The organism is Marinobacter suaedae (assembly GCF_030519635.1).
Lineage (GTDB): Bacteria > Pseudomonadota > Gammaproteobacteria > Pseudomonadales > Oleiphilaceae > Marinobacter > Marinobacter suaedae.
The window spans coordinates 1-922746 of sequence record NZ_JAUMIS010000001.1; the positions used below are offsets into that span (position 1 = coordinate 1).

Consider the following 922746-nt stretch of genomic DNA (forward strand, 5'->3'; position numbering starts at 1 on the left):
TTGCTCAAGACAAAACTCAATTTCGACGAGTCACTGTCCTGATATTTCGTATCCGAAATACCTCGGCCAGCGCCCACACGAATTACTTGGTTAACTTTTTAAAGAACGTTGAGCCGTTGCTCAATCAAGGCCGCGTATTCTACAGTGAACCGCCACCTTGTCAACCGTTGTTTTGAAGTAATTTTTGAGGCTTTCAACAAGCATTCAAACCACTCAAACTCACCGGCTTGCTCCGAAGAGCGAGGCGCGCATTCTACAGTGAATCGCCGCCCTGTCAACCACCTTTTTGAAGAACTTTATAACTCAAATTTCTTCAACCTTTTCAGGCAGTTGCCGCTTCCGAACCGACCCCGTTTGGCGTCGTGTCCGTCAGAAGTGGGGCGCATTCTACAGCCCTCAGGAAAACTGTCAACGCCGGATTTTGACATTTCTCACGATGCTTCGGTTTCCACCTACACGACCACCCCAAAACCGGTCAAACTATGACCACGCCGATCATTTTTCGTTCACTCTGGAGCGTGATTAATTTCTATAACTCAATTTTCACTGCACGGGCCGCTCGCGTCGCGTTGCTTCGAGCCTGATCGACCGAATCTGCAAGAGCCAATGCAACTCCCATTCTCCGACGACCGGTTAGCTCTGGTTTACCAAACAACCTTAACTGGGTATCGGGCTGAGCCAGAGCCTCATCGAGGCCAGAGAAGGCAACATGGTCGGACTCACCCTCCGGCAAAATGACGGCTGACGCCGATGGGCCATTCTGACGGATGGCGGGTATCGGAAGATTCAGAATCGCGCGAGCATGGAGAGCGAACTCCGACAAATCCTGAGAAACGAGCGTCACCAACCCGGTATCGTGGGGACGAGGTGAGACCTCCGAAAACCAGACATCATCCCCCTTGATGAACAACTCCACCCCATAAAGGCCATTGCCACCGAGGTTCTCTACAATCTTGCGCGCAATGTCCATTGATCGCTCAAGTGCGACCTCCGACATTGGCTGTGGCTGCCAGGACTCCCGATAATCGCCATCGACTTGCCGGTGTCCAATGGGATCACAGAAGGAAATACCATCGCGATGTTTAACGGTAAGGAGGGTGATTTCGTAGTCGAAATCCACAAAGCCTTCGACGATAACCCGCCCTTTACCAGCGCGCCCACCGGTTTGGGCATAGTCCCAGGCCGGCTCGATATCCTGCTCGGCCTTAACAGTGCTTTGCCCCTTCCCGGAAGAACTCATGACAGGCTTTACCACCAGAGGAAGACCCACTTCCTTTACTGCCGCCAGGTATTCTTCTCTGGAGCCCGCGAAGCGATAAGGGGAGGTAGGAACACCCTCCTCTTCGGCAGCCATTCGCCGAATACCTTCCCGATTCATCGTGAGGTTAACGGCGCGGGCGGTTGGCACCACCCGAAAGCCCTCCTCCTCAAGACGAACCAGTTCGGGCGTGGCTATCGCTTCAATCTCCGGGACGATCAGGTCGGGCCTTTCCAGCTCGATAACTCGACGCAGCTCTGTCCCATCCAACATATCAATGACGTGACTCCGGTGCGCTACCTGCATCGCGGGGGCATTTGCATAGCGGTCTACCGCGATCACTTCTACACCGTATCGCTGAAGCTCAATCACCACCTCTTTTCCCAGCTCCCCGGAGCCGCAGAACAGAACCCTGAACGCCCCCTCTTTGAGAGGCGTGCCGATACGTACGGAGTCACTTCCAGCCATGTCACCACCTGTTACGTTGATTTGATAAAAAGAAGGCGTCGAACAACGCCCTTACAGCGCAAACTTCTCTTCGCGAATAGCAACTTCACGAAGGACATCCCTGCGCTCCTCATTCGTCATTTGCGTCCATCGGAGTATTTCATCCCCGGTGCGCTGGCACCCGATACAGACATCGTTTTCATCAAGGGCGCATACACTCACGCAAGGGGAGCGGACTTTATCTGTCACACTCATCTGCGTGGCTTACAGGTTTTGAGGGATTCAAGGTACCGCACTCCGTTCTGTACGTAATGCTGAGCGCTCATTTCCAGCATCTTCTTCTGGCTATCGTTCAGCTCTCGCTTAATCTTTCCCGGTGAGCCTATGACCATGGACCCATCGGGAATCTCCATCCCTTCTGGAATCAGCGTGTTCGCGCCGATCAGGCAGTGCTTGCCGATTTTGGCACCGTTCAGGACGACCGCGTTGATGCCAATGAGCGAGTAATCGCCAATTTCACAACCATGAAGCATCGCCTTGTGGCCGACTGTGACCCCCTTTCCGAGCGTCAGTGGGATGCCGGGATCAGTATGCAGCACCGAACCATCCTGAACGTTACTGTCTGGACCGATAGTGATCAGCTCGTTATCACCCCGAACCACAACATTAAACCAGACGCTGGCCTGCTCCATTAACCGGACACTTCCAATAATAGATGCGTTTTCAGCGACGAACTGATTTTCACCAACCAGTTCAGGCACGCGATCGCCCAACTCGTAAAACATCTCACCCTCCTTGAGGTGGCTCCAGCAAATCAATGCCCGCATCGTACACAGCGTTCAGGAAATCAACCAGAACCACAGCGGACATTCCCCAAATCTGATAGCGCTCCCAACGATAACAGGGCACGTAAAAGGTATGATTCATAAAGCTCAGGGTATCCGTTCGCTCTCGTATGTCGTCCATGAAAAAAGACAACGGAACCCGAAACACGCTGTCGATTTCTTCCGGATTTGGCGCCAGCGGGTAGTCACCAGGAATCACACCAACATAAGGCGTAACCAAGATGCCGTAGCGGGACATCACCTGACTGAGGGGCGCGATCACATCTACCCTGTCTGGCGGCAACCCAATTTCCTCATGGGTCTCGCGCAATGCTGTGGCAACGAGGCTCGAATCCTCCTGATCTCGCTTCCCTCCCGGATAGGCCACCTGCCCGCTATGGGTGTTCAGATTGGAAGATCTGAGCGTAAATACCATTTCAGGGTTCTGATGATCGTCAGTAATCGGAACCAGAATGCCTGCTTCCGGATAGTCGAGCGCCAGTTGACGGGGGGCATAGGATGCCAGACGCTCGGCAAGTAAATCTCGCAACGTAATACTCCAACACCATAAGCGGTTTACATGAGACACAGGCGATCGTGATCGTTAAACTGACCACCTGAACCTATTCAGTATACGGGGAAAACAATGAAGTACTGCAGCACTTGCGGCCATCCGGTTGAACAACGCATCCCCGAGGGTGACAACCGCCACCGTTATGTTTGCATCAGCTGCGAGGAGATACATTACCAGAACCCGCGAATCGTCGCCGGTACCGTGACTCTTTGGGAAGGAAAGCTGCTGCTTTGCCGCAGGGCCATCGAACCCCGCTATGGCTATTGGACTCTGCCGGCGGGGTTTATGGAAAACGCCGAAACAACCGTTGAGGCTGCGATGCGGGAAACCCGGGAAGAGGCACTCGCCGAAGTGAACGTAGAGGGCCTGTACTCCATCATCGATGTCCCGCACATCAACCAGGTGCATATGTTTTACCGGGCATCCCTCATTAACGGGGAATTTGGTGCCGGCGAAGAGTCCCTGGAATCACAACTGTTTGAACTGGATAAAATCCCCTGGAGCGAACTGTCGTTTCCCACCGTTCGAAAGACACTGGAGCTTTTCGTTGAGGACGCTAGAAAAGACACATTCGGCGTTCACATCGACGATATTCGGCGCCCGATGTCAGCCTCCAGCAAAACAGGCTGATTACAGCAACTCCATTCGATAGACCTCATAGGCGGGCTCCTCATAAGGGTGAGCCTGCTTCAAAGCCTCCAGCGCCGTCCTGATCAGACTGTCCTCGCAAACCAGCTCCACCTTGTACTCGTCTACTTTTTCCAGAGCCCCGACAGCCCCCAGAAACGGGTCGCTGCCGTCAAGCGGTCGGAACTGTCCCTGCCCCCGACACTGCCACGCACAGCTGTCGTAGTCACCGATTCGACCGGCACCAACATCGAACAGAGCCTGCTTGGTTTTTTCGAGGTGGGATTCCGGCACGAAGTAGCACAATTTATACATAGACGCCCTCACGCTGACCATTTTTTGAACAAACCAACAACTTAGAAACTTACCCACAAAATCTGTGGATAACTTTGGGGAAAGTTTTTGGGTATGCGCCCCAAGGCCGCGTAATCACTACACTTACGTCAAATTGGCGAGAAAATCGCCCCTTTTATTTTTCTTATATATTTCAATGCTTTAAAAGAATGATCAAAAAGATGAACGCAATTCATACCTTTTGTTTACAAAACACGCAAGCGAGCACCACGAATGTGCATAAAGTGGACCAGTCAAGCCTGTTTTTCCATTTTTTCACTCTTTTTTAGATTGACTTGCTCTGAAACAGGGCAGCCAGACGCACATAAAAAAACCGACCTGAAAGGCATCAACGAGTGACACCCTCAGGCCGGTTTCGCTTTCCCGGTTAGCTAACTTATTCGAACCAGCCTCGAGCGTTTCTGAACATGCGCATCCATGGCCCGTCCTCCTGCCAACCATCAGGCCGCCAGGAGTGCTGGACCGCCCGGAAGACGCGCTCCGGGTGAGGCATCATAATGGTGACGCGACCATCACGGGTGGTCACACCAGTCACGCCGCCTTCGGACCCGTTGGGATTGAAAGGATAACGGGTTGTGGCCTGCCCCCGGTTGTCCACATAACGCAGGGCAACCATGTCGTTATCCATCAGGCTCTGAACTCCACCCTCTGCAGCGAACTCAATCCGCCCCTCACCATGGGCAACGGCAATCGGCATGCGTGAACCGGCCATGCCATCGAGGAAGGCAGACTGCGAGGGCAACACCTCTGCCATCACAAATCGTGCTTCAAACTGCTCAGACTGGTTACGAACAAAACGAGGCCAGCCATCGCTGCCCGGAATCAGTTCGTGCAGGTTCGACAACATTTGACAGCCGTTGCAAACACCCAGTGCCAACGTGTCCTGCCGATTGAAAAATGCGGCGAACTGGTCCCGAACGCGGTCATTGAACAGGATGGATTTGGCCCACCCCTCGCCGGCGCCAAGAACGTCTCCAAAAGAGAAGCCACCGCAAGCAACCAGGCTCTGGAAGCCTTCCAGGGTCACGCGCCCAGCCAGCAGGTCACTCATATGCACGTCGACTGATTCAAACCCGGCACGATCAAACGCCGCGGCCATTTCGACCTGCCCGTTGACGCCCTGCTCACGCAGCACGGCGACCTTGGGACGGACGCCACTGTTGATGTACGGCGCTGCGGTGTCTTCATTGGGATCGAACGTCAGCTCGGCGCTCAGACCCGGGTCCTCGGCATCAAGCAGGTTGTCGAATTCTTCCTGAGCGCAATCGGCATTGTCGCGAAGCGCCTGCACCCGGAAGCTGGTTTCGGCCCACAAACGCTGAAGTTCTACACGCGTTTCATCGATAAAGGTATTGTCCTCGTAGCTGAAACGGATGCGGTCATCGTCGTTCAGGCTACCGACAACACTCGAATGCTCACCCAGCCCCGCCGCAGACAATTGCTGAAGCACAAAAGCCGTGTCATCGCGGCGCACCTGAATAACGGCACCGAGCTCCTCGTTAAACAGCTCTCTGGCAATCTGAACTGACTTTTCGACCAGACCATCGAGACGGACATCGATGCCCACATGCCCGGCGAAAGCCATTTCCACCAGGGTAATGAAAGCGCCGCCATCAGAGCGGTCATGATAGGCCAGCAGCTTACCGTCGGAATTCAGGCCCTGGATAACCGCGAAGAATGCCTTGATGTCTTCCGGGTTATCCAGATCCGGCGCCACAGCACCAATCTGCTTGTAGACCTGCGCAAGCGCCGATCCACCAAGGCGATTCTGGCCGGCCGCCAGGTCGATCAGGATCAGATCCGTCTCCCCCGCGTCGGTCCGCAATTGCGGCGTCAGGGTACGCCCCACGTCGGTCACTGGGGCAAAGCCACTGATAATCAGCGACAGCGGCGCCGTTACGCTCTTCTGCTCGCCGTTGTCTTCCTCCCAGGTGGTTTTCATGGACATGGAGTCTTTACCCACCGGAATGGTAATACCCAGTTCCGGGCACAGCTCCATACCAACGGCACGAACGGTTTCGTACAGGTTTTCATCCTCACCTGGGTGGCCTGCCGCAGCCATCCAGTTTGCGGAAAGACGAATATCGGAAAGCTTTGCAATCGGGGCCGCCGCCAGGTTAGTGATCACCTCACCGACCGCCATACGGCCAGAAGCCGGCGCGTCAATGACGGCTACCGGCGTTCGCTCTCCCATCGCCATAGCCTCGCCGGTGTTCACATCGAAGGCACTGGCCGTGACGGCAACGTCGGCGACAGGAACCTGCCAGGGACCCACCATCTGATCGCGAGCCACAAGACCGGTAATGGTCCGGTCTCCGATGGTGATCAGGAAACTCTTGGAGCCTACGGAAGGCAGACGCAGCACACGGCGAACCGCTTCATTCAAATCGATTTTGGAAGAATCAAAAATCGGCTTGGTGAACGAGGAGCGGCTGACGCTACGATGCATACGCGGCGGCTTGCCGAACAGCACCTCCATCGGAAGATCCACTGGCTTTTCATCAAAATAGGAGTCGCCCAGTTCCAGGTGATGCTCTTCTGTAGCTTCGCCGATCACCGCGTAAGGACAGCGCTCACGCCGACAAAGCGCATCAAATTTCTCGAGGTTTTCTTGTGCTACCGCAAGGACGTAGCGCTCCTGGGATTCATTACACCAGATTTCCAGGGGCGACATGCCCGGTTCGTCGATGGGGATTTCCCGCAGTTCGAACTTTCCACCGCGACCGCCGTCCTTGACCAGTTCGGGCATGGCATTGGACAAACCACCGGCACCCACGTCGTGGATAAAGGCAATAGGGTTGTCCTCCCCCATTTGCCAGCAGCGATCAATCACTTCCTGACAACGGCGTTCCATTTCCGGGTTGTCCCGCTGAACAGACGCAAAGTCCAGATTCTCGTGACTGGAACCGGAATCCATTGAGGATGCCGCACCGCCACCGAGACCGATCAGCATGGACGGCCCACCCAAAACAATCAGCTTGGCGCCAACGGGAATATTGCCCTTCTCAACGTGTTCCTCGCGAATGTTCCCGAGGCCACCGGCGATCATGATGGGCTTGTGGTAACCCCGGACTTCTTCGCCCGCTGCACCAGGAACCTTTTCTTCAAAAGTACGGAAATAACCCGCCAGGTTCGGGCGGCCAAATTCGTTGTTGAACGAAGCACCACCGATGGGACCTTCGATCATGATATCGAGCGCGGATACGATACGATCCGGCTTACCGTAATCCCCTTCCCAGGGCTGGCGATCACCCGGCAGGTTCAGGTTGGAGACCGTAAAGCCCGTCAGGCCGGCCTTGGGCTTGGAGCCGCGCCCGGTCGCGCCTTCATCCCGGATTTCACCACCAGAGCCGGTCGCGGCGCCGGAAGCTGGGGCAATGGCCGTCGGGTGGTTGTGAGTCTCCACCTTCATCAGAATGTGGATGTCTTCTTCATTGTATCCATAGACGCCTGTCTTCGGATCCGGGAAGAAGCGGCCACCGCGGCTGCCGCGAATGACTGAGGCATTGTCTTTGTAGGCAGACAGCACCCCTTCGCTGTTCATCTCAAAGGTGTTGCGGATCATCGCGAACAGCGACTTTTCCTGGCCTTCGCCGTCGATATCCCAGGAAGCGTTGAAAATCTTGTGACGACAGTGCTCGGAGTTGGCCTGCGCAAACATCATCAGTTCAACATCGGTGGGATCCCGCTGCAGGTCGGTAAACGCCTTCGTGAGGTAATCGATCTCGTCTTCAGCGAGAGCCAGTCCCAGACGCTTGTTGGCCTCAACCAGTGCTGAGCGGCCTCCATCAAGCACCGGCACCCGTTCCAGCGGACGCGGCTCTTCGTGACTGAACAACAGCCCGGCACCGGCCATTTCGTGGAATACGGTCTGGGTCATCCGGTCGTGAAGCAAGGCCGCGATCTTTTCGCGCTGGGTGAGGTTCAGTTTCTGGTTGGCCTTAATATAGAACGCCGTCCCACGCTCGATACGCTGGATCTGACGCAGTCCGCAGTTACGGGCGATATCGGTTGCCTTGCTTGACCAGGGCGATAGAGTGCCCGGACGAGGTACGACCAGAAACAGCACACCCTCGGGTTCTTCAACCGATACACTGGGGCCATACTTCAACAGCCGATCGAGAATCGCCTGCTCCGAGTCAGAGAGGTTTCCGTCGAGGTCCACGAAATGCATGAATTCTGCATACACGTGATCAACTTCAGGGACTCCCTCCTGAATCCGGGCATGCAATTTACGGGAACGAAAAGGCGAGAGCGCCGGGGCGCCACGAAGTTCGAGCATGGTATCAACCTGTATCGCGCGAAAAAGAGGAAATCTGGATGAGTTTGGAAAGGCGGCAATGATACTCGAAAGCCGCGCCGGGATACAGTTTCCCCATCCTCCTGGAAACTGGACAATTCACATTGTTTTGCATATTACTTAGTCAGTTGTGTTGACCAATGCAAACAAGACATTGATCATTTGATGGTGGCAGGACGCCACACTCGGCATGACATCGGATACGTCCATTCCTTTCACACTGACGTATCCCGACGAGCCAGCTGTAAATGGAGTTCAGGGAAGTGTTCAGATCAATATTGGAAAAAGCGACGGCTCCCGTTCGGGTTTCAGTATTCGTTTGCGCTGCACTGGTCATTGCCGGCTGTTCCCGGCCAAGCACCCTGCAGGAAATCCGGGACGAAAACGTTCTGCACGTGATCGCCCGCGAGGCCCCATCGATCTACTTTGAAGGCAGGGACGGCCCAACCGGTTACGACTACGAACTGGCCAAGCGTTTCGCCAAGGAACTTGGCGTGAACCTTCGTGTTCGTGTCGCACAGGACAACACCGAGGTACTGTCCGTACTGGAACGGGATTTCGCCCACATTGGTCTGGCCGGTCTTTCCGCCCTGCCCGACCTTGAAGGCACATACAAACCCCTGGCAACCGGCATTTCCGCACAGTCGGTGGTGGTCTATAACCGCGATTTCCCGGCACCGGATTCTCTCAGTGACCTTGGCGGAAAAACGCTGCACCTGGTTCCCGAGAGCAATCACGAACACCTGCTGGAAAATGCCAAAGCCGAATCAATCGATACCAACTGGCAGGCTCACCCCGGGCTGGACGCCGCCGGCATTCTGGCGCGGGTCGAAAGCGGTGAATTCAGCTACGCGGTGGTATCTTCCAACGAGCTGGAACTGAACCACGTATTCTTTCCCAAGGTGAAAGAAGCGTTTCCTCTTGGCGAACCAGAGGAGCTGGTCTGGCTCTTCCCCGCCACCCAGGATGACACGCTGGTAAAAGCAGCCCGTCAGTTCCTGAACCAGCTTCAGGCCAATGGCACTCTGGCTCAGCTGGCAGAGCGCTTCTATGGCCATCTCGACCGACTGAACTATGTGGGTGCCAGAACCTTCATGCACCACGTGGATAATCGTCTTCCGAAATATTCGGACATGTTCCGGAGCTACGCCAGGGAGTACGGCGTTGACTGGCGACTTCTGGCCGCCATCGGCTATCAGGAATCCCACTGGCGACCCAACGCGGTATCACCGACGGGAGTAAGAGGCCTGATGATGCTGACGCGTAACACGGCCAAATATATAGGCATCAATAACCGGCTGGACGCCGAGCAAAGCATTCACGGCGGCGCCAAGTATTTCCGTATCGTCCACGATCAGATTCCAGACCGCATTCCAGAGCCAGACCGTACCTGGTTTGCGCTGGCGTCCTACAATGTCGGGTTTGGCCACCTGGAAGATGCCCGGAGACTGGCACAGGATGCTGGCCGGAACCCCGACCGCTGGATGGATGTAAAGGAATTCCTGCCGTTGCTGGCCCAGAAGGAATGGTACACCAAGACCCGCTATGGTTACGCACGTGGCCATGAGCCGGTGCTCTACGTTCAGAACATACGCCGCTATTACGACGTGCTAACACGCATTACCGATCCCGCCGGCGACCAGACCGAAAACGACCCAATGCTCGTCGACCTGGAATCAAAAGGCGCGGGCAGTGGGGTCAGTAACAGCAAGGAAAGCACTCAGGACATGCAGGCCAGCTTACCCCCTGACCTGGGAATGATTCCGCCCACCCTCTAAAAGCAGAATCAGGCCTTTGGAGGGCGCGGGTCAGTCTTCATGGCCCCGCGCTTCCAGCGCCCACTCCACCTGTCCGGCGGAAAATCCGCGTCGGGTCAGGAAACGGGCCTGACGTACCTTCTCATCCCAATCTTTCTGCAAGTCGGCAAGACCATAGCGGCGCTCCCGCAGAGCGACTGCCCTCTCGCGCCAACCCTGTTCGGTCACCTCTCGCAGGCAGTCTGGCGCAACATTTACCCCACGCTGTTGCAGCTCCGACAGAATACGAAGCGGGCCATAGCCGAGATCCATTCGTTGTCGCGCGTACACATCGGCAAAGCGGCTATCGTCAAGCCAGCCTTCCTGCTCGTACTCATCCAGAACGGATTCAATCACCGGAGTTTCGATCCGGCGCTGACGCAATTTCAGGGACAATTCCAGCCGGCTATGCTCTCTCCGGGCAAGGAGCCTCAATGCGGTCGAGCGCGCCTTATGCAAAGGATCGTCCTGATTTTCCTGTTTTGCCATGTAGCCCCTTTCCGCCTGTGCAATCAAAACGCTAGACTAGCCCCGGAATTCACGTTACCGGATAACCCGGTAACCGTACCCGGCACTCTGCCTTCTGGGTGCCGATGGCCGGTAGCGGGACCACTTTGCCCGACACCGAGGACTGGCTTCAATCCCAAAAGGATACCTTTATGGCTGCTTTCATTAAGAAACTCTTTAAATCCAAGAAAACCACCGAACCTGCAACCAAGCCTTCTGTTGAACAACCGACGAAGGACTCAGGCCATCAGCAGGACACCCGGGGCATTCTCAGAGAGCAGCAACGGCACATCCTTAATGGTGCCCCAACCCAACAACAACTGGCCACTATTGCCGTTGAGGGCGTTACCGCCGAGATCCGACTGAAAGCCGCCGGTCAAATGACAGATGCGGCCTGCCTCCACCAGGTACAGAAACAGGCCAAGGGCAAAGACAAAGGGGTTTACCAGGCGGTTCGACAAACCCTGCAACGTCAAAAAGAAGAAAAAGCGAAACAAGAGGCTCTGGTGGCAACCGTCACCAACCTGATTCGCAGCGCCACAGAGCAGGCCCGGAGCGACGACACCAAGCTCTACGAAGCCCGACTCGACGCCCTGCTTGGACAATGGAAAGAAGTCGAGCAGCACGCGACCGCCGAGCAGACACAGGAATTCCTGCAAGCAAGCCACAGATGTCAGCAACGCCTCGACGAGATCAAGCAAGCCAAGGACGACGAAACCCGGCAGCATGACCAGAAGGAACAACGTTCTGAAACCCTTCAGCTGCTTCAGTCAACGCTGGAGGACCTCCGTGCCCGCTCCCCGGAAGGACTCCCCTCTCTGTCGTCGCTGGACGCCCTGCAAAAAACCCAGGAAAACCGCTGGCTGGAGGCAACCCGGGACACAGCGGTTTCGGATGCGGAAAAGAAGGCCTATAACAGCGCAATGCTGACGCTGCGCAACTACATCAGCGCCATCCGCCGCATAACCCAGCACAGGGAAGCCCTTGCAGCCCTGGCCACGGCTAAACCTGAAGAGCACGCGGCCGACAGCGATATTCGGAAACAGGCGCAAACCCTGGTAGACGAGATCAACTGGCCCTCCGGCTACCCGCTGCCGGACATACTCCAGCCAGCTCACACCTTGCTGAAAAAATCTGCCAGTACGAAAACGCCTGCCCTTCATGATGCCCAGCCCAACGACGCTGCTATAGCAGAACTGAAACAGACCATTGCCAAGCTTGAATCGGCTCTGGAAAGCAAGCAACTGAAAGAATCTCGCCAGCTTCTTAAATCAGCCCAGGCTGTCTTCAAGGATCTGAATCACCGCGAGCGAAAGACCTTTCAAGCCCGAATGCAGTTACTGAACGGTCAGGTGAACGAACTCAGCGACTGGCTTGGTTTTGCCACGGAACCCAAGCAGATCACCCTGTGCGAGCAGATGGAATACCTGGCCGACCAACCCATGGATCCAGAAGCCAAGGCCGAGCGCATCAAGGAACTGCAAAAGGAGTGGCGCGAACTCGGTGGTTCGTCTGATCGCTCACTATGGACGCGCTTCAAAGAGGCGTCCGACCGGGCATTCGAGCCCTGCAAGGACTACTTTTCGGCGAAATCCGGCCTGAAACAGAACAACCTCGAAACACGCAAAAAGATCTGCGAAGAACTGGAAACCTTCCTGAGCCAGGCAGACTGGTCCGCCATGGACTGGAAGGGCGCGGAGAAAATCCATCAGACCGCGCGACAGGAATGGAAGTCCGCCTGGCCGGTAGAATTCCGTGATAACCGCCCCATCCAGAAACGCTTTGACGATCTGCTCAAGCGCCTTGAAACATCGCTGGACGAAGAGCGCAGGAAAAACGAAACGCTGAAACAGGCCATTGTCGAAAAGGCCCAGGCGCTGGTCGAACACGACCCCCTGCAGGATGCAATCAATCAGGCGAAGAATCTTCAGAAGGACTGGAAGGCGATTGGTATCACCCGCCATCGAGAAGATCGTAAGCTCTGGCAGACATTCCGGAGCGCCTGCGACCAGATTTTTGCACGGCGGGACGCACAGCGCAGCGCCCACAAAGAAGCCATGCAGGTCGCAGACGAGAGTGCCAAACAGGCTTTGTCTGCGGCCCGCCAGCTTAACGAGAGCAATGAAGACTCCGCGCTGTCGGACGCACAGAAGAGCCTGAGTTTGCTACTGGGTTCGGAGGTGTCTCCGGGAACAAGTGACCAACTGAAGGCCGAAATCCAGCGACTGAAAAAAACCAGGGCCCATCGTGCACTGTCATCCACCATCCGGACCTGGCAAACCCTCGTGGACGCGCGAACGGATGGGACTCTGAGCCAGGAAGAAGTTCCGTCACACTGGCCTGAACTGGCACATCACTTGACCGGGGCTGACCACGGCGAACTGGTGATTCGGGCAGAAATTCTGAGCGGGGTGGAGTCACCGGCCGAGGACCAGCAACGCCGGATGGAAATCCAGGTACGTCGCCTGGCGGATGGCATGGGGTCGTCTGAACAGTCAGGCAGCACCATGCAGGAGCTGGAAAAACTTGTGGCCGGCTGGTGCCTGGTCGATACCGATCACAGTCCTGTCCAGCCTCTGGCCCAGCGCATGAATCAAGCAATCGGAGCACTCGCTCGCCCGTGACACCTGCTCTCTAGCGCTGATGTTCCCTCACGAAATCCCTGGCCGTTTTAACCGCGTCCAGGGATTTTTCTTTCATACCCTTGAGCTCATCATCGGCCAGGTAAAACATCATATCGATGGGATGGCGATAGTAGCGCGGAGGAAGCCGGTTAAGCGCCACACACATAACATCGGCCAGATAGTCGGCGGTATCTGCCTCCTCCCGGGTAGCATTGATGGCATCCTGCACCAGCCGTTCATAAAAATTATCGATGGCATCTCTGAGGGACATACGCATGTTCCTCCCGCGTTCGTGCACAACATCCCATTACCATAGATGCGCCCCTGCGCCTTGTCACTGGCCCTGAGCAATTTCGCCAATACGATTGGCAGGCACCGTCATTACACAGGCCGGCGCCGAACCGCTATGGTAGAGCCATCCCAATCAAAACCAACAATGAACCGAGGACAGCCAATGACCACCGAAGCCTACATCTTCGATGCCGTTCGGACGCCGCGTGGCCGCGGCAAGAAGGACGGTTCCCTGCACAGCGTAAAACCCGTCACGCTATTGAAGACCCTGCTGGATGCCCTGAAAGAGCGGAATAACCTGGATACCGCGCAGGTCGACGACATCGTCATGGGCTGCGTAACAGCCGTGGGCGATCAGGGCGCGGATATTGCCAAAACGGCAGCGCTGGCCGCCGACTGGGACGAAAAGGTGGCCGGCGTCACCCTGAACCGGTTCTGCGCCTCCGGCCTTGAAGCCGTGAACCTGGCCGCCATGAAAGTGCGGTCCGGCTGGGAAGACCTGGTGGTTGCCGGCGGCGTTGAATCCATGTCCCGCGTACCCATGGGCTCCGACGGGGGTGCCTGGGCGATGGACCCGGAAACCAACCTGCACACCGGCTTCATGCCTCAGGGCATTGGCGCAGACCTGATTGCAACCATCGAAGGGTTTAGCCGTGAAGACGTCGACCAGTTTGCTGTACGTTCCCAGCAAAAAGCCGCCAATGCCTGGAGCAACGGTCATTTCGCCAAATCCATCATCCCCGTGACCGACCAGAATGGCGTAGTCATTCTCGACTGTGACGAACACGTGCGGGGAGAGACCACCTTAGACTCGCTGGCTGGCCTGAAGCCCTCGTTCCAGATGATGGGCGAAATGGGGTTCGACAGCGTTGCCCGGGAAAAGTACCACTACATCGAAAAGATTAACCACGTGCATCATGCGGGCAATTCCTCCGGCATCGTGGATGGTGCCACCGCCGTTCTGATCGGCAGCGCAGCCAAGGGCAAGGCCATGGGACTCAAGCCGCGGGCCCGCATTGTCGCCACCGCGGTGACCAGCACCGACCCCACTATCATGCTGACGGGGCCTGCGCCGGCCGCGCGCAAAGCGCTGGACAAGGCCGGCATGACGGCAGATCAGATCGACCTGTTTGAAGTCAACGAAGCCTTTGCCTCTGTGGTCATGCGCTTTCAGAAAGAGCTGTCGGTTCCCGATGAAAAAGTGAACGTGAATGGCGGCGCCATCGCCATGGGCCACCCGCTTGGCGCCACCGGTGCCATGATCCTCGGGACACTGATGGACGAACTGGAACGCCGGGAACTGCGATACGGCCTGGCCACCCTGTGTGTGGGCGGCGGCATGGGTATCGCCACCATCATTGAACGCGTCTGAACCCGACACTTTTTTCAGATAGGAGAATTGTAATGAGTGCCATCCGTTATGAACTGGGTTCAGATCAAATCCTGACCCTGACCATAGACATGCCGGGCCAGTCCGCCAACACCATGAACGGGGCCTTTCGTGACGCCCTATCCGAAACGGTCGCACGGGTTCAGTCAGACCTGGACACTGTCCGCGGCATCATCATCACCTCGGCCAAGAAAACGTTTTTTGCCGGTGGCGACCTGAAGGAACTGCACAAGGTGAGCCGAGCGGACGCCAAAGCCTTCGAGGATATGGTCAACGGTCTGAAAGCCGACATGCGAGCCCTGGAAACCTGCGGCAAGCCCGTGGTTGCCGCCATCAATGGCGCGGCACTGGGTGGCGGGCTGGAACTCGCCCTCGCCTGCCATCATCGGGTGGTTCTGGATAACGACGCCATCCAACTGGGCCTGCCGGAAGTCACCCTCGGCCTGCTGCCCGGAGGTGGAGGCACGCAGCGCTTGCCTCGGATGATTGGACTGGAAGCCGCCTTCCCGTTGCTGATGGAAGGCAAGAAAGTGAATCCCAAAGCGGCCCTGAAAGCAGGACTTATTGATGATCTTGCCGAATCTGTGGACGAGATGATCACCAAGGCCCGCGAGTTCATCGACGCGAACCCGAAATGCCAGCAACCCTGGGACCAGAAAGGCTTCAAACTCCCCGGGGGTGCCCCCCATCACCCGGCCATGGCCCAGAAGCTGGCCATTGCGCCGGCCATGCTCAGGCAGAAAACAAAAGGTTGTTATCCCGCGCCGGAACGAATTCTTTCAGCGGCGGTTGAAGGCGCCCAGGTGGACTTTGACAGCGGCAGCCTGATCGAAACCCGTTATTTTGCCGAGCTGGTGATTGGCCAGGTCGCCAAGAACATGACCGGCACCTTCTGGTTCCAGCTTAACGATCTGAAAGCGGGCGGCAGTCGCCCAGCAGGCTTCGACACGGAAACCTTCAGCAAGGTCGGGATTCTCGGTGCAGGCATGATGGGCGCTGGCATCGCCTATTCCACCGCAACCCGTGGCATCGACGTGGTTCTGAAAGATGTATCGGTGGAAAACGCCGAGAAAGGAAAGGGGTACTCCGAGAAACTGTTAGCCAAGAAAGTCAGCCGTGGCCGTATGACCGAAGCCCGGAAGGCCGAGACTCTGGCTCGCATCCAACCCACCGACTCCGCGAGTGACCTGGAGGGATGTGACCTCATCATTGAGGCGGTCTTCGAGGACAGCGGCCTGAAAGCCAAGGTAACGCAGGAAGCCGAGCCCAAACTGGTGAACAACGGCATTTTCGCCTCCAACACGTCCACGATTCCCATTACCCAACTGGCCCAAGCGTCCGGCAAGCCAGAGAATTTTATCGGCCTGCACTTCTTCTCGCCGGTCGACAAAATGCAGCTTGTGGAAATCATCGTGGGCGCCAAGACCTCCGACGAGACACTGGCGCGGGCGTTCGACTACGTTCAACAGATTGGCAAAATCCCGATCGTGGTGAACGACAGCCGGGGATTCTTCACCTCCCGGGTATTCGGCACCTTCGTGAACGAAGGCATCAGCATGCTGGCCGAAGGTATCCACCCTTCCAGCATCGAGAACGCCGGCCTGTTCGCGGGTATGCCCGTTGGCCCGCTGGCCATTTCCGACGAAGTCAGCCTGACCCTGATGCAGCACATCCGTGCCCAGAGCAAGAACGACACGGAAGCGGCAGGCGGTGTTTGGGAACCGCATCCGGCCGAGGCCGTGATTGACCGCATGGTCGATGAACAGGGCCGCAAGGGTAAGGCCGCCGGGGCGGGCTTTTATGAATACCCGGAAAACGGCAAGAAACATCTCTGGCCCGGACTGGATCAGCTGTTCGTGGATAACGACAAGGCTCATGCTGTCCAGCTCCAGGACCTGAAAGACCGCATCCTCTTTATTCAGGCAATTGAAACCGTTCGCTGCCTGGAAGAAGGCGTATTGAGGAACATTGAAGATGCCAACATCGGCAGCATTTTCGGTATCGGCTTTGCGGCCTGGACCGGCGGCGCCATTCAGTTCATCAATCAGTACGGTGTTCGCGCATTCACCGAACGCGCGAGCGAGCTGGCCGCCCGCTATGGTGAGCGATTCACCCCACCCGGGCTGCTGGTAGAGAAAGCCGAGGGCAACGCGGCCTTTGTCTAAGCAGTCCACCGGAGAGGCACAAGCCTCTCCGGTTCCCCGCACTTATCGCCCCTACGCCCCGCAAAGCCCCCGCCTTACAAACCTGACACTTTCATGGACAGATTGTCACGAACCTGCCAATCACTGGTATGGCAACGCTGTTAGCGCTTGCCTACAATGAGCCTATTCGCTAACGGGTAAGCCGGTCCCTCTTCCAGGCGCCGCACCAGTAAAGTCAGGTAAGAATTTATGACCTACGCGGAAAGAACTGTCGCTCGTCGCTCCGCTGCTTCGGGCAGCCGAACCGGGCTTTGCAAAGCCATCAGCCTGGCTTTGTTGGTGGGCATGCCTCTTGGCCTGTCTGCAAAGATTGATGACAAGCAGATCTACGAACCTGTCGCTCCCACCATCGATCAGGCCCGAGCGAACATTCTGATTGCCCGCCAGCTCCAGTTCACCCACTTCCGGGACATGGGCATCAATGACCAGCTTTCCGAACAGGTCTTTGACGCCTACCTCGACTATCTCGATGGCCAGCGTATCTACCTGACCCGCCAGGACGTAGACCGGTTTACCGGCACCAAGAGCCAGCTCGGCTCTGCCCTGAAAACCGGTCAGCTTCAGCCGGGCTTCGATATTTACAACCTGGTTCAGCAACGGGTCATCGAGCGGCTCCAGTTCGCATTGTCCGTGCTGGATGATGGCCTCGATTCCCTGGACTTTGCAGCGGACGAAACCATTCTGGTCGATCGATCGGAAGCCGAGTGGGAGGCGGACACCGCCGCACTGGATGAGCTTTGGACCAAGCGCATCAAAAACGCCGTTCTGGCCCAACGACTGAACGGAAAAGAGGACGATGCCATCAAGGAAAGCCTGGTGCGTCGTTACGAAGGTCAGCTCAAGCGCGCGTACCAGGCTCGGAGTGAAGATGCCTTCCAGGCCTACATGAATGCCTTCACCAGCATCTGGGATCCCCACACCTCGTACTTCTCGCCCCGGACGTCCGAGAACTTCAACATCAACATGAGCCTGTCGCTGGAAGGGATTGGAGCGGTCCTGCAGGCGGATAACGAATACACCAAAATTGTGCGTCTTGTGCCCGGTGGTCCGGCGGCCAAGCAGGGTCAGTTGCGGCCGGCGGACCGAATTGTTTCCGTCGCCCAGGAAGACGAAAAACCTGTAAACGTGATTGGCTGGCGACTGGACGAAGTCGTGGATCTGATCCGGGGCCCCCGCAACTCTGTGGTAACCCTGGAGGTGATTCCGGCCAACGCAAGTGATGAAACCATCACCAAGACCATTGCCATCAAACGGGATGAAGTGAAACTGGAAGAACAGAGCGCCAGCAAGGACCTCATCGAGCTTGAACGGGACGGTGACGATTACAGCATTGGCGTAATCAACATTCCCACCTTCTACGCCGATTTCCAAGCCATGCAGGCCGGCGATCCGAACTACAAGAGCACCACCCGGGATGTTCGCCGATTGATCCGCGAACTGCGTGAAGACGGCATGGATGGCCTGGTGATAGATCTGCGCAACAACGGCGGTGGTGCCCTGCACGAAGCCAACGACCTGGTGGGTCTGTTCATTGACAAAGGCCCGACCGTGCAGATCCGGCACGCCAATAACGAAGTCCAGACTCTGGATGATGAGGACCCGTCAGTGTCCTACGATGGCCCACTGGTGGTGCTCACCAATCGGATGAGTGCCTCGGCTTCCGAGATTTTTGCCGGCGCCATCCAGGACTACGGACGTGGTCTGGTGGTTGGTTCCCAGACCTTCGGCAAGGGCACGGTACAGGCGGTTCGTCCCCTGAATCACGGCCAGCTAAAAATCACCCAGTCCAAGTTCTACCGTGTGTCGGGTGGCTCTACCCAGCACAAAGGGGTGATTCCGGATATCGAAATTCCGTCCCGGATCGACAAGAACCGGATTGGCGAGGACGCGCTGGAACGTGCCCTGCCCTGGGACCAGATTGAAGCCGTACCCCACACTCGCTATTTCGATTTCAGCGGCATCATCGATGAGCTGCGCCAGCGCCACGAAACACGGTTCTCCACCAGCCCGGAGTTCAACTTGCTGCAGGAAGAAATCGAGTTCCTGAACGAACAGCGGGAACTGGACTCCGTGAGCCTCAACTTTGAGACCCGCAAGGCCCAGCACGAACAGATCGAGCGCACCCGACTGAGCATTGCCAATGCCCGCCGTGAACTTCGTGGTGAACAGCCTTTCGAGACCCTCGAAGCGCTGGAAGACTGGCAGGACCAGCAAGCCGCCCAGCAGGATGCGGTCGATGAGGAGCTGGACTTTGTCATCCGCGAAGGTGGCCACATTGTGGCGGACATGGTTGAACTGGACCGTCGCATGGTCTCGATTGCCACCCCCAGGCACTTTGCCGTCCAGGCGCCGGCTCAATAAGCGAGGATAACTGCAGGAGCATGCCGCAACGACCCAAGGATGAAATACCCCCAACGACGGGGCGAGTGTTGCGAGATACTCTGTTGGATGCGCTTCACGCTATGCGCTCCATGGAGGAAATCGAGGAACTTCAGAATCCGGAAGTGGCCGACAGCAAAAGTTCCGAGGGCCTTGTGGACCGACTGGTCGGCCTGACCGGCTCCGCCGTTCGCCTCGGATTGCGGGCCACCGATACCTCCGTGCGGGTTGGGCGGGCGCTGATCAATTCCCAAGACCAGCTTCGGGCCATGCTCACTGCAGGCCAGTCGCTCAGGGACATCCGGGAAGTCGCCGGGCTCACCCTGAGCGAGATGAGCGAAGCCCTGAACCTGAAGGACAAATCGGTCCTGGAGGCCGTGGAAAACGGTACGGCTACCCTGTCTTTCGAACTGATCCTCCGGCTGGCAGCTCTGGTCGCCCGAAACGATCCCATCCCGTTCATTCTTCGGACCACCCGCAATTACAATCCGGAAGTCTGGCAAATGCTCAATGACTGGGGCGTGGGCCGCCTTCCGCTGCAGTTCGAGCGGGAGCGTGAATTCATCAATATCTTTCGCCGCCATGACAACGCCAGAAACCTGTCGGACGAGGGTTTCAAGAAGGTGCTGGAATTTACCCGGCAGAGCTTTGAAATGTCCCTGCACTTTATTGAAGAGCAGGAACGTGAGGTGGCAGAGCTGAAGACCACCTATGAGGAAAAATCGAAGACAGAAGATGATCCTGCCAACGACTGAGGCACTGTCTACCCCTCAGCCCTGAACAACATCAAAGCTACACATGTTCAGCCGAACAGTGCATCCATACCAGCTCGATCCGGTTTTCGGACGACACCTTTTTCGGTGACAATCAGATCGATAAGACTGGCCGGCGTAACATCAAACACGGGGTTGTATACGTTGACGCCGTCCGGTGCCAAAGGAATACCCCGGATCGACTTCACTTCAGCATCGTCCCGTTCCTCAATGGGAATATCCTGACCGGATACCAGCGCCATATCAACGGTGCTCGAAGGCGCAACCACCATGAAACCCACACCATGGTGCCTGGCCAAGACGGCCAGACTGTAGGTGCCAATCTTGTTGGCCACGTCACCGTTGGCCGTGATTCGGTCAGCCCCGACGATCACCCAGCGAACGTGGCCCTGAGCCAGAATGGCCGCTGCCGCACCGTCTGCGTTCAACGTGACTGGAATGCCGTCCTGCGCCAGTTCCCATGCCGTCAGGCGGCTTCCCTGCAGCCAGGGGCGCGTTTCATCGGCATACACTCTGTCTAATAATTCAACCTCGTGCAGACGCCGGATGACCCCCAGGGCAGTGCCATACCCCCCCGTGGCCAGCGCCCCCGTATTGCAGTGAGTAAGCACCGAAACAGGTTGGTCAGCGCCCATGGCCCTCAGGGCATGATCGGCCATGGCCAGATTGGCCGCCAGGTCTTCCTGGTGAATGGCCTTGGCCTCGTCCGCCAGTCGAGTCGCCGCCTCCTTCAGCGTGGCGCATTGCTCGAACACCGCCGTGATGCGCTGCAGCGCCCAGAACAGGTTAACCGCCGTGGGCCTGGAGGCAGCCAGTTCCTCAATTGCCCGGGAGACTTCTTCCCGCCAGTTGTCATCGGCGGCGTGGCGGGCCGCCAGTGCGGCCCCGTAGGCTGCGCTGATGCCAATCGCTGGAGCCCCCCTTACCACCATGTCGCGAATACACTGCGCAACTCCGCCAGCGCCTTCCGCTGTGATCCAATGCTCTTCGGCTGGCAACAACCGCTGATCCAGCAGGTCAAGGCTGTCACCATGCCAACGCATCGCAACCGTTCCAATGCTCCGTAAAGGATTGGACTGACGGGTTTTATCCATTCGCGCACTCCGTTTGTGAAACGCTGAAAAGCCGCAGTATAACGTTTATACTAGCCAGCTACATTTGCACGACTGGCCCATTTCACACGGGTAACTGAGGCCCCGGTAACCAAGGCAGGTATATGACCGCAGACACCATCACCGCAGCCGATATCCGCATCAATGCCCGGTGGCTGATCCCCATCGAACCCAGAGGCGTTGTGCTGGACCATCAGGCGGTCATCATCACAGGCAGCAGGATCACTGCCGTGGTTTCCCAGGAGCAGGCGGATGCCGACTACCGCACCCGGGAAACGGTGGACCTGCCCAGTCACGTGGTCATGCCCGGCCTGATCAATGTCCACGGCCACGCGGCCATGTCCCTGTTCCGGGGAATGGCGGATGACTTGCCCCTTATGACCTGGCTTAATGAACACATCTGGCCGGCCGAGGCCGCATTCGTGTGCGAACAGTTCATTGCCGATGGGACCCAACTCGCCATGGCAGAAATGTTGCGCACCGGGACCACCACCTTTTCGGACATGTATTTCTTCCCGGAAATCGCTGCCCAGACGGCCTTTGACGCAGGTATGCGCGCCCAGATTGCTTTTCCACTGCTGGATTTCCCCACCGCCTGGGGCAGTGGTCCGGACGAATACCTGAGTAAAGGGGAAGCGTTCATCAATGCATGGCGGGAAAACGAGTTCATTTTTCCAGCTGTTGGCCCGCACGCGCCGTACACCGTGTCCGATGCTCCGATGGAAAAGGCCATCGACCTGAGCAATCGAACCGCCGCCCCTATCCAGATCCATTTGCACGAAACCGCCTTTGAGGTCGCAGAAGCCACGGAAAAACTGAGCCAGCGCCCGGTCGCTCGCATGAACGATCTGGGCCTGCTGGGCCCCAACACCCAGTGCGTGCACATGACTCAAATGGACGACGCCGATATTGAAACCATCGCCTCCACCGGTGCACACATTGTCCACTGCCCGGAGTCCAATCTTAAGCTGGCCAGCGGCCTCTGCCCTGTGCAGAAACTGATTGACGCCGGTATCAATGTCGCCATCGGTACCGATGGCGCCGCCAGTAACAACGACCTGGATTTATTTGGCGAACTGCAGACTGCCGCGATGCTGGCCAAAGTCGTGGCCGGCGATGCCGCCGCTCTGTCCGCCCATGACGCGCTGGCCATGGCCACGCTGAACGGCGCCAAGGCCCTTGGTCGGGAACAGGAACTGGGCTCCCTGAAAGCCGGAAAACTGGCGGACATCATCGCCGTTGATCTGAGCGATCCATTCATCCAGCCGGTATACGATCCGGCATCTCACCTGGTGTACAGCAATCATGGCCGCGCAGTAAGCCACAGCTGGATTCACGGCGTACCTCAGGTACAGGACGGTCGCTTAACCCGAATTGATGTGGCAGACCTTATGCTTCGGGTGGATGACTGGCGCGAGCGCATCCGTAACCAACAGAATTCGTAAACGACTCAATACCCCTTCAGCAGGTAATGCGAACCATGAACAACCAGAATGTCGACAGTAACGAAATTGCCAAGTTTGAGGCTCTGGCGAGTCGCTGGTGGGATCCGACCAGCGAGTTCCGGCCACTGCACGACATCAACCCCCTGCGGCTGAACTATATCGACGAGCGTGTGTCCCTGGCCGGAAAGCGTGCCCTGGACGTGGGCTGCGGCGGCGGCCTGCTGTCAGAGGGCATGGCCCAGCGCGGTGCTCACGTGACCGGAATCGATATGGGCGAAGCCCCGCTTTCGGTCGCCAGGCTCCATGGACTGGAAAGCGGCGTGGAGGTGGATTACCGCCAGACGACCGTTGAAGAACTGGCGCAGGATCCTGAACACGCAGGCCAGTACGATGTGGTGACCTGTCTTGAAATGCTGGAACACGTGCCCGATCCGTCATCCGTCATCAAGGCCTGCTCCGCTATGCTGAAGCCCGGCGGCCATATGTTTGTGTCCACCATCAACCGCAATCCGAAGTCGTTCCTGTTCGCGATCGTGGGTGCCGAGTATGTGCTCAATCTGCTGCCCAAGGGCACCCACGAGTGGAAGAAGTTTATCCGCCCATCGGAGATGTCGGATTACCTGCGCCACGCGAATCTTGAGGTGCTGGAGCTCACGGGCATGACGTACAACCCGATCACCAAAATTTACAAGCTGGGTCGGGATGTGGATGTTAATTACTTGATGCACGCGAAGGACACCCGTGAAGCCTGAGCAAACTCCGTCAGCCGTCCTGTTTGACCTGGATGGCACCCTGATCGACACCGCCCCGGACTTTATTCGCTGCCTGAACCTGCTCAGGCAGCAGCACGGCCTCGCCGCCCTGCCCGCTGAGCACATTCGCCGGTCGGTCTCCAACGGTGCAAGAGCCATGATTCGTGTGGGTTTTGGTCTGGAACCCGAGCATCCGGATTATCTGGACAAGCACACCGCCTTTCTGGACCTCTACGAACTGGGCGTCGCCGAAGAGACCACCCTGTTCAGCGGCATGGATGAGATACTGCGCTCACTGGAAGCCCGCGACATCCCATGGGGCATTGTGACCAATAAACCGGTTCGCTTTGCCGCGCCGCTCGTGGAGGCCCTCGGTCTGGGCCCGCGCTGCGCCACGCTCATCTGCCCGGATCATGTCAGCCAGCGCAAACCCCATCCTGAACCACTGTTCCTTGCCTGCGCGCAAATCGGAGCTAGCTCGGAAAATGCCATCTACGTTGGCGACCATGTACGGGATATAGAGTCTGGGCGTAATGCCGGCATGCAAACCATTGCGGTGCGCTATGGTTACATTGAGAAACCGGAAACAGTGGATCTGTGGGGCGCGGACCGGATTGCCGACACCGTCAGCGACCTGGCAAAGCTGTTACAATAACGACCGCAAAAGATTTAGGGTTGCCGATACGCAACCGCCTGACACGGAGACAGGTTATGCAAGATTACCAAGCACCCGCCGACCTACTGCAGGACCGCATCGTTATGGTGACGGGCGCCGGCAGTGGCATTGGCCGGGCTGCCGCCATCGCTTATGCGGCACACGGGGCCACGGTGATTCTGATGGGTCGCACGGTGTCCAAGCTGGAGGCTGTGTACGACGAAATTGAAGCCGCCGGCTACCCGCAACCTGCCATCGTGCCCATGAACTTTGACGGTGCCGCGGTCAAGGAATACGAAGAACTGGCCATGACCATCGAAGAAAACTTTGGCCGGCTGGACGGCATCCTGCACAACGCCGCCATTCTGGGCGATCGCAGCCCGATCGAGCTGTACGACCCGGAGACCTGGAATCAGGTCATGCACGTGAACGCGACCGCGCCGTTCCTGCTCAGCCGCGCCATGATCCCGTTGCTGCGCCAGTCTACCGATGCCTCGGTGATCTTCACCTCGTCAGGTGTAGGCCGCAAGGGACGGGCGTACTGGGGTGCCTACGCGGTATCCAAGTTCGCGGTGGAAGGCCTCACCCAGGTACTGGCCGACGAATTGGATGACGAGCGCCACAATGTGCGCGTGAACAGCCTGAACCCCGGTGCCACCCGCACCAACATGCGCGCCCATGCCTACCCGGCCGAAAATCCGCAACAGAATCCTGCGCCGGAAGAGCTCATGCCCATATACCTGTACCTGATGGGCAAAGACAGCAAAGGCGTGAACGGTCAGCAGCTCGACGCGCAACCCAAGTAATGGAACTGCTGTTTTACACCACATCCAACTGCCACCTGTGTGAGGTGGCAGAGAACCTGCTGATCCACACGCCCATGCCAAAGCCCATTCCGGTGGATGTTGTGGATATCGCGCAGTCAGAATCACTGGTGGAAAAGTACGGCACGCGCATTCCGGTGTTGCGACGCAACGACACCGGCGCGGAACTGGACTGGCCGTTCACCAAAGACGACTTACTCACGTTTCTTGAATGAGGATAGCCCCGCCATGTTGATGGTTATATCCCCCGCCAAGACGCTCGACTACGAAAGCCCGCTGGCCACAGAGCGCCACACCCAACCGGACTTTCTGGACGATGCCTGTGAACTGATTGATCAGCTCAAGGAGTTGGAGCCGCACCAGATCAGTAATCTGATGAGCATCAGTGAAAAGCTCGGCCAACTGAATGCGGAGCGCTTCCAGAGCTGGCACACACCGTTCACCCCGGATAACGCCCGCCAGGCCGTTCTGGCGTTCAAGGGTGACGTCTACACCGGTCTGGATGCCGCCAGTTTCAGCGAGAAAGACTTCGACTTCGCCCAGAAGCACCTGAGGATGTTGTCCGGCCTGTATGGACTCCTTAAGCCTCTGGACCTGATGCAGCCCTACCGTCTGGAAATGGGCACCAAGTTTGAAAACAACCGGGGCAAGGATCTCTATGCCTTCTGGGGCAGCAAGCTGACCGACGAAATCAACCGGCTGCTGGCCGAGGACGATGACGTACTCGTCAACCTGGCCTCCAACGAGTACTTCAAAAGCATTCAGAAGAAGAAACTGAACGGTCGGCTGATTACCCCACAGTTCAAGGACTGGAAGAACGGCCAATACAAGATGATCAGCTTCTACGCCAAGAAGGCCCGGGGCCTGATGTGCCGGTACGCCATCCAGAACCAGATCACCCAGGCGGACGATCTCAAGGGTTTTAACCTTGAAGGCTATTATTTCAGCCACGAACAGTCAGACACCGACAACTGGGTATTCCTTCGGGATGAGCAATAGAATTTCCGACGCTTAAAGACAGAGACCGTAATCTATGAACGAAGCAGTATTCTCCCAAATCGCCATGCTGGTACTTCTCACCGGGCTCATCACCTGGATGGGGTTTATCGTGTGGGATCTGGCGAAAAAATCCAAAGCCGGCCGGTTCGGTACCATTACCCTGTTCATCGTACTCGGCGCTGGTGTCGTCGGTTTTATCGTGAAGACCGTTCTGGTCGAAATCATGGATTTGTGACGCCTCACAGACCACTTTACGGCCGCCAGCCGGTGGCCGTATCATCCTTCCCCTTTCTCGTTCCAGCCCATTGAAGATTCAAGGATCCAGCCTGATGTGGTTTCGCAACGCCCGTGTTTTCCGTTTCACCAAACCCTTTGACATCTCGGCCGAGGAGTTAGAGAACAAGCTTCAGGCCGACGCCTTTAAACCCTGTGGTCCTCAGGAAACCAGCCGCCAGGGCTGGGTACCGCCACTGGGCAAGAATGGCGAACAGCTGGTACACAGTGCCGGCGGTTATCACCTGATTGCCCTGCGCAAGGAAGAGAAAATCCTGCCGGGTCCGGTCGTCAAGGAAGCGGTTGAAGAACGGGCCGAAGCCATTGAACTGGAACAGAGCCGGAAAGTGCGTCGCAAGGAAAAGGACGAGATCAAGGAACAGGTCATGCTGGAAATGCTGCCTCAGGCTTTTTCCAGGAATCGCCGCTGTTATGCCTACCTGGCGCCGAAAGACGGCGTGCTCGTGGTTGATGCTGGCTCGGCAAAACAGGCGGAAGACCTGGCTTCCACGCTGCGCAAGAGCCTGGGTTCACTGCCTGTCCGTCCGCCGGCACTGGAGCAGGCGCCGGCCTTTACCTTTACCGGCTGGCTGAACGAAACCATCGACCTGCCTGCTGCCATTACCCTGGGTAGCGAGTGCGAACTCAAGGATCCGTCCGAAGACGGCGGCGTGGTGCGTTGCAAGGGCCTGGATCTGAAAGCCGACGAAATCCGTAACCACCTGGATGCCGGCATGCAGGTAACCCGTCTGGCTCTGACCTGGGATGAAAACGTGTCGTTCGTTCTGGACGAGGAGTTTGGCATTCGCCGTATCAAATTCGGTGAAACCATTCAGGACCAGCTGGACGATGTAGACGCCGACGATGCCGTCGCCAAGTTCGACGCTGCCTTCACGCTGATGACGCTGGAACTGGCCCGACTGATTCCGGGGCTGCTGGAAGCCATGGGCGGTGAGGACCGCTCTGCCATCATCGAAGAATAAAGCCCCCGGCAAGGGCGCCGTCAGTAGGTGTCCTTGCCCAGCCGCTCCCGCTGCCAGTCTTTTTCCGGTTCGTTCAGCACCAGCCGCAGGTCCATAACCTCTTCTTCGTGGTTGTATTTCACCTCAAATCCCAGATGCTCCGCCAGGCTCAGCATGGGCCGGTTGTCCGGTAGCACATTGCCCACCATTTCCACCGTTCCCCGCTCCCGGCAGTAATCGATCATTTTTTGCATCAGCGTGATACCAAGACCCTCGCCTTTCATCTTGTCGTGCACCATCACAGCAAACTCGCACCGCAGGTTATCGGCGTCGGTCCAGGTGCGTACCGTACCGAGGGTTTCCTCCCCTTCCCCATCCTCCCGGGGCGCGTTGGCGATGAACACCATTTCCCGGTCGTAATCGATCTGGACCATCTGGGCGACGTCCTCCCGGGAGAAATGCTTGCGGTACTGGAAAAACCGGTAGCGGATGGATTCCGGTGACTGGAGCTCATGGAACACCCGGTGCGCCGGCTCATCTTCCGCCAGTACAGGCCGGATAATGACCCGTCGGCCGGATTTGGGCAGCACAATCCACTCTTCCAGCTCCCTTGGGTAGGGCTGAATGATGGGTCTGCCCGCCTGATCGGACAGGTTAACCGCGGTGTTGACCGCGACCGCGCCCTGATGATTGAACAACAGGGGTGAAATCTCCAGCCCCTTGATCTCCGGGATATCAATCACGATCTGGGACAGGGTGACCAGTGTTTCCGTCACCGCCCGGATATCTTCCTCCGGCCTCAGGCTGTGCTCCTTGAGCAGTTTGTACATGTAGGTGCGGCGCAGCAGCTCCCGGGCCAGCACCATGTTGAGCGGCGGCAGGGCAATCTGCCGGTCGGTCTTCACATTAATCTGAGCACCGGCAGCGCCGCAAACCACCAGAGGTCCAAACACCGGATCCCGGGTGATCCCCACACTGAACTCGATGCCGCCCACGTGCTGGTAGGAATACTGAACCGCAAATCCGAGGAATCCACTGTCCGGGAAATGCAGCTGGTAATCTTCCATCAGGAAGCGACAGGCCTCGATAATGGCCTGCTCACTGTTCAGCTTCTGGATCGTACCCTTGTAGCGCCGCTGTGTCGGGCTGAGCTTGAGGAATGGATGACACACCTGCTCGTGGATAATGGAAACGTCGACGGGGCGTCGCTCTACTGCAAAAACGGCCAGCACTTCATCCACATCGTCACAGTAGATGGTATCGACGGTACTGATGCCATAGTCGCTGATCAGGTCCCGAGCTTCCCGGTTGGACAGGTGGTAACGACCGTCGTTCAGGGCTTTCCTGACCACCCGCCGGGTCACGCTGCGATCGATAAAATGGTCGGTAAAGGACTCCGGCGTCTCGGTTAGCAGGCGCTGCACCCGCTGATGCCGGATGTGCTGCATGAAGGCCGTCACGGCCTTTTCCGGACTGAAGAAGGACGGTATTCCGGCCCGGTAGAACTCTTCCCGGGAATCCATCACCGTACTTTGCCCCAGCCAGCAGGTAAACACATTAAGCCGGGTGCCCCTGGATGCATGAACCACCGCGTCGGCGATTTGCAGGTTATCTTCGGTCAGGCTCGGGGCGTACATCACCAGAACGTTGGCCACCTCCGGATCCTTGCCCAATATCTGGATGACTTTCGAATACAGCTCGGGCGAGGCATCGTAGTTCAGGTCGATCGGATTCCTTCTGGTCCAGTAGGGCGGCAGCAGTTCCGCCAGCGCATCCACTGATTTGTCCGATAACTGGGCCAGCTCTCCGTCCAGATGGTCCAACCGGTCCACTGCCAGCACTCCAGGCCCAACTCCATTGGCCATGATGACCAGCCCCTCCCGGCGCAGAGGACGCATCCGGGTCAGGGTTTCCAGGGCATCGAACATCTGCCCCAAGCCATCCACCCGCAGCACCCCGGCACGCTGCAGCATGGCGTCGTAGATCGGATCGCTTCGCGTCACGCCGGCGGGCAGGTCGTGGGGCACCCACTCGGATTCCGGCACCCGTCCGGATTTCACCGCAATCACTGGCTTGGTCCGGGAAGCCACCCGAACCGCAGACATAAACCGGCTGGGATTGGGTATATTCTCGATATGCAACAAAATCGCGCGGGTCTGGGAGTCCTGCGCGAGATAGTCGATCAGATCGTCGTGATCGATATCCATCCCGTCACCCAGGGTCAGGAAATAGGAAAAGCCGACGCCCCGGGCAAACGCCCAGTCAATGACCGAACTGGCAATGGTACCGGACTGACCAATGAAGGCGACCCGACCGGGAATAACGCCCATGTGGGCATAGGTGGCGTTGAGATTTCGCTTGGGCACCATGACACCAATGGTGTTCGGCCCCAGCACCCGCACCCCGGTTTCCCGAGCCGCTTCGCGCACGGCATACATCAGAGGCTGGCCGGTTTTGCTGTGGGTCCGGGACATACCACCGGTCATGACGATGGCAGTCCTGACGCCTGCCTCCCCCAATCGGCGAATCGTCTTGGCGACGGTCTCGGGCGGTGTGCAGATAATGGCCAGGTCCGGAGAAAAATCCATCCGGGATACATTCTTGACGCAGGGCACACCGTGAACGTTGTCGTAATCGTTCTGGTTAACCACCAGCAAACGCCCGGCGTATTCCCCACCCATCAGATTCCGCAACACCATACCACCGAGGCTGTCGGCCCGCTCCGAGGCGCCAATGACCGCTATCGAATCAGGATTGAACAGGCTTTCCAGGTAACGGGTGCTCAAGCTGGCAGTCTCCCTGCGACAAGAAATTTGGCAATAAATTCAAAGAAATACTAATACTTATGAGTTTAGCCCGTTCCAGGACCAGAAACATTAACGGGGCATGACCATCCGACTACAACCAAAGAACGGGGCAGCCCCTTGCCATCCCTGATACCATGATCGAAAACAATAGCAATTACAGAGTATTGATCAGGTATGACCACGGCATTTTTTTTCCACGACGATTGTTTGAAGCACAACATGGGGCCGGAACACCCGGAGTCCCCGGAACGCATCAAGGCTATTCTCAGTTTTCTGGCAGATACCAGGCTGCAACAGGAAATGGACTGGGTCCGGCCGGAAGAAATAACCCGTGACCAATTACTATTAGTGCATCCAGAGAAATATCTGCAACAACTGGAACTCATCGTCCCGACCCGCGGCCGGGTGTTTGTCGACCCGGACACCGCCATCATGGCAGAGTCCCTGATGGCCGCGCGCCTTGCTGCCGGCGCCAATATTCAGGCGGTGGATATGGTCATGAGTGGCCAGGCCACCAATGCGTTCGTCTGTGCCCGACCTCCGGGACACCATGCCGAGCGCAGCCGGGCCATGGGCTTTTGCTTTTACAACAACGTTGCACTGGCCGCCATGCGTGCGCTGACCTTTCATCAGCTGGAACGGGTCGCGATCATCGATTTTGACGTACACCAGGGCAACGGAACAGCGGACATTGTCGGCGGCGACGAGCGCGTGTTGATGTGCTCGAGCTTCCAGCATCCGCTCTACCCTAACTCCCACGTTTATCAACAACCGGACAATATCATTAATGTGCCGGTCGAAGCTGGCACCTCGGGTAAGGATTTCCGGAAGGTGGTTGAGGAGGGCTGGCTGAAAGCCCTTCAGGACTTCAGGCCACAGCTGGTCCTGATCTCTGCAGGATTCGATGCCCACCGGCTGGACCCGTTGGCGGAACTGAATCTGGAAACAGAGGATTACGGTTGGCTTACAGAATTGCTCACCAGTGTGGCCAGCGATCACGCCAATGACCGAATCGTGTCAACGCTGGAAGGTGGCTACAACCCTAAGGCCCTGGCCGAATGCGTCGCCCGCCACCTTGAGGTTCTGAGCTCAGTGCACTGAACGAGTTCAGCCCGCTGAGCCACCGCGATAGCCGGTGGCATGCCGGAACCCAGGACGCTCCCCTTCGCGCTGAAGCCGTATATTGGTGCGCCAGTTATCCGCAGGCCGGCACAACGCCCGGACCCCAGCCATGCCCCCAGAACAAGGTGACTGGAGCGGCAAAGCGACATGCGGATTAGAACACACTGAATGTCATAACGGTTACAGATTGCCTTGGGGAATTCCTCTGTTCACCGGTAACATCGGCTACTTCCCGGCGCCCTTTGGGCCAGGATACAAAAACAAACACAGCCCCCATCTGATATAATCCGCCAAATTTTCAGGGTATGTCCCTCCGAGATACTGGCGAACACTCTCATGACCAATCAGATTACCCTTACCCGCCCGGACGACTGGCATCTGCACGTTCGTGACGGCGACATCCTCAACGACGTTGTTCCGGCCACCGCTGCCTGTTTCGGGCGCGCAATCATCATGCCCAACCTGGTGCCGCCGGTCACAACCGCTCAGCAGGCCACCGCCTATCGCGAGCGCATCCTGGCCGCTGCCGGTGACTCGGCGTTCGAGCCACTGATGACCCTCTATCTGACCGAGAGCATGACGCCGGACACCATCCGCGAAGCAAAAGCCGCAGGCGTGATCGCAGCCAAGCTGTATCCGGCGGGCGCCACTACCAATTCCGATTCCGGCGTGAAGGATATCCGGAATATCTATCCGGTACTGGAGGCCATGGCCGAGTGCGGCATGCTGTTGCTGGTTCACGGTGAAGTCACCGATGCCGACATTGACATTTTCGACCGGGAGAAGATCTTCCTGGAGCGGGTTCTCGCCCCGACCCTGGAAGCCTTCCCGAACCTGAAAGTGGTGCTGGAACACATCACCACCGCCGATTCTGCCGCCTTCGTACAGCAATACAATGGTGATAACCTGGGTGCCACACTGACGCCCCAGCATCTGATGTACAACCGGAACCACATGCTGGTCGGTGGCATCCGGCCGCACCTGTACTGCCTGCCGATCCTCAAGCGCAATAAACATCAGCAGGCCCTGCGGGATGCGGTTGCCAGCGGCAACAAGCGTTTCTTCCTGGGTACCGACTCCGCGCCCCATGCCAGGGATCGCAAGGAAGCCGCCTGCGGCTGTGCCGGCTGCTACTCCGCCTTTGGCGCTATCGGCCTCTATGCCGAGATATTTGAGGAACTGGGCATCCTGGACAAGCTGGAGGCCTTTGCCAGCTTAAACGGTGCCGACTTCTACGGCCTGCCCAGAAACACCGACACCATTACCCTGGTGCGCGAACCCTGGACCATGCCCGACCAGCTTCCACTGGCCGGTGGCCACATCGTGCCACTGAAGGCCGGTGAAACCGTTAACTGGCGCCTGGCGTAAGCATCATAGATTCCAAACCCATTTTGAATCACACGGCTATGACCGGAGTTTGAGTGACTGACGAAAACCAAGAACCGCATCCCATGTCCCGCCGCTTTCGTGGCTTCCTGCCCGTCGTTGTTGATGTCGAGACAGCAGGATTCAACCCGGAACGGGACGCTCTGCTGGAGGTTGCCGCTGTTCTCCTGACCATGGACGAGGACGGCTACCTGCACCCCAGCGAAACCCACACTCACCATATCGACCCGTTTGAAGGCGCCAACCTCGAGCAGTCGGCACTGGATTTCACCGGCATCGATCCGTGGGACCCGGAGCGGGAAGCGGTGCCCGAGCGGGAAGGCCTGAGCGAAATCTTTCGTCCGATCCGCAAGGCAGTGAAGGAATTCGACTGTAAGCGTGCGGTACTCGTAGGCCACAACGCCACTTTCGACCACAATTTCCTGTTTGCGGCAGCCATGCGAGCGGATATCAAGCGCAACCCGTTCCACCCGTTCTCCACGTTCGATACAGCTACCCTCGCGGGTCTGGCCTATGGGCATACGGTGCTGGCACAGGCGTGCAAGCTGGCCGGTATCCCGTTCAGCAATCGGGAAGCTCATTCGGCTGCCTATGACGCAGAGAGAACGGCAGAGCTGTTCTGCGGTATCGTCAATCGCTGGAAAGACCTCGGCGGCTTTCCACCTGCCCCGGTGAATCTGGAAGAGTAAGCACCTTTTCCTGGCCAATAAAAAAACCCCGCCGAAGCGGGGTTTTTTCGGTCTCAGGCGACCGGGATTACCAGTAGATGCCTCGCATGATCGCCGCAAAGGCAACCTGCTCGGTGGATACCTTCGGCTTCTCGGCAGACTTGCTGCCGGCTGCCGCCGCCGAATCCGGGAACATCCGGTAACCGGTGTTCATCACGATCTCGCCCATCTTCGGCGCCAGTGCGTGCAGCACCTGAGCGAAGATACCCAGACGCGTTGCGATACGCTTCGGACGGTAAATGATGGCCTCCGCCACCATGTCGGCCGCTTCGTCCGGCGTCAGGGTGGGAACAGAATCGTAGATCTTGGTCGGCGCAATCATCGGCGTCTTCACCAGCGGCATGTTGATGGTGGTGAAGGTGACGTTGCGATCCGACCACTCAGCAGCAGCACAGCGGCTGAACGCGTCCAGCGCTGACTTGGACGCCACGTACGAGGAGAAGCGCGGCGCGTTGGTCAGTACACCGATGGAGGAGATGTTCACGATGTGACCGCGACGCTGCTCCAGCATTTTCGGCGCGAAGCCCATGATCAGGCGAACGGAACCGAAGTAGTTCAACTGCATGGTACGTTCGAAGTCGTGGAAACGATCGAACGACAGATCCAGGGAACGACGGATGGAGCGGCCGGCGTTGTTCACCAGCACATCCACCTGGCCGTGGTTGTCCAGAACCGTCTTCACGAAGCGATCGCAGTCCTCCATGTCGGCGAAATCACACTGGTAAGCGTGAACATTGCCGCCCTTCTCTTCGAGGTGAGCCGTCACTTCGTCGAGCTTTTCCTTGGTCCGCGCGCCAATAACCAGAATCGCACCCGCTTCAGCCAGCTTTTCGGCCGTCGCCAGTCCGATACCGGAGGTGGCACCGGTCACCACGCACACCCGGCCTTCCACGGTTCCGCGCAGGGTACGGTCCTTGAACAGGTCCGGATCCAGGTTGCGTTCCCAGTAATCCCAGATGACAGCGGCGTACTCCGGCAGGCGCGGCACTTCAATGCCTGTGCCCTTCAGGACGCGCTCGGTTTCACGGGCATCGAAACGGGTCGGGTAGTTGATGAAGGACATCACCGAAGGCGGGATGCCCATGTCGTCCAGAAGCGCTCCGGTCAGACGCTTGACCGGCGGCAGATTCTTCAGGCTCTGGCGAATGAACGGCGGAACGAAGCCGAACATGCGGGAGTCGATGCGCATGGCCATCTTCGGCGCGTGACCAGCGTCGGAAAAGATGTTGAGGATCTCGCCCACTTTGTACGGGTCCGAATCCACCAGATGGAAGCAGTTGCCATCTTCACCATCCAGGTGCGCAATGTGATCCATGGCGTTGACCACGAAATCCACCGGCACGATGTTCAGGCGGCCGCCTTCGATACCCACGGTGGGAACCCACTGGGGCAGCGCGCGACGAATCTTCTGAATCATCTTGAAGAAGTAGTAAGGGCCGTCAACCTTGTCCATCTCACCGGTCTTGGAGTGACCGATGACCATACCCGGACGGTAAATGCGGAACGGAACCTTGCACTCCTGACGAACCACTTTCTCGGATTCGTGCTTGGTCAGCAGGTACGGATGGTTCAGCTTCTCGGCTTCTTCGAACATGTCCTCGCGGAAGGTGCCTTTGAACAGGCCCGCCGCCGCAATTGAGGAAACATGATGGAAGCACTTGGCGCCCATGGATTCAGCGGCTTCAACCGCAGCACGGGTGCCTTCAATGTTGGCTGCCTGTTGGGACGCTTCATCAGCCCCCATGTCGTAAACAGCAGCAAGGTGGAAGAAATGATCAATGTTGCCCTTGAGGGACTTCATGGTGGCGGCGTCGATGCCGAGATTCTTGCTGGTCAGATCACCAATGACCGCTTTGACCTGCGATTCATCCGCCCCCCAGCGTTCGCGAAGCTGGTCCAGTTTTTCCTGGGACTGCTCGCGTACCAGTACGTGAACCGTACCACCGCGTGCCAGGAGTTTTTCGACGAGGAATCGGCCGATGAATCCGGTGCCACCCGTTAAGAAGTAGTTCATTGATTAGTCACCCTGCTTGTTACTCTGTTTTTTTCTATCCGTGTTTTGGCTCACCAGAAGCCCGCGGACTTATGATGTTTTTCGAAACGTTAGCATTGTACGTAATTGCGACCCTGATGTATCGAACTTTTTTAGAGCTTTTGCTCTGTAACCCCTTGTTTTTAATTGAGCTTTTACTCTAATTCGACACATCACCCCAGGGTCAGGACCTGTTCAGAATGCCTACAGAATCCAAGGCTGACAAGGCAAATTTCATTACTCAGGAGCCGCCCACAGCGCGCTGGAACAAACCCATGAAACAAGACTGCAGCAATGACATAATCAGGAACTAATTGCCGTCAGCGGCGTCTCCATTCCTCATTCAATGACCGTCCTTAAACGGAAACCAACTCATGAATAAAGATAACCCAAATACTGAACGCTACATCGCTATTGCCCGGGCCTGCCTGAAGGCCATTAACGACACGGCAGAAAATGCCGGCAATCGCGAGCAAAAAATCCAGGCCGTTTACGAAGCCATCGATTCAGCGTTTCAGGCGGAATTCGCAGAGTACCGTCAGTCCGTGGCTATCATGGGCACGGTACTGGAGCGCATTGCATCCGGGGAACTCAGTCAGGACAAAGCAATAGACCTGGCTCGCAAAACCCTGGATCAGCAACCGGACAGCACCCGTAACGCCCTGATGCACTGACCTGGAACCCAGGACCATCGTATAAAAAGAGGCTCTATGAGTACCGGCACCCGGCGAGAGGTATCCATGCACAGAACCCTTATCCAGACCCTTACCCTGCTCACGCTGCTGATTGTCAGCAGCCTGGCCATCGCCACCGAGCAGCTGAAGAAAAGCCCGAACGACAACAATCAGTACCGGCTGCTGGAGCTGGACAACGGGCTCCGGGCCATTCTGGTGTCGGACCCGGATGCCGACAAAGCCGCGGCATCCATGAACGTCGCCGTGGGCAGCGGCAATGACCCGAGCGGCCGCGAAGGCATGGCTCATTTCCTCGAGCACATGCTGTTCCTGGGAACGGAAAAATACCCGGAAGCCGGTGAGTACCAGCAATTCATCAAGAGCCACGGCGGCAGCCACAATGCCTTCACCGCGTTTCAGGACACCAACTACTTCTTCGACGTGGAAGCCAGGTTCCTGGAACCGGCGCTGGACCGGTTCGCCCAGCAGTTTTCCGCGCCCCTGTTCACGGCGGACCTGGTGGACCGGGAACGTAACGCCGTGCATTCGGAGTACACCTCCAAGTTAAAGGAGGACGGCCGGCGTTTTTACTCGGTCAAGAAAGCGACCAGCAATCCCGAGCACGCCTTCAGCCAGTTTGCCGTGGGCAACCTGAGCACACTCGAAAACACGGAAGAGAACCCGCTCCGGCCCGATCTCATTCAGTTCTGGAAAGACCACTACTCAGCCAATGTGATGACCCTGGCGGTATACGGCCCCCAGTCTCTGGACGACCTGGAACGGATGGTTCACCCCCGGTTCTCCGCCATTGAAAACCGCCAGTTGACGGTCATGGAACATCCGGCGCCTCTCTACCCGGAAAGCCAGTTGCCGGCCAAGGTGACCGCTGATGCCATAAAGGATGTACGCACGCTGAACCTGTCCTTTCCCATTCCGTCGCAAGACGACAATTACCGCACCAAGCCCGCCAGCTACGTGGCCAACCTGCTCGGGCACGAGGGCCCGGGCAGCCTGTTTGACGTGCTCAAACGCGCGGGTCTGGTGGAAAGCCTGTCAGCGGGCCTCGGCATGGACACCGGCAGCAACGCCACGCTCGAGATCAACATGGCGCTCACGCCAAAGGGGCTGAAGTACCACGAGGACATTCTGCCGCTGGTGTTTGATTACATCGACGCAATTCGCGAAGCGGGCATCACCGAGCAGTATTTCCAGGAAATGCAGCAGGTTGCGCGCATGGATTTCCGTTTCCGCGAGCAGCGAGACCCCGTGCAGGAAGCCATGTCCCTGGCCAGTCAGCTTCGCCATTATCCCTATGAGGATGTACTGAGCGCCCCATGGCTCATAGAGCGTTATGCACCTGAACAGTACAAGGCCATTCTGGATGAACTCACCCCTGACAACGTCATGGTGTTTGTGCTCGCTCCGGACCCGGAACTGGCAGCACCCCGCGAGACCCGGTGGTATAACACCCCGTGGCAGCTGACCGAACTGAGCACTGAGGAACTGACGGCGGATGCGCCGGAAGTGCTGGCGTCACAACTGCGGATGCCAGCCGCCAATCCGTTCATCGCTGAAAACCTCGACATGATCACCGGCGACACCATGCCGGAGCCCGTTCTTCTGGGCAGCCAGGACGGCCTCGACATCTGGTACGCCCGGGACACTCGTTTCGGAACGCCCAAGGCCAATGTTTACCTCAGTCTCCGCACTCCGGCGGCCAGAGCTTCTGCCCGCAGCAGTGTCCTGACCACGTTGCTGGTGGACGCCGTAAACACCAACCTGAATGCCTGGGCCTATTCGGCACGCCTGGCCGGACTGGACTACAGCGTTTATCCGCACCTTCGAGGCGTGACCGTGCGCGTAGGCGGGTACAGCGACAAACTGCATTCACTGTTGTTCCGGATACTGACCCAGCTCTCTGATCCAACACTCACCGAGCAGCGGTTCGAGATCGCCCGTCAAAACCTGGTGGACAGCCTGGAAAACAAGGCCAAAAATCGCCCGGTGGAACAAACTTCAGAGTTTATCCAGACCGCTTTGCTTGAAGGCGTGTGGAGTACCGAGGACAAACTGATCGCTGCGCAGCAGGTGTCTCTCGATGAGCTGAACTCCTTCTCTCAGGCCCTGTTCTCCCAGGTGGATCCGGTCATGCTGACCCACGGCAACCTGACCCGGTCCTCGGCCCTGAACCTGGCGGCGCAAGTCCGGGCTTTGATTCTCGACGACAACGCCATTACCGAGGTTGAACGCAGCCGGGTTCGACAACTCCCTGCCAACGAAACCGAAGTGTCCATTTCAGTGAACCATCCGGATACCGGCTATACCCTGTACATGCAGGGTTCGGACACCAGTTATGAGGAGCGGGCCCGGTTCCGGCTGCTGGCCCAAATTATCAGCAGCCCATTCTACGAGACGATCCGTACCCAGCAGCAGCTTGGCTACATCGTCTACGCCACACCGTTTGAAATGCTGGAAACGCCGGCCCTGGGATTTGTGGTTCAGTCGCCCACAGCCAGCAATCAGCAAATCGACGAGGCGGTTCGGGAGTTCTCGGCGGCATTCGAAGACCGGCTGAACAGCCTGGACGACGCCAGTCTCACTCGAGAGAAACAGGCGGTGATCAGCAAACTCCTGGAGCGGGACCGGCAGCTGGGAGATATCTCCAGCCGTTACTGGCAGGAAATTGATCGAAGTAACGACCAGTTCGATTCAAGGGAACAACTCGCCGATGCCGTGCGGAAGGTGAGCAGAGAGGAGCTCCTTGAGACTTACCGACACGCCGTTCTGGAGCGCGACCACAGCCTTCGTGTCGTGACGGGGAAAGAGCAGACAAATGCCGACAGCGAACTGGTTCGACTGATGAGCCTGCCTCCGGTTACAGCTCAATCGGGGGCAGGCGCGTAAAGCGTTCCCAGTCCTCCGGTTCGTCCACATCCCAACGGGGCTCCAGCAACTGCACGCGGAGCCCCAGTTTTTTCAAACGGGAACAGGTTTGCTCCAGCACGCTCTCCGTGCCCCACTCCACACCCTCCAGCATACCCGGCACCACTCGACTCGCACCGATCAGCACATAGCCACCGTCTTCGGAAGGTCCGAGCACCACATCGGCCTCTGAAAGATGCTGAACGGCTTCACGGATGTACTGGGGGTCAACCGACGGACAATCGCTGCCTACGATGAGCGCACGGCCGTGCTCTTCCAGAGAGGATGCAAGTGCATTCAGCATCCGGTCGCCCAGATTCGCGCCCTGCTGGGTTTTCTGCGCCAGATTGGTCGCTTCAAGGTTACGCAGGATGATGTCAGCCTCTTCACTGGCCTCATCGGGTTCCCTATCCCACCAGAACTGCACCGGGTAGCCGGTGGTGTAGAGGTTATCCAGCACCGCCAGTGTCAGACGGATATGGGCATCCAGCGCTCCTGCCGCTCCCAGGGCCGGCATCAGCCGGGTTTTAACCCGTCCCTGCTTGGGCCACTTTGCGAATTGCATCAGGACGGTGGAATGACGATCAACCAGTACGGACATCGGAAAGATACTCTCTGGCCAGGGATTCCGGCGACTCACCACGCCAATAGCGCCAGCGCAACCGCCACATCAGAAAAATAGTACGCCAGGGGCCGTGCTTCTCCCAGCGCCGGCTGTCAGTCACCACAGAGGACTCAACACAAAACGGGCGCGACACCAGGCACAGGCGCCTGGCCAGTTCGATGTCTTCCATCAAGGGCTGTTCACGGAACCCGTACAGTGCCTTGAACACATCCCGGCGAACAAACATCGCCTGATCGCCAGTGCAAATACCGGTAAGTCGGGACCGCTGGTTCATAAACCAGGCAATTATCCGAAACAAAGGTCTCTGGCCGCTCAAGCGCACATCGAATCGACCCCAGGCATTGCCAGTCTCAGCAAAGGCCTCCAGCCGGGTCATGGCATCGTCCGGCAAACGGGTATCGGCGTGCAGAAACAACAGAACGTTGCCACGGGCCGCGTCTGCGCCCGCATTCATCTGTACCGCCCGTCCCTTGCCTGACTGCACAACCCGATCGCAAAGAGGCCGCGCCAGTGAGGCCGTGCCGTCGTCGCTACCGGCATCAACCACGATCACTTCGTGGCCGGCACGGCGAACAGAACCAAGAGCGGTTAGCGTTTCAGTGATCGCGGCGGCTTCCCGCCAGACGGGGATAATAACGCTGAGAGATAGAGGATCGGACAAAACTCACTCCGCAAATCCATGGGACGGGGTAACACCTTGAGCCATCAGTCTCAGACCGCTATCATACCGCCGTTCCTCGCAATATGCCCCCGTAGCTCATCTGGATAGAGCGTCCCCCTCCTAAGGGGAAGGTAACAGGTTCGAGTCCTGTCGGGGGTACCACCCCTCCTTAAATTACCCAAATCGTTGCGGGCGGAATGCCTCCAGGGGCAAGGCAGTCTTTTCTCCATTAATCAACTGTGCAGTGAGCTGCGCTGATGCAGCAGAGAGCGTCCAGCCAAACGTACCGTGTCCCGTATTGATAAAAAGATTCGGCTCACCGCCAACACCGATGATCGGAGGGCCATCGGGGGTCATTGGGCGAAAACCTGTCCAGGGCTCGGCGGCTTTCAGGTCGGCAGCGCCGGGGAAGCGCAAATGAATAGATTTACGAAGGGTCTCCAGCCGACGCTCGGGAATCTGTCGATTGTAGCCTGCCAGTTCAACAAAACCGGTTACTCTCATGCGGTTGCCCAAACGGGTAGCAACAACCTTGTACTGGTCATCGATAACCGTCGAGCGCGGGGCCCGTTCGGGGTCGGTCAATGGTGCGGTGAGCGAGTAGCCTTTGACCGGATAACTGGGTACGCGTATGCCAAAATGCCCGGCCAGTTCATTGGAAGCGGTCCCCGCACAGAGGACAAAAGCGTCCGCAGCCAGAGGCTCTGGGGTCGCACCGGCTTTGTCGTTCAGGTTCAGCGCGCACAGCCGGCCCCGCTCTCGAACAACGCCGGTCACTTCGGTTCCGTAAAGAAAGCGAACCCCCTCGGCCTCGCAAACTTTCGCGATGCTCTGGGTGAATCGATGGCAATCGCCGGTACCGTCCTCGGTCAGACGCAGAGCACCTTTCAGCGCCCCACTCCGAGCCATTCCGGGCTCTAATGCATAGGTTTGTTCTGCATCAAGCAGTTGGTAGCCTATGCCCATCTCATCCAGCAAAGCGGCCTTGGCCTGCAAGTCTGTCAGGCTATCCTCATTGCTCGCCAGTTCGATCAGGCCCGCGCGGTTCCCATCGAACTCGAGTTCGAAAGTATCCTCCAGGGCCTCAAAACACTCACGACTGTACACCCCAAGCCTGAGCATCGCCTTTTTATTCTCATCGAACAGGCCGGGGGTCGTGGCGTAACGCCAGGTCGCAAACAGAAACCGCAGTGTTGTCAGAGATGGCGGTTGGCGCATTTTCAGCGGGCCATCCCGCTGCATCAGCCAGGGCAGCGCCTTCTGCATCATGGCCGGTGAAGCCCAGGGATACACCGCACCATAGCTGCGCTGTCCGGCGTTCGCCCGGCTGGTTTCCAATCCCGCCTGGCCCAGGCGCTCAATGACAGTGACTGTGTGACCACGCTGGCTCAGAGCCTGGGCCGTCGTGGTCCCCACAACGCCCGCGCCAATGACCGCTATGTGCATCGCATTTACTCCCACACTGGTGAATTGGCTGTCGCTCCGATTCCCGGAATCGAAACCTTAGATCCGATGAAGCACGCCTTCAGAACCTCGAAGCATCGTCATCAAGAGTCACCACCCACGCTCTGCCATACCTGGATAGCGGCGGCGAGATCTTCCAGTGAAGCGCCGACGGATTTGAACACAGTGATCGCCTCGTCACTACTGCGCCCCGGGTGCTCACCACGCAGAAGTTGGGTCAGGTCGGACCGAATATCGGAAAAATCAAAGACGCCTTCGTCTGCAGCCTGGAGAAGATCCCCTGCCTCACCTTTGGCGCCTGCGTACGTATCGACAAAGACTTCGCTCTGGCGAAAACAGGCCGCGTCCGTTTCTCGCATCGTCGGTTTGAACGCTCCAACCAGGTCAAGGTGGCTGCCAGCCTTAAGCCAGGAACCCTTGATCAGCGGTGCCGTTGAGAGTGTGGCGCAACTGATGATGTCCGCCGTGGAGGCAGCGGTTTGAAGATCGGTCACAATCTCGGTGTCGTACTGGTCTGCGTACTCTTCTGCCAGGGCTTTCGCTTTATCAGGATTACGCCCCCATATACGAACCTGGGTGATCGGCCGAACCGCAGCGTGTGCTTCAATCAGCATGGGCGCAAGCTTTCCCGTCCCGACCATCAGCAAGCTGGAGGCATCTTTCCGGGCCAGTTCCCGACTGGCCAGTGCCGAGGCCGCCGCAGTGCGGCGCCGGGTCAGTTCGCTGCCATCCATACACGCCAACGGTCGGCCATGCTTACCTTCACTCAGGAAATAGACGCCCGAAATAGCAGGCAAGCCATGGGCAGAATTCTGCGGGAACACATTCACCATCTTCATGCCGATGTAGCCTCGCTCTTGCCAGGCTGGCATCAATAACATGGTGGCCTCTCCGTCCTCCCGACGCATGCTGTGATGATGGCGCGGGGGAGCTTCCACTCCCTCTCGAAAGGCTTGCCCGATGCCATCAATCAGTTCGCGCCAAGATAGCGCTTCGGCAATCTGTTCGGCGTTAATAAAGCGCATGTTACGCCCCCGGCAATGCGGCAATTACCATGATCTCAACTTTCCATTCGGGCTTGGCCAGTTTGGATTCCACACAGGCGCGTACGGGCGGACGACAATCTGCGACCCAGGCATCCCAGGCAAGGTTCATCTCAGCAAACTCGGCCATGTCAGTAACCCAGATAGTGGCCGACAAAAGGTGCTGCTTATCCGTACCAGCCTTGGCCAGCAACTGTTCAATGCCCTGCAAGATTTGTTCAGTTTGGCCACGCATATCGGCGCTGGCATCCGAAGCGACCTGGCCAGCCAGGTAAACGGTATTGCCATGAACAATGGCCTGGCTCATACGATGGCTGCTGTCGATGTAACGATCGGTCATAAAATACTCTCTGTTGCCTGATAAATAAGAAGGTAAGGGCTATCGATCTAGCCCCATCGGAAGCCCTGCAAGAAGGCGGCTAAATTGTCACTGAGGCTGTCGGTCGGGTATCCACCTTCCTGAACGATCACCTTCGGACCTTTCACCTGCGCCAGACGCTGCCCAATGCGGAAAAAGTCTTCGGTTTCCAGGGCCATCCCAGCCAGCGGATCGTCCTTGTGCGCATCGAGCCCGAGCGCGATGACAGTGGCCTGGGGTTTGAATACGGCATGAGCAGACAGCAGTCGTGACAGTGCCTGCAGGAACCCAATGCCATCGGCACCCAGCGGCAGCGGCACATTGCAGTTGTAGCCTTTGCCGTCACCAGCCCCGACCTCTTCCGCTGCTCCCCAGTAAAACGGGTAAAAATCGGCAGGATCGACATGCACAGAACCGGTCCACACGTCAGCTCTTTCCCAGAAGATATCCTGAGTCCCATTGCCATGGTGCAGGTCGACATCGACGATGGCGACGCGTTCGTAGCCTTCCCGCAAGACGGTTGCAGCCAGCGCTGAATTATTCAGAAAACAGAACCCCCCACCCCGCTCTGGCCCGGCATGGTGGCCCGGCGGGCGACACAGGGCGTAACTGACCGGTTCGCCGTCAAGCACAGCCTGCGCGGCTGCCTGTGCCGTCGTGGCACTGGCGAGAATGCCTGTGTGGCTGCCTTCGTCCATCGGACAGGCCATGTCGTGCATGTGCCAGCCGGTCTGGCCAATGATATGCCGAGGATAGAAGGTCGCGTGGCCACAGGGATGCACGTTGGGGGCAACGACCTCGGCGGCGGCTGGCAAAGCCCGCCAGCGCTCAACAACTCTCTCCAGAAAGTCGAGATAGCGGGCGGTGTGTATGCGCTTGAGTCTGTCCATCAACCGGGGGTCACTGGTCAGCGGTGGTAACAGGTTCAGACTGGCACCCGAAGCTTCAACGGCTTTCTTCAGAAGATCGGCGCGCAACGGCTGTTCGGGTGAAGGCGCCGGTTGCCCGCGCAGAAAAAAATGTTTGGGCGCGTGCAGGCCCTGCGCTTCATGATAAAAACATTTCAAAACTCACCGCCTATTTGCTGTTCTCAAGATGTTTTTGCAGGAAGTTTCGCGTTCGTTCCTGATCCGGGTTACTGAACAGTTTGTCCGGTGCGCTCTCTTCAACCACGACACCGCCATCCATGAACAGGGCCCAGTCCGAAACATCCCGCGCGAAACTCATCTCATGAGTAACGATCAGCATGGTCATATGCTCATCAGCGAGGCTGCGCATGACCTGGTTTACTTCTTCGACGAGCTCGGGGTCGAGCGCTGAGGTGGCTTCGTCAAACAGCATTACCTTGGGTTTCATCGCCAGCGCCCGCGCGATGGCAACACGCTGTTTCTGGCCACCCGACAACCAGTTCGGAAACACATCGGCTTTCTCGGCAAGGCCCACCCGTTCCAGCTGTTCCATGCCCAGTTCCCGGGCCGCTTTCTTATCCATGCCCTTGAGCTTGCGGGGGGCCAGGGTGACGTTATCGATGGTCGACATGTGTGGGAACAGGTTGAAATGCTGAAACACCATGCCCATGTTCTGGCGGATGTGGTTGATGTGCCGCTCAAACGCCATGCCTTTCATGTCAGGGCGGTTAACCTGCACCCCATCGAGCAGGATAACCCCGTCGTCGATCACCTCCAGATTGTTGACCGAGCGCAACAGGGTACTTTTGCCTGAGCCCGAGGGGCCAATGATGGAAATAATCTTGCCCCGGTCTACCGTCAGGTTGATGCCTTTTAACACCTCAAGGTTTCCGAAGCGTTTATGGACATTACGCACCTCAACCATGGGCGTAGCGGTCTGTTGTTCTGTGCTCATTTACAGCTCCAGCTTTATTGGCTTCTTGTTAAGTCAACTCAGTGGCGATACGAGGTTTGTCGTTCCAGCCATGCCTGCCCCAGTTCCATCACGATATTGATCACGTAATACATGGCAGCGATCACAATAAAAAATTCGAAGGGCCTGAACGACACACTGATGGCGTATTGCGATGCGTACACCAGTTCGGCCACACCGATCGCTGACAGCACAGAGGTATCTTTGACCATCAGAATCATGTTGTTACCCAATTGCGGAATCGAACGGATAAACGCCTGTGGAACGATGATGTAAAGGATGGTTCGCCAGTGCCCGAAGCCCAGGGATCGTGAAGCTTCATACTGACCGCCCGATACGGACTTGATGGTCGTAATGAAAATATCGGCGTTGTACGCCATGTAGTGAAAGCCCAGCCCCAGGATACCCACCACGACAGCCGGTATCAGAATCCACTCGCCTAAACCGAAGTAAAGGAAGTAGAGCTGCAGCAACAGGGGGGTGGTCATGAACAGCCAGATGAAAAAGCGCAACGGCGCGCTCACAACCTTGTTGGTATAAATGGATATAACAGCGACCACCAGTCCGCCCAGAACGGACATCAGTGCCACGGCAAGGGCCACCAGCGCGGCAACCCCAACACCCTTGAGGAGCGTGGGGAAGTACGTAATAACTGCCGAAAAATCGAACTCCATCGCTATGCCTCCTACTGGGTGGTGTACCGGGTGGCCCGGCGGTAGGCCAACTCGATGATGCCCATCACCGCGTAGATGATGACGATGTACATAAGGGCACTGAGGGTGAAGATTTCCAGCGGCTTGTAAGTGGAGCCGATCAGACGCTGGGCCTGATAGGTCAGTTCGACCACTGAGATAATGGAAACCAGAGAGGAGTTCTTGATCAGAACGATGGCCAGGACCCCGACGGAACGGATCATCAGGCTGGCGGCCTGCGGCAGGACGATGTAGAACATGGTTTGCGCACGGCCAAATCCCAGGGATCGGGCTGCTTCGGTTTGTCCGTTGTCGACGGACTCAATGGATCCCCGAATCGCTTCACTCATGTAGGCGCCAATATTGAACGCGCCAACAACGACGCCACAGGTGACGGGGTCCAACCGCAAGCCAATACTCGGACCGCCGTAAAACACCAGGAGCAACTGCACAAAATACGGTGTCCCCCGTACGATGCTTACGTATCCACGGGCAAACCAGCGAATGGGCGCAAACCGCAAGGTCTGTAAAAACACCAGCCCGCAGGCAACAAAGAACCCGAAGAAAATCGCGCGGGAAGAAATATCAATCGTAACCCAGGCCGCCCTGATCAACAGGGGGGTAACCTCGACCATTAAATCAAAGTCCATGGTCATCCCTTGTTCTGTTGTTATTCAAATCTTTTATCTGAAGGCAACCCGGCCAGGAAAGGGCCGGGTTGTGACTCACGGTCCAGTCCTTACTGGATGTTGGCACCTTCGCCGATCCACTTATCGACAATCGCCTGATAAGTGCCATCCGCCTTGATTTCTGCCAAAGCCTTATTCAAGGCTTCCATCAGTTCTGGCTTGTTCTTCTGAATGGAAATGGCTGCAGGCCAGCGTGGCAGGTCACCCACGTCGACCATCTTGATCGCTGGTGCATTTTTCTGCATTGCCACCAGCACCGGAACGTCGTCCGCAATCATTACATCAATGCGGCCCGTGGTAAGGGCATTCATCATATCCGGCAGGCCCTGGAAGGTCTGGTTCGTCCATTCGCCTTCACCATTTTCAACGGCCCACTGATTACCGGTTTCCCCGAGCGTGGAGCCAACGCGCTTGCCAGAAAAGTCGTCGATGCTGCTGATGTCGTCGGTGCCCTCCTGCACCCAAACCGAAAGGCCTGAGCTGTAGTAGGAATCCGTGAAGGCCACCGCCTTCTTCCGTTCCTCTGTCACGCTCATGCTGCAGATACAGGCATCAAACCTTCCACCCGCAAGAGCCGCGATAATTCCATTCCACGGAGAGGATTGTACGTTGACTTCCACGCCCATTTTCTCGGCCAGGGCTTCGGCAATATCAACGTCGAAACCGACCAGTTCACCCTGGGTGTTCACGAAGCTGAACGGAGGATAGGCGCCAGAGTTGGCCACCTGAAATACGCTTTCCCGAATCTCAGGCAGGTCACGCGCCTGAGTGGGCATGGCCACCATCAGGGTTGCGCCGATGGCTACGGCTGCGGTCGCCATAGTTTTGGAGAACTTTTTGATGTGTAACTTCATATCCCTATTCCTTATTAGACGTTTATCAAAACATGCATAGTTCCATGCACTTAACTACTTCACACTGCTTAATGACCATTTCTGTTGGGCCCGAATCGATCGCAGTTATCCATCCGGATTCGTTATTGTTATTTGTGATGGTTTGTAACTTGATCACCTCCCGCCAATCATTCCCCGTATTGTTCCTCACCACTTTCAATTGCAAAGATCAGTGCTGCTTCAGTCTGCGCCTGCAAGTCTGCATCGCTGATGTCTGCCAGCTTTTCCCGCACAACCAGACCCCGGCTGGTAACGTCGATGACAGCCAACTCTGAAATAATTCGGCTGACACAGGCTTTGGCTGTGAGGGGCAAACGGCAGGTTTCCAGTATTTTCGGGCGACCGTGTTTGTCGGTATGGGTGGTGAGCACGACGATGCGCTTTGTTTTTTGTGCCAGTTCCATGGCTCCACCGATACCCGGAGAGAACCTGCCCGGAATTTTCCAGTTGGCGAGATTGCCGTGTGCATCGACTTCAAAGGCACCAATCATCGTCAGGTCCACCCGAGCCCGACGAATCATCGCGAAGGACACGGCACTGTCGAACAAACTCGCGCCCTCGCGTAACGAGACGTAGGCGCCAGACGCGTCAATAAGGAAAGGGTCCATCGACTCCGGTTCGGCCTGCTTCCAGGCACCGAGAATGCCGTTCTCCGAATGGATCTGGACATCAAAGTCATCCGGCAGGTAATGCATGACTTTGGTCGGCAACCCTATGCCCAGATTCACAATGCTGCCGGGGGTGATCTCGAGCACCGCCCTGCGCAAAATGCGCTCAACGTCGGACATGATGCTCCAGAATTCCGTAGTCTGAGGCGAGTGATTCCAGTTGCACGACACTGTCGACAAAGGCTCCCGGTGTGTGAACCTGCTCCGGGCTGAACCGCCCGGGAGCCCCCAGATCCGGTGTTTCAACAATCACGTGGTCCGCCGCCATAGCCATGAGCGGACTGAAGTTAATGGCAGAGCCCTGATAAACCAGGTTGCCCAGCCAGTCGGCCTGAGCCGCATGAATAAGTGCAAAATCGGCTCGAAGCGCCATCTCAACTTTGTAGGTTTTGCCCTGCCAATCGAGCAGATCGTCAGGGCGGGTGATCTCGGAGTGGATACCAATATCGGTCAGAAAACCAAAGCTGCCCGCCCCGGCGGTGCGGATCTTTTCCGCGAGAATACCCTGGGGGTGAAACGCCACCTCTATCTCACCCTGGTTGAACCGATCGATCACGTTTTTATTCAGGCCAATGTGCGTGGTGATCAGCTTTCGAACCTGGCCATTCTCGATCAGTCGGCTCACGCCATGACTGGCCTCGTTGGCATCGTTCTTGATGAGCGTCAGGTTGGTTTGCCCCTGGCGCAGTAATTCATTGATCAGGCTGAATGGTGTGCCCGGATTGCCGAAACCACCCACCATGATGACCGCACCCGAGGGGATCGAAGCGATGGCGCTTTCGAGGGTGCGGTTCTTCTTCATGACCAGGCCACCTGCTCTTTTGCGATCTGTTCGAAGTCCGCCAGGCTGAGGTCGAACAGAGCAATAATGGCGTCGATATCGTCGGTGGTAACCGTCAACGGCGGTGTGATCAGAACATGATCCCCCGCCAGGCCGTCCAGGCAACGTCGCGGGTAGATCAGCAAGCCCCGCTCCTTTGCTAATACTGTGATCCGTTCGAAGGCGTTGAATTCGGATGGAAAACTTTGCCTGGTCAGCTTGTTTTGCACCAGCTCCACACCCTGTAACAGGCCAATACCCCGCACATTGCCTACGCAGCTGTATTTCTCGGCCAGCTGCTCGAGTCGCTGGCGTAAATAGAAGCCTTGTTCAGCGGCGTTGCTGACCAGATTCTCCGAGTCCATCACCTCAATCACCGCAAGGCCGGTGGCGCAGGCAAGCGGGTTTCCGGCATAGGTATGGCCATGCATAAAGCCGCCGCCGCGGCCCACGGCATCCACCAGTTCCTGACGCGCCATCATGGCAGCAATGGGGTAATAGCCGGAGCCAAGCCCCTTTGCCAGTGCAAGAATGTCCGGTGCTACGCCATAGTGTTGGTAAGCAAACCAGGCACCGGTACGCCCCATACCGCTGAGCACTTCATCCATGATCAGCAGGCAACCATACCGGTCACACAGGGCGCGCAACCCTTCCATGTAACTTCGGGTGAACATACGGCCACCGGTGCTGGCACCGCCGACAGGCTCAACAACAATAGCGGCGACAGTTTCCGGGCCAGCGGCCTCAATGGCACGCTCAGTCTGTTCGAGCACCACGGCAATATGCTCTTCAACGTTGGCCTCACGAAAACGATACAAGTCTGGCGAGGGCACCTTGACTGAGCCTATGGTGGCCGAACGGTAGGGTGCTTCCAGCGGTTCATACCCGGTCAGCCCCAGTGCGCCCAGCGTGCTGCCGTGATACGACGGGCGCAACGACACGAACTTGCTACGCTCAGGCTGACCTTCAACAAGGAAATACTGGACCGCCAGTTTGATGGCGCTCTCGACAGCTTCCGAACCACTGCCCACAAAAAACACTTTCTGAAGATCAGCGTCCGTCCTTTCAACCAGCTTATTCGCCAGATCCAGCGCAACCTGGCTTTCAAACTGGGTTCGGTAGGTGAACGCAACCTTGTCGAGTTGCTCGACCATGGCGCGTTTTACGGTGGGATGATTGTGGCCAATATTGCAGGTGATGGCTCCGGAGCAGCCATCAATATAACGACGTCCGTCAGTATCCCAGAGGTAGATACCGTCGGCGTGGCTGACCAGGGGCATGTCTTTAGTGGTCAGGTAGAACAACGCATTGCTGCTGGGCATCGAATCGCCGATCCTTCTGCAAAAAACGATGTTTTTTTGTTCAAATCCAAAGCCATAGGATCAGTTCTATAAACTAATTGCAATGCATGATATTTTTACATTACTTGATGATTTCTACTCATATATTAACTAAAACAAGACGCCCGCAAGGCTTGCCATCATGAGCGACATCAACCTGACCTCCCTGAAATCGTTACTGATTTTCAAAAGGCTGTACGAAACGGGCAACGCGACACAAACAGCAAAAGATCTGGGGATCACCCAGTCCGGTGTCAGCCGATCACTCGCCCAGCTAGAAGAAAACATTGGCTTTGCGCTGTTCATGCGGCATAAGAAACGGTTGATTGTTCTGCCCGAGGCCGATGAGCTTTATGGGGAAATCCTGGGGCTGGTGAGCAATCTCGAAAACATGAATCACAGCATCGTGGCGTTGAGGGAATTCGGTGCCTCGCGCATACGTATCGCCTGTGCCCCCAGCCTCGGTTTTGACTACGTTCCCAAAACCATTGCACGCATTCTGAGCGATAATCCGAAGTACAGTGTGTACCTGGACATCATGCCCAGCCCGGAAATTGTGCGCGCCGTTGAAGCCGGCAACTTTGACGTCGGATTCGTCACTCTGCCAGTGACCACCGAAGCGTTGGTCGTCGATGAATTCATCTCAACCGAAGCGGTTTGTCTGATACCCAGAAACCACAGCCTGGCCAGGGCCAGTGTGGTGACCACCGACGATCTCAAAGGCCAGCATCTGGTTATCCCGAACCAGCCCAACCTGGCTGCCGACCAGCTACTGGTGCACCTGTCAGAAAGAAACATACATATTGCCGGCAAGACCGAGGCCAACATCTCGGCCATATGCTCACTGGTTGCCAACGGTGTCGGTATCACGCTGATCAATCCCATCACCGCCTACGATCATCAGGCCATGCATGCCGGGCTCCTGATGAAACCATTCAAGCCAGCCATCCATTTCCGCTTCGCTCTGGTGTACAAACAGAAGTGGGCGAACAACCGGTTAATCAGCCTGCTCAAGGAAATGCTGCCGGATTTGCCGGATCACCGTGTGGCCGAAAGACATAACCGAGGCTGCGACATAACCTGAATTATTTAGGCAACTTTACTTTTCTGGCAAATCCAAGCCCAGCTGAGCCAAGCCCTAAAATTGTTAAATAGCCAGGCTCAGGGACTGCAACGAAATCAGCTTTATAATCCTTGCCTATCGCTAATAAATGAGCCCGGAAGCTGTTAATATCCAAGTGTGTACTACCGCCGCCCCAGCGCTGAACTTCCGTCAAGTTGACCGAGGCTAGCCAGCTAGTAACAAAATCTCTTCCTGCGAGTATTTTCGTTCCTCGCGTAACCATCCAATGATCGAAACCACCCCCCAGTCCATCGCCAGTATCGATAAATATAAAATCTGAATGTTTGTCAAATAATCTGGGATTGGCAAGTGTCACAGGATCCCAATTACCTGTGCTAAAAACCGCATGCATATTGGTATTGTTTGAATTACCAATCCACGGCTCACCTGCTTCAGTTAAATACACCGGGCTTCCAACGGCTGACCCCGCGAAGAAAAACAATAAACAGGGTATCTTTTTCATAATCAATATCTCTGTAGCATGGTATTAATAGACCCAACCAATAGATTTGGCGTCCAAATCCTGCCCGTAATGTTGATTGGCCAGCGGATGAGAAATGTCATTGGGCGCAGCCGTCACTGGCACACGTAAGGCCGACAAAGCCAAGACAAAGCCGGCCCGGAACGGTCCTGTTATGCCCATACCTTGCCCCTGGTCAGTTACCCATGCGGTCAGCAAAGTGCTGTCCGCGCCTATTACGAACATTCGCAGGTCAAGGACGGGCGAACACCCCCCAATTGGGTGGGACTTTGAGATAACTGAAACCTGAGAAGGGATTACCAGAACAGAGCGAAAAGAACTTGCATCAATTGCCGTTGATTGGTGACACCGAAATGCCGGAAAAGATTTTTGACATGAGATCGAACAGTCTCATGGTTTACCTGGATTGCGTCTGACACCTGCCTGACGGATTTCCCCAGCATCAAATGGTACGCAACCAGCGTTGCCACGGGTGGCAACCCCATTGAACGAAGGCTCGCCTGAACCGCCTCTTGCTGATAGCACCCGTGAATCGAAATTAGGACAACCGGGCCTGTCGTTGGCAACAAACCTTCTGCTTCTCCCCCGAGAACCGACAAAGAGACCCTCAACTCATCGAATGCTCCATCCGAGAAATGGTATTCGAATCGACTTGGATCAATCTCTCCATGCCTCGAGAAATGGCGCAATTGTTGACTGAGCCACGTTCTTGCCGGCGCGCACTGAAATACCACCCTCCCATCCTTAACCTTCAGGATGTGTTCACGCCGGACCAGATGCTCGAATCGATCGTTAGCGTAGACGAGTCGGGCGGAAGCGTCGACAAGACCAAGTGCCGATTCACAGCTATCAAGAAGGTTATCGGAAAGCTCCAGGGAAAACTGAAGCATTGATAAATCCGATGATGTATTGATCGCTGATCTCAACAGAGGGAATAGTTCCTGCATTCGCGACAGTCGCTTGGCATCAAACTCGCCAGCATTCAGAGGCAACAATGCACTCAGCATTCCGAAGCCCTCTTTACGGCTTTCGAAGAAACCGCCGGCACAATGGAACATCTTGATCGGTTTAAGAAACTCATCGTAGAACCGGGTATCTACCAGGCGGCGGTTGGGGTAAAGATCACCGCTTTTATACACAGCGTGAGTTTTCCGCTGCTTCAATGCGTCTATCCAGACATCGCCCTGAGGAAACTTTGTCTGGTAGGACTTCATTACACTGGAGGGAAGGCTACTGGCCTCATAGAAAGAAATTGACGCCTGATGACTACCACTCATCACTACCAGGTTCACATTGTCGACCGAGAGGTAACGTTCCATCGCCGCCAAAGCCTCCGGCCAGCGCTCGGGATGCCACGCGGCCTCATTGATCAGTGCAGAAAGGCGGTCTATCTCGTTAGTCTTATTGGCCATTAGACACGGTACAATGTATTTTCAGTTTTCTAATCAATGAATTCTGTGAATGACAGTCTGTCTTGATAAACGCAACTTTCAGATAACTTCTCGCGGTATTCTGGGTGATACCCATCATTTCCGCGGCTTGCCGGACGGTCATACCGGAGGCCAAGCAATGCGCAAACCTGGATTCAGCCATGGTCAAGCCCCATAAACGTCGGCATTGACCATTACACCCCTCACCCGACGAGGAAAATTCGTGCCGCTCCACTGTTATGAGCTGGATGAGGAAGTGCTCCGCTCCTCCATTGAACGTGAACTCTCGCCGGCTGTTTGCCCGGTAAATCGACGCAACAACGGTGCCTTGGTTGGAATGGATAACCTTCCGCACAGGGAGGTGATCCTGAGCCGAATGACGGACCACCTGAACGAAGGCCGCTCTAAGGCACGGGTTGATCCAGACCAGGTGCCCATGTTCAAGAGCCAGTAGACCCCGGTAGTATTCGTTGACCCGGCGCCCCAATTCACGGAAAACCTTCCCGGTGCAATCAAATTCCACCAGCGTAATCTGATTATCGATTGTGAGGCGCTCCATCACACGGGCCACTTTCCTTAGCGCAGCAATCTCCCCCCTCCTGGGCTGCCCTTCCACCGCTGCCATCCTTCGCACATAGCTCTCAATCATGGTCAGCTCCCTTGCTACCTGGTTTCGCCACTCATGTTTTACCTCCAGGGGTGGCTCTCAAATGGGCCGAACCCATCTGCTTTCTTCGTACCTCCAGATCCGTCATGCGAACTTGAGCGGATATCTCCGCACAGCCCAAGAACTCTGCATAAAGAGTGTCGGGGGCTCGCTGGCAAGCGAACTGAGCGTATCAGCAGAAACCGGCAACTAGCCGGTTAGTGTAGTAGGTAATTCCGGTATGGACAGAAGCGATACACGTCGTCCATGATCCGGCTCCCGAAATATCCGTTTTGGTAGCGAAAGCGGACAATTGCTTGAATAGATTGGCCAGTCAGGCCGAATGCCGGCGAGCAGCGCCTGCCTGAAACTGGCCAATTCCTTGACTGTCCGACAAAACCACGCCACCCATTAACAACTGAGGCAAGATTCCATGATCTGGACTGTATATCTTTCTGGCGAAATCCATACTGACTGGCGCGAGCAAATCCAGGCCGGCGCATACGAAGCGGGTTTGCCGGTGGAATTTACCGCTCCCGTCACCGACCACGACGCCAGCGACGCCGCCGGCGACCTGCTGGGTAAGCCGGAAAACCAGTTCTGGCGTGATCACCAATCGTCCAAGGTGAACGGCATTCGCACCAAGACGATGCTTGAACAGTGCGATCTGGCCGTGATTCGTTTTGGCGACAAGTACAAGCAGTGGAACGCGGCATTCGATGCGGGTTACTGCGCGGCGCTGGGCACTCCGTACATTACCCTGCACGGCGACGACATTGTGCATCCGCTGAAGGAAGTGGACGCGGCGGCGATGGCCTGGGCTCAGACTCCTGAGCAGGTTGTGGAGATTCTGAAGTACGTGACCACCTCCAAATAAGCAGCCCCCCTCCGTTAGTGCCGGGGCATCTGCCAGATGCCCCGGCTATGGAAAGAACCTGCAGGGAGGGTCATAGCGCCTGCACGACAAGTTCCAACCCGTTCATCATAACGAGCGCTGCCCTAGGGGCGATTCTCCAGAGCCTCAAGCGCCCGCCGCAAGCCGACAGCAATCCGTTGGACCTTCGGCACCCGGTCTCTGCAGGCGATAATACCGAAATTCAGGAACTTACCATGGCTACAGCAGGTAAAGTTCAACGGCACACCAGGCATAATCAGGCTTACCGGATAGATGTGAAGAAGCCGGGCCCCGTCCAGATACCTTTCTTCCCGCTGTCCCGGCACGTTTGAGATAACCGTATTGAATATCGGCCGACCATGCCCGGCCCGGCCCAGGATGACCGAGGACATAAACGGGCCTGTCGCCATCAGCGAGTAGGGTACGGTGGCGCCCTCCGGAAGGTTTTGCAGAAAGGATTTGGCCGCCCGGGTGGACGCTGTAATCTGAGCCAAACGCTCCCTGGGGTCTGCCACATTCGTGCCCAGGGCTCCAAAGATCATGCTGACCTGATTGCCCACACTGTGATCGCCCGGCTTTCGGGTAGACACCGGAAGAGCGGCCGTCAGGGACTCCTTCGGCAAGGCATTCATATTGATCAGGTAATCTCTGAGTGCTCCGCCGGCCAGTGTCATCACCACATCATTCAAAGTGGCGCCTGCCTCTTTAGCAACTTTTTTGAGCCGAGCAAGTTCAAAATGCTGGGTGGCGACCCGCCTCTGGGCTCCTATAGGGCCGTTAATGGCAGAAGGCGGTGTCGATGCAAACGTGGTGAGTTCCGGATCTTTCCTGCGTAATCGAAGCGCTGCTCCCATGGCCGCTTTGAGATCACTGAACCCCGGCAGGGACAACGAATCCGTCTCAGCATCATTCTCGGAACAATGTCTGGCCCAATGGGGTTGCGTCTGTTCATCGGCCCCGGCGGACAGGCCTTCAACCAGCAAATGACCGGCACTGATGCCATCGACCAGAGCGTGATGAAGTTTCACGTAAATCGCGAACCGCTGGTCTGACAGGCCCTCAATGAAGTGAAACTCCCAGAGTGGCTTTCGCAGATCCATTCGCAACCCGTGAATCCAGGCGACCATCTGACCAAGCTCCACTTCACCCCCGGGCTCAGGAAGTGCCCATTGCCGAAGGTGGTATTCCAGGTCCAGGTCGTGAACGCTCCGGGTAGCAGGGCTGAGCTGCCAGCGACTTGGTCGTGTCAACACCTGGTTCCACGGGTAGGAAACCCGGATTTCCCGTCGCCAACGCTCCACCAATTGAGTGACGAACGCTTTTTGTTGGTCTGGCTCCAGTCCCTCGGGATAACTGAATACCATCAAGCCGGCCACGTGCATCGGCATATCCCGCCCCTCAAGGCGTAATGAAGCCGCATCGATTAAAGACAGTTTTCTCAGGGACATTCTTCACCTCCGGTGATCCCAAGTCCTTCTTCAAGCTCCACCAGCGCATCAGTCAGGCCGGTAGCAAGCCGCTGCATATGAGGCACGGAATCCCGGCAGGCAATAATGCCAACATTCAGAGTGCCGGCATGGCTGTAACAGGTGAAGCTGACGGCCATACCCTGAAACACAATGTTGGCCGGATAAAGGTGCAGCAGGCGGGCACCACGAAGGTACTTCTCCTGGCGCCCGCCAGGCACATTCGATACCACGATGTTGAACATTGGGCGACCAGTACCTCCCATGCCAGAAAGCATTTTCAAAATAGCGGGGGCCATACTGGCCAGCGAATAAGGCACGCGCATTTCCGGTGACAGTTCCTGAATGTGTTTTTTTGCCTCGGATGTGGACGCATGAATCTCATGGAGCCTGACCACCGGGTCGGCAATGTTGGTCCCGACAATGCTGTAAATCATCCCCACGGCATTGCCACTGCTCATATCACCAGCCTCCCGAAGCGACATAGGAATGGCGGCCGTCAGGCTTTCCTTGGGTAGCGCGGTAATGTCCTTTAGATATCGCCTTAAACTGCCCCCGACCAGGCAAGCCACGACATCGTTAAGAGTGACGCCCTCATGACGGGCTACCGCTTTCAGCCGTTCCAGGGGGAAGGCTTGGGTGGCAAACCGACGCTGGGGGCCAATACGACCGTTCAGCGGGCTACGGGGCGCTGATCGCAACGTGGTCAGGGAGTCATTCTCGCCAAACATCTTGAGAACGTTTTTTGCCGTACCCATTGTCTCGCCGAGTGATGGCAGCTTCAGTCGTTTCAGGGAAAGTGGTTTTTCGGGGGCAGCATGCACCCAGAAAGGCGGAGTGGTCAGATCGTCTTTGTGGTCAGACAGTCCGTTCATCAAAAGGGAGGCGCCGCTGACGCCATCGACAATGGAGTGGTGAAATTTTACGTAGATGGCGAATCGATCACCTTCAAGGCCATCGATCACCACGCATTCCCAGAGCAGTTTTCGCAGATCCATGGGCTGACTGTGCAACTGGGCGACCAGCTGGCCCAATTCCTTTTCGCCTCCGGGTGCAGGCAGCGACAGGTGTCGCAGATGATATTCCAGGTCCGGGTCATAAGAAGTCACCAATGAAGGCGCCAACTGCCAGCGAGAACCCGATACCAGCACTTTGTTCCACGGTGACGTAATGCGGGTTTCTTTGCGACCATCTTCCATCAGTTTCTTCACGAAACTGGCAACACCCTCTTCGGGTGCCTCAAACACCATCAACGCCGCAACATGCATCGGGGTTCGAGGGGTCTCAAGCTGAATGAACGCAGAGTCCATCGGGGAAAGTTTGGAAGAGTTCATATCCCTGTATCTCCAGTGCAGCTTGGCTCGCCCAACTGCTCGCGAATAAATACGATGATGTCTTCCCGTGCCTGTCTGGCCTCAGGAAACCAATCTTCCACTAACGGAAAGCATGGGGTAAGTCAGTCCAGAGCATGAGCTCCTTTACCACTTCTGCCCTGGTAAGGCGTCGCGGCGGCTACAACCGCGGGCACCATTATGGGTACCAATACGACATATTGTAGCTCTCTCTGTCAGGTTTTTTTTGAAGTTACCCAATGTCCGCTTTTACACGCGTGATTTCTTGCTCGTACAAGGCGCTCTTGACTCTGACGGTTGAGATAAGCGCCGGTAAGCTGGGCGGTGTACCTGATTCGCAAACTCACACCAAATTAAGCGACAAGCAGTGGGCCAGAGTACCCAGCATTCGCCTTACAACGCTGTTGAAGCCATATGATCTGGCTAAATTCAGACCAGACACTATCTGGTTACCCCAGTCCGAGACCCCCTTCCTGAAAGCCACTCGAAATCAAACCGCTTTCACCACCTCCGACAGCATATCCCGCACCTGTCCCGCGATTTCCTTTAGCTCGTCGTTGTCGATGGCACTCATGGAAGACACCGGATCTATCGCACTTACCTCAATGCCTTCCGGCACCTCACGAAGAATCACGTTGCAGGGCAGCATAGCCCCTACCCTGGGCTCCACACCGATGGCTTCCCACGCCATGTTGGGGTTACAGGCCCCGAGAATCCGGTAAGCGTCCATGTCCTTGTCGAGCTTCTTCTTCATCGTGGCTTTGACGTCAATTTCCGTCAGCACACCGAAGCCGCGGTCAGCCAGTGCCTTGCGGGTACGTTCATCGACTTGGTCAAATCCGGCGCCCTGAATGAGTCGGTTGATGGTGTAAGACATAGAGGCTCCTTATTCAATTGCGATTGAGATTGCTATAGGTTTAGCACCTCAAACGAGGTTTTGTCGGTATTATCGAGTTGGCCAGTAGCTTGGCACGACAGCAAGAACCCCGTAAACCAACGGCAATAGACACGATGGATCGCCCACACTCCGCCTACCCACTACCCACGACGCTCGCCACCCTGAGCGCACTTTATCTGGCGCAGGGTTTGCCTTCGGGACTGTTTGCCCATGCCCTGCCCGTGTTCTGGCGGGAAGCCGGTGTGAGCCTGGCGTGGATCGGGGCACTGAAGCTGCTTGCCCTGCCCTGGGTACTCAAAGCGCTGTGGGCGCCGAAAATCGATCAGAGTCTGCAACGGGGTATTCCGCCAGCGCGTTGGCTGACGCGCCTGCAATTACCCGCGGCCATGCTCCTTTTTGCTCTGGGTTGGATTGGTCTCGCACCAGGAGGTTCCACCCTCGCTCTTGTCACAGCGTTGGTGCTGGCCGTCAATCTGCTGATGGCGACCCAGGACATTGTGACCGATGGACTGTCTGTTCGCTGGATTCCCGCCCGGTGGCGTGGTCACGTCAATACCGTTCAGGTTGCCGGGTACAAAGTGGGCATGCTGGCTGGTGGCGCATTGCTGCTGATGCTTGCCCAGCATATGCCGCACGTCGCGGCGATTGGCATTCCCGCCGGTTTGCTGGTCGTTCTGTACCTGCTTGTCCGCACCTACGCGCCAATGCGGGCGCCTCTGGCCGAAGAAGCCATTGACCCCAATCATGTTCGCGCCACCGGGGAAGAAAGCCACCAGCCGTTTCGGGAGGGTTTGATTGGCTTTCTGAAACGCCCGGGTATGGCGTTCTGGGTTGCCATACTCGCCAGCTACAAGATCGCGGATGCCATGGGCTCTGGCATGATTCGCCCGATGTTGACGGACGGCGGCTGGACCTCTGGCGACATAGGCACTTTCACACTGATCACCACGGTGGCAGGTCTGCTCGGCGCCGCACTCGGGGGCTGGCTGTATCAAAAACTGGGTAGCCGCCGAAGCCTGATATACGCGGGCTTGGCCCAGGCTTCAACGATGGCTGCCTGGGCACTGGTGGCACTAAAAGGCAGCGATCCAACCCTGGTGTACGGAATAGGTGTGCTGGAGCAATTGGCAGACGGCTGTTCAACAGTAGCCCTGTTCGCGGTGATGATGAGCCTTTGCCGTAAGGACTGGGCGGGTACCGACTTTACTCTGCAGGCGTCAATTCAGGTTGTCACGGCCGGTTTGTTCGGGCTGGTGGGCGGAGTCATCGCACAGGTGACCAGCTACGCCTTTATGCTCCTGTTCGCCGGTGGACTCGGCATCCTTGTTCTTCTGGTGTTCGCACTGAGGACACGCAAACATCATAATCACCTGTTTCGCGGACAGCCAACCTGATCGTCTAATAATCAGTACGTTACATAGTCGCCGCCTTTTGCTGAGGCCTTTTCGGTGTATTATTGAGCGACACGTCCAGCATTCGCCGATACGGCATGGAACAGGAGTTTGTCGTGACCACCCTCGTACAGAACAAAAAATCAGGGCTTGGTGTTAACCTCTTTGGGCTTATCTTTCTCCTGGTGGGTCTCGGAGTCTTTATCGGAGGGCCGGTTCATACCGTCTATGAACATATCGGCACCGGTGACTGGCGGCAGGTACCCGCCAACCTCGACTCCATTGAAGTCAAAACCCACCGGGGCTCCGACTCCACTACCTACTCCGTTCGAGCGTCTTACCGTTACGAATATAACGGGAGGACCTTCTCCGCGTCCCGGGTCGGCTACGATCGGGGCAGCGATAACCTCAGCGACTACCACTATGAGGTTGTAAGCCGGCTCAGACACAGCAACAACCAGGGAAGTTTGACGGCGTGGATTAATCCGGAAGCCCCCTCCGAAAGCTTCCTTGTACGGGAATTACGGTGGGAGAAACTGGCCTTCGGGTCCATTTTCGGCATCGTCTTTGCCGGAGCGGGATTATTTGTCATGTTCATGGCTCGCCGGCAAACAGCTTCAGGTGTGCCAGGCGCAAACGGTCAGCTTATTTACTCATCCGAGAAACAGGGTTTCTGGATGTTTGCCTTCATGTCCTTCCTATTTATTGGCGTCAGCCTGCCGGTTACCCTCAAATTACCGGAGGAAATCGGCAAAGGTAATTGGGCAATTTTGCTGGCACTGGCGTTTCCCGCTATCGGAATCTGGCTCGGCTTCAAAGCCAGGGAAGCGCGCAAAAACTGGCGCTTTTACGGCCCGACTCCGTTGATGCTTAATCCGAGTCCGGGGCAAGTGGGAGGCGATATTGGAGGATCAATCGCCCTCCCCGGCCGACTGCCACCGGGAACCTGGAAAGTGACGTTGCAATGCGTGCGAGTCAGGATCAGCGGAGGCAAAAACAGCCGTCGAAGTGAATCGGTGGCGTGGCAAGAAGATCAGGTACCTGAGATCTCCCGGGAGTCATCGGGTTCCGTCGCCCGTTTTGTCTTCACCCCGCCGACCAGCCTGCCCGAAACGGACAATCAAGGAAATCGCATGGTGAAATGGCGGGTTTTGCTGGATGGCCCAAAAGAACCGGTACCGATGGAACGCACCTTCGAGATCCCGGTCATGAAGGGCACCCAGACCTCTTCCATCAAAATCACCGAGGCACACCTCGAACAGACCGAGCGTCAGACCCAAACACAGTCCATCGCCTCTGCTGCCGAGCAGATTGACGTTGCCCCCTCCGGCTCGGGCTGGCTGATTACCAGCCGACATGGCCGACATACCGGGATGACTCTGGGCGTTATGTTCGTCGGTCTGCTCTTCAGCGCAGCGAGCATTGGACTGGGCTATATGGCCGCGAAAGAGGGCTTCATGCTCTACGTGATGGCGGGAGCCTTCGGCCTGTTCGGTTTCCCGATGCTCATTGGTGGCCTGTTCATGGCCGGTAGAAGCCTGAAAGCACACATCAGTGGCCCCCAGGTGGAAGTCGTCCGCTACTGGTTTGGCAAGGCTTTGTGGAAACGACAGGGCACTCTGACCAGTACCCACCAACTCATGCTCAAATCCAGTGGCAGCATGAGTTCCGGTCGGAAAACAACGGAATTCTTCTCGCTGGCCTTCAAGGATGCGAGGGACGGCAAGGACATTCGCATCGCTGAGGGCATTTCCGGTCGCAGGCCCGCCGAAGCGTTGCAGGAGCAGCTATCGAAACTGATCGGACTAAAATAGTGAGGGTTCCGGCCTGCCGATTCAGAAGGAGCGGAAAATGAACCTCACCAAAGGCATTAAAGCATCCGTTGTCCTGGCCACGTTGTTGGCATTCCATGCCTTTGCCGGAAGTGATGACAGTCATAACAGGGATGATCACGCCAGGACATCCGTTGAGCTGGGCCCCAGACCTTTCTATCTGGTGGACAACATGGAAGACAGCCCGCTCAAGCTACAACTGCAGTCCTGCGAAACCAGAGTTTTCAAACCCAGCGATTTCTCCATTGGTCACCGGGGAGCCCCCCTGCAATTCCCCGAACACACCCGGGAATCCTACATGGCCGCTGCGGCCATGGGTGCCGGCATCCTCGAGTGCGACGTGGCGTTCACCAGGGACCGACAACTGGTATGCCGCCACGCCCAGAACGACCTGCACAGCACCACCAACATCGTGACCGTGCCGGAACTGAACGCCAAATGCACCCAGCCGTTCGTTCCCGCGGACCCGTCATCGGGTAAACCGGCCCAGGCAGAATGCCGCACCAGTGACATCACACTCGCCGAGTTCAAAACCCTCCGGGGCAAAATGGATGGCTACAACCCCGATGCCACCACGCCGGAAGAGTACCTCGACGGCACCGCCGGATGGCGAACCGACCTGTACGCCACCAGTGGCACCCTGCTGAGCCACCGCGAAAGTATCGAACTGTTCAAGAAACTGGGCGTCAAGTTTACCCCGGAGCTGAAGCGTCCCGTGGTGGCTATGCCGTATGAGGGCGACTACAGCCAGCAGGATTACGCCCGCCAGATGATCAACGACTACGTCCACGCAGGCGTTGCGCCTGAGGACGTGTGGCCACAGTCGTTCTATCCCGATGATGTGCTGTTCTGGATTAATGAGATGCCCGCTTTCGGTCGGCAGGCAGTCTTTCTCGATCAGGACGCCATAACGCCTGACAACAGTTCGCTGGCCTACATGAAGAGTCTCAAAGCTCAGGGGTTAAACATCATAGGGCCTGCACTCTGGAAGATGCTGACGCTGGATGCCCGAGGTGACGTCGTCGCGTCCGACTACGCAAAAAATGCCCGCGCCGCCGGGCTGGACATGGTTGCCTGGACCGTCGAGCGCAGCGGCCCTCTAGCAAACGGGGGTGGCTGGTACCACCAGACCATCTCGGAGGCCATCGACCGGGATGGCGACACCTTCGAAGTGATTGATGCCCTGGCCCGCAAAGTTGGCGTGATCGGCATATTTTCCGACTGGCCTGCGACCACCACCTACTACGCCAACTGCATGACCCTGATCCCCAGCCACACCTCTTACGATCGACGCCACTGATGCCCTGCCCCGTCCAAAGGCCGGGGTTTACTGCTACCTCACCGGCTACCCTCAGGAAGCAAAGGCGACGGAAACCTCAAGACGCTTTTCAGCCGACAATGAATTGGTGATCAGGCAATTATGCTCGGCCTTCTCGAGCATCCGCCTGGCCTTGGCTTCATCGGTCCCCTCCGGCACCGTCAAGCTGGCGTGAACCACAAACTGAGTGAATCTGGTTACCCGCTCAACACGTTCCAGCGTGCCTTCCACGTCGCAGGTGAGCGAAGTCCAATCGAGCTTCGAAGCACGAGCGATGGCCCGAAACGTCAAAATGAAACAGTCGGCGACAGAGGCTACCAACAAACTCTCTGGCGACCATTTGTCGCCGGGGCCGCCAAACTCGGGCGGCGGTGCGGATGGAATATCCTGCACGCCATCGCTGGACAGGTTCACATCGCCTTCTGGCTGTGCCACTGCAGCAGCCCGGTAGTGATGAGGTAATTCTTGCATCGGATCGTCTCTCTTGATTCGGTGATCTATTAACTTAGTATCGCCACCAGCCGCTGCCAAAGCATTCCCAACACCTCGTAGAACGCTCGTTCCGACTTCAGCTGGTTGCTCGCCTGCACGCTCAGATCCGGCGTCTCGCTACCCAATCGGATGGCGGGCGCAGGAATTGGTTCCAGCCCTTGCTGCTCAAAAAACCATACAGCCCTGGCGAGGTGCGAGGCTTCCGTGACCAGTGCGAAGCGCCTGTCCACCAGCCAGGGTTTCATATGCTTGGCCTCCTCACCGGTATCCTTCGGTTCCGGGAATCGGCGAATCCTGCCCTCATCAACGCCCATGCTCCGGGCAATTGACGCAACCATGTCGGCGTGGGGGACCGGGTCATGTCTGGCATACCCGGAGACAAACAGCTCAGCCTGGGGGTTGGCACCCAGTATCCGCAGACCTTCCACCAGCCGGTAAAGCGACGACGAGCACAGCTGCGCTGCAGGTGGAACCCTGTCATCACTGCTGTGGCAACCGCCCAACACCACAACCACATCCACCGGCCGGGACAGATCAAAAGCCGCATAGTCGCTCTCGACCATGCTCACCAACCGATTGGAGACCGGCGCCCAGCTGGTCAGGAACAGCAGTAGGGCGCCGCTCACCAGTGCCACCCTCGCCATGCGCGGCCAGACCCTGAGCATCAGAATCCCGGCCATCAATAGCATCAGGGTAAGAGGAATCGGCATCAGCATCTGGCCGATGAATTTCTTAAGTTCAAACGCAAGCATTTCTATCGTCTTTCATTGGGAGGCATCAACCGCGAATCAGGGCGGCATTATGCCAACAATTGAGGATTTTTAGCGCATCTACAAGGGGTTGTGGAAAGAAACGAGTATCAGGCCGGCAGGATTACGCGGACGCTACGTTCTCGCAGTCTGATGCAACCTGTGCCCATTGACTCGCGTACCAGGACCGGTGCGTAGCTGACCCTGCCCCGGGAGCATCACCGTCCTCCCGAGCATCTGCGCCATCCTTCTGAGCGCACATCCGAAGAATATGGTTGGCAATGGCGATCTCGGATTCGCGGCCAATGGCCATGGCACAGTCCAGGGCCTCTTGTGCGGAACTGGCGGCAGCCGGCCACAGCCCCTGCTTCCACTGATGGCCCGCCAGCCGGCTGAGCAGATACGCAACGTGATATTTGTCATCAAGCGCCCGCAACGCCTCGAGCCCTGACTTGAACGCGTCGAGCGCCCCCTCTTCGCCGTTCATATACCGAACCAGGGCCGAAAGCGTTTCGCTCACCGGGAGCTCCACGCCAGCCCTTACCCGCTGCCCCAGATCCAGCAACTGATCGATCAACACATCGCACGCTGACAGATTGCCCCGATCCACATGCAGCATGATCAGTTGTTCGGTGGCTGCAAATTCCTCAAGCCTTTCTCCGGCCTCCAGGGCGGTATCAATGGCCTTCTGGAATGCCCTTTCAGCATCCTTGTAATGGCCCCGGTAACCCGCCAGCATGCCTTCCGCGAGATAAGCGGTGCTGATGGGACCGATGCCATGATTGAACAGGCTCTTCACCTCCAGGATAAAGGCCTCGGCCTGGTTGAGATTGCGCTCCAGCAACAGGAAACACTTGGCCGCCTGTGCCAGCGCCTCCGCCCTCTCCTCCGGTTTCTCACGGCGGCTGATCCGCTCGGCCTGCAGGATATTGGAATGTGCTGACGCCATGGAGGCATTTTCCCAGCGCAGGAAGGACAGCATCTGGAAACCGAGACGGGCCTCGTGGGTCAGACCTGCGGCCAGGGCCTGTTCAGCCAGATCCCGCAACTGGATACTGGCGGTTTCGGTGTCCGGCTTCTGGGCTGAATACAGAATATGGAGCAGCTTCAGCATCCACCCGATCCGCTCATTCCCCTGCAACTGTTCTGCCATTTGCAGCCCCTGCCGGGCCAGAGATTCCGCCACGCCATTGGCGAACACCCGCAATGCCTGTTCGCCGGCGAGCACGCAGGCTCGGGCGCCTTCCAGAGCCTCACCGGCCCGCTCGGCGTGGTAGGCGATTTCGGTAGCCACCTCCAGATTGTCGATTTCCGGTAACAGCAACTCGACCACCTTCTTGTGCATCAGGCGTCGCCTTGGCAGGGACAGATCGCTGTATACCGCCTGACGAACCACATCATGACTGAACCGATAGCGCTGGGAGGAGTGGGTGGCATCGATCTGGAACAGCGCATGGGTTTCCAGGCATTCCAGTCCTTCCACCAGGACCTCCGGCTCAAGGGAACACAGCCGTTCCAGCCGAGGGATGCTGATGGAACGGCCCAGTACCGCACCCCACCGAACCAGATCAATGGCCTGCTCCGGCAGGTGTTCGATGCGATCACGTACCAGATTCACCAGCGGGCGGTACGGGTCACTCAGTTCCGGATGGCGCGCCATCTCGATGGCGTAGAGAGGATTCCCGGAACTGGCCCGGTATATCCGATTGGCATCCACCGATCCGTGGCCCGACAGGAGCTGGCCGATATCACTCTCGCCCAATGGCGCCAGATCAAACACCCTTGCACCGAAGTCCTGTTGCAGGGTGAGAATGACTCGCTGTGCCGGTGCGTTATCACGCAGCTCCCCCGCACGAGCAAAAAGCCCGAACATCAATGGACAGGAGCGAAAACTCCGTGCCACATAATGCAGCAACTGCAACGAGGCCCGATCAAACCACTGGAGATCGTCCAGAATCAGCAGCAGCCCTTTACCGCGGGCCTGCTGCTGAAGCTCGTCGCGGACCAGAGAGAACCATCGTTCCTGATCAATTTCGCTGTCAGCCTGGTCGGGTTGAACCAGATCCGACAGGGCCAGCCCGAGCGCATCCAGCCAGGGTTTGTAAGGGCTTTTCTGTTCTACCTCGTACGCCCTCCCGGCTCTGACAGCAAAGCCGGCGCTTTCAGCCTTGCTCATCAGCCGCTCCGCCAGTCGGCTCTTACCAATCCCCGGTTCCCCCTGAAACAGAAAAGCGCTCACGGCTTCCCCGGCTGCCAGCCGGCCCATTTCATCCTCAATAAACCTCAGTTCCTTCGACCGCCCGACAAACGGCAACGCAGCGCCCATGCCGGCCGGCGGCGATACCGGTCTGGCCGCTGCGTTCGGTGCAGGCGCGGCCTGACGGGACTGCTCCCGGCATACGATCCAGGCACGATGCAGCTCGGTTTCACCGGCAGCTCCCAGGTCCTTGAACAGGCGGCGGGAATGTTCATATCGCTTCTGGGCTTCGTCCCTGCGACCCAGCTTGAATAACAACTCAAACAACGTAGATAGGTTGGTTACATCAAACGGGTCCAGCTCTGAAAGCCTGACAGCGTAGCCAAGGGCGAGATCCGGCTCTCCCATCTGACGATCGCGCAGCGCTGTCAGCAACTGACACCAAAGACCCCGGAAACGCTCCCGCTGGCCGACACACCAGGCGTTAAACTGGAAAATATCCTGCAGTTCCAGCTCCTCCAGAAAGCTCCCTCTCGGCACATCCGCCAGCGCGACTAAGGCCTCCAAAGGCAGCGACTCAAATCCCTGGCCTTCCAGTGCGGCCAGCTCCCAGGCGTCCACAAACGCCCCCGCCCGGTCGAACGAAAGCTCCTGTCGGCTGGCGTGCAGGCGCTCCCTGTCCCACTGAATTTCGCGCCGCAACCGAGACAGGCTCCAGCGCAGGGAACCCTTGGGGTCTTCGGTGATGTCCCAGAACAGCTCACCGAGCTTGTCCCGGCGCAGGGACCGGTCCGACATGATGAGATAGGCAAGCAGAGCGCGGGTTTTCTTGGAGCGAGGCAAATTCAGCGGATGACCATCAGCCTCGATACTCATTGGCCCAAGCAGATTGATCCGCAGGGAGGGACCACTAGCAGAACGGTTCACATGAAAGCTCTCTGGCGTCAGAACGCGTGCCCGGCTACCCAGAGATGCTGGTAATCCATGCCGGCGGAATCCAGAGAACGTTTGACGGCCTGCAAATCCCTGGCCTCGAAAATACACACGAAGCGTTTGCCATCAGACGAGACATAGGTGCCCTTTCGGGTGACGTCGTTCACCTCAAAGCAGGCTTCCGCCTTGGCTCGCATGGCGTTGAGGTATTCCTCGGTGGCCGGTTCTTCTTGTTGGCGCTCCAAAACAATCGTTTCCATGTTTCTTCCCCGTGCTGAAGGATGCCAATCGCACATCGGCCGAGCGTGAGAACGCTAACTTATTGTTATTTATGTATTCAGAAGATCTGCAAGATCGAAACAAAAAGATTGTGCGTTTTTTGATCAAATTTCAACGCTTATTCACACGTTTCTGCACATGGTGCTTCGCGATACTGAACTCGCAAACAAACAACGCCCCACCGGGGCACTCGCACGAAGGAGCACTATCATGAACACCACAACCCCAAAACTGGTTATCGTCAATTCCCGCGGCCTGGACGACGAGCGCGCCACCGTGGCCTTCACCATCGCCAATGCCGGCATTGCATCCGGTCAGGAAGTCACCATGTTCCTGGTCAGTTCAGGCGTCGACCTGGTGAGAAAAGGCGCCGTGGATTTTGTTCGCATGAACCCGCTGGATCCCCCGCTGAAAGAGCTGATGGAAGATTTCATGTCCCGTGGCGGCCAGATCTGGGCTTGTCCTCCCTGTGCCAAGGTACGGGGCTATGATCCGGACAGCCTGATTGATGGTGTTGAGATCACCGGTTCACCGTCATTGCACGCCAAGATTCTGGAGGGGGCCAACACCCTTTGCTTGTGATCCCGGCCTGGCTATCAGGGTGGTGTCCCTTGGCCGCCACCCTGAGCCTCCGGAAACCAACCAACGAGGAGAGTCACCATGCTCGATAACCTGGTCTATCTCGATTACAACGCCTCAACTCCGGTGGATGAACGGGTGCTGCAAGGCATGATGCCTTTTTTTACCCAGCGGTATGGTAATGCCTCCAGCAAATCCCATTGCATGGGCTGGGACGCCAGTTCGGCGGTTGAACAGGCACGCCTGCAGGTGCTGACACTCATTGGTGCCAAAAGCCCGGACGAAATCATCTTTACCTCCGGCGCCACGGAGTCCAACAACCTCGCTATTCGAGGTGTATTGGAGGCGGTCAATGGAAAGCATGTGATCACCTCCGCCATTGAGCACCCCTGCGTTCTGAATTTGTGCCAGTCCCTCAAGCCTATGGGTGTGCAGCACACATCCATCCGACCGGACAAAAGCGGCGTTATCTCACCGGCGGCGGTCGAAGCGGCAATACGGCCCGATACGGCGCTGATCTCGGTCATGGCCGTGAACCATGAAATCGGCACCATCCAACCCATCCGAGAAATCGCCGAGGTTGCCAAACGTCACGGCATTCTCTTTCACGTGGATGCAGCACAAGGGGCAGGAAAAGTTCCCCTGAACGTCCATAAAGACGGAATCGACCTGTTGTCGATCTCCGCCCACAAAATCTATGGACCCAAAGGTGTCGGCGCACTGTACCGCCGGAAAACACCGAAAGAGACGCCCATCAATCCGCAAATGATTGGCGGTGGCCAGGAGCGCGGGATTCGTTCCGGGACGCTGAATGTTCCAGGCATCGTCGGGCTTGGTCTGGCCTGCCACCACGCAGGCGCCGAGATGGCGCACAACCAGGCCATCATTCACGGGCTTCGTGAGCGATTCCTGAACAGGGTCCGTGCAGAAACAGACCAGTTTCATATTCATGGCTGCATGGAGCGCCGTGTAGCGGGCAATCTGAACATAGCCTTTGGCGAAGTCCCCGCAGAGAAACTGATCAACGCACTGAAAACCATTGCGGTGTCTGGCGGTTCTGCCTGCTCATCCGGCCAGAGCAAAGGATCCCCTGTCCTAAGAGCCATGGGGTACGACCAAACCGAGGCAACCCGGGCCGTACGCATGAGCTTCAGCCACCTGACCACCGAAAAAGAAGTCGATATCGCCAGCCGCATCATATTGGACAATGCCTTCCGGCTGGGACTTGAGCAATCGCGTGCACACTGTGCGTGAGGGACAAGGGCCTTCGCCATGACCGTTGCACCTCCCCGCTAAATTGACCTGGCTCAACTCAAGTGAATACTTTACGGGAAAGCCTCCTTTCCCGTTACCCAATGTGACTTGTGACAATTTTTAACATTTATGTTTGGCGTTCAATAACCGGCGATAAAAACAAGGAGGCAACATCATGACGAACAAGGACACCTCACGCGTCGCGCTTGTTACCGGAGGGACCCGGGGTATTGGCGAAGCTATTTGCATGGTTCTTCGGGAAGCCGGCTATCAGGTCGTAACCACCTATCGGAATCCGGAACGCAAACCTCAGGCGCAGGAGTGGCAGCAGAGACAGGCCGCCGCTGGCATCGAGATTGACCTGATCCAGATGGATGTTTCCAGCCCGAAAAGTTGTGAACAGGGCGCCCGGGAAATTCTTGAGCGCTATGGCCGGCTGGACGTTCTGGTCAATAACGCCGGAATTACCCGCGATGCCGTCATGAAAAAAATGTCGCTGGACGCCTGGCAGGAAGTCATCCACACCAACCTGGACAGTGTGTTCAACGTCACCCGCTGTTTCCTGGAAACCTTGCTGGAACAGAAGTACGGACGCATCGTGAACATCTCGTCCATCAACGGCCAGAAGGGACAATTCGGTCAGGTGAACTATTCCGCCGCCAAGGCCGGTGTGCATGGATTCACTATGGCGCTGGCCCAGGAAACTGCACGCAAGGGCATCACGGTGAATACGGTCTCCCCGGGCTATGTGGATACCGACATGGTCATGGCCATCGACGAAGGCGTCCGGGAAAAACTACAGGCCCAGATTCCGGTCGGTCGATTCGGTGAGCCCCGGGAAATTGCCCGACTGGTCGAATTCCTGGCTGATGAACAGTCGTCGTTTATCACCGGCGCCAACTTTCCCATTAACGGTGGCATGTTCATGCACTGAACGAACCCCGCCGGTTTTCGATAGACCCCGGCCAGCCCGGGTTCCCGATCCCCCCAACAGAAGGACTTGAACTATGTTTACCGACACATTCAAATTTTCCGCCGAGCCGGTCACTCGCCTGAACAAGCTGGTGATGGATACCTGTGAAAACCTGGTCGATGCCCAGATTGCCAGCCTGCGCGGCTACATGGGGTTGCTGGAGGACCAGGCCAAATCCGCCACGGCGATCCGCGACTTTGACGGCGTAAAGGGCTTCGTTGAAGAGCAGCCCCAGCGTTTCAGCCAGCTGGTCGAACGGCTGACTGAAGACTTCAAACAGCTGTCCGGGGTCGCTGAAGGCTTCCGCAAAGAAGCAGGCCAGTTGTTCCAGCCCGACGACAAACCTGAAGCCGGCGGCACGCCCGCCACCCCGGCCAAGCAGGCGACCGCCAGCACAAAGAAATCTGCGGCTTCCGGCCACTGATGTGATTCTCCGGGTCTGACCGGTGGCCAACGGACTGCCGCCGGTCGGACGGAACCCGAATACTGAGGACAACCATGGAATTCCTGACCCGGTTCGCGAAAGACTACGTGAGGCACGCCTCCGCCCTGATGAAACAGTCACAGGAGATGGTCGCCAGGGGACTCAACCCGGCGAAGACGCTCACCCCGGACAATTCGTTTGTGATGGACGTGACCTCCAGCCTGACCGCAGCCTTTCGCGAAGCCGTCATTGACCCCAGCAAAGTGATGCAGGACAACAGCCAGCTGGCATTTCGCTACTGGCAACTGACGCAAAATGTCGCTCTGAATCTGCTGCGCCAACCGGTTGATCCGGTGATCGCGCCCGAGCGCAGCGACCATCGTTTTGATGACGAAGCCTGGACCCGCAACCCCCTGTATTACGCCATTGCCCAGATGTATCTGATCAATTCCGAATACCTGGAAAAACTGACAGACGATCTGGATGGCCTGACCGACGACAACCGTCGGCAACTCAACTTCATGATGCGGCAGTTCATCAGCGCGTTGGCCCCCACCAACTTTTTCATCACCAACCCGGAGGCGGTGCGAAAGTGCCGGGAGACCTGGGGCCTGAGTGTGGTGAAAGGCCTTGAGAACTTCTATCGGGATATCATGCGAAGCCGGCAGTTGCTGAACGTTTCCATGACCGATGACCAGGCGTTCGAAGTGGGCACTAACATCGCCACGACACCAGGCGACGTGGTGTACGAGAACCGGCTGTTCCAGTTGATCCAGTATCAGCCGACCACCGAGAAGGTGCACCAGACACCCTTGCTGATCGTGCCGCCATTCATCAACAAGTACTACATCCTGGATCTGACACCCGAGAATTCGCTGGTACGCTGGCTGGTAAGCCAGGGCCACACGGTATTCATCATGTCCTGGGTAAACCCGGACGAAAGCTATCGGGAAACCACCTTCGAGGACTATGTTCAGGAAGGTGTTCTGGACGCCATGGGCGCCGTGGAAGCGGCGACCGGAGAGCGCGAACTGAACACCATTGGCTACTGCGTGGGTGGCACCTTGCTGGCCACCGCTCTTGCCCACCTGAAGAAAACCGGCGACAACCGGGTCAAATCCTCTACCTTCTTCGCCACCCTGCTGGATTTCGAAGACCCGGGCGAAATCGGTGTTTACCTGAACAGCGCGACCGTAAAGGCGCTGGAGAACTACATTGAAAAGATCGGCTACTACGATGGCCGGTTTATCGCGCTCAGTTTCTCCTCCCTCAAGGAAAACAGCCTGATCTGGTCGTACTTCGTGAACAACTACCTGAAGGGAGAGCCTCCCCTGCCCTTCGACCTGCTGTACTGGAATTCCGATTCCACCAACCTCCCCGCAGCCATGTACAAGTACTACCTGCGGGAAATGTACGTGAATAACAAACTCCGGGAACCCAACGCGCTGACCATTGCGGATACGCCGATTGATCTGTCCAGTATCGACACGCCGGCCATGTTTATCTCAGCGCAGCAGGATCACATCGCACTCTGGAAATCCACCTATGCCGGCTACCAATTGTTTTCCGGTGAGAAGCGGTTCCTGCTCGGCCAGTCCGGGCACATTGCAGGCATCGTCAACCCGCCGGAGCCGGGCAAGTACGGTTACTACATGAATGACACCGAGGCGGACACCCCGGAGAACTGGTTTGACGGAACCAGCCACCACGAAGGCTCCTGGTGGCCAAACTGGCAGGACTGGGTAAGTAAATTCCAGGGCAAGGAAGTGGAGGCCAGAATTCCCGGTGACCAGGAACTGGATGTGATTGAATCCGCACCCGGGCGCTATGTGAAAAAGCGCATCTTCTGACCCGCAATGGATTTTCACAACAGAGCCCGATTCACACATGCGCAGTGAATCGGGCTCTTTCGGTCAGGCTCGGGCCTGGATGCCCTCCGGCGCCACATAGCCAAAACGTTTTCGATACTGCTCCATCGTGCATCCAGCCGTACGTTTGAACAGCCGCCGAAAGGAGCTGGCATCTTCGTAGCCAACCTGCCAGATAATCTGAGACGTCTGTTCGCGACTGGATTCGAGCAGGTGTTTCGCTGCCTCAACCCGAAGATGCTGCAGATAGTTCAGCGGCGTTTCCCCCGTCGCCTCCTTGAAGCGGCGCTTGAACGTCCGCGCACCCAGTGCAGCGACCTCAGCGACATGGTCGATCACGACCGGCTCGGCATAATGCTCCTCAAGCCAGTGCTGTGCCTTCACAACCGCCGGATCATTGTGTGCCTTGCTGCCGTAGAAACTCATATAAGGCGTTTGTTCCATCCGGCGGCCGTCGAGCACCAGCAGCTTGCTGCAGGCCAGTGCAATGGCTGGCGACGCCAGGCGCTCCACCAGGTAGAGGCACAGATCGATAAAGGCCGATGCACCACCGGCACACACCACCTGACCGTTATCGACCAGTATCTGTTCCTCTTCCAGCCGTAGATCGGGATAACGCGCTCTGAACACAGGTGCCACTCGCCAGTGGGTCGTGGCCACCTGACCATCCAGCAAACCCGCTTCTGCCAGAACAAAGCTGCCGGTACAGACACTGGCCAGCAAGGCGCCACGCTCTGCAGCCCCCCTGAGCCAGGAATTCAACGGGCGGACTGTCTCCAGATAGCTGTCAATCCGGGCTGATGCGCCAATAGCCTCAACTCCCGAGCCAATGACGACGACATCCGGCTCGAACGATTCCCGTTCCATGGTGGGCACCACCAAAGCACCATTAAAGGCGCGCACTGGCTTGTCATCCAGAGTGACGATCTGGCAGTCAAACAGAGGGTCACCACCGGCCCGAAAGGATCCATCACAGAAACTCGCAGTGGCAAAAAAATCCATCACGCCATGAATCCCGGACGCATGGCAGCGAGGCAGTGCAACAACGGCAACTTTCTTCATGACCATGTCCTTTTTCGCACCTTATATGTCAAATATGACACTACTGAATCCCTGCGGCAAGGAATAATCTGATTCTGTCATCTCAGACGGCCACACGGCCTAATTGACGGAGGCTACAACCATGACCATTCAAATCAGCAACCAGCCGGACGTGACTACCAGTGCCGCCCGGCACTACCCCAAATCACGGGGTTTCCAGCACGACGCGTTGGCCCTCGGGCTTCAGTTGTACTCCAAAATCTCCACGCAGGGCGCGGAGCACCTCATCGACAGCATGGCATTTACGCCACATCGCCTGCCGCTGCCCATCCGATACGAGGACCTGTTGGATCAGGCAGACAGCCACACACAGCTGCACCATGGCACCAACATCCTGCCCATATACAGCTGGGGAGACGGACCGACAATCCTCGGCGTGCACGGCTGGTCCGGTTCTGGCATCCAGTTTGGCGCCTATGTAGAACCGCTGGTTCAAGCGGGCTACCGCGTTGTGCTGTATGACGCCCCGGCACATGGCCGGGCTCAGGGCGAGCGGACAGACGTGTACGAAATGACCGAGGTATTGACTAAAGTAGGCCACCATTTTGGCCCTGTTTCAGGCATCATCGCCCACTCGTTAGGCTGCCTTGCCACTGGTCGGGCCCTGGCCGATGGCCTGGAGGCTGAGCGAGTGGTGATGCTTGCGCCACCCGCCACACTTTCCGAGGTTGTGGATCAGTTTGGCGCCCAGATGGGCCTGACAGACAGCGCCCTTGCCAGTCACCGTCGGCGCATGGAAATGAGATTTGGCGACGATGTGTGGAGCAGGCTGGCACTGGAGGATCTGGCAGCCGACCTGGAACAACTCGGACTGGTGGTTATCGACGAAGACGACCAGTCAGTGCCCGCATCCCAGAGTCACAGGGTTCACCAAAACTGGGAGGGGGCCGAACTCCTGAAAACCAACGGGCTGGGCCACAACGATCTGCTATGGAACCCGAACGTGGTGGAGGCGGTGACCAGCCACCTGACCAGGCAATGACGGCGCAGGCCGGAAACGATCACCAACCCCTTGCCGCGGCCAAAAACCGCGGCTTTTTTTTGTATCATCCCTTACGCAACTGGCCGCTGTCGATCATCTGCTGGAACATTTCTTCCATGGATTCCTTCATGGAGCGGTAAGACAAGCCCAGTTCACGAACGCCCTTGCTGTTATCTGCTTTCCAGGGTAAATCCACGTTACGGGAAATCATCCGCCGGCTGGTGCCTTTGGTAACCAGCGGGCCAACCAGCCAGACCAGCCACTTGGGCAGGGCCTTGCGGGGGATTGGATAACGGTCACCGTATTTCTCCAGCAGAGTGCTGGCCAACTCCACCAGATCGGTGTTGTGGCCCGATACGATATACCGCCCGCTGGCTTCTGGGGTGAAGCCTGCCTGGAAGTGAGCTTCGGCCACATCTCTTACGTCAACGACGCCCAAGCCAAAGCGCGGTGCCCCCGGCTTGGTGGACCCATCGCCCATCTGTTTCACGATATTGAAGCTCTCTGAGGTCGCCCGGGGGTTAATGCCCGGACCAATGACCAAAGCAGGGTTGATGGTGACAAGGTCCCAGCGATCCTGCCCCTCGGCAATACGCCAGGCTTCTTTCTCGGCAACGGTTTTCGAATAGGCGTAGGGCTGGTGGTTCACCGACGAGCTGGTATTCCAGACCGATTCGGTCAGTATTCCTCCAGGCAACGACTGCAAATCCGAGTTATCCCCGAAAATGGCGACAACGCTGCTGGTAACGATCACGCGTTTCACACTGTCGACTCGATTCGCTTCCTCCAGCACATTGCGGGTTCCCTGCAGAGCCGGATCCACCAGATCCTTTTGTGGGTCCTTTACATCCAGAGTAAATGGCGATGCGGTGTGGTACACCAGCTCACAGCCCTGCATGGCTTCCGCGTAGCTGCCCTCTTCCAAAAGATCGGCCTTGAAATACCGGATGGTTCCCGGAGCATCCTCCGCCAGCTGGTTCAGATACTGGAGTTTGTCCGAAGCACCGGGATCACGCACCGCCGCGTGAACGGTCAAGCCTTCGTCAAGCAGACGCTTTACCAGCCAACCGGCCACATAGCCTGTGGCGCCGGTAACCAGGACGGGAGCACTTCGGTCAATCGTTGTCATTCCTGTGTTCCTTTCATAGACGTTGAGCAAATGATTGCAGTGTACCGGATGCAGCGACAGAAAATCCCTTCGGGTCACTGTTTTAACATTCTGCCACCCTGCCCTTTTTACTCAGCAATCGCCTGACCGGTTGCCCTGTTCAGAGCATTCGCAACCACCATTCGGGTGTTGACCAGTGCACTGAGAACGTCCGACGGGCGAAGCCCGAGTGTCGTCCGAAACGTGTGAGAAAAATGAGCGGAGTCAGTAAATCCGGCCTGGATTGCCGCCTCGGTGAGAGAACAACCGCCAGCGACATTGATGGCCGTGACAAATAACCGATGCCACTGACGATACCGCCGAATCGGTACCCCAACCTGTTGACGGAACAGCTGCACCAACCGGGGCACCGACAGGTTAACGGCCTGGGCAAGCTCCTCCACAGACCGATTTTCAGCGACGGATTCACGAATCAAGTCGACGACGATGGCCACACGGGAATCCACTTCCGGATAGTTCTCATCCTTGGGGTTGATCACAGACTCAAGTCGTTGATAACTGCTGACCTCGTCCGGTTCCTCTTCCAGCATGCGGATCAGAAGCTCGCGAAGCTGCCGCTCCCTGCGGAAACCACAATAGTAGCCCGACTGGAATGCCGTCATCTGCGGTAGCAAAAGGCCATAATCCTGACCCAGCGCATCCAGGTAGCAGGTCCCAACCCGACCATCCCCCGGGTCTATATCGGCTGTTTCGCCGGGGCGAAGAAGCAGGCTGGTGCACTCAACCACAGACGCCATATCGGGTTTACTGACACGAAAGGGACTATCAAGGCTGACCATCAGGGACGCGGACGCCTGACTGAACTGAACCGGCTGTTCCAGCCGCCCGACATGGACTGTTCGGCGCGGCCAGAGATACAACACGGCTTTTGGTACTGTTTTTTCCACGGAGCGCCCCGGTCATACAAAACCCGGATCACGCCATGAAGTGGAGCATCAGGTGGCGGTATGTCCAGACCTGGACAGCGGCCGGGCATTTTTGTTGTTTTGATCAGTGTGATCGATTCTACGTAAAGATGGCCTGATCGCCACCTGCCACCAAGGCCATTTCGTGTCCCGGAGCGCGTTTTGGGACAAAGGTATCAATTCTTACAAGTCCCCGGAAAAGACCTCCCCTAAGGTATGGCCTGAAGATGGATTCTGGGCCTTCCCAGCCCCGCTGTAGCCATCCTGCAGTAATAAGAACAATCACAGTAAGTTGCATCAGCAGCCATAACAACATCAATAACAAGGGAAAGACATGAGAACGCTCTTCCTCGCGGCCCTGGCGGCCGTCTGTCTCTGTACCACCTTGCCGGCACAGGCCGGTTTCTTCAGTTCATGGTTCGACCGGAACGAGGCGAAAACCAAGCACCCCATCGTTCTGATCCCCGGTATTTTCGCTTTCGACACCATTGCCGGTATTGATTACTGGTATCGGATTCCCGCCGTTCTTGAATCCGAAGGTGCCACCGTATTCGTGCCCAAAGTGAACGCCTTCGACAGCTCCGCCATGCGCGGAGAAAGTCTGATTGAACAGCTTGACGAAATCCGCGCGGCCTCCGGCGGACGCATCGGCAAGTTCAACCTGATAGGCCACAGTCAGGGCGGCGTGACTGCACGTTATGTGATGAATGTGAGGCCGGATCTGGTTGCCTCAGTAACCACTCTGCACTCCCCCCACAAGGGCTCTCCCGTTGCTGACCTGGTCACCGGTGTCGTGCCCGAGAGCACCCTCCGCGGTGTGGCGTTTGAGGTGTTTGCCAATGCGGTGGGGGACCTCGTCAATCTGTTGTCCAACAACAAACGGGACGACTCAGACATCTACGCCATGCTGGGCGAATTCAACAAGGCAGGAACGGCTGCATTCAACCGCCAATTCCCCGCCGGTGTTCCCACCACCGAATGCGGCGAAGGCCCCTCCCGAGTCACGATCAATGGTCGGACCATCCGCCTGTATTCATGGAGCGGAACCTCGCCGTTCACCACCGGCATTGACCTGTCCGATGCACTGTTCACCACCACCAGCCTGGCGGTTCCCGGACCCAGTGACGGCATTACCCCCCGTTGCTCAAGCCACTTCGGTAAGGTCATCAAGGACAATTACCGCATGAACCATATCGACGTGAACAACCACGTGTTTGGTTTGGTATCCCTGCTTGAGACCCGCCCGACAGCGCTGTTCAAAAACCACGCAAAACGACTCAAGAAAGCCGGACTGTAAGGTAAGTGACCCCGTGCGTTCGTTCAGGGCGCACGGGGCAGGGATTGAACCATGAAAAAACAGATTGCCCTGCTCGTATCGCTGTTTGCTCTGACCCTGTTCATTGGTGGCTGGCTAACCCTGCCGCCAGGCAACGCAGACAATGTACTGTCAAATCCCGTACAACAAGATTCGGAACGTTATTCGGCAGTTTCACCGGTCGCGGAAGCGCCTGAAACAGAGTTACCTTCCGAGGACTTGCCTTCACTGCCCGACGAATTGGCGGAAACACTCAGCTTCGTAACCCTCGTCGTTGATAGCGATGGCAACCTGGTACCCACCCCGGACCTTCGACAGCTTTTCGACATGTACCTGTCCGCTTTGGACGAGCATCCCCAGGAACAAGTTCTGGGTTGGCTGGAGCAAGCTCTTTCCACTCAATTGGCAGGCCATGAGCGAGCGCTCGAGCAGGCTCGCGACCTGCTGGATCGATATATTCAATATCGGCTTGCCGCTGGCGAACTGGCTGAAAACAGTCAGCCGTCGCTAACGCACGAGGGCTTTAACCTGGAAGTCCTGCGTTACCGGCAGCAACAGCTTCTGGCATTGAGAAGCAACCACTTCGAGCCGGCTGAAGCCGAGGCGTTCTTCAAACTGGAAGAGGTTCAGGACCGATATACGCTCGAATACCTCTCGGTTTCCCATAATGAGAACCTCAGTCACGAAGCAAAACAGCAGGCACTCGCCGCTCTCGATCAAACATTACCGGAAGAAATTCGGGAACTCCGCCAGCGCACCACGAGGCATGCCGATGTCTACGAGCAGGTGAAATCACTCAGGGAAGAAGGCGCGAGCGCGGCAGAAGTCTATCAGGCACGGGCACAGGCGCTGGGCGATGACGCCGCTGCCAACCTGGCGGAACTGGATAAGCAACGGGCAGGCTGGAAAAGACGCTTGCAAGAATTCTCCGAACAAAAGGCACAAATCCTGAATCGGGGACTGCCGGAAAACGCTGAGGCAAGAGCCATCGCCCAGATTATCGAGCGGGACTTTTCCGGCACTGAACGGCTGCGGGTTCAGGCGCTGGCTCCCGAGCTATAGCAAAGGAGCACAGTGCCAGTAACCGTTCACGGTGTGACGATATTGAATCGCCCCTCTGGTTTGTCTAACAGGCTGAAGAACCGCATCAGATCCAGCTTGCTTCCCTCAAAACTGATCTCCTCACTGAATAACAGCTCCTTAAGGCCTGCGTTGCCGACCAGTATGTCGACAAACATCGGTCGCGTAACGCTCAAACCGGCATCCGCCGGTGTGCCGGCATCTACTGGTCGGTTATGCAGCACCGAATTCTGCAGGGTCAGCAGGTAGCTCTGCTCAAGATCGGTGAAGGTCACTTTGATCGTTAAATGCTCGCCTTCCGCCTCTTCTGCATTCAGGTTTACCGCCATGCTTTCAAAGAAATTCGACACCGGGGTGTGTATCAGGACTTCCCTCATCATCGCGGGATTCAGCCCTTCTTCGGGGGCGCCGTGGCGAAGCTCGAAAGCTCCAGAGAGATAAAAATCCCGCCAGGGAGCAGACTCAGCCTGATACCCCAACTGGTCATAAACCTTCGCCAAGAGTTCCCTGGCCTCGCCGTTATCCGGAGCAGCAAACACCAGGTGATTGAGCAGCTCCGCCAACCAGCGGTATGTGTCCCGACCATCGGCCGCGTCCATCTCAGCCGCTGAAGCAAACTGTTGCCGGGCTTTTTCCAGAACAGCCTCAGCTCCGCCCATCATTTCGATGTAACGCCTGGCCACATCCGGCTCAGGCAATGGATTGAGACGGGATGGGTTGGCGGTGAACCACCCCATATAATTCTGATACACCGCTTTCGCGTTGTGAGAAACCGTGCCGTAGTAGCCCTGGTTGTGGAAGTCCTCATTCAACGAGGGAGGTAGACGCAGCTGTTCGGCAATCTCGTTAGGCGTCTTGCCCTGGTTCATCAACCGAACCGTCTGGTCGTGGATGAACTTGTAGGTATCCCGCTGCTTAATCAGGAAATCGTCAATATTATCCTGCCCCCACGTTGGCCAGTGGTGGCTGCCAAAGTACACGTCGGCATCGGAAAAGCGGGTTCGTGCCTCCTCGATAAACCCACTCCAGATCCGGGCATCACGAACCTTGGCGCCTCGAAGGGTATACAGGTTATGCATGTTCCGACTGACCAGCTCTGCTCCACAAAAAGCGTTCTGTTCAGGCAGGTAGAACGTAAACTCAGCAGGCGCCTCGGAACCGGATACCACCTGGAACTGCATGGGGACACCATCAACGGTCAGCTCCGTACCAGTCTCCCGAATCAGGTCCGTCGGAGCTGCAAACCCGAAGGTACCAAATGCCGGCGACTTGCCCAGCCCTGTACCAACATGCCCACGTTCCCCACGCTCAAGACGTTTGCCGTACATGAACATGGCGCGGCGACTCATCGATGGTCCGGCGATGATGTTTTCGCTGGTCGCTTCCTCTTCAAACCCGGCAGGCGCAATGATCCTGAGCGTGGCCAACTCATCTTCCGACAGATGCTGGAGAATGCCCTGAACGCCACCAAAGTGGTCAATGTGACTGTGTGTGAACAGAATTGCGCGAACCGGCTTTTCGCCCAGATGTTCACGGATGAACTGAAAGGCTCTGTCGGTGGTTTCTTTTGCAGTTAACGGGTCTACCAGAATCCAGCCAGTCTCACCTGCAATAATGGACATATTGGCCAGGTCGTATCCCCGGATCTGATAAATCCCTTCAGTGACCTCAAAGAGCCCATGAATGTTGTTCAATGCCGCCTGGCGCCAAAGGCTTGGATTCACCGAACCGGGCGCGTTCTCACCGTCACTATCTACAAAGGCATAGTCGGACATGTTCCAGACTTCACCGCCATTCTGGTGGTGAATCAGAAGCTCTGGCTCCTGCGCGATTAAACCCCGGCGGGCATTCTCAAAATCATCACGATTACCAAATGGGCGCAGGTCAAGAACCTGCTCGTTTGCCTTGCGAGTCGAAGCCGTAGGCGGAGTGTGCCCTGATGCGCTGACTTCGGTGGCGTTATCAGGGCTGGAATCGCAACCTGATATTGCCAGTGTGATGCTTAAAACAGGGATGACGAAAAAACGGTGAAATTGGCGCATGGAGGTTCCAACTTGCTTGTTTTTATTAGCAATAAGCCGAACAGTCTACCGATCCTCACGGGGCGGCGAAAGGCGACGTAACAGATAGCAGAACTGCGTATGCCAGCTTCCCGCGACCGATCCGTTGCTATACGATACGCCACCTTCACAATTTGTCCGCTTGTCGCGCCAGGTACCCATGTCTACGAATGCCTTATACACCGACTTGTCGGGCTACTACGACCTGATGTGTGCAGATATCGATTACCAGGCCCAAAGCATCAGCGTAAACAGACTCAACAAGCTGTTCGGTAACGCAGGCACCCGCCACCTTGATCTTGCCTGCGGAACTGGCCCTCATATTCGCCGCTTTATCGATTTGGGCTATACCTGTCATGGATTGGACATCAACCAGCCCATGCTGGATCTGGCCCTTCAGCGCTGTCCGGAAGCCCTGTTTGCCCGACAGGACATGAGCAACTTTCACTTCGATCAGCCGTTCGACCTGATTACCTGTTTCCTGTACTCGGTCCATTACAGTGATGGATTGGAAGGGCTAAAAGCCTGTATTCGAAGCGTCCAGAACGCGCTGAGCCGAGACGGTGTTTTCTGCTTCAATGCGGTCGACAAAACCAGGATCGACAACACCCGCTTTGTCGGCCACAGCACCACCCATAACGACAGCACATTTGTCTTCCGGTCCGGTTGGCATTACGAGGGCTCAGGCGACCGGCAATCGCTGAAACTCAGTATCCAAAGAACGACAGGCGGGGTGACTCAATCGTGGCAGGACGAACACGCCATGGTTGCCTTGAGTTTTGGGGATTTCAGAGAGCTGCTGGCTCCCTACTTCGAGGTGCATGTCTTCGAACATGACTATGAGCGGATCGTTCCGTGGGATGGGAATTCGGGCAATGCGCTGTTTGTTTGCGTGAAAACCTGAGTGGATGCTCTGTCAAGTGCCGACGACCAATAAGGCCGCCGGCCGACATCCGAATCAGTCCAAAAATCCCTTAATAATGGCCGTCGTCCTCAACGGCTGTTTTTCAGGGAAGAAATGACCGGCTAGCGGGACGACTTCCAGGGTCGCGCCGGGAATCGCGTTCACCACGTCCTGGGTGTGGGCAAAACTGATTATTTCGTCCTCTCCGACCACCACTAACGTGGGCGAATTGATGCTGCCAAGCGGTTCCAGGCAGTTATCTGGATTCATACTTTCCAGATAACAGGGCGTAGTCCACAGGTCATACATTTTGTCCTGAAAGACCGTCCATTGCGGTTCTGGATTTTTTACTTCGTATGCAGCCCGGTAGGTCAGATCAATGAAATCCTTGAACAGATGCTCGCTGTTCAACAGAGACTGAAATACGGGGTTATAAACATTTCCGCCGAAAGCCGCACCAAACAAAATAAGTTGATCGACCTTGTGCGGATGGTGAGCAGCAATATCAGCGGCGATAACAGCACCATCGCTCCACCCTGCGAAGTGTGCGTTCTTAATTCTCAATTTATTCATCAAGGCCAGCACATCTGCGGCCATCAGTTGGTAGGTTATGGGACCACTGCCATCGGTTGAGCGACCGTGCCCCCGGCTATCGATTTTGATGACCCGATAACGAAACAAAAGTGACAGAGTGTGGGGATCCCACATGTCTGAATCGCCGAAACCGCCATGTAGCAGGATGAGTGGTTTACCCCAGCCAACGTCTTCGTAATATAAATTGATGCCATTCACGTTTGCCGACTCGGCGCGACTGAACGCACTCGCCAGCATAGCGACTATTAAAACAACCATTCTGAGCTTGTGTTGTTGCTTCACGTCTGTATTTCCCCTTCGTTGAACGATTTATTTTTTATTGATTATCCGAACACAACGCTAATACCCGCCAACCGCCAGACTCTGGAACAGGTATCAGAGATCGAATGTCAGAAGGCCGAAAAATCGGGGCTTTCCGATTAATGCAAGGGATAAAGAGATACTGCGGAATAAAGGAATCAACGCCAGGGCCAATTCCCTTATCTCTAGAAAAGCAGCATGGTCGGGGAATGCAACAGAGAAACCTGAAAACTGGTGACTGTTCGGCAGAAAACGATGGAATGCCAGAGCCACCGAGAAGTCTTTTGAGCCCCCGTTCACGGCCCGGCTATTCCCGCCTCTCCAAGCACTTATATTTAATTATTGCGTGCTGGCATCCCTGCTATCTTTATCTCAGGTATTGGAGTGAGGAGTAATACCGAATGCTTGGCCAAACAATTACAACAACGGAATTGTCATTTCACTGATTCCAAAGAAGGCTACACAAAATCAGGGATGACAGCTCCAACAAAAGGAATTGCTACATGCTTAGAACGTATGTCTGGCGCTCACTACCTGTGATCGCTCTTTCCGCAACATTAACGACCCATGCGCTAGCCGACGAGCAGCACGTTGCCGACGGTGATAAAGCAGACAATAAGCACTTGCTTCACGATACCCCCCTGCCCGACGGGCATGTGCCTGCCAACGTCAACTACGGTTTCACCGTAATCGGCCGCGACACACTCGCCGGGATTTCCAGCGGGCTTTATACCGATGTCTGGGCCCATGACGGATACGCTTACGTCGGTACATTCGAGGAGCCGACGTGCGACCGTTCCGGCGTGTTTATTTCAGACATCCGCGATCCGTCCAACCCGGTGAAGATCGGCATGATCAAGTCACCACCGCAAACCCGGGTGAACGACGTCAAAGTCACGCCAGTGGGCGACCGGGATGTGCTGATCTTTACGCTCGAACCCTGTGGCCCTCTCAACGGCAACAGCAGCAAACAACTGGGCCAGTCCGGCATCTCGCTCTGGGACGTCACCAACCCAGCCAGGCCTCACGCAATCAAACAGAATTTTCTGGATTTCCCGGTCCACAATACCTTTCCGTGGACCACAGCCAACGGCGAGACCTACCTGCTGGTTGTTGACGATGTCAACATAAACGACCTGCATATCGTTGACATGACCAAGCCCCAGTCGCCCAAGCTGATCACCACTACCGGCATCGGGACCTGGCTGGACACAAACCCTGAGATTGCCAATGACGAACAGTTATTCATGGGTACCTTCGCCGCTCCGTTGCTCCACGACGTTTGGGTGAATGACATGGACCCGGGCCCCGGCGAAAACTGGCAGGCCGTACTGCCATACTGGGATGCGGGTTTTATCACACTGGACGTAAATGACCCTTACAACCCGGTATTTCTCGGCGATTCCACCTATCCCGATCCTGATCCCGTGCACGGAATCTCGCCACCGGAGGGAAATGCTCATGCGGCCGTCTTTGGTGGCCCGAACTTTGATAAGATTTTTGCCGGCGACGAAGACTTTGATTCACTTTTCACCGCAGTCATTACCGGTTCTGACTCATACCCAGCCAGCCAGGGCAGCGATGTACCGCAGATCGGCCCAGGTGCCGACATTGAGGTTCTGGAAGCTCAGACAGCATTTGTAGGCCAGGCCTGTGGTGGGTCGCTGACACCCGCTGCGGACGTGGGTGCGGGCATTGCTCTTGTTGAACGGGGCGGATGTACCTTTAGCCTGAAAGCCCAAACCGCAGAGGCTGCGGGATACGACGCAGTCGTCGTCTTTAACTCTGACGCGCCCGGCAACTGTGACGCCTCAGTTTCAATGCTGGTTGAAGCCGGCATCCCTGCGTTGTTCGTGCCACGCTCCTCGGGCTTTGCGATCCTTGGCATCGACGGTTACGATCCTGAACAGTGCCCCGGAGGCACGAATCCGGATCTGCCCGCCGCCGATACGCTGGGTCAGTTCGCCACTCTGGGGGCCGTGTTTGATGGCTGGGGTTATCTCCATACCCTGAATAACACCTCAACCCGGGTGACCGTACCCCTCGGCATGGGCGGCGACACGGTGACCGTGGATTACCTGGGTGAAATGGGCTACTACGCTCCGGCGGAAGTCACCAACCCGGCACTGGCTGCCGGCGCTGGCGACTTGACCATGCACAACCTGGAGATTGACCCAACCAACCCGGATCGTACGTTCATCAGCTGGTACTCCCTGGGCATGCGCGCGGTCGAATGGCGCCCGGGCCACCTGCACAGCAACAGCAATGGCGAAGGCGTGGTTTCCTGGAACATGCATGAAGTCGGACGTTTCATCGCTGGCGAGGAATACGGCGAGGCAGCCGGTTCCAACTTCTGGGGTGTTCACGTGACCGAAATTGATGGTGAGCAGTACATTCTCGGTACCGACCGCAACACCGGACTGTGGATCTTCCAGTGGTCCTGTGAAGACGCCACCGATGTCCTCTACTGCAATGGGCCAGTAACGCCTTAAACTGTGACGATACCCGGGTGGCGAATGCTGCCCGGGTTATTCCCACCTGACAGCAACCCTCGCTCTCGACCCTATCCCTCGCGCTCGATAATTGGCCTCGCCCATGCTGGCGCCGCCGACACCTCCCGATCCCAACGATGCTCCCGATACGCCGCCACCAACTGATAGGGGCGTTCAGCGCTGGAGTTGTCGAACAGGAACAGCTCGTCGCACAAGGGGACGACTTTCTGAATATGACCAAGGGTGCGGGGAATGCGGGTACGAACCTTATCTTCGGGAACCGAATGGCCCCCTTCGCGGATGCGCTGGCTGATGCGGGCCAGGTTCAGTTCGGTGCCCGAAACATGGAAGGCAAACACTTTGATCATGTAGCCAAGGGCTTTTGCCCTGGCGATGAAGTCGATCTTCGAGGGATGGGAGAACACGGTTTCGTAGCAGAAGGACTGGCCACTGGCGAGCACCCGATCCCGTTCCCGCGCAGCGAGCAAGGCCGCCTGATAGCTGTTCGCCTCCGGATTGTCCGGGAAGAAACGGGCAGCGATCAGATCAGCATTGATCAGAGGGAGGCCGTGTTTGGCGAGAAACGATCGGTAGAAGGTGGACTTACCCGAGCCATTCCCACCAACCAGCACCCAGAGTTCAGGCGGCGTCGTCCTTTGCAACAAAGACTCCATTCTCAAAATAGCCAACGACTACGTGCCCATTGGGTTGCACCTGCTCCAGATAGCCGGGATGGCTGGCAGAAGCCTGGTAAACAGGGCCGGAAGCCGTCAGTTGCCGGGTCAGCGCACCTGATTCGCTAAGCTGTGCTACATCCGCCAGCACCGTATCGGTGGACGGTGGCTGAACGTCCTTGCGCTCCAGCTTCACCGTCAGCAAGCCCTGACTGAGGGCTACCAAATCTTCCTGGGACAGCGAATCAGCCACCATCTGCCCGATTTCCGCCCAATACTGGATTTGCTGCGGCGTGGACCGGCGCGCCACTTTGCCAACGGCTGCTGCATCCTGCAAAAGCTTCGGGTCGAGTCGGATGGGAGAGGACATGGCCGATACCTCGGTTTATGGGAACATCACCCAGTGTAGTAAATTGCATCAAATGTAGCAAAATGCAGCAACCAACTACCCCTTCTCATACTCCCTCACCAGCTCATTCAAGAAAAACAGCCCCGCGGAACTGAGGAACCAGCGGTTCGGGCCGGAACGGAACAGCAGGTTGCGCTTGTCCAGGTAGTCCAGGGCCTCTGGCAGCCCCTTCTCGAACCGCGCAGCCCTGAGAATGTCCTGGTACTCCTCATCACCGGCCATGACGTTGAAGTCCTGCTCGTTCAGGCCTGCGTCAGAGCGACCCAGATAATCCAGATCCCGGCCACTTCGGGCGAAGTAGCGGCCGATCAACAGCAGCACCACCTGTACACGGAAGGCGTTCTCATCGTGTTCCTCACCTTCCTCGTCGCTGCTTTCTTTGAGGAAGAAAAAATCGCCGGCTTCGTTAAACACCAACTCGCTTCCAAGGTGCTCGTAAAAGGTCCGGAAGTGCGATAAGTGGTTAAACAGCAAGTTGTAGAGCGGATTGGCCCTCAGCTCGGAACGATTCTTGTCCCACACATCTCTCACGATCACACGGCCCGCCTGGAACTCCCGGTAAATGGCGGCGCTTTGGGCCGGAAGGATCTGGTCGAAGTGGCTGTCGGGCCCGGTGTTTTGAACGGCTTCGTTGGTTTCCGTCACGTCAGAAAAATCAGGCATGGCGTTTCTCTTGTTCTAAATCCGAATGTTCAGCATCCCGGGTATCGTTTTCCAGGCGGCGTTTGCGATACACAAACTGTTCATTGCTCTCGGGCTGTTCCAAAGCTCTGAAGCGGTTGCTGGTCATCACCCGCATCCCCTCCGGTGGTGAATTGACCAGCCGGTTCAGGGCGGAGAGCAGATCCGGGAATCGATAGCCCGGAATAAATCCATCCAGGCGACCATGCAGTTCCCGAACCAGATCGTTGGTAGGCCGGAGATCCAGGGAGTCCAGCCACTGATAAAGCTGGTTGATGCGCTTCACATCGATACGGGCGTGGCGGCCACTGCCCTCCACTTCCTGCAATACCGGTGCTTCGGACTTGCGGCGAAGGTCGCTCAGGCGCAATTCCAGTTCGCTGAACATCAGCTGGTAGTAGCTGGACGAGTTGCCAAAAGCATAATTTTTGGGCCGCTGCTGGGCGCGCAGACCCACCAGAAATCCGGTGCTGTGGGCAAACTCTCCACCTTCCAGCCACTTGCGGCGCAGGCTGAGGGTTTCGGTTTCTCCTTTGAGTTCCCGTAGTTTGCCGTAGAAATGCTCCATGGCGTTGTACTGGGCCATGCCCCGGCGGGTTTTGCGAAGGAAATGTTCGACTTCCTGGGCCACCGCCTGAATGGGTTTGTACAGGGCGTTCAGGCTGATGGCCGAGCGGAACAGCTGATCTGCCAGCCCGTGGTCGTCGTGGCTTTCCAGCAGCCGCACCATGGCCTCCAGGGTTTCGAACAGGTTGCTGCCATCCGGCAGGCGTGTGTCCGGGTTCAGGAACACCAGAGTCGGTTTGATATGGCGTTCGTACAGGGTGACGATCTGCTCAAACAGGTTGTGCCGGAACTCCAGGTATTTCTCGGGTTCCCGGCTGGCATCGCCGGACAGGTCCGCCAGCTGGGCGCTGATGGTCTGCATGCGCAGCACATTCTGGCGCAACAGGCCGATAAGCTGACTAACCCGCTCGTTCAGGTCGTCCCGAAGTTCGGTGTAGTCCAGATCAGCATCACTGAAGCTGCTGACTTCCAGCCGATCCCGAACATCCCGCAGGGTCACCAGGTGGCCCCGCAGGCGGGCATCGGTCAGTTCCTGGTACAGCGACGCGTTACAGGCCCGCATCAGGTTGATCAGGGCGTCCTGGAACACCAGTCGGCGTTCGCCTTCGGCCTTGATGATGTCGATAATCAGGCCGCTGCGGAACAGGTTCTCGGTATTCATGGCCAGCCGCACCCGATCCCGGTCGGCCTTGCCGAGGCTTCGGGTGTAGTCCATCACCTCGGTAACCAGATCGCTTTCGAGGATGTACCGGGCCTCATTGCGGTCCATGCGTTCGATCAGCCGAAACAGCATCTTCGGGTGATCGAACAGCAGGCGCGTGGTGTCCAGCGTACTGAAGCGCTTACTCATCCACCGGCTCCAGCAGGCTGTTCTGAGTCTGGTCTGCCCAGTGGCTCAGGGGTTCGCCGCTGGTAAAGCCTTCCGCACCTCCCCAGAACACCAGGGTACGTTGCGGGCTGTAGGGACGACCAGTGCGCATCTGCCCCACTTCCAGGTGGCGACCGATCAGGTAAATCACTTCCGCACTGGCGCTGTGGGTGGCCGCAGAGAACAGATTGAAGCCCTGTTTGCCCAAACGCTCCAGCAGCGATGGCATCTGGCTGATATCCACGCTGGCCAGTTCGTCCAGGACCATGGGGAAGGACAGCTCCACGCCCGGGTACAGCACCCGCTTGAGCAGCCGGTACACCAGCTCCAGGTTAATCAGTGCGGTGGTGGAGGTGGACTGGCCTTTTTTGTCCAGGCTGGTGGCGCTGGCCTTGCGGGTGCGGTAGGAAATACCTGTGATCACCTTATCCATGGTCAGGCGTTTGCTGCCCCCCTGTTCGCCGAAGAAGTCCGCCACGAACACCCGCAGGCGATCGTAGAACGCGTCCGACTGAAGCTGGTTGCCATAGGGGTCAATATTGTTGGCTTCTTCCACCAGATTGCGGAATTTCGGGTCGGTGTGAATGTCCACCCGGATCTCGACGAGGTCGTTGATCTGAACGCCGTCCAGCTCCCGATTGAGCTGTGCCTCAAAACGGGCGATGTGTTCGTGGTTCGATTTCAGGGCCTGTCGGTAACTGGCTACGGTTTCGTTGTGGATGGCAATCTGCTCCTCCAGCACCCGCCAGCGCTCGGCCATGCCGGCAAACAGGTCCGACAGGCTTTTGAAGGATTCACGGATGACCGACGGCGCCGGGCTGTCTTTCTGCAGCTCGCCCTCGGCATCTTCGTGAACGCCCAGATACACGAACTGACGCAGGTGATCGAGGATGTTGCGACGATGCTCTTCCAGATCGTCCAACTGCTTTTGCACGTCGTCAAAGGCTGCGACGGACACCTGTTCGATCTCCAGTGGCTGATCCGATTCCACCGTTTTCAGGAACGGGAACCGGTGCTCCACCGTACCAACACTCCGGCTGAGGTTGGCCAGTTCCCGCTCCCGCTCTTCGATTCGGTCTTTCTCGGCCTTCGCCCGCGCCACCTTTTGCTGCACCGCATCCTGGGCGTCGTGCTCCAGCCGGGCCTTCTCTTCCAGTTTCGCCAGTTGCTCTTCGGCGGCTTCCTTTTCCTCAGTCGCGTCCCTCAGGGTCGTCGCAGCAGCGGGGTAACGGCTCAGAGTATCCAGGTCTTTTTCGATGGCGCGGATTTCTTTCTCCGTGCGCTCGATCAGCACCGGGCGGTCGTGCTCCTTATGGGCTGTGTCCGCCAGCTCGGAACGCTCCTTCTCCAGGCCATTCAGTTCACCTTCAATGTGCTGATACTGATCGGCAAAATTGGTCTGGCGGGCCGGCTGGCCGGGGTATTCCGCATCAAACCAGTCGAAGCCGCTATCCGTGGGCTTGAACAGGCGGGCAAAGGCTTCAATGGTGGCCTTGCTGTCGGCGTCCAGATCCTCACCGGGGCTGGCCAGCATCAGGCGCTGGTCCACCGCCCGCAGTGGTGCCGCCGTCGCTTCGTCCAGCTGGTTTTGCAGCTGCCACTGCTGTTTGCTTTCGCGTTCCTTCAACGAATCACGCTTTTGCACCAGCGCCTGTTTCTTGCGCTCAATCTGCTCCAGACGGATTTCCGCCTGCGCGGCACTCTTCAAGGCGGCGAGGTGCCCTTGCTTGCTTTCCAGCTCTTCCTTCTGGATTTCCTCGATTTCCTGCAGGGTCATCTCGCCGTATTGAGACACCAGCAGCTCGCCGTCTTTCTGGTAGCGCTCGGCTTGCTTGAGGCGACGATCGGCCGAACGGATCTCGCCCTTCAGTGCGGAGGCCTCACCTTCCAGTTGTTTCAGGCCCTGCAACACATGCCGGAGGATTTCATTCTGCTCGTTCCAGGCCTCCACAGCGGCTTTGCGTCGCTCGCCAATATCCTGCAGCGCGTTCGCCAGCCCATCCCGAAAGCTCGCGAAATCCTGCTGGCTGCCCAGTAGCGCCTGATAAGCGTCATAGTCCCGGCTGAGCTTGTCGAACCGTGCTCGCTCTTTTTCAATCCGGTTGAGCTGGTTTTGCTGCTGCTTGAGTTGCTCATGCCGGTTGAGGAAATCATCCACATTGAAATCGAAGGCATCGTCCACAAACTTTTTGTCCGCCTCGATGATGCTGGCCACCGCATTGGCCATGGCCTGATCGTCCGCTTTCATTTCAAACAACAGCAGGATCAACGTACGCAGGGATTGCACCCGGCGCTCGTCCGACTCGCCCAGGGGCAGCACTGAGTAGCGCACCGCATCGGCATGCATCAGATCGCTGCTGTAGAGCATGGATTTGAGCTTGGCCGGGTCGTTCACCAGCCGGGTGTCTTTCGAGAGTTTCTTCAACGCTTCAGAAAGCCGGCTGAACGACAGTTCCGGCACCGCCTGGCCAATGCCGTCGTCCGTATCGCCATTCCAGAACAAGGGGCGGATCTGGTCGTAGCTCACCGGCACGAAGGCCCTGCCATAGCTGAGCTGGCTGGCATTGTCCCGATACAGGATCTGGCAGTGAGTGCCCGCCGGGTTTTCCGCCTCCATGATCAGGAAGCTGAACTGACTGGGGAAGTAATGCTGGTAGCTTTCTTCGTTGGTATAGAAACTGCCCGCACTGGCGTTGCGAAACGCGAACTTCTTGCGGCTGTTCTTGAAGTTATTTTCCGGCAACAGGAACAGGCGTAAGGAATTCAGCAGGCTGGATTTGCCCAGGTTACCGGGCCCCAGGATCAACCCATGGTTGTCGACGGGAATCTCCACGTAACAAAAACCCGCGGAATCCACCAGCACCAGGCGCCGAATGCCAAATGAAAAGGTACTCAGACCCGCCTGTTGGTCAGTCATCCAGAATCATCTCCTGTTCCATAAACTTGCCAGTGGCCCGAAATGCCAGGGCCAGCGAAATAAAACCCAGATCTTCCGCCAAGGACAGTGCTTTTGTAAACCGCTGGGTGGTGTCCGGGGTTTTGCGGAGGCGCGGTAAGACAGTTACCGATGCAGAACCACTGAATCTTGCGCACCTGGCTTCTATGAGCCTTTTCGCTTCCGGGTGCCTGGCTGGGGACTTTCGACTGAAGATGCAGGATTGGGTTCTATTCTGATCTTCAAAGACGTCGGGCCTTCTTCACCCTTCGGGCCCGGGTCAGTTCATCCTTCACGTAAGCCCTGATGGCCTTGAGGATACCCAGGTCCGGATCAGCTTCTTGGTCATCCGCCAGCCGGAAAATCTGCTGGTAGTACCAGGCCTGGCCACCAAGCACGTTTATTATTTTAAGTGGCATCAGCGGACTGGCGGGCGAGAAAAAACCCCGCTGGGCAAGCTTGACGTGATCTTCATGGCAAACCGTCTTTTCGATTCGCGCATCAAGAAGATCCCTGGGCGTATCTGGATCCGTGCAGAGCGGCCGGCCAAGGCCAATCACGTCGGTTTCGCCGCTGGCAACCACCTCTTCCATAAACGAGCGCGTCCTGAATCCACCGGTCACCATCAGCGGGCAATCGCACACCTCACGAATTGTCTGGGCGTAATCCAGGAAGTAGGCCTCCCGCTTGCGAGTGCTTTCCCGCATGGCCGGCCCATCGCTCGCCGTGGCGGCATCACCGCTGTACCCGAGCAGACGCGGCTGCTCGTAGGTGCCGCCAGAAACCTCCAGAAGATCAATACCCTCCTCATTGAGCCAGCGAACCACGCTCACGCACTCATCGAGCGAAAAGCCGCCCTTACGGAAATCGTCGGAATTGAGCTTCACCGCCACCGGAAACTCCGGCCCCACAGCGGCGCGCGTCGCCCGCACTACCTCTAGCAAGAAACGGGCGCGATTCGCCAGCGACCCACCCCACCGATCGGTGCGCTGGTTGGTGACCGGCGACAGAAAAGACGACAACAAATACCCATGAGCCCCATGCACCTGAACGCCGGTGAAGCCCGCCTCTTTGGCGATCCGGGCCACATTGGCAAAGCGCTGGATAAAGTTGAGGATCTCCGGTTCCGTGAGTGCCCGTGGGCGGACATAGTTGCCCATCAGCGATAGCTGCACCGCCGAAGGCCCCATCGGGCGGGAGGTAACGTAACGCGGCGACTGCCGACCGGCGTGGGAGATCTGCATCCACAAATGGTTGCCATTGCGGGTACCTGCTTCGGCCCAGGCGCGCAACTGCGCCATACCCGCCGGCTCGCCTTCAGCCGGCGCAGGATCAATCGCCACGTTACCCGGCCGTTCCAGCACCCGGTGATCAATCATCACGTTGCCGGTAATCAAGAGCCCGGCCCCGCCATCGGACCAACAACCATAGAGGGTTTCATGGCGGTGAGTGGCGTGGAGCTGATCGTCTGCCAGCCCTTCGGTCATAGCGGCCTTGGCAAGACGGTTGGGCAGGACGGCACCACAGGGGAGTTTTAGTGGTTGGGCGAGGGGCGATTGGGGCATGGCATCATCCTGATGAGCTGGGTTCGTTGATTTTCAAATTATTTGCGAGCTGAGAGTTTTCTTCATTTAAAAGAGCAAGACGCTCAAGCATAAGGCCTTAATCCGCCGGATTAAGTCTGAAAATCACGCTCATTGGACTGCTCCCTTCATGGCTCTTATATTCGACAGGCCCAAAATAAGTGAAGGGTGCCGCTTTACCATTACGCAGCTTATTCTCGCGGACAAACAGATGCACTGAGAGTCCAAGCTTTTGGTGTTCAATCAGTTCTCGACCGCACTTGCTTTGAGGCGTTGTTGAGTTCTGACTCTGCCAATGAAGTGTTTGATCATCAATCCAATGATGGATTGGATCGAAGATCTCTTAAAATACTGAAATAATTAGCTTTTCTTGGTTAGGCGACGCCTTTGGAGGACTATTGTCGCACTGCTAAGACAGCACCTCTTCCTCACCAACCTTCGACAAAATCAGCGTGAGCGACCCAAAAGACTGAGCAAAGCGAGGGAAACGCTAGCGCACAATTACTGACTCATAGAGCGACAATACTCTGTCGACCGATCCGAACGTAAAAATAAGATAGACCAGACCGATCCAGCCCACGAAAAATAGACACTGGGTTATGTGCAAATGCATTTTTGGCGAGCATATCGTAGTATTCTCTCTCATTGCGTCAACAATGCAGAAATACTGCCCTTACGCTCGCACTTGTGTCTGGACTAGAAGGGCTTGCACCATTGTAATACCACGAATCAAGTGGTCGCCAATCTACTTTGCCTACATTTAAAGGCCAAGGGTCATACACCTTAACTTTATTGCGGTCAATTCCAGCAATAACAACAATGTGATTTCTCCCATTTACCCAAAGTGGTCCATAGGATCTCAGCCATAACCCGATAGCGTGTGGTGTTGGCGTCTGCGGAGGCACAGCTTTCAAACCTAACCGCTTAGCTAACTTCAGTATTTGCGGATTAATAATTCCATTGTTCGCTTCTCGAAGCTTTTTACTCTCAGCATCAAGCTCTGGCACCTTCATTAAGCTTTGTTGCCTGCTTTGACTTTCACGCCAATTCAACAACATTCTTGCTGAAGCATACCAACAGGCCATATCGAGACGCTGGGGCAATAGCCTCATACCAAAAACCTCATATTTTTCCGTTGACATGTCAACCCCATCTAGTTTTCATAAAGATATAATGTAACAAGTCGTTTAATATTCTCTGACCTGCTACCGCAGAATCATTCACTGATAGATTGTAGGCTAATTGGCGAGAGGAGAGGCCCGTTCAGCCCATAGTGAATTGGAAGGACTTTTTAGTGAATTTAAAACCTACCCCAGACATCTAACTACTCACTATCTATTTATGCTTGACCCTACTCCAGAATTTAGGCCCATCTAAAACTGAAAAATCCGGCATGATAGAGCCCTGAATAGGAGATCATGCCATGAAGCGATCCCGTTATACCGAAGAGCAGATAGCCTTTGCCCTGAAGCAGGCCGAGCTTGGTACCCGGACCCAGAGGTCTGTCGCAAGATGTGCGTCTCAGATGCCACGCTCTGCAGCTGGAGCAAGAAGTATGGAGGCCTGGGTCCGTCCGAGCTGAAACGGCTCCAACAGGTGGAAGAGGAAAATCATCGCCTCAAGAAGCTAGTGGCCGACTTGAGCCTGGACAAGGCCATGCTTCAGGACGAAGTGGCAAAAAAGCTCTGACACCGCCTCGTAAACGCCAACTGGTGCCTGACCTGCAAAAGCGATATAGGGTCAGCGAGCCCCCGGGCGTGTGCGGTCTTGTAGTTTTCCCGGGCATCGTGTCGATACCAATCGGTGGCGAGGGATTCATCAGCCTTGTCGATGAGGATCCGCGAGATTACGCTCACGCGGCTTCATTACGGCTACCGGCGCATGCATGTCCAACTCCAACGATAGGGCTGGCGTGATAACCACAAACGGGTTTACCGGCTGTATCGGAACTAGGGATTGTCGCTTCGCCTCAAGCGCCCCCGGCGCAACAAGGCTGCCAAGAACCGTCAGCCATTTCAGCAAGCCAGCCATCCCAATCACATTTGGGGGATGGACTTTGTCTCGGATGCGCTTTTTGATGGCCGCAGGCTGCGCCTGCTGACGATCATCGACCTATTTACCCGAGAGTGCCTTGGCATCGTTGTTGGACAGAGCCTGAAGGGCCACGATGTTCAGAAAGCCCTGACGACGATTGCACGGTTTCGAGGTAATTCTAAAGCTCTCAAGACCGACAACGGTTCGGAGTTTGCCGGAAAGGTCATGGACCGCTAGGCCTATGAGCGAAACATCGAAATCGACTTCTCGCGACCGGGCAAGCCTGCCGACAATGCGACGGTAGAATCCTTCAATGGAAGACTCCGGCAGGAGTGTCTGAACGAAAACTGGTTCTTGTCACTGGCCGACGCCCGGGAGACAATCGAAGCGTGGCGGACGTTCTATAACCAAGTCAGGCCCCATTTCGCATTGGAGTGGTCCACACCCTCTGACTACGCCAGGAAACATGCGGTTTCACGGCGAAAACAGCACCAACTAGAGTAGGATTTCTCCAACTCTGGATGGACCTAATACGGGGCCAAGGTCATAAATAAAGCCTGGGGGCAGGACAGTAGACCTATTACCGGTCTCTAGACAAATAAACCGCGGGCCTCCAGCTCGCGGAGTATTCCTGTCACCATTCGAGGGATTTTTCGCATAATCCCGCTAACCGCCCTTATCCGCGATAGCAATGCGTGGCCCAAAACTATCGTTGCCGACCGATAAACTGAGTTTGCAATTGCAACTCTGAGAGCTAGACTCAATCGAACGTAAAAAGGCACTGTCGTGTCTGTCCTACTAATCGAAGGGGTAGAATTACTTAGTTCAAACTTTTTCAATATTTGCGGGGGATGATTTGTAAAATCAGTTTTGGGACTTCAATTTGCCACGCTTCGGTGATGCATTGTCGAAACGATCAGCGTGGAAAGGTTTGCGCTATGGAACATCATCTTCGAATAGGCAATATTGAGATTGGCGGCAGGCCTACACGTTCTCGCTATCGAGACCTCCCTTGGTCGTTTAGGGCCTATCAAGATGCTGTTAGATACCAATTGAACTTCATCAGACAAAAACGCACAGGGCAAATTGTCCTTAACAGCGTCGATAGACGGCTACTCATTGTCCCACTCCAAAACCCAAGAGGTGTAAACGCCTTAGCCAAGGCGATGGGACGAAGTTTTATCGGTTTTGTTCCGAGTGAAAACCGTGCCGCTGAAAGAGACTCCGTGCGCACCGGTGAGTGGGTTAGCCCACCTTCGGGACAGGGCACCCCCGCGCAGCAGGCTCAGCAATTGCAAACAAGAAACTTGCATGGACTGGGAACCGGGCGCGGCAGTGATATGCTAATTGAATACACACCTGGCTTTTTTTCCCCCGGAAGCTCAACAGCCGGCCCAAACACATCATTCACACTCCCTAGAGAAGTTTTATTGCATGAATTGATCCATGCTGTTCGGGGCATGAGAGGTCTTTTAGACCCAAGGGTAATTTCGCTCTTCGACACTCGTGACGAATTCTACGCTGTTTTGGTTACAAACATATTTAGATCTGAAAGCGGGATAACACCACTCCGCCAAGGCCACAGTCTTCCTTTTCAGCCACTACTCAACCCCGTAGTCTTTTATAGCAAGCCCCAATATAAACTACTTATAATGGACTTGTGTCGCGAAATGCAATCCTTCACACGCTTGCTCGCAACTGTGAACTGCTCGTTTAACCCTATTAGGGACTACTATCGTCAGACCGGTATATTCCGGCAATGACATTGGCTCACTTTTCAAACACTTTGATTCCAATTTGGCTGTGAAAAGGCCATTGTCTTTCCACGAGCTCATGAAGGTCCAATGAAACCAACTTAGCCTGGACTTGGAGTAGCAAAGTTTTAGGCTTGTATGAGAGGAAAAGTTTGGTGAGACCAGTCATTCCAAGTTACACCGAGACGCGACAATTTGATTATTCAGATAGTTTTGCCTCGATAATGGGCAAACCGGACCTTGTTTTCAATCCAAACACTCGTCAACGCCTAAGGCACCCTGTAGATTGGACAAGAGGATTTGCCTCAGCTACGGAGCGCTATCTCCCGGAGCAGATCAATGCAAAAAATCGCTCCATCAGAAGTCGAATGATTCATTTCCTTCGGCAGTCCGGAATTGCAGCACGCATCGCCAACATGTCACGAAAATCCTTCGTTAACAGAAGAGAGTACCATGCAATCATTTTTTTCCCAGGCGAAATTGGTCCCGAGCATGTAGGTAGCCCAATGTCTTTCTACAGGGCGGAATACGTGCCAAACCAGCTTGGAGAGTTTCACACCCACCCATATTTGTCTGATGCAGTCCAACCGCCGTCAGGAACTGATACCGGATTCGACCAACGGGCACCATTAATCATTGTTTCCCACGGTCATCAAATTTGGGGCGTTTTCAAACCGCGACATTGTGCACTTCTTGGCCGAATTTCCGGCAATAGCTTTCGCACACTCGACCCACGAGATCCGATGTGCGGTGTCGCTTTCCATATAGCTTGACTTATATCGTTGTATGCATTCTTTGATTATTGAATGACTTCAGCCACATGTAACCCATACGAAACACCAGATTGCTGATCAGACTTCTATAGCCTTCAATGGTTTCGGTGGTAAGTTGGGCGGTTCATTTTTAGGTATACAGAGGAATCAATCATCGGCACTCTCTCCTCGGCATAATTGGAGACACGATCCGCTAGCAATCCTGTCTGCTGGCGATCTAGAGTCGTTTCGACCTTATTGGTCTGAGCAGTCAGCCAGTACTCAGCCTTGAACATTCCAAAAGACTATCTTAGTCCTTGGAGTCAACAGCAAAGGGCTCAGGGGTGACGCCAATCGCGTAATCATTGTCCCGAATGCGCCTGAAAAAGACCTAGACTTAGTCGAACACATCCTTGAACAAACTTTACGACCTTCCGCATTCGTAGTCATCGCTTTTCAATCATATGGCCCGACTCGAATATTAAGCCTCTGAACCTTTAGCATGGCTTCCATTCTATTTTTGACGCCTAGTTTTTGATAAATCATCGCAAGATGGGATTTCACTGTATTTTCGGTTAAAAACATCTTTTCTGCGATTTGCTTGTTTGAGAGCCCTGACCTCAGGTGGGTCAGAACGATTTTTTGTTTTTTTGTAAGGGCCGCCTCCAGAGGTTGCTGGCGCCTTGCAAGCTTGTTGAGCTGCTGTTGAGTCTGCTGCTCGATAAAAGGCTTCCCTGCAAGAACCGTCTTTAGCGCAGTTATAACCTTGTCAGCGCTAAATGATTTGGAAATAAAACCCAAAGCGCCTTCGTTCAGGGCCGACTGAATGTGAGGGATGTTTTCACTAGCTGAAACGATGACCACGGGTGTCATCACGCCCTCCGCCGTTAGTTGCTTGAGCAAATCAACGCCGTCGTCGGCACCAATGTGCATGTCCAGAAGAATCAGATCGTAGCGATCAATAACGGGTAGGTGTTTCTGCACACCCTGAACACTTTCTTCACAATAGACATGAACTCCTTCATCCAATGCTTTCAGAACGTGCCTAAGCCCATCGAGAAACAGAGCATGATCATCAATGATGAGGATTTCCATGAATTGAGTTCCTGTGTAGAAGCTCTGAGGGTCCCCACGAGGGACCCAGCAACTCTACACCGCAGTGATTGATGCAGGGTGTGATGCCCGTTTTCAAAACACAACTCGGGAATTGGCTCAATACTAAAATTCTTTTTTTCATCCGGTTTAGCTGCAATCAGCTAACCTCTACTAACATTAATACTGTGATTGCTACGCTTCTCTAAAAAATAATCGTTTATATGGTAAGTCTCAGCAAGGTATCGAAAGGAATTTCGAAACCGACTGTGGTGACCGAATCAATGGAGCCCCCCTCCATGTCACCGGTTTCTTCGCTCATCCTGTGGCGCCCGCGGCTAGGCACTGCAGCGCTATTCCTTACGCTTCAGTTTACGTTGCCCTTTCTGATCTCTTGGCAGGGATTCGTGGGAACAAGTTCCCTGATCGCGGTGCTGGCTGCCGGTACTTATTATTTGGCAGCAATAAATATCAGTAAGCTTCGGGCCCAGCTTGGGGCCACCTTTAAAGATCTACAAAAGCAAACACGAGAGATAGCCAGCCTTAAAAAAGAGCTAAACAAGTCAGAAAAGGAGTCGATCGAGCGCTCTCGCCTGTTTGCCGCGGCTAGCCATGATCTACGGCAACCCCTGCAGTCCATCGGGTTGTTGTTATTTAGCCTAGAGAATCGGCTTGAAGACAACGAAATCAAAGAGCTGATCAGAGATCTAGAACGCTCCCACCAATCGATGAGTGACCTTTTCAGCTCAATCTTGGAAATATCCAAAATAGATTCCAATTCCCTAGAGGTCAACCGAGGGCCTCTGCCACTTGACGATATCGTATCCGCCCTGGAAATCGAGATGCTCCCTATCGCCCAGCAGCAAGGTCTTAGTCTTTCCATGGAGCGCAGCAAGCGAGTGGTGTATTCAGATGAGCTACTTTTGACCCGCATACTGCGAAACCTGCTCCACAACAGCATCATTCATACCGATGAGGGGACTGTGTCACTCAGCTATATCACCGCCCCTCAATCTCTATCCGTCGTCATTTCAGATACCGGCCCGGGCATTCCCAAACCAGAACTCAACAAGGTGTTCTCAGAGTTTTATCAGTTGCGCAGGCACAACCACAGTAAAGGCGGCGCCGGACTGGGGCTATCCATCGTCAGCCGTCTTTGTGGGCTTCTCGGTCACGACCTGTCCATCAAATCCACGGTAGGGAAAGGAACCTCCATCTCTATCCGGGTCGCCCTTGCCAAAGACCCCAGCGCAGCCACCTCATCCTTTATACCCATGCTGCTCGGTGACGAGCTCAGTGGCCTCCATGTTCTTGTTGTGGAAGATGACAAGAACGCCCTCAACACCATTTCAAATGTACTTCGCTCATGGGGGTGCTTTGTTTATCAGGCCCGAACACCGGAGGCGGCCCTTAGCCTGGCCGCCCGCCACAACAATCTTTCATTTGTACTAGTTGATTATCACCTTAGTTCGTCCATCAGCGGCATCAAACTATTTAATAGGATCAAAGAGCCTCGCCTCCGTGATCTTCAGGGGCTACTAGTCACCGGCGACAAGAGCACAGTTGTTCTAAAGGAGGCTCAGTTGGCTGGGCTTCAAGTGCTGCCCAAACCACTGCAACCGGCAAAATTGCGCAATGCCATTCGTCGCTCCTTGGCAATAAGAAGCCCGCATTCAGCGACTCGATCAGGACAAGGTGTCAACGAGCCATGAACGTCACGATTGAAGGAATTACCCATATAGGAAAGGTCAGGGAAGATAATCAGGATGCCATTTTCTACTTTACGCATCCCGACCTCCCTCTAGCTTATCTCGCAGTGGCTGACGGAATGGGAGGATACACGGGGGGGGCAAAAGCCAGTTCACTTGCAATTGAAAGCATCAAAGACACACTCGAAAAACTCACCTTACAGTTGCCGCATTTTCATGGGGACCAAAGGGCTTCCGAATATCTCGACCAAGCCGTCACTCGCGCAATTACCGACGCTAATGAGGTCATCCTGAGTGAAAAGCGCCATTGCGGCGAACAATTCGCCTCAATGGGAACAACCCTGACCGTTGGCCTATTCTGGGAAGATACTTTGGTCTGCGGACATGTCGGTGATTCCAGACTCTACATCTATAGGGATCACCAACTGAACCAGGTCACAAACGACCATACCCTCGTTCAGGAACTAGTAAGAAGCGGGAAACTTAAAGCCGACGACGCCCACAAATCAGCTGTTAAGGATGCCTTGACACAGGCGTTGGGCGTATCAACGGAGATAGAGCCCGAGGTGAATTTCTGCCGGTGTCATGCCAGCGATATTATCTTGGTATGCAGCGATGGACTTACCAAACATTTGTCCGATACAGAAATTTGCCAGGAGCTCGCTCGTGAGCTCCCCATCAAACGCTCGTGCCATCGACTGATTGAAGAAACGTTGAACAGAGGAGCTCGGGACAATGTCTCTATTTTAATGGCCCATGCGACCTGATGTCATGAAGACTCACTCTTTGATAGGCAATTAAAATCGGCCCAGAGCTTAGTGGTGGGCTTTAAAAGCTTTTTTAACGCCCTGAACGGGTCAATTGGATTTATTGACCCCGGATCATCTGGGATAAAGCGACTTCGAAGGCAAATCATGTATGGACGTGTCACTAATCATACAACGAGCTCCCCAGCAATCTGGTCTTGAAGGTCAGTGCTTTGTGCTAAAAGCCGGAAAAACGGTGCTTGGCCGCGGACGGTCATGTGATGTCATCCTCATTGATGCCGACAGAATTATTTCATCCCAGCACCTCATCATTGAGGTTCGAGAGAGCCATGTCTACGTAACAGATCTGAGCACGAATGGTACGTATCTAAACTCACCGGAGAAGGCATTAACCAAAAATAAGCCAGAGCTTTTGCAGGCCAACGATTCGCTCTATCTCGGTGGTTACCGGATAGGAGTTCAGATTAAAGAAGTCGACATTTCGAATGAACCATTGCTTGGAGGTAGCTTTATCGATTCGATAAGCAAGGATCTGCAGGAATCCGCTCCACTTGGCATCGATCAGTCGTCAGATCTCGATCCACTGGATAAGTTTCTCGAACCTCACTCCCCAACCGAAGACCGGTTCACATCCTCTGTATCCGAGCGCCCTGAATCGAAGAATAACCCTCTAGACAACATTTCCATGGATAACAAACCTGCGGACCCATTGGATATTCTGGATGGAACGACATCCGACGGTTTTATCCTAGAAGAAGTCGCTCCGAGAGACGATGACTGGTGGAAAACCGATTCGCCCCCCATATCTTCAAGACCAGAGGACCCGCTCCGACATTCATTTTCCCCGCCAAAGGCCGACATCGAACCAGTGTCAAGTGCGGATGTGCCGCCCACCGCGGGCAAAGAATCCGACCCTTTACAAACAGATTCGCCATCCAGAACACCGGGGCTTGCTAGTAGTTTGGGAGTACCAGAAAGAACCCACTCAGAGCTCGAAGCGGAACTGGTCGCAACGATTAAAATCGCGGCGAATCGATTAATACGAATTCTTCAAGCAAGAAGCAGCCTGAAGAACGAAATGCGTGTAGAACGCACCGTCTTGGGCTCACGAGAAAACAACCCCCTGAAATTTTCCGCTAATGCGGACGACGCCCTGAAGCTGATGTTCAGTACGGCGACCCACGGTTTTTCTGACGGTCCCACATCCTTCGATGAAGCCATACAGGATCTTGAGGATCACCAGTTAGCAACGCTGATGGGGATAAAGGCCGCCTACACATTCATGCTTCAACACTTTAATCCAGAGAAAATCGCCGCCCAGGCAGAGTCAATGGGGAAAGCGGGCAGCAGGGGTATCGGTGGCAAAGGGAGACTTTGGGATTTTTACTGTGCGCATTACCGAAACCTGATGGAAGACACCGAGGCAACATACAACAGGCTGTTTGGGGACATCTTGTCCAAGGAATACGACACACACATACGCTCCGAAAAACAAAAGCGCGATCGATCACCCTCTTTACAAAATTCTTTCACCGTCGGTAAACCAGGGAAATAGTTATGGGCAAAATTATTAGCAACTTCAGCCTCTTTCTGTCACTAGGCTTTCTCCTTTCTGCCTGCCAGGCGAGCCATGAAAAGCCATTGTTAGAGACGACTGCTGAACTTGAGTTTGTTGTAGCTAGTTATGTAAACCCCGATGCCGATAATCGTACCTCGCCCCTAAATATCACTCTTCTTCGCCTGAGAGACGACCGACAGTTCGAACAAGAGGACTTCATTGATGTTTACCTTGACCCGGCGAAGCATCTGAGCGGAGACCTCATCGGTAAACAATCCCTGCAGGAACTTTTACCCGGAGAGAGCCGCGTAGAACACCTTGAACTCGCGGAGGATGTCCGATATTTGGGCGTAGTAGCCGCCTTCTCGGACTACAAGCATGCCGAAAGCAAACTCGTTCTTACCGTTGAGCCTAACCAGACCAACCACTACAAAATAACAATTGAGGGCCGGAGCATGAGTGCCATTAAGAACTAACACCTCTGACGAAAGGAATCACGGCGCATGTCAATAAAAAATAAGGTGCTTTGGTCAGAAGGTATGTTTCTTCAGGCGCAGCACTTCCAGCAGCAGGATCGTTTTTTTCTAGGGCAGATACAGGCGCTTTCAGCCATGTGTCTGCCTCATGCTTGGGGCTTTTCAGAGTTGGAATTCGACGCGGAGCTACTGCGGGTTGGAAAACTTTCAATCAAGAAAGCCTCCGGCACTTTCTCAGATGGTACTGTTTTCTCTATGCCCGATGTCGACTCCCTGCCCGACACTCTGGATATCGGCGACATGGATACAGGAGAAACCCAATTGGTGCTATGCCTTCCCGTACAGCGCGACGGCACCACTGAAGTAGCCAATGAGTCGGAACCGTACCTACGCTATCAGAAAATCCTTTCCACACTTCGCGACTCAGCCTCCAATAAAGGGCAAGAGGCAGACATCGAAATTGTAAAACTTAACTGCCAGTTGCGACCTATGTCAGAAGATCTAAGCGGTTTCTCGGTATTACCGGTCGCAAAAGTAAAGCGAATTTCATCGGATTCCCCCATCGAGCTTAGTTCGACTTTTTTACCACCCCTCTTGCATTGTGGTGCCAGCAGTCACCTTATGTCGAATATCGAGGAAATAGTGGGCCTAATAAAGTACCGAGCCGATGCGCTCGCAGGACGACTACTCAGTAACGACCGGGGTAACTCGTCCGCCGTCCAGGATTTCATGTATCTACAGCTTCTAAATCGAATTGGGCCTTTACTTGAACACTTTTCCCACTCCCATTACACACACCCGTATACGGTTTTCCTCTCTTTAATCCAATCCATTGGCGAGTTGGCTTCCTTCTCGGAAGCGAGGCTCCGACCGCCACCAATGCCCCCTTACCGTCAGGATGCACTTTCCACTGTATTCGAACAGACTTTTGCCCTTTTTCGGCAATATCTGAGTGTCGTGCCGGAACAGACCGCGATGATGCTGCACTTGACCGAGAGGAAATACGGTATCTACGTGGCACCGCTGGAGGACCGCTCACAACTTGATACATGCATCTTTGTTCTCTCCGTGAAAGGTAAGGTGGATAGGCAGCAGCTGAAACGCTCTCTGCCTTCTCTTACCCGTATCGCGCCGGTGGAAAAGATCAGGGATATAATTAGCTCACGTACTTCTGGGATAAATATTTGGCCTACGGAATCAGAACCGCGACAAATCCCCTATTCGGCCGGAGCGGTCTATTTCGAGCTGGACAGGAAGGGCGAGTTCTGGGGGCTAATGAAAAAATCAGGCGGTTTCGCCGTCCATATCGACATGGATATACCGGAGCTCCAAATGGAATTGTGGGCAATAAGGACTGAATAACATGAGCGATGATGACAAAACGGTTTTCGTTTCCAGAACCCCGTCCCCCCCAGAAAACCAGCGGCCTGCTAGCGGGTTTGTGGAGACGGCCGCCGATACGGGATCACTCTCCTATTTCGGAAGACATTCCTACGAGAACAGGCTGCTGTACGAGGCGCAGAAAACCATAGCAGTCATCCAGTCCATACGAATGATGGCTCACTTCAATGATGTCAAAGGCTTCCACAGGAAACTCATTGAGGAAATCAGGCAACTGGACGAAACCTACCGATCCAGCGGTCAATCCGAAGAAGTAGCGCTAATCACGCGCTACATGCTGTGCGCCGCCCTCGATGAGGCTGCCGTCAATACGCCATGGGGTGATGAAGCTGGCTGGAGTGGTCATTCTTTACTTCAGGTCTTCCACAAGGAAAGCTTTGGCGGTGAAAAGTTTTTCGCTATTGTGGAAAAACTCTTACGCAAACCCGCCGAGTATATCGACCTAATTGAGTTGGCCTACATACTGATTTCCTTGGGCTTTGAAGGAAAATATAAAGCTGCCCGGAACGGCGGTGCAGAGCTTGATCAAATCAAAACAAATCTGTTTAAGACCATTGAGCACTACCGAAACATTGACTCAGCAGACCTGTCAGACCTGCCTGCTCGCTCGGAAGAACGAAATAGACAAATAATGCACCTTGTTCCCGCCTGGATCATTGTCGCTTTTTTCCTTACCACCCTGCTGCTGCTCTACGCTTGGTTCCAGTATTCGCTGAATAAGCAGGCTGAAGAGACATCTTCTTATATCGATCTTATTACCAACGAAGTCAAATCCGCCCCGGGAAAATAGCATTCGGTGCAGGGAGGCAGCTCAATCCGGAGCATCTATAAATGAAGAAAGTCATTGTTTTTTTTAAGAAAAGATATGTGATTGAGGTCATCGGCCTCTTCCTCCTATCCATCGCCATCTGGTTCGGTTTCTCCTATATCAGCTTTGGCGCAGACAAAACTACACTGCCCCCCACAGCAAAACTGCTGATCATCGTTGTTGTTTGGCTACTCTGGCTGTTGAAAGTGCTCTTCACCATGTTGAAGGAAAGTCACAGGAGCAATGGATTTACTCGAGAACTCCAGCGTAGTTCCGGCACTGCCAAGGATTCAGACCAGCCGCAAAACAGTGAATCGCGGGACGAAGTCAAACAGCTGAAGTCCCGTTTCAATGAGGCCATTGGTCGATTGGCCAAATCCAGATTCGGAGCCAGTCGCAAAAAGCTTTACGAACTACCTTGGTACATCATGGTGGGTCCTCCCGGTGCCGGAAAAACCACGGCCATCCTCAATTCAGGTCTAACCTTCCCACTAAAGGACCCTGCCGGCGGTTCCATTGCAGGTACGGGCGGAACTCGGCATTGCGACTGGTGGTTTACGGATGAAGCGGTACTAATCGATACGGCAGGACGCTTTACGACCCAAGACAGCAACAGGCGGATCGATAGCACCGCCTGGTTCGGATTTCTGGATTTGCTTAAGAAATATCGGAAACGTCGTCCCATCAACGGCGTCATTGTTTCCGTTAGTGCCCAAGATCTGCTGCTGAAATCAGGCTCACAGCAAGCGGAACTGGCTGAAACCATACGTTGCAGACTGGATGAACTGAATAACCGACTATCGATTCAGGTTCCAATTTATCTCGTCATCACGAAACTTGACCTGCTGAAAGGTTTTATTCCTTTTTTCAGCGACATGACCCTCAAGGACAGGGAACAACCGTGGGGAGCCCACCTAGACCAACAAAGTGACGTAGAAACTCTCAAAAAGAGACTGGGAGATCTGACCAACCGCCTGAGCCGCAGGTCATTTTCACGCTTACTGACGGAAAACGATTTACAAAAACGCAGCGCTATCCAGAACTTCCCCATGCAGTTCGAAGAACTCGCCGCTGCCACATGCGAATTCTTCAGTGCGGCCTTTACCTCGGACCGGTACCGCTCCACGCCGCAGATTCGCGGCGTCTACTTTACCAGTGCGACACAGGAAGGTTCTCCAATCGACCGGATGATGGCCGTTGTCCATAAGCACTTTAATTTAGGGCGTGCCGCCTCTACCAATCAGTCGGCTACCGGAAAAAGTTTCTTTGTGCACGATCTATTTCGACGGGTCATATTTCCTGAGGCCAATCTGGGGGGCGTAAACAAATCGCATGAAAGATCGCTAATCTGGTCGCGACGCATAGCCATCGGGAGCGCGGCGCTGATCACTTCCATCGTCGCAGCGGGATGGTCTTCCAGTATCCTGAACAATAAAACGTTAATGAGCGACGTGAAGAGCGAAGTCGAACAGTTCCAGCAACTTAGTTTTTCAGCCAAAGGAACCTCCCCTGATCTCGACAAGCTTGCATCGATTCTGCAACGAACCGAAAGAGCGAGTCTAGTCTACGACGCGGAGGAGTCTCCTTGGCTTACCAATTGGGGGATATTTAACAAGCGGGTAGACGAATCAGCGGACCGCCTTCACCGAACCACTCTTGAACATTTCCTAGCCCCTGAAATTATACGGCGCTTAGAAGGTTCACTTGAACATAAACTAACGCATGAAGAGCCCCTTGGCATGTTCTCCGAACTGAAGATCTATTTGATGCTTGAACGACCGGATAAGCGAGTATCCCCTCAAATGATCTCCCACTTGGCGAAGCTCTGGCGCCAGCAGTTCCCCGATTTGACGGACTCGCGAACACACTTAGAGACATACACCGGACAGCTTCTAGGCTCGAATCAACTGGCAATGAACACCAACGAGAAGCTTGTTTCCTCGGCAAGGGCTGCGATTATGAAGCAGCCGCCCCATGAAATGGTTTACGAGTTATTCTTGCAGGATCTTAACCAGAACCCAGATCTGCTTCTGAGCGAAAATGTCAGCAAATCAACCCTCAATGCCTTTGGGCTCACAGCGGATGATGAGCGGTCAAAAATTCCCTATCGATTCACCCGTAAGGCGTGGTCCGATGCGGACTTTTCAGAAAAATCCGATTTATTGAAACACTACCGAAACAACCTCTGGGTTCTGGGACCTGAGAGCAGTGGAGAAGCATTGGAGAGTGAGGTCGCAGAAATTGCGAAGAAGGTAAGAGCCAACTACCTTGCCGATTATGAGTCGTTCTGGGAAGAGCGTATCAAACAGTGGAATCTCACCCCCCAATCCACACTGTCCAAGCTCGATATGGAGTTCAAGCTCTATGCCAATCCAGACAAATCCCCCATACTAGAAATGTCCGGACTCATCGCGTCACAAACAAAGCTCACAAAAAAACTACCGACCGAGGCGATTGAGAGCGAAAAGCTCAAGGGCGCGGTAGACTTACTGGCCACTAAGATCAACGCTCCGACCAATGTCGATCTGGCCTTTAAAGACATTCACGAGTGGCTTGGAACGCCTGATGAATCGGATACCAAAAGCAGCAAGACAATCGATCGGCTGAAGGCCGCCAGCGAGTACATCTCTACCATCACTGTATCATCAAGCGCCGACGAGGCTGCATTTAACGCTGTCAAACGCCGGTTCTTGCAACCCCAACAAGATGCTCTGCAGGGTATTCGCATACAGGCCCATGACAGCCCCCCACCCATAAAAAAATGGCTTGAGACAGCAGCATCTCGTCTTTGGCAGTCATTAATCAATAACGCGTATCAATTTGCCAATTCACGCCTTCATGAGAATGTGTGTGACTTCTTCGAGGAAAAATTGGCCAACAAATTCCCCATGGCAAACGTAACCAGTGAGGTGAGAACGGACGATTTCAACACGTTTTTCGCACCCGGAGGAATTGAAGCTAGCTATGCAGAAAGCTATGTCAGCCCGTTTATCGACATCTGGAATGAAAAAGCAAAAATTATCGACGGACGCCGATTTCCAATCAGCAGCACAACCGTTTCAATGGCACAAAGAGCGAGCTTTATCCGCGAGTCTCTCTATCACTACGGTGAAAACGCCGGGCTCCGCCTAGAACTCTACCCGCTCAAACTGGATCGAAGCGTGAGCTCTTTCGGTTATTTCATTGATGGACAGCCAGAGGTTCAATATCGGCACGGCCCGAAACTGCCCACAGATGTTGAATGGACCAGTGGCTCGGGTCAGAACGTGCGTCTCGAATTCATCGATATCAATCGAAAGCGCCGTGACAGGGAATATACAGGGCCATGGGCAGGACTGCGAAGTCTGTATGACAATAGCCCCCGAGCGCTGAAAGCCGAGAACGAAATGCAGGTTTCGTTCAACGTTGATGGAAGGGAAGCGAAGTACCGTGTTCGCGCCGACTATAATATTGACGCGATAAGATACAACTCACTCTATAAATACGAATGTCCCAAATCACTATAGTGGAACGTCCCATTTGTCATCTTATATAGCCGGATTTTACGGAAAGTTGCCGTCACACGGTGATTTCGTGAAATACCGGCTACCTCTGAAATTTGTAAACCAATGGGACCAGTGGTTGCTTAGTTCCATGTCTACCCCCCGTTTCAGGGAACGGTGGAATCCGGCCTCACCGACAGCCCGCCCGTGTTTTTTTTACCTGTCTAAAGGTGTGATTGATACCAGGCGCTGGCAGGGTGCTCTTCTACCGAGTCACGATCTCCATAAGCGCATTTTCCCAATAACCATTGCATTTCAAGTACCGAGCCTCGCAACTGCCAGCTCACACGCTCAAGCCTTGGAAGTGCTCCAAGAATGGATATGGGCCTTCCAAGTCCACGAATACGACGCCCCCCAGCTTGAATCTGCAATGCAAGAACAGGTGGCCAAATATGAAATCTCTGGAGCCTCACTTATTGCCAGTATCAAGGAATGGTGTGCTCCCTTTAGCCTCTGGTGGACTCTGCAAAACGAGCCACCCATCAAGAACGCCGGGCCCCGTTTGCCCCCAAGTGACTATTTTCTTTAAAACAGTAGCATCTGTTTAAAGCTCATATCGGCACTTGCTACGTTGAATAAGAAAGGTGTTTCTTGTTTTAACGAAGATAGTCAACTAGTTTATTTTTAGGGAGACGTAAATCCGAGCGAGGAATTTTAAACAAGTCGATTCAAGGAAGTTCATCAAATGTTCTTTGAACAAGGGCTGGAAGTCGATTGTCTCCTAAATCCCATTACCAATGAAAACGAAACCGGAGCCGATCTTCGCGAAAATAGAACTCGTGAGTTCGATGCTCTCAGAGATTCTCGTAGAGCCGCTAGCAGGGCAGAGCAAGAAGCGGTTCTTGACCCCGAACAAACCCGGCATGCCTTGGCCCAATGGCAAGAAATCGAACGCCTAGCTCTAGAAATTCTGGATTCCCAGAGCAAAGATCTGGAGGTAGCTTGCTATTTAACCGAGGCGCTAACTCGTCTTCACGGGGTCTGCGGTCTTCATCATGGCTGCAATTTATTGCATCAATTAGTGCAGCGGTATTGGAACTCTCTTTACCCCTCCCCTGATGAAGATGGGACTGAAACACGGATAAAACCTCTCCTGAGTCTGTTCGGCGGGGACACCAAAGGTACCCTGCCTCGACTAATAAAAGAACTACCGATAGTCCCCGATGGCGCGGGAAACGATGCTGTTGATACCTTCCTGTGGTTGCACTATGACACGGCTGTACAGGCCAGCCGAATCGAAGACCCAAGCAAGAAAGCTCAGCGAATTCAGTCCTTGGGTTACAGTCTGGAAGATATCCAGAGAGCAGTAGATCGAGCACCAGCTGCCTTTTATTTGGAACAGGTTGACCATGCTGGGGCCACCAAAAAAATCCTCATCGAATTACTGAACGAACTGCAAAGCATTCAGCAAACGGACGAACAACTACCCTTACCCATTATTCACGACGTCCGTGAGTTTGTTGAAGATCAATTTTTGACCTGCATAAACCATTTAGCTGAACACAAACTGGCGACTGCGAAAACAATAGTTGCCCCGGCTGATACCACCAAACAGGACGCTCCAGCGAGTGTTCCTGATGGAGATCATGTGCCACAAGCTTCTCACGCTACGACACCATCTTCGGCCGGTAGCCTCACGAACCGTGCTCAGGCGCTCTCCCAGATTAAGGAAATTGCATGTTTTTTCCGTGAAACCGAACCGCACACCCCGATTGCCGACGCTCTGGAACGTGTCGCGCGCTGGGGAAACATGCCTCTGCACGAACTGATGCGGGAGTTACTGCCCAGCGGGCAGGCACGTCAGTATTACGGCCAGCTTACAGGCATTAATCTCGACGGGGCCTCCACATCAGCGCAGACCAACGCTGAATCGGATACCTCTCAAGCTCCCGATACAGCCGATGAGTTTTCGAAGCCAAGTTCACCAGAGGGTTGGTAAAACAAAAATGGCTCGTTGCAGCCACTGAACAAAAGGAAAACCCAAAATGTCCGAAAGCGTTCATGACAAGTTGAAGCGGGTCCGAAAGCCACGCGTGCACATTACTTATGATGTGGAAACGAACGGCAAGATGGAAACCAAAGAGTTACCGTTCGTGGTCGGTGTAATGGGGGATTACTCAGGCGATAACTCGGAAAAGAAGAAAAAACTCAGAGATCGCAAGTTCGTCAATATCGATCGGGATAACTTCAACCAAGTCGTCGAAACTATCAACCCCACTCTAAATCTCAAGGTGAACAACACGCTGGCAGCTGATGATTCTGAAATGGCCGTGGAGCTTGATTTCAAGTCCATTGAAGACTTCGAACCCCAAAATATTGTTCAGCAAGTAGAGCCCCTCAAGAAACTGCTTGAGGCCCGCAATAAACTCCGTGATCTCATGGCGAAAGCAGACCGGTCCGAACAACTTGAGGAACTCTTGGAATCCATTCTTCAAAATACCGAGAACGTCGCCACGCTCTCCAAAGAGCTAAAACTGGATTCGGAATAAGGGGATCATCAAGCCATGAGCACAGAACAACAGAATCAGGCGACGGAACAGTCTGAAGAAGAGCTTTCAGGCAGTTTTCTTGACCAGGCTATCGACGCTACAAAACAGACGGAACCTGATGAAGCGCGAGATTTGATAGAAAATCTCACTAAACAGGTGCTTTCCGGCACAGTCACTTGGGACCGTAATCTCACGAAAACCATATCTAACGCTATTTCGAGCATCGACGAATTACTATCGCAACAGCTCACTGAAATCATGCACCACGACAAGTTTCAAAAGCTCGAAGGGTCTTGGCGAGGGTTGCACCACCTCGTGAGCAATACCGAGACTGGTACCGACATAAAGGTCCGGATGCTCAACATTTCACAACGCGAGCTCTTCAAGGACTTGGATAGTGCGGTTGAGTTTGACCAGAGCAACATCTACAAAAAGCTCTATGAAGCACAGTTTGGCACTGCAGGAGCAGACCCCTATGGATGCATGATTGGTGACTTCGAGTTTTCCGGAAAAACAGAAGACATCGAGCTCCTGGAGAAAATGGCCAGCGTCTCTGCTTCCGCATTTTGCCCATTTGTATCTGCGGCAAGCGCCCAAATGTTTGGCTTGGAGAACTTCAGTGAGTTGTCACAACCTAGAGATATTTCGGGAATTTTTGAGTCCAAGGAGTACATCAAATGGCGTAGTTTTAGGGAAAGCGAAGACAGCCGTTTTGTGTCACTGGTAATGCCGCGCGTTCTGGCCCGTCAGCCTTATGGTGAGAATGGCAAGACAATTGATGAATTTAACTTCGAAGAGTTCAGTCGGGACAGCAGCGGTACGACACTCCAAGCGGAGAGCAACGCTTTTACCTGGATGAATGCTGCCTACATGATGGGCACCACCCTTACCAAGGCCTTTGCAGAAAATGGCTGGTGTACAGCGATCCGTGGCGCAGAGGGGGGCGGCAAGGTTCAGGGGCTGCCGACGCACCTATTCAAAAGCGATGACGGCGACACGGACCAACTCTGTCCCACCGAAATCGGAATTACGGATCGCAGGGAGGCCGAGCTATCCAAGCAAGGTTTTGTGCCACTCTGCCACTACAAGGACACAGACTACGCGGTGTTTTTTGGTGGTCAGACAACCCAAAAACCCAAGAAATACAATGATCCCGATGCAACGGCTAACGCCAGTATATCGGCAAGGCTGCCATACATTATGGCGACCTCACGCATTGCCCATTACCTGAAGGTCATGGCGCGAGACAAAATCGGCTCATTCATGGAAGCAAGCGACGCCGAACGCTGGCTCAACGAATGGATTGCCCAATATACCAATGGCAATCCGGATGCCTCCGCTGCAACTAAGGCCAAGTACCCACTCCGTGAAGCCAAGATTGAAGTCAAGGATGTCCCCGGGGCGCCAGGATCATACAACGCTGTCGCCCACCTGAGGCCCTGGTTGCAGATGGAAGAGCTGACAACATCACTTCGAATGGTTGCCAAGATTGGGGATTAAGAGTTCGGATTGAATGCCCGATTACGTAAGAGGGCCAGCCTTTACCGGCTCTCTTTTCTCTTTTGTTTATTGAAAGGCTCTAACCTGGCAGGAGCCATATCCCGAATGAAACGCTCACAACATATGACGCAACAGGGCGAATTGGATATCGATAGATTAACGACCAATCGGGCCAGAGCCGCTTTGGCAATAAAGCTTATCGATGAAAAAATCCAAGGGCTCCTCAACGAGATCATCCACCATTCAAAATTCCAGCAACTCGAAGGTGCCTGGCGTAGCCTGCATCTTCTATGCGCGGAGTCAGCGCTCAGCCCCAAGGTTCGTATCAGAATGCTCGATGCCAGCTGGCAGGATATTACCAAGGATATATCCAGTACGGTGGAATTCGATCAGACGACACTATTTCGGCTGGTGTACACACAAGAGTTCGGTACGCCTGGAGGCATCCCCTTCGGCCTCCTGGTAGGCCATTACGAGGTCAAACATCGAAGCAGCCATGGGCGGAACGATGTTGAAACACTGCGGGGCATTGCAGAAGTTTCGGCAGCAGCCTTCGCTCCTTTTCTTTGTAATGCGGCTCCCGGACTGTTTGGCATCGATGCATTCAGCGAGCTCTATCGTTTACGTGACCTAGCAGAAATTTTTGATCTCAAGGAATATGAACACTGGAACCGCAGTCTTCGAAATCTATCCGATTCCCGTTTTATCGGTATCTGCATGCCCAGAGTGCTTTTGAGAAGGCGCTACACCCGTCGGCAATGCGCTGAAAAGCATCTGAGCTTTGAAGAATGTCCTTCCCAACATAGCGGCAATAACCTGTGCTGGGGATACGCCAGTTTCGCCTTCGCTGCGATCCTGATCCGGGAATTCATTCGAGTCGGCTGGTTCTCACATATTCGGGGAGCGCCCAGGGATTCTTCTCACGGAGGTGTAGTCAATCAGTTACCTTATCCGGCAGTTTCGAGTGACGCAGATACTGCATTTGAAATCAACACAGATGTCCGCATCACGGAGACCCAGGAAAAAAAGCTTTCGGAACTGGGACTTATAGCTCTACATCAGTCCTATGCCGCCCAACAAAGTGTCTTTTTGAGCAATCCATCCATCCATCGTCCACCGACATCCCCGAATAAGATAAGCACCGCCAACGCCAATGTCGGTTCTATGCTGCAACAGATTCTCTGCGCCTCAAGGTTTGCACACCACATAAAACTGATGATTCGAGACAAAATAGGCAGCCTGTTCACAGCAGAAGAATGCCAGCAATTACTCGAACATTGGCTCAAGAAGTATACGTCGGGACGCAGTGACTTGGATTGGGAAGGCAGGGCTCGTCGCCCTCTCAAAGCCTACCGAGTCCAAGTCAATGAACGACCTGATAGCACCGGCCACTTCATTTGCCACATTGACCTGCAGCCCCACTACCACGCAGAGCACATTCTTTCTGAACTCAAGCTCACCACCGAATTGGTACAAATGAATGCAACGAGTTGAGGCCAACACCCATTCGAGGGAAGAAGAAATATGCCAAAGAAACTAGCGGCACCGGTACTCGACGCGATACTCGGATCACAAAGAGGCATTGGTCGTGAGGCACTATCTCATAGCATGACAATTTTCCAGATCAAGGAAAGCCTGCGTCGCAACCTGATCAACTTGTTCAATACGCGGCAATGCCCAGTCTCACCTCCGCTCCAAAGCCGCTTCCTTACAGAGTCACTCTTGAACTACGGTCTGCCTGATTTGATGTCAGTAAATCTGGGTTCAACTGCGGAAGCCCGACAGTTATCAGAGGCGATTGAAACCGCGGTAAAAAACTATGAACCTCGCGTCGCCACTGTCTGCGCTAGCATCAACGGGCGACCAGATCCATTGGAACCCGAATTCTATTTCCGAATAGAGATTGTTCTGAAAGTTGCACTCGCCAATGAACTAATCATTTTCGATTCCACGTTGAACCCAATCACCCACAATTTCGACGTTCTCGAGACAAACGATCATGAGTGATCACCTGTTGAGGCACTACGAACAAGAACTGGCATTTCTAAAGGAGGAAGCGTCACGGTTCGCCATCAACCATCCCGGCATAGCAAGTCGCCTAAAGCTCGGTGAAGACGAACTGCAAGATCCCCTAGTTGAGCACCTGATCAGTGCTGTAGCGTTTCTAAACGCTCGTATACAGTATCGCCTAGACGAAAGCTTCCCTGAGTATTCCAAGGCAATGCTGGATGCGCTCTATCCTCATTACCTCCGACCAGTTCCTCCGTGCACCATCGTTCGTTTCGACACCACACGGTATTTCGATACCCCCTCCGAGCTGCCCGCCAAAATCACCCTGGAAACAGAACCTTTTGTCGGCCGCCGGTGCCTTTTTCGAACAGGCTATCCAACACAACTTGTTCCACTCGCCGTCGAGGACACTCAACTGCTCTTCAGACCCTGCGCGACACCGGCAGCCAATGAAGTCCGCGGCAACGCCATTATCCATCTAAAGTTGAAAGCGAACGAAGGTGTAGGTGCTATCAGAGAGCTTAAACTCGACCAGCTTAGATTCTTTATCGGAGGCCAAGACCGGGCGCGATTCGACCTCTACGAGTTGATTTTCAACAAAGCCACGGCCATCGTTGTCAGCGGCTCCGATAACGATCCAGCACCTCACATTCTCGATCGAAACGCAATCCGCACTGTGGGATTCACCGAAGACGAAGGACTTTTACCCTACGCCCCCTCATCGTTTATGGGTTACCGGCTACTCACTGAATTTTTTGTATCCCAAGACAAGTTTCTCTTCTTTGATATCGTAGACCTGGGTGAAGCGTTAGCACGTCTCGACGGCAAGACCCTCCACCTGCACATCTATCTCGAGGATGCACCGAATCAACTGGAACACCAAATCAGCACCCAGCATTTCCAACTGGGATGTACCCCTGCAGTCAACCTGTTCAGCCAAACTGCCGATCCGATCCGGATGGATTTTGCTCGACATAGCTACTCGCTGGAACCCGATGTCACCCAACACGACAGTCTGGAAATCTATTCAATCGATACAGTTCACGCCATTGATGCATCCGGCAAGCCACGAAGACTGCTTAACTACTTTGACAGCCGGCCCATTCATTTCGAGCAGCCACTCGATCTCTACTGGCTGAGCGAACGGGAATTAGCTTATGAGGGCGATCAAAGGAAAGAACAAACAAGCAATGTCAGTCTAAATTTTGTCAACACCAAGTCAGAACCTGAATCGTTTGACGATCTCGTGATTACCGTGGAAACAACCTGCTTCAACCGCAATACGTTAAGCCGGCTGCCCTTCAATCAGGGCATTTCTCTCAGTTCGCCGGACGGTAACGCACCCGCCATTCCTATTGCCCTCGTGGTCGCGCCCACGCCAGTAATGCGGGTACTTGATGAAAAGGACATTTATTGGCGATTGATCTCCCATCTCAACCTCAATCATCTGTCCCTGACAGAGGGCGATTCATCTCTGCAAACTCTCAAGGATATTCTTCGACTCTATGATTTTCGTAACTCATCCAGCAGTAAGAGTCTGATCGATTCCATCGTCGCTCTGAGCACACGGCCAGTAAGCGCCACCATCAAGATAGGTGAGACCTACGGGCCGGCACGAGGCCTGGAAGTCCACCTGACATTTGATCAGCAGCGATTGGGGGGGCAGAGCCCCTACCTGTTCGCATCAATCCTTGAACATTTCTTCGGCCTGTATTGCCATATCAACAGCTTTACCCGCACGGCATACAGTTTAAAAGGACAGGAAACTCCTGAAGCGACATGGCCACCGAGAAGCGGCGAACAATCCCTGCTCTGATAAAAAAACTGGAGCAATCACCAGAGCGCTTTGAACTATTTCAAACGCTGCATCTCCTGCATTTTCAATCGACAGAAAGGCCTGTGGAAACAGCCGCGGATAAGAAAGCAGGACGATATAGGAGGATTCACTACAAGCTTGAGCCTGGGCTTGCCTTTCACAACAGCTCCGTAAACCGCGTTCACGTCTCAGAAGGCGAGACAGAGGTTACCCTGAGCGCAATGACCTTGGTCGGAAGCAGGGGTGTAATGCCGGTTCATTACAGCGAACTGCTTGCCGCGCAATTGCGACGTAAGGAAACGGGACTTAAGGCATTTTTTGAAATCTTCAACCAACGCACCATAGAGTTACTTTATCGTGCCTGGTTAAAACACCGTTTGCCACAAGGCCTAGAACAAGGCACCCAGTCCAAGACTAGCTCTATGACCATGCTGTCTGCCCTACTCGGATTGTATGGCCATGGGCTCCAACAGCTCCCAGCATCACCCAAGTTCTTGGGTGGCGTCAGCGGACTGCTCGGCCGCCCTACGCCATCCGCACAAACTCTCAAGCAGCTAGCCGAGCATTATTTGGGACTTACCGTGACGATAGAGCAGTTCAAAGGCGAATGGGTTCCGATTCCGGTAGACCTGCAGACACAACTGCCAAAACCAACTCTGCTCCATGCTGGCACCAACCACCAGTTGGGCAAAAGTTGCATCCTTGGCAGTCGGAACTGGTTCATACAGGGGCGTTTCACGGTTGTCATCCAGGTCGAAAACGAATCCGATCTACTGGCTTTGCACCCAGACAAAAAGCCCGTCCAGCAGCTTAAAAAAATCGTCAAGTACGCGGCCGGACCACATCAAGCTTTCAACCTAGTAATAGAAACTCGCAAGTCGCTCTTGAGAACGGCAGGGCTTGGCATCACCGAACAGGGCAAATCAATATTGGGCTGGAATACGGCACTGACCGGGCACAAAAAAAGCAAAGAGAACGTGAGAATCAATATTAACTGAGATAGCTGGCAGGTAACGCAGTCGCTGGTTGCTAAAAAAATCAATCAAAACAGGAAGCAAATCATGCTGAGCGTCAACCTTAAGTCGCTGGTCGAGAAAATGACCACGACCATGCGTGCCAGCCTTGAGAACGCAGCCGGTATCTGTGTGTCTATGGGGCACTATAACGTCGAGATTGAGCACTGGCTGTTGAAGCTCCTTGAAGAACGGGATTCCGACCTGGTCCAGTTGCTGAAACAGTTCGAAATACCCGACGAAAAAATACGCCAGCAACTCAACAACGCACTGGAACGTTTTCGATCGGGCAGCACCCGCCCTGCCTCCCTCTCACCCGAGATCGTCGAGGCCGCCAAGAATGCCTGGATGATCGCCTCGATCGACTATCACCAGGACCGGATCACGTCCGGACATCTGCTGGTTGCACTGCTTTCGAACGAACAGTCGCGTCGGTCGCTGACTGAATCACTCCCGGTACTGTCCGAACTGCGTGGCGAAACCGTCCGCGAAGGCGCCAAAACGGTGATCGGGAAAACCGGGGAATCGGCCCACACGCTGGAACAGTCGGCCGGGAATACTCAGGACTCGTCTGCACCCGGCGGCCCCTCCAAGACGCCGGCTCTCGACCGTTATACCGTGGACCTCACCAGCCAGGCCCGGAATGGCCAAATAGACGAAGTGCTTGGACGGGATGAAGAAATCCGCCAGTGCATCGACATCCTGACGCGCCGCCGCCAGAACAACCCCATCCTGACCGGTGAAGCGGGGGTCGGTAAGACCGCTGTCGTAGAGGGTTTTGCCATGCGCATCGCCAAAGGCGACGTTCCAACACCCCTCCAGGGGGTGGCACTGCGCACGCTCGATCTTGGCCTCCTGCAAGCAGGCGCCAGCGTGAAAGGTGAATTCGAGAACCGCCTGAAATCGGTCATCGAAGAAGTCAAAGCCTCGCCCACGCCGATCATCCTATTCATTGATGAAGCCCACACCCTGATCGGTGCGGGTGGCAAGGAGGGTCAAGGGGACGCCGCCAATCTCCTGAAGCCCGCCCTGGCGCGGGGCGAACTGCGAACCATTGCCGCCACCACCTGGGCGGAATACAAAAAATACTTTGAGCGGGATCCGGCCCTGACCCGACGCTTCCAGGTAGTGAATGTCGGCGAGCCTGACGAAACCAAAGCCATCGACATGATGCGTAGCATTGCCAAATCCCTGGAAAAGCACCATGGTGTGCGCATTCTGGACGACGCCATCACCGCGTCCGTCAGGCTCTCCCATCGCTACATCCCCGCTCGCCAGTTGCCGGACAAGTCGGTCAGCCTGCTCGACACCGCCTGCGCTCGCGTGGCACTGAGCCAGTCCGCAACACCCTCAGCGATCGAAGACAGTCGCCGGCGCCTCGAGAGCCTGACACGCAATAAAGCAAACCTGGCAAGGGAGAATGCGGCGACTGGCCAGTACGACGAACTGATTGCTGAACTGGCCGGGGAACTGGCCAGCGAGCAGAGTCACTTGGAATTTCTGGAAACCCAGTGGCAGCAGGAACATGCGCTGGTGGAAAAAATCCTCGATTGCCGCCGGCAGATCGAGCAGGCACACGACGATGGACAACCTGTGGATGGCGAGCTGGACACGATAAAGGACGAACTCCGCGACCTGCACGCGGAGCTGAATAACATTCAGGGCGAAGCCCCCCTGATGCAGGCAAACGTCGGCGAAGCGGCCGTCGCCGACGTGATTGCCAACTGGACGGGGATTCCGGTGGGCAAGATGGTGAGCGACGACTTCGACATCGTGCAGAACCTCTCCACCCATCTGGGACAGCGCGTAATTGGGCAGGACCACGCGCTGGACGCCATTGCCAGAATCGTCCGGACGTCCCGGGCCGGACTGAGTGATCCGCGCAAGCCCCAGGGCGTTTTTCTGATGGTGGGCACCAGCGGCGTCGGCAAGACCGAGACGGCACTGGCCCTGGCCGACCTCCTGTATGGCGGCGAACAGAATCTAACCGTGATTAACATGTCCGAGTTCAAGGAGGAGCACAAGGTCTCCATGCTTCTTGGCTCGCCACCGGGCTATGTAGGGTATGGCGAAGGTGGCGTCCTGACCGAGGCCGCCAGGCGCAAGCCTTATTCCGTCATTCTGCTGGACGAAATGGAAAAGGCGCACCCGGGGGTACAGGACATTTTCTACAACCTCTTCGACAAAGGCACCATCAAGGATGGTGAAGGCCGCGACATCGACTTCAAGAACACCACCATCATCATGACTTCCAATGCCGGTGAAGACGCCATTCGAGAGATCATGCAGCAAGTGGAGGACAAGCCCGAACCGGATGCCCTGGTGGAGCGTATTCGCCCGGCATTACTCAACGCCTTCAAACCGGCGTTTCTCGGCCGCACCAGCCTGATTGCCTATTACCCGCTGGCCGACGACAACCTGATGAAGATCGCCGCCATCAACATGCAGCGCATCGAAAAGCGAGTCCGCAGTCACTACGGGGCCGATTTCAGCTTTGACGAGGATGTACTCAAGCACATCGTGGCACGCTGCAAAGACGCCGATACCGGCGCCCGCAATATTGAAAACATCCTCAGCCAATCACTGCTGCCAGAGCTGGCGAGCCAATGCCTGCAGCGGATGGCAGGCGGCGAGGAGATCAGCAAGGTTCATATTGGCACCGAGGGAAATGGCGCTTTTTCCTTTTCTCTCCAGTAATCACAGTGCCCCGGCCGCAGCCGGGGCACTGACCTTATTGGACCTTACCAACCTTTCGGGAAATAAAACTCAGTCCGCTCCGAGAAATCTTCCGGCCGAGTAGTCAACGCTTTTGTGTTCACGTTTTCAGAATGCGCACGTTAATAACTAGAACTAGCGCCCTGTTTTCTCCAAGACTTTATAAGGTCAAGCTCCCAATCTTCAAAGGAATATCCACTCATATCTGAGCCGGGGGCGCAGTTGTAGCCATAATCCAAGCTTTTCGTGACACACTCATAAGACGCTAAGAATTTTATTACGTTTTGTTCAGTATGGTCCTCTACACCGGGTTTATTATGGCAACCCACACAGCCCTCTCTTTCTACTATTGGTTTAATTGAATCACTATATGAGATTAAGGTCTTGACCCTGTTGCTTCCAGACGAAGCGGCATTGCTATACACCAATTTGGAATCTGGCAACCATTTAGCAAGAACTTCAAAACTATAGTTAGTATTGGAGCTAAGCGATTTAACCGTGTAATCGCGAGCTTTGGTTACGCTGCATGCCGTTGTTCCATCTACACAGATGTAGTATTCGGTACCGTCAGGGTTATCGTTGGCATCCCATCTCAGAGTCACCGAGTTCGTTTTCGGTATCGTGATAACGCTAGAGGGCGGAGCGGGTAGCGTATAGACCACCGTTGAAGCAGACTTTTGAGTTGCTCCATTAACGTTGGCGGACACAGAGTATTCATACCGCTCATTCGGCCCAACGTCTGTGTCCTCAAACTTTCGTGCTGCCCCATCGAGTGGCATCCCCGTAAGCAAGCTTCCGTTTCTATAGATTGAAAACGAGTTCGCACTCTGCCCCTCTGGGAAGGTCCAGCTAACATTAATCTGTTCAGGGCTGATCGCTTGCAGACTTGATATGGAGGGAACTGGCCCTGTGCTGGCCTTCACACCATTGGAGACGGGAGACTCATCACCACCCAGAACGGCCATAACGGCATATTCGTAGAATTCCTCGTTAGGAGGATCATACGTATAGTTGGTTGTCGTGATGCCATCAGCCAACTTGATACCGTCCTTGTAAAGCACGTATTCATCGGCAACAAAACCGGATGGCACTGCCCACTCCAACGTCACCCCGCTACTAGTGATCTTGCCCACACTAAGGTCTGGAACAACGGCAGGTATGTTGATTAGAACAGTTCCTTCGTTATCCGACACAGAGCCGTCGACGTCCCCGAGGCTGTAGTTAAATGCAGTGCTGACGCCAGACAAATCCCCGGAAAAGTTGAAGCTAACGATACCATCGCCCAGCGGGACAATGGCAGGATCATCGGTATGTATAATCAGCGCCTGCGTGAGACTGTTATCCCCCCTGCTGCCTTCCAGAATTTCACTATCGACATCGACATTGATGACCGATTGCCCTGGAACATAGCTTTCCAGAGATGCCGTAATTATGGGTTTGACAATTGGCTTGCGGTCCATCCTTACTGTCTTTGTCACAACGCTGGATTCCAAGCCGTTAGACACTTCCAGCGAGACGTCATAGTCACAAGGTGAGCGATCGGTCGTGAAGGATGCGGTGGTCGTGTTTTCGCCCGTCAGGAAGCTGGTGCTGCCGCAGTCACTGACCATAGACCATTGATAGTCGAATTCGTCGCTGATGAAATTTACTGCCAGCTGAATGGTCTGCCCAAGTTGCTCGGGGCTGGCGTCACTGATGCTGAATTGAGCAATGGTTTGCCCCGGCATCGCAGACGTTCCGAGATGGGTCTGGAGTTTGGACGCAGCGGATTCCTCTCCATTGAAGTCCACCCAGAAACGGTCCATGGTCAACCGGGCCAGAGGCATGACACCTCTGTTGAAGACGATATCCTCCATTCGGGTGGAATCCGGGTTGTTGGTATCAAGAAACTCGTCGGCTGTATCAAAATTAAGCCCTGTGTTGGCCAGCTGGATGTGGCAGGCACGGCAGTTGCGGGCGAACACCTCGCTATAGAGAAATTCCTGCCCCAGCCAGCCGTCAAGGACGGCATCACCGTTGAAACGGGCAGAATCGAGGCTGTCCAGACTGGCCAGGTCATCAATGGACGTCTGGTACCAACTGTTCACCAGATCAATCGGCGCCTGCCAGCGCGAAGCCGGACCAAAACCATCGTCGGGATTGTCATCAACCAGGCTGTCCCGCTTGTGCAGGTAGGTTCTGAGCGCTGATTTATTGAAGGTTCGAAAAGCGGCCAACTGGGACTCCCGGGAGTACCAACGTTGATGTTCCCGGCTGATGTCCTCGGGATTATAGAACGGATCGACTTCCGCGCTATTTTCCGAATCGGTATAGAGAAAGGAGTCCAAGTCAAATGGCATGAAGGTGGCGTTGAGGTCGGCGAGATTCAATTTCTCCTCGGTCGATAGCACATCCAGTGCCACCAGCAGTGATTCCGTGCCGGTACCGTTAGTCTTGATGTGATTTCTGACGAAACTGGTGAGCGCGTTTGCCGAACCGCCGTGACAGGCGGTGCAGACCCCTGGCAGGGGCTTTTCACCGCGGCCGTCGAAATTCATGGTTTCCATGCGCACCCGCGGACCACCGTTCGCCCCCGGCACATAGGCGAAGAACTTGACGATCTTGGGCTCTGTCGAGCAATTGCCGTCGGTGCCCGGCTCAAGGGGGCTGTACTCCATGACCACCGTGGCAAAATTGTTCACTCTTTTCAGCGCCAGCTCCAACGTCGGGTAGTTATCGACAAAGGAATAGACGTTGCCGCACTCATCCGTGCGCATGAACATATCGCGGCCAAAACCGAGATCGTAGTTATTCAGATAAATGGCGTGGGCAAAGTCCTTTTCGTCAACGACCGCCGAGGTAAACCCACGCAGCGCTTTCCAGTCAGCCAAGGTCGTTGCCTGATCCAGCGGATCGATCAGGTGATAGTAGGCACGGGCTGAAAGGCCACCCTCGGTGCCCTTGGAAGCACGGATCGCGTCAGCAGCGACGAGATTGCTCTGGGCAGTGCCAACCTGGACATAGCGATGTAAGAGCAGGCGGCTATCCTCGCCGGGACCATCCAGAATCAACAGCCTGGCATTGTTGTCTGCACGAACGAACCGGAATCGATGGTAGGCCCTGGCGGAGGCCACATGGCCAAGTTCAAGCTGCTTTTCCCGTTCGGACGTCTCGAAGTCGCGGTTGATGTCGTCTACGTTGACGCTCGGAATCCGAACACTAAAGACGGGGTTGAATGAAGCATCCTCAGCCGCCACCGCATTGGTGTCGGTACTGCTCAGGCCTGACGGCCACTCACCGCTCAGTGTCTTTGTCGCCAGCACCATTTGGCACAGATTGTTACCAGGACCGAACTCGCAGTCAGTCGTGGCCACGCGAGGCGGCCACTCGACCACGGTCTCGATCTCTACCTGAAAAAGGCTGGAGGAGGTAATTTCACCGGGCTCGAGGTCCAACGCCACCATGAGAGAGTAATAATCAGTCTGGGGGATGTTGACCGCGCGCTGGATCAGGAAGGAATCGCTATCGTTCACCGGCATGATGGTCAACGTTGTTGTGTCGACCGCAGAAACACCGTCGGCATCGGTGACCTCGACGGCGAATTGCACCTGGGTATCTTGTGAAGCGAAAGGCGGCCTGAAAGCCTTGGTGTTCTGGGTCCGTTCGAACAACTGTGCCTCCATGTCCTCGACCGTAAACGCCGGATCCCCACTGACACTGACCACGCGAATATCGAAGTCCAGGATAGGATCATCGATGCCGTCACTGTCTTTACCACTGACAAGGATGTTGCTTCCGGAGCGAACGGAAACGTTGGCATCGGCTCTGGTCGCGCCGATGATGCTGGCTTTGGCCTGCGGTGCGCTGTCGGACTGGCTGCCCACGTCACTGCACGCAGAAATCAAGGCCAGGCTACCTGCCAGCAGGCACTTGAAGAGAGGACGACCGGTGGCTGAGGATGTCATGCTCATTGTCCCTATGGCCCACAGAACCGTTGCAGTTTAGGGGCCTTATCCAAAAGTGGTTAGAAATCGTATCTCACGCCACCGACGAACTTCTGCTGTGAGGAATGATCGATGCTTGCAAATATCTTGTTGTTCACAAAACCCTGATGCCGACTTTTGCCAGCGTCCAATTCAGTTTTTAGTCAGGCCTTCCATCCAGTAGCCAACGCTGAATAAGGAGGTAGTCACCACTGCTGAAATTGTAGGAGCCCCCCATAGACGTCGAACAGTCTCCATAATTGACGTCGTCGGTAACGCAAGCACGAGTTTTAAACCAAGACCTTAAATTAGTGTCGGTATGGGAAGCGTGACAGCCGAAACAACCTTCCCGATCTATGACTCCACCGGAACCACGTGCAATCGAATCGTTGTAGGAAACCTTGGTCCTGAACGTCCTGCTTTCAGACGTTGCCGCGTTGGATGACAAGCTGGAATCCGGCCGCCATTTCGCGCGTATCTCATAGGTGTCCGTCGTGTTGGAGCTGAGCCCACTAACCGTGTAACTGGTTGCAGAGGTTGTCCGGCTTTCGGGACAGTCATTGTCGATACAGATGTAATACCTGGTATCGCTGGGATTGCCGTTTGCACTCCAGACCAACGTCACAGACGACGTTGTGCTCGAAGCCACGGAGAGGCCAGTGGGCGCAGCGGGAAGTGTGTAGTTACTTGCAGGCTCCGAACTCTTTGTACCAGCAGCAGTATTAGCCTCCACCACATAAGAATAGGACTGGTTGGGCTGTAATCCGGTGTCGGTGAACTCGCCCACTGCACCGCTTGTGGTAACACGGAAGAAGCCGTCTCGGTATAGGGTATAGGAGGCCGGTTCGGTGCCCGGATAGTTCCAGCTGATTCGAATCTGAGAAGCGCCGAGCGGTTGCACACTTGATATCGAGGGAATCTCTCCCGTGTTAGCGTTTGCACCGTTGGACAGAGGCGATAGCTGGCCATCGAGAATGGCGGCAACTTCATAACTATAAGTCCCGTTGGTGGGCGGATTGTCGATATAGTTGGTACCCGCAATACCCTCGGCCAATACGGCGCCGTTCCTGTAGAGCACGTACTCATCGGCAACAAATCCTGACGGTACGGTCCAATCCAATGTTACGCTCGTGCTGGTCAGCCCAGTCACCTCAAGGTTGGGGACAACAGCGGGTATGTTGATCAGAACAGAGCCTTCATTATCCGACACCGAGCCGTCGGCGTCCTGAAGCCTGTAGTTGAATGTCGCGCTGACACCTGACAGGTCCAGGGGAAAATTGTAAATGACGGTACCATTGCCCTGCGCCACGGCATTGGGATCGTCAGTGATGATGTCCAGCGGTTGAGTGATGTCATTATCCCCCCGGTTGCCTTCCAGAATGTTGTAGTCGATTAAAACAAGGATGAAGGATTGTCCTGGAATATAGCTGCCAACATCCGGGATCATCGTGCCCGCAACTGGTTTGCGATCCATCCTGACTGTTTTTGTCACAGTGCTCGATTCCAAACCGTTCGACACTTCCAGCGAGACGTCGTAGTTGCAGGGAGAGCGGTCGGTCGTGAAGGATGCGGTGGGCGTGTTTTCACCCGTCAGGAAGCTGGCACTGCCGCAGTCACTGACCATAGACCACTGATAGTCGAATTCGTCGCTGATAAAATCCGCCGTCAGCTGGATGGTCTCTCCAAGTTGCTCCGGGCTCGCGTCACTGATGCCGAATTGAGCGCTGGATTGCCCCGGTATCGCGGAGGTTCCGAGGTGGGCCTGCAGTTTGGACGCAGCGGACTCCTCTCCGTTGAAGTCCACCCAGAAACGATCCATGGTCAGCCGGGCCAATGGCATGGTGCCTCTGTTAAAAACAAGATCCTCCACACGCCCAGCATTTAGAAACTCGTCGGCTGTATCAAAATTAAGAAACGTGTTCGCCAGCTGGATGTGGCAGGCACGGCAGTTGCGGGCGAACACCTCGCTATAGAGAAATTCCTGCCCCAGCCAGCCATCAAGGACGGCATCACCGTTGAAACGGGCGAAGTCGAGGTTGTCCAGGCTGGCCAGGTCATCAATGGACGTCTGGTACCAACTGTTCACCAGATCGATCGGTGCCTGCCAGCGCGAACCAGGATCAAAACCATCGTCGGGATTGTCATCAACCAGGCTGTCACGCTTGTGCAGGTAGGTTCTGAGCGCTGATTTATTGAAGGTTCGAAAAGCGGCTAATTGTGCCTCCCGGGAATACCAATCTCGTTGTTCCTGGCTAATATCGGCCCGGTTATAGAAAGGATCGACCTCCGCACTGTCTGCTGAATCGGTATACAAGAAAGAATCCAGGTCAAATGGCATGAAGGTCGCGTTGAGATCAACCAACGCCAGCTTGTCCTCAGTCGATAGCGCGTCCAGCGCTGCTTTCAGCGATTCGGTGTCGGTACCATTCGTTTTGACGTGATCACTGATGAAACTGGTGAGCGCGTTTGCCGAACCGCCGTGACAGGCGGTGCAGACCCCTGGCAGGGGCTTTTCACCGCGGCCATCGAAATTCATGGTTTCCATGCGCACCCGCGGACCACCGTTCGCCCCCGGCACATAGGCGAAGAACTTGACGATCTTGGGCTCTGTCGAGCAATTGCCGTCGGTGCCCGGCTCAAGGGGGCTGTACTCCATGACCACCGTGGCAAAATTGTTCACTCTTTTCAGCGCCAGCTCCAACGTCGGGTAGTTATCGACAAAGGAATAGACGTTGCCGCACTCGTCCGTGCGCATGAACATATCGCGGCCAAACCCGAGATCGTAGTTATTCAGATAAATGGCGTGGGCAAAGTCCTTTTCGTCAATGACCGCCGAGGTAAAGCCACGCAGTGCTTTCCAGTCCGACAAGGTCGTTGCCTGATCCAGCGGATCAATCAAATGGTAGTAGGCGCGGGCTGAAAGGCCACCCTCGGTGCCCTTGTATGCACGGATCACTTCGGCATCGACCAGATTGCTCTGGGCAGTGCCAACCTGAACATAACGATGTTCGAGCAGGCCACTATCATCACCGAGACCATCCAGAATCAACAGCTTGGCATTGTTGTCGGCTCGCAAAATCCGGAATCGCTGATAGGCTCTGGCAGCGTCGACATGGCCCAGTTCCAGCTGCTTTTCCCGTTCGGACGTCTCGAAAGAGCGGTTGATGTCGTCCACGTTCACACTCGGAATCCGGACGCGGAAGACGGGGTTGAATGAAGCATCCTCGGCCGCCACCGAACCGGTGTCGGTGCTATTGAGGCCTGGCGGCCACTCACCGCTCATTGTCTTGGTCGCCAGCACCTTTTGGCACAGATTGTTACCAGGACCGAACTCGCAGTCAGTCGTGGCCACGCGAGGCGGCCACTCGACCACGGTCTCGACCTCCACCTCAAAAAGGCTGGAGGAGGTAATTTCACCGGGCTCGAGGTCCAACGCCACCATGAGCGAGTAATGGTCAATCTGCGAATTGCTGACCGCGCCCTGAATCAGGAAGGAATCGCTATCGTTCACTGGCACGATGGTTAATGTTGTTGTGTCGACGGCAGAAACACCGTCGGCATCGGTGACCTCCACCGAAAATTCCACCTGCGTGTTCTGTGCCACAAAAGGCGGCCTGAAAGCCTTGGTGTTCCGGGTCCGTTCGAACAGCAGCGCTTCCATGTCCTCGACCGTGAACGCCGGATCCCCACTGACACCGACCACGCGAATATCGAAGTCCAGGATGGGATCATCGATGCCGTTACTGTCTTTACCACTGACAAGGATGTTGCTACCGGAGCGAACGGTAACGTCGGAATCGGCTCTGGTCGCGCCGATGATGCTGGCTTTGGCCTGCGGTGCGCTGTCGGACTGGCTGCCCACGTCACTGCACGCAGAAATCAAGGCCAGGCTACCTGCCAGCAGGCACTTGAAGAGAGGACGACCGGTGGCTGAGGATGTCATGCTCATCGTTCCTACCGCCCATGGAAACCACTGCGGTCCCGCCGGGCGTTATCCTTGACTGATTAGAATTCGTATCTCACGCCACCGACAAACTGCTGCTGTGAGAAATGATCGAGGTTTGCAAATGTCCTGATGTTGAGGAAACCGCTGATACCGCCTGAGGCAGCACCTCCCGCCTCTGCGGTTCTGGCACCACGGAGAACGGCAGAGACACCTAGGGTGTAGACCTGGTAGCCAGAGTCCGGGGCGTCAGTGAGCAGCTTAAAGGAAGCGGCGGAAACGTCGGACAGCGCTTCTTCGGCATTGAAGTAATACGCGGTGATTTCCCGGGCATCGTCTTCAAACTGGATGCGGTGCTCTATGCTGATTTCCGGAACAAACACGCCCACAGATGTGGCGAATACATAGTGCCCCTTGAGTCCCAAACCAGTTTCCAGCGAGTCGATGCCCTGATCCGCGACGACGAAATTGAAACCGTCGCGCTGGATGTCCTCCTCACGGTAGCCATCCACGGCGATACTGCGGTAATCCAGTGTGAGGTAAGGTTCCAGGCCAACCTGCCCCGGTGGTAACAGAGGGTACCCCACCGATGCCGACGCGCTCACGGCTGACGCATCGGTGCTGCTGATCGCCTTGGTGTTGGTGCTTTCGACATCCGGGTTGAGGGACGGGTAACGAATGCTGCGGTCGGTCTCAAACTCCATGAGCTGGTACCCCAGTGAGGCACTGCCATACCAGCGGTTCGACTGGTACAGGTAGAACACCTGCATGGACAGGCCATCCATATCGACCCCGCCATCGACGATACTTTTCGAGGAATCAAAATCCACGGATTGGTCCTGAAACCCGAGCATCAGGCCCACGACATTGTTATCGTCGACCCGGTAATCCACCCCACCAGTCACATCTATGCCATCAAAATCGTAGGCATCTTCCCTTTGTGTTGGTTTCCTGTCACCATAGGTGTAGCTCAGATTGAGGAAGCTCCCCCAGGGCGACCAAGAATTAGCGATTTCAGATCCGGCACCGCCGCCACTCTGCCCATCCAGAAATTCCTGTGCAATCAGAATGCCGGGGTGATTGCTGGCGTTGAATGCAAAGCCGGTTACCCCGTGACGCAACGCGGTCACCCGACTGGTCAGGCCGGACAACTGGTTGCCGACAAAACTCTCGGACAGATCCCCCTGAGCAGAAAACTCTTCACCTGCGGTCCATCGCAATGCAAACCCTAGTCCTTCAAGATCGAGACCCAGTGAAAATTCAGTGGGATTGTCGGTCGGAAGTCCGTTGATGGGATCCCCACCACCCAGCTCATTGGCCGTATGAACCAGTTCCCGAACCACCTGCCAGCTGATGAATGCTAAACCTCCACACTCTGCGGTGGGGTTGCGCTGAGAGTCCTGACAACCAGCCAGTTTCAACTGGTTATATGTCTCTTGGTTGGCCACGGCCGCAAACTCTTCAAGTTCAGAGCCGAATGATCCCGAAAAATCGGCTAAGTCTGCTCGCGCATCATTACTTAGGAATACGACTGCAACCATGAGCGCATAAGATTGCCAGAAACCGCTTTTAAAAGTGATAGGCAGATTTCCGTTCATTAGCATTGTCGTCCCTATCTAATTGTTGATTAGATCAAGAATTACCTGGAGTCGTAGGCTGGAAGAAAAAATCTCCCATCTCGTGGCCGGCCGCCTTTATCACTTTATAGGCTGGCTTCTGTTCAAAATTCGCGGCCATAGCACCCTGCTCCACACGACCTCTGATGGCTGCAAAAAGCTCAGGCCCGGTCAACAGCCGCTCGTTCTGTTCCAAAACATCGATGAAGGCCCGTGCAAACACAGAGTATCCGTCGCCACCATTATCAAGCACGGGCTGATCGCCACCACTGGTCATCAACAGCCTCGAACGCCTTGGCTTTTTGTACTGGATATAGCGTTCGCTCCGTACGGCGGCCTTATCCAGCAGTAGGAATCCGGGCGCATCCGATAACAGTCCGGCATAACAGGAATCGGCCACGACCATTATTCGCTTTGCCTTCAGACGCCCAATATGGCGAGTGATAAACTCATTGGAGACCCACAAGGTATCGCGAGGCGGTGCGTCTGCATTTACTGGGAGCCAATAACCCGACTCGAACTCGCCATTATTCACCCTCACACCATGCCCGGCGTAGTAGATCAGGAGGTTATCCCTTTCAGTCAGCACTTCGTTGAGGTTATTAATGGCATCCATGATCGCGATATTGCTGGAGTCCTTCAGGCGCATCACTTTGAATCCGTATTGGGATTCCAAGATTTCCGACACACGGTCCGCGTCCCTGTTTGGGGTCTCAAGATTGTCGATGTTCAGGTAATTTTCATTACTGATAACCAGAGCAAAGTACCGCCCAAAGCTGGTCTCCGGTACTGAATCCGGATCGTAATCTTCTATTTTGACATCGGGGATCGTCCGCCAATCTTCAGATGGCTGCCTGATACGGGCAGTCAGATTGCGTTTTTCACTCTCACGTTTTTCTTGATCCGACTTGAGCTCAACTACCAACGCATTGAGCTCTTCGATTTCCTGCGACAACGCTTCGGTAGCATTACCACTGTCCGCGAGCTCATCGCGCAATGACGCAATCTGATCATCAAGAACCCGGATCTGCCGCCCCTTTTTGGCAAGGTCCTGATCCAGCTCTGCTATCTGGGCCTCCATTGCCTCGCGCTGCGTAGCGAGCTCTTTGTCAGCCATTGACTTGAAGATCAGTTCATCCTTCGGAACACCCCAGGCAAGTCGGTACCACTCGAGCGCCATCAGCATATTTTTCTCGACACCCAACCCCTGTTCGTAGAGCGTTCCCAGATTGAACTGTGCCTTCCGGTTACCCTGTTTTGCGGCCCGTTCATACCAGAGTTTGGCGGCGGCGTAGTTGGGCTCACCACCCAGACCACGTTCAAAAATTTCACCCACATTGGCTTGCGCTTCAGGATCGCCTGCCTCCGCTTGCGGCATCCAGACGGCAAGCGCCGTTTTATAATCGGAACGGTCATAGGCAACGAATTCACCGCCGCGAATACTGCAGTCGGAAGCGGTTGTGCGGGTGGGTCGACGAGGGGTCATGTAGGTTTTTTTGCCAACCATGCGCATTTGGCCTGGCAGAAGGCAGTCGACGATCTGTAATTCGGAAATACGTTGCTGCGCGTTAGCGCTCTGATCCGGATTTTCCAGCTCGGCGGTTTGACAACCCAGAATTAAAATGGAAAAAGCAAAAACAAAGACGTGCCTTGTCATGACCTTTCCTGTATTTCGGACATTTTTTGTTAAATATCGTTAAATCCTAGACTATGATCATGACATGTGCATGAGTTTTTAAACGAAGCTATGTCTTCAGTGCAAAAAACACCCACCACCCACATAAGTATTGCTTCCGCTGTGATCAGCGCAATATTGAACACATCCTGTACTGTCGCCCCTACGGACAAAGCACTGGAAAATTTGCATCAGGCTGGGTATGTGGAGCAGGCGCATTTTGATCATCGCGTGCGCTTCAGACAGGACGGTATAGATCCGGAGGTGCTCACTGTTCTTATCGAAGGCGACGGGCAACCTTGGATACATTCAATCCATATTTCCAGCGACCCGACTCCGGCTTACCCGTTAGTTCTAAGCCTTCAGGAGCGCATAAGCGGCGATAGTCTCTACTTGGGGCGCCCATGCTATTTTGGAGTCGCCGATTCACACTGCGATTATCGCTACTGGACGTCCCATCGTTACAGTCCGGAAGTTGTTGCTAGCATGACGAACATCGTGCAACGTCGACTCGGCGTCGGCCACTACCGTAAACTGGTCCTGCTGGGTCACAGTGGCGGAGGAACCCTGGCCAGCCTGATGGCTTGTTCCTTCGAGATGCCCACTCTCCTGCTTACCCTGAGCGCCAATCTCGACACCCGTGCCTGGGCTGAACATCACCAGTGGACACCGCTCGATGGTTCCCTTGATCCAGCTCGGGACACGCTACCCTGCCCCTCAATCACGCACCGTCACTTCCAAGGAGGAGAAGACCAGAACACTCCGGCAGAACTAAATGAACTTTATTTTCAGAGACATGGAATTCGCCCCAATGTAGTCGGTGCCGCGAATCACACGAACTGGGCGCGTTTTTGGCCGGAAATCCAAAGGGAGTTAGCCCGATTTAGAAGCGCGGAGTGATTCAAGCTCGTCCCGCACATTATCGTTTTGAAAAGCAGGATACTCTCGCAGGGTTTGAATCAAATCATCCACTTCCGATTGATCCAATTTCTGAACTTCGATGACCTGTTGGAGGCTCTCGATAATATCGGCAATCAAATCTGAAACCTGTTCATTCTGTGAATGAATGGTGTAGGCCTTGTCAAGGTAAAACAGAGCTCCGTTGACGTCCGAAAAGCTGAGAGCGACATTTGCCTCGTCAATATTTGTGGCAAATTTTTCCTGTTGTTCCTTGGACAACTCCGATAGTGCCACCTGAGTTTCTGTAATTTGGCCTATATAGTTCAAACTCAACCCAAGGGCTATCAACGCCGCAAACACTCCATAAAACCATTTGCGATAACCTCCTGCAGCAAACTCGATCTGGCTAAGCCACTTCTCCACCGACCGGACCCGATCGGTTTTTTTTAAAGTCACCGCCCTGGCTAAAGCTTTTCTAAGGAGGCGCCCCACTGTGGGCAACTTGGGTTTAATATCACCTTCTAGCGCCGCTGCTGCAGTTCGGCGCTGGTAGGGATGCGAGCCTCCCAGAATCTCACAAGCCATTACGCCCAGTGAAAAAATGTCATCTCGTACATCCGGCTCACCGTGCTCTAGCATTTCAAGACTGGCATAACGGGGGGTCACTGCGCTCAACTCAGACACATCAAAACGGTCTGACAAAGAACTTTCATCAAGCAATCGCGCTATTCCGAAATCAAGGATTTTGAGCTCACCCGATTCCGTGACAAAAATGTTGCCGGGTTTCAGATCCGAATGAATAACCCCCCGTTTGTGAGCATAAATGAGACCCTTTGCGATTCCCTTGATTATGGACAGGCCTCGACGACGCTCGAAGGGCATCCCCGATTTTTCATTCATAAGATCTTCAAGGGTTTGCCCCCGAAGTTCTTCCATGGTCATAAAAACCAGGTCCCCGTCCCGGTCAAAATCATAGACCGTCACGATGTTGGGGTGCGCCAGGGCCTGGGTTTTTTTTGCTTCCCTCTGCAGCGTGACTAACGCTTTGGGGTGAGCTTTGAAGTCGTCGCTGAGCAGTTTGATCGCAACGTACGGATTTTCATCGTCGGCTTCCAGCTTGCGCCGATCAATCGCACGGTAGACCGAGCCCATTCCGCCCGAACCCAACTCCTCCACCAACTCAAATCGATCACGAATAACAATTCCCGGAGATATGGGAAAATCAGACAAGACTGGATAAGCCGATTTACCGGAACTATTCAGATACGTTCTATCATCGACCAAGCCCCCCTGAAGACCGGCTATTTCGGACACCATCACCGTTCTGGCGTCAGGAGGATCAACACGCGTAGAATCAGAAAACGTGTCATCAGAGGAGACAAAGACGGTCGGTTCTTCTGTCTCATCCTTTGCAGGCCGCTCCTCACGCTGCTTCTTCAAGCGGGTTTCATCTGTATCGTCGGGCGCTTTTTTCTTATCCGTCATGAGTTGGACTCAGGCACGAACCAAAAGAATCGTGGAGTGGCGTAAAACGCAGCCATTCCACTCCCCAAACCAGCCTTATCAGGCGCACTTTTCCATCTCCGACTCTAACAACGCTATCTTGCTGTTTAGCTTCTGAATAGCACGTTCCAGCGTGGAGATTCCTGACTTGATACCACTGTCGCCTTCATCAGAGAATTGTTCCATAAGCTCAAAAACCTGATGTCCAGCATCAAGCACGCTCATTACCGTGCCAATCCCAAACATAAGACTCCCCTTCCCCCCCTCTAACCCCAATCTTCTGCCCAGTTTGCCGGCGTTAAAATCCTTGGCCAGTTTCTTGCCGACGGATGTGGTTTCGAGTATTGCATCCGCTACTGTCACATGATTCGCAGTTACTTTTTTTCCCGCGCTGATCATCATTTCCCGTGAATTCGACCTCGAATTGTAAAAATCCACACCGGTCTGGACAGAACCATAGGCCAATGAAATGCCAGCACCAGCACCTGGCACAATCAAATTGGCGGAGTCGGAGCCGAGCGCAATAGCCAGGTCACACGCGAGTTTCACCCCCTGCACTATCGCTAATCCCCAGCGACTGAGCTCATAACCTGTTTCTACCGCTTTCGCTTCTGACAAGGATTTGTTAAGGGTTAACCGACAGTCTTTGAGGCTAACAATATTATGCTCCAACCCCATTTTACGGTTAGGAGAACAACTCATCATCTTTTGCTGTTTAGGAGTGAATTGCTTATAGAAGTTGCCGAGATGGTGACTTTGGTTGTCGTGAAAGGCTGGCATAGAAGTCTCCGATGTCTGATCGATCTGATCTGTCTGAAATCGTGACCGGTACCAACTCACCCCAACCACACAGGATCTGTCTCAAAACAATATTGCCCTAACTCCAGTTGCGGTATTTTCCATTAGGCAATAAAAGAGCGCAGTACTTAACACGCCCCTTTGCACTTATTCTTCACCCCCCGATGATTACCGTAGGTGCTCCGGCCATAATAGAGCCACCATGCGCTGTCGTGTCACCAATCCGGGCTACCGGCCTGGACCCAACAAGCACAGTAGCGCTTCCTTTCACGATAGTGTCCGGCGGGCCGACACAGACACACGAGTCACCCACGACGGCTGCAGGCAGGCTTCCAATAAGAACCGTTGGCACCCCCGGCCCCACGACAGGACCGCCAACATGGGGCACAGGGGGAGTCCCGGGGGTAACCATAGGGCACATATGGATATCGGTAACACGCGCAGCTGGAGGCATGGGTCTCCCCTTAAAGAAGGGCTAGTTTTCAGCCTTGAGCACGGTTTTCCCCGTTTTCAAAGCCTCCTCAAGGAAAGGCTCACCATCCGGCAGCATTCTAAGCATCGCAAGCAACACCGCCCCGCCACTCATTTTGGCATAAAGTTTTTCCGGAGGCGGCAGCTTCACACCGGAATTCTCGACCACGGAGCCGGTCGAGAATCGCGCGGCCATGGCAGCCATTCCTTCAGGGGTATCCATCCCTGCCAGTTCGGCCAGCTTTGCAGCCTTCTGCCTATTCTCTTCCGTGGGCTTTAATGCCCACTGCTCTGCGGCAATTAGTGCATCCTTGCCTTCGCTTTCAAGCTCGGCATTCTGATCTTTGAGCAACTGACAAGCCCACCAGACAGATTCCCTTGGCGGTAAAAGATGCGCCACGCACAATACCGCTTCCTGAAGACACCCCTGCTCCTCGAGCACTTCCAGTAATCCCATTTCACTGTCAAACATCGGGAGTTTACAGGCGGCTTTTTTCCCAATTCCAACTTCTGCTAACAAGGTGTCAAAACGCATCTGAGTCAGTCCTTCAGTTGATCATGACCACGCCGCCTTTTACCTGTGTCATTCCTGTCGAAGACACCTCCGTGGAAGCCTTACTTTTTGCAGTAACCTGGATACCGTCAATATTGATCATGCCGTTGCTTGTGACGGTAATGCCACTTGCATCAACTACAACGCTTGAGGTCGGCCCCTTCAACTCTATCTTCCCAGTATCGATCGTCAGGGTATTCGGGCCGACACTTAGTTCAATCTTCTGACCCGCCATCACCTCGCTGGCTCCTTCCACATCTAGCAAGGCATTTCCCTGAACTTCCGTTTTTTGATCCCCGTTCACAGAGACTGTCCGATTGTTACCGACCGACAGACTCTGATCGTTCATCACTTCGCCAACTTCATCTCGATCAACAATAACTTTCATATCCCCGGAAGAACGCCAATAGACCTCTTCCTCGCCCGGCATTTCACTGATACTCCATTCACTCCCAGAAGGCACTTTGATACCCATTCGCAAGCCTTCCGTATTGTCATTATCGAACGGCGGCGTTTTGTTTTTGCCGTTGTATACAATTCCGCTCACAACGGGACGCCGAGTATCACCATTAATAAACGTAACGAGTACAGTGTCATCGACCTGTGGCAGAAACAGTGCGCCACTACTGCCATCCCCACCAAATGCCTGGGAAACCGGAATCCAAAAGGATTCCTTTTGCTCATCCCACGGGAACACGACCGTAACCGTCGCCAAGTCCGGCCGTTTTGCGCCTCTGTACTGGGAGTTTTTTACCCGTGCCAGCAACTGTGTGAAGATTGGCCTGGCGTCCTCCTCACGGGAAGGGATTTCTGAATTCTTAGGCATAACCGAGAGTATGCAACTGTAATCAGAACCTGTGTCGAGAGAACTTTCTGCCTGATGGGAAACCGAAAGGATGACAAATTCCTGCTCACTGGAAGGCGTAGCCCCCTCTAAAGCGATCTTCTGTCCTGGGAAAAGCGCTGACGCGTTGGATTCAAAGTTAATGATGTGATGGGCTGCACATTCCCGCTGATGGTAGATTTTTGCCTGGGACCGCTCATCAACTAACGCATAGGATCTCGTACTGGAATCCGATCCGCTAATGACTCCCTGTGCGTAGAGATTCCACTTCACGGAAGTAAGTTCTGGCATCGGATGCTGGGCCATAAATTCCTCTGACTTAAGTGTCGAGTTATTCATGTCGAAGTCCGTTGCTGTAGCGCCCGCACTGAATGCCGAGACCTTCTCATCCCATCCAGTTATTGACTCGACGTTCATTATAAATTCTGTTGGATCAAAAACGAGAGGCGACTTGCGAATGCTCAGGCCCGAAATGCTGTTAAAAAGCACCAATGTATGTGCCCCCATAGCGTGCTCGAAATAAAACGACAAGCCATAGGCAGACAAAACCCGATATAAATAATCAAGATCGGAGACGTTATATTGAATGTCAAAATAGTTGTATTTGAGATCGCATTTGGCAAGGTTACGGACTTTGATATCCCCGTCCATTTCTTTCAACAGCGCTATCACGACCTCATCGGCACTGGCCTGCTTATAAACATGTGTTCGCGCTTTAGTAACGAGACCGGCCTTCCACAATTCGGGAACAATCTTCATCGTGTAGCGCTTCTTGGCTCCGTCACACGAAATCTGGCTGATGCAGCCATGAACGAGCCTTTCCGTACTGTTGGGAATCATAGAGTTGAGTCGAATTGTAGTCGATTTCCCGATGAGGTCATGGGTGTCGAGCGGCGCGCTCCCCGTATGGAGCATTACTAACGAAAAGCTGAACAGTTCAGAAATGGCCTCAGTTCCAAAACATCGAACAGGAAGTAAATCCTTACCAGCCAAAGCTCCTTCGGCAATTTCTACAATTCGAACGTCAGCTCCCATAAATCTGCTCCAAAGCCAGCGCAAAACTGAGTCTTCAAGATAGGGCAACGGCCCCATATTCCGGATTCACATGTCGCGGAAACGCATTATTCAACTCGAGCTGCGGCCAGATCATATATAACCATGATATTATTTCCGTTCTTACCGGATGAATCCGCTCCAGAGAAATCAAACTCAATCTTAGTAAAACTGATACTTAAGGTTTCCATGGGCCGACTTCCCGCATTACTGGAAAAGCTGTAATCGGAAATCATGGCCTCTTCGAGCGTAATTTCACCAACCTTGACAACACCGCCACTATCGCCTGTGCGTACAATCCGTAAAACTGTCTTCTCCGAATTTGCTCCAGTCAGTACTTTTTGCAAAAGCAGGGGCGTAGATGAGTCCATCTGCTTGGAACATATGATTGTCTGCATGTAAGGAAGACCCTGCTCACGGTTACGGACGCTTCCCGCTTCCATGGAGACTTCCCGACTGACACCGAAGCTCATTGACTCCAACGCTATCTGGTCTTCGAACCCGGTGGAGGTGACATCGCCTTTGATTCCTTCAATTTCCAGATAAATCGCCATTGAGATTTCCTCTTGGATTGATTGGATAGCTGATTGGCCTTAGCGAAAAAACAAAAGTTTGTTATGCGCTTTGTTGGTTTAATGTAGTAGGAGAGCAGTACAGGCGAACCATACTTTTGGATGAATTTCTCCCCCCCCTCAGCTAAAGCACCCCTTCCCCAGAATTCCGGCTCACCTAAAACTGGAAAATCCACCATGACAGAGCCCTTTGCATGATTTCATGTCATGAGGCAATCCCGTTACACCGAAGAGAAGATGGCCTTCGCCCTAAAGCAAACCGAACTGGCTACACCGGTCTGGGAAGTCTGTCGCAAGATGGGCGACTCAGATGCTACGTTTTGGAACTGGCGCTATAAGTATGGGTTTCTGAGGCACGCCGCTTGAAGGCCCTAGAAGAAAAGAATCATCGAATCAATAAATTGCTGTTCGAGCCCATGCCGAACAGGGCCGCTCTCAACTGAAAGTACTGACCATTGATGACAAGCGCGAAGCTCTGCACACCAAAACCATTGAGTTCGAACATCGTCGGTTCGGGTATCGGCGTGGGCACCAGCTGCTATGTCCTGAAACGGCTGAGGTGAACCACAAACAGATTTATCGCCTCTTCGGAGAAGCAAGGGTAGCTGTCGGCGAACGCGAGGGTCCTAAAAGCCCGATACTCATTGGCCAATGAGCGCAGAATCTACTGCCTGACGTTTGTAGATAACTTCACCAAGGAATGCACGGCTATTCCGGTACCCATTGGAATCTCAGGAGAACAGGTGGTGAAACGCTGGATCTGTGGGCCTACCGCTATGGCCTAGAGCTCAAACTCATATAGCCTGGCAAACCGTTCCAGAACCGTTATTTTGAAAGCTTCAAAGGAAAATTCCGGAATGGAATGTCTCAAATGAATAATGGTTTCTGAATTCCGATCACGCTCGGGAATAAATCCACCGGTGGCGCTGGGATTACAACAAACGACGTAATATTTATCCGTGAGATGTCAGGTACATCTGGATTTTTCTTCTGTTCTCGAATGTGGAACAACTGATTTAAAAGTAACGGACATCACTCGGGAGCAGTTGGATTAACTTAGGGCTGGTAACCGATTCTATGCGGATTGGCTCCCCGCAAATCTTAGGCTACTTTGTTTCAATAAAGCCCAAAAACATCGCTTGTCTCGCCGTAATTAATCAGGTCTGTGGTATTCGAGCAAATATTGAGGACTCAATATGGAGAATACCGCATTTATCCAAAAATCGATTCTGGTTCTCTTCCTTATCAGTTTGATGGTTGCCTGCGGTGGTGGCAACGGCGGAAATGGGGGTGGCAACGGCGGAAATGGGGGTGGCAAAAGCGGAAATGGGGGGGGCGCCAACGAGCAATCCAGTAACGCCACCTTATCATCGCTGTCAGTTTCTGGAGCAAGGCTTGACCAGATTTTCCAATCAAGTCAAAAGACATACACTTGTTCGGTGGGATTTCTGGCTACTTCAGTAACACTGATTGCGAAGCCTAGCGATGCCGCAGCCAGTATCCGTGTTAATGGCTCGCCGGTCGATTCCGGAAGCGAGTCTTCTTTGATCCCGCTCAATGAAGGTGACAACACGATTGAAGTGATGGTCACCGCTGAGGATGGAAAAAGTGCAGATACTTATACCGTCATAGTTACTCGGGCTACCGCAGAGGACTTTGGCGAGCAGGCCTACCTGAATGCCGACAGCGATGAAGAATTTGGATACAGCGTGGCACTCAGTGGCAATACGCTCGTGGTTGGGGATCCCAACAGAGACATCAGGGGTGACCCGTCCAAGGCGGGTGCCGTTTACGTGTTTGTCCGGGACGGCCCGACTTGGAGTCAGCAGGCCCACCTGAGGGCCAGTAATGCCTACGCTCAGGATCAATTTGGCCTCAGCGTGGCACTCAGTGGCGAGACGCTGGTAGTTGGAGCTACCGGTGAAAGAAGAACAGTTTCCTCCAGTCGCACTTCGGGTGCCGTTTACGTCTTTGTTCGGGACGGCGCGACCTGGCGTCAGCAGGCTTACCTAAAGGTCAGCAATGCCGACAGCGGTGATGAATTTGGATACAGCGTGGCACTCAGTGGCGAGACGCTGGTAGTTGGGGCTCCCGAAGAGGGCCGCACTACCACTGCCGATGAAGCCGATAATTCAGTGCTCAGTTCGGGTGCCGTTTACGTCTTTGTTCGGGACGGCACGTCTTGGAGTCAACAGGCTTACCTGAAAGCCAGCAATTCCGACAGCAATGATCAATTTGGCCACAGCGTGGCAATCAGTGGAGAGACGCTCGTGGTTGGCGCAACTCGCGTGAAGAATGATGTCGAATGGCGCTGGGGTGTTGCACCTGCCCCAACGGGGGCTGCCTACGTATTCGCTCGAAATGGCACATCCTGGAGTCAACAGGCTTACCTGAAAGCAAGCAATGCCGACAGCGGTGATGAATTTGGATACAGCGTGACACTCAGTAACGATACGCTCGTGGTTGGGGCCCCGCGAAGAGGTGTTAGGCCAGGTGCTGCCCACGTGTTCACCCGCAATGGCATTTCCTGGAGTCAAGAGGCTTACCTGCAAGGCGATGCCGGCTACGGTGATCACTTTGGCGGCGCCGTGGCACTCAGTGGCGAAACCCTAGTCGTTGGGGCCAAAACTAGCTCTATCGATAATTCGCCCTATGAGTCAGGGGCTGCCTACGTATTCGCTCGCAATGGCACGTCTTGGAGTCAACAGGCTTACTTGAAAGCCAGCGATGCCGGCTACGGTGATCACTTTGGCGGCGCCGTGGCACTCAGTGGCGAAACCCTAGTCGTTGGGGCTGCCAAGGATTACGAAAAGGGTGCCGTATATATCTGGCAATAATCAATAGCGAAAATCAAACACCGAAAGTGTGTATACCAACACAAATCTCTCTTGGCCAAGGAGGGTATGTAATCCCCTCAGAAAATAATAGAGGTTTTGAGTAGAGACTTTTGCAATCATCGCAAAAGGAGCGACAGATGAAGAAGTCTCGATTCAATGATAGGCAAATCATGGCAATCTTGAAGCAGCATGAAGCTCAGGTTCCGGTGGCTGAGCTGTCCCGAGAACACAGTGTCAGAACTGCGTTGATTTTCCAGTGGCGCTCGAGGTATGGCGGCATAGACGCATCGATGATGAAGCGGTTGAAGGAGCTGGAAGCTTAGATTGCTCGCCTAAAGAAGATGTACGCCGAAGAAAGGCTCAAAGCCGAGCTTCGTCGGGAAGCGCTCGAGGGAAAGCTGTAAGGCCATCTCAACGGCGGGAGATGGCCAGGGAGGGCGTGGCCAAGCATGGCCTGAGTATCCCCCGACGGCTTGTGAGGTACATAGCATCATTGAGACTTGCTATCGCTATCTAGCGAAGCTCGATGCGGAGAATGCGTTGGTGGCTGATTGGCTGTTACGACTTACCCAAATTTACAAACGCTGGGGTTTTGGCCTGTGCTTCCTGTATCCGCGCAATGTAAAGGGCTACACCTCGAACCATAAGCGCGCGTATCGCATTTATCGGGAGTTGGAACTGAACCTGCGCGCCAAGCCCCGACGAAGAATCCAGCGGGATTATCCGGGCGAGCTGGGAGTTCCGACTGCACCAAACCAGATTTGGTCGATGGATTTCATGAGTGATCAACTGGTCAGCGGTAAGACGTTCCAGACATTCAATTTGATCGACGACTACAACCGGGAAGAGCTGGGCACTGAAGTCGATTTGTCGTTACCCGCGCAACAGGTGATTCGTGCACTGAATCAGATCCTTGAATCGCGCGGAAAGCCCGCAGCCATTCGCTGTGACAATGGGCCGGAATATATCTCGCAGTCGCTGATAGACTGGACCAACGAAAACCAGATTACGCTGATCGACATTCAGCCCGGCAAGCCCACTCAGAGTTCCTACATGAACGCTTTAAACGGACCGCACGGCACGAATGGCCTGACTTGCATCGGTTCGAAAGCATTGCCCATGCTCAACTCCTGGCGACGTGACGAAAACAACGCGAACAAGATGATCTCGGCCATGGGAATACGACGTTTTTCCGACGGTCTCGTCGCATCGTCCAGCAGTTTTTCCAACTCACCTAATGACGGACGCCGATCACGCTTTTTGGACTTTCCAATGAGACGTTCTCGTCGGCACGTTTCAATCGCGTCATTCAGAGCATCCAAGGCAGCTTGCAGCCCCCCAGGCAGAACGGGCCGTTCGGAAGACCGCCCGGAGCCAGATAAGATCGTTATTGATACTTTGAGGCTTTACCCTTTTGCCCCGAAAATCGGGCCTCCCCCTCTCAACCACATGACCAACCACTTGCTGGGCTGTCAGTTCGATGGCATCCAGCTCTGCCAAATCGAAGGTTTTCAAAAATTCCAAATGCGCCCGCTTGCTCCGACCGAATCCGGCTCCGAACTCCTCCAGGTACCTGTCAATCAGCTGCTTAATCGTGATATCTCGATATTGGAGCGACATGAACGCCCCCGGAACCTGTAACTCCAGCTCACGGCGTTTAGCCCAACCCGGGCCAGGGCATTGCGATTAAAGGTTCGACTCTCTTGATGTAGCACCTTGCCGTGTCGTTTTATCCGAATATCCACTCGATAGGCGGTCGTGCCGTCCCTCCTAGTCCGAGAGGATATAGACGCCATAACTTATGTCCCATCATCCGTCCGGCCGAAGACCTCATCACTCCAGCACTCAACCCAGAATATCGAGCTAAACGGAGGAGTTGCGTCGTAAAACAGACTTTTTTGACGACATGAAACGAGGCTCGACAAATGCCTATCGCATGAATCTGCCGCCTTGCCTCAAATGGAGGACTTTCCTGATAGAATACGCGGTCACAACGGTTGCACTGCAACCCATGAATGAAGGCGAAAACGCTGTGTTTTCTGGGCCTTAATAAGAGTTCAGATAGCAGTCCTACACGCCGCCTCGTGTAGGACTTCTGTAGCACCGCTATCGAAAACGGTTAAAAGTGGGCATTTAATGAGCAAAATCGACCTCCTCAACACTTCTGAGAATTCAGCCGAAAGCCCCGCCGTTACTGGGCTGGGGCCTTCTCGCCGCTTTTGCGTCGCCCCGATGATGGATTGGACCACCTCCCATTATCGCTACCTAGCCCGTTTGCTCAGCCGCAATACCCTGCTCTACACCGAGATGGTGACCACTGGTGCCCTGATTCATGGCGATACCGAACGCTTCCTGCGCCATGAGGAGGCCGAGTACCCGCTGGCCCTGCAGCTTGGTGGCAGTGATGCGAAGGAGCTGGCGCACTGTGCCGCGCTGGCCGAGAAATTCGGGTTTGATGAGGTCAATCTGAACGTGGGCTGCCCCAGTGACCGGGTGCAGAACAATATGATCGGTGCCTGCCTGATGGGGCACCCGAAAAAGGTGGCCGAAGGAGTGCAGGCGATGATCGAGGCGACGGATCTGCCGGTCACCGTAAAGCACCGGATCGGCATCGATGGCCGGGAATCCTGGGATGATCTGTGTAAGTTTGTGGAGACGGTGGCCGAAGCTGGCTGCAAAACGTTCATCGTGCACGCTCGCATTGCGATCCTGGACGGACTAAGCCCTAAGGAAAACCGGGAAATCCCGCCCCTGAAGTACGACTGGGTGTACCGCCTGAAGCAAAAGTATCCGCACCTGGAAATCATCATCAACGGTGGCATCAAGACGTTCGATGAATGCCACGAGCACCTTCGCCACACGGATGGCGTGATGCTGGGCCGTGAGGCTTACCACAACCCCTGGTTGCTGGCCGGCGTGGATCCGGAGTTCTTTGGCGAAAGCGCGCCTGTGCAGACTCGCCATGAGGCCCTGCGAGCCATGTTTCCGTTTATTGAGTCCGAGCTGGCCCGGGGCGTCTACCTGGGGCATATGACCCGCCACTTGCTGGGCCTTTTCCACGGGCAACCCGGTGGTCGTCAGTTCCGTCGCCACATCAGTGAGAACGCGCACAAACCCGGAGCGAGCCTGGAGGTCCTGGAGGCCGCTCTGGCCAAGGTTCGGGAGCCGGAACCGGCCACTATTGCGGAAGCGTAATCACGCTCTGAACACCGCTGTCTTGTTCCTGTCAGACAGGCCCGTTATTGTAGGCGTTAAAGTCACATTCTGGAGACGAATGTGACAATAACGATCAACCGGGATGACACGCAGAATGAACAAGCTCGAGCAGTTGAAAGCCATGACCACGGTGGTCGCCGATACAGGTGACATTGACGCCATTGCAAAATGGCGACCGCAGGATGCCACTACCAACCCTTCTCTGCTTCTGAAGGCTGCCGCATCTGAGGCTTACCGCCCAATGTTGGATAAGGCGGTGGCCGAAGCCCACAGTTTCGGCGGGTCGGATGCCGAGCAACTGACCATGGCCACCGATACCCTCGCGGTGCTGGCTGGTAAGGAAATTCTTGGCCTGATCCCTGGCGTCGTTTCCACCGAGGTAGATGCCCGCCTGTCCTTCGATACCAACGCCACCGTGGACCGGGCACGTCGCCTGATCGAGCTTTATGACCGCCACGGCGTGGATAGCAGTCGTGTACTGATCAAAATTGCCTCCACCTGGGAAGGCATCCGCGCGGCCGAACAGCTGGAAAAAGAAGGGATCCGCTGTAATCTTACGCTGCTGTTCTCGTTCATTCAGGCCGCAGCCTGCGCCCAGGCCGGCGCTTTCCTGATTTCCCCGTTCGTCGGTCGAATCCTCGACTGGCACCTGGCCAACAGTGGCCGTGATGCTTTCGCTCCGGCGGAAGACCCGGGCGTGCTGTCCGTCTCCCGCATCTACAATTACTACAAGGCTCACGGTTACAACACGGTAGTCATGGGCGCCAGCTTCCGTAACACCGGCGAAATTGAAATGCTGGCTGGCTGTGATCGCCTGACCATCAGCCCTGCCCTGCTTCAGGAACTGCAGGATGACGAAGGTTCACTCACCCGCCAATTGATGGCCGATGGTGCCACCTCCCATGATCGGCTGGGGGCTATCGATGAATCCCTGTTCCGCTGGGAGTCCAACGAAGACGCCATGGCAACGGAAAAGCTGGCCGACGGCATCCGCCGCTTTACCGTTGACCAAATTGAACTGGAAAACCGGGTCAGGCAATTGGCGAAAGCTGCATAACGCAGCCTGATCAACACGCTGCACGAACGCTATGCTTGAGCAACTGAAAAAACTCTTTGCCGCACCAGAAAGTGCAAACGAGAAGCCCGATCCCCATCAACTGGCGATCGCCTCTACGGCATTAATGGTTCAGCTGGCCCGCATCGACCGGGATCAGGACGACCGCGAGCTTCAGACCATCGTCGACTGCGCGGTGAAGGCGCATCAAGTGTCTAAAGAGGAAGCACAGTCTATCCTTGAGGATGCACTTGGCCACGCCGATGACGCCACCTCCCTGTACGAATTCACCGGCCAGATCAATGAACACCTGGATCAGCAGGCCAAGCAGGCTCTGCTGGTGAATATCTGGCAGGTAGCCTTTGCCGATGGCCGCATCGACAAGTATGAAGAACACCTGATCCGCCGGATGGCCGAGCTCCTGCATCTGAACCACCGGGAATACATGCAGGCCCGGCATCAGGCAGAAGCCCGCACACAGCCGAAGACTTGAAATAAGGAGCTCCCATGTTAGCTATCCTTCATCCGGATACCGAGTTGGACAGCGAAGCCTACCGGCAGACCATGAACCATCTGGAGAACCTGCCCGGGGTCTCCGTGCGGGTTCACCAGGTCCAGGGTTCGAGCCAGCGGCTAACCGAGATTTACCTGTTGGGCGACACCAAATCCCTGAGCAAAGACGAAATTGCCGCCCTGCCGGCAGTGGAACGAGTCATCCGCATCTCTGATGAATACCGCATCCTGGGACGCCACAAAGACGACCGTCGGCAAAGCGGCTTCAGCTACAACGGTGTCGAGTTCAGCCAGTCCAACCTGAACGTGTTCGCTGGCCTGTGCGCCGTGGACATTCCGGAGCACGTTGAGATCATGATGCAGGCTCTGGAAGAGCACGGTCAGGTGTGCACCCGTATGGGCGCTTACAAACCCCGCACCAACCCCTATTCTTTCCAGGGGCATGGCAAAGGCTGCCTGCCGTGGGTGTTCGAAAAAGCGGGCAAGCATGGCATCAAGGTGATTGCCATGGAGATCACCCATGAGAGTCACATCGAAGAAATCGATGCGTGTCTCGAAGCACTGGGGCGGCCAACCGGCGTGATGTTGCAGGTGGGCACCCGAAATACCCAGAACTTTGAATTGTTGAAAGCCATTGGCCGCCAGAGCACCTATCCGGTGCTTCTGAAGCGTGGTTTTGGCATCACACTCAACGAATCCCTGAATGCGGCGGAATACCTGGCCAGTGAAGGAAATGCTAATGTGGTGTTCTGCCTGCGCGGCATGAAGACCGAAGCCGGCCAGCCACACCGAAACATGGTGGATTTCGCCCATGTGCCGGCGGTAAAACGATTGACCCGCATGCCTGTGTGCGTGGATCCGTCCCACTCCGTGGGCAGCCGGGATAAATCCCCGGACGGCATTCTGGACGTCATGCACGCCACCGCTCAGGGCGTTATCGCCGGTGCCAACATGGTGCTGGTGGATTTCCACCCGAAACCGGAAAAAGCCCTGGTAGACGGTCCCCAGGCTCTGCTAATGAGCGAACTTCCCGCTTTTCTGGAAGATGTTCAGCTTTGCCACGACACCTGGAAGAAGCGCCAGGCCATTTTTGAACGCCTGAAACAGAGTGAATCAACGGAATGATCGTCTACGGACACCGTGGGGCCAAGGGAGAAGCCCCGGAAAACACCCTACCCGGCTTTATCCATGCCTACCGAAACGGCATCCGGCATTTTGAACTGGATCTGATCCTGTCTAAAGACGGCAAACCGGTGCTGATACATGACCTGACCGTCGACAGGACCACCAGCCACAAAGGCAGCGTAGCCAGCTATACGGCGGACGAACTGGCCGGCATGGATGCACGAAAAAACACCAGCTCCTGGCCAAGTCCCGTGGGTATCCCCAGCCTTGAGGGATTGCTGGATCAGTTTGATGACCTTGAACACCTGCAGCTTGAGGTCAAGAGCGATAAACGGCAACGCCTCAATGTGCTGTGCAACCGGCTGACCGAAATCATCCAGCGCCGGGACCTTTACCAGAAGGTGGCCATAACCTCGTCGGATACCTGGCTGCTCAAGGAAGTAAAGCGCCGCAACAAACACATCCGTACTGGTTTGGTCGCTGAGCGGAAATTCCCCAAGCCCCTGAGCATGGCACTGAAATTCGACTGCGATTACCTGTGCCTGAACTGGAAGCTCTGTTCAAAGAGCCTGGTGGAAAGCGCAAACCGAAGGGGGATGCATGTGTCCGTGTGGACGGTAAACCGGATTCACGACATGCTGGTGATGGAGACAATGGGCGTCGACAGCATCATTACCGATTACCCGACCAGCACCCGGATGTTTTTTGATAACCGGGCTAAATCCCAACTGACCCTGCCCAATACAACCAATGAAATGATTGCGGCCAGCGAGGTGCTGACCGCACGCTGAACCGGATCAGAAGATCCGGTTCAGGCCATTCAGAGCCGCGACCCGGTAGGCTTCCGCCATGGTCGGGTAATTGAAGGTGGTGTTGATGAAGTAGTTGAGGGAGTTAGCCTCGCCTTCCTGGTTCATGATGGCCTGGCCGATGTGAACGATCTCGGCTGCCTGATCCCCGAAGCAGTGGATACCCAGAATCTCACGGGTCTCCCGGTGGAACAGGATTTTCAACATGCCCACCGCTTCACCGGTGATCTGCGCCCGAGCCAGATCCTTGAAGAAAGCCTGCCCCACTTCGTAAGGCACCTTGGCTTCCGTCAGCTCACGCTCGGTTCGGCCAACAGAACTGATCTCCGGAATGGTATAGATACCAGTCGGAACATCCGACACATATCTGAAATATTCATCCTCGACGATATCGGAAGACGCAGAACGCCCCTGATCGTAGGCGGCACTGGCCAGGCTCGGCCAACCAATCACATCGCCTGCCGCGTAGATGTTTTCCACCTCAGTGCGGTAATGCTCGTCCACCGCGAGCTGGCCACGACCGTTAGGTACCAGCCCCACGTTCTCAAGGTTCAGTTTATCCGTATTACCGGACCTCCCGTTACACCACAGGAACGCATCGGCCCGGATCTTCTTGCCGGACTGCAGGGACAGAACCACACCGTGGTCATCCCCTTCCACAGATTCGTACTGCTCGTTATGACGCACCAGCACGCCGTTATTGCGCAGGTGGTAACTCAGGGCATCGGAGATCTCATCGTCCAGGAACGACAGCAACCGGCTACCCGGGTTGATCAGATCCACTTTCACCCCCAGACCGGCGAAAATAGACGCATATTCGGAACCGATAACGCCTGCACCGTATATGATCAGGGTGCGGGGCGTATGGGACAGGTTCAGAATGGTGTCAGAGTTATAAATACGGTGGTGACGGAAATCCACATCGGGCGGCAGGTAAGGGCGAGATCCCGTGGCAATAATGCACTGCTTGAAGTGCAGGGATTCAACGGACTTGTTACCCCGAATTTCCAGACGGTTCTTGTCGATGAAGGAAGCCCGCCCATTGATCAGATCTACCCGGTTGCGGGCGTAGAATTGGGTACGGAGCTTCACCTGTTTCCCGATCACCTTCTGGGCACTCTGCAATACCCGCGGGAAGGAGAACCAGCGGGGGTCACCGATGTCACGGAACATCTGGTTGGTGTTGAAAGTGATGATCTGCTTCACCGAGTGACGCAGTGCCTTCGACGGAATGGTGCCCATATGGGTACAGTTTCCGCCCACCATGGGCTTGTCTTCGATGATGGCGACTCGCTTGCCATGCTTGGTCGCATTCATCGCCGCCCCTTCACCGGAAGGCCCGGCGCCGATAACGACGACGTCGTAATGATGTTCTGCCATGCCTGCAGCAACTCCTTCTCTACGCCGTAAAAGTTTTTATGTTTTTAGTTTGTTTTTATCCGTTGTCGGGCTTGCTGGCGTCGTAAGCCAGTGGTTCCGCCTTGCCGGCTTCACGAGCAACCCGCTCGTTTTCTTCTTCACATTTCTGGGTATTACCACCGCAGATGTCACAGGACTGGCTGATGCCCAGGGCACCGATGCCACCACAGGTGCCTTTGATCGGCTTGCGCCCGAAAATCACACCAACCGACATGGCTGCGACCAGCAGCACAACAATGAACAGTACGAGTAAAAAGGTACCCATAATACCCTCGCTTATTGAGTCACGTAGGACGAAAAGGCCGGCGTCTGATGGGTTTCGAAGCCGTCTTCCGTCCGGATAATGAAGTACGCGGGAATGTTCTCCCGCACCGCGAGCGCCTCGGCCCGCTCATACCCCATCACATTGAATCCAGTGGCCAGCGCATCGGCGGTCATGCAGTCATCGGCGATCACCGTAACCGACGCCAGATTATGCGTAATAGGCCTACCCGTTGAAGGATCTATTGTATGAGAGTACCGGCGGCCTTCCGATTCGTAATAGTTACGATAATCTCCGGACGTTGCCATTGCTTTATTGTCCAATGCCACGACCCGATTAACCTGCCGTTCGCCCGAGGTCGGCGTTTCTATCGCCAGTCGCCAGGCATCGCCGCCGGGTTTCCGACCCTGCACCCTGACCTCGCCGCCAATCTCCACGAGATAGGCACCAATACCTTCACTGTCTAGGTATCTAGCAACCGCGTCAACCCCGTAGCCCTTGGCAATCGCTGACAAATCAATGTACTGACTCGTATCCGCACGCAGACCTGGTGTGAGCGACCTCAGCTCCAGGTGTTCGTATCCCGTTTCAGACAGTGCTGAGGCCAGCTCATCTTCTGAGGGGACCACCTCAGGCCGGGCCTCGGGCCCAAAGCCCCAGAGATTCACCACCGGACCAATGGTTACGTCGAACGCACCACCGGTAAGTTCTGAGATCTCTTGCGACCGCTTGAGTACTTCAAACAAAGGTTCGGACAGAGAAATCCACTCGGACTGGTCTTCAGTGCGATTCAGCACCGACAGTTCGGAATCCTGCCGCCAGGTGGACATGGACGCATCAACGGCCTCTAGCTCGGCTTCAATGCCCTCGGCCAGTTGCTGCAACCGCGCCTCGTCCTCCGGCAAAACCACACTGATGTGGTAGCGGGTACCGAAAACCGGGCCGGAGATCTCCCAGATTTTTTCTTCCGGCTCAAACGAACAACCCGCCAGAGCGGTCATGGCCAGCGCGAAAAACACGCTGACCAATCCCCCCCTGACGGGTCGGAACATGCGGGATGTCATCAGGACTGATTAACCTCCGAAGTCATCCAGCATGATGTTCTCGTCCTCAACACCAAGATCCTTCAGCATCTTGATCACAGAGGCGTTCATGATGGGGGGCCCACACATGTAGAACTCACAGTCCTCAGGTGCCGGGTGATCCTTCAGGTAGTTCTCGTAGAGAACGTTGTGGATGAACCCGGTGTAGCCTTCCCAGTTATCGGATGGCAGCGCGTCAGACAAGGCAACGTGCCACTCGAAGTTGTCGTTCTCAGCAGCCAGACCATCGAAGTCTTCTACGTAGAACATCTCACGAACGCTTCGTGCACCGTACCAGAAGGAAATCTTCCGGTTGGAGTTCAGACGCTTGAGCTGGTCAAAGATGTGAGAGCGCATGGGCGCCATGCCCGCACCACCACCAACAAACACCATCTCCGCTTCGGTTTCCTTGGCGAAGAACTCACCAAACGGCCCCATAACGGTCACCTTGTCGCCCGGCTTCAGGTTGAACACGTAGCTGGACATGATGCCCGGCGGGTGATCGGTGCCAGGAGGCGGTGTCGCGATCCGGATGTTGAACTTCAGAACACCCTTCTCTTCCGGGTAGTTCGCCATGGAGTAAGCCCGGATGGTCTCCTCCTTGTTGATCGCCTTGTAGCGCCAGATGTCGTGCTTGTCCCAGTCTTCGTGGAACTCTTCCTCAATGTCGAAATCCTTGAAGTCGATTTCGTATGGAGGACACTCCAGCTGTACGTAACCACCGGCACGGAAGTCGACTTCCTCGCCTTCAGGCAGCTTCAGGACCAGTTCCTTGATGAAGGTGGCGACGTTGTGGTTGGAGACAACCTCACACTCCCACTTCTTCACGCCGAAGAACTCTTCAGGAACCTCGATCTTCATGTCCTGCTTCACCGGAACCTGACAGGACAGGCGCCAGCCTTCCTTCTCTTCACGGTTGGTGAAGTGGGTCTTCTCGGTTGGCAGCATCGCACCACCACCGTCCAGAACCTTACATTTACACTGGGCGCAGGTACCACCGCCACCGCACGCGGAGGACAGGAAGATACCGCTGTTAGCCAGCGTGCCGAGCAGCTTGCCACCGGCTGCGGTGGTCAGGGTGTGCTCAGGGTCATCATTGATTTCGATAGTCACATCACCGGTGCTTACCAGTTTGGAGCGGGCCGCGAGGATGATCGCGACCAGCGCCAGAACGATAACGGTGAACATGACCACGCCGAGAATAATTTCTGTATTCATGGTCTCGCCTTTTCGTTAAACCGAATCACCGGGTGTGTTACAGGGAGATGCCGGAGAAGGACATGAAACCCAGGGACATCAGACCAACGGTGATGAAGGTGATACCCAGGCCACGCAGACCTTCCGGAACATCGCTGTACTTGAGCTTTTCACGGATACCGGCCAGAGCCACGATGGCGAGCGCCCAGCCCAAACCGGCACCAAAGCCGTACACCACACTCTCTCCAAAGGTGTAGTCACGCTCCACCATGAACAGAGAGGCACCGAGAATCGCACAGTTAACGGTTATCAGCGGCAGGAACACACCCAGGGCCGCATACAGCGCCGGGATGTATTTATCCAGCACCATTTCCATGATCTGAACAATTGCAGCGATTACACCGATGTACGACAGCAAGCCCAAAAAGCTCAGGTCCACATTCGGCAGGCCGGCCCAATCAAGGGCGCCCTCACGGAGAATGCCGTTATACAGGAGGTTGTTGACCGGTACGGTGACCGTCAGTACAACCACAACGGCAATCCCCAGACCCAGAGCAGCTTCGATCTTCTTGGAAATGGCCAGGAAGGTACACATCCCCAGGAAGAACGCCAGCGCCATGTTTTCGACGAAAACGGCCTTAAGGATGAGGCTGATATAGTGTTCCATTAAAACGCCTCCTTGGCTTTGTGACGAGACATTTTGTAGTCAGCCTCTTCCACCTGATCAGGCTTCCAGGTACGCAGGCCCCAGATCGCCAGACCGATGATGAAGAAGGCGCTCGGCGGAAGCAGGAGCAGACCATTCGGGATGTACCAGCCGCCTTCGTTGACGGTCGGCATCAGAGAAATACCGAACAGGGACCCTGCGCCCAGCAGTTCACGGAAGAAGGCCACGAACAGCAGCAGTACCGAATAACCCAGACCGTTGCCGATGCCATCCAGGAAGCTCAGCCAGGGGCCGTTCTTCATGGCGAAGCCTTCAGCGCGGCCCATCACGATGCAGTTGGTGATGATCAGACCAACGAATACGGACAGCTGTTTGCTGATTTCGTAAGCGTAAGCCTTGAGGATCTGGTCAACCACGATTACCAGCGAGGCAATGATGGTCATCTGCACAATGATCCGGATGCTTCCGGGAATCTGGGTCCGCACCAGCGATACCGCCAGGTTGGAAAATGCCGTTACCGCGATGACCGCAAGACACATGACGATGGTCACGTTCATGCTGGTGGTTACGGCCAGGGCCGAACAGATACCGAGGATCTGCAGGGCAATGGGGTTGTTGCTAAAAATTGGTTCGAAGAGAACCTGTTTGGCTGATGCATCTGCCATGATCAGACCTCCCCTTCACGAAGTTTTTGCAGGAACGGCGCGTAGCCCCGGTCACTCATCCAGTAGTTAACCAACTGCTCGACACCCCGGCTGGTCAACGTTGCACCAGAGAGTGCATCAACCTTGTGCTCTTTGTCCGCTGCATCCGCACTGACACCCCCCTTGACCAGACGAATCTGGGGTTCGGTCAGCTCACCGTCGTAGACCTCTTTGCCAACCCACTGCTTCTTCCAGCGCGGGTTGTCGACTTCACCACCCAGCCCCGGTGTTTCCGCGTGAGCGTAGAAACCAAGGCCTTCGACGGTGTTCAGGTCCCCTTCAAGGGAGATGAAACCGTACAGGGTGGACCAGAGGCCATAGCCGTGAATCGGCAGCACCACGCGGGTGACCTGGCCGTTCTCACTCATGGTGTAGACCTTGGCGACGTTCGGGCGACGCTTGATGCCGGCCTTGTCTTCCGAAGACGGAATATTGGTGGACATCTGAGGGTCGGAAGCCGCTTTGTACATGTCGTACTTCATCGGATCAGCAACACCCACGGCATCCGGCTCAACGAACTCACCGGTGTCCAGGTCAACCAGGCGCACATCGAACTCACCAAACATTTCTTCAATCTGGTCAGCGCTCGCACCCTGGGGCAGCATGCCCGCCGCAGACAGGATGTTGGTCTTGATATCCAGGCTCTGGTTCTTCACCTGCGCAGGCTTGAGCATTACGGCTGCCGTGGATACCACGACAGAGAACACAATACTCAGTACCAGCGCAACAATGAGCGTTCTGGAGACAGTTTCTTTAGCTTTAGCCACGAGCGAGCCTCCGTTTGATGTTGGCCTGCACCACGTAATGATCCATCAGCGGCGCGAACAGGTTTGCAAACAGGATTGCCAGCATGATGCCTTCCGGGAACGCCGGGTTGATCACGCGGATCAGCACCGTCATCACGCCCACCAGGATACCGAAGCACCAGCGACCGGTGTTGGTCATGGCAGCAGAGACCGGATCGGTCGCCATGAACATCATGCCGAAGGCGAAACCACCGATAACCAGGTGCCAATAGGCCGGAACGGCAAACATCGGGTTGGTCTCGGAGCCGATGATGTTCAGCAGCAGGGACATACCGATCATACCGATCAGCACACCACCGACGATGCGGTAGCTGGCAATCTTCATCATCAACAGGAGCAGGCCGCCGATCAGAACCGCCAGGGTGGAGGTCTCACCCATGGAGCCCTGAATTGTGCCCATAAATGCGCTCATCCAGCCGATCTGCTCATTCAGAGCATCCAGACCACCGCTGGCAGCCCAGCTCAGGGCGGTTGCGCCACTGAACCCGTCAACGGCCGTCCAGACGGTGTCACCGGAGATCTGCGCCGGGTAGGCGAAGTACAGGAACGCACGACCGGTCAGCGCCGGGTTCAGGAAGTTTTTGCCTGTACCACCGAACACTTCCTTACCGATGACCACACCGAAGGTGATACCCAGAGCCACCTGCCAAAGCGGGATGGTGGGCGGGCAGATCAGCGCAAACAGGACGGAGGTGACGAAGAAACCTTCGTTCACTTCGTGACGACGCACGGTGGCGAACAGAACTTCCCAGAAACCACCAACCACGAAGGTCACGAGGTAAACCGGCAGGAAGTACGCCATCCCGTAAACGAAGTTATCCCAGACTCCCGCTCCCGCGCCCGTTGCCGCCAGCGCCTGGATGAAGGCCGTTCTCAGGCCGCCATCCGCCACCATGGCATCCGGGTTCGCAGCCAGGAAGCTGTTGGCCTGGTAACCGATGTTCCACATGCCGAAGAACATGGCCGGGAACGTACACATCCACACCGTGATCATGATGCGCTTTAGGTCAACGCCATCACGAACGTGGGCGGTGGTGGAGGTCACCTTGCCCGGGGTATAGAAAATAGTATCGACGGCTTCGTAGAGAGAGTACCAACGCTCCCACTTGCCACCTTTCTCAAAGTGATGCTCGATTCCATCGAGAAACTGTCTGATAGCCATCGTATTAGCCCTCGATCTCGATTCTGGTCAGGTTCTCGCGGAGAATCGGACCGTACTCGTATTTACCCGGGCACACGAACGTGCACAGCGCCAGATCTTCTTCATCCAGCTCAAGTGCACCGAGTTTCTGTGCCGTTTCGGTATCGCCAACGATCAGTGAACGCAGCAGTTGGGTCGGCAGGATATCGAGCGGCATGACCTGCTCGTAGACGCCTACCGGTACCATGGCCCGCTCACTGCCGTTGGTCGTGGTTGTGAAGTTGAACAGCTTGCCGCCCATGAGCTTCGACAGGTAGATGTTCAGCACCGAGAACCGGTTCGGTCCCGGGGACAACCAGCCCATGAATTCACGCTTGGTGCCTTCTTCCAGCAGTGAAACCTGGTTGGCAAAACGGCCAAGGTAAGCACAGGGCCCATCGCCACGGCGACCGCCGAATACGGAGCCGGAAATCGCGCGAACCTCGCAATCGGTCGCCACTTCACCTTCCAGCAGCTCTGGCAGGCTGGCACCCAGACGAGTGCGAACCAGACGCGGCTTCAGCGCCTTCGGGCCGCCCAGGGCGACAATGCGCTCAACCGGCACTTCACCGGTGGTGAACAGCTTGCCGAAATCGATCACGTCCTGGTAATTGATGGACCAGACGGTCTTGTTAACGGACACCGGATCCAGGTGATGAATGTGAGTACCGACGTTACCGGCCGGGTGCACACCGTCAAACTGATGGATCTCGATCCGATCTGACTTGGGCACCGACACGTTGGAACCGGGCTTGCCAGTCACAAACACCTTGCCGCTGGTCAGTTTGGACAGCAGCGTCAGCCCCTGCTCAAAGGCGGCACTGTTTTCGCTGATGATCACGGTCGGGTCGGCCGCCAGCGGATTGGTGTCCATCACGGAAACGAAAATGGAGTTGGGCGCAGAGTCGATTTCCGGAACCTTGCTGTACGGACGGGTCTTGAGGGCCGTCCACAGGCCGGACTCTACCAGGTTATCAACCACCTGCTGGCGCTCCAGCCCGGCGAGATCTGCCTCACCGTACCTGGCGAAGGTTTCCGCCTCATCGCCATCGATTTCGATAACGATCGACTGGAATACACGACGCTCTCCGCGGTTGATTTCTTTCACCACGCCGGCAGCGGGTGAGGTATAACAAACGCCTTCGGTCTTCTTATCCGTGAACAGCAGCGAACCGCGCTTAACACGGTCCCCTTCCTTAACAGCCATGGTCGGCTTCATGCCGTTGTAGTCAAAACCGATCAACGCAACGTGGCGAACGGGTTTGCCTTCGGTAATGGTCTGCTCGGGGGCGCCGCTGATGGGAAGATCCAGGCCTTTTTTGATCTTAATCATTAGCCTCGTCCAATCATCAGAAACTAGCTTATGGATTCATAATGCCTGATCCCTGAGGCTCAGATTTCCTTCCCGGAAAACACCGTGCCTCCGCGCAAATGCGGAAAATCCAACTCCTTGGAGACGGCAATCGGTCATTTCGACACAGGAAATGATGAGGAACTGGGGGCCAGACATACCCAAAATCGCGCCAATTATAGAGATTAAGGAAACCCATTTCCACCTGAAACCCCAATGGGATTGTGCTCAAACGTAACCTTCTAACCACTCATTCTGAAAAATAAAAACCCCGGCAACTCAGGTTGCCGGGGTTTTCGTTTTCCAGGATCAGGCGCCCGGAGGGCGCTGCCTGATTAGTCCCGCGTGCGCTTCGGGAAGATCGGGTAAGTCACACCAGCCATCTGATTGACCACTCGAACAACCTGGGCGCTGTAGCCGAACTCGTTGTCGTACCAAACGTACAGGATCAGGCGCTTGCCGTTGGCGATGGTCGCCTGGGCATCGACCACGCCCGCGTGACGGGAGCCCACGAAGTCAGTGGAAACCACCTCGGGAGAGTTCACAAAGTCGATCTGCTTCTGCAGCTCGGAGTGCAGAGCCATCTCACGCAGGTATTCGTTAACGCTTTCAACGCTAACGTCTTTTTCCAGATTCAGGTTCAGGATCGCCATGGAGACGTTCGGAGTCGGAACCCGGATGGCGTTACCACTCAGCTTGCCCTTCAGCTCCGGCAGGGCCTTGGAAACGGCCTTGGCCGCACCCGTTTCGGTGATAACCATGTTCAGCGGAGCGGAACGACCACGACGGCTACCCTTGTGGTAGTTGTCGATCAGGTTCTGGTCGTTGGTGTAGGAGTGAACGGTCTCAACGTGACCGTCAACAATGCCGTACTCGTCGTAGATTGCCTTCAGAACCGGCGTGATGGCATTGGTGGTGCAGGATGCCGCAGACAGGATCTTGTCTTCGTCGGTAATCCAGTCGTTGTTGATGCCGTACACGATGTTCTTGATGTCGCCCTTACCCGGGGCGGTCAGGATCACGCGGCTAACGCCCTTGGACTTCAGGTGCAGGCCCAGCCCCTCTTCGTCACGCCACTTACCAGTGTTATCGATCACGATCGCGTTGTCGATGCCGTAGCTGGTGTAGTCCACTTTATCCGGGCCATCGGAGTAGATGACCTTGATGAAGTTGCCGTTGGCGATGATGGCGGAGTTTTCCTCGTCCACGGTGATGGTGCCGTTGAACGGGCCGTGAACGGAGTCACGACGCAGCAGGCTGGCACGCTTTTCCAGGTCGTTTTCCGCACCACCCTGACGAACCACAATGGCACGCAGACGCAGGTTGTTACCGCCACCCGCTTTCTCGATCATGATGCGAGCCAGCAGGCGACCGATACGGCCAAAACCGTACAGAACGACGTCCTTGGTGCCGTTACCTTCGTTTTTCTTGGACTCTTCACCGTACTTGCCGACGACCGGCGCAATTTCACGCTTCAGGAAATCCTCAACAGACTCGGAGCCACCCTGGTCGCGATATTTGACGCCCAGCTTGCCGATATCGATGTGGGCAGTACCCAGTTCCAGGCGATCCAGGGCTTCCAGAATCGGCATGGTGTCGTGAACAGACAGCTCACTGTCCTCAACCTGACGAACATACCGGTGAGCACGGATAATGCCGATCACCGACTGATTGATGATGGAACGGCCGTAAACGGACGTCACCACGTTGTTCTTCCGGTAAAGACGACCGATCAGCGGAATCATAGCTTCCGCAGTGGACTCGCGTTCCGTCCAGTTAGTCAGGTGCTGATTGATCTGTTCGTGACTCACGATGTGAACCTCTGCTCTGTAGGGCACTGGTTGAAAAATTGGGGCGCACATTATCCATCGTTAAACGCCAGACAGCAAATACGGACTGCCCGCAGCATCGTAAACTGCCAGGTCGCCCCGTTTAAAAGTACGAAACCTGGCCGCCATGACAGGGCGCGACACCAGCGGTAGAATACGCCGCTCGCTATCTCCCGCTCAGTCCGAACAGGAGAAACGTCTCGCCCATGAGCCAAGGAAACCCCATGCCGCGACCACCTCATTCGCTGATCGCCCCGGAAGCCCCCAAGAAAGCCGCCGACCATCGAACGTGGGGCCAGCTGCACGGCAGCAGTGATGCCCTGGCCATTTGCGAGAGCGCACGGGCCCATAAAGGCCTGACGCTGGTCATTACCCGCAGCACCGACGAAGCGATTCGGCTTGAACAGGCCATGCGTTTCTTCCTGGGTCTATCAACCTCAGACGAATCCGAGACCCTGACACCTGACGGCCTGGAACTGCTTTCCCTACCGGACTGGGAAACCCTGCCCTACGACCTGTTCTCACCTCACCAGGACATCACATCCCGGCGCATCCGCACGCTCCACCGCCTGCCCTCGACCCGACACGGCGTACTGGTGGTCCCTGCGCGAACCCTGATGCACCGGTTGGCACCGGTAGATTACCTGCAGGGCAACACCCTGCTACTGGAAGTGGGCCAGTCGCTGGATATTGATGCGTGGCGAATGCAGCTCGAAGCGGCCGGCTACCGGCACAGTGAGAATGTCTACGAGCATGGTGAGTACGCGGTGCGGGGCGCCATTCTGGACATCTACCCGATGGGCTCTAACCTGCCCTACCGGATCGATCTGTTCGACGATGAGATCGAAACCCTGCGGACCTTCGATCCCGAAACCCAGCGTTCCATTGATCGCATTGAGCGCATCGAGTTGTTGCCTGCCTACGAGTTTCCCTGGCACAAGGATGCCCGATCCGGCTTCCGCAACCGCTGGTTCGAATATTTCCCGGATGCGGACAAAGACGCGCCGATCTACAAGGACGTCACCCAGGCCATTACCTCGCCGGGCATCGAGTACTACCTGCCGCTGTTCTTCGACCATACCGCCACCCTGTTCGATTACCTGCCGGGCAACACACTGGTATTCACCGCTGACGGCCTAAACGACGCGGTGAGCCTGTTCGACTCGGAAACCCGGGCCCGCCATGAGGATCGCCGCCACGACCGACTGCGCCCGATTCTTCCGCCCACGGAACTGTTCCTGCAGCAGGACGAACTATTCGGGCACCTGAAGAACTTCCCCCGGGTGACAACCACAGCAGAGGCTGCCGAGGGCGCCGGCGCGGAGAACTGCGCGACCACCAGCCTGCCGGATGTGGCGATGGATGGGCGCGCCGCCGACCCCTCCGGTCGCCTCAAGCGATTCCTCAACGAATTCACCGGTCGGGTCCTTATCTGCGCGGAATCCTCCGGTCGCCGGGAAGCCCTGATTGAGAACCTGGGCGATCACCAGCTCAAGCTCGCCACGCAGGACAGCTGGCAATCCTTCCTCAATGACCGGGACAGCACACTCGGCATCACCATCGCCCCCATGGAGCAGGGCCTGGTCCTGCCGGAAGAGCACATCGCGCTGATCACCGAGACGGCGCTGTTTGGTGAGCGCGTCTTGCAGCGCCGTCGCCGGGAGAAACCGACACAGACCGACGACGCAGGCTACCGGGACCTGTCCGAGCTCCGGATCGGCGCTCCGGTGGTTCATATCGACCACGGGGTTGGCCGCTACAAGGGGCTGGAAACCATCACCGTTGAAAGCGAATCGAACGAATTCCTGACCCTGGAATACGCCGGCGGCTCCAAGCTGTACGTGCCGGTATCCAGCCTGCACCTGATCTCCCGATATGCCGGCACCGATGAGGAGCACGCGCCTCTGCACAAGCTCGGCACCGAACGGTGGAGCAACGCCAAGCAAAAAGCACTGGAGAAGATTCGCGACACCGCCGCCGAGTTGCTGGATGTTTATGCCCGCCGGGAAGCCAGGAAGGGCTTCAGCTTTGAAGACCCCAAGGAAGCCTACCGGGCTTTCGCAGCGGGCTTCCCGTTTGAGGAAACCCCGGACCAGGAAGTGGCGATCGCGTCCGTTATCGAAGACATGACCGGCGAGCGCCCGATGGATCGCCTCGTCTGTGGTGACGTGGGCTTTGGAAAAACCGAAGTGGCCATGCGGGCAGCCTTCATTGCCAGCCATTCTGGCAAACAGGTTGCCGTTCTTGTGCCCACCACCCTGCTGGCACAGCAGCATTACGAGTCCTTCCGGGATCGCTTCTCCGATACCGCGGTCAACGTGGAACTGCTCAGCCGTTTCCGCAGCAGCGGCCAGACCAGCAAGGCCCTGACCGCCATCGAGGAAGGCAAGGCCGACATTGTGATCGGTACTCACAAGCTCCTGCAGGGGGACATCAAGTTCAAGAACCTGGGACTGGTGATCATTGACGAGGAACACCGCTTCGGCGTCCAGCAAAAAGAGAAGCTGAAAGCCCTGCGGGCGGAGGTCGACATGCTGACCCTGACCGCCACCCCCATTCCCCGCACACTGAACATGGCCATGGGCCATCTGAGGGACCTGTCGATCATCGCCACGCCGCCGGCACGACGGCTGTCGGTCAAGACCTTTGTGCGCCAGCGGGACGACGCCATGGTGAAAGAGGCCATCCTGCGGGAGATCCTGCGGGGCGGTCAGGTGTACTTCCTGCACAACGATGTCGCGACCATCGAGAAAACCGCCGAGGACCTGCGCCGATTGATCCCCGAAGCCCGGGTGGGTGTCGCCCACGGCCAGATGCGCGAGCGGGAACTGGAACAGATCATGTCGGATTTCTATCACAAGCGCTTCAACGTGCTGGTGTGCACCACCATCATTGAAACCGGTATCGACATTCCCAGCGCCAACACCATCATCATCGAGCGGGCCGACAAGTTCGGTCTGGCACAGCTGCATCAGTTGCGGGGCCGGGTTGGCCGATCCCACCATCAGGCCTACGCCTACCTGCTGACGCCTCCCCCGCGCTCGATCACTTCGGACGCCAAGAAGCGCCTGGACGCCATCTCGGAATCCCAGGACCTGGGCGCCGGCTTCATGCTGGCCACCCACGACCTGGAGATTCGCGGTGCCGGCGAGCTGCTGGGCGAAGAACAGAGCGGGCAGATCGAAACCATTGGCTTCACTTTGTACATGCAGCTACTGGACGAGGCCGTCAAAGCCATCAGGGAGGGACGCACCCCGAACGCTGACCTGCCCCTGAGCCACGGCACGGAAATGAACCTGCGCATACCGGCCGTGATCCCGGAGAACTACCTGCCAGACGTTCACAACCGGCTGATGCTCTACAAGCGTATCGCCAGCGTGGACAGCCGGGATGACTTGAAAGAACTGCAGGTTGAGATGATTGATCGCTTTGGCCTGCTGCCCGATCCCGCGAAAAACCTGATCCGCCAGACCGAGTTGAGACTGCGCGCAGAGAGCCTGGGTATCGTGCAGGTGGATGCCGGTCGTGAGTGGGTGCGCTTCGAGTTTGGCTCCTCCACCCCCGTGGATCCGCTGGTTCTGGTCAAGAAAGTACAGTCAGCACCCGACCAGTTCCGACTCGAAGGCGCCAACAGCTTCCGTTTTCGGCTGAAGGACACATCCACCAGTGGTAAACTCGACAGCATTTCCAAGATGCTGGGCGAGCTTACCCCTGAAAAAGCGACGGAAGCTGCCCCCTAGATAACCGATTCAAATGTGGAGTAACCCCTTGCAAATTGACGGTCTCTCATCGCGCCGCGCTCAGGCACGGGCACTGTTCGCAGGCCTGCTGTTGTCATTGCCACTCGCAGGGCAGTCCCAGGAAACCATCCCGGTGGCAGACGCGGGGCAAGGCATACCGGATGATTATTACCGGGCCGAGCTGGTCATCCTCGAACGCCGTATTGAACCTGCGGCGGTCAATGAGTTCATGAGCACCCAGAAGGTGGAACCCACACCGGAAACGGAATCCACCCTGCAGGCCATCGCCCAGGACGGCACTGTGGAAACCACCCTGGAACTCGCCCCCACCTCGGAGCTTTCACTGAACAGTGCCGCACAGCGTCTGGTGAACAGCGGGCGATACCGGGTACTGGTGAATGCAGGCTGGTACCAGGCATTCCCGCCGGATTATGAAGGCGAACCGCTGAAGGTTGCCGTTGGGGACTGGCTGGAGCGCGCAGGCATCCGGGAAATCGAGGGCACCATCACCATCGACCGCCAACGTTACCTGCACGTCGATGTGCATCTGAATCATTGGCAATACAACGAATCTGCCACAGCGCCAGACATGACAGCTCTCTCCCCAGGGGAAGCTGGTGTGAACTCAGGTGAAACCGCGATGGCGTCCGAAGAAGCGCCGGCTGCGGCCAACGCAAACGCGGCTATCGGCACGGACGCTCAGGGTGAGGCCGAGGACGGAATTCAGATGACTGAACAGGGCAACATCCAGCCCGGATTTACCGGAGCCCCCCTGGAACTGTTGACCTGGATTCGGGAAACCCGCCGCATGCGCAGCGAGGAAATCCATTTCCTGGACTCCCCCACCATCGGCGTCCTGGTGTTCTTCAAGAAGATTGAGGCAACGGAGTAAGTGCTCCCAGCCCGGCCATCGATTGCTCCAGCATGAGTTTCACATCGCTCATGCCGGTGTCGATGGCCGCTTTGATCTCTTCCATGGTAATGGTGTGATCTGACTTCCCAGCCGCCCAGTTCACCACCAGCCCCAGGCAGACATACCGCATACCCAGTTCGGCCGCCAGCACAGCCTCCGGCATTCCGGTCATACCCACAATGTCACAGCCATCCCGCTCCATCCGGCGGATTTCCGCGGCCGTTTCCAGCCTGGGCCCCTGCGTTGCGCCATACACACCAAAATCGGAGCACTGGATGCCCTGCCCTGCTGCAGCGTCAAGCAATACTTTTCGGGCGTCCTGGTCATAGGGGAAGGTGAAATCAATGTGGGTGACCGCGTCGAGCTCGCCCTCAAAAAAAGTGCTGGCCCGGCCCCAGGTGTAATCGATTAGCTGGTCGGGCACCACCACGTGAGCTGGCCCCATGTCCGAATGAATCCCGCCCACGGCGTTGACACCCACAACCGTTCGAACACCGGCGTCGAACAGCGCCTGCAGGTTGGCACGATAATTCACCTGGTGCGGCGGAATTCGGTGCGGGTTGCCATGACGGGCCAGGAACACCACCGGCAGGTCTCCCAGGCTCCCTTCCACCAGAGGAGCCGAAGGCTCTCCCCACGGAGTGCTCACGGCTTGTTCGCCGGTAATTTCCAGCCCGCTAAGCGTGGTTAAACCGGTACCACCAATAATGCCCACTGGCCGGCTATCTGGCTGCGCCTTCATGGGATTCCTCGTATGGTTCAGGATTGACTGGCGGGCTCCCGTGATTCGGACTCCGTCGCCTGTGCCTGCCGCCCTTCAGCCTTGCCTTCTTGCGCCTGCTCCTGAGCGAGGCGAACGCCATCCGGCAAATGAAGCGTCCGGGTCGGGAACGCCACCTCGGCACCGTAGCCCTCGATAATGCCACTGATCTTCAGCAACACATCCTGTTTGATCTCATGGAAATGCACCCAGTCCGTCGTTTTGGTAAAGGTGTAGACCATGATATCCAGGGAGGAGGCATTGAATGCCACGAAGTTCACGATAAGAGTCTGGTTGGTGTCGATTTCCTCATGACCCTGCAGCATGGACTTGATATCCGACACGATCTGATCCATCTGGTTCACATCCGCATAGCGGATACCAATGGTTTCGCTGATGCGCCGGTTGGTCATGCGCGACGGGTTCTCGACCGCAATTGTGGTGAACGCCGCGTTGGGAACGTAGAGAGGGCGCTTATCAAAGGTGCGAATGGTGGTAATCCGCCAACCGATGTGTTCCACCACACCTTCGATACTGCGATCCGGTGAACGCACCCAGTCGCCAACCTTGAAGGGGCGGTCGAAATGGATGATGACACCACCAAAGAAGTTCGCCAGCAGATCCTTGGCGGCAAAGCCTACAGCCACACCACCAACACCACCAAAGGCAAGCACCCCGGAAATGCTGTACCCCAGCGACTGCATGGCAATCAATACGACGGTGATGATCACCGCTGCCCGGGCCAGCTTGCTGACGGCGTTTACCGTAGTGTAATCCATGGGCCGCTTCATCTTTACCGGGGACACCAGGATACTTTCACCCTGCCGGATTAGTCGAAGCAGGAACCAGCCCAGCAACCAGATGAAACCGACTTCCAGGATGGTTTGGTTGACCTTGAAAATCTCCGCTTCAGAGTGGCGATAGGCCACCTCGGCTGCCCAGTAGACACCCTGCAGCCAGACAAAAGCGACCACCGGTTTGCGCACCGCATGCAGCAACGCATCGTCCCAGTGGTTCTTGGTATTGCTGAACTTGCGCTCGAGAAACCCAATGATCCGGCTTGCCAGGAACGCAACCGTGGCGGTGCCGACCACCAGGGCAAACACGACCAGCGCCACGCGCCAACTCTGGGACAGCAGACCAAAACTGGCAATCCAGTTATCAACGGTGGAATGTGCCTTTTCGAACATCGAATCCCTCTGAACAACCTGGTTTATTGAATGATCACCGGTGTGCCCGCCTCGACCCGCTCGAACAGGTCGATCACATCGGCATTGCGCATGCGCACGCAGCCATGGGACATGGGAATGCCCATGGGCTCGGTGTCTGGTGTGCCGTGAATGTATATGAAGCGGCGGAAAGTATCGACCCCGGCCCCCCGGTTTCGGCCGGATTCCAGGCCGCAAAGCCACAGAATGCGACTGAGTATCCAATCCCGCTCCGGGTGGTTGCTGGCCAGTTCGTCACTGTAGATTTCACCGGTTGGCCGGCGCCCGCGGAACACGGTGCCCAATGGCTGGTCGGCGCCAATCATTGCACGCACGTAGTGCTCGCCCTGCGGCGTACGGCCACTGCCGTCTTGCTCACCAACCCCGTTCAGGCCAGTGGAAACCGGGTATTCGGCCACCACACCACCGTCCGGCCCCGTCAGGGTCAGCGATTGGCGTGCGATACTGATGTTGATCTGGAGGGGGATGGAGGTATCACTCAAACCGGTCTGGCTCCCAACTGGCGGATGTATCCAGAGGAAGCCTAACCGAGAGGTGGGAAATCAGGCAACCGAGACCTTTTCCGATTGCGGGGGAACCAGCATGGCATCTTCCGCCTGCATACCCGCGGCAAGGAACGGTACCAGGCGGCTGGCGATCTCCTGTACCGTGGTTTCTACCCCCAGTTTGTTCTGCAGGATATCCCGGAGTGCATCGCTGCTGGACATGGTGAAGGCGGTTGCGCCCAGCATGAACTGGATGCGCCAGTAACGATCTACAGCAGACAGCTGCGGCGTTGCTTCCTTGAGCAGACGCATGAACCGGCCAAAGGGCTCGCTGTATTCCTGCTCGAGGAATTTGCGGAGATGGCCCTGGGACTGGGTATAGGCCAGGCCAAGCAAACGCATAAAGATGGAAATGCCCTTCTCGTTGCGCTGGGGCATGCGCACTGCGCTTTCGGTCAACGCCCAGAGTGTCTGATTAAGGGTTGGCGGCTTGCCTTCGCAACGGGCCTCGAGCGCATCAAATGCTGTTTCGAGGGTTGCTGAAAATGGCGTCAGAAAGCGGGCGAACACGGCGTGGATCAGCGCATTCTTCGAACCAAAGTGATAATTGACCGCGGCCAGATTTACATTGGCCTTGCTGGTAATCATGCGCAGAGAGGTTTCCGAAAAGCCCCGCTCAGCGAACAGCTCCTCCGCTGCGTCCAGTATTTTATCTACAGTGTCTGACTGCGCCATTTTATTGTCGAACCTCTAGCAAACGTCTGTTTGAAACATACGTTTGACGCCGTTTTATGTCAAGTTCGTGTCTCTGGCTCTGCAGCGACCTCCGGCCAGCCATGGTCAATGGCGGTCTGATCACCTCTGAAAAATACCTTATTGCCCACGGCTGCAGGCCTTTTCTGCCTCCAACATATACATAAGGTATAGACGAACATGCTTACGACGGCTCAGAAAGTGGGGCAACCGGCGCCTTGGCAAGCAAAGCCCGGCTCGCTATTCTGTGCCTCCCTCAGCAAACCACGCAGGAATCCCAGGAGGCACTTGTTATGTTCACAGGCATTGTTCAGGGCATCGCAACCATTGAGAACGTAACCGAAGCGCCCGGGCTCAGCACGTTTGCTATTCGCCTTCCTGACGACAAAGTCGATGGTGTGGCAATTGGCGCCTCGGTGGCCATCAACGGCACCTGCCTGACGGTGACCCGACAGGAAAACGAGACCCTCTACTTCGATGCCATGCAGGAAACCCTGCGTCTGACCACCCTGGGCGATCTCAACGCCGGCGACGCGGTTAATTTTGAGCGGGCCGCCCGAATCGGTGATGAAATCGGCGGTCACCTGCTGTCAGGACATGTTCACACCACCGCTGAAATCGTCGAAATTGTACGAACGGAAAACAACGTGACCATCTGGTTTGAAGTGCCACAGGCATGGACTCGCTACATTTTCCCAAAGGGTTACATTGCCATCAACGGTGCCAGCCTGACCATCGGTGAGGTGCGCGATAACCGTTTCAATGTCCACCTGATTCCCGAAACCCTGCGGGCAACCACGTTCGGCACGGTCAGCGAGGGCAACCGGGTGAACATCGAGATCGACAGTCAGACCCAGACCATTGTGGATACCCTGGCGCGCATGGGCTACGACCGCCCCGCTCCCACCCTGTAGGCACTACCGGAAGGCCGCCTCAAGCACCACAAACTTGGGGTTCGCATCCAGTTGGCGAACCACCGGGAAGAACGTACGCAGGCTGCGGTGATACCCCAGATGACGATTGCCCACCATCAGCAACCGTCCGGTTGGCGATAAATGCTTTTTGGCCTGCGCGAACAGCCGCAGGGCAATGTGATCACCCACGACGCCACCTTCGTGGAACGGCGGGTTCAACAGAATCCGCTCGAATTGGCCGGCGCCAGCATCAATGCCATCGGCATGAAGGCATTGAACGCGTGCCGACGGAAACGCCTCTGAGAGATTGCGCTGCGCGCTGGCCACCGCCTGACTGGAGACATCGCTGAAGGTCAGCTCCAGATCCTCCCGCTCCGTCAGCGCTGCCAGGCCAACCACCCCGTTACCGCAGGCAAGGTCAAGCACGCGGTCGCCCGCTGAGAGCACCGAGACCGACTCTCGAACATGAGGAAGAAAAAGGCGGGTTCCGATATCGAGTTTCTCTCGCGCAAACACCGCCGGAAGGGCCTGAACAGTCAGCTCGCTCCGATCCAGCGCATACCCTTTCCAGGCCCCGCTCCAATCCGTCAGACTGGCCGTTCCCGGCCGACATACAATCACTCGCGCTTTCTTGCGGGCCGGGCACACCTCTTCGGTTTGAACCGCCTGGGCAAAGACATCCACGCTGCGGTCCGGCAAGTGCTTGATCATGCCGCCCGCCAGCAGCAGGCCGTCATCCGCCAAAACACCATTCACCCAGCGCAGAAGCCACGCCAGGTAATCGCTGTGTCTCGGGATACGAAGCACAATCGCATGGTAGGGGCCTTCTGGTGGATTCAGCCAGCTTCGAACCGCGACCGGTGGCGGTAGCTCCGGATTGCGACGAGCGTTATCAACAAGGGCTACGGGAAGTACCGCGCTGTCGGCGACCACGTCTGGTCCAAATGCCGACAAACCGAGTGTTAACGCGCCGAACTGATCATCCACTACCAGAACACGCTGCATTTCCGAAGGTGTGATCCGGGCCACTGCCTCGGTCAGCAACAGCTCATCCGCAGCATCCCAGGCACGCAACGAAGCGGCCTTGCCGGGGCGGGAAAGCGAGAGATTTCCACCGGAGAAATCAAGTGTAGAAGCGGGCATTTCAGGGCACTCAACCGGAACTGGGTCACAGGAGGGGTATTCTAGGCTGATTATTCTAGAAATAAATCTTAACGTTGGAATCGTACAGGCAGTATCCCTTTTCCGGTTGGCTCCTATGTTCAAGGACGCGAACCTTCTTGCCCCTTACCCCAGGGGCTTTTTTCGTTTTGGCCACACGGAAATTGGTAACACAGAAGCCCATCAATGCTCGACGCGAGAACACGACAGCCGCCGGACTCATGAACCGTTCCCGCGTTGCCAAGGCCTCATTCACCGACTAAATTGCAAGGCCACAGGAGGTGAAACGGACCCGCCGGATGAAAGCGCTCTTTTTGATTGTTATCTACCTTGTCGCTGTCGCCCTTCCGTTGGTCCTGTCCGCCTGGGTGGGAGGCCCGCCTCGCCAGTTTCACCAGGAGCTGGCATCCGGCCTTGGCATTCTTGCCTTCTCGATGATCCTTGCGGAATTTATCCTGTCCGGCCGCTTCAAGAGCATTTCAAATGGCGTAGGCATGGATGTAACCATGCGTTTCCACCAGATCATGGCTCGCACGGCTCTGGCCTTTGCACTGCTGCACCCGTTTCTTTACCAGGGGACGCCTTCGGGTGGTCTGCGCCCCTGGGACCCGACCCGGGAATTGACGATCACGACGGAATTTTCAGCACTGTCGACAGGCATTGCGGCCTACCTTCTTCTCCCGAGCCTTGTTGTGCTGGCGATCGGACGCAAGCAACTGGGTTACAAATATGAGACATGGCGCCTTTTGCATGGCATTGGCGCATTCCTGATCGCCATTCTTCTGCTCCACCACACCGTTTCGGCAGGCCGCTACGGGTCGCAGCCCCTGATGACCTGGGTGTGGCTGGTACTGACGGGTGTGGCCGCCGGGTCCCTGTTGAGCGTTTACCTGCTGGTTCCGTTTCTGCAGAAGAAGCACCCCTGGCGGGTGACCTCAGTCGTCCAGTTAACGCCAAAACAATGGGAACTGATTGTACAGCCAGAGGGTCATCCCGGCCTTGACTACCGGGCCGGGCAGTTCGTCTGGCTCAATGTGGGTCATAGCCCCTTTTCGATGAAGGAGAATCCCTTTTCCGTTAGCTCAGCGCCGGCGGCCGGGCCGGCAATCTCCTTCATGATCAAGGAACTTGGCGACTTTACGCGAACCGTGGGCCAGATCAGACCTGGAACGCTCGCCTATCTGGATGGCCCCTACGGAAATCTGTCTGTCGATGATCGCACCGAACCCGGGGTCGCCCTCATTGCCGGCGGCGTCGGCCTTGCTCCGCTGCGGGGCATACTCAGGCAATTGCGCCTGACAGGCGATTCGCGCAAGGTGAAATTAGTCTACGGCAATCGGAGGTTCGACCAGATTGCCTATCGCGAGGAGCTGGATGCGGAGGGCGCGGTCTTTGTGCTGTCGGAACCGCCCGACACCTGGAATGGCGAGAAAGGCTTCATCGACGGTTCCTTGATGGATCGCGTGTTTTCAGAAGATGAGTTCAGAGAGTGGGTCTTTGTGATGTGCGGACCCGCGATCATGATGGATATCGTTGAAAACCACCTGATTGAGAGGGGCACGCCCTCTGATCGTATCCTTTCGGAGCGATTCGATTATGACTAATCCAATCAAGCGTGTGAGTCAGAGCCAGCGGGTTTCCTTGATCACCTGGACTCTGACGATCACCTTATGCCTGATACTGCTCGCTTTCGTGTTGCGCTAGCTGGTGCTCGCCTCTCAATCACATTCTGATCACAGCTAACGGCGGTTCTTCTGTCGAACCACGCTGGACAGGGGGCTAGCTTGCCCCCCATTGCGCTTACTGCCGATGCGCCAGCGCGTAGTCGATCGCGGCGCACACTGCGACGGCCTGCGCAGTATTGCATTGCTCGGGTGTTGCCCGCGGGCTATCCGGGTACACTTCGGTGGTGGTCCGGTAGCGGGCATCCGTCATACCGGCGCACAGGCCAAGCTTCTGGAGCGGGTACTGGATTACACCCCGGGCGACCATCGGTGAGCCGAACAATTCGCCTTTGTCATCGGCCGGCGCAATATGAGTGACCGGCTCCACCGCCTCGATCAGTGCCTGCTGGAATTCAGGCTGCGGGTTCTCGCTGTCATCCACCAGATAGAAACCATCGGGAATACCGCCCGGTTCAAAGGGCTTGCCATCGCGGGCAGCCAACGCGGGACGAAACTCGGTTTCATCGGTATCGGTGGTCTCGTGCAGGTCAATGTGCAGCAGCACCCGATCACGCAAGGGAGCCACCAGTCGCATGAGTGCTGCCGCTTCTTCAGCCGGACTGTCGTCGTGGAACGAGCGGTTCGGGTCGATGGCGTTGGCATTCCAGCGGTGGATACGCTCGTATCCCCAGGGGCTTACGCACGGCGCCACCAGTACGTTGACGCGGCCCGCGTAATCCGCCCCGTGCTGATCGATGAACTGCAGTGCCCCGTGCACACCACTGGTTTCATAGCCGTGTACTCCGCCCGTAACCAGCACAACCGGCAAATCCTCGTGCCACTCTCGACTGCGAATCGCCATTAAAGGATATACATCGGAGCCATACTCCAGACGGCCATACTCCTGGACGTCAAAACGTGGGCTCAGGCGACCGATGGCGCTCAGCACCTCGGATTCGTAACTCCGGTGGCGGGTCTGTCGTGACAACCATTCGGCGCGTTCTTCTTCACCCCAGGGGGTGCCGGGCGTGCCGATTGGATAGGTGGCGGGAGCCGTGTTCATGTCGCTTTTCTCCAGTGATGGACGATGCAGGCGGGCATTCTAGCATTCGCAGCGCCCCGCTCAACTTGGGACTTTCCACTGGACCAAGAAATCACCGTGTAACGTTACAAGGGTGCGTTTAGCGCTTCCGGAATGCCCGATAGACCGTGAACTTTCGATCTTCGTGCAGCCGCTCTGCCGGCCCGATGAAACGCTCGATGAGTGATTTGTAGGGAAGGAAGGTATTGGCCACCAGCCGCAACTCGCCCCGCGGGGCAAGATGTCGGGAAACGCTCTGAAGAAAACGCTCGGTCATTGAGGTATCGGTCTTTACCCCGGCGTGAAATGGCGGATTGGTGACAATGGCGTTCCAGGAACCTTCCACGCCCTCTAGACCATCGGAGGCGATGATGCTTCCCTGCGCACCCGCACGCTCATAGGTCGCCCTGGCACAGATAACTGCCTGGGACTGCACATCAATGCCATCCACCTGGCTCATAGGCAGCCCGTTCTTCTGTTGCCATCCCTGCAGCCAGGCACCAATCACCCCGGCGCCACACGCAAAATCCAGGACACGCTCACCAGCGACGGGAGCCTGATTCAAGGTATCCAGCAAAACAGCCGTGCCCTCGTCCAATTCACCCCGACTGAAAATTCCCGGCAATCCGCAAACCTCAACAGCCACGCCTTCCCGGCTAATGGAGTGCCAGGTCATCCAAGCCGTCAGATCAAAGCGATCCAGGGGCTCCACAGCCTCAGCACTCCAGATCTGGCAATGCCGGGCACTGTCCACCTTGATGGCATCTGGGGCGACGGCTTTAAGCTGCTTTACCGCACCGGCAATGCCTTCCTTTTTCTCCCCCAGGACCAGCAGTCGCCCGCCTGGGGCGATGATCTTTCGTGCTACCGCCAGCCGGAGATCCAGCTCGGCCCGAGCCTTGGGGAGAAACACAACAACTGTGTCAGCCTGGGCCGCATTCAGCTGCGGGTGATCGTAGCCAAAACACACCTGCCAGCCGGTTTGGCCGGCCAGCTGATTGGCGCACCCAACGTGATCGGTCATCACCAAGCCACCCTGTGGCAGCTTGGCCAGCAGTTCCGGCGCAGTGACGCCAAACAGGGCAAGCCGACCGGAGAGCACATGGTTTACCCGAAGCAGGGCCTGATGGGAGTTGGGCAAAGCGGACATAGCTGGAGTATTCCCGAACATGGGTAGGTTATGAGGCGAGATACTCTAACCGGAAATGCCCTCCAAGTCTCGCCCGAGGCGAAGCCCTGGAGGGTACGGTTTAAACAATGGAATGAGGGGCAGGTACGGTACTTACTTGTAGCGCGATACCGTGCCCACTCGATTGGAAAATAAGGCCAACATCGTCCGTGAACGCGCCACCCCATCCTGGGTGACGCAGACCACGAAGCATTTGACGCTATTTTTTATTTTCGCAATACAGAGTTTTGACCACCCTATTCCACTGGCTCAGTCGACTCCGGCTGATTGGCATGAATGGTGGTTTGCGCCAGATCCAACAGCTCACGCAAGGCCACCGAGAACATGGCGTATTCCGGTTCACGAACCGCCTTGAGTTCTGACAACATGGATTTCCAGCGGCGAACCAGTGCGCTATGGCGCTTGAGCCAGGCATCCACACTCTGAGGCACATCCTCTGGCGTGCCAGCCAGCTTGAGCACACCCACGGTGAGCGAGCGCTGCTGCCATTCCAGATCCTCACGGAAGCTTTCACGCGCCAGCGCCTGCCAGTGAGAGGTCGGCGAGAGCGTGGCAATGGCACGGGCGAACCAGTTCAGGTCCAACCGATCCCCCAGCTCATAGTAGAGGTTAGCCACAGTCTTGAGCGGCATGCCGGTGGCTTCCTGGGCCTCAATAATGCCGAGGGAGGAATACAGGTAATCGGTACCCGACACCACGGAGGCCAACTCTTTGCCGAGCCCGGCGTCAACCAGCTCCTTGTGTCGCTTCTCCCAGGCCGTGCGGGCATGATTACCAAGGTATTCCGGCAGGCTTGCCGTGATCTGCCAGACGCTGTCAGCAAACCGTTCCATATGGGCCTGGATATTCAGCTCGGCACGGCGATTACGCAGCAACCAGCGAACAGAGCGGCGCATCAACCGCATCAGATCCTGCATAAGATCCATCTGCAGCTGGGCCGGCACGTTGAAGTCCTGATCCTCGATCCTGTCCCACCAGTTATCGATCCGGAATACATCCCGGGCGATAATCCAGGCCAGCGCGATCGACGGCGCATCCGCGCCGGTAGACTGGCTCAGACGTTCCACAAAGGTGATGCCCATGTGGTTGACCATGTCGTTGGCAATCTGGGTCGCGATAATCTCACGCCGCAGTTGGTGCTCGCCTAACTCACTGGAGAACTTCTGGGTCAGTTTACGGGGGAAGACTTTGTACATCTCACTGGCCAGAAGCGGTTCATCCGGCAGTGAAGAGTCGGTCAGTGTTTGCTTGAGCCCCGCCTTCACGTAGGAAATCAGGACCGACAGTTCCGGGCGGGTCAGGCCCTTCTTCTCAAACTTACGCTCGGACAGGGTTTCGTCGTTCGGCAGGAACTCCAGCTCCCGGTTCAGCTTGCCCTCGTTCTCCAGGGTATTCATCAGGCGCCGGTATTCTTCGAGACGCTGGGCCGCGTCCTCGCTGGCGATACTGATGGCCTGGGTCTGGCGGTAATTGTTCTTCAGAACCAGAGCAGCGACATCATCGGTCATTTCCTCCAGCATGATATTGCGCTGCTTCCCGGTGAGGTCCCCCATGGCAACCGTCTGGTTCAGGAGAATCTTCATGTTGACTTCGTGGTCCGAACAATCGACGCCGCCAGCATTATCGATGAAGTCCGTATTCAGGCGACCGCCGCGCAACGCATACTCAATCCGGCCAAGTTGGGTAAGGCCCAGGTTTCCGCCCTCACCCACGACCTTGCAGCGCAGATCGGATCCGTTGATCCGAAGCCCGTCGTTTGCCTTGTCACCCACATCCGAATGAGTCTCGCTCGCCGCCTTCACGTAGGTACCAATACCCCCCACCCACAGAAGGTCAGCTTCTGCCTTGAGGATATGGCTGATCAGCATGTTGGGTGGCATTTTGTCCGCTTTGATACCGAGCAGCTTCTTCATTTCAGGGCTGATCGGAATGGACTTGGCGCTCCGACTGAACACCCCACCGCCCTTGGAAATCAGCTTGGTGTCGTAATCGGTCCACGCGGAACGGGGCATCTCGAACAGACGCTTGCGCTCCTTGTAACTCATTTCCGGGTTCGGATCCGGGTCGACAAAAATGTGGATATGGTTGAATGCTGCCACCAGTTTGGTTTTTTCGGAGCACAACATGCCGTTACCAAACACATCGCCGCCCATGTCACCAATGCCGATAGCGGTGAACTCGTCCAATGCCGGGTTTAGGCCCATTTCACGGAAATGGCGTTCGACCGATACCCAGGCACCCCGGGCAGTAATACCCATTTTCTTGTGGTCGTAACCGTTGCTTCCGCCAGAGGCAAAGGCATCCCCCATCCAGAAGCCGTATTCTTCCGACAAGCCATTGGCGATGTCGGAGAAGGTAGCGGTACCTTTGTCTGCAGCCACAACCAGGTAATGATCGTCCTCATCATGCCGCACCACCCGCTCGGGTGGCTTGATACCGGATTCCACCAGGTTATCCGTGATGTCCAGCAAGCCACGGATAAAGGTCTTGTAGGCCTCGATACCTTCAGCCTGGAACGCCTCCCGATTCGAAGGACTCGGCAGCCGCTTGGCCACGAAACCGCCCTTGGCGCCAACGGGCACGATCACCGCATTCTTCACCTGCTGGGCTTTGACCAGCCCCAGAATCTCGGTGCGGTAATCCTCAAACCGATCCGACCAGCGCAGACCGCCCCGGGCCACCTTGCCACCGCGAAGGTGCACACCTTCCACCCTCGGGGAATAGACGAAGATTTCGAACATCGGCAGCGGCAGTGGCATGTCCGGAATCTTCGAAGGATCCAGCTTTACGCTGATGTACGTCTTGTGCCCACCGTTTGCATCCGGCTGGTAATAGTTGGTCCGCAGGGTGGCCTGCATCAATTCCAGATACAACCGAAGCACCCGGTCCTCGCTCAGGTTCGCAACCTGATCCAGACCCGCGTTGAACTCGATTTCCAGTTTCTGCTGGGCCGCCTGAATCTGCGCTTCGCTATGGAAGCGGTCCGGATTGAAACGAACCTCGAAGTAATCCAGCAGGGTCCGGGTCAGGTCAACGTGGTTAACCAGCGTGTTGGAGATAAACCTCTGGCTGTTGGAGATGCGGATCTGCCGCATATACCGGGCGTAAGCCCTCAACAGCGCAATCTCCCGCCAGCTCATGTAGGAAGAGAGCAGCAGGCGGTTGAAAGAATCGTTTTCCGCCTCACCGTGCCACACCTTGCGGAACAGGTCCTCGAAGATCGGCCGGATGCGATGGATATCCACCACCCGCCCCGATGCGGCCTGAAGCGTGAAGTCATGGATCCAGACGGATTTGTCGTTGCGATCCACCACCTCGAACGGATGCTCGCCCAGTACCCGGAAGCCAAGATGGTCGAAAATTGGCATCACATCTGACAACGGCAGGGGCTCGTCCGGATAGAACAGCTTGAAGTGAAGCGTGCTCTCATCCTCTTCCAGCGCCCGGTAGAAACTCATGGCCAGATCGCCATTCTTAACCGATTCGGTAATGTGCTCCAGATCAATGGCCGCCCGGCGGGGAGAAAACATATCGATGTAACTGGACGGGAAACCAACGGACCAAAGCCGATACAGCTCGTTGCCCTGCTCTTCTCCGTAGGATTCGCTCAAGGCCTCGTTCAGGCCATCGCGCCAGGACTGGGCCAGTTCGATAACCTTGTCCCGGATTTCAGCCAGGGGAAGCTGACGGTTTTCAACCTGAGCCACCCGGATGGTGAACTGAACCCGGGCGAGTGGCGACTCGGAGAAGTGGGTAACAAACTCGATATCCTCAGCATCCAGGCGATCCAGCAGCACCTGCTCAACTCGAATGCGAAGTTCGGTGTTGTAGATATCCCTCGGGAAAAACGCCAGACAGGTAACAAACTGACCGTACACATCCTCGCGCATGAACAGCTCAATACGACGACGCTCCTGGATGTAGAGGATATCCTTGGCGACCTCTAAAAGCTCATCCGCTTCGATCTGGAACATTTCGTCCCGTGGGTAGGTTGTCAGAATCTGCTCCAGTTCCTTGCCCGCGTAGTCGTCACGCATAAAGCCGGACTGTTCCATCACACTCTCAACCTTCCGGCGAAGCAGCGGAATCTCGTCCGGCCGCTCGTTGTAGACCCGTGATGTATAGAGGCCAAGGAAGCGGCGTTCACCCACCACTTCGCCCTTGCTGTTGAATTTCTTGACCGCGATGTAATCGGGGTAAGCAGGACGGTGCACCCGGGAGCGCTGGGCCGACTTGGCGAAAATAAAGATGTCGTCCGTCCGGGTCATTTCGTGCCGGGTACGCTGAGGCAGCTCGTTCAGGCGCACACGATCCGGGCGCTCATTGTTGACACGCAGGATGCCCAACTCCGAGTTTTCAACCCGGCGCACCGCCATGCCGCTTTTGTCCTTGGCAAAGTCGTACTCGTCGTAGCCCAGGAAAGTGAAGTGATCCTCGACCAGCCAGTTCAGGAAGGCTCGGGCCTCGTCTTTTTCCTCATCACTGATGCCCGCCTTGGTCTCATTCAGCTCGTCCAAGATCTCGCAGACCTTGTTGGTGACCACCGGGAAGTCACCCACCGCAATGCGGACTTCCTCCAGGACCTCCTGCAGGACATCCTCAAGGACTTTCAGGTCTGCCGGATCACTGTGCCGGTCAATCTCCAGCACGATGAACGCTTCGTACTGAGTCTTTTTGCTCGGCTTCTGGCCTGTCAGCAGCTTGCTCAGCTTGCCATCGGTATCCCGGTCCACACGCAGGATGGAATACTGGATGGAATGGGTGCCGATCTCCCGCTGGTTGATCGCAATGCGCAGAGAGTCGATCAGGAACGGAATGTTCGGATGCAGAATGAAAACGACCGTGTGGGTCGACTGCCAACCATCGCTCTCCAGGTCCGGGTTGAACACCGACACCGGGGTTTCGTCCGCCTGGCGTTTTTGCAGAAACTGCCAGGACGCCAACACTGCCCCATAGGTATCGGAAAATCGGCGGCTGGTGAGCTCCTCCAGAGGGATATGGGCATAGTGCTGCTTGGCAAACTCACTGATTTTCTTGGCTTCTGTTTTTGCTATTTTCTGGGCGAACGCATCAGCCAACTGCTCAAAGAACTGATCCTTGCTGGCTACTGTCACTGCATTCATGTTTAACCTCGGTGACTGTGAAATAAACGTAATCGACGAAACGTCACATAAGGATAGTCAAACCCTTGATTTTTGCCGTTTAGACACCAAAACTGCGGCAACTACCTACGGACGATACACGTTGCTCGAATGAGCCAAAACACAAAGTGGGAGCATTCTTTTTCGATGTCGCTACAGCATACGTTCGGTGAGCTAAGATCGCAGTTAGCAAAACGGATAATTGGACAGGAAAAACTGGTTGACCGACTTCTGATTGCCCTTCTGGCCGACGGTCACCTGCTGGTCGAGGGAGCCCCCGGCCTCGCAAAAACCACCGCCATCAAAGCACTCGCCGATCACCTGGAAGGTGACTTCCACCGTATCCAGTTCACTCCGGACCTATTACCCTCCGACGTCACCGGTAGCGAAATCTACCGGGCGGAAACCGGCCAGTTCGAATTCCAGCGCGGGCCGATTTTCCACAACCTGGTTCTGGCCGATGAGATCAACCGTGCGCCGGCCAAAGTGCAATCCGCACTCCTGGAAGCTATGGGAGAAAGGCAGGTCAGCGTGGGACTCAAGACCTTTCCACTGCCGTCATTATTCATGGTTATGGCAACCCAGAACCCCATTGAGCAGGAAGGCACTTACCCCCTGCCGGAAGCCCAGCTCGATCGTTTCCTGATGCAAGTCATCATCGACTACCCTTCGGCCGATGCCGAGCGTGCGATCCTCCATCTGGCCCGCAACGATTACCGTCAGGGACAGCCGGATGCCAGCACAAAACTGTCAGCAGAACAGGTATTTGCCGCAAGAAACGAAGTGGCTGATCTGCACATGGCAGAACCCGTCGAACGCTATCTGCTGGCTCTGGTTCTGGCAACACGTAATGCTACTGATATCGATCCGGAACTGGCCCGCTGGACCGCCTTCGGCGCCAGCCCCCGGGGCACCATCGCACTGGATCGATGCGCCCGTGCCCTGGCCTGGCTGGACGGCCGGGACTACGTGACACCGGATGATGTGCGTGCTATGGCCTTTGACGTACTTCGCCATCGCATCCTGCTGACCTTTGAAGCCGAAGCCGAAGGCGTGACGGCCGACACGGTCATTCAGCGACTGATTGACCGGGTGCCCGTAACCGCCTGAACACGCGCCAACTGGACAGACTGATACCGCCACCATGGCTACCATTGATGCAGTAACTCACATCAGCCTGCCCGACCTGATTCGACTACAGGCGGACGCCCGGGCACTGAAACTGCCCTCGGCAAAGCCCGCCCGTGCGCGCCAGGCAGGCATGCAGCGCTCGCCACAGCGCGGCCGGGGCATGGCCTTTGCGGAAGTCCGGCAATATCAGCCCGGTGACGACATTCGCAGTATCGACTGGCGGGTGACCGCCCGGCGCCAGGCTCCCCACACCAAGCTCTATGAAGAGGAACGGGAACGCCCGATCATTCTGATCTGCGATCTTGGCCCCACCCTGTTTTTTGCCAGCACGGGTGCCTACAAACAGGTGCGTGCCGCGCAGGTTACCGGCCTGCTTGCCTGGCTGGCCTTGTGGTCCGGCGATCAGGTGGGTGGCATCGTATTCAATGGCAAAACATTGAGTGTTCAGCGCCCTGCCCGCCGGAAAAAATCGGTACTTCGCCTTCTGGACACCCTCGCCGAGCAACAACACAGTCCGAACGAAGAACCGGACGAACCGACTTCCGCACGGCCTGGTAACTCCCTGAACGACGCCTTGATGGAAGCGCGCCGGGTTGCACACACCGGCAGCCGGATCTTTGTCATCAGTGATTTCCTGTCAGTGTCTCCAGACACCGCGACCCACCTGGGCGTACTGGCCCGGCACAATGCCGTCAATGCCCTGCGCATAGTCGATCCCCTGGAGCAACAGTTGCCAGACCACGGTCGCTTCGCGGTCGCTGGCCCCCAGGGGCCGGTCTGGTTCGACGCCGGCAATCATCGCTTTCAGGAGGCCTGGCACCAAAAGGTGGCCGAGCACGAGGCGACACTGCAAGACTGCTTCCGAAAATCCCAGGTGGCAACAGCCCTGTTCTCCACCGGGGACGACCCCGCCAGTATCCTGAAAACCCTGCTTGGCCCCGGAGGCCGGATCGGATGACGCCACAGGATCCCCTCAGCGAACTTCGGGACATTCACCTTCCGGAAACCGGCGGCTTCTGGCCACCGGCACCTGGTTGGTGGGCGCTGGCTCTGCTACTGGTGATTCTGGTGATCGCGGGGTTCTGGCTGGTTCGCCGTCATCGGCAAAAAAATGCCTGGCGTCGCCAGGCCAGTGCCGAGATGGCCGAACTGGAAAAGAACCAGGTGCCAGACGCCCAGTGGTTCAGCCAGCTAAACAGTCTACTCAAACGTGCCGCACGGCAGCGTTATCCGGACCTGCATCCGGAGGCCCTGTCCGGTGAAGCCTGGATTGCTTTTTTGCTGGATAAAGCTCCGGGGGAACGCATTGCTTCCCGTCCGGTGGTTGAAGCCATGGTGCACGCTACCTGGCGACCGGACACTGCCGGAGACCCTCACCAGGCGCTTGAATTTGCCCGGCGATGGCTGAGGAAACAATCATGATCAGTTTTGCCTATCCCTGGCTTCTGGTGCTTGCCCTGTTGCCGTTGTTGGTGCGATGGCGCAAGCCCACCACCCAGACGGTTGATGCGCCTGTGCTACCCGTTGGCCACTGGTTATCGGACCTGCCGGGCGTCAGCCTGAGCGGGACAGCCACGCCACTCTGGCAAAGGGCATTGCTGTTACTCGCCTGGCTTCTGCTGGTGCTGGCACTGGCCCGCCCCCAGCACGTGGGAGAGCAGGTCCAGCAGCCGGTTTCCGGACGCGACCTGATGCTGGTGGTCGACATCTCTCCCAGCATGGACGAGCAGGACATGATCCTTCAGGGGCGCAGCATTAATCGTCTGCAGGCGGTCAAGCTGGTCCTGAATGACTTCGTTGCCAATCGACAGGGCGACCGTCTGGGTCTGATCCTGTTTGGCACACAACCCTACGTGCAGGCTCCGTTGACCTTTGATCTGAAAACCCTGCGCACACTGATGAGCGAAGCCGGGCTGGGCATGGCTGGCCGTGCAACTGCCATTGGTGATGCGGTTGGGCTGGCCGTGAAACGACTGCGTAATCGTCCCCAGGACCAGCGCGTTGTGATCCTGCTAACCGACGGCGCCAACACCGCCGGAGAGATCACACCAGACAAAGCCACTGAAATTGCCGAAGCGGCCAGTGTCCGCCTGTACACCATCGGAATCGGAGCCGACACCATGGTTCAAAGGGGCCTGCTTGGTTCCCGACGGGTGAATCCCTCGAGGGATCTGGACGAAGCCCTGCTGACTCGCATGGCGGAACAGACCGGTGGGCAGTACTTCCGCGCAAGAAGCTTGCCGGAGCTGGAACTGATCTACGAGAGCATCAACCAACTGGAACCAATTGAGCTGGAGGGCAAGTTCTACCGGCCGGTGACCGACCTGTATTACTGGCCAGCTGGATTAGCTGGCCTTCTGGGCCTGGGTATGTTCCTGGTCAGGATGATGCGATCCCGGCACCTGTCCAGACAGGCTGCCACCGGAGGCAATGTTCATGGCTGATTTTCATTTCCTGCGCCCCGCCTGGTTGCTGCTGATCCTGTGCCTGCCACTGGTGGTTCTGGTGTTGCGTCACCTGAGCCTTGGCGACAGCGGCTGGAGCCGGATTATTCCCCAACGCCTGCTGGCACCAGTGATACGACATCGGGGCTCAGCCGGAAAGACAGCACGTTCGCCACTGCTTCCGGTCACGGTGGCGGTCGTGGTGCTGGCCATCGCCCTGGCAGGCCCGGCCTGGCGTCAGGCACCCACGCCGCTCAAGCAACAGGGCGACAGCCTGGTCATTGTTCTGGACCTGTCACTGTCCATGCTGGCCACCGATGTGGAACCAAACCGACTCACCCTCGCCAAGCGCAAAATCCGGGACATCCTTGCCGAACGACAGGGCAACCTGAACGGTCTGATCGTGTACTCGGCCGATACCCATGTGGTCGCCCCATTAACCGACGACGGTAAAACCATCGAGGCCATGCTCGACGTGCTGGATCCGGTGATCATGCCAGCGCCGGGCAACCGCACGGACCTCGCCATCGCCCAGGCCCGAAACATGCTGGATAACGGGGCGCCCGGCAAAGGCCGGATCCTGCTGATTGCCGATGCGGTGGACGACCGTTATTTCTCCGCCATCGAAGAGACACTGGATGCCGGAGGCGTATCCCTGAGCACGCTGGTTGTTGGCACCAGCGAAGGGGGACCCATTCCACTGGCCAAGCGAGGCTTCATCCGGGATAACGGCAACATTGTCATCACCCGGGCCGACCCGGAGGGGATGGAGGATCTGGCGGAACAGACCGGTGGACGCAGCCATGGGCTGACACTCGATAACACCGACATTGATGCCCTCGCCCTCGCCTCATCCAAGCAGGACGACTGGCAGGACGAGGACAGCGGCGAGTCCATCAATCAGTGGCAGGACGACGGCTACTGGCTGCTCTGGCTGGCAGTGCCGCTGTTCCTGATCGGTTGGCGCCGTGGGGCCTTCGCGGTCCTCCTGCTCGCCACCTTGCCGATGGGACCGCAGCCCGCTCACGCAATGGAGTGGGACGAACTCTGGCAAAGGGAGGATCAGCGGGCACCGGAACTCATCAAGGATAATCCATCAGCGGCGTCCAGACAGCTTACGTCACCCGAATGGCGGGGATCTGCCCTGTACCGGTCTGAAAACTACGACCAGGCTGCGCGCGCCTTCGCACAATCAGACAGCGCCCGGGCCGACTATAACCGGGGCAACGCCCTGGCCCGTGCCGGTAAGCTGGAGCAAGCCATCGAGGCATACGACAGTGCGCTGTCCAAGGCGCCCGAGATGGACGATGCCCGGTTCAATCGGGATCTGGTCGAGGATCTGCTGGAGCAACAACAGCAACAAGATCAGGATCAGCAAGGCGGATCCGGCCCGCAGGATTCCGAGCAGAGCCAGGACAATCGTTCAGGTGGTTCTTCCGAGAGCAATGACCAGCAATCACAGTCCGAGCAACAATCCCCCCAGGAACAGTCTGAGGGGGAAGGCTCTGGCAATCAGCCACAGCAACCGGATACCACCGACCAGGCACGGAACAACAATCAGCAACCGGGCGCCCAGGGCGAGCAAACCGAACCCGAGCCGGCTGCCGGAGCAGCGGATTCCGGGGACAGCGCCCCCCGGTCTGCCGATCAGGTGGAAGCGCCAGCCCCCATCTCGGAAACACCGCTGTCCCAGGGCCAGGAGCAGTGGCTTCGACGAATACCCGATTACCCGGGCGGCCTGTTGAAACGCAAATTCCTGCAACAATATCAGGAACGTCAGACCCCATCAGACGAGGGCGATACACCATGGTAAAGAAGCTTTTTTTACCGCTGCTTCTGCTGTTTGCCGGGCTCTTGGTGAGCCTGCCTTCCCATGCCGAGGAATTACGGGTCGAACCCGATCGGAAGCGGCTCTACGAGGGCGAGGTTCTGACCCTCACCGTCACCGGTTCGATGAAACTGGACGTCAACCTGAGCAACCTGTTTGATTTCGACCTGTCGGATCTCCCCGCTCCCGATATCGACAAGCTGAAAAATGATTTCGACATCCTCGGTCGCAATCAGCGCTACAACATCCAGACCATCAACGGTGACATGGTGGGTGAACTCACCTGGACCTATCAGGTTGCCCCCAAGCGCACCGGTGCACTGACCATTCCGTCCCTGACCTTCAAGGATTCCAAATCGAAGCCCGTTACCATTGAGGTGGTCAGCGGCAGCCCGCCCGACCAGGATACCTCCGGCCGGGTGAGCTTCATTGAATTATCGGCGGACAAAGCCGAACTCTATGTCCAGGAGCAACTGACTTTCACGGTCCGCCTGTTTTTCAGTGGCCGGCTGATCCGGGGTGACCTGTCCGAACCCCGCCACCCCAATGCGATCATCGAACCTCTGGGTAAACAGCGGGAATATGCCCGTTACCGGGATGGCCAGCAGTACCGGGTGGTAGAACGACGTTACGCCATTTTTCCCCAGCGCCCGGGCGAGTTCTCACTGGCACCCATTCAGTTCGAAGGCCAGGCCCGCGATTCAGAAGGAAAGTTGCTGTTCCTGAGGGACAGCGAAGAGCTGTACAGCATTCCGGTGAAGGATGTCCCTGCGGAATTCACTGGCGATGTGTGGCTGCCAGCAAGTGCCCTCGCGCTGGAAGAAACCGGCCTGTCCGGCAAAGGCGAGATCTACATTGGCGACAACCTGACCCGTGAATTGGTACTGAGAGCGACGGGGCTGCCTTCCGAGGCCCTGCCCCCGCTTCCTGATGTCACGCCGGAAGGGATCAGGAGCTATCCGGAACAGCCGGAACGTTCCACCGAAGTAACACAGGAGGGGCTGGTGTCATCTCTGAAGCAGAGCTCCGCCCTGGTGCCGGTCAGGGCGGGCAAACTGACGCTGCCGGAAATCCGCATTCCCTGGTGGGATACCAGCACAGACACCCAGCGCACCGCAGTGATTCCCGCGCGTACCCTGACCATATCGGGGTCCGGAGCCGAGGCTGTTCAAGAGCCACAGAGTCCACAACAAGAGCCGTCACTTACTGATCAGGAAACCGAATCATCGGATGGCCCGGACCAGGAACCTGTCGGCTCTGCGGGCTTTTGGCCCTGGCTGAGCCTGGTGCTCGGGCTGGTCTGGCTGGGGACCCTGGCGCTGTGGTGGCGCTCACACCGTCGCCCTGATCGGGCGGACACGTCCTGCATCACACCGACGGACGGTTCAGAAAAAGCCTTATTCAGCGAGCTGACTCGGGCATCCCTGGACGGTTCCCAGCAGACTCCACAGTTGTTCATCCAGTGGATGAACCATCGTTTCCCCGGTCATGAGTTCAGGACGGTGAGCGAGGCAGTGGCGTGGAGTCAGGAAGAAACCGTAAAGATAGAACTGGGGCGTTTGCAGGAGCGACTCTTTGGTAGCGAGACACACGCAGGCGGATGGGACGGCAGTACGCTCGCGGACGCCCTGAATCGCCTGCGCCAGCGCAAACTGAATGACGCCAGAGAGACTGATTCCCTGCCGCCGCTCTACCCCGACAACCTGTCCGTATGATGGGGCACCAAGACCGGCAGGAGACCAGGACATTGCCGCCTGTGCCGGCGCCCCCTGGTCTTCCACCCTATTGAGATCAGTTCGTCAGCTGCTGGTTGATCACCAGTTCAACCGGCTGGCTCTCGCCATCCAGCACGTCAACCGGAGCATCCAGACGACCTTGCCAGTCACCGGGTTGTGGCATGGCACTGCCGGAGCGGCTCAGACGGGCAACCACCATAACCTGCTCAGCACTGGAGATGGTCGCATCCGGTGACATGGCGCTGCTGTCATCCAGACGGATCTCGGCCGGCAATGCGCCAGCGGTTAACCGCTTGATCGCCAGTGGCGGACCACCGGCACCGTCAACACGCCGGGCAAACACAAACAATGTGGTGTCGTCCGGCACTTGTTGCGCAAACGTATCCGCCAGCGATACCCGAACCGTCACTGACGGTCCTGCTGCCGAGTCCGCCACCTGCGGCGCCGGCGGCTCTTCACCAAGACGATTATAGGCCTCGCGAATACCGCCCTGAATGGACTCAAGCTGGGGATGATTCGGCGCAACCGTCACGATGCGCTGCCAGTAGTCGATAGCCTCGCGGTATTTCTGCTGGCTGAACGCGTGAATACCCAGCAAGCCAAGGGAGTTCACTTCATCCGGATTCAGGGCCCGGGCGGCTTCGATGGTGCCGGTGACCTGCTCGGTCATGGCTCCCTGGCTATCAAAGAACAACGCTTGTGCCGCCAGCCCCAAGGCAACTGAACGAGAATTATCGTCTTCAGCCACGTTATCGGCCAGGTTGCGAAACGCCCAGGCGGCATCCTCGTATCGTTCCAGGCGCATGTAACTCTGTCCCAGCATCGCCCACCCATCCGGATTGTCCGGACTGGCTTCCAGTTTGGCCCGGAGCTGTTCAATCAGCCCGGCCATCTGTTCATGGCGGGCACTGTCATCGGCCCCGAGTTCCTGCATGGCAATGAACTGTTCCACCTCGTCCATCGCCCCCCACTCCTGGTAGAGCAGATAGGATGCTGCCGGCACCAGCGCAACGGCCACCAGCGCGACTGCAATGGCACTCTTTCGGCCACTGACCACCGGGCGAGTCGTGGCGTCTTCCGGAATGTCCTCCAGCATGGTGCCGGCGAGTTCTTCCCGAAGCTGACGGTAGCCTTCGTCGTCCAGGTTTCCGGCCTCGTATTCCGCGTCCAGCTCCTGCAGACGTCCCTGATAGGCCATCAGGTTTTGCTGCTTGATATCCCCGCGGTCCTTGCCCTTCGGGCGATGGAACAACACCGGATACAGGACAAAGGCCAGCGCCAAGATGATGAGGATGGATGCGGCAATCCAGAAGGTTTGAGTCATGGAGTTTTCATCACAGATTCAGTATTGGGTACAACGAACAGGGCTGGAATCAGGCGTTCCGATTCTGTTCCAGCTCTGCCAGAATTTCTTCAGCCCTGGCCTTTTCTTCGGCGGACATGGGCTCCTCCTTGCCCGCATTCCTGCGGGAGCGGATCACCACACCGACAACCACCAGCAGGCCGCCCAGAACGGCCACGGACGGGGTAGCCCAGAGCAAGATGGTGCGCTGATCAACTTCAGGCTTGTAGCGAACAAACTCGCCAAATCGGGCCACCAGCGCATCGACGATTTCCTGATCGGAAGCACCGTCGCTCATCATCCGGTAAACCTCGGCCCGCATGTCTTTGGAGATGGGTGCGTTGGAATCCGCAATATTCTGGTTCTGGCACTTGGGGCAACGGAGTTCCGAGGTCAGATCCTGGAACCGCTGCTCCTCCTGCTGGGATTCAAACTGGTAGACGTCCGCATTCGCGGCCGCAGGACCGGCCAGCACCATCAGCAACAACGAGAGGAAAACATGGCGCATTACCCGTTCCCCCTGGCTTCGTTGATCACCGGCAGCAGTACGTCTTTCCAGACGTTCTGGTCAACAACGCCCACATGACGGTAGCGAACAACCCCGGCGGCATCGATAACGAAGGTTTCCGGTGCACCGTAAACGCCGAGGTCAAAACCCAGGGTGCCCTTGGGGTCATAGATGCTGGCGCTGTAGGGGTCGCCCAACCGCTCCAGCCAGGCCAGCGCCTCGGTGCGGGTGTCCTTGTAGTTAAGGCCAATGATGGAGACACCTTTTTCCCGGGCCAGCCAGATGAGGTCGTCATGTTCATCGCGACAGGCCGGGCACCAGGTGCCCCACACATTCAACAGCTGAACCTTGCCTTTGAAAAGCGACTCGTCGAGCTGCTGCTGCGAATCGTGCAGATCCTGCAGGGCAAAGGTCGGTACCGGTTTTCCAACCAGGGCAGATTCAAGCTTGGTGGGATCCTTGCCAATGCCGGCAAAAAGAACCACACCAAGCACCAGCGCGATCAGCAAAGGCAGAAACAGCAAAAACCGCCTCATGAATAGACTCCTGCAGGCTTGTCAGAATCGGGTGCAGGCTTGCCAGACTCCTTGGTTGCGGCCGCCTTGTGGCGCAGTCGGTACCGGCGATCAGAAATGGCCAGGAAGCCGCCAGCCGCCATAAAGAGAGAGCCAAGCCACAACCAGCGGACCAGCGGCTTGTACTGTAGACGGATGGCCCAGGCCTGATCGGAGATGCGCTCGCCAATGGCCACGAATATATCCCGGAACAGACCCGCGTCGATATCGGCCTCGGTCATCACACTCATTCCAACCGAATATTGGCGCTTTTCCGGATACAGAGTGGCTACCCGTTCACCGTCCAGTATCACATCAAACCCGGCGTACTGGGCAGTGAAGTTCGGTCCCTGCCGTTCTCCCACATCCCGGAACACAAACTGATAATCCCCGACGGATGCCACATCCCCGGGCACCATCCGTACATCCCGGGCGATGCCGTAGTTGGACACAATGGTTGCACCGGCCATGGTGATGGCCAGACCAAGGTGGCCGAGAATCATGCCGTAATAGCTGCGGGACTGACGCTTCAGACCATGAAGCCGGCCTTTCCGGGACGAGGATTTATCCCACAGATCCCAGAACGTCGCCAGGGCCACCCAGGTGGAAGTAAACACGCCCACGAAGGCCCAGGGCTTGAAACCGCCATAGGCCATCAGCGTTGCCGCCGTCACCAGCACGCTCACGCTCAGTGGCCAGAGCAGCTTGCGCCCCAGCCAACCGCCATCCGTTCTTTTCCACCGAGAAAATACTCCCGCACCCAGAAGCAAGCCTGCAGCCACCGCCAGCGGGCTGAAGGTGAGATTGAAGAACGGTTCGCCGATGGACAGCTTGCCCAGTTCCAGGTAATCGAGCACCAGCGGATACAGGGTTCCGATCGCCACCAGCAGGGTAGCGGAAACCAGCAACACGTTGTTGAGGAGCAGGAAAACTTCCCGGGACAAGCCGCCGTATCGGGCACGCACGTGAACTACCGGGGCCCGGAAGGCATAGAGCGTCAGACTGGCAATGACGGTAATGGCCAGCAAACCGAGCAGGAAAACGCCCCGCTCCGGGTCCGACGCAAAGGCATGAACGGATGTCAGTACACCAGAGCGGACCAGGAAGGTGCCCAGCAGGCTCAGGGAGAAAGTGACGATGGCCAGCAGAACCGTCCAGCTCTTGAACACACCCCGCTTCTCGGTCACCGCCAGGGAGTGCATCAGTGCTGTGCCTGACAGCCAGGGCAAAAGCGAGGCATTCTCCACCGGATCCCAGAACCACCAGCCACCCCAGCCAAGCTCGTAGTATGCCCACCAGCTTCCAAGCGCGATCCCGATCGACAGGAAGGCCCAGGCGACGGTCGTCCAGGGTCGGGACCAGCGCGCCCAGGCAGCATCCAGCCGACCGTTGATCAAAGCGGCGATGGCAAAGGCAAAGGCGACGGAAAAGCCCACATACCCCATGTAGAGCATGGGCGGGTGAATAATCAGGCCAACGTCCTGCAGCAATGGGTTCAGGTCGGCGCCATCGGCAGGCACATTCGGCAAGATACGGTCAAATGGATTGGACGTGATGATGATGAACAGCAGAAAACCAACGGTGATCATCCCCAGAACCGACAGCACCTGGGAGATCATCACCGGCGGCAAGCGGCGGCTGAAGATAGCGACCGCCAGGGTCCAGCCCGCCAGCATCAGTATCCACAGCAGCAACGACCCTTCGTGACCACCCCAGACCGCACTGAACTTGAAGTACCAGGGCAGCAGGCTGTTGCTGTTATTGGCCACGTAGGCGACCGAGAAGTCATCCGTCAGGAAGGCGTAGGTGAGCACCGCGAAGGCCAGGCCGACAAACACAAACACACCAGACGCCAGCGGCCGGGCGAACGCCTGAAGGGTATCCCGTCCGGTGACGGCACCTACCAGGGGCACGACTGACAGAAGCCCTGCCAGCAACAGTGACAGAATCAGTGCGAGCTGTCCGAGTTCCGGGTACATCAGTGCCCTCCAGTCAGGGTAAATACATTAAATCAGTAAGTTGTGGCCGTGCCTTCCGGTCCGGTATTGGTGGCGGATTTGCCGGCCTTTTTTAAAGCCTCAGCCACTTCCGGCGGCATGTAGTTCTCATCGTGCTTGGCGAGCACCTGGTCCGCCACGAAACGACCGTTTCCGTCCAGCCGGCCCATGGCAACCACGCCCTGCCCCTCGGCGAACAGATCCGGCAAAATGCCTTCGTACTCAACTGGCACGGAAGCGTTGAAGTCGGTTACCCGAAACATCACTTTCAGGGTTTCGGTATCACGCTCGACAGAACCCTCCTCGACCATACCACCGGCACGTATACGAACGTCCACCGGTGCTTCACCCGCCGCAATCTGGGACGGATCGTAGAACAGGTTGATGTTCTGGCGCAGGGCGTAGGTGGTCAGCCCCACCGCAATGGACAGTCCTGCCAACAGGAACAGAACGATGGTCAGCCTTTTTTTACGAATCGGATGCATTAACTACCTGCTCATTGCTCTTGGGAAATATTGACGCGCGAAAACGTCGCGGCGGGCTTATGATCCCGGGTTTGCTTGCCGCCCTCTGATTCATAGGACCGACGACAGGATTGGATCACCGCATTGTGCTTGCGGACCGACAATACCACCAGGAACACCATCACCAGAAGAAACACACCGTAGCAGGTCCAGACGTAGGGCCCGTGCCCGTCCATGTGAATCAGGGCCGTCAGCGAATCAAACGCCATGTCATGCCCTCCCCGCGCTGATGTATTCGCGAACCCAGCGGGTACGCTGTTCCCGCACCAGAATCTCAGTTTTCATACGTAAACAGGCCAGCCAGCCAAAAAACAGGTACAGCCCCAGGACGGACAGCAACAGGGGCACCCACATTTCCGCCGGCATGGACGGCTTTTCCGTCAATTTGAAGGTGGCCGGCTGATGCAGGGTATTCCACCACTCCACGGAGTATTTGATGATAGGGATATTCACCACCCCGACCAGAACCAGCACCGCGACCGCACGGGCTGCCGATTTTTCGTCGCTGATCGACCGGTCCAGAGCGATGACTCCGCCATACAGGAACAGCAGGATCAGCATGGAGGTCAGTCTGGCGTCCCAGATCCACCAGGTACCCCAGGTCGGCTTGCCCCAGACCGCCCCGGTAAACAGGGCAAGGAAGGTCAGCAGTAGGCCCACCGGCGCCACTGCCTTGACAAAGACATCCGCCAGTTTCATACGCCACACCAGTGTGACCACCGCCGCCACCGCCATCATGATGTAGACGGACTGGGCGAGGAATGCCGACGGCACGTGGATAAAAATGATCCGGTAACTGTTGCCCTGCAGGTAATCCTTGGGCGCAAAGAACAAGCCCCAGACCAGTCCCGCAGCTAACAACAGCAACGCTGCAGCCAGCAACCACGGCATCAGACGGTTGGCGATACCGAAAAACCATTTGGGCGAGCCCAGCTTATGGAAAAACTGCCACATCAGATGGATACCCTGTTACTCATAAACGTTTTACCTATGCGTTCGACAGGCTAATTCTAAGAGCCGCCGACGCAGCGAACGGCGCCAATGTCAGTGCCAACACCAGGAAAGCCCCCAGCAGCGCCAGATATCCGCCCACGGCAGCCCCGTCCGCGGCAGCCGCAACTGTGCCGGTACCGAATATAAGCACTGGAATGTACAGCGGAATAATCAGCAGGGACAAGAGCACCCCCGCCGAACGCAAACCAAGCGTCAACGCCGCACCGATAGACCCGATCAGACTAAGTACCGGGGTTCCCACCAGCAGCGTCAGACACAACACCCAGATGGTGCTCCCCTCCAGATGCACCATCACGCCCAGAACCGGTGCCAGCAGCACCAGCGGCAGCCCGGTGAGCACCCAATGCGCCAGGGTTTTCGCCAGTACCAGCAAAAACAGAGGCTGTGGTTGCAGCACGAGTTGCTCCAGGGTGCCATCGTCAAAATCGTGCCGGAATAAATGATCAAGAGACAACAGTACCGACAACAGAGCCGCCACCCAGAGAATACCTGCGCCAGCTTCCCTGAGGAAGGCAACCTCCGGGCTTACGCCCAGTGGAAACAGGGTGACCACCATAACGAAGAACAGCAACGGATTCAGAAGATCCTGACGCTGCCGGAAAGCCACACGCAAATCACGGGCAAACACCGCTTTCATGGCCGAGGCACCGCTGACCAGTTGGCTCTGCGGCCGGATGACCGGACGAACCTCTGCATTCATCAGGCTGCCCCTCCCAAACGGATGCTCTGCAGACCCGGAAGTTCAAGGTGATGGTGCGTGGTCACCACCACGGCTCCGCCTTCCTTCGCCCGCTGTGCCAGCAGCGACTCGATGGCGTTCACGCCATCGGCGTCAATGGCGGTAAACACTTCATCCAGCAGCCAGAGCGGTTCGTCTGCGATGAGCAGCCTGGCCAGAGCAACGCGGCGCTGCTGCCCGGCCGAGAGCTTGCGGCAAGGGACATCTTCGTAGCCATGCAGACCGGTGCCAGCCAGGGCCTGACGCAAGACATCGTCCGGCAGCGGGCGGCGCCCGGCGGTCAGGGCACGCAGGTTTTCCAGTGGCGACAGTAACCCTTTGATGCCGGGCCGGTGACCCAGATACAGCATGTTCCGGTGGTAGTCTTCCCGGCAGTGGTTGCGCGATTGCCCGCGCCAAAGCAGGTCACCGGACCACGCATCATTCAGGCCGGCCAGAATTCTCAGCAAGGTGGTTTTTCCCGAGCCGTTGTCACCCTCGACACGGGTTACGGTCCCGGGCAGTATGGAAAAGGACAAGTCACGGAACAGCGTCCGCTCATCTCTTTCACACTGCAGATTGACAGCCTGTAGTAACGGCTCAGACATCAGGGCCCCGTAGACAAAACGATGCGCTGACAGGTGGCATCGGATTCATTCCAGGCTGACACATCACGGGTGCAGCCCTTATTCACAGCATTATTTGCCGGCGCAGCGTATTATAACGAAACCGCATGCGTATTACCCATGCTCACTACAAATCGACAACAATGCCCCCCCTGCCCAGCGCGCTTTCATGTCGTTGGGGCAAAATCCCTGCATGCGGCCGGCCAGGGTTCACCAGTGACGACCGAGAAAAATGAGACACTGCCGATGCGGTGCAGGCAACGGCAGTAACTCGAAGGGTCTTTATCGACTTACCCGTCCTCCGGTTGCCTGAATCAAATCAGGCTTCTATTAACCGTTCAACGAAAAACTCACAGTGCCCACGTGGCTCGGAGGGGAGTGGCCATTTGTCGACCTTGTCGGCGAGGGCCTTGATCGCAATGGCGGCTTTCGATCTTGGGTAAGCATCCAGAACCGCACGCTGACGCTGAACAGCCTTTCTGACAGCCTCATCGAAAGGCACCATACCGACATATTCCAGAGCCACATCCAGAAAACGCTCGGTTACACGGCTGAGTTTCTCGTATAAGTGACGACCTTCCTCTTCACTACGAACCTGATTGGCGAGAATACGGAAACGGTTGGTTCCGCATTCGCGATTCATCAGCTTGATCAGCGCATAGGCATCGGTGATTGAGGCTGGCTCGTCACAAACCACAAAGAGTAGTTCCTGGGAGGCCCGCATGAAGCTGACGACTAAATCAGATATGCCGGCGGCGACATCAACAATAAGTACATCAAGGTCGTCGGCCAGCTCACTAAACGCCTTGATCAGGCCTACATGCTCCATCGCTGGAAGCTGAGCCATTCGTTGGTTACCGGAGGCGGCTGGAACAACCCGCACGCCCCAGGGGCCCTCGACCAGAATCTCTTTCAGCTCACACTCGCCGGAAAGCACATCAGCCAGGTTTCGGTTCGCGGTAATTCCCAGCAAAACATCGACGTTAGCCAACCCCAGGTCGGCATCCAGAATCGCTACCCGACGCCCTCTCTGGGAAAGCGCAATACCCAGATTGACGGAAATGTTGCTTTTTCCCACCCCACCTTTTCCGCCAGACACCGCAATTACCTGAACCGGTTTAGCTTTATTCATGTTCGCCATTGTCTCTCGCCAGTTAATACAAGACCGTTTTTAATAGACGACCACTAACCTGACCGCATCGCTCAAATCAGCGTTTTTTTAACGTAAAGGCACAAAACACCGGATTTCTGAGAAAAACGCTTCGCCCACACCCTGCTGGTTTCGTCACTTTATCAGCCGCGTTAGAAGGAGTTCTCATAGGGGACGCAGATTGCCCCGCCAGGGGCAAGCCAACAGCCGCCAGCCGACCACTCCCCCCCTGAAAGTCTTAGCCAGTGCAGACCAGGACTTCACTTTATCGCCAGCCTCGCGTGAATTCCTCAACCATACTTCAAGCCCATGGCTCACGCCAGACTGGCGGATGGCAAGATCCGTACCAGTCCTTACGCTAAATAGATCACTTGCACCGGGATGCCGCCTGACTCAACAGGCCAGATACGGTATCCTTTCGCGGTTCCATAGCGCTGCTAAATCATCACAGAAAAACCCACAGATAGGTGATCCCATGCCAATCCACGAGGTTAAACACCCCCTGATCCAACACAAGCTGGGCCTGATGCGCCGGGCTGACATCAGCACCAAGAATTTTCGTGAACTGGCACAGGAAGTCGGTGCCCTGCTCACCTACGAAGCCACCAAGGACTTCAGCCTGCAGGAATACACCATTGACGGCTGGGCCGGACCGGTTCAGGTAGAACAGATTCAGGGCAAGAAGATCACCATCGTACCGATCCTTCGTGCAGGCCTTGGCATGCTGGACGGCGTTCTGAGCCTGATCCCGGTTGCCCGCGTGAGCGTGGTCGGCCAGATCCGCGACGAGGAAACCCTGGAAGCCAGCACCTACCTGGAAAAGCTGGTGGGCGAACTTGACCAGCGTATGGCCCTGATCGTTGATCCGATGCTGGCTACCGGTGGCTCCCTGATTTCCACCATCGACCTGCTCAAGAAAGCCGGCAGCACCGAAATCCGGGCGCTGGTACTGGTGGCTGCACCGGAAGGTGTCGAGAAAGTGCTGGAAGCTCATCCGGACGTGTCCATTTACACCGCCTCGGTGGATGAACGCCTGAATGAAAAAGGCTATATCCTGCCCGGCCTCGGTGACGCCGGCGACAAAATCTTCGGAACCAAGCAAAAGGACGTATAACGAATGCAAGACCACAGTCACGACCCGACCTGGAAACAGGCCCTCGCCGGCTCCCAGATGCTTCTGGTGGCCTTCGGCGCACTGGTGCTGATGCCACTGATCACTGGCATGGACCCGAGCGTTGCCCTGTTTACCGCCGGCCTCGGCACCATCATTTTCCATATTGTCACCGGTGGCCAGATCCCGATTTTCCTGGCCTCTTCCTTTGCCTTCATCGCCCCGATCATTGCCTCAAAGGGCAAGTTCGGCATGGAAGAAACCCTCGGTGGCCTGATGGCCGCGGGCATCCTGTACATCGCGCTCAGCGCCCTGGTACGCATGCGCGGCACGGGGTTTGTGCGTTCACTTCTGCCACCGGTGGTCATCGGCCCCGTCATCATGACCATCGGCCTGGGCCTGGCACCGGTTGCCGTGCACATGGCCTCGGGCCGTACCGGTGACGGGTCGGCCGAGCTGGTGCCCTACGACACCGCCATCTGGATTGCCATGACTTCCCTGGCCGTCACCATCATTATGTCCATCTGGGCCAAGGGCATTTTCCGCCTGATCCCGATCATGTTCGGTGTGGTTGTCGGTTACATCCTTTCCGCCTTCGCCGGTATCGTGGACACCACTCCAGTGCAGGAAGCCGCCTGGCTGGCAGTACCGAACTTTGTCAGCCCCGCATTCAGCTGGGGCGCGATTCTGTTCATGATCCCGGTCGCCATTGCACCGGCCATCGAGCACATCGGCGACGTGCTGGCCATTGGCAATGTGACTCGCAAAAACTACCTGGAAAAGCCGGGCCTCCATCGCACCCTGCTGGGTGACGGACTGGCCACCAGCGCCGCCTCCATGCTCGGTGGGCCACCCAACACCACCTACTCCGAGGTGACTGGTGCGGTCATGCTGACCAAGAACTTCAACCCGAAGGTCATGTGGTGGGCGGCCCTGACGGCCATCATCCTGGCATTCGTGGGCAAGTTCGGCGCTGCCTTGCAGACCATTCCTGCTCCGGTGATGGGAGGCATCCTGTGCCTGCTGTTCGGCTCCATCGCAGTGGTTGGCCTGAACACCCTGATCCGCCATCAGGTAGACCTGTCACAGCCTCGCAACCTGGTGATTGTCGGTGTTACTCTGGTGTTCGGTATTGGCGGCATGGTTCTGGGCCACCTGGAAGGTATTGCCCTCTGCGCTGTCGCAGCAATTATCCTCAACCTGGTTCTGCCGGGTCGCAGTGAAGCGTGGGGTAAAGCCATCTATGAGCAAAACGCCAGCTGACAGCTCCGGCATCAGCTTTACGGCCTTGTATACCGGTGCCGTCTGGCACCGGTATGGCCTGTCCGACGACGCCCTGGCAACCCGCCAGGGCCAGTGGCTATACCATCTCCTGTCGCCCTTCGAGGCAGCCAGCAAGGTTGCAATCGGGGGCAACCTGCAAACCTTCCTGCTCCAGCGCCACCTGATCATCGATCACCTGATTGACCAGGCTGTTGAAAATAACGGCGTGGGTCAGGTGCTGGAAATCGCCTGCGGGATGTCTCCCCGCGGTATCCGGCTCCGCCAGCGCCACCCTCACCTGCACATGGTGGAAGCCGATCTGCCCGACATGGCCGCAAAAAAGGCGCTGCGCCTGATGGCCGCCGGTCGCCTTGGCGAGCATCATCAAGTAACGCCCATCGACATTCTGGCCGAGCACGGTGAATACACCCTGGAAGCGGTTCTACAACGGGTCTTTGACAATCACGATCCGGTCATCGTCGTTACCGAAGGGCTGACCAGCTACTTTTCGCTCGAGGTGATCAGTGGCTTCTGGCAGCGCCTCTCCGACGCCCTGGCCCGGCGGCCAGGCTCGATCTATCTGTCTGAGAGTTATTACCAGCCCAAGCACGCCGCCCTGCGCGGCACCCTCAATGCACTGGGCCGGGCATTGGGCGGCATCACCCGAAGCCAGGTGTCTTTCCACTTTGATTCCGATGAGCAAGCCCGGGGTCACTTTCTGTCTTGCGGCTTCGGCGCGGCCACCATTCACGATCCCCGCGACTGGTACGCCAGGCTCCCGATTCCCCAAAGCCGTGGCGAACCTCTGATCAGATTGATTGAGGCCCGATAACAAACGCTGGGGCTCAGTTGTTAGCGACAAAAATTTCGAGCATACCCGACACTTCTCGAAACTCGGCTCCGATGGCGTCCACTGTGGCAGGCACATCATCAAGCCGCCGCTCCTTGCCGGCCTTTTCGACAATCTGGCACAGCGCGCCAAGTCGGGGAGCCCCCATATTGATGCAACTGCCCTTGAAGCTATGAGCCATCTGCGCCAGCGCTTCCGGGTCCTTGCCTTCCAGCGCCTGCCGAAGGCCTTCAATCCGTTCGCGGGAGTCGTTCAGGAAAGTTTCGATCAGCACGCCAAACTCATCATCCATAACGTCCTGGAGCTCAGCCAAGGCTTCCTGATCAAGGTGCGGTGTTTCGTTCATAGCCAACCTCTGCCGGGAAACCGGTCAATGCCGGTCGTTTTTGTTGTGATCCAACGGAGCGTCGGAATAGTCCCAGTCGTAAACAATCTCAATCCGATTGCCCCGTCCATGAAAACTGAGGGATTCTGACAGCTGCCGTAACAGCATCAATCCACGGCCTGCGTAGCTGGTGCCTATCACCGGGTCATCCGACAGAGGACCAGATGGTGTGTTTTTGGCTGTCGAAACCGGATGATTTTTGAAGTCGAAGCCAGAACCACTGTCTTCACAAACTACACGTAGGCGCCCTCCGTAGGGTTTCATGGAGTGAGACAGACTAAAGCGTATGAAGTGCCCATCGACCCTACCCAAGCGAACCTGACGCTCCCTGTAGTACTTGCCAAATCCTTCGGGAGAATGCTTCCAGTCCGAGGGTAATTCGAGTATCCCGTGTTCCAGGGCGTTGTTATAGAGCTCCGCCAGCACGGTGTAGATCTCACCACTTCTGGAGCGAAGTCCCGGCACCTCCATGCAGATGTGCAAGAGCAGCGGCAAGGGATTGAAATCCCCCAGCGTCCTTTCACGAAGTTCGTATTCGCAGTGCCACTCTGCCGGCCCCGGCAAGGTTGTCCGATCGGGCAACGGTGTTATGGCAGCGTCATCCACCATATCCACGCAAAATAAAGTAATGTCGTCGCTGTCCTGATGGGATCCGGTAAACTCCCGCAAACTGCCAATGACCGCATCGAAGGGATGCAGCCCCTGCGTCCGGGTTTCCAGCGCCCGGGCCACCCCGGCATCGCCAAACACCTCGCCAGCACGGTTGCTGGATTCCAGAACACCATCGGTCATCAGCATCAGGCTGTCACCGGGTTCGGTCGTCACCCGCTCCAGGTCAGCATTGAACTGATCCGGCGACAGGATACCCAGTGGCAAGTGGCGGGACGGCAGGGCTACATTGTCCCCGTTGGCTCGAATGAGCTGCGCATCCGGAAGGCCACCGTTCCAGAACCACAACTGATTCTCGTGAAATACCGCCTCAATCATCGCACCGCAACAGAACATGCCTGTGGGGAGAATTTGCTTGAGCTTCCGGTTAATCTCCCGCAAGACATCTTTGGCACTGAACCCCTTGGCAGCCATCCCGTAGAAAATCTCGGCCAATGGCATGGCGCCGATCGCTGCCGGCAGCCCATGACCAGTAAAGTCGCCCACGAAAATCAGCATCCCCCCGGCCGGCCTGGGAGACGCAAAAAGGACATCACCATTGAAGACGCTCAGGGGCGAGGCCAGATAACGAATATTAAACGCGTCCAGGCACCCGGTGTGAGCCACATTATCAAACACCCGCTTGGCAATCTCTTGCTCTCTGAGCAGTTGCTGATTCAGTTCTCGGATGTGGTCCCTTTGACCCGAAAGAGTTTCGTGCATGCGCCGCATACGATTGAAGGCATTGATCTTGGCCTCAAGCAGAACGCGATTGTAGGGCTTACTCAGGAAATCATCGCCCCCGGCATCGAGGCATCGGGCTAAATCTCCGGCTTCCGACAACGACGTCAGGAAAATCAGGGGCACCAGGCGCTCCCCGGCGAGGGCTTTGATCCGACGCGCCGCTTCCATGCCGTCCATCACCGGCATCAGGGCATCCAGCAAGACGATGTCGGGCTGCGCTTCTTCAAACAGGCGCACCGCCTCCTCACCGTCACGAGCATCAAACACGTCGTGACCCAGGCGCTTCACCAGGGTTTTAAGAATCAGCCGGTCAGAATCGCTGTCGTCCGCAATCAGTATTCTAAGCGGCCGCTGGTCGGCAATGGATGGGTCCACTCAGCCTCCGGCGGTTCACCCCTTAGCGGATGGCGAACAACTGCTCAAAATTGGAAATCGCCAGAATTCGACGAACGTCGCTGTTGCAGTTCTCGATGGAAATGCGTGCGCTGTCACCGCCAGCGTAGTCTCGCAGGAGCAGGAGCATGCCCAGGGCCGAACTGTCCAGGTAGGTGGTTTCTGACAAATCTATGACGTAATACTCGACTGGGTTGTCGGAATGCTCGTAAGCATCTCGAAACGCTTGGTGTGTACTGAAATCAAAGCGCCCTTCGACGCTGATAACCAACGTCTGGCTATCCTCCAGATGACGCGTCTCAATCGGCATTCCCAACCTCCATGAACTTCTTGTGCAGCAAACACATAACCTGTGGGCACCCCTTTCAGGACTAAGAATAGTCCAAGCCAATCGAATTGCATGCAAGGGCTATTACATCGCAGAAAAATTTAACGCCATGGGATCGGAAAGAGTCAACCAGCCCCACCCTTAGAGAAACAAAATGGCAAAAAAAAGGCACCCAACAGGGTGCCGAACAACGAAGGAGCCGTGATTTAGGAGACTTTCGGGTGCCAATTCAGGTGTAACCAGCACCCCCGGTCTGCTTCAAAAATTCTGGAGATCGCCGTCAGGAGATAATTGCTGTCTATCGAGTCTTGCCGTACAGCACGTTCGCACAGGCACTAGACTACTTTTCGCCTATAGTGCGAATGTTAACAGTTTGAGTATTTACGAAAGACTGACCGCACTGGATCATCAGATTCTAAAAAGGGACAAAACCGTCTCAACGACAACCGGCGCTTGTACAAACGGCTAGGGCGAATCTTCAGGACTCTTCGCCCGCTTCTTCCCGCAAGCCGTATTTACGAATCTTCTCGACCAGAGTGGTACGCCGGATACGCAGTTTTTCAGCAGCCCGGGCGACCACACCATTAGCCTCATTTAACGCCTGCTCGATCAGCCGCTTTTCAAGATTGGATAGATAATCCTTAAGGTCGATACCATTCACAGGTAATAAAGCCGGGGCATCCAACCCCATCAAACCGGGAACACCTGACGGCATGCTGTCGTGCTCGACAACACGGTTTTCATCGAAGTCATCTACATAGCGGAACTTCTTGGGCAGCTCCTGCACACCAACCACACCGTAAGGGAACATGATCGCCAGGCGCTCCATAAGGCTGGCCAACTCGCGAACGTTACCCGGCCAGTTGTGACTACACAGGCTCATCAGGGCCGCCGAATTAAGCCGTATCGATCCCCTCTTTTCTCTTTCCATCCGCGCGATCAATTCGTTAATCAGAAGCGGGATGTCCTCAGAGCGATCGCGAAGTGCCGGCATTTCGATGGGAAAAACGTTCAGACGGTAGTAAAGGTCTTCGCGAAACTCGCCTTTTTCGACCAACTCTTCCAGCGATTTGTGGGTCGCTGCAATAACGCGGACATTGGCATTCTGGGCGTGGTTGCTGCCGATTCGTTCAAAAGAACGCTCCTGAAGCACTCGCAATATCTTACCTTGAGTGCTCAACGGCATATCGCTGATTTCATCGAGGAAAATAGTGCCGCCCTCAGCCAACTGAAAACGACCGACCCATTCGGTTATCGCACCCGTTACCGCTCCCTTTTCGCACCCAAACAACTCACTTTCCAGCAATTCCGCAGGGATTGCTCCGCAGTTGACCGGTACAAAGGGCTTTTCGCGACGCTCGGAATGGTAATGCAGGTTACGCGCAACCACTTCCTTACCGGTACCGGACTCACCTGTAATAAGAACGCTCACGTCCTTGTCCGCCACCTGCTGCATCAACTGGCGAACCTGCTGAATCTTGCGTGATGTACCGACCAGGCTGCGGAACAATTGAAGATTGCGCTGCTGGCCCCGCTCCCGGGACTGAACCTGAAACTGATCGCGGTAGACCTGGGACCGATAGAGAGAGTCCACAAACTTGGTATAGTTCAGCGGCCATTCGAGCCGGGCAATAATGCGGGAGCGGCTGTCGTCTGGCAGCCCCTTCAGTACCGGATCGCCAATCAGCAGAATGGGAACGCCCTTGGCAGCCTGACAGAACGAATCGATGACCTCTTCGGCATTGGGATCCTGGCCATCAATCAGCGCGACACCAATGTCCGACAAACGCTCGGAGTCCCGGGAATTCAGCAAGTTTTTTGCCTCGTCCCCATGCACGACAGGCTCTTCGCCCATGAACTCCAGAATGGTGACTATATCCCGGCGTTTCGACTCATCGTCACTCAGCACCAGTACTTTATTGTCCTCGGACATCACAACCAATCTCTTGAAGTGAGTGATCGGTATTTATGACGCAAACCCTCTAAAGAGTCAATTTTATGACGCTATTTAAGACAGACTGATGAAATATTCTGATACGCCCTGGCAACATCGCGGTTTCGATTGACGGCATTCAACGCATCTTGTGTCTCTTTTCTGGCTCTCTGGGCACTTTCCTCAATGGCACCAACCAACTGCTGAAGTTCCTCCAGGCGCAATTGAACATCTGCAACGCTCAGTGCCCCGGACTCCATGGCCGTCATCATCGGACCCACTGACGGTTTGATATCAGCGTTCAGTGTACCCAACCGTTCCCAGTTTCCCTCACCCAGCGCTCCTGACAAATCTGCCAACAAACGGTCCACGGTATCCAGCAATTCTTGCGGGGATGACATACATATTCTCCTGTCTGAATCGGGCATTTAGGGAGCCGACAAAGGCGATGACGAATAAAAAGGGCCGGACAAGCCGGCCCCTCTCACTTTGCCCGAATCACCGGCGTGCGTCCCGCCGTGCTGCCGAGGCGGTAAACTCGCTGCTCCGGAATCCGGGGCTGAAGTCGTAGGGCTTGTAACCATCGTCCAAGCCATCAACATAGTAACGCTCGGCCTTCAGGTCATAGGTCATTTCCATGGTGGTCCAGAACACCGGCTCACTGTAGAAACTGATGTTGTGAGCCTCGGACACCCGCCACAAATTACCGTCTTCGTCGTACTCCTCGGACGCCAGGATCTGCCAGCTATCCTCATCGATATAGAACACACGACGATCGTAAATGTGGCTGATTCCAACCCGTCGCCTGGCTTCGACCACCCACACCCGGTGCAGCTCGTAACGGGCCAGCGACTGATTGATGTGGCGCGGACGAATCACATCATCCGGACGGACTTCTTCATCGTGCAGCATGTAGGCGTTGTACGGTACGTACAGCTCGCGCTTGCCCTTGAGCTCCCACTCGTACTGGTTCGGTGCTCCATTGTACATGTCCTTCTGGTCCACCGAGCGGAGTGAAGAGGAATTCGGCAGGTCTGTCTCGTAGGCCAGATTCGGCGAACGACGCAGACGACGGGAACCGCTGTCATAGCGCCATGCCAGGCGGGGAGAACGAATCTGGTCGAGGGTTTCGTGTACCAGCGTGATCGTGCCTGCCAGTGTAGCCGGTGAAACCGTATTGGTTTTCAGATAGAAGATCTTGTTGTCGAATTCCTCAAGCTTCGCGTCCTTCTTGCTGTAGGCGATAAAGTACTGGTAGTCGTTCACGACCGGGTTATACGAACCATCCCGCTGAGGCGTTGCAGAGGCACTTCGGAACTCAATTTCGGTGCCACGGTACCGCAGGATATGATTCCAGATGGCCTCCAGACCATTCTTGGGGATCGGGAAGGGGCTGGTCATGATCGCATCGCGCACGCCGTTGCCGTTATCGAGCAATTCGGCCGACAGCGCGTTCTCTTTCAGCTTTTCATAAACATGCTGGGGATAGGCTGCGGTTCGACGGCTTTCATAAACCGGAAGAAAAAAGTCCGGCCCATACTGGTCAAGCATTTTCAGATGACCCTCTGACAGCTTGTCCTTGTACAGATGAGCATTAGCCTTGGTAATAATGAACAGCGGCTCATCGTCGGGAAAGGGATTGGTCTCGATGTCCCCTTTTTTCCAGGAAGCCGGGGGTGTGTTCAGACCACCTGTCCATTCTGGAATCGTTCCGGCGGCGTTTGCCGCCCGTTCCGCGCCGACGGGAGTCAACTCACCGCCCAGCTTTGCAGCTTCTTCCGGTGCGACCTTCGCCAGCGCCGTTCCGGACAAACCAAGCAAAGCTACCGTAATACCGGCAACAATAGGATTCCGCATTCCTTACACCTCCAGAAAAAACATGCACTCCCGATTAAGCCATTGGCCCACCGTCGGGTGTCAGCACAAGAATCAGCCGCTTTTGGGCAGCATCTTTGTGCCAAATTCAAACGGTCGTTTCAAGCGATTGTTTGTAGATTCTTGTGAAACAGCAACAGGACATTCCGATGCAGAAATTTACGCGGGAAAATGTTAATATTGGCGGCTTACTTTCGATTTGAACCGTTCTTCAGCTGCGGGATTCTCCATGGCGTCACCCTGGTACTCACTGGTTTCGCAAAAACTTTTTCTGGCCAGATGCTTGCTGGACCAGAGCACCACTCGGGTCGACGGGGAAGAGGCAGACCGTACGACGGACACGGAACGGACACTGAAGAGCGAGGCCGCCAGGCAAGGGGCGGTAGAACTGATGCTCCGGGCAAGACAACTGTTACTGACCATGATAGCCCGGCATCATCAGTTTCGAAACGAACAGCCCGCCAGCCTTGAAGAGCTGGCAACACTGGTTGGAGAACATTCGTACGAGGCAATAAAACTTCTGGAACTCAGCCGTACTTCAGGCAGCTGGTGGCAGCATCTGGATCAACTCGAACGAGCCCAGAGCAATCCACCCGTGAGCCGCAAGACGGTCAGTTCGGACAACATTATCGCCATTTCTGCGGAAACCGGCCCAGACCGATCCGAAGGTGCCCTGAAGAAATCCCTGGGCGCACTGAAGCAATTTGCCGACGATCTGGAAGAGCAGCACAGCGAGTGGTAGCTCAGCGCTCAACCCGATCCATCAACATAAAGGTTTAGGATATGTCACCCTCATTTTTTGAAATCGTTCAATTGAGCAACGGCGATTACGCACTGCGCCGCATTGATGATGAGAGTGCGCCGCTGGTAAAAATCTCCTTTTCGGAGGAAGCTCGCGAGATGATGGCAGACAAGGATATGAATGTGGCGAAAGCAATGATTGCCGCGGGCATTGAGGCCGTGGGCAGCGTTGCCCATGACATCGACTGGGAAGAAGACGACCAGGAAACCGCCGAGATAGCGCCCTCCTACACGCTGCACTGATCCCAGTACCGCCTTACATCAGGCCTGACCGAATCACCGGGGTAATCCATTGCGGGGCATTCCGCCCCGCACCTTCCTAATCAGCGTTGACGAAGCACAACCCCGTGACTATTGCCTCGCGCCGAAGCTTCCTGAAGCTCACGAAATGCAGACTTACTCAGCTTCTGCGTCCACATCACGACCGCGTGGCAGGTACCTGCACTCAAAGCACGCTCGGCCAATTCTTGCGCGGAGTATTCCGGCGTGGAACGCAGCACCAGCAACTGGCCTGTAACGATCCCGTGCATTTTTTGCCACTTGCTCACCAGAGCTTGGGGTGGGTCAATCCACGCAAGCCAGCGTTTTTCCTGATTGAGCTGGGTCAGCATCGGTAGCAGCAACTGGAAGTTTTCAACCTGCTCCTGAGGCATGATGATCTCGGTCACATTGCCAACACTGGGAGCCGTCCGGGACTCTGACTTGGGACGCGTACTGATGATCGCCCGCTTTTCGGTTCCAACAGATGAGGAAAGCGGATAGGGCATCGCGCCCTGATGAAAAGCGGTGTTCTGACTGAAGCTCAATTGTTCCATAACCTAGCTGCTCCCAGACTGTCCGGATTACCTGACCTGATTAGTGGAGATCCGACCGGCGGATAACTCCCACCCCCAGACCTTCGATAAACAAATGCTCCTCGGCGAGATCCACCTCGATGGGATCGAACTCTTCGTTCTCCGCAATCAGGAAGACCTTGCTGCCTTCTTTACGGTAACGCTTGACGGTTACCTCGTCCTCGCCAACCCGTGCCACGACAACCTGACCATTGTGGACATCCTGTGTGCGATGGACCGCCAGCAAGTCACCATCCAGAATACCGATGTCTTTCATACTCATTCCACGCACCCGCAGCAGGTAATCTGCCGAGGGGGAGAAAAATTCCGGCTGCAGGGTGACATGATCCTCAATGTGCTCCTGCGCCAGAATCGGGCTACCAGCAGCAACCTGACCAATGACCGGCAAGCCCAGATCCTCCTCGGCTTCCGGCAAACGGATGCCCCGACTCGCTCCTGGAACCATCTCAATGGCGCCTTTACGGGCCAGCGCACGAAGATGCTCTTCGGCGGCATTTGCGGAACGGAAACCGAGTTCCGCGGCAATTTCCGCGCGGGTGGGCGGGTAGCCGGTCTCATCCAGATACCGCCGGATGATATCCAGCACCTGAGATTGCCTTGCGGTCAGTTTCATGGGAGTTCTCCGTCAACTCATTTCCGAGACAGCCCTTGCATTGCATTTAAGCGCTCTGGGCATGCCCTGTTTTTATATACAGTAAACAAACTATATACAGTGTTTTATCCAGTGTAAAGCCCACTATGAATTTCTGGTGCAGACCGGCGGGCAGCGACGAGGATTGTGATAAGGTTCTGGAAAGGCAGTCTTTAAGGACACTGAGCGTTATGGATAATCGCACCCCATGCCAAATGCCGGACATCATGCGCACCAGCGATAAAAAGGAACGTCGCGTTGGTGTTGAACTTGAATTGTCCGGACTCAGCTACGATCAGCTTGTGTTTAACGTGTCCGATTTCCTGGGCGCCAAACCCCGGCTTGAATCCCGCTATGTCACCAAGATCGATACCGAGTTTGGCGAATATACGGTGGAGCTGGATTCGGAACTGGTGAAAGATCTCGACTTGAGCGATTCCCAGCTTCCCGATTCCATCAGGGAACTCGGTGGCCAGGCGCTGGAAGTAATCGATGCGGCAGCCGAGCGGATTGTGCCCCTTGAGATCATCACCCCTCCCCTGCCATTCAACGAAGTAGGACAAATCGAAGCACTGGTCAGCGCGCTGAGACAACAGGGGGCACTCGGCAGCCGGGAGTCGATTTATTACGCCTTCGGTTTGCAGCTGAATCCGGAATTGCCCGATTTGGAACCTGCTACCCTGGTTCGCTACCTTCAGGCCTTCGCCGCCCTGTACGATTGGCTCAAGTCACGCCATCAGCTGGATATCAGCCGCAAGATGACCACCTATATCGAGCCCTGGAGCAGTCGCTTCACCGACCGGCTGATGACGGACGATTACGCACCGGATCAGTCTGAGCTGATGCTTGACTACCTTGAATCCAACCCGACCCGCAACCGCGCCCTGGACCTGCTTCCTTTGTTTGCCTACCTGGACCACTCGTTGCTGAACGAGTACGTCCAGGACACGCGGATAAAGAGCCGCCCTACCCTGCACTACCGGTTACCCGATTGCGACATCGACAACCCAAACTGGCAGTTCTCCGACGTCTGGAACGACTGGGTCGTCCTCGAGCAGATTGCCAACAACGCGGAGCAGCTGGCCGAACTCCGCTCGCGGTTTCGCGAGGCCCACAAACTGAGCCTGCGCAATCTCACCCAAAGCTGGCTGGACAGCTCCACCCATTGGCTGCAGAGTCTGGGGTATGCGTGATCCTTCAATTCCTGAAATTGAGCTGCCGGGACTGACGATCGGGATCAGCGGTCCCTCCCGGCGTGGCACCGCCCACCGGCTGATCAGCATGGGGCTCAGACTGTACGGAGCACACACCCACTATATTCGCCCCGGGTCCCACACCAATGTGGAACTGCTGGATGGGCTGGTGCTTTCCGGCGGCACCCACGTTCATCCGGAGCGCTACGGGCAAAAGCCCGAGGTTTCCGCGCGTTATGACCAGCGACGGGACGCCACTGACTACCGCCTGCTGGAGCAGGCGGAACGCACAGGCATACCGGTCCTCGGCATCTGCAGGGGCGCCCAGTTCATCAATGTTTTCCACGGTGGTTCGCTGTGCCAGAACGTCACTCCGATTCGGGTCCATACCCGGCACCGCCCCCTTCTCTTGCCCATGCAGACGGTGCGACTGGTGAAGGACAGCCGACTGGCGAAAGCCATGCAGGGCCTCACCATAGGCGCCAATCGCATTCACAGTCAGGCCATCAAGCGGTTGGGGCAAAACCTCCGGGTCGTTGCCGTGGATAACGACCTGTTCGTGCAGGCCATCGAGAACCAGAGCGGACAATGGATGCTCGGGCTGCAATGGCATCCGGAATATCTGCTATACCATGGGGGACATCGCCAGATCTTCCGGCAGTTCGTCCATGCCGCCCTGAATTTCAAGAGGGGCCGGTTAGAGCCGGATTCCGATTCGTCCTTTTTTGAACAAGCTCCAGGGAGGAGTGACCCATGAATACTGGAAGCCGACTTGCACAGATTGGTCTGCCCCTTGCGCTTCTGCCCGTCATCGCCATGGCTGGTGAAGTGTCACTGAGTGGCGAAGGCAGTGTGCGTTATCAGCCAGACAGCGTGCGCCTGTATTTCACCGCGACCGTCGAGAACGAAGTGCCCCAGCAGGCGACCGAAGCAGTGGCATCCATGATGGCCCAATGGCGGGAAGCCATCGAAGATTACGAAGATGAGTTGGATGAATACACGGATGCCAACGTGCACCTGTATTCCCGAACCCTGCCCCCGGCTCAACCGGGGAGCGAGCCAACCCAAAAGGCGGTCGCGTCCCAAACTGTGACCTTCCAGCTTGATGACCTGACCCTGCTCAATCCGATCCTGGAACAGGCCCAGGCCATCGGTATGCGCTACAGCCTTGGGCCCGGCCAGTTTTTCCATTCAAACGAGAAGGAACTGAAGCAGGAAGCACTGGCTCTGGCCATTGCCGATGCCAGGGCGCGGTGTGAGTTCGTCGCGGATCAACTGGACCAGTCCTGCGGTGATGTCATCAGCATGCAGGTAGACGGCGGAATGCCACCAATGCCCCGAATGATGGCCGAAGCCCGTACGACAGCTGATCCGGTCCAGAGTGTTGGCACACGGGAAGTGACGGCTTCGGTCACCGCGACCTTCGAGCTGGATTGACGCTAGAAATCACGGGTATAGAAGATATCCAGTGAAGCGGCCAGACCACTGGCCGCCTCAACGTAGAAGTATTTTCCGAGGTCGTAGCGCAACGCCACTGTTGTGATGGGCTCAAATATTCCAACGCCGTACCGAATACTGAGCTCATCCGTCAGGTAACCACTGGCAACCACGGATGTTTCATCACCAGCACCCTCGGCTTCAAGAGCAAACTGCTCGATGCCCAGCTCTTCACCAATCTTGCCCGTCAGTTCAGCAGTCTGGTTTAACCCCAGAGACAGGGCGGCGGTGCTCATCTGTCCTTCTTCACCCCGGGTTTCCGGCGCCCGCCCCAGAATCAGGTAAGACAGGGCAACCCCCTCGGGCATTTCCGGGACTGAGAACACCTCCGTTGACGGCGACTGGGCGGGTCCGGTCAAGCGAATACCGGCCACCACGGCATCGACGGTTCTGATGGCCTCGATATCCAGATAGGGCTGGGCAATCGCGCCAACGAACAGCACCCGGGCGGTGCGTAGCTCCAGCTCCTGCCCGAACGCTTCGTATCGGCCATCAACAAGGCTCAGGGTCCCACGGGTATCCATGTTATTGCCGATCCGCAGGGTCCCTTCCAGGTTGCCCTCCACTCCGAATGCGACAAACGAGACTTCATCTTCGCCGACCACCACCCGCACATCCATTTCCAGATCCCGGACCAGCGGCTTTTCCTTCTCGACGCCGACAATCACTTCATCCTTGGATACCGATACGGCCTGGGGCGGCAGCCCCTGGATTTCGATGGCGCCACGGGGCACAGCCAGAACCCCGGCCACTTTCAGCCGCCCCTGCCGGAAGTCGATATTGAGATCCGGGGCCAGATCCAGCTGGGCATAGGGTTCCAGATTGACGGCAACCCGTTCACCACGAAGGGTGATATCCACTTCAGGGTCATCACGCCAGTCCAGATCACCCTCAAGGCCCAGGAAGCCGCCACCCCCGGTATCAACCCGACCGTCGAGGCTGGCGCTGTAGCCGTTCAGCTCCACCGTTACCTCAATCAACTCCATCAGCAACGGCAGCCGGGAATCCACCAGACGGCCATCGGCCAGCCGCAACTCTCCATTGACCGCAGGCCGCATCAGTGGCCCCGAGATTCGGCCACCACCCTCGATGACCCCCTTGACTTCTTGCAGGCCAGCCAGCACCCCGGCCAGCTCTACGTCCAGCTTCTCCAGGCTAAACTCGCCTTCGATCGAGCGTTCGGATGCACGCGGATCAACGGCGGCATCCAGAGACAATTCACCAATACGCGGACCAGCCAGAGCCAGCTCAACCTCCGCCATTTCGGGTCGGAGATTCAAGGCCACCAACAACTGGTCATACCGGAACGCTTCCCACTCATCGTCCACCAACAGGCTGACATCTGCCGTGCCGGCATCCACTTCGACACGCCCGGATGGCCCCGCATCGGTCATCGTCAGCTTCAGGTTGGCGTTAAGAAGAGCTTCCCAGCGAATGTTTTCCGGCAACAGGGACGCCAATGCAGTGGTCGGAAAATCAACCAGGCGATAATCCAGCTCCGGAGCTGGCGCGAGGACCTGATCGCCGGCGCAGAGCTGGCTTTTCTGCCAGGCCCAGCAGTGGGCGCCAAAGGTCAGGCGGCCTGTTTCCGAGTACGCCAGTGAGGCTGGAGCCTCCAGGGTCCACCGCTGTTTCTGTTTCGGCAGGGCCACAACCCCCTCGGAGAAACGCCCGTTCCACGCCTTCCAACTGTCTCCAGCGAAACCACCCGCAAACGTCAGGTCGACGTCCGCCTGAGGGTGGGATGCGGTCACCGCCAGCGTGTGACGGGTTCGATCACCGTCTATATCGAGTCCGAGGGCGTTGATGGTTTGCCCGGCCGCATCAATCCCACTCGCCCGCACCTGACCATCCAGCCGGAAACCAGCCTGAATACCGGCCTCAATCGCCAGCTGCTCGATCGCGAAGGTATCTCGCCACGCCAATCCATCGGCCTCCAGCGTCACATTCCCCTCCGGCTGCTCGGGTGTGCCGGACAGACGGATATCGGCGACCAGCTCTCCGGCCAGCCCCTCCAGCAGTTGCCGGGGTTCGGGCAGCTGAACCTGCAGGGCACCTTCCAAGGTTTCGCCCCAGGTACCACTCCCTCTGACCCGATTGACGCCAACGTCCAGAGCCAGCCCGGACACCTCCCAGCTACCGGACGCGGTATCAATCCCCCCTTTGACGCGGGCAGGCTGATCCTGCCATTGCCCGGACAGATCCCAGTTTGCCCGCAGGTCGGGGATCTGTCCTTCCCGTAACCGGCCATCGGTTGTCAATTGACCACTCAGGCTGGCAGAGAGGGCCGGCACCCAGTAGCCGGGGTTGAACTTATCCAGCGCCAGGGAACCCTCCCACGCCAGCACATCCCTGGTGCGCACCGTCGCCTGACCGTTGAGGGATCCAGCCTCGGTAGACACGTTCAGGTCGGTCAGACGAATGGTCTCCGTATCGCCATCCACTTTCGATGAGACACTGGCATCCCCTTGTGGGCCGGCGATGTCGGCGCTCAGGGCCGCCTGATAGCGCCCGTCGTTCCAACTGACTGTGCCGTCCAGTTTCTGAACCTCAACCGGAGGTTCGGCCATGTCGGGCAAAAGGGAATACCAGGGAAAGCTCCGAAGGGACAGATCGGCTTCAGCATCCAGTCCGCCCTGCCAGCCGACGCGGCCGTCGACGGCAACCACACCCGGCTCCTCAGCCTCCCCGGATTGCAGTACCAGCGAAATCCCGCTCGCCTCCGATGTGGTGACATCCCCTTTCAGACTGAGCAAGATAGGACCACGGGTGCCCGGCAAGGTGGCCTCACCCCGCGTATCAAACCCTGCCGTCAGACTGCCATCGGCCTCCACAAACCAGTCCTTGAGGGTCAGGGTTTCTGGCAGGGATCCATGAGCCAGAAAGCTCCTGGAATCAATCCGTAACCTGACGGGCAAATCGGGATCCAGCGGCTCCACCTCACCATCGAGTTCGGCCTCCAGATACCCCTCGCTGTTGCCCGCCAGCCGCAGGTCCCGAACACTCCCGCCCAGATCAACGGCGATACGCCACCGGTCGCCGGCCGGTGGCGGAAGCTCAGCCAGCACGCTCAGATCAATTGGCCAGTCCCGACGGGTTTCCAGCCGACCGGACAACGAGACGGAGTAATCCCCCCATTCATAGAACAGCTCGTTCACCTGCCAATCGGCACCCGCTCCTTCGGCAGAGAGCGTCAACTGGTTCCAGACCGTCGCGTCGTTCAGCAGGAACGGGCCCAGACGTACATCTCCGACACGAACGCCGAAAGGCAGATCGACCTCTGGCAGAACAATGTCCCTGGGCTCTGATTCTGGCTTCTCTTCCGGGGGTTCCACCTGCACATCGATCTGCTCCGCCACCAGGGTATCCAGACACACCTGTTTTCGGACCAGACACGATGGTGACCAATCCAGCCGAGGCGCCGCCAGATCAACCTGTACGCCATATCCTTGCCAGACCAGCCGCTCGGCCTGCCAGAGGCCGAGGACCGAGCCCCGGCCATCGGTCACTTCCAGGCCTGGTACCTGCTCCAGCACCCAGGCGGTGCCGGCATCGGATCGCAGCGCCAGCAATACTGCCCCGACCAGGAGCACCGGCAACAGGAGCAGGATCAGCAGAATCCAGAGCAGCCAGAACCACACCGACCGGCGGCCGGAAGGCGATTCATTTTGCTGGTCCGGTTGCTTGCTCACCGCGTTCGCTCCGCTCAAAGCTCTGGGCCCATTGAAAAGTGTATACGCCAGTCGCCGCCAAACTCACGATCCAGCCCCTTGGCGATGTCCAGCCGCAAAGGTCCCACCGGGCTGATCCAGCGAACACCCGCTCCGACACCGGTCGCCAGCGGATCGTTGAAGTCATTGATGGCATTGCCATGGTCAACAAACACGGCGGCGCGCCAACGGTCGGTAATGCCATACTGGTATTCACCGCTTCCGACCAGCAAGAAACGACCACCCACGGCCACACCGTTGTCGTTCTCCGGTGACAGGGTTTCGTAAGCGTAGCCCCGCACACTCTGGTCGCCACCGGCAAAAAAGCGCAGCGACGGCGGCACATCCGAGAAGTCGTTGGTGGCCACGCCCCCCAACTGGAAGCGCCCCACAAACCGATGCCTATCGAATACCGTGTACAGCCCCTTGGCCAGCATACTCCCATGCAGGATGTCGGCCTTGGACAGCAGCGCCCGATGGGAGCCGGTCACATCGAACTGCAAACGGTAACCTCGGGAGGGATCAAGCGGCGAATCAGCATGGATTTTCGAATAACCGGCACCGGGCAGGAACAGACTACTGGTGCCACTTTCTTCATCACGGATATTGAAGCGCTCCCCTTCCCAGCGAATGGACAACACCTGCAGCCAGCCGTTGTCCAGCTCGTGTTGCCACTGCTGGCCAACGGTAATCAACTCGGATTCCACCCCCTCGATATCCTCCCGCTGATAACCGGCAGTCAGTCGGATGAGATCTGTCATGGGCGGGTCCAGGGGCAGTTCGTAGTAGGCACTCAGGTTCTGCCGTGGTTCCGACAGTTCGGTTTCGGCTCCGCGCCGGTGCCCCATCGGATTGATCCAGTGTTCACGCCAGTTGCCTTTGAAGCGAGGACCAACGTCCGTGGAAAAGCCAATACCCGTAGCCACCGATCTCGGCTCCCGGCGAGTAACGGCCACGCTCACCGGAATCATGCCGTTGTCCGCCTGTTCCGGGGGCGCGTCAATCTCAATACCCGTGAAGTAACCGCTGCTGGACAGATCCCGGTTGAGCTGGGCGATCTCGTCCGCGTGATAGGGAATGCCTGGCTCGAAGGTCACAAAGTCCTCCAGCAACCCCAGCTCGAACCAGTGTCCCTCCTCGAACGACACCTCCCCCAGCGAATACCGCTCACCGCTCTCGAAAATGAGCGTGATCTCGGCGGTGCCGGCCTCCGGATTCACAGCCAGGCGGCTCTCGGTAAACTGACCATCGAAGTAGCCACGTTGCCGCGCCCTGGACTCTATGGTGCCTCTCAGTGAGGCGTATTGGCCGTGGTTAAGGATGGCACCTTCGGCGGGCTGTTTCGGCAGGTCCCTGACAAATTCCTCATCGGACGCAGCGGCGCCATTAATTTCAACGGTCCGGGAAACCACACGCACCGGCTCGCCGGGCACCACGGTGATCACCAGGCTGGCGCGCTTTTTATCATCGGTTTCCTCGTCATCTTCCTTTAACTGCCAGTCGATGTCGGGGTTGTAATACCCAAGTGCACGCAAGGCCCGGGACACTTTACGAACCGCCGTCGGGGCAAAGCGCCTCAATTCACGCGGAGTTCGTCCCTTGACCTCACCGAGGAACGCTTCGGCATTGTCCTTCAGCTCTGGAAACTCCCCCTCCAGCTCAACCCTCACCTGCTGGGCCTGCAGCCATCCGGACAGCAGACAACAAATCACCAGCCCGGCCAGGCGGCGGAAGTAAGAAGTACGAGCGGTGCGAACTGAGAGCATCCTGCTGTGTCCGTGGTGAAAAGCGTAACTGGAATGCCCGCTGCCTTCGGGGGGAGCATCCCTTCCCTGAGCGACTGGCCGTCGTCGCCAAGTCGCCGCCCTGGATGAAATAATGCTAACCTGTCAGAAGGTTGTAATTCCCTGATGAATAACCGGATTCTGAATGCTGCATATCAATCGACAGAACCTGAAGTCCAGCCACCAGCTCATCTGGTTCATCATCGATTTCGTGATGCTGGGACTGCTGTTCATCAATCTGGTCCTCATCATCTGGGATGCCATCTACAACTTCGTTGCCGTCCAGAACCTTCTCAAAGAATATACTCCCGGCCTGCAGTCTCTGTATCACCCCATTCACGAGAACTTTCTATTTTATGACATGATTTTCGTTTCCCTATTCCTTGGGGAGTTCTTCCTCAGATGGGGATACGCTGTGAAGGCCCGCATCTATGACCGCTGGTATTTCTACCCGTTCATCCACTGGTACGATCTGGTCGGATGTATACCGGTGGGCAGCTTCCGTTTCCTGCGTATTCTGCGGGTGATTTCCATCATATACCGTCTGCACCAGTACAAGATAATAGACGTCACCAGCACCAAGGCTTACAAGTTCGTCAACTTCTACTACGAAGCGTTTATGGAGGAATTGTCTGACCGCATTGTGATCAAAGTCCTCAGCGGGATGCAACAGGAGGTTCGGCGAGGTACCCCCCTGTTTGACCGGATCCGGGAAGACATACTCTTTCCCCGCCGGGAAATGCTGTCGGACTGGATTTCCGAGCGGATTGCCGAAGCAGCGCGGGAGGGCTACGTTCCCAATCGTGGCGCCTTGAGAACCTATCTCGAAGATCGGGTAGACAACGCCCTCAAACAGAATCACGAACTGTCCCGCCTGAAGTACCTGCCCGTCGTCGGCCCGACGATCCAGGAAACACTGGAAGAGGCCGTGGGCGACATTGTCGCCAATGTCGTGCACCAGGTACTGGAGGATCTGGCGTCATCCTCCAATCATGCGTTCATTGAAGATATCGTGAATGTCTTTCTCCCCGCTCCGGGCCAAAAAGAAATCTCCGACGCCGACAGCCAGGCCCTGATTAACCTGATCATTGAGATTATCGACGCCATCAAGGCCCAGGTCCGGGTCAAGTACTGGCGTGAAGACCTGCCTTGAAATCGCCCTCTAACTGACAACAAGAAGCCACACGATCCATGGACGACATACACTACCTTCCCGCCCACCGACTGCTGGACAAACTGCAGTCCGGGGAACTCACCAGCGAACGCCTCACTCGCCTGTTTCTGGACCGAATCCAGCAACGCAATCCAGCCATTAATGCTGTGGTGCATCTGGACACAGGACGAGCCCTGAAGGAAGCAGCGGAAGCCGACCGGAAGCGAGCCGCAGGCGAGCCCCTGGGCCCGTTGCACGGTCTGCCACTGACCCTGAAAGACACCTGGGAGGTCGCGGGCCTGATCACCACGGCTGGGGCCCCCGCGCTCAGGGAGTACACGCCACATCAAAATGCGGATATCGCCCAGCGACTTCAGGATGCGGGCGCGATCATCCTTGGCAAAACCAACGTACCGCTGTTTGCCTCAGACCTTCAGACCTACAACAAGGTGTATGGATTCACCCGCAACCCCTACAACCCGGACCGGACGCCCGGAGGCTCCTCAGGCGGCGGTGCCGCCGCACTCGCCAGCGGACTGACACCACTGGAGGTAGGCAGCGATGTGGGCGGCTCAATTCGCACGCCGGCCCACTTTTGCGGCGTGTTCGGGCACAAACCCACCCGGGACATTGTTTCCATGCGCGGGCACATTCCCGGACCTCCCGGCAGCCAGACACGACCGGACCTGGCCGAAGGCGGCCCTATGGCGCGTTGCAGCCAGGACCTGGAACTGCTTCTGAGAGTCGTGGCCGGGCCAAGAGCAAGCGATGGCCGGAGCTGGCGCCTCGACCTGGAGCCGACCAGCCTGTCCAACCTTAGTGAGGCACGAGTCGCCCACTGGTTTGAGGACCCGCTGTGCCCCATCGACACGGAGTTGAAAAGCGGATACCAGCACCTTGCCAGCGAACTCGAACGTCGGGGTGCACTGGTTGCCAAGGCCCAACACCCGCTCCTGAAACTCGAACACATCACGCCCACCTACTTCAATTTACTGGGTAGCCTGATGTCACCATCGTTCAAACCGGCCCAGCGCCGCCAGATGAAGTGGCTCGGCCACCTGGCTCCCTGGCTCAAGTATCTAGGCCCGGTAACCCACGGCATTGGCGAATATGGTCGTGGAGCAACCCAGCCGGTTCATCAGTGGGCGGTGTGGAATGAAACCCGGGAGAAAATGCGCCACCAGATTGAAGCGCTGTTTGATGAATTCGATGTTCTGTTAACCCCGGTAACCCCGACAGCGGCCATAGCGCACGACCATAGCCAGCCCCTGTTCAAGCGGCGGATCAAAGTAGATGGGCAGGAACGCTCTTATATGGATCAGATGTGCTGGATTGCACTCGCCACACTCCTGGGCCTACCGGCAACCTCCGTGCCCGTGGGACGAACACGGGAGGGGCTACCCTTCAATGTTCAGGTGATCGGCGCACCCGGAAAGGATTTGACCACCCTTCGATTTGGCCAGTTGCTGGAGCAAGAGGGTCTGGCGGGATTCAGCCCGCCAGCGGAGCGCTAGCGAGCGGGCATCACTATTTCGCCGCCCTGTCACGAAGGCACCGCCTGCATTGCACAAAAAAGCCCCGGACTCAGAAAGGCCGGGGCTTTTTTCAGCGCCATCACTCAGTAAGAGACGGCGTATTTGATCAAATCAAGAATTAACGGTCTTGCTCACAGTATCTGAAGGAGCACTCATCAGTCCGTTAACGTCTTCTACCTGAATGGTGAAGTACCAGGTGCCCTCGTCCAGATTCTCAATCACGTAAGACATTTCCGCTTCGGACTGCGCGCCTGTGACAACAACTTGCTGACTCATCGCGTCTTCGTCCTGGCCATAGCGGATCACGTACTTATTGAGCTCTCCCATGGCGATGCTCTCACCATTAACACGGGTCAAAGGCGCACTCCAGCTCAGTACAGCAGTGTTCGCAGCAACCGGTCCACCAGTATAAGCGCCGTCAGATCCGCCGCTGGAAGCAGATCCGGATGTACCACCGTTACAGCCAGCAAGGCCTGCACCCAGGGTAATCGCTGCAAATCCAACCAAAGCCATTTTCTTGACGCGCTTCATCATATAATTCACCAATCACTCGTCGAAATGTGAAATTGTTTAAAACGAGAGCGATGGTAAACGAACTATTGGCGCGGTCGACTGTTTTATTTTGTCATTTTTACGTCAACATCAGATACAAAACTGGGTAAATATCGGACAAAGCGGGCATTTTTTGAGCAGAAAAATGCCACCTACGCAGTGCTACGTAAGGGGAATCCCCGAACAAAATTCGTTCAATCGAGCGTTAAAGACGCGGGCAGGAATCGTTGACGCCGCTTTCGCAGATAAGCGCCAACTTATTTACACGGTAGATCGAGCAGACACGGATGCGGGCGGTCGAACGTCAGACCGTTTTTCCGAAAGAAGCGAGCGCGCTGTGTATAAAGGGAGGCATTCCGGACACCTGGTCGGGATGCTGAAGGAAGGAAAGGAAGGAGACTCCAGTGGAGCCCCTCAACCTTATGAGAATTCAGACCTTAGAAGCGGAATTCCGGCCCAACGCTGAAGACGTTGATATCGCTCTCACCAAACTCGTCTTCGTCCCCGACGTCCAGGTACAGGTCCCAATCAGCCCGGATACGAAGCGACTGCGACACGTCATAGCTCACACCAAGCCCGCCACGCAGAGCGAAGCCGCTGTCGTCGTCAGTGGCTGAAAACGAGTACAGCCCGTCAGTGGCAAACACATCGTAGTCCAGTTGCCACAGCACGAGCCCTGCCCTGGTGAACAGTTTGAACGGTCCCGACTGAGGAACGCCGATCCTGAGTGACGTATCGATAAGATGCCCCTGCACGCCCACAGCGAGTGCAATGCCATCGATCACACCAGACGCTTCGACTTCATCCAGATACCGATAGCCCAGCTCAAGGCCAATGACATCGGTCAACTCTGTACCGCCATACGCCCGGAAGGATACCGCCTCATCATCACAGGTGGCTTCACCTCCACCACAAAAATCCTCGACGGTCGCCTGCCCTAGAGAGAAGCCAAGGTACCCCGTGCCAGGTTGAGCACCGTATGCCTGACCCTGTGCCGCCAGCGCCAGTGAGAACAGTATTAGGGTCTTATTCCATTTCATTACTACTTCCTTATATGGGAAAGAATTCGAGAATCGCGCGCTTCCAGGGTCCGTGCCGAGGGAGGGCTCGCCAGAAAATCATAAAAGCTTTCGGCAAGCGGCTCATCCCCGAAATTCAGCTTTTGCGTATTTTTTACAAAGACTTGGCCTGACTGGTCCGGATTCAATACAGAAGATGTCGCAGGGAGGTTTATTGGCTAGAAGGGAGGAAAAATCGAGAAAAACGACTCAACGTCAACCAGACACCCAGGGGGTATCCGGTTGACGAAGCATTCCCGCTCAAGGGAAGTGGGCTACGCCGGGGCAACCCGTCAATCCGGTGATCAGGCTACCCGGATTAGAGGGATTACTTCAGATTGCGGACCTTGGTGTTGTGGTCCGGCTGAGGAGGCGTGATGTAATTGGCCGGCTCGAGTCCACGCTCTTGGATAAGGTTATCCAGCATGACCATGATCTCGCTGGCATCGAGAATACCGACGTAGTTGCCATCGTCATCGAAGTTGATGTTGGCACCGTGAACCACCATCAGGGTCTCGGTGGGCTTGGTGTTGGTCTCTGGCGTCATGAACTGGTGGATGGAACCGCCTGGCTCGTACAGGTAACAGCCATCCGTCTGCGGATCATTGGGGTACTCGACATACTCCCAGTGCCCGGAGATGGTGAACATGTGAACAGCGCCGGTGTGGAAATGGCGCGGCAGAATAACGCCGGGGTGGAACCACACTTTCAGCACCCAGACCCCATTGTGCGGATCCAGGAACAGGGGCTGGACATCGATTCCAGGCACGCCAGGCATGGCATCTTCGTACACCGGCTGATTATTGGAATTGACGTAAAGGAGTTCGTGGTGTTCAAACACCTGGTTTGGCGTAGTCATGTGAATCTCTCTTTTAGCTTGTTGTGGAACAGGTCCTCGGGACCATCCCTCATCTTCAGTCCATTCCACACTCCAGACTTACCTTAAGACGCCTTTATTTTGTTTTTTCGCGCCATACAAACAATACTGATGTGAGGATACACCGCTGTGTCCGGGCGCTTGACCACGTCTCTCGAAACCCGCTAGGTTTAGCGCCCAATAACAGCGACAACAAACAATGAAAACAGATCATGACTACATCTGAGCTTGTCAGAGCTTCGTCGCTTGCCCGATTCGACGAGTACTGCGAAAAATACGGCCTTGACCATCAACGCATGCTGCGCCAGGCACGCTTGCCCCTGGACCTGCTTGACCACCCGGAAAGTTTCATTTCTTATTCGCGGTTTGCCACCCTGCTGGCCAGGTGCGCCGAAGAATCACGGCACCCGCTTTTTGCCCTGAAATATGGTGTCTTTCAGGGCACAGACGTGTTCGGACGCTTGCTTTACCTGTTCAAAAATGCCGAGACAGTGGGTGATTCGCTCCAGGAGCTGATGAACTACTTTCATCTTCACGACGCCAGCGGAAAGCTCTCGGTCACCACTGAAGGCCGTGCGGTAGTGCTGAGTTATGAGCCCTCCCTGAGAGAGGGCATCCCTGGCCGGCATGCAGCAGAATTGGCTATCGGAATCGGCAAGGCCCTATTGACCATGCTCCTCGGTGCGAAGTGGAACCCAACGGGAGTTCACCTGCGCAGCGGTCCTGGTGATACCACGGACCACTACAAACGCGTTCTAGGCGTGGCCCCGCAATTCAACAGCGTAAGCAATAGCTGGGTTTTCGACGCCAAGCTCCTGGACACGCCATTGAGCGATTCAGACCCGGCGCTGCACGCCCTGATGCGAGAACACCTGGAAAAAATGGATGGGCTCTCGCCCACTGAGCTGCCAGAGCATGTCAGGTACCTGGTCAAGAACTTTTTGCCCAGCGGCCGAGCCAATATCAACCAAATCGCAAGCTACATGATGCTCAGCTCCCGCACCTTGCAGCGTTACCTCAGCGAGGAGGGAACTTCCTTCCAGAAGCTGCTGGACGAGACTCGTCAGAGCATGGCCCAGCGCTATCTCCACGAATCCAGCATCAGTCTCACACAGCTCGCCGGCATTCTCGGTTATTCGGATCTGGCAGCGTTTTCCAGGGCATTCCAACGTTGGTATGGCGTCAGCCCTCGTCAATGGCGCAAGGAGCAAGGCATCCGCTCGACCACAAGGCTGGCGCCAAAGCGGAAAATGGCTCCCAGCTGGCTGAAGTAAGCGCATCCGCTTCCCACGGTCTCGGCACCAAGATTCCTCGCCCCCAGCCGTCTCAAATCACCGGAACTCCAGAAAAGCCCCCCGGTAAGCGTATCCCCAACGCAAAGGCCAATCGACGAGAAAACGGCACAGCGGTCTGTCAATTACCTGCGGTCTGACCAGCACCCCGGATGCTGACAAAGAAACGGTCTTACGACTCGCGAACGCTAACTTCAGGATTCCGGGAAACCGACCATAAAATTCAAACAAAAAAGCCCAGGCCGGAGCCTGGGCAAAGCAAGTTGTGCAGAACAACTCAACGCTTAATTACGGTAATTTGGGTCCAGGCACATCAGGACACCGGTAAACTCTTCGAGCGCCTGAACCGGAATCGGGTTGTTGGTCATACAGGCCCAACCTTCGTCGGTAAAGGTCACGTCACGGGTGTAGGTGCCGCGCAGGGGGGCCGGATAAGCAACGAACTCTTCGGCCTTCGGATCGAACCGGTAGATGTGATCGGTCATTGTCTCGTTGATCCAGACATCTCCCGTGGAGGGTGCGATATTCAGGGAATACGGCCCTGGACGTGCATCTGGCGAGAACTCGGGCATCTCATAAACTTTGATGTCCATAGTCCTGGTATCGATCCGGGCGATTTCGCCGTGGCCGTAACCGGTTTGCCAAAGGATGCCGTCCTCGGCAAAACGCAGACGACGAGGACCGAACACAGGGGACTCAATTTCCGTCACTTCCAGTGTCTCGGGGTCGATTCGGCCGATGCGATTGCCCCATAGACGGCTGTACCAGATCGAACCGTCGAGGCTGCTAACAGCCACCCCATAGGTAAGAACTGCTGGCGTTATGGCTACCGGGCGCGGTTCCGGCAGGGTAATCAGGGTGACCTCCTGAGTCTTCGGGTCCAGACGTCCGATCTGCTCGGTACCAACCACGCTGAACCAGAGAATGCCTTCTTTATCGACACGAATGGTATGAGGGTAAGGAGCGTTGCCCGGCAGAGGGATTTTTTCTTCCCACTGGTTCGTCTCGGCATTGAAAACCCCGATGGACGCAGAGTAAGAGTTCGTCGTATACAGCTTGCCATCAGGACCTTCAGCCAGGGAATGTGGCCCGTGGCGAACGTTGACCTTGTTCATGGCAGGCGGAACACCTAACACGGTAAAGATCCCCCCAAGCGGCATATCCTGCTCCGGGTGTGGGACGAACCGTGTCTCTTTAGTGTCCAGATCGGTTACATACATGCCATCGGCAAACTGGTCGACCGTGTACACCAAGCCATTGTCGGAATGGACGTAAGCATCGTGGGGAACGCCGGAGCTGGGCAGCTGATACTCATAAACCTTGGTGTGCGTAAGCGCTGGGTCAAACGGAAATTCCGGACGCATATCCGTCGGTTTGCCATCAAACCCTTCGGCAAAGATTTCAGCCCGACGCTTGTCTTTCTCGGTAATACCCACAGCACCCATGTAGGCGTGCATCCGCTGAACAGTCTGCCGCCATGACTCAGCCGGACGAACAGTCCGGGTAAACGGATTACCAAGCTGGTGACAAGACAGGCACTCTAGTTGGAACTTTTCACGGGTGAAGGGTTGATCTTCTTCTGTATCGAATGGCAATTCATTGAAGTGGTATGAAGCAGCAAGACTTTCAGAAATCTGTCGATCGGTTTCGAGCGCGACCATCCGGATGTTCTTCTCCAGAGCTGAATCCGCGCTACCCAAAACCACTTGTTCTTCAAAATCTTCAAAATAATGAGCCCGGAACCTCAGGCGTAGCTCGCCTTTAAGGTCAGTTTCCAGAACGTACCCACCGTCAGCACCGGTATACACTGACTCTGAAAGGCCGTTCTGGACATCACTCAAACGGACGATGGCGCCAGCAATGGCCTCCCCTTCGTTGTTCGTCAGTTTACCGGTAATCACCGCAGCAGAAGCGGAAGACGCCGCCAGTACAGCAGTCGACAGGGTCGCGACGCGCAGCCCAGCCAAACTTGTTCTTGTAGTCATGATGCTCTCCGTCATTGGGTCTCAAGGCAGGTACTCCACTAGCCAGAGAAGGACAGGTGCCTGTCTAGTCATTCGGCCACGCCCCATGCCAGTACCACTCCAGAGTGCGCCATATTATTGGTCTCCAGCCATTTACACTTACCTTTTCCCGCCCTTAATTTAACTTTATACGCCATATTGATTCTGGCGCGATTTATCAATAATTAGGCGTGATCTAACACTTATTGAATGCAACTTATCGATAAAACTGGCTGGGCAGAATCTTCGGTATTTGCCTGAAGACGCATACCCGGAGAGTGATAATTCAAACAAGATCAAGGTAAACAGCCATGCTTCAGAACAAGAAAGCCATCATCACGGGCGGAGCCTCCGGCATCGGCGCCCAGACCGTTCGCCTGTTTCACGAAAATGGTGCGAACGTCGTTATTGCTGACATGAACGAAGAGCTGGGTACTGCCCTGGCGAAAGAGCTGGGTGACGGTGTCTTCTTTGTCAAAGTGGACCTGAGCCAGCCCGAGGAAATCGAGAAAATGGTTTCCTTTGCTACCGAGACCCTGGGTGGGCTGGACATTCTCATCAACAACGCTGGCTTTGGCACTTACGGTCGAACCCACATTATCGAACCGGAAACCTGGTACAAGGTGATGGAAGTCAACCTGAATGCGCTGTTCCATACCTGTCGGCACGCCATTCCGCACCTGATGAACAACGGCGGTGGCAGCATCATCAATACCGCATCGGTTTCCGGCACCCGTGCCGATTACGGTTTCAATGCCTACGCCGCAGCGAAGGGCGGTGTTATTAACTACACCCGCAACCTTGCCCTGGACTACGCCACGGACAACATCCGGGTCAACAGTGTCAGCCCGGGACTGATCAAGACCCCTCTGACCGGCCCGCTGACGGGGCAGCCCGATGCGTACAAGGAATACCTGCATAACATTCCCATGAGCCGCGCCGGAGAGCCCGAGGAAATAGCTAAAGTCATGCTGTTCCTTGCATCCGATCTCGCGAGCTATGTGACCGGGCAAAACCTGTGTGTCGACGGTGGCAGCTCGGCATGGAATGGCCAGCCGCGGTTCACCAAAATTTTCGGCGACGTCACGATTCCGTGAGTCGCCTGCCAAACTATCAAGAGGAACTTTCCACAATGAAATTCAAGGCGTACCAACTGGCGAAGCGACCAGCCGGCAAATTTACTTCCGATTGTTTCAAAGCGGTGGAGCTCGAAAAGCCGGAGCTGAAGGATGGTGATTTCCTGGTTAAACAGAGTCACATGTCTCTGGATCCAGCAATGCGCACCTGGGTCCAGGACAACGAGGACAGCTACATCGAGCCGGTGCGGCCGGGCGATATCATGCGGTCCTACGGGGTCGGCGAAGTGGTCGAATCGAAAAACCCGGACTATCCGGTTGGCTCCCGCGTGGTAGGTATCACCGGCTGGGCAGAGTACACCCTGGGCGGGGAGGATATGCAGGTTGTCGACAAATCCGTTGACGTCACTGCCTTGCTGTCTGTTCTGTACGTACCCGGATTCACTGCCTACGTCGGGCTGATGAAAATTGGCCGGCCAGAAAGAGGCCAAACCCTGGTTGTCAGCGGTGCTGCCGGATCAGTAGGTTCGCTGGTGGGCCAGATCGGCAAAGCCGAGGGCCTGCGCGTCATCGGTGTCGCCGGCAGCGACGAGAAATGCCGCTGGCTGGAAGACGAGCTCGGCTTCGACAAGGCCCTAAACTACAAGGATGCGAATCTCGCCGCGCAACTGGAGGCAGCGACACCGGATGGTATCGATCTTTACTTCGAAAACACCGGGGGCCCCATTCAGCACCTCGCGTTCGACCGCATGAACCGGCTGGGCACCATTGTCGTTTGCGGTAACATCGCGGAGTACTCCAAGGACATTCCGAGCCCGGGCCCAAGTTGGGTCGATATCAACCTCAAGGCACTCCGGGTTGAGGGCTTTGTGATCACCGATCACTACGACAAAGTCGAAGAGTCCATGGGAGCGATGATGGGTTACCTCGAAAAGGGCCAGCTCAAATTCCGCAGTCATGTCCTGAAGGGACTGGACAGCGCTGTTGAAGGTGTTCAGCTGCTGTTCTCAGGACAGAACCAGGGCAAACTGTTCGTAGAGTTCTAACCAACTCATCTCCAGATCCCCGGTTCGAGGCCAGGCTCAGGGCCGGGGAGGGATTCGGACCAACGACTGCATGGAACCCGAACGGGTAACACCCCGACCTCAGTGGGCCAGTCCAAGGCTCATAGCAATGCAGCAGATTTGAAGAAAGTATCGTCCATCCCGGCACCAAATCGCTCCAACCTAGTGCGCGCTTGGCAGCCAGCCCCCTGATTGGTGCATTTTTAACCGAACAGTCCAACCAGTGATCACCTGAAGCTTTAGCCTTTTCTAACTGTAAACACATACATAGGCAAGCGTTGCCCGCTGAAGCCTGCCATGGCCTGATAAAGGCGTCTTGCTTCAACAGCTGTAAATGAACTGGGTGTACAACCGCGATGCGACTGCTGCCGTGCTCGATATCCTGATGGCGCCCTCCTCACAACATTGTAAACAGGCACGCACACCACTCTCTTGCAAGGGGCGCCTGAAACCGAAACGCGCCTGTGGCAGGCCAAGCGATCTTTCGAGCAGAAAATTGCGGGGAGTTTCCTCGGAAACAAAAAAGGCAGATCGGTGTATACCGATCTGCCTTTTCATATTTGGTAGCGGGGGCTGGATTCGAACCAACGACCTTCGGGTTATGAGCCCGACGAGCTACCAGACTGCTCCACCCCGCATCAAAACTGGTTGTTGTCCGGGGTAACCCCGATCAACGTGGCGCGCATGATAAGGGGTGGAGCGGCCACTGTCAAAGCCAATTTCATGTTATCTGCTAATTAACGCTCCAGAATCGCTGTAACACCCTGACCACCTGCCGCACAGATGGAAATCAGGCCACGGCCACTCCCTTTCTCCTCAAGCAGCTTCGCCAACGTTGCCACGATCCGGGCGCCGGTTGCCGCAAACGGATGCCCCGTTGCAAGACTGCTGCCCTTAACATTCAGTTTAGCCCGATCGATGCTCCCCAGAGGCTTATCCAGCCCCAGCTGGCTCTTGCAAAAGTCCGGATCCTCCCAGGCCTTAAGGGTCGACAGTACCTGAGAGGCAAACGCCTCGTGAATTTCGTAGAAATCAAAATCCTGCAGGGACAGCCCCGCCTTCTCCAGCATTCTGGGAACCGCATAGGCAGGTGCCATCAACAGCCCTTCGCGCTTGTCGACGAAGTCCACCGCCGCCACTTCCGAGAAAGTCAGCCACGCCTTGACCTCCAAATTGTTGGCCTTGGCCCATTCCTCGCTCGCCAGCAAAACACAGGAAGCGCCGTCCGTGAGCGGTGTGCTGTTGGCTGCGGTCATGGTGCCATTGTCCCGGTCAAAGCAGGGCTTCAGCGTTGCCAGCTTTTCCAGCGTGGTGTCCGGGCGCAGGTTATTGTCTTTCGCGAGGCCGGCCAACGGGGTCATCAGATCGGCGAAAAAATTCTCTTCATAGGCCTTAGCCAGTTTCTGATGGCTTTCCCAGGCCAGCTGATCCTGATCTTCGCGCGGGATCTGCCACTTGTGCGCGGTAACCTGGGCATGATCGCCCATGGACATTCCGGTGCGGGGCTCGCCGTTTTCCGGCACCTCCGGGACCAGATGTTTCGGGCGAAAACGACCCAGGATCTTCAGCCGCTCCGTCGCTGATTTCGCACGATTCAGGTCCAGCAGAATTTCCCTCAGACCTTCCCCCACACCGATGGGGGCATCAGAGGTCGTGTCGGTACCACCGGCAATGCCGCACTCAATCTGTCCCAGAGCAATCTTGTTGGCCACTAGAATAGTCGCCTCGAGCCCGGTACCACAGGCCTGCTGAATATCATAGGCGGGCGTTTCCGGCGCGAGACCGGTGCTGAGTACCGACTCCCGAGTGAGGTTAAAGTCCCGGGAGTGCTTGATAACGGCACCAGCAACCACCTCCCCCAACCGTTTGTCCTGCAGGTCGTATCGGTTCACCAGCCCTTGCAGGGCAGACGTCAGCAATTCCTGATTCCCCAGTTTACTGTAGACGGTATTGGACCGGGCAAAGGGCACCCGATTCCCCCCGAGAATGGCCACCCTGCGAATCCCCCCCTTTGCCGCAGAGTCAGTGCGGCGCGGCGCACGGGTTTTCTTTTGAGTCGATTTCGATGCCTGTACCATGACCACTCTCCCAAACTGGTTGAATTAAGGGCAGTCTAGCCGCTGACTGCCACCGCTCATTGGCATACCTGACATAGGCGTTAACCCATTGAGTCAATACAAATACCGCGAGACGATTTACTCTTTAAGCAAGTTCAGCGCTCAACTCCACACAAGAAGGAAGCATTCATGTCGGACCTTTACTTGAGACTTGCCAACACTCCGCTGGGGCAGACAGCGGTCAAAAGCCTGGGGCTGCCTTCCCCCGTGCCACTCACGCGCCTGCAACGTCCCGACCAGCCGTTTATCGAGGGCGATGTGCTCATCGGTGCCGCCAATGGAACCAAAGCGGTAGCGAGCCTGGGCCTGACGATCTCTGCCAGCCCTGCCAACCTGTTCTTCGCCTCCGGGGCCGAATCTCTTGGTGACTCGGAACAGGCCGGAAAAAAAGCCAAAGCACTGGATCTGTCGGCGCCGATCGAAAACGCCTTCAAAGCTCTGGTCTTTGACGCAACGGGCATTAAAAATCCTGATGAACTCAAGGCACTCTATGCTTTTTTCCACCCTACCATCAAAAAGCTTTCTGCAAACGGCCGCGTGCTGATTATCGGCCAGACACCCTCAAGCTGCAGAAAACCCGCCAATGCAGCAGCACAACAAGCGCTTGAGGGATTCACCCGAAGTGTTGGCAAGGAAGTAGGAAAGAAGGGCTCAACCGCCAACCTGATCTGGATCGCGCCCGGCACAGACCAACACCTGGACTCCAGTGTTCGCTTCTTCCTGTCACCCCGCTCTGCCTATGTTTCTGGTCAGACCGTGCGTATTGGAAAATCCGACCTCGCCCCGGCGGTCAGCCAGGTGAAACCGCTGACCGGCAAAGTAGCCCTGGTCACCGGCGCGTCCCGTGGTATTGGCGAAGCCATCGCCCAAACTCTGGCACGGGACGGCGCCACCGTCATCGGACTGGATATCCCTCAAGCCCTGAATGAACTGCGTGCGGTCACCGACGCCATCGGCGGGAAGGCCTTTGCCTGCGACATTACGGATGCTGCCGCGCCCAATCTGATCGCGGATTTCATTGCAGAACACTTCGAGGGTATCGACCTGGTGATTCACAACGCTGGTATCACCCGGGACAAAACACTTGGCAACATGCCGGAACATTTCTGGGACATGACGATCGCCGTCAACCTGAGCGCAGAAGAGCTCATTGATGAAGAGCTGCAGAAGCGCAAACTGATGCGCGATAACGGGAGGATTGTCTGTATTTCATCCATCAGCGGCATCGCCGGCAACTTCGGCCAGACCAACTATTCGACGGCAAAGAGCGGCGTTATCGGGTACGTGGAATCCATGGCCAAACATCTGAAGAACGGGGTAACCATCAATGCGATTGCGCCGGGTTTCATTGAAACCCAGATGACGGCGGCCATGCCGCTGACCATTCGTGAGGCCGGTCGGCGAATGAACAGCCTGTCCCAGGGTGGGCAGCCCATTGATGTGGCAGAAGCCATCGCCTGGTACTGCAGCCCGGCTTCCAACGGCGTTAACGGCAACGTCGTTCGGGTATGCGGTCAGTCTCTGATAGGGAAGTAATAACGAAAAAAGGCGGACCGATTGGTCCGCCTTTTCAGAATATGGTGGGTGGTACTGGGATCGAACCAGTGACCCTCGCCTTGTAAGGGCGATGCTCTCCCAGCTGAGCTAACCACCCAGAAAGAGTGGCGGAGCGGACGGGACTCGAACCCGCGACCCCCGGCGTGACAGGCCGGTATTCTAACCAACTGAACTACCGCTCCGCATCGATCCGGCTTTGAGCCTGATCTTGGCATCCCATGAAAGTGGTGGGTGGTGCAGGGATCGAACCTGCGACCCTCGCCTTGTAAGGGCGATGCTCTCCCAGCTGAGCTAACCACCCACTTCGCAGCCAGTAAACCAGCTTGAATCATGGGTTTCACTTGTGACGAACAGGCTGGCCAGCGGGCCAACGTTGTTGTCTCAACCAAGTGAGACGCGCATTTTAAGCATTTCCCTGAGCGTGTCAAACGTTTTCAGGAAAAAATTGAAAAAAACTTCCAAGCCCTTATTTTTGGACACTTTTCATCCGAAAGGAACACATTACCCCTTAGCTTTGGACCGCTGCTTCACGACTTTGAGCTCGGGCTTCCCCTGTCCCGCCTCCCTGGCTTTTCTGGACAGCGATAACTCACTCACCCGCGAGCGTCGCTTTTCCGGAACCGCTTGATTGGCCAATGAACAGTTCACGTCATCAAGCCATTTACGCATGTCGGTCCAGGTGTCTTTCAGCTTGGGCAGAAGGTCCCCGGCAATTCTTCCGTAACGGTCTGCAATCGATTCCTTCAATGTCATGGTTGCGCTTTCTCAGCAATTAAGCCAAATCCAGTTTAGTCACCCGAACCAGGATCGACAATAGTCAAGCCGCAGCGCTTCTCTGATACTGTCAGAAGATCCACCATCCGCCACCAGACTCGAGTTCCTCCTGGCGCTCCCGCTCTTCCTCAAGCTCTACGTAGGCAGCTTCCAGCTCCTCAATCTTACGATCTGCTTCGAGCGAACTGCTGGAACCAAAAGGCCAGTACCAGGGATTTTCATAGTACAGCCCCTGAGCTTTCAGCCGTTCGATTTCCACCTCACGCTCTTCCTCCAGCGCCGCCATTGCGCGCTCGTAATCGGTGTCTTCGTTCACCTCAACAATGGATGTCGCCGCGTGGTTTGGTGCCAGCATGTCACTGTTCAGAAAACGGGTTGAGACAATCTCGCTCTCGCCCATGGCGTAATCCCGGGTTACCCACTGCAGATCACCCTGAGCCAGTGGGTGTTCAGAATCCATATCAGGATGAACACTCTCGGGCTGACTTACTTCGCTGTAGCGCAGGTAATAGATGCGGCCAGCTTCGACATTGAGCTTTGCATCGACAATCATGCTCAGCGCAAAAGAACCCATACCTTCGAGACCGAGTAACGGGCGCCGCATATTGATTTGACGCTCCCCCGGTTTCACCTCAAGCCAGGTAAAGCTGTCATTGCGGAAGTTGAAGTAGTGCTTGTCGTCAATGTAAACACTGGGGGACTCGATTTCGTCGCCGGCCCACCGGGAGTGAGGTCGGTAAAAGTAGATCAGCGCGTTCTTGCGATTCCACTCATCGTTAGGAATATGCACAAAGTCGTGGCCGGAAACAGGGTGCACAAAGCCACCGACACTTTTACCGATAGACTGATAGATCTTGCAGCCTGACAGGGAGATCAAGGCCAGCACGAGAAGCACCCTGGCCCACCCATTTCCGTAGCCAGCAATCGCCCGGAGAGCCAGGAGAATTCGATGTCTCATTGTTGTTCACTCTTCATCCTTCCGCGAGTTGACTGATGATACCAACTGGCTCAACGGAGAAATGAGAGCTACCGCAAGGGATGAATACAAACCGTTACATTGGCGCATTCACCCCTGCGTACAAGCCGGGCCAGCTTAATTGGCGACGGACTGAGCCCGAAGTGCATTGACCTCCTCAGACAGACGAACCAGCCTGGAGGTAAGCTGGGCTCTCGATGAATCAATAGCCTGAACCGTCCGCTCCAGACTTGCCACCTCGCTCTGCAAGGCCTGGACGGTGTTTTGACCTGCAGCGGCACTGGTTTTCTGTTCAAGCGCCGACAAACGACTTTCGACCCCGCTGGCCGACAGTTTCTGCTCCTGCTCGAAGCGTCGAATACGACTTTCCACCAACTGGTCTACCTCAGCCATCTGCTGGGTTAGCCCGGTCAGCTGGGCGGTCAGCTGTTGAGCAGCCTCTTCAAGGGACGCAATAGAAGCCTGGGCCTCATTCTCCAGCGCGGAGATATCAGCCGCCAATGACGCTTTCGCATTCTCCACGGTGGTCTGCAATGCCCTCCGTGCTTCAACGTCTTCCGCGAGGCGCTCCTCAAGCCCGCTCAACTGCTCCTCATGCTCATTCAGGCGTGCCTTGTTGCGCTCATTAGCCACCACCCAAAGCTTTCTGATCTCGCTGTTGGCGGCTTTCAATCCAGACTGGTTCGCCGCAATCTTCTCACCCAGCGTGGCACCACTCTGCTCAAGTGTCTCGCCGGTTTCGGATAACTCCCCTTCTACCCGCGCCAAGGCAAGCGTACTCTGGCGAACCGAGTAGTCTGCTTCTTCCAACTGACCCTCCAGCGCCTTGATGCGCTCATTCTGTGAGTACCAGCCTGCGACCGCAGCGCACGCCAGGCCAACAAACAGAAGCCACAGCATAACCATGCTGCCCTTTCCGCCATTGGCTGTTCGCTGGCGTGCCGGCTTGTCGGCATTTTCCTTACTGGCCCGGGATGCCGCCTTTACCTTGCCCGGGGTCGAGTTATCACGTTCCGCCGTGATCTTCGGGGCCTCAGCTCGGAGTTCATCGTCATCGGGGCGAATGGGTTCCATTGTTTCTCCTCAGAATATGGAGGTTTGTCTAGACTTTATGGTTGATAATACATGCACATAACCCCTTGGGGAATCTACGGACGGGACCGCAGGCCGGCGGCACGGGCAAGTTGCGCAGACTCTGACCAACCCATACAATGGCCGGCTTTCAAATTATTGGGGACTGTCTTTTATGCAGCCGCTTGTAGGACTGATCATGGGGTCCAAATCCGACTGGCCCACCATGGAACACGCCGCGACCATGCTCGAGAAGCTGGGCGTTGCGTATGAAACGAAGGTTGTTTCGGCTCACCGAACGCCGGATTTGCTGTTTGACTACGCCAAGACTGCGTCATCCCGTGGCTTGAAAGTGATTATTGCCGGTGCTGGCGGCGCCGCTCACTTGCCGGGCATGGTGGCGTCCCAGACGGCACTGCCAGTGCTGGGTGTCCCCGTGCAGTCCAAGGCACTGAATGGACTCGATTCCCTGCTGTCTATCGCCCAGATGCCCGGCGGTGTGGCCGTTGGCACTCTGGCCATTGGCAAGGCGGGAGCAACCAATGCAGGCCTGTTGGCCGCCCAGATTATTGGCACGTTTGACGGGACGGTGCAGCAGGCTGTTGAGGATTTCCGCAACACCCAGACCCAGGCCGTACTCGACAACCCCGATCCCCGGGAAGACTGACCCTTCCAGCCCGAACAATGGCAGGAGAAAGACATGAGAATTGGTGTTCTTGGAGCTGGCCAGCTCGGACGCATGTTGGCGCTCGCCGGTTATCCGCTGGCTAAAACCTTTGTGTTCTACGACATGTCCGGAAACCCGAGCGCGGGCCTGGGCGAAGTTATCATCGATCGGGACGGCAGTTACCAGGATGATTTTCTGTCGCGCGTCGACCGGGTCACCTACGAATTTGAGCATCTGCCGGTGGAAGTCGCCGAGAAACTGGCCAAAGAAAAGCCGGTTCACCCCTGCCCCCGCGCCTTGCAGGTTTGCCAGAACCGGGAGCTTGAAAAGACACTGTTCGGGGAGCTGGGCATCCCAACGCCACAGTGGAAGATCGCAGACAGCGCAGAAAGCCTGAAAACAGCGGCCGAAGCCCTTGGCTGCCCGGTTGTGGCCAAATCCATCACCGAAGGCTACGACGGTAAGGGACAGGCGGTCCTGAAGAACCCGGAAGAAGCCGAAGCGGCGTGGGCCTCCATTGGTCATCCCCGGCTGATCGTTGAGAAGTTTGTCGAGTTCAGCCGCGAAGTGTCCATTATTGCCGTTCGCTCAGAAGATGGAGACGTGGCTTTCTACCCTATGGCGGAAAACACCCACCATGAAGGCATACTGCGTTACTCCATAGCACCGGCACCCGGTTTGAGCAGGGATGTTCAGGAAGAAGCCGAGCGCTACATCCGCGCCCTGCTCAATGAACTGAACTACGTTGGCGTACTGACCCTGGAACTGTTTGAGACCGCGAACGGCCTTGTTGCCAACGAGATGGCGCCTCGAGTTCACAACTCTGGCCACTGGACCATCGAAGGCGCCATGACCAGCCAGTTCGAAAACCACATCCGCGCGGTAAGCGGGCATCCACTGGGCAGCGTTGAAGCCCGTGGACTCAGCTGCATGATCAACATCATCGCCGAACACGGCGAGATCGACCGCATTCTCGAACTGCCGTACGCCCACGTTCACCTCTACAATAAGGGGGAACGACCGGGCCGGAAGCTGGGCCACGTCAACATTCTGGCCGACAGTTACGAGGAGCTCGTGTGGCGGGTTCGCAACTGTGCCCAGTTCCTGCCGGGCAGTCCCGAGTTTCAAAGTTCCTTAACCGCGAAGGGTTGATATAAGTCAATTCGCCCTTATAGTTGCGCAGTGAACATTCACTCAAAGAGAGACAGGGAGAACGACCTCATGGCATTTGAACTTCCCGCATTGCCGTACGAAAAGAACGCGCTGGAACCGCACATTTCCCAGGAAACCCTGGAGTACCATTACGGCAAGCATCACAACACGTACGTCACCAAGTTGAATGGTCTGGTTGACGGCACCGAGAACGCCAACAAGTCTCTTGAAGACATCATCAAGAGCGCCAGCGGCCCTCTGTTCAACAACGCTGCGCAGGTCTGGAACCACACATTCTACTGGCACTGCCTGAGCCCGAACGGCGGCGGTGAACCGACCGGCGCTGCGAAAGACGCGATCGAAAAAGCATTCGGCTCTTTCGAAGCGTTCCAGAAAGAGTTCAACGACAAGGCCGCCAACAACTTCGGTTCTGGCTGGACTTGGCTGGTCAAGAAAGCCGACGGAAGCGTAGCTATCGTTAACACCAGCAACGCCGAAACGCCGCTGACCGGTGAAGACAAGCCGGTACTGACCGTAGACGTTTGGGAGCACGCGTACTACATCGACTACCGCAACTCTCGCCCGAACTACCTGGAAGCGTTCTGGAAGCTGGTCAACTGGGATTTCGTGAACGAAAACCTGGCCTGATCGACTTCTCGCTCTGGCTTTGGCGGCCCACCGGCCGCCTGAAAAAACGCCCACCTCGTGTGGGCGTTTTTTGTATGCGAGCACAACGAAAACCAAACAATTTGATACACGCAATGGCTACATACTCTGAAAAAATCACTGATACTTAAAGCAGTTACGCGCGCTTAATAACGAAAAAGCCTGAATAAAGCACAACTGGTTCTATGCCAGTCATCGCCGGCCCGCGCGCCAAACCGATAACCGATGGCCCTGAATGAACAGCAAGCTCAATATTGAACAGCGCCTTGGCGATCGCATTCTCTGGTGGCTGCTGACCATCGCGCTGCTCTGTGGTTTTGTTATCAGTGCGGCCCAGGTTCTTGTCGATGCCAGGCGCGTCTCCAGCGATTTGGAGACGCAGGCCACGGAAACCATCGCGATGGTCGAGGATGCGGCAACCAAGGCCGTCTTTAATATCGATTCCGACCTTGCCGCGCGGGTGATCAAGGGGCTGTTCGCCGCCGACGCCGTCCACCTGGCGAGAATCTCTCACTCCGACGGCGAAACTCTGGCCAGCCATGACCGCCCATTGATGAAGGCTCCCCACCGCGACCTGACAGACTGGATTTTCAAGGCCCAACGAACCTACCAGGCGCCCCTGACCCGTGACGACTCCGACACTGTGTACGGGTACCTTGAGGTTCACTACGACACAGCGCCGGCGGCCAACACCTGGCTCAATCGATCCGTGTTTACCTTTGCCTCCGGCCTGGCGACGGCCGGCATCCTTGGTCTGGCCCTTTACTTTGTCTTTCATCTGCTCCTGGCCCGTCCAATGGAGAAAGTTATCCGGGCCGTCAAAGCGGTAGACCCGGAACACCCGGACGGCCGATTGATTAAGATCCCCAGGGGCCACCAGCGGGATGAGATCGGACTCTGGGTGAATGCCACCAACAATTTGCTGGTCGCCATCGGAGATAGCCAGGAGCGCCACCGGGAAGCAGAAGTTCGGGCCAACCGACTGTCGCAGTACGATCAACTGACCGGCCTGCCTCGCCGGGAAACCTTCATGGAAATCCTGCAAAAGGACATTGAGCAGGCAAGGTCAGATAATCAGGTACTGTCCCTGATGGTCTGCGGTATTGACGACTTCAAGTCCGTGAACGACCAGTGTGGCTTCCGGGTTGGCGACCTGATCCTGCAGAAACTCTCTGATCGCCTCTCCACCACTTTGGGGGGCAGTCGTTTTTCCCTTTCACGACTCGGCAGCGATCAATTCGCCATTCTGGAGAAGGGCATTCAGAACAGTTTCCAGGCGGCCGAGACTGCCGATCAGGTTCTGGCGTGTTTCAGCACGCCGATTACCGCGGAAAGCCAGACCATCAGCATGTCGGCGACCATCGGTGTGTCCATGTTCCCCTCCGACGCAGACGAAGCGGATCGCCTGCTGCAGAGCGCGGAGCAAACCATGACGCTTGCCAAACAGGGCGGCCGGAACCACCTGCAGTTCTACGTGGCCAGGATCGACCAGGAGATTCGCAACCGGAAACTGCTTGAGAAAGACCTGTCAGAGGCCCTCGCCAGGGGCGAATTCCACCTGGTTTACCAGCCCCAGATAGACCTGGAGACCCGACGCATCAGCGGAGCTGAAGCCCTGATACGCTGGAACCACCCATCCAGGGGTTTTGTTCCGCCCGACGATTTCATTCCAGTGGCGGAAGCCAACGGTGCAATTATCGAAATCGGCCAGTGGGTTCTGGAGCAGGCTTGCTGGCAGGCCGCACAGTGGGCCGCCAAAGGTATCGACATCCGGGTCGCCGTCAACCTGTCCGCCGTCCAGCTACAACAGCCCGATATTGTTGAGGATATTCTGGAGACACTGGAGCGCCATAGTGTCCCGGCCGGACGACTGGAGCTGGAAGTGACCGAAACCAGTCTCATGACCAACATGGCGGATGCAGTGGACAAGCTGGAGCAACTGAATCAAGCTGGCATCAGTATTGCCGTGGATGACTTCGGCACAGGCTATTCCTCGCTGACCTACCTGAAGAAGATGCCCGTCCAGCACCTGAAAATCGACAAGCAGTTCATTCGTGATCTGCTGTTGAACGATGATGACACCCGTATCGCCAATACAATCGTTGATCTCGGCCGAAGCCTGAATATGTCGGTGGTGGCTGAGGGCGTGGAAACCGCTGAACAGGAATATTACCTGAGCCAACGGGGTTGCCGCCTGGCACAGGGCTACCACTTCAGTAGACCAATACCAGCCCGTGAATTTGAGACTTTCGTCCATCGCTTTCACGGGCAATTTGCCGAAAATAACGTCTGACCCTCTCACCATACAGGAGCTGCAATGGGTACTACCTTGATCGGCCTTATTGTTATTGCCGCCGTCGTGTTCTACCTGGTTTTCATCTACAACCGACTGGTTGCCTTGAGAAACCAGTTCAAGAACGGCTTTGCCCAGATTGATGTGCAACTGCAGCGCCGACACGACCTGATCCCCAACCTAGTGGAAGCCGCCAAGGCCTACCTCAGCCACGAGAAATCCACACTGACACAGGTTATGGAAGCCCGCCATAATGCCGTCAGCGCCCAGCAGGACGCGGCAAAAGACCCGAGCGACAGCACCAGGATCCAGCGTCTCGGCAGCGCCGAAAACCTGCTCACCAAAGCGCTGGCTAATTTCTACGCGGTTGCGGAGAACTACCCTGAACTCAAAGCCAACGAAACCATCCAGCAGTTGATGGAAGAGCTTTCCAGCACCGAGAACCGGGTCGCTTTTGCCCGCCAGGCCTACAACGATGGCGTAATGACCTACAACACCTTCCGCGAACAGTTCCCCAACAACATCCTTGCTGGCATGTTTGCGTTCAAGGAAACCGCCCAGCTCGAACTGGAGTCCCCAGAGGCTCGCCAGGCTCCGAAAGTCTCTTTCTAAGGCGCTGATTTATGGCGCATCAGGGATTTTTTCAGCGCCAGGCCAAGGCCCGGCGCAATACCGGCCTTTTGGTGATTCTCTTTCTGACGGCCGTCGTTCTGATCACGCTGGCCGTCTGCCTGGTCGGTTACTTTGTAACTCGCAGCGAATCCAGCCACCTCGCCTTCCATGACTGGCTGCTATCGAATCACGGCCTGATGACCAGTGCCGTTGTCGTGGGCCTGATTGGTATTGGATCGCTGGTCCGATGGATTGATCTTGCCGGCGGAGGCACGCGCGTCGCCAGAATGGTGGGAGCCCGTCTCATCGACCCGGATACCCGTGACAGCGACGAGCGCCGACTCCGCAATATCGTAGAGGAAATGGCCATTGCCAGCGGCGTACCGGTGCCAGAGCTCTACGTGATGGATCGGGAGACCGGAATCAACGCCTTTGTGGCCGGCTACGCCCCCGGCGAAGCGGTGATGGTGGTTACCCATGGCGCCATTACCCAGTTGAGCCGGGATGAACTTCAGGGGGTCATCGGGCACGAGTTCAGCCACATCCTCAATGGCGACATGAGAATCAACGTCCGGCTGATTGCCTTGCTAGCCGGCATACTGATGATTGGCCAGATTGGCGGATTCCTTATTCGCTCCTCTTTCTACAGCAGCCATCGCTCATACCGTTCGTCCAGAGATGGCCGGGGCCAAATGGCGATGGGCGCGATCGGCCTGGCTTTGATGATCATTGGCTATGTCGGGGTTTTCTTTGGCCGCCTGATTCAATCTGCCGTATCCCGACAAAGGGAGATGCTCGCCGATGCCTCATCCGTTCAGTTCACACGAAATCCAGACGGAATTGGGGGAGCCCTTTACAAAATAGGACTCAAAGGCGGCTATCTGGATACCACCAGTCACGCGAGCGACATGAATCACATGTGCTTCGGCGAGAGTGCACGAATGAAGTTTTCGTCACTGCTGGCTTCACACCCGCCCATTGAAGAACGCATCAACGCCATCCAGCCTGGCCTCATGGCCCGGTTACGCAGCCGGTTCAGGGACAGTCGCGCGGGCGAGGATCTACGCAGCGCGGGTACTACTCCCACCCCGCCCCAGGCGGCGGGCTTTGCCGACTCGGGCCCGATCCCCTATCGGCCAACGAGTGCCACCGAAACTGAAAGCGCCCAAAACGAAAAGCGGCTCTCTGACCGGGTCGGTACCGTTAACCCTCAGAGCGAGGCCTTCGCCATTCGCTTCCTGGACCGACTGCCGGAGAGCTTTCGGGACCAGCTTTACACCCGAACGGGGGCCGTTCAGCTCTGCTATGCACTGCTGGTTTGTGAGCTGACGGAGAAACAGCAAAAGACACGCCTCGAGCTGATTCCGGAGCACCCGGTCCTGGGGGCTCAGCCTGAGGTACAAATGCTGCTGATTCCAACGATTCGGGCTGCCGGCCACGGAATTGGCTTTCCTGCCCTGGAACTGGCGATGCCAGCCTTGCGCAAGCTGGATCCGGACGAGCGCAAGATATTGCGGGCAAACGTTCAGAAGTTGGTGGCCGCCGACAAAAAACTGTCGTTGTTCGAGCTGGCCATGACCAGCTTTCTGTGGCGCCACCTGAGCGACGGGGCAAGCCGGGAAGTCCGGGTTCGATATCGAAACTACCGCCAGGTAGGGCCGGCCATTCAGAGACTGCTGAGCCTTCTGGCACGGGCCGGCACCAACAACAGCAACGATGCCGAGGCACTCTTCACGCGGGTCATGAGTGGCTTTTCAGCCAACCCCGATGAGCACTTGATTCTTGAGAAGGTGGGCATGCGGCAACTGCGGGAGGCATTGATGATGTTAAACGGGCTCTCTCCCCTTTTGAAGCCGGCAATCATTGACGCCTGCGGCGATTGCATCACCCATGACGGGAAAGTCGATCCCAGAGAATACGAGCTGATGCGACTCATTGCCGACCAGCTCGACTGCCCGATGCCTCCGCTTACTCGCTGATCTCCCGGAGACGTTGCCGACGACGTCCGTCGAACAGGACATCCACTTCCGGGTTGATTTCTGCTTTGGGCAGTTTGAGCTGCTCACGCATGTCCAGATTGATATCCCAGAGTTCGTTGAACTTGTCGTCGGTAACAGCCACGGCTTCCAGCTTACCCAGCATGATGGTCGGGCGCAGGAAGACGAGCAGGTTACGCTTGGTACGTCGTTCCGATTCAGAGGAGAACAGACGACCAAGGAACGGAATGTCACCCAGCAGGGGCACCTTGCTCTTGATCACCTGGAAGTCGTCGCGGATCAAGCCACCCAGGACAATGGTTTCGCCGTCGTCGGCCAACACCGTGGTTTTGATTTCACGTTTGTTAGTGACGATGTCAGAGGCGTTCTCAACACTGTCTGCCACGTTTTCCGTGGACTGCTCGACCACCAGTTTCACCAGGCCATCGGCACTGATGGTCGGTGTTACCTTGAGAGTCAGACCAATATCCCGACGCTCAATGGTGGTGAAAGGATTGGTGGTTCCATCACCAGATACCGTGGACTCCCCGGTCCGGAACGGAACGTTCTGACCCACAATGATCTCAGATTCCTGGTTATCGAGGGTGATGATACTCGGCGTGGACAACAGGTTCGCCGCTGCCGATGTGGACAAGGCTTGCAGGAGCACGCCCCAGGTGAGACCGCCCTTGTCCTCTTCGCCAATACCGATGGTGATACCACCCGCGGCAGGAGCGATGGGCGTTTCTGCTACGATGGCACCAATCACTTCGCTCAGGCTTCGGCCGACGTTATCGAAGCTGGTTGCGGCAAGCGGCGTCGAACCGCCAGAGCGGTCACCCACGGCCGCCTGGACCCCAAGATCCTGACCAACCTCGTCACTGATCTCCACGATGGCCGCTTCAATCATCACCTGCGCACGGCGCACATCCAGACTGGCGACAATCTGTTCGGCTTCCTGCATCAAGGAAGGCTCACCGCGAACAACCAGTGCGTTCAACCCCTCGTCGGCGAACACCGCGAAGTTGGCACTTGGCTTGGCGGCGCCCGCTTTACCGCCGGATTCTTCCTCAACGACCTGCCCCATTACACCCTTGAGGATTTCGGTCATGGTCTTCGCATCAGCATGCTTCAGACGAATCACCTTGGTTGTGCCGCCGGTGGCAGACGGCTGATCAAGCTGGCGAATCAGGCCTCGCATCTTGTCCCGGAAGGTTTGATCGCCACGCAGAATTAACCGGTTGCTACGCTCGTCGGCGGTGACACTGTACTTGCGTGAGGCATTTTCGCCACCACCTTTGCCAAGTTCTTCCGGCGCCAGCTCCTGCAGCAGGACAACCATGTCGCCTACCCAGGCCTCATCCAGCTGAATGACTTCCACCTCGTATTTTGACGGACTGTCCAGTTCCCGGACGATCTGTTCAATCCGGCCGATGTTGGATGCGTGATCACTGACAATCAGCGCGTTTGCAGCAGCGACGCCGGCCAGGTGACCATACTTCGCCACCAGTGGGCGCAAGATGGGCACCAGTTCGAGCGCATTGGCGTTATCAATCTGGATAACCCGGGTAATCAGTTGCTCAGACGGCGTCGCGTCGAACCGGGTCAGAGATTCGGCAGATTGCTTGGCATCCACCTGTTGGACAACCTTGATCACCTCTTCGCCCGGAATGGCGGTGAAACCGTGCACGTTCAAAACAGCGAGGAACAGGTCGTAGATTTCGCTCTTGTTCATCGGCGCGCTGGAAAGAACGGTGACCTTCCCTTTAACGCGAGGATCAACCACAAAGCTGTAGCCGGTAATGTCGGCTATCTGAGTCACAAAGGCCCGGATGTCGGCCTCTTTGAGATTGAGCCGCCAGGTTTCTTCCTGTGCATGAGCCAGGGACATCAGCGGCAGGAGGATGAGAAAGGCTACAGCCCGCAACAAGTTGGTTTTATGATTATGCATGTGGCGAATTCGTCCTGTATCTAGTAACCCGATCAGCGCCATTGCTCGGGTATTGCAAAACTAATGGTTAGAAAAGAACCGTCACGTTCGATTTCAATGTCGAGCTGAGCCTGGTCCCGCCAGCTGTCAAACAACGACTTATCCTGTTCAATATCGCCAAGGATTTGCCCATTGATTGATGTGATGACATCACCAGCCTGTAAGTTCACTGCATTCAGCATGGCGTTGGAACCGTCATAGACATAGCCGGGTTGACCGCTGTCGTCCGCAGGACGCAGTCCGTAGGCGTTGAGTGCGGCTGCACCCTCGGTGTCTAGCTGGGCGCGAGCCTGATCCAAAAAGGCGTCGGGCGAGGATTGTGCCGGCTGCTCCGGGGTTTGTGCAACCAGTGTCTCGGAATCATCTTCAAAGGTCAGCGACTCGTATCGCCCACCTCGTCGAATCAGTATACGGCCCGCTTCAACCTCGGCCAGTTCGACGTTTCCCGGTAGCATATCCCCAACGCGATAATGCCCGGTTTCCCCGTTGCTTCCTGCAACTATAGCACCGGAGTCTTCCGGACGCTGACCCAACAACACCCCCTCCAGTCGCAACCGGAGCTGCGTTTCAGGCGCCGAACGTTTGACTACCTCGGAGACACCCTGCTGTTGTTCCGGGCGGCCAAAAAATTCGAAACTGGCCATGGGTGCTGACAGCGCGGATCCACCACCGTTGTTACCACCGTCAAGAGCCGTCGGTGTAGAAGGTACAGGGCGCTCATCCCAGATTAACAGCCAGGTGACTTTGGCCAACGCTAGCGCCAGATAGATGGCCAGCCCCACGAGCAAAACGTTGGCCAGCGCCCTGGATAAACGGGTTTGTGCTCTTAGACTCATCGCCATAATTTAGCGAGCCCCCGGCAGCAAGGGCTGCCTGACGCGGAAAATAACATCGTCCGGACTGGCGGTATCCGGCCACGGTTGCTGGGCCAGATCCACCATGCGTTTGTAGACCCGCACTTCGAGCATTCCGTTCCAAAGAACATTCGCCTCTGCCGCTGGCCCACTGCCGTCCTGCTCTTCAACAATCAGTTCGATTCCGCCCTGGGTCGTATCCAGTTCAGCCTGCATCGGTGGGAACCTGGCCTGGCCGGTCTGGTTACCCATGGGCCAGCTTACCTGGCCTCCGGGCCAGCGCCCGATACCGTCAGCTCTCTGAATCCGGTTGTCGGCCCACAACACATTCAGACGGTCGATCGTCACGTTGCCTTCAATCATTGCTCCGCCGCTGCGGCGAATCAGATCCTCAAACTCACTCACCACGACCCGGCCACGGGCATCCAACTCGGCAGAAGCGGGCCAGCCAATCGTAACATTACCTTCCAGCAAAGATTGTGATGAAGCAACGGAAATATCGACGGGCATACTCAGATCGGTGAGCGACGGCAGCCCCAATTCCCACGACACACGAAGAGGAAAACCGGCCACATCCAATCCCGCGGCACCATCCCAGATCTGGCCGGACACCTGACGAACATTGACCTGCTGCGGCAGCTGAACCTGATTCGACACCTGACTCCACACCCAACCAGCAGGTACCCAGACCAGTAACGCGCCCAGATAGACAACGGCAGCAAGAAGGACCAGCAGCAGGACCTTACCGAACCGGAAAAAACGCTTGGGTGGGGCTTCGTTCATTCAACAACACGCACACAATAGACAGGCCATCGAGTCTATCAAAGGGGCGCTTCAAGTTCATGAGAAAAAACAAAAACCCTGCGCCAGTACCAACCAGCGCAGGGTTTTTTCAGGGTCCGGCGAACCACACACTCAGGTCATGAGGCGTGGTCGGGATCAGGACGGCTTACATCATGCCGCCCATGCCTCCCATTCCGCCCATGCCGCCCATGTCCGGCATTGCAGCGCCACCTTTGTCTTCCTCAGGCTCATCAGCAACCATCGCTTCGGTGGTGATGATCAGGGAAGCCACGGAAGCCGCTGCCTGCAGAGCGGAACGAGTCACCTTGGCAGGATCCAGGATACCCATTTCCAGCATGTCGCCGTACTGCTCGGTGGCGGCGTTGAAACCGAAGGCGCCTTCGCCTTCGCGTACCTTGGCCACAACAACAGAAGACTCACCGCCCGCGTTGTAAACGATCTGACGCAGCGGCGCTTCCATGGCGCGACGCAGGATGTTCACGCCCGCTTTCTGCTCTTCGTTGATGGCATCAACGGCGTCCAGAGCGGCGATTGCACGGATCAGGGTGACACCACCACCGGCTACGATACCTTCTTCAACCGCAGCGCGAGTAGAGTGCAGGGCGTCTTCAACGCGTGCCTTCTTCTCTTTCATCTCTACTTCGGAGCCGGCACCAACCTTGATCACGGCAACACCGCCGGCCAGCTTGGCTACACGCTCCTGCAGCTTCTCCTTGTCGTAATCGGAGGAGCTTTCTTCGATCTGCTTGCGGATCTGCTCAACGCGCGCTTCGATATCAGCCTGGGCGCCAACACCATCGATGATGGTGGTGTTTTCCTTGGTGATGTTGATGCGCTTGGCGTTACCCAGATCGTCCAGAGTAGCGCTTTCCAGAGACAGACCAACTTCTTCAGAGATCACGGTACCGCCGGTCAGGATTGCGATGTCCTGCAGCATTTCCTTACGACGATCACCGAAGCCAGGCGCCTTGACCGCAGCAACCTTCACGATGCCACGCATGTTGTTGACAACCAGAGTTGCCAGCGCTTCGCCTTCGATGTCTTCAGCGATGATCATCAGCGGCTTGCCAGCCTTGGCGACGGATTCCAGAACCGGCAGCAGCTCGCGGATGTTGGAGATCTTCTTGTCGACCAGCAGGATGTACGGCTCGTCCAGCTCGGCAGACATGTTGTCCTGGTTGTTGATGAAGTACGGGCTCAGGTAGCCGCGGTCGAACTGCATACCTTCAACCACGTCCAGCTCGTCTTCCAGGCCACGGCCTTCCTCAACGGTGATAACACCTTCTTTACCTACACGCTCCATGGCGTCGGCGATGATCTTACCGATGGTTTCGTCACCGTTGGCGGAAATGGTGCCAACCTGGGCGATGTTGCGGTTGTCGTCGCACGGCTTGGCCATGTCACGGATCGCCTTAACGGCTTCGGTGGTGGCCTTGTCGATGCCGCGCTTCAGGTCCATCGGGTTCATGCCGGCAGTCACGGCCTTGATACCCTCGTTGACGATGGACTGAGCCAGAACGGTTGCAGTGGTGGTACCGTCACCCGCGGTGTCGTTAGCCTGGGAGGCAACTTCTTTCACCATCTGGGCGCCCATGTTCTCGAACCTGTCTTTCAGTTCGATTTCCTTGGCCACGGAAACACCGTCTTTGGTGACGTTCGGCGCACCAAAGGATTTTTCCAGAACTACGTTCCGGCCTTTCGGGCCCAGAGTAACCTTAACCGCGTCCGCCAGTACGTTGACACCTGCGACCATGCGTTTACGGGCGCTATCACCAAATTTAACGTCTTTTGCTGCCATGTTTACTATTCCTGTTCTTTAAACCGAGATTGAATCAAACGGATCAATAAAGTCTCTTGCGAATCGCGGCGCGATTACTCGAGCACGCCGTAGATGTCGTTCTCGCTCATGATGAGCAGCTCTTCGCCGTCAACCTTGACGGTGTTACCGGCATACTGGCCGAACACAACGGTGTCACCCACCTTGACCGCCAGCGCACGGGTTTCACCGTTATCCAGAATGCGACCGTTACCCACTGCGATCACTTCGCCCTGGGACGGCTTTTCCTTGGCATTTCCCGGAAGAACGATTCCACCAGCTGTTTTCTCTTCTTCTTCCTTTCGGCGTACGACGACACGATCGTGTAGCGGACGAATTTTCATTGCTCGTTGTCTCCAATAGTCAGATTAATGTGGCAATGACATTTGCTGTTTAAAAGGTCAGACCTGCAACGCAGGGTCCGGCCAAAATGCCCGACCGGCTAAGCCACTGTGTTTTCAATGGTTATCGGCCTGAAGCTAACTTGTGCATCTTATGTGGGGTTGGCCCGTAGCTTTTCAACACCCGCCGGAAAAATTTTTCTCATTTTTTTTCGATGCGATCACGATCCGCCTCGGTGCTGTCACTGTACTCACCTTCGATGATGTCCCCGTCCTCATCGAAACGGCTTTTCCGATCGAACGGGCTCTGGCGACCAAACGGCCCGCCCTGCTCACCAAACGGGTCCCGCTCGAAGGGTCCCGGTCCGGACCGGAATTCGAAGTGGCTGCGCTGGCCGGAAATCACCATGCGCTTGAGCGCTTGAGCAGCAAACCAATGACGGGTGACAGGGATCAGGCACAGGAATCCGATGGTGTCGGTAATAAAGCCCGGCGTCAGAAGCAAAGCCCCACCAACGGCCAGAATCAGCCCTTCGGCTACTTCCCGGGCAGGCAACTCACCGCTGTTGAGACGCTGGTTGGCACGAAGCAGCGTCGCCAAGCCCTGCTGCCTGAGCAACCAGGCACCGATGACGGCAGTCAGAAGGACGAGACCGACCGTATTAAGAACACCGATAACACCGCCTACCTTGATCAGAACCGCCATCTCGGCGATCGGCATGACGATGAATAAAAGGAGGAAAATAGACATGGGATACCTGCATTCAGGCTGTGGGGTTTGCGGCGTCTGATATACTTGGCAGCCTTTTTATCTGTAAGGCAGCCTCCCCTTGGCTCGCCGCGCGATCAACTTACTATCCTACGTTAGGGCGAAACATGAAACTTCAAGATTCGGTCATCGCGATCACCGGTGGCGGCCAGGGCCTGGGACGATCGATGGCAACATACCTGGCGGGGCAAGGCGCCAGACTGGCTCTTATCGATCTCGTACCGGAAAAGCTCGAACAGACAGTCACCGCTTGCAAACAAGCCGGTGGCGATGCCCGGGCCTACGTATGCAACGTTGCCCGGGAAAAGGACGTGGAGGAAACCTTTGCGGCCATCAACCGAGATTTCGGCCAGATCGATGGCCTGGTCAACAATGCCGGAATACTTCGCGATGGGCTGATGGTAAAAGCGAAGGACGGGGATATCATCAAGCGCATGAGCCTAGCCGAATGGCAGGCGGTGATCGACGTCAACCTGACCGGGGTATTCCTGTGCGGGCGCGAGGCAGCCACCCACATGATCCGTAACGGCAGCGGAGGCGTTATCATCAACATCTCCTCCATCTCCAGAGCCGGTAATATGGGGCAAAGCAATTACTCATCGGCCAAGGCTGGCGTCGCCGCACTGGTACCCGTGTGGGCGAAGGAACTTGCCCGGCACAATATCCGGGTGATGGGTATTGCACCAGGCTTTATCGAAACCGAGATGACCGCCTCCATGAAACCCGAAGCTCTGGAACGGATGACATCGGGCATTCCGCTCAAACGGATGGGACAGCCACACGAGATTGCGACCACCGTGGATTTCATCTTTGAAAACGATTACCTGACGGGGCGCATGATTGAAGTGGATGGGGGCTTGCGAGTTTAAGACCGGAGATTACGGGGTAAGTGAATGCTTGCCCCTGAGAAAAAACTAAGACCACTGAAACCGGCCCATGGCTACCCTGCCCCGGACAACCTCCACACCTTCCCGCTCAAGCAACGAGACCTGTTCCCGAAACTTGTCGGAACCTTCGGGAAACGCGATCTGCCCATTACTCCGGATCACCCGATGCCAGGGCACGACGTGACCAGCTGGCAGCTTACCCAGGGCCCGACCAATGTAACGAGCCTGCCGCCCGAGACCGGCCATGCTTGCCACCTGACCATAGCTGGCAACCTTGCCTTCGGGAATGGCCATGACCACCAGCCAGATTGCCTGATCTTTTCCGGCTTCCAAAGCTCACCCCGCTCGGGCTGGTTCGGGTTCGACCTCGGATTTTCTCGGCGCCAGCGAGTCGAGGCGATCCCCTTTTCGAATCATGTACATTGACAGAAGAATAGCTGGAATCCCCATGACGCCCGCCAGCAGGAAGAACTCTGCATAGCCGTAATCCGCGACCACAATGCCAGAGAAGCCCCCAAGGAATTTTCCAGGCAACGTCATCAATGAACTGAACAAGGCGTACTGGGTAGCGGTGAACGAGGCGCTGGTCATACTCGACAGCCAGGCAATTAATGCCACGTTCGCAATTCCTCCGCTGAGATTATCAGCGCTTACGACGGCAGCCAGGGTCATGATATTGGGCGGATACTGGGCCAGCACAACAAACAGCAGGTTGGTGACCGCCGTCATCACCGCCCCCACAAGCAGGATCTTTCGCACGCCGTAGCGAATCACCAGAACGCCCCCCATAAAGGAGCCGGCGATGGTCATAAAAAAGCCAAAGACCTTGGTCACGTCCGCCACCTGGGTTTTCGAAAAGCCCATAAAATTCAGGTAAAAAGGATTCGCCATGACCCCCATGGCGATGTCGGAAATTCGATACACCGCCACCGTAACCAGAATCAGAATGGCCAGATCCCGGTAACGACCAAAAAAGTCCTGAAAAGGGCCCGCTACCGCCGCGTAGAACCAACCGGCCGCCCGTGCCAGCCGTGGACTCATATGGGTACGCTTGGCGGCTTCCTGCTCGATTTTGTGAGCGATATCCTGGGCGGCGGCAAAATGATTCAGCCGGGGTTCCCTGACCACCAGCACAGTCAGCATGCCGACACCCACCAGCAGCGCCATCACTTCATACGACACCTGCCACGACCAGAATTCGGCAATATAAAAGGCTCCCGCCCCCGCGACCAGCAACGCTAACCGATAACCGAAGATATACGTCGCTGCCAACGCGGCCTGCAAACGCTCTTCGGCAATTTCAATTCGGTAAGCATCAATAGCCACGTCCTGCGTGGCGGAAGAGAACGCAACCAGAAATCCGAACAAGGCCATCGTTTCCGGCGCAACGGTGGCGTCGACGTTCGCCATCAGGTATAGGCCGGTCGCAATCCCCGCCTGGGCCAGCAACATCCAGCTTCGACGCTTGCCCAGCAACCGGTCCAGAATGGGCAGGCGAACCCGGTCAATCACCGGGGCCCAGAACACCTTGATGGAATAGGTAATGCCCAACCAGCTGAAGAAGCCGATGGTAGCAGTCTCTACTCCCACATCCGCCAGCCGTGCGTTAAGGGTGGAAAACACCAGCAGGAATGGAAGGCCAGCGGAAAATCCGAGGAACAGGAGCGCAATGACCTGCCAACGGGTGTAGGTGTAGAGCGTATCCCGAATCAGGGCACGGCGGTCGCTGGAAAAAATGGCCTGGCCTCCAGAAAATCAGTCGCGGAAGTTGTTGAACTGAAGAGGAATGTCCAGATCCGACTCTTTCAGCAAAGCGATAGCCGTCTGCAGGTCATCACGCTTCTTGCCAGTGACCCGAACCTTATCGCCCTGGATACTGGACTGAACCTTGAGCTTGGCATCCTTGATCATCTTCACGATCTTCTTTGCCATATCCGTCTCAATACCCTGCTTGAGGCTGAAGTGCTTCTTGACCAGCTTTCCAGACTTGCTCCCGTCACCTTCAGAGAGCGCGCGACTGTCAATGTTTCGTTTGGCAAACGCCATCCTGACCATCTCTTCCAATTGCTCCAACTGGAAATCCTGCTCGGCACTCAGGGTTACACCCTGGTCGTCTTTCTCGATGTCAGCTTCCACATTTTTAAAGTCCCAGCGGTTACCAAGCTCACGTTTTGCCTGATCAACCGCGTTGGTGACTTCGTGCAGGTCAATTTCTGAAACAATGTCAAAAGAAGGCATGGTCGTTATTCTCCATTTGCCGCTATCGGTATACTATCGCAATAAAATTAGGCGGATGTGCAGGGTTGCCAAGCATAGCAAGAGCCACGCCGGACCGCATCCGGCGAACCGCACCTTCGGTCCGACCACACACCGATAAAAAGTAGATCACAATGCCAAACCTGGATTTACCCATCCTTGTCGTAGACGACGCGAAATTCAGCAGCATGGTAGTCGGGCGAACCCTCCGCAACGCCGGCTATCGAGATGTCCGCATCGCCAACAACGCTCCAGCCGCATTGGAACTGATCGAACAGCGCCCTGTGAGCGTGTTGATTGCGGACTGGCTGATGCCTGAAATGGATGGACTTGAGCTCACTGACTCCGTTCGCCAGCTGGACGAGCAAACCAACCACTACACCTACGTTATTCTGCTCACTGCCAGGGAAAGCAACGAAGCCCTGTCAGAAGCCTTCGATCGCGGTGTGGATGATTTTATCTACAAGTCGGACATGACCAAACAACTGATTCCGAGAATTTTTGCAGCGGATCGCATGGCCGACCGGCAGAACACGCTACTGAAGGCCAACTCCCTGCTTATCGAAAACAACCGGGAACTGGAAGCCAGCAACATCATCGACCTGGAAACCGGCCTGTGCAACAGCAAATACGGACGTGAGCGGCTGGGCAAACTGCTGCGCCACGCCGAGGCCCGGGGTGGGTCGTGTGCCTATGTCCTGTGTGGCATTCGCAACTGGCAGGAACTCAAACGCAAGCATTCCCCTACCGTCATGAGCGAACTGGCCATCGGCATCGCCCGGCGGCTGAAATCCCTGATCCGACCCATCGATGCGCTGTGCCGTGTTGGCGACAACCAGTTCGCCATCGTCGCTTACTTCCCCAACAGCGACCACTGCACCACCACCGCGTTCCGGCGGATCTTCGACGGCATCAACCACAAAGCATTGAAGACCACGGCAGGCTATATCTCCGTGGAGGCGGGCATGGTGTTATGCCGTGCTGACGCGGAAAAAGGCACGCCACTGGTTCAGGCCATGGAACGATCAGCTGTGGAAGGTTTGATGGAGGCGTACGAGACAAGACGGTTTACGGAAACATCCCCGGACGTGGGCGCCGAGGCGTAACAATTGAGCAAATTTCAGCCAACATTGCGTAACACAGGGATACGCTTCACACACAGACACCCGAGCCGGAAGCCACTAATCTAGCACTCGTGGATTCAAGCAGCATCCCAATAGCGGAGGAGCCGAGTAGTAACTTCGCTGCAGTATGGGCAAGCTGTGAACCCATGACGAAGGATCTGTGTAGTACCTTCGCGCAGTATGGGTTAGCAATCCCCCATGGCGGAGGAGCCGTGTAGTACCTCCGCCGCCATATGGGGTTGCCAGGCTCAGACTTGAATCACCACAATCAGAACGCCCTCAACCAGCAGCTTTGCTGGTTTTGTTGTTTCTGGGGCCCTGTTTTCTCACCGCCCCCGCCCTGCCAGACGCCAAAACTTTGTCAGACACTCCGACTTCGCTCCGGTGCGATAACACATCTCGTAACACCGTGACACCGTTCACACACAGACAGCCAAATGCACACCACCTAAGGTGTGAATGTGGATTCAAGCAGTATCCCCATGGCGGAGGAGCCGTGTTGTACTTCTGCCGAAAAATGGGATGCGCTTCCACAGGATTAACGATTGATTCAGGCCTTTCGTTTTTTCCGACTTTCGGGCCAGCTTTTTAGCTGGCCCTTTTATTTGCCCCCTCCGCACACAGCACCCGACTGCCACAGAACAACGGGCTTCCGTACCCACCCAGGCACAAGCAGATTCTCCCGCATATTTCGGTATACTGTGGCAAAACAAACAGATGCAGTCGCCACCATGAAACCGCTTGGGACCGCCTCCGTCGCCGCCTTGCGCCAATATGTCCGCGCCGCTGAGGCCGCCGGAATTGATACAAAACCGCTTATGGAGCGCTGCCGGCTTGATCCGGCGATACTGGATTCCGATGACGGTCGCATCCTTGGCGAACAGCTCCAACAATTCATTCGCCTGCTGGTGGAGCACACCAACAACCCGATTCTAGGATTGGAAACCGGTGACTTCGTTCAGCCAGGAAGTTACAGCGTGGTTGGCTACATCACGATGAGCTGCGCCACCCTCGGCGAAGCCGTGGCCCGCATCCCTCCCTTCGAACGGCTCGTTGGCCACATGGGTACCACGCGGCTTGCCCTACAGGGAAAACAGGCCATCCTGAGCTGGCGATGCAACTACACCGATCCACTGGTTCGGGATCACATCGTCGATAACGTCATTTCATCCTGGATTAACTACGCCCGATGGCTGGCCGACGACGATGCCGCCGACCCAACTCGGGTTCGCCTGTCCCGCTCATCGCCAGGCAAACATCTGGAAGGCGCTTACCTGAAACGCTGGCACTGCCCGGTTGAATTTGAAGCAGACGAGGATGCCATTGTGTTTGCGAAGGAACTGCTTGAGGCCCGGCTGCGACAACCGGACCCACTGCTGCGCAAAACTCTGGAAACCCACGCCCTCACGCAGCTGGCCGCACTGGATACCGACACTGCCCTCACTGCGCGGGTCAAACAGATGATCCAAAGCCAGCTGATGCAGGGCATTACCCGGCAGGACATGGTGGCAGAGGCTCTTGATATGACCAACCGCACGCTGCAACGCCGGTTAAGCCAGGAAGGCACGTCGTACCAGAAACTGCTGGATGAGGTGCGGCAATCCCTTGCCGAGGACTACCTGAAGAACAGCGACCTCTCGATCCCGGACATCGCCCTGCGGCTGGGATACAGCGAAACCACTTCCTTCCACCGGAAATTCAAAGCCACAAACGGCAAAACGCCCGGAGAGTTCCGGGCGTTGAGTCGGCAAGACATCAGGGAGTAATCAGAGCTTTCGGCCCTTGCCGGCGGCAATCCGAAGGCGCAGCGCGTTCAGCTTGATAAAGCCTTCCGCGTCCTTCTGATTGTAAGCACCCTGATCTTCTTCAAACGTCGCGATCTTCTCATCGAACAGGGAATCGTCCGACTTCCGACCCACCACATCCACATTGCCTTTGTAGAGCTTCAGGCGAACGGTACCGTTCACGTACTCCTGAGTTTTGTCGATCAGCGCCTGCAGCGCCTCACGCTCGGGCGACCACCAGTAGCCGTTGTAAATCACTTCCGCGTAGCGTGGCATAATGCTGTCTTTCAGGTGCGCTACTTCGCGATCCAGGGTGATGGACTCAATGGCACGGTGGGCGCGCAGCATGATGGTGCCACCCGGCGTTTCGTAACAACCACGGGATTTCATCCCCACGTAGCGGTTCTCGACGATGTCGATACGGCCAATACCGTTGGCGCCCGCCACCTTGTTCAGGTGCTCCAGAACCTCGTGGGGTTTCATCTCCTGGCCATCAACGGCAACAATGTCGCCCTTACTGTAGGTCAGCTCGACGTACGTCGGCTGATCCGGCGCTTCTTCTGGAGACACGCTCCAGCGCCACATATCTTCTTCGGCCTCGGCCCATGGGTCCTCGAGGTTCATGCCCTCGTAGGAAATGTGCAGCAGATTGGCATCCATGGAGTACGGGCTCTTGCCCTTTTTCATCTCGACCGGGATGTTGCGCTCTTCACAGTAGGCCAGAAGCTTTTCACGGGAGTTCAGATCCCACTCACGCCAGGGCGCAATCACTTTAACACCCGGCTTCAACGCGTAGGCACCCAGCTCAAAGCGAACCTGGTCATTCCCCTTGCCGGTAGCACCGTGGGAAATAGCGTCTGCGCCGGTTTCATTAGCAATCTCAATCAAGCGCTTGGCGATCAGTGGACGGGCGATGGAGGTACCCAGCAGGTACTCACCTTCGTAGATGGTATTGGCTCGGAACATCGGATACACGTAGTCGCGAACGTACTCTTCGCGCAGATCCTCGATGTAGATTTCCTTTACACCCAGCGCCTCGGCTTTCGCGCGCGCCGGTTCCACTTCCTCACCCTGGCCGATGTCGGCAGTGAAGGTCACTACCTCGCAGTTATAGGTATCCTGCAACCACCGCACGATCACGGAAGTATCCAGGCCACCGGAATAGGCCAGCACCACTTTTTTGATGTCAGACATGTCCTTGCTCCTGACTGAATGCAAATGAATAGCTTGAAAAATAGGGCGCCCATTGTACGGCAGCGCGGGGGGAATGGCTATTGGGGCACCGGGTGAAAAGCGCCCGCGACACCCTACAGGTAGGGAATCAAGGCTTCCCCATACAGATGAAGCTCTTCGAGAATGTGCCGCTTATTCGGGGTTAACTCCGGATCAGCGGCCAGTCTCTGCAACTCTTTCCCGTACGCCTCAAGAGAACGCCAGCCCTGCTTCGGACTCATCAGGCGCTGCGAACGGAAGCTTTCCCAACGCTCGACGTCTTCTCCAATCAGGCTACCCGGGTAATTGCGGGCCCGATATCGGAACAGCATCTCATCCAGACGCCCATCCTCGAACCGGACCTCCTGTTCACCAAGCTGTTCCACCGGCTGGCTTAACACCCAATTCAGTTTTTCTCGATCGGTACGACTAATAAAGCCACCGGCATAGAGCTGCTCATCCGGGTCGGTCAGATCCGATCCTTCAAAGTCGCGATCAAACGCTTGCGCGATCCGTGCCGGCAAATCGCTGCCTGCGCGCAATGTTGCAAGATTGGCCCGCAAGGTCTCACCGTTTAGCTCCAACTCTGCAAGGCGCTCCTGAGACAGCGTTGACAGCATATTGGCTGGGGCCAGCACGGGGCACTTGTTCAAGTGAACCGCTTTCAGGGGGAAGCGACTTGTGGATTCGCCCAGCTCCGCCTGTGAAGTAAATACCCGCTCACGAATCTGATCAGGGGTTGCCTGCAGAAGTTCAGATGGGTCTTCACGAAGGTCATACACGATGACCGCATTCTTGTTGGTGGGATGCTCCGCCACGGGTGCCACCAGGGCGCAGCAGCCTCGGGTTGCAGGGTATTTGGAAGAGATGTGGAAAACGGGCTTCATCGAGGCCGTATCGAGCATGGACCGGGCGGAGTGCTTGTCCTTGTTATTCAGAACAAAGTCGAACAACTTGGGCTGCTTGTCCTTGATCAGCTTGGCAACGGCAATAGTCGCCTGCACATCCGACATGGCATCGTGTGCGCTCTCATGAGCAATCCCATTCGCCGCGGTAAGCTCTTCGAGACGGAAACTCGGACTGCCGTCCTCTTTTCTGGGCCAGTTAATGCCTTCCGGGCGAAGCGCGTAAGTCAGCCGCACCATGTCAATAATGTCCCAGCGCGAGTTACCGTTCTGCCACTCACGGGCATACGGGTCACGAAGGTTCCGGTACAGGGTGTGACGTGTCACTTCATCGTCAAAGCGAAGGCTGTTGTACCCGACCACACAGGTACCCGGCTGGCTGAACGCTTCATTGATCTGCGCGATGAATTCCGCTTCAGGGTAACCATCCTCAAGGGCTTTCTGGGGGGTAATTCCGGTAATCAGGCACGCTTCCGGGGAAGGCAGGTAATCGTCCGCTGGCTTGCAGTAGATCACCAGCGGGTCTTCGATGATGTTCAGGTTTTCGTCCGTTCGGACACCGGCAAACTGGGAGGGGCGGTCGTGAATCGGGTCGACACCGAAGGTTTCGTAATCGTGCCAGTAGAACGAGCGGATCAAGGGACGAAACTCCTGTCATTAAACGGGTGAATGGCAGGAGTTTAACACTTAAAAGAGGTTTGTCCCCAGATCGGTTCGGTGGGTTCGGAGGCGCGGAAGGCCCGTCGCCAGATCACTCATATTCACCGTCATGCTGGTCGGCAAATTAAGATAAACCCCTTTTCCGGCATTGATGACATTGGCGCCTGCAGGGCTCTGCCAGGGAACATCTTCGGCCTGGAAGCCTATAAAGAAATCGCTGGTAAAATCCGTCGCCCCATTATTGTCCTGGCCTACGATCAAGGACTGGGCATGTGACAATGGCGCGCAATTTGTCCCGGTTGCGCAATCCGTCGTAACTGCCGCGTCATTAATGCCTATATGGGTCGCGCGATAATCGGTCGCCTGGGAGTTGGCATCAAATAGCGCCCCGTCATAAACGACGCCTGTACTGTCGTCCGTAATCTTCAGGCCAATATTACCGCTGAAGCTCGACGTTACAGACGAAACGGAACCTCGCGCCTGCTCGAATCCCATTCGAAAACCAACCAACCGCGGATTTGTGGGATCAGGATCCTCCGCCAATTCGAGGTAAGGCCTTGCAGCCTCAAATGGAACGGATTCATCGGCAAGATAGTTTTGTCCGTTGTACTCGACACCGTCGGCTCGGGCAATGTGGCCGAGCGCCACACGGGACGCTGCCAGATCGGCACCGCTGTCGATATCACCCAAGGTGACGTCGTCAATATTGACTCGAGTCTCGACCTCCATACCCAGGGTCATCCGGGTATAGTCGAGAGTCGAACCGGTAACGTTGTTAAAGTTTTCGATTTCCATAAACGCCTGCCCGGTTACCTCACCCATGGTCTCATCTGACATGGGTGTTAACTCAGCCTGGGCAACGGCAGAAATACCCATAGAAAACACGGTAAGGGCAGCGTATCCGTACGCCGTATAGTTCATAGTTTGTGCGTCTCTGATTAGTCAGTTAGAGCCAGTTTCGACGCCGGACTCTACCGCCCCCTTTATTCTGCAATCATTAATGAGCGGAGGCAGGTGGCCTGTGGGTTATTCATCTTTTTGCCACAGGTGCACTATATCGGAGGCAGATCGGCCAATGGAGTGAGGCTTGTCACAATCGGGACGCCCATTCACCAGCAACCTGAGCCAAGCATGATCCAACGCACAAAACGCACCAGAGCACCTGTCTGCAACCCCCCATAAGACGCATCAGGCAGCCATCGCAACTTGAGCAAATACAGCCTCTTTGCGGACACTTATTTTCGACAATAAAAAACCCGGCGAATTGCCGGGCTTTTTATTGGGTACCGGGTAAGTAACCAGCTTAGTCCTGCTGCCACCCCTGTACCGCTTCCTTACCGTACTTATCACGCCATGCGTTCAAAGTTTTATGGTTGCCACCGCGAGTCTTAACCACTTCACCGGTATGGGGGTTCTTGTAAGTTTTCATCGGACGCTTCGCACGACCAGCTGGTGCTTCAACTTTTGCGCCAGCCAATGACGGATCAATAGCGGAAAGGATCTGAAGCACGTCTTTTGGTGACTTGTCATATTCTTTCATCAAGTCACGTACTTTATTTTCAAACTCAAGTTCGCTCTTCAGAGCCTGATCTTCTTCCAGCTTTTCCAGCTCTAGAGCCAGCTTCTCCATAAGCTGCTTCTTTTGATAATAATCGTTAATTTTTGCCATGGAAAAACAACCTTATTCAAATTTAGGTTTCAAGGAAACCATCAACATCGCCCGCGCGACGGCGACGATCATATTAAAACATTTAAACAATAGCAAAACTTTTTAGCGGCACTCCAAAAAGGAATTATTTCATTTGACCACTGAATACGAAAAGATCAACAAAACAGTTCACACCTACAGATACTTAAAAACTCCAAACCATCGGTACAAGCGAATTCGCAACAAAACCAATCGGCACATTAAGTGGCGGCCGATTTTCACATAGTCATTAAAATGATAACACCCCGGACCATAGACCATAAGGTTGGTTTGATAACCCCAGATTCTTACATAAGCCGTGCCGGACGTTATTTCCGTCCAGCAAAACGTGTGATATTCCCTGTCAGGCAAGCCTACATCAAGCAAGTTGGCAATAGTCGACTTCCCGGAACCGCTCAAGCCAGTAGATCAGAGCAGACAGGGCTTCTGGTTCTTGTTATCAGTCCGCTCAGCACGGCTTATCTTATGGTGATTCCAAACTATATTGTCAGCCAAAGCAATCTCCCTAGATCGCTTTGCGGTCCCTCAGCTCCAATAGGTTTGAAGCACTTCAATGAACTCGTCGAGCTTGTCAGGCGGTAATTCATTAATACCTGCAGCGGCCTTACGACCACCACCAGTAGGAAATCGACGAGCAACCTCATCTGCCCCCGTTCGATTGCTCAAGGGGGCCCGAATACTTACCAGGTAGGTTTGATTGGGCCTCTCGGTAACAATGGCACAGGCCTGGTCGGGATGACGATTGGCCAGCTCATTTCCCAGGACTCCACTGACCCGGCGGGCCCAGGGCTCATCGGGTAGTTGCACAATCAAAGCGGAATCGGATTTGAAAAGAACCGGCGCGGACAACCCTCGCGCCATATCCGCTTCATACCCCTTTCGGAGCTTCGTCCAAACCTCAGGTTCCGACGCTATCAAACCCAGCGGATCTTCGAACTTCACAAACTCAAGGAATAAATCGGCAGGGTGAAAGTGCAGATCCTCAACCGTGGCACCGTAACCGTTGTAATTGATGCATACGCCCAGGTTTTTCAGGGCTTCGCCCTGCTCTTTTGACAAACCGGCTTTTTCAGCCAAGTCATTGCCAATCGCATTCAGATTATCACCAAAGGCAGCCGCGATAGCCCAGTGGTGGAAGCGCCCACCCAGATAGTTGTCAATCAAGAGGCTGGTGCAGGTAGTAGGTTGGGTATCAATCAGAGCGGTAAACTTTGCTGAACTGGGCAGTTCGTCACCCGGGAAATGATGATCGACGTAAAACACCTCGCTGCCGACGTCCAGGAGCGCATCTACAGCCTCGCGGTTTTTTTCCAGGCTTACATCGAGGATATTGGCCCGAACCGGTTCAGATGCCGGCACCTGTCGAACAAGCGCAATGTCCCGCTTTACGCCGGTAATCAAGGTGGTTTCAGCAGGCTCAGCCAGACGTAACTGAATGAGGGCACAAATTCCATCTGCGTCGCCGTTAAAAACGTCGTACACCTTCATATTAACTCGCCATTAACAATAAGCGGTGGGTTGTTTGGGCAGTTTTTGGTTGCGAAAGGTGAGAAAGCACTTCCTATTGTTCATCACCTTTTCACTTTGACCAGTGACAGCGTCCTTGCCTGTTATTTTTTTAACTTATCTCACTTCACATTAAAGGCGAATATCAGCTTCACCAGTTGGAAGCACACCCTTTAAATCAAAAAGCACCCCATCACCTTTGATATAGGCCCTTAATTCAGAACTTGCCTTTTCCGAATATTCACGATGAGGCACGGCAAGAAAAACGGCGTCGTACTTTGATTGCTCAGGTTCACCAATCAGAGAAATACCATATTCATCCTGCGCTTCTTCACTATCTGCCCAACAATCGGTGACATCTACCTGACAACCAAAATCTTCCAGTTCACGAACCACATCAATGACCCGGGTATTTCGCAAGTCCGGACAGTTTTCTTTGAATGTCAGCCCCATCATCAGCACCCGAGAACCGGCAATCGTGTGGCCTTTCTTGATCATCGTCTTCACCAGCTCGGCGGCCGCATAAGGCCCCATATTATCGTTCACTCTCCGCCCGGCAAGAATTATCTCCGGGTGATAACCAATCGACTGCGCTTTGTGGGTCAGGTAATACGGGTCCACGCCAATACAGTGCCCCCCGACCAGCCCGGGCTTGAACGGCAGAAAGTTCCATTTGGTACCGGCTGCCGCCAGCACTTCATGGGTATCAATCTTCAGCCTGGAGAAAATCATGGAAAGTTCATTCATCAACGCGATATTCAGGTCGCGCTGGGTGTTCTCGATCACCTTCGCCGCTTCCGCCACCTTGATGGAACTGGCCTTATGGGTACCCGCGATAATCACCTCTGCGTAAAGCGCATCCACCTCGTTCGCAATGTCCCGTGTGGAACCGGAAGTCACTTTCATAATGGACGTCACCCGGTGTTCCTTGTCGCCCGGATTGATTCGTTCCGGGCTGTAACCAGCAAAGAAATCCTGATTGAACACCAGTCCCGAAACCCTCTCCAGCACCGGCACACAGACCTCCTCTGTAGCACCCGGGAATACGGTGGATTCGTAGATCACAATATCGCCCTTCTTGAGCACCCGGCCCACACTCTCGCTGGATTTGATCAGCGGTGTCAGATCCGGTGTCTTGTACTCATCAATAGGTGTCGGCACCGTGACAATGAAAATCTGGCAATCGGCGATGTCGTCGAGCTGATCGGTAAAAGACAAACCACCGGCTGCGGCCAGCTCCTCGCGGGACACCTCCCGGGTGAAATCCACACCGTCCTTGAGTTCGGCAATGCGCTTGCTGTTGATATCAAAGCCCACGACCTCACGTTTCTCACCAAACGCAGCCGCCAGCGGCAAGCCCACATAGCCCATGCCGATTACCGCAATTTTTTTCATTTATCCTCCAACATCTAACAAACGCAGGGGCTGATTGACTTTTTTATCTGCCCGCAAATTAAACCTTACTCGGGAATCATAATCCGAGTATTGAACGTTTCTTCCAGCAGCGCCCGAAACGCCGCCTTGGCTCCGGAATCCCCGTGAACAATCCGGATCTCCTCCGGCACCTCCGGAATCCCCTCAACAAATCTCAGCAAATCACTCTGCCCAGCGTGGGCCGAGTATCCCCCGACCTGATGAACCCGGGCACGAATGTTGTAGCGCTCACCATCCAGCGTCAACCAGCCACCTTTGGGGCCATAGTTAAGAATATCACGCCCCGGCGTTCCGGCGGCCTGGCAACCGACAAAGAGCACATCATTGCGCTCATCACCCAGCATCGCCTTCAGGTAATTCACCACCCGGCCGCCGGCACACATACCGGAGCCCGCCAACACCACACAGGGCCGATGAGACCTGGCGAGGTAATCCACGGCATTCAGATGATCCTCATGGGAATCAATCACCGTCAATTGCTCGAAAGACAGCGGATGCCGGCCGGAGCGGACCCGTTCCCGGGCTTCGGCATCCCAGAAGGGTTTCAGATCCCGGTAGATTCGGGTGAAGTTGGCAGCGAGGGGCGAGTCGACGACGATTTCCAGAGAACGCCAGTCGAACCCGGGTTCAGATGAGTCGGCAATAATCCCTTCAATCTCATACAATAACTCCTGCGTCCGCCCGATACTGAACGCCGGAACCAGAACCGTCCCGCCATCCGCGAGCGCACTCTTCAGCACCGCCTTCAGCCGATGCCTGCGAGTCTTGCGATCCTCATGATCGTGGTCCCCATAGGTGCTCTCAATCACCAACCGATCCGCGCGCTCGGGCGATTTCGGCGCTGGCAACAGCGGCGAATGCGGCGCACCGAGATCCCCCGAGAACACGATGCGCTCTTCCATATCTCCGATCCGGGCATCACATTCGACGTAGGCAGATCCCAGAATGTGCCCGGCCCGCTGAAGCCGTACCGACAGCGAACACTCACCCTCATCAAACACCCGGTGCCACTGGCCGTAAGGCACCGGCACCAGCCGCTCCCTGATCAGCCCAAGCACTCGTTCGATCAAACGCCGGTCCCGGGTAAAGCCGATTTTCAGGGCATCCTCCAGAATTTCCGGCAACATGACTGCCGAAGGCTCAGAGCAGACAATGGGCCCTTCAAATCCGGCCGCCAGCAAATAGGGGATCCGTCCCACATGGTCGATGTGGACATGAGTCACCAAGAGCGCACGGATATGGTCAATAGGGAAATCAATCGTTAGATCGGCGGCAGAGGCCGAGCGCCCCTCATCCTGGCCCTGGAAAAGGCCGCAATCGATGAAGATTCCATGCTCCGCAGACTCAAGCCCGGAAGCGGACTCGGTCTGCAAGCTCAATTCATGACAAGAGCCCGTCACACCAGACGTGGCTCCGTGATGTTTAATATTGATCATTTACAACATTCCCTGTCTTTAAACAAAGAGTCAGAAGAAAGCTTTCTTCTGACACATCTTCAGCTCAGTTTCACAACCGATGCTGACTTGGGCTTGGGCGTCTGTCCCTGACACCAAATCAAATCCGCTACATCACCGTTCGGCGCAAACCCCGTCGGGGCATCACGTAACAGTGAAACAATCCGCCCACAATCAAACTCCTGACTGGCTCGCATCAACTGATCCAAAACCCTCTCCAGCTCATCCCAAGGCATGGAAATTTCCCGGGCCTTCATAATCCTCGGATGAGAGGTACCGTGTGGATCATCACCGATGAGCAACTCCTCATAAAGCTTTTCACCGGGGCGCAAGCCGCTGAAGACCACTTCAATGTCACCCTCCGGCTGTTCCTCAGTTTTCTCGGTGAGCCCCATCAGGTGAATCATCTTTCGGGCCAAATCTGCTATCTTTACCGGCTCTCCCATATCCAGGACAAAAACCTCACCACCCTGCCCCATGCTGCCTGCCTGAAGCACAAGCTGACTGGCCTCGGGAATCGTCATGAAGTAGCGGATAATGTCCGGGTGGGTAACCGTAACCGGGCCACCATCCCGAATCTGGTCACGAAACAACGGCACCACCGAGCCGGATGAACCAAGCACATTGCCGAACCGTACCATAGAGAAAATCGTCACCGACTGTCGCTCAGCCAGGCCTTGAAGGACGAGTTCCGCCATGCGTTTGCTGGCACCCATCACATTCGTGGGGCGAACGGCCTTGTCGGTCGAAATCAGAACAAACCGTTCCACTCCGCACTCGATGGCAGCTTCAGCAACACGCAAAGTTCCAAACACATTATTTTGAACCCCCTCAATCATATTGTGCTCGACCAAGGGTACATGTTTATAAGCGGCGGCATGATAAACGGCTTGAATATCAAAGCCCTTCATGATCGCTTCACAGCGCCGACGGTGTATTACATTTCCCAGCAGCGCTTGTATTTCAACACCCAGATTCTCTATCCGGTTCAATGTCTGCAGCTCGCGCTCAATGGCATAGAGCGAAAATTCCGACTGCTCAAACAGCACCAGCCGCGAGGGACGGTGGCGGATAATCTGGCGACAAAGTTCGGAGCCGATTGAGCCCCCAGCCCCCGTCACCATGACAGCCTTGCAGTAAAGGCCGGCTGCCACTTGTGCATTATCCGGTTTTACAGGATCACGCCCCAACAGATCCTCAATCTCAAGGTCCCGAATGTCGTTGATCCGGGCCTGCCCGGCAACCAGTTCCGACATGTTAGGGACAGTCTGAACCGGTATCGCCAGTGGCTCCAGCTTCTGCAGCAGGCGCTTTCGATCAATCCCGGAATCCTCGTCCAGAGCCAGCAGTAATCGTTTGATTCTATGGTCTCGGACCACACGCTCAATGTGGCTGATGTCGAAGGCAGGAATGCCATTAATCAGGGTCCGGTGATTCGATTTAAGCAGGCTGATAAAAGCTGCCGGATGATATTCCATTCCCCGATCAAGAGCTCTAGCCAACTCCATGCCGGTTTCACCGGCTCCGATAATACCAACAAACTGTTTATTACGGCGTTTCGGTCGATTGACCAGCATACGCACGCCCATGCGCGTGCCACTGACAAAAATGAACGCCAAAGCACCGTAAATGAATGGCACGGATCGAGGAACCAATACCTCCAGCCAGTAACCCAGAAGAATCAGGATAACCGCCGAGATCACGACACCATAAATAACGGTTAAAAAAGCACGATCACTCAGGTACCGAACAACCGCACGGTACAATCCCAGCTTTACAAACACCCCAATGGTAATGGTCACGGTCAGTCCGCAAACAACCAGTTGATCGGTGTTAGGTATCCAGAATTGTTGATCAAATCGCAGGGAAAACGCAGCCCAGAGTGCAAAAATAAGCACCACAACATCGGCAGCAACAGAGACCAAGCGTTTGTGAAACCGAGATAGATTCAGGAAGTTATCGAACATGTTGTCCTTTACCAACTTGAATGTGGACACAGGTTGGCCAATGATATTATCAGTTTCAGGAAATGGTCGTTCATTAACTCAATCGCTGCCGAAGAGATCCCTTGTGTAGACTTTTCCATCTACATCCGCCAGCTGTTCACTTCTGCGATTGGTCACAATAACATCTGAAAGCCTTTTGAACTCTTCCAGATCGCGCACCACACGAGAATGGAAAAACTCGTTATCCTCGAGTTTCGGCTCGTAAACGACCACCTCAATTCCCTTAGCTTTGATTCGCTTCATAATGCCCTGAATGGCTGACGCTCGGAAATTATCAGATCCTGCTTTCATAACCAGCCGATAGACGCCAACCACTTCAGGGTCAGAGCGGAGAATATCGTCTGCAATGAAATCCTTGCGCGTACGATTAGCCTCTACAATCGCCTTGATCAGATTGTTTGGTACATCCTCGTAGTTTGCCAAAAGCTGTTTCGTATCTTTTGGCAGACAATAACCCCCGTAACCAAAAGAGGGGTTGTTGTAATGGTCTCCGATTCTGGGATCCAATCCCACGCCATCAATGATCTGGCGGGTACTCAAACCATGCCGGGCAGCATAGGTATCCAGTTCATTGAAATAGGCGACCCGCATGGCCAGGTAAGTGTTAGAAAATAACTTGATTGCCTCTGCTTCAGTGCTATCGGTAAAGAGAACCGGTACCTCTTCCCTGAAGGCCCCCTGCTTTAACAAATTCGCGAAGATCTCGGCACGCTCAGAGCGTTCTCCGACAATAATTCGCGATGGGTAAAGGTTGTCGTACAATGCTTTACCCTCTCGGAGAAACTCCGGCGAAAAAATAATGTTGGTGCAGTTGAACTGCTCACACACATCCCTGGTGTAGCCCACAGGAACTGTAGACTTAATAACAATCACCGCCGACGGATTGATCTCAAGCACATCAGCAATCACCAACTCAACCGTTCTGGTATTGAAGTAGTTGGTTTCCGGGTCATAGTCTGTGGGGGTGGCAACAATGACGAAATCCGCGCTGGCATAAGCCCGCGCCTTATCGAGCGTGGCGCAAAAATTTAACTGTTTGTTTGCCAGAAAATCCGAAATGTCAGGATCAATGATAGGGCTCCTGCTCTCGTTGAGCTGGGAAACCTTATCCAAGTCAATATCCAGAGCAACCACTTCGTGATGCTGTGCCAGAAGCATAGCGTTGGACAGGCCAACATAGCCCGTGCCGGCGATGGCAATCTTCATTCAACACTCCAATCATTCATTAAGCCGCTGCCTTTCGCATGACATCGCGCAAAACACTGCAGGTCTTCTCAATCTCAGCCTCAGTCAGGGTTGGATGCACCAGAAACATCAGGCTGGTTTCACCCAGCTCACGGGCGACAGGCAAAGGACTGTGAGGCCTCCAGTCGGTGCCATCGAAAGCTTTTTCAAGGTAAACCTCCGAACAGGAACCTGAGAAACATGGCACGCCTGCGTTGACGATCTCTTGCTGGATTCGGTCACGGTCCCAGTCATCGTCCAGCGCGGAGGGCTCAACAAATACGTAACACTTGTAGGCCCCATGCTCTAAATGATCAGGGACCAACGGAACCCTCACCCCCGGCAAGTTGCGAGCACATTCCCAAATGATTTCGGCATTCTTGATCCGTTGCGCGTGCCACTCATCCATCCGTTTAAGCTGAATGCGTCCGACAACTCCCTGCATTTCTGTCATTCGCCAGTTCGTTCCGAAACTCTCATGCAGCCAACGAAAACCAGGAGGATGTTCCCGTTTGTACACCGCCTCCCAGCTTTTTCCGTGATCTTTATAGGCCCACATACGCTCCCAGAGGTGCCGGCTATTCGTAGTTACCATGCCACCTTCGCCGCCGGTGGTCATTATCTTGTCCTGGCAAAATGACCAACATCCAACATGTCCGATAGAACCGACCGAGCCCCCCTTGTACCGGGCGCCATGAGCCTGGGCGCAGTCTTCAATAATGTATAGACCCTGCTCTTCAGCCAATTCCATCAACCCATCCATATCGCAAGGCCAGCCTGCCAGGTGCACACAAACTATCGCTTTCGTACGAGGGCTGAGAACTTTACGGACGGATTCCGGCGTAATATTTTGCGAGTCCCGGTCAACATCGGCGAAAACCGGGATAGCCCCGGCGGTCACGATACTGGAGGCCGACGCCAGAAAGGTTCGAGGCGTAACCACCACCTCATCCCCCTCGCCAATACCTAATCCATTCAGAGCCAAATCCAGCGCGACCGTGCCATTAGCCAAGGCAATAGCGAATTCCGCATCCGCGAAAGCAGCGAACTCACACTCAAACTCCCGGCATTCCTGGCCGGTCCAGTAATTCACCTTATTGGAAAGCAGCACATCACGCACCGAACTGGCCTCTTCGTCAGTAAAAGACGGCCAGGGAGAGAAAGGTCCGTTTAGCATAATCACTCAATCGTCTGTGTCTGAAATTTTGGGCAAGCGTTTGTCTTGCCTGCCAGATAAACCACGCAAAGCGCAGGTTCGAATAGGAGTCGATCACGGCCTGACCTCGAGCGAAGTCAGCTCCCTTTCAGTTTCTAAGCCCTCCGATGCTCAAGCACGCGAGCTGGATTCCCAACTACCGTTATACCAGCGGGAACGCTTTTGGTGACCACGGCCCCCATACCAACAGTGGCCCCCTTGCCAACCACCAACGGCTTTTCCGGCGTACCTTGCTTAATAACAGCCCCGGTGCCAATGTAGGCATGATCCTCAATAACGACATTTCCGTTACAACTCACAGCCGGTGCAAACGTTACGTAATCACCAATCACGCAATCATGCGCAACGTAACTATAAATATTTGCATGGAAATACTTCCCAATTCGAATATTCGAGGTCAACTGAGTGAAGTGGCAGATGATGGAGCCCTCACCCATCGAAACTTCATCGAGAATGACTGCGTTTGCCGCCCTTACAGATAGCGTCGGAATGTTATCCCGCACACATTTGTCTGCCAGTTTCTCACGAACAGCGCTATTGGCAATAGCGAAAACAAGCCGTTTATCTCGAGCGGCATGGTGGAGAAAATCGTCATAACGAAGAATAGAGTAACCATTCAAGGAAGAAGGAAGATCCCCATCATCCACGAAGACGAACTCTGCGTTTTTTCCCTTGAGTTGTTCCCTGACCAACGGCAAAACCTCGCGACCAAACCCGCTCGCGCCGTATATTCCAACCAAAACCTCATCCATTCCGTTCTCCTGATTGCTGCCCGCTCCCGGTGAACCTCGACACCGTCACCTCACCTTTCGCACTGATTCCATCCCGAACAATGACTTTCTTCACAGTCTGAAACAGAATCTTGAAGTCCAACCAAAGCGACTGATTATCGACATACCACACATCCAGCCGGAACTTTTCTTCCCATGAAATAGCATTACGCCCATTCACCTGCGCCCAACCAGTTACACCCGGGCGAACTTCGTGGCGCCGATATTGGTCCTTCGAGTAAAGTGGCAGGTACTCCATCAACAGGGGCCTAGGGCCAACAAGGCTCATGTCGCCTTTTAGCACATTCCACAGTTCCGGTAGCTCATCGAGGCTTGTGGACCGCAGAAAACTACCAAATGGCGGCATCCGGTGGTCATCGGGCAGAGGATGCCCCTGTTCATCTGTGGCGTCCAGCATGGTGCGGAATTTCACCATATCAAAAGGCTTGCCATGCAGGCCTGGCCGAGTTTGACGAAACATTATGGGAGAGCCGAGTTTGCGGCGCACCTGCCAGGCAACAATGAGTATTAGAGGAGAAAGCAATAAAAGGCTGAAGGAGGCCACCAGTATGTCGAAAAGTCTTTTAAGCATAAGCTTCGTCACCCTTAACCGACCCTGGAACAGTAATCCGACAAAGCTCCTTTGCAAAATGTGGTACATGCAGCTTTTCACGTACATCTAAACTGATCATGCAGTTATCCGCTGTACCCCCCTCAAGCGAAAAAAAGCACTTCACCAAGGCATTATGATCCGGCGGGCAAACCACCCCAATCTCTAGCTGCTCTACCCAGCGTGCCACACTAGTGTCTTCCCCACAAACCGCCAACACCCGAGTACCAGCAAGTGCATAACCGGAGGATTTGCTGGGAAAGGCGAATTTAGTGACTTCATCATCAATCGGCAACAATGCCCAGCGGTGCTGCTTCACCAGTTCCGCAGCGTCAGAGGCGGGGATAAAGCCCAGGTAGTCTACCTGCTTATAGGCATTCGCCAGTGCCTGCACATCGTTAGCGTGCACGCCACCGCCTGCGAAAGTGAAGTGCAGTTTGCCCCCTTGTTGCAAATAGTCCCGAATGGCAGCCATCAACAGGGGGATTCGTTGCAGCCGGCCAGCATTACCACAAAACACGATGTCGCTGGTGCGCTGGGCCATCGGCACAGGCGTTACGGCAAAAGATGGATTATCCAGAAGGTGTATCGGGCATTCGGTATTGCTGCGCTGCTGGATGTAAGTCTTCATGTCTTCAGACAGCGTGATAATCGCACCCGCATGACGCAGTGAGTAATTGTCTACCACCTGCAATAAACGAAGTATTACCCAGTTGACCGGCATTACAATGTTGGCGGCTTCCGGATGAATGTCCTGCAAGTGGTACACATAACGCGCACCAAACAACCGGCAGTACACCGCGACAATAAACGGCACGACCACTGGCGGGTTAGTAGACACATACACGTTAGCCGGCTTTTCCCGCACTAAGCTAACGAAAGTCCAGAGCATGAAGAACACGGCTTCGGCAACGCGTTTGATCAGACCACTGGCGGAGGTTGTGTAGGCATTGCAGGCCCGCAACTGAATACCTTTGCCCCGCCCATTACTTCCCAACAGACGAGCAAGGTCGCCTTGAGCCTGTGTAATCACACATACAGAATGATGTTGTGCAGCCTCCTCGGCGAACTGCAATAGGGCCTCTCCAATTACCTGGCTTTGCGGCCAAAAACTCCGATTTACAATCGCCAGATCCGTTTTGTTACGCGCCATAGGAAATGTGCTTCCTCAATACTGTTTCCAAACCGTCTGCATCACATAGTCCCGATAACTATGAATTATCCGCACTACTTTCTCTGCCACATTCGGCATACTGTAGTCCTCCACCAGTCGCATAGAACGTTCATCCCCCCTACCCTGGTTTTCCAAAATAGCTAGGCCCTGTAACACACGTTCAATCCCCAGACCCACCATTATGGCGGCGGTTTCCTCCATACCTTCAGGTCGCTCATGCGCTTCGCGGATGTTCAGGGCGGGGAAGTTGAGGATAGAAGCTTCTTCGCTAATGGTGCCGCTATCCGACAACACCGCCTTGGCACTCAGCTGAAGCTTGTTGTAATCCTTGAACCCCAAGGGCTTAAGCAGACACACGCTCTCATGGAACTTTACACCCATGGCGTTTACCCGGTTCTGGGTGCGCGGGTGGGTAGAGACGATCACCGGGTAGCCATACTGTTCGGCCACAGTGTTCAGAATATCCACCAAAGCCAGGAAATTTCTATCGGAATCCACGTTCTCTTCCCGGTGGGCGCTAACCACAAAGAACTTGCCCTCTTCGAGCACCAGTCGCGTGAGCACATCGGAGGCTTCAATGCCGTCGCGAAAGTGGTTCAGCACTTCAAACATGGGGCTACCAGTTTTGATCACCCGGTCAGGCAGCAGACCCTCGCGCAGCAGGTAGTCCCGGGCGATGGTGCTGTAGGTCAGGTTGATGTCCGCAGTATGGTCGACAATGCGGCGGTTGATCTCCTCCGGTACCCGCATATCAAAGCAACGGTTGCCGGCTTCCATATGGAAGGTGGGAATCTTGCGGCGCTTGGCGGGAATCACTGCCATGCAGCTGTTGGTATCCCCCAGCACCAGCAGGGCGTCCGGCTGCACTTCTGCCAATACCTTGTCCACCGCGATAATCACATTGCCGATGGTCTCCGCACCGCTGGCGCCGGCCGCACTCAGGAAGTGGTCCGGCTTGCGGATGCCCAGGTCCTGGAAAAAGATTTCATTCAGCTCGAAATCGTAGTTCTGGCCAGTGTGCACCAAAAGGTGCTCACAATACTCATCCAGCTTGGCCATCACCCGGGACAGACGAATAATCTCCGGCCGGGTGCCGACCACGGTCATGACTTTTAGTTTTTTCATGGCAGTTCCAGATTCAGTCAGGCTTCGGTACCCACCGGGTACGCGAAGGTATCCGGGTTGCCCCGGTCAAAAATTTCATTGGCCCAGAGCATACACACCAGCTCATCGTCGCCCACGTTGGTAATGTCGTGGGTCCAGCCCGGTACGGTTTCCACAATCTCCGGCCTAGAACCGTCGGTAGACAACTCGTAAAACTCCCCGGTGAGCATGTGGCGGAAGCGGAAGCACGCCTTGCCCTTGATCACCAGAAATTTCTCGGTTTTTGAATGGTGGTAATGGCCGCCACGGGTGACGCCGGGATGGGCCGTGAAGAAGGAGAACTGGCCGGCGTCCGGGGTTTTCAGCATTTCCACAAACACACCGCGCTCGTCGCCGTGCTGAGGAACCATGTAGGTGAAGCGCTCCGGCGGCAGGTAGCTTAGGTAGGTGGAATACAGCGCCCGGACCAAGCCGGTACCCACTGGCTCGGTGATCAGGTTATGCCGGGTGGCTTTGAAGCGGTTCAGCTGGTTGGCTAACTCGCCCACCGTAATCTTGTAAACCGGATCCACATTCACAAAAGGTCCTTCCAGTGGCTCTCCGCCCAGCAGTTTCAGGAAGCTGGCGACAACATCATCTATATACACCAGGTTGATTACCGCATCCGGATCGTTAATCTGCACCGGCAAATCCCGGGCGATGTTGTGGCAGAAGGTGGCCACCGCCGAGTTGTAATTGGGCCGCGCCCATTTACCGAACACATTGGGCAGGCGATAAATGTAAACCGGATTGCCGGTAGCCTCATTCAGCGCCAGTAAGGCCTCTTCAGCTTCCCGCTTGCTGGTTCCGTACTTGTTATCCCACTCGGCCTGAATAGACGAGCTATAAATAACCGGAATCTGCCGGCCACTGCCCTGCACCGCCCTACACAGCGCCTGGGTGAGGCCGGGATTGCCGGTTGCAAATTCAGCAGAATCCTGAGGACGATTGATGCCAGCCAGGTGAACAATCCAGTCCACCCCATCCAACAAGCCGGCCAAGTCGTGCTCGGTGTGCTCCCGGGTGAAGGGCACTACCTCAAAACCACCCTTTTCCTGCAGATGCACTAGCAGGTTCTTGCCGATAAAACCGTTAGCTCCGGTTACCAGTACTTTCATCGATCAGTCCTCCGGGCTTTGGTACTCACCCCGCTCCAGGGCTCGAATGAATTCAAGTTTATGCAACAAAGCTTGCATGCCAGCCACATCCAAGCGTTCGGTATTGTGGGAGTTGTAATCCTCGGTGTGGGAGATCCTCTCCTCGCCCTGCTCCACAAACTTGCCGTAGTTCAAGTCCCTCAAATCCGGCGGCACCCGGTAATAACCGCCCAGATCTTCCGCGCAGGCCATCTCTTCTCGGCTGAGTAGAGCTTCAAACAACTTCTCACCGTGGCGGGTACCAATTACATTGATGGGGTGATCCGGCTTGCTCATCAGATCGGTCAGCGCGTGGGCCAGCGTTTCGATGGTCGCGGCCGGCGCCTTCTGCACGAACAGGTCACCATTGCGGCCATGTTCGAAGGCGTACAACACCAGGTCTACCGCATCGGCCAGCGTCATCATGAAGCGAGTCATGTTCGGATCGGTAATGGTAAGGGATTTACCTGCACGAATCTGATCCACAAACAACGGAATGACCGACCCGCGGGATGCCATCACGTTGCCGTAGCGGGTACCGCAGATTACGGTTTTTTCCGGGGCCACATTGCGGGACTTGGCCACCATGACCTTTTCCATCATCGCCTTGGAAATGCCCATGGCGTTGATAGGATAAACAGCCTTATCGGTGCTCAGGCACACTACCCGCTTTACTTCGTTCTGGATGGCCGCTTCCAGCACGTTTTCAGTGCCGATCACATTGGTTTTCACCGCCTCCATGGGATGAAACTCGCAGGAAGGCACCTGCTTCAGTGCCGCCGCGTGGAAGATGTAATCCACACCACGAGTAGCATTTAGAACGCTATTAAAATCCCGCACATCGCCAATGTAAAACTTGAGCTTGGGATTAGCGTAGCGCTTGCGTATATCATCCTGCTTTTTTTCATCCCGGCTGAATATGCGAATTTCTTCGATGTCGGTGTCTAGGAAGCGATTGAGAACGGCGCTGCCAAAGGAGCCGGTACCCCCGGTGATTAACAGGATCTTCTTCTTGAAGGGCATGTTGATTGGTCCTTACTTCTTTCCGTAGGCGTATTTAAACAGGGCGATATTGGCTTCTATCGTATCGTTTTGGGAGAATTTTCCTTTGGCCCAGTTCAGTACATGCCGGCGCATACGAAGGTATTCTCCGAAGGGCATGGTGGCCAGTTCATCAAGCTTTGCGCTAAAGGCATCAAAGTTATCAAGGGGAAGGTCCCATCCGATGCCTAAATTATGAAGGTTTCGCCAGGGGGTAGTGTTTGCAATCAGAATAGGCAAACCGGCGCAAAGCGCCTCAGCGATTACATGCCCATAATTTTCTCCCTTAGTCGGGAAAAAGAAAACATCATATTTCTCGAGCGTCTTAACCACTTCGTCGGGGCTTAACGTACCTTTGCGCTGAACCTCTACGTGTGGTGGCAAGGTCGCAATCGCTTTCTCACACTCCCGCCAATAATCTCGATCTTCGACTGGCCCATAAACATGAAAGTTCAGAGGTTGCTGAACCTTCTGCAACATCTCGAGAGCCGCAAGCAGGTTCTTCTTCGGCGAAATCCGGGAAACAAAGACCGCGTTCAACACGCGGTAGGCTCGGGTTTCAATTTCTTCCGCAAATTCTCTGGCACCAATATTCTCTGCAATCTGAACATCCACCCCCGAGCCAACAACCCGACGAACGTCCCCAGCTTCAAAATCAGTGGACACCTGAAAGACTGTGTCGCGATGAAATCCAAGCAATTTGAATATTTTTATAAACCAGCGTTTTTTGAAAGATTTGAGTGACAGCGCGCCTTCAGAAAACTCTCCTCGCGGGCCAATCACAACTTTTTGCCGAAGTACTTTAGCCAGCAAAAGCGGGAAAACGGAAAACCGTGGGGAAAAAAAACTATTCAGATAAACGAGATCGTATTCTTTGGCCCACAGTTCCCGAGCCATTTGCGCGTAACCCTTTATACCCGGCCGGATGTATAAGACTAAAGCGTTGCCAACCTGAATCCATTCGCCGCTGCTGACTGAGGTGTACGCAGCATTGTCGCCCAAGTCTCTGTCGCCGGTAATCAGCTTGAAGGTTATTTCATCGCCCACTTGCTCAAAAAGATTTTTGATAGTTTTTATAGGCCCACCACCCTTGAAGCCAGGGAGATAATAACCAGCGAATACTAAAATCTTCAACTTAGACTCCATCTTAATTAAAAAATACTAGCTTGTAGGGCAAAAACTGTTCGGAAGTGGCGGACCTAGCAAAGGCAAAAAAAGAATAGATAGCAAAAGTCAGAAAAAAAAGTTGCCTCTCTACCCCCCTGAAAACCTCAATAAACCAAGGTATAGCAAGGACTTTAAAAACAGAAAAATACTCAGAAACCCGTAAAAACATAGCATAATCTCTAAAAGTATAGTTAATGAGCGCGCCAACAAACGCTATATTAAAAAACCACACTGCCTTAGGATTAATTCTCTTCACAAATAATGACAGAAAAAGAAAAACAAAAACCTCAAAGATAAGCCGAACACCTAAGCCTGAGCTTTCTCTAACGGCACCATCACCTTCAAAATAAACTCCAAATCCACCTAAGATAACGTGATTTCTTTCTAATAACTCGAAAACTGGACCTATCAAAAGAGCAGATAAAACAACACAAAAGATAGATGCCAAACCCCAAAACCTGAAACCGAGCACTTTCCTTGGGACAAAATTGAATGCAAGCGCTACAGGCGCAGAATAGTGAAACAAAAAACCAACAGCTGATGATGGTATAGTAGATAGAATCTTGCTTCTAGAGAATAAGGCGCAGAAAAGAACTACGATAGATATTGCAAAATTCTGCCTAACTGTATTGGTGGCTGAAAAGACCGGCCCCAAACCTAAAAAAAGAATCACAGACAAAGATACCATGGATGCAGAGTCGAAACCTACACCTCTAATAGCTATCCAAAAAAAAGTTATAGTGAATAGGTAGAACAAAAATAACACAAAATTACCACTTAATCCCAGCGAGCTCACTCCTTCTAGGACAGCCAAAAAACCTACCTCGAAACGATCCCTAATAACCGGATCGCCAGCTTCAAACCTGTCAAAAATCTCTATATAATTCCAATAATCCGAACCTACTTCATACCGAAACCCCAATAGAAATATAAGAAGGCAAAAAGGCAAGAAGAGGAAAATAGAGCCATATCTTTTGACATAAATAGCACTCCCGCCTGACATATCCGAGCAGTGCATATAGAAAAGGGCGAAAAGCAGGAAGAAAAAAAACAAGAAAAAGTAAACAATCATTATTAGCGCTTGTATTCGTTATACCGAATCCCTAAAAAGTACGAAAGGGAGCCGACGCCTCTCATCATTCTGTCAACCCCTTCCTTCGCCTCTTCAGGCCCTTTAATAAAAAGCTTAACCAGAGACTCGCCGAGACCTATTGGCAGGAGTGATACAGCACGACAGAAAAGGAAGAGTGAAGATGCGCCATATTCCAGCTTCCTTTCAATCATGCAGTGAGTCAAACCGTAGCGAAAATGCCTTTGTAAACGCCAAGCCATACCTTGCCTCAACACTGGCATTTCCTCGGTCACAACCGCAGTAGGACATGATTCAATTCGCGCACCTAATTCAATGGCGCGCCTAAAAAACATTGCATCTGAGCCACCAGTTTGAGCAAAGTCCTCATCGAAAGCTAATTTTTTAGCAAGCCATTTTTTAAAGATTACATTGTCAGTTTCAGCAATATACCTAGGCTCAATACGCTCAAAATAGCGCTTTCGATAAATTTTTCCGTCTCTTTCTTGGTTAACCCCACCACTTACGACATCTACACCCTCTTTATCTATAGAAGCAACCATATTGATAAGCCAAGAAGGCTCAACCCATTCATCATCATCTATAAATGCAATGAAATCTGCACCGAGCTCTAGGGCATTCTTTAAAGCCCTATTTCTTGCAAAAGGAATGCCTGGAATTCCCTCCCAATCATAAACACACTCCATAGAGCCTTTAAAATAATTTACTATTTCTTCGGAAACTGGCTGATCATTATTATCAACAACGACAACAAAGTATTCGTATTTATCGCTCAGCTCAGCTTGAGAGATCGATAATAAACAACGGCGAAGCATCTCATTCCGGTTACATGTTGCTATACAAATCGAAACCCGTTTCATAGACACACACTCTTCTGGTACTAGCTGATAGCTTGACTGGCTAATGCCTGATTTAAACCAGCCAAATCGTTGCAATGCACTACAGCACAGATGAAGGTATCACCGTTAACCTCCGGCATAAATCCAGCAGTCAGCAATCATATCTGTTCAAACTGCTCATCTGAGATCCCTGTCCCAATTGACGGCAGGCGCTACATTTTTTCTGAGAACCGAGGCTTCATTGAACAATCCACAAAAGATTGCTCTCAGATTTCTAGCTGGCTATCGCTCAATCTTAATTGCCGTTGGGCCGTGGCATTTATCCTCAACTGGGAATAAGCTTTCACTTCACTTTTGATATCGCGCTGGGTTACTTTTTCTTACCTCTCACTTCATCAATCACCGAGCACACCAAGCCCCACATTTCTTCCGACAGACGCTTTAACTCACCCGATCGATCATTTAACTTTTCACGCAGCGCAACCGAGGATTCTTCGCAAATCAACAGATCCACTTTCCGCCGCAACACTTCATCGCTATCTGTAACCGATACAAGCCCTTCGATAAAACCATAGTCTTCAAACAATCGTTTGTATTTATGGCTCCAGCCAGTTGCGAGCGAAGGAACGCCCTGTGACAGCGCACTGACCAAACCATGGAAGCGGCTCCCAACTGTGGCATCACAAGTTCCTAGAATTCCTTTGATATGCAGAGGGTTGGTCTCTATAACAATCGGAATGCCACCCACTGCCTCGGAGACTTTTTCAGCGAGCATTTGGTCATTTACCCCCTCGTGCACCAGCAAAAAGGGTTTGGTTCCGCTCTCTCGAAGATACTTGGCCGTGCGAATAAGGAAGGGCAGATAAGCTTTACTTTCTGCCGCGCAGGTTTTATCGATCATACGGTAATTAGGAACGATCGCTACCCGTTTATCCGTTGAATCGTAATGTTCTGGCAATGTACCTTCCAGAAGGTTTGTAAAGTCAGGGTACAGTTTGATTTTATCTTGCTCTCCCACAATATCTGTAAGATATTTATAGGAATCGCTCTCCCGCGGAAAGATCAAGTCTGCATTAGCTGCCCATTTGCGAACATACTTATCTATATTCTCATTCTCAAATGGCCCCAGAGCCTGCGGTAGCATCACCAACTTGGTGCCATTCTTCTTCCACACAGAACTGGATATACTTAGTTCTTTGCAGTTATCAACTCCCCATTGGTCACTATATGCGAAACCAGCTACATCTAAGATGACATCTATCTCGCTCGTGAGCACCAAGCCATAAAGCGCTCGAAGGCGCTTGGGAACGAAGGATGCGAATCGACCGAAATCAAACCCTTTTCGCCATAGCCAAGCTTTCGGATACAGCTGCAAGCTGACCATCTTTTCATAGGTATCGCTGGCCCCTCCATAAACTGGAGCCATAGTGAGCTTTGCTTTCGGATAGCGCTCTCTAAGTTTATGAACAACCGCAAGAAGCATTAGCTCAGCGCCTTTATTTACGAAGCCGGCTCGTCTGATTTCAATGATCATTCGCTTATATCTTCCAAGATCAAATGGTTTGTTTTCTTTTGCGAGTAAGGAATACCGCCTTGCTCATCGGCATACCCGACAGCCAGGAGCATCACTACTCTTTCGTAATCTTTCAGACTGATTATCTTTCGGAGTTTTCGTTCGCTGCTATCTACTTCCGGCCAATTGATTGAACAAGAAGAGAGTCCGAGTGTTTCTAGAGCAAGCATCAGCTGCATGGCCGCAAGCGATCCATCAATATAAATGAGATGCCGATCTCGCTCAAAAGGATAAGCTGAGAGGTCACCGACGATAGCGATGATCGCTGGCAAGTTCCCTGCAAACCCAGTCGTCCCTCCGGCGCATTTGGCAATTGCCACCGCCTTCTGTTTATCATTGCAAAAGGCGAATTTATAGGGTTGCCGGTTACAGGCCGAGGGTGCCAGACTAGCCAAGTTGGCAGCTTTTTGAACTAACTCCAAAGGCACATGCTTATCTTGATACCAGCGTACTGATCGCCTTCGAATAAATAGGTTCGCAAGCTCATCAAAGTCCACATTTCTTTCAGGCAGAGATTTATACGAGTATGGCTTAAAGTGGTTACCATTAGCAGGAATAAGGCCACAAACATTCGCAATTACACTCGCATTGTTCCGAATATTTGAATAGAGAGATCTAGCTTTATCTATCTCTTCAGAGGAGCCCACAACTACAAAGTACTCATCGAGTACATCCGTAGCCCATTTTTTTTCAGATTCGGATAGATGCTTTGACTGTAATGCATTCCTATAGCATTCAACTGTTTCTGTTATAAAACCTTCAGCAAAAACCTCACGCCTAGGCCTCATTATTAAGCCTTTCTCAAGCCGGTGGATGTTTCGGCGCAACAGAGCGCAGCTTTCGCCAATTTCCTCTAAGGAATCATGGTATGCCTTTCGGCCCTGAAGAACGGCAAAATGTTCGTTGGCGAATTTTGGGTTAACAAGGTAATAACAACTCGCCAGGAATCTAGACTTTCCACCCAATGCCAAAAACAGAAAACCCAGCTTTAACTTGGCCGATCGGATCAAGATTAATAAATAATTTGGCAAAACCTTCTTTACAACAGACTTCATTAATTTTCTCGCAACTTAAGATATCGAAAGACAAAGAAAAATGATTTTGTCATCATGAAGAATATTGGACGGGTTTTACTATAAAGTGCCAGAGAAACAAAGGATGCAAACGCGTATGAGAGGAGTGTAGCGTATGCAGCACCAACGACACCAAACTCGGGTATAAGAAAATAATTCAGAAGAATATTTACTAGAGCACCTCCGCCCTGAGTTAACAATGAGAAAACTAAAATATTCTCAATGAGAATCCACTTTGAAAGTGCAGCCCGCATGAAAATAAACAAAGCAGCCCAAACATGGATCAATAATACACTTGCGCTTTCAATATAATGCTCCCCAAAGAAAAGAAGGATTACATATTCTGCAGCCAACGTCATAGCCAGAGCGACGGCTAACGCCAAACCAAACAACAGGTCAAGAAGTTGTTGGAATCGCTTATCAAACTCTGGACTGCTCTGATCTCGAAGCTTAATCAGCTTCGGAAAGAAAGATGTCACGATGGCGACAGGAACGAAATACCAAGCCTCAGAAATCTGCGCGGCCACTGCATAAATACCCACGGAACCCGAACCCTCGAACCATTTCAGCATTACTTGGTCTACTTTAAGGTAGACAACCGCGAAAATTGATCCAAGATAAATTAACCAGCCTTGACTCAGTAATTCTCTCGCTCGGCCCCAACTGAAACTCCATTCCGATAATGGAAGGATAGATGTCGCCTTGTAAAAGAATAGGGAAGCAAGAACAACAATGACTGCCTGAGCCAAATTCGCACCAGCAAAATATATAACCCCTGAACCAATAAAAACGAACGCTATCTTTAATCCGGCTGAAGCTGCAAGCGCCATCAACCTAGCGTAAGTCACATACTTCGCCTGGACAAAAGCTTGGAACCAAAAATCAAAGACTTGAAAAGGGCTAAAAAGGAGGGCAGCACCGGCAATCGCAAGCATCACAAATTCCGGTGAAGAGATACCCTCGTAAAGCGCTGCATACACTAGAAGTACTACATAGCCAGCACCCACACCCATAAATTTCAAGCCGAGAGTTGTCCCGAGCGTCTCACCGCGATTGTTCGGCTTTTTAACAATTTCTCGCACAACCAAACCGCTAAGGCCCACATGACCTGCCGCCGAGAGTATAGCTGCTACAGAGATTACATAGGAATAAAGGCCAAAGTCTTCGGGACCCAGGTAGCGCGCCACGAGAACAGTGACTAAAAAGCCAACTACCAGGGTTGCAACCTTGTCTCCCATTATCCACAAGGTATTGTGCAGGTAATGCTTGATTTTTTGGTAGAGGTCCCGAACTTTCAAGGATTGGTGCTCTTCCAGTTTAAAGGCAATTAGTGTTGACAAAGAGGGTCTGCCCCGAAATCGAGTCAGAGTCACTTATGGATTGCTTGATTTCAAAATGGCGGTCGTTGAGCCTTTGGGGTCAGCTGTCTTTTTCAACAGCTTTGCTTGTAACCCTTACTCTTCTTGCTCGTCGCTAAGGCTGTCGCGCACCAGTGCAACGAATTCTGCAGAGAAGGCCAGGATTACGCCCACCATTAATCCCAGAATTGCGCCCAACGCTACAATCAGCGCTTTGCCGGGGCCTTTGCCATGATTACTTTGTCGGCTCGTCACCAGTACTTCTGCTGGTTTCAGGGCTTCTTTATCGCTTTCAAGCTCGGCCTGCTTCTGTATGGCCGACGAAAGTGCCAACGCTGTGCTTTCACTGCTTTCCATTGCCTGTAATGCCGCTACTACCGCTGCCTGTGAGGCGATGCGTTTGTCGAGTGTGTTGCCAGTAATCTCTATTAGTTTCTGCTGCCGTTCTTTTACGTTGGTGATCAGTTTTGTGTGAATCTCACTAACCAAATCACTTTGTTCTTCCGTGGCGTCTGTGGTCAAGCGAATAAGGCCTGTTTCTTTGGGATTGGTGGCTTTCACTTCAAAAGGCAGGCCTCGTTCATTGACTTCGGTAAAGGTGGCTACATGTTCCGGAATCCAGCGACTCTCAAGATTCGCCACCACGGTACCCGGGGCTTCTAAATATTCCCCTTTTCCGTCTTCGGCCAGTTGTATCAGACTTACGTACTCATACCTCGCAGGTGTCATCAGGACATAAATTATCGCCAGTAAGGTAATGACGAGGAACGATATATAGAATACCCGACGGCGGCGAACAAAGGTGGTTGCCAGATCCACCAGACTAATTTCTTCGCTATAACCCATTCTTTCCTGATTATTGTGCATCAATTGACCTGTCACAGTTCAAGTTTTCATTCAGGCACGCTACCGCCCGCCCTCCTTCTCCGGCATGGCCAGGCAATAGGACCGTTCGCAAACAGAATAGGCTCCGCAACCACGTTATGATTCCGGAGATCCTCAGTTTGATGGCGTGCTAATTCTTCCACCAAGAAGGCGCAGATTCTACGTGAACAGCCCCTCTGTTTCAGTTACGTGGCGTTATTACTTCCAATATATTCTGTCGACGGCCACATTTGACCAATCCTCTTACTCAAAAAAGCCGGAGCAAAGCCCCGGCCCTTTAACCAGCTCTTTGTCAGCATCCGCTACATGGCACGCTGGCATTTCCTCCGGACATTTTGATATCAGGCGCGCTCGCCGATGCGCCTGCGACGAAGCAGCACCAAGAGACGCCATACATGGCTCAACCCCCAGTCATAAGCTGCAAACACACCAAGAAACAAGCTAAACATCAGCCACTCCGGAATTCGGAAGTACTCACCGATGAGGCCGAACGCCGCGAACAACAGGGCAATACCGGTGATCATGACCAACGCCTGCCGATCTGAGAAACCTGCCCTCATGAAAATGTGATGCAAGTGATCCCGATCGGGCTTCATCACAGACTGCCCCTTCCGAGCCCGGCGCACCATGATTGCCACCATGTCCATCAGCGGAATCGCAACCAGCCACAATGCAGTGACCGGCCGGAAGGCCTGACTCTCAAGACTCGTTCCATTCACCAACAGCCAAACCACGGCAAAGCCAATGAACATCGATCCCGCATCGCCCATGAAGATTTTCCGCCGGAAAGGAGGAATACGAAGATTGGCCATAAGATAAGGAATCAACGCAAAGGAGAGCGAGAGGCAAAGTGTCAATTCCAGTGGGAAGCCGCCCGACGAAGCAAAAAGAATGGTCAGTGAGAGCAGCGCTACAAGAGACAGACTACCCGCCAGGCCATCAATACCATCAACCATGTTGAACGCATTGGTGGCTCCGATGATCGCTGCGATGGTAACGAACGGCCCCAATATACCCAACTCAATAACCCCGAGGCCAAACAGATTGCCAAAGGACTGCAGAGAATGACCGGAACCAAAGGCCAGTATCGCACCGAGCGCCACCTGCCCAGCCAGACGAAACTTGGCAGGCAGATCCTTCGCATCATCAACCGCGCCCATAATAACCAGGACGGCGGAGCAGATCAGGAATAAACCATACCCGTCGGCCATTGGCATCTCCAGCAGCCAGGCAACGCATAACCCCGCAAATGCACTCAGTCCACCGACCAAAGGAATAGCGCCAACGTGAGTCTTACGCTGATCAGGCCGATCCAGGAGATCGACGTAGGCGGCAATCGGTTTAAGAATCAGGAGAGCGATCAGGGAAGCGAACGCCGAAAGCAGGCCGATAGTGCTGGCCGAGACCATATATATACCTCTAAATCAGGAATATCAGTACTTAGATGCGGGGAGCTGAGGGAATACTTCCAGTGTAGGCAGAGACGATTAAAAGTAGGTGACTAAGTATACAGAGGGAAAGGATAAAAGAGCATGAGCCGAGCAAGCATTTAACGTCTTTTTACAGTCATTGATGATGAGGGATAAACCGCACAATCCGATCATCCCCCCCACCCGCTCCCAAAGCGGACTCGCTAAAGCGTCAACTCGGTCTCAAGCCATGCGGGCAACTTCATGGTTATCCAAATACCACTGATAAGCATCACGAAGGCCATCCTCCAGTGAAATACTCGCTTCCCAGCCCAGCGACTTGAGGCGTGACACATCCATCAGCTTGCGTGGTGTGCCATCGGGTTTGGAACTGTCGAAGACCAGCTTGCCCTGGTAACCCGTTACTCTTGCGACCGTCTCAGCGAGCTCACGGATTGTGCAGTCCACCCCGGTACCCACATTGATGTGGGACAACATGGGCTCGGAATGGGCCTGATAAGTCGCATCATCCAATTCCATCACGTGAACGCTGGCAGCAGCCATATCGTCCACATGCAAAAATTCCCGCATCGGCTTACCACTGCCCCAAATCACGACTTCAGCCGCATCATTCTGAACCGCCTCATGGAACCGGCGCAGCAACGCCGGAATCACATGACTGTTCTCCGGGTGGAAGTTGTCGTTAGGGCCATACAGATTGGTGGGCATTACACTGCGGTAGTCGCGCCCGTACTGTCGGTTATAACTCTCACACAACTTGATACCGGCAATCTTGGCCAGGGCGTAGGGCTCGTTGGTCGGTTCGAGGGTGCCAGTCAGCAAGGCGTCCTCACGCATCGGCTGCTCAGCAAACTTCGGGTAGATGCACGATGACCCGAGGAACAACAGCTTTTGTACATCCGACTGATGCGCGGCGTGAACGAGGTTCGCCTCGATCATCAGGTTCTGGTAAATGAACTCCGCAGGCAAAGTGTTATTGGCATGAATGCCACCAACCTTCGCCGCCGCGATGTACACCTGATCGGGTTTGTGCTCTGCAAACCACGCCCGCACTCCTGCCTGGTCCAGCAGGTCCAGCTCATCCCTTGAGGCGGTCAGGATATTTTCATAACCCAGGTCTTTCAGCCGACCAACAATCGCCGAACCCACCATCCCCTTGTGGCCAGCAACAAATACCCGCTGGTGTCTCAAACTACCCGGCATGTTACTTCTCCACCGAAACCCGAACATCATGGCCATTGCGCTTCAGGAACGCGTGACGCTGGGCGACCTTCAGATCCTCAGACACCATTTCCGCGCACATCTCCTGAACCGTAATCTCCGGTTCCCAGCCCAGCTTCTCCTTTGCCATGGATGGATCACCCAGCAAGGTCTCCACCTCAGCAGGGCGGAAATAGCGAGGGTCCACCCGCACAATGACATCGCCTACCTTCAAGGCCGGTGCCTTGTCACCCTCAATGGCCTCGACCGTCGCCACCTCATCGACACCCTCGCCTTCAAAACGAAGCGTGATGCCCAACTCATTCGCAGACCACTGAATAAACTCACGCACGGAATACTGAACACCCGTTGCGATCACAAAGTCCTCCGGCTGATCCTGCTGCAGCATCATCCACTGCATCCGCACGTAATCCTTTGCATGGCCCCAGTCCCGGAGTGCGTCCATATTGCCCATGAACAGGCACTCCTCAAGCCCCTGCGCGATGTTGGCCAGGCCGCGAGTAATCTTACGTGTTACAAAGGTCTCGCCACGGCGCGGGGATTCATGGTTGAACAGGATGCCGTTACAGGCATACATGCCATAGGCTTCCCGATAGTTAACCGTAATCCAGTAACCATAGAGCTTTGCCACGGCGTAGGGCGAGCGCGGGTGGAATGGCGTGGTTTCCTTTTGGGGAATTTCCTGAACCAAACCGTAGAGTTCGGAGGTGGACGCCTGATAGAAACGGGTTTTCTTCTCCAGACCCAGCAAACGAATTGCTTCAAGGAGTCGCAAGGTACCCATTGCGTCCACGTCGGCGGTGTATTCCGGCGCCTCAAAGCTCACCGCCACATGGGATTGGGCACCAAGGTTATACACCTCGTCCGGCTGAACTTCCTGGAGGATACGCGTGAGGTTGGAGGAATCCGTCAGATCGCCATAGTGCAGAATAAATCGCTGATTATCTGCGTGAGGGTCCTGGTAGACATGGTCTACCCGCTGGGTATTGAACAATGAAGCGCGACGCTTGATGCCGTGTACCTCATACCCTTTCTCCAACAAAAATTCCGCCAGGTACGAGCCATCTTGCCCTGTTACACCGGTTATCAACGCCTTCTTAACCAAACCTTTTCTCCGCAAAACAATGATCAGGCATAAAACTGCCCTTAATTAACGACTCTTTTCCCGAACCACTTGGATTTCAAGACATCTATCAGGAACACTGGAGCAGAAACAAACATTCTGCGCCACAGCCTTTTCGGCTCCTGCACCAGCCTGGGCAGCCATTCCAAACCAACTCGCTGGAAGGCAGGATGAGATCTCTTTACACGGCCGGTGTAGAAGTCGAAAACGGCCCCGATCGCCGCTGCAAAACGCACGTCCAATTCCTGGAAATTGTCCATAATCCATTTTTCTTGCTTGGGTGCGGTCATGCCCACCCAGAGCACATCGGCTTGCGCCAGATTTACAGCAGCGATCATCTCATCCAGTTCCTGCCGGCTGTACTCCGGCTTGAACGGTGGCGAATAGGTTCCTGCCAAGATCACATTGGGATAATCCCGAGCCAACCGTTTTCGAATCGCCGCCAATGTTTCTTCCGTTGAGCCAAGGAAAAACACCCTCCTGCCGCCAGTGCGGTTCAACCGCTCCAGCACTCCCGAAAAAACATCCGAACCAGTCACGCGTTCACTGATATTGCCGCCCAGCATCTGCGACGCATAGACCACACCAACACCATCAGCGACCAGATAGTCTGAATTGTGAAGCGCCGACGAGAACGTCTGGTCCTGAAGCGATACCGCGTACGAATGAGGATTCATGCAGGCCAGCCAGCGTTTCTCGCCTGCCTCAATTGAATTACAAATTTGGTCACAGCACTCCCCGGGTGAAAGCGCATCAACCCGGTAGCCTAGAATGTCTTCCTTCATACTTCTGCCCGGTTTCTCTCAACCGCCTGTTGGTAAATATTCATCAAGATCTCGTAATTGGCCTGCTCGTTATACTTCGTCTCAAACTCGCGGCGGGCACCTTCAGCAAGACAGGGCAACAACCCCGGTGCTTGCCAGGCTTCACGAACTGTCGCTAATAGCGAAGCCGCATTCGCCGGCTCAAACACCACACCGTTTTCACCGTGGCGAACAATGTCCGGCAAGGGGCCCAGATTGGAAACCGCCACAGGTGTGCCGAAGGCAAACGCCTCTCTCACCACCATAGGGAACCCCTCAAAGCATTCGGACGGTAATACCACCAGGCGAGCATGGGCAATCGCCTGCTGGGCCTCTTCTGCCCCCACCTGCCCAGCAAAGACAATGGGCAACCCCTCAGCCCGGTTCTGCAACTCTGCTCTCAACGGACCGTCGCCCACAATCTTCAATTTAGGCGCATTACTGCCCCACTTTCGCCAAGCTTCAATCAGCGTGTGAACGCCTTTTTCTCTGCCCAACCGACCAACAAAAACCACCTGTCCATCACGAGCATCAAAGGGCAAAACTGGAGGCTGCCCAGCATAAAAGTTCGGCTTAACATGCATCTTCTCGGCTGGCAGCCCCCCCTTTGCCATCAGCCGACGCTGAAAGTCCGACAAAGCAACAAACGCATCCACCTTTTGCTGCCAGGTGCCCAGCCTGCGATGCATCGCAACATTCAGGGCCAGCGGCACGGTCGCTACCCGGCTCCCCCGATAGCACCCATGTCGCAATGCCGGCTGTACAGAATGCCGAGTAATGCAGTCCGTACAGACTCGACCGGCCCGCATGGGAATACCCGCCGAGCAAAATAAGCGATAGTTGTGGAGAGTGAGAACCGTAGCAGCTCGCTTCCCAACTGCATGAAACACCGCTGGGGACAATAACGGGAAGGTATTGTGGGCATGCACCACATCCGGGCGAAACTCCGCCACCAACTGACTCAACGCCTTCGCACTGAAAGGGTTCCACGGTGTAGAAAGGGCACCCGCCAGCGTTCCCGCAGCACCCTTTCCGCGAATCTCATCACTGTGACGGGTAAATAGCCGCACCGAGTGGCCGCGCTGCTCCAGCAACGTTTTCTCAGCCTCGAAAACTACGTTCTCGCCGGAGGGCGCTTCGGTGCCGTAAAAATTATGTAGTAGAAGGATCCTCACAGCAGGCCAGTCCGCTGTGACCGGGCGGCCGCGTACCCCAAGCCCAGCATGGCAAAGTGAAGGTTACCGAACCACGCGACATACATGATCACGTTGTCCGTAAACATAAACATGGCCATGGGGATAAAAGCGCTGGCAGCGGCGTACATAAACCGAGCGGCTTCACCGTGTAAGGTTCTTGCTACCCGCCAGGCGGAAAGTGCCTGAACCACCAGAGTGAAGGCAAAAATCAGCATTCCAAGGGTGCCATAATCATGCTGCAGTCGGAGCCAATCGTTGTGAGGGTGCGTCAGGCCATCGAAGTAGGTACGGGTAATTTCCTCAACCGCATTAGCACCGTGGCCGAACCAGTAGGCCTCCTGAACCTGCGCTTTGAGTGTTAGCGTCATGCCTAATCGCGCATTGGTACGAAAATCCCCGGTAACCGCGTCCGCGTTACCCGACAGCATCGCAATGCCACTTTGAAAAGCCTGCTTTAAGGTACCCTGACCTGAGAAAAACATCTTCTCCTGCACGCTCTCAAGCTGAAAAGCAGCCAGCCCCCCAATTACCACCAAGACAACGACAGCAATTCGTTTGTGCAGGGCAAGAGGCGACAAGGTAGCTGGTAACGTCGCTCCAACCGCCAATATGCCCATGCGCGTTACCGAAATGACCGGCACCAACGCCAGCAGTCCCCACAGCGCCATATCTCTACGCAGATTGAACATGCCGTAGCCTGCCGCCAACCAACTCGCCAACAAAGCGGCAGTAATCACCCCGGACGCACCGCTACCTTTGGCAATCACACTGGCCAAGAGGTAAACCAAGACAAAAATCATCATCCAGCGACGGCATTGCTCAAGGAATACCACATCTACCCGGATACAGGAAAACGCAGTGCCAACAACCAATGGCGTCAGAAGCATAATACTGCGCTGGAAGGCATTCGCTGCTTCGGCAAGCAGCAAATACGCCAACACCCAGGCCGCCCAAGGCAACCAGATGAGTAAAGGGAAACTTACCCTTCCGCTCTTCATCAACAGGTAAAGCCCACAACCCACTAACGGCAACACCCAGCCTAGAAAGCTGAGGGGCAAACCGCTTAAAAACGGGAGGAAAATCGGGACAAAATTTACCAACAAGCCCACTGCCAACGCCCACATTATGAAGGGCATTCGACGGCGAAGGTGCTGTTCAGGCAATGCAAAAAACCTCATCAAAGCTACTACCTGTCAGCGTGCGAACTGGCGTAAAAAAGTATCCATCCGGTGGCGTATGGTAGCCGGAAGATGGGCGAGCACAAGGGTATAAGCGTTACGCCACTGCAGTGGCCCGTAACGAAACGCACGCCAAGCGGTTCGACGAGCAAAAGCGTTGGCATCTACGCCCATCGCTTTTATTGATTCAATACGGGCCCAAAAGCCCAAGTACGCTTTGATGCTTTTGTATGAAGGGTTAAGGCGAGCCAACTTGAGCAACTCGTAAAACACCTTTGAGTCTGCGTCTGGAGTTCGGTCAATTCCGGAAACTTCAAAAATCGCAAGCGATCTCGCGTCGTACGCCAAGGGCGAAACGGTAGCAAGCTTTGCCCAAGTCAGAAGATCCTCACCACTAGATATTCCTTCAGGAAACCCTCCAACCCGTCGGAGTACGTGACGTTTAACCCCCATAGCAGATGTCCATACCGGAGGATCGGACCTGCAAGCGACTGAAAAGTAGTCATGTATTACGCCCCGGACAAAACCTTCAGTCAATCCATTGATTCTCGCAATAAATCTGCCGTTTCGGGGATGGCATATTTCGTAGCGGGTTGCATACCAATGGGAATTCGGAAAATCATTACACAATGAAACAATTGCGTTAAGGAAATCAGGTAGCCAAAGATCGTCCGCGTCCATAAATACCAACAGCTCATGACTGGCTAGTTCAACGCCCTTGTTGCGAGCAGCCGAAACACCAGCGTTTTTCTGTTTGTGAATGCGTATTCGAGGATCATTCAGAGATGCAATACGCTCTACACCACGATCCGTCGATCCATCATCAACAACAACAAGCTCCCACTCCTTTAGAGTCTGGGCCTGGATGGACACAATCGAATCCACCACTGTTGACTCTTTGTTGTATAGGGGCATGACAATAGAAACTGGCTGGCAGTAGAAAGGCTTTTTGTCCATATATCTTAGCTCATCAGCTCTTCTATATTTCGCTTTGCCACATCAGCCCAACGAAATCGTCTGCCTGTTTCCCCGGCACTATGGGAGATACGTTCGAGTTCGGATTTATCCATAGACGCAACAGACACCATCTGATCAACCAGATCCTTTTGAGTACCGAAGATAAAGCCATTCTTACCATGTTCAATGCAATCAAGGGCAACTCCTACCGGCTTGGAGATAACGATGCGCTGCATGATCAGTGGCTCAGCAATGCAGTGGCCAAAGGTTTCACTATTGGTTGGAACAATTACAACTTGGCACCTCCGATACAATTCCATCATTTCCTTTCTGCCAATTTGTCCTGTAAATATCACACGGCCATTCAAACCGAGTTTTTTAGCATGATCCACCACCTCGTGAAATAAGGCACCTGATCCACACAAGTAGAGTTTTGATTGACTATTCTTTGTTTTTTCCAAGAACTGTGAGAAAGCATCTACAAGGAGCCGTTGATTTTTACCTTTACGAAACTCTCCGGGAAAACAGAAATCAATAGGCGTCGAAAAGTCCGGAAGGGATGAATTCTCGAAAAAGACATCATCCTCACCCAAGGGAATCGTTTTCGTTTTATACCCTAACAGCTTGAACTCATCTCTCACGTATCGCGTTGGCGCATTAATTGAGTCTGCAAACAGGAAAAGCAGCAGGCCAATCAAAAACCGCGCCACAACGGATTTAAACCGACTGTTATTGCGAAATCCATGTACTGTGTACACAATTCTGAACTTATTTAACGAAGGCAGTCTTGACAAACCCACTATCAGCAATTGCCAGTTGGTATTTACACTAACCGTAGTCGGTTTAAATTTAGAAATGACTCTTTTGAACTCACGAACCAACCCGAAAAAATTTTGGTGATGGTCAAAGCCGCTGATTACTTGGTATGGGATGTTATTTAGTTTGAGTTGTGAAAAACTACCGGAAACCTGCTCGTTTTCACCGGTAACAATCAAGATACTTCCCAGACCAGATTTTCGATAAGCTTTCGCCAGTTGCAATTCCTGGTTTGTCAGGCCTATCAAATGCGACGACGCCAAATGAATCAACCTTAACTTTTTCTCAGGTTCCATCTTTCCTCACTTATTTCGTGCCATATTCGGATTTCATTCGGTGACAATACTTCATTTTCCGGCCTTGCTTATCGATGAACAAACTGTCCAGTTTTCCAAGACACCTATTAGCCATAGATTTTCTCTGCATTCCAAGAATCCACAGCCGACAATGAAGACAGAGATTACCCGCAACTACAGATGCTCAATTACCCTCTCTAGCACAAGCTCTGCACCATACTTACTCAGGTGATCGTCATCCGAATAAAGCGGTTTTCCGTCCACATGCGCGGCACAGCGCCCGTCGATGAAGCTATTGCAGAATAGTTTTTCGGGATATATTCGGACCAGATTTTCATGGTCACCAACTGCGTTTAAAGCTGCGTACGCCCGTGCATTACGCTGTCGAAATACTTGATGGCTGATGGAAGCGTCATGCAGCGTTAGTTCACCATTGATATGTATCGTTTTCATCAGGTGCTTTGGCACATCCCAGCCCATTTCCGGCACTGGATAGATCAGCACGACCTTATACCCATTCGCCAACAGCATCTGGATCGACTCGGCGTAATCTCGAGACAGCGCTTCGACGTAGCCAAGCTTCTTTGTGTTTTCATTGGCAACCGTGATATTCCTGATAGATTCCTTGCCTCCCTCCTGATTATCCACGCCCTGCCTTTCAAGCCACAGCGTCCATCTTGAGCTAACAATCAACGTTGGCGGCAAACGGCCCGCGACAGCCGCCTCACGAAACTCATTGCCGAACCTCCTGCATGCAGTTCGTTGACTGTGGTCCTTGCGCTCACTGGCAAGCAGAACCGGACAGGCAAAAAGCGTCATATCAACGCCGCCCAACGTGCGTCGCATCGAAAATGCTTCCAACTGAGAAAACAGGGCACCAGCTGAACTATCCCCAACCAGTGCAAAGTCCGCCTTCTCCTTTTTCAAGCCAATAGAGCAGGCGTTTTCGATAAACGGCTGCTTTATATAAGCCTCCCAGCAATCCTGCTGACCAGTCTTCTCTCGTGAAACCGCCAATAAACCTTCAGCTAGCTCTCCCTGCACCCGCCCATCAAACCCATTCGTAGCCCAACTGGTGGTGCCCACAGCAAAAAACGCCATCATGCCGGCTGCAGAAAACGAAAACACCTGCTTCCGGCTCACCGTTGACGCATGGCGAAACGGTGTTTCCACATAGCGCCAACTAAGCCAAGCCAGCACAAAGGTAGCCACAATCAGGCTCCACACTACTGGCAATTCAAGCTCCACAATGTTGCGTTGGCGGGCGAAGGCCAGCAGCGGCTGGTGCCAGAGGTAAGCGCTGTAGCTGATCAGCCCGACCCCTACCATTGAGCGAGCGCCGAGCAGCTTGCCACCCAAGGTGGCAGGGGTGGCAAATAGAATAACCAGCGCCGTCCCCACCACGGGCAACAGACCCCAAACACCGGGGAATGGGGTGTTATCGTCGAAGAAGAATATGGCCCAGGCAATCATCCCGATGCCTACGAGGCTCATCAACTGGTTGAAGCCTCCACGTGCCTGCGCATCGAGCGGCTTATTGTGCAAATGCATGGCCACGAGTGCGCCGATGCCGAGCTCCCACGCCCGGGTGGGCAGCAAGAACCACGCGGCTGCCGGTTGGTTATGAGCCCCCCACTGCGCAATAGCCAAGCTAATGGCTGACACAAACGCCAGCAATACCAAAAGGCCTGTACGTGGCAGCTTCCAAAGCAGCATTAAAAGCAGCGGGAACAGCAGGTAAAACTGTTCTTCCACCGCCAGACTCCAGGTATGCAGCAATGGCTTCAGTTCCGCGGCGGTATTGAAGTAACCCGTCTCCTCACGCCAAAACAGTAGGTTGGACACAAACCCAACCACCGCCATCAAGCTCTGCCCAAAATCCACCATGTCTTCCGGCAACAACCATAGCCACGCAAACGGAAGACAGCAGGCCATCACCAGGAATAATGCAGGCAACAGGCGCCGCGCACGCCGCTCATAAAATTTGACAATGGAAAACTTCTCGGCATGCAGTTCTGCTAACAGGATCGTGGTAATCAAATAACCGCTTATGACGAAAAACACGTCCACGCCAACGTAACCACCGCTGAACAAACTGAAGCCAGCATGAAACAGCACAACTGGCACGACGGCCAATGCCCTTAGACCATCAATCTCCCGGCGATACTTCACTTGCCTACCTCACCCATAACTGCCTTTTCATTCAACAAACGGCCAAGTTTTTCAACAAACGCCTGTCGACCATATGTGTTTCCTGCATGCCGGCTGGCTGCTCTTGCCAGAACGTGCCGCTGTTCAGACGATGCCAGCAGCTGCACCAAGGCTTCAGCCAACTCACCGCTATCTCCAGGTGAAAAAAGCAGGCCGGTTTCACCGTCTTTCACCACTTCCTGCAGGGCATCCACGCCACTGGCCACCAAAGGTACACCACAGGCCATTGCTTCAAGCGCCGTGAGACCAAAGCCTTCCTCGCGGCTGGGCACCACAGCAATGTCGAAGCCTTTCATGGCACTGTACACAGCATCGCGCGGCAGGCTGCCAACAAAATGCACTCGGTTGGCCAGGCCATCTTCCTCGACGATGCCTTGCAGGTGCTCCCTTTCCGAGCCATCGCCTACGATCAACCAGTGGCATTCGGGGTGCTGCCGGTTTACCTGATCAGCCGCCTTCACCAGCACATCCACACCTTTGTTATGCGCCAGCCGGCCAACATAGCCAATCACCGGCGATTCGGCAGCTATGCCCACTTTGCTGCGCCAGTCTATAGCTACCGCGTTCTGCGCCAGCGCGGTATCGATGGCATTGGGTAACACTTTGACCCTCTGCGCCAGCCGGGAATTGGCAGGCGCCTGCCCAACAATGCCACGTGCACTGGTGTGGGAAACACAAACCAGCGCGTTACACCACCAACTCGCCAGCCACCGCAAGCGTGCCATGCCACTGGCATTGTAATGCCCGGCGGCTACATGCACCGCAGCAAGTAAACGACGGGTAAACAGCCGAGCCACCAGCAATGGCACCAGTGTCGGTGTCATATACTGCAACCAAACCAACGAAGAGCGCAGTTTCAACAAAGACTTGCCAAGCGCCAGCCCCAGTCGGACTGCCGCTATTGCCCCACCGGCGCGGGGCAAACGAAGCAGGGTTACCTCAACGCCTGCTCGCTTGAACTCGGCCAGCATGGCCGGGTCCAATTCATCGAAATACACGATCACATTGACGCGATAGCCCAGCTGCTGCAGGGCTGTGGCCGTGTCCAGCGTAGCCACCTCGGTGCCGCCGGTTAGCAGGCATGGCAACAGCAAGACTGCTTTTTTTTGCCTGTCGGGTATCAAAACCGCACCGCACACAACTTCATCAAACTAAAACCCCTTCCAGAAGTCGGCAGGTTTGCCATATTGGACAAGAAACTCGCTACTCGATTTCGCCAGGTGCTTTTGTAAATGCAGCCTCATCTGCTCATCATAATCAGGCTTTTCCTCAAGACGCCATTGTAGTAATGGTCTCAATTTCTCAATCAGACTGGTGGGTAAAACCTTCTTCAAACTACGATAAACAGATGATTTCTTCAGGGTTGCTAGTAGCGGGCTATCGCCCCAACGGTTCTCGTGCGTGTTTTTGTTTTCGTCCAACTGGATGTGGTCAAAACTTTCATCCACACCAAGAAAAGCAAAGCAGTCACGCAGCACCGCAGAGGGATCGCGCATATAGTCTTCAAAAAACAACACCTTGATCTGTTCATCGGGGATGAAGCTCCGATATTGTTCCAGCTGCAACTGGTAATCGGCAGAGTCAACAAAGTGCGCATCTTCCAGCACCGACTGACGAAAGTCCTTATCCGTCATGCCAGCTACATACATGTGCATCCACTTGGAGCGGATCTGGTCCAGCGGGTTACGCACGATGTAGATAATCCGCAGCTCCTTGTCGAACACCTGGCGAATCCGCTCTGCCGAGCTTGGAAACTCCATCAACTTGCTGTAATTGACTGAGCCCTCGCCAATCGCCTTTTCCTTGGCTACGGCATCGAAATGCGACTCATACCACGAAAGACCTTTCTGCCAGCGGTCATCATTGGAAAAAAAACAAGGTTCTTTCGGATTGGAGATAAAGATTTCAGGGTGCAAAGACAATTGATGGCACAAGTTAGTGGTGCCCGATTTCATGGCTCCGATCACGATAAAGTTGGGTAGCATTGCGAGGTTCTCAGTTACTTTACTTGGAATCTTGCTCTAGCGGCTTTGGCTTGCTGCAGCAGTTTGAAAAAGCCGAGACGCATACGGCTGGAGAGTGAATTGTCATTAAAGACTGCGTCGTAGATCAGGGTTTTAGTGCCACCCCAGGCATTCTTGTAATCTTCACCGCCGCGCAAATGGTCCACGGTTACCGCACCGGATTTCTTTGCTTCAGCAAGGGCGTAAGCTAAAGAGATATGGCCGGGCGCATAACGGCTGAAGGCCTCATCAATGGCCGGCATATACAGGCTGAACTTGCCTCTGTATCGATAACATACCCGCCACGCAAGGGGCTGTCCGCCCAGATTAACTTCGAAAAAGTCTACAATCCCCGCCTTAATACCCTGCTCTAACAAGTTGGCATGAAAGCCGGGCGCTTTATAAGCATTGGGCCAACGCCTTTTATGGTGCTCCAGCATAACCAGTAGCGATCGGCGAACATCTCCAGCATCTTCTGGCAGAAAGTGACGGAACGTTAGTTCGCCCTGTTCTTTCAGACGCTTCATTCGCCTCATGGTTTCCTTGGCAACCTTCTTCTTCAGGGGTAATACCAAGCCTTCGGTAAACTCGGCAGTATTCAACGACCACTGCAGGCAAGGCTCCTGATGCACCACCTTGCAGTAATCCGGTACAGACTGCTCATGCATGCCGTCAAGAACAATACGATCGTATTTCACGCTCTTGTCCAGCTCAGCTTTCAGTGCAATGTAAAAGCTTTGTACTTGCTCATCATCCGGCGGCACCAGGAATACTGGATCGTGGTAGTCAAAATCCGAATGACCGGCCGGCACAATCGTCCGTAAGAAGGCATTCTTTGCATTTTGCCGCCACAGCACCAGCGGGAACACCACTTGCTGCTCGCCACGGCTGGCCAGCACAAACAGGGGCTGCAACGCGCGCAATGGGCGATAGGTGTCCAGCCACACCCGCACCAGTACCGGGTGGAAGAACACGTGCGCATTGTCAGAGCCATCCATAATTCGCTGCCACTGCTCGACAAAGGCGGGATCTTCAATGTCTTCCCAGCGGGTCAGCAGGCTAATCTGCCAGGGCTTGCTCATTCGGCATGGACTCTCTGTTGCAAAATTTCGACGGAAAAACGGCTGGCCCTGCGCAAGGCAAGCGGCAGCTCGCCACTCCAGCGGCTGCCATCTTCGGCACGGGCATCCAGATAGGAGGAAACCAGGCGTTGCTTTTGTGTGGCCGGGGCAGTACAGCTGACAGCAAACAGACCATGGCACTCTGCCCGTGACAGGTGCCACGGCCGCAGGTTATACCAGGCCCATACCCAATAGAGGTAAAGATTGGGGCGATGAGTGGCCTTTGCCACCGCATCTTCCGCCAGATGCGCGCAAGCGACATGATCAAACGGCCAATAATCCAGCTCATGGGTAGCCAGCACATGATCGGGTTGCAGGGTATCAATCAGCTGCTGTATCGCCTGCCGGGCCGACTGATACCCCGGCTGGTTACGTTGAGGCACGGCGCCATCGGCAAGGCCAAGAAAATGCTGATGATTTGGTGGCAAGCCTATTTGACCGGCGACTTGCCGAGTCAAAGCACGCCGCTGGCTTTTTACCTGTTCTGCCGGCTTGGCCGGACACGCCGCCTCACCTTCGGTGAGATACACCAAATGAACTTCCTGCTCTTGTTCCAGCGCCTGCAAGATCACGCCCCCGGCACCGATGATTTCATCATCCGGGTGTGGCGCGATCACCATGATGCTGCCGGCGGGAAATGCTTGTTTTTCCAGCCGCTGCCACACCACGATGCGCAAGGCATAAGTCATCAGCAGGTGCGCCAGCCCTTTTAGCCATGACATCATTCAGCAGCAGCCTTGAAAAGCGCCAGGTAAGCTTTAGCTGTGTCATCCCAGCGGAATTTGGCCGCCTGGCCAAGACACGCCTGGGGTCCATGTGCTCCCGCTGGCTGACTGGCATCAAACTCGCGCATCAGCTCCGCCATTTCGTCAATCCCATCGGGCTCCACGTAAATGGCCGCCTCACCACCGACTTCAGCCAGGGAGCTGTTTCGGCAAGTCACCACTGGGGTACCGCAGGCCAGCGACTCAAGCACTGGTAGGCCGAAGCCTTCGTAGCGCGAAGGAAACCAGCTGGCTGTGGCGCCGGCATAAAGATCGCCTAGCAGAGTGTCATCCACATGCTTGAGAAAACGGATGCGCCCGCTCTCCACTTCGGCGGCAAACTCTTGCAGATAATCCGCTGGCGGATTACCCCACACTAGCAACAAGTCATGCTCTATGCCCTCGGCAAGGGCAGCCTTGAACGCGCGCAAAACGGAAATGGTGTTCTTACGTCCTATATCGCAGGAAACTGCGACAAACCAGCGACGATCACAACCGGTTGCCCGGGCGACACGTTCTTTCGCACCCAGCTTATCGTTGGCGTTGAAAATGCCGCGGTCTACGCCCCAGGGAATGACGGTGACCTTGTCCTCATCAACCCCCATATACTTCACGATATCTGCCTTGGAGGCTTTCGATGGCGTAGCAATGGCCCGTGCACGCTGGGCAAAGGCTGGCGCATGCTGCCTTGGCCCGTCATGGCCAAGAAATGACTCGGGATAGCTGAAGAACATAGCATCGTGAATCGTCACCACGGTTTTATCCGGCCGATGCAACGGTGCGAAATTGCTGGGTTCGTAAAGCAGGTCATAGGGCGCCAACGTTTCCAGCAGCGGAAAGCGCTGCTTGAGCCAGTCATAGCGCGGGCCAATGGGCCAAGGAATATTGCGCACTGCAAGATTACGAAAACTTTCAGGAATATGCCCACGAAAGGTTTGTGTCAACAGGCGAATATCCACGGCAGGGTCATTCAACTCATCCAGCGCCCTCGCCAGTTCCAATGCGGTGCGTCCAATACCGGAGAGGTGCGTGCGGCCAGTACGCATTACCATCGAATTGGCATCGAACAACAGACGTATTGGCTTCAATTTCATGGTTTCCCTTCCCGTTTATCAATCATCCATATCATTTGCATGACCTTTTTTATACTTACTTAAACAATCATAAAGAGCTTTCATAAACGTAACAGGAAAGATCGATAAACAGATTTGACTCCTCCTCATACGCCTAATTGCCTCAGGTGATGACACAAGAACAAATAGAAAATAGAAAAGCCTTATCGGCCACCGAAATAAAAATAGTCTATATTGGTCACGACACAGCTCAAACTCTGATTTTAAGTACCGCTGCAAATAACGAGCAGACATAAAATAATCTAAATCAATGCCCCTTAAATCATCTAAAGCCTGTCGCAAGACAACATATTTGCCAGTCGCCAACCTTCTATTTTTAATATACAAATCCCGTGAAATTTTACCGCTAACATTAGTAGTCTGATGAAAATGATTTCTATAACAAACCAAGGGCTTATTAACATGCGCCCTATTACCCAAAAAAATAGAACGAAACTTGTAAAGTTCATCTTCATAAACTGCATCAGGAGGCATAGGCGGAAAGGCTTGGATTAACTTTTTTGAATAAGCCAATGTCGCACCATGAACGTAGGGTGCATTGTCATCCAGAAACTCTTTTGCGCCAGTAACGATAACTTCCCGATCCATAGGCTCTTCCTGCCCTTGGAAAAGACAGGCGACATCCTTTTTTTTGCCATTTTCTTCCATTGGCATCAATGCCGACGACACCATGTTAATATCAGGATATTCATCAACAACTTTGGCAATTTCCGCTACCCTGTTCGGCATTGAGATATCATCGCCAGCAGCAACGACAACCCACTCGCCACGGGCAGCCTCAAAAACCTCATTAACATGGCGAATAAATCCAAGGTTGAATTCGTTACGGCGAACGATAACCTCATGCGTACCAGAATACCTTGATGCCATTTCCTGCATAATGGAGAATGTTTCATCCGTGGAGCAATCATCAGACAGAATAATCTCCATTGGAGCATATTCCTGTGACAAAGCACCTTCCACAGCGTCACGAATAAACTTCTGCTGGTTGTATGCAAAAACAACAAAAGAAATAAAGGGCCGGTTTTTCTCAGTCAAAGTTAATTCCTATTGTCGCCAACCTGGATTTTACTAAAGTGGCTATTTTCTTTATCGGGCCTGACAGTTCAGCCTTTTTTATAACCTTCAAAAAGTTGATTATGCCAAGCACAATGCCAAGGATGACACCTAAAACAGCACCTGCTAGGTCATCCCAAAGGCTTGACAAAAAAACAGATGACACCACCACCATCAGAATTGCAAAAGTGACTTTAACATCAGCATTAATCAGCAGACCCGTTCTCCATCTGGCTAGGGAGTAGACAAGAGGCAAATAAACGCAATACATGACAAGAAAACTAATGCCAGTTGATATGACGCCAATTTCAGGAATCAGTAACCATATAAATATTACAAATACCGCCATCGCAAATGATTCCGTCATCATATATGTTTTTCCAGCTCCCGCTGAAAGAATGACGAAACCCAAAGGCCAAGCGGTAATTTTCAGAACGTCTCCTAAAAGCTGCCAGCGAAGTATGTCTGTAGCGAGTGCAAACTCCGCGGAATACAGTAACCTTATTGCCCACGGCGCCAAGCCCAAAAGAGTAACAATCACCGGGCCTGCCAATAAAAGAACCACTTCAATTTGTTCATTAACTAGACGATTAGCCTGTTCATGGTTATGTATTGCTGATGTAAGCCGTGGGTAGTAATCCGTTCCCATGGCAGCGAGTACAAAGCCCAGATAGGTCATTGAGATTGTCCAAGCGGCCTGAAAGTACCCTTGCTCAACCGACCCGAGTTCTCTCTGGATAATGCTTCTTGCCATCAGCATTCCTAACCCAGTCGCCAGCCCTGCCAGCATAAAGGGAATGCCAATACTGGCCATTTTCCGCCAGTGCGGGAAAAAGCTTTTGAAACCGGGAAAAGGCGCGCTCACTCTCCCAATGCGCGATACAAAAAAATGCCCTAACAAAAATGCAGATAAGGGAATGGTGAGAATAAAGATCAAAATACCACGCTCTCCAAACACCCAGATCGCTGACACCCCAAAGGTAAGTGACAATATCGAGCTGAGCACCTGGAATTTTGCGATATCAGAGATTCTTCGGAGTCCACCAAGTAACGCTGTTTGTGAGCCGGCAGCTATTGACAGGGCCACACCGATAGATAGCCAACCGAGGGAATCAGCTTTGTCTGGAGCATCAAGTAAATATTTCGCAAACTGGTGCCGAAACACCCACATTGTCGCAGCACCGAGCACGCTTAAGAATAGCGTTCCCCAAAATAGTGCTCGTCGAACTTGGTCGAGCGCATCCTGATCGCCCCTGCCATTGGCTTCAGCAATTTGCCGGTTTCCCGATGTAGAGAGGCCAAGCGCAGAGACTGAAGAAACAGTACCCATCACCGCTTGGAACATGCCTATCAAACCGACACCTGAAGGCCCCAATAGAACTGCGAGTGCTTTTTGTCTGATCAATCCGATGAGAATATTAATAAGCGAGGCACTGCCAATGATCGCCGATGATTTCAGGATCTGCTTGTGAGAAGACTTCTCACTCATCAAGACGCTTTCCAGGCATTACAGGCTTTCACTACCTGCTTTGTATGTTCTTCAGCAAGTGTCGGACCGATCGGCAAACTCAAAACCTGCTTATGCAAGGCTTCTGTTTCAGGGAAGTTCTGTTCTTGCCAGTTACGATAAGCCTGCTGATGATGGGGCGGTATCGGATAATGAATTAGTGTTTGCACACCGTGATCGGCAAGGTGCTGTTGCAAATCTTCACGCTGCTGGCAGCGGATAACAAACAGATGCCAGACGTGGGAATGGAACGCCAGAGATGAGGTGCCTAGTGTCAGGGGCAGCGTAAGTGCATCGTTTTTGATACCGTTGATATAGGCATGAGCTACCTGGCGGCGAGCGGCGATTTCCTTTTCTTGATGGGGCAGTTTTACGCGCAGCATCGCTGCCTGCATTTCATCCAGGCGGCTGTTTACGCCCTGATACCGGTTTTCGTATTTTTTGTGGCTGCCGTAGTTACCCAATGCACGCAGGACTGTTGCTAGTTCGTCGTCGTTGGTGGTGATTGCACCGGCATCGCCGAGAGCCCCAAGGTTTTTTCCAGGGTAAAAACTGAAGCCGGCGGCGTGGCCCCAGCTGCCGGCTTTTCGGTCGTTAAGGCTGGCGCCGTGGGCCTGGGCGGCGTCTTCCAATACCAGCAATTTGTGCCTTTCGGCAATGTCCATCAGCGCCGGCATGTCGGCGAGCTGGCCGTAAAGGTGGACGGGAAGCATGGCGCGGGAGCGCGAAGTAATGGCAGCTTCGGTGTTTTTCGGGCACAGGTTGTAGCTGGCTTCGTCCGGCTCTACAAGTACCGGTGTAAGGCAGTTTTCGGTGATGGCGAGTATGCTGGCAATGTAAGTATTGGCCGGCACGATTACTTCATCGCCGTCTTTCAGCCTACCCTGCTCTTTCCATGCCCGCAGCGTGAGTGTGAGCGCCTCCAGGCCGTTGGCAACGCCAATGCAGTGTTGCGTACCGCAGTAATCTGCGAATTCTTGCTCGAAGGCGCTCACTTCCTGACCCTGGATGTACCACCCGGAGTCGATTACGCGGGTGGCTGCGGCAACGAGCTCGTCTCGGTATTGGGCGTTGATCGCTTTGAGATCAAGAAAGGGAATCATCAGTCCAAGTACCTTTGGATTTTTGCGGGATTACCTATCACGACGGCCCTCGCAGGCACGTCTTTGGTAACGACAGCACCAGCACCTACCATGGCCTGCTCCCCAACAGTAATTCCTGGCAAAAGCGTAGCGTTCGCACCGATGCTAGCGTTACGGCGGATGGTTATTCCGGAGAACTCGTCCGGATACACCTTTGATCGCGGATGGGCATCGTTAGTCAAAGTGGCGTTCGGCCCGATGAATACGTCGTCCTCGATGCGAGTGCCATCCCAGACAAACACCCCGGATTTTATGGTGACGTTGTCTCCGATAATTACATCCCCCTCAATTAAGGTATGGGCGCAAATGTTGCAGTTTTTGCCAATTTGCGCGCCCTCCAGGACCACTACGTATTGCCAGATGCGAGTGCCCTCACCAATTCGACATTGGGCAACGTCAGAGAGTTCGTGAATAAAGCTCATTGTTTTACCAAAGTGAGGAACGCGTCGTAGTCGCGAATGTAGTCGTTTTCATCGTAATGGTCTGAAGCCAGCACCAGGAGAACGCAGTCATCTGTAAAATCATGCATTTCGTGCCAAACCATTGGCTCTATGGCGACGGCCGAATTCGGAGAGCCAAGCTCTACAGTGTCGCGATTATTGCCATCATCCAAAAGCATATTGCACTTTCCAGCTATGCAAATTGCGACTTGCTGGAGTGCTTTGTGAGCATGAAATCCTCTTGCCGTTCCGGATTTGGTTCCGTATATGTAGTAAACCCGCTTGATTGGGAATGGAATGGTCTGGCTTTCTTCAATTGCCACCAAGCCACCGCGATCATCCCCCAAATCGGGAAGGTTTGTCAGCTTTACCAAACTCACACCAAGTTCTCCTCCGCCAGTTCCTTCAGGTAGGTACCGTAGCCATTTTTTTTGAGTTCCTGTGCCCGCTGAAGGAGTTGCAGCTTCGTCAGCCAGCCTTGGTTGAAAGCGATTTCTTCAAGACAGGCAATCTTATAGCCTTGGCGCTTTTCGATCGTTTCCACGAAATGGGCAGCTTCCAGCAGGCTTTCATGGGTGCCTGTGTCTAACCAGGCAAACCCTCGACCCAACAATTCTACGTTGAGGTTACCTCGCTCCAGGTAGGCACGGTTTACGTCGGTAATTTCAAGTTCCCCACGTTGGCTGGGTTTTACCTCTTTGGCGATGTCTACCACGTTGTTGTCGTAGAAATAGAGGCCGGTGACCGCGTAGTGGGATTTTGGGCGCTGTGGTTTTTCTTCAATGGAGATGGCGCGGTTGTTTTCATCAAACTCTACTACCCCGAAACGTTCTGGGTCTTTCACTTGGTACCCGAACACCGTGGCGCCATTTTTCCGGGCCGCAGCTTGCCTCAATTTTGGAGTGAATCCCTGGCCGTAGAAGATGTTGTCGCCCAGAACAAGGCACACACTGTCGCTACCGATGAACTCCTCACCGATGATAAAAGCCTGGGCGAGGCCGTCGGGGCTTGGTTGAACTTCGTAACTGAGGTTGATGCCGAATTGTTCTCCCGTACCCAATGCGCGTTTGAAACCGGCCTGATCTTCAGGGGTTGTGATGATGAGGATATCCCGGATGCCCGCCAGCATGAGTACGGAAAGCGGGTAATAGACCATGGGTTTGTCGTACACCGGCAGGAGTTGTTTTGAAGTGCCGAGTGTTATGGGGTAAAGGCGGGTGCCGGAGCCGCCGGCGAGGATGATGCCTTTCATGGTTGCCTATATCTCTTTTTTTGGGACTCGGGTCAGATGAAAGCCTTTATCCGACCCCGCGGGCATGAACTCACGAACCTGTGCCCAACCGCTCTCGTTGGTAACTGCCGTCCTGAACTCGTTGACACCAATCCAGGTTATCGAGGTACCACTCTATGGTCTTTCGAATGCCAGTTTCGAAGGTTTCTTCTGGCGCCCAACCGAGTTCTTTCTGGATTTTGTGGGCATCTATGGCATAGCGCATGTCGTGGCCAGGGCGATCTTTTACGTTGGTGATCAGATCCCGGTAACTACAGCCCTGCGGGCGGAGTTCCTGAAGGATGTCACAGATGGTGTATACAACTTCAATGTTCTGTTTTTCGTTGTGGCCGCCGATGTTGTAGGTCTCGCCGGGTCGGCCTTCAGTAACGACTTTGTAGAGGGCCCGGGCATGGTCTTCCACATAGAGCCAGTCGCGAATCTGGTCGCCTTTGCCGTAAACCGGGAGTGGCTTGCCTTCGAGGGCGTTAAGGATCATCAGCGGGACGAGCTTTTCCGGGAAGTGATAGGGGCCGTAGTTGTTGCTGCAATTGGTTATCAGCGTTGGCAAGCCGTAGGTTCTGCGCCAGGCGCGCACTAGGTGGTCTGAGCTGGCTTTACTGGCTGAGTATGGACTGCTGGGGGCGTAGGCGGTTTGTTCGGTGAACAGATACTCTTCCGCGTTGACTGTTTCGTTTGGGTGTGGGAGGTCGCCGTAGACTTCGTCTGTACTGATGTGGTGGAGGCGGAAGTTAGCTTTCTTTGTTGCTTCCAGCGCCTGCCAGTATTGCCGAGTGGCTTCCAGCAGGGTGTAGGTGCCTATGATGTTGGTTTCGATGAAGTCTGCCGGGCCGTCTATGGAACGGTCAACGTGGCTTTCAGCGGCGAGGTGCATAATGGCGTCTGGTTGGTGTTGGGCCAGGATGCGTTCTACGTCGGCGCGATTGCAAATGTCCACCTGTTCGAAGGCGTAGCGCTTGCTCTTGCTAACTGCCGCAAGGCTCTCGAGGTTGCCGGCGTAAGTTAGTTTGTCAAGGTTGACCACTTCATCGTTAGTGTTTTTGATGATGTGGCGGATTACGGCGGAGCCTATGAAACCGGCGCCTCCGGTGATTAATAGTTTCATGGTTTTGGTTTTAGATTCGAACTTGGGGGCAAATGTAAACTTGGGGTCAGATGAACGTTTTCATTAAACCCCTAAGGTGGACCTCGCGACCTCCACCTTTAATCCGATTTGTATGCGTAGTTGTAGTAACCGTAGTGGCCCTGGCTAATAGCGGCTTTCTTTTCCATGGCGTTAAGGATGGTGCCTTTGAGGTTGACACCGCCTACAGCCAGGCGATTTTCAGCAACCTGTATCTCTTTTGGTGTGTTTACGCCGAAGCGAACCACCATAAGGGTCGTGCCACACTGTTTACCGATGATAGCAGCGTCGGTAACGGCCAGGATCGGTGGTGTATCGATGATTACCAGGTCGAATTTGTCGCTCAGGTAGCTCAGAAATTCATTGAATCTGGCGTGCATCAATAGCTCCGAAGGATTGGGAGGGGCACTGCCTCGGCTGACCCAGCTCAATCCTTCCAGCTCTGAGGGTCGGATGGCTTGCTCAAAGTCCAGTTTGCCGGAGAGCACTTCTGAGAGGCCGTTATGGGCATCTTCCTTGAACGCCTCATGCACATGCCCCTTGCGCATGTCGCCGTCCAGTACGACGACTTTTTGGCCGGCCTGGGCACAAACCGCAGCCAGATTAGTGGACGTAAAACTCTTACCAATTGAGGGACTCGGCCCGGTAATGACAAGGCAGTTATCGCTGCCCTCCATCATGCCAAAATGCAGTGAAGTTCGAAGGCTTCGGATCGCCTCCACGGACAGATCCGCGGGATTTCGCACGGCAAGCAGGCCGTTGGCGGAACCATCTTTCCGGCGACGTTCGTTCTTAGTGCGGTTAACCTTCTTGGATCGGCGTTTCTCCTCGTCCGACAGCGGAACGGTGGCATATACCGGCAAATTCAGTTCTTCCAGCTGGTCTGGTGACACAATTCCCCGGTTCAGGATGCCTCGCAGCAGCACCATCGTCATGGCTAGCAACAGTCCAGCCAGGCCAGAAATGGCAATAATCCGCGCAGACTTTGGAGCCACCTTCCCTTTTACAACAGCGTCGTCCAGTATGCGCACGTTCCCCACTGTGCCAGCTCGTGCCAGACGCAACTCCTGCATACGGTTGAGCAGCTGAACATATATCTCCTGCGTCACCTGCACATCCCGGCTCAGTCGCAAAATCTGCTGCTGGGTTTCCGGCAAATCGTCGGTTTGTTGCTCCAGCCGGGCCTTTTCTCTTAACAGCTGTTCCTTTTTCTCGATTAACGAACGATAGACTGGATGATTCGAGGTAAAGCGGCGGGACAGCTCGGATTCCTGCAGCTCAAGCTCATTTAGGCTGCCCTCGATATTAACCATCCGCTCCAGTGCGCTCTCAGTTTCAAGGGTAAGGTCTACACTGTCGCTCTGCAGCCGATATTCGTTCAAGCGGTTTTCAGCTTCGGTTAGTTGTTGCCGAACCTTTGGCGCCTGAACCTCCAGAAACTCCAGGCTCTTGTCAGCCTCTGCTGCTTGCCGGGCAATATTCTGAGTTAGAAATACGTCTGTGGTCGCGTCGAGGCTTTCCACCAATTCGGTTGTGTCGGGCCCCTTGAGCGTGAGCCTTAACAACCCGGTTTCCTTGCGTCCACCCAGAGGCTGTATTGCAAGCCTCCTCTGAAGGCCATGGATGGCTGCCAGTCTGCTTTTCTTAACGACCGTGAACGTCGCTCCAGCAGGGGCTTCCAGCTCAGTCACCGTCAATTCGAGCCAAGGCTGATCAACGCTCAATGTTGTACGAGCCGAGCCTTCGCCGAGGACATTGCCCTCGGTGTCAAATAAGGTATAGCGGCCCTCTCCTTCTGAACGTAGAGTGAATCGCGATGTGGCGCTGTCATGGCTTGTTACCAGCTCGCCGATCCGGAGCGTTTCCCCTGCCCAAACGGTGCCACTGCCTTCCATGAAGCCCGGACGCTCGACCCCCCTCCTCAACAGCCAATCCCCGATAATTGGCCAGGTATTGGGGACAACCTGGACATCCAGGTCCACCTGATCGACAACCTGTCCCAGAATCATACGGGAACGAAGTATCTCCACTTCCGCACTGGTGTTCAGATCACTGCCACCCAGTAGTTGTTCGAGGTCAGCTCCGCCGATGGTGCCGGACTTCTCCTCCACCTGGACCAGTGCGTCAGCCTCATAGACCGGAGTCGAGAGTGCGCTATAAAGAACACCCGCGAACACAAACACAACGCCGAGGGTCAAGACAAAAAACTTGTGATCCCAGAGACTACCGAGGACAAAACCAATGTCGATTTCATCCCTGTCCTGAACCTGGCTACGGAGCGAAGTGGTGTTGTTAGCTTGGGTCATTCGTAACTCGCGATGTTATTACAAGCGAAGAAGCCAAGCATAAACGGCTTCTTCCAGGCGTTTGTGAACGTGAACGAAGGCTTCACGGCTTTTCTTGTAGGGGTCCGGGATATCCGGCTGGTCGTCCAGCCAGCGGCTGATGAGCAGGGTTTTGCCATTAGACGAAGGATCAAGCTCGGTAACCTGTGCTTTTTGCCCCCAGCTCATGACCAGAATTAAGTCGGCACGGCGAAACATCTCGGTGGTCGCCTGACGAGCCCTATGTTGGCCGATATCCAGGCCCGCCTGTGTTGCCAGCTCTTGCGCAATGGAATCTGCCGGGTGGTCCACCAGGGCACCTAGACCTGCGGACTCTACCTTTTTGCCAGGAAGACCGGCCTGCAACATGGCCTCGGCGACAGGACTGCGGCAAATGTTCCCCGTGCACAATACAAGGATTCGATTAAACATCGTACGGTCACTCGCCGAGATTGACGGCCTGGTCACCCAGGAACAACGCCGTGAATGAAGGCAAGAGAAGGGAGACCACTCGATTCCAGCGGGCCAGCGGCGCAGCGGTGACGTACACCATGTCGCGGTCCTTGAGCCGGAAACCGTCGGCCAGCACAAGCGCGGTCGCGTCCCTCAGATTGAGCTGGAACATGTCAATGAGGTGTTCGCCATCCGGCGCGGCGCCCTCGGCCCGCCTTACCACGAACACGCCGGTTGCATCCGACTGACGCTTGTCCAGTCCGCCCGCGTTCGATATGGCTTCCGCCAAAGTGAGCCCATTGCGCCCCATCGGCAAGGTTTCGGTTTTACCCACTTCACCGAGCATGAAGACTTTCTGGTCGTCACCCAACGGGACGTTGATGACGTCGCCCTGCTGAAGCAGCACGTTATGCAGCTTGTTGCCTTTTTCATAGACGGCCTTGAGGGACAGACGATAATCCCGACCGTTACGGGTCAGGGTGACGTTACGCCAATCTGCGCCCGCCTCCAGCCCCCCGGCCTGACTGACGGCATCAACAAGCCGGGTCGGAACGTTGGTGAGTGGATACACACCGGGTAGATCAACGGCGCCGGTAACATAAATCCGCTGACTGCGAAAATCCGCCACGGACACGTCCACCTGGGGAGCCTCGATGTAATGGGCCAGACGACGTGCAACTTTCTCCCGCACCTGGATGGGGGTAAGGCCCGCCACCTGCACATAGCCGATGTAGGGGTAATAAATAGTGCCGTTCTCATTCACCACGTTGCCGGATTCCGAGGAACTCCGCTCGGAGCCGGCGGGAATCGTAAGTTCAGGGTGATCCCAAACGGTGACCTGGAGTACGTCGCCAATACCGATGCGATACTCATACTCGCTGTCTGCTCGAATCAACTCTTCAGCCGGTGGCGCCACATCGGCCACAATGGCATTGCGAAGGGTGTCCGGACCGATTCGCTGTACTTTGACCAGATGACGAAAGTCCTCTTCAGGCTGGCTGTCATAATTGGGGCTCCATCCGCTGGTATCGATGTGGGAGCCTGGGGCGAACGCACAACCTGTCAGGCCAAGTGCGGTCACTAATGTCAGTAGGGCTTTCATCCGGGAAGGGTTTCCTTGGTTCATACGACTAGAATCTGTAACGCCAGATGGCACTGGCGGACCACTGATTAAGCTCACCGCCGACCAGCTCGATTTTACCGTCAGTGCCGCTCACATTGAGTTCCAGCCGGCCAATCGGCAGCGGCGTGCCGTAACCGAGCTGCAGAATGGCGACTTTGTCATTGGAGGCCGGGATAAAGTAGGTAACATCCGGATCGGTCGTCACCGCTCGGACCTCTCCGTCCGAATTCAATGCGGTGTAGCTTACCGAAGCGGATAACTTGGCTCCATTATCTAGGAACTGAAAAACTCCGAACGTCAGGGCTTCGGCATCCCCATCGAAACTGCTGGCCAGGCTACGACCATGGTGCCGAAACCCACTGTTGTAGGTGAAGTGCTCATAGGTCACGTTAGGCATGGGCTCGCCAGAGAGCTCGTCCGCCGTGGTGTTGACGTACTCCAGAAACCATTGCTGATCGGCATTAAACAGGCCGGTGGTCCAGTCGGTCCCAAATAACCAGGATTTTCGAGCCGGAAAGGCTCCCGCTTCGTCTTCGCCCATCATCTGGGTGTAAAGTCCCATGGAATGGTTGCCGAGTGCGAAGCCATAACGGACATCAATGCTTCCAAGTTGGTTGCCAGGATCGTTATCTGCACCATCCTGGCTGTTATCCCGACCGATCATCGCGTCCATCAGGGCGGACCCCGTCTCCGGCCGCCCTTCGCCGCCAAACATAATGGCTCGCGAAAGGCCGACATCCAGACCGGGAGCCGGCCGGAAGGTGAAGCGCATCCCGATCAGTTTCGGATGATTGATGGCGCGCTCATCCTGAAACTGGCCAACGAACAGCGTGGCATTCCAGGGGCCGATCCAGCGGAGCCAGCTTGTGCTCGGAGCAAGATCCCGCTTGCGGTTGACCCATACGGCGGGCAGAGGGCGCGCGTTATCAGAGAGAATAAGGCTCGACTGCCACCCCGGCCCCCACCAGCGGTCGATGGCGCCTGCGCCAAAGACCCAGTTGCCAAGCGAAGCCGCCAGATAGCTGCCGTCATAACGGAATACTTCGCCATCGGTGGGGCTGGCAGCAATGGAGGGGGAAAGGCCAGCTGCCCAGTACTCGCCCTGCCACTGAAGATCCAGTCTCGCCTGTGCCTCTTCTTTCGGGGTGTCATCGAATCCCTGAACGAGCGATTGCTCGGCGCTACCAGACAAGGTCAGTTCTGCACGAGTTCCTGAACCAGACTGGGCGGCCTGCTCTGAGTTCAGGTACGCCATCGCGCGGGCAGTCGCTGCGGTATCGGAGCGGGCACTGGCGTTGATGCCCTGCGCGATAGAGCCCCACATCACCGGCCAGGTGGAAATGGTGCGATCCAAATGACCACGGTCTGCCAGCTTTTGCAGAGCAAAGCGGGCGCGGGCGTCACCGGGTTCGATCCAGGGAGCCGCCTGCACGGTAAGGCTGACAGTTAACGTAATCAGGCACGCTACCGCCCCACCGACCAGGGTCCAGTGTTTTGAGGGCATGATGTCCATCAGTTTTTCAGTGGCAAAGCGGGGCCGTGGGCATGAAAAATGCCCTGGTTTGGTCCCGTTCAAGTGATTTTGGTTATTTGGATATACTTCGAATGGTGGCGGGATTCTAACGGCTCTGTAATTTGGGGCAAGCCTCGATTGCTCGCCTCACGGTGATTCAGTCAGTTAGACGCGTAAAGAATTGTTAAAGGGTCAGGACCTGACTTAAATGCGGCGGAAAGACGCTGAAATAGAGTCTCAGCGCCGAATGGACGCTACCGGGACACTGACCAACTGCTGCTTCTGCATGAAGTTGATAAGCACAATCGCCCGCTCTTCACCTTTATAGGTCTGGAAGATCGCGCGGATACCTTTGAACGGTCCTTCATCCAGCTCGACAGACTCACCTTCTTTGATACCTCCCGTCGCAGAGACCTTATCCAGACTGTCTCTGATGTGCCGGATAACGTCATCCCCAATGGGCGCAGGCCGGTTGGCAAAGCCAACGACGCGAATAACGCCGCGGGTTGAACGCAGCTTGCCCCATACGGAATCGGTGGGTTCGAGGTTGACGAACAGATAACCCGGGAAGAGAGGCTCGAGCTTTTTGGTTCGCTTGCCCGCCCTGATTTTCTCAACCTCGATCTTCGGGAAGAAACAGTGGATATCCTGATTCTGGAGATGCTGCAGGGCACGGTCGCCCTGAGCCGGCTTGTGCTGGATGGCGTACCAGGTCATGACCACTCCATCTGGGTGAGATTACTCAAAGCTCGGACCGCAGATGGTAACAGCCCCAATGCTAAAAATACCAATTCGCAGCGCCCACAAACCAGGGATTCAGGACATCCTCTTTGCCGTAGCGCAGCGGCGCACCCTCCAGGGTCCGCACTTCGCCCCCGGAAGCAGCCAGAACCGCATGCCCCGCCCCGGTGTCCCACTCACTGGTGGGGCCAAGACGGGGGTAAATGTCGGCCCGGCCTTCGGCGATTCGACAGAACTTGAGCGAACTGCCCGCCTGAACCAGTTCATGATCACCAAGCGTTTCAATGAACGCCCGGGTTTCGTCGTTCAGGTGATTCTTGCTGGCCACCACACGCTTCCCTACCCTGGGCTCGGCAACCTGAATTCGGTGAACCTTGCCTGTCCTGTCTCGCTTATGGGCTCCCTCCCCTGACACTCCCCAGAACGCTTCTTTGAGAGCCGGGGCCGTGACGACGCCCATTACCGGTTGACCATCCTCAATCAGGGCAATATTGACCGTAAACTCGCCATTGCGCTGGGTGAATTCCCGGGTGCCATCGATCGGATCTACCAACCAGAAACGCTGCCAGTGCTTTCGCTCCTCCCAGGGAATATCTCGCCCTTCCTCAGACAGGATCGGAATGTCGTGGCTGATTGCCCGCAGCCCGTTCACGATCACGTCGTGGCTGGCCAGATCTGCGGCGGTTACCGGTGAGTCGTCGTCCTTGTATTGAACCTTGAAATCCGACTCGTAGATGTGAAGCACCCGCTCGCTCGCCTCGTCGGCGATTCTGATGACATCGGGCAGTATGTCGCTGCATTGCATGTTGTCAGGCTCCTGCCTCAGATCAATAAGCCATGAACTATGATCAGTGATACTTACATTATCAACCACCCCTGCATGAGGCTGGCACCATGAAACTTCAATTCCTCGGTGGCACCGGAACCGTCACGGGCTCCCGCTACCTGCTCTCCGACGACAAGCACAGACTGCTGGTGGACTGCGGCATGTATCAGGGCGTGAAGACACTGCGTCGCCGGAACTGGGCCAGGTTTCCCGTCGAGCCCTCAACCATCAATGCGGTCGTACTCACCCACGCCCACATTGATCACTCCGGCTACCTGCCGGCACTGGTGAAGAACGGTTTTCGGGGAAAAATCTACTGCACCAAAGGCACCCACGAACTCTGCAAGATTCTGTTGCCGGATGCAGGGTATCTGCAAGAAGAAGATGCCAAATACGCCTACCGGAAAAAGTTCTCGAAACACGAACATCCGGAACCCTTATTCACCGAAAAAGATGCACGTGAAGCGCTGAAATACTTTGAATCACTGCACTTTCACGAAACCTTTGAACCGGTAAAAGGCCTGGAGGTCACCTTTACCCCGGCCGGCCATATCCTGGGTTCATCCTGTGTGCATGTGCATAACAAGGAAACAGACCGGACGATTGTCTTCAGTGGCGACGTGGGGCGCCAGAACGACATCATCATGCGCCCACCGGAGCCCATTGCCAGGGCCAACATTCTGGTTTGCGAATCGACCTACGGGGATAGAAAACACGGGGAAGTTGATCCGGAGGCCGAACTGACCGAGATCATCACAAGAACCGCCGGCCGGGGCGGGATTGTCCTGATCCCAGCCTTCGCCGTCGGACGAGCCCAGATGCTTCTGTACGTCGTGCACAAACTGATGACTGAGGAGAAAATCCCCAGATTGCCGGTTTTCCTCAACAGTCCCATGGCGATTCACGCCACAGAAATCTTCTGCCGGCACCACAAGGAACACAAACTGACGCCAGAAGACTGCCACCTGATCGATCAGAACACCAAGTTCGTCCGAAAGGTTGAGGAGTCCATAGAGCTCAATTCTGTGCGCTATCCCTGCGTGATCATCTCAGCCAGCGGCATGGCCAGCGGCGGACGAGTTCTGCACCACCTGAAAACGTTACTACCGAATGAACGCAACAGCATTGTATTTGCGGGCTTTCAGGCACCGGGCACGCGGGGCGATGCCCTGGTGAACGGCGCGGAATCCGTGAAGATTCATGGCGAGTACTGGCTAGTACGGGCGGATGTGTTCAACCTGGATTCGCTGTCGGCCCACGGGGATTATGAGGAGATTCTGGAATGGCTTGGGCAGGGAAAACTGAAACCTGAGAAGGTTTATGTCACGCACGGGGAGATGGTGGCGAGTGATGTGATGCGGAAGCGAATTCGGGAGCGATTTGGGTGGGATGCGGAGGTGCCCGAGTTGTTTAAAGAGGTAAACGTGTAATCCCGAAAGTCAGCAAAAAGCCCCGAGCAAGCTCGGGGTTTTTTAGCAAACGGTCCGCTATCGCACAAGAGAACGCACCGTCTTTCTATCCGCCTTTACTTACAGGAAGTCGGCAGGTATTTGTCAGGCAAGCTACCAGTGTTACAGGTGAAGGTCAGACCGGTTGCTGCACCAGTGTACACAAGAGTCAAGGTTTCGCCATCCGCACCTACACCCAAGTTTTCCAGCGTAACAACAAACGTTCCGATCTCATTGTCCGCACCAGTTACCGCATAAGTTGTAGCAGTAGTGCCGGCATAATCTGATGCATCAAAATTCGCGATAGCATCTGTCACTACGGAGGAGCCCGCTGCAGGCATCTCACCACTGGTGGCGTACCCTTCATACACAGGAGTCTTGGTAGCGGCAGCAATGCCAAGCAATTCAGAAACTTTCGCACGGATGGTGTAATCCTGATAAGCAGGAATAGCCACGGCAGCCAAGATACCGATGATCGCAACAACGATCATCAGCTCGATCAAAGTGAAACCTTTCTGGTTGGTTTGCATGTTTTTCATATCAACCTCTGTATTTTGTTATCGACCAACTCCGCCACCCTGAGACCCTCTCAAGGCTGGCAGCAGATGCCTGCCAGACATTAAGCACTGGCCGTGCCAGCTCTGTTTAAATAATTGAAATTCTATATTTATCAATAACCTAATAAACACTAAGCAGAACACTGGGCAGGCCTAGCACCCTCTTACCCGACCGACACCACCCGCCACACGCGTCATAAACTGACATTTTTTGTCACCAGCACGGCACCATAACGGAGTAGATACCGAACAAAACAAAAGCCTGCAAAACCACGCTTTCAAATAAACGCCGGCACCTCTACACTCGACAGCATCCCAAGACCAGTTTTCAACAACTTGACCGGCACTCTTAAACGTTTATGTCTAACAACAAGAGCAATATTACCCTTACCGGACTGGCCAGACGATTCGTAGACGACGGCCTGTTGGACGAAGAAACCGCAAAAGATGCTTTTCTGCAAGCCGCCCAAAACAAGATCCCACTCATCACCTACCTGACTCAGAATAACCTTGCTGAGAGCAGCAAGCTTGCTTCTTCGGCCGCCCTGGAGTTCGGATTCTCGGTGCTGGATCTGGACGCTTTCTTGCCCGAGATGATGCCGGAGAAAGCGGTTGACGAAAAACTGATTCGCAAACATAGCGCCCTTCCTCTGTATAAGCGAGGAAACCGCCTGTTTATTGCGGTGTCAGACCCTACCAACATACAGGCGCTGGACGAGATCAAATTCAATACCGGCCTGAGCACCGATGCTGTTCTGGTTGATGACGCCAAATTGCGCGCGGCCATAGACAAATACCTGGAATCCCAAGACACCACCATGGGCGACCTGGATGACGCAGACCTGGAGGGCGTCGAAACCGAAGGTGGCGATCAGGACGAACAAGACAACGTCTCTACAGCCGAGGTCGACGATGCACCAATCGTCAAATACGTCAACAAAATGCTGCTTGACGCCATTCGAGGGGGCGCCTCTGACATTCACTTCGAACCCTACGAAAAAACCTATCGGGTTCGATACCGGACCGACGGCATTTTGAAAGAAGTTTCTCGCCCGTCCATCAAGCTCGCTCCAAAAATTTCGGCCCGGGTCAAGATCATGGCCCAGCTAGACATCTCCGAGCGTCGCGTACCTCAGGACGGCCGAATCAAGATGAAGCTGTCCAAAACCAAGGCCATTGATTTTCGGGTAAACACTCTTCCCACCCTGTGGGGCGAAAAAATCGTATTGCGAATCCTGGACCCCAGCTCCGCCAAACTTGGCATTGATGCCCTGGGTTACGAAGAGGATCAGAAACAACTCTACCTAGACGCCCTGAAGCAACCGCAAGGCATGATTCTGGTTACCGGCCCCACCGGGTCAGGTAAGACCGTATCGCTTTATACGGGCCTGAACATCCTGAACACGCCGGAAACCAACATTTCCACCGCGGAGGACCCGGCCGAAATCAACCTGGAAGGCATTAACCAGGTCAACGTGAACACAAAAGTTGGATTAGGATTTGCTGAGGCCCTACGAGCATTTCTCCGTCAGGACCCTGACGTCATCATGGTCGGCGAGATCCGAGATCTGGAAACCGCGAACATTGCGATCAAGGCCGCACAAACCGGTCACCTGGTACTTTCCACGCTGCACACCAACAGCGCCCCAGAAACCCTCACCCGTATGATGAATATGGGCGTCCCCGCTTTCAACATTGCCACATCGGTCAGCCTGATTATCGCCCAGCGCCTGGGCCGACGACTCTGCAGCGCCTGCAAACAACCTATAGACGTCCCTAAAGACGTGCTTTTAAAGGAAGGGTTCACAGAGGAACAAATTGAAACAGGCTTCACATTGTACCGCCCCAAGGGCTGTGATAAATGCAGTGGAGGGTACAAGGGCCGCGTCGGAGTTTACGAGGTGGTCAGAATTACGGATGAGTTGGCAAACATGATTATGGAAGAAGCGAGCTCCATTCAAATTGCAAAACAGGCTCAGGCGGAAGGCTTCCGGAATTTGCGGCAGTCCGCCCTCATTAAAGTGATTGAGGGTGTAACCAGTCTCGAAGAAGCCAACCGCGTGACGAAGGATTAGTAATGGCAGAACAAGCGCAAAAGCTGGAAGCATTTATCTGGGAAGGGAAAGACCGAAAAGGCAACAAAGCGCAGGGGGAATTAAACGGAGCGAGCCTTGCTCTGGTTAAAGCCCAGCTTCGCAAACAAGGCATCATTCCTGACAAGGTCAAGAAGAAACCAAAGCCATTATTTGGCGGAAGCAAGAAAATTACGCCGTTCGATATTGCCATGCTGACCCGCCAGCTCGCCACCATGATGAAAGCGGGCGTGCCACTGGTCCAGAGCTTTGACATTGTTGCCGATGGACTTGAAAACAAAGGCCTTCAGGAGCTGGTTGTTACCATCAGAACTGACATTGCTGCTGGTACAAGCTTTGCCGGAGCGCTTCGGCGGCACCCCAAGCACTTTGACGACCTTTACTGCAACTTGGTGGACTCGGGTGAACAAGCCGGTGCCCTTGAACAAATGCTCGACCGAATAGCCACTTACCTAGAGAAAACGGAATTACTCAAGAAAAAGGTCAAAAAAGCGATGACCTACCCGGCTGCTGTCGTTGTAGTTGCAATCGCTGTAACAGCAATTTTGCTAGTCAAGGTGGTGCCCCAATTCGAAAGCCTATTTAGTGGATTTGGAGCCGAACTCCCCGTATTTACGCAAATGGTCGTAAATTTGTCCGAGTGGATGCAAAGCTGGTGGTTTATCGTACTCATTGGCATTGTCGGCTCAATCTTCTTGTTCAAAGAAGCTATTCGCCGGTCACAAAAATTCTCAGACCTCATCGACAAATACGTGCTGAAAATGCCTATTTTAGGGGAGATCCTCGATAAATCGGCAGTAGCGAAATTTGGCCGAGTTCTCTCCACCACTTTTGCAGCCGGCGTACCTTTGGTCGACGCACTTGACTCAGTGTCAGGAGCTACGGGCAACGCGATCTACCGTGATGCGATCCAACGGATCAAAGCGGATGTATCGAGTGGTACTCAGCTTCAAGCTTCTATGCGCCAGCAAGACGTCTTTCCGATCATGGCCGTTCAGCTCACTGCCATCGGTGAAGAATCAGGTAATCTGGACGATATGTTGCAAAAGGTTGCAGAACATTACGAGGCGGTAGTCGACGATATGGTCGATAACCTTACCGCCCTGATGGAACCAATGATCATGGCCGTTCTGGGTGTTTTGGTCGGTGGCCTAATCGTTGCCATGTACCTCCCCATCTTCCAGATGGGTCAGGTCGTCGGCTAAACCAATTCTCACCAACACAGGCCGGACTACCTAGTAGTCCGGCTTTTCTCGTTCTAACGGATACACCATGGCCTTTATTGAAACTCTCCTCTCAACGCCCTGGCAGCTTTACCTCTCAGTAACGTTGGCTTCCCTCTGCATCGGCAGCTTCCTCAACGTCGTCATCCTGCGCTTGCCCAAGATGATGCACCAGGAATGGCGCTGCCAGTGCGAAGAGTTTCTTGAAGTTCCGGAAGGTGAGCGAACGCAGGAACAGGCAATTACCCTGTCGAAACCGGCGTCGACCTGCCCTTCCTGTGGCCATGGCATCCGGGCATGGGAGAACATTCCGGTCATCAGCTATATGCTGCTGGGCGGCAAGTGTTCAAACTGCAAAACCCGCATCTCCCCACGCTACCCGGCGATCGAAGCCCTGACCGCGATTTTCTCCGTGGTCACGGTTGCGCTGCTCGGGCCGTCGGAAGCCGCACTGTGGGCCCTGCTGCTGGTCTGGTCACTGGTCGCAATGACCATGATTGATTTTGACACCCAGCTGTTACCCGACAACATTACCTTGCCTCTGATGTGGTTGGGCCTGATCCTCAATTACTTCGGCGTTTTCACGGATTTCTCCTCCGCCTTCTGGGGCGCTGTCGCGGGCTACCTGTCTCTCTGGTCCGTGTACTGGCTGTTCAAGCTGGTTACGGGCAAAGAGGGCATGGGGCATGGAGACTTCAAGCTCCTCGCAGCCCTCGGCGCGTGGCTTGGCTGGCAGTTGCTGCCTGCGATTATTCTACTTTCATCTGTTGTGGGCGCGGTTGTTGGCCTTAGCCTGATGGTATTCAAGAAGCACGGTCGGGAGGTTCCCATTCCCTTCGGCCCCTATCTTGCGGCAGCGGGCCTCCTCTGCCTGTGGTTTGGGCCAGACATCCAGCGCATCTGGTTTGGCTTCCTGGGCGTCAGCTGATGGCTGTTATTGGGCTCACCGGTGGCATTGGTTCGGGAAAGTCCACCGTCGTGAAGATGTTTGGCAAGCTCGGCATTCACTGGGTAGATGCCGATGATGTCGCCCGGGCGGTCGTTGAACCCGGCACCCCGGCACTGAAAGATATTGCAGACCATTTTGGTCAGGACATACTGACCCCCGATGGAGCCCTGGACCGGGCTCGGCTCCGGGTCATCGTATTTGAACATCCCGAGCAGCGGAAATGGCTGGAAGCCCTTCTGCATCCGGTTATCCGTGAAGAACTGCAGCGGCAGTTAGTGCCCGACAACTATAACCAACCGTACACACTCCTCGTTTCGCCCCTGCTCTTCGAGACGGACCAGCATCAGCTCGTAGACTGCAGCGTTGTTGTGGACGTGCCTCTTGCCACCCAGATAGAACGGACCATGCAGCGGGACAACAACTCCCGGGAACAGGTCGAACGGATTATTGCCGCCCAGATGCCCAGAGAGCAGCGACTGAAGCGGGCGGACGCTATAATAGACAACAGTCGTCCGTTCAATGACGTGGAGCGTCAGGTTCGTGCTTTACACGAAAGATTCAAGGTGGAATTTGTCTGACCGGACATTGCCATCACTATGGTCATGGCTGGTAGTTCTTGGTTTTTGCACTCTTAGCCTGCAACTGTCGGCTGCCGAGCCCGCAATAGAGGTTCGGGAAATGCCTCTTAGCGAGGTTTTGTCACCGCAGAGCCTGCCTCAGTCCTTCTACGACTTTGAGCCGTCGGAATACTGGGCAGAACCCAGAGACTCCTACTGGATCCAGTTCAGTAACTGGGTGCTTCTTCAGGAGCGCCGGCAAAGTCCGAAGGTCGAACGGCTTGGACAATGGGCAGACAGGACGCTGTCCGGCAGCGACCGGGGCCTGCCCAACAACGCCAGTTATTTGCGCATCGGTTTTGCCGCGGAATCCGCCTACGGTAACCTTGCAAGCTTCGACCCGGAGGCCCGATTCCGGCTCGATATTCCGACTACCCGTCGCAAACTCCGCCTGGTCATCGAAAGTGAAAGTGAAGAGCTGATCCCCCTGGAAGAGCGGCAGCGCGATCGGCAACTGACGGATGATGAGCGATCCGACACCGAAGCGACCGGCGCGCTCCGCTTCCTCACCCAGATCGGTGATGCGGTGAATCTGTCCAATGACTTTGGTGTTCGGTTGCGGCTGCCTCTAGACGCATTCTGGCGCGCCACCGCCGAGAAGCAATGGCAACTGGACGACGATTGGACCCTGAGCGCTCAGCAACGGGTCTATTACTTCAACAACGATGGCTGGGGTGAGCGCACCTGGGTCGCAGTCGGCAGAACGACGGGTAACGGCTGGTACTTCCAATCATCGTCAGAGCTGGAGTGGGTTCACCGGGACAGGAAATTCGTCGGTGCCCAGGTTTTCAGTACTCAGAAGCAACTGAACAACCGATCCCTCCTGACGCCTCGACTGGGCGTCCTGGGCGAAAGCCAGCCATCATGGCGCACAACGGATGTGTTTGCCGAGCTTACCTGGCGGTACAGACTTTACAGCGACTGGATATTTGCCGAACTCATACCGGCACTCAACTTCCCCCGGGAACGCAACTTTAAAGACCAGGGCTCCCTGTTGTTTCGGGTAGAGCTCTACTTCTCCGGTAGCATTAAAAGACCCTATCTGGACTGACCATGCCACGACACCCATCCCGACCAGCGCAGGAAGCCCTGACGCTGACACCCATTGCCATCACCCGCTCCTGTTTCCGGGACAAATTTGGTGTGCCGCGGCAGCCCGGCCTCACTCGCCACGCCCATGCCGACCTGATCATCCAATCCCCATTCGACCGTGAAGACGCCTTCCGGGGCCTGGAGTCCGCCAGCCACCTCTGGCTGACCTTTCAGTTTCACGAAGCGGTTCGGGCCGAATGGAGGCCGGTCGTTCGCCCTCCCCGGCTGGGTGGAAACAAAAAAATGGGTGTTTTCGCAAGTCGTTCGCCCTTTCGCCCCAATAGCCTGGGGCTCTCCGTGGTTCGAAACAGGGGCATTATCCGCCGCGACGGCAAACTGATTCTGCAGATCAGTGACCACGACTTAATTGAAGGCACCCCGATTCTGGACATCAAACCCTACCTCCCATTTGCCGACTCGATTCCAGAAGCATCTCTTGGGTGGGCAGAAAGCGCCCCTACAGAGCGGATGGAGGTCACTTTCCTGCCCGAGGCCCGGATTCAACTCAGCCAGTTATCACCCGAGCTCTACCCGGACCTGCAGGCTCTTATCGAAGACGTTGTCAGCTACGACCCTCGCCCATCGTTCCGCCGCGGGCAGGAGGAGGAAAGAATCTACGGGGCTCATCTCTACGATCTCAATATTCGGTTTCGTTTTGTGAACCGGGGACCGGATCAATGTGTGGAAGTACTGACGGTCTGTTAAACTGCCCAGGCAGACGTTGCTGTTGTCAAAAGGAATTTGAGCATTGCCTACATCTCGCCTATCCAAGCGCCTGGGGATCAGACCCCTGGCAGCCCGCCTGCTGGTGTACGTCCTTCTCTTCAGCCTCGTTTTATCGGTGGTCACCACGGGCATTCAAACCCTGAGCGAACTTCGTCGGAGTAAAGACGACCTTCTGGCCAGCCAGAACAAAACTGCCCAACTGGTTGCCGGGAGCCTGAGCCATAACCTGTGGATGTTGAACTTCAGCGAAGCGGCCAATGGGCTGGATGACATTACTGCGCTGGTAAGCATTCAACAGGCCCACATACAGACAACCACCGGGCGCGAATTTACATCTGGCCAAAAGCCGGAAGGCGCGGTGATTAACCAGAGCTTCCCGCTCGGATACGACCGCACACGTAACCTTCCTCCGGAAACGGTGGGCACCCTGACGCTAACTTCCTCCCTGACCCAGATTTACTCCGACCTGACCAAACGGACGCTCCTGAACCTCCTGGCACAATGGTCAGTCATGTTAATGGGCACCCTCGGACTGTTTGTAATCGTTCGCCTTACCCTGTCCAGGCATCTGGAAGCCATTGCAGACTATGCCAGCAGGCTCAATCTGGACGCATTAATCGCGCCATTGGAACTCAAGCGGCGACCGCCCAAAAAACCGGATGAACTGTCGGAACTGGAACACGCTCTGAACACCATGCGGCTTCAATTACTCGAAGACACCCGTTCCCTGCGCCAATCCACACTTCAGTCCCAGGATGAGCGAGACGAAGCTTTGCGGGCCAATCACATCAAAAACCAGTTCCTGGCCAACATCAGCCATGAATTGAGAATCCCGCTGCAATCGGTGCTCGGCTATTCGACTCTGCTGGCTGATACGCCCCTGGATCCGGAGCAGCGGGAATACGTGCAGACACTGCTCAGCGCTTCGGAAGGACTGTCTTCCATCATCAACGACCTGCTCGACATATCCAGTATCGAGGCCGGCAAAATGGTGCTTGAGGATATCCCTTTTGACCTGAGAGACACCCTCAACGACATTGTCCAAATGCTTGGCCCCCGGGCACGGGAAAAGGGCCTCGCGCTGGAACTGAGGGTGGATGAAACCCTGCCCTGGGCCTTGAAGGGCGACCCGGTGCGCATTCGCCAGATCCTTCTGAACCTGACCTCAAACGCACTCAAGTTCACCGACTCCGGCCATGTCCTGATCAGCATCGAGGTACTGAATCGACGGGGCGCCATGGTGCGACTCAGGTTGTCTGTGGAAGACACCGGGATTGGCATCAACCCAAGCGACATTCCCCTGGTCTGTGAACCCTATGTTCAGTTGAACCAGAGGTTCCAGCGTCAGCTCCCGGGGGCAGGATTGGGCCTTAGCATCAGCCGGCAACTCGTCCAGCTGATGCATGGAACTCTTGAACTTGAAAGTCAGGTCGGTGAAGGATCCACCTTCTGGATGGAGTTGACGCTGCCCGTTGCCGAGGAAGAGACCCGCAAAGCCGCCCCGGACACCCGTATGATCAGAAACAAGCGGGTTCTGGTCGTCGACTCGTATCACCTGTCCCGTAAGATCACCCTTGAAATGCTGTCCCGGCATAACTTGAACATTGAGTCGGTAAAATCGGCCGGTGAAGCCCTGACATCCCTCCGGCAGGCATCTGACAGCGAGCATGCATTCGATGCCATTATTCTGGATGGCTTCGTCCCTGACATGGATTGCGACCTTCTTTGCCGCCAGATCCGCAGCAATCCCGACTGGTCGCACATGCGACTGCTGATCCTGTCTTCAAATCCGCAACGGGGCGATGCCGAACATTTTCGTCAGGCCGGCGCCGACGCATTCCTGAGCAAGTCTCTCAGGGAGTCCTGCCTTGCGCCCATTCTCAACCTGCTTTTTTCAGATGCGGCAAAACACGAGCGACGTTTCCTGACCCGTTTTTCACTGCAGACCATGAGCGATGCACACCCAAGGCCCGATCTGCCCTGCGGGAGAATGAAAGTGCTGCTGGTGGAGGATAATCCGGTTAACCGAACGCTCACCAGCCGGCTCCTTGAAAAACTGGGGTGCAACGTCATGACGGCACCAGACGGCGAGGCCGCTGAAAGTCTTTGGCAGTGGAACAGCTTCGACCTGATCTTCATGGACTGCGCAATGCCGCGCGTTGACGGCTTCGAGGCCACTCAGCGCCTGAGACATTGGGAAGAATCACAGGGCCGTGACCCTGTACCGGTGGTTGCACTGACCGCCAGTGCCAGGGAGGAGGATGAAGAGAAGTGCCACAAGGCGGGCATGGATTCTTTCGTTGCCAGGCCTGTCAATATTGAAATGCTCCGTGCAGTGCTGGAACAATACTGCAAAGCGCCTGCGGCTTTTTGATAAGCTGCGGTCGCAGAATTCGCCATACTTCCCGAATAGGCCACCATGAACGTAGAATGCCCAACCTGTAAGAAGTCCGTCGAATGGTCCGACGACAACCCTTTCCGGCCGTTCTGCTCTGAACGCTGCCAGCTAATTGACCTCGGCGCCTGGGCCAATGAGGAGTATCGTGTGCCTGCCGAAAACAGCTCGCCAGAGGATCTCGACCAGGGCGACAGCGACACACAACACTAAAAAAGCAGTCCGCACGCGACAACTTACCACCGTTTCACTTGAGACGGTCCCGAGCGGGCCATTAAAATATTCCAAATATTTAAACAGTTACAATAGGTGCATCCATGAAAGCCACCCGCATTACTCTTTTGGCGCTGTCCCTGGCCGCCACGCCCGCTATTGCCAGCGACCTGGACCTGAGCCTGACCAACGACTCAGTCAAAGGCCAGGCCAACTTCTTCAATGCCAGCAATGAGCTGCAAATGGGCGTCGGCTACGCCTACCACGAAGGTGGTCGCGACATCCTGAACCTGGACTTCCACGCACAGGGAAGAACAGCCATCGGGAACCTGCCAACCACAGCCGGCATTGGCATCCGTGGCTATGCCTGGGAAGACGACAATCTGGACGGTGGCGCCGGCGCCTTGGGCGGCTTTGCCACATTGAACATCCCCCGCGCTCCGGGTCTGTCGTTCACCGGCTCGCTGCATTACGCCCCCAGCATCATGTCGTTTGGTGATTCCGACGACCTGACCAGCCTGGAACTGCGTGGCAGCTACCGCCTGATCCGCAACGGTGAATTGTTTGTCGGTTACCGTTACCTCAACACCGACTTTGACGGCCCCATCCGTGGAGACCTGAATCTGGATGAAGGGGTCATGGCGGGCATGAAGATCTTTTTCTGAAATTAACCCCCTCCCCCACCTGATTTTTGGATCTTTCCAACCGGGTGCCCGAGCCTGAGGGCACCCATTCCGTGGCTTTTCTCACGCTTTCCTGCGTTATCGGTTGATATACTCAAGGCCGAATTCAAACGCATGGACAGCAGATAATGCGATCTCTTTCCGGCCCGGCTCTACTTTCAGCGCTTCTCTTCCTCGGCGGCTGCACCAGCGACGCCATTGATGCCGCAAAAAAAGACACCAATGACTTCGGCGGCGCCTCATCCGGAGGCGAAGGGTTTACGCCCGGAACGCCCGGTGGAGGCGGCACGACCTCGGGACTCGGCCCCAATGAAATTCGACTGACGATGGAGGTGCTCGAAACAGCCGCTCCGGATGCAGAGTCATCCCGCCGCAATCTGCGCCTTGTGCAGCCGGAAAGCATCTCAGTTTACGCCACGACCGACAACTCTGTGTCAGTCCCGGCTGAGATCACCTACAACGACGATCTCTCCGCTACCATCGCTTTTCCAGGTGGACTACCACTAGGTCCGGACACCCTCATTGAAGCCAGATTTGGCGATGAGGTGTACCGTTCGATGGCCGCCGACGCGGACCAGAACGTCCAGGTCAATCCATTCTCAGAGTTTCTGGTCAGACAGACGATCGCCAAGTACTCCGTGTTCGACATACAAGCGATCACAGACTGCACAGAACAAGACGACTGCACTGGCAAGGCGGCTTGGTCCTCGCTGGCTGACCAGATTCACGATTTCGAGATAGACATTCCGAGCACGGCCAGTAAAGAGACGGCGCTGTCTTTATTGGGCGCCCGTGGCGATTTCACATCTTACATTGACGACATGATGCAATATGCATTGAGCCTGGACACGTCATCCGGGGAGCTCGCCGTACTCGAAGGAAACTACAACTCAGTATTCTTTGGTGTTGAGCTGGGTCAGACCTTTCTAGAGAGCAACTTATCAAATGCCGGCTTCTGGGGCGTGCGCACAGGTCAGGAGAAAGTTCTCTCGCCCAAGGAGGACCATGTTTATCCCGGCCTGTCATTTGCCAGTGTCAGTGACCTCTTACCCGGATTGAACTCTACCGTCCTGTCCAGCGATATTCCGTACAGCCGTGAACTACTGACGCATCAGGCCGGAAACACCTTCTGCCTGCGGGATAACAGCATCTGGGAACTCAACAACCACGCATCCGCCGTCGGGTCCGCAAGCCTTATTAATGATATTCGCCTGACTGCCGGGCGTGCATTATTCCAGACCGTCACCAACAATTTTTCCAGGAACATCGGCTGGACCCGCAATCCCTACTACATGGATGCCTTTATTAGCGAACCGCCGGCCGACTCCAACACACCGGATCGAATTGTCAGTAGCTACTTCACAGCCGGAAAAGCGATTGCCCTGGAGCTTGAGGGAGAAAACTACAAGCGCAGAGACATTCTGGAAAATCATTTCCTCTCCGTCATAGACATCAATGTTGAGCGCCAACCAGGCTTTGAATTGTCATCCGTTAACGGCACCTACAACATCGTCTACGCCTCTCAACGACAGGGCAGCTCAAGCAGCTGCCAGACATTCGATAACCAGCCGGTGATGGAAGTCGAGACGGGCTCCGGTATCTGGACCGTGAATAGCGGAAACGGCAGCATCAACGAATCAGTGGCAACCTCTGCACTTGCCCGTCTGCCCTCGGGAACCGTGCAGTCGGAAAACACAACCAGCGTAACCCGGAGCCGGCTTGTGAATCGCCGTCCCTCATACAGAAACAATGCCGTTCTGTACGATGGCAGACTGAACTTCGGCATCAGTCACCTGCTGACAGACGAACTGGCCAAACCGCAGCTGGGTGTTGGTGCCAGCACTCCGGATGGCAGCTTCATGGCAGTGAACATGAACGATAGCCCGGGCGGCGACGGCCTTCTGATTGCCAGCTCGCAGCACGCGATTCCCGCACCGACGAATGGCCGATATCGGCTCCAGGGAGTCAGCCTCGGCATGTCAGAAGACACCAATGTCCTGCGGCACATGAATCATGCAACGTTAACGATCAACTCTGCGTCAAGCGCCACACTGGATCCCCGTATCCTGGAAGTCACACACAGTGTGAGCGGCTCGACAGTTTCCTCGCCTTCCCTCGTGGATTCACTGGGTGACAGCGTCACTCTCGTGTACGCAGATGCCGGTAATGGGCAGGCAAGCTTTTCCTACACCGACACAACCGGCGAATTAACACTGGAAGGGTTCTTCACCCCCGACCAGAACCAGTTCTACCTGCGCCTCCGAGACACCCGCAACGGCGAGGAAAACATCGGACTGGTGCTTGCCACTCGCATCCCTTGACGGGCCCGTGAGCCTGTGGTCGGGATAACTGCATAAAAGGCAAGAACTGTTATACTTTTGCCTCACCCTTTTCAAGTGAGGCCTTATGTCTTCAGGCACAAAAGCTTTGATGCTGATGGTTCCCCTGCTGGCGTTTGCGGTCGGGGGCGGTTTTTACTCCCCGTACGACGAGATGGGCGGGTTTAACGACCGGAAGCAACATAGCTCACAGCCTCCCCTTCCTGCACTGCCAACATGGGCGAACGCGGATCTACCAGACTTTTCCCAGTACAACGACATCACCGAAAAGAAGGCAGCTTTTTTCTCGTTCCTTTACCCGCGAATTGTGCTTGCGAACTCGCGTATTTTGATGGAACGACACTATCTCGAAACGCTGGTTGGGAAAAGCGATCTCTCTTCCAAGGAACAGCGCTGGCTGGCCAATCAGGCTGATCGCTTGCGGGTTAAAGGCGAGCCCGGCAGCCACCAGTTTTTCCAGCAGCTAAAGCACCGGTTGGACGTTATTCCTCCGTCACTTATTCTTGCTCAGGCGGCGAATGAATCGGCCTGGGGAACCTCTCGCTTTGCCACAGCCGGATTCAACCTGTTCGGCCAGTGGTGTTTCTCTCGCGGCTGCGGACTGATCCCAAAACAACGCAAGGAAGGCGCGCGTCATGAAGTAGCAACCTTCGATTCTCCCTATCGATCGGTCCGCGCCTACATCGAAAATCTGAACCGTCACCATAGTTACGGAACCTTGCGAAAACTCCGGGCCGACAATCGCCAGGATCTGCCCTTGTCAGGCTTCGAGCTTGCTGCGGGGCTGGTGGGCTATTCCGAACGGGGAGAGGCATACATCAACGAAATCCGTTCGATCATCCAATACAATAATCTGAGCTTTTACGATCAGGATTTCAGCCGCGTCATGCAAAACCTGTCGCCTGACCGGTTGCTAAGCATGGCAACGTCCATTTCCGAATCAAACCTGTTACCCGGACAAACCACAACCAAAACCGAAAGCTGACCCCCATAAAAGGACAGAGACCCCGCGCATGCTGTATTTCTTGCCCGCACCTCTGAAGGGTAGCCTTGCTGCCCTGCTGATACTCCTCAACACCCTGCTACTGTTTCCCATCCTGCTGATCGTTGCCATTGCCAAACTGCTTGTGCCGATGAGCGGATTCAGGACTCTATGCACCGTCATCCTGAACCGAATAGCCTGGCTCTGGACCGGATTCAACAACTGTCTGATGGATCTGTTCCACAAGGTCCACTGGGACGTTCGGGGGCTGGAGGAGCTTGATAAGGATCACTGGTATTTCGTCACCTGCAATCACCAGACGTGGGCAGACATTCCTGCTATCCAGTACGTGCTCAACAATCGAATTCCACTGCTCAAATTCTTTCTCAAGAAACAACTGATCTGGGTGCCGTTTCTCGGCATCGCGTGGTGGGCACTTGATTTCCCATTCATGCACCGACACACGAAAGAACAACTGGCCCGCCGGCCAGAACTCAAGGGCAAGGACATGGAAGCCACGCAGGCCGCCTGTGAAAAATTCCGCTATACCCCGGTGACAATTTTCAATTTCATGGAAGGAACCCGCTTTACCGAGGCCAAACGCCAGCGGCAACACTCTCCCTATCGCCACCTTCTAAAACCGAGGGCTGGCGGCACAGCGTTTGTCCTGCAGGCAATGGGAGAAATGATCCACACCATGCTGGACGTCACGATCGTCTATCCGGACGGTAAGGCGGGCTTCTGGGATTATCTGTGCGGACGGATCGATAGGATTGTGATCGATATTCAGACCAGAGAGATTCCGGAGCAGTTTCTGGGCATGGACTACGGGAATGACCGCGCGGTTCGGACCGAATTCCAGCGCTGGGTATCCCAGCTCTGGGCAGAAAAAGACGCCCGCATCGACGAGCTAAAGACAGAGTTGAAAAACGCCTAGAGCAAGCCGAGTTCCCGGGCCCGAACGATGGCTTGAGTCCGGGACTTTACATCCAGCTTCGCATTGATCCTTCGAGCATGGGTTTTCACGGTATGAAGTGAAATATGGAGCTCGTCCGCGATCTCCTGATTCGACAGCCCCTTGGCAATCAATTCAAGAACACCATGCTCGCGATCACTGATCGGTTCAGGTAATACATCCCTGTGGGCGGGAGCAACCTGCAAATCGAAAACTCGACCGAGCGCCAAAGTGAAAGCGCTCTCCTCCAGACGCGGAAAGACCTTCTCCATCAGCGGCCTGAGTTCATGTGCCATCTCGACAAAGGGACTGACAAAGTGCTCTTCCGCAGCTGACTCAACAACCGATTGCAGTATCTTCTGGTCACAACCATCCTCGGCGAGCAACGCGTCCAGAAGGCGCACGTGTATGGCGACCCCTGAGGGCATTCGCTCACCATAGCGGTGCCTGATGTTGCTGAGCTTTTCACGGGCGCCCTCGGCAACCCCTTGTGCCATATCAACACGAACCTGAAGACAATCGAGCAGCCCGGGCATCATCGGAAACAGCTCCGGAATCCGGCCGGCAGAGCGATGAGGCTCCAGCTTCTCAAGCGCCTGCCGGGCGCTCTCCAGTTGCCCCTGAGCCAGCCAACAGCTTGCCTTCAGGGCCTCCAGAACCGGCTCAAAAAACGCCTCATCCACCTGCCAGGCATGCATGGTTCGCTCTGCACGGCCTACCCAGGCGAAAGCCTCCTCGTACTGTCCTGCTGCCCGACACATCAATACCCGAAGCGCCATGGCCATCAGCAGCCCGACATCCCTTGATTGCTCAGCCTGCCGACTGCAGGATGCCAGAAGACAATCTGCTTCCCGGTCACGCCCCTGATGCCAAAGCACCAGCGCGAGACTCAGCTGCAGGCGGGTTTCGCCGATGCGCGCATATCGCGTCAGCTCATGCATGGCTGTGTCGAGCCCCGTCCGCAGAAGTTGCTCCGCGTGTTTCAAGGCCCCTTTGCCAAGTTCAATACCCGCGTGGCCATAGACTGACAAAGCCTCTGATCCATAATCACCGGCTTCACGGGCCAGTTTCGCCGCAATGCGATTGGCTTCCCTGGCTTCGGCAAAACGACCGCAAGCCGACAACGCACTTGAGCGGACCATCTGGGTTACCAGCCGGGCCTGGGCAGACAGTTCATCCTGGGAAAGGGCGCGATCCGCCATATCCAGCGCCGACCCGATCCGGCCTTCCCCCCGCAGAATGAATGCTTCGAGCGCACACAAACGGGCTGAGTAGGAGGCTCTGTCAACCTCGTTGAGGCCGTTGATCAGCGCCCTGGCCCGGCTGAACTGACCACCAATGGCATGCACCCAACTGTAAACAATTCGAAGACGGGGACTACTCTCCAGCAAGTGCTGCGGGAGTGCCTTCCGGAGCTGCAACAGCGACGCCGTATCCTGGCCGAGAAGCAGCGCTTCGGATCCCTCAGACGCGATCTCGATGACCAGTTTCGAATCGCCGGACAGAAGGGCATATTTCAGGGATTCCGGAAACTGGTCCCGTTCACCAAACCACTGACTGACGTAACGCAGTCGCGCCTTCTGCCCCGGTACCTGCGGCGTTTTCAGCCATTCCTTCAGCAAGCCATTCAACCGATACCAGCGTCCGCGACCGGGCACCGCCCGCAGCGGAATGCCGATATCAGCGGCCTGAGACGGCAGGAAATCAACGGGAAAGTCGGGAAATTCTCCGGAGGAAAACAGAGAGTCCGAACTCAGCTCAAGTTCAGCCATCAACTGAAGAGAGCGCTGCTGGAGTCGGGTCAGATGTCCCAGAACAGACTCCTTGAGAAAGCGCTGCACACTGGCGCTATCCAGCAGTGATTGGCGATTCTCGGAGCAAGCGATCTCCCTCCGGTACAAGGCGAGTGGCGCAGGCCAGCCCTCACTTACCTCGTAAAGCTGATCGACGGCTACGCTGGTCAACCGTTCAGACGCCAACAACCGGGCAAAAAACTCAAAGGTTTCGGACCGACTGAAAGCAAACGAATCTACGCCAAAACGGACAAACCGATTTTCAAGCTCAAGGTTATGGGTTTCGAATGGAAGCGCACTGCGTGAAATCAGAACCGCACAGAGACACCGTGGCAGGTCTGCGACCAACTGATGAAGAAGAGCTGTTACCGACGGGTTTGCCAGGCTCTGGACGTTATCCAGAACAAGTGTCTTCGGCTCATCCTTGCCGGACTTCCGCTCTAGCGAAACCAACAGCATGGCCAACACATCGGAGAAGGTTCCACCACTGTGGAGAGCACTTTCCAGCGTCTCTGAGAGGTTAAGTGCGATGGCAAGCAACGTCAGAAACCGAGACGGGGAATTATCCTGACCATTAAGCGTGATCCAGCAGCAATCGTCTTGAGCGGATCGGTGAGTATCGATCGCCCTGGCAACGAGATGGGTCTTCCCGAAACCACAGCCACCCTCAATTAGAATCACGCTACGGGGACGGAGCGCTGCGGCGATAGACTGTTCGAGTTGTGGGCGATCAAGCCATCCTTCTGGCAGCGCCGGAAACTGTATCCGCTGCCTTAGCAGATCCTTGACCAACTCGCCTTTTTGCAGACCGTTATTCGCTGACTGGAACTCATCGTTGGCTGCACAGCCATCATTGAATGGTTTCACTCACTGCCCCGTGTTAACTGCGACACTGGAATGGTCCGAAAGCCTGAAAAAGACATTTCGACACTGAGTTACAACTGGCGACCGGCAACGGGTACGCCTTTAGTATGACAGGAAGGGTAAACCAATTGGCAAGGGGCTGCAAAAAATTGACGTAAAACTATTTTTCTAGGTGGCAGTTTTCTAACAACCCTGGACTTTACTTAAAGAAAAACAAAAAAAGGCGGACATTTGTCCGCCTTTTTTTGTTTCGAGGGTAACGGCTTACCGGGTGCCCGACCGCCGGAGGGCAGCCGGAGTGTATTCCCGGAATCGACGGTCCGCACCAAACTCGTACGCGTTCTCTTCTTCGTTGGTCAGGCCAAGGGCCAGATATCGACCAGACAGAAGATCATAGAGTACTTCAATCGCGTACCAGGGCACGTCATGATCGTAGAACTGGACCGCGTGGGCTTCCGCAACCCGCCACAGCTCACCACGTCCATCGTAATGATCGATCACGGACGCCTGCCAGGTATCTTCATCGATGTAGAAGTCACGCTTGGCGTAAACATGACGCTCACCGTCCTTCAGCGTCGCACGAACGTGCCAGACCCGGTGCAGTTCATAACGGGTCAGTTGCTGATTAATATGACCCGGCTTGACGATCTGATCGTAATCCAGGTCCGGGTTCATCAGTCGGTAGGAGTTGTACGGGATGTACACTTCCTTCTTGCCCACCAGTTCCCAGTTGTACTTGTCCGGAGCACCGTTGTACATATCGTAGTTATCAGAGGTACGCATGCCATCAGACGCGGTACCCGGACCGTCATAGGAAACCTGAGGTGCCCGACGGACACGACGCTGACCAGCGTTGTAGATCCACGCCCGGCGAGGTTCAGCCACCTGGTCGATGGTTTCGTGAACCAGCAGTACGTTACCCGCCAGTCGCGCAGGAGCAGTGATCGCCTGCTTGAAGTAGAAAAGAACGTTGGGATCTTCTCCGGGCTCGTAGTCGCTCAGAGCCGTCCGCCAGGTAAACTCGTCCTGGAATTTAACCACCGAGAAAGCACCACCTTCCGTCGGGGTTACCTGACCGATGGTTCGCACAACAGAACCACCCCGGTAACGGGTAATGTGATTCCAGATCACTTCCACGCCACTTTTCGGAATCGGGAATGGAACAGACTCTACGTAATTGCCGAGGCCGTTACCATCCTTAATCAACTCAACGTTGGTCGCGTTTTCGACTGACTGTTGCTGGATAGGCTCCGGGTAAGCCGCGGTCCGGTGAGTCTCGAAAACCGGCATGACGTAATCGTCATAGCGCTTGATCATGGCAATCTGGCCGGGAGACAGGTTGTCCGCGTACTGATCCACATTGCTCTTATCAATCACGAACTTCGGCTCCTCGCCGGAGAACGGATCAATGTAAGCGCCGCCACTTTTGTAGCCATCCGGCGGCGTATCCAGGCCGCCCGTCCATGCTGGAATATCGCCACCATTGCCAGCCATCTCTGCGCCCATGCGGGTCAGAGAATCGCCGAGCTTGGCCGCTTCTTCGGCAGAAACCGCACCATAGGCCTGACCAGCAAAAACGCTTGCAGCCAGTACACCTGTGGCCAGTAGTTTCTTGTTTAATTTCATTTTCATCCCTCGTAAAACGAATTCTTTCCGGTATTAGAATGAGTAGGAAACACTCACCGTTGCGAAGTCACGGTCTGTCAACTCGTTATACGGCTTACCGCCGAAAAAGTTCGTGTATCCGATATTACCGGTGATCTTGTTCTGGTAGACCGCTTCCATGGAAACACCCAGAGCCTTGCTGCCTTCATTGAACGCACCACCCGGCTGCGGGCTGTAGCCCTGAACATCATGTGACCACGCCAACTGCGGACGGAGGTTCACACCGGCAAACACGTTCGGGTAATCCCACACAAACCGCGCGCGGTAACCCCATGAGAAGTCAGTGGTAAACCCATCATTATTACAGTAGTTGGTATTCAGGTTTGCGCCAGCTTCACAGAGGTCGAATCCGTCGCCCAGTGGCAAAGTGCCGATACCAAAGGTACCAGAACGGCCATAGCGAGCTTCATCGTAATCGGGCAGATCATGGATGTAGGTTGCGCCAAATTCACTGACGAAAGTCAGACGGCTGGCACCCATAACCTGGTCAAAGAACTTGATCAGGGTGAACTGGGCCTGGGACACGTTGAAGCGGTCATAGCCCGCCACGGGTTTACCCGCAAAGTTCGCTCCACCAGTTTCTTCCAGACGCTGTTGCTCCAGCTTGCTCAGCACTTCACCGTTGGGACCACGCTGCTGAAGACCACCAAAGATCAGCTCGAACGCGCTCCACTGCAGAGGCACATTGTCACGGAAGCTATACTCTGCACCCAGCGACCAACCACCTGGCGTGGTGGTGTTGATGCTGACACCGTAAAGGTTGATGTTCTCCGGGTACTCGATGAAGTAACTTGGAAATGCGGAATACGGAAGATCAGGATCGCTATTCTGAGTCTCGCCGGGATCCGAAGGATTGTTCACCAGACCACTGACGTAAGGCAGACGGCTGTTGTACTTGATGTAGTAGAAGCCCAGCTCGGAATCGTTCAGAGCAGGCACATACCAGCGCATGGCCACACCAAACTGATCCTTGGAATCGGCTTCCTTATCACCGATACGCGGAGCGATGAAGCCCTGGGCGTAGGCCTGAGAATCGGGCAACTGGCCGGCCAGCAGTACCGGGCCACAGCCATCGGAAGCAAAATCGTTGGTGGAGAAGAAGGTACCACAATCGTCCGGACGAACCGGCTCCCAATCGGCCTGGACGAAGGTTTCAAGGGTAATGTTCTCGGTCACACCGGCTGACATATAGAACATTTCAACCGGCAGCAGGACGTCCTTCAGTTCGGCACCCGGAGAACGGAAGGCCGGCACGTCAACCGGGTTGATGACGTTAATACCACCCTGAATAAAGGTACTTTCACCCCAGCTCACCACCTGGCGGCCATAGCGCAAGCTCACAGGAACGTTGCCAAAGTACCAGTCGGTGAACACATAGGCATCCAGCAACTCGCCGCCGGACGCGTTGCCCTTTGCTTTTGGGTTCAGTTCACGCTGCTGGCCGACATAATCCACTGCACGGCTTTCGTCTTTCAGTTCAAAGTCGTACCAGTAGCGGCCACGCAACAAACCACCGACACGGGTCAGGACATTGCTGTCAACGTAATAGTCGATGAACAGCTCACTGTTACCCTTGACGATTTTCGAGTAGGTGTCGCCTTTCTCGAAGTTCAGGTTGCCATCGTCGAAGTTATTCGAGGAGGAACCGATGTTCGCCAGGGAACCGCCCGGAGCATATTCTGGCCCAAGGTTACCCGGGGCGATCAAACGCTTGTCGCGATCTTCCATCCGCCAGCCAGCACCCGCTGACAACGTGGTATTGAACTGGTAGTCGACACCCCAGACGCTGCTGCTGAAGGCAAGCGCCTGACCCGACATACCTGCGGCAACCGCGGCTGCCAGTGGCAATTTGGTCCAACGCTGCCATTGATGAGTTTTTCTTGTCATTGGAAGGCTACTCCATTGTTGTTCTGAGTCGCTGCTCTGATTATTGGTGTTCACGATGTATTGGAGGCTTCGTGCACAGTGCTCGTGATGTACGCACTATAGCTAAGGCTGTCGAGGGCTTTGATCAGTCAAAAGTATGATTTTGATATCACCCCATCCCGGCGCCTTTGGATTGCAAGTAAGAAGGCCCGGTTTTAAACCGGGCCTTTATTCATTAAATCAGCTCTATCGCCATGGCGGTGGCTTCACCGCCGCCGATGCACAGGGCGGCGACCCCACGTTTCTTTCCGTGCCGCTGAAGCGCGTGCATCAGCGTGACCAGCAGTCTGGATCCTGTTGAGCCAACCGGGTGACCCTGAGCACAGGCACCACCATGGACATTAACCTTATCCGGATCCAGGCCAAGCTCACGGATCGGCATCATTGCCACCATGGCAAACGCTTCATTGATCTCGAACAGGTCAACGTCCGCCTTATTCCAACCTGTTTTGCCAAGGAGCGTTTCGATAGCACCCACGGGAGCACAGGTGAATTCGGAAGGATGCTGGGACTGAGTGCTGTGACCCACGATCCGGGCAACCGGCTTGAGCCCCCGCTTCTCGGCTTCTGACTCGCTCATCAGAACCAGAGCAGAAGCACCGTCGGAAATTGACGAGGCATTAGCCGCGGTTACCGTACCGTCTTTACTGAAGGCCGGACGCAGGGAAGGAATTTTCTCGATGTTGGCATTGAACGGCTGCTCATCATGCTCAACCACCGTTTCACCTTTGCGGGTTTTCACCGTAACCGGAACGATTTCATCCGCCAGTACACCGTCTTCAATGGCTCGCTGCGCTCGCTTGAGCGACTGAATAGCGTATGCATCCATGTCCTCGCGGGTGTAACCTTTCTTATCCGCCATCTCCTGGGCAAACGCGCCCATCAGACGCCCCGTCTCGGCATCTTCCAGCCCGTCCAGGAACATATGATCCTGAACAGTGTCGCCCGCGCCCATTCGATAGCCTTTACGAGCATTGGGCAGGATATACGGCGCGTTGGACATACTCTCCATACCGCCGGCGACCATGATGTCATTGCTACCAGCCTTGATCAGGTCGTGAGCAAACATGGCGGCCTTCATGCCGGAGCCACACAGCTTGTTGATCGTGGTGGCACCGGTGCTGTCCGGCAAACCAGCCTGGCGCATCGCCTGACGGGCAGGCCCCTGCTTGAGCCCTGCCGGCAGGACGTTGCCCATAATGACTTCCTGCACATCCGCAGGCTGAAGTCCCGCGCGTTTAACTGCCTCGGCGATCGTAATGGCCCCAAGCTCCGGCGCAGACAAAGGCGACAAACTGCCTTGAAAGCCCCCCATCGGGGTCCGAACGCCGCTAACAATCACTACGCTATCGCTACTCATGGATCAATCTCTCTGTCTTTATGTTGTGGGTCGGGACGAACTGCCCGATCGTCCGGTTTAGCAAAGAACCGGAGCGCTGCTCCGGCCAGAAAACTTAGGGTTTATGAGGTGCCTCTAGATATTCATGGGACTGCATTTCCAGCAACCGGGATTCGGTACGCTCAAATTCGAAACTGAGCCGGCCGCCGGCATAGAGTTCGGTGATAGGTGCCGCTGCAGACATGATGACCTTCACGTTGCGGTCGTAGAACTCGTCCACCATGTTGATGAACCGACGCGCCTGATCGTCTTTTTCACCACCGAGGACTGGCACATTGCTGATGATGATGGCGTGGAACTGTCGCGCCAATTCAATGTAATCGTTCTGGCTCCGAGGCCCGTCACAGACATCGGTAAAATCAAACCAGACAACGTCATCGGCGTGCGCCTGAACCGGAATCTTCCGGCCATTCACCTCAATACTCTGACTGTGCTTGCCCGCCTCAAGAGCCAGCGCGTCATAGCTTTTGCGCAAGCTGACATCAGCTTCTGCATCCAGGGGGGAGTGAAACAATTCCGCCTGCTCCAGTGTTCGCAACCGGTAATCAACGCCGCCATCCACGTTCACCACATCGGTATACTTCTTAACCAACGCGATCGCCGGCAGGAAGCGAGCCCTTTGCAAACCATCCTTATAGAGACCATCCGGCACGATGTTGGAGGTACACACCAGCGTGACGCCCCGGCTGAACAGACCGTCCATCAGCGTTGCGAGAATCATGGCATCGCCAATATCGGAGACAAAAAACTCGTCAAAGCAGATAACCCGGGTTTCCTCGGCAAACTTCCGGGACACAAGATCCAACGGGTTCTTCTCGCCCTTCAACTGTTTTAGCTCGTTGTGGACCCGCTGCATGAACCGGTGAAAGTGGACACGCATCTTTCGGTCAAACGGAAGCGACTCGTAAAACGTGTCCATCAGATAGGTTTTACCGCGCCCTACGCCACCCCAGAAATACAGACCCTTAACGGGCTCCTCTTTGCCCTTTTTCAATTTGCGACGCAACCTGGCCATCGCCTTGTTGCGTTCTTCTTCCGCAACAACCAATTTTTCATACAACGCCTGAAGACGACGTACGGCATCTTCCTGGGCAGCATCCTGCTGGAAATCCGGACGCTCAAGATCTTTTTGATAACGCTCCCAGGGAGTCAGATTTGCACTGGCATCTAGTTTGGACATCGCTGCGGTCATTGATTTTTCCAGGATCATAATCATGAAATTTCGGCGCTGTATTGTCTCGCATTTGGGCATTTTTCGCCACGATGCCGCCCCACCGCCAAATTACGACGATTGGCTCACCACAAGGTAATGTGCTGCGAGCGCTCAGGGCGCTATACTCGGAAAACGTGCGAGGTAAAATTCCAGTCAAAAAGGGACGACACAACCTATGGAAAACCTGATTCTGGCAGCCGTTGCCGCGCTCATCGTCGGCATCGTCATTGGGGTCATGATTGGCCGTTCAGGGCAAGGAACCACGCTCCGGCAACGCCGGGCGGAACAGCAGGTCGAAGAACTGCGAAACGAATACACCCGCTATCAGGCGCAGGTGAACGAGCATTTCATGGAATCCGCTCATTTGCTCCGGCGGTTCAATGACAGCTACCGTGACATCAACCAGCACATGGCCAGAGGCGCAAACCGCCTGTGCAACGACGATGAATGGCTGGACGAACTGGGCGACGAAACCGCGAGGAAGCGCCTGGGAGAAGTCGGGGACCGCGATGATGGCGTGGAAGCACCACGGGACTATGCGCCCAAAACCGACCCCAAAGCCTCCGGGACCCTGTCCGAAGACTTCGGGCTGGCGGGAAAAGGCAACGCCTGAATCCTTAAACCGGGTTGTCGCAGTCAATAAACCGGTGCGTCAACCCGAACTCCTTTGCCAAAGCCGCGCCTAATGCCTGGACACCGTATCTTTCGGTAGCGTGGTGGCCCGCCGCAAAGTAATGGATACCACACTCTCTGGCGGTGTGCGTGGTGGGCTCGGATATTTCGCCGCTGATGTAGGCATCCAGCCCAGCTTCAAGCGCCTGATCAATAAATCCCTGCGCGGCACCGGTACACCAGCCCACCCGCTTTATCTCGTCTTTACCTTCACCCACCCAGAGCGGCGTTCGATTCAGCTTTTCAGCGATCCATTCGGCAAAATGAGAGGCTCCCAGCGGCTGTTCCAACTCCCCCTGCCAGACCAGCCCGGCCAGAGGACGAGGATTCCGCAGCCCAAGCACATCCGCCAGCTGCCGGTTATTACCGAATTCCGGATGATCGTCCAGCGGGAGGTGGTAGGCAACAAGGTTGATGTCATGATCGAGCAGCAGCTTCAGACGCTCACGTTTCATTCCACGAACACGGGCATCCTCGCCTTTCCAGAAATAGCCGTGGTGAACAAGAATCATGTCTGCCCCGGCATCAATTGCGGCATCAATCAATGCCTTTGACGCCGTCACCCCGCTGACAATGGTTCGAACTTCGGCCCTGCCCTCAACCTGAAGACCATTCGGACAATAGTCCTGAAAATTGTCTGGCTGAAGCCATTCATCGATCCGGGTCAGAATTTCGTCTCGGGTGATCATGATCTTCTCCTGCCATCAAAGAGCAAAGCCAACATCCCAAAACACCGGCTTTGCTCTGCTCGGATAAGTTTAAAGAGCTGCGAGCCCGTCGATCAGCGCATCGTTCTGGGAGGCCGTTCCGATGGTAATCCGGAGGTACTCACTGATTCTGGGCTTGTTGAAGTGGCGAACGATAATGCCCTTCTCCCGGAGCCCCGTCGCCAGGTGCTGGCCGGATTTGTCGGGATGGCGAGCCAGAACGAAGTTAGCCCTGGACGGCAAAACCTCAAAGCCCTGCTGCTCCAGCGCCTGTGTTACACGCTCCCGCTCGGCGATAACAGTCTGGCAGCATTGCTGGAACCAGGCTTCGTCCTCATACGCCGCCCTGGCTCCAGCCAGGGCAAGCCGATCCAGGGGATAGCTGTTGAAGCTGTTTTTCACCCGATTCAGCGCCTCAATGAGATCGGGGTGCCCGACAGCAAAGCCCACCCGCAAGCCGGCCAGCGCCCGGGACTTTGACAAGGTCTGGGTAACCAGAAGGTTCGGATAGCGATCCACCAGGGTAATCGCACTGGTACCGCCAAAATCAATGTAGGCTTCATCCACCACCACGACACGATCCGGATTGGCGTGCAGAATCGTTTCGATATGCTCCAGCTCCAGGTACCGACCGGTTGGCGCATTGGGGTTGGGGAAAATAACCCCACCGTTGGGACCGGTGTACTCTGCCGGGTCAATCTCGAAGCTGTCCGTCAGGGGAATCTGCCGACTTTCTATGCCATAGAGGCCACAGTAGACCGGATAAAAACTGTAGGTGACATCCGGAAACAGCACCGGCTCCCCGTGCTGGAACAGCCCGTAGAAAATATGCGCAAGCACCTCGTCGGAGCCGTTTCCGAGAAACACCTGCCCGGGCGTGATGCCATGATAGGCCGCAATGGTTTTCCGAAGGCTCTCGCCTTCGGGGTCCGGATACAGCCGCAGGGTATCGTTCAGCTCGGCCTGAACGGCCGCGATAACCTTTGGCGAAGGCCCAAACGGGCTCTCATTGGTATTCAGCTTGATCAGGTTAGCGACCTTGGGCTGCTCCCCCGGCACGTAGGGAACGAGATCATTAACCAGCGGACTCCAGAACTTGCTCATGGCCTTACTGCTCCACTCCAGCGGGGATTAGCATTCACTCTTTGATTCGATATTCCGCAGAACGGGCATGGGCCGTCAGGCCTTCTCCTCTGGCCAACACAGAGGCGATCCTCCCCATTTTATCGGCACCATTGGCCGAAAAACCGATAATGGACGAACGCTTCTGGAAGTCATATACCCCCAAAGGAGAGGAGAAACGCGCCGTACCACTGGTCGGAAGAACGTGGTTGGGGCCTGCGCAATAATCCCCCAGCGCCTCAGCGGTGTAACGCCCCATGAAGACGGCACCCGCATGGCGAATGTTTTCCAACAGGGCTTCCGGCTGCTCCACGGACAACTCCAAATGCTCCGGAGCAATTCGGTTGGACACCTCGGCGGCCTCCGCCAGATCTGCTACCTGAATCAACGCCCCGCGACTGCCGACCGACTCCGCAATGATATCCGCACGCTCCATGGTTGGAAGCAAGCGCTGAATGCTGGCTTCAACGGCATCCAGGAAGCCTTTGTCCGGACTGATCAGGATGGACTGGGCCTGCTCGTCGTGTTCAGCCTGGGAGAACAGGTCCATGGCAATCCAGTCCGGGTCAGTCTGGCCATCGCAAATCACCAGAATTTCGGACGGGCCGGCAATCATGTCGATGCCAACGGTTCCAAACACCTCCCGCTTGGCCGTTGCAACAAAGATGTTCCCGGGCCCGACAATCTTGTCGACCGCCGGAACGGTTTCGGTTCCGTAGGCTAGCGCGCCAACCGCCTGGGCACCGCCAATGGTAAACACCCGGTCTACACCAGCGATCGCTGCCGCAGCCAGGACCATATCATTCACCAGACCATCCGGTGTGGGCACCACCATGACCACCTCGGAAACACCCGCCACCTTCGCCGGGATGGCATTCATCAACACCGATGAAGGATAAGCTGCTTTCCCTCCCGGAACGTAAAGGCCGGCGCGATCCAGAGGCGTCACCTTTTGCCCCAGAACCGTCCCATCGGCCTCTTCGTACTGCCAGGAAGTTTGATTCTGTCGTTCGTGGTAGTCACGAATGCGTTGAGCTGCTGCTTCCAGCGCCAGGCGCTGATCCTGAGGAATGGCCTCAAGCGCCTTCAGCAAGCGATCCTTGCTCATTTCCAGTTCCGCCACAGAGTCAGCCTTGAGCCGATCAAACTGTTCGGTAAATTCCAGGATCGCGGCATCGCCACGGGACTTCACCTGGCTCAGGATATGACGCACTGACTCGTTCACCTGATGATCAACACTGTCGTCCCACGCCAGCAGACGGGCCAGCGAACGGTCAAAATCCTCGTCGGACGTATTGAGTCGAGTGATACTGAGATCAGACATGTATTCAATCCTGCGCTAAATGAGGGAATTGAAGGCGGCCCAAGCACGGACCGTAAAACGGCGTGCCGAAGTCACCGGCACACCCTGAAAAAATCGACAGCAGGCGGCGATTACGCCTCGGCGTGTCGCGACGCCACAGCAGCAGCCATGCGCTCGATTATGGGGTTAATGCGACCGTGTTTCATCTTCATCGAGGCGCGATTCACCACCAGGCGACTACTGATATGCTCAATCAGTTCACGCGCCTCCAGCCCGTTCGCACGAAGCGTGTTGCCCGTATCAACGATATCGACGATTTCATCCGCCAGCCCCAGAATCGGCGCCAGCTCCATCGCCCCATAGAGTTTGATGATATCGGCCTGTCGCCCCTGAGCGGCGTAATAGCGGCGGGCGATGTTCACAAACTTGGTGGCTACCTTTATGCGACCCGACGGAGGCTGACTGCCCTTTGGACCAGCTGTCATCAGGCGACATTGGGAAATCTTCAGGTCCAGGGGCTCGTACAACCCCTCGCCTCCGTGCTCCATCAGTACGTCTTTCCCGGTTACACCGAGATCGGCGCCACCGTATTGCACATACGTGGGCACATCGGTGGCACGGATGATCAGCACCCGCACATTCGGATCGGTGGTAGGGAACACCAGCTTACGGGATTTTTTGATGTCGTCGACCAGCTCAATACCGGCCTCGGCCAGCAGCGGCAACGTTTCATCCAGGATTCGTCCCTTCGACAAGGCGATGGTGATGGAATCTGTCATACGTCCTTCCAGTTTCCCCTAATCTCCGTTATGCCGGCAGCCGGCGGATGCTTGCGCCCAGCAGCTGCAGCTTTTCCTCGATACACTCGTAGCCACGGTCGATGTGGTAGATACGATCAACGATGGTGTCGCCATCGGCTACCAGACCGGCAATGACCAGGCTCGCGGACGCCCGAAGATCGGTTGCCATCACCGGAGCGGCTTTCAGATGATCCACACCTTTGATAATGGCCGCGTTGCCTTCGAGAGTGATATCCGCGCCCATACGGATAAGCTCCTGCAAATGCATGAAGCGGTTCTCAAACACCGTTTCAACGATGGTTCCCGAGCCTTCTGCCACGGTATTCATCGCGGCGAACTGCGCCTGCATGTCTGTCGGAAATGCGGGATACGGTGCAGTGCGCAGACTGACTGCCTTGGGCCGATTGCCCTTCATGTCCAGCTCGATCCAGTCCGGACCGGTGGAAATATGGGCGCCCGCTTCATTCAACTTGAGCAACACCGCTTCAAGCAGGTCCTCACGGGTATCCTTGAGTTTTACCCGGCCACCGGTTGCGGCCGCAGCCACCAGGTAGGTTCCGGTTTCGACCCGGTCAGGCAGCACGTCATAATGGCATCCGTGCAACCGCTCGACACCATTGATCTCTATGGTCGCCGTACCGTGGCCTTTAATGTCAGCACCCATGGCAATCAGACACTCGGCAAGGTCGACCACTTCCGGTTCACGGGCGGCGTTCTCCAGAATGGTTTTGCCGTCAGCCAGGGCGGCGGCCATCATCAGGTTCTCGGTGCCGGTTACGGTTACGGTGTCCAGGAAGATATGAGCGCCCTTGAGGCGACCATTGGTCTTCGCCTTGATGTAGCCGTTTTCAACCTTGATGTCGGCCCCCATCATCTCTAGACCGTGGATGTGCAGATCCACCGGGCGGCTACCAATAGCGCAGCCACCTGGCAGTGAAACCTCGGCTTCGCCAAAGTGTGCGACCAGCGGCCCCAGAACGAGAATGGACGCACGCATGGTTTTCACCAGCTCATAGGGCGCATGGAACTGCTTGATGGTATTGGCGTGAATCTCAACACTCATCTTTTCATCGATCAGCAGCTCCACCCCCATGCGCCCCAGCAACTCCATCATGGTCGTCACATCATGAAGGTGCGGCAGGTTGCCAACAGTAACCGGCTCGTCAGCCAGAAGTGTGGCTGCCAGGATCGGCAGTGCAGCGTTCTTGGCACCGGAAATCCGGATTTCGCCATCCAGGGGCTTACGCCCCCCGATCATTAGTTTATCCACGGTAATTATCCTGTTCTGTCGGTGCTGGGGATCAGCCCTGTCGCTCGGCCCATTCAGACGGAGTATAGGCTCTTGGATGCAGTGCGTGGATGGTGCCATCCATGACTTGCTGGAACAGCGCCTTGTTGATCATCTGCTGCCGTTTGATGGTCGGCAGCCCTTCAAAGACATCACCCACCACAACGACCAGGTAATGAGTACCGTCGACCTGCACCTGAACTTCACAGCCGGGAAACGCAGCTTCAACCAGTGCGGTAGCTTCGGTGGCATCCATAACTAAATCCTCGGGCGTTTTGAAAAAATCAGGGGCGGGATTGTAACCAATTACGTTGCGCGGGTCAGCTTTAGCGTCATGAGATGGAAGGAAAGTAACCCGCAAAGACAGACGTCACATCAGGCCGTTTCGAATCCGGGGATTTGCCTGTCCAGATTGCTCAGCGCCGCCAGTGACCTTAGACGGTCACTGGCGTTTTGAAAGGTCAGCGTTGCGCCACTCTCTCCAGCTGCTCTTTGCCAGCACAGAAGCATGGAAAGCACCACACTGTGGGCCGCCTCCAACCCTGCGAGGTCGACGGCCAGAGGTGACCGGGCCGAACGAATCAGGGCCTCGCCCCGGGATCGCAACGACATAACGGTCTCAGCATTAACCTCGCCGGCGACGCTCAGTGTCGTACCGTTCAGCGTCACGCTCGGCACTGCGAGACTCACGACTTATCAACTTCCTCTTCGAGGTTCAGTGACTTCACCGCATCGCCCCAGTCATCAATCACAACATCGACCTGACCGCGATTTTGCTCCATTTCCTGGGCAAAACGGTCGCGGAACGCAAGGCCGATATTCACACCTTCGACGATCACGTTCTCCATCAACCAGACACCTTCGCCGGATTTATACATGGAGTAGGTCACCGGATAGCGGTTACCAGAAGCGGTGATCACCTCCATCTGAACCGAGGCCCGATCTTCATCGCGGGGATTTATCACCGCTTCATTCACCTCGATACTGAAATCCTCGGTATTCACCAGCGCCTGGGCGTAGCTGTCAAACAGGCTGCGCTTGAACTTGGCGACGAATTCATCCCGCTGCTCGGGGGTAGTCTGGCGAGCGTAACGCCCCATTACCCGGGCTGCGATCCGGCGAAAATCAACAAACTCCTCCAGTGAGGCGTCCATGCTGGCATAGAATGCCTCCGGATCTGACTCGTAAAGCCCCCGCTCCTGGTTGAGCTGTGCAACCATCTTCTGGGTTTTTTCATCCACATAGCTTCGAAGATCCTCGGCAGCATCAGCCTGTGCCGCACTGGCAAACGCCATTACCAGAAAAAGCAGCATCAGAAAGCGTTGTGTCATTCCGAACATCGAATTCTCCTTCATAAATAAAATTCCGTCGTACTGGCTCATCGGCCAGAAGCAAAATTGCTGATCATCCGCTCAAGGTTCATGGCCGACTGCGTAGAGTAGAACGTATCGCCTTCTGCCAGAGACTCCATGTCGCCGCCAATCGATATATCAATGTACTGCTCACCGAGCAATCCGGATGTACGTATTACGGCTGAACTGTCTGCCGGAATGTTGTCCACATCCGAGCGAATCGCCAGGGAAACCCGAGCCTGGAAGGTTTCCGGCTCAAGCGTGATGGAATCGATCGAGCCAACCGTCACACCCGCCATCGAAACCCGCCCGCGGGGCCGCAAGCCGCCAATGTCATTGAAATTGGCATACACGGTGTAGGTGTTCCCGGCCGACTGCAAAGACAACCCGCTAACCTTCAAGGCCAGGAACAGCACCGCAGCGAGACCGGCAATCATAAACAAACCCACTGCAATTTCCATCGTTCTCTGTGTCATCACTTACACCCGATACTCAATACCCAAACTCACCGAACATGATTGCGGTGAGCACGAAATCCAGCCCCAGCACGGCCAGAGACGAGTAAACGACCGTCTTGGTGGTCGCTGAACTGATCCCTGCCGACGTCGGCACGCAGTCGTAGCCCTGGTACACCGCAATCCACGCACATACGAAACCAAACACCACACTCTTGATTACACCGTTCAGTACGTCTTCCCTGAAATCCACGGAGGACTGCATATTCCCCCAGAAGGAACCTTCGAACACACCGAGCCATTCGACACCAACAAGCATGCCGCCGACGATCCCCACCATGGAAAAGATCACAGCCAGTACCGGCATTGCCAGGAAGCCCGCCCACAGTCGAGGGGCAATGACACGCCTCAATGGGTCAACCCCCATCATTTCCATACTGGACAGTTGCTCGGTTGCCTTCATCAAACCAATCTCCGCCGTCAGTGCAGACCCTGCCCGACCAGCAAAAAGCAACGCCGTTACCACCGGCCCCAGTTCACGAACCAGAGTCAACGCAATCATCTGACCAATTGCCGCCTCGGAACCGTAGTCGCTAAGAATCGTATACCCCTGCAGCCCCAGAACCATGCCGATAAACAGGCCAGACACAACCACTATCACAAGGGACAGCACTCCAACCGAGTAGAGCTGCTTGATAAGGAGGGGAAAGCCGGTTGCCGGCCGGGGAACGCCTGCCAGCACACCAAACAGAAACTGACCGGCCCGCCCAAGGGAGGCAACCACATCCAGCCCCTGACGCCCAAGGGCGGCCACACGCTCGATCATGCACCGCCCCCTGCCAGGCCGAGATCCGCGTCCAGCCCGCTCGCCTGATAATGGAAGGGAACCGGGCCGTCGGGTTTGCCCTGTAAAAACTGCTGAACCTGTTCCGAGGGGTGGGACTGAAGCTCATCGGGCTCGCCCTCCCCGATCACCTTGCCATCCGCCACAATACAGGCGTAATCGCAGATACTCAGGGACTCCGCAACATCGTGAGACACCAGAACGCTGGTCATCCCCGCGGCCCGATTCAGATCCCGGATCAACTTCACCAGAACGCCCATGGCAATCGGATCCTGACCGGCGAAAGGTTCGTCATACATAATCAATTCGGGATCCAGTGCAATACTGCGGGCCAGGGCCACACGACGAGTCATGCCTCCAGACAGCTCAGAGGGCATCAACTGGCGCGCGCCCCGGAGACCAACCGCTTCGAGCTTCATCAGGACGATATCGCGAATCATATCTTCCGGCAGGGAGGTATGAACGCGTAATGGAAAAGCCACGTTCTCGTACACATTTAAGTCGGTAAACAGTGCGCCACTTTGAAACAGCAGGCCCATTTTTTCCCGCAATTCATACAACGCTCGCCGCTTAAGGCCCGGAACCTCCTGGCCAGCCACCTGAATGCTGCCCGAATCCGGCTTCAACTGCCCACCGATCAGGCGCAAAAGTGTGGTCTTACCAGTTCCGCTGGGCCCCATAATGGCGGTAATCTTGCCGCGCGGAATATCCAGCGACACGCCATCGAAGATTCGTCGCCCAGCGCGGGAGAAAACAACATTCTGCAGGGAAATATACGCAGGCGATTCCATGGCCTTTACCTTTGTGGGAGCGGCAGCATGCTGCTGCTGGGGCACGAAGCTCAATCCCTTGAACAAAAAACGGGTTGTATCTGAAGGTCAGTTTGCCCGAACATACCTCAACCGAACAGCGTCGATGTATGAAAATGATATACTGAACAGTCGACTTGGACTAGTTTCCGGGCGGCGCATCACCACTTGATTGACGTACATCCATACCCACGCAAGCAGACCAGGCAAGGATCCCGATGACTGAAACGAGCCCCAAGGATTTTCGCACATCCGCACTGCAGGCCATCCGAATTGAACGCCAGGCCATCGAGGCTCTTGAAGAACGCATTGATGATGAGTTCATCAAGGCCTGCGAAGTCATCATGCAGTGCAAGGGGCGCGTCGTCGTTACCGGGATGGGGAAATCCGGACACATAGGCAACAAAATTGCCGCAACACTGGCCAGCACAGGCACCCCGGCCTTTTTCGTACACCCGGGCGAGGCCAGTCACGGCGATCTGGGCATGATTACCAGTCAGGATGTCGTGATCGCCATCTCGAATAGCGGCAATACCAGTGAGGTGGTGACTATCCTGCCCCTGATCAAACGCATGGGCGCCCCCCTGATCAGCATGACCGGCAACGCGTCGTCCACGCTGGCCAAGGAGGCCGTGGCCAACCTGGACGTCAGTGTACAGACCGAAGCCTGCCCTCTGGGCCTGGCCCCCACTTCCAGCACCACGGCCACACTGGTGATGGGAGATGCACTGGCCGTGGCGCTACTGGGAGCCCGCGGCTTCAGCGCCGAGGAATTTGCCTTCTCTCACCCTGGCGGCAGCCTGGGACGGCGGCTTTTGCTGCATGTCTCAGACATTATGCATGTCGGCGACCGGATTCCCCGAGTCCAGGAAGGCACCCCCTTAAGCGGCGCGCTGCTGGAGATTTCCCGCAAGGGGCTGGGCATGACCACGGTTCTGGACGCACGGGGCAAACTGACCGGTGTATTCACCGATGGTGACCTGCGACGCACCCTCGACAAGAACCTTGATGTGCACACGACACCTATCGAAGACGTCATGACTCGCAACGGCAAAACAATCGAGGCCGACCATCTGGCTGCCGAAGCGCTGAACATCATGGAAGAAATGAAGATCAACGCGCTGCCGGTCACCAATGCACAAGGTGAACTGGTTGGCGCTATCAACATGCACGACCTTCTGCGGGCGGGAGTCATCTGATGCCGGAGACAACGCATCCAATGGCTGACCTGTGGCCCGAAGCCCTGAAGAAAAAGGCGGCACCTATCCGGCTCGCGGCCTTTGATGTCGATGGCATCATGAGCAACGGCAGGCTCTACTTCAGCGCCACAGGCGACGAGCTCAAAGGCTTCAACATTCTTGATGGACTGGGCCTCAAGCAGCTCATGGCCGCCGGAATCACGGTGGCGGTTATTACCGGGCGGCGCTCGGCGCTCACCGAGAAACGCATGAATGACCTGGGCATCACTCACCTGATGCAGGGGCGTGAGGACAAAAAAGTGGCCTTGCAGGAACTGGTCAGCACCATGGATGTGCTACCGGAACAAATTGCCTATATGGGCGACGATCTGCCTGACCTGCCAGCCATTCGCTTCGCGGGCCTGGGCATCACCGTACCCAATGGCTACTGGCTGGCCCAGAAACACGCCGATTACTGTACCCGGGCAGCAGGTGGCGAAGGCGCCGTCCGCGAGGCCTGTGACCTGATTCTGGCATCGCAGAACAAACTGGACGAGGCACTGGCAAAATACCTGGAACCGGACGCATGACCTCAGGAACCTCATCCCAGCAAAACAATCAGGACTCCGCTCCGGATTACGATCCGGACAACGCTGATGGTGGCCTGATCGCACTGCTCACACTGGAAAACCGCCCCTGGCTTCGCACCCTGGCACTGATCGCAACCATCGGCGCGACCATATTCCTGTTGTGGCGCAGCGACGAACCCACCATGTCCAGCAACGACCGGGCCGATCTGCGAGGCACCCGGGAACCGGACGGCTTTGTGGTCAACGGCAGTTATACCTCGTACAACGAATCCGGCGAGCTGGAAATCCAGCTCACCAGCCCGCGGATCGAGCAATTCGAAGAAGGCAACCTGGCCACTGTCGAAGCGCCAAAAGCAAACATATTTGGCGAACAGGGCGACACCTCCCCCTGGCAAATCGAGGCCGAAAACGGCAGCCTTCTTCAGAACGAAGGTATTCTCTATCTGACCGGCAATGTCCGTGTGTTCCAGCAACTGGGTGAGCGAGACATCACACTTACCACGGAATCACTCACACTGGACAACGATCTTGGTATTGTTTACACCGATGCGCCGGTCACCATAGCCGACAAAACCGGTGTGACCCGCGCAAATGGCATGCAAGCATGGATCGACGAACGTATTGTGGAACTCAAATCCCAGGTGGAAGGACGTTATGAAACTGGCAAATAAGCGGCTCCGAGGGGCGCTGGCAACCACTCTTTTGCTGACACTCGCAGGCCCTGCTGCCGCCTTCACCCTGGACTCCGACGAGCCCATCACCGTCAGCGCCGACAGCGCCCGACTGGATGACGGGCAAGGCATCGCAGAATACAACGGCGCCGTGGAACTGATTCAGGGCAAGACCCGACTGACCGCAGACAAAGTGATGCTCTACCGCTCCGGAGACGACCTCAACCGGGTGGAAGCCACCGGCAGCCCGGCCCGATACCAGCAGCCCGCCCGGGACGGCTCGGGCGAAACCGACGCAAGGGCACTCAGCATTACCTGGTCTGCCACGGACAATCAGCTTACGTTCGAACGGGAAGCCGTGATCCAGCAAAACGGGAACCTGTTCCGAGGCGACGTCATTCATTATGATACCGTCCGTCGAGTCGTCACCGCCGAGGGTGGCGCCGAGACCACGACAGGCGGCGGGCGCGTCGAAATGATTATTCAGCCACGTAGCACCAGCAACAGACAGGGATCCGATGGCAGTTCTGAGAGCCAGTAATCTGGCGAAAAGCTACAAACAGAAAAAAGTGGTGATTGACGTCTCGCTGGAAATTCGCAGCGGCGAGATCGTCGGCCTCCTGGGGCCGAACGGCGCGGGCAAAACGACCTGTTTTTACATGATCGTGGGCCTCGTGCCCGCCGACCGGGGCCGAATCGCCATTGATGGCCAAAACATCACACCGTTGCCCATGCACGGACGCGCGCGAAAAGGTATTGGATACCTGCCGCAGGAGGCATCCGTGTTTCGCAAGCTGTCGGTCCGGGACAACATCATGGCCATCCTGGAAACCCGCAAACGGTTGAGCCGCAGCGAGCGTGAACACAAACTGGAAGAACTGCTGGAAGAGTTCCACATCACCCACATTCGGGACAGCGTTGGCATGGCCCTTTCCGGGGGCGAACGCCGACGCGTGGAGATCGCCCGGGCGCTGGCCATGGAGCCCGCCTTTATTCTGCTTGATGAGCCCTTTGCCGGGGTCGACCCCATCTCCGTGAGTGACATAAAGCACATCATCCGCCACCTCAGGGACAAAGGCATTGGCGTGCTGATCACCGACCATAACGTCCGGGAAACACTGGACATCTGTGAAACCGCCTACATCGTATCGGGCGGCCATATCATTGCCTCTGGAAACGCCGAGAGCATTCTCGCCAACCAGCAGGTGAAGGAAGTCTATCTGGGCGATGAATTCCGCCTGTGACTCATGGCATCCAATTGTTTTGGTACTCGCTACCAAGTAAACTCGGCAAAGAACTTGCTAGACCGCGTACTCTGCAAACGCTGGTCGTGTATAGATTTTTACGACACATTCCGTAATCGCGTGAGCTGATGAGTAACGGATCCTGAACCATGGTGATGAAAGCCTCTTTACAGTTAAAGCTGGGTCAAAGCCTGACCATGACGCCCCAGCTTCAACAGGCGATCCGGCTACTACAGCTATCTACCCTCGATCTCCAGCAAGAGATCCAGCAGGCTCTGGAATCCAACCCCATGCTGGAGACGTCGGAAGATGACGAACAGCATCCGGACACCGCCAGCAACGACGCTGACAATTCCCAAAACGATACCGAAGCTGACGTTACGGCAGACGCCTCGTCCGAGGCTGAGCAAGACTGGGACGAACCCGATCCCGGCCCCGACTGGTCGACCGAAAACGAGGCTCCCGACAACATTCCGGATGACCTGCCCGTCGACACAGCCTGGGACGATATCTACCAGTCTGCCCCAGCACCCGCTGCCCGAAACGACGACGAAAACGATCACGACTTCGAGACACGAAACTCGCCCACAGAAACCCTGCAGGATCACCTTGAGTGGCAGCTCAACCTCACCCCACTGAGTGAAAGGGACAGCGCTGTAGCCCACGCACTGTTGGATGCCGTGGATGACCGCGGCTACGTCACCAGCCCACTGGAAGAAATTCACGCCGGCCTGCTGGAAGAGGAAGACGAGGACCCACTGGAACTGGACGAAGTGGAAGCGGTTCTGCATCGCCTGCAGCATTTCGATCCGCCCGGCGTATTTGCCCGCGACCTTCAGGAATGCCTGCTGATCCAGCTGAACCAGCTTCCGCCCGAAACCCCCTGGCTCGCCCAGGCCCGTCTGGTGATTACTCACTACATCAACCTGCTTGGCAATCGGGATTACGCACAACTGCTGCGCAGGAGCCGGCTGAAAGAGGACCAACTTCGGGAAGTATTGGCGCTCATTACCAATCTGAATCCACGCCCCGGCGATTCCATTGACCGGGCGGAACCGGATTATGTGATTCCAGACGTAATTGTCAGGAAACACAGCGGTCGCTGGCGCGTGGAGCTTAACCCTGAAATCGCACCGCGCATCCGCGTCAATGCAAGCTATGCTTCCCTTATAAAGCGAGCGGACAGCAGTGCTGACAACACCTACCTCCGGGATCAGCTGCAAGAGGCCAAATGGTTCATCAAAAGCCTGCAAAGCCGGAACGAAACCTTGCTGAAGGTCGCCACGCGCATTGTGGAGCACCAACAAGGCTTTCTCGATCAGGGCGAAGAGGCCATGAAACCTCTGATCCTGTCAGACATTGCGCAGGCCGTCGAAATGCATGAATCGACGATTTCCAGGGTGACGACGCAAAAATATATGCACACCCCACGGGGCATTTTCGAACTCAAGTACTTCTTCTCCAGCCATGTCAGTACCGATGAGGGTGGGGAGTGTTCTTCGACCGCCATCCGTGCAATGATCAAGAAACTGATTGCTGCAGAAACACCGAAAAAGCCGTTGAGCGATAGTAAAATTGCGGCCATGCTAGGAGAACAGGGCATCAGGGTGGCGCGACGCACGGTAGCCAAGTACCGGGAGGCCATGCATATTCCGCCGTCCAACGAGCGAAAACGACTGGTTTAGGGGCATTCGGTCTGCAAGGGCAGCCCCTGAACATTTCTGCTGGTGCAGAACACCGCACCAGCGCTCAGCCCGGCCCCAGTTTGGGCCGGCATGATGACAACAGGAGACGCCTATGCAACTCAACATTTCAGGCCATCATGTAGAACTGACTCCCGCACTGAAGGATTACGTTTCAGAGAAATTCGAAAAACTGGAACGGCACTTTGACCACATCAACAATTGCCAGGTCACTCTGGAGGTGGAAAAGGTGCGCCAGCTGGCGGAAGCAACCATGCATGTGGTTGGCGGTGAAATTCACGCAAAGGCTGAAAACGAGGACATGTACGCGGCAATCGATGCCCTGATCGATAAGCTTGACCGCCAGATCCTCAAGCACAAGGAAAAGAACGTAGACCGTAAGCACGGTAACGGCTCCCGGTAGCGACCGGATCCGTGAACAACAGCGAATCGCGCTGCGGCCAGGGTATCCTGCCGCAGCTTTTTTTAACCGACATGCAGTCGATCCATGAGCGACACATCCCTGACAATCGATAACATCCTTTTGCCCGAACTTTCCCTGTGCAGGATTCCTGCATCGAGCAAGAAACGGGTACTGGAGTCTATTGCCGAGCAAATTCACCAGCACGACGCCACGCTCAACGCAACGCAGATTTTCAACAACCTGGTGGCACGGGAGCGCCTTGGCAGCACCGGCATTGGCCAGGGCATCGCCATTCCCCACTGCCGACTGGAAGGCCTCGATCATGTCATCGGTGTTCTGGTAACACTGGAACAAAGCATTGATTTCGACGCCATCGACAACCAGCCTGTCGATCTGGTTTTTGCCCTGATCGTGCCAAAGGAAGCAACCAGCGAGCACCTCGAACTGCTGAGCCAGCTGGCGGAGAAGTTCAACGATCGTGCATTTTGCGACCGGCTTCGCCAGTGCGAAGCGTCCGGCACCCTCTACCAGCACATGACCGCCGGAAACCCGTAATCATTCATCGACAGGGGAGGCTGAGAAACCATGAAACTGATTATCGTCAGTGGCAGGTCTGGTTCCGGTAAAAGTACAGCGCTCCATGTACTGGAAGATCTCGGCTACTACTGCATCGACAACTTGCCAATCGGTCTGCTGTTCCCGCTGACTCAGGAAGCCACCGAGCATGCGACACCGGGCAGGCTCAGCAAAATGGCCGTGAGCATTGATGCCAGGAACCTGTCCGGGGAACTGAGCAACTTCGAGGATATATACCGCCAGCTGAAATCGACAGCCCTCCAGGTTGAGATCATTTTCCTCGATGCGGACGAACAGTCGTTACTCCAGCGCTTTCACGCTACCAGACGCAAACATCCACTGAGCGATGATAAAACGTCCCTCCGGGAAGCCATTCACAACGAAAAAAACCTGCTGGAACCCCTATCCAAACTGGCCGATCTCTATATTGACACCACCGGCACGTCGATTTACGAACTGCGCGACATGGTCAAGCAACGCGTGGTCGGACGTAAAGACCAGGAACTGGCGCTGCTCATCCAGTCCTTTGGTTTCAAGCATGGCGTTCCGCTGGATTCGGATTATGTCTTCGATGTGCGCTGTCTGCCCAACCCCTACTGGGATCACAGCCTGCGCAACTACACCGGTCTGGACCAACCCGTTATCGATTTCCTGGAGCAGGAGCCAGCCAGCCGAAAAATGGTGGATGACCTGATCGGATTTCTGGAGAACTGGCTGCCGGCGTTTGCTGACAGTAACCGCAGTTACATGACCATTTCCATTGGCTGCACCGGTGGCCAGCATCGCTCGGTGTTTGTCAGCGAACAGCTGTGCCAGCATTTTCGACGTCGCTACGGCAACGTTCAGGTAAGGCATTCAGAACTGCCTCATCTGCAACTGCCTGACAACAACTGATCTGGATATGATTCGGCGCCCTATCACCATCATTAACAAGCTTGGTCTCCATGCCCGTGCCACTGCCAAGCTGGTGGCCACTGCCTCGGAGTTCGACAGCAACGTGCGAATTCACGGCAAAGGCCGGGAGGTGGATGCCAAGAACATCATGCAAGTCATGATGTTGGCCGCCAGCCAAGGCACCGAAGTCGAGGTGGTGGCCGATGGCCCGGACGAAGAAGCTGCAGTGGATGCCTTAACCGCCCTCATCAACGACTATTTCGGCGAGGGTGAGTAAGGCTACGTTACGTGCCAGATTTACCTGAACGTCCCCCTCACCAAGACGCCCTAACTCCGCTATAATGCAGGGGTTTTCTGACTGCAGGTAATCCATGACAGACATACTGGAAAAAAGTCAGGCTCGCCAGCGGCTACGCTCCCTGAGCGAAGCCCTAGACAGCGGATCCCTGAAGCAGGTCGCCCGTATCCTGAATGGCGGCCTGAGCCCCAGTGATATTGCCCACCTTCTGGAATCGTCCCCTCCTCGCCAGCGCGCCCTGCTCTGGAATCTGGTGGACAAACAGCTCGAAGGTGAGGTTCTCCAGTACCTGAGCGATGACATCCGGGGTTACTTCCTGAGCCAGCTGAACGTTCAGGAACTGGCCGACATCATCGAGGACTTCGAGTCCGATGACCTCGCCGACTTGCTTCAGCAACTTCCTGATACGGTCATCCAGGAAGTGCTCGACACCATGGATGAGCAGGACCGCCAGCGGGTCGAGGAAGTCCTGTCCTACCCGGAGGACACCGCCGGCGGCCTGATGAACACGGACACCATTACGGTCCGTCCGGACATCAGTATCGACGTTGTCCTTCGTTACCTGCGCCGTCACCGCAACCTACCCCCCATGACCGACAGCCTGATCGTGGTCAGCCGTCGGGATGACTTCATCGGCATGTTGCCGATTACCACCATGCTGGTGTCCAACCCGGCTTCCACCGTCCGGGAAGTGATGGACACAGACATCGAGCCGATACCGGTGGAACTGCAAGACACCAAGGTAGCGACACTGTTCGAGCGCTACGACCTGATCTCGGCGCCAGTGGTCAATGATGATGGCAAGCTACTGGGCCGAATCACCATTGATGACGTCGTCGATGTTATTCGGGAAGAGGCCGACCACTCCCTGATGAGCATGGCGGGTCTGGATGAAGACGAAGATACCTTTGCTCCGGTCTGGAAAACCACCCGCCGGCGCGCCGTATGGCTGGGCATTAATCTGATCACAGCCTTCATTGCCGCCGGTGTCATCGGCCTGTTTGAAGAGACCATTTCCAAGGTCGTTGCCTTGGCGGTCCTTATGCCGATTGTTGCCAGCATGGGCGGCATCGCCGGTAGCCAAACCCTGACCCTGGTTATCCGCGGCATGGCTGTCGGCCAGATCAGCGGCGCCAATGTGGGCTGGCTGTTAAACCGGGAATTCCTGTCCGGGGTATTGAATGGGCTGTTCTGGGCCCTGGTGGTGGCCGCCGCGGCCGCCCTCTGGTTCAACGATATGCTGATCGGTGCCATCATTGCCGCCGCACTGGTCATTAACCTGGTTGCAGCGGCTCTGGTTGGAACGGTTTTACCCCTGTTTCTCAAATCCAGGAACATTGACCCGGCACTGGCCGGCAGCGTTATCCTGACGACTGTCACCGATGTGGTGGGTTTCATGGCGTTCCTTGGCCTGGCCACCATCTTTTACGGCTAACGGACAGCCTCTGACCCGAGTATACGGATCCATCATGAGCGAACACGATTCCTACGAAGACGACGAGTTTGGAAAAAGTAAATCCCAGCTCAAGCGAGAAATGCAGGCACTGCAGGACCTTGGTAAACGAATGCTCGAACTGAGCCGCGACCAGCTGGACACACTGCCAATCAGCGAAACCCTCAAATCCGCCGTGGCAGAGTCCCACCGGATCCGCCAGCATGAGGCCCGGCGACGTCACTTGCAGTACATTGGCAAAGTCATTCGCCGTGAAGATGATCCCGATGGTATCAAGCGGGCGATTGATGCATTCGACGCCGGTAGCGAAGAACACACCCGCCGGCATCATTTGGCCGAACGCTGGCGCGATCGTATGATTTCCGAAGGCGACAGTGCTGTCGGGGAGTTTTTCAGCTATTGCCCGACCTCCGACCTGCAGCACCTCCGTAATCTGGCCCGTAACGCCCGCAAAGATCTGGAAAAAGAGAAGAACACGGGACAGGCGAAGAAGCTGTTCCGCTACCTGCGAGAATGCATTGACGACGCCGAAGCCGCAAATCCCTGAGAAATCAGTGCAGCCACTGCCTTAAAGCCGGCGATGCTCCCATACGGGCATCCGCTTTCTCAGCTCCGTTAACTGCTCCATATTCAGATCTCCGGAGACAACACCCGGACCCTCCTGATCCCGTTCAGAGACTACCCTGCCCCAAGGATCGCAGATCAGTGAGTGGCCATAGGTTTTGCGCCGCTCACTGTTCTGCCCGCCCTGGTTGGGGGCCACGATCCACAACTGGTTTTCGATGGCACGCGCCCGAATCAGAGCGTGCCAGTGCGCCTCGCCTGTCTGCCAGGTAAAGGCACTGGGAAGGCAGGCCCAAGTGGCACCTTTCTCTCGAAGTGCGCGGAACAGTTCGGGGAAGCGCAGGTCGTAACAAATCGCCATACCAAGAACACCCGCCGGTGTGTCCACCGTTACAACCTGGTCACCCGGCTCGAAGGTATCCGATTCCCGGTACTGGCCGTGGGCGTCCTCAACCATCGCGTCAAACAGGTGGATTTTGTCGTAGCGAGCCACCTGGCGCCCGTTGGCGTCATAAACCAGGCAACTGGATCGGACCCGGTCGTCAATGCGCGAACCGTCGGGCCTGGTGGCGACGGGCAGTGAGCCGCCGACAATCCATATGCCTAATTCCCTGGCCCGGTCAGCCAGAAAACGACGGATCAGACCATCACCCTCAACTTCCCGATTGCCACAACGGATCATCTGGTCGGTAGCCAATACCGCAAAATTTTCTGGCAGAACAGCAACAGCCGCGCCCTTCGCGGCGGCCTGTTCGAGCAGCCGGCCGGCCTCTTTCAGATTGACGTCGATATCGCGGCCGCTGACCATTTGAATGGCTGCCACTCGTTGAGACTGTGCTGCTGTCATAACCCCTCCTGTTACTGGCCGGTATCAAAGACCCGTTGAAGTGAAACCTCTGGATTATCCCAGGTACCGCCGACACGGTAGGTGGCACTGGTCAGCTTGCTGAGCGGGTCTCCAAGGACTTTATCCAGGACAAAAAGAGCCCCACCGATCGGGGCACCCGCCCCCATCAACAGGGCCGCCAGCGGCAGGTTCTGAGTCAAGGGAAGCACAACCACCAGCTTCATATCCAGGCTTTCCTGCACCATGTTGGTAGCACCTACTAGCCGGAAGGCACCCGAAGGCCCAACTACCTGAAGCTCCGGGTCCAGCGTGAGCAACCCCTCTGTGATCTGAGCCTGCCCGGAAATCGCATCGAATGCCACACCACGCTCATAAAGGTCTGAAAAATCCAGTTTCAAACGGCGCCAGAGCGTGTCGGCATTGAGCAGGTTGAACACCCGGAACAACTGAGCGGTATTGTTTTGTTCCAGTATGACCCCTTCGTCAAGCCTGAGCTGGACCGATCCACTCAGTCGCCTGATGCCGAACTCGTCCGGCCGGCCGGGCCAGTCAACATCGAGCTCGATGTTGGTTGTTTTGTTGGTGAGCGGTACATCGTAGCCCAGGAGTGGACCCAGATCGTTCAGCGCCCCGCCCGAAATCTGCCCGTTGAATCGCGTGGTTTCACGCGCACCGACAATACTCCAGACCATATCGCCCACAACAGTCAGCGAACTCAGCCTCCCTTCGATGCCTTCAACACTCAATCGCTCGGCTTCCGGACGCAGACGAAAAGCCCAGGAGCCCACCGACTCAGCATCAAGTTGCAGATCGGCGATCGTGACATCGATGTCTGGCCAGTCGCCCATTCCCAGTGACCGGAAGGCTTCGAGCTGCTCTTCCAAGGTTAGCAGGCTTCTGGCATTGTCTTCGTCATTGTCGCCACGCCTGAGTCTAAGCGTCTCGATGTCGGCCACCACAATGCCTTGTTCCGGCACAACCAGTCGCCCCTCCACCCGCTCCGAGCGAGCATCAATGATCCACCGATCCTCCAGAGCCGTTGCTTCGAGCTGGATATTTTCGAGACGCTGGTCCTTGAGATACAGGTGCTTCACGTTGAGATCCAGCCCTGAGTCCCTGAAAAGCAGGGAAAAGGCCGCGCGATTCTCCCAATCGGCGATAATCTCAATTCCACCGTCGGCCCCGGGGTTCACGATGGCTTTCAGGGGCGCAACCTCATCGGCAGTCTTGCCCAGCGCACCAGGCCAGTCCAGAGCCACCCCCCTCAGACCGGAACGCAGGCTCACTCCCGGACTGGGGTTGTCCCCCATCTTCAGTTCGGCCACATAGGAAACGGTTCCGCTTACCCCGAAACCCGCACCCTCGTCGCGCCCGGCGAGACGAAACAGGTCCGGCACAGACATCTGTCCCCACTGACGCACGGAAACGCCCGAGTCGTTTGCGGATGAGGCCAGGGTGATCTCTACCGGTTGGCCGAGAAACCGGGCACTCAAACCCAGGCCAGAAATACCGGATTCGGTCTGGTAGCTAATTTCACCAGTGATACCCTGCCACGCCAGATCAGCAATGGGATAACGCACCGAGCCCGACTCGGTCTTCACCTGCAGGTCGACGACTGGTTCCGCTTCAGTGCTTAACGGCAGCGCGATCGACAGTGCCATCTGGTAATCGCCGTCAATATCCAATTCAGCAGCCCGCTCGGAAGCGATTTCCCCGAGCGGGCTGTTTTTCAGCCAGAAGCCAATCGCTTCACCGGGAAATTCTCCGGCAGCGTTCACACGTACCACCGTGTCGCCGTCTTCAGAGGCAACCTGGACGTCACTCGGTTCAAGCGTGATGCCCCCGGTGCGAGCCGAATCCAGGCTCACGTTGGTTACCCCGTCCTGCACAACCACCCGCCCACTGGCTCCGGACACCACGGGCCAGCGTTCGTGATAGGCCACGGTCGCTTTGTCAAAGCCGAATTCCATTGAAGACTCAAAGGAGCCCTTGGCCGCCAGGGCGCCAATCTGGCCGCTGCCCCGGTAATAACCGGAAATATTATCTGCTGTTTGGATGGCCTCGGTCAGCCAGTCGTAGAGACCCGGGTTGAGGGGTTTATCCGGTAAAAATGCGGACAGCGTCTGCTCATTGCCATTCGCGACACCAATATCGAGTTCCAGCCCGGTCGGCTCCTCGGGTGCCTTGGCCAGCTCAAAAGCGCCGGTAAAGCGGGTGTCTTTCCCATAATGTAGATTCAGGTTCTCGGAGAACACCCGGAACCCTGTGTTATCGAATTGCCACGACACGCGACCGTTGAACCCTGGAAATAACCACCCTTGGCTATACAGCCCCGGGAAAGCCATGCCGACTGGCCCATCCTCGCTGGTAAGGTCAACATATCCCGCTTCACGATCCAGCCAGAGCTGACCCGCCACGCCACTCAGGGCCGGAGCGCCACCGAACGCCTCGACACGCACGTCTCGCAGCTGCCCCCCGAACTCAAAGCTGCTTTGCGGGTCTTTGGGAAACCAGAGCGTAACCCCGTCAAGAAACCCCTCCGGTCGATAATTGACCAGTGCGTTTGAAGCGGGTTCTGGCAGGACGGGAAGCGCCGACAGCAGGCGCTGTATGGGCCCGAGGGGCAACGCATTGGCACTGGCCAGCAGGCCGTTTTCAGACGGAACCATACTCAGGCTGAATGGTGACACCTTGTCTGCGTTCCACTGCCACTGAAGTTCCTGAAGGTGCCACTCGCCAGGCTGTTCTGACACATCGGCCGCTTCGCTCCCGGAGGCCACCGAAGACAGGGGGTGCCCCGATCGCCGCCAGCCAAATCGCGCCTGTATATTTTCGATGGGCGCCAGGGATTCGTTACCAACCGATAGCTGAAGATAAGGAGTATTGAGACGTCCGTTAACCTGCTGAACCTCGCCATCCTGAAAGGTAAGCCAGGCCTCGCCACCCAGATCGACACCTTCAACCCGAATGTCGCGCCATTCGTACTCGTCGATCAAGGCGTCGAAAAGGCGACCGGACTGCACATCCAGATACAGTTGACCGGTAAAATCGCCTCTAAAGAAATGCCGGCCAACCAGACGGAAACTGGCCAACTGCTCGGTCGCCCCCGATCTGATCGCCCGCCCGGAGGCACGGAACAGGCCGTCGCGATAAACCAGATCAAGCTGTGGGACGTCGACGTGACGCAACTCGCCCTCGCTGTCTTTCAGCGACAGGCTGAGGCGCGTCACCTTCGCATAGGGCTCGGACAACCATTCACCGGCCAGCTGCAATAATCGATTTAGCCGGTTGTTTACTGGCTCGGGCAGCTCGGCCCCGCGAACCCTCAATTCGCCTTCATTCGACTGCCGAAGGGCTAGCTCAACACCGTCCAGCTCAAAGTCTTCGAACACCACCCGCCAACGAAGCAGGGATGACAAAAAATCAAAGCGAATCCGGAAATACTCGATCTGTGCCAGTGAGTCGTCGGAGTCGGGTCTGCGAACGACAACGTTGCGAGCGGTAAAGGAAGGATCAAGCCAGAACCAGCGGGAAGATAATTGCTCGATGGATACCTGATGGCCGAGACGGGCCGAAAGCTCGGATTCAAGGTCTGCGGTGTATCTGTCGACATTACTCGTCAACTGCCGGCCAACTCCGGCATAGAGCGCCAGCAGCACCAACACCGTGAGTAACAGCCACCAGATGACGCTCGATAAGCGGGCAGCAAACCTCAGTGCAGGCCTCGGGGAAGTCTGCTCGGCAGCCCTGTTTTCCGAACCGGTGGCGGACATTTGACTCCCCTAACCCAGCGGCCAGCCCGTCAGCCTCGCGTCAGAGCAGAACCACATCGTATTGCTCCTGGCTATAGAAGGGTTCCACCTGAAAGCGAATCGTTTTACCAATAAACGTCTCCAGATCGGCGACGTTGTCAGACTCCTCATCCAGCAGGCGATCAACCACGCTCTGGGAGGCCATCACCAGGTAGCTTTCCGCGTCATAGGCCCGATTCACCCGGAGAATTTCCCGGAACACCTCGTAACACACGGTTTCGCTGGTCTTGAGGAAGCCCCGTCCATCGCAGATCGGGCACGGTTCGCAGAGCACCTGGCCCAGGCTTTCCGTGGTCCGTTTGCGGGTCATCTCCACCAGTCCCAGCTCCGATACGCCGGTGATTTTGGTCTTGGCGTGGTCACGCTCGAGCATCTTCTCGAGCATCCTGTGGACCTGACGCTGATGCTCCGGATCTTCCATGTCGATAAAATCAATAATGATGATACCGCCGAGGTTACGTAGTCTCAGTTGGCGACTGATGGATCTGGCCGCTTCCAGGTTGGTCTTGAAAATGGTTTCCTCAAGATTCCGGTGCCCCACGAAGCCGCCGGTATTGATGTCGATGGTGGTCATTGCTTCAGTCTGGTCGATGATGACGTAGCCACCGGATTTCAGCTGCACCTTGCGACTGAGGGCCTTCTGGATTTCATCTTCCACCGAGTACAGATCAAAGATCGGACGCTCACCGGGGTAATACTCCACCTTGTTGGAAAACTCGGTGACAAACTCCTGGACGAACTCCATGACCCGCTGATGGCTCTCCCGGCTATCGATGCGGACCTTTTCCGTCTGCGGCCTGATCAGGTCCCGGATGGTACGGATAAACAGGGGAAGGTCCTGATAAATGACCGCCGGCTCCTTCACCCTGGAGATTCGCTCCTGAATGGACTGGCTGAGCCGATGCAGGTATGCCATGTCTCCGATCAGGTCCTCGGGTGAGGCGCTTTCGGCGGCGGTACGGATGATATAACCGCCCTGCACCTCGGTCTCTTCGGCGGCAGCCTGTTCCACCAGTTCCTTCAGGCGAGTGCGTTCGGCTTCGTCCTCAATCCTCTGGGAAATCCCGACATGGGATACGCCGGGCATGAAGACCAGATAGCGGGAGGGAATCGATAACTGCGTCGTCAGCCGGGCACCCTTGGTACCAATCGGATCCTTGGTGACCTGGACCACCAGTGACTGCCCTTCCCGGAGCAGTGTGCGAATGTCAGGCACAGTCTTCGGGGAGTCGTTAGTATCTTCAGAGGAGTTCTGGGAGATCACGTCAGAAGCATGAATAAAGGCGGCTCGTTCGAGGCCGATATCGACAAATGCCGCTTCCATCCCGGGAAGCACCCTGACCACCTTGCCCTTGTAGATATTTCCGACGATGCCCTTGCGGCTGGTGCGTTCGATGTATGCCTCCTGCAGCATACCGTTTTCCACCAGGGCGACCCGGGTTTCTACCGGCGTCACATTGATCAGGATTTCTTCACTCATCTTCAGTTCTCCAGACTGATTGGCCAGCGCTTCCACACGGGATAACCTGCTTGCTCCAGCAGGCCGGCAGTTTCCTGCAACGGCAGGCCAACCACCGCACTGTAACTACCCCTGAGTTCTCTGACAAAAATACCACCAAGACCCTGAATTCCATAGCCTCCAGCCTTGTCCATCGGTTCACCGCTGGCGATATAGGCGTCGATCTCTCCCTCCGACAGAGTACGAAACTCGACATCCGTCACCACCACCAGAGAGCGGCACCCGGATTTACTGACCAGCGCGACTGACGTCATGACCTGATGGGAACGACCGGAAAGCCTCTTGAGCATGGTCCGGGCCTCTGACTGATCGTGAGGTTTGCCAAGAATACGATCATCCAGCACGACCGACGTATCCGAACCCAGTACCAGGGCATCCGGGTAATCGCTAAAGACCGCCAGGGCTTTTTCTCTGGCCAGACGCTCCACGTAGGTGTCGGGGCGTTCTCCACTGTTCGGTGTTTCGTTCACATCCGCCGGTTGCACCGTGAAGGACACGCCCATTTGCTGCAGGAGTTCAGACCTGCGAGGGGATGCTGAGGCAAGAACGACAGCGCACATGGTTAACCCAATCTGCGATTGATGTTATCCAACAGCACACAGACCACCGGCCAAACCAGCGCGCCAGTCACCGCCGGCCAGAGATAACTAAAGCCTGCATCCTGGGCGCCCAGCATCTGCTTGATAAAGTGAACCAGCATCTGGTTGATGCCCAGCAACAGGAAGACCATCAGGCATTGCTGGGGAATGGGATACATGCGTAAACGCTGATGAACCGTCAGGACAAGGAAAGCCACCAGCGCCATGGCCATGGCATTAACCCCCAGAGGCGTGGCTTCAAGTACATCGAGCAGCAGCCCCAGACACCAGGCCAACACAATCCCGAACTGGGCCGGCGCCCGGAAGGTCCAGTAGAACACAATCAAGCCAAGCCATTCTGGCCGGTAGGCGAGCCAGTCCACCGGAAAAAGAGAAATGCTCAGTACCAGGGCGATCAGCACGGATACAGCAAACACCGGATAACTGATTACTGACAACATCAGCTTTCACCCTCCGGACTTGTACTGTCGCCGGCAGCCGGTCCGACCCCGGTCCCGCTACCACCTTCGGAATCATTCAGGTCTGCTTTGGGCACCTCAGGCTGGAACACCACCAGAATCAGTCGGCTCTGATTTAACTCCGCCTTCGGCCGGGCCTCGATGGAGACAAAAGGCTCGCCGGGTTCTTTGGTAATTCGCGCAACTTCTGCCACCGGGTACCCTCTCGGGAAACGCCCTCCCAGCCCGGAACTGACCAGGAGGTCACCTTCGCGAATATCCGCCGTGTCGGGCACATGAACCAACTCAAGGGTATCCGGATTACCGGTCCCCAGGAGAATTGCCCGCAGCCCATTGCGAACCAGTTCAACCGGTACCGCATGACTGCTGTCTGATACCAGAATAACCCGGGACGTCACCTGACTGGTCTGGACCACCTGCCCCATCAAACCATGGGCATCCAGTACCGCCTGGCCTTCGATAAGACCGTCGCTCGAACCTTTATTGATAATGATTTCGTGGGAATAGGGGTCCGGGGAGATACCCACCACTTCACCGAGGATGGTTCGGTCGTCCAGCACACGGGACGAGTTCATCAGTCGCCGCAGTTCGGCGTTCTCCGATGCCAGAGCGGCGTATTTCAGGGCCCGGCGTTCCAGAATCAGGAGCCGAGCTTTGAGATCTTCGTTTTCCTGCTGCAAGTCTTCTGTGCTGACAAACAGACCAGAGAACCAGTCACTGAGCTGCTGTGGCGCATTGCCAAGCCAGTAGACTGGGGCCAGCCCGGTTCCGAGGGTATTACGGACCGTCGAGAGCTTATCAAAACGGGCATCGGCAACCACAAGGGCTGCCGACAGGATAATGATGAACAGAAGTCGTAAGCCGGGAACCGGACCCTGAACGAAGATGGTCTTAATGGTAATTCCTCCCTACGGGCTTATCCCTCCTGGGAGAACATTCCAATGCCACCCTTGTCAATCAACTCAAGCGCCTTGCCGCCGCCCCGGGCCACACAGGTCAGCGGATCTTCAGCGATGATCACCGGCAGCCCGGTTTCTTCACTCAGCAGCTTGTCCAGCCCCCGCAACAGCGCACCACCGCCAGTCAGCACAATGCCGCGCTCGGCAATATCAGAGGCCAGCTCCGGGGGAGACTGCTCAAGGGCGCTCTTAACCGTTTGCACGATCTGCGCCAGGGACTCCTGCAACGCGTCCAGAATTTCTTCGCTGTTCAGTGTAAACGCACGGGGTACACCTTCGGCCAGGTTGCGCCCGCGCACATCGATTTCGCGAATCTCCAGACCTTCGTAGGCACAACCAATCTCATGCTTGATGCGTTCTGCGGTGGTATCGCCGATCAGGCTGCCGTAGTTACGGCGCACATAGGTAACGATGGCTTCGTCGAACTTGTCACCACCCACGCGAACCGATTCTGCATACACAATGCCGTTGAGGGAAATGATGGCGATCTCTGTGGTGCCGCCACCGATATCAACGATCATGGAACCGCTGGCTTCTTCCACCGGCAGCCCGGCGCCAATCGCTGCCGCCATAGGCTCCTCAATCAGGAAAACTTCCCGCGCGCCCGCGCCCAGAGCCGACTCTCGAATGGCCTTGCGCTCAACCTGGGTTGACTTGCTCGGTACACACACAAGAACTCGAGGACTGGGTGTAATAAAGCTGTTCTCATGCACCTTATGAATAAAGTGTTGCAGCATTTTTTCAGTCACCACGAAGTCAGCAATCACACCGTCCTTCATCGGACGGATGGCAGTGATGTTCCCCGGCGTACGTCCCAGCATGCGCTTCGCTTCAGCACCCACGGCGGCGACCATCTTCTGGGAATTGCTGGTCCGAATTGCCACCACCGATGGCTCATTCAGCACAATCCCGCGCTCGCGCACATAAATAAGGGTGTTGGCGGTACCCAGATCAATCGACAGATCGCTGGAAAACATGCCTCGGAGTTTCTTGATAAACATTCGCGTTGTTTCAACCTGAAAGTTGTGGTGGCAAAAATATTGCGGCAACTTTAGCAGTGAGCACCCCGGCAGGCAAGGCAGTAAAACCCCTGAAACCTAACGATTTACCCATACTCCGGCACCTTTGATCCTGCCGCTCTCGCCTGAATCTGTTACCATTATCGGTTTAATGCACCGGCTGCCTGCGCCAGCCACTTTCGTGTTACATCTCGTACGAATACCAATGACAGTTTAGATACTGGGAGACTTTGCGTGACCATTTCCCGTGAGAACATCGAAAAAGTCGCTGTGCTCGCCCGCATCCAAGTGGATGATGATCAGGTTTCAGCCCTGGAAAAAGACCTGGGCAATATCCTCGACCTGGTGGATCAACTCGGCGCCGCCGACACCGACGCCGTTGAGCCCATGGCCCATCCGCTGGACGCCGTTCAGCGCCTGCGCGCCGACGAGGTGACCGAAACAAACCAGCGGGAAGCCTTTCAGGCCACAGCCCCCGCCACTGAAGACGGGCTTTATCTCGTTCCCCGAGTCATTGAGTGATCTGACGAACAGCGACTTCAGGAATCAACATGCACAACAAAACCGTAGCAGAACTGGCCCGCGAACTGGACAGCGGCACCGTTTCAAGCCTGGAACTGACCCAGCAGCTGCTTGACCGTATCAAGAAAGAAGACGGCAAGTACAACAGCTTTATTACTGTCACCGAAGAACAGGCGCTGGCCGATGCCAGAGCGGCAGATGAACAACGCGCCGCAGGGAACGCGACGCCCTGGACCGGCATTCCGTTTGCCCACAAGGACATTTTCTGCACCAATGGTATTCGCACCACCTGCGGTTCCCGGATGCTGGAAAACTTCATTCCGCCTTATGACGCAACGGTAACGGAAAACTTCCGCAAGGCCGGCGCCGTGTGCCTTGGCAAAACCAACATGGACGAGTTCGCCATGGGCTCCTCCAACGAGTCCAGCTACTTCGGCGCGGTGACCAACCCGTGGGGCCTGGCGAACGGTGAAAAGCGCGTTCCCGGTGGCTCATCCGGCGGCTCTGCAGCCGCTGTGGCCGCGCGCCTGGCGCCCGCAGCCACCGCCACCGACACGGGCGGCTCCATCCGCCAGCCGGCCGCTTTGTGCGGGATCACCGGCCTCAAGCCCACTTATGGCCGGGTCTCCCGTTACGGCATGGTTGCCTTTGCCTCCAGCCTTGATCAGGGCGGCACCATGGCGCGGACGGCCGAAGACAACGCCATGATGCTTAATGTGATGGCAGGCTTCGATCCGAAAGACTCCACCTCCATTGAGCGGGACGTGCCGGATTACACCGCCACATTGAACGAACCGCTGAAAGGCCTGCGCATTGGCCTGCCGAAAGAGTACTTCTCTGACCAGCTCAGCCCAGCCATGGAAGAGCAGGTTCGTGCTGCAGTGCGCGAATACGAAAAGCTCGGAGCAACGGTCAAGGAAGTGTCCCTGCCCAATGCCAAGTTGGCAATTGCAGCCTACTACGTGATTGCGCCGGCCGAGGCCTCCGCCAACCTGTCCCGCTTCGACGGCGTGCGCTACGGCTACCGCTGCGAAGACCCGAAAGACCTCATGGATCTTTACACCCGGACCCGGGCAGAAGGCTTCGGTAACGAAGTGAAGCGCCGGATCCTGGTGGGCACCTACGCCCTGTCCCACGGCTATTACGACGCCTACTACCTGAAAGCCCAGAAAGTCCGTCGCCTGATCCAGCAGGATTTCGCCAACGCCTTCAAGGAAGTGGACGTCCTGATGAGCCCGGTATCGCCGTCACCCGCCTTCATACAGGGCGAGAAGACCAACGATCCGGTGACCATGTATCTGGAGGACATATTCACCATCGCCATCAACCTGGCGGGACTGCCAGCCATGTCTGTACCCGCCGGATTTGTCGATGGATTACCTGTCGGCCTGCAGATCATCGGCGACCATTTTGCCGAGGCAAGACTGCTCAACGCCGCCCACCAGTTCCAGCAGGTGACCGACTGGCACCAGCGTGAGCCGAAATAAGCCCGACAGAGGAGACGAACACATGCAGTGGGATATCGTGATCGGGCTGGAAATTCACGTTCAGCTCGCCACCCAGACCAAGATTTTCTCCGGCACCAGCACCGCTTACGGTGCCGAACCCAACACCCAGGCCAGCGCGGTCGACTTGGCCATGCCCGGTACGCTGCCGGTACCTAATGAAAACGCGTTTCGATACGCGGTAATGTTCGGCCTGGCGGTCAATGCCGAGATTGGCCGACGCTCGGTGTTCGAGCGGAAGAACTACTTCTACCCGGACCTGCCGAAAGGCTATCAGACGACGCAACTGGACAAGCCCATCGTCGGCCCTGGCTATGTGGACGTCGATCTGGCCAACGGCGAAACCAAGCGCGTACGCATTCACCACGCCCACCTGGAAGAGGATGCCGGCAAGTCCCTGCACGAGGACTACCACGGCATGACCGGTATCGACCTGAACCGGGCCGGCACGCCGCTGATCGAAGTAGTCACAGAGCCGGATATGAACAGCGCCGAAGAAGCGGTCGCCTTCGCCAGAAAACTGCACAGCATAGTGACGTCGCTGGGCATCTGTGATGGCGACATGTCCCAGGGCTCCATGCGCTTTGACGTGAACATCTCCCTGAAGCCGAAAGGTTCCGACACGCTTGGCACCCGCACCGAGACCAAGAACCTGAACTCCTTCCGCTTCATGGAACAGGCCATCGCCCACGAAGTCGAGCGGCAGATGGACATCCTGGAAGACGGTGGCAAGATCGAGCAGGAAACCCGGCTGTACAACGGCGACCGCGACGAATCCCGCTCAATGCGCACCAAGGAAGAAGCCAACGACTATCGCTACTTCCCCTGCCCGGACCTGCTACCCATCGAAATCGACGACAGCTTTATCGAGGATGCCCGTGCACGTCTGCCGGAACTTCCGGACGCCCGAAAGGCGCGCTTCAAGGATCAGTATGGTCTGAACGATTACGACGCAAGCCTGCTGAGCAGCGATGCCAAACTGGCAAGCTTCTTCGAGGAGGCAGCGGCCCACGGCAAGGATGCGAAACTGACGGCCAACTGGATTCAGGGCGAGTTTTCAGCCCGACTGAAGGCCGAAGAGAAGACCGTCACCGAGTCTCCCATCTCCGGCGCCCAGCTTGGCGACCTGGTGGTGCGCATTGCCGACAACACCCTGTCGTCGGCGGGCGCCAAGAAGGTCTTCGAAGCACTCTGGACCGGCGACGGCGACAATGTGGATGCCATCATCGACGCCAAGGGCCTGAAACAGGTATCCGATACCGGTGCTCTGGAAGCCATGGTGGATGAAGTTCTGGCCGGCATGCCGGATCAGGTGGCCCAGTTCCAGAATGAAGAGGACCCGAAGAAACGCAAGAAGATGCTCGGCGGGTTTATGGGGCCCCTGATGAAAGCCTCCAAAGGCCAGGGCAACCCGAAACTGTTCAACGAGATTCTGCTGAAGAAACTCGGCGGGTAACTCTTACTTCAGAGAGCAAAACGGGCGCCCTATGGCGCCCGTTTTCGTTTACTACAAGCCGACCTTCGCCCTTAATGCACGAGACTCGCCCACAGATCGTGCTCGTCCGCGTGCTCCACCACGGCCTTCACGATCTGCCCCGGCTCCAGGTCGGTTTCTTCGTTGAGGTAGACCATACCATCGATTTCCGGCGCGTCCGCCTTCGAACGACCAATAGCGCCCTCTTCGTCCACCTCATCAATCAATACGTCAATCGTCTGACCGATCTTGGACTGCAGGCGGGCGGCAGAAATTTCAGCCTGCTTCGCCATAAAACGCTCGAGTCGCTCTTCTTTGACGTCTTCGGGAACCGCCCCCTCCAGTTCATTGGCGCGGGCACCTTCAACGGGGCTGTACTTGAACGCGCCAACGCGATCCAGTTGCGCCTCTTCCAGCCAGTCCAGCAGATACTGGAAATCCTCCTCCGTCTCGCCAGGGAAACCAACAATGAAGGTGGAGCGAATAGTCAGCTCCGGGCAAATTTCCCGCCATTTTCGGATGCGATCCAGCGTCTTGCTGTCATGCGCCGGTCGCTTCATGGCCTTGAGGACTTTCGGACTGGCATGCTGGAACGGGATATCGAGATAAGGAAGAATCTTTCCTTCAGCCATTAAAGGAATGATGTCGTCCACATGGGGGTATGGGTACACGTAATGGAGACGCACCCAGACGCCCATCTCCCCCAGCGCCTCGCACAATGCCTGCATCTTGGTCTTGAGCGGGCGCCCTTGCCAGAAACCGGTGCGGTATTTGATATCAACACCATATGCCGAGGTGTCCTGCGAGATGACCAGCAACTCCTTTACCCCGGCATCCACCAGGCGCTTGGCCTCATCCATGACGTCGCCAATCGGCCGGCTGACCAGATCACCGCGCATGGAGGGGATGATGCAGAAGGTGCAACGATGGTTGCAGCCCTCAGAGATTTTCAGGTAGGCGTAATGCCGTGGCGTCAGCTTCACCCCCTGAGGCGGAACCAGATCGACAAACGGATCGTGCTTTTTCTGGGGCGGCACATACTGATGGACCGCACCAACAACCTCCTCGTAGGCCTGCGGGCCGGACACCGCAAGCACACCCGGGTGGGTATCCCGAATTCGGTCGGCTTCCACGCCCATACACCCGGTGACAATCACCTTGCCGTTTTCATTCATCGCCTCGCCGATCGCATCCAGGGACTCCTGCTTCGCAGAGTCGATGAAGCCGCAAGTATTCACTACCACCACATCAGCATCATCATAAGTGGGCACAACCTCGTAGCCATCCTGCCGAAGCTGGGTCAGGATACGTTCGGAATCCACCAACGCCTTGGGGCATCCAAGGCTGATAAAGCCAACCTTTCCACTGCCAGTGTCGGTATCGCGAGATTTTTCTGTCATAACCAAACTGAGTCCCCGGAGTTTTTCGCAAACTCCCGAATGAATGAAAACGCCGATTTTACCCCACCATGGAACCACACTGCAGCACGCATCGTCCTTAAAGCGGATGCGTAAAGACCACTAATCGAAAAATTCCCATCGGTGTGCATTTTTGTGAATCCATGTTCATTTTTTTGCAGCAAATCTGACACAATGGGCGACACGAATCTTGCCGTGCGCACATCAAACATCTAAACTTTTCGAGCCTAAGCGTCTCTCCGGATGGGATTTATGGGAAAGGCAGAGTCCATTAAAACCAGTCACGCCAATCGAGTAACCATGAAACCAGTTGCCATTAAAAGTAATCTTCGGAACCAACAGCGGGTCGACGTCAAGTTCGACATTGCCGTAGAAACCGAAAGTGGCGACAAACTGACATGCACGACAATTAACCTGTCACGCTCGGGCGTGATGATCTCCTGCAACCGGGGAGACATCAAAAAGCTGATCCCAACCCAACAATCCCCGGCCCCGGGCCACTGGATAGCGGTCAAGACTGCCTTCTCGGTTCCCGTTTTGGCGCACCAACCCGTCAGCGTGGTGGCCGACTGCAATATCGTGCATATGCGCCGCGTTGCTCGAGATGAATTTCATCTCGGCATTAACTTCTCCGAATTTGAAGGCAACGGATTCGATTACGTGGACCGTTACGTAGCCGAGCTACTGGCCGACTCCAAGACCATCTGATAACCCGCCCAACCTCCTAATCTGCTCTACGCAGCTATATTTTTATAACCCAAACATCTACTTGGGCACCTTATTATTCCTCGCACCCCTCTGATATACTCGGGCTCTCAAACATCTGGCAGGCCTGTGAAACAACAGCGGAACACCATGACCACATACAATCTGACCCATCTGAAGCAGCTGGAAGCAGAAAGCATCCATATCATCCGGGAAGTCGCAGCGGAATTTGACAATCCGGTCATGCTGTACTCCATCGGAAAGGACTCTGCGGTCATGCTGCACCTGGCCCGCAAGGCTTTCCACCCCGGCAAATTGCCGTTTCCTCTCATGCACATCGACACCACGTGGAAATTCCGTGAGATGATCGAATTCCGGGACCGCAAGACCAAGGAATATGGTCTGGACCTGATCGTGCACACCAACCAGGAAGGCGTTGAGCAGGGCGTCGGGCCCTTTACTCACGGCAGTGCCAAGCATACGGACGTCATGAAAACCCAGGCGCTCAAGCAAGCTCTGGACAAGTACAAGTTTGACGCCGCCTTCGGTGGCGCCCGCCGCGATGAAGAGAAATCCCGGGCCAAGGAGCGGGTTTACTCCTTCCGGGACGAACATCATCGGTGGGACCCGAAAAACCAGCGTCCGGAACTCTGGAACATCTACAACGGCAAGATCAACAAAGGTGAGAGCATCCGGGTCTTTCCGCTGTCCAACTGGACCGAACTGGATATCTGGCAGTACATCTACCTGGAGAACATCGAGATCGTTCCTCTCTACTACGCCGCCAAGCGTCCGGTGGTTGAGCGCGACGGCACACTGATCATGGTGGATGACGATCGCATGCCCCTTAAAGAGGGTGAAACCCCGATGATGAAATCGGTTCGCTTCCGTACCCTGGGCTGCTACCCCCTCACCGGTGCCATTGAATCCGAAGCCGACACGCTGACGGACATTATTCAGGAAATGTTGCTGGCCAAGAGCTCTGAGCGTCAGGGCCGCGTCATTGACCACGATTCTGCCGGGTCCATGGAACAGAAAAAGCGGGAAGGGTACTTCTAAGATGTCACACCAGTCTGATCTGATTGCCGAAGATATTCAGGCCTACCTGAGTCAACACGAGAACAAGCAACTGCTGCGTCTGCTTACCTGCGGCAGCGTGGACGATGGCAAGAGCACCCTGATTGGCCGCCTTCTCCATGACACCAAGATGATCTACGAAGATCACATGGCCAGCCTGAAGACCGATAGCGCCAAGATGGGGACCACCGGCGAGAAGCTCGATCTGGCCCTGTTGGTAGACGGCCTGCAGGCGGAACGTGAACAAGGCATTACCATCGACGTAGCCTACCGCTTTTTCTCCACCGACAAGCGCAAGTTCATCATTGCCGATACACCGGGGCACGAGCAGTACACTCGCAACATGGCCACCGGCGCATCCACGGCCCAGCTGGCCATTCTGATGATCGATGCGCGCCACGGTGTCCTGACCCAGACCCGCCGCCACTCTTACATTGCCTCACTGCTCGGCATCCGCCACATCGTCGTTGCCGTCAACAAGATGGATCTGGTGGACTTCAGCGAGCAGCGGTTCAATGAAATCAAAGACGACTACCTCGCTTTTGCGGCCAAACTTGGCTTGAAAGACATCCGGTTTGTTCCCATGTCCGCACTGGAAGGCGACAACGTCGTCAACCGCAGCGAGAACACGCCCTGGTTTACCGGCCAGCCCTTGATGGAAATCCTGGAAACCGTCGAGGTTTCCCGGGATAAGAACATGGAGCACTTCCGGCTTCCGGTCCAGTACGTCAACCGGCCCAACCTGAACTTCCGGGGTTTCTGCGGCACGATCGCCTCCGGAGTTATCCGACCGGGCGATGAGGTCATGGCCCTACCCTCCCGACGCACGAGCAAAGTGAAGGACATCGTCACTTTCGATGGCAATCTCGAGGAGGCCTACATTGACCAGGCGGTAACCCTGACCCTGGAAGACGAGATCGATGTCAGCCGTGGCGACATGCTGGTCAAGGTTGGCGACGAGCCTGAGGTGGACAACCACTTTAACGCCAACATCGTCTGGATGACCGACGCACCGCTGGAAACCGGCCGCCTGTACAACATCAAGCTCGGCCCCAACTTCACCTCCGGCACCATCAAGAAAATCCACCATCAGACCGATGTGAATACGCTGGAGCAGAATGCCAATCCATCACAATTGGCACTCAACGAAATCGGCCTGTGCGAGCTGACACTGAATCAGCCCGTAGCATATGACAACTATCCGGGCAGCCATGCGACGGGCAGCTTCATCGTCATTGACCGGCTCACCAACATCACCGTGGGTGCCGGCATGATTGCCGGACAGGCGGACAAGGCCAGCTCTTTCGAGCCCGTCAGCACCGAGGAGCGCGAACGTCGGTTGGCACAGAAGCCCGCCATCGTAGGTTGCGGAGGCAAGCAGGCCACATCCCTGGCTCTGGCGGTCGAACGCGCCCTATTCGACCATGGCAAGACGTCCGTTGTTCTCACTGAAGACAACACCGGTGATGCTGACGACCGCCGTCGTGCTGCTCAGCTGCTATCCGCGCACGGGCTGATTGCCGTTGCGGTCAACCTCGGTTCCGATGTAGCCTCTGCATCCGTTTCCGCAGACAGCGAACAGGAAATTCCTGCCGCCGTCAGCCAACTGGTTCAGGATCTGATCCGGAGCAAGCGCATCTGACCCTCGGGTAATCCAAAGCCCCGCAGGCCAGGCGCCTCCGGGGCTTTTTTATTGCACCCCTTGTGAGAGAGTCCGAGCATGGCCATCAAACACCTCCGCACCGCTTTCGCCAGCCAGTATCAGCCAGGCCAGCCCGCCCGCCTGAACGCCGGGGACGCTTTGACTGAGCCAGGTGGCGATTACGAATCTCTTCACAAGCAAATGAAGCGGCTTTTCAACAGCAAGCCAGGCAAAAAGTACGGCCGGTTCACCGATGATATCGGCGAAAGTCCGTTCGGCGCCTGGCTGAAAGACTATCTTCAGGACAAGCAGAGCTTCGATTCACTGACGGACCGCCTGTTCGGCCAGTGGCAGGAGCTGCTGACCGGCTGCCAGGAAGAGTTTCAGGGGCACCTGATGATTGTCCACGAGGCCCTGGCCGATGCCGAGGTGGTTTATCTGCTGATCATGGAAACCGACAGTGCGCTGCGCTTCGATGGCAGCCAGACTCTCGACGCCACCGATGTCCTGAGCCTCTCGCGCCTGAACCTGGCAATGCGCATAGAGCTGGACGACTGGCTTGGCGACAACAGCGGCGACAACTACCTGACGCTACTCCACGGCCGGGGCACGGGCGAACCAGGTGAACTGTTTATCCGCCTTGCGGGATTCACCAATCAGGTGGACGTGGAAAAGGAAACCCTGACATTCCTGGATGCTGTGGAAGCGTTCGCGAAGACCTCGGAGCCGGAAAAAGCCGGAGAAGTCCGCACCAAGGCCTATGAATTCTGCAAGGAGCAGCATGCCCTGGGTGAGCCGGTAGAAATCGGCGCCCTGTCCGAATACCTTGACGAAAGTGCCCCTCAGCGCTTCCAGGAGTTTGCCGGCAAGAATACCGAACTGCCGGAAAGCGGCGTGATTCACCCGGATCACCGCAAGGTCAAAAAGCTGGTGCGCATCGCTGGCTCCGGCGGTGGTATGAGTGTGTCGTTTTCCTCGGATCTGGTGAACCAGGCGGTGTATTACGACAAGGACAAGGACGCGTTGACCATAACCCGACTGCCCAAGGCGCTGCGGGAACAGCTTCAGCGTTATCTGGAAGCTCGCGAGGAGTAAACTCGTCGGTTGTTGCTTGGTAGCCGGCTGGTAAGGGGCTGCGCCGGGCTGCAAAGTCTTTTCTTCTGGAAAAACAACTCGCTTCGCTCGAACATTTTTTCCGACAGAAAAGGCATCACAGCCCAGCGCGAATTTGGACAAGCCGGTATGGCTTTTAATCTAAATTTTCTTCGATGGCAGCAGGCTCATCGTCCCACCTCGGACGGTTAGCCCTCAGCTTTCTGACTTCCTGCATCCAACCGACGCCGTCGATCAAATCGCCGGTGTCCGGATCAATTGGCGGATACGGCAGGTTACGGTCATCGCAGTAACGCTTCACAGTCGGCTGGCACCAGCAAAACAGAAGACGCTGATACTCGTCGTCCGGCAGCCGCCGGGCATCAAAGAGCCCGGCGGCCTTCCTCTGACGCCGGGCTTCGGCGAGGATGATCGAGCAGGCCGAGGACACATTGAGCGATTCCACCATCCCCATCATCGGGATCACGATATGCTCGTCCGCCTGATCGGCCGCACCCGCGCTGACACCATCCACTTCATTGCCCATGATCACCGTACAGGGTACGGTAAAATCCACCTCTCGGTAGTCCACGGCCCGGTCCGACAACTGTGCCGCGTAGAGTTTGTGGCCCTGCCCCTTGAGGTAACCAATGGCATCGTCCATGGTCCGATGGGTATGGGTCGTCACCCAGTTGTAACTGCCCCCCGCTGTTTTGCGGAAAGCACGGAATCCTTCCCTTGGCCAGACCACATGCATGTTAGCCAGCCCGAACGCATCACAGGACCGGATGATCGCAGACAGGTTCCGCGGCTTGTGAACCTGATCGGTTAACACACTGATATCAGGCTGGCGTGTATCAAGGACTTGCTTGATGCGGGCGAGGCGTTCAGGGGTCATGGTCTTCGGTGTCAGTACTTGAAAAGTCGCGCATCATACCACATTGAACTAGCAACAAGCCGAGACAACGGTGGTTGAAGAATAGGCAGACCGCTATAATACGCCGTCCCTTTTTTGACCGCGCCTTCTGTAGCACTCAGTCGACACGACTCGTCCGGCGCAACATCCACCAGAATACGTTGAGACTCATGGCCAAGAAGCTGTACATCAAAACCCATGGCTGCCAGATGAACGAGTACGATTCATCCCGCATGGCAGACCTGCTGCGCTCCGGCGAAGCGGTCGAAATGACCGACACCCCCGAGGACGCGGACATCCTGCTGCTGAACACCTGCTCTATCCGGGAAAAAGCCCAGGAAAAAGTGTTTCACCAGCTTGGCCGCTGGAAGTCGCTGAAAAACAGCAAGCCGGAACTGATCATTGGCGTGGGCGGGTGCGTGGCCAGCCAGGAAGGCGAGGCAATTATCGAGCGAGCCCCCTACGTCGACATGGTATTCGGCCCACAGACCCTGCATCGCCTGCCGGACATGATTACTGAGGTTCGCAGCAAGGGTAACGGCGTTGGCGTGGTGGATGTCAGCTTCCCGGAAATCGAGAAGTTCGACAAACTGCCCGAACCGGGTGCGGACGGCCCCTCGGCATTCGTGTCCATCATGGAAGGCTGCAGCAAGTACTGCACCTTCTGTGTGGTCCCTTACACCCGTGGTGAGGAAGTCAGCCGACCGGTGGACGACGTCATTGCCGAAGTCGCCCACCTGGCCACCCAGGGTGTTCGTGAGGTGAATCTGCTGGGCCAGAATGTCAACGCCTATCGTGGCGAAACCCACGACGGCGACGTCATGGACCTGGCGGAACTGATCACCCTGATCGCCACCATCGATGGCATCGACCGGATTCGGTACACCACGTCTCATCCGGTGGAATTTACCGATGCGATGATCGACGTCTACGAACAGGTTCCGGAACTGGTCAGCCACCTGCATCTGCCGGTCCAGAGTGGATCCGACCGAATCCTGGCCGCCATGAAACGCGGTCATACCGCACTGGAATACAAGTCCAAGCTGCGCCGCCTGCGGAAGATCCGCCCGGACATCAGTTTCTCCTCCGACTTCATCATCGGATTCCCCGGCGAAACCGACAAAGACTTTGAAGACACCATGAAGCTGATCAACGACATCGGTTTTGACGTGTCCTTCAGCTTTATTTACAGCGCCCGCCCGGGCACTCCGGCATCCGATCTGCCGGACGACACCCCGATGGACGTCAAGAAGCAGCGCCTGAGCATTCTTCAGCAGCGAATTAACCAGCAGGCCATGGATATCAGCCGTAAGATGGTGGGCTCCACCCAGCGGATTCTGGTCACCGGCCTGTCCAAGAAAGACCCGGGCGAGTTCGCCGGACGCACCGAGAACAACCGGATCGTCAACTTCCGCCACCACAACCCGGATGTGGTCGGTCACTTCATTGATGTGGAGATTGTCGACGCATTCCCCAATTCCCTGCGGGGCGTACCGGTGGACGATCAGCTGCACTGATTAAGTCGACAGACTTTCCAGAATCGGTCCATTATTAAGTAAATCCTTCAACACGCCCGGCACCTGCCGGGCAGCACGACGGAGCATTCTTGAGCACCCACGACTCCAGACAGTTCGACCTGCATCCGGCAGATCAACGCAGACTCGCCACTTTGTGCGGCCAGTTCGATGAAAACCTCAAACACATCGAGCGCCGACTGCACGTCAAGATTGGCCGACGGGGGCACCATTTCCGAATCGAGGGCGAAACCGAGCACGTTGCCGCCGCCACTGAAGTGATTCGACACCTCTACCGTGAAACCGAAGCCACGGACGACCTGCAACCAGACACCGTCCACTTGTTCATCCGGGAAACCGGACTGGAGCGCCTGCCCGAAGATGTGCCCTACGATGGCGCTGTGACAGTCATTAAAACCCCGAAACTCCAGGCCAAGCCCCGTGGCGCGAACCAGCAGAAGTACGTGCACAACATTCGCACCCACGACATCAACTTCGGCATTGGCCCGGCAGGAACCGGCAAAACCTGGCTGGCCGTGGCCTGCGCGGTCGAGGCCCTGAAGGACGAACAGGTCAAGCGAATCCTGCTGGTGCGCCCGGCAGTTGAGGCTGGCGAAAAGCTCGGCTTCCTGCCTGGCGACCTGGCCCAGAAGGTCGATCCCTACCTTCGCCCCCTGTACGACGCCCTCTATGAGATGCTGGGGTTTGACCAGGTGACGCGGCTGATCGAAAAGAGCGTCATCGAAATCGCCCCGCTGGCGTTCATGCGCGGCCGAACCCTCAACAATGCCTTCATCATCCTGGATGAAAGCCAGAACACCACCCGGGAGCAGATGAAAATGTTCCTGACCCGCATCGGCTTTGGCTCCACCGCCGTGATCACCGGCGATACCACTCAGGTAGACCTGCCCCGCGGGCAAAATTCCGGCCTGATCCACGCCGCCGGCGTGTTGAGCAAAGTCTCGGGCATTGGCTTCACGCGCTTCGGCGCCAAGGATGTTGTCCGGCACCCTCTCGTGCAGCGGATTGTCGAGGCGTACGATGCCTTCGATGACGGAGGCAGCAGCCAGTGAGCAAGCTGACGGTGGACTTGCAGGATGCTTACCAGCAGCCCGGCATTCCGGAACCAGCCCACCTTGAGAGCTGGGCCAATCTTGCCTGGCAAGGCGACGAGTCATCCGAGGTCACTATCCGCATCGTTGGCGAACAGGAGAGCCAGGCACTGAATCTGGAATATCGGGGTAAGGATAAACCAACCAACGTCCTGTCCTTTCCATTTGAGGCACCAGCGGGTATAACCATTCCATTGGCGGGCGATCTCATTATTTGTGCGCCAGTTGTTGAAAAAGAAGCCAGGGAACAACATAAAGAATTAATGGCCCACTGGGCCCACATGGTCGTACACGGTATGCTGCACTTACAGGGCTACGATCATGTGATCGACGAGGATGCCGAGGTCATGGAAGCCCTCGAGGTCCAGCTGCTCGGCCAGCTCGGATTTGGTAACCCCTACGAAGCAGAGGAATTGGAAAAAGACTCATGAGCGACGATCAGTCGAGTCGCAGCCAGGGCAACAAGTCCTGGCTGGAACGTATATCACAGGCCTTCTCCAGCGGGCCTGAGTCCATTGAGGACGTGCTGGAAATCCTCCGGGACGCAGAGTCCCAGAGCATCATCGATACCGATGCCATGAGCATTATCGAAGGTGCGATGCAGGTGATCGACATGCGCGTGGAAGAAATCATGATCCCGCGTTCCCAGATGGTCACCGTCAAGGCCTCCCAGGAGCCCAAGGAATTCCTCGGCGAAATCATCAACTCCGCTCACAGCCGCTTTCCCGTCATTGGTGACAATCAGGACGACGTCGTCGGGGTACTGCTGGCCAAAGACCTGCTGCCCCTGGCGCTGAACGACGACCTGAACTGGTCCAGCATCCGGGAAATTCTCCGCCCACCGACCTTTGTTCCTGAGAGCAAGCGCCTTAACCAGTTGCTCAAGGAGTTCAAGGAAAATCGCAATCACATGGCCATTGTGGTGGATGAATACGGCGGCACAGCCGGCCTGATCACCATTGAAGACGTGCTGGAGCAAATCGTCGGCGAAATCGAAGACGAGCACGATTTCGATGAAGAAACCCACATCAAGGGTCGCGGAGACGGAGTCTACACCGTCAAAGCCGTAACTCCCGTTGAAGACTTCAACGAGTTCTTCAAGACCGAACTGGATGAAGAAGAGTTCGACACCATTGGCGGCCTGGTTCTCAAGGAGTTCGGTCACCTGCCCAGACGAGGCGAAACGGTTGAATTCGGTGGCTTGCGCTTTACCATAGCCAACGCCGATAACCGCGTCATCCGACTGTTGCAGGTAAACCGAGTTGAGCCATAACCCAGACGCTCCCCAGGGGCTGACCTTCCCACTCTCCGGCAATCGCTGGCTGGCAGCCTTGATTCTGCTGGCCGCCGGAGCGTTGCAGACACTGACGTTCTCGCCATTTGAGTACTGGTGGCTCGGCCCGTTTTCGGCATTCCTGATCCTGCTGGTCACCATACCGGCAGCGCCGGAAAAGCTTTTCCAGGCGGGGTGGCTCACGGGGCTCGGACTGTTTGGATCCGGCGCCAGCTGGGTCTATATCAGCATCAGTGAATACGGAAATACGAACGTTCCCGTCGCCGTGCTGCTGACAGCCATTTTCGTCGCCGGCCTCGCCCTGTTCCACGGCCTGGCTTTCTGGTTCTGGGGCAAACTGGCGAGAGAAAACCGCGTTCGTCGCCTCATTCTGTTTCCGGCTATCTGGCTTCTGGGCGACTGGCTGCGCGGCTGGCTGCTGACTGGCTTCCCCTGGCTTTACCTGGGAACCGCCCACACGGACGGCCCGCTCGGCGGATGGGCGCCACTGGTGGGCGTGCATGGCATTACCCTGTGGATCACGGCTACCGGCGCAGCAATTTATGGCGCCTGCTGGCTGGCCCGCTATCGTAACTGGGGAGCGACGACCGCCACCCTGGCGCTGGCTCTGATCCCGTGGCTGGCTGGCCCGCAACTGAAGCAGGTTGAATGGACTCGCCTCAGCGACGAACCCACCAGCTTTGCGGCCATGCAGGGCAACATCCCCCAGCAGATCAAGTGGGATCCGGACTTTCTGCGCGACCAGATTGTCACCTACCTGGGTATGACCGATGGTCAATGGAACACCGACCTGATCCTATGGCCCGAGACTGCCATTCCCATTCCGCACGATCAGGCCGGCCAGATCATCGATCACATCAGCGATCGACTGGGAGACAGCAGCACTCTGATTACCGGCATCCCTTGGTACGGCTTCAGCGAACGCCTGGAAGACTTCACTTTCCACAACAGCATCATGGCAATCGGCGAAGGGGAAGGCATTTATCACAAGCAAAAACTGGTGCCCTTCGGCGAGTATGTGCCTCTGGAGGGCTTGCTGCGAGGACTGATTGGTTTCTTCGACCTGCCAATGAGCAGTTTCAGCCGGGGCCCCGAATACCAGAGTCCCCTTCAGGCAGGCGGCGCCAAGATCATGCCGTTTATCTGTTATGAGGTGGCCTATCCGGATTTCGTCGCGTTCAACAGCCGTCAATCCGGTCTGTTGCTGACGATCAGCAACGATGGCTGGTTCGGCGCTTCGATCGGCCCACTACAGCACCTTCAGATCGCCCGGATGCGGGCACTGGAAACCGGGCGCTACATGCTCCGGGGCACGAATAACGGAGTCACGGCGATCATCAACCACAAGGGCGACATCACCGAATCGACGCCGCAATTCGAGCGGGTCACCCTGCGCGGGGAAGTCTACTCGGCTGAGGGCATGACGCCGTTCATGCAGACCGGCTCCTGGCCGGCCCTCACCATTGCGCTGATCCTGGTGGTCTTTGTGCGGGAACGGATCATTCCTCCTGTTTCGGCCAGCGGCTCGTAACCCGTTCGTAGTAGTGGGAACCGCAGGCTTCGCAGGGTTCCAGATGACTGGTGGCCGTCAGGCAGCGCATGTGACTGCAGTTCAGACAGCGAAACATGCCGGCCGTAGCCACCTCGCCGGAGATGTAATGGCCCGCATCGGTGTTATCCAGTTTCTGGTTCAACTCCAGCGTGTCGACCAGGGTCTTGTCCGCGACCGACAGCAGCCGGTCCGCTAGCTGGTGCTCCAGCAGGGCGATATCCAACTGCAGCCACTCTTCGAGTCCTTCTCCGGTTTCTTCCATGAAATGCATCAGGTGCTTGAGGTCCCGCTCCAGGTAAGCGCCCAACAGATCGGACTCTTCCCTCGTCATCTCCTCAAGCTCATATTCGAACTCCACGGCCTTCTGCACCTCGTCCTCCAGGGCCTGGACCGTGACATCAGGCAAGGTTTTCAGCCGGGTCTGGACACGCTCAAGCATCCGGTCATAGACCTCCAGCGCTTTTCCTGAAAGATGGCTACGTTCGGGTTCGCTCATAACGACTCCTTGATACCGTCCGGAAGGGAGGTGCCGCCTGCAGGCGCAGGCCTGGCACGGACAATCAGCATCCCTAATCATGGCACAGGATTCGCGGATTGGCAGACTACCTGTCGGGGCGCTGGTGCGTTAGAATGTCCGGCCGCTCCGAACATCATTTTGTTATAGGGTAACTTTGGTAATGGCAGGAATGGACGAGCAATACAATCCAAGTAACGTAGAACAGAATGCCCGCAATTTCTGGGAAGAAAACAAAACCTTCGAAGTGAAGGAAGAGCCGGGCAAGCCAAAATACTACTGCCTGTCCATGTTCCCCTACCCCAGCGGCAAACTGCACATGGGGCATGTTCGCAACTACACCATCGGCGATGCCATCTCCCGATACCAGCGCATGCAAGGCAAGAATGTCATGCAGCCCATGGGCTGGGACGCCTTCGGTCTTCCGGCGGAAAATGCCGCCATTGCCAACAAGACCGCACCGGCCAAATGGACCTACGCCAACATCGACTACATGAAGAACCAGCTCAAGCAGCTGGGCTTCGGTTACGACTGGAACCGTGAACTGGCCACCTGCAGCCCGGATTACTATCGCTGGGAACAGTGGTTTTTCGCCCGGCTGTACGAAAAGGGCCTGGTCTACAAGAAGATGTCCACGGTTAACTGGGATCCGGTGGACCAGACCGTGCTGGCCAACGAACAGGTCGTTGACGGGCGCGGATGGCGCTCCGGTGCCCTGGTGGAGCAGAAGAAGATTCCCCAGTGGTTCATTCGCATTACCGACTACGCCGAAGAGCTGCTCAACGATCTGGACGAACTGGATGACTGGCCGGACCAGGTCAAAACCATGCAGCGCAACTGGATCGGAAAGTCGGTCGGAACCGAGCTGACCTTCCCCCTCAAGGATTCCGACGAAGGCCTGACGGTTTACACTACCCGCCCGGACACTCTCATGGGCGTCAGCTACATGGCCGTTTCCGCCGAGCATCCCCTGGCCAAGGCATCCGCCAAGCTGCATCGGGACGTCGCCGAATTTGTCGACGAGTGCCGGAACAGCAAGGTAGCCGAAGCGGAACTGGCCACCATGGAAAAGAAAGGCATCGACACCGGCTTCAAGGCCGTCCACCCGCTTACCCAGGAAGAGATTCCGGTCTGGATCGCGAACTTTGTTCTGACCGACTATGGCACCGGCGCCCTGATGGCCGTACCGGCCCACGATGAGCGTGACCACGAATTTGCCCGTAAATACCGCCTGCCGATCAAGCAGGTCATCGCTGCACGTGACGGTCGTGAGATCGACGTCCAGGAAGCCGCCTTCACCGAAAAAGGCACCCTGGTTTCCTCCGGCAAGTACAGCGGCCTGACCAGCGAAGAGGCCTTCGACGCCATCGCCGAGTACCTTGAAGAACACAGCATCGGCAAACGCACCGTGAACTATCGACTGCGTGACTGGGGCGTGTCCCGGCAGCGTTACTGGGGCGCCCCTATTCCGATGATGACTCTGGAAGACGGCACCGAGCGGCCGGTTCCGGATGACCAGCTGCCTGTTCGCCTGCCCGAAGAAGTCGAAATGGACGGCGTTCAGTCCCCCATCAAGGCCGATCCGGAGTGGGCCAAGACGACCTTCGAAGGCCAGCCGGCGACTCTTGAGACCGATACCTTCGACACCTTCATGGAATCGTCCTGGTATTACGCCCGTTTCTGCAGCCCAAACTACGACAAGGGCATGCTGGATCCGTCCGCTGCCAACTACTGGCTGCCGGTTGACCAGTACATCGGCGGCATTGAGCACGCCATCCTGCACCTGCTCTACGCGCGCTTCTTCCACAAGTTGCTGCGGGACGTGGGCCTGGTCACCAGTTCAGAACCTTTCAAGCGCCTGCTGTGCCAGGGCATGGTGCTGGCCGAAACCTACTACCGGGAAGACGAGAAAGGCGGCAAGGTGTGGATTGCCCCGTCTGACGTCACGGTAGAGCGGGACGACAAGGGCCAGCCCATTCAGGCCATCCACAAGGAAGACGGTCAACCGGTCATTGCCGGCGGCGTCACCAAGATGTCCAAGTCCAAGAACAACGGCATCGACCCACAAGCCATCATCGACCAATACGGTGCAGACACCGTTCGCCTGTTCATGATGTTCGCAGCGCCCCCCGAGCAGTCCCTGGAGTGGTCCGACAGCGGTGTTGAAGGCGCCCATCGATTCCTCAAACGCCTGTGGCGTCTGGTTAGCGAGCATACCGCCGCAGGTGCAGCCCCGACGCTCAATGCCGCCGAGCTGACTGACAAGCAAAAAGATCTGCGCCGAAAGACTCACGAGACCATTGCCAAGGTTAGTGACGATCTGAGCCGGCGCCTGACGTTCAATACGGCTATTGCAGCGGTGATGGAGCTGCTGAATGACGTCAACAAGCTGAACGATGACGAGCCCCAGAGCCGTGCTGTGCGTCAGGAAGCCCTGAACACCGCCGTGTTGCTCCTGTCTCCGATTGCACCGCACGCTTGCCATAACCTGTGGCAGGCTCTGGGTCACGAGACACCGGTCGTGGATGCCCAGTGGCCGGTGGCGGATGAAAAGGCCATGGTTCGCAGCGAAATCCAGGTCGTTCTGCAGGTCAACGGCAAAGTCCGAGCTAAACAGGAAGTACCGGCCGACATTGCTAAAGCCGACCTGGAAAGGATTGCTCTGGAAAACGAAAACGTGGTTCGTTTCACCGAGGGCAAGACCGTTCGCAAGGTCATCGTAGTACCGGGTAAACTGGTCAACATCGTAGCGAACTGATCAATGCCCATGAGCCGCGCACCGATAACCAGCACACTGGCCCGACCGGCTGCAGCACTGCTGTTGGCAGGGTTGACTGGCTGTGGTTTTCAGTTGCGCGGCGCGCCACCGGTATCCCCTGCCCTGCAGCCGTTGGCTGTGACCTGCAGCCAGGACATTCAGGACACTCTGTGCAACGCGGTCCGAAGCCAGCTGGAACTGGGCGAGGTCGAACTCAAGTCGCCAGCCAATGCGGCGTTCGTGCTCAATCTGAGTGATTTCCAGCGAAACCGGCGGGCATCCGCCATCACGGCCCAGGCCTCTGCTGCGGAGTACACGCTCCGGCATTCAGTGGACATGAGCCTTACCAGTGCCGACCGCATTCCCCTTATTGCCGACACTCGCCTCACGGCCAGTGAAAGTTACCGTTATGACGAGACCAACGTTCTGGCCAAGCGACAGGAAGAGGAAACCCTGCGCATTCAACTCGATGAGCGTCTTGCCCAGCAGATTATTTTTCGTCTGGCGCCACTGACGGACGAACGGATTGACGCGATCAGGGAAGAATATGAGGCTTCAATTGATGCAGAAGAAACGGATTCGACCTCACCATGAAGACTCAGGCCAACCAGCTTCCGCAGTTACTGAAAAAAGGCCTCGCTCCCGTTTACCTGATTTCTGGTGACGAACCCCTGCTCGTTCAGGAGTGTTGTGACCAAATCCGACAGGCCGCCAGGGACGCAGGCTTTCAGGACCGGCTGACTTTCCACGCAGACAACCAGCTTGACTGGGGCACCGTCGCCGATGAGTTCAATGCTATGTCGCTGTTCGCAGAGCGTAGGCGCATCGAAATCCATCTACCCAACGGCAAGGTGGGGAAAGGCAAGGACGTTCTGGAGCAGTACCTGGAAGCACCCACGGACGACATTATCCTCTTGCTGATCAGCTCCCGCCTTGACGCCGCGGAGACAAAGCGCAAATGGTACAAGTCTCTGCAAAATAAGGGGGTCCATGTCCCCGTCTGGCCTGTTGATGCGGACAAATTCCAGGGCTGGCTGAAGCAACGAGCGACCCGCCAGGGCCTTCACCTGACCCAGGGAGCCCTGGCCATGCTTGCCGAACGACTGGAAGGCAACCTGCTGGCCGCCAGCCAGGAAATGGACCGTCTGCAGTTGCTGACCAACGGTGAAACCATTGATGAAGAAACCGTGGAAAAAGCAGTGCTGGACAGTTCACGCTTTAACGGTTTTGAACTGGCAACCGAATTACTTGCCGGCCGTGCACCCCATGCGGCAAAGATGATCGGCGTGCTCCAGCAGGAGGGCGAGAACCCTCTTGGCATGCTGACCGTTCTGACTCGGGATCTAAACCTCACCCTGGAACTGAAAAGCGCCGCCAGTCAGGGCGAAAACGCATCAGCCTTCCTGAAAAAGCGGGGGGTATTTCAACCCCAGCGTGCCCGAGTCATTGAGCAGGCCGCCCGACGACTCACCCCGCCCCAGCTTCATCACGCTCTCGAAATGTGCGCCCGGATTGATCGGGCGGCCAAAGGCTTCGGCGATTTGCCGCCGTGGCATCACCTCCGCGATCTTTCAGCCTTCCTCGCACGCCCAAACTGATCCGGATCAAAAACGCCTCTCGTTATCGGCTTTTGGCTCAATTGCCATCTTGAACCTTTTTACGCCAAGGAGCATGGTTAAGATATAACCAGCCCGGGAGGTGCCTGCCATGTCATTTCAAGAAGAACTGAAAAAGCTGACCGAAAAGATCAAACAGTATCGCGATGAGGCCCGGGTTCAGATCCACCTTGCCCGGGAGGATGTAAAGGACGAATGGGACGACCTCGAGCAAGAGTGGGATCGCTTTCGGGCCAAAATGGAGGACATTTTCCATGACGCCGAAAACGCTTCCCAGGAAACCCGGCAAGCGGCCGAACGGCTTGGCAAAACACTGAAGGATAACTACGAAGAGCTTCGAAACAAGCTGAAATAATGCGTTAACAGGTTAACAAAAACACACATTTATCAACTGGATAGATTCAGTTGAAAATTCCCCGTGTGCCATACTTTCCAATGCAAACTGAACAAAGCGTCAGTTTTTTTGACCCATCGTTCAGACATCGAACAATTCCAAGAAATGGCGCTCACCGACCCGGCGAGGTGAACGAGGCGTATGAAAAAATACATCCAGACTCTAACCACCCTGTCACTGATGGTTGCCACCGGTGTTGTGATTGGCCAGAACACTCGTTTCAGTGATCCAGACACCGTGATCAAAAACGAGTTCTGGAATAACCTTTATGCCACCGGTGGCACTTCTTTCTTTTGTGAAAAAGCGTTCAAGAAGAAAGGCTTCATGCTCCAGGATGGCTATATTTATCCGTTGTCAGACATTCGCACCGCACTCGATTGCGGGACATCACGCCAGTGCGAGCAGGACAACCGATACCGACAGATAGCCTCAGACCTGCACAACATGGTACCGGTCAAAAGCCGACTGGAAATGAAGCGGCAAACCGTGCGCTACGAGCAGCTTGACTCCCACGCCAACAGCGAAGACTGCGGCATTAAGGAGCAGGCAGGCTTCTTCGAACCCCCCGAACGGGTAAAAGGGGATGTGGCGCGCACCATGGCTTACATGGTAGACACCTATGGCCTGCCCTGGCTGGGACGCCCTCCGATATTCAAAGACTGGAATCGCCAGGACCCGCCCGACGACACGGAGCTTAGCCGTCATAGCAAAATTGCCGAAGTCCAGGGTAACGAGAATCCGTTTGTCACCAACCCGAACCGAATCGAAAGACTGTAGCAGACTGGATAGAGACACAAAAAAAGCAGGCCCGAGGGCCTGCTTTTTTTTATTGCGCTTCTGACCGCTTAGAACTCGTCAGCGGTCAACGCCATCATCGAGTCACTGCCGCTGCGGATCGCTTCGGCGAGAGACACCGTCTTCGGCAACAGGCGATCAAAGTAGAAACGCGCCGTTTTTACTTTGCCCGAATAGAAGCCGGAGGCGTCATCGGCGGCTTTCGGGGCTGCAGTCTTGGCGATCTTGGCCCACATGTAGCCCAGTGCGGTCAGACCAAACAGGTCCAGATAGTCCACAGAAGCTGCGCCAACCACATCCGGGTTATCACCGGCCTGGTTGATAACGAAGTCGGTCACGTCTGACAGACGCTCAAACGCCGCTGCCAGAGGCTCCAGGAACGGACGCAACGCTTCGTCGCCACTGTTCACTTCGATAAAGGCCGCCAGATCCTGAGCAAACAGCTCGTACAGCTTGCCCTGGCTGGCAACAACCTTACGCCCCATCAGGTCCAGAGCCTGGATACCGTTGGTGCCCTCATAAATCTGGGTGATACGACAATCACGAACCAGCTGCTCCTGGCCCCACTCACGGATAAAGCCGTGGCCACCGAACACTTGCTGACCCGCAATACAGGTTTCCAAACCGCGATCGGTCAGGAAGGCCTTGGCAACCGGAGTCAGCAGAGCAACCATGCCTTCTGCATGCTCGCGACGCTCATCATCATCCGCGTATTTGGCGATATCCAGCCACTGGGCAACGTAGGTCGAGAATGCGCGGCCGCCTTCGACATAGCTCTTCATGGTCAGCAGCATGCGGCGCACGTCCGGGTGCACCAGAATCGGGTCAGCGGCCTTTTCAGGCTGCTGTGCGCCGGTCGGGGCACGGCTCTGAATGCGCTCCATGGCGTATTCACGAGCACTCTGCAGAGAAGCTTCAGCGGCACCAATACCCTGGATTCCAACGCCCAGACGCTCGTAGTTCATCATGGTGAACATGGCCGCCAGGCCCTTGTTTTCTTCACCAACAAGCCAGCCCTTGGCGCCGTCGAAGTTCATTACACAAGTGGCAGACGCCTTGATACCCATCTTCTTCTCAATGGAGCCGCAGCTCAGGGTATTGCGCTCGCCCAGGGAGCCATCGTCGTTAACCAGGAACTTGGGTACCAGGAACAGGGAAATGCCCTTCGGACCCTTCGGCGCATCCGGTAGCTTGGCCAGCACCAGGTGGATGATGTTTTCCGCCATGTCGTGCTCGCCCCAGGTGATAAAGATCTTGGTGCCAGTCACGTTGAAGGAGCCATCGCCGTTCGGCTCAGCCTTGGTGCGGATAATTCCCAGGTCCGTACCGGCGTGCGGCTCGGTCAGGTCCATGGCACCGGACCAGACGCCCGAGTACATGTTCGGCAGGTATTTTTCCTTCAGTTCCTGGCTGGCGTGGGCGTCCATCGCCAGGCAAGCACCGGCTGTCAGCATCGGCGCCAGGCCAAAGGCCATGTTCGCGCCTTGCATCATTTCCTCGAACTGGGCAACCAGGGTCTTGGGCATACCCATACCACCAAACTCCGGATTACCACCCAGGCCGTTCCAGCCGCCTTCTACGATGGTCTGGTAAGCCTCTTTGAAACCCTCTGGCGCAGTGACTTCGCCGTCATTCCAGCTGCTGCCCTGCTCGTCACCCTCGCGGTTCAGTGGCGCAAGCACGCCACCACAAATTTTTCCAGCCTCTTCCAGAATCGCGTCGGCCGTTTCCGGATCTACGTTTTCCGCAACCTTGGGCAAGGAAGCCCACAGTGAGGGCGCGTCGAAAACTTCATTCAATACAAAGCGCATGTCACGCAAAGGCGCCTGGTAATCGGCCATCTGTACTCTCCAGCATATCTGTCAGTGTTATCGGGCGATGGTGCACATCTCACAACCGGCGGAGCCGGTTATCAGTACCAAATACCCATCACGCGTTTAAAACGGGGCATATAGTTTACCCCAATCGTCCTGTTTACTTCACGAAAAAGCCCGCCTCCAGGGAGAGCGGGCTTTTTTCAGGATCGTCCTTCGATGCCTGTCGCCTTAGAAAGCGAAGGCTTCCTCCGGCATATCCATCAGGCTGTCAGCGCCAGCCAGCATCATTTCAGCGTGCGCCTTGGAACGCGGCAGCATGCGCTTGAAGTAGAAGCGAGCGGTCTGAACCTTGGCGTTGTAGAACATCTCTTCAGATGTACCTTCAGCCATGGTGTCCAGAGCAACCTTGGCCATACGGGCCCACAGGTAGGCGAACACGGCGTAACCTGAGTACATCAGGTAATCAACAGAGGCCGCACCGACTTCCTCACGGTTCTTCATGGCGCTCATGCCGATCTTCATGGTCAGCTCGCCCCATTCCTTGTTGATCGCTGCCAGCGGCTCGATGAATTCCTGGAGCTGCTCGTTGTCGGCGTTTTCCTTGCAGAACAGGTGAACCTGCTTGGTGAAGCCTTTCAGAGACTCGCCCTGGGTCATCAGAACCTTACGACCCAGCAGATCCAGCGCCTGGATACCGGTAGTACCCTCATAGATCATACCGATACGGGCGTCACGAACGTTCTGCTCCATGCCCCACTCGGAGATAAAGCCGTGGCCACCGAATACCTGCATACCCAGGTTAGCCGCTTCGTAACCGATCTCGGTCAGGAACGCCTTGGCGATCGGTGTCAGGAAGCTCAGTGCTTCGTCGGCCGCCTTACGCTCTTCTTCAGTCTTGCCACCGTGAACGATGTCCACCTGCTGTGCAGTCAGGTAGATCAACGCACGCGCGCCTTCTGCAACCGCTTTCTGGGTCAGCAGCATGCGACGAACGTCCGGATGAACGATGATCGGGTCTGCAATGCCTTCCGGGTTCTTCGGTCCGCTCAGGGAACGCATAGCCAGACGCTCTTTGGCGTAGGCCAGTGAGCCCTGGAAGCCCAGCTCGGAAGCACCCAGACCCTGAATAGCGGTACCGATACGAGCGGTGTTCATGAAGGTGAACATGCAGTTCAGACCCTTGTTCTCAGGTCCGATCAGCCAGCCCTTGGCGCCGTCGAAGTTCATAACGCAAGTGGCGTTACCGTGGATACCCATCTTGTGCTCCAGAGAGCCACAGGAAACCGCGTTACGCTCACCGGCAGATCCGTCTTCATTCGGCAGCTGCTTGGGCACGATGAACAGAGAGATACCCTTGGTGCCTTCCGGAGCGCCCGGCAGCCGTGCCAGAACGATGTGGACGATGTTCTCGGCCATATCGTGCTCACCGGCCGAGATAAAGATCTTGGTGCCGGAAATGGCGTAGGAACCGTCAGCGTTCGGCTCAGCCTTGGCGCGCAGAGTGCCCAGGTCAGAACCACAGTGCGGCTCGGTCAGGCACATGGTGCCGGTCCACTCACCGCTGATCAGCTTGGTCAGGTAAACCTGCTTCTGCTCTTCGGTACCGTGCGCTTCAATGGTGTTGGTAGCGCCGTGGCTCAGGCCAGGGTACATACCCCAGGACCAGTTGGAAGTACCAACCATCTCGCTCATAACCAGACCGAGAGAGTGAGGCAGGCCCTGACCACCGTAATTCGGATCCGCAGTCATGGAAGGCCATCCGCCTTCTACGTACTGCTGGTAAGCTTCTTTGAAGCCAGTCGGCGTCTTAACGCCGTCTTCGCTCCAGGTGCAACCTTCCTTGTCACCCACCTGATTGAGCGGAGACAAAACCTGCTCACAGAATTTGGCTCCTTCCCCGATAATGGCATCAACCATATCCGGAGTTGCATCCTCTGCACCCTCCAGGTTGGCATAGTGCTGTTCACTGCTCAGCAGCTCGCTCATTACGAATTTGATATCACGCAGGGGCGCTTTGTATTCAGGCATGTAATCAACCTCAGTTCGCGGACTTAGCTGAACAGGATGCAGCTATAAGCCTTGGGTTTACTCAGACACTGCAGCAATGGGCGCCACAGCCTTAATTAAACACTTGTTTGAAACATACGTTTCGAGGCACAGAATTGTCAATAGCCAGGCAAGAAATTTGTGTTGCCGTGCGCCACCCATGGATGCAAACGCGATCGCATACGCAAGGCCGCCCTCGGGCCAACCATGAATTCAGGCAGTGAAGAAGGGAATCAGGCTCAGAGGGAGCCTAAAAGAGATTCAGAACGCCAGCCATCTGCAACGATGGCGGCGACTGAACGAAAAGTGTCGGTTGCGCTGAAGCTTTTGATAGTTGTAGGACACAGAACCCGCATACAGGCCATGGCGATCTTCCTGGCGGCACCTTCCATGCCCACCGTGCCATTCCGAGCCCCTTGAACCCCTGTCGATAACGCGTTACTGATCATTGACTCAAGCAAGCAACGCTTCAGGTCAATTTTCTAACAACGGACTGATATCCAAGTGCGCAGATAGTGCGACAGCATCCGCCTCCGGATTCCAGGGCAGGCTGCCCAGGCAGGGCGCGCCGATATGAGCAAGAAGGTAGTCGAAGGTTTCCTGTTCACAGCTCATGGTTTCCTTTTCCGGGCGATTGGCAACCCAGCCAGCCAGGCGAAGACCATCAGCGCGTACGGCTTCTGCCGTCAGCAATGCATGGTTAATGCATCCCAGCTTCAGGCTAACCACGAGGATAACCGGCATCTCCAGCTCCCTGGGGAGCGCGGCATAAGTCTCGCGCTCATTCAGGGGAACCCGCCAACCACCGGCCCCCTCAACCAGCATCAGATCGTAAGAACGCATTTGCAGCCCGCGGCAGTACCCCGCCAGCCGCCCCGCCGTTATGGATTTTCCCGCCTGCTGAGCAGCCACATGGGGGGCAATGGCCGGCTCCAACGCGATCGGATTGACCACGTCATAGGCAAGCTCTTCGGTCATGGCCCCCTGAAGTAGCAACGCATCTTCATTGCGCAAGCCATCTGGCGTGTTGTCACACCCCGAGGCAATCGGTTTCATCGCCAGCGTGCGCTTACCCATCGAGCGGGCGGCCTCGAGAATGGCCGCCGATACCATGGTCTTGCCCACCCCGGTGTCAGTGCCCGTCACAAAATAGGTTTTACGTGCCATGGAGCTAAAATATCCTTCTCAGTTGCGAATACGATTACGCCTGCCAATACACCCAGGCCGCTTCGTAGCTTGCCGCCACGCTGCCATCTGGCTGCCTGGGGTAAGCCTTGCACATGGCGCGGACACGCCCTGGGCCGGTCAGCGTCTTGCGGCGGGCATCTCCCTTGAATCCGGCGCCCAGCTGTTTCAGTTCGCCCGTCAGCGCCAGTGGAGATTCGTAGGGCAAGGCAATGGTGCGACGCACAAATTGGGCTCCGGGCAATGCCTGCGTGACCAGTTCACGCAGTCGATGCTCCGGCTCAAAGCGATTGACATGAGGACGACCCGGATCTGCCACCTCCCAGGCCTTCTTCAACTCGTTCAGCGTGCCATCCATCAGCGTCGATAGCATCAAACGGCCGCCGGGCCTGAGCAACCTGCGACACTCCAGGAGCACCGGAACAGGGTCCGAACACCACTGGATCATCAGGTTACTGAAAATCAGGTCAACACTATCATCCGGCAGGGGCAGGTGTTCCGCATCGGCAACCAGCCAAGATACATCCCCGGTTACAGTGTTGCGCGCGCGCTCAACCATGCCAGCAGAAAGATCAACGCCCGTCACCCGACCGACCGATGCCATGCCTGCCAGCGCTCTGGTGAACCACCCGGTCCCGCAGCCAACATCCAGAGCACGCTCCCCCTGGAACCCAGCCCGCGAGAGCTCGGCAATCATGGCATTCCCCATCAGGCGCTGAAGCCTGGAGGCCTGCTCATACGTGGCACTGGCCACGCCAAATTCCCGGGCGATATCCACCTTATCCGCGATCGGAAGGTCGTTCTGGCATTCCGACAGGTCCGACCCTACCAAGGTATGCAAAGCGGCATTCACAGGCCTTCCTCCGTCCGTTCCAACAGTGACCGACACGCGGACAGGCCGTCGAGCAAACGGTCAAGATCGCCATGGGTGTGCGCTGCACTCAGCGTCACACGCAAGCGGGCCTCTCCCTCCGGCACCGTGGGTGGCCGGATGGCGGTCACGAGCAGCCCCCGCTCTTCCAGGGCCTTACTCAGTGCCAGGGCTTTCCAGTTATCACCCACCATGATGGGCTGGATTGGGGTTTCCGAGGGCATCAGCCGGTAGCCAAGGGCCCCGGCCTCTTGCCGGAACCGGGTTATCAGACTGCCAAGGTGCTCCCGGCGGGCGTCATCCCGCTCAATGACATCCAGACTGGCGCAGGTCGCCAGCGCAATGGCGGGCGGCATGGCCGTCGTATAGATGTAGGTGCGGGCCTTCTGGACCAGATACTCCATCAGCACCTCGGGCCCGGCCGCGAACGCACCACTGGTGCCCACGGCCTTGCCCAATGTACCAATCAGTACCGGCACCTCCTGCTCCGACAGCCCCAGTTCTGCCACGCTGCCCCGGCCCTGAGGTCCGAGCACACCGATACCATGGGCATCGTCCACGACCAGCAGCGCATCGTGCTCACGACACAGTCGGGCCAGTTCGCGCAACGGGGCCACATCGCCGTCCATACTGAACACACCGTCAGTCACGACCAGCTTGTGTCCGGAAGTTTTCTTCAGCATCGACTCCAGAGCCGCCATATCACCGTGGGGATACCGGTGCACCCGGGCACGGCTGAGAATGCAGCCGTCAATGATTGACGCATGATTCAGGCGGTCAGAGAAAATAGTATCGCCCCGCCCCGCGAGCGCGGCGATGATCCCCATATTCGCCATGTAACCGGTGGAGAAAAACAGCGCGGCACTCCGACCAGTGAACTCAGCCAGACGCTGCTCCAGTTGATGATGGGCATCGTGGTGTCCACAGATCAGATGGGATGCGGCCCCGCCCAGCCCCGTTGACGGCAGAGCCTGGCGCAAGGCATCGAGGTTGGCCGGGTGATTGGCCAACCCCAGATAGTCATTACTGCAAAAGGACAGAATTTCCCGGCCATCCGAGGTCAGCACCGGTTGCTGTGGACCGGAAATCTGACGCCGGACCCGATGGAGCCCGGCCCGCTTCCGCTCTGCCAACTCAGCTTCGAAATCTCGCAACGACACACCCCGTAAAACGTGAGTTTACTCAGACAGCGTTAGTGACGGGCCGCATCAGGATGCGGCCGATTCACGGGTGGCATCGTAAAACAAATGTCGGGTCGCTTCGTGCTCCACAGCACCGGCAATCGCCTCGATTTGCTGATCTTCCGTTGCGCACTGCTCGCGCTGTTCGGGGCGGATGCCCAGGCGCTGGAACAACCGCATATCGGCATCGGCTTCTGGGTTAGCAGTGGTTAGAAGCTTTTCGCCATAGAATATGGAATTGGCACCCGCCATAAAGCACAGCGCCTGCATCTGGTTATTCATGTTCTCCCGGCCGGCAGACAGGCGCACGTGGGAGGCTGGCATCATGATTCGGGCCACGGCAATGATGCGAATGAACTCGAACGGATCGAGATCCTCCACATCTTCCATCGGGGTACCCTTCACCTTCACCAGCATGTTGACCGGCACACTTTCCGGATGCTGTGGCAGGTTCGCCAGCTGAACCAGCAAACCAACGCGGTCATCCTCGTCTTCGCCCATGCCCATGATGCCGCCGCAACACACCTTCATCCCGGCCTTGCGGACATTGTCCAGCGTATCCAGGCGGTCCTGATAGGTACGGGTGGTAATGATATGGCTGTAGAACTTTTCGGACGTATCCAGGTTGTGGTTGTAATAATCCAGACCCGCATCGGCCAGCTCTTTTGCCTGATCTTCCTTCAGCATGCCCAGGGTCATGCAAGTCTCCATCCCAAGGGATTTGACCTGCTTCACCATGTCCAGCACGTAGGGCATGTCTTTCTTAGAGGGGCTTCGCCAAGCCGCCCCCATACAGAAACGCGATGCGCCACGTTCCTTGGCTGCGCGGGCTTCCGCGACGACCTTATCGATCTCCAGCAACCGTTCTTTCTCAAGCCCGGTGTTGTAATGACCGCTTTGCGGACAGTATTTGCAGTCCTCCGGGCAGGCGCCGGTCTTGATGGACAGCAGCGTGCTGACCTGAACCTCATTCGGATCAAAGTGTTCACGGTGAACGCTCTGGGCACGGAAAAGCAGATCATTAAACGGTAATTCAAACAGCGCACGCGCTTCCTGAAGCGTCCAGTCGTGACGGGGTGCAGTAGCAGTCATAAAGGAGTCCTGTTAACCTTTTCCGGCCTTTGGGTTTACGGAAGAACCAGATGATAAAGAGCACAGACATCCTGTCAACCTTGTTAACACTAAAGGTTAACCAGTCTCGCAAGGTAGGGCTCTGCGTTGCCTGCCTGGATACCTCAGCGAGAGACGGCCTGTGCAGCCCCTGCCGGCATGATCTGCCGCGCAATAATTACCCGTGCCAGACCTGCGCAATGCCAATGCCCATGTCCGGCCTGGTGTGCGGCGACTGTCTGTCCAACCCTCCGTCCTTCTCCTGCTCGATCATCCCCTGGCTTTATCGCTTTCCGGCCGACGCCATGATTCGGCGCTTTAAGGATCAGGGGCAGAGACAATTCCTTCGCCCCCTTGTGGCGGACCTGGCATCACAGCTCGAAACCCTGATGCAAGAGCAAACCATTCCCAGGCCGGACGCCCTGATACCGGCGCCCATGCACCGGAAGCGTCGCCTGGCCCGCGGGTTCAACCAGGCCCAGGTAATTGCAGAGGAACTGGCGAAGCAATTGGCGATACCCGTCGCCTCCAGCCTTGTGGCACGCAAACGCCACGTCGACAGTCAGCGTGGTCTGGGGAGAGATGAACGCCTGAAAAATCTGCGCCGGGTCTTTGAGTTGAAGGGGGAAGTTCCGAGCCGCATCGCCATCATCGATGATGTGGTCACCACAGGGGCGACCGCACGCAGCCTTGCATCCGCCCTCAAGAATCAGGGGGCACAGGACATACAGGTTTGGGCGCTGGCGCGAACGCCACTTTAGGACAACCGGGACTTCACGTACTCGGCAATCGCGAGGCACGACGTCAGTCCAGGCGACTCAATGCCAAACAGATTAACCAGACCAGCCACGCCGTGCGCCTCAGGGCCATCAATTCGAAAATCGGCAGCCGGTTCACCCGGCCCGCTCAACTTCGGGCGAATACCGGCGTAGGCGGGTTCCAGGCGGGACTCATCAACCTCCGGCCACCAGCGCCTCAGCCCCTCAACAAACCGCCTGCCCCGCCCCGGGTCGACGTGGTAATCAATCTCATCGATCCACTCCACGTCCGGGCCGAACCGGGCCTGACCGGCGAGATCCAGGGTCAGATGCACTCCGAGACCACCTGGCTCAGGCACCGGATACACGAGGCAATCCGCCGGAGGCGTGCCGCGATAACTGAAGTAAACACCCCGGGCGAGCCATTGCCGCGGTTTGCCATGGTCAGGCAGACCCTGCCAGTGTTTTGCCAGGTTGACCGCCCCCAGGCCCGCCGCATTGATCACGTTTTCAGCACGCAACTCACAAGGCGTATCGCCTCCGATAAGCAGGCGGTGACTGCCCGAACAGGACTCGGCCTCCAGAACAGGTGTGCCGAACGCAATGCGACCGCCAACGTCCTCAAGTTCGCCCAACAGAGACACCATCAGTCCATGACTATCGACAATCCCGGTCTCCGGCGACCAGAGCGCCGAGCAGATTGAAAGCCGGGGCAGCGCTTGCGCCAGATCCGGACCGTCGACCAGCTTCAACGCCACCCCGTTTGCTTCGGCTTTTCGCGCAATCCTTTCCAGCGATACGACCTGATCCGGCGAACTGGCGACAATCCATTTGCCACATTTGCGGTGGTTGACCCGGTGCTCACCGCAATAGTCGTACAGCAACTTGCGGCCACGGACACACAAGCGGGCCTTGAGACTGTCCTCGGGATAGTAGATCCCGGCATGAATGACCTCGCTGTTCCGCGACGACAAGCCCTCACCAAAACGCGGGCCCTGCTCAACAATCACCACCTCATGCCCGGCCAGGGCCAGGCTGCGCGCAATGGCAAGACCAACCACGCCCGCACCGATCACAACCGTTTGTACCTCAAGCGACTCTGCCGACAAACCTTACTCCCTGAACATCACCGTGTAGTGGGAAAAGCATAACCGATTGATCCAGCGCACTGCAGCGCGAAGCACCCATTACTCAGTGGATCAGACCAGTTATACTCTGCGTCAGGAATACTGAAAATGTGCACGGAGCCCAGCAGGTATGTCAGACAAAAAGCAGTTTTTACTGGTGATGGTTGTAGCCGCAGTGTTCGTCAGCTGGCTCGGCTGGCGCGGCTTTGAGGTCATCAGTCTGAACGAATTGCTGAAGTCAGACCCCGTGGTTGCCGGCTACCCCTATCAACACCGGGTACTTCGCGTGGAAGGAAACACAGCCATCATGAGCTCACTGCGCTCGCACAATGTCTCTACCCAGCAGGCACTGGGTGCGGTTTTTCCAAGCATGAAAAGTCTGGCCGAAAGTGACAAAGCCTGGCAGCGCGCCGAGCGCGAACTCGCCCAAATTCAAGCCCGGGCCGGCGACATTGTTCTGGGAGCCGAAGGTATCCGGCGAATTCGCTGGGAACTGGATGAAAACTGGTATCATATTCGGGCCATGAAATCCGATTACGAGACGGACTTCTGAGTCGCTGCCCTATGACCCACGACCACCAAACTGCTACAGAATCTTCCCACCCCTACGATGCCCTGACGCCAGATACCATACTGGACGCCCTGGAATCCGTGGGCTTCGACATCAATGGACGCCTGTTTGCCCTCAACAGCTACGAAAACCGGGTTTACCAGGTTGGCCTGGAAGAAACCACACCGGTCATTGCCAAGTTCTACCGCCCCGGCCGATGGACTGAAGCCCAGATTCGTGAAGAGCATGACTTTACCCGGGAGCTGGTTGACGCCGATATTCCCGTGGTCGCGCCACTTGAAATGCCTTCTGGGGACACCCTGGCCAGCCACTCTGGCTTTTGCTTTGCTGTGTTCCCACAGCGAGGCGGCCAGGCTCCGGATGTCAGCGTAACGGATACCCTTTATCGCCTTGGGCAATGGCTCGGCCAGCTGCACAACATTGGCGCCAAGCAAACGTTCCGGCACCGGCCGGCCCTGTCATTACTCGATGGCCTGGTTGCGAATAATCAACTGCTGGTGGAAGGCGGATGGATACCGGAAGACTTGCGCCCTGCCTGGGACAGCCTGCTCCGGGATTTGATCGAGCTGTGCGCGGCCCGAATTGATGACGCAGGACCTGTGGTAGACTTGCGCCTGCATGGCGACTGCCACGCCGGCAACATCCTGTGCCGCGACGAGCAGATGCTGTTTGTGGACCTGGACGATTGCCGCACCGGGCCAGCCATCCAGGATATGTGGTTACTGCTCAACGGAGAGGATTCAGAGCGAGGAGCCCAGCTGGGAGAGCTGCTTGAAGGCTACGAGATGTTTCGGGACTTCAACCGGAGAGAACGGCACCTGATCGAACCACTGCGTTGCTACCGGCAGATTGCCCACTGCGCATGGCTCGCCAGACGCTGGGACGACCCGGCATTTCCCCGCTTCTTTCCGTGGTTTGGCAAACCCCGCTTCTGGTCTGATCAGATTCTCGCGCTCAGGGAGCAGTTGGCCGCCCTGCAGTCACCATCGCTGTCACTCCCCGGCCAACACTGAGTCATTCAACGTTTCACAGCATTTGAGGTAAGCATGCCCGAGCAAGAGGCCCAGTATACGGTTCGCAGCCTGATTTTGACGGCCGTGGTTTCCATCGTTGTAACGGTGCTCGTCCTTGAGGCCAGCGGCCGGATTGATCACTCCGACAACAAGGACCACGTTCCGGTTGGCACTTTTGAGGCCATTCACGTCAATCCGGACCAGCCCTTCCGGATGTCACACAAAGCCTCTGAACTGCACGCTACCTGCGAGAACGGGTATCTGGCCATTGCCGCCGATGTCGACCCATCATTCCGCGGCATTCTGGTGGACCACAAAAACCGGGGCGTACGCTGTTACCGTCCCTCACCAACAGCCCCCTCTGTCCCCGATGCCACTGAATCCGCGGAGCCTGCTGACAATGAGTAAACCGAAGTCTCCGGGCAAGCCACCCGAACAGGCCACCGACCGACTCTTTGCCACCGAGCGGCGACCCGACGACTTCCGCTTTGATGCATCGGTGGCTCGGGTGTTTCCCGACATGATTCGCCGGTCAGTGCCCGGCTACACCACCATCATCCCGATGATCGAGGTGATTACCGAACAGTACGCACAGGCCGGCTCCAACTGCTACGACCTCGGCTGCTCTCTGGGCGCCTCTACGCTGGCCATGCGCCATGGCATCTCCTATCCGGACTGTTCCCTGTTCGGTGTCGACAACTCCAGCGCCATGATCGAGCGCTGCGAGCACTACATCGCCCTCGACGACAATCCGATGCCGGTCACACTCAGGTGCGAGGACATCCTGCATACCGAGCTGAGCAATGCCTCGGTCACAACCCTGAACTTCACCCTCCAGTTCATCGCACCGGAGGAGCGCTCAGCCCTGCTGACCCGCATTGCCAGGGCAACCCGCCCCGGAGGCGTGCTCATCCTGTCGGAAAAAATTCAGTTCGAATCCGAGCGGGAGCAAAATACGCAAACCCGGCTACACCATGATTTCAAACGGGCCAATGGCTATTCCGATCTGGAAATCAGTCAGAAGCGGAGCGCCATTGAACGGGTACTGATACCTGAGACCCTGGCCGCTCACAAGCAGCGACTGCTCGACGCCGGATTCGACGATGTGATGGTGTGGTACCAGTGCTTCAATTTTGTCTCCATGCTGGCCATCAAGAACGGTTAAACATCACTCGCCCCCATGACACACTTCGATTGGCAAACCTGTTACCAAAGGCTCTTCGAAGAGCTGACCGCCTCCAATGGCCCCCAGGCACGCTGGGCCGAGCAACTTCGCAAACAACTCACGCTTCGGTTTGAGGAACGGCCCCACGGCGACATGGTGCGCTGGCTGAACGCCCTTGACGGCCTTCCCGAGCTGCCCGAGGTCAACGGAAACCTCACTTGCCCGGCAGTAACACTGGAATCCCGGACGCCCCTCTCGTCCGCTCAACAGGAGCAGCTCGAAGCCTCGCTGAAGGGCCTGATGCCCTGGCGTAAGGGGCCATTCGATTTCTTCGGTATCCACATTGATACCGAGTGGCGTTCAGACTGGAAATGGGATCGGGTATCACCCTACCTGTCAGACCTGAGTGGCCGCCGAATCCTCGACGTTGGCTGCGGGTCAGGCTACCACTGCTGGCGAATGCTTGGCGAAGGTGCCGGGCGGGTGATTGGCATTGACCCCGGTCTGCTCTTCCTGTTCCAGTTCCTCAGTGTCAAACGCTATCTCGGCCATGTACCGGTTGACCTGCTGCCCATTCGAATGGAGGACCTGCCGGAGAATCTGCAGGCCTTTGATACCACCTTCTCCATGGGCGTGCTCTATCACCGCCGTTCCCCTCTGGACCACTTGCTGGAACTCAAAGGCACCCTGCGCAAAGGCGGCGAACTGGTCCTGGAGACACTGGTTGTCGACGGACCCGAGGGCTACAGCCTGATGCCCGAAGACCGGTACGGCCAGATGCGTAATGTCTGGTTCCTGCCCAGCTGCGATACCCTGCTGCGCTGGCTGGACCGCACGGGATTCGAGAACGCCCGGGTGGTGGATGTCACGGAAACCACCACCGAGGAGCAACGAAGTACCGATTGGATGCGATTCAATTCGCTGAAAGACTTCCTCGATCCCGAAGACCCGACCAGAACCATTGAAGGTTATCCGGGGCCCAAGCGGGCCACCGTCATTGCCGAAAAACCCTGACACAAAAAAGCCGCCCCGTGGGGCGGCTTTTTTGCTTCGGTAGACTTACTCGCCGAAGGGATGACGCAGAGTGATGGTTTCCACCCGGTCCGGACCGGTAGAAATAATATCGATCGGCGCCTCAATCTGCTCCTCGAGGAAGCGGATATAGGCCTTGGCGTTCTCGGGCAACTGATCGATGCCGGTCAGCCCTACGGTGCTCTCACTCCAGCCAGGAAGCTCGGTATACACCGGCTCAATGTCCTTGTAGTTGTCGCAGCCGATGGGCGGGCGAGTGATTTCGCCATTCGGCGTCTTGTAGCCCACGCAGACCTTCACGGTCTCCAGTCCGTCCAACACGTCGAGCTTGGTCAGGCAGATACCCGACACACTGTTGATCTGAATGGCATGGCGCAGGGCCACCGCGTCGAACCAACCACAGCGACGGGCACGACCGGTGGTGGTGCCGACTTCGTTACCCTTGATCGCCAGGTGATTTCCCATGTCATCAAACAGTTCGGTCGGAAACGGACCGGAGCCAACGCGAGTGGTGTAGGCCTTGGTAATGCCCAGCACATAATCCAGGAACAGGGGCCCGAAACCGGAACCCGTAGCGGTACCGCCTGCGGTGGTGTTGGAGGAGGTTACATACGGGTAGGTGCCCAGATCGATATCCAGCAAGGAGCCCTGAGCGCCTTCGAACAGGATATGCTCACCGCGCTTGCGGAAGTCGTGCAGCATGTCGGTCACATCCGCCGCCATCGGCAGGATTTCCTCGCCCATCTGCTTCAGCTCGGCCAGAGCAGCATCAATGTCTTCGGCCTCTTCCTTGAAGTATTCGGTCAAAACGAAGTTGTGGTAGGCCATGATTTCACGCAACTTCGCTTCGAAATCAGCGGGGTTCGCCAGATCGCCAAGGCGAATACCGCGCCGGGAAACCTTGTCCTCATAGGCAGGGCCAATACCCCGACCGGTGGTACCGATTTTGTCATTGCCACGGGCGCGCTCGCGGGCCTGGTCAATGCGAACGTGGGTACGCAGGATAATCGGGCAGGCTTCCGAAATGCGCAGTCGGTCGCGCACAGCGACACCATTGGCCTCCAGCTCCCGAACCTCTTTCAGCAGCGCTTCCGGGGACAACACAACGCCGTTGCCAATCAGGCACACCACGTGTTCGCGCAGAATCCCGGACGGAATCAGGTGAAGGGCCGTTTTCTTGCCATCGATAACCAGTGTATGACCGGCATTGTGTCCGCCCTGAAAGCGAACAACCGCGGCCACCTTGTCGGTCAGCAGGTCAACAATCTTACCCTTGCCTTCATCACCCCACTGGGTGCCCAGCACAACAACGTTTTTACCCATGATTTTCTCTCAGTGCCGCTGCCCTTGGGGCAGGCATTTCATCCAAATACGTGTAATTGATGGTAGAGACCCTCGGGTCTCAACCGAGATTCTCAACGACCCATTTACCATCACGCTTAACCAGGTGACGATCACAGCCTTTGACAAAAGGATTCGTTCCAGCGTCCTCCGGCAAGGCACGGATAACCGAATGGTTCGCTCTCAATTCTAGGATAGCCTCTTCCAACGCCGCATCCTCATCCGATGGCGCCCAGATGGCGCCGGCCACCTTGAAGGGACGTTCACCGAGCGACACCAGCGCCCGAATATCCAGACTGAAGCCTGTTGCCGGCCTTGCACGGCCAAAATCGCTGCCGATGGCATCGTAACGGCCGCCTTTGGCAACCGAGTCGCCATGACCGGGAACGTAGGCGGCAAACACCAGCCCAGTGTGATAGTTGTAGCCACGAAGCTCGCAAAAATCGAAGCCAAGACTCACTTCCGGATAACTTTCTGCCAGCATTTCAGACACGCGGCTCAACTTGCCCAGCGCGGCATCCAGATCCTCCGAGAAGCCGATCAGGATGTCGCGGGCCTGCTCAAGCGCCTCGCGCCCGCCACTGACCCGGGCAAGATCTCTCAGCCTGGCTCCGGGCGAACCTGCCTCGCAGTGTCCAAGCAGTTCATCCAGTTCCGGTACCGACTTGCGCGCCATGGCGTCAAAAATGGCCGCCTCAGTCTCATGACCAAAGTCCGCCGCCCCCATCAGACTCTGGTAGATGGAGACATGAGCGAGATCCAGGTGAATACGAGGCAGACCAGCAACCCGCAGGGTTTCTAGCATCAACCGGATGACTTCCATATCGGCAGCCTCGGAAGCGCTGCCAAACAACTCACAGCCGGCCTGAATCGGAGTCCGGCCGGTCAGCATATGACGGGGACGGGTATGCAGCACATGGCCCGCATAGCAAAGACGGGTAATGCCATCCTGTGCAAGGGTGTGAGCATCGATACGGGCAGCCTGGGGCGTCATGTCAGCCCGGACGCCCATCATCCGGCCAGTGAGCTGATCCGTCAGTTTGAAAGTCTGGAGCTGAAGATCGTTACCGGTGCCGGTAAACAGCGACTCCAGATATTCAACCAGAGGAGGAATAACCAGCTGGTAGCCCCAGCGCTGGCAGGTATCCATTACATCCCTGCGCAGGGATTCGATCCGTCCGGCCAGTGGCGGCAGAATGTCTTCCACCCCGTCCGGCAGTAACCAGCGATCAGATACTGTCATGAGATAACGTTGTCCGTCAGACCCGCCCAGGCACATAGCCCGACAGCGGTTACACAGGATTTAAGGCGAACTCAGGGCGATAAAACCCTGACACAAAACCGGACGGATTTTACACGGTTGAACGACACAAAAAAACCGGAATACCGAGGTATTCCGGTTTTTGCCAAGGGCGCGCGGCTTACTGGGCGCCCATCGGATCCTTGAGGAACTTCATGAAGTCACTGTCGGAATCGATGACCATGATGTCGCCTTTCTCAGAGAAGGTCTTCTGGTAGGCCTGCAAGCTCCGATAGAAGCTGTAGAACTCAGCATCGGAACCGTACGCATCCGCATAGATGTTGGCAGCTTCCCGATCACCTTCACCGCGCGTCTCTTCCGACTCGGCAAAAGCTTCCGCAAGAACAACCGTGCGCTGACGATCCGCATCCGCACGAATGCCTTCGGCAAGCTCACGACCGCGAGAACGGAATTCCTGAGCCAGCTTTTCCCGCTCGGTGGCCATCCGACGATAGACGTTGTCGCTGACCTGGCCCGGCAGTTCGATGGCCTTGACCCGCACGTCGAGAACCTCGATGCCAAATTCCTGGACAGAGGTTTCGTTGACACGATCCCTCAGAGCGTGCATCAGCTCATCACGCTGACCGGAGACCACCTCGTGCATGGTACGGATACCGAATTCGTCCCGCAGGCCATTGTCCACGCGGGACAACAGCAGAGACTGGGCCCGGAACTCATCACCACCAGTCGCCCGGTAGAACTGGTCCACGTTAAGGATTTTCCAAGCAATGTAGGAATCCACATCCAGCGGCTTCTTCTCGGTGGTCAGGTACTGGCGCGAAGGCAGATCCATGGTCAGTACCCGGATATCGAATTCCCGCACCTGATCAATCACCGGCACCTTGAAGTGAAGGCCAGCCGGGATATCAGTTTCCACCAACTCACCGAAGCGTAACAGGACACCTCGATGGGTTTCCGGAATGATATAAACACTTGAGAGAACGAGCAGGACAACAATCAGGGTGCCTGCAAGCCCCAATACACCTTTAGGTCCCATGATTATCTGCTCCTCCGTCCGTTAGTCTCCTGTCTGGAGCGAAGCTCCCGGATGACCTGCTCGGTCAACTCCTGAATATCCACGTCCCCATTTCGGTCGCCGGATGACTGGCTGTCGCCACTCCGGGAACTGCGGGGCAGCGAGGCACCCTGTGTCAGACGATCAAGTGGCAGATACATCATGTTTCCACTGCTTTCGGTATCAACAAAGATCTTGCTGCTGTTAGAAAGTACTGATTCCAGAGCCTGCAGGTACAAACGCTCCCGGGTGACTTCCGGAGCCCGCTTATACACTGACAGCAGTTCGGTGAAGCGAGCCGACTCACCACGGGCGCGCTCAATCGCTTCCTGCTTGTAAGCGTTAGCTTCCTCAATCATCCGCTGAGCCTGACCACGCGCCTCAGGAACCACCTTGTTTCGATAGGTTTCGGCTTCTTCCTTCACGCGCTGTTCGTCCTCACGGGCGCGCTGAACTTCACGGAAAGCGTCCTGAACCGCGGGCGGCGGTTGTGTGCTTTCCACGTTCACCCGGACGATCTGAAGGCCCGTACCATACTCCTGAAGGAAACGCTGGAGCCGCTGCTCAACTCGCACCGCAAGCTCAGCACGCCCCTCGGTCAGAACATCGTCCAGCGACGAACTGCCCACCTCGTGGCGCAACGCACTGTCGGTTGCGAAGGCAAGAGCCTGGTTCGAATCCCGTACATTCAGGACGTAAGCCTTGGCATCCTCAACCCGGTACTGCACCTGCAGATCAACGGTAACGAGGTTCTCATCCTGGGTCAGCATCTGACCGCTGGACTCGGCTGTACGCACGTTGGTAACAAGCACTTTGGTGACATCATCAATCAGCGGCACCTTGAAGCGCAGACCTGGCTCCTCGGTGCGGTTAAATTCACCGAATCGAAGGACTACTGCCCGCTCCTGCTCGTCCACCGTGTAGAAAGATTGGTAGATCACATAACCCAAGAACAGCAAAAAGCCCAGTGCCAGAACCGCACCGAATCCGCCGGAACTTCCGGAACTTCCGGAACCGCCTCCGTCGTTGCGGGAGCCTTTGCCACCCAGCATTTTGTTCAGCTTTTCGATACCTTTCTTTAGCGCTTCATCGAGGTCTGGCGGCCCCTGATCATCGCCGCGCCGACCTCCGCCAGTTCCCCAGGGGTCGTTGTCATTGCGATTTCCACCCGGTTCGTTCCAGGCCATAGTGCTCTCCGTTCCTTACGTGTAGATGGCTGCAAATACTAGGGATTTATCATCGCCCCGGCAATAGCCCATGCGCTTTCAGGCATGGCGATCATCAAGGCGAACCGATTCTTCATTCATTCCTGCACGGCTGAGCAACTGCCGCCAGTCACGGTTCTGCAACCGGACCTCCAGCACCGCATCGCCGGTCTCCCGGTGCTCTTCACTCAATACCGAACCCGCCTCGTGCAACAGAGCCCTCAGTTTGCCGTCTGTTGGCCCAAGCAAGACAAAATAGTGGACGACGTCTTCGGCGAGGCGCTCCACAATCGCGTCGAACAGGTCATCGATCCCTTCGCCAGTTACCGCAGAGACCCATACCCGGATCGGGATTCCATCTTCGTTACGATCAATCCTTGGAGAAAAACCTTCAAGCAAATCAATCTTGTTGAACACCTGAAGAACCGGAATCTCGTCCGCACCGATTTCGGCGAGCACGGATTCCACCTGTTCGATATTGTCGTCCCTGCGGCTATCGTAGCAATCCACGACGTGCAGCAGTAAGGTCGCCTCGGTGGTTTCCTCAAGGGTTGCCCGGAAGGCTTCCACCAGTTTATGGGGCAGGTGCCGAATGAAACCCACCGTGTCCGCCATCACTACGGGCCCGATGTCCGGGAGTTCCAACCTGCGCAGGGTTGGGTCGAGTGTGGCAAACAACTGATCAGCAGCGTATACGCTGGAGGTTGTAATTCGGTTGAACAGCGTAGATTTGCCTGCGTTGGTGTAACCGACCAGAGACACCGTCGGAATGTCAGCCCGCTGCCTGGCACGCCGCCCCTGATCACGCTGACGACGAACCTTTGCCAACCGTTTGTGGATTGACTTGATGCGCTCCCGAAGCAACCGTCGGTCGGTTTCCAGCTGGGTTTCACCCGGTCCGCGCAGGCCAATCCCGCCTTTCTGACGCTCCAGGTGTGTCCAGCCGCGAACCAGGCGTGTGGACATATGCTCCAACTGGGCCAGCTCAACCTGCAACTTACCCTCGTGGGTGCGGGCCCGCTGAGCAAAAATGTCGAGAATAACCCCCGTGCGATCCAGTACCCGGCACTTCAGTTCCCGTTCAATATTACGCTCCTGACTTGGGCTGAGGGCGTGATTGAACAGCACCACATCCGCCTCGTAAGCCTGGATCGCATCCCGGATTTCCTGCAGTTTTCCCTCACCCACAAAGAGGCGGGGACTTGGCTGCTTGCGGGAACCTCCTATCCGGGCCACAGGCTCCACACCGGCAGAAGTGACCAGCTCCCGGAATTCACCCGGGTCTTCAGCGTCATCGTAAGCGGTGAAATCGATATGAACCAGTACGGCGCGTTCGCCAACATCGGGACGTTCAAACAAACCAATTCAACTCCGGTGGAAACATTTCAACGGGCTATAAAAACAAACACCCGCGTCCTTGGAACCCTGAGGTTCGTCGGAAACGCGGGTGGCGATCTTCGGGCGGTCTGACAATTCAGTCTTCAGACTCACCCTCGCCTGCCGTGCCCTGCTGCGGCAGGCGAACATTGCGCGCCGGCACGACAGTGGAAATGGCATGCTTGTAGACCATCTGGCTGACAGTGTTTTTCAGCAAAATCACGAACTGATCGAAAGATTCAATCTGGCCCTGGAGTTTAATACCGTTCACCAGGAAGATGGATACCGGCACGCGCTCCTTGCGCAAGGCATTCAGGTAAGGGTCTTGTAACGAGTGCCCTTTTGACATGGGTGTTCTCCTGTTTTTAGTTAATTCAGATCGTCATCGTCAATTTTAAAAGTGGTGCGAAGCCCGATGTTTTTCAAGGCAGTCTCGGTGATCTTTGGGTCCCCGCTGTCGAGCCAGAACACATCCGACCACTTCCGCAACCAGGTCATCTGGCGCTTGGCCAGCTGCCGGGTTGCAGCAACCCCCTTGTTCACAAACGCGTCATAGTCAACGTTGCCGGCCAGGAAATCCCAGGCCTGCCGGTAACCGACACAGCGCATGGAGGGAAGATCGGGATGCAAATCCCCCCTCGCCATCAGTGAACGCACCTCATCAAGGAAGCCATGCTCCAGCATGTTTAAAAACCGCTGATGAATCCTTTCATGAAGCTGGCTCCGCGTTGACGGGGCTACAGCCAGCTGAATAACAGTATACGGTAGCTCTTCGGATTCGTCTGCCTGCCACTGGGTGAAATAGGTGAAATCCTCAACCCCATCTCGCTGATTTTGTGATGGATTGGCGAATTCAGCCTGCCAGAAGGATGAAATCGGCTTGCCGGTCAGGCGGTAGACCTCCAGCGCCCGCATCAGCCTCTGGCGGTTATTGGGGTGAATCAGGCGGGCAGCAACCGGGTCGTACAGCTCGAGCTCCCCGTGCAAGGCCTGCCAGCCTTTCTCCTCCGCTTCCTGCTGGATCGCGTGGCGGATTTCCGGACTGGCCGACGGTAAGCGTGACATACCGTGCAGCAGGGCCTTGTAGTACATCATGGTGCCGCCCACCAGCAGCGGAATGCGTCCGGCTGCACTGATGGCCGACATTTCCGCCAGGGCATCCCGGCGAAAATCCGCGGCTGAATAGGTTTCGGCCGGATCACAGATATCGATCAAACGGTGGGGAGCGGCCGCCAGCTCCTCGGCACTGGGCTTGGCGGTCCCGATATCCATGGTTCGGTAGATCAGGGCCGAGTCCACGCTGATGATGTCGCAGGGCAGTCGCTTACAAAGCTCGATGGCCAGATCGGTCTTGCCCGAAGCCGTGGGCCCCATCAGGAAGATGGCGGGCGGCTTCTGGGTAGAGTTGGCCCCGTTCTCGTGCGCCATAGGTCAGCGACCGCGTAGGAACAACTTGTCGAGCTCGGACAGGGTGACCAGCGTCCAGGTCGGACGCCCATGGTTACACTGGCCGCTGCGCTCGGTGGCTTCCATGTCCCGAAGCAGAGAGTTCATTTCAGGAATGGTCAGCTGCCGGTTGGCCCGAACGGAGCCGTGGCACGCCATGGTGCCGAGCAGCTCATGGGTGACGGCCTCCACTCGATCGCTCTGACCATGCTCGATCAGGTCCGACAACACATCCCGCACCAACTGTTCGGTGTCTGCTCCTCGAAGTAGCGCCGGCACCTGCCGAACGGCCAGGGTTTCCGGCCCTATACGCTCAATCTGCAGTCCAAGCTGTTGGAGTTCGCCTCCATGGGTCTCGACCAACGCGGCCTCCTTCTGGCTGACCGCCAGAGATACCGGCACCAGCAAAGGCTGACTCTTGAGATCCTGGTCCGCAAGCGCCCGCTTCATCCGCTCGTAGGTAATCCGCTCATGGGCAGCGTGCATATCCACCACAATAAGGCCGGCCTTGCCTTGAGCCAGAATGTAGATGCCGTGCAACTGGGCAATCGCGTAACCCAGCGGAGGCTCCTCGTCGCTGTCGGCGGGGGGCGTCGGACTTGCAACAGACAGATCGGCGATGGCGGCTGACGATTGTCCATTGGTAACGCCACCGCCAGTATTCAGCGAACTGTAGAACGCCATCTGATCGCTGGCGCGCCATTCCTGCTGGGGCTGGGAGGCCTGGTAGCCGCCGTAACCGGAAGCGCCCGGCGACGACGGCGAAGGAACCGCCGGCTGCGAAGGCTGCCCCCAGCTTGTTGCTGCGGACGTTGTGGCCTCTGCCCCTGTACCGGGCATTGCTCCCCCTTCCCGAACCACCGACTGCGCAACCGCGCCACGGAAGTGATCATCGGGCCGAACATCCGCGAGCGCCTTGTGCAGTGTCCGGAAAATGAAATCGTGGACCAGGCGACCATCCCGGAAGCGAACTTCATGCTTGGTTGGGTGCACGTTGACGTCGACCGTGGCAGGGTCCAGTTCCAGGTACAGGACAAACGCCGGATGCCGGTTATTGTACAGAACGTCGCGATACGCCTGGCGGACCGCGTGGGCCACCAGTCGATCACGGATCACCCTGCCGTTCACGAAAAAGTACTGCAGATCCGCCTGACTGCGGGAAAAGGTGGGCAATGCCACCCAGCCCCACAGGCGCAGCCCGGTCGCTTCGGCATCGATGACCACCGCGTTATCAATAAACTGCTGGCCGCAAAGGGATCCGATCCGGCGCTCTTTATCCAGCGGGGTCTCCGCGGGCCGCAGGCTTTGAACCACCCGCTGGTTATGGCGCAGGGTGAATCCGGCATCAAAACGGCTCAGGGCCTGGCGCCGGACACACTCTTCGATATGATTGAATTCAGTTTTCTCGGTGCGCAGAAACTTGCGGCGCGCCGGGGTATTGAAGAACAGATCCCGAACTTCCACGGTCGTACCGACCGGATGCGCAGCCGGTGATATGTGGGCGTCCATGTCCCGGCCTTCCACTTCCACCCGTGACGCCGCTTCCTGTTCTTCCGTGCGGGATGTCAGGGTGAGACGGGACACCGAGCTGATACTCGCCAGGGCCTCACCGCGAAAGCCCAGGGACGCAACGGCCTCGAGGTCATCAAGACTGGTAATCTTGCTGGTGGCGTGGCGGCTCAACGCCAGAGGCAGGTCGGATTCGCTGATACCGCTACCGTCATCCCGGATCCGGATCAGCTTGACGCCGCCCTGCTCTATTTCAACATCGACTCTGCCGGCACCGGCGTCCAGCGAATTTTCGACAAGCTCTTTGACAACCGATGCGGGACGCTCCACCACCTCGCCCGCGGCAATCTGGTTGGCGAGCCGCGGCGAGAGCAACTGAATGTGGGGCATGTTCTGGAAAAACCTCTTACTCAGGAAGCGGGTATACGAATGGTTTGCCCTACCATAACACGGTCGTCTGTCAGGCCGTTAAACTGCATCAGCTCGCTGACCGTGGTCTGGTTTTCCCTGGCTACGCCGGACAACGTGTCGCCGGCCTTGATCTGGTAATGACTGACGGCCGAACTGCCCCTTTGTTTCTGCCACGCCAGCATGGTTCCCGGCGGCGGTGTTTTCTGGAAGTAGTCCTCAATGCCCTTCATGATCGCTGATGCCAGTCGGTCACGATACCACTGGCTATTCAGATTTTTCTCTTCCTCGGGGTTGGAAATGAACCCAGCCTCCACAAGGATCGAAGGGATATCCGGGGACTTGAGCACCACGAAGGACGCCTGTTCTACCCGTGGTTTATGCAGCTTGGCCACGCGGCCCAGGTTACCCAGCACCGAGCTGCCCACACCGAGGCTGGCGTTGATACTGGCGGTCATCGACAAGTCCAGTAGCACGCCCGCCAGCATGTCATCCCGACCGTCCAGGGAAACACCGCCTGTCAGGTCAGAGCGGTTCTCGCTCTGAGCCAGCCAGCGCGCGGTTTCACTGGTTGCACCGCGCTGGGACAGGGCAAATACCGACGCCCCCTTGGGCTGAGGTGTGCGGAAGGCATCAGCGTGCACCGACACGAACAGGTCGGCGTTGTACTTGCGCGCCAGCAGCGTCCGGTTTCGCAGGCCTATGTAATAGTCACCGGTACGGGTCAACTTGGCAGTGTAACCCGGCCGCTTATCAATCAGGGCCGCCAGGGTTTTTGCCATTTGCAGAACGACGTTTTTCTCGCGGGTCCCCTTCGGGCCAATAGCGCCCGGATCTTCACCGCCGTGCCCTGCATCAATTACAACAACAATATCGCGCTGGCCGCCAACGCTCTGTGTCACGGTCGGTTTGGCGGTTTTTTCAAACCTCCGGCCATTCTCGTCGATCAGGTCGACCACAAGCCGGTGGCCGTACTGGCCGTTTGGCTCCAGCTGGAAGCTGCGGGGCTTGATGTCGCTTTTCAGGTCCAGCACTACCCGGAGGTCGCTACCATTTCGGGGCGCACTCCGGATGCGCTTGATAGGGCTCCCGGCCAGGTCCAGCGCATCAAAGTCCGCGCCGAGTTCGGCATTTTTGAGATCAATAACCAGTCGCGAGGGGTTCTGGAGAGAAAAAATATTGTGGGCAACCTTGCCCGCCGTATCCAGCACGAGCCGGGTGTGGTCGGGTGCCGGCCAAAGGCGGACATCGTCCACGCGAGAGCCGGCATGCGCCAGAAAAGACACACTCAGCAGGAGTGCCGATACAGCGCCAAAAAGCGCTCTCGGGATTAATTTTTCCATACTCATACTGCTTTCCCGCCCAACCAGGCAATTGCGCAATCGTTAACTATTGCCGACCAGTTCCAGCCGGTTCAGAAGGTCCGCCCCGTCTTCTGTTCCTGCCCGTAGAACAACGGAACGGCCGTCGCCCTCACGTTCGAAGTGGATCTCGATGTCCGGTTCGGGCAGCAGGCCCTCGCCTCGCTCAGGCCACTCAATAAGGCACACATTGCCGCCTGAGAAATAGTCCCGGATCCCCATGTATTCCAGTTCTTCAGGATCACCAAGACGATACAAATCAAAGTGATACGCCGGTACCGTGAGGTCTTCGTAGGGCTCCACCAGGGTGTAGGTCGGACTTTTCACCGCGCCCTTGTGCCCCAGCCCACGCATGATGCCCCGGCTCATGGTGGTTTTGCCCATACCGAGATCACCGTCCAGAAACAGCGTAAGGCCCCGCTCGGATGCTATCACATGTCGGGCAACTTCCTGCCCAAGGGCTTCGGTTTCTGCCTCATTCTGCAAAAAAAAACGGCGTTCATTGCCGAAAACTGCCATCAATCCTCCCGACTACGGTTCGGCAAGCCCTCCGCTTCACGAAATATGAGCGGCAAGGCGTCAATCACATCACAGGGAATCAATCCCATGTAACCCTTATGCACAGAGGCCCGGTCAGCGGCCGCAAGGTGCACGGAGGCACCCAGTCCCGTTGCCCGCCGAACATCCTGCAACTGGCCGTAGAGCGCCCCTATAATGCCTGACAGAACATCGCCCATGCCACCGGTCGCCAGGCCCGGATTGCTGCCACTGACAATATCAGTCACTCCGTCGGCGGAGGCAACGACCGTGCCGGCACCTTTCAGCAGTACGGTACCGCCGAATTTTTTCTGCAGTGCCCTCGCCGCAGCGAGGCGGTCAGACTCCACCTCGGGCACCGTGCATTCGAGCAGCCGCGCAGCCTCGCCCGGGTGAGGAGTCAGGATGTGATTGTCCGCCTGTATCGGCACCCGGGAGGACATCAGGTTCAGGGCATCCGCATCCAGCACCCTCGGTTTATCGCTGGTCACGACTTGATCCAGCATTTGCTGCCCCCAGAAATTGGTACCTATGCCGGGCCCACAAACAACGACCGACGCAGCCTCTAACAGCGGCGGCAACTCCGATCCGTGAATAACCCCCTGGACCATGACCGACGGGCAACGCGCCAGCGCAGCAGGAACATGCTCCGGCCGAGTTGCCAGTGAAACCAGCCCCGCGCCCGCCCGGCTGGCAGCCTCAGCGGCCAGCAATCCTGCCCCACCGAAGCCACGATCTCCGGCAACAATCAAGACATGGCCAAAGCGCCCCTTGTGGGCATTGGCCCTCCGGGCAGGGAGCCATGGCATAGTGCCCGGCCAGTCAATCCGGTTTGCCAACGGAATTTCACTGCAATCCTCGACAGCCTCTTCCGTATCAAGGGGATCGAACACCACCTGCCCACAACTGGCCGCGCCCTGTCCGGTGAAAAGTCCAAGCTTCAGGCCAATGAACGTGACGGTCATATCCGCCTGGATAACATCGCCAGCCGCCGCCCCGGTTGTCGCATTCAATCCGGAGGGCAGATCGATGGCCAGCACAGGGGCATTGCAGGCATTGGAACGTGCAATCATTCCGGAGAAAGGCTCGCGGGGCGCACCGGATACCCCGGTTCCGAGCATGGCATCCACCAACAGGCCGGCCTCCGAAAACAGACTGGCCAGGTGATCCTCGCCAATGTCATCGAGCTGCTGCACCTGCACACCATCGGCTGCCGCCTTCTGATACGCCCTTAGGGCATCGCCCGCCAGCTTGTCGGTCGGCGCAACGGCAAGGCAATTAACGGTCATGCCATGACGCACCGCATTGGCCGCCACCAGATAACCATCACCGCCGTTATTGCCAGCACCGCACAGCACCAACACTTTACCTGCGTAGGGCCAGCGCGACACCAGCCGCCGGAACGCGCCGTGGGCCGCACGCTGCATCAGATCGAAGCCGTTTACACCCTGTTCGTCAATGAGATAACGATCTATTTCTCGGACGCCTTCGGCGGAATACAGTGTGTCTGGTAGACTGCTCGTGGCGAAGGGCGGCATAAGGCTCGGATCCCGTTGCAGAAAGCGGATGAAGAAAAAAAGCCAGCTATCTGGAAAGGATAGCAAAACCACCCTAAAGGTCGAAATTGAATCAGATTCACAACAAACCCCATGCTTTACAGTGAGTTGCCCTTGCCATGACAGGCACCACCAGCACCACACCGCCCCTGACCGATTCAGGCGACACACTCGCCGACGTGGCCCGACGCATTCCTGAGTGGGCGCGGGAGCTTGGCTTTTCCAGCGCCGGAATCACCACCCCGGATACGGGCGAGCACGCAGCCCACCTGCAGAACTGGCTGGCAAACGGTTATCAGGGCGAAATGGAGTACATGGGCCACCACGGGGACAAACGGTATACACCCTGCTCACTGGTGCCAGGCACCAAGCGTGTCATTTCTGTTCGCATGGATTACCTGCCCGCCCCGGACAACCCGAAAGAAGTACTCACTGACCGCGAAAAGGCTTATGTGACGCGATACGCCCAGGGTCGGGACTACCACAAGGTGATACGAAAGCGGCTGGCAACCCTGGCCAGTCGAATTGACGAAGCGGTCACCGGCCACAACTATCGCGCCTTTGTCGACAGTGCTCCGGTGCTAGAACGAGCCCTGGCTCAACGCGCCGGACTGGGCTGGATCGGCAAGAACACCATGCTCATCCATCCCAAGGCTGGCTCGTTCTTTTTTCTCGGTGAAATCTTCACCAGCGCCCCCCTGCCCGTTGATCAGCCTTTCGAGACTGAACATTGTGGCAGCTGCTCGGCTTGCCTCGATATCTGCCCAACCCAGGCATTTGTTGGCCCGTACCAACTGGATGGACGGCGCTGCATCAGCTACCTGACCATTGAGCTGAAAGGCAGTATTCCGGAGCAACTCCGACCCCTCATCGGAAACCGCGTGTTCGGCTGTGACGACTGCCAGTTGGTCTGTCCCTGGCAGAAATTCAGCAAACCCACACAGGAAGCCGATTTCCAGCCACGCCACGGACTGGACAACAGTTCCCTGGCGGAACTGTTCCTGTGGACGGAAGAGCAGTTTTTGAAGCGCACCGAAGGTTCTGCGATTCGGCGCACGGGGTACGAAGGGTGGTTGAGAAATCTGGCCGTGGGACTGGGCAACGCCCCATCGACCATTCCGGTTATGGAAGCCTTGAAGCGACGGGCGGACCACCCATCAGAGATGGTCCGTGAGCACGTGCAGTGGGCTCTCAGACAGCACGGTTTATAGCTGGAAGAAAGTCTCGCGATAGTGGCGGAGCTCGTTGATGGAATCGCGGATGTCGTCCAGCGCCAGATGACTGCCCTGTTTTTTCACCCCGGCCAGCACATCCGGACGCCAGCGACGCGCCAGCTCCTTGATGGTGGAGACGTCCAGGTTGCGGTAATGGAAGAAGCCCTCCAGCTCTGGCATGTACTTCACCAGAAAACGGCGATCCTGGCCGATGCTGTTGCCGCACAACGGAGACGAACCCGGCTCCACGTGCTGCTGTAAAAACTCCAGTGTCAGGCGTTCGGCTTCCGCTTCTCCGATCGAACTCTCTTTGACCCGCCGGGTCAGGCCACTGGCTCCGTGGGTTTTGGTGCACCACTCATCCATGGCGTCGAGCAGGCTGTCCGGCTGATGCACGGCAATCACCGGCCCCTCCGCCACCAGATTCAACTGCGAATCCGTGATGATGGTCGCCATCTCAATAATCCGTTCCTGCTCCGGGTCCAGTCCGGTCATTTCCAGATCAATCCAAACCAAGCGATCGCCTTCTGCCATGACTCTTTCCTAACCTTGTGGTTGTCTTGATGATGAAATCAGTAAATTCGCCCCGTATTGTGGCTGATTAACGTATCATGTAACACCTCAACTCCACTGGACAGCGACTCGCGATCCCGAATGGCAAAACGGCGACTGAACAAACAGCAGCAATTCCGCATCAAGAAGATCCAGCAGGAGCGGGCCGAGCGGGCCGCCCGGAAAGAGAAGGCCATCGAGGCACAGGCTGAAGCCGGCGAACTGGGTCCGGAGCAACAAGGGCTGATCATTGCGCACTACGGCCAGCAACTGGATGTTGAAGTGCTGGAGGGTGAGGATCAGGGCACGGTGGTGCGCTGTTTTGTCCGGGCCAACATCGACAGCCTGGTCACCGGCGACAAAGTCATCTGGCGCCCGGGTAAAAACGGAACCGGCGTGATTGTGGCGCGCTGCGACCGCCAGAACCTGCTTCAGCGGCCTGACAACTTCGGAGCGCTGAAACCCGTCGCTGCCAACATCGACCACATCATCCTGGTCATTTCCGTTGAGCCCGAGCCCCACGACAACCTGATCGACCGCTACCTGGTCGCTTCCGAAACGTCGGACATTCCGGCCGTCATCCTGCTCAACAAGACCGACCTGATCAGCGACCGCAATCAGGAGCAGATCGATGCCCTGCTGAGCCGCTACGAAGCGCTCGGGTACGAGGTGGTCCGCACATCCGCGGTGGACGCCGGCGATACACCGTCACCGGAAGTGCAAGCGCTGGTAAAAGGCCAGACCAGTGTCTTCGTTGGCCAGTCCGGCGTGGGCAAGTCATCCATTATCCAGACGCTAATTCCCGATGAAGCCATCCGGGTGGGCGCGATTTCTGAAAGCACTGGCAAGGGCACACACACCACCACCACCGCGAAACTCTTTCACCTGCCCATTGGCGGTGATCTGATTGATTCTCCGGGGATTCGGGAATTTGGCCTCTGGCACATGACTCCGGATGAAATCGAATACGGGTTCCGGGAAATCCGCGACGAAATCGGCCACTGCAAGTTCCGCAACTGCCGCCACATGGGCGACCCGGGCTGCGCAATCGACGCGGCGGCCGAAGCCGGCAGAATCAGCCCGGAACGCCTGAAAAGTTTCCACCGGATTCTTCAGGACATGGCCGAGCAGCAGGCCCGCGGACTCAAACTGGACTGAACCGGGACTGCCGTTCACCAGCTGAACTCGCCCAGTTCCGCACTGGTTCGGATGCGATGGTTAACTGGCTGCCCCGGATGAGCCATGGTCACGCCGTGAAACCATTTCTATACATGGACCAGTCTTTGGTAAACTCTCGCGCTCTCGAGCGCAAAGGGTTTTATTAATGCTTAACAAGTTGTTTGTTCTGAGCCAGTACGTTACGCCGCAACTTGCGGTCTCTCGCCTTGCCGGCCGCCTTGCTGACGATGACAGCAACCCGGCGCTCAAGAACCGGGTGATCAAGTGGTTTATCGGCCGCTACGGCGTAGACATGAGCGAAGCGCGGGAATCCGACCCCACCGCTTACCCCAGTTTCAACGCATTCTTTACCCGTGAACTTAAACCCGGCATCCGCCCCATCGCCGATGGCGAAAAGACCATGGCCTGCCCGGTGGACGGCGCCATCAGCCAGCTGGGCGAGATCACCAACGACCGGGTGTTTCAGGCCAAGGGCCAGTCGTTCGGCCTGACCGAATTGCTCGGCGGTGATGAAAAACGGGCCGAACCCTTTGCCGAAGGCGTGTTTTCAACCATTTACCTCTCCCCGAAGGACTACCACCGCATTCACATGCCGATGGCGGGCAAACTTCGGGAAATGGTTTATATCCCGGGCAAACTGTTCTCGGTGAATCCGGTCACGGCGGAAAACGTACCCAACCTCTTTGCCCGTAATGAGCGTGTTGCCTGCATTTTCGACACCGAGGCCGGCCCCATGGCGATGGTCCTGGTGGGCGCGATGATTGTTGGCAGCGTTGAAACCGTCTGGTCAGGCGTGGTGGCCCCGGGCGATGGCCAGCTTACCGCCACCCGCTATGAAGGCGATGAAGCGAGAAGCTTTGAGAAAGGCGAGGAAATGGGGCGTTTCCGACTCGGCTCAACGGTAGTCCTGGTGATGCCGAAAGGCTCGGTGAACTGGAACGAAAACCTGTCAGCCGGCGGCAGCGTTCGACTGGGCGAAGCCTTCGGTACCCTCGCGTAACGCCGGAGGCCCGAACCCGGCGATCCGGAGCTACGCCCGCTCGAAGGGAAACGCCAGTACATCGGCGATATCGCGGGTTCCCAGCTTGAGCATCAATAACCGATCCAGCCCGAGTGCGACGCCGGCGCACTCGGGTATTCCCGCTTCCACAGCAGCCAGAAACGCCTCATCAATCGCCATTTCCGGCTTTCCTGCACGCCTGCGCAACTGATTATCCTGCTCAAAGCGCCGACGCTGCTCGTCCGCATCCACCAGTTCCCAGTAGCCGTTGCACAGTTCGACACCGTCGATATACAGTTCGAACCGGTGCGCCACCGGGTGGCCATCTCGCTCGGACACTCTCGCCAATGCCGCCTGGGACGCCGGATAGTCCACAATAAACTCGGGCACGTCCTGCCCCAACTGGGGCTCCACCGCAAAACTCATGATCAGGTCCAGACAGGCATCCCGCCCCATACCGGCTAGTTGGTCCGGCTCAAGCCAGTGCTCACAGCACCGGCGTAACTCCCGGTCGGAGGCTTCAAAGGGATCAATATGGGCACAGGCCATCACCGCGTCGCGATAGGAAACCGTCCGGGGACGCCGGCAATCGAGCCAGCTACATACCAGATCTGCGACCTCCGCCCTCAGCGCTTCATCATCAAACCCTACCCGATACCATTCCAGCATCGAGAATTCCGGGTTATGACGCTGCCCCCGCTCACCGTCGCGAAATACTCTGGAGACCTGGAAAATCGATCCGGAGCCCGCTGCCAGCAGGCGCTTCATATGATATTCAGGAGAGGTCTGGAGCCAGCCTCCGCGACGCCCCGCGGCCGACACATGAGCACGCACGCCATCCAGATTCAGGTCGCTCACCCCATGGGCGGCAAGCACCGGCGTTTCAACTTCCATGACCTGCCGCTCATCAAAAAAGCCGCGCACAAACTTCAACTGCTGTGCGCGGCTTTTCAGAGCGGCCTGTGAGGCAGAGGGCTGCCAGACAGGTTGAGTCGTCATTGGTGGTTCAGCTGCTCTTCACACGGCTGACGTATTCGCCGGTACGCGTATCCACTTTCAGAACTTCGCCAATGCTGATGAACAGCGGAACGCTTACAACCGCACCGGTGGACAGGGTCGCGGGCTTGGATCCGCCCTGGGCCGTATCCCCTTTCATACCGGGATCGGTATCAACCACTTCCAGCTCCACGAAGTTGGGAGGCGTCACGGAAAGCGGGGCACCGTTGTACAGAGTCACCGTGTAGACGTCCTGCTCCTTGAGCCACTTGACGTTATCGCCCACCGCCTTGGCATCCGCCGCGAACTGCTCAAAGGAGCCATCCGTCAGCATGAAATGCCAGAACTCACCGTCGGTGTACAGGTACTCCATGTCCTGATCGAGAACATCAGCCGCTTCGAGGGATTCTCCAGACTTGAAGGTACGCTCCCAGACCCGGTTGGTCATCAGGTTACGCAGCTTCACACGATTGAACGCCTGCCCCTTGCCGGGTTTAACAAACTCGTTATCCAGCATGATGCAGGGGTCGCCGTCGAGCAAAACCTTAAGACCACTGCGGAATTCGTTGGTAGAATATGAAGCCATGAAATGTTCACCTGACAGAATGCAGTATATGAATGAAAGGTCGCTATGATACAGCGAACTCCCACCCGTATTGAAGCCCATCCCGCGGAAGACCGCCGAACTTGGCAGCAACTGCTCTCGAACTCCATCACGTCGCCAGCCGACCTGCTGGAGCGGCTGGAGCTCGCACCCGAAACCTGGCTTGAGGGGGCGAAGACCGGGCACAGGCTTTTCGCCGTACGGGTACCGGAACCTTTCCTGGCTCGAATGCGCAAAGGGGACCCCTACGACCCGCTGTTGCGCCAGGTACTCCCTCTGACCGACGAGACCGAACCCGCCGATGGTTTCGTGCAGGATCCACTGGCTGAGAACGGCGCAATTCAGACCACCGGCCTGATCCGCAAGTATCGCAGCCGGGCGCTGTTGATGGTTACCGGCCAGTGCGCGATCAACTGCCGCTACTGCTTCCGGCGTCATTTCCCCTACGAGGACCAGCGCCTGTCTCCCAGTGACCGTCAAAAGGTGATCGAAACCCTGGGCGACAGCCCGGAAATCAACGAGGTCATCTTCAGCGGCGGCGATCCGCTGGTGGCCAGCGACCGCCTGCTGGCCGACTGGGCCGACGCCATCACCGGGCTGCCCCACATCAGACGCCTGCGCCTCCATACCCGGCTACCTGTGGTGATTCCCCAGAGGGTGTGTGACGCTCTGATCGACTGGATTTCCCAAACATCCGTGCGGGTGGTGATGGTGCTGCACATTAACCACCCGGCGGAAATCGATGCCAGTGTTCGGGAGGCACTGGCCAGACTTTCAGAGGTGGGGGTTACGCTTCTGAACCAGAGCGTAATACTCAGGGGCATCAATGACAGCGCTGACACCCTTGAGTCTCTCAGCGAGTCCCTGTTTGATGCCGGGGTCCTGCCCTACTACCTGCACGCGTTTGACCCCGTTAGGGGTGCCCACCACTTCGACGTCGAAGACCAGCGGGCCCAGGGCCTGATTCAGCAACTGCTTACCCGGCTGCCGGGTTTTCTGGTTCCGCGCCTCGTCCGGGAGATTCCTGGCGAAGAGAGCAAGACACCACTCAACATCAACCTGTGACCTGCGACACACACCGACCCGGCACCCCAAACGTCAAACATTGTTAAGTGGTGAACCGTTCTCATTTTACGCCTAGTCGACTTCGTGAAAGTCCGGTAACGTTTGATACAAAACAACACACGTATTCACGGCATTTGTCTCAGCAAAACGCCTCAGCACAATTACAATCGCGTGAAAGGCCTGAGCCGGCTTTGAATACTTACCAAGATCCTGATACTGGCGTGAACTAATGGAAGGCACGATTCTGAAACCCGATCTTCGAGTCCCCGAGCAAAAGACGTCCACCCTGTCTTTTTGCGATCACACGCCGAAAGCATTCAGGGACTGGACCGGACAGTTGCCACTCGCCAACATCGGCGAAGCCTCCCGCCAGCTCTACCACGCCATCATTGAGCTGAACCAGCTGTACATCCATCCACAGCAACGGCTGCAGCTGCTGGAACAGATCAGAGGGAAGATTCGCTTCGTCTGCGACGAGCTGTCACGACACTACCTTGGCATGTCCGTGGCCTTGACGGAGAAACAGCGCAAGATTGCCAACCTGTCGCAGGCGCTGCAGATGCATCTGGCCTCTGGCTACAAACTGTCCGTACTGGAATTACTGGAAGACGGCGGTGTCGACCGTAACCGAAAGCACCTGTCACTGGCCTGCCACCGGGCCATCTCGGAGTTGGCCGCCGGCATCGTTCGCTCTCACCAGCTGTACTGCCCAAGTCCGACCCGCAGCTGGCTCGAATGCCACCGCCTGTTCCGCTTCGCCCTCCGCAACAAGCTGGCCAACACTGAAATAGACGATGACACCTTGCAGCATCGTCGTTCCAGCACCGTGGCAGATGCCTACAAGCGGATCTTGCTGCTTGGCTGCGCCCGACCAAATCAGTTGCGCCAGCCAGAACTGGTGCAGGTATACGAGCTGTTTGAACTCTGGAGCGATTACGCTTCCTGCCAGACTGATGCAACAGATGACAGTCTGTTCGTCATTAACCTGGAGCATGACAACCCGCCCATGTACCGCAGCCTCCTGCAGGCGTCACCCTGTGAGGACAGCATCGGATTCGATAGCCGGAAACTCTCGTCAATGGTTGCGGAGACACTGCATAACCGCCGCAATCATCTGGACGCTGAAGCACCACTGCCAATACCCGCCAGAATTAACGACACCCTGCTAACCCACCTGAGCCAGGCTCTGGGCATTGTTGCAAAACGGAACTTTAACCGTATTGCGTGCCAGGGCACCCTTGAGGTCTGCGTGGGCCTGACCGCTGCCCACTATTTTGTCTCTGGCGAAAAGGTCTTCGGCGACTTCATCGATGGCAACGATTGGGATCTGAAAGACCAGACCAATCCGTTTGTCCGATCGGCTCGGGAAAAGAACGACCCCTGGGCCAACTCACCCGACAGCGCACCTCGTGAAGACATGCTCCACGCAGCCGACACACCTATTAACTTCAAGGGCGCTTCCGGCAGCAATTCCGCCACCTCAAAGGACGACAAGAACCAGCCCCGCGCACACCACCCGACCCTGATCAACACCAGTCCGGGTGGCTACTGCGTGGTGTGGGAGACCTCCGCCCCATCATCGCTTCAGTCCGGTGAAATCCTCGGTGTCCGAGAACACCATTCCCACCCCTGGAGCATTGCCATGGTGCGCTGGCTCCAGCACACCAAAGGCGAAGGGACCCAGGTCGGCATCGAACTGCTGGCCCCCAGTGCCTCTCCCTGCGGTGTAAAGCTGATCCAGAAAGTGGGAAACAGCTCCGAGTACCTGAGAGGCCTGTTGCTGCCCGAAATCAGCGCCATCAACCAGGCAGCCACACTGGTGACGCCGCGCTTGCCGTTCCAGTCCGGCAGTCGGATTTCCATGCTGTACGATGGCCGGGTAGACGAAGGGGTGCTATCCAATAAAGTCGCATCGTCCGGAAGCATCAGTCAGTTCGAGCTAAAACTGCACAACACCGGCAATCGGAGCATGACCGGAACACAGGTGCCCAGCGCCAGTGAGGACGAGTTCGACTCCCTGTGGCCGTCCCTCTAGACACAAGCAGCAAACCCTCGGCATCGCCGAGGGTTGTTATTGGGAAATATCCCCTGCATCATTCAGCCTAAGTGACTATTTGGCCCATCGATGCTGGTGATCCAGCCATCGCATTCCGGGATTTTCAGCGAACTCCCCCCTGACCACAGGGCCGACTTAGACAACCGTTGTACCACGAGACGCCTAACGAATGCAGAAGAAGAACGCGACCGTACATCTCCTAATTCTCGATCCATCACAGAACGACGCTGAATCGCTCGTCAGCCTGCTCCGGAACTCCGGCAAGGCCACCCGCGCTCACCGCATCACTTCCGAGGAAGACCTTGAAGAAACCCTGAAGGCGGGCCAGTGGGACCTGCTTATCGCCCGGGATCTGGACGAAGAATTCTCCGCGGATGACGCGTTGGCGATGATTCGCCGGATGGACAAAGACGTTCCATTCGTTTTACTGACCAATGAATACAGTCACGAGCGAACCGTTGAGATCATCAAGGCCGGCGCACAGGATGCACTCCCCGTCGATCAGACCGATCTGCTGGTTCTGGTCGTGAACCGAGAGCTGGCTGCCCTGGAAGAACGCCGCCGCCGTCGACTTCTCGAGTCCCACCTGCGAGAAGCGGAACAGCGCTGTCAGTTGCTGCTAGAAAGCTCCAAGGACGCCATCGCCTACATCAACGATGGCATGCACATCTATGCCAACCAGTCGTACATGGAGTTCCTGGGTTACGACGATATCGACGAACTGATCTGTATCCCGGTGCTTGATACCCTGACTCCGGACAGCCAGGGCAAGTACAAGGAGTTCATGAAGTCCTTCGTCGAAAAGGGCGAAGATGGCATGACTATGAATTGCGTTGCCCGCCGCAGTGACGATCACGAGCTGAACGTGACCATGTCAGTATCAGCAGCCACCTACGACGGTGAGACCTGTACCCAGATCGTCCTTCAGCCGGAGCACAGTGACGCCGAACTGGAAGAAAAACTGCGCAAGATCAGTAGCCAGGATCTGCTGACCGGCCTGTACAACCGTCAGTTCCTGATGGACACACTGTCTGAAAACATCGCCAATGCCGCCAAAAGCAGCGAATCCGGCGCACTGGCTTATATCGCACTGGATAATTTCATGAGCATGAAAGGTCAGGTGGGCATTGCCGGTGCAGACCTGCTGCTCGGCGACCTGGCCAACCTGCTCAAGGAACAGGCCGGGGACGAAATGACTCTGGCGCGCCTGAGCGACGATGCCTTTGCCATCATGCATCAGCCGTGCGATGAGAAAACCATGACGGACGTCAGTGAGCGGGTCCGCAAGGCGGTGGAAGACCACCTCTTCGACATCAATGGCCGGACTGTCCAGCTCACTGTGAGCATCGGTATTGCCGCCATCACAGAAAACTCTCCGAAAGCCGAGGAATTGATGGCCAGGTCCCATACGGCATCGGCCGATGTTCGTAAACAGGCAGGCAAGGAAGGGGGTAACGGCGTACTGGTATACAATCCAGCTGACTACGAAACCCTGGACCAGAGTAATTCGGTCGAAGCTATCCTCAAGGCACTTGAAGACAATCGCTTCCGCTTGCTGTTCCAGCCGATCATCAACCTGCGCGGCGAGGGTGAAGAGCACTACGAGACCTTCGTTCGCATGGTCAACAAGGATGGCGAGGAGGTCTCTCCCTATGACTTCCTGCCACCGACTGGACCGGCCGATACCGCCATCAAGATTGACCGCTGGGTAATCCTGCAAACCATCAAGCAGCTGGCCAGCCATCGTTCGCAGGGACACGATACCCGTCTGTTCCTGAACGTCACGGCAGAAACCCTCCAGGACAAGACCTTCAGCGCCTGGCTCAGCGTGGCTCTAAAAGCAGCCAGACTGCCCGGCGACTCGCTGATATTCCAGATCCGCGAAGGCGACGCCAACAACTATCTCAAACAGGCCAAGGAATTCAGCAAAACGCTGCAGGAACTGCATTGCAAGATTTCCATTGCTCAGTTTGGCGGTGCCATCAATCCGTTCAACACCCTGAAGCACATCAATGCCGACTACGTGAAAATCGACGGATCCTTCACCGAGGAAATCCAGAAGAGCGACGAAGCCAAGGAACAAGTCAAGGAAATGGTCAAGACCCTGCAGAACAACGGCAAGCTGACCATCATTCCGTTGGTGGAGAACGCGGGCGTTCTGGCAACCCTGTGGCAGGCCGGCGTCAACTACATCCAGGGCTATTACCTGCAGGCCCCGGCACCGGAGATGAACTACGACTTCGGCGATCAGTAAGTTCGCCAGCCCAACGAAAACGGCGCCCGAGGGCGCCGTTTTTCATATCTGCGAGGGCTCTCAGATGCCTGCGTCTGCAAGCCCCTGATTGGTCTCGCTCTCCCGGAAACCGATCAGGTACAGAATGGCATCCAGCCCCAGGGTTGAGATGGCATGACGGGCCGACTCCTTCACCAGCGGCTTGGCACGGAAGGCAACTCCAAGCCCTGCCTGGCTTAGCATAGGCAGGTCATTGGCACCATCACCCACGGCAATCACCTGGGCGCGGGAGATACGCTCTCTTTCGGCAATTTCCAGCAGCAACTCAGCCTTGCGCTTGCCGTCGACAATCTGTCCTGAAACCTTGCCAGTCACCTTGCCGTCGACAATTTCCAGCTCATTGGCGTAGACATAGTCGATGCCCAGCTTGTTCTGCAGGTGGCGGGCAAAATAGGTAAAGCCGCCCGAAAGGATTGCCGTGCGATAGCCCAGCGCTTTAAGACTCTTGATCAGGTGCTCTGCCCCTTCTGTCATCTTGAGGCGTGCGGCTACCCGTTCCAGCACCGATTCATCCAGTCCCTGAAGGAGCGCCAGACGCTCGGCAAAGCTCTGACTGAAATCCAGCTCCCCTTGCATCGCCCTCTCGGTGATTTCGGCCACCTGCTCGCCCACACCGGCCTCCAGCGCCAGTTCGTCGATTACCTCGGCCTCAATCAGGGTGGAGTCCATATCGAACACCACAAGGCGACGATTGCGGCGGAAGATGGAATCCTGCTGGAACGCAATATCCACGTTCATCTCACCGGCAATATGCAGGAAGTCCGCCCGCAACTGTTCCAGATCCGCCGGTTGTCCGCGCACCGAAAATTCCACGCAGGCGATGCGGTTTTCCGACGAAGTCAGGGACGGGCGCGCCGACAAGCGGGTGATATTGTCAATATTCAGGCCATGGCGAGCCGTGATGGCTGAAACCCGGGCAATCTGCTCCGCCTTTATGTCCCGGGACAGCAGCGTCACGATGTAGCATGCCCGGTTCCGACCCTCTGCCCAGGACTGGTACTCCTCGACGGTAATCGGGGCAAAATGCACCTGAAGATCCAGTGCGTGCAAGCGAAACAGCAGGTCCCGGATGACCGGTGACGATTTCGACGCATCCGGGATCTCGATCAGGATCCCCCAGGTCAGGTGATCGTGGATGACCGCCTGACCAATATCCAGAATCCGGACATCATACTGTCCCATAATTCCGGTAATTTCCGAGGTCAGCCCGGGCTTATCGCGCCCGGACACGTTAATCAGGATGAGTTCACTCACTCTCGAGCGTCTCCTCTGGCTGAGCCGGGGCAGCTGAAGGAATCACATCGATGGCATCCACCCTCTGAAGCCCTCTCGGCAGTTTATGCCCCCGACGACCGCGTTCCCCAAGGTAATGTTCCAGGTCACTGAACTGTAGTCCCATTTTGCGCTTGCCGGCGCGGACTTCCAGCTGATCGTCCTCGGCGAATACGGCAACCGCCACGACGAATTCTTCCCGGTTCTGTACTCGGGCAGACGGAATGCTGATGATCTTGTTGCCCTTGCCCTTTGCCAGTTCCGGCAATTCGCTGAGCGGGAACACCAGCATGCGGCCCTCATTCGAGATGGCGGCCAGGTACAGGGTTTTATCCGAAACCGGCACAGATATGGGCGACATGATACGGGCACCCTTGGGCACCGACACCAGCGCCTTTCCGTTACGGTTCTTGCTGACCATGTCATTGAGGGATGCCACAAACCCGTAGCCACCATCAGTGACCAGCAGAGCTTTCTGGCTGGCCTCCCCCATCAAAAGACCGGCAAACGTCGCACCAGAAGGCGGATTGATACGTCCGGTAAGCGGTTCCCCCTGCCCCCGTGCAGAGGGCAGACTGTGGGCCATAAGTGAGTAGGCCCGCCCCGTCGAGTCGATAAAAATGGCAGCCTGGTTGTTACGCCCCCGGGCAGCCAGGGCAAACCGGTCACCGGCCTTATAGTTCAGCCCGTCAGGGTCAATATCATGACCTTTCGCCGCTCGAACCCAGCCTTTCTCGGACAGCACAACGGTTACCGGATCATTCGACACCAGATCCGCTTCGCTGAAGGCACGAGCCTCATCACGCTCTACTATAGGCGAGCGACGATCGTCGCCGTAGGTTTCGGCATCAGCCTGCAGTTCACTCTTGATCAATTCCCGCAACCGGTCGTCGGAACCAAGAATAGACTGCAGCTCATCACGCTCTGCAGACAGCTCATCCTGCTCGCCGCGAATCTTCATTTCTTCAAGCTTGGCCAAGTGGCGCAACTTCAATTCCAGAATGGCTTCCGCCTGTTCCGGAGACAGGCCAAAGCGAGCGATCAGCTCATCCTTTGGTTTGTCCTCGGTACGGATGATCTCGATAACCTCATCGATATTGAGGTACGCGATCAACAGCCCTTCCAGAAGGTGCAAGCGGGACAGGACTTTATCCAATCGGTGCTGGAGACGCCGGGTGACCGTGGTTCGGCGGAACACCAGCCACTCGGTCAGGATTTCACCCAGCCCCTTCACCCCCGGTCGACCGTCGTTGCCAATCACGTTGACGTTCACACGGTAGGTCTTTTCCAGATCCGTGGTGGCAAACAGGTGGGCCATCAGCCCTTCCAGGTCCACCCGGTTGGAACGCGGCGCAATCACCAGTCGGGTGGGGTTCTCGTGATCGGATTCGTCCCGAAGGTCGCCCACCATTGGCAGCTTTTTGGTCTGCATCTGCTGCGCGATCTGCTCCAGAACCCGTGCACCGGAGACCTGGTGCGGCAAATCGGTGATGACAATCTCACCGTTCTCACGAATCCAGCGCGCCCGCATCCGCAGGGAGCCGCGCCCGGTTTCGTACATCTGACGGATGTCTTTCTGGGGAGTAATGATTTCCGCCTGGGTTGGGAAATCCGGGCCCTTGATGTGCTCGCAAAGCTCATCAACGGTTGCATCCGGTTGATCCAGCAGGCGAATACACGCCGAAGCGACTTCACGAACATTGTGAGGCGGGATATCCGTGGCCATACCGACAGCAATCCCGGTGGTGCCATTAAGCAGCACATGGGGAAGACGCGCAGGCAGAACGGAGGGCTCGTCCATGGTGCCGTCAAAGTTCGGCACCCAGTCCACGGTACCCTGCCCCAGTTCGCTTAGCAGGACTTCGGCGAAAGGCGCCAGACGCGACTCGGTGTATCGCATGGCAGCGAAGGATTTTGGATCGTCCGGTGACCCCCAGTTACCCTGCCCGTCAACCAACGGGTAGCGATAAGAAAACGGCTGCGCCATCAGCACCATGGCTTCGTAACAGGCGCTGTCGCCGTGGGGGTGGAATTTACCCAGGACGTCACCCACGGTACGGGCTGATTTCTTATATTTGGCGGTGGACTTCAACCCCAGCTCGGACATGGCGTACACAATGCGCCGCTGTACCGGCTTTAAACCATCCCCGACGTTGGGCAACGCCCGGTCGAGGATGACATACATGGAATAATCGAGATAGGCTTTCTCCGTATAATCCCGGAGCGAAACCCGCTCAAAGCCCTCATCCGTTGTCTGAAACTCTGGCATGGATGCCTCTTTTGCGTCTTGTACCTGTTTTTTTATGCTGCCAGCGATGCTACCTGTAACCTGCGGAATATTCACCAGCACCGGGGCGAGCCACATTATATGGACGCCGGCTCCGATACTCCAACTTCCAATAGCGGAAACCCCGAATGGAGGCTCATCGACCCGGTCCGTATTCTATTAACTATTCGTCAGTAACCGTTTCAATGTCCAAACGCCAACGGAACTCTATGAAACCCAACCTGAAAGCTTGTGGACAAGCCATGATGACCGCCATGGTCAATGCCGTACTGGCCGTTGCCCTGATGCTTCTGGTCGAGTTCGCGATCAGTGGCTCGTTTCAGGTGCCCGAGCCTTATCTCTGGGCCGGCTTGCTCATCTGGCTGGTCATCTTCGCCGGACAGTTCTGGCGTCAGCGCCACCTGTGCCGTTCCGCCCAGTCCCACGAATAACCTGCCCCAGGAGCACCTCCCGGTCGTCCGCCTGAGATCAGGCACGTGCTTATCCAGTGAGTCCACCCGAGAGGTCTGGTCCACACTCCTCGCCTGAACCCCTATCAATCCCCGCTTGTCGCAGACTTTTTCCCGACGTCTATACTTGTGTCCATGATGTGAGCCCGCCGACTCCATCTCACTGCATCCGACCCAGGTGCGGACAAGGACCAGCGCGGCATTCCCCGGGTCATCAGGTAGCAAAAACCAGCGCGAGATTCCGTCGTTTTCGCGCCCACCTCAGGATCACATGCCTGACGTTCAGTGAATCCATCGGTTACGGGCGAGGGCCCGAAACTTCTGCAGACGCACCCCGGGAGGCATGGCTATGCGCTGGAAAAGCGGCAGGCGAAGCGAGAACGTCGAAGACAGACGGGGACAAACCACCCGATACGCTGCGGCCGGTGCAGGAAGTGCCGTACTGCTCAGGTTCCTGCCGATGCTTTTTCGCAGCAAGATGGGGCGGACGATCCTGATTGTCGGTGTGATCCTGATCTTTGGCGGAAAAATGCTGGGCATCGATATCCTACCCTTCCTGCTCGGTGGAGGCGGGGGACCTACCACCGTCGAGAACCAGCGGGAATTCACCGCAGCCGAACAGGAACTCGCCGATTTCACCTCGGTTGTGCTGGCCGACACCGAGGACACCTGGAAAGCCATCTTCAGCGAGCGCGGCGCAGCTTACCGGGAACCTACACTGGTGCTGTTCACGGGCCAGGTACAATCCGCCTGCGGATTTGCCAGCGCTGCCGTAGGCCCCTTCTACTGCCCGGGTGACGAGAAGGTTTACATAGATCTGTCGTTTTTCGACGATCTGGCCCGCCGTTTCGGAGCGCCCGGCGATTTCGCCCAGGCCTATGTGCTCGCCCATGAGGTTGGACATCACGTGCAAACCGTACTGGGCATCAGTCAGGAAGTCAGACGCCTGGGCCAGGGCCGTAGCAAGCAGGAAGTGAATTCATTATCCGTCAGACAGGAACTACAGGCCGACTGCTTTGCCGGAGTGTGGGGCCACATCGCCCATCGGGACCGTCAGATACTGGAACCCGGCGATCTTGACGAAGCCCTTCAGGCCGCGGCCGCGATCGGTGATGATCGTCTGCAACGGCAGGCCGGCGGTCAGGTGGTGCCCGACAGTTTTACCCACGGCACGTCAGAACAACGGGCCCGCTGGTTCCGCCGGGGGTTTGAAACCGGCGATATTGACAACTGCAACACGTTCGAGGCCAGACAGCTCTGAGCGCCACCTGAATTGACAACCCCGGGGCCGAACTTGCTTCAGCCCCGGCATGATCAACAGACCTGACAGGTCACTGGTTACTGGCGAATGCCCTCAACGGAGATAATAATCTCCACAGTTTCGGACGCCTTTCCAAGGTCCATGGGGATACCAAAATCCTTCAACGCGAGCTCGGTCTGGGCTTCGAATCCCATCCGATAACCGCCCCAGGGATCCTCGCCGTGACCAAGCATCTTGGCGTCGAGTGTGACCTCTTTGGTTACCCCGCGAAGAGTAAGGTCACCGACAATATCTGCCTCCCCATCGTCACCCAGCTCGACGCGAGTGCTCTGGAAACTCGCTTCAGGGAAGTCATCCACATACAGGAAATCCTCGCTGCGCAAATGCTTGTCGCGCTCTGCATGATTGGAATCAACACTGGAGGTATCGATGGTGACGGACACCGAACTGTTTTCCGGGTTCTCCTCGTCATACACGAACTGACCATCGAACTCATTGAAGCGGCCGTACAACCAGCTGAAGCCGAGGTGGGAAATCTTGAAGGTAACGAACTGGTGGGCACCTTCGTCATCAAACGCATAGGTACCTCCATGGCCGTCGGCGTGGACACTGCCGATCATGGTCATGGAAACGGCAGACGCAAGCAGTAGTTTTTTCATGGCATTCTCCTTTTTTGGTTCGGTTCGTTCGGAACAACAGACAACAGTGGCGATCTACCTTTAGCGGCCAACCATACGCCGCAAGGTATCGTCTCGATCAATCAGGTGATGTTTGAAGGCCGCCGCAGCGTGCAGGCCTGCCAACACAACAATAGCCCAGGTGGTCCAGTAGTGGATGTCTCCCGCCACCTCTTCCAGGCCTTTGACCTGCCCGGTTACCGAAGGCACCGTGAACCAGTCAAACACATGGATCGACGAGCCGTCGGCCGTTGTGATCAGATAGCCACTGACAAAGGCAATAAACAACAGCAGGTAAAGAACCCCGTGCACTCCATGGGCGAGGCGCACTTCCCATTTGGCCTGACCGGGGAGCGGGCCGGGGCCCCGGTTTACCACCCTCCACAGCACACGGAATATCATCAGCCCGAATAACAGGATGCCCACGCTTCGATGGATGTCCGGACCGGTTTTGTACCATTCATGGTAATAATTGAGATCCACCATCCAGAGACCGAGCCCAAACAACGCAAACACAGCCACTGCCACCAACCAATGAAGCAGGATACTGACGACGCCAAACCGGCTTGAAGAGTTAAAAACTTGCATAGCTCGCTTCGTGTCCTTGTCCCTTGAATGAGATGGCTGCCCTGGAAACGGAATGTTGGGAGCTTAGGAAGCTCTCCATTCGAATGAAATCAAAATGTTCTGCTGACCAACATCAAAATATTTGATCAAACAGCATATGGCGTCCCGCCTTTAGTCGTATACGGCTTTTACGGATTGTTCAAAATAACATCAACGCTAGACTTTTAAGCAAGTCCTGACGCCCTGCTCCGGGCAAAACCATCGAAAGGTAGAAACGACAATGGAAGTGGAATTCGACGAAGACGTTGTTGTCCCCAGCAACAACTGACAAACAGGCGGCACGCACGGCCGCCGCCTTCTCCTCTTACCGCCCGCGCAGCCAGATACAAAAGGTTCCGTGTCTGGAACATTAAGCCGTGGTGACGATCGCTTTTTGATAACCTGCCCGTTGCGTTAGCCGACCTGACGACAAGCGGGCCATGCTCGCGACTTGTGGGCATGCCAGGCGCTTGAAAGCCTGGCGTTGTCGTACAGTGATTCTGAACAGCCAGAACGTCGAGACGGCCTGCCAGACACTGCTCAACCCTCCGGCAGTATCACGTTGCTATCTTGTGCACGATCGAGGCCGTTCAAATTGACGTGACGGTCGCCTTCATGTGCATCGCCCTGTCCCTGGGGCACTATCACGACGGTGCACTGAGGGAGCTGAGCTGCGATATCCTCGCCAACCCGGTTCCTGATCAGTTTAACCGACCGTAAGCCCGTAAACCTGGGCAATCACCAGCACCGTTACGGTTCCGATGAAGATGTTCATTGGCAAACCGACCCGGACGAAATCCAGGAATCGATACCCTCCGGGTCCGAACACCATCATATTGGTCTGATACCCCAGCGGCGTGGCAAAGCTGGCCGATGCCGCCATCATCACTGCCATCACAAAAGGTTCTGCACCAATACCCATGGTGGATGTCATGGACAGTACGATGGGGATAATCAGAACCGCGGCCGCGTTGTTGGTAATGATTTCCGTCAATACAGACACCGCCAGGTAAACCAGCAAGATGGCCATCAGCACTTCTCCGCCACTGAAATCCAGAATGGATTCCGCCAGCAGGGCAGCCGCTCCGGTTTCCTGAAGTGCCGCACCCAATGCAAAAGAAGCGCCAATAGTGAGGATCACCGGCACATCGACGGACTTCTGGGCCTGTTCCACCGAACAACACCCGGTCAGAATCATCAGCCCAGCCCCAAGCAGGGCTGCGTTTAGCATGCTGACCACGCCACAGGCCGCTAACCCCACCAGTACCAGCAGAATTCCCCAGGACAGCCAGGCGCGGTCATGGCGCGGGCGCTCGGTATCGAGATCGTTGATCAGCAGAAAATCCTTGTTGTACCGCTGTCGACTGACGAAGGCCGGACGTGCCTCCAACAGCAATACATCGCCCTGCTTAAGGCGGATGTTTCCAAGGTTACCGGATACCCGCTTGCCACCCCGGGCAACGGCTATGACCACTGCCCCATAACGGTCCCGGAACCGGGCATCCCGGATGGTCATCCCCAACACATCCGACTGCGGTGACAGGACGGCTTCCACCAGTCGCCGTTCGGCACGATCCTGGCTCAGACTCGGTTCGTCTTCATGCACGGAGGGCACAATCCCGTTGATGCGCATCAAGTCTGAAATCGACTGGGTATCACCGGCGAACACGAGGCGGTCCCCTCCCCTGAGACGTTCTTCCGAAGGAACCGCGGTGACGACGCTGCCATCGCGCTCAATCTCCACGAGATACAGCTGTTCGAGTTCTCGGAGCCCGGCCTGGCCAACAGTTTGTCCCACCAGCGGGCCATCGAAGGAAACCGCCACCTCCAGCGTGAACTCCCGCATTGAGCCGAATTTCTGCTGGTCCTTCCGGTCTGGCAAGAAGCGGGGCATCACCAGCAGCAAAACCGCCACACCAATGACTGCAACAGGGAGACCCACGGCGGTGATGGAAAAGATGGAAAACCCTTTCTCACCGGTCAGTTCCTGGTATTGACCGTTCACCACCAGGTTGGTGCTGGTGCCGATCAGCGTGAGCGTCCCTCCAAGAATGGCGGAGTAGCTCAGGGGAATCATCAGCTTGGAGGGAGCAATGCCAATCTTGCGGGACCACGCATGCACCGCTGGAATCATGGTAGCGACGACGGGGGTGTTGTTGAGAAATCCGCTCAGGAAGGTGACCGGCAAGGCAATGCGTGCCTGAGCACTGCGGACAGACTTCGGATGGCGCAGCAGATTGTTCACCAGTAGATCCACACCACCGGAGTGATGAATACCCGCTGCCACCACGAACATGGCAACAACCGTTATGAGCCCACTGTTACTGAAGCCACTGAGCGCCTGTTCCGCGGAAATAATACCCGAGGCACTCAGAATGATGAGGATACCCATCATGACAATGTGGGGTGCCACGCGCCCGAAACTCATGAAAATCAGGGACGCACCTGCCAATGAGAGTGCGAACCAGCCTTGCCAATCCATGTAGGGTCTGCCCAGTTTCAAAACTGGCAGGATAGCGACTCAGAAAAATACTTAAAAAGAATATATTTAAATTTTTATATTCTTTTTAAGTATATTAAGAAAGGAGTTTTAGGAGTGAACAGAAGGGCCCGGAAGTCGGGCCCCTCGGACAGATCACACAGGCACGTCGGCAATATTGCCGTAGGTTTCCAACCAGGAGCGACGATCAGAGGCACGCTTCTTACCCAGCAGCATATCCATACGGCTATCCGTATCGTCACCGTCTTCAATGGTCAACATGACCAGTCGACGGGTATCCGGCGCCATGGTGGTTTCACGAAGCTGCAGGGGGTTCATTTCACCCAAGCCCTTGAATCGGGTGACCGAAATCTTGCCTTTACGGTTCTCGGCAGCCAGACGATCCAGGATTCCCTGTTTCTCATGCTCATCCAGGGCATAAAAGGTTTCCTTGCCCAGATCGACCCGGTAGAGGGGAGGCATGGCAACAAACACATGTCCCGCTTCCACCAGTGGACGGAAGTGCTTGACGAACAGGGCGCACAGTAGCGTTGCAATGTGCAACCCGTCCGAGTCGGCATCGGCAAGGATGCAGATTTTGTTGTAGCGCAATCCGTCAAGCTTGTCGGAGCCGGGATCGACACCGATCGCCACAGCAATATCGTGGACCTCCTGAGACCCCAGCACTTCAGACGGGTCGACTTCCCAGGTGTTGAGAATTTTGCCGCGTAGTGGCATCACCGCCTGAAACTCACGATCGCGGGCCTGCTTGGCAGAGCCACCTGCGGAGTCTCCCTCCACCAGAAAGAGTTCGGACCGCGCGGTGTCACCACCGGAACAATCCGCCAATTTTCCGGGCAATGCCGGGCCAGAGGTCACCTTCTTCCGCGCCACTTTCTTGCTGGCCCGCAGACGGCGCTGTGCATTGCTAATGAAGAGTTCCGCCAGCGCCTCGGCCACGTCGGTGTGCTGGTTCAGCCAGAGGCTGAAGGCATCCTTGACGATACCGGACACGAACGCAGCTGCCTCGCGAGAAGACAACCGCTCTTTGGTCTGGCCCGAGAACTGGGGCTCCTGCATCTTGAAGGACAAGACGTAAGCGGCACGCTCCCAGATATCTTCCGGCGACAGCTTGACGCCCCTGGGCAACAGATTTCGGAATTCACAGAATTCCCGCATGGCCTCCAGCAGACCGGTACGCAACCCATTCACGTGGGTACCGCCCTGGGCTGTCGGGATCAGGTTTACATAGCTTTCCATCACCGCTTCGCCGCCTTCGGGCAGCCACTGAATGGCCCAGTCCACCGCTTCCGAGTTACCGGAAAACGTGCCGGTAAACGGATCCAGCGGAACCGCTTCAAGGTCCGCCAGTGCGGTGCGCAGGTAATCGCGAAGGCCGTCTTCGTAGTGCCACTCATCCTTGTCGCCGGTCTTTTCCTGCAGGAAGGTAACCGTGAGTCCTGGGCAAAGTACCGCTTTGGCTCGCAGGTTATGGCGCAGGCGGCTGACGGAGAAATTCGGGCTGTCAAAATAGCTGACATCCGGGGTGAACTTCAGGCGGGTACCGGTGTTGCGTTTGCCCACCGTGCCGATGACCTCAAGGTCAGAAGCCTTCTCGCCATTCGCAAAAGTGATCTTGTGCAGCTGTCCGTCTCGCTTGATCAGGACTTCCAGGTGCTTGGACAGCGCATTGACGACGGACACACCGACCCCGTGCAGACCACCGGAGAAGTTGTAGTTACCCTGGGAAAACTTACCACCAGCATGGAGGCGGGTCAGAATCAACTCCACGCCTGGCAGGCCTTCCTCCTTGTGCATATCGACCGGCATACCCCGACCGTCATCCTCGACGCTCAGCGAACCATCGCTGTACAAAATGACGTCGATGCGGCTGGCGTGACCGGCAAGGGCCTCGTCCACGCTGTTGTCGATGACTTCCTGAGCCAGATGGTTCGGACGACTGGTTTCAGTGTACATCCCCGGGCGCTTGCGCACCGGATCAAGGCCGCTCAGTACTTCAATGGCGTCGGCGTTATATTGTTGTTGGCTCATAGGTAGGAAGTAACTCTCAATTTAAAACTGAAAACTGCGCCATAGCTTAGGGATTCGGTGGGAAAGATCAACGGTTGTTTTGAACAGGCATCACTCGCAAACCATCCCAGCCCTCTGCAGTGACAGCAATCACCGCGCAGGGGGTGGTGATCATCTGCGGCACCATGGCTCCGGGCTCGGGCGCCTTGACAGTGACCGAGAGATCCAGCCGCCCATCGACAATTTCCGAATCCGCCAACATCACGCCATACCCGCCGGTAGGCTTCTGGCCCAGAGCCGCCAGAACCACATGTTCCCGGCTAAAATCCAGCTCCCTGAGTGGCGCCAGGGACAGAGTCCGCGCCGGTAACTGTTCCAGACGATCAACATCCGTGGTACTGCGCAGTACCACGTGCCCCGGAGCGGTAAGGCCACAGTGAGAGGACTGCCCGATCTGCCGGGCAAGCGGCGCACCGGTATCGGTCTCGGTCTGACTCAGAGCGCATCCAGCGGTCAGACTCAGGACGGCAGCGCACGAAACTACAGGTATAAATCGGCACTTCTTCATGGTTCAGCAATAGCCTTGGTCGGAATCTCCGCCGGCTCGGCGGACAACAGTTGATACCCTTGAAAGCCCGGTCTTGGCAAGAGGTCGGGCGTTCTGGCGGAAATCGAAGGACGTGAATAGCTGGTGGTCATTCGAATGCCGGTCACCGGGCCGTTGTCTGGCAGAGTAATGACTTCCCGCAGGCCTGCAACCGGATATTCGGCGCAAGCTTCTCCGGAATGACAGATCAGACCATCGTTATCCAGGTCCGTGCCGGCCACCAGAAAATAATCACCGGGCGGCACTTCGTTAGCCAGCAGGGGCTCTTCACCGTCGTCCGGTACAAAACTGAAACGGTATTGTCCATTTTCGGCCACCACATTGGCCTGCCCGACGGTGACATAGAAGTTGCCCTGTGGCTCCGGAGCCACCAGTAACACGAAGTGCCGCCCCGCGTCTTTCGCGTTCTGATCAGACACCACCCGGCCAACCACCGGAATTTCAAGGGTGCGCGCCTGATCGGATGTGTACTCGATGACCAGAGTCGTGCGCTTGGAAACCTCGTTACCCAAGGCCTCCGGATTCAGGGTCATCGGCAATTCGAATCGTGTACTCAAGGCGCCTGTCAGGTCGGCGTTCAGGGTCAACCAGTCGGGAGGCGCAGAAACCGAATTGACTCGCACACTTTGCAGCTCACTGCCAAAAGCCTCCAGCACGACTGTGGCAGACCGCTCTCCTTCCGTGGACAGGGTTACAATCGCAGGAGACGCTGTCAGAAGCTCCGGCACCGTATTGTTCTGGGCTGCTAATGCCGACTTGCCCGCATCCATCAGCCCCCATCCCAGACGGTTATCCCTGCTGCACGGAGGTGTGACACAGGTTTGTACGGTAAGATCCCCGGCAACCAGGAGGGCGTTGAGACTGGCAAAGTCCAGGGTGCCGTTGATACTTTTCATCAGCGCCATCACGCCCGACACATGGGGCGCCGCCATCGACGTCCCCTGCAAGCCTATGTAGGTTTCCTGGGCGGTTCCATTGATTACCGATGCACTGGTGCTGACAATCACATCTCCCCGACCGTCGGCATTGCCGTCCCGGCTCGCGTCGCCGCCAGGGGCAGCCAGGTCGATCCAGTTTCCTCGGTTGGAATAGGAAGCCAGCTCACCGGCGCCGTCCACGGCGCTGACAGCAAATACATTACGAAACGCCGCCGGAAACGATTCCGTTGAGGTCGCGGAATTGCCCGCAGCCGCTACAAAAACGACCCCGCGGGCAGTTGCCTCGTCAATGGCATCCTGCAATACCTGTATGAACGGCAATCCGCCCAGACTCAGGTTCACAATATCAGCACGGGGTGACCCCGATTCGGGTCCGTTCACCCAGCGAATGGCGTTCAGCAGGTCGGCTGCGGAACCAACGCCTCCCTCACCCAGGACCCGCACAGGCATCAGCGATGAACCGAAGGCGACACCCGTGCCGCCAGCGTCGTTAGCCAGAGCAGCCACCGTACCGGCAACATGGGTTCCGTGGAACACACTGTTACCAACACTGTTGCCGGGATCACTCGGGTTATTGTCCGGCCCCGGTTGCCCATCGTTATCGAATTGTTCGGACACAAAATCCAATCCGGGAACCACATTGGCGTCCAGATCCCTGTGCCAGCTGGTGCTACTGCGCCGGTACAGACCGGTATCCATCACGGCGACCGTCACCCCGGCTCCGCCTCCGGGTGCCAGCTGCCAGGCAGTCGGCGCATTCAACAGACCATAGTGCCACTGCTGATTTTCATAAAGCGGTTCCGTCAGCGGGCTTGCCAGTGCATGCATCTTATAGTTGGGCTCGACCGAAGCGATTCCAGGTTGCTTTCGCAGGGACTCTATCCACGCCAGGGTACCGGCCTGCGCCCGGGCATCCCGCATACTGGTCTTCTTTGCCGGCGCAGCAACCCGCCAGAATCCGGGAGCCACTTCACCCATGGGCGTCATACCCGTCTGCTGAACCAGGGCGCGGGCATTCGTCCCACTTGCGGCTGCAGTGAGCCCAACAATCGCCTCTCCTTCGATCACCTCGTGGTCCGGCCAGCTAAGGTTGCGCGCCTGCCCGGTCGGGGCCAACGCCGAGGACAAAACATACAGCACCGGCAAATCGCCAAGGACGTCGACGCGAACCGTGTAAACGCCCTCCTCGCCTGTATTGGTCAAGCCAAACGTGGTACCGGTAGAGCCCGAGTTGGAAGCCAGCGCCTCACCGTCCCGCTCAAATGTCAGCCGTACACTTGAGGGCCCGGCCCGGGTGGCAAATGCCTGCAATTCCAACGCCTGCCCGGCAGCGAGAGCCATGGAGAAGGAATCCTGCGGATCTGCCGGATAGGAGATGGCAGGGAAATCAGGCGCACTCGGGTAGGTGCCCTGAGTAGCGCTGACATATCCCGACAGAATAAATTCCTGGGGCAAGCTCTGGTCAGTGCTTCTTGGCACTGCATTAAACCTGAGCGCATCCGCGTTATCGAAGTCAACACGGGTACCGGCTTCGATATCAATCGTGCCAGACAAGGCAGTGTTAAAAGGTTCTCGTTCACTGCTGTCGGAACCGCCATCGCATCCTGCAAGCAACAAAGTGACGCTACAAACAGCGCAAGATAAAGCGTTAACCGTCTGATTTATCAGCGACATTTTTTTTCGACTCCATGAATTAGCCCAGCATACACGCCCGCACTCAGCCTGTGCTTTACAGAGTGTAAAAAGCGATACGACAGTCAATCAGGGGCAGATGCCAAAAGCCCGCTCCGTCATGATGGACGAGCGGGCTCAGAAGAAGGGCCTGTCTACAGGGTGTAGAACAACATCGGCACAAACGCCACCAAAAGGAGCGTTGGCCCCATGACGGCCAGGGGGAGCAGCAACCGTTCATAACGGTGCCAGAAGGAGCCGGTGCACTCGCCGGCAATCACCTCGGTTTCGCCAACCACCTGCCGGGTGAGCAGGTGATTGAGCGCAACCGGCGGGCTCAGGTAACCCAGCTCAAACGCAACCAGGCAGACAATCCAGAAGTGCAAGGGATCGATGCCCAGACCAATCGCCGGCTGGGCAATGGTTGCCGACACCAGAATCACGGCACCGAAGGGATCCATCACCATGCCAATGACCGTGAGCATTACCACGATGACCAGCATGGCCAGCCAGGGACTGGTGAGGTTATCGGGGAACAGGGCATGGACAATGTCAGACCGTTCCAGAATGCCACCGAGGCAGATGGAGAAGCCGATCAGGCACAGTAGCGCTCCGATGTGGACCGCCGAGTCGCTGGCAGCCGCCGTGCTTCGGCTCCAGAACGCCTGAAACCGGGATTCGCCTTCGCTGCGGGTGTCTCTGCCGGCATCCAGAAACACCAGCGCCAGCATTACCAGCGGAAGGATCATCGGTGCACTGTATTCGTTAAAGTTCAGCCCCAGAATGCCCCAGATCGCGAAAATCACCAGAGCACCCACTGCGACGTAAGGCAGCAGCGGGCGCAACTCGCCGATCGAGGCGCGGAACGCCCCCGGAGCCGGACGGGGCCGCCAGTTACCCTGGGTTTTGCAGACAATAATCGAGAACAGGGTGGCGGACATCAGGAACACCCAGACGCCCCAGCCATACATCTCCGTGGTCGTGACCTCTTTGTTCAGGGCAGCGATCACCACGATCAGCAGACAGGGATTGAGCACCACACCGAGGCTTCCGGACATGGCCGTCGTCGCCAATGACAACTGACGACCCGCGCCCGACCGGCGCAATTCGTCGTAGACCACGCCGCCGACCGCAAGGATGAAAATACCCGAGGCGCCAGTAAAGGCGGTGGGAAACGCCGTGGCAAAGATAATCACCGATGCCAGCAGGGGTGCCGGCAGATGGTAGGGCTTGATGACATTCAGCAGCAGCTCCGGCAACCGGGTCTGCTTGAGCACCATACCCACCAGAACATACAGCCCGATGTTGATGAACATGGATGACAGGTTGGACATCATGCCGAAGTAAATGGCCAGCCCCGAGGCGTAGCCATCCACCAGGAAAAAATACCCCATGGCGATGAGTCCCATACCGCAGTACAAAGGAAGGACCAGCCCGGAGGACAGCGACAGACGACCGGGTTTCATCCGCTCCGGAACGTTCAGGAAACGCACTGCGTTGATCACCATGAACAGGGCGAACACGCCAGCCCACGCCATTTGCAGATCCACCGTGCGATCCACACCCGGCGAGTCGGCCAGCTTACCCAGGTAGGCGTACAACGAACCGACCATCAGGCCATTCACGAGGAATTGCCCCCCCTGACTCAATCGCCACTCAGCCCGGTTACGAGGCAGGCGCAGGGCAATGTGATCGGCGTCCAGCGCCGCGATGGCTGCGGCCATGGCGAACATGGCGATGAACAGGTACTTGGTCAGTTCGATGTTACCGAGCAGGAAATCCGCCAATCCCTGCTCAACCGCCTTGAAAGCACCCAGTGCCGGTGTCGCCAGCTTGAGGTTTTGCTCGTACAGCGCGTACTCCTGCTGGCACAGTTCCAGGTTTCGTTGCAGGGACTGGCGGATGGCATCCGGATTGGGGGGCGAGCTGAACAAATCGTCTGGATCGGGCTGATAGGCCGCTACCCGCTTTTGCACCTCCGCATCCACATCCATTTCCAGCTGACAGGATGGTTCTGCGGCATCTGGGTTCAGAAGATAGTAGTTCGGCCAGAGCTGTTCACCGACCCACAACAACCGGGAGTGCAGCGAATTGCCCATCCCCAGCACCAGAGTGAACAGCAGTAACAGCAACAGTATCACCCCGTGCAACCGATGCACGGGATACAACGTCCTTGTCTCAGGAGCGGTCAGGGCTCGCCAATTCATGGGGTAACGTCCTGTTATTCACGGTTGGCGGCTGTGCACTCTGAAGCTGACGGATTACTCGCGCAACGAATCTTGCTCAGCAAGCCCAGCATCTTCGGGTGATAAACGCTTGGCGCGCCGTTCAGCCCATCCCGCATTTCCAGACGGTTCTGACGAAACATCTCCTGGTAGCCCTCGACATCCTTGGCCGGGATACGAACCCACTTCTGATCAGGAATGGCTTCCTCCTGGCCAGAGACCAGATTCATCGCTTGCGGGAACATGCCCCAGGCCACTTCACGGGCTTTCTGAGCCTTGTCGTCCTCGAGAACCGCATCGCGGGCAACAATCTGTACGGTTACCTGGGCCAACGGGTAGTCCACAATACCGCCGGTCTCACCAAGGCCCTTATAGAGTTCCAGAGCCTCGTAGGCGAACGCAGGTGCATACGCGGTATCCACCGAGCCGTTGTTGAACTTGCCAGCAAAGTTGGTGATATCGGACGGAACCACCGTGGCCTTGACGAAGTTGACCATGTGGATGGCGTCTTCCTGGTAGTCCAGCGTGGCAATTCGCTTACCCGCCAGTTCACCGGCGGTGTCGATGCTGCGGTCATTGACAAACAGATAGCCAGCGCCCACCGGCAGAATACCCAGCACTTCGTAACCATTTTCCTTCATCAGCGGCGCTGCCTTGGGCTGAGCCAGTGTCGCCAGCAGGGTTTTCAGGTCGTCATACGTGGGCAGCGCACCCACCGCGCCAATGCTGCCTGTAAACTGGTTGTAGGGGCGGACCCGAATGTCAGTAGCCGCCACCGCATCGCACTGGCCGGCATTAAAGTCCCCGATGGCCACCCCCTCATCCGTGTAGGGCTTCAGTTGCAGATCCACACCATGCGCTTTCATCTCCAGCGCATAGTCCTTGATCATGTTGTACAGGTCGCCATTGGCACCGATCACGTCGAAGACACACACAGACACGGATTGTGCCGATGCCAGTGGTGCCATAGCGGCCAGGGTGAGCGCATTCAGAGACTTGCGAATCATAACGACCTCCCAGTCATTTTATAGTTATCAGCATTGCGGCTGCTCCCAGCAGCCGGGGGATTAAAGCAATCCGTCCAGGTCCATGGTTTCCATGTCGTTCGCCGCACGTTCCGGACTCAGTGTGCCGAAAGCACCTTGTGGGGTGCGGTGACCATAGTTGGCAGCCCAGTATTTATCGGACGCAAACAGGACAATGGTTCCGGCGACCACATCCACCAGTCGATAGTCTTCCCAGACGTTCATCCGGTCATCGGCCGCGGCGAATTCAGCAATGGTTTGCTCCAGCACATCGGGACGACCAAAGGTTTCTGCAGCCACGACCTCAATGGCCATGGCCGCTCTCATGCCGGCACGAATGGACATGTCTGAACTCCGGTCCAGCATCTGCCATGGATCGGTGGAGGCATCGGGTTTGGTATCCGGAAGCAGCAGCCACACCAGTGCCCGAACGGCTGTGGGCAGTCCACCCCACTTGGCGTTATCAACGCAGGTGGCGGCACGCTCAGCCTGGGGAGCGATGTTTCTCGGAATGTCGGCTCGCGCACCGGAGTTGGAATCGTTCACGATGGCCTGCATGCCATTGAGCAGGCCAAGAAGAAAGGTCAGTTCGTCCTGATCGTCATCAAAGTCCGGGCATACCAGCGGCTCGGCGGCAGGGTCAAATTCATAGGCAGCCATCGCCCTTTCAAACGAACGGTAGCGTCGAATGGCAGACTCCGCATTCAGTCGTTTCGCCAGTTCCCGGGCATTCTTGGCCGCAGTCACATCACCGGCGTAATCCGCCCGCAGATAATCCAGTTCTGCTTCCCAGGCCCGGTATTCAGAACAGTTTGCCGCCAGTGCCATCATCAGCGAGCCGCTGTTGTCCGGCGCATCAACGACTTCTGAAAACGAGTAGAGAAGCGGATCCACGCCCTCACCCAGGGCGCAGGCCATGGCCGGGTCGGACATCTGCATAACGTAGGGGGTGGCTTCGGTCCAGGAATAACCGGACATAACCATGCCAGAGGTTTTGTAAATCGGTTCCATCGAGCAGCCCGCCAGTGGCAGCAAGCCAATCAGGGTCAACGTATTTAAGTGCGCAGACAGTCTGCCGCCGACACTCGTTGTCAGTGAAGAGATCATGGTTCGCCCTACTTTCCTTGTTATTCTGTCCAGAATGACTGATTCATTCTTTTACCACGGGCTCGGCTGCACATACCGTGATCCGCAGCGCGGTCTGATGGTTGATTCAGAATACAGACAGAAAGAAGGATGCTTGTAACACTGTCGGACAAAAATGGCTGTGGCGACCAAATTTTAGGGCCAATCAGGCCAATGGCCCATCAGAAAGCACTCAAAAAGCGGATATAAAACGCGTAGTTACCGGGGGAAAGCCATCATGGCCATGACCTGGTCGGTGAGGCCATCGAGGCTCAGCCCTCCGCCTTCCGGTCGATACCAGGTAATGGTCCAGCTCAGGGCGCCGGTCAACATCCGCCGCACGACGAAGGGGTCAGCCGACAGCTGACCTTCGGCCTTGAGGGCCGCCAGCACATCCAGCCAGACCTGCTCGTAGATGGCGCGGAGTTTCAGAACCTCCGCCTGGGAAGTTTCGGAGAGACTGCGCCATTCGTATACCAGCACCGCCATGGCTTCCCCGGTCTGGCCATTGATCGATTCCAGCTCGGCGCGGATCAGCGCCCTCAGACGTGCCACACCGGTTTGCGCCCTTTCCACCGCCGTCTTTAACAAGGCGGTGTTCAGGTGAATGGTTTCGACCATCACAGCCTTGAGGATTTCTTCCTTGGTCCGGAAGTGGTGAAACAGACTACCCGACTGAATGCCGACGGCAGCGGCCAGATCCCGAACCGTGGTGCGTTCATAGCCCTTGTCCCGAAACAGACGAGCAGCTTCTTTGAGCAGACGCCCACGAGCGCCCTTCGGGTCAGAAACCAGATTATCGGCGATCAGGGCATTCAGAATTTCGGCTTGATTCACAGGGGCTTCCCGGCAGTCATGTCAGGCCAACGATTCTACCTGACATTTCCGTGTTTACAAACCAAGCGCTTGCTTGGTATGTTCGTTTGCACTACTTAATTCAGTCGATTCACCTCGTTACTGAGACTGGCCCAAACCCAAAGGCGCCCATCTATGACTGACAACAGCTCTTCCGACCGAAAGCCCGTGCGCATCGGCTGCTCTGCTGCCTTCTGGGGCGATACTGAAACCGCCGCCCGCCAGCTGGTCCAGCAGGGCAATATCGATTTCCTGGTGGCGGACTATCTGGCCGAGATCACCATGTCGATTATGGCCGGCCAGAAAATGAAGGATCCGACCCAGGGCTACGCGCGGGATTTCGTGCAGACGGTCATGGGCCCACTTCTGGGCGACATCAAGGAAAAAGGCATTCGTGTGCTGGCCAATGCCGGCGGCGTGAATCCCACTGCCTGCCGGGATGCCCTGCAGGCCCTGTGTGATGAAGCGGGCGTGGACCTGAAGATCGCCCTGGTCCTCGGTGACGACTTGCTGATGCAGAAGAAAAAACTGGCGGAAGCCGGCATCACCGAAATGTCCACCGGCCAGCCCATGCCGCCGATGATGGTCAGTCTGAACGCCTACCTGGGCGCACCCGGGCTGGTGGCCGCTCTGGATCAGGGCGCGGACATTGTGATTACCGGCCGGGTGGCGGACAGCGCGCTGGTACTGGCGCCACTGGTCCACAAATTCGGCTGGGCCTGGGACGATTACGACAAGCTCGCCCAGGGCAGCCTGGCCGGTCACCTGTTGGAATGTGGCGCCCAGGCCACCGGCGGCAATTTCACCGATTGGCAGGACGTGGCCGAAGGCTATGACAACATGGGGTTCCCCATCGCCGAGGTCAGCGCCAGCGGCGAGTTCATCATCACCAAACCCGACGGCACCGGCGGCCAGGTCAGCCGGGGCACCGTTGGCGAGCAACTGGTGTACGAGATCGGGGATCCGCGGGCCTACCTGCTGCCGGATGTGACCTGTGACTTTACCCGGGTGGAGCTCATCGAATCCGGCCCGGATCAGGTAACGGTTCAAGGCGCCCGGGGGCTGCCACCCACCGATTCCTACAAGGTTTCCGGCACCTGGCCGGATGGCTTCAAATGTACCGTCACCTTCCTGCTGGCCGGGCTTGACGCCAAAACCAAGGCGCAAAGTGTCGCCGAGGCCATACTCAGCAAAACCTCCCGCATGTTCAGCGAACGGGGCCTGCCAGATTACTCCGAAACCAGCATTGAACTCCTGGGCACCGAAGTCACCTATGGTCCTCATGGCAAAGCCGGCGGCTGCCGGGAGGTGGTGGTGAAGATCAGTACTGCCCACCCTAAGAAAGAGGCACTGATATTGTTCTCCCGGGAAATCGCCCAGGCAGCGACCGGGATGGCCCCGGGTATCACCGGGATTGTGGGTGGCCGTCCCACCGTCTGGCCCAAGATCCGGCTTTTCTCCTGCCTGGTGCCAAAGACCGGGGTCAAGGTACGGGTGGATATGGCCGGCGAAAGCGCGGAGGTCGCCGTGGCGAATGACGGCGGCCTGAACACCAGCGATCTGAGCCCGGAACCGGCTCCACCGAAGGTGAGCGCAGAACCCGACACCACCGTGCCCCTGATCGACCTGGCCTGGGCTCGCAGCGGCGACAAAGGCGATCACAGCAACATCGGCGTGCTCGCCCGCCATCCGGACTTCGTTCCCTACCTGGCGACTGCCCTGACCGAAGACGCTGTTAAGGATTGGATGGCCCACACCCTGAATCCGGAAACCGGCAAGGTCACTCGCTGGGCCCTGCCCGGCATTCATGGTTTTAACTTCCTGCTGGAGCACAGCCTTGGCGGGGGTGGCGTGGCCAGCCTGCGCATCGACCCGCAAGGCAAGGCGTTTGCCCAGCAGTTACTGGAATTCCCCGTGCCCATCAACCGGGCCATTCTGGAACAAGGACGCGATTCATGAGTTACCAATCCATCTTTCACCCCGGTTTGTTCAAGGACCAGACCTTCATCGTCACCGGCGGTGGTTCGGGTATCGGCCGCTGCACCGCCCACGAACTGGCGTCACTGGGCGCCCGTGTTGCCCTGGTAGGTCGGAAGGCGGAAAAGGTCGAAGCCGTGAAGGCAGAGATTGAGGAAGACGGTGGCGTGGCCTCTGCTCATGTGTGCGACATCCGGGAGGAAGAGCAGGTCAAAGCCACCATGAAGGCCATCCTTGAGCAACACGGCAGCCTGAACGGTCTGGTCAATAACGCCGGCGGTCAGTTCCCCGCCCCGCTGGCCGGCATCAACCAGAAAGGCTGGGAAACCGTGGTACGCACCAATCTGACCGGGGGCTTCCTGATGGCCCGCGAGGCCTATACACAAGCCCTGTCCAAAAACGGCGGCGCGATCGTCAACATCGTCGCCGACATGTGGGGCGGTATGCCCGGCATGGGCCATTCCGGGGCCGCCCGGGCCGGCATGGTGAACTTCACCCAGACCGCCGCCGTGGAATGGGCCGCCTCCGGTGTGCGTGTGAACGCAGTGGCGCCGGGCTGGATAGCCTCCAGCGGCATGGACAACTACCCCGAGCACATGAAGCAATGGATTCGCAGCCTGGGCGACAATGTGCCCATCAAACGCATGGGTACCGAGTCGGAAGTCAGTGCCGCCATCTGTTTCCTGCTCTCCCCAGGGGCGGCCTTCATCAACGGGGACTGCCTTCGCATCGACGGCGGTGCCTCCCAGGGCGGCCGGGTCTGGCCATTGCCGAAAGCCAAGAACAACGAGCCGTTCAACGGCTTCCACCGAGCGACCAAGCCCAAAGTACTGGGCGAGGATTGAGGAGATCGCCATGGAGCCACTGACCACCAGCGTTAACCCACAGTCCGACGAATTCCGGGCCAACGTCGACGCCATGGAAACCCACATCCGGACCTTCCGGGACGTGGAGCAGAAAGTCCTGGACCTGGCCGAAGCCGCCCGGGAGAAATTCAACGGCCGCGGCAAGCTGCTGCCCCGGGATCGCATCAATCGCCTGCTGGACCGGGGCACACCGTTCCTGGAACTCTGCTCCCTGGCCGGCTACAAGATGCACGACGACAAAGACGGCAGCATGGCCGGCGGCGGCATCATTGCCGGCATTGGCACCGTCAGCGGCATTCGCTGCCTGATCGTAGCCAGCAACAGTGCCATCAAGGGCGGCACCATTTCCCCGGCCGGTCTCGACAAGACACTGCGCCTGCAGCAGATCGCCAAGGAAAACAAACTGCCCATCGTGTCGCTGTCCGAAAGCGGCGGTGCCAACCTGAACTACGCCACCGACATCTTTGTTCAGGGCGCCCGTGGCTTTGCCAACCAGGCTCGCCTGTCGGCTGCGGGCATTCCCCAGGTCACCGTGGTTCACGGCAACGCCACCGCCGGCGGTGCCTACCAGCCGGGCCTGTCGGACTATGTGATCACGGTGCGCGGCAAGGCCAAGATGTTCCTTGCCGGCCCACCCCTGCTGAAGGCAGCCACGGGCGAAATTGCCAGTGATGAAGAACTGGGTGGCGCAGAGATGCACGCCCAGGTGGCCGGTACCGCCGAATACCTTGCCGAGGACGACGCCGACGGCATTCGCATCGCCCGAAATGTTATGAGCGCCCTGCCCTGGAACGAACAACTGCCCATTCAACGGAATCTGACGTGGGACGAGCCGCTTTACCCGATCGAGGAACTACTGGGCGTCATTCCTTCCGACGCCAAGAAGCCCTACGACGTGCGGGAGATCCTGGCGCGGATTGCCGACGGTTCCCGATTCATGGATTTCAAGCACGAGTTCGACGACCAGACCGTGTGCGGCACCATCCGCATCGAGGGGCATGCGGTGGGCATCATCGGCAACAACGGCCCGATCACGCCCGCAGGCAGTGCCAAGGCTGCCCAGTTCATCCAGTTGTGCGACCAGGCTGGCACCCCCTTGCTGTTCCTGCACAACACCACCGGTTTCATGGTGGGCACCCACTCCGAGCAGAACGGCATCATCAAGCACGGTTCAAAGATGCTGCAGGCGGTGGCCAATGCCCAGGTACCCAAGGTCGCAATTGTGGTTGGCGGCTCCTATGGTGCAGGGAACTACGCCATGTGCGGGCGGGGGCTGGATCCAAGATTCATTTTCGCCTGGCCGAACAGCCGCACCGCGGTCATGGGCCCAGCCCAGGCGGGCAAGGTGATGCGCATTGTGGCCGAGGAAAAGCAGCGCAAGAGCGGCATCGAGCCAGACCCGAAGACCCTGGAATTCCTGGAGCAGGCCACGGCCAAGAAACTGGAAGAAGGCTCCACGGCGCTGTACGGCACCGCCCGACTCTGGGACGACGGACTGATTGACCCGCGGGACACCCGCCGGATTTTGTCGCTGGTGTTATCGGTGTGCCGGGAAGCCGAGGCCCGCCAGTTGCGCCCAAACAGCTTTGGCGTTGCCCGGCTCTGACAAAACCGGATCGCATCCAGAGATTTCTGACAAGGAGAACAACACTGTGAAATTCACCGCCGAACACGAAGCCCTCCGAAAGACGGTTCGGGATTTCGTTGAAAAAGAAATCAACCCCTACTGCGACGAATGGGAGGAAGCGGGTGAATTCCCCATCCACGACCTGTTCCGGAAGCTCGGAGCCCTTGGCCTTCTGGGCATTCAGAAGCCGGAAGAATATGGCGGCATGGGGCTGGATTACAGCTACAACCTGGTCGCCGCCGAAGAGCTTGGCATGGCCCACTGCGGTGGCGTGCCCCTGGCCATCGGCGTGCAAACCGACATGTGCACACCGGCCATCGCCCGATTCGGTTCCGACGAACTCAAGCGTACTTTCCTGACCCCGGCCATCACCGGGGAGATGGTGGGCTGTATTGGAGTGAGCGAAGTGGGCGCCGGGTCGGATGTCGCGGGCATGAAAACCACGGCCCGGAAAGACGGCGATGACTACATCATCAACGGCTCCAAGATGTGGATCACCAACAGCCCGAAAGCGGACTTCATCTGCCTGCTGGCCAACACCAGCGACGACAAACCCCACAAAAACAAGTCGCTGATTGTGGTGCCCATGAGCAGCCCCGGCATCTCGTTCAGCCCGCACCTGAACAAGCTGGGGATGCGTTCCTCGGAAACGGCGCAAATCTTCTTTGACGATGTGCGCGTCCCCCAACGCAACCGCATCGGGGCCGAAGGTACTGGCTTTATGATGCAGATGCTGCAGTTCCAGGAAGAACGTATGTGGGGCGCCGCCAACGTGATCAAGGCGCTGGAGAACTGCATCGACCAGACCATCGCCTACTGTCGCGAACGCAAAACTTTCGGCCAGCCGCTGATCGACAACCAGGTGATCCATTTCCGCCTGGCGGAACTGCAAACTGAAATCGAGGCGTTGCGTGCCCTCACCTATCAGGCCTGCGAACTGCATATCGAAGGCAAGGACGTTACCAAGTTGGCGTCCATGGCCAAGCTGAAGGCGGGCCGACTCGGTCGCGAAGTCACCGACAGCTGCCTGCAATACTGGGGGGGCATGGGCTACATGTGGGACAACCCGCTGTCCCGGGCTTTCCGGGATGTTCGGCTGGTGTCTATTGGTGGTGGCGCAGACGAAATCATGCTGGGAATTATCTGCAAGATGATGGGGACGTTGCCCGGTAAGAAACGCGATTAACAGACTGACCAACCTGTGGGGCCATCGGAGTCTGGAGGAGTGGCACCCCGATAGTTCCTGCCAGAACACGCCCGCGAGTACGTCCCTGTAGGGCTCGGTCGGGCCATCCATGGCCCTCCACGGTTCTGGCAGGAACTATCGGGCTACCGGCCCAGACCACATTCTTGGAGTCATTTTTGATGGAATCTTTACCGCATTGCGAAACATTGCTGCTGGAAAAACAGGGGCCGACCCTGTTCGTCACCATTAACCGACCGGACGTTCGCAACGCTATGAGTCTTCAGATGGTGGCGGAACTGTCCACGGTGTTTACCCAGATTGAATCCGACCTGAACATCCGGGCCGTGGTGATTCGTGGCGCCGGCGGGCATTTCTGTGCCGGCGGCGACATCAAGGACATGGCGGGTGCCCGGGGTCAGAGAGCTGGCGAAGGCGAGGCCGACCCGTTCTACCGACTGAACCGGGCCTTTGGCCAGATGATCCAGCAGGTGAACGAATCCTCCAAGGTGGTCATCGCCGTCACCGAAGGCGCCGTGATGGGCGGTGGGTTTGGCCTGGCCTGCGTGTCCGATGTCGCCATCGCCGGACCTACCGCCAAGTTCGGAATGCCGGAAACCACCCTCGGCATTATTCCGGCGCAGATCGCGCCATTCGTCGTCGAACGAATCGGCCTCACCCAGGCACGCCGGCTGGCACTGCTCGGATTACGAATTGATGCCGACGAAGCCTGCAGGCTGGGCATCGTTCATCAGGCGGCAGCCTCGGATGAAGAGCTGAAAGAAATGCTCGGACACGCTATCGAGCGGGTGCGCCAATGCGCTCCGGTCGCCACGGCCGAGACCAAGGCACTGCTGCATCGGGTGGGCCACGAAGCCATGAACGTCCTGCTGGATGATGCCGCGGAGAAGTTCGCCGAAGCCATCCGGGGCAGCGAAGGAACGGAAGGCACCATGGCCTTTATGCAGAAGCGCCCACCAGCGTGGGCAACCGAAGAATAGTTCGAGGGAGTGAGGGGCTCGGAAGCTGTTTTCAGGAAATGTCTGAGGCCAAGGATGGCCGAAGCCAAGCGTACATGGATGTGCTCGTAGCGTTTTCCTGAAAACAGCTTCCCAGTCGCTCACGGATAGGCATCAAACCCAAGAGACCGGCACAATGCTAAAAAAACTCCTGATCGCCAACCGCGGTGAAATCGCCGTCCGGATCATTCGCACCGCCAAGGCACTCGGCTACCGGACGGTAGCGGTCTATTCCGACGCCGATGCCAGGGCGCTCCATGTCGAGCTGGCCGACGAAGCCGTTTGCATTGGGCCTGCCCAGGTATCCGCGTCGTACCTGAACGCCGACGCCATCCTTGACGCCGCAAAAAGAACCGGCGCCGACTGCGTGCACCCCGGCTACGGATTCCTGTCCGAGAATGCCGCCTTCGCCGAAGCCTGCAAAGCACAGGGGCTGACCTTCGTTGGCCCACCCTCCGGCGCCATCGAACTGATGGGTAGCAAGCGCCGCTCCAAGATTGCCATGCAGGAAGCCGGTGTACCCGTGGTGCCCGGCTACGAGGGCAACAACGCCAGCGATGATGAACTGGTGGCTGCCGTTGGGGATATCGGCTACCCCTTGATGATCAAGGCCTCCGCCGGTGGTGGTGGCCGGGGCATGCGCCTGGTCGAGGCCGAAGCTGACCTGCTAAGCAACATCCAACGGGCTCGATCAGAAGCCAAACAGGCCTTTGGCGACGACGAACTGATCCTCGAAAAAGCCGTGATCGAACCCCGCCACGTCGAAATTCAGGTGTTTGCGGATCGCCATGGCAACGCCGTTTATCTGGGCGAGCGGGATTGTTCCGTGCAACGGCGACACCAGAAGGTCGTGGAGGAAGCGCCCTCCCCGTTCGTCACCCCCGAGCTTCGGGCAGCCATGGGTGAAGCGGCGGTTCAGGCCGCCAAAGCCTGCGGTTACGAAGGTGCCGGCACCGTCGAATTTCTGGTGGACAAGGAGCGCAATTTCTACTTCCTCGAAATGAATACCCGGCTTCAGGTGGAGCACCCGGTGACCGAACTGATCACCGGCCAGGACCTGGTGGCGTGGCAACTGATGGTGGCCGAAGGCCGGCCTCTGCCACTGGCTCAGGAGCAGATTGAACTGAATGGACACGCCATTGAAGTCCGCCTGTATGCCGAGGACCCGGCCAACGGCTTCACACCGCAAACCGGCCCGCTTCTGGCTTTCGAGCCCGCACTGACCGAGGGTCTTCGTTTTGACTCGGGCGTGCGCCGTGGCGACACCATCACCCCACATTACGACCCCATGCTGGCCAAAGTCATCGCCTGGGGACCGACCCGGGATGATGCCCGCCGCCGACTGGTGAGGGCGCTGGAGGACACCACCGTATTCGGCTTGACCACCAACCGGCATTTCCTGAGCCGGATTATCGCCAATGACACCTTCGGTGCCGGCGAGGCGACCACGGCCTTCCTGCAACAGGCATTCAGCGACGATCCTTCGCTGAAGCCAGCGACGCCCGGCATCCGGGAACTGGCCATCGCGGCCTGCCTGCTCGACCACGACAGCAGTGGCCAAAGCCCCTGGAGCAACGCCCCGGCCACCATGACACCGATCCTTCTTGAACATGATGGCGAACCGTTCCAGCTGCTGGTCAGCCGGAGCGACTCGGGGCTGAAAGTCACTTTAGGCGAAGACCAGCATTCGCTGACCATTGACAGCCTGAATAACGGGCAGGCCTGCTTCATCGACAATGGCATTCGTCAGACCTGCCAATATCACCGGCAAGCCGATTCCCTATATTTCCAACTCGACGGACAAGCCTGGCAGGTGCGGGACATCACCCATCAGGCCGCTGCGGGTGCCCAGGGTGCTGGCACCGGCAAAGTTCAGGCCAGCATGGACGGGGCCATCGTTGATATCCTCGTCAAGCCCGATCAGCAGGTTCAGCAGGGGGACACCTTGCTGATACTGGAAGCCATGAAAATGGAACATCCCGTCAAGGCTGATCGGGACGGCACCATCACCGACGTGCTCGTCAGCAAAGGTGCTCAGGTTAAACGCAGCCAGCTACTGGCAGAAATTGCCGACAGCACGTCGGCGAAACAGGAAGTCGAAGCATGACCACACTGGAAAAGAAAACCATCTTTATCACCGGCGGCAGCCGGGGCATCGGCCGTGCCATTGCGCTGGCCTGCGCCAGACAGGGCGCCAACGTTGTCATCGCGGCCAAGACCGACACGCCACACCCGAAACTGCCGGGCACCATTCATACCGTGGCTGACGAGATCCGAGCCGCCGGTGGGCAGGCCCTGCCACTGGTGCTGGACGTTCGGGATGAAAACCTCGTTCGACAGCGCATGGACGAAGCCGCCGAGTATTTTGGCGGCCTGGATGCGCTGATCAACAACGCCGGCGCCATCCGCCTTTCCGGTGTGGAGAAGCTCAAGGTGAGCCGCTACGACCTGATGCATCAGGTCAATGCGCGGGCCACACTCGTTTGCAGTCAGGCCGCCCTGCCCCACCTGAAAGCCTCAGACCGGCCCCATATCCTGAGCCTCTCGCCGCCACTGAACCTGGACCCGAAGTGGTTTGCCCACTACGGCCCCTACACCAGCACCAAGTACGCCATGACCATGATGAGCATAGGCATGGCCCAGGAGTTCCGGCGTTATGGTATTGCCGTGAATACCCTGTGGCCCAAAACCCTGATCGCCACCGCCGCTGTCGAGTTTGAAGCCGGTGGACCACAGATGCTGGCCAAAGGCCGGAAGCCAAACATCATGGCGGATGCCGCCGTCAGCATCCTCAAGCGCCCGGCCAGCGAACTGACCGGCCAGAATCTCATTGACGAGGAGATACTTCGACAGGACGGCGTGACCGACTTCGAGGCCTACCGATACCAGCCGGGGGACAGTCCGCTGATGACGGACCTGTTTGTTGAATAGCCGACAGCAAACACAAACCAGAATCCAGACAACCACACTCACCATCACGGACCCGATCATGAGTAGCAACAACGTATCCGCACTGGACATCGCCCGGAGCCTTCCGGCCGTCCTGCGCCGTTTTCCGTCTATCGCCCGGGGTTATTACTACTACGCCGTCAAAAACGACAAAAAGGAGCTGACCCTCGGCACCCTGATTGAACGCAACGCGGAACGTTATGGCGAGCGCCCCGCCATTTATTTCGACGACACAACCATTACCTGGCGTGAATTCGACCGCTGGGCGAACCGAATCGCCCAGTATTTTATGCATCAGGGCCTCACCAAGGGTGACGCCATCGCGGTTTTTCTGGAGAACCGTCCGGAACTGCTCGCCGTGGTCGCCGGCGCGGCCAAACTCGGAATCGCCTGCGCCATGGTCAACACTTCCCAGCGTGGCAAGGTACTGGCGCACAGCATCAACCTGATCCAACCCCAGATGGTGGTTGTCGGGGAAGAGCTTGTGGAGGCATTCGCGGAGGTAAAAGACAGCGTCCAGACGCGGCACTCTCATCCGTTCCTGTTTATGGCGGACGCCAATACCCTGGGCACCTTCGGTGATGCGCCGGACGGCTATATCAATCTGGCGGAAGCGGTGAGCCGGTTCAACAGCAACCGCCCCGAACTCACCAACCCGCCCCGGATGGGTGACACTGCCATCTACCTGTTCACCTCCGGCACCACTGGCCTGCCCAAGGCTGCGCCCGGTTCCCATCGCAAGTTCATCAAGGCCTACGGCGGCTTTGGCCACATGTCCCTTGCCATGAAACCCGAGGATGTTCTCTACTGCACCCTGCCTCTGTATCACGGCACCGCTTTGCTGGTGTGCTGGGGTTCCGTGATGGCAGGCGGGTCGGCCATCGCTATCCGCCGGAAATTCTCCGCCAGCGCGTTCTGGGATGATGTACGGCGATACCACGCCACCACCTTCGGCTACGTTGGGGAACTCTGCCGCTATCTGCTCAATCAGCCGGCCAGCGACCAGGACCGCAACCACAGCCTGAAAAAAATGGTTGGCAACGGCTTGCGTCCTTCCATCTGGCGGGAGTTCAAAGACCGCTTCGGTATCGAAACCGTGGCCGAGCTCTACGCCTCCAGCGAGGGCAACATCGGCTTCAGCAACTTCCTGAACCTGGACAACACGGTTGGCTTTTCCACGGCCCCGTACAAGCTGGTGAAATTCCACGACGGAACCCGCGATCCCGTGCGCAACAGCAAGGGCAGGCTGGAAGAAGTCACCAGGGGCGAGCCCGGCCTGCTGATCGGCGAAATCACCAAGAAGTGGTCCTTTGAGGGCTATACCCAAAAGGACGCTACGGAAAAATCCATTCTTCGGGATGCCTTCAAGAAGGGCGACGCCTGGTTCAACACTGGCGATGTCCTGCGGGAAATCGGGTGCGGCCACCTGCAGTTCGTTGATCGCATGGGGGACACCTACCGCTGGAAAGGGGAAAACGTGTCCACCAACGAAGTGGAGAACATCATCGACGGCTCCGGCATGGTGGAAGAGGCCATCGTCTACGGCGTGGAAATCCCCAACACCAATGGCAAGGCCGGCATGGTGACCCTGGTTCCCCGCAGTAATGGCCACCCGTTCGACATCAACAAACTACTCGGTTATCTGCAGTCTAACCTGCCCGCCTACGCCGTCCCGGTGTTTGTTCGTGTCACGAACGCCATCGAAAAAACCGGCACCTTCAAGTACCGCAAGGTCGACATCCAGAAACAGGCGTATTCAACCGACAAGCTGGAAGACGAAGTCTACGTCTGGCTGCCCAAGAGCACCGAGTACACACGCGTGACGCCTGAACTGGAACAGCAGATCAACGCGGGCGACGTGCGTTTCTGACAGAAAAAAAGCGGGTGACCTTCCAGGCCTCCCGCTCGCTCTTCCTGTTCCCACCAATACTCCGAGAGGCGCGACGGTTATTCGGTCGCTAAAACCGACGGTCAGTCTTTTGCCACCCGCAAAACAATTTTCCCGGTGGCACGACGCTCGGTGAGGGTGTTGAGTGCCCGGGCATAGTCTTCAAACTCAAAGACTTCGCTGATTCTCGGGTCAATCTTGCCCTCTGCAAACAGCTGCATCAGGTCCATCATATTCCTGGCGCTGGCTTCCGGTTCGCGCTGGGTGAAGCTGCCCCAGAACACGCCAACCAATGAGCAGCCTTTCAGCAGCGTAAGGTTGGCCGGAACCTTGGGGATATCGCCGGCAGCGAAACCAATCACCAGATGACGGCCGTTCCAGCCCATAGCGCGCAGCGCCTGTTCGGTGAAATCACCACCCACCGGATCGTAGACCACATCCACACCTTTGCTGCGGGTCAGTTTTTTGACCGCGTCTTTGAGAGGTTCTTCGGTGTAATTGATCAGCTCATCGGCACCGGCCTCTTTGGCTACTGCAAGCTTTTCATCGGTGCTGGCCGCAGCAATCACCTTCGCACCCATGGCCTTGCCGAGTTCCACGGCGGCCAGACCCACGCCCCCGCTGGCGCCCAGCACCAGCAGACTCTCGCCCGGCTGGATGTTGGCGCGCTGCTTAAGCGCATAATATGAAGTCCCGTAAACCATCATGAAGGCCGCGGCTTTTTCATCCGACATGCTGTCGGGAACCGGCAACAGGTTCTGCTCGGGAACGATCACTTCCTCGGCAAAGGCGCCGTAACCGGTGAGTCCGGCGACCCGATCACCTGGTTTGTAGCGGGTCACCTTGTCGCCCACCTCGATTACTTCGCCTGCGAGTTCGCCACCCGGAGAAAACGGCAAGGACGGCTTGAGCTGGTACTTATCCTCGATAATCAGGGTGTCCGGGAAGTTCAGGCCGGCGGCCTTCACCCGAACCTTAACGCCGCGCCCTTTCACTTCCGGGCTGGCAATATCCTCGATGACCAGTTGTTCCGCGGGACCGTGTTCCTTGCAGAGAATGGCTTTCATGGCAACTCCTGTAGCAGCGATAATGATGGGAAAGCGAGCTTCCCTTCCAAGCAATGCCGGTCACGCTAAACCGAGTCAGGCCATGAAGCAACTGAAGCAAACTTATCTATCCCGATAAATGCCGCTTATGGAGATTACAGACTGGCTCCGGTCGCAACGAGCCCACCAATGACACAGGCCGCCGCCAGGATCAGTCCGCCGATCATCGCCGGCGACAGCACGCGAGCTTGCGGCTGAGCCCTTGTCTCCGCCTCGTCGTGATTAACCAGTTTCTGATCGCCCCTGGAGCTACGAATCAACTGGATCATCTCTTCGCACATGGATGCATCAAACGACGCCGGAGCGAACTCACGGAGCCCATATCGGTTCAGGAGTTGCTGGACGTCGGCGGACAAGGGAACGTACTTCATCGACCAGTCGGTGAATGTCGTTTTCTCCAGAGGCCCCTCAATCAACGTCACCACATCCCGGTGTCTGGGGTCCGCCTTGATCCGCTGGTAGAGCGCAAGCACTGCCTCCTTTTCACCTTCGAGATACTGGAAGAACCGGTTGTCGCCGTAATACAGCCCACCCACGAGCTGCCTCTTCACATTGTTTCGGCGGGACTCCATCAGAATCCGGGCAACATGGGGCTCTATACCGCGCTTGACGGGCTCGGCCTCGAACGTCGCAGTGCTGGCGTAGGCCAGACGCATCAATGGCATGACAATCTCCTTACCGCTTAACAGGTAGACAAGCGCAGGTGTACGGAGACAAGTGCGCCGGTGGATCACTGCACGTTGGGGTTCCGGAGGGCGGGTGAATCGGGCGCGGTTTTTCGCTATGCTTCGGCGCGCTTGCCTTACGGCGTTTGTCCCACTCCCCAGGTGAACGCGATGGTCGATATCATCTACCTGCTTGAAATGACCGGAATTGTGGCCTTTGCGATATCAGGCATGATTGTCGCGAGGGCAAAGAACATGGATCCGGTGGGCATCTTCACCATCGGGTTCGTGACCGCCCTCGGTGGCGGAACCCTGCGGGACCTGATGATGGACAACCATCCCCTGTACTGGATGAAGCATCAGGAACTGCCGATCCTGATCCTGTGCATAGCCGTCGTGTTCAGTTACTGGAACCGGGCCCACAGGATTCGAGAATCCCGCATTGTGTTACCGGACGCCATCGGGCTTGGCATTTTTTCGATTCTGGGCGCCCAGCTGGCCCTGGACCTGGGGCACTCGCTGTTCATTGCGTCCCTGCTGGGTGTGATGACCGGCACCTTCGGAGGTGCCCTGCGCGACATCCTGTGCAACGAGGTGCCCTATATCTTCCGGAAAGATCAGATCTACGCCTCCATTTCCTTTGCCGGCTGCTGGGTTTACTTTGCCTGCCAGTGGCTACTGGACAGCGAGGTCACAGCGCTGACCGTCGGACTGCTTTTTATCGTCATCGTCCGGATGGCCGCCGTCCGTTTCGACATCCGCCTGCAGCGGGATCCATTCCAGAAGTGAGCAAACACTTTTTTACGAACACAGGCCAATCCTGACTTGGCCTGAGAGCCCTCAGCCGGTAAGATTACCGCCTTTTCATCTAAGCCGTTTTGTCCATCCAAAACACACGCTTCAATTCCAACCTTCAGCAATCCCAAGAGGCAGACACCCGTCATGCTTGAACGACTGTTCCAACTTCAGGCCCACGGCACTGATATTCGCAAAGAAGTGATCGCGGGCATCACCACCTTCCTGACCATGGCCTACATCATCGTGGTCAACCCAAGCATCTTGTCCGCCACCGGCATGGATTTCGGTGCCGTGTTCGTGGCGACCTGTATTGCAGCCGCCATCGGCACCCTGATCATGGGCCTCTGGGCCAATTACCCGATTGCCCTGGCACCGGGTATGGGCCTGAACGCGTTTTTCTCGTTCACTGTGGTTGGCAGTATGGGCTACAGCTGGCAGGTGGCACTGGGTGCGGTATTCCTGTCTGGCTTGATCTTCTTCCTGCTGAGCATCTTCAAGGTCCGTGAATGGATCATTAACAGCATCCCCATGTCCCTTCGCTTCGGCATCTCCGCCGGTATCGGTTTCTTCCTGGCGCTGATTGCCCTGAAGAACGCCGGTATCGTGGTTGATCATCCAGCTACCCTGGTGGGCCTGGGCGACATCAAAGTGGCTGAGAGCCTGCTGTTCTTCGGTGGCTTCGTACTGATCTGCGCGCTGTCGTTCCGCCAGATCACCGGTGCCGTCATGATCGGTATCATCGCGGTCACTGCCATTGCCATGATGCTCGGCATGGTGGAGTACAACGGATTCATGTCTGCTCCGCCGAGCCTGGCTCCGACCTTCATGGAACTGGACATTGCCGGTGCCCTGAACGTGGGCATGATCAGCGTTGTCTTTGCCTTCCTGTTTGTTGACCTGTTCGACACCTCCGGCACCCTGATTGGCGCAGCCCAGCGCGGCGGCCTGCTGGACAAAGACGGCAAACTGCCCCGCCTTGGCCGTGCCCTGATGTCAGACTCTGTCGCCACCATGTCTGGTGCCGCACTGGGTACGTCCACAACTACCAGTTACATTGAGTCTACCGCCGGTATCTCCGCCGGTGGCCGCACGGGATTAACGGCCGTGGTGGTTGCGGTGCTCTTCCTGGCGTGCCTGCTGCTGTCACCGATTGCCAGCATCATTCCGGCCTACGCTACTGCCCCCGCTTTGCTCTACGTTGCCGTGCTGATGACCGGTGGCCTTAAGCTCGTGGACTGGGATGACATCACGGATGCCGCGCCTGCGGTGGTGACCGCCCTGATGATGCCGCTGACCTTCTCCATCGCCAACGGCATCGCCTTCGGGTTTATCACCTACGCTATTGTGAAGGCGCTCAGCGGTCGCTGGTCCGACCTGAACCCGAGTGTCGTGATCATTGCCATTGTCTTTGTGCTGAAATTCATTTTCCTGGGTGGGGAATAAACCCCGTCCAGTGAGTTAACCGGATCTGTCATGGACTATTTTTCGGAAAGCATTAAACAAGCCATCCGGACCGTTCCGGACTGGCCCAAACCCGGTGTTGCCTTTCGTGACATCACCACGGTTTTGCAGGACAAGACGGCATTCCGCAAGCTGATCGACGCCTTCGTCCACCGCTACCACGGCCAGAAAATCGATGCCGTCGCAGCGGTCGACGCCCGGGGCTTCATCATCGGCTCTGCCCTGGCCTATGAGCTGAATGCGTCTCTGGTTCTGGTTCGCAAGAAAGGCAAGCTGCCTTTCGACACCCTGGTGGAAGACTACGAGCTGGAATACGGCACCGCCTCTGTCGAACTGCACAAGGATGCCTTCAAGTCCGGCGACAAAGTGGTCCTGGTGGATGACCTGATCGCCACCGGCGGCACCATGCTGGCAGCCACCCGGCTGATTCGCCGGATCGGCGCTGAAATCGTCGAAGTGGCTGCCATGATCGACCTGCCAGACCTCGGCGGCTCCCGCAAGCTTCAGGAAGAGGGACTTCAGGTATACACTGTCTGTTCGTTTGAAGGGGAATAATTCCGGAACACACAGGAGGCGGCCATGCAGGATTATCAACACCACTGGAAGGATGGAACCCCGCTCCATCTGCCACTGGGTAAAATCGTCTGCATCGGCCGCAACTATGCCGAGCATGCCCGGGAGCTGAACAACCCCATCCCCGATGAACCGCTGTTGTTCATCAAACCCGCCACCGCGGCGGTTTACATTACCCGGCCCCTGGCCATCCCCCGCAACCAGGGCGAGGTTCATTACGAATCCGAACTGGCCGTGCTGATTGGTCGCCCGCTGACCAACGCATCCGAGAGTGAAGCGAAAGCCGCGATCCTGGGTTACGGACTCGCACTGGATCTGACACTTCGTGATCTGCAAAGTCAGCTGAAAGAAAAGGGCCATCCCTGGGAACGGGCCAAGAGTTTTGACGGCGCCTGCCCACTGTCTCCGTTCGTCGCTGCAGAAAAGTTTTCCAAAGACCACTTCACCTTCACCCTGGACATTGACCAGGAACTTCGGCAACGGGGCGACACCCGCGACATGCTGATGCCCATCCTGCCGCTGATAGCCCATATCAGCAGCCAGTTCTCACTGATGCCGGGCGATGTGGTGCTGACCGGCACGCCGAAGGGCGTGGGCCCCCTGGCCGAGGGGCAAACCCTGTCACTGGAATTGGACGATGAGCTGTTCGTTGAAACCAAAGTGGTTTAACGTCACACGCAGGTGATTCCTTTTTCAGCGGAAGACGTACATCAGGTATGGCAAAGAAACCCGTTACATCCCGCCGCGGACGCTTTTTAAAACTCGCCGGCATGACGGCCTCCGTGGCCGGACAGTATGCCGGACAACGTGCCCGCAAGGTCTTCCGGAAGGACGACGACGAGGCCGCCCGCAGCCAGAATTACACCCGGATGGCAGACCAGATTGCCGACACCCTGGGCGAACTCAAGGGCGCGGTGATGAAAGTCGGGCAGATTGCTTCACAGACTCAGGACTTCCTGCCCAAGGAGTTTTCAGACGCGCTGCAAAGACTTCAGAAGGAAGCCCCTCCGATGCCGTTTTCGGTCATCCAGAGGCAGATTGAGTCCGAACTGGGACAGCCCATCTCACAACTATTCGAATACCTGCAGGAAAAACCCTACGCCGCGGCCTCCATTGGCCAGGTGCATCGGGCCCGACTGCACGATGGCACCGACGTGATCGTGAAAGTGCAGTATCCGGGGGTGGACGAATCCTGCGATTCCGACCTCAAACAGCTGCGTATGGCCCTTAAGCTGGGCGGGCTGCTGAAAATGCCCAAGGAAACGGTGGACCAGCTCTTCGGCGAGATTCGGGAACGCCTGAAAGAGGAGTTGGACTACCTGAACGAGGCCAACAACCTCAAGCTGTTTCGCAAATTCCACGACAAAGACGAGTGGGTTCTGATTCCCGGCGTGATCGACAGCCACTCAACCAAACGCGTGCTGACCCTGGAGCTGGTGGAGGGCGACCACATCAACGAGGTCACACAGGATCGCTACGACCAGGACACCATCAACCTGATCGGCCACCGTATTTTCCGCACCATGGCCGACCAGCTGTTCAAGTTCCAGTGTATTCACGGCGATCCCCACGCCGGCAACTTTGCCTATCGGCCTGATGGCACCATCATCATGTATGACTTCGGCTGCGTGAAAAAGCTGAAGCCGGAGATTGTCGAGGCCTACCGTAACGTCCTGGTGTCCGCGCTGGATGAGGATTATCAGGCCGTCGACCGCTACCTGATCGACCTGGGCGCTCGCGTCAAGAGCCAGCCGGCGGTGGATGCGGCTTACTACGCCATGTGGCGCGACATCCTGATCGTGCCCTTTGACCAGCCCGAACCCTACGACTTTGCCGAATCCGACCTGCATACCCACGTGGCGTCCAAAACCAGTACGGTGTTCAAGTACTTGGACTATTTCAAGCCACCGGTGGAAAGCATCTTCATCGACCGCATGATTGCCGGGCATTACTGGATACTGAAGCGTCTTGGGGTTCAGGCGGCGTTCCGCTCCGATCTGGAACAGTATCTGGCCCCCGCCGGAGAGTCTGCGGATACTGTGCCCTGATTCGGGAACGTCTCTACCCTTGCATTACAGGGACTGAACCCACTCGGCGACGCCTTCGCAGGCACCCTTGCGGATAACACGAGCACGGGACACGGAAGCCGGCGCACCCGGATCAATCACGGTGATGGGAACACCATCGCCCACCTCGTACACCAATCCTGCCGCCGGATAGACCTGAAGCGACGTCCCGACAATGAGCAGGTGATCCGCGGTGCGAACCACCTCCGCGGCTTCTTCAAGCATCGGAACCTCTTCCCCGAACCAGACAATGTGCGGACGAAGCTGGGCGCCCCGTTCACAGGTATCACCCGGTTCAATGTCCCGGTAGCCGATATCGTAAACCAGACCTGGGTCTCGGGTACTGCGGGCCTTGGTCAGCTCCCCATGCAGGTGGATCACCTGGCTGGAACCCCCGCGCTCGTGAAGGTCATCCACGTTCTGGGTCACCACCGTCACGCGATAGGTGTTTTCAAGCTCGGCCAGCAGTTGGTGGGCCTGATTGGGCTGGGCGGACTGGAGCTGGCGACGGCGCTCGTTATAAAAACGCAGCACCAGCTCCTGATTGCGAGCAAAGGCCTCGGGTGTGGCCACATCGTAGATACTGTGCTGCTCCCACAACCCACCGTTATCACGGAAGGTGGAAAGACCGCTTTCGGCACTGATGCCAGCACCGGTCAGTACGACGATGTGATCCTGCATCAGTCGAAGATCTTGCCGGGGTTCATAATACCGTTCGGATCGAACACCTGCTTGATGCTCCTCAGGTAGGCAATTTCCGTCTCGCTTCGCGTGTACTGCAGGTAGGGCTTTTTGGTCATGCCAACACCGTGCTCGGCGGACACACTGCCCTGGTAACGCTCAACAATCTCGAACACCCACTTGTTCACCTGTTGGCACTTCTCGAAGAAGTCTTCGTTGGCCATGTCTTCGGGCTTGAGGATGTTCAAGTGCAGGTTGCCGTCGCCAATGTGGCCGAACCAGATGATCTCGAAATCCGGGTAATGGGTGGTGACGACGTCCTCAATCTCCTGCAGGAACCCGGGCACCTTGGACACCATCACGGAAATGTCGTTCTTGTAGGGCGTCCGTGGCGCAATGGACTCGGAAATACCCTCACGCAGCTGCCACAGGTTCTGGGCCTGGGTTTCGCTCTGACTGATCACACCATCCAGCACCCAGCCATTTTCCATGCACTGCTCGAACAGTTCCATGGCGTCGTCCATTACCTGATCGGACACTGCTTCGAACTCCAGCAGGGCGTAGTAAGGCGCTTCGGTTTCAAACGGCGCCTGCACCTGCCCATGGGCCAGCACGTGCCCCATCGCCTGATGGGAGAAGAACTCGTAGGCCGTCAGGTCGATCTTCTTCTGGAACGTCTGCAGCACGTCCATGGTGTTGGTCAGATCGTTCAGGCCCAGCACCAGCACGGTCAAATTATCCGGCTTCCGGGACAGCTTCATGGTCGCTTCGGTGATGAAGCCCAGCGTGCCCTCGGCACCGATGAACAGGTGGCGCAGGTCGTAGCCGGTGTTGTTCTTTTCCAGATCCTTGTTCAGATCCAGAATGTCACCCTTTCCAGTGACCACCTTCAGGCCCGCCACCCAGTCGCGGCTCATGCCATAACGGATCACCTTGATACCACCGGCGTTGGTGGACAGGTTCCCCCCTAGCTGGCTGGAGCCAGCCGAGGCGAAATCCACCGGATAGTAGAGGTCGTTCTCTTCGGCAAAATTCTGCAGCTGCTCGGTAACAACCCCGGCCTGACACCGAACCACCCGATCGCTGGCGTTGAAATCCAGAATCTGGTTCATGTTGTCGAAGGCCACAACCACTTCGCCATTGGCGGCCACAGCACCGGCACTCAGGCCAGTCCGGCCACCGGAAGGCACCAGAGCCACCTGATTCTCGTTGGCAAATTTCACCAGTGCCTGCACCTGTTCCGTGGTTTTCGGCAATGCGATCGCAAGCGGTTTGGGCGGGTAGATCTTGGTCCAGTCCTTACCGTAGTTCTCAAGATCGGCCGGATCGGTCAGCACCTTGCCCGGGGCATCGCCGGCAGCCATTAACTCTTTCAGGGAAGCAATAACTTGATCGGAATTCATTTGAGCATCAGTCTCTTAGCATGGTGCTGCCCGCCTGCAAACAATCGTTTAAAACAAGCCGATCAGCACACTGTGAAAACTTGCGTTTATGGTATCATACCGCCCCTGTTCTGTGAGCCAGCCCTTGCGTAAAGCTGGTAACAGGCCGTTTCACGTGACGAAAGGTTCGGAAGCATTTCTATGTCAAATACGTCTCTCGAAAAGAGCAAGATCCGGATTCTGCTGCTGGAAGGCGTGCATCAATCTGCGATTGATACCCTGAACGCTGCGGGTTACACCAACATCGAGTATCTGACTCACTCGCTGGCCGAAGAGGACCTGATTGAGAAGGTTGCCGATGCGCACTTCATTGGTATCCGGTCCCGTACCCAGCTGACTGAAAGAGTATTTGATGCCGCGAGCAAACTCGTCGCGGTGGGATGCTTCTGTATCGGCACCAACCAGGTTGACCTGCAGGCGGCCACCCGCCGCGGAATTGCGGTGTTCAACGCACCTTTCTCCAACACCCGGAGCGTTGCCGAGCTGGTTCTGGCCCAGGCTATTCTGCTGCTGCGCGGCGTTCCTGAGAAAAGCGCCAAGGCTCACCGTGGCGAGTGGCTGAAGTCTGCCAAGAACAGCTACGAAATCCGTGGCAAGAAGCTGGGCATCATCGGCTACGGCAACATTGGCACCCAGTTCAGCGTCCTCGCCGAAGGCCTGGGCATGGACGTGTACTTCTACGATGTGGTTTCCAAGCTGCCGATCGGCAATGCCACCCAGGTAGGCACCCTGCAGGAACTGCTGAACATTGCCGACGTGGTGAGCCTGCACGTGCCGGAAACACCGTCCACCAAGTACATGTTCAAGGCCGAGCAGTTTGCCCAGATGAAGCCCGGTTCCATTCTGATGAACGCCTCCCGAGGCACCGTGGTGGACATTGACGCGCTGGCTGAGGCACTAGGTAGCGGCAAACTGTTGGGTGCAGCCATCGACGTGTTCCCGGTCGAGCCGAAGTCCAACGACGAAGAATTCATCTCTCCGCTGCGGGAATTCGACAATGTTATCCTGACGCCACACGTGGGTGGCTCTACCATCGAAGCCCAGGAAAACATTGGCCGTGAAGTGGCAGAGAAACTGGCCATGTACAGCGACAACGGCACCTCCGTGTCTTCCGTGAACTTCCCGGAAGTGGCCCTGCCGTCCCACGCGAACCAGCACCGCCTGCTGCACATCCACGAGAACGTGCCGGGCGTGCTGTCCGAGATCAACCAGGTGTTCTCCGAAAACGACATCAACATCTGTGGCCAATACCTGCAGACCAACGAGAATGTGGGCTATGTGGTGATTGATGTGGACAAGGAGTACAGCGAACTGGCACTGGACAAACTGCGCCACGTCAAGGGCACCATTCGCTGCCGGGTACTGTTCTAAGGCCTGACAGCAAGTCAAAAAAACCGGAGACACATCTCCGGTTTTTTATTGCCTGAAAAGCAGATTTTATACCTGCCCCGCCACTATCCGGTTACAAAACGTTCACCCCGCCGACCTTGATCTGTCATCGCGCGAACCCACTCTCTTACTGAGGCCGCTCCCACATTCACATCCCGGCGGCCTGGATGACAGGAGGTTCTATGTCTCTGAAGGATTCGCTGATACAGAAACTGGAAACCCAGACAGAGCGCTGGAGCAAAGAAGTCGAAAGCTTGCGTGCCGATGCGGAGAAAAAGAAAGCATCTGCCCAGGATGAACAGGCAGAGGCGGAAATACAGAAAGAATTCTCTGAGAAAATACAGGGCGTTGAAGATCAGATCGCAACAGCGCGCTCGAAACTGGATGAACTAAAAGGCGCCAGCGAAAGCCAGTTGGAAAGCCTTAAGCAGCGCATAGAAAGCTGGCTGCCCGGCAGCAAATAATCAGTAAAACAGCCAGTACGGGACAAAAGAAAAGGCACCGCGGCCAAAGCTGTGGTGCCTTTTCTGAAACTCACTGACTGCGGATGCCTCTTACTGCATCGGTACCAGCGTCAGCTCTACCCGACGGTTCTGCTCACGACCGGCCGGGGTATCGTTGGAAGCAACGGGGTAACGTTCGCCGTAGCCAACCGCACGAGTGCGCTGCGGCTGAATACCGCGGTTCATCAGGAAGTCGCGCACGGAGGATGCACGACGCTCACTCAGCAGCTGGTTGTAGCTCTGGGAGCCGGAGCTGTCGGTATGGCCCGCGATCTGGATGCTGGTCTTGTCGAACTCCTGCAGAACGAGACCAACGGAGTCCAGTGTGTCCACGAAGGACGGCTTGATGGAGGATTCGTTCAGATCGAAGGTGATGTTGCCCGGCATGATCAGTTCAATCTGATCGCCATTGCGCACAACCCGCACACCGGAGCCTTCCAGCTTGCGGCGCAGTTCCGCTTCCTGCTTGTCCATGTAGTAACCGATGCCGCCACCGATGGCCGCACCACCGGCTGCGCCAATCAGCGCACCCTTACCACGATCGCTCTTGCTGGAGGTTGCCGCACCAATGGCTGCACCACCCAACGCACCAATAATACTGCCTGTTGTTGCGCTGGAGGTTTTCTCTTCACCGGTGTAAGGGTCGTAAGTCATACACCCACTCAACCCCAACGTCGCAACCGCAAATGCAAGAACCGTTTTTTTCACAGCAATCTCCTCTGAAATGTTTAAGCCCGACCCGATGCTGCTTCCGCCCTGGCGGTCGTTTCGCAAACAAAGGTGTCGATAATTGTATTGAAAACCGTTGACTGTAAATCCTGGGCTTCATTCACTAGATGATGACGCCCATCGCGGATTCTCAGTTCCTCAACCGCAGCAAATTTATTCCGGACGATGCGAAGGTTGTGCTGCCAATCCACCGTCAGGTCCTTTTCGCCCTGAATCACCGTTACCGGGAAATTTACCGGTCGCGCCGACTCAATCTTTGGAATCCATAGTCGCAACGCGCTGACCCAATCCACATGGACCGCGCGGGCCTGAAGCGGATCATGCTCCCGAAGAAATTTCAGGAACCGTGAGTTTCCGCTGTTGGTTGAGAACGCCCGCCGCCAACGCGTAATGAACGGCTTCATCACGCTGTGCAACACCTTGGCTCCCAACCACCCCGTCGGTCTGACCAGAGGTGCCAGCAACACCACCTTTTTGAACGCCGAGGTCTCTTCCGTGTGATTATTGGACAGCAGGTAGTCAATCAGGATGGCGCCTCCGGTACTTTGCCCGACGGCAAACCAGGGCCCTGGCACTTTGTCCTGTACCTGCCCAAGAACCTTCATCAGAACGTCCTGATATTCAGCGAAGCTACCAATTGCCGCCGGCGTCCCGCTGGACAGCCCATGTCCGGGCTGGTCGTAGGCCAGAACATTCAAGCCTGCCCCAAGACAACGCTCGATCAACTGGCTGTAGAGGCCTACATGGTCGAAGTATCCATGGAAAATGAAAACCGTTCCCCGTGTGGGAGACGATTCCGGCAACCGGTAGTGGTGAACCATGACCTGATGGGGCCCGGCCTCCACGTATCCCTGGCAGTAACTGACGTCTGGGTGTTCCACCCACAGATCCAGCCCGTAAAAGCGGCAGTAAGCGATCATTTCATCGCTCAACAAGTCCGCCACGCCCGGATCGAAGGGCTCGAGCCTTTCGAGCAAGGACCCTCGGTCCCAATCCGGAATTTCTATGGTATCTGTTTTCCAGTACACGTAGAGTTAAACGCCTGTCATGATTGTTTATTCGCTTACCTAATGACAATCCTAACGTATAGCGAGGGTAGAACACAGATGTTGCAATACCTTCTTGAGACCGGCCTGCGTCATACCATGAACCGACTTGTAAGGCCGATCCTTCACCCATCTTTGCCGGTGAACCTGCAGCGGACGCTGGTGGCTCAGGCTTTCCGCAGCTCCACACCGCCGCGGGACTGCAGCTTCACCGAGGAAACCCTTGGCGGTATGCCCATTACACGGGCCAATTGTGGCGGCAATAATATAGGTGTCATTCTGTACCTGCACGGTGGGGGCTTTATCTTTGGCTCTCCCACGACTCATCGCGGCATTATCGGCCATCTGGCAAAAACCAGTGGCTGTCAGGTGATTGCTCCGGATTACCGGCTGGCACCGGAGCATCCGTTCCCGGCGGCACTGGAAGACGCCGAGGCCGTCTACCAGGCGCTGCTTGATGATGGTGTCCAAGCCAGCCAGATTGCCCTTGCCGGAGATTCCGCCGGTGGCGGACTGTGTCTTTCCCTGGCCCTGAAGCTGCGGGACGGGAAACGGCCCCTGCCCTCTTCCATCACAGTCTTTTCCCCCCTTGTAGACCTGACCCACGAGCAGATGCACGTGCCGGAAACCGAACCCGTCCTGCAGGTTCGCTGGCTTGAGCGAAACGCCCACTACTATGGCGGACAGGAGCCACTGACCAATCCACTGATTTCACCGATCTTCGGCGACCTGAGCGGGCTTCCGCCACTACTGATTCAGGTAGGCAGTGAAGAAGTCCTGCTAAACGATTCAGAACGGCTGGCCAACAAGGCAAAGCGACAGGATGTCCAAACCACTCTGGAAGTGTTCAACAGCCTCTGGCACGTGTTCCAGTTCCACGCGGGCCAGCTGGCCCGGGCCAAAGCCGCCCTGCAGGGTGCAGGTGCCCACATCAAACGTCATCTGGCAGGGTAAGCTCGCCCCGGACCAGCGCTTCCTTTCTGGCCTTGGGCCATTGTTTGATGTGCCACTCCAGGCGGGAGGCTCGGCTCCGGTCCCCCGCCTCCGCCTGAAAGACCAGCTTTAACGGGCCCTTGCCGCGCAGGCTCCGTGCCCCTTTGGTTCCTGACTCATGCTCTGCCAGCCGACGCGCCACATCGGTGGTAATGCCGGTATACAGTGTGCCCTTGCCGGTGCGGACGATGTAAACACTCCACTCAGGACTCATGGACCAACCGCTGCTTCTGTGCGGACACCTTCCTTTGCTGAAGCCAGAGCCCACCCATAATCATCACCAGCCCGATGTACGTTGAGGGCAGGATCTCCTCTCCCAGGATGAAGTAGATAAACACCAGGGACAGGAACGGCGAAATAAAAATCAGGTTACTGACTTTGGACGTGTTCTCTGCTTTTTTCATTGCATAGGACCAGAGCACGAACGCGATACCCATTTCAAAAGCGCCGACGTAAACCGCAGCCCCCACCGAAGCCATCGGACGAAACTGAATGCCCTCGGTTAGCGCACAGATAAGAGCGATGACGGGCAAGGCAAAGAGGAAATTCAGAAACAGACCGACCACCGGATCCCGCTGATCACGCGTCGCGAGGATCCAGTAGGACGCCCAGATCACGGTGCTGCCCAGCGCAAGCCCCACACCAAGCGGGTTGGAAAAGCTGAGCGACGTCACCGCGCCCCGGGTGGCAATCACCACCACGCCGGCATAGCAGATGAGTCCCGCCACAATGTCGACGCGACGGAGCTTGTGCCCCAGAAATGGCACAGAAAGATACGTCAGCACCAGCGCCCAGGTGTAGTTGAGTGGCTGTGCTTCCTGAGCAGGCAATCGATCAAACGCCGCAAACAGTACAAGATAGTACAGACAGGGGTTGATCAGCCCCATTCCGAACGACTGGAGGTACTGACGCTTCCGAAGTTTGAAGACCAGATGCCAACGGCCCTGTACCAGCAGTATGACGCCCAACACCAGCACCGACGATGCACAGGCGATCAACAGCAACTGAACTGGCGCCAGATCCCTCAACGCCAGCTTGAACGCGGTCGCCACGGTCGACCACAACAACACCGTCCCAAGCCCGAACAGCATGGCCTGCTTCTGGTTGGTCATACAGTCTCCAAAACTCCTTCGGGCAGCATTATCCTGCCCTAATATGTTAGGTTAGCGCTCCCTTTCACTCACCCAGGCATTCGCCCAGATACCGGAGACCGGGACATGCGCCCTCTGGCACTTTGCTTATCGCTGCTCACCACCGTGATGCTGATCATCGCTGGCTGTTCTGAGAGCCAGGAACCATCAACCAGTGATGCCAACCCTGATGCAACTCCAGATGAGTACCCCGTAACCTGGCGCTTCGCGCTGGAAGAGATCGAGGGCAGTGTACAGCATGCCTATGCCAAGGCGTTAAAGGAGTTGGTCGAGACCCGCTCCGATGGCCGGGTCGAACTGGAGATATTCCCCTATGGTTCCCTTGGGACGTCCACCCAGCTGACGGAACTGGTACGTAACGGCTCGGTGAATCTCGCCTTCGCATCCCCGGGCCACCTGGCCAACCGGATTCCAGAAGTCGGCGTCTTCAACCTCCACTACCTGTTCCCGGACGACGAAGAGGCCATACGCAATCTGCTGACCAGCCCGGAACTGGTTACCCGGTTCGAGCCCGCCTACGAGAAGCGGAACCTGAAACTGCTGTCCTTCGTTCCCGAGGGCTGGATGGCATGGACCGCCAACAAGCCTCTGAAATCGCCCGCCGATTTCCACGGCGTGCGTTTCAGGACCATGACCTCGGACCTTGCCGCCGAATCCTTCCGGGTGTACGGGGCTGAACCAAAGCAAACCCCCTTCTCGCAGGTCTACAACGACCTTCAGCTGCGCAAGACCGATGGCCAGACCAACCCGATCTTTGCCATTGAGGAAATGAATTTCTACGAGGTTCAGAGCACGCTGACACTGGGCCGGCCCGCCCAGTTCATCTCATCGGTGGTGACCAACCCGGACTGGATGGCAGCGCTGCCCGACAACCAGAAAGCCTTGCTCGAGGGGGCCCTGCAAGACGTAGCGGTTATTGCATGGAATACCCAGAGGGAACTGAACCAAGCACGCCTGGAACGGATGCTCGAATCAACGCAAATAAAGGTGGTTCGACTCACCGATGAAGAGCGCGCCGCCTTCGCAGAAGCGAGCCTTCCCGCTCGCGAGACTTACGTAAATTCCACCGGCAAGTTCGGCACGGACCTGCTGGACTGGCTGACCCGAAGTGGCAATACCTTCGAAAGCCATGCAGCGGGCTCATCCGCCCGTAACGGGAGCTGACACGAAGCCAACGCCTGCCTCCGCCAGAACATCAGCGCCCCTGGCGGTCAGGTCACTCACGTAACGGAACTGCTCCTTGGGTTCCAGCGGATAGGCCTTCAGGCGATAGAGCATGCCCCACGGTTCGTTCTTTACCACCACCACGACCGGTTGCCAGGTTCGTGTATACGGGCTGGTGAACGCTACGTTCCGAAGCAAATCCAGTACCCGCTGCACATCGTGGTTAGGCTCCAGATGGAAGCAGGCCACGCACATCAGGTTGTCGGTACCGTCGTTGCCGTTGGCCAGCAGGGCGTTCCACAGCATGTTGTGGGGCACCACCACCACCGAGTCATCCGGCGTGACAATTTCCGCCGCCCGGGCACCGATGGAGCGCACTTCACCGTAGTGGCCATCCACCTGAATCCAGTCTCCCGGCCGGTAGGGCATCTCGTACAGGGTGACGATCCCGGCAATCAGGCTGTTCACGTAATCCTTGAACGCAAATCCCAGCACCAGCCCCAGTGCCCCGAAGATGGCAACCATGTTTTCGAACGAGGGCTCGATCAGGATGGGCACCACGATGATGATGGTTGCGACGATCACCAGCAGCCGAATCAGGGGCACGGAAGCCAGAAGATACAAACGAGGTTTGCCACTCAGCCGGCCAGCCAGCACCGGCAAGAGCTTCTGGGCCACGACAATGATTACCATTGCGACAACGACCACGAGCAGCGCGTCCAGCAACGCCTGCGAGTTGATCGTTGCAAAAACCTCCTTCAAGCCAAGATCTTCCATACCATCCTCCCTTCAGAACCTGTCCACGGGAAAGCCCCAGCTTTGCAGGTGCCGCCGGGTGTTCGGGTAGGCCAGATCAGTCACATGCCAGCGGTTACCGGCGTCCCTGTAGTGAATGATGTCGGCCCGTTTCAGCAACACCAGCGCGTTGGTGGTGTCCTGCCGGGAGATACCCGCCACCAGGCGAAGTGACTGCTCGTCAAGTCCGTCGTGCAGGAGCAGCGCATGAAGCACAAATCCTATCGCACGGTCTTTGCTTGGTGGCATAGCTGGCAGGCTCAGCTTGTCCAGAGGAACCACCCAGCAACTGCGTGAGCGGGACGGTTCGCTGTCGCCTGAATCCCCGGCGCCCTCTTCCGGAGCCGCCCGGAGTGCAGAGCGCCAGAGCGCCAGTGCAACCCCGTGATTGCCACGGGAAGCAGCGGCCAGATCACTCAGAAAGCCGCTGTGCCTGATCTTCTTGCCATCGAGTTTTCCGCGCGCCGGCAGCACATACAGACCATCATGGGCCATGCGCGCGACCACCGGATCGGATTCATCATCACCGGCCAGATACGTCAGCCATTGCCCCAGGTACTCGGAATTAAGTGGCGCGGGGGTGCAGGGTGCGGCCGGTATGTCCGGCACATAGCTGGCCCAGAACTGCCAGCACCAGCTTGAACAGCCCACCACGCCCCGACCAGCCGTACCGGCTGATACCCGACGGAGCAATTCCTGAACCAGCGCCAGCCCACCCATATGGCGAAGCCAGAAGTCGGCCAGCTCCGGAATCACCCAGGGCCGTGACAGGTCCTGCTCGTCCCACCACTGGACGGCCTCGCTCTCACTCATCAACAGGCTCTTGGGCGGCGCGATGACCCACTCGCTCCCATCGCCCTGACCCTGCCCGATTGTCGACCAGGACCAGCGGACCAGTGCCTCGCGCATGCCGGAAAACGGTGGCGCCACCAGGAAAGCGACATCCCGGGGATTCGGAACCTCTTCCCTGCGCTCCCGAAGCGCCTCTGAAATGGCTGCGGCCAGAGCCGAGAAGTCGGGGTCGGGAGCAATACGCTGACGCTGACTGGCAGACAATTCCGGCAGGTCATCCAGACTCTGAAAGGGCTGTTCCTTGCGTGACACACCCCCGCGAAGTTGCACCGCAATATGCCGAACAGCGTCCTTGACCGAACGGCGGACGGACAACTCCGGAAACTCCCACTCATCCATAGGAATCAAGCCACCAGGCAAGCACGGGGTTTCGGGGGGTGAATCGTGCGTTTCGGTCAAGCGAACGACTCCTCAGTTGTCAGGTGCGCTGGCTACTCCGGGACCAGCCAATCCAGCCGGTGAGTAACGCCAAGCGCTTCGCGCCCACTCACGTCGTCCATCATGGCGGACAGACGCTCGGACAGGCCCCAGGGCGGATTGACCATCAACATGCCGGAACCGGTCATCCCCCGCTCAGGCGGATGGTCCAGGTGTACTTCGCTGCGCAGCACCTTCCGGACCGGACCCTGCTCAACGCCTTCCAGCAAGCCTTTTTCCAGGCCACTGGTGAGCACGGGATACCAGATAAGATAGACGCCATGACGGCATTTCTTCCACGCCTTCGCCAGCGCCGAGGCAACGGCCTGGTAGTCGGATTTGATTTCATAGGACGGGTCCATCAGCACCAGCAAACGGGGCTGACGCGGAGGAAGCAGCCTGAACATGCCTTTCAGGCCGTCCTCCTGCCGGACCTTAATCCCTCTGGCACTGGCCCACTCCTCAAGCCGGGCGCCTTCGGTGGGGTGCAACTCAAACGTGGTCAAGGTGTCATCGGCCCGAAGAAAGTGGGCAAACCATGCTGGTGATCCGGGGTATCGATTGAGATCATCCGAGGCCGGGTTCAATCCGGAGAGCACACTCAACATGGGTTGCCAGTCCGCTGATGCCAGACTGCCCCGGGCCGCCCAGACTTTCCGTATACCGTCATCGGCTTCGGCGGTTTTCCGTGCCCGGTCACTGTTCAGGTCATACACCGCACTTCCCGCATGTGTATCGATGCAAGCAATGCCGGAGGGTTTGGCCTGCATCATCGACATCGTCAGCGTCAACGCTGCGTGTTTCTGGACATCGGCGAAATTGCCGGCATGGAAGGCGTGCAGGTAACTCAGCATGGATAACTCCGGATAGCCGCGGGTAAGGAAGCGTTTGCGCATCGAAGGCTAGCACCGTCCCCTTACCCTGAACAGGCCGGATCATCCCGATGACGGTATAAACCCGCGGGCACGGTTGTTACCCTTAACAACTTACTCCCATCAGGACCAGCAGGAAGCGCACCTTGACCAAGCAGAACACCGATACCATCGACCAGCTCTACAGCCTGATTGCCAACGAGGAAGACGCCCGGGTGTGCAAGGACATTCCCGACGAAGCCTGCCGGGAAGTGCCCAGAAACTTCTTCCTGATCCTCGCCAGTAACGTACTGACCAAACTGGGGGACCTGCTGACGAGCCCCAAGACGGTACTGGCCTGGCTGATGAGTGCGGTGGGCGCGCCGGCCCTGGTGGCCTGGCTGGTGCCCATTCGCGAATCCGGCTCGATGCTGCCACAGATGGTGATCGGTGCCTGGGTTCGTCGCAAGCCGGTGCGCAAATGGTTCTGGGTGATGGGCAGCTTTGGCCAAGCCGTCAGTGTGATGGCCATGGCCGCCAGCGTCTGGTTTCTGGAGGGGTACGCGGCCGGCGCAGGGATTGTTGCCGCACTGATCGCCTTTTCCCTGGCAAGAGGCTTCTGCTCGGTGGCGATGAAAGATGTTCAAGGCAAATGCATCCCCAAATCCCGCCGGGGCCGTCTGTCCGGCCTGGCCACCACGTTCGGCGGAACCCTGACCGTCGCCATGACGCTCCTTCTGTTCTGGGGGCAGGAAGATCCGAATGTGGCGTTTTATGGTCTGCTGCTGTTGCTGGCCGCCGGGCTCTGGGTGATTGCAGGCTTTCTGTTCGCCGGCGTTCAGGAATACGAGGGCGAAACCAGTGGTGGAGGCAATGCGCTGGCAGAGGCGTTCAAGAGCCTGTCACTGTTGAAAGAGGATGCACCGTTTCGCCACTTCGTGATTACCCGGGCATTGCTGTTGTGTTCGGCCCTGGCGGCGCCCTATTTCGTGGTGCTGGCCCAGCAGCAATCGGAGGGCAGCCTTCTTCTCGGTGTCTTTTTACTGGTAAGCAGTCTGGCCAGCTCCATCAGTGCCAGCGTCTGGGGCTGGATGGCGGACTCATCCAGCCGCAAAACCATGATTCGCGGCGCCGCCATTGCCAGCGGGGTTTGCCTGGTCGTGGCTGTTACCGCCATGGCCGCGGACGATGGAACACGGAGTTCCTGGTTCTACCCCGCAGCCTTTTTCGTGCTGCAGATTGCCCACTCGGGCGTCCGGCTGGGGCGGAAAACCTATCTGGTGGACATGGCCGGCGGCAACAAGCGCACCGACTACACGGCCGTCAGCAATTCTGTGATTGGCGTTCTGCTGCTGGTGACCGGCGCCCTGACCGCGGCGATATCGGCCATCTCGGAAATCGCTGTGATTCTGGTACTGGGCTTAATGGGCGCTGGCGGCATGGTCAGCGCGCTCCGGCTGAAGGAAGTATCCTGAGGCGCCCGTTAGCTGAGGCCGGGAGGCCTCAGATGGTTTTTCCGTCATTCAGGGCCAGCGCCCCTTTGACAATGCGGTAGATCATCCAGATGGACACACCCAGCAGGATGAACCAGCCAATAATGAGTGCCGTGGTCAGCACCCCGATGACCGTCCAGAGCAAGCCAATCCAGAAGGTCCGGATCTGCCAGCGGAAGTGGCTTTCCACCCAGGTATTCTGGACGTCATCCAGTTTGACGTAGTTGATGATAACGCCCACCAGCGGCGCGATGCCTCCGGTAAAAAAATGCAGGGCCTGAAGGATATAGACCACCACCGCCAGGTTACGGGCGGGGTCTGAGCGACGGGCTACGGGGTCCGAACCTGCAGGAATAAACTCCGGTTCAGTCAAGGTAAGTCTCCTTTTCCATACTTAGCCGAAGTCTACCACAGCCCCATTGCGGTATAGCCCGCTGCAGTCAGCGATTGGCCGGGAGTGCGCCGCCCGGCCTTCCTTGCAGCGCCACGGTCAGTGTTTGTCAGCTTTCTCTGCAGCTAACGCGACCGCTTTCTGCTGGCCCATTTCCAAGTGTCATTTGTCATTGTCCCGCTTTTGTTATAGAGGTGAAGGGGTGCAGAACGCCTTGCACATCCATAACCCAAGGCATGTCCAGCCGTCGCCTATCAGCTATTGGGGGCAACCATGCAACCAAAAGACATCGTGGCGCAGTTCATCTCCGACGTTCATGACCAGCGACTGGAAGAAGCCAAGGCTCTGCTGGCCGAAGAGGGCTTTGAGTATGTTGGCCCGAACATGCGCTTCCTGAATCGCGATGACATGCTCGCCTACCAGTTCGGCCTGGTCGCCATCCAGAAAGACCTGGTCACCCGTCAGCTCAGTGCCGACGGTGAGCACGTATTCGCCATTCTCGATTACCGGACACACTTCGAACCCATCGGCGATGTCCGGCTCGCGGTCTGGTTCCGTGTCCGGGACGACAAGATCCAAAGCGTCGAAACCTTCTACAATGCGGCCGTGGTGGAAAACATGCTTGGCGGCAACCTGCCTCCCCCCGGCATGGTCGGTTCCTGATTCGTTGTGATTTCGAAAGGTGTAAGGGCTCCGCAACGGGGCCCTTTTGTCATTGAAAGGAGAAGCTTCGTCGGTTGACTGGGTGGGTGGATATCAGTCTGTGCAGGCCCGGCAAACAACCGCCCCGGGCAGGGCGTGCCGGACCCGGGCTGAGGGGTTACTCCTCGGTCATATCCTCGTACCCTTCCTTCACAGCATCCGCAGCGTCATCTGCCGCCTCGCCCATTTCCTCAGCCGTATCAGAAACCGCATCCTTGGTGTCCTCATAGGCATCACCAGTAGCATCAGCTGCATCATCCGCCATGTCTTCAACATTGTCTGCGGCCTGCTCCAGATCCACACCTTCTTCGCTTTCCTCAGAACTGCACGCAGTCAGTCCGAGCGTCAGTGTAAAAGCAACTGCTGCCAGAATTGGTTTATACATAACCATTCCCTCCATTGGTCCATAAAGTACCGCTATGACAGGTTAAGGGCACCGGACGCACCACACAACCGACGCCGGATTACCCTTTGGTTAGTTAGTAGGCTGACGGGCAGAGCCGTTGGCCGTCCAGTGTGATGATATGGTCAATGCCAACCATCACGCGCCGCCCCAGCAACACGTAATCATGGCCTGCACGGCTATAGAGGTCCTTGATAATGTCATGAACGGTACAGACCTGACCGGAGCTGTCGCGATAAACAATCTCTGCAAGCTGACCGGAAGTGATGTAGCTACTCAGAATATCCAGAGCCGACCAAGGTACGACCGTATTCGGCGCTCCCCTCGATGGAATCATGCAGAAGCCATCCCCGTTTAAAGTTGTTCGATGGTTTGTGTGGTTTTTCTTATTACAGGCAGGAGTCTGGTTCACAATCAGCGATTTCGCCAGTATCCGCCCGGCAAGGCCTGTCAGCTGTGCCAGCAGTTCTGAAGGGGTGGTTGGTAATTGCCCCCGGCGATCAGGCCGAGGGCTGAAGAAGGGATAGGAGCGGGGACCTTTCGGTCAGAACCACTCCGTTTTCATTTCCAGGCAAGTGTCATCCTGATTGCGCAGCAGCACCAGGTCCTGAGCCACCGTGGGCAGCTCCCAGTGGAAGAAATACTGGGCCGCCTGAAGCTTGCCGCGATAGAAGCTTTCCTCACTGCCTGCCGGCATCGCCATCAGCGCCTTCTCCGCGGCATTGGCCTGTCGCAGCCACATCCACGCCACCACAATGTGGCCGAACAGGTGCAGGTAACAGGACGCATTCGCCAGCGCCCGATCCGGGTTCTCCTGCATCAGGCTCTTGCCCAGGCTCTGGGTGACCTGAACCGCTTTCTGCAGGGTTTCGCTCAGGGACAGCGCCCACTGCTGGCAGCGGTCGGTTTTTGCTTCGGTCAGATCGATCTGCATCTGCTGCATCAGCAATTGCAGGCCGTGGCTCTGATCCTGCCAGACCTTGCGACCCAGAAGATCCAGCGCCTGGATGCCGTTGGTACCTTCGTGAATCGGGTTCAGTCGATTGTCCCGCCAGCACTGCTCAACCGGATATTCCCGGGTGTAACCCGCGCCGCCGTAAACCTGAATGGCCAGGTCGTTGGCCTTGGGGCCGTACTCCGAGGGCCACGCCTTGATCACCGGGGTTAGCAAGTCCAACAGCTTGCCCGCCTCAATACGCTTTTCCTCGTCCGGATGGGTATGCTGATCGTCCATCAGCCGGGCACCGTACAAACACAGCGCCAGCCCCCCTTCGCTGTAGGCTTTCTGGGCCAGCAGCATACGGCGAACGTCCGCGTGCTCGATGATGGGTACCTGCGGGGCTTCCGGGTTCTTCTCCGAGGGCTTGCGGCCCTGCAAACGGTCTTTCGCGTATTCCAGGCTGTGCATGTAGCCGCGATAACCGATGACTGCCGCGCCAAAGCCCACGCCAAGGCGGGCTTCGTTCATCATCTGGAACATGTACTTCAGGCCCTGGTGGGGCTCGCCCACCAGATAACCGTGGCAGGGCGCATCGTCACCGAAACTCAGTGCCGTGGAGGTGGTGCCCCGGTAACCCAGCTTGTGAATCAGGCCGGCAAGGCTGACCCCGTTGCGTTCGGTGCTGTTTCCGTCGCCACCCACCCGGAACTTGGGCACGATAAACAGGGAAATACCCCGCACACCACCCGGTGCACCTTTGATCTTGGCCAGCACCATGTGAACGATGTTTTCGGTGAGGGATTGTTCACCACCGGAGATGTAGATCTTGGCGCCTTTGATCAGGTAATGGCCATCGTCGGTTGGGGTGGCCGAGGTACGGATATCCGCCAGTGAGGAACCGGCGTGAGGTTCGGTCAACGCCATGGTGCCTGTAAAGCGACCTGACAGCATGTGAGGCAGGAACGTCGCTTTCTGCTGCTCATCACCAAACACGCGAATCAGGTTTGCGGCGGCGGTGGTCAGAAACGGGTACCCGGCCGTGCCGGGGTTGGCCGCCGTGAAGAACCCATTGCAGGCCGCCATAACCGATTCAGGCAGTTGCATGCCACCCAACTCGTAGTCGTAACGTCCGGCCAGGAAACCAGCCTCCGCATAGGCATCAAAGGCCTCCTTGACGTCCGGAAGCATCTCCACCGCACCGTCCACAAAACGCGGTTCCTGCTTGTCTGCCGCACTGTTGTGGTTGGCAAATTTGTCCCGGGCCAGCCGATCGGCGGTTTCGATCACCGCATCAAAGGTGTCGCGGCTGTGTTCTCTGAACCGTTCCCGGGTGGCCAGACTCTCGGTATCGAGGACTTCGTACAGCTGGAACGCCAGGTCACGGCGGTCAATCAGCGTATCACTCATGCTTGAATCTCCTATGTGCTTGCACACAGGGTGTCACAGGCCATTCGGATGATAAACCGGCATTTATGACATATTATTGGTCGATACTGCCTATCTAATCCCTAATGCACTGATTTAAGGGCAAACAACATGCTCCGTGTCGCTGTTATTGGCTTTGATGGTGCGTTGGCCAGCGCCATCACCGGCATCATTGACCTTTTTCGTCTGGCGGGCGTGTCGTGGGCACGCATCCACAGCGAGGAACCGGACCCACGCTTTCATACCCGGCTGCTGACCCGGGATGGAGGCCCGTGTCGCTGCATAAACGGGATGACTCTGATGGCCGATGGGCGCTGGGATACCGACGACCCGGCAGACGTCATCGTTATTCCCACCATTGGTGCCTTCATCCCGGATGTGCTCAAGCGCAATCAGGCCCTTATCGAGTGGTTACGCCAGCAGGACAGCAAGCAAACCCTGCTAGCCAGCAACTGCACAGGTGCCTTCCTGCTGGCCGAAGCCGGCTTGCTCGACGAAAAACAGGCAACCACCCACTGGGGCTTCAGTAACCAGTTCCGGCAGCGCTACCCCCGGGTTTACTGCCACCCGGAGAAGCTGGTCACCGTGGACGGCAACGTGGCCTGCGCCGGCGGTGGCATGGCGTGGTGGGATCTGGGCGTCTATCTGGTGGAGCGCTATGCAGGCACCGATGTCGCCCGACAGCTGGCAAAGGCGTTCGTCATTGATGCCGGCCGAACCAGCCAGGCGCCCTACGGCGCGCTGCAAACCAAGCGATATCATGCGGACCGGACCATTCTGGAACTGCAGGACTGGCTTGACGCCCATTACACCAAACCCGTCACCCTGAGGGATCTTTGCCAGCAGACCGGGCTGAGCGAACGATCATTGTTCCGACGTTTCCGGGCAGCAACGGGCGACACGCCGACCACCTATCTGCAGCTTCTTCGCATTGAGCATGTCCGCCAGCGACTGGAGTCATCCCGCCAAGCCATTGAAGATATTATTCATTCAGCCGGCTACGAGGATGTAAGTTCGTTTTCCCGTCTGTTCAAGAAGCATACCGGCATGGCTCCAGGGGCCTACCGGGCCCGCTTTGCCCGATGACGACTGTAACAATGGCACGAGGTATGCGTCAGAAAAAATAGAAGGCCAAATTTTGGTGCAGTTCGTAAAGAATTTTGACACCAGTGTCTGAGTGGGAGGGCACCATGGACACACCATCACGGCCAAGTCAGGCCGACGTTCTGAACAAGCTGTATTGCATGAAGCAAAAGCAGCTGGCAAAAGCCTTAGAAAGTGGCAACAGCTTGCGAAGTCAGGTACTTGCGGCCGAAGCTGAAGCCATCTTCAATGCCATAAAAACCGCTCGCTAATCTTTTTTCTCACCTCTTCCGGGAGCCAGGCTTTTCTTCAGGCGACGGCTCCAGCGCTGTTTCGCGTAGCGGCGAAGGTTAGAGACATTGTCCGTCTCGTCCATGATCTCGGTGCCCAACAGCGTCTCCAATATGTCCTCCAGCGTCACTATGCCCAGCCAGGTGCCGAGCTGATCGTACACCACCGCCAGATGTTGGCGCTCCCGCAACATGTCTGAAAACAGGAATTCAATATTGGTATTGCCCTTGACCCGCTTGACCTCGCGCATGTGGGACAGTAGATCTGCGTCCTCATCGAGATTGAGCAGATCGGCACGGTGCAGATAGCCAAGTGCCTCGCCCTCTTCGTCGATGACCGGGTAACGGGAAAAGGGCGAGTTCCGTACCTTGTCCCGGAACACCTCCACCGTTGTGCCCGGCTCGATGTACTTGCACACGGTTCTTGGGGTCATCACCGAATCCACCTTGATTTCATGAAATCTCAGTACGTTGTGGATGATTCGTTTTTCATCCTCATCAAGCGCCTGCTGATCCCGGCCTATTTCTGCCAGGGCACTGATTTCTCCCCGAATGTCCGTCTCCGGCTCACCGGATCCGATGCGGCGGGTCACCTGCTTGGACAACCAGATGAACGGCAGCAACGCCTTGATCATAAACCCGAGGATGGCTGGCAAATATGGCGCCAGTCCCCGCCAGTACTTGGCGCCAATGGTCTTGGGAATGATCTCGGAGAAAATCAGAATGGCCAGGGTCATCGCTGCGGAGGCCACGCCTAGCCACGCCTCGCCAAACACAACGGCAACCTGGGCCCCGACCCCGGTTGCCCCGACCGTGTGGGCCACGGTGTTGAGCGTAAGAATGGCGGACAGCGGCTCTTCGACGTCGTCCTTCAGTTTCCGGAGGCCCTCAAACTGTTGCGGCCGCTCGTTTTTCAGGGAGGCAACATAGCTTGGCGTCACCGACAGCAGAGCCGCCTCCAGAATGGAACATAGGAACGAAAACCCGATCGAGATGATCGCGAACGCAATGAGTAAGGTCATAGCTTTATCGCAACTTCCGTTCCCTGTCGGATGGCCCGTTTTGCGTCCAGCTCCTCGGCAACATCGGCACCGCCGATCAGGTGCGCCTTGACACCCGAGGCCTCCAGCTGATCAAAAAGTTCCCGGTAGGACTCCTGCCCGGCGCAAATCACCACGTTATCGACATCCAGCACGCGGGTTTCGGTTTCCTTGCCTTCCTTGTCCACCAGGGTAACGTGCAGACCATCGTCATCAATGCGGTCATATCGGCAGCCACGCAGCATTTCCACGTCCCGGTGTTTGAGGCTGTTTCGGTGCACCCAGCCGGAGGTCTTGCCCAGACCCGCGCCAACCTTGCCGGTCTTGCGCTGCATCAGGTAGATCTTGCGGGGCGACTCGGTGGGCTGACGCTCGGCCAGGCCACCCGGCCCTTCGTAGTCCGGAGCCACACCCCATTCTGCCTGCCAGGCATCAATGCTGATCTGCTCGCCTTCGGGTTGATGACTGAAGTCGTGGGTCAGAAACTCACTGACGTCGAACCCGATACCGCCGGCGCCAATCACCGCCACGGACTTGCCCACCGGCTTGTTATGACGCAACACATCCAGATACCCGAGCACTTTCGGGTGGTCAATACCGTCAATAGCAGGTGTTCTCGGCTTGACGCCGGTGGCGACAACCACGTCGTCAAAACCGGCCTTGGCCAGGGATTCCACATCCACTCGGGTGTTCAGCTTCAGGTCGATGTCCAGCAGCTCGATCTGGCGCTGGAAATAACGCAGGGTTTCGTAGAACTCTTCCTTACCGGGAATCCGCTTGGCGTAATTGAACTGCCCGCCAATCCGGTCGTCCGCTTCGAAAAGGGTGACCTTGTGCCCACGCTTGGCGGCAGTCGTCGCGGCGGCCAGCCCGGCAGGCCCGGCGCCCACCACCGCCACACTCCGCACTACCGGCGCCACGGTCAGCACCAGCTCCGTTTCATGACAGGCGCGAGGGTTCACCAGACAGGACGCCCGCTTGGCCTGAAACGCGTGGTCCAGACAGGCCTGGTTGCAGGCAATGCAGGTATTGATTTCATCCGCCCGGCCCTGCTCGGCCTTGCGCACAAACTCGCTGTCCGCCAGCAGAGGGCGAGCCATGGACACCATATCGGCTTTGCCGGCGGCCAGAATTTCCTCGCCTTTCTCGGGCGTGTTGATCCGGTTGGTTGTACAGACGGGAATATCCACTTCGCCATAGAACTTGGCAGTGACATCGGCAAATCCACCCCGGGGAACGGAGGTAACAATGGTCGGCACCCGTGCCTCGTGCCAGCCAATGCCCGTGTTGATAATAGTGGCGCCCGCCTGTTCGATGGCCTTACCTAACGCGACGATCTGATCCCACGTCTGACCACCCTCCACCAGGTCCAGCATCGATAAGCGGTAAATGATGATGAAATCCGGGCCAACCGCTTCCCGGATCCGGCGCACAATCTCCACAGGCAGGCGCATCCGGTTTTCATAGGGGCCACCCCACTTATCCGTCCGCTGGTTGGTGCGCTCGCACAGAAACTGGTTGATGAAATAGCCCTCGGAACCCATCACTTCCACACCATCGTAACCGGCATACTTGGCCAGTTCCGCCGCGCGGACGAAGTCCTTGATCTGCCCTTCAACACCACGGGCAGACAGGGCGCGCGCCTTGAACGGAGTGATCGGTGCCTTGGTGGCAGACGCAGAGACGGTGAACGGGTGATAGCCATAGCGCCCGGCATGCAGCAGCTGCAGGCAGATCTTTCCGTTCGCCTCGTGCACGGCACCGGTAACATGGCGATGCAAAAGTGCCGTGCCCTTGTTGTTCATGGTGGAAGCCAGAGGCGCCAGCTGACCGGCCAGGTTGGGCGAGTAGCCACCAGTCACCATGAGGCCTACCCCACCCTCGGCACGCTCGGCAAAGTAGCGGGCAAACTTGTGGATGTTCCAGAACCGGTCTTCCAGGCCGGTATGCATGGAGCCCATCAGCACACGATTTCGGAGTTCGGTGAATCCAAGATCGAGGGGTTTAAGTAGATTTGGGTAGGTTGAACTCATGATGTTGCCTCACGAAAAATTTATACCGAGTATACACTTGGTGAATGGCAAGGTGACTTGACCAGCAGGACGGGCCACGTATCATCGGCAATCAAGTTTGACTGACGGAGCGACCATGACCATAAGGTCTACTGGCTGCAAGTTCTCCACTGGCACGCCGATAACCGCAGACATCGCGCGGCATCGGGGGCGTTTGCCGTACTTTCCTGATCCACCTGCCCGGGCCTGAGAGTTCATCATTATCCTGTCCTCGGGTCAGCACCGCTCTGACTGAAGGATGGAGCCGGAGACAAGAAACAATAACAGGCTTGTCTCTACGACTAACAAGGATCCGATAAGAGGTTGCGATGTCGCTACCGTTGGTTGTTCTACTGCCATTTCTGGGGGCCATAGCCGCGCCCCTGTTTGCCCAGGGAGGGCGCACGGCGATCGCCATTGCCTCGTCCGTGCCGGCGCTGATTGCCCTTGCGGCGCTATTTCCTCATTGGCAAACCCTCGCGGACGGCGGCATTGTGCTGTACCACGCCGAGTGGCTTCCTGCCCTGGGGCTGGCCTTCAGTTTCCGCCTTGACGGGCTGTCCCTGCTGTTCGCCCTGCTGATCCTCGTCATCGGTCTGCTGATTATCCTGTACGCCCGTTACTATCTGAAGGCACAGGAGAACGTCGGCAAGTTTTATGCCCTGCTACTGAGTTTCAAAGGATCGATGCTGGGCATTGTGCTGTCCAACAACCTGCTTCTGATGATGATTTTCTGGGAGCTGACCAGCCTGACGTCCTTCCTGCTGATCAGCTTCTGGAACTACAAGCAGGACGCTCGGCGGGGGGCACGAATGGCACTGGCCGTCACCGGCGGTGGCGGGCTGGCGCTGCTGGCCGGCATCCTGATGATTGGCAACATTGTTGGCAGCTTTGAGCTGGATCAGGTACTGGCCGCCGGCGACCAGATCAAGGCGCACTCGCTCTATCCGGTGGCCCTGACCCTGATCCTGCTGGGCGCCTTTACCAAGTCCGCCCAGTTCCCGTTCCACTTCTGGCTGCCCCACGCCATGCAGGCGCCGACGCCCGTCTCCGCTTACCTGCACTCGGCCACCATGGTCAAGGCCGGCATCTTCCTGATGGCCCGCCTCTATCCGGCTCTGGCGGGCACTGAACAGTGGTTCTACATGGTCAGCTTTACCGGCATGGCCACCTTGCTGATTGGCGCCTACGTGGCCATGTTCAAGCACGACCTGAAAGGTCTGCTGGCCCACTCCACTGTCAGCCACCTGGGCCTCATCACCCTGCTGTTCGGCATGGGGACCGAACTGGCGGCAGTGGCGGCCGTGTTCCATGTCATTAACCACGCCACCTTCAAGGCGTCCCTGTTTATGGCTGCCGGCATCATCGACCATGAAACCGGCACCCGGGACATGCGGCGCATCAACGGGCTCTGGCGATACATGCCCCATACCGCCACCCTGGCCATGGTGGCAGCCGCGTCCATGGCCGGTGTTCCCCTGCTGAACGGATTCCTGAGTAAGGAGATGTTCTTTGCCGAATCCCTGGAACTGAACCTGCCGGGCATCTGGGCATGGCTGCCGCCACTGGTGGCCACCCTGGCGGGAATTTTTGCGGTTGCCTATTCGGCCCGATTCATCCACGACGTGTTCTTCAACGGCCAACCGGTGGATCTGCCCATTTATCCGCCCCATGAACCGCCCCGCTACATGAAGATTCCCGTCGAAATTCTGGTGTTTGCCTGCATCATGGTGGGCATGTTCCCGGCGATTTCTGTCGGACCTCTGCTTTACGCAGCGGCCTCGGCCACGCTGGGCGGAGAGGTGCCCGAGTACCACCTGACCATTGCCCACGGCTTCAACCTGCCCCTGCTGATGAGTTTCATCGCCTTCTTCGGCGGTTTGCTGATGTACACCCAGCGACAAAAATTCTTCGACTTCCACGCACGGTTTAAAGAAGTGGACGAGAAAGCAGTGTTCGAAGCCGCCATGTTGCGCGTCGAAGGCTTTGCCCGGGGCATCACCGAGCACGTTGAAAATGGTTCGCTGCAGCGATATGTCTTTTTCCTCGCCGTCAGCGTCATTGCTGTGGCCGCCGCGCCGCTGATGGATCTTGGCATTTTTGTTGGCGAGTCTGGCCTGTCGCCCATCGACCTCCCCACCGCCCTGGCAGCCGGCGTGCTGATCATCTGCGCGTTCCTTACTGCAGCCCTGCACCGTTCCCGCTTCTATTCACTGACCCTGCTCAGCGTGGTCGGACTGGTGGTGGCACTGGCCTTTGCCCGCTTCTCGGCACCGGATCTGGCCATGACCCAGTTGTCGGTGGAAGTGGTCACCATTGTGTTGCTGATGCTGGCACTCTATTACATGCCGTCCTGGACACCACTTGAGACCTCCAAGCCTCGCCGCATTCGCGATGTCATCATTGCACTGGTGGCGGGCACAGGCATGACGCTGGTGACCCTGGCCATGCTGACCCAGCCGTTCAGCTCGATTTCCGAGTTCTTCCTGGAAAACAGCAAGTCCGGAGGTGGCGGAACCAATGTGGTAAACGTGATTCTGGTGGACTTCCGGGGCTTTGATACCCTCGGCGAAATCACCGTGCTGGCCATTGCGGCGCTGGGCATCTACGCCATGCTGAAGAATATGGCCCTGACACCGCCCCCGGGCGACGGCCAGGGTCACGGCTGGACGCGGGATCTGCACCCCCTGATGCTGCGACTCATTGCCCGCCCAATGCTGCCACTGGCATTGATGGTATCCGTTTACATCTTCCTGCGCGGGCACAACCTGCCGGGTGGCGGCTTTATTGCCGGCCTGATCACGTCCATTGCCCTGATCCTGCAGTACGTGGCCAGCGGCATGGTCTGGACCCAGGACCGGGTGCCATTCAAATACCACAATGTGATTGGTATCGGCCTGCTGTTCGCCGTTATCGCCGGTGCCGGCAGCCTCGCCTTCGGCTACCCGTTCCTGACCTCCACGTTCGGCTACATCACCTGGCCAGTGGTGGGTAAGTTCGAGGTTGCCTCGGCACTGGTCTTTGACCTCGGGGTCTACCTGACGGTCATTGGCGCCACTCTGCTGGCAATCGTGAGTATCGGCAGAATCTCACCGCACTCGGCCATCAAGAGTCCTAAGGAGGGCGCGTAATGGAACTTGTCTTTGCTCTGGTTATCGGCGCGCTGACCGCTTCCGGCGTCTACCTGATCCTGCGGGCCCGCACCTTCCCGGTGGTGGTGGGTTTGACGTTGCTGTCCTACGGCGTAAACCTTTTCCTGTTCTCCAGCGGCCGACTGGCCACTGCGGGCCAGCCCATCCTCGGCTCTACGGACGCCTATTCAGACCCGCTGCCACAGGCACTGGTCCTCACCGCGATTGTGATCGGCTTTGCCATGACCGCGTTTGTCGTGGTGCTGTCCCTGCGCAGCCTGGCCGATCATGAGGATGACCACGTGGACGGCGAACGCAATGCCCGCCTGGCAGACACCGAACAGGAAAAACAGGAGGGCCAGCAATGACGCAGTGGCTGACTGCCCCCATTCTGATCCCGCTGATCGGCGGCATTCTGCAGGTATTCATGGGCTATGCCCCGATCAGCCTGCGCCGGACCCTGGCCCTGATCACCACCGTGCTGATGATGGTGTCCACCATCGTTCTGCTGGTTATGGCGAGCGATGGCACCTACCGGCTCTACGCCTTTGGCAACTGGCAGCCGCCCTTTGGCATTGTGCTGGTGCTGGACCGGTTGGCCGCGCTCATGCTGGTGCTGACCTCGGTCCTCGCCCTGTTCTGCCACATCTTCTCGATCGGTGGCCAGGACGAGGGTAACCGCCAGTTCCATGGCCTGTTCCTGTTCCAGCTGCTGGGGCTGAACATCGCTTTCCTGACCGGCGACCTGTTTAACCTGTTCGTCGCCTTTGAGGTACTGCTCATCGCCTCCTACGGCCTGTTAATGCATGGAGGAGGCCGAACCCGTACCGTGCCGGGCCTGCACTATGTGGTCCTCAACCTGGCTGGCTCGGCCATTTTCCTGATCAGCGTCGGCATGATCTACAGCGTCACCGGCACCCTGAACATGGCGCACCTGGCGGTGGAGATTCCGAAAGTCAGCGGCGAAGAGCTGAACATCGTCAAGGCCGGCGGCATGATGTTGCTGGTGGTGTTTGCGCTCAAGGCGGCTCTGATCCCCCTGTGCTTCTGGCTGCCAAAGGCCTACGCCCGGGCAACCGCGCCCGTGGCAGGCCTGTTTGCGGTGATGACCAAGGTGGGCATCTACGCCATCCTTCGGATCTACTTCCTGATCTTTGGCGATTCCGCCGGCTCACTGGCGAACCTGGGAATGGACTGGGTATTCCCGCTGGCCCTGATCACCCTCACCATGGGCGTCATTGGCGCACTGGGTGCGGATAACCTGAAAACCCTGGTGGCCTGGCAGGTGGTGATCTCCGTGGGCACCCTGCTGGCGCCCATTGCCCTGGGCTCCACCGATGGTATTTCCGCTGCCCTCTTCTATCTGCTGAGCACCACCTGGACCGTCGCAGGCCTGTTCCTGGTTGCTGATCTGGTCTCCAACCAGCGCGGCTCAGCCAAGGACAAGATCGTCACAGCGCCACGCATGCACAACCGTACCTTCCTGAGCGTGTTGTTCTTAGTGGGCGCCGTGGCCGCCGCCGGCTTGCCGCCCCTGAGTGGCTTTTTCGCCAAAGTGCTGATTCTGCAATCTGCGCTGGATAGTTCTCAGATGGCGTGGCTGTGGTCAGTCATCCTGATTGGCAGTTTCTTTACCGTGGTCGCCTACAGCCGGGCTGGAAGTATTGTGTTCTGGCGCACGGTGGATGGACACGTGGAAAACAAATCACCGCTGACCGGCACGGTATCGGTCAGCGCCGGCGCGCTGGTCGGCCTTAGCCTGATTATTGTGGCGCTGGCCGGGCCGATTGGTTCATACACCGACGCGACTGCCGAACAGCTGAACAACCCGCAGGCCTACATAGAGGTGCTCAACACGCCGATGGTGGGAGGAAACCCATAATGTTTGATCGCCTGAGCTTTTTCCCCCAACCCTGGTTAAGCGTATTGCTGTTTGCCACCTGGCAGCTTCTGAGCGACGGCATTTCTGGTGCAAGCCTGGTGATTGGTATCCTGCTGGCCTGGGCCATCCCCCAGATGACCCATGGTTTCTGGCCGGACCCACCGGCCTTCATCAGGGCCTGGCGCATGCCGCTGTACCTCCTGCGGGTCATCAGGGACATCGTGATCGCCAGCATTGAAGTCGCCTGGCTGATTCTGAGCCCTCGCAAGCCTCGCCCGGCATTCATCTCCTATCCGCTGGAACTGGAGCATCCTCTGGCCATCAGTATTCTGGCCAGCACCATTTCCCTGACGCCGGGAACGGTGAGCGCAGACGTGAGTGACGACAACAAGCTGCTTCTGATTCACGCCCTGGACGCGGAAAACGACCAGGAAGTGATCGACACGATCCGGAACCATTACGAGAAACCTCTGCTGGAGATGTTCCAATGATGGTCACAGCCCTCTACATCACCATTGCCATGGTCACACTGGCCGCCCTGCTGAACGTATTTCGCCTGATCAAGGGCCCGGATGCGCCAGACCGGGTGCTGGCGCTGGACACGCTTTACGTCAACGCCATCGCCCTGATCATACTGCTGGGCATCACCCTGGGTACCCGGATGTATCTGGAATCTGCGCTGCTGATTGCCGTGATGGGGTTTGTCGGCACCGTTGCCATGGCCAAATATCTCAAGCGCGGCAGCGTGATCGACTAATCACCGGCCCATAAAGGACACACGTTATGAGTGCGTTTCTTGAAATTATGATATCCATCCTTTTGCTGATTGGGGGCGCGTTTACCCTGATTGGTGCCATTGGACTGGTCCGGTTGCCGGACTTCTACACCAGACTGCACGGCCCCACCAAGGCAACCACACTGGGTGTGGGCGCCATTATGGTCAGCTCCGTACTGTACTTCAGCCACGGGGGCGAAACAGGCATTTCAGAGATTCTGATTACCGTGTTCCTGTTCATGACCGCACCGGTCAGTGCCAACATCCTGGCCAAGGCCGCGATGCACATTGGCGTGAACACTGCCGAACACACCCGGGGCAACCCCTGGGACCAATAAGAAGCGTCTAAACGGCACCTATCCGAGTATTTCCATTGGTTTCAGCCTAATCTCGTGTAAAGTAGGCGCCAAAATTCTTATAAGGAGACAGCGCACAATGCTGAAAGTGAATGAATATTTTGATGGCAACGCCAAGTCCATCAACTTCCAGACCTCAACTCTGCCAGCGACGGTAGGCGTGATCAGCCCGGGCGAATACGAGTTTGGAACCACCAAGAAAGAAACCATGACCATCATCAGCGGTGCACTGACCGTCATGCTGCCTGGTATGGATGACTGGCTGACCTACGGCGCGGGCGAAAGCTTCGAAGTGGCTGGCCAGGCCAGTTTCAAGGTCACTACCGATGTGGACACCGCTTACCTCTGTACCTACGAGTAAGCTCAAGGCCTGAACAGACCATAAAAAAAGCCCCGTGAACGCTTCTGGCGTCACGGGGCTTTCTCATGTTTTGAGCAGCAAACTGTATCCCTCCAGTCAGCCTCCCGAACGCTTCACCGTCCAGCCTTTTTCCTGCAGGAGGGGCACCAGAATATCCCGCTGATCGCCCTGAATCTCCACGACACCGTCTTTCACCGTTCCACCGGTGCCGCACTTGGCTTTCAGGACTTTGGCATAAGCCTTGAGTTCTTTGTCATCCATGGGGATGCCCGTTACCAGGGTCACGCCCTTGCCCTTCCGGCCCTTGGTTTCACGGCTTACCCGCACAATACCGTCGCCCTTCGGCCTTTCGGGCTCGCTACAGGTGCATTCAGACACTGGGTTCTTACAGCCGGGGCACATACGGCCGTGCTCGGTGGAAAACACCAGTCCACCTTCATTTCGCTTCTTCATTCCGGTCCTCTGTTCTGCTCCGGTTTATGACTCAGGGGCCGGAGGGTACTGGGAAAACATTTCCGCGACCACTTCATCGATCAGTTCACGGCGTTCGTCGGACGACTGGAATTCCTTTAGATAACGGCGGCTGACGGCTCGCCAGACCACCTCATTGGCGGAGGTATCCACCAGTTCCAGGACCAGCTTGCCCTCTTTCACTTCCCGCACCGGCGGCGGTGCAGCCATGCCCCAGCCAAAGGGGCCGCGGCCAAACCCGATACCTACGCCAACACCCACCTGCTCCAGCCGCTCTTCTTCAACAATCTGCCAGTTCACCAGCAGGTCCGCCTCGGCTTCGGGCACCTGGCGCAGGGCTTCGCGTTTCATTTCCCGCTCCACAGCAGCACGAACACGGCTGCCATCCAGGGAAACGAACGAGCCTGCCCCGGCATTGGGCGCAAAAGCCCAGGTACCATAACTGCCGAACATGGCGGTGTCCTTGTAGTCGGTTACCACGTTGGCCGTGCAACCGGCCAACGCCAGCAACAGGGCAGTGATCATCAGAAAACGCATGCAAGATCCTCCTTGTGGAGCTCACGTCCTTTCAGTATACGTCCGCCAGAGACCTACAGCTGTCCTTACGGGTCAGTTATCGAAATGGTAGTCCAATCGCTGGGCATCGCAGAACGCTGCAAAGGCATCGGCCAGCTCTTCCGGAACCTGAAGTTGGGCGGTGACCCGGTTGCCATAGTCAACCGAGACCACCTCGGCACCGTGGACCTCACACCAGTGCCTTACCGGCTGTTCGTCAGCGAACTGCATGGTCACGGTTACGGGGGCCATAGGCTGCTGGACCACACGGTCCACGGCCGACAGCACACTCTCAGCGGCACCGGCGTAGGCCCTCACCAGACCGCCAGCGCCCAGTTTGATGCCGCCGAAGTAGCGGATCACCATCACCAGCACGTCGCCCATATCCTTGTGCTGAATGACATTTAGAATGGGCTTTCCGGCGGTGCCCGAGGGCTCGCCGTCGTCACTCATGCCCGCCTCTGCGGCGGAGCCTGGCCGTCCCAGCTGGTAAGCCCAGCAAACATGCCGGGCATCGGGATGATCGTTATGGGCCTCGTCCAGCCACGCCTTGACCTCCTCACGAGAGGAAACCGGCGCAATCCGGGCGATGAAGCGGCTTTTCTTCACTTCCGTTTCCCGCTCAAGGTATCCTGCGGGGACCGGGTAATCCTTGCTCATCAGTAGGTAAACCTTATGTCTGAAGACAGCGATCGTACCAGTCCGGGCGCAGCCAGCCCAGCCAGGATCCAGAAGGCCGCCTGCGGTATCCGGTTCGCAGACGATGAACTGCAGGAAGGCATCGATTTTTCCGGTGCCGAACGCCTTATGCCCGAGGACGACGCGGCACCGGACGAACCGGAATCAGGTGCCGATAAAGACCGGCAGACGGATCGTCACCCGTAAGCCGCCCGAAGCGCCTCGATCGGCGCGGATTGAGCCGTCGTGGGCCGCGACAATGTCCCTGGCAATGGCCAGGCCAAGACCCCAGCCCTGCCCCCCGCGGGATTTGTCGGCGCGGTAGAAGGGCTCGAACAGGTGCGGCAGGTGTTCGTCATCCACGCCCGGGCCTTCATCCTCGAAAGCGATCTCGAGAAATTGCCCCGATGTCCCGACACTCACCTGAACGGCATCCCCCGGCGAGGTGTGGTCAAGGGCATTCTGCAGGATGTTTTCAAACGCCCGGCGCAACAATTCGCCATCGCCCAGTACAGAACTCTTGAGCAACTCTGGCCCGGCCGTGAGCTGACAGTCTACCCCCTGGTGTTCCGCATAGTCCGCCGCATCCTGGAGCACTTCGTTGATCAACGTCAGCAGCGCAACCGGCTCCCGCTCGATGTCATTGCCCTGCTCGGCCACCCGGTACAAGGTCAGGATCTGGGCGGTCATGGCCTCCAGCCGTTCGTTTTGTCGCAGAATACTGGCCATGAGTTGTTCGTCCTCACCGGCATCGGTCGCCAACTCAATGGCAATTCGCTGGCGAGTCAGGGGCGTTCGAAGGTCGTGGGAGATATCCCGTAGCAAATGTTTCTGCCGTTCCAGCAGGGTGCACAGCTGGTCGGTCATGGCATTGAACGCCGTAGCCAGCTGGCCAACCTCATCGCCCCGCCCGGCAATATGCTCACTGACCCGCAGCTCGGTCCGCCCACCGGCGATTTGCCGTGCGGTCTGTTCCATGTGATTCATCGGGCGCGAAACCATACGGGCAATCCACCAGCACGCCAGGGTAATCAGCACGGCGGCCAGAGCCAGCTCGATGAAACGGAACACACCGGGGTCCAGCCAGCCTTCCCCTGAGGCCCGGGGCCAGGCCACCAGCTGATACCTTTCATTGATATCAAACAGTGCCGGTTTCTGGGGATACCAGCTGGATTCCATGCGTTCCCGCACGAAAGACGGCAGGCGCCGCTCCTTATCATCCAGATCAATCAGAATAAGGTGCAGATCCATCTGTTCGCCCTGTTCACGCAGAAAACGCCAGGGCGCCCATTTGCCGTTCTCCTCGCGAATCGCGATAGCTTCCAAGCCAAGGTCATGAAGCCCGGCCTGCCGCTCAATGGCTTGTCGCTCACGATCCAACAGTACCCGGCTCGCCAGGTTACTGGCCACCACTGTCACGGCCATCGCCAGCCAGATCGACAGGAAAATCCGCCAGAACAGCGGCACGGACGGCAGCCATTTCATGCCAGCACCTTGTAGCTGTACCCCAGCCCCCGAACCGTCTCTATTCGTTCCTGCCCGTCCGGCCCCAGTTTCCGACGGAGGTTACTGATGTGCATATCCAGGGTGCGGTCGTACGCTTCCAGACGTCGCCCAAGCGCCCACTGCATCAGGTCCGGTTTGCGTACCACACTGCCAGCGTGGGACAGCAGCACTTGCAAGACTTCGTACTCGGTGGCGGTGAGGTCCAGCGGTTGGTCGTTCTGCAGGATACGGCGGTGCTCCGGCTCCACCTTGAGATCGCCATAGACCCGGGCAGCATTGACCTCGGCTCGCTGATCCCACGCCACCCGCCGCAACAGGGCTTGCAGCCGGGCCACCAGCTCCCGCGGATTGCAGGGCTTTGGAATATAATCATCGGCGCCCACTTCAAAGCCGACAATACGGTCGGTTTCATCGCCTCGTGCGGTAAGCAGAACAACCGGCAAATGAGTGTCGGCGCGTAGCTCACGCAGCACTTCCAAGCCATTGATGTCCGGCAGCATGATATCCAGCACCACCAGATCACAGTTCTGCCCCCGGGCCAGGGCCAGCCCATCGTTACCGTTGGCCGCTTCACGAACCGTAAACCCCTGATTACTCAGATAACGGGCCAGCAGGCTCCGCAATTCCTCGTCATCTTCAACCAGCAACACCCGGTTCTGCATCTTGCGCCTCCTGAACAATGATCCCGAGTCTACCACGGCTGATTCAAGCCGCTGTTTCCTGTCGCTTTCCTTTGCAGAACCTTTACATTTTGAGAACTTGCCGGCGTCTTCTGACCCAGAGTTCGTGATGAAAGCGAAGTTCTGACCTATGGTATGACCAAGGACACCCAAAAAAGCCTGTAACGGATGCCTGATACACAAACCCTCTCCCTGACTCTGGACACCTGCTACTCGGTGGAAGACATTCCACGGGCAGACTGGGATCGCCTGGCTGGCCAGGACAACCCGTTTTTGCGCTACGAGTTCTTTCAGGCTCTGGAGCGTTCCGGCTGTACCAGCCGCTCAACCGGCTGGGAGCCCAGCCACCTGATTTTCCGATTGGATGGTGAGATCGCCGGCCTTGCGCCGGCTTACCTGAAGACCCATTCCATGGGCGAGTATGTGTTCGACTGGTCCTGGGCCCAGGCCTATCACCAGCACGGACTGGATTATTACCCCAAGTTGCTGATGGCCATTCCGTTCACGCCGTCCCAGGGGCCGCGCCTGCTGCTTTCCCGGGAGCTTCGGGGGTTGCTGGACGCGCGCCAACTCCATGAGTTGTTCGACAACCTGATGCATCAACTGGGTGGCCACTCCTGGCACCTGCTGTTCCCGGATGCCCGGGACCGAAAGCTCCTGGGCTACCCACAGGAACTTCGCCGGCTCGGCTGTCAGTTTCACTGGCACAATCGCAAGTACGAAACCTTTGACGGTTTTCTGGAACAGCTTACCTCCCGCAAACGCAAGTCCATCCGGCGCGAGCGCCGTCAGGTGGCTGAACAGGGCATTGTGTTCAGCCGTTTTCACGGCGAGGATATTCCGGATGATGTCATGGAGGCTTTTTACACGTTCTATCAGGCCACCTATCTCAAGCGCGGGCAGCGCCCCTATCTGAACCGGCAGTTTTTCGAGCTGATTCGAGTCAACCTGCCCGAACATCTGCACCTGGTTATGGCCCGGAAAAACCGCGAGTGGGTTGGCGGCGCCCTGTTCCTGACCAGTAAGAACACACTCTACGGGCGTTACTGGGGTTGCCTGGAAGAATACCCCCACCTGCACTTTGAAACCTGCTATTACCAGGGCATCGAACTGGCCATTGAACTCGGCCTGAGCCGCTTCGATGCAGGCGCCCAGGGCGAACACAAGCTGGTAAGGGGATTTGAACCGCAGCTCACCCACTCCTGGCACGGCATAAGCCACCCGGGTTTCCGGGATGCCATCCGAACCTTTATCCGCGACGAAGCGGCCCAGGTGGACGCCTATTTTCAGGAATCGTTCAGCTTTTTGCCGTACAAACAACAGGATCAGGATTAACTTCTATACTGAAACCTTGACGAGGCTCAAACGGATTCTGACCGAATGGAAACGGACCCACTACTCAGTTTTCTGGAAGGTAACCAAACCGCGCTTATTCTTGCTGCCATTGCACTGCTGGTTGGCATTGTCGCTCTGGTAATGGCCTTTACGCTGTCCCGCAGTGCCAATCGGGAAGCCGACTCCCTGCGCCAGCAGGCCCGCTCACTGGGGCGTGAACTGGAAGAACTCCGCATCGGTCAATTCTCAGGCGGCGGCCATCGCCCGCCTCCCACTCTGGGTGCCGATCCGGGAGCCACCCGATATGACACGGAAAAAGAAGCCTACAGCAAAATATGGCCCCAGCTTTGGCAGTTACATGATCGCGTAGGCATTTTTATACGAGCCATCGAGAATGGAGAATCCGCCGGCGACCTGCGGCTCGATGCCCGCAACGCGGCGCTCGAAGCCCGCCAGTTAATGAACCTGAATCGTCCGTTCTGCAACGAGACGGTCGAAGAACTGGTGACCCGCCTGATTGATACCGAGATCAAGGTTCACCTCGCTGCCTGCCAGCATATGGATGTGTCAAAGGAAGTGTCTGACTCGTCCTCCGACCACGAACGCCGGGTACTGAAAGACAAATGCCAGGCCCTTTACGATGGCGAGGCCCGGGATCTGATGAACCGACTGGCGGATGCCATCCGAACCCGGGTGATCAACGTTAACTATCCATGATGCGAAAGCCGATCTTCAGCACCACCTGGTAGTGGCCGACCCTGGAGTCGACGATATGGCCGCGGGTTTCCACCACCTCGAACCACTCCATGTTGTGAATCGACTTGGCACACTCGCCCAAGGCGTTCTCTATGGCATCTTCGATGCTATTCTTGGACGAACCCACAATCTCCACTTTCTTGTACGTGTGGTGGTCAGTCATGATTGCTTCCTCCGGATTTGCTGAAAACAGCGTGGCTGAAGATACTCTTGAGCCTAGAAGACAAGCCCGGTGCCGGCAAACCAGCCGCGTCCGTTGGCAATCTGCCCTTTCGTGTAACTCGTACTTTTTGCCATGAAAAAAGTATCGAAAATCAGCCTCTGGCTACTGGCCGGAGTCGCACTGATCCTTTCAGGGCCACTACTGATGGCCACCAGTGGCAGCCTGCAAGGTGCAGAAAGCTGGCAAACCGCCAGCCGGGAAAGTGCTGGCCTTGCGCCGGCACCAGAGGACTATGACGGTGCGGTCGTGCAGGTTTATGGCGCACGGGCCTGGAGTTGGCGGGGGTACTTTGCCGTGCACACCTGGATAGCCACCAAGAACCAGGGTGCCAGCGACTACCACGTTCACGAAGTGCTGGGCTGGCGCCACAAGGTGGTGAGGTCGCACCCGGGCGTGCCCGACCGCCACTGGTTCGGCGCCCGGCCGCAACTCTATGCAGACATCCGTGGTGAGGAGGCAGAGAAACTCATCCCCGCCATCTCCGACGCCGTCGAATCCTACCCCTACCCCACCGAATACAAAGCCTGGCCAGGTCCCAACAGCAACACCTTTGTCGCCTGGGTGATCCGCGAAGTACCCGGGCTTGATGTGGCGCTGCCCAACCACGCGATCGGCAAGGACTACCTGGGCGAAAACTGGGTTGCGGAAGTACCGGGTGGCGCGGGCTACCAACTGTCGGTTGGCGGCTACTTCGGCCTGCTGGCCGGCGTCCGGGAGGGGCTGGAGCTGAATGTGCTGGGCCTGTCACTGGGAGTAAACCCGATGGCGCTGGGCATCAAACTGCCGGGCATTGGCGAGCTGGCTCTGCGAAACCCGAATCCGATGGCAGAAGACAGCCAGTGATGGGGCATGCGGCCGTCTAAACACCTGAGGCAGTTTCAACATGAATATAGCGCCCCTTTGTTCTTATGAACCCCGTTGACCTGTATTCGAGCCGCGTCGCTACCTACACGAGGTTCGTAAATGTCGTCCGCTATCCGCAAGGTATCCGTGCGTACTTTCTGCGCGCCTCCTGGCTCCGGTCAGGCCTTCATGTGCTTGATGCCGGATGCGGCACTGGATTCGCGACGCTCGCACTCAGGGATGCGTTACTTAAGCGGCGAATGGTTCCCGGATCCTTCCACGCGTTCGATCTGACGCCGGCGATGATTGACCGCTTTCGCGCAACACTTCACAAGCGTGCTATCACGGACGTCGAACTTACACAGGCCGATGTTCTTGAATCAGAGGCGTTGCCAGCGGAATGGACCAACTACGATCTGATCATTTCCGCCTCGATGTTCGAGTACCTCCCCCCGCACCGTGTGAGTGAAGGGTTTCAAAGACTGCGCTCGCGGCTGAACGAAGGTGGGCGATTCGTCCTTTTCATCACACGCCGGAACTGGCTTACACGCCCTCTTATCGGCCAGTGGTGGCAAGCGAACCTGTATAGCAAGAAGGAACTGAAAGAGGCGCTGTACAAGGCTGGTTTCACTTCCCTGACGGTTTCCCGATTCCCTATCCAGTACCGATGGTTGTCGCTCTGGGGCTTCGTTATCGAAGCGACGACATAATTTGCCCCAGGCGGATATTTTCGCGAGATAAACGCAGAAACTTCACTCCGCTTCGAGAGTCCTACCAAGAGCGACAGGGGATCGATCTTTTGCCTGGGGAGGACACCAACATGATGCATTTCAAAAACCTCAACGAGGTCGTTGAATCGCTAAAAACAGATGATTCGACTAAGAATGATCCGATAAAAAGGGTGTTCGTTTTCGATGGAACGCATTTAACGGCGAATGTCGGGGTGGTTCGTGACAGTGGCAATGCCCTTCATACTCAAAATCACCACGATGAGATACTCGTTATCATAGAGGGCAACGTCGATTTCAAAGTTGGCGATGAGATAAAGCAAGTCAGTCAGGGAGACCTGGTCTTCATTCCACAACACACCCTCCACGGGCCAATATTGAAGGAGGGGCAAAGCTTCGCAGCACTGTCCGTGTTCGCCCCTTATTTTGACAGGTCGAAGAACAACATCGTGTGGGACAGGGATTCCGCTTAGCTGTCGTTGCTTATGCGATTGACATCAAGTGATTTTGGATGGCGCGGCCATGTCACGCCAAGACAAGAAAATGAACCTAGCGAACCGAACGTACATAGCCGCTTGTAAGATGATTTACCGGCCGGTTTTCCGTCGATCAGCTCGTCAGATTCTGAAGGGGCGACTGTTTGATCTTACCCAGCCAGAAAAGGGACGGTGGCTTGAATCCGACATCAATGACTATCTCAGGCAAACATGGGCGCGCTCCGAACAGTTGATGCCAATGGCAGAACTCGACAATTTGCCAACCTATGGCAATCGTCAAACGGTCTTTCTGGCGGTAATCACGACCGCTGCCTATCAGGCAATGATAAGCCGTGGTGTGCCTTCGGAGTACGCCAGGACACTGGTGGCCGATGTAGGCTGGAAAGTTTATAACTGGATGCTAACGGCCGTATCCATACCTTTTCGTGTCACCAGCCGCGACCCTGCACTACGTATAGAAAGGACTCTCCGAGCGCTCATGGTTTTCCCGTTCAGCGCGCCCGGAGCTCCGGGCTATGCGGTGAAAGCGTGGTCCGAAGGAGGCAACACCTACACATACTGGACGCACTGCCCACCACAAACCTTTGTTCGTCGTGTGATTGAACGGCATGGTGATCATGGCGAACTGGATGCTTTCTTCCAGTCCTGGTGTCTATACGATTGGCCGGGGGCCGATGTCATTGCCAGCGATGGGCAACACGGGCATTACAGTCGTCCGCATACACTCTCAAGGGACGATTCGGTGTGCGACATGTGCTGGCATGGTTGTGCCCGGACGGGCGAGGCACCTGAAGCCTGAGGCAATGGGGTTAAAAAATGGGTTCGCCGGTGGCTTTGACCGCATAAAACAGGCAGTCGCTCTTCGCAATCACCGGATTGGTAGTGATCATAAAAGCTTTGATCGCCTGGGCGGGGTAGATCTGTCCATCCTTGATGCGGAGCACCTGTTCCAGGTTCTCGGTCCGGTTGTGGCCGATGGCTGTGAGTATGCTGAGGCCCTTGTTACCAATCCAGCCCAGGGGCTCATCCGGGGAAACCACGCCAAAATTGCGGTGCTCAATGTCAGGAGGAAACGTCAGATCCGCATGGCCGGAGGGTTCAGGCCGGTATTCGATGGTCGCTTCAGGCGCGAGCTCCACCCGAATCGGATTTCGCAGTACAGCGACCTCCCAGTCCGCCTTTTCCAGCGACAACACGTCCGGTTTTGAGGTGTACCGGACAAGCCCCTCATACGCCAGTTGATGAGCGTGTTCGTCCTGGGCGCCACCACACTCGATGGTTACCGTCGGTACCTCCTGTTCGGAATATTCCATCAACGCACCCAGGCGAAGATCCGTCATGATCAGCCGGTCGGTAAAGAGCGAGGTCAGTGCCTGGTGAGCGGCGTCATTGGTAATGGTCACCGCAAAGGCAGGCCCCGTGCCTGAGGTGTTGTGCACATCCAGCAGGCATTCGGGCCTTGCATTGCGAAGCTCAGCCAGCATGGCCCGGGCGATGGCACCCTCTTCCCCTTCGAACGGTTCCTTGAAACACCGGTTCAGATCGAGCCCCTCGGGCAGCTGGCGCAGCGAAAACATGGGTGGAATCTTCGCGGGATATACCCCTCCCAGGACAAACAGCATGTTGACCTCGGGGGTGCGCTGTTCGAGCAGCCACCGGTGAAGCGCAAACAGGCCCGAAGGCTCATTACCGTGTAGAAGCGTTGCCATGGCCCGGGTGCGGGAACGATCACGACCGGCAACACGAACCACCGTGGGCTTGTTCAGTCGGTCCAGCCACTCAAGGGGGGAGCGGCCCAATGTGCGGGGCGACGGATTGTTCAGATAATCCAGTACGTTCAGATTGCTCACGTCGACAACGACCATTCGTGCAGCGGCCGGTTTTCCTTCTGGTTGGCCATGTATATAGACAGCATGCTCCGGAACGCCTCATCGGGGGTCTGGGACACCTGGAATGACTCGGTGATATGGCGCTGCCAGCGGGCGCCAGACATGTTGGATTCAATCCGGCCCTCGATGATTCCCAGCAGGCGGTGTATTTCCGCCTCGTCCACGTCGGTCTGTTTCAGGGCTTCCCGGGCCCGCGGCAGCAGTTCGCGGGCTACGCTTAACAACGGCGTGTCCTGCAACTGAACCTGATTCTTGTGTGGCCAGATGATCTCAGCGCCGATGCCGTACTTGGCGGCCCGATAGAAATTGTGCTCGGTGTAGTGGAAAGGGAGTATCGAGGTCAGGTGATGAATGTCATCGAGCACCGCCAACGCCGCCCCGATCACGAACAGCCCGTTCGCACACATATCAACGGCGGTGGGCCCTGCCGGCATGGAACGAATCTCGATCCGCAGATGCCCCCCTTCAGTGTGATCATAGATGGCCCGGTTCCAGGGCCAGGTGGTGCCCTGGTGCAAGCGCAGTTCGGTTAGTTTCGGCACTTCCCCGCAGTCAATCACGGCCATCGGGTCTTCGTCCGACATCAGCGGAATGATGGGGGGATACAGCGATGCCGAAGCTGCGAACAGCTCCCAGGCGCCCCTGGCCCAGCCGTTTCCGTAATACACCCTGGGTGGGTGCCGCCAGGTTTTATGATTGGGGGATCGGCTGTCGATGGATTGCTTGAACAGCGCAATACGGGTTTCGTCCCATAAATGATGACCAAACAGGCTGGGGGAATTGCTGGACAGCGCGAGGGCAATCGGCGTGACGAGCTGGACCGCATTGAAATAATCGGCGAAGCGGTTAGCGGGCACCCGCCAATGCAGCTGAAACGAGGTATTGGCGCCCTCCATGTACACATCGTCGACCTCCAGATCAATGACATCATTACCGCCGATGTGGATGCTGAACGGCTCACCTCGTTGCTCGATCAGCGCTTTGGATAACGCATGGTAGCGGGGTTCGTCCGTCATCACCTCCGGTCCCATGTCGGCCTGGCGAAGCGTGGGCAAGATGCCGATTGGCACCAGTTCCCCGTCGAGTGATGCAGCGTGCTGGTTTATTCGTTGAATGGCCGAGAGCAGCTCCTGCTCTGTCCGGGCGAACGGATCGCCTTTGAAAGCCTGGGGGCTGAGGTTGTATTCGAGATTGAAGCGGTTGAGTTCAACAGTCAGTTGGGGATCCTGAACCCTGGCCGCAATTTCCGTGTTGATAGGCTGAACCCGAAGATCCGGGTTGACGATGTAGAACTCGACCTCGGCACCAATGGAAGCCTTTCCCTCACCAAAGCCGGGCCGGTTCAGAAGACGAGTCAGTGCGCTGAGATCCGTCCGGACCTTGGCCGCAAAACGCTCAAACTCCTCCGCCGAAAACTCCGTTCTGTTAATCGACAGTCCCACGGTTACTTTGCCCCTCGCACTGACTTATCTTGATAGTAGTGGAAGGGACGCGCCATCCCAAAACCGTTAATCCGCGGATGACAAGGGCGGTGGGAAATCCAGGACACGGGTGTCTATCGATGCAGGCGGTTCACAAGAGCGGCCCTGATGCAGCAGGACCTGCTGCAATTCCAGAACCGAGTCGTACATCATTGCCTGAATTTCCAATAACGCCTTCATGGGACTACCAGCGACCCGCCGCTTGGCTTCAATCACGAACTGAAGTCCACGCAGCCGGGTCTGGTTGGCCTCGGAACTGCCGCGGATGCAGTCCTCAATCAGTTCGGATCGTAATTTTTCGAAGCCTTCCGGATCACGCTGAGCCAGGTCCTTGAGCTCATCAAATGATGGCAACTCCATAACTTTCCTCCTTCCCTGGATTCAAGTAACAGGTACTGCACCATTCCTGTCCAAGGCTCCGCTTTGGCAGAGATCAAGCGGAGACCACTCATTTCAGTTAAGTCCTGGCCGGTGACGAAATCAAGGGAGTTCAGTTCGAAGCGCGGGATTCCGCCCGCCTGATGTAGTAGTTGATGGAGAAGGCGGTCGCACCGTCCAGGTCCTGGTCGCCATCCCGCACTTCGGCCAGTGCATCGGCGAAGCGCCAGTCGTTCCAGGAGGCCAGATCCCGTGCCGCCCAACCTGCCAGCGACGGATGGGTTTGAATCAGCAGCGCATAGCTGTCTGCAATTCGTTGCCGCAGACTGGAACGGTTACGGGCACCTTGTACCGACAGCGCTTTGACGACTTCCACCACGGCATCGGACTCGCGGTCGGCAGCGCCAAGATAATGCTGCTCCAGCCATTCGACGGCCTCTTCACCATCAATTTCGATCAGCGCCGTCGCCCACGCCGAAAGATTGAGTGTGATGCCGAGCTGCGCCCGGCTCTCCATGGCCTGGCGTATGATTTGCTCTTCCTCCGGCCGCGCATCCACACCCAGCAGCAGAATGTAGAGCGCATGCCACTCGATATACTTCAGGTTGCCCAGGAAACGATGAACCTGAGTGGCGGGCACGACACTGTCAGCCTCACGGATCGTATCGTAGGAAGACTGCCCGACTTCCAGATAGGCAAGTTTGTGAATACTTTCATCCTCGCTGGCAAGATACGGCACAAAGAACCTGGCCCGACTCTCCACTCGTGCCGTCCGGTTCCAGGCTGGCGCCCGCTTCACGATTTTCCGCACGATGTCCTGGTAGGCAGGGGTTGCGTAACCAGCCGATCGCCACTCGTTTTTCGAGGCGTCGAAGACCAATGCCACGGAGTCCCCGGGCCTGAGCGCCAGGCGTTTGCGTGTCGTACTGGGGAGGAACAGATCAATCGGTGGTGCTTCAACGTCATCTTTGAGTACTTCAACCACCGAGTACGAAAACGGCTTGTCCGGGTTTTCACGGGCAAAAACGACCACCTCGGCGTGCAACAGCCGGTCGGTCGCGGTTTCCTCAGGATATGGAATGCAGACCATGCACGCTTCGACACGGCCCACCATGAGCGGCAGGCAGATCAGTGCCAGAGTGACAAAGTAAGGTGAGAGGCGACTCGCCCTCGGCATCACGGCGCTCCCTGGATGAAAGGACCTATTCGTGGCTAACAAACTGTGACTGAGACTGGACAGGCCCGCCTGAAAGAGAGAGTCTCGGGCCAAAACCAGTCACACCAAGTTTAGGCAGAAAATCCACTCCGGGTTCCCAGGGGAGACGTATATTTCTCATGAACACCGCACCGGGGCCCATCAGGGCTGTTCCAACCAATATCATTACCGGCTTTCTCGGCGTCGGAAAAACTTCCGCAATACTGCACTTGCTGAAGCACAAGCCTGAAGAAGAGCGATGGGCCGTACTGGTCAATGAGTTCGGGGAGATTGGTGTCGATGGCAGTCTGTTTGAGGGCCAGCATGAACGGGACCAGGGAGTATTCATCCGCGAGGTGCCGGGTGGCTGCATGTGCTGTGCTTCCGGCCTGCCCATGCAAATTGCCCTGAACCAGCTGCTGGCCCGGGCGCAGCCGGACAGGTTGCTGATTGAACCAGCCGGACTGGGCCACCCCGTCGAGGTGCTACAGGTTCTGTCGGCGGACCATTACCGGGATGTCCTTGCCCTGCAAAAAATCCTGACCCTGGTCGATGCCCGGAAGCTTGCGGATCCGCGCTATACGCAACACGAGACCTTTAACCAGCAGATTTCCATTGCCGATATCGTGATCGGCAATAAGCGCGATCTGTATCAACCGGGTGATGAAGAGCGACTCACCGAATACACCCGTATTCATGCCAGTGCAGAGACACCGACAGTGCTTACCGAGCACGGCATTATCGATATCGACTTACTGCGCGGTCCGACACGCTCGCTGCAGACCGGCGAAACCCACCACCATGCCCACAAGCCTGCCGAACGGCTCTCGGAGGCCCCAATCCCGGATTGTGGTTATTTGAAGGCACACAATCGTGGCGAAGGATACGAGAGCATCGGCTGGCGATTCTCGCCGGAACACTCGTTCAATCACGACAAATTACTCGCCTTCCTGAAGGGGATCGACGCCGACCGTGTGAAAGCAGTGTTTATCACCGACAGTGGCGTCTTTGGCTACAACGCAACGTCTGATGCCTTAACAGAAACGCCTCTGGAAGATTGCCCGGAAAGCCGCATAGAAATTATCGGGACGCGGCTGAGCGATAGCCTTGAAACAGAACTCATGTCTTGCCTGTCGGATCGATAAACGACCCGATTTACTGGCCCAACGACTGAAGGCTGTCCTCGGTTATCTGCTGCCTGAAAGTCCTGGGCGTCACCCCAAACCAATCCTTACAGGCCCGATTAAAGGCGGATTGTTCAGAGTAGCCCAACAAGCCGGCGATCTGACTGAGTTTCAGGTTGGGTTCCGCCAGGTAATGGCGGGCCAGTTTCTGTCGTTCCTCATTCAGCAGCTGCTCATAGGTCACCCCCTCCTGGCCCAGTCGTCGCTGAAGGGTTCGTTTGTGCATGTTCAGGTGTGAAGCAATGGTTTCGCTGCTGCATTTACCCGTGGGTAACAGGGTGTTGACCAGGCGCGTCACATCCTCGGCCAGGGTCATGGCATTAGGGGCCTGCTGGGAGGCAAGGTACTGCTCAGCCAGCTGCCAAGTCTGGTGATCGGCGCTGGCCAGAGGGATATCGAACACATCAGGGCTCAGACAAAACCCACACCAGCTGTCGTTAAAATGGGGCGTACAATGAAAAACTTCCCGGTAGGCCGCTTCGGCACCGGCCCTCGGATGTTTGAAGTGTACGCTGAGGGGGTCAAAACACTCCCCGCACAGCAGCTTCATCGCCTGCATGGAGTTGGAGAGGCTGAGTTCGTAGGCCTGGGGGCGATAGCCGCCGGCGTCGGCGTCATCGATGAGGAAGGCAAATCGAACACGTTGATCGTCACCGCTGCCCTCCACCGTTTTGCTCAGTCCCAACGCCGGGCTGTGCAAATGCAGGTAGCGTGCGATGCTGTTGATGGCATCGCCCACGGTATCGGCGCTGCGGGCAATGACGCTGACCGGCCCGAGAATATCCATACCCTGGTATTCCGCCAGTTTCAGACCAAACTCCGGGTAGTTAAGTTCAAGGGCGGTGTCCTCGAGCAGTGCCGACAGATGCCGGTAGACGATGAACGAGCGGTCATCACGATGCTCCGCCGGAGGAATGCGGTACTTGCCAAGCAACGGCAATGGGTCCCCGCCCCGCAGCCGGACCAGCTGGTCAAATCCTCTGAGATTGGTTGCCCGAATCAGATGGGTCACGATGCCTCCTGTCCCAATATGTCAAAAAAATGTCCCGATTCGTCAATATTGTCAAGGGACCCTTTGACATAGTAAGAACTCATCCGTCGGAAAATTAACAACAAGGAGACGACCATGAGTGCGGAGCACTACGACATCATTATCATCGGTGCCGGCCTTTCCGGGGTTGGCACGGCCTGCCGTATCGCCCAGCAGCACCCGGACAAAAGCCTGGCCATTCTCGAGCGCCGGGACCGGATGGGGGGCACCTGGGATCTGTTCCGCTACCCAGGCATCCGCTCTGACTCCGACATGGCCAGCTTCGGCTACAACTTCAAGCCGTGGTACTCCGATACCGTTCTCGCCAAGGGCCCGGACATTCGTCATTACGTGAAGGAAACCGCCGAAGAGTTTGGCCTTTACGACAAGTTGAAGTTTGGCCTCAAACTCGACACCGCGAACTGGTCCAGCACCGACCAGCGCTGGACGCTCTCTGCCCTGCACGAACCCAGCGGCAAAACCCGAACCTTTACCTGCAACTTCATCGTCAACTGTGCCGGCTACTACAACTTCGATCACGGTTACCGGCCGCACTTCGACGGTGAGGAATCCTTCAAGGGCGAAATACTCCACCCCCAGCAGTGGCCTGAAAATCTCGAATACACGGGCAAAAAAGTGGTGGTGATCGGCAGTGGCGCCACGGCCATCACTGTGGTGCCTGCCATGGCAGACAAAGCCGCCAAGGTGACCATGTTGCAGCGTTCCCCCAGCTACATCATGGCCATGCCCGACACGGATAAAATCTCCATGTTTCTGGGTAAGATACTGCCCAAACGCTGGGTCTTCCTGCTGGCCCGCAAGCGCAACATCCTGATCCAGCGCGCCCTGTACCTGGCCTGCCAGCGCTGGCCAGAGCGTGCCCGCAAGCTGCTGATCAACCACATGCATAAGCAGGCACCAAACGTCGATATCCGCCACTTCACCCCGGATTACATGCCCTGGGATCAACGACTGTGCGCAGCGCCGGACGGCGACTTTTTTGAAAGCCTGAAGTCCGGTAAAGCTGAAATGGTGACAGACCATATCGAGCGTTTTGACGAAACCGGCATTGTGCTGAAGTCCGGTGAGCACCTGGACGCCGATATCATCGTCGCCGCCACTGGCCTGGATGTTCAGTTGATGGGCGGGCTGAAGCTGGAAATGGATGGCGTGCCGGTGCCCCTGACCCAGAAGCTGAGCTACAAGAGCATCATGATCCAGGACGTGCCCAACTATGGCTGGATTTTCGGGTACACCAACGCCCCTTGGACACTGAAGTGCGACATCGGCGGTCAGTATTTGTGCCGGCTGTTCGAGCACATGGATGAACATGGCTTTACCGTGGCGACCGCGGTGGACGAGCACAACAGCTGGACGGACACTGGTGTGCTGGATAACTTCGCCCCCGGTTACATCCGTCGTGCCGCCGACAGAATGCCACGCCAGGGCAAGGCGCCCCCCTGGCAGGTGACCATGCACTACGGCAAGGACAAGAAAATGCTGGTTGAGGACCCGGTGGACGATGGCGTGCTGGTATTCCAGACGGGGTCCGAGGCGGCCGCAAAGACCGACAGTGACCAGTGGGCGGCAACGGCATGACAAGTAATCCGCGAAAACTCGATGGTCTCGCGAGGCCCGACGATGACAAGCCCCCGGTGCTGCTCGTGCATGGCATGTGGAGCACCGATGAGACACTCCATGAGCTGCGTGACGCCTTCGCACAGGAGGGCTATCCGGTAACAGCCCTGCGCCTGCCTTACCATTGCCCCAAGGCCGAACACACTGAAGTCACCCGGGCGAAACTGGCCCGGGCGCGGCTTGAAGATTATGTCGGATGCATTGTCGAGGCGGTGCAGAAGCAGCAATCCCCACCGATTCTGGTGGGGCATTCCATGGGCGCCCTGCTGGCCCAGCTGACTGCCGCGAGGGTGCCCTGCGAACGCCTCATCTTGCTGTCATCGGCTGCACCGGCGGGCATCAATGGCTGGGGCCTGTCGGTATTCCGCACCCTGGGGGCGAACCTGCTGCGTTTCCCGATGTGGGAGCGGGTGACAGAAATCGGACTGAAGAATATCCGCTACGGCGTTGCCAATGCCCAGAGTCCGGCACTGCAGGAGGAAATCTTCGACAGCACCACCTACGAATCGGGTATGGCAACGTTCCAGATCAGCATGGGCCCTATTCTTCGCAGCCGCTCCGCCGCCCACGTTCAAGTAGAGCGCATTCAGTGCCCGGTACTGATCATCGGTGGCACGGAGGACCGAATCACCCCCATTCGCATCCAGCGAAGCATTGCGAAACGGTTTGGAGACCAGGCCACGACGGTCGAAATCAAGGGATGCTGCCACTGGACCATTGCCGGGAAACACTTCCCGCAAATCCGATCAGCCCTGTTCCACTGGCTGGAGGCTCGAGCCAAAGCGTAGAACGCTAGATCAGGTAACGCACCAGGCCAGCCGCCGCAATACCGGCGGCAATGGCCGGCAGGGGCTTTTTCAGCAACAGCATCATCACAGCCGTGACGGTCAGCGCCGCCAACGCGCCGGCGTCGCCGGCAACGGCCATGGGCACCACAATGGCGATCAACACCGAGCTCGCCATGGTATTGATGAAGCTTTCCACCCGGGGGCTGATGCGCAGGTAGGACATGATGAACACGCCGCCGAAACGGGTGGCGACGGTGACGAGGGTCATGATGGCGATCAGCGCCAACGTGCCGGCAACGGTGGTCTCGATGGTCACTGCGCCCCCTCCTCTGCATCGGCTTTGCTGGCAGGCGACTTTTCCAGCCAGAAATAGCCAACCACACCGCCAGCCAGTGCACCAATCACTACATGGGTGTGCGGCGGCAACCACTTCCATGCGGCCAGAGACGCGACGCCAGCCACGGCCCAGGCGGTGAGCGTACGAACGGATTTCTGCTTGCCGCCCAGTGCCATGGCCAGCAGGAAACAACCCAGCACCATATCCATCCCCAGGCTTTGGGGATCGGTCAGCAAGCCACCAAAGTACACGCCCAGCCAGGTGCCGACGATCCAGGCCAGCCAGAGTACCAGTCCGCCGCCAATAATAACTTCCAGATTGCGTCGGCCGTTCTGGTAATCCTGTGCCGACACCGCCCAGTTGGCATCGGTCAGCAGGAGCAACAAACCGTAGCGCTTGCCGGGGCTCAGATCCTTCAGCATGGGGTAAAGGGAGGCCCCCATCAGCAGGTGACGGGAGTTGATGGCAAACACCACCGCTATCAACGGCAACACTGAAACCTCGCCATTCCACATATCAATGGCCGCAAACTGGGAAGCCCCCGCAAACACCGCCGAACTCATCAGAAGTGCTTCCAGCGGAAGAATTCCTTTCTGGGTAGCCGCAAGACCAAAGGCAGCACCGAACGCCACCACGAACAGGGAGATGGGAAAGAGGCGGACAAACTCCTGACCGATCCGATGCGGCTGGAGTTGATAGGAAAACGAGGATGCAGTCATCACGGGACGTTATGTGAGATTACGTAGGGAGCGAATAGGTAAATGCCGAATTTTATCCCGACTCGATGGAACCAAACGGAAAAAACCAGTTACAAAATCGTTCGCAAAAATTATTTTTCCGTTTAACAGTGAGTTACAAAGCCCGCCCCGGAACATCGACCAATTGATTAACTTTTGTTCGTTGACCTCGCCAAAAAAAGTGAATAGCTTGTCGATCGTCCGGCCCCAAAAGGGCAAACCCGGAACACCGGGTGGACCAATGAAATCAGTGAACCGGCCAAAAGCCGGAAGACAACAACAAGATAGCCACTCAAGTCGTGATCCGGCCAGGTGGAAAGGATTTCAGTCATGTCAAAAACAACAGTCCTCGTACGTCCTACGGGCAGCCCTGCGTCTGCAGCACGCTCCCGGTTCCAACCGTTTCCAATGGCCGTCCCGGCCACCAGCTCTTCGAGTATCGATCGCCCCCGGGCCTGTATTTCGATTTAACGGCTACCTGACCAAAGCCTGAACTCGAACCGAATTCGCACCCGGCGCACTCTGACTCTGCGCCCGTGCCCTCATTTTGTCTGGAAACGGTGAACACCATGCAAGAGAAACAACTGCGTAACGCCAGTCTGAGCGATGTCTGGGAAAAAGAATCCGGCGCCGTCTACATGAACGGCAGTCAGGCGCTGGCACGCCTGCCCCTGCTTCAGGCCCAGCTCGACAAGGCCAACGGCCAGAACACCGCCGGCTTCATCTCCGGTTATCGCGGCTCGCCACTGGGCGGCTTCGACAAGGTCCTCTGGACCGCGCGCGACTACCTCAAGCAGAAGAACATCCACTTCCTGCCGGGCATCAACGAAGACCTCGGCGCGACCGCCGTGTGGGGTTCCCAGCAGGTGAATATTTTCGAAGGCGCCGAGTACGATGGCGTCTTTGGTCTGTGGTACGGCAAGGGCCCGGGCGTTGACCGCACCGGAGACGTTTTCAAGCACGCCAATGCTGCAGGCACTTCCCGCTTTGGCGGTGTTCTGGCGGTAGCGGGCGACGACCATGCCTGCAAATCCTCCACCCTGCCTCACCAGAGCGACTACGCCTTCATGGATGCCGGCATGCCGGTACTGAATCCGGCCGGCATTCAGGACATTCTGGACATGGGCCTGTATGGCTGGGCCATGTCACGCTTCAGCGGCTGCTGGGTTGGTTTCAAAGCCCTGGCGGAGAACATGGATTCATCCATTTCCGCCAATCTGGACCTGAGCCGCATCGATATCAAAATCCCCCGGGATTTCCAGATGCCCGAAGGTGGCCTGAACTCCCGCTGGCCGGACAAGCCCATGCAGCAGGAAGAACGCCTGCACCGCTACAAGCTGGAAGCCGCCAAGGCCTTCTGCCGCGCCAACCGCCTGGACAAAACCGTTCTGTCCGCCAGCCAGCCCAAGCTCGGCATTGTGACCACCGGCAAGGCCTATCTGGACGTTATCCAGGCGCTGGCCGACCTGGGTCTGGGTGAGCAGGAGCGCGAAGCCATTGGCCTGTCCGTCTACAAGGTGGCCATGCCCTGGCCGCTGGAGCCAGAGGGTATTTACGAATTCGCGTCCGGCCTGGAAGAAATTCTGGTGGTTGAGGAAAAACGCGGCCTGATCGAGGACCAGCTCAAAACCCAGCTCTACAGCTGGCAGGACGCTCAGCGCCCGCTGGTGATCGGCAAGTGCAACGAGAAAGGCGAAGAGCTGCTGCCGGTCATCTCCGAACTGACCCCGGCCATGGTGGCCCGCGCCATCGCCTCCCGCCTGGGTGACCGCGTATGTAACGACCAGCTGCATCGTCGCCTGAACTTCCTGACCGAAAAGGAAAACAGCCTGGCCCAGCCGAAAGATCGTCTGGACCGGACACCGCACTTCTGCTCCGGCTGCCCCCACAACACCTCTACCCAGGTGCCTGAAGGCAGCCGTGCCCTCGGCGGTATTGGTTGCCATTACATGGCCACCTGGATGGAACGGGGCACCGACACCTTTACCCAGATGGGCGGTGAAGGCGTCACCTGGCTTGGCCAGGCACCGTTCACCAAAGAAAAGCACGTGTTCCAGAACCTGGGTGACGGCACCTACTTTCACTCCGGCCTGCTGGCCATCCGTGCCGCGATTGCCTCCGGTTCCAACATCACCTACAAGATCCTGTACAACGATGCGGTGGCCATGACCGGCGGCCAGCCGGTGGACGGCACCCTGACAGTGCAGCAAATCAGTCACCAGCTCTACGGTGAAGGTGTTCGCCGCATTGCGGTGGTGAGCGACGAGCCGGACAAGTACCCGTCCCGGGCGGATTTTGCCGATCGCACCACCTTCCACCACCGGGATGACCTGGATGCACTCCAGCGCGAAATGCGTGAGATCGAAGGCTGCTCCGTCATCATCTACGACCAGACCTGTGCCGCTGAGAAGCGTCGTCGCCGAAAGCGCGGCACCATGGAGGACCCGGATCAGCGCGTGATGATCCACTCCGATGTGTGCGAAGGCTGTGGTGACTGCGGTATCCAGTCCAACTGCCTGTCCATCCTGCCGAAGGAAACCGGGGAAGGCCGCAAGCGCACCATCGACCAGTCCGCCTGTAACAAGGACTTCTCCTGCGTGCGCGGCTTCTGCCCGAGCTTTGTCACCGTCAAGGGCGGCAAGCTGAAGAAGCCGGCCGGTGTCAGCGCTGATGTGGATTTCCCGGAACTCCCTGAGCCGGTGGCCGTGGATGGCAACAACCCTTACGGCATCCTGCTGACCGGCGTGGGCGGTACCGGTGTGGTGACCGTCAGTGCCCTGCTGGGTATGGCCGCGCACCTGGAAGGCAAAGGCGTATCGGTGCTGGACCAGACTGGCCTGGCGCAGAAGTTCGGCGCTGTGGTCAGCCACATCCGCATCAGCGACAAGCAGGAAGACATCCACGCCGTGCGCATCCCGGCCGGCGAAGCCGACCTGATGCTGGCGTTCGATCTGATGGTTGCGGCTACTGACGATGCCCTGGCCAAGCTGGACAACCGTTTCTCCCGCTGCGTGGTCAACGTGGAAGAAGCCATGCCGGCGGCCTTCACCCGTAACCCGGACATCCAGTTCCCGGGCGAGTCCATGGAGCAGAGCATCCGCGAAGCCTGCCGCGAAGACGGCGGCCACTTCCTGGACGCCGGCAAGCTCGCCAAGGCCCTGATGGGTGACAACATGGCGGTGAACCTGTTCACCGTTGGCTTCGCTTACCAGAAAGGCCTGCTGCCATTGAGCGCCGCTTCTATTGAGCGGGCCGTTGAGTTGAACAACGCCGCCGTTGAAAAGAACAAGCAGGCGTTCCTGTGGGGCCGCCGGGCGGCTCACGATCTGGACCGGGTCAAAGAGCTGGCCTTCCCGAAGCCCAAGGGCGACGTGGTGCAGATCATGGAAACCACCGACCAGCTGATCCGTCGCAAGATGGACTTCCTGACCGAGTACCAGAACGCGGCGCTCGCCAAGCGCTACGAGAAGCTGGTGCGCCAGGCGGAAGCCCGCATTGCCAAGCAACTGGGCAGTGACCCGGTACTGCTGCGCACCATCGCGGAAAACTACGCCAAGGTGCTCGCCTACAAGGACGAGTACGAAGTCGCACGCCTGTTCAGCAACGGCAGCCTGCGCAAACAACTGGCGGAAGAGTTCGAGGGTGACGTGGAACTGGAGTTCAATCTGGCTCCGCCCATCTTCAGCCGCGCCAAAAACGGCGAGCGCCCCAAGAAGATCAAGTTCGGCCCCTGGATGGAAAAAGTGTTTGCCCTGCTCGCCAGAGCAAAAGGTCTGCGCGGCACGCCGCTGGATCCGTTTGGCTACACCGCCGATCGCCGCCTGGAGCGCAAGCTCATCCGTGAATACGAGGGCGATGTCAGCTGGGTACTGAAGCACCTGAGCAAAGACCACGCCGACGCCGCCCGTGCCCTGGCCAACCTGCCCGCGAAGATCCGCGGCTATGGCCCGGTCAAGGAAAAAGCCTACGAGGCCACCCGCAAGGAGCGGTCCCAGCTGCGTGCGGAACTGAACCCGAACGCACGGGAACATCAACAAATCGCAAACGCTGCGGTCTAACAACAAGAACCAGCCACCGCAGGCCCCACAAGGGTAGCGGTGGCATTACGAGAAAGGTGAAACGACATGAACGTATTCAGCCATCCCGAATTCGACAACCATGAGCATCTGTCCTTTTTCTGTGATCCGGAAACCGGACTGAAAGCCATCGTTGCCGTTCACAACACCTCTCGCGGCCCTGCCCTCGGCGGCTGCCGGATGTTCCCCTACGCCTCGGACGAGGAAGCCCTGCGCGACGTACTGCGTCTGTCCAAGGGCATGACCTACAAGTCCGCTCTGGCCAACCTGGACCTGGGCGGCGGCAAGTCCGTGATCATCGGCGACCCGCGCAAGCACAAGACCGAAGCGCTGCTGGAAGCCATGGGCAAGCACCTGGACGGCCTTGGCGGCCAGTACATTGCCGCCGAAGATTCCGGCACCAGCGTCGCGGACCTGAAAGTCATGGGCCGTCACACCCGGCACGTGGCCGGCATCGTTGAGCGCACGGGCATCGATGGTCGCCCGTGCAACGGTGATCCGTCACCGGCGACCGCCTACGGTACCTTCATCGGCCTGAAGGCGGCGGTGAAGCACAAGCTTGGCCGTGACGACCTGAACGGTCTGAAAGTCGCCATTCAGGGTATCGGCAACGTGGGCTTCCGCCTGGCCAAGCATCTGGCCGAGGCCGGTGCCCAGCTGTGGGTGTACGACATCCATGAGGACAACATGAAGCGTGCGGTAGACGAACTGGGTGCCAAGCCGGCTGCGGCTGAGGACATCCTGACCCTGCCGGTGGACGTGATTGCCCCATGTGCCATGGGTGCCGTCCTGAACGACAACAGCATCCCCGAGATCAAGGCCTCTGTGATCGCCGGTGCGGCCAACAACCTGCTGGAGCGTCCGGATCACGACCAGGCCCTGAAAGACCGTGGCATTCTGTATGCCCCGGATTACGCCATCAACGCCGGCGGCATTATCGATGTGTTCTACGAGCGCACTTTCGGCTCCGCCGAGAAGTCCCGCGCCCACGTGGAAACCATTGGTGACACTCTGGCGGAGATCTTCCGTCGCTCCGACGACAGCGGCCGCCCGACGGGCGCGATCGCCAATGAACTCGCTGAAGAGCGATTCAAGAAGCACGTTGCCCGTGTCAGCACCCTGCCCGAGCGCCTCGCTCGCGCAGGCTAATCACCGGTAACTAAATCTTTGAGGCTGTGTCCGTCACAGCCTCTGTTTCCCCATACAAAAACAAGTACTAGCAGGAGACATTTATGTCCGTTTCACAATCCGGCAGCACTACCTATACCGGAGCGCAGGAAGGCGCCAATGCCGCGCGTGGCCTCTGGTCCTCACGCCTGGCCTTTATCCTGGCGGCCACCGGTTCCGCGGTAGGCCTTGGTAACATCTGGAAGTTCCCCTACATCACCGGTGAACACGGTGGCGGTGCGTTTGTCCTGGTTTATCTGCTCTGTATTGCAGTAGTCGGTATCCCCATCATGATGGGTGAAGTGCTGATTGGTCGCCGTGGCGGTCGCAGCCCGGTGAACAGCATTCGCTTGATCGCCGAGCGCGACAAACTCAACCCCATGTGGCGCATGATCGGTGCCGTGGGTGTACTCGCCGGCTTCCTGATCCTGTCCTTCTACTCCGTGATTGGCGGCTGGGCTGCCTCCTACGTTGGCACGGCGGCCAGCGGCCAGCTGGTGGGCCAGTCTGCCGACGCCATCGGCGCCATCTTCTCCGGCCTGCTGAGCGACCCGCTCACCCTGCTGATGTGGCATACCGTATTCATGGCGCTGGTCATGGTGGTGGTAGCCCGCGGCGTTCGTTCTGGTCTTGAGCGTGCTGTCAGCATCCTGATGCCCGGCCTGTTCGTGCTGCTGCTTCTGGTGGTTGGCTACGCCATGACCACCGGTGAGTTTGGCCGTGCAGCGGCGTTCCTGTTCCAGCCGGACTTCTCCAAGCTGACCACCTCCGGTGTTCTGGTTGCCCTTGGCCACGCCTTCTTCACCCTCAGCCTGGGTATGGCGGTGATGATGGCCTACGGCTCTTACCTGCCGAAGAAAGTGTCCATCGCCAAGACCTCCATCACCGTGTCCATCATCGACACCGGTGTAGCGCTGCTGGCTGGCCTGGCGATCTTCCCGATCGTGTTCGCCAACGGCCTGGAGCCGGGCGCTGGTCCTGGCCTGATCTTCCAGACCCTGCCGCTGGCGTTTGGCCAGATGCCGATGGGCAGCCTGTTCGGCACCCTGTTCTTCGTACTGCTGATCTTCGCCGCATGGACGTCTGGCATCTCCCTGCTGGAGCCGATTGTTGAGTGGCTGGAAGAGCAAAAAGGCATGAACCGCACCGTGAGCACCCTGGGTGCTGGCCTGGTGTGCTGGGCGCTGGGTATTGCGTCGATCCTGTCGCTGAACCTGTGGTCCGACTTCGCACCGCTGGGCGCGTTCGCCATGTTCGAAGGCAAGACCATCTTCGACCTGCTCGACTTCTTCACCGCCAACATCCTGCTGCCGCTGGGTGGCCTGATGGTCGCTGTCTTCGTCGGCTGGGTCATGTCCAGCCAGGCTGTGAAGAACGAGCTGTCACTGTCCGAACCGATGTTCCGTCTGTGGTACACCACTGTTCGGTACTTCACCCCGGTCGCGGTTGCAGCGGTGTTTATCTACAACCTGCTGTAAGCCTCCCGGCCATGAAAAAGCCCGCTTTCGAGCGGGCTTTTTTGATTGGGCTGACGCGGTAAATGTTTCGGTTCGAATGGTCATGTCACCATCACGTCGCCGAGAAATGACTCAATAAATTGGCTGCTCGGGTCGCAAAGCGAACATTCAGGGTGTGTCGTCAACCACAGGCAGATCAACCCAGAATACCGCCCCTCTACCTTCCGTTGACTCGAAGTCGATCTTGTAGATGCCGGTTCTGCGTTGAGCTCGTTTGGGCGGGCAAATGACCGCATCTGTGGATTTGTTTTCTTCAGGTTTCAGATGCCGGCATGGTTTCAAACACTACGGTGCTTGAATGAGGCAGATCCCAGCTGACGGCTCTTGAGGCATACAGACTGATTTCTGGGGTGAAGACTTCCGGATCATCCAACGTCGATGCGACAATAAAAGTCATGTCAGGCATCAGCTCACCGGTTTTGTAAACTTGTGATCCGCAATCGACGCAAAAGTAATTTGAGACCGTTGCTCCCGAATCAGCGGTGACAGAATGTTGTTTTACCTGGCCTTCCACACGTACTTGATCGTTGGGAACCACCAACAAGGATAGGTGCCCATTTCCGCTGAGTTTTCGGCAATCTGTGCAGTGACAGTTTCCAGAAAACACCGGTTCCACGCTGCCCTGGTATGCCACCGAACCACAAAGACAGCGTCCTGAGATATTTTTCACGAGCAATGCTCCCGATTATTGAAAACTCTTTGCCAGCGCAGACACTTTGTGAAGACAGAACGCCCGGGCTCAGCGGCCGATTGTTGCTCAGGTCACTCGTAAAGCGAGCCACCTCCGAGCTGATGGTAGACGATGGGTATGAAGTCTTTTTCCGACCATGAAGCAACCCTCCCCCACTTATCGTCGTACTGCTTGGTTGGTTCCGCGGCGATTACCCCATCCAGCGTTTCACCCTGAGAAATAAGTTCCCGGACCCGCTGGGCGACATCCACGATCATGTCCCTGAATTGAACGACCTCTTCCCGCCCTACCACATCGACTCCATGGCCTGGAATAATTCTGGTATTCGGTCCGGCCAGGCTTATCGCCAGGTCAAGGGCCTCTATGGTCCCGGCCAGCGTGCCGCCATTGTAAACGTCGATAACCGGATAGCTCGTAGTGCGAAAGACGTCGCCAAGGTGAAGGACATTGGATTCGGTGAAATAGACGAAAGTGTCACCATCGGTGTGGGCCGGCGGCGCCAGGAAAACCTTTACCTCTTCTCCATTGAAATGGAAGGTGAGTTGCTCTTTGAAGGTCACAAAGGGACGTGCCGCAGCGGGTGCCTGTGGAAAGAATCCGCCGTTTCCCCGTGGGAACCGGGATCGGCGTTCCAGCATTCGCACCCGCATGTTGTCGTGGGCAAAAATCAGCACGCCACCTGTCGCAAGAGGTTCATTCCCACCAATGTGATCTGGGTGTACATGGGTGTTTATCAAAAAGCGTATCTCGCCGTCACTGAGATCGCGAACGGCGGCTAAAAGCTGCTCGGCATGGGGCTTAAACTGGGAATCGACAAGTAACACGCCCTCTTCACCCACGAAGACGCCGACATTCGCGAATCCGTCAGGCCGCTGAATCATATGGACACGCCCGGCAACGGGGACGGTGCGAAGTTGGACATCAAAAAAACCGTCGGGAACCTGAGCTGAAACGGACAGCGGCATTAACAGGCTGACAAGAAGGGCCAACAGGATCATCTTATTCATTGTTATATCCTTGACGGGTCCCTGATTATAAACAGGTGAGGTACACACCATAATAGGCGATTAATTTGAGTTCGCACTAAATTGCGCCGGGAACGACCGCATCTGTTTAAGAGAGTTTGGGAGCCTGGTCTGGTCGCAAAGCGAACATTCAAATGGCAATTGGCATGCTCGTATCAGTCGCCTAAATCAACTTACTGCGATATGCGCCTGGCGCCTGGCCCAGCCATTTCCTGAATGCTTTGGTGAAGGCACTCACCTCTTCAAAGTGCAGCCGTCGGGAAACGTCCTCGATGCTCAGGTTGGGGTTCGTCAGAAGTCGAAGCGCATAATCCCGCTTCAGGCCAGCAAGGATCTGGTTGTAGGTGGTGCCCTCTTTTTTCAGCTTTCGCCACAGCAGGTTCTCCGTTATGCCCAGCTGTACCGCGATGTCCTGCTGCCGCAGCCAGCCCTGGTCCTTGTTAAGCACTAGCAACCGGCGGGCCTGCCTGGTAAACGGGTTGGTTTTGGTTCGCACCAGCATCATGTTCTGGTTGTCTCTCAGAATTTCACGCACCGTGTCCTGTGCAATTGAGAGCGGCGTATCCGCCAGCTTCGCATCGAACACCAGCGCCGTATCGGGTGCGTTGAACGTCGGGGGAACACCGAACAGGTAATGAAAATGCTCGTCGTGGTCGCTTTCGGAGAAGCGAAAACGAACCTCTCGCGGCTGAAGCTCCTCCCCGGCAAACCAGCCGAGCAGTCGAAGCAGGATCAGCAGCATGCTCTGATAGATAAACCGGTAGCTGAGGGGCCGTCGCTCCTCAAATTCGAGCTCCAAGTGAGCCTCGCCATGCTGTTTCTGAAGTCGCAGACGGAACTGATCGGTGAACAATGAGAAGTACAGGTTGAAATAGGCCACCAGCGACGTCAGCGAATGACACCCGACCGCGCCAAGCGCAAACACGCCGAAGGCTCTGCGAGGAACCGGCCGATCGAGAAAGCCCAGAAATAGGTCGTCGGTGGTGTTCATCAACCGTGCGATCTCGCCGCTGTATTCCAGCACCGACAATCGATTCGCACTGACGCTCAATTGATCCGCCGAAAGCGACAGCTCACCCAGAACAGATCTGGCTTCCGGCGAATCGATTCCAACGGCCTCCAACACATCGGCCAGAAAAATCACCGGGATGGTGGGATCAATCAATATGTCCTGAAGTGATTTCAACAGCGGGGCCCTTAGCTCTATATTTGCATCTTTATTGAGATAAATCGCATAAATTGCAACTATAGGACAACTCGACAGCAAAAAATCAACCTACTGTCCAACCCCAAAGCCTCCTATGGTGGATGACATTGGAGTCCCGTAAACCTCGTGGGACCAAGCCCAAGCTTCTTTCCATTCGCTCAGGAGGCCTTATGAACCGTCACGACGAAACCCGCATTCTCAAACAGTGCCTGAATCTTCTGGCCGATAAGTCCACCACCCTGTCCGCCGAGACTCACACGTCACCGGTCGAACGTTACACCGACCCGCAGCGTTTCGAACAGGAACGCCATGCCATTCATCAGGCATTGCCCGTGGCGTACCTGCACAGCAGTGAGCTGCCCAATCCGAACGACTTTCGCACAGTAGCAACCCACTCCGGCAACGTGCTTTTCACTCGAACCGAAGCCGGCGAAGTGAAGGCGTTTCATAACGTGTGCCGCCACCGTGGCGCCCAGGTAGAATCCAGAGCATCGGGCTGCGCCAAAGCGTTTTCTTGCCCTTACCACGCTTGGCGCTATGGAAACGATGGACAGTTGCTCTCGGCCCCTTTCGAGCAAACCTGCTTTCCAGAACTGGACAAAAGCCAGAGTGGCCTCGCGCCAATTCCCTGTGTCGAAGCGTACGGTTTCATCTGGCTATGCCCCACAGCCAAAAATGATGACGATGCCGAGAAACAGCTCGAGGCCCACCTCGAACCGGTGAAAGCGGACCTGGAATGGCTTCAGTGCGACGGTTTACACAAGTTTGAGACCCATCGCCGGACCTGGAAAGCCAACTGGAAAATCGTCACCGAAGGCGGGCTGGAGACCTATCACTTCAAATTCGCCCACAAAAACACCATCGGCCCCTATTTCCTCAGCAACACCTGCGTGACGGACCAACTAGGCGCGCATTTTCGTGTGGTGATGCCGACAGAAGAGCTCAAATCGGTGACGAAAGACCTCATTCAAGACGTGCGCCTGCGAGACATCGCCCATGTTGTGTACAGCATCGCCCCTCAGATGGTGCTGTTGGTTCAGAAAAACCATATTGACTGGATTCAAACGGTCCCTATCAGCGTTGATCAGAGCGAAATCTTTATCACGCCTTTGATCCCCAAACCGGTAGAAGATCTGACTGAAAAGGAACTGGACTATTGGCAGCGCAACCGGGAGATTTCCCTGAATACCCTGGACGAGGACTTTGAGCTGGGCGAGCAGATTCAGGCGGGCATGGCCAGCGGTGCTAACAGCAAGCTCACTTTCGGGCGCAACGAGGGAGCACTGGCTACCTTCAATGCCTGGGTGGAGGAACGATTAAATAGCAGCTAAGAACAGTCAAAAGAAGCGGACAGTTTTGAGAGCTTATTCGATACGTGGAATGTTCGCTTTTGTTTAATTAGGTGCAAAAACAGAGGGGCGGCCAAATAGGTGGTCACAAGAACATGAAGGCTGCTGTCACGAAAGCGCAGGCAGTGACGCTTCCAAGGTCTCGGCAATGCGTGCATTAAGCTTGAGATCCGCCAGATCATCTGCCCGCGTCCGGCCAAGATTCAGCGTTGCGATGGGTTTTCCCCACTCCTTTGCGTACCGACAAAACCGAAATCCGGAGTACACCATCAACGAGGAACCCACGACCAGCAAACCGTCACTCTCGCGCAGACTATCGAGTGCGGCATCAACTCGCTGCTTCGGCACGAAATCCCCGAAGAACACCACGTCCGGTTTCAGGATGCCCGCGCACTGGGGGCAGTCTGCGGGTTTGAAATCTGAGAAATCCACATCCAGGTCGGCATCCCCGTCTGGCGCGGTCGCGGCCTGATACTGCCGGAAGCGCGGGTTGAGTGTGTCGCATTGGTTGTGCACCTCATCCCGGGAACACCGGAAACCACAGCTCATGCAGATTACCTCATCCGCCCGGCCGTGCAGGTCAACGACACCCTGGGTGCCCGCCTTCTGGTGCAGCCGGTCCACATTTTGTGTGACCACCAGGCTGGTGTGATTGAGCAGTTCCAGTTGGGCGATGTGATGATGCGACGGGTTAGGCGAGGCATTGCGCATCACCGGCCAACCGATCAGGCTCCGGCCCCAGTAGCGCTGCCGGGTTTCAAAGCTTTCCATAAAGGCCTGGTGCTGCACCGGTTGCTTGCGTTTCCAGGCACCGTCGCCATCGCGGTAATCGGGGATGCCCGAATCGGTACTCACACCCGCCCCGGTAAGCACCAGGAGCCTGGGGTGCTTTCGAATGAAATCCGCCAGCATTTCCCCGGCCTGTTCCGGCTCATGCTGCACCGGCACCTCATCGGTCTCCGGCAACCGCTGGCTGGTACTGAAAGGTCGGGTGCGGTGGGTCATCACAGGCATAGGCCTCCCGGTTTTGTTAGCCCGGTTTTCGGGCCACGTATACGGTATTAAACGATTCCCTGTTCTGAAACGGATTAAAAAAAGTCACCACGTGGCAGGCCACATCGGTAAACACCTCCCGCAGCACCGCCATGAATTCCTCATCTTCCCCTTCGTTGGACCACATGGCAAAAATACCCTGGGGTTTGATCTGCCGGGCCATCTGGCGAATGTTGTTTACGGTATAGAAGCTGGCATTGGAATCGTGCAGCAGAGCCCGGGGTGAGTGATCGATGTCCAATAGAATGGCATCGAAGGTTTTTCCGGGCGACTCGGGATCGAAACCTCCTTCTGAAGGTTCGGCTATCGCCAGATCAAAGAAGCTCCCATGCACGTAGCGGCTGCGGGCATCGGCGTTTATATCCTTTCCCAATGGCACCAGTTCCTGCTGGTGCCAGCGAATGACCGGCTCCAGGTACTCGACAATCAGCAGCTCCCCCACCCGTTCGTGCTTGAGCGCAGCCACGGCGGTATACCCAAGGCCCAGACCACCAACGACCACACTTAGGTTATCGCCCGGGGTTGCATTCAGGCCGATGTCGGACAGCGCCACTTCCGCGTCCACGAACATGCTGGACATCAGGAACTCTTCGCCGAGCTTCACTTCGAAAATATCCCGGTTACCGATCGCCGGAATCCGGCGCCGACGCAGGGTGATCTCTCCGATTTCGGAGGGCTGGCTGTCAATTTGCTCGAAAAGAAGTCCCAAAGTTGTGCCTCTATCTTGTCAGGGTGAAGGTGCGGCCGCTCGACCGATGCGGGTGCGGGTGGGTAGTCCCTGCCAAAACTGTGCTGAGCCATGGATGACGGAGCTCAAGCGTCACAGGGATGTGGTTGAGCGGGTTTTGGCAGGGACTACCCACCTGCCCAACCCAGCCCATCGAGTTACTCCGAAACCTTCAAACAACCGAGCAGGATATTCCGCATTTTCTCGGCGCCGAGGTTTTCCATCAGCTCAATATTTCTCTCAGGGATCCCATCCACATCCGGGTAGCTATCAATGGCCGCCTCCAGACTGGCTTCCCGCAACAGGTGAAGCATCGGGTACGGAGACCGGTTGGTGTAATTCTCCGCAGCATCCGGTTCCGTTCCTTCGAACTGGTAGTCCGGGTGGAAACTGGCAATCTGGTATACGCCTTCCATCTCAAGGTACGCGAGTAGCCCGTCAGCCGCATCCAGGAATTCATTGTAGGGTCCGAATGCCTGCAATACATCCGGGTGGATCAGCAGGGTGGTTTCAATATCCGGCTCATCGTCCAGGCGGCGAAGCTCAGCATGCAACGCCTGCAGCAACGCATCTTCATCACTGGCATCGGAAACCACAAATCGAACCCGGTTCCGGACCAGCTCGCGTTTGGCAAACGGACACAGGTTGTAGCCGACCACCACGTCTTCGACCCATTGTCGGGTTGCTGAAACTACGGCCGATTCGTTCACATTCAAATCCCCTTTTTGCTGGTATTGGCCGGAGCCAGATTGGACGAGCGAATAGTGCTGTCCAAAACTGTGCGGAGCCATGGATGGCGGAGCCCAAGTGTCACAGGGATGTGCTTGAGCGTGTTTTGGACAGCACTATTCGCTCGGCCACCCCCAAATTCATCTGTCAAAAGTAACCCTGACTCCGCAGATAATCATCATAGGAACCACTGAAGTCCGTTACCCCGTCGGCTCTCAACTCAATAATTCGCGTCGCCAGCGACGAAACAAACTCCCGGTCATGGCTCACAAAAATCAGCGTGCCCGGGTAATTTTCCAGCGCGAGGTTCAGCGCCTCAATGGATTCCATATCCAGGTGGTTGGTCGGCTCGTCCATCAGCAACACATTCGGTTTCTGCAGGATCAGTTTGCCAAACAGCATGCGCCCCTGTTCACCACCGGAAAGAACCTGCACGGATTTGCCGATGTCGTCACCGGAAAACAGCATACGCCCCAGGGTGCCACGAACCAGTTGCTCACCGCCCTTGGTCCACTGGGCCATCCAGTCAGTCAGCGTTTCATCGGCAGAAAAATCCGCGGTGTGATCCTGGTTGAAGTATCCAACCTCGGCGCTGTCCGTCCATTTCACTTCCCCACTGTCTGGCTCATAGGCGCCCGCCATGCACTGCAACAATGTGGTTTTGCCAATGCCGTTCGGGCCGATGATGGCAACCCGCTCGCCGGCCTCGATTTGAAGGTTCAGTTTGTTGAACAACGATTCGCCGTCGAAGCCCTTGCTCAGGTCCTTGAGCGTGACCGCCTGGCGATGCAGTTTCTTACCCTGTTCGAAACGGATAAACGGACTGACGCGGCTGGAGGGTTTCACCTCTTCCAGCTGGATTTTATCGATCTGGCGCGCCCGGGACGTGGCCTGCTTGGCCTTGGAGGCATTGGCCGAGAATCGGCTGACAAACTGCTGAAGCTCGGCAATCTGGGCCTTTTTCTTGGCGTTGTCCGCCAGCATACGCTCACGGGCCTGAGTTGCTGCAGTCATGTACTCATCGTAGTTACCTGGAAACAGGCGCAACTCGCCATAATCCAGGTCCGCCATGTGTGTACACACGCTATTCAGGAAGTGACGGTCGTGGGAGATGATAATCATGGTGCTGTTGCGCGACACCAGGATGTTCTCCAGCCAGCGAATCGTATTGATATCAAGGTGGTTCGTGGGCTCGTCCAGCAACAATACATCTGGGTCAGAGAACAGCGCCTGGGCCAGCAACACACGCAGTTTCCAGCCCGGTGCCAGGGCACTCATCGGCCCATTGTGCTCCTCCAGCGGAATATCCAGGCCGAGCAACAACTCACCCGCACGGGATTCGGCGGTGTAACCATCCATTTCGGCGAACTGGACTTCCAGATCGGCCACGGCCATGCCGTCTTCCTCGCTCATTTCAGCCAGGGAATAAATCCGGTCCCGCTCATTTTTCACCCGCCAGAGCTCTTCGTGGCCCATAATCACGGTATCCATCACCGTGAACTCTTCATAGGCGAACTGGTCCTGGCGCAGCTTGCCCAGTCGGCTGTTCGGCTCCAGCATCACCAGGCCAGCGGAGGGTTCAAGATCGCCACCGAGGATTTTCATCAGCGTGGATTTTCCGCAGCCGTTGGCCCCAATGAGGCCGTAACGGTTGCCATTGCCAAACTTGGCAGACACATTTTCAAAGAGGGGCCTGGCCCCGAACTGCATGGTGATGTTGGCGGTGGAGATCAAGAAAAAACCTATAGGAGTAAAGGGCGGCCGTGCTTGAACAAACAGGCACCTGCGGGAAAAGGCGGCATTGTACAGGTTTGCGGTTTCAACCGTGAGACAGCAAAAGCACGGATAAAAAGAGCTTGCCTCGAAGCGAGGGGCACGGCAGCATTCCCGTTCCGAAGTACCCATACACAGAAAGGAGACCAACCATGGCACAGGCCACTGCACGTCACATTCTCGTAGACAGCGAAGCCAAATGCGAAGAACTGAAGAAAGCCATTGAAGGTGGTCAGGACTTCGCCGAAGTGGCGAAACAACACTCTTCCTGCCCGTCCGGCCGTAACGGCGGCGAACTGGGTAGCTTCGGCCCGGGCCAGATGGTTCCGGAGTTCGACAAGGCGGTGTTCAACAGCGAACTGAACACAGTGATCGGGCCGATCAAGACCCAATTCGGCTATCACCTGCTGGAAGTAACCAGCCGCAGCTAATGGAAGCGGTGTCTTCCCCGAACCGACCAGGCTGGCTGGGGCCTCGTTCCCTGGCCTTCCTGGTTGTTCTGATTGTTACTCCCTTACTGTTTTTCGGTGGCCCCGATTGGTTCAATGGCCCGTTCGGAAGCGCCGTCTGGAATCTGGGGCACATTGGTTTCTTCGGTCTGGTGACACTGGCCGCCCATCCCTGGCGACGGCTGAGCGGCTGGCAGTTATGGATTTTGCCAACGGTCGTGGTGCTGCTGATCGGTGGTGCTATTGAGGTAATCCAGTCGGATATGGGTCGCGAGGCCAGCTGGCACGATATGCTGCGAAACCTCATCGGCGTCTGGTTTGTGCTTGCCTGGCACCCTCTGCTGGATGAGAACAGATCAGCCAGTCCCACGACGCCGCCCGCCCTGATCATTGCCAGCACGCTGCTGCTTCTGTTCGAACTGGGAACCACTGCCGCTGTTGGCGTCCAGCAGTTTAAGGTCGCACACCAGTTACCACTGCTGTACGACTTCCGCCACGACGACCCCACTCCCTACTGGTACGGGGAATTAACACCATCCCAGGAACACGCCAGCCCCCATGAACAGAGCCTTCGGCTGGATTTTGACACCAAGTTGTACTCCGGCGGTTCGCTCAGTAACCTCCCTTCAGATTGGCGCGACTATGAGCAGCTGAGCATGACGCTGTTCAATCCCAACGCACATCCTCTTCAGATGACCCTGAGAATCAACGACTGGACCCACTCACGTGGCAACAACGCCCACAGCGATCGGTACAACATCCGGTTGACAATGCAACCCGGTTCTCAAACCTTCACTATTGATCTGGACGATATCGAAAAGGCACCGCGCACGCGGCGAATGGAAATGGACAACATATCCCAATTCAAGGTGTTCGTATCCCGGTTGCCTGAGCCCGCCACCATCTACATTCAGGATCTCAGGTTGGAGTAAGCGTCCACGGGTTGTCGGTCAGCACTTCCGTACCCTGATCCGTGACCAGGATGGTTTCGCTGCAGCCAATCCCCCACTGACCGGGAATACGCAAACAGATAGGCAGATGGAAGACCATGCCCGGCTTGAACGTCGTATTGCCTCCACGGGCGATAAAACCGGACCCCTCGACCCAGGAAGGTGGGAACTGAGCCCCCACGGTGTATCCAAACACCCCGGAAAAAAACACCTTGTCGCCCAGCGGCGCCAGGGCCCTATCCGCAGCCTGCGCGGCTGACTCGAACGTGTTACCCGGTTTAACGGCCGTCAGAAGCGTGTCCACCACTTTACGGCATCCTTCGAACACCCGCTGCATCTCGGCCGAGGGTTTGCCTGCAATGACGGTTTGCATCATCGGTGCCGTGTACCGATGCCAGGCGGCACCAAATTCCAGGAACACGGGCTCGTCGGGTTCAATCGGGCAACGCTTGTGGTTGGTGTGAATAACGCTGCTACGCATGCCCGTGGTCACGATGGGTTGCATGCTCATGAATTCACTGCCCGCATCCAGCAACGCCCGAGCCCCGGCAGCGGCCACTTCGTTATCGGTGATTCCCGGGCGAACGCTGGCAACCGCAGCCCTCAAGCCCTCCGCCGTTACGCTGGCACTGCGACGAAGGAAGGCAATCTCCCTCTCGGATTTGACGATCCGGACTTTTTTCACCAGCCCGCCAGCGTCCACGAAACGAACACCCGGCAACCGGGCTTTCAGCCCTTCCACAACCCCGAGGCGCAAAGAGCCGTGCCACGCATCAATACCAACGGTGTCCGCGGCGTCGCTCAACGCATCGATCAGGGGCAGCATCACTTCCCCAATGCCTTCCCAGCGGTAACCGGTCACATTGTCCACACGAGTGGTCACGATGGCCGGGCCCATCTCGATGGAAGGTACCTGAAGCAGCAGAGAGGAGGCGGTAACAACCAGCGCGATATGCACAGAAACTTCGAAGGTGCTGTAGCCGGTCAGGTAGAAGATATCGGAGCTGTCAGTCAGCAGGAGTGCATCGATGTCATCGGCTTCCATCAACTGACGGACGCGCGCAAGCCGATGATCATACTCCTCTGGCGGAAAGGGACATTCGCTTCCCCTGGACAGGAGAGTCAGAGCCTTCTGGTACGCGTTGAAATCCATGAGAGCAACTCCACCGTTGCACATGTGTATAACATGGACCCAAATTCGCATCCGGACAAATTTTTGCTCAAATTCTTTCACCAATCCGTTGGTGCGAGTGGGTTGACAAGTTTCTGCAAACAGAGCCACTGATTCCCGCGATACAGTGGCTTTTCATATTACTGGCTGCCGCCCGTTGGCGAGAGCAGGCGAGCCATCTGCGCACTGACCGATTCAATCGGTTCCGAGATCGCCTGCTGGATGCTGCTTGCGACGGTCCGGGAGAAGGCGACCCCCGGTGGGCTTTCCAGGAAGTCCAGGTACAGACTCATTTCCTGGGCGCTGATGTCTTCATAGGTGTACAGGTAGCTATCGAAAACCTGCTGCCCAACCACACCCCGCAGAGTACTCCTCTGACTCTCAATGGCCTGGCGCAGTTCGTCCTGACTCATTGAATTCGGGCTGAGCGATACCATGGCGCTGGCCAGCCCGAGCTGCACAGCCATGGTGGTGTCCACCGCACTTTCTGTGGCGCGGGCCGCGCGGTCGTAGCGCTCGAACATCCGGCTGCGCTCGGTATTACGGTACTTCCGGCTCAATTCCGGCCCCTGAGCCTGAATGTCTTTCCAGACCGAGGGCGCGGAAGCGGCAATTTCAGCCTCGGCGATCTTCCGGGCGACCGGTGTTTCATACCAGCTATGAACCGAGGCCAGTTGTTCAGACGTCAGATTGTTTTCCAGATTCTCAACAATCTGCTGTTCGATGTCCGCATTCCGAAAACTGAGGCTGACCACCTGACCAATGGTCGCGGTGACCGCTGGCGGCAACTGCCCAACCTGCGCGAGGCCATCCTGAATGCCCTGCTTCAGCATTGCCGGATATTGGGCCACGATATCGTCGATGGGTGACGCGGTCACAACCTGCTGGGCACTGGGTGCAGCCACGGCCTGGCCAGCAACAAATACCGCCGCATATAAAAGAGGTTTAATTAGAGCGCGAGGCTTCATAACACTATCATCCCATTTCATGCCTTACTTTGTTTATGGCACGAGATATGCCAAATCGGCAAGTGATCGCCGACATTGGGAGATGACAGTTTGGTAGGGAAGCGGTCCACAAAACGGCGCAGGCAGCGCGTCTCGCAATGGCGATCCCGGCTCACCTGGTTTGTCCTGCCGGTGGCCGGCGTACTCATTGGCATCTGGGCGACTATCCGTTTCAGCCTGCTTGCTCCGGCACCGCCAGCGAATGCAGAACACCTATGCGAAATCTTCCGGGAACACCCGGTCTGGTACGACTATGCCCGCAGTTCCCAGGACCGCTGGGGCACTCCGATCGCAACCCAGATGGCGTTCGTTTATTACGAGTCGTCATTCCGCAGCCATGCCCAGCCGCCCCGTAAACGTCTGTGGGGCTGGCTGCCCTGGTTCCGGATCAGTTCGGCTTACGGATACGCCCAGGCACTGGACCCGGCCTGGCAGGATTACCTCAGGGCAAATGACGGCAGCTGGTATGCGGTACGAACCGATATGGAATACGCGCTGGATTTCATCGGCTGGTACAACCACCTGACCAACCGACACCTGGACGTTGCCTATTCCGATCCCTATCAGCTGTACCTGGCCTACCACGAAGGCCGGGGTGGCTTCAGCCGACGCACCTTCGACGAAAAACCCGCCATTGTCGGGCTCGCCAAACGGGTCAGGAACCGGGCATTCCGGTACGACAACCAGCTCAGTACCTGCGAGCAAGAATTCCAGTGCTGGCGCTGGTACCAGTTCTGGCCATTCTGCTCTGTGCCTGGCTAGCCGGTCTGCTCAGAACGACGCGCTGATCTCGATGGCGCCAGCGTGTTCCCGCAACCGCTCCACCAGATACTCCATGACGAGCCGGACCCGGGCCATTTGCTGGGTGTCCTGATTCACATGCAGCCAAAGATCCACGCTTTCCCCTTCCAGTGGATCACTCAGTCTCCTTAGTTCCTTTGCGCTTTCCCCCAGGTAACAGGGCAAGACGGCCAGTCCGGCACCGGCCCTGGCAAGCGCAACCATGGACTGCAGGCTATTGCATCGAATCAGGGATTCCGCGTGTTTCAGGTTACGCCGGTACCAGCGTCCCGTAGCCAGCTGGGTAAAGGTTTCGTCCGGTATCAGCCAGCGAAAGTCTTCCGGACGACTCAGCATTTCGATATCGCGGTGCCGACGGCAATAACCGATCGAGCCGTACACCGCCGACTCAATCGCCGCGATTCGCTCGCCTGACAGCGTTTCTTGGGGTTCGTTTTCCGGCCGAACGGTAATGTCCGCCTCCCGGTGACTCAGGTTGGCAACGTCGTTATCGGTGAGTACTTCCAGCTCAATGCCTGGATAGTCCCGCACCAGTGCCGACAGAATCGGGGCAAGCAGCTCGTTGAGCAGGACATCCTCAGCCGCAACCCGGACTTTGCCCACCGGATCGTCCCCCTGCCCCACCAGCTTGCGCTCGAGGTTTTCCATGGCCACGGCGAGCTTCTCCGCCTCGCGGAAGGCGGTCTCCCCCACCGGCGTTAACTGAAAACCGTCCCGGCTGCGCTCAAAGAATTGCACCCCCATGGACTCCTCCACCTGGTCGAGCCGACGAAGAACCGTGGTTTGGTGCACCCCCAGCAGTTGTCCCGCTTTAGCAAGGGTTCCGCCCTGGGCCAGGGCGCGAATAAATCTCAGATAATCCCAGTCCATCTTTCACTGCATTTTTGCAACATGAGTACGGATTTTAACTTATTTATACTGCGAAATAGAAATTCTAGAATTCGTCCCGCAGTTTAAGGTAGATCGCTAACTATTTCGCACCTACTTGGAGGAAAGCGTAATGATTAACAGACACAGTGTTACAGATCAGCCGCTTCCGTCAGCGCTCCTCCACAACGGCGCTGAGACGCGGAGACAATACACCCGCGCAGCCATCAAAGGACTGGTGCAACGGTTCAGCCGCAAGGCGCAGGCCGTTCAGACTCAGGCGGGAACCGCTATTGAGATGCCCGGAATGCAGGGCAGCGTGTAAGGAATGTTGGCCTGTAGTTGAAGATCAGGCCCGACAGGAAGGAATTCTAAGGCGCCGATGCCCCCACGGGACATCGGCGTTTTTCTTTGGAAATCAGCTTTCCCAGATGACCGTTTGGGACTGTTCGAACCAGCTGTCCATTTTCGGCGCGTAGTAGTCTTCGATGATATTCCGCTTGATCTTCATGGTTGGCGTCAGCATGCCGTTTTCCATGGTCCACGGATCGTTCACGATGATCATGCGGGCAAGCTTCTCATGGGGCTCGCACTTCGCGTTGACCGCATCGAACACCTCACGCAGTTCCCGCTCCAGTTCCGCGCGGTCGCCACCGTTTGCCAGCTCCTCCCTCGCCTCATCCGACAGCAACACCAGCAGACAGGGCTGGGGCTGGTTGGCACCGGCGACACACGCCACTTCCACCTTGGGGTGATTGAAGCGGTTCTCGATGGGCACCGGAACCACGTATTTGCCCTTGGCGGTCTTGAACAGGTCCTTCACCCGCCCGGTGATTTTCAGGAAACCCTCCGAGTCGATTTCACCCATGTCACCGGTTCTCAGGTACCCGTCCTCGGTGATGTCTTCCTTGGTTTTCTCTTCATTCTTGTAGTAACCCAGCATCAGCCCCGGGCTCTTCACTTCAATCTCGCCGTTGTCCGCGATGCGGTGATCTACCCCCGGGTTCGCGAGCCCGACAGTTCCAACGCGGGTTCTGCCCGGCCGGTTGGCGTGGGAGTAAGCGAAGTTCTCGGACATGCCATACACCTCAAGCAGCTCGAGCCCGAGGTTCCGGTACCATTCGATGATCGGAGCAGACAGCGGTGCCGCTCCCGTGAGCGCTGCACGGCAATGATCCAGCCCCAGTTGCTTCAACACCTTCTTCTTGACCAGTGAGTTGAGCACCGGGATCTTGAACAGCACCTTCTGCTTCTTGGGAGGCAGCTTGGCACTCACACCCAGATAGAATTTCATCCACAGCCGCGGAACGGAGAAGAATACGGTCGGGCGAGCCCTTTGCAGGTCCTCCTGGAAGGTGTCCAGGGAGTTGGCAAAGTACAGGTGGAAGCCATAGTACAGAACCTGCGTTTCCACAGCCGCCCGCTCGGCGACATGCGCAAGCGGCAGGTACGACAGCATGCGCTCACTCGAATCCACCGGGAAAATCTGCTGCAGGCCCTCGGCCACCGAAATCATAGTCCGGAAGCTGTGCATGACCCCTTTCGGGCGACCGGTGCTGCCCGAGGTATAGACCAGCGTTGCCAGCCTGTCCGGGTCCGGCAACTTCGGCTCCGCAGGCTCCGTCCTGGCCACAATCTCATCCCACTGTGGCGTATCCTGCCGGGGCGACATGGGCAGGGAGATGATCGGCAGGTCAGCCGGGAGATGCCCCTTGATGTCATTCCAGCCATCCGCCTTGCCATCGAGCTTGCCGAGGAACAGCAACGTTGCCTCGCTGTGATCCAGCACGTAGGCCGCGGTCTCGCCGTTGAGCGTCGGATACAGCGGCACAGAAACATGGCCGGCAGCCCAGATCGCCAGATCCGCCAGAATCCAGTGAGCGCTGTTCTTGCCCAGCAGTGCAATCTTGCTTTGGTCCGGGAAGTTCAGCCCGTTCAGGTGCCCCGCCATTCTGGAGACCTGATCGGCCGCCTGTTTCCAGGTGATGTCCTCAACCCGACCATCCGGATAAGGCTGGGTCATGAACACGGTATCGGGGGTTTCCTTGGCCCAGTAGTAAAGGCAATGGAGGGAGGTCTGCTTGCGAGAATCCGTTGCCATCGATGGCTCCTTATTATTTTAGTGATTCAATCCTGAGGTTCGATTCTGTATTCATAGTAGCGGTATTCGGGAGTGCCTCAATAGCAACACACATCTGTCTGGCTGACAATATTTACCACCGGCGTGAACCAGTTCACAGAACCAGACCACCCCGTTCGGGGCTTTGCTCTAGATTGACACTGAAGGCAACGCGAATTGCTCGCCAATCGGAGGACTCCGTGAAATCATCATCCCGTTCTTTTCTGATTTTCCCCGCCTGGGGCATCATCCTGCTGGGTTCCGCTGCATTCCTCTATTGTGCGTCCGTGGGTCTGCTGGGGAACTGACTCCGGCAAGAAAAGGCCTGCGCAGCCGCTGCCCGGGCCTGTAACCCAACGCATCCTCCTGTAAACTAGTCGTTTTTCCAACGAACGGATGCGTCTGTATGTCTGAACTGGTGCTGTTTCACTACCCCATGTCTCCCTTTTCCGAAAAGGCGCGCGCCATGCTCGGCTACGCCGGCCTTGCCTGGCAATCGGTTCAGGTAGAGGAGATGCCGCCTCGCCCCGTTCTTGAGACCCTCGCCGGCGGTTACCGGAAAATCCCGGTCGCTCAGCTGGGCGCCGATGTGTTTTGCGATACACGAACCATCGCCACAGAAATTGCCCGCCTCGCTAATAAGCCGGAACTGTCGCTGAGCGAACAGCCTGAAAACGTACAGGCATTTGTCGAAAAGGTGGATCTGGAGATTTTTCTGGCCTGCGTGATCGCCTCCAGTGACGCACGGCTGATGATCAAGCTGGTCCGTGAAACCTCCCTGCTCCATACCCTCCGTTTCCTGAAGGACCGTGTGGCGATGGGCCGAAAGGCCCGGGTGCGCGCAATGGGAGCGGGCGAGGCCAAAAAAGTAGCTCGTGCCTTTATCGCCGATCTGGACGAGCGACTGACACAGGACTTTCTGTTCGGGAATCAGCCCTGTGTTGCCGACTTTTCCGCCTACCATTGCCTCTGGTACGCCTGCGACCTGGCCAACAAACCCTGGCTTCGCGATTACCCGAAAGTCGCGGACTGGATGGCGCGGATCAAGGCGTTTGGCCACGGCACACCGACTGAGATCACGCAGGATGACGCCGTTGAGCAGGCCCGCCAGGCAGAACCACGGGCCTTGCCAGCCGCGGTGGATACGCAGCACGCGGGGCAAACTGTCAGCATTGCGCCTACCGACTATGGCCGAGACCCGGTCATTGGAATACTGGTCTATTCAGGTGCCACCGAAACCGTTCTCGCCCGCGAGATGCCTGCCGTCGGCCGGGTCCACATCCATTTTCCGAAACAGGGCTTCCGGCTGAAGCCTGTCTGACATCAGCGCCGGAAGCGAGTCTCCAGCACCACCGCCGAGTTGGTGCGTTCAACCCCTTCCAGATTGCCAATTTCATCCAGTACCGCGCTCAGTTCCTCCAGGGACTGGGCCTGTACGATGGCAATCAGGTCGTACTCGCCGCTGACGGCGAACAGCTGAGCCACCTGGGAGATGTCCTCCAGCTCCAGGTTGGTTTTGGCTGTCAGCTTCTGCAGCACCTTGATGGACACATGGGCCTCGACCAGGTTTTCGGAAAACTCCCCACCCAGCATCACCGAATAGCCCCGAATCACCCCACTGGCCTCGAGTTTGGCAATGCGATTCTGCACTGTGGAGCGGGAGACATGCAGCTCCCGGGCAAGGTCACTGATGCTGGTTCGGGCGTTCTGACGCAACAGCATCAGTAGCTTCTGGTCCTGCTTACTAATCATTTTGATATCTCAACCTTTCAATTTGATCTAATTCTATCCCGATTCGCTCATTTTGCATCTGCAATTTGACACACCAAGTCATCATACTTTGTGCCAAATCAACACAGGAATTTCGGACATGCTGATTCGCCCGATTGCACATTCAGATCTGGACACGCTCTATCAGATCGCCGTTGAATCCGGCCCGGGCTTTACTTCCCTGATGCCGGACCGCGAGGCACTGACCCGCAAGATCGAGCACTCCGTTGCCAGTTTTAACCGGACGGTATCGACGCCCGAAAACGAGCATTACCTGTTCGTGCTGGAAGACGAAGTCACCGGCGAGATCATGGGCACCACCGGGATCGAGGCGGCCGTTGGCCACGACCACCCTCTGTACCATTTCCATCGCAATACGGTGACCCATCACTCCCGTGATCTGGGCCTGCGCCACAGCGTGGAAACCCTGTCCCGTTGTAACCATTACTCCGGCTGCTCCGAAATCTGCTCGCTGTATCTGCGCCCCGAATTCCGTCGCCCCAATGCCGGCAAACTGCTGTCCCGCGTTCGTTTCCTGTTTATGGGCCTGCACCCCGAGCGCTTTGCCGATACGGTGATTGCTGAAATGCGTGGCGTTTCCGATGACGAGGGCCGCTCGCCGTTCTGGGACTGGATGCAAGCGCATTTTGTCGATATGGAGTTTGCCGAGGTCACTCGTCTGATCAGTAGCGGCAATACCGATTTCATTGAAGAGCTGATGCCCTCGCATCCGCTCTATACCTGCCTGCTGAGCCCGGAAGCCCAGAGCGTGCTGAGTGAGGTTCATGAGAAAACCCGTCCGGCGCTGCATATGCTCAAGAGCGAGGGTTTCCGGCACAAGGGGTATGTAGACCTGTTTGATGGCGGCCCGACCGTCGAATGCAAGCTGTCAGGTATTCGCAGCGTGCAGGAATCTGAACACTGGTCGGTTGAAATTGACCGTGCGCCGACCAATGATTTCCAGAAGCGTAGCCGGACACAGTTTGATTCACCGCTGCTGGTGACCAATACCGAAACCGCCGGTTTCCGGGCAACGGTACTGAATGACGCAATTACCCGGGCAGGTTCCCGAACCCTGTTTTTGACACCAGCCCAGGCCGAGCAGCTGAACCTTCAAAACGGCAGCGTTTGCCGGGTTCTGCCTCTGACCAGTCAATCCCGGACTATGCCGGCTCCAAAAGAACATACTCGTGCGGAGGTAAGTTATGCACACCAATCATAAAGATCTGTTTGAAAAACTGTGGGACAACTACAAATCGGTAACCCCGTCGGCGGAAGAAATCCACCGCATCCTGGGTGCAGAGGAAGGCCAGGCCATCGTGAACGATCACATTGCCCTGCGTACCTTCAACCTGGCGCCAGTAGGTCTGGACGCTCTGGCTGAGCATTTCACCAGCATCGGCTACAAGCCCTGCGGCGAATACCACTTCGAAGCCAAGAAGCTGTTTGCCCGCCACTTCGAGCATCCGGATCCGGAAGCGCCCAAGGTGTTTATCTCTGAACTGCTGGTGGAAGAATTCTCTCCGGAACTGCAGGCCATCGTGAAAGACATGGTTGCCCAGGTTAAGCCGGAAGACGTCACCGCCGACAACTTCCTGTACTCCGGCCGTCACTGGGACGTGGACTACGACACCTACCGCAAGCTGCTGGAAGAAAGCGAGTACGCGGCGTGGATGGCGGCGTGGGGCTACCGTGCCAACCACTTCACCGTCAGCATCAATCACCTGACCCAGCACAACACGGTTCCGGAAGTGAACCAGCTGCTGAAGGACAACGGCTACACCGTGAACTCCTCCGGTGGCGAAGTGAAAGGTTCCCCGGCAGACCTGCTGGAGCAGTCTTCCACCATGGCAGACCGCATTCCGGTTCAGTTCTCTGACCGCGAGGAAACCATTCCGAGCTGCTTCTACGAGTTCGCCCTGCGTTACCCGAAAGAAGACGGAACCCTGTACACCGGTTTCGTGGCGGCGTCCGCCGACAAGATCTTCGAGAGCACCAACGCGGCCTGAGCCGTTACGGTCTCCCGAAACAAAACAGGGCTGGTCTAGGACCAGCCCTGTTCGCCTTTCAGGGGCACAAACCGAACGCCCCCCAGATCCTCGGTTCGATATTCCGACTCCGAAACCCGGGTCACTCGTCGCAGTGACTGCACCGTATGTTGCGAGCCGACCGGAATCACCAGATGGCCACCAATCGCCAGTTGCTGTTTTAACGCATCCGGCACCGCCGGTGCCCCCGCCGCCACGCATATGCCATCGAAGGGTGCTTTTTCCGGCCAGCCCAGGGTGCCGTCAGCACAGCGCACTTCCACGTTGTCGTAGCCTTCCTGATTCAGCACACGAGCCGCTTTGGCCGCCAGCGACTCAATACGCTCAATGCTGAACACCCGCCCCGCAATGGACGCCAGCACCGCCGCGGCATAACCAGACCCAGTGCCAATATCCAGTACGGCTTCCCCGCCTTGCAGGTCCAGCGCGTCCGCCATCAGCGCCACGATGTAGGGCTGGGAAATGGTTTGCCCCTCGCCAATGGGCAATGGGCCGTCGTCGTAGGCGCTGTCCGCCAGGTCCGGCGGCACAAATCGCTCACGCGGTACGCGCCGCATGGCTTCGATCACCAGCAGTGATGAGATGTCCCGGCCCGCAATCTGCTGGTCCACCATCCAGTTCCGCAGCCGGGAATAGTCGGGTTGCTCGCCCATGGGAAGCGTCCTCCCTCTGAATACCCACACCAAGTGTTGGCCGTGGACGGGCAGGACACAAGTTCAGATGGCACTAGCCTGCGACGCTGAAAATCCCGATCGTACTGACCGTCAGCAACACCGTGCCCAGCACCCGGAAAAACACCGGCGTTTCGGCCCGGAGCATGCGATCGTGAACCGCCAGACCAATGACATGCCCCACCGCCGCACAGGGCAGCAGCCAGAGATGATGAATCAGCTGCAGGTCTACGCCGGCCCAGACAAACGCGGCCATTTTGATGGTCACCAGAATAAACCAGAGAGCAAAGAGCGTGTCCCTCAGTTTCTCCTTGGGCAGGTGCTGGGCCACCACGGCTATGATCAGGGGCGCACCGATCAGGGAGGTGCCGCTGATGTACCCGCCCAGCATCAGAAACAGGGTATCGACCGTTTTGCTGCCACTCCGGAACGGGCGGTTGATGATGTAGGAGACGGAGTACAGCGCCACGATGACAAAGATAATGGCACTGAGCACCTTGGAAGGAAGGGTTATGAGGCCCAGCACACCAATGAGTTTCGGTACGATCATGATCGCCAGGATGCGCCGCAGGTATTGCCAGTCGACGGTACTCTCTCTCGCCCCACGACCGGGCGTCTGACGGCCCGATTCATCGGTGGCTGACTGTGTCTTGCGGTTATTGATCCATATGGTCAGGGAGGAAAACACCAGAAGATGGACCGAAATCAGCGGCAGGAAGACCAGCGGCTGATCCAGCACCAGCAACAGAAACGGCAGTGACAGCACCGCCCCGCCAAACCCCAGCCCGGATCGCACAAAGCCGCTCCAGACAAAGATCAGGCCTATCAAACCATACTGGACCATTGTCAGGTCAGACATCACTACTCCCTTCACCGATTAACGCCGAAACACCGCCGGCACCCTTGCGCTCCGATACATTCAGAGCTAGCATCAGACTACTGTACATTTAACCAGCATCAAGACCCATGAAAACCCGTGGCACCAGCCTGAATCCCCACAACCGATACCAGCCACGAGTGATCGCACGCTCGCGAGATGGCGAATGGTACCAGTCGGAGGAGGACGAGCCGAATCCGGACTCGATCGCAACGGAAGTCATCGATGAACGGGTCCGCTCCATCATCAGCCGGAACCGCTCACCGGATGTGCCGTTTGACCAGTCCATCAACCCCTACCGGGGTTGCGAGCATGCCTGTATTTACTGCTTTGCCCGGCCTACCCACGCTTACTGGGACATGTCCCCGGGACTGGACTTTGAAACCCGGCTGATTGCCAAGCCGAACGCAGACCATCAGCTTCGCCGGGAACTGGACCGGCCTGGCTACACCCCTTCGCCCATCGCCCTGGGGGTGAACACCGACGCCTACCAACCCATCGAGCGCGAACGGCGCATCACCCGTTCCCTGCTGGAAGTCATGCTGGAATACCGCCATCCGGTGTCCATCATCACCAAGGGAGCGCTGATCCTGAGGGACCTGGACCTGCTCTCCGAACTGGCCAGGCAGGGCCTGTGCTCGGTGCGCATCAGCCTGACCACACTGAGCAACGACCTGAAACGGCGTATGGAACCGCGCACCGCCGCACCGGCCACCCGCCTGAAGGTGATCCGGCAACTGGCCTCGGCCGGCGTGCCTACCGGCATTATCCTCGGGCCAGTGATTCCGTTCATCAATGACCACGAGATCGAAGAGATTCTGACCTCTGCCGCCTCGGCCGGCGCCACCCGGGCCAGCTGGATCATGCTCAGGCTGCCCCTGGAGCTGGACGAGCTGTTCCAGGACTGGCTGCAACGGCATTTCCCGGACCGGGCCGAGCGGGTGCTGGGTCGGATTCGGGACCTGCGGGGCGGAAAACACAACAACAGTCAGTTTGGCCGCCGGATGACCGGCACCGGCCCCTATGCCCAACTGATTCGCCAGCGTTTCAACAACCGGGCCCGCAAGCTCGGCTTTTCCCTACACGCCAGCGAGCCCTTGCGAACAGACCTGTTCCGCCGGCCCGGCGGGGAACAAATGGGGTTGTGGTGACATCCAAAGGGCACGCCCGTTTCTCAACTATGCTGTTTGTTCAGTAAAAAGCCGGAGATACTGCATGCCCGCATTCAGGATGCGCATACGAGCCCTACTGCTGAGCTTAAGCCTGTTAACCCTGAGCTGGGTTTCTCCATCGCTGGCGGCCAGTGAGGCTATCGTGTCCCGGGTGGAAGCACTGGATGCCGGTTTCCCGGTGGAAGTCCTTGGTAAGCCGCTGTTTGCCCGGGAAGCCCTGTCGCGTTTCTACAACGCCCGGGAATACCAGCCCGCCTGGCACTCGCCCATCGCCCGGCGGCAATTGATCGAGGCCGTGAATGCGGTCAGCCGGGAAGGCCTGTCGCCCGAGGATTACCACGTTACCCTCCTGACCGAGCTGGCATACGGAGACATACACCAACACTCCCCCGAACTGCAGGCGGACTTGGACATGCTGCTGTCCGATGCCTTCCTTCTGCTGGGTGCTCATCTTCTGGACGGCAAGGTGGATCCCCATACCCGTCAACCCGACTGGTCGGTTTCAGACCAGCAACCGCATCTTATCAAAAAGCTGGCCACCGCCCTGGCAACCAACGATGTGACCGGTGAGCTGGCGTCTCTCCGTCCAGACCACCCGAGCTACAGGCAACTGGTTGAAGCCCGGGCCGAGCTGACAAAGCTGCTGGGGAGACCCTGGCTGTCGATTCCCCCGGGCGACATTATCCGGCCCGGAGATTCCGACGACCGTCTGCTTGAAATTCGTCGGCGCCTGCGAGTGCTCACTGACCTGTCGGAGCGGGAGCAACGATCTCCTCCTGTGAATCTGGGCATGTACACCCCAGAGATGAAACCCGCCCTGATGACCTTCCAGGCCCGCCACGGGCTGGCACCGGACGGGCTGATTGGCCGGCACACACTGGAAGCCCTGAACATGCTGCCGATCGAGCGTGTACGACAAATCGACGCCAGCCTGGAACGGTGGCGCTGGCTGCCGCAGTCGCTGGGAGATCGTTATGTGCTGGTGAACATTGCCGGTTTCAGCCTGACCATGGTGGAGGACGGTCTGGATGTCTTCCAGCAGAAGGTCATCGTCGGCCAACCCTTCCGGCAGACGCCGGTGTTCAGTGATCGCATTCGCTACCTGGTCCTGAACCCGACCTGGACTATCCCCCGGAAGCTCGTCATTGCTGACCAGTTACCCAGGATCATTCGCGATCCCGGTTATCTGGATCGAATGGACATCCGGGTATACGAGGGCTGGGGCAGCAACCAACGACAGGTAGACCCGGCAACCATTCCCTGGGCCGATCTGACCCCGGAGGAGTTTCCCTATCACCTGATCCAGCAACCCGGGCCCCAGAATGCCCTTGGGCGCATCAAGTTCATGTTCCCCAACCGCTACGCGGTCTACCTGCACGACACCCCGGGGCAGTCGCTGTTCGGCAGGATCGACCGGACCTTCAGTTCTGGCTGCATCAGGGTTGAGAGACCCTTTGAGCTGGCCGAGTGGCTGATGTCTGGCGATCCGGAATGGTCCCGGGGAACCCTGGATGAAGCCGTTACCGCCCAGAAAACCCAGACAGTGATGCTACCCACCCCGGTTCCGGTCTACATTGAATATTGGACGGCCTGGGTGGACAACAGCGGGCAGCTTCAGATCCGCAGCGACATCTACCACCGTGACAGCACACTGATCCGTGCACTGCGCCAGACACCCTCCGGCGACGGCCAACGAATGACGCCGGTTTACCTTGGCATGGCAAACGACCCGGGGGAGCACCCATGAAGCACCTCATCACAGCGCTGACCATCCTCCTGCTGCTGGCTGCCGGATGCCAGTCGCTGCCCGATAACGAGGAAGGCATCGAACGTAACGTGGTGTTCCTCAGCGCGGAACACTGTCTCAGCGAGGAGATCGAGGACCTGGACAAAATCCACTATGGTCCCTGCCTGAAGATCGTCGCTGTTGAGGGGCAGCCACCTCAACCCAGGGAAGACGGTTTTATCGAATTGCCGCCAGCCACACCGATCACCCTTACGGCTGGCTGTGTATACCGTCACGCCGATGGCACCCCCATACCCCAGACCTTCGAGACCGTCGACATCGCCATTACCGAACGTACCTTTACCGAGGCCGGAGTGCGCTGGTACCTTCACGCCCACGAGCGGGCACAACGGGTGACAGGCTGTGAACCCACACTCTCACGATCCGTTTTCCCCACTTACAAAACCGACTGACACTCCGTCGCCAAGGACACTTTTTGCCAGGACGCCCCCAGCCAACATCCAGTGCCACCGTTTCTGTCGATCACACCATCCGGCTTCAGGACGGGCGCAACTTCGCCTACACCGATATGGGCGCAAGGGATGGCTACCCGGTCTTCTTCGGCCACGGGATGCCCGGATCGCGGCTGGAAGGCCGCTTCTTTCACCAGCGAGCAAGGCGCCACGGCTTTCGCATCATTACTCCGGACCGCCCCGGTATCGGGCTGTCGGACTTCCATCGGCGACGTTCGTTGCTGGACTACCCGGTTGATATCCTGCACCTGGCGAACGCTCTGGGGTTCAAGCGATTCAGCCACATTGGCTGGTCGAGCGGCGGCTCCCGGACCCTCGCCTGCGCCTTCGCCCTACGCAGACGGATGGATCTGGGGGTGTGCCTGTCCGGCTACACCAGTTTCGACGAGTATCATCAACCCCAGCGTTTCGTGGAAGGTACGCGCTGGCCCGGCCCTCGCCTGGCACGGCTGAGCCCGGCACTGACCAAGGCCGCCGTTGGCGTCGCCGCCTGGATGTTCCGTCGCAGTCCCGGCCTGTACATGCGCGAAGCCGAGCAACTGGTCAGCGCGGAGGACCGGGAACTGCTGCGCCACTTCCTCCGTGGCAAGGTCTTCCGGCGGGACCAGATGGTGTGTCTGGCCAGCGGCGGCACAGCCATCGCCACCGATCTGCTGACCGAACTGGAAAGCTGGGGCTTCCGGCTGGCAGATGTCAGAATACCGATCATGATTTACCAGGGAGAACAGGACCCGTTCATTCCCGTAGACTACGCCTGCCACCTGGCCAGCAAGCTGCCTATAGCATCCCTGAGGCTGCTGCCGGATGCCGGCCACCTATACCCGCTGGCCGAGCACTTCCAGGACGAGCTGTTCAGCAGGATGCGGCATCACCTGACCAAGACAACAGAGATTTGAACGTATGACAAACCGAGTTGATATCCACTACTGCACCGGCTGCCGCTGGCTGCTTCGCTCCGCCTGGATGGCCCAGGAACTGCTGACCACCTTTGAAGGTGCTCTGGACGAACTCACCCTGCACCCGGGAAGCGGAGGCATCTTTGAAGTGTGGGTAAACGACGCGCGCATCTGGTCGCGCAAGGAGCAACAGGGCTTCCCGGAAATTACCCAGCTCAAGCAACTGGTACGGGACCAGATTGATCCGGATCGATCACTGGGCCATTCGGACAAGACCGGCAAGACGGCAGAAGAAGACGCAGGGAAAGCCTGAGATCCCGCCGCCCGGCAGCGCACGGGGGTCAACTCAACCGGTGCTGAACTGCCGCCCACAAACTGTCGTACCTGTTAGTTGAGTTGGCCAAAGAGGCCAGGACGCAAGGAATGCGATCTACGGGAGGAAACCGCCCGTCCCGTTCGTCCTCAGTTCCCTTGATTGAGCTAGCCATGACACACAACCCCGCTGCCGATCACAGAAGACGCGCCCGACATGGCCACTGACGTCAGCATCATCTGGCAAGGCACCATGGCGAGTCTGGCTGCCGGGCTGGCCAGCGGCGTGGGTGCGATGGCGATTTTCTTCGTCAGGTCGGTGTCAGACAAGCTTCAGGACAGCATGCTGGCAGGGGCCGCCGGGGTCATGCTGGCTGCCTCGTTTTTCTCCCTGCTGCTGCCCGGGCTGGAGTACGGCGAGACGCTACTCGGAACCACCTGGGCGGCTGCGGCCGTGGTCATTTTCGGAGTAATGTCCGGCGCCTGGGTGCTGTATTACCTGCACCAGAAACTGCCACACGAACACTTCAGCCTCGGCCGCGAGGGCCCCCATGCGGAGCACATCCGCCGTATCTGGCTGTTTATCATTGCCATCACCCTGCACAATTTTCCGGAGGGTATGGCGGTGGGCGTCGGGTTTGCCGGCGGCGATGTGCGCAATGGCTATGTGCTGGCCACCGGTATCGGGCTTCAGAATATTCCGGAGGGGCTGGCCGTGGCCTTTTCCCTGCTGGCCATCAATTACTCGCGTGTGAAAGCCTTCACCATCGCGCTGATGACCGGCCTTGCCGAGCCCATCGGCGGACTGTTCGGCGCCACCATGGTGTGGATCGCCGAGCCCATCATGCCCTGGACCCTGGGCTTTGCTGCCGGCGCCATGCTGTTTATCATCAGCAATGAAATTATTCCCGAAACCCACCGCAACAGTTACAAGACGATTGCCACCTTCTCGTTGCTGACGGGCTTCGTGGTGATGATGTCGCTGGATGCCACCCTGGGTTAGATCAGGCCAGGCTCATCGCCTGCCAGCCTGCAGATCTCCGGGTAGGTCCAGACCTGCCGGCCAACCACCGGATCGGCGGTGGTCGCCAGGCCGCAAACCTCATTGACCATGGCCCGGGCCACGGTGGCCGCTTCTATCCCCCGGTATTGCACCAGCGGCCCCAGCAACGCGCGGTTGACCAGCGGCATGACTTTGATGCCCAGAGCTTCCGCAGTCCGGTGCTCCTGACGCTGCCCCAACAATAAGCCAGGGTGGTAGATGGAGAGGTACGGATACCCCAGTTCGCGCACCGCGTCTTCCAGTTCCCCTTTCACCCGGTTGTAAAAAATCTTCGAGTTGGCCGAAGCGCCGACGGCGGACATCAGGATAAACGCCCTGGCACCGGCTGAACGACCCAGCCCGGCGGCCTTCAGGCTGTAACCAAAATCGACCTTGCGAAACTGTTCCTGCGAGCCGGCCTTCTTGATGGTAGTGCCAAGGCAACACACGATGACATTCACATCAAACAATTCGGAGTGTGCCGCCAGGTCATCGAAATCCACCACCGGCTGCGTAAGCTTGGGGTGGTCTACGCCGGTTGGCCTTCGCACCGGTGCCACCACCTCGGCCACCTCGGACCGTTCAAGCAGGCCGTTGACGACCTTCCCACCGGTCAGGCCCGTCGCTCCCAGCACCAACACCCTCAATGGTTGTGTTTCGGCCATTATTCATCCTTTTCCTGATTGGTTGTTTCCAGACCCTGTCGGCGCCGATGGAGATCCCGAACCCGCTCCGCCAGTTGGGGATCAGGTCCCTCAACCGTTACTCCGGGCGCGATTTCCTGAATCGGAAGTGGCCGCACCGGCGGAGCACCCACACCCATCTCAGCCAGCCAGCGACTCAACTGTTCCGACGAACTGGCGTACACAATGCGCCCAAGCCCCACCCAGGCATGGGCGGCGGCACACATGGGACAATGCTCGCCGGAGGTATACACGGTCGCCGCGGCGCGCTGCTGAACCGTCAGATTCTCCGCCGACCACTGGGCAATGGCCAGCTCCGGGTGGCGGGTATAATTACCACCGGCAACGTGATTGTGATCTTCAAACAGAATCTCGCCATCGGCCGAAACCAGCACCGAGCCAAAGGGTTCGTCCCCGCTCTCGAGGGCCTGCTCTGCCTGGGTGACGGCTCGTGCCAGCATGCTGCGGTCAAAGTCACTGATCATGGTTACGCCTTCGATCTACTCTTCGTTGAACAGGAACACCAGGGTGCCACCCCGGAGCACGCTACCATAATTGAGGTTGATGCCCACGGCGACGCTCTCGAAATAGCCGAACCAGCCGGGCAATTCCATCTGCCAGCCGCCGCCCACCTCGTAGTAATGGTTGTTGCCCAGCTGGCCATCGAGATCACCGCCCAGATCCACCCGATAGGCTTCCAGCCACAGGCTCTGGTCCCGCCAGAAGGGCAGCATGGAGGGGTCTTTGATACGCACACCCGCACGGCTGAACCAGGCTTCTGGCTGGGTATCGTGCGCGGGAATATCCGTGTCGTAGGTATCTCCGGCCAGATAATGGATATCCGCCGTCCAGTTCCAGATCGAATTATTCCAGTAACTGAGATAACGCGTACCCAGCGCCGTTTCCGACATCAGCGCCTTGACCGAAATGTTGGTCACCAGGTTATCCAGTATGGGCCGGACATTACGAGAGGCGGGCGAGCGGAAATCTGTGTCGTTGCGATACCGCATCCAGCGGCCCTCCAGCCTGGCACGCAGATGCCATTGAGGACGAAAAAAGTAGTCCCACAGGGCGTGAGCGCCCACCGAAAACACCCGATTGGTCACCCTGTCGACCGGGCTGTTCTCATCCTCCGCTACGATCAGCCGGCCCTCCTGCTTCACCTCCAGAAACGACAGGCTGCCACCCCACGTCAGACTGGAATTCCATTCCGGCAGCCCGGTTTCAACGGTGAGCGGCATCAACACATTCTGGATAGAACGTCGTAACTCAGAGGACTCCGCAGAGCCGAATTCGGGATCTTCCAGTTTAATAAAGTCGTTCGGATTGAAATCCCAGACACCGAACCGGAGCGTTTCACCGTTGGTCAGAAAGGATGCCAGCGAGAAGGTTTCGGCCAGCTCCGTGCGAACAATGTCTTCCAACTCATCGGCATGCACCGAAAACACAAGAAGGCTGATCAAGCACAGAACCGTCGTTTTCATAGGCTTGTTCTCTCTAGCGCGCCCAGTCTTGCAGGTACGCCAATCCAGACAACTGGCGCATCTGTCCACGAATCCAGTTCACCCGCCCGACCACATAGGGAGATGGGCGAACCACGCTCAGCACGTTCGGATTGGGCAACACCGCAGCCAGGCGCGCGGACTGGTACGCCGAAAGCTGACTGGCGGGAATGCCGAAGTAGTGGCGACTGGCCGCCTCGGCCCCATAAATCCCGGGCCCGAATTCGGCGATGTTCAGATAAACCTCCAGTATGCGCTGCTTGGGCCAGACCAGCTCGATCCCCAGCGCCAGGGCCGCCTCGAGTGCCTTGCGAACAAAACTGCGCCCATTCCAGAGAAACAGGTTCTTGGCGGTCTGCTGGGTGATGGTGCTGGCGCCCCGCAGCCCATCCCCTGCCCGGTAGTCACTCACTGCCTGCCGGATGGCGTCCAGGTCCACGCCCCAGTGCTGGGGAAATCGCTGATCCTCACTGGCGATCACGGCCAGCGACATCCAGGGGGATATTTTCTCGCCATCCACCCATTCCTGCTGCAATGGTGGGTCCTGGTCACCCCACTGATAGGCAAGCATGAAGGCCGAGGTGGGCGGATCAACGAAGCGAAACAGCACCAGTACCCCGAGCACCAGCAACACCACCGCCAGGCAGGCGGACACCAGCCAGGTCAGTGTTTTTCTCAGCAGGGATTTACGTGCCACGGCGCCCCCCGTTGCCAATCTCGTCTATCATCAAACCCATGTAATCCAGTATGTCGTGCTTTTCGCCGCGAGTGCATTACCCGTGCTTCATCAGGCTGCATTCATCGGCATCGCGCAGCGGGTCGTATTTACGACTAACTGATGAGCAAGGCCCGTTCTATGGTTCAGCACCTGAAACACGCAGAGGGTGTCCGCCTTCTGCTCACCCCCAACCGCTCCCTGAGCTGGCGCGGCAATGTCCGTATCTGGCTGTGCGTGGTGGCGGTGACCGCCATCATCGCAACCGGCATGGCCCTGGCTGGCGCCTGGGTGATTATTCCCTTTGCCGGCGCCGAAGTGCTGGCGCTGGCTGCGGGCGTTTATCTGACGTCCAAAGCGTGCCAGCGCCAGGAAGTACTGACCATCAATGACGGCGACATTCGCCTGGAGAAGGGCCGGACCCGAAAGCTGTCTGAATGGACACTGCCATTACGCTACGCGCGCCTGCGAATGAACCCACCGGCGCACCCTTTCGCCCCCCCAAAGCTGGCACTCATTCACCGCGATGTCCACGTGTCGCTGGGTTCGTTCCTGAATCTGGAAGACACCGAAGCGCTGGTCAGTTTTCTGGAATCCCGAGGCCTGACCGTTGAGCGAAAACAACCGGAACCCGAGGGCGGGCTCTGGTTCTAGGATGCCGTTTTTCTCGGTGCTGTGCTCACCACGGTTTTCCCGATCACCCTGAGACAACGCGGCCGGCAAACCACCTGCAACGGGGTTTCCCCGGCCACATCACCATCGGCGGTCACGGTTTTGGCTTTCCCAGTCATGACACTGCAACGCTGCCCGGTCATCTGAACAACGGTACCCGTGCGGTCGCGCGAACGATTCAGGCGAACCGTTAAAAAAGCGAGCAGCAGTTGCCCGAGCGACCGGGGCTTGATCGCCACCATCGTGAGTTGACCGTCATTAGCGCTGGCTTCCGGAATCTCATTACCACCCCCGAAAAAGGCCCCGCTGGCGATGGCGACGGACAACCAGCGCCCCTCCACCTCGGATTTGTCACAACGGATCTCCGCCCGGAATCCGCGTGCAGCATTCAGCCGGCGCAACAGCTCCAGACCATAACTGAAGCGCCCGAAGAGCTTCTTGCCGGCGCGTTCGGATTTTCGCACCGGCAGTGTGCCCAGGCCCACGTGCGCCGCGTTGAGAAACAACCGGTCACCGAATTCAGCAACGTCCACCAGTTGCGACCTGCCCTCGGCAATCAGAGCGCACAGTGCATCGGGGTCCTGCGGCAATGCCAGGTTGCGGGCAAAATCGTTCGCCGTTCCCGACGGCAGAACGGCCAGCGTGGCGTCCTTTTCCAGGCATAGTTGTGCCCCGAAGTTCGCAGAGCCATCGCCCCCGGCCACCAAGAGGACATCGCCCCGGCAGACCAGATCCGTCCATGCCTGATCATCAAAACCCACCGGTCGAGGCTCGCTGATGCCGGCGCGTTCCAGGGCGGCCAGCCAGAAATCCTTGCCTCGTGCTCCATCGCCCGCTTTGGGGTTGGCGACCAGCCAATAGGTCATCAATGCAGCTCCCGCGCTTTCCTTCCGGTGAACATCGTCAGTTTCACTCACTCAACCATAAGCCACGAACGGGGCTTTCGCCCCTTACAAAGGCCGTTATGGAATTGACGGTCCTGAAGGGGCTGGGCACACTGCGGAAAAGCCAATAACAAATAACCAGACTCAGCGAGACCCACGCCATGGACTTCCTCCGCACCCCCGAGCACCGGTTTCACAACCTGCCCGATTACCCGTTTGAGCCGCGCTATGTAGAGGTTGAAGGCCTGCGGATGCACTACGTGGACGAGGGGCCCGCCGATGCAAGGCCCATTCTGATGCTCCATGGCGAGCCTTCGTGGTCTTACCTGTACCGTCACATGATTGCGCTGTGTGTCGCCAAGGGGCACCGGGTAGTCGCCCCGGACCTGATCGGCTTCGGCAAATCGGACAAACCGACCGATATCAACGCCTACAGCTACCAGCAACACATGGACTGGATGCAGTCGTTCCTTGATCAGACGGAGCTGACCGACATTACCCTGGTGTGCCAGGACTGGGGTTCCCTGCTCGGACTTCGGCTGGCAGCGGAGAATTCAGACCGGTTCCGCGCCATCGTGGTGGGCAATGGCATGCTGCCTACCGGCGACCAGAAGGTGCCACCGGTGTTCAAATTGTGGAAAGGCTTTGCCCTGAACACGCCGTGGTTTCCCGTGGCCCGAATCGTCAACCTGGGATCTGCCCGAACACTCACCAAAGATGAGATGCGGGCCTACGACGCCCCGTTTCCGGACAAGACCTACAAGGCCGGCGCACGGGCCTTCCCCGCGCTGGTGCCGATCGCACCGGATGACCCGGCCGCGCCCGCGAATCGTGCAGCATGGAAGGTACTGGAAACGTGGGACAAACCCTTCCTGACAACCTTCAGTAGCGGCGACCCGATCACCCGGGGCGGTGATGCCTACATGCAGGGCCGAATTCCGGGCGCGGAAGGCCAGCCACACACCACCCTCCAGGGCGGGCACTTTCTGCAGGAAGACTCACCGATGGCATTCTCGAACGCCATCATCGATCTGATGGCGAGGATGGAGGCTTAGGCATCTGCGTCGAGGACTTCGGTACTTGATGGCATATGGGTTTACTTCGCTTTTGAATTCCAGAGCGAAAGGTTGGCTGTCCATGGTAGGTCCTCCTATGCTGTCACCATAAGCCCCGAGTGTTTAATGGAGCGAAGCAAGCCCAGTCCCTCTAATACCCGCATTCAACAGTTCTGACGATGAGGAGGAATCATGTTGAATACCAAAAGAAAACTTCTCGTTTCCGCGCTGACCATCACTTCGTTGCTGATGGCTTTGCCTTCCTCGGCAGCCGACCATCGTGAGGCTCCACCGATTATCTGGATGTCGGTAGAGACGAGCACAGTACGAATCATGACCAGCCTGGCAGGACCGGGATCGAATATTTCCTTTAACGGAAACCCGTTCGTCGTTGCCGGACAACCCCTCGTCTCCTGCTCTCCAGTGCTCACGGACCGCCATGGCAATGAGCTGGTTCAATTGGAATCCCGGAGCCGCATCGAGCCGACCACTTACTCCGATCGCGCACGATTCAGCGAAGTGATACTGGCAACCTCGCCGTATAAAGGCGTAAACAAAACCACAGTCCTCTACAGCACTGGCGAGGGTTTCAAGCCGATGTATCCTGACGTCGATGTCGGGCCGGACGGCCAGGTCGCGCTGATGTACAAGCTGGCCTGCGAAGGCTCATCCGGTCAAGGAACTGCATTCAGCACGACTCTGGTAAAAAGGGATGCCAATCCTGACAACGCAGCATCCAGGGAAATCATTCGCCTGTTTATTCACCGAAGAAACGATTTGCTTTTGTGACCGGGCGCCGCTCGGCATAAATTCGTGCTCAGCGCGCCAAGGCGGTTTTTCGGGCTGCCTGACTGCGCCACGACGACCAGCTGTAAAGCGCCAGCGCAATCCAGATCATGGTGAAGCTGGCCAGCTGGGTCTGGCTGAGGGGTTCGCCAAACACCCACAGGGCGAGGAAGAACTGCAGCGTGGGGTTGATGTACATGAGAAAGCCCAGGGTCGCCAGGCGCAGCCGTCTTGCCGCGCCGGCAAACAGCAGCAGTGGAATGGCCGTGACGATGCCGCTGGCCATCAGCAAGGTGGCGTGGAGGGTGTCGCCGCCGTAATGGGACTGACCGCTGGTACTGAGCCAGCTGAACGCCAGCAAACCCACCGGCAACAGCAACAGCGTCTCGACAAACAGGCCGGACAGCCCGTCCAGGGCCACCTGTTTGCGCAACAGGCCATAAGTACCAAAGGTGAGCGCCAGCGCCAGCGCCATCCACGGCAGTTCACCCAGGGTGACCAGCTGAACCAGAATGGCCACGCCGGCCAGCCCCACCGCCACCACCTGCAACACGGCCATTCGCTCTCTGAGCACAAACAAGCCGAGCGCCACGTTCACCAGCGGCGTGAGGAAATAACCCAAGCTGGCCTGCAGCACATGGCGGGTTTCGACCGCGTAGATGTAAATGCCCCAGTTGGAGGCAATGAGCACCGCACACGCCAGCACCCGCCACAGTTTGGCAGGCTCGGCCAGCGCCAGCTTTACCGGCCGCCAGCGCCTGAGTGCGGTGATCACCAGCGAGAGGAAGACACAGGACCAGATGATCCGGTGCACCAGAACCTCATACGCGGGAATGCCCTCAAACAAGGCGAAGAACAGCGGGAAGCAGCCCCAGATCAGATAGGCAGACAATCCGTACCAGACGCCCCGGGTGACATCGTTCATGGCTTACCCCCGGCAACGGGTGTTTTCGGCGCAGGCCGGTTCTGGGTGACGACCAGCGCCACACCCACAATGGCCACCAGGCCTCCGGCCATGGCCAGGCCACCGAGTTGTTCGCCAAACAGAAGGTAGGCTTCAAACGCCGTCACCGGTGGCACCAGATAAAACAGACTGGCCACCTGCGATGCCGCGCCGCGGCGGATCAGCCACATCAGCAGCAGGATCGCACCGATGGATACCCCCAGCACCAGCCAGGCCATGGAGAGCTTCAGTTGCAGGCTCCACTCCACTTCCCGGGTTTCCAGCGCAAAGGCACCGATCGCAAAAAAGGTCGCGGCGGCGGCGTACTGGATAAACGTACCAGTCACCAGATCGGCGCCCGTGCCGAAGCGCTTCTGATACACGGTGCCCACGGAAATGCCGACCAGGGCAAACACCGCCCAGACGATGGCCCACAACGACAGATCCACGCCGGTGTAGTCGGTGCCGTATTTCTCGAACAGCACCAGGGCGACACCAAACAGCCCCAACGCAAGCCCGATCCATTGCCGGAATGTCACCCGTTCCCGCAATACCATTACCGCCACCGCGGCCGTCACCAGGGGCTGGAGCCCGACAATCAGCGACACAATGCCAGAGGCCATGCCCGTGTATATCGCGTAGAACACGCCGCCCAGATAGCAGCCATGCACCAGCACCCCGGTCACCGCCAGGTGCCCCGCCGCCCGCCATCCCGGCCAGCGTGCATTCAGCAACCGGACCAGCACCGCCAGCAGACCGAGGGTGATCAGCATACGGATCAGCAACAGGGTGAACGGCTCCGCGTAGGGCAGGCCGTACTTGGCACCGATGAAGCCGGTGCTCCATAGCCAGACAAACAGGGCCGGAATGAGGTAGGACGAAACGACCGGATGCATGGGCAACAACCAGACTGAACAATGGATGAATGGCTGCAGGCTAAAGGTTAGCAGCCGAACGAAATAAGCCGGTCAGTATCGTTCAATCCAAAAGGTTCGGCAATCAGACCTGTGGCTGGTCAGACCAGATAGTGAGCCGGGGAACCGCTGTTGCAGTCCCCGGACCCGGTGCAACTGGCAACTAGGAACCGCCAAGAATGGACTGCAGTTTCTGGGTCAGTTCGACTGCCTCAGCCCCCAGGGGCGTCAGATAACCGCCGTCTTTCTGGCTGATCAGCCCCTTGGAAAACAGGTTTTCAGCCGCCTGAATGGTTTCGGGTGCGGCTGTGTGGGCATGTACCTTGATGCCCTCCTGAGTGGATGACGAGGGGAATTGGGCTAGAAGGTTCAGTTCGGACAGGTGATCGGCGGAGAACGGCATGGCAGAACCTCGTTTTATTGTGATGATTTCAGCATAGTCCATCGGCATCCGCGGATTCGCACTCATTATTGATTCAGCTCAGGGCTGAGAGTCGGGTCTCATTATCCAATACCCTATACTTCCCGTAGCCCACCGCACGGACGACTGACTGGCATGGAAAACAACGGCTATTACCCCCAACAACTCCGCCATTTGAGCGGTTACCTGTCCGGTCTGGTCAAGGGAAGGCTGTGGCTGAAGGTGTTGATCGGCATGCTGATGGGGCTTGTCACCGGCACCCTGCTGGGGCCGTCCGTGGGTCTGGTGGAACCGGCGACGGGCAGCCTGGTCGGCAACTGGCTGGCGTTTCCCGGCCAGCTGTTCCTGGCCACCATTCAGATGATTGTGATTCCGCTGGTCATTGCCTCGGTGGTGCGTGGTCTCGCCGCCAGCGAAGACCTGGCACAGTTACGCACGCTGGGCGTCCGGGTCACGATTTTCTTTGTCATTACGACGGCGGTTGCTGCCGTCATTGGCCTGTGGATCGGCGGTGTCATGAATCCGGGCGCCATGATGACCGGGCTGGCCGCCACCGCGCCCTCCCCGTCAGTCGCCGCATCCGCAAGCTCTGACTTCCCGGACGTTCTGGAACTGCCGCAAACCCTGATCGGCCTGCTGCCGGGCAATCCGCTGGACGCCATGGTGGAAGGGCAAATGCTGCAGGTGGTGATTTTTTCCATCATTGTGGGTGTAGCGCTGGTCAGCATGGACCCAAAGAAATCCCGCCCCATGCTGGAGCTGCTGGACTCCCTGCAACAGATCTGTATGACCGTCGTGGGCTGGGCCATGCGCCTGGCCCCCATCGCAGTGTTCGGACTGATGGCGCAACTGACCACCACCATCGGATTCCAGGCCATGCTGGGCATGGCCTCCTATGTGCTCACGGTCATCGTTGGGTTGTTGCTGATGCTGGTGGTGTACATGGTGATTCTCAAACTCCTCGTCGGCGACTCACCAAGGCGGTTCCTGCGGGACACTCGGGACGTGCTCCTGCTCGCCTTCTCCACCTCCAGTTCCGCCGCCGTGATGCCCATGTCGATCCGAACCGCAGAGGACAAGCTCGGCGTCCGGCCGTCGGTGTCCCAGTTTGTCATACCGCTCGGCGCCACCATCAACATGAACGGTACGGCGCTGTATCAGGCAGTAGCGACGGTGTTCCTTGCCCAGGTGTACGGTGTGGATCTGAGTGTCGGCAGTCTGGCCCTGGTGGTCGCCATGGCGGTGGGCGCGTCGGTGGGTTCCCCCGCCACGCCCGGTGTCGGCATCGTGATACTGGCGATGGTGCTTCAGACGGTGGGCGTACCTCCCAGCGGCATTGCATTGATCATGGGAGTGGACCGGATTCTGGACATGTGCCGTACTGCCATTAACGTTACCGGTGACCTGATTACCTGCCGGCTGATGGAAAACTGGTCGGGCACCCGCCTGGTGAGTGAACCGGAACCCGGAAACCCGGCGTAAGGACGACAAGGCCGGGTTCATTACGTTAGCCTTTGCGGTCAGTTTTCTAACGGGAGTTGTCATGACCAGATTAAACATCGACATTGTTTCCGACATCGCCTGCCCTTGGTGCGCCATTGGGTACAAGCGGCTGGAAAAAGCCATGAACGAGCTGCAGGACGAACTGGAGTTTGATGTCCACTGGCGAGCCTTCGAATTGAATCCGGATTCGTCCAACGATGGCGAACCGATCCTGCCGGCACTGGCCCGGAAATACGGTCGCAGCGAAGAGGAAATGAAGGCCAACCAGGCCCAGATGATGGAGATTGCCTCCGGGCTGGGCCTTAACTTCGAGAAGCTTCAGGAACGCCACACCCGCAACACCTTCGACGCCCATCGTCTGCTCAAATGGGCTGCTGAACACGGCAAGCAGACCGAGCTGAAGCTGGCCTTTTTCGAGGCGTATTTCGGACGGGCCGAGAACATCTCCAACACTGATATTCTCCTTGCCGCCGTGGAACAGACCGGGCTGGATACCGAGGAAGCCAGAGCCGTTCTGGCGTCGAACCGCTATGCCGATGCCGTGCGTGAGGAAGAGCTACGCTACCAGCAGGCCGGCGTGTCCGCAGTGCCTGCCTACATCGTCAACCAGAAGTACCTGATCTCCGGCGCCCAGGAACCTGAAACGCTGGTCCAGGCATTACGGGAGATTAGCGCCCAGAACTAGCTTTCCGGCAGACTTCTCCTACAGTTAGAGCTCAAGCTCCAGCTGGAGGAAACAACATGCTTTATTGGACGATAGTTTGTCTTGTTGTAGCAATAATCGCTGGTGTTTTAGGGTTTGGCGGTATAGCCGGCGCGGCGACAGAATTTGCGAAGATTCTGTTTTTCATTTTCATAGTTCTTCTGGTGATATCCCTGATAGCGAACGTGATTCGCGGACGGGGACCCAAGGTCTAGAGAAGGTCTTGGCAGGTACTAGCGTTCGGGTGGCTGAGTCAGCTGTTGTCCGACCCGAACGCAACTCTCCCTATAACCGGTCAGATTCCCAGCTGCTGACCGGAATAAATCTTCTCAACGACCGCCTCACAAACTTCATCCTGGCTTCGGCCCTCGCCCTTGACCGCAATATCTGCATACCGGCTGTACAGGGCGAACCGCTCGTCAAACAGATCGTCCAGCGACTGATCCGGCCGGCGGGAAATGCCGCGGGCGCTGTAATCCCCGATGCGCTGGATGACCAGATCCAGGGGAATATCCAGAAACACCACCACACCGTTGGCCTTCAGGTGCGCCATGGCGGCCTCACTGTAGACGGCACTGCCGCCGGTGCTGATGATCTGGTGGTGGACGTCCAGTTCCAGCAGCACTTCTTCTTCGATGTGGCGAAGGGCCTGATAGCCGTCTTCATCCACGATGTCTTGCAGGGTGCGCCCGGCCTTTTCCTGAATCAGCAGGTCGGTGTCTACAAAGCCCATACCAAGCCGCTTGGCCAGCAGAACCCCAACGGTGCTCTTGCCGCTGCCGGGCATACCGATGAGAACAATGTTTTGATTCGTCTTGAGGAAGGGCATGTTTACTCCGGGGAAATTGTTTGGCGGCCGATTGTAACAAGTCCGTCTAACCTTGGTCTGAAAACTATAATCAATGTCTCAAGGAGGACACCATGCTTCAGACAGCTTATCGTTTTCTAGCCCATTTCTTTGCCGTGTCATTGGCGCTGATCCTGAGTTCGGCGGCAGCCGTCGCCGCCGAGGATCCGGTTTACACAGGCCTTCTCTCCAATACCGGCGCCGGCGGTTATGACGTTGTTAGTTACTTCGAGGATGGCGAGGCAACCGAAGGCTCCAGCAACCACTCAGCCGAATACCTGGGCGTCAGCTGGCGCTTTGCAAGTGCCGAACACAAGGCGAAGTTTGAGGCCGATCCTGATGCCTATGTACCCCAATACGGTGGCTATTGTGCCTGGGCGGTCAGCCAGGGTTACCTGGCCAAGGGCGACCCGGAACACTGGACCGTCAAGGATGGCAAGCTGTACCTGAACTACAACCAGGCCGTTCAGGATCAGTGGCTGGAAGATACCGAGAACTTCATCCGCACGGCGAATGAGAACTGGCCGGCAGTACTCGAAAAGTAACAGTTTTCCGACAATCCCTGCGGTTTCAAGGCTGGCGCAAAGCCGTATAATCCGGCAAAAAGAATGACGTTTTTTCTTTCAGACAGCCTGCAGTAGCCGCACGGATAACGAATGACAACTGGCCAGACGCGATCAGCTTTTCCGCTTGCCACACTCACCTTTGTGACCTGTATGCTCACGGCCGCCGTGGCTCAGGCAGAGATTGCCCGCATCGTGCACCCCGATGGCACGGTCGAATTCACCAATGTTAGAAAGAGCCAGCCCCGCGCCTCGACCGGTAACGACACCGTGTATCGCTACAAGGATGACCACGGCGTTGTGGCCTACAGCAGCGTTCGCCCCAGCAGTGACCAGTTCGAAGTCATCCGGTTCCACTGCTATGCCTGCGATCCGGAATCCAGCGTCGACTGGCGCAGAACCCCTCTGTTCAAGCAACGCTATCGTGATGAAATCCTGACCGCGGCCCGCGAGTACGGCGTTGACCCTGCGTTGATCCGGGCCGTTATCCACGCCGAATCCGCATTCAATGAAAAGGCGCTGTCTCCAGTGGGAGCTCAGGGGTTAATGCAATTGATGCCGGGCACGGCCCGGGAACTGGGCGTCGTGAATCCGCTCGTTGCGTCCGAGAACATTCGCGGGGGTGCCAATTACCTGGCCAAAATGCTGCAGCGCTTCAACGGCGACATTCGCCTGGCAACCGCCGCATACAACGCCGGCCCCGGTGCAGTCACCCGCTATCAGGGCGTTCCACCCTATGCGGAAACCAAGGCCTACGTGCATCGCGTTGGTATCCTGCACGAGCGCTACGCCGGCACGTTCTGATATCGGGCGTTACCCGAACGCCAGCCAGATCCCCACCGCGATCATCAGGCTTCCGGCCACCCGGTTTACCGTGCGAACACCATTGCCCTGACGCAATAATGCCCTCAAGCCACGCCCACCGTGGGCGTAAAGCTGCAAGCAGATGAATTCCAGCAGCAGAATAATCAGGATCAGCGCCGCCAACTGGGACGTCATCGGCAGACTGTTATCAATAAATGGCGGCAACAGGGCTACAAAGAAGGCCCAGCCCTTGGGGTTGGCGATGGCCGTCACGAAACCCTGAAACGCCAGTTGCCAGCGTGACAGGTCAACCGCCGACTGATCCTCCTCCGGCATCGCCATGCGACCTTTGGAAAACCACATCTGAATACCCAGCCAGGCCAGGTAGGCACCACCGGCATACTTGAACACGGCAAACGCGGTGGGGTATTTCAGCATGAAGGCCGCCACACCAATGGCCGCCGACGTTGCCACGATCGCCACGCCCAGCAGTTCACCAGCCATCATCCACAGGGCCCGGCGCACACCAATGGTAATGCCCATGGACAGCGCCAGGGTCATGCACATACCGGGTGTAATGGACACCACAAAGAACGTGGGAATGAAGGCAGATAATAACGACCAGTTGAGTGACAACACAGCACGGCTCCGCAACGCTGGGTGGCGAGTACCCATAAAATTAGTATGAATGTACTACTTTGGATCGGTAGGATGCTCTCTATTGGACGAAAACTGCAAGTTTTTCAGGTGCTTTTTCGTTTCAACAGGAGAGGTTCAACTACGCAAGGATAGCAGTATGCCCCGTAATACATGGCGTCAATTACCCGTTCTTCTTTTTACCGTTACCGTGCTGATTGCCTGCACGGCCACCATCACCCCGGAGTGGGTCGCGACCTTTAACCCGAAAGCCAGTGAAGAGCCGGATCGTCTTGCCTGGTTCGACGACATGGCCGTCGACAGCTACGGCAACATCCTCGTTGCGGCCAGCACCATCAGAGCGTCCATGGAGCTTCACATCCACGACGTTGCGCTGGTGAAGTTCGATGCCTCCGGCAATCGAGTCTGGTCCCGAGCTCTGGACCTGTCCACCACTGGCTATGACAGTGACGACAGCCCTCTGAAGCTGGTATTGGACTCATCCGACAACAGCTACATGCTGCTGGAGCAGTTCCGGGTGGTCAGCGAGCAGGAGTCGGCAAGCGGCAACTATCTGATCAGCTTCGACGCCAACGGAAATGAACGCTGGCGAAAGGACCTGGGGGAGGGCACCGAGTACCGCACGCTGACCCTGGGAAACGACAAGCTCTACGTCACGGGTGCCCAGACCCGGGTGTTCAACCTGGCCGGCAACCAACTGCTTGCCATCGAACACCCCTATCATGTGGCCCGCTCCGTGGACGTGAACATGAACGGCGATATGGCTCTGGGTGGCGGCTCCGCCGTAACCCTTTTCAACGCCAGTGGCGCGCAGCTCTGGCACCAGCGAATTTCCGATCGGGACTGGGCCTTTGGCGAAACCCGATTTACCCAGCAGGGTGATCTGGTGGCCATCAATGCGCTGGAAGAGAATGGCGGGTCGCACTTGTCCCGCTTCTCCGCGACCGGCCAGCTGCTGTGGTCCAGGTCTTTCTCGCCCGCTTACGAGAGCTACGGTTTGCCCGGCCGACCGGCGGTGTTCGAAGACAACCGTGGAGACCTCCTGCTGACGACATCCAATGAAGACGGCCATCGAATCGTCAAGCTCGATGCCGCAGGCCGGGTCATCTGGAACAAGCGGGAGAAGGGCATTGTCAGTGATGCGGAGCTGTCCAACGGCGAGCTGTTCATCGTGGGTGACGGCATGAACGCCAAATACGATTCCGATGGCAACCGGGTGGCAGAATCCAGCCTTCGGGAGTATGTGCAGATCACCACCGGCAGCGTCGCAATCAATGGCAACCGCCTGTACGCCGGCTACAGCGTCAACCAGGACGGCACCTTCGTGCTGCACCTTTCCCAATACCTCAACCAGTAGCCACGAATCTGACCGGCGCTTTCTACGAGGAAAGCACCGGCCAGGGTGTTTCGGTCAGCCCGGAAGCGTTTTCAGAAACGCCTGAAGAGCAACCGGATCGGTGACCGTCACCCGGCCGTACTCCAGTTTCAGCAGCCCGGCCTCTTCGTACTGCTTGATAGCTCCATGAACGCCCTGCCGGGTCATGCCCATCATGTTGGCGATGTGCTCCCGGGTGAGCTGAAACGTGACCGGATGGGACGTCAGCCCATCGGCGCCCTGAAGCTGTGCCAGGAACAACAGACGTCGGCCGATCCGGGTGGCAATGCCCTGCAGGGCGTCGTCCGCAATGATGGACATGACCGACCACAGCCGCTGACTGATCAGATCCAGCACCTTCGGATAGGCTTGCGGGTAGGTTTCCAGCAGCCGGCGAAACCCTTCACCCGGCAACTCCACCAGTCGGGTTTTCTCGTGGGCGGTGGCGCCATACACCCTGGGCATTCCCGGTGAAAAGACCGCATCGCCGATCCAGGCCGGGGCCCCGAAAATAATCAGCGTGGCCTCCCGGCCTTCCGAGTTCACCGAACTGATGCGCACCTGCCCCTGCGCGATCACACACAATGACGACTGCATGGAGCCCTTCTCATAGATGGGCTCGCCTTCGCCAAAGTTGCGCCAGCGGGCCATCATCTCGGCCTCCGCGAAGCCTTTATCGGGCAGGCCACCCAACAGCGGGCAGGCTCTTAAAACATCGCTTAATTCAGACATGATCAAAACCTACGAACACCTGAACCAAATGTAAACCATTTGACAGTGGATCGCTCCCTCCACGACCTAAACTGACGTCAGGAATCCCACAAGGGCAAACGAACAATGAAGGAGACCGCCATGTCTGAGCGTATCGAAATCCCCTCCAAGAAAGACCAGGTCAGTGCCGAAGAGTGGCAGCTGCGTGTGGACCTGGCTGCCGCCTATCGCCTGATTGCGATGTACGGCTGGGACGATCTGATTTTTACCCACATCTCCGTGCGCATCCCGGGACCGGACCACCAGTTCCTGATCAACCCCTACGGCATGATGTTCGATGAAATCACCGCATCCAGCCTGGTGCGCATCGACCAGGAAGGCAACAAGATCAACCCGGACGATTTCGATGTAAACCCAGCCGGTTTCACCATCCACAGCGCGGTTCATGCCGTTCGCGAAGACGCCGCCTGCGTGATGCACACCCATACCCGCGCAGGGGTTGCCGTTTCCGCCCAGTCGGAAGGGCTGCTTCCGCTGTCCCAGCAGAGCCTGTTCCCGCTCTCCAACCTGTCGTACCACGACTACGAAGGTGTGGCGCTGCGGGAAGATGAAAAGGCGCGCCTGCAGGCAGACCTGGGCACCAACAACTTCATGATCCTGCGCAACCATGGCCTGCTGACCACCGGTTCCAGCGTGGCCGATGCGTTCCTGGGCATGTATGTCCTGCAGACAGCCTGCGAAATCCAGATTCAGGCACTGTCGGGCAACCGGGAACTGACACCGGTACCTGCCGGTATTGTCGATACGATTCAGCAGCAGGCCTCGCAGGCAACTCGCGGCCTGGGTGGCAAACTGGCTTGGCCGGGACTGCTTCGCAAGCTGGACCGGGTGAACCCCGGCTACGAGAAGTAAAGGAGATTTCTGATGAGTGACGTTACTGCACCCCAGGCCACCTTCACCCACATGAAGGACGGCACCGCCGAAGACTGGAAGATCATTGCCGATTCCTTTGGAAAATTTGCCCAGACCCTGCCCGACCGCATCCTGGAACATCTCCAGCTGCTGAAGGGCGATTTTGGCGGCTTTCAGGTAGACAGGCTGACCCATTGCCTGCAAACCGCCACCCTGGCCCACCGGGATGGCAAAGATGACGAGTACGTCGTGTGCGCCCTGCTGCACGACATCGGTGACACCCTCGGTACCTATAACCATGCCGACGTTGCCGCCGTGCTGCTGGAACCATTCGTGAGCGACGCTAACCACTGGATGATCAAGCACCACGCCATCTTCCAGGGCTACCACTTCTTCCATTACCTGGGCATGGACCGTGACATGCGGAACGAATACAAAGAACATCCGCACTTCAAGCGGACAATCGAATTCGTCAGCAAGTACGACTCTCCGGCCTTTGATCCGGAGGCGGAAACCCTGCCTCTGTCCTACTTCGAACCAATGGTTCGCAAAGTGTTCGCAGAGCCAAGAAAGTCCCTGTACAAGGACGCTCACACCGACTGAGTGAACAACCGAAGGGGCAAAATGCCCCTTCGGATCTTTTTCCTTCATCCCCCACAAGCCCCACCAGCGGTCGACAGCCACCCCTGACCGGACTAGAGTTAAATCAGGTTGTGGGGCGTTTTATCACTGCACCCCACCAAGAGAACGATGCTCGGGGGGCCGCACCATGCCGGACTTAACACCAGAGCAACTCGAACAGGTCGCGCAGGAGTACGACCGACGCCTCACCCCAACACTGTTTGTTCCCTGGAATTTCCAGACCCTCGAACACGCTCACCTGAAACCGGGTTTCAACGTGCTCGATGTGGCCTGCGGCCCGGGCGAACTAACCCTCGGCGCTGCACGACAGGTCGCCCCAGACGGGCAAGTCATCGGTTATGACCTGAATCCGGGCATGCTCGCGGTAGCCCGCCGAAAATCCGCCGACATAACGTGGCAACAGGGTGACGCAGAAGTCCTTCCCTTCGACGACAACCAGTTTGATGCCGTGCTCTGCCAGTTCGGGCTGATGCTGCTTGAGCATCCGGCAACCGCGTTACGAGAAATGATTCGGGTGCTCAAACCCAAACACCATTTGGTGGTGACGGTGTTTGATGGTTTCGACCAGCAGCCGGTCTACCGGACCCTTTCTGAAATCTACACACAGGTCGTATCACCCGAAGTCGGCCATCTATTGGCGGCCCCCTTTTCACTCGGCGACCCGGACACGCTGGACGACCTCTTCACCCAGGCCGGCATTCACGATTACAGCAGGATACGCCTGATGGAGACGGCCCGATTCCCGAGCCTGACCGATCTGGTGCAGGCCGATATCCGGGGCTGGTTTCCGTTTGCCGGTGTGGCGCTGACGGACGAGCAGACCGAAGCGGTCATTCGAGAGGCCGAATCCGCGCTGTCTGCATATCAGCTTCCGGATGGCACCGTGGAGTTTAGCGTGCCGGCGCACATCATCACGGCAACCAAGGCGCTGGCACCGGACGATGGCGAACGTCTGGCGATCTAAGTTCGTTGTTTGACAGAAAACGACGGGGAAAGGTGTTGGTCACGGGAATGGGTCAGGAAGAGACCAGCCGGTATCCTGCCGAAGTCAGACGATTGGCCAAAGCCTCAATATGCGCCGGACTCACTTCGCAACAGCCTCCAACGAGGGTCGCGCCTTGCTCTACCCAGCGAAGCGCGTGCTCAGCGTAGGCGTCGGGACCGAGATCCGAGCGTGCCGTAAGGATATCCACGGTGCCGCCCGCTTGCAGCTTGGGCGCAGATTCGAAGCCATTGGCGTAACCGCCAAACGGAATGCCGAGCCCGGCCAGTTCGGCCATGGCGGTGGTGACTGCCTCGGGGGCCGAGCAATTGACCAGGACCCGCTCGGCACCGACAGCCGCGACCTCCCGGGCCGCCTCGACCAACGATTCGCCGGAGCGGAGGCGACTGCCGTCCTCGTCGTCCACGGTGAAAGCGGTCCACACCGGCAGATTGCTTTCCGCTGCGGCGACGGTCGCCATCCGCGCCTCCCGTGCCAGAGAGAGGGTCTCACAGATAAAACAATCGACGCCTTTGGCCTGGGCCGCCACGATGCGGCGATAATCCCGCAGGCAGGTGGCATCGTCAGGCACCAGTTCATAATGGTAACTCGCCACCAGCGGCGGCAGGCAGCCAGCAATGCGCACGTCCTTTCCGCTTTCTTCACGGGCCCGGGCGGCGGCGATGAGCGCCGCGGCCTGCAGCGGCTCGAACCAACCGGACTCACCATCGCGGGTCAGACGCTGCGGCGTGGCACTGTAGCTGTTGAGCGTGATGACACGGGCGCCCGCCTCGATGAATTCCCGATGGACGGTTTGAACCAGGTCCGGCTCATCCAGCATCACCTGAGCCGACCAGAGAGGCGAAACCGGGTGGCGACTGCGCCGCACAAACTCCTGTCCCATGCCTCCGTCCAACAGTACGATTTGCCGATTGTGAGCAGTCATCAAGTAGGGTTACCTGTCGTCATTGGGGAAACGGAGTCGATCGTTTTATAGCTGCCTGACTACACCTTCTTAACAAACTTGGCTGTCACCATCATTTCGCCCGCCCCCGGCAGTTTGCAGTCAAGTTCGTGATCCTTGCCTTCGACAATTCTTCGAATCACTGTCTTGGTGCCGATTTTCAGCACTTGCGAGCTGCCCTTTACCTTCAGGTCTTTGATCAAAGTGACTTTATCGCCCTCTTCCAGGACAGTCCCGTTGGCATCCCGGACAACGAATGCGTCTTCCGCAGCTACCTCCGATGGATTCCACTCGTGTGCGCATTCGGGGCAGACAAGATTCGATTGGTCTTCATACACGTACACGGATTGGCATTTGGGGCAAGGTGGAAGTGACATAGCGGTTGTTTCTCTCATCTCTGGGTACATGAATGTGTATGCGGCGCCTGCTGAAACTGAACGCCGCAGGCCCCGGTCTGCGGCTCAGTCGGGAAGATGCTCGCGGATAATCTCGTAGATGGCAGGCCGGTTCTCGGCGATTTCTTCCCGGGTCAGCCCTTCCAGCGAATGCGGGTACTTCAGCCACGCTTCGGTTTCATGCATATAGTAGTCCGGGATTCGGTCCGTCTGGTTCCGACTGGGCTTGTAATAGGGAACCGCAACACGAATGTCGGCCGGCGTATTGAGGCGGGCCCGGGTGCGCAGCTCGTTGATAATGGCTTCAATCGAGCGCCCGGTGTCGTAGACATCGTCCACGATCAGCAGGCGGTCCTCATGCCGTACGTTCTTGACCAGGTAGTTCAGACCAAATACCTTGACCTCCCGACTCTGCTCATCAATTCCGCTGTAGGACGACGTGCGGATGGCAATGTTGTCCGTGCTGATACCGTGGAAGTCGAGGAACTCCTGAACGGCGGTTCCGATGGGGGCTCCGCCACGCCACACGGCAATCATGAAGGTAGGCCGGAATCCGCTGGCAACGATGTTGGCAGCCAGACGATAGGAGTCCTCCAGAAGTCCCTGCGCGGTCAGATACTGTTTCTTGCTCATGTGCCGATGGGTCTCTCACGAGTCGCAATTTCGGGGCGATCGGGTATATTCTCGCTCCAGTGCCCACTTGGCAACCGTCAGACGAAAAAAGGGGCAACCAGGATTAGCATGAACAAACACTATCTGGAAGAAGAAGACTTGATCCTCGATGCCTTCAGGCTGGGCGTAGAGATATTCAAGAGTGGTTTCCGCCCCACCTTTATCGTGGGTCTGTGGCGCGGGGGCAGCTCCATCGGCATCTACGTCCAGGAATGCCTGCAGACACTTGGCGTCCAGACAGACCACATCGCCGTACGCACGTCCTACCGGGGGCAACCCTACTACCACAACATGGTGGCCTCTCCGAACACGGAAATCCGGGTGCACGGCACCCAGTACCTGCTGGAAAACCTGAACGCGGACGACGGTCTGCTGATTGTGGATGACGTCTTCAGCACGGGCCTGAACATTAAGGCTGTGATCGACAAGCTGGAGCGCAACTGCAAGCGCAACATGGCCCGGGAGCTGAAAGTCGCCACTCTGTGGCAGCGTCCCGCGTACAACCAAACCAACCTGCAGCCTGATTACTGCCTGCACCGCACCGATGACTGGCTGGTGTTTCCTTACGAGTTGAATGGCCTGACCATGGAGGAGATTCGGGAACACAAGCCCTTTGTGGAGCCGATACTGGATACCTGCAAAAAACGCCCGGGGGCATAACCACCGGGCGTTTTTTTATCTGCCGACTGAGCTTATTCGGCAGCCGCAATCAGGCTGGCGTTACCACCGGCTGCGGTGGTGTCCACACACAGGTGACGCTCAATCACGAAGCGCTGATCCAGCTTGTGCTCGGTTATCAACGGCAGCAGAGCACCATCACGCTTGGACAGGGCCAGACGATATTCCCGCAGCAGGGACTGATCCGCACAGCTCACCACCGCTTCGAAACCGCTCGCCTGCGTCAGCGCATCCGATGCCAGCAAGCCCTCGGCGCCCGTGATCGGCAGGCCAGCCCTGGCGGCATCCTTCACAGCACCTTCGATACCCGACGCAATGACCACCACCTGGTTGCCCTGTGACAGGGCCGTGCCGGCCTGCTCAAGAGCTGTCGCCCGATCCGGACCAAGACACAGGACCACACCACGCGCGTGGTTAGACAAACGGTTCAGCTCACCGGTCGGCCCGGGCAACTCTTCCTTGTGCGCGTCCAGCGGGGCCGGAACAGCGCCAAAAATCGGCTTGATCAGAGCTTCGCGAGCCTCCGGCCTCGGTGCCTTCATGGCCCCTACCTGATCAATCAACTTTTGCAGCTTGCTCGCGCCAATGCTCTTGGCGCCGGTGTCGGCTGAAACCACGGTCGTTTCGCCCTTCATAAAGCGACGAACGTACTGAGGACCACCCGCTTTCGGGCCTGTGCCAGACAACCCCTCACCACCAAACGGCTGGGAGCCGACGATGGCACCGATCTGGTTCCGGTTGATGTAGGTGTTACCGACCTTGATGCGGCTGGCCACGTGCTCGACCCGGCGATCCACCCGGCTGTGCATACCAAAGGTCAGGCCGTAGCCCTTGGCATTGATGCTATCAACCACCTTGTCCAGATCCTTGGCTTCGAAGGTGGCCACGTGCAGTACCGGACCGAAGATCTCCTCTTCCAGCTCTTCGATACCGGACACCTTCAGCACCGCCGGCGACACAAACAGGCCGTTATCGGGCACCGGCAGTTTCTTCAGCAGTTTGCCCTGATCCTCGAACTTTTTGCAGTGGTCGACGATCTTCTTGCGAGCGGTTTCATCAATGACCGGGCCCACGTCTGTGGACAACAGCCACGGGTCACCGATGCCCAGCTCCTCCATGGCGCCGTAAAGCATTTCCAGCAGGTGATCGGCGATGTCCTTCTGCACATACAGCATGCGCAGGGCGGAACAGCGCTGGCCCGCACTCTGGAAGGAGGACGCCAGGACATCACGCACCACCTGCTCCGGCAGCGCGGTGGAGTCGACGATCATGGCGTTCAGACCACCGGTTTCGGCCACCAGTGGCGCATCCGGCGCCATGTTTTCAGACATGACCTTGTTGATGCGCTGGGCCGTCGCAGTGGAGCCGGTGAAGCACACACCGGTCACCCGGGAGTCGGAAGTCAGTGCCGCACCCACAGTGGCACCGGTGCCCGGTACCAGCTGGATGGCGTCTTTCGGGATACCCGCTTCGTACATCAGCTCAACCGCCCGGTAGGCGATCAGCGCGGTCTGCTCGGCCGGCTTGGCCAGCACGGTGTTACCCACCGCCAGGTTGGCCAGGATCTGGCCGGTGAAGATGGCCAGCGGGAAGTTCCACGGTGAAATACAGCAGATAACGCCGCGGGCTTCACCGTCATCTTTGTAGCGAACACATTCGTCGGCATAGAACTGGGCAAAGTCTACCGCCTCGCGAATCTCAGCCACGGCATCCAGCAGGGACTTGCCAGCTTCCCGGGTGGTCAGGGCAAAGAGTTCGTGGGCGTGTTCTTCATACAGGTCACCAACCTTGCGAACACAGGCGGCGCGTTCTTCGGCGGACACTCCAGACCAGCCTTTAAAGCCGTCCTGTGCAGCCTTGATCGCAGTATCCACATCGGCGTCGGAAGCCTGGGTCATGTGGCCCACCAGGTCGTCCGGGTTGGCCGGGTTACGAACCACCTGAACCTCGCCACCGGCAACCTCACCGGCGATCAGCGGGCCACCTTTCCAGCGATGATCCTTGAAGGCACCACGGCCGGCTTCGACCTCTTCCACGGTAACCGGGTCAGTAATGTCCCAGCCCTTGGAGTTGCGACGCTTGTCGCCAAACAGCTTGAACGGATGGACGATCGCCTTGCTGGAAATGTTGTCCCCCATCGCCACGACCACATCAATGGGATCCTTGGCGATTTCCTCCGGCGTAATGCTGGTGTCGACAATCTGGTTCACGAAGGAACTGTTGGCCCCGTTTTCCAGCAGTCGGCGAACCAGGTACGCCAGCAGATCTTTGTGGGGGCCAACCGGTGCATAGATCCGGCAGGGAACACCACTGACAGCGATCACCTCATCGTGCAGGGACTCGCCCATCCCGTGCAGGCGCTGAAACTCGTAGTTCTTCACGCCCTTGGCGTTCGCCAGCTCCAGGATGGCGGACACCGAGTGCGCGTTGTGGGTGGCGAACTGCGGGTAGATGCGGTCGGCCATGTTGAGCAACTGGGTTGCGCAGGACATGTAGGACACGTCACTGCAGGCCTTGCGGGTAAAGACCGGAAATCCGTCCAGACCCATCACCTGGGAGCGTTTGATCTCGGCATCCCAGTAGGCGCCTTTGACCAGGCGCACCATGATCTTGCGGTCGTACTTCTCGGACAGGGCATACAACCAGTCCAGAACAAAGGAGGCTCGCTTGCCGTAGGCCTGCACCACCACACCGAAGCCATCCCAGCCGGCCAGTTCGGGATCGGAAACCAGTGCTTCGATGATGTCCAGTGACAGGTCCAGCCGGTCCTGTTCCTCGGCGTCAATATTGAAGCCCATGTTAGCGGCTTTGGCCTTGCGCACCAGATCGCGGGCACGGGGCACCAGCTCATTCATGACCCGCTCTTTATTGCCGTACTCGTAGCGAGCCAGCAAGGCGGACAGCTTGACGGAGATACCGGCGTTCTTGCGAACATCGTCCTTGCAGGATTTGGCGATGCTTTCGATCGCCTTGGAGTAGGCGTCGTAGTAACGCTTGGCATCGTCGTCGGTGCGAGCCGCTTCGCCCAGCATGTCGTAGGAGTAGGTGTAGCCCTTGGCGGTGTATTCCCGGGCTTCTTCCTGGGCTTCTTCAATATCGCGACCGAGCACGAACTGACGGCCCATCTCCTTCATGGCCTGACCTGCCACGGTGCGGATCACTGGTTCACCGAAGCGCTTGAGCAGCTTGCGCAGGGTGTCGCCGACACCACCACGCTCTGAATCTTTCAGCAGGTTGCTGGTCATCAACAGCGCAATGGTGGCGGTGTTGATCAGCTGGGACGAGGCCTTGCCAATGTGGCTGCCCCAAGCCCCGGAGGTGATCTTGTCTTCGATCAGGTCATTGATGGTCATGCTGTCCGGAACCCGCAGAAGGGCCTCGGCCAGACACATCAGGGCAACACCTTCTTTGGTGGTGAGACCGTACTGTGCGAGGAACTTTTCCATGATCGTGGGCTTGGCGTTCTTGCGAACACTGCGTACCAGGTCGGCCGCACGTTTGGAAATAGCGTCGCGCTCGGCTTGAGACAGTTCCGCGCCAGCAATCAGTTCATGAATGACCTTGTGCTCGTCAGCAAGGTAATAATCACGAACCGCCTGACGGCTGTCTTCAAGAGCAGGAATTTCTGATCGCTGCGGTCTCATAGTCTCACCCTCTTATATGTTATTCGTCTGCCGGAAATTCTACCGGGATGAACAAAGACGATTTTCCTATTAGAGCCTCCAAAACGTGACAAAAGGTCGTTTTACAGCGCCTGGAATTTATTTTATTTCTTGATCTTACTCATTTTAGGCGTTTTACCTTTAAGGCACTCCAGTGCCGGACCTTTCGACAACTTACACGAATCAGGGTACTCCTCATGATAGTGGTCAAAGCAAGAACTTTCAGGGGCTCCCGGACTGTACCGCGCCAATATTGAAGTCATTTCGACCATGGTATACAGATAGACAGGACAATTGGTTATAGTTTCAGGGCTAACCAGTAATTCATTTCATTGAGAACCCGAGCTATGGTCGAACTGGACCGAATTGATCACTCGATCATTCGTGAATTGCAGAAAAATGCCCGAATAACAGTGACCGAGCTGGCTTCCCGGGTGGGGCTGTCCAAAACCCCATGCCAGGTCAGAATGCGCAGGCTGGAAGAGAATGGCTACATCACCGGCTACACGGCACTGGTTAACCAGAGCAAGCTCGGGCAGTCGCACATTGCGTTTGCCCAGGTAACACTTGGGGACACCAGCAGTGCCGCATTGTCCGCCTTTAATGACGCCGTGCGGAAAATCTCGGCGGTGGAGCAGTGTCACATGATTGCCAGCCACTTCGATTACCTGCTGAAGGTTCGCACCAGGGATATGGCCGAATACCGAAAGGTGTTTGGCGAACAGATTTCCGCCCTGCCCCACGTGCAACAAACCAGCACCTTTGTGGTGATGGAGAACGTTAAAGACGCGGGTATCTGAGCCTCAACCGGCGGTCAGCTGTTCCCGGGTTTTCAGTCGCCCTTCCCGGCGAATGCCCGCGTTACTGAAGCGGCGTTTCTGCGCGTCCGTTTCCGGAATCACCTGGGGTACATCCACGGGCTTGCCGCTCTCATCCAGCGCCACGAAGGTGAAATAGGCCGACAGAATATGGCGGACCTCGCCGGTGTAGCTGTTTTCCGCCTCGACCCGGGCACCGATTTCCATCGATGATCCCCAACTGCGGTTCAGGGAAAGATTGAACAGCAGGGTATCGTTTCCCTTGGCCGGTGCGCGGAAGTGGATGGAGTCCACCGCTGCGGTCACACACACATGGGCCGAGTGCCTCTCTGCCACCACTAACGCCAGCCGGTCACACTTCGCCATGATCATTCCGCCAAACACCGTGTTGTGGGAATTCATGTCGTTGGGAAACACCTTGTAGACGTGCTGCTCCACCGCAGAGGCGGACACCGGCTTGGCGGGACGATCAGGCATGCTTTCATCTCCATCTGAAAGGAATTCAGGCGTACTGTACCGCAACTCCGCGCCTGGCGCCGCTCCGGCAAAATCTGGTCTAAGCTGAATTAGGCTCCGACGCCGTTCTTCGGAACCACTCACACACGCTACCGGACACGCGCCACCTGCCTCGGAGAACTTTCTATGGCCGCTTCCTCTAGCCTGAGCAGTCTCATAGGGCGTTGGATTTTTGCCGCAGCACTCGTCTTCGGCACCTATAACCCCACACAGTATTCCTATATTTCCTGGGCCTTTGGCCCGGATGCCACCATGGGGCCCGTTATTGCCATCGTGGGCATTATTCTGCTGATTGGCTGGATCGTATTCCTTCGCGCAACCTTCCTGTCACTGGGCTGGCTGGGGATTTCCCTGGGGGCAGCACTGCTGGGCTGCCTGGTATGGCTGATGGTGGATATGGGCTGGCTCAGCCTGGAAGGCGAAGGCAAGATGACCTGGGTGATCCTGCTGGTTATCTCTGTGCTGCTGGCCTTTGGCTTGTCCTGGTCGCACATTCGCCGGCGCCTGACTGGCCAGGTAGATGTGGATGATGTCGAGGATGGGCGGGGATAATCCTGCCCACCAGCGCTTAGCCAGAAACAACCAGACCTAGCCCGAAGGCGATGGCGAGGACGCCGATGGTTTTCCCCCACCATTCACCGTGGGGCACCAGCTTTTCCAGCAGCACCACACCGGCAATGGCCGCGATCACGGTAAGGTCCATCACACCGCCTGCAAATAACAGCAGCATTAATGCCCCGCAACACCCCACACAGAAGGCACCATGCCGGAGCCCCATCGTGAACGCCCCCTTCACACCCGGTTGCCAGTAACAGGTAATGAACAGAAGGGGTCCACGGCATCGTTTCAGGCAGGCCTGCTTGAATGAGGAAAGCTGGTAAATTCCTGCGGCCATCAGCAGCGCCCCGCTGAACAAAACGCTCTGACTACGCATCATGGGGCTAAGCAATGCCCACTCTTCCAACAACCACTGAAGGAGCGTCGCGGCCAGGCTAAACAGTGCCCAAACCAGAACATAGCCCCCCGTGAACGCAATCGTTCCTCGCACCGCAGGAAGGTGGTTTTTACGTACGACTTGCCGGTACAAAAGCACCATCGGCGCTGCGCTCGGCATCATCATGGCCACCATCATGATGCTCCACATCACGAACATCAGGGCAAAATACCCCAGCGTCCAGTGATGGAACGCTATCATCGAACCCGATGACATACCCTCCATGTCCGACGCCATGCCGATCAAATACAGCCAGGCCAGTGCAGCAATGGCCAGTAATCCAGCCAGGGTCAGCAAGCTGCCCCGCAGCCATTCCCCTGAGAACGCCCCGTGTCTAGCGCGCATCCCATTGTCCCGGGTCAGTGATAGACGCCGGTCGGCCCGATATCCAGATGCGCCAGGTGACTGTGGCTGGCACTCAACTCCATGGGCACATCCGCATGAGCACTCGTTTTTCCTGTCGCCACTTCAGCCACTGCGTATTCAAAGCCCCTGGGCAGATCGATCCGCGCTCTATGCTCTGAACCATCTATCGGACTGAGTATCGGGCTGGCACTGGCCTCGATCAGGTCAGCGACACGCACCGTGGCATGCCGGCCTTCAACGTCACAACTGATTTCAATGGGGCAAAACACCGGGTCGTGCATCGTGGTGAGCGTGCTTGCGAACACGTTGAAGAACGTCGCGCCTGGCTCGGATGTTTCGCCAGACAAAATAGCCATGAGTGCTTCACGCTGCTCCGGAGTCGCCCGTTCATCCACAAAAGCCTGAGCGGTGCCGTTACCCTCGTGAATGGCACCCGGCCACTTCAGTGTCATCGCAAAAGCCAATCCATCCAGCCGGGTGTCGCCAAAATAACCATCTTCGATTTTGACTGCGGCAAACGCCTCACAGTCACCATGACTTGGCCGCCCCATAAATTGGCATGGGCAGCCGAGGTCGCAGTTGCAGTTCACATACTCCAACCCCTTGAGTCGCCAATCTACCTTTTCCATCGCTGCTGCTCCTCTTCCGCATCGCAGCCTCTGTATTAAGAATAAAACAGGCGGGTCAGAGCGTTAGATCAATAAAGAGCCAAAATACATCGAATATTCGTCAGGAGCTTAAAACTCCGGACGGAAGCAGAAAAGAAGAGGAATTATCCGGTGAACAGTGTCAGGCCTGCCCATCCAGCCTTCGGCTAACCCAGGCGTGGTACCACCGGGCAAGGGCCGGCCGGATCACCGGCAAACCGATCAGCCAGGCCAGCGGTTTGAGCACCTGCACCCGTGACATCAGCAGAATGTAGGCATCCATTTCCCGGTGGATCTGCCCTTCAGCATCCTTGACGTGCAGTTCACGCAGGGCACTGTCAGGGTCGATGCCCTGCTGACGCAACAGGGCGTCCTGGCCGGTGATGTCCAGCCACTCCACCGAATCGCCGCCTTTGCCGGCCAGCTTCTCGTACCAGCGTCGGTCCTTGATGCAGGCCGGGCAGGACCCATCGTAAAACACCACCAGTTTGTCGTTGTTCCTGCCCATCATTGCCCTCCAGTCGGATAAGATCAGGCCCGACTCAGGAACTTGCGCTCTTCCACGTTTACCTTGATTCGGTCACCTGTGGAAATGTGTTCCGGCACCTGAACCACCAGGCCGGTAGACAGTGTGGCCGGCTTGGTACGGGCCGTTGCGGAACCGCCCTTGATGGATGGGTCGGTCTCGGTAATTTCCAACTCCACCGTCGGCGGCAGGGCCAGGGAGACCGGAGAGTCATTGAGCAAAATAGCCATGAGGCCTTCGGTGTCTTCGCTGATGAACAACAACTCGTCCTCAATGGCCTCCTTGTTCAGGCTGTACTGGGAATAGTCTTCGCTGTCCATGAACACATACTCCTCACCATCAGTGTAGGAGAAGGTCACCGGGCGGCGCACCAGATCCGCCAGGTTCAGCATGTCGGAGTCCTTGAAGGTATGATCCACCTTATTGTTGGTAACCACATCGTACATCCGCATCCGGTACAGGCTGCCTCCGGCACGCCCCTGAGGCACCGAGCGCTCAATGTCCTTGACGAAATACACGCGTCCTTCAAATTCCACCGCTGAATTCTTTTTGATCTCACTTGCTTTTGGCATGACTTGAAACTCCGGGTTGACTCTTAATACCGTGCTCCGGGACAGGAACGCCTGCCCCCATAAAAACGATGTGCTGGTATACCATGAAGTTTATCAGCATGCGATAACACAGCTTGATCCGGCAGCACCTGCGCGCCAGCACATCAGTAAACCCTCCCTCGATTGGCGATTTCAGCCAACTTTGTGTCATAAACGCCAATACCAATCCTTGAGCCGCCGTGCGAATCTTTTAACCATCTTATTCAAAACACGCCGTCGCCCTCTGCCCCATTGAGCATGCGAATTGGCAGCCTTTACTACGGAGTGATTCGATGTCCTTGGTTAACGTTGAGCAACGCGGGCACATCCTGCTCATGGGCCTGAACCGGCCGGAAAAAATGAATGCCATGAACCGCGCCATGTACCATGAGATTGCCGCGGCCTATCACCACCTGCAGACAACAGACGACCTGCGAGTTGGCCTGCTGTACGCAGAGGGCGACCACTTCACCAGCGGCTTGCAGCTGGATGACTGGGCTGGCGTTTTTGCCAACGGCAAGGGCATAGAACCAAACGACGGTGAACTGGACCCGTTCAACGTTGTGGGCGACGCCCTGACCAAACCTGTGGTCTTTGCCACTCAGGGTATCTGCTTCACCTGCGGTGTCGAATTGATGCTGAATACCGACATCCGGGTGACGGCCAAGGGCACCCGATTTGCCCAGCTGGAAGTAAAGCGAGGCATTTTCCCCTGTGGTGGCGCCACGATTCGGCTGCAACGGGAGATCGGCTGGGGCAACGCCCAGCGCTACCTGCTCACCGGGGACGAATGGAATGCAGAACAGGCCTACCAGTGGGGCTTGATTCAGGAGCTGGTGGAGCCTGGCGAACAGTTCAGCACGGCATTGGCCATCGCGGAAAAAATTGCCAAAGCGGCTCCCCTGGGGGTCAGTGGCAGCCTCGCTTCCTCGAAGCTCGCCATTCAGCAAGGCGAGATGGCCGCCAAAGAGCACCTCTTTACCTCCCTGCAACCGGTGATGGCCAGCGAGGACGTCAAGGAAGGGATCCAGTCGTTCCTCGAACGTCGAGAGGCCGTGTTCAAAGGTCGCTGACTCCACCCGACCGACTGGCGTTGAGGCTCCGGAAGGAGTAAAAGGGCCTAATCAATTCGAGCAACAGAAAACGGGCCGCGACGTTAGTCGTCTGGCGCGCGTTCCTGTGGATATGCTCAGATAGGCCCTGCCATTGCCAATTTAAGGAGTCATTCATGCAACACATTGTCCGGGGCGTGCTGGATTTCCGCCAGAACGTCTATCCGAAGCGTAAAGACCTGTTCGGAGCGCTTGCCGATGGGCAAAACCCGGACGTGCTGTTCATCACCTGTTCGGACTCACGCATTGACCCCAACCTGGTCACGGGGACCAACCCGGGCGACCTGTTCATCTGCCGGAACGCCGGTAACATCATCCCGCCCCACAGCAATGAGACCGGTGGAATGACCGCGTCCATCGAGTACGCCGTTGCCGTGCTGCAGGTTCGCCACATTATCATCTGCGGCCATACCGATTGCGGGGCGGTGAAAGGGGCTATGAACATCTCGGCGCTCAAGGGCCTGCCCCACGTCAAGGAGTGGCTGGGGCATTGCCGATCGGCCATGGAGATTGTCCGTGAACGCAATAATGTGCCTACTGAATTCAGTCTGGACAGTCAGTACCTGAACGAGGCAATCGAGGAAAACGTGCTGCAACAGGTCCAGCACCTGCGCACCCACCCGGTGGTCGCGGTGAAACTGGCCATGCAGAAGGTCCAGATTCACGGCTGGGTTTACAACATCAAAACCGGTGATATCCGTTGCTGCGGCCGTGACAGTATGGATTTTAAGAGCTTCGACGAATTCTATGCCGAGGAAATCGCCAGGCTTTCTTTGGAATCCTGATTGTCTCACATGCCAGCACTGGCGTCGGCCACATGCACTGCCGGACCGTCAGGCTCGGAGAACCGTTTCCCTGTGGCGACATTCCCTAGCCTGAGAGCATCGCAATAAACATAAAGTCCGTTTGGGTCGGCGCCTCCCCCAGCGTCCAGGTGGACACCCTGAATGAGTTCGCATCGAGGCTCTCAACCACCGCAGTGCACAACGGAGTCATGGGGGTGACCACAACATGCAAATCCCTGTCAGGGGACGACAGGTTCAGGTTGTGGTTGATCACATAAATCTCGGTCTGAGACTGTTTGTCGACGGTCCAACCCGGAATGTCGGCCAGGGGAGCTGGTGAATCAAACCCATCACCAGCATTCACTTTTGCGGAGAATAATGAAACCGCGCTCATAGCAAGCTCCCGTTATCTCTGGTCAATCTTCAAGCGACGGACGCCTAAACTCACCGCTGGCAGGTCATAGCCAGTTAGCGATCGCATACTTTTACTGGCTTGACGTACCCATACTAGAACAATTCCAGAGACAGACAGGAAAAACTCTGCCAAATCAAAAAGAAGTGTAGGGTTTGGCGGCACTGGGAAACTGGATCTCCCCCGAAAAGACTTTCTCAAAGAAGCTGATGACACGGCGCCAGCTATCTTCCGAGGCCTCTTCGTCATACCTGGCCCGCATGGGTGAAACGGCTGCGAGCTTCTCGAAAACGAACCCCGGGTGCTGATTCATGTAGGAGTGGCCGACACCTTCATAGGTCTTGATGTCGTGAGGGACCCCAAGGCGGTCAAGATGGCTCGCCAGTCGCTCGCCATGACTGCCATACACCAGGTCAGTCTTGCCCCAACCACCCACAGCGGGACAAATGCCTTGCAGTTTCTCGTGGTCCTTCGGGATTTCGCCATAGAAAGGCGCCACCACCTGCACCGGTGCCTGGACTGCGTAGAGCACGGCAAACCGCCCCCCCATGCAGAATCCCATCACGCCAACCTGGGTCACCTGTTCTTCCGGTTGATTCAGCAACCACTGCCTGCAGGCTTCCAGTTGTTCAAAGGCCTCCCCCTTGCCCATCTCATGGGCCTTGAGTGTTTTCACCACACACAAGGGTTTGCTGACTGGCAGGTCATAGAGATCGGGCACCAGCACCGGATAGCCATTCGCCGCCAGACGATGACCAATGCGTTCAATATCGTCGGTGTATCCGAAGATGTCGTGGATGGCGATGATCCCCGCCTGATGCGGATTGGCGTTCTTCGGGCAAAACCAGTGGGCCCGCATGCGATGCCCCGAAGGCAGCGGAATTTCAACTTGTCGATCCATCAGGGGGGACCCTCCCTGGTCAGGCTGTCGTAATGAGGAGCGGCCATATTCACACGGCAGAAGGACACCGAAGTATGGCCCTGGTTTTCTGAGGACGGAGGCACCCCGACCAGTGCTCAGGTGCCATCAAGCCACCGATTGCTCGAACTCCTGCGCCGAAAGCTGCCATTCCTCTCCTTCATAATAGGCCTTAACCCGGGGATTCATAACCCGGAACCAGAGCGGGGGTATCAAGGCCAGAACATACATGCCCGCGTAACCGGTCGGCAGCTGAGGGGAACCATCGTAATGCCGCAACACCTGATAGCGACGAGTCGGAAAGGCATGGTGATCGGAATGACGCTGCAGGTGGAACAATCCCAGGTTGGTAATCAGGTAGTTGCTGTTCCATGAATGGGCGGGTGTGGTGCGTTCGTAACGCCCGTTCGGCAGTTTCCGCCGATGCAGGCCGTAGTGCTCGATATAATTGATGATTTCCAGGGTGGTGAAGCTCATCCAGCTCACCCCAAGGTAAAACACCAGACCAGCCCAACCGAAGATCAGCAAGGCCGCCACGGCAAACCCAACGCTAACCGCGTTCCACCAGATCAGCTCATTGCGCCAATGCAAAGCCGGCAGCCCCAGTGTTTTCAGCCGCTTGGCCTCCAGCTTCCAGGCGTTCCGTACGTTGCCCAGATAAGCGCGCGGCAGGAAATGGTAGAGGCTCTGACCGAAGCGAGCAGAGGAGGCGTCGTCCGGCGTGGAGACCGTGACGTGATGCCCCCGGACATGCTCCACTTTGAAGCCGGCATAGCATACGGAAGCGTAGAGGAGGCCACCAGCCCAGTTCTCCAGCCTGCTGCGGCGGTGAATCAGTTCATGCCCGACGTTAATGGACAAAATGGCGCTGATAATGCCGCATGACAGAATCCAGCCAATCTGCCCGGCCAACGAAAACTGCTCCGTGGTCACGAGGACCCAGGCGCCGAAAGCCAGCACGGCCAGCTGGGTAGGCACCGCCAAGAGCGTGAGCAGCGAGTACCAACGCTGCCCAGCCAGGCGTTCAACCTCATCCTCCTGAGGGTTCGAGGAGTCCTTGCCCACCAGATGATCGACCACCGGGATAATCCCGAAGATGACGAACAGGGGCCACCAGGCGTACAGATTCCAGTTTCCATTCTCCTGCATCATCTGCCAGGCGTTATAGGGCAACATCGCGACGAAAAACACGAGCAGGAACATGACTTTCTTGAAGGCAATCATTACCCGAGGCGGTATCCGTTCAAACATGGCGGTCTCCCTTTTTCACGCCAAACCGGTTATTTCGCCTACTGTGCGACGGTTCCTGAATCTGTGCAGGTCAACAATTGACAGTTGGCTGTCATTTTCAGACACTGATCAGATAATCAACAAGAATATGAACACATGAAATCGGGTATCCCCCACACACCAACCTCGACTCGATACGTTCACCTCCTCTGTGAACAACTGGAGCGAGATAACCTGTCAACAGCCAGGTTATTGGCCGGTACAGGGCTGCACCCTGAAGACCTGCGGGTATCTAACGGGTGGGTCAGCCATCACGCACTGGATCGCTTTCTGGGCAACGTTGAACAGCTTGCCAACGAGCCACTACCGGGCGTCCGACTGGGACATCACCTGAACGTAAGTGCTCACGGTGCCGCCGGCTATGCGGGCCTGACGGCAGCAAACGCTGAACAAGCCATTGCGGTAGCGGTTCGTTTCTTTCCATTAATCACCGCTCTGGCGGTTCTGCGGCTTGAACGCCGGGGCGACCGATCCTGTCTGTTCATCTCCCCGGCAACGGGCATTTCAGAGCGGACGGAAAAGTTCGTGGTGCACACCCTTCTCGCCAGTTTCGATGTGATGGGGAGTTTTCTGGTGGGTAATCTGGGCTTACATGCGAGCCTGGTATTCCCCGAAGAACCAGCCCTGAAACAGCGGCTTGGCCCCTCGGTTGAAAAGATCGAGTTTGGGCAAGCGCAACATTACCTGTCACTGCCAACGGAGAAACTCGCCATTCCCTTTGCCCTGGCCGATCAGGCAGCACACAGCCAGGCACTGGCCCAATGTCAGGAAGACATGGAACAACTGCAGCGACACAGGGGATTGGCGGGACTGGTGATGCAACGACTGCAGAACGGTGGGCCCGCGCTGCCCAGCCAGCAAAGCATTGCAGCCGATCTGGGCATGTCCTCAAGGACACTGCACCGCCGGTTGCTAAAGGATGGCATTAGCTTTCGGGAACTGGTGCTGCGCGAGCGTATGGATAGGGCCAGGCACTACCTGGCCCATGAACAACTCAGCGTGACCGAAACGGCCTACCGGCTGGGTTATCAGGACTCCGCAAACTTCACCCGCGCGTTTCGGCAGGCGACCGGGCAAACCCCTACGCAGTATGCAAAATCTGGTCAGCCGGGAACTGCTCCATCAACTCCCGGACATCGGCAATAAACTGGTCGACGCGCTCGTGGGTCGTCGCCCAGGAACACATCAGGCGCGCCGCCCCACCGATAAAGTTGTAGAACCGCCAGCCCCTGGCGCGCAGGGCTTCCTGAACCGGCTCCGGCATCTCCACGAAAAGACCGTTCGCCTGGCGGGGGTATCGGAAGGCAACTCCCGGGATATCTTTCAAACCGTTAGCGAGCCGCGCGGCACAAGCGTTGGCATGGCGGGCATTATCCAGCCAGGTGTCGTTCTCCAGCAGGCCGCACCAGGGGGCAGAAATGTAGCGCATCTTGGACGCCAACTGGCCTGCCTGCTTGCAGCGCCATTCAAAGTCCTCCGCCAGCGACCGGTTGAAGAAAACCACCGCTTCTCCCATCGCCAGGCCATTCTTGGTGCCGGAGAAACACAGAACATCCACACCGGCCTTCCAGGTGATGTCCGCCGGGTGCACATCCAGCGCTGCAACGGCGTTGGCAAAACGCGCCCCATCCATGTGGATATTCAGCCGGTGCTTATCCGCAACGGATTTGATCACCTTCAGCTCTTCCGGGGTGTAGATGGTGCCTACCTCGGTGGCCTGGGTCAGGCTCAGGGCTTTTGGTTTGGGGTAGTGAATATCCGTGCGCTTGGTCACCAGGTGCTCAATGCTCTCGGGCGTCAGTTTACCCTCGGGACCCTGCCCCAGGAGCAGCTTGGATCCGTTCGACGCGAACTCCGGGCCACCGCATTCGTCGGTTTCAATGTGCGCCAACTCGTGACAGATGACGCTGTGGAAAGACTGGCCGATGGACGCCAGCGACAGAGAATTCGCGGCAGTTCCGTTAAACACGAAATAGACTTCGCAGTCGGTATCAAACAATGCCCGCAACGAGTCCGCCGCGCGCAGCGTCCAGCTGTCTTCACCGTAGGCCGGCTCAGGCTTTGCGTTGGCGGCCTCCATCGCCTTCCATGCCTGTGGACAAACTCCGCTGTAATTATCACTGGCGAACTGCTCGAACTGGGACACGACGTGGCTCCTCGTTAGTATAAAAAAGAACCGGATTCTCCAGCCTTGGCTAACAGCCGTCAATTACCAGAAAAGCCGAGAACTCTGGGCCTGGATACCTGCAACTTCAAAATAGTCGCTGTAACAGGAGCTTGCCTGCACCCAGTGTAATAACAATATTTCGACCACAGCCCGATAGATACATGCCTTATACTCGCAAAGACCCAAGACACTACACGCAGGACGCTGTGTCCATGAGCAGACCCCGCCAATCAAGTCTTACCAAGCGCCTGTTTCCGGCCTTCTTTGGCCTCGTTGCTCTGGTCGGCGCCTATCTTCTTATGCAAAACGGCCTGAGCCAGCTGGCTGAAGCCCGCCAGATGGAACGCCTGCCCTACACCCCCCTGGCAGGCGTGACCCGGGGGGCCTATATGGTGAGCGGGCAAGTGGAGGACGCAGGCAGTACGGTAAAAACGCCCTACACCGGAACACCTGCGGTGTATTTCCGCTATGCGCTTGAAGAGGAATACTGGGACAGCGACGGTGATCGGCGCACCCGAACTCTGGACTCGGGACAACAAGCCGTTCCGTTTCTGATGCGCGACAACACCAACAGTATCACTATCACACCGGATTCTGCGAGCGATATCCAATGGCGAATCAAACGCTCCTTCCAGCGCCGGGAAGGGGATCGGATCTACTCGGAATGGGCCCTTTCTCCGGGCGATACGGTCAATGTGCTCGGGCGATATGACAGCGCCAATCAGCAGTTGGTATTTTCCAGTCTTGAGCCCTTCAACCTGTCGCCACAAATATCCAGCCGCCCCTTTGACATCGCAGGAGGTGACCGGCTGTTAGACGTCGCCATAAGGGTTTCGGCCGCGACCGGGTTACTCGCGCTGGGCGTGGCGCTTTTGCTGACCTTCGCAAGGGTACACCGGTTCTGGGTATTCGTTGTGACAATGCTCGTTGCCGTGACGGGCACGCTCTCGGTGATGGGTGCAGCCAAGCTCAGCAAAGAATGGTCGTCGGTCACCACGCTGTATCAGGCACGTCAACAAGGTGCCCAAGCCGCCCCCGACAACCTGCCCGCCCGGGCGGATGTGGCCGCGCTTAAACAGTTGATTCAACGAAACACCAGTGGCTGGCTCGACAACTGGATGTACCAACGAACAACCGCATCTTCGTCTACAGAAGTCGCGCTCGATGCCGCAACACAGGCGCTCACGCAACAACTGGTCCAATCAAAGCCCCAGACCCGTTATCAGCACACCTGGATTGGCTGGGGACTCAGCGTGGCCGCTGCAGTGGCAGCCCTACTCTTGCTTATTGCCGCCATACGAAAGGTCAAATTCAAGCGTCTGATCGAAGCGGTGCCAAACAGCAGCACGGCGGGACTGAGTTATGGCTTGGCGGAAGTAGAAGGAGCCGTCACCCCCCACGAGACATTTGGCACGTTAACCGCCCCTCTCAGAAACGAACCCTGCGTGGCCTTCAACTACCGGATTGAAGAGAACCGGGGCTCGGATAAAGACAACCAGTGGCGGACCATCGAACATCAGCACGAACACCTTCCATTCTGGCTTGAGGACACCTACGGACGGGCCCTGATTGATCCGGATGGGGCCAAGATCGCCTTTCCCGAACGACACTCGGAAACACGGGGCAACCAGCGTCACACGGTGCGCCTGCTTCCTCCCGGCTCCCGTTTGTTTTGCCTCGGTTTTGCCGGCCTGAGTCACGAACACCCCGAGCGTCTCACCCTGCAGGCAGACAAAGACAGCCCTTTCCTGCTCAGCGCAAAAACCGAAGCAGAGATCGTCGAAAGCAGCGGCTCCAAAGGTTTCCTGATCACCGCGGTTGCCCTGGCACTAGCGCTGTTCTCCGCCACCTCCCTGCTGGCCGCCGATGGCAACTTCAGCCCGGGCAATCTGCTCGCGGCAGCGGTGGTGGTGCCCGCAATGCTCTGCCTCTATCTGGGCATCCTGCATTACAACGACATGATTTTTCTGAAAAGGCGCGTGGACCGTGCCGAAGCCAATATCGACACTATTTTGCAGCAGCGTTATGACCTGTGGCCAAGCCTCGAAACAGCAGTGAAGGCTTTGCTGGCTCACGAAAAGCATCTGCAGAAAACGTTGGCCAGTTTGAGAGCCGCCAATCCATCGGATCTGGCGGGGACTCAGCAAACCGGTAATCGACTGGCGAGGGAGAAACAGTTTACTGCCGCGCTGCAGGCCCGGATCGAAGATTATCCGGACCTGAAGAGCCACCCCGTGGTCAGCCGTTTCATGGACATCATGGCAGAGACGGAAAACTACCTGGCCCTGCTGCGCAACAGCCAGACGGACAGCGCAACCCTTTACAATACCCGGATTCAGTCGTTTCCTGACCTTATCCTTGCCAGGCTGTTCGGGTTTCGGGAGGTTTCGCCGCTGGGGAAAACAACCGACTCAGCCTGACAGCCCCAGATGCTCTGCGTCTTTCTCGATACAGCGATCAAGCAGGGCAAGATACTCTGCCTTGGTCTTGACCTTGGTTTCACTGTGGGCTCGCATATTCAGCTGCTTGAACTGCTGTGCCAGTTCGTTGGCACGAGTCATCAGGTCCGATGCAGGTACCACTTCGTCCAGGAATCCGGCGGCAACGGCTCCTTCCGGGCTGTAGATCTCCGCATTCACCACCGAACGATAGAAATGGGCCGGCGCCAGGCGATGACGGGCGATCTCAATACCGGCGTGGTGCATGGTCATACCGATAGCCACTTCGTTCAGACCCAGCTTGAACGGCCCTTCGGTGCCGATGCGGTAATCCACAGACAGCAGAACAAACGCCCCCTTGGCAATGGCATGTCCATTACAGGCAGCAATCACCGGCAGTGGGAAAGCGGCCAGGCGGCGAGTAAAGGTCGAGCCAACAGTCACCAGTGCGGTCGCCGCTTCCGGCCCTTTCTGCATTTCTTTGAGGTCGTAGCCTCCGGAAAAAATTCCGGCCTGCCCCGTCAGGATCACGACGGCTTTGTCCTGCTCGGCACGGTCCAGTGCGCCATTAAGGGCTTCAAACACTTCATGGCTCAACGCATTCGCCTTGCCATTTGAAATAGTGACAGTGGCCACACCATCGTTCAGTTCATAGGTTACAAGCTCGCTCACCAGCCGCTCCTTATTCTGTTGTTCGGTTAAACCGGACGAACTGTGCCAGCTTCCTGAGCCTGAGACCATACTTTGTGCAGACTGGGGATAAAACAAAACAGAATTTTGCCCACAAAAACTGTGGATAACTCTGTGAGCACCGGCGGGAAAGGAGGGACGAAGCGCCTGTTATCAAGCCTCCGCCCAAAGTGACTGGAAAACAACCAGGTCAGAAAGCGATCGAAAACTGGTTGTCACCCTATGAAGAGAAACGGGTGGGCTAGTCGAGCTTCTCCATGGCAGACAATGAGATCGGGACTATCCTCTGAATCAGGCCACATTCGCCAGCACAGAGGTCAGCCATGGTTCTCGATCTGCCCAAATTACCCGAACTAAAAATCGACACGGACCACCGGGTGCCCGCAGCCTGGGACTTCGATACCAGTGTTAGTCTGGTGCTACTGGTTCCTGAATCTGACCGCAAAGCCTTGCTGAGGGCTCCGTGGGGAGATTTCCTGACCCTTCGGCTGACGGATTTCCCCACGTCCACCAACCCAGTTTTCCTGAGTGGCCCCAGGGGCCACCGCACAGCAATCCTGTTTGTCCCGGACACGAAAACGACCTTCAGCTACGCCACACTGGCCCGTAAAGCTCTCGGCCCACTGATGAAGGAACGTGCCATCACCGTCAATGTGATTTCGCTGTTCGCCGACGTCGAAAAAGTCAGCACCATGGCCGATGCTCTGGTCGCCTCAGGCATGGCTCATCTGTTTCAGCTTCCAAGAATGACCGGCAAGGCAGCGGATCCCGTGGCACTGCGGGCGATGAACTTCTATGGCAATTTCGATGACGCCGACTTTTCCACAACCAGAGCAACGGCCGAAGGCAACAACCTGGCTCGCTGGCTCACCCAGTTGCCCGGCAACTACCTGACTCCCGGGCTCTACCAGCAATACGCGGAAACGCTTGCAACAAGAGAAGGTTGGGCCAGCCGGTTTTATGGCATCGACGAACTCAAAGAACTGGGCGCCGGCGCGTTTCTCTCGGTGGTTCAGGCAAGCCCCACACCGGACGCCGGCATCCTGCACCTGCAGTACCGACCACCCGGAGTTGATGCCCCCCCTCTGGCGCTGGCCGGAAAGGGTGTCTGCTTCGATACCGGTGGCAGCGACCTGAAAGTGAGTGGTCACATGCGTGGCATGAACGGCGACATGCAGGGCAGCGCGGTGGCACTGGGCACCCTGCTCGCGTTGACCAGGCTGAAATTTCCCCACCCGGTCGACTGCTGGCTGGCTCTGGCAGAAAATCACATTGGTCCAAAGGCCGCCAAGAGCAATGATGTGGTCACGGCCATGAACGGCACCACGATCGAAATCGTAAACACCGATGCCGAGGGCCGCATGGTTCTGGCCGATACGCTTGCCCTCGCCTCCCGATCAAAGCCCAGGGCCATGCTGGATTATGCGACCCTGACTGGCTCCTGCGTTTCCGCTCTGGGACAACGGATCGCAGGTGGCTTCACCAACCGTCGAACCTGGCTTGAGCCCATAATTGAGGCCGGAGAGCGCTGTGGCGAGAGGGTCTGGCCATTTCCGTTCGAGCGCGATTATGACGAAGACCTTGAGTCCGACCTTGCCGATACCTTGCAATGCCGGGTGGAGGGAGCGGGCGACCATATCTACGCCGCGCGTTTCTTAAGTAAGTTCGTGGACGACAACATCGGTTGGCTGCATGTCGATATTGCCCCTACAGGTACTCACAAAGGCGGTCTGGGCGTTATTCCCACTGAGGTTCAGGGATTTGGGGTTCGTTTTGGTGTGGAGTGGCTCCAGCGGATTGCTGAGTCATAAGCAAATGTTACTTTCCCACAAAAACTGTGGATAACGTTGTGAGCACAGGCTTGAAAGGCGTCTCCTGCCCCCGTCATTCAAGCCCTCACCAAGAGTGGCGATATTTTGATCGTGCAGGCGCTTATGTATTGTTCGGTGCGCTATCGTTGCTCGCCTGTCGAACTGACGAATCTTTTCGGCGCTGACTGCAAGCGACCTGAAAATCAGAGAACCATCTAAAAACAAGCCTTAAACCAGACCTATTAATCTGAAAGAAACTTATCCAGAGCAAACCTTCTGCCCGCACCATGTTGGCGCGGCCACTTACACACATAATCTGTGGATAACTTTGTGAGCACGGCTTTGAAAGGTGCTCTCTTGCCCTGTAAATCAAGCCTTCCCACACTGTGGCGATATTTTGATCGCCGAATTGCCTATACGCGCCCGTCTGGTGAAGCTTTCATTCGGCAAAACTAGTGGGGTGATTATCAATCGATACGCTTATCATGTCCTGCCGTCCGAAAAAACCTGCAATACCAGAGCGATAATAGAAATTATATAGGAAACTCGGGGCAGAGATTATCCCCCTCGCTCAAACTCTGCCACAGCCTCGAGATATTCCCTCAGAAAGACGTTAATGAGCACGGCTCCGTAGCTGACGACCAAGATAAAAACCGCCATTCCTGCACCAAAAATAAACGTTGCAACTAGATGCCCCAAGTTACTTGATTTTTCTGGATCCAGAAAACCGCTGATGGCGGTACCAACGAGTATGACGAAAGCACCCCAGCGTATGGCCTTTAGCTTTGTCTCGGTGGGGATAGATAGACTTCTCCGGAACATGGTCGTTGTAATAGCGGTTACGAACAGGAGGCCGAGCATGACATTACCAATGATGCCCTCAAATACACCCCAGCCATCAATGCTGTTTGATCCGATCTCACTGGCCTCTGTACTGACAACAACTGAGCGACCCTCTCTCATCGGGGCCAATTCATCGACGCCGAGATCAATCAACGCCTCAAACACGGTCCGAGTGATGTCACTGGAGTACAAATCCAGAACCATCAAACCAAAGACACTCCAGCCAACCATGGAAAAGACAGTCACCGAATGTGCTACGTATTGAAGAACGAATCGCAACACAAACCTTTCAGAGGGAGAACTCGGAACCCTTAAATCGATACTAGCCAAAATACTCCACCATCCATTCGCATAGTTTCTTCACACTGACCTCAGCAAGTGCAATGCCCTGAAAGTTATCCCCAACCTCTTCCTCGATGGTGATGAACTGGTAAAGCAGTACGCCCGGCTGTTCGTCGTGCAGGATCAGGGTAATGCGGCGACGGGTTCGCAGGCAGTCAATGGTGATGACATCCGCCGGGATGCCTGAATTACGCATACCACGGCGCACTTCCACCACCGGGTTAATATGCTCATGGGCAGCCTGAATGCTGGCATGAGCGTCGCTGACCATATCGGACAGGGACTTGAGAGGATCTTCAGACATTGGACTGGCCTTTATTGGAATTGTCAGGATGCCGGCTGAACCACCCCGGACTGGGGCATCAGACAATTCATCATATTGATCGACAGGTCTCGGAACATCTTTTCGGAGGCAATGATCTCAGGGAAACGGTCGTAGACGGCCCGGCGACAGGATGAGGTTCTACTTTCACTTTGCTCGACACACGCCTCCCGCGCATCGGAGCTTTCCGTGGTTTGTTCGCACAGCGATGGGATCTGATCGACCACATAATCCACAACCACGCCGCGCTCGGCAGGATTGGCCGGGAGGTTCTGAAAACGGCTCGCATCCAGCGGTTCAGACGGCGACTGAGATTGTTCCCACAGAACAAACGCAAGGGCAGCGGTGACCAGAATGATCGTGACTTTGGGGAATTTCATGGAATAGCTTCCGTAGCTGGCAATGGCCCGAGATCATATCGGTTCATGCACCATGACTCAAAAGCGGCCTCACAACCGTACCAGCTCGTCGTCCTCGTATTCCCGGTCCGCACCGAGCACCATCCGGGCTTCATCATCCCTGCGCTTGAGCAAGCCCGGCAAGCCCTGGTTTTCCCAAAGTCGCTTCATCGCTTTGATTTCATCCGCTATCGCTTTGTAATCCTGCTCCGCCACCCAGGCTTGAATCGCCTTCATTTCGCGCCGGTGACTCCCGGACATCCTGGTTCCCCGGTTATACACCAGCGACAAAAGCGCGGCCTGGGCATCGGGAAAAAGCTTCTCAACCCCGGGGTAGGCCCTCGCCGTGTTTTTCGCGTAGCGGGGCAAGGTGCACTGATAAAAAACCTGCTCCGCCGCATCCAGGGGGATATCCAGATCACCGAGATTCTTTACAACGGATTTCGCAGAACTGCCTTTCAGTCCGCAAACCACAAGCAACTGTTCCAGGGTCGCGTCACCAATCATGCCTGCCCAATCGTTGCGGACCTGGTTGGCCGTGTTGTATCCAAGGTCATAACCAATACCGATGGTCACGCCAGACTGGCCACCGGGATGCACCGGCGAGCAAAGAAACTTCCGGTAATAAGCCTCCGAGCTGATTTCATGCTTGACCAGAAACTTCAGTCCCTTTTGCGTGACGATCAGGGATTCACCGGCTTCCGGATCGACCGCCATGGACGGGCCGAACAACCGGTTTTCAAGGGCAGTCAGTGTTTCCACGCCGATCACGCCGTCCGGGGTAATCCCCAGGTGCCGCTGGATACGCTGAATACGAGGTTTCAGGTGCGCTGCCATGGGTGCCCTCCCCGAGGTTTGTTGTTCAAGATCTGATCAGCCATTCATTTGCAGAATTCCCGACGCTGTCCAATACTCCGGTGTTAATTGAAGCAGCGGATCAGGCCGTACTGTCGTTTCAGCTCACATCAAAAGGCCGGCCGCTCATGAAACCACTCCGCTTCGTTAACCTGACCGTGCTCCCCCCGATTTTCGGCGCACTCATGATGTCCTCCCATGCCATGGCCGAAGACGTTGAAAGCGAGGCCTTTCCTGACAAAGTCATGCTTCAGGTGGGTGCATTTTCGGTGTTTGATTCCGCCACAAGCCTCACCGCCAACGGCGTAAAAACAGGCCTGGGCACTACCATCGACTTCGAGCGGGACCTGGACGGAGACACCAGAATCACCACTCCGTTTTTCGACGCGTACTATCGCTTCAACGACCGACATCGTATCGAATTAGGGGCCTTTCAACTGGACCGGAAAGGCAGCCAGACCATCACCCGCGAAATCAAATTCCTCGACCGCACGTTCAGCGCCACGGCCCAGGTAAACAGCCGAATCAAAAATAACTTCTATAAGATTGCCTATGCCTACAGTTTTTACCATCTGGACAAAGTGGAACTGGCCATCTCAGCAGGCTTCAACGTCCTTGATTACGAAGCGGAACTGAAGGGTTCGGGCAACCGTGTTGCCGAAACAGCATCAACGACTGCCCCTATGCCGATTTTCGGTTTTCGAATGGACTATGCCGTTACACCGCGCTTGACCACTCGAGTTCGGATGGACAGTTTCTACTTCGATTTCCAGGATGAGATTCGTGGTTCCCTTCTGGAACTGCAAATCGGTGCGGAGTACCGGATGCTGGACAACTTCTCCATCGGAGGTTCCCTGTCCCGGCTCGCCATAGACGTTGACGTGAACGACGACGACCTGAATGGCACCGTGAAAGACCTGTATCGGGGAGCCCGGCTCTACGGCGCGTTCTTTTTCTGAGTTTTCAGTACGCTCTTTTCCCCTCAAGGTGGCGGTTCGGTCTCAGGAGCCCCCGTCAGGTCCTGCCGTTTCATCAACTCGAAGCCGCCCTGTAGCAAAACTGACCGGAGCTTCGGGTCCGTCTGCTGCACTACGCCCATGGCAAAAGCCGTCATGGCGGATTCCATTGGGTGTTCACGGATAATGGCCCGCACCGAATCGACGGACAGTCCACCTCTGTCACCGCTCGCTTTTTTGGTCTTCGAAGACGATCGTGGTGCGATCAATCCCCAGAAGAACAACACCAGAATCAACCCACAACTTCCGCCCACAATCGCCATAGCTTCGGTGTTACCCACCAGCGGCGTGAGCGCCTGTACTGAAGCCTGAACAAGCAGGTAGAAGGAGGTGATCAGGAGAGCGCACAGAAGAATGACAGCAACGATCAGCCCGACAACCCCCGCAATGATTTTTCGAACGGCATTCTTGAGTACCGTGGAGTCGATCATGGGACTAACGATCGAGCAACTTGCCAACCAGAACGCCAATCAGAAACATAATGATGACGCTCAGCAATGGCCGCTCTTCAATCTTCCGTTCTACGTCGTGAATGGCTTTGTCACCGGCGTTCTTGGCACGGTCAACGGCCTCGTTCCCTTTCTGCCGAACCTGATCAAAAGCCGCCTGGCTTTCCCGTCGGATTTCGTCGCGCAGACTGCTGATATTGCCTTTCTGTTCTTCCGTCACCGCTCTCGTGAGTTTCGCCAGATCATCGCGAAGCTGTTGTAAATCCTGCTTTACCTGACTGTATTCGTCCTGACCGGATTTCGCTTCCATTTGCCTGCCTCCCCTTGAACCCGTTAACTGCCAATGAGGTACAGCCAAACCGGGAGCCATGAACCGCCTGCGGCTCAACCAGTCACCATCATCGAATCAGCGTAGCACACCGCCGGAAAACCGAAGGCTCATCGCCCTTCCCAACAATCCACCGGATGGGCAAATAGCCACTAGACTCACTAACGGCACGGGCAATTTCCGGGGTACTTGCGCTCATGAGATCAAGCGGACGTCCAAATGAGGACGACAGGGAAAAAACGGACGCGAAAGGGACGAACCCGCCTCTGCTGGACGCTGTTAACATTCGCAGTGTCGCGCTGCTCGTTGTGGCCTGCGTGGTCACCCTGTATTTCATTGAGTGGGCGAAAGCAGTACTGCTTCCGTTGGTGCTGGCAATACTGATCAGCTTTACCCTGGACCCGCTGGTGGCGGGCCTCCGGCGGCTCAGAATTCCCCGGCCTCTCGGCGCCGCCATCATTCTGTCTTTACTGGTCAGCGTGGTCGGGGTTGCTGGCGTGCCTCTCAAAAACGAAGCCATCACCATGCTGGACCGTATCCCGGCGGCTTTCGACAAGTTTCAGCGCAAACAACTGAACACCCCGGATGAAGAAAGCATTGTCGAGAAAGCCCAGAAAGTCGCCAAGGAGATCGAGGACACGGCATCGAGCGACACGGAGCAATCCGAGGGTCCTCCAACGGGCGTCACCCGGGTCCAGGAAGTGGAGAAGCCGTTCGACATCCAGCAGTATGTCATCGAGAGCACGCCGGCGGCGCTGGTGCTGGTCTCCCAGCTCTTTTCGGTGCTGTTCCTGGTGTATTTTCTGCTGGCTGCAGGGTCAATCTACCAGCGCAAGATCGTCAAACTCGCCGGCCCGTCCATCGCCCGAATGCGCAAAGCGGCCAGGATCATGGCCGATGTCCACCGCCAGGTGCGTCGGTTCCTCTTTGTGACGGTACTCAGTGGCCTGCTTGTTGGCGTCGTCACCTGGCTCGCGTTTCTGGCAGTGGATCTGGATCAGGCCGCACTGTGGGGTGTGCTTGCAGGGGTAGCCAGCGCCATTCCGTACCTGGGCCCCTTCCTGGTGCTGATTGGCTCGGGGCTTGCCGCGTTTGTGCAGTTTGGCGAACTGAATATGGCGGTCCTTGTCGGCGGGCTGTCGCTGGTCATCAGCAGCGTACAGGGCTATCTGCTGACGCCGTGGCTGACCAGTTTCATCACCAGTCTGAATGCGGTTACGATTTTTGTCGGGCTGTTGTTCTGGGGATGGTTATGGGGTCCGGTGGGCCTCATTGTTGCCACACCGATTTTGATGATCACCAAGTCCATTTGCGATCACGTTTCCAACTTGCGGGGCCTGGGAGAAATTCTCGGAAAATAGCATCACCTTCGCTGACAACTGGGTGAAAATCAGCTCAACTTAAGGTGAGCGACGCCTCAACAAATCCGAAATCAGGGGCTGAAAGCCCAAAACACACGGAACCTATGTGAAGAAGCTACTCCTGACCAGCATCATTGCCTTGATACTTGCGGTCTGTATCAGCCTGGCCATCAGGCCGGTGCCCATCGAACAGCGGCTGATCCAGGTTCACGCCAGCGATGTGCTGGAGGACTTTCCGGCGCTGGAGGAACAGCCCATCGAAGTTCAGGCCTTTCTGCTGGACATGGCCAATGACCGATTGCTGCTGTTGAAGGCGGAAGCCGCACTCATGCGTTATCCCGAGATGGCCCACCAGCTGTTCCCGCTCTATGGCTCGGAACCGGAGTTCCAGAACATCCTGAGACGCTACGGGGAACATGCCCTGCCCCCGATTCAGTACTTTGCGAGCCACCCGATTCGCTCGATTGAATGGATGCGAAACGCGGCCGAACAGTACGACGCGATCAAGCGATTCTTTTACGGGGAAGCCGATACCGAAGCCGCTGCGCCCAGCGAACAACTGACGCCAACAGAGCGAGGCTGGTACGCGGTGAACTTCATCCAGAGCGAGGGGCATGATTTTATCGGTCAGTTTAACGTCGACGCCCAGGGCAAGACCCACTGGATCGTGACCGAGCGGGTTCTGGAAGGGCTGAACCAGTTTTTCACCAGTGGCATTAGGGATCTGGAAATCAAGTACCGGGCGGATGAACCCATTTCTGCCGGTGATATCGGTTGGGCATCGGTGGATGTGCTGCTGTTCGCCAGCGCCACCAAAGTGCTTCGGCTGGGCCGTGCAGCCACGGTGACCACCCGCGGTGCCAGCCGGGGCACCCGTACTGCGGCCCTCGCCACCCGGGCAAGCCAAGGCGCGCGATGGGTGCTCAGCACTGCCCGATACGCCAAATGGCCAGCGATCATCGGGGCCGGGTATCTGGTGCTATCCCACCCCAGCATCATCAACGATCTGTTTGCGGAACTGGCGGAAGTTTTCAATGTGCCGGCCCTGGCATTTCAGATCGTCGGCTGGTTCCTGCTGCTACTACCCGCCATCTATCTGGCCCGATGGATGCTCTGGTTGCTTGGCCCCCTGCTCTCCGGAGCGCTCAGACTGACCCAACACTTGATCACTGTACTGAGCGGACGAAATCACCAAGCAGTGGCGGCTGAACCCAGGAAATGAAACCTGTGTGATGGCCTGATCATTCAAACACGTCATGCAACGCCAGTGCCGAGAAATCCGGTTCTACCCCCAGGCCGGGCCGATCACTCAGGCTCATCCGTCCACCCGCAACCTCCGGCGCACCTGTGGCCAGCTGTGACGTGTTGTAGTTATGCAGATCCGTGGTGTTCAGTAATGCCTGCGCTGGCGTGCTGGCTGCCAGGTGAGCGTAGGCAGCGGTCGCTATGCCGCTGCCCCAGGCATCTTCGATGGTCATGGGAATACCGGCATCCGCGCAGACATCCCGTATAACCCGTGATCGGGTCAGGCCACCAAACTTGCTGACCTTCAGAGCCATGGCATCCATGGCGTCATCCCGTATCGCCCGCTGAACATCCGCCAGCGAATTCAGCCCTTCATCCAGCTTGATGGGGTGCCGGGAGCGCCGTCGTACCGACAGGCATTCGTCATAACCGCGGCAAGGTTGCTCCAGGAAGACATCGATATCCTCGACCGCCCTGGAGAACCGCAGTGCCTGATCCCGACGCCACGCGGCGTTCACATCGCCAACCCAGAGTTCGTCCGGCTGTTTGAGGCGGCCAAGCCGTTGCATCAGCTCGATGTCCGCCTCAACCTCATGTCCCAGCTTGATCTGGATATGCCGAAAGCCCTCTGCACGGTATTGACGCAAGGAGGCCTCCATTTCCCCGGGTTCCGCCAGGGGCACGATCCGGTGCAACGGCATAGACGGGCTCAACAGGCCACCCAGCAAGGTGTACACCGGTAACCCGGCTGCCTTCCCCAGCAGATCCCAGCACGCGATATCAATCGCCGCCTTGGCAACCGAGTGACCGGTCAGCGCCTGATCCATTCGCTCGTTGATGCAGGCAACCTGCCGTGGATCTTGCCCAATGACGGTGGGGGCCAGTACCTCGAGACATGAGGGCAGCCCCTCCGAAAACGCTGCCATGTAATTCGGACCGCAGGGGCACACTTCCCCGTATCCCGCCAGACCGGTATCGGTCTCCAGGGCCACGACTGTCGTAGTGAACACCGTATGGGATCGCCCACCCGCGAACGCGTAGGCCTTGCCGGCGTATTCCAGCTCTGCTGTGTATACCGCCATGGACTCGACACGCATAGTTGGGGTCTCCTGAAAACCAAAATTCCATCTTCAGCATAGCGCGGACTTGGCAGGGGAAGGGAACCACCTTCACACGCGGGTCACATTCTCGGGAATTCCTGAATACAAGCTGGCAACCAGCTATCTGGCGTGTCGAGACACTGGAAGAAACGGCGTGATAATCCGGTGGCTTTCTGGCAGCGAGAGAAGCTGGTATCCACCTTCATCTGCCGATAGGTGTCCAGAAGATAGTCCGGACCATCATTGCTGTTGCTGTTTACGAGGCGGCTTTCAATTCGTGGATTGATCCATTGATGCGCCCTTCTCGTTGCTTGCTCACAATTGAGCGTTCCGACATCAGGCACATCCGGCTGGACCTCTGCGCACTCCGTTTTGCCGTTCTCGAACGTGCACTTCGCCTTCCAGGACATGCTTGTCTGCGTGTTTGAAGGTGCACGGCTGGTGGAATCTGTCCGGGTTAACCGGGTCTCTGATTTGGTGGATGCGCCGGGGGGCGTCACATCAACCACGTTGTCAGTCACCCTTGCCGATGGGCAAGGACGATCGGTAAACATCAACTCCCCGTCCTCTCCAACACACTTGTAAACCGCAGCCTGCGCTATTTCGGCTTCACCGAAACAGAGAACGAAAAGTACAACGGGTGCCAGCGAAGAGCGAGACAACGACTGCTTTCGAGCCACGGAAGGCGCGAAAAAAGAAATCAGGAAGCCAGTAACGATCACCTGAAGGGCGAAAACAAGATCCATTTGTTGTCCTCTATATCCGTAAAATCCATCTCTACTGCACTGTACTGTAAAGCAAAAAGTGAAACCCTCCCCCATCTGGACAAGTAAAACTTTGCAAAAAGCGAGAGTCGGGGCCGCGGTAAAACGCCTCGCAAGACGCCGACATAGACTAACTTGAGGTTATTAAGCTCAAACAACGTTCGGATCCAGAACAAACACTCATGTTCCCGCCCCACCCGATCACTGGATGAGCCACAAAAAAGGAGGGAAGCATGCACCGCATACAGCCCGCCAGACTGGGCTTCCTCTACCCCGGCCACGCGGCCGAAGATGACTTTCCCCTGATGGGTACCATGATCGAACCGCCAGCCGAGGTTCATCTGGTCCACACCGAGTTTCTGGAAGACGCCCACACGGTCGAAGCGCTGAGCGAAATGGGCAGCATGAGCCGGCTGTTACAGGGCGCAACGTCCCTCGAAGGCCTCGGCATCGAAGCGGTGATGTGGACATCCACCAGCGCGAGTTTCGTTCTGGGACTGGATGGAATCCGCCAGCAGATCGACGCTTTGGAAAAGCAGCTCGGGGTGCCGGCATCCACAACCGCCATGGCGTTTGCCCGGGCCGTGAAAGCGGTTGATGCCAAGCGCGTCGCCATCGCTGCCACCTACCCGGAAGATGTGGCGCTTCTGTTTTGCCAGTTCCTCAATCATTTCGATATCGACGTGGTTCACCATTCGAGCCGGGGAATTGTGACCGCCGCTGAGGTGGGAACTCTTGGGAAAGAGGACGTCATCGAACTCGCGTTCCAGAATACCCCCAGAGAGGTTGATGCCCTTCTTATTCCCGACACCTCCCTGCACTCTGTCGCCTGGCTGACGGAACTTGAAGAAATCACGGACACCACGGTGCTCACCGCCAATCAGGTGAGTTTCTGGGAAGCCCTTCGGTTATGCGGGAAACTGACACCACAGCCAAGGTTGGGTACATTGTTTGAAGAGATACCCTGAGCACCCAACAGGAAACCATGGAATTCACCTTTCTGGGTACATCCGCCGGTACGCCGACACGGTCGCGAAACGTGACGGGGCTGGCTTTGTGCCGGTCTGGCCCCAAGCCCTGGTATCTGGTGGACTGCGGTGAAGGCACCCAGCACCAGTTGCTGCGTACCCGCTACTCGGTGATGCAGCTACGGGCGATCTTCATTACCCATATTCACGGTGACCATACCTTCGGCCTGCCAGGTCTACTCACCAGCGCCTCCATGCTTGGCCGTACTGAACCGTTGGATATTATTGCCCCCACCCAGGTTCAGCGCCTGATCCATGCTGTAATCAACAACAGTGATTCCAGCCTCAGTTATTCCCTGAACTTTATTGACTCCGAAGCACCCGACTTTTACTGGCAGGACGACTATTTCAGCGTCACCAATGTGGCCCTGTCCCACCGCGTACCCTGTCGTGCCTACAAGTTCACCGAGCGCCATCTGGAGCGCCAGCTCCTTCAGGCAGAGTTGAGGCAGGACGGAATCGAGCCAGGACCGAGCTGGGGCGAATTGCAGAAAGGCAATGACGTGCTGCTCGATGACGGGCGGTTGATCAGAAGCGACGATTACACACACCTCCCCCGCACGGCACGCCGACTCATCGTCGCGGGCGACAACGACACCCCCGAACTGCTGGCAGAGGCCGCCAGGGACAGCCATGTGCTGGTCCACGAATCCACCTACACCCAGGAAGTGGCCGACCGGGTCGGCCCCTGGCCACAACACAGCTCAGCCGAACAGGTAGCCCGCTTTGCCCAGCAGGTAAAGCTGCCCAACCTGGTGCTCACCCACTTCAGTTCCCGTTACCAGTCCGGCCCGGTTGGCACGCCCCACATCAGCCAGGTAGCAGCCGAAGCCATGCAGCACTACCAGGGCAACCTGTTTCTTGCGCGTGATTTCGAGACTTATCGGCTGGAGAAGGATCTTTCCCTGGTGCCCTTAAGCAAAGGAACCTGATCCGCCCGAACGGGCTTAAAGCGGAGACCTGCGGGCAAATTCAGAAAGCGGTTTGCCTCACCGCAGGGTCATCAGTGCCGACGCAGCATTAAAAACACCACGACCGACAGCAGGATCAATGCTATCGAGGAGGGCTCAGCAATGGATACAGGCCCTACCTGCCCCCGAATCTCACCCGAGGGATGGGCTTCAGTATGCACGTTGACGTACAAGCTTCCGGTGTTCAGCGCATCGATAAAAAGGCTAAACGCCCCCGTCAAGGTTCCAACGAGGTCCGCCTCTTCCAGGGTGCCGGTTGCAAGTGGCCCATTCACCACACCACCGGGAACAGCAGACGCCAATACATTCGCGACTACGCCGCCGTTCTGGCCGGTCGGCGCCAGGTGCAGGTGTGCCGCAATCACGTCACTGAGGCCCGATACGTCAACCCGATAGTCCAACCGGGTCTGCGTAGCATCGAGTTCGAAACTGGCTACACCAGAAGCTTGCGTTTGTACCGGCGGCACTTCGTTTTCCCCGGCAAGGGTAGCTGTGTAGATGGCCGAGGCGTAGACCGACGCAACCGAAAAGACGAGCAGTAGGGCCGCAAACAGATACCTCAACAGCATCAGACCTCCTCCAACGAATGGACGAACCATTCTGGTTATCAACACACCAACTCTAGTCGCTCTCGATGAATCTTCCATGCTTCAGGAGGAAAGCCTTAGATCAATCTGATTGGCTCTTACCATCCGTCATTCCCTTTGATGACGGCCAGACTGGGCCACTGGCTGAGTCACAAAGCCGTGATGATGAGAAAAGCAGATGGATATGCCTTACGACAGCTACCCCCTATAGGTTGTTTTCCTTATAAAAAAAGCTGGTCATTCACAACCAACAGGGGTACAGTGGTCGCCGTTGGAAAGAGTTAGCAAAGCAGTTCACGAATAAGACGTTTGGCAGTAATAGTACCCGTCCTGTTTTTGATCCCGCGTGTTTCTTAGTTTCCGCACCCGGTTGCATGTCCGGCACAAGGCTGGTCTGCAATTCATTAAAAAATTGATTCAGGAATATCTAATATGTCTACTGTTACTGGCACCGTTAAGTTCTTCAACGAAACTAAAGGTTTTGGCTTCATCACTCGCGAAGGCGGCCCTGACGTATTCGTTCACTACAGCGCTATTCAAGGCGGCGGATTCAAGACCCTGGCTGAAGGCCAGCAGGTTGAGTTCACCGTAACTCAGGGCCAGAAAGGCCCTCAGGCGGAGAACGTTGTCGCTCTGTAATTCAGACGACTAACGTTTCGTAAAAAAGGCGGCTTCGGCTGCCTTTTTTTGTTCAAGCTTTCAGCAGTGAGCGGAAGAGAATGTTCCGTGATCCCTTCCCACCCAGGAACAGTCTCTGACAGTGCGGTTCCAGAACGCATCCCTGCCACCGAAAACGCCCAATTTGCAACTATTCGGATTGCCTGTTCGAGGACGTCCCAAGATGGAATAAGAACTTCCGTTGACTGAGTCCGCTCCTCATGTGATCGTCAAGAAATTACCCAAACTTATTTCATCAGAATCCAAGGAGTACTCGATGAGCCTTTCCCCCTTTCATCTGGCGATCCCCGTATACGATCTGGTAGCCGCCCGGCAGTTCTATAACGATGTCTTCGGGTTGGAGGAAGGCCGCTCCAGCGACCACTGGGTTGATTTCAATTTCTTCGGCCATCAACTGGTTATTCACGAGCATCCGAAGACAGCCTCCCAGAAAGCCGCGCACACTAACCCGGTCGACGGACACGATGTTCCTGTTCCCCACTTCGGCGTAATCCTCGAGTGGAAACAGTGGCAAGCGCTCGCAGAGCGTCTGAAATCACTGGGAACAAAGTTTGTGATCGAGCCCTATGTTCGCTTCGAAGGGCAGGTGGGGGAACAGGCAACGATGTTCTTGTTCGATCCCTGCGGTAACGCGCTTGAATTTAAGGCGTTCAAGGACATGAACGAGCTTTTCAGGAAGGACTGATCCGCTCATCCACGGCCTGCGAAGCAACTTATTGGCGGCGGAGCGCTCAAATTGTCAGTGTTTAGAATGGCGCCGGAACATAGGCTCCAGCTAGAAAGCCGGCCCGGACAGCACTTCCTGCAAATCCCGCTTCAGTTCCTCCGGCTCGGTGATCCAGAGCTCGATTTGCGCACCGGGAAACACCCCGATATCAATGCCATCCCGGGTTAATCCCGGTACCCATTTCTTGAAAAAGTCCGGCAGGGAAATCGCTTTTGGCGACAAATCCCCTGCCCCTTCTGCGTAATCGGCGGCAAACGCATCGCTGGGCCAGACCGGCAAATACGCCACGCGATCTTCTTCAGAGACAATCTTCAGAAACTGACTGGCCTCATTGACCAGAATCCAGATTTCCCGCTCTTCCGCCACTGCATCCAGAAAGTAGTCGTAGCGTTCTTCGCCATCCATGCCAAGCACGTGATCGGTCGGATTTTCACTCATGGTGACTTTGCTCCGCTAAGGCAGGCCTCGAACAGGCATGCCTGTATTTTGGTAAATGAGTTTGCCGGGTAATGGTTCCATCAGTCGGAACGCCCCTTCAGAATCTTGGGCCGCCATAATGCCGTGCACAAAACGAGCGCAAAGGCCGCCAGCACAAACACCTTGTTCACAAACCAGTTGGTGCGCCAGATGGACCACTCCGGGTCAGCAAGAAACCGGGTGAACAGGGTAACGATAATCAGGATCTCGACAACCGACATACCGATTGCCAGAACCCGCGTGTATCTCGGTTGCCTGAGCAGGCTCCACGCCAGCCAGAGGTGGGCGAGCGGCCACAGATCCCAGTAGATATAGGTTGACCAGACTTCCCCGGTGGCCCATGCAAAACCCATCGGGAACAGGTATTTGATGAACAATGTCCAGGCCACGAGGATCAGAAACAAGTGCGCCAGAAAACTGATCCAGGGGCTCGGTGCGCTTTCGGGGGAGGTCATCATAACAGCAGTCCTGCCGTCCTGGTGAACTGAAATACGTCCTGCAGCCACGCCTGCCAGACGATTAAAAAATGAGTGTTAACCCGCCGGTAATAAGGGCAAACAAGAGGGACAATCCAATCACGGTTTTCCAAGGGAAAGGCGGTGGCGGCGGTTCGACCGACAGCTGCTCTTCCAGGTAGTTTTTCAGCAGCCGGGTGTTGCGGGTATTTGCCTTGAACACCGCATCAAAGCCATCCCCAACCACCGGCAACAAACCACCGAAAAAGTCGATGGCCATGTTGCGCAACATACGCAGCTTCACGTTTTTGCTGGCCCCGGTACGCTGCGCTTCAATCAAAACGTAACAGGCCAGCACCAGACCAGCCACATCACCCACCACCGGTACCAGACCAATCACCGCCTCGGCACCAATGGTGGTGCTGGTGAACGGTATTCGGATACTGCTGTCGGTAAAGCGGCTGAATTTTTCCAGCCGGGCCAGCGTTGCCCGTTGTTGCGCTTCAAGCTCTGACATAAATACCCCGCGATCCATCATGGGAAGCTTTGTTATATCACAACACCGAATGACACTCGTACCTTGCCTTAACTGTGATAGTGTATTTTGCTAAAGATAACCTTGGGACACGAACATCAGGTGTGCATGGGGCAACGGACTGGCTCGAAAATGCCGCATCCCAGAACTCTAGCAGGACCGTGCCATGATGTATTTCGCCCACGAGATGAGCCGCGCCGCGCTGATGCCCCTGCGCATGCTGACCGGTGCCCAGAGCCAGTTGCTTCGGCATCCGGACAGTCCCCTGTCCAATATCCCGGGAGCACGCAGCATCGCGTCCGCCTCCGCGGTCTTCGGAGACCTTACCCGCCGTTATCCAAAACCGGCCTTCAACCTGAACTCAACCGTCTGTGATGACAAACGGGTTGATGTGCAGGAAGTCATCGTCAAGCGCCATCCCTTTGCCCAGCTCAAGCATTTTCAACGCAGCACGGAGCGCCCGGATGGCCCGAAACTGCTGATCGTTGCGCCATTATCCGGGCACTTCGCTTCGCTGCTGAGAGGCACTGTCGAAGCCATGCTGCCGGATCATGATGTGTACATTACCGACTGGCGGGACGCCTGTCGCGTTCCAGTGACCATGGGCGACTTTGGCCTCGATGACTACATCGACTACGTCATCGATTTCATGGAACACCTTGGGCCGGATACCCACGTACTGGCCGTGTGCCAACCTGTGGTACCGGTGCTCGCAGCCACCGCCCTTATGGCGGAAGACGGCCATCCGGCAACACCCAGCTCTCTTGCATTGATGAGCGGTCCCATTGACGCTCGTATTGATCCCACCGAGCCCTGCAAGCTGGCCACCAAGCACAGCCTGGGCTGGTTCAAGCGTAACCTGGTTCATCCGGTGCCCGCGCCCTACCCCGGGGCGATGCGCAAGGTGTATCCGGGTTTTTTGCAGCTGGCCGGGTTCATAAACATGAACTTCGACCGCCACCTTGGCGCCTATCGTGAGCTGTTCAAATCGCTGCGCGCAGGTGACCATGACAAGATCAGCCGCCATCGGGAATTTTACGACGAGTACCTGGCGGTGATGGACCTGCCAGCCACCTATTACCTCGATACCATTCAGCGCGTGTTCCAGGAATTCCATCTGGCCCGGGGCTGCTTGCGGCACCGGGGCCGCCCGGTGAACCCGGCCGCCATCCGCAACACCGCCCTGATGACCATCGAGGGGGCAAAGGACGACATCTCCAGCCCCGGGCAAACCCGGGCCGCCCACGACCTATGTATAAATGTGCCCAGCGCCCGAAGGGTCCATCATATCCAGCAGGGTGCAGGCCACTACGGTGTGTTCAACGGACGCCACTGGCGGGAGGAAATTTCTCCAAAATTACGGACTTTCATCCGTTCTGCCTGACAACCCGGGGCTGGGCCGGTTTCTTGTGAGCCCACCGAAGCGCTGCTAACTTCAGAGTGATCATTTAACAAGAAAAATGATTACCCGGCAGACAGTCACATGATTCAAGGAGAGTATCATGCAAGACCTCAAAGGTAAGGTCGCCATCGTTACAGGCGCCTCTCGTGGTATCGGCCGACACATCGCCCTCCAACTCGCCCAGCGTGGCGCGGATGTTGCCATCAACTACCGATCGCGTCAGTCGGAAGGGGACGAAGTTGCCAGGGAGATTGAAGCACTGGGCGTCCGCTCCCTGGCCATCCAGGCGGACCTCTCGAAGATGCCGGAAGCCCGCAGCCTGGTAGATCAGGTCTATGACACCTGGGGCCGCATCGACATTCTGGTCAACAACGCCGGCATCACCCGTGACAAGTCCATGAAGAAACTCACGGATGATGACTGGAATGACGTGCTAGATACCAATCTCGGAAGCGTCTACGCCACCTGCTCCGAAGTGCTGAAAATCATGATGGAACAGAACTTCGGCCGGATCATCAATATCACCTCGTTCGTCGGTCAGGCCGGTAACTTCGGGCAGGCCAACTACGCGGCCAGCAAGGGTGGCATTATCGCGTTCACCAAGACCCTCGCACTGGAAATGGCCAGGTACAACATCACCGTCAATGCCATTGCCCCGGGGTTCACCGAAACCGAGATGCTTGAGCAGGTGCCTGAAAACATCCGCGAACAGATCATTGCCCGTATTCCCATGGGTCGCTTTGGCCAGCCGGAGGAAATTGCCCGCGCGGTGGTGTTCCTCGCAGCGGAAGGCGACTACATCACCGGCCAGCAGATCAACGTGAACGGCGGTGTCTACATGTAGTAAGGGGGTCGGTAACCCCGAAGCGGAGCGTGTGAGCATGTCCAAACAACCGGTAAAGACCACATCCGCGTCAGAGTTTGAGCCCAACGTCGTGCGACGCTCTGTCGCGCGGGCCGGGGCTCATGCCGGCCACCTGATCAAACGCTCCATCATGCGCCGGCTACGCGGCGCCCCGCCCAATCCGGCCAGCACCAAAAGCCTGGTCACACCCTTCGCCGTACTGACAGGCAAGCTCGCCACCCAGCCCGACACACTGCTGTTCGCCCAGATGCGCCTGGCCCGGGACGCGAGCAACTTCTGGATGAGTTTGCTGACCAGCAGCATCGGCAACAAGCCACTGCAGGTGGCGGAACCCGAGCCCGGAGACGGGCGGTTTCGCGACCAGGCCTGGAACGAAACTATGGCCTTCAACGCCATCAAACAGGCCTACCTGCTATACAACCGCTGGCTCATGGACACCATTGATGATGTTCGGGGGCTGGACGATCACACCCGGCACAAACTGCACTTTTTCATCGGACAGATGACCGATGCCATGGCCCCGAGCAACTTCATCCTGAGCAACCCGGAGGTACTGCGTGCCACCCTCAAGACCCGGGGCAGGAACCTGCTTCGTGGCATGGCCAATCTGCTGAGAGACCTGGATGAGGGAGAGGGCCCGATGCCTTTCCGCATGTCCGACCCGGATGCGTTTGCCGTGGGTGACAACCTGGCCAACACACCGGGGGACATTATCTTCCAGAACGATCTGATGCAGCTCATCCAATACCGGCCAACCACCGAATCGGTGCACCGCCGGCCCTTGCTGGTCATCCCGCCGTGGATCAACAAGTACTACATTCTGGATCTGGGCGAGCGAAAGTCGTTCATCCGCTACTGGGTCGAACAGGGCCACACGGTCTTTGTCGTTTCCTGGGTGAACCCCGGCCCGGAACTGGCCAACAAGGGCTTTGAAGACTATATGCTCGAGGGACCGGTCGCCGCCATGGACGCCATCGAACGCGCTACCGGCGAGCGAGAGGTCAACACCGTGGGCTACTGCATTGGTGGCACCCTGCTGGGTTGCACGCTGGCCTGGCTGGCCGCGCGGGGCGATGATCGGGTCAAGAGCGCGACCTTCCTCAACAGCCTGATGGATTTCTCGGACGTCGGGGACCTGAAGGTGTTTATCGACGAAGACGCCATCCGGTCCATCGAAAAGGCCATGGACAAGCAGGGCTACCTTGATGGCTCTTCTATGGCCATCGCCTTCAACATGCTCAGGGCCAACAGCCTGATCTGGTCTTTTTACATCAACAATTACCTGCTCGGACGGGATACTGCCCCTTTCGACCTGCTTTACTGGAACTGCGACACCACCCGCATGCCTGCCGCCATGCACAGCTTTTACCTGCGTAACATGTACCTGGAAAACCGGCTGAAAGAGCCTGGCGGAATTGAACTGGCGGGCACCCCGATTGATCTGGGCAAGGTGACTATACCCTGTTACTTTGCCTCGGCTATTGAGGACCACATCGCGCCCTGGACCTCCTGCTACCGGGGCTCCCGAAACCTGGGTGGGCCGGTGCGATTTGTTCTCGGCGGCTCCGGGCACATTGCGGGTATCATCAACCCGCCGGACAAGAAAAAGTACGGATACCGGGTGAACGAGGACACGGATCTGGATACCGAGTCCTGGCTCAAAGGAGCGAAGCAGTTTGAGGGTTCCTGGTGGCCCGACTGGGTCGAATGGGCCGAAGCCTTCGGCGGTGGCGAGGTGAAAGCTCGAACCGCAGAGCAAGGTCATCTGCCGGTGATTGAGCCGGCACCCGGTGCCTATGTTAAGAACCTGCCGGCACCGCCTGCGCCGGCGATCAGAAAACGCCCTCAGCGCGAGCGCAAAAAAGCGACCACCCAGAAAGCGGCGCCTGCAAAAGTAACCCAGTAGGTGCCGCTATCTGGATGTCAACGATACTCAGGCCCGGGCACGAACGATCCGGAACAGGGCTTCCGGCGCGGCTCGTTTGATCCAGAGCGCGGCCATTTCCTTGCCCTTGCCCACCGGGATTTCCCGCTTTTTCGCCTGAAGGCCTTTGAACACCACCTCGGCGCACTCGGTCACGTCCATACCGCCGGCGATATCCTCATCCACTTTGCCGAAAGCTGAGCCATCGCCAGCCAGGGCGTTGCGAGAGATATCCGTTCGAATAAAACCAGGTACAATGGTGGACACATGAATACCCTGGCCTTCCACCTCGGCCCGCAGGGCGTCAAAGAAGCCCATGACCGCATGCTTGGCAGCACAGTACCCCGTTCGCTGGGGGACACCAACCTTGCCGGCCACACTGGCTGTTACCGCTAGATGTCCGGAGCCCCGCTCCAGCATGTGAGGCAACACTGCCTTGGTCAGCGCGATCTGCCCCATCACATCCACGTCCATCAGTTTCTGGTACACCGCCATGTCGGTGTCCTTGCACAGGGAGCGCTGGGAAACCCCGGCGTTGTTCACCAGCAGATCGATGGTGCCGAAAGTATCCAGCACGGTCTGAACCGACGCGGGCAAGGAAACCCAGTCGGTCACGTCCAGGGGTAGCACCAGCACGCTGTCTTCCGACAGGCCGGCATCACAGCAAAGACCGGCCACCCGTTCCAGTTCCTCTTTGCGTCGGGCGGAGAGCACGACACGGGCACCATCCCTTGCGTATTGAATGGCCAGGGCTTCGCCGATGCCAGAGGAGGCGCCGGTAATCCAGACGGTTTGAGCGGGCATGTTAGTTCCTTGTTTGTTGTTTAACGTATCAAAGCAAACGAGCAGTCCATCGCAATGAAGGTTACGGAGAGCGCGATGAGAAAAGGGTAACAGATAACCTGTCTGCCCTGATGTTTCAAGCACTTAAAACAGAGCGAGCAACCATGTCAGATAAGTCCTCACTTCAATCCCTGCTGGACACCCTGCCCCAGTGCGGGCGCGTCGAGTGGATCGGCATCCGCCCGGCCCAGGGCGAAACGATGACCACCCCCAATCAGGTCGCCGTCACCCCGGGCAAGGGCCTGGAAGGTGACCGGTTCAAAGGCCGGGAAACCAGTAAGCGGCAGGTGACCCTGATTCAGCAAGAGCACCTGCACGCCATCGCCTCCTGCCTACAACGTGAGGCTATCCCGCCAGAAGTGTTCCGGCGCAACATTGTGGTCTCGGGTCTGAATCTTCTGGCACTGAAAGGGAAACGCTTCCGGGTCGGCAGCGTGGTGCTGGAATACACCGGCCTGTGCCATCCCTGCAGCAAGATGGAGACGGCCCTGGGGCCTGGCGGCTACAACGCCATGCGGGGGCACGGCGGTATCACAGCCCGCGTGGTGGAAGGGGGTGCACTGGCCATTGGCGATGCCGTGCAGATATGCCTCTGACGCATTGCAGGCCAATGCGCCAGCGAGAGCGGTAAAGCTCGCCCTAGAGCTTTACCATCAACTTGCCCTTGTTGTCCCCGGTCAGGAACAACCCCAGCCCGCTCATGGCCGATTCCAGGCCTTCCAACACATGCGCACGGTATTTGATCTGTCCCTTCTGAACGTAGGGGGTGAGTTTGGCCTGCAGTTCTTTGGTTTTGTCCCAGTGATCCGGCATGGTAAAGCCCTGTATGGACAAGCGCTTTTTGATGATGCGCATCCAGTTGGGACCGGGGCGCGGATTTGCCGAAGTGTAATCCGCAATCAGGCCGCACACCACGATGCGACCATGAGCATTCATTCGCTCAAACACATAATCCAGGATTGGGCCACCGGTGTTCTCGAAATACACATCGATACCGTCCGGAGCCAATTCATCCAGCTTTGCCCCCAGATCATCGGTCTTGTAATTCACCGCACCGTCAAAGCCGAGTTCGTTGACAATCCAGTCCGCCTTTTCGTCCGTGCCGACCACACCAATAACCCTGAGTCCATCGGCCTTGGCCAACTGCCCGACGATGGAACCGACAGAGCCGGCAGCACCGGACACGACCAGCGTCTCCCCCGCCCTGGGATGGCCATAGCCATACAGCCCCTGCGTGGCAGTCAGCCCCGGCAGGGCAAAGACCGCAAGAACCATTTCCGGTGGCAACGACTTGTCCACCTTGTTCACGCCCGTGCCATCGGTCAGAACCATCTCCTGCCAGCCAAACAACCCCATGACCTGATCACCCTCGTTGAAGTCCGGGTGCCTGGAAGCGATCACCTCGCCGATGCCCGACGAGCGCATGACATCGCCAAGCTCGACCCGGGGAATGTAGCTGTCGGTGTCCTCGCTCATCCAGCCCATCATGGCCGGATCCAGGGACATATAGGTTTGCCGGATCAGAAACTCGCCTTCAGCAGGCTCTGGAACGGTTTTCTCCTCCACCTCGAACAGCTCCGGCCCGATGGATCCTTCAGGCCGCTTCACCAGTTTGATTGCTTTGTAGGTGCTCATGTCAGATATCTCCTGTAATCGAGGATGGAATCGCCGCTTGACGTGACCTGCGCGCCTGCCTGCAGACAGGCAAACGGCAGGGCGTGAACCCTCAGCCTAGCAGGCGCAGCTTCGCTTCGTTGATGCGGGCAGCCAGATAGTTGCTGCCGCCGTGATCGGGATGGACTTTTTGCATCATCCGTCGATGGGCCTGGATGATCTCTTCCCGGCTGGCACCGGGCTCCAGACCAAGAATATCCAGCGCTTCGCTTTCCGTCAGATTCGCGCTGCCATTACCTCTGTCAGTGGACCCGCCCTCTTCCGTGCCTCCGCCGCTCCCGGCGTCATCGTCAGCGCGCCAGGAGTCACCGAACCGCCGATCGAGATAGGTTTCCAGAAGTCGGGCGGAGTCCTCATCCTGCGTGCGGCAGTACCTGAGCAACTCCAGAAATTCGCTTTCGCTCAGATCCGCCAGCACCCTGCCGGCCATGGGGCCCTTCAGGATCTTGCCCGTCATGGATCCGGAGTCATGATCCAGGGTCATTTCAAGAATGTCGCTGGAAACCTGCGACTGTCGGCCGGTTTTTGCCTGACCATTGTCATCGGATGCCAGACTCGCCAACCACGAGGGAAACATTTTTCTCAGCAGGGGATACAGTAACGCCAGCAGGGCAAACACGAAATGCAGACGACCGGTCGCGGCCAGCAATACCACGATGAAGATGCCAACCACCAACGTCAGTTTCATGATGGCCGGCTTGCGCTGACTGGCCGGCATGCTGCGCAGCCAGACCCAGGCAATAAATCCCAGGCCAATTAGCAGTAACGTCAGTGGCACTCACACTCCTTGGTCTTGGTCGGTCATCAATGGATGGGCAACGGCGTTATCGGATTTGCCGGGTCAGACGTTTGACCTCTGCAGAGCTGCGGCTGGAAAAATCCTCCAGCGCCTTGGCACCCCCGGAAGCATAGACCGCCACTGCGGCCATAAGATCCTTCAGAACCTGAGGGCTGTTGCGGTCAAACGGAGCATAGGCTCCCCCAGAAAGCTTGCTCACTTGCTGAAACACCGCTCGGGCATGGGGATCGCCGCCTTCGTGAAACATGAACACCGGCGTTCTCAGCATACCCAGCTCTCCCGCGCTGTGGCACAGCTCATCCACCGGTTCCTCGCAACAATCCCCGATAAACACCACTGCTCTGACCGGCTCAACGCGGGTTTCTTTCACCGCATGGGCGAGAACACGGCTAATCTGGGTGCGGCCGCCCCGACAGGAAACCCCGTTCATCAGGTTCAGCAACTGGCCGGTCTCGGTCACAAAACCCGTTGCTTTGAATTCACGGAAGCCCCGGTAGTAGGCGAGCTGAATAGCGAGCCCTCCGAGATCACGGGTGGCCAGGAACAGCTCACTCTGCAAGTGGCAGGCCTGATCCCAGGTTGCCTCGCGACTGGCGGTGGCATCCAGGGCAAAGATCAGTCGCCCCCGACTTCCGCCGCCGGCCTGCGTGGGCAGGTTGCGAACCTGTTGGATAAACTGATCAATAGATTGTTTATCGGATCTGGTGCGAAGCTCTTTGTCGGACATAGGCGTCTGGAATCCGTTTGGGCTGACCACGTTATGGCTACAAGCGTAGGGCAAAGACCATGCAATTCACAGGGTGGCGGACTTGCTCGCATCTGTCTCAAGGTGTTCTTTTGCTCACCGCCCTGGCTCTGCCGGTAGCCGCTCACACGTCTGACGACTTTTATCTGCTGTACCGCCAGTGGCAGCCCTACGACTGGCCGGTCGATGAGCCCTCGGCAACCGAAGTCACCCGCTCCCAGCGAGGCGTTGGCTGGCGCAGGGAGGTTACCTGGGGAGACATTGGGCTTGACTACGATTACCAGCCCCTGCGCATCCGCACCGGAGAACCGGCCCACAATGGTCATCTGCACCGACTGACTGTCGATGGCCAGTGGCAGCACCGGCGCTTTCGCGTGCAGGCCAGGGCTGGCGTCGCCGGCACCTCCAACATGTTCAAATACAGGGACTTTCACAGCGACGTGATCAACGGGCGAGTTGCCTTGTTACGGTCCGTCGGCCGGCACTCGCCGGTGAGTCTGGGGATTGGCGGCGATCACCGCTTCGGGTCCTTCCGGTGGCTGCCCAGACTGCGTTGGGAAGATACCAGCAAGACCGGTCACTGGCTGGTGGACCTCCCGGTTTTGCTGCGCTGGCAGGGCCCCGGGAACCGCTGGGTGTTCCGGGTAGGACGAGACGGTGATCGCTGGGCCACGCTCGACAAAGCACGGGCGGTGGAGAGCTCGCTCTATCTGCGGGAATGGCGAGCCGAACTGAGCTACCGGATCCGCCCGGGCAGGGATGCATGGCCAGCCCTGGAGCTCGGGATTGGCGCGAGCGCGGATACCCGCGTTCGCTATCAGGACTTGCAGGCGGGTACCCAGGATGTCCGGTTGGGGGATGCCCTTCTGGGCAGTATCAAGCTCAACTGGTAGGCCGAGACATCCATTGCGGATGAACGACCGGGTCGGTTATCGACCTGCCAACACCGCCCGAACCTTTTTGCTCAACTGCCCCATATCAACCCGGCCGGTGACCTGGGGGCGCAGCTCGTTCATCACACGTCCCATGTCCTGCATGCCCTGGGCGTCGGTGGCGCTGATGGCTGAACGAATCAGCCCTTCCAGCTCCTCATCACTGAGGGCCGCCGGCATGAACTCTTCAATGATCGCCATTTCCGCCCGTTCCTTATCGGCCAGTTCCTGGCGTCCGGCATCGTCGTACTGGCTGGCTGCATCACGGCGCTGCTTAAGCATTTTGTCCAGCACCTTCAGCACGTCGTCGTCCCCCAGCTCCCGCCGCTCATCAACCTCAATCTGTTTCACCGCAGCCTGTGCCATCCGCAGCGTGACAAGTCGATCTTTCTCCTTGTTCCGCATGGCATTTTTTACCGCGTTATTCAGCTGATCCTTAAGTGTTGTGTCTGTCATGGTGGGCCTCCCGTTGCATGAATGAATAGCCCTGTAGAATGCAGTAAATAAGATTAATTACAAGGCAATACCACCATGATCGATTTCCGCAGCGGACATCATTGCCCGCCCTTCCATTGCCATGCGCGAGGCCAGCGCCGCAGCAGGCAACAGCGTCTATGCCGAACATTGCTTTTCTGAGGATTTCGTTTCGAAAGTGAAGGCAATCGATGGGCCACACTCGATGAGGCCCGGGAGGTTGAAGACACGCAGTGTCTGCGGGAGTGGACTATGAAGCTGCCCCACTGGGGCAGCCATCAAATGGCCAGATAGTCCTGCCGAAGCTGCTCGTTCTCCAGAACCTCACTCGCAAGACCGTCAAACACCACCTGACCGGACTCCAGAATGACTGCCCGGTCCGCCAGCTTCAGTGCTGCAATCGCGTTTTGCTCGACGATGACGGTAGTCATCCCCAGCGACTTGATTTCTTTCAGCGTACGTTCGATTTCCTGCACTATGATGGGAGCCAGCCCCTCGTATGGCTCGTCCAGCAGTAATAGCTTGATATCCCGGGCCAGCGCCCGACCGATGGCCAGCATTTGCTGCTCACCGCCCGACAGGGTGGTGCCCTCCTGATTACGCCGCTCGCCCAGGCGGGGAAACAGTTCGAAGATCCGATCAATGGACCAGCCGGAAGGCGGTGCCAGCTGAGCCAGCTTCAGGTTTTCCAAAACGCTCAGGCCGGGAATGATGCGACGATCTTCGGGAACGAGAGACAGGCCACTCTGAGCCGCCTGGTAGGCTTTCATGGAGTGTAATGGCTGATGATCCAGCCAGATTTCGCCATGAGTAACCATGGGAGAATCCGCCCGGGCGATGGCTCGCAGGGTCGAGGTTTTCCCAGCCCCGTTTCGCCCAAGCAACGCGAGGATTTCCCCCTCATGGATATTCATCGTTACGCCCTGGACGATGTAGCTTTCTCCGTAATAGGCGTGCAGGTCCCAAACCGAAAAATAGGCAGGTTTTGCTGATTCGGAGCTGGACTGATGAGTAACATGGGTCGCCGATTGTTCCGCCATTATTTCCATTCCTTCGCTGTAAGCACGATATTCACTCCGACTCCGCCGTGCCCAGATAGGCTTCCTGAACCTCGGGGTGGCCTTTGATCTTGTCAGGGTAATCCTCCACAATCACATGCCCCTGTGACAGCACGCTGATCCGGTCAGCTAGGCTGAACACGACGTGCATATCATGCTCGATGACGACGAACGTGATGTTGTGGGCCTCATTGATGGTTTTCAGCAAATCAATGGTGTTATTGGTGTCGGATCGCGACATACCGGCCGTCGGCTCATCCAGCAGCAACAGTTTGGGCTGCTGGACCAGACACATCGCCATCTCAAGCCTTCGTTTGTTGCCACGAGACATAGCAGACGCGGTGTGGTGACGCTCATCAATCAACCCCACATCCTGGAGTATCTTCTCGGCCTGCTCGCGTATGGAGGTCTCCCTGGCCAGGGACTTGAAGGGCGAGAGATGAAACGCGCCGTCCCGATGTGCAAAGGCCGGAATCATCACGTTTTCCAGAATGCTTAACTCGGAGAACACCTCCGGCGTCTGGAACACACGGCTGATGCCCGCCTGGTTGATCTGGTACGGAGCCAGCCCCAGCAGGCTTTTGTTGTTGAACATGACCGTGCCGGTGTCTGGCAACAGCTTGCCGATAAAGCAGTTCAACAACGTGGACTTGCCCGCACCGTTCGGTCCGATGATGGCATGGACGGTGTTCTGTTGAATCGACAGATTGACGTCATCCAACGCCAGAAGACCGCCGAAGTGCTTGCTAACACCCTTTACTTCGAGTATCCCCACGATTAAGACTCCCTCGTGTTGACGGAACGGTGCGACACTTCTTCAGCCGGGGTGACGCCATCCGCGGGGCCGGTGTCACTCTGAGAGGCGCCGGTTTTACGGGACTGCCACAACCGCACAACCAGATTCATCAACCGACCAGCACCTTCCACCAGGCCACCGGGCAGAAAAATCACCACCAGCATGAAAATCAACCCCAGGGAGATATGCCAGCCGCTGCCCAGGAATGGCGAAACCACAGCGACCAGTACATCCGTCACGCCCTCTGGTAATGCCGAGAACCACCCCTCAACCACGGATTCGTTAATGCGGCTGAAAATGTTCTCGAAGTACTTGATGATGCCGGCACCGAGTACCGGCCCAATTAACGTCCCGGCGCCCCCCATAATGGTCATCAGTACCACCTCACCCGAGGCGGTCCATTGCATGCGCTCTGCCCCCGCGAGAGGATCCATACAGACGAGCAAGGCACCCGCCAGCCCCGCATACATGCCGGAGATGACAAAAGCCGTCAGCGCATAGGGCCGGGAGTTGAAGCCCGTATAGTTAAGCCGGGTCTGATTGCTTTTGATCGCCCTCAGCATCATCCCGAACGGCGACCGGAATATGCGCAACGACAGGTAGAACATGCCTATCAGTATCAGCGCGCTGACATAAAACCCGACGTTAAACTGCAAATCCATTCCGAGAAACGGCACGACCGCCGTATCGGACATTTCAAACCCGAATAAAGAGGGCGATGCCACCTGGCCGGACTCACTGGCGCCATCCAGAATCCGGGGGTCATCGAGCTCGAGTTGCAGCCCGGTTTCGCCGTTGGTGATGGGGGTCAATACCGAGTAGGCCAGGTTATAAGACATCTGAGCGAACGCCAGCGTCAGGATCGAAAAATAGATCCCGGACCGCCGCAACGAGATATACCCTATCAATAGCGCGAACAGGCCCGACACCACGACAGAAAAAATAATAGCGGGCACGATGTTGACGCTGAGCAACTTCAGCATCCAGATCGCGGAGTAGCTGCCTACGCCCAAAAACGCTGCATGGCCAAATGACAGGTAGCCGGTCAAGCCAAACAGGATGTTGAAACCAATGGCAAAGATGCCGTAGATGACGAACCGCTGCATCAGGTCCGGGTAACCGGCCCCCACCGGCGCCAGAATCAGCGGCCCGGCCAGCACCAGAATGGTGAATACAATCATCAGAGTTCGGTCGCTGGTATGTGGCGTTTTCAACATAACATCAAGTCTCCATTACGCCTTTGCGCCCCATGAGTCCACGGGGACGGGTCAGCAGAATAATGACTGCCACCAGGTAGATGATGACCTGATCAATCGAAAATCCGAACAGGAAAGCTTTCACCTCCGGCATGGAAGCGAAGCTCTGCAGAATGCCCAGCAGAAAACCCGCCGCCACCGCACCAGCCAGCGAGCCCATACCGCCAACGACCACCACCACAAAGCACAACACGAGGAAGTCCATGCCCATGTGGTAATTTGGCGACAGGATCGGGGTATACATCACGCCCGCCAAACCGGTGACAACAGCAGCCAGACCAAACATCGCCGTAAACCGTTTGTCGATATCGATACCCAGTAAACCAACGGTTTCCCGATCGGCCATGCCAGCCCGCACCACCATGCCGAAGGTGGTGTAGCGCAAAAACGCAAAAATACCGCCGATAACGACGACCGCGAACAGAAAATACACCATCCGCCAGATTGGATAGAGCACAGAATTTTCCGTCATACCGATCAACGCCCCGACATCAATGGAGCCGACAAAGGCCTCCGGTGCCGGCTGGGGAATCGGGTTGGCACCGTAAACGGACTTGATCACCTCCTGCAGCACAATGGCCAAGCCGAAGGTAACCAGGATCTGATCCGCATGGGGGCGCTTGTAGAAGTGCTTTATCAGGCCGCGCTCCATCACGATGCCAAGCAACAGCATCACGGGAATGGCAAACAGAATGGACCAGAACACCGAGTAATCGATCATCATCGCGCCGAAATCACCGAACCAGAGCTCGACATACGGAGTCTCGATTTCCAGTGGGGTACCCCAGGGACTCACTTCGGTCTCGGAAATCGTAACTTTCTCGTAGGACAACAGATTGTTGAATGTGACTGTGCAGAATGCACCAATCATGAAGAGAGCACCGTGGGCGAAATTCACCACGCCCAGGGTGCCAAATATCAAGGTCAGCCCCAACGCGATCAATGCATAGGCACTGCCCTTATCGAGCCCATTCAGTATTTGCAGAAGGATGGCATCCATCGGTATTTACCTTGTCTAACAACAGGCGTCTGTAGTGGGACAGACATAACAAGACCGGGCTGTCGGAGAGGCGCACTGGCCAGGGACGGCCAGTGCGCTACTTAACAGAGGAAGCCCAGGTGCCTGAAATCAGGCGCCTGGATTACACTTGCCGAGTGAGCCACCGGCAAACATCGGATGGTCTGGCTCGTAGGTGACCTTGTCTGCAGAGGTCACATTGACTACCTCTAGCAGGTCAAACTCCGACGATGGATTTTCCTTACCGCGAACCACGAGTACATCCTTGAAGCACTGATGGTCCTCGGCGCGATAGAGCGTCTTGCCATTGCCCAGGCCGTCAAACTCATAGCCTTCCAGCGCCTCTACGATGGCACAGGGGTTGAAGCTGCCCGCTCGTTCGGCGGCATCGGCGTACAACAGGGTTTGCACATAACAGGTATGCGCAGCCTGCGACGGGGGCTGGCCATATTCTTTACCAAAGGATTCGACAAACGCCTTCGAGCCCTCATCCTGCAACGACCAATGCCAGTTGGTAGACCCGAAAATGCCTTTCACGGAGTCTCCGGCACCACGAGCCATGAGGCGGGAATACAGCGGTACAACAATTTCGAATTGCTTGCCGTTGACCATCTTCTCACGCAGGCCGAATTGAACCGCATTGGTCAATGAGTTCACCATGTTGCCGCCATAGTGATTCAGGATCAGCACGTCCGCTCCGGAGTTGGTCACTGGCGCAATATAGGACGAGAAATCCGTTGCCGACAGAGGCGTACGAACGGTATTCACGGTTTCCCAGCCGAGTTCTTCAGTCGCCGCCATCATGGACTGTTCCTGAGTCCAGCCCCAGGTGTAGTCCGCAGTCAGATGGTAGGCTTTGCGATCATTCCCATAGTGCTCGGACAACACCGGCGCCAGCGCCGCAGCCGACATGTAGGCGTTGAAGAAATGTCGGAAACCATTGGCTTTTCTATCTTTGCCGGTGGTGTCGTTGGAGTGGGTCAGACCGGCCATGAAAATGACACCCGCGTCCTGGCAAAGCGACTGAACAGCAACTGCGACCCCGGAAGAAGAGCCGCCGGTAATCATGATGGCACCGTCTTTTTCAATCATTGCACGGGCAGACGCACGAGCCGCGTCCGATTTGGTCTGGGTGTCGCCGGTGACGTATTCGACCTTCCGGCCGAGAATACCGGTGCCTTTGAGCACCTGCGATGAAAACGTCTTCAGCATGCCACCGTCGCCTTCACCGTTAAGATGCTTGACGGCCAGTTTGTAGGCACGCAACTCATCGGCACCCTCATCGGCATAAGGGCCGGATTGAGGAACGTTGAATCCAAGTACCACGCTGCCTGAACCGGGTTCATTGGTGTAGGCACTGGCGGCTCTGGTAAAGATTGTTGGGGCAACAAGTCCAGCGCCGAGAACAGCGCTGCCTTGGAGGAACTTTCGGCGGTTCAGATAATAATTTGACATGTGCTTCTCCTTGGATTGTTCTTGTTCTTTCCTAGCTGAACACCACTGACGCTTTTTTAAACAGGTGTCCCCATAGATTCAAGTTCACAGAGGTTGGTCAAATAAGCAACAAAAGCTCACCAAATTTACAACCAATGTCTAATAGCGAGGGATCGCCAATTCACACTTTCAATCGATTGAAAATGCAAGCTGTGTGACGCCTGGAAATTCAGGTCCGAGTCCATCCTGTCTCCCGGCTTCCCTCCTGCCGCCTGCCCTGTAGAATGCAGCAAATCAGATCCATTACATGGCAGTACTCTCATGCTTGATTTTCGCAGTGACACCGTTACCCGCCCTTCCCGAGAAATGCGCAATGCGATGGCCCACGCCGAGGTCGGGGATGATGTCTATGGTGACGACCCGACCGTGAACAGCCTGCAGGCCTTTGCCGCCGAGCGGTTCGGTTTCGAAGCCGCCCTGTTTACCGCAACCGGAACCCAGGCCAACCTGCTGGCGATCATGAGTCACTGTGGCCGCGGCGACGAATACCTGTGCGGCCAGTCGGCCCACAATTACCGCTATGAGGGCGGTGGCGCCGCGGTGCTGGGCAGCGTGCAACCGCAGCCGATCGAGAACGAGCCGGACGGAAGTATCTGCCTCGACAAGGCCCGCGCTGCCATCAAAGCCGATGACTTTCATTTCGCGGTGACTCGCCTGCTCTCTCTGGAAAACACCATTGGCGGCCAGGCACTGTCCCTCGACTACCAGCGCGATGCCCGTGCCTTCTGTGACAGGCACGGACTGCTGCTGCACCTGGACGGCGCCCGGGTGTTCAACGCCGCAGTGACATCCAACTGCGACGTGACCGAGATCACCCGACACTACCATTCAGTCAGCGTGTGCCTATCGAAAGGCCTGGGCGCGCCGGCGGGGTCACTTCTGCTGGGCTCGAAGGCTTTTATCGACCGCGCGACACGTCTGCGCAAAATGGTGGGTGGCGGCATGCGCCAGGCAGGCATTCTGGCGGCGGCCGGGCGAATTGCGCTGGAGCTGGGTCCACTCCGTCTGCAGGACGACCATGAAAACGCTGCTTATCTGAGCACTGGCCTTTCGGAGATTCCGGAGCTGGAAGTTAACCCAGCCAGCACCCAGACCAATATTGTCTATGCCCGCTGCCGGGCCGGCAGAGCCGGACAGCTGCGCGATTACCTCGCCGAGCGCAACATCCTGATCAATGCCGGTGACCCGATCCGCTTCGTCACCCATCTGGATGTGAACCGGCAGGATGTCGACACGCTGATTGATACCGTCCGCCGGTTCTACCGCGCCTAGTCACGATCAAGCACTACGCAGCTGAGTGCTGCCCCTGGGCTCAAACGAACGTCAGCGGGCGGTATCGGCGGGTTCAGGCAGTGCCTCCTCGTCAACGCCAGGACGCTCTTCGTCGTCTGTGTCATAGGTATATGGTTCGCCTTCCTCATCCTGCAGCTGGTAGTCGTACGCCGCCTGGAGGCCCGTTTCTTCCTCCTCAGGCTCGTCCGTGCCGAAGTCGATGTAATGGGGATAAAGCGGTGACAGAAGTGCCACCACAATGCCAATAACAGAAAAGGTCGCAAACGCACTGCTGTACCCCAGGTTGTCCACCAGCGTACCCACCAGAGGGGAACCTGATGCCTGCCCCAGCGACACCGCCATGAACGGCAGAACGGGGCCCATGGACAACCGCCCGGGCAATAACCGAATGCCCGTCATCAGGTACAGCCCGGTCAGGCTCATATAGGCCAGACCAAACACCAGTGCCGAAAACGCCGCCAGTACAATCTTTCCCGGCGTTGCCGCCAGCAAGGCCAGACTGGCGGCCAGCATCATCAGCATCAGCGCCTGGGTTATTGGCGGGTTGTTTCGATCCGCCAGGTCAGCCACCACCGCGCCCCCCAAACCGGCAATCCCCACCGCCAGCCAGAGCCAACCGGTTTCGCTGTCGGGCAGTTCGCCCAGGTTCACCACCAGATCGGGCGCAAAGATCCAGTACGCGGAGGAAATGAATCCCATGGCGAAGGCGAACAGTGACAGTCTGAGAAGACGCCACCACTGCAGGGCGCTGATCGGTGCTGGTGGTGCCGCGTCCGATGGCGTCACCCGGGAGACCGATGGAATGATAAACCAGGCTGCAATCATGCCGATGAAAGCCAGCGCCGCAAATGCCAGGTAGGCGGAGCGCCAGATACCGGCCATGAACAGAACCGCCGGCACAGCCAGGGCAACCCCCACGCTGGTACCGGCGTTCATGATGGAGCTGACCCGCCCATGCACGGAACGATCCACCAGCACCTGCATCGCGGCCGACAGAGCCGGCATCATCAGCCCGGTGCAGATACCGCAGGCAAACACTCCCAGACCGAGGGAAACCGCACCGGTCGCCTGACTGATCAGCGCCAGCCCGGCAACGCCAAAGCCACTGGACAGCACCGCCGCGTTGCGTGCCCCCAGGCGAATCGCCAACCAGGGCGCCACCAGTGACGCCAGCAGAAAGCTGATGAGTGGCAAAGCACCAATGATACCGATCAGGTAGGGCGTCAATTCCAGGTCATTTCGGATAGGCGGCACGAACAGGCCGAAAGCGAAGCGGGCCAGGCCAAAACTGATCGCGGTCAGCGCCGCTCCAAACAGGGCAAATCCGATGTTTGAAACCGACTTCACGATGTCGCCTCCGGGGCTGGGTATTTGTATTCCAGTCTCCCGAGCCTAGAAGCTGCATACTCTCACTTCAAACACACCGGGCCGATGCGTAAGGCCGAACCTTTCGCACGCCGCATTGTCGGCACCGACACTCCCGAGCCTAGCCCAAGTAGTGATGCAGCAACTGCAACACCAGAATCAACATGATCATTGGAATGAACCAGCGGGTAAGATGGCCGTAATTCTTTGGCTCGCCCCCCTTGGCCGCAAACTTTTCCAGCAATGGAATAATGACGATCAGCGTCAGAAACAAAATCGCCAGAATCGTCAGCAAGGTACCCATGGCCAGCCCTCCCTACCGTCGGCCCGGAATTCAGTCTGACACTAAAGCTGCATTGGTCCCCCGTCAAAAATGCGTGCAGTGTGCCGGGCATTTTTTTGCGCTTCTGCGGCATCGTTCCTTGAATTCCGGGGCCTTACCAAGCAGCCTGTCCGCAACACCAGCAGTAGACTGACATACCCCTCTATGGACACCGCATTACTGGTTTCGGGGCTGATCTTCAGCGCCATTGGCATCGGATACTTTGTTTACGGACGGCGCCAGGACAACATGGCCGCGCGCTGGAGCGGCCTTGCGCTGGTTCTCTATCCCTACCTGATGACCGATGTCTACACCATGGTGGCCGTGGGCATCAGCCTTATGTTGCTTCCAAGGTTTGTTGACCTGTAGGAATCTTTTAGAATTGACTCAAGGTGCTTTTCTTCGCAATGGCAAAAGGCTCTCGAACATGACGTTCAATCCGTTTAATACCCGAATTGGTCTGGCGCTAGGCGGCGGTGCCGCCAGGGGTATTGCTCACATTGGCGTGTTGAAGGCCTTCGAAGAAGAGCAGATTCCGATCCATTGTATTGCGGGCACCAGCTCAGGCGCGCTGGTCGCCAGTTACTACGCCTTTGGCCGCCCGATCGACTCGATCCTCTCCATCGGTTCGACCCTGAACCTGTCCAAAATCACCAAATTCACCCTTGAGCGTGGTGGCCTGTTCAGCACCAAGCCTATCCGGGAAATGATCCTTCGGGACCTCGGGGATTGCCGCATCGAAGACGCCCATATTCCCCTGGCGATCTGCGCCACGGATATCGAAACCGGAGAGCAGCTGATCTTTCGCAAGGGAAATCTGGCGGACGCTGTCTGTGCCTCCATGGCCGTGCCGGGGTTGTATGTTCCGGTTGAAATCGACGGCCGGACACTGGTGGACGGCGGACTGGTCGAGAACGTTCCGATTTCGCCGTTGGCGAGCATGGGCGCAGGCATCACCGTGGCCGTGGACCTGAGTCACGTCAGCCGGTACCCGAAGCCGGAAGACACCTTCGATGTCATCAGCAACGCCATCAATATCGGCATCGACTTCAACACCCGCAAGCAGCTTAAAAAGGCTGACATCGCCGTACCGCTGGATTTGAGCCGCTACAGCCTGACCAACAATGCCAAATGCGTGGATGACCTGGTCATGGAAGGCTACTACCCGATGAAGAAAAGGATCGGTCGGCTGCTCTGGTACAAGCGAATGAATGTCTTTATCAATCTGGTCAGAACGGCAAAAGACCTGCTGCCGCTTAAAGTGCCGGAGATCATCAAGGACCTGAAACGCCAGGCCCAAGCGGTTCGTCATCGGAGCTGAACGGACTGCGTATATCGAAAAGACCTCAAGCAACCCCAAAATGTGTAATCAGCTCATCGCAACTGCAGTCGATGATACTGACGTTACGGAAGCCCATGTGCTTCAGGGCCGCGGCAGACAGCGCGGCGCGTCCTCCGGTGGCACAGTGCAGGAGGATGAGGCGGTCCGGATCCGTGGTGTGATCGGTGATCTTCATTTCCAGCACACCGCGGGGAATATTGATTGTGCCGGCGGCACGCTTCTCGGCCACTTCACCGGGCTCACGCACATCAATCACCAGCGCATTGCTGCTTTCGGAAAGCAGGTCTTTGGCCGCCTGGGGTGTAAGGCAATGCAGGGAGGACTTGGTGTCTGCGACGATTTCCTGCAGGTTTTTCAAACTCATGATGCGTTACTCCTGTTTGACCGGTGGTCCGGCCATGTCAATTAGGGTCTAATGAGCCAGACATTCACTTGCCGATAAATACGCGCACTATGCCCGCTGTTGCACCACCCCCGCAAATGATCTCAGAAGCAGAAATAGCGCTGGCTATCCGCTCAGGCGTGGAGCGCTACTTCGATGATTGCAGCGCGAGGGTTCCCGGGTTTATCGACCGCCATTTCCGCCTCCCCGGAGCAATCGCCACCAACCAGAAGGCACTGGGCTGGGACCTGCTGCGGGCACCGGTCAACCTGCTCTGGGCTCCGGTGTACGCCCTGGCATGCCTGATAAAAATCCTGACACGTGGGCAACCCGGCATGAAATGGCTGTCGAGACTGGCCGCTCTTGCACCGGCCGGGTTCACTACCCGGGTGCAGCAGCACATCTCTGACCTGATTCTGGTAGAACTGCTGAACAACGATCAGCAAGACCAATTGCTGGAGCGTTATCTGATTGAGGCGCTGGAAGAAGTCTACGACCGCCATACCCGTGAGCCGGTGGATCATCAGCAATTCAGCTCGCTGGTTGAACCTCTGGTGTCGGACGCACTGAGTCAGTACCGGGTGACCCGTACAGCCTCTGCAGACATCACCAACAGCATCTCATGCACCGTACTGGGGGCATTTGCCTTCCAGAAGTTTACCCCCGGCGGGATTGGCATTGGCATGGTGCTCTCCGCCATGGTGGCGAAAGCCTTGGCAGCCCGGGACTTCATCCTGGGCGAAACCATCGGTGGCTGGTATTACGACCTGTTTCCTCCCGAGCCGTCATTCCTCACAACCGCCCTGACGGTCGTCGGAGTCATGGCAGTTCTGGCAGTGTTTGCCGCCTTTTCCGGCATGATCACCGATCCGATTCAGGCGGCCGTCGGTTTGCATCGCCGCCGCCTGAACAAGCTGCTGGATCACCTTCAGCAAGACTTCGCAAAAAACACCCAAAGCAGCTTCCGCCCGAAAGACCAGTTCGTTGCGCGGGTTATGGATGCTTTTGACATGATCCGCTCGGGATTGCTGTAGACAGCTGCCTCCGCCCTCGCTTTTCTATCTAAAAAAGCGACTCAAAGCACACGGAAAGTGAACCGAACAATCATTTGCAGCCTACCCTTCTAACTACCCCATTCATTCGATGCAAAGGGAGTTCTGCATGATTACCGTTCACCACCTCAACAATTCCCGTTCACAGCGAGTGCTCTGGATGCTGGAAGAATTGGGGGTGCCTTACGAGATCCAGCGTTACGAACGTGATCCTAAAACCATGCTGGCGCCCGAGAGCCTCAAGAAGGTCCATCCGCTCGGCAAATCCCCGGTGATCACCGACGGAGATCTGACCGTGGCCGAATCGGGCGCCATTATCGAATACCTGGCCCACACCTATGGCAAAGACACCATGCTGCCACCCAGTGGCAATCAGGCCTGGCTGGATTACACATACTGGCTGCATTACGCTGAGGGTTCACTGATGCCGCCGCTAGTGATGCGCCTGGTTTTTGAAAAGGTGAAAACCAGTCCGATGCCGTTCTTCATCAAACCCGTGGCCAAGGGTATTTCCGATAAAACCAACCAGATGTTCATCGGCCCCATGATCAAAACCCATCTGGACTTTATCGAGTCCCATCTTGCTGAGAACACCTGGTTCCTGGGGGACAACCTGAGCGGGGCGGATATCCAGATGAGTTTTCCGCTGGAAGCGTCCGTGGCCCGTGGCATCGTCGGCGACAGCAGGCCTCACATCACCGCCTGGGTCGAACAGGTGCATGCACGGCCAGCGTACAGGCGGGCCCTTGAGAAAGGCGGCGACTATGAGTTTTCCTGAGCAGCCCCTTGGCACACGGTGAACACCAACCCGCAGCGTCCAGTCGCTGGCGCCTGCGCCCCCGGGAGATCCCCTTCCGGCGCCGCCTGACCCGGGCTGCCGTCGCATTAATCTATCGTCGGACAGACCACGGCGGCACTGAGTTGCTGTTCATCCAGCGCGCCCGCCGGGAAGGCGATCCCTGGTCCGGCGACATGGCCTTCCCTGGCGGCCGCCTGCAACCGGAGGACGCCACGCCCCGCGCGGCCGCCGAACGGGAAACCCTGGAGGAAACCGGTATTGACCTGGTGCGTCATGGCCGTTTCCAGGCCCGCCTCTCTGACCTGCTGACCCGTCACCACAGCCGCTGGCGTCCCATGGTGGTCACGCCCTACGTTTACGAATGGAAAGGGCCAAAAGCCGTTACGCTCAACCATGAAGTCGAGACATTGGTCTGGGTTCCTCTCGACTACCTGGCGGACAAAGAGAACCAGAGTAAACGTCCCTGGCGCACACCGCTGGGTACCCTGAATATGCCCTGTTGTCGATATCAGGAGTACTGCATCTGGGGGCTGAGCTATAGCATGTTGCAGGAGTTACTCGCGCAACCTCTTACGCAACCCCGGCAGTAACCCCTTCTTTCCCCGCTTATCTGCTACGTTTTTAGAGACAATGCTCGCGCTTCGACGGGAGGCAGGTTTTGGACAAACCTGAACGCTGGTCGCAGAAGGTGACCGATTCCAGCGATGCCCTGGAGCTGGAGAGTGGCGTCTTTACCCTTGACGATCCCCGGGATATCGCACGTTACCTCAAGCGGTCCGCTGAACAGAGCAAACGCCGTAAATCCGATCCCTACCGGTCGGCCATGTCGATGCTGACGTTCTATATCAATCGAGCTGGCAAGCAACTTTCGGCCGAACAAAAGGAACGGCTCGAGGCGGCCAAGGACGAATTGCGCGTCCTTTTCGGAAAACCTCGCAAAGGGCCTGTCCCAGCGCCAAGGACGGATTCCAGACAATGAAACTCACAAGGAAGGGTATGATTGGCCTACTCGTAACAGGCTTCTATGCCATGGGCATCATCATGGCGCTGCATGCGGCCCTGACCACACGGACATCAACGGGTGCGGTGGCCTGGACCCTGTCCCTCGTTACTATGCCATTCGTCGCGGTTCCCGCGTACGCAGTGTTCGGCCGGAACCAGTTCGAGGGCATGGCCGATGCCTACGAAGAGAGGGCCAATGAGATCGACCCGATCCTGGATGGGTATCGCGAGTTGCTCGGCCCGTGGACGGTACCCAGGAGTGAGGCACCGTCCTGGTATAACGCCGTTCACCAACTGGCAGAGTTTGGCCTGGTCCGAGGCAACACGGTGGAATTGCTGATCAATGGGGAGGCCACCTTCGACAGCATCCTCAGGGGCATCGCCGAGGCAGAGCGGTATATTCTGTTCCAGTTCTACATGATCCACGACGATGGACTGGGAAGGCGGGTGAAAGACGCACTGGCCGAGCGAGCGCGGGCGGGCGTCAAGGTTATGGTGCTCTACGACGAAGTGGGCAGTTCCCGCCTGACCGAAGCCTACCTGGCCGATATGCAGGCCGCCGGTATTCAGGTCAGCTCATTCAAACCCAACCAGGGTGTCGGGAACCGGTTCCAGCTCAACTTTCGCAATCACCGGAAAATGGTGGTGGTCGATGGTCGCACAGCCTGGGTCGGTGGCCACAATGTGGGAGACGAATATCTGGGGCTGGACCCGGACTTCAGCCCCTGGCGCGATACCCACGTCAAAATCGAAGGGCCGGCCGCGATACAGGTCCAGCTGACGATCCTCTGGGACTGGTACTGGGCCACCCGGGAACTTCCGGAACTGGTATGGACGCCGACACCTGTCACCAACGCTGACCAGCAGGTGATGATCCTGCCCACTGCCCCAATCGGCCATCTGGAAAAAGCCAGCCTGTTTTTTGTCTCCGCACTGAGCGCTGCCCGCGAGCGAATCTGGCTGTCCGCCCCCTATTTCGTGCCCGACGAAGCCGTCATGAAAGCACTGCAACTGGCCGCCCTCCGGGGCGTCGACGTGCGGATCATCACCACCGGCAAGCCCGACAGTTGGCCCGTCTACCTGGCAGCTTTCCACTACATCGAGGAACTGCGCGGACTCGGCATTCGCTTCTACGCCTACCAGCCCGGGTTCCTCCACGAAAAGGTAGCGCTGATTGACGATCGCATCTCCAGTGTCGGCACCCACAACTTCGACAACCGGTCCTTCCGCCTCAACTTTGAGGTGGCCGCGGTGATTGTCGATGAGGGATTCGCCCAGCAAATGGAAGCCATGTTCGAGCAGGACTTCGACCACGCCGAGCCGATCGACCCGGAGAGTCTGGAAGATCGCCCGCTCTGGTGGCGGCTCGGGGTGAAACTATCGAGGCTGGCCGCCCCGGTGCTGTAAGTGAAAAAGTGGTGTAAGCAACTGAAATCCTGCCATATTAAAGGTATGGCAGTCTGATTTCCGGAGCCAATCTTATGCCGATAGCGGAAAGCGTGAGCCAATGACCTACCGCCAACTCGTCCTCACCGGAGTATTCGGGCTTCTGGCCTTTGCGCTCTGGGCGAGCCCTGAGTTCAAGCAGATTGCTGCCGGGGTTGCGATCTTCCTGTTTGGCATGCTCTCGCTGGAGAACGGGTTCCGGCAGTTCACCGGTGGGCTGTTGGAACGGTTGCTGCAGGGGACAACCGATACGATTCCGAAAAGCCTCGGTTTCGGCATTGTCAGCACCGCCATCATGCAATCCAGTTCTCTGGTGTCGGTGATTACCATTTCCTTCCTGAGTGCCGGCCTGCTGCCCCTGATCACCGGCATCGGCATCATTTTCGGAGCCAACCTGGGCACCACAACCGGCGCCTGGCTGTTCGCCACCATCGGCATGAAGATGAGTCTATCGGCCTTTGCGCTGCCGATGCTGGTGTTCGGTGTTGTGATGAATTTCCAGCATTACCGCACCCTGAAAGCCTCCGGCGCGATTCTGGCCGGCCTGGGGTTCCTGTTTCTTGGCATTGACTTCATGAAGGCGGGGTTCGAGGGCTACCAGTCGGCGGTGGACCTGCGGGAATACGCCATGACGGGCGTTACCGGACTGCTGGTGTATACCGGGCTCGGCATCCTGGCAACGGTCATCATGCAATCAAGCCACGCAACGCTGGCTCTCACCCTGGCGGGCATTACCACAGGCCAGATCACCTACGAGAACGCCCTGGCACTGGCCATTGGCGCCAACATCGGTACCACGGTAACCGCCGTGATCGGCGGTCTTGGCGCGAACATCGCGGGTAAACGCCTGGCCGGCGCCCACCTGCTGTTCAACGTAACAACAGCGGCCATTGCGCTGATCCTGATCGAACCCCTGCGCTGGACAGTCGACAGCCTCTCGGCGCTTATGTCGATCGCTGACGACGACTACACGGTCAAGCTCGCCCTGTTCCACACCCTGTTCAACTGCCTCGGTGTTGCCGTCATGCTGCCACTGATCGCTCAACTGGCGCGGGCACTGGAGCGCTGGTTGCCGGAAAAAGCAGAAGAGGCTGCAGCCAGACCCAAGTACCTGAACCGCGCCGCGATGGACTCTGCCGATAGCGCCAATGCCGCGGTTCGCCGGGAAGTCTGGCACCTGTTTGACCAGGCCTTCATCATCCTCGCCCACGGTCTGCACCTGCACCGCGAACATATTTGCACCAGCGATGACCTCGAAGGGATGATTAACAATAGCCGGGAGCGTATCGATATCGACATGGACCTGGTCTACCGGCAGCGCGTCAAAGAACTCTACAACGCCATACTGGATTTCATCTCCGGCCGGATGACGCGCATGTCGCCCGCCAGTTCAACCGAATCACTCTATCGCCTGCAACACGCCGCCGCCGAGATGGTCGAAGCCATCAAGCATGTGAAACACCTGCGTAAAAACCTGACAACGTACATGGCGTGTAATAATCCTGCCATTCGTCATGAGTACAACGACTTGCGGCTGCGGGTGGCCATGGTGCTCCGCGAAACCCATCGGATTTACGAGGGCCAGTTTGAAGACCCCAGCACGGCCTTGCTTGAGCTTGACGAGATCGCCATGGGTGCCCGGGTAGACCGGGAATCCATGGTTGCGCGGGTCACAAAGCTTCTGGGCACCAAGCGAATTGATTCGGCGATGGCGACATCCCTTCTCAACGATTCGGCCTATGCCAGCGAAACCGTCGATGCGATTCTGACCGCGACCCGTGAGCTGCTTACGGCCCTGGATGTGGACGCAGCACGAACCACCGAGGCACTGTCAGTGAGTGATGAGGGCCAGGCCGGTGTCACACTCTGATGCACCATGAGCGACGATGATTCAAACCTGAAGGAGCCGGACAATGGGATTCAAGGATCTGGTAGCAAAGCTCGACGATATTCTGGGTGAACACGACAAGGGGCTCTCTCCCAAACTGGAAGAGCTGGAGCGCCTGGAAGAGGCACTGGAGAGAAAGCAGGCGAAATACCGGGACCGGCTGAGTTCCGGCACTTTAGAGGAAACACCTGCCCAGACCGAGGTTCGTCTGCGCGTGGTCGAGGCTCAGCTAGCCAAGCTGCGTGAACTGGTGAAGGAAATCAGCGACAGTGCCAAAGGCCACAACGATAACAGTTGACGACACCCCCGGCCCCGCGCATCAGGGCAGCAGCATCCCCCGGATGGTAAAGAACAGAATAGCCGCCAACACCCCCGATAACGGCACCGTAATCAACCAGGCAGCCACAATCTTCAACACGGCTGAGCGCTTGACGAGTTCCTGCCGGTAAACCTTTTTCAGGCCCTTTCGTTCGCTTTTCGAGATCGGCGTGGGGGTACCGCTTTTACTTTTTAGATTTTTGAGAATAGTTCCCTTCTCTTCGAACGAAGCTGCTTCGAATTCCTCAAGTATGCGCTCTACGACGGCCTGATCTTTTCCGGCATGGTGCGCCTCGATCTCATCAATTTTCTTGCGGTAGGTGGTCTTTAGATGCTCCCGCAGAAAGCCGACACCGAAGACGCCGCCAATGGCGATATGGGTCGAACTTACCGGAAGCCCCAGCTGGCTGGCGATGATGACCGTAATCGCCGCCGCCATGGCAATGCAGAAGGCACGCATCCGGTCGAGTTCAGTGATCTCCGACCCAACCGTGCGTATAAGCTTGGGGCCGAACAATGCCAGCCCGAGAGCAATCCCAAGTGCACCGACCAACATCACCCAGGTAGGGATCGCCGCCTTCGTCGCGACACCGCCTTGCAGAACCGCTTCATTGATCGCAGCCAGCGGGCCGACCGCGTTCGCAACATCGTTTGCCCCATGAGCGAAACTCAACAACGCGGCAGAAAATATAAGTGGGAAAGTGAAGAGACCGTCGACGCCCGCCTTGCTGTTATCCACCTCGTTCGGAAGACGGGCGATAAACCATTTGGTGAGCCACCAGACAAGGAGGCCAGTCATGGCACCCAATACAACGGCCGGCAGTATCCCTATGTCGACGATCTTGCTCAGCCCCTTGATCGCAAGATAGGTGGCAAACGCCCACGCCATAACCGCAACAAACAGGGGTACGTTGTATTTGGCAGCCCCGGCAATGTTCTTCTGATACGTGATGCGGCGCTTTATCAGGTACAGGGTCAGTGCAGCGATGGCCCCACCCAGAACCGGCGATATTACCCAACTGGCGACGATCTGACCAAATTGCCCCCAATCCACGATGTCTGTGCCGCCGGCTGCGATACCCGCCCCCATGACACCGCCGACGATGGAGTGGGTCGTGGACACAGGCGCTCCGACGTAAGTCGCCGTGTTCAACCAGAGTGCCGCAGCGAGCAGTGCTGCAACCATCAACCATATAAACGTATTGGAGTCCCCGATCAGTGCCGGATCGATAATCCCCTTCTTGATGGTGCTGACCACATCACCGCCAGCGATCAACGCCCCACTCGCCTCAAAAATCGCGGCAATGGCAATAGCGCCCGCAAGGGTCAGGGCTTTGGACCCCACCGCCGGGCCCACGTTATTGGCGACATCGTTGGCGCCAATGTTCATGGCCATATATCCGCCGATCATGGCCGCCGCCACAAGAATGACCATGTTCGGAGTATCCGCCCCGATGGAGCGGACATACAACATGATCCCCGCAAGAAATAAGACCGCCAGACCGAAGCGAAAAACCTCGGCACGTCCGTAACGGGTTGCCTTTTCTATGGCATTGATTTGTTCTAATTCCATTATTCCGCCGCCATCAAATGCGTATATGTTGGAGCCGGCTTCAGAGCCGGTGTGAAGAAATCGTCCATTCGCAGCCCACTACACTGTAGTCCAAAGCAACGGGTTTTGGGTGCGGGCACAATGACGTGGCAATCCGTAGGGCCGGAATTAAGAAATGCATCACTTTCGGGAGGGAACGGAAGATCCACCCATCTCACGAGTGGGTAGGTATTAAACGAATAATTGAAAACTTTGCTATGCAGTGCCTCTTAATTAGCGTACTGTCTCGTTCGTTGGAAACGATTTAGCAAAGCATCTCACGAATAAGACCTTTTGTGTTGTCACACCTCTTGTCCTGTTTTTGATCCTGCCCGTTGTTTTATTTCCCGCAAATCGCTGATCAACGATCACAACGATCGCTTGGCGGCACAATGATGATTAATTTCAGGATATTTATTATGTCTACAGTTACTGGCAACGTTAAATTCTTCAGCGAAGAAAAAGGTTTTGGTTTTATCACTCGTGAAAGCGGCCCGGACGTTTTCGTTCACTACAGCGCTATTCAGGGTGGCGGTTTCAAAACTCTGGCCGAAGGCCAGGAAGTTGAGTTCACCGTGACCCAAGGCCAGAAAGGCCCGCAGGCAGAGAACGTTGTTGCTCTGTAAATAACAGGCAACACGTGATGAAAAAAGGCAGCCTCTGGCTGCCTTTTTTTGTGCAACTATAGGGGCTTGAGGCAGCACTCAGAAAAGGAGAGCATGACCGGATGGCAACCGAATTACCCTTTTCTCAAGCGTGTGAAAACAACAAAGCTCCGATTCTGGAACGGCTGCTCGGAATATTCATAACGCCGGGAACGGTGTTGGAAGTCGGTACAGGCACAGGGCAACATGCCGTTCATTTTGCCAAAGCCATGCCCCACCTTCAGTGGCAACCGAGCGACCATCCGAGCGCCGCTGATCTGTGCCGTCCCCGGCTGGAGCAGGCTGCGCAACCCAATATCCTGCCGGTGATGGAGCTGGACGTAAGCGATGCCGACTGGTCGATCCAGTCCTTCACCTGGGCGTTCTCAGCCAACACCGCCCACATCATGGCCTGGCCCGAAGTCGAAGAAATGTTCCGCCATATTGGTGAGTGCCTGGCAGAAGACGGGGCTTTTTGCCTGTACGGCCCGTTCAACCATCAGGGCCGGTTTTCCAGCGACAGCAACCGACAGTTTGATCATTACCTGAAAGCCCGGGCACCCCACATGGGCATCCGGGACCTTGAAGATCTCTGCGCTCTGGCAGATACGGTTGGGCTGACGCTGACCGACAACCACGCCATGCCAGCGAACAACCGGCTGCTGGTGTTTCAGCGAATACCTGCCGACTGAAGCCACTGACTGATCTGCGCCTGATTCATGGCTCCACTCTGGCGGGCCACTTCCCGGCCATTCTGAAACAGAATCATGGTGGGTATGCTGCGAATCCCATACTGACCGGCCGTGCCCGGGGCCTGTTCGGTGTTCAGCTTGGCAAAGCGCACTTTTCCCTGCCACGCCCTTGCCGCTTGCTCGAACTGGGGCGCCATGGCCTGGCAGGGGCCACACCAGCTGGCCCAGAAGTCCACCAGCACCGGCACATCACTGCGCCCGGTATGGGCCGCAAAGTTTTGCTCCGACAGCTCCAGAACCTTATCCGGCCAAAGCGGTTGTTTGCAGGCACCGCAGTTACCACCAGCGGATAGCTTGTCCGCTGGCACACGATTCACTTTATGGCAGTGGGGACACACCAGGTGTCGAACGTCCGTCATGGAGATTTTCCTGTGCTGAGCTGTTTGAAAGAAACATCAGGGCATAAGGAAAGAAATCAAGCTGCAGCGTTCTTGAAGTAGCAATCAGGAAGACTTTGCGGCTTCCGGAACCGATGTGGTCTAATTTGGCCAGACTGCAACCGGCTTAAGCCACTGACTGGAACCCTCCGTAATGATCGTACGTGATCGCCCCGGTGCCCTGGCACTGATGCTGGCCTGGAAAGGGTCTGTTGTTCCTCACATTTTGCCGCACATTCTTCTGACGGCAGCGTTTGCGTTCATCGTTACCTGGTTCTCCCACCATGACCACCTCGGTGGCATTGTCGAATACACACTGCTGCCATTCACCATCATCGGTATTGCCCTGTCCATCTTTCTGAGCGTACGAAATACCGCCACGTACGATCGCTGGTGGGAGGCACGAAAGCATTGGGGCAATATGGTCACTGAGATCCGGAGCCTGGCCAGAGCGGCTGGCATTTACCTTCAGAAGGAGCCGCGACGGGAGCTACTGATAAGAAGCCTGGCGCACGTCCACCTGCTGCGGGGCCAGCTGCGCGGCGAAGATATCAGCGCCGATCTGCCGGCATCGTTGTCACCAGAACTGATAAAACACGCCTTGAACACCCGCAATCCGGCGGAGTTCATGCTTCAGAGAGCCGGAGACATCGTCGCCACAGCACACAAGGCAGGCGATGTGGACTCGGTGGCAGCCGCCTCGCTGGACAAGCACCTGCATGGTCTGGCCAGCATCCAGGCAGCGTCAGAACGAATCGCTAACACGCCAATGCCTTTCGCCTATACTCTGCTGGTACACCGTACCGCTTATATCTACTGTTACCTGCTGCCGTTCGGTCTGGTGGATGCTGCTGGCTGGTTTACGCCGGTTTTCACTGCAATTGTGGCCTACACCTTCTTTGGGTTGGATCGCCTGTCGGAACAGCTTGAGTTTCCATTCGGCCGTGAAGCCAATGATCTACCGCTGGATTCCCTCTGCCGGGTACATGACATCAGCGTTGCTGAAGCCCTGGGTGACACCGCACCCGAGCCTATGCAGCCAGTGGATTATTTATTGCAGTAGCGCGGCGCCTGACACGTCAGCGCTGACGCCGATCTTTATAGGGAATGCCGGATCCTGATAAGGACAGATTAATCCGTCAGAGATGATACCCATCTGACGGTCCGTCAGGACTTTTGACGTTCGCTGAACACGGGCAACCTAGCCTAGAGCCGCTCAATCGCCTTGAGCAGGGACCGGAAAGCCTTGGTGAAGCTTCGCTCAGCCACCCGGTCCATCACCCGGCCAAGCAATGGAACCTTCACATGCCCTTCCGAAATCCAGGTCACCCGGGTTTGATCGCCCTCAGGCTGCAAAACGATCTCCCCTTTCGTGTGCTGAACGGGCAGCGGACTCGACTTTTCGATGCGGTAATCCATTCTGTTTGGCCTTTGAAACCGGGTGATACGCTCGGTGAGTTCAAGCTGGCCCGCACCGATAATGCGAAGGGCACCGGTGCCGTTCCTCTCATCTTTGCCTTCTTCAACCAGCACCGACTTGCCGACTCCCGGGAACCTGTCATAACGGGCGTGATCGGAGATGGCCTCAAACACCGTGTCGATGTCTTTGGCAACAACCTGCTCTACGTGAATATGAAACATAAGACCTCCTCAAAGCCTGTCCCGGTATCCTTTCCGCTCACGCCCAGAAACAGCTCCACCTTTGAAGCGTGCTAGGATGCAAACGTCACCGCCCCCAATGTAACCGAATACAACCGTCGCCAGTGAGCCCGATTCATGACCATCGACCGTGAACGCCTCGCGGCCCTCGCCGCGGAACCCCATTTCTACCGGGGCAGGTATCGAAATCGGGAGCGGGTGCCCCGCCGTGGCCTGGGGGATCTCCTGCGCTGGCAAATGGCACCGGGTCGCCGCTTCCCGAAGGGTAGACGCTACACGCTGCTGCGGCCGGATGGTCACTTGCTGATAGACCCGCCGGCACAGCCACAGCTGGTCTGGCTGGGGCATGCCTCATTCCTGTTTCAGTATCGGGGCCTGAACGTTTTGACCGACCCGGTGTTATCAGAGCGCGCCAGTCCCTTCCGACTGGTCGGTCCTAAGCGTTACACCCCGCCTGCCCTGACGGTATCGGAAATGCCACCGATCCACCTGGTACTGATTTCCCACAATCACTACGACCATCTCGACGAAGCAACGGTGCGCCAGTTGCACCGACGGTTCGGAGATAAGCTTCGCTTCTGCATGCCCATGGGCCTTCGGCGCTGGTTCGAGAAGCGTGGCATCCACAACCTGGTGGAACTGGACTGGTGGCAGTCGGCATCCCTTTCCGCCAACAACGAAGTGTTCTGCCTGCCCGCCCAGCACTTCAGCGGGCGAACCGCAACCGACACAAACACCTCGCTCTGGTGCAGCTGGCTCCTGGACATGGATGGCTTCCGGTTCTATTTCGGCGGTGATACCGGTTACGGACGGGTGTTTCAGGACATTGGCGAACTGTTTGCGCCCATTGATCTGGCGCTTCTTCCCATCGGCGCGTATGACCCGCGCTGGTTCATGGCCCCGGTGCACGTAGCGCCGGAGGAAGCCGTCAAAATTCATCAGGACATTGGCGCCCGCCAGTCAGTTGCCATGCACTGGGGCACCTTCGTACTGACCGATGAACCCATGGACGAACCACCCCGGCGCCTGCGGATGGCGCTGGAAAACCAAGGCCTCAGCGAGTCGGTGTTCCGGGTGATGCAGCATGGTGAGGTGTGGTCGCCGTCGTGAGTCCTGTCGATACCAGATCGGCGTGGCCTGCGACTGTGGCTCGCTATCACGCCCAGGCCAGAGTTACGATAATGATAACTTGAGGATGAAGGATTTCGCGGGCAATGGAGGCAACTGAAGCAATGAAACACAATCGGACAAGGAAGGTATGGCTACTTGCCGTTGCCGCGATGGGCGTATCTGGATGCATGGACGCCAACAACGCCCATTTCGGCATTGAGAACATGCCTTCAAACTTCAGCAGCGAAGGGGAGCGCCTTTATTTCACCGGCACATCGAGTTCCGGTGAGCGGATCATCCCGGTTGGTGGGCACCATCACATGCAGATGCACGGAGGCAGCTGTGCCACCTGTCACGGTGCTGACAAAGAAGGCGGCGCGATCATGTGGCCACGGTTCTGGGTTGTGGCTCCGGCGTTAACTCATGGGGCATTAGAGAAAGAGCACAACGACGGCCACGACCATGCATCCTACGACGAATCATCGCTTAAAAGCGCCATCGTGAAAGGCATTGGTCCAGATGGAGAGCCACTGCACGATACGATGCCACGGTGGCGAATGTCGGAAGAAAGCCTGGATGCGCTGGTTCACTACCTGCTTGGTGGACACTCTCACTAAGCGCAGGGTGAGAGTGCAGACAAACCAGCATCAGAACGGAACTGGCGCGGCGGGTCCAAGAAATCAAAAAAGATCAAACCGCCAGTTCGATAATCTCTCCCACCACCCCCTCTTCGCTCACTGCCAGCCGCCCCACCGTGATCGGCAGGGTGAAACGCCGTGGCCCGGCACCACCGGGGTTGAAGTACAGCACATCCCCGATCTGTTCATTGCGGGGTTTGTGGGAATGGCCGGCGATCACCACCCGGAACCGGCCTTGCGGATCGAAATCCAGGCTTTTGACGTCGTGGAGCAGGTAGAAGGCGTGGCCGAGGAATTCCAGTTCCTGAACATCGGGCAGCTCCGACGCACGGCCGGTTTTATCGATATTGCCGCGAATGGCAATCACCGGGGCGATGGCCTCCAGCGCGTCCAGAACCTCGTCCCGCCCGACGTCACCGGCGTGCAGGATCAGCTCCGAGCCTTTCAGTGCCTCGAGGGCTTCGGGGCGCATTTTGCTGTGGGTGTCTGCGATGACGCCGATGAGCATGCCTGCGCCCCTTCATCTCTCAGTGGTGATGACCACCCACCCCATGGGCGTGGCCGTGGGCGATCTCTTCGGGATCAGCATCGCGGACGTCGATGATCTCAATATCGAAGGTCAGGGTTTTGCCGGCCATCGGATGGTTGGTGTCGACATCGGCAAACTTGTGGCCGACCTTGGCGACGACCACATGGCGCGGGCCCTGCTCGGTTTGCACCTGGGCAATCATGCCCGGCTTCCAGCGCTTGGCGCCCATCAGATGCTTGATGGGCACGCGCTGAATGGCACCTTCCTTGCGCGGACCGTAGGCTTTGTCCGGGGTGACGGTAACGCTGAAGGTATCGCCGGCATCACGGCCTTCAATGGCCTCTTCCACCCCCGGGATAACGCCGCCGTGGCCATGGAGGTAGGCGTTCGGTTCACCACCGTGGGAGTCTTCAATGGCGTTGCCCTGTTCATCACGAACACTGTAGTGAAACAAGACCACCTGATTCTTTTCGATTGGCATAAATGTTCTCTGCAACGGTTGAAAGTACGCCATTATAGCCAGCAGCAGCGCTGACTGCAGGGGCCTTGCGTCAAAGAGCTTCCCCGGAAGCGGCTTTCCAGCAGTACGCGGTCGTAGCCTGAATTACGCAAAACAGTAAAGCATCGGGCAGCACGCCGTGCATTTCGCCTAGGCCATGCTCGCAAACAACCGACTGCAGGTTTTTCATGTACCGCCACATTGACTAGACTTTAAGTAGATCAAGTGAGTGGAGTTCGTATCATGAATCTCTCTCCTGACCCGACAAGAAACACCTCCCACCGTTTTTTAGGACTAATTCCTAATCACGCGCCTCTCTGGCTAACGGTTCTTGCGGCCCTTGCGATCTTCGAATACTCGCTCGCTGACGAACCCAACCAGTCCCGCCAAGCGCTGGATGGGATGTCCTTCCAGAGCAGACTCGGCCCCGAGGGCAAGCCCGCCGATACCGACGATCTGCTGATATTCAAAGACGGCTATTTCATCTCCGAAGAATGCGCACGGCGCTGCGGTTACGGCAAGGTCGAATACTGGGTGAGGGAATCCAATGATGCTATTCAGATGCGAGCCGAAGTGCCCTGTGCCAGATCGAATGCAGTCATGCACTGGCGGGGCACTGTGCGGGGAAACGAAATCGAAGGCTCGTTCACCTGGGTAAACAAACGATGGTACTGGACCTTTGAAAAAGAGTTCACGTTCAGAGGTCAGCTGGTGGAGACCAGCAATCAATGAACACGCCAGGCAAACCCGTGGGTAGAAGCCCGGCAGGACTGGTAAAACTCTCCCTTCTGGTCGGCGTCATCTTTGCCGGCAACCTGCTGACAAGCGGAATCATCGATGGTATCGAGATGGATATCCGGCCCTCGAACGAACCCCTGCTGCACCAGATCATCATGATCTCCATGGCCGCCTACATCCTGTTGATGGCGATTCCATTTGTGCCGGGCGTCGAAATCGGCCTGGCGCTAATGATGATCCTCGGGCCCAAAATTGTTCCACTGGTGTATGTCTGCACCCTGATATCCATGTACCTGGCTTTTTTTATCGGTCGCCTGGTACCGGAAAAAAGCATCATCAATTTTCTCAGAGAAATACGGCTTGTCAGAGCCGCGGCATTCCTTGAGAGCTTCAGCGGGCTCTCAGCCGATCAGCGACTGAGACGCCTGTCGGACCGGTCACCCAAACGCTGGGTTCCATGGCTTTTAAAGCATCGCTACCTAACGTTGATGCTGGCCATCAATCTGCCGGGCAATATGATTCTGGGTGGAGGCGGCGGGCTTGCGCTGATAGCTGGCATGAGCCGGATTTTCGCCTTTAACCGATACCTACTGTTAGTCGCTATTGCGATCTCACCTGTTCCTCTGGTTCTGCTGATATTCGGTGACAGATTTGCCGAGTGGCCGATATAACTCAGCAAATTAGTGCTGGCATGCCTTACGCTTAATACGCCTTTCGATAACTGCCCTGATAATCAAACATCCGTTCCTGCACCTGCCAGTAATACTTCTGCTTGCGGGCAATCACAAAATCCGGTGCCGACAACAAAGCCTGCAGCTCCAGAACTTCCTCCGCCTTGCTGAACTCTTTCGGCGCCTGGCTGTTGGCGAAACGACGCCCGAACAGTTTGTTAAACACGGTGCGCTGTGCCGATTTGCTGAAATCAAACGACTCGCTAAGCTCTTCTCCGTCCTCGCCGTGGTAGGTGATCTTCAGCTTGCTGCCAGCGACACCCAGAGTAATGCCCGCGCAGCGGATCACCATAGCGTTCTTGAGTTTCAGGGCGTCACGCAGTTGATCGTCCGGGTCGATGATGGCCTGGTGGCACTGGAGGCAGTTGCGGGCCGCGATGTCATTCTCGCCGCCGCAGTGGGGGCACTCCTTGAAGCGGAAACGGTAATCGCACTGTTCCGGGCGCTGCCCTGCAGTCCCCTCCTCTTCCGCAGGCTCCAACAGCCCCCGGCAACGCCGTCCGTAGTGTTCGATCACCCGGCCGTCGCTGTCGGTCTTGCCCCAGAAGATGTTGGCAAAGCCACAGCCCGGGCAGAACACCTGCACCGGCTCGCTGTCCGGACTTGGTTTCGGCTCCCCCACCTCCGGATGATGCAGGTTCACGCTGTTGCCCGCGTAATCAATCACCAGGCAATCCTGCTTGCCATCGTCCAGACGAAGGCCGCGGCCCACGATCTGCTGATACAGGCTAACCGACTGGGTGGGGCGAAGAATGGCGATAAAGTCCACGTGGGGCGCATCGAAGCCGGTGGTGAGCACGGACACATTCACCAGATACTTCAACTGCCGCTGCTTGAAGCGCTGGATCAGCAAATCCCGATCCTTCAGATCGGTGGCGCCGGTCACCAGGGCGGTTTGCTGTTCCGGCAAATAGCTGGTGATCTCCCGGGCATGATCCACCGTGGCCGCAAAAATCATCACCCCCTGGCGTTCGGCGGCCAGTTCCATCACCTGCTCGATGATAGCGCGGGTGACCCGCTTGTGTTTGCTCAGCAGCTGGTTAACGTCCTTCTCGGCATACTCGCCAAAGCGGTCCTGGGCCAGCGCGGAGAAATCGTATTGCGCCACCGCCGCGTTCACCAGCTCGGGTTTGGTGAGATAGCCCCGGTTGATCATGTAGCTCAGCGGCAGTTCGTAGATGCAGTGCACAAAAGGCTTATCGTCTTCGCTGCGAACAAAGCCCCGGTAGTGATAGCGATAGATCCAGCCCATGGCCAGCCGGTATGGCGTGGCGGTGAGCCCGAGTACTTTAAGGGCATCATTCTGTTGCCGCAGCAGCTCGATGATCCGTTGGTACTGACTGGTGTCCTCACCACTGACCCGATGGCACTCATCGATGATCACCAGCGAGTATTCATCCCGGAACTGATCCAGGTTCGCCGCCACGGACTGCACACTCGCGAAGGTGACCTGGTGCCGGTTTTCCTTGCGCTTCAGCCCGGCGGAGAAGATGCCGCCGGCTAACCCGTAGCTCTCATACTTGGCGTGATTCTGCTCCACCAGCTCCTTAACGTGAGTCAGCACCAGAATCTTGCGCCGGGCAAGGCGCGCCAGCTCGGCAATGACCAGGCTCTTGCCCGCACCGGTTGGCAGCACGATGACGGCAGGCTCATCAGATTGGCGGAAGTGCCTGAGCGTAGCTTCGACGGCTTCTTGCTGGTAGGGACGGAGTTTGAAGTGGGCGTTCATTTGCAGAGCTAAATCGCTATCCGGATGAAAAGGCGGCCATACTAGCAAAAACCGGTGCCGTTACCGGTGCGCCCCCATAAATCCGGCGCAGGCATCATCAGGAACGGCGCGGGTCGCGCGTCTCTTCATTAAGCCAGGTACCACAGTGTTTGCAATATTTGGCGTCGACTTCATGTCGATGTTTACCGCATCCCGGGCAGGCTTCATCAGAGTAACGCTCCTCACGCAGGGCGCGAATCACTTCCGCGGAAAACACCCCAACGGGAAGCGCAATGATCGAGTAACCCGTCAGCATGATCATCATGGAAATGAACTGACCCAAGGCCGTCACCGGCGCTATATCGCCATAGCCCACGGTTGTCAGTGTCACGATTCCCCAATAGATCGATGTGGGAATACTGGTGAAACCTGCCTCAGCCGGCTCGATCAGATAGAGCAAAGAAGAGAAGATGGTCACGACTATCAGCACAGCAAACAGAAAAAGCAGGATCTGGTGCCGGCTGCGAATCAAGGCATCCAGCAGCAGGCGGCCCTCGCCAACTACTGTCATCATTTCCAGTACCCGGAACAGACGCAGAGTCCGAAGCAGACGCACTACGACGAGAGTCTGTGCACCTGGAAACAACAGCGCCAGCCAGGTAGGTAAGACGGCCAGGACATCGATAACACCGAAAAAGCTCTTCAGGTAAAGCTTCGGTTTCTCCAGGCAATAGATGCGCAGAGCCAGCTCAACGGTGAAGAGCAGCGTTATGCCCCACTCCACACCATAAAAAATCTCACCGAAGCGGGCGTGATATTCCGGGACACTGTCCAGGAGGATAGTCCCGACACTGAGGAATATCAGGAACGCCAAAAAAATATCAAAGCCTTTGGCCAAGCGGGTATCGGATTCGAAAATGACCTGAAACAGGCGGGTTTTAATTCCCAGACCACCAGGCTTTATCGTCGCCATCCAAGCTCCCTCTCCAGGCGTCTCCGAAAATCGAACATCCCCCGATTACGTTTAACTCAGGGCCACTCATTCTGCAAATCACCCTCTCACGATCGGCAGTCCGTTCTGCATCATTAAATTCTCAAAAGCATGACTGGTTTAATCTCCAGCGCCTGCCGGGCGAACTCGGCATCCGGCCACACCAACAACCAGCCCAAAACCGCGAGATTGAGCATTACGTTGAACCAAAATGCCGCCTGAAAGGAGGTCTTTCGGGTTTTATGGCGAAAGAATTGCTGGCCCACCAGCGCCCCCGGCCAGCCACACAATAGTTCGAACAGATGCAACCGCCCCTCGGGTACCCGCCGGTTGCCGCGCTCTGCGGCCCCTTTGTCGACCGCATACATCAAGAAAGTAACCAGGCTCATCGCGCCATAGGCGACCGGCAAAAGCAGCGGCACATACCCCTGGAGATATAAAACCGAGATCGCCCCTCCTACTGCGGCTGCAATCAACAGAGCGACCCAAACGCCAGTCGCTAATGCTGCGCGGTGTCGGGCCACCCCGGCGTATTGGAAACTGGCTGCCCTTAACCGGCCCTTCTCGTCTTTTGCTTGCGCGTAAACCACCTTGTCGCCGGCCGAAGGCCTGCCCCGTCCCTGATAGGCGCTGATGTGGGCAAATAAACGCTTACCTTCGTTTTCCGGAGTTATAAAGCCGAAACCCTTGGCATCGTTCCATGAGGAGAGTAAGCCTTTCTGATTCACGCAATGCTTCCCTGAAAAGTCTGTTTTGGCGCCTTGCAGAAAAAAAGCTGCCCCGGTTTACCTTTCGCTCCAACGCGGCACCGACCGCTTCCCGCTGGTAAGCGCGCAGTTTGAACGGAACATCTATCTTCATACAAAAACCGGTTCTTCCGTCATTCTACGGCTGACTTACAGATACCGGCCGCCCGCACCAATCACCACCACGATCAGTCCAAGAATCAGGTTGGTCCCCACCAGTTTGCGGATCTGCCCTACCTGCCGCCCGCCCTCTTGAGGATCCTGATTGGCAACGGCCTGTTTCAGCCGCCTGAAGGGGGCAAAATAGACATGAAAATAGAGCAGCATCATCACAATCCCCAATCCCTGCATGACATGAATGTGCCAGCCGGCACCCGCCATGCCACCGAATACGTTGAAGACCATCCAGTAACCGGTTACCAGCAACAGGACTACAGCCGCCCACACCCACCGGAAAAACCGGGAAAGGGTGCGGCACCAGAGCACGCCCCGCTGCGACGAATCAATCACTTCAACCACCGCTGGCCGCATGGCCATGTAGGCGAAAAACATACCGCCAACCCAAATAACGGCGGCGAGAACATGCAGTGCAATGGCCAGACTCATAAAGCGCCCCTCTGAAAACGTGTGGGGTGAGCATAAGCTTCAGCCACATCAAAACCAACTCCTGTAGACGGACTGACAGGTAAACTGATGCACCCTGACCCATCTGTCCTGTCTGTTGGCTCGTGGGCGTTGGATTCCAACGAAAACGAAAGATCATGCCGAATTGATACACATCAAATAAAACGGCCAAATCATTGGCCCCCTGCGTTTCTGTCTTGACTGAGAGCGAGGGCAGAACTATCCCAAACACCGGAAACTCTGAAAAAGGTAACCCCGCCGAAATTCGGGTGCACAAAGCCAAGGGGCTTCCCTCCCTACCAGCCCTATCGAGAAAGCCAGCCAGGCCGCCAAAAAGTTTCCGGTCAACCAACAAGAAGTGGTTGCACGGTAGGGTGGCAAGCGCACATCTAACTACACTGCCCTCACGAGCACATCGATGTAGGCCTCCGCTGCAACCGGCCAACAGCAAAAATGGGCGGGCTTGCACGCCCAGGTTTTCAGGGGATTCAGCCATGATTACCAGGCGTCGTTTCCTACAAGGCAGTACCCTCACCACATTGGGGCTCGCTTTACCTTTCAATCCCTTCCTTCAGCGAGCACATGCGATCGCATTCCTTTCCAATGTCGGACCACTGAGCGATCCCGCCCTGCAGCCCAAGTTTATCGATCTGGCACCAAACGCTCTCGATCCCGGCTTCCTGTTCAAGGACCTCAACGACAACGGGGGGCCCGCCCAACAACCGAACTTCAGTCTGCGCGCAAGGGAAACCGTGCAAGAAACCGGGCTCATCAACACGAAGAATGGCAAACGGCTAAAAACCAAGGTCTGGGGCTATGGCGCTGACACCGTGTCCTGGCCGGGGCAAACCTTTCAGGTGAAAAGCCTGTCGGCCGGTGGTGCCCCTGAGACCGTTGTTCGATGGGAGAACGAACTCAATGGAGGGCAGCACCTTCTCCCGGTGGATACCAATCTGCACTGGTGCTACTCGCTCCATGGTGCGGGTTCGGCCAATGGTGTCGATTACCGGCAGTTCACTATCAAAAAGGATGGGGTCCCCATTATTACGCACCTCCATGGCGGTAAGAGCGACTTCCAGTTCGATGGCAACCCGGAGTTCTTCTTCAGCCCTGATGGAAAAATAAAAGGCCCACAATGGGACTACGTGCCGGGAGGCTTTACCAACACCTTCCGTTATGACAATGACGTCCGCGCCGGGAATCTCTGGTACCACGATCACGCGCTCGGGATCACACGGCTTAACGTGTATGCCGGCCTGGCGGGGTTCTACTTTGTCCGGGATGAGTACGACACGGGCATGGCCGATAACCTGCTGAGCCTTCCGGCCTTTCCCTACGAACTGGCGTATGCCATTCAGGACCGCATGTTCACGGAAAAAGGCGACCTGTTCTATCCGGCTTTCCCGGGCGACCCTTTCTACGATGACTTCATCACTGGCGAGGGCGCCATTCTGCCGCCCGACCTGTTCCCCGGAGGCGGGCCTACGGCGCTTGCGGAGTTCTTCGGCGATCACATGGTGGTTAATGGCAAGATCTGGCCAAAGGCCAACGTCGAGCCGCGACACTACCGCCTGCGCCTGCTCAACGGCTGTGACTCCCGGTTCATGGCGATCCGCTTCCGGGTTGCCGCCTCATCAGGGGCGACTGATCTGAATGGCGCCGGCGCGCCCCTGCCCTTCTATGTGACCGGCAGCGACCAGGGCCTGGCCTCCAGTGCCAGCCTGACCGACACACTGGTGATAGAGCCGGGCGGGCGTTATGACGTTGTCATCAATTTCTCCGGACTGGAGGACACCCGGATTATCATGGAGAACATCGGTGGCGATGCACCCTTCGGTGGAGACCTTGGCGACGAGGTCGCTGATGAGGACCTCTTCCCGGACCGCCAGACTGACCGCATTATGGCGTTCGACGTGGTCCTTCCGTTCAATAATGCCATCGCCGACAGTTTTGATCCGGCGACCTTCAACGCGTGGGCGGCTGACCTGGGGTTCGGTCCACCTCCAGTGACCCCCGGAGCAACGATTCGCAGAGTTGCATTGTTCGAGGGGCTGGACGAATTCGGCCGGTTGCAGCCGCTGCTGGGAATCGTAGACCAGGACAGTACCGCGACGGCGTTCACCTGGTTCCAACCAACGACCGAAGTCCCGGCACTCAGTTCAACCGAGGTGTGGGAGATTTACAACTTCACCGGTGATGCCCACCCCATTCACCTGCATCTGGTGAATTTCAATATTCTCGGGCGTAACGAGATCAGCTTCACCGAAGGTGCCCCGGTGCCAGTGCTTCAGCACAACGGAACGCTCGGACAGGTAGCAGGAATATCGGGGGTCACCGAGGGTGGCGCCGTTGGCCTGGGGCCAACCGACGGGTACGTGGAAAACGCGCCCAAGGACATGGTCACAGCCCTGCCGGGCCAGGTCACGCGAATAAGCGCGACCTTTGAAAAGCCGGGGCGCTATGTCTGGCATTGCCACATCCTGTCTCATGAGGACCATGAGATGATGCGGGTGATGCAGGTCAGTTGACCCACTGAAATGATCGGGACAGATCCGGTTTCTGAAAGCGGGATCTGTCCCGGTTTTCTCATCACCCGTCGTAAACCTGTCGCTGTTCAATCCGCCACGACAGGAGTAAATTTGAGTTTGTAAGCTGCGCATGCAGAGCCAGCAACTGGCAGTTCGTATTCAGCTTCTGACCCGAATAAACATGCCGGCTCCACCACCACTGGAGTCATGTCATGAACACACTCTCTCGTTTAACACTCGCTGTTTCTCTAGGTTTTATCCCCCCCGCAGTCGCACATCAGGACACCATGAATGATGGTCATGCCCATAGCGCCGGGGATGACGTCGGCACCGTCGATTTTCAGGCCGACTGTGATGACGATGTGCGCGCTGACGTCGATCACGCACTGGGCCTGATACATCACATGATGTACACCCAGGCGCGCGCCGAGTTCGACGCCATTACCCAGGCCGATCCCGACTGTGCCATGGCCCACTGGGGTGTCGCCATGTCGCTGTTTCAGCCGTTATGGGGCACCACCCCCAGTACTGACGATATCACCCTCGGTCGCCAGGAAATCCAGCAAGCCCGAGACGCTGCCGAAGAGGATCGTGAACGGCTGCTGATAGACGCCACCGCCGCGTTCTTCGAGCCGGATACCGACCAGGTCAACGAGCGGCTGGCCGGCTGGATTGAAGGTATGGAGCAGGCCTATCAAGCCTTCCCGGAGGACGCCAACGTCGCTACCCTTTATGCCTTGTCCCGCCTGACTCTGGCGCGGTCCGATGAAGACCGCAAGACACTGCACAACGAAGCGGAAAAGGTACTGCGTACGACCTGGGAGACCGAGCCCACCCATCCCGGGGCCGTGCATTACTCCATACACGCCACGGATGCCGATGGCCGCGCTGGCAACGCCACTGAAATCGTGGATTCCTATGCCGGGATAGCCCCCAGTGTTCCCCATGCCTTGCACATGCCGTCTCACATTTATGTGCGGCTCGGTGACTGGCCCCGGATGATTGAATGGAACAGCCAGTCCGCAGACGTGGCGGTCGATCACCAGGTCGATGGCGCCACATCCTTCCACTATATTCATGCCCTTGATTATCTGGTGTATGGCCACCTCCAACGGGGTGAAGACAGCGCTGCACACAGTGTCTGGGAGTCGGCCCAGGCCAACGGACCACACCAGGCCAATTTCCCCGGGGCATTCCACCTGGCATCCATCCCCGCACGGTTGGCCGTTGAAGAACACGATTGGGAAGCGGCCGCCGCCATCACCCCCCGTGCTGACGACTACATTGGCTGGGACACGTTCCCCTGGCCCGAGGCTCTGAGCTGGTTTGCACGCGGGCTTGGGGCCGTCCACACCGGTGATCTGGAAACCGCCCGCGAGGCTGAACAGCGGCTGGAGACCCTGGCGGAAGCCGCCCGGTCCGCTCCCGATCCGCGTTTCCCGACCTACATTGAGGTGGATCGGAGGATCCTTGCCGGTTGGATTGCCAAGGCAGAGGGTGACCCCGACCGAGCCATCGAACTGATGCGGTCCGCCGGAGAGCTGGAAGCCACCGTAGAGAAGCATCCGGTCAGCCCCGGAACCCTGCTCCCGCCCTACGAGGCGCTTGGCGATCTGCTACTCGCCCTGGATCGCCCGGCCGAGGCCCTCACCGCTTATCAGCAGTCCGATCGCACCTGGCCGAATCGGTATAACACCCTGGAAGGAGCGGCCCGTGCGGCCAAGTTGGCCGGCGATACCGGAGCCGCCGAGCAGTGGTCCCGTCGACTGGTAGAGACAGCCCCGGAATCAGAGCGCGACTCTATGAAACAAATACAAAAAACGGCGGAGAGAAGCTAGAAGACTATGAGGGTGTTGGCCTGGTAATTGATCTGAGCGAATTGCTAGGCCTTCTCCACCGATTCTTCCGAGAGCGTAACTCTCTTATTTTGTGTGGTTCTGCTCCACTGATTCCTGTACTTGGGTCAGCAACGGAATCTTATGGCGGGCCAGTGAGCTGTTTGAAATGAGCTTCCGGGATAAGAGCCCCTTTTACATCAAGAGTCCGGAGAAATAGATCTACCTCGATGTACTTGCGTCCTCTAAGCCGCTGGCTAATCTTTTACGATTCAGCGCACTTCCCCTTGCAGAACCTTATACCTATTACACGCCTTATCTCTGTCTCTGAGAAGGCGAGGGTCGTGATTGCCAATCGCGGCAGCGATTAATGCATTACACGTCTGCCGCGCCAAGAACAGTTCTGAGGGGGGTTGCTTATCGGGCTGAACACTGGTGCCGGAAGAGGCGTCTCGCGCAACGGCAACTGAACCAGTTTGAGATGCGCTTTGCGACTGAGGAGGAATGGGCTGAGGTACGCTTTCACTCCGCTGTTCAACGCTCCTTTTCTTGCCTATTTCCATCGCCCCCGAAACAAAATTCGAATAGGCGTTTACGCCAATCACACCGATTCCCAACAACAAAACCGGAAAAACCAGTAGCTTGCGAGATTCCCAATTCGGGCGGCGGGGCGCATCACCGTAACGCTCGGCCACCAGACCTCTCACATGCCGAACATGGGCCCGGTCGGTGGCGAATGATTCCCTGAGGCGACCGGATGCCATCTTTTCGCGAACCTCGGCAACCTGCTCCTGGCTCAGCACCAAATCCCGTTGGGACTTGATGTACCTTACATACCCGAGCCCCTGAGTCACGTTTTCTGGCATGGGCGTCTTGAAGGTGCTGCCCCCCACAAACACCACCACCGAATACATCTGATGGTCACCCAGCCCGAGGAGCGTCTGAACCGTTTTTACATGCTTGTAGTTCTGGTGCAGCGGGTTCTGGAATTTGTGGTTGGAGCGATAAATCTTCTGGGTCCAGAAGCGCTGATGAGGGCCACCGAAGATCCAGCCCTTCATGTTCTTGGTCTCAACAACGAAAACCCCAAACTCCGAAATCAGAACATGGTCGATCTGTGTGCTGCCGTCTTCTGAAGGGAGGGTAACGTTCTTGATGAGGTGATACTGGGATTTGTCCAGAAACCACCGCGCGGAGAGGTTGACCAGGAACTCGCCAAATTTACCCTTGAGCCACGGTGACTTGATCAGGCCAGCCATCATTGCCAGAGGCAACAGGTACCAGAGTGCAGCAATAAGGGGCTGGTAAGCCGGGCTCAAATCCATTTCTTCAACATCCCTGTTTCATTTACTTGCAAAAAACCGACGTGAAACATAAATCAGTCTTTGCTTCAGCACCGCAGGATTTTTGTAACGCCGCGCGAGTACAACATCAAACGATCGTGGCCGGGAAGCTATATCTGCCTATATCACCGTTTCAGCAAGCATGCTAAAAGACTGCTCCCGGCAGTGGGCTGGGACTTCTCTCCATCAGGAACTCAGCATGTCAGATAAATTTTTCTACAAAGGTCGTCAGGACGCACGCCAGCATCATACCGCTTATGGCGGCTTTGAAACCAAGGCCAGCAAAAAAAGTGGCAGCAAGAAGTACCCACTGACTCTGGTGGTTACCAGTGAAGCCCGCAAGCAGGAAATTGAAGCACAGGTCGCCGAAGCGAAGCTGTATGCCAATATATCCGTTGATACCCGCGAGGGCGCCGTTCAATCCATCAACGAACTCACCGCTATCCTGAACAAGGGCGGAACGGTCACCACCGTAAAACCACCCTCCCGGAACGATTTATGTCACTGTGGTAGTGGAATCAAATTCAAGAAGTGCTGCGGCTAACGACAACCGGTGTGCAGAGGGCAAGTGCTATGATTGTTTGTGGGGTGGAACTGACTGGCAGCGATGCGGTGGTGTGTTTGCTGAATATGGACAGAGGGCAGTTCAACCTGCCGGAGTGCAAGGTTCGCAAAGTGTCACTGCCGAAAAATCATAGCCGTGACGATCTGAAGCAATTCCAGACGACCTTTGCGGAGTTGATGGCCGAGTACGGAGTCACCTGTGTCGCGATAAAAGAACGGATGCAAAAAGGCAAATTTGCCGGCGGCGCCATCAGCTTCAAAATGGAAGCGGCCATTCAACTAATCAACAGTGCTGAGCTTACGGTCACCTTGCTGTCACCCCAACTGATCAAGTCCACCCTGGCATCCAACCCGCTGCCCATTGCGTTTGCCGATACGGGATTGAAGGTTTTTCAGGAAACGGCCTTTATCGCCGCCTATGTAGGACAGCTGCAAGGTGGTGCCGGCTCTAACTGAGAACGGAAATTCCGTCGATCTCAGTCACCGTTTTGGCATCCGCCCGCTCGATGATTTTCAGAAGGGCGGATTGAATGGTTTCATCTTCCCGGGCGTCCCCACCACTCACAAACCTTTGTTTCTGAGGCTCTGCGCCCTCTTTCTCGGTAAAATAAATAACGACTTCAGTGGCTGAGTCTGGCGTCTTACCAAAGTACTCCAGCGCAACTAACGGATAGCCGTGAAAGCCTTTCTTAACCTGCTTTGCAATACGCTTTTTTGCTTTATCCAATTGCATCATAAAGGCCTGTCGCTGGGATTGTCCTCAGAGTGCCACATGAACGACAGTTCAACAACTTATGCTCGTTTTGCTTACGCACATCGACATTTCAGCGATAAAAAAGCTGCACAGTCTCCCGTACAGCCTTCATTCTTTGGCAATAAGGAAAGGCTTTGCGCTCAGTCCTCGTTTCGCTCACTCACCTTCCGGTAGGCTGTCAGCACAATCGCACCAACGATCCCTGCCGCAAACAGATACTCAATGTGCATTACGTTACCAATAGCCTCATGCCCTGAATGTGCGAGCACGTTTGCAGAAGCTAATAGCAGTCCAGCACTGGCACCAATCTTTTGAATTCTTCTCATGTTTGTCTCTCCGTGAACGGTTTAAACCAAAACTGTTTGATCAGGCGGAAGCGGCCACTTTCTCAGGCCGGCGTTCCGGCAGCATGCCTCGCTCCAAAATAAAGCTGATGATGGTGTCCAGCCCTACGCCGTCATACAGGTTGGTGAACACGAAGGGGCGTTCGCCACGCATTTTTTTGGAATCCCGCTCCATCACTTCCAGGGAGGCGTGGACCTGTTCGGCGATGTCGATCTTGTTGATGATCAGCAGGTCGGATTTGGTGATGCCAGGGCCGCCTTTGCGGGGGATTTTGTCGCCGGCGGAGACGTCGATCACGTACAGGGTAAGATCGGACAGTTCCGGGCTGAAGGTGGCGGAGAGGTTGTCACCGCCGGATTCCACCAGCACCAGTTCCAGGCCCGGGTGGCGGGACTGGAGGTCGTCGATGGCTGCCAGGTTCATGGAGGCATCTTCACGGATGGCGGTGTGCGGGCAGCCGCCGGTTTCTACTCCCAGGATGCGGTCTGCTGGCAGGGCTTCGTGGCGCAGCAGGAAGTCTGCGTCTTCGCGGGTGTAGATGTCGTTGGTGACCACGGCGATGTTGTAGTGGTCCCGCAGGGCTTTACACAGCTGCCGCAGGAGGGCGGTTTTGCCGGAACCGACGGGGCCGCCGACGCCTACTCGCAAACAATGTGTCATGGTTAACTCCTTTTCGTCGTTGTTTCTCTTGTCTCTATCACTCCGAGCACAGCGGCAATCGGGGAGTCCCTTCCGAGACTCGCTCAAGCACATCCCTGTGGCGCTCGAGCTCCGCCATCCATGGCTCCGCACGGTCCCGAAAGGGACTCCCCGCTCACCGCTCCATGCTTCAGAGTGGCGTTCAATCTGTTACTAGCTTCGGAACAATCTCGAATACTGGGTTTCATGTAAGGCGCTGCCGAGGGCTAACCCGGGCAGCACCGGTCCTAATTCGTCGTCTTCCAGGCTCAGGGCCTTGTCCACTGCGGTGACTAGTTTGGGCCGCAGTTGTTCGGTTAACCGCTGGGCGGCGGTGTGGCCCACGGGCATGGCCTTGCACGCCACCGCCAGCTGGTTTTCGAGCCAGGCCCAGGCGAAGCCCAGCAGGGTCTGGCGAACGGGTACGCCCCGGCTGTAGGCCGCCCACGCGAACATCGTGGGGTAACCGGGTTCCGCTGGCAGTGTGGCGTTGCCTTGTTCCGGCTCGGGCAGCAGGTTGAGGCTGCCGAGCAGGCGAACCAGAGCACCGCCGAGGCGAATGTCTTCATCGCTCAGTTCGGCGGTTTCCCGGGTGGCGTGCAGCCACTGGTTCCATCGGGCGATGCTTTCACTGTCGGCTTCGGACCAGGCTTTCTGAACCCGGGCCAACAGGGGCAGTTCGCAGCGGGTCAGGCCGTCTTCCAGCACGCCTTCCAGCCAGTCGCCCAGTTCGGCTTCGGTGGTTACCCACTGCAGCTCGAACGCGCTTTCCAGGCCCTGGGACCAGGCGAAGGCGCCGATGGGCAGTGCCGGGCTGACCAGTTGCAGCAGGCCCAGCAGGGCCAGGTCGCCGGAGGCCGGATCAGTGGGTGTGACCATGGTGATGCCCGTGGCTGTGGCTATGAGTGTGTCCGTGGCTATGGCCGTGGGAGTGCCCCTGCCCTGCCTGGGCGTATGCGCCGGGTTCTGGATCGAACTGGGCGGTGTGGTGGGTGAGTTTGGCCCCCAGGCGCTCGGCCAGTTCTTCCAGTACGTGATCTGGTGGGAAGCGTACCCAGCCGCCTTTGTCGTCGTGGCCTATGGCAAGGGTGACGTGGCGGTTGCCCAGGTGATAGCACAGGCGCGCCAGCGGCAGGCCAGCTTCGATTCGGGCGGTCACCACCGGTTCTTCAGCAGCACGGATGCGGATGATCTCGCCGGTTTTGGCTTGCAGCAGGTCGCCGTCCCGCAGTACCTGGCCCCGTTCCAGAAACAGGCCCACGTCCAGGTTGGTGACGGTGGTGGCACGCAGCCGGCCCCGGATGCGCAGCTCGTAGGGCAGGATGAGGCTATCGTGGATTTCGGTGCTGTCTACGTCGTTGATGCGTTGTGTCAGTTCCAACATGTTGTTTTTCTCCTTCGTCCCGGCTCAGAACAAGTGGTAACGCTGGGCCAGGGGTAGTTCTGTGGCGGGCTCGCAGGTGAGCAGCTCGCCATCGGCGTGTACTTCGTAGGTTTGCGGGTCCACAGTCAGGTGTGGGCACGCGTCGTTCAGTTTCATGTCGCTCTTGCGCACTTCGCGCACGCCTTTGCAGGCGGACAAAGGGCTGTCCAACCCCAGTTCCTTGCCAATGCCGGCATCCAGCGCGGCCTGGCTGACAAACGTCAGGCGGGTGGCGCTGGCGGCTTTGCCGAAGGCACCAAACATCGGGCGGTAGTGAACCGGTTGCGGTGTGGGGATGGAGGCATTCGGGTCACCCATGGGGGCGGCGGCGATCATGCCGCCTTTGATGATGCAGGCCGGCTTCACGCCGAAGAACGCGGGGCTCCACAAGCACAGGTCCGCCAGCTTGCCCACTTCCACAGAGCCCACTTCATGCGCCAGGCCGTGGGTGATGGCGGAGTTGATGGTGTACTTGGCGATGTAGCGCTTGGCGCGGAAGTTGTCAGCACCCAGTTCTTCGTCTTCCGGCAACAGGCCGCGCTGGACTTTCATTTTGTGGGCGGTTTGCCAGGTACGGCAGACCACTTCGCCCACCCGGCCCATGGCCTGGGAGTCGGAGGAAATCATGGAGATCACGCCCATGTCGTGCAGGATGTCCTCGGCGGCGATGGTTTCCCGGCGGATGCGGGAATCGGCGAAGGCGACGTCTTCCGGGATGTTCGGGTCCAGGTGGTGGCACACCATCAGCATGTCGAGGTGCTCGTCCACGGTGTTGATGGTGTAGGGCCGTGTCGGGTTGGTGGACGACGGCAGCACGTAATCCTTCGAGCAGGCGGTGATAATATCCGGCGCGTGTCCGCCGCCGGCACCTTCGGTGTGGAAGGTGTGGATGCAGCGGCCCTTGAAGGCGGCCAGGGTGTCTTCCACGAAGCCGGATTCGTTCAGGGTGTCGGTGTGAATGGCCACCTGCACGTCGTACTGGTCGGCAACGGTGAGGCAGTTGTCGATGGCCGCCGGGGTGGTGCCCCAGTCTTCGTGCAGCTTAAGGCCGATGACGCCAGCTTTGATCTGGTCTTCAAGCGCATCCGGCAGCGAGGCGTTGCCCTTGCCAAGGAAGCCGATGTTCATAGGCAGCTCATCCACGGCTTGCAGCATTTTGCCAATGTGCCAGGCACCCGGAGTACAGGTAGTGGCGTTGGTGCCGGTGGCCGGGCCGGTGCCGCCGCCGAGCATGGTGGTGATGCCGCTCATCAGGGCTTCTTCAACCTGCTGGGGGCAGATGAAGTGAATGTGGGGGTCGATGCCACCGGCGGTGAGGATTTTGCCTTCACCAGCGATAACTTCGGTGCCTGGGCCGATAACAATGTGGACGTCTGGCTGGGTGTCCGGGTTGCCGGCTTTGCCGATGGCGGCGATGCGGCCCTTCTGGATGCCCACGTCGGCTTTGACGATGCCCCACCAGTCGAGGATGAGGGCGTTGGTGATGACGGTGTCCATCACGGTGTCGTCGTTGCGCTGGCTCTGGCCCATGCCGTCGCGGATGACTTTGCCGCCGCCGAATTTTACTTCGTCGCCGTAGTGGGTGTAGTCCTGCTCGACTTCAATCCACAGTTCGGTGTCGCCCAGGCGCACCCGGTCGCCCACGGTGGGGCCGTACATGTCGGCGTAGGCTTGTCTGCTGATTTTCATGCTTTCCCTCATTTTCCTTTTGGGAGCAAGAGCCAGCGGGACTGGCCTTCCGAAACACGCTCAAGCACATCCATGTGGCGCTTGAGCTTCACCATCCATGGCTCAGCACAGTTTCGGAAGGCCACTCCCACTCACTCCCCAAATTCCGATTTAGCTGTCCAGTTTTCCCATGACTTCGCCGCGGAAGCCGTAGATTTCGCGGCCGCCAGCGAAGGGAATCAGGGTGACTTCGCGGGTCTGGCCCGGTTCGAAACGGATGGCCGTTCCGGCTGCGATGTCCAGCCGCAGGCCACGGGCCTTGGCGCGGTCAAAGTCGAGCGCCGGGTTGGCTTCGGCAAAGTGGTAGTGGGAACCGATCTGCACGGGGCGGTCGCCGGTGTTGGCCACTTCGATGGTGGTGCGTTCGCGGCCGGCGCAGAGTTCGATGTCGCCGTCCTGGATCTGGTATTCGCCGGGAATCATCTCAGCCACTCCTCAAACAATAGGGTTATGAACCGTCACGAGTTTCGTGCCGTCGGGGAATGTCGCTTCCACCTGCACTTCGTGGATCATGTCGGCTACGCCGTCCATGACGTCATCCCGGGTGAGGATTTCGGTGCCGGAGCTCATCAATTCGGCTACGGAGCGGCCTTCGCGGGCGCCTTCCATGATTTCGGCGCTGATCAGGGCGATGGCTTCCGGGTAGTTCAGCTTCAGGCCTTTGGCCTTGCGGCGTTCGGCGAGCAGTGCTGCGGTGAACAGCAGCAGCTTGTCTTTGTCTCTGGGCGTTAGCTCCATTGCTCTACTCCGTTGTTTGTTCTTTTAAATGCGAATAACTCACAGGATCGAGAGAAGTGGGCAGGTTCGTCCATTCGGGACCATCGGCAGCATGGATGCTGCCGCTGAGCTTACATGGACGTATTCACAGCGTGTCCCGGAGGGACATACCTGCCCGCTTCCCACTCCTAAAGTCACGTCAGCCAAATCCTTGGTATATGCGCTTCCAGCCCCGTAAGGCGCGGCCGCAGGATTTCCCAGGCCTGCTGACACAGGGCCCAGGCTTCGTTTCGTTCGTTGCCGAGATAACGCAACAGCACCGCGCCCCGGCGCCGGGTAATCGCCCAGCGGTGATTCTCGGGCAGAGCCTCGCGCACCGCTTCGATGGCTTCGACTTCGTCTTCCAGCCCCACTGCCCAAAGCGTGGCCTGTACGGTGGCGCCACCCTGCCCCCATTTGCCGGCGAAACGCGGATGGTTGGGGTCAAGGGGCTGGCGCTCCAGCCACAGGGGCTGGCCGTCCATGGTCAGGCGGAATTGCTGTTCCAGGTGGCCAGACACAAACGGCAGGCGGCTGGCCGGGCGACCCAGGGCGAGGATTTCCCAGCCCAGTGTGCGGGCGCCCGTTTGCAATTCGATGGTGGTACTTTGCTCACCCCGGGAACCGTCAAAGGCCAGGGTTTCCTGGGGCAGGTATTCGAGAATGGCGTCTTTAGCCACGGTTAACTTGGTGTGCTGGCCCCAGGCCACGCCGTGGCTGTCAGCCTTGTAGAGCTTGGCGGCGGCGGGGGTGGTCAGCAGGGCGTGGGCACCCTCGCCTACCTCGGCTTCGATGCACAGAACGTCGCCACTGACCAGACCACCGGGCGGGTGCAGCAGGTACACGTGGCAACAGCCTTCCGGGCCTTCCGGGTAGAACGGGCGCTGAACCCGCAAAGGCCCCTGATGGTGACGGCGGGTCAGGCGGGTAACGTTCCGTTCGCCCTCTTCCCGGGCAATAAACCCCAGGGACAGGGACGCCGCCCATTGCCGGTCGGTATCGAAGCGGTGGCCGGAGTCGTTCGCCGCTTCCTGGTTGCCGATGGGTTGAAACGCGGTCATACGGTCAGGTGCTTCTTAATCAGTTCATCGGACAGTTCGGCAATCTCGCCCTGGGCTACCGGGCGGCCACGGTCGAGGATGGCGAAGCGGTCGGCGTACTTGCGAGCGAACGGCAGCTTCTGCTCCACCAGAAGAACCGTCAGGCCGTCTTCGTCGATCAGCTTACGGATGACTTCACCGATCTGGGCGACGATGTTGGGCTGAATGCCTTCACCGGGTTCGTCCAGAATCAGCAGGCGGGGTTCAATCACCAGAGCCCGGCCAATGGCCAGTTGCTGTTGCTGGCCGCCCGAGAGGTCACCGCCGCGGCGGTTTTTCATTTCTTTGAGCACAGGGAAGAGTTCGTACACCCGCTCCGGGATTTTCTTGCTGCCGTCGGCGCGAACCGCCAGGCCGGTGCGCAGGTTTTCTTCCACAGTCAGCAACGGGAATATCTGCCGGCCCTGGGGTACGTAGCCGATGCCAAGCCTTGGGCGGTCTTCCATTTTGCGAGTGGTGAGTTCCACATCCTGCGCGAATTCGATGGAGCCGCTTTTCGGGGTTTCTTCACCCATGATGCATTTCATCAGGGTGGTCTTGCCCACGCCGTTGCGGCCCATCACGCAGGTGCACTTGCCCTGGGGCACATCCAGATGCAGATCCCAGAGGGTATGGCTTTCGCCGTAGAAATGGTTTAACTGGTCGATCTTCAGCATCAGGCTTCCTCCCCCAGATACACCTTGACGACTTCCGGGTCATTGGAGACCTGATCCATGGTGCCTTCCGCCAGCACACTGCCCTGGTGCAACACCGTCACCTTGCGGGCGATGGAGCGGACGAAGCCCATGTCGTGCTCAACCACCACCACCGATTGCTTGCCGGCCAGGCTGGTGAGCAATTCGGCAGTGCGTTCCATTTCTTGTTCGGTCATACCCGCCACCGGCTCGTCCACCAGCAACAGGCGGGGCTTCTGCATCAGCAGCATGCCGATTTCCAACCACTGTTTCTGGCCGTGGGAGAGAATGCCCGCTTCACGGTCCCGCAGCCGGGTCAGGCCGATCAGGGTCAGCACTTCGTCGATACGATCACGCTGTTCGCCGGCCAGCTTCGAGGTGAGTGTCGGTAGTACCCGCTTGTCGGTGGCCATGGCCAGTTCGAGGTTTTCGAACACGGTGAGAGCTTCGAACACGGTGGGTTTCTGGAATTTGCGGCCGATGCCGAGGCTGGCGATGTCCGGCTCGTTCATCCTGAGCAGGTTATGACGACTGCCAAACCAGACCGAGCCGGTATCCGGGCGGGTTTTACCGGTGATGATGTCCATCATGGTGGTTTTGCCCGCGCCGTTGGGGCCGATAATGCAGCGCAGTTCGCCGTCGTCGATGGTGAGGTTCAGGTTATTGATGGCCTTGAAGCCATCGAAGCTGACGCTGACGTCTTCCAGGTACAGAATGCCGCCATGCCGGACGTCCACCGGGGAATGCTCTGGCACCAGGAATTCGAACACCCGGTCCCGGTTGGTCATTTCCTGGAAAATACTCATGCGGTGGCCTCCTGCGCTGCGCCTGACGCATCCTTATCGTCGCTGTCATCCCGGCGGTCTGCTTTCTTTCGTTTGCTGAGCAGACCCGCAATACCTTTGGGCAGGAACACGGTCACGAGCACAAACAACCCGCCCAGGGCGAACAGCCAGGCATCCGGCATGACTCCAGTAAAGACGGTCTTGGCGTAGTTCACCAGCAACGCGCCGATCACCGCACCATACAGGGTTGCCCGGCCACCCAACGCGACCCACACAACAATCTCAATGGAGAACAGGGGCGAGAACTCGCTCGGGTTGATAATGCCCACCTGAGGCACGTACAGGGCACCGGCCACACCCGCCAGCATCGCGGAGATGACAAACACGAACAGCTGCACCCGCTCAACCCGGTAGCCGAGGAAGCGGGTTCTGGCTTCGGCATCCCGGCAGGCGACACTGACCCGCCCCAGCTTGCTGGTGACGATGGCGCGGCAGATCACGTAACCGATGGCGAGGGCGATACCGCTGGCGATGAACAAGCCGAGCCGCGTGGCGTTGGTGCGCAGGTCAAAGCCGAGGATGTCTTTGAAGTCGGTCAGGCCGTTGTTGCCGCCAAAGCCCATTTCGTTGCGGAAGAAGGCCAGCATCAGGGCAAAGGTGAGCGCCTGGGTGATGATGGAGAGATACACCCCGGTGACCCGGGAGCGGAAGGCCAGGAAGCCGAACACCAGCGCCAGCAGGCCCGGGGCCAGCAGCACCATGATGAAGGCGAACCAGGCCATGTCGAAGCCATGCCAGTACCAGGGCAATTCCTGCCAGTTCAGGAACACCATGAAGTCCGGCAGGATCGGGTCGCCGTACACGCCCCGGTCGCCGATCTGGCGCATCAGGTACATGCCCATGGCATAGCCCCCAAGAGCGAAGAAAGCTCCGTGGCCCAGGCTGAGAATCCCCAGATAACCCCAGACCAGATCCACTGCTACGGCCAGCAGTGCGTAGCAGAGGTATTTACCCAACAAGGTGACGGTGTAGGAGCTAACATACAGGGCGCTGTCCTTCGGCATGGTGAGGTGCAGCACCGTCACCACCGCCAGCGCGGCGAACAGAACACCCAGAAAAATTTGCGTGGAGCGTTCCTGGAAAGGTTTAGTTAGCCACATAGTGGTGTCCCTTCTGGCTAATTATCTGATTCGCTGAGCCTCTGGGCACCTTGAGAGCAAGGCGCAGGGGAGAAGAATTGGTGGTTCCAAATCGAGACATTGCAACGCCGCTATCGAGGTGCACAGTGGCTCCCGCTAGCGCCTCGCAGTGGATTAAATAATTGGCTAGATGGGACACCTTATCCCTCCGCCGCACGGCCTTTCTGGGGAAAGAGTCCCCGGGGCCGCTTCTGGATGAACAGGATGATCAGGACCAGCACCATAATCTTGGCCAGCACGGCGCCCGCCCAGGGCTCCAGCAGCTGGTTGATGGTGCCCAGGGAAAGGCCCGCCAGCAAGGTGCCCCACAGGTTTCCGACACCGCCGAACACCACCACCATGAACGAATCGATGATGTAGCTCTGGCCCAGGTTCGGGCCGACGTTGGTGATCTGCGACAGCGCCACGCCTGCCAATCCGGCGACGCCAGAACCCAGTCCGAAGGTCAGGATGTCCACGCGGGTGGCGCGGATGCCCATAGACCGAGCCATAGCCCGATTCTGGGTGACGGCCCGCACTTCCAGGCCGAGGCGGGTTTTACGCATGATCAGCATCAGGCCGGCGAATACCACCAGCGCAAAGCCAATGACGTACATGCGGTTGAGTGTCAGGGACAGGGCTTCGTTGATCATCACCGAACCGCTCATCCAGTCGGGGGTGACCACGGTGCGGTTGAGCGGGGAAATCACGGTGCGGACAAGCTGCTGCAGGATCAGGCTGATGCCGAATGTCGCCAGCAGGGTTTCCAGCGGGCGGCCTTTGAGATGCTGGATCACCGACCGTTCGATGGCGATGCCAGCCATGGCCGCCACCAGGAAACCGGCGGGAATCGACAGAATCAGCGCAAGGCCCGGCTGGCCCGGCAACAGTTGCTGCATGCCCCAGGTGGTGTAGGCTCCCAGCATGATGAGTTCGCCGTGGGCCATATTGATCACGCCCATGACCCCGAAGGTAATAGCCAGGCCGATGGCCGCCAGCACCAGCACCGAACCCAGCGACAGACCGAAATACAGGGTTTCGGCCGCCCGGTTCAGTTTGAGTTTCTGTTCGATACTTTTCAGCGCGATCTTAGCCGCTGAAACCAGCTGCGGGTTGTCGCTGCGTGTGGCCTGCTGCAGCGCCGCTCGGGCCTCGGAGTTGAGGCTGCCGGACAATACCGCCACAGCGGCCACGTCGCCCAGCTCTTCCACCTGATAGATGGCCAGTGCTTCTGTCAGCGCCGCCTGAACCGATCCACTCTCTTCAGCTTCGATCAGCTCCGGAAGGCGCTCGGCCAGGGAGCCGTCCACGCTGCCTTTAAGGGCGCGGGCGGCGGATAAACGTTTGCCCTTGTCGGGACTTTTCAGGTCAATGACTGACAGGATGCCTTCCAGCTCATTCCGCAGTGAGTTATTGACCCGAATGGTGTCAATGTCGCGGCGGGACAATTCACCCAGATTCTCGCCGGTCAGGGCGCTGGCGACGGTCCAGTTCCGGCCACGATTCTTGAGAACGATGATGAAGTCGCCGCTCGATTCAATGCGGCCCAGTTTGTTGGCCGCGAAGGCTTCAAGCCAGCCTCGGGCACGCTCATCGCCGCTGCCGGCGATTTGATTGATCACGTCCTTTTTAGCGGCGAAGGAGGATTCCGCCAGTTGCGTCAGCAGCTGCTGGGCCTCCGAATCCTCCACTTGCGCGGAAACCAGACCGGGAGCGAATAAGAACCAGACAAGCAGAAGCTGACTGAGCCATCGGATGATGCCCATGGGTTGCGTCCTGTCCATGAGAGTTGGAGGGGCTGAGTTGCGAACGGGGCCAAAGCCCCGCCCGCAGTCAGGTCAGGCTTCGGCTATTAGTTGGAAGCAACGTCAGCCTTGCCGCCACAAGTGCCGGTAACCACATTGAAGTTTCCGCACTCGAGAGGCTTGCGCCAGTCACTGATCAGGTCCTTGGAGTCTGGCAGGAAGTCAGACCAGGCATCGCCGGCAACGGTGGATGGAGTTTCCCAGACGACGGAGAACTGACCGTTATCCTGAATCTCACCAATCAGCACCGGCTTGGTGATGTGGTGGTTCGGCATCATGGTGGCGTAACCACCGGTCAGGTTCGGTACGGCAACACCGATTATGGCGTCTTTCACCGCGTCTACGTCTGCAGTACCGGCCTTCTTGACCGCTTCGATGTACATGTTGAAGCCGATGTAGTGCGCTTCCATCGGGTCGTTGGTCACGGCGTCTTCTTTGCCGGTGTAATCAACCCAGGCATCGATGAAGTCGTAGTTGGCATCCGCATCCACGCTCATGAAGTAGTTCCAGGCGGCCAGGTGACCCACCAGAGGACCGGTATCGATACCGGACAGCTCCTGCTCGCCTACCGAGAACGCAACAACCGGGATGTCAGCGGCGTCGATGCCCTGGTTACCCAGTTCGCGGTAGAAAGGCACGTTGGCGTCACCGTTGATGGTAGACACCACCGCAGTCTTCTTGCCGGCGCTACCGAACTTCTTGATGTCGGACACGATGGACTGCCAGTTGGAGTGACCGAACGGCGTGTAGTTGATCATGATGTCGTCCGCGGCCACGCCCTTGTCCTTCAGGTAGGTCTCAAGGATCTTGTTGGTGGTACGTGGGTAGACGTAGTCGGTACCGGCCAGCACCCAGCGCTCAACGCCGATATCGTTCATCAGGTAATCCACGGCAGGAATGGCTTGCTGGTTGGGCGCGGCACCGGTGTAAAACACATTTTCGGAGGATTCTTCACCCTCGTACTGAACCGGGTAGAACAGCAGGCCGTTCAGCTCTTCAACCACAGGAAGAACGGACTTGCGAGATACAGACGTCCAGTTACCGAAGATAACGTCTACTTCTTCTTTTTCCAGCAATTCACGGGCTTTCTCGGCGAACAGCGGCCAGTTGGAGGCCGGGTCTACAACGACCGGCTCAAGCTGACGTCCCAGAACACCACCAGCTTCGTTCTGTTTTTCGATCAGCATCAGCATGGTGTCCTTCAAGGTGGACTCACTGATGGCCATGGTGCCTGACAGGGAGTGCAGAATACCCACCTTGATGGGATCTTCAGCAGCAACAGAGTGCATAGACACTGACAGAGCCAGTGCCGAGAGACCTACCTTCACGTGTTTTTTGATGTTCATTGTGCGTCATCCTTCCAGTGGTTGTCGTGAGATTGTTAGTTCTTCTTTAACGCACACCGAAGACTGCATTAGCCGTTCCACATTTAAAATTTCACATTAATTTTCATGAACTTAACTGGTATACAAGGCTGTATTCACCGCCTCAGAACCATTTTCCACACCCTGTAGCGCACCAAAACCGGATAAAAAATAACCGCATGCGCCCTATTGGTGCGCCAGTATTCTGCCTGCCCCATCACCAATCCTGTAAACCAATGAAAAACATAGAGATAAAACACAAATCACTGGTGGCATGAGCTTTGCGGACCGAAGGTAGAGATCCACTCAGCTCGCCCAATCACGACCTCACGTCACGGAGAAACCGTGCAATGCCAAATGACACGGACGCAAGAAGGGGCAGTATGTCGGAGCAGGTCTATGACGGCCTGAAAGCTGATTTCTTCGCTTTTCGGCTGATGCCAGGGGACCGGTTCAGTGAAGGCGAAGTGGCCACCCGACTGCATGCCAGCCGAACGCCGGTGCGGGAAGCCCTGTACCGGCTTCAGAGAGAAGGCTACGTTGAGGTGTTGTTCCGGAGTGGCTGGCGGGTTAGGCCATTCGACCCGCAGCAACTGGACGAACTGTTCGAACTGAGGCTCACCATCGAACTGGCGGCGCTGGAAAAACTCTGCTCTCGGCCGGAGATGGGCACGCCACTCCGCGCACTGCTGCGGTTTCATGCCCACACAACGGCTTCCGAACGACCCGGACCTGACGGACAGCCGGACACCTGCTTTCACCGCGCACTGGTCACGTCAGCGGGTAACCGGGAAATGATCCGTATTCACGGCGAAGTCACGGAGCGGTTGCGCCTGGCACTCACCCTTGGGCTGAGTCAGTGCGGCGACACCAGCGACCGGACCACGACTCATTCCGATATTCTCTCTGCCCTGCTCAACAGGGATACCGAGCTTGCCCGAACACGCCTGACCCAACACATCCGCGACGCGCAAAGGCGGGTTCAGGAGATTTTCAAAACAAACGATTCCAGAAACTCCGCTGAGCCACCGTTTCAGAACGAATCCCGCTGGAGAGCCCGAAAATACTGAACTCCCGTTCATTTTTGGTACGCAGTATCACCTACAAAACCGTAGGAAATATCGCACAACGTCCCAAGCGTTTTTCCGATGCTGCGCGGGTAATTGCCAGGACTAGAATGGAAAGCGTCAAGGATGACACGCCAGCAAGGAACGTTGGCTCAAGGATGAGAGTTCCAGGTACTGGAGCCGCCCCATGGACCGGGGTTACAGGGAAGATAGCAAGGATGAAGTGCTCAGGACGAGCGCACGCCTGAAGGACCAGGCAGGGGTCAGCCACGGGGCGCAGGATCACACGGATGATGATCCTGCCCGTGCACCCTCCCCCACCAAGAGCACCTTCCCACACCAGCCTTTCGGAACACCAGGTGAAAGACAATCTCAACCAGCACTCGAGCAGATGGCCCGGTCGTGCGTCCTGACTTCACTCTCAACCCTTAATGATGACAGGAACGTCCGATCATGAAACGCTTACCCATTCTCGCCACTCTGGTTCTGCTACTCAGCCTGCTGACTTCGTTTGCCCACGCCAATCCGGCGGCCATCAATATCAACACCGCCGACGTCGCCACCCTGGTGGAACTGAACGGCATCGGCCCCAGCAAGGCGGAAGCCATTGTGGCCTATCGTGAAGCCAACGGCCCATTCTCCAGCCCTGAAGAGCTTGCAAAAGTGAAAGGCATTGGCGAGCGGACGCTTGAGAAGAATGCGGATCTGATTACTGTGGAGTCAGCTGAGTAACCGCTTCTCGGGGCCGTGCCACGGGTGCTGCCCCGGTTCCCCTCTGACCTGAAATAACCCCCTAACCGAAAGTCGCCTGGCAACACACCGATCCCCACCCTATCATTGAGTGAAAACTCTCAGTGACTCAAGCGGTTGTGCCATGGCTGATCCCATCAAGGTTTACCCTTCCAGGCCGGAAAAGGTCTATTTTTTCGGAACCTGCCTGATCGATATGTTCTATCCGGACGCCGGTATGGCCGGCATCCAGCTTCTGGAGCGCGAAGGTATCGAGGTTATCTTCCCACAGGACCAGACCTGTTGTGGGCAGCCCGCGTTCACGTCCGGCTATCACGACGAAGCCCGCAGCGTGGCACGAGCGCAACTGGAGCTTTTTCCCGAAGACTGGCCCATTGTCGTGCCGTCCGGCTCCTGTGGCGGCATGATACGCAAACACTACCCTGACCTGTTCAAGGACACCCCGGATGAACTCAAGGCCGCCGAAGTGGCCGGCCGGGTCTGGGAATTGACCGACTTTCTTCTGAATGTCTGCCATATCAAGCTGGACGACCTTGGAGAACCCACCACTGTGGCCATGCACACCTCCTGTTCCGCCCGTCGGGAAATGGGTGTTGCCGAGGTCGGGCCCGCACTGCTTGGGCAACTGAACAACGTCACGCTGGTGGAGCAGGTACGGGCCGAAGAGTGCTGTGGTTTCGGCGGTACCTTCGCGGTTCGGCACCCGGAGATCTCCGGCGCCATGGTGGAGGAAAAGGTCGAAGCGCTGGTTGATACCGGTGCCCGGGCCTTTGTCACCACCGACTGCGGCTGCTTGATGAATATCAACGGCTTTGCGGAAAAGAACCGACACCCTATCGCGGGTAAGCACATCCTCAGTTTTCTCTGGGAGCGCACGAACGAGAACAAAGGAGGCGGGCTATGAGCGAGGCCACCCAGCACCCGCACATCGATGTAAAGGAATTTCACCCCAGAGCCCACGAGGCCTTGCATAACCCGCAGATTCGCCAGAACTTCCGCAAGGCGATGGATGGCCTGATGTCCAAACGCAAGGCCGCGTTTGAAGGCTGGGATCTGGAAACTCTGAGAGAACTCGGTGCCAACGTGCGCCTGCGGGCACTGGCCAATTTGCCGGACCTGCTGGAACAGCTGGAGCAGAAGCTGACAGAGAACGGTATTAAGGTGCACTGGGCCCTGGATGGCGATGAAGCCTGCCGCATCGTCCGGGATATCTGCGTTGCGCGGGACGCCAAGACTGTCATCAAGGGTAAATCCATGGTGTCCGAGGAAATGGAACTCAACCATTTTCTGGAACGCGAGGGCATCGAAGCGCTGGAGTCGGATCTGGGTGAGTACATCGTTCAGCTGGCGAACGAAACACCGTCCCATATCATCATGCCGGCTATCCACAAGAACACCGGGGAAATCTCCGAACTCATGCATGAAAAGACGGGCACCGATCTGTCTCATGATGTCGAGTACCTGACCGCGGCGGCCCGTCAGCAGCTGCGCGAGAAATTCATGAATGCCGACGTCGGCGTTTCCGGCGTGAACTTCGCGGTAGCGGAAACCGGCACCCTGTGCCTGGTGGAGAACGAGGGCAATGGCCGGATGACCACCACGGTGCCGCGCTGCCACATCGCCGTGACCGGCATCGAAAAGGTGGTGCCCAATCTGGAGGACGTCTCCGCCCTGCTGGCCCTGTTGACCCGCTCCGCGACCGGGCAGCACATTACCACCTACTTCAACATGATTTCCGGGCCCCGAAAGGCCGATGAGCTCGATGGCCCGGAAGAGGTACACCTGGTGCTGGTGGATAACGGTCGCTCCTCTATCTATCAGGACGACGAACTGCTCGATACCCTGCGCTGCATCCGCTGCGGGGCCTGCATGAATCATTGTCCGGTCTACACCCGGGTCGGCGGGCATACTTATGGCACCACCTACCCTGGCCCCATCGGCAAGATTCTGATGCCACACCTGATCGGCCTGGATGAAGGCCGGCATCTACCCAGCGCCTCCAGCCTGTGCGGAGCATGCGGTGAAGTCTGCCCGGTGAAAATTCCAATCCCGGATTTGCTGGTGCGCCTGCGGCGGGAATCCGTCGATGGCGACAAACTGCACCCGGCCAAGGTTCGAGGGCACGGGTCCAAACGGACACCGTTGGAAGCCGCAATCTGGAAGTGCTGGAGCTGGATGCACAGCCGCCCGGGCCTCTACCGTACGGGCACCCGTCTGGCCTCCCGTTTCCGGAAACTGCAACCGGGACGCGCCGGTGCCTGGACCGATTTCCGCACGGCCCCCAAGCTGGCGAACAAAACCCTTCATGAACAACTCAGGGAGCGCGGCAAGTGAGTTCACGAGAGACGATCCTGCAACGCCTGAGAAACCGGACCGGTGGCGAACTAGTGGCGCCCGCCAGCGACTTTTCCGTTCTGGAAAGGCCGGACTGGAGCACCGAGGAGCGTATCGAGCGCTTTGAGAAGACCATCGAATCCGTCCACGGTGAGGTACACCGGTGCACCCGGGAAAACTGGATTGACCGGGTAGCCGAGATCCTGTCCGCACGAAACGCCCGCAACCTGCTGATTCCCACCCAGCACCAGATTGGCAAGGATTTGCGCGCTGTGGCAGAACGAGACGACCTGCCAAACCTTCTGATCTATGACGAGCCCATCGAGAGCTGGCAACCGGCCCTGTTCAATGACGTGGACGCCGGCATCACCTCCACCCGGGGCGGTATTACCGAGACTGGCTCGCTGATTCTGTGGCCGACGCCGGATGAACCCCGCCTGATGAGTCTGGTGCCACCGATCCACATTGCCATACTGGAAGCCAGCAAGCTGTATACAACCCTGTACGAGGCCATGCACGCCCAGAACTGGAAAACGGGCATGCCAACCAACGCTCTGCTAATATCCGGCCCTTCGAAAACGGCGGACATCGAGCAGACCCTTGCTTACGGTGTTCACGGCCCCAAAGAGCTGATTGTGTTGGTTATTGAATGATTCAAGGCGCCCTGCTGATTGCCCTGGCAGCCCTGCTCTGGGCAACCACCGGCATCGTCGCAAAATTTCTGTTCACCGGTACCGAGCTGCAACCCATCACCCTGGGTTTCCTGCGGCTGGTGGTGGCTCTGCCGTTTTTCTGGGTACTGATGCATCAGGAACGGCGTCGTATCGCCGCTTCATCAGGCTCAACTTACCGACTGAACCTCAAAGCCCTGTTACCGCTGGCCGCCCTGGGGCTGTTCCAGGCGTTCTATCAGAGCAGTTACCTGCTCGCGGTGGACCTGACCGGCGCAGGCATTGCCACCCTGATAGCTCTGTGTCTGCCGCCGGTGCTGGTTGCCATTCTTGCCGCCCCGTTGCTGGGCGAAAAGCCGGGCTTACTCACCATCCTGTCCCTGATCGCTGCGATTGCCGGCACAGCCATGCTGGTACTCAGTGACATGGAAACAACAGGTTCGCTGCGCCTGGCCGGTATTCTTATGGCCCTGCTGGCGGCTGCGGTATACACGGGTTTCACCCTGACCAGTCGTTACAGCGCCGCAGGCACACCGGCCTTTACCACCGCTTTTTTCTGCTTCGCCACGGCGGTGCTCATCCTGCTTCCGGTGGTGGCGGTCACTGGTGGCTTTGATGGCCTCGACACCCTGGGCGTGCATCATTGGTTGATGGTGGTCTACATCGGCATCGTGCCGACCTGCATCGGTTACGTAAGTTTCTTTTCGGGCATGAGAACCACCCCGGCCACCCTCTCCAGCATCATTGTGACGCTGGAGCCGCTGTTCGTGGCACTCATGGCCTGGGTAATTCTGGGTGAAGTGCTGGGACCGACCGGGCTGGCCGGCGCCCTGATCCTGACGGTGGCGGTGATTGTTGCCTCACGCTATGGCAACAGTCCCGGCACCCGCAGCAATGCCGATGCCGGGAACAAAGCCAGGGAGGCTTAGCTGCCCTTACTCTGCTTCTGCATCATGTTCGGCTGGAGGATTTCGATCCAGTAGCCGTCTGGGTCCCTGATAAACGCCAGCCCCCTCATCTTTCCATCATCGGGTTTCTTCACAAACTCAACGCCGAGTTCTTCAAAGCGCTCGCACGCCGCATACACATCCGGCACGGCGATACCGATATGGCCGAAGCCCTGCGGCTCGTCGTTGCCATTGTGGTAGCTGAAGTCGCTATCGTCTTCCGTACCCCAGTTGTGTGTCAGTTCGAGCATGGCTTCACGGCCGAAGGTGTAGGTGGTTCGGTAATCGTCGTCCGTCGGCACCTGCGCGGCCTGGCGGTCATCCAGATAACCCAGGAAGTAGAGGGAGAACTTCATCTCGGGGAAGTCGAGCTTGCGAACCAGACGCATGCCCAGAACCCGAGTGTAGAAATCCATGGAGCGCTCGGGATCCTTGATGCGCATCATGGTCTGGTTGAAAACGAAACCTTCCGTCTCGGGAACCGGTGCTTCATGCAACCCCGGGGCTTGCTCAAAATGCTTGGGCATGACGTTGTCTCTTTCAAATGAACTTGAGCCTTGTACCTGTGTGCATGACCGGCCAATTTCAAGGGCAAAAAAAGACCCCACGGCCAGAGACGCACCGGTGGGGTCGGAGAGCCGGCTGTTACCCCGGCGGCTTCAGAGACGCTCTTCTGAAGTCTGGAACGATGGTTTCGGCAATCAGGAAGCCAGTTGATGCTCCTCGCCGCGATAATAGGCTTCCACCCTTGGATTCATGATGCGCTTCCACAGCGGTGGGATCATTGCTACCACAATCATCGCGGCGTAGCCGGCGGGTAGCTGGGGCGCAATGTCGTGGTGGCGGAGCACCTGGTACCGACGCTTGGCAAAGGCGTGATGATCACTGTGGCGCTGCAGATGGAACAGGAACACATTGGTCAGGAAGTAATTGCTGTTCCAGCTGTGCTCCGGCGTGGTGCGCTCGTAGCGGCCATTGTCCAGCTTACGGCGGTGCAGGCCGTAGTGTTCGAGGTAATTCACGATCTCCAGCAGGGTAAAGGCAATAAAGCTCTGGGCCAGGAAAAAGGCCGCACCCAGCCAGCCAAAGGCGACAGTGAACGCCACACACACCATCAGGCTTATGCCATACCACCAGATGAGTTCGTTGCGCCAGGACAGGGCCTTGTGACCCTTGCGCTTCAGACGTTCAGCCTCCAGCTTCCAGGCATTGATGAAGTTGCGCACATAGGCTTGCGGCAGAAAGCTGTACAGGGACTGGTTATAGCGTGACGACGAGGCGTCTTCAGGAGTAGACACATGAACATGGTGGCCACGCACGTGTTCCACCTTGAAACCGCCGTAGCAGACCAGCGACAACATAAAGCCGCCAATACGGCTTTCCAGCTTGCTGTCCTTGTGGATCAGCTCGTGAGCCACATTTATACCCAGCCCGCCAACAATACCCACAGACAGCACCCAGCCAATGCCACCCACCACGCTGAACGTGCCGGAGGCAAGCACCAGCATGCTCCAGACCAGCAGCACCGCGAAAGCGGCAACCCAGCCCAGGGTGACAACCCGGTAGAACAACGCCTTGTTCATGGCCGGGACATCGACGTCTTCATCCGGATTCAGGGAATCCTTGCCAAGAATCATATCCAGCACAGGGATGATGCCAAATACCACCACTGGCACCCCCCAGGAAAACAGGTTCACAAGATCCGTTGCCTGACCCGCGGCCAACAACAGGGGGGGCAGCACCAGAGGAACCATGGCAATCAGGTAACTGAACTTCTTCAATGTCAGCAGAACCTTCCGGCGAGCAGCTTCCGGACTGACGGCTAGTTGTCGGGTACTCATTTCGCTCTCTCCTTGGCAGTCAAACGGCGGCACAGTTGCCCCTTTTGCTCTTTGAATTATTGTCCTACAATGCGTCAGTCGTCAACATGGCCGAGAGAATTTTTTTGTGTTCTTGAGAACCCTCTTGGAATCAACGCGTTGCGGATTGCCTTTGTAGAGGCTGTGATACACTCATGCGCATATCAACAGAGCCCTACCCGCCTGCGTGGCGGAGCGGAGTGTGGTTTTCACCTGGTCAGAGAACAGCGATGGATTTTCAGGTACCCAACACACTGGCCGAGCAGATAGCCAATTACCTTGCCGAACGAATCATGACCGGCCAGATTCCTCCCGGTAAACGCATTCAGGAGGCGACCCTGGCTGCCGAGCTCAATGTCAGCAGAGCCTCCGTCAAAGAGGCGTTGTACACGCTGGAGCGCTGGCACCTGGTGGATATCACGCCGCGAAAAGGCGCCGCAGCCACACAACTGGACGCCGAACATGCCTCCGAGTTGTACGACGTGTATATGCACCTTCTGATGATGCTGGCTGTCCGGCTGTGCGAACGCTGGCAGGAGTCGGATAAGGTCCTTCTGTTGAATGCGGTGGAAACCGTTCTGGCAAAAATCCGCCAACCCGACATCCCGACAACGGCCGTCGTCGAAGCCAGCTTCGGTGTCATGGAGGCCTGCTGCCAGGTGGTCAACAACCCCTATCTCACCGAAGCGCTCTCGAACTTCAAGCCAGCGGTCAGCCGCACCTATTTCCTGGGCGCCGACCGCTACCGTCAGGATCTGGAAAAAACCGGCAAGTTCTTCGACCAGTTACCCCAGGCCATCCTGGCGCGGGACGGCGCCCGGGCACAGGAACTGATTCGGGAGTTTGCGGAACACCAGAAAGTACTGATCCGACACGCGCTGGCCTGATACGAGGCATCGTGAGGGTCAACTCCACCCGGCAGAGGTCGTGCCACTCTATCCAGGCGTCCGACCGGTTTCGCCTTACCGCCCTGATCGGTTTAGACTGAAAACACGTACACAAAACGCGACTTCACGATCGGAGAAAAGCGGTGAGCCAGATCCCTGTTGGTATCAGCACCTGCCTGCTGGGCAAAGAGGTTCGACACGATGGCGGGCACAAGCACTCCCGCTACTGTACCCAGGTATTGTCCAAACACTTTGAGTTCCGTTCCATCTGCCCGGAGCTGGAAGCGGGTCTGGGTGTGCCTCGCCCCGCCATTCACCTGCGGGAATACGACGATGGTCTGCGGCTGATTGAAAGCAAGGGCACGGCGGACCACACCGAGGCCATGAACACGTTTATCGAACGCATCATGCCGAGCCTGTCCGACCTGCGGGGCTACATCCTGATGGCGAAATCTCCCAGCTGTGGCATGGAGCGCATCAAGGTTCACAACGAGGAAGGCCGGGTCACCCGACGGGATGGTCGGGGACTGTTCGCCGAAGCGTTGATGAAGGCCTACCCGTTGATGCCGGTGGAAGAAGAAGGCCGACTGCACGATGACATGCTGCGTGAAAACTTCATCGAGCGGGTCTTTGCCTACGATGACTGGATGCAAAACGTGGCGGGCGACAACCTGACCCCCAAGGCGCTGATCGAATTCCACACCCGGCACAAGTTTCAGTTGCTGGCTCACTCAGAGAAAATTTACCGGCAACTGGGCCCCCTTCTCTCGGATCTCAAGTCCTCCCCCCTGGAAGACACCGCCGACCAGTACCTGCAATTGTTCATGGACGCAATGAGTCAGAAAGTCAGCCGGGGTTCCCACACCAACGCCATGCAACACCTCATGGGTTACTTGCGAGATTCGTTGGGTGATGAAGAGCGCAAAGTCCTGATTGAACAGATGGAAGCCTACCGTCGGGGCGAGGTGCCTCTGGTGGTTCCCATGACGCTCCTCAGGATGGCACAGCGGCGGGAGCCCGTAGATTACCTGAACGTACAGCAGTACCTGACGCCCTACCCGGATGAGCTGGGGCTTCGCAACAAGGTCTGAATCAGTAGGTGTAGAGCACCGACAGCGCAGTCACCGTGTCGGTCCGCTCGGCATCGTCTGGCGGGTTCGACACATGCTTTACCCGATAGGAAAGCTTTAGCGCAAGATTACCAACGACCGTCGTTTGTAGAGACGTTTCGGACTCGGTGATGGTGTTGGTTTCTTCCAGACCAACTTCAGTAGCCAACTTCTGCCGGAACAGGGAACGGTCTGAAATTTCGTACGCCAACTCCGCCGCGAAACGGGCAATGGCCGACTCTTCTTCATCGGTGCCATCGGGCTCGGGCTCATCCAGCCGGTTATACCGGTAACCGAGACCGGTTGACACGCTCAGGAACGACACGTCTCCCACTTCCCAGATCCGGTTACCGTAACCGGCGGTAACGGATGTTTCGAAGGCATAGCCTGAGAAACGATCGTCTTCCCAGGCACCACGTAGAAACCAGTACTGCTGTTCATCGAACTTGTAGTTGGTTTCCCCCTGCGCCCGGTACTGCTCCGCGGTGGTCTCATCCTCGGCTTCGATGTGGCGGGCCGTGAACTCACCGGTGTTGCGCCAGCGCCTGAATTCCCGTGTTAGCCCGATACGGCCACTGATATTCCGTTCATCGGTGTTGCCGGTGGCCACCAGAACCCCGAGTTCAAATTCGGCCTGCAGGCCCGGGTTATTCTGGGCCTGAACCAGAGGAGCCACGCTCAACAAGAGCGCGGCGACTGCCGTTTTCAGTTTCACGAAGCCTTCTCCCTGGCCGGGCGGTTTCAGGCTTCCGCGGTGTTACGGGCCTGCTCTCCCGCCTGGCTTTTCTGTGCCTGACGCTCACGCTCCGCCTTCTTTCGGGCTTTGCGTTCAGCAATGATCCGGGCGGCCTCACCACCAACGTGAACCTCGCCACGCTGCTCCGCAAGGCGCATCTGGTGTTCGCGTTCCTTGAAGCGTGCCTTCTGCTCCTCGGTCAGCGAATCGATACACTGGTGACAGCTGACACCCTGCTCGTATTCCGGACGTTGCTTGTCGTCTTCGGTAATGGGTCGCCGGCAGGCATGACACTGGTCATAGTCACCGCGTTCCAGCCGGTGATTCACGGTCACCCGGTCATCAAACACGAAGCACTCACCGTGCCACAGGGTGTTTTCTTCCGGCACTTCTTCCAGGTACTTCAGAATGCCACCCTTAAGGTGATAGACCTCTTCGAAGCCCTGCTCCTTCAGGTACGCGGTCGACTTTTCGCAACGAATGCCCCCGGTGCAGAACATGGCCACCTTCTTGTGCTTGGCCGGATCCAGGTTTTCCTTTACGTAGTCGGGGAACTCGCGGAAGGTATCGGTCGCCGGGTTGACCGCATTCTGGAAGGTGCCGATTTCCACCTCGTACTGGTTTCGGGTGTCGATCAGAACCACCTCTGGGTCAGAAATCAGGTTGTTCCAGTCCTTCGGATCAACGTAGGTGCCTACCACGCGCTTCGGGTCTATGCCCTCAACCCCCATGGTGACGATCTCTTTCTTCAGCTTCACTTTGGTGCGCTTGAACGGCTGGATGTCCACAAAGGACTCTTTGTAGTCCACACCATTGAAGCGCTCATCGGCGGCCAACCAGGCTTTTACGGCATCGATACCGTCACGGCTGCCAGCGATGGTTCCGTTGATGCCTTCACGGGCCAGCAACAGGGTGCCTCGGACATCGTGCCCCAGCATAGTGTCCAGAAGGGACTGGCGAAGGTCGGCGTAATTATTCAGATCTACGAACTTGTAAAGTGCGCAGACAACAACGTCATGACTCATTAACTTCTCCTGCGGGCCGGATCGTAAATCCGGAGCATGGTTTTTGACTATAGCTCTTCAGAAAGACCGAGAGGGCGCAAATTTTAACCAACTTTGCGCCCTGTTCAAGTGCGGGGTGTCCGAAGCGTGGGTAACGGCGCTCAACGCCTGGATGCCAGCTCCCGCTCGACAACGGCAGACATCTGGCCCCAGCCGGGACGTGTCAGCAGGATATTATCGACCAGAACACTGGGGGTACTGGTCAGGCGGAGCTGCATGGCAACGCGGCGGCTCTGTTCAATGTCTTCGAGGTGCAACTCGGTATTCATACAGCGTTCGAACCGGCGCTCCTCCAGCCCCAGATCGACAGCATAGCGGGTGAATGTCGCCACAGGGTCACCGGAACCACTCCACTCAGTCTGCGCATCAAACAGGCGATCATGCATGGCCCAGTAGGCGTCCTGATCCCCCGCGCACCGGGCTGCCATGGCTGCCGGCATGGCATTGGCGTGCTGCTTCAGGGGCAGGTCGTAGAACACGAACCGCACCTTGCCGGCGTCAACGTATTCCTCTTTCAGCCGGCGGGCTGCCTCGGAAAACCGACCGCAGGCCGGGCACTGATAGTCGGCAAACTCACGAACCACCATCGGGGCATCTTCGGCGCCCACGGATATACCAAACCGATCCAGTTCGGCGGGAAAGGGATCAGCGTTGGCAGCCGCCACAGGTAACCCTTCTGCGTCGGGTTGCGGTGGGGCTGTCACAAAAAACAGTCCAATGACGACGGCCGTCGCCAGCGCAACAGCGGCACCAATCCAGACAGCCTTACCACGCTTGCCCCGCGGCGCATCGGATCCGGAGGTTTTCCGGCGCTTGGCTTCTCCCATTACGAACTCCTTCCTGTCTGTTTGTAATTCATTCCCGGCTGAAAAACAGCTTTGTCTCGCGCGCACTCGGCACAGAGGGGTTGCCTGTCGGCCGGCTCCCACAGTTTACCAATCTGCTGAACGGCTGTATCGGAACAATACACCCGCTTCTATGGGTCCGGAAGCATACTGATCGTCCGGAAGCATGAACTTTTTGCCAACGCTAACGTACGTTTTTTGGATAGGTAACCGACGGAGTGAACGTGCATGCTGGGATTTCTGAAGCGAGACCCGAAGAAGAAACTGCAAAAAGACTACGAGTACACCCTGGGCAAAGCCCTGCACGCCCAGCGAAACGGGGATCTGCGAACCCACGGCACGCTGATGGAAGAGGCCGAGAAAATCTACGAAGAAATCAGAAAGCTCGAGAAATCAGGTTAACGTCACAGGGAATCAGTCCTTCTCCGGCGCACCCGAGAAGTGGCGCAACTGGCGGCGAAGCGCCGTGATCTCCCGGCGCATCTCATCCACTTCATCCAACAGGTCCAGCGACATCGCCAGCCCGGGCAGGTTCATCTTGAGATCCCGTTGCAGCCGAATCGCCTTGCGAAGCCGCATCAAGGCGGCTTGATCAAACAGCCAGCGGGCCCTCCCGGCATCATCGGCAAGATCAACCGGCTCGATAATGCCGTAACTCACCATCTTCAACACCAGCTCCCCATGGCATTCCCCCTGCTCGCAGATTTCACGGAACGTGAGGCGAATCTGAGGATCGGTGATGTCGACCACCAGCACGTCGTCATCTCTGCTCATGCGATCACTCCCTGTCTAGACGTGCAGCTTGCTGCGTGGATTGAATGCTTTTTCGGATTCGGCCAACTTCTCGTATAGCTTTTCAGCCTCCGGATTGTGCTGCTCGGGCATTACGATCTGCAGCACAACGATCTGATCCCCCGAATGCTTACCCGGGAATCCCTTGCCCTTGAGACGCAGCTTCCGACCGCTGGATGAACCCTTTGGCACCTTGACGCTCACCTTGCCACCAACGGTTGGCACGGTGACAGACGCCCCCAGGGCTGCTTCCCAGGGCGCAATCGGTACGGTTACCAGTATGTCCCGACCTTCGACGGCGAACGTCGGATGGGGTGCCAGCTCAATCTCCAGTAGCAAGTCACCGGCTTCAGCACCGCCAATGCCCGGCGAGCCCTGCCCCTTGAGGCGCAAATGCTGACCTTCCCGCATGCCGGCCGGAATTTTCACGTTCAGGGTTTTCTTTCTTGGCATCAGCCGGCCATGCTCGTCCGGCTCATGAACGGTAAACGACACCTGCTTGTCGCAGCCGTGAAACACCTCTTCCAGAAACAGCGCCAGCCGGGCGTGAACATCCTCACCACGCATACGCATCGACTGACGGAATCCGTGACTGCCGCCGCCAAAGCCACCCCCGCGGGCTCCGCCTCCGAAGATTTCCTCGAAGAAATCGCTGAACTGGCGGGCATCGGCGTCGGTATAGCCGCCGCGCCCGAACCCGGACGCACTTTGCCAGCCAGGTGGGGGTTCAAACGAACCGTCAGGCCGGGCGCCATACTTACGCAGCTGATCGTATTCGGCGCGCTTTTCAGGGTCCTTCAGAACCTCATAGGCCTCGCCAAGGTCCTTGAACTTTTCATCGGCGCCTTCTTCCTTGCTCACATCCGGATGATATTTCCGGGCCAGCTTGCGGTAGGCCTTTTTAATGTCCTCGGGAGAGGCAGACTCGCTCACACCGAGCACGGCGTAATAGTCTTTAAAATCCATTCGGGTCCTCACCACTGATTAACGATGACGAGCTTTTGCTCATTTGTTAATCACTATATTTGATGAGGTTTGGGAAATTACAAGGGAGGGTTTGCTCTCACTTGAGGCAAGTCAGGATTGGATAAGAGGGAGGCAAACGAAAGACTTCGAGTAATCGTCGGAGTGGCGGTGGTGTTCAAAACACGCCCGCAAGTACATCCCTGTAGGGCTTGGCTGTGGCCATCCATGGCCACAGACAGTTTTGAACACCACCGCCACTCCAACTCGGCTCAACCACTCAGATATATCCGTGCGGTTGGACCAAGCCTGGTGGGCAGACTGATCGGAAATCTGTCGCGCCAGGGATGGCGCGACGAAGCCCTACAGGGATGTATTTACGGGCGGTTTCCGATCAGGCTGGCCACCGGGCGCCACGATGCAACCATCAGGCTACACAATGACAAATGAGCGACCTTACTTAACCTTCGGGTCCAGCTCGCCAGCAGCGTAACGCTCGAACATCTGGTCCAGGTTAAGCGGCTTGATCTTGCTGGCGTTACCGGCAGTACCGAAGGCTTCATAACGAGCCACACAGATCTCGGTCATGGCCTTCATGGTTTCCTTGAGGAATTTGCGCGGGTCGAATTCGGACGGCTTCTCGCTCAGGAAGCGACGAACCGCACCAGTGCTGGCCAGACGCAGGTCGGTATCGATGTTGACCTTGCGCACGCCGTGCTTGATGCCCTCAACGATTTCCTCGACCGGCACACCGTAGGTTTCCGGGATTTCACCACCGAACTCGTTGATCACCTTCAGCCACTCCTGGGGTACGGAGCTGGAGCCGTGCATCACCAGGTGGGTGTCCGGAATCCGGGCGTGAATGGCCTTGATCTGGTCGATGGCAAGGATGTCGCCCGTGGGCGGACGGGTGAACTTGTAGGCACCGTGGCTGGTGCCGATGGCGATCGCCAGAGCGTCTACGTGAGTTTTCTTAACGAAGTCAGCCGCTTCTTCCGGGTCGGTCAGCATCTGGCTGTGATCCAGGGTGCCCTCGGCACCAATACCGTCTTCCTCGCCGGCCTGACCGGTTTCCAGGGAGCCCAGGCAGCCCAGCTCACCTTCCACGGACACACCACAGGCGTGCGCCATCTCTACGGTGCGACGGGTTACGTCAACGTTGTACTCGTAGTCGGTCGGAGTCTTACCGTCTTCGCCCAGGGAACCGTCCATCATGACCGAGCTGAAGCCCAGCTGGATGGAGCGCTGGCACACAGACGGGCTGGTGCCGTGATCCTGGTGCATGACCACCGGAATATGGGGAAACTCTTCAATGGCCGCCAGAATCAGGTGGCGCAGGAAAGGCGCACCGGCGTACTTACGGGCACCGGCAGAGGCCTGGACAATCACCGGGGAATCGGTCTTGTCAGCCGCTTCCATGATGGCGCGCATCTGCTCCAGGTTGTTGACGTTAAAGGCTGGCACACCGTAACCGTGCTCGGCGGCGTGATCCAGCAGTTGCCGCATCGAAATCAGGGCCATGGGTAGTCTCCTCGATTGGATTTAGAATGATTAATTGCTGTTCGTTACCAGGCTCGTGCCTATCGACTCTTGAGCCTGCTTCGCGATTCGTACTATCGCGTGGGGCTTATGCTCCACGCTCTTCCAGTACCGCGACGGCTGGCAGGGTTTTCCCCTCAACGAATTCCAGGAAAGCGCCGCCGCCGGTGGAGATGTAGGAAATTTTGTCAGCCACGCCGTACTTGTCAACGGCCGCGACGGTGTCACCACCACCTGCCAGTGAGAAGGCGTCACTCTCAGCGATGGCGTCAGCCAGGGCCTTGGTGCCATTGCCGAACTGATCAAACTCGAACACGCCAACCGGGCCGTTCCACAGGATGGTCCTGGCGTTTTTCAGCAGTTCGGCAAACTGGCCGGCGGTTTCCGGGCCCACATCCAGAATCATGTCATTGTCGGTGACATCCGCGATGTTCTTCGTGGTAGCCGTCGCAGTTTCGGCAAATTCACTGGCTACAACCACATCCACCGGCAGGGGAATCTCGACGCGGCCTGCGATGTCCTTTGCGGTATCCACCAGGTCATGCTCGCACAGGGACTTGCCCACCGGGTGGCCAGCAGCCGCCAGGAAAGTGTTGGCAATGCCACCACCGACGATGATCTGATCACAGACTTTTTCCAGCGCGTTCAGTACGTCCAGCTTGGTGGACACCTTGGAGCCACCGACAATGGCCACTACCGGCTTGGCCGGGTTATCCAGTGCCTTGCCCAGGGCTTCCAGCTCAGCAGCCAGCAGCGGGCCTGCACAGGCTTCCGGCGCGAAACGGGCAACACCGTGGGTGGACGCCTGGGCGCGGTGCGCGGTGCCGAAGGCATCCATCACAAACACATCACACAGGGCGGCGTACTGCTTGGCCAGGGTTTCGTCGTCTTTTTTCTCGCCCTTGTTGAAACGGACGTTCTCAAACAGCACCACTTCACCATCGGCAAGCTCGACGCCATCCAGGTAATCCTGCACCAGGCGTACATCCTGCCCCAGCACGGTGGAAAGATGATCGGCCACCGGCTTCATGGAGGAAGCCTCATCGTAGACCCCCTCTTCCGGACGTCCCAGGTGGGACATCAGCATGACCTTGGCACCGGCGTCCATGGCTGCCTTGATGGTCGGCAAGGACGCACGGATACGAGCATCGCTGGTTACCTTGCCGCCTTTCACTGGCACGTTCAGGTCTTCGCGGATCAGCACTCGCTTGCCGGCGAGGTTCAGGTCGGTCATTTTCTTGATGGCCATAACGTTCGTCCCTTCAACTAATAGACAGATTAAGCTTGTTGCTTCAGCCAGCTGTTGCTGACATCCAGCATTCGGTTGGCAAATCCCCATTCGTTATCAAACCAGCACAGCACCTTGACCATGGTGCCGCCGGTGACCCGGGTCTGGCCGCCGTCCACAACCCCGGAATGGGCATCGTGATTGAAATCGGAACTGGCGAGCAGCTCGTCGGTATAACCGAGGATGCCTTTCAGCGGGCCATTGGCCGCTGTCTGGATAACTTCGTTGACCGCACCCACATCGGTGGTCTGCCGGACATTGACCACCATATCAATGGCGGAGACATTCAGCGTGGGCACCCGCATGGCAACCGAACTGAAACGATCTTTCATTTGCGGCAGCAGGCGTTCAATGCCAACCGCCAGCCCGGTATCCACCGGCACAATGTTGTGCAGGGCGCTGCGGGTGCGCCGCAGATCCTGATGGTGATAGGCGTCGATCACCGGCTGATCGTTCATGGCTGCATGAATGGTGGTCGTACTGCCCTGCTCGACACCAAAGGCGTCGTCCAGAACTCGGATGACCGGCACGAGGCAATTGGTGGTGCAGGAGCCCGCGGCGACGATACGGTCGTCAGCGCTGAGCTGGTCATCGTTAATGCCAAACACCACCGTGCGGTCCACATCCGGCTCGGCCGGCTGGGAAAACAACAGGCGCTTCGCGCCTGCGTCGAGGTGCCTTTGGGCCGTCTGACGATCCGTGTACGCACCGGAGCATTCGAGCACGAGATCAATGTTCAGCAGATCCCATGGCAGCTCGGCAGGCTCAGAATGACGCAGCACGTGGATCTGGTCACCATTCACCCAGAGATCGCCCCCCCGGGCTTCAACGTCACCCTGAAAACGACCGTGGGTGGAGTCATAGCGGGTCAGGTGGGCGATGGTGTCGAGGTCCGACAGTTCATTGATCGCGACCACCTGAAGGCGGTCGCGATAGCCGTTTTCGTAGAGCGCACGCAACACGCACTGCCCGATACGGCCGTACCCGTTGATGGCAATCCGAAAAGGCGCGGCGTCGGTCATCAGGCGTCCAACAGTTCGGAGGCCACTTCCAGAATGTTGTCGACAGTGAAGCCGAACTCCTTGAACAGCTCGCCTGCCGGTGCAGACTCACCGAAGGTGGTCATGCCGATGACACGGCCATCCAGGCCAACGTACTTGTACCAGTAGTCCGCGATCGCCGCTTCAATGGCGATACGGTTAGTGACTTCCAGCGGCAACACCTGCTGCTTGTACTCGGCGCTCTGGGCGTCGAAGGCGTCAGTCGACGGCATGGAAACCACACGCACCTTCTTGCCGCCATCGCGCAGCTTGGCAGCGGCGTCCTGGGCCAGAGCCACTTCGGAGCCGGTGGCAATCAGGATCAGGTCAGGAGTGCCTTCGCTGTCGGACAGGATGTAACCACCCTTGGCGACATTGGCCAGCTGCTCGTCGGAACGCGCCTGATGAGGCAGTCCCTGGCGGGAGAACACCATGGCGGTCGGGCCGTCCTGACGCTCCAGTGCGTATTTCCAGGCTACCGCAGATTCAACGGTATCGGCCGGACGCCAGGTGCTCATGTTCGGCGTGGTGCGCAGGCTTGCCAGCTGTTCGATCGGCTGGTGGGTCGGACCGTCTTCGCCCAGACCAATGGAGTCGTGGGTAAACACGAAGATGGAACGCTGCTTCATCAGGGCCGCCATGCGCACAGCATTGCGGCAGTACTCCATGAAAATCAGGAAGGTGGCGCCGTAGGGCACAAAGCCACCGTGGAGGGCGATACCGTTCATGATCGCCGCCATGCCGAACTCACGCACACCGTAGAAGATGTAGTTGCCGCTGGCGTCTTCTTTGGTCAGGCCCTTGGTGCCGCCCCAGATGGTCAGGTTGGAACCGGCCAGATCCGCAGAGCCACCCATCAGTTCCGGCAACAGTGGGCCGTAGGCGTTCAGGGTGTTCTGGGACGCCTTACGGCTGGCGATGGTTTCGCCCTTGTCCTGACACTCCTGAATGTAAGCCTGGGCTTTTTCGGCAAAGTCGGCCGGCAGGTCGCCCGCCATACGGCGCTTGAACTCGGCAGCCAGTTCGGGTTCTGCCTTTTCGTAGGCCGCGAACTTCTCGTCCCACGCACTCTGGGCAGCAGCGCCTTTGTCGCGAGCGCTCCAGGCAGCGTAAATATCGTCTGGCATTTCGAACGGGCCATGCTCCCAACCCAGCTGCTCGCGGGTCAGGGCGATTTCGTCATCACCCAGCGGTGCTCCGTGACAGCTTTCCTTACCCTGCTTGTTCGGGGAACCGAAGCCGATGATGGTCTTGCAGCAAATCAGTGTCGGCTGACTGGTGTTGGCGCGGCCAGCTTCAATCGCAGCACGGATGGCATCGGCATCGTGACCGTCAACGGCCGGAATAACCTGCCAGCCGTAGGATTCAAAGCGCTGCGGGGTGTTGTCGGTGAACCAGCCTTCGACTTCGCCGTCGATGGAGATGCCGTTGTCGTCGTAGAAGAAGATCAGCTTACCCAGTCCCAGCGTGCCTGCCAGAGACGCAACCTCATGGGAGATACCTTCCATCAGGCAGCCATCGCCCAGGAAGGCGTAGGTGTAGTGATCCACGATGTCGTGACCCGGGCGGTTGAACTGTGCCGCCATGGCTTTTTCAGCGATCGCGAAGCCAACGGCGTTGGCAATGCCCTGCCCCAGCGGGCCAGTGGTGGTTTCGACACCCGGGGTGTAGCCGTACTCAGGATGGCCCGGGGTCTTGGAATGCAGTTGGCGGAAGTTCTTGAGGTCTTCCATGGAAACGTCGTAGCCGCTCAGGTGCAGCAGAGCGTACTGAAGCATGGAGCCGTGACCGTTGGACAGCACAAAGCGGTCACGGTTAGACCACTTGGGATCGGCAGGGTTGTGGGTCAGGTAATCGTTCCACAGCACCTCGGCGATATCCGCCATACCCATGGGCGCTCCAGGGTGGCCGGACTTGGCTTTCTGCACCGCATCCATGCTCAGCGCGCGAATGGCGTTGGCGAGATCTTTACGAGACGGCATTGACGTTTCTCCAGTTTGGTCGGGAAAAGAATTCGGACTGCAAAAAAAGAGGCGCGTATTTTCGCCGATTACGGTATGCCGGGGCAAATCGACGTACCTGCAATACGGCAATCCCTTCCTGTGGATTCCCGAAACATGACACTCCGACCAAAAATAAAACCTATATCAATTTTTTTTGATATGGCTATTGCCTGATCAATTATTCCCCCCTACACTCCCCAACCATGACATCCATGAACGCACACGCAGAGCAACTCGCATCCGTCGCCACGCTGGCCCCGATCTTCAAGGCCAGCGGCGATCCCATGCGACTTGAAATTCTGCGCGTGCTGCGCCGGGACACGTTTGGCGTGCTCGAACTGAGCCAGCTGTTTGATATGCGCCAGTCGGGCATGAGTCATCACCTGAAGGTGCTGCACAAGGCGGGATTGCTGGAACCCCAGCGTGAAGGCAACGCGATTTTCTATCGCCGCCCACTGCACCTGGATAGCGACAAACCAACGGACCAGATCATCCGCCAGATCTTTGAAACAGTGGATCAGGTAGCCCTGCCGCCCCACCTGCAGGAGAAGATTGACGCCATCCGCACCCAGCGGGCGGACCAGTCGCAGGCGTTTTTCGCCCGGCACGCCGAACAGTTCCGGGAACAGCAAGAGCTGATTGCCTCCTTCGAACTGTACGCAAAGCCGGTCGCAAAGCTGCTCCGCCAGCGGTCGACCAAGCAGAACTGGCAGACCGCCCTTGAGATCGGTCCCGGTGAAGGCGCCTTTCTGAAGGTAATGTCGGAACTGGCCGCGCATGTGGTGGCACTGGATAACAGCAAAGACATGCTGGCCAAGGCGACCCGCACCTGCATTGATGAGCACCTGCACAACGTGGACCTGATCGAGGGTGTGACCGATACCCTGCTGGGCCGGGGAGATGCCTTTGATCTGGTGGTGGCGAACATGGTGCTGCACCACGTGCCCAGCCCGGCGGACATTTTTCTGGATGCGGCTGCCCTGATGAACAGCGGTGGCTGCCTGGTGATCAGCGAACTGTGCAGCCACGACCAGGACTGGGCCAAGCAGAACTGTGGCGACCTGTGGCTGGGTTTTGAGCCCGAGGAACTGACCGCCTGGGGGGCGGATGCCGGCCTTACCGCTGGCGAACAGCTGTTTATCGGCCTGCGCAACGGTTTCCAGATTCAGGTTCGTGAGTTCTGGAAGGCTTCAAGCCTTGCGTAAACCAATGACCTTAAAGGCATATCAAAAACTTTTGATACGCAGTAAGTAGAAGTACGTACAATCGAACGACGCAAAACAACATGGACGCCGGCGATTGATGTACAAACCGGCACGATTTGAATCGCTCAACGAGGAGCAACGCTATGTCTGACTACAGCATCTTTACTTCCGAGTCTGTTTCCGAAGGCCATCCGGACAAACTGGCCGATCAGATTTCTGATGCCGTTCTGGATGCCATCCTGACCGACGATCCGCACGCGCGGGTTGCTTGTGAAACCATGGTGAAGACCGGCGTAGCCATCGTTGGCGGCGAAATCACCACCAGCGCCTGGGTCGACCTGGAAGACCTGGTGCGGGGCGTTATCAAGGACATCGGCTATACCTCCTCCGACGTTGGCTACGACGGAGACACCTGTGGTGTGATCAACATCATCGGAAAGCAGTCTGTCGACATTGCCCAGGGCGTTGACCGCCAGAAGCCGGAAGATCAGGGTGCCGGCGACCAGGGGCTGATGTTTGGCTACGCCAGTAACGAAACCGACGTTCTGATGCCCGCTCCGATTACCTTTGCCCACCGCCTGGTAGAGCGCCAGGCCGAGGCCCGCAAGAGCGGCCTGCTGCCATGGCTGCGTCCGGACGCCAAGAGCCAGGTCACCTGCCGGTACGAGGGCGGCAAGGTCGTCGGCATCGATGCCGTGGTTCTGTCTACCCAGCACGACGAGGACGTGACCCAGACCGACCTGAAAGAAGCGGTGATGGAGTTGATCGTGAAGAACGTGCTGCCCGCCGAGCTTCTGCACAGTGGCACCCAGTTCCACATCAACCCGACCGGCAAGTTTGTGATCGGTGGCCCGGTGGGCGACTGCGGCCTGACCGGCCGCAAGATAATCGTCGACACCTACGGCGGCATGGCCCGTCACGGTGGTGGCGCGTTCTCCGGCAAGGATCCGTCCAAGGTAGACCGCTCTGCAGCCTACGCCGGCCGTTACGTTGCCAAGAACATTGTGGCCGCCGGCCTGGCCGACAAGTGCGAAATCCAGGTGTCCTACGCGATTGGTGTCGCCCAGCCGACGTCCATTTCCCTGAACACCTTCGGTACCGGCAAGATCAGCGACGACCAGATCATTCAGCTGGTGCGCGAGCACTTTGACCTGCGCCCGTATGCCATCACCAACATGCTGGATCTTCTGCACCCCATGTACCGGGCGACCGCCGCATACGGCCACTTTGGTCGAGACCCGTACGAGATGACCGTGAACGGCAAGACCTTCACCGCCTTCCCATGGGAAAAAACCGATCGTGCCGCTGCCCTGAAGGACGCCGCGGGTATCTAAATCACGTTGCCGGGCGTATTCCTGACGGCATACGCTCAATACCATTTAACTCGAAGGCCCTGAGAGCAACTGGCTCCGGAAGCCGAAAACGAACAGGAGAACACCCATGAGCACTCCGGCTGAGCAACTGAACAGCTTCAGCGACTACAAAGTCCGCGACATTTCCCTGGCCGACTGGGGGCGCAAGGAAATCAGCATTGCCGAAGGCGAGATGCCGGCGCTGATGAAACTGCGGGAAAAGTACAAGGCTGAGCAGCCGTTGAAAGGCGCCAACATCATGGGCTGCATCCACATGACCGTGCAGACTGCGGTACTGATCGAAACCCTGGTGGAACTGGGCGCGAACGTTCGCTGGTCCTCGTGCAACATTTTCTCTACCCAGGACCACGCGGCCGCAGCCATTGCCGCCCAGGGCATCCCGGTGTTCGCCTGGAAAGGTGAAACCGAGGAAGAATACGAATGGTGCCTGGAGCGTACCGTCGGTGCCGATGTGGACGGCTGGGAACCGAACATGATTCTGGACGACGGCGGCGACCTCACCGCCCTGCTGCACGACAGCTACTCGGAAATCCTGTCCAGGTGCCATGGTGTGACCGAAGAAACCACCACCGGTGTGCACCGTCTGCAGGAAATGCTGCGGGAAGGCACTCTGAAAGTACCGGCCATCAACGTTAATGACGCGGTGACCAAGTCCAAGAACGACAACAAATACGGTTGTCGTCACAGTCTGAACGACGCCATCAAGCGCGCGACCGACCACCTGCTGGCCGGCAAGAAGGCGCTGGTGATCGGTTACGGGGATGTGGGTAAAGGCTCTGCCGCTTCCCTGCGCCAGGAAGGCATGATTGTGAAGGTCACCGAAGCGGACCCGATCTGCGCCATGCAGGCCTGCATGGATGGCTTCGAAGTTGTGTCTCCGTATGCCGACGGCGTGAACAGCGGCACCGAAGCTTCCATCAACACCGAACTGCTGCAGAACACGGACCTGCTGGTCACCACCACCGGTAACGTAAACGTGTGCGACGCCAACATGCTGAAGGCACTGAAATCTGGCGCCGTGGTGTGCAATATCGGTCACTTCGACAACGAGATCGACACCGCCTACATGCGCAAGAACTGGGAGTGGGACGAGGTCAAGCCTCAGGTGCACGTGATCTACCGTGACAAGGCCAGCAACGATCACCTGATCCTGCTGTCCGAAGGCCGACTGGTAAATCTGGGTAACGCCACGGGCCACCCGTCACGGATCATGGACGGTTCTTTCGCCAACCAGGTGCTGGCCCAGATGTACCTGTTCGAGCGCAAGTTCGCCGACCTGCCGGAAGACGGCAAGGCCAAGGGCGTGTACGTTCAGGTCCTGCCCAAGCAGCTGGACGAAGAAGTGGCCCGTGCCATGGTGGAAGGCTTTGGTGGCGTGATCACCAAGCTGACGCCTGACCAGGCAAAATACATCGGCGTACCGGTCGAAGGCCCGTACAAGCCAGAAAGCTACAAGTACTGATCGGACACACACATGGATAGTCAAAAACAATTCAAGCGCCGTTTTAGCTTCGAGTTTTTCCCGCCCAAGACCGACCAGGGCAAGGAAAAACTTCAGGTTGTGCGCGACCAGCTGGCCGAGGTGAATCCGGACTTCTTCTCGGTCACCTTTGGCGCCGGCGGTTCGACACGTGACCGCACCATCGACACCGTGCTGACCCTGCAGAAACAGGGCATTTCCACAGCGCCGCACCTGTCCTGTGTCGGGGGCACCCGCGAGGAAATCGGCGAACTGCTGGACCTGTACAAGCAGCAGGGGATCAGCCGCATCGTCGCCCTGCGGGGCGATCTGCCCTCCGGTATGGGGGCTTCGGGTGAACTTCGCTATGCCAACGAGCTTGTGGAATTTATCCGCGAGCACAGCGGCGACACCTTCAACCTGGAAGTGGCAGCCTATCCGGAGTTCCACCCCCAGGCGCGCAGCGCGGAAGAAGACCTGCAGAACTTCGCCCGCAAGGTGAAGGCCGGCGCCAACAGCGCCATCACGCAGTACTTCTTCAACGCCGACAGCTACTTCTACTTCATCGATCGCCTGGAGAAGATGGACGTTACGGTACCGGTGGTGCCCGGCATCATGCCGATCGTCAACTTCTCCAGCCTGGTGCGGTTCTCCGACATGTGCGGGGCGGAAATTCCGCGCTGGATCCGGAAACAGCTGGAAGCCTACGGTGATGACACCGACAGCATCCGCAAGTTTGGTGAAGAGGTGGTCACGGATATGTGTGAGAGACTGCTGAAAGCCGGCGCCCCCGGCCTGCACTTCTACACGCTGAACCAGGCCCAGCCAAGCCTGAATATCTGGAAAAACCTGGGGATCAATGAAAAGGAACGGATTTCGTTCTAGTGATCCCTTCAGACTGCCGGTAGGGCCTCCCCTTGCCGGCGGTCTGGGTATAAAGGTCAATCATCAGTTGGAAGTCGCTCACCACTTTCTCCTCAAACAGGGACAGTGCGGCATGGGAAGCTAGCTCGTAGGGAAAATACGTCTATTGCAGATCATTCGGAAACGACGAAATTCCTGCCCATGACGAATCACACATTGTTCTTCAACCACCTCAAAGCCCTGGCGTTCGAAGAACGGTCGAGCTTCCAAACTGGCTTCGGTGCTAATCAGATTAGCTGAGTCAGGAAGCTGCGCGATGGCATGGCGGTACAGTTCGGTCGCCACACCCTGACGGGCAAAATCCGGGTGGGTATACAACAGTTCAATGTGATCTGATTCCTGAATCGATAGGAACCCCACTGGCCTGGAACCGACATCAGCAACATAGGTTGTCATTTCATCGAACCGGGCCTGCCATACCGACAGATCAGGTTCCATCGGCGCCCAGGCGTGACGCTGATCCGGAGTGTAGCTGGCAGCGAGTTCATGGACTGAGCGGGTAAATAAGGCCACCAAAGCCGCCAAATCCGTTACGTCGGCCCGCCGGATCAGGTATCTCACAATACGTGCACAAAATCAGACATTGACCGGGCGCAACGCGCTTCGGTTTCCTCCCGTTCAAGGCCGGCTTTGACGCCAGCCCGGTTTCGTTCCGGCTGGTTCTGGCTCGCCTTTACTTTTCCGATCAGTGTTTCAATCGAAACCTCAATACCAACTATCGCCCTCACTAACCCCTCGGTGAAATCCGCCGGCGCATCCTCAACCCCCCAGGGTTCGCTCCTGCCGGACTCGTGACGGTTGGTCAGGTCTCGCAGCAGCTGATGCAGCCAGGCGGAATCTTCAATTACCCGGGCCTGCCCTTCGGCATGAACAGCCACGTAGTTCCATGTAGGCACCACCCGACCGGTTTCCGACTTGGTTGCGTACCAGGACGGAGAGACATAGCCATCAGGCCCCTGAAATACCACCAGAACCTTCGCGCCATCTTGCAGGCGTTTCCAGACAGGATTGCTTCGGGCCACATGACATCGCAAGCTACCCGGGGCTTCGCCCCCTTCGTAGCTCAGGTGAAAGGGCAAATGGTTAGCCTCGATGCCCTCCTCATCCGCCACGATCAGCAATCCGAAACTGTGTTCCTGTATCAGTTGGCGCAGCTCATCGCTGTCGTCTTCTCTGAAGTGGTTGGGCACGTACACTGAAGGGGGCTCCCTGAAAGGCCATGAAGATACTGATCAAACAGCAGGTTCGCCCGTCGATCAAGCCCACAAGTGAGAACAGGACCGACAGGCCGCGCACTCTTTTCTCCTGAATTGCAGAAAACCTAGCAATTGCCGACCATCAAGTTGTCCATTGGACATGCGACAGACTCCAGATATTGAACCAGGTGACTTGAGAGTTCCCGGGCATCCTCCCCGGCGCCATGAATAAAACTCGAATTCCGGCGGCGCATGAACGGCAACCCCATCACGTACAGTCCATCGATGTCTGCAATACCTCCATCGTGCTTGAGCCTGCCTTTATCATCGAAGGCGGGCATGTCCACCAGCCAGCGGTAATCCGGCTGCAGTCCGTTGGCCCAGATCACACTCCGGATGTTCCTTTGTGCCAGATTCAGTTTCAGAAGCGGTGACGACTCTATCTGTGTCGGGCCGAAGGGGACCGGGTCATCAATGTCCATAAGCAGGTCCTGCCGATCCGCCCAGTCATCAATGCGACGAACCAGTCGCTGAAGCTTGAGATCCGCCAGCGCACAGTGATTGCGCAGCGAGCCGGAAAACTGGACGGTCTGGTCATGGGCCGACACCAGACGCCCCGCCAACTGAACCCCAAGCGAGCGGACGTGATTGAGATCGAAGATGCGCTGTGCGACGTCGCCAATCAACTGGGGTGATGACAACCGTCTCAGACGTTTCAGATCCTCCACCTGATCGTATCGTTCGTTGTGCATCCCCATCAGATGCAGCCACCGCTGGATATCCAACCCCCGGTAGGTGCGGGGCATACGCACGTGTTCACCCACACACAACACCACACCCCGACCGCTTTGTGCGAGTTCCGCAGCAATCTGCAGACCACTTGCAGAGGCCCCCACCACCATCACGTCTCCATACGGCAGTTGCCGCGGATTACGATAATGCAGGCAACTGAACTGGCTGATGGCCGGCGACAACTGGGAGGAAAACACCGGCAATTTCGGCCGGGCAAAGGCGCCACTGGCCACCACCAGCGACCGGCACTGCCAGTCGCCCCGGCTGGTCTCCACCTTGAAGCCTTCCCCATGGATCGTCGCCCGCCGAACCGCCGTGGAGGTCTGCACCGGCGCGTTGATCGCGCCGGCGTAGCCACTGATGAAACGAGCGGTTTCCTGAGCCGTCATAAAGGCATCCGGCGAGTCTCCCCGGTAGGCGTAACCGGGTAGTTGCGATTGCCAGTTGGGTGTCAGCAGGCGCAGGGAGTCCCAACGCTGGCTAAGCCAGGCGTTAGCCACTTCGCCGCGTTCCAGCAGTACATGATCAATCTGCTGTTCCTGCAGGCAGGCACTGAAAGCCAGTCCTGCGTGACCGGCACCAACGATCACGCAATCTACCCGGTTAACGCCGCTCACTTTACGACAACTGAAACGTTGGTGGGGTTGGTCAGGATGTCGAACACCGCTGAACGCTTCTGGGACTGAGCCACCAGCGCTTCGATATCCTCCTGGCTGGCATCGGCGTCGATGTCGAAGCACACTCGAACATCACCAAAACCATTGCGGACATCGCCATCCGCCCCCAGGATGCCCCGCAGGTCCATATCCCCTTCCAGGGACGCCTTCACAGAGTGCAGCTGGATATTCCTGTACTGGGCCACCGAGGCGATGCCTGCGGTCAGGCAGCTGGCCAGACCCACCAGGATGTATTCGACCGGTGTGATGCCGTTGTCTTCGGAGGCAAACACTTCCGGATGATCCGCATCAAAGGTGGCTTTCTGTTTGTGGTTCTGTTCCTCGCCCAGACCAAAAAAGCCTTCCACGGAGGTGTTACAGTGAGTGCCGTTTACCCATTCACACTGGGCGCGCCATTGGAACTGGGCAGCGGCCGGCATCTGGGTAACCGCATCGCGGGCGCCTACCAGGGCTTCAACATTGATACCGTTGTGGACAGATTTCTGAGTAGCGATCATGTTCATGACTTTCTCCTGATTCAGCTCGTTAAGTTGGCTGAGCTGTTGGTCGACCGGTATTGGTCGATGGAGAAAGTGTCTCGCCTTACCGTGGAAACCACCGTGGTAAGAAGCGTGGAATTTCGACAAAAATCGTCATGGATGGAAATGTTTGAACGCCCAGATGCTTTCTACGGGCATACCGGCCTGATACTGGGCATGGCGGACCGCCTCCGCATCGGGCGCCGCGTAGAGGCACAACATCCGGGTCTTGTCCTGTGAAAAGTAGGAATGCACAAAGCGGACATTGTGCGCTTTCAGGCATCCACCGTGGGCATCCTCCCTGGCCTGAAGGTCTTCAATTTTCACCGGCTCATCGAACCGGCGGCTGACCATCACGGTCGGGGCCGCCTCTATCCCGGCCGGGTGCACGCTGCTGCTCCAGGAGGTCAGGAAATTACTCCCAGACTCGCGCAGTGCCCGGCGGAGTGATTCAAGGTCGGGTGCCCGGAAGTGGCAGATCATATCCTTACCATTGCTACCCAGGAAGCTTTGTTGCCACTCGATACCATAGAGTGACAGACAGCCGTCTGACTCGCTGGCAAGTTGCATGACGTCCTCATCAGACAGCGGCGTTTCGTAAAATCGCTCTACAATGACATCAATCAAAGCGCATCCTCTCCCATGGGTTGGCTGGAGATCGTTAGCCTCCAGCGGTATCGCATCCTGCATTGCATTCATCTGGTATCAGCTGCTCAATGCGCTCAAGAGCCCACTGGGCTACTGCATGGGGCGTTTCTGACAACGCTGCGTCACGATGAGATTTACTGGCGTCCATATCGCCCTTCTGCGCCAGGCAATAGGCCAGAACCGCATTGGCCAGCGTGCGCTCGGTGGGGCGATCCAGCAGATTCGCGTAGCCCAGAGCTTCCTGCCCCCGTGCACTGGCCGAGGCGCAGTCTCCACGCTCAATGCTCTGAAACGCACTGCGTGTTAACACATAGGCCAGGCGAAACTTGGCGTCGGCCTGGCGCAACTGCTCGATGGCCTCATTCAACCCGACATCGGACCCGCCCAGTGCGATTTGGCACAGGGCCGCAAAGCAGCGGGCAAACGGTGCTTCGCTGCCTTCGGGAAGCTTCTCACCAAGCTGCAGCAACTCCTCACAACAGGCACTGGCGGCGACATAATTGCCAGATTCATACTCCAGCATCGCCAGATATTCCAAAGTCTGGAACTCCCCGTGGCGCATGCCTTCCTTGCGGTACAGTGCCTTGCCTTCCCGCAGCAACGCCCGCGCATCGTCAAACCGGTGTTCGTGGAATCGCAACATACCCAACGAAGCCGGAATGGCCGGTGGTCGCATCCGGCTCCTTTCCGCCAGCGCAGACGCTTCCATCAGCATGGCATCGGCCTGCGGCAGATCCCGTTCCAAAAGCGCCAGGCATCGGGCCGCCTCCGCCAGACCGGAAACCGCCTCCCGCTCCGTTCCGCTGCGGGTGGCCCGCTCGGCCTGCTCCATGCTTTCCCAGGCCTGAATACCCTGGCCGTGGGACCATCGAAGATTACTTGCCAACTGGTATCCCCGACGGGCGTGATCAATGGCGTCGTATTCCAGAGCATGCTCGGCCAATACCACCAGCTGGTCGGAAGCTTTTTCCCAGTCGTCCACGCAGGTGGCCGACAGCAGAATGTCGTTCAGTTCGATGGAGTAGCAGACACGATCGACCTCCGACAACGACTCGACCATCTGAAGCCCGCGAGTGGCCAGCTGACGGGCATCTTCATTGGCAAAAAACCGTGCACACAAGCGCCCTGCACTGATGCAGGCCCGCACCGCCAGCGCGGTGTCTCCGCTTAGGCTGGCGTGGTGGGCCAGGTCGGAGGCGTAATCCAGATCAATGGCAGATTCCTGCTCTAGCAACAGCGCAATGTGCCGATGCATCACTGCACGACGGGTGGGTGACAAGGCATTGTAGATACTCCGGGCGATCAGGTTGTGCACAAACTCGAATCCGCCGGCTCTGGTCTGAATCAGGGATTGCCGCTCGGCGGTTTCCAGGGCGGTTCCGGCATCCAGGGCAGACTGGCCAGAAAGCTGACAGAGGCGTTCAATGGAGATCCTTGGTGCCAGCAACGCCGCCCAGCGGATCACTTCCGCCTCATCGACATCAATTCGCGACATCCTGTCCAGCACCAGCTCTTGCAGGGAACCGCCTGCGCCGCCCGATAATTCGGCCCGGGCCAGCTCAACCGCCAGCAGCGGATTCCCCCTGCACCGCTGGCACAACTCGTCGCTGTCTGCGCCGGGCGCGCGCTGCTCTATGATGCGCCTGACGTCGGCATCGGCCAGTGGCTTCAATCGCTGCTCATACAGCAGGCGATCGTGCCGCAAGCCCCTCAGCACACGTTGCATGGCCCGGTTGTCTTCCAGTTCGGCCTCCCTGGATGCCAGCAGAATCATGAGTGGCCGATCCCGGTTCATCCGGGCGACGTAATGCAGCGCCTCGGCACTGGACTCGTCACTCCACTGCACATCATCAAAGAATAGGGCCAGCGGCTTCTGGGTCAGCTGTGCCTGGACAGCGGTGTTGATTTGCTCAAGCAGCTGTTCCCGACTGGTCGCCGGTGCGAATGCGGCATTGCCTTCCCCCTTATTCTGGCGCAGGGCATCCAGCCAGAGCGCAAAGGGGCGCAGGGTTTCAGCCTCAAAGGCAGCCGCAGACAAGGACGCAAATCCGGTCTCGGTCGTTAGTCTGGCCGCTTCCTTTAACAGGGTGCTCTTGCCAATGCCCGGCTCCCCCCGCATGAGAATGACCATCGCGCAGGACTGGTCAACGGAGGTCCGTATGGCGGTTGAGAACTGGCTGATTTCGTCGTCGCGTCCCACCAGCTGCGTCCTGGGTCGCGGGAACATCGGCTCGGCCACGGGTTCAGGCTCGGGCGAACGGGGCACCTCCGGGCGCTGGCGGCCAGCACCCGGGGCTCCGTGCAGGGCCTGAACAAGCGCCGGACTGGACTCAACCCCCACCTCCTTCAGCAGACGATTGCCCAATCGGTACTGCTGCTCTGCTTCATCGCCAAGGCCATTGGCCACCAGCAGGCGAATCAGCTGGGCTCGCTTGCTCTCATCATAGGGCGAACTCACCGCCAGGGTGCGGGCATAGGGCAAGGCCCTGGCCAGCTCATCGGCTTGACTGCGCCGGTCGACAATCTCCTGCAAAAGCGTCGAACGCGCCTCATTGATGCGGTCCCGTTCACTGACACACCAGGCGTGGAAGTGATGAAAGTTAGGCAGCTCCAAGCCTTCCAGCAGGTTGCCCTGAAAGCTACTGGCGGCATGTTCAAGGGCGTCCAGCGGCTGGTCACTGAGATCCCCCTCCACCAGGCGATACAACTCAAGGACGTCGATATGGGCGCCGGCGGGGGTGAAGCGAACCTGGTTGCGGTCAGCGAGAATGCGGGTGTCGTGCTGGGAATCCACCAGATTGCGAATCTTGGACAGACTCCAGCGCAGGGAGCCACGGGGATCATCCGGGATTTCCCACAGCAATTCGCACAGGGACTGGCGATGGAAGGCGCGATCCTGGATAGCCAGGTACACCAGCAGGGCCCGGGTTTTTCGGGATGGTGGCAAGGCCAGCACTTTACCGCCGCGCATCACCTTCATGTCACCAAGGAAATGCAGATAGAGGTCCATCGTATGAGTCGGCCTTTGCCCTGATCGTCAAATCATTATAGGAACCGCCAGAAAACAAACTCAAGGCAAAGCCGTTGGGTTTGAGTGGTCATTGGAACAAATTCCACGGTGGCTACCACGGTGGCTCCATTGCTTCCCACTTACCGTGGGTACCTGGATCAGCAATCAGGAGATGACCCATGACCCGATACAACTCCATTCTCGACACCATCGGCAACACCCCGTTAGTGAGACTCAACCGGTTAGCCCCCGAGGGGGTGAACATGTACGTCAAGGTAGAAGCTTTCAACCCCATGGGTTCAGTCAAAGACCGGATGGCACGGGAAGTTATCGAAAAGGCGGAACGCAGTGGCGACCTGAAACCCGGGCAAACCGTGATCGAAGCCACCAGCGGCAACACAGGAATAGGTCTTGCGATGGTCTGCGCGGCGAAGGGCTACCCACTGGTGGTGGTGATGTCGGAAAACTTCAGTGTGGAGCGCCGCAAGTTGCTGCGTTTCCTCGGCGCCAAAGTCATCCTGACACCGGCGGCGGAAAAGGGCACCGGCATGCTCAACAAGGCCGTTGAACTGGCGGAGGCACATGGCTACTACCTGTGCCGGCAGTTCGACAATGACGCCAATGCCGAGATACACCGCAAGACCACCTCCCGGGAAATCCTGGCCGACTTTGCGGATGAGCCTTTGCATTTCTGGGTCTCTGGTTACGGCACCGGCGGCACCTTGAAAGGCGTGGCGGATGTGCTGAAAGCCGAGAGCTGCCAAACCCAGATCATCGTCGCCGAACCGGATAACTCTCCGGTACTGGCCAGCGGTATCCCCCAGATCAGGAACCAGGACGGCTCAGTGGCCAGGAGTCACCCCCGGTTCCGCCCCCACCTGATGCAAGGCTGGGCACCGGATTTTATTTCCTCCCTGACGGAGGGTGCCGTCACCGACGGCTGTATCGACGAGATCATCCCGGTAAACGGACAGGACGCACTGACACTGTCCCGGCGCCTCGCCCGGGAGGAAGGCATCTTCGCCGGCATTTCCAGTGGCGCAACTCTGGCGGCCGCCCTGACCATTGCCGAGCGCAGTGAGCCGGGCACCAACATCGTCTGCATGCTGCCGGATACCGGCGAGCGCTATCTGTCGACCCCCCTGTTTGCCGATATCACCGAAGATATGACGGAAGAAGAGATAGCGCTGTCACGATCAACCCAGGGCTACAGGTTCGATTTGCCGCCAGCTCCTAAGGCTCCGCCTGCCCCCGCAGCCGTGCCTGTCCAGATCGTTACCGATGCCTCCGTTAAGGACTACACCGAGCGACTGATCGACAACGAACCCGTGGTGATGTTTGCGCTCGAATGGTGCGAGTTCTGCTGGGCGGTTCGGAAGCTGTTCGCGAGCCTGGGTGTGCCCTACCGCAGCGTTGACCTCGATTCGGTGGAATACCAGGCCAACGATCGGGGCGGCAAGATTCGCTCCGTACTCAGCGAGAGCCTGGGCGTCTCCACCATCCCACAAGTCTTTATTGGCGGCGAATGGATCGGAGGCTGCTCTGAGGTCTTCGCCGCCCTTCAGGATGGTTCGCTAAAGGAAAGACTTTCCCGAAGCGGCATTGCCATCACCTCTGTTCCTAAGCACCCCGAGAAATTGCTGCCCCAGTGGATACAGCCCCGTTGCGCCAGCTAACTGATACAGGAGATTCGCCATGACATTCATCAACATCATCGACCCGGCCGAGGCCAACGCTGACGTCCTCGCCATGTACGACACTGAACTGAAGGGAAACGGGTTTCTGCCCAGTTATGCCAAGGTGTTTTGCCATCGCCCCAAAACCATGGATCTGTGGGCCGACTTGCACCGGGGCATACGGGAACAGCTGGATCGCAGACTTTACGAACTGGCGACGGTCGCCGCAGCCGTCGAACTGAAAAGTACAGCCTGCAGCCTTGCCCATGGTGCGAAGCTGGCGCGGTTCTACAGTGCGGACGACGTATTAGCGATTGCCAGCGGTGAGGAAGCGAGCGCGCCCGGTTTCTCTGAACAGGATGTAGCCGTCATGGCATTGGCCCGGAAAGTAGCCCGTGATGCAGGGAGTGTGGAAGCCGACGATATTCAGCGCCTGAAAGCCTCGGGCCTGACCGATGGAGAGGTGTTCGACATTGTCGCTACCGCCGCTGGCCGGGCCTTTTTCACCAAGCTGGTCGAAGGGCTCGGAGCTCTGCCGGATGCTGAAATGGCGGCAGTCGGGCTGCCCCTGTGTGAAGGCATGGTGGTGGGCAAGCCGATTGACGGGACCTACGGAAGCTATCAGAACTAAACGTCCCTCCAGAGCGCGGAGCCCCTTTTGGGGGCTCCTGCCTCACACTCCGGCCATCCATGTTTCAATGACAGTGATGGCTGATTTCCCCGATGTGCCTGTGGTCGGTGCCACAACAGCCCCCCAGGATGGAGAAACTCGGGAACGCGCTCCGAAGCTGTTTGTATTGCAGGCCCAGCTCCTCGGGATTCCCATCATCCAGTTCTTCGCAGGCATCCAGCTCGTCATGACTCATGCGGGAGGCATTTGCCCGGATTCCCTGTATCCGTTTCACCCAGTCTTCTCCGGCCTCCAGAGCCTGGCTGAAATGATCCGGATGAGCGCAGTTAATCATGTAGTAGGCAGGGCCGTTATCCGTCGCCTCGTCGACCCGTTCAATGGCGTCCTTCAGGATGGTTCCATCGGGCAGACGACCGTCTGTCTCTGTGGTGAACGAAATAACAGCCGGAATACCCGCTTGCTGCGCCGCCAGGGTAATCCCGATGGCCTCTTCCGGGTAAGTCATGGTGATCGCCGACACCATGTCCGCGTTGGTGTCTGCAAAGGCGGCAATCTGGTGTGAGTGGTACTGCCTTGCCTCCTCGCCGGACATGCGACTGGTCACCTGGTAGCCATCACCCCTGGGTCCGATGCACCCACTAATGACGATTGGGCTTTCAGGTACTGAAAATTCTTTGCGCAACGACTCGAGAAGCTCAATCGCCAGGCGGTTATAGCGATCAAGATCGGACTCGCTATGCCCCAGTTCAGCGCCCCAATCCCGGTTGGCCCTCCAGGTCGGGCTCTCCAGAACAAAGCCCTGATGGCCGTGAACGGCGATGGCGAGATAAGACTCATAGTATTCACGTAACGCTGTCCGCCCCGGTGCGCTGTCCAGAAGCGGATAGGCCGCAAAAAACGGCAAATCAAAGCCATTATGGAAAATGAGTGTGGTCTCGATGCCACCATCGGTCAGGAACAGAGTGCCCCTGGATTGCGGAAGTTGTTCGCGGTAGATGCTCATGCTGCCCTCCTTCAGAATGCGTCATAGCAAGTGTTCAAGGACAGTCTATGCCCCTCCGTCACCAAAAGCAGTGGACCATCAGCGCGGAAATAAAGATTATTTAAATCAACTATTTCAACAACTTAAAACAAACCTGAAAATTCCAGGCGCATCCTCGGGAATTAGCTATACCCTTGGTATAGCTAAGCGGAGGTCAAAACCATGACAACCCGAAGCAACAGCAGCCACGACCGGATACTGGAGGTTGCACAGAGCGTCATTCTACAAAAGGGATTTGCCGGCACGTCCATTGACGACATTCTCGAAAAGGCGGCCGTCACCAAAGGCGGTTTTTTCTACCACTTCAGCGGGAAAAGTGATCTTGCGAAGGCGCTGGTGAACAACTACCTCGATGGCGACAAAGCCATCTTTAAAAACCTGTTCACGCAGGCCGATGCCCTCAGCGAAGACCCGCTGCACCAGCTACTGATTTTCCTGAAGCTGTTCGCGGACCTGATGAGCGACCTTGCCGAAGCACACCCCGGATGCCTTGTGGCGGGCTTCACCTACGAAAGCCAGCAGTTCGACGATGAAGTGCGGAATCTCATAAAGAGCGGCGTACTGAGCTGGCGAAAGATGATTGCCGAACGGCTTGAAGCGGCCAAGGAGAAATACCCTGCGGTCTGTGAAATCGACACTGAAACGCTGGCAGATATGTTCACAACCACTATTGAGGGAGGGATTATTTTGTCCCGGATTTTTCAGGACAAAACCATCCTGGTGAAGCAGGTGCTGGCCTATCGCACACATTTACGGCTGGTGTTTGGGGATCTTGGGTGAGCTTCGCCAACCACTCCCTCACGAGGAGTGCGATATTTTACCGATCAGGGAGTCACTGGCCCGAACCTTAGACCCTGCAGGAGTCATCGCGAGTGAGTTCCTTGACCCGGGCATTGCGGGAGCCAAGGGGGGCGTTTTTCTCCAAAATGTTCGTCTCGCATAAGAAACCATCCGGTACCTGCTCAATTCCAGCATCGTAGGTATAGCTCAGTTCCAGCTCCATGATCAGGTCCTTATTGGAACTTTCGGGGATTGTTAAGGCGCAGGATCACGCCAGCATTGGCCGCATGATCCTCCCCCCATTGGCAGGGTGGCCAGCCAGCGCTGTTAACTGTATTATCCGCCGAGGTTAACAGCCCCCATTCAGCAGTAAACAGCGTGACCGGAGACCCTACATGCGCAACGCCGATCTTGTCGCTCGCGATCTCAAATCCGTTTGGCACCCCTGCACCCAGATGAAAGATCACGAAAGTCTGGCACCCGTCCCCATCAAAAAAGGCAGTGGTGTGTGGCTGGAAGATTTCGACGGCAATCGCTACATCGACGCGGTGAGTTCCTGGTGGGTGAATCTGTTTGGCCATTCCAACCCGCGCATAAACGCAGCCATTCAGGAGCAAATGGGTCAACTGGAGCACGTTATCCTGGCGGGCTTCACTCATGAGCCGGTGGTCAACCTGTCGGAACGGCTGATCGAAGTCACACCGGAAGGCCTGAACAAGTGTTTCTACGCAGACAACGGTTCTTCGGCCATCGAAGCCGCGCTCAAGATGAGCTACCACTACTGGAAGAACCACGGCAAGCCGGGCAAGAAGAACTTCGTCAACCTGAGCAACAGCTACCACGGCGAAACCCTGGGCGCCCTGGCGCTGGGTGATGTGGCCCTGTACAAGGACACCTACCAGCCACTGCTGATGGAAGTCCTCACGGCGCCCTCCCCCGATGCTTACAACAAGGAGCCGGGTGAGACCGACGAAGCCTACGCGCTGCGCCAGTTTGAAGCCATGGACAAACTCCTGGCGGAAAAGCACGACGACATCTGCGCCGTCGTGGTGGAACCGCTGATTCAGTGCGCCGGTGGTATGCGGATGCACCATCCGATTTACCACACCAAGCTGCGTGAAGCCTGTGACAAGTATGGCGTGCACCTGATCGCCGATGAAATTGCCGTCGGCTTTGGCCGAACCGGCACCCTGTTTGCCTGCGAGCAATCCGGCATCACACCGGATTTCATGTGTTTGTCCAAGGGACTGACCGCCGGTTACCTGCCCCTGTCCGTGGTGCTGACCACCGACAACGTCTACGATGCGTTCTACGACGACTACGAAACCCTGAAGGCCTTCCTGCACTCCCACAGCTACACGGGCAACCCACTCGGCTGTGCGGTGGCGCTGGCCACCCTGGACATCTTCCGGGATGACAACGTGATTGAGAACAACCGCCGTTTGTCCGCCTGCATGGCAGACAGCGTCGCCCACCTGGCCGACCACCCGAACGTTGGGGACATCCGCCAGCACGGCATGACCATGGCGGTGGAAATGGTCAAAGATAAGGCCGCGAAAACGCCGTTTCCATGGCAGGAACGCCGGGGCATCCGGGTATTCAAGCATGCATTAACCCGCGAGTCCTTGCTTCGCCCCCTGGGTAATGTGATTTACTTCATGCCGCCTTACGTCATCACCGAGGAACAGATCCGGCATCTGGCTCAGGTGGCGACGGAAGGCATTGAGATCGCCGTTCGAGACTGACACAGGACCCGACCACCATGCGCATCCCCCGCATCTATACGGATTCCCCCCTGGGCGAAGGCGTGACTACGGATCTGGATGACAACGCGGCCCAGCACGTGGGCCGCGTATTGCGCATGCAACCCGGGCAGGAACTGCTTCTGTTCAACGGGGACGGCAAGGACTATCCGGCCACCATCGCCGAATCCGGCAAGAAGCGGGTCGCGGTGTCCGTGGGCACACCGGTCGACAATCCGACAGAATCCTCACTTTCCATTGTTCTTGGCCAAACCCTCTCCAAGGGCGACCGCATGGATTACGCCGTGCAGAAAGCCGTTGAAATGGGCGTGACGCAGATCGTGCCGCTGACCACCGAACGGTGCGATGTAAAGCTCAAGGGTGACCGGGAAGAAAAACGCCTGCGGCATTGGCAGTCGGTGGCCATCAGTGCCGCCGAACAATGTGGCCGCGCCCGGGTTCCTGACATCCTGCCGGTCATGACCATTGACCAGTGGTTGGAACACAGCCGCGAATGCAATCTGCGCCTGGTTCTTCACCACCGGACCGAACAATCCCTGTCATCGATGACGCCGCCGGCCAGTGTTGCCCTGATGGTGGGCCCCGAGGGTGGGCTGACTGCCGACGAAATTGCCATGGCCGAGCAGTCCGGTTTCCACCCGGTCGCTTTGGGGCCGCGCGTCCTGCGCACCGAAACCGCTCCTGTTGCCGCCATCTCCCTGTGTCAGTGGTTGTGGGGTGATTACGGCAATCCTACCTGACCGGTACAGCCGTCTCAGACTGGCGGCCAAGTCATTGACAGGCCTGAGGTTGACACACATGATGCTGAGTCAATCGCCTGCCTGACGGGCTCAAAAACGATACGAAAGAACCACCTGGCGCGAGTTACGGATGACGAGTTTGTTCACCAACCCTGAGTTCTGGCAATACCTCAGTATCCCTGTGATTGCCGCCCTGATTGGCTGGACCACCAACTGGCTGGCCATCAAAATGACCTTCTACCCTCTGGAATTCGTCGGCAAACCGCCCATCTTTGGCTGGCAGGGCATCATCCCGTCCAAGGCCCGGAAAATGGCGGCCAAGAGCGTCGACGCCACCATCGCGAAAATTGGCACCGTGGATGAAATTTTCCAGCAGATCGACCCGAAGGTGCTGGCCACACACATCGTCAGCTCGGTGGACCCCCGTATCGAGGAATACGTGGATGAAATGATGGCAAAGGAGCACCCGACCTTCTGGGAAAACCTGCCCTCCTCCGCGCGCAAGATGGTGTACGAGCGAGTCAGAAAGGCGACCCCTCAGCTGGTCGACAATCTGGTGGAAGATCTATCGGACAACATTGAGGATCTCCTCGACATCAAAGGCATGGTCATTGACCGCCTGGCCAGGGACAAGCGGCTTCTGAACCGGATCTTTCTGGAATGCGGCGAGGTGGAGTTCCGCTTCATCATCAACTCCGGCCTGTATTTCGGTTTCCTGTTCGGTCTCATCCAGATGGCCGTCTGGTATTTCTATCCTGTCTGGTGGGTGCTGCCCTTCTTCGGCTTGCTCGTGGGCTGGGCCACCAACTGGATTGCCCTGAACGTCATCTTCCGGCCACTGCATGCCAGGAAAGTTGGGCCACTCAAAATTCAGGGACTGTTCCTAAAGCGCCAGCCGGAAGTGGCCGAATCCTTTTGCCACATCGTGACCCATGAAATCCTGACGGTGGGAAATATTATTCGCGCCATTCTGGATGGCCCGAAAGGCGACCGCGCCCGAAACATGGTCAAGAAACACATCAAACCTCTGGTGGACGAAACCGCTGGCATGGGCAAGGCATTGACCCAGGTGGCGTTCGGCCCCACCGGATTTGCCACCCTGAAGAACCAGGTTGGGGAAAAGGCCATCGAGATTTCAAAGACGTCGTTCAACAACCCGGTGTTCGAGCAGGACCGGGCGCGGGCGGTGGAATCGATTATGGTGGAACGCATGACGGCGTTGTCGTCTGAGGAATTCCAGGACCTGTTGCGGCCCTGTTTCCAGGAAGATGAAATCAAGTTGATTCTGGTGGGCGCTTTCCTGGGGATGACCGCGGGTATCTTCCAGCTGGTGTTCGTATTCGGTCAGGCGGTGCTCTGACCGCCCGCCTTATCCGACGGCACCGCCCTTATTACGGTCGGGCCGCCTCTTCACCTTGTGGAGTCAACTTTTCGGCCGGCTCAGTAGACTCTTCATCTTGCCCGTCAGCCTCTTCACCATCCTTCACCGCGCGGTCCACCAGGTCAGGATCCCTGGCAAGTTCGGCAAAGGTTTTGTCAAACAGATCGTGCTCTCCGCGAATCTCCTTGAGCGGGATCGGAAAGGGCAAACGATCAACCACCCGATCCTCATCCTGACGAACCGCAGAAAGCACATCATTAATGGTGATGCGATCCAGCACCCGGCCAGGCACCAGCTGGTCTCCCTGGCGACCCGCCAGGGATAACAATCCAGCCCGGATGAGTTTGTCACTCACCCCACGTGTGACCTCGCCCGGCACTCGCAACCGTTGCTCCAGTTCCTCCTGCTGGGGCGCAGCCTCACCTTTGGTGAACGGCACGGACACCAGCCACATGAGCGACAGTGCCACCTTTTCCTGCAACTCGGGCGCCAGCTGAACCTGCCGACGCTTGGCCACCGATCCCGGGTTCTGCAAATAGAAGGTCAGGCTGGCACCCAGCAACAGGATCAGCCAGTTAAGGTATGTCCAGATCAACAGGATGATACCGATGGCAAAGCTGGAATAGATGGCTGCGTACTTCGCTGACCCGGCAACGAAGGAGGCGAACAACATGCCGGCCGCCTGCCAGGACACCCCGGCCACCAGCCCGCCAATAAAGGCGTACTTGAGTTTGACCCGGGTATTGGGCATGAAAATGTAGACGAAGGTGAAGGCACCGACCACCAGGAAGAATGGCGTTAACCGACTCAACATCAGGATGGCCGACCCGAACGGTTCGATGGCGATGAGTTTCTGAACGAACGTGGAGGAGAAAATGGTGGCACTGACACCAATGGCCGACACCATCAGCAGCGGCCCCACCATGATCACGCTCAGGTAATTGCTGAAACGCTGCCCCAGCGAACGCATATCCGGCACTCGCCAGATCATGTTGAAGGAGCGTTCGATCTTTTGCAGCAGGGAAATCACGGTGTAAACCAGCAGGGCCAGGCCGAGAGAACCCAGGACCCCCACCTTCATATTGTCCACGAAGCCGAGAATCTGTTCGGCTATCTCCAGCCCCTGGGGCCCCATGGGCTCGAAAAACTGAAACAGGAAAGGCTCGATTCGCTGGTGCACCCCCATTGCCTTCAGTACCGAGAAACTGAGCGCCAGCAAGGGCACGATACTCAGCAAGGTGGTGTAGACCAGCCCCATGGCGTGAAGGGTCAGGTGACCACTGAGGACATCCCGGATTAACGCATAGGAGGTGCGCCCGGATTTATAGAGCCAGGTCCACGGCCACTGCGTTGGCGGATTGGGGTTGGCGAGTATCCACGTTTCTACGGCCTTCAGCCGGTCTTTCATTTGGGAAGAAGCCACTCAACATCCTGTTGTCACGGTTTTACACAGAATATCAGGCAGATACCTGACACAACAGAGTATGGCCAATTCCAGGCCAATTGCGAACCTAACCAGACTGCATAACCATATGGCATGAATTTACTTCCAGTTATATAGCGATTCCTGTAGAAATGTCTGCGAAATTGACGAATTTTCCGAACAGGTGTTCCTTTATGCGTCTGCAGTATTCTCTGGCCCTCGTTGCGGCCACCGCCATCGCTCCGGGTGCCGCCCTGGCAACCAACGGTTACTTTGCCCACGGCTACGGCACCATCAACAAAGGCATGGCCGGTGCCGGAACAGCCCTGGGACAGGACAGCATTGCCGCCGCGACCAACCCCGCCGGTATGGCGTTTGTAGGTGACCGGATGGACGGTGGATTCGAGATCTTCTCGCCCAGACGCCAGTATGAAGTTGAGGGAACGGTTCAGGCGCCTCCCGCCTTTTCACTGCAGCCGGGCACCTATAAAAGCAGCCGTAACGGTTTCGTGATTCCGCACCTCGGCTTTAACCGGCAGGTCACCGACGAGCACACACTCGGCGTATCGGTGTTTGCCAACGGTGGCATGAACACCTCGTACCCCGGCAAGAACGGCGGTCCCTTTTATGGTGGCCGCACCGGTGTCGACCTCAAGCAGGTATTTATCGCGCCGACCTGGTCCTGGGAATTCGCGGACAATCAGGCCTTCGGTATTTCCCCCCTGATTGCCTATCAGCAGTTCGAGGCCAAGGGACTGAGCCAGTTTGCGCCCTTCTCTTCCGACCCTGACGCGCTGACCGACAACGGCACCGACGATGCCTGGGGTTACGGTTTCCAGATCGGCTGGCAGGGTGAAATCACCGACACCCTGCGCGGCGGCGTCAGCTGGCGCAACATCCTGCACATGAACGAATTCGACAAGTATCAGGGCCTCTTTGCCAGGCAGGGGGACTTCGATATTCCCCAGATGTTCAAGGCGGGCATAGCCTGGTCTGGGATTCAGGATCACTGGATCCTGCTGGATGTTCAGCACATCCGCTACAGCGAAATTGACAGTGTGGGTAACCCGCTGCTGCCGAACCTGCAGACCGCCCAGCTGGGCAACGATGACGGCGCCGGTTTTGGCTGGGACGACATGACTGCCTACAAGCTGGGCTGGCAGTGGCAGCAGACCAGGGAGCATGCCTGGCGCGCTGGCATAAGCTACGGCAAGAACCCGATTTCCAGTGAAGATGTGCTGTTCAACATCCTGGCCCCGGGCGTTCAGGAGTGGCATGTCACTGGTGGTTTCACTCACAACCTCACCGCAGATCTGCAGTTGTCCGGCATGGTGTTCTATTCACCAGCCAAAGAAGTGAAGGGCCCCAATCCGCTGTCACCTAACCAGACCATTGCGCTGGAGATGTACCAGGTCGGCGCCTCCGCCAGCGTCGGCTGGAGCTTCTAGGACGGTATAGAAATTGAGATAAACAACGGACGATCTCACTCGCCCCGGCACTGCCGGGGCTTTTTTATTTGGGCGGCGTCTAGGCGACGGAATTGAGATTGCCCGCTGTGATATTCACGATGCGCTGTCGTGCCTCCCGGCTTGCCCAGGCTGAGTGCGGTGTAACGATGAGATTGGGGATGTCATCCGCCAGCAACGGATTCCCATTGCGGGGCGGCTCTTCGGTCAGCACATCAAATCCTGCACCACCGATCTGGCCTGAACGAAGCGCATCGGCCAGCGCCTGCTCGTCCACTAACCCACCGCGGCTGGTGTTGATCAGCAACGCGTCGTTTTTCATCATGCCCAGCTCACGGGCGCCGATAAGATTGCGGGTCTCCTCTGTCAGCAAGCAATGCAGTGACAGTACATCCACTTTCGGCAACAGCTCGTCCAGGGGAACCCGTGGAATGCCATCCACTTCCCCGGCCTCCTGCCCCGGCCTGGCCCCAAGCAGAATATTCATTCCGAAGGCCCTGGCTCGTTCGACCACGCCCTGCCCCAGATCACCGTAACCAATGACCCCCAGTGTCCGGCCTTCCAGCTCTAGAATGGGATGGTCCATCAAACAGAACATATCGCTTTTGGCCCATCGCCCTTCGCGAACGTCCCGGTCGTAATCCAGCAGACGAGTCGCCAATGCCAGCATAAGCGCCAGGGTGTGCTGGGCGACCGTCGAACGGCCATAGTTGGTCACGTTCATCACGCGAATGTCATGGTCCCTGGCGGCCGCCTGATCGATGTTATTCAGACCGGTGGCGACCACGGCGATGTGCTTCAATTCGGGACAGGTTTCGAAATGGGATCGCTGCAACACCACTTTGTTGGTGATAACAGTGTCGAATCCGCGAATTCGATCCAACACCTGCTCCGGTGTCGTTCGTCCATGTTTCACCAGCGAACCGGTGGCCTGCTCGATGGGCGACAGGTCGACGTCGCTTCCCAGTGTATCGGCGTCGAGAAAGACGGCTTTCATGCTTTTCTTTTCTCCTCCATTCAGACACGCACAGATTAGGTTAGACTGAAGCAAACGTGCAAATGAGGGCCTCGATCATGGAGCATCAGTTCTGGCACGAGCGCTGGGCTAAAAAGGAAATCGGTTTTCACGAAGGAACGGTGAACCAGTACCTTCACGACCACTGGCCGGATCTGGCCGGAGCCTCGTCCGATGCGGTTCTTGTTCCACTCTGTGGCAAAGCCCACGACATGTGGTGGCTGCACGACAGGGGCCATCCGGTGATTGGTGTCGAGCTGAGCCCGGTCGCCTGCAAGGACTTTTTTGAGGAGGGACAGGAGAAAGCCAGGGTGCATCCCGGCGAACCCTTCACCACCTTCAAGCACGATGATCTCGAACTCTGGTGCGGTGATTTTTTCCAACTGGTACCGTCGGACCTCAAGCACGTTCGTCTGGTCTATGACCGAGCCGCGCTGATTGCCCTGCCACCCAATATGCGCAGGGGCTACGTTGAGCATCTGACCGCCATCATTCCGGACGGCACCCGCATCCTGCTGATCACCCTGGACTACGACGGGCAACTGCAAGGCCCTCCGTTCAATGTCAGTGACGATGAAGTCCGGGAACTCTACGCCGACGATTACGACATTGAACTCCTGCTCACCAACACCCTGCCCCGGGACCACCCGTTCACCAAGCGCAAAGGGCTGGATGGCGCTACGGAAAGCGTGTTCCGGCTGATCAAGCAGTAGTCCCCTTCGGCGACAGTTTGTCAGGGCGCATGAATTTTTTGTGCGCCCCGGCCACAGCGCTACAAAAAGGCGCCGCGCCTAACATATTTTAATGAACCTTAACCACTTCCCTGCTGTCCTAATTTTCGAGCGTGAACTAAGCTCAGGATAAGTAGCTGCCACAAGAGCAAAAACGCCAGGCAGCTCGTAAACACCTTCCTTTTCACCCATAACGAAACAGACCGCCCTGAACGGCGGAACCGATGCAACGGGGATATTGCGTGAACTGAGTACTGACTTTTTCAGAGAGCAAGCGAGGCGCCATCTATGACCATCATGCAGCACTTCAAGGACCGGTATGCCAGCACCCAGGAGGAAGAATTTACCCTGGAGGAGTACCTGGAAATCTGCAAAAAGGACCCAACGGCCTATGCCACGGCCGCTGAACGAATGCTGATTGCCATCGGCGAACCCGAACTGATTGATACCTCACGTGACTCCCGCCTGTCGCGCATCTTTTCCAACAAGGTCATCAAGCGCTACCCGGAGTTTTCCGAGTTCTACGGGATGGAGGAAGCGGTCGAAAACATCGTGTCCTTCTTCCGGCATGCTGCCCAGGGCCTGGAAGAAAAGAAACAGATTCTGTATCTGCTTGGCCCCGTCGGCGGCGGTAAGTCCTCTCTGGCTGAAAAGCTCAAGGCACTCATGCAGAAGGTCCCCTTCTACGCCATCAAAGGCTCGCCGGTGAACGAATCGCCGCTCGGCCTGTTCGACCCGGCCGAAGACGCGCAGATTCTTGAAGAAGAATACGGCATTCCCTCCCGCTACCTGACGTCCATTATGTCCCCCTGGGCCGTCAAACGGCTCCACGAATACGGGGGTGACGTCAGCCAGTTCCGGGTCGTGAAACGTTACCCGTCCGTGCTCGATCAGGTGGGCGTGTCCAAAACCGAGCCGGGCGATGACAACAACCAGGACATCTCCGCCCTGGTGGGCAAGGTCAACATCCGCATGCTGGAAGATTTTTCCCAGGACGATCCGGATGCCTACAGCTTCAGCGGTGGCCTGTGCAAGGCCAACCAGGGCCTGCTGGAATTCGTGGAGATGTTCAAGGCACCGATCAAGGTTCTGCATCCCCTGCTGACCGCCACCCAGGAAGGCAACTACAACACCACCGAGGGCATGGGTTCTGTGCCCTTCGATGGCGTGATTCTCGCCCACTCCAACGAATCCGAGTGGCAGACCTTCCGTAACAACAAACACAATGAGGCATTCCTGGACCGGGTATACATCGTCAAGGTGCCCTATTGTGTGCGGGTAACGGAAGAGATCGAGATCTACAAGAAGCTGCTCAAGAACAGTTCACTGTCCGGCGCTCCCTGTGCCCCGGACACCCTGGACATGCTGGCCCAGTTTTCCGTGCTCTCACGTGTTAAGGAGCCGGATAATTCCAGTATTTTCTCCAAGATGCGGGTATACGATGGCCAGAACATAAAGGACACCGATCCCAAGGCCAAGTCCATTCAGGAGTACCGGGACTCTGCCGGTGTGAACGAGGGCATGGACGGTCTGTCGACCCGCTTTGCGTTCAAGATCCTGTCCAAGGTCTTCAATTTCGATACCACCGAAGTGGCCGCCAACCCGGTCCACCTGCTGTATGTGCTCGAGAAGCAGATCGAGCAGGAACAGTTCCCGACCGAAACCCAGGAGCGCTACCTGCGCTACATCAAGGAATTCCTGGCGCCCCACTACGTCGAATTCATCGGCAAGGAAATCCAGACCGCGTATCTGGAAAGCTACAGCGAATACGGCCAGAACCTGTTTGACCGTTACGTCACCTATGCGGACTTCTGGATTCAGGATCAGGAATACCGGGATCCGGAAACCGGGGAGATTCTCGACCGTTCTTCCATCAATGACGAACTGGAAAAAATTGAGAAGCCGGCCGGCATCAGCAACCCGAAAGACTTCCGCAACGAGGTGGTCAACTTTGTTCTGCGGGCTCGGGCCAACAATCAGGGCCGCAACCCGTCCTGGCTCAGCTACGAAAAGCTGCGCGCTGTGATCGAGAAGAAGATGTTCTCCAATACCGAGGATCTGCTTCCTGTCATCTCGTTCAACCCGAAAGCAAGTCAGGAAGACCAGAAAAAGCACAAGCAATTCGTGGAACGCATGGTCGACCGGGGTTATACCGAGAAGCAGGTACGCCTGCTGGCAGAGTGGTACTTGCGGGTTCGCAAGTCGCACTAAGCCTGTGACCGAGCGCTGAACGGGAGTTACGCTATGGGTATGACTCACGTCGTCGACCGGCGACTGAACGGCAAGAACAAGAGCGCTGTGAACCGGGAACGGTTCCTGCGCCGCTACCGGCACCACATCAAGAAAGCCGTGTCGGATGCTGTGCAGCGCCGCTCCATCACGGACATTGAGCGGGGTGAGCACGTCAGCATTCCGACCCGGGATATCGAAGAACCGATCTTCCACCACGGGCAGGGAGGCAGTCGGGAAGTCGTGCATCCGGGCAACCAGGAGTTTGTCGCTGGCGACACCATCCCCAAGCCCGGGGGCGGTGGCAAAGGCCAGGGACAAGGCAGCGCCAGTCCGGATGGCGAAGGCATGGACGAGTTTGCGTTCCAGATCACCCAGGACGAATTCCTGGACTTCCTGTTCGATGACCTGGAACTGCCCAACCTTGCCCGTAAAAAGCTCAAGGATACCGAGTCGTTCAAGTACGTCCGCTCGGGCTTCACCACTCAGGGCGTGCCCGCCAAGCTGGACGTTGTGCGTTCACTCCGTGGTGCCCATGCCCGCCGCCTGGGTCTGGGCGGTGCCCGGAAGAAAAAGATCCGGGAAATGGAAGCGCAGCTGGAGGCACTGAAAGCCGCCCCGGCGGAGCTGGACCCCGCGTTCAGTCACGAAGATCAGGTGCAGGCGCTGGAGGAAGAAATCGCTCGCCTGAAGGCCAATGTACGTCGCATTCCCTTCATTGACGAAATCGACCTGCGCTACCGCCAGCACCTGAAGCACCCCCAGCCGGCCACCAGTGCCGTGATGTTCTGCCTGATGGATGTATCCGGGTCCATGACCCAGATGCACAAGGACATTGCCAAGCGTTTTTTCATCCTGCTCTACCTGTTCCTCAAGAAGAACTACAAGAAGATTGACGTTGTCTTCATTCGCCATCACACCAGCGCCAAGGAAGTGGATGAAGAGGAGTTCTTCTACTCCCGGGAAACCGGCGGCACCATCGTCTCGAGCGCACTGAAGCTGATGAAGAAAATCGTCGACGCCCGCTACCCGTCTTCAGAGTGGAACATCTATGCCGCCCAGGCATCCGATGGCGACAACTGGAATGACGATTCCCCCGTGTGCAGCAAGATTCTGGCAGAAAGCCTGCTGCCGCTGGTTCAGTACTACGCCTATATTGAGATAACGCCGCAGGATCACCAGATGCTCTGGTACGAGTACGAAAAGATCATGCAGGAGTTCCCACAAAGTTTTGCCATGCAGCAGATAGCCGACCCGGGCGAGATTTACCCGGTGTTCCGCCAGTTGTTTGAGAGGAAAGCCGCATGACCGATTTCGTGGATCGCCCCAACTCTCCGGAGGAGCCGGGGCAACCCAGAGCCGATGAGCCGATATCCAGCAGCTCCGAATGGACCTTCGAACTGATTCAGCGGTACGACGAGGAAATCGCCAGGTGTGCACAGGAGTTCGGGCTGGACACCTACCCCAATCAGATTGAAGTGATCAGCGCCGAACAGATGATGGATGCCTACAGTTCCGTGGGCATGCCAGTGGGCTATCACCACTGGTCATTCGGCAAGCAGTTCCTGAGCACTTCCAAGAGCTACCAGCGCGGACAGATGGGGCTGGCCTACGAGATCGTGATCAACTCAAACCCCTGCATCGCCTACCTGATGGAGGAAAACACCCTGCCCATGCAGGCGCTGGTGATTGCCCACGCCTGTTACGGCCACAACTCCTTTTTCAAGGGCAATTACCTGTTCCGTACCTGGACCGATGCCAGCGCGATCATTGATTACCTCGTATTCGCCCGGAACTTTGTTGCCGAGTGCGAGGAACGCCACGGCGTCGAAGCGGTGGAGGAAATCCTGGATTCCTGCCATGCGCTGATGAACTACGGCGTGGACCGGTACAAGCGCCCGGCCCCGATTTCTGCCGTGGAAGAGCAGCGCCGACAGCAGGAACGGGAGGAGTACCAACAGCGCAGGATCAACGATCTCTGGCGCACCATTCCTCACCACGATGACATTGATCCCGTCGAGCAGAAAAAGCGGTTCCCCGAGGAACCCCACGAGAACATTCTCTATTTCATCGAAAAGAACGCGCCTCTGCTGGAAACCTGGCAGCGGGAGATTGTCCGTATCGTTCGCAAGCTGGGGCAGTACTTCTACCCCCAGCGCCAGACCCAGGTCATGAACGAGGGCTGGGCTACCTTCTGGCATTACACCCTCACCCACCGGATGTACGAGAAAGGTCTGGTCAACGACGGCTTCATGATGGAGTTCCTGCAAAGCCACACGGCCGTGGTATACCAGCCGCCGTTCAACAGCCCCTGGTATTCGGGCATCAACCCCTACACCCTGGGTTTTTCCATCTTCACCGATCTGCGCCGGATCTGTGAAAATCCTACCGAGGAAGATCGGGAGTGGTTTCCCGACATCGCGGGTTCAAACTGGTTGGAAACCCTGCACTTCGCCATGAAGAACTTCAAGGACGAGAGTTTTATCCTGCAGTTCCTGTCACCCAAAGTCATGCGGGATCTGAAGCTGTTTTCGGTTCAGAACGATGATCAGGAAGACGTTTACCGCGTCACCGCCATCCATGACGATCCGGGCTATCGACCGCTGCGGGAAAAGCTGGCCCGCCAGTACAACCTCAGCTACCGGGAGCCCAACATCCAGGTCTGGAACGTCGATGTGCGCGGCGACCGGTCACTGACCCTGCGTCACGTTCCCGTTGACCGGGTGCCACTGGGCGAAGATACCGATGAAGTGCTGCGCCACGTGCACCGTCTGTGGGGATTCGATGTGCATCTGGAGAGCGTCGACAACGACAAGGTTGTGGAGGAGTTTCACTGCCCTCAGTCACAGGCCAATGCCCCAACCGACTGAGTTTCTTGCTCACAACAGACTTTGGAGCCAGTCCACCATCCAGGGCACGATCAGGGCGGTGGCAAATGCGGACAAGGCCATCGCCAATCCCGAGAAAGCCCCCATCTGGGAGCTGACCTGAAACGCCCGGGCCGTCCCAATACCGTGGGCGGCAACCCCCATGGCAATGCCTTTGGCGGTGTCATCCTTGATACGCAGCCATTCAAACAGCTTGGTGCCCAGAACCGCTCCGGTGATGCCTGTAATCACCACCAGCACCGCCGTCAGTGAGGGCAGCCCGCCAATTTTCTCCGAGATCCCCATGGCCACCGGAGCCGTTGCCGACTTGGGTGCCAGGGACATCTGGATTTCCGCCGAGCCACCCAGTAACCAGGCCAGCCCTATGGAGCTGCCGGCCGCAATAATTACACCGCACACCAGCGAAATGGTAACGGGAAGCCACAGTTGTTGAAGCCGACTGAATTGCTCGTAAAGCGGCACCGCCAGGGCCACTGTCGCAGGCCCCAGCAGGAAGTGCACAAACTGCCCGCCTTCGAAATAATCGTCGTAGGAGGTCCCAGTCAGCAGCAAGACACCAATGAGCATGGCCACGGACGTGACCACCGGATTGGTCAGCGGATTGGAGTTGGCACGAAGATACAACCGATAGGCGAGCGCGTAGGCCACCATAGTGATGGTCAGTCCAAGCAGCGGCGATGCGGACAGGTAAACCCAGATATCCCTCAGGTTCGGATCAGTCATCATCAGCTCCCGCCCCGTTATCCTGAGGCCGTGCCAGCCAGCGGGTGGTCAACTGCATGATCAACGCGGTAGCGACCATGGTAAGGACAGTGCTCAGTAGCAAGGCAATGGTGATCGGCAACCACTCTGCGGCGATGCGATCAAAGTGCACCATCATTCCCACGCCCGCCGGCACGAACAGCAGGGAAAGGTGGGAAAGCAATGCCGACGAAGCCTGATCCAGTGACTCCGCCGTTCGCCCCCGAATCCACAGGGTAATAAACAACAACACCATGCCCAGCACCGGCCCCGGAATGGGGACGTCCGCAAGACGCACCGTCACTTCACCGATCAACTGGTAAACCAGTAACCAGGTAATGCCATGGATAAATGACATAGGCAGAAGGCCTGTTCGCTAAGAAAGTCCTTTATGATCAGAGCATAGCCGGACAAGGCACTGGCGAACAGCAAATAGGGGCATTTGCGACAACTGTGAAATGTCGAAAAACCCTATCGGATTATCGACCGCATCATCGTGAACCGATCTTGATATCAGTATACTGAGGGAACACACCTTTTAACTTTTAATATTCGTGGAGTAAGACAAGGAATGAAACGCCTGGGAACATTGGATGCCTCATGGCTGGCAGTTGAATCTGAAGACACCCCCATGCACGTGGGCAACCTGCAGATTTTTTCACTGCCAGAAGGCGCTCCCGATACCTTTCTGCGGGACATGGTGACCCGCATGAAAGAAGCTGGTGATGTCGCACCGCCCTGGAGCTACAAGCTGGCCTGGCCTGGAGCCTTCGGTAAGTTAGTGGCCCCCGCCTGGAAAGAAGACAAGGCCATTGATCTGGATTACCACGTGCGCCACTCGGCCCTGCCCCGACCCGGCGGCGAACGGGAACTGGGGATACTGGTATCGCGCCTGCACTCCAACCCGCTGGATTTCCACCGGCCACTCTGGGAGTGTCACGTAATTGAGGGGCTGGAAAATAACCGCTTCGCGCTCTATACCAAGATGCATCACTCCCTGATCGATGGTATCAGCGGCGTCAGGCTTTTGCAGCGAGTGCTGACCACCGATCCAAACAAAACCAACATGACCCCGCCATGGTGTGTAAAGCCCGCATCCCGGCGCGCCAGCAAAACCGATACCGAAGCCAGCATTCCTGCCGCCGTTTCTCAGGCAATGGAAGCCCTGAAGCTTCAGGCAGGTATGGCCCCGCGGCTTGTAAAGGCAGGCAGCCGGCTTCTGCATTCGGCACGCCACCCGGAAGATGGGCTGCCATTCCCGTTCATGGGCCCGGTTTCCAAGCTGAATCATCGTGTCACCGGTCAGCGTCGCTTTGCTACCCAGCATTATCAGCTGGAGCGGATCAAGGAGCTGGCCCGCGAGTCCGGAGGCTCGCTGAACGACATCGTACTGTACCTGTGCGGTACGGCCCTGCGCCGCTTCCTGCTGGAACAGGGTGAACTGCCGGATACTTCCCTGACGGCAGGCATTCCAGTGAACGTCCGTCCGGCGGACGATCAGGGCACGGGCACCCAGATCAGCTTCATGATTGCGTCGCTGGCGACCGACGAGCCAGACCCGCTGAATCGCCTGCAGCAGATCAAGAATTCCACCCGTATAGCCAAGGAGCACCTGCAGAAACTGCCGAAAGCGGCGCTCACCCAGTACACCATGCTGATGATGTCGCCTTACATCCTGCAGCTGATGTCCGGGCTTGGCGGGCGCATGCGTCCGGCGTTCAACGTCACTATTTCGAACGTACCGGGTCCACAGGAAAGCCATTACTACGAGGGCGCCAAACTGGAAGCCATGTACCCGGTGTCCCTGATCACCCATGGCGGCGCACTCAACATTACCTGCCTGAGCTACCATGGTTCCCTGAACTTCGGCTACACCGGCTGCCGTGACACCTTGCCCAGCATGCAGAAGCTGGCGGTGTACACCGGTGAAGCACTGGATGAACTGGAAAGTCTGGTGATGCCGCCGAAACCAAAGCAGACCCGGAGAAAGGCACGCAAATCGGCCTAACCCGTGCCACTCTGCCAATGATTGGCACCGACAAAGATCAGTTGAAGGAAGCGGATCGTCCGCTTCCGGATCTGGTCCATCTGGTAGTCGTCATTGGCAGACACCCTCAGTAGATCCGTCAGGCTGAATGCAACAGTTCGAACCACCAGATCACAGGCCATATCCAAATCGCCGTCGCTCAGGTGATCAAGCAGCTTTAATCGTCTGAGATCATTCGCCAGTTCAGTAGCGAAGAACCGAATCTCGCTTCGAATGCCATCCTGAACCGCCCGGCTTTCGCCGGCCAGCCCCTGGGCCATAAACAGGAAGAAACTCTGATTCGCCCGTCCGTGGCTGATAAAAATATCCACCGACTCGGCGATTAGCTTGTCCGCCTGTGACACGTGCGCCCGGGCTTCCCGCATCATCCGGCGTAATACCAGCCCAAGCTCGTCCACCAGCTGCAAGCCAAGGTCGTCCATGCTTCGGAAATGCCGGTAAAAAGAGGTTGGCACCACACCCGCCTGGCGGGTCACCTCCCGAATCCCCAGGCTGTCAAAATGACGCCCACTCCCCACCAGGCTCAGCGCCGCGCCCATCAGTTTTTCGCGGGTTTCTCCCGGTTTCCTGCGCCTTTTTTCCGCCATGAACTGCTCACATCAGTTATCAACAAAACAACGTAACAAGTGTACACATCCGCCTGGAGAAATGAACCGGCGACTTGTCATTCCACGCCAGAAACTGCGTCCTTGTTGTTGCTCGACCAATCCCTGTGTACAGTCGCACACATAAGTGAACAATTGTACACTAGAGTGCAGGCAATACCATGGAGAAACGCGATGTTAGCGAAAGAGAAACCAAGCAAAGCACTCCGGTGGCTGGGCAAGCAGCTGTTTAACCGGGAAAATCCCGCTGCCTTTTTTGACCCACTACTGGAAAGCCTCAACCCGATGTGGGTGCGTGGTTACACACCGGCAAGGGTAGAACAGGTCCTTGAGGAAACCGCAGACACCAAGACCTTCATTCTGAAACCAACTCAACGCTGGAGCGGATTCGAAGCGGGACAGCATGTGAACATCTGTACCGAAATTGATGGCAGACGCCACACCCGCCCATTCAGCCTGTCCAGTTCACCGGTTCTCTGGCAAGAGCAGGGCGTGATAACGCTGACCATCAAGCGCCTGCCCGGAGGGCTGGTGACCAACTGGCTGCACGATCGGCTAAAGGTGGGTGCCGTACTGGGGATGAGCGACGCCTTTGGTGACTTTCTGATTCCGGAACCCGCCGCCCCGGTGCTGTTCATTGCCGGCGGCAGTGGGATCACACCGATTCTGAGTCAGTTGGAAACCATGGCGACGCAGGATTACCGGGCACCGATCACCCTGCTCTATTTCGTGCGAACCCACGACGATGTAATTGCCGGTTCCCAGCTAAAGGCCCTGGCGGCCCGTTACCCGGCCCTCACCCTGAACATCGTCGCCACCCACGAGGGTGCCGGCCCACGCTACCTGTCGGACGAGGATCTGGCCACCGTGCCCGGACTGAAAGCCCGCAAGGCCTTCCTGTGCGGCCCCAGAGGACTGATGGAACTGGCGGAACATCTGCTCAGGGGTCGTGGCATCCAACAGAGCGACATTCACTGCACGTTCTTCGCTGCGCCCAGTGCCGGACTTTCAGATCAAGCCGTCGGCGGTCAGGTGCAGTTCACTGAAAGCAGCCTGGAAGTCGGCTCCCAAGGCGACGCCAATCTGCTGGAGATTGCCGAGGCCGCCGGCCTGTCACCACGCTACGGTTGCCGCATGGGCATCTGCCATCAGTGCAGCTGCAGAAAGACCAGCGGCACCGTCATCAACCGGCTGACGGGCCAACCATCCGGCCCCGGCGAAGAGATGGTCCAACTATGTATTTCGATACCCCAGGGTCCGGTTTCCATTGAAGCCTAGCCCTTCAGCGAATACCAACGCGGTGCAACTGAAGCACCACAAGGAGTAAGACAATGAAATGGATGACCGAAGCACAGCTCAGAGAACTGGAGCAGGATTTCAATGCCATTCGCGACCAGGTTGTCGCGGATCTTGGCGAGCGGGACGCGACCTATATACGCCGCATTGTCCGTCTGCATCGCACCCTGGAAGTGGCCGGTCGGATGACCATGCCCTTTGGTTTCATTCCGCCGGTCTTTGTCGGCGCAACCCTCGCACTGGGCCTTTCCAAAATTATCGAGAACATGGAAATCGGCCACAACGTCATGCACGGCCAGTACGACTGGATGAACGATTCCAGCCTGCACTCGCAGAGCTACGAATGGGACACCGTCTGTACCGGCGAATCCTGGCGCCGGACCCACAACTACGAACACCACACCTACACCAACATCATCGGAAAGGACCGGGACTACGGCTACGCATTGCTGCGTTTGGACGATGACGAACAATGGCGCCCAAGGCACAGCCTCCAGTTCATCAACTACATCCTGCTGAGTGTCTTCTTTCAGTGGGGCGTGGGTTTGCACGAACTGGAAAGCGAACGCATTCGTCGGGGCGAAATCCGCGTGAAGGACAAACTGCCATTCCTGAAAGACTTCTTTCGCAAAGGCGGGCGCCAGGCGTTCAAGGATTACGTGTTCTTTCCCCTGGTGACCCTGCCGGTTGCACCCATTGTCCTGGCCGGAAACATCGGCGCCAACCTCATTCGCAACCTGTGGTCATCCACGGTCATTTTCTGCGGGCACTTCACCCAGCAAGCCGAGACGTTTACCGAGGCGGAGTGTGAAGGTGAGAGCCGGGGGCACTGGTACCTGCGCCAGCTTACCGGTTCGTCCAACTTTACCGGTGGCAAGTGGCTTCATCTGCTGAGCGGCCATCTGAGTTTCCAGGTCGAACATCACCTGTTCCCGGACCTGCCCGCGCACCGCTATCCGGAGATCTCGGAGCAGGTCCAGGCCGTGTGCCAAAAGCACGGCCTGCCCTACAACACCGGCAGCTTTGCCCGACAATACGGTTCCGTCCTCAAACGAATTGCCGCCTTTTCTCTGCCCAACCGGATTCGCACCCGGCTGCCCGCCCTGAGCATGGCTCATGCCACGTGAAGCAGCCGTAACAGCTGAGGCCGGTGATGATCCTGGATCACATCGGCCAGCGTGTAGTTATCTAGTACATCCAGAAAAGCCTGCAGGGCCTCCGCAAACATGGGTTTCAGGCCACAGACTGGGGCAATCCTGCAGGCGGTCTTGGGTGCGAAGCACTCCACCATTTTGAGATCCTGTTCGGTTTCCCGTACCAGCACTCCGATATTGACATCAGGAGGCTCCATATTGAGCCGCATGCCCCCTTTCTTGCCGCGAACCGTTTCGATGTAGCCGTGCCTGTTAAGCTGGTGAACCACTTTCATCAGATGGTTCCTGGAAATGTCGTACTGGTTGGCAATTTCCTGGATGGTGACCAGCCGGCTTTTCTGGACTGCGAGGTAAATAAGTACGCGTAATGAATAATCGGTATAGCGGGTGATGTGCATCGGATGCCTCCCCGATTTCTGAACAGATGAGTCTGAGCCCCTTTGGTCTCAACTTCCCTGGCAGAGCAAAACCGGACACTGCGGCACCGCCAAATGAAAGGAATACCTTAAAAGCAGAATATCACCTCTCCGGGATTTTGCCCGAAATGGGTCAGAATTCTTCCTTTTCGAACGTCCCCTCAACGGGCTAACCTGCCATATATCAGCTATGCTTCGGTAAAGTGACCCGTTAACCTGGACAGGAATGCGACATAATGGCACGGACCCCGCTGACAGATCGTTTTGGTCGCACGGTAAACTACGTGCGCCTGTCGGTGACTGACCGATGTGATTTCCGGTGTGTCTACTGCATGTCAGAAGACATGACATTCGTTCCCCGAGAGCAGGTTCTGACCCTGGAAGAGCTTGCCAAAGTGGCTCGCACCTTCGTTGACCTTGGCACCCAGAAAATACGCCTGACCGGAGGCGAACCCCTGGTACGAAGGGACATTCTCGAACTGGTCAGGGAAATAGGTACCTTTGGTTTACGTGATTTCGCCATGACCACCAACGGCAGTCAGCTGCCCACCATGGCGGAGTCACTCAGGGAAGCGGGACTGAAGCGCCTGAACATCAGCCTCGACTCACTGGACGCCGACAAATTCCACCGCATCACCCGCACCGGCAAGCTGTCGCAGGTGCTGGATGGTATCGACGCTGCCCGGGAAGCGGGTTTTGAAGGCATCAAGCTCAACACGGTGGTTCTGAAAGGTCGTAACCACGAAGAAATCCCGGATCTGGTGGATTTCGCCCGGCAGAAGAACATCGACATTACCTTCATCGAGGAAATGCCCCTGGGCGAGATTTCCGAGCACGACCGCGGCCTGACCCTGTGCACCAGCGATGAAGTCCGGGACATCATCCGCGAACGACACGAACTGATCCCCACCGCAGAAGACTCCGGTGGCCCGGCCCGCTACTACCGGATGCCTGACAGCAACACCAAAGTGGGCTTTATCTCGCCCCACTCCCACAACTTCTGCTCGACCTGTAACCGTGTACGGGTCACCGTGGAAGGACGGCTGCTGCTGTGCCTGGGCAATGAGCACTCGATGGACTTGCGACGGGTATTGCGAAGCCATCCGGATTCGGACGACAAACTGCGGCAAACGATCATCGAAGCGATGGATCTCAAGCCCGAACGCCACCACTTTGCCAGTAATGGGGACGTTCAGATCCTGCGATTCATGAACATGACCGGCGGCTGATCCGCCGGTTCAGATGATTCGGGAAAAGCGCTGGCTGGCGCCTTCCTTTCGGTACAGATCAAAAATCTGGCAAATCGCCCTAATCAGCAACCGGCCTGCGGGCTGCACCCTCAATGCCGTGCCAAGATCGGCTACCAGACCATCCTCCATCATCGGCTGAAGCCGGCTCAGCTCATCGGCAAAGTACCGATCGAAGTCCTCATTCCACTGCGCTGAAAACTGGCTTCGATCCAGCCCGAACTGGCAGATCAACTGCCCGATGACCCAGCGGCGAATGCGATCATCCCGTGACAATCCCACACCTCGGGTAATCGCCAACTGGCCTGCATCGACGGCCGATTCCCAGGCCGATAAATCATGATGATTCTGGAAATAGGCGTCGTCGGTCTGCCCGATGGCCGAGACCCCCAGGGATACCAGATCGCAATCCGAGTGGGTGGTGTAACCCTGGAAATTCCGGTGCAACCGGCCCTCGCGCTGTGCCACCGAGAGACTGTCGTCCGGCTTGGCGAAATGATCCATGCCGATGTATTCGTAACCTGCCTCCAGCAACCGGTTAATCGTGTTGTGCAGAATAGTCAACTTCTGCTGGGGACTGGGTAGAGTGTCCGCCTGAATGCGCGTCTGGGGATAGAACCGATCCGGCAGGTGCGCATAACTGAACACGGACAACCGATCCGGTGACATGTCGATCACCGCGTCCAGCGTCTCCGCGAAGCTCTCCGGCGTCTGGTGCGGCAGCCCGTAGATCAGGTCGAGATTGATAGACCGGAAACCAATTCGACGAGCTTCATTCAGCACCGCCTCGGTCATGTCCTGGGGCTGAACCCGGTTCACCGCTTTCTGAACCGCCGGATTCACATCCTGCACACCCAGACTGATACGGTTGAAGCCCAGCTCCCACAGGGTGGAGAGGGTATCGTGATCCACTTCCCGCGGATCGATTTCCACACTGTAATCCCGCTCATCCGAGGTTTGCAGGTTGAACAGCTCACCATAGCCGGCCATGAGGTGACGCATGACATCGGTGGGTAGGAACGTGGGTGTACCGCCGCCCCAGTGAAGCTGGCTCACCGGCCGGTCGGCACCGAACATTTTTGCCTGCATGGCCGCTTCTTTCAGCAGGCGCTCCACGTAAGGCATCGCCTTGTCCCGCTTCTTGGTAATCACCTTGTTACAGGCGCAGTAGTAGCAGAGGTGAGCGCAGAACGGCAGGTGGGTATAGAGTGAAATGGGTCCGCCTTTGGCGCGACTCCGGCCCGCCGCTTTGACCATATCCTCAATACCGAATTTGGGAGTGAACTCCACCGCCGTCGGGTAGGACGTGTAACGAGGCCCGCTGAGGTCATAACGGCGAATCAGGGCATCGTCCCAGAGAAAATCCGGAAGTTCATTGGAAACGGCAACGGCTGCGGAATCAGGGGCCATAGAAAACTCGGTATGGTTGAGTGAATGGTGTGCATTAACAAGGGCCGCCATTGTCGCCTAATCCCGTGCTGACGCACTTGACCAGAGTCAGATGCGCAACACTTTGGGCATCGCCCCCAAGCACTTCGTCTGAACCAGCAGCGCACAATGGGCGTACTCTGGCTAGCCTTACTTCCATAGTGTAGACGCCGGAGCCTCACCCGATGGCCAACCTGATTCTGATCCTCGGCGACCAGCTCAGCCCGCAGATCAGTGCCCTTGAAAATGCGAATCCCGCGGATGACCGTATCGTGATGGCTGAAGTGGCCGACGAGGCCGGCTATGCCAATCACCACAAGAAGAAGCTGGTTCTGCTGTTCAGCGCCATGCGCCACTTTGGGGAGCAACTGAAAGCGGCTGGCTGGCGAGTTCACTACCATGACTTTGCAGCGGACTCAGAGTATAAAAGTCTGGAAGACGTGGTTGCCGGACAGCTGACGGCACAGTCCTGCGAACGAGTCATTACCACCGAGTGCGGCGAATGGCGCCTGCACGAACAGATCAGCCAATGGCACACCCGGCTCGGTGTGCCGGTGGAAATCCGACCGGACACCCGGTTCATCGCCAGCAAAAAGGAGTTCGCCGACTGGGCCGAGGGCAGGAAACAGCTACGGATGGAGTTTTTCTACCGGGAGATGCGCCGCAAGACCGGACTGCTGATGACCGCCGACGGTGACCCGGAAGGCGGCCATTGGAACTTCGACGCCGACAACCGAAAGAAGTGGACCGGCAAGCCCGCCGCACCCGCCCCCTTCCGGCTGGAACCGGATGACATCACCCGGCAAGTCATCGAACTGGTGAACAGGCACTTTGCCGACCACTTCGGCACCACCGAAGACTTTCACTTTGCGGTCACCCGACAAGATGCCGAGGCCGCTCTGGAACATTTCATTGACTACGCCCTGCCCTGTTTCGGCGACTACCAGGACGCCATCTCCGATACCGAGGACTGGCTGTTCCACTCCATTCTCTCCCCCTACATCAACTGCGGCCTGCTGGACCCGCTGACAGCATGTGAAGCCGCCGCTCAAGCCTGGTATTCCGGTCGCGCGCCAATCAATGCGGCGGAAGGATTTATACGTCAGATCATCGGCTGGCGGGAGTTCGTCCGTGGTATCTACTGGCTGCATATGCCCGATTACGCGAAGGAAAACCGTCTGGGTAATAGCCGATCCCTTCCCTGGTTCTACTGGTCCGGGAAAACCCAAATGCGCTGCATGCACAAGGCCATCGATGCCACCCGCCGAAATGCCTACGCCCATCATATCCAACGCCTGATGGTCACCGGCAATTTCGCCCTGCTAACCGGCATCAAGCCCCAAGAAATCTGCGACTGGTATCTGGCGGTGTACGCCGATGCCTACGACTGGGTGGAGCTGCCCAACGTGCTGGGTATGGTGATGCACGCCGACGGAGGATATCTGGGCTCCAAGCCCTACGCCGCCAGCGGCAAGTACATCCATCGCATGTCCGATCACTGCGCCAACTGCCACTACAACGTCAACAAAAGCACCGAGGACGACGCCTGCCCGTTCAACGCCCTGTACTGGCATTTCATCGACCGGCACCGGGATGACTTCGAAAACAACCCCCGCATGGGCATGATGTACCGCAACTGGGACAAGCAGAGCCCAGATCGGCGGGAGGCGTTACTAACAAGAGCGGAATGGCTCTTGGACAACGTAGAGAACCTTTGATGCTGCCGGAACACTGCCCAGCTTGAATGGTTGCGCCGCCATAGTGTGGCCGCTTCGATATTTTCCCACCCAATTAAACAAAAGCGGACATTAACGCAGCGCCGACTTCTCCCTTTTTTTACTCTCTGATTTTAGCTTGCAAAAACGTGCACGAGTGAACCGCGTGCAAACTTTGAAAGAGGCATATTTAGCCAAGCTGATCAGCTTCCCTGGCACGAGCCTATAAAAATGCTTCGAAAAACTAGGACTAAAGTCGCATATAATCGGGAATTCTTGCCAAGTCGTTGGTTGTATGGTCCGGTATATGAACAGGTTATTTATGCGCACACGTATCGTAGTATCTGGTTTTCTGCTTGCCCTTCTTGTTGGATGCGGCGGTGACGGTTCCTCTTCTTCTGATTCTCAATCTTCAAATTCTGCTCCGTCTGGCACCGTCTCCATTGCAGGCGCGACGGCCGAATACGAGACGCTCATCGCCTCGAATAATCTTTCCGATCCTGATGGCATGGGCAATGTCAGCTATCAGTGGATGAAAGATGGCGCCGAAATCGCTGGTGCGTCCACCAGCAGTTATGTCCTGAGCTATTCCGACATTGGTTCAGTCATTACCGTCATCGCGTCCTACACGGATGATGCCGGCAACGACGAGAGCATCGAAAGTGATCCCACTGCGGCTATCAGCCCCGTAAACGAATTCATGTCATTCTTTTCTGACGATAACGTTTACGTGAATACATCCAGAGACTCAGGTGCCAGTTGGGACGGCGTGATGCCTTTTTCGGTGAGCGGTGCCGATGCACCGTATGGATACGATGGCGCCGCGACGTCTGACGGCAAAGGCAACATCATCGCAGTTTGGGGCGCAGAAGAGATTTCTGGCTTCGGCACCGAAATTGACCTGGCTTACAAAGTTTCCAGTGACAATGGCGCTACATGGAGCGCTCTGGCCACGTTAAACAGTGAGGCTGCAACGGATTCTGGTGACGATGAATACCCAAAGATTTTAACAACGGGTAACGGGCGTTGGATCGTCGTTTGGCTAGCGGATGTGGGCGGAAGTGATAACATCCTCTACTCAATATCCGATGACAAGGGTGCTACCTGGACGCCCCAGGCCTCCATCTATTCAACCACCGACACTGTATTCAATGGCCAACCCTGTATGGCTAACGATGGCGGTAACAACTGGGTCGTCGCCTGGAGCAGTACCTACGACACCGGGAGCATAGGGACCGATACAGACATTCTCTATACCTATTCCAGAGACAACGGGGATACGTGGAGCATCCGCGCAGCTCTGGATTCTCGCGCAAGCAGTGATAGCGCTGCCGAAACAACCTGCACCTTGGTGATGGATGCCACCGGTAATGCTATTGCCGCTTGGTTGAGTACGAATGATCTGGGCGGCACGATTGCCACGGATTTAGATGTCTTTGTTTCCACCTCCTCCGACTTCGGCCAAACCTGGTCTACCTCTGCCGTTGCCAATGACGATGCGGCAACTGACGGTAGATTTGATCGAGAGCCGATCCTCGCCATGGATGATTCCGGCAATGCCCTTTTGGTTTGGTCCGGACTCCGCTCCGGGTCAGCGTACGACCTGTTTGTCACCTCTACGTCAGACTACGGCGCAACTTGGAGTAGCGTAGGGACGGTAAATAATGCTGCGTTTACCGATCCAACGGATGATCGCGCACCAACCATAGCAACCGATAAAGAGGGTAACTGGTTGGTGGTCTGGAGAGATCTCTCGCAGTCAAACTCAACCATCAGTAGCAGCGTGAGCACCGATTACGGGCAGAGCTGGAGTGATAAGGTCAATGTTGATGAGGGTGCCATGGGGGAAAGCGCATTTTACAACTTCCTGACGGTTTACTAGCGGTTGTTTGACCTCTTGAGGCCCCGTTAATCGGGGCCTTTTTTGTGGGCATTATCCCGTCCTGAAATACGTTGTCATCTGTAGAAGAGCAGATGGATAAAGTGACTTCCACGAGCAACAAGCCCACCGGCTGTTTAGCCTAGGCATTATCCGATCATATGAATGTCCGCTTTGCGAGGTGGATTCAATCGGTGAGCGCAACACCCTATCGTAGAGCCATCGATAGAGGTGACCATGAAACAACGTAGACGGATTTACTACAGCAAAGAACAGTGCGATCTCATGTGGGAGCACTACAAGAAGGGATGGTCGCTATCGGCGATCGCGAGGCTCTTCGAACGCAACTCTTCCTCCGTCCATACTGTTTTCGCCAGGACGGGTGGCATTCGGCCGCCAGAGCGAAAACGGCCTCAAACGTCGCTGTCGCTCGCCGAACGTGAGGAGATATCCAGAGGGTTGGTTGCGGAACTATCGATCAGACAGATAGCTGCGCAGCTTTGCAGGCCCCCTTCAACAGTTAGCCGAGAAATCAGTCGAAATGGCGGACGGAGCGCTTACCGGGCCGTGACCGCAGACGAAGAGGCGTGGCGCAGGGCTGAACGCCCAAAGCCCTGTAAATTGGTGACAAACCGGGCGCTTTGCGACATCGTGGAGACCCTGTTGATGCAGCATTGGTCACCCCAACAAATAGCCGGTTGGTTGAAGCGAAAGCTGCCCAATCATGAGCAATATCACGTGTCGCACGAAACGATTTACAAGACGCTCTTTATCCAGGCCAGAGGCGCGCTGAAGAAGGAATTACAGGCCTATTTAAGGTCTCAACGCACCATCCGCAGAGCACGATCCTCCACCTTGAAAAAGAAGCTGGGTGGCATCGTTGGTGCCGTCTCCATCCGTGAGCGACCAGCCGAAGTTGAAGACCGAGCGATTCCTGGCCACTGGGAGCGCGACCTTTTTGGGGGCACCAGGACCAGTTATGTCGCCACCTTGGTGGAGCGGCGCTCCCGCTATGTAAATCTGGTAAAAGTAGACGGACGCTTCTCTGACGACGTCGTACCCGCTCTCATCACCCAGGCCAAAGAAATACCAAGCCAACTGTATAAAACGCTAACGTGGGATCGCGGTACGGAGATGGCCACGGACATCCAAGTGTACTTCTGCGATCCCAGGAGCCCCTGGCAACGCGGCTCAAATGAAAACACCAACAGACTTCTCAGGCAGTACCTACCTAAAGGCACTGACCTGTCGGTACACTCACAGGCAGAGCTTGATGAAATAGCGCGGCAGCTTAACACCAGGCCCGGAAAAACACTGGATTATGAAACGCCAGCAGAGCGCTTCGCGGAGTGTGTTGCATCGACCGATTGAATCCACCGACCGGCGCCTCCGCTTTTGCTCCGAGAACCGCTAGGCGACCGCCACCGCATTATCTCAATTTGGGCAGATAGGACCCGATTTTGGCCTTTCTCCGCGCAATTTATGGCGGATTCCTAGAATTTCGTGCCTTATTTCCTTCGCCATTTGTAGAGATTCGTGCAAGGTATCCAGAAGAAGTCATCGAAGTTGGGCGCAGGGCCGGAGTCACTAACAGGCAAAGCTCCCACAGACTTTTTATGGATAGCGTACGATACTGCCAGGGAGTGAAATATTTGCCTGAACTGAAGACTGTCGGTCTTTTCCTCATTACCGCATTGGCAGAAATTCTCGGTTGTTATCTGCCTTATCTCTGGCTTCGCGAAGGCAAAACCATCTGGCTTCTGGTGCCTGGTGCGCTCAGTCTCGCGGCATTTGCATGGCTGCTCTCATTGCATCCTACGGCTGCGGGCAGAGTCTATGCGGCGTACGGCGGGGTCTATATCTTTATGGCAATCCTTTGGTTATGGATTGTGGATGGTATTCGTCCAACCGCTTGGGATTTGCTGGGCTCCTCGATCGCTTTAGTGGGCATGGCCATCATTATGTTTGCACCGCGCACCACATAGGAAATCTTTTGCATTCGTTTTGGCCGAGAGGTCCTCTTTGCCCTGGCTCAACCACATGCTCAAAAAGGAAATTTGATGCTTATTGGAAAGCTTGCCTCAGAAAGCGGTCTCTCTAAAGACACGATCCGTTATTACGAAAAACGCGGCCTGTTGCGCAGCGGATGTAAGAATATTCAGGGAAATGGGTACAAAAATTACCCAGCCGAGGCGCTGGAAAGACTGCATCATATAAGAGAATTTAAAGAGCTAGGATTCACTTTATCGGAAATCGGTGAGCTTCTAGATATGGTCTCGCGCCATTCAGACGCATGTGCGGGGTTGCCAGAAAAACTCGATAAAAAGATTGGGATTCTGGAAAAGAAAATGAACATGCTAGCACTCTATAAAAATAGACTGGAGGCCGTGCGGCAATCATGCGATGGGCAATGTTCCAAGCCCACCGGCCTCCCTGAATGCTTCAACTCTTTCTGCTGCTAAGCGGGTTATTACTGCAGGCACAATCCAGATTACAGGTGTCGCGTTTCCGACTGATCTTCGGATACACCAGCAAAAAAAGCGTTGCGACAAAGAACCCGAGAGCGGCTCTTTCCAAATAAATGCCTAAACCCGAAATAGTAGTGATGCCCAATACGATGGTCAGCGCTGAAGCAACACAGCAACCCACGCACAGTGCTAAGGTGGTCCACGTCAGGGTCTTTACTTTCTTGCCACGAGGTTTGGTTCCGGTATCCATTTCACGCTCCATTCACGATGTTCATTAGGAGCCTAAAGTGTGGAGTATGGTCCATGGTCAAGCCGTCTGGCTGTAAATTCTGAATGTCCGCTTTGCGACCCACGCAGCCCCGCCTGGTATCTCAACAAAAGCGGACATTCGCTTGCCCCCAATTGTCGGACAGTCATCTATGGCCCCGGGGTGGACGATGTTGAAGCGGCGGCGAACCGTTTGTTTTGCCGCGGGCCTTCCTTCGATGAACCCATCATCTGGCCAAAGGGCCGAAGGCGCTAAAATGAACAAGGACACCATTGAAGGCAACTAGAAAGAACTGAAGGGCAAGGTGAAAGAGCAGTGGGGCAAGCTGACGGATGACCGCCTTGACGAGATTGCTGGCAGGCGCGAACAACTGGCCGGCGAGATGCAGCAAGCTTATGGCATCACAAGAGACGAAGCTGATGACCCGTAGTGCCTTGACTGAGCTGCCTGCTAGCGTTTTCGCAGGCATTGTTTGGCCTATCAACGTCTTTACATCGAGGGCGCAGAATCGGGCGACAGCAAAACGAAACGCTTCGTTATTTTTCTGCGCTCTGTGGGCCAGCGTACATACCAGGCAACGCCTCTCATCCTAATCTAAACCCCGATGTGGCAATGGACCAGCCAATACAAGGTAGTTACATCATCCGCCGCAGGGAACGCGGCCCAACCAGATCTACGGTCTCTCAGTCGTTATCGTTCGGGCCATTCTTTCCTTTCTTGGCTTTCGCTGAGGCGAGGCGGAATGTGGGCTGAGCAGGCCACAACCGGAAATTTTCAACTTGTGTGTCCTATCGCACTGACCGCTACTTTGGACCATGCCAAACTGAAAAAAGACGTTTACAGCTCCAACAACATAGGAGTTGAGCATGACAACTTACAGATTCCCATTCGCACATTTTTTGTCCGCGCTGATGCTCGGGCTGGCGCTAGTTTCGACTGCGGCCTGTACCTCAACGTCAACTCGACAAAGCACTGGCGAGTACCTTGACGATAGCGCCATCACCATCAAGGTAAAAAGCGCTATTTTAGGTGACCCCGAACTAAAGGTATTCCAAATCAGCGTCAAGACCTACAACGGAACCGTGCAACTGAGCGGCTTCGTCGACTCAGAGTCGATGGTCGACCGTGCCACGGAAGTGGCGGAAGGGGTCTCGGGCGCGCAAGCCGTCAAAAACGATTTGCAGGTAAAGAAACAATAAGTGCGCCGGCGGACGGATATTTAACGCCTCGCCCTGCCCCTGTCGACGGTAGGCGCGCGACTTTGCTGATAGACGTGATGTTGCTCCATGGCAAAACTCGTTGGCTCATAGCTTAACCTGCGGTTTTTCGATCCTGACCAGGTCGATCGGATTGAGGCTCTTTGTTCTAGCGCTCCTATCGAGGGTAGCCCAAGCCCACAGTAAATACGCACTCCGTATGCAAGAACATTAGGACTTAGCCCCACTGGCTGGCTTTGGTCAGTGGGCTTTTATTACTCGGGACAGCACCCCGCACGGGCGAACAGATTCGAACGACGGTTCGACGCCCCCTAACGCCCCTGGGCGCCTCGGCGCAGCCAGCCGTGGACAAAGGCCAGCTTTTCACGCGCTCTGCTAGAGAGCACGAAGGGATAAAGATCGGAAAGGCCCATGGATCGGTTCACGTGATTCACGGCTACCGTCAGCGACGCAGCCACTTGAATCAGGCGCTCAGCCTCAGGCTCTGCATAGGGATCCCAGCCGTTTTCCGGGAGCTGGGGTGAGTTTAATCCGGCGGCCCCGAAACTGTCGGTGATGTCCGTCAAGTGCAAAAGGTGGGCGGCGGTTTCAGCCCAGTCTTCATGGGGGTGGGTGGAGGCGTAGCTGGTCAAAAAATGGCTCCTCCAGTCCGGCGGAGGACCACTGTCATAGTGGTGCCGCAGCGCGGCGCGGTAGTCCTCACGCTCGTCACCAAACATGGCGCGAAAAGCCTCCAAAAAGTCCTCACGCAGGCTCAGGCGCCACCACAACATGTGGGAGATTTCGTGGCGCATATGGCCAACCATCGTACGATAAGGTTCTTGCAGGGCCTCCCGCCGCGTGGTTCGAATAACCGGGTCTGCCTCTGCCACGCTGATGGTCACGACACCCTGAGCGTGACCCATGAAAACCGGCGTCAGCCCCTCCGCCAGCATGCGGAAGACCGGACGGCAGCCGGAGTCTTCAGGCCGGAACCAGGACCAGCGCCCCAGATTGTCCAGCACCCAGCGTTTTGCAGCTTCGGTGTGGGCCCAGTTGGGTATGGCGCCGGGAATGTTCGGATTCGGCGCTAGAGCGGTCATAGCACAGGAACGACAAAAAGCCCCCTGTTCCGGTGCGATCCAGTTACAGCCAATCACCTCACGGTTGGCACAGAAAGCCGGCACGGACACAAAGGCCCTGGCCTGAGGATCATAGGCAACGGGAGTGCCATCTGCAGTGGCCAGGTTATCGAACCAGAGGGCACCGGCACCGACCGGGTTGGTAAAAACACGCATAAGCCACCTTTTAAAAAATTATCCCCAGCGGTGCCAGATCAACACCGGTTCATCCATTCTTTTGCTTCGAGCAAATGGGGGTTGCAGAGGCAATGCCAGCTCAGTCGGCGCTTGCAGCTGCTGGAAGAACCGGTAGCCGTTGCGCCCATTTTCTTTGGTGGCGTACATGGCCGTATCCGCATTCTCCATCAGGGTAGTGGCGTCCTGCCCGTCCTCCGGATAGACACTGATACCAATGCTCACTGTGACTTGGACTTTGCGCCCATCAATCTTGCGAGGTTCGGCGAATCGGGCCAACAGTTTTTCCGCCACCTGCAGGGCATCTTCCGGCGCCTCGATTTCACTCAACAGGACAACAAATTCATCACCGCCGTGGCGGCTGACGGTATCGGTAGTGCGCAAACAGTTCCCAATCTCCACGGCGATGTCTTTCAGTAGCGCATCACCGGCGCTGTGACCCAGGGAGTCGTTGATCTGTTTGAAATTATCCAGATCAATGAACAGCAGCGCGGTTTGCTTGCCGTGCCGACGCGCCAGGCCAACGGCCTGAGTGAGCCGCTCCATCATCAGTATTCGGTTGGGCAGACCGGTGAGATGATCATGCTGGGCGTCGTGGCTCATCTTCCTCAAAGCGGACCGGGAGTGACGGGCATCTTGAAAAACAATAACCGCACCGGTCGTTGTGCCGTGACGGTCGCGAATGGGGGTCGCGGAATCCTCGATGGCAACACTGGCACCGTCTCGGCGCATCAGGACACGGCCCAGAGCAAGCTTCACGGGCCGATCCTCGTTGATGGCCCGGCGCGCGGGATTCTGCTCCCCTGCCCCGATGGTATCGTCGAAAATGAAGAATACCTGTTCAACCGAACGCCCCTTCGCCTCTTCCCGTGACCAGCCGGTGAGTCCTTCGGCTACATTGTTGAGATAGACAACCAAGCCCTCAGGATCGATGACCAGCACCGCCTGGTTAATCGCGTCAAGGGTGGTCTGCGCAATATCGTTGAACGAATCAGCGCCAAATGCCGATAGCGGGAATGCCAGGGTGGGCTGCCCTGCTGCTGGTGCGCTGACTCCGCAATGGGGGCATGCCGGCCCTGTCTCGAAGCAGGTGCGGGGGTGGTGAGGCGAAAAGGTTCTGAACATCGGTATCGACCTGGTATGGGAGCTATGAATCAGCCTATACCTGGGAAGTGTGGCGGTCTGTTCGGAACCGCACTCAGGCTGCCAAGCGGCCCGGGAACGCGCAACCCCCGAACCCCCGGTATGCACTAGGCGGATGGAACGGTGAGCAGACGATCAGTTTCCCGTTTGACCACCGCATAGCATTCGCAGCTCATTTGCTCGAGCCTGGGGCGATCCACGACTTCAATGTGTCCGCGCCGGTATTTTATGACGCCCAGTTGCTGCAGCTTTCCAGCCGCTTCCGTCACCCCTTCGCGGCGGACACCCAGCATATTGGCGATAAGCTCTTGGGTCATGACCAGGTGGGTCGTGGGTAAACGATCCAGCGAGAGTAAAAGCCAGCGGCACAGTTGCTGATCGATGGAATGATGGCGATTGCAGACGGCGGTCTGTGCCATCTGGGTGATCAACGCCTGCGTATAGCGCAAGACAAGTGACATGAGGTCACCGTGTCGATGAAATTCGTCAACCAGGCGCTGCCCTGCCAGGCGATAACCACTACCACCGCTCTGGACCACTGCACGGCTCGAGGTGCTCTCACCGCCCATGAACAATGAGATCCCCACCAGGCCTTCATTCCCCACAACTGAGATTTCCGCAGATGCGCCGCTCTCCATCACATAGAGCAAGGAAACGATGCTGTCGGTGGGGAAATACACGTGGCGCATTTTGTCCCCGGCTTCATAGAGCACTTGGCCCAGGGGCATGGGGATTTCCTCAAGATAGGGTAAGAGCCGTTGCCGGACGTCCGCGGGCAGTGCGGCAAGGAGATGGTTCTGTGTGGGGTGCGGTGACGGTGTCATCGTTGGCGCCTCCCGTGGCCGACCAATGATGCAGATCAGTGTACGCCATTAGTAAGGCAGAATGTACGAAGCCATACATTTTACAAACTGTTCATTTATTCACCTTTCGGGCCTTTTGACGGCGCATGGGCGATATTCGGTGGGAGCCTACAGGTGTGGCATAAACTCTTTGGGTTGCCAATACTGGTCTCATAGCATTTGCAAGCTGCTGCTTCAAGCGCGGCGCGGTCGATAATGGCGATCCTGCCGTGACTGTAGCGGATGCACCCGTCCTCTTGCAGCTTTAGCGCGGCGAGGGTGACCGCTCCACGCTGGACACCCAGCGTCTCCGCGAGGATGCGATGGGTCAGGGGCAAGGCGGCCGTTGGCGCCCGGTCTTGGGCCAGCAACAGGCCCCGTGCCAACCGCTGCCCCACGTCGTGAAAGCGAATACAGCCGACTGCTTGCAGCAGTTCCTCGAAAACAACCGAAAAATAACGTTGCAGCATACGGCGTAGTGCCGAATGGCGCCTTATGGCCGCCCGAAGCGCCTCGGTTTCCATTCGCAATGCGAGGCAGGGTGTCTGGACGATGCCTTGCTGGAACGAGCGATTGACGTCCAGGATCAGGTTCACGCCAAGCATTCCCTCGCTTCCGATACCCTGCGTTTCGAAAGGCCGGTGGCCTGCCAGTTTGGTCATCAGTGTAATGTTACCGACGATAGGAAAATAAACGTGCTCGAAGGGTTCGTCGGCAACACACAGCACAGTACCGGCGGGCAACTCAACGTATTCACAGTGTGCCAGCACGGCCGTGCGGGGGCCGGACGGCAAGCTGTCGATCAAGCGATTCCCGTTCTGCGGCCCATCGAAGGCCTCACTTTTTCCTCTTGCGGCCATGGTGCTCTCCCGCGACAGTTACCCAGTAAGCCATACACCAGCGACGGCACAGCCTGAATGGTTCAACTGTGGCCGAGCAGCCGCGAAGTTTCTGTACGTTACACCACCGACCTTGCCATATCCGGGATTCCCTCTCCCCCAGCAGCCAGGGAGCATGCAGCCTGCTGCGTCGATCGCCCAGCTCTTTCTGCAGTAAATAAACAGGGATGGGTACGGTAGCGTACAGAGCGCGGCCCCGAGGAACCCTACAGTGAAGATTACACGTAGGGCTTCCGGAGGAGCACTGACATGAATCACTCAAACCAAAAAAGTATTGCCAACCGCCTGCGCGGTGGCCTGGGGCTGGCGGTCGCCACCGTACTGATTAGCGCTTGTGCGTCGGCGCCTCTGCCCCCCACCAGCGCGCTGAAAGAAGCACGGGATGCCATCGCTACTGCAGAACAGGCCGGCGCCAGGCAGCATGCGGGCGCCGAACTGGATGAAGCGCAACAGAAGCTGTTGAAGGCGGAACGCTCTGTCAGTAAAGAGCAGATGCAAGACGCAGAGCGCCTCGCCCGGGAGTCAGCCATTGCGGCCGAGCTTGCCACAGCGCGAACCGAATCCGCGAAGGCGATGGCTATCAATCGGGAAATGGGTCGCAGCGCCGATGCCCTGACCGAGGAAATGGGGCGCCAAGGAGAAGAGCAATGAACCTTTCCATGAATCAAAATGTCAAGCGTGGTGGTATGTTGGCCGCGCTGTTGTGCTCATCGCTGGTGGTCGCGTCCTGTGCCACCGGACCGACAGCCCCCATCGGTGCCGAAAACGTGCGCGGCAAACTGACCACCCTGCAGGAAAATCCCAATCTGGCCGATCGGGCCCGCATGGAGCTCAGGGATGCGGAAATCGCAGTACGCCTTGCCGAGCAGCCATTGCCCGATGCTGACGCAGCTTTGGGTCAGCATCGGGTCTTCATGGCTGATCGGGCAGTCGCGATTGCCGAGGCCAAAGCGACCACGCGATATGCCGAGGATCAGCGCAAAAGGTATGGCGAGGAGCGCGCTGCGGCCCGGCTGAATGCACGGACGCTCGAAGTCAGCAAGGCCCGGGAGGATGCAGCCGGAGCAGCCGCCCTTGCCATGCAGCAGGAAGCGGAGTACCAGAGCCAAATTGCGGCACTCCAGGCAGAAGTAACCGACCGTGGCGTGGTTCTGACACTGGGAGATGTGCTGTTTGCCACCGGAAGCGCGAAACTTCAGGGTGGCGCCAGCAGCAACCTCAACAGATTGGTGGATTTTCTTAACCAGTATCCGGATCGCAACGCTCAGATCGAAGGGCATACCGACAACGTCGGATCCGCTGACTACAACCAGCGCCTCTCGCAAGATCGCGCCGATGCTGTTCGGCATTATCTGACGCAACAGGGTATCGCCTCGCAGCGGCTCTCCACATCGGGGCTCGGCATGGATCGGCCGGTCGCAAACAACGACACCCCCACCGGGCGTCAGCAGAACCGTCGGGTAGAGATCATCATCGAGAATCCATCGTAACCGAGGTCGACCAAGCGGAAGTGCTGGCAACCGTTTCCCGCCCCCTTACAGCCTGCCTGTCTGGGGGCTTTACCTGTTCTCTGCAAACCGTCATGACCTCTGTGGTTTCGTTACCGCCGAAACCAAACAATTGCTGTGACGGATGGCCTCCTTCACTGCGGGGATCAGCGGCCCCGCGACGCTGAGGGTCCGTATGCCGCACTGGAGGACCCGGGCCACTTGCTCAGGGCGACCCGCCAGTTCACCACACAGCGATAGCGGCATCTCGGGCACATCATCATGGGTGAGTTGCATGAGCCTGAAGATGACTGCGTCGGCGTCGTTGAAATAGGGCTCTACGGCGGCGTTTTCACGATCGGCAGCAAACGCATACTGGGTGAGGTCATTGGTGCCGAAACTTAGGAAATCCACATCACCGGCGAACTGCCGTGCCGACAATGCGGCCGCCGGGGTTTCGATCATGGCGCCCAGCTGCGGTGGAGTTGTGATGTTCAGCTCGCCACAAAGCGCCAGCAGGTGTTTTTTGACCACCATCACATCCTCAGCCAGGGTCACCATGGGAATCAGAAGCCGCACATCATATTCCTGGCTCAACGCCAAGATAGCCCTGAGCTGCGTTTTCAGTAGTTCCAAGTACTCTTTCAAAATACGCACGCCGCGGCACCCCAGCGCCGGATTGGATTCGCTCGTAAATTCAATAAAAGGTAGGGGTTTGTCGGCCCCCACATCCAGCAACCGCACTACGACGGAACAGCCTTTGGCCGCCGCGAGCGTGTGCCGCATATCCGCCAACAACGCCTCGGCACTGGGGGGCTCCAGGCGACCGAGGTAGGCCTGTTCCAGCCGATAAAGGCCGACACCCTCTGCCCCGTTGCGCATTGCGTTTTCGGTGTCTTGGCTGAATCCGACATTGGCCAGCACGGCAATGGATACACCATCGCGGGTGATCGCCGGCTCCAGGGCGTGGGCCTGTGCCCGTCTCAGGCTTTTGGCAAGTGTCCTGACCTTTTTCTGAAACTGGTCAATCTGGCGGCCCGTAGGGCGCAGGGTAACTATGCCGGCACTGCCGTCAACCAGGGCAAGCGCCCCCTCTCGATGGATATCTGATAGTTCGGATAGGCGCGAAATACAGGGCAATGCCATTTCCCGGGCAAACAGGGCAACATGCGAGCCGAAACTGCCGTATTCAAGCAGCACGGCCGCCACTGAACGGTCAGCCAGGAATATCGTATCGGAAGGTAGTAGCCGTGACGTGGCCAGCACGCAGCCCGAAGGGATCTCCTCCAGGGGGTTGGCTGTGATGCCGGCCAGAGCATTGTATAGACGCACTGAAACGTCCCGGAGATCGTCACTTTTGTCCCGGGCTATCCGTGACTCCATCAGGAGAAAACGTTTTTCCCAACGACGGAACACATGCCGAACGGCGGTGCTGGCATCCACGAGGTTCTCAGTAATTTCCCGACGCAATTCTTCCCTGAGGGCAGGATCATTGAGAATCAGTTGGTGAGCCCCGAAAACCTCAGCCAGACTGGAATCGACTTGCTCCGCAACTCTTAGTACCAGTGCCGCCAAATCATCCGACACTCTGGTCGTCGCAGCATTCAGGCGGGAGAACTCCTTCTCCACGTCATTCAGGGAAATCGCTTCAGGCGGGATATCACGAAGATCTAAAAAGCTGTGATGGACATGGACAATTCCCTGAGCCATGCCCGGAGAGATCGTCTTGCCCTTGAGGATTTCAGTTTCCGAACCGCGCTCGGAATCCGGATGAGTTTCAAACATAAGTCCTCCCCATGATCGCGGCTCGAGTGAGTAACCGTCCGGGGGGACTTGAGCGACCCAAATGTCGCTGACCATGGGCCAGTCTACCACATTGCCCGGTCGACGGTGGGTGCTCACGCAGCCCGAGCTATGTACGTCATCGCACAGACCTACGTTCCGGGTGCACGCTAAATTACAACTGTAAACAAAAGCGGACATTTGCCACGGTCGAGGTTTTCGACTGTGGTAGCTTTTCTCACACTCGCAGTAAACTGCTCTCAGTAAAAAGACGAAATCATGTGAGTAGAGCGATTTCATTTTTTGCGTGCGGATTTGCGTAATTTTTAGGGCTGTATAGCTTATTTTCGTTCGACTGAAGGAATGGCTTGGCTTTTTGTGCTCAGCTTTATTTGACCCGCTAATTTATGAGCCTGCTGAAGTAAGAGAAAAAGGATATGCGGTATTTTTTACAAGTGCGAGGGTTACCGTTGTTGGCTCTTTGGGGTTTTAAAACCTCAATCAGAGCCAGTAACCCTCGATAATCCGCCTTGGCTTAGCGAAAACCCAGGAAGGAGAGAATCGCTAGAACGATAACGACTGCACCAACGATATAAACGACATTATTCATAAGTGATGACCTTATCTAAAACCTGTAATTTGGGTTGCGCCGCATTCCCTGCGGCGGATGATGCAACTCCCTGTACTGGCAGATCCATTGCCACATCGGGGTTCAGATTGACGTATCAGCGTTGCCGGGTCTGTACGCTAGCCCACAGAGCGCAGGAAAAAATGGTGGTGGGTATGGTCTGGTAGTTGAAATGCTGCCTGCGAAACAAACCTGCAGGCAGCCAAATCAGAGTTAGGTGGGGGTATGTCAATTCCTGCGGATTTGTTCGAAGTCCTTGATTTGCTTGTCCGCTTCGTCTCGGGTAACGCCATAGGCCTGCTGAATCTCGCCCGCCAGCTGTTCACGCCGGCCAGCAATCTCGTCGAGGCGGTCATCGGTTAACTTACCCCATTGCTCTTTCACCTTACCCTTCAGTTCTTTCCAGTTACCTTCGATGGTGTCCTTGTTCATGTCAGTTCCTTTGGCTCTCTGGCCAGATAATAGGTTCATGTAACGGCGGCCCAGTTCCAGAGAGAACTAGTGCCACCGGTGTTTCATCGTGCGCTGAAACCGGGTCACGGTCTGTGTGTTAACAGACACAGATGTGTTCAAGTGGGATAGCGCACAGAGGCCGGCCTGCTTATCGGGCAAATTAGTTTGTAGGAACAAGTTTTTGAACCCTTATGAGCCTGAGGCAGTCATTTGACCAACTCCGTCTGGTTTGTCGCGATTGGAACTCTGCTGATTCTCATGGGGACGCGGCCACCGGTGCTCCAGCGTCTGAATCTGACGCCGTCCATGGTCTATTTGAGTGTTGGCGTGCTTCTGGGCCCGCTGATGTTCGGCGTGTTTCATTTTAACCCGCTGAAACAGGCGCATTTCCTGGAAGTGCTTGCCGAGCTTGCGGTGTTGTTGTCATTGTTTATTGCAGGCACGAAGATGCCGGTGCCGTTCAGCTGGAAAGCATGGCGCGTACCTATGCGTCTGGCATTTATCTCCATGACTATCACTGTCGTCCTGACGGCCTTCTTCGGTTACTACCTGCTTGGACTTCCTTTGGGGGCGGCGATTTTGCTGGGTGCCATACTGGCGCCCACCGACCCTGTATTGGCAACGGACGTTCAGGTCCGACACATGGGTGATACTGACCCTCTGCGGTTCACCTTGACCAGTGAAGCGGGAATGAATGATGGCAGCGCTTTTCCTTTCGTAATGTTGGGGCTGCTGTTACTCGGTTCCCCGCTCAGTGACGAGCTGCTTGGAAGATGGGTTTTTAAGGACGTCTTGTGGTCAACAGCGTCGGCCATTGTGGTCGGGCTTGTGACGGGTCGGTTGCTGGCTCAGCTTGTGCGAGGGCAGCGATCTCTCGAAAGAACGGTCCCTTTGCTGGACGATTTCCTAGGTCTTGGACTCATTGGCCTGACCTACGGCGTATGCCTGCTGATCGATGGCTGGGGGTTTTTGGGCGTGTTTGTTGCTGCCATTTCGCTGCGGCAATCCGAAACGACGCTGGCTCAGGCTGAGAAGCCTGGCAAAGGCGCGGAGACAGCTGCGGCCTCTTTCGATCAGCCGAGTGAAACCATCCGGCATCTTCCGACCGAGGTGTCGAAGGGCTCGTTGATGTTCAAGGAGTCCCTTGAACGCTTGTCCGAACTGGTATTAGTGGTTTTGCTGGGTGGCATGTTGTTTGACGACTCCTGGAGTTTTCGGGCCGTTGGTCTCGGCCTATTCCTGTTTGTCATTGTTCGGCCGGCAAGCGTATTTCTTGGTTTAATCGGATCCGGGGCACCCTGGCGGCTGCAGATCCTGGTGGGCTGGTTCGGGGTTCGGGGAATCGGTTCTCTCTACTATTTGATGTTCGCCGTTGTCTTCGGCCTGCCGGAAGAACTGGCGCTGGAGCTGATTCACCTCACGCTGGTGGTTGTGGTGCTCTCGATCATCATTCACGGACTGACCGTCAAACCGATGATGACGCGGTGGTGGGGCCTCTGAAACACTTTCGTGGCCCTATGTGTGCTTGCGAACAGACAGCACAAAGGTCCAACCCTGATTCTGAAAAGGTGGTTTTGCACCGAATCGAATGACCCTAATTCGCTGCGCCACGACCCGCGTCCGATATTCATTGGCGCGTAATTGGAATGCACTCTGAACAATGTGAGCGAGGAGCTTGTCATGATCAGAATCAAGACTGCGGCGATCACTTTCTGTCTGTTAGGAGCTTTGCCCCTGGCGATATCCGCACAATCCGCTGAGTTTGGCCCGCGCGAAGGCGATCGTGAACTTTCCCTTTCGGGAACCGGCAGTAATGACCGGGATTTCAACAGTGGCAGCTTCGGCTTGACCGGTGATCTGGGCTGGTATCTGCAGAGTAATGTGGTGGCCGGTATTCGTCAGAGTATCAATTACGCTGATATTGAAGGCCAGGGCGTCACCGATGATTTCTGGAACGGCTCGACCCGGGGGTACCTCGACTACCAATTCCTTGACGATCGTGCGCGACCCTTTGTTGGTGCGAGTCTGGGCGGCATTTATGGGGATGGCGTTAAGGACAGTGCCTTTGCCGGACTGGAGACAGGGTTAAAGTACTATGTTCAGACCAGGACTTATTTCCTTGTACGCGCGGAGTACCAGTTCCTGTTCTCCGACACTAGTGACGCGACGGATGCGTTTCAGGATGACGGCATTTGGGCTTATACCGTCGGTCTGGGTTATAACTTCTGAACGTCGTTAGGGCGATGCCCCGGCTGCAGCTCGGGGAACACTCGGTGTAGCGAAAACCCATATCCTGCACGGAATGCTTGGGGGCAAGCTGATCAACGACTGATTGATGGAGCGCACACCGCCTTTTACCCTGTGTGCGAAGGTGGCGCTGGCGAATGCACGCCGCCGCGGCTGACCTTGCGCAACAAGGATTATGCCAGCCTCTCGAGCACTCAAAGCGTTTTCGAACTTTCCGGTTCGTAACGGAAAGTGCCCATGAGGGAGGTTCTAGAGCTATCAAAGCTACGGCAGAAACGGTATTGGTTTACTATGACATGCGGATGCTCGGGCACAGCCCACATGGATGGGGCCCGGGCCACCCCGCCTGGACAGAGTCGGTCAAGGCTATGATTAGCCAGCAATATCCCGGCAGCAACTTAGAAACCTATACCCACCCGGAACGCCTGACTGCGATTGTTGACCGGCTGATGCTGGAACCAGTTAAAGGGGTGCGCTGGATGCTGCCGACGGCGGTCACCACGGATCAATTGACGCCGGTTCATGACACGGACTATGTCGCTCACATTGAGTCGTTAAAAGGTGCCTCCTGCTGGCTTTCCAAAGACACCACGGCGGTGTCGCCAGGGAGTGTGGAGGCGGCTGGCCTTGCTGCTGGAGCCATGCTGGACAAGATCCCGGTTGCCATCAAGGAATTCCAGCGCAAGGAGGCACTTGCTCCCAGGGCGAAGCAGATAGCAATAACCAGCAAAAATAACACCACCGACTCAGCAATGACGTCGCCAAACGTAGCTCATGATCTTCATACGCTGGGGGTGGCGACGCACATCCATGGTGATGTATGAGGCACAGGCAAAACCCGCCAGCAACGATATCCAGGCAACGGTGTTTAGCCAACCAAGTATCATTTGGAACTCCTTGTCCGACTTCGCGAATAACTCTTCAGCATCAAACTGCCGCTGGGCGCCTTACCTAAAGTCACCTGAAGGCATCAGCAGCGTCTGTGCGCTGTCACGCCGCACCTTCCTTTTCCATGGGCTCAAGCGACGTTTGGTGTGCAACCGAACAGACAGACTTCTGTCAGGCCTTCAATGTTGACAACAGTGCACTGCGATTGCAGTGGCAAAATCGATTGATCCAAGGTCAGGTCTTGCCTTTTGCATCCTACGGCAGAGGCAAAAGGCAAGACCTGCCCCCGGGTAATCGATTAGGTTCGGGAGGGCGTTATGATCGGTTTAACTCAGTTATCGCAGGGCAATTATTTACCGACAGAGGAGATGAAGGGGCTTTTGCGGCGGTGGTATTATCTGAAATTCGGTCAGAAGAAGAGCACCGTTGAATTGATGGCCACAGCCTCCGATCTTCGAAATAAAAGCGCGTTGAGCATTGTGGCGCTGCTGGACGTCGACGAGCAAATGATATCTCACGTGGTGGGTAAGAAAAGGCTCATTTTTGTTCAGAACTGCCATGCATACCTAAAGGGCTCAGTAAACCATGCGGGGTTGAATTCCGACATTTCAAATGACTGATATCTAAAACTGACTAGTTTTTTTGTAGCCTGGCACCCATGAAATGGAGACGAAGTATTCACTGTAGACGACCACAGAAAGCACTAAATTTCCGAAACAAAATATCAGTAACTTACCCGCCAAATTCCACACAAAGTGCTAACCAAACTTAAAGTAGATCCTACAATAGGGCGCTCATTCCGATTTCCACACAAAATGCTTAATTCAGCGTCCAACTCCGAGGTGAAAACTGTCAGCTGAGAACGAGGAAATCATAGAATAGGGGGAAGGCATTCATACGAAGGGAAGCTTCAAACAGAACAACGCATCAGATGCTAGATTCATATTTACTGCTGGCTTTTTAGGCTTCTGATTTTGTAACCATCCCGTAAAATCGGTGCATGCTTGATTAGATTCCTCCTGGCTGGGCTTAGGTCTGAACGGTCGCTTTTGCGACCTCTGAGCATCCTGTTTTCTAAACAAACAGGGAAAAGGAGGCTGGGCTTTCCCGTAGAGACTTGGTCGACCGTTTGTAATGTCCGCTTTGCGACCGGCGCTTCCTCCTTTGCTCGCTAGAACTGCTTGCGGTTTAATGCGAATACAATTTTGGGCTGTTAAGGGCACTTATGGCTGTTTTTAATTTTAGGGCCATTGGAATTGGTACGAGTGTCTTCTTGATCTCTTACCTGATTTTCAGTTTTTCACTCGGCGTTGATTCCGAGCCCGCACTCGGAGCAGTCGGGTTTCTGTTATTTCCAATCTTCATCATGCCTGGTTTCGTTGCGGGTGGGATAGCTAAACGCAATGGAGTAGTTAACGGGGCTGCGATGGGGGCCGTCATCGGACTAATCTCATTGGGGGTTTTTCTGTTCCCATTCCAAGGGTCGGCATCAGGCGCTTTAGGTGCGGGAATGATCTTCGGCGCTTCCGCAATATTTTTTGCGAGTCTGGGCGGGCTCCTTTGGCATGCCTATGAAGCCATATATAACCTGCTCCGGCGAGGCTCTTAGCAAGTGGCTGTGGTGTCGAAACCGTTTTTTTGCGCTACACCTACACCCGAATGTCCGCTATGCGACCATCGCGGCCACGATATGCTGACTTAGCCCACCTGTTTTGGCCGGCACTCTTTTTCTCCCACCTAATAGGACATAGCCATACCTGCTTTGACTGGCGACCTTGCGGAAGTAAATCGTCCAGCGAGTTGGCCCTGGCTAATTGCGCTGAACGAGTGATGGGCTGCTATCCTGTCATAGTCTTTCATCGTCACAAGGGTGTCCCTATCCATGGTTACCTACCTGTATTGGTTCATTATTCTTGCCCTCGTGTGTGGCGCCCTGTTTGGAATCGGTGTCAGGCTGGGGAAGTGGCAACTGGCAGTGATTCTGGCGGTGGTCATCGCGATGCTCGGCACCATGGCCTATTACTTTTGGCTTCAGCAGATATTCGTGAAGCGCTATGGCGGCGTGATGAGTATTACTATCCCTCAGGGCCTGCAGCATATTGGCTCCACCTGGAAGGACGATAACCTTTGGATTGAGGACTACAACCCGGAGACTAACGAATGCATTTTCCGGGAATACTCTCGGGGCGACCTGTTGCAAGGGCGTGTCGTGCTTAAGAACTGTCATCCGCTGGGGGCTTCGCCGTCAGTTTCTGTACCGGCCACCAACGAGTAAAGCGGAGCCGCTTTCTTACCCCCCTGTATCAATCGGAAAATAAACTTCCTGGACTGTTCCGGGCCAGGTTTATGGCACCAATGGGCAAGATCCCATTTCTGTACAAATTGCAGCTGAAGACCCTGGCGTCTGAGGTGTTTCTCGATATGGACTGAGTGCTGTATTGGTAGGCCGGAATTCGCCCCTCTCAGCCCTACATAAAGGAGTCCAATGCTGCCCGCATTTCATCAGCGAGTGACGCCCGGCTACGGGGGGTGCCCGTGACCTGGTTTTGCAGCTGGTAACGGAAGAGGCCGTCAATCAGTGCATAACCAATTTCGGCATTGGTTTTTTCATTGCTGCCGGAACGGCTAGCGGCACGAGCGACTATATCAATCAACGTTCTCTCGATATCCTTGACCACCGGCCGGAAGGCAGGGTCGAACAGAGCCTGGCTCCGCAGGTCATACCAGAGCCGGTGTATCAGGGCATCATCAGCAATACTGTTGGCCAGTGCATTGGTCAGGGTGTCCAGTACCTTTTCCCGGCCCTCTGCGCCGCTGATGGCATCTGCGAGCTGCGAGGTGAATGACGTTTTGTAGGCGGTTACGCAGTACAGGATCAGTTCTGTGCGATCTTCGAAGTAGTAGTGCAGCATGCCAAGCGACAGATTGGCTTTCTCGGCAATATCCCTCAGGCTTGTGTTGGCATACCCCAGCTCCTGCAGAGCTTCCAGAGCGCTGCTGGCAATCTGATCCTTCTTCTGCTGGCGCTTACGGCTTTTGCGCTCGGCGCGGACCAGTAATTTTTCGGACACATCGGAACTCATTGGGTATTTCCTCAAACGGATGATGCGGCGTGGGGCGCTTCAGTACCCTGATAGGGCGCGAACCGCCCCACCCTTAACCCATTGGCGAATCAGTCACATTGGAGCCTTTGAATCATTCGCTTTCTCCGGAATAAACGACATGGCTCGTTCCGCAAGTGCTGTGATGGTCAGGCTCGGATTCACGCCCAGGTTGGCGGATAGCATTGAGGCATCCACCACATAAAGATTCTGATAATTGAATACCCGGTTTTGGGCGTCGATCACTCCGTTCTCCGGTGAGTCCGCCATGGCGCAACCGCCCATGCAATGCGCTGTCATGGGTACGTTGAACAGAATCTCGCTCATGGAGCTGAGGCCCACCCCCCCGGTGGCATTGGCCGCCTTCTCCGCAAAGGCATTGGCTTCCGGGATAAACGTGGGAATACGATCGCCCTCGGTCGCCAGCCGTTTGGTGAATGGCCAGTACCACGCCCGTTTCCAGCGCATGTTGATGTGACCGTCGAGGGTCTGCATGACCAGGAACATCACTGTTTCAGAAGACCACCGATAGGGCAGCATACTGCGGATGCCAGTGATACCCCGGGTGGCGATCAGCTTGGTGAGAGCGCCCATCCAGTTCAGTATCCGGGTCGGCCCCGGCCGGCCACCGGTCAACACGGTGAACAGACTGCTCATCAGGTTGGAACCCTCGGGATAGCGAACCGCCTCGATATGAGTGTGCTCGTCAACGTAGATGCCAGAGCCAATGGCGATTCCACGGGACATATCCTCGTCGGTGCCGGGGTAGCGAACCCCAAGGATCGACTCGGAATTGGTGCGGACCCGCTTGCCAAGGTCGTCGGACACGTTTGGCAGCGACCCCGACTCCTTCAGCTTGAACAGGAGTTGCTGGGTACCCAGGGAAGAGGCGGCAAAAACGACGCTCTTGGCGGTGATACGGGTCTTGGGGCGGTTAAAGCGTTTGAACGCCGGGGCCGTGATCACCTCGTAACCCTCCGAGCCATCTGAGGCGCCCAGGGGTCGGACATCCACGCATTCGGTTTCCGCCCGCACTTCCGTACCCAGTTTTTCAGCCAGATACAGGTAATTTTTGTCCAGGGTATTCTTGGCATTGTAGCGGCAGCCCACCATGCAGCCGCCGCAGCCGATGCAGGAATTCCGCGCCGGACCCTCGCCGCCGAAATACGGATCCGGATGCTCGGTGCCCTCAGGCTCGTCGTCGTTGCCGAAAAACACCCCCACGTCGGTGTAGTAGAAACTGTCCTCGATGTTGGCGGCTTTCGCCATTTCGCGGAGTTTATGATCCGCCGGTCCGGGGCGACGGTTTTCGGTGACGCCCAGCATCTGCTTGGCGGTCTGGTAGTGGGCAGGCATGGTGCCTTTCCAGTCATCCAGCCCGGCCCAGTTGCCATCGCTCCAAACGCTGTCCTTGGGGACAAGCAGTGTCTGGGCGTACGTGATAGAACCACCACCGACGGCATTGCCATGGAGAACCATAACGTGTTTGAAGAGTCGAAGGCTCAGGAATCCCTTCAGGCCGAGGAAGGGGCGCCAGAGGTAATCCCAGGCTTTCCAGTTGGTGCGGGGCAGGTTCTCGGGAGTCCATCGGCGCCCTTGTTCCAATACCAGGACCCGATAGCCTTTCTGGCTCAGACGATAGGCTGAAACGCTGCCGCCAAACCCGGAACCAACGACGACGTAATCATAATCATGCTGTTCGTTTTTCATATGGAAGGCTCACCGATTAATTGTTGTTTGTAGCCTCCGAACTCCGCCGCGCCAGCGACGATGTCGGGTCTGGCTCGCTGGCTTTGCGCCAGAACGCTGGTGGCGTCCCACCACTGCTGTCAGTTCGTTAGTGGCAGACAACCCCTTGGTTTTCCAATTGTGCTTTTAGCTAATCATTTTTTCTGGACAGCTGTCCAATTAAATTGACCTATTTGGAGTGCCAGGTGTAGTAGTTGCCCGGAGAGAACCCGTCATTGAACCCGGATGGATTCGCCAGAAACGACAACCGACCTGAAGCGAAACCAGACGTGAAATGAAAGGCCAGCCATGCCGAAGAAGCCTCTGGTCAAGGTGGCAAACCGTCAAGGAGGACCAATCTCACAGGCCAGCACCAGCGCCCAGAACTCTGAAAAATCGTTTACCACCACATCCGGTTTGTGGGGGTGCTTGTGGGTGCCGGGAAAGATCCGGTTCAGCCAGGGCTGGTCCCACTGGGCACCGTTGAAGAACACCGACGTCATGCCGGCCTGCTTGGCGGCAATCACATCCGTGGTGCTGTCGCCCACGTACCAGACGCTCGGGTCCGGCGGATAATCCAGCTTCTGTACCGCCAGCAAAAGCTGATCCGGGTGGGGTTTCCTCAGCGGTGTATCGTCCCCGCAGACGTTCACATCGAACAGGTGTGTCCAGCCGGTTTCCTCGACTGCCGCCAGCTCGTGTTCGAAAAACTCCCGGTCCCGGTTGGTGATCACCCCCACCTGCATATGCAGCCGGTGCAGCCCTTCGAGCACATCCCGCACCCGGGGTTCAAAGGCTTTCACCGTGCCGTAATGGGTACGGTAGTGGTAATTGAAGGCCTTGTGGGCAATCTGCTTGGCTTCCTGGTCCTCACCAAACAACACTTCAAAGATATCGGTGCGGGAAATTTTCCGGTCCGCCTTCACCTTGGGGTGCAGCCGGGCGAACTCCCGGACGTAGGCCACCAGCCGGGCGTCTTCCGGCGTCTTGCTGTCCTCCGGTGCCACCATACGCCCCATCAGGTCGAGCTTGTAGAAATCCGGCAGCATGTCATCCACGGCGTGGTACATGGCGTCCAGGGTATCCACCAGCGTGGCGTGCCAGTCGAACAGCACCACCGACGGACGGATCAGCTTGACCAGTGCCGGGTGCCAATCGGCCTCGATCCGGGGCTCCGGGCGCTCGGGTGGTGGGAAGGGCCTGGGGCGCACCTCGGCCGGGGTCTGCTGGAACGCACTCGGCTCCTGGCGCTCCAGCAAGGCCAACAGATCCAGCAATTCTTCGAAGCTTTCAAGAATGGCGGCCGGAGCATCCTTGGAAGAAAACCAGCTGTCGATCCGGGCCTGATCCCAGCCGGCGCCATTGTAGAATACGCCGGCCACACCCGCCCGGTGTGCGGTCAGCATGTCGACGAAACTGTCGCCCACATACCAGGCCCGTTCGTCCGCCGGAACGCCGAGCTGCTCAAGCACTTTCAGAATCACCTGAGGGTCAGGTTTGTACTCGGTCACATCGTCCGCGCAGACCGTGGCGTCGAACAGGTGCTGCCAGCGCCCTTCATCGACCGTGCGCAGCTCCTTGTCCAGAAATTCCCGGTTACGGTTGGTGGACACCGCCAGCCTGATCCCCATTTCCTTGAGGGCAGACAGGTATTCATAGGCACCGGGCTGGAACGGTTTCACCTGCCCAAAGAAGCGCCGGTAAGCGGTGTTGTAGGCTTTGTGGGCGATGAGTTTGGCGTCCCGGTCCTCGCCGAAAATGGCATTAAAGATATCGGTCCGGGAAACCCGGCGTTCGGCCAGTATCCGTGGGTGCAGCCGGCGGAAGATCCGGATGTAACGCACCAGCCGGGCATCGTCTTCGGTGCGGCACTGGTCTTCCGGCAGCAGCCGCTCCACCAGATCCAGCTCTTCCAGCTGGGGCAGCATTTCTTCCATAGCGCTGAACATGGCGTCGTGGGTATTCACCAGGGTGCCATGCCAGTCGAAGATCAGCACCGACGGTGCCGGAAGGGATTCGGAAAATCGGGCCATACACTGTCTCCCTGCAGGAACCGGCCGGACTCGTAACAACCTGTCCGTAAAGATAAACACAGTTGCCGTTCCTTGCACATTCGACCGGCGGGTAATCCCCGCCCAGTGCCACAACGTAATTGCTCTAGAAGCCACCAATGAACGACGGAGTGCCGTGCACACCAAATCCCACCTTCCCTCCAAACTCTGCCCGGTATGCCACCGACCGTTCAGCTGGCGAAAGAAATGGGCCAGAGACTGGGAGCAGGTTCGCTATTGCAGCGAGCGCTGCCGACGTGACCGGAGCCGCGCATCATGACCACGCTGGTCTGGTTTAAACGGGATCTGAGAATTGACGACCATGGCCCTCTGACTGCCGCTGCCGAGCTGAATAAAGCCGTCATCCCCCTGTACATCGTGGAGCCAGACTACTGGCAACTGCCCGATACCTCCGCCCGCCAATGGGCGTTTATTGAAGAATCCCTGGAGGATCTGCGCCGACAACTGCGCGGCCTTGGCACCGATCTGCTGGTACTGACAGGGAATGCCCGGGACGTGCTGGCGCAGCTGCACCGCTCGATGCCTTTCCGCCGGGTCTTTTGTCATCAGGAGACGGGCGGGCACTGGACCTTCGAGCGGGATAAAGCGGTGATAGGCTGGTGCCAGGAACAGAACATCGAGTTTCGGGAATGGCAGCCCTATGGCGTGGTTCGCAGGCTGCAGGACAGAGACCTCTGGGATGGCGCCTGGAACACCCTGATGAAGCAGGCGCTGTTGCCGCCTCCTGACCGCCTGGCCAAACCAGAGGGTCTTGAGCGCCTGTGGCAGCCGATGAACATCCCCGACCTGGCAGACTCGTCGCCCTGCCCGGACCGCCAGATGGGCGGCAGCCAGAATGCCCGGAAACTGCTGGGCTCGTTTCTGGAACGTCGCTGCGTGGGTTATCAGTACAACATTTCCAGCCCGCTGACCGCGGTGCGAGCCTGCTCCCGACTCAGCCCCCATCTGGCTTATGGCACCCTCAGCGTGCGGGAGGTATATCAGGCGGCGAAAGCCACCGGCACAGACGCCAGTAGCCTGCCCAGAAAAAAGCGCAGCCTGACCAGTTTCCGTTCCCGACTGCACTGGCACTGCCACTTTATCCAGAAGCTGGAAGACGAACCGGAACTGGAATTCCGGGCCATGCACCGGGAACTGGAACAGTTGAAAACGGCGGAGGATGCGTCGGAGCGTCTGCAACGCTGGCAGGAGGGAGAGACCGGCTGGCCGCTGGTGGACGCCAGTATGCGGGCACTGCAGCACACCGGCTGGATCAACTTCCGTATGCGAGCCATGTTAATGGCGGTTGCCAGCTACCATCTCTGGCTGCACTGGCGGGCGCCGGCGCTCCACCTGGCCCGGCAGTTCACCGACTTTGAGCCAGGTATCCACTATCCACAGGCCCAGATGCAGTCCGGGCTGACCGGCATCAATGTCTGGCGTATATACAACCCCGTCTTGCAGAGCCAGAAGCTGGACCCTGAGGGGGAGTTCATCCGGCGCTGGGTGCCAGAACTTCAGAGTGTGCCTACCGAATTCATCCACACGCCCTGGCTGATGACACGCCCGCAGAGAGCACGCTACGGCGGCAACACCTACATTGCACCGGTATGCAACCACGAGCAGGCCGCGCGTGCGGCCCGCAAGGCGATGGGAGCCTTCTACAAGGCCCGCGTGTCGAGGGAGGAAACACAAAGAGTGCTGGCGCGCCACGGCAGCCGGAAGGGGCCGGCACAGCGCAGGCCCCGGCCATCATCAAACAAGACACCTGCCGACTCGCAACTGTCCCTGTTTGACTAGCAAACTGACTCTCGGTTCAGTGGGACTTACAAGGTTGAGCTAGACGTTCAAGACCATCAGTTCTGGTTCATCTGCTGTTGATGGCGGAACATCTGTTCCATCATCAACTGCATCTGGTTCATACGCTCTTCCATCATCCGCATGCGCTGATCGACGCTTGGCTGATCACCTCCATCGGACTGTTTACCCGAACCAGGCTGGCCTTGCATCATGCCCTGCCCCTGATTGCCATGCATCATCCCTTGGCCGCCATACCCCATCATTCCAGGGCCCATCATGCCCTTGTGCATCAACTCCATCTGCTCTTCCATGGCTTCCCAGTGCTCTTCCATCAGGCGCTGCCGTTCTGCCTGAGATCCGACGTCCGGAACCTGCTGCATCATATTGTCCATCCGGGACCAGTTTTGATGCATCTGCTCCATTTGTTCCGGGCTCATCATCATTCCGGGCCCATGCCCCGAGGCCGGCCCGTCACTGCCGTGGGCAAGCACCCAAACCGGCACGGCAACCAGCGCACCTACAGCGATCAAACGTGTTACGGTATTCATGATCCATCTCCTTACCTTCGGCCGGATATCCTGTTCAAGGTTAGATGCCAACGACCGTACTGCAAATGAGGGCGTTCACCTGAGTGACCCAGGGTTGATCTGTGTCAGTTATAGCCTGCTCAGGGCCTGTTCACAGTTCCGTAACCTGTCGGCGTGTTGTTCCGAAAATCACGGAGCGTTAAGGTTGTAGGCGCCCGCTTCCAAACCATCAGCAGGAGATTTTCCATGGCGTGCAGTTGCTCTGCTCCAGAGTCCGGTTCCCCGGCCCCAGGATTTCGGCGGGCGCTGTGGATCGCGCTCTGGGTGAACCTGGCCATGTTCGTGGTCGAGGGTGTGGCCAGTTTCCAATCGGGTTCCGTCTCGCTGCTCGCCGATGCCATCGATTTCTTCGGCGACAGCGCCAACTACATTCTGTCACTGAGCGTGCTGTCCATGGGTATGCTGTGGCGCAGTCGTGCGGCCATGGTCAAGGGGCTGACCATGGCGATATTTGGTCTGGTGGTCTGGGGACGAGCAATCTGGATTGCCAACAGCGGCACAACCCCCGAACCCCTGACCATGGGTGCCGTGGGTCTGCTTGCATTACTTGCAAACGTGAGCGTTGCCCTGCTGCTGTACAAGTTCCGGGAAGGTGATTCGGATATGCGCTCAGTGTGGCTATGCAGCCGCAATGACGCCATCGGAAACCTGGCCGTCATGGCCGCCGCATTTGGCGTATTTGGCACCGGCAGCGCCTGGCCTGACCTGATCGTCGCCGCGATCATGGGTACCCTCGCCGTCACCGCCGGAATCAGTGTGGTGCGTCACGCCCGCACGGATGCTGCAAACGCCCGAGCCACAGCCAGATCTGTGCAAGTTGAACCCTGCAGCTCGTCAGCCGGAACAAACTAGAAGGCCAGTGAAACCATCACCGGGATATACACCAGTGCAAACAGCGTGGTGAGCAGCACGGTACCCGCGACCTGCCTGGGGTGAGTATCCAACAGCGTTGCGATGACCACCGCATTGGCGGCAATGGGCGTAATCGAAATCAGGAACAGGGCCTGGTGCACAGCGGGCTCGTACAATCCCAGCACGTGCACATCCAGCCACCAGAGCAGCCCCACCACAATCGGCCAGGACGCGAATTTGCCCCAGAAGGCCAGCGCCGTGAATCGGATGTTGCCAGCCAGCCCCCGGAAACTGGAAATGCTCATCCCGATGATCATCATCCCCAGCACGCTGTACGCCCCGCGCAGGTTGTCGAACAGCGGAACGAAGGTCTCCGGTATACCCGCCCCCGACAGATTCAGGATAACGGCCAGCAAAAAGGCATAGACCGAGGGCAACCGCGCAACCCGCAGCAAGGCATCCTTGATGCTGTAGCGGCCCCGCGCCGCCAGATAAAAACCCACCGAGGTTTCGAATAAGGTGCAGCCGAGCATGCACACAATGTAGAGCGCCAGACCCTCCTCCCCGAACAGCAGCAGTGCCACGGGTATGCCGAAGTACCCGGTATTGCCTGAACCCACGCACAATGGAAGGATCCGCTCACTGCCATCGCCCAGCACCGAATGCCCGATTTTGAGGTGCACCACCGCCAGCAAGGAAGCAATAGCGAAGACCAGAAACGGCAGGAAAATCACTTCCAGCGAGAGCGGTGCCGCCATCACACCGGAGAACACCACCGACGGGGTGACGATGTACAGCATGATACCGGCGATGTGCTTGCCGCTGGCCTCCAGAAAACGACCCGCGATCCATCCCAGCATCACGGTGACGTACAGGGGAATCAGCTTGACGAACAAAGCCAGCGCGGCAGTCATGGGGGCTCCGGTAATACCAATCACGAACAAGGCACGAAGTGTAACGCGATCTTAAGATCAGCTACACACAGCCCTCTCCGGCCACGCATAAAAAAGGCGGCAGGAGAGCCTGCCGCCAGGGGTACACAACAAACAACGCACAGAGGTCAACGCACTTCATGGTTGATCTACTAACCTTATACGCAGGTGTCCGACAAATGAGATCAACGTCACAAAAGAAAAATCAGGGTGCCTCGGTCAAAGTTTCTGAGCAAGTGAACACCTATTAATCAAAAACAAATTGCGTACACATGTACGCTCAAGTAGGGTGCACTTATGAATCAACAGAACCCGCAATCCATGCCTGACTCGCCAGCCAGCTCCATACATCACCGCATCGAAGAGTGGCTGAACAGCGCTACCCACGGGATTGGCACACTCCTGAGTATCATTGGCACCATCGTACTGGTGGCGGGAGCCAGCCAACTGGAAGACAACTGGAAGCTGGTGAGCTTCAGCATCTTCGGCGCATCCCTGATCCTGCTCTACCTGGCGTCCACCCTGTACCACGGCACCCGCCACCCGGAGCTCAAAAAGTTATTCAAAACTCTCGATCATTGCGCCATATTTTTGTTGATCGCCGGGACCTATACCCCCTTTCTTCTGGTCAACATGCGGGGAACGGTGGGATGGACCCTGTTTGCGATCATCTGGTCACTTGCGATAACCGGGGTGGTACTGAAGATCATCTTCAAGAACCGCTATGAGCTGGCACGGGTTGGCATCTATATCGCCATGGGCTGGCTGATTATCTTCGCCTCCTCAGACCTCGTCGCCAGTCTCAGCGACACGGCACTGACACTGATGATCGCCGGCGGAATCGCGTACACCGGTGGCGTGGCGTTTTACCTGGCCGATCGCATCCCTTACATGCACGCCGTATGGCACCTGTTCGTCATTGGCGGCAGCGCTTGCCACTTCAGTGCCGTGTATTTCGGAGTTTTGCCGCACGCAACCTGATCTCGTCGGCGGGTTTCATTCTGCCGACGGGGTTCCGCTATACTCCGCCGAAATTAACCGGACGGAACACGCAATGGCAAAGTGGTTGGCTAAATCAGAACCCGATGAGTGCGGTATTGACGACTTCGCACAGTCACCGGATTCCGTCATCCCGTGGGATGGCGTACGGAACTACCAGGCCCGTAACTTCCTGGCACAGATGGCAGTAGACGACGAAGTATTCCTGTACCACTCCAGCTGCAAGCACATCGGCATCGCCGGCATCGTCAAAGTAGTCCGGGACGCCTACCCGGACCCGGCCCAGTTCAATGCAAACTCTCCCTACCACGACCCGAAGAGCACACCGGAGAAACCCCGCTGGCAAGCGGTCGATTTTGCCTTCGTCAAAAAGCTCCCGAGACTGATTCCTCTGGATGAGCTCAAATCTCTGCCCGGGCTTGAGCAACTGCCGCTGGTTCGCAAAGGTAACCGCCTGTCGGTTATGCCCGTCAGTGAGGAGGAATGGCAGACCATCCTTCAACAGGTTTAGCGGCCAGATTTCTCCAACAAGCCTTTCAGATGCCCAGCGGCGCGGACACTGAACCCGGAGTATCCGGGACTATCAGCCCAACGGGTCACATCAAACCCACTCAACTCAAACACAGACAGTTGAAGAGAACTCAAATTATGATGACCACTCTCAGAAACGGTGCGGCTGCTGCGCTCCTTAGCCTGATCGCTGGATGCTCAACGGCTCACCCGGGGGCCGGAGGCAACACAGAAGGTTTCACAGAAACCGGCCAAGCATCGTTTTACGCGGACAAATTTCAGGGTCGACAGACAGCCAGCGGCGCCCTTTACAAGCACGACCTTTATACCGCCGCACATAAGACCTTACCGTTTGGCTCGACGGTCCGGGTCACCAACACCACGAATGGCAAGAGTGTCGTGGTTGAAGTGAATGATCGGGGCCCGTTTGTTAAAGGCCGCATCATCGATCTCTCAAAATCGGCGTTTAAGAGCATTGCAAATACGTCGCTCGGTTTGATTGATGTGAAAATTGAAGTGCTGCGTTAATGCGTAGCGACCTGTTCGCGCAGCCACCCCGACATCCCCGCTCTAGAATGCCCTTTCAAGGATCATTAGAATTGCCCGTTCCGACGTTACCTGGAGTTCCCGCATGTCCCCGGAAATGAGTCCCTCGCAGGGCTTCAACCAATTGCGCCGCATAGAATCGAGCAAGATCTTTCAGGGCGTCGTCATCGCCATCATCATCCTGTCGGCCCTGACGATCGGTGCAAAAACCTACGACCTTCCGGCCTGGGCTGAGCAGAGCCTGATCCTGACGGACAACGCCATTACCCTGTTCTTCCTGGTAGAGATCCTCTTCCGGTTCGCCGCCTGCCCCAATAAGCGCAAGTTCCTGCTGGATGGCTGGAACCTGTTCGACACCATTGTGGTGATTGGCAGCCTGATTCCTCTGGACAACTCCGAAGCGGTCCTGCTCGGCCGGCTGCTTCGGGTGTTCCGGGTACTGCGTCTGGTATCGGTGGTGCCGGAACTGAGGCAACTGATCAACGCCCTGCTCAAGGCCATTCCTCGCATGGGCTACATCGCCCTGCTGATGTTCATCATCTTCTACATTTACGCCGCCATGGGCGCGATCTTCTTCGCCGAGGTGGATCAGGAATTGTGGGGTGACGTGGCCATTTCCATGCTGACCCTGTTCCGGGTGGCCACCTTCGAGGACTGGACCGACGTCATGTACGCCACCATGGAACAGTACCCGATGAGCTGGCTGTACTACCTGACCTTTATCTTCCTCACAGCCTTCGTGTTCCTGAACATGATGATCGGCGCGATTCTGGAAGTGATGGGCGAGGAGCAGAACGCCCAGCAGGCGCAGAAAGCCCATGACGAACGGGACGAAATCGTGAAACAGCTGCACGCCGTTCAGCGCAAGCTGGATGAGCTGTCCCAACGGCTGGAACGATAGACACTCACCGTTGAGCTGCAGGGAATCCCATCGCTCCCGTATGGCGATGGGATTTCCACATTGCCCCTAGCGTTTTTCCGACCGGTGCAGAAACCACTCCCCTTCCGTATCCCGGCAAATCTGCAGCTCGGTTTTCTTGAACAGCTCATCCCCTTTGCGACTTCTGAGTGCCACCAGCCGGCAATCCATTCCGTCGATCACCCGATTGGAGAGCAGTTCGTATTGCAGGGAAATGTTTGGATCTTCGGTCACAAAGGTCTGCATATCGCCGATCTCCGCAGTATTCACAAACCCTCGCATGCGATTCTTGAGTTCGGCCTCGTCGCTGTCTGACAACTTGGCGTTAGAGGGCAACAGAAAGTCCGTGACATTCCCGAGGAGTTTGACCGGCGCCTTGAAAATGCCCGAGATCATGCCGGTGAAAACATTCTCGCCAGCCGATGACGCAATTTCATCGGCTTCCAGAACGATCCCTTCGATCCGATTAAGCGTTGGCGGGATGGTTTCGCGAATACGTCGGCTTTCGTCCAGTATCTGAGGCACCAGAAGCCGATAGGCCTCTGATTCTATAACCAAATCTGGAATCTGGGCGCGGATACGGGCGGCCTCGGCCCGAATCTGCGCTGCTTCCTTCCTCATCAGATCCGTTTGCTCCAGAATGGCCGGCAGACTTTGCCGGATGGCGGCCGATTCATCCAACACATCCGGAACCAGCAAGCGGACCGCCTCCACCTCGGCAACCGCATCTTCAGCCAGACTTCTGGCCTGTTTCGCTTCCTCAAGAAAATCCGGCACCAGCTCAACCACTGGAGTCAGGGATTCCACAACCCCCTCAGACTGCGTCACGATCAGCTCCACCCGGTCAGCGGTCTGGAGCAAGGCATAGCCGAGGTAGAAAATGGACGCTGCCAACAGCACGATGCAGAGTGAATGGAAGCCCTGTAGGATCGTCTTCACAGGCCAGTCTCCGGTGGGTCCACGCTTTGCAGCGGGATCAGAAAAGCCTAGTTCAATCCCCCAGAACCGTCCAAACCCGGGCGCGGTGATGATGTTGCAACCCCAGAGTTCTGAGTTCTTGCAGTTCGACCACCCGACTTATTCTGAAGGGGCTTGATCTCCCTCTGCCCAGTCAGGATTCAGGCGCTGGATGTTGCCCCAAAGGCGGGATATGTAATCCGGCGGAAAGGTGTAGACGGGCAGATCGGTTTGCCGAACCAGGCCTCGCTGCTCGGGCTCCAGCCCGTAGTAAAGCGTCATCAGAATGTCGCTGCTGGCCCAGGGGCTTTGCCGGAAATAGTGATGTCCATTTCCATCGGTTGCGCCCTCGGCTTCCGTCACGTTGATAAAGCTCATCTGCCCCCGCAGGTTTTCCAACGCCTGCCGCGCTTGCGGGTGTATCTCGTTGCCATCCCCCGTCCAGAGTTCGCCAAGGCGTCGTTTATTGGTCAGGAATCTGGAAATGCCCAAAGCCTTGTCTTCTGCGGATACGTAGACGGAGAGATGCCGGCACACCTTTAGCAAACCGTCCGCCAGCGAGTTGCCGAAGGCGGCCCGGTCAATATCGCTGCCCAGCAAAATCACGTTGCCGATACGAAGGGTTTCCTGAATCTCTTCCTCAGTCCGGTGCTGGTTAATGAGCGCCAGCTGTTCCAGAGCCTGCACCACCAGCCGGGTGCCGTTGCTGTAGCCGATGATGTGAATTTCTTCAGCGTTGGTTTTCTCCGCCAGTACTTCAAGCAGCAGCCGCAGATTTCGAGCATAGCCCACAGCCGTATCCGAATCCTTGATGTAGGCCAGCCGGTGCGGTGTCGACGGCCAGGCGTAGGCAATGAATGCTCCTCGATAGCCCAGGAAGTGCCAGAGCTCCGCCGATACCAGCAGCGGATTAACGAACGTCACCAGATAACCGTGGGTATACAGGTAGATATCTTTCGAGTCCGAATTCGCCAGTTGGTCGTTAATGGCTTGTGCAAACTGATCGACTGCATCCGGGGGCAGCGGGGCTTCTTCGGGTAAACCGGCATCCACCCAGTAGGGAATGGTCTCACCGACAATGCCCCACTCGGTGACCTTGCCAATCTTCACCGGAAATTCCGCCGTTCTCGCTTTCAACAGCGAAACCTGCCTTGCTTGCTCCCAGGTCAGGTCGCCCTCGCCCATCTGAATTTCCGCGTACCCAACACGCAGCACCTGCCCGCGCTCGTTCCGATAGAATAGTTCCTCATCATCGGGGCCCGCCGGCTGGCGATCGGTGGCGTAGAGAATGCCATCGTACGGAATATCCAGGAAGGGATTGCTCTTGGGTAATGGATTAAACAACCCATCACCATAAACGTCCGGTGGCGGCATGAGTTCCAGTTGGCCGACAGGCTTCTGAGCGCAAGCAACAACCAGCTGCAAGAGCAGAACCAGAAGGGAGCCCCGCAAAAACCTCTGGCAGTCAACAGCGTTACTGCACCTCATGGCCACTCTCCCAAATGCCCGCCATAAAGCACGGGGTGCGGTTCGCGGGATTGTACGTTCGTCGTCAGTAGGCGATAGCCTCGACGGTTATACACTGCTCCAGATACCCAAACTGCCAGTTCGTACGATCGTCGATCGCTATATCGGCGAGGTATTGAGTGCCGTCGCGGGCATTCTTGGCCGCCCGAACCGCTTCGCTGGTCGAAACGCCTTCCCCCATGGGCAACACATAGAGGAACTTTGTCTGACAGCTACTGCCCTCTACCTTGCCCAGCGGCTCTGACCCTTCGATGACACCGCCTGCAACGTAGCTGATGGGCGCGTAGGAGCCATGAAAAGAGGAGGAGCATGCCGTCAACGCAAACACCATAAACAAGATGACACGACTCTTTTCCATTCCCTCTCACCTCAGCGGCCAAGTCCCTTTAAAACAAATTGGACAACATTGTTCCAAAGCGCAAAGCATCAACCACCGGGCGTGTACCAGACCGGTGACGTATATGCCCGCTCCTGATGGGTAGGCTCAACCTCTTCCGGCAAATCGATCCCGAAAAACGCCGCATCATAGGTGCTCCAGCGCGGGGTTGGAATCTCCAGCACGCGCACGTAGTAGAACGCACGTTGCTGGGCATCAAAGTCAGGATCCTTCCAGTACGCCAGCATCAGTGCGTCACCAATGCTGTTGCTGTAGGTCGCCTGCTCAACATCCACCGTATTCCCCACAGGTTTTTCGCATTGATGCTGGTCGGTGATCGCTCGGTCGTCCGAACACAGCACGTCATACACCTGCTCATGCAGTTCGCCATCACCATCCATCCAACCTTTGACGATCTGGATGCGATCCAGGTTGGCGCCGTCCACATCACGCAGTGCCCGGATCATAAAGGTGGGAGCTTTGCCGTCCGGTGCATTTTTCAGGTCTCCGCCCATGGGCACGCCGCGGACATACCCCGTTTTGGCAAAGTCCGGCCGTTGCACTTCGGATTCTTCGAAGTCCCACCCGGCGAACATCCGCACGGTGATGCGCGTGCCCGTGGTGGCGTACACTTCTTTGCGGTTCAGGGCATCCCAGATCGCTTCGCGGGTATTATCCGTCGCCCAGACCGCCGCCAGGCCCGAAGACAGCGAGTTCAGATGGCGAATGGTGACATCCGGGCCGCCGGGCTCCTGCAAGAAGCCGGTGATTTTTTCCTCGAAACGTTCAGGGCTTGCCGTCGGCTCTACCGGCGTGGCCTTGCCGAAAAAATTGTTCTCTTCGGTTGTCGCCAGCGAGGTATGGCTGTCGGTGGAACCGATCATGCCGAACTTGAACGGATTAACGCCCAGGTCTTCTTCGTACTGCAGCCCTCGTTTGTAGGCTTCCCGGGCGTATTCACGGGGCAGCATGTCCTGCGTCTTGGGTTCCGGGCCAAAACTGCCTTTATCCCAGGTGCCATAATCGGCAAACTCGTCATTCGGTGACAAAGCCGGGTGGGCCTCACCGTCGCCCTTCATTTGCGTGACTTCGTACACGGGTTCCCAGCGCATCCGCCGCTCGGCGTAATCCTGATCTATCTCCTTGCCGGAGAGTGTCTCATCGTCGAACATCAGGCCGTTGGAAAGGTTGCCATTATGCGGGATGGCCAACGCGCGGCCACCGGTTTTTTCCTCGTAAGCCTGCATCCAGGCCCAGAGATCTTCGGGGTCTGAGGAGTCGTAATTGGAGATAGGAACAATCTGGTCCGCCTCGTCCTTGCCATCCCGGAAGATCACATTGCGATGCATGTTGTTCCCGTTAGGGCTCGCCGTCCACTCAAAACCAATCAGCGCGGTGAACTTGCCGGGATCATTGTATTGTTCCGCCGCTTTTGTCACCCGCTCCCACATGGTACGGAGCAGTCTGGTTTCCTCGGCCAGCGGGTCCTCGCCCAGGGTCATGCCTTCTCCCCAGAGCGCATAGGCGTCGCCAAATTTGCCATCGTAAACCAGTTGGGCAATCTTCCGGCCGAAGTCCGTTGCCAGCAAGTCCGGGTTACGCTCGGCGATCATTGGCGCCAACCCGAGGTTCTCGGCGTGATCGGCCACAACCAGGAAATCCAGCGGGCGCTGTAACCGGGCCCGGACACCGTTACTGGCAACAACCATGTCGCCCAGCGCAAAGCGGTAGGCCTCTTCCAGCCCAAGTGTATTGCCGACCATGCCGGCATCGGTTGAAAGGGCTGTGTGCAGGTGAGTGTCGCCCCAGAACACACGCTGTGGATAACCGATATTCAGGTAAGGCGAATACTCTTTCTCGCCGACATGATCCTTCTCTGTGGGTCCCGAGCCATAGCCGGCGTAGGAATCTTCCGCCGATGCCCATGGCACAAACAGCATCGTCAAAGCGGGTATCAGGCAGGTTCTGAGTGTCACGTTCATGTTTCGCTCCTTGTTTCGCAATCGAAATTCAGGCTGAACGAAACACCACACTTCTCCGTAGGCGGCCTGCAGTATTGTTCTATAACTTTTTCGCCTTCGGCGGCGACCAACTCTTGTACTGCTCGAGGTCCGGCGAGTACAGCCGCATGATCAGGCCCAGGTCCTCATCCTTGCGCTCTATGGGCAGCCAGTTCTCCTCAGGCACCCCCTCCGGTTGCTCAGCGGCAATCACTATGCGGATGCCACCCTCCTCGTCGAGCTGGAAACCGGCGTTTTCACCCACGCTGTATTTTTTTCGGTCGTTAGGAATGAAGAAACCATTATCCAGATCATAGAGCGTGACTGACCAGAACGCGTTGACCGGCGGCAGATCCTCGGCGGCCATGACCAGTTCATAATCGAACATCGCATTCATCGGCGCACCGTCCTCCGTGCCGATGGGCGGATAGAGCGCCTCACGGGCAGGTTGGCCAATCGGCCCAATGACCGACTGGAGCGCCAGCAATTCTGCGGTCATCTGCCCCTTGGGCTGGAACAGATTCGTGAGGTTCCTTGAGGTGAATTCCGCGTCGTCCATACTCGCAAGGCGCTTGGCCGCGAAGTCCTCGGCCACCGAACGCAGCGCGGCACCATCGATCTCTGCCACGGCATCGGGGTCAAACACCTTACCCGGCTCAACCCCCAGGGGCTTGAGGGCATCGAGCAGCGCCTGGTCCAGCTCGTTTTCGGGATCGAAGGTGGTGTGATTGACCACAAATTGCATCACTTCCAGAAAGCGATCCTCAAAGATCTCGAAATCCGAGCCAAACTCCGGGAAATGAGTAAGGTCCTCTTTCACATCCAGATTTCTTTCGATGCCGGATGGACTGCCCCACGGCACGAAATGACTTTCATTGCCGCGCCGGCCAAGAAACTCGGATAGCGGCTCCACATCGACGCTGCGCATAGCGGCCAGGTTGGCCTTCAGCCGCTCAGGCTCAGCGGCGTGCGGCATCACCCGGAACACAGCACTGACAAAGTCACCGGTGACCTCAAACACCTCGTCCACACCGTCGACCGGTTCGCCCTGATAGCCTGGCGTGCGCTGGCTGTAGAACAACATCGTGGCAGGCTCATCGAAGTCACCCTGCCCGGTGGACATCGGGATATTCACATAATGGTCATAGCCCGTGACCATCAGGGAGACGTACGTGGAGTCGAAGGCGGGGATCTCCAGCACCACGGGCTCTTCGGTAACATCGATCATGGCACCGATATAGAGCGTGTCGTTGTTCGGGCGCGCAATGCCCTTGAGCGTGTGATCCGCCAGCGCCGTGTTGGCTTTCACCCGGTTGTAGCCACCGGTATTCATTGGGTTGCGGGCATCCAGCGCAAACTTGTTGTTGACGTTGAACATGGCTATGTACGGGTAGGATCGAAGTACAAGCTCCTCCATCTCGGCGTCCGACATTTCATATCCCCGCCCTGACTGGCCCCACGCGATACTGGCCATCATCAGGCCACACAATAGAACCAACTGAATGACCACGTACTTTAAGGTGAAGCCCTTTCCGCCCGGCGTAGAATCTGAGTAACGGCGACGCATGGCAAATCCCTCGGAGAGAAGTGTCTGTGTGCCCCCACGTCCAGTCGGCAAACTACGTCACCGCCAGAGAGCAATTAGCCAGTTTAGTACAACCCTCCTGAAGCACGCTCACGCAGATTGACCTGCATCAACATTGAGCCAGATCAAGACCTGAATCTTCGGCCACTGGCAGACTGGCGCGCTTTTTATTTCCCTGTCCCAGCAATTCCGGAATCACCATGCGAACGCCTGAACTCCTCTGCCCTGCCGGCACCCTTGAGCACCTTGAAACCGCCTTTGCCTATGGCGCAGATGCCGTCTATGCGGGCCAGCCCCGTTATTCCCTGCGCGCCAGAAACAACAGTTTCAAAACCGTGGACACCCTGGCCACCGGGATTGAGCGGGCACGGGCGCTCGGCAAACAGCTATACGTGGTGTCGAATATCGCGCCCCACAACAGCAAGGTGAAAACCTTTGTGGATGACATGGCATCGGTGATTGAGCTGAAGCCCGATGCCCTGATTATGTCCGATCCGGGGCTGATCATGATGATCCGCGACAAATGGCCGGACCAACCCATTCATCTGTCGGTACAGGCCAACGCCGTCAACTGGGCGACGGTGGAATTCTGGCGTCGGCAGGGCATCAGCCGGGTGATCCTGTCCCGGGAGCTGGACCTGAAAGAGATCGCCGAGATTCGCGAGCGGGTGCCGGAGATGGAACTGGAAGTCTTTGTCCACGGTGCCCTGTGCATGGCCTATTCCGGCCGCTGCCTGCTGTCGGGCTACATGAATCACCGGGACGCAAACCAGGGCACCTGCACCAATGCCTGTCGCTGGAATTACCGGGAAGTCCAAAGCACCCATGACCAGAGTGGCGACCTGATTCCTGTACAGCAGTTCGATCCCGACGCCAACGCCCGGGAAATCCTGCTGGAGGAACCCAACCGTCCGGGCAGTTTCATACCTGCCTATGAAGACGAACACGGTACCTACATCATGAACTCCCGCGACCTTCGGGCTGTGCAGCATGTGGAAGCCCTGTGCCGGATGGGTGTCCACTCCCTGAAGATTGAAGGCCGCACCAAGAGCCCCTACTACGTGGCGCGAACCACCCAGGTGTATCGCCGGGCTATTGACCGCGCCGTGGCGGGCCTGCCGTTCGATATGGGCCAGATGGACGAGCTCGAGGCTCTGTCCAACCGTGGTTACACCGAAGGCTTCCTGCGCCGGCACCTGCCACAGGAATATCAGACCTACGAACAGGGCTCGTCATTACAGGGTACCCAGCAGGTGGTGGGGCAAATCGTCGACGCCGACGACCGGACCATCACCATTGATGTCAAGAACCGCTTTGGCTGCAACGACCCACTGGAGCTGATGACACCGGACGGCAACATCCGCTTTGCGATCCAAAGAATGGAAACCCGCGAAGGAAAGTCTCTGGATTACGCCCCCGGCAGCGGTTATGTTGTTCGAATCCCGCGACCGGAAGGCACGCCGGCTAATCTGGAATACAGCTACCTGACCCGCATCCTGAACCAGGAAAGATGAAGCCATCCGCCAGCAGGCAATGGCTGGCGACTGGTCGGCGTAAGCTACTCAACCGATCTGCAAGACCTCTAGGAAACCGTTGACTGAGCGCCACAGGGCCCGCTTCGGTTTTCACGCCTTGGTACCCGCGCCTCCGGATGCGGTATAATCCGGCCACGCACGATTTAATACCTGACTAAAATACTATGGTATTGTATAATCGCTCGCCAGAACTGACGGGCGCGCCGGTTTTTTATGCTTTTTTAGCACTGCAGCCGGCCTTTCACGAACCCGTCATCCAAAAAACGATTGCAGGGCGTACTCACAAGATGAGCGACCACTGCAACACCCAAACTTAAGACATCCGCCCGGCGGCCAGACACCAAAGGCCGGCGGCACACCAAGGGCGACAGCGCCCGCGATGAGAGAATACGGAGCGACGATCATGGCGACCACCGATCAAGAGGTGAACGAGCTGATCAAAAAAGGGTACGAGCACGGCTTCGTAACCGAAATTGAGGCCGAAACCTTCGAACCCGGCCTGAACGAAGACGTCATTGCCCGGCTATCCCAGATCAAGGGCGAGCCCGAGTGGATGCTGGAGTGGCGTCTGAAAGCCTATCGTCGCTGGCTCGAAATGGACGAGCCGGACTGGGCCCACGTTGGCTATCCGAAAATCGATTACAACGCGATCTCCTACTACTCGGCGCCCAAGCGCAAAGAGGACATGCCTCAGAGCCTGGACGAAGTGGATCCGGAGCTGCTCAAGACCTATGAAAAGCTGGGCATCCCCCTGCACGAGCGGGAAAAGCTCGCCGGTGTTGCGGTCGATGCGGTCTTCGATTCCGTCTCCGTTGCGACAACCTTTAAAGAGCCGCTGGCCAAGGCCGGCGTGGTGTTCTGCTCCATCTCCGAAGCCATTCGCGATTATCCGGAACTGGTGCAGAAGTACCTCGGTTCGGTGGTTCCCCAGGGTGACAACTTCTTCGCCGCCCTGAACTCCGCGGTGTTCTCAGATGGTACCTTCGTGTATGTGCCCAAGGGCGTTCGCTGCCCGATGGAGCTGTCGACCTACTTCCGGATCAACGCCGCCAATACCGGTCAGTTCGAACGCACGCTGATCATTGCCGAAGACAGCAGCTACGTCAGCTACCTGGAAGGTTGTACCGCGCCTATGCGGGATGAAAATCAGCTGCACGCGGCGGTGGTAGAGTTGGTGGCGCTGGACGATGCCCAGATCAAGTACTCCACCGTGCAGAACTGGTACCCGGGCGACGAGAACGGCAAAGGCGGTATCTACAACTTCGTTACCAAGCGGGGCGCCTGCATCGGCAGGAACAGCAAGATCTCCTGGACCCAGGTAGAAACCGGTTCCGCCGTCACCTGGAAGTACCCCAGCTGTGTGCTGCGGGGCGAGAACAGCGTGGGCGAGTTCTACTCCGTGGCGCTGACCAACAACTTCCAGCAGGCCGACACCGGTACCAAGATGGTCCATCTGGGCAAGAACACCCGTAGCACCATCATTTCCAAGGGTATTTCGGCCGGCAAGAGCTCCAACGCTTACCGCGGCCTGGTGAAATTTGGCCCGGGCGCCGAAGGTGCCCGCAACTTCACCCAGTGCGACTCCCTGCTGATCGGTGATCGTTGTGCGGCGCACACCTTCCCGTACATCGAGAGCAAGAACAAGTCGGCCATCGTTGAGCACGAGGCCACTACCTCCAAGGTCAGTGACGAGCAGATGTTCCTGTGCCGTCAACGTGGTATCGACCCGGAGCAGGCGGTGTCCATGATCGTCAACGGCTTCTGTAAGGAAGTATTCAAGGAGCTGCCCATGGAGTTCGCCGTAGAAGCCGGCAAGCTGCTGGAAGTCAGCCTGGAAGGTTCCGTGGGCTAAGCCACGGAAAGACGCCAAGACACGAATTCAAAAGTTTAGAGAAGAGAGAACCCCATACATGCTGAGCATCAAAAACCTGCACGCATCGGTTGAGGGCAAAGAGATCCTCAAGGGCATCAACCTGGAAGTAAAGGCGGGAGAAGTACACGCCATCATGGGCCCGAACGGTTCCGGCAAAAGCACCCTGTCCCAGGTGCTGGCAGGCAACGAAGCGTATGAGGTCACCGGCGGTGAGATCACCCTCAACGGCAAAAACCTGCTGGAGCAGGAAACCGAGGAGCGCGCCCGCGAAGGCATCTTCCTGGCGTTCCAGTACCCGGTGGAAATCCCCGGCGTCAGCAACCTTCAGTTCCTGCGTACTGCGGTGAACGCCATGCGCACCCACAAGGGTGAGCCGGAAATCAACGCCGCTGAATTCATGAAGCTGGCGAAAGAAGTTTCCAAGCAGGTGGACCTGGATCCGGCGTTCCTGAAGCGCGGCGTGAACGAAGGTTTCTCCGGTGGCGAGAAGAAGCGTAACGAAATCATGCAGGCCCTGCTGCTGCAGCCGCAGCTGGCGATCCTCGACGAGACCGACTCTGGCCTGGACATCGACGCCCTTAAGATCGTCTCTGACGGCGTGAACGCTCTGCGTTCCGAAGATCGTGCGATCCTGATGGTGACCCACTACCAGCGCCTGCTGAATCACATTGTGCCGGACCACGTTCATGTCCTGGCCGGAGGCAGGATCATCAAATCCGGTGGCCGCGAGCTGGCCCTGGAACTGGAAGAGCGCGGCTACGGCTGGCTCGGCATCCGGGACGAAGACACAGTCAACGAGACGGGTCAGTAAGGAGGTCATGGAATGAAACCAGCCCCGACTCTCTCATCGGCCTTTCTGAAGCCGGGCGGGCAATCTCTGCCGGCTCCGCTGCTGGCACTGCGCGAAGAGCGCGGCACTGGCCTTGTGGACATGCCGCTGCCGACGCGCAAAACCGAGAACTGGAAGTACTCCAGCAAATACCTGAAGCTGGCCGACGAGATGGCCACTTCTCTCTCGAATGAGGGCAAGCCTGGCCCGAGCCTTGCTGCGCCCGGCTACAAGGTGGTTTTCCTGAACGGCGTGATGATGCCGGAGGCCAGCGATTACCCGGATCTGGACGACATTCGAATTCGCAGCTTCAGGGACCTGTCGGACGACGAGGCCAAAACGCTCGCCTCGCGACTGGACAGCACCCTGGACACCGATGCCGTACAGATGGCGCGCCTGAATTCGGCCCGGTTTGAAGACGGCCTGCTGATTCAGCTGAAGCCGGAGGCCCGGCTCGACCAGCCGCTGTTCATCGTGCACGAAGTGACAGCCGACGCCAGCGGCTCTGCATTCCCGCGCATTTTCGTCGAGGCGGCGCGCCACAGCCAGATCACCCTGGTGGAAGAATACATCTCCAGCGGCAGCGAGCCGGTGATGGTCAACACCGTGACCGAGTTTGACCTGGCCGACGGCGCCAGCATCACCAGTGTGCGCCTGAATACCGAAGGCGACAGCGTTCAGCACATCGGCGCCACCGGCGTTCGTCAGCAACGCGACTCCCGCTTTGAAAGCCACACCGTTGGCTTCGGCGGCCCCCTGCGCCGCCATGACCTGCAGGTTCGCCTGGAAGGCGAAGGTGCCGAATGCAAGCTGAACGGCGTGGTGGTGACCCAGGACAAGCAGCATTACGACAACCACACCTGCATCGAGCATGTGGCCGCCCACTGCAACAGCGAGGAAACCTACCGCAATATTGCGGCAGATACCTCCCACGCGGTGTTCAACGGTCGCATTCACATCCATCAGGATGCGCAGAAGTCCAATGCGGACATGAACAACAAGAACCTGTTGTTGTCCAACGGTGCAGAAATCGATACGAAGCCCGAGCTGGAAATCTACGCAGACGATGTGAAATGTGCCCACGGTGCCACCATCGGCCAGCTGGACGAAACCTCACTGTTCTATCTGGTGTCTCGCGGCATTGGCAGGCGAGAGGCCAATGTGCTGCTGACCATGGCGTTTATTAATGAACTGGTGGAAGAGATTCCGGTGGACGCCGTGAAGGAAACGGTTCAAGTGCAGCTCAACCAGTTCTTCGAACACACCTTTCAGGAGGCGTAACCGGGTATGACGGATCTGTCCGTGGCAAACTCAGCCAACAAGCCAGCGTTCGACGTAGCGGCCATCCGGCAGGACTTTCCAATCCTCGCCCAGCAGGTCAACGGCAAGCCGCTGGTGTATCTGGACAACGGCGCATCGGCCCAGAAGCCGCTGGCCGTACTGGACGCCATGGACCGTTACTACCGGGAGATGCATTCCAACGTGCACCGTGGGGCCCATACGCTGGGCGACCGGGCCACGACCGCCTTCGAAGGTGCCCGTGAAACCGTTCGCCAGTTCCTGAACGCCGGCAGCACCCGGGAAATCATCTGGACCCGGGGCACCACCGAGGCGATCAACCTGATTGCCAACGGCCTGGCCCCGCGCCTGAACGAAGGCGATGAAATTCTCGTCAGCCGGATGGAGCACCACGCCAACATCGTGCCCTGGCAGATGGTGGCCGAGCGCACCGGTGCGAAGGTGGTTCCCATCGACATCACCCCGGAAGGGGATCTGGACCTAGATTCGTTCAACCGCCTGCTTGGGGATCGTACCAAGATCCTGGCCATCACCCACGTATCCAACGTACTGGGCACTTTGAACCCGGTGGCCGAGCTGATCCAGAAAGCGAGGGCGCGTAACGTTCTGACCGTCGTGGACGGTGCCCAGGCCGTACCGCACTACCAGCCGGATGTGCAGGCGCTGGACTGCGACTTCTACGCGTTTTCATCCCATAAACTGTTCGGCCCCACCGGCATCGGTGTGCTGTACGGCAAGGCCCGGCTTCTGGAAGACATGCCCCCTTACCAGGGCGGCGGCGAGATGATCGAGCGGGTGTCGTTCGAGAAAACCACCTGGAACACCCTGCCCTACAAATTCGAAGCCGGTACCCCAGCAATAGCTGAAGCGGTCGGACTGGGCGCGGCCATCAAGTACCTGAACGGTCTTGACCGGGCCGCCATGGAGGCCGCCGAACGTTCACTGCTTGAACGCGCCAACCAGCTGGTTGAAACCGTACCCGGCATGGAAATCATTGGCACGGCAAAGAAGAAGGTGCCGGTGATGTCGTTCAAAATCGCCGGCCTGCACCCCAGTGACATCGGCACCCTGCTGGACCAGCAGGGCATTGCCATCCGCACTGGCCACCATTGCGCCATGCCACTGATGGATTTCTATGGAGTTCCCGGTACAGCACGGGCCTCCTTTGCGTTTTACAATACTATGGAAGAGGTGGACCAGTTGTTTGCCGCCTTGCAGAAAATCCAGCGCCTGTTTGCCTGAGGGAGGTCGACCCATGACAGCCGAAGTCTTTACACCGACCGTCGCCGTGACCATGACCGATAGCGCGGTTAAGCATGTACGCAAGCAGCTGGAGAAAAAGCCAGAGGCCCAGGGCATTCGCCTGGCCATCAGGAAAAGCGGCTGCTCCGGCTTCAAGTACGAGACGCTCTGGGCCGAGTCCATCGAGGCCGATGACCGGGTGTTCCATGTGGACGGTGTGGACATCATCGTGAAGGAAGAACACCTGCCACTGGTGAACGGCATCGAGATTGATTTCGTCACCGTCGGCGTAAACTCTATGTTCCAGTATCGCAATCCCAACGCCACCGCCGAATGTGGCTGCGGGGAAAGTTTTACCGTTGCCTGAGCCTGCTCGGGTAGCCAACTGACATCAGCGAGGCCATTTTGGGCATGCAAGAACGGGAAGTGGTCCTGACCAAGCGCGAAGTAGAGGCGCGCCTTGTCCCTGCCGGCACCGAAATCATGATTCCGGCGGACACCTTTGTGACCATCACACAGTCACTGGGCGGTAGCTTTACCGTCGCGGTCAACGGCAACCTGGCCCGCATCGAAGGCCACAATGCCGACGCCCTGGGCAAGAAGCCACTGGAAAGCAGCTTCGACACCCCGGAAGACGGATCCATCAATGAAAACCAGGTGTGGGAAGCACTCCGTAACTGCTACGACCCGGAAATTCCCGTGAACGTCGTGGATCTGGGCCTGATCTACGAATGCAAGATCGAAAACGGCACCGAGGATGGCAATCACGTCTACATCAAGATGACGCTCACCGCCGCAGGTTGTGGCATGGGACCGGTGATCTGCGATGATGTGAAACGCAAGACCGAGCATGTTCCCAACGTGGACAAGGTGACGGTGGAACTGACCTTCGATCCGCCCTGGAGCAACGACATGCTCACCGACGAAGCCAAGCTCGAACTGGGAATGCTCTGATGACCGCAAGCGAACAGGATTTCAAGAACAACCCGCTGGGCACCAAGACGACCCTGGAAGACGTCACCGACGCTTTCGAATTCCTGGATGACTGGGAAGAGCGTTACGCCTACATCATCGATCTGGGCAAGCAGCTACCGGCGTTCCCCGATGACGCCCGGTTGGAAGAGAATTACGTGCACGGCTGTCAAAGCCAGGTGTGGCTGATTCACCACTACGACGAAGACACCGGCAAGCTGTACCTGCTGATCGATTCCGACGCTATGATCGTGCGCGGCCTGGCCGCCATCATCCTGGTGGCTCTGAATGGCAAGTCCCCAAGGGAACTGCTCACCACGGACATCGATGAATTGTTCGAAGAGCTGGACCTGTTCCGCCACATCTCCCCGACTCGCGGTAACGGGTTGCGGGCCATGGTTAGCAAGATCCGGGATATTGCTGCAGCTCAGGCTGCCTGAGCCGCAGCGGTAAACGTTACCCGACAACCATCAATCCGAGCCATTCACGACTGACTGGACAGCCTGTCCGTGGTGACTCAACCCACCTCCACTAACGCCTTGACCTTACTGCCAGCCAGCCCTCGGCCTCAGCCCCAACTGCAGTAAAACGCGGCAAGATTCTGCCGCCGCTTACACATTAGTAAACAAACCGTCACTAATTACCTCATGCGCCACACCGCCAAACTGACCTAACCTCCTATCAATATTCGTTTTTTTCGCAACACCGATCAAAAGCAAGGCACCAGACAATGAAAAACAATCAATTGACCAGACTGTCCGTGGCCATTGGCCTTTCCATTGCCACCACGTCCGCTATGGCCAGTCCACAGTCCTTTATGTCATCCCGCTCTTTTGGCATGGCAGGCACTGGAGTGGCAGTCGCTCACCCTGCCAGCGCTCCTACTGACAACCCGGCGTTGATGGCCGGCGACCACCACGACTGGTCTGACGACTTTGGATTGATTCTGCCGTCGGCCAATATTCAGGCAGCGGACGAAGAAGAAGTTATCGATCAGATTGACGACATACAGGATTCGATCAATCAACTGAACGCGAACATCTCCAGCTTTGAGGGCGCACCGAGTGAAAGCGGAAAAGACGCAGTCCAGGCTGCGGCCGCAGACGTTGGGGATCGTCTTGAGAAGTTTGACCAGGATACCGTACGAACCAACCTGGGTGCAGGGCTTTCCCTCGCGGTACCAAGCAAAGCCGTCTCAGTTGGCTTCTTTGCCAATGCCAACCTCACAGCAACGGTCCGGGGTGACCTGAGCGATCAAGACCTGGCCACGATCGACACCATCGCAAATGCTGCGGACGCCACCGATCTGGAGAACCAGCTGAACAACGCAGGCATCACAGACGCCAATGGGGACATCAACCTGACCTCAGAGGGCCAGGTACTCGCTTCCGCGGTTGGCGAAGTGGGCGTGAGCTTTGCGCGTCAGTTCGACCTTTCCAACGGCAACGTTTTTCAGCTTGGCCTTTCACCCAAATACATGGAACTCCGTACCTTCCAGTACAACGAAAGTGTTTCCGGATTTGACGACGAAAATGCCGATGCTGACGAAAACATGACCGAAGACAACGGCTTCAACGTCGACATCGGTGCCGCTTACCGGTTTGGTGAAGAAGGCCAGTGGAACACCGGCATGGTCGTTAAGAACCTGATTCCCATGGAACTGGATTCCGTCGACAAGCAGTACACCTTGCACATCGATCCAATGGTCACCGCGGGCATTGCCCACTCAGGCGAGTACCATGTCGTTACCGCAGAGCTGGATCTGACCAAGAAAGAGGCCTTCGGTTTTGAAGACGACACCCAGTGGCTGGCCGTGGGCGCAGAGTTCGACGCCTGGCGATATGCCCAACTGCGCGTTGGTGTTCGCCAGAACCTGGCCAGCAATGACGACAACGACGGCATTGCCGAAGAAACCCAGTTTACCGCAGGCCTGGGCGTCAACCTGATGGGCGTCCGATTCGACCTGGGCGCACTCTACAGCGATGCCGATGTGGGCGCCGCCCTGGAGTTTGGCACCGCGTTCTGATTTTCCAACGGAAACAGCCAGAGCCCGCCCGGTCACGCCGCGCGGGCTTTTTAATGCTGACCCCGGGTTTGCCTCTGGCCACGTCGAACCGGATAATTCCCGGACCATCTTTAATCAGGGAACAGACCTTCCATGCAAACTTATCTGGTTGGCGGCGCCGTCCGAGATGAACTTCTTGGCCTTGAGGTTAAAGACCGGGACTGGGTGGTTGTCGGTGCAACACCGGACCAGATGCTGGCAGAGGGTTTCAAGCAAGTAGGCGCTGACTTCCCCGTCTTCCTCCACCCCGGAAGCCGGGAGGAATACGCCCTGGCCCGCACTGAACGGAAGCAGGGGCATGGCTACCACGGCTTTGAGATCTACAGTGCGCCGGACGTCACCCTGGAAGAAGACCTGAAGCGGCGGGACCTCACCATCAATGCCATGGCCCGGGACAACCAGGGCCATATCATCGACCCGTTCAACGGCCAGCAAGACATCCGGGACCGTCAGCTGCGCCACGTGTCGGAGGCCTTTGCCGAGGACCCACTGCGGATACTGCGAATCGCCCGGTTTGCCGCCCGGTTTGCCCCCATGGGCTTCGAGGTGTGCCAGAACACCATGGAACTGATGCAAACCATGGTCAACGATGGCGAGGTGCATCATCTGGTGGCCGAACGGGTTTGGCAGGAAATCCAGAGAGCTCTGCAGGAGAAAGAGCCCGGAACCTTTTTTGAGGTACTTCGGGCCTGTGGTGCCCTCGACGTGCTGATCCCGGAACTCAGCCCGCCTGAGCGTTTCGATGCCGCCATGGCCGCCCTGCACTGCGTCCACCGCCACGACGGAAACCTGACCCAGCGCTTTGCCGCTTTGATGTCTCCGGTTCCACCACAGGAGATGTCTGAACGAGCCAGGGCACTGAAAGCACCCAACGACTGCACCGCCCTGGCACAGCTACTGGCCACCACCCAACCGATACTTGGCGAAAGCACCGGCACAGCTCCCGGTGCCAGTGAATTGCTTGGTCTGCTCGACCGCGCCGATGTCTGGCGCCGGGCTGACCGGTTTCACACCCTGCTGGAGGTCCTGAGGTGTACGTTGCCGGAAATGGCCATCACTAACCTTGATGCGCTTCAGCGAGCAGCGACGGCAGCCGCAGGGGTCGAACCAAGGCAGCTCCTGGACAAAGGGTTCAAAGGCAAAGCCCTGGGCCAGGCCATTCAGCAGGAACGGCTGAAATGCATTGAACAGGCACTGACGGGCAAGAACCGCTAACCACACCGGCTACCTTGGGCCGGGTGCAACTTTCCGGCTACAATTCCGTCATTCTAAAACTTGCGCGAACGGAGCCAGACCCGCGCCCAGCGAATCGGAGAGATCTTATGCGTGATGTTGTCATTGTTGCCGCCAAACGTACCGCCATTGGCGCCTTTGGTGGCGGCCTGTCCAGCCTCAAGGCCGATCAGCTTGGCACCACAGTGATCAAAGCCCTGATGGAAGAAACCGGGATTGCCGGCGACCAGGTAAACGAGGTGATTCTCGGTCAGGTGCTGACTGCCGGCTGCGGCCAGAATCCGGCTCGCCAGGCCTCTATTAACGCGGGGCTGCCGGCCTCTGTGCCCGCCATGACCATCAACAAGGTGTGCGGCTCCGGCCTGAAAGCGGTTCACATGGCCGTTCAGGCGATCAGCTGCGGCGATGCTGAACTACTGATTGCCGGTGGCCAGGAAAGCATGAGCCAGTCGCCCCACATTCTGCCCAACAGCCGCAACGGCCAGCGCATGGGCAACTGGAGCATGGTCGACACCATGATCACCGACGGACTCTGGGATGCCTTCAACGACTACCACATGGGCATCACCGCCGAGAACATCGTGGAAAAGTATGGAATCAGCCGGGACGAGCAGGACGCCTTCGCCGCAGCCTCCCAGCAGAAGGCGGTTGCCGCCCAGTCTGCCGGACACTTCGACAGCCAGATTGTGCCGGTTTCCGTGCCTCAGCGTAAAGGCGACCCGATCGTGGTCGACAAGGACGAATGTCCGCGCGATGGCGTGACCGGCGACGGGCTGGGCAAGCTCCGCCCCGCCTTCAAGAAGGACGGTTCCGTGACCGCCGGCAACGCCTCCTCCCTGAACGATGGTGCTGCGGCGGTGATGGTCTGCAGCGCCGACAAGGCCCGCGAACTGGGCCTGACACCACTGGTCACCATCAAGGCGTATGCGAACGCGGGGGTCGACCCCACGATCATGGGCACCGGTCCGATTCCGGCCAGTCAGCGCTGTCTGCAGCGTGCCGGCTGGAGCGTGGATGACCTGGACCTGATCGAAGCTAACGAAGCGTTCGCTGCCCAGGCGATCTCTGTGAACCGGGACCTGGGTTGGGATACGGACAAAGTGAATGTGAATGGCGGTGCCATCGCCCTGGGTCACCCCATTGGTGCCTCCGGCTGCCGCATTCTGGTCACCCTGCTGCACGAAATGGTGCGCCGGGACGCCAACAAAGGCCTGGCCACCCTGTGCATTGGTGGCGGTATGGGCGTTGCCCTGGCGGTCGAGCGGTAACCTTGATGCTGAACGTGGTGCTGTACGAGCCGGAGATTCCGCCCAACACAGGTAACATCATCCGGCTCTGTGCCAACACAGGCTGTCAGCTGCATCTGATTGAACCGCTGGGGTTCAACCTCGAGGACAAACAGATGCGGCGCGCGGGGCTGGATTACAGCGAATACGCCACGGTGAAGGTACACCCGGACTATGACGCCTTTCTGGAGGCCGAACGCCCAACCCGGCTGTTCGGGTTCACGACCAAAGGCCAGCGCCATTACCATGAAGTGGCGTTCGAAGACGGTGATTACCTGATGTTCGGCCCGGAAACCCGGGGGCTGCCGATTGAGGTTCGGGAGGCATTACCCGCCGGAAACCGGCTAAGGGTGCCCATGCGACCGGAAAGCCGTAGCCTGAACCTGTCCAACACGGCAGCGCTCGTGGTCTATGAAGCCTGGCGTCAAATGGGATTTGCCGGCTCGATCTGACTCTGCACGCCTGGAACGCCAGCACAAAAAAACCGGCCACAAGGCCGGTTTTCTCTATACGGAAGAACGCGAATCAGTGTGTCTGCGACTCTTGCTTGCCCGCTTCTTCGCCACCCTCTTCCTGCTTGCGCTTCAGCGCCTGGGCGTAGATGGCATCAAAGTTGACCGGTGCCAGCATCAGGGCCGGGAAGCTGCCCTTGCCGACGATGCCGTCGATGGCTTCGCGGGCGTAGGGAAACAGAATGTTCGGGCAGTAGGCACCGAGCATCTGACCCAGCTGAGGGCCTTCAATACCACTCACCAGGAAAACACCGGCCTGCTGGATCTCAACCAGGTACGCGGTTTTCTCGCCGATCTTGGCAGTAACCGTCAGTGACAGAACCACTTCGTACTGGTTGTCGCTCAGTTTGTTGTGAGACGTGTTGAGATCGAGGTTCACCTGAGGCTTCCACTGCTCCTGAAACACCAGTGGGGAGTTTGGTGATTCAAAGGACAGGTCCTTCACGTAGATGCGCTGAAGGGCAAACTGGGGTTGGTTCTCGTTTTGACTGCCTGCGGCGGCCTGCTGGTTCTCAGCCATGGTCTTTCCTTTTGTTCTCTTTCGTGGGCCTGACGCCCTTGTTAATAAAATGTGCTACCGGAGCCGTGTACCGACTGGCTCCGCCGACTGATGTGAAACAGTGCGGCAGAATGCGCTCCAGATCAAGGCCTCTTGCACGCCTTACTTTTTCACCAGCGGCAGATTGTTGGCTTTCCAATCGGTGATCCCACCGTTCAGGCGCGCCACATTGGTGAAACCTTCGGCGTTCAGCTGCTTCACCGCCATGGCCGAATGCTGGCCCATCTTGTCCGCCACAATGATCTGTTTGTCCTTGTGCTTGGACAGCTCACTCACCCGGCTTTTCAGACTGTTGAGAGGGATGTTGATGGCACCGGTGATACGCCCCTCGCCATATTCCTTGCGATCCCGGATATCCAGCACCACCGCCTGATCACCGTTAATCAGCCGGATCACTTCCTGTGCCGATACTTTGCTGCCACCACGACGGGATTCCAGAATGACGATAGCAACCAGAAAGGCAACAAACAGTGAAGCAAGGATGTAATGGTTAACAACGAACTCGAAAAAGCGATCCATGAAAATACCCTGAAGAAAAATTTTGGCTGGATTATACACGCACCGGCCGAGTCACAGAAGGCAGGCAGCATGGCTTGTCTGTGCCAAACCGGTTAGAATCCGGGGTCTCTATTTTCCCATTTTTTATTCGATCGGAAGGACTGATGACCGCGACCCGCAAGCCGACTGCACTGATTATCCTGGATGGCTGGGGCCACCGTGACCCGGCTGAAGACAATGCCATCAGCAACGCCAACACGCCGTTCTGGGACAAACTCTGGCAATCCCAGCCAAAGACCCTGATCAACACCTCCGGCATGTTCGTGGGGCTGCCCCAGGGTCAGATGGGCAACTCGGAAGTGGGCCACATGAACCTGGGCGCGGGACGCGTGGTGTATCAGAGCCTGACCCGTATCGACAAAGAACTGGAAGACGGCAGCTTCCAGAAAAATGAGACGCTGTGTGCCACCATCGACAAAGCCGTCAGCGGTGGTCGGGCGGTTCACCTGATGGGCCTGCTGTCACCAGGTGGCGTTCACAGCCACGAAGATCACATTCTCGCTGCTGCCGAGATGGCGGCGAATCGCGGAGCGAAAGAAGTCTACATCCACGCCTTCCTCGATGGCCGGGACATGCCGCCGCGCAGCGCCAAACCATCCCTGGAAAAGGCCGCAGCCAAGCTGGAAAGCCTGGGCGTGGGGCGCGTTGCCTCCATCGTCGGCCGCTACTTTGCCATGGACCGGGACAACCGCTGGGACCGTGTCGAAGGCGCCTACAACCTGATGACCCAGGGCAAAGCAGCGTTCACCGCAATCGACCCGGTCAGCGCCCTTGAGCAAGCCTATGCCAGGGAAGAGAACGACGAGTTCGTGCAACCGACCCGAATTTATTCCGCGGGTCAGCCGGAAGGCACCATCAACGACGGCGACACGGTTCTGTTCATGAACTTCCGGGCCGACCGTGCCCGGGAAATGACCCGCGCGTTCGTCGAGCAGGATTTCGATGGTTTTGATCGGATCAAGCATCCTGAACTGGCGGATTTCGTCATGCTCACTGAGTATGCGGCAGACATCAAAACCAGCTGCGCCTACCCGCCCGAGCAGCTGTCCAATGGCCTCGGCGAGTACATGGCCAAGCTGAACAAGACCCAGCTTCGCATCTCCGAAACCGAAAAGTACGCTCACGTGACTTTCTTCTTCAACGGCGGAATGGAAACTCCGTTTGACGGCGAAGACCGCATTCTGGTCCCCTCCCCTCAGGTGGCCACCTATGACCTGAAGCCGGAAATGAGCGCACCGGAAGTCACCGACAAGCTGGTGGACGCCATCAAGAGCGGGAAGTATGACCTGATCGTGTGCAACTACGCCAACGGCGACATGGTCGGACACACCGGCAAGCTGGATGCCGCCATCAAGGCAGCTGAATGCCTCGACACCTGCGTGAAGCGCGTTATTGAAGCGCTTGACGAGGTCGGCGGCGAGGCCCTGATTACGGCCGACCATGGCAACTGCGAGCAGATGACCGATCCGGAAACCGGACAGGTTCACACGGCCCACACCAGCGATCCTGTGCCGCTGGTCTACACCGGCCCGCGCAAGGTTTCCTTGCTGGATGATGGCAGCCTGAGCGACGTAGCGCCCACGCTCCTGGCCCTGATGGGACTGGAGCAGCCCAGCGAAATGACCGGGCACAGCCTGGTAAAAGCTGACTGACCGCTGCGAACTGACAGCCGTGTTGCGGTTAATACCGGCTCTGCTCATCACGCTTCTGGCAGGCACCTCGGCAGCTCTGGCCCAGGATGAGGTTACGCCGTCCCAGGTGCGAGAACTGAAGGAACGCATAGCGGGCATCGACGAGTGGCTGAGCGATGCCGAACGAGATCGCTCAGCGCTTGAACGCCAGCTTGCTGCAACGGAGCGGAAAATAGGCCGCCTGACCCGTGAGCACCGGGATCTGGAGCAACGCACGGAAAAACTGAAGGCTCGCCTGAAAGAACTGGAACAGGAAGAACGCCAGCTCGTTACCAACCTGAATCGACAGCGGGACAGCCTGAAACGTCAGATCCGGGCCGCCTGGATGGAAGGTGACACTCCGGCTATCAAGGTTCTGCTTAATGAAGTCGATCCGGACCGGGTCGCTCGCACCATGACCTACTACGAGTATCTCAGCCGGCATACGGTTGAGAGCCTGGAAGCCTTCCGCGCCAGTCTCCGGGAACTGAAAGACGCCAGAGCCAGCATCCAGACCACCCGCACCAACCTGGCCCGCACCGCCGCAGACATTGCCAGCCGGCAAGCCGAGCTGGACGAAAGCCGCAGGGAACGCCAGCAAACCCTGGCCAAACTCAACAGCGACATCCGTACCCGTAAAAGCGAGCGGGAGAATCTGGAAGCTGACCGCCAGCGGCTGGAAAAGCTGCTCAGGGAAGTCCAGCAGGCGATCGCCAACATCCCTGCCCCCAACGAATCCCAGCCATTCAGCTCATTGCGCAACAAGCTTCCCTGGCCCGTGCAGGGCAAAATCGTCAGTAACTACGGCGATCAATACGCCGGCGGCAAGCTGAAACGAAGCGGCCTGCTGATCGGCACCGGCGAGGGCACCGAGATCAAGGCCATCCACTACGGACGAGTCGTTTTTGCCAACTGGCTTCGTGGCTTCGGCTTGATGACCATCATTGATCATGGCGATGGCTACATGACACTCTACGGCCATAACAGCAGCCTGTTCACCAGCCCGGGCGACTGGGTGGCAGCAGGCGAGCCCATCGCTGTTGCAGGGCGTACCGGCGAGGCTGACAGCCCCGCGGTGTACTTTGAAGTTCGCCACAATGGCAAGCCGGTCAATCCCAGGCGCTGGCTTGCGAACTGAGTACTCCCAACAGGGCTGACAAACGAAGCGCTGGACGCCATACTGTCTGACATCAGGGAAACAAGTCCAACTATTGGAATAAAAACAGGATATGTGAATGAAGCGGGCCAGACGTCCATCCCATGCTCTTCCTCTGAGTGCCATTGTCCTAAGCACTTTTTTTACCGCTATCCCCGGACTGGCACTTGCCCAGGATCAGGAAGATGATGGTAGTCAGACCTACCAAGGCACCATTAATGGACAGCAGGTCGAGGTCACCCTGCCGGACCCGGAGAAGCAGCTTCCGCTGGAAGACCTGCGCAAGTTCACCGAGGTCTTTGCCCGTATCAAGGATGCTTATGTGGAAGAGGTGGATGACCAGCAACTGCTGGAAAGCGCCATCAAGGGCATGCTTTCCGACCTGGACCCGCACTCCACCTACCTTGCCCCCAAAGACTACGAGGAACTGGAGGAAAGCACCTCCGGCGAATTTGGTGGCCTGGGCATTGAGGTTGGCATGGAGAACGGCTTCGTCAAAGTCATCGCACCGATTGATGACACCCCGGCCCAGAAGGCCGGCGTGCAGGCCGGCGACCTGATCATCAAGCTGGACGAGAAGCCAGTTAAGGGCATGACCCTCGAAGAGGCCGTGTCATTGATGCGGGGCAAACCAGGCAGCATCCTCACCCTGACCATCATGCGCGAGGGTGAAAGCGCCCCAATCGAAATCGATGTCGAGCGGGACATCATCAAGGTCACCAGCGTGAAATCCCGCATGATTGAGAACGGCTACGGCTACGTCCGCATCACCCAGTTCCAGGCCGAAACCGGCAACCAGTTCCGCCAGGCACTTGAGTCGCTGGAAGAAGAGAATGGCAACACCCTGGACGGGCTGATTATTGATCTGCGCAACAACCCGGGCGGTGTCCTCCAGGCTGCGGTTGAGACCGCCGATGCCCTGCTGGACCAGGGACTGATCGTTTACACCGAAGGCCGTATCCAGAGCTCCCGCCTGCGCTTCAGTGCAACTGCAGGAGATTTCATGCCAAGCACGCCGGTGGTTGTGCTGATCAACGGTGGATCCGCGTCTGCCTCCGAAATTCTGGCCGGCGCTCTCCAAGACCATGGACGTGCCGTGATCATGGGTACCCAATCCTTTGGCAAGGGCAGCGTACAGACGGTTATCCCGCTGGACGAGGCTCACGCCATCAAGATGACCACCGCCCGTTACTACACCCCCGATGGTCGCTCCATTCAGGCTACCGGAATCAAGCCGGACATCGAGGTTCGCCCGGCTGAACTGACAGAGCTCGACAGCCAGCCCTTCTTTACCGAGGCGGACCTGAGCGGCCATCTGGAGGGCCAGAACGAAAACAAGGATGGCGAGACAGCCAAGGAAGAAAACGGCCCTTCGCCAGCTGAACAGGATTATCAGCTTCGCTCCGCCCTGAACCTGTTGAAGGGCCTTCATATTTTTGGCAGTAAAGATGGAAACACCGCCATAGAGGGACAGGATATCAGCCAGTGAAGTTGTTCCGCCTTACGACGGTCCTGGCGGCCATACTGGCCGCCCCATTCGCAACGGGTAACTCAGATACCCCGGACAAACCAGCCGACAAGGCCCTGCTTCCGACCATCGCCATCATCATCGATGATATGGGGCACAACCGGGAACAGGGCGAACGCCTGGCCAATATGGAACAGCCCCTGACGCTGGCGTTCCTGCCCTTCCGCCGCCACACCGTGTCGCTGGCGGAGCTGGCACACCGCCAGCGCAAGGAAATCATGCTGCACTCACCCATGGCCAACACCCGAAACCTCTCACTGGGTGCCGGCGGACTGACCTCCGACATGGATGAAGCCAGTATTGCCACCACCCTTCGTCGTTCCCTGCAGGCCATTCCCCATGTGCGCGGCGTGAACAATCATATGGGCAGCCTGCTCACCCAGAGACTGGAAATGATGGACTGGGTGATGAAGGAGCTGACCAAGTACCCGGTCTACTTCGTGGATAGTCGCACCATCGCCACCTCGATCGCCGGAGACGTGGCTCAGGCCTATCAGATTCCCAGCATGACCCGGGATATCTTCCTCGACCACGAGCAATCTGAAGACTTCGTTGACCGTCAATTCAAGAAGCTGATCCGGCGCGCGAAGGAAAATGGCACCGCCATTGGCATCGGTCACCCCCACAAGGTGACGGTCAATTACCTGGAAAAACACCTGCCCGAGCTGGATGCCCAGGGCGTAGCCATTGCGACCATCAGTGGCCTGTGGGCGATCCGGAATGGCAATCGGGAGATGTTTGCCGATGGGGAAAAGCAGGCGATTTCGCCTGCCCTGGCCCGGAATCCGTAGACGAACAACTCAGTCCCGGACTTCAATCCCCTGATTTTTCATGAAGGCCTTGGCCTCGGGAATGGTGTGCTGGCCAAAGTGGAAAATGGACGCCGCCAGCACCGCATCGGCCCCCCCTTTGGTGACGCCGTCCGCCAGATGCTGGAGCTCTCCGACGCCACCTGAGGCAATCACCGGAACACTGACGGCATCGCTGATAGCCCGAGTCAGGCCGAGATCGAAGCCAATTTTGGTGCCATCACGGTCCATACTGGTCAACAGAAGCTCGCCCGCACCCAGTTCGACCATTTTCCTTGCCCAATCCACAGCATCCAGGCCAGTTGGCTTGCGGCCACCGTGGGTAAAGATTTCCCAGCGCGGCTTTTCGCCCTCGGCGCTCACCTGCTTGGCATCAATGGCCACGACAATGCACTGACTGCCAAACCGGTCGGCAGCCTCACGAACGAACTCCGGATTGAACACCGCCGCAGTGTTGATGGACACCTTGTCGGCACCCGCATTCAGTAGCTTGCGGATGTCATCGACGGTACGCACGCCCCCACCCACGGTCAGTGGAATAAAGACTTCCGCCGCCATGCGCTCGACGGTTTCGTAGGTGGTATCGCGACTCTCATGACTGGCCGTGATATCGAGAAAGGTAATTTCATCGGCGCCCTGTTCGTTGTAGCGACGGGCCACCTCAACCGGATCTCCGGCGTCACGGATATCAACAAAGTTAACACCCTTGACCACCCGGCCCTTATCAACATCCAGACATGGAATAATGCGCTTTGCCAGTGCCATGACAGACCCCCTTACGCCTTCAGGCTATCGCAGTAGGCCTGAGCTTCCGCCACGTCCAGTGTGCCTTCGTAAATCGCACGCCCGGTGATGGCGCCCACCACGCCCTGATCGGCCACCGTGGCCAGGCGCTTCAGGTCATCCATATTGGTTACACCACCGGATGCAATAACGGGAATGCCGCCTTCGCGGGCCAGTGCGGCAGTGGCCTCCACGTTCACGCCCTGCATCATGCCATCGCGGCTGATGTCGGTATAAACAATGGAATCGACGCCGTCGTCAGCAAATCGCTTGGCCAGGTCAGTCGCCATCACTTCGGACACTTCCGCCCAGCCGTCGGTGGCGACCCGCCCGTCCTTGGCATCCAGGCCCACAATAATGTGGCCTGGAAAACGCTTGCACATCTCGGTTACGAATTCGGGCTCTTTGACAGCCTTGGTGCCGATAATCACCCACTGGACACCGGCCTTAAGGTAAGCCTCGATGGTGTCGGCCGAGCGGATACCGCCACCAATCTGAATGGGCAGGTCGGGGTATTTGCGCGCGATCGCCTGAACGATCTCACCGTTGACCGGCTCACCGGCAAAGGCGCCGTTCAGATCCACCAGGTGCAGTCGGCGGGCTCCAGCGTCTACCCAGCGGGTAGCCATATCAACCGGGTCATCACCAAACACCGTGGAATCGTCCATTCGGCCCTGGCGCAAACGAACGCATTTGCCGTCTTTGAGATCAATGGCGGGAATAATCAGCATAAAACAGAATCCGTGTTAGCGAGTCAGACCGTCCGGTTACTGACCGGACCAGTCAACGAAGTTTTTCAGAAGCTGGAGACCGGCGCGGGCGCTTTTTTCGGGGTGAAACTGCACCGCGAAAATATTCTCCCGGGCAACGGCCACCGCCAGGTCGACGCCGTAATGACTCCGGCCCGCCATGTCGGCATTGCCTTCGGCCTCGGCATAATAGCTGTGCACGAAGTAGAAACGGTCACCATCCGGAATGTTATGCCACAGGGGATGATCGACCGTCTGGTAAACCTCGTTCCACCCCATGTGCGGCACTTTCAGGCGTTCACCGTCCTCAACCAGGTTGTCACCGAAGAAACGGACCTCTGACGGGAACAGACCGATACCCTCGACACCACCGTTTTCTTCGCTGCGGGACATGAGCGCCTGCATACCAACACAGATGCCGAGAAACGGGCGGTCCCGGGAAACTTCCCGAACCAGCACATCCACGCCCAGCCGGCGAATTTCGTGCATACAGTCACGGATGGCGCCGACGCCGGGCAGGATCACATGGTTGGCTTCACGGATCTGGTCGGCGTTATCGGTAACCAGCACGTTCACATCGGGTGCAACGTGCTCGACCGCTTTTCGGGCAGAGTGCAGATTCCCCATACCGTAATCGATAATGGCAACGGTTTTCATAGCGCGCTTCGCTGTCCTTGAACGATTACAGGGAACCCTTGGTGGACGGTGTAATACCGGCCATCCGCTCATCCATCTCGATGGCCATACGCAGGGCGCGACCAAAGGCCTTGAAGACCGTCTCGATCTGGTGGTGGGTATTCTTGCCCTTCAGGTTGTCAATGTGGAGGGTGACCATGGAGTGGTTCACGAAGCCCTGGAAAAACTCGCCAAACAGATCCACGTCGAAGCCACCCACCACCGCACGGGTGTAGGGCACATCCATCAACAGGCCGGGGCGGCCAGACAGGTCCATCACCACCCGGGACAGGGCCTCATCCAGCGGAACATAGGCGTGACCGTAACGGCGAATACCTTTTTTATCCCCGACGGCCTGTTTGAAGGCCTGACCCAGCGTGATACCGATGTCTTCCACGGTGTGGTGATCGTCGATGTGCAGGTCGCCTTTGCAGACGATGTTGAGATCGACCAGCCCGTGACGAGCGATCTGATCCATCATGTGTTCGAGGAAGGGAACGCCGGTATCAAAAGTAGCCTTACCGGTGCCGTCGAGATCAATCTCAACGGTAATCTGGGTTTCAAGGGTATTACGCTCTACCCGAGCCTTGCGTTCGGCCATTAGGGACTCCGTCACTTTTGGGCGACATAATGCCGCAAAGTTTCAATCCGCGGATTATACAGTCTAAGCCCGCCGGAGTCCCACAGGCTGATCAACCACGCTGTTTGACCAGCGGTTTTAGAACGCCGACTTCAGGTTGTTCATGTAGATATCAACCAGACCGTTGAACTCGTGCTTCACCACCGGGCTGATGGCAAGCTTGAGCAGGCTCGGCAGCGGGAGGGTCAGCTCCGCATTGGTGCGGAACTTGGCAACAGTGGCGTTATCGCCCTTGGCGCTCAGCTCCCAGGCTCCGCGTACAATACCGTTACCCTCGCCCTTGATGGGCTCCCAGGTAATCCTGCCGGCGTCTTTGTCCGCGTGATACTTGCACGCGTAAACAGACTGAATGGCGTGTTTGTCGATCCCCACTTTTTCCATTTCCCAGCGGTAGGTGTTATCCCCCAGATCGGTCAGCTGATGAACTTTGGGGAAATGACTGGCAGAACGGGGAACATCCGCCAGCAGCTCAAACACCTCGTCAAAGCCGCCTGGTATTTCAATTTCCCGATTCAGCTCGATGGTTACAGTAATGGCCACGGTCGCTCCTTTTATTGTGCTTATACGCATCAAACTTGTTGAAAATAAGAAGGTTCGTATTGTGACTTAACACTACCGCATTTTCATACTCCCCCGCTGTTAATTTGTTAACCCTGCGGTATCCTTTCGTTAATCGGCGACCACCGTCGCACACTTGGCAACACATTCCCGGGAAAAGGAAGCCACGATCATGAAAGTTGTTCGTTATTTGCTGATCGCCATTGTTGCACTGATCGTCCTCGCTGCAGTGGCCATTGCCATCGCCATGGCAGTGATCGACCCCAACAATTACAAACCACAAATTGAACATGCGGTGGAAAAACACACCAACCTGGACCTGGTACTGGACGGCGACATCAGCTGGTCCTTTATCCCTCTTGGCATCGAACTGAACGATGTGGAAGCCAATCTTGAGGGTGGTCGCCTGGTGGCACTGGAACAAATGGTGGCGCAGGTGGATTTCATGTCCCTTGTCACCATGTCGCCCCGGGTCGGCACCTTTGCCCTGAGTGGGCTGGATGCCCGCCTGGAAGTCAATGAGCAGGGCGAAGGCAACTGGACACGGATCATGCCGGAAGGCACAAGCACCGCCGAGGCCGAACAGCCGGCGCAGGAGCAGCCCGCCGAAACAGACAGTGAACCGGCTCAGGAGTCCGACGGCGAACCCCTGGCGTTCAACGTCGAGAACATTGAAATCACCAACGCCCAGGTACATTACACGGATAAGCGCACAGGCCAGGCCGTCACGCTGGAGAACTTCACCGTGAATGCCAGTGACATCGCGCTGGATTCCGAATTCCCTCTGGATGTGACCTTCCGTGTCGAAACCGCAAAGCCCCGGTTCGAGCTGAACGGCGACATCAGCACCCGCATTGAAGCCAACGAAGCGCTCAATGCCTTCGCCATTTCCGGACTGAAAGCGGTGTTCGATATGGCAGGAGAGCCACTGGGCGGTAAGTCTGTGACCGCCGAACTCGAGGGCTCCGCCAGCGCTGATCTTGAAAATGAAACCGCGACTTTGAGCGACTTCACCCTTGGCCTGGCCGACCTCTCCGTTACCACCGATCTGAACGTGAAAGGCTTTGGCGACAAACCCACGATCAGCGGCACCTTCGCCCTGAACGAATTCTCTCCGAAGGCCTTGCTGGAAACCCTGGGCCAGGCACCGATCGAAACGCGAGATCCGGACGTGCTTGAGTCCGTGGCATTTTCAACCAGCATCAGTGGCGCCGAGGGCAACATCGAACTGTCCGATATCAAGCTGGCACTGGACGACACCACGTTCGAGGGCTCAGGCAGCTTCAACCTGACCAACCAGGCGACAACCCTGAACCTGACCGGCGACAAGCTGAACCTTGACCGTTACCTGGCACCGGAACCGGAAGGCGACGCCACCGAGCAGGCACCTGAAGAGACAGCAACCAGCAAGACCGCCAGCAGCAACTCAGGAGAAGCCGACCTCCTGCCGCTGGAAGCCCTGCGCGCCCTGCTGCTGGATATCGACCTCGGCCTCGGTGAACTGATCGCCAGCAACCTAACCATCAATGACATCAAGGCCAGCACCACTGCCAAAGACGGCTTGCTGAAAGTCGACGAGTTCAGCGGCAAGCTTTACGACGGCAGCTTCGGCGCCAACGTCACGCTGGATGCGCGCAAAGATGCCCCCGACTGGAAAGTAAGCGCTAACGTCACCAATGTGCAGACCCTGACATTGCTGACCGACCTGGCGGAAGTGGACATGCTCGCCGGGGGCGCCAATCTGAAGGTCAACGTCACCACCAAAGGAAACCGGACTACCGCGCTTCGTGATAACGCGAAAGGCGAGATCGGATTCAATCTGGCCGAAGGTGAGTTCCGCAGAATGAACCTTACCCGCATGGCCTGCCAGGGCATTGCACTGGCCAATCAGGAAAGCCTCGGCAACAGTGGCTGGGGCACCACTACCCCGTTCAACGATATGCGCGGCACCCTGAAGATCGATGGCAGCACCCTTGAAAACACCGACCTGGTAGCCGCCCTCGCCGGCATGACGCTGGAAGGTGACGGCACTGTAAACCTCGAGCAGAAAAACCTGGATTACGAGGCCGGCCTTCGCATCACCGGCGAAATCCACCGGGACGAAGCCTGCCGCGTCAGCGATGTCGTCCAGAACGTGGTTATCCCGGTTGAATGCCGGGGCAGTCTGACCGACGACCCTGCCAAGCTGTGCTCTTTTGACGGTTCCCGTTTCCGCGACACACTCAAGGATATGGCCGCCAATGCCGCCAAGGCCAAAGCGGAAGAAGAGCTGGACCGCGCCCAGGAAAAAGCCGAAAAGAAAATCCAGGAAAAGCTCGAGGAGGAGCTGGGCGACAAACTGAAAGGTCTGTTCAAGTAATGCCTGACAACTTCGCCGGGCGTTTGCTCGAATGGTACGACCAGCACGGCAGGCACGACCTGCCGTGGCACCACAACCGCAATGCTTACCGGGTCTGGGTGTCTGAAATCATGCTTCAGCAAACCCAGGTGACCACGGTCATCCCCTACTTCAATGCCTTTATGCGGCGTTTCCCGGATGCCCGCGCTCTGGCAGAAGCGCCGGAAGATGATGTGCTCAGCCACTGGTCCGGACTGGGCTACTACGCCCGCGCCCGGAACCTGCAAAAAGCCGCGAAAACGGTCATGGCTGAGTTCGGAGGTGAATTCCCACAAGATCAGGACAAACTCGAGAGCCTGACAGGCATCGGGCGCTCAACCGCCGCCGCCATCCTGACCCAGGCCTTCGGCAAGCGGGCCGCCATTCTGGATGGCAACGTCAAGCGGGTTCTGGCCCGCTACCACGCCGTACCCGGATGGCCGGGCCAGACCAGCGTCCTGAACAGGTTGTGGGAATACGCGGAACAACACACGCCACACGATCGCGTGCGCGACTACACCCAGGCCATCATGGACCTGGGCGCCATGGTGTGCACCCGAACGCGACCACAGTGCGACTCCTGCCCTCTGCAGGCGGACTGCACCGCCTACGCTCGTGGGGAGGCCACTCTTTATCCTGGTTCCAAGCCCAAGAAGGCCAAACCGGAAAAAACCACCTGGATGGTCATTCTGGAAGACTCACAAGGCAGAATTATGCTGGAGCGACGTCCACCGTCCGGCATTTGGGGCGGTCTGTGGAGCCTGCCAGAACTGGACCCGGCTTTCGGCGCAGACGAACTACAGGATGCCTGTGAGCGGAAGCTCGGCATTGCCTGCGAAACGCCTCAACTGATCAGCGGCTTCCGGCATACCTTCAGCCACTATCATTTGCACATTCAGCCAGCCCGGCTGCGCGTACACGGCAGCCACGTCGTTGCTGATAGCGACAACCTGCGCTGGCTGCACCGGGACGAAGCGCTTACCCTGGGCTTGCCGGCCCCCATTCGCACCCTGCTCACTGACGCCGAACAGGCAGCGCTGCTCTGACGCACCGGGGTGCGCCAGAGCCCCTCCCCTTTCTGGTATCATGCCCGCAGATTCATTCACCTGAAGGAGCGACCATGAGCCGCACCGTTTTCTGCCGCAAGTATCAGAAGGAACTCGAAGGCCTGGACTTCCCCCCCATGCCCGGCAAAAAAGGCCAGGAACTGTTCGAAACCGTCTCCAAACAGGCGTGGGAAGAATGGCAGTCCCAGCAAACCATGCTGATTAACGAAAAGCACCTGAGCCTGATGGACCCGAACACCCGCAAATACCTGCAGGCACAGATGGAACACTTCCTCGACAACGAACCGTTCGACAAGGCCGAAGGGTACGTGCCACCGGAGCAATAACCGCTCATTGGTCAAGGGCTGAACAGCACCGAAAAGATTCGGATTTTTTTGCCACTCAGCCTTGACTCAAAACAGCGAAACCGGTTTAATAGCGCCCCGTTGCACGACAGCACTGCAACATGCCCGGATAGCTCAGTTGGTAGAGCAGGGGATTGAAAATCCCCGTGTCGGTGGTTCGATTCCGCCTCCGGGCACCATCCGAATTCCATGATAAAGCCCGCTTTTTAGCGGGCTTTATCATTTCTCACCGATGCAATTATTACTGCCTATAAAAGCCCAACTTACCCAGATCAGAAGGCAATAAATTGAGTCACTGGGCTCTTGGGAAATTCCCATGAAGCCAGAATCTTGGGGCCCACAGATCATCCTCAAAGGATTCTTTATCTTCGAGCATCGCCTGATGGTACTGCCAGACTTCATGCAACCAAAGCCCCGACAGTGAAAGACTTATTACGAAAACCGCCAGGGCAGAAGTGGCATGAGTTGTCGAGCCTTTCGCTGTTTGATTTCTTGTCTCATGATGCCCAAGAAGCGTCCAAAATATCGTAATTATAAACAAGCCAACCAGCATGGATGCGGGAGCAAGAAACACCGCAGAAACACTCGCATGAACCAAAGCAGCAACAACGGAGGCCGTAAAGGCGATTAAGCAAAGTGCATACTCTTGGCTGTCTCCACTTTGGACAAATGCTCTCTTCTTTAGAAGCTTCCCAAACGCGACGGCAACCAATCCAAGGACCCCAAAGACAAAAATCCAACCGTATTCAGCCGCCCAGAAAAGATACATATTGTGCGGGTGCGAAAACTTGGTTGCATTCTGATAACTGTCGGTCAATAACTCGTGAGTCAACCAAGATTGGGCACCCATTCCAAAGGGCGCATGGACCATGCTCATGGCAAAGGCTTCTATAAACATAGGGATTCTACCCGAATCACCCGTATTTATATCTACATCCAAGCTCCCAGCATCACCAGCCATAAACACTGGAAGCCCGATAGAAAGGATCAGCCAGAACAATAGCCCTAGAGAAAGGTGACGAAGCAACTCTTTCAACCACGGGAAAGCGGACTGCCCCATTAACACCACTGAAAAAAACACACTGGCAACAAGACCTACCATACTACCTCTCGCAGAAGATAATATAAGAACCCACCACCAGAGACCGCCCGCTATCAGCACACAGAGGCGCCATAGCCCCGAGCGTTTCAAAGGACCAACAAACACAGCCAAGGGTAGAAGAGGAAGCGCCCAGGAGGCGATATGACTCCAGTAACGGATATTGTTAAAGCCCCAAGGCAGGTAATCGATTACTCTGAATTCACCTTCCTGCATTTTGCCCGCATAGATGATTAAAGCCACATAACCATACATCAGACACCCAACAACCAAAGGGTAAAGGAAGCTCTCTGCCAGGGACTGAACATTTGTCATCCCTGCACCTCCAAGCCAGGCCGCCAAGAGAATCGGAAGAATAAAAAAACCGCCAAACATAACCGGTTCAACCCAGCCATAAAGCGCTCCGCCACTCGTCCCGGAAATGCTCATTGCGGCCAACAAAAGGCAGCAAAACCCCAGGGCATTTCTATAGCCATTTAACGACTGGAAATTACAAATTAGACGAGGAAGCGAAACTAGAGTGAGACCGGCTAATATCCCCACGAAGAGGAAACGCTGAATGGCATATAAGTCAAAGTCCGAAGATAAGAAGCCTCCAAACAATACGACCACCACCACGCTGGTCGCCAAAATCCCGAATGAGGCGGGGTATATCCGGTAGTTTATCTGCACGCTAGTACCACAACAGCTAAACAAAAAATGTTTGCGTTACGCTCAAGCAAATTGCCAAAGTCAAAGTGAGCACTTCCGATTAGTTGCCGTCGCCCCAACCTTGTTGTGCATAACGCAGATTATCCTGGGCGAGACCAAAATAAGTGGGAGAGCTGTCTATCGCTCGCTGGAGGTACCGCTTTGCGACATCAGTCTGCCCCTGGAGCAAGGCGAAATAACCTATATCGTTCATCGCATCAGGGGTGTCGGCCACCCTCCTCAATGTCCGCTCGGCCTGCTGATGCTTACCAAGGCGAGCATAAAGTAACGCCAGATTTGACCATGCCCGCTTGAACTCTGGCTTCGCACGCACAGACCGCTGGAAGTAATGCTCAGCCAATATCAGGTCACCCTCCAAATAATGCGAATACCCCATATTGTTTAGTGTTTTGGCATCATCACGATTGACAACAAGGACCAAACTATAATGATCACGGGCCTCGCCATATCTGTCCCAGAGGTCAAAAATGATACCCAGTGCGCTGTAGCATGCCAGCGGTGAGTGCTCATCCAGAGCTAAGAGCGGACCATCCTGCTCTGCGCCCCTGATTTTCACCTTCTGAATGTCTGCATGTGGTACCACCGCCGTCTCAGCAGAATCTGCGTCACTGGTCTCGGCCGCATTGTACTGTCTCAGCCCCGCACCGCCTTTTTCAAGGCGATTTAAACTGGAACGATATGCAGGCGTTTTTTTTGACTCAACCCCCTCAGGGGAGTTTTTCTCGTTTGCCGGAAACAGCTTGGCAGCCAACCGTTCCTGATCCTGTTCACGAATCGCTTCGAGGTCTGAAAATGCTCTGTGGACCTGCCCTTTTCGCAACATAATCAGAGCCTTACCCAGACGTGCAGGGATATATTCGGGCTGAAGCTCCAAAGCATCAGAGTAGGCTTGCTCCGCCTCCCGGAAGGACTCCTTTTGCTCCTGAATAAAGCCAACCCGATACAGCACTTCCGCACTTTCGGGCGCCTGGGCCAGTACCTTGATGTAGTGTTTCAGTGCCAGGTTGTAATTTCCTGCTTCATAAGCCGTGTCGGCCCGCAAGCGCAGTTGCTCGGAATCTTCCGGCTCACTCAGATTGCCAACTGTTTTCCCTGTGCTCGCGCAGCCCACTAATAAAAGCTGAGCAGACATCACCGCAACGGCAACACTTCGAAAAATTTGCGCCTTAAACTTCATTGGCCTGAACTCCTACGACTTTTTTGTTTGATAAAGAGCAGCTTAGAACGCCTTATCCCATACTTGCGCGACTTTCAGGATTGAGGGCCCGACCGCAACGATGAAAAATGATGGCCAGATACAGAAAATGGTGGGAAAAATCATTTTTACACCCAGTTTTGCAGCCTTCTCCTCTGCCGCCTGCTGGCGCTTATCCCTGAGCTCTTCCGCGTAGATTTTTAGTGTCTCCGCAATTCCCGTACCCAAGCGAATACTCTGGGTAATGGCTCCGTTCAAGCCGCGGATGTCCTCCAGCCCTGTCCGCTCGGAAAACTCCGCCAGAGACCTTTCAAGACTAATACCTCCACGAACCTTTTTGCAGACCAGGTCAAGCTCATGGGCAAGTTCGAAATGACTCAGCTTTATTTCACTGGCCACCCGCTGCAACGCTCCCATCAGCGTCAATCCGGACTCACAGCAAACCACAAGGAGATCCAGCGCGTCAGGAAACCCTCTGCGCATCAGGCTCTTTCGATTCGAAGCAATTCGATCAAGGACCAAACTTGGAAGCAGAAAGGCAATACCGAGGAACCCAGCAACAACATACATCGTGACGGCTTTTGACAGGTCAGGAAACGCCCGCAAAAAGACGTACACCGCCACCAGACTGAACAACACTAAAACAATTCTCACTCCGTTGTAGATGGCCAGCGCTGAATCATTATGGAAGCCAGCCTGGATCAGGGTACGCTTGACCTCATCGCCACCGATCGCAAACGATCCGAGAAACGTTTTCTTGTGATTAAACGTGAGACTGCCTTCAAGCCGTCCCTTCAGCTCTTGCTGGTATGACTCACCCTGACTCACCAGAGCGCCAACCCGCTTACTTCGCGGAGAGTAAACACCCGAGACAAAATACTGAACCGCGATAGCAAGACTTAGCCCAGCAACACCCGCGATCACATAAATGCCGAACGCAGAATAGGTTTCGTTCTGAGTAAAGTCATTGATTAAGCCAACTAGAAAATCCATAGGTCATACATCCAAGCGAATCAATCTACCCAACCAGAATACACCGGCCCCCATTCCCAGAAACCCGTAAAGCAAAAGCTCTCTTCCCTGCTCCGTGCCGGTGAGTTCCTGCGCATAGTCAGGGCTGGTGAAGTAAAGGAACGCAAACAACGCGATGGGCATCAGAACCAGAACCCAGGCTGACATCCGCCCCTCAGCTGAGAGGGTTTTGACTTTCCGCTTGAAGGCAAACCGCTGGCGAATGATTTTAGACAGGTTTTTAACATTCTCAGCCAGATTTCCACCGGTTTCCTTTTGAACGATCACCGCACTGGAGAAGGCCATGGCGGACACTGTCGGCACCCGTTCAACAAAGAACAGCAACGCGGCCTTGACGCTTTTCCGGTAATTTATGTCATTGAAAATCTTATAAAACTCTTCAGAAATAGGGCCCTCAAGTTCCTCATAAGTCATTTTTACCGCATCTGGAAAGGCATGACCTGCCTGCAGACTTCGCCCGATTATTCCGAGCGCCTCGGGAAACTGTTCTTCAATTTTGTCTATGCGCTTGGCAAAGCGTTTGTTAAGGCTGACATAAAAGGCAGCGGGAATGACAACGAACGCAATCGCGGAAAGCCCAATCGAGTTCTTCCAGAAGAAAACACCCACAGCCGCCAAAGCTGCCAACAGTAGGGCCTTGGCAATGTATCTATAGGCCAAATCGTCCGAGCCGGACTGTTCCAGACGCAGGGTGATATTTGCGATAAACGGGAGTGCTTCCAGCTGACGCCCCCAGGCACTGGCCTTTTCCAGCTTATTCTTTCGGAATACCGATATTTCTGCCTCTTTTCCGCCACGCTCCTCGCGAATGGCCTCAAGGCGCTCTTTGATGTATCGAGTGTCACCACGCTGGGGACGATAAACCGGCAGCATCAGTGCCTGTGACAGCAGAATGACGGCCACGAACACACTAAGCAGAATCATCAAATCCACAGACATTTTGTGGGCCTCCCTTAAAAGCCGAAGTCCATTTTCGACTCGAACATACCAATGGGGATTTCGACACCACAGCTCGAAAGCTTTTCATGAAAATGCGGAATCACACCAGTGGCGCCGTACTCCCCCAACACATTGCCATGCTCATCCCTGCCCTTTCTCTTAAAAGCGAAGATTTCCGAAAGCGTAATAACCTCTCCCTCCATGCCACATATTTCTGAAATGCTGACAACGCGCCTTCGACCGTCTTCGTGCCGCTGCAGCTGGACCACCAGGTCAATCGCCGAAGCAATTTGAGTACGAATATTTTTCACCGGGATATCCATACCCGTCATACACACCATATTCTCAAGTCGGCTGAGTGCATCGCGGGGGGTGTTGGCATGCAATGTGGTCAGGGAACCTTCATGACCCGTATTCATGGCGGTGAGCATATCGAGCGCCTCCCCACCCCGAACTTCCCCAACAACCACCCGGTTCGGGCGCATCCGCAAACAGTTCTTTACCAGATCCCTGGCGTTGATTTCCCCCCTGCCCTCAATATTGGGTGGACGGGTTTCGAGGCGAACCACATGTGGCTGCTGGAGCTGTAATTCAGCAGAGTCTTCTACCGTGATTATTCGCTCATCAGAGGGAATGTAGCCAGACAGGATATTAAGAAGCGTGGTCTTCCCGCTGCCGGTGCCGCCGGAAACCAGAACATTCAACTTCCCAACCACAGCCGCATGAAGTAACTGGCCCATCGCATCAGACATGGAGCCTCTTTCAATCAATTGCTCCGCTCTCAGTTTGTCTACGGTAAACCGGCGAATGGATAGCGCAGGCCCGTCTAAGGCCAGAGGACCAATGATTGCGTTGACCCGGGACCCATCCTTCAAGCGGGCATCCACCATGGGGCTGGATTCATCGACACGCCGCCCGACGCTGGACACGATTTTGTCGATAATGCCGAGTAAATGCTGATTATCATTGAACCGGAGCGGGAGCCGCTGAAGTCGGCCAAATCGCTCGACGTACACATTGTCGAAGCCGTTGACCAGAATATCTGAAATGCTATCGTCCGCCAGCAAAGCCTCCAGAGGGCCAAGCCCAAGCAACTCGTCATTGATTTGCTTGATTATTTTCTCACGGGCAACACGATTAACCGGACGGGGATCGGCATCCAGTAACTGGTGACATGTCTTGGTGATCTGGTCCCTGGCACTGGACTCTTCCACATCGGATAATCGGGAAACATCCAACAAAGGCATGAGTTTTTCGAATAATTCGAGCTTGACCGCCTGCTCCTGATCGGTAAGCACGTGTCTTGCGTAGTCGCTACCGACATTTTCCATTGTCCCCATCAGACTCCCTCCTGCGAATACTTCCATGTCTCGTTCTCCGGCTCGGATCGCGCGTTAAGTGACGGTAAGGCTCAACCGAACCACCGACGCCAAATAGATTTTTGGGGCTGCTGGTCTTTCCCGAACTGTGCCTGCTGGGCGATTTCCTTGATTTGCTTGGTAATCCGCTTGTTGGGGGCAATCACAGACAGGGTTTTCCCTTGCTCCATAGCCAGACTGGCCAGCTTGTAGTCATTCCGTACCGTTACGATCTGATCCGTCCCGAGCGCCTTCTCGATCTCCTCCAACTTCAGACTGTTGGGATTCTTGAGGTATCGGTTCACGACGACCTGCATTCGCTCTTTCGGAATGTCCAGCTCACGCACTGCGTAGCGAATCAGATTGGCAGCGTCTCGCAGACAAACCACGTTGTCCTGAACGACGATGAAAATATTATCCGCCTGCTGCAGGACAGGTACTGACCAGTGTTCTGCCCCGCGGGAGAGATCAAAGACAACGGACTCAAAGGAAGTACGCAATTTGAAAAGTAAGGTTGGAAGCTGAGAGAAGTCGAAATGATTCGGCCGCAGCATCCCAAACGGCGCTGCTGGCAGGAGCGCAATACCGGAAAACTGGCTCATCAGCCCTTTGATTGCCGAATCATCCAGTGAGGAGGCCTCGCGCAGGGCATCCTGAAAATGATACTCGGGGGCTCCTTTAAGCATTGCTGACTGACTGGCATTAAGGTGGTCGCCGTCTGCCAACGCCGCCTTACCGCCGGTCATCAAGGATAACTGGTCTGCCAGCGACATACTTAAAAAGCTTGCCCCCGAGCCGCCCTTGGCATTAATGACCACTTGCAGTGGCGCCAGCTTCACTTCCGTCACGAGATGGTCAGCAATGCTGTAAAGGGCCTGAATCAGGTCATCCAGATCTTCCGGCTTGCCTGATACGAAATCGATTACGCCCGCTCGCAACGCGCTGCGGGTGAGCTCCGGTGTGACATTATTGCCGATCACAATACAGTTCTTTACCTGTGGTGCCAGCTCTTGCACAAGGTGCAAGGCATGAGCCGAATCGTCAGGCATATGCAGAAGAACCGTCTGATGATCTTGAAGCTGTGCCGGATTCAGGTGTTTAAATCCAGCATGGGTCACGGTGAGGTTTGGAATCGATTCAAGCTCTCTGGCCGTCTCCCGCGCAGCTTCCGGCTGTATCGCAATAACAAGGACAGAAACAGGAACGGCCAGAGGAACCCGAGGTTTGATTTGATTCTCGGCCTTGCTTTGCAAAGGCTGTACGATCAGGTCGTTCACAGTTCTCTCCTTATAACTGCTCATGCACACACCGTCATGCCGAAACGGGTCGCCCCAAGGCTCTCTCTTGGCAAGGTTGTCGTAAAACCAGGAGCATTCAGGGTGATGAAAAAGCCCGGAATAATCAGTTGATGCTGGTAGTTCTCAACACTCGCAGAAACAAGGTCAATCTGCATTGCCGTATTCGCAACCGCCCCGTTTTCTGCGAGGTAGCGGATATTAAGGTTATTCAGTGTGAGGCCGGTCACAAGCTCATCCATGCCATCAAGTGCGAGTGCTTTCAGGCCATCGGGCGCTTCGGGGACAACTTCGAGGTCAGGCTGGCACACCACCGCCAAACGCGCTGCCCGCCGGGAAACCTCTTCAAGGGTATTGAAAGTAAACATTAAGCGCCCTGTTTCAAATGCCGCGAAGATCATCACCAAAACGACCGACGCCACGATCGCAAACTCGACGGCATATACTCCGCCCTGCTTTTTTAGAGCGTATATCTTCTTCATAGCACCCTCATCGAGAGGTTAACGTCCATATTCCATGACAAGGATATTGGGTTACCGTAGAAGGCTGGTATTGAATTCCCGAAGATAGGCGTCCAGTCGTAATTGACCTGTACAGTAACTTGCTCTGAGACCGGATCCACGCCAATTTGAACATCGTCCTCATTCAGTCCAGGTAAAATTGACTCGGCGCCATCAGCTGGCTGGGCAGTCGAGCCATAGACAATCAATCGAGTGGCTGCCGATCGAACAGCATCGGTCACCACCACATCGCCAAGACTGCCAGGTCGCGCCACATTAATGAGGTATCGAGACGCGTTTCGGGCGGCACCGTACAACTCATGATACTGATAGAACGCCCGCCCCAACTCCGCAAAGGCAAAGAACAGCAAGAACAGCAACGGCAAAACCAGAGTCGCTTCGATCGCGGCCAAACCACGTTGACGCCTCATGGAATGTTGAATAGTCGCCGTCATGAGTCATTACTTCCCGGGTCACGATACAAAACGATTGTATAGGGCCCATTCTGATCAACCGCATCAACGACTGCCGGGCCAGTGCCACTGCAATCCTCAATAAACTCTCCAATCACAAAAGCTTCATTTCCTTTCTGGATGACCTCCTGCATCAGGAAAAAACAGGCCATACCTTCGAACGCAAGATTATTCTGTCCGTTAGCTTCGCCATCACACTGCCCAACCAGTATCGTAAATTCCCGCCGAGCACTATTTCCGTCCTCCCTCCACGATTGGGCCGGATTATGGGGACAGGAATATCCCTCTCCACTTAGACTATTCGAGTAGGCATCTGCGTAATCCGCATAGCGGTACAGGGAAGGAGAATCGGCGTTATCAACGAGCGCACCACTCTCCTCGTAGACCACTTGTCCATCGACAACATCAAGCGGTGCGCCCACACACACATCTTTGTCCGGTGGATGATCCGTCGGATTAACGGTGCCATTGGCATAGCGACCCAGACGGGTATTCATACCCGTTGCAACGGGGCCCACAGTATTTCCCGGCTCGGTTTCAATATCTTCGTTGACCGTTCCCGGTCCGAAGCAGGTTTCCGCCCCTACTGCCGCGCCAGCCATGGCATTCCGGATATCCGCCCCACCAGTTAAGCCCGGAAGCCTGGCCAGCTGAAAATTTCCATCTCCGATTGCACTATCTGTGTTGCTGCTGATCTTCATCTGCATGATGGTGTTATTGGGATATCCGGAAGGGGTACTGGGGTCCCCTCCCTGGCACACCACCATCGGCAAAAGGTTATTGGAGCAGCTGAGCAAGGGCGTACTGGGACCGGCCACCGCGGAAGCGCGAACGGGAAGCTCATTAAAACCCGCAATACCTGCGAGAAAGGCAGGTTGCCCAATATTTTGCAAACGCACCCGGACATAGTCAGCCGCCAGGTCGCCGGTTGGAATGAAAGGGTCTGGCTGGAGGGAAAATTCCACCTTGAGTTGATCGGTAACATCGGTCCCATCAAACGTCGCCCCGGCCAGATCAATCTCATCTCTTAACGCCTCGTAGTCATCGGAGGCGAGTACGTTAGTCAACATCGTCACGACTTCCCGACGTACCGCAGCGTGATCTGCTCCCAGGTCACGCTCCTTCGCCGCATGGAGCGCCGTCGCATCAACGGCATTCTGTAGCCGAGCCTTGTTAAGGAATAAATACCCACCGTCCAGCGTCAACGCACCAACAGCTAAAATGGCCGCCAGAGAAACCGTCACCAGAATAGCAACAGCACCACGCTGTCTTTTGGTGTCAGGATAACGATGGCATTGTTCGACGATCATCCTTTCTCCCTTTCCTTGGAGTAGAGACCCTAATACGGCGTGATCGGACGCTTTCTAGTCTTCACCGATCGCCAGCGTTTTCCCACGAGCAGATGCTGGCGGATACGTGGATTTTTCATAGTTCGTTATGACTCGGGAGGTGACGTTTCCGTTCAACGTGTGAACTTTTCCGGCATTCCGGTACTCCGCTCCGGGATCCAGAATTTGGCGCTGCTTCACCTCAGCAATCGTGCCACCAAGTTCAACTTTCTCCAGAACATTGTTGTTGCTGCAAGCGGTTAGAAAGACAGCGATACAAGACAATACAATAGGCTTGTTCATTTAAGTTCCTCCTGAGCGCAATTTACAGCGCATGTCCGTATTTATTGCCTGTACCAGCCATTTCAGCCGCTCGCATGCCGGGTTGCACCGCCGAGGATGATGCCCCACCAGTGCTACGCTGCCCCGAATCTCCCTCAGTTTCGCGTTTAAACATTCGGCCGAGCAGATAAAACTCCAGATCAGTGGGCGGCACAAAGCCATCCGTCGGCAACTGCAAGCCTTCGCGGGTAATCGGCTGGGCCAGTCGAGGAGTAACAAGAATAACCAGCTCGGTTTCCCCATTCAGGTATTCCTCACTGCGGAACAACTGTCCAAGAATAGGCACATCGCCCAATCCAGGTAATTGATTCACAGACTCACGAACGCGATTGCTGAGCAAGCCGGCAATAGCAATAGTCTGCCCGTCAGCAAGCTCAACCGTAGTCCGAGCGCTTCGCTTCACAATTGACGGAGTAATAATGGTTGCAGTTGTCCCCGTGGGCGCGATCCCTACCGCATTCGCATTACTCAGCTCACTGACCAGCACATCGAGGTTCAGATTAATATTTCCATCCCCAAGAATTGTGGGAACGAATGACACACCAACACCGAATTCCTTGTAAGAAATCTTTATTCCGTCATCATCCGGCACCGGCACGGGGAACTCGCCACCAGACAAAAAGTCAGCCTGTTGACCACTCAAGGCTGTGATGTTGGGCTCGGCCAGAACGCGAGCAAGCCCCTGTTCCTTGGCTGCATCGATAGCAAAATCGTAGAGAAAACTGTTGGTCACGTATGAGCCGAAGATTCCGAATTCACTAATCAGGCCATCCCCACCAATAAGCCCTCCCAGGAAGTTGCCGTCCTGGCCGACCAAGGCAAAGTCACTGTTGAGCCTGTGGGCGAGCTCCCGCTGAACCTCAGCCACGGTGACTTCCAGCATCACCTGCTGGCCACCGCCTACAGACATCATATTGAGAACTTCGCTGTTAGCGTCTTCTCCACCGGCTGCGAGTGCATAACCATCAGCAAGGCGCTTTGCTGCTTCCATACGCTCCGGGCTGGATACCTGACCTGACAGAACCAGATGCCCCTGGGAACTGAGCACACTGATGTTTTCGTCCGGCAGGAAGCGATAAAGTTTGTCTTTCAGTCCATTCAGATCGTGGGTGACTTCTATATCGATAGAATCAACCAGGCGATCGTTTTTATCCCAAACCAGGATGTTAGTGCTTCCCAATCTCTTTCCCACAACGTAAAGCTCAGAGCGTTCGGTCACCAGAATGTCTGCGATATCCGGATTACCCACAGACACACGGGCAGGTGTACTTTGAATCGGAATGGTTCGGGACTTGTAGATGGGAATAAGGTTGACCGAAACCCCCAGCCCTGAACCGCCACCAGCCCAGGTGGGGGTGAAATACAACCCCGCAACCACAACCATCACAGCCGCTTGGAAGAATCGCGCAAGCTGATTCTTTGAACTTCTCCACAATGAGTTATTCATAGTTACTTCTTCCTAAAGTTTGGTGCACATCCTCAGTCCACAGTGACAGTTTGCATCGAAACACCACGAATTACTTCAATCTTTCGCTTCTCGTAACTGGGCGCCAGCCGGCGAGGCTCCACAGCCGCAACCACAGGTTCCGGTTCCGGTTTCGCCTCAGCCAACTCTACCGCGCTCTTGTCGTTTGGATTCCTCAGAGCGAGCTGAATACTGCCCCGACTTCTGGCGTTCATCAGCACCTCGGCTTGCTCCAGGGACACCTCCAGAGTGACAGCCCGCACCAAGATAGGCTTGTTGGCATCGGTTCCGGTCACCTGATCGACGGCCAGCACCTTAAGATTACTGAGAACGACATCCGTAGATGCGTTCTCCCGGGAACTGCGAGTCATCAACACATCGACTCGATTACCCGGAAGAAGAAAACCGGCAACCCCCACAACATCGTCAACCCGGATGGTGACCGCACGCATGTTGGATTCAATCAGACTGGCCAGAACGCTTCCTTCCCCCTTTTCCGCCAACTTTTCAGGGCGAACGAAATCCCCTTCCAGCATCGGGTGCCTGGCTACTTTACCAACAACCGTCTCCATGCTCTGACTCACATTCTTCGGCGCCATAGACCGGGGAAAACTGCGCACAGAGAGATGCCTCTGCTCCAGAACCGTTCCCGCCGGCACAGACACAGACATGGCGATCGCCTGCACCTCCTCAACCTTGACGTCTTTCGGCCGATTGTTATCGAGCCAGTTTTTTGCCATGAATACGGCTATACCCGCGAACAGCACCGACAATACGGTGAAGCCTATTGATCGAGAATTCATAATGATCCGCCCTCCTCATTGAATGTGGCCACAGCAGCCGGAAACGGACAGCGACTGGCTTCCACGAAATAGATATTCCAGGCTCGCTCAAGCAGCTCTGGTTCAATAATGCTGGATAGTTCGTTAAACCGAATTTGATCTGACACGATGGAAAGCAGGTCCCGAGGATGAGACGGAAGCATGTCTAACTGATTCGTGGGGTAACACTGCTGAACCAACCACCGGCCAAGATGATGTTTGTCGTTGAGGCCCATAACACGGCATTGCTGCTGCCAGATTGCAACAAACGCTTCATCATCTATTGCTTTGAATTCAATCTTGTAACCCAGGCGCCGAAGGAAGGCGGGATCAAAGATGTCCTGGGGGCTGAGGTTTGTGGAAAACAAGAGGTTCTGCTCGAAGGGCACCTCAAAATGCGCCCCACTGGGTAACGACAGAAAATCACGAGCCTCTTCTAAAGGCACAATCCACCGATTAAACACCTCCTTGGCACTGATTTTCTGTCGGCCAAGATCGTCAATCAAAAGCACGCCGTTATTGGCCAGAAGGCCAATGGGCGCCTTGTGAAGCCTTGCTTTTGGGTCATGACTGATGTCGAGCATAGAGAGCTCAAGCTCCCCACCCACGACCACCAGGGGGCGATGGCAGCGATACCAGCGGGGATCACTGATTTGAGCAAAAAGATCGTCGTCTCGAAAAGCGCTATCAATTCTCTGGTGTATCTGAGGATCGAAAATCTGCACGATTTCCCCACCCATCTCTACGGCATGGGGAATCATGACCTCGTCACCGAAGAGACGATTCAGCTGGCGACAGATAAAGCTCTTTCCCGTGCCAGCGGCACCATAGATCAACACCGCGCGCCGGGAATTTATGGCAGGACCGATCTGATCGATTAAATCGGGCTGCACCACCGTGGTATCAAAGACTTCCAGCAGGCGTTGACGGCTGACAGCCTGACGCCGACTGGATTGGTGGATACAAATGCGACGGTATTCCTCGAGAGGAACAGGCGCCTTACCAACATAGCCGCTCAGCTCAAGGGCCTGACGCGCCTGTTGCCGGCCCGCAGCACTGAGCGCCACCCGCATTTGACCCTGCTCGCTGTTGCGATTTTCAACCAGGCTGTTGGCTTTGGCCTCTGCGACCAGCTCCGCAATTACGTTGCCGCTGAGCCCCATCAACTCGGCCAGCAATTTGATGGAGGCCACTTCGCGCTTTAACAGGTGCTTGAGCAAAAGACCCCTAAGCAACGGGCCGGGCAGACCGGTTTCGAAAACACTATGAGGCGTAGGAAGGGACACCGCAGGCGGGGCGCCAACTGGCTCAGTAACCTTCGATTCTTCTAGATGAATTGACTTCAACGGCAAGCTCCTTCCAGTTGGAGCAATAAAACCTAGTCAAAAATACACACCATTAATTTGGAGCAAACTTCTGACTTCCCTTGTGCATCGGGCCTGCTTACCCGATCTGTAATACATAAAACAGCCATCCCAGCGCCAGCGCCGGCGCGTAGGGCACCCTCACGCCTGCGATTTCAGAACTCTCGGGCGCAATATAGGTGCGAAAAGCCGCCATCATCCGGTAACGTTTGAGAGTAATCAACAGGGGCTGCCACCCCATCCGAAGGATTGCGATCAGAGGCGAGGTAACAGCCCCGAAAGCAATCCCGAACGCGGAAATCATCAATGCCTGGACAGGATCGTAAAAACTGCATACAGCCATCATCAGTTTGACATCGCCTCCGCCTACCCACCTGAAGCGGAAAAGCGCCCCAAATATAACCAGGGCACAAAGTGCGCTCCCCAGACCACTTAGCATTCCAGAAATACCCGACGAATAGCTCTGGAATGCTATCCCTACCAAAAAAGCCACAACGGTCATGGCATTCGGGATTTTTTCTTTCAGAAGATCACTCGCCACAGCCAGACCGAAAACCAGAAAGACGAATGCGAACACAAAATTTTCCAACGAAAGCTCCTCTGAGCACGCACCAGTCCGAGGTAGGCCCCGGACTGGTGCCTAGTGATCTAATCAGCTGGTACTTCCGTTTACAGCCCGAGCGAGAAAATCAATTTTGTCTGTTGCATTGCCTCCCAGGGTGTTGAAGGCACCAACCATGCCACCAACAACCAGCCCACCTGCAATCGCATACTCAACCGCAGTCAAGCCATCCTCATCCTTCCACAGAGCCTTCAGAAATTCTTTCATTTTTTGGTCCCTCAAAATGTAAAGCTAGATACAAGATGCTCGAATTCAGGCTCGAGCCACATCCCTGAGTACCACTGACGCCAAACGCCAACCTCAACTTAAACCTAGGGCATGTATCTTTTTGTTACAATCTAAAACAACTACAAATTGTGACGCAGATCACAATCTAACTAAGATGCTTTCCCGTATATGTCGCTTGCCACCACCACACTTCCCGAGGTGTCTACCCAAACTGGCATATACACAAAATGGACGGAAACATCGCTTTCAAGGGCCTCGTGCCAATCAGGCCGTTTTTGAAAGGAAAGCCCCCGGTATCTCCCAGGTTGTTTAAATATCGCATCGACAAGAGACCCGGCATCGGCCACCCTGACACACCCATGGCTGAGTGCCCGCCGGGATTCACCAAAAAGTTGCTTCTGCGGCGTATCGTGTAAGTAAATGGCCTGAGTCTGTTGCAGGTTGAAACGAACCCTTCCCAAGGGGTTGTTGTTACCAGGTATCTGTCTGAGCACGTAACGGCCAAGGATCCGGGTATCTTCATGCTGCCAGAAATCTTCCCAGCCCAGAGGCGAAGTAACGTTACTGGCATCGCGCGGAAACAATTCAAACCCGCGCTTCTTGAGAGCAAATGGGTCTTTTTGCAGTAAGGGCAACAACTCTGTCTTCAGTATGCTGACCGGTGGTGTCCAACTGGGATTGAAAGTCACACTGCCAAAGCGGCTGTTGAGCGTTGGTGTTGGGCTGTCCGGCTTCCCGACGATGACGGGCATGACCAACTCGACCCGACCCGCCTCTATAAATAGCAATTCGAAATGCGGTATGTTCACCAGCACAGTTCGATCAGGCATGCGTTTTGGCAACTGCAGCCACTGCCGAAGGCTGTAACGCATCGCCGGAAGAGGGTTACCTCTGAACTGCAGGTGGCGCAGTGTCCGTTCATCCAGGCGACCACTGACTTCAAGACCATGCTGTTTCTGGTAGGTTTTCAGAAGCAGAACCAACGAAGGGTCCCATACGGGTCGCTCCGCCATTCCAGGTGGCAAGGCATGGTCGAGAATATTTGCCAGGTAGGTTCGAAAGACCGCCACCTCTGGGTGTGACTGCCCGAGGCTTAACCCGGTCAGCAACCCGAACTCCGGCAGTGGCACTGTCTGACGGCGCATCTCGGCGGAGATCGCCTTCCGAAGGCGAGAAAAACCGGCGTATTCCGGTGTGAGTTCGTTAACCAGTTCGGGTAGGCGATGCTGCTTTATCGCCCTGGACAATATCTCGTCTGGCGACGGCCCATTTCGTTCGGACCGCAATTCGGCCCTCAGCGCCAACACCTTTTTGGTCGCTGCGTTTATTTCTTCTTCCGATGGCGTTTCAATGTCAGCGGACAGAACCCCCCAATCTTGCAGCAAGGATACCCATTGCGGGGTCAGGTCGGTGAGTTCGGGGGAGAGCCATCCATACTGGTCAGTGAAGGGGGGACTGGATTGATCCGGCAACTGTATGGCACTGGCCTTTGCCGCAAAAAGCAACACTGCCAACAGCAGCCCTGCCGTGGTTCCGAATCTACCCATTATTGCTTCCATCCCTGGCGCTCAAGTGCCCGCTTAACAGGCCTAATTTGCTATCAGGTTAGTCAAAAAAACCGTCAGCGTTGACGATCAACCTCTCAAATTTTGGTTCTCACTTCGTCACATCCCGGTTCAAGCCCCTGCTGATAGGCGTATACGCCGGTTCTGACCGGAACCGGGTTCGCCCTTCAGACTTCAGAGGGCCTTAACGCAACAAACCCCGGAAAACCGGGGTTTGTTGCGGCTGGTGTGAGAGCCGGATTCAGGCCAGAACTTCCCCGGATTGCGCTGCGGTCTTATTGTAAACCGCCTCGTCCAGCTCGTTCTCACTCTTGCCCACCAGCACCGACACCATCATGTCGCCACACACGTTTACAGTGGTGCGCGCCATATCCAGGATACGGTCAATACCGGCCACAATGGCGAGGCCTTCCATCGGCAGGCCGACGGTGGTCAGAACCAGTGACAGCATGATAAGGCCTGCGCCCGGAACGCCGGCAGTACCGACAGACGCCAGGGTAGAGGTGGCGATGATCAACAGATAGTCGGTAAAGGCCAGGTCAACACCGAACGCCTGGGCGATGAAAAGCGCACACACACCCTGGTACAGGGCGGTACCATCCATATTGATAGTCGCACCCAGTGGCAGTACGAAGCTGGAAATTCCCTTGGACACACCCATTTCCTCACGGGCGGCCTTGATCGTCGCCGGCAGGGTGCCGGAGCTGCTGGTAGTGGTAAATGCCACCGCCGCCGGGTTAACCAGGCCTTTCAGGTACTGCATCGGGTTCAGTCGGCCAACGGTGCTGACCATAAGGGAGTAAAACACCACAACGTGTACCAGCGCGCCCAGGTAAACAGCGCCCACCACCTTGATCAGAGGCATCAGGATGTCCATGCCGTACTTGCCGGCAACCCAGGCCATCAGGCCGAAAACACCGTACGGTGCAAGCTTCATCACCAGCTCGGTGAGTTTGTACATACCTTCGACCAGGCCCTCAAATACCTTGATGGTCGGCTCGGCTTTCTCCCCCACCAGGTTCAGGGAAATACCAAGGCCCAGGGCAAACACGATGATCTGCAGGATGTTACCGGCCGCCAGCGCGTCCACGGGGTTTTTCGGAATCATGTTCAGCAGGGTCTGAACCAGTGACGGCGCATCCTTGGCGGCAGGGGCGGCTGCGTCAACCACCATGTTCACCCCAGCGCCCGGTGCAACAACGGCACCCAGGCCAAGTCCGATGCTGATGGCCACTGCGGTCGTACCGAGGTAGAGCACCACAGACTTGAGGCCAATGCGCCCCATCTTGCGGGTGTCTTTCATGGAGGTGACACCGACGATCAGTGAGCAGAACACCAGCGGCACAATCAGCATTTTGATAGCGTTGATAAAAAGGGTTCCGATGGGCTTCAGAACTTCTGCGTCCGGCCCCATGACAGCGCCGACGATACAGCCAAGAACCATCCCGATCAGAATTTTCTTCCAGAGAGCCATACCACTCCAGAAGCCAGCGCTAGACTGTGTTTGCATGGTCTGTTCCATTGCGATTACCTATTTTGCTACTAAAAAACAGGCTGTGGTTCAGCAAACCCAATGCCAACTCAACAAAAATCACAATAGAAGATTGAAAATACTGAAAAAATCCACTCAGGTTATTTTTTGGTCGGAACTCTACTAGGGTATAACCAAAAGAATAGAGATTAAGAAAAAACCAGCCAACCATGAAAATAAGTCAGAAATAACAGATCTTTAGGACTAAAGTATTCGATCAGTTATAACCTTACTTTAGTTATAGGGGCTTCCGTGGCGATGCGAGCCACGGCTCAGGGATGACGAAAGGGCTCTTTTTTTCAGCGCTGGCCAGCTAAACACAGGGTTATGACGATGAGTCGTCTGCCTTTTTCTTGAGCCTCTTGCTCAATGCAGGCTGTGAAATACCAAGCAAGCTGGAAGCGATCGACTGGTTGCCCTGCGATCTTCGCATGGCCTCGTCCACCAGCATATCGGCCATTTCCTGCAGGGTTGGTAGCGGTTGGTCCGGGCTGAAAAAGGCGATGCTCGGCTCGCTCGTTACATCGCGACTGATAGAATTCTGGTCGAGGGCACGCCGGAAGCTATCCATCGACAAGACCCCGGTTCGATGCTGACTCATGGCATCGTACGCCAAGGCCCGCAATTCCCGGACATTGCCGGGAAAACTGTAGTTATCCAGCAGCACCGCCAATTCCTTGGGCACTGTCGGCTTACTCTTGCTCAGTTCCGTCGCCGCCTCGGCCAGGAAGTGATCCAGCAATAAGGGAATGTCGCCCTTCCTCTCGCGCAGGGACGGAATCTCAACCTGATGGATTCTCAAGCGGTAGTAGAGGTCTTTCCGGAACTCACCAGCAAGCTGTTTTTGCTCCAAGTCACGGTGTGTGGCAACAACCACCCGGGCACGGATACGCTTGGGTTTATCGCTCCCCAGGGGATAGTATTCCCCTTCCTGTAATAATCTCAGCAGCTTGACCTGAGAGGCCATGCTAAGGTCCCCGATCTCATCCAGAAACAGGGTGCCTTCACCAGCCTGCTCCACCATGCCCACCCTGGCCTGGTCGGCCCCGGTAAATGCTCCACGACTGTGGCCAAACAGGGTATCGGCGAACACGTTGTCGTCCAGTCCCGCCACGTTAACGCACACCAGCCTGCCCGGCCGGTTACTGAGCTCATGAATGGCATGGGCGATCAGTTCCTTGCCTACGCCACTTTCTCCGGAAACCAGCACGGGCTGGCCACTGGGCGCCACCGACTCAAGGTACTGGAACACCGAGCGCATGCCTTTGTCCCGGGTAATGATGGGGGAAAATACCTCGGGGCGCTCCAGGGTATCGGTCAGGAACTTTCTGCGCATCGCCTGATTCTCAAGGCGCATTTCCTGCATCTCGACAGCGCGGCGCACCCCCTCAATCAGCCGGTCTTCTTCGGTCGTTTTGACAAAATAGTCGAACGCGCCGAGGCGAATGCAATGCACCGCCTTTTCGACCTGGTTTAGTCCACTGATGATAATCACCCCCACACCCGGATGCTGCTCGGTGATTTGCTTCAGCAGTTCCTCCCCCGGAACATGGGGCATGGTCAGATCAAGCAACACGAGGCCGATAGGCTCCCGGGCAATCATCGCCAGAGCATCCCGACTGTCCTGGCAGCGATACAAGTGGTTGTAGCCGCCCCGCCGCTCCAGCACCATACTCAGACTGCGCAGAAAAGACGCCTCGTCATCCACCATCAGGATGCCGAATCCCGGATTGCGGTTGGCGGGAGTGACTGAAGCGCTCATGGTTTTACCGGCAGCGAGAGAATCGCCCGTGTGCCCTTGCCCGGTTCCGACTCATATTCCAGCCGACCGCCGTGGTCTTCGAGGATATTGGCTGATATCGACAGACCCAATCCGGTTCCCCCTTGCTCGCGCTTGGTGGTAAAAAATGGATCAAAGATCGCAGACAGATGATCCGGATCTATTCCCTTGCCCTGATCGGCAACCTCCAGCCGAAGTTCCCCAGGCTTTGGCAAGAAACGTGTTATTACCCGAATCCCTTTTTCCGGCGATTCCAGTGCCTGGCATGCGTTCACAATAAGGTTCACAATGACCTGCTCAATTCGCTGGCTGTTGCCCGAAAACTCTGGCAGGTCCTTTCCATAGTCCACTTCAAAGTGATCGGTAGAGCGGCGAATGGTGTTATCCAGTAGTCGAACAGAGGTCGCAACGACCTCATTAAGATCAACGGATTCGTCCAGGCTGGACGTACCCTGACGGGCAAAATCCCGCAAATCATCCACAATCCCCCGAATACGCTGGGTGCCTGCCAACATATCATCCAGCATCATGGGAATTTCTTCCCGCATCCGGCTGTAAGCCAGACCAGCTACGTAAAAGTCCCCGTGGGCATCGTAGTACTGGTCCAGAACCTCCTCCAGATCATCAAAGCTTTCTTTCAGCACCGGCAAGTTCAGCAGCAGCAAACCGCACGGATTGTTGATTTCGTGAGCCACTCCGGATACCAGAACTCCAAGGGACGCCATCTTATCAGCCTGAATCAATCGTTGCTGCTGCAGTTCAAGCTCGGCAGTGCGACGCGCCACCTCCCTCTTCAACATCCGGTTCCAGACGATGCTGCCGCCCAGCACCAGCATGAGTAGGGCGGACAGCACACCCGCCGCCAGACCAACTTTCTTCCAGTCCATACCTGGCTGCTCAAGAGGTCCCAGCCACTTATCATAGATGGCCTGCTGGCGGCCTGTGTTCTTCAAAATGGCCAGCCCCTCACTGAACTGGGCCAGCAGGGCCCGGTCGCCCTTGGGCACCGCATAACCATAGTCCAGCGCGGCGAAGGGTTTGCCCGCCGCATAGATATTGGAGAGTTCCAGTTCACGCTCCAGGTACAGGCCCGGGAGATTCGCTACCAGCGCATAGTCGTGTTGCCCTGAGGCAAGCAGACGCAAAGCATCTGCGTGGGTTTCCACTGTGACGGTTCTGGCTTCCGGCACGTTCTGGGCCAGGTAATCCTGCATGATGCCGCCCGCTTGTACGATCACCGATTTACCGGCGAGCTCGGGCAGTGCCTCAATCGGATCATCGCCCTTGCGTGCGAACACGGATTCATTGATGACAGCGTGAGGAGGCGAGAAATCATAACTGTCCAGCCTGCGCTCAGAGAGAACCATGCCCTGGAGCACGTCGATCTCACCTTTATCAAGGCGCGCGCGCATTTCCTCCCAGGGCCCAAGGCGAACCTCAATTTCAATCCCCATGACCTCAGCAATGGCACGGGTCAGCTCGGTGTTGTAACCATCGGGCTGGCCCTCCTCATTGATAAATTCGTACGGGGGGTAATTATGGTCGCCACCGACCACGAGTATTCTGTTACCTGAAGGCTTGTCGGCGTGGCTTAAATTAGCCATAAACGGCCATATCAGTCCCACCAAAAGCCAGAATCGAAACTTCACTTCCGGCCCATCGCCGCGAGCATGCGCTCCACTGCCTCCATGTGCTCCGGCTCGTTGTGGCTCATTCCCTGAAAGCAGGCACAGACATCCAGAAAGTCTTTCAGCTCCATACGCTGGGCCATTTTCATCAGACGCTTGGTCAGGCGGATAGCTTTGGGCGGTTGCCCCGCTATATCGGCTGCCAGCTTGAGGGCCCTGGGCATGAGCTCTTCCGGAGACACCACTTCCATCACGATACCCAAGTCTTTCGCTTCGGCGGCCTCTACAATACGACCACTGAACGTCAGCTCGGCAGCCCTCTGGTAGCCGATCAGGCGTTGAAGGAACCAGGCGCCACCATCGCCGGGAATGATGCCCAGGTTCAGAAAGGTTTCACCAAACCTGGCTTTGCCGGAGGCAATCCGGATGTCTGCCATGTTCGCAAGATCGAAACCGGCACCAATCGCTGGCCCGTTCACCGCCGCGATAACAGGCACTTCCACCGCCTGCATAGCCAGTGGAATTCGCTGAATGCCTCTGCGATAGCGCTCGGCGCATTCGGCTACGTCTCCGGCAAAATCCCCGCTCCGCTCAGCCATGTCCCGGATGTTTCCACCGGCGCAGAACGCAGAGCCAGCCCCGGTGATCACCAGCACCGAGACCTTTTCGCAGCCGTTCACCCATTCGGCAGTCGCTACGAGATCGTCAATCAGATGCGTGCCCGTCAAGGCGTTGCGCACATCATGGCGATCCAGCGTCAGCAGGGCTACGCCCTGCTCCAGGGTCAGAAGCGCGTCGGTCAGCGGCGGTAACTGGGTCATGATCGGGACTCTCCTTCGGCATTGGTGGAACGGGAAGACTGATCCGAGCTATCGGATTCCGAACTGCCGACATGCTTTGGATTCAATTCCTGCTCCACCCATTGAACCACCTCCTTTTGGTCCCGTCGACGCACCAGTTGTTCCGAGTGGATGTTCTGCGGATACACGCAGGTGCCGTTGCGCTGCCGAAGATGGAAACGGCGCCGGACACCGATGGGATACTTGCTGGGCCCGTGAATCATGGCCGCACGAATCTCAAGCGCCTGTACGCTCTCCATCAGGGCGCCGGCATCGGGTTCTTCACTGCGCCGCCCGAGAATGATATTGCGAAACTTGCCCAGCACCAGAAAGCCACCGGGCTGGATGGGGCCCTGCCGGATGCTGCTCTGGATATTGCGATCCTCCGCATTGACTCGCTCATACTCCGTGACGGGGATCAGCTCTTTGTCTCCCGATTCCTTGGTAATCAACGCCTGGACACACTGCACGTGCACGGGTTCCTTACCCATGTTCACCAGAAGACACAGGGAATCCGGGCTCTCATTCTGGGCATGATGAATCACCAGATAGGGCCGGTTATTGCGCTTGTACTGAAAAAAGAACAGCTGGAAATAGACCACCCAGACAATGGCCATGATGGCACTGCTCACCGGTACAATGTATTCCATGAAGGACCTCCAAACTTGGGTTTTCACCCGCCGGGGATGCACTGGGTCGACATTCCCTGATGGCGGCAGAATACAAACCTAGGTTTCGTCTGCTAACGCAGAATACAGTCGCGGCTGAGCTGCTGGCTCAGCTCACGCCGCTGCCGCCGCAAGGTGTTTCCTCTGGTGTTCGTATAACCGGCCCGGAGCTCGGACTGTATGTTGCTCAAACGGCGCCGGTATTGTTCACAAGCCTGTTGGCGCCTTGCCCGGGCTTTTGAAAGATCACCGTCGCTGGTAGGCGCCGCTTGCGACCGGGCGGAAATCAGATTGCGAACATCCTCCCGAATACCGCGGACGCGCCGTTCCTGCTCAAGGTTTTCAGACATGGGCACAATTGAGGGGGAGCCCATCCTGAGTTTTTGATGGACCTCCGTATCAGGAGGCTGATCTGAGAAATGCGCTACCCCCTCGCGGTCTGTCCATGAATAAACCTCCGCCTGTACCGACGCACTGTAAATGCCGGCAAAAACGAAGCTTGCCAATATCCTTGGCATAACTATCCACTCCCTGTGGTTTCTTTTCGTACCAGCCCAGTATAACGAACCCGGCAAAACTCGTTGTGGCACCGGCAGCATTTGAGCACTCGACCATTTAGGACTACTTTTTAAGTATTAATTTGCAGAAGTGCGAATTATCAAACTGTGGCCCGACCAGCAGGATGTTGAACACCGGCCGGCCCAATAAGAGAAATGTAAGTTCAGTATCCATACCAACGATAGGGAATGTCGATGAACAGAATTATCTGGAGTGTTAGTGGTGCGCTTGCGGTTTCCGTTGCTCTGTCAGCCTGTGGGGGCGGCGGCAGCGGTGGTTCTGGAGGTGGAGGCGGCGGCTCCGGCGGAGGAGGCGGCGGAACCGATACCGTGGAGCTGGTCGATGGGGATTTTAAATTCTCTTCTGAGACCAACAAGTTTTACCAGAACCCCGATGCGGATCAACAAGCGAAAGACTTGGAAGAAGGGTGTTTCGCGAGCGATTACTATTTCGAGTCTGACAACTTCATAGTTTTCTCCAATCTCACGACCCACACCAACGAAGAGTACAGAACAGCGGCCAGTAAGGCCCAGGATGCGATGGATCGGGTCCTGCCGCAATTTGGTATGGACTGGGACGATTTTCGGGCAATGAAACGGGTCGTAAGTTTCAGTGATATCGGCCGGTTTGCCCTGGAAGCAAGCCAGCTTGGCCTGACCACAGACCAGCTTTCCACCTATTTCCCCGGGATTCAGGATGGAACCGCAGCGCAACAGCAAGTATTTATTTATAACGCACTGGTCAATGAAGAAGACTCTGCCAAAGTGCTGTCTGATATAAATACGTTCATTGCAGAAAACTCAGGGGGAGATTCCTCCCTGAGCGAGATAACCCCGATTTACGACAAGATTCAGATATGCGCCTCCGGCAACGATCGCATCGGAAGATCATCCAGCAGCGGGATCAAGATTTCTCCGGACTTTTCCAACGATGTCTACCGCCACGAAGCAATACACTTGATTATTGATCAGGTATCTCAGTATCCCGCATTCTGGGCCAAGGAAGGTCAGACACATACGCTGCTGGGTGAAGGAGCCCCGCCAGTCGTCGAGGACCCCGCAAGTATCAGTGAAAATATTATCAACGCTAACGAGGCTGAACCGGAGATACTCAACAAGTTCAAGTACGCTTATTTGGAGCTTTTGACCAAAACTGGCAATAACCTTGATACGATTATGGACTGGTATCGGCAATCTTCGAACATCACGGTCGAATGGTTAGCACCCGATGGCACTGTTGCTCCTACTGAGGACGAAATAAAGGCTGGAGTAAAAGCGGCCTTCGGAAAGGTAATGACGCCGCTGACCTATTCGGCGTTTTTCAGCGACCTGTAATCAATTGAAAGTAAAAAAGCCGGAGAAAAACCTCCGGCTTTTTTTATTTACGACATTGTAGACATAAGCCCGCCCGACCTTACTGATCCAGCAATTCAATCCAGTGCTGAACCGGCACCTTGGCTTTGGTTTCCAGATGCATCTGGCAACCAATGTTGGCGGTTACGATACGGTCCGGATTATCCACGGTCAGGGCATCCAGCTTGTTGCTCAGCAATTGCTGGCTCATCTCTGGCTGCAGGACGGAATAAGTGCCAGCCGATCCGCAGCACAGGTGTTTGTCCCTGGTCTGGGCCAGATCAACGCCAGCCTTGGTCAGCACCTGTTCCACCACACCACTCTGCTTCATGGCGTGCTGAAGCGTACAAGGACAATGGAAGGCAACCTTGCCGGGGTTCTGGCGAATCTTGAGCTTGTCCAGGTCCTGCTTGAGCAGGAAAGCACCGATGTCGGTGCACAGTTCGCTGACTTTCTTCGCCTTGTCTTTGTAGACAGGATCATCCTTGAGCAGGTGTCCGTAGTCCTGAACCATGGCACCGCATCCGGAGGCCGTCATAACGATGGCTTCTGCCCCGGCCTCGATGGCCGGCCACCAGGCATCAATGTTCTGGCGCATGCGCTCCAGCCCCAGTTCATGTTCGGACAGGTGATAATTCACTGCCCCGCAGCAACCAGCCTCCGGCGCTTCCACCATGGTGATACCCAGCTTGTCGAGCACCCGTGCGGCTGCCGCGTTGGTGTTGGGCGTGGCCGCCGGCTGGGCGCAACCGGCCAGCGCCAAAACCTTGCGATCGTGGCTGGTGGCCGGCCAGGGGCTCGCCTGTTTCTTCGGCGGCACTTTGGTACGCAGCTTCCCCGGCAGGATCGGGCTGAAAAACTGCCCGAGCCGGAGCAACGCACCAAACAGTTGCCGGTTGGGAATCACCCTGCCGAGCGCCCAGCGCATCCACTTATCTGTGCTGGAACGAGGCAGTTCTTTTTCCATCAACCCTCGGCTGATATCCACCAGCCGGCCGTATTGAACGCCCGACGGACAGGTGGTTTCACAGCTTCGGCACGTCAGGCACCGATCCAGGTGCTCCCGGGTTTTCTCGGTAACCTCCTCCCCCTCGAGGAACATCTTCATGAGGTAGATTCGGCCCCTGGGACCGTCACGCTCATCGTTCAGCTCCTGATACGTCGGGCAGGTTGCGGTGCAGAATCCACAGTGCACACAGGCACGCAGGATGGACTCGGCCTCCTGGCCTTCGGGAGTATTGGCGAATTGTTGAACGAGATTAGTTTGCATCGTACTCCTGCTCTTACAACCAGCTGTATAGACGTCCGGGGTTAAAGATATTGTCCGGATCGAACGCATTTTTTACCCGGCGCTGAATACCCTTCAACGCCTCGGGCTGATGGTGCATCACTTCTCCGGAACGGTCTCCGCCCCGGAAAAGGCTCACCTGTCCCCCGGCTGCGCGAGCCATGGGCTCAAGGCCGCTCTGCTCGGCATCACCGCGGAACCAGCGCTGGGAACCCGCCCAGTCGATCAGCCAGGAGCCTTCCACGCCCGGGTTATCGGCAATCGAGCCGACTGAAAAACGCCACAACGGGACATCATTTCCGGCAAAGAACTCGTGCTGGAAGTCCTGAATCGAACGCCAAAACGCCCCATCATCCTCCAGGATCGCGCCCGGCCACTTGTTCGCCGTTGCCTCGACCGCCGAGCGGGCCCCCGACAATCGCAGGTACACCTTGCCATCCACCCAGCAGGCCCCGGTAATCGGCTTTGGCTCCGCCGCACGCTGGTTCATGTAGGGAATCGCGCCTTCCAAAGACATCTCCTGCACCAGGGTCATCGTGGCTGCCGGTTTTGGCATCACTTTCAGGCTGATCTCCGTCATCACCCCAAGGGTGCCCAAAGCGCCAGCCTGCAGCCGGGACACATCGTACCCCGCCACGTTCTTCATCACCTGGCCACCGAAACGCAGATGTTCGCCTTTGCCGTTGATCAGCCGGACACCCAACACCTGGTCCCGGACGGATCCCGCCCAGGGACGCGCCGGGCCCGACAGGTTGGCGGCGAAAGTTCCGCCAATGGTGGCCCCCTCCCCCAGATGCGGCGGTTCGAAGTGAAGGGCCTGCCCGTGCTCTGCCAGGGCGGCTTCAATTTCTCGGATGGTGGTGCCGGCCCGAACCGTCAACACCAGCTCCACCGGATGATATTCGACGATACCAGTGTGCTCGCACACGTTGAGCGTTCCGGCATCCGGGTCGGCGTCGCGCCCCATGAAGGCCTTGGTATTGCCTCCAACGATGTTAAGCTTGTGCCCGCTGTCCCGGGCCTTGAGAACCTCATCTTGCAACTGCTTGGAAATATCAGCCATGGGCGGCTTCCGTCTGTTCCTGCTTGTGTTGTTTGTGTTCGAGTGAACGGTATTCCTGGCAGAACCTCAGGGCGGGTACTCCCTTGCCCGGGTTCAGAATACCGGCGGGGTCGAAAGCGGCCTTCACGTCGTGGAACTGTTGCAGCTCCTCGTCACTGAACTGAATCGCCATCTGGCGAATTTTCTCGACGCCGACCCCGTGTTCCCCGGTGATGCAACCGCCCACATCCACGCACAGCTTGAGGATGCTGCTGCCAAATGCCTCGGTACGTTCAAACTCGCCGGGCACGTTGGCATCGAACAGAATGAGCGGATGCAGATTGCCATCGCCGGCATGGAACACGTTGGCCACGCGCAGGCCGAACTCTTCCGACATTTCTTCCATTCGGGTCAATACATTGGCCAGCTCGCGGCGAGGGATGGTGCCGTCCATGCAGTAGTAGTCCGGGGATATCCGGCCCACCGCAGGGAACGCAGATTTCCGTCCCTTCCACAGCAGCGCCCGCTCCTCTTCACTCCGGGAAGTGCGCACGGTGGTCGCGCCAAACTTGCGGAACACCTCTTCGGCCTGGGCGATGTGCTCGTCCACTTCCTCTTCGGTGCCGTCCACCTCACACAGCAAGAGCGCCTTGGCCTCACGGGGATAACCAGCCTTGGCAAAATCATCCGCCGCCACGATGGCATGGCTATCCATCATTTCCAGCCCGCCTGGAATAATGCCATGGGAAATCACACCGCCGACTGCATCCCCACCGTTTTGCACACTGTCGAAACCAGCCATCACCACCCGGGCCACTTCCGGCTTGGGAAGCAGCTTGACCTTCACCTCCGTAACTACCCCCAGCAAGCCTTCGGAACCGGTCACCAGTGCCAGCAGATCCATGCCGCAGGCATCCAGACCATCACTGCCAACGGTAACGACATCGCCCTCAGCCGTGACCATTTCAACACTCAGGAGGTTATGTACCGTCAGCCCATACTTCAGGCAATGCACCCCACCGGAGTTCTCCGCCACGTTGCCGCCGATGGTGCAGGCAATTTGCGAAGAAGGATCGGGGCCGTAATACAGGCCATACTGGGCAGCTTCCTCGCTGATGGCGAGATTGCGCACACCCGGCTGCAGGCGCGCCGTCCGGGCCAGCGGGTCGATTTCCATGATGCGGTTGAACTTGGCCAGCGACAGCACCACGCCCTCTTTATGAGGCATAGCACCCGCACTCAGGCCAGTGCCGGCACCACGGGCCACCACGGGCACCTGATGCTCGTTACAGATGCGCATCACCCGCTGAACCTGTTCCACCGTTTCCGGCAACACCACCAGCAACGGCATCTCGCAGTACATCGACATGCCGTCGCATTCATAGGGCTTTTTGGTTTCTTCGTCGGTAATGACGAAGCGCGGGTCAATAAACGACCTGAACTGCTCCGCCAGCTGAGCTTTGCTGACTGTCGGCTTGGTAGTCATAACATTCTCGGGGATTGTGTAGCATTGAATAAGGCCGGGGGACGTCACCGGAATGCCCGGGGACTAGCCCCGGGCATTCCGGTATGACAGGCATCAAGCGCGTTTGGTTTCAAAATGGTCGATACCCGCCTGGGCACAATCCATGTCCTGCTGGGGCGTACCGGAACTGATGCCGATACCGCCAACCACTTCGCCACCAACAGCCACCGGCAAACCACCGCCCACCGAGCTGATACGGCCACCCACTTCGGTGTGGATACCGAACGCGAGACTGCCCGGCACATTCACCTGGTTGTATTCGTGGGTGGCTTTGCGTGCTGCTGCTGCTGTGAACGCCTTGTCCTGGGCAATGGTAATACTGGTGACCTTGCCGCCGTCCATCCGCTCGAAGGCAATCAGGTTGCCGGATTCGTCCACCACCGCAATGCACATGGGCACGCCAATTTCCCTGGCCTTGTTAGCCGCGCCCTCAATCAGGATCCGGGCGTCGTCCAGATCCAACCGTTTAACCGTCAACATAGTGAAATACTCCTCTTAAAAATCAGCCATATACCTGATTGGGCAGCCAGGTAACGATGCCCGGAATCAGGATGCACATAAACAACCCGAAGGCCTGGATCGCCAGGAACACCAGGGAAGACTTGAAGATTGTACCCATGGAGATTTCCGGCGGACACACGCCGCGAATATAAAACAGCGCATAGCCAAAGGGTGGACTAAGGAACGACATCTGCATATTCACCAAATAGAGCACACCGAACCAGAGCACCACATCCTCACCGCTCACCGGCGGAAAGCCCATCAGCCCCGGGAATTCCAGAGCCTCGACGATCGGAATAAAGATAGGTACAGCCAGTAGCAAAATGCCAACCCAATCCAGGAACATGCCCAGAATCACCAGCAACACCATCAGCAGGAACAGGATGCCGTAGGCCGAGAGCCCGGTGCCGAGAATGGCGTCGGTGACGAACTGCTGCCCGCCCTGGAGGATATAGAAACCGACAAACACCGAGGCACCGAACATGATCCACAGCACCATGGCGGAAGCCTTGGCGGTAGTCACGGAGGCCTCGCGCAGGCCGCTGATGGAGAACTTGCCATGCATCAGCGCCACGACAATAGCGCCAAATGAGCCGATACCCGCGGCCTCAACCGGCGTGGCGATACCCCCGAACAGCAGCCCCAGAACCAGCCCCACCAGAATCAACGGCGCAATCAGTCCACGCAGCAGAATCAGCTTTTCCTTCAGTGAGATCCGCTCTTCAACAGGAACCGGCGGCCCCAACTTGGGGTTGAGCCAACTGCGGACCAGCACATAAGTGATGTAGAGGCCGGACAACAGCAGGCCAGGCAGTACAGAACCAAGGTAAAGTTCGCCCACCGATTGCTGGGCCACCACGGCGTACAGGATGGCCAGAATAGACGGTGGAATCAGGATCCCAAGGGTGCCCCCTGCCATGATCGAACCGAGTGCAATCTTGTGGTCGTACCCTCGCTTGAGCATCGCCGGCAGGGCGATAATCCCCATGGTAACCACGGCCGCACCAATCACCCCAACCATGGCAGCTAGAATGGTGGAGGCCAGGATAGTTGCTGTCGCCAGACCGCCGCTCAGGCCACCCATCCACTTGTAGACCACACTGAACATTTCCTCGATCAGGCCAGCCCGCTCGAGCATGGACGCCATGAAAATGAACAACGGAATCGCCGCCAGGTCCGAGTTGGTCATCATCGGGAAGATCCGGCTGGGCACGATGTTCAGCATCAGCGAATCGCCAACCAGATAGATGAACATGACCCCAAGGCCGCCGGTCACAAACGCCAGTGGCAGCCCCATCATCAAGGCCACGGCCAGTGAACCAAACATCAGATAAGTCAGCGGTCCTATCTGGACGTCAGACAAACTGCCCGCCAGCTTGAACAGGAATTTCTCGTCACTGAACGGGTCGTAGAAAAGAATGTTGATCAGTTCCACACAGAGCACGAAAGCCAGTGCCGCTGTGCCCAGAATCATTAGCCAGGTACCCAGCTTCCCCCAGAGGTTGCTGCCCGGCGCGGTTGCGATATCACTGCTCATGCGTTGCGCTCCTGGCCCAGTCGAATGAAAAGAACGATGTCCTTGATCAGTTTCGAAATCCCCGCCAGCAAGAGCAGCAGAGAACCGAGTACCATCATGCCCTTAACCGGCCAGTACTGGATGCCCCAGGTCTCAACGGTCGTTTCGTTCATGGAGTAGGAATTCTGGAAGAACGTCCATGAGGTAATAAGAAGGATCAGGGCAAACATAAAGAAGAACAGCGAGGTGAAGATGTCCATGCCCACCCGGCCACGCACCGGCAGCAGGTTGTAAAGAACATCCACCCGAACGTGAGCACCGTGCAACAAGGCAAAACCACCCGCCAGCAGATACTGCATCCCCAGCAACAGGAAGCTGGCCTCATGCACCCAGATGGTCGGCATGTTGAACAGGTAGCGCATCACCACTTCGAAGAAATAAAACACCACCGCGTTGATGGTCCAGAAGGACACGAACACACCGGATTTTTCGCAAATCCAGTCAACGGTCTTGGTAAACCAGTTGCCCTCGAAATGAAGTGACAGCAGAGGATCGTCCTCCTCTGCCTGAATTTCCGCTGGCGTTTTTTCCGGTGCGCTCTCCCCGCCACCGTGATTACTGCTCCATTTGTCCCAGGCCATCATGATCAGGGGCATCACCGCCAGCCAGCCCCAGTAAAACCAATGTGGCAACACAAATCCGAAGCCTTCAAGATCTGACATGTTGTTGCTACCTCAGCCACAAAAGAGGGAAGGTGGGCTGCATCCTTCCGGAGCAGCGCCGCTCCTTCCCTATCGATTTTTGTTGTTGATCCAAAGGGTTATTTACCCTCTACACCCTCAAGATCAGACTCGTCGATATACCCGACGGTGTCGTTCATCATGTATTCCAGCTGCATGTCGAAGATCGCACGGGCATCCTCATCCTTGTTGGCCCACTTGTACCAGATCGGGATGGCAGCACGACGGAACTCCTGCAGGTCTTCCTGACTCAGGCGGCTGACGGTATCGCCGGATTCCTTGAACTTCTCCATCGCCTCGATATTGCGCTTCTGGATGGTCAGGTAGTGCTTCTGGGAGTAGTTACGTACTTCGTCTTCCACCAGTTGCTGTAACTTCGGATCCAGCGCGTTCCAGGCCCGCAGGTTCACGGTCAGGTCCATCAGGTCAACCGGCTGGTAGATGGACATCACACCGGGAGGTCCGAACAGGATGTAATCAGTCACCTGGGAGAAGCCCAGTTCCCAGTTCACCGCCGGTCCCACATAGTCGGCCGCATCAATGGTGCCCTTTTCCAGCGCCGGGAAAATGTCGGAACCCGGCAGGCTCACGGTGGACACACCGAACTGCTGGAACACTTCGGCAACCATGCCGCCCGGCACACGGATTTTCATGCCTTTCAGGTCTGCAAGGCTGTTAACCGGCTGCTTGGAGTGAATAATGTTAGCGTCGTGCTGGATCGGTCCGACGTAAAACAGACCGAACTTCTCGTAGATTTCCCGGGTTTTTTCCAGCATGCCCATGGAATAGAACATGGTGTCCCACTGGTGGGGCTGGTCCGGACCGGCCGGATAAGATGACAGGAAGACAGACGCGGGGATTTTACCGGACCAGTACAGGGTAAACGGGTTCATGCCCTGCAATACGCCGTTACGAACCGCGTCGAAAAGCGCGTTGTTATCCGCCGCAACAGCCTTGGCCGGGAAGGGTTTGAAAATCAGCTCACCGCCGGATTTTTCTTCAATGCTCTGACACCACTCTTCGAACAGATCATACCCGACGGTGCCGGCGTCCCAGACGGACTGGATTTTCCAGGTGGTGGCGGCCTGAGCCTGACCACTCCCCAGCATTAAAGCACCAGCCATGGACAGCCCGAGGGCCGCGGTTTTCAGAAAGCTTCGGCGAGGCGGTGCCTCTGCCTGATCACACGTGGTCCACGTTATTGTGTTGGGTTTCATTGCCACATCTCCGTTAGCGTTGTTTTTATCTATGTCGGATCAACGCCGGCGCGATGCATCGCAACTGCCGACATTAACAAGATATTCGTCACCAATTCGGTTTTAGTCCAGTAAACAGGGAACTGGTCAGACCAGTTTTTCCAATCAGGAAAATGGACGAATTCCCTTAAATCAGCCATATTTACAGCGCTCTGGCCCGGAAACAGAACAACAACACCGGCTGACTATGTGCCGCCTCACTGGTCAGACCAGCACGCAATCATGGAATCATTCATGGCTATTTCCCAGGAAATTTCATACCGACTGGAACGACTCATCCTTGATGGAGGGCTGGCTCCGGGACAAAAAATCCCTTCCGAACGGCAATTGTCGTCGCGACTGGGAGTGTCCCGCTCAGTGATTCGGGAAGCCCTGCACGAATTGCAGGGGCGTGGCGTTATCGAAACCCGGCACGGCAAGGGTTCCTTTGTTGCCAGCATGGTTCCGGAACCGGAGGAACTGAACGAGCAGAGCCCCCTGATGCATCTATATGAAGGGCACCCACGCACCCTATACGACTTGCTGGAAGTCCGGGAACAGCTGGAGGGACAAGCGGCCTATCTGGCGGCGCAGCGGGCGACCAGTCTGGACAAACACCGCATTTCCAAGGCCTTTCGGGCGCTGGAAGAAACCGACCCGCTCAGCAACGCCCGGCCCGACCACAATTTTCACCAGGCCATCGTCGAAGCCTCCCACAACCCGGTGCTTGTGCACGTGCTGAGCAGCCTGAAGAACATGATGCTGATGACAGTCCATGCGTCCGTAGTGAATCTCAACCCGCGCCAGGAAATGCGCGGACAGATCATCCGCCAGCACAAGCAACTCTATAACGCCATTCTGGCGGGAAAAGCCAATGCTGCTCAAAAAGCAGCCGTTGCTCATGTACGTTTTGTGAGCAATGCTATGAAGAAGCTGGAGATGGAAGGGCGGGAAGTCATCCGGATGCCAGCCATGAAAACATCGCCCGATCAGCAGCACTTGACAAGCCTGTGAGCCAATTGTGGCGCGGGATTGGCCCGAATGACGAAGCCTGTAGGGACGGGCCTTACAGCGGGGTTCTGAAACAAAACCCTGCATTTCAGGTCTTGATTTCTATCAACTCAATCCGTAAAACATGCGGCTTTAAATGACAGCTTCAGGAGCTACCCATGGCGGACCAAGCGCCTTTGATCTGCAGGGATATCCACAAAACCTTCGGCGAACTTGAAGTCTTGAAGGGCGTGTCCCTGGAAACCCGCAAAGGAGACGTTGTCTCCCTTATTGGAAGTTCGGGTTCCGGAAAGAGTACTTTCCTGCGGTGCATCAACCTTCTTGAAACCCCCACTTCCGGCGACATTATTGTCCACGGTGACCCTATCCGGTTCACCGAGAATCGTCGCGGCGAGCGTGTACCGGCGGATAACCGGCAGGTGGAACAGATTCGCTCAAAACTGTCCATGGTGTTCCAGAGCTTCAACCTCTGGTCCCACATGACGGTTCTGGAGAACATCATTGAAGCACCGGTTAACGTGCTGAAGGTTCCCAAGAAAGAGGCGATCGAACGCGCAGAGGCTTACCTGCAAAAGGTAGGCATCTATGAGCGTAAGGACTACTACCCCGCCCAGATGTCTGGCGGTCAGCAGCAGCGTGCAGCGATTGCCCGTGCTCTGGCCATGGAGCCGGAAGTCATGCTGTTCGATGAGCCGACTTCTGCCCTGGACCCTGAGCTGGTTGGTGAAGTCCTTAAGGTCATGCAGAGCCTGGCCGAGGAAGGCCGGACCATGATCGTGGTTACCCACGAGATGGCGTTTGCAAGGGATGTGTCAACGCAGGTCCTGTATTTACACCAAGGCAAGATCGAGGAACAAGGCACCCCTGACAAGGTGTTTGATAACCCGGATTCCGAACGGATGAAGCAATTCCTTGCTCCCAAGTTCTGATTCCCGGTGCTATCTTGATCACGAGCTTTAGTGTGAAATTTTCATAAGAAATAAGCCGAAAAGGCAGACCACTAGGAGAAGTGACACATGAAAAAACTGTTTGTTGCAGCAAGTTGTGCCCTGGCCATGGCGGCCGGCACCGTTCAGGCAAAAGACTGGAAAGAAGTTCGCATCGCATTTGACGTGCCTTACGCACCGTTCGAATACAAAGATGAGAACGGCGAACTGACCGGCTTTGAAGTAGAACTGGCTGAAGCCATGTGCGAACAGATGAAGGCCGACTGCGAATTTGTTATCCAGGCTTGGGACGGCATGATCCCGGGACTGCTGGCTCGTAAGTTCGACGCCATCATGTCCTCCATGTCCATCACCCCTGAGCGTGCTGAGCGTGTTCTGTTCTCCGAGCCGTACTACAACACCCCGGGTGGCTGGTTCGGCCGTACCGACTTCAACACCGACGTAACCGACATGGAAGCCATGAAGGGCAAGACCGTTGGTGTTCAGCGCGGCACTACCATGGACACTTACGTGACCGAAGAAATGGCTGACGTGGTAACCATCAAGCGTTACACCACCGCCGACGACATGGTGCTGGACCTCGAAGGTCAGCGTCTGGACGTAGTCTTCGTTGACTACCCGGTTGGTGAACAGACCATCCTGAGCAAAGAAGGCTTCAAAGAAGTTGGTGAGCCTGTGAAGCTGGGCGAAGGTGTCGGCGTTGCCATGCGTCAGCGTGACAAAGACCTGGCCGGCAAAGTAAACGCCGCCCTGAAGAAGCTGAAAAACGATGGTACCTACGACACCATCATGCAGAAGTACTTCAGCTACGACATCAAGATGTAAACCTCCGGGGGTGGCCGCCTAGGCCACCCCTGACCTACCGGACTATTCCATGCTCGATCTGAAAGGCTATGGCCCGGCTCTCTTTGAAGGGGCCATTGTTACCGTTGAACTGGCCTTCCTCTCCCTAGCCCTGGCGTTATTCATTGGCTTGATAGGTGCGTCCTCCAAGCTGTCTAACAACCGGGTAGCCAGAGGCATCGCAACGGCGTACACAACCCTCATCCGAGGTGTACCTGACCTGGTCATGATGCTGCTGTTCTATTACGGCGGCCAGGTGGCAGTGAACAACCTGTCGGATTTTCTCTGGGACAAGTACGAGATTGATTTCTTCTTCCAGTTCAATCCGTTCATTTCAGGCGTCGTGACCATTGGCCTGATCTTTGGCGCATACATGACCGAAACCTTCCGGGGCGCGTTCCTGGCGGTGGAAAAAGGTCAGATTGAAGCGGCCAAGGCGTACGGATTTTCCAACTGGCACACCTTCCGGCGGATCATGTTCCCGCAGATGCTGCGCCACGCCCTCCCCGGCCTGGGCAACAACTGGCAGGTACTGCTGAAAACCACGGCACTGGTATCCATCATTGGCCTGACTGACATGGTCCGGGTTGCCGAGGAAGCGGCCAAGGCCGAGCGCATGCCGTTCCACTTCTTTATTCCCGTAGCGGCGATGTACTTGCTGCTGACAGCCGGCTCCGAGCTGTTCATCAAGTGGCTCGACAAGCGGGCGAATGCCGGCGTGGTTAAGGGGGGATAAGACATGCCTGAATTTATTACCGAGTGGCTGAATCAAAACGAAATTTTCACCGCCATGACCATGATGGAATACTGGGATGGTCTGGTGAGTACGGTTCAACTGGTCTTTCTGTCCCTGGTGATCGGCCTGATTCTGGCCATCCCGCTGGCCATCATGCGGACCAGCAAAAACCATTTTGTGTCCGGCCCGGTGTGGATCTTTACCTATGTATTCCGGGGCACACCACTGCTGATCCAGCTGTACATCATTTACTACGGCATCGCGCAGATTCCCGGCATCCAGGACACCTTCTGGTGGGATATTTTCAAAGAACCGTTCTACCCGGCTCTGCTGGCCTTTGTCCTGAACACCGCAGCCTACACCACCGAGATCATTCGGGGCGCCATCGTGGCTACACCAAACGGTGAGATCGAAGCAGCCAAGGCTTATGGCATGAACTGGTTCATGCGCATGCGCCGCATCATCCTGCCGAGCGCGGCACGTCGAGCGGTTCAGGCCTACTCCAACGAGGTCATCTTCATGCTGCATTCCAGTGCGATTGCCAGTGTGGTGACCATCGTCGACCTGACCGGCGCAGCGAGAAACATCTACTCGCGCTTCTACGCGCCGTTTGATGCCTTTATTGCGGTGGCGCTGATCTACATGGCACTGACGTTCCTGCTGGTATTCCTCTTCCGCAAGCTGGAAAACCACCTCCTGCGGCACCAGCGCCCGGCCGGCAGCTCCTGAGGGAGCAGCCGTTCGGTATGGTTCCCGGGCTGGCAGGGTGTTGCCCCCCGGGAACCATCTACCTGTCTTCGGGTCTCTGAACCCAACTCCTGAACCATTTCGGACTGAATCCCAGGCAAGCAACACCCTGCTCTCCTATCGATCATGACGGGGACGCACCATGACGATTGATCACACCCTTTTCGACACGGCCTCAGACTGGCTCGCGCATACCCTTGAGCACGCCTCGAAAGACATTACGGAAACCCATACGCAACTGGCCGACGGCACCCGGATTAACCGCAAGGCACTGGGCGTTCTGGAAGTCATCCCGCCAGCGGACAGACCAAACCCCAACAATGAAGCCCTGATCATCTCCGCAGGTGTACACGGTAACGAAACCGCTCCGATTGAAGTACTGAACGGTCTGGTCAGTGAGTTGCTGAACGGCGAATGGCAGGTGGCCTGCCCGCTGCTGCTGATACTGGGCAACCCGCCAGCCATGGTCCAGGGTGATCGATTTACCGAAGCGAACATGAACCGGCTGTTCCATGGCGCCCACGGCAAACCGGAGTACCAGGGTCTACCCGAGGCGGCCCGGGCCAAACAGCTCGAAGACTTCTGCCGGGATTTCGCCAGCCGCCATGAGGGCGCCCTGAACCACTACGACCTGCACACCGCAATCCGGCCGTCCCAAAGGGAGAAGTTCGCCCTGTATCCGTTTGTGGAAGGCCGCAACGCGCCCAAGGACCAGTGCGACTTCCTGCTGGAAGCCGACGTGGACACCCTGCTGCTGCAACACAAAGAGGGCACCACGTTCTCATCCTTCACATCCTCCCAGCTGGGTGCCGAGAGTTTCACTATCGAACTGGGCAAGGTCCGCCCGTTCGGCGAGAACGACGTGAACCGCTTCACCGGCATCCGGGATGCCCTGCGCCGCCGTTTCCGGGGCCAGCCGGCACCCGCCCAGGACAGCGACCGGATGACGGTATTCAAGGTGGTCTTTGAAATTCTGAACACCGGCGACAGCTTCCAGTTCCACATTCCGGACGATGTCGCCAACTTCACCGAGTACGCCACCGGCGAGGTGATCTGGGAAGACAACGAAACCAGCTACCGGGTAGGCGACATTCCGGAATCCATCGTCTTCCCGAACCGCAAGGTGCCGGTTGGCCAACGGGTAGGACTGCTGATCAGGCCCCTCGGTAACGAGCAAGCCTGATCAGACAGACGATCAGGCCGGAGCGTTCACCGGCTCTGGTACACGGGTGCTGATGACCTTGCTGCACAAGGCAGGGATCATCAGCAGCGTGAGCATGGTGGACGCCAGCAGGCCGGAGATAATGGCCCAGGCCATGGGCGGCCAGAGAGTTGAACTGGAGAAGGCCAGCGGCAAGAGTCCGGCAACGGTCGTCGCCGTGGTCAGCAATATCGGCCGGGTTCTCTGCTCGACGGCGATGCGCACCGCATCCCGAATCCCCTTACCTTCCGTCAGTTTCCGGTCCATCACATCCAGCAAGACAATGGCGTTGTTCACCACGATGCCCACCAGGGCAATCACCCCCAGCATCGACTGGAAGCCAAAGGGCGAGCCGGACAGCACCAGCCCGGGAATAATGCCCACGGCAGCCAGTGGCACCGTCAGCAGAATAATGCCCACCCGGCGGAACGAGTTGAACTGCAGCAGCAGGAAGAACAGCAGCAGAAGCACGCCAATGGGTGCGGCAGTGAGCAGTGCGGTGTTGGCATCGCCGGATCCTTCTGCATCGCCACCCAGTTCCATCCGTGTCCCGCCGGGCAACGGATTGCTCTCCAGCCCCTGGTTGAGGCCATCCAGTGCCTGACTGAAACTGTAACCGGTCAGCAGGTTGGCGGTGACCGTATTGGTCCGCACGCCGTCTCGCAGGTAGCTCACCGCTGGCTCCCAGGTGGTGTCCACCGACGCAATGGCCGACAAGGGCACCGCATCGCCACGGTCGTTGTAGATGTTCACAGACAACAGGCGGGACAAGGGTAACGCCGTGCCTTCACGGGACCGGAGGACCAGCGGGATCGGATCGTCTTCCTGCCGGTAACGCTCAGCGACCACCCCGAAACTCTGCCCGTACAGGCTCTGGGCTACATCGGCACGGGTCAGCCCGTAACGGGCTGCCGAGGCATCATCCACATTGATCGCGATACTGGGCACACCCAGATCGATGTCATTGCGGACGTCCGCCGTGCCTTCCACATTCCGAAGGATCGAAAACACCTGCTCCACCGCCCGGGTGCGAACCGCGTCATCCGGATGGTAGAGCCGGATCTCGACCGGTGCCGCCCGGGGAGGCCCCTGCCCCAGTATGCTGACACTCACATCCAGTTCGGGCATGTCCTCCTTCACGAAGGCTCTTACCCATTCCATCATTTCCGCGGTATCTTCCAGGGCCGGGGTGCGCACAACCAGTCTCGCCCGGTTCGGTGCCTGGGGCGCACGCTGCAGATTGTAATAGAACGCAGGGCCTGAAAAGCCAACAAACCGATGCACTTCCAGGGCATCCGGCTGGGTCCGGATAGCACGCTCAAGCTTGGCCGCAGCCTCGGCCGTGCGCTCCTGGTCCGTCCCCTCGGGCATGTACATTTCGACAATCACCCGAGGCCGATCGGCATTCGGGAAAAACTGTTTCGCCATAAACGGCGCCATGGCCATGCTCACGACAACCAGCAGACCACCTACGGCGATCAGCCGGCCGGGGTAACGAGCCACCAGCTGGCCAAGAAACACCGCCAGCCCGGCTAACCGATCCTTGCCAGTCTGCGCTCTGGGCTTCAGGAAGCGCACCGCCAGCAGGGGAACCGCGGAAATAGCCAGCAGGTAGCTCACCGAAAGGGTCAGCATGATCATAACCGGGATACCCCGGGTAAAGTCGGCGGTGCCCCCGGTCGCTAGCAACAAGGGCGCAAAGGCTGCCAGCGTGGTGGCGGTAGACGCGCCCAGCGGTCCGGCCAGTTCCGCAATAGCGGTCTTAAGGGCATCCAGGCGTGCCATGCCAGCTTCCAGATGCCCCTGAATGTTCTCTACGATGACAATGGCGTTGTCGATGAGAATGCCCAGCGAGATGACCATGCCGATCACCGCAATCTGATGCAGAACCCCGCCTCCCAGGTCGTACAGCCCGACGCTGATCATGGCCACCATGGGCAGAATGGACGCCACCAGCAGCCCCATACGAATGCCCATACCAAGGAACACCACGGTCACGATGATCATCACCGAGAACAGCAGGCTCCAGGCCAGGTTATCCAGGCGGTCTTCCACCTTGTCCGGCTGGAAAAACATTTCCCGAATGTCGTAAGGCTCAAACTCTGACCGGATCAGGTCCAGTCGCTCACGGACCCGCTCACCAAAGCGGATGGCATCGGTACTGCCCTCCTCCATGATGAGGTTTACCAGCACCACTCGCTCACCGTCGAACCAGGTTTCCGGCTGCCGGGGCTCAACCGGCCCACGCCAGACTTCGGCGGCGGCAGCCAGGGGCACCTGGGAGCCGTCCGGCAGTTCGATAGGCGTGGCCCGAATGGCCTCGATATCGGCAAATTCGCTGTTCGGCAGTACCGACAGGCGGCGGCCGTCCACCACCACAAAACCACCCGGAATGGTCTGGTTCCGTCGCGCCAGGGTGTCCATCACCCGTGTGGGTGAGATACCCAGCCGATACAGGGCGGCGTCATCCAGCGCCAGGGTAATCTGCTCGTCCGCATCGCCATCCAGTTCGATCCGGGACACGCCCTGAATGTCCAGCAATTCCTGTTTCAGACGTTCAGCAACTGAGGACAGCTCTGTCACCGAGGGCGAGCCACCAACCGCCAGCACGATGGCCGGGATATCAATGAGCCGGTCATCCAGGGACATCTGGCCGACGTCATCGGGGAAGTCCTGACGGGCACGATCCATGGCAAGGCGCACCCGGTCCCAGGCGGCATCGGTTTCGTAGATGTCGTCATGCAGACGCACCCGGACAAGGGCAACGCCGGTGCGGGCGGTACCCTGGGCAAAGTCGACCTCTTCGACCTGACGAAGTTCATCCGCCAGGGGACGCATGACCAGACGCTCGACCGCATCGGCGCTGGCGCCGGGGTAGCTGACCGTGACCATACCGGCCCGGTAAGGGAATGAGGGATCTTCTTGCCGGGGCATGGTGACGTACGCTGCAATTCCCAGCAGGCAGAGCATGGTGACCACCATGCCCAGCAGGCGCTGGCAGCGGAGAAGGTAACGGACCATCAGTGCACCTCCACCCGATCCCCGTCGGTCAGACGGGTCATGCCGGCGTAGACCACCTGGTCGCCCGGAACCAGAGCGTCGGAACTGACCAGGGCACGCTCGCCCAGAATCCGATCCACGGTGACCGGAACCCGAAGAGCCTGGCCATCACGAATCCGGAACACCCCCGTGCCCTCTGCCGTTCGGGTCACCGCCACCAACGGTACGGATGCAGCGGCAGTACCCTCGGGCGTAATGCCCACTTCCACCGGCTCACCCGGCTCCAGGGAATCGACCGGCAGGCTGACCAGTATCGGGTGGAGTTCACCGCGAATGGCTCCGGCCTGGGCGATTTCCAGTACCGAACCGGTGAGCACCGGCAGGCTTCGATCCTGTACGGACCAGATGGATAACGCCTGCCCAAGGGCAACGTGATCCAGCAAATAGGCAGGCACCCGGACCTCGACTTCCCTGCCTTGGGGTGAGGACAGCCGCATCACCGGTTGGCCGGCCGCCACAAATTCGTCCCGCTCCACCAGCAACGCTTCCACCCGGCCGGCAAACGGGGCCCGCAGAGTGCTTTCTTCCAACAGCTGCGTGGCTTCTGCGAGCGAGGCTTTGGCCGTTGCCACGCTCGCTTTCAGGGCATCCCGGCGGGCGGCAATCTGTTCGAGGCTCTGTTCGGAAACCACGCCCCGCTCATGCAGGCGATTTGAACGCAACCACTCCCGACGCGCCTGTTCGTACTGCGTATTCAGCTCCGCCAACCGGGCCTTTGCGGAGTCCCGCGCAGGCGCCAATGCCGGACTATAGACTCGGGCCAGCACATCGCCCGCCGCCACTTTCTGCCCCAGCTCCACCGCCTGCTCTTCCAGCCGCCCACTGACTTGGAAGGTCAGCGTTGCCCGCTGACTGGCCCGAACAATGCCGGAAAACCTCAGGGGCACACCCGTGGACTCACCCCCGGTCACTTCCGCGACCCGCACCGTTACCGCCTCGGGCGTCGATCCCGCACTGACATCACCAGCCTTGCAGCCGGCGAGTATCCACGGAAACACAATCAGAAGGGTTGCAGCGTAAAGTTTGGCTCGTGGTTTCATGGCTCGTCCTTTCATCCCTGCTCTGTTCGGTGGCGAATGCCCTCTCCGTCGGACACCCGAATGAATATTCGGACATGATGTCACTTATTGACACTTTGTCAACGTTCAGTATTTAATCTATTCAACTAAAATTCCGAACAATCGCAGTAAAACGGACGCATTCCATGACCGATACCCTGAAAACCCGCCGGGAACGAGAAAAGCAGGCCCGCTACGACGCCATTCTGGACGCGGCAGAACTCGTGTTTTCTGAAAAGGGGTACGAACGCACGTCTATGGACGATATCGCCCGCACAGCGAGCCTGAGCCGGGCGTTGTTGTATGTGTACTTCAAGGACAAGGCGGCAATACAGCGGGGCATCATGGTCAGGGCCGGGCACAGCCTGTTCCGGCGATTTGAAGAGGCGAGACAGACCGCCGATAACGGCTTGGATCAGGTTCGGGCGATTGGAGAGTCCTACTATCGCTTCTATCTGGAGGAATCGGACTATTTCTCGGCGCTGACGACGGCGTCAACCGCCATGGCAGATGCCGACGAGAACCAGGCTGAAGCAATGCTCTGCTCCGAATCCGATCTGATGGAGCTTATGGCGGGAGCCATTGAACTGGGGCTTGAGGACGGCACGATCAACCGGGAGCGCATCACCAACCCCCTCCAGACCGCCCTGTATCTGCGCGGCGCCCTCCACGGGGTCATTCTTCTCTGCCAGTCGGAAATCGGCGAAGGCAATCCGGACTTTCCCGCCGAGCAGCTGATCCGCCACACGATCGATATGCTGACGTCGTCGATCGCCGCCTAGCGAGGCTTAATCCGGAACAGGCCCGAATTGCGGAAAGTTCGCGCCGAACAGATCCGGGCTACCGGGGATGATTCAACGAACCCCCGCCGAGAGATATCAGAGCTTGGGTGGCGTTAACGCAGACACCAGCACACAGGTTTCTTCGAACGGGTTGCGGAAGCGATGTGGTCGGGTGGTTTCGAAGTAGTAACCGTCGCCGGGCTCCAATACGTAATCCTGGCCGTCAATGGTCAGCTCCAGCTTTCCGGAGATGATCAGTCCGGCTTCCTCTCCCTCGTGCTCAAACAGCTCTCGTCCGGTATCGGAGCCCGGCGGATAGCGCTCTTCCATGAAGGCCATTTTTCGGTTTGGAAAGTTGTTGCCGACAAGCTTCCAGAGAATGCCGTCTTCGGCATCAATAGACTGCATCTCATCCCGGCGATACACCACGGGCGCCGAGGGATGTTCGGCTTCCTCGGTCATGAAGAAATCGAGTAACGAAATGGGGATGCCTGACAGGACTTTTTTCAGCGAGCCGACGCTCGGTGAGACCTTGTTCTTTTCGATCATGGAGATCATTGAGTTGGTGACACCAGCTCGTTTGGCCAGCTCTCGTTGTGAAAGCCCAGCGGCTTGGCGCACGGCGCGCAGCTGGCTACCTACATCATCCAACGGCTTGCTCCTTTCCCAATTCGTGAAGTGATTTTCTAACGGTCAGCACGACTTCAATTGACCAAAATCAAGAACAGTTGTCAATAATAATTAACAATTATGCCTTGTTATCCCACATAGCTTTGTTAAGATCGTTCAAAATATTCACCAGTCCCTGCAGTAAAAATCGGCCGAGAGATGATGCTGAACCCAAAGACCCATCGCCCCACCTATCCCGACTCCTACTATGCCGCCAGTAAAAATCTGAACCTGAACCTCTCCAGCCTGGCGGAGGACATTCAGACAGAAATCTGCGTCATCGGCGGCGGATTCAGCGGCGTGAATACCGCCCTGGAACTGGCGGAGCGCGGCCACAAGGTTGTCCTGCTCGAAGCCTACCAGATCGGCTGGGGCGCCACCGGGCGGAACGGCGGGCAGATGATCCGGGGCATTGGCGAGGACGTCGACAAGTTTGAAAACCAGATCGGACGCTCCGGCGTTGATTCCATCAAGAAGATGGGACTGGAAGCCGTCGACATTGTGCGCGAACGCATCAAACGCTACGACATCAACTGTGATCTGGTCATGGGCTACTGCGATGTTGCCCACAAGCCCCGCCAACTGAGGGCTCTGGAAGAAGACAAGGCCTGGCTCGAAAGCATGGGCTATGCGCACGAAGTTCGCATGGTTCAAAAGGAAGAGCTGCATACCATTGTCGGCTCCGACAACTATGTCGGCGGCATGGTGGACATGGGCAGCGGCCACCTGCATCCATTGAACCTGGTTCTTGGCGAAGCAAAAGCGGCCATGGACTGCGGTGCTCAGTTATTTGAACAGTCGGCCGTCACCGAGATTGAGTACGGCCCAACCGTTCACGTGAAAACGGCCAGTGGCTCGGTTCGCTGCGACAAACTGATTATCTGCGGCAACGCCCACGTCGCGGGCCTCAACCCCAAGCTTGAAGGTCGGGTCCTGCCGGCCGGCAGCTACGTGATTGCCACCGAGCAATTGCCCGAAGATCTGGCGCGGAAACTCCTGCCGCAGAACATGGCCGTCTGCGACCAGCGGGTGGCTCTAGACTACTACCGCCTCAGTGCCGACAACCGCCTGATCTTCGGCGGCCTGTGCAACTATTCCGGCCGCGATCCCGCCTCCATTGTCGGCGCCCTGAAACCGAACATGGACAAGGTCTTTCCCTATCTCAAGGACATCAAGGTCGACTACCAGTGGGGAGGCATGATCGGCATCGGCGCCAATCGTATGCCGCAGATCGGCCGCCTGATGGAAAACGTCTACTTTGCCCAGGCCTATTCCGGCCATGGCATCAATGCGACGCATATGGCGGCGCGAGTGATTGCCGAGCACATCGCGGGTGAGTCCGACCGGATGCTGACGTTTGAAAGCATCCATCACATGCGCTTCCCTGGCGGCCGGAGATTCCGCTCGCCGCTGCTGGCTGTCGGGATGCTCTACCATCGGGCGAAAGATCTGGTCTGAGGACGTGGGCGTGCTTTCAGCGCGCTCACCAGCGCTGTCCGCCTCGAACACTTTTTGAGGCGGACGGAAACACTTAAGGTCGGAAAACGCTTCAGCAACGCACCCGAGTTCTCCACGCCCATCGCAGTGATCAATGACCGCCGCTTGCCGGGAGCTTCCTATATGGATAGGTCACGCTTGGCATACACATGACCCTCGCCGTCTCTCAAGGGTGCGCGCACAAGCCGCACCCGATGATGCAATAAAAACCGACTTCAGAATCATTCAGTTCAGGCACCTACCAACGTAACGCTACGCCAAATTGATCCTTGGAATCCGCTTCTTTATTCCCCAGTCGAGGAGCGATAAAGCCCTGCGCTTGCGAGTCTGGCAATTGGCCTGCAAGAAGTACGGGGGCCACAGTCGTCAGCGGCGAAATCGCTGGTAGAAAAGAAAGTGCCACAGTCGCCCGGCCGCACGGGTTCCCAGTCTGCCTGATTGAAGGAATAGGTGCCTGCCCGGATACTCCCGCTGCAACAGCTACAGCCAGCGGCAATTTGATCCAGTGGTGCTATTGTTCTGCTTTTCTTGTCATTGGCAGGTTTCTCCGTTGTTGTTATAGGTCGCTTTGCTCATTATTGGTGTACACGATGATTGGAGGTGCCATTCATAGCACTCATAATGCCGACAGTGTAGCTGGCGCCATTGAGCACACTGATCAGCCTTGAGGTTTCTGATGCATCATCAGCGCTAGCAGTGCGCCACCACTCGCTGCTGCCACCACGTTCTCCCGTCGTTCTGGACACGTATCCGGCTTGTTGTTATGTTCGATCGCATTGGCCAGTATAAATAACAGACCTTCCCAAAGACGGTTTAAATAGGACAGTAAGGCGGAAATTCGAGCCACGAATGGCAATATGAATACAGTCAACAATCTTTACGCCAAAGCGCTGTCGCAATACGCAGAACGTACAGGCCTTGCAATTCCCCCAACCCTCCAGCAAATGGTTGACCAGAATAATCGCCTTCCGTTGGCGTTACTGGATCAGCTTTGGGATGTCTGTTGCAAAACCAGCAACGATCCATTGTTCGGGCTTCGTATCGGGCTCGAACTGCAACCTGGTCACCTTGACAGTGCGGGGCTTCTGCTGATGACCTGCACCACACTGGGAGAGGCGCTGCAACAACTGACTGTGGTTGCTCCAATCGTTGGTGGAGGGGGTGACTTTATATTTGTGCGTAAAAACGATGGCAAGGCCGCGATTCATTATCAGCCCCGTCTTGCCAGGCGTCAGGCAGAGCGAGTGGAGGCGGCCCTGGCGGCGATTCTCAATCTGGGCCGCTGGGCCAGTGGAGATAAATTTGAGGTGAGCGAATTTCATTTCATGCACTCGCCACTGGCATCCAGAGAGAGCTACAGCAGCCTGTTGGGCGTGAAGACCTATTTCCAGTCAGCAAACAATTCACTGGTTTTTTCTGAAGAGCAGCTTGCCCTGCCTCTGGTTCAGGCCAACAATAACCTGCACAACTACCTTCGACATCTTACTGACCGCACATTGGCTGAACTGGGGTGCCAGGGTTTGAGCGCTGAGACTCAGCGACTCATTGAGCGGCATCCACGCTGGGGAAAGGATCGTATTGCGGCGGAGATGAACTTGAGTGGCCGACACCTCAACCGCAAATTGGCGGAGGAAGGTTGTTCGTTCAAATCCTTGCGTGACAGTACGCTGCACCGGTTGGCTCTGGAGCGTCTTCAGAGGCATGAGCGGCTTGTTGATATTGCAGACGCGCTGGGCTTCTCGGGCGAAAGTTCATTCGCCAAGGCATTCAGACGCTGGACCGGCACCTCTCCTGCCAAGTTGCGCCGACGGCTCCTCTCCGACAAAGACGACCATTCACAGCCCGAGATGATTGAAGGAAGAAATAGATAAAAATTAGGGGGTTACCCCTCGCGCCCTCCCCTCGGCACTTTCCCCCTCAGCTTTCTCCAAGTACCGAATATATGGATTACGTACTCCGTACTCCGGCATGTAAAACCTGTCTTGCAAAGCCAGACATACCTTTTGGCACAGTAGCAAGTTGTAGGCAATCGGCTCCGGCAGCGTCATGTCATGGCTCGAATTGTCATGACTTGTGTCCCTTCTTGTCAGAAAAAGCAGCGCTTGAAATCGTAAGATGCAGCAACTTAGCAATAAAAGCAGGAATACCATTATGTACGCAGTAATCGGCGCCGGCCCCATGGGCTTGGCCTGTGCTCGCAACCTTCAGAAGCAGAATATCCCCTTTACCGGATTCGAACTCCACCGCGACGTGGGTGGCCTGTGGGACATCGATAACCCCCACAGCACCATGTACGATACCGCCCATCTGATCTCATCAAAACGGATGACGGAATTCGCAGAGTTCCCCATGAAGGATTCCGTAGCCCAGTACCCAAGCCATATTGAGCTGAAAGCGTATTTCCGGGACTTCGTGGATCATTTTGGCCTGCGGGAACACTACGAGTTCAATACCCGGGTGGTCAGGGTTGAACCGGACGGAGATCAGTGGGCAATCACTACTGAACATGACGGGCAACAACAGACCCGCAACTTTGATGGTGTGATGATTGCCAACGGGACCCTGCACACCCCTAACATGCCGACACTCCCTGGCGACTTTGCCGGCGAGGTGATGCATTCCGCCGATTACCGAAGCCCGGAGGTCTTCAAGAACAAACGCGTGCTCATCATCGGCTGCGGCAACTCCGGGGCGGACATTGCGGTGGACGCCGTGCACCATGCCCGCTCGGTGGACTTGAGCCTGCGCCGGGGCTACTACTTCCTGCCCAAGTTCATCAACGGTCGACCGGTCGATACCCTCGGTAGCAAGTTGAAACTGCCCCGCCCCATTAAACAAAAGCTCGATGCCCGGCTGATGCGCATGGTGATCGGCAAGCCATCCGACTACGGCTTACCGGACCCGGAATATCTTATGTACGAGTCGCACCCGGTGATCAACTCCCTGATTCTTCACCACCTCGGTCATGGCGACATCCAGCCTCGCAGGTCCATCGACCGGATCGAAGGCCATACAGTGCACTTTCGCGACGGCGAGTCCGGAGACTATGACCTGATCCTGATGGCTACCGGTTATCTACTGGACTATCCGTTCATCGACCGGAAGCACCTGAACTGGCCTGAGCACGAAGACGCGCCCCAACTGTACCAGAACATGATGCACCCGGATTACGACAACCTGTTCATCATGGGGATGGTCGAGGCCACCGGCCTGGGCTGGGAAGGCCGCAACCAGCAGGCCCGGCTGGCTTCCCTGTTCATCCGGGAACAACAGCGGGGCTCTGCTGCTGCCGCCGACCTGTGCCAGAAAAAGAAAACCCGTGCCGGGGAGCGGCTGGACGGTGGCTACAACTACATCAAACTGGCCCGTATGGCCTACTATGTGAACAAAGACGCCTATTTGGACAGCCTGGCCAGGCACATTGCAGACCTCGAACCTAGCAGTAAGGGGTAACGTCGTATGCAATCGTCCATGACGGTGCAGTTTGACCCCACCAGCCTGGTTCTTTTGAACCTCATTCTTGCGCTGATGATGTTCGGGGTGTCCATGACCTTGAAGCCGGCAGACTTCCGGCGGGTACTCACCATACCTCGTGCACCAGTGGCCGGACTGTTCGCCCAGTTCTTCCTGTTGCCCATGGCCACCTGCATGTTCACCTGGTTCTTCCGCATCGACCCGGACCTGGCACTGGGTATGATTCTGGTGGCCTCCTGCCCCGGCGGCAGCTTTTCGAACATCATGACCTGGCTGGGTAGGGGCAATGTGGCGGTGTCAGTGAGTATGTCGGCAGTCTCCAGTCTGGCGGCTACGGTGATGACTCCCTTCAACTTTGCCCTTTACGGCTGGCTTAACCCTCATACCCGGGCCTACCTTCAAGAAATTACCCTGGAGCCGGGCAATATCCTGCTGCTGGTGTTACTGGTGCTGGCCTTGCCGCTGGTACTGGGCATGATCACGGGCGGACGGTTTCCCAAACTGGCCATGCGCAGCGAGAAGCCACTGCGCGTTCTCTCGCTGCTGATCTTCATGGTGTTCGTGGCTATTGCCTTCCTGAACAATATGGAGCTGTTCCTGGCCCGTTTCCATAGCTTCTTCTGGCTCGTCGTAGGGCACAACCTGCTGGCTCTGGGGCTAGGCTATGCCATGGCGCGGCTGATGAAGCTGTCAGTTCCGGACCAGCGTGCGGTGACCATGGAGGTGGGCATCCAGAACTCAGGACTCGGGCTGGTTATCCTGTTTACCTTCTTCCCTGATGCCGGTGGCATGATGCTGATCACTGCCTTCTGGGGCGTCTGGCACCTGGTGTCCGGCCTAACCCTGTCACAGATCTGGGCCCGGCGACCTCTCCCTAATCCAATTGAGCAATACTCCTGACCCCATGACCACAGAAAAACGGATACTCATTACCGGCGCTGCCGGCTACATTGGCCACCAGCTGGGCAAGCGGCTCGCCAAGGATTATTTCGTCCTTGGCACCGATATAAGAACAAGGGATGACCTGAATTTCCCGCTGGAAGTGCTGGATGTGCGGGACAACAAGCTCGTGCACACTCTGACGGAAAACCGGATTACCCATGTGATCCACCTTGCGTCGATACTCCAGGCATCGCCAGACCGACAGCGTGACTACGATATTGACGTAAACGGTACCCGCAACGTACTGCAGGCGTGTGTCGCCGCCAAGGTGAAGCACATCACCGTCACGAGCTCCGGTGCCGCTTACGGTTACCACCCGGACAACCCGGCCTGGATCGATGAGGATGATCCTCTGCGGGGCAACCCTGAGTTTGCCTACTCGGACCACAAGCGCCAGGTGGAGGAACTGCTGCGGAAATACCTGGACGAACACCCGGAACTACAGCAACTGGTCTTCCGACCCGGCACGGTGCTGGGGGCAGAAACCCGCAACCAGATCACCGGCCTGTTTATGGCACCGCGCCTGTTGGCCATCCGAGGCAGTAACTCGCCGTTCGTGTTTATCTGGGACCAGGATGTCATCGGAGCCATGGAGCAGGGCATACGGGATGACAGGGTTGGCCGGTACAACATGGCCGGTGATGGTGCCCTTACCATTCAGGAGATCGCCCGCAGGCTGGACAAGTCCTTACTGACCATACCTGCGAGTGTGGTGAAAGGCGCATTGCAGGTGGCCAAATGGCTGGGTAAACCGGTAAGTCCGGAGCAGGTCAACTTCCTCCGTTACCGACCGGTTTTGAGCAACCGCCGGCTGAAGGAGGAGTTCGGCTATCGACTGGAAAAAACCTCTGCTGAGACCTTCGAGTTCTTCATCGAACAAGCGAGAAAGAAGGGCGATCTATGACCGTTACTCTGATCACCGGCGCCGCCAGCGGCCTGGGTTGGGCCATGGCCCAACACTGGTTCCAGGCCGGACACTGCCTCGTGCTGGCGGATATCAACGCTGATGCTTTGCTGCGAAGGCAGGCGGAACTGGGCGACGACTCCCGAGTGCATATTGTTACCGTGGATGTCACCAACACACCGGATCTTGAGCGCCTGGTACGGGAGACGGAGGCTGCATTCGGTCGCCTCGACCTGCTGGTAAACAACGCAGGCATTACTCACCGCTCCCCGGCTATCAGCACAAAGCCAGATGTATTCCGCAAAGTAATGGCCGTCGACTGGCAGGGGCCAGTGGAACTGACGCAGCTGGCCTTGCCGCTGCTGGAACGTAGTAAAGGTCAGATTATCTGCATAGGCTCCATGGCTGGCTGGATGCCGGTGCCGGGTCGGGCCGGATATTGCGCGGCCAAAAGTGCCCTGACCCAGTTCTTTGAGGTGCTTCGGCTGGAGCTGGAGCACAAAGGCATTCATCTGCTCATGGTCTACCCCAGCTTTCTGGATACGCCCATAGAGCAGAGTGCCCTGGGGGCCGATGGCAACAGGGCGACTCATGCCCGCTCCACCGTTGGCACCATGGCCAGTGCGGATGATATTGCGCAATTAATCGCCGTGGCCCTTGCCAGTCGCAAGCGCTGGCTACTGCCGGATCGAATATCCCGTTTCGGCAGCCTTCTGTGGCGCATTGCCCCATCGCTGTACCTTAGAGTCGTGCGCCGAAAATTCGCAGGTGACATTGCAGACCGTACAGCACCAGCAACCACGACCTCACACGGGAACCCGCCACATGAATGACCCATGGCTCTGGCTTGGCCTGGCCATATTGCTTGCCTACACCATTGAGGCCATAACCGGGTTCGGCTCTATTGTCATCGCCCTGTCCCTGGGTGCCATAGTTCTGCCTATTCCGGAAATGCTGCCAGTACTGGTGCCCCTGAACGTGTTCATGAGCGGCTATCTGACCTGGAAACACCGCCAGCACATCGACTGGCACCTTCTCACAGCCCTGATTCTTCCATTGATGGTAGCCGGTACTTTTACCGGATATGTGCTCACGCCCTGGCTCGGGACCAGCCTGCTCAAGGCGCTATTTGGCGCACTGGTAGTGTGGTTTGCCGGTAAGGAACTCTGGCGACTGTTCAGTGGCCATGTGGCCGAGCTTCACGGCCGGACGACCAGCCGCATTCTCACCTTCGGCGCTGGAATTACCCATGGTCTGTTCGCCTCCGGCGGCCCACTGCTTGTCTATGCTTTGACCGGTATTCAGCAAGACAAAAGCCGCACCCGCGCTACCTTGCTAGCGGTTTGGTTTACTCTGAATCTGACCCTGAGTGTGCTTTACCTGTTTGATGGCAGCCTGATCAGCAGTTTTGGTCGGCTAGTGTGGTACCTGCCTTTGCTGGTAGTTGGTGTTCTGGCAGGAGAGTTTTTCCACCACCGCCTTGACGAAACACGGTTTCGGAAGGCCGTATATAGTGTGTTGCTGGTCACTGGATTGCTGTTAATTGTGAGGGCCTAGGACTGGCTTCCCAGGTTTTCAGGCTAAAGCCGTGAAGGTGGTTCACCTTCTCGGCCTCGTAGCGAGGCCGAGCCCCTATGACACTTTGCTTATGTTGTTGGTTGCGCTTTATCCTTAATCAGCACCGCAGTCGCACCTAATCCCAGCATCAAAGCGCGCTCAGCTTTTTAAATATCGATTTACACAACATCAAAACGAAAAAACCCCGGACGCTATTCATCCGGGGCTTTCAATCCGTCACTCACCTGCTCACACAGGTTTGACTCTGCGCCAGCCTTCCTAGCTGAACTCCGGATCTTTAGCCGATGCCAGCAGACACACCAGGTTGGTAGCCACCGTCGCACCGGCCAGAGCCGTGACCTCGGCGTGGTCGTACGGCGGTGCCACTTCCACCACATCGCAGCCGATCAGATTCAACCCTTTCAATCCCTTCAGCAGCTTGATCGCCGCAAGCGTATCAAAGCCACCGCATACCGGCGTACCGGTGCCCGGCGCGCAGGAAGGATCGAGGAAGTCGATGTCGAACGTCAGATAGGCAGGCCGGTCGCCGACGATGGACCGGATCTGTTCAATCGCCGCATCAACGCCGTTTTCATGCAGCCACATGGCATCAAACACGTTGAAGCCCGGGTTGCGTTCATTCACGGTACGCATGCCGATCTGAACGGAATCCTCCGGCGACACCAGCCCCTGCTTCGCGGCGTGATAGAACATGGTGCCATGATCGATCCGCCCGTCTTCGTCGGCCCAGGTGTCGCAGTGGGCGTCGAAGTGGATCAGCGAGAGCGGCCCGTGCTTTTCAGACAGCGCCCGGATGATCGGATAGGTCACGAAGTGGTCCCCCCCGATGCTCAGGGGCGTCACGCCCGCGTCCAGGATCGGCTGATACCACGCCATGACCTCTTCCACGATGCGGTCTGGACGACCGGGGTCGAACACACAGTCGCCGTAGTCGACCACGTTGAGGGTGCGGAACGGGTCCTTGCTCCAGGGCCAGGGGCGAGCCCAGGACAGCTGGGTGGACGCCGCACGGACCCCACGGGGCCCGAACCGGGCGCCGGGTCGGTTGGAGGTGGCCAGATCGTAGGGAACACCGACGACGGCAACGTCGACGTCGGTGAGATCCCGAGAGTACCGCCGGCGCATAAAGCTGGTGGCGCCGGCGTACATGGCTTCTATCGTAGTTCCGTAGTTGCTCTGGCGCGTGAACGCCAGATCTCCGTTTCCGTATTGGTCAAAGGATTCAGACATGGATATACCCTGACTGACTGCCCCGTCAATTGAAATCAGGACGTGGCTAACTGAGCACTGACTCGATCATTCATCCGTTTGGTGAGGTACCAACTTCCGATGGCCACTAGCGAGACAGCGGCAATGATCAATGTGGCCAACGCATTGATCTTCGGTGTGACACCCAGGCGAACCGAACTGAACACTTCGATCGGCAGGGTCGTCGCGCCAGGACCGGTCACAAAGCTGGCGATGACCACATCGTCCAGAGACAGCGTGAACGACAGCAGCCAGGCGGAAACGATGGCCGGCGCAATGATCGGCAGGGTCACCTGGAAAAAGGTACGAATCTGATTGGCACCCAGATCCAGCGAGGCCTCCTCAAGGGAGCGATCCATTTCACGCAGGCGTGAACTGATCACCACCGTGGAGTAGGCCAGACAGAAGGTGGTGTGCGCAATCCAGACGGTCAGCATGCCCCGGTTTTCCGGCCAGCCGATCATCTGCCCCATGGCCACAAACAGCAGCAACATGGACAGACCGATGATGACATCGGGCATTACCAGCGGCGCGGTGATCATGCCCGAGAACAGCGTACGCCCTTTGAAATTGCGGTGCCGAACCATGATCAGCGAGCCCAGGATGGCCAGTACAACCGCCGCCGAGGCCGACAGGAAGGCGATCTGCAGGGATCGCCAGACCGCCGTCATGATCTGCTGATCCTGGAACAGTTCGACGTACCATTTGCCCGAAAAGCCTGCCCATACGGTCACCAGCCGGCTTTCGTTAAACGAGTACACCACCAGCACGAGCATCGGCACATAAAGAAACGCGATACCAACCCAGAACATCAAGCGGGAAAAACTGAATCGCTGTGGCATTACAAGCCCCCCTCTTTGTTCTGAATGCGGTGGAACAGGCCGATCGGAACCAGCAGGATCAAGACCATGATCAAAGCCAAGGCAGACGCCACCGGCCAGTCACGATTGTTGAAGAATTCCTGCCACAACACCTTACCGATCATGATGGTTTCAGTACCGCCAAGCAGTTCAGGGATCACGTACTCACCCACCACAGGAATAAAGACCAGCATCGAGCCCGCAATCACACCGTTCATCGACAACGGGAAGGTGACGGTGAAAAAGCGTTTGATGTGGCCAGCACCGAGATCGGCGGCCGCTTCCAGCAGGCTGTTATCGTGCTTCACCAGGTTTGCGTACAGAGGCAGCACCATAAACGGCAGGTAGGAATAGACCACGCCGATGTAGACGGCGAAGTTGGTGTTCAACATCTGAATCGGCTCGTTAATCACCCCCAGCCACATCAGTGCGTTGTTGATGAGGCCGTTGTTCTTCAGCAAGCCCATCCAGGCATAGACCCGGATCAGGAAGGACGTCCAGCTCGGCAGCAGCACCAGCAACAGCAATACCGTCTGCTTGTCCTTCGGCGCCTTGGCGATGGCATAGGCCATCGGATAACCGATCAGCAGGCAGTAGACCGTCGACCAGAACGCCATCTTGATGGAATTCCAGTAGGCCTGGATGTACAGCGGATCGTCCAGCAGCCACTGAAAGTTGTAGAAGCTGACGCGGATGTTCAGTACACCGTCGAGCCATTCGATCAAGGCGGTGTATGGCGGGATTGCCAGCGCGCCTTCGGCGACGGAAATCTTGGCGACGAACAGGAACGGCAGCAGGAAGAATATGCCGAGCCAGAGGAACGGCGCGGCCATCAGGGTATACCTACCCTGAGGCACAAACTTTTTCAGCGTCGGATACGTATTCATGAGCGCATCACCATGCCAGCGTCGTCCTGCCAGTAAACCCAGACGTCCTGCTCCCAATCCGGACGTTCAGCACGACGTTCGGTATTGGCCAGGAAGCAATGGACGATTTTTCCAGATGGCAGTTTGACGTAGTAAACCGTGTGCCCGCCCAGGTAGGCGATGTCCTCGACCACACCGCGGGTCACATTCTTATCCTTGTCCGGACGATCCATGCTGATGAACGTCTTCTCGGGACGCAGGGCGAACAACATGCTCTTATCGTCAACGGCGGACGACACACCCCGGCCCACGAAGATGTCGCTCTCGACATCCGGAGAACGCAGGACCATGTAGTTTTCCTGGTCGTCGACGATTTCGGATTCAAATACGTTCACCGAGCCGATGAATTCAGCCACCATGCGGTTCATCGGGCTTTCATAGATATCCACCGGTGAACCAATCTGCTGAATCTGGCCTTCGTCCATGATGGCAATGCGGTCTGCCATGGTCATGGCTTCTTCCTGGTCGTGGGTGACCATCACACAGGTCACGCCGACCCGTTCAATGATGTCGACCACTTCGAGCTGCATTTCAGTCCGCAGCTTCTTGTCGAGAGCCCCCATAGGCTCATCAAGCAGGAGTAATTTCGGGTGTTTGGCCAGTGAGCGAACCAGCGCAACACGCTGACGCTGACCGCCGGAAAGCTGATGAGGTTTGCGGCTGGCATACTTTTCCATATGAACCAGCTTGAGCATGCTCTGCACACGATCGTGGATTTCGTCTTTCGACATGCCGTCGTGCTTCAGACCGTAGGCAATGTTCTTCTCCACGGACATATGCGGGAACAGTGCATAGGACTGGAACATCATGTTGAACGGACGTTCATTTGGCGGCAGATGGGCAATGTCGTTGCCGTGCAGCATAATCGAACCGGACGAGGGCACTTCGAATCCGGCCAGCATTCTCAGCAGCGTGGATTTACCGGAACCGGATGCCCCCAGCAGAGCAAAGATTTCGCCCTGACGGATATCCAGATTGGTGTCATCAACTGCAAGTACGTTGCCGTAGTATTTGTTGAGGTTACGGATACTCAGCAGAATTTCGTCGTGCTTACGGCCGTCTTTTCGAGCAAGTTCATCAGAAGTCATAACAAAATCTTTTCAAAAAACACCACAGTGAACGCCGGGCACTGATGTGCCCGGCACAGATGCTTAGTCAGATTTGACCGAAGTCCAGGTACGCGTCATGTAACGATTGATTTTCTCTGGCAGAACTTCAAACGTGAACAGCTTGGTACCTTCGGCCGGGTAAATACCTGGATTGGCCAGGATTTCCGGGTCGATGAACTCCTTGGCCGCTTCGTTCGGGGAGCCGTACCAGACATAGTTGGTAATGTCGGCGCCGATCTGGGCGTCCAGAACGAAGTTGATGAACTCGTGTGCCTCGTCGACATTGTTGGCGTCTTTCGGAATCGCCATCATGTCGGACCACATCGCCGTACCTTCCTTCGGAATGTAGTAAGCGATTTCAACACCATTTTCGGCTTCTTCTGCACGTGCCATGGCCTGGAACACGTCACCGCTCCAGCCGATGGCCAGACAGATGTCGCCATTGGCCAGGTCAGAGATGTAGCGAGAGCTGTGGAAGTAAGTGATGCTCGGCTTGATGGACTTCATCAGCTCGCCGGCTTTGTCGTAATCCGCACGATCCTTTGAGTTGGGGTCCAGCCCCAGGTAGGACAGGGCCAGAGGCAGGACTTCACCCGGCGAGTCGAGGACAGCGATGCCACAGTCGGCCAGCTTTGACGCGTACTCCGGGTTGAAGAACAGGTCCCAGCTGTCGGTCGGTGCATCTTCACCCAGGGCTTCTTCAACCTTGGCAACGTTGTAACCGATACCGGTGGTACCCCACTGGTAAGGAACACCGTACTGGTTGCCCTTGTCGTAGTTTTCCAGGTTGGCCAGCAGCTCGTCGCTCAGGTTGTCCCAGTTGGGGATCTTGGACTTGTCGAGCTTCTGGTAGGCGCCAGCAATAACGTGGCGAGCCAGGTAGTCGGATGTGGGTACCACAACATCGTAGCCGGACTGACCGGACAGGACCTTGGCTTCCAGTACTTCGTTGGAGTCAAAGACGTCGTAGGTCACTTTGATGCCGGTGGCGGCTTCAAATTTTTCGATGGTGTCTTCGGCGATGTAGTCGGACCAGTTGTAGACGCGAACAACGCGATCGTCAGCTATGGCAGCTGAGGCGACGGTGCTTGCGACAGCTAACCCGAGAATGGGCTTCATTACTGCTTTCATTGTGCATCTCACCTTTATTGGTTTTTTACTGTCTGGGCACTGATGTGCTTGTTTTTCCCAGTCGATAGTTCGGCGCAACGAGTTGGGTCGAACTAATTCGCTTCCGGCAGCGGTGCCACATCCCCTGCCTTTTTTATCGTTAATAACCGCTAACGCCCGGATGCGTTCAACCGCATCCGGGTCATGGATCAGACGGTGGAGAGCAGGTACTGACGCTCCCAGGAACTGATCACTTTCTTGAACCCTTCGTATTCCGCCCAACGGGTGGCCACGTAACCATCGACGAAGTCGTTACCGAGGATCTCGCGGATTTCTTCGCAATTGCTCATGTTCTCCAGGGCAGCCTCGAGGTTCCATGGCATGGTATCGTCGGCTTCATTGCCCATGCGACCGGTCGCCGGCGTTCTGGGCTTCACTTCGTTGATCATGCCCAGGTAGCCACACAGCAGGTTCGCTGCCAGCGCCAGGTACGGGTTGACGTCGGAGCCCGGCAGGCGGTTTTCGACACGACGCGCGGCAGGCGGCGCATCGGGTACCCGCAGGCCAACCGTGCGGTTCTCTTCAGCCCACTCGATATTCACCGGTGAGTTGCCATCGGCACCCGGCAGGTAACGGCGATAGCTGTTCACGTTCGGTGCCAGCATCGGCATGACGCTCGGAATATAGGCCTGAAGGCCACCGATGTAGTGATGGAACAGTGTCGATGCGGTGCCGTCCTTATTGGAGAACAGGTTGTGGCCGGATTTCGCATCGACCAGCGACTGGTGCACGTGCATGGAACTGCCAGGCTCACCGGAAACCGGTTTGGCCATAAAGGTGGCATTCATCTTGTGCTTCAGGGCGGCTTCGCGAACCAGACGCTTGAAGATAAACACCTGGTCGGCCAGCTTCAGTGCATCGCCGTGGCGGAAGTTGAACTCCAGCTGGGCGGCCCCTTCTTCATGAATCAGGGTGTCAATGTCCAGGCCCATGTCCTCGGCCCAGTCATAGATATCTTCAACGATCGGATCAAACTCGTTGGCGGCATCGATGCTAAAGCTCTGACGCCCGCTCTCCTGGCGACCACTGCGGCCGTAGGGAGGCTCCAGAGGGATATCCGGATCCGTGCAGCGCTTGGTCAGATAAAACTCCACTTCCGGCGCAACAATCGGCTGCCAGCCTTTCTCTTCATACAGATTGAGAATCTTCTTCAGGACCGCCCGCGGTGAGAGCTCCATCAGGTTACCCATGGAGTCGTGGCAATCATGAATGATCTGCGCAGAGGGTTCTGCGGCCCAGGGAATGGTAAAGGGAACACCGTCCGGGCGCAGCAACATATCAATGTCACGTGGATCGAGCAGTCTGTAGAAAACGTCATCGTCGGGATAATCACCCGTCGCGGTCTGCAGCAAAATACTCTCGGGCAGACGAATACCGCCTTCCGCCAGGAACTTGTCCGTCGGCATGATCTTGCCGCGGGCGATTCCGGTCTGGTCCGGCGTGATGCATTCGATCTCAGTAATCTTGTGCTCGGTTAACCACTTCTTAAGTTCTTCCATACATCCTACTTTGACTGTCGCGCACGACACGCATCGCCAAAGGCCTCGAAGATTAGCTTTTGTTCTTGGTTTTCCATGACTTTCCATTCCGGATGCCACTGCACGGCCAGGCCAAAGGACAGGGCGTCGATGGAAAGGGCTTCAATGAGTCCATCCGGGGCATTCGCCTCCACGGACAGACCAGCTCCCAGGCGGTTAATGCCCTGGGAGTGAAGCGAATTCACGTTCATGGACGGACGGTCGACGATGCGCTCCAGCAGGCCGCCGGACACAACGTCGACCTGATGTGCGGCGGCATACTGCTCTGGAAGAGAAAGCGACTTGTCTTCCCGGTGATCGTTCAGCCCGTCAACGTCCTGCACTGCCTGGTGCAAGGACCCGCCCAACGCCACATTAATATCCTGGAAACCACGGCAGACACCGAACAGGGGCAGATCCGACGCAATCACTGCGTCGATCAGCGCCTTCGCCAACGCATCTCGACGGGTGTCGTAGCGGTAAGGAAGGTCGATTCGGGATTCGCCGTACAGGGAGGGCTCGGCCATTGAATAGGAGCCGGTCAGGAAGATGCCATCCAGGCGGCTAAGATAATCGGTGACCTGAACATCTGGCAATAAGGAAGGCAGAATGACCGGCACCACGCCAGACGCCTGCGCCAGTGCGCTGAGATATTTGTCGCCCGCGGTGTGAAACACATGCGGATCAATCGTCTGGGTGTCGCTGACGACCCCAACCAGCGGTTTTCGATTTAAATTCATCATTGTAGGCTGCACTCAAATCTTGAACACCCTCAGCATACACAACCATAAATTATTTTAAACACCAATTTCGTCTTTTTGTTGAAAAAACGGTTACACGTGCAGAATACTGAATTCGCCTGCCCCATTATTGGGCGACCAGTCCCCATTTTGTGCATTATATTGATCGAAAGGTGTGGGTTTTGTTTGAACTCACCCAGAAATGGCGTTAACTTATGTTCAATATATAGATCACTTGTAACGCAAGCATGCGCAGCCAGGCTGCGGAATAACACGGGCCGAACTCTATGACTGAGAATGAAGTCTCTGCTTTTTTAAAACGTTATCCGAAGGTCACCACCATCGAGCTGCTGATCAGTGACCTCAATGGGGTTCTGCGCGGAAAGCGAATCGAACGCAATCTGCTGGAAAAGGTAGCCACCAAGGGCTTCTATCTGCCCGGCTCCGTGATGTCTCTGGACGCCACCGGAACCACCGTGGAAGAGGCAGGCCTGGGCGTGAACGTTGGCGATCGCGATCAGAAATGCTGCCTGATTCCGGAAACCCTGGCCATCGTTCCCTGGATTGAGGACGGCAGTCGTGCGCAGGCACTGTGCACCATGGTTGATGACAACGATGAACCGTTCTTCAGCGACCCCCGCCAGATTCTCTGTAACGCCCTGGAACGTTTTGACGAACTGAACTATCAGGTGGGCTTTGCCGCCGAACTGGAATTTTACCTGGTGGATATCGACCGGGATGCCGACGGCCGGTTACAGCCACCGGCATCGTCGAAGACCGGTCGCCGTATGGGCTCCTGTCAAGTTTACTCCATTGACGATCTGAACGAGTACGATGCCTTTATCCAGGATGTCATCCAGACGGCCCGGGCCCAGGACATTCCGGCTGACACCGTAATTGCCGAGTACGCACCCGGTCAGTTCGAGGTGAATCTGCACCACTCGGACAACATCGTACGGTCTGTTGATCATGCCATTCTGCTCAAGCGGGTTATCCGTCATGTTGCCAAGCGGCACGGAATGGAAGCCACCTTTATGGCAAAACCCTATATCGAAGAATCGGGCAACGGCCTGCACATGCACCTGAGCCTGATGCAGGATGGGAAGAACATCCTGGCCGCGGACAACCCGGTGAACAATCCGACCATGCGTCATCTGGTCGCAGGCCTGTTGAGCATGGCCGACAGCACCCAGGCGTTCATGGCCCCGAACATCAACAGCTACCGGCGCCTGGCACCGGGTGCCTTCGCGCCGACCGCCAAAAACTGGGGCTACGATAACCGCACGGTCGCGTTGCGCATCCCCTCCGGCGGCAAAGCAGCCACCCGCATTGAACATCGCATGGCAGGCGCCGACGCCAACCCCTACCTGGTGGCAACAGCGTTGATTGCCGGTGTGGCCGAAGGTATCCGCCATCGGATGGAACCGCCCGAACCGGTCACCGGCAATGCCTACGATCAGACACATCCGCACGTGGCCGACAACCTTCGTGATGCCTTGCGCAACATGGAAAAAGACGTACGCGTCGCGGACTGGTTCGGCGAATCCTTTGTGAAGGTCTATAAAACCTGCAAATGGCACGACCTGCACCTGTTTGAACAACAGGTCACTCAGATGGAGTACGATCTGCTCCTGGGTTATGCCTGAGTCAACAGCGGTTCCCCAGAACCTTCTCTGGTGGCAGGGGCTGCCGGAACCCGAGTCCGCAGCCCCCTGCCCCGACCTGCAGTCTCTAGATGCCGCCATCGTCGGTGACGGCTTCACCGGTCTCTGGACCGCCTACTTTCTCAAGCAACTGCGTCCGACGTGGCGCATCGCCATTTTTGAACAGCACTACGTGGGCTATGGTGCCTCCGGGCGCAATGGTGGCTGGCTGATTGGCGGCATGGCCGGCCAGGAGGACTGGCTTGGCAGCCTACCGGACAGTCAGCGGCAGCAAAGCCAACAGCTCCTGTATGGCATTGTTGAGAGCGTTCGCGCTGTCTGTGATGCCCATCAGATCGATTGCGACTTCAACCACGCCGGCGTACTGTACGCCGCCGCACGCTACCCCGAACAAGCCCACTCGGCCCATGCCTGGCTGAAAGCGATTCAGGCCAGCGGACAGCCGGAGTCAGCCTTCCACTGGCTAGCCAAACCGGACGCAGAAAACCTTCTGCACATGCCCGATCTCTATGGCGGCCTGTACTCACCCCACTGTGCCACGATCAACCCGGTGAAACTCTGCCTGGGATTGGCTTCCACCCTGAGGGAGATGGGCGTTCAGATTGTTGAACGGGCACGGGTTGAAGAAGTATCGAACCGACGTGTGACGGTGAACTCCCAACCCCTTCGGTGTGGCCACATTGTGCTGGCCAGCGAAGCCTTTCCTCCTGCCTGGCACCCGCTGTCCAGAAAGCGATTGCCGGTTTACTCCAATGTGATTGCGACCCGGAGCCTGTCGGACCACGAATGGCAGCAGACCGTCAAGAAACCGGGACTCGCCTTCAGTGACCTGTGCCGGAGCATTACCTATGGCCAGCGAAGCCAGGGTGGTCACATGGTGTTTGGCGCGCGAGGTGGCTATCAGTTTGGTGCCAAAGCACGGTTTGAATTCACACAGAACGACCCGGCTTTCCGTGCACCGACCACCTTCCTCCAGCGTTTGTTCCCCAGCCTGACCGAACAGGACATCCAGTACCGCTGGGCCGGCTCGCTGGCCATGAGCAGAGGCTTCCGACCTTTCGCAGGATTCGATAAAGACAGCGGCATTGCCTATGCCGGCGGCTATGGTGGTGAAGGCGTTGGTGCCTCACACCTGTTTGGACAGACGCTGGCCGAGCTGATCACAGAGACCGGCAGCGTCTTTACTGAACAGCCCTGGGTGATTCGGGGTAACCCCAGCCAACTAAAAAACTGGGAAGCCGAACCGATGCCCTGGCTGGGTTATCACACCCTCGGACGACTGTTCGCGCTGGAAGACTGGCTGTGCCATGAGAAGAAACTGCCGTGGCTGCATAAGCCCCTCAACACGCTGAGTCGTTTCGCGAGCGGACTGATCAGCTAACCCCCAGAAATAAGAAAGCCGGTAACACGTCTGTGCTACCGGCTTTTTTGTCAGAACTTAAACCTGATCAGTTACCAGATTTAATGGTCTGCCAGGAGCGCGTCACGATGCGATCGATCTTGCGCGGCAAAACCTTGAACGTGTAAAGCTTTGCTTCGACTTCCGGGGTTGGGTAAATGCTCGGGTCACCCGTCACTTCCTCATCGATCAGCGGCGTGGAAGCGCTGTTGCCGTTGGCGTACCAGACGTAGTTGGAAACGCCGGCAATGACTTCGGCATCCATCAGGTAGTTAATCAGCTGGTGAGCTTCGTCTACGTTGGAGGCATCCGCCGGGATGGTCAGCATATCGAACCACATGCCTGCGCCTTCTTTCGGAATGGTGTACGCCACTTCAACACCGTTAGCCGCCTCTTCTGCACGCGTGGCAGCCTGAAGAATGTCACCACTCCAGCCCACGGCAACACAGATGTCACCATTCGCGAGATCGGAAATGAAGCGAGAGCTGTGGAAGTACGTAATGTGCGGCGCCAGCTCGCTCAGCAATGCTTCGGATTTCTCATAGTCTTTCGGGTTTTCGGAGTTCGGATCCAGCCCCAGGTAGTGCAGCGCGGCGGGAATAACTTCCGCCGGCGCGTCCAGGAACGCAACACCACAGCTGTTGAGCTTGGCCAGGTTCTCCGGCTTGAACACAAGATCCCATGAGTCGGTCGGTGCATCTTCGCCCAGCACCTCGGCCACCTTTTCAGGGTTATAACCGATACCGGTGGTACCCCACAGGTAAGGGACGGAGTACTGGTTGCCCGGATCGATGGTTTCGATCACTTTCATGATCACCGGGTTGAGATTATCCCAGTTGGTGAGCTTGCTCTTATCCAGCTTCTGATACGCGCCAGCGGTGATCTGTTTGCCCATGAACGACGCAGAAGGCACAACCACATCATAACCGGATGAACCGGCCAGCAGCTTCGCCTCCAGAACCTCGTTGCTGTCAAATACATCGTACTTGACATTGATTCCGGTTTTCTCGGTAAACCCGGGCAGGGTTTCCTCAGCGATGTAATCGGACCAGTTGTAAAAATTAACGTTACCCGCTGCCATGGCGTTGCCAGCCATCGTTACGCCGAGCAGTGACGTGGTGGCCAGTGTGGTGAGTTTCTGTTTCAACATGCTTTTACGTTCCTTTTTTTAATAATTTATAGATCGTTGCTGTTGGCGAGTACGTCCCTGCGTTTCTCTTTTTTTATGAAAACGATGGTGTCCGTGCCATCGCCTGGGTTCAGACAAAAAAAATCAGGGCCAAAGCCCTGATTTAGAGTGTCATGATCATCTGTACAGCGCGGGCTCCATAGCCTTTTTCCGCCGCCACAGGGGTCGTGATTTCAAACCCCCGGTGCTGCCAGTAATCCTGGGAATCGTTCACGGCCACCAGAGCAAGGGTTGTCAGGTTTTCTCGTCGAACCTGTTCTATTAATGCCTGCCAAAGCAACCTTGAAAGCCTCCTCCCTCGGGCGCTCGGTGCGAGTGCCATGTCGTGGATATACATAACATTACCGCCAACGGCTGGCAATGGCTGGTCGAGCGCTGGCACCTCCGTTGTGCTTCGCCAGCGATGGGCGAGCAGATAGCCCTGAACCTCGCCGCCACCATCCACGACCACCCAGCAAGTGTCGGGTGACAGCTGCTGCTTATGACGCAGAACCGCAATATCTTCATGCAGGTCGTCGGGGTAAGACTGCCATTGAATCTTATCAATGGCAGTCCAATCTGAGTCTTGAATTGCGCGCACTACAGCTGTCACAACCTGCACTCCACCTTAAATACCGAGCTTGTCGCGCAGCCCGTAATAAACTGCACCAATCGCGGTATAAGGAGCCCGGAACAGACGCCCGCCAGGGAACGGGAAGTGCTTCAGCTGCCCGAAGGCATCGAATCGCTCAGCCTGGCCTTTCAGAGCTTCTGCAACGAGACGACCGGCCAGATGCGTGGTGGTCACACCGTGTCCGGAGTATCCCTGCGCGTAGAAGATCTTGGGTGTCAGACGGCCAAACTGCGGCAAGCGGCTCATGGTCAGCAGGAAGTCGCCACCCCAGGCATAGTCAAACTTCACGCCTTTGAGCTGCGGGAAGGTTTTTTCCAGATGTCCACGCACAAAGCGCTCGATCGACGCCGGATCGCCTCCACCGTAGGTCACACCGCCACCGTACAGCAGTCGGTTATCCCCGGTGACACGGTAGTAATCGAGCTTGTAGTTGCAGTCTTCGACACAGTGGCCGCCCGGAATGAGTGACTTCGCCACCGACTCGTCAAGCACTTCGGTGGTGACGATCTGGGTGCCACAGGGCATGGCCTTGGCGTCAAGCTCCGGAACCAGCCCACCCATGTAGGCGTTGCCAGCCAGCAGAACATAGTCGGCAGTTACCTGGCCGGTCTCGGTCTTGACCACAGGACGTTCGCTGCGCACCAGGTCGACCACTTTGGAATCTTCGAACACTTGGCCACCCAGGCTTTCAAACGCAGCCACTTCGCCCAGCAACAGGTTCAGCGGATGAATATGCCCGCCGGTATGATCAAGCAGGCCGCCGAGGTAGGCATCACTGGCAATGTGCTTGCGAATGCCGTCGGCATCCAGCAGTTCCAGGTTGCTGTGACCGAAGCGCTCCCAGAGTTTTTTCTGTTCGCTCAGTTCATGCATCTGGCGCTTGTTGAACGCGGCGAAAATGCCACCCGGCTTGTAGTCGCACTGAATGTTATATTTTTCGATGCGTTCGCGGATGATGTTGCCGCCTTCAAACGCCATGTCACCCAGCGCCTTGCCAAGCTCTGCGCCATAGTTGTTTTCGATGGTGTCGATGTCACGACTGTAGCTGTTAACCAGCTGACCACCATTGCGACCGCTGGCTCCAAAGCCGATACGTGCCGCTTCCAGAACCACGACTTTGAAACCGGCTTCCGCCAGGTGCAGGGCCGATGAAATCCCGGTAAATCCGCCGCCGACAATACAGACATCGGCTTCGATGGCTTCGTTTAGCGCCGGACGATCGGTCTTGTCGTTACGTGTGGCGGCGTAATAGGAGCCCGTATGTTCGGTGCGTTGTGTCATAGTCAATCAGGCCTCGTAAACGACATAGATTTTCTTGCAGTACGAAGGCACTGACCAGGTGCCCTCGAACCCGGCAGGCATGACAAACTGATCCCCTGCCTTCACGGTTTTCTGATGGCCGTCTTTGTCGGAAATGACGGATTCGCCTTCCAGAATCAGACAGAATTCGTTTTCGCTGTAGCTGACGGTCCATTCGCCGGCCTGAGAGTCCCAGGTGCCGACGTGGAACTTCTCATCGCCTGACGAGAAACAGTTCCAGACATTCTGCTCGGGTTTTCCGGAGAGAATTTTGCCGGCGTCCGGCAGGAAGTTTTCAGCATCGATGCCAGTGGTTGCGACATCGACGATGCCAGAGATTAGGCTCATAACCAGTCCTGTTCTTTATGGCTAACGGAGAGTCTGATGATGAAACGCAGAAAAGGTCACCCCCGACCCTGTCAGGGGTGACCTTTTCATCTTATTTCATAGTCGGCATCACGAATTCTGCGGTACCGATATCGCCTTCCGGCCAGCGTGCTGTCACGGCCTTGCGGCGGGTATAGAATTTCACGCCTTCCGGACCATGCATGTGATGACCACCGAAGAGTGAACGCTTCCAGCCACCGAAGGAGTGGAACGCCATGGGGACCGGAATCGGCACGTTCACACCAACCATGCCCACCTGAATGTCGTGGGTGAACTTGCGCGCCACGGAACCGCTGCGGGTAAAGATGGAGGTGCCGTTGCCGTATTCGTGATCGTTAATCAGCTTTGCGGCCGTCGCGTAGTCATCCACACGCACCACACACAGAACCGGGCCGAAAATCTCTTCCTGATAGATGGTCATGTCCGGGGTAACGTTATCGAACAGGCAACCACCCAGGAAGTAACCTTCCTCACAGCCGTCAACGACCAGATTACGGCCATCGACAACGAGTGTGGCGCCCTGCTCCACACCGGCGTCAACATAGCCCTTAACCTTCTCATAGTGCTCTTTGCTGATCAGCGGGCCCATATCCAGGCCGTGGTTTTCACCGTTGCCGATCTTCAGGCCACGGGCTTTCGCCGCCAGCTTGTCGACCAGCTCGTCGGCAATATCACCCACCGCTACGGCCACGGAAATGGCCATGCAGCGTTCACCCGCCGAACCGTAGGCGGCCCCGGTCAGTGCGTTAACGGCCGCGTCGATGTCGGCATCCGGCATCACGATCATGTGGTTTTTCGCACCACCCAGAGCCTGCACACGCTTGCCGTGGCTGCTTGCAGTGCTGTAGATGTATTCGGCAATCGGCGTGGAGCCAACGAAGGAAACCGCTTCAATATCCTGATGGCTCAGGAGAACGTCCACCGCTTCCTTGTCGCCGTTAACCACGTTGAACACACCGTCGGGCAGACCGGCTTCTTTCAGCCACTCGGCGACGACCAGTGCCGCTGTCGGGTTCTTTTCAGACGGCTTCAGGACAAAAGTGTTACCGCAGGCAATCGCCACCGGCCACATCCACATCGGCACCATGGCCGGGAAGTTGAATGGCGTAATACCCGCCACAACACCCAGAGCCTGATTTACCGAGTAGGCATCGACACCGGTACCGACCTGTTCGGTGATTTCACCTTTCAGAATCGACGGTGCACCACAGGCAAACTCAACCACTTCCATACCGCGGATAATTTCGCCCTTGGCATCTTCAAAGACCTTGCCATGCTCGGCGGTGACGATCTTGGCCAGTTCATCGATGCGCTCTTCCAGCATCATCTTGAAGCGGAACAGGATGCGCGAGCGAACCAGCGGGCTGGTATTGGACCAGGCCGGGAACGCGGCTTTCGCCGACGCGATGGCCTGCTCAACTTCACCGGCAGAGGCCAGTGATACGTTCGCAGTCTGTGCGCCCAGGGCTGGATTGAATACCGGCGCGTGCCGTTCACTGGCGGACGTCAGCTCTCCGTTAATAAAGTGGTTGATCGTTTTCATAATTCTCCTGATGTCCGGACGATTCCGGATTCTCACTCTCTTTTACTGGTTAAAAAATTCGGGTGATCAATACAGCGCCTTGATGCCATTTCGCAGGGCCGTAATGGCTTCATCGATATGCTCTTTCTCGACGATGAGCGGAGGCGACATGGCAAGAATGTCCATGGTGTAGCGAACCATCACGTTGCCTTTCCAGAAGCAGTGTTCGAATACGTCGTAGCCACGCTGCCCCGGTTTGTCGCCGGTGTGGAATTCAATGCCACCGACCAGGCCGTAATTGCGGATGTCCTTGACCACATCAAACTCTTTCAGACTGTGCAACTGTTCCTGCCAGTACTCGCCCAGCTCATAAGCCTTGTTGAACAGGTTTTCCCGCTCATAAATATCGAGGGTGGCCAGCGCTGCTGCGCAGGCAACCGGATGCGCGGAATAGGTGTAGCCGTGGAACAACTCAATGGCTTCTTCCGGGCCGGTCATAAACGCATCATGAATGTCGTTACTGACAAACACCGCGCCCATCGGAATCGCTCCGTTGGTGAGGCCTTTGGCCGAGGTCATCAGGTCCGGCGTGATGTCGAAATGGGTGGAGGCGAAGGCGCCGCCGATGCGACCAAAGCCAGTGATGACTTCATCAAAGATCAGCAGGATGCCGTGCTTGCGGGTGATGTCGCGCAGACGCTGCAGATAGCCCTTGGGTGGAATCCACACACCGCCGGAACCGGCAATCGGCTCAACAATAACCGCGGCGATGGTTTCCGCGCCGTGCAGGGCAATGATGCCTTCCAGCTCATCGGCCAGGTTGGCTCCCACCTCTGGCTGGCCTTTGGTGAACTCAGTGCCCGGAGTCCAGGCATGCTTCAGATGATCCACGCCAGTCAGCAGTGAGCCAAACGCCCGACGGTTGTTCACCAGACCGCCCACGGAGATGCCACCGAAGCCGGTGCCGTGATACCCCTTTTCCCGACCGATAAGACGCGTCCGACCGGAATCCCCTTTTGCCCGGTGATACGCCAGAGCAATTTTCAGCGCAGTATCCACCGACTCGGAACCGGAGTTACAGAAGAAGACATGATCCATGCCTTCCGGCGACAACTTGGTCAGACGCTCAGCCAGTTCAAAGGCCATCGGATGGCAGAGCTGGAACGTCGGTGCAAAGTCCAGATTCTGAACCTGACGACTGACGGCTTCCGAGATCTGCGTGCGACCATGCCCGGCGTTCACACACCAGAGACCGGCGGTGCTGTCGAGTACGGAACGCCCGTCCGGCGTTTTGTAGTACATACCTTCGGCAGACTCGAACATCCGGGGATTGGCTTTGAATTGACGGTTTGCCGTGAACGGCATCCAGAAAGAGTCCATGGAGGGGGCTGAAGTCATACTCATTTCGTGCACCTGCTGTGTTTTTACATGCCGTGTTCTTTTTTTTGAACGATTTGACCCGAGTGTATGTTAAATAAAATAAACATCAACCCTAACCCCGACCTAAACGTCAAAAAAACTGAATTTTATTGTGAGATAAGCGGTCATTTTCAGCTTAATGTTGAATTATGTTCAATATATTGAAACAACCCCCCGAATTGCAGTATGTTGGCGACTGCTCTTATTTAAACAATGCAACAGTCGAGGCATGACATGGCAGAAAAGCACACCTTCGAACACTGGCAATCCCTAGCGGCAAGCCTCGAACCCGAGGGTCGCGCCTATATAAATGGCCATTATGTTGATGCGCTGGGCGGCGAAACCTTTGATACCGTCTCCCCAATCGACAATCGCGTACTGGCCAAGGTTGCATCCTGCCAGGAAGCGGATGTGAACGTCGCTGTGGAAGCCGCGCGTGACGCGTTCAACCGTGGTGTCTGGAGCGAACTGGCGCCAGCCAAGCGCAAATCGGTGTTGCTCAAGTGGGCCGATCTGATCGCGGCCAACGCCGACGAGCTGGCGCTGCTGGAAACGCTGGACATGGGCAAGCCCATTGGCGACTCCCGCGCTGTGGACGTTAACGCCACCGTGCGCGCCCTGCGCTGGACTGCGGAAGCCATCGACAAGCTGTACGACGAAATCGCACCGACCCCGCACGACCAGCTGGGCATGATTACCCGCGAGGCCGTTGGCGTGGTAGCGGCCATCGTACCCTGGAACTTCCCGATGATTATGGCGACCTGGAAGTTTGCGCCCGCGCTGGCCATGGGTAACTCCTTCATTCTGAAGCCTTCGGAAAAATCGCCGCTGACCGCCCTGCGCCTGGCGCAGCTGGCAACCGAAGCTGGTATTCCGGACGGTGTGTTCAACGTTCTGCCCGGTTTCGGGCACACGGCCGGTAAAGCACTGGCCTTGCATATGGACGTCGACACCCTTGCCTTTACCGGTTCAACCGCCATTGCCAAGCAGCTGATGATCTATGCCGGCGAGTCCAACATGAAACGGGTATGGACCGAAGCAGGCGGCAAGTCGGCCAACATTGTCTTCGCCGATGCGGACCTGGATGCCGCAGCAGCCGGTGCCGCCGGTGGCATCTGCTTCAACGCCGGCGAAGTCTGCACCGCCGGTTCCCGCTTGCTGGTGGAAGAAAGCGTGGCCGACGAGTTCATGGAGAAGGTGCGCGCACTGGTGGCGAAATGGCGCCCGGGGCACCCGCTGGACCCGAACACGAATGTCGGCGCGATTGTCGATAACGCGCAGATGGAGCGCGTACTGAGCTTCATCCAGATCGGTCAGAAGGAAGGCGCAAAGATGACCGTCGGCGGCCAGCAGGTCATGCCGGTGGAAGGCGGCCTGTTTGTCGAACCGACCGTGTTCGAAAACGTGAACAACGACATGACCATTGCCCGGGAAGAGATCTTCGGACCGGTTCTGTCGGTCATTCGCTTCAAGGATGAAGACGAGGCGCTGCAGATTGCCAACGACTCCATTTACGGGCTGGCTGCCGGCCTGTGGACCAACAATCTGTCACGTGCGCATCGGGTTGCCCGCAAACTGCGCGCAGGCTCCGTCTGGGTCAACGAATACGACCTTGGCGACATGACGGCACCGTTCGGTGGCTACAAGCAGTCCGGTAACGGCCGTGACAAGTCGCTGCACGCCTTCGAAAAATACAGCGAAGTGAAGGCCACCTGGTTCAAGCTCTGAACCACAGCGGATCGGGAGCAGGGTTTCGTGACCCCTGCCCCCGATTCACCGCTGCTGCCTCCCTGCCTTTATCCATTACCCGACAGTCAGAATAAGAAGCGCGCATGAGTGAACCAAGAACGGGCGCCTATTACACGGCGACCATCAAAGAAGATTCCAACTACCCACCATTGACCGGCGATATCCAGGTGGATGTTGCCATCGTCGGCGGTGGCTTTACTGGTGTAAACACCGCACTTGAGCTCTCCGAGCGTGGCTACAAAGTGGCTCTGGTCGAGGCGAACCGCATTGGCTGGGGCGCCACCGGGCGCAATGGCGGCCAGATTACCGGCTCGCTGTCCGGCGACGAAGCCATGCGCAAACAGATGCGCAAGACGCTGGGCAGTGAGGCTGAGGATTTTGTCTGGCAGCTGCGCTGGCGCGGGCACGACATTATCCGCAACCGGGTTGCGAAATATGATATCGACTGCGACCTGAAACACGGCCACCTGCATGCGGCCTATAAGCCGTCGCACATGAAAGAGCTGCAGGCCAGTTATGAGGAAGCCCTCAAGCGAGGAATGGGTGACGAGGTCACGCTGCTGGAGCGCGAAGATATTCCGGATTACCTGGAAACCGACATCTACCATGGCGCGCTCTACAACCGCAAAAACATGCACGTGCACTCACTTAACCTGGTGCTGGGCGAAGCACGGGCTGCGGTTCAGCTGGGTGCGCAAATCTTTGAACAGTCCAAAGTCATCGACATTGAGCATGGTGAAAAGCCGGTGGTTGTTACCGACGGAGGTCGGATCACGGCAAACCGTGTGGTGTTGGCGGGCAACGCCTATCACCGTCTGGAACGGCGAAAAATGAGCGGGAAGATCTTCCCGGCCGCCGGTGGCATCGTCGCGACAGCGCCGCTGTCTGACGAAGTCGCCCAGGCGATCAATCCGAAAGACCTGGCGGTGTACGACTGCCGTTTCGTGCTCGACTACTACCGCCTGACGGCGGACAAGCGTCTGCTGTTCGGTGGTGGCGCCAATTACAGCGGACGCGAAAGCCGCGACATCGAAGCGGAACTGCGCCCGGCACTGGAACGCACCTTCCCTCGACTGAAAGGCGTCGACATTGATTTTGCCTGGAGCGGCATGATGGGCATCGTTATCAACCGGATCCCGCAGCTCGGCAAGCTGTCAGAGAATGTGTTCTACGCCCAGGGCTATTCCGGTCACGGCATCGCCACATCACACATCGTGTCTGAAGTGATGGCCAAAGCCGTCGACGGACACCTGCAGGACTTCGATACCTTTGCGGCGTGCAGCCATATCCGGATTCCCGGCAGTGAATGGCTGGGCAATCAGTTTCTGGCCATCGGCATGTGGTACTACCGCCTGATGGAGACGCTGCGCTGAAACGCAGGCAGAGGAAGGACGGAGCCCGTTGGATTTGAGATTGAACAGGCTGCTCTGATCCCTAGCGAATCGGCCCCAGGGGGGCGGCATGAAAAACGAAGAGGCGAGGCAAGGGTTGGCGCAAACCGCGTCCCCCTTCCCTCGCCTCTTCACTTATCGGGCTCCCGACAGGATCTCCCTGATCAGGCAGAGGCGTCTCAGAGCTGGAAGTCGTAGATGGAACCGAGCCCCAGGATACCGGTCAGCTCGTCCAGCGCTTTGCGAACCTCGTCCAGCAGCATCGGATCCGCCAGGTCCTCACGAGTCAGTTGATCACGATAGTGAGCATTCACCCAGGCGGTCAGGCGCTCGTACAAGGCGTCCGTCAGCAAGACCCCCTGATGCATGGCTTTCAGTTCGTCGTCATTCAGCACCACACGCAGACGCAGACACGCCGGCCCACCGCCATTGCGCATGGACTGCTTGACGTCGAATACTTCTACCGCCGTGATCGGGCCACCGGACTGAACCAGCTGGTCCAGGTAGTTGCTCACCGACTTGACCTCGCGGCACTCGCCGGGCACGGCCAGCATCATGCCATCCGGCGTGTTCAGCAGCTGACTGTTGAACAGGTAGGACGCCACCGCATCCTGAATGGGCACCTCCGCACTGCTGACCTTGACGGCCTGAAGCTCGGTACCCTTCAGACGGGCCCGGATATCATCGAGAACTTTCTGCTCATCCAGGAACGCCATGTCGTGATAGAACAGCGTGTTGCCGTTACCCACCGCGATGACGTCGTTGTGGAAGACGCCAGCGTCAATGGCCTCCGGATTCTGCTGGGCAAACACCGCGTGGGCGTCAGACAGGCCGTGCAGGCGGGCAATCGCCTGAGAGGCCTCCAGGGTCTGGCGGGCCGGGAACTTCTTCGGCGCCGGAGCCTGTTCATTGAACGCCACCTGACCGTAGACAAACAGCTCCACACCCGGCTCACCATAGCCCCCGCACAGGCGGGTATGGTTGGCCGCACCTTCGTCACCGAAGTGACTGACCGACGGCAGCGCCGGATGATGGGCAAAGTAGGCGTCATCGGCAAAGATGGACTTCAGTGCGCGGCCCGTCACCACATGCTCGATCGAGCGGTGGAACTTGGCGCTCAGGTTTGCCGGCGTGAAGTGTACGCGACGGTCTTTGGTGTCGGCACTCGGCGACACCGTGGCCGCATTCGCCGTCCACATGGTGGAGGCTGAGGAAACCGCCGCCAGAATGGTCGGGCACTGCTTCGCCGCGTCTTCCAGTATTTTCTGGTCCGATCCCTCAAAGCCCAGGCCACGCAGGGTCGGGATGTGGGGCCGCTCGTGCGGCGGCAGAATGCCCTGCACGAAACCACGGTCCGCCAGCGCCTTCATTTTTGCCAGCCCCTGAAGCGCGGCTTCCTTGGGGTTGGACACCGCCGACTCGTTGGACTTGGACGCCACGTTACCCCAGGACAACCCGGCGTAGTTGTGAGTAGGTCCCACAAGGCCGTCAAAGTTCGCTTCTACTGCGTGCTTTACCATTGCTGGTAATCCCCTGTTACTTGTCGAAGTTCAGGCCGGGCGACAACGCCTCTGGCATTTCGGTCTTGGTCGCTTCTACCGAGGCCATCGGCCATGCGCAGTAGTCGGCTGCATAGTAGGCACTCGGGCGGTGGTTACCGCTGGCACCCACACCACCAAACGGTGCTGCGCTGCTGGCGCCGTTGGTCGGACGGTTCCAGTTCACGATACCGGCACGGATCTCTTCCACCATACGGTCGTAGAGTTTGCGGTCGTCACTCAGCAGACCAGCGGACAGGCCATAACGGGTGTTATTGGCCAGCTCCAGGGCTTCATCGAAGCTCTTGTAGCGGTATACCGTCAGCAGCGGGCCGAAATACTCCTGATCCGGCAGTTCAACGCCCGTGGCGTCGACGATACCCGGACTGAGCAGTCCGGTACCTTCTTTGAGCAATTTAACCTCAAGCAGAGATTTGCACCCTTTTTCCAGCATGCTGGCCTGGGCCTGAAGGATCGTCTGTGCGGCCTCCGGAGACACCACCGACCCCATGTACGGCTGAGGGTCTGCATCGAACTCACCCACGCGAATACGGCCGGCCAGCTCGATCAGGCGATCCAGGAATTCATCGCCCTTGGTTCCCTTGGGCACCATCAGGCGGCGGGCACAGGTGCAGCGCTGTCCGGCGGACAGAAAGGCCGACTGCAGGGTGTGATGAACCGCGCCATCGATATCAGACACGTGCTGCACGATCAGCGGGTTATTACCACCCATTTCCAGGGCCAGGATTTTCTCCGGCTGACCGCCAAACTGCTTATGCAGAATGTGGCCAACGTTGGAGCTGCCGGTAAAGAACAGGCCATCGATCATCGGATGCCCCGCCAGCGACTTACCGGTTTCCATGGCACCCTGAACCAGGTTAATCACGCCTTCCGGAATGCCGGCCTTTTCCCACAGTTTGATGGTCATTTCAGCTACGCCCGGCGTCTGCTCGCTGGGCTTGAACACCACGGTGTTACCCGCCAGCAACGCCGGAACAATGTGCCCGTTCGGCAGGTGTCCCGGGAAGTTGTAGGGGCCAAACACCGCGACCACGCCGTGCGGACGGTGACGCAGGATGGCGCGGCCACCCGGCGCTTCGTTTTCCGTATGGCCAGTGCGATCGTGATACGCCTTGACGGAAATCGCCACCTTGCCAATCATCGCCGCAACTTCAGTGCGGGATTCCCACAGCGGCTTGCCGGTTTCCAGGCCAATCTGATGGGCCAGTTCTTCCTTATGGGCCTCCAGCTGATCGCGGAACGCCTCGACAATGGCCTGGCGCTCTTCAAAGCTCTTTCGACGCCAGCCCAGGAAGGCTTTGCGTGCTTCGCGCACGGCGGCATCCACATCTTCCAGATTGGCGCTGTTGCCGTCCCAGACGGTTTCGCCGGTGACCGGCTGAATAGACTCAAACGGAGCCCCGTGGCCCTGCAACCAGAGACCATCGATGTAAAGCTCACCTGTCAGGTTTGCCATGAAAACGCACCTCCAAAATCAGAATTCTTGTAACGTCAGGGCACTCTCCTGACGACCGGAACATCACTGCTAACGCGGTGACTATGCCCCCAGTCGTCGGCCCTGCCTTGCGCCCCGGGTACCACTCAGGGACCGGGAGCCTCTGTCTTTCAATGATGTCACGCGCACGGAATCACCGGACTCTACCTGCAGCGCTTCGGCCACCTCTGGCGGTAACTTGACCGTATCCGGCCCCACGCACGTGGCCGGCACTGTGGTCACCCGGAAATCCCGGAACGACCGGTTGGACACCATCACTTTCTCGTCAACTGGCACGTCCAGTTCCACCGGCTTGCGCGTCACCATGACATGGCGATTGGCCGAATCCCGGACGGTACGAATGCTCGGAATGAACGCTTCCACCACCGGACCGCCGTCGAAGATGTCCACCAGCCCGTTGAAGTTGAACCCTTCCGCCTGGAGCATCTTCAGCGCGGGGGCGGTGTTGTCGTGCACCCGGCCAATCACCGCACGGGCGGAACTCGGCAGCATCGGCAGGTAGATCGGGTACTTGGGCATCAGCTCGGCAATAAACGCCTTGTTGCCCAGACCGGACAACACATCGGCCTTGCTGAACTCCATATCGAAGAACTTGCTGCCCAATGCGTCCCACAGGGGGCTGTTACCCTCTTCGTCGGATACCCCCCGCATTTCCGCAAACACTTTCTCCGAGAAGTGGCCGCGGAACTCGTCCAGGTACATAAACCGCGAACGGGATAACAACAGGCCGTTACCACCACCCTGATAGTCCTTGGACAGCAAAAGCGAGCAAATTTCACTCACGTCCGTCATGTCGTTGGACAGGTGCAGCGTGGGCGTACGCACATGGACGCCCAGCTCGCTGGACGCGTTCACCGTGACGCTGAGACGGTAGTTGTAAAACACTTCATCCAGACCAACACGGGCCTGGATACCGCTGATACCAACGGCTTTCTTGGTTTCCACGTCTTCCATGGCGAACAGGTACAGGGCCGCCTCCGGCGCGCACCGCTGCCGGAAACTTTCACGGGCCATGTCGATCTTGCGCTGCAGCAGCTCCCGATCGGCCGGCAGTGTGGTCAGGCCCTTACCGGCCTTTTGAGCCATTTCGTACAGGTCTTCGAGGTCTTCCTGCTGCAATGGACGGATCACCAGCATGTCGCGGTCTCCTTCCTGGTAATCATAGTCATAACGGCGCAACCCTCACTGCTTCGCCGGCGCTCTTGCCCAGCAGATTCCAGGTTTTCACAGGCACTTTCAGCTCATCCTCAAGGGTGTCTTCAATGCCTGCCAGAACACACCGGAAGTCAGCACCTTCACCAGCGGCAACCAGGCAGTTTTCGCCATCATCGTCATGACGTCCGTGCAGGATTTTCCGGTGACTGGTGACCAGGGTATGGAGGCTGTCGGTGCGAGCTTCCAGAACCGGGCCGGCGTCAAAGATGTCGAGGTAACATCCCGCCTGGAACCCTTCCCTGCGCAACAGCTCGTAATTGCCGGAGGTGACGTCGTGGGGTTGGCCCAGCGCCTCCCGTGCCGAATCAGACAACAGGCTCACGTAGATCGGGTTATGAGGCATCATCTCGGCAAGGAACGTCTTGCTGAGTGAGGCGGAATACCGGTCAGCGTCTTCGAACGTCATATTGAAGAAATGACGGCCCAGGCTATCCCAGAACGGCACACTGCCGTCGTCGCTCTGCACGCCCTGAATTTCCACCACCACACGGGAGGTGAACAGGTCACGGTGTTCCGCGATGAACAGAATCCGGGCCCGGGACAGAAGCTCAAAAGCCTCGGTGCCGCGCAACTCCGGACGGATCACGAACGAACACAACAGGGTCTGGTCAGTCAGCGAATGGGAGGGATACAGCACCTCGACCCGCCGGGATACACCCAGTTCGTGAGAGGCATGAATCAGGGCATCCTTGCGGTAGCTGTAGAACGGCTCGCCGCTGCCGGCACGGGCATCGATACCTGCCACACCGCCGATGGTACCGTCGTCGGTGTTTTCCAGAACAAACAGAAATCGGGGAGCCTGGTCTTCGGGCAATGAGCCCTCGAACGAGGCCACCGACAATTCAATTTTACGCGCAAGGCTATCGGATTCTTTCGGCAGCGTAGACGATAGACGGGCACCCTGGGTGCCCGCTATCGTAAGGATCTGCTTCAAGTCATCCAGCTGCGCCGGACGGACAAGCCACATAAAGACTCCTTAGGCCGCAGTCAGCTTCTTGACGGCGGTTTCGAAGCGCTCCAATGCCTCATCAATATCTGCTTCCGGGATGATCAGCGACGGTGCCAGACGGACCACGTCCATACCCGCAACCAGAATCATTACGCCTTCATCGAGGCCAGCGTTGAGGAAGTCCTTGGCACGGCCTTTCCACGCGTCGGTCAGTACGCAGCCGAGCAGCATGCCCGCACCACGAACCTCGCTGAACACGCCGTAACGCTCACCGATTTCCATCATGCCTTTTTGCAGGCGCTCGGAACGGGCGACAACGCCTTTCAGGATCTCCGGCTGGCTAACGGTGTCGATGACCTTCTGGCCAACGGCACACGCCAGTGCGTTACCACCGTAGGTGCTACCGTGGGTGCCAACACCCAGACTGGCAGCCACTTTGGCGGTGGTCAGCATGGCCGCAATCGGGAAGCCGCCGCCCAGGCTCTTGGCGCTGGACAGGATGTCCGGAACCACATCGTACATCTGGTAGGCGAACAGGTGGCCGGTACGGCCTACGCCAGTCTGAACTTCGTCGAAGACCAGCAGGGCTTGGTTCTCATCACACAGCTCACGCAGACCTTTCAGGAACTCGGGGTCAGCCGGAATAACGCCGCCTTCACCCTGGATCGGCTCAACGATCACCGCGCAGGTCTTGTCCTTGGAGATCAGCTGCTTCACAGATTCCAGGTCGTTGAAATCGGCATGAACCACACCACCAGGTGCCGGCTCAAAGCCTTCACGATACTTGGGCTGGCCACCCACACTTACGGTGAACAGGGTGCGGCCGTGGAAGGATTTTTTGAACGCGATGATCTCGTTCTTCTGCTCGCCGTAGTGCTCCCAGGCATAACGACGAGCCAGTTTCAGGGCAGCCTCGTTGGCTTCGGCGCCGGAGTTGGCAAAGAATACGCGCTCTGCGAAGGTCTGGTCACACAGAGTCTTGGCCAGGCGCAGCGCCGGCTCATTGGTCATGACATTGGACAAATGCCATAGCTTGCCGGCCTGCTCCTGCAGTGCACCAATCAGCCCCGGGTGAGTGTGGCCGAGGCAGGTAACCGCAATACCGCCCTGCAGATCGATGAATTCCCGTCCTTCCTGATCCCAGATCCGGGAGCCCTCGCCACGCACTGGAATTATGGAGCCAGGAGCGTAGTTGGGAACCATGACCTCATTAAAAAGTTCTCGAGTTAAGCTTTCTTTATTCATTACTGTTTCTCTCGGGATACACGGATGGAAGCATAACCATAGTGAAAGTGACGCAAGTCACAAGTAGGTACCTTTCCGGATATTCACCTAACTATAGGACACTCATGGCATAACCACATCGGGGCGTTTCAGGGCAGGCAACTCGATAATCCTGCGGTCATGACCATCGCGCCCGAGAAGCGCTTTTACCAGTAACTTGTAGGAATCCAGATCAAAGGTAACCGACGCTCCGCCAAGGGCCAGGTCCTGCAGATCCTGCTCCTCGTGCACCGTGGTTACATGGATCCAGTTGTAGATCACCAGGTAGTCGGTCTGGCCAGTAAACTGGTTGTGCTCCACCACACTGACCGGCCCCTCCCAGGGCCAGGTTTTCAGCCGCAGCCCGTGAAACGCAATCTGCATTCGCAGGTTGTAACGGGTGCGATCCTCACCGCCCTCGCAGGCCCCCTTGCAGCGCCCCAGAGTACGCTGAAAACAGGGGCCATCGTGGCCGGGTTCCAGGCCCAGCAGTGTGTTGCACAGCTCGTTCTTTGCCGCGATGCCACTGAGCGCCTTTTCGGCATCCCGCTTGCTGCGGAACAGTCCGAAATACTCGCCCAGTCGATGCGGCTCCAGTTCACGCACCAGGTGCGCCTGCAGGAAACCCTGCTCATTCTCCACCAGCTCAATGGTGACCAGTCGCTTGGCAGCCCGGGAGCGACGATTGTAGAGCGGATTCAGGCTCTTGATCTGTTTCAGCTCCAGCAACAGCGCCCCCAGTTCGCCAGCGGTTTCCGTCCACTCCACCCGCCGGAGACTCTCCGACATCCGAACACCACGACTGGAGTTGTGATCTCCGGAAAAGTGCGACGCCACCCGCTGGGCAATGTGGGTGCTCTTGCCCACGTAGAGCAAGGCGTCGTTTTCCCCGTAGAAACGATATACCCCGGGACCGGTCGGCAGTTCATGCAGGATATCCGGGGGCAGATGAGAAGGCACACTGGGGGTTTGCAGCAGGTCACCGATAGCGCGCTCCAAAACCTCATCACCCTTTTCCACCCGGGCATGGAGGAAAAACGACAGCATGGCTTCGACGTCGCCCATGGCCCTGTGACGCTGCACCTGACCCAAACCGTGCCGCTCGATCAGCGAGTCCATGTTGTGGCGACGGAACTCCGGGTACAGCCGCCGGGACAACTTCACCGTGCACAGCACTCTCGCCGTAAACAGTCGCCCCAGCCGGCGGAACTCCTGCTTTATAAAGCCGTAGTCAAAGCGCGCGTTGTGGGCGACGAATACCGTGCCCTCCAGCTGCGATTCCAGTTCATCGGCGATGTCCTCGAACCGGGGGGCATCGGCAACCATCTCGTTGGTGATGCCGGTGAAGTGTTCGATAAAGGCAGAAATTCGAACGTCCGGATTGAGCAAGGTCTGCCACTCGCCCACCTGCTCCCCCTGCCGCCAGAACCGGATGCCGATTTCGGTGATGCGGTCCCGCGCAGAACTTCCGCCCGTGGTTTCAATGTCCAGGAAGGCGAAGGTGGTCTTTTTGAGGTGTTCTGTCTGTTTCGCCATATCCCATCATATATCCATGTAACAAGCCGGTCAGATTCATTTTCTTACGGTTAATACTTAGACATTGGTCTAAACAATGCCCGATTTCATTTGAATGACAGCCTCAGTGGCAATACCTTGTCGTGGGGTCCAACAACAATAAAACCAGTGGAGATAAAAACATGCAGAGCAACAAGCTAAGAACCGCTATAAAGGCGACAACAGCAGTGGTAGTGCTGGGTGTTGCTGGACAGGCTAGCGCAGCGAACTTCAGCGCCGGCGAATACGACATGTCGGTATACGGCTATGCACGCCTCAATGCCAGTTACGATATTGACGAAGAAGTAGGCATTTCAACGCGCTCAGGCGCATACAGCGCTATCAACACCACCGATGCCGACGAACCGACCGGCGTTTTTGGTGCTGACGCAGTACAAACCCGAATTGGGGTAAAAACCACCACTCCGGAAGGCGTCAACATTACCGTTGAAGGTGACTTCCGTGGCGGCACGCTTCGTCTGCGCCATGGCTTCGGCGAATACAACGGCGTTTTGATGGGGCAGACCTGGTCCAACTTCAACAGCTTCGTGGGCAATACTTCGACTCTGGACTTCGACTCACTGCCGGGCCTCGCTGGTCTGCAGGGCCGTGTTGCCCAGGCTCGTTACACGACAGGCCCGCTGTCTTTCTCTCTGGAGCAGCCCAACGCTTCCCTCCTGGTAAATAGCACTACTGTTGACGACGAAGGCAACGAGGTGCCAATCGCTACGGACCCCGGAAAGAAAGACAGCATGCCGGCAATCACGGCACGCCTTGAGGACAGTGCCGGAGGCTTCTCCTACTCTGCCGCCGTTCTAGCGCACCAGGTCGGTTACGATACTGGCACACTAGATGAGTCTGCATTTGGTTTTGCGACCTTCGGCGCGGCCAAACTCGCCCTGTCAGACATGTTCACCATTCAGGGCACCGTCTCCTACTCTGACGGTGCAAACAGCTACCTGTACCGTTCAGGCGAAAACTTTGGCGCTGCCAGTGCCTATGTTGACGCCAGCGGTGACGTGGAAACCATCTCTGGCTATGGCGCGTCTGTCGGCACCGGCATCAGCCTCGGCGGCGGTCGCAGTGTCAACATTGGCTACGGCATGGCCACAGTAGACTGGGACGATGCTGAAGCAGATGGACTCAACGGTGTTGGCGGACAGAGCGAAACCAACTCAGCTGTTATGGCTAACTATCAGTGGACCCCGGTAAACAACGTCATGATGGGCGTTGAATACCAACTCCTGAGCCGTGAAAACGTTGACGGCAGCGATGGCGACGCAAGCCGCGTCTTGTTCGCTGCGCAGTACAACTTCTAAACCCCCTTTAGAAGTTACCTCAGGATTTGCCCCGGCACTATGCCGGGGCCTTTTGGCTCCAGACCGGTGCACTCGCTGGTCTGGCCAGCCCACCACTCAAACCCACCCCTCGAAAAACGCACTTCATTTCAATACCTTACTCTAATCACCTTCTCTGGCATGGCGAATGCATTACAACAGGCAGAGAGCGGAAGGATTTCGCCCTCAGCGACAGATTCAGAGAGGTGACACCATGAAACAAGCTAAAGATTCCGACCTGCTGTTTGAGCTGACACAATCCTGGGAAGAGGATGCGCTGCAAGCCATGCACGACTATTTCGACTGGATGTTCTTTGCAAACTGATATGCCAGAGGGCACAAAAAAGGCCGGGAGCCAACAGCTCACCGGCCTTTTTAATTTGGGAGCGCGGCGTCAGCCCCGCTCCTCACCCGCGCCTAGAGAAGCAGCGTGCGGATATCACTGAGCAACTGAGACAACACGCTGGTGAAGCGCGCCGCATCGGCCCCGTTCACCGCACGGTGGTCGTAGGACAGGGACAACGGCAGCATTAGCCGCGGCTGGAAATCGCCACCGTCCCACACCGGTTTCATAGCCGCCTTGGACACCCCAAGAATAGCCACCTCTGGTGTATTGACGATCGGCGTGAATGCCGTGCCGCCAATACCGCCCAGGCTGGTAATGGTAAAGCAGGCACCCTGCATTTCCTTCGGTTTAAGCTGCTTGTCCCGCGCCTTCTGGGCCAGCTCGGCACTTTCGGCCGCCAACTCCCACAAGCCCTTCTGATCCACGTCACGGATGACAGGAACCATCAGCCCGTGAGGCGTATCCACGGCAATACCAATGTGGATGTACTTCTTGCGGACCACTTCCTTCTTGTCCATGTCCAGCGACACATTGAACTGGGGCAGTTCCGCCAGCGCAACGGCACAGGCCTTGAGCAGGAATGGCAGCGGGGTCATTTTCACGCCACGCTTTTCGCCTGCGGCCTTCTGGGCCTTGCGGAACGACTCCATATCGGTGATGTCCGCTTCGTCGAACTGGGTAACGTGCGGAACGTTCAGCCAGCTTCTCTGCATGTTCGTTGCGGTTGCGGACATCATGCGGGACATAGGCTCCCGCTCGATATCGCCAAACTGGCTGAAGTCCGGCAGTTTCACACTCGGTATGCCGGAACCGGTAGCAACACCACCGCCCTGCTGGACCTGCTGAAGCTGGCTCTTCACGTAGGCGTGAACGTCGTCTTTCAGGATTCGACTCCTGGGTCCCGAGCCCTTCACCCGGGCGAGATCCGCCCCCAACTCCCGGGCCAGTTTTCGGACTGCGGGTCCTGCGTGGACCTTGGCACCGGGCGATGGCGGCTCATAAGTCGAACCCTGCGGCTCGACAGCATCGGCCTTCGACTCACCCCCACTCGACTCAGACGCCCTGGACTCTGATTTCGACTCGGACTTGGATGCCGGTTCTGCCTCTTCGGAAGAGCCGGCTTCAGCCCCCTCTTCCTCAATGGTCATCTCCAGCAGATCATCCCCTTCGGACAGCTTGTCGCCCTCCGAGACGAGGATCTTGCCAACCTTGCCCCCAAAGGGCGACGGGATCTCCATCGTGGCTTTGTCAGATTCCACCGTGACCAGCGGGTCCTCGGCTTCAATCGTGTCACCTTCCGACACGTTGATCTCAATAACGGGAACATCTTCAAAGCCGTCCAGCGAGGGCACCTTGACGGTTTCCTTGCGGGAACCACCAGAAGACTTGGCCGGCTTTGGCGCCTCTTCTTTAGTATCCTCCGAAACGTTTGATGCTTCGTCACCACCCGCGGAGGCACTGGCATCGCCCGAATCGGCGCTTTCGGTGTCAGAAGAATCGTCGTCACCACCACCAGACGCATCCAGGGTGCCAACCACATCCCCTTCCTTCACCTTATCGCCGACTTTCACGGAAATGCCCGTGATTTTACCGGCTGCAGGCGCTGGCAACTCTACCGATGCCTTGTCCGACTCGACGGCCAGGATCGGGTCTTCGGCTTCAACCGAGTCACCCTCGCTGACGAGAACTTCAATAACCTCGACCTCATCCGCTCCGCCGAGATCGGGAACCTTGATTTCCTGTTCACTCATGGCGGACTCCTTAGCTCAGCACCGGGTTCGTTTTATTACGATCGATTCCGTACTTACGCATCGCTTCAAGGACCACATCCTGTTTGATGTCGCCGTCCCGGGCCAGGGCTGCAAGCGCGGTCACGGCCACATGGTAGCGATCCACTTCAAAGTGGCTACGCAGCCGCTCCCGGGTATCACTGCGGCCGAAGCCATCCGTGCCCAGGGTCAGATAGGTCTTCGGAATGTAGGCACGAACCTGTTCAGACAGCAGCTTCATGTAGTCGGTGGAGGACACGACCGGACCGTCCTGCTTCTCCAGGCACTGGGTGATGAACGGCTTCTTGGGCGTATCGTCCGGATGCAGCCGGTTCCAGCGCTCGATGTGCAGACCATCCCGCGCCAGCTCGTTGAAGCTGGTCACGCTCCAGACATCACTGGCCACACCAAAGTCTTCTTTCAGCAGTTCAGCCGCCGCCCGGACTTCGTTCAGGATGGAACCGGCGCCCAGCAACTGGACACGCGGTGATTTCTTACGGCCCTTGGTCTCGACCGACTCAAGCTGGTACATCCCCTTGATGATGCCCTCTTCGACCTTCTTGCCTTTCGGCATGGCCGGCTGCTCGTAATTCTCGTTCTCAATGGTCAGGTAATAGAAGACGTTCTGGTTATCCTCGAACATCTCCTTGATACCGTGCTGAACCACAACCGCCAGCTCATATCCGTAGGCCGGATCGTAGGACTTACAGCTCGGGATGGTTTGCGCCAGGATGTGACTGTGCCCATCCTGGTGCTGCAGCCCCTCGCCGTTCAGTGTGGTGCGGCCTGCCGTGCCACCCACCAGGAAGCCCCGGGCCTGGATATCACCAGAAGCCCACGCCAGATCGCCAACCCGCTGGAAGCCGAACATGGAGTAGAAGATGTAGAACGGCACCAGCGCAAAGTTGTTGGTGCTGTAAGAAGTGGCCGCCGCCATCCAGGCCGCCATGGAGCCATCTTCGTTGATGCCCTCTTCAAGGATCTGGCCTTTCTTGTCTTCCCGGTAGTACATGATCTGGTCACGGTCTTCCGGGACGTATTTCTGACCCTCGGACGTGTAAATACCGAGCTGACGGAACATGCCTTCCATACCAAAGGTCCGAGCCTCATCCGGCACGATGGGGACCACACGCTTGCCGATGCGCTTGTCCTTGGTCAGCGCGGTCAGCAGGCGCACGAAGGCCATGGTGGTGGAAATCTTCCGGTCGCCGGAACCTTCCAGCAGTGCCTTGAACGTATCCAGCGGCGGCGCATCCAGCGGCTGGCAGTCTTTGCGCCGCTTGGGATAGAAGCCACCCAGTTCCTGACGCCGCTTCTTCATGTAGACCATTTCAGGGCTGTCCGGCGCCGGACGGTAGTAAGGCACCTTTTTAAGATCTTCATCTTTAATCGGCACGCCAAAACGATCACGGAAGGCTTTCAGCTGGTCCATGTCGAGTTTCTTCAGGGAGTGCGCCGTATTCTGCGCTTCACCAGCCGTGCCGAAGCCATAGCCCTTGATGGTGTGGGCAAGAATAACGGTCGGACGGTTGCCATGATCGTTCACCGCCTTGTGGTAGGCCGCGTAGATTTTGTACGGATCGTGACCGCCGCGATTGAGCTTCCCGATGTCCTCGTCCGACAGAGTCTCGACCAGCTTGGACAGTTCCGGATACTTACCGAAGAAGTGCTTGCGGGTGTAGGCCGGGCCGTTACTCTTGAAGTTCTGCAGGTCACCATCGACCACTTCGTCCATGACCCGCTGCATGATGCCGTCCTTGTCCTTCTCGAACAGTGGATCCCACATGCGGCCCCAGACCACTTTGAGAACGTTCCAGCCAGCACCACGGAAGATACCTTCGAGCTCCTGGATGATCTTGCCGTTACCCCGTACCGGCCCGTCCAGGCGCTGCAGGTTGCAGTTGACCACGAAGATCAGGTTGCCGAGGTTCTCCCGTCCCGCCATCGAAATGGAGCCCAGGGTTTCTGGTTCGTCACACTCACCATCGCCCACGAAACACCAGACTTTACGGTCACCCATATCAATGAGTTCCCGGCTGTGCAGGTACTTCATAACGTGGGCCTGATAGATGGCCTGGATTGGCCCAAGCCCCATGGAGACGGTGGGGAATTGCCAGTAGTCCGGCATCAGCCAGGGGTGCGGATAGGAAGACAGCCCGTTGCCATCCACTTCTTCACGGTATTTATCCAGCTGCTCTTCTTCAAAACGCCCTTCCAGGAAGGAACGGGCATAGATGCCGGGCGACGAGTGCCCCTGGAAATACACCAGATCCGATTCGCGCTCGTCGTCACCGCCGTGGAAGAAGTAGTTGAAACCCACATCGTACAGGGTCGCTGCGGAGGAGAACGACGATACATGCCCCCCAAGTTCGCCCGGGCGCTGGTTCGCCCGCAACACCATGGCCATGGCGTTCCACCGGATCAACGAACGGATGCGGCGCTCCATGAACAGATCGCCGGGCATCCGGGCTTCCTGGGTAACAGGAATCGTGTTTCTGAAGGGCGTGTTGATAGAGTACGGCAACTCGGTGCCGTCCCGACTGGCGCGCTCCGATAACCGCTCAAGAATAAACTTGGCGCGATCAACGCCCTCATTCTCAATCAGCGACTCAAGCGCATCCAGCCATTCACTGGTTTCGATGGGATCATCGTCCTGGTACATCAAACCCTCCCCCTAAGACTATATAAAGAAGATGCTGGCGCCCATTTCCGACTCGGCGCACGACCTGTTTGAATAGCTGCGTTGGATTACAGGGTGTTGCTATGCTCTTGTTTTAGCGTACTCATCCGCGCCATTTTGCGAACACAAAGCTCTCAACAAGCATAGAACAGCTTTGCCACTTTTCCTGCCGCGCATCCTTTACAGAATGGCCCACTCGCCACAAATGCCAGCGAGAGATCCCACGAAGAGGCAAAGCGCCCCACAAAATGTAGTAATTTTTACATCAGGATGAACAAAAATGCGCTTATTTGAGCAAACCTTCCGCAGCTAAATTGCTTTTGTTTAGATTACTTACGGAAGAATGACGACTTTACCCCCCTCAAGCAACCGGACTCAGACCAATGTCTTAGTCCAGCGCCGGTTACACAATTAGTTCAAACTCTAAACAAAAATTACGAACGAATGCCCACCAGCTTTGCTAAAAACCTCGCTCTTTCGATGGCTTACCCTTCACTCACAGAAACCAACTCTTTAGTGACAAAGATTTTTTTAATTAGACCTGAAAACAAAATCCAACTTTTGTATACTCGCTGCCCACTTTTCCACGGGGGCGCCACACCATCCCGCGCTCCCGCTCCAATGACACTTAACCCTGAGGGCGATCTATGAACTCCATCGTCACCTTCCCGAACCGGATTCCTACTACCGAGTTCGAAGAGAGGCGCTTTAAGGTCTACACAGACCGCCAGCTCGACAAAATCGAGGCGATCCAGAGCCTCCCGGAAGACACCCTGTTCGAAATGAAGGTTGTCGCCAGCGTGCTGCCATTCCGGGTCAACGAGTACGTGATCAACGAACTGATCAACTGGAACAAGGTGCCCAACGACCCGATCTACCAGCTGGTCTTCCCTCAGAAGGGCATGCTCAAAGACGAACACTACGAGCGCATGGCCGAGCTGCACCGCAGCGGTGCCGACAAGAAAGAGATTCAGGCAGTTGCCAAGGAAATCCGCGACGAACTGAACCCGCACCCGGCCGGCCAGATGGAAATGAACATGCCGACCCTGGATGGTGAAGTTCTGGATGGCGTTCAGCACAAGTACCGGGAGACCGTGCTGTTTTTCCCGGCCCAGGGCCAGACCTGTCACTCCTACTGCACCTTCTGCTTCCGCTGGGCACAGTTCGTGGGCGACAAAGACCTGAAAATGGCCAGCACCGAAGCCGAGAAGTTGCACGGCTACCTGAAGGAGCACACCGAAGTCACCGATTTGCTGGTGACCGGTGGCGACCCCATGGTGATGAAAACCAAGAACCTGGTGCAGTACCTGGAACCGCTGCTGGATCCGGAGTTTGACCACATCCAGAGCATCCGAATCGGCACCAAGGCCCTCACCTTCTGGCCGTACCGCTTTGTGACTGACAAGGATTCGGATGAATTGATGGACCTGCTGGCCCGCCTCGTGGACGGCGGCAAGCACGTGGCCATCATGGCCCACTACAACCACTGGCAGGAAATCAGCACCGACATCGCCGAAGAAGCCATTCGCCGCATCCGTGCCACCGGTGCCGAAATCCGTGCTCAGGGCCCACTGATCAAGCACGTCAACGACAACGCCGACGACTGGGCCAAGCTGTGGAAGAAAGAAGTCCAACTGGGCATCATCCCCTACTACATGTTTGTCGAGCGGGATACCGGCGCCAAGAACTACTTCGAGGTGCCCCTGGCCGAGGCCTATCACATCTACCGCGAGGCCATGAAGCAGGTCAGCGGCCTGGCCCGCACCGCTCGAGGCCCCTCGATGAGCGCGGGCCCGGGCAAGGTAGAAGTCCAGGGCATTACCGAAATCAACGGCGAGAAAGTGTTCGTCCTGCGCTTCCTGCAAGGCCGGAACCCGGACTGGTTCCAGCGCCCGTTCTTCGCCAAGTACTCAGACACCGCCACCTGGCTGCACGAACTGGAGCCGGCGTTCGGAGAGGAGAAATTCTTCTTCGAGGATGAGTATGAGGAAATGAAGAAGGGCAACGGCTGATTGACTGGAACTCCTGTACAAAAAACCCCCGCCGATGGCGGGGTTTTTTTCAGTCAGGATGAAGTGATTCAGACTGAGCCAAGAGCAGACGAATAAATTGCTCCTGATCCTGCAAAGTTAAATCAGTTCACTTTTCTCCAGATCTGGCGATGAGAGTAACCTTTGGTACGGTTAATCACGTCAGTACCGCGCACGTGAGACAACCGAACCTCTTCACTCTGATCGAAGTAGGACTTGTTCAAATCCTCATAAGAACAAACCGGACCACAGAAATCTTCCGGCAGCTCTGGATCGTTGTAGGCAAAAGTTCCACTTACGCTTTCAAGCTCACAAACGCCATTATTGAGATTCAGCTCCTGACCAGACACCTGAATACCGGTCTCACTGTACACCAATGTCTGTGTGGCAGTTACGTCTGGACACTCCAGGTTTGAGAAGGTCACATCCCAAGTACCAATCATGCTTTTAGTGTAGTCCGCCGCTTCTTTTGGCGTATAAACCGTGGTGAATGTTCCCCAAACATTAGTGGCATACACCTCACCACTGCTAGCGTCTCTCACCCTTTGCTTGTCCGTCTTGGTGCGGATAATTGTGCCTGTACCAGCATCGTACTTCACCTTGACGACTGAAAACTCCTGCTCTTGAGCATTGGGATCCGGGGCGTCAACCCAGCTGCCTGCTTCCCAATTATCGAAAACCTTGTTTAGCTCCGAATAGTCGCATACGCCCTGATCACAGCCCTTAGCAGGCAAGTCATCTGGAGCGGATGCATAGAGAACTTTTGATCCGGAGTTTTCAGCAGTATTCGTGCTACAACTTACCCCATCGATAGTTAAGCTTGAGCTCAACTCATTACCAGTCTCGGTGTAACCTTCCTCATCAAAGATGACGGTCGTAGTCGCGGTTGTTGCACACTTCTGACCATCCCGCTCAAATGTCGTCCTGGTGTTCCATGTACCTTTCAGGTCGATCGTTTTATCAGATGCTTGGGCCAGCGTTTGCTTGAAGTGGGCGAATGCTGTATCCGCAGTAACAAGCGTTTTGTTATCAGCGCTAAGTACATTATCGACCGAGGTCTGAGCTTCAAACTCTGAAGTTGACTTATCGAAATCTACTTCAACGCCTGAAATTTCAGCCTGGTTTCGAACCGTTTCAGAAATCTTGATACCGTTATCAGGGTTTCCGTCCTCATCCAGAGACTGAAGAAAACGAAGAACGTTAGACAGTTTCTCCTCATGGCTAGCTTCATTAACCATATCCAGCGGAGTCATAACGTCAGAAGCAAAAGCACTTCCAATAAGGGAGTTACCAAGTAAGAAGAATACAATCTCGCCTTCTTCGTACTCAAACTCACCATTGGCATTTGTCAGGCCAGTTTTGGTTGGCGTTACATAACGCAGTCCCTCAACCGCACTATCAAGAAATGTTCCGGTTGTCGCTTGAGTCGTAGATGTTCCGCCATCTGTTCCACCACCAACTTCACCGGTGTTTGAGGAAGAGGAAGAACCAGAACCACCGCAGCCTGACAGAGCAAGACCGCCACCAAGCACTGCTGCAACCAAGGCAGAGCGTTTGAACTCCTTCATTTACTACTCCTTACCGGGGAGCGGATTGGCGCCCCCTTTTAATGAATTACAATTGAGCCATTACCTTTAATAGCAGCCAGAGACTAACCCAACCTGCGCCCAAGAAATTAAAAATGTTGTTAAATTAGATATTTAGATCAAAAGCTAGACAAAACGTCCAAATGGCACATCAACTTGCAATGCAATTGCTACCGAAACTTAGGCACAAATCCCTCCGGCTTATCCCGCAACCATTCCACAAACACCCGAAGCTCTTCCAGCTCCAACAACTTCTCCCGGGTATTGAAATGCAGCCCCAGCTCGTATTCGGAGCATGCCTTATGAATGGCGTTATGGCAGGGGCGGCAGACCCACAGGGTGCGGGTAATCAGTTCCTCCTTGCTGAACAACTTCTGGAATCTCTTCTTACGGTGAAGGTGTTTGGGGATCAGGTGATGACGGGTGAGCTTAACGACCGGGCGCCGGCAAAGCTCACATTGATCCGGCTGTTCAGGCAACTTCAGCATGAGCAATCAACTACCTTTCAGATGAGCGGCTAAGGAGGCGGCAGGAAGTACCGATCCAGCAGATGAGGATCATCAAAATGCCGTCGCCCTACAAAAGATACGGCATGCCGCCCCCACTGGCGCATTCCCCCAGCAGACGGCACCCCTGTCGGCCACAGCAAGAAACGTTCAAGTCGCTCGGTTCCGGCAATCAAACCATCGTCGCCATACAGGCGACCGCCCGCATTCGACAGCCCGCGAAGTCCGTCCAACGACTCCAGGCGATAGCTGTGGATTTCCGCGCCAAGATCAGTCGGGTGGAACCCTGAGGCACCAACGAGCTGATGGTCACCCGCAGAAAGAGACAACAAAGGCGCTTCCTTTCCACCCAGTGGAAGGGACCCGAGCAACCAGATTTGCTCTGCCTCATAATCAACACCAACGCTTTTCACCAGCCCACCTTCTGGCAACAGCCACTGGTGGTAGCAGCCGCAGGGATGAATGGTGTCATACGCCAGCGGCTGCCCCCTCGGGCCCAAAGTGACCCTCCAGATAAAGCCATCGAGCTCTCCGGCGTAGATATCCAACCAGTGCTCTGATGGCCGGCCCGAAAACCAGAGCACATAGACCAGTTGGGGCAGAATCCGCCCTCTCATTCGGGCAAAGCTGAGATGAGTAAACACCACCGGCTCTGGCCGAAACTGCAGCTGCCCATTCAAACCTCGAGCAGGAATTCCCGGCACATCGTGACTGTCCCGCGTCTCAATTCGCCATGCAGGCGCATGACGCTGAAACAGCATCAAACGCAACGATTCGCCCAGAACTGGCACGCCGAGAGAATCTAACGGGTAAGTTTCGACCTCAGAACGCCCAACGACGTCAGTCAGGTCCGGCACATAGGTTCGCCAGCCGGCCAAGGCTTTGTAGTGACCGTACTGATCAACCAGCTCCCCCATGGTCACACCGGCCCGCCAACGAACGACGGGTTTCACCAGCGGATACACCCCAAGAACCTGGGCGGGAGTGCTGTAGCTATCAGGGACCTGCACCGATTCGGCCAGTTTCAACCACAGATCCGACTCCGCCCCCAGCTTCGATACCGCCTGGAGAGCACAGCTCCTCAGATCGTCCAGCCACTGCGAGGACGCATCCGGACCACCCTGAACCTCAAACTGCCAGGCAATATCCGCCTTATCGTAAGCGCGCCCCAACCAATCACGACGCTGCGCGGGTGTAAGCTCTGTCAGATCAAAGCTGGCGAGAAAACGGTCGACTCGTAAATAGGGAAAGCCGGGAGGAGACCACTCCTGAGCATCAAAACGATCATCGCTGACGACCCAGTTACGCCACAGGGTAAAGTGGCGATCACAGTCACGGGAAACCGCGACCGTCGGCTCAGCGGCGTATTGAGGGCTCGCACAACCAGTCAGCACCTCCAGCAGAAGCGCCATCCAGACTACGAGCCACCAGTTTCGCCCCATGATGAACCGTCCACCATCGCCCTATCTTGTGTTTTGAAGGCTGCGCGATGGCATTGGTTCCCGGCGAATGCATCTCTCCGGAATCTATCAGTGCATCAGGGTGTACAGTTTACGGCGATAGGTTCGCACGTCAGGGTTGCTGTTACCCAGCTTATCGAACAGCTCGATCAGGGTGGTTTTGGCGACGCCCTCTTTGTAATTGGCATCCGCCTGCATCAAGCGAATCAACAGCGCCATGGCCTCGCCATTTTCTTCCTTGATTACGTGCTGCAGAGCCAGCTGGTGAAGGGCTTCCGGATTCTTAGGATCGTTTGCCAGAATATGCTCCAGCTCGGCCACCGGCGGTAACTGCCCGGCCTGACGGATAAACTTGATGCGCGCCGCCAGCTGCTTGGCCTGGGACTGGAGTTTCTCTTCGGGCGGCAGACTATCCAGCACCTGCTCGGCCGTATCCACATCCCCCAGCTCGGCTTTCAGCTGGGCAATGTCGATCAGCACCTTGAGGTTATCCGGATCTTGCTGATTCATCTCCGTCAGGATGGCCAGTGCGCCCTCCACATCCCCCTGCTCCCAACGCTTGTGCGCCGCTTCGTAAGGGTCTTCTGCCGGTGCTTCCACGTGCTTGTCGAGGATCTTGCGAACCTCACCTTCGGGCAACGCACCATTGAAGCCATCCACGGCCTGCCCGTCCTTTACCAGAATTACCGTGGGCAGGCTGCGAACACCAAGACTGGCAGTCAACTGCTGCTGTTCGTCAGCGTTTACTTTCGCCACCAGGAACTGCCCCTGGTATTCATTCGCCAGTTTTTCCAGGATCGGCATCAACTGTTTGCACGGCGCACACCAGTCGGCCCATACGTCCACCAGAATCGGCGTTTCCGATGAGGCATCCATGACCTGCTGCTGAAAATTTTCCATGGTGGCGTCAAATATGTACGGGGACTCGCTCATGCATTGCACCTGTTATCAATCAATGAATCGTCAAATCTGCCACAGAACGTGGGGGCAGATGACCAGAAATCAAGCAGCCAGCGCAGCAGGCCGTGCCTTGAAATCACCACAACCGTCGTTACATAGACTATAACTTGGCATCCCGGGCAAAAACGCAGACGCACTGGCCCCGATTTCACGCTTTCCGGACGGATATCGCACAGCATGAATGACGAAAACCGCAAAGACAAAATCGAGGAACTCGAAGAAGACATCACCGAATACATCGGCAAGGATGAGCATAGCAAGGGCCTGGCACTGTCGCAGCAGATGATGCCCCGGCGCATGTACGTCCTGCCGGTCTCCAACCGTCCCTTCTTCCCTGCCCAGGTGCAACCGATCATGGTGAACCAGAACCCCTGGCAGGAAACCCTCAAGCGGGTTGGCGAAACCGACCATCGGGTACTGGGCATTTGCTTTGTCGACCATCAGGAAGTGGAAGACGACATCCCCGCCAGCGATGAACTGGAAACCTTTGGCTGCGCGGTTCGCGTCCACCACGCCCAGCAGGAAAACGGCAAGGTTCAGTTTATTGCCCAGGGCCTGCAGCGTTTTCGCATTGTCCAGTGGCTGCGCCGGAAACCACCCTACCTGGTGGAAGTGGAATACCCCTCCGAACCGGAGGAAGATGCCGATGAACTGAAGGCCTATACCCTGGCCATTATCAGCGCCATCAAGGAGTTGCTGCGCAGCAATCCGCTGTACGGCGAAGAGGTCAAACAGTACCTGTCCCGCTTCGGCCCCGATGACAGTTCCCCTCTGGCCGACTTCGGAGCCTCGATGACCAGCGCACCCGGCCATGAACTGCAGGATGTCCTGAACACTCTGCCACTGGTCCGGCGCATGGAGAAAGTCCTGCTGCTGATGCGCAAGGAGCAGGAGGTTGCACGCCTGCAGTCGGAAATCAGTGAAGAGGTCAACGCCAAGGTCCAGAAACATCAGCGGGAGTTCTTCCTGAAGGAACAGCTGAAAGTCATCCAGCGTGAACTGGGCATGGCCAAGGACGACAAGACTGCCGACATCGAACGCTTTGAAGAGCGCATGTCGGAACTGAACCCGCCGGAACAGGTGAGGGAGCGCTTCGCGGAGGAAGTGCAGAAACTGCAGGTGCTGGAACAGGGGTCCCCGGAATACGGTGTGACCCGCAACTATCTGGACTGGCTGACCCAGGTCCCCTGGGGCGTGCATTCCGAAGACCACTTTGACCTGCCAGAAGCACGCCGCGTTCTTGATCGGGACCACGACGGTCTGGAAGATGTGAAAGCCCGGATTATCGAATTCCTGGCGGAAGGTACTTTCAAGGGCGAGATCAGTGGCTCCATCCTGTTACTGGTGGGCCCGCCAGGCGTCGGCAAAACCTCCATCGGCCACTCGGTGGCCGACGCGCTCGGCCGGAAATTTTACCGGTTCAGCGTCGGCGGCATGCGCGACGAGGCGGAAATCAAGGGGCACCGTCGCACCTACATTGGCGCCATGCCGGGCAAGTTCGTCCAGGCACTGAAAGACAGCGGTGTATCCAATCCGGTGATCATGCTGGATGAAATCGACAAGATCGGCGCCTCCTACCAGGGCGATCCGGCCTCCGCCCTGCTGGAAACCCTGGACCCGGAACAGAACAGCGACTTCCTGGATCATTACCTGGACGTTCGCATGGACCTGTCGAAGGTTCTGTTTATCTGCACCGCCAACCAACTGGACACCATTCCCCGGCCTCTGCTGGACCGGATGGACGTCATTCGGCTGTCCGGTTACATCACCGAAGAAAAGCTGGCAATTGCCAAGCACCACTTGCTGCCACGACTGCTGAAACGGGCAGGCCTGCTGAAAAAGCAGATCAACATCACCGATGCTGCCATCAAACAGGTGATCGAAGGCTACGCGCGGGAAGCCGGCGTTCGGAATCTGGAGAAACTGCTGCACAAGATCATTCGCAAGGGTATTGTGAAGCTGCTTGAAGATCCCGACACCCCGGTGCGGGTTGGCGTCTCTAGCCTGCCGGAGTACCTTGGCCAGCCAGCGTTCAAGAAAGAAAAAGCCCTGAAGGGTACCGGCGTGGTCACTGGTCTGGCCTGGACCGCCATGGGCGGCGCCACACTGAGCATCGAAGCATCACGAATTCACGCCAGCCAGCGCGGCTTCAAGCTGACCGGCCAGCTCGGGGATGTGATGCGGGAATCGGCAGAAATTGCCTACAGCTTTATCTCCTCGAACCTAAAGCAGTTCAAGGGGGATCCGATGTTTTTCGACGAGTCCTTTGTGCACCTGCACGTACCGGAGGGGGCTACCCCCAAGGACGGCCCAAGCGCCGGCATCACCATGGCCACAGCCCTGCTGTCCATCGCTCGCAAGGAGCCGCCGCAGCAGAACATCGCCATGACCGGCGAACTGACGCTAACGGGGCAAGTGCTACCGGTGGGAGGCATTCGGGAAAAGGTGATTGCCGCCCGGCGCCAGAAAATCACCAACCTGATCCTGCCGGAGGCGAACCGGGGAGACTTTGAAGAGCTGCCGGACTACCTCAAGGAAGGCCTGACGGTGAATTTTGCCAGGCATTACAATGACGTGTTCCAGGTCTGCTTCGCCAACAAACCCCGCAAGGGCTCAAGCGTTCACTGAGAAACTGGTCCTACCAGTGAGCGGCCTCCTTGACGCTCACTGGGCCGCTGTCTTTACTGCCACTGAACCAGTGTTCAAAAAGCAATCAGCGGAGAACGTTCCGATTCTCCGCCCCGATTCGTGGACCAAGGAGCGGAAAACAATGAACAAGAAAGCCCCTGTGATGTGCCTGGCTGCGAGCGTTGCAGCCATCTCGTTCGCCCATGCCCAGTCTGATGAAACGCTTAAAAAGTTGGGAAGTTTCAAGACTACCGGGAAGGCCGAATTTACAGTCATTGACCAGCAGAGCGACAGCGCTGACGCCATCCGGAAAACCCTGGAAAAAATCACCCTGCCCAAGGGCTTCGAAATTACCCTGTATGCGCTGGTGCCCGATGCCCGCCACATGGCCGTCGGCCCCCAGGGCGTTGTCACCTTTGTCGGAACCCGGAAAACTGAGGTCTGGGCTGTCACCGACCGGGACAAAGACCGGGTTGCGGATGATGTAAAGAACTTTGCACCATCGCTTGCAAAGTCGGTCCCCAACGGCCCCTGCTTCTCACCGGACGGAGTTCTTTATATCGCCGAGCAGAACCGGGTACTGGCCTACCCGGCCGCCGAATTTTTCTATGAGGGCGGGGACGTTGTGGCTTCGGAAGTGATTCCCGGTGGCGAATTGATTCCCGAGGAGTTTGTCAGTTACAACCACACCGCCCGGGTCTGCGATGTCGGTCCCGATGGCAAACTCTATATCTCCCTGGGCCAACCCTACAACGTCCCACCGAAGGAGCATATGGAGACGTTCAATGAGGTGGGTATAGGCGGCATCATCCGGGTCAACCAGGACGGCACCGAACGGGAAGTGTACACCCGCGGCGTCCGGAATTCGGTGGGCCACGACTTCAACCCGACCACAGGCGAGCTGTGGTTTACCGACAACCAAGTCGATGGTATGGGTGACGACATCCCACCGGGTGAGATCAACCGCCAGACTGCCATGGGCCAGAATTTTGGCTTCCCATGGTACGGCGGCGGTGACGTTCGCACCAACGAATACAAGGATGAGGAAGTGCCGGGCGACGTGGTATTCCCGGTGTCCGAAACCGTCGCCCACGCTGCCGACCTGGGTATGATTTTCTACCGGGGCAACATGTTTCCGAAGAAATACCAGGGCGGGATCTTTTCAGCCCAACACGGCTCCTGGAACCGCACCACCCCCATCGGCGCCCGGGTCATGTTTACCCCGGTTGATGCGGACGGCAATATTGCCGGGGAAACCGTTCCCTTCGCCGAGGGCTGGCTGGATGAAAACGGCGAATACCTGGGTCGCCCGGTCGATGTAGCCCAACTTAAAGACGGGTCACTGTTGGTCTCCGACGACCTGGCCGGCGCCGTTTATCGAATCGCCTACACCGGCTCAGGCTCCTGAGTCATGCCTGCCCAGTGCCGGAGAGCAGAACGCTCTCCGGCAAACCGGAGACTCTGCATGTCGAAAGCATTCAGAACAGCCCTTGAACGGGCGCTGGTGCCAGCGTTACTGCTATCCGCCGTGTCCCTTCCGGTCTATTCGGCCGATCCCGAGGCCGGACGTAAACTCGCAGCGCAATGCAAAACCTGCCACGGCCTGGACGGCATCGCGACCATTCCCATCGCGCCCAACCTCGCGGGCGAAAGTCAGATCTATATACAGAATCAGCTGAAAGCCTTCCGCAGCGGCAAACGGGAACATGAAATGATGACAGTCGTCGCCCGGGACCTGACCGATCAGCAGATTGCCGACGTGGCGGCGTGGTATGAATCGATCGAAGTCACTGCGAAACTGCCAGAGTAACCGTCAGGTACGATACCCGCCCTCAGGATTTGGACTCCGATTTCCAGCCGTCCTCCCGCAGTACCGGCCCGACGTGCAGCACGGGTGAGGCGTCGATCTCATCGGCGTCCATCATGTTCGCCACTCGCTGCAACGACGCCAGAATCATGGTCTGCTCCCACTCGTCCAGGCTCTGAAACTTCTTGATGAACTCTTCCTGGAGCGGGTTTGGCGCCTTGGCAAGCAGGTCGGCCCCGTCCTCGGTCAGATGGGCATGCACTTTGCGCTTATCCTGGGTACTGCGAACCCGGTACACCAGCTTGCGGTGCTCCAGCCGATCCAGAATCGTGGTCACGGTAGCCTGGCTCAAACTCACCTTGTCGGCGATGGTTCCGATCGTCACTTCGCCGAGGTCACGTATGGTCCGCATAATCAAAAGTTGAGGGCCAGTCAGCCCGTTGTGCTTGCTCAGCCGCTTGGAGTGAAGATCCGTCGCCCGGATAACACGCCTAAGCGCTACCAGCACCTGCTCGTAATTGTTCACAGAATCGCTCCGATCTGGGGCAAGCGCCCCTGATTGATATGGACCGGAGGCTGAGGGCGACTTCGAGTACACGGTCTTGCTACTCGCCATCTGCTTTGGCCTCGTTCCGATGGTCAAACACTTTCATCCGGGAAATATCGGTTTATTTATACCACTAATTATTAGAGGGCTCTACACCACCAAATGCAAGTCGCTAATTGCCCTAACCATCTGACCCCCGGCTGATTACAAGATGCAGCCCTTTTTTCCAACCGCCACTATGCTAAGGTCAGCAACTTTTTCAAAAACCTGTAAAGCAACCCGTAAACGTGGAACGCTATTCATGATCTGCCGACAGCTCCTCCTGCATTCCCTTTCTTCCCAATCCGTTGCGTCCCGCCTGCGTTTCGGACGCCCGCTGGCCCGGATCGCGGCGATGATCACACTGATGCTGGCATTCAGCGCTCAGATCCACGCACAGGGCACAGACACCGCACCACCGGGGAAAAAAGACATCATGGAAGAGGATATTGCCGCCGCACTGGCGGACCTCGAAGAGCCCATGTACACGCCCTTTATCGAGCTTTACCTGCTTGAAGAAACCAAGGCCCTGCGCAAGGAAATGCAAACCACCCGCGCCGAACTGATCGAAAAGGTGGTGGACAAGGAACTGTCTGTGGCGGACAAGACTATGTCTTACGCCACCGACACGGTCACCTACTTCTTCTACCTGATTGCCGGCGCCAGTTCGATTCTGGTTGTCATCGGCTGGAACTCCATCCGCGACATGCGGGCTCAGCTCACCAGCCTGGCAGAAAAGCGGGTGAACGAACTGGTCGTGGTCTACGAAAAGCGCCTCAAGGACATCGAAGAACAGCTCCAGCAGAAGTCTGACATTATTAACCAGAACCAGTTCGAGATTGAACGTACCAATGAAATTCACTCCCTGTGGCTGAAAGCCAGTCAGGAAACCTCCCACCAGAACAAGATTTCTGCCTACGACCAGATTCTGGATCTGCGCCCGGACGATGTGGAAGCACTCAGCTACAAGGCCGATGCTGTTCTGGAAATGCAGGAACCCCTGTGGGCCATCAGCCTGTGTCAACGCGCCCTGAAGCTGGATCCGGACAACGGCCACGCCCTGTATCAGCTGGCCTGCGCCAATGCCGAAATTGGCCGCTGGGAAGACGCCGTGGCCACGTTACAAAAAGCAATAGACATTTCCGAAGCTTACAGAGACGATGCCTCGGTCGACCTGAGTTTCGAGCAGCTGCGGGAGCATGACAGCTTCCGCACACTGGTCTTTCCGGATAAGGAAGAAAGCTCGGACACCTGATTCAGACATCGTAAAAAAACGTGACTTTTTCTCGGCCGGGCATCCCCGCCACTGCTGCAGTGGCCGGTGCCTTGACAAGCCCGCAGCTGTGGTGTTTGTTTAACTCGCTGAGAACAAAAGAATAACCCTGAAAAGAAACAGGAAGGATCCAATGAAAACGTCAGTTAAAAAGCTAGTGACTGCTGTAAGCACTTCCGTTGCCCTGATGGCCGCGGGCAACGCCGCTGCAGAAATCCAGATCGGTATCGCCGGCCCGATGACCGGTCCGGTTGCCCAGTATGGTGACATGCAGTTCTCCGGTGCCCGCATGGCGATCGAGCAAATCAACGCCAACGGCGGCGTGATGGGCGAGCAGCTGGTTGCCGTTGAATACGACGACGTGTGCGACCCGAAGCAGGCCGTAACCGTGGCCAACAGCATGGTGAATGATGGCGTTCAGTTCGTTGTCGGCCACCTGTGCTCAAGCTCCACCCAGCCCGCGTCTGACATCTACGAAGACGAAGGCATCCTGATGGTTACCCCGGCTTCCACCAGCCCGGACATCACCGAGCGCGGCTATGAGCTGGTGTTCCGCACCATCGGCCTGGACAGCATGCAGGGCCCGGTTGCCGCCAACTACCTGGCCAGCCTGAACCCTGAGCGCGTTGCCATCGTTCACGACAAGCAGCAGTATGGTGAAGGTATTGCGACCGCCGTTCGCGACACGCTGGAAGCCAAAGGCGTCGAGATCGCCATGTTCGAAGGCATCACTGCCGGCGACAAGGACTTCTCCTCCCTGGTCACCAAGATGAAGCAGGCCGACGTGGACTTCGTTTACTACGGCGGTTACCACCCGGAGCTTGGCCTGATTCTGCGCCAGGCCGGTCAGGCTGGCCTCGACGCCCGCTTCATGGGTCCTGAAGGTGTCGGTAACAAGGACATCAACACCATTGCCGGCGAAGCCGCTGAAGGCCTGCTGGTGACCCTGCCACCGAGCTTCGACAAGAAGGCTGAGAACCAGGCGCTGGTGAAGGCGTTCCAGGACAAGGGTGAAGATCCGTCCGGCCCGTTCGTACTGACCTCGTACGCAGCAGTCCAGCTGGTCGTCGACGGCATCAAGCAGGCTGAGTCCACCGATCCGTTTGAAGTGGCCCAGGCTCTGCGCAGCGGCAGCTTCGAAACGCCGATCGGTACCGTTCAGTACGACGAAGCCGGTGACCTGCAGTCTTTTGAGTTTGTTGTTTACGAATGGCATTCAGACGGCAGCAAAACTCCGGTAAACTAAGCCGGAACCGTTAACTAACGGTAATCCAAAGAGCACCTTCTCGCCATGCCCCGGGAGAAGGTGTTTTTCTTGGCTATCAAGCTTTTTTCCGCCCCCGGCCGGATGTTCCGTACCGGGGGCGAAATTTAGCAGAGAGCGGGCATTCAGAGAGTTCCAAAAACCATGCAAGACCTCTTGTATTTCTTTCAACAACTTATAAATGGGCTAACGATCGGAAGCACCTACGCCCTGATTGCCATCGGCTACACGATGGTTTACGGAATCATCGGAATGATTAACTTCGCCCACGGTGAGATCTACATGATCGGCGCCTACACCGCGCTGATCGCGATCACCGGGCTGGCGACACTGGGTATCGCCTGGCTACCCCTGATACTGATTGTTGCGCTGGTGTGCGCAATGATTGTATCGAGTTCCATGGGCTGGGCCGTTGAACGGGTCGCCTATCGCCCTGTGCGTGGCCGGCACCGACTCATACCACTGATCTCGGCCATCGGTATGTCGATCTTCCTGCAGAACTACGTACACCTGGCACAGGGTTCCCGGAACATCGGCTTCCCATCGCTGATTCAGGGCGGTTTCACCTTCGGTTCCGAAGGCTCTTTCCAGATGTCTCTGTCCTACATGCAGATTACGATCTTCATCACCACGCTGATCTGTATGACCGCGTTGTCTCTGTTCATTTCCCGCTCCCGCATTGGTCGGGCCTGTCGCGCCGTCTCCCAGGATCTGGGCATGGCCAACCTGCTGGGCATTGATACCAACCGCATCATTTCCGCCACCTTCGTTATTGGTGCGGCGCTGGCAGCGGTCGCGGGTCTCCTGCTGGGCATGTACTACGGCTCTATCGACCCGCTGTTCGGTTTTATTGCCGGCCTTAAAGCCTTCACTGCAGCGGTGCTGGGCGGCATCGGCAGTATTCCTGGCGCCATGCTCGGCGGTCTGATTCTGGGTGTTGCCGAGAGCATGACCTCCGGCTACCTCAGTGGCGAGTACAAGGACGTGGTCTCCTTTGGCCTGCTGATCCTGATTTTGCTGTTCAAGCCCACCGGCCTGCTTGGCAAACCGGAGGTTGAGAAAATCTGATGCCTGCTCAAAATTTCAAACACGCGCTGTTTTGCGCGGTGATCACGCTGATCATTGCCTATCCCATTCTTGGTCTGAACCTCGAAGCCCAGGGCATTAACGTAACCCTGACCGGCGCCGACACCTTTACCATTGTCAGCGTGTTTCTGGCCGCCGTCGTGGTATTCCTGTTCCAGCTGTTCCGCGACAACATCATGGGGAGCCTCCAGGGCGTAATGTCCGGCCTGAGTTCCGGCACTCAAAAGGAGCCGATGGCGGAGAACAAGCGCGCCAAGATCGAGTCCTGGGTGCTGACCGGCATCGTGGTTCTTGCCCTGTTCTGGCCGTTCTTTGTCTCACGAGGCGCCGTTGACCTGGCTACCCTGGTACTCATCTATGTGATGCTGGCCCTGGGCCTGAACGTGGTTGTGGGCCTCGCCGGCCTGCTGGACCTTGGGTACGTGGCCTTCTACGCAGTGGGCGCCTATACCTTCGCATTGCTGTCCCAGTACACCGGCATTTCCTTCTGGGTGTCGCTGCCCCTGGGTGCCCTGCTGGCCGCGCTGTTCGGGCTGGTGCTCGGATTCCCGGTCCTGCGACTCCGCGGGGATTATCTGGCGATCGTGACCCTGGGTTTTGGTGAAATCATCCGGATCCTGCTGAACAACTGGACCAGCCTGACTGGCGGCCCGAACGGTATTGGCGGCATTCCGGATCCCACACTGTTCGGCATGGAGTTCGGTCGCCGAGTGAAGGAAGAGGGCAACACCTCCTTCCACGAGACCTTCGGTATTGCCTACAGTGGCGAGCACAAAGTAATCTTTCTGTACCTGATTGCCCTGGTGCTGGCGGTCTTCACGGCTCTCGTCATCCGCCGCTTCATGCGCATGCCCGTGGGCCGTGCCTGGGAAGCCCTTCGGGAAGACGAAATCGCTGCCCGCTCTCTGGGCCTGAGCCGCACCGCTGTCAAGCTGTCCGCGTTCACCATCGGCGCTTTCTTTGCCGGTTTCGCCGGTACCGTGTTCGCCTCCAAGCAAGGCTTTATCAGCCCGGAATCGTTCGTATTCCTCGAGTCCGCCATCATCCTGGCGATCGTGGTACTGGGCGGCATGGGTTCACAGATCGGTGTGGTACTGGCCGCAATTGCCGTGACCATCCTCCCTGAACTGGCCCGTGAATTCTCCGAATACCGCATGCTGGTGTTCGGTGCCGCCATGGTACTGATGATGGTTTGGCGTCCGCAGGGACTCATGCCCATGCGCCGCATTCACATTGAACTCAACAAGCAGGATTAACGGACGATGCTAGACGTAAAGAATCTGTCCATGCGCTTTGGCGGCCTGCTGGCTGTAGATCAAGTGTCTCTGGACGTAAAAGAACGGGAAATTGTTTCCGTCATCGGCCCCAACGGGGCCGGTAAAACCACGGTATTTAACTGCATCAGCGGTTTCTACAAGCCCACCGGAGGCACCATCAGCTTCCAGGGCGAGGAAGTGCAAGGAAAGCCGGATTACCAGATTTCACGGTTGGGCATGGTGCGAACCTTCCAGCACGTGCGCCTGTTCAACCAGATGACGGTAGTGGAGAACCTGCTGGTTGCCCAGCACCGGCACCTGAATACCAACCTGATTGCCGGCCTGCTGAAAACGCCGGGCTACCGGGACCGGGAGCAAAAGGCCCTGGACCGTGCTGCTTACTGGCTGGACCGCGTAGGCCTTCTGGAACTCGCTAACCGGGAAGCCGGCAACCTCGCGTATGGCCAGCAGCGCCGGCTGGAAATCGCCCGCTGCATGGTGACCGAGCCCAACCTGCTGATGCTCGACGAGCCGGCAGCAGGTCTCAATCCGGCGGAAACCAAGGATCTCAACCAGCTGATTGTAAGCTTGAAAGAAGATTACTGCGTTTCCGTGCTGTTGATTGAGCACGATATGAGTCTGGTCATGGATATTTCCGACCGCATCAACGTAATCAACCAGGGTCGTCCTCTTGCCAGCGGAACTCCGGACGAGATCCGCCAGAACGACGACGTGATCAAAGCTTACCTGGGTGAGGCCTGAGGAAATCCAATGCTAGTACTAGAAAATGTCCATACCCACTACGGTAAGATCGAGGCGCTGCATGGCGTCTCGGTTGAGGTCAACAAAGGTGAGATTGTCTCCCTGATTGGTGCCAACGGCGCCGGTAAGACCACCCTGCTGATGACGGTTTGCGGCACCCCCCAGGCCACATCCGGCCGGGTGATCCTGGAAGGCCGGGATATTACCCATGAGCCCACCTCGCAGATCATGCGTTCCGGCATTGCCATCGTGCCTGAAGGCCGCCGCATCTTCTCGGGCCTGACGGTGGAAGAAAACCTTCACATGGGGGGCTTCTTCAACACCAAGGCGGAGATTCGCAAGAGCCAGGATCATGTGTACGAACTGTTCCCGCGCCTGAAGGAACGGGAGAGCCAGCGCGCAGGCACCATGTCCGGCGGTGAGCAACAGATGCTGGCCATCGGCCGCGCCCTGATGAGCAAGCCGCGCATGATCATCCTGGACGAGCCCTCGCTGGGCCTTGCCCCGATCGTGATCAAGCAGATTTTCGAGATCATCGGCCACCTGCGCGACGAGGGGATCACCGTCTTCCTGGTCGAACAGAACGCTCACCAGGCGCTCAACCTGGCGGACCGTGGCTATGTGCTCGAAACCGGCAAGATCCGCCTGCACGACACCGGCAAGAACCTTTTGGCCAACCCGGAAGTGCAAAATGCCTATCTCGGCGGCTGATGAATGAATCATCAGTATCCTGAAGCCGGCGCATGGTTCCATGCGCCGGCTTTTGTGTTTTTAAACACGACACAAACTCCCCTCCCCGATTTTTTCAGGAGAAATCAATTACTCACACCGCTTTCCGCTTGCACTTTCGGGTTTTGAACTATACTCAGACGAACGGTAATCCTGTCTCCGCACAAACCAGTCAGGGCCGTTTCCGCAATGCAGCGCCCGATTCCGGGCCTCCATGCGTTGACCGCGCAACCACACAAAGGAGTGGATAATGAAAAAACTGATTGCAGGTGCAGTTCTTCTGGGTGCTTCGTCTCTCGCATTTGCTCAGCCGGGCTGTGGCGTTGGCGCCATGATCTGGAAGGGCCAGTCCGGGGCGGCCCCGCACATTCTAGCGGCGACCACCAACGGCACTTTCGGTAACCAGACGCTGGGTATGACCACCGGCACGCTGGGTTGCGACACCGATCAGTCTGTACAATCCATGGCGTTGTTCATGGACAACAACATCGACAAGGTCGCCCGCGACATGTCCCGCGGCAGTGGTGAAAATCTCGACACAATGGCGGTCCTGCTTGGTGTAGATCCGGCCGATCGAGACGCCTTCCGCAAGGTGCTGCAGGATAACTTCGCCACCATCTTCCCCAACTCAGACACCACGTCCGGTGAAGCGGTTGACGCCATCGTTGCCGTACTGGAAAAGGACAAGACCCTGAGCAAGTACGTCTCGGCTTAATGTCGATGATCTAAGGAATGCCCGAGCGCCACGGATGGCAAAGCCTTTCTGTATTCCATCACGCTAAAATCCGGAAGTATTAAAACCCATGGGCAATCTGTTCCGCCTGGGGCTTGTAGTGTGCTGGCTGGCTCAGTTCCCGCTTGCACAGGCCCAATCGACACTTGCTGATAGCAACAAGCTGTATCTGGACCCTGCGTGGCTGACGCTGGGTCACTACCACCCCGACAAATTTGGCGGCGGCTATACGAGCCAGGCGGACGATCCGGCCTTTTTTCTGAGCGAACAGGGGAAACACTCCCCGGAATCAGAGTTAACTGCCACACTGGACGCCATCCAGCAACCCGGTAATGGCGATGGTCATGCCCAATGCCGGTTCCCGGCCCGCACCACCTGGCTGGCAGACACGCTCGATCTCTCCTTGCCTCGGGTTACCTGCCCGGCCTATCGGGAATGGGCTAACGAACTCAATACCGCGAGTGTGACACTGGTATTTGCGGCCTCCTACCTGAACAGCCCCTCGTCCATGTTCGGCCACACCTTCCTGCGCCTCGATCCCCCAAGCACGGACGCCACCACCAATCTGTTGCTGGCAAGCACCATCTCCTATGCGGCCGATGCCGCCGCCCACGACAGTGAACTCCTGTTTGCCTACAAGGGCATCTTTGGCGGGTATCCGGGGATTACCAGCGTTCAGCCCTACTACGAGAAGATTCGCCTGTATTCCGATATCGAACATCGAGACTTGTGGGAATATCGGCTCAATCTGTCGGAAACTGAGGTGGATCAGTTGCTGGCACACGCCTGGGAAATTCAGGATCGCAACTTCGATTACTACTTCTTCGATGAGAACTGTGCTTATCGTTTGTTAGCCCTTATCGATGTAGCGCGGCCGGGCACCCGGTTGTTGGGCGAAGTATCCACACACGCGATTCCATCCGATACCGTGCGATGGGTGCTGGACAAGGATCTGGTCCGCGATATTCACTACCGCCCCTCGGCCGCTACCGAAGTGGCTTACAGTCTGAACATACTGCCCGAGGCACATCAGGACCTGGCCGCTGCCATTGCCACTGGCGACATCAGCGCGGAATCCGAAGAGCTTGCGGGACTGTCTGATGAAGAACGGGCCCGACTCCTGGATGCCACCTACGATTACGTGCGCTACCAGAGCGAAGCGGAAGACTGGCCCCGGGACTATGCGGCGCCCCTGTCCCACCAACTCCTGAAAGAGCGCAGCAAGGTGGATGACGCAGTGGCATTACCCTCGCCGCCCCAGCCTGCTGTAAGGGATGACGAGGGCCACAACACCTTTCGCGCCAGCCTGGGCGCTGGACAGATCGACCATCGCGAGTTTATCCGCCTTAGCCTGCGCCCTGCCTATCACGACCTCCTTGACCCTCCGGCAGGTTATCGGGAAGGTGCGCAACTCCAGTTTCTAGGATTGGATACCCGCTACTACACTGATAATGATGAATGGCAGGTTGAGGAATTAATCGGCGTCGAAATCCGATCCCTCAGCCCCAGGGATGCGTTTTTCGAACCGCTTTCCTGGCAGGTTGGGTTCGGTGGGCGCCGTACTGACACCGGCAGTAAGCGAGTATTTACTGCCTACCTGGATGGTGGGGCCGGTGGAAGCTGGAAACTTGAGGACCATCTGCAAGCTTTTGCTCTGGCCACCGCCGACCTTGAGGTGGACGACGACCTTCGCCGTGGTTATGACGTCGCACCCGGGGTTGACGTGGGCCTGCTGTACCAGGCGCCTCGCCTGAGCCTGCTCGCGGGCCTGAAGACAAAGGCGTGGATTGTCAGTGACCAGCATCGCCAGGATCAGGCCTACGCCAGGGCCGGCTGGCATTTCCAAAGGGGTCTGAGCCTGTACACCGAATTGACCCGGGAAGACCACTACGACAGGTACCAGAGCATATGGCAAGCCGGCGTTCACGCATACTTCTGATGGTTCGGGAGGCAACCCTGAAAACCTGGCTTGCCGTGGTTCTGGCCGGCCTGGGACTGATGACGGGTTGCAGTAGTGCATTTTTCTACCCCGACGACATCACCTACGTCACACCGGGACGCCTTAACCTGACCTACGAGGACGTTTATCTGGACACCCGTGACAGGGAAACCCTGCATGGCTGGTGGCTACCCGCAGAACCCTCTGAGGCACCTCCCAAAGGCACTGTGTATTTTCTCCATGGCAATGCCCAGAATATCAGCAGCCACATCCTGAACGTGTCCTGGTTGCCGGAGCAGGGCTATAACGTCTTTGCCCTGGATTATCGGGGCTATGGTAAGTCAACGGGTGCACCAGACATTGAAGGCGCCCTGCACGACGCAGAAACCGGCCTGAACTGGCTGAACACACGGGACGAAGTCCGCACAGGACCTCTTTTCCTGCTGGGCCAGAGCCTTGGCGGAGCGCTGGGGGTCGCACTGGCGAGTGAATGGATCAAGCGAGGCAAAGAGCCGGGCATCGACGGGGTGATCATCGACGGCGCATTTTCCGGGTTTCGCGGTATCGCAAGGGAAAAACTCAGCAGCTTCTGGCTGACCTGGCCACTTCAAATTCCCCTGAGCTGGACCATTCCGGACGATTACGAAGGCGTGGACCGAGTCAGGGATATCAGCCCGGTTCCCCTGCTGGTGATTCACAGCCTTCGGGATGAGGTGATCCCGTTCCATCATGGCAAGGCGCTTTTCGAAGCAGCAGCCCAGCCCAAACGACTGATCGCTACCGACACCCCGCACGCTGCGACGTTCATTCTTCCTGAACATCGGATCACCGCGCTGAGCTTTTTCGACGAGGCCGGCGCCGAGCAAACCCAGGTATCCGCCGCTCAGGAGCCATAAAAAAACCCGCATCTCCCTGAGGAGTGCGGGTTTTTCCTTCAGCCGCCAGCTATCAGGCGGAGAAGTCGGTCGGCTGCTCGCCTTCCTTCACTTCTTTCATGGACAGCTTGACGCGACCGCGGTTGTCCACATCCAGCACCTTAACCAGAACTTCCTGGCCTTCGCTCAGCTCGTCAGTCACGTTCTCGATGCGACGGTCAGAGATCTGGGAAATGTGCACCAGACCATCCTTGCCAGGCAGGATGTTAACGAAGGCACCGAAGTCCACAATGCGCTCAACGCGACCACTGTAGATGGCACCCACTTCGATTTCAGCGGTGATTTCAGTAACCCGCTTGACCGCGGCCTGGGCAGAAGCCTGGTCGTCGGCGTAGATTTTCACATTTCCGTCATCGTCCAGATCGATGGAAGCACCGGTCTCTTCACAGATAGCACGGATGGTGGCCCCACCCTTGCCGATCACGTCGCGGATCTTGTCCGGGTTGATCTTGATAGCGGTAATGCTCGGTGCACGGTCAGACAGTTCCGGACGGGACTCGGCAATAACCTTGTTCATCTCTCCCAGGATGTGCAGACGCGCTTCGTGAGCCTGCTCCAGAGCGATTTCCATGATCTCGTCGGTGATACCGTTGATCTTGATATCCATCTGCAGTGCGGTCACACCATCTTTGGTACCGGCTACTTTGAAGTCCATGTCGCCCAGGTGATCTTCGTCACCCAGGATATCGGTCAGAACCGCGAACTTATCGCCTTCCTTGACCAGACCCATGGCGATACCGGCAACCGGCGCCTTCAGCGGTACACCCGCGTCCATCAGTGCCAGGCTGGAGCCACATACGGAAGCCATGGAGCTGGAACCGTTGGATTCGGTGATCTCGGATACCGCACGGATGGTGTACGGGAACTCGTCGATGGTCGGCATAACGGCCGCAACACCACGCTTGGCCAGACGACCGTGACCGATCTCACGACGGCCCGGGCTGCCCATACGACCGGCTTCACCAACGGAGTACGGAGGGAAGTTGTAGTGGAACAGGAACGGATCCTTACGCTCGCCTTCCAGCGCATCGATGATCTGCATATCACGGGCAGTACCCAGAGTCGCAGTTACGATGGCCTGGGTCTCACCGCGGGTAAACAGGGCAGAACCGTGAGTGCTCGGCAGGACGCCAACTTCGATCTCGATCGGACGAACGGTCTTGTTGTCACGACCATCGATACGCGGCTTGCCGTCAATAACCTGGTTGCGAACAACCGACTTCTCGATCTTGCCGAAGTACTTCTTCACTTCCTCTTCGGACGGCTGGCCTTCTTCTTCCCCGGCCAGTTTCTCAACCGCAGCAGTCTTGATCTCGCCCAGACGCGCATAACGCTCCATCTTGTCACGGATGGTGTAGGCTTCTTCGATCTGGCCAGCAAACTCGCCCTTGATGGCATTCAGCAGTTCGGTATTTTCCTGCTCTGGCTGCCACTCCCAGCGCGGCTTGCCGATTTCAGCAGCAAACTCTTTAATGGCGGTAATGGCAGTCTGCATTTCCTGGTGACCATACAGAACGGCTCCCAGCATCTGGTCTTCGGTCAGGCCCTTGGCTTCGGACTCAACCATAAGAACCGCTTCGTCAGTACCGGCAACAACCATGTCCAGCAGGGAGGTTTCCAGTTCCTCGAAGGTCGGGTTCAGGAAGTAGCCACGCTCGTTGGTGAAGGCAACACGAGCTGCGCCGATCGGGCCGTCAAACGGAATGCCGGAGATAGCCAGAGCCGCGGAGGCAGCCAGCATGGCAGCAATGTCCGGATCCTGGGTCTTGTTGGCAGACATCACGGTCAGGACAACCTGAACTTCGTTCATGTAGCCATTCGGGAACAGAGGACGGATCGGACGATCGATTAGGCGAGAGGTCAGGGTTTCCTTTTCGGAAGGACGACCTTCACGCTTGAAAAAACCACCGGGGATTTTGCCCACGGCGTAGGTCTTCTCGGTGTAGTTAACGGTCAGTGGGAAGAAGCCCTGGCCCGGCTTTGGCTCTTTAGCGCCAACAACGGTGCCCAGTACGGACACATCGTCGATGGAGACCAGAACGGCGCCGGTTGCCTGACGGGCAATACGACCGGTTTCCAGAGTGACGGTCTTGCCACCCAGTTCAAACGTTTTCTTGGTAGGGGTTAGATTCAGGTTCACAAATCGCTCCTGGCAATGTGTTTCCAATTCATTGAACCGATGCCCGCGGGAATCGGTCATGTCGATTGCAGTTCAGTGCCAAGGCATCCAAAAAACACTCTGTCTGAAAGCTAACAGGCTGTTGCAAAACCCCGGAGATTTCTTTGGCGAACACCCGGGCTTTCAACAACCTGCTATCAGTTTCGGCTTTCGGTTACGACAGATGGGCTCCCTCGATGATTGACACGTTCACTGCGGCTTTCTTGAAGAGAAATACACAACCGGCAGAACCCGTGAGGATTCCGCCGGTTGTTCGGGCTCAACGGCGCAAGCCGTCAACGCCCTGAAGGTCAAAAAGACCCTATTAACGACGCAGACCAAGACGCTTGATCAGCTCCAGGTAACGGTCAGCGTTCTTACGCTTCAGGTAGTCCAGCAGCTTACGACGCTGGTTTACCATGCGAATCAGGCCACGGCGGGAATGGTGATCCTGCTTGTTGGCCTTGAAGTGATCCTGCAGCTTGTTGATGTTGGCGCTCAGCAGAGCTACCTGAACTTCAGGAGAGCCGGTATCGCCATCACCTTGCTGATAATCCTTTACGATCTGAGCTTTCTCTTCGGCAGAAAGAGCCATAATTCACCTCATTGTTTGCGGTGCTTTCGAATACAGCCGAACCGCGCACCTCTACAGCCCGGCTACTTCAGCGGACGTTAAAATTTCCCGCTATTCTTTACCAGCCGACGGGGCGCTAACTCACACTCCTCGCCGTCCGGCAATGCTTCGGCCACCCCCAGAAAACGGTCGGCACCATACAAGCGCACATACCCGCTCAGGGATGAGCCCGGTATTCTAACTGGTTGTCCGTTCAATATCGACACTGATGCCGGTTCCGGCAAGCGAACCTCCGGAAACATGGCCAGCGCCGAATCTGGCGGCAACAAAAGACCATCCAGACTCTCTCCCTCAGCCCGGAGGTTCTCAAGCTGCTGGATTTCATGAGCATTTTCCAGGGTATAACCCGATGCCATGGTTCTCCGCAGCGCGGTAACGTGAGCACCACAGCCCAGCGCCTCGCCGATATCCTCGACGAGTGAGCGAATGTACGTACCTTTCGTACAGGTCACCGCCAGATCCAGCTCATTGTCGCGAACAGCCAATAGCCTCAATTCATAAATCGTTACGGGTCGCGCGGGCCGTTCGATCTCAATACCCTCCCGGGCATACTCGTACAGGGGACGACCTTTGTGCTTGAGAGCGGAATACATCGACGGCACCTGCTCAATAGCGCCCCGAAAACGATCAAGTATCGGCTCAAGGACTTCTGGCGTCAGACCAGACGGCACCGGCTTTTCCTCAACCACAGCGCCTTCACTGTCGCCCGTTTCCGTACTTACGCCCAGATGGGCGGTGGTGATGTAGGCCTTGTCACTGTCCAGCATCAACTGCGAAAACTTGGTAGCTTCGCCAAAGCACAGCGGCAACACACCCGTGGCCAGAGGATCGAGAGCGCCTGTGTGCCCTGCCTTGGCAGCACCCATCAAACGCTTGACCTGTTGGAGAATACCGTTGGAGGTGACGCCCTGCGGCTTGTCGATCACCAGAATTCCGTTGACATCACGACCTTTGCGTCTTCGGCTCAATCGCTCGACTCCGGATCTTTCGGGTCACTGTTATCCCGCTTGACCGCAGGTTCGTCGCCGACCGCTTTGCGGATCAGGGAATCGAGCCGTCGGCTGTAACCTTGCAGGGTATCAAAATGGAAGCGCAGTTGCGGGACAACCCGCAACTTCATGGCGCGGCCAACCTGACCCCGCAGGAACCCGGCCGCCTTGTTTAAGACGGCGATGGATTCCTTCACTTCCGGGGAGTTCTCTGACAACTCCTCGGCCGACAGCAGCGAGATATAGACATCCGCATAGCCAAGGTCACGGCTGACCTTTACGGCATTCACGGTGACCATGCCTACCCGCGGATCTTTAACTTCCCGCTGGATCAGCGTGGCCAACTCCCGCTGCATCTGATCGCCGATGCGATCTACACGACTGAATTCGCGTGCCATCAAGCCCCCGAAGATTTGAGCTCACGCTCTACCCTGACGCGATCGAAGACCTCGATCTGGTCACCGACTTTCACATCGTAACCCTTAACGCCAATACCACACTCCATGCCATTACGGACTTCCGGCACGTCATCCTTGAAGCGACGCAGGGATTCCAGCTCACCCTCAAAGATAACCACGTTGTCCCGCAGTACACGGATCGGCTTGTTCCGGTAGACGGTCCCCTCAGTCACCATACAGCCAGCCACCTGGCCAAACTTCGGCGAACGGAACACGTCACGAACGTCGGCGATACCAACGATGTCTTCGCGGAATTCCGGCGCCAGCATGCCAGTCAGCGCTGCTTTCACATCATCGATCAGGTTGTAGATGATGCTGTAGTAACGCAAATCCAGGCCTTCCTGCTCTACCAGACGCTTGGCCGCAGTATCCGCCCGCACGTTGAAGCCGAAAATGACCGCACTGGATGCCATTGCCAGGGACACATCGGTCTCGGCGATACCGCCCACGCCGGAAGACACGATCTTGACCTGCACTTCGTCATTGCCCAGATCCTGCAAGGCCTTGCTGATTGCTTCCAGAGAACCACGCACATCGGTCTTGAGCACAACGTTGAGAGTCTTGACCTCATCCTTGCCCATGTTCTCGAACAGGTTCTCCAGCTTCGCTGCCTGCTGGCGCTGCAATCGCTGCTCACGCTCACGGGACTGACGGAATTCGGCCAGTTCTTTGGCCTTCTTCTCGTCAACAACCGCCAGGAACTCATCGCCGGCGTCCGGGGTACCGTTCAGGCCCAGGATTTCGACCGGAATAGCCGGTCCGGCTTCTTTAACCTGCTTTCCAGCTTCGTCGGTCATCGCCCGGACTTTACCGAAGTAAGGACCGGCAACAACCATGTCACCCTGGCGCAAGGTGCCGTTCTGCACCAGCACAGTGGCAACGGAACCACGGCCACGCTCAAGACTGGATTCAACCACAACGCCCTTGGCCGGGGCGTCCGGAGACGCCTCAAGCTCCAGCATTTCTGACTGAAGGATCAGCGCTTCGAGCAGATCATCAATACCGGCGCCAGTGTGCGCAGACACCGGAACGAACTGAACGTCACCGCCCCAGTCTTCCGGAATGACTTCCATACTCGCCAGTTCGTTCTTCACGCGGTCAGGATCGGCTTCTTCCTTGTCCATCTTGTTGATGGCAACAACGATAGGCACACCGGCAGAACGAGCGTGATCCACCGCTTCCTTGGTCTGCGGCATGACGCCGTCATCCGCCGCGACAACCAGAACCACGATATCGGTGCACTGAGCACCACGCGCCCGCATGGCGGTGAACGCCGCGTGGCCCGGAGTATCCAGGAAAGAAACCATACCGTGATCGGTTTCTACGTGGTAAGCACCGATGTGCTGGGTAATGCCGCCGGATTCGCCGGAAGCGACCTTGGTGCGACGAATGTAGTCAAGCAGCGAGGTCTTACCATGGTCAACGTGACCCATGACACTGACCACCGGCGCTCGTTTAATCGTCTCCTTGCCTTCAACAGCAAGCTCGCTGAGCACTTCTTCTTCGTATGCATCTTCGCTGACGAGCTTGGCCTTGTGGCCCAGCTCCTCAGTTACCAGAACCGCAGTTTCCTGGTCCAGTGCTTGGTTGATGGTAGCCATCACACCCATTCCCATGAGTGTCTTGATGACATCCGCCGCCTTTACGGCCATGCGCTGGGCAAGGTCACCGACGGTAATTGTTTCTGGAATTTCAACTTCTCTGACCATAGGCTTGGTCGGCTTTTCGAAGCCGTGACGCTTATCTTTGGGTTTCTTTTTCGCCCGCAGCGGTTTACGAAGGGTGGAAGATTCTTCGTCCTCTGAAATGACCAGAGGTTCCTCCACCGGACGGCTGCGCGGCCCACGATGGCCAGCCGACTTCTTCTTCGGCTTGCCTTCGTCCATGTCGTCCCCGCGTTCACGGCCTTTTTCTTTTTTCTTCTTGCTGTGCTTGCGATCCTTGCCCTCATCCTCGGGCGGCGGCATCGGAATCTCTGAGGGTTCCGGCACCTGCTCCGCTTCTTCGGTCGGGGCGGGTTCTTGCTCTACTTCAGGCTCTGCCTTGGCTTCAACCGTTGGCTCAGCCTGTGTCTTTTCGGTTTCCTGCACCTGCTCGGCAGCGGCCTTCGGTGCTTGCTCTACCACCGCCTCTTCAGGCACCTGAGCCTGTGCTTCCGGCGTCTCTGCTTCGGGCTGGAGCTCTGCTCGCTTGATATACGTCCGGCGCTTGCGCACCTCTACGTTGACGGTCTTGGTCTTGCCCGCCTTCAGAGTAGTCGTTGTTTTACGCTTAAGCGTAATTTTGCGCGGCTCGGCTTCAGCCTCACCGTGAGTTTTTCTCAAGTAGGCCAGCAACTGCTGCTTCTCGTCACTGGTCACAGAATCGGTTTCAGCGCGAGCCTTGAGACCCGCCTCAACAATCTGCTTCAGCAGACGATCCACGGGAGCGCCTATATCATCGGCCAGTTGTTTAACCGTTACTTCTGCCATACTGGTCCTCCTCCCGAATTAAGCCTGGTCTTCAAACCAGGGGGCACGTGCGGTCATGATCAACTGCCCGGCACGCTCTTCATCCATACCTTCGATCTCAAGCAGGTCGTCAACAGACTGTTCTGCCAGATCCTCCATGGTGCGCACACCCTTGCCCGCCAGCTTGAACGCCAGGGCACGGTCCATGCCATCCATTTCCAACAAATCTTCGGCCGGCTCTGCGCCTTCAAGCGCTTCTTCGCTGGCCAGTGCCTGGTTCAGCAGCACATCCTTGGCGCGACGACGGAGTTCCGTGACGGTCTCCTCATCGAAGCCCTCGATGGCCAGCATTTCCTCCATGGGCACATAGGCCACCTCTTCAATGGAGGTGAAGCCTTCTTCGATCAGCACACCGGCGAACTCATCATCCACATCCAGATTGGAAGTGAAGTGCTCAACCAGACGGCTGTATTCCTGCTCCTGACGTTCGCCCGCTTCTTCTTCGGTCATGACGTTCAGGGTCCAGCCGGTCAGATCAGTGGCCAGACGCACGTTCTGGCCGTTTCGACCGATGGCCTGTGCCAGATTGTCTTCTGCCACAGCGACGTCCATGGTGTTGCGATCCTCATCCATCACGATGGACGCGACCTCTGCGGGCGCCATGGCGTTGATCACCAGTTGTGCCGGATTGTCATCCCACAGAACGATGTCCACACGCTCGCCACCCAGCTCGTTAGATACGGCTTGGACGCGGGAACCGCGCATACCGACGCAGGCACCAACAGGATCTATGCGACGGTCGTTCGTCTTTACAGCAATTTTCGCACGGGAACCCGGATCACGGGCCGCGCCACGAATCTCAATCAACTCTTCCGCAATTTCAGGCACTTCGATGCGGAACAACTCGATCAGCATCTGTGGGGCCGTGCGGCTCAGGATCAACTGAGGGCCACGGTGATCCGTGCGGATTTCCAGCAGCAACGCACGCACACGGTCACCCATGCGGAACGTTTCCCGCGGAATCAGGTGTTCACGGGGCAGCAACGCTTCGGCATTGGCTCCCAGATCGACAATGACATTGTCCCGCGTCACTTTCTTCACGGTGCCGGAAACCAGCTCACCAATACGGTCACGGTAGCTGTCGACAATTTTGGTGCGCTCAGCTTCACGGACCTTCTGGAAAATAATCTGCTTGGCCGCCTGGGCGCCGATCCGGCCAAAGGCGACAGACTCGATTTTTTCCTCGTGGATATCACCCGGCTGCAGTGCCGTGTCAATTTCTTCGGCTTCCTGCAGCGTGAGCTCGGTGCCCAGTGCGGGAACCGCGTCATTGTCCACCACCAGCCAGCGGCGGAAGGTTTCGTATTCACCGGTGCGACGATCAATGGCAACCCGAATATCCGCTTCCTCGTCCTCGTACCGCTTTTTAGCAGCAGTGGCGAGCGCGAGCTCGATCGCTTCAAAAATCACATCCTTCTCGACACCTTTTTCGTTCGAGACGGATTCAACAACCAGCAAGATCTCTTTACTCATTGGATTGCCCTGCCCTCTAGATAAACCGTACGTCTAACAAATTCTTTTCGTTGGAATTCACTCAAATACCGGAACGATATTCGCACGTTCGATGCTTTCGAACGGCAACAGGTATTCGTGGTCATCCACCACGATCACCACGTCCTCGCCTTCGACCCCCTTGATGAGCCCCAGGAATTTCCGGCGACCCTCAAAAGCCATGCGCAACCGGAGCTCCACCTTATGCCCTACATAGGCCTGATATTGCTCAAGGCGGAATAGTGGCCGGTCCATTCCCGGAGAAGACACCTCAAGGGTGTACTCGGTCTGGATGGGATCTTCCACATCCATGACACCGCTGATCTGGCGGCTGACTTTTTCGCAATCTTCAACAGAAATGCCACTCTCGACATTGTCAATAAAGACGCGCAGGGTGGAATGACGCCCCTGGGAGCGAAACTCAATACCCCAGTAGTCATACCCCATCCCCTCGACCACAGGTCGCAGGAGTTCTTCGAGTTGTTGCAGCTTGGCTGACACCTTGTGCCTTCTCCGTATTCAGTTTCTGTGCCCCACAAACAAAAAAAGGGCTGTTAATCAGCCCTTTTTATGCATCAGGGCCCGATGCGCCAGGCCCCTTAATCAAAAAGCCCCTTGGTTGGGGCCTTTTGTTGCAAGTACTCACAGGAAGCAAACCGATAAACCACTTCCTGCTGACAGACACCTGGCCTGCCAGAAACCCGAAAGCGTTAAAACGCCCACCGGTTCCAATATCCGCCGGAGTATAGAGACGCCCAACGGACTGGTCAAGGACTGACCAAAAAAAACGGCCTGGATACTCCAAGCCGCCTTTTACTATATGGTGCCCAGGGCCGGACTCGAACCGGCACGGCTTTCGCCACTACCCCCTCAAGATAGCGTGTCTACCAGTTTCACCACCTGGGCAATTCTTTTACTCGAGTTCGGGGAGTCCTGACTCCTCGCCCTCAAGATCAACTTCGACGCCGGACTCGTCTTCCGCAGGCCGGGCCGAAGGAGCGGTTTCGTCAGAAGACTCCTCAACGACCGGAATACCGGCCTCACCGGCTACTTCTGCACGCTGCTTGGCGAACACGGCCAGCGAAAAGCTGGTCACAAAAAACACGATGGCCAGCATGGTGGTCAGACGGGTCAGAAAACTACCACTGCCCTGACTACCAAACACAGTCTGGGATGCACCGCCACCAAATGCCGCACCGGCATCCGCGCCTTTGCCCTGCTGAATCAGCACCAGACCTACCAGCGCGATGGCAATCACTACGTGCACAACGACTACCAGTGTTTCCATCCAGTCCATAATAACTCTCGCGAACTTAGCCTTTGGCACCCGCCGGCATAGCCCGGCAAATGCTTATAAAATCATTTTCAACCAATGACGCCCCACCAATAAGACCGCCATCAATATCCGGCTGGGCGAAAAGCGCGGCAGCATTATCCGCTTTTACACTTCCGCCGTAAAGCACCGACACTGATTCTGCCGGCGCCCCCATATCGGCAAGCACTTTCCGAATTTCGGCATGCATTGCCTGAGCGTCTTCTGCAGTTGCCGTCTTGCCAGTACCGATCGCCCAAACGGGCTCGTAGGCAACCACAATCTGCGACCACTGATCACCGGTCACGGTCGCAAGCCCCTTACGAACCTGACCAGCAACAACATCAACCGCCCGGCCAGCTTCCCGCTGCTCAAGGGTCTCCCCGACACAAACAACTGCGCGAAGCCCGCCCTTCAAGAGCAAAGACACTTTCTCTGCAACCAACTCGTCGGTCTCACCAAACAGTTGGCGCCGTTCAGAGTGGCCGACCAATGCAAACTGACACCCCTGATCCACTGCCATTCCGGCGGATATCTCGCCGGTGTACGCGCCAGATGGCCATTGCCCGATATTCTGGACACCAACACTGAGCTCACCACCGGCTTTGTCAGCAACGTCCCGGACATAGATTGCGGGAGGGATAATAACAACCTCCACACCATTATCAAGAGACGCGACCTCTGAGCGGACCGAGCCAACCAGAGTAGTTACCAGGTCTTTCGACCCGTTCATCTTCCAATTTCCGGCTACGATCTTCCGACGCATGACAGCTCCCAACCCTGAGGGAGGCCGAACTATACAGGACTCCCCCTCTCCAGACAACCGACCAAAATCAGAATTTCAGTCGCAGGATCCTTCGACGACTTTGGCCAGATTACGGGCGACCTGTTCGATCTGCTCGGCGTCCTGCCCCTCGGCCATCACCCGGATTAGCGGCTCGGTTCCCGACGCCCTGAGCAGAATTCGCCCGGCTTCACCCAACTTCGCTTCCGCCTCACGCACTGCAGAAACAATATCTTCGCGGGAAAGGGGATCGAAACGTTCTGCCACGCGCACGTTGATCATGGTCTGAGGGAGCTTGCTCATGCCCTGACGAAGCTCCGACAGCCTCTTACCCGACTTACGGATGGACAAAAGCGCCTGCAGCGCCGAAACAATGCCATCACCCGTGCTGGTGCAGTCGCGAATCACCATATGTCCGGACCCTTCGCCACCGAGCACCCAGTTGCGGGCCGCCAGGCGCTCCATGACGTAACGATCCCCCACCTTGGCGCGCTCGAATTCGATGCCTTGCTCTTTAAGGGCCAATTCAACACCGAGATTGGTCATCAAGGTACCAACCACACCACCTTTGAGGCTGCCCTCAGCAAATCGCTGGGATGCAATGATGTACAGCAACTCATCGCCATCGACCTCAGATCCGTCACTGTCCACCATCAACACCCGGTCACCGTCGCCGTCAAAGGCAATCCCGAGGTCCGCTCCCTTTTCGACAACGAAGTGCTTAAGGGCGTCGAGACTGGTGGACCCCACACTGAGATTGATATTCAGCCCATCGGGCGACGCTCCGATGACCGACACTTTGGCCCCCAACTCCCGGAACACCTTGGGTGCCACGTGATAGGTCGCCCCATGGGCACAATCCAGAACGATGTTCATGCCATCAAGGGTGAACTCATTGGGCACCGTGCTCTTGCAGAACTCCACGTAACGCCCGGGCGCATCTTCAATTCGCGATGCTTTGCCAAGCTCCTCGGAAGGACCCACCACCAAGGGCTTGTCCAGCCACTGCTCGATCTCTGCTTCCAGGCGATCATCCAGTTTCGTACCCAGGGCAGAGAAGAACTTGATTCCGTTGTCGTGATGGGGATTGTGAGAGGCACTGATCACGATGCCGGCAGAGGCTCGAAAGGTGCGGGTAAGATAGGCAATAGCCGGCGTGGGCATCGGCCCCAGAAGCTTCACATCGACCCCGGCCGCTGAAAGACCAGCCTCCAGGGCCGACTCGAACATGTAGCCCGACAACCGGGTGTCCTTGCCAATCAACACACTGTTACGCTGACCAGCCCGCTTGAAGGCCATACCCGCCGCCCAGCCCAGCTTGAGCATGAACTCAGGCGTAATCGGTGATTCACCAACCCGTCCGCGAATCCCATCGGTACCGAAATACTTTCTTTCTGACATTAATGCGCCTCCCTCATCGCCGTGACCACTTTCACGGCATCGACTGTCTCTCTCACATCGTGCACCCGGACGATGCTGACCCCCTTCATGGCGGATATTGTTGCGGCCGCGAGACTGGCCGACAAACGCTCGCCCACCTCACGACCAGTAATGGCGCCGAGCATGGATTTACGGGACATGCCTACCAGCAAAGGATGGCCCAGCAAATGAAACTGCTCCAGAGCTGCCAGAAGCTGAAGGTTGTGATCCAGCGTTTTGCCGAAACCAAATCCAGGGTCCAAAACGATATTCTCCGGCTTCACACCGGCCAACTCAGCCGCCCGGACCCGCTCTGTCAAAAAAGCGCTCACCTCTCGTCGCACATTCCGGTATTCCGGGCGCAGCTGCATGGTGTCCGGCTCCCCCTGAATGTGCATCAAACACACCGGAACGCCGGCCCGGGCAGCAGCGTCAAGCGCACCATCCCGCCGCAAAGCGCGTACATCATTCAACAAGCCCGCCCCGAGGCGCACCGCTTCGGTCATGACCTCGGGGGAACTGGTATCCACCGAGACCACCGCGTCGAGCTCGCTGGCAATCTTTTCGACCACCGGACACACCCGGTCCATCTCTTCCTGAACGGATACCGGGGCGGCACCAGGACGAGTGGACTCACCACCCACGTCGATAAAGCCGGCACCTTCCGACACCATTTGACGGGCCCGCACCAGCGCCGCATCCGGGCGATTGAAACGCCCGCCATCGGAAAACGAATCCGGGGTAACGTTCAACACGCCCATGACATGACACCGGGACATATCCAGAACTCGTCCGGCAAAATTCATTTCCATATAAAGTCCACCCGATCTGATTGCAGAAGCAACAAAAAACAGACGCCGCCCGTTTCCGGGCGGCGCCTATATCCGTGCGCTACTGGATGGTCGGCAGCTACCGACCGATCAGTGCTCACCTGCCGGACGCCCGACCCCGGGCTGGCGCCCGTCGTCGTCATCCTTCTTCGACTCAGCAGGCTTCGGCTCTTCAGCCTGCACACCGCCAGTCGGACCGTTATCACCCCAGCCTTTGGGCGGGCGTGGCACTCGTCCTTCCATGATGTCGTCAATCTGGAAACGGTCGATGGTTTCGTACTTCATCAGGGCGTCTGCCATCAAATCGAGCTTGTCACGATTATCAACCAGCAAGTGACGGGCCTTCTCGTAACAGGTATCGATGATTTCGCGAACCTCGTCATCAATGCGCCGTGCGGTTTCCTGAGAGTGCACGGAATGAGACTGTCCGGCCGTACGACCAAGGAACGGCTCTTCGCTGTCCGAATCGTACTGGAGAGGCCCCAGCTTTTCCGACAAGCCCCACTTGGTCACCATGTTGCGGGCGAGGCTGGTAGCCCGTTCGATGTCATTCGAAGCACCGGTGGTGACACCATCAAAACCAAGGGTCAGCTCTTCCGCAATACGACCACCAAACAGACTACAGATAGAGCTGATCAGATAACGCTTGGAGTGACTGTACTTGTCCTCTTCCGGCAAGAACATGGTCACACCCAGGGCCCGGCCGCGAGGAATGATGCTGACTTTGTAAACCGGATCGTGCTCGGGCATCAGCCGCCCGACGATGGCGTGCCCAGCCTCGTGGTACGCGGTGTTTCGCTTTTCCTTCTCGCTCATGACCATTGACCGGCGCTCGGCGCCCATCATGATCTTGTCCTTGGCGAGTTCAAACTCCTCCATGGAAACCAGACGCTGGTTTCGACGGGCCGCAAACAGCGCCGCCTCGTTCACCAGGTTCGCCAGATCCGCACCGGAGAAGCCCGGTGTACCGCGAGCAATGTAGACGGGTTCAACACCCTCGGCCAACGGTACTTTCTTCATGTGTACTTTAAGAATCTGCTCCCGACCAATAATGTCCGGCAAGCCGACCACAACCTGACGATCGAAACGGCCCGGACGCAACAGCGCGGGGTCGAGAACATCGGGACGGTTAGTAGCGGCAATCACGATAACGCCTTCATTACCCTCGAAGCCGTCCATTTCTACCAGCAACTGGTTGAGGGTCTGCTCACGCTCATCGTGACCACCACCCATGCCAGCGCCCCGGTGACGACCGACCGCATCAATCTCATCAATAAAGATGATGCAGGGACTCTGCTTCTTGGCCTGTTCGAACATGTCGCGAACACGGGATGCACCCACACCCACGAACATCTCTACGAAGTCAGAACCGGAGATCGAGAAGAAAGGCACTTTAGCCTCACCGGCAATCGCCTTGGCCAGCAGGGTTTTACCGGTACCCGGAGGACCAACCATCAGCACGCCCTTGGGTATTGTGCCACCCAGACGCTGGAACTTGCTCGGATCCCTCAGGAAGTCCACCAATTCCTTGACGTCCTCCTTGGCCTCATCAACACCGGCCACGTCCGCGAAGGTAGTCTTGATCTGATCTTCGCTCATCAATCGCGCTTTGCTCTTGCCGAACGACATGGGGCCTTTGCCGCCACCGCCGCCCTGCATCTGCCGCATAAAGAAAACAAAGAGCGCAATGATGATCAGTATCGGGAACGCCGCGACCAGCAACTGAGTCCACAGGCTCTGACGCTCAGGCTCCTTGCCGACCACTTCGACGTTGTTGGCCAGCAGATCGTCCATCAGTTTATTGTCAGCCACCTGAGGCCGGATGGTCTGAAATTGCGAGCCATCACCCAGACGACCCTGAATATCAAGACCGTCGATGGTCACAGAGTTGACCCGGCCTTGCTGGACCATTTCAACAAACTGGGAATAATTGACTTGTTGCCCGCTGGTGGTTGGTGAGAAATTCTGAAACACCATCATCAGCACGGCGGCTATGATTAGCCAGAGAACCAGATTTTTTGCCATATCGTTCAAGGATCGTCACCTGTGAATGAAAGAACGGTTGTCACGCGCCGCTCCCTTTTTCGCCACCTTACACCAATTCTACGTCCATCCACCAGAAACGGCCTATCCGCCCGTAAACAGATCGTAAAGGTCACCAGGTCAGCGCTTAAAACCTTTACAAAGCCACCAGTCGGCAGAAAAACTGCCGGCCACACCCCGCATGGATTCCCTCTCGGTCAGTGCCTTGAGGTGATAAACGGCGGCTCTACCACACATATTGGGCACCAAATTGGAAATTACAACATCTGCCCGGCGATCTCCTGGCAATCAGCGTAATTCTTCAATGCCTTGAGCTCCGCTGAAGGGCCTTCAACGGAACGGTTTGACCCAGCCCCATTCGAAATGTTCCTTCCGCCTGGAAACCGCCAGATGCGGTACTGCACCGATCCGAAGTCTCAGACAATCCGTCCTGATGGTTTAACCGTAAGGGTTAACGGCCATTTCTACCGCCCAGCGATTTGTTACAATCAGCGGATTATAGGACGATACCAGCGAACAAGCCGCTGACCTTTCGTTAATCACACCGATAAAGAGATTACATCATGAGTCTTTCACCGGAACAGCGCCGGGCCTACCGGGGCATAGCCCACCACCTGAAGCCCGTCATTATCGTTGGCGACAAAGGCCTGACCGAGGGCCTGCAGGAAGAGCTGGAACGTGCCCTGAACGATCACGAACTGATCAAAATCAAGGTGGCCAGCAATGACCGGGAAGCGCGTCTGGAAGCAGTGAACGCCCTCTGCGAATCCTCCGGTGCCGAGCTGGTGCAAACCATCGGCAAGATCGCTGTCATCCTGCGGCGGGCCAAAAAGCCAAATCCGAAGCTGTCTAATCTGGTTCGCCACCAAAACTGACGCCACGGGTTCCGAAAATAAAAAAGCCGGCACATCAAATGCCGGCTTTTTTGTGGGCGCCGTCAGGGATCAGACGTATTCGACTTCCTCGATTTCGTATTCCACCGTGCCAGACGGTACGCGAATAGCCACGACATCCCCTTCACTCTTACCAACCAGGGCGCGGGCAATCGGTGATGAAATGGAAATCTTGCCCGCTTTGATGTCAGCCTCATCCTCACCAACGATCTGGTAAGTGACCTGCTCATCAGTGTCCATGTTCAGCAGCTGCACAGTAGTGCCGAAGATCACCTTGCCGGTGTTCTCCATGCTGGCCACATCAATCACCTGAGCCGCGGACAGCTTGCCTTCGATCTCCTGAATACGACCTTCGATAAAGCTCTGCTGCTCACGGGCGGCGTGGTATTCCGCGTTCTCCTTCAGGTCACCGTGCTCACGCGCATCGGCGATAGCCGCGATAACTCGCGGCCGATCCTCTGACTTCAGTTTCTGGAGTTCGTCGCGAAGGGCGGCTTCACCCGCCTTCGTCATAGGTACTCTGTCAGACATAGTCTTACTTTCCTGCGTGCAAATCCTGGAGACGACGAACAGTACGCTCCGGGCCAAATTTAATCGCCCGACTCAGCGCATCGCCACCTGCCAGTGTTGTTGTATAAGTCACTTTGGCCTGCAGCGCGGACTGGCGAATTTGCGCAGAGTCCGAAATCGCCTTGCGACCTTCAGTGGTGTTGATAATCAGCTGAACCTCGCCGTTTTTGATCGCATCCACAATGTGCGGGCGCCCCTCACGGACCTTGTTCACCCGCTGCACTTCAATACCCGCTTCCCTCAGAGCCTTGGCAGTGCCAGTCGTCGCAATCAGCTTAAAGCCAGCGTCAAGAAGATCTCGCGCCACATTAGCTACGCCCGGCTTGTCCATATCACGGACAGACATGAAGGCCGTACCTGTTTCCGGCAATACAGCACCTACACCCAATGCAGCCTTGGCAAAGGCCTCATCGAAGCTGTCACCAACCCCCATAACCTCACCCGTAGACTTCATTTCCGGCCCAAGGATCGGATCTACTGCAGGGAATTTATTGAATGGGAAAACAGACTCTTTGACAGAGTAGTGGTCAGGTACGATTTCCTGGGTGAAACCCTGCTCTGCCAGAGACGTGCCCGCCATAACCCGGGCAGCCACTTTGGCCAGAGAGGTACCAATCGCCTTCGAGACAAACGGTACCGTACGGGACGCCCGCGGATTCACCTCAATCACATAGATTTCGTTGTCCTGCCAGGCCAGCTGTACGTTCATCAGGCCAACCACTTCAAGCTCAACTGCCATCTTTTTCACTGCCTCACGCATTTCATCCTGCACATCTTTGGGCAGGGTGTAGGGAGGCAGCGAACAGGCGGAGTCACCGGAGTGGACACCCGCCTGCTCGATATGCTGCATGATACCACCGATAACCACATCCTTGCCGTCGCAGATGGCATCGATATCTACCTCAATGGCAGCATTCAGGAAGTGATCCAGCAGAACCGGGCTGTCGTTGGACACCAGCACCGCATCGCGCATGTAACGGGTCAGCTCTTCTTCGGTGTAGACGATTTCCATCGCCCGACCACCCAGCACGTAGGACGGACGAACCACCAGCGGATAACCAATTTCCCGCGCCGCGAGCACACCTTCTTCGTGGCTGCGCACGGTGGCGTTCTTCGGCTGCTTCAGGCCCAGTCGGCTGATCATCTGCTGGAACCGCTCACGATCCTCGGCACGGTCGATGGCGTCCGGGCTGGTGCCGATGATCGGTACGCCAGCTGCTTCCAGGCCACGAGCCAGTTTCAGCGGAGTCTGGCCACCGTACTGTACGATCACGCCCTTCGGCTTCTCGACGTGAATGATCTCCAGCACGTCTTCCAGGGTGATGGGTTCGAAATACAGCCGGTCGGAAGTGTCGTAATCTGTGGACACGGTTTCCGGGTTGCAGTTAATCATGATGGTTTCGTAACCATCTTCCCGCATGGCCAGCGCCGCGTGCACACAGCAGTAATCAAACTCAATCCCCTGACCGATCCGGTTTGGCCCGCCACCAATAACCACAATCTTCTCGCGATCAGACACATCCGCCTCGCACTCTTCCTCATAGGTCGAGTACATGTAGGCCGTGTCAGAGGCAAACTCGGCGGCACAGGTATCCACCCGCTTGTAGACCGGACGCACATTCAGGTCGTGACGAAGTTTGCGCAGGCTCACCTCGGAAATACCCAGCAATTTGGCCAGGCGGGCATCGGAGAACCCCTTGCGCTTCAGGCGGAACAGGGTGGCGTGATCGATATCCGCCTTGCCAGCCGACTTGAGCGCCTGCTCTTCCTTGATCAGATCCTCAATCTGGATCAGGAACCAGCGGTCAATCTTGGTGTGAGCGAACACGTCGTCCACGGTCAATCCCGAACGGAACGCATCCCCCAAGTACCAGATTCGCTCGGCACCGGGCACGTTCATTTCCCGGATCAGAGTTTCCTCAGCATTCTGGGACGTCAGCTCTTCAAGCTTCTCATCGAAACCGTCAGCACCCACCTCAAGGCCACGCAGGGCCTTCTGAACGGACTCCTGGAAGGTCCGACCAATGGCCATGACCTCGCCCACAGACTTCATCTGGGTGGTCAGGCGGGCATCGGCCTGCGGAAACTTCTCGAAGGTGAAGCGCGGAATCTTGGTGACCACGTAGTCGATGCTCGGCTCGAAGGAGGCCGGGGTAACACCACCGGTAATCTCGTTGCGCAGCTCGTCCAGCGTGTAACCGATGGCGAGCTTGGCGGCTACCTTGGCGATCGGGAAGCCGGTGGCCTTGGACGCCAACGCGGACGAACGGGACACCCGTGGGTTCATCTCGATCACGACCATACGCCCGGTGTCCGGATTGATACCGAACTGGACGTTGGAGCCACCGGTTTCGACGCCAATCTCACGCAGAACCGCCAGCGAGGCGTTCCGCATGATCTGGTATTCCTTGTCCGTCAGGGTCTGTGCAGGCGCTACGGTGATGGAGTCCCCTGTGTGCACGCCCATCGGGTCGAAGTTTTCGATGGCACAGACAATGATGCAGTTGTCGTTCTTATCGCGGACAACCTCCATCTCGTACTCTTTCCAGCCAATCAGCGACTCGTCGATCAGCAGCTCTTTGGTCGGCGAGAGGTCAAGGCCACGGAGACAGATCTCTTCGAACTCATCCCGGTTGTAGGCAATACCACCACCCGAGCCACCCATGGTGAAGGACGGCCGGATGATGCAGGGAAAGCCGATTTCCTCTGCCACTTTCCACGCCTCTTCCATGGAGTGGGCGATCTCGGCCCGCGGGCACTCCAGACCAATCTTTTTCATGGCCTTGTCGAAGCGATCCCGGTCTTCCGCCTTGTCGATGGTGTCCGCGTTGGCACCGATCATTTCCACGCCGTGCTTCTCAAGCACCCCATGCTTCTCAAGGTCGAGAGCGCAGTTCAGTGCGGTCTGTCCGCCCATGGTGGGCAGCAGCGCATCCGGCTTTTCCTTCTCAATGATCTTTTCGACAGTTTTCCAGGTGATCGGCTCAATGTAGGTGGCGTCAGCCATCACCGGATCGGTCATGATGGTGGCCGGGTTGGAGTTCACCAGGATAACCCGATAGCCCTCTTCACGGAGGGCCTTACAGGCCTGGGCACCGGAGTAGTCAAACTCGCACGCCTGCCCAATGACGATGGGGCCCGCGCCCAGAATCAGAATGCTCTGGATGTCAGTACGTTTCGGCATGTCTTGGTATACCTGTCAGCAACTTGGTAATTCGTGTAGCGCAATGCATGGCGCCGGTCTCGTCCGGACCGCGCGGCCCGGAACCTGCCCTCAGGCAGAGCGATCTTCCATCAACCGGATAAACTGGTCGAAGAGCGGCGCCACATCGTGTGGGCCCGGGCTAGCTTCAGGGTGCCCCTGGAAGCTGAACGCCGGCTTGTCAGTACGGCGGATGCCCTGCAAGGTGCCATCAAACAGCGACTTGTGGGTCGCCTCAAGGTTGTCCGGCAATGAAGACTCATCCACGGCGAACCCGTGGTTCTGGCTGGTAATCATCACTGTGCCATCCGCAAGGTTCTGCACCGGATGGTTGGCACCGTGGTGGCCGTGTCCCATCTTCATCGTCTTGGCACCACTGGCCAGTGCAAGCAACTGATGCCCCAGACAGATACCGAACACCGGGATATCGGTCTCCAGCACGGCCTTGATTGCCGTAATCGCGTAGTCACAGGGCTCGGGATCCCCTGGACCATTGGACAGAAACACGCCGTCCGGATTCATGGCCAGCACCTCGGAAGCAGGCGTTGTCGCCGGCACCACGGTGATATCACAGCCGCGGGAGGCGAGCATCCGAAGGATGTTGTACTTCACGCCATAATCCCAGGCCACGACCTTGAAGCGAGCCTCTTCCCGCTGACCGTAGCCATCGGTCAGCGACCACTCGCTTTCACTCCACTGGGAAACCGAATCAGCGGTCACTTCTTTGGCCAGGTCCATACCCTTCAATCCGGGGAAAGCCTTGGCCAGCTCCAGGGCGCGCTCAGCGCTGGCGTCAGCGCCGGCAACGATGGCCCCGTTCTGGGAGCCCTTGTCCCGCAGAATGCGAGTCAGGCGTCGAGTGTCGATATCGGCGATACCAACAATGTCGTTAACCCGCAAATACCCATCCAGAGATTCTTCGCTGCGCCAGTTGCTGGCCACCAACGGCAGATCACGGATAATCAGGCCCGCGGCATGGATACGGTCTGACTCAACGTCTTCTTTGTTGATTCCGGTGTTTCCGATGTGGGGGTATGTAAGAGTGACAATCTGGCGGGAATAAGAGGGATCGGTCAGGATTTCCTGGTAACCGGTCATGGCGGTGTTGAAAACCACCTCACCACTGGTTTCTCCGTCGGCACCAATTGCCGTACCGTAGAACAGGCTTCCGTCTTCGAGTGCAAGGATTGCGGGAGTACTCAAGGCTTGTATCCTCATCGAGTGGCGTATCATTTCGTCACTAGCAGGAACGCAAGCGCGTATTCAGGTTGCAAAAAAGCGAGAGGGAGTCAGAACTCCGTCCCGCTTTTTGCTCTCCGGGCAGTTGGTGCCCGGATATTTTTCTAACTACGCCTTGGTGCAGCTAAATCGCCATATTGTAAAAAATCTTTACTGCAGTGTCCACGCTGATACACAAGATCACGTCGACTAACACTGACTACTCAAGACTTAAGGGATAGCACATCCTGCATATCAAACAAGCCGGCAGGCTTATCCTTCAGCCACAGGGCAGCGCGCATTGCGCCCTTGGCGAAGGTCATCCGGCTGCTGGCCTTGTGGGTGATCTCGATGCGTTCACCCTCGGTGGCAAACAAAACCGTATGGTCACCGACTACGTCACCGGCACGAATAGTTTCGAACCCGATCTCCTTGCGACTGCGCTCACCGGTAAAGCCTTCACGGCCGTAGACCGCACACTCCTTCAAATCCCGACCCAGAGCATCGGCAACCACCTCACCCATACGAAGAGCGGTGCCTGACGGCGCGTCCTTCTTATGACGGTGATGGGCCTCGATGATTTCCACATCGTAGTCATCACCCAGTGCCTGAGCGGCGGTGCGGAGCAGGTTCAGGGCCACGTTCACACCCACACTCATGTTGGGGGCAAACACCATCGGAACCGTTTCAGCTGCCTTGGCCAATTGCTCCTTTTCAGCCTCGGACATCCCGGTGGTACCGATGACGAGCTTTTTGCCGTTCTTCTTGCAGAACTCGGCATTGGCGAGGGTCAGGTCCGGGAAGGTGAAGTCGATCAACACATCGAAATCATCCCGGGCATCACCCAGGCTTCCTGCCAACGTCACGCCAAGCCGGCCAATACCGGCCACCTCACCGGCATCCGCACCCACCAGAGTACTACCCGGCTCGACAATTGCCGCACCCAGTTCAAGGCCGTCGGTTCCGTCGACCGCTTCAATGAGCACTTTCCCCATGCGCCCGGCGGCGCCGATGATTCCTACCCTCATAATCGGACGACTCCCGGTTGTCCTGTCAGAATTTCATTTCGTCGAAGAAGCTCTTCACACCCTCGAACCAAGAGGTCTTCCTGGGAGCGTGATTCTTTCCGTCGGCATCATCCAGCGTCTGCTGAAACTCTTCCAGCAGGTCTTTCTGGCGCTTGGTCAGTTTGACCGGGGTCTCCACGATCACACGACACAACAGGTCGCCTGCGGCCCCACCGCGAACCGGTGTCACCCCTTTGTTTCGGAGGCGGAACAGCTTGCCGGTCTGGGTTTCTGCCGGAATCTTCAACTTTACGCGGCCATCCAGCGTTGGCACTTCCAGCTCTCCACCAAGCGCGGCATCCACGATGCTGATGGGCACTTCACAGTAAAGGTTTCTGCCGTCGCGGGTAAAGATCGAGTGCTCGCGAACCGCAACCTGAACGTACAGATCGCCGGGAGGACCACCATCAACGCCCATCTCTCCTTCACCGGACAGGCGAATTCGATCACCGGTATCCACGCCGGGCGGCACTTTAACAGAAAGCGTCTTTTCTTCCTGCACGCGGCCCTGACCATGACACACCTTGCACGGATTCTTGATGATCTGCCCGGAACCACGGCACGTTGGGCACGCCTGCTGGACCGCAAAGAAGCCCTGCTGCATGCGCACCTGCCCCATACCTTTACAGGTTCCACAGGTCTCGGGTTTGGAGCCTTTTTCAGCCCCACTGCCATCGCACGTCTCGCATTCTTTATGACCCGGGATGGTGATCTCGACGGTCTTGCCCTTGACCGCTTCTTCCAGATCCAACTCCAGGGTGTAGCGCAGATCGCTGCCACGGGTATTTCGACCGCGACCACCACCGCCGCCAAAAATATCACCGAACACATCGCCAAAGATGTCGGAGAAATTCGCGCCTCCGCCACCGAAGCCACCTCCGGCCTGGCCATCCACGCCGGCATGACCAAACTGGTCGTAGGCTGCCCGCTTGGAATCATCGGCGAGCACTTCGTAGGCTTCGCTGGCCTCTTTGAACTTGTTCTCGGACTCCGAGTCGCCCGGATTACGGTCGGGGTGATGTTTCATCGCGAGCTTGCGATACGCCCGCTTGATTTCCTTGTCGTCCGCATCCCGGGACACACCGAGAACTTCGTAATAATCGCGTTTGGCCATGCTTGAAAACCTTGTTTGTAAACGCGGAAAACGCGGGGCTTACCCCGCGTTTTCCAACCATCTGATATCGATCAGATTACCGCTTATCGTCGTCTTTAACTTCTTCAAATTCGGCGTCGACAGCGTCGTCGCCTGACTGAGCCTGGGCCTCTTCCTGACCGCCAGCCTGCTCAGCCTGATCGGCATACATCTTCTGAGCGAGCTCAGAGGATACTTCCGTCAGTTTCTGGGTCTTGGCTTCGATATCCTCTTTGTCGGAACCTTCCAGAGCCTGCTCCAGATCCTTGATAGCCGCTTCGATAGACTCTTTCTCGCTGTCGGACACCTTGTCACCAGCTTCGGTCAGGGTCTTGCGTACCGCGTGAACCATGGCATCGCCCTGGTTACGAGCCTGCACCAGCTCCTCGAACTTGCGATCTTCCTCGGCATTGGCCTCGGCGTCGTTGACCATCTTATCGATCTCGTCATCGCTCAGACCGGAAGAAGCCTTGATGACAATGGACTGTTCCTTGCCAGTCGCCTTGTCCTTCGCGGACACGTTCAGGATGCCGTTGGCATCGATGTCAAAGGTGACTTCGATCTGCGGCACACCGCGCGGCGCCGGCGGGATGTCCGCCAGGTCGAACCGGCCCAGAGACTTGTTCTGGCTCGCCTGCTTGCGCTCACCCTGAACCACGTGGATGGTTACGGCAGTCTGGTTGTCATCCGCAGTTGAGAAAGTCTGAGACTTCTTGGTCGGGATGGTGGTGTTCTTGTCGATCAGCGGAGTCGCTACGCCACCCATGGTTTCGATACCCAGGGTCAGCGGAGTCACGTCCAGCAGCAGAACGTCTTTCACATCACCAGACAGTACCGCTGCCTGGATGGCCGCACCCATGGCAACCGCTTCATCCGGGTTCACGTCTTTGCGTGCTTCCTTACCGAAGAAGTTCTTCACCTTCTCCTGAACCAGCGGCATACGGGTCTGACCGCCCACCAGAATCACTTCGTCTACTTCACTGGCACTCATGCCGGCGTCTTTCAGAGCCACTTTACACGGCTCAAGAGAACGGTCGACCAGATCCTCAACCAGTGATTCCAGTTTGGCGCGGGTCAGCTTCACGTTCATGTGCTTCGGACCGCTCGCATCTGCAGTGATGTACGGCAGGTTCACGTCGGTCTGCTGGCTGCTGGACAGCTCGATCTTGGCCTTCTCACCGGCTTCCTTCAGACGCTGCATGGCCAGAGAGTCGCCGCGCAGGTCGATACCACTGTCTTTCTTGAACTGGTCGGCCAGGTATTCGATAACCTTAAGGTCAAAGTCTTCACCACCCAGGAAGGTGTCACCGTTGGTCGCCAGTACTTCGAACTGGTGCTCGCCATCCACGTCGGCGATTTCAATGATGGACAGGTCGAAAGTACCACCACCCAGGTCATAAACGGCCACAGTGCGGTCGCCACTCTTCTTGTCCAGACCATAAGCCAGGGCAGCGGCGGTCGGCTCGTTGATGATCCGCTTCACTTCCAGACCGGCGATCTTACCGGCGTCCTTGGTGGCCTGGCGCTGGCTGTCGTTGAAGTAAGCCGGAACGGTGATAACCGCTTCCGTCACTTTCTCACCCAGGTAGTCCTCGGCGGTTTTCTTCATCTTCTTCAGCACTTCCGCAGACACCTGCGGCGGCGCCATTTTCTGGCCTTTCACCTCAACCCAAGCGTCGCCATTGTCGGCCTTGGCGATCTTGTAAGGCACCATCTTGATGTCTTTCTGAACCACGTCATCTTCAAAGCGACGACCGATCAGGCGCTTGATGGCATACAGCGTGTTGTCCGGGTTGGTAACCGCCTGACGCTTTGCAGACTGGCCAACCAGAGTCTCACCATCATCGGTATAAGCGATGATGGACGGGGTGGTGCGATCGCCCTCGGCGTTCTCAATCACTTTGACCTTGTCACCATCCATGATGGCAACGCAGGAGTTGGTCGTTCCCAGATCAATACCGATAATTTTGCTCATTGATTCACTCCAATTCTTTTGCACATTCCCGGAGGTTCAAGGCTCCGGCTTTAACCGTTATCTGGCTATATTGGCGCTTTAATCGACTTTTCAAGCCTGCTCGTCGATTTTTGGCGCACTATCCGCTTTCGCGACCACCACCATGGCCGGGCGCACCACTCGACCGTTCAGCAAGTACCCTTTCTGAACCACTGCCACCACACTGTTCGGCTCGGCGTCCGCCGCCGGCACCATGGACATCGCCTCATGCTGCTGGGGATCAAACGGTTCGCCCACCGGATTTACCTGCTCAACGTTGAATTTTCCAAGGCTGTTCAGGAAAAGGTTCAGGGTCATTTCCATCCCTTCGCGGATGGAGGCCACGACCTCACCGGCCTTCTCAGTGCCTTCTGTGCTTTCAACGGCCTTTTCGAGGCTATCCGCAACCGGCAACAACTCCTTAACAAACTTCTCCAGCGCGAATTTGTGCGCCTTCTCAACATCGATTTCGGCACGGCGGCGAACATTCTGCATCTCCGCCTGCGCCCGAAGAACCTGATCCTGGGCATCCTTTACCTGGGCCTTCAGCGCCTCCAGTTCAGAACCTGCGCCCTCTTCTTCAACCGCATCCTGCTCCAGCGCCTCTTCGGCGGCAGCTTCTGTCGCTTCATTCAGTTCCTCAGCGACCTGCTCGTTGCGCTTCTCCTCAGTGCTCATGTTGACTCCTGCTGAATATCCGGCGGCCAGTCCGGACTGGCCAATTGCATGTGGTTCCCGGCCAACGCAAGCCGGAACTGAGTATTTGCGAACGGATATGGGGCCCAGTTGACAGGTTTCAACCACCCCTGACGATCATTCACTCACTTTTTATACGGACCGGTTTGCAAACAGGAAAAACCCTGTATATATTCACAGTCACTGTATTCGCATACAGTACTTTTTGATTGAGAACTGTCGCGCCGGGGGCAAGACTCCCAGAAAAGGACACGGAGGCAACGCACATGCTCACACAGCTCACCGTCTCGAACTACGCCATCGCTGAACGCGTGGAACTGCAATTCAAGCAGGGAATGACCGCGCTGACCGGTGAAACCGGTGCCGGCAAGTCCATTGTGCTGGATGCACTGGGCCTGGCTATGGGCGGCAGAGCCGATGCCGGCGCCGTGCGTCACGGGGCCAAACGTGCCGACATCACCGCCAGTTTCGATGTATCCAGCATTCCTGAAGCCACTCAGTGGCTGGAAAGCCATGAACTCGACGACGACAGCGACTGCATCCTCCGCCGGGTAATCAGTAAGGACGGCCGGTCCCGCGCCTACATTAACGGACAACCCTGCCCCCTCGCGCACCTCAAGGAGCTGGGCGGATTGCTGATGGATATCCACAGCCAGCACCAGCACCAGTCACTGCTGCGCAAAGACACCCACCGCAAGTTACTGGACGAGTTCGCCAGCGCTGAAACCCTCGCGACAGAGGTTCAGGCTGCCTGGAAAATCTGGAACCAGACCCGCCAGCGCCTGACCGAGCGCCAGCAAAATGCCGATAAAACCGAAGCCAAGCTGCAGCTGTTGAGATATCAGGTTGAAGAGCTGGACCGGCTCGACCTGCAAGAAGACGAGCAGGCACAACTTGAGCAGGAACAGGCCCAACTCAGCCAGGCGGATGCCGTGCTGCATAACAGCCATCAGGCAGCCCAGCTGTGCACTGAAGAAGACAACAGTGCCGCAAGCCTTGTTCGCCAGGCGCTACAGCAACTGGAACAACTACCGACCGACGTACCGGCTCTGGCTGACACCATCCAGATGCTGAACGAGGCACAAATCCAGATCAGCGAAGCGGGCGACAACCTGCGCCGGTTCGTCGACGATTACGAAGCCGACCCCGCCCGGCTGGCCGACGTGGAAGAACGACTCAGCGCTATCTACCAGATGGCACGCAAACATCGGATCGGGCCAGAAGAACTGCCGGAATTCCATCAGAAACTGTCTGCAGAACTGGCCGAGCTGGACGGCGGCGCTGGCAGCCTGGAGCAGCTGGAGGCGGAGTTGGGCGAACATCGACAAGCCTACGATGCTCTTGCCAAGCAACTGACCGATGCCCGCCAGCGCGCCTCCGTTGAACTGGATCAGCGAATCGCTGAAGAACTGGCCCAGTTGAGCATGCCCTCGGTGCAGTTCGTCACTCACCTGAACCGCAGCGCCGACGGCGAGCCAACACCTCATGGTCAGCAGGACATTGAATTCCTGGTCAGCGCCAATCCCGGACAGCCGGCGCGCGCGCTGTCCAAGGTGGCGTCGGGCGGTGAGCTTTCCCGCATCAGCCTCGCCATTCAGGTGGTGGTCGCACAGACCTCAACCACGCCCACCCTGGTATTCGATGAAGTGGATGTGGGGATTGGCGGTGGCACCGCTGAAGTGGTCGGCCGATTGCTGCGCAAATTGGGTGAGAACGGACAGATCCTTTGCGTCACGCACCTTCCGCAAGTGGCCGCGCAATGCCACCAGCATCTGTTCGTCAGCAAGTTCACCGAACAGGACACCACCTTCTCCAGGATCGAAACACTGGATGATCAGGGGCGCATCAGCGAAGTAGCCCGAATGCTCGGCGGCGTGGATATGACCGATCAGACGCTGGCACACGCAAAGGAAATGGTTTCAAAGGGGCAGGCGACGCATCACTGACAGGGCCTGGCCGCGACGGCGCACCGAACACATCCCCTCTCGACTTCGAGAGCTTTTACGGGCGGAACACAATCCGCCCTTTTTTGTTCGGCATTATTGAGACTTGATGGGCTTCACGTACAGGATCAGGCTGTGATCAACAATTTCATAGCCATGCTCCTGAGCGATTTTCTTCTGGCGCTCTTCAATCACTTCGTCGACAAACTCAATGACCTCACCGGTCTGGGTACACACCATGTGATCGTGATGATCGTCGCCAGCCATCTCAAACACGGCATGACCACCCTCGAAATTGTGGCGCAACACAAGCCCGGCGGCTTCGAACTGAGTCAGAACCCGGTATACCGTCGCCAGTCCAACGTCATCCCCTTGCTCGAGCAGTTTCTTGTAGACGTCTTCGGCACTCAGATGATGCTCGTCCGCGGTCTCAAGAATGTTCAGGATCTTCACCCGCGGCAGAGTGACTTTCAGACCGACCTTACGTAATTCGGCGTTCTCGGATGACATGTTACATTTCACTCTTTGGTGTACTTCCCGGCTTCCGGTATGATGAAGCCGCTTTAAATAACGGTATAGCGCCCATGCCCGCTTGTGGCAGGCGTTTTCAAAAATAGAGGATTTGCTCCGGCGATGCAAAAGCTAATCTCATTTATTCTCATCTTCATGATGGCTGGCTGCAGCTTTCCTGGCGTGTACAAGATCAATGTCCAGCAGGGCAACATTGTGACCGAGGAAGAGATTAGCCAATTGAGTGAAGGCATGCCGAGACGGCAGGTTCATGCGGTGCTCGGAACCCCCCTGCTGATCAATCCCACTGACATGTCCAGAGAATACTTTGTGTATACCTTCCAGCGCGAGGGTGGCGATATCCGCAAGCAACAGGTCGTGGTGCATTACAACAGCGACAACCAGCTCGCTCGTTACGAAACCGAACTTCTTGCCGAGACGCCGGCGTACTGAGCCGGCCCGGATTACCCTTTCTTCTTTGCCCGATTCAGTCTTGCCTGCTTGGGATCGATAATCAGCGGGCGGTAAAGCTCTACGCGATCGCCTTCCCGCAACGTATGCGCCGAAGGATCTTTAACGACCTTGCCGAATATGCCCATATCCGTTTCCCGGGGATTCACCTCGGGAAAGAGGGTGGCAATGCCGGATAGCTCGACCGCCTCCAGAACCGTCGTACCCTCCGGAACGTTTACCTTCACGATTTCCTGTCGGTCCGGCCGGGCGTAGGCCACTTCTACGTTCAGCATCACACCGCCCCCCGGTAAACTTCATCCGCTCGTTTGCAGAACGCATCCACCATGGTGTTGGCCGCCTGATTGAACACCGTCCCAAACGCCATGCGTGACAAAGAGCCGGAGAACTCAAATTCCAGCGTAAGGATCACTTTACAGGCGTTATCTGCCAGCGGCCGGAAATGCCACCGACCGGTAAGATTCTGGAATGGCCCGTCCACCAGGTTCATGTCAATGCGCTCGGGCATCAGCAGCTCATTTCGAGTGGTCAGGGTATGACGAACCCCAGCCTTCTCGATTTGCATCGAAGCGGTAATGGCATCCGAACTCTGTTCATGAATCTCAGTATTGGCGCACCAGGGCAAAAATTCGGGATACCGGGCCACGTCATTGACGAGGTGAAACATCCGCTCCGCTGAGTGCATGACCAGGGCTGACTTATCGATCTGATGGGGCATGAGCTCCGATTATCCTGCTAAAACACGCTGTGCATCTAAAGACACATCGAACAGATGCGTCAAATTCAGACGCTATGATAAAGGATCTCGTCCTGTTTGGGAGCGCGACGATCAGATGCCGGCTCCTGTGGGGATTTCCGAGCCGGTGTGTCCAGCTCATCTTCAGACGGCGGGCGCAGGATCGGACCGCTTTGCACAGCGTCGTTGTCGCCCGGCGTGTCGTCCAGTCTTTGGCCCTCGATTTCAGTGAGCACTGAGGGCTGACCGCACCAAAGCCCTTCACTACCCGAGTCGCACAGGTAAGCAAGTGACGACACCATGTACTGAACACCAATAAACAGAACAACTACCGGCACCACCAGGCGCATCACCCAATACCAGGTCGCCAGGAACAGGCCTGGCCCCTCACCGAGAATCCGCCGGGACAAACTGCGGGTGAGCTTCCAGCCGAAAAACACGGAGATGAGGATGGCGACGGTCGGAATCAGCAAGCCGCCGGTCAACAACTCTACCCAACGGAACAGCGTACCGCCGGCCAATCGCTCTCCGGCCCAGATATTGAAGGACAGCAAGGTCCCCAGGCCGGCAAACCAGGCCAGCGCGCCAATCAGAAGGGCCGACCACCCCCTCGGGGCCCCCGTCCACTCCCGGAACCAGCCGACAATAGGCTCCATCAACGCCAGTGAGGTGGTCCAGACAATGAGCACCACCATCAGGAAAACGCCGGAGATCACGAACTGACTGGCCGGAAGCTGCCCGAGCGTCACCGGCAGGGAAATAAACAGCAAGCCAAAGCCCCGCTCACCGTCCAGAAGCCCACCCCCGTCGGCAGCCACGGAGAACATCATCATTCCCGCGACAATCGCGACCAGCGTATCGATCAACACCACCGCCAGCAGGGATCGCTTGAGGCTGGTTCCAACCGCGGTATAGGCGCCAAAGATGGTCCACACCCCCATGCCTAGCCCCAGGGTGAAGAAGGCTTGAAACAGGGCGGCACGTACACTCTCAAAGGTAACGTCTTCCGGATGCATGGCGAGGATCTGGCTAACCGCGCTATCCACCCGGCCATGCCAGGCAGACAGGGCAAACAACCCCAGCATCAGCAACAGGGTGAAGGGCACGACCACTCGCAGTGTCCGCTCAACACCTCTTACCACGCCCTGCACCGAGACCCAGATCACCAGCATCATGAACAGGGCGTGCCAGGCCATAAACAGTCGGTATTCTTCCGGATCGGAGACGAGGTGGGAAAGCACCCAACCAGCCTCTATCTCATCCGCTCCGCTGAAGCGTCCCAGGGCACCGAAGAAGACATACGCCAGGGCGATAGCCCCAAATACCGCGGTAAACGAGAGCACGAGGAAAGCAGCGATCACCGACAGCCGCCCCGCCAGAACCCAGGCGCGGGACACCTTGGCACTGCGGACAAATCCGTCCATCGCCAGCACAATGCCATGGCGGGCATAACGTCCTACGGTGGATTCGGTCACCATGATGGGGAGGGTTACCAGAAGCAGGCACCCCAGGTAGATAAGAATGAAAAGACCGCCGCCGTGGAGGCTGGCCAGATACGGAAACTGCCAGAGATTCGCCAAACCAACGGTGGCGCCAACCCCAGCCCAGAAGAACGTCGATTTACGGGTAAAGGACCCAATAGATGTCTGATACGGCGTAGGCATTCGTGTCCCTGATCCAATCTTACTGTTCATTGTAACGGAAGGATTCACGAACGCACGACCACCGGCAGACAATATCGGCGAATTCGTGACCGGTCTGGCACTCCTGAGCTACAATGCGCCCTTTGCCGGCTCCGTGCCGGCCCATTCAGTCATTTGTCTGAACCCGGATTAACTGATTCATGAGTAAGAAAAAGCCCGGAACTCCGAGCTCAACCATCGCCCTGAACAAAAAGGCGAAACACGAATACCACATTGAAGAACGCTTCGAGGCGGGTCTTGCCCTTCTTGGCTGGGAAGTGAAATCCCTGCGCGCCGGAAAGGCCCAGCTTGTGGACGCCTACGTGCTTCTGAAAGACGGGGAAGCCTGGCTGCTGGGTGCGCACATCACGCCGCTGAGCACGGCGTCGACTCACGTGATTGCCGACCCGACCCGCACTCGCAAACTGCTGCTCCACGCCAAGGAAATTGCCAAGATTGTCGGCCAGGTCAACCAGACCGGACACACCTGCATCCCGCTGGCTTTGTACTGGAAGAAAAACAAGGTCAAATGCGAAATTGCCCTTGTGAAAGGCAAGAAGCAGCACGACAAGCGCGCCACCGAGAAAGAGCGCGACTGGAATCGCCAGAAGCAGCGCATCATGCGCGACGCCAACGCTTAAACGCGGATTTTCCGACCGGAGCGTGACCCACATCAACTGCGACACCGGCCAGTGTGTCGCATACTCATTCTCTTTGCGGCCGGTTTTTCGGGCTCTATACTCGGGCCATGGAATACCCGGCAAAGGGAGTGTTTATGTCAATAACAAGAACCCCCATGACCTCCGTAGATCGTGCCTGGTTGCGCATGGATTCACCGGAAAACCCCATGATGATCTGCGGGGTTCTGGCGCTGGACCGGCAGATTTCCATCAACCGCCTGAAGCACACGATCGAGCAACGCCTGTTGTGTTTTGATCGATTTCGCCAGAGGGTGATCGACAAGGGCGAGCGGGCCTACTGGCAGGAAGACCCTCTGTTCCACATCGACAACCATCTGCACCAGATCGCCCTCCCCGGCCATGCCGGCAAAACCGAATTGCAGACCCTGGTCAGTGATCTCAACAGCAGTGCACTCGATTTTCGTCGACCGCTTTGGCAAATGCATTACATTGACAACTATGAATCCGGCAGTGCGGTCTTGCTGAGGGTTCATCACTGCATCGCCGATGGCATATCTCTGGTGCGGGTCATGCTCTCCCTGGCGGACACAACACCCGAGCCCCGGCTACGGCGCTCCGCCAGCAGAAAAACACCAGCACCCTCTGCCGGATCCGGATTACAGAAAACCCTACACAGAGCGGTGGACAGTGCACTGATGGCCGCGGAACAGACTCGGTTATTTCTTAGCGAAATCCGCAAGGAACCCAACTATCCGATGAAGCTGGCATCAGCCGCAGGAGGCATCGCCACTGATCTGCTCAAGCTCGGGCTCGCCCCGTTTGAACCCGCCACCGGATTACGGCAACCCCTGAGTGGCCGCAAACAGGTGGCCTGGGCCGAACCGCTGGATCTGGCCGAAGTCAAAGCCTGCGCCAAGGTGCTGGGGGGCACCATCAACGATGTTCTGATGAGCACTGTCACGTGCGCCCTGCAGCGGCACTTCAAGGCCCGGAAAGAACCCATACCCGAGTGCGGGCTGCGCGTCGCCGTGCCCTTTAATCTTCGCCCCCTGGATCAGCCCATCCAGACCCTTGGCAATAAATTTGGACTGGTCATCGTGCCACTGCCGGTTGAGATACAGGACCCCATCATGTGTTTCAACCAGGTTCGCGAGAACATGAACCGCCTCAAACATTCCTACCAGGCGCAGGTCACCTACAGCCTGCTGGACCTGTTTGGCCGCGGGCCAGACATCCTCGAACGCCGGGCCCTGGACCTGCTCAGCAACAAGGCGTCTGCCGTGCTGACCAATGTACCCGGCCCCAAAGAACCGCTGTATTTCGCCGGCGGCAAGATCACCCAGCCCATGTTCTGGGTCCCCCAAAGCGGCACCATTGGCATCGGGCTGAGCGTATTCAGCTACGCCGGTACGGTTCAGTTTGGGGTGACACTGGACAAGAACATCCACGCCGATCCGGACGAAGTGATCGCTCATTTCCAGGAGAGTTTTAAAGCGCTCAGCCATGCAGCTCTGGCTGGCCGGGAGGGCCTGATAAACAGGCAGGCGGGATAATTCTCCGGGCAGGATTTACCTGCCCGCTACGACGCTTAAACCGGAATTCAACTAGGGGCTCGCCGCATTAGCAGGACGAATCCCCGCATAGGGGCCAACGGGCATCCAGTTTTCGACGTTTCTAGCCAAAGATGAAGCCCCCAAAGCCTTAAACCTTTCATCTGCAATGGCTTGCCGATAGGTGGTGTCCCCAAGCCAAATTTCGATCATGGTTTTAAGACTGGTATTGAGATAGACGTCCACCTCTTTACCCGGGTCGTGGACACACACATCCACTTCCTCACCTTCCACCACCAACCACCAGTTCGGGAAAGCATCCACATCATCGAAGTTAAAACGGATAATGGTTTCTCGCCCGACCAGCTTGTGGACATCGATATGCCGGGGCAAATGCAGCATGAGCAGGTCCAGGTCGTAATCCTCTTCAGTCATCTGCCCCCGGGCCCAGCGCATGCCCCACTGGGAAAGGTGGTCAATCACCGGCATGAGCTCCGAGCAACACTCTGAGGGGAAGTACTCGTACCCTTTCTGGCCCGGTATTTTCTTCTTAATCACCAGCCCCTCTTCCACCAGGGTATTCAGGCGGCGAGTAAGCATCGTGGGCGACATCATCCGAAGCCCCCGCTGAAGCTGGCTGAATCGAGTTGAGCCCAGAACGAGCTCCCGAACCAGCAACAACGTCCAGCGCTCACCCAGAATCTCCATCGCTTTGGAAAGGGGACAAAATTGGCTGCTACTCATAATACCGCTGCCCTCCTGACAGGGTGCCGGACCGGTGCTTAGGCAAGTATCAAAACAGTAGTGGGTTACTACCATTTTTGTAGTGGGTTACTACCGTTCGTGAAGTATCTCGGCCAACACCCGACTCATATAGTGACACTGACAAATGAAACACACCGAGGTTCTTGTCATGTGCCACTCAACCATCAACACCACCAACCCAACCGATACCAAACAGTATCGCAGCACGCTGGGCCGCTACCCCACCGGGGTAGCTGTTGTCACCATGCAGCACGAAAGCGGGCATTACACCGGAATGACCATCAACAGCTTCTGCTCGCTGTCACTGAGCCCGGCGCTGGTCAGCATCTGCATTGATGATCGCTCTCCAAACTATAGCAGCTACTACCACTGCAAAGGATTCACGCTGTCCTTCCTGAGCGCCGACCAGGCGGCGATCGCCACATTGTTTGCCACCCGCGGCGCCGACAAGTTCAGCAACATCGATTACTCGCACCCCGAAAACCAATTCGCACCGGCCATCACCGATGCGATCGCGATTCTGGATTGCGAAACCTACCGGCGGATGCCCGTCGGTGACCACCTCATGCTGGTGGGCAAGGTCAGGCACTTCCAACACTCTGACCAGGCCCCACTGGTATTCGAACAAGGTCGGTTTACCGGCATTACCGACCACCAGAACCCGGCCCAACAAACGGCCGCCTAATAAGAAAAACACAAACAACCGTAACAGGAGAATGACAATGAAACAGTCAACCCAACTTTTTGATCGTCTCGAAGGCATCACCAGCATTTATGCCGCCAACGGCCAGGAGGCCGATAACAGCGACCGTTTCTCGGTCGAGAATTACCAGCTGCTCAAGCAGCACAACATCTTCTCGGCCATGGTGCCGGAGGATCTGGGTGGCGGCGGTGCCAGCTACTCAGACATGTGCCAGCTACTGCAGCAGCTGGCGGGCCTGCACCCCGCCACCACCCTGTCGCTGTCCATGCATCAACACATTGTGGCGGCGAACCGCTACAACCACACCCAGGGTCGCCCTGGGAAAGCGTTGTTGGAAAAAGTTGCCGCCAACGAGCTGGCGCTGATTTCCACCGGTGCCGGTGACTGGCTGGCCTCCAATGGCACGCTGACCAAGACCGAGGGCGGCTACCTGATGTCCGCCACCAAGCACTTCGCCAGTGGGTCCCCCGGCGGTGACGTCTTTGTGACCTCCGCGCCCTATGAAGACCCGGAAGACGGCTGGATGGTGTTCCACTTCCCGGTGTCCACCAAGGCTGAAGGCGTACAAATCCTGGATAACTGGCGCCCCATGGGTATGCGCGGCTCGGGTTCCAACTCCGTCGTCATGAAAGACGTGTTTGTCCCCGAAGAAACCATCGCGGCCCGCCGGCCCCGCGGCGAATACCACGCCATGTGGTCCGTCGTTCTTCCCGTCGCCCTGCCCCTGATCATGTCGGTGTACTGCGGCATCGCGAAAAAGGCGGCCGAAAAAGCCAGGGAACGCTGCAAGCAAAGCCAGGACCCGGTCACCCCTTACCTGCTGGGTGAAATGGAGAACGCACTTACCACCGCGGACATCACGGTGAAGGACATGATCCGCATTGTTGATGACTTTAACTTCACCGCCGACCTGGACACGGTGAACGAAATCGTCAAACGCAAAACCATTGCGGCGGAAGCCTGCAAGGAAACCGCACGCAAAGCCGTCGAAGCCTGTGGTGGCCCTGGCTACCTGCGTGACTTCGGCATCGAGAGCCTGCTGAGGGATGTCATGGCGTCTCACTTCCACCCACTGCAAGAGAAGCGGCAGCACCTGTTTACCGGCTCCCTTGCGATGGGCCAGGAACCCCCAGGACAAGCCTTCCAGAGCTAACCCCTCTGGAAGGTTCTCTGAAAACCATCGAGTGAAGGAGAAGAGTCATGGCTTTATTACCGGAAACCACTCGTCTGCGCTTGTTCGACAAGCTTTCCATCCAGACCATGCGCTACGTGCATGCCGTGCCCTACGATAAAGCGACGGGAGCGCTTAAAGAGATGTATGAGCAGGTCAATCGGGATTTCTTCATCAACGGATCCCTGACCGCTCGTTCCAAAGTCACGAACCTGTTTGCCGCGGCATGGGTCATCGGCCGGGAAGCCATCCTGGTGACCGATGAACTGGACCGCACCACCAAGGAAGCCATCGCGGCAGTACTGTCCAGTATCAACGACTGCCCTTACTGCGGCGAGATGCTGATAAGCCTGGTTCATGCCGGGGAACGCTCGGACGATGCCATGAAGATCTTCGACCAGGACGAAGAGGCCATCGAAGATCCTCAACTGAAAGCAAGGCTGGCCTGGGTCAAAGCCATGGTCCGAGCCGACGACGCGGTCCCACCCATGCCGTTCTCGACCCAACAGTTGCCGGAGGTTATCGGTTCCATCACGGCCATGAGCGACATCAACCGCTTCAGCCATATTGTGATGGCCGGATCGCCGGTCAAGGTGCCCTTTGGCGCCACAGCACTCAGGAAGGCGGCACTGAAAGTGTTTGGGAACGAGCTCAAGCCCAACCACCACAGACCACTGAGCAAAGGCACCAGCCTACACTTCTTGCCTGCAGCCACGATGCCTTCGGACCTTAACTGGGCCAACGGGAACCCGAGAGTTGCCCAGGCGGTGGCTCGCTGGGCGGCGATGAGCGAAGAGGAGGCAACCGCGCTCATTTCTCCTGAGGTGAAACAGCGCGTCCACGCTAACCTGCGAGCATGGGATGGCAAGCCCATGCCCATGGGGCGCCACTGGGCGGAAAGGGAAATCGAGGGCTTGGCAGGGAAAGACAAGCGAATCGCCAGGTTCGCCTTGCTGCTGGCCAAGGCCCCCTGGACGATTGACGACAACATGGTCACCGACATCCTGGCCATCGCCGGCAACGAAAAAAACTTCATCCGCATACTGGCCTGGAGTTCCTACGCATCGGCCCGCCACCTGGCCGGTAGGATCGCCCGATCCATTCCGGAAATGAACCAACTGCCCCATGTGGCGTAAACGCCCCGCCATCAAGCCACCCGAACCCGCTGAACAGTGTTTCGGGTGGCTCGTTTTTCCCAATGTTTTGTGGTCCGATGGGTACAACTACCGACCGCCAAACACGGGCCAGACAAAAACAACCCTTGAAGTACAACAAACCGGCCACATATACTGAGACATAAGGGGACGACATGGCTTCGACGCTGGTGACGAACCCTTGGGTGCATGTCGAGATGGCAGCCAATCTCGTAAATCAAAAGCTGCAATTAAATAGTCGCAAACGACGAAAACTACGCACTGGCGGCCTAAGGGCCTGCCAGTCGTCCCGGCTAGGATGCCTGTAACCTAGTAGCAACATCCCGGGACGTCATCGCTAACAGGATGCTCCGTTAGTCAGATCCCACTGGCTGGCGGCTAAGATTAAAGGGATCGCCTCTTGCACCCTGGCCTTCGGGTCGCTTGAGGTTAAATCAATAGAAGGACACTAAGCATGTAGATCTCAAGGCCTAGTGCTGGCGGACGCGGGTTCAATTCCCGCCGTCTCCACCAAACGCCAAAAAGCCCCCGACTTCGGGGGCTTTTTTCGTTATTGAGGACAGCGGTCTGTTAGCATCGCGCTTAGCAGCAACTCGAATCAGCCTGGAATCTCTTGAAACTCTCACGAATCCTCAGCAACCAGAATGGCGTCAGTCGACAGCAAGCCATAAGGAC

General features: G+C 56.9%; 841 protein-coding genes, 7 tRNA genes, 1 other RNA gene, 4 pseudogenes and 1 riboswitch (1 of these 854 only partly in view). Of the genes and pseudogenes, 373 read left to right on the plus strand and 480 right to left on the minus strand.

The genetic code is table 11. The features are described 5' to 3' along the window. Window positions 1–529 precede the first annotated feature (529 nt). The 4 genes from purT to QVZ43_RS00020 are packed head-to-tail and all read right to left on the minus strand — an operon-like array spanning window position 530 to window position 3079. A complete protein-coding gene (purT, locus tag QVZ43_RS00005) occupies window positions 530–1726 on the minus strand; it encodes a formate-dependent phosphoribosylglycinamide formyltransferase (protein WP_302908367.1) in 1197 nt (398 codons plus the stop codon). Window positions 1727–1777: 51 nt separating this feature from the next. Further along, a complete protein-coding gene (locus QVZ43_RS00010) occupies window positions 1778–1960 on the minus strand; it encodes a DUF1289 domain-containing protein (RefSeq protein WP_263283004.1) in 183 nt (60 codons plus the stop codon). Continuing rightward, the gene (locus QVZ43_RS00015; protein ID WP_223793739.1) at window positions 1957–2490 is read right to left on the minus strand and encodes a gamma carbonic anhydrase family protein; all 534 of its coding nucleotides are present in this window, start codon (window positions 2488–2490) and stop codon (window positions 1957–1959) included. The genes QVZ43_RS00010 and QVZ43_RS00015 overlap by 4 nt, the downstream gene beginning before the upstream one ends. A 1-nt stretch (window position 2491) precedes the next feature. Then, the gene (locus QVZ43_RS00020) at window positions 2492–3079 is read right to left on the minus strand and encodes an NUDIX hydrolase (RefSeq protein ID WP_302908368.1); all 588 of its coding nucleotides are present in this window, start codon (window positions 3077–3079) and stop codon (window positions 2492–2494) included. A gap of 96 nt (window positions 3080–3175) precedes the next feature. Between QVZ43_RS00020 and QVZ43_RS00025 the strand changes: the two genes are divergently transcribed. Continuing rightward, the gene (locus QVZ43_RS00025) at window positions 3176–3733 is read left to right on the plus strand and encodes an NUDIX hydrolase (protein ID WP_223793741.1); all 558 of its coding nucleotides are present in this window, start codon (window positions 3176–3178) and stop codon (window positions 3731–3733) included. On the opposite strand, the gene QVZ43_RS00030 is transcribed toward QVZ43_RS00025, so the two are convergent. After that, on the minus strand, window positions 3734–4045 hold the full coding sequence (locus QVZ43_RS00030) for a YqfO family protein (protein ID WP_302908369.1): 312 nt from the start codon (window positions 4043–4045) through the stop codon (window positions 3734–3736). Between the two features lie 415 nt (window positions 4046–4460). Next, on the minus strand, window positions 4461–8366 hold the full coding sequence (purL, locus tag QVZ43_RS00035; RefSeq protein WP_302908370.1) for a phosphoribosylformylglycinamidine synthase: 3906 nt from the start codon (window positions 8364–8366) through the stop codon (window positions 4461–4463). 296 nt (window positions 8367–8662) lie between these two features. Between purL and mltF the strand changes: the two genes are divergently transcribed. Further along, a complete protein-coding gene (gene mltF, locus QVZ43_RS00040; protein WP_420890896.1) occupies window positions 8663–10162 on the plus strand; it encodes a membrane-bound lytic murein transglycosylase MltF in 1500 nt (499 codons plus the stop codon). A 30-nt stretch (window positions 10163–10192) separates the two neighbouring features. Here mltF and QVZ43_RS00045 read toward each other — a convergent pair whose 3' ends face one another. Further along, window positions 10193–10669, minus strand: a complete 477-nt coding sequence (locus tag QVZ43_RS00045) for a regulatory protein RecX (protein WP_302908372.1) — start codon at window positions 10667–10669, stop codon at window positions 10193–10195. A gap of 170 nt (window positions 10670–10839) precedes the next feature. Between QVZ43_RS00045 and QVZ43_RS00050 the strand changes: the two genes are divergently transcribed. Further along, window positions 10840–13311 (plus strand): DUF349 domain-containing protein, encoded by a 2472-nt coding sequence (locus QVZ43_RS00050; RefSeq protein WP_302908373.1) that lies wholly within the window; start codon window positions 10840–10842, stop codon window positions 13309–13311. Window positions 13312–13321: 10 nt separating this feature from the next. Here the strand turns inward: QVZ43_RS00050 and QVZ43_RS00055 are convergent, their stop codons facing one another. Next, window positions 13322–13582, minus strand: a complete 261-nt coding sequence (locus QVZ43_RS00055) for a late competence development ComFB family protein (RefSeq protein WP_302908374.1) — start codon at window positions 13580–13582, stop codon at window positions 13322–13324. Window positions 13583–13765: 183 nt separating this feature from the next. Here QVZ43_RS00055 and QVZ43_RS00060 point away from each other — a divergent pair, with 183 nt between their 5' ends. The 4 genes from QVZ43_RS00060 (at window position 13766) to QVZ43_RS00075 (ending at window position 20330) form a co-directional block, all read left to right on the plus strand. Then, window positions 13766–14974: an acetyl-CoA C-acetyltransferase gene (locus tag QVZ43_RS00060; RefSeq protein WP_223793748.1), complete on the plus strand. Its 1209-nt coding sequence runs from the start codon at window positions 13766–13768 to the stop codon at window positions 14972–14974. Between the two features lie 32 nt (window positions 14975–15006). Beyond that, on the plus strand, window positions 15007–17157 hold the full coding sequence (locus QVZ43_RS00065) for a 3-hydroxyacyl-CoA dehydrogenase NAD-binding domain-containing protein (protein ID WP_302908375.1): 2151 nt from the start codon (window positions 15007–15009) through the stop codon (window positions 17155–17157). 228 nt (window positions 17158–17385) lie between these two features. Continuing rightward, entirely contained in the window at window positions 17386–19557 is a 2172-nt protein-coding gene (locus QVZ43_RS00070) for a carboxy terminal-processing peptidase (RefSeq protein ID WP_302908376.1), read from the plus strand. Between the two features lie 20 nt (window positions 19558–19577). After that, a complete protein-coding gene (locus tag QVZ43_RS00075) occupies window positions 19578–20330 on the plus strand; it encodes a helix-turn-helix domain-containing protein (RefSeq protein ID WP_302908377.1) in 753 nt (250 codons plus the stop codon). 47 nt (window positions 20331–20377) lie between these two features. Here QVZ43_RS00075 and mtnA read toward each other — a convergent pair whose 3' ends face one another. Beyond that, a complete protein-coding gene (mtnA, locus tag QVZ43_RS00080; protein ID WP_420890877.1) occupies window positions 20378–21442 on the minus strand; it encodes an S-methyl-5-thioribose-1-phosphate isomerase in 1065 nt (354 codons plus the stop codon). A gap of 122 nt (window positions 21443–21564) precedes the next feature. Here mtnA and QVZ43_RS00085 point away from each other — a divergent pair, with 122 nt between their 5' ends. From QVZ43_RS00085 to rdgC, 8 genes are all read left to right on the plus strand, one after another. Then, window positions 21565–22905 carry a TRZ/ATZ family hydrolase gene (locus QVZ43_RS00085; protein WP_302908378.1) on the plus strand — a complete coding sequence of 447 codons (1341 nt, stop codon included), beginning with the start codon at window positions 21565–21567 and terminating at the stop codon, window positions 22903–22905. A gap of 35 nt (window positions 22906–22940) precedes the next feature. After that, window positions 22941–23657, plus strand: a complete 717-nt coding sequence (ubiG, locus tag QVZ43_RS00090) for a bifunctional 2-polyprenyl-6-hydroxyphenol methylase/3-demethylubiquinol 3-O-methyltransferase UbiG (protein ID WP_302908379.1) — start codon at window positions 22941–22943, stop codon at window positions 23655–23657. After that, entirely contained in the window at window positions 23647–24312 is a 666-nt protein-coding gene (locus tag QVZ43_RS00095; RefSeq protein WP_302908380.1) for an HAD-IA family hydrolase, read from the plus strand. The genes ubiG and QVZ43_RS00095 overlap by 11 nt, the downstream gene beginning before the upstream one ends. Before the next feature lie 56 nt (window positions 24313–24368). Further along, complete coding sequence (locus QVZ43_RS00100) at window positions 24369–25118, plus strand: YciK family oxidoreductase (RefSeq protein ID WP_223793756.1); 750 nt, start codon at window positions 24369–24371, stop codon at window positions 25116–25118. Continuing rightward, entirely contained in the window at window positions 25118–25351 is a 234-nt protein-coding gene (locus QVZ43_RS00105) for a glutaredoxin family protein (RefSeq protein ID WP_302908381.1), read from the plus strand. The genes QVZ43_RS00100 and QVZ43_RS00105 overlap by 1 nt, the downstream gene beginning before the upstream one ends. A gap of 13 nt (window positions 25352–25364) precedes the next feature. Then, complete coding sequence (yaaA, locus tag QVZ43_RS00110; protein WP_302908382.1) at window positions 25365–26135, plus strand: peroxide stress protein YaaA; 771 nt, start codon at window positions 25365–25367, stop codon at window positions 26133–26135. Between the two features lie 34 nt (window positions 26136–26169). Next, a complete protein-coding gene (locus tag QVZ43_RS00115; RefSeq protein ID WP_223793759.1) occupies window positions 26170–26370 on the plus strand; it encodes a DUF2788 domain-containing protein in 201 nt (66 codons plus the stop codon). Between the two features lie 94 nt (window positions 26371–26464). Further along, window positions 26465–27391, plus strand: coding sequence for a recombination-associated protein RdgC (rdgC, locus tag QVZ43_RS00120; RefSeq protein ID WP_302908383.1), 927 nt, complete (start codon window positions 26465–26467; stop codon window positions 27389–27391). 20 nt (window positions 27392–27411) lie between these two features. Here rdgC and QVZ43_RS00125 read toward each other — a convergent pair whose 3' ends face one another. After that, complete coding sequence (locus QVZ43_RS00125) at window positions 27412–30156, minus strand: bifunctional acetate--CoA ligase family protein/GNAT family N-acetyltransferase (RefSeq protein ID WP_302908384.1); 2745 nt, start codon at window positions 30154–30156, stop codon at window positions 27412–27414. 195 nt (window positions 30157–30351) lie between these two features. Here QVZ43_RS00125 and QVZ43_RS00130 point away from each other — a divergent pair, with 195 nt between their 5' ends. The 3 genes from QVZ43_RS00130 to rnt all read left to right on the plus strand — a co-directional run bounded on the left by QVZ43_RS00130 (window position 30352) and on the right by rnt (window position 33374). Continuing rightward, a complete protein-coding gene (locus QVZ43_RS00130; protein WP_302908385.1) occupies window positions 30352–31278 on the plus strand; it encodes a histone deacetylase family protein in 927 nt (308 codons plus the stop codon). Window positions 31279–31635: 357 nt separating this feature from the next. After that, window positions 31636–32667, plus strand: coding sequence for a dihydroorotase (gene pyrC / locus QVZ43_RS00135; protein ID WP_302908386.1), 1032 nt, complete (start codon window positions 31636–31638; stop codon window positions 32665–32667). Between the two features lie 53 nt (window positions 32668–32720). Then, window positions 32721–33374 carry a ribonuclease T gene (gene rnt / locus QVZ43_RS00140; protein ID WP_302908387.1) on the plus strand — a complete coding sequence of 218 codons (654 nt, stop codon included), beginning with the start codon at window positions 32721–32723 and terminating at the stop codon, window positions 33372–33374. A 67-nt stretch (window positions 33375–33441) separates the two neighbouring features. On the opposite strand, the gene QVZ43_RS00145 is transcribed toward rnt, so the two are convergent. Next, window positions 33442–35427: an SDR family oxidoreductase gene (locus tag QVZ43_RS00145; RefSeq protein ID WP_302908388.1), complete on the minus strand. Its 1986-nt coding sequence runs from the start codon at window positions 35425–35427 to the stop codon at window positions 33442–33444. A 392-nt stretch (window positions 35428–35819) separates the two neighbouring features. Here QVZ43_RS00145 and QVZ43_RS00150 point away from each other — a divergent pair, with 392 nt between their 5' ends. Both QVZ43_RS00150 and QVZ43_RS00155 read left to right on the plus strand, forming a co-directional pair. Further along, the gene (locus tag QVZ43_RS00150) at window positions 35820–36119 is read left to right on the plus strand and encodes a hypothetical protein (RefSeq protein WP_302908389.1); all 300 of its coding nucleotides are present in this window, start codon (window positions 35820–35822) and stop codon (window positions 36117–36119) included. A 36-nt stretch (window positions 36120–36155) separates the two neighbouring features. Continuing rightward, window positions 36156–39023 (plus strand): insulinase family protein, encoded by a 2868-nt coding sequence (locus QVZ43_RS00155; RefSeq protein ID WP_302908390.1) that lies wholly within the window; start codon window positions 36156–36158, stop codon window positions 39021–39023. Here QVZ43_RS00155 and QVZ43_RS00160 read toward each other — a convergent pair. Together QVZ43_RS00160 and QVZ43_RS00165 are read right to left on the minus strand one after the other, a co-directional pair. Further along, window positions 38995–39642 (minus strand): TIGR04282 family arsenosugar biosynthesis glycosyltransferase, encoded by a 648-nt coding sequence (locus tag QVZ43_RS00160; RefSeq protein ID WP_302908391.1) that lies wholly within the window; start codon window positions 39640–39642, stop codon window positions 38995–38997. The genes QVZ43_RS00155 and QVZ43_RS00160 overlap by 29 nt on opposite strands. Continuing rightward, window positions 39626–40327, minus strand: coding sequence for a TIGR04283 family arsenosugar biosynthesis glycosyltransferase (locus tag QVZ43_RS00165; RefSeq protein ID WP_302908392.1), 702 nt, complete (start codon window positions 40325–40327; stop codon window positions 39626–39628). Before QVZ43_RS00165 ends, QVZ43_RS00160 begins: the two co-directional genes overlap by 17 nt. Before the next feature lie 85 nt (window positions 40328–40412). Between QVZ43_RS00165 and QVZ43_RS00170 the strand changes: the two genes are divergently transcribed. Continuing rightward, window positions 40413–40489, plus strand: a tRNA-Arg gene (locus QVZ43_RS00170). Window positions 40490–40501: 12 nt separating this feature from the next. Here QVZ43_RS00170 and QVZ43_RS00175 read toward each other — a convergent pair. From QVZ43_RS00175 to QVZ43_RS00225, 11 genes are all read right to left on the minus strand, one after another. Then, window positions 40502–41773 carry a D-amino acid dehydrogenase gene (locus tag QVZ43_RS00175; RefSeq protein WP_302908393.1) on the minus strand — a complete coding sequence of 424 codons (1272 nt, stop codon included), beginning with the start codon at window positions 41771–41773 and terminating at the stop codon, window positions 40502–40504. Window positions 41774–41874: 101 nt separating this feature from the next. Then, window positions 41875–42816: a bifunctional Delta(1)-pyrroline-2-carboxylate/Delta(1)-piperideine-2-carboxylate reductase gene (gene lhpI, locus QVZ43_RS00180; protein WP_302908394.1), complete on the minus strand. Its 942-nt coding sequence runs from the start codon at window positions 42814–42816 to the stop codon at window positions 41875–41877. 1 nt (window position 42817) lies between these two features. Beyond that, on the minus strand, window positions 42818–43174 hold the full coding sequence (locus tag QVZ43_RS00185; protein WP_302908395.1) for a RidA family protein: 357 nt from the start codon (window positions 43172–43174) through the stop codon (window positions 42818–42820). Window positions 43175–43221: 47 nt separating this feature from the next. Then, complete coding sequence (locus tag QVZ43_RS00190; protein ID WP_302908396.1) at window positions 43222–44259, minus strand: histone deacetylase family protein; 1038 nt, start codon at window positions 44257–44259, stop codon at window positions 43222–43224. A 10-nt stretch (window positions 44260–44269) separates the two neighbouring features. Beyond that, window positions 44270–45055 carry an amino acid ABC transporter ATP-binding protein gene (locus tag QVZ43_RS00195; protein ID WP_302908397.1) on the minus strand — a complete coding sequence of 262 codons (786 nt, stop codon included), beginning with the start codon at window positions 45053–45055 and terminating at the stop codon, window positions 44270–44272. Between the two features lie 38 nt (window positions 45056–45093). Beyond that, on the minus strand, window positions 45094–45747 hold the full coding sequence (locus QVZ43_RS00200) for an amino acid ABC transporter permease (RefSeq protein ID WP_223793774.1): 654 nt from the start codon (window positions 45745–45747) through the stop codon (window positions 45094–45096). 11 nt (window positions 45748–45758) lie between these two features. Further along, entirely contained in the window at window positions 45759–46415 is a 657-nt protein-coding gene (locus QVZ43_RS00205; RefSeq protein ID WP_223793775.1) for an amino acid ABC transporter permease, read from the minus strand. An 89-nt stretch (window positions 46416–46504) separates the two neighbouring features. Further along, complete coding sequence (locus QVZ43_RS00210; protein WP_302908398.1) at window positions 46505–47308, minus strand: transporter substrate-binding domain-containing protein; 804 nt, start codon at window positions 47306–47308, stop codon at window positions 46505–46507. A 167-nt stretch (window positions 47309–47475) separates the two neighbouring features. After that, window positions 47476–48135, minus strand: a complete 660-nt coding sequence (locus QVZ43_RS00215; RefSeq protein ID WP_302908399.1) for a 3-oxoacid CoA-transferase subunit B — start codon at window positions 48133–48135, stop codon at window positions 47476–47478. After that, window positions 48122–48817 (minus strand): CoA transferase subunit A, encoded by a 696-nt coding sequence (locus tag QVZ43_RS00220; RefSeq protein WP_302908400.1) that lies wholly within the window; start codon window positions 48815–48817, stop codon window positions 48122–48124. The genes QVZ43_RS00215 and QVZ43_RS00220 overlap by 14 nt, the downstream gene beginning before the upstream one ends. Then, a complete protein-coding gene (locus QVZ43_RS00225) occupies window positions 48814–50157 on the minus strand; it encodes an aminotransferase family protein (RefSeq protein ID WP_302908401.1) in 1344 nt (447 codons plus the stop codon). The genes QVZ43_RS00220 and QVZ43_RS00225 overlap by 4 nt, the downstream gene beginning before the upstream one ends. Before the next feature lie 160 nt (window positions 50158–50317). Between QVZ43_RS00225 and QVZ43_RS00230 the strand changes: the two genes are divergently transcribed. After that, the gene (locus QVZ43_RS00230) at window positions 50318–51259 is read left to right on the plus strand and encodes a LysR family transcriptional regulator (protein WP_223793780.1); all 942 of its coding nucleotides are present in this window, start codon (window positions 50318–50320) and stop codon (window positions 51257–51259) included. Window position 51260: 1 nt separating this feature from the next. On the opposite strand, the gene QVZ43_RS00235 is transcribed toward QVZ43_RS00230, so the two are convergent. The 3 genes from QVZ43_RS00235 to QVZ43_RS00245 all read right to left on the minus strand — a co-directional run bounded on the left by QVZ43_RS00235 (window position 51261) and on the right by QVZ43_RS00245 (window position 53191). Further along, on the minus strand, window positions 51261–51761 hold the full coding sequence (locus tag QVZ43_RS00235) for a PEP-CTERM sorting domain-containing protein (protein WP_302908402.1): 501 nt from the start codon (window positions 51759–51761) through the stop codon (window positions 51261–51263). Window positions 51762–51785: 24 nt separating this feature from the next. After that, a complete protein-coding gene (locus QVZ43_RS00240) occupies window positions 51786–51977 on the minus strand; it encodes a hypothetical protein (RefSeq protein ID WP_302908403.1) in 192 nt (63 codons plus the stop codon). 98 nt (window positions 51978–52075) lie between these two features. Continuing rightward, window positions 52076–53191: a helix-turn-helix transcriptional regulator gene (locus QVZ43_RS00245; RefSeq protein WP_302908404.1), complete on the minus strand. Its 1116-nt coding sequence runs from the start codon at window positions 53189–53191 to the stop codon at window positions 52076–52078. 241 nt (window positions 53192–53432) lie between these two features. On the opposite strand from QVZ43_RS00245, the gene QVZ43_RS00250 reads away from it, so the two are divergent. Together QVZ43_RS00250 and QVZ43_RS00255 are read left to right on the plus strand one after the other, a co-directional pair. Further along, on the plus strand, window positions 53433–53663 hold the full coding sequence (locus QVZ43_RS00250) for a hypothetical protein (RefSeq protein WP_302908405.1): 231 nt from the start codon (window positions 53433–53435) through the stop codon (window positions 53661–53663). Between the two features lie 625 nt (window positions 53664–54288). Continuing rightward, the gene (locus QVZ43_RS00255; protein ID WP_302908406.1) at window positions 54289–54732 is read left to right on the plus strand and encodes a YtoQ family protein; all 444 of its coding nucleotides are present in this window, start codon (window positions 54289–54291) and stop codon (window positions 54730–54732) included. A gap of 122 nt (window positions 54733–54854) precedes the next feature. Here the strand turns inward: QVZ43_RS00255 and QVZ43_RS00260 are convergent, their stop codons facing one another. From QVZ43_RS00260 to QVZ43_RS00270, 3 genes are all read right to left on the minus strand, one after another. Beyond that, the gene (locus tag QVZ43_RS00260; protein WP_302908407.1) at window positions 54855–56198 is read right to left on the minus strand and encodes a wax ester/triacylglycerol synthase family O-acyltransferase; all 1344 of its coding nucleotides are present in this window, start codon (window positions 56196–56198) and stop codon (window positions 54855–54857) included. Then, complete coding sequence (locus tag QVZ43_RS00265; protein WP_302908408.1) at window positions 56189–57550, minus strand: WS/DGAT/MGAT family O-acyltransferase; 1362 nt, start codon at window positions 57548–57550, stop codon at window positions 56189–56191. Before QVZ43_RS00265 ends, QVZ43_RS00260 begins: the two co-directional genes overlap by 10 nt. Window positions 57551–58058: 508 nt before the next feature. Further along, window positions 58059–58445, minus strand: coding sequence for a DUF302 domain-containing protein (locus QVZ43_RS00270; RefSeq protein WP_302908409.1), 387 nt, complete (start codon window positions 58443–58445; stop codon window positions 58059–58061). A gap of 134 nt (window positions 58446–58579) precedes the next feature. On the opposite strand from QVZ43_RS00270, the gene QVZ43_RS00275 reads away from it, so the two are divergent. The 3 genes from QVZ43_RS00275 (at window position 58580) to QVZ43_RS00285 (ending at window position 62989) form a co-directional block, all read left to right on the plus strand. Beyond that, a complete protein-coding gene (locus QVZ43_RS00275) occupies window positions 58580–59860 on the plus strand; it encodes an MFS transporter (protein ID WP_302908410.1) in 1281 nt (426 codons plus the stop codon). A gap of 62 nt (window positions 59861–59922) precedes the next feature. Then, the gene (locus QVZ43_RS00280) at window positions 59923–61671 is read left to right on the plus strand and encodes a DUF3592 domain-containing protein (protein WP_302908411.1); all 1749 of its coding nucleotides are present in this window, start codon (window positions 59923–59925) and stop codon (window positions 61669–61671) included. A 37-nt stretch (window positions 61672–61708) separates the two neighbouring features. Beyond that, window positions 61709–62989, plus strand: a complete 1281-nt coding sequence (locus QVZ43_RS00285; protein ID WP_302908412.1) for a glycerophosphodiester phosphodiesterase family protein — start codon at window positions 61709–61711, stop codon at window positions 62987–62989. Between the two features lie 51 nt (window positions 62990–63040). Here QVZ43_RS00285 and QVZ43_RS00290 read toward each other — a convergent pair whose 3' ends face one another. The 4 genes from QVZ43_RS00290 to QVZ43_RS00305 all read right to left on the minus strand — a co-directional run bounded on the left by QVZ43_RS00290 (window position 63041) and on the right by QVZ43_RS00305 (window position 67638). Continuing rightward, window positions 63041–63478, minus strand: coding sequence for an OsmC family protein (locus tag QVZ43_RS00290; protein WP_302908413.1), 438 nt, complete (start codon window positions 63476–63478; stop codon window positions 63041–63043). Window positions 63479–63507: 29 nt separating this feature from the next. Continuing rightward, window positions 63508–64251: an ElyC/SanA/YdcF family protein gene (locus QVZ43_RS00295; protein ID WP_302908414.1), complete on the minus strand. Its 744-nt coding sequence runs from the start codon at window positions 64249–64251 to the stop codon at window positions 63508–63510. A gap of 121 nt (window positions 64252–64372) precedes the next feature. After that, a complete protein-coding gene (locus tag QVZ43_RS00300) occupies window positions 64373–67372 on the minus strand; it encodes an ATP-binding protein (protein ID WP_302908415.1) in 3000 nt (999 codons plus the stop codon). A 17-nt stretch (window positions 67373–67389) separates the two neighbouring features. Then, on the minus strand, window positions 67390–67638 hold the full coding sequence (locus QVZ43_RS00305; RefSeq protein ID WP_223793794.1) for a nickel-binding protein: 249 nt from the start codon (window positions 67636–67638) through the stop codon (window positions 67390–67392). Window positions 67639–67867: 229 nt separating this feature from the next. On the opposite strand from QVZ43_RS00305, the gene QVZ43_RS00310 reads away from it, so the two are divergent. The 5 genes from QVZ43_RS00310 to phaC all read left to right on the plus strand — a co-directional run bounded on the left by QVZ43_RS00310 (window position 67868) and on the right by phaC (window position 72737). Next, on the plus strand, window positions 67868–68239 hold the full coding sequence (locus QVZ43_RS00310) for a DsrE family protein (protein WP_302908416.1): 372 nt from the start codon (window positions 67868–67870) through the stop codon (window positions 68237–68239). A gap of 78 nt (window positions 68240–68317) precedes the next feature. Further along, the gene (locus tag QVZ43_RS00315; RefSeq protein ID WP_302908417.1) at window positions 68318–69490 is read left to right on the plus strand and encodes a cysteine desulfurase family protein; all 1173 of its coding nucleotides are present in this window, start codon (window positions 68318–68320) and stop codon (window positions 69488–69490) included. Between the two features lie 175 nt (window positions 69491–69665). Then, window positions 69666–70424: an acetoacetyl-CoA reductase gene (gene phbB / locus QVZ43_RS00320; RefSeq protein ID WP_302908418.1), complete on the plus strand. Its 759-nt coding sequence runs from the start codon at window positions 69666–69668 to the stop codon at window positions 70422–70424. 73 nt (window positions 70425–70497) lie between these two features. Beyond that, window positions 70498–70887 (plus strand): phasin family protein, encoded by a 390-nt coding sequence (locus QVZ43_RS00325; protein WP_302908419.1) that lies wholly within the window; start codon window positions 70498–70500, stop codon window positions 70885–70887. Window positions 70888–70961: 74 nt separating this feature from the next. Further along, complete coding sequence (phaC, locus tag QVZ43_RS00330) at window positions 70962–72737, plus strand: class I poly(R)-hydroxyalkanoic acid synthase (protein WP_302908420.1); 1776 nt, start codon at window positions 70962–70964, stop codon at window positions 72735–72737. Between the two features lie 63 nt (window positions 72738–72800). On the opposite strand, the gene QVZ43_RS00335 is transcribed toward phaC, so the two are convergent. After that, window positions 72801–73817 carry a GlxA family transcriptional regulator gene (locus tag QVZ43_RS00335; protein ID WP_302908421.1) on the minus strand — a complete coding sequence of 339 codons (1017 nt, stop codon included), beginning with the start codon at window positions 73815–73817 and terminating at the stop codon, window positions 72801–72803. Between the two features lie 121 nt (window positions 73818–73938). Between QVZ43_RS00335 and QVZ43_RS00340 the strand changes: the two genes are divergently transcribed. Beyond that, window positions 73939–74838, plus strand: coding sequence for an alpha/beta fold hydrolase (locus tag QVZ43_RS00340; protein ID WP_302908422.1), 900 nt, complete (start codon window positions 73939–73941; stop codon window positions 74836–74838). A 64-nt stretch (window positions 74839–74902) separates the two neighbouring features. On the opposite strand, the gene QVZ43_RS00345 is transcribed toward QVZ43_RS00340, so the two are convergent. Beyond that, window positions 74903–75967, minus strand: coding sequence for an NAD-dependent epimerase/dehydratase family protein (locus tag QVZ43_RS00345; protein WP_302908423.1), 1065 nt, complete (start codon window positions 75965–75967; stop codon window positions 74903–74905). Window positions 75968–76074: 107 nt separating this feature from the next. Next, window positions 76075–76893 (minus strand): helix-turn-helix domain-containing protein, encoded by an 819-nt coding sequence (locus QVZ43_RS00350; protein WP_302908424.1) that lies wholly within the window; start codon window positions 76891–76893, stop codon window positions 76075–76077. 352 nt (window positions 76894–77245) lie between these two features. Between QVZ43_RS00350 and QVZ43_RS00355 the strand changes: the two genes are divergently transcribed. Continuing rightward, the gene (locus tag QVZ43_RS00355) at window positions 77246–78208 is read left to right on the plus strand and encodes a lipase family alpha/beta hydrolase (RefSeq protein WP_302908425.1); all 963 of its coding nucleotides are present in this window, start codon (window positions 77246–77248) and stop codon (window positions 78206–78208) included. A gap of 51 nt (window positions 78209–78259) precedes the next feature. Further along, complete coding sequence (locus QVZ43_RS00360; protein WP_302908426.1) at window positions 78260–79288, plus strand: lipase secretion chaperone; 1029 nt, start codon at window positions 78260–78262, stop codon at window positions 79286–79288. A 26-nt stretch (window positions 79289–79314) separates the two neighbouring features. Here QVZ43_RS00360 and QVZ43_RS00365 read toward each other — a convergent pair whose 3' ends face one another. After that, complete coding sequence (locus QVZ43_RS00365; protein WP_302908427.1) at window positions 79315–81348, minus strand: alkyl/aryl-sulfatase; 2034 nt, start codon at window positions 81346–81348, stop codon at window positions 79315–79317. 178 nt (window positions 81349–81526) lie between these two features. Here QVZ43_RS00365 and QVZ43_RS00370 point away from each other — a divergent pair, with 178 nt between their 5' ends. Then, window positions 81527–82270, plus strand: coding sequence for a class I SAM-dependent DNA methyltransferase (locus QVZ43_RS00370; protein WP_302908428.1), 744 nt, complete (start codon window positions 81527–81529; stop codon window positions 82268–82270). A gap of 54 nt (window positions 82271–82324) precedes the next feature. Here the strand turns inward: QVZ43_RS00370 and QVZ43_RS00375 are convergent, their stop codons facing one another. Beyond that, entirely contained in the window at window positions 82325–83146 is an 822-nt protein-coding gene (locus QVZ43_RS00375; protein WP_302908429.1) for an alpha/beta fold hydrolase, read from the minus strand. Window positions 83147–83667: 521 nt separating this feature from the next. Between QVZ43_RS00375 and QVZ43_RS00380 the strand changes: the two genes are divergently transcribed. Beyond that, entirely contained in the window at window positions 83668–85656 is a 1989-nt protein-coding gene (locus QVZ43_RS00380) for a PA domain-containing protein (protein WP_302908430.1), read from the plus strand. 71 nt (window positions 85657–85727) lie between these two features. Here the strand turns inward: QVZ43_RS00380 and QVZ43_RS00385 are convergent, their stop codons facing one another. From QVZ43_RS00385 to QVZ43_RS00420, 8 genes are all read right to left on the minus strand, one after another. Then, complete coding sequence (locus tag QVZ43_RS00385) at window positions 85728–86318, minus strand: ATPase (RefSeq protein ID WP_302908431.1); 591 nt, start codon at window positions 86316–86318, stop codon at window positions 85728–85730. Beyond that, the gene (locus QVZ43_RS00390) at window positions 86296–86700 is read right to left on the minus strand and encodes a ParD-like family protein (protein WP_223793811.1); all 405 of its coding nucleotides are present in this window, start codon (window positions 86698–86700) and stop codon (window positions 86296–86298) included. The genes QVZ43_RS00385 and QVZ43_RS00390 overlap by 23 nt, the downstream gene beginning before the upstream one ends. Before the next feature lie 75 nt (window positions 86701–86775). Further along, the gene (locus QVZ43_RS00395) at window positions 86776–87402 is read right to left on the minus strand and encodes a condensin complex protein MksE (protein WP_302908432.1); all 627 of its coding nucleotides are present in this window, start codon (window positions 87400–87402) and stop codon (window positions 86776–86778) included. Beyond that, entirely contained in the window at window positions 87395–88837 is a 1443-nt protein-coding gene (locus QVZ43_RS00400) for a hypothetical protein (RefSeq protein WP_302908433.1), read from the minus strand. Before QVZ43_RS00400 ends, QVZ43_RS00395 begins: the two co-directional genes overlap by 8 nt. Continuing rightward, window positions 88830–91772, minus strand: coding sequence for a hypothetical protein (locus QVZ43_RS00405; RefSeq protein WP_302908434.1), 2943 nt, complete (start codon window positions 91770–91772; stop codon window positions 88830–88832). The genes QVZ43_RS00400 and QVZ43_RS00405 overlap by 8 nt, the downstream gene beginning before the upstream one ends. 260 nt (window positions 91773–92032) lie before the next feature. Then, a complete protein-coding gene (locus QVZ43_RS00410; RefSeq protein WP_302908435.1) occupies window positions 92033–93355 on the minus strand; it encodes an NADH:flavin oxidoreductase/NADH oxidase family protein in 1323 nt (440 codons plus the stop codon). Between the two features lie 97 nt (window positions 93356–93452). Continuing rightward, window positions 93453–93713, minus strand: a complete 261-nt coding sequence (locus QVZ43_RS00415) for a DUF3427 domain-containing protein (RefSeq protein ID WP_338140888.1) — start codon at window positions 93711–93713, stop codon at window positions 93453–93455. 310 nt (window positions 93714–94023) lie between these two features. Continuing rightward, window positions 94024–94515 carry a papain-like cysteine protease family protein gene (locus tag QVZ43_RS00420; RefSeq protein WP_302908436.1) on the minus strand — a complete coding sequence of 164 codons (492 nt, stop codon included), beginning with the start codon at window positions 94513–94515 and terminating at the stop codon, window positions 94024–94026. Between the two features lie 281 nt (window positions 94516–94796). On the opposite strand from QVZ43_RS00420, the pseudogene QVZ43_RS00425 reads away from it, so the two are divergent. Beyond that, a pseudogene (locus QVZ43_RS00425) lies at window positions 94797–95911 on the plus strand (IS3 family transposase). A gap of 1405 nt (window positions 95912–97316) precedes the next feature. Continuing rightward, on the plus strand, window positions 97317–97934 hold the full coding sequence (locus tag QVZ43_RS00430; protein WP_302908437.1) for a hypothetical protein: 618 nt from the start codon (window positions 97317–97319) through the stop codon (window positions 97932–97934). 435 nt (window positions 97935–98369) lie between these two features. Here QVZ43_RS00430 and QVZ43_RS00435 read toward each other — a convergent pair whose 3' ends face one another. After that, window positions 98370–99008 carry a response regulator transcription factor gene (locus QVZ43_RS00435; protein ID WP_302908438.1) on the minus strand — a complete coding sequence of 213 codons (639 nt, stop codon included), beginning with the start codon at window positions 99006–99008 and terminating at the stop codon, window positions 98370–98372. Window positions 99009–99304: 296 nt separating this feature from the next. On the opposite strand from QVZ43_RS00435, the gene QVZ43_RS00440 reads away from it, so the two are divergent. The 16 genes from QVZ43_RS00440 (at window position 99305) to tssH (ending at window position 120791) form a co-directional block, all read left to right on the plus strand. After that, window positions 99305–100717 (plus strand): hybrid sensor histidine kinase/response regulator, encoded by a 1413-nt coding sequence (locus tag QVZ43_RS00440; RefSeq protein ID WP_302908439.1) that lies wholly within the window; start codon window positions 99305–99307, stop codon window positions 100715–100717. Continuing rightward, on the plus strand, window positions 100714–101481 hold the full coding sequence (locus tag QVZ43_RS00445) for a PP2C family protein-serine/threonine phosphatase (protein ID WP_302908440.1): 768 nt from the start codon (window positions 100714–100716) through the stop codon (window positions 101479–101481). Before QVZ43_RS00440 ends, QVZ43_RS00445 begins: the two co-directional genes overlap by 4 nt. Before the next feature lie 151 nt (window positions 101482–101632). Then, a complete protein-coding gene (gene tagH, locus QVZ43_RS00450; protein WP_302908441.1) occupies window positions 101633–103036 on the plus strand; it encodes a type VI secretion system-associated FHA domain protein TagH in 1404 nt (467 codons plus the stop codon). Between the two features lie 2 nt (window positions 103037–103038). After that, entirely contained in the window at window positions 103039–103515 is a 477-nt protein-coding gene (gene tssJ, locus QVZ43_RS00455) for a type VI secretion system lipoprotein TssJ (RefSeq protein ID WP_302908442.1), read from the plus strand. Between the two features lie 27 nt (window positions 103516–103542). Further along, entirely contained in the window at window positions 103543–104877 is a 1335-nt protein-coding gene (gene tssK, locus QVZ43_RS00460; RefSeq protein ID WP_302908443.1) for a type VI secretion system baseplate subunit TssK, read from the plus strand. A 1-nt stretch (window position 104878) separates the two neighbouring features. Next, window positions 104879–105706, plus strand: coding sequence for a type IVB secretion system protein IcmH/DotU (gene icmH / locus QVZ43_RS00465; protein ID WP_302908444.1), 828 nt, complete (start codon window positions 104879–104881; stop codon window positions 105704–105706). A 41-nt stretch (window positions 105707–105747) separates the two neighbouring features. Beyond that, window positions 105748–109230 carry a type VI secretion system membrane subunit TssM gene (gene tssM / locus QVZ43_RS00470; RefSeq protein WP_302908445.1) on the plus strand — a complete coding sequence of 1161 codons (3483 nt, stop codon included), beginning with the start codon at window positions 105748–105750 and terminating at the stop codon, window positions 109228–109230. 13 nt (window positions 109231–109243) lie between these two features. Then, the gene (tagF, locus tag QVZ43_RS16465) at window positions 109244–109795 is read left to right on the plus strand and encodes a type VI secretion system-associated protein TagF (protein ID WP_420890878.1); all 552 of its coding nucleotides are present in this window, start codon (window positions 109244–109246) and stop codon (window positions 109793–109795) included. A gap of 156 nt (window positions 109796–109951) precedes the next feature. Then, entirely contained in the window at window positions 109952–111205 is a 1254-nt protein-coding gene (tssA, locus tag QVZ43_RS00475; protein WP_302908446.1) for a type VI secretion system protein TssA, read from the plus strand. Between the two features lie 46 nt (window positions 111206–111251). Continuing rightward, entirely contained in the window at window positions 111252–111755 is a 504-nt protein-coding gene (gene tssB / locus QVZ43_RS00480) for a type VI secretion system contractile sheath small subunit (RefSeq protein WP_302908447.1), read from the plus strand. Between the two features lie 15 nt (window positions 111756–111770). Next, window positions 111771–113255: a type VI secretion system contractile sheath large subunit gene (gene tssC, locus QVZ43_RS00485; protein ID WP_302908448.1), complete on the plus strand. Its 1485-nt coding sequence runs from the start codon at window positions 111771–111773 to the stop codon at window positions 113253–113255. A 105-nt stretch (window positions 113256–113360) separates the two neighbouring features. Further along, window positions 113361–114749, plus strand: coding sequence for a type VI secretion system contractile sheath large subunit (gene tssC, locus QVZ43_RS00490; protein WP_302908449.1), 1389 nt, complete (start codon window positions 113361–113363; stop codon window positions 114747–114749). A gap of 30 nt (window positions 114750–114779) precedes the next feature. Beyond that, window positions 114780–115262, plus strand: coding sequence for a type VI secretion system baseplate subunit TssE (gene tssE / locus QVZ43_RS00495; RefSeq protein WP_302908450.1), 483 nt, complete (start codon window positions 114780–114782; stop codon window positions 115260–115262). Then, window positions 115255–117081 carry a type VI secretion system baseplate subunit TssF gene (tssF, locus tag QVZ43_RS00500; protein WP_302908451.1) on the plus strand — a complete coding sequence of 609 codons (1827 nt, stop codon included), beginning with the start codon at window positions 115255–115257 and terminating at the stop codon, window positions 117079–117081. The genes tssE and tssF overlap by 8 nt, the downstream gene beginning before the upstream one ends. Then, complete coding sequence (tssG, locus tag QVZ43_RS00505; protein WP_302908452.1) at window positions 117045–118079, plus strand: type VI secretion system baseplate subunit TssG; 1035 nt, start codon at window positions 117045–117047, stop codon at window positions 118077–118079. The genes tssF and tssG overlap by 37 nt, the downstream gene beginning before the upstream one ends. Before the next feature lie 63 nt (window positions 118080–118142). Continuing rightward, window positions 118143–120791, plus strand: coding sequence for a type VI secretion system ATPase TssH (gene tssH, locus QVZ43_RS00510; RefSeq protein WP_302908453.1), 2649 nt, complete (start codon window positions 118143–118145; stop codon window positions 120789–120791). A gap of 140 nt (window positions 120792–120931) precedes the next feature. On the opposite strand, the gene QVZ43_RS00515 is transcribed toward tssH, so the two are convergent. From QVZ43_RS00515 to QVZ43_RS00530, 4 genes are all read right to left on the minus strand, one after another. After that, window positions 120932–124753, minus strand: coding sequence for a fibronectin type III domain-containing protein (locus tag QVZ43_RS00515; RefSeq protein ID WP_302908454.1), 3822 nt, complete (start codon window positions 124751–124753; stop codon window positions 120932–120934). Between the two features lie 178 nt (window positions 124754–124931). Continuing rightward, window positions 124932–128714, minus strand: a complete 3783-nt coding sequence (locus QVZ43_RS00520; RefSeq protein WP_302908455.1) for a fibronectin type III domain-containing protein — start codon at window positions 128712–128714, stop codon at window positions 124932–124934. A gap of 62 nt (window positions 128715–128776) precedes the next feature. After that, window positions 128777–130162 carry an autotransporter outer membrane beta-barrel domain-containing protein gene (locus tag QVZ43_RS00525; RefSeq protein WP_302908456.1) on the minus strand — a complete coding sequence of 462 codons (1386 nt, stop codon included), beginning with the start codon at window positions 130160–130162 and terminating at the stop codon, window positions 128777–128779. A 184-nt stretch (window positions 130163–130346) separates the two neighbouring features. After that, window positions 130347–131987: a caspase family protein gene (locus QVZ43_RS00530; protein WP_302908457.1), complete on the minus strand. Its 1641-nt coding sequence runs from the start codon at window positions 131985–131987 to the stop codon at window positions 130347–130349. A 66-nt stretch (window positions 131988–132053) separates the two neighbouring features. Here QVZ43_RS00530 and QVZ43_RS00535 point away from each other — a divergent pair, with 66 nt between their 5' ends. Next, entirely contained in the window at window positions 132054–132905 is an 852-nt protein-coding gene (locus QVZ43_RS00535; protein WP_302908458.1) for a hypothetical protein, read from the plus strand. Here QVZ43_RS00535 and QVZ43_RS00540 read toward each other — a convergent pair. The 6 genes from QVZ43_RS00540 to QVZ43_RS00560 all read right to left on the minus strand — a co-directional run bounded on the left by QVZ43_RS00540 (window position 132879) and on the right by QVZ43_RS00560 (window position 138681). After that, on the minus strand, window positions 132879–134390 hold the full coding sequence (locus QVZ43_RS00540) for a serine/threonine-protein kinase (RefSeq protein WP_302908459.1): 1512 nt from the start codon (window positions 134388–134390) through the stop codon (window positions 132879–132881). The genes QVZ43_RS00535 and QVZ43_RS00540 overlap by 27 nt on opposite strands. A gap of 78 nt (window positions 134391–134468) precedes the next feature. Continuing rightward, window positions 134469–135188: a hypothetical protein gene (locus tag QVZ43_RS00545; protein ID WP_302908460.1), complete on the minus strand. Its 720-nt coding sequence runs from the start codon at window positions 135186–135188 to the stop codon at window positions 134469–134471. Between the two features lie 172 nt (window positions 135189–135360). Continuing rightward, on the minus strand, window positions 135361–135660 hold the full coding sequence (locus QVZ43_RS16470) for a PAAR domain-containing protein (RefSeq protein WP_420890879.1): 300 nt from the start codon (window positions 135658–135660) through the stop codon (window positions 135361–135363). Between the two features lie 21 nt (window positions 135661–135681). After that, window positions 135682–136212: a DUF6931 family protein gene (locus QVZ43_RS00550; protein ID WP_302908461.1), complete on the minus strand. Its 531-nt coding sequence runs from the start codon at window positions 136210–136212 to the stop codon at window positions 135682–135684. Between the two features lie 13 nt (window positions 136213–136225). Beyond that, window positions 136226–138109, minus strand: coding sequence for a type VI secretion system Vgr family protein (locus tag QVZ43_RS00555; protein ID WP_302908462.1), 1884 nt, complete (start codon window positions 138107–138109; stop codon window positions 136226–136228). Between the two features lie 86 nt (window positions 138110–138195). Beyond that, on the minus strand, window positions 138196–138681 hold the full coding sequence (locus tag QVZ43_RS00560; protein WP_302908463.1) for an Hcp family type VI secretion system effector: 486 nt from the start codon (window positions 138679–138681) through the stop codon (window positions 138196–138198). A gap of 225 nt (window positions 138682–138906) precedes the next feature. Here QVZ43_RS00560 and QVZ43_RS16475 point away from each other — a divergent pair, with 225 nt between their 5' ends. The 8 genes and pseudogenes from QVZ43_RS16475 (at window position 138907) to QVZ43_RS00595 (ending at window position 148235) form a co-directional block, all read left to right on the plus strand. Then, on the plus strand, window positions 138907–139065 hold the full coding sequence (locus QVZ43_RS16475) for a transposase (RefSeq protein ID WP_420890880.1): 159 nt from the start codon (window positions 138907–138909) through the stop codon (window positions 139063–139065). 887 nt (window positions 139066–139952) lie between these two features. After that, complete coding sequence (locus tag QVZ43_RS00565) at window positions 139953–141536, plus strand: cadherin-like beta sandwich domain-containing protein (RefSeq protein ID WP_302909622.1); 1584 nt, start codon at window positions 139953–139955, stop codon at window positions 141534–141536. 137 nt (window positions 141537–141673) lie between these two features. Next, window positions 141674–142675 (plus strand): annotated as a pseudogene (locus QVZ43_RS00570) (IS3 family transposase); the annotation flags it as partial. Between the two features lie 997 nt (window positions 142676–143672). Then, on the plus strand, window positions 143673–144731 hold the full coding sequence (gene dusA / locus QVZ43_RS00575; RefSeq protein ID WP_302908464.1) for a tRNA dihydrouridine(20/20a) synthase DusA: 1059 nt from the start codon (window positions 143673–143675) through the stop codon (window positions 144729–144731). Between the two features lie 115 nt (window positions 144732–144846). Further along, window positions 144847–145809, plus strand: coding sequence for a transaldolase (gene tal / locus QVZ43_RS00580; RefSeq protein ID WP_302908465.1), 963 nt, complete (start codon window positions 144847–144849; stop codon window positions 145807–145809). Window positions 145810–145840: 31 nt separating this feature from the next. Then, entirely contained in the window at window positions 145841–146299 is a 459-nt protein-coding gene (locus QVZ43_RS00585) for a tellurite resistance TerB family protein (RefSeq protein ID WP_223793824.1), read from the plus strand. Between the two features lie 14 nt (window positions 146300–146313). Continuing rightward, window positions 146314–147444: a 3-deoxy-7-phosphoheptulonate synthase gene (locus QVZ43_RS00590; RefSeq protein ID WP_223793825.1), complete on the plus strand. Its 1131-nt coding sequence runs from the start codon at window positions 146314–146316 to the stop codon at window positions 147442–147444. Then, window positions 147441–148235 carry a glycerophosphodiester phosphodiesterase gene (locus tag QVZ43_RS00595; protein ID WP_302908466.1) on the plus strand — a complete coding sequence of 265 codons (795 nt, stop codon included), beginning with the start codon at window positions 147441–147443 and terminating at the stop codon, window positions 148233–148235. The genes QVZ43_RS00590 and QVZ43_RS00595 overlap by 4 nt, the downstream gene beginning before the upstream one ends. 6 nt (window positions 148236–148241) lie before the next feature. On the opposite strand, the gene sthA is transcribed toward QVZ43_RS00595, so the two are convergent. From sthA to QVZ43_RS00645, 10 genes are all read right to left on the minus strand, one after another. After that, window positions 148242–149633, minus strand: a complete 1392-nt coding sequence (gene sthA, locus QVZ43_RS00600) for a Si-specific NAD(P)(+) transhydrogenase (RefSeq protein ID WP_223793827.1) — start codon at window positions 149631–149633, stop codon at window positions 148242–148244. Window positions 149634–149688: 55 nt separating this feature from the next. Next, the gene (gene nqrM / locus QVZ43_RS00605; protein WP_223793828.1) at window positions 149689–149937 is read right to left on the minus strand and encodes a (Na+)-NQR maturation NqrM; all 249 of its coding nucleotides are present in this window, start codon (window positions 149935–149937) and stop codon (window positions 149689–149691) included. An 11-nt stretch (window positions 149938–149948) separates the two neighbouring features. After that, complete coding sequence (locus QVZ43_RS00610; RefSeq protein ID WP_302908467.1) at window positions 149949–150998, minus strand: FAD:protein FMN transferase; 1050 nt, start codon at window positions 150996–150998, stop codon at window positions 149949–149951. A 9-nt stretch (window positions 150999–151007) separates the two neighbouring features. After that, window positions 151008–152234, minus strand: coding sequence for an NADH:ubiquinone reductase (Na(+)-transporting) subunit F (nqrF, locus tag QVZ43_RS00615; protein ID WP_223793830.1), 1227 nt, complete (start codon window positions 152232–152234; stop codon window positions 151008–151010). Between the two features lie 37 nt (window positions 152235–152271). After that, window positions 152272–152880 carry an NADH:ubiquinone reductase (Na(+)-transporting) subunit E gene (gene nqrE, locus QVZ43_RS00620; protein WP_223793831.1) on the minus strand — a complete coding sequence of 203 codons (609 nt, stop codon included), beginning with the start codon at window positions 152878–152880 and terminating at the stop codon, window positions 152272–152274. Continuing rightward, window positions 152880–153545: an NADH:ubiquinone reductase (Na(+)-transporting) subunit D gene (locus QVZ43_RS00625; RefSeq protein ID WP_223793832.1), complete on the minus strand. Its 666-nt coding sequence runs from the start codon at window positions 153543–153545 to the stop codon at window positions 152880–152882. Before QVZ43_RS00625 ends, nqrE begins: the two co-directional genes overlap by 1 nt. Before the next feature lie 2 nt (window positions 153546–153547). Beyond that, window positions 153548–154351 carry a Na(+)-translocating NADH-quinone reductase subunit C gene (locus QVZ43_RS00630; protein ID WP_223793833.1) on the minus strand — a complete coding sequence of 268 codons (804 nt, stop codon included), beginning with the start codon at window positions 154349–154351 and terminating at the stop codon, window positions 153548–153550. Beyond that, the gene (locus QVZ43_RS00635; protein ID WP_302908468.1) at window positions 154344–155552 is read right to left on the minus strand and encodes an NADH:ubiquinone reductase (Na(+)-transporting) subunit B; all 1209 of its coding nucleotides are present in this window, start codon (window positions 155550–155552) and stop codon (window positions 154344–154346) included. Before QVZ43_RS00635 ends, QVZ43_RS00630 begins: the two co-directional genes overlap by 8 nt. A 4-nt stretch (window positions 155553–155556) precedes the next feature. After that, entirely contained in the window at window positions 155557–156903 is a 1347-nt protein-coding gene (locus QVZ43_RS00640) for a Na(+)-translocating NADH-quinone reductase subunit A (protein ID WP_302908469.1), read from the minus strand. A gap of 353 nt (window positions 156904–157256) precedes the next feature. Next, window positions 157257–158666, minus strand: coding sequence for a glyceraldehyde-3-phosphate dehydrogenase (locus QVZ43_RS00645; RefSeq protein WP_420890897.1), 1410 nt, complete (start codon window positions 158664–158666; stop codon window positions 157257–157259). Window positions 158667–158974: 308 nt separating this feature from the next. Here QVZ43_RS00645 and mfd point away from each other — a divergent pair, with 308 nt between their 5' ends. Both mfd and QVZ43_RS00655 read left to right on the plus strand, forming a co-directional pair. Beyond that, on the plus strand, window positions 158975–162490 hold the full coding sequence (mfd, locus tag QVZ43_RS00650) for a transcription-repair coupling factor (RefSeq protein WP_302908471.1): 3516 nt from the start codon (window positions 158975–158977) through the stop codon (window positions 162488–162490). Between the two features lie 28 nt (window positions 162491–162518). Beyond that, window positions 162519–163382, plus strand: coding sequence for a CsiV family protein (locus QVZ43_RS00655; protein ID WP_302908472.1), 864 nt, complete (start codon window positions 162519–162521; stop codon window positions 163380–163382). Here the strand turns inward: QVZ43_RS00655 and QVZ43_RS00660 are convergent. The 4 genes from QVZ43_RS00660 to QVZ43_RS00675 are packed head-to-tail and all read right to left on the minus strand — an operon-like array spanning window position 163357 to window position 166612. After that, window positions 163357–164145 carry an S-methyl-5'-thioinosine phosphorylase gene (locus QVZ43_RS00660; RefSeq protein WP_302908473.1) on the minus strand — a complete coding sequence of 263 codons (789 nt, stop codon included), beginning with the start codon at window positions 164143–164145 and terminating at the stop codon, window positions 163357–163359. The two genes, QVZ43_RS00655 and QVZ43_RS00660, sit on opposite strands and share 26 nt — an antisense overlap. Before the next feature lie 17 nt (window positions 164146–164162). Continuing rightward, the gene (locus QVZ43_RS00665) at window positions 164163–165353 is read right to left on the minus strand and encodes a mechanosensitive ion channel family protein (protein ID WP_223793840.1); all 1191 of its coding nucleotides are present in this window, start codon (window positions 165351–165353) and stop codon (window positions 164163–164165) included. A 23-nt stretch (window positions 165354–165376) separates the two neighbouring features. Next, a complete protein-coding gene (locus tag QVZ43_RS00670; protein ID WP_223793841.1) occupies window positions 165377–165874 on the minus strand; it encodes a L,D-transpeptidase in 498 nt (165 codons plus the stop codon). Window positions 165875–165934: 60 nt separating this feature from the next. Continuing rightward, window positions 165935–166612: a TetR/AcrR family transcriptional regulator gene (locus tag QVZ43_RS00675; protein ID WP_223793842.1), complete on the minus strand. Its 678-nt coding sequence runs from the start codon at window positions 166610–166612 to the stop codon at window positions 165935–165937. Between the two features lie 311 nt (window positions 166613–166923). On the opposite strand from QVZ43_RS00675, the gene QVZ43_RS00680 reads away from it, so the two are divergent. Beyond that, the gene (locus tag QVZ43_RS00680) at window positions 166924–167544 is read left to right on the plus strand and encodes a riboflavin synthase subunit alpha (RefSeq protein WP_302908474.1); all 621 of its coding nucleotides are present in this window, start codon (window positions 166924–166926) and stop codon (window positions 167542–167544) included. Between the two features lie 3 nt (window positions 167545–167547). Here the strand turns inward: QVZ43_RS00680 and QVZ43_RS00685 are convergent, their stop codons facing one another. Beyond that, the gene (locus tag QVZ43_RS00685) at window positions 167548–168687 is read right to left on the minus strand and encodes a class I SAM-dependent methyltransferase (RefSeq protein ID WP_302908475.1); all 1140 of its coding nucleotides are present in this window, start codon (window positions 168685–168687) and stop codon (window positions 167548–167550) included. Between the two features lie 317 nt (window positions 168688–169004). Between QVZ43_RS00685 and QVZ43_RS00690 the strand changes: the two genes are divergently transcribed. Then, window positions 169005–170309, plus strand: a complete 1305-nt coding sequence (locus tag QVZ43_RS00690; protein ID WP_302908476.1) for a ferredoxin reductase family protein — start codon at window positions 169005–169007, stop codon at window positions 170307–170309. Window positions 170310–170505: 196 nt separating this feature from the next. Here QVZ43_RS00690 and QVZ43_RS00695 read toward each other — a convergent pair whose 3' ends face one another. The 3 genes from QVZ43_RS00695 to QVZ43_RS00705 form a co-directional block, all read right to left on the minus strand. Continuing rightward, on the minus strand, window positions 170506–171432 hold the full coding sequence (locus QVZ43_RS00695) for a M14 family metallopeptidase (protein WP_302908477.1): 927 nt from the start codon (window positions 171430–171432) through the stop codon (window positions 170506–170508). A gap of 118 nt (window positions 171433–171550) precedes the next feature. Continuing rightward, a complete protein-coding gene (locus QVZ43_RS00700; RefSeq protein ID WP_302908478.1) occupies window positions 171551–172600 on the minus strand; it encodes a class I SAM-dependent methyltransferase in 1050 nt (349 codons plus the stop codon). A 275-nt stretch (window positions 172601–172875) separates the two neighbouring features. Further along, window positions 172876–177762 (minus strand): NAD-glutamate dehydrogenase, encoded by a 4887-nt coding sequence (locus QVZ43_RS00705; protein WP_302908479.1) that lies wholly within the window; start codon window positions 177760–177762, stop codon window positions 172876–172878. Window positions 177763–177927: 165 nt separating this feature from the next. On the opposite strand from QVZ43_RS00705, the gene QVZ43_RS00710 reads away from it, so the two are divergent. Genes QVZ43_RS00710 through QVZ43_RS00735 form a run of 6 tightly spaced genes read left to right on the plus strand, consistent with a single transcriptional unit; the run spans window position 177928 to window position 184898 of the window. Beyond that, window positions 177928–178890: an AAA family ATPase gene (locus QVZ43_RS00710; RefSeq protein WP_223793849.1), complete on the plus strand. Its 963-nt coding sequence runs from the start codon at window positions 177928–177930 to the stop codon at window positions 178888–178890. Between the two features lie 34 nt (window positions 178891–178924). Then, window positions 178925–179869 carry a DUF58 domain-containing protein gene (locus tag QVZ43_RS00715; protein ID WP_302908480.1) on the plus strand — a complete coding sequence of 315 codons (945 nt, stop codon included), beginning with the start codon at window positions 178925–178927 and terminating at the stop codon, window positions 179867–179869. Next, window positions 179866–180333, plus strand: coding sequence for a DUF4381 domain-containing protein (locus QVZ43_RS00720; RefSeq protein ID WP_302908481.1), 468 nt, complete (start codon window positions 179866–179868; stop codon window positions 180331–180333). Before QVZ43_RS00715 ends, QVZ43_RS00720 begins: the two co-directional genes overlap by 4 nt. Next, on the plus strand, window positions 180330–181355 hold the full coding sequence (locus tag QVZ43_RS00725; RefSeq protein ID WP_302908482.1) for a VWA domain-containing protein: 1026 nt from the start codon (window positions 180330–180332) through the stop codon (window positions 181353–181355). The genes QVZ43_RS00720 and QVZ43_RS00725 overlap by 4 nt, the downstream gene beginning before the upstream one ends. Further along, window positions 181348–183168 carry a VWA domain-containing protein gene (locus QVZ43_RS00730; RefSeq protein ID WP_302908483.1) on the plus strand — a complete coding sequence of 607 codons (1821 nt, stop codon included), beginning with the start codon at window positions 181348–181350 and terminating at the stop codon, window positions 183166–183168. Before QVZ43_RS00725 ends, QVZ43_RS00730 begins: the two co-directional genes overlap by 8 nt. Continuing rightward, window positions 183162–184898, plus strand: coding sequence for a BatD family protein (locus QVZ43_RS00735; protein WP_302908484.1), 1737 nt, complete (start codon window positions 183162–183164; stop codon window positions 184896–184898). Before QVZ43_RS00730 ends, QVZ43_RS00735 begins: the two co-directional genes overlap by 7 nt. A 76-nt stretch (window positions 184899–184974) precedes the next feature. On the opposite strand, the gene ccmI is transcribed toward QVZ43_RS00735, so the two are convergent. The 10 genes from ccmI to QVZ43_RS00785 all read right to left on the minus strand — a co-directional run bounded on the left by ccmI (window position 184975) and on the right by QVZ43_RS00785 (window position 193334). After that, window positions 184975–186243 (minus strand): c-type cytochrome biogenesis protein CcmI, encoded by a 1269-nt coding sequence (gene ccmI / locus QVZ43_RS00740; RefSeq protein ID WP_302908485.1) that lies wholly within the window; start codon window positions 186241–186243, stop codon window positions 184975–184977. Between the two features lie 49 nt (window positions 186244–186292). Beyond that, complete coding sequence (locus QVZ43_RS00745; protein WP_302908486.1) at window positions 186293–186769, minus strand: cytochrome c-type biogenesis protein; 477 nt, start codon at window positions 186767–186769, stop codon at window positions 186293–186295. Next, window positions 186769–187305, minus strand: a complete 537-nt coding sequence (locus tag QVZ43_RS00750; RefSeq protein ID WP_223793857.1) for a DsbE family thiol:disulfide interchange protein — start codon at window positions 187303–187305, stop codon at window positions 186769–186771. Before QVZ43_RS00750 ends, QVZ43_RS00745 begins: the two co-directional genes overlap by 1 nt. Continuing rightward, window positions 187302–189302 carry a heme lyase CcmF/NrfE family subunit gene (locus QVZ43_RS00755; protein ID WP_302908487.1) on the minus strand — a complete coding sequence of 667 codons (2001 nt, stop codon included), beginning with the start codon at window positions 189300–189302 and terminating at the stop codon, window positions 187302–187304. Before QVZ43_RS00755 ends, QVZ43_RS00750 begins: the two co-directional genes overlap by 4 nt. Window positions 189303–189334: 32 nt before the next feature. Continuing rightward, window positions 189335–189805, minus strand: a complete 471-nt coding sequence (gene ccmE / locus QVZ43_RS00760) for a cytochrome c maturation protein CcmE (RefSeq protein ID WP_302908488.1) — start codon at window positions 189803–189805, stop codon at window positions 189335–189337. An 11-nt stretch (window positions 189806–189816) separates the two neighbouring features. Further along, complete coding sequence (gene ccmD, locus QVZ43_RS00765) at window positions 189817–190053, minus strand: heme exporter protein CcmD (RefSeq protein WP_302908489.1); 237 nt, start codon at window positions 190051–190053, stop codon at window positions 189817–189819. A gap of 1 nt (window position 190054) precedes the next feature. Beyond that, entirely contained in the window at window positions 190055–190798 is a 744-nt protein-coding gene (ccmC, locus tag QVZ43_RS00770; protein WP_302908490.1) for a heme ABC transporter permease CcmC, read from the minus strand. Between the two features lie 34 nt (window positions 190799–190832). Next, window positions 190833–191558: a heme exporter protein CcmB gene (gene ccmB / locus QVZ43_RS00775; RefSeq protein ID WP_302908491.1), complete on the minus strand. Its 726-nt coding sequence runs from the start codon at window positions 191556–191558 to the stop codon at window positions 190833–190835. After that, a complete protein-coding gene (ccmA, locus tag QVZ43_RS00780; RefSeq protein ID WP_223793863.1) occupies window positions 191558–192184 on the minus strand; it encodes a cytochrome c biogenesis heme-transporting ATPase CcmA in 627 nt (208 codons plus the stop codon). Before ccmA ends, ccmB begins: the two co-directional genes overlap by 1 nt. 337 nt (window positions 192185–192521) lie before the next feature. Next, on the minus strand, window positions 192522–193334 hold the full coding sequence (locus QVZ43_RS00785; protein ID WP_302908492.1) for a MinD/ParA family protein: 813 nt from the start codon (window positions 193332–193334) through the stop codon (window positions 192522–192524). A 493-nt stretch (window positions 193335–193827) separates the two neighbouring features. On the opposite strand from QVZ43_RS00785, the gene upp reads away from it, so the two are divergent. Genes upp through QVZ43_RS00800 form a run of 3 tightly spaced genes read left to right on the plus strand, consistent with a single transcriptional unit; the run spans window position 193828 to window position 196558 of the window. Beyond that, window positions 193828–194466, plus strand: coding sequence for a uracil phosphoribosyltransferase (gene upp, locus QVZ43_RS00790; RefSeq protein WP_223793865.1), 639 nt, complete (start codon window positions 193828–193830; stop codon window positions 194464–194466). Window positions 194467–194469: 3 nt separating this feature from the next. Then, the gene (locus QVZ43_RS00795) at window positions 194470–195726 is read left to right on the plus strand and encodes a uracil-xanthine permease family protein (protein ID WP_302908493.1); all 1257 of its coding nucleotides are present in this window, start codon (window positions 194470–194472) and stop codon (window positions 195724–195726) included. Further along, entirely contained in the window at window positions 195707–196558 is an 852-nt protein-coding gene (locus QVZ43_RS00800; protein ID WP_302908494.1) for a class I SAM-dependent methyltransferase, read from the plus strand. The genes QVZ43_RS00795 and QVZ43_RS00800 overlap by 20 nt, the downstream gene beginning before the upstream one ends. A gap of 13 nt (window positions 196559–196571) precedes the next feature. Here the strand turns inward: QVZ43_RS00800 and QVZ43_RS00805 are convergent, their stop codons facing one another. From QVZ43_RS00805 to QVZ43_RS00830, 6 genes are all read right to left on the minus strand, one after another. Beyond that, a complete protein-coding gene (locus tag QVZ43_RS00805) occupies window positions 196572–196922 on the minus strand; it encodes an Hpt domain-containing protein (RefSeq protein ID WP_302908495.1) in 351 nt (116 codons plus the stop codon). Between the two features lie 24 nt (window positions 196923–196946). Then, window positions 196947–198728 carry an ATP-binding SpoIIE family protein phosphatase gene (locus QVZ43_RS00810; protein ID WP_302908496.1) on the minus strand — a complete coding sequence of 594 codons (1782 nt, stop codon included), beginning with the start codon at window positions 198726–198728 and terminating at the stop codon, window positions 196947–196949. A 22-nt stretch (window positions 198729–198750) separates the two neighbouring features. Then, window positions 198751–199056, minus strand: a complete 306-nt coding sequence (locus QVZ43_RS00815) for an STAS domain-containing protein (protein WP_223793870.1) — start codon at window positions 199054–199056, stop codon at window positions 198751–198753. A 496-nt stretch (window positions 199057–199552) separates the two neighbouring features. Then, window positions 199553–201007 carry a sigma-54 dependent transcriptional regulator gene (locus QVZ43_RS00820; protein ID WP_302908497.1) on the minus strand — a complete coding sequence of 485 codons (1455 nt, stop codon included), beginning with the start codon at window positions 201005–201007 and terminating at the stop codon, window positions 199553–199555. Between the two features lie 71 nt (window positions 201008–201078). Next, window positions 201079–201408, minus strand: coding sequence for an SOS cell division inhibitor (locus QVZ43_RS00825; protein ID WP_302908498.1), 330 nt, complete (start codon window positions 201406–201408; stop codon window positions 201079–201081). 97 nt (window positions 201409–201505) lie between these two features. Beyond that, window positions 201506–202864 carry a DUF1329 domain-containing protein gene (locus QVZ43_RS00830; RefSeq protein ID WP_302908499.1) on the minus strand — a complete coding sequence of 453 codons (1359 nt, stop codon included), beginning with the start codon at window positions 202862–202864 and terminating at the stop codon, window positions 201506–201508. Between the two features lie 247 nt (window positions 202865–203111). Between QVZ43_RS00830 and QVZ43_RS00835 the strand changes: the two genes are divergently transcribed. Together QVZ43_RS00835 and QVZ43_RS00840 are read left to right on the plus strand one after the other, a co-directional pair. Beyond that, window positions 203112–203624 carry a DUF6586 family protein gene (locus tag QVZ43_RS00835; protein ID WP_302908500.1) on the plus strand — a complete coding sequence of 171 codons (513 nt, stop codon included), beginning with the start codon at window positions 203112–203114 and terminating at the stop codon, window positions 203622–203624. Window positions 203625–203665: 41 nt separating this feature from the next. Then, window positions 203666–203926 carry a hypothetical protein gene (locus QVZ43_RS00840; RefSeq protein WP_223793875.1) on the plus strand — a complete coding sequence of 87 codons (261 nt, stop codon included), beginning with the start codon at window positions 203666–203668 and terminating at the stop codon, window positions 203924–203926. An 80-nt stretch (window positions 203927–204006) separates the two neighbouring features. On the opposite strand, the gene QVZ43_RS00845 is transcribed toward QVZ43_RS00840, so the two are convergent. Further along, window positions 204007–204498, minus strand: coding sequence for a cell division inhibitor SulA (locus QVZ43_RS00845; RefSeq protein ID WP_223793876.1), 492 nt, complete (start codon window positions 204496–204498; stop codon window positions 204007–204009). Window positions 204499–204538: 40 nt separating this feature from the next. Next, window positions 204539–205150 carry a transcriptional repressor LexA gene (gene lexA / locus QVZ43_RS00850; protein ID WP_223793877.1) on the minus strand — a complete coding sequence of 204 codons (612 nt, stop codon included), beginning with the start codon at window positions 205148–205150 and terminating at the stop codon, window positions 204539–204541. Window positions 205151–205359: 209 nt separating this feature from the next. Between lexA and QVZ43_RS00855 the strand changes: the two genes are divergently transcribed. Genes QVZ43_RS00855 through QVZ43_RS00865 form a run of 3 tightly spaced genes read left to right on the plus strand, consistent with a single transcriptional unit; the run spans window position 205360 to window position 207798 of the window. After that, complete coding sequence (locus QVZ43_RS00855) at window positions 205360–206361, plus strand: amidoligase family protein (RefSeq protein ID WP_302908501.1); 1002 nt, start codon at window positions 205360–205362, stop codon at window positions 206359–206361. Then, window positions 206354–207118 (plus strand): gamma-glutamyl-gamma-aminobutyrate hydrolase family protein, encoded by a 765-nt coding sequence (locus QVZ43_RS00860; protein ID WP_223793879.1) that lies wholly within the window; start codon window positions 206354–206356, stop codon window positions 207116–207118. The genes QVZ43_RS00855 and QVZ43_RS00860 overlap by 8 nt, the downstream gene beginning before the upstream one ends. After that, window positions 207115–207798, plus strand: coding sequence for an SIMPL domain-containing protein (locus QVZ43_RS00865; RefSeq protein ID WP_302908502.1), 684 nt, complete (start codon window positions 207115–207117; stop codon window positions 207796–207798). The genes QVZ43_RS00860 and QVZ43_RS00865 overlap by 4 nt, the downstream gene beginning before the upstream one ends. A 2-nt stretch (window positions 207799–207800) precedes the next feature. Here QVZ43_RS00865 and QVZ43_RS00870 read toward each other — a convergent pair whose 3' ends face one another. Together QVZ43_RS00870 and QVZ43_RS00875 are read right to left on the minus strand one after the other, a co-directional pair. Then, entirely contained in the window at window positions 207801–211550 is a 3750-nt protein-coding gene (locus QVZ43_RS00870; protein WP_302908503.1) for a translocation/assembly module TamB domain-containing protein, read from the minus strand. 14 nt (window positions 211551–211564) lie between these two features. Then, window positions 211565–213334 (minus strand): autotransporter assembly complex protein TamA, encoded by a 1770-nt coding sequence (locus QVZ43_RS00875; protein WP_302908504.1) that lies wholly within the window; start codon window positions 213332–213334, stop codon window positions 211565–211567. Between the two features lie 163 nt (window positions 213335–213497). On the opposite strand from QVZ43_RS00875, the gene QVZ43_RS00880 reads away from it, so the two are divergent. Next, a complete protein-coding gene (locus QVZ43_RS00880) occupies window positions 213498–214505 on the plus strand; it encodes a hypothetical protein (RefSeq protein ID WP_302908505.1) in 1008 nt (335 codons plus the stop codon). Between the two features lie 38 nt (window positions 214506–214543). After that, complete coding sequence (locus QVZ43_RS00885; RefSeq protein WP_302908506.1) at window positions 214544–216019, plus strand: amidase; 1476 nt, start codon at window positions 214544–214546, stop codon at window positions 216017–216019. A gap of 132 nt (window positions 216020–216151) precedes the next feature. Here the strand turns inward: QVZ43_RS00885 and QVZ43_RS00890 are convergent, their stop codons facing one another. The 3 genes from QVZ43_RS00890 to QVZ43_RS00900 all read right to left on the minus strand — a co-directional run bounded on the left by QVZ43_RS00890 (window position 216152) and on the right by QVZ43_RS00900 (window position 218509). Continuing rightward, the gene (locus tag QVZ43_RS00890) at window positions 216152–216574 is read right to left on the minus strand and encodes a fibronectin type III domain-containing protein (RefSeq protein WP_302908507.1); all 423 of its coding nucleotides are present in this window, start codon (window positions 216572–216574) and stop codon (window positions 216152–216154) included. 455 nt (window positions 216575–217029) lie between these two features. Then, complete coding sequence (locus QVZ43_RS00895; RefSeq protein ID WP_302908508.1) at window positions 217030–217632, minus strand: outer membrane beta-barrel protein; 603 nt, start codon at window positions 217630–217632, stop codon at window positions 217030–217032. Window positions 217633–217978: 346 nt separating this feature from the next. After that, on the minus strand, window positions 217979–218509 hold the full coding sequence (locus QVZ43_RS00900; protein ID WP_302908509.1) for a 2,4'-dihydroxyacetophenone dioxygenase family protein: 531 nt from the start codon (window positions 218507–218509) through the stop codon (window positions 217979–217981). A 230-nt stretch (window positions 218510–218739) separates the two neighbouring features. On the opposite strand from QVZ43_RS00900, the gene QVZ43_RS00905 reads away from it, so the two are divergent. Next, complete coding sequence (locus QVZ43_RS00905; protein WP_302908510.1) at window positions 218740–219801, plus strand: AraC family transcriptional regulator; 1062 nt, start codon at window positions 218740–218742, stop codon at window positions 219799–219801. Between the two features lie 302 nt (window positions 219802–220103). Here QVZ43_RS00905 and QVZ43_RS00910 read toward each other — a convergent pair whose 3' ends face one another. Beyond that, the gene (locus QVZ43_RS00910) at window positions 220104–221804 is read right to left on the minus strand and encodes a carboxypeptidase regulatory-like domain-containing protein (RefSeq protein WP_302908511.1); all 1701 of its coding nucleotides are present in this window, start codon (window positions 221802–221804) and stop codon (window positions 220104–220106) included. Between the two features lie 329 nt (window positions 221805–222133). On the opposite strand from QVZ43_RS00910, the gene budC reads away from it, so the two are divergent. Both budC and QVZ43_RS00920 read left to right on the plus strand, forming a co-directional pair. Continuing rightward, the gene (budC, locus tag QVZ43_RS00915; protein WP_302908512.1) at window positions 222134–222919 is read left to right on the plus strand and encodes a meso-2,3-butanediol dehydrogenase; all 786 of its coding nucleotides are present in this window, start codon (window positions 222134–222136) and stop codon (window positions 222917–222919) included. 35 nt (window positions 222920–222954) lie between these two features. Beyond that, entirely contained in the window at window positions 222955–223944 is a 990-nt protein-coding gene (locus QVZ43_RS00920; protein WP_302908513.1) for an NADP-dependent oxidoreductase, read from the plus strand. Window positions 223945–224523: 579 nt separating this feature from the next. Here QVZ43_RS00920 and QVZ43_RS00925 read toward each other — a convergent pair. Both QVZ43_RS00925 and QVZ43_RS00930 read right to left on the minus strand, forming a co-directional pair. After that, a tRNA-Met gene (locus QVZ43_RS00925) sits at window positions 224524–224600 on the minus strand. Between the two features lie 99 nt (window positions 224601–224699). Further along, window positions 224700–226040, minus strand: a complete 1341-nt coding sequence (locus QVZ43_RS00930) for an acetyl-CoA C-acetyltransferase (RefSeq protein ID WP_302908514.1) — start codon at window positions 226038–226040, stop codon at window positions 224700–224702. 168 nt (window positions 226041–226208) lie between these two features. Here QVZ43_RS00930 and QVZ43_RS00935 point away from each other — a divergent pair, with 168 nt between their 5' ends. Further along, the gene (locus QVZ43_RS00935) at window positions 226209–227615 is read left to right on the plus strand and encodes a 3-oxoacyl-ACP reductase (protein ID WP_302908515.1); all 1407 of its coding nucleotides are present in this window, start codon (window positions 226209–226211) and stop codon (window positions 227613–227615) included. A gap of 42 nt (window positions 227616–227657) precedes the next feature. Here the strand turns inward: QVZ43_RS00935 and QVZ43_RS00940 are convergent. The 6 genes from QVZ43_RS00940 to QVZ43_RS00965 all read right to left on the minus strand — a co-directional run bounded on the left by QVZ43_RS00940 (window position 227658) and on the right by QVZ43_RS00965 (window position 230460). After that, window positions 227658–227733 (minus strand) — tRNA-Val (locus QVZ43_RS00940). Between the two features lie 8 nt (window positions 227734–227741). Further along, a tRNA-Asp gene (locus tag QVZ43_RS00945) sits at window positions 227742–227818 on the minus strand. A 43-nt stretch (window positions 227819–227861) separates the two neighbouring features. Continuing rightward, window positions 227862–227937, minus strand: a tRNA-Val gene (locus tag QVZ43_RS00950). A gap of 200 nt (window positions 227938–228137) precedes the next feature. Next, window positions 228138–228389 carry a hypothetical protein gene (locus tag QVZ43_RS00955; RefSeq protein ID WP_302908516.1) on the minus strand — a complete coding sequence of 84 codons (252 nt, stop codon included), beginning with the start codon at window positions 228387–228389 and terminating at the stop codon, window positions 228138–228140. Between the two features lie 91 nt (window positions 228390–228480). Further along, window positions 228481–229368 carry a DUF2846 domain-containing protein gene (locus tag QVZ43_RS00960; protein WP_302908517.1) on the minus strand — a complete coding sequence of 296 codons (888 nt, stop codon included), beginning with the start codon at window positions 229366–229368 and terminating at the stop codon, window positions 228481–228483. Window positions 229369–229503: 135 nt separating this feature from the next. Beyond that, window positions 229504–230460, minus strand: coding sequence for a coiled-coil domain-containing protein (locus QVZ43_RS00965; RefSeq protein ID WP_302908518.1), 957 nt, complete (start codon window positions 230458–230460; stop codon window positions 229504–229506). Between the two features lie 172 nt (window positions 230461–230632). Between QVZ43_RS00965 and purE the strand changes: the two genes are divergently transcribed. The 6 genes from purE (at window position 230633) to QVZ43_RS00995 (ending at window position 237826) form a co-directional block, all read left to right on the plus strand. Beyond that, complete coding sequence (gene purE, locus QVZ43_RS00970; RefSeq protein ID WP_223793912.1) at window positions 230633–231124, plus strand: 5-(carboxyamino)imidazole ribonucleotide mutase; 492 nt, start codon at window positions 230633–230635, stop codon at window positions 231122–231124. A gap of 33 nt (window positions 231125–231157) precedes the next feature. Beyond that, window positions 231158–232276 (plus strand): 5-(carboxyamino)imidazole ribonucleotide synthase, encoded by a 1119-nt coding sequence (locus tag QVZ43_RS00975; protein ID WP_302908519.1) that lies wholly within the window; start codon window positions 231158–231160, stop codon window positions 232274–232276. 69 nt (window positions 232277–232345) lie between these two features. Beyond that, window positions 232346–232924 (plus strand): superoxide dismutase [Fe], encoded by a 579-nt coding sequence (sodB, locus tag QVZ43_RS00980; protein WP_223793914.1) that lies wholly within the window; start codon window positions 232346–232348, stop codon window positions 232922–232924. 253 nt (window positions 232925–233177) lie between these two features. After that, entirely contained in the window at window positions 233178–235235 is a 2058-nt protein-coding gene (locus QVZ43_RS00985; protein WP_302908520.1) for a putative bifunctional diguanylate cyclase/phosphodiesterase, read from the plus strand. A 24-nt stretch (window positions 235236–235259) separates the two neighbouring features. Next, window positions 235260–235847, plus strand: coding sequence for a LemA family protein (locus tag QVZ43_RS00990; protein ID WP_223793916.1), 588 nt, complete (start codon window positions 235260–235262; stop codon window positions 235845–235847). An 11-nt stretch (window positions 235848–235858) separates the two neighbouring features. Beyond that, window positions 235859–237826: a M48 family metallopeptidase gene (locus tag QVZ43_RS00995; RefSeq protein WP_302908521.1), complete on the plus strand. Its 1968-nt coding sequence runs from the start codon at window positions 235859–235861 to the stop codon at window positions 237824–237826. Here QVZ43_RS00995 and gspD read toward each other — a convergent pair. From gspD to QVZ43_RS01025, 6 genes are all read right to left on the minus strand, one after another. Further along, entirely contained in the window at window positions 237816–239774 is a 1959-nt protein-coding gene (gene gspD, locus QVZ43_RS01000; RefSeq protein WP_223793918.1) for a type II secretion system secretin GspD, read from the minus strand. The genes QVZ43_RS00995 and gspD overlap by 11 nt on opposite strands. 32 nt (window positions 239775–239806) lie before the next feature. Next, on the minus strand, window positions 239807–240655 hold the full coding sequence (locus QVZ43_RS01005; RefSeq protein WP_420890881.1) for a type II secretion system protein N: 849 nt from the start codon (window positions 240653–240655) through the stop codon (window positions 239807–239809). A gap of 3 nt (window positions 240656–240658) precedes the next feature. Continuing rightward, window positions 240659–241450: a type II secretion system protein N gene (gene gspN / locus QVZ43_RS01010; RefSeq protein WP_302908522.1), complete on the minus strand. Its 792-nt coding sequence runs from the start codon at window positions 241448–241450 to the stop codon at window positions 240659–240661. Window positions 241451–241616: 166 nt separating this feature from the next. Beyond that, the gene (gene groL / locus QVZ43_RS01015) at window positions 241617–243269 is read right to left on the minus strand and encodes a chaperonin GroEL (protein ID WP_302908523.1); all 1653 of its coding nucleotides are present in this window, start codon (window positions 243267–243269) and stop codon (window positions 241617–241619) included. A 74-nt stretch (window positions 243270–243343) separates the two neighbouring features. After that, window positions 243344–243631: a co-chaperone GroES gene (gene groES / locus QVZ43_RS01020; RefSeq protein ID WP_011785505.1), complete on the minus strand. Its 288-nt coding sequence runs from the start codon at window positions 243629–243631 to the stop codon at window positions 243344–243346. A gap of 199 nt (window positions 243632–243830) precedes the next feature. Beyond that, the gene (locus QVZ43_RS01025; RefSeq protein ID WP_223793921.1) at window positions 243831–244379 is read right to left on the minus strand and encodes an FxsA family protein; all 549 of its coding nucleotides are present in this window, start codon (window positions 244377–244379) and stop codon (window positions 243831–243833) included. A 125-nt stretch (window positions 244380–244504) separates the two neighbouring features. Here QVZ43_RS01025 and QVZ43_RS01030 point away from each other — a divergent pair, with 125 nt between their 5' ends. Beyond that, complete coding sequence (locus QVZ43_RS01030) at window positions 244505–245266, plus strand: SDR family oxidoreductase (RefSeq protein ID WP_302908524.1); 762 nt, start codon at window positions 244505–244507, stop codon at window positions 245264–245266. A 45-nt stretch (window positions 245267–245311) separates the two neighbouring features. On the opposite strand, the gene QVZ43_RS01035 is transcribed toward QVZ43_RS01030, so the two are convergent. From QVZ43_RS01035 to QVZ43_RS01045, 3 genes are read right to left on the minus strand one after another with little or no spacing between them, the layout of a single operon-like run. Next, window positions 245312–245617, minus strand: a complete 306-nt coding sequence (locus QVZ43_RS01035; RefSeq protein WP_302908525.1) for an MGMT family protein — start codon at window positions 245615–245617, stop codon at window positions 245312–245314. A 3-nt stretch (window positions 245618–245620) separates the two neighbouring features. After that, window positions 245621–247021: an AmpG family muropeptide MFS transporter gene (locus tag QVZ43_RS01040; protein WP_420890898.1), complete on the minus strand. Its 1401-nt coding sequence runs from the start codon at window positions 247019–247021 to the stop codon at window positions 245621–245623. A gap of 18 nt (window positions 247022–247039) precedes the next feature. After that, window positions 247040–247522 carry a YajQ family cyclic di-GMP-binding protein gene (locus tag QVZ43_RS01045; RefSeq protein ID WP_223793924.1) on the minus strand — a complete coding sequence of 161 codons (483 nt, stop codon included), beginning with the start codon at window positions 247520–247522 and terminating at the stop codon, window positions 247040–247042. 152 nt (window positions 247523–247674) lie between these two features. Between QVZ43_RS01045 and QVZ43_RS01050 the strand changes: the two genes are divergently transcribed. Then, complete coding sequence (locus QVZ43_RS01050; RefSeq protein ID WP_223793925.1) at window positions 247675–248646, plus strand: response regulator; 972 nt, start codon at window positions 247675–247677, stop codon at window positions 248644–248646. A 749-nt stretch (window positions 248647–249395) separates the two neighbouring features. Then, window positions 249396–250430, plus strand: a complete 1035-nt coding sequence (locus tag QVZ43_RS01055) for an AraC family transcriptional regulator (protein WP_302908526.1) — start codon at window positions 249396–249398, stop codon at window positions 250428–250430. On the opposite strand, the gene QVZ43_RS01060 is transcribed toward QVZ43_RS01055, so the two are convergent. The 51 genes from QVZ43_RS01060 to cysQ form a co-directional block, all read right to left on the minus strand. Next, complete coding sequence (locus QVZ43_RS01060; RefSeq protein WP_302908527.1) at window positions 250431–251642, minus strand: argininosuccinate synthase; 1212 nt, start codon at window positions 251640–251642, stop codon at window positions 250431–250433. Between the two features lie 113 nt (window positions 251643–251755). Continuing rightward, a complete protein-coding gene (sbcB, locus tag QVZ43_RS01065) occupies window positions 251756–253204 on the minus strand; it encodes an exodeoxyribonuclease I (RefSeq protein ID WP_302908528.1) in 1449 nt (482 codons plus the stop codon). A gap of 48 nt (window positions 253205–253252) precedes the next feature. Continuing rightward, window positions 253253–254146, minus strand: coding sequence for a DUF6160 family protein (locus QVZ43_RS01070; protein ID WP_302908529.1), 894 nt, complete (start codon window positions 254144–254146; stop codon window positions 253253–253255). Window positions 254147–254528: 382 nt separating this feature from the next. Continuing rightward, complete coding sequence (locus QVZ43_RS01075; protein ID WP_302908530.1) at window positions 254529–254894, minus strand: histone-like nucleoid-structuring protein, MvaT/MvaU family; 366 nt, start codon at window positions 254892–254894, stop codon at window positions 254529–254531. Between the two features lie 268 nt (window positions 254895–255162). Next, entirely contained in the window at window positions 255163–255258 is a 96-nt protein-coding gene (locus QVZ43_RS16480) for a hypothetical protein (protein ID WP_420890882.1), read from the minus strand. Between the two features lie 200 nt (window positions 255259–255458). After that, window positions 255459–256421 (minus strand): DHH family phosphoesterase, encoded by a 963-nt coding sequence (locus QVZ43_RS01085; RefSeq protein WP_302908531.1) that lies wholly within the window; start codon window positions 256419–256421, stop codon window positions 255459–255461. Between the two features lie 150 nt (window positions 256422–256571). Next, window positions 256572–257834, minus strand: coding sequence for a Vi polysaccharide biosynthesis UDP-N-acetylglucosamine C-6 dehydrogenase TviB (gene tviB / locus QVZ43_RS01090; protein ID WP_302908532.1), 1263 nt, complete (start codon window positions 257832–257834; stop codon window positions 256572–256574). A gap of 65 nt (window positions 257835–257899) precedes the next feature. Beyond that, the gene (locus tag QVZ43_RS01095) at window positions 257900–259309 is read right to left on the minus strand and encodes an MBL fold metallo-hydrolase RNA specificity domain-containing protein (RefSeq protein WP_302908533.1); all 1410 of its coding nucleotides are present in this window, start codon (window positions 259307–259309) and stop codon (window positions 257900–257902) included. A 59-nt stretch (window positions 259310–259368) separates the two neighbouring features. Further along, window positions 259369–261294, minus strand: a complete 1926-nt coding sequence (locus QVZ43_RS01100; RefSeq protein ID WP_302909625.1) for a polysaccharide biosynthesis protein — start codon at window positions 261292–261294, stop codon at window positions 259369–259371. Between the two features lie 78 nt (window positions 261295–261372). Continuing rightward, window positions 261373–262539, minus strand: coding sequence for a nucleotide sugar dehydrogenase (locus QVZ43_RS01105; RefSeq protein WP_302908534.1), 1167 nt, complete (start codon window positions 262537–262539; stop codon window positions 261373–261375). Window positions 262540–262558: 19 nt separating this feature from the next. Continuing rightward, on the minus strand, window positions 262559–263734 hold the full coding sequence (locus QVZ43_RS01110) for a DegT/DnrJ/EryC1/StrS family aminotransferase (protein ID WP_302908535.1): 1176 nt from the start codon (window positions 263732–263734) through the stop codon (window positions 262559–262561). 134 nt (window positions 263735–263868) lie between these two features. Beyond that, window positions 263869–264525, minus strand: a complete 657-nt coding sequence (locus QVZ43_RS01115) for an acetyltransferase (protein ID WP_302908536.1) — start codon at window positions 264523–264525, stop codon at window positions 263869–263871. Beyond that, window positions 264518–265135, minus strand: a complete 618-nt coding sequence (locus tag QVZ43_RS01120; protein WP_302908537.1) for a sugar transferase — start codon at window positions 265133–265135, stop codon at window positions 264518–264520. The genes QVZ43_RS01115 and QVZ43_RS01120 overlap by 8 nt, the downstream gene beginning before the upstream one ends. Beyond that, window positions 265128–266306 (minus strand): glycosyltransferase, encoded by a 1179-nt coding sequence (locus QVZ43_RS01125; RefSeq protein ID WP_302908538.1) that lies wholly within the window; start codon window positions 266304–266306, stop codon window positions 265128–265130. Before QVZ43_RS01125 ends, QVZ43_RS01120 begins: the two co-directional genes overlap by 8 nt. Window positions 266307–266321: 15 nt before the next feature. Then, complete coding sequence (wecB, locus tag QVZ43_RS01130; RefSeq protein ID WP_302908539.1) at window positions 266322–267452, minus strand: non-hydrolyzing UDP-N-acetylglucosamine 2-epimerase; 1131 nt, start codon at window positions 267450–267452, stop codon at window positions 266322–266324. A gap of 17 nt (window positions 267453–267469) precedes the next feature. Then, window positions 267470–268588, minus strand: a complete 1119-nt coding sequence (gene wbjC / locus QVZ43_RS01135; RefSeq protein ID WP_302908540.1) for a UDP-2-acetamido-2,6-beta-L-arabino-hexul-4-ose reductase — start codon at window positions 268586–268588, stop codon at window positions 267470–267472. 3 nt (window positions 268589–268591) lie between these two features. Beyond that, on the minus strand, window positions 268592–269629 hold the full coding sequence (locus tag QVZ43_RS01140; RefSeq protein WP_302908541.1) for a polysaccharide biosynthesis protein: 1038 nt from the start codon (window positions 269627–269629) through the stop codon (window positions 268592–268594). A gap of 12 nt (window positions 269630–269641) precedes the next feature. Beyond that, window positions 269642–270781, minus strand: a complete 1140-nt coding sequence (locus QVZ43_RS01145; protein WP_302908542.1) for a glycosyltransferase family 4 protein — start codon at window positions 270779–270781, stop codon at window positions 269642–269644. Between the two features lie 13 nt (window positions 270782–270794). Beyond that, window positions 270795–271886 carry an EpsG family protein gene (locus tag QVZ43_RS01150; RefSeq protein WP_302908543.1) on the minus strand — a complete coding sequence of 364 codons (1092 nt, stop codon included), beginning with the start codon at window positions 271884–271886 and terminating at the stop codon, window positions 270795–270797. 2 nt (window positions 271887–271888) lie between these two features. Continuing rightward, entirely contained in the window at window positions 271889–272764 is an 876-nt protein-coding gene (locus QVZ43_RS01155) for a glycosyltransferase family 2 protein (protein WP_302908544.1), read from the minus strand. A 349-nt stretch (window positions 272765–273113) separates the two neighbouring features. After that, window positions 273114–274277, minus strand: coding sequence for a polysaccharide pyruvyl transferase family protein (locus QVZ43_RS01160; protein ID WP_302908545.1), 1164 nt, complete (start codon window positions 274275–274277; stop codon window positions 273114–273116). Then, entirely contained in the window at window positions 274274–275371 is a 1098-nt protein-coding gene (locus QVZ43_RS01165) for a nitroreductase family protein (RefSeq protein ID WP_302908546.1), read from the minus strand. The genes QVZ43_RS01160 and QVZ43_RS01165 overlap by 4 nt, the downstream gene beginning before the upstream one ends. Beyond that, a complete protein-coding gene (locus QVZ43_RS01170) occupies window positions 275371–276729 on the minus strand; it encodes a flippase (RefSeq protein ID WP_302908547.1) in 1359 nt (452 codons plus the stop codon). Before QVZ43_RS01170 ends, QVZ43_RS01165 begins: the two co-directional genes overlap by 1 nt. A 114-nt stretch (window positions 276730–276843) precedes the next feature. Then, a complete protein-coding gene (locus QVZ43_RS01175) occupies window positions 276844–277614 on the minus strand; it encodes a Wzz/FepE/Etk N-terminal domain-containing protein (protein WP_302908548.1) in 771 nt (256 codons plus the stop codon). A 359-nt stretch (window positions 277615–277973) separates the two neighbouring features. Then, complete coding sequence (gene wecA / locus QVZ43_RS01180; RefSeq protein ID WP_302908549.1) at window positions 277974–279041, minus strand: UDP-N-acetylglucosamine--undecaprenyl-phosphate N-acetylglucosaminephosphotransferase; 1068 nt, start codon at window positions 279039–279041, stop codon at window positions 277974–277976. Window positions 279042–279284: 243 nt separating this feature from the next. Next, on the minus strand, window positions 279285–280265 hold the full coding sequence (gene fcl, locus QVZ43_RS01185; RefSeq protein ID WP_302908550.1) for a GDP-L-fucose synthase: 981 nt from the start codon (window positions 280263–280265) through the stop codon (window positions 279285–279287). A gap of 1 nt (window position 280266) precedes the next feature. Continuing rightward, a complete protein-coding gene (gmd, locus tag QVZ43_RS01190) occupies window positions 280267–281388 on the minus strand; it encodes a GDP-mannose 4,6-dehydratase (protein ID WP_302908551.1) in 1122 nt (373 codons plus the stop codon). Between the two features lie 41 nt (window positions 281389–281429). Further along, entirely contained in the window at window positions 281430–282191 is a 762-nt protein-coding gene (locus tag QVZ43_RS01195) for a WecB/TagA/CpsF family glycosyltransferase (RefSeq protein WP_302908552.1), read from the minus strand. Then, on the minus strand, window positions 282188–283384 hold the full coding sequence (locus QVZ43_RS01200) for a glycosyltransferase family 4 protein (protein ID WP_302908553.1): 1197 nt from the start codon (window positions 283382–283384) through the stop codon (window positions 282188–282190). The genes QVZ43_RS01195 and QVZ43_RS01200 overlap by 4 nt, the downstream gene beginning before the upstream one ends. After that, on the minus strand, window positions 283381–284568 hold the full coding sequence (locus QVZ43_RS01205; RefSeq protein WP_302908554.1) for an O-antigen ligase family protein: 1188 nt from the start codon (window positions 284566–284568) through the stop codon (window positions 283381–283383). The genes QVZ43_RS01200 and QVZ43_RS01205 overlap by 4 nt, the downstream gene beginning before the upstream one ends. Before the next feature lie 30 nt (window positions 284569–284598). Continuing rightward, window positions 284599–285540: a glycosyltransferase family 2 protein gene (locus QVZ43_RS01210; RefSeq protein WP_302908555.1), complete on the minus strand. Its 942-nt coding sequence runs from the start codon at window positions 285538–285540 to the stop codon at window positions 284599–284601. Between the two features lie 5 nt (window positions 285541–285545). Beyond that, window positions 285546–286652 carry a glycosyltransferase family 4 protein gene (locus QVZ43_RS01215; RefSeq protein WP_302908556.1) on the minus strand — a complete coding sequence of 369 codons (1107 nt, stop codon included), beginning with the start codon at window positions 286650–286652 and terminating at the stop codon, window positions 285546–285548. Window positions 286653–286826: 174 nt separating this feature from the next. After that, on the minus strand, window positions 286827–288824 hold the full coding sequence (locus tag QVZ43_RS01220; RefSeq protein WP_302908557.1) for an acyltransferase family protein: 1998 nt from the start codon (window positions 288822–288824) through the stop codon (window positions 286827–286829). After that, window positions 288821–289951: a glycosyltransferase family 4 protein gene (locus tag QVZ43_RS01225; protein ID WP_302908558.1), complete on the minus strand. Its 1131-nt coding sequence runs from the start codon at window positions 289949–289951 to the stop codon at window positions 288821–288823. Before QVZ43_RS01225 ends, QVZ43_RS01220 begins: the two co-directional genes overlap by 4 nt. Window positions 289952–290014: 63 nt before the next feature. Then, complete coding sequence (locus QVZ43_RS01230) at window positions 290015–290848, minus strand: sulfotransferase family protein (protein ID WP_302908559.1); 834 nt, start codon at window positions 290846–290848, stop codon at window positions 290015–290017. Window positions 290849–290862: 14 nt separating this feature from the next. Beyond that, on the minus strand, window positions 290863–291948 hold the full coding sequence (locus QVZ43_RS01235) for a GNAT family N-acetyltransferase (RefSeq protein ID WP_302908560.1): 1086 nt from the start codon (window positions 291946–291948) through the stop codon (window positions 290863–290865). Beyond that, window positions 291945–292712, minus strand: coding sequence for a PIG-L deacetylase family protein (locus QVZ43_RS01240; protein ID WP_302908561.1), 768 nt, complete (start codon window positions 292710–292712; stop codon window positions 291945–291947). Before QVZ43_RS01240 ends, QVZ43_RS01235 begins: the two co-directional genes overlap by 4 nt. Continuing rightward, a complete protein-coding gene (locus QVZ43_RS01245; RefSeq protein ID WP_302908562.1) occupies window positions 292709–293845 on the minus strand; it encodes a glycosyltransferase family 4 protein in 1137 nt (378 codons plus the stop codon). Before QVZ43_RS01245 ends, QVZ43_RS01240 begins: the two co-directional genes overlap by 4 nt. An 18-nt stretch (window positions 293846–293863) precedes the next feature. Beyond that, entirely contained in the window at window positions 293864–294922 is a 1059-nt protein-coding gene (locus QVZ43_RS01250; RefSeq protein WP_302908563.1) for a glycosyltransferase, read from the minus strand. Continuing rightward, on the minus strand, window positions 294915–296429 hold the full coding sequence (locus QVZ43_RS01255; protein ID WP_302908564.1) for an O-antigen translocase: 1515 nt from the start codon (window positions 296427–296429) through the stop codon (window positions 294915–294917). The genes QVZ43_RS01250 and QVZ43_RS01255 overlap by 8 nt, the downstream gene beginning before the upstream one ends. Beyond that, entirely contained in the window at window positions 296429–297550 is a 1122-nt protein-coding gene (locus tag QVZ43_RS01260; protein WP_302908565.1) for a DegT/DnrJ/EryC1/StrS family aminotransferase, read from the minus strand. Before QVZ43_RS01260 ends, QVZ43_RS01255 begins: the two co-directional genes overlap by 1 nt. Next, window positions 297550–298011, minus strand: a complete 462-nt coding sequence (locus tag QVZ43_RS01265) for an acyltransferase (RefSeq protein ID WP_302908566.1) — start codon at window positions 298009–298011, stop codon at window positions 297550–297552. The genes QVZ43_RS01260 and QVZ43_RS01265 overlap by 1 nt, the downstream gene beginning before the upstream one ends. Continuing rightward, on the minus strand, window positions 298008–298409 hold the full coding sequence (locus tag QVZ43_RS01270) for a sugar 3,4-ketoisomerase (RefSeq protein WP_302908567.1): 402 nt from the start codon (window positions 298407–298409) through the stop codon (window positions 298008–298010). Before QVZ43_RS01270 ends, QVZ43_RS01265 begins: the two co-directional genes overlap by 4 nt. Continuing rightward, window positions 298406–299281, minus strand: a complete 876-nt coding sequence (rfbA, locus tag QVZ43_RS01275; RefSeq protein WP_302908568.1) for a glucose-1-phosphate thymidylyltransferase RfbA — start codon at window positions 299279–299281, stop codon at window positions 298406–298408. Before rfbA ends, QVZ43_RS01270 begins: the two co-directional genes overlap by 4 nt. Before the next feature lie 70 nt (window positions 299282–299351). Further along, window positions 299352–300425 carry a dTDP-glucose 4,6-dehydratase gene (gene rfbB, locus QVZ43_RS01280; protein ID WP_302908569.1) on the minus strand — a complete coding sequence of 358 codons (1074 nt, stop codon included), beginning with the start codon at window positions 300423–300425 and terminating at the stop codon, window positions 299352–299354. Between the two features lie 98 nt (window positions 300426–300523). Further along, on the minus strand, window positions 300524–302749 hold the full coding sequence (locus QVZ43_RS01285) for a polysaccharide biosynthesis tyrosine autokinase (protein ID WP_302908570.1): 2226 nt from the start codon (window positions 302747–302749) through the stop codon (window positions 300524–300526). Window positions 302750–302767: 18 nt separating this feature from the next. Next, the gene (locus QVZ43_RS01290) at window positions 302768–303199 is read right to left on the minus strand and encodes a low molecular weight protein-tyrosine-phosphatase (RefSeq protein WP_302908571.1); all 432 of its coding nucleotides are present in this window, start codon (window positions 303197–303199) and stop codon (window positions 302768–302770) included. 7 nt (window positions 303200–303206) lie between these two features. After that, window positions 303207–304322 (minus strand): polysaccharide export protein, encoded by a 1116-nt coding sequence (locus tag QVZ43_RS01295; protein ID WP_302908572.1) that lies wholly within the window; start codon window positions 304320–304322, stop codon window positions 303207–303209. Window positions 304323–304350: 28 nt separating this feature from the next. Then, window positions 304351–305847, minus strand: a complete 1497-nt coding sequence (locus QVZ43_RS01300) for a capsule assembly Wzi family protein (RefSeq protein ID WP_302908573.1) — start codon at window positions 305845–305847, stop codon at window positions 304351–304353. 246 nt (window positions 305848–306093) lie between these two features. Further along, window positions 306094–306573: a transcription/translation regulatory transformer protein RfaH gene (gene rfaH / locus QVZ43_RS01305; protein ID WP_302908574.1), complete on the minus strand. Its 480-nt coding sequence runs from the start codon at window positions 306571–306573 to the stop codon at window positions 306094–306096. Between the two features lie 61 nt (window positions 306574–306634). Beyond that, the gene (gene cysQ / locus QVZ43_RS01310) at window positions 306635–307402 is read right to left on the minus strand and encodes a 3'(2'),5'-bisphosphate nucleotidase CysQ (protein ID WP_302908575.1); all 768 of its coding nucleotides are present in this window, start codon (window positions 307400–307402) and stop codon (window positions 306635–306637) included. 89 nt (window positions 307403–307491) lie between these two features. Between cysQ and QVZ43_RS01315 the strand changes: the two genes are divergently transcribed. Further along, entirely contained in the window at window positions 307492–308853 is a 1362-nt protein-coding gene (locus QVZ43_RS01315; protein WP_302908576.1) for an MBL fold metallo-hydrolase, read from the plus strand. A gap of 95 nt (window positions 308854–308948) precedes the next feature. On the opposite strand, the gene QVZ43_RS01320 is transcribed toward QVZ43_RS01315, so the two are convergent. After that, window positions 308949–309401, minus strand: coding sequence for a pilin (locus QVZ43_RS01320; RefSeq protein WP_420890899.1), 453 nt, complete (start codon window positions 309399–309401; stop codon window positions 308949–308951). Window positions 309402–309787: 386 nt separating this feature from the next. Between QVZ43_RS01320 and pilB the strand changes: the two genes are divergently transcribed. The 12 genes from pilB to QVZ43_RS01380 all read left to right on the plus strand — a co-directional run bounded on the left by pilB (window position 309788) and on the right by QVZ43_RS01380 (window position 323677). After that, window positions 309788–311503 (plus strand): type IV-A pilus assembly ATPase PilB, encoded by a 1716-nt coding sequence (gene pilB, locus QVZ43_RS01325; RefSeq protein WP_302908578.1) that lies wholly within the window; start codon window positions 309788–309790, stop codon window positions 311501–311503. 2 nt (window positions 311504–311505) lie between these two features. Continuing rightward, window positions 311506–312726 carry a type II secretion system F family protein gene (locus QVZ43_RS01330; RefSeq protein WP_302908579.1) on the plus strand — a complete coding sequence of 407 codons (1221 nt, stop codon included), beginning with the start codon at window positions 311506–311508 and terminating at the stop codon, window positions 312724–312726. 67 nt (window positions 312727–312793) lie between these two features. After that, window positions 312794–313672 carry a prepilin peptidase gene (locus QVZ43_RS01335; RefSeq protein ID WP_302908580.1) on the plus strand — a complete coding sequence of 293 codons (879 nt, stop codon included), beginning with the start codon at window positions 312794–312796 and terminating at the stop codon, window positions 313670–313672. After that, window positions 313672–314271, plus strand: a complete 600-nt coding sequence (coaE, locus tag QVZ43_RS01340) for a dephospho-CoA kinase (RefSeq protein WP_302908581.1) — start codon at window positions 313672–313674, stop codon at window positions 314269–314271. The genes QVZ43_RS01335 and coaE overlap by 1 nt, the downstream gene beginning before the upstream one ends. Before the next feature lie 100 nt (window positions 314272–314371). Further along, entirely contained in the window at window positions 314372–315361 is a 990-nt protein-coding gene (locus QVZ43_RS01345) for a hypothetical protein (protein ID WP_223793965.1), read from the plus strand. A gap of 2 nt (window positions 315362–315363) precedes the next feature. Beyond that, window positions 315364–316107, plus strand: coding sequence for a tRNA (N6-threonylcarbamoyladenosine(37)-N6)-methyltransferase TrmO (gene tsaA, locus QVZ43_RS01350; protein ID WP_302908582.1), 744 nt, complete (start codon window positions 315364–315366; stop codon window positions 316105–316107). Window positions 316108–316150: 43 nt separating this feature from the next. Further along, complete coding sequence (locus QVZ43_RS01355; protein WP_302908583.1) at window positions 316151–318502, plus strand: response regulator; 2352 nt, start codon at window positions 316151–316153, stop codon at window positions 318500–318502. Window positions 318503–318547: 45 nt separating this feature from the next. Then, the gene (gene yacG / locus QVZ43_RS01360; protein WP_223793968.1) at window positions 318548–318736 is read left to right on the plus strand and encodes a DNA gyrase inhibitor YacG; all 189 of its coding nucleotides are present in this window, start codon (window positions 318548–318550) and stop codon (window positions 318734–318736) included. Between the two features lie 104 nt (window positions 318737–318840). Then, window positions 318841–319401, plus strand: coding sequence for a YfaZ family outer membrane protein (locus tag QVZ43_RS01365; RefSeq protein ID WP_223793969.1), 561 nt, complete (start codon window positions 318841–318843; stop codon window positions 319399–319401). 146 nt (window positions 319402–319547) lie between these two features. Beyond that, the gene (locus QVZ43_RS01370; RefSeq protein ID WP_302908584.1) at window positions 319548–321740 is read left to right on the plus strand and encodes a hypothetical protein; all 2193 of its coding nucleotides are present in this window, start codon (window positions 319548–319550) and stop codon (window positions 321738–321740) included. Window positions 321741–321825: 85 nt separating this feature from the next. Continuing rightward, the gene (locus QVZ43_RS01375; protein WP_302908585.1) at window positions 321826–322743 is read left to right on the plus strand and encodes a glucosaminidase domain-containing protein; all 918 of its coding nucleotides are present in this window, start codon (window positions 321826–321828) and stop codon (window positions 322741–322743) included. Window positions 322744–322771: 28 nt separating this feature from the next. Beyond that, complete coding sequence (locus QVZ43_RS01380; RefSeq protein WP_302908586.1) at window positions 322772–323677, plus strand: acyltransferase; 906 nt, start codon at window positions 322772–322774, stop codon at window positions 323675–323677. Here QVZ43_RS01380 and QVZ43_RS01385 read toward each other — a convergent pair. From QVZ43_RS01385 to zapE, 5 genes are all read right to left on the minus strand, one after another. Further along, on the minus strand, window positions 323674–326355 hold the full coding sequence (locus QVZ43_RS01385) for a LuxR C-terminal-related transcriptional regulator (RefSeq protein WP_302908587.1): 2682 nt from the start codon (window positions 326353–326355) through the stop codon (window positions 323674–323676). The two genes, QVZ43_RS01380 and QVZ43_RS01385, sit on opposite strands and share 4 nt — an antisense overlap. A gap of 261 nt (window positions 326356–326616) precedes the next feature. Further along, entirely contained in the window at window positions 326617–327978 is a 1362-nt protein-coding gene (locus tag QVZ43_RS01390; RefSeq protein WP_302908588.1) for a DUF1329 domain-containing protein, read from the minus strand. Window positions 327979–328011: 33 nt separating this feature from the next. Beyond that, window positions 328012–329904 carry a DUF1302 domain-containing protein gene (locus QVZ43_RS01395; RefSeq protein WP_302908589.1) on the minus strand — a complete coding sequence of 631 codons (1893 nt, stop codon included), beginning with the start codon at window positions 329902–329904 and terminating at the stop codon, window positions 328012–328014. Window positions 329905–330118: 214 nt separating this feature from the next. Continuing rightward, window positions 330119–331303 carry a thiolase family protein gene (locus QVZ43_RS01400; RefSeq protein WP_302908590.1) on the minus strand — a complete coding sequence of 395 codons (1185 nt, stop codon included), beginning with the start codon at window positions 331301–331303 and terminating at the stop codon, window positions 330119–330121. Between the two features lie 94 nt (window positions 331304–331397). Then, complete coding sequence (zapE, locus tag QVZ43_RS01405; RefSeq protein WP_302909626.1) at window positions 331398–332495, minus strand: cell division protein ZapE; 1098 nt, start codon at window positions 332493–332495, stop codon at window positions 331398–331400. Between the two features lie 235 nt (window positions 332496–332730). On the opposite strand from zapE, the gene QVZ43_RS01410 reads away from it, so the two are divergent. After that, entirely contained in the window at window positions 332731–333168 is a 438-nt protein-coding gene (locus QVZ43_RS01410) for a Z-ring associated ZapG family protein (protein ID WP_302908591.1), read from the plus strand. A gap of 4 nt (window positions 333169–333172) precedes the next feature. On the opposite strand, the gene QVZ43_RS01415 is transcribed toward QVZ43_RS01410, so the two are convergent. From QVZ43_RS01415 to QVZ43_RS01465, 11 genes are all read right to left on the minus strand, one after another. Next, window positions 333173–333916 carry a Nif3-like dinuclear metal center hexameric protein gene (locus QVZ43_RS01415; RefSeq protein ID WP_302908592.1) on the minus strand — a complete coding sequence of 248 codons (744 nt, stop codon included), beginning with the start codon at window positions 333914–333916 and terminating at the stop codon, window positions 333173–333175. Between the two features lie 69 nt (window positions 333917–333985). Then, on the minus strand, window positions 333986–335038 hold the full coding sequence (gene hisC / locus QVZ43_RS01420) for a histidinol-phosphate transaminase (RefSeq protein ID WP_302908593.1): 1053 nt from the start codon (window positions 335036–335038) through the stop codon (window positions 333986–333988). 34 nt (window positions 335039–335072) lie between these two features. Then, window positions 335073–336380 (minus strand): histidinol dehydrogenase, encoded by a 1308-nt coding sequence (hisD, locus tag QVZ43_RS01425; protein ID WP_223793981.1) that lies wholly within the window; start codon window positions 336378–336380, stop codon window positions 335073–335075. 110 nt (window positions 336381–336490) lie between these two features. Further along, window positions 336491–337138: an ATP phosphoribosyltransferase gene (gene hisG / locus QVZ43_RS01430; RefSeq protein WP_223793982.1), complete on the minus strand. Its 648-nt coding sequence runs from the start codon at window positions 337136–337138 to the stop codon at window positions 336491–336493. A 28-nt stretch (window positions 337139–337166) separates the two neighbouring features. Beyond that, the gene (gene murA / locus QVZ43_RS01435; protein WP_223793983.1) at window positions 337167–338429 is read right to left on the minus strand and encodes a UDP-N-acetylglucosamine 1-carboxyvinyltransferase; all 1263 of its coding nucleotides are present in this window, start codon (window positions 338427–338429) and stop codon (window positions 337167–337169) included. A 31-nt stretch (window positions 338430–338460) separates the two neighbouring features. Then, complete coding sequence (locus QVZ43_RS01440; protein ID WP_223793984.1) at window positions 338461–338703, minus strand: BolA family protein; 243 nt, start codon at window positions 338701–338703, stop codon at window positions 338461–338463. A gap of 119 nt (window positions 338704–338822) precedes the next feature. Beyond that, window positions 338823–339137 (minus strand): STAS domain-containing protein, encoded by a 315-nt coding sequence (locus QVZ43_RS01445; protein ID WP_302908594.1) that lies wholly within the window; start codon window positions 339135–339137, stop codon window positions 338823–338825. Beyond that, a complete protein-coding gene (locus tag QVZ43_RS01450) occupies window positions 339134–339760 on the minus strand; it encodes an MlaC/ttg2D family ABC transporter substrate-binding protein (RefSeq protein WP_411722665.1) in 627 nt (208 codons plus the stop codon). The genes QVZ43_RS01445 and QVZ43_RS01450 overlap by 4 nt, the downstream gene beginning before the upstream one ends. A gap of 65 nt (window positions 339761–339825) precedes the next feature. Further along, entirely contained in the window at window positions 339826–340275 is a 450-nt protein-coding gene (gene mlaD, locus QVZ43_RS01455) for an outer membrane lipid asymmetry maintenance protein MlaD (RefSeq protein WP_223793987.1), read from the minus strand. 16 nt (window positions 340276–340291) lie between these two features. Next, window positions 340292–341080, minus strand: a complete 789-nt coding sequence (gene mlaE / locus QVZ43_RS01460; protein ID WP_302908595.1) for a lipid asymmetry maintenance ABC transporter permease subunit MlaE — start codon at window positions 341078–341080, stop codon at window positions 340292–340294. Further along, complete coding sequence (locus QVZ43_RS01465; protein WP_302908596.1) at window positions 341077–341889, minus strand: ABC transporter ATP-binding protein; 813 nt, start codon at window positions 341887–341889, stop codon at window positions 341077–341079. Before QVZ43_RS01465 ends, mlaE begins: the two co-directional genes overlap by 4 nt. A 236-nt stretch (window positions 341890–342125) precedes the next feature. Here QVZ43_RS01465 and QVZ43_RS01470 point away from each other — a divergent pair, with 236 nt between their 5' ends. From QVZ43_RS01470 to yjgA, 12 genes are all read left to right on the plus strand, one after another. Continuing rightward, the gene (locus QVZ43_RS01470; protein WP_302908597.1) at window positions 342126–343106 is read left to right on the plus strand and encodes a KpsF/GutQ family sugar-phosphate isomerase; all 981 of its coding nucleotides are present in this window, start codon (window positions 342126–342128) and stop codon (window positions 343104–343106) included. Further along, a complete protein-coding gene (locus QVZ43_RS01475; protein WP_302908598.1) occupies window positions 343106–343675 on the plus strand; it encodes a KdsC family phosphatase in 570 nt (189 codons plus the stop codon). Before QVZ43_RS01470 ends, QVZ43_RS01475 begins: the two co-directional genes overlap by 1 nt. Next, window positions 343672–344346: an LPS export ABC transporter periplasmic protein LptC gene (lptC, locus tag QVZ43_RS01480; RefSeq protein WP_338140880.1), complete on the plus strand. Its 675-nt coding sequence runs from the start codon at window positions 343672–343674 to the stop codon at window positions 344344–344346. The genes QVZ43_RS01475 and lptC overlap by 4 nt, the downstream gene beginning before the upstream one ends. Next, window positions 344330–344887: a lipopolysaccharide transport periplasmic protein LptA gene (lptA, locus tag QVZ43_RS01485; RefSeq protein WP_302908599.1), complete on the plus strand. Its 558-nt coding sequence runs from the start codon at window positions 344330–344332 to the stop codon at window positions 344885–344887. The genes lptC and lptA overlap by 17 nt, the downstream gene beginning before the upstream one ends. After that, complete coding sequence (gene lptB, locus QVZ43_RS01490; RefSeq protein WP_223793993.1) at window positions 344865–345590, plus strand: LPS export ABC transporter ATP-binding protein; 726 nt, start codon at window positions 344865–344867, stop codon at window positions 345588–345590. The genes lptA and lptB overlap by 23 nt, the downstream gene beginning before the upstream one ends. A 155-nt stretch (window positions 345591–345745) precedes the next feature. Continuing rightward, window positions 345746–347275, plus strand: coding sequence for an RNA polymerase factor sigma-54 (locus QVZ43_RS01495; RefSeq protein WP_302909628.1), 1530 nt, complete (start codon window positions 345746–345748; stop codon window positions 347273–347275). A gap of 112 nt (window positions 347276–347387) precedes the next feature. After that, on the plus strand, window positions 347388–347696 hold the full coding sequence (gene hpf, locus QVZ43_RS01500) for a ribosome hibernation promoting factor (protein WP_223793995.1): 309 nt from the start codon (window positions 347388–347390) through the stop codon (window positions 347694–347696). Between the two features lie 84 nt (window positions 347697–347780). Further along, window positions 347781–348251: a PTS IIA-like nitrogen regulatory protein PtsN gene (ptsN, locus tag QVZ43_RS01505; protein WP_223793996.1), complete on the plus strand. Its 471-nt coding sequence runs from the start codon at window positions 347781–347783 to the stop codon at window positions 348249–348251. Window positions 348252–348281: 30 nt separating this feature from the next. Then, on the plus strand, window positions 348282–349166 hold the full coding sequence (rapZ, locus tag QVZ43_RS01510) for an RNase adapter RapZ (protein ID WP_302908600.1): 885 nt from the start codon (window positions 348282–348284) through the stop codon (window positions 349164–349166). A 7-nt stretch (window positions 349167–349173) separates the two neighbouring features. After that, on the plus strand, window positions 349174–349443 hold the full coding sequence (locus QVZ43_RS01515) for an HPr family phosphocarrier protein (RefSeq protein ID WP_302908601.1): 270 nt from the start codon (window positions 349174–349176) through the stop codon (window positions 349441–349443). Window positions 349444–349537: 94 nt separating this feature from the next. Continuing rightward, window positions 349538–350899 (plus strand): magnesium transporter, encoded by a 1362-nt coding sequence (gene mgtE, locus QVZ43_RS01520; RefSeq protein ID WP_223793999.1) that lies wholly within the window; start codon window positions 349538–349540, stop codon window positions 350897–350899. A gap of 34 nt (window positions 350900–350933) precedes the next feature. Next, entirely contained in the window at window positions 350934–351464 is a 531-nt protein-coding gene (gene yjgA / locus QVZ43_RS01525; RefSeq protein ID WP_302908602.1) for a ribosome biogenesis factor YjgA, read from the plus strand. 21 nt (window positions 351465–351485) lie between these two features. Here the strand turns inward: yjgA and QVZ43_RS01530 are convergent, their stop codons facing one another. From QVZ43_RS01530 to QVZ43_RS01560, 7 genes are read right to left on the minus strand one after another with little or no spacing between them, the layout of a single operon-like run. Continuing rightward, entirely contained in the window at window positions 351486–352328 is an 843-nt protein-coding gene (locus QVZ43_RS01530; RefSeq protein ID WP_302908603.1) for a carbon-nitrogen hydrolase family protein, read from the minus strand. An 11-nt stretch (window positions 352329–352339) separates the two neighbouring features. Further along, on the minus strand, window positions 352340–356101 hold the full coding sequence (locus QVZ43_RS01535) for a YhdP family phospholipid transporter (protein WP_302908604.1): 3762 nt from the start codon (window positions 356099–356101) through the stop codon (window positions 352340–352342). Window positions 356102–356141: 40 nt separating this feature from the next. Continuing rightward, window positions 356142–357620: a ribonuclease G gene (rng, locus tag QVZ43_RS01540; protein ID WP_223794003.1), complete on the minus strand. Its 1479-nt coding sequence runs from the start codon at window positions 357618–357620 to the stop codon at window positions 356142–356144. A 2-nt stretch (window positions 357621–357622) separates the two neighbouring features. Beyond that, a complete protein-coding gene (locus QVZ43_RS01545) occupies window positions 357623–358219 on the minus strand; it encodes a Maf family protein (RefSeq protein WP_302908605.1) in 597 nt (198 codons plus the stop codon). Window positions 358220–358221: 2 nt separating this feature from the next. After that, complete coding sequence (gene mreD, locus QVZ43_RS01550; RefSeq protein ID WP_302908606.1) at window positions 358222–358698, minus strand: rod shape-determining protein MreD; 477 nt, start codon at window positions 358696–358698, stop codon at window positions 358222–358224. Then, window positions 358698–359603, minus strand: a complete 906-nt coding sequence (gene mreC, locus QVZ43_RS01555) for a rod shape-determining protein MreC (protein WP_338140889.1) — start codon at window positions 359601–359603, stop codon at window positions 358698–358700. The genes mreD and mreC overlap by 1 nt, the downstream gene beginning before the upstream one ends. 29 nt (window positions 359604–359632) lie before the next feature. Next, window positions 359633–360676, minus strand: coding sequence for a rod shape-determining protein (locus QVZ43_RS01560; RefSeq protein WP_223794006.1), 1044 nt, complete (start codon window positions 360674–360676; stop codon window positions 359633–359635). A 252-nt stretch (window positions 360677–360928) separates the two neighbouring features. On the opposite strand from QVZ43_RS01560, the gene gatC reads away from it, so the two are divergent. The 3 genes from gatC to gatB are packed head-to-tail and all read left to right on the plus strand — an operon-like array spanning window position 360929 to window position 364177. After that, complete coding sequence (gene gatC / locus QVZ43_RS01565) at window positions 360929–361216, plus strand: Asp-tRNA(Asn)/Glu-tRNA(Gln) amidotransferase subunit GatC (RefSeq protein ID WP_302908607.1); 288 nt, start codon at window positions 360929–360931, stop codon at window positions 361214–361216. Between the two features lie 29 nt (window positions 361217–361245). Beyond that, entirely contained in the window at window positions 361246–362703 is a 1458-nt protein-coding gene (gene gatA, locus QVZ43_RS01570) for an Asp-tRNA(Asn)/Glu-tRNA(Gln) amidotransferase subunit GatA (RefSeq protein ID WP_302908608.1), read from the plus strand. 22 nt (window positions 362704–362725) lie between these two features. After that, a complete protein-coding gene (gene gatB / locus QVZ43_RS01575) occupies window positions 362726–364177 on the plus strand; it encodes an Asp-tRNA(Asn)/Glu-tRNA(Gln) amidotransferase subunit GatB (RefSeq protein WP_302908609.1) in 1452 nt (483 codons plus the stop codon). Between the two features lie 71 nt (window positions 364178–364248). Here the strand turns inward: gatB and rimO are convergent, their stop codons facing one another. Further along, the gene (gene rimO / locus QVZ43_RS01580) at window positions 364249–365595 is read right to left on the minus strand and encodes a 30S ribosomal protein S12 methylthiotransferase RimO (protein WP_302908610.1); all 1347 of its coding nucleotides are present in this window, start codon (window positions 365593–365595) and stop codon (window positions 364249–364251) included. A gap of 270 nt (window positions 365596–365865) precedes the next feature. On the opposite strand from rimO, the gene QVZ43_RS01585 reads away from it, so the two are divergent. The 4 genes from QVZ43_RS01585 (at window position 365866) to QVZ43_RS01600 (ending at window position 370132) form a co-directional block, all read left to right on the plus strand. Further along, entirely contained in the window at window positions 365866–366321 is a 456-nt protein-coding gene (locus QVZ43_RS01585; RefSeq protein WP_223794011.1) for a PilZ domain-containing protein, read from the plus strand. A 147-nt stretch (window positions 366322–366468) separates the two neighbouring features. Next, window positions 366469–367377, plus strand: a complete 909-nt coding sequence (gene cysD / locus QVZ43_RS01590; protein WP_223794012.1) for a sulfate adenylyltransferase subunit CysD — start codon at window positions 366469–366471, stop codon at window positions 367375–367377. A gap of 1 nt (window position 367378) precedes the next feature. Continuing rightward, complete coding sequence (cysN, locus tag QVZ43_RS01595; protein WP_223794013.1) at window positions 367379–369037, plus strand: sulfate adenylyltransferase subunit CysN; 1659 nt, start codon at window positions 367379–367381, stop codon at window positions 369035–369037. A 78-nt stretch (window positions 369038–369115) separates the two neighbouring features. Further along, on the plus strand, window positions 369116–370132 hold the full coding sequence (locus tag QVZ43_RS01600) for a nucleoid-associated protein (protein ID WP_223794014.1): 1017 nt from the start codon (window positions 369116–369118) through the stop codon (window positions 370130–370132). A gap of 154 nt (window positions 370133–370286) precedes the next feature. Here the strand turns inward: QVZ43_RS01600 and trmH are convergent, their stop codons facing one another. Beyond that, on the minus strand, window positions 370287–371027 hold the full coding sequence (trmH, locus tag QVZ43_RS01605; protein ID WP_302908611.1) for a tRNA (guanosine(18)-2'-O)-methyltransferase TrmH: 741 nt from the start codon (window positions 371025–371027) through the stop codon (window positions 370287–370289). Window positions 371028–371215: 188 nt separating this feature from the next. Between trmH and miaB the strand changes: the two genes are divergently transcribed. The 5 genes from miaB to lnt all read left to right on the plus strand — a co-directional run bounded on the left by miaB (window position 371216) and on the right by lnt (window position 376496). Continuing rightward, complete coding sequence (gene miaB, locus QVZ43_RS01610) at window positions 371216–372562, plus strand: tRNA (N6-isopentenyl adenosine(37)-C2)-methylthiotransferase MiaB (RefSeq protein WP_302908612.1); 1347 nt, start codon at window positions 371216–371218, stop codon at window positions 372560–372562. A gap of 89 nt (window positions 372563–372651) precedes the next feature. Then, a complete protein-coding gene (locus QVZ43_RS01615; protein ID WP_302908613.1) occupies window positions 372652–373632 on the plus strand; it encodes a PhoH family protein in 981 nt (326 codons plus the stop codon). Continuing rightward, window positions 373629–374102, plus strand: coding sequence for an rRNA maturation RNase YbeY (ybeY, locus tag QVZ43_RS01620; protein ID WP_302908614.1), 474 nt, complete (start codon window positions 373629–373631; stop codon window positions 374100–374102). Before QVZ43_RS01615 ends, ybeY begins: the two co-directional genes overlap by 4 nt. After that, the gene (locus QVZ43_RS01625; RefSeq protein ID WP_302908615.1) at window positions 374099–374944 is read left to right on the plus strand and encodes an HlyC/CorC family transporter; all 846 of its coding nucleotides are present in this window, start codon (window positions 374099–374101) and stop codon (window positions 374942–374944) included. Before ybeY ends, QVZ43_RS01625 begins: the two co-directional genes overlap by 4 nt. Continuing rightward, window positions 374934–376496, plus strand: a complete 1563-nt coding sequence (gene lnt / locus QVZ43_RS01630; RefSeq protein ID WP_302908616.1) for an apolipoprotein N-acyltransferase — start codon at window positions 374934–374936, stop codon at window positions 376494–376496. Before QVZ43_RS01625 ends, lnt begins: the two co-directional genes overlap by 11 nt. Here the strand turns inward: lnt and QVZ43_RS01635 are convergent. Next, the gene (locus QVZ43_RS01635) at window positions 376465–377013 is read right to left on the minus strand and encodes a zinc ribbon-containing protein (RefSeq protein WP_302908617.1); all 549 of its coding nucleotides are present in this window, start codon (window positions 377011–377013) and stop codon (window positions 376465–376467) included. The genes lnt and QVZ43_RS01635 overlap by 32 nt on opposite strands. A 190-nt stretch (window positions 377014–377203) precedes the next feature. Here QVZ43_RS01635 and leuS point away from each other — a divergent pair, with 190 nt between their 5' ends. From leuS to QVZ43_RS01660, 5 genes are all read left to right on the plus strand, one after another. Next, window positions 377204–379789 (plus strand): leucine--tRNA ligase, encoded by a 2586-nt coding sequence (leuS, locus tag QVZ43_RS01640; protein WP_302909630.1) that lies wholly within the window; start codon window positions 377204–377206, stop codon window positions 379787–379789. A 9-nt stretch (window positions 379790–379798) separates the two neighbouring features. After that, window positions 379799–380383: an LPS-assembly lipoprotein LptE gene (locus tag QVZ43_RS01645; protein ID WP_338140881.1), complete on the plus strand. Its 585-nt coding sequence runs from the start codon at window positions 379799–379801 to the stop codon at window positions 380381–380383. Beyond that, on the plus strand, window positions 380380–381387 hold the full coding sequence (holA, locus tag QVZ43_RS01650; RefSeq protein ID WP_223794023.1) for a DNA polymerase III subunit delta: 1008 nt from the start codon (window positions 380380–380382) through the stop codon (window positions 381385–381387). Before QVZ43_RS01645 ends, holA begins: the two co-directional genes overlap by 4 nt. Window positions 381388–381496: 109 nt before the next feature. After that, window positions 381497–381760: a hypothetical protein gene (locus QVZ43_RS01655; protein WP_223794024.1), complete on the plus strand. Its 264-nt coding sequence runs from the start codon at window positions 381497–381499 to the stop codon at window positions 381758–381760. Window positions 381761–381940: 180 nt separating this feature from the next. Further along, window positions 381941–382576 (plus strand): endonuclease, encoded by a 636-nt coding sequence (locus QVZ43_RS01660; RefSeq protein WP_223794025.1) that lies wholly within the window; start codon window positions 381941–381943, stop codon window positions 382574–382576. Between the two features lie 68 nt (window positions 382577–382644). On the opposite strand, the gene QVZ43_RS01665 is transcribed toward QVZ43_RS01660, so the two are convergent. The 6 genes from QVZ43_RS01665 to bioB all read right to left on the minus strand — a co-directional run bounded on the left by QVZ43_RS01665 (window position 382645) and on the right by bioB (window position 390786). Next, entirely contained in the window at window positions 382645–384435 is a 1791-nt protein-coding gene (locus tag QVZ43_RS01665) for an acyl-CoA dehydrogenase C-terminal domain-containing protein (RefSeq protein ID WP_302908619.1), read from the minus strand. A 204-nt stretch (window positions 384436–384639) separates the two neighbouring features. Beyond that, window positions 384640–386439 (minus strand): acyl-CoA dehydrogenase C-terminal domain-containing protein, encoded by a 1800-nt coding sequence (locus QVZ43_RS01670; protein WP_302908620.1) that lies wholly within the window; start codon window positions 386437–386439, stop codon window positions 384640–384642. 492 nt (window positions 386440–386931) lie between these two features. Continuing rightward, window positions 386932–387624 (minus strand): dethiobiotin synthase, encoded by a 693-nt coding sequence (bioD, locus tag QVZ43_RS01675; protein ID WP_302908621.1) that lies wholly within the window; start codon window positions 387622–387624, stop codon window positions 386932–386934. Window positions 387625–387658: 34 nt separating this feature from the next. Next, entirely contained in the window at window positions 387659–388495 is an 837-nt protein-coding gene (bioC, locus tag QVZ43_RS01680; RefSeq protein ID WP_338140882.1) for a malonyl-ACP O-methyltransferase BioC, read from the minus strand. Continuing rightward, complete coding sequence (gene bioF, locus QVZ43_RS01685; protein WP_302908622.1) at window positions 388492–389667, minus strand: 8-amino-7-oxononanoate synthase; 1176 nt, start codon at window positions 389665–389667, stop codon at window positions 388492–388494. Before bioF ends, bioC begins: the two co-directional genes overlap by 4 nt. Before the next feature lie 54 nt (window positions 389668–389721). Continuing rightward, a complete protein-coding gene (bioB, locus tag QVZ43_RS01690; protein WP_302908623.1) occupies window positions 389722–390786 on the minus strand; it encodes a biotin synthase BioB in 1065 nt (354 codons plus the stop codon). Window positions 390787–390836: 50 nt separating this feature from the next. Between bioB and QVZ43_RS01695 the strand changes: the two genes are divergently transcribed. After that, window positions 390837–391565 carry a ComF family protein gene (locus tag QVZ43_RS01695; protein WP_302908624.1) on the plus strand — a complete coding sequence of 243 codons (729 nt, stop codon included), beginning with the start codon at window positions 390837–390839 and terminating at the stop codon, window positions 391563–391565. Here QVZ43_RS01695 and QVZ43_RS01700 read toward each other — a convergent pair. Next, on the minus strand, window positions 391562–392671 hold the full coding sequence (locus QVZ43_RS01700; protein WP_302908625.1) for an NAD(P)/FAD-dependent oxidoreductase: 1110 nt from the start codon (window positions 392669–392671) through the stop codon (window positions 391562–391564). The genes QVZ43_RS01695 and QVZ43_RS01700 overlap by 4 nt on opposite strands. 148 nt (window positions 392672–392819) lie before the next feature. Between QVZ43_RS01700 and QVZ43_RS01705 the strand changes: the two genes are divergently transcribed. The 5 genes from QVZ43_RS01705 to cmoB are packed head-to-tail and all read left to right on the plus strand — an operon-like array spanning window position 392820 to window position 396452. Further along, window positions 392820–393242, plus strand: coding sequence for a hypothetical protein (locus QVZ43_RS01705; RefSeq protein ID WP_223794034.1), 423 nt, complete (start codon window positions 392820–392822; stop codon window positions 393240–393242). An 11-nt stretch (window positions 393243–393253) separates the two neighbouring features. Then, on the plus strand, window positions 393254–394273 hold the full coding sequence (locus QVZ43_RS01710; protein ID WP_223794035.1) for a serine/threonine protein kinase: 1020 nt from the start codon (window positions 393254–393256) through the stop codon (window positions 394271–394273). 33 nt (window positions 394274–394306) lie between these two features. Beyond that, entirely contained in the window at window positions 394307–394681 is a 375-nt protein-coding gene (locus QVZ43_RS01715; RefSeq protein WP_302908626.1) for a PA3694 family proteiin, read from the plus strand. Continuing rightward, complete coding sequence (gene cmoA / locus QVZ43_RS01720) at window positions 394674–395438, plus strand: carboxy-S-adenosyl-L-methionine synthase CmoA (RefSeq protein WP_302908627.1); 765 nt, start codon at window positions 394674–394676, stop codon at window positions 395436–395438. Before QVZ43_RS01715 ends, cmoA begins: the two co-directional genes overlap by 8 nt. A gap of 15 nt (window positions 395439–395453) precedes the next feature. Beyond that, window positions 395454–396452 carry a tRNA 5-methoxyuridine(34)/uridine 5-oxyacetic acid(34) synthase CmoB gene (gene cmoB / locus QVZ43_RS01725; RefSeq protein WP_302908628.1) on the plus strand — a complete coding sequence of 333 codons (999 nt, stop codon included), beginning with the start codon at window positions 395454–395456 and terminating at the stop codon, window positions 396450–396452. 45 nt (window positions 396453–396497) lie between these two features. Here the strand turns inward: cmoB and QVZ43_RS01730 are convergent, their stop codons facing one another. The 11 genes from QVZ43_RS01730 to QVZ43_RS01780 all read right to left on the minus strand — a co-directional run bounded on the left by QVZ43_RS01730 (window position 396498) and on the right by QVZ43_RS01780 (window position 409507). Continuing rightward, window positions 396498–397793, minus strand: a complete 1296-nt coding sequence (locus QVZ43_RS01730) for an adenylosuccinate synthase (protein ID WP_223794039.1) — start codon at window positions 397791–397793, stop codon at window positions 396498–396500. A 79-nt stretch (window positions 397794–397872) separates the two neighbouring features. Next, window positions 397873–399054, minus strand: a complete 1182-nt coding sequence (locus QVZ43_RS01735) for an ATP phosphoribosyltransferase regulatory subunit (protein WP_302908629.1) — start codon at window positions 399052–399054, stop codon at window positions 397873–397875. A gap of 178 nt (window positions 399055–399232) precedes the next feature. Next, window positions 399233–400108, minus strand: coding sequence for a protease modulator HflC (gene hflC / locus QVZ43_RS01740; RefSeq protein ID WP_302908630.1), 876 nt, complete (start codon window positions 400106–400108; stop codon window positions 399233–399235). Window positions 400109–400110: 2 nt separating this feature from the next. Further along, window positions 400111–401313, minus strand: coding sequence for an FtsH protease activity modulator HflK (hflK, locus tag QVZ43_RS01745; RefSeq protein ID WP_223794042.1), 1203 nt, complete (start codon window positions 401311–401313; stop codon window positions 400111–400113). A 78-nt stretch (window positions 401314–401391) separates the two neighbouring features. Next, window positions 401392–402690, minus strand: coding sequence for a ribosome rescue GTPase HflX (gene hflX, locus QVZ43_RS01750; protein ID WP_302908631.1), 1299 nt, complete (start codon window positions 402688–402690; stop codon window positions 401392–401394). A gap of 115 nt (window positions 402691–402805) precedes the next feature. Then, complete coding sequence (gene hfq, locus QVZ43_RS01755) at window positions 402806–403057, minus strand: RNA chaperone Hfq (protein WP_223794044.1); 252 nt, start codon at window positions 403055–403057, stop codon at window positions 402806–402808. Window positions 403058–403077: 20 nt separating this feature from the next. Beyond that, a complete protein-coding gene (gene miaA / locus QVZ43_RS01760) occupies window positions 403078–404136 on the minus strand; it encodes a tRNA (adenosine(37)-N6)-dimethylallyltransferase MiaA (RefSeq protein WP_223794045.1) in 1059 nt (352 codons plus the stop codon). 3 nt (window positions 404137–404139) lie between these two features. After that, complete coding sequence (gene mutL, locus QVZ43_RS01765) at window positions 404140–406053, minus strand: DNA mismatch repair endonuclease MutL (protein ID WP_302908632.1); 1914 nt, start codon at window positions 406051–406053, stop codon at window positions 404140–404142. A 20-nt stretch (window positions 406054–406073) separates the two neighbouring features. After that, window positions 406074–407414, minus strand: a complete 1341-nt coding sequence (locus QVZ43_RS01770; RefSeq protein ID WP_420890883.1) for an N-acetylmuramoyl-L-alanine amidase — start codon at window positions 407412–407414, stop codon at window positions 406074–406076. Window positions 407415–407456: 42 nt separating this feature from the next. Next, window positions 407457–407951 (minus strand): tRNA (adenosine(37)-N6)-threonylcarbamoyltransferase complex ATPase subunit type 1 TsaE, encoded by a 495-nt coding sequence (gene tsaE, locus QVZ43_RS01775; protein WP_302908634.1) that lies wholly within the window; start codon window positions 407949–407951, stop codon window positions 407457–407459. Next, window positions 407951–409507 carry an NAD(P)H-hydrate dehydratase gene (locus tag QVZ43_RS01780; protein WP_302908635.1) on the minus strand — a complete coding sequence of 519 codons (1557 nt, stop codon included), beginning with the start codon at window positions 409505–409507 and terminating at the stop codon, window positions 407951–407953. The genes tsaE and QVZ43_RS01780 overlap by 1 nt, the downstream gene beginning before the upstream one ends. 137 nt (window positions 409508–409644) lie before the next feature. On the opposite strand from QVZ43_RS01780, the gene queG reads away from it, so the two are divergent. After that, window positions 409645–410736 carry a tRNA epoxyqueuosine(34) reductase QueG gene (gene queG, locus QVZ43_RS01785; RefSeq protein ID WP_302908636.1) on the plus strand — a complete coding sequence of 364 codons (1092 nt, stop codon included), beginning with the start codon at window positions 409645–409647 and terminating at the stop codon, window positions 410734–410736. Here the strand turns inward: queG and orn are convergent. Then, window positions 410731–411273 carry an oligoribonuclease gene (orn, locus tag QVZ43_RS01790; protein WP_302908637.1) on the minus strand — a complete coding sequence of 181 codons (543 nt, stop codon included), beginning with the start codon at window positions 411271–411273 and terminating at the stop codon, window positions 410731–410733. The two genes, queG and orn, sit on opposite strands and share 6 nt — an antisense overlap. A gap of 120 nt (window positions 411274–411393) precedes the next feature. Here orn and rsgA point away from each other — a divergent pair, with 120 nt between their 5' ends. Beyond that, window positions 411394–412449 (plus strand): small ribosomal subunit biogenesis GTPase RsgA, encoded by a 1056-nt coding sequence (rsgA, locus tag QVZ43_RS01795; RefSeq protein ID WP_302908638.1) that lies wholly within the window; start codon window positions 411394–411396, stop codon window positions 412447–412449. A gap of 166 nt (window positions 412450–412615) precedes the next feature. Next, the gene (gene asd, locus QVZ43_RS01800) at window positions 412616–413470 is read left to right on the plus strand and encodes an archaetidylserine decarboxylase (RefSeq protein ID WP_302908639.1); all 855 of its coding nucleotides are present in this window, start codon (window positions 412616–412618) and stop codon (window positions 413468–413470) included. A gap of 30 nt (window positions 413471–413500) precedes the next feature. Here asd and epmA read toward each other — a convergent pair whose 3' ends face one another. Both epmA and efp read right to left on the minus strand, forming a co-directional pair. Continuing rightward, the gene (epmA, locus tag QVZ43_RS01805) at window positions 413501–414469 is read right to left on the minus strand and encodes an EF-P lysine aminoacylase EpmA (protein ID WP_223794054.1); all 969 of its coding nucleotides are present in this window, start codon (window positions 414467–414469) and stop codon (window positions 413501–413503) included. Between the two features lie 7 nt (window positions 414470–414476). After that, the gene (gene efp / locus QVZ43_RS01810) at window positions 414477–415052 is read right to left on the minus strand and encodes an elongation factor P (protein ID WP_223794055.1); all 576 of its coding nucleotides are present in this window, start codon (window positions 415050–415052) and stop codon (window positions 414477–414479) included. A gap of 45 nt (window positions 415053–415097) precedes the next feature. On the opposite strand from efp, the gene epmB reads away from it, so the two are divergent. From epmB to QVZ43_RS01825, 3 genes are all read left to right on the plus strand, one after another. Then, a complete protein-coding gene (gene epmB, locus QVZ43_RS01815) occupies window positions 415098–416135 on the plus strand; it encodes an EF-P beta-lysylation protein EpmB (RefSeq protein WP_302908640.1) in 1038 nt (345 codons plus the stop codon). A 229-nt stretch (window positions 416136–416364) separates the two neighbouring features. Beyond that, window positions 416365–418170 carry a GTPase gene (locus tag QVZ43_RS01820; protein ID WP_223794057.1) on the plus strand — a complete coding sequence of 602 codons (1806 nt, stop codon included), beginning with the start codon at window positions 416365–416367 and terminating at the stop codon, window positions 418168–418170. A gap of 190 nt (window positions 418171–418360) precedes the next feature. Beyond that, window positions 418361–420445, plus strand: coding sequence for an EAL domain-containing response regulator (locus QVZ43_RS01825; RefSeq protein ID WP_302908641.1), 2085 nt, complete (start codon window positions 418361–418363; stop codon window positions 420443–420445). Window positions 420446–420505: 60 nt separating this feature from the next. Here QVZ43_RS01825 and serB read toward each other — a convergent pair whose 3' ends face one another. Further along, window positions 420506–421738 (minus strand): phosphoserine phosphatase SerB, encoded by a 1233-nt coding sequence (gene serB / locus QVZ43_RS01830; RefSeq protein WP_302908642.1) that lies wholly within the window; start codon window positions 421736–421738, stop codon window positions 420506–420508. Beyond that, window positions 421731–424025, minus strand: a complete 2295-nt coding sequence (gene parC / locus QVZ43_RS01835; RefSeq protein ID WP_223794060.1) for a DNA topoisomerase IV subunit A — start codon at window positions 424023–424025, stop codon at window positions 421731–421733. Before parC ends, serB begins: the two co-directional genes overlap by 8 nt. 227 nt (window positions 424026–424252) lie before the next feature. Between parC and QVZ43_RS01840 the strand changes: the two genes are divergently transcribed. Together QVZ43_RS01840 and ypfJ are read left to right on the plus strand one after the other, a co-directional pair. Then, complete coding sequence (locus QVZ43_RS01840; protein WP_223794061.1) at window positions 424253–424474, plus strand: hypothetical protein; 222 nt, start codon at window positions 424253–424255, stop codon at window positions 424472–424474. A gap of 367 nt (window positions 424475–424841) precedes the next feature. Then, window positions 424842–425753, plus strand: a complete 912-nt coding sequence (ypfJ, locus tag QVZ43_RS01845) for a KPN_02809 family neutral zinc metallopeptidase (RefSeq protein ID WP_223794062.1) — start codon at window positions 424842–424844, stop codon at window positions 425751–425753. 77 nt (window positions 425754–425830) lie between these two features. On the opposite strand, the gene QVZ43_RS01850 is transcribed toward ypfJ, so the two are convergent. The 10 genes from QVZ43_RS01850 to QVZ43_RS01895 all read right to left on the minus strand — a co-directional run bounded on the left by QVZ43_RS01850 (window position 425831) and on the right by QVZ43_RS01895 (window position 439974). Continuing rightward, a complete protein-coding gene (locus QVZ43_RS01850) occupies window positions 425831–426412 on the minus strand; it encodes a YceI family protein (protein ID WP_302908643.1) in 582 nt (193 codons plus the stop codon). A 60-nt stretch (window positions 426413–426472) separates the two neighbouring features. Continuing rightward, window positions 426473–427018 carry a cytochrome b gene (locus tag QVZ43_RS01855; protein WP_302908644.1) on the minus strand — a complete coding sequence of 182 codons (546 nt, stop codon included), beginning with the start codon at window positions 427016–427018 and terminating at the stop codon, window positions 426473–426475. 724 nt (window positions 427019–427742) lie between these two features. After that, window positions 427743–429518 carry an SLC13 family permease gene (locus QVZ43_RS01860; RefSeq protein WP_223794066.1) on the minus strand — a complete coding sequence of 592 codons (1776 nt, stop codon included), beginning with the start codon at window positions 429516–429518 and terminating at the stop codon, window positions 427743–427745. Between the two features lie 153 nt (window positions 429519–429671). Next, the gene (gene parE / locus QVZ43_RS01865) at window positions 429672–431567 is read right to left on the minus strand and encodes a DNA topoisomerase IV subunit B (protein ID WP_302908645.1); all 1896 of its coding nucleotides are present in this window, start codon (window positions 431565–431567) and stop codon (window positions 429672–429674) included. 67 nt (window positions 431568–431634) lie between these two features. Further along, window positions 431635–432114: a protease complex subunit PrcB family protein gene (locus QVZ43_RS01870; protein ID WP_302908646.1), complete on the minus strand. Its 480-nt coding sequence runs from the start codon at window positions 432112–432114 to the stop codon at window positions 431635–431637. After that, entirely contained in the window at window positions 432111–434645 is a 2535-nt protein-coding gene (locus tag QVZ43_RS01875) for a S8 family serine peptidase (protein WP_302908647.1), read from the minus strand. The genes QVZ43_RS01870 and QVZ43_RS01875 overlap by 4 nt, the downstream gene beginning before the upstream one ends. Before the next feature lie 272 nt (window positions 434646–434917). Continuing rightward, the gene (locus QVZ43_RS01880; protein WP_302908648.1) at window positions 434918–436969 is read right to left on the minus strand and encodes a TRAP transporter large permease subunit; all 2052 of its coding nucleotides are present in this window, start codon (window positions 436967–436969) and stop codon (window positions 434918–434920) included. Between the two features lie 14 nt (window positions 436970–436983). Then, a complete protein-coding gene (locus QVZ43_RS01885; protein ID WP_302908649.1) occupies window positions 436984–437994 on the minus strand; it encodes a putative solute-binding protein in 1011 nt (336 codons plus the stop codon). 60 nt (window positions 437995–438054) lie between these two features. After that, complete coding sequence (locus tag QVZ43_RS01890) at window positions 438055–439119, minus strand: hypothetical protein (RefSeq protein ID WP_302908650.1); 1065 nt, start codon at window positions 439117–439119, stop codon at window positions 438055–438057. Window positions 439120–439356: 237 nt separating this feature from the next. Beyond that, window positions 439357–439974, minus strand: a complete 618-nt coding sequence (locus QVZ43_RS01895; protein WP_302908651.1) for a TetR/AcrR family transcriptional regulator — start codon at window positions 439972–439974, stop codon at window positions 439357–439359. A 153-nt stretch (window positions 439975–440127) separates the two neighbouring features. Here QVZ43_RS01895 and QVZ43_RS01900 point away from each other — a divergent pair, with 153 nt between their 5' ends. The 8 genes from QVZ43_RS01900 (at window position 440128) to QVZ43_RS01935 (ending at window position 451483) form a co-directional block, all read left to right on the plus strand. Beyond that, on the plus strand, window positions 440128–441951 hold the full coding sequence (locus tag QVZ43_RS01900) for an acyclic terpene utilization AtuA family protein (RefSeq protein WP_302908652.1): 1824 nt from the start codon (window positions 440128–440130) through the stop codon (window positions 441949–441951). Beyond that, a complete protein-coding gene (locus tag QVZ43_RS01905) occupies window positions 441948–442814 on the plus strand; it encodes an SDR family oxidoreductase (protein WP_302908653.1) in 867 nt (288 codons plus the stop codon). Before QVZ43_RS01900 ends, QVZ43_RS01905 begins: the two co-directional genes overlap by 4 nt. Window positions 442815–442824: 10 nt before the next feature. Next, complete coding sequence (locus tag QVZ43_RS01910) at window positions 442825–444441, plus strand: acyl-CoA carboxylase subunit beta (protein ID WP_302908654.1); 1617 nt, start codon at window positions 442825–442827, stop codon at window positions 444439–444441. Window positions 444442–444487: 46 nt separating this feature from the next. Then, window positions 444488–445648: a citronellyl-CoA dehydrogenase gene (gene atuD / locus QVZ43_RS01915; protein ID WP_223794077.1), complete on the plus strand. Its 1161-nt coding sequence runs from the start codon at window positions 444488–444490 to the stop codon at window positions 445646–445648. A 179-nt stretch (window positions 445649–445827) separates the two neighbouring features. Further along, the gene (locus QVZ43_RS01920; RefSeq protein ID WP_302908655.1) at window positions 445828–446646 is read left to right on the plus strand and encodes an enoyl-CoA hydratase/isomerase family protein; all 819 of its coding nucleotides are present in this window, start codon (window positions 445828–445830) and stop codon (window positions 446644–446646) included. Window positions 446647–446800: 154 nt separating this feature from the next. Then, the gene (locus QVZ43_RS01925; protein WP_302908656.1) at window positions 446801–448771 is read left to right on the plus strand and encodes an acetyl/propionyl/methylcrotonyl-CoA carboxylase subunit alpha; all 1971 of its coding nucleotides are present in this window, start codon (window positions 446801–446803) and stop codon (window positions 448769–448771) included. Next, complete coding sequence (locus tag QVZ43_RS01930) at window positions 448768–449595, plus strand: SDR family oxidoreductase (protein ID WP_302908657.1); 828 nt, start codon at window positions 448768–448770, stop codon at window positions 449593–449595. The genes QVZ43_RS01925 and QVZ43_RS01930 overlap by 4 nt, the downstream gene beginning before the upstream one ends. A 58-nt stretch (window positions 449596–449653) precedes the next feature. Then, the gene (locus QVZ43_RS01935; protein WP_302908658.1) at window positions 449654–451483 is read left to right on the plus strand and encodes a long-chain-acyl-CoA synthetase; all 1830 of its coding nucleotides are present in this window, start codon (window positions 449654–449656) and stop codon (window positions 451481–451483) included. Between the two features lie 101 nt (window positions 451484–451584). Here QVZ43_RS01935 and QVZ43_RS01940 read toward each other — a convergent pair whose 3' ends face one another. Together QVZ43_RS01940 and QVZ43_RS01945 are read right to left on the minus strand one after the other, a co-directional pair. Next, complete coding sequence (locus QVZ43_RS01940) at window positions 451585–452568, minus strand: NADPH:quinone oxidoreductase family protein (protein ID WP_302908659.1); 984 nt, start codon at window positions 452566–452568, stop codon at window positions 451585–451587. Window positions 452569–452702: 134 nt separating this feature from the next. After that, on the minus strand, window positions 452703–453272 hold the full coding sequence (locus QVZ43_RS01945; RefSeq protein WP_302908660.1) for a BLUF domain-containing protein: 570 nt from the start codon (window positions 453270–453272) through the stop codon (window positions 452703–452705). A gap of 171 nt (window positions 453273–453443) precedes the next feature. Here QVZ43_RS01945 and QVZ43_RS01950 point away from each other — a divergent pair, with 171 nt between their 5' ends. The 5 genes from QVZ43_RS01950 to QVZ43_RS01970 all read left to right on the plus strand — a co-directional run bounded on the left by QVZ43_RS01950 (window position 453444) and on the right by QVZ43_RS01970 (window position 458152). Beyond that, complete coding sequence (locus QVZ43_RS01950; RefSeq protein WP_302908661.1) at window positions 453444–454061, plus strand: trimeric intracellular cation channel family protein; 618 nt, start codon at window positions 453444–453446, stop codon at window positions 454059–454061. A gap of 153 nt (window positions 454062–454214) precedes the next feature. After that, window positions 454215–455513: an NCS2 family permease gene (locus QVZ43_RS01955; RefSeq protein ID WP_223794085.1), complete on the plus strand. Its 1299-nt coding sequence runs from the start codon at window positions 454215–454217 to the stop codon at window positions 455511–455513. 30 nt (window positions 455514–455543) lie between these two features. Continuing rightward, on the plus strand, window positions 455544–456086 hold the full coding sequence (locus QVZ43_RS01960; protein WP_302908662.1) for an adenine phosphoribosyltransferase: 543 nt from the start codon (window positions 455544–455546) through the stop codon (window positions 456084–456086). A gap of 24 nt (window positions 456087–456110) precedes the next feature. Beyond that, window positions 456111–456773: a fumarylacetoacetate hydrolase family protein gene (locus QVZ43_RS01965; RefSeq protein ID WP_302908663.1), complete on the plus strand. Its 663-nt coding sequence runs from the start codon at window positions 456111–456113 to the stop codon at window positions 456771–456773. Window positions 456774–456820: 47 nt separating this feature from the next. Continuing rightward, window positions 456821–458152, plus strand: a complete 1332-nt coding sequence (locus QVZ43_RS01970; RefSeq protein WP_223794088.1) for an ABC1 kinase family protein — start codon at window positions 456821–456823, stop codon at window positions 458150–458152. Between the two features lie 24 nt (window positions 458153–458176). Here QVZ43_RS01970 and QVZ43_RS01975 read toward each other — a convergent pair whose 3' ends face one another. Continuing rightward, window positions 458177–458851 (minus strand): SIR2 family NAD-dependent protein deacylase, encoded by a 675-nt coding sequence (locus tag QVZ43_RS01975; RefSeq protein WP_302908664.1) that lies wholly within the window; start codon window positions 458849–458851, stop codon window positions 458177–458179. After that, window positions 458851–460254, minus strand: coding sequence for an FAD-binding oxidoreductase (locus QVZ43_RS01980; protein ID WP_302908665.1), 1404 nt, complete (start codon window positions 460252–460254; stop codon window positions 458851–458853). Before QVZ43_RS01980 ends, QVZ43_RS01975 begins: the two co-directional genes overlap by 1 nt. Before the next feature lie 180 nt (window positions 460255–460434). Between QVZ43_RS01980 and serA the strand changes: the two genes are divergently transcribed. Next, on the plus strand, window positions 460435–461664 hold the full coding sequence (serA, locus tag QVZ43_RS01985) for a phosphoglycerate dehydrogenase (RefSeq protein ID WP_302908666.1): 1230 nt from the start codon (window positions 460435–460437) through the stop codon (window positions 461662–461664). Window positions 461665–461864: 200 nt separating this feature from the next. After that, window positions 461865–462146 (plus strand): hypothetical protein, encoded by a 282-nt coding sequence (locus tag QVZ43_RS01990; protein WP_302908667.1) that lies wholly within the window; start codon window positions 461865–461867, stop codon window positions 462144–462146. A 90-nt stretch (window positions 462147–462236) separates the two neighbouring features. On the opposite strand, the gene QVZ43_RS01995 is transcribed toward QVZ43_RS01990, so the two are convergent. Together QVZ43_RS01995 and QVZ43_RS02000 are read right to left on the minus strand one after the other, a co-directional pair. Next, complete coding sequence (locus tag QVZ43_RS01995) at window positions 462237–462893, minus strand: YiaD family glycine zipper/OmpA-like lipoprotein (protein WP_223794093.1); 657 nt, start codon at window positions 462891–462893, stop codon at window positions 462237–462239. A gap of 20 nt (window positions 462894–462913) precedes the next feature. Continuing rightward, complete coding sequence (locus QVZ43_RS02000) at window positions 462914–463942, minus strand: alpha/beta hydrolase (protein ID WP_302908668.1); 1029 nt, start codon at window positions 463940–463942, stop codon at window positions 462914–462916. A gap of 78 nt (window positions 463943–464020) precedes the next feature. On the opposite strand from QVZ43_RS02000, the gene QVZ43_RS02005 reads away from it, so the two are divergent. After that, the gene (locus QVZ43_RS02005; protein WP_302908669.1) at window positions 464021–464914 is read left to right on the plus strand and encodes an alpha/beta hydrolase; all 894 of its coding nucleotides are present in this window, start codon (window positions 464021–464023) and stop codon (window positions 464912–464914) included. Here QVZ43_RS02005 and QVZ43_RS02010 read toward each other — a convergent pair. Both QVZ43_RS02010 and QVZ43_RS02015 read right to left on the minus strand, forming a co-directional pair. Then, the gene (locus tag QVZ43_RS02010; RefSeq protein ID WP_223794096.1) at window positions 464892–465167 is read right to left on the minus strand and encodes a GIY-YIG nuclease family protein; all 276 of its coding nucleotides are present in this window, start codon (window positions 465165–465167) and stop codon (window positions 464892–464894) included. The genes QVZ43_RS02005 and QVZ43_RS02010 overlap by 23 nt on opposite strands. After that, window positions 465157–466065, minus strand: a complete 909-nt coding sequence (locus tag QVZ43_RS02015) for a DMT family transporter (RefSeq protein ID WP_302908670.1) — start codon at window positions 466063–466065, stop codon at window positions 465157–465159. The genes QVZ43_RS02010 and QVZ43_RS02015 overlap by 11 nt, the downstream gene beginning before the upstream one ends. A gap of 105 nt (window positions 466066–466170) precedes the next feature. Between QVZ43_RS02015 and dctP (QVZ43_RS02020) the strand changes: the two genes are divergently transcribed. After that, window positions 466171–467268 carry a TRAP transporter substrate-binding protein DctP gene (gene dctP, locus QVZ43_RS02020; protein WP_302908671.1) on the plus strand — a complete coding sequence of 366 codons (1098 nt, stop codon included), beginning with the start codon at window positions 466171–466173 and terminating at the stop codon, window positions 467266–467268. Here the strand turns inward: dctP (QVZ43_RS02020) and QVZ43_RS02025 are convergent. From QVZ43_RS02025 to QVZ43_RS02035, 3 genes are read right to left on the minus strand one after another with little or no spacing between them, the layout of a single operon-like run. Further along, window positions 467245–468045 (minus strand): mechanosensitive ion channel family protein, encoded by an 801-nt coding sequence (locus QVZ43_RS02025; protein ID WP_302908672.1) that lies wholly within the window; start codon window positions 468043–468045, stop codon window positions 467245–467247. The genes dctP (QVZ43_RS02020) and QVZ43_RS02025 overlap by 24 nt on opposite strands. 12 nt (window positions 468046–468057) lie before the next feature. After that, window positions 468058–469314: a hypothetical protein gene (locus QVZ43_RS02030; RefSeq protein WP_302908673.1), complete on the minus strand. Its 1257-nt coding sequence runs from the start codon at window positions 469312–469314 to the stop codon at window positions 468058–468060. Between the two features lie 32 nt (window positions 469315–469346). Beyond that, window positions 469347–470186: a 23S rRNA (adenine(2030)-N(6))-methyltransferase RlmJ gene (locus QVZ43_RS02035; RefSeq protein ID WP_223794502.1), complete on the minus strand. Its 840-nt coding sequence runs from the start codon at window positions 470184–470186 to the stop codon at window positions 469347–469349. Between the two features lie 164 nt (window positions 470187–470350). Here QVZ43_RS02035 and QVZ43_RS02040 point away from each other — a divergent pair, with 164 nt between their 5' ends. Continuing rightward, complete coding sequence (locus QVZ43_RS02040; RefSeq protein WP_302908674.1) at window positions 470351–471658, plus strand: MFS transporter; 1308 nt, start codon at window positions 470351–470353, stop codon at window positions 471656–471658. A gap of 28 nt (window positions 471659–471686) precedes the next feature. Here QVZ43_RS02040 and QVZ43_RS02045 read toward each other — a convergent pair whose 3' ends face one another. After that, entirely contained in the window at window positions 471687–472049 is a 363-nt protein-coding gene (locus QVZ43_RS02045; RefSeq protein WP_223794102.1) for a DUF4870 family protein, read from the minus strand. A 291-nt stretch (window positions 472050–472340) separates the two neighbouring features. On the opposite strand from QVZ43_RS02045, the gene QVZ43_RS02050 reads away from it, so the two are divergent. After that, window positions 472341–472730: a nuclear transport factor 2 family protein gene (locus QVZ43_RS02050; protein ID WP_223794103.1), complete on the plus strand. Its 390-nt coding sequence runs from the start codon at window positions 472341–472343 to the stop codon at window positions 472728–472730. Between the two features lie 157 nt (window positions 472731–472887). Here the strand turns inward: QVZ43_RS02050 and QVZ43_RS02055 are convergent, their stop codons facing one another. The 3 genes from QVZ43_RS02055 to QVZ43_RS02065 all read right to left on the minus strand — a co-directional run bounded on the left by QVZ43_RS02055 (window position 472888) and on the right by QVZ43_RS02065 (window position 475519). Next, entirely contained in the window at window positions 472888–473154 is a 267-nt protein-coding gene (locus QVZ43_RS02055) for a hypothetical protein (RefSeq protein ID WP_223794104.1), read from the minus strand. A gap of 94 nt (window positions 473155–473248) precedes the next feature. Then, window positions 473249–473509 (minus strand): hypothetical protein, encoded by a 261-nt coding sequence (locus tag QVZ43_RS02060; RefSeq protein WP_223794105.1) that lies wholly within the window; start codon window positions 473507–473509, stop codon window positions 473249–473251. Between the two features lie 207 nt (window positions 473510–473716). Further along, a complete protein-coding gene (locus QVZ43_RS02065; protein ID WP_302908675.1) occupies window positions 473717–475519 on the minus strand; it encodes an acyl-CoA dehydrogenase in 1803 nt (600 codons plus the stop codon). A 129-nt stretch (window positions 475520–475648) separates the two neighbouring features. Between QVZ43_RS02065 and QVZ43_RS02070 the strand changes: the two genes are divergently transcribed. Together QVZ43_RS02070 and QVZ43_RS02075 are read left to right on the plus strand one after the other, a co-directional pair. After that, complete coding sequence (locus QVZ43_RS02070) at window positions 475649–476623, plus strand: GlxA family transcriptional regulator (protein WP_302908676.1); 975 nt, start codon at window positions 475649–475651, stop codon at window positions 476621–476623. A gap of 104 nt (window positions 476624–476727) precedes the next feature. Next, entirely contained in the window at window positions 476728–476892 is a 165-nt protein-coding gene (locus tag QVZ43_RS02075) for a hypothetical protein (protein ID WP_223794108.1), read from the plus strand. Here QVZ43_RS02075 and QVZ43_RS02080 read toward each other — a convergent pair. Next, window positions 476889–477932 (minus strand): CNNM domain-containing protein, encoded by a 1044-nt coding sequence (locus tag QVZ43_RS02080; RefSeq protein ID WP_302908677.1) that lies wholly within the window; start codon window positions 477930–477932, stop codon window positions 476889–476891. The two genes, QVZ43_RS02075 and QVZ43_RS02080, sit on opposite strands and share 4 nt — an antisense overlap. Then, the gene (locus QVZ43_RS02085) at window positions 477929–479983 is read right to left on the minus strand and encodes an NADPH-dependent 2,4-dienoyl-CoA reductase (RefSeq protein ID WP_302908678.1); all 2055 of its coding nucleotides are present in this window, start codon (window positions 479981–479983) and stop codon (window positions 477929–477931) included. Before QVZ43_RS02085 ends, QVZ43_RS02080 begins: the two co-directional genes overlap by 4 nt. 347 nt (window positions 479984–480330) lie before the next feature. On the opposite strand from QVZ43_RS02085, the gene QVZ43_RS02090 reads away from it, so the two are divergent. From QVZ43_RS02090 to ppnP, 7 genes are all read left to right on the plus strand, one after another. Then, the gene (locus QVZ43_RS02090) at window positions 480331–483132 is read left to right on the plus strand and encodes a monovalent cation/H+ antiporter subunit A (protein ID WP_302908679.1); all 2802 of its coding nucleotides are present in this window, start codon (window positions 480331–480333) and stop codon (window positions 483130–483132) included. Further along, a complete protein-coding gene (locus tag QVZ43_RS02095; RefSeq protein ID WP_302908680.1) occupies window positions 483132–483500 on the plus strand; it encodes a Na+/H+ antiporter subunit C in 369 nt (122 codons plus the stop codon). The genes QVZ43_RS02090 and QVZ43_RS02095 overlap by 1 nt, the downstream gene beginning before the upstream one ends. Continuing rightward, the gene (locus QVZ43_RS02100; protein WP_302908681.1) at window positions 483497–485014 is read left to right on the plus strand and encodes a monovalent cation/H+ antiporter subunit D; all 1518 of its coding nucleotides are present in this window, start codon (window positions 483497–483499) and stop codon (window positions 485012–485014) included. The genes QVZ43_RS02095 and QVZ43_RS02100 overlap by 4 nt, the downstream gene beginning before the upstream one ends. Beyond that, entirely contained in the window at window positions 485014–485505 is a 492-nt protein-coding gene (locus QVZ43_RS02105) for a Na+/H+ antiporter subunit E (RefSeq protein WP_302908682.1), read from the plus strand. Before QVZ43_RS02100 ends, QVZ43_RS02105 begins: the two co-directional genes overlap by 1 nt. Further along, on the plus strand, window positions 485502–485771 hold the full coding sequence (locus QVZ43_RS02110) for a K+/H+ antiporter subunit F (protein WP_302908683.1): 270 nt from the start codon (window positions 485502–485504) through the stop codon (window positions 485769–485771). The genes QVZ43_RS02105 and QVZ43_RS02110 overlap by 4 nt, the downstream gene beginning before the upstream one ends. 26 nt (window positions 485772–485797) lie before the next feature. Continuing rightward, a complete protein-coding gene (locus QVZ43_RS02115; RefSeq protein WP_302908684.1) occupies window positions 485798–486127 on the plus strand; it encodes a Na+/H+ antiporter subunit G in 330 nt (109 codons plus the stop codon). Between the two features lie 97 nt (window positions 486128–486224). Further along, a complete protein-coding gene (gene ppnP / locus QVZ43_RS02120) occupies window positions 486225–486506 on the plus strand; it encodes a pyrimidine/purine nucleoside phosphorylase (protein ID WP_223794117.1) in 282 nt (93 codons plus the stop codon). A gap of 96 nt (window positions 486507–486602) precedes the next feature. Here the strand turns inward: ppnP and QVZ43_RS02125 are convergent, their stop codons facing one another. The 3 genes from QVZ43_RS02125 to QVZ43_RS02135 all read right to left on the minus strand — a co-directional run bounded on the left by QVZ43_RS02125 (window position 486603) and on the right by QVZ43_RS02135 (window position 488192). Continuing rightward, window positions 486603–486959, minus strand: a complete 357-nt coding sequence (locus QVZ43_RS02125) for a translation initiation factor Sui1 (RefSeq protein WP_302908685.1) — start codon at window positions 486957–486959, stop codon at window positions 486603–486605. Between the two features lie 24 nt (window positions 486960–486983). Beyond that, entirely contained in the window at window positions 486984–487514 is a 531-nt protein-coding gene (locus QVZ43_RS02130; protein ID WP_223794132.1) for a DUF4136 domain-containing protein, read from the minus strand. A 72-nt stretch (window positions 487515–487586) separates the two neighbouring features. After that, complete coding sequence (locus tag QVZ43_RS02135; RefSeq protein ID WP_302908686.1) at window positions 487587–488192, minus strand: YigZ family protein; 606 nt, start codon at window positions 488190–488192, stop codon at window positions 487587–487589. Window positions 488193–488207: 15 nt separating this feature from the next. On the opposite strand from QVZ43_RS02135, the gene QVZ43_RS02140 reads away from it, so the two are divergent. Next, complete coding sequence (locus tag QVZ43_RS02140) at window positions 488208–488417, plus strand: hypothetical protein (protein WP_302908687.1); 210 nt, start codon at window positions 488208–488210, stop codon at window positions 488415–488417. On the opposite strand, the gene QVZ43_RS02145 is transcribed toward QVZ43_RS02140, so the two are convergent. Together QVZ43_RS02145 and QVZ43_RS02150 are read right to left on the minus strand one after the other, a co-directional pair. After that, complete coding sequence (locus QVZ43_RS02145) at window positions 488376–489695, minus strand: sensor histidine kinase (protein WP_302908688.1); 1320 nt, start codon at window positions 489693–489695, stop codon at window positions 488376–488378. The two genes, QVZ43_RS02140 and QVZ43_RS02145, sit on opposite strands and share 42 nt — an antisense overlap. Next, window positions 489692–490378 carry a response regulator transcription factor gene (locus tag QVZ43_RS02150; protein WP_302908689.1) on the minus strand — a complete coding sequence of 229 codons (687 nt, stop codon included), beginning with the start codon at window positions 490376–490378 and terminating at the stop codon, window positions 489692–489694. Before QVZ43_RS02150 ends, QVZ43_RS02145 begins: the two co-directional genes overlap by 4 nt. Before the next feature lie 186 nt (window positions 490379–490564). Between QVZ43_RS02150 and QVZ43_RS02155 the strand changes: the two genes are divergently transcribed. After that, window positions 490565–491731 (plus strand): GNAT family N-acetyltransferase, encoded by a 1167-nt coding sequence (locus QVZ43_RS02155; RefSeq protein ID WP_223794137.1) that lies wholly within the window; start codon window positions 490565–490567, stop codon window positions 491729–491731. 45 nt (window positions 491732–491776) lie between these two features. Next, window positions 491777–492448, plus strand: a complete 672-nt coding sequence (locus QVZ43_RS02160; RefSeq protein WP_302908690.1) for a hypothetical protein — start codon at window positions 491777–491779, stop codon at window positions 492446–492448. Here the strand turns inward: QVZ43_RS02160 and QVZ43_RS02165 are convergent. Then, window positions 492435–492650 (minus strand): dodecin, encoded by a 216-nt coding sequence (locus QVZ43_RS02165; protein ID WP_223794139.1) that lies wholly within the window; start codon window positions 492648–492650, stop codon window positions 492435–492437. The genes QVZ43_RS02160 and QVZ43_RS02165 overlap by 14 nt on opposite strands. 132 nt (window positions 492651–492782) lie before the next feature. Between QVZ43_RS02165 and QVZ43_RS02170 the strand changes: the two genes are divergently transcribed. From QVZ43_RS02170 to QVZ43_RS02185, 4 genes are all read left to right on the plus strand, one after another. Next, entirely contained in the window at window positions 492783–493553 is a 771-nt protein-coding gene (locus QVZ43_RS02170; RefSeq protein ID WP_302908691.1) for a DUF3750 domain-containing protein, read from the plus strand. Window positions 493554–493618: 65 nt separating this feature from the next. Then, entirely contained in the window at window positions 493619–494263 is a 645-nt protein-coding gene (locus QVZ43_RS02175) for a class I SAM-dependent methyltransferase (protein WP_302908692.1), read from the plus strand. A gap of 110 nt (window positions 494264–494373) precedes the next feature. Next, window positions 494374–494754 (plus strand): cupin domain-containing protein, encoded by a 381-nt coding sequence (locus tag QVZ43_RS02180; protein WP_302908693.1) that lies wholly within the window; start codon window positions 494374–494376, stop codon window positions 494752–494754. 70 nt (window positions 494755–494824) lie between these two features. Continuing rightward, window positions 494825–495577, plus strand: a complete 753-nt coding sequence (locus QVZ43_RS02185; RefSeq protein ID WP_302908694.1) for a hypothetical protein — start codon at window positions 494825–494827, stop codon at window positions 495575–495577. 10 nt (window positions 495578–495587) lie between these two features. Here QVZ43_RS02185 and QVZ43_RS02190 read toward each other — a convergent pair whose 3' ends face one another. The 4 genes from QVZ43_RS02190 to QVZ43_RS02205 form a co-directional block, all read right to left on the minus strand. Then, the gene (locus tag QVZ43_RS02190; protein WP_302908695.1) at window positions 495588–496628 is read right to left on the minus strand and encodes a M14 family metallopeptidase; all 1041 of its coding nucleotides are present in this window, start codon (window positions 496626–496628) and stop codon (window positions 495588–495590) included. Next, window positions 496625–498109, minus strand: a complete 1485-nt coding sequence (locus QVZ43_RS02195; protein ID WP_302908696.1) for a glutamate-cysteine ligase family protein — start codon at window positions 498107–498109, stop codon at window positions 496625–496627. The genes QVZ43_RS02190 and QVZ43_RS02195 overlap by 4 nt, the downstream gene beginning before the upstream one ends. A 66-nt stretch (window positions 498110–498175) precedes the next feature. Further along, window positions 498176–498508: a DUF3135 domain-containing protein gene (locus QVZ43_RS02200; RefSeq protein ID WP_223794151.1), complete on the minus strand. Its 333-nt coding sequence runs from the start codon at window positions 498506–498508 to the stop codon at window positions 498176–498178. A gap of 130 nt (window positions 498509–498638) precedes the next feature. Beyond that, the gene (locus QVZ43_RS02205; protein WP_302908697.1) at window positions 498639–499703 is read right to left on the minus strand and encodes a hypothetical protein; all 1065 of its coding nucleotides are present in this window, start codon (window positions 499701–499703) and stop codon (window positions 498639–498641) included. 158 nt (window positions 499704–499861) lie between these two features. Between QVZ43_RS02205 and QVZ43_RS02210 the strand changes: the two genes are divergently transcribed. Further along, window positions 499862–500866 carry a CobW family GTP-binding protein gene (locus tag QVZ43_RS02210; RefSeq protein WP_302908698.1) on the plus strand — a complete coding sequence of 335 codons (1005 nt, stop codon included), beginning with the start codon at window positions 499862–499864 and terminating at the stop codon, window positions 500864–500866. A 10-nt stretch (window positions 500867–500876) separates the two neighbouring features. Here QVZ43_RS02210 and QVZ43_RS02215 read toward each other — a convergent pair whose 3' ends face one another. Beyond that, the gene (locus QVZ43_RS02215; protein WP_302908699.1) at window positions 500877–501917 is read right to left on the minus strand and encodes an AraC family transcriptional regulator; all 1041 of its coding nucleotides are present in this window, start codon (window positions 501915–501917) and stop codon (window positions 500877–500879) included. Window positions 501918–502031: 114 nt separating this feature from the next. On the opposite strand from QVZ43_RS02215, the gene QVZ43_RS02220 reads away from it, so the two are divergent. Together QVZ43_RS02220 and QVZ43_RS02225 are read left to right on the plus strand one after the other, a co-directional pair. Then, window positions 502032–503534: a flavin-containing monooxygenase gene (locus tag QVZ43_RS02220; protein WP_302908700.1), complete on the plus strand. Its 1503-nt coding sequence runs from the start codon at window positions 502032–502034 to the stop codon at window positions 503532–503534. Next, complete coding sequence (locus tag QVZ43_RS02225) at window positions 503531–504361, plus strand: alpha/beta hydrolase (RefSeq protein ID WP_302908701.1); 831 nt, start codon at window positions 503531–503533, stop codon at window positions 504359–504361. The genes QVZ43_RS02220 and QVZ43_RS02225 overlap by 4 nt, the downstream gene beginning before the upstream one ends. Window positions 504362–504365: 4 nt before the next feature. Here the strand turns inward: QVZ43_RS02225 and QVZ43_RS02230 are convergent, their stop codons facing one another. Next, window positions 504366–504677, minus strand: a complete 312-nt coding sequence (locus QVZ43_RS02230) for an AzlD family protein (protein ID WP_302908702.1) — start codon at window positions 504675–504677, stop codon at window positions 504366–504368. Further along, on the minus strand, window positions 504674–505417 hold the full coding sequence (locus QVZ43_RS02235) for an AzlC family ABC transporter permease (protein WP_302909632.1): 744 nt from the start codon (window positions 505415–505417) through the stop codon (window positions 504674–504676). The genes QVZ43_RS02230 and QVZ43_RS02235 overlap by 4 nt, the downstream gene beginning before the upstream one ends. A 587-nt stretch (window positions 505418–506004) precedes the next feature. Here QVZ43_RS02235 and QVZ43_RS02240 point away from each other — a divergent pair. The 3 genes from QVZ43_RS02240 to QVZ43_RS02250 all read left to right on the plus strand — a co-directional run bounded on the left by QVZ43_RS02240 (window position 506005) and on the right by QVZ43_RS02250 (window position 512156). Further along, window positions 506005–509493 (plus strand): indolepyruvate ferredoxin oxidoreductase family protein, encoded by a 3489-nt coding sequence (locus QVZ43_RS02240; RefSeq protein ID WP_302908703.1) that lies wholly within the window; start codon window positions 506005–506007, stop codon window positions 509491–509493. Window positions 509494–509559: 66 nt separating this feature from the next. Then, window positions 509560–510660 carry a Glu/Leu/Phe/Val family dehydrogenase gene (locus QVZ43_RS02245; RefSeq protein WP_302908704.1) on the plus strand — a complete coding sequence of 367 codons (1101 nt, stop codon included), beginning with the start codon at window positions 509560–509562 and terminating at the stop codon, window positions 510658–510660. Window positions 510661–510743: 83 nt separating this feature from the next. Further along, the gene (locus QVZ43_RS02250) at window positions 510744–512156 is read left to right on the plus strand and encodes a sodium-dependent transporter (protein WP_302908705.1); all 1413 of its coding nucleotides are present in this window, start codon (window positions 510744–510746) and stop codon (window positions 512154–512156) included. 292 nt (window positions 512157–512448) lie between these two features. Here the strand turns inward: QVZ43_RS02250 and QVZ43_RS02255 are convergent, their stop codons facing one another. The 3 genes from QVZ43_RS02255 to QVZ43_RS02265 form a co-directional block, all read right to left on the minus strand. After that, complete coding sequence (locus QVZ43_RS02255; protein ID WP_302908706.1) at window positions 512449–512865, minus strand: GFA family protein; 417 nt, start codon at window positions 512863–512865, stop codon at window positions 512449–512451. Between the two features lie 92 nt (window positions 512866–512957). Beyond that, window positions 512958–513893, minus strand: a complete 936-nt coding sequence (locus QVZ43_RS02260) for an MBL fold metallo-hydrolase (protein WP_302908707.1) — start codon at window positions 513891–513893, stop codon at window positions 512958–512960. A 181-nt stretch (window positions 513894–514074) separates the two neighbouring features. Continuing rightward, window positions 514075–515097: an AraC family transcriptional regulator gene (locus tag QVZ43_RS02265; RefSeq protein WP_302908708.1), complete on the minus strand. Its 1023-nt coding sequence runs from the start codon at window positions 515095–515097 to the stop codon at window positions 514075–514077. A 191-nt stretch (window positions 515098–515288) separates the two neighbouring features. On the opposite strand from QVZ43_RS02265, the gene QVZ43_RS02270 reads away from it, so the two are divergent. Then, window positions 515289–516449, plus strand: a complete 1161-nt coding sequence (locus QVZ43_RS02270; RefSeq protein WP_302908709.1) for an aromatic ring-hydroxylating oxygenase subunit alpha — start codon at window positions 515289–515291, stop codon at window positions 516447–516449. Window positions 516450–516575: 126 nt separating this feature from the next. On the opposite strand, the gene QVZ43_RS02275 is transcribed toward QVZ43_RS02270, so the two are convergent. From QVZ43_RS02275 to QVZ43_RS02290, 4 genes are all read right to left on the minus strand, one after another. Then, window positions 516576–517481 (minus strand): NAD-dependent protein deacetylase, encoded by a 906-nt coding sequence (locus tag QVZ43_RS02275; protein WP_302908710.1) that lies wholly within the window; start codon window positions 517479–517481, stop codon window positions 516576–516578. Window positions 517482–517497: 16 nt separating this feature from the next. Further along, window positions 517498–518229: a polyamine aminopropyltransferase gene (locus QVZ43_RS02280; RefSeq protein WP_302908711.1), complete on the minus strand. Its 732-nt coding sequence runs from the start codon at window positions 518227–518229 to the stop codon at window positions 517498–517500. 176 nt (window positions 518230–518405) lie between these two features. Beyond that, window positions 518406–518957: a DUF1415 domain-containing protein gene (locus QVZ43_RS02285; RefSeq protein WP_302908712.1), complete on the minus strand. Its 552-nt coding sequence runs from the start codon at window positions 518955–518957 to the stop codon at window positions 518406–518408. Window positions 518958–519123: 166 nt separating this feature from the next. Continuing rightward, window positions 519124–520710 carry an ABC-F family ATPase gene (locus tag QVZ43_RS02290; RefSeq protein ID WP_302908713.1) on the minus strand — a complete coding sequence of 529 codons (1587 nt, stop codon included), beginning with the start codon at window positions 520708–520710 and terminating at the stop codon, window positions 519124–519126. A 191-nt stretch (window positions 520711–520901) separates the two neighbouring features. Here QVZ43_RS02290 and QVZ43_RS02295 point away from each other — a divergent pair, with 191 nt between their 5' ends. Then, entirely contained in the window at window positions 520902–521180 is a 279-nt protein-coding gene (locus QVZ43_RS02295; protein WP_223794170.1) for a peptidylprolyl isomerase, read from the plus strand. After that, a complete protein-coding gene (locus QVZ43_RS02300) occupies window positions 521180–522130 on the plus strand; it encodes a VanZ family protein (RefSeq protein WP_302908714.1) in 951 nt (316 codons plus the stop codon). Before QVZ43_RS02295 ends, QVZ43_RS02300 begins: the two co-directional genes overlap by 1 nt. On the opposite strand, the gene QVZ43_RS02305 is transcribed toward QVZ43_RS02300, so the two are convergent. Next, window positions 522117–523301: a M24 family metallopeptidase gene (locus QVZ43_RS02305; RefSeq protein ID WP_302908715.1), complete on the minus strand. Its 1185-nt coding sequence runs from the start codon at window positions 523299–523301 to the stop codon at window positions 522117–522119. The two genes, QVZ43_RS02300 and QVZ43_RS02305, sit on opposite strands and share 14 nt — an antisense overlap. Window positions 523302–523459: 158 nt before the next feature. Continuing rightward, window positions 523460–524224, minus strand: coding sequence for a DUF2059 domain-containing protein (locus QVZ43_RS02310; protein ID WP_302908716.1), 765 nt, complete (start codon window positions 524222–524224; stop codon window positions 523460–523462). 153 nt (window positions 524225–524377) lie between these two features. Between QVZ43_RS02310 and QVZ43_RS02315 the strand changes: the two genes are divergently transcribed. Continuing rightward, on the plus strand, window positions 524378–525088 hold the full coding sequence (locus QVZ43_RS02315) for a transglycosylase SLT domain-containing protein (RefSeq protein WP_302908717.1): 711 nt from the start codon (window positions 524378–524380) through the stop codon (window positions 525086–525088). A 9-nt stretch (window positions 525089–525097) separates the two neighbouring features. On the opposite strand, the gene QVZ43_RS02320 is transcribed toward QVZ43_RS02315, so the two are convergent. After that, window positions 525098–525997, minus strand: coding sequence for a LysR family transcriptional regulator (locus QVZ43_RS02320; protein WP_302908718.1), 900 nt, complete (start codon window positions 525995–525997; stop codon window positions 525098–525100). Between the two features lie 130 nt (window positions 525998–526127). Between QVZ43_RS02320 and QVZ43_RS02325 the strand changes: the two genes are divergently transcribed. Further along, complete coding sequence (locus QVZ43_RS02325) at window positions 526128–526319, plus strand: hypothetical protein (protein WP_302908719.1); 192 nt, start codon at window positions 526128–526130, stop codon at window positions 526317–526319. Window positions 526320–526412: 93 nt separating this feature from the next. Here the strand turns inward: QVZ43_RS02325 and QVZ43_RS02330 are convergent, their stop codons facing one another. Beyond that, the gene (locus QVZ43_RS02330; RefSeq protein ID WP_302908720.1) at window positions 526413–528095 is read right to left on the minus strand and encodes an AMP-binding protein; all 1683 of its coding nucleotides are present in this window, start codon (window positions 528093–528095) and stop codon (window positions 526413–526415) included. 424 nt (window positions 528096–528519) lie between these two features. Between QVZ43_RS02330 and QVZ43_RS02335 the strand changes: the two genes are divergently transcribed. Further along, on the plus strand, window positions 528520–529434 hold the full coding sequence (locus QVZ43_RS02335; RefSeq protein WP_302908721.1) for a glutathione S-transferase family protein: 915 nt from the start codon (window positions 528520–528522) through the stop codon (window positions 529432–529434). 2 nt (window positions 529435–529436) lie between these two features. Here QVZ43_RS02335 and QVZ43_RS02340 read toward each other — a convergent pair whose 3' ends face one another. Continuing rightward, a complete protein-coding gene (locus QVZ43_RS02340) occupies window positions 529437–529865 on the minus strand; it encodes an Lrp/AsnC family transcriptional regulator (RefSeq protein ID WP_223794179.1) in 429 nt (142 codons plus the stop codon). A gap of 118 nt (window positions 529866–529983) precedes the next feature. Between QVZ43_RS02340 and QVZ43_RS02345 the strand changes: the two genes are divergently transcribed. Next, entirely contained in the window at window positions 529984–531105 is a 1122-nt protein-coding gene (locus QVZ43_RS02345; protein WP_223794180.1) for an arginine N-succinyltransferase, read from the plus strand. Next, window positions 531089–531892 carry a DUF1338 domain-containing protein gene (locus tag QVZ43_RS02350; protein ID WP_302908722.1) on the plus strand — a complete coding sequence of 268 codons (804 nt, stop codon included), beginning with the start codon at window positions 531089–531091 and terminating at the stop codon, window positions 531890–531892. Before QVZ43_RS02345 ends, QVZ43_RS02350 begins: the two co-directional genes overlap by 17 nt. Window positions 531893–531927: 35 nt before the next feature. Here QVZ43_RS02350 and QVZ43_RS02355 read toward each other — a convergent pair whose 3' ends face one another. Beyond that, complete coding sequence (locus QVZ43_RS02355) at window positions 531928–532584, minus strand: protein-L-isoaspartate(D-aspartate) O-methyltransferase (protein ID WP_302908723.1); 657 nt, start codon at window positions 532582–532584, stop codon at window positions 531928–531930. 73 nt (window positions 532585–532657) lie between these two features. Next, window positions 532658–533461 (minus strand): TSUP family transporter, encoded by an 804-nt coding sequence (locus tag QVZ43_RS02360; RefSeq protein WP_302908724.1) that lies wholly within the window; start codon window positions 533459–533461, stop codon window positions 532658–532660. A gap of 107 nt (window positions 533462–533568) precedes the next feature. Here QVZ43_RS02360 and QVZ43_RS02365 point away from each other — a divergent pair, with 107 nt between their 5' ends. The 6 genes from QVZ43_RS02365 (at window position 533569) to QVZ43_RS02390 (ending at window position 539121) form a co-directional block, all read left to right on the plus strand. Next, the gene (locus tag QVZ43_RS02365; RefSeq protein WP_302908725.1) at window positions 533569–534630 is read left to right on the plus strand and encodes a PA0069 family radical SAM protein; all 1062 of its coding nucleotides are present in this window, start codon (window positions 533569–533571) and stop codon (window positions 534628–534630) included. Window positions 534631–534694: 64 nt separating this feature from the next. Beyond that, window positions 534695–536398: a L,D-transpeptidase family protein gene (locus QVZ43_RS02370; RefSeq protein ID WP_302908726.1), complete on the plus strand. Its 1704-nt coding sequence runs from the start codon at window positions 534695–534697 to the stop codon at window positions 536396–536398. Further along, complete coding sequence (locus QVZ43_RS02375; RefSeq protein ID WP_223794186.1) at window positions 536395–536850, plus strand: hypothetical protein; 456 nt, start codon at window positions 536395–536397, stop codon at window positions 536848–536850. The genes QVZ43_RS02370 and QVZ43_RS02375 overlap by 4 nt, the downstream gene beginning before the upstream one ends. A gap of 23 nt (window positions 536851–536873) precedes the next feature. After that, window positions 536874–537806 carry an alpha/beta fold hydrolase gene (locus QVZ43_RS02380; RefSeq protein ID WP_302908727.1) on the plus strand — a complete coding sequence of 311 codons (933 nt, stop codon included), beginning with the start codon at window positions 536874–536876 and terminating at the stop codon, window positions 537804–537806. 4 nt (window positions 537807–537810) lie between these two features. Next, entirely contained in the window at window positions 537811–538119 is a 309-nt protein-coding gene (locus tag QVZ43_RS02385) for an Rdx family protein (RefSeq protein WP_302908728.1), read from the plus strand. Window positions 538120–538335: 216 nt separating this feature from the next. Then, window positions 538336–539121: a ZIP family metal transporter gene (locus QVZ43_RS02390; RefSeq protein WP_302908729.1), complete on the plus strand. Its 786-nt coding sequence runs from the start codon at window positions 538336–538338 to the stop codon at window positions 539119–539121. On the opposite strand, the gene QVZ43_RS02395 is transcribed toward QVZ43_RS02390, so the two are convergent. The 4 genes from QVZ43_RS02395 to mtgA are packed head-to-tail and all read right to left on the minus strand — an operon-like array spanning window position 539118 to window position 542042. Further along, window positions 539118–539825, minus strand: a complete 708-nt coding sequence (locus tag QVZ43_RS02395) for an NAD(P)H-binding protein (protein WP_302908730.1) — start codon at window positions 539823–539825, stop codon at window positions 539118–539120. The genes QVZ43_RS02390 and QVZ43_RS02395 overlap by 4 nt on opposite strands. Beyond that, a complete protein-coding gene (locus QVZ43_RS02400; protein ID WP_302908731.1) occupies window positions 539825–540328 on the minus strand; it encodes a nucleoside deaminase in 504 nt (167 codons plus the stop codon). Before QVZ43_RS02400 ends, QVZ43_RS02395 begins: the two co-directional genes overlap by 1 nt. 15 nt (window positions 540329–540343) lie before the next feature. After that, window positions 540344–541327 (minus strand): Solitary outer membrane autotransporter beta-barrel domain, encoded by a 984-nt coding sequence (locus tag QVZ43_RS02405; protein ID WP_302908732.1) that lies wholly within the window; start codon window positions 541325–541327, stop codon window positions 540344–540346. Window positions 541328–541340: 13 nt separating this feature from the next. Next, the gene (gene mtgA / locus QVZ43_RS02410; RefSeq protein WP_302908733.1) at window positions 541341–542042 is read right to left on the minus strand and encodes a monofunctional biosynthetic peptidoglycan transglycosylase; all 702 of its coding nucleotides are present in this window, start codon (window positions 542040–542042) and stop codon (window positions 541341–541343) included. A gap of 141 nt (window positions 542043–542183) precedes the next feature. On the opposite strand from mtgA, the gene QVZ43_RS02415 reads away from it, so the two are divergent. Next, a complete protein-coding gene (locus QVZ43_RS02415) occupies window positions 542184–542714 on the plus strand; it encodes a DUF2244 domain-containing protein (RefSeq protein WP_223794194.1) in 531 nt (176 codons plus the stop codon). On the opposite strand, the gene QVZ43_RS02420 is transcribed toward QVZ43_RS02415, so the two are convergent. Next, window positions 542711–543598, minus strand: coding sequence for a diacylglycerol/lipid kinase family protein (locus tag QVZ43_RS02420; RefSeq protein WP_302908734.1), 888 nt, complete (start codon window positions 543596–543598; stop codon window positions 542711–542713). The two genes, QVZ43_RS02415 and QVZ43_RS02420, sit on opposite strands and share 4 nt — an antisense overlap. Window positions 543599–543777: 179 nt before the next feature. On the opposite strand from QVZ43_RS02420, the gene QVZ43_RS02425 reads away from it, so the two are divergent. Continuing rightward, on the plus strand, window positions 543778–544671 hold the full coding sequence (locus QVZ43_RS02425) for a haloalkane dehalogenase (protein ID WP_302908735.1): 894 nt from the start codon (window positions 543778–543780) through the stop codon (window positions 544669–544671). 192 nt (window positions 544672–544863) lie between these two features. Beyond that, window positions 544864–545460, plus strand: coding sequence for a hypothetical protein (locus QVZ43_RS02430; protein WP_302908736.1), 597 nt, complete (start codon window positions 544864–544866; stop codon window positions 545458–545460). 28 nt (window positions 545461–545488) lie between these two features. Here QVZ43_RS02430 and rarD read toward each other — a convergent pair whose 3' ends face one another. From rarD to QVZ43_RS02445, 3 genes are all read right to left on the minus strand, one after another. Next, window positions 545489–546382: an EamA family transporter RarD gene (rarD, locus tag QVZ43_RS02435; RefSeq protein WP_302908737.1), complete on the minus strand. Its 894-nt coding sequence runs from the start codon at window positions 546380–546382 to the stop codon at window positions 545489–545491. Next, window positions 546379–547296 (minus strand): DMT family transporter, encoded by a 918-nt coding sequence (locus QVZ43_RS02440; RefSeq protein WP_302908738.1) that lies wholly within the window; start codon window positions 547294–547296, stop codon window positions 546379–546381. The genes rarD and QVZ43_RS02440 overlap by 4 nt, the downstream gene beginning before the upstream one ends. A 181-nt stretch (window positions 547297–547477) precedes the next feature. Then, window positions 547478–547717 carry a TIGR02647 family protein gene (locus tag QVZ43_RS02445; RefSeq protein ID WP_223794503.1) on the minus strand — a complete coding sequence of 80 codons (240 nt, stop codon included), beginning with the start codon at window positions 547715–547717 and terminating at the stop codon, window positions 547478–547480. Window positions 547718–547870: 153 nt separating this feature from the next. On the opposite strand from QVZ43_RS02445, the gene QVZ43_RS02450 reads away from it, so the two are divergent. The 3 genes from QVZ43_RS02450 (at window position 547871) to QVZ43_RS02460 (ending at window position 550156) form a co-directional block, all read left to right on the plus strand. Continuing rightward, on the plus strand, window positions 547871–549217 hold the full coding sequence (locus tag QVZ43_RS02450) for a dicarboxylate/amino acid:cation symporter (protein WP_302908739.1): 1347 nt from the start codon (window positions 547871–547873) through the stop codon (window positions 549215–549217). 61 nt (window positions 549218–549278) lie between these two features. Then, a complete protein-coding gene (locus QVZ43_RS02455; RefSeq protein WP_302908740.1) occupies window positions 549279–549923 on the plus strand; it encodes a DsbA family oxidoreductase in 645 nt (214 codons plus the stop codon). Between the two features lie 56 nt (window positions 549924–549979). Continuing rightward, complete coding sequence (locus tag QVZ43_RS02460; protein WP_302908741.1) at window positions 549980–550156, plus strand: DUF1328 domain-containing protein; 177 nt, start codon at window positions 549980–549982, stop codon at window positions 550154–550156. An 80-nt stretch (window positions 550157–550236) separates the two neighbouring features. Here the strand turns inward: QVZ43_RS02460 and QVZ43_RS02465 are convergent, their stop codons facing one another. Beyond that, a complete protein-coding gene (locus tag QVZ43_RS02465) occupies window positions 550237–550770 on the minus strand; it encodes a shikimate kinase (RefSeq protein ID WP_302908742.1) in 534 nt (177 codons plus the stop codon). Window positions 550771–550862: 92 nt separating this feature from the next. Between QVZ43_RS02465 and QVZ43_RS02470 the strand changes: the two genes are divergently transcribed. Then, window positions 550863–551333 (plus strand): YHS domain-containing (seleno)protein, encoded by a 471-nt coding sequence (locus QVZ43_RS02470; RefSeq protein WP_302908743.1) that lies wholly within the window; start codon window positions 550863–550865, stop codon window positions 551331–551333. A 171-nt stretch (window positions 551334–551504) separates the two neighbouring features. Beyond that, entirely contained in the window at window positions 551505–552155 is a 651-nt protein-coding gene (locus QVZ43_RS02475) for a lytic transglycosylase domain-containing protein (RefSeq protein ID WP_302909633.1), read from the plus strand. A 9-nt stretch (window positions 552156–552164) separates the two neighbouring features. Here QVZ43_RS02475 and QVZ43_RS02480 read toward each other — a convergent pair whose 3' ends face one another. Beyond that, window positions 552165–552794 carry a LysE family translocator gene (locus QVZ43_RS02480; protein ID WP_223794204.1) on the minus strand — a complete coding sequence of 210 codons (630 nt, stop codon included), beginning with the start codon at window positions 552792–552794 and terminating at the stop codon, window positions 552165–552167. A gap of 157 nt (window positions 552795–552951) precedes the next feature. Here QVZ43_RS02480 and QVZ43_RS02485 point away from each other — a divergent pair, with 157 nt between their 5' ends. After that, the gene (locus QVZ43_RS02485; protein WP_302908744.1) at window positions 552952–554169 is read left to right on the plus strand and encodes an outer membrane protein assembly factor BamB family protein; all 1218 of its coding nucleotides are present in this window, start codon (window positions 552952–552954) and stop codon (window positions 554167–554169) included. 54 nt (window positions 554170–554223) lie between these two features. Here QVZ43_RS02485 and QVZ43_RS02490 read toward each other — a convergent pair whose 3' ends face one another. Then, the gene (locus QVZ43_RS02490; RefSeq protein ID WP_223794206.1) at window positions 554224–554919 is read right to left on the minus strand and encodes a Crp/Fnr family transcriptional regulator; all 696 of its coding nucleotides are present in this window, start codon (window positions 554917–554919) and stop codon (window positions 554224–554226) included. 120 nt (window positions 554920–555039) lie between these two features. On the opposite strand from QVZ43_RS02490, the gene QVZ43_RS02495 reads away from it, so the two are divergent. The 3 genes from QVZ43_RS02495 to QVZ43_RS02505 all read left to right on the plus strand — a co-directional run bounded on the left by QVZ43_RS02495 (window position 555040) and on the right by QVZ43_RS02505 (window position 557416). Further along, entirely contained in the window at window positions 555040–555810 is a 771-nt protein-coding gene (locus tag QVZ43_RS02495; RefSeq protein WP_223794207.1) for a class II aldolase/adducin family protein, read from the plus strand. A 12-nt stretch (window positions 555811–555822) separates the two neighbouring features. After that, window positions 555823–556413 (plus strand): HD domain-containing protein, encoded by a 591-nt coding sequence (locus QVZ43_RS02500; protein WP_223794208.1) that lies wholly within the window; start codon window positions 555823–555825, stop codon window positions 556411–556413. Window positions 556414–556579: 166 nt separating this feature from the next. Beyond that, the gene (locus QVZ43_RS02505) at window positions 556580–557416 is read left to right on the plus strand and encodes a methyltransferase domain-containing protein (protein WP_223794209.1); all 837 of its coding nucleotides are present in this window, start codon (window positions 556580–556582) and stop codon (window positions 557414–557416) included. A 52-nt stretch (window positions 557417–557468) separates the two neighbouring features. Here QVZ43_RS02505 and QVZ43_RS02510 read toward each other — a convergent pair whose 3' ends face one another. From QVZ43_RS02510 to QVZ43_RS02520, 3 genes are all read right to left on the minus strand, one after another. Next, entirely contained in the window at window positions 557469–558380 is a 912-nt protein-coding gene (locus tag QVZ43_RS02510) for a homocysteine S-methyltransferase family protein (protein WP_223794210.1), read from the minus strand. A 59-nt stretch (window positions 558381–558439) separates the two neighbouring features. Continuing rightward, window positions 558440–558775 carry a zinc ribbon domain-containing protein YjdM gene (locus tag QVZ43_RS02515; RefSeq protein WP_223794211.1) on the minus strand — a complete coding sequence of 112 codons (336 nt, stop codon included), beginning with the start codon at window positions 558773–558775 and terminating at the stop codon, window positions 558440–558442. An 84-nt stretch (window positions 558776–558859) separates the two neighbouring features. Beyond that, the gene (locus tag QVZ43_RS02520) at window positions 558860–559426 is read right to left on the minus strand and encodes a phosphoribosyltransferase (protein WP_223794212.1); all 567 of its coding nucleotides are present in this window, start codon (window positions 559424–559426) and stop codon (window positions 558860–558862) included. Window positions 559427–559534: 108 nt separating this feature from the next. Between QVZ43_RS02520 and QVZ43_RS02525 the strand changes: the two genes are divergently transcribed. Next, entirely contained in the window at window positions 559535–560125 is a 591-nt protein-coding gene (locus QVZ43_RS02525) for a phosphoribosyltransferase (protein ID WP_223794213.1), read from the plus strand. Between the two features lie 32 nt (window positions 560126–560157). Here the strand turns inward: QVZ43_RS02525 and putA are convergent, their stop codons facing one another. Then, entirely contained in the window at window positions 560158–563787 is a 3630-nt protein-coding gene (gene putA / locus QVZ43_RS02530; RefSeq protein WP_223794214.1) for a bifunctional proline dehydrogenase/L-glutamate gamma-semialdehyde dehydrogenase PutA, read from the minus strand. A gap of 365 nt (window positions 563788–564152) precedes the next feature. Between putA and QVZ43_RS02535 the strand changes: the two genes are divergently transcribed. Further along, window positions 564153–564605, plus strand: coding sequence for an Lrp/AsnC family transcriptional regulator (locus tag QVZ43_RS02535; protein ID WP_223794215.1), 453 nt, complete (start codon window positions 564153–564155; stop codon window positions 564603–564605). A 3-nt stretch (window positions 564606–564608) separates the two neighbouring features. Here QVZ43_RS02535 and QVZ43_RS02540 read toward each other — a convergent pair whose 3' ends face one another. Then, on the minus strand, window positions 564609–565100 hold the full coding sequence (locus QVZ43_RS02540) for an acyl-CoA thioesterase (RefSeq protein ID WP_302908745.1): 492 nt from the start codon (window positions 565098–565100) through the stop codon (window positions 564609–564611). A gap of 165 nt (window positions 565101–565265) precedes the next feature. On the opposite strand from QVZ43_RS02540, the gene QVZ43_RS02545 reads away from it, so the two are divergent. After that, the gene (locus QVZ43_RS02545; RefSeq protein ID WP_302908746.1) at window positions 565266–565691 is read left to right on the plus strand and encodes a DUF6524 family protein; all 426 of its coding nucleotides are present in this window, start codon (window positions 565266–565268) and stop codon (window positions 565689–565691) included. Between the two features lie 16 nt (window positions 565692–565707). On the opposite strand, the gene QVZ43_RS02550 is transcribed toward QVZ43_RS02545, so the two are convergent. The 4 genes from QVZ43_RS02550 to efpL all read right to left on the minus strand — a co-directional run bounded on the left by QVZ43_RS02550 (window position 565708) and on the right by efpL (window position 568244). Further along, entirely contained in the window at window positions 565708–566478 is a 771-nt protein-coding gene (locus QVZ43_RS02550; RefSeq protein WP_223794218.1) for a DUF2182 domain-containing protein, read from the minus strand. Between the two features lie 14 nt (window positions 566479–566492). Further along, window positions 566493–567128: a DUF1326 domain-containing protein gene (locus QVZ43_RS02555; RefSeq protein ID WP_223794219.1), complete on the minus strand. Its 636-nt coding sequence runs from the start codon at window positions 567126–567128 to the stop codon at window positions 566493–566495. A 160-nt stretch (window positions 567129–567288) separates the two neighbouring features. Then, window positions 567289–567654 (minus strand): thiol-disulfide oxidoreductase DCC family protein, encoded by a 366-nt coding sequence (locus tag QVZ43_RS02560; RefSeq protein WP_302908747.1) that lies wholly within the window; start codon window positions 567652–567654, stop codon window positions 567289–567291. A 23-nt stretch (window positions 567655–567677) separates the two neighbouring features. Continuing rightward, the gene (efpL, locus tag QVZ43_RS02565) at window positions 567678–568244 is read right to left on the minus strand and encodes an elongation factor P-like protein EfpL (RefSeq protein WP_223794221.1); all 567 of its coding nucleotides are present in this window, start codon (window positions 568242–568244) and stop codon (window positions 567678–567680) included. Between the two features lie 311 nt (window positions 568245–568555). Between efpL and QVZ43_RS02570 the strand changes: the two genes are divergently transcribed. Together QVZ43_RS02570 and QVZ43_RS02575 are read left to right on the plus strand one after the other, a co-directional pair. Next, window positions 568556–569335: a crotonase/enoyl-CoA hydratase family protein gene (locus QVZ43_RS02570; protein WP_302908748.1), complete on the plus strand. Its 780-nt coding sequence runs from the start codon at window positions 568556–568558 to the stop codon at window positions 569333–569335. A gap of 155 nt (window positions 569336–569490) precedes the next feature. Further along, the gene (locus QVZ43_RS02575; RefSeq protein WP_223794223.1) at window positions 569491–570159 is read left to right on the plus strand and encodes a carbonic anhydrase; all 669 of its coding nucleotides are present in this window, start codon (window positions 569491–569493) and stop codon (window positions 570157–570159) included. Window positions 570160–570244: 85 nt separating this feature from the next. On the opposite strand, the gene QVZ43_RS02580 is transcribed toward QVZ43_RS02575, so the two are convergent. From QVZ43_RS02580 to QVZ43_RS02590, 3 genes are all read right to left on the minus strand, one after another. Further along, a complete protein-coding gene (locus tag QVZ43_RS02580) occupies window positions 570245–570553 on the minus strand; it encodes a hypothetical protein (RefSeq protein ID WP_223794224.1) in 309 nt (102 codons plus the stop codon). A 154-nt stretch (window positions 570554–570707) separates the two neighbouring features. Further along, on the minus strand, window positions 570708–571472 hold the full coding sequence (locus QVZ43_RS02585) for a dienelactone hydrolase family protein (protein WP_302908749.1): 765 nt from the start codon (window positions 571470–571472) through the stop codon (window positions 570708–570710). Between the two features lie 126 nt (window positions 571473–571598). After that, window positions 571599–572741 (minus strand): alkane 1-monooxygenase, encoded by a 1143-nt coding sequence (locus QVZ43_RS02590; protein WP_302908750.1) that lies wholly within the window; start codon window positions 572739–572741, stop codon window positions 571599–571601. A 135-nt stretch (window positions 572742–572876) separates the two neighbouring features. Here QVZ43_RS02590 and QVZ43_RS02595 point away from each other — a divergent pair, with 135 nt between their 5' ends. After that, on the plus strand, window positions 572877–573926 hold the full coding sequence (locus tag QVZ43_RS02595) for an AraC family transcriptional regulator (protein ID WP_302908751.1): 1050 nt from the start codon (window positions 572877–572879) through the stop codon (window positions 573924–573926). Here QVZ43_RS02595 and QVZ43_RS02600 read toward each other — a convergent pair. Next, complete coding sequence (locus QVZ43_RS02600) at window positions 573862–574926, minus strand: threonine aldolase family protein (protein ID WP_223794228.1); 1065 nt, start codon at window positions 574924–574926, stop codon at window positions 573862–573864. The genes QVZ43_RS02595 and QVZ43_RS02600 overlap by 65 nt on opposite strands. A gap of 233 nt (window positions 574927–575159) precedes the next feature. Between QVZ43_RS02600 and QVZ43_RS02605 the strand changes: the two genes are divergently transcribed. Beyond that, window positions 575160–577367, plus strand: a complete 2208-nt coding sequence (locus QVZ43_RS02605; protein ID WP_302908752.1) for a LemA family protein — start codon at window positions 575160–575162, stop codon at window positions 577365–577367. Here the strand turns inward: QVZ43_RS02605 and QVZ43_RS02610 are convergent. Beyond that, on the minus strand, window positions 577359–578057 hold the full coding sequence (locus QVZ43_RS02610) for a crotonase/enoyl-CoA hydratase family protein (RefSeq protein ID WP_302908753.1): 699 nt from the start codon (window positions 578055–578057) through the stop codon (window positions 577359–577361). The two genes, QVZ43_RS02605 and QVZ43_RS02610, sit on opposite strands and share 9 nt — an antisense overlap. A gap of 341 nt (window positions 578058–578398) precedes the next feature. On the opposite strand from QVZ43_RS02610, the gene QVZ43_RS02615 reads away from it, so the two are divergent. Further along, the gene (locus QVZ43_RS02615; RefSeq protein WP_302908754.1) at window positions 578399–579886 is read left to right on the plus strand and encodes a M17 family metallopeptidase; all 1488 of its coding nucleotides are present in this window, start codon (window positions 578399–578401) and stop codon (window positions 579884–579886) included. 558 nt (window positions 579887–580444) lie between these two features. Here the strand turns inward: QVZ43_RS02615 and QVZ43_RS02620 are convergent. From QVZ43_RS02620 to QVZ43_RS02635, 4 genes are all read right to left on the minus strand, one after another. After that, a complete protein-coding gene (locus QVZ43_RS02620; protein ID WP_302908755.1) occupies window positions 580445–581059 on the minus strand; it encodes a hypothetical protein in 615 nt (204 codons plus the stop codon). Beyond that, window positions 581052–581375 carry a hypothetical protein gene (locus QVZ43_RS02625; protein WP_302908756.1) on the minus strand — a complete coding sequence of 108 codons (324 nt, stop codon included), beginning with the start codon at window positions 581373–581375 and terminating at the stop codon, window positions 581052–581054. Before QVZ43_RS02625 ends, QVZ43_RS02620 begins: the two co-directional genes overlap by 8 nt. 23 nt (window positions 581376–581398) lie before the next feature. Next, window positions 581399–581773, minus strand: coding sequence for a hypothetical protein (locus tag QVZ43_RS02630; RefSeq protein WP_302908757.1), 375 nt, complete (start codon window positions 581771–581773; stop codon window positions 581399–581401). Window positions 581774–581842: 69 nt separating this feature from the next. Then, a complete protein-coding gene (locus tag QVZ43_RS02635; RefSeq protein ID WP_302908758.1) occupies window positions 581843–582628 on the minus strand; it encodes a glycoside hydrolase family protein in 786 nt (261 codons plus the stop codon). A gap of 146 nt (window positions 582629–582774) precedes the next feature. On the opposite strand from QVZ43_RS02635, the gene QVZ43_RS02640 reads away from it, so the two are divergent. Next, window positions 582775–583605, plus strand: a complete 831-nt coding sequence (locus QVZ43_RS02640; protein ID WP_302908759.1) for an outer membrane beta-barrel protein — start codon at window positions 582775–582777, stop codon at window positions 583603–583605. Between the two features lie 23 nt (window positions 583606–583628). Here QVZ43_RS02640 and QVZ43_RS02645 read toward each other — a convergent pair whose 3' ends face one another. Both QVZ43_RS02645 and QVZ43_RS02650 read right to left on the minus strand, forming a co-directional pair. Continuing rightward, window positions 583629–584093 (minus strand): hypothetical protein, encoded by a 465-nt coding sequence (locus QVZ43_RS02645; protein ID WP_302908760.1) that lies wholly within the window; start codon window positions 584091–584093, stop codon window positions 583629–583631. Window positions 584094–584097: 4 nt separating this feature from the next. Beyond that, window positions 584098–584421: an ElaB/YgaM/YqjD family protein gene (locus tag QVZ43_RS02650; RefSeq protein WP_302908761.1), complete on the minus strand. Its 324-nt coding sequence runs from the start codon at window positions 584419–584421 to the stop codon at window positions 584098–584100. Window positions 584422–584636: 215 nt separating this feature from the next. On the opposite strand from QVZ43_RS02650, the gene QVZ43_RS02655 reads away from it, so the two are divergent. Continuing rightward, a complete protein-coding gene (locus QVZ43_RS02655; RefSeq protein ID WP_302908762.1) occupies window positions 584637–585800 on the plus strand; it encodes an AI-2E family transporter in 1164 nt (387 codons plus the stop codon). A 106-nt stretch (window positions 585801–585906) separates the two neighbouring features. Continuing rightward, entirely contained in the window at window positions 585907–587022 is a 1116-nt protein-coding gene (locus QVZ43_RS02660; RefSeq protein WP_302908763.1) for a hypothetical protein, read from the plus strand. Window positions 587023–587041: 19 nt separating this feature from the next. Here QVZ43_RS02660 and QVZ43_RS02665 read toward each other — a convergent pair whose 3' ends face one another. Both QVZ43_RS02665 and QVZ43_RS02670 read right to left on the minus strand, forming a co-directional pair. Then, complete coding sequence (locus tag QVZ43_RS02665) at window positions 587042–588142, minus strand: mandelate racemase/muconate lactonizing enzyme family protein (RefSeq protein ID WP_302908764.1); 1101 nt, start codon at window positions 588140–588142, stop codon at window positions 587042–587044. 83 nt (window positions 588143–588225) lie between these two features. Continuing rightward, window positions 588226–588891, minus strand: coding sequence for a DUF4124 domain-containing protein (locus QVZ43_RS02670; protein ID WP_302908765.1), 666 nt, complete (start codon window positions 588889–588891; stop codon window positions 588226–588228). A gap of 251 nt (window positions 588892–589142) precedes the next feature. Between QVZ43_RS02670 and QVZ43_RS02675 the strand changes: the two genes are divergently transcribed. Further along, the gene (locus QVZ43_RS02675; RefSeq protein ID WP_302908766.1) at window positions 589143–589877 is read left to right on the plus strand and encodes a maleate cis-trans isomerase family protein; all 735 of its coding nucleotides are present in this window, start codon (window positions 589143–589145) and stop codon (window positions 589875–589877) included. Between the two features lie 17 nt (window positions 589878–589894). Further along, the gene (locus QVZ43_RS02680) at window positions 589895–590869 is read left to right on the plus strand and encodes a ribonuclease Z (RefSeq protein ID WP_302908767.1); all 975 of its coding nucleotides are present in this window, start codon (window positions 589895–589897) and stop codon (window positions 590867–590869) included. Window positions 590870–590940: 71 nt separating this feature from the next. Here the strand turns inward: QVZ43_RS02680 and QVZ43_RS02685 are convergent, their stop codons facing one another. After that, window positions 590941–591477, minus strand: coding sequence for a CHRD domain-containing protein (locus tag QVZ43_RS02685; RefSeq protein WP_302908768.1), 537 nt, complete (start codon window positions 591475–591477; stop codon window positions 590941–590943). 450 nt (window positions 591478–591927) lie between these two features. Here QVZ43_RS02685 and QVZ43_RS02690 point away from each other — a divergent pair, with 450 nt between their 5' ends. Together QVZ43_RS02690 and QVZ43_RS02695 are read left to right on the plus strand one after the other, a co-directional pair. Beyond that, window positions 591928–592134: a cold-shock protein gene (locus QVZ43_RS02690; protein ID WP_223794247.1), complete on the plus strand. Its 207-nt coding sequence runs from the start codon at window positions 591928–591930 to the stop codon at window positions 592132–592134. A 295-nt stretch (window positions 592135–592429) separates the two neighbouring features. Beyond that, window positions 592430–592858 (plus strand): VOC family protein, encoded by a 429-nt coding sequence (locus tag QVZ43_RS02695; RefSeq protein ID WP_302908769.1) that lies wholly within the window; start codon window positions 592430–592432, stop codon window positions 592856–592858. 90 nt (window positions 592859–592948) lie between these two features. Here QVZ43_RS02695 and QVZ43_RS02700 read toward each other — a convergent pair whose 3' ends face one another. The 3 genes from QVZ43_RS02700 to QVZ43_RS02710 all read right to left on the minus strand — a co-directional run bounded on the left by QVZ43_RS02700 (window position 592949) and on the right by QVZ43_RS02710 (window position 594349). Beyond that, complete coding sequence (locus QVZ43_RS02700; protein ID WP_302908770.1) at window positions 592949–593338, minus strand: DUF2750 domain-containing protein; 390 nt, start codon at window positions 593336–593338, stop codon at window positions 592949–592951. An 80-nt stretch (window positions 593339–593418) separates the two neighbouring features. Beyond that, the gene (locus tag QVZ43_RS02705; protein ID WP_302908771.1) at window positions 593419–593835 is read right to left on the minus strand and encodes a hypothetical protein; all 417 of its coding nucleotides are present in this window, start codon (window positions 593833–593835) and stop codon (window positions 593419–593421) included. Window positions 593836–593896: 61 nt separating this feature from the next. Further along, complete coding sequence (locus QVZ43_RS02710) at window positions 593897–594349, minus strand: DUF4112 domain-containing protein (RefSeq protein ID WP_302908772.1); 453 nt, start codon at window positions 594347–594349, stop codon at window positions 593897–593899. A gap of 184 nt (window positions 594350–594533) precedes the next feature. Between QVZ43_RS02710 and QVZ43_RS02715 the strand changes: the two genes are divergently transcribed. The 3 genes from QVZ43_RS02715 (at window position 594534) to QVZ43_RS02725 (ending at window position 598540) form a co-directional block, all read left to right on the plus strand. Continuing rightward, on the plus strand, window positions 594534–595751 hold the full coding sequence (locus tag QVZ43_RS02715; RefSeq protein WP_302908773.1) for a polyhydroxyalkanoate depolymerase: 1218 nt from the start codon (window positions 594534–594536) through the stop codon (window positions 595749–595751). A 118-nt stretch (window positions 595752–595869) separates the two neighbouring features. After that, on the plus strand, window positions 595870–596613 hold the full coding sequence (fabG, locus tag QVZ43_RS02720; RefSeq protein ID WP_223794253.1) for a 3-oxoacyl-[acyl-carrier-protein] reductase: 744 nt from the start codon (window positions 595870–595872) through the stop codon (window positions 596611–596613). Between the two features lie 37 nt (window positions 596614–596650). Next, the gene (locus QVZ43_RS02725; RefSeq protein WP_223794254.1) at window positions 596651–598540 is read left to right on the plus strand and encodes a PHA/PHB synthase family protein; all 1890 of its coding nucleotides are present in this window, start codon (window positions 596651–596653) and stop codon (window positions 598538–598540) included. A 27-nt stretch (window positions 598541–598567) separates the two neighbouring features. On the opposite strand, the gene QVZ43_RS02730 is transcribed toward QVZ43_RS02725, so the two are convergent. Next, entirely contained in the window at window positions 598568–599362 is a 795-nt protein-coding gene (locus tag QVZ43_RS02730; protein WP_302908774.1) for an SDR family oxidoreductase, read from the minus strand. A 143-nt stretch (window positions 599363–599505) separates the two neighbouring features. Here QVZ43_RS02730 and QVZ43_RS02735 point away from each other — a divergent pair, with 143 nt between their 5' ends. Further along, window positions 599506–599997: an MOSC domain-containing protein gene (locus QVZ43_RS02735; protein ID WP_302908775.1), complete on the plus strand. Its 492-nt coding sequence runs from the start codon at window positions 599506–599508 to the stop codon at window positions 599995–599997. Window positions 599998–600040: 43 nt separating this feature from the next. Here the strand turns inward: QVZ43_RS02735 and QVZ43_RS02740 are convergent, their stop codons facing one another. The 3 genes from QVZ43_RS02740 to QVZ43_RS02750 all read right to left on the minus strand — a co-directional run bounded on the left by QVZ43_RS02740 (window position 600041) and on the right by QVZ43_RS02750 (window position 602601). Further along, window positions 600041–601036 (minus strand): NADP-dependent oxidoreductase, encoded by a 996-nt coding sequence (locus QVZ43_RS02740; RefSeq protein ID WP_302908776.1) that lies wholly within the window; start codon window positions 601034–601036, stop codon window positions 600041–600043. A 91-nt stretch (window positions 601037–601127) separates the two neighbouring features. Continuing rightward, a complete protein-coding gene (locus QVZ43_RS02745) occupies window positions 601128–601853 on the minus strand; it encodes a J domain-containing protein (RefSeq protein WP_302908777.1) in 726 nt (241 codons plus the stop codon). 46 nt (window positions 601854–601899) lie between these two features. Beyond that, window positions 601900–602601, minus strand: a complete 702-nt coding sequence (locus QVZ43_RS02750; RefSeq protein ID WP_223794259.1) for a VWA domain-containing protein — start codon at window positions 602599–602601, stop codon at window positions 601900–601902. Between the two features lie 110 nt (window positions 602602–602711). Between QVZ43_RS02750 and QVZ43_RS02755 the strand changes: the two genes are divergently transcribed. After that, complete coding sequence (locus QVZ43_RS02755; RefSeq protein ID WP_302908778.1) at window positions 602712–603512, plus strand: hypothetical protein; 801 nt, start codon at window positions 602712–602714, stop codon at window positions 603510–603512. A 36-nt stretch (window positions 603513–603548) separates the two neighbouring features. Here the strand turns inward: QVZ43_RS02755 and QVZ43_RS02760 are convergent, their stop codons facing one another. The 6 genes from QVZ43_RS02760 to QVZ43_RS02785 form a co-directional block, all read right to left on the minus strand. After that, the gene (locus QVZ43_RS02760) at window positions 603549–604007 is read right to left on the minus strand and encodes a GatB/YqeY domain-containing protein (protein ID WP_302908779.1); all 459 of its coding nucleotides are present in this window, start codon (window positions 604005–604007) and stop codon (window positions 603549–603551) included. Window positions 604008–604303: 296 nt separating this feature from the next. Beyond that, entirely contained in the window at window positions 604304–605065 is a 762-nt protein-coding gene (locus tag QVZ43_RS02765; RefSeq protein ID WP_223794262.1) for an ABC transporter ATP-binding protein, read from the minus strand. Window positions 605066–605096: 31 nt separating this feature from the next. Continuing rightward, window positions 605097–605858 carry an ABC transporter ATP-binding protein gene (locus QVZ43_RS02770; RefSeq protein WP_223794263.1) on the minus strand — a complete coding sequence of 254 codons (762 nt, stop codon included), beginning with the start codon at window positions 605856–605858 and terminating at the stop codon, window positions 605097–605099. 2 nt (window positions 605859–605860) lie between these two features. After that, on the minus strand, window positions 605861–607096 hold the full coding sequence (locus QVZ43_RS02775) for a branched-chain amino acid ABC transporter permease (protein ID WP_223794264.1): 1236 nt from the start codon (window positions 607094–607096) through the stop codon (window positions 605861–605863). A 4-nt stretch (window positions 607097–607100) separates the two neighbouring features. Then, window positions 607101–608135, minus strand: a complete 1035-nt coding sequence (locus QVZ43_RS02780) for a branched-chain amino acid ABC transporter permease (RefSeq protein WP_223794265.1) — start codon at window positions 608133–608135, stop codon at window positions 607101–607103. Between the two features lie 129 nt (window positions 608136–608264). Next, complete coding sequence (locus QVZ43_RS02785) at window positions 608265–609608, minus strand: substrate-binding protein (RefSeq protein WP_223794266.1); 1344 nt, start codon at window positions 609606–609608, stop codon at window positions 608265–608267. Window positions 609609–609908: 300 nt separating this feature from the next. Here QVZ43_RS02785 and ltaE point away from each other — a divergent pair, with 300 nt between their 5' ends. Continuing rightward, window positions 609909–610919: a low-specificity L-threonine aldolase gene (ltaE, locus tag QVZ43_RS02790; protein ID WP_302908780.1), complete on the plus strand. Its 1011-nt coding sequence runs from the start codon at window positions 609909–609911 to the stop codon at window positions 610917–610919. A gap of 51 nt (window positions 610920–610970) precedes the next feature. Here ltaE and QVZ43_RS02795 read toward each other — a convergent pair whose 3' ends face one another. Further along, the gene (locus tag QVZ43_RS02795) at window positions 610971–612287 is read right to left on the minus strand and encodes an MFS transporter (RefSeq protein WP_302908781.1); all 1317 of its coding nucleotides are present in this window, start codon (window positions 612285–612287) and stop codon (window positions 610971–610973) included. Between the two features lie 139 nt (window positions 612288–612426). Then, on the minus strand, window positions 612427–612609 hold the full coding sequence (locus tag QVZ43_RS02800; RefSeq protein WP_302908782.1) for a hypothetical protein: 183 nt from the start codon (window positions 612607–612609) through the stop codon (window positions 612427–612429). A gap of 183 nt (window positions 612610–612792) precedes the next feature. Between QVZ43_RS02800 and QVZ43_RS02805 the strand changes: the two genes are divergently transcribed. Then, the gene (locus tag QVZ43_RS02805) at window positions 612793–612996 is read left to right on the plus strand and encodes a hypothetical protein (protein ID WP_302908783.1); all 204 of its coding nucleotides are present in this window, start codon (window positions 612793–612795) and stop codon (window positions 612994–612996) included. An 82-nt stretch (window positions 612997–613078) separates the two neighbouring features. Beyond that, a pseudogene (locus tag QVZ43_RS02810) lies at window positions 613079–613948 on the plus strand (patatin-like phospholipase family protein); the annotation flags it as partial. Between the two features lie 25 nt (window positions 613949–613973). Here QVZ43_RS02810 and QVZ43_RS02815 read toward each other — a convergent pair. After that, complete coding sequence (locus QVZ43_RS02815; RefSeq protein WP_223794272.1) at window positions 613974–614333, minus strand: rhodanese-like domain-containing protein; 360 nt, start codon at window positions 614331–614333, stop codon at window positions 613974–613976. Window positions 614334–614449: 116 nt separating this feature from the next. Here QVZ43_RS02815 and QVZ43_RS02820 point away from each other — a divergent pair, with 116 nt between their 5' ends. The 7 genes from QVZ43_RS02820 to QVZ43_RS02850 all read left to right on the plus strand — a co-directional run bounded on the left by QVZ43_RS02820 (window position 614450) and on the right by QVZ43_RS02850 (window position 620836). After that, window positions 614450–615385, plus strand: a complete 936-nt coding sequence (locus QVZ43_RS02820) for a DUF6635 family protein (RefSeq protein WP_302908785.1) — start codon at window positions 614450–614452, stop codon at window positions 615383–615385. 127 nt (window positions 615386–615512) lie between these two features. Then, window positions 615513–616181: a glutathione S-transferase family protein gene (locus QVZ43_RS02825; RefSeq protein ID WP_302908786.1), complete on the plus strand. Its 669-nt coding sequence runs from the start codon at window positions 615513–615515 to the stop codon at window positions 616179–616181. An 8-nt stretch (window positions 616182–616189) separates the two neighbouring features. Then, complete coding sequence (locus QVZ43_RS02830) at window positions 616190–616792, plus strand: NUDIX hydrolase (protein WP_302908787.1); 603 nt, start codon at window positions 616190–616192, stop codon at window positions 616790–616792. A gap of 68 nt (window positions 616793–616860) precedes the next feature. Beyond that, window positions 616861–617181: a DUF3175 domain-containing protein gene (locus tag QVZ43_RS02835; RefSeq protein ID WP_302908788.1), complete on the plus strand. Its 321-nt coding sequence runs from the start codon at window positions 616861–616863 to the stop codon at window positions 617179–617181. Between the two features lie 17 nt (window positions 617182–617198). Further along, window positions 617199–618611: a cardiolipin synthase gene (cls, locus tag QVZ43_RS02840; protein WP_302908789.1), complete on the plus strand. Its 1413-nt coding sequence runs from the start codon at window positions 617199–617201 to the stop codon at window positions 618609–618611. A gap of 100 nt (window positions 618612–618711) precedes the next feature. Further along, window positions 618712–620520 carry a Na/Pi cotransporter family protein gene (locus QVZ43_RS02845; RefSeq protein WP_302908790.1) on the plus strand — a complete coding sequence of 603 codons (1809 nt, stop codon included), beginning with the start codon at window positions 618712–618714 and terminating at the stop codon, window positions 620518–620520. A gap of 43 nt (window positions 620521–620563) precedes the next feature. Beyond that, window positions 620564–620836 (plus strand): hypothetical protein, encoded by a 273-nt coding sequence (locus QVZ43_RS02850; RefSeq protein ID WP_223794279.1) that lies wholly within the window; start codon window positions 620564–620566, stop codon window positions 620834–620836. A 21-nt stretch (window positions 620837–620857) separates the two neighbouring features. Here QVZ43_RS02850 and QVZ43_RS02855 read toward each other — a convergent pair whose 3' ends face one another. Further along, window positions 620858–622429, minus strand: coding sequence for an inorganic phosphate transporter (locus QVZ43_RS02855; RefSeq protein ID WP_302908791.1), 1572 nt, complete (start codon window positions 622427–622429; stop codon window positions 620858–620860). A 437-nt stretch (window positions 622430–622866) separates the two neighbouring features. On the opposite strand from QVZ43_RS02855, the gene QVZ43_RS02860 reads away from it, so the two are divergent. Both QVZ43_RS02860 and QVZ43_RS02865 read left to right on the plus strand, forming a co-directional pair. Beyond that, window positions 622867–623073, plus strand: coding sequence for a cold-shock protein (locus QVZ43_RS02860; protein ID WP_302908792.1), 207 nt, complete (start codon window positions 622867–622869; stop codon window positions 623071–623073). Between the two features lie 101 nt (window positions 623074–623174). Further along, a complete protein-coding gene (locus tag QVZ43_RS02865; RefSeq protein WP_302908793.1) occupies window positions 623175–623783 on the plus strand; it encodes a DUF938 domain-containing protein in 609 nt (202 codons plus the stop codon). Here the strand turns inward: QVZ43_RS02865 and trxC are convergent. Beyond that, complete coding sequence (trxC, locus tag QVZ43_RS02870) at window positions 623762–624202, minus strand: thioredoxin TrxC (protein ID WP_302908794.1); 441 nt, start codon at window positions 624200–624202, stop codon at window positions 623762–623764. The two genes, QVZ43_RS02865 and trxC, sit on opposite strands and share 22 nt — an antisense overlap. Window positions 624203–624374: 172 nt before the next feature. Between trxC and QVZ43_RS02875 the strand changes: the two genes are divergently transcribed. Beyond that, window positions 624375–625283: a bestrophin family protein gene (locus QVZ43_RS02875; RefSeq protein ID WP_302908795.1), complete on the plus strand. Its 909-nt coding sequence runs from the start codon at window positions 624375–624377 to the stop codon at window positions 625281–625283. Window positions 625284–625426: 143 nt separating this feature from the next. Here the strand turns inward: QVZ43_RS02875 and QVZ43_RS02880 are convergent, their stop codons facing one another. Then, window positions 625427–625861, minus strand: coding sequence for an SRPBCC family protein (locus QVZ43_RS02880; RefSeq protein WP_302908796.1), 435 nt, complete (start codon window positions 625859–625861; stop codon window positions 625427–625429). A gap of 135 nt (window positions 625862–625996) precedes the next feature. On the opposite strand from QVZ43_RS02880, the gene QVZ43_RS02885 reads away from it, so the two are divergent. Together QVZ43_RS02885 and QVZ43_RS02890 are read left to right on the plus strand one after the other, a co-directional pair. Continuing rightward, a complete protein-coding gene (locus QVZ43_RS02885) occupies window positions 625997–626989 on the plus strand; it encodes an MBL fold metallo-hydrolase (protein ID WP_302908797.1) in 993 nt (330 codons plus the stop codon). 122 nt (window positions 626990–627111) lie between these two features. Next, window positions 627112–627606, plus strand: coding sequence for a c-type cytochrome (locus tag QVZ43_RS02890; RefSeq protein WP_302908798.1), 495 nt, complete (start codon window positions 627112–627114; stop codon window positions 627604–627606). Between the two features lie 73 nt (window positions 627607–627679). On the opposite strand, the gene QVZ43_RS02895 is transcribed toward QVZ43_RS02890, so the two are convergent. After that, the gene (locus tag QVZ43_RS02895) at window positions 627680–628135 is read right to left on the minus strand and encodes a metallophosphoesterase family protein (RefSeq protein ID WP_302908799.1); all 456 of its coding nucleotides are present in this window, start codon (window positions 628133–628135) and stop codon (window positions 627680–627682) included. 19 nt (window positions 628136–628154) lie between these two features. Beyond that, on the minus strand, window positions 628155–628637 hold the full coding sequence (locus tag QVZ43_RS02900; protein WP_302908800.1) for an FKBP-type peptidyl-prolyl cis-trans isomerase: 483 nt from the start codon (window positions 628635–628637) through the stop codon (window positions 628155–628157). A 261-nt stretch (window positions 628638–628898) separates the two neighbouring features. Between QVZ43_RS02900 and QVZ43_RS02905 the strand changes: the two genes are divergently transcribed. Next, the gene (locus QVZ43_RS02905) at window positions 628899–629387 is read left to right on the plus strand and encodes a hypothetical protein (RefSeq protein WP_302908801.1); all 489 of its coding nucleotides are present in this window, start codon (window positions 628899–628901) and stop codon (window positions 629385–629387) included. Next, the gene (locus QVZ43_RS02910; RefSeq protein ID WP_302908802.1) at window positions 629384–630064 is read left to right on the plus strand and encodes a hypothetical protein; all 681 of its coding nucleotides are present in this window, start codon (window positions 629384–629386) and stop codon (window positions 630062–630064) included. Before QVZ43_RS02905 ends, QVZ43_RS02910 begins: the two co-directional genes overlap by 4 nt. A 31-nt stretch (window positions 630065–630095) precedes the next feature. On the opposite strand, the gene radD is transcribed toward QVZ43_RS02910, so the two are convergent. From radD to QVZ43_RS02930, 4 genes are all read right to left on the minus strand, one after another. After that, a complete protein-coding gene (gene radD, locus QVZ43_RS02915; RefSeq protein WP_302908803.1) occupies window positions 630096–631853 on the minus strand; it encodes a DNA repair helicase RadD in 1758 nt (585 codons plus the stop codon). A gap of 97 nt (window positions 631854–631950) precedes the next feature. Continuing rightward, window positions 631951–632805 (minus strand): ion transporter, encoded by an 855-nt coding sequence (locus QVZ43_RS02920; protein WP_302908804.1) that lies wholly within the window; start codon window positions 632803–632805, stop codon window positions 631951–631953. Window positions 632806–632918: 113 nt separating this feature from the next. After that, a complete protein-coding gene (locus QVZ43_RS02925; protein ID WP_302908805.1) occupies window positions 632919–633551 on the minus strand; it encodes a DUF1294 domain-containing protein in 633 nt (210 codons plus the stop codon). A gap of 168 nt (window positions 633552–633719) precedes the next feature. Next, entirely contained in the window at window positions 633720–634175 is a 456-nt protein-coding gene (locus QVZ43_RS02930) for a CopD family protein (protein ID WP_302908806.1), read from the minus strand. Window positions 634176–634431: 256 nt separating this feature from the next. Next, window positions 634432–634527: riboswitch (cyclic di-GMP riboswitch) on the plus strand. A 160-nt stretch (window positions 634528–634687) separates the two neighbouring features. Here QVZ43_RS02930 and QVZ43_RS02935 point away from each other — a divergent pair. Together QVZ43_RS02935 and QVZ43_RS02940 are read left to right on the plus strand one after the other, a co-directional pair. Then, window positions 634688–636721 carry a multicopper oxidase family protein gene (locus QVZ43_RS02935; protein WP_302908807.1) on the plus strand — a complete coding sequence of 678 codons (2034 nt, stop codon included), beginning with the start codon at window positions 634688–634690 and terminating at the stop codon, window positions 636719–636721. Window positions 636722–637008: 287 nt separating this feature from the next. After that, a complete protein-coding gene (locus QVZ43_RS02940; protein WP_302908808.1) occupies window positions 637009–638559 on the plus strand; it encodes a tetratricopeptide repeat protein in 1551 nt (516 codons plus the stop codon). Window positions 638560–638828: 269 nt separating this feature from the next. Here the strand turns inward: QVZ43_RS02940 and QVZ43_RS02945 are convergent, their stop codons facing one another. After that, on the minus strand, window positions 638829–639881 hold the full coding sequence (locus QVZ43_RS02945) for a nuclease-related domain-containing protein (protein WP_302908809.1): 1053 nt from the start codon (window positions 639879–639881) through the stop codon (window positions 638829–638831). Window positions 639882–640098: 217 nt separating this feature from the next. Here QVZ43_RS02945 and QVZ43_RS02950 point away from each other — a divergent pair, with 217 nt between their 5' ends. Next, window positions 640099–640443: a PBPRA1643 family SWIM/SEC-C metal-binding motif protein gene (locus tag QVZ43_RS02950; RefSeq protein WP_302908810.1), complete on the plus strand. Its 345-nt coding sequence runs from the start codon at window positions 640099–640101 to the stop codon at window positions 640441–640443. 29 nt (window positions 640444–640472) lie between these two features. Next, on the plus strand, window positions 640473–640919 hold the full coding sequence (locus tag QVZ43_RS02955) for a DUF3010 family protein (RefSeq protein WP_302908811.1): 447 nt from the start codon (window positions 640473–640475) through the stop codon (window positions 640917–640919). Here the strand turns inward: QVZ43_RS02955 and QVZ43_RS02960 are convergent. The 14 genes from QVZ43_RS02960 to urtA form a co-directional block, all read right to left on the minus strand. Next, window positions 640912–641199, minus strand: a complete 288-nt coding sequence (locus QVZ43_RS02960; protein WP_263283017.1) for a hypothetical protein — start codon at window positions 641197–641199, stop codon at window positions 640912–640914. The two genes, QVZ43_RS02955 and QVZ43_RS02960, sit on opposite strands and share 8 nt — an antisense overlap. Before the next feature lie 158 nt (window positions 641200–641357). After that, window positions 641358–641543, minus strand: a complete 186-nt coding sequence (locus QVZ43_RS02965; RefSeq protein WP_302908812.1) for a hypothetical protein — start codon at window positions 641541–641543, stop codon at window positions 641358–641360. A gap of 40 nt (window positions 641544–641583) precedes the next feature. Beyond that, window positions 641584–642222, minus strand: a complete 639-nt coding sequence (gene ureG, locus QVZ43_RS02970; RefSeq protein WP_223794301.1) for an urease accessory protein UreG — start codon at window positions 642220–642222, stop codon at window positions 641584–641586. Between the two features lie 192 nt (window positions 642223–642414). After that, on the minus strand, window positions 642415–643119 hold the full coding sequence (locus tag QVZ43_RS02975; protein WP_302908813.1) for an urease accessory protein UreF: 705 nt from the start codon (window positions 643117–643119) through the stop codon (window positions 642415–642417). Further along, a complete protein-coding gene (gene ureE / locus QVZ43_RS02980; protein ID WP_302908814.1) occupies window positions 643103–643624 on the minus strand; it encodes an urease accessory protein UreE in 522 nt (173 codons plus the stop codon). The genes QVZ43_RS02975 and ureE overlap by 17 nt, the downstream gene beginning before the upstream one ends. 24 nt (window positions 643625–643648) lie before the next feature. Then, entirely contained in the window at window positions 643649–645352 is a 1704-nt protein-coding gene (gene ureC, locus QVZ43_RS02985; protein WP_302908815.1) for an urease subunit alpha, read from the minus strand. A gap of 150 nt (window positions 645353–645502) precedes the next feature. After that, window positions 645503–645814, minus strand: coding sequence for an urease subunit beta (locus tag QVZ43_RS02990; RefSeq protein WP_223794305.1), 312 nt, complete (start codon window positions 645812–645814; stop codon window positions 645503–645505). A 12-nt stretch (window positions 645815–645826) separates the two neighbouring features. Then, the gene (gene ureA / locus QVZ43_RS02995; protein WP_206644057.1) at window positions 645827–646129 is read right to left on the minus strand and encodes an urease subunit gamma; all 303 of its coding nucleotides are present in this window, start codon (window positions 646127–646129) and stop codon (window positions 645827–645829) included. A gap of 173 nt (window positions 646130–646302) precedes the next feature. Then, a complete protein-coding gene (locus QVZ43_RS03000) occupies window positions 646303–647208 on the minus strand; it encodes an urease accessory protein UreD (protein ID WP_302908816.1) in 906 nt (301 codons plus the stop codon). Next, window positions 647205–647903 (minus strand): urea ABC transporter ATP-binding subunit UrtE, encoded by a 699-nt coding sequence (gene urtE / locus QVZ43_RS03005; RefSeq protein WP_302908817.1) that lies wholly within the window; start codon window positions 647901–647903, stop codon window positions 647205–647207. Before urtE ends, QVZ43_RS03000 begins: the two co-directional genes overlap by 4 nt. Then, entirely contained in the window at window positions 647903–648709 is an 807-nt protein-coding gene (gene urtD, locus QVZ43_RS03010) for an urea ABC transporter ATP-binding protein UrtD (RefSeq protein WP_302909634.1), read from the minus strand. Before urtD ends, urtE begins: the two co-directional genes overlap by 1 nt. 14 nt (window positions 648710–648723) lie before the next feature. After that, window positions 648724–649866: an urea ABC transporter permease subunit UrtC gene (urtC, locus tag QVZ43_RS03015; protein WP_223794309.1), complete on the minus strand. Its 1143-nt coding sequence runs from the start codon at window positions 649864–649866 to the stop codon at window positions 648724–648726. Between the two features lie 179 nt (window positions 649867–650045). Further along, the gene (gene urtB / locus QVZ43_RS03020) at window positions 650046–651650 is read right to left on the minus strand and encodes an urea ABC transporter permease subunit UrtB (protein WP_302908818.1); all 1605 of its coding nucleotides are present in this window, start codon (window positions 651648–651650) and stop codon (window positions 650046–650048) included. Window positions 651651–651736: 86 nt separating this feature from the next. Beyond that, window positions 651737–653035: an urea ABC transporter substrate-binding protein gene (gene urtA / locus QVZ43_RS03025; RefSeq protein WP_223794311.1), complete on the minus strand. Its 1299-nt coding sequence runs from the start codon at window positions 653033–653035 to the stop codon at window positions 651737–651739. Between the two features lie 368 nt (window positions 653036–653403). On the opposite strand from urtA, the gene QVZ43_RS03030 reads away from it, so the two are divergent. The 6 genes from QVZ43_RS03030 (at window position 653404) to QVZ43_RS03055 (ending at window position 658804) form a co-directional block, all read left to right on the plus strand. Further along, a complete protein-coding gene (locus tag QVZ43_RS03030) occupies window positions 653404–654123 on the plus strand; it encodes a GntR family transcriptional regulator (protein WP_302908819.1) in 720 nt (239 codons plus the stop codon). A 450-nt stretch (window positions 654124–654573) separates the two neighbouring features. Further along, the gene (locus QVZ43_RS03035) at window positions 654574–654852 is read left to right on the plus strand and encodes a ComEA family DNA-binding protein (protein WP_223794314.1); all 279 of its coding nucleotides are present in this window, start codon (window positions 654574–654576) and stop codon (window positions 654850–654852) included. Between the two features lie 142 nt (window positions 654853–654994). Beyond that, entirely contained in the window at window positions 654995–655774 is a 780-nt protein-coding gene (locus tag QVZ43_RS03040) for a (Fe-S)-binding protein (RefSeq protein WP_302908820.1), read from the plus strand. Beyond that, a complete protein-coding gene (locus QVZ43_RS03045) occupies window positions 655771–657204 on the plus strand; it encodes a LutB/LldF family L-lactate oxidation iron-sulfur protein (protein WP_302908821.1) in 1434 nt (477 codons plus the stop codon). The genes QVZ43_RS03040 and QVZ43_RS03045 overlap by 4 nt, the downstream gene beginning before the upstream one ends. Further along, window positions 657201–657857 carry a LutC/YkgG family protein gene (locus QVZ43_RS03050; RefSeq protein ID WP_302908822.1) on the plus strand — a complete coding sequence of 219 codons (657 nt, stop codon included), beginning with the start codon at window positions 657201–657203 and terminating at the stop codon, window positions 657855–657857. The genes QVZ43_RS03045 and QVZ43_RS03050 overlap by 4 nt, the downstream gene beginning before the upstream one ends. Further along, window positions 657854–658804 (plus strand): DMT family transporter, encoded by a 951-nt coding sequence (locus tag QVZ43_RS03055; protein ID WP_302908823.1) that lies wholly within the window; start codon window positions 657854–657856, stop codon window positions 658802–658804. Before QVZ43_RS03050 ends, QVZ43_RS03055 begins: the two co-directional genes overlap by 4 nt. On the opposite strand, the gene gloA is transcribed toward QVZ43_RS03055, so the two are convergent. Further along, window positions 658801–659349 (minus strand): lactoylglutathione lyase, encoded by a 549-nt coding sequence (gloA, locus tag QVZ43_RS03060; RefSeq protein WP_302908824.1) that lies wholly within the window; start codon window positions 659347–659349, stop codon window positions 658801–658803. The two genes, QVZ43_RS03055 and gloA, sit on opposite strands and share 4 nt — an antisense overlap. Before the next feature lie 174 nt (window positions 659350–659523). Beyond that, window positions 659524–660663 carry an alkane 1-monooxygenase gene (locus tag QVZ43_RS03065; protein ID WP_302908825.1) on the minus strand — a complete coding sequence of 380 codons (1140 nt, stop codon included), beginning with the start codon at window positions 660661–660663 and terminating at the stop codon, window positions 659524–659526. Window positions 660664–660911: 248 nt separating this feature from the next. Here QVZ43_RS03065 and QVZ43_RS03070 point away from each other — a divergent pair, with 248 nt between their 5' ends. Both QVZ43_RS03070 and QVZ43_RS03075 read left to right on the plus strand, forming a co-directional pair. Then, window positions 660912–661568 carry a GntR family transcriptional regulator gene (locus QVZ43_RS03070; protein WP_302908826.1) on the plus strand — a complete coding sequence of 219 codons (657 nt, stop codon included), beginning with the start codon at window positions 660912–660914 and terminating at the stop codon, window positions 661566–661568. A gap of 143 nt (window positions 661569–661711) precedes the next feature. Further along, complete coding sequence (locus QVZ43_RS03075; protein ID WP_302908827.1) at window positions 661712–662659, plus strand: YbgA family protein; 948 nt, start codon at window positions 661712–661714, stop codon at window positions 662657–662659. A 1-nt stretch (window position 662660) separates the two neighbouring features. On the opposite strand, the gene QVZ43_RS03080 is transcribed toward QVZ43_RS03075, so the two are convergent. The 3 genes from QVZ43_RS03080 to QVZ43_RS03090 all read right to left on the minus strand — a co-directional run bounded on the left by QVZ43_RS03080 (window position 662661) and on the right by QVZ43_RS03090 (window position 665304). Then, complete coding sequence (locus QVZ43_RS03080) at window positions 662661–663392, minus strand: DUF481 domain-containing protein (protein ID WP_223794323.1); 732 nt, start codon at window positions 663390–663392, stop codon at window positions 662661–662663. Window positions 663393–663418: 26 nt separating this feature from the next. After that, complete coding sequence (gene trhO / locus QVZ43_RS03085; protein WP_302908828.1) at window positions 663419–664438, minus strand: oxygen-dependent tRNA uridine(34) hydroxylase TrhO; 1020 nt, start codon at window positions 664436–664438, stop codon at window positions 663419–663421. Between the two features lie 140 nt (window positions 664439–664578). Beyond that, window positions 664579–665304: a DsbA family protein gene (locus QVZ43_RS03090; protein ID WP_302908829.1), complete on the minus strand. Its 726-nt coding sequence runs from the start codon at window positions 665302–665304 to the stop codon at window positions 664579–664581. A gap of 246 nt (window positions 665305–665550) precedes the next feature. Here QVZ43_RS03090 and QVZ43_RS03095 point away from each other — a divergent pair, with 246 nt between their 5' ends. Beyond that, window positions 665551–665724: a DUF6435 family protein gene (locus QVZ43_RS03095; RefSeq protein WP_302908830.1), complete on the plus strand. Its 174-nt coding sequence runs from the start codon at window positions 665551–665553 to the stop codon at window positions 665722–665724. A gap of 12 nt (window positions 665725–665736) precedes the next feature. Here the strand turns inward: QVZ43_RS03095 and QVZ43_RS03100 are convergent, their stop codons facing one another. The 6 genes from QVZ43_RS03100 to tkt all read right to left on the minus strand — a co-directional run bounded on the left by QVZ43_RS03100 (window position 665737) and on the right by tkt (window position 672926). Next, window positions 665737–666096 (minus strand): chaperone modulator CbpM, encoded by a 360-nt coding sequence (locus tag QVZ43_RS03100; protein ID WP_302908831.1) that lies wholly within the window; start codon window positions 666094–666096, stop codon window positions 665737–665739. A 15-nt stretch (window positions 666097–666111) separates the two neighbouring features. After that, a complete protein-coding gene (locus QVZ43_RS03105; RefSeq protein WP_223794328.1) occupies window positions 666112–667080 on the minus strand; it encodes a DnaJ C-terminal domain-containing protein in 969 nt (322 codons plus the stop codon). 453 nt (window positions 667081–667533) lie between these two features. Continuing rightward, on the minus strand, window positions 667534–668598 hold the full coding sequence (gene fba / locus QVZ43_RS03110) for a class II fructose-bisphosphate aldolase (RefSeq protein ID WP_302908832.1): 1065 nt from the start codon (window positions 668596–668598) through the stop codon (window positions 667534–667536). Between the two features lie 106 nt (window positions 668599–668704). Beyond that, a complete protein-coding gene (locus tag QVZ43_RS03115) occupies window positions 668705–669865 on the minus strand; it encodes a phosphoglycerate kinase (RefSeq protein ID WP_302908833.1) in 1161 nt (386 codons plus the stop codon). A 29-nt stretch (window positions 669866–669894) separates the two neighbouring features. After that, window positions 669895–670926 (minus strand): type I glyceraldehyde-3-phosphate dehydrogenase, encoded by a 1032-nt coding sequence (gene gap / locus QVZ43_RS03120; protein WP_302908834.1) that lies wholly within the window; start codon window positions 670924–670926, stop codon window positions 669895–669897. After that, window positions 670926–672926: a transketolase gene (gene tkt / locus QVZ43_RS03125; protein WP_302908835.1), complete on the minus strand. Its 2001-nt coding sequence runs from the start codon at window positions 672924–672926 to the stop codon at window positions 670926–670928. The genes gap and tkt overlap by 1 nt, the downstream gene beginning before the upstream one ends. A gap of 224 nt (window positions 672927–673150) precedes the next feature. Between tkt and QVZ43_RS03130 the strand changes: the two genes are divergently transcribed. From QVZ43_RS03130 to metF, 4 genes are all read left to right on the plus strand, one after another. Further along, complete coding sequence (locus QVZ43_RS03130; RefSeq protein ID WP_223794333.1) at window positions 673151–674152, plus strand: metalloregulator ArsR/SmtB family transcription factor; 1002 nt, start codon at window positions 673151–673153, stop codon at window positions 674150–674152. A 143-nt stretch (window positions 674153–674295) separates the two neighbouring features. Continuing rightward, a complete protein-coding gene (gene metK / locus QVZ43_RS03135) occupies window positions 674296–675486 on the plus strand; it encodes a methionine adenosyltransferase (protein WP_302908836.1) in 1191 nt (396 codons plus the stop codon). 106 nt (window positions 675487–675592) lie between these two features. Next, on the plus strand, window positions 675593–676987 hold the full coding sequence (gene ahcY, locus QVZ43_RS03140; protein WP_223794335.1) for an adenosylhomocysteinase: 1395 nt from the start codon (window positions 675593–675595) through the stop codon (window positions 676985–676987). A 12-nt stretch (window positions 676988–676999) separates the two neighbouring features. Beyond that, window positions 677000–677869 (plus strand): methylenetetrahydrofolate reductase [NAD(P)H], encoded by an 870-nt coding sequence (metF, locus tag QVZ43_RS03145; RefSeq protein ID WP_223794336.1) that lies wholly within the window; start codon window positions 677000–677002, stop codon window positions 677867–677869. A 120-nt stretch (window positions 677870–677989) separates the two neighbouring features. Here metF and QVZ43_RS03150 read toward each other — a convergent pair whose 3' ends face one another. The 6 genes from QVZ43_RS03150 to QVZ43_RS03175 form a co-directional block, all read right to left on the minus strand. Next, window positions 677990–678421, minus strand: coding sequence for a GNAT family N-acetyltransferase (locus QVZ43_RS03150; RefSeq protein WP_302908837.1), 432 nt, complete (start codon window positions 678419–678421; stop codon window positions 677990–677992). A 44-nt stretch (window positions 678422–678465) separates the two neighbouring features. Beyond that, a complete protein-coding gene (locus tag QVZ43_RS03155; RefSeq protein WP_223794338.1) occupies window positions 678466–679104 on the minus strand; it encodes an FMN-binding negative transcriptional regulator in 639 nt (212 codons plus the stop codon). A 125-nt stretch (window positions 679105–679229) separates the two neighbouring features. Then, complete coding sequence (locus tag QVZ43_RS03160) at window positions 679230–680513, minus strand: NAD(P)-binding domain-containing protein (RefSeq protein WP_302908838.1); 1284 nt, start codon at window positions 680511–680513, stop codon at window positions 679230–679232. After that, window positions 680510–681076 (minus strand): OsmC family protein, encoded by a 567-nt coding sequence (locus tag QVZ43_RS03165; protein WP_302908839.1) that lies wholly within the window; start codon window positions 681074–681076, stop codon window positions 680510–680512. The genes QVZ43_RS03160 and QVZ43_RS03165 overlap by 4 nt, the downstream gene beginning before the upstream one ends. Before the next feature lie 129 nt (window positions 681077–681205). Continuing rightward, entirely contained in the window at window positions 681206–681718 is a 513-nt protein-coding gene (locus QVZ43_RS03170; protein WP_302908840.1) for a DUF4242 domain-containing protein, read from the minus strand. Between the two features lie 34 nt (window positions 681719–681752). Next, window positions 681753–684749 carry an ATP-binding protein gene (locus QVZ43_RS03175; protein WP_302908841.1) on the minus strand — a complete coding sequence of 999 codons (2997 nt, stop codon included), beginning with the start codon at window positions 684747–684749 and terminating at the stop codon, window positions 681753–681755. Between the two features lie 179 nt (window positions 684750–684928). Here QVZ43_RS03175 and cysK point away from each other — a divergent pair, with 179 nt between their 5' ends. Together cysK and QVZ43_RS03185 are read left to right on the plus strand one after the other, a co-directional pair. Further along, window positions 684929–686425, plus strand: coding sequence for a cysteine synthase A (gene cysK, locus QVZ43_RS03180; RefSeq protein WP_302908842.1), 1497 nt, complete (start codon window positions 684929–684931; stop codon window positions 686423–686425). Window positions 686426–686444: 19 nt separating this feature from the next. Further along, entirely contained in the window at window positions 686445–687056 is a 612-nt protein-coding gene (locus QVZ43_RS03185) for a carboxymuconolactone decarboxylase family protein (protein WP_223794344.1), read from the plus strand. A 64-nt stretch (window positions 687057–687120) separates the two neighbouring features. Here QVZ43_RS03185 and QVZ43_RS03190 read toward each other — a convergent pair whose 3' ends face one another. After that, a complete protein-coding gene (locus QVZ43_RS03190) occupies window positions 687121–688059 on the minus strand; it encodes a homocysteine S-methyltransferase family protein (RefSeq protein WP_302908843.1) in 939 nt (312 codons plus the stop codon). Window positions 688060–688260: 201 nt separating this feature from the next. Between QVZ43_RS03190 and QVZ43_RS03195 the strand changes: the two genes are divergently transcribed. Then, complete coding sequence (locus QVZ43_RS03195) at window positions 688261–688878, plus strand: TetR/AcrR family transcriptional regulator (RefSeq protein WP_302908844.1); 618 nt, start codon at window positions 688261–688263, stop codon at window positions 688876–688878. Window positions 688879–688945: 67 nt separating this feature from the next. On the opposite strand, the gene QVZ43_RS03200 is transcribed toward QVZ43_RS03195, so the two are convergent. Beyond that, entirely contained in the window at window positions 688946–689101 is a 156-nt protein-coding gene (locus QVZ43_RS03200) for a hypothetical protein (RefSeq protein ID WP_302908845.1), read from the minus strand. 172 nt (window positions 689102–689273) lie between these two features. Here QVZ43_RS03200 and QVZ43_RS03205 point away from each other — a divergent pair, with 172 nt between their 5' ends. The 3 genes from QVZ43_RS03205 (at window position 689274) to QVZ43_RS03215 (ending at window position 692741) form a co-directional block, all read left to right on the plus strand. Beyond that, window positions 689274–690623 carry an adenosylmethionine--8-amino-7-oxononanoate transaminase gene (locus QVZ43_RS03205; RefSeq protein ID WP_302908846.1) on the plus strand — a complete coding sequence of 450 codons (1350 nt, stop codon included), beginning with the start codon at window positions 689274–689276 and terminating at the stop codon, window positions 690621–690623. A 17-nt stretch (window positions 690624–690640) separates the two neighbouring features. Further along, window positions 690641–691381: a 16S rRNA (uracil(1498)-N(3))-methyltransferase gene (locus QVZ43_RS03210; RefSeq protein WP_302908847.1), complete on the plus strand. Its 741-nt coding sequence runs from the start codon at window positions 690641–690643 to the stop codon at window positions 691379–691381. A gap of 130 nt (window positions 691382–691511) precedes the next feature. After that, the gene (locus QVZ43_RS03215) at window positions 691512–692741 is read left to right on the plus strand and encodes a DUF445 domain-containing protein (RefSeq protein ID WP_223794350.1); all 1230 of its coding nucleotides are present in this window, start codon (window positions 691512–691514) and stop codon (window positions 692739–692741) included. A gap of 31 nt (window positions 692742–692772) precedes the next feature. Here the strand turns inward: QVZ43_RS03215 and QVZ43_RS03220 are convergent, their stop codons facing one another. Next, window positions 692773–694185, minus strand: a complete 1413-nt coding sequence (locus tag QVZ43_RS03220) for a YihY/virulence factor BrkB family protein (RefSeq protein WP_302908848.1) — start codon at window positions 694183–694185, stop codon at window positions 692773–692775. A gap of 194 nt (window positions 694186–694379) precedes the next feature. Here QVZ43_RS03220 and QVZ43_RS03225 point away from each other — a divergent pair, with 194 nt between their 5' ends. After that, complete coding sequence (locus QVZ43_RS03225) at window positions 694380–695633, plus strand: OmpP1/FadL family transporter (protein WP_223794352.1); 1254 nt, start codon at window positions 694380–694382, stop codon at window positions 695631–695633. Between the two features lie 79 nt (window positions 695634–695712). Here the strand turns inward: QVZ43_RS03225 and QVZ43_RS03230 are convergent, their stop codons facing one another. Continuing rightward, window positions 695713–696648, minus strand: coding sequence for a D-2-hydroxyacid dehydrogenase (locus QVZ43_RS03230; RefSeq protein WP_223794353.1), 936 nt, complete (start codon window positions 696646–696648; stop codon window positions 695713–695715). Between the two features lie 77 nt (window positions 696649–696725). Between QVZ43_RS03230 and tmpT the strand changes: the two genes are divergently transcribed. The 4 genes from tmpT (at window position 696726) to QVZ43_RS03250 (ending at window position 702496) form a co-directional block, all read left to right on the plus strand. Further along, a complete protein-coding gene (tmpT, locus tag QVZ43_RS03235) occupies window positions 696726–697379 on the plus strand; it encodes a thiopurine S-methyltransferase (protein WP_223794354.1) in 654 nt (217 codons plus the stop codon). A 306-nt stretch (window positions 697380–697685) separates the two neighbouring features. Further along, window positions 697686–699608 carry a PrkA family serine protein kinase gene (locus QVZ43_RS03240; RefSeq protein ID WP_223794355.1) on the plus strand — a complete coding sequence of 641 codons (1923 nt, stop codon included), beginning with the start codon at window positions 697686–697688 and terminating at the stop codon, window positions 699606–699608. 33 nt (window positions 699609–699641) lie between these two features. Next, entirely contained in the window at window positions 699642–700934 is a 1293-nt protein-coding gene (locus QVZ43_RS03245; protein WP_223794356.1) for a YeaH/YhbH family protein, read from the plus strand. After that, window positions 700931–702496, plus strand: coding sequence for a SpoVR family protein (locus QVZ43_RS03250; RefSeq protein ID WP_302908849.1), 1566 nt, complete (start codon window positions 700931–700933; stop codon window positions 702494–702496). Before QVZ43_RS03245 ends, QVZ43_RS03250 begins: the two co-directional genes overlap by 4 nt. 9 nt (window positions 702497–702505) lie before the next feature. Here QVZ43_RS03250 and QVZ43_RS03255 read toward each other — a convergent pair whose 3' ends face one another. Next, window positions 702506–703237: an LrgB family protein gene (locus tag QVZ43_RS03255; RefSeq protein ID WP_302908850.1), complete on the minus strand. Its 732-nt coding sequence runs from the start codon at window positions 703235–703237 to the stop codon at window positions 702506–702508. Further along, on the minus strand, window positions 703230–703613 hold the full coding sequence (locus QVZ43_RS03260; RefSeq protein ID WP_223794359.1) for a CidA/LrgA family protein: 384 nt from the start codon (window positions 703611–703613) through the stop codon (window positions 703230–703232). The genes QVZ43_RS03255 and QVZ43_RS03260 overlap by 8 nt, the downstream gene beginning before the upstream one ends. 213 nt (window positions 703614–703826) lie before the next feature. Here QVZ43_RS03260 and QVZ43_RS03265 point away from each other — a divergent pair, with 213 nt between their 5' ends. Next, window positions 703827–705263 (plus strand): WS/DGAT/MGAT family O-acyltransferase, encoded by a 1437-nt coding sequence (locus QVZ43_RS03265; protein ID WP_223794360.1) that lies wholly within the window; start codon window positions 703827–703829, stop codon window positions 705261–705263. Here the strand turns inward: QVZ43_RS03265 and QVZ43_RS03270 are convergent. Further along, window positions 705260–705889 carry a TetR family transcriptional regulator gene (locus QVZ43_RS03270; RefSeq protein WP_223794361.1) on the minus strand — a complete coding sequence of 210 codons (630 nt, stop codon included), beginning with the start codon at window positions 705887–705889 and terminating at the stop codon, window positions 705260–705262. The genes QVZ43_RS03265 and QVZ43_RS03270 overlap by 4 nt on opposite strands. Window positions 705890–706081: 192 nt before the next feature. On the opposite strand from QVZ43_RS03270, the gene QVZ43_RS03275 reads away from it, so the two are divergent. Further along, window positions 706082–707185: a ferredoxin reductase gene (locus tag QVZ43_RS03275; RefSeq protein ID WP_302908851.1), complete on the plus strand. Its 1104-nt coding sequence runs from the start codon at window positions 706082–706084 to the stop codon at window positions 707183–707185. Window positions 707186–707238: 53 nt separating this feature from the next. Then, window positions 707239–708330, plus strand: a complete 1092-nt coding sequence (locus tag QVZ43_RS03280; RefSeq protein ID WP_302908852.1) for a fatty acid desaturase family protein — start codon at window positions 707239–707241, stop codon at window positions 708328–708330. On the opposite strand, the gene QVZ43_RS03285 is transcribed toward QVZ43_RS03280, so the two are convergent. Beyond that, entirely contained in the window at window positions 708318–708755 is a 438-nt protein-coding gene (locus QVZ43_RS03285) for an RrF2 family transcriptional regulator (protein WP_302908853.1), read from the minus strand. The genes QVZ43_RS03280 and QVZ43_RS03285 overlap by 13 nt on opposite strands. A 254-nt stretch (window positions 708756–709009) precedes the next feature. Here QVZ43_RS03285 and moaA point away from each other — a divergent pair, with 254 nt between their 5' ends. Beyond that, on the plus strand, window positions 709010–710002 hold the full coding sequence (moaA, locus tag QVZ43_RS03290) for a GTP 3',8-cyclase MoaA (protein ID WP_223794365.1): 993 nt from the start codon (window positions 709010–709012) through the stop codon (window positions 710000–710002). A 9-nt stretch (window positions 710003–710011) separates the two neighbouring features. Here the strand turns inward: moaA and hemN are convergent, their stop codons facing one another. Beyond that, window positions 710012–711430 carry an oxygen-independent coproporphyrinogen III oxidase gene (gene hemN / locus QVZ43_RS03295; protein ID WP_302909635.1) on the minus strand — a complete coding sequence of 473 codons (1419 nt, stop codon included), beginning with the start codon at window positions 711428–711430 and terminating at the stop codon, window positions 710012–710014. A gap of 203 nt (window positions 711431–711633) precedes the next feature. Here hemN and QVZ43_RS03300 point away from each other — a divergent pair, with 203 nt between their 5' ends. The 5 genes from QVZ43_RS03300 (at window position 711634) to QVZ43_RS03320 (ending at window position 717504) form a co-directional block, all read left to right on the plus strand. Continuing rightward, window positions 711634–713166: a cryptochrome/photolyase family protein gene (locus QVZ43_RS03300; RefSeq protein ID WP_302908854.1), complete on the plus strand. Its 1533-nt coding sequence runs from the start codon at window positions 711634–711636 to the stop codon at window positions 713164–713166. Window positions 713167–713485: 319 nt separating this feature from the next. Beyond that, window positions 713486–715045: a sialidase family protein gene (locus tag QVZ43_RS03305; RefSeq protein ID WP_302908855.1), complete on the plus strand. Its 1560-nt coding sequence runs from the start codon at window positions 713486–713488 to the stop codon at window positions 715043–715045. A gap of 234 nt (window positions 715046–715279) precedes the next feature. Continuing rightward, window positions 715280–716413, plus strand: a complete 1134-nt coding sequence (locus QVZ43_RS03310; protein WP_302908856.1) for an IS30 family transposase — start codon at window positions 715280–715282, stop codon at window positions 716411–716413. 281 nt (window positions 716414–716694) lie between these two features. Continuing rightward, window positions 716695–717027, plus strand: a complete 333-nt coding sequence (locus tag QVZ43_RS03315) for a YnfA family protein (protein WP_302908857.1) — start codon at window positions 716695–716697, stop codon at window positions 717025–717027. 75 nt (window positions 717028–717102) lie between these two features. Next, window positions 717103–717504, plus strand: a complete 402-nt coding sequence (locus QVZ43_RS03320) for a MerR family transcriptional regulator (protein ID WP_302908858.1) — start codon at window positions 717103–717105, stop codon at window positions 717502–717504. A gap of 500 nt (window positions 717505–718004) precedes the next feature. On the opposite strand, the gene QVZ43_RS16515 is transcribed toward QVZ43_RS03320, so the two are convergent. Continuing rightward, window positions 718005–718247, minus strand: coding sequence for a hypothetical protein (locus QVZ43_RS16515; protein ID WP_478219522.1), 243 nt, complete (start codon window positions 718245–718247; stop codon window positions 718005–718007). A gap of 397 nt (window positions 718248–718644) precedes the next feature. Between QVZ43_RS16515 and QVZ43_RS03330 the strand changes: the two genes are divergently transcribed. Next, the gene (locus QVZ43_RS03330) at window positions 718645–718977 is read left to right on the plus strand and encodes a BON domain-containing protein (RefSeq protein ID WP_302908859.1); all 333 of its coding nucleotides are present in this window, start codon (window positions 718645–718647) and stop codon (window positions 718975–718977) included. Between the two features lie 329 nt (window positions 718978–719306). On the opposite strand, the gene QVZ43_RS03335 is transcribed toward QVZ43_RS03330, so the two are convergent. The 4 genes from QVZ43_RS03335 to QVZ43_RS03350 all read right to left on the minus strand — a co-directional run bounded on the left by QVZ43_RS03335 (window position 719307) and on the right by QVZ43_RS03350 (window position 723135). Continuing rightward, window positions 719307–720272, minus strand: a complete 966-nt coding sequence (locus QVZ43_RS03335) for a zinc-binding metallopeptidase family protein (RefSeq protein WP_302908860.1) — start codon at window positions 720270–720272, stop codon at window positions 719307–719309. An 18-nt stretch (window positions 720273–720290) separates the two neighbouring features. Then, window positions 720291–721415: a diguanylate cyclase domain-containing protein gene (locus QVZ43_RS03340; RefSeq protein WP_302908861.1), complete on the minus strand. Its 1125-nt coding sequence runs from the start codon at window positions 721413–721415 to the stop codon at window positions 720291–720293. Window positions 721416–721540: 125 nt separating this feature from the next. Further along, on the minus strand, window positions 721541–722257 hold the full coding sequence (locus tag QVZ43_RS03345) for a Crp/Fnr family transcriptional regulator (RefSeq protein WP_302908862.1): 717 nt from the start codon (window positions 722255–722257) through the stop codon (window positions 721541–721543). A 95-nt stretch (window positions 722258–722352) separates the two neighbouring features. Beyond that, window positions 722353–723135: a Crp/Fnr family transcriptional regulator gene (locus QVZ43_RS03350; RefSeq protein WP_302908863.1), complete on the minus strand. Its 783-nt coding sequence runs from the start codon at window positions 723133–723135 to the stop codon at window positions 722353–722355. Window positions 723136–723423: 288 nt separating this feature from the next. On the opposite strand from QVZ43_RS03350, the gene QVZ43_RS03355 reads away from it, so the two are divergent. Next, window positions 723424–723825 (plus strand): DUF4398 domain-containing protein, encoded by a 402-nt coding sequence (locus QVZ43_RS03355; protein WP_302908864.1) that lies wholly within the window; start codon window positions 723424–723426, stop codon window positions 723823–723825. Next, window positions 723822–724664: an OmpA family protein gene (locus QVZ43_RS03360; protein WP_302908865.1), complete on the plus strand. Its 843-nt coding sequence runs from the start codon at window positions 723822–723824 to the stop codon at window positions 724662–724664. Before QVZ43_RS03355 ends, QVZ43_RS03360 begins: the two co-directional genes overlap by 4 nt. 90 nt (window positions 724665–724754) lie before the next feature. Here the strand turns inward: QVZ43_RS03360 and ptsP are convergent, their stop codons facing one another. Together ptsP and QVZ43_RS03370 are read right to left on the minus strand one after the other, a co-directional pair. Then, window positions 724755–726446 (minus strand): phosphoenolpyruvate--protein phosphotransferase, encoded by a 1692-nt coding sequence (gene ptsP, locus QVZ43_RS03365; protein WP_302908866.1) that lies wholly within the window; start codon window positions 726444–726446, stop codon window positions 724755–724757. Window positions 726447–727299: 853 nt separating this feature from the next. Continuing rightward, on the minus strand, window positions 727300–727503 hold the full coding sequence (locus QVZ43_RS03370) for a CsbD family protein (protein WP_302908867.1): 204 nt from the start codon (window positions 727501–727503) through the stop codon (window positions 727300–727302). Window positions 727504–727734: 231 nt separating this feature from the next. Here QVZ43_RS03370 and QVZ43_RS03375 point away from each other — a divergent pair, with 231 nt between their 5' ends. The 5 genes from QVZ43_RS03375 (at window position 727735) to QVZ43_RS03395 (ending at window position 732934) form a co-directional block, all read left to right on the plus strand. After that, window positions 727735–729024 (plus strand): cation:proton antiporter, encoded by a 1290-nt coding sequence (locus tag QVZ43_RS03375; RefSeq protein ID WP_302908868.1) that lies wholly within the window; start codon window positions 727735–727737, stop codon window positions 729022–729024. A 180-nt stretch (window positions 729025–729204) separates the two neighbouring features. Then, window positions 729205–729753 carry an outer membrane beta-barrel protein gene (locus QVZ43_RS03380; RefSeq protein ID WP_302908869.1) on the plus strand — a complete coding sequence of 183 codons (549 nt, stop codon included), beginning with the start codon at window positions 729205–729207 and terminating at the stop codon, window positions 729751–729753. A 386-nt stretch (window positions 729754–730139) separates the two neighbouring features. Continuing rightward, window positions 730140–730595, plus strand: a complete 456-nt coding sequence (locus QVZ43_RS03385) for an arginase family protein (protein ID WP_302908870.1) — start codon at window positions 730140–730142, stop codon at window positions 730593–730595. A gap of 381 nt (window positions 730596–730976) precedes the next feature. Continuing rightward, window positions 730977–731279: a hypothetical protein gene (locus tag QVZ43_RS03390; protein WP_302908871.1), complete on the plus strand. Its 303-nt coding sequence runs from the start codon at window positions 730977–730979 to the stop codon at window positions 731277–731279. A gap of 1262 nt (window positions 731280–732541) precedes the next feature. After that, window positions 732542–732934: a hypothetical protein gene (locus tag QVZ43_RS03395; RefSeq protein ID WP_223794369.1), complete on the plus strand. Its 393-nt coding sequence runs from the start codon at window positions 732542–732544 to the stop codon at window positions 732932–732934. Between the two features lie 193 nt (window positions 732935–733127). Here QVZ43_RS03395 and QVZ43_RS03400 read toward each other — a convergent pair whose 3' ends face one another. The 3 genes from QVZ43_RS03400 to QVZ43_RS03410 form a co-directional block, all read right to left on the minus strand. Next, window positions 733128–733742 (minus strand): TetR/AcrR family transcriptional regulator, encoded by a 615-nt coding sequence (locus QVZ43_RS03400; RefSeq protein WP_302908872.1) that lies wholly within the window; start codon window positions 733740–733742, stop codon window positions 733128–733130. 93 nt (window positions 733743–733835) lie between these two features. Next, window positions 733836–735470, minus strand: a complete 1635-nt coding sequence (locus QVZ43_RS03405) for a GMC oxidoreductase (protein ID WP_302908873.1) — start codon at window positions 735468–735470, stop codon at window positions 733836–733838. Between the two features lie 362 nt (window positions 735471–735832). Further along, on the minus strand, window positions 735833–737521 hold the full coding sequence (locus QVZ43_RS03410) for an HAD family hydrolase (protein ID WP_302908874.1): 1689 nt from the start codon (window positions 737519–737521) through the stop codon (window positions 735833–735835). A 154-nt stretch (window positions 737522–737675) separates the two neighbouring features. Between QVZ43_RS03410 and QVZ43_RS16435 the strand changes: the two genes are divergently transcribed. Both QVZ43_RS16435 and QVZ43_RS03420 read left to right on the plus strand, forming a co-directional pair. Further along, a complete protein-coding gene (locus QVZ43_RS16435; protein ID WP_223794373.1) occupies window positions 737676–737819 on the plus strand; it encodes a DUF2256 domain-containing protein in 144 nt (47 codons plus the stop codon). Continuing rightward, on the plus strand, window positions 737816–739339 hold the full coding sequence (locus tag QVZ43_RS03420; protein ID WP_302908876.1) for an FAD-binding domain-containing protein: 1524 nt from the start codon (window positions 737816–737818) through the stop codon (window positions 739337–739339). The genes QVZ43_RS16435 and QVZ43_RS03420 overlap by 4 nt, the downstream gene beginning before the upstream one ends. A gap of 56 nt (window positions 739340–739395) precedes the next feature. Here QVZ43_RS03420 and QVZ43_RS03425 read toward each other — a convergent pair whose 3' ends face one another. Then, the gene (locus QVZ43_RS03425) at window positions 739396–739887 is read right to left on the minus strand and encodes a hypothetical protein (RefSeq protein WP_302908877.1); all 492 of its coding nucleotides are present in this window, start codon (window positions 739885–739887) and stop codon (window positions 739396–739398) included. Window positions 739888–740112: 225 nt separating this feature from the next. Between QVZ43_RS03425 and QVZ43_RS03430 the strand changes: the two genes are divergently transcribed. Continuing rightward, complete coding sequence (locus QVZ43_RS03430) at window positions 740113–740778, plus strand: cation efflux transmembrane domain-containing protein (RefSeq protein ID WP_302908878.1); 666 nt, start codon at window positions 740113–740115, stop codon at window positions 740776–740778. Here QVZ43_RS03430 and QVZ43_RS03435 read toward each other — a convergent pair. Beyond that, entirely contained in the window at window positions 740775–741692 is a 918-nt protein-coding gene (locus QVZ43_RS03435; protein ID WP_302908879.1) for an AEC family transporter, read from the minus strand. The genes QVZ43_RS03430 and QVZ43_RS03435 overlap by 4 nt on opposite strands. Before the next feature lie 315 nt (window positions 741693–742007). On the opposite strand from QVZ43_RS03435, the gene trhA reads away from it, so the two are divergent. The 4 genes from trhA (at window position 742008) to QVZ43_RS03455 (ending at window position 744666) form a co-directional block, all read left to right on the plus strand. Continuing rightward, on the plus strand, window positions 742008–742691 hold the full coding sequence (gene trhA / locus QVZ43_RS03440) for a PAQR family membrane homeostasis protein TrhA (RefSeq protein WP_302908880.1): 684 nt from the start codon (window positions 742008–742010) through the stop codon (window positions 742689–742691). A gap of 73 nt (window positions 742692–742764) precedes the next feature. Beyond that, window positions 742765–743220, plus strand: a complete 456-nt coding sequence (locus QVZ43_RS03445) for an EVE domain-containing protein (RefSeq protein WP_302908881.1) — start codon at window positions 742765–742767, stop codon at window positions 743218–743220. Between the two features lie 137 nt (window positions 743221–743357). Beyond that, the gene (locus QVZ43_RS03450; RefSeq protein ID WP_302908882.1) at window positions 743358–743747 is read left to right on the plus strand and encodes a septal ring lytic transglycosylase RlpA family protein; all 390 of its coding nucleotides are present in this window, start codon (window positions 743358–743360) and stop codon (window positions 743745–743747) included. Between the two features lie 103 nt (window positions 743748–743850). Then, window positions 743851–744666: an ion transporter gene (locus tag QVZ43_RS03455; RefSeq protein ID WP_302908883.1), complete on the plus strand. Its 816-nt coding sequence runs from the start codon at window positions 743851–743853 to the stop codon at window positions 744664–744666. Between the two features lie 66 nt (window positions 744667–744732). Here QVZ43_RS03455 and QVZ43_RS03460 read toward each other — a convergent pair whose 3' ends face one another. The 5 genes from QVZ43_RS03460 to QVZ43_RS03480 form a co-directional block, all read right to left on the minus strand. Continuing rightward, window positions 744733–745623 (minus strand): hypothetical protein, encoded by an 891-nt coding sequence (locus QVZ43_RS03460; protein ID WP_302908884.1) that lies wholly within the window; start codon window positions 745621–745623, stop codon window positions 744733–744735. Between the two features lie 138 nt (window positions 745624–745761). Next, the gene (locus QVZ43_RS03465; RefSeq protein ID WP_302908885.1) at window positions 745762–747129 is read right to left on the minus strand and encodes an alpha/beta hydrolase; all 1368 of its coding nucleotides are present in this window, start codon (window positions 747127–747129) and stop codon (window positions 745762–745764) included. Between the two features lie 64 nt (window positions 747130–747193). Beyond that, the gene (locus tag QVZ43_RS03470; protein WP_302908886.1) at window positions 747194–747526 is read right to left on the minus strand and encodes a hypothetical protein; all 333 of its coding nucleotides are present in this window, start codon (window positions 747524–747526) and stop codon (window positions 747194–747196) included. Window positions 747527–747594: 68 nt separating this feature from the next. Beyond that, window positions 747595–749526: a DUF3604 domain-containing protein gene (locus tag QVZ43_RS03475; RefSeq protein WP_302908887.1), complete on the minus strand. Its 1932-nt coding sequence runs from the start codon at window positions 749524–749526 to the stop codon at window positions 747595–747597. Between the two features lie 79 nt (window positions 749527–749605). After that, window positions 749606–751111: a DUF1214 domain-containing protein gene (locus tag QVZ43_RS03480; RefSeq protein WP_302908888.1), complete on the minus strand. Its 1506-nt coding sequence runs from the start codon at window positions 751109–751111 to the stop codon at window positions 749606–749608. Window positions 751112–751329: 218 nt separating this feature from the next. Here QVZ43_RS03480 and trhP point away from each other — a divergent pair, with 218 nt between their 5' ends. From trhP to trmL, 12 genes are all read left to right on the plus strand, one after another. Next, the gene (gene trhP / locus QVZ43_RS03485; RefSeq protein ID WP_302908889.1) at window positions 751330–752643 is read left to right on the plus strand and encodes a prephenate-dependent tRNA uridine(34) hydroxylase TrhP; all 1314 of its coding nucleotides are present in this window, start codon (window positions 751330–751332) and stop codon (window positions 752641–752643) included. A 424-nt stretch (window positions 752644–753067) separates the two neighbouring features. Continuing rightward, on the plus strand, window positions 753068–754516 hold the full coding sequence (sufB, locus tag QVZ43_RS03490) for a Fe-S cluster assembly protein SufB (protein WP_302908890.1): 1449 nt from the start codon (window positions 753068–753070) through the stop codon (window positions 754514–754516). Window positions 754517–754574: 58 nt separating this feature from the next. Next, window positions 754575–755348: a Fe-S cluster assembly ATPase SufC gene (sufC, locus tag QVZ43_RS03495; protein WP_302908891.1), complete on the plus strand. Its 774-nt coding sequence runs from the start codon at window positions 754575–754577 to the stop codon at window positions 755346–755348. 12 nt (window positions 755349–755360) lie between these two features. Continuing rightward, window positions 755361–756647 (plus strand): Fe-S cluster assembly protein SufD, encoded by a 1287-nt coding sequence (gene sufD / locus QVZ43_RS03500; protein ID WP_302908892.1) that lies wholly within the window; start codon window positions 755361–755363, stop codon window positions 756645–756647. A 6-nt stretch (window positions 756648–756653) separates the two neighbouring features. Continuing rightward, a complete protein-coding gene (locus tag QVZ43_RS03505; RefSeq protein ID WP_302908893.1) occupies window positions 756654–757907 on the plus strand; it encodes an aminotransferase class V-fold PLP-dependent enzyme in 1254 nt (417 codons plus the stop codon). Between the two features lie 13 nt (window positions 757908–757920). Continuing rightward, window positions 757921–758274 (plus strand): HesB/IscA family protein, encoded by a 354-nt coding sequence (locus QVZ43_RS03510; protein WP_302908894.1) that lies wholly within the window; start codon window positions 757921–757923, stop codon window positions 758272–758274. Between the two features lie 44 nt (window positions 758275–758318). Next, window positions 758319–758861 (plus strand): putative Fe-S cluster assembly protein SufT, encoded by a 543-nt coding sequence (gene sufT / locus QVZ43_RS03515; protein WP_302908895.1) that lies wholly within the window; start codon window positions 758319–758321, stop codon window positions 758859–758861. Further along, on the plus strand, window positions 758861–759319 hold the full coding sequence (locus QVZ43_RS03520; protein ID WP_302908896.1) for a SufE family protein: 459 nt from the start codon (window positions 758861–758863) through the stop codon (window positions 759317–759319). Before sufT ends, QVZ43_RS03520 begins: the two co-directional genes overlap by 1 nt. 290 nt (window positions 759320–759609) lie before the next feature. After that, window positions 759610–760905 carry a conjugal transfer protein TraF gene (traF, locus tag QVZ43_RS03525; RefSeq protein ID WP_302908897.1) on the plus strand — a complete coding sequence of 432 codons (1296 nt, stop codon included), beginning with the start codon at window positions 759610–759612 and terminating at the stop codon, window positions 760903–760905. A gap of 132 nt (window positions 760906–761037) precedes the next feature. Beyond that, window positions 761038–762159 carry a tRNA nucleotidyltransferase/poly(A) polymerase-related protein gene (locus tag QVZ43_RS03530; RefSeq protein WP_302908898.1) on the plus strand — a complete coding sequence of 374 codons (1122 nt, stop codon included), beginning with the start codon at window positions 761038–761040 and terminating at the stop codon, window positions 762157–762159. Window positions 762160–762266: 107 nt separating this feature from the next. After that, window positions 762267–763445 (plus strand): acetyl-CoA C-acetyltransferase, encoded by a 1179-nt coding sequence (locus QVZ43_RS03535; protein WP_302908899.1) that lies wholly within the window; start codon window positions 762267–762269, stop codon window positions 763443–763445. Window positions 763446–763450: 5 nt separating this feature from the next. After that, on the plus strand, window positions 763451–763915 hold the full coding sequence (gene trmL / locus QVZ43_RS03540) for a tRNA (uridine(34)/cytosine(34)/5-carboxymethylaminomethyluridine(34)-2'-O)-methyltransferase TrmL (protein ID WP_223794397.1): 465 nt from the start codon (window positions 763451–763453) through the stop codon (window positions 763913–763915). A gap of 73 nt (window positions 763916–763988) precedes the next feature. On the opposite strand, the gene secB is transcribed toward trmL, so the two are convergent. Beyond that, complete coding sequence (secB, locus tag QVZ43_RS03545; protein WP_223794398.1) at window positions 763989–764495, minus strand: protein-export chaperone SecB; 507 nt, start codon at window positions 764493–764495, stop codon at window positions 763989–763991. Between the two features lie 141 nt (window positions 764496–764636). After that, window positions 764637–765053 (minus strand): rhodanese-like domain-containing protein, encoded by a 417-nt coding sequence (locus QVZ43_RS03550; RefSeq protein WP_223794399.1) that lies wholly within the window; start codon window positions 765051–765053, stop codon window positions 764637–764639. Between the two features lie 143 nt (window positions 765054–765196). Between QVZ43_RS03550 and gpmM the strand changes: the two genes are divergently transcribed. From gpmM to QVZ43_RS03570, 4 genes are all read left to right on the plus strand, one after another. After that, window positions 765197–766744: a 2,3-bisphosphoglycerate-independent phosphoglycerate mutase gene (gene gpmM, locus QVZ43_RS03555; protein ID WP_302908900.1), complete on the plus strand. Its 1548-nt coding sequence runs from the start codon at window positions 765197–765199 to the stop codon at window positions 766742–766744. Window positions 766745–766766: 22 nt separating this feature from the next. Next, the gene (locus tag QVZ43_RS03560) at window positions 766767–767900 is read left to right on the plus strand and encodes a murein hydrolase activator EnvC family protein (RefSeq protein WP_420890885.1); all 1134 of its coding nucleotides are present in this window, start codon (window positions 766767–766769) and stop codon (window positions 767898–767900) included. Window positions 767901–767997: 97 nt separating this feature from the next. Beyond that, complete coding sequence (locus QVZ43_RS03565) at window positions 767998–769407, plus strand: S41 family peptidase (RefSeq protein ID WP_302908902.1); 1410 nt, start codon at window positions 767998–768000, stop codon at window positions 769405–769407. A 23-nt stretch (window positions 769408–769430) separates the two neighbouring features. Continuing rightward, on the plus strand, window positions 769431–770237 hold the full coding sequence (locus QVZ43_RS03570) for a divergent polysaccharide deacetylase family protein (protein WP_420890900.1): 807 nt from the start codon (window positions 769431–769433) through the stop codon (window positions 770235–770237). Between the two features lie 9 nt (window positions 770238–770246). On the opposite strand, the gene hisF is transcribed toward QVZ43_RS03570, so the two are convergent. The 5 genes from hisF to QVZ43_RS03595 form a co-directional block, all read right to left on the minus strand. Then, window positions 770247–771020: an imidazole glycerol phosphate synthase subunit HisF gene (hisF, locus tag QVZ43_RS03575; RefSeq protein WP_223794403.1), complete on the minus strand. Its 774-nt coding sequence runs from the start codon at window positions 771018–771020 to the stop codon at window positions 770247–770249. An 11-nt stretch (window positions 771021–771031) separates the two neighbouring features. Further along, window positions 771032–771769: a 1-(5-phosphoribosyl)-5-[(5-phosphoribosylamino)methylideneamino]imidazole-4-carboxamide isomerase gene (gene hisA / locus QVZ43_RS03580; protein WP_302908903.1), complete on the minus strand. Its 738-nt coding sequence runs from the start codon at window positions 771767–771769 to the stop codon at window positions 771032–771034. A gap of 36 nt (window positions 771770–771805) precedes the next feature. Beyond that, on the minus strand, window positions 771806–772444 hold the full coding sequence (hisH, locus tag QVZ43_RS03585) for an imidazole glycerol phosphate synthase subunit HisH (RefSeq protein WP_302908904.1): 639 nt from the start codon (window positions 772442–772444) through the stop codon (window positions 771806–771808). Window positions 772445–772469: 25 nt separating this feature from the next. Further along, on the minus strand, window positions 772470–773063 hold the full coding sequence (hisB, locus tag QVZ43_RS03590; RefSeq protein WP_223794406.1) for an imidazoleglycerol-phosphate dehydratase HisB: 594 nt from the start codon (window positions 773061–773063) through the stop codon (window positions 772470–772472). 117 nt (window positions 773064–773180) lie between these two features. Beyond that, complete coding sequence (locus tag QVZ43_RS03595) at window positions 773181–773642, minus strand: SRPBCC family protein (protein WP_223794407.1); 462 nt, start codon at window positions 773640–773642, stop codon at window positions 773181–773183. Window positions 773643–773832: 190 nt separating this feature from the next. Between QVZ43_RS03595 and QVZ43_RS03600 the strand changes: the two genes are divergently transcribed. From QVZ43_RS03600 to QVZ43_RS03615, 4 genes are all read left to right on the plus strand, one after another. Beyond that, a complete protein-coding gene (locus QVZ43_RS03600) occupies window positions 773833–776019 on the plus strand; it encodes an AsmA family protein (protein WP_302908905.1) in 2187 nt (728 codons plus the stop codon). Continuing rightward, window positions 776019–777083: an A/G-specific adenine glycosylase gene (mutY, locus tag QVZ43_RS03605; protein WP_302908906.1), complete on the plus strand. Its 1065-nt coding sequence runs from the start codon at window positions 776019–776021 to the stop codon at window positions 777081–777083. The genes QVZ43_RS03600 and mutY overlap by 1 nt, the downstream gene beginning before the upstream one ends. Window positions 777084–777157: 74 nt before the next feature. Then, a complete protein-coding gene (locus QVZ43_RS03610) occupies window positions 777158–777430 on the plus strand; it encodes an oxidative damage protection protein (protein WP_223794410.1) in 273 nt (90 codons plus the stop codon). Between the two features lie 121 nt (window positions 777431–777551). Next, window positions 777552–777627: transfer RNA gene (locus QVZ43_RS03615), tRNA-Phe, on the plus strand. A gap of 113 nt (window positions 777628–777740) precedes the next feature. Here QVZ43_RS03615 and QVZ43_RS03620 read toward each other — a convergent pair. From QVZ43_RS03620 to QVZ43_RS03725, 22 genes are all read right to left on the minus strand, one after another. After that, a complete protein-coding gene (locus QVZ43_RS03620) occupies window positions 777741–779165 on the minus strand; it encodes an O-antigen ligase family protein (protein ID WP_302908907.1) in 1425 nt (474 codons plus the stop codon). Between the two features lie 133 nt (window positions 779166–779298). After that, window positions 779299–780435 (minus strand): tetratricopeptide repeat protein, encoded by a 1137-nt coding sequence (locus tag QVZ43_RS03625; RefSeq protein ID WP_302908908.1) that lies wholly within the window; start codon window positions 780433–780435, stop codon window positions 779299–779301. A gap of 42 nt (window positions 780436–780477) precedes the next feature. Next, entirely contained in the window at window positions 780478–781446 is a 969-nt protein-coding gene (locus QVZ43_RS03630; protein WP_302908909.1) for a type II secretion system F family protein, read from the minus strand. Between the two features lie 3 nt (window positions 781447–781449). After that, complete coding sequence (locus tag QVZ43_RS03635) at window positions 781450–782424, minus strand: type II secretion system F family protein (protein ID WP_302908910.1); 975 nt, start codon at window positions 782422–782424, stop codon at window positions 781450–781452. Window positions 782425–782438: 14 nt separating this feature from the next. After that, window positions 782439–783764 carry a TadA family conjugal transfer-associated ATPase gene (locus QVZ43_RS03640; protein ID WP_420890901.1) on the minus strand — a complete coding sequence of 442 codons (1326 nt, stop codon included), beginning with the start codon at window positions 783762–783764 and terminating at the stop codon, window positions 782439–782441. Between the two features lie 71 nt (window positions 783765–783835). After that, window positions 783836–785059, minus strand: a complete 1224-nt coding sequence (locus QVZ43_RS03645) for a CpaE/TadZ family protein (protein WP_302908911.1) — start codon at window positions 785057–785059, stop codon at window positions 783836–783838. A gap of 20 nt (window positions 785060–785079) precedes the next feature. Continuing rightward, window positions 785080–785559: a TadE/TadG family type IV pilus assembly protein gene (locus QVZ43_RS03650; protein ID WP_223794424.1), complete on the minus strand. Its 480-nt coding sequence runs from the start codon at window positions 785557–785559 to the stop codon at window positions 785080–785082. After that, a complete protein-coding gene (locus QVZ43_RS03655; RefSeq protein WP_223794425.1) occupies window positions 785556–786032 on the minus strand; it encodes a TadE/TadG family type IV pilus assembly protein in 477 nt (158 codons plus the stop codon). Before QVZ43_RS03655 ends, QVZ43_RS03650 begins: the two co-directional genes overlap by 4 nt. After that, on the minus strand, window positions 786029–787360 hold the full coding sequence (locus QVZ43_RS03660; RefSeq protein WP_302908912.1) for a pilus assembly protein TadG-related protein: 1332 nt from the start codon (window positions 787358–787360) through the stop codon (window positions 786029–786031). The genes QVZ43_RS03655 and QVZ43_RS03660 overlap by 4 nt, the downstream gene beginning before the upstream one ends. Window positions 787361–787414: 54 nt before the next feature. Then, complete coding sequence (locus QVZ43_RS03665) at window positions 787415–787681, minus strand: hypothetical protein (protein WP_302908913.1); 267 nt, start codon at window positions 787679–787681, stop codon at window positions 787415–787417. Window positions 787682–787703: 22 nt separating this feature from the next. Beyond that, complete coding sequence (locus tag QVZ43_RS03670; protein ID WP_338140883.1) at window positions 787704–789167, minus strand: type II and III secretion system protein family protein; 1464 nt, start codon at window positions 789165–789167, stop codon at window positions 787704–787706. A gap of 32 nt (window positions 789168–789199) precedes the next feature. After that, complete coding sequence (cpaB, locus tag QVZ43_RS03675; protein ID WP_302908914.1) at window positions 789200–789988, minus strand: Flp pilus assembly protein CpaB; 789 nt, start codon at window positions 789986–789988, stop codon at window positions 789200–789202. After that, on the minus strand, window positions 789985–791352 hold the full coding sequence (locus QVZ43_RS03680; RefSeq protein ID WP_302908915.1) for an ATP-binding protein: 1368 nt from the start codon (window positions 791350–791352) through the stop codon (window positions 789985–789987). Before QVZ43_RS03680 ends, cpaB begins: the two co-directional genes overlap by 4 nt. A 97-nt stretch (window positions 791353–791449) precedes the next feature. Beyond that, the gene (locus tag QVZ43_RS03685; RefSeq protein WP_302908916.1) at window positions 791450–791959 is read right to left on the minus strand and encodes an A24 family peptidase; all 510 of its coding nucleotides are present in this window, start codon (window positions 791957–791959) and stop codon (window positions 791450–791452) included. Window positions 791960–792022: 63 nt separating this feature from the next. After that, on the minus strand, window positions 792023–792199 hold the full coding sequence (locus QVZ43_RS03690) for a Flp family type IVb pilin (RefSeq protein WP_302908917.1): 177 nt from the start codon (window positions 792197–792199) through the stop codon (window positions 792023–792025). A gap of 170 nt (window positions 792200–792369) precedes the next feature. Next, entirely contained in the window at window positions 792370–793767 is a 1398-nt protein-coding gene (locus tag QVZ43_RS03695) for a L,D-transpeptidase family protein (protein ID WP_302908918.1), read from the minus strand. Between the two features lie 259 nt (window positions 793768–794026). Beyond that, on the minus strand, window positions 794027–795295 hold the full coding sequence (locus QVZ43_RS03700; protein ID WP_302908919.1) for a dicarboxylate/amino acid:cation symporter: 1269 nt from the start codon (window positions 795293–795295) through the stop codon (window positions 794027–794029). Window positions 795296–795641: 346 nt separating this feature from the next. Continuing rightward, window positions 795642–797078, minus strand: coding sequence for a sigma-54-dependent transcriptional regulator (locus QVZ43_RS03705; RefSeq protein WP_302908920.1), 1437 nt, complete (start codon window positions 797076–797078; stop codon window positions 795642–795644). Beyond that, a complete protein-coding gene (locus QVZ43_RS03710; protein WP_302908921.1) occupies window positions 797075–798700 on the minus strand; it encodes a transporter substrate-binding domain-containing protein in 1626 nt (541 codons plus the stop codon). Before QVZ43_RS03710 ends, QVZ43_RS03705 begins: the two co-directional genes overlap by 4 nt. A 41-nt stretch (window positions 798701–798741) precedes the next feature. After that, on the minus strand, window positions 798742–799545 hold the full coding sequence (locus QVZ43_RS03715; RefSeq protein ID WP_302908922.1) for an enoyl-CoA hydratase-related protein: 804 nt from the start codon (window positions 799543–799545) through the stop codon (window positions 798742–798744). Further along, window positions 799542–800213 carry a hypothetical protein gene (locus QVZ43_RS03720; RefSeq protein ID WP_302908923.1) on the minus strand — a complete coding sequence of 224 codons (672 nt, stop codon included), beginning with the start codon at window positions 800211–800213 and terminating at the stop codon, window positions 799542–799544. Before QVZ43_RS03720 ends, QVZ43_RS03715 begins: the two co-directional genes overlap by 4 nt. A 92-nt stretch (window positions 800214–800305) precedes the next feature. After that, window positions 800306–800830, minus strand: a complete 525-nt coding sequence (locus QVZ43_RS03725) for a DUF4124 domain-containing protein (protein WP_338140884.1) — start codon at window positions 800828–800830, stop codon at window positions 800306–800308. A gap of 153 nt (window positions 800831–800983) precedes the next feature. On the opposite strand from QVZ43_RS03725, the gene QVZ43_RS03730 reads away from it, so the two are divergent. Further along, window positions 800984–802123: a hypothetical protein gene (locus tag QVZ43_RS03730; protein WP_302908925.1), complete on the plus strand. Its 1140-nt coding sequence runs from the start codon at window positions 800984–800986 to the stop codon at window positions 802121–802123. A gap of 79 nt (window positions 802124–802202) precedes the next feature. Here the strand turns inward: QVZ43_RS03730 and glcF are convergent, their stop codons facing one another. The 7 genes from glcF to dctP (QVZ43_RS03765) form a co-directional block, all read right to left on the minus strand. Further along, window positions 802203–803411: a glycolate oxidase subunit GlcF gene (gene glcF / locus QVZ43_RS03735; RefSeq protein ID WP_302908926.1), complete on the minus strand. Its 1209-nt coding sequence runs from the start codon at window positions 803409–803411 to the stop codon at window positions 802203–802205. 13 nt (window positions 803412–803424) lie between these two features. Further along, on the minus strand, window positions 803425–804492 hold the full coding sequence (glcE, locus tag QVZ43_RS03740) for a glycolate oxidase subunit GlcE (protein WP_302908927.1): 1068 nt from the start codon (window positions 804490–804492) through the stop codon (window positions 803425–803427). Further along, window positions 804485–805957 carry an FAD-linked oxidase C-terminal domain-containing protein gene (locus QVZ43_RS03745; protein ID WP_223794443.1) on the minus strand — a complete coding sequence of 491 codons (1473 nt, stop codon included), beginning with the start codon at window positions 805955–805957 and terminating at the stop codon, window positions 804485–804487. The genes glcE and QVZ43_RS03745 overlap by 8 nt, the downstream gene beginning before the upstream one ends. A 93-nt stretch (window positions 805958–806050) precedes the next feature. Beyond that, on the minus strand, window positions 806051–806476 hold the full coding sequence (locus QVZ43_RS03750) for a GlcG/HbpS family heme-binding protein (protein ID WP_223794444.1): 426 nt from the start codon (window positions 806474–806476) through the stop codon (window positions 806051–806053). Between the two features lie 22 nt (window positions 806477–806498). Next, a complete protein-coding gene (locus QVZ43_RS03755) occupies window positions 806499–808034 on the minus strand; it encodes a TRAP transporter large permease (RefSeq protein WP_302908928.1) in 1536 nt (511 codons plus the stop codon). Further along, on the minus strand, window positions 808031–808735 hold the full coding sequence (locus QVZ43_RS03760; RefSeq protein WP_302908929.1) for a TRAP transporter small permease subunit: 705 nt from the start codon (window positions 808733–808735) through the stop codon (window positions 808031–808033). The genes QVZ43_RS03755 and QVZ43_RS03760 overlap by 4 nt, the downstream gene beginning before the upstream one ends. 98 nt (window positions 808736–808833) lie before the next feature. Beyond that, window positions 808834–809877: a TRAP transporter substrate-binding protein DctP gene (dctP, locus tag QVZ43_RS03765; RefSeq protein ID WP_411722668.1), complete on the minus strand. Its 1044-nt coding sequence runs from the start codon at window positions 809875–809877 to the stop codon at window positions 808834–808836. Between the two features lie 366 nt (window positions 809878–810243). Between dctP (QVZ43_RS03765) and QVZ43_RS03770 the strand changes: the two genes are divergently transcribed. From QVZ43_RS03770 to astE, 6 genes are all read left to right on the plus strand, one after another. Next, complete coding sequence (locus QVZ43_RS03770; protein WP_302909640.1) at window positions 810244–811002, plus strand: FCD domain-containing protein; 759 nt, start codon at window positions 810244–810246, stop codon at window positions 811000–811002. Between the two features lie 155 nt (window positions 811003–811157). Continuing rightward, a complete protein-coding gene (locus tag QVZ43_RS03775) occupies window positions 811158–811928 on the plus strand; it encodes an ABC transporter ATP-binding protein (RefSeq protein ID WP_223794448.1) in 771 nt (256 codons plus the stop codon). An 87-nt stretch (window positions 811929–812015) separates the two neighbouring features. Further along, a complete protein-coding gene (locus QVZ43_RS03780; protein ID WP_223794449.1) occupies window positions 812016–812771 on the plus strand; it encodes an ABC transporter substrate-binding protein in 756 nt (251 codons plus the stop codon). A 49-nt stretch (window positions 812772–812820) separates the two neighbouring features. Beyond that, window positions 812821–813525: an ABC transporter permease gene (locus QVZ43_RS03785; RefSeq protein ID WP_302908930.1), complete on the plus strand. Its 705-nt coding sequence runs from the start codon at window positions 812821–812823 to the stop codon at window positions 813523–813525. Between the two features lie 3 nt (window positions 813526–813528). Continuing rightward, window positions 813529–814254: an ABC transporter permease gene (locus QVZ43_RS03790; RefSeq protein ID WP_302908931.1), complete on the plus strand. Its 726-nt coding sequence runs from the start codon at window positions 813529–813531 to the stop codon at window positions 814252–814254. Between the two features lie 160 nt (window positions 814255–814414). Next, a complete protein-coding gene (gene astE, locus QVZ43_RS03795; protein WP_302908932.1) occupies window positions 814415–815455 on the plus strand; it encodes a succinylglutamate desuccinylase in 1041 nt (346 codons plus the stop codon). 12 nt (window positions 815456–815467) lie between these two features. Here the strand turns inward: astE and QVZ43_RS03800 are convergent, their stop codons facing one another. Together QVZ43_RS03800 and QVZ43_RS03805 are read right to left on the minus strand one after the other, a co-directional pair. Next, window positions 815468–818494, minus strand: a complete 3027-nt coding sequence (locus QVZ43_RS03800) for an efflux RND transporter permease subunit (RefSeq protein WP_302908933.1) — start codon at window positions 818492–818494, stop codon at window positions 815468–815470. Next, window positions 818494–819573, minus strand: coding sequence for an efflux RND transporter periplasmic adaptor subunit (locus QVZ43_RS03805; RefSeq protein ID WP_302908934.1), 1080 nt, complete (start codon window positions 819571–819573; stop codon window positions 818494–818496). The genes QVZ43_RS03800 and QVZ43_RS03805 overlap by 1 nt, the downstream gene beginning before the upstream one ends. A 164-nt stretch (window positions 819574–819737) precedes the next feature. Between QVZ43_RS03805 and QVZ43_RS03810 the strand changes: the two genes are divergently transcribed. After that, window positions 819738–820373 carry a TetR/AcrR family transcriptional regulator gene (locus QVZ43_RS03810; protein WP_302908935.1) on the plus strand — a complete coding sequence of 212 codons (636 nt, stop codon included), beginning with the start codon at window positions 819738–819740 and terminating at the stop codon, window positions 820371–820373. A gap of 96 nt (window positions 820374–820469) precedes the next feature. Here QVZ43_RS03810 and QVZ43_RS03815 read toward each other — a convergent pair whose 3' ends face one another. Further along, the gene (locus tag QVZ43_RS03815) at window positions 820470–821024 is read right to left on the minus strand and encodes a cupin domain-containing protein (protein ID WP_302908936.1); all 555 of its coding nucleotides are present in this window, start codon (window positions 821022–821024) and stop codon (window positions 820470–820472) included. A 183-nt stretch (window positions 821025–821207) separates the two neighbouring features. On the opposite strand from QVZ43_RS03815, the gene QVZ43_RS03820 reads away from it, so the two are divergent. Next, window positions 821208–822500 carry an NAD(P)/FAD-dependent oxidoreductase gene (locus tag QVZ43_RS03820; protein WP_420890902.1) on the plus strand — a complete coding sequence of 431 codons (1293 nt, stop codon included), beginning with the start codon at window positions 821208–821210 and terminating at the stop codon, window positions 822498–822500. Window positions 822501–822780: 280 nt separating this feature from the next. Here the strand turns inward: QVZ43_RS03820 and QVZ43_RS03825 are convergent. Then, window positions 822781–822985, minus strand: a pseudogene (locus tag QVZ43_RS03825) (DUF1302 family protein); the annotation flags it as partial. Window positions 822986–823396: 411 nt separating this feature from the next. Between QVZ43_RS03825 and QVZ43_RS03830 the strand changes: the two are divergent. The 6 genes from QVZ43_RS03830 to QVZ43_RS03855 all read left to right on the plus strand — a co-directional run bounded on the left by QVZ43_RS03830 (window position 823397) and on the right by QVZ43_RS03855 (window position 829416). Continuing rightward, on the plus strand, window positions 823397–824410 hold the full coding sequence (locus tag QVZ43_RS03830; RefSeq protein ID WP_302908938.1) for an AraC family transcriptional regulator: 1014 nt from the start codon (window positions 823397–823399) through the stop codon (window positions 824408–824410). Between the two features lie 280 nt (window positions 824411–824690). Beyond that, entirely contained in the window at window positions 824691–825992 is a 1302-nt protein-coding gene (locus QVZ43_RS03835; protein WP_302908939.1) for a flavin-containing monooxygenase, read from the plus strand. Between the two features lie 6 nt (window positions 825993–825998). Beyond that, the gene (locus QVZ43_RS03840; RefSeq protein WP_223794460.1) at window positions 825999–826913 is read left to right on the plus strand and encodes a bile acid:sodium symporter family protein; all 915 of its coding nucleotides are present in this window, start codon (window positions 825999–826001) and stop codon (window positions 826911–826913) included. Between the two features lie 4 nt (window positions 826914–826917). Continuing rightward, window positions 826918–827859, plus strand: coding sequence for an SDR family oxidoreductase (locus tag QVZ43_RS03845; RefSeq protein WP_302908940.1), 942 nt, complete (start codon window positions 826918–826920; stop codon window positions 827857–827859). Continuing rightward, window positions 827856–828692, plus strand: a complete 837-nt coding sequence (locus QVZ43_RS03850) for an SDR family oxidoreductase (RefSeq protein WP_302908941.1) — start codon at window positions 827856–827858, stop codon at window positions 828690–828692. Before QVZ43_RS03845 ends, QVZ43_RS03850 begins: the two co-directional genes overlap by 4 nt. After that, window positions 828685–829416, plus strand: a complete 732-nt coding sequence (locus QVZ43_RS03855; RefSeq protein ID WP_302908942.1) for a sulfite exporter TauE/SafE family protein — start codon at window positions 828685–828687, stop codon at window positions 829414–829416. Before QVZ43_RS03850 ends, QVZ43_RS03855 begins: the two co-directional genes overlap by 8 nt. A 279-nt stretch (window positions 829417–829695) precedes the next feature. Here the strand turns inward: QVZ43_RS03855 and speB are convergent, their stop codons facing one another. The 7 genes from speB to QVZ43_RS03890 form a co-directional block, all read right to left on the minus strand. Beyond that, a complete protein-coding gene (gene speB, locus QVZ43_RS03860; RefSeq protein ID WP_302908943.1) occupies window positions 829696–830667 on the minus strand; it encodes an agmatinase in 972 nt (323 codons plus the stop codon). A gap of 35 nt (window positions 830668–830702) precedes the next feature. Next, the gene (locus QVZ43_RS03865) at window positions 830703–831527 is read right to left on the minus strand and encodes an ABC transporter permease subunit (RefSeq protein ID WP_223794465.1); all 825 of its coding nucleotides are present in this window, start codon (window positions 831525–831527) and stop codon (window positions 830703–830705) included. Continuing rightward, window positions 831527–832432: an ABC transporter permease subunit gene (locus QVZ43_RS03870; RefSeq protein ID WP_223794466.1), complete on the minus strand. Its 906-nt coding sequence runs from the start codon at window positions 832430–832432 to the stop codon at window positions 831527–831529. Before QVZ43_RS03870 ends, QVZ43_RS03865 begins: the two co-directional genes overlap by 1 nt. Beyond that, window positions 832429–833559, minus strand: coding sequence for an ABC transporter ATP-binding protein (locus tag QVZ43_RS03875; protein ID WP_223794467.1), 1131 nt, complete (start codon window positions 833557–833559; stop codon window positions 832429–832431). The genes QVZ43_RS03870 and QVZ43_RS03875 overlap by 4 nt, the downstream gene beginning before the upstream one ends. A 63-nt stretch (window positions 833560–833622) precedes the next feature. Then, window positions 833623–834711 carry a polyamine ABC transporter substrate-binding protein gene (locus QVZ43_RS03880; protein ID WP_302908944.1) on the minus strand — a complete coding sequence of 363 codons (1089 nt, stop codon included), beginning with the start codon at window positions 834709–834711 and terminating at the stop codon, window positions 833623–833625. A 188-nt stretch (window positions 834712–834899) separates the two neighbouring features. Next, the gene (locus QVZ43_RS03885) at window positions 834900–836249 is read right to left on the minus strand and encodes a glutamine synthetase family protein (RefSeq protein ID WP_302908945.1); all 1350 of its coding nucleotides are present in this window, start codon (window positions 836247–836249) and stop codon (window positions 834900–834902) included. Window positions 836250–836254: 5 nt separating this feature from the next. After that, a complete protein-coding gene (locus tag QVZ43_RS03890; RefSeq protein WP_302908946.1) occupies window positions 836255–837010 on the minus strand; it encodes a gamma-glutamyl-gamma-aminobutyrate hydrolase family protein in 756 nt (251 codons plus the stop codon). A 284-nt stretch (window positions 837011–837294) separates the two neighbouring features. Between QVZ43_RS03890 and QVZ43_RS03895 the strand changes: the two genes are divergently transcribed. Continuing rightward, complete coding sequence (locus QVZ43_RS03895) at window positions 837295–838653, plus strand: glutamine synthetase family protein (protein WP_223794471.1); 1359 nt, start codon at window positions 837295–837297, stop codon at window positions 838651–838653. Beyond that, complete coding sequence (locus QVZ43_RS03900) at window positions 838646–840052, plus strand: NAD(P)/FAD-dependent oxidoreductase (protein ID WP_302908947.1); 1407 nt, start codon at window positions 838646–838648, stop codon at window positions 840050–840052. Before QVZ43_RS03895 ends, QVZ43_RS03900 begins: the two co-directional genes overlap by 8 nt. A 67-nt stretch (window positions 840053–840119) precedes the next feature. Here the strand turns inward: QVZ43_RS03900 and QVZ43_RS03905 are convergent, their stop codons facing one another. The 6 genes from QVZ43_RS03905 to aptA all read right to left on the minus strand — a co-directional run bounded on the left by QVZ43_RS03905 (window position 840120) and on the right by aptA (window position 846484). Beyond that, the gene (locus tag QVZ43_RS03905) at window positions 840120–841220 is read right to left on the minus strand and encodes a polyamine ABC transporter substrate-binding protein (protein WP_223794473.1); all 1101 of its coding nucleotides are present in this window, start codon (window positions 841218–841220) and stop codon (window positions 840120–840122) included. Window positions 841221–841362: 142 nt separating this feature from the next. Then, complete coding sequence (locus QVZ43_RS03910) at window positions 841363–841851, minus strand: GNAT family N-acetyltransferase (RefSeq protein WP_302908948.1); 489 nt, start codon at window positions 841849–841851, stop codon at window positions 841363–841365. A gap of 15 nt (window positions 841852–841866) precedes the next feature. Next, window positions 841867–843153 carry an NAD(P)/FAD-dependent oxidoreductase gene (locus tag QVZ43_RS03915; RefSeq protein WP_302908949.1) on the minus strand — a complete coding sequence of 429 codons (1287 nt, stop codon included), beginning with the start codon at window positions 843151–843153 and terminating at the stop codon, window positions 841867–841869. A gap of 6 nt (window positions 843154–843159) precedes the next feature. Next, window positions 843160–843519, minus strand: a complete 360-nt coding sequence (locus QVZ43_RS03920) for a cupin domain-containing protein (protein ID WP_223794476.1) — start codon at window positions 843517–843519, stop codon at window positions 843160–843162. Between the two features lie 91 nt (window positions 843520–843610). Beyond that, window positions 843611–845101, minus strand: coding sequence for a CoA-acylating methylmalonate-semialdehyde dehydrogenase (locus tag QVZ43_RS03925; RefSeq protein ID WP_302908950.1), 1491 nt, complete (start codon window positions 845099–845101; stop codon window positions 843611–843613). A gap of 66 nt (window positions 845102–845167) precedes the next feature. After that, window positions 845168–846484: an omega-aminotransferase AptA gene (aptA, locus tag QVZ43_RS03930; RefSeq protein ID WP_302908951.1), complete on the minus strand. Its 1317-nt coding sequence runs from the start codon at window positions 846482–846484 to the stop codon at window positions 845168–845170. 249 nt (window positions 846485–846733) lie between these two features. Here aptA and QVZ43_RS03935 point away from each other — a divergent pair, with 249 nt between their 5' ends. Together QVZ43_RS03935 and QVZ43_RS03940 are read left to right on the plus strand one after the other, a co-directional pair. Beyond that, window positions 846734–848227 (plus strand): aldehyde dehydrogenase, encoded by a 1494-nt coding sequence (locus tag QVZ43_RS03935; protein WP_223794479.1) that lies wholly within the window; start codon window positions 846734–846736, stop codon window positions 848225–848227. A gap of 104 nt (window positions 848228–848331) precedes the next feature. Next, entirely contained in the window at window positions 848332–849621 is a 1290-nt protein-coding gene (locus QVZ43_RS03940; protein ID WP_302908952.1) for an NAD(P)/FAD-dependent oxidoreductase, read from the plus strand. Window positions 849622–849818: 197 nt separating this feature from the next. On the opposite strand, the gene astB is transcribed toward QVZ43_RS03940, so the two are convergent. From astB to QVZ43_RS03970, 6 genes are all read right to left on the minus strand, one after another. Continuing rightward, complete coding sequence (gene astB / locus QVZ43_RS03945) at window positions 849819–851159, minus strand: N-succinylarginine dihydrolase (RefSeq protein ID WP_302908953.1); 1341 nt, start codon at window positions 851157–851159, stop codon at window positions 849819–849821. A 16-nt stretch (window positions 851160–851175) separates the two neighbouring features. Continuing rightward, the gene (gene astD / locus QVZ43_RS03950) at window positions 851176–852654 is read right to left on the minus strand and encodes a succinylglutamate-semialdehyde dehydrogenase (RefSeq protein WP_263283021.1); all 1479 of its coding nucleotides are present in this window, start codon (window positions 852652–852654) and stop codon (window positions 851176–851178) included. A gap of 81 nt (window positions 852655–852735) precedes the next feature. Continuing rightward, window positions 852736–853830, minus strand: coding sequence for an arginine N-succinyltransferase (gene astA, locus QVZ43_RS03955; protein WP_302908954.1), 1095 nt, complete (start codon window positions 853828–853830; stop codon window positions 852736–852738). A 28-nt stretch (window positions 853831–853858) separates the two neighbouring features. Further along, the gene (locus QVZ43_RS03960; protein WP_302908955.1) at window positions 853859–854875 is read right to left on the minus strand and encodes an arginine N-succinyltransferase; all 1017 of its coding nucleotides are present in this window, start codon (window positions 854873–854875) and stop codon (window positions 853859–853861) included. Between the two features lie 9 nt (window positions 854876–854884). Then, the gene (locus QVZ43_RS03965; RefSeq protein WP_302908956.1) at window positions 854885–856102 is read right to left on the minus strand and encodes an aspartate aminotransferase family protein; all 1218 of its coding nucleotides are present in this window, start codon (window positions 856100–856102) and stop codon (window positions 854885–854887) included. A 102-nt stretch (window positions 856103–856204) separates the two neighbouring features. Next, a complete protein-coding gene (locus QVZ43_RS03970) occupies window positions 856205–857656 on the minus strand; it encodes an exonuclease domain-containing protein (protein ID WP_302908957.1) in 1452 nt (483 codons plus the stop codon). A 161-nt stretch (window positions 857657–857817) separates the two neighbouring features. Here QVZ43_RS03970 and QVZ43_RS03975 point away from each other — a divergent pair, with 161 nt between their 5' ends. Next, window positions 857818–858993 (plus strand): DcaP family trimeric outer membrane transporter, encoded by a 1176-nt coding sequence (locus QVZ43_RS03975; protein ID WP_302908958.1) that lies wholly within the window; start codon window positions 857818–857820, stop codon window positions 858991–858993. A gap of 435 nt (window positions 858994–859428) precedes the next feature. On the opposite strand, the gene aceF is transcribed toward QVZ43_RS03975, so the two are convergent. Together aceF and aceE are read right to left on the minus strand one after the other, a co-directional pair. Next, window positions 859429–861108: a dihydrolipoyllysine-residue acetyltransferase gene (gene aceF / locus QVZ43_RS03980; protein WP_302908959.1), complete on the minus strand. Its 1680-nt coding sequence runs from the start codon at window positions 861106–861108 to the stop codon at window positions 859429–859431. A 10-nt stretch (window positions 861109–861118) separates the two neighbouring features. Then, the gene (aceE, locus tag QVZ43_RS03985; RefSeq protein WP_302908960.1) at window positions 861119–863788 is read right to left on the minus strand and encodes a pyruvate dehydrogenase (acetyl-transferring), homodimeric type; all 2670 of its coding nucleotides are present in this window, start codon (window positions 863786–863788) and stop codon (window positions 861119–861121) included. A 665-nt stretch (window positions 863789–864453) separates the two neighbouring features. On the opposite strand from aceE, the gene QVZ43_RS03990 reads away from it, so the two are divergent. Beyond that, window positions 864454–865818: a KamA family radical SAM protein gene (locus QVZ43_RS03990; RefSeq protein ID WP_302908961.1), complete on the plus strand. Its 1365-nt coding sequence runs from the start codon at window positions 864454–864456 to the stop codon at window positions 865816–865818. 122 nt (window positions 865819–865940) lie between these two features. Here the strand turns inward: QVZ43_RS03990 and QVZ43_RS03995 are convergent, their stop codons facing one another. The 4 genes from QVZ43_RS03995 to trxA form a co-directional block, all read right to left on the minus strand. Next, window positions 865941–867404, minus strand: coding sequence for a hypothetical protein (locus tag QVZ43_RS03995; protein ID WP_302908962.1), 1464 nt, complete (start codon window positions 867402–867404; stop codon window positions 865941–865943). Window positions 867405–867592: 188 nt separating this feature from the next. After that, a complete protein-coding gene (locus QVZ43_RS04000) occupies window positions 867593–867910 on the minus strand; it encodes a hypothetical protein (RefSeq protein WP_302908963.1) in 318 nt (105 codons plus the stop codon). 29 nt (window positions 867911–867939) lie between these two features. Continuing rightward, entirely contained in the window at window positions 867940–869370 is a 1431-nt protein-coding gene (locus tag QVZ43_RS04005) for a hypothetical protein (protein WP_302908964.1), read from the minus strand. Window positions 869371–869457: 87 nt separating this feature from the next. Further along, window positions 869458–870321: a thioredoxin gene (gene trxA / locus QVZ43_RS04010; protein ID WP_302908965.1), complete on the minus strand. Its 864-nt coding sequence runs from the start codon at window positions 870319–870321 to the stop codon at window positions 869458–869460. 204 nt (window positions 870322–870525) lie between these two features. Between trxA and lon the strand changes: the two genes are divergently transcribed. The 3 genes from lon (at window position 870526) to QVZ43_RS04025 (ending at window position 874786) form a co-directional block, all read left to right on the plus strand. Further along, the gene (gene lon / locus QVZ43_RS04015) at window positions 870526–872976 is read left to right on the plus strand and encodes an endopeptidase La (protein WP_302908966.1); all 2451 of its coding nucleotides are present in this window, start codon (window positions 870526–870528) and stop codon (window positions 872974–872976) included. 163 nt (window positions 872977–873139) lie between these two features. Beyond that, window positions 873140–874384: a PQQ-dependent sugar dehydrogenase gene (locus QVZ43_RS04020; protein WP_263283094.1), complete on the plus strand. Its 1245-nt coding sequence runs from the start codon at window positions 873140–873142 to the stop codon at window positions 874382–874384. A 57-nt stretch (window positions 874385–874441) separates the two neighbouring features. Continuing rightward, window positions 874442–874786: a c-type cytochrome gene (locus tag QVZ43_RS04025; protein ID WP_223794519.1), complete on the plus strand. Its 345-nt coding sequence runs from the start codon at window positions 874442–874444 to the stop codon at window positions 874784–874786. A 22-nt stretch (window positions 874787–874808) separates the two neighbouring features. On the opposite strand, the gene QVZ43_RS04030 is transcribed toward QVZ43_RS04025, so the two are convergent. Then, window positions 874809–875309, minus strand: coding sequence for a MarR family winged helix-turn-helix transcriptional regulator (locus tag QVZ43_RS04030; RefSeq protein ID WP_223794520.1), 501 nt, complete (start codon window positions 875307–875309; stop codon window positions 874809–874811). A gap of 322 nt (window positions 875310–875631) precedes the next feature. Here QVZ43_RS04030 and QVZ43_RS04035 point away from each other — a divergent pair, with 322 nt between their 5' ends. The 9 genes from QVZ43_RS04035 to QVZ43_RS04075 all read left to right on the plus strand — a co-directional run bounded on the left by QVZ43_RS04035 (window position 875632) and on the right by QVZ43_RS04075 (window position 885307). Next, window positions 875632–876624, plus strand: a complete 993-nt coding sequence (locus tag QVZ43_RS04035; protein ID WP_302908967.1) for a tetratricopeptide repeat protein — start codon at window positions 875632–875634, stop codon at window positions 876622–876624. Between the two features lie 151 nt (window positions 876625–876775). Then, complete coding sequence (locus tag QVZ43_RS04040; RefSeq protein WP_302908968.1) at window positions 876776–877888, plus strand: branched-chain amino acid ABC transporter substrate-binding protein; 1113 nt, start codon at window positions 876776–876778, stop codon at window positions 877886–877888. 162 nt (window positions 877889–878050) lie between these two features. Then, the gene (gene livH / locus QVZ43_RS04045; protein WP_302908969.1) at window positions 878051–878974 is read left to right on the plus strand and encodes a high-affinity branched-chain amino acid ABC transporter permease LivH; all 924 of its coding nucleotides are present in this window, start codon (window positions 878051–878053) and stop codon (window positions 878972–878974) included. Continuing rightward, window positions 878974–880248, plus strand: a complete 1275-nt coding sequence (locus QVZ43_RS04050; protein ID WP_302908970.1) for a high-affinity branched-chain amino acid ABC transporter permease LivM — start codon at window positions 878974–878976, stop codon at window positions 880246–880248. The genes livH and QVZ43_RS04050 overlap by 1 nt, the downstream gene beginning before the upstream one ends. A gap of 6 nt (window positions 880249–880254) precedes the next feature. Then, a complete protein-coding gene (gene livG, locus QVZ43_RS04055; RefSeq protein WP_223794524.1) occupies window positions 880255–881010 on the plus strand; it encodes a high-affinity branched-chain amino acid ABC transporter ATP-binding protein LivG in 756 nt (251 codons plus the stop codon). 9 nt (window positions 881011–881019) lie between these two features. Beyond that, entirely contained in the window at window positions 881020–881721 is a 702-nt protein-coding gene (locus tag QVZ43_RS04060; RefSeq protein ID WP_223794525.1) for an ABC transporter ATP-binding protein, read from the plus strand. A gap of 268 nt (window positions 881722–881989) precedes the next feature. Continuing rightward, window positions 881990–882454 carry a DUF3015 domain-containing protein gene (locus tag QVZ43_RS04065; protein ID WP_223794526.1) on the plus strand — a complete coding sequence of 155 codons (465 nt, stop codon included), beginning with the start codon at window positions 881990–881992 and terminating at the stop codon, window positions 882452–882454. Window positions 882455–882542: 88 nt separating this feature from the next. Next, window positions 882543–884411, plus strand: coding sequence for an Lnb N-terminal periplasmic domain-containing protein (locus tag QVZ43_RS04070; protein WP_302908971.1), 1869 nt, complete (start codon window positions 882543–882545; stop codon window positions 884409–884411). Further along, window positions 884381–885307 carry an alpha/beta hydrolase gene (locus QVZ43_RS04075; RefSeq protein WP_302908972.1) on the plus strand — a complete coding sequence of 309 codons (927 nt, stop codon included), beginning with the start codon at window positions 884381–884383 and terminating at the stop codon, window positions 885305–885307. Before QVZ43_RS04070 ends, QVZ43_RS04075 begins: the two co-directional genes overlap by 31 nt. A gap of 52 nt (window positions 885308–885359) precedes the next feature. Here the strand turns inward: QVZ43_RS04075 and pnp are convergent, their stop codons facing one another. The 13 genes from pnp to ftsH all read right to left on the minus strand — a co-directional run bounded on the left by pnp (window position 885360) and on the right by ftsH (window position 899965). Next, window positions 885360–887480, minus strand: coding sequence for a polyribonucleotide nucleotidyltransferase (pnp, locus tag QVZ43_RS04080; RefSeq protein WP_302909642.1), 2121 nt, complete (start codon window positions 887478–887480; stop codon window positions 885360–885362). A gap of 349 nt (window positions 887481–887829) precedes the next feature. After that, window positions 887830–888099 (minus strand): 30S ribosomal protein S15, encoded by a 270-nt coding sequence (gene rpsO / locus QVZ43_RS04085; RefSeq protein WP_223794529.1) that lies wholly within the window; start codon window positions 888097–888099, stop codon window positions 887830–887832. 77 nt (window positions 888100–888176) lie between these two features. Further along, the gene (truB, locus tag QVZ43_RS04090; RefSeq protein ID WP_223794530.1) at window positions 888177–889106 is read right to left on the minus strand and encodes a tRNA pseudouridine(55) synthase TruB; all 930 of its coding nucleotides are present in this window, start codon (window positions 889104–889106) and stop codon (window positions 888177–888179) included. Next, complete coding sequence (gene rbfA, locus QVZ43_RS04095; protein ID WP_223794531.1) at window positions 889103–889525, minus strand: 30S ribosome-binding factor RbfA; 423 nt, start codon at window positions 889523–889525, stop codon at window positions 889103–889105. Before rbfA ends, truB begins: the two co-directional genes overlap by 4 nt. After that, window positions 889525–892056, minus strand: a complete 2532-nt coding sequence (infB, locus tag QVZ43_RS04100; protein ID WP_302908973.1) for a translation initiation factor IF-2 — start codon at window positions 892054–892056, stop codon at window positions 889525–889527. Before infB ends, rbfA begins: the two co-directional genes overlap by 1 nt. A gap of 18 nt (window positions 892057–892074) precedes the next feature. Further along, on the minus strand, window positions 892075–893568 hold the full coding sequence (gene nusA, locus QVZ43_RS04105; protein ID WP_302908974.1) for a transcription termination factor NusA: 1494 nt from the start codon (window positions 893566–893568) through the stop codon (window positions 892075–892077). A 57-nt stretch (window positions 893569–893625) separates the two neighbouring features. Beyond that, the gene (gene rimP / locus QVZ43_RS04110; protein ID WP_223794534.1) at window positions 893626–894087 is read right to left on the minus strand and encodes a ribosome maturation factor RimP; all 462 of its coding nucleotides are present in this window, start codon (window positions 894085–894087) and stop codon (window positions 893626–893628) included. A 320-nt stretch (window positions 894088–894407) separates the two neighbouring features. Beyond that, window positions 894408–894492, minus strand: a tRNA-Leu gene (locus QVZ43_RS04115). 7 nt (window positions 894493–894499) lie between these two features. Further along, a complete protein-coding gene (secG, locus tag QVZ43_RS04120) occupies window positions 894500–894883 on the minus strand; it encodes a preprotein translocase subunit SecG (RefSeq protein WP_302908975.1) in 384 nt (127 codons plus the stop codon). A 16-nt stretch (window positions 894884–894899) separates the two neighbouring features. Further along, a complete protein-coding gene (gene tpiA / locus QVZ43_RS04125; protein WP_223794536.1) occupies window positions 894900–895664 on the minus strand; it encodes a triose-phosphate isomerase in 765 nt (254 codons plus the stop codon). A 75-nt stretch (window positions 895665–895739) separates the two neighbouring features. Continuing rightward, window positions 895740–897083 carry a phosphoglucosamine mutase gene (glmM, locus tag QVZ43_RS04130; RefSeq protein WP_302908976.1) on the minus strand — a complete coding sequence of 448 codons (1344 nt, stop codon included), beginning with the start codon at window positions 897081–897083 and terminating at the stop codon, window positions 895740–895742. Then, complete coding sequence (gene folP, locus QVZ43_RS04135) at window positions 897083–897913, minus strand: dihydropteroate synthase (protein WP_223794538.1); 831 nt, start codon at window positions 897911–897913, stop codon at window positions 897083–897085. Before folP ends, glmM begins: the two co-directional genes overlap by 1 nt. A 108-nt stretch (window positions 897914–898021) precedes the next feature. Beyond that, window positions 898022–899965: an ATP-dependent zinc metalloprotease FtsH gene (ftsH, locus tag QVZ43_RS04140; RefSeq protein ID WP_302908977.1), complete on the minus strand. Its 1944-nt coding sequence runs from the start codon at window positions 899963–899965 to the stop codon at window positions 898022–898024. Window positions 899966–900537: 572 nt separating this feature from the next. On the opposite strand from ftsH, the gene yhbY reads away from it, so the two are divergent. Beyond that, window positions 900538–900849 carry a ribosome assembly RNA-binding protein YhbY gene (gene yhbY, locus QVZ43_RS04145; protein ID WP_263283073.1) on the plus strand — a complete coding sequence of 104 codons (312 nt, stop codon included), beginning with the start codon at window positions 900538–900540 and terminating at the stop codon, window positions 900847–900849. 69 nt (window positions 900850–900918) lie between these two features. On the opposite strand, the gene greA is transcribed toward yhbY, so the two are convergent. The 7 genes from greA to grpE form a co-directional block, all read right to left on the minus strand. After that, window positions 900919–901398, minus strand: a complete 480-nt coding sequence (greA, locus tag QVZ43_RS04150; RefSeq protein ID WP_223794539.1) for a transcription elongation factor GreA — start codon at window positions 901396–901398, stop codon at window positions 900919–900921. A 4-nt stretch (window positions 901399–901402) separates the two neighbouring features. Continuing rightward, window positions 901403–904621, minus strand: a complete 3219-nt coding sequence (gene carB / locus QVZ43_RS04155; RefSeq protein ID WP_302908978.1) for a carbamoyl-phosphate synthase large subunit — start codon at window positions 904619–904621, stop codon at window positions 901403–901405. A 90-nt stretch (window positions 904622–904711) separates the two neighbouring features. After that, window positions 904712–905842, minus strand: a complete 1131-nt coding sequence (gene carA, locus QVZ43_RS04160) for a glutamine-hydrolyzing carbamoyl-phosphate synthase small subunit (RefSeq protein WP_302908979.1) — start codon at window positions 905840–905842, stop codon at window positions 904712–904714. Between the two features lie 239 nt (window positions 905843–906081). Then, complete coding sequence (gene dapB, locus QVZ43_RS04165; protein WP_302908980.1) at window positions 906082–906885, minus strand: 4-hydroxy-tetrahydrodipicolinate reductase; 804 nt, start codon at window positions 906883–906885, stop codon at window positions 906082–906084. A gap of 25 nt (window positions 906886–906910) precedes the next feature. Continuing rightward, a complete protein-coding gene (gene dnaJ, locus QVZ43_RS04170; protein WP_302908981.1) occupies window positions 906911–908038 on the minus strand; it encodes a molecular chaperone DnaJ in 1128 nt (375 codons plus the stop codon). A gap of 76 nt (window positions 908039–908114) precedes the next feature. Further along, complete coding sequence (gene dnaK / locus QVZ43_RS04175) at window positions 908115–910031, minus strand: molecular chaperone DnaK (protein WP_302908982.1); 1917 nt, start codon at window positions 910029–910031, stop codon at window positions 908115–908117. 90 nt (window positions 910032–910121) lie between these two features. Further along, window positions 910122–910727 (minus strand): nucleotide exchange factor GrpE, encoded by a 606-nt coding sequence (gene grpE / locus QVZ43_RS04180; RefSeq protein ID WP_302908983.1) that lies wholly within the window; start codon window positions 910725–910727, stop codon window positions 910122–910124. A 284-nt stretch (window positions 910728–911011) separates the two neighbouring features. Here grpE and recN point away from each other — a divergent pair, with 284 nt between their 5' ends. Continuing rightward, a complete protein-coding gene (recN, locus tag QVZ43_RS04185; RefSeq protein WP_302908984.1) occupies window positions 911012–912691 on the plus strand; it encodes a DNA repair protein RecN in 1680 nt (559 codons plus the stop codon). 93 nt (window positions 912692–912784) lie between these two features. On the opposite strand, the gene fur is transcribed toward recN, so the two are convergent. Further along, window positions 912785–913198 carry a ferric iron uptake transcriptional regulator gene (gene fur, locus QVZ43_RS04190; RefSeq protein ID WP_223794547.1) on the minus strand — a complete coding sequence of 138 codons (414 nt, stop codon included), beginning with the start codon at window positions 913196–913198 and terminating at the stop codon, window positions 912785–912787. Between the two features lie 123 nt (window positions 913199–913321). Here fur and QVZ43_RS04195 point away from each other — a divergent pair, with 123 nt between their 5' ends. Next, a complete protein-coding gene (locus tag QVZ43_RS04195; RefSeq protein WP_302908985.1) occupies window positions 913322–913651 on the plus strand; it encodes an outer membrane protein assembly factor BamE in 330 nt (109 codons plus the stop codon). Window positions 913652–913662: 11 nt separating this feature from the next. On the opposite strand, the gene QVZ43_RS04200 is transcribed toward QVZ43_RS04195, so the two are convergent. The 3 genes from QVZ43_RS04200 to QVZ43_RS04210 form a co-directional block, all read right to left on the minus strand. Further along, window positions 913663–913944: an RnfH family protein gene (locus QVZ43_RS04200; protein WP_223794549.1), complete on the minus strand. Its 282-nt coding sequence runs from the start codon at window positions 913942–913944 to the stop codon at window positions 913663–913665. Next, window positions 913944–914387 carry a type II toxin-antitoxin system RatA family toxin gene (locus QVZ43_RS04205; RefSeq protein WP_302908986.1) on the minus strand — a complete coding sequence of 148 codons (444 nt, stop codon included), beginning with the start codon at window positions 914385–914387 and terminating at the stop codon, window positions 913944–913946. The genes QVZ43_RS04200 and QVZ43_RS04205 overlap by 1 nt, the downstream gene beginning before the upstream one ends. 65 nt (window positions 914388–914452) lie before the next feature. Further along, window positions 914453–916069, minus strand: coding sequence for a sodium-dependent transporter (locus QVZ43_RS04210; protein ID WP_302908987.1), 1617 nt, complete (start codon window positions 916067–916069; stop codon window positions 914453–914455). Between the two features lie 179 nt (window positions 916070–916248). Here QVZ43_RS04210 and smpB point away from each other — a divergent pair, with 179 nt between their 5' ends. Then, window positions 916249–916728 carry an SsrA-binding protein SmpB gene (gene smpB, locus QVZ43_RS04215; protein ID WP_223794552.1) on the plus strand — a complete coding sequence of 160 codons (480 nt, stop codon included), beginning with the start codon at window positions 916249–916251 and terminating at the stop codon, window positions 916726–916728. Window positions 916729–916862: 134 nt separating this feature from the next. Further along, window positions 916863–918281 (plus strand): WS/DGAT/MGAT family O-acyltransferase, encoded by a 1419-nt coding sequence (locus QVZ43_RS04220; RefSeq protein ID WP_302908988.1) that lies wholly within the window; start codon window positions 916863–916865, stop codon window positions 918279–918281. A gap of 51 nt (window positions 918282–918332) precedes the next feature. Here the strand turns inward: QVZ43_RS04220 and QVZ43_RS04225 are convergent, their stop codons facing one another. After that, on the minus strand, window positions 918333–919022 hold the full coding sequence (locus QVZ43_RS04225) for a winged helix-turn-helix transcriptional regulator (protein ID WP_302908989.1): 690 nt from the start codon (window positions 919020–919022) through the stop codon (window positions 918333–918335). 145 nt (window positions 919023–919167) lie between these two features. Between QVZ43_RS04225 and QVZ43_RS04230 the strand changes: the two genes are divergently transcribed. The 5 genes from QVZ43_RS04230 to QVZ43_RS04250 form a co-directional block, all read left to right on the plus strand. Beyond that, the gene (locus QVZ43_RS04230; protein WP_302908990.1) at window positions 919168–919728 is read left to right on the plus strand and encodes a flavin reductase family protein; all 561 of its coding nucleotides are present in this window, start codon (window positions 919168–919170) and stop codon (window positions 919726–919728) included. 37 nt (window positions 919729–919765) lie between these two features. Continuing rightward, window positions 919766–920899: an acyl-CoA dehydrogenase family protein gene (locus QVZ43_RS04235; protein ID WP_302908991.1), complete on the plus strand. Its 1134-nt coding sequence runs from the start codon at window positions 919766–919768 to the stop codon at window positions 920897–920899. 47 nt (window positions 920900–920946) lie between these two features. Next, the gene (locus tag QVZ43_RS04240) at window positions 920947–922053 is read left to right on the plus strand and encodes a carboxymuconolactone decarboxylase family protein (RefSeq protein ID WP_302908992.1); all 1107 of its coding nucleotides are present in this window, start codon (window positions 920947–920949) and stop codon (window positions 922051–922053) included. A gap of 164 nt (window positions 922054–922217) precedes the next feature. Continuing rightward, window positions 922218–922584, plus strand: a transfer-messenger RNA (tmRNA) gene (ssrA, locus tag QVZ43_RS04245). 100 nt (window positions 922585–922684) lie between these two features. Then, window positions 922685–922746, plus strand: the beginning of a protein-coding gene (locus QVZ43_RS04250; RefSeq protein ID WP_302908993.1) for a pseudouridine synthase. The gene runs 640 nt beyond the window's last position; 62 of the gene's 702 nt are visible here — the first part of the coding sequence; its start codon is at window positions 922685–922687; its stop codon lies off the right edge, out of view.

Excerpts from the sequence above, each read along its gene's own strand:
- purT (WP_302908367.1), bottom strand. The coding sequence starts at position 1,726 with ATGGCTGGAAGTGACTCCGTACGTATCGGCACGCCTCTCAAAGAGGGG.
- QVZ43_RS00010 (WP_263283004.1), bottom strand. The coding sequence starts at position 1,960 with ATGAGTGTGACAGATAAAGTCCGCTCCCCTTGCGTGAGTGTATGCGCC.
- QVZ43_RS00015 (WP_223793739.1), bottom strand. The coding sequence starts at position 2,490 with ATGTTTTACGAGTTGGGCGATCGCGTGCCTGAACTGGTTGGTGAAAAT.
- QVZ43_RS00025 (WP_223793741.1), top strand. The coding sequence starts at position 3,176 with ATGAAGTACTGCAGCACTTGCGGCCATCCGGTTGAACAACGCATCCCC.
- QVZ43_RS00030 (WP_302908369.1), bottom strand. The coding sequence starts at position 4,045 with ATGTATAAATTGTGCTACTTCGTGCCGGAATCCCACCTCGAAAAAACC.
- purL (WP_302908370.1), bottom strand. The coding sequence starts at position 8,366 with ATGCTCGAACTTCGTGGCGCCCCGGCGCTCTCGCCTTTTCGTTCCCGT.
- QVZ43_RS00045 (WP_302908372.1), bottom strand. The coding sequence starts at position 10,669 with ATGGCAAAACAGGAAAATCAGGACGATCCTTTGCATAAGGCGCGCTCG.
- QVZ43_RS00050 (WP_302908373.1), top strand. The coding sequence starts at position 10,840 with ATGGCTGCTTTCATTAAGAAACTCTTTAAATCCAAGAAAACCACCGAA.
- QVZ43_RS00055 (WP_302908374.1), bottom strand. The coding sequence starts at position 13,582 with ATGTCCCTCAGAGATGCCATCGATAATTTTTATGAACGGCTGGTGCAG.
- QVZ43_RS00060 (WP_223793748.1), top strand. The coding sequence starts at position 13,766 with ATGACCACCGAAGCCTACATCTTCGATGCCGTTCGGACGCCGCGTGGC.
- QVZ43_RS00065 (WP_302908375.1), top strand. The coding sequence starts at position 15,007 with ATGAGTGCCATCCGTTATGAACTGGGTTCAGATCAAATCCTGACCCTG.
- QVZ43_RS00070 (WP_302908376.1), top strand. The coding sequence starts at position 17,386 with ATGACCTACGCGGAAAGAACTGTCGCTCGTCGCTCCGCTGCTTCGGGC.
- QVZ43_RS00075 (WP_302908377.1), top strand. The coding sequence starts at position 19,578 with ATGCCGCAACGACCCAAGGATGAAATACCCCCAACGACGGGGCGAGTG.
- mtnA (WP_420890877.1), bottom strand. The coding sequence starts at position 21,442 with ATGGATAAAACCCGTCAGTCCAATCCTTTACGGAGCATTGGAACGGTT.
- QVZ43_RS00085 (WP_302908378.1), top strand. The coding sequence starts at position 21,565 with ATGACCGCAGACACCATCACCGCAGCCGATATCCGCATCAATGCCCGG.
- ubiG (WP_302908379.1), top strand. The coding sequence starts at position 22,941 with ATGAACAACCAGAATGTCGACAGTAACGAAATTGCCAAGTTTGAGGCT.
- QVZ43_RS00100 (WP_223793756.1), top strand. The coding sequence starts at position 24,369 with ATGCAAGATTACCAAGCACCCGCCGACCTACTGCAGGACCGCATCGTT.
- QVZ43_RS00105 (WP_302908381.1), top strand. The coding sequence starts at position 25,118 with ATGGAACTGCTGTTTTACACCACATCCAACTGCCACCTGTGTGAGGTG.
- yaaA (WP_302908382.1), top strand. The coding sequence starts at position 25,365 with ATGTTGATGGTTATATCCCCCGCCAAGACGCTCGACTACGAAAGCCCG.
- QVZ43_RS00115 (WP_223793759.1), top strand. The coding sequence starts at position 26,170 with ATGAACGAAGCAGTATTCTCCCAAATCGCCATGCTGGTACTTCTCACC.
- rdgC (WP_302908383.1), top strand. The coding sequence starts at position 26,465 with ATGTGGTTTCGCAACGCCCGTGTTTTCCGTTTCACCAAACCCTTTGAC.
- QVZ43_RS00130 (WP_302908385.1), top strand. The coding sequence starts at position 30,352 with ATGACCACGGCATTTTTTTTCCACGACGATTGTTTGAAGCACAACATG.
- pyrC (WP_302908386.1), top strand. The coding sequence starts at position 31,636 with ATGACCAATCAGATTACCCTTACCCGCCCGGACGACTGGCATCTGCAC.
- QVZ43_RS00145 (WP_302908388.1), bottom strand. The coding sequence starts at position 35,427 with ATGAACTACTTCTTAACGGGTGGCACCGGATTCATCGGCCGATTCCTC.
- QVZ43_RS00150 (WP_302908389.1), top strand. The coding sequence starts at position 35,820 with ATGAATAAAGATAACCCAAATACTGAACGCTACATCGCTATTGCCCGG.
- QVZ43_RS00155 (WP_302908390.1), top strand. The coding sequence starts at position 36,156 with ATGAGTACCGGCACCCGGCGAGAGGTATCCATGCACAGAACCCTTATC.
- QVZ43_RS00160 (WP_302908391.1), bottom strand. The coding sequence starts at position 39,642 with ATGTCCGTACTGGTTGATCGTCATTCCACCGTCCTGATGCAATTCGCA.
- QVZ43_RS00175 (WP_302908393.1), bottom strand. The coding sequence starts at position 41,773 with ATGCACATAGCGGTCATTGGCGCGGGCGTTGTGGGGACCACGACGGCC.
- lhpI (WP_302908394.1), bottom strand. The coding sequence starts at position 42,816 with ATGCGCTTTATTAACGCCGAACAGATTGCCGAAGCGCTATCTTGGCGC.
- QVZ43_RS00185 (WP_302908395.1), bottom strand. The coding sequence starts at position 43,174 with ATGACCGATCGTTACATCGACAGCAGCCATCGTATGAGCCAGGCCATT.
- QVZ43_RS00195 (WP_302908397.1), bottom strand. The coding sequence starts at position 45,055 with ATGAGCACAGAACAACAGACCGCTACGCCCATGGTTGAGGTGCGTAAT.
- QVZ43_RS00200 (WP_223793774.1), bottom strand. The coding sequence starts at position 45,747 with ATGGAGTTCGATTTTTCGGCAGTTATTACGTACTTCCCCACGCTCCTC.
- QVZ43_RS00205 (WP_223793775.1), bottom strand. The coding sequence starts at position 46,415 with ATGGACTTTGATTTAATGGTCGAGGTTACCCCCCTGTTGATCAGGGCG.
- QVZ43_RS00210 (WP_302908398.1), bottom strand. The coding sequence starts at position 47,308 with ATGAAGTTACACATCAAAAAGTTCTCCAAAACTATGGCGACCGCAGCC.
- QVZ43_RS00215 (WP_302908399.1), bottom strand. The coding sequence starts at position 48,135 with ATGTCCGACGTTGAGCGCATTTTGCGCAGGGCGGTGCTCGAGATCACC.
- QVZ43_RS00220 (WP_302908400.1), bottom strand. The coding sequence starts at position 48,817 with ATGAAGAAGAACCGCACCCTCGAAAGCGCCATCGCTTCGATCCCCTCG.
- QVZ43_RS00225 (WP_302908401.1), bottom strand. The coding sequence starts at position 50,157 with ATGCCCAGCAGCAATGCGTTGTTCTACCTGACCACTAAAGACATGCCC.
- QVZ43_RS00230 (WP_223793780.1), top strand. The coding sequence starts at position 50,318 with ATGAGCGACATCAACCTGACCTCCCTGAAATCGTTACTGATTTTCAAA.
- QVZ43_RS00235 (WP_302908402.1), bottom strand. The coding sequence starts at position 51,761 with ATGAAAAAGATACCCTGTTTATTGTTTTTCTTCGCGGGGTCAGCCGTT.
- QVZ43_RS00245 (WP_302908404.1), bottom strand. The coding sequence starts at position 53,191 with ATGGCCAATAAGACTAACGAGATAGACCGCCTTTCTGCACTGATCAAT.
- QVZ43_RS00255 (WP_302908406.1), top strand. The coding sequence starts at position 54,289 with ATGATCTGGACTGTATATCTTTCTGGCGAAATCCATACTGACTGGCGC.
- QVZ43_RS00260 (WP_302908407.1), bottom strand. The coding sequence starts at position 56,198 with ATGTCCCTGAGAAAACTGTCTTTAATCGATGCGGCTTCATTACGCCTT.
- QVZ43_RS00265 (WP_302908408.1), bottom strand. The coding sequence starts at position 57,550 with ATGAACTCTTCCAAACTTTCCCCGATGGACTCTGCGTTCATTCAGCTT.
- QVZ43_RS00270 (WP_302908409.1), bottom strand. The coding sequence starts at position 58,445 with ATGTCTTACACCATCAACCGACTCATTCAGGGCGCCGGATTTGACCAA.
- QVZ43_RS00275 (WP_302908410.1), top strand. The coding sequence starts at position 58,580 with ATGGATCGCCCACACTCCGCCTACCCACTACCCACGACGCTCGCCACC.
- QVZ43_RS00285 (WP_302908412.1), top strand. The coding sequence starts at position 61,709 with ATGAACCTCACCAAAGGCATTAAAGCATCCGTTGTCCTGGCCACGTTG.
- QVZ43_RS00290 (WP_302908413.1), bottom strand. The coding sequence starts at position 63,478 with ATGCAAGAATTACCTCATCACTACCGGGCTGCTGCAGTGGCACAGCCA.
- QVZ43_RS00295 (WP_302908414.1), bottom strand. The coding sequence starts at position 64,251 with ATGCTTGCGTTTGAACTTAAGAAATTCATCGGCCAGATGCTGATGCCG.
- QVZ43_RS00305 (WP_223793794.1), bottom strand. The coding sequence starts at position 67,638 with ATGGAAACGATTGTTTTGGAGCGCCAACAAGAAGAACCGGCCACCGAG.
- QVZ43_RS00310 (WP_302908416.1), top strand. The coding sequence starts at position 67,868 with ATGAACACCACAACCCCAAAACTGGTTATCGTCAATTCCCGCGGCCTG.
- QVZ43_RS00315 (WP_302908417.1), top strand. The coding sequence starts at position 68,318 with ATGCTCGATAACCTGGTCTATCTCGATTACAACGCCTCAACTCCGGTG.
- phbB (WP_302908418.1), top strand. The coding sequence starts at position 69,666 with ATGACGAACAAGGACACCTCACGCGTCGCGCTTGTTACCGGAGGGACC.
- QVZ43_RS00325 (WP_302908419.1), top strand. The coding sequence starts at position 70,498 with ATGTTTACCGACACATTCAAATTTTCCGCCGAGCCGGTCACTCGCCTG.
- phaC (WP_302908420.1), top strand. The coding sequence starts at position 70,962 with ATGGAATTCCTGACCCGGTTCGCGAAAGACTACGTGAGGCACGCCTCC.
- QVZ43_RS00335 (WP_302908421.1), bottom strand. The coding sequence starts at position 73,817 with ATGAAGAAAGTTGCCGTTGTTGCACTGCCTCGCTGCCATGCGTCCGGG.
- QVZ43_RS00340 (WP_302908422.1), top strand. The coding sequence starts at position 73,939 with ATGACCATTCAAATCAGCAACCAGCCGGACGTGACTACCAGTGCCGCC.
- QVZ43_RS00345 (WP_302908423.1), bottom strand. The coding sequence starts at position 75,967 with ATGACAACGATTGACCGAAGTGCTCCCGTCCTGGTTACCGGCGCCACA.
- QVZ43_RS00355 (WP_302908425.1), top strand. The coding sequence starts at position 77,246 with ATGAGAACGCTCTTCCTCGCGGCCCTGGCGGCCGTCTGTCTCTGTACC.
- QVZ43_RS00360 (WP_302908426.1), top strand. The coding sequence starts at position 78,260 with ATGAAAAAACAGATTGCCCTGCTCGTATCGCTGTTTGCTCTGACCCTG.
- QVZ43_RS00365 (WP_302908427.1), bottom strand. The coding sequence starts at position 81,348 with ATGCGCCAATTTCACCGTTTTTTCGTCATCCCTGTTTTAAGCATCACA.
- QVZ43_RS00370 (WP_302908428.1), top strand. The coding sequence starts at position 81,527 with ATGTCTACGAATGCCTTATACACCGACTTGTCGGGCTACTACGACCTG.
- QVZ43_RS00380 (WP_302908430.1), top strand. The coding sequence starts at position 83,668 with ATGCTTAGAACGTATGTCTGGCGCTCACTACCTGTGATCGCTCTTTCC.
- QVZ43_RS00390 (WP_223793811.1), bottom strand. The coding sequence starts at position 86,700 with ATGTCCTCTCCCATCCGACTCGACCCGAAGCTTTTGCAGGATGCAGCA.
- QVZ43_RS00395 (WP_302908432.1), bottom strand. The coding sequence starts at position 87,402 with ATGCCTGATTTTTCTGACGTGACGGAAACCAACGAAGCCGTTCAAAAC.
- QVZ43_RS00400 (WP_302908433.1), bottom strand. The coding sequence starts at position 88,837 with ATGAGTAAGCGCTTCAGTACGCTGGACACCACGCGCCTGCTGTTCGAT.
- QVZ43_RS00405 (WP_302908434.1), bottom strand. The coding sequence starts at position 91,772 with ATGACTGACCAACAGGCGGGTCTGAGTACCTTTTCATTTGGCATTCGG.
- QVZ43_RS00410 (WP_302908435.1), bottom strand. The coding sequence starts at position 93,355 with ATGCCCCAATCGCCCCTCGCCCAACCACTAAAACTCCCCTGTGGTGCC.
- QVZ43_RS00420 (WP_302908436.1), bottom strand. The coding sequence starts at position 94,515 with ATGTCAACGGAAAAATATGAGGTTTTTGGTATGAGGCTATTGCCCCAG.
- QVZ43_RS00435 (WP_302908438.1), bottom strand. The coding sequence starts at position 99,008 with ATGGAAATCCTCATCATTGATGATCATGCTCTGTTTCTCGATGGGCTT.
- QVZ43_RS00440 (WP_302908439.1), top strand. The coding sequence starts at position 99,305 with ATGTCACCGGTTTCTTCGCTCATCCTGTGGCGCCCGCGGCTAGGCACT.
- QVZ43_RS00445 (WP_302908440.1), top strand. The coding sequence starts at position 100,714 with ATGAACGTCACGATTGAAGGAATTACCCATATAGGAAAGGTCAGGGAA.
- tagH (WP_302908441.1), top strand. The coding sequence starts at position 101,633 with ATGGACGTGTCACTAATCATACAACGAGCTCCCCAGCAATCTGGTCTT.
- tssJ (WP_302908442.1), top strand. The coding sequence starts at position 103,039 with ATGGGCAAAATTATTAGCAACTTCAGCCTCTTTCTGTCACTAGGCTTT.
- tssK (WP_302908443.1), top strand. The coding sequence starts at position 103,543 with ATGTCAATAAAAAATAAGGTGCTTTGGTCAGAAGGTATGTTTCTTCAG.
- icmH (WP_302908444.1), top strand. The coding sequence starts at position 104,879 with ATGAGCGATGATGACAAAACGGTTTTCGTTTCCAGAACCCCGTCCCCC.
- tssM (WP_302908445.1), top strand. The coding sequence starts at position 105,748 with ATGAAGAAAGTCATTGTTTTTTTTAAGAAAAGATATGTGATTGAGGTC.
- tssA (WP_302908446.1), top strand. The coding sequence starts at position 109,952 with ATGTTCTTTGAACAAGGGCTGGAAGTCGATTGTCTCCTAAATCCCATT.
- tssB (WP_302908447.1), top strand. The coding sequence starts at position 111,252 with ATGTCCGAAAGCGTTCATGACAAGTTGAAGCGGGTCCGAAAGCCACGC.
- tssC (WP_302908448.1), top strand. The coding sequence starts at position 111,771 with ATGAGCACAGAACAACAGAATCAGGCGACGGAACAGTCTGAAGAAGAG.
- tssC (WP_302908449.1), top strand. The coding sequence starts at position 113,361 with ATGAAACGCTCACAACATATGACGCAACAGGGCGAATTGGATATCGAT.
- tssE (WP_302908450.1), top strand. The coding sequence starts at position 114,780 with ATGCCAAAGAAACTAGCGGCACCGGTACTCGACGCGATACTCGGATCA.
- tssF (WP_302908451.1), top strand. The coding sequence starts at position 115,255 with ATGAGTGATCACCTGTTGAGGCACTACGAACAAGAACTGGCATTTCTA.
- tssG (WP_302908452.1), top strand. The coding sequence starts at position 117,045 with ATGGCCACCGAGAAGCGGCGAACAATCCCTGCTCTGATAAAAAAACTG.
- tssH (WP_302908453.1), top strand. The coding sequence starts at position 118,143 with ATGCTGAGCGTCAACCTTAAGTCGCTGGTCGAGAAAATGACCACGACC.
- QVZ43_RS00515 (WP_302908454.1), bottom strand. The coding sequence starts at position 124,753 with ATGACATCCTCAGCCACCGGTCGTCCTCTCTTCAAGTGCCTGCTGGCA.
- QVZ43_RS00520 (WP_302908455.1), bottom strand. The coding sequence starts at position 128,714 with ATGACATCCTCAGCCACCGGTCGTCCTCTCTTCAAGTGCCTGCTGGCA.
- QVZ43_RS00530 (WP_302908457.1), bottom strand. The coding sequence starts at position 131,987 with ATGACAAGGCACGTCTTTGTTTTTGCTTTTTCCATTTTAATTCTGGGT.
- QVZ43_RS00540 (WP_302908459.1), bottom strand. The coding sequence starts at position 134,390 with ATGACGGATAAGAAAAAAGCGCCCGACGATACAGATGAAACCCGCTTG.
- QVZ43_RS00545 (WP_302908460.1), bottom strand. The coding sequence starts at position 135,188 with ATGCCAGCCTTTCACGACAACCAAAGTCACCATCTCGGCAACTTCTAT.
- QVZ43_RS16470 (WP_420890879.1), bottom strand. The coding sequence starts at position 135,660 with ATGCCTCCAGCTGCGCGTGTTACCGATATCCATATGTGCCCTATGGTT.
- QVZ43_RS00550 (WP_302908461.1), bottom strand. The coding sequence starts at position 136,212 with ATGCGTTTTGACACCTTGTTAGCAGAAGTTGGAATTGGGAAAAAAGCC.
- QVZ43_RS00555 (WP_302908462.1), bottom strand. The coding sequence starts at position 138,109 with ATGGGAGCTGACGTTCGAATTGTAGAAATTGCCGAAGGAGCTTTGGCT.
- QVZ43_RS00560 (WP_302908463.1), bottom strand. The coding sequence starts at position 138,681 with ATGGCGATTTATCTGGAAATTGAAGGAATCAAAGGCGATGTCACCTCC.
- QVZ43_RS16475 (WP_420890880.1), top strand. The coding sequence starts at position 138,907 with ATGAGGCAATCCCGTTACACCGAAGAGAAGATGGCCTTCGCCCTAAAG.
- QVZ43_RS00565 (WP_302909622.1), top strand. The coding sequence starts at position 139,953 with ATGGTTGCCTGCGGTGGTGGCAACGGCGGAAATGGGGGTGGCAACGGC.
- dusA (WP_302908464.1), top strand. The coding sequence starts at position 143,673 with ATGAGCAAAATCGACCTCCTCAACACTTCTGAGAATTCAGCCGAAAGC.
- tal (WP_302908465.1), top strand. The coding sequence starts at position 144,847 with ATGAACAAGCTCGAGCAGTTGAAAGCCATGACCACGGTGGTCGCCGAT.
- QVZ43_RS00585 (WP_223793824.1), top strand. The coding sequence starts at position 145,841 with ATGCTTGAGCAACTGAAAAAACTCTTTGCCGCACCAGAAAGTGCAAAC.
- QVZ43_RS00590 (WP_223793825.1), top strand. The coding sequence starts at position 146,314 with ATGTTAGCTATCCTTCATCCGGATACCGAGTTGGACAGCGAAGCCTAC.
- QVZ43_RS00595 (WP_302908466.1), top strand. The coding sequence starts at position 147,441 with ATGATCGTCTACGGACACCGTGGGGCCAAGGGAGAAGCCCCGGAAAAC.
- sthA (WP_223793827.1), bottom strand. The coding sequence starts at position 149,633 with ATGGCAGAACATCATTACGACGTCGTCGTTATCGGCGCCGGGCCTTCC.
- nqrM (WP_223793828.1), bottom strand. The coding sequence starts at position 149,937 with ATGGGTACCTTTTTACTCGTACTGTTCATTGTTGTGCTGCTGGTCGCA.
- QVZ43_RS00610 (WP_302908467.1), bottom strand. The coding sequence starts at position 150,998 with ATGACATCCCGCATGTTCCGACCCGTCAGGGGGGGATTGGTCAGCGTG.
- nqrF (WP_223793830.1), bottom strand. The coding sequence starts at position 152,234 with ATGAATACAGAAATTATTCTCGGCGTGGTCATGTTCACCGTTATCGTT.
- nqrE (WP_223793831.1), bottom strand. The coding sequence starts at position 152,880 with ATGGAACACTATATCAGCCTCATCCTTAAGGCCGTTTTCGTCGAAAAC.
- QVZ43_RS00625 (WP_223793832.1), bottom strand. The coding sequence starts at position 153,545 with ATGGCAGATGCATCAGCCAAACAGGTTCTCTTCGAACCAATTTTTAGC.
- QVZ43_RS00635 (WP_302908468.1), bottom strand. The coding sequence starts at position 155,552 with ATGGCTATCAGACAGTTTCTCGATGGAATCGAGCATCACTTTGAGAAA.
- QVZ43_RS00640 (WP_302908469.1), bottom strand. The coding sequence starts at position 156,903 with ATGATTAAGATCAAAAAAGGCCTGGATCTTCCCATCAGCGGCGCCCCC.
- QVZ43_RS00645 (WP_420890897.1), bottom strand. The coding sequence starts at position 158,666 with ATGATTCCGCTGATCGGTCGTCTTTACCGGAAGAACAACGTGGTGACG.
- mfd (WP_302908471.1), top strand. The coding sequence starts at position 158,975 with ATGCCGCGACCACCTCATTCGCTGATCGCCCCGGAAGCCCCCAAGAAA.
- QVZ43_RS00660 (WP_302908473.1), bottom strand. The coding sequence starts at position 164,145 with ATGAAGGCGCAGCCAGATAGCCGGCCAGTGGGCATTATTGGTGGTACC.
- QVZ43_RS00665 (WP_223793840.1), bottom strand. The coding sequence starts at position 165,353 with ATGTTCGAAAAGGCACATTCCACCGTTGATAACTGGATTGCCAGTTTT.
- QVZ43_RS00675 (WP_223793842.1), bottom strand. The coding sequence starts at position 166,612 with ATGGCGCAGTCAGACACTGTAGATAAAATACTGGACGCAGCGGAGGAG.
- QVZ43_RS00680 (WP_302908474.1), top strand. The coding sequence starts at position 166,924 with ATGTTCACAGGCATTGTTCAGGGCATCGCAACCATTGAGAACGTAACC.
- QVZ43_RS00685 (WP_302908475.1), bottom strand. The coding sequence starts at position 168,687 with ATGCCCGCTTCTACACTTGATTTCTCCGGTGGAAATCTCTCGCTTTCC.
- QVZ43_RS00690 (WP_302908476.1), top strand. The coding sequence starts at position 169,005 with ATGAAAGCGCTCTTTTTGATTGTTATCTACCTTGTCGCTGTCGCCCTT.
- QVZ43_RS00695 (WP_302908477.1), bottom strand. The coding sequence starts at position 171,432 with ATGAACACGGCTCCCGCCACCTATCCAATCGGCACGCCCGGCACCCCC.
- QVZ43_RS00700 (WP_302908478.1), bottom strand. The coding sequence starts at position 172,600 with ATGTCCGCTTTGCCCAACTCCCATCAGGCCCTGCTTCGGGTAAACCAT.
- QVZ43_RS00705 (WP_302908479.1), bottom strand. The coding sequence starts at position 177,762 with ATGAATGCAGTGACAGTAGCCAGCAAGGATCAGTTCTTTGAGCAGTTG.
- QVZ43_RS00710 (WP_223793849.1), top strand. The coding sequence starts at position 177,928 with ATGTCGCTACAGCATACGTTCGGTGAGCTAAGATCGCAGTTAGCAAAA.
- QVZ43_RS00715 (WP_302908480.1), top strand. The coding sequence starts at position 178,925 with ATGGCTACCATTGATGCAGTAACTCACATCAGCCTGCCCGACCTGATT.
- QVZ43_RS00720 (WP_302908481.1), top strand. The coding sequence starts at position 179,866 with ATGACGCCACAGGATCCCCTCAGCGAACTTCGGGACATTCACCTTCCG.
- QVZ43_RS00725 (WP_302908482.1), top strand. The coding sequence starts at position 180,330 with ATGATCAGTTTTGCCTATCCCTGGCTTCTGGTGCTTGCCCTGTTGCCG.
- QVZ43_RS00730 (WP_302908483.1), top strand. The coding sequence starts at position 181,348 with ATGGCTGATTTTCATTTCCTGCGCCCCGCCTGGTTGCTGCTGATCCTG.
- QVZ43_RS00735 (WP_302908484.1), top strand. The coding sequence starts at position 183,162 with ATGGTAAAGAAGCTTTTTTTACCGCTGCTTCTGCTGTTTGCCGGGCTC.
- ccmI (WP_302908485.1), bottom strand. The coding sequence starts at position 186,243 with ATGACTCAAACCTTCTGGATTGCCGCATCCATCCTCATCATCTTGGCG.
- QVZ43_RS00745 (WP_302908486.1), bottom strand. The coding sequence starts at position 186,769 with ATGCGCCATGTTTTCCTCTCGTTGTTGCTGATGGTGCTGGCCGGTCCT.
- QVZ43_RS00750 (WP_223793857.1), bottom strand. The coding sequence starts at position 187,305 with ATGAGGCGGTTTTTGCTGTTTCTGCCTTTGCTGATCGCGCTGGTGCTT.
- QVZ43_RS00755 (WP_302908487.1), bottom strand. The coding sequence starts at position 189,302 with ATGTACCCGGAACTCGGACAGCTCGCACTGATTCTGTCACTGTTGCTG.
- ccmE (WP_302908488.1), bottom strand. The coding sequence starts at position 189,805 with ATGCATCCGATTCGTAAAAAAAGGCTGACCATCGTTCTGTTCCTGTTG.
- ccmD (WP_302908489.1), bottom strand. The coding sequence starts at position 190,053 with ATGGCGTTTGATTCGCTGACGGCCCTGATTCACATGGACGGGCACGGG.
- ccmC (WP_302908490.1), bottom strand. The coding sequence starts at position 190,798 with ATGTGGCAGTTTTTCCATAAGCTGGGCTCGCCCAAATGGTTTTTCGGT.
- ccmB (WP_302908491.1), bottom strand. The coding sequence starts at position 191,558 with ATGAATGCAGAGGTTCGTCCGGTCATCCGGCCGCAGAGCCAACTGGTC.
- ccmA (WP_223793863.1), bottom strand. The coding sequence starts at position 192,184 with ATGTCTGAGCCGTTACTACAGGCTGTCAATCTGCAGTGTGAAAGAGAT.
- QVZ43_RS00785 (WP_302908492.1), bottom strand. The coding sequence starts at position 193,334 with ATGAATAAAGCTAAACCGGTTCAGGTAATTGCGGTGTCTGGCGGAAAA.
- upp (WP_223793865.1), top strand. The coding sequence starts at position 193,828 with ATGCCAATCCACGAGGTTAAACACCCCCTGATCCAACACAAGCTGGGC.
- QVZ43_RS00795 (WP_302908493.1), top strand. The coding sequence starts at position 194,470 with ATGCAAGACCACAGTCACGACCCGACCTGGAAACAGGCCCTCGCCGGC.
- QVZ43_RS00800 (WP_302908494.1), top strand. The coding sequence starts at position 195,707 with ATGAGCAAAACGCCAGCTGACAGCTCCGGCATCAGCTTTACGGCCTTG.
- QVZ43_RS00805 (WP_302908495.1), bottom strand. The coding sequence starts at position 196,922 with ATGAACGAAACACCGCACCTTGATCAGGAAGCCTTGGCTGAGCTCCAG.
- QVZ43_RS00815 (WP_223793870.1), bottom strand. The coding sequence starts at position 199,056 with ATGCCGATTGAGACGCGTCATCTGGAGGATAGCCAGACGTTGGTTATC.
- QVZ43_RS00820 (WP_302908497.1), bottom strand. The coding sequence starts at position 201,007 with ATGTCCGAGGACAATAAAGTACTGGTGCTGAGTGACGATGAGTCGAAA.
- QVZ43_RS00825 (WP_302908498.1), bottom strand. The coding sequence starts at position 201,408 with ATGTCATCCCCGCAAGAATTGCTGGATACCGTGGACCGTTTGTTGGCA.
- QVZ43_RS00830 (WP_302908499.1), bottom strand. The coding sequence starts at position 202,864 with ATGCGGAATCCTATTGTTGCCGGTATTACGGTAGCTTTGCTTGGTTTG.
- QVZ43_RS00835 (WP_302908500.1), top strand. The coding sequence starts at position 203,112 with ATGGCGTCACCCTGGTACTCACTGGTTTCGCAAAAACTTTTTCTGGCC.
- QVZ43_RS00840 (WP_223793875.1), top strand. The coding sequence starts at position 203,666 with ATGTCACCCTCATTTTTTGAAATCGTTCAATTGAGCAACGGCGATTAC.
- QVZ43_RS00845 (WP_223793876.1), bottom strand. The coding sequence starts at position 204,498 with ATGGAACAATTGAGCTTCAGTCAGAACACCGCTTTTCATCAGGGCGCG.
- lexA (WP_223793877.1), bottom strand. The coding sequence starts at position 205,150 with ATGAAACTGACCGCAAGGCAATCTCAGGTGCTGGATATCATCCGGCGG.
- QVZ43_RS00855 (WP_302908501.1), top strand. The coding sequence starts at position 205,360 with ATGGATAATCGCACCCCATGCCAAATGCCGGACATCATGCGCACCAGC.
- QVZ43_RS00860 (WP_223793879.1), top strand. The coding sequence starts at position 206,354 with ATGCGTGATCCTTCAATTCCTGAAATTGAGCTGCCGGGACTGACGATC.
- QVZ43_RS00865 (WP_302908502.1), top strand. The coding sequence starts at position 207,115 with ATGAATACTGGAAGCCGACTTGCACAGATTGGTCTGCCCCTTGCGCTT.
- QVZ43_RS00875 (WP_302908504.1), bottom strand. The coding sequence starts at position 213,334 with ATGCTCTCAGTTCGCACCGCTCGTACTTCTTACTTCCGCCGCCTGGCC.
- QVZ43_RS00880 (WP_302908505.1), top strand. The coding sequence starts at position 213,498 with ATGCTGCATATCAATCGACAGAACCTGAAGTCCAGCCACCAGCTCATC.
- QVZ43_RS00885 (WP_302908506.1), top strand. The coding sequence starts at position 214,544 with ATGGACGACATACACTACCTTCCCGCCCACCGACTGCTGGACAAACTG.
- QVZ43_RS00890 (WP_302908507.1), bottom strand. The coding sequence starts at position 216,574 with ATGATGAAGCGCGTCAAGAAAATGGCTTTGGTTGGATTTGCAGCGATT.
- QVZ43_RS00895 (WP_302908508.1), bottom strand. The coding sequence starts at position 217,632 with ATGAAATGGAATAAGACCCTAATACTGTTCTCACTGGCGCTGGCGGCA.
- QVZ43_RS00900 (WP_302908509.1), bottom strand. The coding sequence starts at position 218,509 with ATGACTACGCCAAACCAGGTGTTTGAACACCACGAACTCCTTTACGTC.
- QVZ43_RS00905 (WP_302908510.1), top strand. The coding sequence starts at position 218,740 with ATGACTACATCTGAGCTTGTCAGAGCTTCGTCGCTTGCCCGATTCGAC.
- QVZ43_RS00910 (WP_302908511.1), bottom strand. The coding sequence starts at position 221,804 with ATGACTACAAGAACAAGTTTGGCTGGGCTGCGCGTCGCGACCCTGTCG.
- budC (WP_302908512.1), top strand. The coding sequence starts at position 222,134 with ATGCTTCAGAACAAGAAAGCCATCATCACGGGCGGAGCCTCCGGCATC.
- QVZ43_RS00920 (WP_302908513.1), top strand. The coding sequence starts at position 222,955 with ATGAAATTCAAGGCGTACCAACTGGCGAAGCGACCAGCCGGCAAATTT.
- QVZ43_RS00930 (WP_302908514.1), bottom strand. The coding sequence starts at position 226,040 with ATGGTACAGGCATCGAAATCGACTCAAAAGAAAACCCGTGCGCCGCGC.
- QVZ43_RS00935 (WP_302908515.1), top strand. The coding sequence starts at position 226,209 with ATGTCGGACCTTTACTTGAGACTTGCCAACACTCCGCTGGGGCAGACA.
- QVZ43_RS00955 (WP_302908516.1), bottom strand. The coding sequence starts at position 228,389 with ATGACATTGAAGGAATCGATTGCAGACCGTTACGGAAGAATTGCCGGG.
- QVZ43_RS00960 (WP_302908517.1), bottom strand. The coding sequence starts at position 229,368 with ATGAGACATCGAATTCTCCTGGCTCTCCGGGCGATTGCTGGCTACGGA.
- QVZ43_RS00965 (WP_302908518.1), bottom strand. The coding sequence starts at position 230,460 with ATGGAACCCATTCGCCCCGATGACGATGAACTCCGAGCTGAGGCCCCG.
- purE (WP_223793912.1), top strand. The coding sequence starts at position 230,633 with ATGCAGCCGCTTGTAGGACTGATCATGGGGTCCAAATCCGACTGGCCC.
- QVZ43_RS00975 (WP_302908519.1), top strand. The coding sequence starts at position 231,158 with ATGAGAATTGGTGTTCTTGGAGCTGGCCAGCTCGGACGCATGTTGGCG.
- sodB (WP_223793914.1), top strand. The coding sequence starts at position 232,346 with ATGGCATTTGAACTTCCCGCATTGCCGTACGAAAAGAACGCGCTGGAA.
- QVZ43_RS00985 (WP_302908520.1), top strand. The coding sequence starts at position 233,178 with ATGAACAGCAAGCTCAATATTGAACAGCGCCTTGGCGATCGCATTCTC.
- QVZ43_RS00990 (WP_223793916.1), top strand. The coding sequence starts at position 235,260 with ATGGGTACTACCTTGATCGGCCTTATTGTTATTGCCGCCGTCGTGTTC.
- QVZ43_RS00995 (WP_302908521.1), top strand. The coding sequence starts at position 235,859 with ATGGCGCATCAGGGATTTTTTCAGCGCCAGGCCAAGGCCCGGCGCAAT.
- gspD (WP_223793918.1), bottom strand. The coding sequence starts at position 239,774 with ATGCATAATCATAAAACCAACTTGTTGCGGGCTGTAGCCTTTCTCATC.
- QVZ43_RS01005 (WP_420890881.1), bottom strand. The coding sequence starts at position 240,655 with ATGGCGATGAGTCTAAGAGCACAAACCCGTTTATCCAGGGCGCTGGCC.
- gspN (WP_302908522.1), bottom strand. The coding sequence starts at position 241,450 with ATGAACGAAGCCCCACCCAAGCGTTTTTTCCGGTTCGGTAAGGTCCTG.
- groL (WP_302908523.1), bottom strand. The coding sequence starts at position 243,269 with ATGGCAGCAAAAGACGTTAAATTTGGTGATAGCGCCCGTAAACGCATG.
- groES (WP_011785505.1), bottom strand. The coding sequence starts at position 243,631 with ATGAAAATTCGTCCGCTACACGATCGTGTCGTCGTACGCCGAAAGGAA.
- QVZ43_RS01025 (WP_223793921.1), bottom strand. The coding sequence starts at position 244,379 with ATGTCTATTTTCCTCCTTTTATTCATCGTCATGCCGATCGCCGAGATG.
- QVZ43_RS01030 (WP_302908524.1), top strand. The coding sequence starts at position 244,505 with ATGAAACTTCAAGATTCGGTCATCGCGATCACCGGTGGCGGCCAGGGC.
- QVZ43_RS01045 (WP_223793924.1), bottom strand. The coding sequence starts at position 247,522 with ATGCCTTCTTTTGACATTGTTTCAGAAATTGACCTGCACGAAGTCACC.
- QVZ43_RS01050 (WP_223793925.1), top strand. The coding sequence starts at position 247,675 with ATGCCAAACCTGGATTTACCCATCCTTGTCGTAGACGACGCGAAATTC.
- QVZ43_RS01055 (WP_302908526.1), top strand. The coding sequence starts at position 249,396 with ATGAAACCGCTTGGGACCGCCTCCGTCGCCGCCTTGCGCCAATATGTC.
- QVZ43_RS01060 (WP_302908527.1), bottom strand. The coding sequence starts at position 251,642 with ATGTCTGACATCAAAAAAGTGGTGCTGGCCTATTCCGGTGGCCTGGAT.
- QVZ43_RS01070 (WP_302908529.1), bottom strand. The coding sequence starts at position 254,146 with ATGAACTATACGGCGTACGGATACGCTGCCCTTACCGTGTTTTCTATG.
- QVZ43_RS01075 (WP_302908530.1), bottom strand. The coding sequence starts at position 254,894 with ATGGCAAAAATTAACGATTATTATCAAAAGAAGCAGCTTATGGAGAAG.
- QVZ43_RS01085 (WP_302908531.1), bottom strand. The coding sequence starts at position 256,421 with ATGAAGGTGTACGACGTTTTTAACGGCGACGCAGATGGAATTTGTGCC.
- tviB (WP_302908532.1), bottom strand. The coding sequence starts at position 257,834 with ATGAAAAAAATTGCGGTAATCGGCATGGGCTATGTGGGCTTGCCGCTG.
- QVZ43_RS01095 (WP_302908533.1), bottom strand. The coding sequence starts at position 259,309 with ATGATCAATATTAAACATCACGGAGCCACGTCTGGTGTGACGGGCTCT.
- QVZ43_RS01100 (WP_302909625.1), bottom strand. The coding sequence starts at position 261,294 with ATGTTCGATAACTTCCTGAATCTATCTCGGTTTCACAAACGCTTGGTC.
- QVZ43_RS01105 (WP_302908534.1), bottom strand. The coding sequence starts at position 262,539 with ATGAAGATTGCCATCGCCGGCACGGGCTATGTTGGCCTGTCCAACGCT.
- QVZ43_RS01110 (WP_302908535.1), bottom strand. The coding sequence starts at position 263,734 with ATGCTAAACGGACCTTTCTCTCCCTGGCCGTCTTTTACTGACGAAGAG.
- QVZ43_RS01115 (WP_302908536.1), bottom strand. The coding sequence starts at position 264,525 with ATGGATGAGGTTTTGGTTGGAATATACGGCGCGAGCGGGTTTGGTCGC.
- QVZ43_RS01120 (WP_302908537.1), bottom strand. The coding sequence starts at position 265,135 with ATGCTTAAAAGACTTTTCGACATACTGGTGGCCTCCTTCAGCCTTTTA.
- QVZ43_RS01125 (WP_302908538.1), bottom strand. The coding sequence starts at position 266,306 with ATGGCGCGTAACAAAACGGATCTGGCGATTGTAAATCGGAGTTTTTGG.
- wecB (WP_302908539.1), bottom strand. The coding sequence starts at position 267,452 with ATGAAAAAACTAAAAGTCATGACCGTGGTCGGCACCCGGCCGGAGATT.
- wbjC (WP_302908540.1), bottom strand. The coding sequence starts at position 268,588 with ATGAAAGTACTGGTAACCGGAGCTAACGGTTTTATCGGCAAGAACCTG.
- QVZ43_RS01140 (WP_302908541.1), bottom strand. The coding sequence starts at position 269,629 with ATGCCCTTCAAGAAGAAGATCCTGTTAATCACCGGGGGTACCGGCTCC.
- QVZ43_RS01150 (WP_302908543.1), bottom strand. The coding sequence starts at position 271,886 with ATGATTGTTTACTTTTTCTTGTTTTTTTTCTTCCTGCTTTTCGCCCTT.
- QVZ43_RS01155 (WP_302908544.1), bottom strand. The coding sequence starts at position 272,764 with ATGAAACGGGTTTCGATTTGTATAGCAACATGTAACCGGAATGAGATG.
- QVZ43_RS01160 (WP_302908545.1), bottom strand. The coding sequence starts at position 274,277 with ATGATCATTGAAATCAGACGAGCCGGCTTCGTAAATAAAGGCGCTGAG.
- QVZ43_RS01165 (WP_302908546.1), bottom strand. The coding sequence starts at position 275,371 with ATGAAGTCTGTTGTAAAGAAGGTTTTGCCAAATTATTTATTAATCTTG.
- QVZ43_RS01175 (WP_302908548.1), bottom strand. The coding sequence starts at position 277,614 with ATGCACAATAATCAGGAAAGAATGGGTTATAGCGAAGAAATTAGTCTG.
- wecA (WP_302908549.1), bottom strand. The coding sequence starts at position 279,041 with ATGGTCTCGGCCAGCACTATCGGCCTGCTTTCGGCGTTCGCTTCCCTG.
- fcl (WP_302908550.1), bottom strand. The coding sequence starts at position 280,265 with ATGCCGGGTAGTTTGAGACACCAGCGGGTATTTGTTGCTGGCCACAAG.
- QVZ43_RS01195 (WP_302908552.1), bottom strand. The coding sequence starts at position 282,191 with ATGAAGGAAGACATTCTAGGCTACCGGGTTGATGCGCTTTCACCCGGG.
- QVZ43_RS01210 (WP_302908555.1), bottom strand. The coding sequence starts at position 285,540 with ATGGACAAAAAGCCTTTCTACTGCCAGCCAGTTTCTATTGTCATGCCC.
- QVZ43_RS01215 (WP_302908556.1), bottom strand. The coding sequence starts at position 286,652 with ATGGAACCTGAGAAAAAGTTAAGGTTGATTCATTTGGCGTCGTCGCAT.
- QVZ43_RS01230 (WP_302908559.1), bottom strand. The coding sequence starts at position 290,848 with ATGCTACCCAACTTTATCGTGATCGGAGCCATGAAATCGGGCACCACT.
- QVZ43_RS01235 (WP_302908560.1), bottom strand. The coding sequence starts at position 291,948 with ATGAGCAAGCCCTGGCAGATTAGCCTGCTGACCCGCTGGGAAGACATT.
- QVZ43_RS01240 (WP_302908561.1), bottom strand. The coding sequence starts at position 292,712 with ATGATGTCATGGCTAAAAGGGCTGGCGCACCTGCTGATGACTTATGCC.
- QVZ43_RS01245 (WP_302908562.1), bottom strand. The coding sequence starts at position 293,845 with ATGAAATTGAAGCCAATACGTCTGTTGTTCGATGCCAATTCGATGGTA.
- QVZ43_RS01255 (WP_302908564.1), bottom strand. The coding sequence starts at position 296,429 with ATGAGTGAGAAGTCTTCTCACAAGCAGATCCTGAAATCATCGGCGATC.
- QVZ43_RS01260 (WP_302908565.1), bottom strand. The coding sequence starts at position 297,550 with ATGATTCCCTTTCTTGATCTCAAAGCGATCAACGCCCAATACCGAGAC.
- QVZ43_RS01265 (WP_302908566.1), bottom strand. The coding sequence starts at position 298,011 with ATGAGCTTTATTCACGAACTCTCTGACGTTGCCCAATGTCGAATTGGT.
- rfbA (WP_302908568.1), bottom strand. The coding sequence starts at position 299,281 with ATGAAAGGCATCATCCTCGCCGGCGGCTCCGGCACCCGCCTTTACCCC.
- rfbB (WP_302908569.1), bottom strand. The coding sequence starts at position 300,425 with ATGAAACTATTAATCACCGGAGGCGCCGGTTTCATAGGCTCCGCCGTA.
- QVZ43_RS01285 (WP_302908570.1), bottom strand. The coding sequence starts at position 302,749 with ATGACCCAAGCTAACAACACCACTTCGCTCCGTAGCCAGGTTCAGGAC.
- QVZ43_RS01290 (WP_302908571.1), bottom strand. The coding sequence starts at position 303,199 with ATGTTTAATCGAATCCTTGTATTGTGCACGGGGAACATTTGCCGCAGT.
- QVZ43_RS01295 (WP_302908572.1), bottom strand. The coding sequence starts at position 304,322 with ATGAAAGCCCTACTGACATTAGTGACCGCACTTGGCCTGACAGGTTGT.
- QVZ43_RS01300 (WP_302908573.1), bottom strand. The coding sequence starts at position 305,847 with ATGCCCTCAAAACACTGGACCCTGGTCGGTGGGGCGGTAGCGTGCCTG.
- rfaH (WP_302908574.1), bottom strand. The coding sequence starts at position 306,573 with ATGACCTGGTACGCCATCCAGCACAAGCCGGCTCAGGGCGACCGTGCC.
- cysQ (WP_302908575.1), bottom strand. The coding sequence starts at position 307,402 with ATGCAATGCAGCGACATACTGCCCGATGTCATCAGAATCGCCGACGAG.
- QVZ43_RS01315 (WP_302908576.1), top strand. The coding sequence starts at position 307,492 with ATGAAACTTCAATTCCTCGGTGGCACCGGAACCGTCACGGGCTCCCGC.
- QVZ43_RS01320 (WP_420890899.1), bottom strand. The coding sequence starts at position 309,401 with ATGCAAACCAACCAGAAAGGTTTCACTTTGATCGAGCTGATGATCGTT.
- pilB (WP_302908578.1), top strand. The coding sequence starts at position 309,788 with ATGTCTAACAACAAGAGCAATATTACCCTTACCGGACTGGCCAGACGA.
- QVZ43_RS01330 (WP_302908579.1), top strand. The coding sequence starts at position 311,506 with ATGGCAGAACAAGCGCAAAAGCTGGAAGCATTTATCTGGGAAGGGAAA.
- QVZ43_RS01335 (WP_302908580.1), top strand. The coding sequence starts at position 312,794 with ATGGCCTTTATTGAAACTCTCCTCTCAACGCCCTGGCAGCTTTACCTC.
- coaE (WP_302908581.1), top strand. The coding sequence starts at position 313,672 with ATGGCTGTTATTGGGCTCACCGGTGGCATTGGTTCGGGAAAGTCCACC.
- QVZ43_RS01345 (WP_223793965.1), top strand. The coding sequence starts at position 314,372 with ATGCCTCTTAGCGAGGTTTTGTCACCGCAGAGCCTGCCTCAGTCCTTC.
- tsaA (WP_302908582.1), top strand. The coding sequence starts at position 315,364 with ATGCCACGACACCCATCCCGACCAGCGCAGGAAGCCCTGACGCTGACA.
- yacG (WP_223793968.1), top strand. The coding sequence starts at position 318,548 with ATGAACGTAGAATGCCCAACCTGTAAGAAGTCCGTCGAATGGTCCGAC.
- QVZ43_RS01365 (WP_223793969.1), top strand. The coding sequence starts at position 318,841 with ATGAAAGCCACCCGCATTACTCTTTTGGCGCTGTCCCTGGCCGCCACG.
- QVZ43_RS01370 (WP_302908584.1), top strand. The coding sequence starts at position 319,548 with ATGCGATCTCTTTCCGGCCCGGCTCTACTTTCAGCGCTTCTCTTCCTC.
- QVZ43_RS01375 (WP_302908585.1), top strand. The coding sequence starts at position 321,826 with ATGTCTTCAGGCACAAAAGCTTTGATGCTGATGGTTCCCCTGCTGGCG.
- QVZ43_RS01380 (WP_302908586.1), top strand. The coding sequence starts at position 322,772 with ATGCTGTATTTCTTGCCCGCACCTCTGAAGGGTAGCCTTGCTGCCCTG.
- QVZ43_RS01390 (WP_302908588.1), bottom strand. The coding sequence starts at position 327,978 with ATGAAATTAAACAAGAAACTACTGGCCACAGGTGTACTGGCTGCAAGC.
- QVZ43_RS01395 (WP_302908589.1), bottom strand. The coding sequence starts at position 329,904 with ATGACAAGAAAAACTCATCAATGGCAGCGTTGGACCAAATTGCCACTG.
- QVZ43_RS01400 (WP_302908590.1), bottom strand. The coding sequence starts at position 331,303 with ATGAGTAGCGATAGCGTAGTGATTGTTAGCGGCGTTCGGACCCCGATG.
- QVZ43_RS01410 (WP_302908591.1), top strand. The coding sequence starts at position 332,731 with ATGGAAAACCTGATTCTGGCAGCCGTTGCCGCGCTCATCGTCGGCATC.
- QVZ43_RS01415 (WP_302908592.1), bottom strand. The coding sequence starts at position 333,916 with ATGATCACCCGAGACGAAATTCTGACCCGGATCGATGAATGGCTTCAG.
- hisC (WP_302908593.1), bottom strand. The coding sequence starts at position 335,038 with ATGAGCAAGTTCTGGAGTCCGCTGGTTAATGATCTCGTTCCCTACGTG.
- hisD (WP_223793981.1), bottom strand. The coding sequence starts at position 336,380 with ATGTCTGATCTCAGTATCACTCGACTCAATACGTCCGACGAGGATTTT.
- hisG (WP_223793982.1), bottom strand. The coding sequence starts at position 337,138 with ATGACAGATTCCATCACCATCGCCTTGTCGAAGGGACGAATCCTGGAT.
- QVZ43_RS01440 (WP_223793984.1), bottom strand. The coding sequence starts at position 338,703 with ATGGATGCCACCGAAGCTACCGCACTGGTTGAAGCTGCGTTTCCCGGC.
- QVZ43_RS01450 (WP_411722665.1), bottom strand. The coding sequence starts at position 339,760 with ATGCTGCTTTTTCTGGTAATGGCGTTTGCCAGTGCGGCACAGGCTGAT.
- mlaD (WP_223793987.1), bottom strand. The coding sequence starts at position 340,275 with ATGACACAGAGAACGATGGAAATTGCAGTGGGTTTGTTTATGATTGCC.
- mlaE (WP_302908595.1), bottom strand. The coding sequence starts at position 341,080 with ATGATCGAGCGTGTGGCCGCCCTTGGGCGTCAGGGGCTGGATGTGGTT.
- QVZ43_RS01465 (WP_302908596.1), bottom strand. The coding sequence starts at position 341,889 with ATGGAATCGCCTGCGTATATTTCCCTGCAGAATGTTGTTTTCTCCCGC.
- QVZ43_RS01470 (WP_302908597.1), top strand. The coding sequence starts at position 342,126 with ATGACTGAAACGAGCCCCAAGGATTTTCGCACATCCGCACTGCAGGCC.
- QVZ43_RS01475 (WP_302908598.1), top strand. The coding sequence starts at position 343,106 with ATGCCGGAGACAACGCATCCAATGGCTGACCTGTGGCCCGAAGCCCTG.
- lptC (WP_338140880.1), top strand. The coding sequence starts at position 343,672 with ATGACCTCAGGAACCTCATCCCAGCAAAACAATCAGGACTCCGCTCCG.
- lptA (WP_302908599.1), top strand. The coding sequence starts at position 344,330 with ATGAAACTGGCAAATAAGCGGCTCCGAGGGGCGCTGGCAACCACTCTT.
- lptB (WP_223793993.1), top strand. The coding sequence starts at position 344,865 with ATGGCAGTTCTGAGAGCCAGTAATCTGGCGAAAAGCTACAAACAGAAA.
- QVZ43_RS01495 (WP_302909628.1), top strand. The coding sequence starts at position 345,746 with ATGAAAGCCTCTTTACAGTTAAAGCTGGGTCAAAGCCTGACCATGACG.
- hpf (WP_223793995.1), top strand. The coding sequence starts at position 347,388 with ATGCAACTCAACATTTCAGGCCATCATGTAGAACTGACTCCCGCACTG.
- ptsN (WP_223793996.1), top strand. The coding sequence starts at position 347,781 with ATGAGCGACACATCCCTGACAATCGATAACATCCTTTTGCCCGAACTT.
- rapZ (WP_302908600.1), top strand. The coding sequence starts at position 348,282 with ATGAAACTGATTATCGTCAGTGGCAGGTCTGGTTCCGGTAAAAGTACA.
- QVZ43_RS01515 (WP_302908601.1), top strand. The coding sequence starts at position 349,174 with ATGATTCGGCGCCCTATCACCATCATTAACAAGCTTGGTCTCCATGCC.
- mgtE (WP_223793999.1), top strand. The coding sequence starts at position 349,538 with ATGACAGACATACTGGAAAAAAGTCAGGCTCGCCAGCGGCTACGCTCC.
- yjgA (WP_302908602.1), top strand. The coding sequence starts at position 350,934 with ATGAGCGAACACGATTCCTACGAAGACGACGAGTTTGGAAAAAGTAAA.
- QVZ43_RS01530 (WP_302908603.1), bottom strand. The coding sequence starts at position 352,328 with ATGACAGCAGCACAGTCTCAACGAGTGGCAGCCATTCAAATGGTCAGC.
- QVZ43_RS01535 (WP_302908604.1), bottom strand. The coding sequence starts at position 356,101 with ATGTCCGCCACCGGTTCGGAAAACAGGGCTGCCGAGCAGACTTCCCCG.
- rng (WP_223794003.1), bottom strand. The coding sequence starts at position 357,620 with ATGAGTGAAGAAATCCTGATCAATGTGACGCCGGTAGAAACCCGGGTC.
- QVZ43_RS01545 (WP_302908605.1), bottom strand. The coding sequence starts at position 358,219 with ATGTGCGCTGTCGTTCTTGCCTCAGCATCCCCTCGCAGGTCTGAACTC.
- mreD (WP_302908606.1), bottom strand. The coding sequence starts at position 358,698 with ATGTTGTCAGTAATCAGTTATCCGGTGTTTGCTGTATCCGTGCTGATC.
- QVZ43_RS01560 (WP_223794006.1), bottom strand. The coding sequence starts at position 360,676 with ATGTTTATCAAGAAACTCCGAGGCATGTTTTCCAGCGATCTGTCGATT.
- gatA (WP_302908608.1), top strand. The coding sequence starts at position 361,246 with ATGCACAACAAAACCGTAGCAGAACTGGCCCGCGAACTGGACAGCGGC.
- gatB (WP_302908609.1), top strand. The coding sequence starts at position 362,726 with ATGCAGTGGGATATCGTGATCGGGCTGGAAATTCACGTTCAGCTCGCC.
- rimO (WP_302908610.1), bottom strand. The coding sequence starts at position 365,595 with ATGACAGAAAAATCTCGCGATACCGACACTGGCAGTGGAAAGGTTGGC.
- QVZ43_RS01585 (WP_223794011.1), top strand. The coding sequence starts at position 365,866 with ATGGGAAAGGCAGAGTCCATTAAAACCAGTCACGCCAATCGAGTAACC.
- cysD (WP_223794012.1), top strand. The coding sequence starts at position 366,469 with ATGACCACATACAATCTGACCCATCTGAAGCAGCTGGAAGCAGAAAGC.
- cysN (WP_223794013.1), top strand. The coding sequence starts at position 367,379 with ATGTCACACCAGTCTGATCTGATTGCCGAAGATATTCAGGCCTACCTG.
- QVZ43_RS01600 (WP_223794014.1), top strand. The coding sequence starts at position 369,116 with ATGGCCATCAAACACCTCCGCACCGCTTTCGCCAGCCAGTATCAGCCA.
- trmH (WP_302908611.1), bottom strand. The coding sequence starts at position 371,027 with ATGACCCCTGAACGCCTCGCCCGCATCAAGCAAGTCCTTGATACACGC.
- miaB (WP_302908612.1), top strand. The coding sequence starts at position 371,216 with ATGGCCAAGAAGCTGTACATCAAAACCCATGGCTGCCAGATGAACGAG.
- QVZ43_RS01625 (WP_302908615.1), top strand. The coding sequence starts at position 374,099 with ATGAGCGACGATCAGTCGAGTCGCAGCCAGGGCAACAAGTCCTGGCTG.
- QVZ43_RS01635 (WP_302908617.1), bottom strand. The coding sequence starts at position 377,013 with ATGAGCGAACCCGAACGTAGCCATCTTTCAGGAAAAGCGCTGGAGGTC.
- leuS (WP_302909630.1), top strand. The coding sequence starts at position 377,204 with ATGGACGAGCAATACAATCCAAGTAACGTAGAACAGAATGCCCGCAAT.
- QVZ43_RS01645 (WP_338140881.1), top strand. The coding sequence starts at position 379,799 with ATGAGCCGCGCACCGATAACCAGCACACTGGCCCGACCGGCTGCAGCA.
- holA (WP_223794023.1), top strand. The coding sequence starts at position 380,380 with ATGAAGACTCAGGCCAACCAGCTTCCGCAGTTACTGAAAAAAGGCCTC.
- QVZ43_RS01655 (WP_223794024.1), top strand. The coding sequence starts at position 381,497 with ATGTCATTTCAAGAAGAACTGAAAAAGCTGACCGAAAAGATCAAACAG.
- QVZ43_RS01660 (WP_223794025.1), top strand. The coding sequence starts at position 381,941 with ATGAAAAAATACATCCAGACTCTAACCACCCTGTCACTGATGGTTGCC.
- QVZ43_RS01665 (WP_302908619.1), bottom strand. The coding sequence starts at position 384,435 with ATGGCCGATTACCAGGCGCCTTTGCGTGACATGCGCTTTGTATTGAAT.
- QVZ43_RS01670 (WP_302908620.1), bottom strand. The coding sequence starts at position 386,439 with ATGCCTGAATACAAAGCGCCCCTGCGTGATATCAAATTCGTAATGAGC.
- bioD (WP_302908621.1), bottom strand. The coding sequence starts at position 387,624 with ATGGCACGTAAAACCTATTTTGTGACGGGCACTGACACCGGGGTGGGC.
- bioB (WP_302908623.1), bottom strand. The coding sequence starts at position 390,786 with ATGACTGCTACTGCACCCCGTCACGACTGGACGCTTCAGGAAGCGCGT.
- QVZ43_RS01695 (WP_302908624.1), top strand. The coding sequence starts at position 390,837 with ATGATAAAGAGCACAGACATCCTGTCAACCTTGTTAACACTAAAGGTT.
- QVZ43_RS01705 (WP_223794034.1), top strand. The coding sequence starts at position 392,820 with ATGTCAGACAAAAAGCAGTTTTTACTGGTGATGGTTGTAGCCGCAGTG.
- QVZ43_RS01710 (WP_223794035.1), top strand. The coding sequence starts at position 393,254 with ATGACCCACGACCACCAAACTGCTACAGAATCTTCCCACCCCTACGAT.
- QVZ43_RS01715 (WP_302908626.1), top strand. The coding sequence starts at position 394,307 with ATGCCCGAGCAAGAGGCCCAGTATACGGTTCGCAGCCTGATTTTGACG.
- cmoA (WP_302908627.1), top strand. The coding sequence starts at position 394,674 with ATGAGTAAACCGAAGTCTCCGGGCAAGCCACCCGAACAGGCCACCGAC.
- cmoB (WP_302908628.1), top strand. The coding sequence starts at position 395,454 with ATGACACACTTCGATTGGCAAACCTGTTACCAAAGGCTCTTCGAAGAG.
- QVZ43_RS01730 (WP_223794039.1), bottom strand. The coding sequence starts at position 397,793 with ATGGGTAAAAACGTTGTTGTGCTGGGCACCCAGTGGGGTGATGAAGGC.
- QVZ43_RS01735 (WP_302908629.1), bottom strand. The coding sequence starts at position 399,054 with ATGACAGTATCTGATCGCTGGTTACTGCCGGACGGGGTGGAAGACATT.
- hflC (WP_302908630.1), bottom strand. The coding sequence starts at position 400,108 with ATGGGACCTAAAGGTGTATTGGGGCTTGCAGGCACCCTGATTGTTGTC.
- hflK (WP_223794042.1), bottom strand. The coding sequence starts at position 401,313 with ATGGCCTGGAACGAACCGGGTGGAAATCGCAATGACAACGACCCCTGG.
- hfq (WP_223794044.1), bottom strand. The coding sequence starts at position 403,057 with ATGTCAAAAGGGCACTCGTTACAAGACCCTTACCTGAATGCCTTGCGC.
- miaA (WP_223794045.1), bottom strand. The coding sequence starts at position 404,136 with ATGGCGCACGAGAACGGGGCCAACTCTACCCAGAAGCCGCCCGCCATC.
- mutL (WP_302908632.1), bottom strand. The coding sequence starts at position 406,053 with ATGCCCCACATTCAGTTGCTCTCGCCGCGGCTCGCCAACCAGATTGCC.
- QVZ43_RS01770 (WP_420890883.1), bottom strand. The coding sequence starts at position 407,414 with ATGGAAAAATTAATCCCGAGAGCGCTTTTTGGCGCTGTATCGGCACTC.
- tsaE (WP_302908634.1), bottom strand. The coding sequence starts at position 407,951 with ATGGCAGTTTTCGGCAATGAACGCCGTTTTTTTTTGCAGAATGAGGCA.
- QVZ43_RS01780 (WP_302908635.1), bottom strand. The coding sequence starts at position 409,507 with ATGCCGCCCTTCGCCACGAGCAGTCTACCAGACACACTGTATTCCGCC.
- queG (WP_302908636.1), top strand. The coding sequence starts at position 409,645 with ATGACAGGCACCACCAGCACCACACCGCCCCTGACCGATTCAGGCGAC.
- orn (WP_302908637.1), bottom strand. The coding sequence starts at position 411,273 with ATGGCAGAAGGCGATCGCTTGGTTTGGATTGATCTGGAAATGACCGGA.
- rsgA (WP_302908638.1), top strand. The coding sequence starts at position 411,394 with ATGGCAAAACGGCGACTGAACAAACAGCAGCAATTCCGCATCAAGAAG.
- asd (WP_302908639.1), top strand. The coding sequence starts at position 412,616 with ATGCTTAACAAGTTGTTTGTTCTGAGCCAGTACGTTACGCCGCAACTT.
- epmA (WP_223794054.1), bottom strand. The coding sequence starts at position 414,469 with ATGACGACTCAACCTGTCTGGCAGCCCTCTGCCTCACAGGCCGCTCTG.
- efp (WP_223794055.1), bottom strand. The coding sequence starts at position 415,052 with ATGGCTTCATATTCTACCAACGAATTCCGCAGTGGTCTTAAGGTTTTG.
- epmB (WP_302908640.1), top strand. The coding sequence starts at position 415,098 with ATGATACAGCGAACTCCCACCCGTATTGAAGCCCATCCCGCGGAAGAC.
- QVZ43_RS01820 (WP_223794057.1), top strand. The coding sequence starts at position 416,365 with ATGGAAGGCACGATTCTGAAACCCGATCTTCGAGTCCCCGAGCAAAAG.
- QVZ43_RS01825 (WP_302908641.1), top strand. The coding sequence starts at position 418,361 with ATGCAGAAGAAGAACGCGACCGTACATCTCCTAATTCTCGATCCATCA.
- parC (WP_223794060.1), bottom strand. The coding sequence starts at position 424,025 with ATGCCAGAGTTTCAGACAACGGATGAGGGCTTTGAGCGGGTTTCGCTC.
- QVZ43_RS01840 (WP_223794061.1), top strand. The coding sequence starts at position 424,253 with ATGAAACCCAACCTGAAAGCTTGTGGACAAGCCATGATGACCGCCATG.
- ypfJ (WP_223794062.1), top strand. The coding sequence starts at position 424,842 with ATGCGCTGGAAAAGCGGCAGGCGAAGCGAGAACGTCGAAGACAGACGG.
- QVZ43_RS01850 (WP_302908643.1), bottom strand. The coding sequence starts at position 426,412 with ATGAAAAAACTACTGCTTGCGTCTGCCGTTTCCATGACCATGATCGGC.
- QVZ43_RS01855 (WP_302908644.1), bottom strand. The coding sequence starts at position 427,018 with ATGCAAGTTTTTAACTCTTCAAGCCGGTTTGGCGTCGTCAGTATCCTG.
- QVZ43_RS01860 (WP_223794066.1), bottom strand. The coding sequence starts at position 429,518 with ATGGATTGGCAAGGCTGGTTCGCACTCTCATTGGCAGGTGCGTCCCTG.
- parE (WP_302908645.1), bottom strand. The coding sequence starts at position 431,567 with ATGAGCCAACAACAATATAACGCCGACGCCATTGAAGTACTGAGCGGC.
- QVZ43_RS01870 (WP_302908646.1), bottom strand. The coding sequence starts at position 432,114 with ATGAAGAAGTGCCGATTTATACCTGTAGTTTCGTGCGCTGCCGTCCTG.
- QVZ43_RS01880 (WP_302908648.1), bottom strand. The coding sequence starts at position 436,969 with ATGAATTGGCGAGCCCTGACCGCTCCTGAGACAAGGACGTTGTATCCC.
- QVZ43_RS01885 (WP_302908649.1), bottom strand. The coding sequence starts at position 437,994 with ATGATTCGCAAGTCTCTGAATGCGCTCACCCTGGCCGCTATGGCACCA.
- QVZ43_RS01890 (WP_302908650.1), bottom strand. The coding sequence starts at position 439,119 with ATGATCTCTTCACTGACAACGAGTGTCGGCGGCAGACTGTCTGCGCAC.
- QVZ43_RS01900 (WP_302908652.1), top strand. The coding sequence starts at position 440,128 with ATGACTGACAACAGCTCTTCCGACCGAAAGCCCGTGCGCATCGGCTGC.
- QVZ43_RS01905 (WP_302908653.1), top strand. The coding sequence starts at position 441,948 with ATGAGTTACCAATCCATCTTTCACCCCGGTTTGTTCAAGGACCAGACC.
- QVZ43_RS01910 (WP_302908654.1), top strand. The coding sequence starts at position 442,825 with ATGGAGCCACTGACCACCAGCGTTAACCCACAGTCCGACGAATTCCGG.
- QVZ43_RS01920 (WP_302908655.1), top strand. The coding sequence starts at position 445,828 with ATGGAATCTTTACCGCATTGCGAAACATTGCTGCTGGAAAAACAGGGG.
- QVZ43_RS01925 (WP_302908656.1), top strand. The coding sequence starts at position 446,801 with ATGCTAAAAAAACTCCTGATCGCCAACCGCGGTGAAATCGCCGTCCGG.
- QVZ43_RS01930 (WP_302908657.1), top strand. The coding sequence starts at position 448,768 with ATGACCACACTGGAAAAGAAAACCATCTTTATCACCGGCGGCAGCCGG.
- QVZ43_RS01935 (WP_302908658.1), top strand. The coding sequence starts at position 449,654 with ATGAGTAGCAACAACGTATCCGCACTGGACATCGCCCGGAGCCTTCCG.
- QVZ43_RS01940 (WP_302908659.1), bottom strand. The coding sequence starts at position 452,568 with ATGAAAGCCATTCTCTGCAAGGAACACGGTCCCGCGGAACAACTGGTC.
- QVZ43_RS01945 (WP_302908660.1), bottom strand. The coding sequence starts at position 453,272 with ATGCCATTGATGCGTCTGGCCTACGCCAGCACTGCGACGTTCGAGGCC.
- QVZ43_RS01950 (WP_302908661.1), top strand. The coding sequence starts at position 453,444 with ATGGTCGATATCATCTACCTGCTTGAAATGACCGGAATTGTGGCCTTT.
- QVZ43_RS01955 (WP_223794085.1), top strand. The coding sequence starts at position 454,215 with ATGCTTGAACGACTGTTCCAACTTCAGGCCCACGGCACTGATATTCGC.
- QVZ43_RS01960 (WP_302908662.1), top strand. The coding sequence starts at position 455,544 with ATGGACTATTTTTCGGAAAGCATTAAACAAGCCATCCGGACCGTTCCG.
- QVZ43_RS01965 (WP_302908663.1), top strand. The coding sequence starts at position 456,111 with ATGCAGGATTATCAACACCACTGGAAGGATGGAACCCCGCTCCATCTG.
- QVZ43_RS01970 (WP_223794088.1), top strand. The coding sequence starts at position 456,821 with ATGGCAAAGAAACCCGTTACATCCCGCCGCGGACGCTTTTTAAAACTC.
- QVZ43_RS01975 (WP_302908664.1), bottom strand. The coding sequence starts at position 458,851 with ATGCAGGATCACATCGTCGTACTGACCGGTGCTGGCATCAGTGCCGAA.
- QVZ43_RS01980 (WP_302908665.1), bottom strand. The coding sequence starts at position 460,254 with ATGAATTCCGATCAAGTTATTGCTTCCCTGAAAGAGTTAATGGCTGCC.
- serA (WP_302908666.1), top strand. The coding sequence starts at position 460,435 with ATGTCAAATACGTCTCTCGAAAAGAGCAAGATCCGGATTCTGCTGCTG.
- QVZ43_RS01990 (WP_302908667.1), top strand. The coding sequence starts at position 461,865 with ATGTCTCTGAAGGATTCGCTGATACAGAAACTGGAAACCCAGACAGAG.
- QVZ43_RS02005 (WP_302908669.1), top strand. The coding sequence starts at position 464,021 with ATGTTGCAATACCTTCTTGAGACCGGCCTGCGTCATACCATGAACCGA.
- QVZ43_RS02010 (WP_223794096.1), bottom strand. The coding sequence starts at position 465,167 with ATGAGTCCTGAGTGGAGTGTTTACATCGTCCGCACCGGCAAGGGCACA.
- QVZ43_RS02015 (WP_302908670.1), bottom strand. The coding sequence starts at position 466,065 with ATGACCAACCAGAAGCAGGCCATGCTGTTCGGGCTTGGGACGGTGTTG.
- dctP (WP_302908671.1), top strand. The coding sequence starts at position 466,171 with ATGCGCCCTCTGGCACTTTGCTTATCGCTGCTCACCACCGTGATGCTG.
- QVZ43_RS02025 (WP_302908672.1), bottom strand. The coding sequence starts at position 468,045 with ATGGAAGATCTTGGCTTGAAGGAGGTTTTTGCAACGATCAACTCGCAG.
- QVZ43_RS02035 (WP_223794502.1), bottom strand. The coding sequence starts at position 470,186 with ATGCTGAGTTACCTGCACGCCTTCCATGCCGGCAATTTCGCCGATGTC.
- QVZ43_RS02050 (WP_223794103.1), top strand. The coding sequence starts at position 472,341 with ATGCAACCAAAAGACATCGTGGCGCAGTTCATCTCCGACGTTCATGAC.
- QVZ43_RS02055 (WP_223794104.1), bottom strand. The coding sequence starts at position 473,154 with ATGTATAAACCAATTCTGGCAGCAGTTGCTTTTACACTGACGCTCGGA.
- QVZ43_RS02060 (WP_223794105.1), bottom strand. The coding sequence starts at position 473,509 with ATGATTCCATCGAGGGGAGCGCCGAATACGGTCGTACCTTGGTCGGCT.
- QVZ43_RS02065 (WP_302908675.1), bottom strand. The coding sequence starts at position 475,519 with ATGAGTGATACGCTGATTGACCGCCGTGACCTGGCGTTCCAGCTGTAC.
- QVZ43_RS02070 (WP_302908676.1), top strand. The coding sequence starts at position 475,649 with ATGCTCCGTGTCGCTGTTATTGGCTTTGATGGTGCGTTGGCCAGCGCC.
- QVZ43_RS02075 (WP_223794108.1), top strand. The coding sequence starts at position 476,728 with ATGGACACACCATCACGGCCAAGTCAGGCCGACGTTCTGAACAAGCTG.
- QVZ43_RS02080 (WP_302908677.1), bottom strand. The coding sequence starts at position 477,932 with ATGACCTTACTCATTGCGTTCGCGATCATCTCGATCGGGTTTTCGTTC.
- QVZ43_RS02085 (WP_302908678.1), bottom strand. The coding sequence starts at position 479,983 with ATGAGTTCAACCTACCCAAATCTACTTAAACCCCTCGATCTTGGATTC.
- QVZ43_RS02090 (WP_302908679.1), top strand. The coding sequence starts at position 480,331 with ATGTCGCTACCGTTGGTTGTTCTACTGCCATTTCTGGGGGCCATAGCC.
- QVZ43_RS02095 (WP_302908680.1), top strand. The coding sequence starts at position 483,132 with ATGGAACTTGTCTTTGCTCTGGTTATCGGCGCGCTGACCGCTTCCGGC.
- QVZ43_RS02100 (WP_302908681.1), top strand. The coding sequence starts at position 483,497 with ATGACGCAGTGGCTGACTGCCCCCATTCTGATCCCGCTGATCGGCGGC.
- QVZ43_RS02105 (WP_302908682.1), top strand. The coding sequence starts at position 485,014 with ATGTTTGATCGCCTGAGCTTTTTCCCCCAACCCTGGTTAAGCGTATTG.
- QVZ43_RS02110 (WP_302908683.1), top strand. The coding sequence starts at position 485,502 with ATGATGGTCACAGCCCTCTACATCACCATTGCCATGGTCACACTGGCC.
- QVZ43_RS02115 (WP_302908684.1), top strand. The coding sequence starts at position 485,798 with ATGAGTGCGTTTCTTGAAATTATGATATCCATCCTTTTGCTGATTGGG.
- ppnP (WP_223794117.1), top strand. The coding sequence starts at position 486,225 with ATGCTGAAAGTGAATGAATATTTTGATGGCAACGCCAAGTCCATCAAC.
- QVZ43_RS02125 (WP_302908685.1), bottom strand. The coding sequence starts at position 486,959 with ATGAAGAAGCGAAATGAAGGTGGACTGGTGTTTTCCACCGAGCACGGC.
- QVZ43_RS02130 (WP_223794132.1), bottom strand. The coding sequence starts at position 487,514 with ATGCGTTTTCTGATGATCACTGCCCTGTTGCTGGCGTTGGCCGGTTGC.
- QVZ43_RS02135 (WP_302908686.1), bottom strand. The coding sequence starts at position 488,192 with ATGAGCAAGGATTACCCGGTCCCCGCAGGATACCTTGAGCGGGAAACG.
- QVZ43_RS02140 (WP_302908687.1), top strand. The coding sequence starts at position 488,208 with ATGTCTGAAGACAGCGATCGTACCAGTCCGGGCGCAGCCAGCCCAGCC.
- QVZ43_RS02145 (WP_302908688.1), bottom strand. The coding sequence starts at position 489,695 with ATGAAATGGCTGCCGTCCGTGCCGCTGTTCTGGCGGATTTTCCTGTCG.
- QVZ43_RS02150 (WP_302908689.1), bottom strand. The coding sequence starts at position 490,378 with ATGCAGAACCGGGTGTTGCTGGTTGAAGATGACGAGGAATTGCGGAGC.
- QVZ43_RS02155 (WP_223794137.1), top strand. The coding sequence starts at position 490,565 with ATGCCTGATACACAAACCCTCTCCCTGACTCTGGACACCTGCTACTCG.
- QVZ43_RS02160 (WP_302908690.1), top strand. The coding sequence starts at position 491,777 with ATGGAAACGGACCCACTACTCAGTTTTCTGGAAGGTAACCAAACCGCG.
- QVZ43_RS02165 (WP_223794139.1), bottom strand. The coding sequence starts at position 492,650 with ATGACTGACCACCACACGTACAAGAAAGTGGAGATTGTGGGTTCGTCC.
- QVZ43_RS02170 (WP_302908691.1), top strand. The coding sequence starts at position 492,783 with ATGAAAAAAGTATCGAAAATCAGCCTCTGGCTACTGGCCGGAGTCGCA.
- QVZ43_RS02175 (WP_302908692.1), top strand. The coding sequence starts at position 493,619 with ATGAACCCCGTTGACCTGTATTCGAGCCGCGTCGCTACCTACACGAGG.
- QVZ43_RS02180 (WP_302908693.1), top strand. The coding sequence starts at position 494,374 with ATGATGCATTTCAAAAACCTCAACGAGGTCGTTGAATCGCTAAAAACA.
- QVZ43_RS02185 (WP_302908694.1), top strand. The coding sequence starts at position 494,825 with ATGAACCTAGCGAACCGAACGTACATAGCCGCTTGTAAGATGATTTAC.
- QVZ43_RS02200 (WP_223794151.1), bottom strand. The coding sequence starts at position 498,508 with ATGGAGTTGCCATCATTTGATGAGCTCAAGGACCTGGCTCAGCGTGAT.
- QVZ43_RS02205 (WP_302908697.1), bottom strand. The coding sequence starts at position 499,703 with ATGCCGAGGGCGAGTCGCCTCTCACCTTACTTTGTCACTCTGGCACTG.
- QVZ43_RS02210 (WP_302908698.1), top strand. The coding sequence starts at position 499,862 with ATGAACACCGCACCGGGGCCCATCAGGGCTGTTCCAACCAATATCATT.
- QVZ43_RS02220 (WP_302908700.1), top strand. The coding sequence starts at position 502,032 with ATGAGTGCGGAGCACTACGACATCATTATCATCGGTGCCGGCCTTTCC.
- QVZ43_RS02225 (WP_302908701.1), top strand. The coding sequence starts at position 503,531 with ATGACAAGTAATCCGCGAAAACTCGATGGTCTCGCGAGGCCCGACGAT.
- QVZ43_RS02235 (WP_302909632.1), bottom strand. The coding sequence starts at position 505,417 with ATGACTGCATCCTCGTTTTCCTATCAACTCCAGCCGCATCGGATCGGT.
- QVZ43_RS02240 (WP_302908703.1), top strand. The coding sequence starts at position 506,005 with ATGCAAGAGAAACAACTGCGTAACGCCAGTCTGAGCGATGTCTGGGAA.
- QVZ43_RS02245 (WP_302908704.1), top strand. The coding sequence starts at position 509,560 with ATGAACGTATTCAGCCATCCCGAATTCGACAACCATGAGCATCTGTCC.
- QVZ43_RS02250 (WP_302908705.1), top strand. The coding sequence starts at position 510,744 with ATGTCCGTTTCACAATCCGGCAGCACTACCTATACCGGAGCGCAGGAA.
- QVZ43_RS02260 (WP_302908707.1), bottom strand. The coding sequence starts at position 513,893 with ATGAATAAGATGATCCTGTTGGCCCTTCTTGTCAGCCTGTTAATGCCG.
- QVZ43_RS02270 (WP_302908709.1), top strand. The coding sequence starts at position 515,289 with ATGAACCGTCACGACGAAACCCGCATTCTCAAACAGTGCCTGAATCTT.
- QVZ43_RS02275 (WP_302908710.1), bottom strand. The coding sequence starts at position 517,481 with ATGCCTGTGATGACCCACCGCACCCGACCTTTCAGTACCAGCCAGCGG.
- QVZ43_RS02295 (WP_223794170.1), top strand. The coding sequence starts at position 520,902 with ATGGCACAGGCCACTGCACGTCACATTCTCGTAGACAGCGAAGCCAAA.
- QVZ43_RS02300 (WP_302908714.1), top strand. The coding sequence starts at position 521,180 with ATGGAAGCGGTGTCTTCCCCGAACCGACCAGGCTGGCTGGGGCCTCGT.
- QVZ43_RS02305 (WP_302908715.1), bottom strand. The coding sequence starts at position 523,301 with ATGGATTTCAACGCGTACCAGAAGGCTCTGACTCTCCTGTCCAGGGGA.
- QVZ43_RS02320 (WP_302908718.1), bottom strand. The coding sequence starts at position 525,997 with ATGGACTGGGATTATCTGAGATTTATTCGCGCCCTGGCCCAGGGCGGA.
- QVZ43_RS02325 (WP_302908719.1), top strand. The coding sequence starts at position 526,128 with ATGATTAACAGACACAGTGTTACAGATCAGCCGCTTCCGTCAGCGCTC.
- QVZ43_RS02330 (WP_302908720.1), bottom strand. The coding sequence starts at position 528,095 with ATGGCAACGGATTCTCGCAAGCAGACCTCCCTCCATTGCCTTTACTAC.
- QVZ43_RS02335 (WP_302908721.1), top strand. The coding sequence starts at position 528,520 with ATGTCTGAACTGGTGCTGTTTCACTACCCCATGTCTCCCTTTTCCGAA.
- QVZ43_RS02340 (WP_223794179.1), bottom strand. The coding sequence starts at position 529,865 with ATGATTAGTAAGCAGGACCAGAAGCTACTGATGCTGTTGCGTCAGAAC.
- QVZ43_RS02345 (WP_223794180.1), top strand. The coding sequence starts at position 529,984 with ATGCTGATTCGCCCGATTGCACATTCAGATCTGGACACGCTCTATCAG.
- QVZ43_RS02350 (WP_302908722.1), top strand. The coding sequence starts at position 531,089 with ATGCACACCAATCATAAAGATCTGTTTGAAAAACTGTGGGACAACTAC.
- QVZ43_RS02355 (WP_302908723.1), bottom strand. The coding sequence starts at position 532,584 with ATGGGCGAGCAACCCGACTATTCCCGGCTGCGGAACTGGATGGTGGAC.
- QVZ43_RS02360 (WP_302908724.1), bottom strand. The coding sequence starts at position 533,461 with ATGTCTGACCTGACAATGGTCCAGTATGGTTTGATAGGCCTGATCTTT.
- QVZ43_RS02365 (WP_302908725.1), top strand. The coding sequence starts at position 533,569 with ATGAAAACCCGTGGCACCAGCCTGAATCCCCACAACCGATACCAGCCA.
- QVZ43_RS02370 (WP_302908726.1), top strand. The coding sequence starts at position 534,695 with ATGCCCGCATTCAGGATGCGCATACGAGCCCTACTGCTGAGCTTAAGC.
- QVZ43_RS02375 (WP_223794186.1), top strand. The coding sequence starts at position 536,395 with ATGAAGCACCTCATCACAGCGCTGACCATCCTCCTGCTGCTGGCTGCC.
- QVZ43_RS02385 (WP_302908728.1), top strand. The coding sequence starts at position 537,811 with ATGACAAACCGAGTTGATATCCACTACTGCACCGGCTGCCGCTGGCTG.
- QVZ43_RS02390 (WP_302908729.1), top strand. The coding sequence starts at position 538,336 with ATGGCCACTGACGTCAGCATCATCTGGCAAGGCACCATGGCGAGTCTG.
- QVZ43_RS02395 (WP_302908730.1), bottom strand. The coding sequence starts at position 539,825 with ATGGCCGAAACACAACCATTGAGGGTGTTGGTGCTGGGAGCGACGGGC.
- QVZ43_RS02400 (WP_302908731.1), bottom strand. The coding sequence starts at position 540,328 with ATGATCAGTGACTTTGACCGCAGCATGCTGGCACGAGCCGTCACCCAG.
- QVZ43_RS02405 (WP_302908732.1), bottom strand. The coding sequence starts at position 541,327 with ATGAAAACGACGGTTCTGTGCTTGATCAGCCTTCTTGTGTTTTCGGTG.
- QVZ43_RS02415 (WP_223794194.1), top strand. The coding sequence starts at position 542,184 with ATGAGCAAGGCCCGTTCTATGGTTCAGCACCTGAAACACGCAGAGGGT.
- QVZ43_RS02420 (WP_302908734.1), bottom strand. The coding sequence starts at position 543,598 with ATGACCTATTGGCTGGTCGCCAACCCCAAAGCGGGCGATGGAGCACGA.
- QVZ43_RS02425 (WP_302908735.1), top strand. The coding sequence starts at position 543,778 with ATGGACTTCCTCCGCACCCCCGAGCACCGGTTTCACAACCTGCCCGAT.
- QVZ43_RS02430 (WP_302908736.1), top strand. The coding sequence starts at position 544,864 with ATGTTGAATACCAAAAGAAAACTTCTCGTTTCCGCGCTGACCATCACT.
- rarD (WP_302908737.1), bottom strand. The coding sequence starts at position 546,382 with ATGAACGATGTCACCCGGGGCGTCTGGTACGGATTGTCTGCCTATCTG.
- QVZ43_RS02440 (WP_302908738.1), bottom strand. The coding sequence starts at position 547,296 with ATGCATCCGGTCGTTTCGTCCTACCTCATTCCGGCCCTGTTTGTCTGG.
- QVZ43_RS02445 (WP_223794503.1), bottom strand. The coding sequence starts at position 547,717 with ATGCCGTTCTCCGCCGATCACCTGTCCGAACTGAACCTTCTAGCCCAA.
- QVZ43_RS02450 (WP_302908739.1), top strand. The coding sequence starts at position 547,871 with ATGGAAAACAACGGCTATTACCCCCAACAACTCCGCCATTTGAGCGGT.
- QVZ43_RS02455 (WP_302908740.1), top strand. The coding sequence starts at position 549,279 with ATGACCAGATTAAACATCGACATTGTTTCCGACATCGCCTGCCCTTGG.
- QVZ43_RS02460 (WP_302908741.1), top strand. The coding sequence starts at position 549,980 with ATGCTTTATTGGACGATAGTTTGTCTTGTTGTAGCAATAATCGCTGGT.
- QVZ43_RS02465 (WP_302908742.1), bottom strand. The coding sequence starts at position 550,770 with ATGCCCTTCCTCAAGACGAATCAAAACATTGTTCTCATCGGTATGCCC.
- QVZ43_RS02470 (WP_302908743.1), top strand. The coding sequence starts at position 550,863 with ATGCTTCAGACAGCTTATCGTTTTCTAGCCCATTTCTTTGCCGTGTCA.
- QVZ43_RS02475 (WP_302909633.1), top strand. The coding sequence starts at position 551,505 with ATGCTCACGGCCGCCGTGGCTCAGGCAGAGATTGCCCGCATCGTGCAC.
- QVZ43_RS02485 (WP_302908744.1), top strand. The coding sequence starts at position 552,952 with ATGCCCCGTAATACATGGCGTCAATTACCCGTTCTTCTTTTTACCGTT.
- QVZ43_RS02490 (WP_223794206.1), bottom strand. The coding sequence starts at position 554,919 with ATGTCTGAATTAAGCGATGTTTTAAGAGCCTGCCCGCTGTTGGGTGGC.
- QVZ43_RS02495 (WP_223794207.1), top strand. The coding sequence starts at position 555,040 with ATGTCTGAGCGTATCGAAATCCCCTCCAAGAAAGACCAGGTCAGTGCC.
- QVZ43_RS02500 (WP_223794208.1), top strand. The coding sequence starts at position 555,823 with ATGAGTGACGTTACTGCACCCCAGGCCACCTTCACCCACATGAAGGAC.
- QVZ43_RS02505 (WP_223794209.1), top strand. The coding sequence starts at position 556,580 with ATGCCGGACTTAACACCAGAGCAACTCGAACAGGTCGCGCAGGAGTAC.
- QVZ43_RS02510 (WP_223794210.1), bottom strand. The coding sequence starts at position 558,380 with ATGACTGCTCACAATCGGCAAATCGTACTGTTGGACGGAGGCATGGGA.
- QVZ43_RS02515 (WP_223794211.1), bottom strand. The coding sequence starts at position 558,775 with ATGTCACTTCCACCTTGCCCCAAATGCCAATCCGTGTACGTGTATGAA.
- QVZ43_RS02520 (WP_223794212.1), bottom strand. The coding sequence starts at position 559,426 with ATGAGCAAGAAACAGTATCTGACCGCGCAGGGACTTCTGGAGGACTCC.
- QVZ43_RS02525 (WP_223794213.1), top strand. The coding sequence starts at position 559,535 with ATGAACAAACACTATCTGGAAGAAGAAGACTTGATCCTCGATGCCTTC.
- putA (WP_223794214.1), bottom strand. The coding sequence starts at position 563,787 with ATGAGACCGCAGCGATCAGAAATTCCTGCTCTTGAAGACAGCCGTCAG.
- QVZ43_RS02535 (WP_223794215.1), top strand. The coding sequence starts at position 564,153 with ATGGTCGAACTGGACCGAATTGATCACTCGATCATTCGTGAATTGCAG.
- QVZ43_RS02540 (WP_302908745.1), bottom strand. The coding sequence starts at position 565,100 with ATGCCTGATCGTCCCGCCAAGCCGGTGTCCGCCTCTGCGGTGGAGCAG.
- QVZ43_RS02545 (WP_302908746.1), top strand. The coding sequence starts at position 565,266 with ATGGCCGCTTCCTCTAGCCTGAGCAGTCTCATAGGGCGTTGGATTTTT.
- QVZ43_RS02550 (WP_223794218.1), bottom strand. The coding sequence starts at position 566,478 with ATGCGCGCTAGACACGGGGCGTTCTCAGGGGAATGGCTGCGGGGCAGC.
- QVZ43_RS02555 (WP_223794219.1), bottom strand. The coding sequence starts at position 567,128 with ATGGAAAAGGTAGATTGGCGACTCAAGGGGTTGGAGTATGTGAACTGC.
- QVZ43_RS02560 (WP_302908747.1), bottom strand. The coding sequence starts at position 567,654 with ATGGGCAGGAACAACGACAAACTGGTGGTGTTTTACGATGGGTCCTGC.
- efpL (WP_223794221.1), bottom strand. The coding sequence starts at position 568,244 with ATGCCAAAAGCAAGTGAGATCAAAAAGAATTCAGCGGTGGAATTTGAA.
- QVZ43_RS02570 (WP_302908748.1), top strand. The coding sequence starts at position 568,556 with ATGTCCTTGGTTAACGTTGAGCAACGCGGGCACATCCTGCTCATGGGC.
- QVZ43_RS02575 (WP_223794223.1), top strand. The coding sequence starts at position 569,491 with ATGCAACACATTGTCCGGGGCGTGCTGGATTTCCGCCAGAACGTCTAT.
- QVZ43_RS02580 (WP_223794224.1), bottom strand. The coding sequence starts at position 570,553 with ATGAGCGCGGTTTCATTATTCTCCGCAAAAGTGAATGCTGGTGATGGG.
- QVZ43_RS02585 (WP_302908749.1), bottom strand. The coding sequence starts at position 571,472 with ATGGATCGACAAGTTGAAATTCCGCTGCCTTCGGGGCATCGCATGCGG.
- QVZ43_RS02590 (WP_302908750.1), bottom strand. The coding sequence starts at position 572,741 with ATGTTTGAACGGATACCGCCTCGGGTAATGATTGCCTTCAAGAAAGTC.
- QVZ43_RS02595 (WP_302908751.1), top strand. The coding sequence starts at position 572,877 with ATGAAATCGGGTATCCCCCACACACCAACCTCGACTCGATACGTTCAC.
- QVZ43_RS02605 (WP_302908752.1), top strand. The coding sequence starts at position 575,160 with ATGAGCAGACCCCGCCAATCAAGTCTTACCAAGCGCCTGTTTCCGGCC.
- QVZ43_RS02615 (WP_302908754.1), top strand. The coding sequence starts at position 578,399 with ATGGTTCTCGATCTGCCCAAATTACCCGAACTAAAAATCGACACGGAC.
- QVZ43_RS02625 (WP_302908756.1), bottom strand. The coding sequence starts at position 581,375 with ATGTCTGAAGATCCTCTCAAGTCCCTGTCCGATATGGTCAGCGACGCT.
- QVZ43_RS02630 (WP_302908757.1), bottom strand. The coding sequence starts at position 581,773 with ATGAAATTCCCCAAAGTCACGATCATTCTGGTCACCGCTGCCCTTGCG.
- QVZ43_RS02635 (WP_302908758.1), bottom strand. The coding sequence starts at position 582,628 with ATGGCAGCGCACCTGAAACCTCGTATTCAGCGTATCCAGCGGCACCTG.
- QVZ43_RS02640 (WP_302908759.1), top strand. The coding sequence starts at position 582,775 with ATGAAACCACTCCGCTTCGTTAACCTGACCGTGCTCCCCCCGATTTTC.
- QVZ43_RS02645 (WP_302908760.1), bottom strand. The coding sequence starts at position 584,093 with ATGATCGACTCCACGGTACTCAAGAATGCCGTTCGAAAAATCATTGCG.
- QVZ43_RS02650 (WP_302908761.1), bottom strand. The coding sequence starts at position 584,421 with ATGGAAGCGAAATCCGGTCAGGACGAATACAGTCAGGTAAAGCAGGAT.
- QVZ43_RS02655 (WP_302908762.1), top strand. The coding sequence starts at position 584,637 with ATGAGATCAAGCGGACGTCCAAATGAGGACGACAGGGAAAAAACGGAC.
- QVZ43_RS02665 (WP_302908764.1), bottom strand. The coding sequence starts at position 588,142 with ATGCGTGTCGAGTCCATGGCGGTATACACAGCAGAGCTGGAATACGCC.
- QVZ43_RS02670 (WP_302908765.1), bottom strand. The coding sequence starts at position 588,891 with ATGGATCTTGTTTTCGCCCTTCAGGTGATCGTTACTGGCTTCCTGATT.
- QVZ43_RS02675 (WP_302908766.1), top strand. The coding sequence starts at position 589,143 with ATGCACCGCATACAGCCCGCCAGACTGGGCTTCCTCTACCCCGGCCAC.
- QVZ43_RS02680 (WP_302908767.1), top strand. The coding sequence starts at position 589,895 with ATGGAATTCACCTTTCTGGGTACATCCGCCGGTACGCCGACACGGTCG.
- QVZ43_RS02685 (WP_302908768.1), bottom strand. The coding sequence starts at position 591,477 with ATGCTGTTGAGGTATCTGTTTGCGGCCCTACTGCTCGTCTTTTCGGTT.
- QVZ43_RS02690 (WP_223794247.1), top strand. The coding sequence starts at position 591,928 with ATGTCTACTGTTACTGGCACCGTTAAGTTCTTCAACGAAACTAAAGGT.
- QVZ43_RS02695 (WP_302908769.1), top strand. The coding sequence starts at position 592,430 with ATGAGCCTTTCCCCCTTTCATCTGGCGATCCCCGTATACGATCTGGTA.
- QVZ43_RS02700 (WP_302908770.1), bottom strand. The coding sequence starts at position 593,338 with ATGAGTGAAAATCCGACCGATCACGTGCTTGGCATGGATGGCGAAGAA.
- QVZ43_RS02705 (WP_302908771.1), bottom strand. The coding sequence starts at position 593,835 with ATGATGACCTCCCCCGAAAGCGCACCGAGCCCCTGGATCAGTTTTCTG.
- QVZ43_RS02710 (WP_302908772.1), bottom strand. The coding sequence starts at position 594,349 with ATGTCAGAGCTTGAAGCGCAACAACGGGCAACGCTGGCCCGGCTGGAA.
- QVZ43_RS02715 (WP_302908773.1), top strand. The coding sequence starts at position 594,534 with ATGATGTATTTCGCCCACGAGATGAGCCGCGCCGCGCTGATGCCCCTG.
- fabG (WP_223794253.1), top strand. The coding sequence starts at position 595,870 with ATGCAAGACCTCAAAGGTAAGGTCGCCATCGTTACAGGCGCCTCTCGT.
- QVZ43_RS02725 (WP_223794254.1), top strand. The coding sequence starts at position 596,651 with ATGTCCAAACAACCGGTAAAGACCACATCCGCGTCAGAGTTTGAGCCC.
- QVZ43_RS02730 (WP_302908774.1), bottom strand. The coding sequence starts at position 599,362 with ATGCCCGCTCAAACCGTCTGGATTACCGGCGCCTCCTCTGGCATCGGC.
- QVZ43_RS02735 (WP_302908775.1), top strand. The coding sequence starts at position 599,506 with ATGTCAGATAAGTCCTCACTTCAATCCCTGCTGGACACCCTGCCCCAG.
- QVZ43_RS02740 (WP_302908776.1), bottom strand. The coding sequence starts at position 601,036 with ATGAGCACCTACAAAGCAATCAAACTGGTGAAGCGGCCTGAAGGATCC.
- QVZ43_RS02750 (WP_223794259.1), bottom strand. The coding sequence starts at position 602,601 with ATGTCCGACAAAGAGCTTCGCACCAGATCCGATAAACAATCTATTGAT.
- QVZ43_RS02760 (WP_302908779.1), bottom strand. The coding sequence starts at position 604,007 with ATGACAGACACAACACTTAAGGATCAGCTGAATAACGCGGTAAAAAAT.
- QVZ43_RS02765 (WP_223794262.1), bottom strand. The coding sequence starts at position 605,065 with ATGGCGGAACAATCGGCGACCCATGTTACTCATCAGTCCAGCTCCGAA.
- QVZ43_RS02775 (WP_223794264.1), bottom strand. The coding sequence starts at position 607,096 with ATGTTGAAAACGCCACATACCAGCGACCGAACTCTGATGATTGTATTC.
- QVZ43_RS02780 (WP_223794265.1), bottom strand. The coding sequence starts at position 608,135 with ATGGATGCCATCCTTCTGCAAATACTGAATGGGCTCGATAAGGGCAGT.
- QVZ43_RS02785 (WP_223794266.1), bottom strand. The coding sequence starts at position 609,608 with ATGTCAAATTATTATCTGAACCGCCGAAAGTTCCTCCAAGGCAGCGCT.
- ltaE (WP_302908780.1), top strand. The coding sequence starts at position 609,909 with ATGCTTGATTTTCGCAGTGACACCGTTACCCGCCCTTCCCGAGAAATG.
- QVZ43_RS02800 (WP_302908782.1), bottom strand. The coding sequence starts at position 612,609 with ATGGGTACCTTGCTGACGATTCTGGCGATTTTGTTTCTGACGCTGATC.
- QVZ43_RS02805 (WP_302908783.1), top strand. The coding sequence starts at position 612,793 with ATGGACACCGCATTACTGGTTTCGGGGCTGATCTTCAGCGCCATTGGC.
- QVZ43_RS02815 (WP_223794272.1), bottom strand. The coding sequence starts at position 614,333 with ATGAGTTTGAAAAACCTGCAGGAAATCGTCGCAGACACCAAGTCCTCC.
- QVZ43_RS02820 (WP_302908785.1), top strand. The coding sequence starts at position 614,450 with ATGATCTCAGAAGCAGAAATAGCGCTGGCTATCCGCTCAGGCGTGGAG.
- QVZ43_RS02825 (WP_302908786.1), top strand. The coding sequence starts at position 615,513 with ATGATTACCGTTCACCACCTCAACAATTCCCGTTCACAGCGAGTGCTC.
- cls (WP_302908789.1), top strand. The coding sequence starts at position 617,199 with ATGATTGGCCTACTCGTAACAGGCTTCTATGCCATGGGCATCATCATG.
- QVZ43_RS02845 (WP_302908790.1), top strand. The coding sequence starts at position 618,712 with ATGACCTACCGCCAACTCGTCCTCACCGGAGTATTCGGGCTTCTGGCC.
- QVZ43_RS02850 (WP_223794279.1), top strand. The coding sequence starts at position 620,564 with ATGGGATTCAAGGATCTGGTAGCAAAGCTCGACGATATTCTGGGTGAA.
- QVZ43_RS02855 (WP_302908791.1), bottom strand. The coding sequence starts at position 622,429 with ATGGAATTAGAACAAATCAATGCCATAGAAAAGGCAACCCGTTACGGA.
- QVZ43_RS02860 (WP_302908792.1), top strand. The coding sequence starts at position 622,867 with ATGTCTACAGTTACTGGCAACGTTAAATTCTTCAGCGAAGAAAAAGGT.
- QVZ43_RS02865 (WP_302908793.1), top strand. The coding sequence starts at position 623,175 with ATGGCAACCGAATTACCCTTTTCTCAAGCGTGTGAAAACAACAAAGCT.
- trxC (WP_302908794.1), bottom strand. The coding sequence starts at position 624,202 with ATGACGGACGTTCGACACCTGGTGTGTCCCCACTGCCATAAAGTGAAT.
- QVZ43_RS02875 (WP_302908795.1), top strand. The coding sequence starts at position 624,375 with ATGATCGTACGTGATCGCCCCGGTGCCCTGGCACTGATGCTGGCCTGG.
- QVZ43_RS02880 (WP_302908796.1), bottom strand. The coding sequence starts at position 625,861 with ATGTTTCATATTCACGTAGAGCAGGTTGTTGCCAAAGACATCGACACG.
- QVZ43_RS02885 (WP_302908797.1), top strand. The coding sequence starts at position 625,997 with ATGACCATCGACCGTGAACGCCTCGCGGCCCTCGCCGCGGAACCCCAT.
- QVZ43_RS02890 (WP_302908798.1), top strand. The coding sequence starts at position 627,112 with ATGAAACACAATCGGACAAGGAAGGTATGGCTACTTGCCGTTGCCGCG.
- QVZ43_RS02895 (WP_302908799.1), bottom strand. The coding sequence starts at position 628,135 with ATGCTCATCGGCGTCATCGCAGACACCCACAGCAAAATGCGCCCCGAA.
- QVZ43_RS02900 (WP_302908800.1), bottom strand. The coding sequence starts at position 628,637 with ATGCCAATCGAAAAGAATCAGGTGGTCTTGTTTCACTACAGTGTTCGT.
- QVZ43_RS02905 (WP_302908801.1), top strand. The coding sequence starts at position 628,899 with ATGAATCTCTCTCCTGACCCGACAAGAAACACCTCCCACCGTTTTTTA.
- QVZ43_RS02910 (WP_302908802.1), top strand. The coding sequence starts at position 629,384 with ATGAACACGCCAGGCAAACCCGTGGGTAGAAGCCCGGCAGGACTGGTA.
- radD (WP_302908803.1), bottom strand. The coding sequence starts at position 631,853 with ATGAACGCCCACTTCAAACTCCGTCCCTACCAGCAAGAAGCCGTCGAA.
- QVZ43_RS02920 (WP_302908804.1), bottom strand. The coding sequence starts at position 632,805 with ATGGCGACGATAAAGCCTGGTGGTCTGGGAATTAAAACCCGCCTGTTT.
- QVZ43_RS02930 (WP_302908806.1), bottom strand. The coding sequence starts at position 634,175 with ATGAGTCTGGCCATTGCACTGCATGTTCTCGCCGCCGTTATTTGGGTT.
- QVZ43_RS02935 (WP_302908807.1), top strand. The coding sequence starts at position 634,688 with ATGATTACCAGGCGTCGTTTCCTACAAGGCAGTACCCTCACCACATTG.
- QVZ43_RS02940 (WP_302908808.1), top strand. The coding sequence starts at position 637,009 with ATGAATGATGGTCATGCCCATAGCGCCGGGGATGACGTCGGCACCGTC.
- QVZ43_RS02945 (WP_302908809.1), bottom strand. The coding sequence starts at position 639,881 with ATGGATTTGAGCCCGGCTTACCAGCCCCTTATTGCTGCACTCTGGTAC.
- QVZ43_RS02950 (WP_302908810.1), top strand. The coding sequence starts at position 640,099 with ATGTCAGATAAATTTTTCTACAAAGGTCGTCAGGACGCACGCCAGCAT.
- QVZ43_RS02955 (WP_302908811.1), top strand. The coding sequence starts at position 640,473 with ATGATTGTTTGTGGGGTGGAACTGACTGGCAGCGATGCGGTGGTGTGT.
- QVZ43_RS02960 (WP_263283017.1), bottom strand. The coding sequence starts at position 641,199 with ATGATGCAATTGGATAAAGCAAAAAAGCGTATTGCAAAGCAGGTTAAG.
- QVZ43_RS02965 (WP_302908812.1), bottom strand. The coding sequence starts at position 641,543 with ATGAGAAGAATTCAAAAGATTGGTGCCAGTGCTGGACTGCTATTAGCT.
- ureG (WP_223794301.1), bottom strand. The coding sequence starts at position 642,222 with ATGACACATTGTTTGCGAGTAGGCGTCGGCGGCCCCGTCGGTTCCGGC.
- QVZ43_RS02975 (WP_302908813.1), bottom strand. The coding sequence starts at position 643,119 with ATGGTCACACCCACTGATCCGGCCTCCGGCGACCTGGCCCTGCTGGGC.
- ureE (WP_302908814.1), bottom strand. The coding sequence starts at position 643,624 with ATGTTGGAACTGACACAACGCATCAACGACGTAGACAGCACCGAAATC.
- ureC (WP_302908815.1), bottom strand. The coding sequence starts at position 645,352 with ATGAAAATCAGCAGACAAGCCTACGCCGACATGTACGGCCCCACCGTG.
- QVZ43_RS02990 (WP_223794305.1), bottom strand. The coding sequence starts at position 645,814 with ATGATTCCCGGCGAATACCAGATCCAGGACGGCGACATCGAACTCTGC.
- ureA (WP_206644057.1), bottom strand. The coding sequence starts at position 646,129 with ATGGAGCTAACGCCCAGAGACAAAGACAAGCTGCTGCTGTTCACCGCA.
- QVZ43_RS03000 (WP_302908816.1), bottom strand. The coding sequence starts at position 647,208 with ATGACCGCGTTTCAACCCATCGGCAACCAGGAAGCGGCGAACGACTCC.
- urtE (WP_302908817.1), bottom strand. The coding sequence starts at position 647,903 with ATGCTGAAGATCGACCAGTTAAACCATTTCTACGGCGAAAGCCATACC.
- urtD (WP_302909634.1), bottom strand. The coding sequence starts at position 648,709 with ATGACCAACCGGGACCGGGTGTTCGAATTCCTGGTGCCAGAGCATTCC.
- urtC (WP_223794309.1), bottom strand. The coding sequence starts at position 649,866 with ATGTGGCTAACTAAACCTTTCCAGGAACGCTCCACGCAAATTTTTCTG.
- urtB (WP_302908818.1), bottom strand. The coding sequence starts at position 651,650 with ATGGGCATCATCCGATGGCTCAGTCAGCTTCTGCTTGTCTGGTTCTTA.
- urtA (WP_223794311.1), bottom strand. The coding sequence starts at position 653,035 with ATGAACATCAAAAAACACGTGAAGGTAGGTCTCTCGGCACTGGCTCTG.
- QVZ43_RS03030 (WP_302908819.1), top strand. The coding sequence starts at position 653,404 with ATGCCAAATGACACGGACGCAAGAAGGGGCAGTATGTCGGAGCAGGTC.
- QVZ43_RS03035 (WP_223794314.1), top strand. The coding sequence starts at position 654,574 with ATGAAACGCTTACCCATTCTCGCCACTCTGGTTCTGCTACTCAGCCTG.
- QVZ43_RS03040 (WP_302908820.1), top strand. The coding sequence starts at position 654,995 with ATGGCTGATCCCATCAAGGTTTACCCTTCCAGGCCGGAAAAGGTCTAT.
- QVZ43_RS03045 (WP_302908821.1), top strand. The coding sequence starts at position 655,771 with ATGAGCGAGGCCACCCAGCACCCGCACATCGATGTAAAGGAATTTCAC.
- QVZ43_RS03055 (WP_302908823.1), top strand. The coding sequence starts at position 657,854 with ATGATTCAAGGCGCCCTGCTGATTGCCCTGGCAGCCCTGCTCTGGGCA.
- gloA (WP_302908824.1), bottom strand. The coding sequence starts at position 659,349 with ATGCCCAAGCATTTTGAGCAAGCCCCGGGGTTGCATGAAGCACCGGTT.
- QVZ43_RS03065 (WP_302908825.1), bottom strand. The coding sequence starts at position 660,663 with ATGAGTACCCGACAACTAGCCGTCAGTCCGGAAGCTGCTCGCCGGAAG.
- QVZ43_RS03070 (WP_302908826.1), top strand. The coding sequence starts at position 660,912 with ATGGATTTTCAGGTACCCAACACACTGGCCGAGCAGATAGCCAATTAC.
- trhO (WP_302908828.1), bottom strand. The coding sequence starts at position 664,438 with ATGAGTCATGACGTTGTTGTCTGCGCACTTTACAAGTTCGTAGATCTG.
- QVZ43_RS03090 (WP_302908829.1), bottom strand. The coding sequence starts at position 665,304 with ATGGGAGAAGCCAAGCGCCGGAAAACCTCCGGATCCGATGCGCCGCGG.
- QVZ43_RS03095 (WP_302908830.1), top strand. The coding sequence starts at position 665,551 with ATGCTGGGATTTCTGAAGCGAGACCCGAAGAAGAAACTGCAAAAAGAC.
- QVZ43_RS03100 (WP_302908831.1), bottom strand. The coding sequence starts at position 666,096 with ATGAGCAGAGATGACGACGTGCTGGTGGTCGACATCACCGATCCTCAG.
- QVZ43_RS03105 (WP_223794328.1), bottom strand. The coding sequence starts at position 667,080 with ATGGATTTTAAAGACTATTACGCCGTGCTCGGTGTGAGCGAGTCTGCC.
- fba (WP_302908832.1), bottom strand. The coding sequence starts at position 668,598 with ATGGCCCTGATTTCGATGCGGCAACTGCTGGATCACGCCGCCGAGCAC.
- QVZ43_RS03115 (WP_302908833.1), bottom strand. The coding sequence starts at position 669,865 with ATGGCCATCAAGAAAATGACCGACCTGAACCTCGCCGGCAAGCGAGTG.
- gap (WP_302908834.1), bottom strand. The coding sequence starts at position 670,926 with ATGACCGACGCCGCGCCTTTTCGGATTGCCATCAACGGGTACGGCCGT.
- tkt (WP_302908835.1), bottom strand. The coding sequence starts at position 672,926 with ATGCCGTCTCGTAAAGATCTCGCCAACGCCATTCGCGCGCTGAGCATG.
- QVZ43_RS03130 (WP_223794333.1), top strand. The coding sequence starts at position 673,151 with ATGACATCCATGAACGCACACGCAGAGCAACTCGCATCCGTCGCCACG.
- metK (WP_302908836.1), top strand. The coding sequence starts at position 674,296 with ATGTCTGACTACAGCATCTTTACTTCCGAGTCTGTTTCCGAAGGCCAT.
- ahcY (WP_223794335.1), top strand. The coding sequence starts at position 675,593 with ATGAGCACTCCGGCTGAGCAACTGAACAGCTTCAGCGACTACAAAGTC.
- metF (WP_223794336.1), top strand. The coding sequence starts at position 677,000 with ATGGATAGTCAAAAACAATTCAAGCGCCGTTTTAGCTTCGAGTTTTTC.
- QVZ43_RS03165 (WP_302908839.1), bottom strand. The coding sequence starts at position 681,076 with ATGAACATGATCGCTACTCAGAAATCTGTCCACAACGGTATCAATGTT.
- QVZ43_RS03175 (WP_302908841.1), bottom strand. The coding sequence starts at position 684,749 with ATGGACCTCTATCTGCATTTCCTTGGTGACATGAAGGTGATGCGCGGC.
- cysK (WP_302908842.1), top strand. The coding sequence starts at position 684,929 with ATGACCCGATACAACTCCATTCTCGACACCATCGGCAACACCCCGTTA.
- QVZ43_RS03185 (WP_223794344.1), top strand. The coding sequence starts at position 686,445 with ATGACATTCATCAACATCATCGACCCGGCCGAGGCCAACGCTGACGTC.
- QVZ43_RS03190 (WP_302908843.1), bottom strand. The coding sequence starts at position 688,059 with ATGAGCATCTACCGCGAACAACTTCCGCAATCCAGGGGCACTCTGTTC.
- QVZ43_RS03195 (WP_302908844.1), top strand. The coding sequence starts at position 688,261 with ATGACAACCCGAAGCAACAGCAGCCACGACCGGATACTGGAGGTTGCA.
- QVZ43_RS03200 (WP_302908845.1), bottom strand. The coding sequence starts at position 689,101 with ATGGAGCTGGAACTGAGCTATACCTACGATGCTGGAATTGAGCAGGTA.
- QVZ43_RS03205 (WP_302908846.1), top strand. The coding sequence starts at position 689,274 with ATGCGCAACGCCGATCTTGTCGCTCGCGATCTCAAATCCGTTTGGCAC.
- QVZ43_RS03210 (WP_302908847.1), top strand. The coding sequence starts at position 690,641 with ATGCGCATCCCCCGCATCTATACGGATTCCCCCCTGGGCGAAGGCGTG.
- QVZ43_RS03215 (WP_223794350.1), top strand. The coding sequence starts at position 691,512 with ATGACGAGTTTGTTCACCAACCCTGAGTTCTGGCAATACCTCAGTATC.
- QVZ43_RS03225 (WP_223794352.1), top strand. The coding sequence starts at position 694,380 with ATGCGTCTGCAGTATTCTCTGGCCCTCGTTGCGGCCACCGCCATCGCT.
- QVZ43_RS03230 (WP_223794353.1), bottom strand. The coding sequence starts at position 696,648 with ATGAAAGCCGTCTTTCTCGACGCCGATACACTGGGAAGCGACGTCGAC.
- tmpT (WP_223794354.1), top strand. The coding sequence starts at position 696,726 with ATGGAGCATCAGTTCTGGCACGAGCGCTGGGCTAAAAAGGAAATCGGT.
- QVZ43_RS03240 (WP_223794355.1), top strand. The coding sequence starts at position 697,686 with ATGACCATCATGCAGCACTTCAAGGACCGGTATGCCAGCACCCAGGAG.
- QVZ43_RS03245 (WP_223794356.1), top strand. The coding sequence starts at position 699,642 with ATGGGTATGACTCACGTCGTCGACCGGCGACTGAACGGCAAGAACAAG.
- QVZ43_RS03250 (WP_302908849.1), top strand. The coding sequence starts at position 700,931 with ATGACCGATTTCGTGGATCGCCCCAACTCTCCGGAGGAGCCGGGGCAA.
- QVZ43_RS03255 (WP_302908850.1), bottom strand. The coding sequence starts at position 703,237 with ATGACTGATCCGAACCTGAGGGATATCTGGGTTTACCTGTCCGCATCG.
- QVZ43_RS03260 (WP_223794359.1), bottom strand. The coding sequence starts at position 703,613 with ATGTCATTTATCCATGGCATTACCTGGTTACTGGTTTACCAGTTGATC.
- QVZ43_RS03265 (WP_223794360.1), top strand. The coding sequence starts at position 703,827 with ATGAAACGCCTGGGAACATTGGATGCCTCATGGCTGGCAGTTGAATCT.
- QVZ43_RS03270 (WP_223794361.1), bottom strand. The coding sequence starts at position 705,889 with ATGGCGGAAAAAAGGCGCAGGAAACCGGGAGAAACCCGCGAAAAACTG.
- QVZ43_RS03275 (WP_302908851.1), top strand. The coding sequence starts at position 706,082 with ATGTTAGCGAAAGAGAAACCAAGCAAAGCACTCCGGTGGCTGGGCAAG.
- QVZ43_RS03280 (WP_302908852.1), top strand. The coding sequence starts at position 707,239 with ATGAAATGGATGACCGAAGCACAGCTCAGAGAACTGGAGCAGGATTTC.
- QVZ43_RS03285 (WP_302908853.1), bottom strand. The coding sequence starts at position 708,755 with ATGCACATCACCCGCTATACCGATTATTCATTACGCGTACTTATTTAC.
- moaA (WP_223794365.1), top strand. The coding sequence starts at position 709,010 with ATGGCACGGACCCCGCTGACAGATCGTTTTGGTCGCACGGTAAACTAC.
- hemN (WP_302909635.1), bottom strand. The coding sequence starts at position 711,430 with ATGGCCCCTGATTCCGCAGCCGTTGCCGTTTCCAATGAACTTCCGGAT.
- QVZ43_RS03300 (WP_302908854.1), top strand. The coding sequence starts at position 711,634 with ATGGCCAACCTGATTCTGATCCTCGGCGACCAGCTCAGCCCGCAGATC.
- QVZ43_RS03305 (WP_302908855.1), top strand. The coding sequence starts at position 713,486 with ATGCGCACACGTATCGTAGTATCTGGTTTTCTGCTTGCCCTTCTTGTT.
- QVZ43_RS03310 (WP_302908856.1), top strand. The coding sequence starts at position 715,280 with ATGAAACAACGTAGACGGATTTACTACAGCAAAGAACAGTGCGATCTC.
- QVZ43_RS03320 (WP_302908858.1), top strand. The coding sequence starts at position 717,103 with ATGCTTATTGGAAAGCTTGCCTCAGAAAGCGGTCTCTCTAAAGACACG.
- QVZ43_RS16515 (WP_478219522.1), bottom strand. The coding sequence starts at position 718,247 with ATGCCTGCGAAAACGCTAGCAGGCAGCTCAGTCAAGGCACTACGGGTC.
- QVZ43_RS03330 (WP_302908859.1), top strand. The coding sequence starts at position 718,645 with ATGACAACTTACAGATTCCCATTCGCACATTTTTTGTCCGCGCTGATG.
- QVZ43_RS03335 (WP_302908860.1), bottom strand. The coding sequence starts at position 720,272 with ATGCGTGTTTTTACCAACCCGGTCGGTGCCGGTGCCCTCTGGTTCGAT.
- QVZ43_RS03340 (WP_302908861.1), bottom strand. The coding sequence starts at position 721,415 with ATGTTCAGAACCTTTTCGCCTCACCACCCCCGCACCTGCTTCGAGACA.
- QVZ43_RS03345 (WP_302908862.1), bottom strand. The coding sequence starts at position 722,257 with ATGACACCGTCACCGCACCCCACACAGAACCATCTCCTTGCCGCACTG.
- QVZ43_RS03350 (WP_302908863.1), bottom strand. The coding sequence starts at position 723,135 with ATGGCCGCAAGAGGAAAAAGTGAGGCCTTCGATGGGCCGCAGAACGGG.
- QVZ43_RS03355 (WP_302908864.1), top strand. The coding sequence starts at position 723,424 with ATGAATCACTCAAACCAAAAAAGTATTGCCAACCGCCTGCGCGGTGGC.
- QVZ43_RS03360 (WP_302908865.1), top strand. The coding sequence starts at position 723,822 with ATGAACCTTTCCATGAATCAAAATGTCAAGCGTGGTGGTATGTTGGCC.
- ptsP (WP_302908866.1), bottom strand. The coding sequence starts at position 726,446 with ATGTTTGAAACTCATCCGGATTCCGAGCGCGGTTCGGAAACTGAAATC.
- QVZ43_RS03370 (WP_302908867.1), bottom strand. The coding sequence starts at position 727,503 with ATGAACAAGGACACCATCGAAGGTAACTGGAAAGAACTGAAGGGTAAG.
- QVZ43_RS03380 (WP_302908869.1), top strand. The coding sequence starts at position 729,205 with ATGATCAGAATCAAGACTGCGGCGATCACTTTCTGTCTGTTAGGAGCT.
- QVZ43_RS03385 (WP_302908870.1), top strand. The coding sequence starts at position 730,140 with ATGATTAGCCAGCAATATCCCGGCAGCAACTTAGAAACCTATACCCAC.
- QVZ43_RS03390 (WP_302908871.1), top strand. The coding sequence starts at position 730,977 with ATGATCGGTTTAACTCAGTTATCGCAGGGCAATTATTTACCGACAGAG.
- QVZ43_RS03395 (WP_223794369.1), top strand. The coding sequence starts at position 732,542 with ATGGTTACCTACCTGTATTGGTTCATTATTCTTGCCCTCGTGTGTGGC.
- QVZ43_RS03400 (WP_302908872.1), bottom strand. The coding sequence starts at position 733,742 with ATGAGTTCCGATGTGTCCGAAAAATTACTGGTCCGCGCCGAGCGCAAA.
- QVZ43_RS03405 (WP_302908873.1), bottom strand. The coding sequence starts at position 735,470 with ATGAAAAACGAACAGCATGATTATGATTACGTCGTCGTTGGTTCCGGG.
- QVZ43_RS03410 (WP_302908874.1), bottom strand. The coding sequence starts at position 737,521 with ATGGCCCGATTTTCCGAATCCCTTCCGGCACCGTCGGTGCTGATCTTC.
- QVZ43_RS03420 (WP_302908876.1), top strand. The coding sequence starts at position 737,816 with ATGACCACGCTGGTCTGGTTTAAACGGGATCTGAGAATTGACGACCAT.
- QVZ43_RS03425 (WP_302908877.1), bottom strand. The coding sequence starts at position 739,887 with ATGAATACCGTAACACGTTTGATCGCTGTAGGTGCGCTGGTTGCCGTG.
- QVZ43_RS03430 (WP_302908878.1), top strand. The coding sequence starts at position 740,113 with ATGGCGTGCAGTTGCTCTGCTCCAGAGTCCGGTTCCCCGGCCCCAGGA.
- QVZ43_RS03435 (WP_302908879.1), bottom strand. The coding sequence starts at position 741,692 with ATGACTGCCGCGCTGGCTTTGTTCGTCAAGCTGATTCCCCTGTACGTC.
- trhA (WP_302908880.1), top strand. The coding sequence starts at position 742,008 with ATGAATCAACAGAACCCGCAATCCATGCCTGACTCGCCAGCCAGCTCC.
- QVZ43_RS03445 (WP_302908881.1), top strand. The coding sequence starts at position 742,765 with ATGGCAAAGTGGTTGGCTAAATCAGAACCCGATGAGTGCGGTATTGAC.
- QVZ43_RS03450 (WP_302908882.1), top strand. The coding sequence starts at position 743,358 with ATGATGACCACTCTCAGAAACGGTGCGGCTGCTGCGCTCCTTAGCCTG.
- QVZ43_RS03455 (WP_302908883.1), top strand. The coding sequence starts at position 743,851 with ATGTCCCCGGAAATGAGTCCCTCGCAGGGCTTCAACCAATTGCGCCGC.
- QVZ43_RS03465 (WP_302908885.1), bottom strand. The coding sequence starts at position 747,129 with ATGAGGTGCAGTAACGCTGTTGACTGCCAGAGGTTTTTGCGGGGCTCC.
- QVZ43_RS03470 (WP_302908886.1), bottom strand. The coding sequence starts at position 747,526 with ATGGAAAAGAGTCGTGTCATCTTGTTTATGGTGTTTGCGTTGACGGCA.
- QVZ43_RS03475 (WP_302908887.1), bottom strand. The coding sequence starts at position 749,526 with ATGAACGTGACACTCAGAACCTGCCTGATACCCGCTTTGACGATGCTG.
- QVZ43_RS03480 (WP_302908888.1), bottom strand. The coding sequence starts at position 751,111 with ATGCGTCGCCGTTACTCAGATTCTACGCCGGGCGGAAAGGGCTTCACC.
- trhP (WP_302908889.1), top strand. The coding sequence starts at position 751,330 with ATGCGAACGCCTGAACTCCTCTGCCCTGCCGGCACCCTTGAGCACCTT.
- sufB (WP_302908890.1), top strand. The coding sequence starts at position 753,068 with ATGGCGACCACCGATCAAGAGGTGAACGAGCTGATCAAAAAAGGGTAC.
- sufC (WP_302908891.1), top strand. The coding sequence starts at position 754,575 with ATGCTGAGCATCAAAAACCTGCACGCATCGGTTGAGGGCAAAGAGATC.
- sufD (WP_302908892.1), top strand. The coding sequence starts at position 755,361 with ATGAAACCAGCCCCGACTCTCTCATCGGCCTTTCTGAAGCCGGGCGGG.
- QVZ43_RS03505 (WP_302908893.1), top strand. The coding sequence starts at position 756,654 with ATGACGGATCTGTCCGTGGCAAACTCAGCCAACAAGCCAGCGTTCGAC.
- QVZ43_RS03510 (WP_302908894.1), top strand. The coding sequence starts at position 757,921 with ATGACAGCCGAAGTCTTTACACCGACCGTCGCCGTGACCATGACCGAT.
- sufT (WP_302908895.1), top strand. The coding sequence starts at position 758,319 with ATGCAAGAACGGGAAGTGGTCCTGACCAAGCGCGAAGTAGAGGCGCGC.
- QVZ43_RS03520 (WP_302908896.1), top strand. The coding sequence starts at position 758,861 with ATGACCGCAAGCGAACAGGATTTCAAGAACAACCCGCTGGGCACCAAG.
- traF (WP_302908897.1), top strand. The coding sequence starts at position 759,610 with ATGAAAAACAATCAATTGACCAGACTGTCCGTGGCCATTGGCCTTTCC.
- QVZ43_RS03530 (WP_302908898.1), top strand. The coding sequence starts at position 761,038 with ATGCAAACTTATCTGGTTGGCGGCGCCGTCCGAGATGAACTTCTTGGC.
- QVZ43_RS03535 (WP_302908899.1), top strand. The coding sequence starts at position 762,267 with ATGCGTGATGTTGTCATTGTTGCCGCCAAACGTACCGCCATTGGCGCC.
- trmL (WP_223794397.1), top strand. The coding sequence starts at position 763,451 with ATGCTGAACGTGGTGCTGTACGAGCCGGAGATTCCGCCCAACACAGGT.
- secB (WP_223794398.1), bottom strand. The coding sequence starts at position 764,495 with ATGGCTGAGAACCAGCAGGCCGCCGCAGGCAGTCAAAACGAGAACCAA.
- QVZ43_RS03550 (WP_223794399.1), bottom strand. The coding sequence starts at position 765,053 with ATGGATCGCTTTTTCGAGTTCGTTGTTAACCATTACATCCTTGCTTCA.
- gpmM (WP_302908900.1), top strand. The coding sequence starts at position 765,197 with ATGACCGCGACCCGCAAGCCGACTGCACTGATTATCCTGGATGGCTGG.
- QVZ43_RS03565 (WP_302908902.1), top strand. The coding sequence starts at position 767,998 with ATGAAGCGGGCCAGACGTCCATCCCATGCTCTTCCTCTGAGTGCCATT.
- hisF (WP_223794403.1), bottom strand. The coding sequence starts at position 771,020 with ATGGCACTGGCAAAGCGCATTATTCCATGTCTGGATGTTGATAAGGGC.
- hisA (WP_302908903.1), bottom strand. The coding sequence starts at position 771,769 with ATGCTGATTATTCCCGCCATTGATCTCAAAGACGGCAAATGCGTTCGT.
- hisH (WP_302908904.1), bottom strand. The coding sequence starts at position 772,444 with ATGAAAACCGTTGCCATTATCGATTACGGTATGGGGAATCTGCACTCT.
- hisB (WP_223794406.1), bottom strand. The coding sequence starts at position 773,063 with ATGGCCGAACGCAAGGCTCGGGTAGAGCGTAATACCCTTGAAACCCAG.
- QVZ43_RS03600 (WP_302908905.1), top strand. The coding sequence starts at position 773,833 with ATGAAAGTTGTTCGTTATTTGCTGATCGCCATTGTTGCACTGATCGTC.
- mutY (WP_302908906.1), top strand. The coding sequence starts at position 776,019 with ATGCCTGACAACTTCGCCGGGCGTTTGCTCGAATGGTACGACCAGCAC.
- QVZ43_RS03610 (WP_223794410.1), top strand. The coding sequence starts at position 777,158 with ATGAGCCGCACCGTTTTCTGCCGCAAGTATCAGAAGGAACTCGAAGGC.
- QVZ43_RS03625 (WP_302908908.1), bottom strand. The coding sequence starts at position 780,435 with ATGAAGTTTAAGGCGCAAATTTTTCGAAGTGTTGCCGTTGCGGTGATG.
- QVZ43_RS03630 (WP_302908909.1), bottom strand. The coding sequence starts at position 781,446 with ATGGATTTTCTAGTTGGCTTAATCAATGACTTTACTCAGAACGAAACC.
- QVZ43_RS03635 (WP_302908910.1), bottom strand. The coding sequence starts at position 782,424 with ATGTCTGTGGATTTGATGATTCTGCTTAGTGTGTTCGTGGCCGTCATT.
- QVZ43_RS03640 (WP_420890901.1), bottom strand. The coding sequence starts at position 783,764 with ATGGGGACAATGGAAAATGTCGGTAGCGACTACGCAAGACACGTGCTT.
- QVZ43_RS03650 (WP_223794424.1), bottom strand. The coding sequence starts at position 785,559 with ATGAAGAAGATATACGCTCTAAAAAAGCAGGGCGGAGTATATGCCGTC.
- QVZ43_RS03655 (WP_223794425.1), bottom strand. The coding sequence starts at position 786,032 with ATGACGGCGACTATTCAACATTCCATGAGGCGTCAACGTGGTTTGGCC.
- QVZ43_RS03660 (WP_302908912.1), bottom strand. The coding sequence starts at position 787,360 with ATGATCGTCGAACAATGCCATCGTTATCCTGACACCAAAAGACAGCGT.
- QVZ43_RS03665 (WP_302908913.1), bottom strand. The coding sequence starts at position 787,681 with ATGAACAAGCCTATTGTATTGTCTTGTATCGCTGTCTTTCTAACCGCT.
- QVZ43_RS03670 (WP_338140883.1), bottom strand. The coding sequence starts at position 789,167 with ATGAATAACTCATTGTGGAGAAGTTCAAAGAATCAGCTTGCGCGATTC.
- cpaB (WP_302908914.1), bottom strand. The coding sequence starts at position 789,988 with ATGAATTCTCGATCAATAGGCTTCACCGTATTGTCGGTGCTGTTCGCG.
- QVZ43_RS03690 (WP_302908917.1), bottom strand. The coding sequence starts at position 792,199 with ATGAAAGAATTTCTGAAGGCTCTGTGGAAGGATGAGGATGGCTTGACT.
- QVZ43_RS03695 (WP_302908918.1), bottom strand. The coding sequence starts at position 793,767 with ATGGGTAGATTCGGAACCACGGCAGGGCTGCTGTTGGCAGTGTTGCTT.
- QVZ43_RS03700 (WP_302908919.1), bottom strand. The coding sequence starts at position 795,295 with ATGCAAACACAGTCTAGCGCTGGCTTCTGGAGTGGTATGGCTCTCTGG.
- QVZ43_RS03705 (WP_302908920.1), bottom strand. The coding sequence starts at position 797,078 with ATGAGCGCTTCAGTCACTCCCGCCAACCGCAATCCGGGATTCGGCATC.
- QVZ43_RS03710 (WP_302908921.1), bottom strand. The coding sequence starts at position 798,700 with ATGGCTAATTTAAGCCACGCCGACAAGCCTTCAGGTAACAGAATACTC.
- QVZ43_RS03715 (WP_302908922.1), bottom strand. The coding sequence starts at position 799,545 with ATGACCCAGTTACCGCCGCTGACCGACGCGCTTCTGACCCTGGAGCAG.
- QVZ43_RS03720 (WP_302908923.1), bottom strand. The coding sequence starts at position 800,213 with ATGGAATACATTGTACCGGTGAGCAGTGCCATCATGGCCATTGTCTGG.
- QVZ43_RS03725 (WP_338140884.1), bottom strand. The coding sequence starts at position 800,830 with ATGCTGCCGGTGCCACAACGAGTTTTGCCGGGTTCGTTATACTGGGCT.
- QVZ43_RS03730 (WP_302908925.1), top strand. The coding sequence starts at position 800,984 with ATGAACAGAATTATCTGGAGTGTTAGTGGTGCGCTTGCGGTTTCCGTT.
- glcF (WP_302908926.1), bottom strand. The coding sequence starts at position 803,411 with ATGCAAACTAATCTCGTTCAACAATTCGCCAATACTCCCGAAGGCCAG.
- glcE (WP_302908927.1), bottom strand. The coding sequence starts at position 804,492 with ATGGCTGATATTTCCAAGCAGTTGCAAGATGAGGTTCTCAAGGCCCGG.
- QVZ43_RS03745 (WP_223794443.1), bottom strand. The coding sequence starts at position 805,957 with ATGACTACCAAGCCGACAGTCAGCAAAGCTCAGCTGGCGGAGCAGTTC.
- QVZ43_RS03750 (WP_223794444.1), bottom strand. The coding sequence starts at position 806,476 with ATGTTGACGGTTAAACGGTTGGATCTGGACGACGCCCGGATCCTGATT.
- QVZ43_RS03755 (WP_302908928.1), bottom strand. The coding sequence starts at position 808,034 with ATGAGCAGTGATATCGCAACCGCGCCGGGCAGCAACCTCTGGGGGAAG.
- QVZ43_RS03760 (WP_302908929.1), bottom strand. The coding sequence starts at position 808,735 with ATGTCAGATCTTGAAGGCTTCGGATTTGTGTTGCCACATTGGTTTTAC.
- dctP (WP_411722668.1), bottom strand. The coding sequence starts at position 809,877 with ATGGCTGGTGCTTTAATGCTGGGGAGTGGTCAGGCTCAGGCCGCCACC.
- QVZ43_RS03770 (WP_302909640.1), top strand. The coding sequence starts at position 810,244 with ATGGCTATTTCCCAGGAAATTTCATACCGACTGGAACGACTCATCCTT.
- QVZ43_RS03775 (WP_223794448.1), top strand. The coding sequence starts at position 811,158 with ATGGCGGACCAAGCGCCTTTGATCTGCAGGGATATCCACAAAACCTTC.
- QVZ43_RS03780 (WP_223794449.1), top strand. The coding sequence starts at position 812,016 with ATGAAAAAACTGTTTGTTGCAGCAAGTTGTGCCCTGGCCATGGCGGCC.
- QVZ43_RS03785 (WP_302908930.1), top strand. The coding sequence starts at position 812,821 with ATGCTCGATCTGAAAGGCTATGGCCCGGCTCTCTTTGAAGGGGCCATT.
- QVZ43_RS03790 (WP_302908931.1), top strand. The coding sequence starts at position 813,529 with ATGCCTGAATTTATTACCGAGTGGCTGAATCAAAACGAAATTTTCACC.
- astE (WP_302908932.1), top strand. The coding sequence starts at position 814,415 with ATGACGATTGATCACACCCTTTTCGACACGGCCTCAGACTGGCTCGCG.
- QVZ43_RS03800 (WP_302908933.1), bottom strand. The coding sequence starts at position 818,494 with ATGGTCCGTTACCTTCTCCGCTGCCAGCGCCTGCTGGGCATGGTGGTC.
- QVZ43_RS03805 (WP_302908934.1), bottom strand. The coding sequence starts at position 819,573 with ATGAAACCACGAGCCAAACTTTACGCTGCAACCCTTCTGATTGTGTTT.
- QVZ43_RS03810 (WP_302908935.1), top strand. The coding sequence starts at position 819,738 with ATGACCGATACCCTGAAAACCCGCCGGGAACGAGAAAAGCAGGCCCGC.
- QVZ43_RS03830 (WP_302908938.1), top strand. The coding sequence starts at position 823,397 with ATGAATACAGTCAACAATCTTTACGCCAAAGCGCTGTCGCAATACGCA.
- QVZ43_RS03835 (WP_302908939.1), top strand. The coding sequence starts at position 824,691 with ATGTACGCAGTAATCGGCGCCGGCCCCATGGGCTTGGCCTGTGCTCGC.
- QVZ43_RS03840 (WP_223794460.1), top strand. The coding sequence starts at position 825,999 with ATGCAATCGTCCATGACGGTGCAGTTTGACCCCACCAGCCTGGTTCTT.
- QVZ43_RS03845 (WP_302908940.1), top strand. The coding sequence starts at position 826,918 with ATGACCACAGAAAAACGGATACTCATTACCGGCGCTGCCGGCTACATT.
- QVZ43_RS03850 (WP_302908941.1), top strand. The coding sequence starts at position 827,856 with ATGACCGTTACTCTGATCACCGGCGCCGCCAGCGGCCTGGGTTGGGCC.
- QVZ43_RS03855 (WP_302908942.1), top strand. The coding sequence starts at position 828,685 with ATGAATGACCCATGGCTCTGGCTTGGCCTGGCCATATTGCTTGCCTAC.
- speB (WP_302908943.1), bottom strand. The coding sequence starts at position 830,667 with ATGTCTGAATCCTTTGACCAATACGGAAACGGAGATCTGGCGTTCACG.
- QVZ43_RS03865 (WP_223794465.1), bottom strand. The coding sequence starts at position 831,527 with ATGCCACAGCGATTCAGTTTTTCCCGCTTGATGTTCTGGGTTGGTATC.
- QVZ43_RS03870 (WP_223794466.1), bottom strand. The coding sequence starts at position 832,432 with ATGAATACGTATCCGACGCTGAAAAAGTTTGTGCCTCAGGGTAGGTAT.
- QVZ43_RS03875 (WP_223794467.1), bottom strand. The coding sequence starts at position 833,559 with ATGACTTCTGATGAACTTGCTCGAAAAGACGGCCGTAAGCACGACGAA.
- QVZ43_RS03880 (WP_302908944.1), bottom strand. The coding sequence starts at position 834,711 with ATGAAAGCAGTAATGAAGCCCATTCTCGGGTTAGCTGTCGCAAGCACC.
- QVZ43_RS03885 (WP_302908945.1), bottom strand. The coding sequence starts at position 836,249 with ATGGAAGAACTTAAGAAGTGGTTAACCGAGCACAAGATTACTGAGATC.
- QVZ43_RS03890 (WP_302908946.1), bottom strand. The coding sequence starts at position 837,010 with ATGATGAATTTAAATCGAAAACCGCTGGTTGGGGTCGTCAGCGACACC.
- QVZ43_RS03895 (WP_223794471.1), top strand. The coding sequence starts at position 837,295 with ATGACTGAGAATGAAGTCTCTGCTTTTTTAAAACGTTATCCGAAGGTC.
- QVZ43_RS03900 (WP_302908947.1), top strand. The coding sequence starts at position 838,646 with ATGCCTGAGTCAACAGCGGTTCCCCAGAACCTTCTCTGGTGGCAGGGG.
- QVZ43_RS03905 (WP_223794473.1), bottom strand. The coding sequence starts at position 841,220 with ATGTTGAAACAGAAACTCACCACACTGGCCACCACGTCACTGCTCGGC.
- QVZ43_RS03915 (WP_302908949.1), bottom strand. The coding sequence starts at position 843,153 with ATGACACAACGCACCGAACATACGGGCTCCTATTACGCCGCCACACGT.
- QVZ43_RS03920 (WP_223794476.1), bottom strand. The coding sequence starts at position 843,519 with ATGAGCCTAATCTCTGGCATCGTCGATGTCGCAACCACTGGCATCGAT.
- QVZ43_RS03925 (WP_302908950.1), bottom strand. The coding sequence starts at position 845,101 with ATGAAAACGATCAACCACTTTATTAACGGAGAGCTGACGTCCGCCAGT.
- aptA (WP_302908951.1), bottom strand. The coding sequence starts at position 846,484 with ATGAGTATGACTTCAGCCCCCTCCATGGACTCTTTCTGGATGCCGTTC.
- QVZ43_RS03935 (WP_223794479.1), top strand. The coding sequence starts at position 846,734 with ATGGCAGAAAAGCACACCTTCGAACACTGGCAATCCCTAGCGGCAAGC.
- QVZ43_RS03940 (WP_302908952.1), top strand. The coding sequence starts at position 848,332 with ATGAGTGAACCAAGAACGGGCGCCTATTACACGGCGACCATCAAAGAA.
- astB (WP_302908953.1), bottom strand. The coding sequence starts at position 851,159 with ATGGTAAAGCACGCAGTAGAAGCGAACTTTGACGGCCTTGTGGGACCT.
- astD (WP_263283021.1), bottom strand. The coding sequence starts at position 852,654 with ATGGCAAACCTGACAGGTGAGCTTTACATCGATGGTCTCTGGTTGCAG.
- astA (WP_302908954.1), bottom strand. The coding sequence starts at position 853,830 with ATGCTGGTGATCCGTCCATTGCAGCAGGAAGACCTCGAAGACCTGTAC.
- QVZ43_RS03960 (WP_302908955.1), bottom strand. The coding sequence starts at position 854,875 with ATGTGGCTTGTCCGTCCGGCGCAGCTGGATGACTTGAAGCAGATCCTT.
- QVZ43_RS03965 (WP_302908956.1), bottom strand. The coding sequence starts at position 856,102 with ATGAATAAAGAAAGCTTAACTCGAGAACTTTTTAATGAGGTCATGGTT.
- QVZ43_RS03970 (WP_302908957.1), bottom strand. The coding sequence starts at position 857,656 with ATGGCGAAACAGACAGAACACCTCAAAAAGACCACCTTCGCCTTCCTG.
- QVZ43_RS03975 (WP_302908958.1), top strand. The coding sequence starts at position 857,818 with ATGCAGAGCAACAAGCTAAGAACCGCTATAAAGGCGACAACAGCAGTG.
- aceF (WP_302908959.1), bottom strand. The coding sequence starts at position 861,108 with ATGAGTGAACAGGAAATCAAGGTTCCCGATCTCGGCGGAGCGGATGAG.
- aceE (WP_302908960.1), bottom strand. The coding sequence starts at position 863,788 with ATGTACCAGGACGATGATCCCATCGAAACCAGTGAATGGCTGGATGCG.
- QVZ43_RS03990 (WP_302908961.1), top strand. The coding sequence starts at position 864,454 with ATGAACTCCATCGTCACCTTCCCGAACCGGATTCCTACTACCGAGTTC.
- QVZ43_RS03995 (WP_302908962.1), bottom strand. The coding sequence starts at position 867,404 with ATGAAGGAGTTCAAACGCTCTGCCTTGGTTGCAGCAGTGCTTGGTGGC.
- QVZ43_RS04000 (WP_302908963.1), bottom strand. The coding sequence starts at position 867,910 with ATGCTGAAGTTGCCTGAACAGCCGGATCAATGTGAGCTTTGCCGGCGC.
- QVZ43_RS04005 (WP_302908964.1), bottom strand. The coding sequence starts at position 869,370 with ATGGGGCGAAACTGGTGGCTCGTAGTCTGGATGGCGCTTCTGCTGGAG.
- trxA (WP_302908965.1), bottom strand. The coding sequence starts at position 870,321 with ATGAGCGAGTCCCCGTACATATTTGACGCCACCATGGAAAATTTTCAG.
- lon (WP_302908966.1), top strand. The coding sequence starts at position 870,526 with ATGAATGACGAAAACCGCAAAGACAAAATCGAGGAACTCGAAGAAGAC.
- QVZ43_RS04020 (WP_263283094.1), top strand. The coding sequence starts at position 873,140 with ATGTGCCTGGCTGCGAGCGTTGCAGCCATCTCGTTCGCCCATGCCCAG.
- QVZ43_RS04025 (WP_223794519.1), top strand. The coding sequence starts at position 874,442 with ATGTCGAAAGCATTCAGAACAGCCCTTGAACGGGCGCTGGTGCCAGCG.
- QVZ43_RS04035 (WP_302908967.1), top strand. The coding sequence starts at position 875,632 with ATGATCTGCCGACAGCTCCTCCTGCATTCCCTTTCTTCCCAATCCGTT.
- QVZ43_RS04040 (WP_302908968.1), top strand. The coding sequence starts at position 876,776 with ATGAAAACGTCAGTTAAAAAGCTAGTGACTGCTGTAAGCACTTCCGTT.
- livH (WP_302908969.1), top strand. The coding sequence starts at position 878,051 with ATGCAAGACCTCTTGTATTTCTTTCAACAACTTATAAATGGGCTAACG.
- QVZ43_RS04050 (WP_302908970.1), top strand. The coding sequence starts at position 878,974 with ATGCCTGCTCAAAATTTCAAACACGCGCTGTTTTGCGCGGTGATCACG.
- livG (WP_223794524.1), top strand. The coding sequence starts at position 880,255 with ATGCTAGACGTAAAGAATCTGTCCATGCGCTTTGGCGGCCTGCTGGCT.
- QVZ43_RS04060 (WP_223794525.1), top strand. The coding sequence starts at position 881,020 with ATGCTAGTACTAGAAAATGTCCATACCCACTACGGTAAGATCGAGGCG.
- QVZ43_RS04065 (WP_223794526.1), top strand. The coding sequence starts at position 881,990 with ATGAAAAAACTGATTGCAGGTGCAGTTCTTCTGGGTGCTTCGTCTCTC.
- QVZ43_RS04070 (WP_302908971.1), top strand. The coding sequence starts at position 882,543 with ATGGGCAATCTGTTCCGCCTGGGGCTTGTAGTGTGCTGGCTGGCTCAG.
- QVZ43_RS04075 (WP_302908972.1), top strand. The coding sequence starts at position 884,381 with ATGGCAAGCCGGCGTTCACGCATACTTCTGATGGTTCGGGAGGCAACC.
- rpsO (WP_223794529.1), bottom strand. The coding sequence starts at position 888,099 with ATGGCTCTTTCTGCCGAAGAGAAAGCTCAGATCGTAAAGGATTATCAG.
- rbfA (WP_223794531.1), bottom strand. The coding sequence starts at position 889,525 with ATGGCACGCGAATTCAGTCGTGTAGATCGCATCGGCGATCAGATGCAG.
- infB (WP_302908973.1), bottom strand. The coding sequence starts at position 892,056 with ATGGCAGAAGTAACGGTTAAACAACTGGCCGATGATATAGGCGCTCCC.
- nusA (WP_302908974.1), bottom strand. The coding sequence starts at position 893,568 with ATGAGTAAAGAGATCTTGCTGGTTGTTGAATCCGTCTCGAACGAAAAA.
- secG (WP_302908975.1), bottom strand. The coding sequence starts at position 894,883 with ATGGACTGGATGGAAACACTGGTAGTCGTTGTGCACGTAGTGATTGCC.
- tpiA (WP_223794536.1), bottom strand. The coding sequence starts at position 895,664 with ATGCGTCGGAAGATCGTAGCCGGAAATTGGAAGATGAACGGGTCGAAA.
- glmM (WP_302908976.1), bottom strand. The coding sequence starts at position 897,083 with ATGTCAGAAAGAAAGTATTTCGGTACCGATGGGATTCGCGGACGGGTT.
- folP (WP_223794538.1), bottom strand. The coding sequence starts at position 897,913 with ATGGAAATGAATTTTGCCGGACGAGTTCTGGATATGTCCCGGTGTCAT.
- yhbY (WP_263283073.1), top strand. The coding sequence starts at position 900,538 with ATGAGTCTTTCACCGGAACAGCGCCGGGCCTACCGGGGCATAGCCCAC.
- greA (WP_223794539.1), bottom strand. The coding sequence starts at position 901,398 with ATGTCTGACAGAGTACCTATGACGAAGGCGGGTGAAGCCGCCCTTCGC.
- carB (WP_302908978.1), bottom strand. The coding sequence starts at position 904,621 with ATGCCGAAACGTACTGACATCCAGAGCATTCTGATTCTGGGCGCGGGC.
- dapB (WP_302908980.1), bottom strand. The coding sequence starts at position 906,885 with ATGAGGGTAGGAATCATCGGCGCCGCCGGGCGCATGGGGAAAGTGCTC.
- dnaJ (WP_302908981.1), bottom strand. The coding sequence starts at position 908,038 with ATGGCCAAACGCGATTATTACGAAGTTCTCGGTGTGTCCCGGGATGCG.
- dnaK (WP_302908982.1), bottom strand. The coding sequence starts at position 910,031 with ATGAGCAAAATTATCGGTATTGATCTGGGAACGACCAACTCCTGCGTT.
- grpE (WP_302908983.1), bottom strand. The coding sequence starts at position 910,727 with ATGAGCACTGAGGAGAAGCGCAACGAGCAGGTCGCTGAGGAACTGAAT.
- recN (WP_302908984.1), top strand. The coding sequence starts at position 911,012 with ATGCTCACACAGCTCACCGTCTCGAACTACGCCATCGCTGAACGCGTG.
- fur (WP_223794547.1), bottom strand. The coding sequence starts at position 913,198 with ATGTCATCCGAGAACGCCGAATTACGTAAGGTCGGTCTGAAAGTCACT.
- QVZ43_RS04195 (WP_302908985.1), top strand. The coding sequence starts at position 913,322 with ATGCAAAAGCTAATCTCATTTATTCTCATCTTCATGATGGCTGGCTGC.
- QVZ43_RS04200 (WP_223794549.1), bottom strand. The coding sequence starts at position 913,944 with ATGCTGAACGTAGAAGTGGCCTACGCCCGGCCGGACCGACAGGAAATC.
- QVZ43_RS04205 (WP_302908986.1), bottom strand. The coding sequence starts at position 914,387 with ATGCCCCATCAGATCGATAAGTCAGCCCTGGTCATGCACTCAGCGGAG.
- QVZ43_RS04210 (WP_302908987.1), bottom strand. The coding sequence starts at position 916,069 with ATGCCTACGCCGTATCAGACATCTATTGGGTCCTTTACCCGTAAATCG.
- smpB (WP_223794552.1), top strand. The coding sequence starts at position 916,249 with ATGAGTAAGAAAAAGCCCGGAACTCCGAGCTCAACCATCGCCCTGAAC.
- QVZ43_RS04220 (WP_302908988.1), top strand. The coding sequence starts at position 916,863 with ATGTCAATAACAAGAACCCCCATGACCTCCGTAGATCGTGCCTGGTTG.
- QVZ43_RS04225 (WP_302908989.1), bottom strand. The coding sequence starts at position 919,022 with ATGAGTAGCAGCCAATTTTGTCCCCTTTCCAAAGCGATGGAGATTCTG.
- QVZ43_RS04230 (WP_302908990.1), top strand. The coding sequence starts at position 919,168 with ATGAAACACACCGAGGTTCTTGTCATGTGCCACTCAACCATCAACACC.
- QVZ43_RS04235 (WP_302908991.1), top strand. The coding sequence starts at position 919,766 with ATGAAACAGTCAACCCAACTTTTTGATCGTCTCGAAGGCATCACCAGC.
- QVZ43_RS04240 (WP_302908992.1), top strand. The coding sequence starts at position 920,947 with ATGGCTTTATTACCGGAAACCACTCGTCTGCGCTTGTTCGACAAGCTT.